The sequence below is a fragment of the Pseudomonas sp. NY15437 genome, from assembly GCF_048068435.1.
Lineage (GTDB): Bacteria > Pseudomonadota > Gammaproteobacteria > Pseudomonadales > Pseudomonadaceae > Pseudomonas > Pseudomonas nitroreducens_B.
Window position 1 is genome coordinate 1 of the sequence record NZ_JBLUQC010000001.1, and the last position, 870,568, is coordinate 870,568.

Sequence of the window (870,568 nt, forward strand, 5' to 3'; positions counted from 1 at the left end):
TCGAATCTCTGTAAGTACTTGATTTTCAAGTTCTTTCAGCGCTTCGTCGCTGGGAGTGGTGCGCATTATAGGGAGTTTAAATTGGCCGTCAACGGCTAATTTAAACTTTCTTCACTCGGCGACCAGAGTGACGCGAGCGAAGGCCTTCTTGCCAGCCTGCAGGACGTGAGTCGCGCCCAGCTTGAAGACAAAGCTGCGATCAACGACGTCACCGTCCACACGCACACCGCTGGAGGACAGCAGGTCACGGGCAACGGCGGAGTTCTTTACCAGGCCTGCCTTATTAAGGACGGCGCCGATGGGCAGATCTTCCGCAGCAGCCACTTCGACCTCCGGCAGGTCTTCCGGCAGCTCGCCATCCTTGAGGCGGTTACCGGCGGACTTGTGCGCAGAGGCTGCCGCCTCTTCGCCATGGAAGCGAGCGACGATTTCCTCGGCCAGCTTGATCTTGATGTCGCGCGGATTCGCACCCGCCTCCACATCCTTCCTGAAGCCTTCGATCTCCTCCATGGAGCGGAAGCTCAGGAGCTCGAAGTAACGCCACATCAGGGTATCGGGAATGGAGACCAGCTTGCTGTACATGACACCAGGGGCTTCCTGGATGCCAATGTAGTTGCCCAGCGACTTGGACATCTTCTTCACGCCATCCAGACCTTCGAGCAGCGGCATGGTCAGGATGCATTGCGGCTCCTGCTCATAGGCGCGCTGGAGCTCACGCCCCATCAGCAGGTTGAATTTCTGATCGGTGCCGCCGAGTTCGACATCGGCGCGCAGCGCCACCGAGTCGTACCCCTGCACCAGCGGGTAGAGGAACTCGTGAATGGCAATGGACTGATTGCTGGCATAACGTTTGCTGAAATCATCGCGTTCCAGCATACGAGCAACGGTGTACTGGGAAGCCAGACGAATGAAATCAGCGGGGGAAAGCTGGTCCATCCAGGTGGAGTTGAAGGCCACCTCGGTTTTCGCGGGGTCGAGAATCTTGAAGACCTGGGCCTTGTACGTCTCGGCGTTGTCGAGAACCTGCTCGCGGGTGAGGGGTGGGCGGGTAACACTTTTCCCGCTGGGGTCACCGATCATCCCAGTGAAGTCGCCGATCAGGAAGATCACCTGATGGCCCAACTCCTGGAATTGACGCAGCTTATTAATGAGGACAGTGTGCCCCAGGTGCAGGTCGGGAGCGGTCGGGTCGAAGCCGGCCTTGATACGCAGGGGCTGGCCGCGCTTGAGCTTTTCGATCAGCTCGGCCTCCACGAGAATTTCGTCTGCTCCGCGCTTGATCAGCGCCAGCTGCTCTTCGACCGACTTCATTGCAGGTTCCTGTACGTTGCGAATTGCGAAAGGGAACCAACGATACAAGAACAGGCACTAAAAACAAGTTTTGCCCAGCGCCAGAGGACAGGACGCCAGAAGCCCGACATCAGGGTTGCTTCAGAGGGAATTTGGTTATATTTTAGGCAGTTATTTCACATTCCAAAAACACCACTCACGCCATGACGCAATCCGATCAGAAAGCGCCGTACTACCCGAAGAGCCATCTGCTGGCCGCAAGCGGTGTAGCAGCGCTCCTCAGCCTGGCTCTGCTGGTGTTCCCCTCGGCCGAGGTCGAGGCGAAGAAGACCACGCTCAATCTCGAGCTGGAAAGCAGTACCGAGCAGATCCTCCAGGAAAAAGACGACCTCCGACCCAACCCGGTCACGGAAGACGACGGCTCTTCGCCTTTTGCTCAGATAGAAGGCCAGCCGGACAACCACAACAGCGCCGGAAAAGACGCGGAAAAGAACCACGAACTCGCCGATTCGAACAAACCAGCCTCCCCCTCCGCTTCCGCAGAACCTGCGTGGAAAAGCGTGACCGTGGGCAAGGGCGACACCCTTTCTACCGTGTTCGCGAAGGCCGGCCTGCCGGCGAACGTCGTGCACGACATGCTGGCTTCCAACAAGGACGCCAAGCAGTTCACCCGTCTTGATATCGGCCAGGACGTGGACTTCCTCATCGACACCAAGGGCGAACTGCAAGGCCTGAAGGTCAAGCGCAGCGATCTTGAGACCATCAGCCTGAACAAGTCGGCCAAGGGCTATGACTTCACGCGCGACCTGGTCAAGCCGTCGGTGCACGCGAACTACGCCCACGGTCGCGTCGACAGCTCGCTGTTCGTTGCCGGCCGCAACGCCGGGCTGTCCCACGACCTGATCATGTCGATGGCCAACATCCTCGGCTACGACATCGACTTCGCCCAGGATATTCGCGAAGGCGACGAATTCGACGTGATCTACGAGTCCCAACAGGTGAAAGGCAAGCAGGTTGGCACCGGCAGCATCCTCGCGGTGCGCTTCGTCAACCGCGGCAAGGAATACACCGCCGTGCGCTACACCACCAAGCAGGGCAACACCAGCTACCTGCGTGCCGATGGCAGCAGCATGCGCAAGGCGTTCATCCGCACTCCGGTGGACTTCGCCCGCATCAGCTCACGCTTCTCGATTGGGCGTTTCCACCCGATCCTGAACAAGATTCGTGCACACAAGGGTGTGGACTACGCGGCGCCGATCGGCACGCCGATCAAGGCCACCGGCGACGGCAAGATCCTCGAAGCCGGTCGCAAGGGTGGCTACGGCAACGCCGTGGTCATTCAGCACGGCCAGCGCTATCGCACGGTGTATGGCCACATGAGCCGCTTCGCCAAGGGCATTCGCTCCGGCGTGGCGGTGAAGCAGGGCCAGATCATCGGATACGTCGGCATGACTGGCCTGGCCACCGGCCCGCACCTGCACTACGAGTTCCAGGTCAACGGCCAGCACGTCGACCCGCTGAGCGCCAAGCTGCCCACCGCCGACCCGCTGAGCGGCCCGGAGCGCAAGCGCTTCCTGGCGCAGACCCAACCGCTGATCGCGCGCATGGACCAGGAGAAGGCAACCTTCCTGGCCCTGAACAAGCGCTGAGTCATGCCGCTCTATCTGGGGGTGATGTCCGGCACCAGCCTCGACGGACTGGACATCGCCCTGATCGAGCAAGGCGAGCAGACCACGCTGCTCGCCTCACACTACCTGCCCATGCCCGCCGGGCTGCGCGCCGATCTCCTCGCGCTGTGCTCCTCCGGCCCTGACGAAATTGCCCGCTCCGCCCTGGCGGAAAACCACTGGGTGCGCCTGGCAGCCCAGGGCATCACTGAGCTCCTGGCGCGCGAGAAGCTCGCCCCCGGCGCCATCCGCGCCATCGGCAGCCACGGCCAGACCATTCGCCACGAGCCGCACCAGGGCTTCACCGTGCAGATCGGCAACCCGGCGCTGCTCGCCGAACTGACCGGCATCGACGTCGTGGCCGACTTCCGGCGCCGCGATGTCGCGGCCGGCGGCCAGGGCGCGCCGCTGGTGCCGGCGTTCCACCGCGCACTCTTCGGCAGTGATCGCCGCGAATGCGCGATCCTCAACGTGGGCGGGTTCAGCAACGTTTCACTACTCAGCCCCGGCCAGCCGGTTCGCGGTTTCGACTGCGGCCCCGGCAACGTCCTGCTGGATGCCTGGATTCAGGAGCAGCGTGGCGACGCCTATGACCGCGATGGCGCCTGGGCTGCCAGCGGTAGTATCGATCAAGGGCTGCTGCAGGCGATGCTGGCTGACGACTTCTTCGCCGCCAAGGGGCCGAAAAGCACCGGGCGCGAGCGTTTCAACCTGAACTGGCTCAACGCCGTGCTGGCCAGCCATGCGCCCGCGAAGGCCGAGGACGTGCAGGCCACCCTGCTGGAACTCACCGCCCGCAGCATTGCCGCCGCGCTGCTGGATGCACAGCCGGGTTGCAAGGAAGTGGTGGTGTGCGGTGGCGGCGCGTTCAACAAGACATTGATGCAGCGCCTTGCCGTGCACATGCCCGGCGCCAGCGTGATCAGCAGCCTGGACCGTGGTGTGCCGCCGGAATGGATGGAAGCCATGGCTTTCGCCTGGCTGGCCCATCGCTTCCTCGAGCGTGAACCCGGCAACTGCCCGGAAGTCACCGCTGCCCAGGGGCCACGCATTCTCGGGGCGCTCTACCCCGCCTGAACCCGCGCCACCAACAAAAACGCCGCGCATCAGCGCGGCGTTCTTGTTTCTAAACGATCAGATCGAGAAAGACTGACCGCAGCCGCAGGTGGTCGCTGCGTTCGGGTTCTTGATGACGAACCGCGAACCTTCGAGGCCTTCCTGGTAGTCCACTTCCGCACCGGCGAGGTACTGGAAGCTCATCGGATCGACCACGAGGCTGACGCCGTCGCGCTCGACGATGGTGTCGTCGTCCGCGGTGTCTTCATCGAAGGTGAACCCGTACTGGAAGCCCGAGCAGCCACCGCCCGTGACGAACACCCGCAGCTTGAGGCGCGGATTGCCTTCTTCGTCGATCAGGTTCTTCACCTTGTTCGCAGCGCCGTGCGAAAACATCAGCGGAGTGGGGGTGAAGGTTTCGATGGTCATGGTGAACACTCTCCCGGCCGAAGCCGTACGTTACAACATTGCGGACCATTATCCGCTTACCCCAGAAAAACGGTCAACTAATCCGACTCATCCATTGGTCCAGATCAATCGGCCGCCTTCCGGGGCAGTCGTTCCTTACGGCAGCAGTGCGACGTTGGACAGACCCAGGTGCTCGTCCAGGCCGAACAGGATGTTCATGTTCTGGATCGCCTGGCCGGAGGCGCCCTTCACCAGGTTGTCGATCACCGACAGGATCACCACCAGGTCGCCACCCTGTGGACGGTGCACCGCGATGCGGCAGACGTTGGCGCCGCGCACGCTGCGGGTTTCCGGGTGGCTACCAGCCGGCATCACGTCGACGAACGGCTCGTTGGCGTAGCGCTCCTCATACAGTTTCTGCAGGTCGACGCCACGATCAGCGACGCGCGCGTACAGGGTCGCGTGGATGCCGCGGATCATCGGGGTCAGGTGCGGCACGAACGTCAGGCCGACCTCACCCTTGGCCGCACGGCGCAGGCCTTGGCTGATTTCCGGCAGGTGGCGGTGACCTTTTACCGAATACGCCATCATGCTCTCGCCGGCCTCGCAGAACAGCGAACCGACCTTGGCGCCACGCCCGGCACCGCTGACGCCGGACTTGCAGTCGGCGATCAGTTGGCTGGCATCCGCCAGGCCGTTCTCCAGCAGCGGGATGAAGCCAAGCTGAGTGGCGGTCGGATAGCAGCCGGGTACGGCGATCAGCCGCGCGGTCTTGATGGCCTCGCGGTTCACTTCCGGCAGGCCGTAGACGGCCTCGGGCAGCAGATCGGGCGCGCCGTGGGGCTGGCCATACCACTTGGCCCACTCCTCGGCGTCCTGCAGGCGGAAGTCCGCGGACAGGTCGATCACCCGCGTTCCGGTCGCCAGCAGCTCGCCGGCCAGGGCGTGTGCCACGCCGTGGGGTGTGGCGAAGAACACCACGTCGCAGTCGCCCAGACGCTTCACGTCCGGCACGCTGAAGGCCAGGCCGTCATAGTGGCCTCGCAGGTTCGGGTACATGTCGGCGACTTTCACGCCCTCCTCGGAGCGCGAGGTAATCACCTCGACGCGCGCCTGGGGATGTTGTGCCAGCAGGCGCAGCAGTTCCACGCCCGTATAACCCGTACCACCTACGATACCGACCTTGATCATCTGCCTGTCACTCCACCTATGGGGCCAAATTCAGGGGCGACCATGATATGAGCCGCTGCCCGGGCTGAACAGAGCGAATGTGTCGGTGTTCATGCCCCTTTTGTCGGACCCAGGCTTTCCTGCATCTGGCGGGCGAGGGCGTGGTAGATCGGCAGCGGGTTCAGGCGCGCCGACACGCCACTGGCCAGTAGCGTGGCCGCGAGGATCGGAATCAGCATGTCCGGGCTGTGCGACATCTCCACCGTGATCACCGTGGCGGTCAGCGGCGTACGCGTCACGCCGGCGAGGTAGGCGGACATCCCCAGCAGCCCGACTGCCGGCAGGCTCGCGCCGGGGATCAGCGGCGCCAGCCAGGGTGCCAGGCTCGCACCCACGGTGAGCGAGGGCGAGAACAGCCCGCCAGGAATCCCGGCGATGAAGGAAATCACGTTGGCGATGAACTTCAATAGCAGGAAGTCGTGTCCCACCACCGGCTGTCCTTCGAGGATCGAACGCGTCTCGGCGTAGCCGGTGCCGAACACATGGTGCCCGGACAGCAGACCGAGGAGCGCCAGCAGCAGCCCGCAGGCTGCGGCGAAGCGGATCGGCCAGCGCCCGCGCCAGCGGCTGATGAAGCTCAGCGGGCCGCGGTCGGTCGGCAGCACCAGCCGGCAGTAGAGGCCGCCGAGCAAACCGCCCAGCAGCCCGCACGCCACCACCGCAATCCATGCGGGCCCCAGCGGCATGCTTTCCGAAAGCCGGCCGAAGTAGCTGTAGCTGCCCATCAGGCCGAGGGTGACCATGCCGCCCAGCAGCACGGCGGTGAGCACCAGGCCGCTGAAGCGCTGCTCGAAGGTACGGCTCAACTCCTCGATGGCGAACACCACCCCACCCAGCGGCGTATTGAACGCTGCCGCGATGCCCGCCGCGCCCCCGGCAATGATCAGCCCGGAGACCGTGTGCTTCTCGTAGAGCCCCAGGCGACGGCCGAAGGAATACATCAGCGCCGCGCCGATGTGCACCGTAGGCCCTTCGCGGCCGGCCGAAGCGCCCACCAGCAGTGCGAGCAGCGTCATCACCAGCTTGCCGACGGCGATTCGCACCGACAGCAAGGCGTTGCGGGTCGGGCTGCTGCGCTGCTCCAGCGCCACGATGACTTGCGGGATGCCGCTGCCCCGGGTGTTCTTCAACGCGCCCTGGGTCAGCCAGACCAGCGCGGCGAAGCCCAGCGGGCAGATCAGCCAGGGCCACCACTGGCTGTGCGCGACGACACCGCGGAAGGTCGCACTGGCCAGGTCCGCCAGGTGCGCGAAGGCCAGTGCCACCAGCCCCACCAGCAGGGCGCCCAGCCAGAACGCCAGATTGCGCCGCCACTGGCGCAACAGCGGATGCCGTGCCAGCGGGCGCTTGGGCGTCAGGTGTTCAGCGGCCTCAGCGGGCGGCGGGGGCGTCTTGGAAGGGGCGGCTGCGGACATGGGCGGGCGGGCCAGGCATCTGCCGGATGCCATGCGGCACACGCGGCACATCGCCACGCGTGGAATCTCGATGACCCACCACAGTGTAATGAGAACCAGGGATGACGCCATTGCACCGCGCCACTACTATCGGCTCACCGTGATTCGAGGACGTCCCGATGCTCTATCTCTGGCTCAAGGCCTTTCATATCGTTGCCGTGGTCTGCTGGTTCGCCGGCCTGTTCTACCTGCCGCGCCTGTTCGTCTACCACGCCATGAGCGAGGACGCCGCCAGCCGCGAGCGCTTCTGCGTCATGGAGCGCAAGCTGTACCGCGGCATCATGGGCCCGTCGATGATCCTCACCATCGTCCTCGGCGCCTGGATGCTCTACCTCAACCCCGCCTGGCTGACCCAGGGCTGGATGCACGCCAAGCTCACCCTGGTGGTGCTGCTGATCGGCTACCACCATGCCTGCGGCGCCATGCTCAAGCGCTTCGCCCGCGGCGAGAACGGCCGCAGCCACGTGTTCTACCGCTGGTTCAACGAAGTGCCGGTCCTGTTCCTGATCGCCATCGTGATCCTGGTGGTCGTCAAACCCTTCTGACCCCGACAAGGAGACTGCCATGTCCCTGCCCGCCCTGCTCGACCGCCGCCTGCGCATCCCCCTGGTGGCGGCCCCGATGTTCCTGGTCTCCAACCCGCAACTGGTGCTGGCCTGCTGCAAGAGCGGCATCGTCGGCAGCTTCCCGGCGCTGAACCAGCGCGAGAGCAGCGGCTTCAAGGCCTGGCTGGAAGAGATCGAAGCCGGGCTGGCAGCCGACCCGCAGGCCGCGCCCTACGCGGTCAACCTGATCGTTCACAACACCAACCCGCGCCTGCAGGCGGACCTCAAGCTCTGCGTGGAGCACCAGGTGCCAATCGTCATCACCAGCCTGGGCGCGGTGCGCGAAGTGGTCGATGCCGTGCACAGCTATGGCGGCCTGGTGTTCCACGACGTGACCACCCGCCGCCATGCGGAGAAGGCAGCCGAGGCCGGCGTCGACGGCCTGATCGCCGTCGCGGCCGGCGCGGGCGGCCATGCCGGTACCTGGAGCCCCTTCGCGCTGATCGCCGAGATCCGCCAGTTCTTCGACAAGACCCTGTTGCTGGCCGGCTGCATCAACCACGGCCACGAAATCCTCGCCGCCCAGGTGCTGGGCGCCGACCTCGCCTACCTCGGCACACGCTTCATCGCCACCCGCGAGAGCGCCGCGTCCGAGGACTACAAGCACATGCTGCTCGACGCCCGCGCCGCCGACATCATCCACACGCCCGCCGTTTCCGGCGTGCCCGCCAGCTTCATGCGCCAGAGCCTGGAAGCGGCCGGCTTCGACATGCAGCGGCTGAACGACAAGGGCTCGCTCAATTACGGCGAGAAGCTCAAGCCGGTCAGCGACGAGGCCAAGGCCTGGAAGACCGTGTGGTCCGCCGGCCAGGGGGTCGGTGACATCCGCGACCTGCCGGCAGTGGGCGAGCTGATCGCCCGCCTGGATCACGAATACCGCCAGGCCCTGACCCGCAGCGCCGGCTTGTCCAACCAACTGCTGGTCTGAGCTGCGGCACCGCTCACGATATATCCGCCAGGGCCGCTTGTTGGCCCCTGGCGGCCCGATTACGCTGTAGCGATTCCACCATAGCCAGAAGACAAGGATGCCCCGATGGATCAATCCCGCTTCAAGATCGTCTTTGACGGCGCGCTGATGCCGCAGACGCCTCTGGAAACCGCCAAGGAAAATCTCGCCCGTCTGTTCAAGAGCGATGCCTCGAAGATCGACGCACTGTTCAGCGGCCAGCCGGTCGTGCTCAAGCGCGACCTGACCGGTGATGAAGCCGACAAGTACCTGCGCGCCCTCCACGGCGCCGGCGCCAACGCCCGCAAGGAGGCCGAAGGCGCTGCCGGATTCAGTCTGGTGGAAACCGACGACCATCCCAGCGAAGCGACCCTGGCAGCCCGTTCCGCCGGTGAAGCGGCCGGCAGCGAGCGGATGACCTGCCCCAAATGCGGGCACGAACAGGCGACCGCCATCGAGTGCAGCGCCTGCGGCATCGTGATCGAGAAGTACCTGGCGCGCCAGGCGGAACTGGCGGCCAACCCGGTTGCCGCCACGCCCGTTGCGGCGCCCACGGCGAGTGCCTCGCCCTACGCCCCGCCCCAGGCCCAGGTGGGCGAGCAACTGCCCGAATACGGCGATCTCAAGGTCCTCACCACCGACGGCCGGATCGGCCGGGTACGCTACCTGGGCTGGAGCATGGCGGTTTCGCTCATCGCCATCCCGGTGTTCCTGGTGGTGGCCGGTCTGTTTGCCGTCTCCAACCTCCTCGGCATCCTCGTCGGGGCGATCGCGCTGATCGGCTTCGTGGTGGTCAGCGTGATGATCGGCGCACAGCGCCTGCATGACATCGGCTGGTCCGCCTGGCTGCTGTTGCTCAACCTTGTCCCCGTCGTCGGTAGCGTGTTCCCCCTGCTGATGCTGCTGGTGCCCGGCACCGCCGAGGCCAACCGCTACGGCCCGCCGCCGCCGCCCAACAGCCGTGGCGTGGTGATCTTCGCCTGGACCGCCCTGCTGGTGCCGATTATCGGTATTCTTGCCGCCATCGCCATTCCTGCGTACCAGGGCTATCTGGAGCGCGCGCAAAGCGCCCAGTACGAGCAGTACCAGCAGGACGACTCCAGCGCACCGGCCGCCAGCGCCGAACCGTCGGACGAACAGTTCAACAGCGGCGACACCGAAGGCGCTGACTCCGACGACGGCGACAGCAGCGACCAGTAATGCAACAACCCGTGGCGGGCGTGGTCGAACGCCACCCCGCCACAGAGACTCCTGAATGCCTCGTTTTGCCCTCATCACCGGCGCTTCCAGCGGTATCGGCCTGGCCTTGGCCGAAGCCCTCGCCCGCCGCGGCCAGGCCCTGATCCTGGTGGCGCGCCAGCGCGACGCGCTGGACAGCATCGCCTGCGAACTCTCGCAACGCTTCGGGGTGGAGGTGCTGTTCCGTGTCTGCGACCTGTCCGAGCCGCTGCAGATATCCGGGCTGCTGCACGAGCTGGAGCAGAGCGGGCGGCAGATCGAGTTGCTGGTGAACAATGCAGGCGTCGGCACCTCTGGCGCCTTCGTCGACCAGGACTGGTCCCGCGAACAGGAATTGCTGGAGCTCAACGTCCTGGCCCTGGCGCGCCTGTGCCACGGTATCGGCGCGATGATGGAGCGCAGCGGCGGCGGGCGGATTCTCAACGTCGCCTCCGTGGCCGGCCTGCTGCCCGGCCCCTGGATGAGCAGCTACTACGCCAGCAAGGCCTTCGTGCTGCACTTTTCCGAAGGCCTGCGCGAGGAGTTGAAAGGCCGCGGCATCAAGGTGTCCGTGCTGTGCCCGGGGCCGACCCGCACCGCGTTCTACCGCAACGCCGACCTGCGCCTGGGCAAGCTCGACGACGGCAAGCGCGTCATGTCCGCCGAGGAGGTCGCCTTCCTGGCCGTGAAAGCCCTGCGCCGGGCGCCAGCCCTGATCATCCCCGGCTGGCGCAACCGCCTGTTCGCCTATGGCGTGCGCCTGCTGCCACGCTGGCTCATGCGCAAACTGGCCGGCCGCATCAATCGCCTGGCGCTGGCCGGTTGAGCCGGCACTGGGCGTGGCCTGAGCGCGGGCGCTAAACTCCTGCTCCTGCCCACACGCTGGAGGAGCCTTTCGTGGACTGTCTGTTCTGCAAGATCGTTGCCGGGGAAATACCCGCGCGCACGCTGTACGAGGATGACCAGGTGATCGCCTTCCATGACATCGGCCCGCAGGCGCCGGTGCATTTCCTGGTGATCCCCAAGCAGCACATTGCCACCCTCCACGACCTGAGCGAAGCGGACAAGCCGCTGGCCGGGCACATCCTCTTCACCGCCCAGCGCCTGGCCAAGGAACAGGGGTGCGACGAGGGCTTCCGCGTGGTGATGAACTGCAACGACCTGGGCGGCCAAACGGTGCACCACATTCACATGCACGTGCTGGGTCAGCGCCAGATGCACTGGCCGCCGGGCTGATCCGTTCCCGACCAGAAGACGCTGCGCGCACCTCGGCAAGACCTGTCATCCGCCATCCGGTAAACTGCCGGCGAATGTTCCTTATCGGAGGTGCGCCATGTCCGCCGACCGTCACTACTCCCCCGCCGACCGCTTCCTGCTGCAGGCCGATGCCGCTCTGCGCACCCTGCTGCCGTTCAGCGGCCATCCGGGGCGCCCGTCCCCCGCTATCGTCCAACCCGACGCCGAGCTCAGCGAGAGCGATGCCCGTCACGTCGCCGGCCTGATGCGCATCAACCACACCGGCGAGGTCTGCGCCCAGGCGCTGTACCAGGGCCAGGCACTGACCGCCAAGCTGCCCAAGGTACGCAAGGCCATGGAAGAAGCCGCCGACGAGGAAGTCGACCACCTTGCCTGGTGCGAACAGCGCATCCGCGAGCTGGGCAGCCGCCCGAGCGTGCTCAATCCGATCTTCTACGGCCTGTCGTTCGGTGTCGGCGCTGCCGCCGGGCTGATCAGCGACCGCGTCAGCCTCGGCTTCGTCGCTGCCACCGAAGACCAGGTGTGCAAGCACCTGGACGAACACCTGGCGGAAATTCCCGCCGAAGACCGGAAATCCCGCGCCATTCTCGAGCAGATGCGCGAGGACGAAGAGCACCACGCCACCAGCGCCATCGAGGCCGGCGGCCTGCGCTTCCCGGCGCCAGTGAAGTTCGGCATGACGCTGCTGTCCAAGGTGATGACCAAGTCCACCTACCGGATCTGATCCCGTCCTGGGGCGATGCAGTGGCATGGCCCCAGGAGATTTCCTGGCAAAACGGGAAAATTTCCCAAGCTTTTTTCGCCATCTTTCGTCGCAGTTTCGCAGCGAGGATGCTGCTCCGGCTGATTACCCATCCGGAGTTTCCATGCGCTTCATCCCCCGCGTTTCCTGCCTGCTCGCCCCGCTCTGCCTGGCCCTTTCCACCGCCCACGCCGCCGATGCCCATTGGTCCTACAGCGGCGATCAGGGCCCTGCGCACTGGGGCGAACTGGGTAGCGCCCTCTGCGCCAGCGGTGCCGAGCAATCGCCGATCGACATCGAGAAATCCAAGGTCGAGCCGAAGAAGGTGCCGGCCAGCGAGCTGAAACTGCATTACGGCAAGACGGCCCTCACGCTGCTCAACAACGGCCACACCCTCCAGGCCAGCGCGGCCGACGGCGATACCCTGACCTACAAGGGCACCGAATACCGCCTGCTGCAATTCCACTTCCACACGCCCAGCGAACACCAGTTCAACCACCAGCCGTATCCGATGGAGATGCACCTGGTGAACCAGGACAAGGGCGGCCACCTGCTGGTACTGGGGCTGATGATCCAGCAAGGCAACGAGAACAAACAGCTGGCGCAGCTGTGGAAGCACCTGCCGACCCAGCAGGGACAGGAGGCGCCGCTCGCCGCCGCGCTGGCGCCCGACCTTGCCCGCTTGGTCCCCGCCGCCAGCCATCACCTGTTCTACCACGGCTCGCTGACCACCCCGCCGTGCACCGAAGGCGTGCAGTGGGTGCTGTTCGAAAAGCCCATCGAGCTGTCGAAGCAGCAGATCCAGCAATTCCAGGCGCTGTTCCCGGACAACCATCGCCCGACGCAGTCCGATACCGGCCGCGAGGTGGACGAGGACTGATCGCCCCCAACGAAAAGGGCGCCCAATGGGCGCCCTTTTCGTTTCTGCTAATCGAGCGTTGCGAGATCAGCGAGGCATGTTGCGCGCGTAGAAGATCTCCAGCATCTCATGCCGCACGCGCTCTTCCACCTGCTTGCGCTGCTCGGGCGACAGGTTGCGGGTCGCATCACCGAACAGGTAGTTGTCCAGGTCGAACTCCTTGAGCAGCATCTTGGTGTGGAACAGGTTCTCCTGGTACACGTTCACGTCGGTCATCTGATAGGCCTCGTACGTGTCGTCGGAGAGATAGTTCTGGATCGAGTTGATCTCGTGGTCGATGAAGTGCTTCTTGCCTTCCACGTCGCGGGTGAAGCCGCGCACGCGGTAATCCACGGTGACGATGTCCGAGTCGAACTGGTGGATGAGGTAGTTGAGCGCCTTGAGCGGCGAGATGACGCCGCAGGTCGACACATCGATGTCCACCCGGAAGGTCGCAATGCCTTCCACCGGATGGATCTCCGGATAGGTGTGCACGGTGATATGGCTCTTGTCGAGGTGCGCCAGGATGGTGTCCGGCAACGGCCCCGGGGATTCCTCGATCTGGCTGTCGGTCGGGGTGACCGGCTGCTCGGAGATCAGGATGGTCACGCTGGCGCCTTGCGGATCGTAATCCTGACGGGCGATGTTCAGGATGTTCGCGCCAATGATGTCGACAACATCGGTGAGGATCTGCGTGAGACGCTCGGCATCGTACTCTTCGTCGATGTACTGCACGTAGGCCTGCTGGTCTTCAGGCGTCTCGGCATAGCAGATGTCGTAGATGTTGAAGCTCAAGGTCTTCGTCAGGTTGTTGAACCCGTGGAGCTTGAGTTTGCTTTTCACCGTGGGAAAACTCTCATCAAATGCGGCTCTGCCGCGTGGTTGAGCATGCCCGTCAGATGCGTACGGCAGCACCTGCGTAGGACGGTTTACACCTCTTCGCGATGGCGATTGTGGTTGCTTGGTTTTGGGCCGGGGGGCCCTGAAAAAAGGTGGCGCATTATGCAGAGGTCAGACGACCTCTGCCAGACTTTGCCCACCTTTGATGATGAAAGGATGAAGCCGGCTGTCAGCCCAGCTCTACGATCTCGTAGTCATGGGTGATCTCGACGCCCGCGCGGCCGAGCATGATCGACGCGGAGCAGTACTTCTCGGCCGACAGTTCGACCGCGCGCTTGACCTGCGCTTCCTTCAGACCACGCCCCTTGACCACGAAATGCACGTGGATCTTGGTGAAGACCTTCGGGTCCTCGTCGGCGCGCTCGGCTTCCAGGAAGGCTTCGCAGCTTTCCACCGGCTGGCGACCCTTCTTGAGGATGCTGACCACGTCGAAGTTGGTGCAGCCACCCAGGCCGAGCAGGAGCATCTCCATCGGCCGCACGCCCAGGTTGCGGCCACCGGCGTCCGGCGGGCCGTCCATCACCACGACGTGGCCACTGCCGGATTCGCCGAGGAACATCGCCTCGCCCGCCCACTGGATTCGCGCTTTCATTGCAAGGAACTCCGCCGGAAAAAAGGGGCGACAGCTTATCACAGCCCTCTAACACGCCCAGCGGGCGCGGTGGCTGTTACCCACGTCTCATTTCCACACGGCCAGTATGCATTTATCACTTAAGCTGGCGCCGGATTACTGGCACACTCTCGGAAATTGCCTACACGAACGTTCCAGCTTTCCGATTGTTGGTAACACGACGTCTGTTAAGCTCTTGCAGATTTACGTACATGCAAGACTGCTCAGCCAGGCAATTGCCGCCCTGGGGATCGAGGGGGATCGCGCCAGGGACGCACGGCACCACAGCTGAACATAAAAAATCATTAGCGCCTGTTGTGCAAAGGCCACTCTTTCTACTTTCCGGGACTCGGGCATGGTAGCTATTACCCTCACACCCAAAATCAAGAACCTCGACAAGCTGCTCGCGCACTGTCATCGCCGCCGCTTCACCGCCAAGAGCACCATCATCTACGCCGGTGACCGCTGCGAGAGCCTGTTCTTCATCATCAAGGGGTCGGTGACCGTCCTGATCGAGGACGACGACGGCCGCGAGATGATCATCGGGTACCTCAATACCGGCGATTTCTTCGGGGAGATGGGGCTCTTCGAGAAGGAAGGCAGCACCGGCCAGGAGCGCAGCGCCTGGATTCGCGCCAAGACCGAATGCGAAGTCGCCGAGATCAGCTACGCGAAATTCCGCGAACTGAGCCAGCAGGACCCGGAGATTCTCTTCACCCTCGGCAGCCAGATGGCGGACCGCCTGCGCAAGACCACGCGCAAGGTCGGCGACCTGGCCTTCCTCGACGTCACCGGCCGCGTGGCGCGCACCCTGCTGGACCTGTGCCAGCAGCCGGACGCCATGACCCACCCCGACGGCATGCAGATCAAGATCACCCGCCAGGAAATCGGCCGCATCGTCGGCTGCTCCCGCGAGATGGTCGGCCGCGTGCTCAAGAGCCTGGAAGAACAGGGCCTGGTGCACGTCAAGGGCAAGACCATGGTGGTCTTCGGCACCCGCTGAAGTCTGCAGAACGCAAAAAAGCCGGCAATCGCCGGCTTTTTTGTTGCCCTACCTGCAGGAGCGAGCTGGCTCGCGAACAACCGTCCGGAAACTCCAGCGCTGTTCGCTTCGCCGGCAAGCTCGCGCCTGCCAGACGGATTCAGTCCGGATCGGCGCCCAGCTTGGTCTTGCTGCGCTCGGGGAAGAACAGGCGCTTGAGCTCGGTGCCCGGCTCGTCCGCCCGCATGAAGGCTTCGCCCACCAAGAAGCCGAACACGTCGCTGACTTCCATCAGCTCGACATCGGCGCGGTTGAGGATGCCGCTCTCGGTGATCACCATGCGATCGCGCGGGATGTCCGGCAGCAGATCCAGGGTGGTCTCCAGGCTCACCTCGAAGGTGTGCAGGTTGCGGTTGTTGATGCCCACCAGCGGGGTATCCAGGAGCTTCAGCGCGCGCTCCAGCTCCGGGGCATCGTGCACTTCCACCAGCACGTCGAGGCCAACGTCCTTGGCGACCGCGGCCAGCTCGGCCATGCGCACGTCATCCAGCGCCGAGACGATCAGCAGGATGCAATCGGCGCCGATGGCCCGGGCTTCCACGACCTGGTACGGGTCGATGAGGAAGTCCTTGCGGATCACCGGCAGCTTGCAGGCCGCACGGGCTTCCTTGAGGTAGGCATCGCTGCCGAGGAAAAAGTCGATATCGGTCAGCACCGAGAGGCAGGTAGCGCCACCCTCTTCGTAGCTGCGGGCGATGTCGGCCGGGTCGAAATTCTCGCGAATGATGCCTTTGCTCGGCGACGCCTTCTTCACCTCGGCGATCACCGCCGGCTCGCGGCGCTTGGCGCGCTCCAGCAGGGCGTTGGCGAAACCGCGCGGGGCGTCGGCTGCACGGGCCAGTTGCTCCAGCTCGGCGATGCTGACGCGGGTGCGGCGTTCGGCGACTTCTTCGGCCTTGCGGGCCAGGATCTTCTGCAGAACCGTCGGCACACTCACTGTGCGTTCTCCTCTCGGTAAACGGCGGTGAAGGCCGCCAGCTCTTCCATCTTCTCCCGCGCAAGCCCGGTGTGCAGGGCGTCGTGGGCCAATTGCATGCCTTCGTGCAGGCTGGTGGCCAGGTCCGCGGCGTACAGCGCGGCGCCGGCGTTGAGCACGATGAGTTCGGCGGCCTTCTGCCCGGCTTCGGTCTTGCGCCGGCCCAGCGCGTCGCGGATCAGCTCCAGCGACTGCTGCGGGCTGTCCACCGTCAGGCCGATCAGGCTCTGGCTCTTGATGCCGAAGTCTTCGGGCTGCACGTCGTATTCGGTGACCACGCCATCCTTCAGCTCGGCCACGTGGGTCGGCGCGGCGAGGCTGAACTCGTCCAGGCCGTCGCGGGAATGCACCACCAGGATGTGCTCGCTGCCCAGGCGCTTGAGCACCTCGGCCAGCGGGCGGCACAGCGCCTGACTGAACACGCCGACCACCTGATGCTTCACGCCCGCCGGGTTGGTCAGCGGGCCGAGCATGTTGAACAGGGTGCGCAGGCCCAGCTCGCGGCGCGGGCCGGCAGCGTGCTTCATGGCCTTGTGATGGACCTGGGCGAACATGAAGCCGACGCCCACGGTCTCGATGCAACGCTTCACCTGCACCGGCTTGAGGTCCAGGTAGATGCCGGCGGCTTCCAGCAGGTCGGCACTGCCGCTCTTGCCGGAGACCGCACGGTTACCGTGCTTGGCGACCTTGCCACCCGCCGCGGCGACCACGAAGGCCGCCGCCGAGGACACGTTGAAGATGTTCGCGCCATCGCCACCGGTGCCGACCACGTCGACCACGTGCTTGAGGCTATCGAGCTCGACCTGGTCGGCCAGCTCGCGCATCACCGCCACGGCGCCGACGATCTCGTCGATGGTCTCGCTCTTCATGCGCATGCCCATGAGGAAGGCGCCGATCTGCGCGTCGGTGCACTGCCCGGTCATGATCTCGCGCATGACGTCCTGCATTTCCTCGGTGGTCAGGTCCAGCTGGTTGACCACGCGGCCGAGGGCTTCCTTGATGTTCATGCGCGCACCCCGCCGGTCTGCTTGAGGAAGTTGGCCAGCATCTCGTGGCCCTGTTCGGAGAGGATCGACTCGGGATGGAACTGCACGCCCTCGACGTTCAGCATCTTGTGGCGCAGGCCCATGATCTCATCGACCGAGCCGTCTTCCAGCGCCGTCCAGGCGGTGATTTCCAGGCAGTCGGGCAGCGTCTCGCGCTTGACCACCAGGGAGTGGTAACGGGTCTGGGTCAGCGGATTGTTCAGGCCGGCGAACACGCCCAGGTCCTTGTGGAACACCGGGCTGACCTTGCCGTGCATGACCTGGCGCGCCCGCACCACGTCACCGCCGAAGGCCTGGCCGATGGACTGGTGGCCCAGGCACACGCCCAGCAGCGGCAACTTGCCAGCAAAGCGCTCGATGACCTCCAGGGACACGCCCGCCTCGTTCGGCGTGCACGGGCCGGGGGACAGGACGATGCGTTCGGGATTGAGCGCGGCGATCTCCTCGACGCTCAGCTCGTCATTGCGAATGACGTGGATGTCGGCCTTCAACTCGGCGAAGTACTGCACCAGGTTGTAGGTGAAGGAGTCGTAGTTATCGATCATCAGCAGCATGTCTGCTCGAACCTCATGATTGCACTGCTTTCGGATCGCGCCATCGTCGACACCCGTTGCGGCCTCGCAGGCTGCGCGAATCTGGCGATTATGCCAGCGGATGGGAGAAATGGACGCGTAAGAAGAGACCGGCGCTATGCCGGGAAAGAAGGAATCAGGCGCGCCAGCGCCAACGGGCGAATGCCTTGAGGAGGGAGGTGATGATGCGGCTGCGGTGGATCACGGTTGCGGTCTCGCCTAGCGATGGCCGAACAGTAGCCCAAGGCCGGGCGCCAGCGCAACCGGCACGGCGCCCTGGCCGACGAAGGTAGGGCCGTTCAGCGGCACGCATCGAGCACGGCACGCAGGCGGGTTTCATAGGCCAGGTGCTGCTGCCGCTCGGCCAGCAGCGCGCGAACCTTGGTTTGCAGGTCGTCCGAAGGGCGCAGGCCGGCGGTGGCGAAGCGAGGAGTTTCGACAGTCGGCGCCTGGCACGGCACCGGGAGGGGGATGCGCACTTGCGCGGGGGTTGGCTGCGTAGTGGCACAACCGGCCAGCAGCAGCGCGAGGATCAGCGCCGGCAGTTTCATGGCAACAGCTCCCGGTCGATCAACTGACGGACCACGGCGCACTCCTCGCCCTCGCTGCGCTCCAGCAGCAGCCGGCGGGCAGCGGCCTCATGGCTCTGCGCCTGCTCGCGGGCTTGGGCGAGCGCGCGCTCAGCGGATTCCGCACGCTGGCGGGCAGCCTGTTCCAGCGCCTCGACCTGGGCGTTCTGCAGCGCCAGCCTCGACTCCAGGGCTTTGCCGGCGTCGCTGCAGCGCGCCTGCTCCAGACGCACGGTCTGGAGCTGCCCTTCATAGAAGCGCGCCGCCAACCAGGCGCCGCCAATTCCCCCGAGCAGAACCCCGCCCACGCCCAGCGCCAGCCAGAAGCGACTCATCCCAGCACCTCCTGCGCGCGGCGCCAGATCTGCACCCGTGCCTCCAGGCCATTCAAACCGCCGTTGATGCGCCGGGTGATGTCCTCGAAGCGCTGCGCATCGGCCAAGGCGTTGAGCCCGTTGCGTTGCCACCACCAGGCCGCCGACCGGCAAGCCCAGCGCGGCTCCACCAACAACTGAGGGCGGGCAACGAAAGGCTGCTCGAGCCCCTCGCCCACCGACCGATAGTTGCTGCGCCCGGTGACCTGCAGCAGCCCGCGCCCCCGAAAGCGCCAGCCATCGCCCGACGCTTCATCGCCATTGCCGTTGCGTCCGGCATAGACGAGGTTGGCAATGCGCTCCGGCTGGTACGCCACCTCCCGCGCCAGTGCCGTGGGCGAGCCGTCGGCGCTGCGAAAGCGCCGGGGCCAGACGGCAGCCAAACGCTGGGCGCTGTAGGTCAGGCTTTCCACGCAGCGGGTCAACTGCGCACTTTCGTGCCCGACCTGGGCGAGGAAGGCAGCGACGCGCGGGGAGGTGTCGATGTCGAAGTCGCACATCGCCCTCTCCAACACGGGCAGAAAAACGCCCGCGACGGGGCGGGCGTTGGGCAGGATCAGCAGTAGCTGGTGTTCGTCGATGAGCATGTCAGCCGCCCTCCCCCGCCAGCGCCTTGCCATCGTTACCGCCATTGCACAGCACGCGGGTGGTCCAGCCATTCGCGTCGTAGTGCTGGGTAACGGTGTCGACCAGGTAAATGCCATCGACCCCTGCCTTGAAGCCGCTCAGCTCAACCCGGCACTCGGCGAACAGATCGGTGCGGCCGGGCAGCCCCAAGCGTACGCCAGCGGTCTGTCGGTTGAAGTCCGCCAGGCGCGACCTGGCCAACTGTTGTGCCGCCGCTTCGTTGGCCTGGACATGGCGCTCGACGTACTCCGCCTGCACCGTCTTCGGCGCGTTCGGATTGGCTAGCTTGACGGTGCGCAAGGCTCCGTCGGGCCCCTGGTAGGGCACGCTCACCTGCGCGACTACCTTGCGATCATCCAGGGTGAAGCTGAAGGAGCTGACGTCCCCGCGCCTGAGCAGCACCGAGTCCAGCGGCTGCCCCGACGCGCTGCGGCCAGCCTGGCGCGGCATGACCAGCAGCTTCAGGTCGGCGATCTTCGCCGTGCAGTCGTATTGCCGGGCCAGGCGGGTGATGAAGTGATAGTCGGACTCGTTGATCTGGTCCGCGCGGACGATCCGCGTCTGTACCTCGCACTGGGCCTGCCAGCCATTGCGGCCCGCGATGCGCTCGACGATCTGCGCCAGTGTCACGTTCTCCCAACTGTCGCTGCGGATGGATTTCGCCACGTTGCGCGCGTCCGCAGACTTGGCCTTGATCACCAGCGTATCCGGCGCGCCGCTGAAGGTGATCGTATCGACCTTGTAGCGGCCCATCGGCGCCACGCCCGTTTCCTCGTAGCCCAGGTACAGCGCCAGCTCCGCGCCGCGCCGGGGCAACACCACGGTGCCTGCGCGGTCGTCGAGGGTGAGCGACAGCGTGTCCGACTCCAGGCCGTGCTTATCCAGCACTTCCAACTCGAGCACGCGGTCGTTGACCTGTGCCGTGATGTCGCGCCCATCGGCGACGATGCGAAAGACCGGTTTCATGGGGCCCCCGAATAAAAAGGCCCCGCTTTTGCGGGGCCTGGTTGGAACACACGGATCAATCCCACAGGCGCACCTGCGGATGGTCCGGAGCCGGCAAATCGGGCATACGGATCAGCACGCCGGCGCGCAGCGGTTGCGGCTCGTCGGCCAGGCCGGGATTGGCATCGAGCACCGCTTCCACGCACCCCTTGAGATGGCCGTAGCGCTGATAGCAGAGCTGGTCCAGCACGTCGCCATTACTGCTGCGATAGATCGTCGTCGCCATAGCGATTGAACTCCAGGTCGAGGGCTTGCTTGCGCGGGGCCCCATTGGTGAGCAGAGCACTCTGCGTCTCGGTCACCTTGGTCAGGCACCAGGTCCCCAGGGGGTCCCCATAGCCGCTGATCAGGCTCACCGGTTTGCCGCTCAAGGCGATTTCGCGCAGCTGGTTCGGAATCTTCCATCCCACGCGCTTACCCGATACCCGCGACAGGGCCGGCATGAGCGTCGCCTTCAGCGCTAACGTCTCCGAGCCGACGCCGACGTATTGCAGGGCGCCCCGACGGCCCAGCCGCGGCTGCTCCTTCCAGGTGAGCTGGCTCGTGCGAGTCGCTGATTCGAAAGGCACCGTGTCGATGTTGAAGAAGAACTGCGTCTGCGAGTCCAGCACGGTCATGATCAGCAGGTGCTGCTGTGGAATGGCGCACATGAAATCACCGGGCGTCAGCTGGGGCGCCAGGACCGAACTGGGCAGTATCGAACCCAGCGATTCACCGACCTTGCCGACCACCTTGTCCACCGCCTTTCGCGCTCGGTCGACCTGCTCGCCCAGCGCCTGCACGCGCTCATCGATGCCCTTCAGGGCCCGCGCTGCGCTGTTGTAGGTGTTGACCACCTTGTTGACCTTGACCTGCGCGCGCTCGATGCCCTGCATCGAGCGCTGCACCTTGCCCGCCATGTCCGGCGAGACTCCGGGCAAACCCTCCAGCTCAGCCGCCGCGCCACGGATGTCGCTGACGGCGCCGTTCACCGGCGCGATCACCTCGTCCAGGTCGCGACGGCCATCTTCGGCCGCCCGGGCCAGCTGCGACAGGCCGTTCTGCATCTGTTCCCAATACGCCATAACGCCTCCTTACACCACGACCATGTCGAACAGCGCATCGCGTTGCCGATCCTGGGAGAAATCCGCCAGCATCCGCCGCAGGCGCGGCAGCAACTCGCTGGCCAACTGCTCGGGGTCGCTGACGTTGCCGGCCACGTTGATGCTGATCTGGGGGGAAAACGTCCAGGTTTCGGACGTCGGCGCCAGCGGAGCGGCCGATGCAGATGCGCTGGGAGAAGGCCGCGACGCGTCCGTGACGCCTGCATCGGGCGAAACGGCATTGCCGAGGTCGAATGCCCTCGCCGAGGACGAATCACCTTCGTCCGAATCGTTGCTGAACGTTCGATACAGCCCATCACCCAGCGACTTTCCGACCTCACCACCACCCCAGGCGCCCAGAGCCCCGCCCACCAGCCCGCCAACGATGGCGCCCGCGGCCGTTCCGACGATCGGGATCAACGATCCAACGGCCGCGCCCGCCAAGACTCCCGCCTCAGCCCCGGCAAGCCCCCCGACCAGAGAGCCTGCCGCATCGCCGTAGCCCTTGGCTTTTTCCTGGGCCGAGCCATTGCCGGTGTAGGTTTCGTAGGCCGTGAGGGCAGGCCCGACGGCTACGAGTGCCCCCCGGCCAATCGCACGGCCAACGCCGCTGCGCAGCACACTGACCAACCACTCGCCGGCGCTACGCACCCCACGAGCTGCGGCATTCCACGCGGTGCCGAGATAGGCTCCGACCTTTTGACTGGCCGCCCCCGTCCAACTGGAGACTCCTTGCCAGGCATCCTTCGCCAGGCCGCCTAGGGCAGCAGCGCGCAATCCGGCCCCCTGACGAACACCAGTCACGACGTTGCCCGCCCAGGTACCGGCGCGACTGCTCCAATTGACGGTCCGCTGCCAGGCGGCGCCAGCCATGCTGCCCGCGGCCTGGTATGCCCGCCCCGCGCCCTGCCGGATCGCCGAGCCAACACCCGAAGCGATATCCGCACCGCGTCCCAGAGCGCGACCGCCCCACGACTTCGTCGCGCCGAAGACATCCTTCACGTCCTTGTACACGCCGCGAACATCACTCAGGGCCTTCAATCCCCCTGCCACCGCGATCAGCGCAGTCAGGCCGGCGGTCAGGCCGGGGTTTTCCTCGACCACCGCGGTGGCCTGGACGAGCTTCTGCGTGACAGGCCCGATCATCGGGCGGTACACATCCTGATTGGCGTCGCTGACGCTGCGCCATAACTGTTGCCAGGCACTCTCAAGCGACTCGCTCTGCCCCTGGCGGGTGGCCATGCGCGTCGTCGCGTCATCCTGCAGCCGGCGCCGGCCATCCATCTGTGCGCCTTCGACCAGCTGCTGTTGTACCCACTCGCGATTGCCTTTCGCATCCGACGGATCGCGCTCGTCCAACTGTCTCGACAGGCGACGGGCAAGCAACTCGACCGCCCCCTCACCCTGGTCGTGGCGCTGCGCCAGCGAGGCGTACTGCGCCCGCATATCGCCCACGCTGGTCACGCCGCCGATCTCGTGGAGGCGTTGGGTCAATTCGGCGGTACGCTCCAGCGGCACACCTTGCCCGTAGGAGAACGTCGCCGCATCCGGAAGAAAGGCCAGGGAGGTTTGCAGGTCCATCCCCTGGTTCATCATCAGCCGGATCAGGTCGAGCACATCGTCACTCGACAGCCCGCTGTCATTGGCAACCTGCCGCACGTTGCGCGCGAGATCACGCTCGCTCTGCTCCGCGGACAGCCCACCGCGCGCCGTCAGCTCTTGCACCTTTCCATTGAACTGCAGGCTGCGGAACATCGTGCCGACAACGCCACTGGAAGGCAGCGCGGATTCACCGCGTTGCCACCCGCCCTGGCGCGCGGGCGTATCGCCGCGCATGGCCGCCGGACTCCCCAGCAGCCCGATGATTCGTTGCAGGCCGGTACGCACCTCGCCGGCGCCCCGCTCCAACACCTGCAGCTGCCGGCCAAGGGTGTCGCGGATAAGCCGCGACTCATCGCGCAGGCCCTCCAGCGCGACGCTCCAGGTGCCGAGAAACTCCAGGCCGCGCATGCGCACCGTCGCATCGGCGAGCGCCTGCCCGAGGGACAGGTCGAGCACTCCACCCACGGTCGGCACCCTCTCAGTAGATTCATTCATCGTTCATCACTCGCCCCTCTGACGAAAAAAGGGGCGCCGGTCATCCAGCGCCCCTTTCCAGGGCAAACCAGCCCGCCTAGTCCCCCAGCCACCAACGCAGGTCGCTCAAGGTCATGCGCTCCAGTTCGCCGGCCGTGAAACCCGACTCAGTCGCCAGCCGCCGCGCCAGCTGGCGCATCAGCGCGAAGCTCATCCGCGTCCTCTCGCACCAGGCGAAAGTAGGCGTGCTGCAGGCGCTGGTAGTCGCTGAGCTTCAAGCCCTCCAGATCCTGACGGCTGACCTGCACCAACGAGGCGAACAGTTGCAGCTCGCGCTCCTCGTCATCGCTGGCGACCTTGCTGGCCAGGCGGATATCACGCACCGTCGGCGCGCGCAGGGTGAGGGCGTCGACCTCGACGCCGTTGCAGGAGGTCGGGCGGGACAGCTTCACCACGGCCGCGTCCTCGGACAGGCTCAGCCACACGGGCTGTTTGACGGAGTCTTGCATCAGGGTTCTCCTCAGGCGCCCAGGTCAGCGCGCAGCGCGGCGAGCTGATCGACGCCGTTGATCTTGCGCACGGAATTGACCGGGTCGATCTCGAACATCTCGCGGCCTTCGATTTCCAGCTTGTAGTAGGTGACCGCCACGCTGTAGGTGCAGGCGGCCAGCTCATTGGCCTTCCACTCGCCCGGATCGACTTCCTTGAGCAGGCCACGCACGGTGGCGACCACCGGCACGGTGCCGCCCTTCTGGGTCTTGAAGGAGCCGCGGAAGGTGCCGTTGAAGGAACCCTGGTCACTCAGGCCGAAGAACTTCATGGCCTCGCGGCGCGCGCCGTTGGTGGTGAACTTGGCTTCCATGGCCTCCAGGCCCATGTCGAGCAGGATCGGCGCGTCCATGCCGCCGGCGCGGTACTCCTGGGTCTTCACCTTGAGGGCAGGCAGGGTCAGGGAGGGCACGTCACCGGCAAAGCTGACGCCGTCGACGAACAGGTTGGTGTTGGTGAGGATCTGCGGAATCATCTGGGGTTCTCCTTAAGCTGCGTCCAGGACTTCGGTGAGCCACTGATCGGTCACCTCGACGCGGAAGTTGGGGTTCTCGGCCGGCGGTACGTCGGTGAAGCGGATGTTCCAGTACACCTTGCCCTGGGCCAGTTGGCTGGCGGTGTTGAGGTCCGGGTCGGCGTAGACCTCGAAGTCGATCACCGCGCCCTGGTTCTTCAGGTCGCGCATGAAGGCCTGCAGGCCCTCGGTGACGTCCTTCACGTAGGTCTTGGTGATGCCGCGGTCGACCGCCCACTTGTGCCCGGCGAGGATCGCGTCCATCACCATGTCCATGGTCCGCACGCGGGTCACGAAGGCCCACTTGGCGTCGCTGGAGAGGGTACGGTTGCCCCACAGGCGATAGCCGTCGTCGCGGATGATGGTGGTGATGTTGGCGTTGTTGAGCAGGTTGGCGCGGCAGGTCTCGTCGCCGTCGAGGAACTCGATGGGGCGGCCGGTACCGGTGATGCCGAGCAGTTCCTTGTTCGACGGCGAGGACCAGAAGCCGTACTGGCTGTCGGTCCAGGCGAACAGCGCGGCAGCGTTGGCCGAGGCCGGCGCGTTGACGGTGGCGCTGCTGGCGGTGTCCCAGTACTGCACGCCCGGATCGACCAGGTAGATGCGCTTGCTGCCGAACTCGCCGGCGTAGGCGATGGCCGCCTCGTCGGTGGTGTTCGGGCCGTCGACGATGGCGATGGCGCGCAGCTTCTCGGCCAGTGCGCCCATGGCGGTGGCGACTGCCTGAGTGGCGGAATGCTTCGGTGCGATCAGCAGGCGCGGCTGGGCGTTGAAGCGCGACTTGCCATCGAGCAGCGCCTGCAGGCCGGTCCGCTGGCCGGCTTCGGTGACGGTGCCGATGATCGCGGAGGTCAGCTGCGCCGCATCCTCGACCTTGGCCACGCCCACCGCCACGACCACCGCGGCGGACTGGGTGAAGATGGCGGTGCAGGACTTGTAGATCGCCGACGCGGTGCCGAAGGCAACAGCCGCTTCGCGCAGGCTGGTGAGCAGCACCGGCACATCGGCCTGCGCGGTCAGCTTGGCCTCGGGGGTAAAGGTATCCACCAGGCCGATGATCGAGGACGACGGCAGCGCAATGGTACGCGCACCGACGTCGACATTGGTCACGGTGACGCCGTGAAAGAAGCTCATAGGTTTTCTCCAGACATAAAAAAACCGCCGGGAGGCGGTTGGGTGTTGGCCCGCGCCGAAAGCGACGGGACTAGGTTGCGAATATCGCTTCAAAGGTTTGCTGTGCAGGAAGCGCCCGTATAAAAACTCAGTAACCGATTGCCATCCAATCGAAGCCCATCGTGCCAGGCGTGCCGGTCTTATCGACGCAATAAAACAGTCCGCTGGTATTGGTTCTAGTGTTGATCCCTACATATACGGGAAGCCCGGTACTGACCCAGCGCCCGACTGCAAGCACCGCTCCCACCCCCCCAGGGAAAGGGATTGGCCAGGCGATATTCGCAGTTCCGTCCGCACCCGAAATGCTCCCCCCCCACTGGATGATCAGCCCGCTTGGTAGTTTCTGGTAACCCGGGGCAGCCTTCAAAGCGCCGTACATGGAAGCTCCAAAACCGTCTCCCAGGACATACCAGTTGGTCCCCGGACCGTTAGAGACCACGGTCAACGATTGCCCTGGCAGGACCGGGTAAGCATTGAGTGCGTTGCCCGATCCATACATGAGCGTTTCAGCGCCGCTGGCCTTAAGGGTGAACGCCACATTAGTCCTGATGGTGTAGGTCGTCAGGCTTGCCTGTGTTGTGGAAAGGGCTGGCAACGTAACGGTGATCCCCGTAGCTTGGACCTCAATCCACCGGCCGGATTGGGCCGCCGTAAGTGTCGTGCTGGTGGCTAGACCTATTCCTGCTCCGGGGCCGAAGTGCAGGCCAGCGTTTTGGACAAAGGAAGTTGTAGCAATGCTTGAATCATTATCGAACTGCGCCGGAGTTGGCGCAGTCGGATTGCCGGTAAATGCCGGAGAGGCTGACACAGCCAGCGGAGCAATTGCCGCCTGAATGAACGCAGTGGTCGCCAATTGCTGCGAGTTGGTCCCGGCGGCGGCAGTCGGCGCAGTAGGAACACCACTGAATGCTGGCGAAGCTATCGCCGCCAGAGGTGCAACGCTGGCCTGTACGAACGCAGTCGTTGCCAACTGCTGGGTATTGCTACCGACAGCGGCTGTCGGGGCAGTCGGCGTTCCGGTGAATGCAGGCGAAGCCACAGGCGCAAGAGGAGCAATCGCTGCTTGCGTGAACGCCGTGGTCGCCAGTTGCTGGGTGTTGTTGCCCACTGCCGCCGTTGGTGCCGTCGGAACGCCACTGAAGGCCGGCGACGCCAGCTTCGCCAACCCATTGGTAATGTTCTGGAACGTTAGCGCTGTAGTACCCAGGACAATCGCCCCGTCCGTCACCAACTGCCACACGCTGTCCGCCTGCGCGGTGCCGCTTTCCACCGTCACGGTGAGGCCCGGCGTCACCTCGCTGTTCTCGTCGGCATCGGTCGCACGTTTCCAGGCGCCGGTAGCGACGACATACAGCCCGTTGTCCACGGCATTGGTCTGGTTCTTCACCAGCACCCGGTCGCCCGGGGCCAGCGCCACACCATCCACCGTCTGCAGGCCGCTCAGGCTGACGCTCGCCGTGGTCGCTGCTCGCACAGACTGCTTGTAGTCCAGACGATTCATCGCACTGACTATGGCGCTGTCGACATACTCCCGCGTCGCCAGCACCACGCTCGGGTCGATCTTCAGCTCCACCGACGCCGCATTGCTGACGATCAGCACGATGCGCACGGTCTGGGTGCGGCCGCTGCCTTCGGCCAGTTGCGGTTTGTAGGAAGGCGCGCAGTTGGCGTAGGCGATCAGGGCGCCGGCTTCGTCGTACAGGCCCATCTCGCGGATCCACCAGCCGCCCACGTCCTCGGGGATGACCTGTTCGGCGATGATCTGCGAGCTGTTCGCCGGGTCGACGCTCAGGCGGTTCAGCGGCGCGCGGCGGACTTCGTTGACTAGCTGGGTGCGGCTGGCGTCGGGGGTCGGCACGTTGCCGCCGCCATCGCCCACCGCGAGCTGGGTGATTTTCAGGGTGGTGCCCAGCGCGGTGGCGTTCGCCAGCTTGCCGGCACCGATCGTGGTGAGAAGTGCGTAGTAGGTTACTGCCATGGGTAGACACTCAAGCTATCGATGGTGTGTTCCCGGCCCGGCAAGCCGTGGCTGCCGATCGCTTCGATCACGTCCGGGAGGTAGGGGTAGACGGTGACGATGTCGCCGTCGTATTGCCCGGAGCCGACGGTGATCCGCCCCTGGGATTCCAGGCTGATATCCAGCCCGATGAGGTGCCGCGTGAGCGGTTTGGCATCGTCGATCAGACGCTCCACCTCCTGGTACATCTCCTCGGTGATACCGCTGTCGAGCACGCCGATGCGCAGGCGGAAGGTGCCCGGCTCGCCCATGGGCGCGCCCTGCCACCACTCGATGATCTCGATCAGGTAACCCAGCGGCTCGATCACCCGCCGCAGCGCGGCGATGGTGCCCTTGTGCTGGTGGATGCGGAACGCCGCGGCCACTGCCTTGCGCTTGACCGTCTCGCTCCAGGCCGGGTCCCAGCGGTCCACCGACCAGGCCCAGGCCAGGTAGGGCAGCAGCGCGACCGGGCAGCGTTGCGGGTCCATCAGCTCGCGCAGGGGGACCGGCAGATCGGCGACCTGCACGTCGGCCAGGGCGCGCTCCAGCGGCGTCGAGTTGATCGGCAGCAGGCGGCTACTCATCCGAACCTCCGACGCGGATCTGGTAGCCGCTGCAGTACGCCGCCTGGGTGGCATCGAGCACCACGTCGGCCGCAGGCTTGGCCAGTTCCACACGCTGCACACCTTCCACATGCAGCGCGGCGAACAGCGCGCTGCGGCGGATGTCGCGGCCGATGCGGCGCTGGGTGGCGATATAGGTCTGCAGCGACGCCTCGGCGGCCTGCTGGATCAGCTCGGCTTCCGGACCCGGGTAGATGTAGAGCACAGCGTCCACCTGGTAGGGCACGATGGCAGCGGACTGCACCGTGAGGCGGTCCCCCACCGGGCGCACGTCCTCGTCGTTCAGCGCGCGGCGCACCGCATCCAGCAGGTCGGCGGAGGCAGCGCCGTTGCCCTCGGACGACAGCACGCTGACCAGCGCCTCGCACGGCTGCGGGCTGATCGCCGAGACATCGGCGATGCGTCCGTCGGCGCCGAGGGCGAAGGCCACGTAGGCATTACGCGGGCCGGCCACAGAGAGCTGGTCGAAGGCCAACTGGGTGCGGTTGCGCAACGAGTCGTCGCCCTCCAGCACCGCCGGGGTCGGCGGCGACGTGGTGGCGTCGGCCTCCTGGATCACCAGGCGCTTGACGTTGTAGCCGGCGGCCAATTGGTCCAGGTCACCCTGGGTCGCGTAGCCGAGCATCACGGCGCGGGCGGCGTCGTTGATCCGGGCGCGCAGCAGCAGCTCGCGGTAGGCCGCCAGCTCCAGCAACTTGAGCACCGGGTCGGACTCCACCGCGGCGGTCCAGCCCTCGCCCATGGCGCTGCGAAAATCGGCCAGCAGCTCTTCATAGAGCGTTTCGTAGTCGAGGCTCTCGACCACTTCGGGCGCTGGCAATTGGGACAGATCGATCAAGCTCATGCCGCCACCTCCAGGCCGATCTCATCGCCCAGGTAGACGCCGCGCAGGCGCAGCGACACGCTGCCCGCGACCACCGCCACCACCTGTACCGAACTCAGCCGCAGGCGGGGCTCCCAACGGCCGATGGCGCGGGCCACTTCCGCCTGCACCGCGCCCTTCCAGCCCTCGGTCACCGGCAGATCGACCATGCGCCGCAGGCGGCTGCCGTACTCGGGGCGCATGCGCCGGCTGCCCAGCGGCGTGGTGAGGATGTCCTCGATGGATTGCTTCAGGTGCGCCAGCCCACTGAGCGGCTGGCCGGTGCGTCGATCCATGCCGATCATGGTCGCGCCCTCCGTCGCTCGGGGTGCGCACGGGAAAATGTGCCCATGGCAGGTCTCCAGAAATGCAGAGGCCCGCACGCGGCGGGCCAGGATGGGAAATCGAAGTGTTTTCAGTGGGTGTGGTGGTTGCTATTGCCGGCGGTGTCCATGATCGAGCCGGTACTGCTGATGTTGCCGTTCACCGTCAGCGCTCCCTTGATGCTCACCGGGCCGTTCAGCTGGATACTGGCGGCTGTGACAGTCACCGCACCGGGGTCGATCACCACCTGCGTGCCGCCCACTTTCACCGTGGCGGTGCCGGCGGGCAGTTGCAGGTCATAGCGATGCGCCTGCCAGTCGTAGCTGAGCACCGCGCCATCGGGGAAATGCCAGCTCTCGACCTCGCCGCGATTGTTCGGGGGCGCCGACGCGGCACCGAACAGCCCCGGCACGAAGGTGCCCATGGCGGCCATGCCGGACGGGCTCAGCAACACGCCCTGCTCGCCCAGGCTCGGTGCGCGCCAGTGGCGGGCGGCACCGGCGGCTTGTGCGTGCCAGCGCACCCAGGCACTGGTCCACTGGCCCGAGCGCACCCGCACCCGTGCCGCCGCCAGGTCCACGGCCACCACTTCGCAGGGCATGAGCAGGGCGGCGAGCATGCGGTCGTGTTCGGCGCTCACATAATCCGGGTTCATTGCAGGGCTCCGGGATCGAAGTAATCGTCCTCATGACCGGGCCCGGTCTGCGGATCGAAGCCGATCACCAGACTACCCGGCGGCTGGTCGTCCCACGGCCATTCGGCGTCGCCCAGCAGCACCGGCTGCTGCCACTCCACCTGCCACACGCGGCAGGCCGCGAGCGCCGGATTGTCGAGTTCCGGCTGCGCCTGGATGAAGCTCACCGGCGCAAGGTCCAGCCCCCAGTTCTGCGCGCGCAGCAGTACCGCCAGCGCCGCGACAGTGCGCAGCGCCAGTTCCTCGGCTTCGGCGTCATCGCGCATCACCAGCACGCGCGCCTGCAGGCGGCAGAGCAGCGCCGTCTGGCCGTTGCCAGGGTCCTGCCCCGGCAGCAGGCCGGCGTATTCCAGCGCCAGCGCGGGAAGCGTCGCCGGCACCTCGTGGAGCGGGCCGCGCAGGAAGGTACCGACCTCGGTCAGTCGAGCACTCAGCGTTTGCTCCACCGCATTGAGCAGCCGCGCCAGGGTCAAAGGTTGTTCGGACATATCGTCTCCTTGCAGCTTCACTCTTGCCCGCGCTCGCTCGGCGGCAGTTCGCAGACACCCAGGCGTTTCGCCGCCCAGCGTTCATACAGGCCGACGGCGATCTCCGCGCCGGCCGCCGCGGTCAGGCTGCCGATGGCGGCGGCCAGGGTCAGCGAGGCGCCGCAGGACATGGCCAGGAACATCACCGCCATGCCGCAGACGATGGAGGCGCCCGAGCGCAGCGCCAGGCGCCGCAGCAGCCGCCAGCCGCCCAGGCCCGCCTTGTCGGCGCGCCACATTTCACCGCTGATGCCGCCCGCGACAGCGAGCAGGATCAGCCCCCACAAAGGCACGTCGGCCAGGGTCTGAGGTTCGTTGCCCATTGGCTCACCTTGAATAAAGACGCCCGCGAACGGGCGATACCGGCGGCTATCAGCCAGCCGGGGATGACTGCCGGCGCACTCGCCGGCCACCCGCCGCGACGGCGGGTCGAAAAAACGCGGGCATGAAAAAGCCCGGCTCAGTGGCCGGGCTTTTCGGGGGTTTCGCGTTGTGCTCCCTGGGGACGCACCTTTACAAGAATGACTACTTTGTACCCCTCGATTCCCGCCGGAACAAGGCTTCTTGGGGAATGCGCTGCAATACACCGATGACGCGCCGCAATGTGCTGTCGAAATGCCGAAATCTGGCGTCCGAAATTTCAGAAGCTCTTGCGCATCAGCACAGTGGTAAAGCCGCTGTGCCACTCCTCGTCGGGATAGAAATCGATCTCGGCATAGCCGTGCTTGCCATAGAACGCTCGCGCCTGCTGGTTGAAGGTATCGGTTTCCAGGCGCACGCCTGCATGCCCGGCATCGGCGATGGCGGTTTCGGCGTGGCGCAGCAATGCGGCGCCAATGCCCAGGCGTTGATGGCGCGGGGACACGTGCAGGGCATCGATGAAATCGTCGCGCCAGTCGAGCAGGCCGACCACGTCGCCAGCGATGCAGGCAACCTGGAAGAACGGCAGCCGCTCGCGCACGTAGGCGGCGGTATGCGCGGAGGACTCGAAGCGCGCGATGGCGTCGGCGGTCAGCTCGGGCTTCCAGGTGGTTTCGTAGGTGTCACCGAGGATGCGCAGGATGGCATCGGTGTCCGCGGTTTCGGCGCGGCGGATCAGGATAGGTGTCGTCATGGGACGCGAGCATAGCGCAACACCCTCCATGAACAGCACGAAGCCCGGCGCAAGGCCGGGCTTCGGAAAAAGAAAGGAAAGGTCAGGCGGCGCGGCGCATCAACCGCGACTGGATGCTCTGGTGCGCCACATGCAGGCGCAGATAGAAGGTGTTGCGGCTGCAGCGGCAGTGCCGGTACTTCTGCGAGGCCTCGCTGTCGCGGTTGAGGTAGTGCTCGGTGACCACATCCTTCTGCTCGTCGGGCAGTTGGTTGATGATCAGGTCCAGCTCGGCGACGCGGTCGAGGATCACCTTGCTGCCCCGCGTGCCACGGATCATCTCGCCCTTGTTGGCGATCATCATGGCCAGCAGGTTGCCGCCGGCATAGCCGCCGCCGGCGCTGCCCGGGTTGTGCATCTCTTCGGCCCAGAGCTTGAGCATTTCATCGATGGGTTTGATCACGGTGCTCCCCCTGCGGCTCAGTGCCGCCGCTCCAGTTCATCCAGGGCCTGGCAGTCGATGCAGCGGGTGCAGCCCGGCGCGGCCAGGCGGCGCGCCAGTGGAATGTCGTCGCCGCAGTCCTCGCAGTATTCGGCGGAGCTGACGGCCGCCGAGGCACGGCGGCTGTGCAGCATCTCCTCGATGCGCTCCAGCATCAGGTCATTGGCGTAGTCGGCGATATCAGCCATGGCGCACCTCCGCGAGAGCGGGGAATGCGGGCTGCGGGGTGCAGTTCGAGTGGTGGTTCATGAATGTCCTCCTGGCGACGTGCCCGCCGTGGTCGCCGAACCTTCGGCCGCCGGGTGGTCAGTCGCGATCTATTCGTCGCGGATGCCGACACGTCGACGGCATCCCTTGCCGGTACACGGGCGGTGCCTCCCTGGCCCGCCCGCGTCCTCCAGCCTGCAGCGCGCAGGCAACCCACGACCTCCTTGCCGCGGTGAGGGGGAGCCATCTGCCTCCCTTCAGCCGACCCGGTTTTCGTCTCACCGGTGGGCTGCTGGCTTTTATGATTACAACCATGGCTATATTTAGTCAACACCAAAGCTATTTACACGCTACAACCCAGGAGGTAGAGTGCCGCCATGGACAAGACGCCCTCATCGACGCTGGCCGATCGCCTGAAACAGGCGATGGCCTCGCGTAATCTCAAGCAGGAAACCCTGGCCGAAGCCGCCGGGGTTTCGCAGAACACCATCCACAAGCTGACCTCGGGGAAGGCGCAGAGCACGCGCAAGCTGATCGAGATCGCCAGTGCGCTGGGGGTCTCGCCGACCTGGCTGGCCACCGGCGACGGCTCACCGGCTCAGGGCAGCGACGCACCCGCGCCGCGCCCGGCCGATGGCAGCCCGCTGCGCCTGGAACCGCTGCACCCGTGGGATAGCGACACACCGCTGGACGAGGACGAAGTGGAACTACGCCTGTACAAGGAAGTGGAGCTGGCGGCCGGCGCCGGACGCACCGCAGTGCGCGAGATAGAGGGGCGCAAGCTGCGCTTTTCCTACGCCACCCTGCGCGCCGCGGGGGTGGACCCGGCGGCGGCGATCTGCGCCCAGCTCACCGGCAACAGCATGGAGCCGCTGATCATGGATGGCTCCACCATCGGCATCGACACCGCCACCACGCACATCACCGACGGCGAGATCTATGCCCTGGAACACGAGGGCATGCTGCGGGTGAAATTCGTCTACCGCCTGCCGGGCGGCGGCATCCGCCTGCGCAGCTTCAACCGCGACGAATACCCGGACGAGGAGTACCCGCCGGAGCAGTTCGACAATGGGCAGATCCGCATGATCGGCTGGGTGTTCTGGTGGTCCACGGTGCGTCATCGCCGGGCGCCGACCCTGGTGCGCTGACCCCGTTTCGGACAGGTACGACCCCGCTTCGGCGGGGTTTTCTTTGCGCAGCGATTGAAGCAAAATACAACCTTTGCTATATTTACACCTGTCGCCACCACCATCGGAACAGGAGAGTCCCATGCAGTCGACCGTAGATGTCCGCCCCGCCCCGCGCCCGGAGACGGTGAGCCTGGTCTATCAGATTTTCGGGGATGTCCTGGTGCCGCTGGAGCAGGTGCGCGAGCGCTGGTTCCGCAACCTGAACCGGGAGAACTTCAGCAAGGCGCTGTCCTGCGGGCGCATTGCCCTGCCGGTGACCACGCTGGACGACAGCCACAAGGCGATGCAGTACGTCGCGGTGGATCACCTGGCGGCCTATGTGGAGGAACGTTCGCAGCAGGCGGACGCCGCGCTGGCCCGGCGCAAGGCGAACCTGCAGGTGGTGGAGACGCGGCAGGCCGGTTGAGTCCCGGTGCGCGACACGTCATGTGCTGTAGGAGCGAGCTTGCTCGCGAACCCGCCCAGCGATGGAGTAGCCGGCAGACTCAGTTCGCGAGCAAGCTCGCTCCTACCCAGAGCTGTATCCCCTGATATTCCTGCACTGGGCGTTCCCCTCACCCCAACCCTCTCCCAGAGGGAGAGGGGGCAGCTCGGAGCAAGCGGAACGTCCCGCGCCAGCCGGTGGATTCCAGCCGGCATCCGGCGGTTCGAGCCCCAATAAAAAGCCCCGCCGAAGCGGGGCTTTTCTATCGGGTCACAGACTCAATCGCGGCCATGCACCTTGGCCGTGTGTTCGGCCAGCGCGACGGCGCGGAACATTGCGCGGCGTTTGTTGATGGTTTCTTCCCACTCCGCCGCCGGCACCGAGTCGGCGACGATGCCGCCGCCGGCCTGCACGTGCAGCTCGCCGTTCTTGATCACGGCGGTGCGGATGGCGATGGCGGTGTCCATGTTGCCGTTCCAGGCGAGGTAGCCCACGGCGCCGCCGTAGACGCCGCGCTTGACCGGCTCCAGCTCGTCGATGATCTCCATCGCGCGGATCTTCGGCGCGCCGGACAAGGTGCCGGCCGGCAGGATCGCGCGCAGGGCGTCCATCGCGCTCATGCCGTCCTTCAGCTGGCCGTTCACGTTGGAGACGATGTGCATGACGTTGGAGTAGCGCTCGATCACCATCTGCTCGGTGACCTTCACGCTGCCGGTCTGCGAGACGCGGCCGACGTCGTTGCGGCCGAGGTCAATGAGCATCAGGTGCTCGGCGATCTCCTTGGCATCGGACAGCAGGTCCTCTTCCAGCGCGCGGTCGGCTTCCTCGGTGGCGCCGCGTGGGCGGGTGCCGGCGATCGGGCGCACGGTGACTTCGCCGTCCTCGACGCGCACCAGCACTTCCGGCGAACTGCCGACGACGTGGAAGTCGCCGAAGTTGAAGAAGTACATGTAGGGCGTCGGGTTGAAGCAGCGCAGCGCGCGGTACAGGTCGATGGGCGCGGCGGCGAAGTCGATGGACATGCGCTGCGACGGCACCACCTGCATGCAGTCGCCGGCCAGGATGTACTCCTTGATGGTGCCGACGGCGCGCTCGTAGTCCTCGCGGGTAAAGCTGGCGCGGAACTGCGGTTCCGGGGCATTGACTGCGCTGAAGTCCAGGCCGCGGCGCGGGGTGATCGGCTGGCGCAGGCGCTCCAGCAGCTCTTCCAGCTGGGCCAGGCCCTGGTCGTAGGCGTCGGCCTGCGCCGGGTCGGCGAGGACGATGGCGTGCATCTTGCCGGCGAGGTTGTCGAACACGACCACCGCGTCGGAGACCATCAGCAGGATGTCGGGATTGTTCAGCGGGTCGGGGTTCGGGCACTGCGCCAGGCGCTGCTCGACGTAGCGCACGCAGTCATAGCCGAAGTAGCCGACCAGGCCGCCGTTGAAGCGCGGCAGACCGGCGATGGTCGGCACGCGGTAGCGCTCCTTGAACGCCTCGACGAAGGCCAGCGGGTCGGCGCATTCGAAGCTCTCGGTCTCGACGCCGTCGACCTTGATGCTCGCCTGGTGGCCGTACACGCGCAGCACGGTGCGGCTGGGCAGGCCGATGATCGAGTAGCGCCCCCACTTCTCGCCGCCCTGCACGGATTCGAGCAGGTAGGTGTTGGGGCCGTCGGCGAGCTTCAGGTAGATCGACAGCGGGGTGTCGAAGTCGGCCAGGGTTTCGCAGGTCAGCGGGATGCGGTTGTAGCCCTGGGCGGCCAGGCGCTGGAATTCTTCGCGGGTCATGATCAGCCTCGTAAGAGGAGCCTGTTTCGCGCAGTGCGGGTCTGCCGGCAGTTAACAGGCTCTGAGGGGGAAACGGTCTTGGGTGCACACACGCCGGGCGTACCGGCCAGGGGATGTCAGGCGCGCCAGCGCCAGCGGGCCAGGGCCTTGATGACTTTCATCCAGAGTGTGTGGGGGGCCGTTTCCACGGTGCTGTCTCGCTGAGCGGGAGTTGAGGCGGAGTCGGGCAACACTATCGCTTTGCCCGAGTCGAAGCAAGGCAGCAGATGGCGCAGGTCGTCGAGCACCAGCGTCGGGGTTTCCTCGGCGATGGGGCGACCGTGGTTGTAGCCGTAGCTCAGCCCCACGCAGCGCACGCCGGCGGCCTTGGCCGCAAGGATGTCGTTGCGCGAATCGCCGACGAACAGGGACTGCTCCGCCGACACACCGGCCATCTTCATCACGAACAGCAGCGCCGCCGGGTCGGGCTTCTGCTGCGGCAGGGTGTCGCCGCCGATGATCCAGCGGAAGAACTTGCCCAGCTTCATCTCGTCCAGCAACGGGCCGACGAAGCGCTCGGGCTTGTTGGTGATCAGCGCCAGCTCCACGCCGCGCTTCTTCAGCCACTTCAGGGTCTCGATGACGCCGGGGTAGACCACGGTCAGTGCGTGGCTGTCGGCGTAGAAGTCCATGAACAGTTCGAGGGCGCGCTCGGTGTCTTCCTCGCTGACGTCATCGTGCTCGATGTCGCCAGCCAGGGCGCGGCGCACCAGCACCCGCGCGCCGTTGCCGACCCAGTGCCGCACGGCCTCCAGCCCGGCCGGCTGGCGCCCGAGCGCCAGCAGCATCTTGTCCACCGCCGCGGCGAGGTCGGGCACCGAGTCCACCAGGGTGCCGTCCAGGTCGAACATCACCAGACGCGGCAGCCCGGCGAACGGCAGCTGTGCAGCACTCATCACGTGCGCGCCTGCGCCAGCTCAGCGTGCATGGCGCGGATGACCTCGGAGTAGTCCGGTGCATTGAAGATGGCGGAGCCGGCGACGAAGGTGTCGGCGCCCGCTTCGGCGATTTCGCGGATGTTCTTCACGTTCACCCCGCCGTCGATCTCCAGGCGGATGTCGCGGCCGGAGGCGTCGATCAGCGCGCGGGCCTCGCGCAGCTTGTCGAGGGTGCCGGGGATGAACTTCTGCCCGCCGAAGCCGGGGTTCACGCTCATCAGCAGGACCATGTCGATCTTGTCCATCACGTACTTGAGCGCGTCCAGCGAGGTGGCCGGGTTGAACACCAGGCCGGCCTTGCAGCCGCCGTCCTTGATCAGTTGCAGCGAGCGGTCGATGTGCTGCGAGGCTTCCGGGTGGAAGGTGATGTAGGTGGCGCCGGCTTCGATGAAGTCGCCGATGATGCGGTCCACCGGGGAGACCATCAGGTGCACGTCGATGGGCGCGGTGACGCCGTACTTGCGCAGCGCCGTGCAAACCATCGGGCCGATGGTCAGGTTGGGCACGTAGTGGTTGTCCATCACATCGAAGTGGACGATGTCGGCACCGGCAGCGAGCACCTTGTCCACATCCTCGCCCAGGCGGGCGAAGTCGGCGGAAAGGATCGACGGAGCGATGGCGTAGGGTTGCATGGCGCACCTCTGTGGGCGGAAATCACGGATGGCGCGCATTGTAGCCGCTCGAGCGGCTCGAAGGGGATCGGGCCGATAGTCGAAGCGAAACGTGGAGGATTGGGGCGGGAAAACGGGCAAAAAAAATCGCGGATCGATCCCGCCCCCGTGGGTGAGCACGGGGACGGAGCCGTCCGCGAAACACTGTGAATCAGGACGTCGGTGCGGTGCGCAGTTTCTCGCTGCGGCCGCGCAGCCACTCGAGGGTCAGCAGGAGCAGGACGGAGAAGCCGATCAGCAGGGTCGCCGCGGCGGCGATGGTCGGGCTGAGGTTCTCGCGGATGCCGCTGAACATCTGGCGCGGCAGGGTGGCCTGCTCGGGGCCGGCGAGGAACAGGGTCACCACCACTTCATCGAAGGAGGTGGCGAAGGCGAACAGCGCGCCGGAAATCACCCCGGGGGCGATCAGCGGCAGGGTGACCTTGAAGAAGGTCAGCACCGGCGGCGCGCCGAGGCTGGCGGCGGCGCGCACCAGGTTGTAGTTGAAGCCCTGCAGGGTCGCCGACACGGTGATGATGACGAATGGCACACCCAGCACCGCGTGGACGATGATCAGCGAGATGTAGCTGTTGCCCAGGCCCAGCGGGGCGAAGAACAGGTAGCTGGCCACGCCGATGATCACCACCGGTACGACCATCGGCGAGATCACCAGGCTCATGATCAGCGCCTTGCCGCGGAAATCGCCGCGGGTCAGGCCGATGGACGCCAGGGTGCCGAAGACCATGGCCAGCACGGTGGCCGCCGGGGCGACGATGATGCTGTTGGTCAGTGCGCGCATCCACTCGGCGGAGTTGAAGAAGTCGGCGTACCAGCGCAGGGAGAAGCCCTGCAGCGGGTAGACCAGGAAGGTGCCGGAGTTGAACGACAGCGGCACGATGACCAGCACCGGCAGCACCAGGAACAGCAGGATCAGGCCGCAGAGGATGCGCAGGGTGTAGAACCACACGCGCTCGACCGGGGACATATAGGGGCTCAGCATCTTGTTCTCCTTATCAGCCCAGGCGCAGGCGGCTCGCGCCCACCAGCCAGCCGTAGATCACGTAGAGCACCAGGGTGGCGAACAGCAGCAGGCCGCCCAGGGCCGTGGCCATGCCCCAGTTGATGGTGGTGTTGGTGTAGAAGGCGACGAAGTAGCTGACCATCTGGTCGTTCGGGCTGCCCAGCAGCGCCGGGGTGATGTAGTAGCCAATCGACAGGATGAACACCAGCAGGCAACCGGCGCCGACGCCGGCGACGGTCTGCGGGAAGTAGACCTTCCAGAAGCTGGCGAACGGGTGGCAGCCCAGCGAGATCGCGGCGCGCATGTAGCTGGGGGAAATGCCCTTCATCACGCTGTAGATCGGCAGGATCATGAACGGCAGCATGATGTGGACCATGGAGATGTAGACGCCGGTGCGGTTGAACACCAGTTGCAGCGGCTGGTCGATCAGGCCCATCTTCAGCAGCGCACCATTGATCAGGCCGCCCGACTGCAGCAGCACGATCCACGCGGCGACGCGCACCAGGATCGAGGTCCAGAACGGCAGCAGCACCAGGATCATCAGCAGGTTGGACTTGCGCGCCGGCAGGTTGGCCAGCAGGTAGGCCAGCGGGTAGGCCAGCAGCAGGCAGATGACGGTGATCACCGCGCCCATCCAGAAGGTGCGGGCGAAGATGTCCAGGTAGATCGCCTGGTCGGGGGTGGCGCGGGCGATCTCGCCCAGGTCGTCGATGCGGTGATCCAGCGCCGCCAGCAGGTAATACGGGGTGACGGAGCTGGCGTTGCGGCGGATCGCCTGCCAGTAGGCCGGGTCGCCCCAGCGCTCGTCCAGGCCTTCCATCGCGTCCTTGTACGAGGCCGGTTGCTCCTTGAACGGCAGCGCACGTGCGGTCTTGGAGAGCAGGCTGCGGTAGCCGGCCAGCTCCATGTTCAGGCGCTTGGAGAGATCACCGATGGTCTGGTTCTTGCGCGCGGCGACCAGGTCGTCGCTCAGCGCCTTGTACACCGCGTCCGAGGGCAGCGACTTGCCGTCCCAGTCGGAAATGGCATTGACGGTCAGCGGCAGCGCGCCGACGACCTCGGGGTTGTTCACGCTCTTGTAGAGCAATGCCGCGATGGGCACGAGGAAGGTCAGCAAGAGGAAGACCAGCAGGGGCAGCACCAGCGCCTGGGACTTCAGACGGTTCATCCGCTCCGCGCGCGCCAGGCGCTGCTTGAGGGTTGGGCCGGCGACCTCGTTCATCGACACAGCGGTGGCCATAGCGAACTCCGGTAAAACAGGCCGCCCGAAAGCGGCCAAGGTGTGGTGTCAGAAGGAGCCGCCGCGAGAGGGACGGCTCCGGTCCGCCACGGTCCGGGCGACCGTGGCGGTGGGGGCTTGCTTACTTGGCGGCCCAGGCGTTGAAGCGCTGTTCCAGCTGCTCGCCGTAGTCAGCCCAGAAGGTCACGTCCATGCCCACCTGGCCCTGCATGTTTTCCGGGGTGGTCGGCATGTCCTTCAGCAGGTCCTTGCCCAGCAGCGGTACGGCGTTCTTGTTGACCGGGCCGTAGGCGATGTTCTCGGAGTAGGTCTTCTGCTGTTCGGGCTGAACCGAATAGGCGATGAACTTCAGGCTTTCGTCGACCTTCTTGGCGCCCTTGGGGATGGCCCAGGCGTCGAAGTCGTAGATGCCGCCGTTCCAGACGATCTTCAGGTTGCTCTCCTTCTGCACGGCGGCGATGCGGCCGTTGTAGGCGGAGCTCATGACCACGTCGCCGGAGGCGAGGTACTGCGGCGGCTGGGCGCCGGCTTCCCACCACTGGATGTTCGGCTTGATCTGGTCGAGTTTCTTGAAGGCGCGGTCCTGGCCTTCCTTGGTGGCCAGCACCTTGTAGACGTCCTTGGGCGCGACGCCGTCGGCCATCAGGGCGAATTCCAGGGTGTACTTGGCGCCCTTGCGCAGGCCGCGCTTGCCCGGGAATTTCTGGGTGTCCCAGAAATCGGCCCAGCTGGTCGGTGCGCTCTTGAGCTTGTCGGCGTTGTAGGCCAGGACGGTGGACCAGACGAAGAAGCCCACGCCGCAATTGGTCACCGCGCCCGGTACGTAGTCGTCGGCCTTGCCGAGGATGGCCGGGTCGATGGTTTCGAACAGGCCTTCGTCACAGCCGCGGGCCAGTTCCGGCGACTCGACCTCCACCAGGTCCCAGGAGACGCTGTTGGTGTCGACCATGGCCTTCACCTTGGCCATTTCGCCGTTGTACTCGCCGGCGACGATCTTGTTGCCGGTGGACTTCTGGTAGGGCTCGTAGAACGCCTTCACCTGGGCGTTCTTGTTGGCGCCGCCGAAGGACACCACGGTCAGGTCGGTGGCGGCCATGGACTGCGCCGCGCAGGCCAGGCCGACGCTCAGCGCCGCGAGCTTCAGGCCCGCTGCTTTCAGGGACTTCGACATTATTGTTCTCTCCACAGTGTGCAGGTTTGTTTTTCTTGGAGGCGTCCGGGAGTGGCCGGGCCGCTTTCGTTACGCCGCGGGCAGCGGGTCGAGCGCGCGGACGTGCTCGACTTCCCAGCCCAGCGGAACCACGTCGCCGACGCTGAGCGCGGGATCGAGCTCGGCAATCGGCTGTTTGACGAAGAAATCGGTACGGCCACAGACCTCAAGGCGAATGCGCACGTGGTCGCCCAGGTAGATGAACTCGGCGACACGGCCGGAGAAGCGGTTCACGCAGTTTTCGCTGTGGCCGTTCAGGCGCACGCGCTCGGGGCGGATCGACAGGCTGACGGTGTCGCCGACGTTGCCGACGTTGATCGCCAGCGCCTCGACCTTCTCGCCGCGCGCCAGGCCCACGGTGCAACGGTCGCCGTCGCGGGCCTGGAGCTGGCCGGCGATACGGTTGTTCTCGCCGATGAAGTTGGCGACGAAGGAATTGCGCGGGTGCTCGTAGAGCTCGGCGGGCGGGGCGATCTGCTGGATCTCGCCCTGGTGGAACACGGCCACGCGGTCGGACATGGTCAGGGCTTCGCCCTGGTCGTGGGTCACGTAGACCACGGTCACGCCCAGGCGCTGGTGGATGTGCTTGATCTCCATCTGCATGTGCTCGCGCAGTTGCTTGTCGAGCGCACCCAGGGGTTCGTCCATCAGCACCAGTTGCGGTTCGAACACCAGCGCACGGGCCAGGGCCACGCGCTGCTGCTGGCCGCCGGAGAGCTGGGCGGGATAGCGACCGGCGAAGGTATCGAGCTGGACCATCGACAGCGCGCGCTTCACCCGCTCGCTGACATCGGTCTTGCTCATGCCGCGCACCGTGAGCGGGAAGGCCAGGTTCTCGGCCACCGTCATATGCGGGAACAGGGCATAGTTCTGGAACACCATGCCGATGTCGCGCTTGTGCGGGGGAACGTGGTTGATGGCGCGGCCGGCGAGCTGGATTTCACCGGCGGTAGGAGTTTCGAAACCGGCCAGCATCATCAGGCTGGTGGTCTTGCCGGAACCCGAAGGCCCCAGCAGTGTCAGGAATTCGCCTTTGCGAATGTCCAGATTGAGGTCCTTCACGATGAGCGATTCGCCGTCGTAGCTCTTCTGCACGCCACGGAAACTCACCAGCACATCGTTTGCCTGATTCTCGGCCATCACCGCACCTTTGTTTTTTTGTAAATGCCGTTGATTTCAAGACTAGAGAAGCCGAAGCGGCGCGCAAATCGGGCGGTATGAGAGATTGCTATAAGGCTTAGAGAGGATGCGTTGTAGGGCGATCCCTACACGATTTGCCGAAGCAGACTGCCGACCACCGAGTGGTCGGCAGCCGGTGGATCAGCGCTTGGCCCAGGCCTGGAAGCGCTGCTCCAGCGCATCGCCATGCTCGGCCCAGAACGCCACGTTCATGCCCACGGCGTTGGCGATGTTCTGCGGCGCGGTGGGCAGGTTGGCGGCCACGTCCGGCGCCAGCAGTTCCACGGCCTTGCGGTTGGTCGGACCGTAGGCGATGTTCTCGGCGAAGGCCTTCTGCTGCTGCGGCTGGCCGGCGAAGTTGACGAACTGCTCGGCCAGTTCCTTCTTGAACACGCCCGAGGGCAGCGCCCAGAAGTCGAAGTCGTAGATGCCGCCCGCCCAGACCATGCGGAAGCCCTTCTGCTCGGCTTGCGCGGCGGCGATCCGGCCGTTGTAGGCGGAGCTCATCACCACGGTGCCGTCGGCGAGATCACGCACCGGGTCCTGCCCGGACTTCCACCAGTTGATGTTCGGCTTCAGCTCGTCGAGCTTGCGGAAGGCGCGGTCGACGCCGTCATTGGTGGCGAGCACCTTGTAGACGTCCTTGGGCGCGACCCCATCGGCCATCAGGGCGAACTCCAGGCTGTACTTGGCGCCCCAGCGCAGGCCGCGCTTGCCGGGGAATTTCTTCGTGTCCCAGAAATCCGCCCAGCTGCTGGGCGTGCCCTGCAGCTTGCTCTGGTTGTAGGCCAGCAGGGTCGTCCAGACGAAAATGCCGACGCCGCACGGCTGCACCGCACCGGGCACGAAATCGGCGGTGTTGCCCAGGGTCTTCGGATCGAGCTTCATGAACAGCCCTTCCTCGCATCCGCGCGCGAGCTCCGGGGCTTCGACTTCCACCACGTCCCATGACACATGGCTGATCTCCACCATGCGCTTGAGCTTGGCCAGGTCGCCGTTGTAGGAACCGTGGACGACGGCGTTGCCGGTCACTTCCTTGAACGGCTTGTAGAAGGCCGCTTCCTGGGCCTGCTTGTTGGCGCCACCGAAGGAAATCACCGTGACGTAATCCGCCAGCGCCGGCATCGCCGCGCTCCCCAGCAGGCCGAACAGCAGCCCTCCCCTTACCGCTCGCAACATCTTCTTCTCCTTGTTATCACGACGTACCGCATGAAGCGGGCAATCATTCCCTGCCTCACGCCCGCTAGATAGACGGTTCGTTACAGAAATCGGACACGTCGCACAGAGTGAGGGGAAAATTCAGCGAGCCTTCTGCCGCAGATCAAGGAGGCAATTCGGATAGATCAGACGAGCTTGTGCTCCATGGCATAACGCACCAGGTCCGCCACCGAGTTGGCATTGAGCTTCTGCATCAGCCGCGCCTTGTGAGTGCTGATGGTCTTGCTGCTGACCGCCAGCTGCTGGGCGATCTCGTTGACGCCTTCACCCTGCACCAGGCGTTCGAACACCGAGAACTCGCGCTCGGACAGCAGTGCATGGGGCGGCCGCGAATCGGTGAGCCCGACCTCGAAGACCATGCGGTCGGCCAGGTCCGGGTCGATGTAGCGCCCACCGCTGGCAACCTTGCGGATCGCCGTGAGCAGCAGCGCCGGGTCGCTGTCCTTGGTGGCGTAGCCGGCGGCACCGACCTTCAACGCACGGGCAACCATCTGCACCTCATCGTGCATGGACAGCATGAGGATCGCCGGCGGGTTGTTCAGCGCGCGGATCCGCGGGATGGCCTCCAGGCCGTTGACGCCGGGCATGGAGATATCCAGCAGGACCACTTCGCAGGGCGTCTGGCGCAGGGTGTCGAGCAACTGCTCGCCATTGGTGGCCTCGCCCACCACCTGCAGGTCCTTGGCCATGCCGATCAACTGCTTGATGCCCTCGCGCACGATCGTATGGTCTTCCGCCACCAGCACTCGAATCACCGCCCTTCCTCCCGCTTCGCACGTGTCATTGTCGTTGTCATTGCCATCATCGATGCCGATAGCGCTGGCGCGTGCTCACGCGCTCGCCGAGCGCAGCGGCACCCGGATCAACAGCGTGGTGCCCTCCCCGGGCTGGCTGTCGATCTGCAGCGTGCCGCCGAACATCAGCACCCGCTCGCGCATGCCCACCAGGCCGAAGGACGCTCCCTGGCGCGTGGCGTTCGGGTCGAAGCCCACGCCGTCATCGGCGATGCGCAGGCACAACTCGCGCCCCTCGACGCTCAACTGCAGCTCCACAGTATGCGCCTGGGCATGGCGCATGACATTGGTCAGCGCCTCCTGGAGGATGCGGAACAGCCCGATGGCCTTGGCGTCGGACAGCGCCGGCGGGTTCTCCGGCACCTGCACCAAGCAGGGAATCTGCGTGCGCGCCTCGAAGCGGCGCGCCTGCCATTCCAGCGCCGAGCCGATGCCGGCATCGAGGATCGGCGGGCGCAGCGCGGTGGCCACGTCGCGCACCAGCTGGAACAGTTGGGCGATCAGGCGCTTCATGTTGTCCAGGCGCTCGCGCAGGCCGCTGTCCAGTTCGGCGTAGGCCAACTCGCACATGGAGGTTTCCAGCTTGAGCACGGTGAGCACCTGGCCCAGCTCATCGTGCACTTCGCGGGCGATGCGCGCCTTCTCCTCCTCCCGCACGCTTTCCAGGTGCGCCGACAGCTCGCGCAATTGCGCGCGGGAGTCCTGCAGTTCGCGCTCGATCTGCTTGTGCTCGGTGACGTCCCAGACTACGCCGTCCCAGGCCGGGCGACCGTCGTCCAGTGTGCGCACCGTAGCCTTGATGTCGACCCAGCGCGGTTCGTTGCTGCGGGTGAGGATGCGCCCCTGCCATTGCCAGTTGCGCTGGCCCTCCACCGCTTCCAGCTGGCTGGCGAGGTAGCCCTCGCGTTCGGACGGATGCACCAGGCCCATGATGCCCAGGCCGCTCTCGCGCAGGTAGCCGGGCGAATAGCCGAGCGAGGTTTCACTGCCGCCGGTGATGAAGCTGATGTAGGCGAAGTCGGAGTCGTCGTCCGGCGCGTTGGGCTCCAGGCGGAACACCAGGCCCGGCACGTTGGCGGCGATCCCCTGCAGGCGCGCCTCGCTCTCTTCCAGCGCGGCGCGGGCCCGGCGGCGTTCGGTGACGTCGTTGAGGAACACCAGCAGGTATTCCGAATCGCCGAAGCGCAGGAAGCTCAGCGACACATCGGCCGGCAGCCATTGGCCGTCGGCGCGCAGGCACTGGGTCTCGAAGCTCAGCGGCGCCTCGTCGGCATTGCGCGCGCGGCGCCAGAGGTTGAGCCAGCGGTCCATGTTCAGGGTCGGTTCGAAGTCCGACAGCGGACGGTCCACCACGGCGCCTGGCGGATAGCCGAGCAGTTCCTCGGCGGCGCGGTTGGCATAGCGCACGTGGCTGTCCCAGTTGACCCAGAGGATGCCGACGGTGCTGCTGTCGATGGCGAACTGGGTCAGGCGCAGCGCCTGCTCCGCGGCCTGGCGCAACTCGATATCGCGGCGCGCGGCGAGCAGGCGCGACTCCAGGGCGCGGTGCTGGCGCCGCAGCCACAGCAGCGCGGCGACGGCGAGCACCAGCAGCAGACCGAGCAGAATGCAGAGGTTCTGCCAGAAACCGGGCGAGGAACCCAGGCGCGGATAGGTCGGTTGCAGCCAGCGCTCGTGCAGTTGATCGAGGTCCTTGGGCGGCACCGCGCGCAAGGCGGCGTCGATGATCCCGGCGAGCTCGGGCAGGCCGCGCCGGGTCGCCACGCGCAACAGTTGCGGATAGCCGATATCGGCGACCACGGAGAGCCCGGTGAACTCGGTCTCGCGGGTCAGGCGCGCCAGTTGCGCCTCGTCGATCACGGCGTAATCGGCTTCGCGGCCAAGTACCTTGCGCAGCACTTCGCGGTCGCTGTCGACGACCTGCAGGGTCAGCCCGGAATAGGTGCTGCGCAGGTAGTCCATCACGGGCCCGGGGCCGCGCACGGACACCGATTCGCCCTCGCCCAGATTATCCAGCTCCACCGAGGTGCCGCTGCGCCGATCGCCCACGACCAGCCGCGGCACGCGCAGGTAAGGGTCGGAGAACAGCCAGTCGCGCAGGGTCGCGGGTGTCTGGCTGATGCCGGGTGCGAGGTCGATGTCGCCGGCGCGCACCGCCTTCTCCAGCGCTGCCTGGTCGACATAGGTATGCCACACCAGGCTCACGTGCAGCGCCTTGGCCAGCCATTCCAGCAGCTCGACATTGGCCCCGGAGAGCTGCTGCAGGCGGCGGTCCTGCTGCACGTAGGGCGCTTCGAGCACGGCGCCGACGTGCAGCTGCGGATGCTCGGCGAGCCAGGCGCGCTGGGCGTCGTTCAGCGTCAGCGGCGGCGCAGCGGTTTCCGCCAGCACCACCAGGGGCAGGCAGCAGAACCAGGCCAGGCAGGCTTTCCACAACAGACGACTCATGCCGACAGCACCATGGATTTCACTCGGGTCAACGCAAATGGCCGGCATACCTTACAGCAACCTCGGTTGAACCCGGCAGGCCGCCGCCTGACAAAGCTAGTACAAGCCGCTAGGCTGGCCGCACTCGCGCCACCCGCCAAGACTGGGATATCACCGATGCCGCACCTGCCTCGCCTGACGCCTCTTGCCCTCTGCCTGTCCCTCGGCCTTGCACCGCTGGGCGTGAGCGGGGCCGAGGACGCCACGCCCACCGCCGAGAAAAAAACGGCTGCCGCGCCGGTGGCGCGCCCGGCCGTAAGCGAGCGCAGCCAGGACGAAGCCAGCGGCCTGGTGCGCCAGCTGCCCGAAAGCGAGCGCCAGGAGCTCAAGGCCGGCGACGAAACCTTCCTGGCCCTGTGGCTGCCGGCCAACACCGCCGACGCCGAGGGCGCCGTAATCCTCATCCCCGGCGATGGCGAAAGCGCCGACTGGCCGGTGGCGATCGGCCCGCTGCGACGCAAGCTGCCCGATGCCGGCTGGCAGACCCTGGCCGTGACCCTGCCCGACCCGCAGAGCACCGCGCCGATTCCGCGGCCGAAGGAATCGCCGGACAAGGCCAGCGCCGACACCGACGCCACGGCCACCGACAGCGCCAGCAAGCCGGAGGTGAAAGGCAGTGGAGGCAGCGCCACGCCGACACCGGAAAGTACCGCCGAGGCCGGCAGCGCCGAGCCGGCCCAGGCCAGCCCCGAAGCTCCGCCGCCGCCCACCGACCCGGTGGAGCTGCGCAAGGCTCACGCCGAACGGGTGCTGGCACGGATCCAGGCGGCGGTGGAACTGGCCCAGCAGCACAAGCCGAAAACCATCATCCTGCTCGGCCACGGCACCGGCGCCTACTGGGCAACCCGCTACCTGGGCGAGCGCACCCCGGCCGATATCCACAACCTGCTGCTGGTGGCGCCGGACATGCCGCGCGACTTCAAACCGTCGCTGGAGGAAACCGTGCCGCTGCTGAACCTGGCCACCGGCGACTTCTATTACAAGGACAAGGCGCCTGACGTGGCGGCGGCAAAATTGCGGCTGCAGGCCAGCAAGCGGCAGAAGGCGCCCAATTACGTGCAGATCGGCATGAACGCCCTGCCCGCCGACCTGGGCACCGAGCAGGAGCAGCTTTACCGGCGTATTCGCGGCTGGCTGTCGATGCACCTGGAGCCCAACGCGCAACCGTGAATCGGCGCCGCTAGCGGAACCCCTTGCGCTGGCGGACCAACAGGTAGGCGTCCTGGATTTCGCGGGTCTTGTGGGTGGCCGCGGCGATCCGTTCGGGGCTCGCGCCCATGCCTTCGAGCTTGTCCGGGTGGTTCTGGCTGATCAGCTTGCGGTAGGCACGCTTGATCTCGTCCGGCTCGCTGTCCACCGTCACGCCCAACAGGCGCAGGGCACCGAGGTAGGAATCGCGCGGCTTGCTCGACGGCATCGAAGACCTGGGTGGTTCGGCATCCGCCGACAGCGCCTGGACGCGCGCCCGCGACAGCCCCAGCGAAGCCCCCCACGCCACCAGCAATTTGCCCTGTTCGGCAGTCGGCGTGCCTTGCGCCCAGGCCATGCGCCAGCACGCCTGGATCAGGCCTTCGGCGACGGCTTCCTGGCCGCGGCGCTGGCGCAGGCCAAGCTCCAGCAATTGGCTGCCACCCTTGCCTTTGCCGAAGGATTCGATGGCGCGACGGCAACCGCCGTCGTCCAGCCGCAGGCGCCGCATCTCGACCCGTGCCTGCTGGATGTGCGCCTCCACCACCCGGCCGCGGCTCTTGGCCAGACGGCCGAGCAGGAGGAACAACAGGTCCTGGTCGGCGACCCGCGGACCGCCACGCAGTTGCTCCAGCAAGCCCCGCCAGGAGCGCGCCTGCATGCGCCGGTCGAGCACCTGGCCGAGCAATGCCCCGAGCATGGCGCCCGGAATACTGGCCAATTCCCAACCCGCGACGATCCCCAGCAGGGTGCCCGGCCAGAACACCTCAGCCCTCCGCCAACTGACGTTCGACTTCGGCCAGGCGCTCATGGGTGCCGACGTCGATCCAGCGGCCCGGATGATGCACGCCGCTCACGCGGCCAGCCTGCATCGCTTGGCGCAACAGCGGTGCCAGCTTGAATGCCCCTGGCGCGCAGCCCTCGAACAGTTCGGGGCGGAGGATGGCGATGCCGCTGTAGGTCAGGCTGGGCTGGCCCTCGCGGTAGTCGCTGACGCGGCCGTCAATGAGGCAGAAATCGCCGCGCGCGTGGTGGCCGGGGTTATCCACCAGCACCAGATGCGCCAGGTCACCCTCGGCCAACGCGCCGTGCAGGCTCGCGTAGTCGAAGTCGGTCCAGATATCGCCGTTGGCGATGACGAAGGCGTCATCGCCCAGCAGCGGCAGCGCCTTGAAGATGCCGCCGCCGGTTTCCAGCGGCTCACCTTCGGGGGAGTAGGCAATACTCACTTCACGGGACGAACCATCGCCCAGGTAGTCCTCGATCTGCTGGCCGAGCCAGGCGTGGTTGATCACCAGGCGATCGAACCCGGCCCGGCGCAGGGCCTGGATCTGGTAGTCGATCAGCGCCACACCGCCGGCGCGCACCAGCGGCTTGGGCGTGTGCAGGGTCAGCGGGCGCAGGCGTTCGCCCTTGCCCGCGGCAAGAATCATGGCCTTCATGCAGGGTGCGTCTCGTCATGGGGCAGCTCGGCCAGCAGCGCGGCGAGGTCAGCCAGCTCCGGTCGGCGCGCGATGACGCTTTCCAGGTAGCGGAAGAATCGCGGCACGTCGCCCAGGTAGCGCGGCTTACCATCGCGGTGGCAAATGCGCGCGAAGATGCCGATCACCTTCAGGTGGCGCTGGACGCCCATCAGGTCGCTGGCGCGGAAGAAGTCCTCGAAGCTGTCCGGCAGCGCGATGCCGGCGGCCTGCGCCTTGCGCCAGTAGCGCGACAGGCCGTCGTGCACGCGCGGCTCGGGCCAACTGAGGAAGGCGTCCTTATAAAGGCAGGTCACATCGTAGGTCACCGGGCCGTAGACCGCGTCCTGGAAGTCCAGGATGCCGGGGTTCGGCTCGCTGAGCATCAGGTTGCGCGGCATGTAGTCGCGGTGCACGAATACGCGGGGCTGCTCCAGGGCACTGCGCACCAGCAGGTCGCAGGTGCGCTGCCAGCGGGCCAGTTGCTCGCCGTCCAGGGTCACGCCGAGGTGGCGCTGCAGGTACCAGTCGGGGAACAGCTGCAGCTCCCGGCGCAGCAGGGCTTCGTCGTAGGCCGGCAGGCGCTGGGCGACATCCACCTGCTGGAAGGCCACCAGCGCATCGAGGGCATCTTCGAAAAGCGTCTCGGCGTTCTGGGGGGTGAGCACGTCCAGGTAGGTCTGGCGCCCCAGGTCATCGAGCAGCAGGAAGCCCTGCTCGACGTCCTCGGCCAGAATCTTCGGAACGTGCACCCCGGCCTCCGCCAGCAGGCCGGCGACCTTGATGAAGGGGCGGCAGTCCTCCTGGGGCGGCGGCGCATCCATCACGATCAGGCTGCGGCCCTCGCTCTGCCAGCGGAAATAACGGCGGAAACTGGCGTCGCTGCTGGCCGCCGTCAGGCTCGCCTGGGGCACCGGGCCCCAGCCTTGCGCGTTGAACACAGCGGGCAAACTCAAGTCCAACCAGCCGATCATCTGCTGGTAACGGGCATCCTGTGACATCTTTATGGGTTCTCCACGGCCCTAGCCGTTGCGCGGGTCATGCTTTATTATCCAGCATCTTTTTGAGCCCATCGAGAGGCGTGCGGTCCGCTTTGGGCCGATGGCTCGCAGGAAGCCCGGATTAACAAGATGGCAGTGAATTTCCCCGTGTTCCGTAGAAAATTCCCCTTACTGGTGACCGGTGGCCTGCTGGCTATCCAGCCGCTCGCCTCTGTGACCGCGGCACCCGGCGAGCAGTTCGCCTGCCAGCCCTCCGCGTCCGGCGCCTGGGACTGCTCCTCGCAGAGCAGCGCCAGCAGCGTACCGCGCCCGCAGCACGGCGCCAGCTCGGTCAGCGCCGGCGGCACCGTCGCCAGCGGTTCGAAATCCTCGGGCAGCTCCAGCAGCAGCGCCGGCGAAGAGCCGAAACAACTGGTCACCGAGTCCGGCGGCCGCGGCCTGAAGTCGCGCAGCAGCGACTACAGCCACCTCGACTGGATCCCCCGCGACAAGCTCACCCCTGCCCAGCAGGCGGAAATGGGCCCGTACTGCAGCGGCGCTTATGTCGAGCCGATCCGCCCGGGTATGAACGACAAGACGCCGAACGACGAGGCCCCGACCTACGTTTCGGCCAAGGTATCGCGCTACGAGCAGGAAAAACAGATCGCCACCCTCGCGGGTAACGTGGTCCTGCGCCAGGGCAGCATGCAGGTGGAGGCCGACGAGGCCAACCTGCACCAGGCCGAGAACCGCGGCGAGCTGGTCGGCAACGTCAAGCTGCGCGACAACGGCGCGCTGATCGTCGGCGACCACGCCGAGCTGCAACTGGACAACGGCGAGGCGAAGATCGAGAACGCCGAGTACGTCATGCACCAGGCGCAGATCCGCGGCAGCGCGCTGTACGCCAAGCGCCAGGAAGACGCGATCATCCAGCTCAAGGACGGCACCTACACCCGCTGCGAACCGAACAGCAACGCGTGGGTGCTCAAGGGCAACAACATCAAGCTGAACCCGGCCACCGGTTTCGGCACCGCGACCAACGCGACCCTGCGGGTGAAGGACATTCCGGTCTTCTACACCCCGTACATCTATTTCCCGATCGACAACCGTCGTCAGTCCGGCTTCCTGGCACCGTCCTTCGCCAGCTCGAGCGACACCGGCTTCACCCTGACCACGCCGTACTACTTCAACCTGGCGCCCAACTACGACGCCACGTTGTACCCGCACTACATGGTCAAGCGCGGCCTGCTGATGGAAGGCGAGTTCCGCTACCTGACCCACAGCAGCGAAGGCCAGGTCAACGCCGCCTACCTGAACGACAAGAACGACGACCGCAAGGACTTCCCGCAGTACACCGACACCCGTTGGCTGTATGGCTGGAAGAACGTCAGCGGCCTGGATTCGCGCCTGATGGCGCAAGTGGACTACACCCGCATCAGCGACCCGTACTACTTCCAGGACCTGGACACCTCCCTGGGCATCGGCTCGCCGACCTACGTCAACCAGCAGGGCACCCTGACCTACCGCGGCGACAGCTACATCGCCCGCCTGAACGCACAGTCCTACCAGTTGGCGACCGTGACAGACGTCACCCCATATGATCGTCTGCCGCAACTGACCCTGGATGGCCAATTGCCGTTCAACCCGGGCGGCTTGAACTTCACCTACAGCACCGAGGCCGTGCGCTTCGACCGCGACCTGGATGAAGGCTTCTATCGTCGTAACGAAGACGACCCGAACCTTTACGCCCGCCCGGACACCAACATTCAGGGCCTGGCTCGCGCCACCGGTGATCGCTTCCATGCCGAGCCGGGCATCAGCCTGCCGATGAACCGCAGCTGGGGCTTCCTGACTCCCACCGTCAAGGCGATGTACACCAAGTACGACCTCGACCTGGATGGCAAGGGCAAGCAATACATTGCCAACAACCAGCCCTGGCTGAGCTACGACAGCAGCCCGGATCGTTCGCTGGGTCTGGCGAAACTCGACAGCGGCCTGTACTTCGACCGCGACACCACCTTCGCTGGCACCAAGTTCCGCCAGACCTTGGAGCCGCGTGCGATGTACCTGTACGTGCCGTACAAGGACCAGGACAACCTGCCGACCTTCGACACCGGCGAGTTCACCTTCAGCTACGACTCGCTGTGGCGTGAGAACCGCTTCACCGGTCGTGACCGCATTGGCGATGCCAACCAGCTGTCTCTGGGCCTGGGTTCGCGCTTCATCGAGGACGATGGCTTCGAGCGCGCCTACATCGCCGCAGGCCAGATCTACTACTTCAGCGATCGCCGCGTACAGCTGCCCGGCCTGACCGAGGACGACCTGCGCGTCAGCGGCAAACAGAATCCGGACGCGGACACCTGGCGCTCGCCGTACGCGCTTACCGGCATCTATCGCTTCAACCACGACTGGTACGCCAGCTCGGACTTCAACTGGAACCCGAACATCAATCACACCGACAACGGCAACCTGATGTTCCACTACCAGCCCGAAGCCGATCCGCGCAAGGTGCTCAACGCCGGCTACCGCTACCGTGCGGACAGCAAGCGCTTCAACCCGAACACCGGGCAGTTCGAATACGGCAGCGACGAGTACAAGATCGAACAGCATGATTTCTCGTTCATCTGGCCGGTCCTGCCGCAGTGGGCCGCCATCGGCCGCTGGCAGTTCGACTACAACCAGAGTCGCACACTGGAAGCCTTCGGTGGCTTCGAGTACGACAGCTGCTGCTGGAAGCTGCGCCTGATCAATCGCTACTGGGTCGACTACGACGACGACGAGTTCATTACCTCGACGTCCAAGTCCGACCGCGGTGTATTCCTTCAAATCATCTTGAAAGGCCTTGGCGGCGTGGTTGGCAACCAGGTGGAAGGCTTCCTCGACCAAGGTATCCAGGGTTATCGTCAACGTGAAGACAATGCTATGTAAGGCCCTGCGCCCGCTGATGCTGGGCGCGCTGTTGGCAAGTTCCGTCGTGCACGCCGAAGTGGTTCCGCTGGATCGCGTGGTCGCCATCGTCGATAACGACGTGGTGATGCAGAGCCAGCTGGACCAGCGCCTGCGCGAAGTGCGTGCAACCATCCAGAAGCGCGGCGCGCCGTTGCCGCCCGAGCACGTGTTGACGCAGCAGGTGCTCGAGCGTCTGATCATCGAGAACATCCAGCTGCAGATCGGCGACCGCTCCGGCGTGCGCATCACCGACGAAGAGCTGAACCAGGCCATGGGCACCATTGCCCAGCGCAACAACATGAGCCTGGATCAGTTCCGCGCCGCCCTCGCCCACGACGGCCTGTCCTACGACGAGGCCCGCGAGCAGGTGCGCCGCGAGATGATCATCAGCCGGGTGCGCCAGCGCCGCGTGGCCGAGCGCATCCAGGTCAGCGAGCAGGAAGTGCAGAACTTCCTCGCCTCCGACCTGGGCAAGATCCAGCTCTCCGAAGAGTATCGCCTGGCCAACATCCTGATTCCGGTACCCGACAGCGCCTCGCCGGAAACCGTGCAGGCCGCGGCTCGCCAGGCGCAGGAGATGTACCAGCAGCTCAAGCAGGGCGCCGACTTCGGCCAACTGGCGGTGTCCCGCTCGGCCGGCGACAACGCCCTGGAAGGCGGCGAGATCGGCTGGCGCAAGGCCGCCCAGCTGCCCTCCCCGTTCGACGGCATGGTGGGCAGCCTGGCCGTGGGCGATGTGACCGAGCCGGTCCGCACCCCGGGCGGCTTCATCATCCTCAAGCTGGAAGAGAAACGCGGTGGCAGCAAGATGCTGCGTGACGAAGTCCATGTCCGCCACATCCTGCTCAAACCCAGCGAAATCCGCAGCGACGAAGAAACCCAGCGCCTGGCCGAGAAGCTCTACGAGCGCATCCAGGCTGGCGAAAGCTTCAGCGAACTGGCGAAGAAGTACTCCGAAGACCCGGGCTCCAAGCTCAACGGCGGCGACCTCAACTGGGTCGACCCGGAATCCCTGGTACCGGAGTTCCGCGACGTGATGAACAACGCACCGCAAGGCCAGGTCACCAAGCCGTTCCGCTCGCCGTTCGGCTGGCACGTGCTGGAAGTCCTCGGCCGTCGCGCCACCGACAGCAGCGACAAGTTCCGCGAGCAGCAAGCCGCCCAGACCCTCCGTGCGCGCAAGTACGACGAGGAACTGCAGGCCTGGCTGCGGCAAATCCGCGACGAAGCCTACGTCGAGATCAAGCAGTAAGCCGCTTGAGTCGCTGACGAAGAAACCCGGCCCAGGCCGGGTTTCTTTTTGCCCGCCGAACGCTTCGTAACATCCGGGGCTTCGTCGTAGAGTAGGCCATTCGCCGCACAACCTGATTCGAGAACCCACTGATGAGCACCTCCCACCTGTTCGCGCTGACTCCTGGCGAGCCCGCCGGCATCGGCCCGGACCTCTGCCTGCTGCTAGCCCGCGAGGCGCAACCCCACCCGCTGGTCGCCGTTGCCAGCCGCGAAATGCTGGCACAGCGCGCCGCCCAGCTGGGCCTGGCCATCGCGCTGCAGGATGTCGGCCCCGGCAGCTGGCCGACCGACGCCGCGCCGGCCGGCACCCTGTATGTCTGGGATACCCCGCTGGACGCGCCGGTCGAACCCGGCAAGCTGAACCCGGCTAACGCCGCCTACGTGCTGGAAACCCTGACCCGCGCCGGCCAGGGGTGCGTGGACGGGCACTTCGCCGGCATGATCACCGCCCCCGTGCACAAGGGCGTGATCAACGAGGCCGGCATCGCCTTCTCCGGCCACACCGAATTCCTCGCCGACCTGACCCACACCGCCCAGGTAGTGATGATGCTCGCCACCCGCGGCCTGCGCGTTGCGCTGGTGACGACCCACCTGCCGCTGCGGCAGATCGCCGACGCCATCACGTCGGTGCGCGTGGAGCGGGTCACCCGCATCCTGCACGCGGACCTGCGCGACAAGTTCGGCATCGCCAATCCGCGCATCCTGGTCTGCGGCCTGAACCCCCACGCCGGCGAAGGCGGCCACCTCGGCCACGAGGAAATCGACGTGATCGAGCCGACCCTGGAGCGCCTGCGGGGCGAAGGCATGCAACTGATCGGCCCGCTTCCGGCCGACACGCTGTTCACCCCCAAGCACCTGGAGCATTGCGACGCCGTGCTGGCGATGTACCACGACCAGGGCTTGCCGGTGCTCAAGTACAAGGGTTTCGGCGCGGCGGTGAATGTCACCCTGGGCCTGCCGATCATCCGGACCTCGGTGGACCACGGCACCGCGCTGGACCTGGCCGGCACCGGCCGGATCGACAGCGGCAGCCTGCAGGTTGCTCTTGAAACCGCCTACCAGATGGCCGAAGCAGGCGCCGCCGCGCGCTGATCCCTGGCATTCCGTTCGGCCAGCGTTTCGTGCTGGCCGCGCCGGACTGGTAAACTGATGGTTTTTCCGCCTCCAGCCGGCCGCCGCAAGCGACCGGCTGCTCTCCGGAGCCTTCGATGTCCGAACTCTTCCAGCACCGCGCCCGTAAACGCTTTGGGCAGAACTTCCTGCATGACGCCGGGGTGATTCACAAGATCCTCCGGGCCATCGCCGCCAAGGAAGGCCAGCACCTGCTGGAAATCGGCCCGGGCCAGGGCGCCCTGACCGAGGGACTGGTGGACAGCGGCGCCAAGCTCGACGTCATCGAACTGGACCTCGACCTGATCCCGCAACTGAAGTGGCGCTTCGGCCTGAAGCCCAACTTCAGCCTGCACCAAGGCGATGCCATGAAGTTCGACTTCGCCACGCTGGTCGCCTCCCCCGAGGACAAGCTGCGCGTGGTGGGCAACCTGCCGTACAACATCTCGACCCCACTGATCTTCCACCTCCTGGACCACGCCTCGCTCATCCAGGACATGCACTTCATGCTGCAGAAGGAAGTGGTGGAGCGCCTGGCCGCCGAGCCGGGCAACGGCGACTGGGGTCGCCTGTCGATCATGGTGCAGTACTTCTGCCGCGTGGATTACCTGTTCACCGTCGGCCCCGGCGCGTTCAACCCGCCGCCCAAAGTCGAATCGGCGATCGTGCGCCTGGTGCCCTATACCGAACTGCCGCACCCGGCCAACGACCACCACGTGCTCGAACGCATCGTCCGCGAAGCCTTCAACCAGCGCCGCAAGACCCTGCGCAACACCCTGCGCACCCTGATGAGCGTGGAAGACATCGAAGCCGCCGGCGTCGACCCGACCCTGCGCCCCGAACAGCTGGACGTGGCCGACTTCGTTCGTCTGGCCAACCGCTACAGCGAAACCCACCCGCAAGCCTCGCCAGGAGCCTCCGCATGAGCGATCCGCGCTACCAGGTGAGCGTCAGCGTCACCACTCGCCACCTGCCCGAGCAGTCCCAGCCGGAACAGCAGCGCTACGTGTTCGCCTACACCGTGACCATCCATAACCACGGCGAGCTGGCGGCCAAGTTGCTCACCCGCCACTGGATCATCACCGACGGCGACGGCCATGTGCAGGAAGTGCGCGGCGCCGGCGTGGTGGGCGAAAAACCGCTGATCGAGCCGGGCGCCAGCCACACCTACACCAGCGGCACGGTCATGACGACCAAGGTTGGCAGCATGCACGGCAGCTACCAGATGGTCGCCACCGATGGCCATCACTTCGACGCCGAGATCCCGGCGTTCCGCCTGGCCGTCCCGGGAGCGCTGCACTGATGGCCACCTACGCCGTGGGCGACCTGCAGGGCTGCCTGGAACCGCTCAAGTGCCTGCTGGAGCAGGTGCAGTTCGACCCGGCCGCGGACACGCTCTGGCTGGTAGGCGACCTGGTCAACCGCGGGCCGGCATCGCTGGATACGCTGCGCTTTCTGTATGCCATGCGCGATTCGCTGGTCTGCGTGCTCGGCAACCACGACCTGCACCTGATCGCGGTAGCCTACAACGCCGAGCGCCTGAAAAAGAACGACACCCTGCGGGAGATCATCGAAGCGCCGGACGGCCCGCAACTGATCGAATGGCTGCGGCAGATGCCGCTGATCCATCACGATGCCCAGCGCGACATTACCCTGGTACACGCCGGCATCCCGCCGCAATGGTCCGTCGAGAAGGCCCTGCTGCGCGCCGCCGAGGTCGAAAAGGCCCTGCGCGACGACACCCAGCTGCCGCTATTCCTCGACGGCATGTATGGCAACGAGCCGGCCAAGTGGGACAAGAAGCTGCATGGCATCGAGCGCCTGCGGGTGATCACCAACTATTTCACGCGCATGCGCTTCTGCACCCCCGACGGCAAACTCGACCTGAAATCCAAGGAAGGCCTGGACACCGCGCCGCCCGGCTACGCGCCCTGGTTCAGCTACGCCGAGCGCAAGGCCGCCGGGCGCAAGATCATCTTCGGCCACTGGGCAGCATTGGAAGGCCGGTGCGACGTCCCCGGCCTGTTCGCCCTGGACACCGGCTGCGTGTGGGGCGGCAGCATGACGCTGATGAACGTCGATACCCTCGAGCGCATCCACTGCAGCTGCGCCGATAAACCCCAATGATTGCAGCGCAGCCACAGGCTGCGCGCCTTGCGAGGTAACCCCATGAGCGACTTCAAACGCATCGCCCCCGACCAGGCCCAGCAACTGCGCGAAAGCGGCGCCCAGGTCGTCGACATCCGCGACCCGCAGAGCTACGCGCTGGGCCACATCAGCGGCGCCCGGCACATCGACAACTACTCGGTGGCCGACTTCATCCGCGAGGCGGACATGGACGCACCGCTGGTCGTGGTCTGCTACCACGGCAACTCCAGCCAGAGCGCGGCAGCCTATTTCGTCCAGCAGGGCTTCTCCGAGGTCTACAGCCTCGACGGCGGCTTCGAGCTGTGGCGCAGCGTCTATCCCGCGGATACCAGCGCGGGCGGCGCTGACTGAAAGCCCTTACGAAAGGGGCGGAATAGCCCCTTCAAAAAATCTGTAACTTCTCGCGCTTTCGTCCTTTACACATCAAAGAACGAACTATCCTTTCCCTCAGGCCATCCAAAAAAGGGAGAGCCGGCACACCGGCTTCCGGTTAATCGGCAGTGACCATTGGGGGCGGATCAGGGCAGAGGCCAGGTTCCGTTGGAGTTCTGGGGGATTCTCGCCGGCAGCGCTGGCAGCCCGACCGCACCCGCACAGACCGATCCGGCGCCGGCTCCATGCATCGAGCGAGGAGACGTCATGAGCATTTTCAGTCACTTCCAGGAACGCTTCGAAGCGACCCGCCAAGAGGAGTACTCCCTCCAGGAGTACCTGGACATCTGCAAGCAGGACAAGATCGCCTACGCCACCGCCGCCGAGCGGATGCTGATGGCCATCGGCGAGCCTGAACTACTCGACACATCCGTCGATTCCCGCCTGTCGCGGATCTTCTCCAACAAGGTGATCCGCCGCTACCCGGCCTTTGCCGACTTCCATGGCATGGAAGAGTGCATCGACCAGATCGTCTCGTTCTTCCGCCACGCCGCCCAAGGCCTGGAAGAGAAGAAACAGATCCTGTACCTCCTGGGCCCGGTCGGTGGCGGTAAATCCTCCCTCGCCGAAAAGCTCAAGCAACTGATGGAGCACGTGCCCTTCTATGCCATCAAGGGCTCGCCGGTGTTCGAATCGCCCCTGGGCCTGTTCAACCCCGACGAAGACGGCGCCATCCTCGAGGAAGACTACGGCATCCCCCGGCGCTACCTGCGCTCGGTCATGTCGCCCTGGGCGACCAAGCGCCTCAACGAATTCGGCGGCGACATCAGCCAGTTCCGCGTGGTCAAGCTGCACCCCTCGATCCTCAACCAGATCGCCATCGCCAAGACCGAGCCGGGCGATGAGAACAACCAGGATATCTCCGCGCTGGTCGGCAAGGTGGATATCCGCAAGCTGGAAGAATTCCCGCAGAACGACGCCGACGCCTACAGCTATTCGGGCGCGCTGTGCCGGGCCAACCAGGGCCTGATGGAATTCGTCGAGATGTTCAAGGCGCCGATCAAGGTCCTCCACCCCTTGCTCACCGCGACCCAGGAAGGCAACTACAACAGCACCGAAGGCCTCGGTTCCTTGCCCTACAGCGGCATCATCCTCGCCCACTCCAACGAATCGGAATGGCACAGCTTCCGCAACAACAAGAACAACGAGGCGTTCATCGACCGTATCTACATCGTCAAGGTGCCGTACTGCCTGCGCGTCTCCGACGAGATCAAGATCTACGACAAGCTGCTGGTCAACAGCTCGCTGGCGCACGCCCATTGCGCGCCGGACACCCTGAAGATGCTCTCGCAGTTCTCCGTGCTGTCGCGCCTGAAGGAGCCGGAAAACTCCAACATCTACTCGAAAATGCGCGTCTACGACGGCGAAAACCTCAAGGACACCGATCCCAAGGCCAAGTCGATCCAGGAATACCGCGACGCCGCCGGGGTCGACGAGGGCATGGCCGGGCTTTCCACCCGCTTCGCCTTCAAGATTCTCTCCAAGGTATTCAACTTCGACCCCCATGAAGTCGCTGCGAACCCGGTGCACCTGCTCTATGTGCTGGAACAGCAGATCGAGCAGGAGCAGTTCCCGCCGGAAACCCGCGAGCGCTACCTGCGCTTCCTGAAGGAGTATCTGGCGCCGCGCTACGTCGAATTCATCGGCAAGGAAATCCAGACCGCGTACCTGGAATCCTACAGCGAGTACGGCCAGAACATCTTCGACCGCTACGTGCTGTACGCCGACTTCTGGATCCAGGACCAGGAGTACCGCGACCCGGAAACCGGCGAGATCCTCAACCGCGCTGCCCTCAACGAGGAACTGGAGAAGATCGAGAAACCCGCCGGCATCAGCAACCCGAAGGATTTCCGCAACGAAATCGTCAACTTCGTGCTGCGCGCCCGCGCCGGCAACAACGGCAAGAACCCCAGCTGGCTGTCGTACGAGAAGCTGCGCGTGGTGATCGAGAAGAAAATGTTCTCCAACACCGAGGACCTGCTGCCGGTCATCAGCTTCAACGCCAAGGCGAGCAAGGAGGATCAGCAGAAGCACAACGACTTCGTCAAACGCATGGTCGAGCGCGGCTACACCGAGAAGCAGGTGCGCCTGCTGTCGGAATGGTATCTGCGGGTTCGCAAGTCGCAGTAGTCTGCCATCGGCGCGGCGGCATTCCCCGCCGCGCCGGTCGCCGTCGCATTCGGACCTGTCCGTGGCGGCTCCACGCCGCTGCGCAGCAGGCCCTGAGGAGCATTCATGAGCTACGTCATCGACCGGCGTCTGAACGGCAAGAACAAGAGCACGGTGAACCGCCAGCGCTTCCTGCGGCGTTACCGTGAGCACATCAAGAAGGCCGTCGAAGAAGCCGTCAGCCGCCGTTCCATCACGGATATGGAACATGGCGAGCAGATCAGCATTCCTGGCCGCGATATCGACGAGCCGGTCCTGCACCATGGCCGTGGCGGCAAGCAGACGGTCGTTCACCCCGGCAACAAGGAATTCACCACCGGCGAACATATCCCGCGGCCCCAGGGCGGTGGCGGCGGCCGTGGCGCCGGCAAGGCCAGCAACCAGGGCGACGGGATGGACGACTTCGTCTTCCAGATCACCCAGGAGGAATTTCTCGACTTCATGTTCGAGGACCTGGAGCTGCCCAATCTGGTCAAGCGCCACCTCACCGGCAGCGACACCTTCAAGACCGTGCGCGCCGGCATCAGCAACGAAGGCAACCCCTCGCGCATCAACATCGTGCGCACCCTGCGCTCGGCCCACGCGCGGCGCATCGCCCTCTCTGGCTCCACCCGCGGCAAGCTGCGCGCGGCGCTGGCGGAGCTGGACCGCCTCAAGCGCGAGGAGCCGGACAACCTGGGCGACATCCAGGAGCTGGAACAGAAGATCGCCGCCATGCGCGCGCGCATCGACAAGGTGCCGTTCCTAGACACCTTCGACCTCAAGTACAACCTGCTGGTGAAGCAGCCCAACCCGACCTCCAAGGCCGTGATGTTCTGCCTGATGGACGTGTCCGGCTCGATGACCCAGGCGACCAAGGACATCGCCAAGCGCTTCTTCATCCTGCTCTACCTGTTCCTCAAGCGGAACTACGAGAAGATCGAGGTGGTATTCATCCGCCACCACACCAGCGCCCGCGAGGTGGACGAGGAAGAGTTCTTCTATTCCCGCGAGACTGGCGGGACCATCGTCTCCAGCGCCCTGAAGCTGATGCAGGAGGTGATGGCCGAGCGTTATCCCACCAATGAATGGAACATCTACGCCGCCCAGGCCTCGGACGGCGACAACTGGAACGACGACTCGCCGGTCTGCCGCGACATCCTCATGACGCAGATCATGCCGTTCGTCCAGTACTACACCTACGTCGAGATCACCCCGCGCGAACACCAGGCGCTGTGGTTCGAGTACGAGAAGATCCGCGACACCTTCGAAGACAGCTTCGCCCAGCAGCAGATCGTCTCCGCCTCGGACATCTACCCGGTGTTCCGCGAGCTGTTCCAGAGGAGGCTCGTCGCATGAGCAAGCGCCAGCCCATCGCCACCGGCTCGGAGTGGACCTTCGAGCTGATCCAGCAGTACGACCGCGAGATCAGCCGTCTCGCCGAGCGCTATGCGCTGGACACCTACCCCAACCAGATCGAGGTGATCACCGCCGAGCAGATGATGGATGCCTACGCCTCCGTCGGCATGCCCATCGGTTACAACCATTGGTCCTACGGCAAGCACTTCCTCAGCACGGAAAAGAACTACAAGCGCGGTCAGATGGGCCTGGCCTACGAGATCGTCATCAATTCCGACCCGTGCATCGCCTACCTGATGGAAGAGAACACCCAGTGCATGCAGGCGCTGGTGATCGCCCACGCCTGCTACGGGCACAACAGCTTCTTCAAGGGCAACTACCTGTTCCGCACCTGGACCGACGCCACCTCGATCATCGATTACCTGGTGTTCGCCAAGTCCTACATCAACAAGTGCGAGGAGCGCTACGGCATCGACGCCGTGGAAGACCTGCTGGACTCCTGCCATGCGCTGATGAACTACGGCGTGGACCGCTACAAGCGGCCCTACCCGATCTCCGCCGAGGAAGAGAAACAGCGCCAGAAGGAGCGCGAGGAGCAGATCCAGCGCCAGGTCAACGACCTCTGGCGGACCATTCCCAAGGCCGCCGGCAAGGACAAGGAGCAAGGCCTGTCGCGCTACCCCAGCGAGCCGCAGGAAAACATCCTCTACTTCATCGAGAAGAACGCCCCGCTGCTCGAACCCTGGCAGCGCGAAGTGGTGCGCATCGTGCGCAAGGTCGCGCAATACTTCTACCCGCAACGCCAGACCCAGGTGATGAACGAAGGCTGGGCGACCTTCTGGCACTACACGCTGATCAACGACCTCTACGACGAAGGCCTGGTCAGCGACGGCTTCATGATGGAGTTCCTCCAGTACCACACCAGCGTGGTCTACCAGCCCGGCTTCGACAGCCCCTACTACAGCGGCATCAACCCCTACGCGCTGGGCTTCGCCATGTACCGCGACATCCGCCGCATCTGCGAGAACCCCACCGAGGAAGACCAGCGCTGGTTCCCGGACATCGCCGGCAGCGACTGGCTGGCCACCATCAAGTTCGCCATGAAGAGCTTCAAGGACGAGAGCTTCGTCCTGCAGTTCCTCTCGCCCAAGGTGATCCGCGAGTTCAAGCTGTTCAGCATCCTCGACGACGACCAGAAGGACGACATGCTGGTCGACGCCATCCATGACGACGACGGCTACCGCAAGATCCGCGAAACCCTGGCCGCGCAGTACAACCTCGGCAACCGCGAGCCGAACATCCAGATCTGGGACGTCGACCGCAGAGGCGACCGCTCGCTGACCCTGCGCCACCAGCAGCACGACCGCAAACCCCTGGGCGAATCCACCGACGATGTGCTCAAGCACCTGCACCGCCTGTGGGGCTTCGACATCCACTTGGAGACCCTGCAGGGCGAGAACATCGTCAACACCTTCCACATGCCCCCAAAGGGTGAACGCGACAGCGAGGAGGGCTACCCGCGGCTCGACCTGATCATCCCACCCATTTGATCGGTTGACCGGCGCGAACGAGGACCACGAGCATGGCGGCAAGACCGGTGGAGACCGCCATGCGCCTGTTCGCCATTCTCCTGCTCTGCCTTGCTGTCGCGACCTGCAGCAACCCCGTCCCCCACGCCCAGGTCGCGCATCCCGCCGATGCGCGCCTGGCCGGGTTGCGCGACTTCCAGCTGATGCCACCGGAAAACGCCGTCGACGCCCTGCCCTACCGCAGCCGCTATCCGCTGATCAACGCCCAGGTGCGCCAGGGCCTGATCGAACGCGGCTACCGCGAAAGCGCCGTGCCACAGCTGCGCGTCTACTACTGGCTGGCGCTGCAGGACGCGCCGCTGGAATTCAAGGTCGACACGCCGCCGCCCAACCCGCTCGGGCCTTACCTCGCCATCCACCGCCTGCGCGATGAAACCGGCACGTTGCGCCTGCGCCTGACCGATGCGCAGGAACAGACGCTCTGGGAAGGCACCGTCAGCACCGGCCTGAGCCCCGCCCACGCCAGCGCCGCCCTGCTGCAGGACGCCGTCGGCGCGCTGCTCCAGCAGATTCCCGCCGCCGCACCGTAATTCCCCGTAGGAGCGGACTCCGTCCGCGATGCCATCCGGCGCGATGCGAACCTATCGCGGACGAAGTCCGCTCCTACGAGATATATATCTGCACTCGGGTTGGCCCTCACCCTAACCCTCTCCCAGGGGGAGAGGGGACCGTTCGGCGCAGGATGAAAGCTTGGCGTCAGTCGGCTCGGACTGCCCCCTCTCCCCTCGGGAGAGGGCTGGGGTGAGGGGCATGCATCGGCACAGACTCCCCCAGAAGAAGACAGTTGCTCCTACGCGCGCGCCCAACATCCCGCCGCGCTTGCCCCACCCGCCGCAAACCCCGAAGCTATCCCGCAGAACAGGAGACAGCTTCATGCAGATCTACAAGGTGGGCGGCGCCGTGCGCGATCGCCTGCTCGGCATCCCCTTCAGCGACACCGACTGGGTGGTGGTCGGCGCCAGCGCCGACGACATGCTTGCCCAGGGCTATCGCCCGGTGGGCGCCGACTTCCCGGTGTTTCTCCACCCACAGACCGGTGAGGAGTACGCCCTCGCCCGCACCGAACGCAAAAGCGGGCGCGGCTACGGCGGCTTCACCTTCTATGCGAGCCCCGACGTCACCCTCGAAGACGACCTGATCCGCCGCGACCTGACCATCAACGCCATGGCCGAGGACGACCACGGCCACGTCGTCGACCCCTACCATGGCCAGCAAGACCTCGAAGCGCGCCTGCTGCGCCACGTCTCCCCCGCCTTCGCCGAAGACCCGCTGCGTGTGCTGCGCGTCGCCCGCTTCGCCGCCCGCTATGCCCCGCTGGGCTTCTCCGTGGCGCCGGAAACCCTGGCGCTGATGCGCGAGCTGTCGGAATCCGGCGAGCTGGAAGCGCTGACGGCGGAACGCAGCTGGAAGGAAATCTCTCGCGCGCTGATGGAATCGCGCCCGGATGTGTTCATCCAGGTCCTGCGCGACTGTGGCGCCCTGGCCGTGCTGATGCCGGAAGTCGACGCGCTGTTCGGCGTGCCGCAACCGCCGCAGCATCACCCGGAGGTGGATACCGGCGAGCACGTGCTGGCCGTGCTGCGCGAATGCGCCAGATTCGACCAGCCGCTGAGCGTGCGCTGGGCCTGCCTGGTGCACGACGTGGGCAAGGGCGAAACCCGCGAGGAAGAATGGCCCAGGCACCACGCGCACGAGCATCTGGGCCTGCCGCTGATCGACGCGATCAATGCGCGCTTCAAGGTCCCGCGGGACTGCCAGGAGCTGGCGCGGCTGGTCGGCGAGTACCACACCCACTGCCACCGCGCGCTGGAGCTGCGCCCGAACACCATCCTCGAGCTGCTGCAGTCCTTCGACGTCTATCGCCGGCCGCAGCGCTTCGAAGAGTTTCTCGCCGCCAGCGAAATGGACGCCCGAGGCCGGCACGGCCTGGAGGATCGGGCTTATCCACAGGCCGACTACCTGCGCGGCGCCGCCCAGGCCGCCCGGGCGGTAGCGGTGCAACCGCTGCTGGAGAAGGGATATAAGGGCGCCGAGCTGGGCGAAGCGCTCAAGCGTGAGCGACTGACGGCCCTGAAGGCCTATAAGGAGAATTCGGCAGGCGGAGCCACCCTGTAGGAGCGAGCTTGCTCGCGAACCCGCCCAGCGCTCGCCTGGCCGGTGACCTCTGTTCGCGAGCAAGCTCGCTCCTACAAAAGGCTGGCCAGGTGCCCAGACGGGCACCGCTGCAAGCTCAAGCCGCCGGATGCGCCTCGATCAGCGCCTTCGGCGTCAGCTCCACGCCCCGCCACTGGAAAGGCACCGGCCAGAGCTTCTGCCCGATCTGCGAATCCGCCCACAATTCGGCAAACGAACGCTGCGCCCCCGGATGCTTCACCTCGGGCGCCAGCAACGCCAGCGGCCAGAGCACGAAGGCATTCTTCAGCACCTCGGCGCGCGGCAGCGTCAGGCCGTCGAACTCACCGTGCAGCTCGCCATACAGCAACACATCGATATCCAGCGGCAGGCCCTTGCGCTCCGGCGCGTAGCGGCCGTTGTCCGCCTCGATGTGCTTGAGCCGCAGGCTCAGCTCCGCCAGCGGCAGGTCGGTGCGCGCGACGACCACGAAGTTGTAGAACGGGCCGCTGCGAATCCCCACCGGCTCGCTCTCGAACACCGGCGAGCAGCGGATGTCCTGGAGGAATTCGCCCAGCGCTTCCAGCCCGGCGAGCAGATGGCGCTCGCGCTCGACGTTGCTGCCCAGCCCGAGGTAGACCGTGGTCAGCGGCATCCGCGTTCGATCTCCACACCCACGCCGATGGCCGCCGCAACGGCGCCGGGCTTGGTGACTTTCAGGCGCAGCCACTGGATGCCGAACTCCGCCATCAGCAATGCGGCCAGGCGCTCGGCGAAGGTTTCCACCAGCTGGAAGTGCGCGTCACGGGCAAACGCCATGACCCGCTCGGAGAGCACGGCGTAGTCCAGGGCCTTGGCGATGTCGTCGTCGGCCGCCGCCGGGCGGTTGTCCCAGCCCAGCGTCAGGTCCAGGCGCAGGCACTGCCGGATACCCCGTTCCCAGTCGTAGACACCGATCACGGTATCCACTTCCAGCCCCTCGATGAAAACTCTGTCCACTGACTGCATGCTCCAAGGCGACACGACAAGCGGCCGGCACCCCGTTAGAATCGGAAACGACCTCGTCTCCGGTGGAAACCATGTTCTGGTTCTTGGCGATCCTCGCCTACCTGCTCGGATCACTGTCCTTCGCGGTACTCCTCAGTCGCCTGTTCGGCACCGCCGACCCGCGCGCCAGCGGCTCGGGCAATCCCGGCGCCACCAACATGCTGCGCCTGGCCGGCAAGAAGATCGCCATCCTCACCCTGCTGGGCGACCTCGCCAAGGGGTTGCTGCCCGTGCTGATCGCCCGCCAGATCGGCCTGACCGACATGCAGCAGGCCTGGGTCGGGCTGGCAGCGGTGATCGGTCACCTCTACCCGTTGTACTTCAATTTCCGTGGCGGCAAGGGCGTCGCCACCGCCGCCGGCATGTTGCTGGCACTCTACCCACCCGCCGCGCTGCTCGCGGCAGTGGCCTGGCTGGTCACCTTCAAGCTGTCGCGCACCAGTTCGCTGGCTTCCCTGGTGGCCACTCCGCTCACCCTGCCGCTGCTGGCCTGGCAGGAACCCTCGGCACTCTTGCCGATGACCGTGCTCACCGGCTTGATCGTCTGGCGTCACCGCAGCAACCTGCGCGACCTGATCGCCGGGCGCGAGCGTCATTTCTAGGAAAAGCAGCTTCAAGCCATAAGCGGCAGGCTGCAAGCGAAAGCCGCAAAGTGCCGCTTGCAGCTTCAAGCTTGTCGCTTTCAGCTTCCGGCTTCAGACGGCAGGCAACGACTCCATTGGCCAACGCGCCTGCACGCCGATCGACGGGCCGTCCTGCTGCCCCGCCACCAGGCGCTGGCAGCCAGCATAGGCGATCATCGCGCCGTTATCGGTGCAGAAGCGCGGACGGGCGTAGAACACCTGGCCCTTCATTTCGCCGAGCATCTTCTCCAGGTGCTGGCGCAGCGCCTGGTTGGCGCTGACGCCGCCGGCGATCACCAGGTTCTTCAGGTGCGTCTGCTTGAGCGCGCGCTTGCACTTGATGGTCAGGGTCTCGACCACCGCGGTCTGGAACGCCAGGGCGATGTCGCAGCGGGTCTGTTCGCTGTCGTCACCCTCGGCGACACAGCGCTGCCAGGTATTCAGGGCGAAGGTCTTCAGGCCGCTGAAGCTGAAGTCGAGCCCCGGGCGGTCGGTCATCGGCCGCGGGAAGACGAAGCGACCAGCGCTGCCGCGCTCGGCCAGGCGGGCGATCTCCGGGCCACCGGGGTAGCCCAGGCCGAGCAGCTTGGCGGTCTTGTCGAAAGCCTCGCCGGCGGCGTCGTCCACCGACTCGCCGAGTACCTGGTACTGGCCGATGCCATCCACCCGCACCAGTTGGGTGTGGCCGCCGGACACCAGCAAGGCGACGAACGGGAACTGCGGCGGCTGCTCTTCCAGCATGGGCGCCAGCAGATGGCCTTCCATATGGTGCACGCCGACGGCCGGTATGCCCCAGGCGAACGCCATGGCCTGGGCGCACGACGCGCCGACCAGCAGCGCGCCCACCAGGCCGGGGCCGGCGGTGTAGGCGATGGCGTCGATGTCATCGGCGGTGCGGCCGGACTCGTCCAGCACCTGGCGAATCAGCGGCAGCATGCGCTTGACGTGATCACGGGAAGCCAGTTCGGGGACCACGCCACCGTATACACGGTGCAGGTCGATCTGGCTGAACAGCGCGTCGGCCAACAGGCCCTTCTCGCTGTCGTACAGGGCGACGCCGGTCTCGTCGCAGGAGGTTTCCAACCCCAGCACTAGCATGGGTTTGAGCCTTTACTCTGGGCAAAATTGAAGCCGCGCATCATAATCGCCGGCTGGGCTTCGGACCAGTGCTTTTCGATCGGAGGCTTTGCATTCCTCCTTCCGAACGTTTAATATCCGCAACCCTTGAAAACCGCCGACTCCGAACAACCGTCAGGAGCGCGATAAATCCTCCGGTAATCATTGAAGGTACGACCTGGATGCCCGCCGTCAAAGTTAAAGAGAACGAACCCTTCGACGTAGCTCTGCGTCGTTTCAAGCGCTCCTGCGAAAAAGCAGGCGTACTGGCCGAAGTCCGTAGCCGTGAGTTCTACGAAAAGCCGACCGCCGAACGCAAGCGCAAGGCCGCTGCCGCTGTTAAGCGTCACGCCAAGAAAGTGCAGCGCGAGCAGCGCCGCCGCGAGCGCCTGTACTGAGTTACAGCGCTTCGTCGCACGCTTTCCGCATCGCCCGGCCCACTCGCCGGGCGAGTGCCTGAAACACGGCACCCCACTCCGATTCGCGCCAGCGGACTTCGGAGTTTTTGCTTTTCAAGCCCATGCTTAGTCTCAAGCCTCGCTCGCGGCCTCGCCGCCGGGCGCTATGCTTGGGTCCACCCTGCGTCCCGATGAGTCTATGGCCGGCCTGATTCCACAATCCTTCATCGATGACCTGCTCAACCGCACCGACATTCTCGATGTGGTGAGTTCGCGCATCCAGCTGAAGAAGACCGGCAAGAACTACAGCGCCTGCTGCCCGTTCCACAAGGAGAAGACTCCCTCCTTCACCGTCAGCCCCGACAAGCAGTTCTATTACTGCTTCGGCTGCGGCGCCGGCGGCAACGCGCTCGGCTTCATCATGGACCACGACCAGCTGGACTTCGTCCAGGCGGTCGAGGACCTGGCCAAGCGCGCCGGCATGGACGTCCCCCGTGAGGAAGGCCGGCGCGGCAACAAGCCGCGGCAACCGGTGGATTCGCCGCTGTACCCGCTGCTGGCCGCCGCCGCCGACTTCTACCGCCAGGCACTGAAAAGCCACCCGGCGCGCAAGGCCGCGGTGGAGTACCTCAAGGGCCGCGGCCTGACCGGCGAGATCGCCCGCGACTTCGGCCTGGGCTTCGCCCCGCCGGGCTGGGACAACCTGCTGAAGAACCTGGGCGGCGACAACCTGCAGCTCAAGGCCATGCTCGACGCCGGCCTGCTGGTGGAAAACCCCGACAGCGGCAAGCGCTACGACCGCTTCCGCGACCGGGTGATCTTCCCCATCCGCGACAGCCGCGGCCGGGTGATCGCCTTCGGCGGCCGGGTGCTGGGCGACGACAAGCCGAAATACCTGAACTCGCCGGAAACCCCGGTCTTCCATAAAGGCCAGGAGCTCTACGGCCTGTACGAAGCGCGGAAGAACAACCGGGATCTTGACGAGATCATGGTGGTCGAAGGCTACATGGACGTCATCGCACTGGCGCAGCAGGGCATCCGCAACGCAGTGGCCACGCTGGGTACGGCCACCAGCGAAGAGCACATCAAGCGGCTGTTCCGCATCGTGCCGAACATCCTCTTCTGCTTCGACGGCGACCAGGCCGGCCGCAATGCCGCCTGGCGCGCGCTGGAGTCGGCGCTGGGCAACCTGCAGGACGGGCGCAAGGTGCGCTTCCTGTTCTTGCCCGAAGGCGAAGACCCGGACAGCCTGGTCCGTGCCGAAGGCCCCGACGCCTTCCGCGCCCGCCTCGCCCACCAGGCACAGCCGCTGGCGGATTACTTCTTCCAGCAACTGACTCAGGAAGCCGACCCGAGCACACTCGAAGGCAAGGCGCACCTGGCGACGCTGGCCGGGCCGCTGTTGGAGAAGATCCCCGGCAATACCCTGCGCCTGCTGATGCGCCAGCGCCTGGGCGAAATCACCGGCCTGTCCGCCGAGGCGCTCAGCCAGATCAGCGCGCCGCGCTCCGGCCTGACCGGCCAGGGAAAACCCAGCCACGCCCCCGCCTCGGCACAGGCGCACGGTTCGGACCAGCACGCCCACGAATACGCCGACTACGACATGGGCCAGTTCGCGGGCCAATTCGCCGAGCAGGGTGACAGTCATTACCAGGACGCCTCGAATTACTTCGAAGCGCCGCAGGAATTTTCCGCCGGCAACGGCGGCGCCAAGCAGGGCAAGAAGCCCTGGAAGGGCGATCGCAAATGGGACGGCAAGGGCAAGAAAGGCGAGTTCACGCCACGCCAGCCACGCACCGAGATCAGCGTCGAATCGCCGACCCTGACCGCGCTGCGCACCCTGCTGCACCATCCGCAACTGGCGCAGAGCGTCGAGGATGCGAGCCACTTCTCCAACGAAGGACAAACCTACTCGCAACTGCTCGCCGCACTGGTCGAAGCGTTGCAGAAGAATCCGAAACAGAGCTCGATGCACCTGATCGCGCGCTGGCACGGAACCCCGCAAGGGCGCTTGCTGCAGGTGCTGGCGGGGAAAGAGTGGCTGATCGACGACGGCAATCTTGAAAAGCAGTTCATCGACACCATTACTACACTTGCACACAACCAGCTGCTCAGCAGCCGCGAAGCCCGCCTGCACAGCGTGCTGCGAAAGAATCCCAGTGAACTGACCGACGAAGAGAAAGCGTTACTGCGCGAGCATTACCGCACCCCCTCTTCAACAGGCAGCCAGAGCTGAACTGGCGCCTGAAGCCTCGAATCTGGTATAATCCTCAGCTTATTTCAGCCCGCCAAGACCTTCAGTGGATAGGGTGTTATGTCCGGAAAAGCGCAACAGCAATCTCGTCTCAAAGAGTTGATCACCCGTGGTCGTGAGCAGGGTTACCTGACTTACGCGGAGGTCAACGACCACCTGCCGGAGGATATCTCTGATCCGGAACAGGTAGAAGACATCATCCGCATGATCAACGACATGGGGATCAACGTATTCGAGACAGCCCCGGATGCGGATGCCCTGTTGCTGGCGGAAACCGATACCGACGAAGCTGCCGCCGAAGAAGCCGCTGCCGCCCTTGCCGCGGTAGAGAGCGACGTTGGCCGCACCACCGACCCGGTGCGCATGTACATGCGTGAAATGGGTACCGTGGAACTGCTGACCCGCGAAGGCGAGATCGAAATCGCCAAACGCATCGAGGAAGGCATCCGCGAAGTGATGAGCGCCATCGCCCAGTTCCCGGGCGCGGTGGACGGCATCCTCGAAGAGTACAACCGAGTGGTCGCCGAAGGCGGCCGCCTGTCGGACATCCTCAGCGGCTACATCGACCCGGACGACGGCAGCCTGCCGGCCGAGGAAGTCGAGCCGGTCGGCCTGAAGGATGACGCCGAAGCCAAGGAAAAGGACGAAGAGGACGAAGAGTCCGACGGCGAAAGCTCCGATGAAGACGAAGGCGATGGCGGTCCGGACCCGGAAGAAGCCGCCCGTCGTTTCGGCGCCGTGTCCGAGCAGCTGGAAAAGACCAAGAAGGCCCTGAAGAAGCATGGCCGCGGCAGCAAACAGGCCAACGAGGAAATGCTCGCCCTGGCCGAACTGTTCATGCCGATCAAGCTGGTGCCCAAGCAGTTCGACGTGCTGGTGGCCAAGGTCCGTGATTCGCTGGACAGTGTCCGCCGCCAGGAACGCGCCATCATGCAGCTGTGCGTGCGTGATGCGCGCATGCCGCGTGCCGATTTCCTGCGCCAGTTCCCCGGCCACGAAACCGACACCGCCTGGGTCGACACCGTCCTCAAGGGCAAGCCCAAGTACGCCGAAGCCATCGAGCGTCTGCGTGACGACATCCTGCGCAACCAGCAGAAGCTGGTCGACCTGGAAACCAGCTCGCAGCTGACCGTCGCCGAGATCAAGGACGTCAACCGCGCCATGTCCATCGGCGAGGCGAAAGCCCGTCGTGCGAAAAAGGAAATGGTCGAGGCGAACCTGCGCCTGGTGATCTCCATCGCCAAGAAGTACACCAACCGCGGCCTGCAGTTCCTCGACCTGATCCAGGAAGGCAACATCGGCCTGATGAAGGCGGTGGACAAGTTCGAATACCGTCGCGGCTACAAGTTCTCGACCTACGCCACCTGGTGGATTCGCCAGGCGATCACCCGCTCGATCGCCGACCAGGCCCGCACCATCCGTATTCCGGTGCACATGATCGAGACCATCAACAAGCTCAACCGTATCTCCCGCCAGATGCTGCAGGAGATGGGCCGTGAACCGACCCCGGAAGAGCTGGGCGAACGCATGGACATGCCGGAAGACAAGATCCGCAAGGTCCTGAAGATCGCCAAGGAACCGATCTCCATGGAAACGCCGATCGGTGACGACGAAGATTCGCACCTGGGCGACTTCATCGAGGACTCCACCATGCAGTCGCCGATCGAAGTGGCGACCAGCGAGAGCCTCAAGGAAGCCACCCGCGAAGTCCTCGCCGGCCTCACCGCTCGCGAAGCCAAGGTCCTGCGCATGCGCTTCGGCATCGACATGAATACCGACCACACCCTCGAGGAAGTCGGCAAGCAGTTCGATGTGACCCGTGAGCGTATCCGCCAGATCGAAGCCAAGGCGCTGCGCAAGCTGCGCCACCCGTCGCGAAGCGAGCATCTGCGCTCCTTCCTCGACGAGTGACGAAGAACCCCCGGCCAAAACCGGGGGTTTTTCTTTGGGCCTTCCACTGGGCAAAGTGCCACGTCTACACTTCGGCGTAGTCCCCGGTTGGAATGAGGCCCTTCATGCCGCGTCTGCAGGCAGTTCTACTGTGGTGCCTCGCATTCTGGGCGGGACAGGCATTCGCCCTGAGCCTCACGCCCGAGGAACAGCAGTGGCTGCACGCCCATCCCAGCCTGCGCCTGGGCGTCGACGCGTCCTGGCCGCCCTTCGAGTTCCGTGACGCCGAAGGCCATTACCAGGGCCTCGCCCCGGTGTACGTGAAGTACATCAGCGAGCAGTTGAAGGTGAAGCTGGCGTCGGTCGAACCCAGGGACTGGAACGACCTGCTGCAACAGGCCCGCGCCGGCAAGGTCGACCTGCTGCCCGGCGTCATGGCCACCCCCACGCGCCTCGACTACCTGAGCTTCACGCGTCCCTATCTCGACTTCCCGATCATCATCCTCGCCCGCCGCACCGGTCCGGAACCGGCGAACGTGGCGGAGCTGTACGGCCTGAAAGTCGGCGTGGTGGCTCACTATGCGCCGCACGAGCTGCTGGTCATCAACCACCCCGATCTCAACCTGCAGCCGCTGCCCAGCATCGCCGCCGGGCTGCAGGCATTGGCCACCGGTCAGGTCGACGCCTTCGTCGGCGACCTCGCCTCCAGCGTCTGGAACCTGCGCCAACTCAAGCTCGAAGGCCTGCAGATCAGCGGCGAGACGCCCTACCGCTACCAGTTGGCGATGGCCGTGCCGAAGGACCAGGCGATCCTCGTTGGCATCCTCGACAAAGTCCTCGCCGACATGAAGCCCGAGCAGATCGAAGCCCTGCAGGCGCCCTGGGTCGGCGGCCTGGTGGATCGCCGCAGCGTCTGGCCGGAAGTGTTCCGCTTCGTCCTCCCCATCGCCCTGCTGACCGGCCTTGTCCTGCTGGTGCTGTTCACCATGAATCGTCGCCTGCGCGGCGAGATGCAGCGCCGGGAAAAGCTCGAACAGGCCCTGCGCGACAGCGAGCAGCACTACCGCGGCCTGGTGGAAAGCCTGACCGCCATTGCCTGGGAAATGCGCCTGGCGGAAAACCGCTTCACCTACGTCTCGCCCCACGCCCAGCACCTGCTCGGCTACCCGATCAAGGACTGGCTCGAGCCCGGCTTCTGGCAGCGCACGCTGCACCCCGACGACGCCGAGCACGCCATCCACTACTGCCTGACCGAGAGCCAGGCCGGGCGCAACCACAGCTTCGATTACCGCATGCTCGCCGCCGATGGGCGGGTGGTGTGGATCCGCGACATCGTCACGCTGATCCATCACGGCGACGACCTGATTCTGCGCGGCCTGATGATCGACATCACCGATGCCAAGTTCACCGAACAGGCCCTGCGGCTGTCCGAGCAGAAGTTCGCCTCGGTATTCCACCACTGCCCGGACATCATCGTCCTCGCCCGCCAGGTCGACGGGCGGTTGCTGGCGGTGAACAGCACCTTCGAGCAGCAGATCGGCATCCCCGCCAGCGAGGCGCTGGGCAAGACCTCCACCGAACTGGGCATCTGGGGCGAACCGGGCATGGGCCCGGCGATGCTCGCGCGCTTGCAGGGCGAGCCGCTGAACAACGTCGAGATCCCGCTCAACCGCCGCGACGGCACACGCTTCACCGCCCTGCTCTCGGCCCAGCACATCGTCCTGGACGACGTCCCGGCGCTGGTGGTGGTGGTGCGCAACATTTCCCAGGTCAAGGAAACCCAGGAACAGCTGCGTGTCTCCGAAGAGAAATTCGCCAAGGCCTTCCACGCCTCCCCCGACGGCATGCTCATCTCGCGCATCAGCGACGGCCGGCTGGTGGAAGTGAACCAGGGCTTCACCCGCATCACCGGCTACAGCCGCGAGGAGGCCGCCGAGCGCTCCACCCTGGACCTGCGCCTGTGGGCCAACCCGGCTGACCGCAGCACCCTGCTGGGCATACTCGACAACGCCGCCAGCGCACCGGACTTCACCGCGCAGATCCGCACCCGCGACGGCAGCCTGCGCCTGTGCGAGCTGTCCGCCCACCGCATCACCATCGGCAATGACGACTGCATGCTGACCATTGCCCGGGACATCACCGAGCAGCAGCAGATGCAGGAAAAACTCCGCCTCGCCGCCACCGTGTTCGAGAGCACCGCCGAGGGCGTGATGATCACCGACGCGCGCCAGCAGATCGTTGCGGTCAATCGTGCCTTCAGCGAAATCACCGGCTACAGCGAACAGGAAGCCCTCGGTCGCTCCCCGCGCCTGCTCGCCTCCGGCCAGCACGACAGCAGCTTCTACGTCGCGCTCTGGCACCAGCTCAACGCCGACGGCCACTGGCAGGGCGAAATCTGGAACCGGCGCAAGAACCAGGAGCTGTACCCGGAATGGCTCACCGTCAGCGCCGTGCGCAACGCCGACGGCGACCTGTCGCACTATGTCGGGGTGTTCGCCGATATCTCCACGCTCAAGTACGCCCAGGCGCGGCTGGACTACCAGGCCCACCACGACCCGCTCACCGGTCTGCCCAACCGCCTGCTGTTCGAAAGCCGCCTGAACGGCGCGCTCAAGGACGCGCAGGAAAACCATCAGCAGGGCGCGGTCCTCTTCCTCGACCTCGACCGCTTCAAGCACATCAACGACAGCCTCGGCCACCCGGTGGGCGACCTGCTGCTCAAATCCATCGCCACACGCCTGCGCGAACAGCTGCGCGACGTCGACACCGTCGCCCGCCAGGGCGGCGACGAATTCATCATCCTGCTGCCCGGCCTGCACCACGCCCTGGATGCCGAGCACGTGGCGAACAAGCTGCTGCTCTGCTTCGAAAAACCGTTCATCGCCGGCGAACAGGAGTTCTTCGTCAGCGCCAGCATCGGCATCTGCCTCTACCCCAGCGACGGCGGCGACGTCGCCACCCTGGTAAAGAACGCCGATGCCGCCATGTACCGGGCCAAGGCCCAGGGCCGCAACCGCGTCGAGTTCTACACCCGCGAGCTGACCTTCCAGGCCACCGAGCGCATGGCCCTGGAGCACGAACTGCGCCGCGCGCTGGAAAGCGACCAGCTGCAGCTCTACTACCAACCCAAGCTCTCCCTCGCCAGCGGCCAACTGGTGGGCGCCGAAGCACTGATCCGCTGGAAACATCCGCAATTCGGCGCGATCTCACCGGATCGCTTCATTCCCCTCGCCGAGGAAAACGGCCTGATCCTGCCACTCGGCGACTGGGTGCTGCGCGAAGCCTGCCGGCAGATGAGCCGCTGGCAGGACAGCCACGCCGCCTTCGGCCCGCTCTCGGTCAACCTCGCGGGCGCCCAGCTGCGCCAGACCGCCCTGGTCGAACGCATCCGCGAACTGCTCGGCCAGTACAACCTGCAGCCGTCGCGGCTGCAGCTGGAGATCACCGAAAGCTTCCTCATGCACCAGACCGAGGAAGCGCTGAGCATCCTGCACAGCCTCAAGCGCCTGGGCGTGCAGTTGGCCATCGACGACTTCGGCACCGGCTACTCCTCGCTCAGCTACCTCAAGCAACTGCCGCTGGACACCCTGAAGATCGACCAGTCCTTCGTCCACGGCCTGCCGGACGACCCGCACGACGCGGCCATCGCCCGCGCCATCATCGCCCTGGGCCGCAGCATGAACCTCACGGTGATCGCCGAGGGGGTGGAGCACGAAGCCCAGGAACGCTTCCTCGAAGCCGAAGGCTGCGACCAGATCCAGGGCTACGCCCTCAGCGCACCGCTACCAGCCGACGCCTTTGCCAACCGCTTCCTGGTCCCGCTGCATCCGGTTGGCGCCAGCCAGAACGCCCCGGTATAATCCGCCCGCCTTCTGGGGGCCTATAGCTCAGTTGGTTAGAGCAGAGGACTCATAATCCTTTGGTCCACGGTTCAAGTCCGTGTGGGCCCACCATCCTTTCCGCAGAAAAGCCGCGCATCAGCGCGGCTTTTTCGTTTCCGCAGCCCGCTTGCCGGAGGCGGATGAGAGTCCTCTCACACCACCCGTCGGTGCCCAGGCGAGAGGCGACGCGGCCATGACAAAGATCAATATCAAATAGCCATTACCCAGTACATTGGCGCCTTCCTGATATTGAGTATCCCCTCATGACTCTCCATCGGTATCCGGTCCAGTTGTTGGTCACGTCCCAGGACCCGGCGCTGGCGCGCCAGGTTCGGGCGCTGCTGGCGGCCTATGAGCTGCCCTGCGCGGTGATGGAAGGGCCGCGCGACTGTGAGCAGGCGCCACTGTGCCGATGGTTCAAGGACGCGCCGTTGAGCGATTCGGCGCGCATGCTCGCGCTGCTGGCCGACGCCATCGGCGTGCTGGAGCGGACCCGCCACGCCTTTCGCTCCCGCGAGCTGGGCGAACTGCGGCAGCGCCTGAGTGGCGCGCTGCAGGAGTTGTCGGGGCCCCGGCCCCTGGTGTAAAAAGCCAACCACCCGCGTTCCGCGTTGCGGAAGCTGGCTTTGCCGGGCAGGACGAAAGGACCTGCAAGACAAAGCGCCGCGTTGCTCGCCGTCGACTTCGACCAGGCGAGCGGCCGGCGCTTTTTTCATGCCCGACAAAAACAGCAGACCCGCAAGGAGCCGAACATGGGCCTGGGACCCAAGCTCGATAGCGTGCTCGAGCGCATCGGCCTGTCGACGATGGAAGTCGATCAGCGCCTGAGTTACCTGGAGTGGCGCGAGGAAGACGGCCGCCGTCTCCACGGCCGCGCCGCCGAACTGGAAGGCTGCCACCAGCGTTTCATCGAGCAACTCTACGACCACCTGCGCAACTACCCGCCGCTGGGCGCGATCCTCGCCGAGCCGGCAACGCTGGCGCGGCTCAAGTGCAGCCAGCTCGAATACTACCGCCAGCTGTGGGATGCCCCGCAGGACGCCGAGTACGTGCGCGACCGCCTGCGCATCGGGCTGGTGCACCAGCAGGTCGGCGTGGAGCTGAAGTGGTACCTGGGCGCCTATCGTCTGTACCTGGACCAGATGCTCGCCGACCTGATGGGCGATGCGCCGCAAGCCAGGACCTACGCCAGCCTGCTCAAGCGGGTGTTCTTCGACATGTCCCTGGCCATCGACACCTACGGCGCCGCCCAGCGCCAGGCGCTGGAGGACAGCGAGGCCCGCTACGCCCGCGCCCTGCGCGGCGCCAACGACGGCATCTGGGACTGGGACCTGGGCAACGACCGCCTCTACGTCTCCGAGCGCTGGGCGCGCATGCTCGGGCTCAGCCGCGACAACCTGGGCGAAGGCAGCACCAGCTGGTTCGCCCGGGTGCACCCGGACGACCTGCCCGGCCTGCGCAAGGCCATCGACGCGCACCTGCGCGGCAGCAGCGCGCTGCTCAGCCACGAGTACCGCATCCGCCAGCGCGACGGCAATTACCTCTGGGTGCTGGCGCGCGGCGTGATCACCGATGGGCGCATGGCCGGCTCGCAGACCGACATCAGCCAGCACAAGGCCAGTGAGCACCAGCTCAGCCACGCCGCGCGGCACGATCCGCTGACCGGCCTGGGTAACCGCCTGCGCCTGGACGAACTGCTGCAACAGGCGCTGCTGCGCCAGCGCCGCCCCGGCGCGCGCGAGGCCGGCCTGCTGTTCATCGACCTGGACCGCTTCAAGCTGATCAATGACAGTCTCGGCCACGCGGTCGGCGACCGCGTGCTGGTGGAAGTCTCCCAGCGCCTGCTCCGCTGCCTGCGACCGGGCGACCACCTGGCGCGCTTCGGCGGCGACGAGTTCGTCGTGCTGCTGGACGACCTGGCCAGCCTGGTGGACGCCGAACAGGTGGCGCAGCGCATGCTCGACTGCCTGCGCCAGCCGCTGCATGTGGATGGCCGCACCCTGGTGGTCAGCGCCAGCATCGGCATCACCGGGCTGATGACCGACGGCCAGGCCATCGACACCTTGCAGGCCGCGGACCTCGCCCTGTATCGCGCCAAGGAGGCCGGCAAGGCGCAATACGCGCGCTTCAGCCTGGAGCTGCAGGCCGAGGCGCAGCGCCGGCTGGACCTGGAAAGCGCACTGGCGCAGGCGCTGCGCCGCGAGGAATTCAGCCTGCACTACCAGCCCATCGTCCGCCTGGACCGCGACTCGCCGAGCTGGGAGGCGGTGGAAGTGCTGCTGCGCTGGACGCACGACGGCCAGTCGATCTCGCCGCTGGACTTCATCCCGGCGCTGGAGGAATCCGGTGAGATCGTCCCGGTCGGCGACTGGGTGCTGCGCCAGGCCTGCCGGCAGACTGCGCTGTGGCAGCGCCAGGGACATCACCGGCTGTACTGCTCGGTGAACCTGTCGAGCCGGCAGTTGCAGCAGCCAGGCTTCGCCGCGCGGGTGCAGCGGATCCTCGCCGAGAGCGGCCTGTCGCCGCGCAGCCTGGTGCTGGAGATCACCGAAAGCCTGCTGATGCAGGACGGCGCGGAAACCCTCGCCTGCCTGCGCGAACTGGCCGCCGAGGGCGTGCGCCTGGCGCTGGATGATTTCGGCACCGGCTATTCCTCGCTGGGGTACCTCAAGCGCTACCCGCTGCATATTCTCAAGGTCGACCGCAGCTTCATCACCCGCGTGCCGGACGACCCGGAGCTCAGCGCCATCTGCCGCGCCATCATCGGCCTGGGCCACAGCCTCGGCCTGGACGTGGTGGCCGAGGGCGTGGAACGCCAGGAGCACCTCGACTTCCTGCGCCAGGAAGGCTGCCGCCACGCCCAGGGCTTCCTGTTCAGCAAGCCGCTGGCGCCGGAGCAGCTGTTCCAGAGCCAGCTGGAGCGCCAGCGATGAAGCACAACCTGCCCGTCACCGGGCGCCAGGTGGAGGTGCCGGCGAACGCCAACATTCTTTCCACCACCGACCTCAAGGGTGCGGTCACCCATGTGAACCCCGACTTTCTCCAGATCAGCGGTTTCGCCGCCGAGGAGCTGGTGGGCTTCAACCACAACCGCGTGCGCCACCCGGACATGCCGCCCGCCGCCTTCGCCCATCTCTGGCAGACGCTGCAAGCCGGGCGCAGCTGGATGGGCCTGGTGAAGAACCGCTGCAAGAACGGCGACCACTACTGGGTCAGCGCCTTCGTCACGCCGATCCGTCACGGCGGCAAGGTGGTGGAATACCAGTCGGTGCGCACCCGCCCCGGCGCCGAGCAGGTCGCCGCCGCCGAGCGGCTGTATGCGCGCCTGCGGGCGGGGGAGCGGGTGGACCGGCCGCGCCTCACACTGGTGACGCAGCTGCTGTTGGGCCTGCTGGCGGCGCAGGCCAGCGGCGCGCTTCTCGCGCTGGCGTGGCCCCCGCTGATGCCCCTGGCGTTCCTGCTGGCGCTGGGGGCCTCCGGCGCCTGGCTGGCGCTGCGCCTGCAACCGCTGGGCGCGCTGCTGGCGCGGGCGCGGAAGATCGCCAGCAACCCGCTGAGCCAGCAACTCTACGCGGGCCGCGCGGATGAGTTCGGCGAGCTGGATTTCGCCTTGCGCATGCTGGAGGCGGAAACCGCCGCGGTGGTCGGGCGCATGGCCGACGCCTCGCGGCAACTCGCCGAACACGCCGCCGCGCTGGCCGACGCCATGGCCGGCGGCAGCGCCGCGTCGCAGGTGCAGCAGCGCGAGACCGAACAGGTCGCCAGCGCCATGCAGCAGCTGGCGCAGAGCGTCCAGGAGGTCGCCCGGCATGCGCAGCACAGCGCGGTGGCCGCCCAGTGCAGCGAACGCATCACCCAGGCCGGGCATGCGGACGTGCACGGCACGCGCGGGCAACTCGCCGCGCTGGAAGCCGGCGTGCGCGCGGCGAGCAACGCGGTGGAACAACAGCAGGAACACAGTGCGGCGATCTCACGGATGCTCGAGGTGATCCGCGACGTTGCCGGGCAAACCAACCTGCTGGCGCTCAACGCCGCCATCGAAGCCGCGCGCGCCGGGGAAAGCGGACGCGGTTTCGCGGTCGTCGCCGACGAGGTGCGGGCGCTGGCCTCGCGCACGGAAAACTCGGCGCGGGACATTCAAACGCTGGTCGGCAACCTTCAGCAGGGCGCGCAGGAGTCGGTGCGGGCGCTCTGGCACTGCTGCGAGCAGGCGGTCGCCAGCCTGGCCCAGGCCGGCCAGGCGGCGGGCACGCTGGAGCGCATCAGCGAACAGGTTTCGGCGATCCAGCGGATGAGCCTGGAAATCGCCGAGGCCATCGAGGAACAGGGCGTCGCCAGCGAGGACGTGCAGCGCAGCCTGCACGCCATTCGCGGCTCGGCCGACAGCAACGCGGCGCAGGTCGGCACCTGCCAGCGCAGCGCCGCGCGCATGGCGGAACTGGCGGCGGAACTGCGCATGCTGGCGGAGCACTTCTGGGAGGGCAGTCGGGCGCTCTAGCGCTTGGCGATGATGTACACGGCGTGGACGATGCCGGGGATGTAGCCGAGCAGCGTCAGTAGGATGTTGAGCCAGAACGCGCCGCCGAAACCGACCTGGAGGAACACGCCCAGCGGCGGCAGGATGATGGCGATGAGGATGCGGATGAAGTCCATGCGGTGGCTCCTTGTGAGATTGCCGGATGCAGGGAATGGACTACCGGGAAGCGCAGCGGGTTCAGAGAATCTGGCGCGGGTGCGTGGCGGGTGGGCGAACGCGGACGGAGTCCGCGATGATTTCACGCTCGCAGCCGGCGGGTGGTCGCGGGCATGGCCCGCTCCTACAGGTGGCCCGAGCGTGGGCGGCCCTATCCCCGGCCGTTCGCCGGGAGTTGCGGCTTTTCGTAGGAGCGAGGGGGACGCCTAGTTCTTGCTCGCGAACCTGTCCCCGCTGCGGATCTGTTCGCGAGCAAGCTCGCTCCTACAGAGAGCAACACACGTCAGAGGAACCAGCGGTACTCCCGCGCGCTGACTTCGTTCATGAAGTCCAGGTGGTCGTGGCGCTTGTTCTCGCAGTAGACGAAGACGAACTCGCTGCCCAGACCGTCCTTCACCACCGGATGGTTTTCCATGGCGGCGACGGCGCCGAGCATGTCGCGGGGGAAGTCGATGCCGCTGGCGCGGTCGTCGTTCAGCGGCGGAATCGGCTCCTGGCGGGTTTCCAGGCCGTGCTCCATGCCGGTGAGGATCGCCGCGAGCACCAGGTAGGGGTTGGCGTCGGCGCCGGCCAGGCGGTGCTCGATGCGCAGATTCTTGCCGTCGGACTCCGGAATGCGGATGCACGCATCGCGGTCCTCGAAGCCCCAGCTGGCCTTGCTCGCCGCGTTCACGCGGGAGCCGTAGCGGCGGTAGGCGTTGTGGTTGGCGGCGAAGATCGGCATGCAGTGCGGCAGCAGCTCCAGGCAGCCGGCCACGGCATGGCGCAGGGCCTGCTGGTGATCGCGGTCGAGCAGGTTGTTGCCGTCGCGGTCGTACAGGCTGACGTGCACGTGCATGCCGCTGCCCGGCGCATGCAGGTACGGCTTGCTCATGAAGCTGGCGCGGTAGCCGTGCTTGAGCGCCACGCCACGGGTGGCACGGGTGAACAGCGCGGCCTGGTCGGCGGCATGCAGGCCGTCGTCGCAGTGGGCGAAGTTGATCTCGAACTGGCCCGGGCCGATTTCGGCGGTGATGACGTTGGCGTCCACGCCCTGCTCACGGGAGGCGTCGACGATCTCGTGAAGCACGTCGGAGAAGCGCGACAGGCGCTCGATGTGCATGTTCGGTTGGTCGTCCTCGTCATCGCACAGCGGGTCGCGGGGGTATTGCGGCAGGCCGGCGTCGAGCTTCCTGTCGAACAGGTAGAACTCCAGCTCGAAGGCCACCACCGGGCGGATGCCCTTGGACTCCAGGCGCTGCATGACGCGGGCGAGCACTTCGCGCGGTTCGAATTCGATGGGCGCCTCGGTGCCGTCGGAGCTGATCAGCATCTGCCCCAGCGGCTGATTCTCCCAGCGCACCGGCTTGAGCGAGCCGGGGATCAGGCGGCGCGGCGCATCCGGGTCGCCGTCGTTGAAGCAGTAGTCGCCAATGGGGTGCAGGCCCCCCTGTGCGCCCAGCAGCACGCAGTTCTGCGGCAGTTTCAGCGGGCTGCCGGCGGCGACCTTCTCCAGCATGTCCACGGGGTAGCGCTTGCCGTAGAAGTGGCCGGGAATGTCCAGGCAGATCAGGTCGACGTAGCGGATGTCCGGGTATTGCTGGCGGAAGGCGCGAACTTCGCTGAGCAGGTCGGGATAGGTCGGGCGGTTCATTGGGTTTGCCTTTTGTTTTCGGGCGCTGGGAGCAATTTCGAGGCGGGACCGTGGCGAGCGAAGGCCAGGCAAGGCGGAAGTCGGCTCGGATGCGGCGTTTAGGCCGCTAAAGGAGCAATCCGAGCCGACGTCCAACGCCGCATGGGCGAGCGCAGCAGGTACCGGTCGAAATTCAGGTGAAGATCCAGAGCACCCTTGTCGGTTTGTCGGTCAGGTTGCCGTAGCGGAACTGGCTGTGCGGCGGCAGCTGGAAACTGTCGTTGGCGTACAGGGTGACGGTGTCGTCCTCGTACCAGATGGTCAGTTCGCCTTCGAGAACGAAGCCGCCCTGCTCCGAGCTGTCGTCCAGGTGCCCGTCGCCGCTGGTGGCGCCGGGGGCGAGGATGCTGTCGAGCAGGGAGAAGCCGCCGGACATGTTCGGCGAGGCGAGGATGTCGGTGATGCCGCCGGCGTAGTAGAGGGTGCGGCGGTCGTTTGGCCGGGTCACCCAGTCGCGCTCGCGGCGGGTGTCGCCGGCATAGAAATAGGTGGTCGGCACGCCAAGGGCTTCGCTGATCGCGGTGAGGTCGGCGACGGTGGGTTGCGACAGGCCGCGCTCGACCTGGGAGAGGAAGCCCACCGAGCGGCCGATCTGCTCGGCCAGCTCGCCCAGGGTGAGGTTCTTGTGCTTGCGCAGGTCGCGGATCAGCGTGGCAAGGTGTTCGTTGGTGGCCGTCTGGGTCATGGCAGGTTCCGAATTAGACAAAGTCCCGCAATCGATACCAGGCCTTGCCCACGGCTTCCAGGGGCGCGGCGAAGCGCTGGCCGCCGGGGAACCCGGGATTGCGGATGCGTTGATAGAGGTCAAGCTCGTCGCTGCGGCCGAACAGGGCTTCGCTCACCGCGTGGGCGGCGGCCAGGCTCGGCAGCACGCCGTGGCCGGAATAGCCCTGCAGCCAGTAGAGATCGCCGCGCCGGCCGATGTCCGGTGTGCGGCGCATGCTGCAGTCGATGTGCCCGCCCCAGGCGTATTCCAGCTCCACACCCTTGAGCTGCGGGAACACGCGCTCGACGTAGGGACGCGTGGCGGCGCGGATGTCCCTGGGCATGCCGCCCAGGTAGGTGCAGCCGCCGCCGAACAGCAGGCGATGGTCGGGGGTCAGGCGGAAGTAGTCGAGGACGAACTGGTTGTCGGTGACGCAGCAGTTCTTCGGCAGCAGCGAACGGGCCAACTCTTCGCCCAGCGGCGCGGTGGCAACCTGGTAGGTGCCCACCGGCAGGATGCGCTCGGAGACGTCGCGGTCCAGCCCGTCGATGTAGGCATTGCAGGCCAGCACCAGGGCGGCGCAGCGCACGGTGCCATGCTCGGTGGTCACCTCATGGCCGGAGCCGGTCTCGCGCAGGCTCAGCGCGCGGGTCTGCTCGAAGATGCGCCCGCCGGCGCGCTCGATGGCGCCGGCCAGGCCGTAGGCGAGCTTCAGCGGGTTGAGGTGCGCGGAGTTCGGGTCGTACAGGCCCGCCTGGTAGCGGTCGCTGGCGATCCACTGCGGCAGGTCTTCACGGGGGATGAATTGCAGGCCTTCGTAGCCCCAGCGACGGTTGGCTTCGGCCTGCCAGTCGTAGAGCGCACCGACCCGGCGCGGCAGCACCGCGGTCCACAGGTGGCCGATGCGGTAGTCGCAATCGAAGCCGTGGCGTTGCGGCAGGTCGCGCAGCTCAAGGGCAGCCCAGAGCATGCCCTGCCACAGGCGCAGCGCGCCTTCGTGCCCGAGGTCGTCCTCGATGGGGCCCAGGTCGCTGGACCAACCCGGCAGGGCCTGCCCGCCGTTGCGTCCGGAGGCGGCCCAGGCGATGCGGCTGGCCTCGATCATGCAGACCTGGCGGCCGCCTTCGACCAGTTGCAGCGCCGTGTGCAGGCCGCTGAAGCCGGCGCCGATCACCAGGACGTCGCAGTCCAGCGGTTCGCGAAGGGCTTCGCGGGGCTGGATCAGCTCGGGATTGGCGCCGGCGTAGTAGGTGCCGACCGGCTCGGTCGAACGCAGGAACATCGCTACCTCGTGAAATTGTTCTGATTATTTTTCATGAAAAATAACAGAACAAATTTCACAAGGCTAGCCCGCCGCGCAGTCGCGGACGAGCTGCAGGTCAGCTCGTCAGGACGACAGCACCGCGGCGCTGCCCTGCTCTTCGCGCTTCTGCCGCACGCTGACCACCACCACCAGCGCCACCAGGATGCCGGCGAGAATGGCCGAGGAGCCGATGGTGCCGAAGTCCAGCCCGCCCTTCTCGTGGGACTTGGTCAGAACGTCGCCCAGGGTGGCGCCGAACGGACGGGTCAGCACGAAGGCCACCCAGAACAGCAGCACCGAGGACAGCCTGGTGAAGTAGTGCAGCAGCACCACCACGGCGATCAGGCTGCCGATCAGCAGCGCGCCGCCGGCGAAGCCCAGGCCCGAGTCGTCGGCGAGGAAGTCGCCCAGCGCCGTGCCCAGGGTGTTGGAGAAGAGGATGGCGACCCAGTAGAACATCTCGCCCTTGAAGCTGCGGATGTTGTCCACCGACAGCGAGGTGCCGCTGAAGCGCCAGGCCGCGAAGATGGCCGCCAGGATGCTGATGAGGATCGCCGAGCCGGTGGCATAGCCGAGCTCCAGGGTGCGGTCCATGAAGTCGGACATGGTGGTGCCGGCGGTGCTGGTGGAGAGGATCACCAGCCAGTACAGCCAGGGTACGTAGCGCTTGCTGGCGAGCTGGCCGACCAGGGTGACGAGGAACAGGCTGATGAGGATCAGCGAGCTGATCGCATAGCCGACGTTGAGGGTCATCGACAGCAGGTCGCCGGCGGTTTCCCCCAGGGTGGTGGCGCAGATCTTCATCACCCAGAAGGCCAGGGTGATCTGTGGCAATTTGTTGTTCACGGGCGTGTCTCCGGAAATGAGCGGGATCGACGCGTATCGCTCGCGCCGCTGCACCCCGGAGTTGGCGGTCTCCCCCGATAACCCCCTGGCGCATGGTCGTGGAGACTGACGGTGGCGCAGTGAAGAAAGGGTCAAGCCGGTATGAAAAATCCATTGGCGAACGATGCGTCCGGCCCGCCGACGGGTGACAGATCACATTCCATTGCTATGGTTTTACGTGGGGGCGATGCGCCCGAGGACCGCTTGACTACGCGCGTGGCGCATGGGGATAGGGATGAATCAGATGATCAAACCGCAACCGTACTGCAAGAACTGCCGCCTGGCGCCGCCGACGCTGAGCGACGACAAGGTCCAGGAGCTGGAGGCGATCATCAAGCCGGGGCACCTGCTGCACAAGGGCGATTTCGTGTTCCGCCAGGGCGACCCGTTCCATAGCGTGTTCCTGGTGCGCTCCGGTTCGATCAAGACCTTTACCACCAACGAGCAGGGGCTGGAGAAGATCACCGGCTTCTACTACGCCACTGAGATCTTCGGGTTTTCCGGCATGGGCGAAGGCGCCTACCCGGTCTCGGCGCAGGCGCTGGAGAGCACCTTGTGCAGCGAGATTCCGTTCAGCCAGCTGGAGGAGTTGTCGAGCCAGATTCCGGGGCTGTCGCACCAGATCATGCTGATGATGAGCCGCAAGATCCGCGAGGACCAGCAGATGAAGCTGCTGCTCTCGCGCCTGAACTCCGACTCGCGCATTGCCGCCTTCCTGCTGAATATTTCAGCGCACTTCCGCGAGCGCGGCTTCTCCGCCACGCGCTTCCGCCTGAGCATGTCGCGTAACGAGATCGGCGACTACCTGGGCCTGGCGGTGGAGACGGTGTCGCGCAGCTTTACCCGCCTGCAGAAGCACGGGCTGATCCGCGTGGATGGACGGGAAACCGAGATCGTCGACTTCACCGAGCTGTGCGCGCTGGCCGGGGGTGAAGTCGAGCTGTGAGTGTTTCGCGGGGGGCGGGGTTCGCGAGCAAGCTCGCTCCTACGAAGAGCGGATCGGCGCTGCCCCTGTAGGAGCGGGCCATGCCCGCGACCAGCCAGATCCCCGCCAGGTCCCCACGGACACTTCCCGTAGGAGCGGAGCTTCTCCGCGATCACCGCGATAGCGGTGCCAATGGCCGGCCTGTCGGCCGGATCGCGGGCATGGCCCCCTCCTACAGGGCCGTCAGGTCCCGATCACGCCCCCATCGTCCTTGGTGATCACCAGCGTCGTGGAACGCGGGATGCTCTTGCCGTCGCTGGCGGGGAAGCTGAGCGTCGGGTGCTGGATGTTCACCCACAGCGTCTTGCCGTCCGGGGTCTGGGTGATGCCGGTCAGCTCGCAGCCGCGCGGGCCGACCAGGAAGCGGCGCACCTCGCGGCTGTGCGGGTCGGCACAGAGCAACTGGTTGCAGCCCATGGCCTGCATCGGCGCCTCGGCGTCATCGTAGTCGGTCTCGATCCACAGACGGCCGGCGGTGTCGAAGTAGAGCCCGTCCGGCGAGGAGAAGATGTCGCCGTTGATGGTGCCGATCAGGTTCTGCGGCGCGCCGGAGCCTTTGTGCTCGCCGGCCAGCAGGAAGATGTCCCACTGGAAGCGGGTGGCGGTCGGGTCGCCGCCGGCCTCGTTCCAGCGCAGGATCTGCCCGTGCAGGTTTTCCTTGCGTGGGTTGGCGGCGTCCACCGGCTGCTTCTTGCCGCGGGCATCGTTGTTGGTGAGGCTGACGTACACCTCGCGGGTGGTCTGCTGCACGGCTACCCACTCGGGGCGGTCCATGGGTGTGGCGCCCAGCTTGTCGGCAGCGGCGCGGGCGTTGACCAGCACCTCGGCCTGGCTGGGGAAACCGTTCTCCGCCGTCAGGCCGTTCTGTCCGTGCACCAGCGGCAGCCACTGGCCACTGCCGTCGGCGTTGAAGCGCGCGACGTAGAGGGTGCCTTCGTCCAGCAGATCCACGTTCGCCGCGCGGTTGTCCGGGTGGTACGTGCCTGCGGGGACGAACTTGTAGATGTACTCGCCCTTGGTGTCATCGCCGTAGTAGAACGCCATGCGGTTGTCGGCGCCCAGCGACAGGGTCGAGCACTCGCGGCAGAAGCGGCCGACGGCGGTGCGTTTCTTCGGCGTGGAGGTCGGGTCGAACGGGTCGATCTCCACCACCCAGCCGAAACGGTTCGGTTCGTTGACGTGGCCGCCGTGGGGCTGGTCCGCCTTGGGCGTCGCATCGAAGCGCTCATCCACCGCTTCCCAGGCGTAGTAATTGCTGAACTGGCCGTTGGAAAGTCCGTAGCGCTTGTGCGAAACGCGCTTGGCGAAGTCGTCCTTGTCGCGATTGACGAAGTACTGGTGCCAGTTCTCCTCGCACGCGAGGTAGGTGCCCCAGGGCGTGACGCCCATGGAGCAGTTGTTCAGGGTGCCGAGTACTCGCTTGGCCTCGGGGTCGCTGGCGGTGCGCAGCAGATCGTGGCCAGCCAGGGGGCCGGACAGGTCCAGCGGCGAGCTGCCGGTGATGCGGCGGTTGTAGCTCGACCCCTCGACGCGCTGCCACTGGCCCCCGGCGTCCTTCTTCACCTCGATCACGCTCAGGCCGTGGGCCGCGATTTCCTTGCGCACCTCGCCTTCCGGGCGCCCGCGCGAACCATCGGGACGGTCCTCGAAGGTCTGCTCCTTCGGATGCAGCGTCGGGTTGATGTATTCGTGATTGATGACCAGCAGGCCGTGGCCGTCCGGCGCATCGGGGAAGGGGAAGTAGTGCATGCCGTCATGGTTGTCACCGGCCTGCAGCTCCTGGGCTTTCCAGTCCTCGCTGGCGTCGCCTTTCCAGGCCGGCGCGCCGGTCACTACGGTGTCGCCCCAGGAGAAGAACGGCCGGGCGGTATAGCCCTCGGCGACGATCACCCGGTCGAATTTCGGGTCCTGCTGTACCGGCACGCCCTTGAAGCCGAGCAGCGCGGTGGGCACCGGCGCGTCGGCGGCGAACAGCGAGCGGCCCGGGAACAGGCCGCCGCCGAGGAAACCGACGGCGCCCAGCACCAGGCTGTTCTTCAGCAGGCGACGGCGCGAGGCGTCGATCAGTTCGCTCATCGGCACATTGCCGGAGGGGTTGATCGACTGGTCGTCGAAAGCGGCCAGTCGGTCGTGGAAATCCTGGAAACGCTCGCTCATCAGAAGGTTCCTTCCGCGCGGCCGCCGTGTGACGGCTCGGGTTGTCAGTAGAAGCTATCGGCGGAAGGTTAGGAACGGGGTGTTACGTCGGCATGACAACGCCGCCGAACCCGGTGACGAGTTCGGCGGCGAGGGAATAAAAGCCGCCCCACAGGACCAAGACGACGTCCGGGGGCGGGCGCGAGGGCATTTGCGGAAACAGCGCGGCTCAGCCTGGCAGGCCGCCCTGCTCCGAACATTCGGGGCCCGCCAGGCGGGCCGTCCAGTCTTCCAGCACGCCACTGGTGAGGCGTTGTGCAGCGGTCTTGCGCCAGCGCAGGGACAGCGCGTCGCAGGCCATCATCAGGCGCAGCCCGGTACGTTCCAGCGGGTGGCCGAAGTACCAGTCCAGCAGGCTCGCCACGGTGAGCTGCGGGTAGTGCCGCTGCACCAGTTCCAGCGGCGCGTCGGCGGCCACCATGCCGGCACGGCGCACCCGGTAGAACCAGCCGCAGCGCCCCTGCTGCTGCACTTCCAGCGGCAGCTCGGGGAGGTTCCAGCGCCGCGCCAGCCGATAGCTGGGCGAGCGCGGCTGGCTCACTTCGATCAGCGCCTCTCCCCAGCGGAACAGGTCGCCGATGCAGACCTCCTGTTCATTGAGGCCGAAGGTGGACAGGTTCTCGCCGAAGGCCGGCTGTCGCCAGCGCGTCTGCGGGTGCTGCTTGCGCCAATGCCGGTAGTGCTCGGCCGGGTAGTGGTGCAGCGCCCGGTCCAGGCCGCCGTCGCGGCGCAGGTCGGCCCGCGCGTCCCCCGGCAACCCCTGGGCGCCGAGCCAGACTTCCTCGTGCGTTTCCAGCTGGTCGATATCGCTGAGCAGACCGCCCCAGCTCTCTTCGACTTTGCCTATGAAAACGCCCTGGATGACGATGCTTTCCACCTTTGTCTACCCATCTGAGACAGCGGACAAGCGCTAGAGTAGAGGGCCTGACCGGCAACACTCCATTTCGATTTTCCAGTTTCGTTGATAAGCAGACCTTATGGATTTTCGCCAGCTCCGCTATTTCGTCGCGCTGTACGAGGAAGGCCATGTCGGGCGCGCCGCCGAACGGCTGGCGATTTCCCAGCCGGCACTCTCGCAGCAGATCCGCCAGTTGGAGCAGAACCTCGACGTGGCGCTGTTCCAGCGCAGCGGCAAGCGCCTGCTGCCCACCGCCGCCGCGCACACGCTGTACAACCATGCGGTGCCGCTGCTCGAAGGCCTGGAGCGCGCCCGCGAGGCGCTGCGTGCGTTCCGCGGGCAGAGCGCGCGCAGCCTGGCGATCGGCGTGCTGCAGACGGTCAACGCGAGCCTGGTGCCGCACCTGGTGGAACGCCTGCACGCCGCGCAGCCGCATGTGCAGGTGCGCATCTACGAACTCTCCGGGGTGGAGATCGAACGTCGCCTGCTGATCGGCCAGCTGGACATCGGCATCGGTTTCCTGCCGCCGCGCCAACCGGCGCTGCACGGCGTGGAGCTGTACCCGGACGAGCTGCAACTGGTCATCCCGGCGGACCATCCGCTGAAGGACTTCAAGAAGGTGTCGCTGGCGCAGGCGGCGGAACTGCCGATGCTGCTGCTCGGCGAGGAATTCCGCGCCCGGCAGATCTGGCAGGAGCAGCTGGCGGCCATCGGCCGCCGGCCGCGGGTACAGGCCGAGCTGAACCACATGGGTGGCATCCTCGACAGCCTGCCGCAGAGCCGCTTCGCCACCGTGCTGCCTGGGCGCGCGCGACAGATGCACGGACACAAGGATTTGCTGTGGAAACCACTGAGCGAGCCCCGCATTCCGCTGAGCGTGGGGCTGGTGTACCGCGATGCGCAGCGGCAGCAACCGACGGTGGAGTTGTTGCGCTCGCTGCTGGATGGGGTGGTGTAACGCTCCTACAGGTTAGGTCCGCGACACGCCGCTTCATGCGGTACGCGGTAGGGCGCATAACCTGGAACAGGTTATCCGTCACCTCACCCAGCGACGGACAACGCGGGCGCGTTATTCGCCCTACGGTGACGTTCGAGCGCTTCTGCGCAACGGTAGATTCCTGAGCCGCGAGGAAATCGCAGGCAAGAAAAAACCCCGCTTCTTGCGAAGCGGGGTTTTGCAGACCGATATCCTCACGTCCGTGCTAGCCACCGTCCTTGGTGGATTCCCTTGTTTCCGTATTGTCGTTGGCGCTTCCTGCGCAATGTCCTGACTGAGGAGAAGGTTACCGCCGCAGGACGTTGTCAGAAAGACGCCGATCACCACCGCTGCTTGTAAGCTTAGGCTTACACGGATTAGTACTAGCGTCCTTCGGATGGGGAATAACCCATAAAAAGCCCCGCCGAAGCGGGGCTTTTGGGTATCGACCGCTTAGAACTGCGCGGCGTCCAGCAGGTACAGCGACTCGCTGCCGGCCTTCACCGAGGCAGTCAGGGAGTGGATACGCGGCAGCAGGCGGGCGAAGTAGAAGCGCGCGGTGCCCAGCTTGCTGGCGTAGAACTCGTCCTGGCCTTCCTTGCCCAGCGCAGCACGCGCCATCAGGGCCCACATGTAGGCGTAGGCGGTGTAGCCGAAGGCGTGCAGGTACTCGACCGAGGCGGCGCCGATTTCATTCGGGTTGCCCTTGGCACGGTCCAGGACCCAGGCGGTCAGCTCGTCCAGGTTCTGCACGGCGGCGTTCAGCGGGCCGGTGAATTCGGCCAGCTCGGCCGACGCCGAAGCGGTGAAGGCGCGGATCTCGTCGGTGAACAGCTTGGCGTAGGCGCCGCCGCTGCCGACGATCTTGCGGCCCATCAGGTCCAGCGCCTGGATGCCGTTGGTGCCTTCGTAGATCTGGGTGATGCGGCAGTCGCGTACCAGTTGCTCCTGGCCCCACTCGCGGATGAAGCCGTGGCCGCCGAAGATCTGCTGACCGTGAATAGTGGTTTCCAGGCCCATGTCGGTGAGGAAGGCCTTGGCTACCGGCGTCAGCAGGGCGACCAGTTCCTCCGCGCGCTTGCGGGTGGTCGGCTCTTCGCTGTACTTGGCGGTGTCCAGCTGCATGGCGACGTAGCTGGAGAAGGCGCGGCCGCCCTCGTTCAACGCCTTCATGGTGAGCAGCATGCGACGGACGTCCGGGTGGACGATGATCGGGTCGGCGGCCTTGTCCTTGGCGACCGGGCCGGTCGGCGCGCGGCTCTGGATACGCTCGCGGGCGTATTCCACGGCGCTCTGGTAGGAGCGCTCGCCAGTGGCCAGGCCCTGGATGCCGACGCCCAGGCGCTCGTAGTTCATCATGGTGAACATGGCGGCCAGGCCCTTGTTCGGCGCATCGACGATCCAGCCGGTGGCGCCGTCGAAGTTCATCACGCAGGTGGCGGAGGCCTTGATGCCCATCTTGTGCTCGATGGAGCCGCAGGACACGGCGTTGCGCTCGCCCAGCGAACCGTCGGCGTTGACCATCACCTTCGGCACCAGGAACAGCGAGATGCCCTTGGAACCGGCCGGCGCGTCGGGGAGCTTGGCCAGCACCAGGTGGATGATGTTCTCGGTCAGGTCGTGCTCGCCGCCGGTGATGAAGATCTTGGTGCCGGAAATCTTGAAGCTGCCGTCGGCCTGCGGTTCGGCCTTGGTGCGGATGATGCCCAGGTCCGTGCCGGCGTGCGGCTCGGTCAGGCACATGGAGCCGGCCCAGGTGCCGGCGTACATGTTCGGCAGGTACTTGGCCTTGAGCTCTTCGCTGGCGTGGTTGAGCAGCGACAGGCAGGCGCCGGCGGTCAGCATCGGGTACAGGCCGAAGGACAGGTTGGCGGAGTTGACCATTTCCTCGACCTGGGCGCCGATCACCTTGGGCATGCCCATGCCGCCGAAGGCCGGATCGCCGCCCACGCCCACCCAGCCGCCTTCGGCGTAGGTGCGGTAGGCCTCGGGGAAGCCGGCCGGGGTCTTCACACCCTCGGCGCTCCAGCTGCAGCCTTCTTCGTCGCCGCTGCGGTTCAGCGGGGCGATCACGCCGCCGGTGACCTTGCCGGCCTCTTCGAGGATCGCCGACGCGGTCTCGGCATCCACGGTCTCGGCCAGGGCGGGCAGTTCGGCCCAGAGATTGGCGACCTCGAAGACTTCATTGAGGACGAATTGCATGTCGCGCAGGGGAGCTTTGTAGTCAGCCATGATGGATCCTCGAACGAAAACGACGGCTGATGAGGCAGCCAGCGGTATCAGAATAGGAGGTACACGAAGGTACGCCGCCGGAGTTTACTCCAACAACTTTTCAGACTTTAAGCGTCATGTTGTGACTGCACAACTATAGATCGGTCACAAACTGTAGCCGTGCCGGAATGTACGCGGGGTGACTGACCAGGCAGACCGCCCGGCCAGCGGAAGCGCAGGGCGGATACAGCGGAACGCTTTATCCGCCGGCCCAGCGGCGGATAACGCCGCTGGCGTTATCCGCTCTGCGCAGCCTTCAGGGATTACAGCGCGAACTGCTCGGCCGACAGGCGCATCAGCACCTCGGAACCGGCCTGCGCCGCTGCCACGTGGGCATGGGCGCGGGGCAGCAGACGGCTGAAGTAGAACTCCGCGGTGGCCAGCTTCGCCTGGTAGTAGGCCGCCTCGCCAGCGCCCTCCTCCAGTTTGCGCTGGGCGACCAGGGCCATGCGCAGCCAGAAGTAGCCAAGGGTGACGTAGCCGGAGAACATCAGGTAGTCCACCGAAGCGGCGCCGACTTCGTCCGGGTTCTTCATGGCGGCCATGCCGACCTTCTGGGTCAGCTCGCCCCACTGGGTGTTCAGCGCGGCCAGCTGGGCGACCTGCGCTTTCAGCTGCGGGTGCTCGGCATGCTGCTGGCAGAGCTGGTGTACCAGCTTGGTAAAGCCCATCAGCAACTTGCCCTGGCTGCCGAGGACCTTGCGGCCCAGCAGGTCCAGCGCCTGGATGCCGTTGGTGCCCTCGTAGATCGGCGCGATGCGGCAATCGCGCACCAGCTGCTCCATGCCCCACTCGCGAATGAAGCCGTGGCCGCCGAACACCTGCATGCCGATGTTGGTGACTTCCAGGCCGGTCTCGGTCATGAAGGCTTTGCAGATGGGCGTCAGGAAGGCCAGCAGGTTGGCGGCGCGCTCGCGCTCCTCGGCGTCCTGGGAGAGGTGCTCGATGTCCAGCAGTTGCGCGGTGAAGTAGGCCAGCGCGCGGTTGCCTTCGTTGAACGCCTTCATGGTCAGCAGCATGCGGCGCACGTCCGGGTGGACGATGATCGGGTCGGCCGGCTTGTCCGGCGCTTTCGGGCCGGTCAGCGAACGCATCTGCAGGCGATCCTGGGCGTAGCGCACCGCGCCCTGGTAGCTGGTCTCGCCGAGGCAGAGACCCTGCATGCCGGTGCCCAGGCGCGCGTGGTTCATCATGGTGAACATGCAGGCCAGGCCCTTGTTGGCTTCGCCGATGAGGAAGCCGCGGGCGCCGTCGAAGTTCATCACGCAGGTGGCGGAGGCCTTGATGCCCATCTTGTGCTCGATGGAGCCGCAGGCCACGGCGTTGCGCTCGCCGACGTCACCGTTCGCGTCGAGGTTGAACTTGGGCACGATGAACAGCGAGATGCCCTTGGTGCCGGCCGGGGCGTCGGGCAGCTTGGCCAGTACCAGGTGGATGATGTTCTCGCTCAGGTCGTGCTCGCCGGCGGAGATGAAGATCTTGGTGCCGGTGATCGCGTAGCTGCCGTCCGCGTTGGGCACGGCGCGGGTCTTGATGATGCCCAGGTCCGTGCCGCAGTGCGGCTCGGTGAGGCACATGGTGCCGGTCCACACCGCGCTGGTCATGCGTGGCAGGTAGGTGCTCTTCTGCTCGGCGGTGCCGTGGGCGTGGATGGCGGCCATGGCGCCCTTGGTCAGGCCGGGGTACATGCCCCAGGAGCAGTTGGACGCGCCGATCATCTCGCTGACCAGCAGGCCGAGGGACGGCGGCAGGCCCTGGCCACCGTATTCCGGGTCGCTGGAGACGCCGTTCCAGCCGGCCTCGACGTACTGCGCGAAGGCTTCCTTGAAGCCCTTGGGCGTGGTCACCACACCGTTGTCGAAGTGGCAGCCTTCCTCGTCGCCGGAGCGGTTCAGCGGGGCGATGACCTGCTCGCAGAACTTCGCGCCTTCCTCGAGGATGGCGGCGAACATGTCCGGGGTGGCGTCGGTGGCGCCGAGGGCTTCGTAGCGGCCGGTGAAGTCGAAGACTTCGTCGGTGAGGAAGCGCACGTCGCGCAGGGGGGCCTTGTACTCGGGCATGGCGAATCTCCGTTCGGTTCAGGGCGCCAGCATGGCGCAAAGCCTGAACCTAACGGCCCGCGCGGCGCCGGACAATCACGCTGCACGGGCTGAATGCGCGGTCATAACGCAGGCCGCTCAGGCGGTGCGCACCGCGCCGCGTCGCGATTGCCCGTGCACCGCCACGCGGTTGCGCCCGCCGCTCTTGGCCGAGTACAGCGCCTCATCGGCGCCCTTGATCACTTCTTCCGGGTTGCGCCGCTCGCCGTCGCGCTCGGCAACGCCGACGCTGATGGTCACCGAGACCGTCTGCGCGTCCTTGCCACCACGCCTGTTGCGGCCCTGGCGGTCGTCCCGCGGTCGGTTGCCACGGTCGCGCAGGTGCATGGCGTACCCCTCGATGGCCTGGCGGACGCCATCGAGGTACGGCAGGCACTGCTCCACCGTCTTGCCGGCGAACACCAGAGTGAATTCCTCGCCGCCATAGCGGTACGCCTTGCCGCCGCCACCGGTGCGGCGCAACTGGCTGGCGACCATGCGCAGCACCTGGTCGCCAACATCATGGCCGTGGCTGTCGTTGAATTTCTTGAAGTGGTCCACGTCGATCATCGCCAGCACGTATTGCTGCCCCAGGCGCTGGAAGCGCTCGTTCAGCGCGCGCCGGCCGGGCAGCCCGGTGAGTTCGTCGCGGAAGGCCATCTGGTAGGCCTCGTGGGCCACCGCGCCGGCCAGGGTGAGCATCACCAGGCTGGTCATCACGGTCAGCGCGTGGGGCAGGATGAACACCTTGGGCAGCATCCACAGCAGTCCGAGCAAGCCCAGCAGTTGCGCGGCGTGCAACGGACGGGGCTGGCGCACGTAGGCTGCCACCAGGGCGATGAAGGCCATCAGGAAGCCGAGGTAGGACAACTGGGCCAGGTTCATCCACTGCCCGTGCAGGGACGGCCAGTAGGTGTCGCTGAGCAGCTCCGCCAGGCCCTGGGGGAAACGCCGGGCCAGCGCCGTGGCAACGCCGACCACGGCGATCAGGCCGGCGCTGCGGGCGAGCAGGTCCTGCAGCATGTGCATGCGTTCCTGCCAGATGCCGTACAGGCCGTAGAGCAGCGGCAACAGCACGCAGCACAGGTGGAACACCAGCGCCGCCTCGGGCATCACCACCCGGTGCGCCTGGAAGTAGTCGACCTGGGTGTCGAGCAGGAAATAGGCGATGTACACCACCGCCAGCATGAACAACTGGCGCTGGCGGCCGTAGACCAGGCACAGCGCGCCGCCGAGCAGGAGCAGCAGGGTCGGCAGCACGTTGAACAGGGAAATGAAGAAGTCAGACAGTTCGCCCAGGGAGCCGGCGGCGATGCCGGCCGGAATCAGCAACAGGGGCGTGAGGAAATGGCTGATCCGGTAAGGGGCCGTGGGTCGCACAGGGGGTTCCGCAAAGTGGGTGCCGGGCTCGCCATTGGTGGATCGGCAAGTGGCGTAATGATGGCATTTTCTGCGGCGATTTGTGTGACTTCGAAGACGAAAAAGCCCGCCTTGCGGCGGGCTCCTTGCTGGTCAGCAGACGGACGGCGAACCGTCCGTGCGCGATCAGTAACCGAGGGCGAAATCTTCCTCGGCCAGGTCCATCAGGTTGTTGGCGCCCGACAGCATGGCACCGACGTGCGCGCGGGTGCGCGGCAGGATGCGCTGGAAGTAGAAGCGCGCGGTCTTCAGCTTGGCCTGGTAGAAGGCCTCTTCGCTGGTACCGGCAGCCAGCTTCTCGGCAGCCAGGCGAGCCATGTCGGCCCAGAAGTAGGCCAGGCAGGCGTAGCCGGAGTACATCAGGTAGTCCACCGACGCGGCACCGACTTCCTCGCGGTCCTTCATGGCGGCCATGCCGACCTTCATGGTCAGCTCGCCCCACTCCTTGTTCAGCGCGGCCAGCGGAGCAACGAACTCCTTCACGGCGTCGTTGGCTTCGTTGGCCTGGCAGAACTTGTGCACGATCTTGGTGAAGCCCTTGAGCGCTTCGCCCTGGGTCATGAGGATCTTGCGGCCCAGCAGGTCCAGCGCCTGAACGCCGGTGGTGCCTTCGTACAGCATGGAGATGCGGCTGTCGCGGACGTTCTGTTCCATGCCGTGCTCGGCGATGAAGCCGTGGCCGCCATAGATCTGCACGCCGTGGTTGGCGGCTTCGAAGCCCACTTCGGTCATGAACGCCTTGGCGATCGGAGTGAGGAAGGCCAGCATCGAGTCAGCGGCTTTCTTCTCTTCTTCGTCCTGGCTGCGCTGGACGATGTCGACCTGCTTGGCGGCGAAGTACAGCATGGCGCGGTTGCCTTCGGCGAAAGCCTTGGCGGTCAGCAGCATGCGGCGTACGTCCGGGTGCACGATGATCGGGTCGGCGGCTTTTTCCGGCGCTTTCGGGCCAGTCAGCGAACGCATCTGCAGACGCTCGCGAGCGTAGGCGATGCCACCCTGGAAACCGATTTCGGCGTGGGCCAGGCCTTGCAGCGCGGTACCCAGGCGAGCGGTGTTCATGAAGGTGAACATGCAGTTCAGGCCCTTGTTCGGCGGGCCGATCAGGAAGCCGGTGGCGGCGTCGAAGTTCATCACGCAGGTCGCGTTGCCGTGGATGCCCATCTTGTGCTCGATGGAGCCACAGGACACGGCGTTGCGCTCGCCCACGTTGCCTTCGGCATTGGGCAGGAACTTCGGCACGATGAACAGCGAGATGCCCTTGGTGCCCTGCGGGGCATCGGGCAGGCGGGCCAGCACGATGTGGACGATGTTGTCGGCCATGTCGTGTTCGCCAGCGGAGATGAAGATCTTGGTGCCGGTGATCTTGTAGGTGCCGTCAGCCTGCGGCTCGGCCTTGGTGCGCAGCATGCCCAGGTCGGTGCCGCAATGCGGTTCGGTCAGGCACATGGTGCCGGTCCACTCGCCGGATACCAGCTTGGTCAGGTAGGTGTGCTGCTGCTCCGGGGTGCCGTGGGCGTGCAGGGTGTTCATGGCGCCGTGGGACAGGCCCGGGTACATGCCCCAGGACCAGTTGGCCTGGCCGACCATCTCGCTGATGGCCAGACCCAGGGATTCGGGAAGACCCTGGCCGCCGTGCTCGACGTCATGGGCCAGGCTCGGCCAGCCGCCTTCGACGAACTGCTGGTAGGCCTCTTTGAAGCCGGTCGGCGTCTTCACGCCTTCGGGGCTCCATTTGCAGCCTTCCAGGTCGCCGGTGCGGTTCAGCGGAGCGATCACCTGTTCGCAGAACTTCGCACCCTCTTCGAGGATGGCGTTGACCATGTCGGGAGTCGCGTCTTGAGCGCCCGGCAGGTTCTGGTAGTGCGCTTCGTAGCCCAGCAGCTCGTCGCGAACGAAACGGATATCACGCAAGGGGGCCTTGTAATCAGGCATAGCGGTAAACCTCTACGAAGGGTTCTGGTTAATGGGCGACCGGTCGCTGCGGTCGCAGTGCGGGAGCATTCCCGGCCGCCCAGTCGGAGCGCGCACGCATCCGGACAGTCAAACAGGCGTTTGAAACATACGTTTACGCCATACCCTTGTCAAGCGTGCAAACCGACCGCCCGGTCACGCTCGCCGGGCGGGTTGCGGGGTCCGCTGGCGGCGACGTCCTGAGGCTAATTAAAGCCCATGGCAGAGCGGCCGGCGTGTCATGAAGACAGCCGGCCGCTGCGCAGGAGTCAGGGGTAGAAAAGGGGTGGGATCAGGCGCGGATATCGATGAGGGTGCCCAGCGTTTCGTCGGCGGCCTGGATGACCTTGGCGTTGGCCTTGACCTCGTGCTCGCCACGGCGCAGGTCGATCAGGCGATCGTTGAGCACTTCGCTGGGCGCATTGCCAGCGGTAGCGATGTCAGTGCTGGCACGGTCGACGCGGCGCTGGCCGCTCTGCACGCCATACAGGCCCGCAGAGAAAGCATTACCGGAGATTTCCATCGCAACGCCTCCACGGCAAAAAGCAGCAAGTGGCCATTATTCAAGCAGACGCCGCCTGCCAGGCCAAGGGCCGGTTACAAATCCAGGATACCCAGGTCCAGGTGCGCAGCCACCGCCGCCGGCGTCGCCCGGGCCAGGCGCGGTACGCGCCCCACGCAGGGTGCCGGCAGGCGCTCGGCGAGGGTGGCGAGGTTTTCTTCCAGGCGGGACGTCTGCGGATCGACGATATTCGCCACCCAGCCGGCCAGCGGCAGGCCGTCGCGCTGGATCGCCTCGGCGCTGAGCACCGCGTGGTTGATGCAGCCCAGGCGCACGCCCACCACCAGGATCACCGGCAGTTGCAGGGCGATGGCGAGGTCGGAGAGGTTTTCTTCCCCGGCCAGCGGCACCCGCCAGCCGCCGGCGCCTTCGACCAGGGTGAAATCGGCGCCCAGGTCCAGCACCGAACACACCGGGGCCTGAAGTGCTTCCACCGTCAGCTTCACGCCTTGCTCGCTGGCGGCGAGGTGCGGGGCGATGGCCGGCTCGAAGGCGAAGGGGTTCACCTGCCCATAGGCCAGCGGCAGGCTGCACTCGCCCAGCAGCGCCAGCGCGTCGGAGTTGCGCAGACCATCGGGGCTGCGCTCGCAGCCGGACGCCACCGGCTTGGCCGCCGCAGTGGACAACCCGGCCAGCCGCGCCGCATGCAGCAGGCCGGCGGCGATGGTGGTCTTGCCGATTTCGGTGTCGGTGCCGGTGATGAAGTAGGCGTGGGGCATGGTTTTCCTCTGGTGCTCTTCGTAGGAGCGCGCTTGCTCGCGAACGGGACTCGCCGGCAGCACCAGAGCTGGGCGGGTTCGCGAGCAAGCTCGCTCCTACACGGGACAGTTCTTGCGCAGGACGGCGTAAACCACCCGGTAGGTCGCCGGCAGCCCCGCGGGCTGGCGGAAGCGCTCGTAGGCGGCGATCAGCGCGCGCACCCGCTCGCGCCCGGTGAGGCCATCGGGCCGGCCGGGGTTGAGGTTGTGCGCGCCGAGCGCCTTGAGTTCATGGGTCAGGCTGCGCAGGTCGGGGAAGTGCAGGACACGGTCCTCGGTGCGCAGCTCCAGCACTTCCAGGCCGCTGGCCGCGCAGTGCTGCTGGTACTGCTCGAACGCGCGGAAGCGGTTCACGTGGACGAAACCGTCCACCGCCTCCCAGCTCTGCCGCAGTTCGCCCAGGGTGCCGATGCACAGGCTGCTGAATGCCGCGACGCCCCCGGGGCGCAGCACGCGGCGCGCTTCGCCCAGCACCGCTGGCAGGTCAGCGCACCACTGGATAGCCAGGCTGGAGAACAGCAGGTCGACGGCACCGTCGCGCAGCGGCAACCGCTCGGCGTCGCCGCCGATGAAGTGCTGTGCGCCGCCCTGCTCGCGGGCGTGGCGCAGCATGCCCTCTGCGATGTCGACGGACAGGCCCAGCGCCTGTGGATAACGCGCCGCGAGGGCGCGGGTGAAATAACCGGTGCCGCTGCCCAGGTCGATCCAGCGCTGCGGCGCAGCCTGCGCCGGCAGCAGCTCGAGCAGCCGGCTGCCGACGGCGCGCTGCAACTCCGCCACCGCGTCGTAGGTCGACGCTGCGCGGGAGAATGAGGCGGCTACCTGGCGTTTGTCGGGCAGCGCGCTGCTGCAATCAGCCATCGTCGCCCTCGTGGATGAACCTCAGGATGGCGCTCGCCACCTCGTCCGGCTGCTCCAACGGCAGGCCGTGGCTGGCGCCGGGGAGCACGCTCACCTCGACGTCCGGCAGCCACTCGAGCAACGCCTCGGCGGCGCTGGCCGGCACCAGCGCATCGTTGGCGGCGAACAGGTGCAGCTGCGGGCCGGGATAGCGGCTGAGCGCGGCGCGGGTGTCGAGCTGCCCCAGCAGTTGCAGGCCGGCAGTCAGGCCTTCGACATTGAGTTGCGGCAGCGCCACCTGCAGTTGCCGCGCCAGCGTGCGGGCATCGCGCGCGCCCTGGCTGACCAGCACCGTGAAGCGCTTGCGCACCAGGTGCGGCTCCAGCAGGAAGGCCTCGAAGAAATCCTCGAAGACGTCTTCGGCCATGGCCTGCGGCCAGTCCTCGCGGCGGCGGAAACACGGGTTGCTGGCGAGCGTCACCAGCCCGCGGCAGGACTCGCCGCGGCGCGCCGCCAGTTCGGCGCCGAGCATGCCGCCCAGCGACCAGCCGGCAATCCAGGCGTCGTGGGCGACGTTGTCGTCCAGCTCGTCGAGCCAGGCGTTCGGCTCGGCATCCGCCGGCAGCGGCTCGATCTGCACGTTCAAGTGCGGCGCCTGTTCCAGCAGCGCATCGCGCAGCGGTTCCAGCGGCGCACTGCCCAGGCCCCACCCCGGCAGCAGGATCAGTTGGTCACGCATCATCGCCCTCCTCGGCATCGATCTCTGCCAGAAGGCTAGACGACACGCGCTGCCAGCTGTCGGCGAGCGCCTGGAGCAGGCGGTCCACCTGCGCCTCGGTGTGCGAGGCGGACAAGGTCACGCGCAGGCGCGCCGTACCGGCCGGGACGGTGGGCGGGCGGATCGCGCCGACGAGGATGCCGCGCTGGCGCAACTCGGCGGACAACGCCATGGCCTGGGCGCTGCCGCCGATGAGGATCGGCTGGATCGGCGTCGGGCTGTCCATCAGGCTCAGGCCGATGGCGCGGGCGCCGGCGCGGAAGCGCGCGATCAGCGCGTTCAGGTGGTCGCGGCGCCAGCCCTCGGCGCGCAGCAGCGCCAGGCTTTTGAGCGTGGCGCAGGCCACGGCGGGCGGCTGGCTGGTGGTGTAGATGTAGGGTCGGGCGAACTGGATCAGCGTTTCGATCAGCTCCTCGCTGCCGGCCACGAAGGCGCCGGCGGTGCCGAAGGCCTTGCCGAGGGTGCCGACCAATACCGGCACGTCGTCGAGCCCCAGGCCGAAGTGCTCGACGATCCCGCCTCCGTTCGCGCCCAGCGAGCCAAAGCCGTGGGCGTCGTCGACCATCACCCAGGCGTTCTTTTCCCGGGCCGCGGCGCACAGCGCAGGCAGGTCGGCGAGGTCGCCGTCCATGCTGAACACGCCATCGGTGACCACCAGCGTGTTGCCGTCGGCCTTCTCCAGGCGCGACGCGAGGCTGCCGGCGTCGTTGTGCAGGTAGCGGGAGAAACGCGCACCCGACAGCAGGCCGGCGTCCAACAGCGAGGCATGGTTGAGGCGGTCTTCCAGCACGCTGTCGCCCTTGCCGACGAGGGCCGTGACGGTGCCGAGGTTGGCCATGTAGCCGGTGGAGAACAGCAGCGCGCGCGGGCGGCCGGTGAACTCGGCGAGGGCCAGTTCCAGCTCGTGGTGCGGGCCGCAATGACCGTTGACCAGATGCGAGGCGCCACCGCCGACGCCCCAGCGCTCGGCGCCGGCACGCATTGCGGCGATCACCTCGGGGTGATTGGCCAGGCCCAGGTAATCGTTGGAACAGAAGGCCAGCATCGGCTGGCCATCGATGACCACCTCCGGCGCCTGCGGCGATTGCAGCAGCGGGCGACGGCGGTAGAGATCGTCCGCCTGGCGCTGGGCCAGGCGGGCGGCGAGATCGAAAGACATACGCAACCCCGTGTCGGCGGTAGAGCTTTGTAGGAGCGAGCTTGCTCGCGAACCGCCCCGTACTGTGCAGCCGGAAAAGCGTTCGCGAGCGAGCTCGCTCCTACAGGAAGACGAGCCGCTCTATCAGGCCGAAGCGGCGTTATAGAACAGCTGGGAATCGCGTTGCTCCACCAGCGCCTGCTCGATGGCGGCCTGGTGCACCTCGTCGGCGTGCTCCTCGCGCTCCTCGGGCTTGATGCCTAAGCGGGCGAACAGCTGCATGTCCTTCTCGGCCTGCGGGTTGGCGGTGGTCAGCAGCTTCTCGCCGTAGAAGATCGAGTTGGCGCCGGCCATGAAGGCCAGGGCCTGCATCTGCTCGTTCATCTGTTCGCGGCCGGCGGACAGGCGCACGTGGGACTTCGGCATCATGATGCGGGCGACCGCCAGGGTGCGGATGAAGTCGAACGGATCGACGTCCTTCTCCTCGGCCAGCGGGGTGCCCTTGACCTTGACCAGCATGTTGATCGGCACCGATTCGGGGTGCTCGGGCAGGTTGGCCAGCTGGATCAGCAGGCCGGCGCGGTCGTCCACCGACTCGCCCATGCCCAGGATGCCGCCGGAGCAGATCTTCATCCCCGCCTCGCGCACGTACGCCAGGGTCTGCAGGCGCTCGCCGTAGGTACGGGTGGTGATGATGTTGCCGTAGAACTCCGGCGAGGTATCGAGGTTGTGGTTGTAGTAGTCCAGGCCCGCTTCGGCCAGCGCCTGGGTCTGCTCCTGGTCCAGGCGCCCCAGGGTCATGCAGGTTTCCAGACCGAGCTTCTTCACGCCCTTGACCATTTCCAGCACGTACGGCATGTCCTTGGCGGACGGGTGCTTCCAGGCGGCGCCCATGCAGAAGCGCGTCGAGCCGATGGCCTTGGCTTGGGCTGCGGCTTCCAGCACCTTCTGCACCTCCATCAGCTTTTCCTTGTCCAGGCCGGTGTTGTAGTGGCCGGACTGCGGGCAATATTTGCAGTCTTCGGGGCAGGCGCCGGTCTTGATCGACAGCAGGGTGGACACCTGCACGCGGTTCGGGTCGAAGTGCGCGCGGTGCACGGTCTGTGCCTGGAACAGCAGGTCGTTGAAGGGCTGTTCGAACAGGGCACGGACCTCGGCAAGGGTCCAGTCGTGGCGGGTTACGTGGGCTGCGGTGGCACTCATCGGCAAAATCCTTCGACGCTTGGGGGCGCCTCTTGTCCAGGGTGCCCCGGCGGCGCGCCACCGGGGGAAATCAGGCTCAAGGCATCATATGTGGAGCTGTGACGCTGTCAACCTCTCTCGCGACACAGGTCGACAAGTGATCACTTATTAACCAGTCGATAGTTTCCCTCAGCGCGCACGGCTGAACCGATACGGCCCGTTGCCGCTCCAATCAGACAGAACACTCAGGAGTCATACCCCAGATGGGAACCGAAGGATTCTTCGACGGCCTTGGCCAGATGGTCGGCAAGGCCATCCGCTTCATCGTCGATCTGCTGTCGGGCGTGCTCGGCGGCCTGTGGCGCGCCATGGACGACTTCTTCCACGGCCTGGCGCGGGCTGTGGGAATCGACGTCTCGATCTTCAGCTTCGTCCTGCTCTTCATCGGCCTGCTGCTGCTCTACAGTGGCATCCGCGCCTTCCTGCGGCGCTCGATCTTCGGCGGTCTGATCTGGACGGTGCTGGGTCTGGTGGTCCTGAGCTGGCTGATTCACTGAGCCGCTCGCCCCGAGCGGCACCGCCCCTGGAGGGGCGGAATGCGGTGGCTGGATTGGCGCCCGGTCTGGTGGCGCCCTCGCGTGCAATGCCTGTTGTGCGGCGCGGCGGCCGAGCAGGCCGCGCTGCCGCTCTGCGCCGGTTGCGATGACGACCTGCCCTGGCTCGCCGGGCACTGCGCGAGGTGCGCGCTGCCCCTGCCTGCCCCGGGGCTGACCTGCGGCCAGTGCCTGCGCCGGCCACCGGCCTTCCATCGCGTCGAAACGCCCCTGCGCTACGCCTTCCCCGTCGACGCGCTGATCACCCGCTTCAAGCACCAGGCCAATGCGCCGCTGGGACGCTTGCTCGGCCAGTTGCTCGAACGCCACCTGCTGCATGCCTATGAAGAAGGACTGCCGCGCCCCGACCGGCTTATCCCCGTGCCCCTTTCCCGCCGACGCCAACGCCAGCGCGGCTTCAACCAGGCGCAGTTGCTGGCCGACTGGCTCGCCGCGCCACTGGACCTGCCGGTGGACGCCCGGCTCGTAGTGCGCACCCAGGACACCCCGGCCCAGCAGGGCCTGGACGCCGCCACGCGCAAGCGCAACCTGCGCAGCGCCTTCGCCCTGGCCGCCGGCGCGGAGGTAGCCGGCCTGCACCTCGCGCTGGTGGACGACGTGCTGACCACCGGCGCCACCGCCGAACGCATCGCCCGCCTGCTGCGCCGCGCCGGGGCGCGACAGGTCGACGTGTACTGCCTGGCGCGCACGCCCGCCCCGCAATAGTCGACCGCTGGGCCACAATCCCGGCATCTGCCCCTTGCGTTTTGCACGCCAGCGACGGAGCCTCGGGCGATACCAATAAGCACCCGCGAAACCAATGACCACCCTGAGCCTGTTGACCCAACACGTTACCCGCCGCCCCCAGCGCATCGCCCTCCTGGCGCAGATCGCCCAGCTCGGCTCGATCACCCACGCAGCCAAGGCCGCCGGGATGAGCTACAAGACCGCCTGGGACGCCATCGACGAACTGAACAACCTGTCCGAACGACCGCTCGTGGAACGCAGCGTCGGCGGCAAGGGCGGCGGCGGTGCGCGCCTGACCGCCGAGGGCGAGCGCCTGCTGGCGCTGTACCAGCGGCTGGAGGCCCTGCGCGAACACATCGTCGAGCACGTCGAGCACCAGGCCGACCTGGAGCTGATCGGCCGCCTGATGATGCGCACCAGCGCGCGCAACCAGCTGCACGGGCGCGTCGTCGCGGTCGAGCCGTCGGGCCTCAACGACCTGATCGGCATCGAATTGCCCGGCGGCTCGCGCATCCAGGCGCGGGTCACCCGGGAAAGCACCGAGAAGCTGGAGCTGACTGCCGGCATGCCGGTGGTGGCCCTGATGAAGGCCGGCTGGCTCTATGTCGATCTGCCGCACATTCCGTGTCCGGATGGACTTAACGCGCTGGAAGGTCATATCGACGACATCCGCGAAGCCGACGACGGCCCCAGCGAAGTGCGCATCCAGTTGCCCAGCGGGCAGATGCTCTGCGCCCTGACCGACCCGGAGCGCATCGCGATTCTCGGCCTGAAAGCCGGCTCGGCGGTGCGCGCGCAGTTCTCGCCGGCGCAGGTCATCCTCGGCACGCCGCTTTAAGCTGCCGCCACTGGAGTTTCCCTGCCTCATATCAAGCCCGGCGGCGCTGCGCCGCGCTCCAATAAGCGCCGGAGCCCCGTCCGGGTCGGACGGGGCCGTCGGTCAACCGGAGCTCCCACCATGCGCCGTCCCCTCGCGATTCTCGCCCTGCCGTTTCTGCTTTCCCTGCCGCTGGCCAGCCAGGCCGGCCCCGACGTGCTGCGGGTCGGCGCCAGCCAAGAGCTGATGCCGACGCTGGAAACGCTGGTGGACCAGTACCAGATCGACACCCACAACAAGGTCCTGCTGATCGGCGGCGCCGAGGCTGAACTGGCCGAGCAGGTCCGCCAGGGCACCCCCTACGACCTGCTGCTGACGCCGCTGCACAGCACCGAAAGGCAGGCCCAGCCGCTGACCTGCAACGGCCGCGCGATGCAGAAGCTGACCCTGGTGAAGGGCGAGCGCCGGGCGCTGGCGACGGACTTCGTCGACTACCTGGGCAAACACTGCATCGACCGCTGAGGCGGCAGCGCACCCAACGGGGGCGGACTGGGTACACTAGACAGCTTTACCACTGCCGGAACGTCGCCATGTCCCATCCCTTTTCCGACCTCACCCCCGATCTGGTGCTGGATGCGGTGGAAAGCATCGGTTTCCTCAGCGACGCCCGCGTACTCGCGCTCAACAGCTACGAGAACCGCGTCTACCAGGTCGGTATCGAGGACAGCGAACCGCTGATCGCCAAGTTCTACCGCCCCGGGCGCTGGAGCACCGAAGCGATCCTCGAGGAACACGCCTTCTCCGCCGAACTGGCCGAGTGCGAAGTCCCGGTGGTCGCGCCGCTGATGCACGAGGGCAAGACGCTTTTCGAACACGCCGGTTTCCGCTTCACCCTGTTCCCGCGCCGCGGCGGCCGCGCGCCGGAGCCGGGCAACCTCGACCAGCTCTATCGCCTCGGCCAGTTGCTCGGCCGCCTGCACGCCGTGGGCGCCAACCGCCCGTTCGCGCACCGCGAGGCGCTGACCCCGCAGAACTTCGGCCATGAGTCCCTGGCCACCCTGCTGGAAGGAAACTTCGTTCCCAAGAGCCTGCTGCCGGCCTATGAATCCGTGGCGCGCGACCTGCTGAAAAAGATCGACGAGCTCTACGCCCGCGTGAAGTACACGCCCATTCGCCTGCATGGCGATTGCCACCCCGGCAACCTGCTGTGCCGTGACGACACCTTCCACGTCGTCGACCTCGACGACTGCCGCATGGGCCCGGCGGTGCAGGACCTGTGGATGATGCTTGCCGGCGAGCGCCAGGAGCGTCTCGGGCAGCTGTCGGAACTGGTCGATGGCTACCAGGAATTCCACGACTTCGACCCGCGCGAACTGCCGCTGATCGAGGGCCTGCGCGCCCTGCGCCTGATGCACTACAGCGCCTGGCTGGCGCGGCGCTGGGACGACCCGGCGTTTCCACCGAGCTTCCCCTGGTTCGGCAGCGAGCGGTACTGGGGCGAACAGGTGCTGGTGCTGCGCGAGCAGCTGGCGGCGCTGGATGAGGAGCCGTTGCGGCTGTTCTGATTTCTCCGTGCCAACGCAGGGATGCTCGGCACTGATTCTCTTCAAGGAGGACGCGTCATGAACCTGTTACACCTTCCCTTAATCACCTGCCTGTCGATCACACTTTCGTCGGCGCTGGCCGCCAGTTTTGACTGCCAGAAAGCCAACACGCCGACGGAACAAGCCATCTGTGCAAACGATGATCTTTCGGCTCTCGATGAGCAATTGAGCCTGACTTACCGCGCTCATTTGGGCAGCCCCGAGCTGGATCCGGGACAACTGAAGAAAGCCCAACGCAGTTGGCTGCGAAACACCCGGCAACGCTGCGAAGCCGCCGACGCCATTTCCGAGTGTTTGAGCGACGCTTACCGCGAGCGCATCGAGGGATTGGGTCCGGGGACCGGCGCCGATGCCCAAGGCCACGATTGGAAAAAGGCGTTAAGGATTACTCACGCCGCGCCGGGCTATGACTTCCTACTCGACATGCAGCCCTGCGCCGAGCAGACCTGCGAGGGGCCAGCCTATCTCGGCATCCAGCACACCGGCAGCAATGAGGTCGCACAGGCGATGTACCTGCCCAATGTTTTTCTTACCCGGCAGGAGAATGGCGAACCACTGGTGAACTCGGCCAGGCGTTACGATTACCAGGGCGTGATCAATGCAGGTGACTTCAACTTCGATGGCCTGCCGGATTTTGCAGTGCAGAACGGCAACCGCGGCCCGTACGGCGGCCCGAGCTATGACGTGTTTCTCTTTGACGTGGCGCACCAGCGTTTTATCTACAGCCCGGAACTGAGTGCGCTGACGCTGGAAAACCTGGGTTTTTTCGATATCGATGGCAAGCGCAAGCGGCTGATTACGTTCTCCAAGAGCGGCTGTTGCTACCACGAGATGAGCGAATACGTGGTGGAGGCCAATCAACCGATCGAAGTGAAACGTGAGATAGAGGACGCTGCAGGCGGCAGTGGGAATCCTGAGATGGTCCTGCTGAGTACTGAAGAGCTGGTCAATGGCAAATGGAAGACTACGTCATCGCGCCAGGTGCCCTTCAAGGAAATGTACGGTGGCCAGTAATGCGGCGTAACGGCATCGTTACGCACATTCGCCCGCACCGCCGCGACATCCACCGCGGCGGCACAGACAATCCCACCCGAGCGCCCTAGAATTGTGCAGCCACTCATTAGCTGCCTAACCAAGGATGTTCCATGGCCACCGCCAATCCCCGCCGGGGCTACGCCCTGGGCTTGACTGCCTATGTCATCTGGGGGCTCTTCCCGATCTACTTCAAGCTGCTCGAACGCATCCCCGCACTGGAAATCATCACCCACCGGGCCATCTGGTCGGCGGTGTTCGGCGCCCTGCTCCTGCTGGTGTGGAAGCACCCCGGCTGGTGGCGCGAGCTGCGCGAGAACCCCAAGCGCCTCGCCGTGCTCACCGCCAGCGGCCTGCTGATCGCCAGCAACTGGCTGGTGTACGTCTGGGCGGTGAACAACGGCCACATGATCGAGGCCAGCCTGGGCTACTACGTCAACCCGCTGGTCAACGTGTTGCTCGGCCTGGTGATCCTGCGCGAGCGCCTGCGCCCGTTGCAGTGGCTCGCCGTCGCGCTGGCGGCGCTGGGCGTGGCGCAGCAGGTATGGCAACTGGGCAGCCTGCCCTGGGTATCGCTGGCGCTGGCGCTGACCTTCGGCTTCTACGGCCTGATCCGCAAGCAGGCACCGGTGGCCGCCCTGCCGGGGCTGGTGGTGGAAACCTGGATCCTGCTGCCGCTGGCGATCGGCTACCTCGTGCTGTTCGCCGACGGCCCCAGCGTGCATGCGGACTTCTGGACCACCAAGGACGCGATCTGGCTGGCCGCTGCCGGCCCGATCACCCTGGTGCCGCTGGTCTGCTTCAACGCCGCCGCGCGGCACCTGCCCTACGCCACGCTCGGCTTCCTCCAGTACCTGGCGCCGACCCTGGTGCTATTGCAGGCGATCCTGCTGTTCGGCGAGCACCTGGACAGTGCGCGGCTGATCTCCTTCGGCTGCATCTGGCTGGGCCTGGTGGTGTACAGCGTGGACATCTGGTATCGCCTGTCCCGCGGCGACTGATCATTAACTGATCCACTGCCTGCACGCCTCGCCATCCGTGGCCTGCAGGCAGTCACCCGCAGATTGTCCACAGCTCTATCCCGCGATTGCGGGGATAACGGCCGTTTCGTCCACAGGCCGCCGCCCCGCGCCGCTCTTCCTGCAGCCTGGCCCGCCCGCGGAGAGTGAACTGATCAATATTCGATCATACCCACGGAAGCCCCGCCACTTCTCGCCTGAAGAGACTTTCCCCGAGCTTTTCCACAGGCTGATCCCCGCTGAGTGTGGATGGCGCGACGTCGCCCGCTCAGAAAGTGGACAACCCGCTGAATGCCAGATTCAGTCTGGCCTACAGCGTTTCATCAACGGCTTCTCCACAGACTCTTCCCGTGGTTTTGTGCACAGCGCCTGTGACGCTCGGAACCTTGAAATCGCCTCGGTCACGCTGTACAGAAAACGACCAAATCACTGGAAGCCACGGTACCAGAAGGCTTCAGCCACTTATCAACAGAATGCCCACGGTGCGATCCCCGCTATCTGTGCACAGCGGTGCTGATACGAGTGGATAACCGGACGAGCCTGCACCCTAGATAAAACGGGCCATCTGTCGAACCATCAACAGAGAGCCCACAGGTTTTTCCACAAGACACGCCCTTACAGCGGAAGGATCATTCTCCGCTGTGGAAATTCAGCTCGACCATCAGGTCGTCCGCCAATGCCTCGAGTTTCTGCTGCAGGGTGTCCAGCGGCAGGGTCAGGGGCACTGCGAGTAACGCTTCGGCATGGAACAGCGGCTCGCTGCTCATCGGCGCCGGCAGCACCTCGGTGGTCAGGCTCTCCAGGTTCACGCCGTGCTCGGCCAGTAACTGGGTGATGTCACGGACGATGCCGGGGCGATCGTTCCCCACCAGGTCGAGGTGGATCGGCTCCCAGTTGCAGGCCGGCTCGATGCCGCTTTCGGCCAGCAGCACGCGGATGCCGTGCTCGCTCAGCTCCTGCAGGCCTTCCACCAGTTCGTCATAGCCCTCGGCGGGCACCGCCACGCGGAGAATCCCGGCGAACTGTCCGGCCATGCGCGACATGCGGCTTTCCAGCCAGTTGCCGCCGTGGGCGGCGATGCATTTGGCCACGCGCTCCACCAGACCGGGCTGGTCCTGGGCGATGACGGTCAATACGAGGTGGTCCATGAGCAGTCTCCGCGAAGAGTTAGGCCGTGAGGTCCAGCCAGTAGGTGTAGAACGTGTCGTCCCGCTTGTAGCCCAGGCGCTCGTAGAGCGACTGGCCGGCGTGGTTGGTCTTCGCCGTCTCCAGCATCAGGCCGCAGGCGCCGCTGCTCTGGGCATGGGCGCGAGCGGCGTTCATCAGCGCTTCGCCATAGCCGTCGCGGCGCGCGGCGGGGAGCACGTAGAGGTCGCTGACCAGCCAGGCAGCCTGCAGCGCCAGGGACGCGAAGAACGGATACAGCTGCACGAAGCCGACCGCCAGCCCGTCGATGCTGCGGGCGATGTACACCGTGGATTCGCCGCTGCCGATGCGCGCGCCGAGGAACTCGCGGATCTTCGCGTGGGGTGCGGGCACCTCGTAGAAATCGAGGTAGCCGGAAAACAGCAGCACCAGGTCGTCCAGATCGGTGGGGGTGGCAAGCGTCACGGACATGCGGGATTCTCCAACAGGGAAAACGCAGTATAGGCACGGCGAGGTCAGCCGGCTGCGACGGGCTGCCACAGGTACCCGGCGCGACAATCCGTGTACAGTTTTAAGATTTATCTGGAACAATCCAGATAATATTTGCGAACATATGACCTGCTACGTGACTGATATGCGTACTTTGGTCTAACCGCGACGCTAGCCCACTGATTTTTCCCACGGCATCATGTAGTATTCCGCGGCTCGGACTACAAGGCGTTTTGCCTGTGTCCAGAGCTGGTCCTGAGCAGAGTGAGGCAAGCAATGACTGAACGCGTTCAAGTCGGTGGCCTGCAGGTCGCCAAAGTCCTTTTCGACTTCGTCAACAACGAAGCCATTCCCGGCACCGGCATTGACGCTGGCAAGTTCTGGGCAGGTGTCGAAACCGTAATCAATGACCTGGCCCCCAAGAACAAGGCCCTGCTCGCCAAGCGCGACGAGATTCAGGCGAAGATCGACGGCTGGCACCAGGCCCGCGCCGGCAAGCCGCATGACGCCGCCGCCTACAAGGCCTTCCTGCAGGAAATCGGCTACCTGCTGCCCGAACCGGCCGACTTCCAGGCCAGCACCCAGAACGTCGACGAGGAAATCGCCCGCATGGCCGGCCCGCAGCTGGTGGTGCCGGTGATGAACGCGCGCTTCGCCCTGAACGCCGCCAACGCCCGCTGGGGCTCGCTGTACGATGCCCTCTACGGCACCGACGCGATCAGCGAAGAGAACGGCGCCGAGAAGGGCAAGGGCTACAACAAGGTCCGCGGTGACAAGGTGATCGCCTTCGCCCGCGCCTTCCTCGATGAAGCCGCCCCGCTGGAAACCGGCTCCCACGTCGACGCCACCGCCTATGTAGTGAAGAACGGCGCGCTGGCCGTGACCCTGAACAACGGCAGCGAGACCGGCCTGAAGAACGCCGCGCAGTTCCTCGCCTTCCAGGGCGAAGCCGCCAAGCCCAAGGCCGTGCTGCTCAAGCACAACGGCCTGCACTTCGAAATCCAGATCGACCCCACCAGCCCGATCGGCCAGACCGACGCCGCTGGCGTGAAAGACGTCCTGATGGAATCCGCGCTGACCACCATCATGGACTGCGAAGACTCCGTGGCCGCCGTCGATGCCGACGACAAGGTCGTGGTCTACCGCAACTGGCTGGGCCTGATGAAAGGCGACCTCGCCGAGCAGGTTTCCAAGGGCGGCACGACCTTCACCCGCACCATGAACCCGGACCGCGTCTACACCCGGGCCGATGGTTCCGAGCTGAGCCTGCACGGCCGCTCCCTGCTGTTCGTGCGCAACGTCGGCCACCTGATGACCAACCCGGCGATCCTCGACGCCCAGGGCAACGAAGTACCCGAAGGCATCCAGGACGGCCTGTTCACCAGCCTGATCGCCATTCACAACCTGAACGGCAGCGCGACCCGCAAGAACAGCCGCACCGGCAGCGTGTACATCGTCAAGCCGAAGATGCACGGCCCGGAAGAAGTCGCCTTCGCCGCCGAGATCTTCAGCCGCGTCGAGGACCTGCTGGGCCTGCCGCGCAACACGCTGAAAGTCGGCATCATGGACGAAGAGCGCCGCACCACCGTCAACCTGAAGGCCTGCATCAAGGCCGCCGCCGAGCGCGTGGTGTTCATCAACACCGGCTTCCTCGACCGCACCGGTGACGAGATCCACACCTCCATGGAAGCCGGCGCCATGGTGCGCAAGGGCGCCATGAAGACCGAGAAGTGGATCGGTTCCTACGAGAACAACAACGTCGACGTGGGCCTCGCCACCGGCCTGCAGGGCAAGGCGCAGATCGGCAAGGGCATGTGGGCCATGCCCGACCTGATGGCCGCCATGCTCGAGCAGAAGATCGCTCACCCGCTGGCCGGCGCCAACACCGCCTGGGTGCCGTCGCCGACCGCCGCCACCCTGCACGCGTTGCACTACCACAAGGTCGACGTGTTCGCCCGCCAGGCCGAACTGGCCAAGCGCGCGCCGGCGTCGGTGGACGACATCCTGACCATTCCGCTCGCCCCCAATACCAACTGGAGCGCGGAAGAGATCAAGAACGAGCTGGACAACAACGCCCAGGGCATCCTCGGCTACGTGGTCCGCTGGATCGACCAGGGCGTCGGCTGCTCCAAGGTGCCGGACATCAACGACGTCGGCCTGATGGAAGACCGCGCCACCCTGCGCATCTCCAGCCAGCTGCTGGCCAACTGGCTGCGCCACGGCGTGGTGACCCAGGAGCAGGTGCTGGAAAGCCTCAAGCGCATGGCTTCGGTGGTGGATCGCCAGAACGCCGGTGACGCCCAATACCGCCCGATGGCGCCGAACTTCGACGACAACGTGGCCTTCCAGGCCGCGCTGGAGCTGGTCCTCGAAGGCACCAAGCAGCCCAACGGCTACACCGAGCCGGTCCTGCACCGCCGCCGCCGCGAGTTCAAGGCCAAGAACGGCCTGTAAGCACGTCGCGCCGCGTTGAAGAAACCGCCCTCCGGGGCGGTTTTTTTATGTCCGCAGAAGGGAGCCCGCCCCATCGCCGACGGGGCTCATCCCGCGCCGGATTGAACCTGTAGGAGCGCGCCACGCGCGCGATCGCGGGCATGGCCCGCTCCTACAAGGATGTAGCAGAGCAAGGCGTAACGCATGTGCACAATTATTGTGTACAAATCCCCCACCCCCGCACATCCGAGGGGCGTCACTAACTTGACTCCTAAGTCAATGATTGCAATGGAGAATTGATTTCTCGACCACGTGGACAGCCGCGCACGCCACACCCAACAAGGGCTGCAGCAGATTTGTCGGCTTAGCGAATGAAAGCTGGCGGCGGGAGAGCTGCCGCGCTGGCACGCTTCTAGCTTTGCACACAAACCACAAAAAGCCGTGCATACAAAAGCCGAGTAGCCCATGAACTCCAGCCCTACCCACCTGTCCGGCGTTTCCCCTGTCCAACCAGCCGACAACGGCACCTGCGCGAAACCCCTCGCACCGACCCTCAGCCCGCGCCTGTACAGCGCCGACCTGGCGCCGACCAAGGCGGCCGGTCGCAGCTGGGGCCGCTACAGCCTGTTCGCACTGTGGACCAACGATGTGCACAACATCGCCAACTACTCCTTCGCCATCGGCCTCTTTGCCCTGGGCATGAGCGGCGCGCAGATACTCGCCGCCTTCGCCCTCGGCGCGCTGGTGATCTATGGCCTGATGAACCTGTCCGGCTACATGGGCCAGAAGACCGGCCTGCCCTACCCGGTGATGTGCCGCATCAGCTTCGGCATTCATGGCGCGCAGGTGCCGGCGCTGATCCGTGCGGTGATCGCCATCGCCTGGTTCGGCATCCAGACCTACCTCGCCTCGGTGGTCCTGCGCGTGCTGCTCACCGCCATCGCGCCGAGCCTGGCGGCCTATGACCAGGACGCGATCCTCGGCCTGTCGACCCTGGGCTGGATCACCTTCTTCGGCATCTGGTGCGTGCAGCTGGTCATCTTCGCCTACGGCATGGAAATGGTGCGCCGCTACGAATCCTTCGCCGGCCCGATCATCCTGGTCGCCTTCGCCAGCCTCGCCGGCTGGATGTACTGGCGCGCCGGCCTGTCGATTTCCTGGTCCAGCGGCAATGCCCCGAGCGGCTCGACCATGTGGCTGAAGGTGTTCGGCGCCGCCGCGCTGTGGGTGTCGCTGTACGGCACCATGATCCTCAACTTCTGCGACTTCACCCGCAACTGCGCGGACCGCCGCACCATCAGCGTGGGCAACTTCTGGGGGCTGCCGGTGAACATGCTGGGCTTCGCGCTGATCGCCGTGGTGCTGGCCGGCGCGCAGTTCAGCATCGACGGCAAGCTGGTGCAGAACCCCACGGAAATCGTCGCCGCCATCCCCAGCACCTTCGGCCTGGTGCTGGCCTGCCTGGCGTTCCTCATCGTCACCGTGGCGGTGAACATCATGGCCAACTTCGTCGCCCCGGCCTACGTGCTCACCAACCTCGCGCCGAACCTGCTGAACTTCCGCCGCGCCGGCCTGCTCAGCGCCACCATCGCCGTGCTGATCCTGCCCTGGCACCTGTACAACAGCCCGGCGGTGATCGTGTACTTCCTCGGCGGGCTGGGCGCACTGCTCGGCCCGCTGTACGGGATCATCGTCACCGACTACTACCTGGTGCGTCGCAGCCGGGTGAACCTCCCCGAGCTGTACAGCGAGAGCCGCGAGGCCGCCTACCACTACAGCGGCGGCGTGAACCTGCGCGCGGTGGCAGCGTTCGTCCCGGCCGCGCTGATCGCCATCGTGCTGGCCCTGGTGCCGGCGTTCGATGCGCTGTCGCAGTTCTCCTGGTTCTTCGGCGCCGGTCTCGGCGCGCTGATCCACTACACCCTGGCCGACCGCAAGCGCCCCTATGCGGACGTCTGCGGCGAGGCCATCGCGGTGGATGCCGCGCACCATTGAGCCCCACGAGGCCGCCCCAGGCGGCCTTGTTGATTCAGGGCGCCAGCAGGAAATCCAGCACCGCGCCTTCGAATTCGCGGGGAAACTCGATGTTCGACAGGTGCACCGCCGGTAGCGTGAGCAGGCGCGCGCCAGGGATGACCTGGGCGATCAGCTCGCTGTGACTGGCGGCGGTCACCGTATCGAACTGCCCGGCAATCACCAGCGTGGGCAGGCGGACGTCGCGCAGCGCGGTGCGCAGGTCGGTCTCCTGCACGGCGGCAAACGAACCGGCCAGCCCGTGCCGGTTGGTCGCCAGCAGCGTGGCGCGGAAGGGTTCCACCTCCGGCCGCTGCGCCTGCAGCCAGGCCACCGGGAACCAGTTGGCGAGGAAGGTCTGCGCCGTGCCCTGCATATCCTCCGCCGCCAGCACCTCGGCGATGCGCGCATCCCACTGTTCCTGCGGGCCGAGCCAGGCGGACGTGTTCGCCAGCACCAGGCGCTCGATGCGTTGCGGCGCGTTCAGCGCCAGCCACTGGCCGACGAAGCCGCCGAGGGAAAGCCCGAGGAAATGCGCGCGCTGCACGCCGAGCGCATCCAGCAGCTCGATCACGTCCTCCGCCAGGCGCGCCAGCGGATAGCGACCGGAGGGAACGCTGGAGGCGCCGTGCCCGCGCGCGTCGTAGCGCAGCACGCGGAAATGCTCGCCGAACGCGGCGATCTGCCCGTCCCACATGTGCAGGTCGGTGCCGATGGAGTTGGACAGCACCAGCAGCGGCCCCTCGGCGGGGCCGTTCAGCCGGTAGGCGATGCGGGCGTTGTCGCGGGTGGTCAGGTAGCGCAGTGGGCTCATGGCGGCCTCTCCTCAGGGGGAATGACGCGAGGCTAGTTGCGGCGCCGCTTCAGAGAAATTACAAAGAATGGACGATCTCTGTCAGGAAAGCTGACATGCACGATTTCACCCTGCACGACCTGCAGTGCTTCGACGCCGTGGTCGAATCCGGCGGCTTCCAGGCCGCCGCCCAGCGTCTGCACCGCTCGCACCCAGCGGTGTTCGCCGCTATCGCCCGGCTGGAGCGGCAGCTCGGCGTCGAGCTGCTGGACCGCAGCGGCTACCGCGTCGCCCTGACTGCCGCTGGCGAATCCTTCCACCGCCGCGCCCAGGGCCTGCTGCGCGAACTGGGCCATCTGCGCGACCACGCCGCGCACCTGGCCGCCGGCGAGGAGAGCGCATTGCGCGTGGTGCTCGGCGACTTCTGCCCGCGCCCCGCCCTGCTGGAAAAACTCGCGCGCTTCTTTGCCACGCAGCCGCACACCCGCCTGCAGCTGTACTTCGAAAGCGTCAGCGGGCCGCTGGAGCGGCTGCTCGATGGCGACGCCGAACTGATCCTGCACCGCGTGGACAAGGCCGACCCGCGACTGGAATGGCTGGACATGGGCAGCGTGGACTTCCTCCCGGTGATCGCCCCGACATTGCTGGCGGGCAGGCGGGACATCGGCCCTGCGCAACTGCGCGCGCTCACCCAGTGCGTCATGCGCGACAGCGCCCGGCATTCGCCGCCGGTGGACTACTTCACCCTCGACGGCGCCCCGCAATGCACGGTGCCGGACCAGGCCATGAAGAAGGAACTGGTGCTGCATGGCCTGGCCTGGGGCCACCTGCCGCGCCACCTGATCGAAGAAGAATTGGCCGCCGGCCGCCTGCAGGATCTCAGCGGCCCGCAGTTGCCCGGCCGCCGCGAGGAATGGGTCGCCGCGCGCCTGCGCGACCGTGCCCACGGCCCGGTGGCGCAGCGGCTCTGGCGCTTTTTGCAGGAGGCCTGATCAGCTGCGGCTCATCGGCCCGCGCACCGGTTGTTCGCGCATCAGGCTGACGTCGCTGACCGGCGCGCCCGCGGCAATCAGCGCCTCGCGCTGCTGAAGGATGGGTGTGCGGGCGATGGCCAGCTCGAATCGATGCAGCTTCTGGAAGGCTGGCAAGGCGAAGGCGCTTTCCAGCATCGCTGCCAGTTTCGGCCAGCGCTGGGCGTCCAGCGGGTAGCGGGCGAACTGCGCATTGCGCATGAAACAGGCGACGCTGATGTCGGCAATGGACAACTCGCCGAACAACCAGCCGCTGGCCGGCCACTGCGCCTCCAGGTATTCGAACACGGCCGGCAGGTCGTGCTGGTAGGTCTTCTCCAGCAGCGCCGCGTCCGGCTCGCGGCCCCAGACGCCGCGGCCGATCACCAGCTGGTCGAACAATTGCCAGATCACCACCTGGCCCATGCGGCTGTCGGCAAATTCCTCGATCCAGCGCGCACGGGCACGCTCGGCGATGTCCGCAGGGTACAACGCGGGCTGTGGATAACGTTCCTCCAGGTACTGGCAGATCACCGAGGAGTCGTTGAGCACCAGTTCGCCATCCACCAGCACCGGCACCTGGCGCAGCGGACTCAGGCGCTCGAACGCCTCGTTGCCGAAGAACGGCACGACGGAGTCGACGCGGTAGTCCACGCCCTTCATTTCCAGCAGCACCAGCGCCTTGCGCACGTAGGGCGAAAGGAAGGAACCGATGATCAGCACGGGGTCGGACATGGCGAGGTTTTCCGCGAAACAGGTCGCTCGAGTGTAGAACGGCCGCGAAAACCCGGCGACCGGCGGTCAAGCCGACGGGTGCCGATTGCGTGCGTGACTGCACTTTGCGATCATTTGCGAATAGTTATCGTTTTTGAACTTGATCCCATTTGGGTCATTGGGGGAGTAGCGTGTCGGCCATCCAGATGGGTAGCGGCGAACTCGTTGGCGCTTTGTATCGCGATCACCGCGACTGGCTGACTGCCTGGCTGAACCGCAGCCTGGGGTGTCCGCAGCGCGCCGAAGACCTCAGCCAGGACACCTTCGTGCGGGTGCTCGGCCGCCGCGAGCTGCCCTCCCTGCGCGAACCGCGTGCCTTCCTGGTGACGGTCGCCAAGGGCATCCTGGTGGACCACTGGCGCCGCGTGGCGCTGGAGCAGGCCTACCTCGACGCGCTGAAATGCCTGCCCGAAGCCGTGCAACCCTCCGCCGAGGAGCACTGCCTGATCCTGGCCGACCTGCGCGAGATCGACCGCCTGCTGGGCACGTTGTCCACCCGCGCGCGCAGCGCCTTCCTGCTCAACCGCCTGGACGGCCTGGGCCACGCCGAGATCGCCGAGCAACTGGGCGTATCCGTGTCGCGCGTGCGCCAGTACATCGCCCAGGGCCTGCGCCAGTGCTACATCGCGCTGTACGGCGAGCCGACGTGAAAGGACCGGTTTCCCTGCGGGTGCTGGACGAGGCGATCGGCTGGCAACTGCGCCTGGGCTCGGGCGAATCGCGCGCGGATGACGAAGCCGCGTTCGCCCGCTGGCACGCGGCGCACAGTGAACACGCCCGTGCCTGGAGCCAGCTGGGCATGCTCGACCGCCGCCTCGCCGGCGCCGCGCCCAAGGCCGCGCGCAACGCCCTGTTGCGCTCGCCGGGCGAGTCGCGGCGCAAGGTCCGCCGCCTGGCCGGCACCGGCTTGAGCCTGCTCCTGGTCGGCGCGCTGGCGCTGGGTATCGGCAACCGCTACCTGCCGGTGCGCTATGCCTTCGCCGACCTCGTCACCGCCACCGGCGAGCAACGCGAGCTGCGCCTGCCGGACAACACATTGTTGAAGCTGGACAGCCGCACCGCCGTCGACGTGCGCTTCGACGCCACGCAACGGCGCATCGTCCTGCTCAGCGGCGAAATCCTGGTGGAGACCGCCCATGGCGACAGCCGACCGTTCCTCGTCGAAACCGACGACGGGCGGCTGCGCGCCCTCGGCACGCGCTTTTTGGTGGAGCGCGACGAGGGCGACGGAACGCGGCTGAGTGTCCTGCAATCCGCCGTGGCCGCGCGGCCCGCGCAGCTGCCGGACGAACGCGTGATCCCGCAGGGCCAGCAGGTGCGCATGCGCGCCGACGGCTTCGACGCAGTGGCGCCCAACCGTGCCGGCGTCGATGCCTGGACCCGCGGCATGCTGGTGGTGGACAACGTGCGCCTGGCCGACCTGATCGACCAACTGGCGCGCTACAGCCCCGGCTACCTGACGCTGGACCCGGCACTGGCGGACCTGCGCATCACCGGCAGCTTCCCGCTGACGAACATCGACCTGGCGCTCGGCGCACTGGAACCCACGCTGCCGGTGCGCATCGAGAAGCACGGGCGGTGGTGGTCCCGCGTGGTGCCGCGCGGCTGAGATACAGCCTGTAGGAGCGAGCTTGCTCGCGAACGAACCTGCCCAGCGACGCCGACATCAAGGGTTCGCGAGCAAGCTCGCTCCTACGAAAAGCCGTTCTCCGCAACCACTGGGTACCTCTGGAAAAAATTTTCACTCCGCCCTATCACTTTTCCATTCTCGTTCGGCAAGGAGGCATCGAGAACCGTAGGAGTCGTTTTCAATGCGCCGCCCGTTCGAACTGTCCCTCCGCCCCTGCCTGCTGGCCACCGCCATCCTGCTGGCCACCTCGTCGGCCATCGCCGCCGAAACCGTGCGTGACTACCAACTGCCCGCCGGCCCGTTGGCCGGTACGCTCAACCGCATTGCCGCCGAAGCCGGCATGACGCTGAGCCTGGACCCGGCGCTGGCCCAGGGCCGCAACGCGCACGCCGTGCAAGGCCGCTTCGACGGCGCCGGCGCGCTGCGCCAGGCACTGCAGGGCAGCGGGCTGGAACTGGTGGAAAACGCATCGGGCAGCTTCAGCCTGCACCCGGCACCGAGCGACACCCTGTCGATGTCCGCCACCACCATCAGCGCCACCCAGGAAGACCCGGACGGCCCGGCGGTGGGCTACCTGGCCACCCGCACCCGCGCCGGCACCAAGACCGACACCCCGCTGCTGGAAGCGCCGCGCTCCATCTCCGTCGCCACCCGCGAGCAGATGCAGGACCGCAACGTGCAGAGCCTGGACGACGCGGTGCGCTACATGCCCGGTGTGATCGCCAGCAGCTACGGCAACGACACCCGTGCCGAGTGGCTCAAGGTACGCGGCTTCGAACCGACCCAGTTCCTCGACGGCCTGCCGCTGCCCAAGGGCGCGTACGTCATGCCCAAGCTGGAAACCTGGGACCTGGAGCGCGTCGCCCTGCTGCGCGGCCCGGCATCCTCGCTGTACGGCCAGACCCCGCCCGGCGGCCTGCTGGACATGACCAGTCGCCGCCCGGAAGCGCAGAGCAGCAATGAAGTGCAGCTGCAGGTCGGCAGCTACGAGCACAAGCAGATCGCCTTCGACAGCACCGGCAAGGTCGACGACGCCGGCAACCTGCTGTACCGCGTCAGCGGCGTGGTGCGCGACAGCAACACCCAGGTCGAACACGTCGACAACAAGCGCTACAACATCGCGCCGAGCCTGACCTGGAACGTCGACGACGACACCAAGCTGACCTTCCTCTCGCAGTTCAACCGCGACGATACCGGCATCACCAGCCAGTTCCTGCCGCTGCAGGGCACCAAGTTGTCCACCCCGGCGGGCGAGGTGCGCTACCACAAGAACCTCGGCGACCCGGACTGGGAGTTCTACGACAAGACCTACTACGCCCTGGGGTATGCCTTCGAGCACCGCATCAACGACGTCTGGCAATTCCGCCAGAACCTGCGCTACACCAAGAGCGACCTGTCGTTCCAGGGCATCACCGCCGGCGGCACCGCCACCTCGGTCAGCGACGACGGCACCCTGGCCCGTGGCGCCAACGTGGTGAACGAGGACATCAGCCAGTTCGCCATCGACAACAACCTGCAGGCCGATTTCGCCACCGGTCCGCTGCAGCACACCCTGCTGCTGGGCCTGGATCACCAGCGCGCCAATACCAACTACCAATGGCTGTACGGCACCGCGCCGGCCAGCAACATCAGCAAGCCGATCTACGGCCAGGACTTCAGCAACGTCGTCTACACCGCGTACAACGACTACAACCAGAAGATGCGCGACACCGGCCTCTACGCCCAGGACCAGATCGCCCTCGACAACTGGCGCCTGACCCTCGGCGGCCGCCAGGACTGGGCGCACACCGGCTCGAAGTTCTACAACGCCGGCGGCGCCACCGATACCCGCCGCGACAGCCAGTTCAGCGGCAACGCGGCGCTCAGCTATGTGTTCGAGAATGGCGTGGCGCCCTATGTGTCCTACGCCGAGTCATTCCAGACCGAGGCCGGCGGCACCAACGGCGCGGCCTTCGAGCCCAGCACCGGCAAGCAATACGAGCTGGGCGTGAAGTACCAGCCGGTGGGCACCGACCTGATGCTCAGCGCCGCGGTCTACGACCTGACCCGCAAGAACATCGTCCTCACCGGCAGCGACTTCATCAGCCGCCCGGTGGGCGAGGCGCAGGTGCGCGGCTTCGAGCTGGAAGCGGTGGGCAACGTCACGGAGAACCTCAAGGTGACCGCCGCCTACACCTACGCCAACAGCAAGATGACCAAGGTCGCCAACCCGCTGGACAAGAACCGTCCGTTGCCGCTCACGCCGGAGAACCAGGCCTCGCTGTGGGCCGACTACACCTGGCACGACGGCCTGCTCGACGGCTTCGGCCTGGGCTTCGGTACCCGCTACGTCGGCGAGACCCACAACATCGCCATCGGCAGCATGGGCTACGTTCGCGACAAGTCCGACGGCGATACCGGTTCCTACACCCTCTACGACGCCGCGGTGCACTACGACCTCGGCCGCCTGGACAACAGCCTCGACGGCCTGAACGTCGCGCTCAATGCCAACAACGTATTCGACAAGGAATACATCTCCACCTGCGACGGCTTCTACTGCTACTACGGCGACCGTCGCAACGTGGTGGCGAGCGTCAACTACAAGTTCTGACGGCCAGGAGATACCTGTAGGAGCGCGCCCTGCGCGCGGTCGTGGGCATGGCCCGCTCCTACAGGAGCACCCCGCTCCGGTGTTCCGGGAACGTAGGCTCGTGGGGCGCATAACGCGCCAGCGTTATCCGCCCTACGTTCCTGAGATATCGCGCGGGGGCTGCCCTCTCCCCCGCCCTGGCTGCACGCCCCGCTCCGAAGGGAGAGGGAGCTGTCCGTGCCGGCTGACGTCATGGATTCCTCCTGCACCGATCGGTCCCCTCTCCCTTCAGGGAGAGGGTTAGGGAGAGGGAAACACAGGCACGGATTTTCAGATGAAGACAGTCGCCCCTACAGTGGAGCAGCCCGCTCCGGTGTTTCAGGGGGCGTAGGAGCGGACCTTGTCCGCGATAGGCCGGCATCGCGCCGGATGCCATCGCGGACGGAGTCCGCTCCTACGCAACGCCCACCGTCACCTCTCCCCACACCACGCTCGCATCGTCATGGATCTTCAGGCGCGGATAGGCCAGCGCCTGGTCGTCGGCGCCTTCCAGCGCGCGCAATTCGTCGATCAATGCTTCCACCCCGCGCTCGGGCAGGGCCGCGAACAGCGCATCCAGGTCATAGCGGCGGAAGTCCAGCAGCCGGTCGAAACCATCGCTCACCAGCATGAAGGCCCTCAGCCCCGCCGGGTCGAGCACCCGGCGCTGCACATGGGGAATCCAGCGTTCGCTCGGGTCGAGGCACCAGTAGCCTTCCGGCGTATTGGCCAGTGCGCGATTGCGCCGCACCCATTCGCGGCTGGCTTGCCAGAGTTGCGCGTGGCTCCAGTCCGGGTTCGCCTCGCGCAGCGCCAGCAGGCGTTGCACCGATTGGCGATCGATCTCTTCCAGCGGCGTATCGCCGAAGCTCTCCACGCGGCCGTCGCCCCAGGCCAGGTGGATGGAGGTGTCGCAGAGGTTGAGCAGCTCCAGCGAACCATCGCCCAGCACGCGCAGCAGGCTCAGGCACGCGGTGGGCAGGTTGAGATCCAGGTTCACCGCCACGCCGGAGTCGCGCTGGAAATCCGCGGCAATGCCCGCCTGCAATTGCGCCAGCAGATCGTCCGTGGGCCGATGCGGCTGCTCCTCCAGCAGCCGCTGCAGGTGCGCATTGGCGCTCTGCGCCAGCCAGCGTGCATCGCTGTCGCCGCCCACCAGGCCGCGTCCGAGGCTGGTCGCGCCATCGAGCACCCAGGCCGCCTGCGCGGTGTAGCCGATGGCATCGTCGTTCACCGGCGAACCCTGGCGGCAGGCTGCCCCCCGTACGGAAATCGTCGTCACAAGCGGTTCTCCTTCATTTCGTCGGCCACACTGACCGGCGTACAGTCTCATCACCGTCCGGACTCTGCCAAGGAGAGCCCCATGCTTCGCGCCCTGCCCCTGCTGCTCGCCGGCCTGCTGCTGGCCACCGGCGCCGCTGCCGCCCAGGTGAAATACTTCGATCTGCCCAAGGGCTCCGGCCCCCACGACGTAGCGCCCACCGAGGACGGCAAGGTCTGGTACACCGCGCAGAAGCTCGGCGTGCTTGGCCGGCTCGACCCGCAGACCGGGCAGACCGAGCAGGTCAGCCTGGGCAAGGGCTCCAGCCCCCACGGCGTGATCGCCGACGGCAACGGCGACGCCTGGATCACCGACAGCGGGCAGAACGCCATCGTCCATGTGGACGCCCAGCGCCTGGGCGTGGAAGTCATCGCGCTACCCAAGGAAGCGGCCAACGCCAACCTCAATACTGCGGTATTCGATGACGACGGCGTGCTGTGGTTCACCGGGCAGAACGGTTTCTACGGCCGCTACGATCCAGACAGTCGCGACCTGAAGGTGTGGGCGGCGCCGCGCGGCAAGGGCCCGTACGGCATCGCCGTGGCACCGGACGGCGGCATCTGGTACGCCTCCCTGGCGGGCAACTACATCGGCCAGGTCGACGGCATCGCAGGCAGCGCCACCGCCGTCGATGCCCCCAACAAGGACGCCGGGCAGCGCCGCCTCTGGGCCGACTCCGTGGGGCGCTTGTGGGTCAGCCAGTGGAGCGCCGGCAGCCTCGCGCGCCTGGACCCCAGCGACAACCAGTGGAAAACCTGGAAGCTGCCGGGCGATCATCCGCAGCCCTATGCGCTGTATGTCGATGCCATGGACCAGGTATGGCTGAGCGACTTCGCCAGCAATGCGCTGCTGCGCTTCGACCCGCAGAGCGAGCAGTTCACCGCCTTCCCCAGCGACCACGACCACGCCAACGTCCGCCAGCTGGCGGGCCGGCCCGGCGAGGTGTGGGGGGCCGAATCCGGCACCGACCGCCTGGTGCTGATCCACGATTGAACCCAAGACCGAACCCCAGGAGTTGCTGTCGATGAGTACCCGTCCCGTCCTGTTCCACGCCGCCGCTTCGCCCTTCGTGCGCAAGGTCATGGTCCTGCTGCACGAAACCGGCCAGGTCGACGGCGTGGAGCTGTACGCCGCCGTCCACACGCCCATCGCGCCGGACGCCGGCGTGCTGCACGACAACCCCGCCGGCAAGATTCCCGCCCTGCGCCTGGCCGACGGCCAGACCCTGCACGACAGCCGGGTGATCCTCGACTACCTCGACCAGCAGCACGACGGCGAGCCGCTGATTCCCCGCGAGGGCGCGGCGCGCTGGCGGCGCCTCACCCTGGCCTCGCTGGCCGACGCGGTGCTCGATGCCGCCGTGCTGATCCGCTACGAAACCGCCATGCGCCCGGCGGAAAAGCACTGGGACCAATGGCTGGAAAACCAGCAGCTGAAGATCACCCGCACCCTCGCCTACTTCGACGGCCCGGCCCATGCCGAACTGGCCGGGCGCTTCGACATCGCCGCCATCGGCGTGGCCTGCGCCCTGGGCTACCTGGACTTCCGCCAGCCACACTGGGACTGGCGCGCCGACTACCCGCAGCTGGCGACATGGTTCGCCGAGGTCAGCCAGCGGCCGTCGATGCAGGCCACGGTTCCGGCCTGAATCATCGATGGGTATCGCTGCGCTCCACCCATCCTACGCCGAGCACGCCTGAGGTCGCGCCGGTTGCTGCCAGACCTGCCAGCCGGCACCGCCCAGCTCACTCTCCCCCTGAGCGGGGCGCGCCGCCAGGATTGGCGTGAGGGGGACAGCCCCGTGCCAGAAGCCACGGGGCGCCTCCGACCGCCGCACCACCCCGCGCTGGAATCGCTCATCGCGCACCGGGCGCCGCTCCGGCCCTTGCTCGAACAACCCGGCAATCCGCCGCGCCAGCCGCCGCCCCAGCTCGCGCTCCTCGCGCAATCCGCGCCAGGCACTCATGACGACTTACCCAGCCGGTAGATCGGCAGCGCCAGCAACAGGCCGAGCTGCGCCACGCCCATGCACATCTCCAGGAAGGAGCGCACATGGGGGTTGTGCGACGCGTCCTCGACGCCGGTGACCTGCGTCCACAGCTCGCCCGGCAGCAGCAACGCCAGGTGCGCCAGCGGCTTGCCGGTGGCGACCAGCAGGGCGATCCAGTCGAAGCGGCCGAGCAGCATCAGCACCGGCAGGCACAGGCCGCTGAGCAGCAGGCCGACGAACAGGCTCAGGGAAAAACGCATCAGGTTCGGCATCTCCAGTCTCCTCAGCGCTGTACGCGCACCTCGTCCAGGGAAAACTCCAAGTCATCGCCACGGGGCTTGCCGATGCCGTACCAGTCCAGGCGACGGGTCAGCACCATCACGCCGCCGAGCACGCCGAACAGCAGCAGCGAGCCCATCAGCAAGGCGTAGTCCTCGGCACTGAGCAGCGCGTAGAGCATCCCGTAGAGCCCGGCCAGGCCCAGGCTGAAACCGGCGCCGCGCCACAGGCTGCGCAGCACGTGGCAGAGGTAGAAGCCGATCAGCCCGACGCAGGCGCCCGCGGACAGCAGGTACGCCAGCTCGAAGCCGACATGCTCGCTAAGCGACAGCAGGAGCAGGTAGAACAGCGCCAGCGCCATGCCCACCAGGGCGTACTGAATGGGGTGCACCGCCAGGCGCTTGAGCACTTCGAAGAGGAAGAAGCCGGCGAAGGTGAGGACGATGAACAGCAACGCGTACTTCACCGCCCGGTCGGTCTTCAGGTACTGGTCCACCGGGTCCACCAGCGCCACGCCGAAGCGGTGCTGGCCGAACTCGTTGCACTGCGCGGAACTGGCGCCGGCGGCATCCGGATCGACCGCGTCGACCGCACGGGCAACGTCGGCCCGAACCGGCGCGGTGCAGGCGCGCAGCTGGTCCTCCAGATTGGTGGCGAAGAAGCTGGTGCGCCAGCGCGCACTGAAGCCGGCGTCGCTGATGCTGCGTTCGGTGGGCAGGAACTCGCCACCGAAGCTGGGGTGCGGCCAGTCCGACACCAGGTTGACCTGGCTGTCGCGCCCCACCGGGGTGATGTCCAGACGGCTGCTGCCCAGCAGCGAGAGCTCGAAGGCGTAGTCGAAGCGCTGCTCGCGGTCGCTGGCCTTGAACGGCAGCACCGCGTGCACGCCATTGCCGAGGAACCGGCTCTGGGTGCCCGGCTGGAAGTCGCGCAGCTCGTCACCGACCTTCAGCTTGGGCGCGTTCTCGATGCCGCGCACATCACTGATCCCCACGGCCAGCAGCGGGTCGTCGAAGCGGTAGCTGTCCAGGTCGCTGGTGATGCCGTAGTGGGCCGGCAGCACGAAGCTGCCGCTGACCTGGCCATCGACATGGTACAGGCGCGCCTCGTAGATGCCGCGATGGCGCAGCTCGGTGCGCATCTGTCCGTCGAGGCTGAAGACCTCCGGCAGGAAGTACAGCCGCCCGCGCACCTCGCGCTCCTGCAGCACGCGCTGCTGGCTCGCCTTGTCCAGGCGCCAGCTGCGGATCGTGCGGGTGTAGGGCACCACCACCAGCGGGCCGGTGAGCTGCTGGCTGTAGCTGGCGCTGCGGGCGATGTCCTGCAGGACCTCGTCGCGGTAGTTCTGTCGCTCGTCGACGAGGCCGTCGATCATCAGCAGGGGGATGAGCAAGAGGACGATCAACAGCGCGATGGCGCCGAGCTTGAGGCCGAGGTGGCGATTCATCGAAGGCTTCTCCGTGGTTGGACGACGGAGCAAGCCTGCGCCCCTCGCGTGGGGGCGCTTGGGCGGGAATGTAGAGACTATGTGGGATTTGTGTGGCGTTTGATGGATAAGAGCGGATGCGGCCGCGAGCCGGCGGTGACCTACCGCGAACAACGTCCGCCAGCAGGTCGCTCGACGTTCCAATCGGCCCTCACCCTAACCCTCTCCCGGAGGGAGAGGGAACCGTTCGGCGTAGGATGAAAATATGGCTTCAGCCGGCACGGCCTGCCCCCTCTCCCGCCGGGAAAGGGCTGGGGTGAGGGGAGGCGCGGGGCACTGCACGTGCCGGAAAAGACAGCTGCTTCTACGCAGGAAGCAGCAAACCCACCGCCCCACCGGCAACTCACCGCCATGCAGCACCGCCACCTCGGCGAGGCTTTTCGTAGGAGCGAGCTTGCTCGCGAACCAACTCCAGAGTGGGGCTGTTCGCGAGCAAGCTCGCTCCTACAACGGCAAGAGCAAGCTTGCGCGAACACCACCCGCGACGTTCTCCACCCGCAACTCACCGCCATGCGGCACCGCTACCTCGGCGACGCTTTTCGTAGGAGCGAGCTTGCTCGCGAACCAACTCCGTAGCTGGGGCTGTTCGCGAGCAAGCTCGCTCCTACAAAGGCAAGAGCAGGCTTGCGCGAACGCCACCCGCAACGTTCTCCACCCGCAGCTCACCGCCATGCAATGCCGCCACCTCGGCGACGAAATTCAGGCCGAGGCCAGTGCTCTTGCGTCCACTGACCGGCCGCGGCAGCGAGTAAAAGCGCTCGGTCAGGCGCGGCAGGGCGAACGCCGGGATGGCGTCGCCCTCGTTGAACACCTCGATCCGCCAGCCGTCGCCCTCGGGCTGTGCGTCGAAGCGGATCAGGCCGCCCGCCGGGGTGAAGTCCAGCGCGTTGTCCAGCAGGTTGCCCAGCGCCTGGCGCAACAGAAAGCGCTCGCCCACCACGCTCGCCTGGGGCGCAATGGCGTTCTCCAGACGCACGCCCTGCACCCGCGCCAGACGTTCGTCGACCAGTTGGTCCGCCAGCTCATGCAGGGCCACCGGCACCGGTTCCTCCAGCCCCTGGCGCTGTTCCACCTGGGCGAGATTGAGCAGCCGTTCGATCAGTTGCTGCAGGCGCTCGCTCTCCCCGGCGATGTTGCCGACGAAGCGCGCGCGCTGCTCGGCGGGCATCTCGCCTTCGAGCAGTTCCGCCGCGCCGCGGATCGCCGCCAGCGGGCTCTTCAGTTCGTGGGTCAGGGTATGCACGTAGCGTTCGACGTAATCCTTGCCCTCCAGCTGCACACGCATGCGCTCCACCGCGCCGGCCAGCTGCGCCATCTCGCCGCCCCGGTAGCGCGGCAACTCGGCGCGGCGGCCTTCGCTGACGGCCTGGGCGTAGCGGGTCAGGCGATCCAGCGAGCGGCTCAGCCACCACGACAGCCCCGCCCCCACCAGCAGACCGAGCACGATCAGCCCGGCGCCGAGCCAGGCCAGGCGCCGCTGCGAGCGGTCGATGTAGGGCTGCAGGGTGCGGTTGGGCTTGGACACCGAGACCACGCCGATGATTTTCTCGCCATCGCGGATCGGCGCGGCGACGTACATCACCGAGGACTCCGGGTCGTCCGCCGACTCGCGGCTGGAGCGCGCACCGTACTGGCCCCTGAGCGTCCGGTAGACGTCGTTCCAGCGCGAGTAGTCCTGCCCAACGGCCTGGCCGAGGGAATCCAGCAGGACGATGCCGCGCGCGTCGGTGACATAGATGCGGTGGTTCACCGCGGTCTTGTTCACACCCCAGATGTCCGCCTGCGGACTGCGCGCGCCATAGGCGCGGAGCATGGCGGGCAGCTGGCTCTGGTCGAGGGTGCCGCGCTTCACGTCGGCCTGGAGGATTTCGGCCAGCAGGTTGGCGGTATCCACCAGCGTCTCTTCGCTGGACTGGCGCACGCCGGGGCGGATCTCGTCCATCACCGTGCGCAGCACGAACCAGCCGGTCAGCCCGACGAAGAAGAAGTAGACCAGGAAGATCCGCAGCGACAGACGCATCAGCGCTTGTCCGGCGCGTAGCTGTAGCCCAGGCCGCGGTGGGTCTGGATCGGTTCGGCAGCCGGGGCGACCTGGCGCAGCTTGGCGCGCAGGCTCTTGATGTGGCTGTCGACGTTGCGCTCGTAGCCGGCATCGGCGGCGACGCCCAGGGCGTCGAGCAACTGCTCGCGGCTGAACACCCGCTCGGGGCGCGCCAGCAGCGTTTGCAGCAGGCGGAATTCGTGACGGGTCAGGGCCAGCGCGTGGCCGTGGTAGCGGATCTGGACGCGCTCTTCATCCACCTCGAACGGGCCGTTGCCGGCGGGAGCCTGGGCCGCGACGTCGCGCGGGGCAGTGCGCTTGAGGATGGCCTTGACCCGTGCGGCGACCTCGCGCGGGCTGAAAGGCTTGACCACGTAGTCGTCGGCGCCGATCTCCAGGCCCACCACACGGTCGATCTCGGCGTCGCGCGCGGTGAGGAAGATCACCGGCACCTCGGAGAAGCGCCGCAGTTGCTTGCAGGCCTCGAAGCCACTGATGTCGGGCAGGCCGACGTCGAGGATGACCAGGTCGAAGGGTTCGCGCTGCAAGCGCTCCAGGGCGAGGCCGGCGAGGCTCAGCCAGGTGGCCTGGAAACCTTCGGCCTGCAGCGCGTAGAGCAGCGTGTCGGCGATGGCGGCTTCATCTTCGACGATGAGGATATGGGGCATGGGATTCCGATTCCCGGGACAATCCCGGAAGGGTCCATCATGCCCCGCGCCGCGTCAATCGAGGATCAGGAGCAGTCCGGCTTGCCGGCGACGAAGCGCTCGCCCGCGTCGACCGCGACGTGGAACTTGCGCAGGCCCTTGGCGCCCATGAGGAACGGGTAGTTGAAGTGGCTGCGGTCGGTGAGGTTGACCTCGATGGTGCGCTGGTCGCCGCCCAGGCAGACCGGCAGCTCGATCACCGGGCGCTGGCTGAGGCCGGGGCTGGCTTCTTCCTCGTCGTCCTCGCCGGCGCCTTCGGAGCGGTTCTTGATCTTCGAGATGCGTGCGAGCTTGTGCTCGTACACCGAGTCGCCGCCGTCCTTGGTGGCCAGCTTGAAGCGCACCCAGTCCTCGCCGTCGCGCTGGAAGATCTGGATGTCCTTGGCCGACAGCGAGGAGGTGTAGGCGCCGGTGTCCATCTTGGCCTGCAGGGTCTGGTCGAGTTCGGGCAGGCTGACCCATTCGTAGCGGCCGTAGGTTTTGGTGTCGCCGGCCTGTGCCAGGCCGGGCAGGACCGCTGCGCCAAGGGTGAGCAGCGAAAGCAGAGCGAGGGCGCGTTTCACGCGGAATCTCCGGGGGTGGAATACGTCGCATAGGACTAGCACGGCAGCCATTGGTTCGCCATATCCCCGCCGCTTGGGCCGGAACCATTGTCTGCGTATCATGACCGCGCCACCGTCGCACAAGGAATGTAATCCATGCGGGCACGCCCCCTGCAAACGCTGGCCGGTGTCATCGCCAGCCTCCTGCTGTTGCTCAACACCCTCATCCTGATCGGGCCGATGATGCTGATCGCTCTGCTCAAGCTGGTGGTCCCCGGCCAGACCGCGAAGGACGCCTGCTCGCGCGGGGTGATGTGGATCGCCGAGACCTGGGCGGAAATCGACAAGGCCATCTTCGCCCTGATGACCCCGACCGTCTGGGACATCCGCGGCGGCGCGCAACTACGCGGCGACACCTCCTACCTGGTGATCAGCAACCACCAGTCCTGGGTCGACATTCCCGCGCTGGTGCAGGCCTTCAATCGCAAGACGCCGTATTTCAAGTTCTTCCTCAAGAAGGAGCTGATCTGGGTGCCCTTCCTCGGCCTGGCCTTCTGGGCGCTCGACTACCCCTTCATGAAGCGCTACAGCAAGGCGTTCCTGGAGAAGCACCCGGAGCTCAAGGGCAAGGACCTGGAAATCACCAAGGCCGCCTGCGAGAAGTTCAAGCGCATGCCGGTGACCGTGGTGAACTACCTCGAGGGCACGCGCTTCACCCCGGCCAAGCAGGCCCAGCAGCAGTCGCCCTACCAGAACCTGCTGCGGCCCAAGGCCGGCGGCGTGGCCTTCGTGCTGGCCGCCCTGGGCGAGCAACTCGATACCCTGCTGGACGTCACCCTGGTCTACCCCAAGGGCCCGCGCCCGGGCTTCTGGGACCTGCTGTGCGGGCGCGTGCCGCGGGTGATCGTCGACATCCAGGCACGGGAAATCGATCCCGCGCTGTGGCAGGGCGACTACGAGAACGACGCGGAATTCCGCCAGTACGTGCAGAACTGGGTGTCGCGGTTGTGGGAGCAGAAGGACGCGCGCATCGAGCAGCTGCGCCAGGAGTTCTGACGCGCCCTACGCGCCCCGCCCGGCGACCGGCGCAGCCGGCGTCAGCGGGGCCTTGGGCGTGCCCCAGAGTCCGCCGAGCGTGCCCAGCAACTGGTTGCTCAGGCCCTGCTCGGTGAAGTAGTCGAGGATCACCCCGGCGAAGCGGCCGATCATCGACTGGTCCATGCCCAGCACGCCGAAGATCTGGTCGACGTCCTGCAGGTTGTTGATCCCGCCCAGCAGCGCCGCGGCGTTGCCCAGCCCACCGAAACCGCCCAGCGCCCCGCCCAGGTCGCCCAGCGAACTGTTGCCGGCGAGCTGGTCGAGGTTCGGCAGGGATTTCTGCAACTGCGCGGTGTCGGTGTCCTTCAGGCTGTTCATCGCCATGGCCAGCAGGGCGCCCGTCCCGCCGATGGCCTGCTGCTCGCTCACCCCCAGCTGCCGCGTCAGGTTGCCCAGCAACACGTTGGCCGCTGGCGGCACCTCCTGCGTCTGCCCGACTGGCTCGCTGGTGTCGGTGAAGGTGGCGGCGAACACGGGGGAAATGGCCAGGCAGGCGGCCAGGAAGACGACGGAACGGGTGGGCATCGACGGCTCCGGAAAGCGGTTGTCCGGCCCCAGGGCGGAGCCGGATCGTCGATAGGACCGGGGCGCGGTGCGGCGGTTCCGCACCGCCCGGCGGATATCAGGCGCCACTGCCCCAGAGGCTGCCCAGGGTGCCGAGGAGGTTGCTGTTCAGGCCCTGCTTGCCGAGGTAATCGAGCAGCACGCTGGAGAATTTGCCGGTCATGCCCTGGTCCATGCCCAGCGCGCCGAAGGCCTGGTTCACGTCGCCCATGCTGCTGACGTTGCCCAGCAGGCCGCTTGCGGCGCCGCCGCCGAGGTTGCCGAGCTGCCCGCCCAGGCCGCCCAGGGCGTTGCTGCCGGTGAGCTTGTCGAGGCCGGGAACGGTCTTCGCCAGTTGTGAGTAATCGGCGGTGCTCAGCTTGTTCTTCGCCAGGCCCAGCAGTGCGCCGGTGCCGCCGAGCGCCTGTTCGTCGCTGACGCCGAGCTGGCCGGTGAGGGCATCGAGCAGGCCGCTGGTCTGCGGCGTGGAGGCGACGCGGGAGGTGTCGTTGCCGGTCGCGCCGGACACCGCCTTGGCGGCATCGCCCAGGTTGAAGGCAAATGCGGAGGAAGCCGCCAGCAGGGCGGCCAGTGCGAGAGTGACGCGGGGTTTGACGGACATCGCTGGCTCCAAGGGAATACCGGACGCCATATCGACCGGGTGCCGGGTGGGTTGTTCCGCGGTGGCCGGCGACAACCGGGAAAAGCACGGTACGTTCACAGCGCCGCCACGCGACGCCGTTCACCGGTGGTGCCGGGGAACTTCCCCGGCGCCGTGGGCGACGTGGTCATTCGGAACAATCACATCGGACGGATCCGCAGCCGCTGTCGTACTTCACGCGCACCGATTTCTCCCGCAATCGCCAAAGTTTCCCTAAGCTAGAGCCATCCCCGCCCGACGGACCGACCATGAGCGAACCCTTCATCCTCACGCCCCGCGTGGCCCGCCTGCTGCCCTGGCTGGTGGCCATCGCCTTCTTCATGCAGGCCCTGGACGGCACCATCCTCAACACCGCGCTGCCGAGCATGGCCCGCTCCCTGGCAGAGGACCCGCTGCGCATGCAGGGCGTGGTGATCGCCTACCTGCTCACCGTGGCGCTGCTGATCCCCTCCTCCGGGTGGATTTCCGACCGCTTCGGCACGCGCCGGGTGTTCCTCTTCGCGATCTTCCTGTTCAGCCTGGGCTCGCTGCTCTGCGCGCTGTCCACCAGCCTCGGCACCCTGGTCGCTGCCCGCGTGGTGCAGGGGATCGGCGGCGCGCTGATGATGCCGGTCGGGCGCCTGGTGATCCTGCGCGTGTACCCGCGCACGGACCTGGTGCGCATCCTCAGCTTCGTCACCATCCCCGGCCTGCTCGGCCCGCTGGCCGGCCCGACACTGGGCGGCTGGCTGGTGGAGTACGCCAGCTGGCACTGGATCTTCCTGATCAACCTGCCGGTGGGCCTGGTCGGCTTCATCGTGGCCCTGCGCCTGATGCCGGACCTGCGCGGCGTACGCGCAACGCGCTTCGACTCGATCGGCTTTTTGCTGTTCGGCGGCGCCATGGTGCTGATCACCATCGCCCTGGAGGGCCTGGGCGAACTGCACATGCCCCACGTGCGCGTGGTCCTGCTGCTGGTGGGCGGGCTGGTACTGCTGGCGGCGTACTGGCTGCGCGCGCTGCGCATCGAGGCGCCCCTGTTCCCGCCGGCGCTGTTCCGCACCCGCACCTTCGCCGTGGGGGTGCTGGGCAACCTGTTCGCGCGCCTGGGCAGCGGCTCCCTGCCCTTCCTCACGCCGCTGCTGCTGCAGGTCGGCCTGGGCTTCTCGCCCTCGCGAGCGGGGATGACGATGATCCCGATGGCGCTGTCGGCCATGGTCATCAAGTCGCTGGCCCGGCCGCTGCTGGACCTGTTCGGCTACCGCAAGCTGCTGGTGAGCAACACACTGCTGCTGGGGGCGATGATCGCCAGCCTCGGGCTGGTGGACCAGAACACCTCGTACATCCTGCTGCTGGTGCAACTGGCGGTGCTGGGCGGGATCAACTCGCTGCAGTTCACCGCGATGAACACCCTGACCCTGATCGACCTGCGCGACGACAATGCCAGCGCCGGCAACAGCCTGCTGTCGGTGGTCATGCAGCTGTCCATCGGCATGGGCATCGCCTGCGCGGCGGCGCTGCTGGGCGGCTTCACGGGGGATCAGGAAAGCGTGCAGGACGACGTGCTGTCAGCCTTCCACGCCACCTACTTCAGCGTCGGCATTCTCTCGATGCTGGCGGCGGCGATCTTCTTCCAGCTCAACGCCGAAGACGGCCGCACCACGCCACGCCGGGTCGAACCGGAGCATGGCGTGGAGGAGCACTGATCAGGGCTTGCAGGTGGGCGCGACGGTCTGGGTCTTCGAAGCGTCCACCGCGCCCAGGTGTTCCAGGGTGCGACGCCCCAGCAGTACCGGGTAGTCCAGGGTCTGGCGGTCACGCAGGGTGAACTGCTCGCGGTAGACCTTGCCGCCCAGGCACACGTCCATCAGCACCACCGGGCTGCGCTCGACGCCGCCCTCGGTCTTGAACTTGAGCACGCGCTCGACGCGCCGCTCGAAGGGCAGGCGCTGCTCCTTGCCGGTGGCCGGGTCGGTGAGCATCACGTCGTACTGCACCCAGCGCTCGCCGTTCTTCTTGATCCGGGTGATGTTGCGCGCATCCATCACCGAGGTCTGCGCGCCGGTATCCAGCTTGGCCTTGAGGGGCGCCTGCTCGGGCATCAGCGTGAGCGTCTCGACCCAGCCCCAGGTCGTGGGCTGCGCAGGCGCGTCGGCGGCCACGGCGCTGCCGGACACGAGCAGGCCGGCGAACAGCAGGCGAAAGGCGGAAAAAGGCATGGATGGCAGCTCCGGAAGTTCGATGGCAGTAACGTGGCATTGCCATAGGCAATAAAAAACCCCGGATGTTTCCACCCGGGGTTCTTTGGCTGACGCCAGGGGATCTTAGTTGATCACCTGTACGCGCTCGGCCTGCATGCCTTTCTGGCCCTGCACGACTTCGAAGCTGACTTTCTGGCCTTCGGCCAGGGTCTTGAAGCCGTTACCTTCGATAGCGCGGAAGTGAACGAATACGTCCGGGCCGCTTTCCGGGGTAATGAAGCCGTAGCCTTTGGTTTCGTTGAACCACTTGACGGTGCCGTTCTGACGATTCGACATGGTGTTCTCCTTGGAACATATTTTGAAAATTAGCCACGAATGGCCAGGAACTGAGTTGCAAGGAGTTACAAGGAGTCGAGCAGGACGGGGTGGAATAACCGACCGCATCAGGTCACGATCGACGGCGACCCATGCAAACACAGTCCGGGAACTCTACGACAAAAATTCGCGGAAAGCGAATCTCTTGAAAAAACCGTTTATCGGCACTTCGGGAAATTCGGACGAGTGGCCTCAAACCCTTGCCATATCGGCTTCTCAGCCCTGCTGAGGGTGCTCTTCCTGCTACACTGCGCGGCCATATGGATTCACCCGGGCTCCCTTCGTGACCACCTCTGCATTTTCCAGCCTCGCGCTGTCGGCCGACCTGCTGGCCAACCTCGACTCCCTCGGCTACCGCGAGATGACGCCGATCCAGGCCGCCGCGCTGCCGGCGATCCTCAAGGGCCGCGATCTCATCGCTCAGGCCAAGACCGGCAGCGGCAAGACCGCCGCCTTCGGCATCGGCCTGCTCAGCCCGCTGAATCCGCGCTACTTCGGCTGCCAGGCGCTGGTGCTGTGCCCGACCCGCGAGCTGGCCGACCAGGTGGCCAAGGAAATCCGCCGCCTGGCCCGGGCCGCCGACAACATCAAGGTGCTGACCCTCTGCGGCGGCGTGCCCTTCGGCCCGCAGATCGGCTCGCTGGAGCACGGCGCCCACGTCGTGGTAGGGACGCCCGGGCGCATCCAGGAACACCTGCGCCGCGGCACCCTGAAGCTCGACGGCCTCAACACCCTGGTGCTCGACGAAGCCGACCGCATGCTCGACATGGGCTTCTACGACAGCATCGCCGACATCATCGGCCAGGCGCCGGCGCGTCGGCAGACCCTGCTGTTCTCCGCCACGTACCCCGAGGGCATCGGCCAACTGGCGGCGAAGTTCCTGAAGAACCCCGAGCGCGTGGAAGTGGAAGCGCTGCACGACGACAGCCAGATCGAGCAGCACTTCTACGAGATCGATGCGAAGCAGCGCCTGGATGCCGTCGTGCGTCTATTGCAGCATTTCCGCCCGCAGTCGTGCGTCGCCTTCTGCCATACCCGCCAGCAGTGCACGGAAGTGGTCGAGCAACTCACGGCGCGCAAGATTTCCGCCCTGGCCCTGCACGGCGACCTGGAGCAGCGTGAGCGCGACCAGGTGCTGACCATGTTCGCCAACCGCAGTTGCAGCGTGCTGGTCGCCACCGACGTGGCCGCGCGCGGGCTGGACATCGCCGCGCTGGAAGCGGTGATCAACGTAGAGCTGTCGCGCGATGCGCAGGTCCACGTGCACCGCATCGGCCGCAGCGGCCGCGCCGGCGAGAAGGGCCTGGCGCTGTCGCTGGTGACGCCGGCCGAGGCCAGCCGCGCCCAGGCCATCGAAGACCTGCAGGGCGCGCCGCTGAACTGGGAGCGCATCGACTTCCTCAAGGCCAACGACGCCCCGCTGCTGCCGCCGATGACCACCCTGGCCATCGCCGGCGGGCGCAAGGACAAGCTGCGCCCCGGCGACATCCTCGGTGCGCTGACCGGCGATGCGGGCCTCAAGGGCACGCAGGTCGGCAAGATCGCCATCTTCGACTTCCAGGCCTTCGTCGCCGTCGAACGCGACGCCGCCAAGCAGGCGCTGAAGCACTTCAACGAAGGCAAGATCAAGGGTCGCTCGTTCAAGGCGCGGATTCTCTGATCCCACCCAAGGCGATCGATCAGGTAGCCCTGTAGGAGCGAGCTTGCTCGCGAACGGGCTATCCGGTAGCGCCAGTACGGGGCGGTTCGCGAGCAAGCTCGCTCCTACAGGTTGGCCCCGCGCTGCCGCTCCTGCGCAGGCGACATCCAACCTGTCGCGCTCGCGATAGCAGCGCGGCAGACGTTCCGCTAGTCTGAGCAGCAGACATACGGAAGTCCCGCACGCGCATGTTCTCCTCCCCTCTGCTCCAGTCTCTGCGGCGCCTCTGGGCGCTGGACAAGTTCGCCTACAGCCTGCGGGTGTTCGTCGCCCTCAGCGGGGTCATGCTCGCCTGCTGGCTGCAAGGGCAGCCGGCGCTGGTGATCCCGCTGTTCCTCGGCGTCATCGCCAGCGCCCTGGCGGAAACCGACGACCACTGGCTGGGCCGGCTGCAGGCGCTGCTGGTGACCCTGGCGTGCTTCACCATCGCCGCCTTCGCCGTGGAGCTGCTGTTCCCCTACCCGCCGCTGTTCGTCGCCGGCCTTGCGCTCTCGACCTTCGCCATGACGCTGCTCGGCGCCCTGGGCGAGCGCTACGCCGCCATCGCTTCGGCGACCCTGATCCTGTCGATCTACACCATGATCGGCGTCGACCAGCGCGGTGGCACGCCCACCGACTTCTGGCGCGAGCCGCTGCTGCTGGTCGCCGGCGCGCTCTGGTACGGCCTGCTTTCGGTGCTGTGGAACGCGCTGTTCGCCAACCAGCCGGTGCAGCAGAGCCTGGCCAAACTGTTCCTGGAGCTGGGCGAGTACCTGAAGATCAAGTCGACCCTGCTCGAGCCGCTGCGCCAGCTCGACGTCGAGGCCCAGCGCCTGGCCCTGGCGCGGCAGAATGGCCGGGTCGTGGTGGCGCTCAACCAGGCCAAGGAAACCATCCTCGCGCGCCTGTCCCACGGGCGCCCGAGCCCGAAGATCAGCCGCTACCTGAAGCTCTACTTCATCGCCCAGGACGTCCACGAACGCGCCAGCTCCTCGCACTATCCGTACAACCAGCTGGCCGAGGCCTTCTTCCACAGCGACGTGCTGTTCCGCTGCCAGCGTCTGCTCAACCAGCAGGGCAAGGCCTGCAAGGCGCTGGCGAAGGCGATCCAGCTGCGCCAGCCGTTCGACTACAACGACAGCGAACTGGCCCTGGCCGACCTCAACGCCTCGCTGGACTACCTGCGCCAGCAGGGCAACCCGGCCTGGCGCGGCCTGCTGCGCTCCCTCGGCGCGCTGGCGGCCAACCTCACCACGCTGGATAGAAAGCTCACGGGGGCGAGCAACCCCGACATGCTCGACGACGAGCAGGACAGCACCCTGCTGGACCGCTCGCCGCGCTCCCTGAAGGATGCGCTGGAGCGCATCCGCCTGCAGATCTCGCCGACCTCGCTGCTGTTCCGCCATGCCCTGCGCCTGTCGCTGGCGCTGGCCGCCGGCTACGGTGTGCTGCACCTGATCCACCCGACCCAGGGCTACTGGATCATGCTCACCACGGTGTTCGTCTGCCAGCCGAACTATGGCGCCACGCGCATCCGCCTGGTGCAGCGGATCCTCGGCACGCTGGTCGGCCTGGTGGCCGGCTGGGCACTCATCGACCTGTTCCCCAACCCGCTGATCCAGTCACTGCTGGCGGTGGTCGCGGGGGTCGCCTTCTTCGCCACGCGGAGCACGCGCTACACCCTGGCGACGGCGGCGATCACGCTGCTGGTGCTGTTCTGCTTCAACCAGGTGGGCGACGGTTACGGGCTGATCCTGCCGCGCCTGTTCGATACCCTGCTCGGCGCCGTGATCGCCGGCATCGCGGTGTTCCTGGTGCTGCCCGACTGGCAGGGGCGCAGCCTGCACCGGCTGGTCGGCGGCACCCTGGCCTGCAACAGCCGCTACCTGCGCGAGATCATGCAGCAGTACGCCAACGGCAAGCGCGACGACCTGGCGTACCGCACCGCCCGGCGCAATGCGCACAACGCCGACGCGACGCTCTCCACCACGCTGTCGAACATGCTGCTGGAGCCCGGCCACTTCCGGAAGGACGCGGAGATCGGCTTCCGCTTCCTGGTGCTCTCGCACACCCTGCTCAGCTACCTCTCCGCCCTCGGCGCGCACCGCCACCAGCTGCCGCCGGACGTCAACGACGAGCTCATCGCCGAGGCGGCCGAACGCCTGACCCACAGCCTCGACGACATCGCCGCGCGCCTCAACGAGCGGCGCCCGGTGGACATCTACAGCGACGCGGAAGAGGCCCTGGCCAAGCGCCTGGAAGAGCTGCCCGAGGAGCAGGACGACGCCCACCGTCTGGTGCAGACCCAACTGGCACTCATTTGCCGGCAGCTCACGCCCCTGCGCACCCTGGCGGCGCACCTGCTGAAGAAGGACATCGGCGCGGAACAGGCCGAGACGGCCTGAGCACACAGCCTCTGTAGGAGCGAGCTTGCTCGCGAACCGCACGGCACCGCTGTCACCGGGAGACTCCATTCGCGAGCAAGCTCGCTCCTACGAAAAGCCTTACAACCCATGCTCGCGCATCAGCGCCTCGTAGCTGCCGTCCTCGCGCATCTCGCGGATCGCCTTGTTGAACCCGGTGATGATCGCCGCGTGGTTCGGCACATGCCGGCCGACCAGGATGTGCAGGCCGTTCTCGGTCAGCGGCACCGGCAGGAATTCCAGCTGGTCCTTGAGTTCGGCCAGGTCGCCGTTGAAGTGCACGCGGGCGGTGATCTCGTCTTCCAGGGTCAGGTCCACGCGCCTGGCCTGCAGCATCAGCGCCGCGTTGACGAAGCTGAACACCGCCACCCGCTGCAGCTTCGGGTCATTGTTGAAGGCGTCGGAATAGGCGTAGCCGCGCACCATGGCGATGCGGTACGGGTAGAGGTCCGCCAGCTCGCTGAAGGTGATCGGCGAGCCGCGGCGCTTGATCAGGCGCACGCGGTTGACCAGATACGGCTCGGAGTACACGGCAAAGGCTTCGCGCTCGGGCGCATACCAGGCGTCCGCCACCAGGTCGTATTCGCCATTGGCCACCCCGTGCAGCACGCGCGGCCAGGGCACCTCGATGTATTCGCTGGCATAGCCGGCGCGCTGCAGCGCCGTCTGCACCAGGTGCACCGCCACGCCGTTGCCAAGCAACTGGCGGTCGGCATAGGGCGGCCAGCGGTCGGCGGCGATGCGCAGCACTTCCCCGGCCCGTGTCGCGCTGGCAACGCACAGGAACAGGAAGATCAGCAGCACGCGCAGCGGCATCGGGGGCGTCGTCCAGGGAGAAGCACTGAAGACTAGACGCTGCTCCCGGCGCCGCGCCAACTTCAGAACAGCATCGCTGCGCGCAGGCTCATGCCGCCGCCGGTTTCGGGCACCACCGCGACGTTGTAGCGCTCACTCGGCGGCCCCTCGAGGAACAGGTTGTAGGTGAAGTTGGCGAAGAAGTTGCCCACCGCCATCCCCACCAGTACATCGGTGGGGTAGTGCTTGTCGCCTTCCACGCGTGACAGCGCGGTCAGCCCGTCGAGGGTGTAGAGCCCGGCCTTGGCGGTGTAGCGCCAGGTCGGGTCCATGTCGATGTAGTCCAGGTTGCGGCGGGTGAAGCTGGTGTGTACGGCCGTCACGGCGGTGTGCTTGGACGGGAAGGAGTCGTCGGGAATGCCGTCCGGCCGTTCGCGCCCGGACCATTCCTTGGCCTCCTCGACGAAGCCGGTCACCGCGTAGCGGTCCGCCGTCAGCAGCGCCAGGTTGCGCCCGCGCCAGCTCCACGTCTCCTCGCTGCCCGCGTCCTTGGGAGCGGCCACCAGGGCGGTGACGACGCTCAGACCGGTGGCCAGGTTGAGCATGCGGTCGGCAGCCTGGTTGGCGTCGCCGCCGAAGAACCAGTCGTGGTTGCTCGCCGATTTCTGCCAGGAATGGTCCCAGCCGCCAGCGGCGATCACCGCCGCGCCGGCCACCGGAGCCCAGACGTCGGCGCTGGTCACGGCGCGCTGCGCCGAATCCCCTACCCGCTCCCAGCTCATCGATGGCGCGCCGGCGCACCCGATGAGCCCGGCGCTGGCCGCCAGGGCGGCGACTGCCAGCAATGTGCGATTCATGATGTCCCCCATGCGCCCGGCCCGCTCCGGGGCAGCGGACGCGTCAATGCATGAGCGGGGAAGGATAGTCCGGCACTTTCTGAAGGCCCCTGCCTTCAGTCAGTAATAGGTAACTCTTCGTTTCGTACGCTGAAAAAAGAAAACCCCGCCGAGGCGGGGTTTTCATGTCAGACGGAATCAGCCTTTGAAGACGTCTTCCACCGACTGCAGCGGGTAATGCTTCGGATACGGCAGGGTCGCCACGCCGGTCTCGATGGCAGCCTTGGCCACGGCATCGGAGACGATGGTGATCAGGCGCTTGTCCATCGGTTTCGGAATGATGTACTCGCGGCCGAACTCGATGGCGCTCACGCCGTAGGCGTCGCACACGTCCTTGGGTACCGGCAGCTTGGCCAGGTCACGCAGGGCCAGGGCGGCGGCGATCTTCATTTCTTCGTTGATGCGGGTGGCGCGCACGTCCAGGGCACCGCGGAAGATGAAGGGGAAGCCCAGCACGTTGTTGACCTGGTTCGGGTAGTCCGAACGGCCGGTGGCCATGATCACGTCGTCGCGGGTGGCGTGGGCCAGTTCCGGCTTGATTTCCGGGTCCGGGTTGGAGCAGGCGAAGACGATCGGGTTCGGCGCCATGCGCTTGAGGTCTTCGGCGCTCAGCAGGTTCGCGCCGGAGAGGCCGACGAACACGTCGGCTCCGTCGAGGGCGTCGGACAGGGTGCGCTTGTCGGTTTCGGTGGCGAACACCGCCTTGTACTGGTTCAGGTCGTTGCGGCCGGCGTGGATCACGCCCTGGCGGTCGATCATGTAGATGTTCTCGACCTTGGCGCCCATGCTCACCAACAGCTTCATGCAGGAGATGGCGGCGGCGCCGGCGCCCAGGCAGACGATCTTCGCGGTTTCCAGCTGCTTGCCGGCGATTTCCAGGGCGTTGAGCATGCCGGCGGCGGTGACGATGGCGGTGCCGTGCTGGTCATCGTGGAAGACCGGGATGTCGCACTGCTCGATCAGGGCGCGCTCGATCTCGAAGCACTCGGGTGCCTTGATGTCTTCCAGGTTGATGCCGCCGAAGGTGATGGAGATGCGCTTGACGGTATCGATGAAGGCCTGCGGGCTCTCGGCGTCGACTTCGATGTCGAACACGTCGACACCGGCGAAGCGCTTGAACAGCACGCCCTTGCCTTCCATGACCGGCTTGGAGGCCAGCGGGCCGAGGTTGCCCAGGCCGAGAATGGCGGTGCCGTCGGAAATGACCGCGACCAGGTTGCCCTTGCCGGTGTACTTGAAGGCCAGTTCCGGATCACGCGCGATTTCGCGCACCGGCTCGGCGACGCCCGGGCTGTACGCCAGCGACAGGTCGCGGGCGGTGACGGTCGGCTTGGTCAGCTCGACGCTCAGCTTACCGGGGCGGGGTTGGGCGTGATATTCGAGGGCAGCGGTCTTGAGATCAGACATTTGGGCACTTCCGCTTTTGTTGCTTGTTGGACAGACGGGGGTCCGAGCATACGCACAAACCCCGCACCTGCCAAGGTAGCCCAAGCCCCTGCTGTCAAGACCTCTAGCGTACGACTTTCAGCCAATCGCCAGCTTTTGGCTGGCCAGTTGGATACAAGTCATTCAATAAACGTATACGATTTATCGAGTCAGATTCCGGACCGGATTCGGCCTTCGCGAACTGCTCGACAGTCTGCCCGGATTTCACCTGAATGACGGCGATCCGGCGCGGTTGCGCAAGCTTCTGTTCGTCCGCGCGCATCGGCCGGAAGCTGCGGATGACCCGCATGAAATTGTCGTCTTCGCTCTCCAGCGAGGCGCGACCTTTGACCACACCGATGAACAGGTAGGCGTGGTCCTTCTGGTAGATCACCGCCGCGCGGCGTGCCGGCGACCCGGGCACCACGCCGGTGGCGACGTCGAGGCCGGCCTGCTGGAAGCTTTCTTCGTTCGATAACCGCCCGCCCGCGCCCTTGCGCAGGAATTCCGCCGGGGTCAGCTGGCCGTCGCGCGGCACCAGCTTCATGCCGATGTAGGCCTGCTGGTCGGCGGTGTAGCCCACCAGCGCGGTGGGCTGGTTGAGGATGCCCCAGCCGGCCGGATAGGTCAGGGTGAAGTCCAGCTCGGCATGGTAGAAGCTCTGGCCGCGGCGCACGCCGCTGGCGGCGGAGTCGCCGAAGGGCATGCCGTCGATGGCCTTCAGGTAGCGCTCGGCGCCGATCTCATGCTGGCTGTTGCCAGCCAGGGCCTGGGCGGGGCCGATCACCTGCTTCAGGCGCTGGTCGTTGTCCGGGTGGGTATCGAAGAGCCCGTGGTAGCCCACCGGCTGGGCTGCCTGGCCCTTGCGCGCGGCCTCGTCGCGGGCGAAGTCTTCCTGGTTCTTCAGCACCCGCACCACCTGGATCATGGCGGTCGGGTCGTAGCCGGCGCGGGCCAGGTACTTGGCCCCCAGGCCGTCCGCCTCCAGTTCCATGTCGCGGCCGTAGCCACGCACGAAGGCGGTGCCGAGCACGTTGGTCAGGTCCGCCGCCGCGCCGACCCCGGTGCCGATGGCCACGGCCTGGCCGAGAATGTTCCAGGCGCTGGACTGGCTCTGCTGGCGCACGCTGTGGCGCGCGGTGACGTGGCCGACCTCGTGGCCGAGCACGGCGGCCAGCTCCGCTTCGGAGCCCAGGTACGCCATCAGCCCGCGGTGGATATAGATGTAGCCGCCGGGCAGGGCGAAGGCGTTGATGTCAGGGGTGTCGATGACTGTGAAGTGGTACTGCAGGGTTGGCCGGTCACCGGCGCGGGCGACGCGCTCGCCGACCTGCTGGACGTAGGCCTGCAGCTTGGCGTCCTCGTAGCGCGGGTACTGCTTGAGGATCTCCTGGCTGTACTTCTGGCCCATCTCCAGCTCGCTCTGCTCGCTCATCATCACGAAGTCAGACTTGCCGGTGGCCGGGTTGGTGGCGCAGCCGCCGAGGACACTCAGCAGCGCCAGCAGGGCCAGGATTCCGAACGAGCGCACGCTCATGGCAATACCTCCATCATCGCCGGGTCGGTCACAGGCAGCATCCAGCGCGCCTGTCCAGGTTTCACGCCACCGCGCTCGGCGCGGTCGATGACCCAGCCGCGCGCCTCTACCTGTCGACCCTCGAGGTCGCGCAGGGTTGCATCGTCAAAGCTCCTCACCAGCCTGGCCTCGATCCGCAGCACCAGCGGGCCATCGAGATCCATCCACAGGCCGCCGCGGTTGCGTTGCACCTGCCGGACCCGCCCGCGCACCACGGCAAACCCGCTGTCGTGAAGCTGCTCGGCCGTCTGCACCGGGGACTTCTTCCACAGCCCCAGCTTGGTGCCGCGGGCCTCGCGCTCGGCGGCCTGCTGGCAGGCCGCGAGATCGGTGTTGGGAGCGATAGCTACAAGGTAGCCCAGGCCCTCGGCGAGCAGGCGGGATTCGAGGTTGTTGCCGCGGGCGTCATAGGTGTGCGCCAGGGTGCGGCCGTACTTGTCCTTGCCCTGCCGGCCGATGACCAGGCCGACCTCGCCGTCGTTGGCCGCCACCAGTTCCTGCAGGCGGCGCTGGGCGGCCACGGCGAAGGGCTCTTCGGAGCGGCCGTGGTGGGCCAGTTCCGGGGCGTTCACGCCGATCAGGCGGACGCTGCGTCCGTCGGCCAGCTTGAGCGTGTCACCGTCCACCACCCGCGCCACACGCACCGTTTCTGGCGACGAAGGCGTCGGGCAGGCAGCGGCGTTGGCGTCCTGGGTAAAAAGGACGGCCATAAAAAAGGCGCCCACGAGGGACGCCTTTTTCGAGATGCCGTAAGAAACCATGAAGGCTCTTTCCGGAAATCGATCTTACTTCTTGCCGCCGAACATGGCGAAACGCTGGTTGAAGCGATCGATACGGCCGCCGGTATCCAGGACTTTCTGCTTGCCGGTGTAGAACGGGTGGCATTCGGAGCAGACGTCCAGGTGGATAGCCTTGCACAGGGTCGAACGGGTCTTGATCACGTTGCCGCAGCTGCAGGTGGCTTCGATTTCTTCGTACGCGGGATGGATTTCCGGTTTCATGCTCTTTTCCTCTGGTGGTGTGCCGCCACCCAGTCTCTGGCAGAAGCCGAGCCACGGCCATCAAGGACCGCGGGCGGGATCTTTTACCGGGCACCGCACGCAAATTAAGGGCGTGGATCATACCAGAGATCGCCTTCAACGCAAGATCAGGCATGACCGACCGTCGCATCGCCCATGCTACCATCCGACGCTCCTTGCCGCCCCGGAATCCGTCGCGTGCCCTCACCCGCCATCCTGCGTCTTGCCCTGCCCTCGCCGCTGCGCCGCCTGTTCGATTACCTGCCTCCGCGCGGGGTCGATGTGCAGCGCCTGCAGCCGGGCGTGCGCCTGCGCGTGCCGTTCGGCCGCCGCGAGATGGTCGGCGTGCTGGTGGACAAGGTGGACACCTCCGACGTGCCGGCAGACAAGCTGCGCCCGGCGCTGGCGGTACTCGACCGCGAGCCGCCGATGCCGGCGCACCTGCTGGAGCTGTGCCGCTGGACGTCGCAGTATTACCAGCACAGCCTGGGCGACACGCTGTCCTGGGCGCTGCCCAACCTGCTGCGCCAAGGCGACCCGGCCGAGGCGCGACAGCAGCGCTTCTGGCACGCCGAACCCGGCGCCCGCGAGGAAGACCCGCGCCTGGCCCGCGCACCGCGCCAGCGCGAGACGCTGAAGATCCTCAAGCAGCATCCCCACGGCGTCGCCCACGACCTGCTCAGCCAGTTGCAGATCAACAAGGACAGCCTCGACCTGCTGCAGGAAAAGGGCCTGGTCAGCCTGGAGGTGCGCGTGCACAGCGTGCCGCCGCACCACGGACCCTGGCTGGCGCAGGCGGAGCTGCCGCTGAACCCGGAGCAGCGCGCCGCTTTCGAGGCGGTGCGTGCCGGCTTCGGCAGCTTCCACAGCTTCCTCCTGGCGGGCGTCACCGGCAGCGGCAAGACCGAGGTCTACCTGCAGCTGATCCGCGAAACCCTGGAAGCCGGCAAGCAGGCGCTGGTGCTGATCCCCGAGATCAACCTCGGCCCGCAGACCCTGTCGCGCTTCGAGCGCCGCTTCAACGCGCGCATCGCCCTGCTGCACTCCGCGCTGACCGACCGCGAGCGCCTCGACGCCTGGCTGGCGGCCCGTGACGGCGAGGCGGACATCGTCATCGGCACCCGCTCGGCACTGTTCACCCCGCTGAAGAACCCGGGGCTGATCATCATCGACGAGGAACACGACGCTTCCTATAAACAGCAGGAAGGCCTGCGCTACCACGCCCGCGACCTGGCCATGGTGCGCGCGCGGCTGGAGAACGTGCCCATCCTGCTGGGCTCCGCCACGCCGGCGCTGGAAAGCCTGCACAACGCCCAGAGCGGCCGCTACGGCCTGCTGCGCCTGACCCAGCGCGCCGGCGGCGCGCACCAGCCGACGTTCCACCGCCTGGACGTGAAGAGCCTGCCGCTGGATTCGGGCATTTCCATGCCGCTGCAGCGCTCGATCAAGGAAACCCTGGCCGCCGGCCAGCAGGTGCTGGTCTACCTGAACCGCCGCGGTTTCGCCCCGACCCTGCTGTGCCACGATTGCGGCTGGATCAGCCAGTGCCCGCGCTGCGACGCGCGGATGACCGTGCACCAGGGCAGCGGCGAGCTGCGCTGCCACCACTGCGACCACCGCGAGCGGCCGCCGCGCAATTGCCCGAAATGCGGCACCGTGGACCTGCGCCCGGTCGGCGCCGGCACCGAGCGTGCCGAGGAACGCCTGCGCATCCTCTTCCCGGATTACCCGGTGCTGCGCATCGACCGCGACAGCACCTCGCGCAAGCACGCCATGCGCGACCTGTTCGCCACCATCAACAAGGGCGAGCCATGCATCCTGGTGGGCACGCAGATGCTCGCCAAGGGGCACCATTTCCCGCGCGTCACCCTGGTGGCGATCCTCGACGCCGATGGCGGGCTGTTCTCCGCCGACTTCCGCGCCAGCGAGCGCATGGCCCAGCAGATCGTCCAGGTTGCCGGGCGCGCCGGGCGGGCCGAGGAGCCGGGCCGCGTGCTGATCCAGACCCACCTGGCCGACCACCCATTGCTGGTGCAGCTCACCGAACAGGGTTATTTCGCCTTCGCCGACCAGGCCCTGGCCGAACGCCGCGCCGCCGGCCTGCCGCCCTTCTCGCACCTCGCCCTGCTGCGCGCCGAGGCGCACAAGCCGGGGCAGGCCGAGGGCTTCCTCGACGAAGCCTGCGCCGAGGCCGAGCGCCTGCAGGCCGCACTCGGCCATGACGTGGAACTCCTCGGCCCGGTACCGGCTCCCATGGAACGCCGCGCCGGCCGCTACCGGGCCCAATTGCTGCTGATGTGCCCGGCCCGCGCGCCGTTGCATCGCCTGCTCACGCCGTGGCTGCAACTGCTCGAAGGCATGCCCAGCGGGCGCCAGGTACGCTGGTCGCTGGATGTGGACCCGATTGACCTCTTCTGACAGACGCGCCGCACGGATAAAACCCTCCGGACCTGTGCATCCGTCCTACATTGACTTCCATCAGCCGCGACGGATGGCACAGCGGCGAGACTGAACTTGGAGCGCTCCGCGGTTGGCAAGCCATGCCCGGCCACGGATAATGCGCGGTTCTGAGCCCGATAACCGGTCGCGCGCGCCGGATGCACGCGAGCACGGAGAAAACCATGAAAGACACGATTCGCCACCTGATCCAGCAAGCCCTTGTCCGCCTCACCGAGAACGGCACCCTGCCGGCCGGCCTGACGCCCGACATTCAGGTGGAGAACACCAAGGACCGAACCCACGGTGACTTCGCCAGCAACATCGCCATGATGCTGGCCAAGCCCGCCGGCATGAAGCCGCGCGACCTCGCCACCCAGCTGGCGGAGGCGCTGCCGCAGAGCCCGGAAGTGGCCAAGGTCGAGATCGCCGGCCCCGGCTTCCTGAACTTCTTCCAGGACCAGGCCTGGCTCGCCGCCAGCCTCGACAAGGCCCTGGCCGACGGCCACATCGGCGTGCGCAAGGCCGGCCCGGCCCAGCGCGTGGTGGTCGACCTGTCCTCGCCGAACCTGGCCAAGGAAATGCACGTCGGCCACCTGCGCTCGACCATCATCGGCGACGCCGTCAGCCGCGTGCTGGAATTCCTCGGCGACACGGTGATCCGCCAGAACCACGTGGGCGACTGGGGCACCCAGTTCGGCATGCTGCTGGCCTACCTGGAAGAACAACCGGTGGACGCCCAGGCCGAACTGCACGACCTGGAAGTCTTCTACCGCGCCGCCAAGAAGCGCTTCGACGAGTCCGCCGAGTTCGCCGACCGTGCCCGTGAGCTGGTGGTGAAGCTGCAGGCCGGCGATCCCAAGTGCCTGGCCCTGTGGACCCGCTTCAACGACATCTCCCTGTCGCACTGCCAGAAGGTCTACGACCTGCTGGGCGTGAAGCTGACCATGGCCGACGTGAAGGGCGAGAGCGCCTACAACGACGACCTCGCCCAGGTGGTGGCCGACCTCACCGCCAAGGGCCTGCTGGTCGAGAGCGACGGCGCCCTGTGCGTATTCCTCGACGAGTTCAAGAACGCCGAAGGCGAGCCGCTGCCAGTGATCGTGCAGAAGGCCGGCGGCGGCTACCTCTACGCCACCACCGACCTCGCCGCCATGCGCTACCGGCACAAGGTGCTGCACGCCGACCGCGTGCTGTACTTCGTCGACCAGCGCCAGGCCCTGCACTTCCAGCAGGTGTTCGAAGTCGCCCGCCGCGCCGGTTTCGTCCCGGCCAGCATGGAACTGGAGCACATGGGCTTCGGCACCATGAACGGCGCCGACGGCAAGCCGTTCAAGACCCGCGACGGCGGCACCGTGAAGCTGATCGACCTGCTGATCGAGGCCGAGGAGCGCGCCTACACCCTGGTGAAGGGCAAGAACCCCGACTTCAGCGAGCAGGACCTGCGCCAGATCGCCCACGCCGTGGGTATCGGCGCGGTGAAGTACGCCGACCTGTCCAAGCACCGCACCAGCGACTACAGCTTCAACTTCGACCTGATGCTGAGCTTCGAGGGCAACACCGCGCCGTACCTGCTGTATGCGTACACCCGCGTGGCGAGCATCTTCCGCAAGCTGGGCAAGGGCTATGACGAAGTGGGCGGCAAGATTGTCCTGCAGCAACCGCAGGAAATCGCCCTGGCCGCACAGCTGGCGCAGTTCACCGACCTGCTCAACAACGTCGCCGTGAAGGGTGTCCCGCACATCCTCTGCGCCTACCTGTACGAGCTGGCCGGCCTGTTCTCCAGCTTCTACGAGCACTGCCCGATCCTCACCGCCGAGGACCCGGCGCAACAGGAAAGCCGCCTGCGCCTTGCTGCGCTGACCGGCCGCACCCTCAAGCAGGGCCTGGAGCTGCTGGGCCTGGAAACCCTGGAGCGCATGTAAGCACCCATGGCGAAGAAGAAACCCGCTCCCAAGCGCGGCGCCAGCCGCTACCAGGCCCCGGCCAAGAAGACGTCGGTCCCCGGCTGGGTCTGGCTGGTCGCAGGCCTGGCCATCGGCGGCTTCATCATGTTCCTGATGAAGCTGGAGCCGGGTCGCAACGACGTCAAGCGCGAGAAGCCGGAGGCGCCCAAGACCGTGGTCGGCTCCAACAAGCCCTCCGGCACCGTGCAGCCGCAACAGCCGGCTACCCCCACCGGGGTGAAGCCCAAGTACGACTTCTACACCCTGCTGCCGGGCTCGGAAGTCGCCGTGCCGCCCGAAGCCGTGCCGCCGCCCACCAAGCCGCAGCCGGCGCAACCGCCTCAGACGGTGGTGGCGACCAAGGAAGAAGCCGAGAAGATCGACACCCAGCGCGCCCTGGCCGCGCTGAGCGGGCAGAATCCGCCGCCGCCCGCGGTGGTCAAGCCGGCGACGCCCGCCACGCCGCCCGCGACCCAGGTCGCCAGCGCGCAGAAGCAGGCCCTGCCGCAGGCACCGGCCAGCGACACCGCGCCGGCCAAGCCGACGCCGCCGCCGGCCGTCGCCGCGACCCAGTACTACCTGCAGGCCGGCTCGTTCCGTAAACAGACCGACGCCGACCACCTGCGCGCACAGATCATCATGATGGGCCAGAACGCCCGCGTGGAATCGGGCACCGTGCGCGACGAAACCTGGTACCGGGTGATGGTCGGCCCCTACGGCGACCGGGCCAAGGCCTCCGCCGCGCAGAAGCAGCTCGCCGGCAACGGTTTCAGCAACCTGCTGTTACAGCAGCGCCAGACCCGCTGATCCTGCGCTGCAGCAAGGCTTGCGCCGACGGGCGGCGCGCGAAATGCGCGCTACTCGTCCGGCGCAGGACTTGAACCCCGCCTTCCCAGTCCCCATCTGACTCTGCATTCGGGCACAACGCCCCGCTAGTGTGGAGTAAGACCCTTGACCACCATCGTATCTGTCCGCCGCAATGGCAAAGTCGTCATGGGCGGCGACGGCCAGGTTTCCCTGGGCAACACCGTGATGAAAGGCAACGCGAAGAAAGTCCGTCGCCTGTACCACGGTGAAGTGCTGGCCGGCTTTGCCGGCGCCACCGCCGATGCCTTCACCCTCTTCGAACGCTTCGAGCAGCAGCTGGAGAAACACCAGGGCCACCTGGTGCGCGCCGCTGTCGAGCTGGCCAAGGACTGGCGTACCGACCGCTCCCTGAGCCGCCTGGAAGCCATGCTGGCGGTCGCCAACAAGGACGCCTCGCTGATCATCACCGGCAACGGCGACGTGGTCGAACCCGAGCATGGCCTGATCGCCATGGGTTCGGGCGGCGGCTTCGCCCAGGCAGCGGCACTGGCCCTGCTGCAGAAAGGCACCGACGAGATGAGCGCCCGCGAGATCGCCGAGACCGCCTTGAACATCGCCGGCTCCATCTGCGTGTTCACCAACCAGAACCTGACCATCGAGGAGCTGGACAGCGCGGTCTGACCCGCTGTCCCTCCGGAGCACCCGTACATGTCCATGACTCCCCGCGAGATCGTCCACGAACTCAACCGCCACATCATCGGCCAGGACGACGCCAAACGCGCCGTCGCCATCGCCCTGCGCAATCGCTGGCGGCGCATGCAGCTGCCGGCCGAGCTGCGCGCCGAGGTGACGCCCAAGAACATCCTGATGATCGGCCCGACCGGTGTGGGCAAGACCGAGATCGCCCGTCGCCTGGCCAAGCTGGCCAACGCGCCCTTCATCAAGGTGGAAGCGACCAAGTTCACCGAGGTCGGCTATGTCGGCCGTGACGTCGAATCGATCATCCGCGACCTCGCCGATGCCGCGATCAAGATGCTCCGCGAGCAGGAAGTGCAGAAGGTGAAATACCGCGCCGAAGACGCCGCCGAAGAGCGCATCCTCGACGCCCTGCTGCCGCCGGCGCGCACCACCGGTTTCGGTGACGAGCCGCCGCGCGAGGATTCCAACACCCGCCAGCTGTTCCGCAAGCGCCTGCGCGAAGGCCAGCTGGACGACAAGGAAATCGACATCGAGGTCGCCGACATCCCCTCGGGCGTGGAAATCATGGCCCCGCCCGGCATGGAAGAGATGACCAACCAGTTGCAGAACCTGTTCTCCAACATGGGCAAGGGCAAGCGCAAGACCCGCAAGCTGAAGGTCGCCGAGGCCATGAAGCTGATCCGCGACGAGGAAGCCCAGCGCCTGGTCAATGAAGAAGACCTCAAGGCCCGCGCCCTGGAGGCGGTGGAGCAGAACGGCATCGTCTTCATCGACGAGATCGACAAGATCGCCAAGCGCGCCAATGCCGGCGGCGCCGACGTCTCCCGCGAAGGCGTGCAGCGCGACCTGCTGCCGCTGATCGAGGGCTGCACGGTGAACACCAAGCTGGGCATGGTGAAGACCGACCACATCCTGTTCATCGCCTCGGGCGCGTTCCACCTGTCCAAGCCCAGCGACCTGGTGCCGGAACTGCAGGGCCGCCTGCCGATCCGCGTCGAACTCAAAGCCCTGAGCCCGAGCGACTTCGAGCGCATTCTCAGCGAGCCGCACGCGTCGCTGACCGAGCAGTACACTGCGCTGCTGAAGACCGAGGGCCTGGACATCGAGTTCGCCGCCGACGGCATCAAGCGCCTGGCGGAGATCGCCTACCAGGTCAACGAGAAGACCGAGAACATCGGTGCCCGTCGCCTGCACACCCTGCTCGAGCGCCTGCTCGAAGAGGTGTCGTTCGACGCTGCCGACCTCGCCAGCGAGCACAGCGACAAGGCCATCGTGATCGACGCGGCCTACGTCAACGGCCACCTGGGCGAGCTGGCCCAGGACGAAGACCTGTCGCGCTACATTCTCTAAGCGAGCCGCCGACGCAACGGGGCGCCTCAGGGCGCCCCGTTGCGTTTGCGCCAGCGCTACAATGCCGCCATCGCCGTCCAGGAGTTGCCCATGCGCATCCCGTCCGCCATCAAGCTGCACAAGGCCTCGAAGAAGCTGTCGCTGACTTACGGGGAGCAGTCCTTTGATCTGTCCGCCGAGTTCCTGCGCGTGCATTCGCCGTCGGCGGAAGTCCAGGGCCACGGCAACCCGGTATTGCAGGTGGGCAAGCTGAACGTCGGCCTGAGCAACCTGGAGCCGGCCGGGCAGTACGCGCTCAAGCTGACCTTCGACGACGGCCACGACAGCGGCCTGTTCACCTGGGATTACCTGTACGAATTGTGCGTGCGCCACGACGAGATGTGGGCCGACTACCTGGCGCAGCTGGAGAAGGCCGGCCAATCCCGCGACCCGTCGGAATCTGTCGTCAAGCTGATGCTGTAAGCCGCTAACGCCGAAATTCCGCCTGCGTAGAACTCCGTCCGCGATCGATCTGAGGCTACGCCAGGCCCATCGCGGATAAATCCGCTCCTACAACTGCTCCGCACCTCGCTCTACCGTCTAGGGCGCATAACGCCCAAGGCGTTATCCGCCATGGATGCCATCGGCGGATAGCCCGTTCCGGGTTATGCGCCCTACGCGCGGATCTCCCCACGCCACCGCATTTCTGTAGGAGCGAGCTTGCTCGCGAATAGCCCCGCAACAGGGGTGGGTTCGCGAGCAAGCTCGCTCCTGCGAAAGAGCCCCTGCGCACCAACCTTCGTCGGGCAATCCTTCCAGGGCACGCCATTTGCAACATTCCCGTTGCAGACTGTCGCGTGCGTGGCTGCCGTCAGGGGATTGGCGAGATGCCCCCGCTCTAGGGCGCGTTTTCTAACTTTTCCCGACATACTCCTAGGAGTTGGCCCACGCTGCACCAGCTTGCGCGGCGAAGGAAACTCGGGTAACCAAGGCAGTGCAATGTACGGAGCTACAGTGCATAGAGCGTGGTTTCCTGATCTTCCAGTGATGCCGCCAAGTAGATGAATCGCGTGGAGCCCTCTCCACGTTCCGCAACCCCGAGCAGTACTTGGCCACATGTCACGAAAGGTGAGCCCCGCCAGTATGCGTCTCAGGACAATGGAGCGTCGCCGATGACCCAGAAGAACAACAGCGATCTACCCCAGCAAGCCGCGGAAAACACCCTGAATCTCAGCCCGGTGATCGGCATTCAGGGCAAGGACCTGCTCACCTCTGCCCGGATGGTGCTGCTGCAGGCAGTCAAGCAGCCCTTCCATAGCGCCAAGCACGTCGCCCACTTCGGACTCGAACTGAAGAACGTGCTGCTCGGCAAGTCCGAGCTCAAACCCTCGGATGACGACCGCCGGTTCAATGATCCGGCCTGGAGTCAGAACCCGCTCTATCGTCGCTACCTGCAGACCTACCTGGCCTGGCGCAAGGAGCTGCACAGCTGGATCGGCGACAGCGACCTGTCCGCCCAGGACATCAGCCGCGGCCAGTTCGTCATCAACCTGATGACCGAGGCAATGGCGCCGACCAACACGCTGTCCAACCCGGCGGCGGTCAAACGTTTCTTCGAGACCGGCGGCAAGAGCCTGCTCGACGGCCTCACCCATCTGGCCAAGGACCTGGTGAACAACGGCGGCATGCCCAGCCAGGTCAACATGGAAGCCTTCGAGGTCGGCAAGAACCTGGCCCTGAGCGAGGGCGCGGTGGTGTTCCGCAACGATGTGCTGGAGCTGATCCAGTACAAGCCGATCACCGAGAGCGTGCACGAGCGCCCGCTGCTGGTGGTGCCGCCGCAGATCAACAAGTTCTACGTTTTCGACCTGTCGCCGGAGAAGAGCCTGGCGCGCTTCTGCCTGCGCAACCAGGTGCAGACCTTCATCGTCAGCTGGCGCAACCCGACCAAGGCACAGCGCGAGTGGGGCCTGACCACCTACATCGAGGCGCTCAAGGAAGCCATCGATGCGGTCCTGGCCATCACCGGCGCCAAGGACCTGAACATGCTCGGCGCCTGCTCCGGCGGCATCACCACCGTCACCCTGCTGGGCCACTACGCCGCGCTGGGCGAGAACAAGGTGCATGCCTTCACCCAGATGGTGAGCGTGCTGGACTTCGAGCTGAACACCCAGATCGCCCTGTTCGCCGACGAGAAGACCCTGGAAGCCGCCAAGCGCCGCTCGTACCAGTCCGGCGTGCTCGAGGGCAAGGACATGGCCAAGGTGTTCGCCTGGATGCGGCCCAACGACCTGATCTGGAACTACTGGGTCAACAACTACCTGCTGGGCAACGAACCGCCAGCCTTCGACATCCTGTTCTGGAACAACGACACCACGCGCCTGCCGGCCGCGCTGCACGGCGAGCTGGTGGAGATGTTCAAGACCAACCCGCTGACCCGCGCAGGCGCCCTGGAGGTTTCCGGCACGGCCATCGACCTCAAGCAGGTCACCTGCGATTTCTACTGCGTGGCCGGCCTCTCCGACCACATCACGCCCTGGGAAGCCTGCTACCGCTCCGCGCGCCTGCTGGGCGGCAAGTGTGAATTCATCCTGTCCAACAGCGGGCACATCCAGAGCATCCTCAACCCGCCGGGCAACCCCAAGGCCCGCTTCATGACCGGCCCGGAACTCTCGGCCGATCCGAAGGCCTGGCAGGAAAACGCCAGCAAGCACGCCGACTCCTGGTGGCTGCACTGGCAGAACTGGCTCGCCGAGCGCTCGGGCAAGACGCGCAAGGCCCCGACCGTGCTGGGCAACAAGGCCCATCCGGCCGGCGAAGCCGCCCCTGGAACCTACGTACACGAACGATGAAAACAGAACTCCTCCCGCAAGCCGGCGCCGTGGACGACGCCACCACTCCAGAAGCGTCGCCAGCCGTGGAACCGGCCGCGCCGACGAGCCGGCGCGCGCGCAGCAAACGCAGCGACGAGGAGATCCTGCCGAGCAAGGCGCCGGCGGCGCAGCCCTTCGAGTTCCGCACCATCGAGCTCGACGGGCAGACCATCCGCACCGCCGTGCGTCCGGGCAAGAAGCACATGACGCCGCTGCTGATCTTCAACGGCATCGGCGCCAACCTGGAGCTGGTCTTCCCCTTCGTCGCCGCGCTGGACCCGGACCTGGAGGTGATCGCCTTCGACGTCCCCGGCGTCGGCGGCTCGTCCACGCCCAGCACGCCGTACCGCTTCCCGGGCCTGGCCAAGCTGGCCGCGCGGATGCTCGATTACCTGGACTACGGCCAGGTGACGGCCATCGGCGTGTCCTGGGGCGGCGCCCTGGCGCAGCAGTTCGCCCATGACTACCCCGAGCGCTGCAAGAAGCTGATCCTCGCCGCCACCGCCGCCGGTGCGGTGATGGTACCGGGCAAGCCCAGGGTGCTCTGGCGCATGGCCAGCCCGCGGCGCTACATCCAGCCGTCCTATGGTGTGCACATCGCCCCGGACATCTACGGCGGCGCCTTCCGCCGCGACCCGAAGCTGGCCATGGCGTTCGCCAGCAAGGTGCGCTCCTCCGGCAAGATGGGCTACTACTGGCAGCTGTTCGCCGGCCTCGGCTGGACCAGCATCCACTGGCTGCACAAGATCCGCCAGCCGACGCTGATCCTGGCCGGTGACGACGACCCGATCATCCCGCTGATCAACATGCGCATGATCGCCTGGCGCATCCCCAACTCCGAGCTCCACGTGATCGACGACGGGCACCTGTTCCTGGTGACCCGCGCGGAAACCGTGGCGCCGATCATCATGAAGTTCCTCCAGGAAGAACGGCAACGCGCGATCATCCACCCCCGGCCTTTCGCCCCGAAAGCCAGCTGAAGCATCACCGCTTCGTCACAGTCGGTGGGCATCCTGCCTTGACCGATCGCTCGGCAGGCACTTTTTTTAAAGAGCCGAACAACCAACAGGCGTGTTCACGGGTATCGACACGTAGCGCCTGACTCGGGAACAGCGCTGCGGGCACCTTGCAGGTGACCGCAGGGCAACCCGGCTGCTGATCCACTGCCCTGTTTTCGGGCAGTCGCCCTCTCGCGTCGATACCCGTGCACACCCCTCGAACCGGCGGCAGGCGTCTGGAACGGGGTCTTCCCGACTCCGGTACAGCCCTTGCTTCGCCCTTCAAAGCAGATCGGACCTTTACGGAGTGCTGTTCATGCGAGAGAAAGCAGAGCCGGGTAGCGTTCCCGCCCCCACCCAGTACATGAATGCGCAGAGCGCGATGGTCGGCCTGCGCGGCAAGGACCTGCTGTCCACCCTGCGCATGCTGGCGCTGCAGGGCGTGCGCCAGCCGGTGCATTCGGCCAGGCACCTGGCGGCCTTCGGCAAGCAGGTGGGCAAGGTGCTGATCGGCGACTCGCCGCTGCAGCCCAACCCGCAGGACGCGCGCTTCCAGGACCCGTCCTGGCGCCTCAATCCCTTCTACCGGCGCACCGTGCAGGCCTACCTGGCCTGGCAGAAACAGTTGCTGGCGTGGATCGACGAGAGCGACCTGAACGTCGACGACCGCGCCCGCGCACGCTTCCTGCTTTCGATCCTCTCCGACGCGGCCTCGCCGTCGAACACCCTGCTCAACCCCCTGGCGGTCAAGGAGCTGTTCAACACCGGCGGGCAGAGCCTGGTGAAGGGCGTGCAGCACCTGCTCGACGACCTGATGCACAACGGCGGCATGCCCAGCCAGGTCAACCGCAGCGCCTTCGAGATCGGCCAGAACCTGGCCACCACGCCCGGCGCGGTGGTGTTCCGCAACGAGGTGCTGGAGCTGATCCAGTACAAGCCGATGGGCGAGCACCTGCACGCCAAACCGCTGCTGATCGTGCCGCCGCAGATCAACAAGTTCTACATCTTCGACCTGACGACGGAAAAGAGCTTCGTCCAGTACGCCCTGAAGAACAATCTGCAACTGTTCATGGTGAGCTGGCGCAACCCCGACGCCCGCCACCGCGAGTGGGGCCTGTCGACCTACGTCACCGCCCTCGACGAGGCCATCGAGGTGTGCCGCTCCATCAGCGGCAGCCGCAGCGTCAACCTGATGGGCGCCTGCTCCGGCGGCCTGACCATCGCCGCGCTGCAGGGCCACCTGCAGGCACGCCGGCAACTGCGCAAGATCGCCAGCGCCACCTACCTGGTCAGCCTGCTGGACAGCCAGGTGGAAACCCCCGCCGCGCTGTTCGCCGACGAGCAGACCCTGGAGACCAGCAAGCGCCGCTCCTACCAGCACGGTGTGCTGGACGGCCGCGACATGGCCAAGGTGTTCGCCTGGATGCGCCCCAACGACCTGATCTGGAACTACTGGGTCAACAACTACCTGCTGGGCAAGCAGCCGCCGGCCTTCGACATCCTCTACTGGAACAACGACAACACCCGCCTGCCCGCCGCGCTGCACGGCGACTTCCTCGACTTCTTCAAGCACAACCCGCTGGCCCGCCCCGGCGCGATGGAAGTCAACGGTACCGCCATCGACCTTAAGAAGGTGGCGGTGGACAACTTTCACGTCGCCGGCATCACCGACCACATCACCCCGTGGGATGCGGTGTACCGCTCGGCCCAGCTGCTGGGCGGCGACACCCGCTTCGTGCTGTCCAACAGCGGGCACATCCAGAGCATCCTCAACCCGCCGGGCAACCCCAAGGCCTGCTACTTCGAGAACGGCAAGATCAGCTCCGACCCGCGCGCCTGGTACTACGACACCAAGCGCCAGGAAGGCAGCTGGTGGCCGCTGTGGCTGGAGTGGATCCAGGAGCGCTCCGGCGAACGCCGCCCGGTGAGCTTCGAGCTGGGCAATGCCGAGTACCCGCCCAAGGAAGCGGCGCCGGGCACCTACGTGCATGTGCGCTGAGTGCGCCAACCCGTTGGCACTATTCTGATTTTCGTAGGAGCGAGGGGGACGCCTAGTTCTTGCTCGCGAACTCTTCGAGGGCGCCGAGCGTCAGGCAGTTCGCGAGCAAGCTCGCTCCTACAGCTCCTCGAAAGTTTGCGCGTGGGCAATTGCGGGCCGCCGCTCACCAACGCTATCGTCAGCCCCACTGCGGCTGGAACCTGAACACGGATGAAAACGCGCGACCGGATTCTCGAATGCGCCCTGCTGCTGTTCAACGAGCAGGGCGAGCCCAACGTGTCCACCCTGGAGATCGCCACCGAACTGGGCATCAGCCCGGGCAATCTCTATTACCACTTCCACGGCAAGGAGCCGCTGGTGCTGGCGCTGTTCGAGCGCTTCCAGGATGAACTGGCGCCGCTGCTCGACCCACCCGAGAACGTGCGGCTGGGCGCCGAGGACTACTGGCTGTTCCTGCACCTGATCGTCGAGCGCCTGGCGCATTACCGCTTCCTCTTCCAGGACCTCTCCAACCTCGCCGGCCGCCTGCCCAAGCTGGCCCGCGGCGTGCGCGCCTGGCTCAACCAGCTCAAGCGCACCCTGGCCACCCTGCTGGCGCAGCTCAAGGCGCAGGATGAGCTGGCCAGCGACACCGAGGCCCTCGGCCAGCTGGTGGAGCAGATCACCCTGACGCTGCTGTTCTCCCTCGACTACCAGCGCATCCTCGGCCACGAAGGCGACGTCCGCCAGGTGGTGTTCCAGGTGATGATGCTGGTGGCGCCGCACCTGCGGCCGGACTCGCAGCTGATCGCCGAGCGGCTCGCCAAGCGCTATCTCGCGCCCTGACCGTCCCCTGCCAGCTTTTTGCGTGGGGGAATGAAAACGCCCGGCGCAAGGCCGGGCGTGGGTGTTGCGGCAGACCGATCAGGCCTGGGACGGCGGCGGCGTTGCCGGAGCAGCGGCGGACGGCGTCACGGCCGGCGCGGCGGCGGGAGCCGACGGAGCCGGAGTGGCGGCCGGAGCGGCAGCCGGTTTCGCAGCAGCCGGCTTGGCAGCGGCCTTGGGCGCAGCGGGTTTCTTCACGGCCGGCTTCTTCGCCGCGGCCGGCTTGGCTGCAGGTTTCGCAGCGGCAGGCTTGGCGGCCGCAGCCGGTTTTGCAGCGCTTTTCGCAGCGGGCTTGGCAGCCGGCTTCGCGGCAGCTTTCGCAGCAGCGGGCTTGGCGGCCGGTTTCGCGGCGGGCTTGGCCGCAGCCTTGGCAGCCGGCTTCGCAGCAGGCTTGGCAGCGGGTTTGGCGGCAGCCTTGGCAGCCGGTTTGGCGGCGGCTTTAGCAGCAGGCTTGGCGGCCGGCTTCGCTGCCGGTTTCGCAGCAGCCTTGGCCGCCGGCTTGGAGGCCGCGGTCTTCACAGCGGGTTTCGCGGCCGGTTTGGCGGCGGCTTTCGCTGCGGGTTTGGCGGCGGCCTTGGCGGCCGGTTTGGCGACGCTGACGCCGGTGAGTTTCTCGATCTGCTTGGTGAGACTGTCGACCTTGCTGTGCAGGTCCTTCACTTCACGGCTGCTGGGCACGCCCAGGCGCGAGATCGCGCTGTTCAGGCGTTTGTCGAAGGCCTCTTCCAGCTCGCCCCACTTGCCGATCGCGGCGCCCTTGACGGCATCGACGCGCGACTTCGCGGAACGGGCGGAGGTTTTCACCGCACCTTCAACCTCGGTCTTGGCTTGTTTTTCGGCCTTCTCGCCATCCTTCACGAGGGACTCGAACACCTTGCTGCCGTCCTTGCTGACCTTCGAGTAGGCCCCCAAGCCAGCCAGCCAGATCTGCCGCGAGTATTTCTCGATCTCGCCGATCCAACTGGACTCTTTTTTATCGGTAGTTTTTTTGCCAGCCATCCTGCTCTCCTTATTGGGTTCTCGCGACACGCTCGAGCACTGCGCTCAGCTCATCCAGCTTAGCAGAGAGCGCCTCCACATCACGCCTGGAGGGAATTCCGATTCGGTTGAGGGCGGAGGCGACGCGCGCATCGAACGCCGCTTCGATCTTCTCGAAGTTCAGCTTGGCCTTCACGCTGTGCAGGCGGCCCTTGACGCTGTCGTTGGCGGCGTCGATCTGGGTGCTCACCAGGTCGCGGCCCTTCTTCTCCACAGACTCGCCGGACTTGACCAGTTCCTTGAAGTATTCGCTGCCTTCGGCGCCCACGCGGGCATAGGTGCCCAGGCCGGCGAGCCAGATCTGCCGGGCGTAGTGCTTGGCATCGGCGTAGAGGGAGGATTCGAGTTCCGCGACTTTCTTCTTGCTGACAGCCTTGGCCATGGTGGCACCTCACAGGTTCAGATTCGATGATGTCGAATAGCGGCCCGCATCAGGCGGGACTGTGAGCCAAGGTATCGGGGAAAATTAGAAAACACATACCAGCTTCGCAGCGGAGCTGGCGCCGCAACAAAGCAGCACGGCCCCGCAGGACGCGGGGCCGGAAAATCACGCCAGCGCCTTATCCAGCGCGCGTTCGATCTCACCCTTGAGCAGGCCGCCCATGGCGGAGAGCATCAGGCCCAGCTTCACCTCCACTGCGACCTTGTCCGCGCCCACTTCGATGCGCCCGTCCACGCCGCTGCGCTTGAACAGCAGGGTGTCGCCCTGCCACTCGCTGCTCACGCCATGCTCGCGGGTGAGCTTGTCAGCGAGCTTCTGCGCCTTGGCGCGCGCGGCTTCCAGGCCCAGAGAGTGATTACGTTCGACGTGGATACGGGACATTCTTGAACTCCGCGAGTGACTGACCTGCCAAATGATACGCGCCGCGCCGTATCGCCGCACCCCGGAAGCCCCGACCGGGTCGCGAGCAGGGCGGCGTTTTCTCTGCTTCCTGTTAGAATGCCCGCCACTGACTTCCAGGGTAGAAATGCCATGAGCGAACCGCGCAAGCCCCAAGCCGGCCAGGACGGCGCCGACCCCACCACGCACTTCGGCTACAAGACCGTGCGCGAGAGCGAGAAGGCCGAGAAGGTCGCCGAGGTCTTCCACTCGGTCGCCGCCAAGTACGACCTGATGAACGACCTGATGTCCGGCGGCATCCACCGTCTGTGGAAGCGCTTCACCATCGAGCTGTCCGGCGTGCGCGCCGGCAACCGGGTGCTGGACATCGCCGGCGGCACCGGCGACCTGACCCGCCAGTTCTCCCGCCTGGTCGGCCCGACCGGCGAAGTGGTGCTGGCCGACATCAACGCCTCGATGCTCAAGGTTGGCCGCGACAAGCTGCTCGACAGCGGCGTCGCCGGCAACGTCAGCTTCGTCCAGGCCGACGCCGAGAAGCTGCCCTTCCCCGACAACTACTTCGACGCGGTGACCATCGCCTTCGGCCTGCGCAACGTCACCCACAAGGACGAAGCCATCCGTTCGATGCTGCGCGTGCTCAAGCCCGGCGGCCGCCTGCTCGTGCTGGAGTTCTCCAAGCCCACCAGCAGCCTGCTGTCCAAGGCCTACGACGCCTATTCCTTCACCCTCCTGCCGCTGATGGGCAAGCTGGTGACCAACGATTCCGAGAGCTACCGCTACCTCGCCGAATCGATCCGCATGCACCCTGACCAGGAAACGCTGAAGTCGATGATGGTGGAGGCCGGCTTCGACCGCGTCACCTACCACAACATGACCGGCGGCGTGGTCGCCCTGCACCGCGGCATCAAGCCCTGATGAGCCTGCTCCTGCAGGCCGGCCTGGCCAGCGCCGAAGCCACCGTCAACCGCGTGCTGCGGCTCGACGGCGTGGCGCTCCGGCGGCTTGGCCGGCTCGCCGGCAAGGTGCTGGAAGTGGACTGCCAGGCGCCCGCGCTCAAGCTGTTCATCCTGCCCGACGCCGACGGCCTGCACCTGGCCGCGCACCATGAGGCGCCGGCGGACTGCACCCTCGTCGCCCCCGCCGGCAGCCTGCTGCAACTGGCCCTGGCCAAGGACAAGACCCGCGTCCTGCACAGCCCTGACGTGACCATGGGCGGCGACAGCGCGATGCTGCTGGAGCTGGCCGACATCCTCCAGAGCCTCGAGCTGGACTGGGAGTACGAAGTCTCCCGCTGGCTTGGCCCGGTGCCCACGCAGCTGCTCGGCGCGCGCCTGCGCGGCGGGGTGGCCTGGGCTGGCGACAGCCTGGAAAGCCTGCGCCTGAGCCTCGCCGACTACCTGGCCGAGGAAAGCCGCACCCTGGTCGGCCAGCATGAAGCCGAAGCGCGCTTCGCCGAGCTGGACCAGTTGAAGATCTCCCTCGACCGCCTCGACGCGCGGATCACCCGCCTGACCCAGAAGATCAAACCCGACGCATGAAGCTGCTCGCCTTCCGCCGCCTGCTGCGCATCCAGCGCGTAGCCATCCGCTACCGCCTGGACGACATGGTCCTCGAACTGCCCTTCCTGCCCTGGTGGCTGCGCCTGGCGGGCGGTCTGCTGCCGTGGCGCTGGCTGCCGCGCAAGCCCCTGGCGCTCAGCCGTGGCGCACGCCTGCGGCTGGCGCTGGAAGACCTCGGGCCGATCTTCATCAAGTTCGGCCAGATCCTTTCCACCCGCCGCGACCTGCTGCCCGACGACATCGCCCTGGAGCTGGCCTTCCTGCAGGACAAGGTGCCGCCCTTCCCGCCCGAACAGGCCGTGGCGCTGATCGAGCAGCAGCTGGGCGCGACGATCGAGCAGGTGTTCGCCCGCTTCGAGCGCGAACCGCTGGCCTCCGCCTCGGTGGCGCAGGTGCACACCGCGCAGCTGAAGACCGGCGAAGAAGTCGTGGTGAAGGTCATCCGCCCGAACCTGGAACCGGTGATCCGCTCCGACATCGCCTGGCTGCACATCCTCGCCCGCACCGCGGAGCGCATCTCCGCCGACGCCCGCCGCCTGCACCCCGCCGAGGTGGTCAGCGACTACGAGAAGACCATCTACGACGAGCTGGACCTGCTGCGCGAAGCGGCCAACTCCTCGCAGCTGCGGCGCAACTTCGAAGGCTCGCCGCTGCTCTACGTGCCCCAGGTCTACTGGGACTGGTGCCGCCCCAAGGTACTGGTGATGGAACGCATCTACGGCATCCCGGTCACCGACCTTGCCACCCTGCGCGACCAGCGTACCGATTTCAAGGCGCTGGCCGAGCGCGGCGTGGAGATCTTCTTCACCCAGGTGTTCCGCGACAGCTTCTTCCACGCCGACATGCACCCCGGCAACATCTTCGTCAGCACCCGCACGCCCTGGAGCCCGCAGTACATCGCGGTGGACTGCGGCATCGTCGGCAGCCTCACCGACGAGGACCAGGATTACCTCGCGCGCAACCTGATCGCCTTCTTCAAGCGCGACTACCGCAAGGTCGCCCAGTTGCACATCGACTCGGGCTGGGTGCCGGCGGAAACCAAGGTCAACGACTTCGAAGCGGCCATCCGCACCGTATGCGAGCCGATCTTCGAGAAGCCGCTCAAGGACATCTCCTTCGGCCAGGTGCTGCTGCGCCTGTTCCAGACCGCGCGGCGCTTCAACATGGAAGTGCAGCCGCAGCTGGTGCTGCTGCAGAAGACCCTGCTGAACATCGAGGGCCTGGGCCGCCAGCTCTACCCGGAGCTGGACCTGTGGACCACCGCCCAGCCCTACCTGGAGCGCTGGATGCGCGAGCGCATGAGCCCCGGCACCCTGCTGCGCAACGCCCAGCAACACATCGAGCAGCTGCCGCACCTGGCGCAGATGACGCGCGAGACGCTGGAGCGGCTGTCGCGCGATCCCGATCCGGACAAGCGCCTGGTCATCGAGACCCACGACTCCGGCACCGGTGCCTGGCCGGCGCGGCTGATCGGCGCGGTGCTGGTCGCCGGCGCCGCCGAGACCGGCCTCGCCACCCACACCCTCGCCGCCTGGCCGGCCTGGGCGATGCTGGCCGGCGGTCTGTATCTGATTCTGCGCCGATAGCCAGTCGCCGCCCTGGCTGGCACACTTGACCGTTGGACGAAGTGGCTTACAAAGTGGCTCTGGGCACCGCGCGTGCCCGCTGTACGGAACCCGAGATGAAAGACTGGCTGGACGAAATCAAGTGGAATGCCGATGGACTGGTGCCGGCGATCGCCCAGGACCATCGCACCGGCCGCGTGCTGATGATGGCCTGGATGAACCGCGAGGCCCTGGCTCTGACCGCCGCCGAGAACCGCGCCATCTACTGGTCGCGCTCGCGCGGCAAGCTCTGGCGCAAGGGCGAGGACTCCGGCCACGTGCAGAAGCTGCACGAGCTGCGCCTGGACTGCGACGCCGACGTGGTGATCCTGATGGTCGAGCAGCTGGGCGGCATCGCCTGCCACACCGGCCGCGAGAGCTGCTTCTACCGGGTGTTCGAGAACGGCGCCTGGCAGACCGTCGACCCGGTCCTCAAGGACCCGGATGCGATCTACTCCCACGCAGGTACAGGAAAACCCCATGAGCACTGATACCCTCGCCCGTCTGGCGGAAGTCCTCGAAGCGCGCAAGAATGCCGCACCGGACAGCTCCTACGTGGCCAGCCTGTATCACAAGGGCCTGAACAAGATTCTGGAGAAGGTCGGCGAGGAATCGGTGGAAACCATCCTGGCCGCCAAGGACGCCGCCACCAGCGGCGATTGCACGGACCTGATCTACGAAACGGCCGATCTCTGGTTCCACTCCCTGGTGATGCTCGCCGCGCTCGGCCAGCATCCGCAGGCGGTACTGGATGAACTGGACCGCCGCTTCGGCCTTTCCGGGCATGACGAGAAAGCCGCGCGCCAACCGTCTGCCTGAACCCGACAACGTTGCGAGGAATACAAGATGGGCATCTTTGACTGGAAACACTGGGTCGTCATCCTGATCGTCGTGGTCCTGGTGTTCGGCACCAAGCGCCTGAAGAACCTGGGCTCGGACGTCGGCGAAGCCATCAAGGGCTTCAAGAAGGCGATGAACACCGAGGAAGACGACAAGAAGGACCCGAACGCCGCTGCCGGCACCCCGCCGCTGAACCAGCCGCACACCATCGACGCCCAGGCGCAGAAGGTCGAAGAGCCGGCACGCAAGGACTGATGGGATAAACCATGTTCGGTATCAGCTTCAGCGAACTGCTGCTGGTGGGCCTCGTCGCCCTGCTGGTGCTCGGCCCCGACCGCCTGCCGGGCGCTGCGCGCACCGCCGGCCTGTGGATCGGCCGGCTCAAGCGCAGCTTCAATGCCATCAAGACGGAAGTGGAGCGCGAGCTGGGCGCGGATGAAATCCGCCGCCAGCTGCACAACGAGCACATCCTGCAGATGGAGCAGGAAGCCAAGAAGCTGATGGCGCCGCTGACCGACCTGCAGGATCAGGCTCGCGACGCGCTCACCCCGCAGCAGCCGCCAGCCCAGCCCGACGGCCAAGGCGCCAGCGCCGAGCCGCCGGCAGCACCGAGCATCGCGCCCCATAGCCGCCTGAACAGCCTGCCGGGCGCGGGCATTGCGCCGGCCACCCCGCCAGCCGCTGCGGCGCCGGAAGCCGGCCAGCCGAGCCAACCGACCGAACCGACTGGCGCGAGCCAGCCGCCCGCTTCGTCCGAGACGCCGCGTACCCCATGAGCGCCGAAAAGCCCGACCAGCCCGAACACGACCAGGAAATGCCCCTGGTCTCGCACCTGACCGAACTGCGCACGCGCCTGCTGCGCTGCGTGGTGGCGATCTTCGTGATCTTCATCGGCCTGCTGTACTTCTCGCAGAAGATCTACGCGCTGGCCTCCGAGCCGCTGCGCCGCTTCCTGCCCGAAGGCGCGACCATGATCGCCATCGACCCGGCGTCGGCCTTCCTGGCGCCGCTGAAGCTGACCATGATCGTCGCCGTGCTGATCGCCATGCCGATCATCCTCGCCCAGGTCTGGGGCTTCATCGCGCCGGGCCTGTACAAGCACGAGAAGCGCGTCGCCCTGCCGCTGCTGGCCTCCAGCATCGTGCTGTTCTACGCGGGCATGGCCTTCGCCTACTTCCTGGTGTTCCCGTTGATGTTCCACTTCTTCCTCGGCCAGGCCCCGGAAGGGGTGACGCCGATGACCGACATCAACAGCTACCTGGACTTCCTCACCCTGCTGTTCGCCTTCGGCGTGGCCTTCGAGATACCCGTGGCCACCGTGCTGCTGGTGTGGATCGGGGTGGTCGACGTGGCCTACCTGAAGAAGATCCGCCCCTACGTGATCATCGGCTGCTTCGTCGTCGGCATGGTCCTCACCCCGCCGGACCCGCTGTCGCAGACCCTGCTGGCGGTACCGATGTGGATGCTGTTCGAGGCCGGCGTGCTGTTCAGCCACCTGATCCGCAAGCGCGGGCCGGAAACCGAAGACGAGACCAAGGGCGACCAGCCGCCGGCTACCCGTCCGTGAACCTGCTGCTGCTCGACGACGCCGACTTCGTCGCGGCGGACCGCGTGATCCTGCGCGACCGCCGCTTCACTCACCTGCAGGACGTGCATCGCGCCGAAAGCGGCGACCGGCTGCGCGTCGGCCGCCTGGGCGGCCTGATGGGCGAAGGCCACCTGCTGCGCCTGGAGGCCAACGAGGCCGAGCTGCAGGTCAGCTTCGACCAGGCGCCCCCGGCCAAGCTGCCGCTGACCCTGCTGCTCGCCCTGCCCCGCCCGAAGATGCTCCGCCGCGTGCTGCAGACCGTCGCCGCCATGGGTGTGCCGCGCCTGGTGCTGCTCAACAGCTACCGGGTGGAAAAGAGCTTCTGGCAGACGCCTTTCCTCGACCCCGAGGCCATTCGCGAGCAACTGATCCTGGGTCTGGAGCAGGCCCGCGACACCGTGCTGCCCGAGGTGATCATCGAAAAGCGCTTCAAGCCCTTCGTCGAGGACCGCCTGCCCGCCCTGGCCGCCGGCAGCCTTGGCCTGATCGGCCACCCCGGCCCCTGGCCGGAATGCCCCCGGGCGCTGAGCGAGCCGGTGACGCTGGCCATCGGCCCCGAAGGCGGCTGGATTCCCTACGAGGTCGACAAGCTGCGCGAAGCCGGGTTGAACCCCGTGCAACTGGGCGAGCGCATCCTGCGCGTCGAGACCGCGGTCACCGCACTTTTGGCACGCCTGTACTAACGAGAAATGGCTACAGGCCAGTAACCACGCGGCCTCCAGCGTGAACCACCAGTCAGAAAAATAACCCGAAACGCTTCAGTTCCTGCCGGCGAAGCCGATATCTGGACTACCGGTCGTCCCCACTCTGCGCATTTCCTGCTCAGCCATGCGTACCGGCCCTGTTCAACGCTGGAGCGCCTCCTCATGTTTCGCTGGTTCAACAACCTGACTGTCAGACTCAAACTTGCCTCCGGCTTCGGCCTGGTGCTGCTGCTCACCCTGCTGATCGCCCTCACCGGCTGGATCAACCTGGGCAACGTGATCAACCGGGGCGACAAGCTCGGCGAGATCTCCGAGCTGATCGCGATCGCCAAGGACCTGCGCATCGCCCGCCTGAAGTTCCAGTCCACGCGCGCTCCGGAAGACGCCAAGGCGGTGCTCGACACGCTGGACAACCTGGATCGGCGCCACCGCGCGCTGAACGAGAAGTTCACCGAGGCCGAGGACCGCCGCGTCATCGACCAGCAACATGACCTGAGCGTGGAATACCGCAAGCTGTATGCGCAGTTGCTGAAGTCCTACGAAGAGCGCGACGCCGCCAAGCAGGTACTGATCCAGGCCGCCGGCGCGGTCGGCGAGGGCATGCAGAAGGCCGAGCAGAAGCTGGTGAACAGCAACAGCGCGGAAAGCCTGCAGCACCTGCAGGACCTCGCCGGCCTCGGCCGTGCCGTGATGCAGGCGCGCCTGCAGGTCATGGCCTACACCAGCACCGACGCGCAGAACCTGGAGCAGCCGGCCTTCGCCGGCCTGCAGAAGCTGATCGACGGCGTGAAGAGCGACATGAGCACCTCCCCGGCCGAGCTGAGCGCCGAGTTCCGCGCCACCCTCGACGCGCTGGAGAGCTACCGCAACGCGCTGACCAACTACCGCAACGAGGTCAACGACAGCCAGGCGGCCCGCGACCGCATGCGCGACGCCGGGCAGCAGATCGAGAAGCTCAGCGCCGACCTGACCGCCACCCAGACCGCCAAGCGCGATGAAGGCGTCGCCCAGGCCAAGACCCTGCTGGGCCTGGCCGCGCTGGTCGCGCTGGTGCTGGGCACCATTGCCGCCTGGGTCATCACCGGGCAGATCGTCAATCCGCTGCGCGAGGTGCTGGGCCACGCAGAGCGCATCGCCGACGGCGACCTCAGCCGTGATATCCCCACCAACCGCCACGACGAGCTGGGCCAACTGCAGAAGAGCATGCAGCGCATGAACCTGTCGCTGCGCGAGCTGATCGGCCGCATCCACGACGGCGTGACGCAGATCGCCAGCGCCGCCGAGGAGCTGTCCGCGGTGACCGAGCAGACTAGCGCCGGGGTGAACAACCAGAAGGTCGAGACCGACCAGGTCGCCACCGCCATGAACGAGATGGCCGCCACCGTGCAGGAAGTCGCGCGCAACGCCGAGGAGGCCTCCGAGGCCGCCTCCGCCGCCGACCGCCAGGCCCGCGACGGCGAAGGCGCGGTGAACGAAGCGGTGACGCAGATGGACCGCCTGGCCGGCGAAGTGGGCCGTACCAACGAGTCGGTGCTCAAACTCAAGCGCGAAAGCGAGAAGATCGGCAGCGTGCTGGACGTCATCAAGGCGGTGGCCGAGCAGACCAACCTGCTGGCGCTCAACGCCGCCATCGAAGCCGCCCGCGCTGGCGACGCCGGCCGTGGCTTCGCCGTGGTGGCCGACGAGGTGCGCGGCCTGGCGCAACGCACCCAGTCCTCCACCGAGGAGATCGAAGAGCTGATCGCCGGCCTGCAGAGCGGCACCCAGCAGGCCGTGCAGATGATGGAGACCAGCCGCGACCTGACCGTCAGCACCGTCGACCTGACCCGCCGCGCCGGCGAGCGCCTGGGCGCCATCACCCGCACCGTGTCGACCATCCAGTCGATGAACCAGCAGATCGCCGCCGCCTCCGAGCAGCAGAGCGCCGTCGCCGAGGAGATCAACCGCAGCGTGATGAACGTGCGCGACATCTCCGAGCAGACCGCCGCCGCCAGCGAGGAAACCGCTGCGTCCAGCGTGGAGCTGGCGCGCCTGGGCAACGAGCTGCAGGTACTGGTGAGCCGCTTCCGCGTCTGATCCGTTGCTGCTCCGAAAAAGGCCCGCGCACTGCGGGCCTTTTTGTTTTTTAACCGCCGAACATAGGCACGTGGGCTTCCCCCTCACCCCAGCCCTCTCCCTCAGGGAGAGGAAGCTGTCCTCACCGGCTGACACCCTGGCGTCATCCTGCACCGTAAGGCTCCCTCCGGAAGAGGGTCAGGGTGAGGGCAGGCCCGAGCAGAAGAGTCGCCGCAAGAGTACGTACGAGCTGCGATCGCGCATGGCACGCTCCTGCAAAACCCCGTCCGGGGCGGCGATATCGCGACGAATTTCCCGCCTTCAGTTTCCCGTTTCGCCGCCGATAGCCTCTGACGCACGAAGATGCGTCCCGATAATTTCGCCTCGCCACCGCACATTGGTTCTTGCCAGCCACGGGCCGTCGATCCCGTGGCGACGCCTGCCTGGAGCATTCGACATGTACGATTGGCTAGTGGTACAGCTGGGACGCCTGAACGTCAGCCTGAAGCTGGTGGTGGGCTTCGGCATTCTCCTCTTCCTCACCCTGCTGGTGCTGCTCGGCGGCCTGCACAGCCTGGACAACCAGGCCGCGCGCGGCGAGCAGTTGGCGACCATCACCGAGCTCAATGACTTAAGCCAGCAGGCCAATCTTGCCCGCCTGCAATTCGAACTGGGCGGCGACCGGTCCCAGGCCGAGCGCGTCGAACAACACAGCACGAAGATGCTGGCCGTCATCGAACAGCGCCTGAAGGGCAGCGATATCGACGCCCGGCAGCTGGACGCCGCGCGCCAGGCCGTCAGCCAGTACCGCGAGGCGTTCAGCGCCCTCACCCGCGCGGTCGACCAGCGCACCCAGGCCCGCGGCACGCTGGTGGGCAGCGCGCAGAGCGCCCTGCAGGCCTTCGAGGCGCTGGACAAGCAGCTCTTCGACCTGCTCGCCGAGCAACCCGGCGACGCCCAGCTGCTGCACAGCGCCCAGGCCGTCGGCCGGTTGCACCAGCAATTGCTCGCCGTGCGCTACCAGGTGCGAGGCTACGTCTTCGAACAATCCGCCAGCGCCGAGCAGGCGGCCTTCACCGCCTTCGACACACTGCGCGACGCCGGCAATGCCCTGCACGGCCAGTTGCCGGCCCTCGCCGCTGACGGCCTGAGCAACGCACTGAAGGACCTGCAGAGCTACCGCAGCGGCATCGAGCACTTTCGCGACGGCGTGAATGCCACCCAGCAGGCGCGCACCCGCCTGGGCGGCGCCAGCGACGCGCTGCTCGCCGCCGCCACCCACCTCTACCAGGACACCCTGGCGCGCAACGAGGCCGAGACCGCCGAGGCCAAGACCCGGCAGATCCTCATCGCCGTGCTGGCCCTTGCCTTCGGCCTGCTCTCGGGGTGGGCGATCAACCGGCAGATCGTCCGCCCGTTGCTGGAGGCCCTGGAGCTGGCCGAGCGCATCGCCCAGGGCGACCTGTCCCAGGGGCTCTCCCGCGAGCTCAACCTGCAGCGCAGCGACGAACTGGGCCAGTTGCAGCGGGTGATGCTGCGCATGCGCGAAAGCCTGGCGCAGCTCCTCGGGCATATCGGCGGCAGCGTCAGCCAGCTGGCCACCGCCGCCGACGAGCTGTCCGCCGTCACCGAGCAGACCCGCGCCGGGGTGAACAGCCAGCGCGTGGAGACCGAGCAGGTCGCCAGCGCCATCCACGAAATGGCCGCCACCGTGCAGGAAGTCGCGCGCAACGCCGAGCAGGCCTCCGCCGCCGCCCGCCAGGCCGACCAGCAGGCCCGCGAGGGCGACCTGGTGGTGCAGGACGCCGTGCAGCAGATCGACCGCCTGGCCAGCGAGGTGGATCGTTCCGCGCAGGCCATGGAGCTGCTGCGCCAGGAAAGCGAGAAGATCGGCAGCGTGCTCGATGTGATCAAATCGGTGGCCGAGCAGACCAACCTGCTGGCGCTCAACGCCGCCATCGAGGCCGCCCGCGCCGGGGAGGCAGGGCGCGGCTTTGCCGTGGTAGCGGACGAGGTCCGCGGCCTGGCACAGCGCACACAGTCGTCCACCGCCGAGATCGAGGGCCTGATCGCCGCCTTGCAACGCGGTGCCCAGGACGCGGTGTCGCGCATGGACGACAGCCGCCGCCTGACCGGCAGCTCGGTGCAGCTCACCCGCCGCGCCGGCGAAGCGCTGGGCGCAATCGCCCGCACCGTGGCCGACATCCAGGGCATGAACCTGCAGATCGCCTCGGCCGCCGAGGAGCAGAGCAGCGTCGCCGAGGAAATCAACCGCAGCGTCGTGCAGGTGCGCGAGATCGCCGACCAGTCGGCCGCCGCCAGCGAGCAGACCGCCAGCTCCAGCACCGAACTGGCGCGCCTGGGCAGCGAGCTGCAACTGCAGGTGGGGCGCTTCCGCCTGTGAGCCGCGAAACGGTCGGTGTGCCCGCGCCGGCCGACATAAGCAGGACAGCTGTCATGCGCATGGCGTAGGATCGGTCACTCGCCATATAGGGAGAGTGACCATGCGCCCGCTGACCATCGACCTCGACGAACTGGCCTTCGCACTCGACACCCAGGGTATCGATCACTACCTCGACCTCTTCAGCGGCCAGGTGCTGCTGATTCCTGAAGACGATCCCGACCCGGAACTGGCCGAACTGCTGCACCGCGAGCCGGAGCGCCTGCTGCCCATCGAACCGCTGAGCAGCGGCCAGTCCCTGGACCTGATGCGCGACTTCCTGCGCGAAGTCCCCGAGCCCCACGCCTATTCCGCCCTGGCCAATGCGGTGGAGGGGCGCAAGCCGTTCAAGGCTTTCCGCCATGTGCTGATGGGCTACCCGGAGCTGCTCCAGGCCTGGTACGACTACCAGGGCGAGCGCCTGCGCGAATGCGCGCTGGACTGGCTGGCTGACAACCAGATCCAGCCGGCCGGCCGCGGCGCGATGCTGTAGGTTGGCGGTTCGCGAGCAAGCTCGCTCCTACGAAGAGCACGCCGTGCTGGCGTATAACCCGCCACATTATCTGCCACGTCGGTGGCGGATAACGCCTTCGGCGTCATGCGCCCTACACGTCAGCGCGGTTCACAGCCTGTAGGAGCGAGCGTGCTCGCGAACCCGCCATGATCCGGCAGGAGCGCCCCTTGGGCGCGGTCGCGGGCATGGCCCGCTCCTGCACTCTCGCCGTGCTCATCGGCGGTGTCCCTTCGCGAACCGCAACCGGACCGCCACGGATGCACCAACAAAAACGCCGCCCCGAAGGGCGGCGTTTTTCGTTCCAGCCGGTGAGGATCAGCCCTTGGGCGCCTCGCTGGAGATCGGCTTGGCGTCTGCCGCCGTCGCCTGCCAGCCGCCGCCGAGGGCCTTGTACAGGTTGACCTCGCTGGTGAGCTGGTTGAGGCGGTCGGTGATCAACTGCTGCTGGGCACTGAACAGCGAGCGCTGCGCGTCGAGCAGGGTGAGGTAGTTGTCCACACCGGTGCGGTAGCGCTTGTCGGCCAGGCGGTAGTACTCGCTGCTGGCGTCCACCAGCGCGCGCTGCGCCTGCAACTGCTCGTTGAAGGTGCCGCGCGCGGCGAGACCGTCGGCCACCTCGGAGAAGGCCGTCTGGATGGCTTTCTCGTACTGCGCCACGTTGATGTCCTTCTGCACCCTGGCCAGGTCCAGGCTCGCCTGCAGGCTGCCGGCGTTGAAGATCGGCAGGGTGATCGACGGCTTGAACAGCCAGCTGCCGGAACCGCCGTCGAACAGGCCGGACAGGTCCGGGCTGAGGCTGCCGGCGTTGGCGGTCAGGCTGATGCTGGGGAAGAACGCCGCCCGCGCCGCGCCGATGTTGGCGTTGGCCGCCTTGAGCTGGTGCTCCGCCTGGAGGATGTCCGGGCGGCGCTGCAGCAGGTCGGAGGGCAGGCCCGCCGGCACGGTAGCCAGCAGTTCGTCACCCAGGCCGCGGCCCTGCGGCAGGTCCGCCGGCAGGCCGGAGCCGAGCAGCAGCACCAGCGCGTTCTGGTCCTGCGCCACCAGGCGGGTGTACTGCGCCAGGGTCGCCCGCGCGCTTTCCACCGAGGTCTGCGCCTGGCGCAGGTCCAGCGCCGAGGCCACGCCGACGTCATAGCTGCGCTTGGTCAGGTCGTAGCTCTTCTGGTAGGTGCCCAGGGTGTCGCGGGTCAGCTGCAGCTGGGCCTGGTCGGCGCGCAGCGTCAGGTAGGCGTTGGCGACGTTGGCCACCAGGCTGGTCTGCGTGCTGCGACGGGCCTCTTCGCTGGCGAAGTAGGTTTCCAGCGCCTGGTCACGCAGGGCGCGCAGGCGGCCGAACAGGTCGAGCTCCCAGGAGGTGACGCCCAGGGTCGCGCCGTACTGGCTGCTGATCATCGAGCTGCCGGTGGTCGACAGGTCGGCCGGCAGGCGCTGGCGCGAGCCGGTGACGCTGGCGTCCACCGCCGGGAACAGGTCGGCCCGCTGGATGCGGTACTGCGCCCGGTAGGCTTCAATGTTCAGCGCGGCGACGCGCAGGTCGCGGTTGTTTTCCAGCGACACTTCGATCAGTCGCTGCAGTTGCGGGTCCTTGAAGAACTCGCGCCAGCCGATGTCGGCGCCGGCCGTTGCCGGTTGCGCCGCAGCGTGGGCCTCGCCCTGGGGGTAGGCCGCGGCCACGGGCGCCTCGGGGCGCTCGTAGTCGGGGATCAGCGAGCAGCCGGACAACACGACGGCTGCAACAGCCCATGACAAAGAGGGCAACAGTAAGGACTTTCTCATATCAATGCCCCTTCTCGGTGGATTCCTGTTCCCTGGACGCCGGGTCCTTGAACAGGGTACTGACCACCACGTAGAACAACGGCACCCAGAAGATCGCCAGGACGGTCGCGGTGACCATGCCGCCGATCACGCCGGTACCGATCGCATGCTGGCTGCCCGAGCCGGCGCCGGTGGAAATCGCCAGCGGCACCACGCCGAGGATGAAGGCCAGGGAGGTCATCACGATGGGGCGCAGACGCATCCGGCAGGCCTCGATGGCCGCCTCGACGATGCCCTTGCCCTGCTCGTGCAGTTCCTTGGCGAACTCGACGATCAGAATCGCGTTCTTCGCCGACAGGCCGATGGTGGTCAACAGGCCCACCTGGAAGAACACGTCGTTGGACAGGCCGCGCATGGAGGTCGCCAGCAGCGCACCGATGACGCCCAGCGGCACCACCAGCATCACCGAGAACGGGATCGACCAGCTCTCGTACAGCGCCGCCAGGCAGAGGAACACCACGATCAGCGACAGTGCGTAGAGCGCGGGCGCCTGGGAGCCGGACAGACGCTCCTCGTAGGACAGGCCGGTCCAGGAGTAACCGACGCCCTTGGGCAGTTGCTTGACGATGTCCTCGACCGCCGCCATGGCCTCACCGGTGGATCGGCCCGGGGCCGGTTCACCGAGGACTTCCATGGCCGGCACGCCGTTGTAGCGCGCAAGCTTGGGCGAGCCGTAGCTCCATTCGCCGGTGGCGAAGGCGCTGAACGGCACCATCTCGCCGGCGCTGTTGCGCACGTACCACTTGTCCAGGTCTTCCGGGCTCATCCGCGCGTTCGGGCGGCCTTGCAGGTAGACCTTCTTCACGCGACCGCGGTCGATGAAGTCGTTGACGTAGTTCGAACCCCAGGCGATGGAGATGGTGCTGTTGATGTCCGCCAGCGAGATGCCCAGCGCACTGGCCTTCTCGTCGTCGATCAGCAGCTTGTACTGCGGCTCGTCGTTCAGGCCGTTGGGACGCACGCGTTGCAGCACCGGGTTCTGCGCGGCAAGGCCGAGGAACTGGTTGCGCGCCTGCATCAGTACGTCGTGGCCGACGCCCGCCTGGTCCTGGAGGAAGATGTCGAAGCCCACGGCGTTACCCAGTTCGAGTACCGCCGGCGGGGCGAAGGCGAACACCATCGCATCCTTGAAGCTGAAGAAGTGCTGCTGCGCGCGCTGGGCCAGCGCGAACACGCTGTTCTCCGCGCCCGGACGCTCTTCCCAGGGCTTGAGCATGATGAACGCCATGCCCGAGCTCTGGCCGCGGCCGGCGAAGTTGAAGCCGGTCACGGTGAACACCGAGGCCACCGAGCTGCTTTCCTTGTCCAGCAGATACTCGCGCATCGAGTCCACCACCACCTGGGTGCGCTCGGCGGAGGAACCGGCCGGGGTCTGCACCTGGGCGAACAGCACGCCCTGGTCCTCGTCGGGGAGGAACGCGGTGGGGATGCGGGTGAACAGGTAGACCATGCCGCCCAGGATCAGCACGTACATCAGCAGGTACGGCACGCGGTGCGAGAGGATCGACTTCACGCCGCGCTCGTAGCCGTGGGTGGTGGAGAGGAAGGCACGGTTGAACCAGCCGAAGAAGCCGCGCTTGTGCTCGCCGTGGTCGCCCTTCTCGATGGGCTTGAGCATGGTGGCGCAGAGCGCCGGGGTCAGCACCAGGGCCACCAGCACCGACAGGGCCATGGCCGAGACGATGGTGATGGAGAACTGGCGGTAGATCACCCCGGTGGAGCCGCCGAAGAACGCCATCGGCAGGAACACCGCCGAGAGCACCAGCGCGATGCCCACCAGCGCGCCCTGGATCTGTCCCATGGACTTGCGCGCCGCCTCGCGGGGCGACAGGCCTTCCTCGGCCATCACCCGCTCGACGTTTTCCACCACCACGATGGCGTCGTCCACCAACAGGCCGATCGCCAGCACCATGCCGAACATGGTCAGGGTGTTGATCGAAAAGCCGAAGGCGGCGAGTACGCCGAAGGTGCCCAGCAGGACCACGGGCACGGCGATCGTCGGGATCAGCGTGGCGCGGAAGTTCTGCAGGAACAGGTACATCACCAGGAACACCAGCAGGATCGCTTCGCCCAGGGTCTTAACCACCTCATGGATGGAGGCGGAGACCACCGGCGTGGTGTCGTACGGGTAGACGATCTTCATGCCCTGCGGGAAGAACGGCTCCAGCGTGCTCAGGGTCGCGCGGATCGACTTGGCGGTGTCCAGCGCGTTGGCGCCGGTGGCCAGCTTGATCGCGATACCCGAGGCCGGCTTGCCGTTGAACTGGGCATTGATGCTGTAGTCCTGGCCGCCCAGGGCGACGTCGGCGACGTCCTTCAGGCGAACCTGAGAGCCGTCGGCGTTGACCCGGAGCAGGATGTTCTTGAACTGCTCGGCGCTCTGCAGGCGGGTCTTGCCGATGATCGTGGCGTTGAGCTGCTGGCCCTTGACCGCAGGCAGGCCGCCCAGCTGGCCGGAGGAGATCTGCACGTTCTGCGCCTGGATCGCCGTCTTCACGTCGCCCGGGGTCATCTGGTAGCTGTTGAGCTTGGCCGGATCGAGCCAGATGCGCATCGCGTACTGCGAACCGAACACCTGGAAGTCGCCCACACCGGCGGTCCGCGACAGCGGGTCCTGGATGTTGGAGACGATGTAGTTCGACAGGTCTTCCTTGGTCATGCTGCCGTCGGTGGAGACGACGCCGACCACCATCAGGAAGTTCTTCACCGCCTTGGTCACGCGGATGCCCTGCTGCTGTACTTCCTGCGGCAGGAGCGGGGTGGCCAGCTGCAGCTTGTTCTGCACCTGGACCTGGGCGATGTCAGGGCTGGTGCCCTGGTCGAAGGTCACGGTGATGGTCATGCTGCCGTCGGAGTTGGACTCCGAGGAGATGTAGCGCAGATGGTCGAGACCGTTCATCTGCTGCTCGATCACCTGCACCACGGTGTCCTGCACCGTTTCGGCGGAGGCGCCCGGGTAGCTCACCTGGATGGCGATGGCCGGCGGCGCAATGGCCGGGTACTGGTTCACCGGCAACTTGAGGATCGACAGACCGCCCGCCAGCATGATCACCAGGGCGATCACCCAGGCGAAGATGGGCCGGTCAATGAAAAACTTCGACATGACGAATCCCCTTGATTAACCCTGCTTGGCCGGTTGTGCGGCGGCGGGTTGGTCGGCAGCCCCGGCGGTGGGCGCCACGTTCTTCGCGGGTACGGCCTTGGCCTGGGCGCCCGGCTGGACGTACTGCAGGCCTTCGGTGATCAGGCGATCGCCCGGCTTCAGGCCATCGCTGACCAGCCAGTAGGCACCCACGGTGCGCTCGGTCTTGAGGGTGCGCAGCTCGACCTTGTCTTCGCCGTTGAGCACCAGCGCCGTCGCCATGCCGCGGAAGTCGCGGGTGACGCCCTGTTGCGGCGCCAGGATGGCCTGCTTCTTGATGCCCTCTTCCAGCTGCGCATGCACGAACATGCCCGGCAGCAGTTCCTTGTTCGGGTTGGGGAAGATGGCGCGCACGGTCACCGAGCCGGTGCCCTGGTCCACCGAGACCTCGGAGAACTCCAGCTTGCCCTCGATCGGGTATTCGGAGCCGTCTTCCAGGTACAGCTTGACCTTGGCGGCGTTGTCGCCGGCCTTCTCCAGCTGCCCGGCGGCCAGCTCGCGGCGCAGGCGGATCAGCGCAGTGGAGGACTGGGTGACGTCGACGTAGATCGGGTCCAGCTGCTGCACGGTGGCCAGCGCAGTGCTCTGGCCGTTCTGCACCAGGGCGCCCTCGGTCACGCTGGAGCGGCCGATGCGGCCGGAGATCGGCGAGTAGACCTTGGTGTAGCGCACATTGATCTTCGCGTTGTCGACGGTGGCCTTGGCCTGCAGGTAGGCGGCCTGGGCGTCGGCGTATTGCTGCTTGCTCACCGCCTCGTCCTTGACCAGCTCCTTGTAGCGCTCGGCCTGCTGCTGGGTGGACACCAGGTTGGCCTGGGCACTCTGCAGGGTCGCTTCGTAGGTGGCCGGGTCGATTTGGTACAGCTGCTGGCCTTCCTTGACGTCGCTACCTTCCTTGAACAGGCGCTTGAGGATGATGCCGTTCACCTGCGGGCGAACCTCGGCAATCCGATACGCAGTGGTGCGGCCCGGCAGTTCGGTGCTCAGGGTCACCTCCTGCGGCTGCAGGGTGACCACCCCGACCTCGGGAATCGGCTTCTCCTGCGGAGCCTGGGGTTTATCGCAGCCGGCAAGAGTGGCCATGGCGACGAGCAGGGCCGGAACCAGGGCGCGCATGGCTGGCTTTCGTTGCATATCGTTGTCCTCGTGAGCAAAGCATCCGGTGTGGCGGTGGGCTTGCCGGTCCGGAAAGCTGGCAAAAATACTTACATTCAGCTCTGTTTGTAAACGTCCGAAAGCCCTGAGGGAAAACTACTGAAACGTTTTAGCCAATGGCCGATATCGCAGTAGGTTTCCCGCAAGGCAGTCGCGGCGACGCACAAAGTTGATAACATCAACTAAAATACGAAAAAATGGTTGATCTGATCAACCGGATTTACACAAGGTTTACCGTGAGCGAGCCGATGACCCACACCGTGAATCCCGACCTGCCAACGACGCTGATGGAGGTCTTCGACCACTTGCGCGTGAGCCTGCAGGACGAACTGTGCGCGGAAGGCATCGCCCTCACGCCGCCGGACATCCGCCTGCTCGAACTGATTGGCGCCGATGCCGGGCAAAGCCTGCAGAGCCTGGGCCGCAAGATGTGCCGCGACAAGGCCCTGGTGACCCGCAAGATCCGCGAGATGGAGACGCTCGGCCTGGTTCGCCGCGAGCGCAACCCTGACGACCAGCGCAGCTTCCAGCTGTTTCTCACCGACGCCGGGAGCCGCATCGACGAACGCACCCAGGCGATCCTCGCACGCACTCATGACAGTCTGTTCGCACCGCTCAATGATGAGGAACAGCGTACCCTCGCCCGTCTGCTTCGCCAGTGCCTGCACGGTCGCAGTGACTAGGATCACAAACGAAAACGCCGGCATTCGCCGGCGTTTTCGCATTCCTGCGTCTTACTGACGCACCCCTTCGACCGACAGGGTCAACTCGACTTCCTGGGAAGCCGGGCCGAGGTCGCGCTGGATGTTGAAGTCCTTCAGCTTGAGGGTGGTGGTGCCGAGGAAGCCGGCGCGGTAGCCGCCCCACGGGTCATCGCCCTGGCCGATCAGTTCAGCCTTGATGGTGACCGGCTTGGTCACGCCATTGAGGGTCAGGTTGCCGGTGATTTCAGCATTCTTGCCATCGGCCTTCACGGCGGTGGACTCGAAGGTCGCGGTCGGGTTCTTCGCGACGTTCAGGAAGTCCGGGCTGCGCAGGTGCTTGTCACGCTCGGCGTGGTTGGAGTTCACGCTGTTGGTGTTGATGGTGACCTTGACCTTGTCGGCGGACGGGTTCTTCTCGTCGAAGGTGAAGGCACCGTCGAAGTCGTCGAAGCGGCCGTACAGCCAGCTGTAACCCAGGTGCTTGATGCGGAACTCGATGAAGGCGTGCTGGCCTTCCTTGTCGATCTTGTAGTCCGCGGCCATGGCCTGGCCAGCGGAGAACAGGGCGGTACCCAGCGCCAGAGCGGCGAACGTCTTCTTCAGCATTGAAGCAATCTCCCTTTGAGGTGAGGTGTTATTTCGCGGCACGACCGAGCATGCGCACCAGGGTCGCGTCGCGGTCGAAGAAATGGTGTTTGAACGCCGCCAGGGCGTGCAGCACGGCCAGCACCACCAGGGTCCAGGCCAGGTACAGGTGGATCGCGCCGGCAACGTCGGCCTGGTCGGTGAGGCCGCTGAGGGTGGCGGGCACGTCGAACCAGCCGAACACGCTGATGGGTTTGCCCTCGGCGGTGGAGATCAGGTAGCCGGCGATGATCACGGCGAACAGCAGCGCATACAACGCCAGGTGGCCGAGCTTGGTTGCCAGGCGGGTCGCCTGGCCGTGGCTGGCTGGCGCTGGCGGCGCCGGGCTGATGAAGCGCCAGAGCACGCGGACGATCAGCGCGATGGCCAGGAGGATACCGATGCCCTTGTGGATTTCCGGCGCGCGGTGGTACCAGGTGTCGTAGTAGTCCAGTTCGCGCATCCACAGGCCCAGGCCGAACAGGCCGAAGACCACCAGCGCGCTGCCCCAGTGCAGGAACAGGCTGACCAGTCCGTAGCGAGCGGGGGAATTACGCCATTGCATCGATCGACATCCTTGAAAACGGGAATTCAAGACTAGCGGTTAATCCATCGAATAAAAGCAGAAAAATCTGCTTTGAAACATCGACTGACAAGATAGATCCCCGGCCTGAAACACCCGCCCCAGAGCCAGAAACGACAATGCCGGCTTACGCCGGCATTGTCGATGGAACGGGTTCGATCAGAACGGCAGCCAGGACATGATGCCCTTCTTCTCGCCCTTCTCGGCCGGCTTGTCGCTGGCGGCCGGCTTGTTCTCGGCGATCATCGCCTTGCCTTCGAGCACCGGCGTCTTGCCGGCGTACAGGTCGCGCACCTGGGCGGCAGCGCGCTTGCCGCTGCGCAGCGCGCCTTCGATGGTGCCTGGATACAGCGCGTCGGTGTGCTCGCCGGCGAAGGCGACGCGGGACACCGGGGTTTCCCATACGCGCCAGAAGCGGCTGATCTGCCCCGGGCCGTAGGCCAGGTAGGAACCGCCGGTGCCGGCGTCGGTGCTGTAGCGACGCATTTCATAGCCGTCGTAGGCGCCGCGCATCTTCGGGTAGTACTTGTTCATGCGGATCAGCACCTGCTCGGAGAGCTGGCGGTCACCGAAGGCCTGCATCACGCGGGCGTTGTCGCCGGACAGGTTGATCAGCACGTTGGCGCCGCCCTTGGTCGCGGGCTCGACCCAGATCATGCCCAGGCCCTGGTCGCTGTAGATCTCGCCGGACAGGCGCGACTTGTCGTCCCACACCGGGCGTTTGAACTTCATCAGGATCTGGTCGCGCCAGCCGTAGTTGGTGCCCTTGAGCGCCGCCAGTTGCTTCTCGTTCAGGCCCGGAGTCAGGGTGATGTTGCCCAGCGCGCGCAGCGGCACGGCCAGCACCAGGTAGTCGGCGGTGTAGCCGGTGGGGCCGACCTTCACGGTCACGCCGTCCTTGTCCTGGTTGATCGCGGTGACCTTGGCGTTGGTCTTGATGGTCTTGATCTGCTTGACGAAGGCCTGGGCCAGCACCTGGCTGCCGCCGGGCAGGCGCGCGGCCCGCAGGTCGCGGTCGTCGACGCCACGGTACACACGGCCCTGCTGGGCGAGGTAGAGCAGCGACAGGCGCGACGGTTCGTCGTAGTGCGAGCGGATGCGCTGGTTGACCAGCAGACGCGCGGTGGGCGACAGGTTCAGCTTGTCCAGCCAGCGTGCGGCGGTGAGCTGGTCGAGGGCGAACAGGGTCTTGTTCGCCAGCGGGTTGAGCGGGTCGTCGATGGACGCGGACAGCTCGTTCAGGGACTTCTCGAAGCGCTCGAGGTCCGCGGCGACGGCCGGCATCTTGGTCTTCAGGTCGGCGCTGGTGTAGTAGACGCCGTCGATCAGGTAGCTCGGGGTACGCACGAACTCCGGCGCCGGCACCGAATTCACCTTCAGGGCATCCAGGTAGCCGTTGAGGGTCGGCTGGGCCTTCTTGTTGCCGATCCACTCGCTGGTAGCCAGGCCCGAGCGGCCGCCCACCTGCGGCTTGGCTTCGAGCAGGGTGACCTGCCAGCCCGCCTGCTGCAGCTCATAGGCCGCGGAAAGACCGGCGAGCCCGCCGCCGACCACAATGGCGGTCGGCTGTTTGTCCTTGCCCAGCGCCACTGCGCTGAACACCCCCAGAGCAAGCAACGCGGCAGCGCGCAGCCATCCCATTTTCATCGCCGGAATTCCCCGAATTGGTGCAAAAGCGCGAAGCATACGTGAGCGCCTGAAAGCCGAATAGCCATGTTGGTCGGCTGCCAGCGGGATGTGTCGTAGGACGCGTCCTTGTTCATCTCAAGTGCATTGCATAGGCTTGCCGCCCAGAGCGAGCCGACAGTGACGAAGAGGAGTACCGCCATGGGCCTGAATGCCGAGTGGATGCAGCGCGATCTCGAGGTGCTGTGGCACCCCTGCACCCAGATGAAAGACCACGAACGCCTGCCGGTGATCCCGATCCGCCGCGGCGAAGGCATCTGGCTGGAGGACTTCGAAGGCAAGCGCTACCTGGACGCGGTCAGCTCCTGGTGGGTCAACGTCTTCGGCCACGCCAACCCGCGCATCAACCAACGCATCAAGGACCAGGTGGACCAGCTGGAGCACGTGATCCTCGCCGGTTTCAGCCACCAGCCTGTGATCGAGCTGTCCGAGCGCCTGCTGCGCCTGGCGCCGGCCGGTTTCTCCCGCGTCTTCTATGCCGACAGCGGCTCGGCCGGCATCGAAGTCGCGCTGAAGATGAGCTACCACTACTGGCACAACCTCGGCCAGCCGGAGAAGAAGCGCTTCATCACCCTGACCAACAGCTACCACGGCGAAACCGTGGCGGCGATGTCGGTGGGCGACGTGGCGCTGTTCACCGAGACCTACAAATCGCTGCTGATGGACACCATCAAGGTGCCGACGCCCGACTGCTACCTGCGCCCCGAGGGCGTGAGCTGGGAAGAGCACTCGCGGACGATGTTCGCCGCCATGGAGCAGGCGCTGGAGCAGCATCACCAGGAGGTGGCGGCCGTCATCGTCGAACCGCTGGTGCAGGGTGCCGGCGGCATGCGCATGTACCACCCGGTCTACCTCAAACTGCTGCGCGAGGCGTGCGACCGCTACGGCGTGCACCTGATCCACGACGAGATCGCCGTGGGCTTCGGCCGCACCGGCACCATGTTCGCCTGCGAGCAGGCCGGCATCACCCCGGACTTCCTGGTGCTGTCCAAGGCGCTCACCGGCGGCTACCTGGCGATGAGCGCGGTGCTCACCACCGACAAGGTCTACCAGGCCTTCTACGACGACTACGCCACCCTGCGCGCCTTCCTCCACTCGCACACCTATACCGGCAACCCGCTGGCCTGCGCCGCCGCTCTGGCGACCCTGGACATCTTCGAGCAGGACAACGTCATCGAGGCCAACAAGGCCCTGGCCGCCAGGATGGCCAGCGCCACCGCGCACCTGGCCGACCACCCGCACGTCTCGGAAATCCGCCAGACCGGCATGATCCTCGCCATCGAGATGGTCCAGGACAAGGCGACGAAAACCGCCTATCCCTGGCAGGAGCGCCGCGGCCTGAAGGTCTTCCAGCACGGCCTTGCGCGCGGCGCGCTGCTGCGCCCGCTGGGCAGCGTGGTGTACTTCCTGCCGCCGTACATCATCACCCCCGAGCAGATCGACTTCCTCGCCGAGGTCGCCAGCGAAGGCATCGACATCGCCACCCGCGACAGCGTCAGCGTGGCCGTCAGCGAACGCTTCCCCGAGCACCGCGACCCGGGTTGATGCGCCTGCGGCGAGCAACGAGCCGCAATCCATACGCCGATAGCAAAAGCTTCGAGCTGGCGCTAACTGGCTTTATGCTTGCGGCTTTCCCCTTGCAGCTTGTAGCGATCAGCCATGCGCCTTTCCCGCTTCTTCATCGACGCCCCGCTCTCCCTCGGCCAGCACGAACTGCCCGAAGCCCAGGCCCACTACATCGGCCGCGTGCTGCGGCACACCGCTGGCGATGCCGTGCAACTGTTCGACGGCTCGGGCCGCGAGTACCTGGGCGAACTGATCGAGGTGGGCAAGAAGAACGTCCGCGTGGAACTGCGCGAAGCCTTCGACGGCCAGGCCGAGTCGCCGCTGCGCGTGCACCTGGGCCAGGGCCTGTCCCGCGGCGAGCGCATGGACTGGGCGATCCAGAAGGCCACCGAACTGGGCGCCAGCGAAATCACCCCGATCGTCAGCGAACGCTGCGAAGTGCGCCTGAAGGACGAACGCGCCGACAAGCGCATGGCCCACTGGCGCCAGGTGGCGATCAGCGCCTGCGAGCAATGCGGCCGCTCGGTGCTGCCGGTGCTCAACGCGCCGATCACCCTCGCCGACTGGTTGGAAAGCTGCGAAGCGCAGCTCAAGCTGGTGCTGCACCCGGTGGCCGAGCCGCTCACCAGCCATGACAAACCGTCCAGCCTGGCCTTCCTGATCGGCCCGGAGGGCGGCTTGAGCGAGGCGGAAGTGGAACAGGCCAAGGGCGCCGGCTTCCACGCCGCGCGACTGGGTCCGCGTGTGCTGCGCACCGAGACGGCGCCGGTGGTGGCGCTGAGCGTGGCGCAGCAGCTGTGGGGAGATTTCTAGGGTCGAGATCCGCGCTCGCCGAAAAGCCCCTCACCCCAGCCCTCTTCCAAGGGGAGAGGGAGCAGATTGTGCCGGCTGATGATGCGCTTCCCGCCTGCTCCGAACGGTCCCCTATCCCTTGAAGAGCACTAGGGGGAGGGCACGCCGGCAGCGCCGATGCTCGCGAGGCGTTTGTGCAAATGATGTCTGCAACCTGAGCCAAAATGAATTCTATTGAACAGCCCGGCCCCCTATTTTTTCCCCACTTTAATGTACGAGCTACTTGGGCACTCATACCCGCCATCCTTATCCCCCCCGGCGGAGAACAGGTACTTCATAGATTTTGAAATATCGAACATAAGATCATACGTAATTACATACCCATCCGCGGAGACTTGATCAGGGTAAAATCTTCTATCGGAAAAAGATATCGTCTCTCCATATAGGCAGGACTCGCGCATAAGCAAGGTGCCTTCGTTTCCCGCCCAAGAAGAGACGCCCTCAAATACTTGCACAAGCTCGCCATCTTTCCCATACACCGCAACACCAGCGGCCAACTCAGTTCCAGTCGCGTCGCGCTCAATATACCCGGGATACAAGAAAACAACAAAATATCCTTTTTTTCCAGACAACACCTTAACCGGGACTACATCATCATTTAGCACCTCTTGCATTTCTTTTGGCCCATACCACACCGAAGATTTAAGAAGGCGATCAGGAAAGCAGTCTGAAGCCAAATTTACAGATTTGACTCTAGATTTAATATTCCTAACAATCGACTCATGATCAATCTCCCCTCGGCCTACCGGAGGGAAAACATTAAATATCCTATATACACTTATCCCAACCGGACCTTTCAAGGAAACCGACAGGTCCTTTAGCCTCTTTTCACAGGAGGCCAATTTACTGGCTCCTGACTCGGAACCAAAAGCCTCCTTTACTGGGGAAAAAGCAACTATCAGAGCGAAAATTAATAACAAAAAATCAATCCTCATATTTAATCTCTCTAAAATCAGGCTGATACCTACCAACATGAAGGTGATGATGATGCCTAGGATAATGAGCTGTTCGCGGAAGTAACTTATCCACTCCACTCAACCTATACCTCCACGCCAACATCTGTTTCCAACCAAACTTATATAGAGCATGAATAAACTCTGACTGTCGAAACTCATCCAACAATTCCGGCCTTTCAGAAAGATCCAAACTCCCTCCGCTTCGGTCGAGCCTCAAGAATCGAAAATCTCCGTTCTGTCCATTTATATGCGACTTACTTTCATTTCCAGGCGATCCGTCTCTTAAGCTAAACCCGGTACACACCACATCCGGAAACCTAACTTCCATAAGCGCCCCGATCAAACTGGCCAGCGCCGGCATGCTCATATACTTTCTTGACGTACCAGAGAACTCAAACCCAAATTTCCTAGCCGAATTAGAGCCCAACTCACTTATATCAACCAAAAAAACCTTGCCGACACCCGGCGTTCCTATTTTCTCCCATCGGCCCGCCTCTATCGCCTTAAACACCCCAAAATCATGCTCAACCCCCTCTTTATCCACATAGATATACCGGGCCGAGTCAGGCTTCTGCTCCGGCGATAGATACCGCTCGATCGTTCCGTTCTGATAGATCCGGTAGGTGTTCTCCCTAGGTTTCTTGAAGGCTGTCACCAGCCCTATCGGGTGCAGGTGGTAAACCTTGCCGTCCGCTGGCAACCCCACTCTGCCCGCCACCTGGGCCCACCAGCAGAGCTGTTCAACCCGCCCCTTCTCGGCAGCCCAATTCAGATGAGGTGTCGAGGTGGTATGGCCAAGTATTTCGTCCAGGTCATCCAGCTTCTGTGGGCGGTAATGCCATTCGCTTTCGTACCGCACCACCAGCTGCGAAATAGATTGCGCCCTGGCGGGAATGCCTAGCGCAGCGCGAATTTCATTGATGCTGAGTTGCCCGTCGCGGTTGTTGTCGATAATGTCGTACAGACGGCTCTGCACCGGCCCTTGATCCCAGGCATCGATCTTCGGACGGAAGCGGTCCTGATCATCGTCTGTCAGCCGACCCTCCTTGTTGAGACGATAGGCGAAACTGTGTTCCATCGGCCCATAATCGTGGATGAAATCGTATCCCTCCCAATGCTAGGGGCTGACCCACGGCGTGACGCCGACGTTTTCGCAAACCCAGCCGTCCAGAGGTTTGCCGCCGTCATCGTTGAGTAGTCCTTCGAGCCGGTACCAGTTGTGTGTGGGCGTGTCTTCCGATGTCACGACGCGCTTGAAGTCAGCGGGCAGCCCTTCAAGCAGGCTGCGGGGTACCAACAAGTCATTTCCCGCCGGCGGTCCAATTTCGCCCAACACGGGCGGACCGTCTTCACGTGGTGCGATTACCGGGGTTCCACGGGCAATCTTCAGCCAGCCCTTTTCCTGCTCGGGCAAACGCTGCGCCCAGGCGCGACTGGCTTCGAGGAACTTCGGTAGGTTGTCGGCCGTGAAGGTTTCCAGGTGCAGCTTACGAATAGGCGAGGTGTCGCTGTTGCTCTGGTAAGGGCCGATATGGCCAATCAGGTCACCGGCCTTGATCGGAACAGGCTGGTCGAGCACTACGACGCTCCCCAGTTGCTGCGGAGCGATGATTGGCTCCAGCGCTTCAAAACGCACATAGCCTCGTGGGGTTTGGTAGGCATCGACGCTGATCTCGGCATCTTCCGGCCCTGCCGGAATGACGCTTTCCAGCTTGCGGTATTCGCCCTCCCCGCTGATGACGATCTCGGCACCACGTGGCAAAGTTGCCAGAACATCGCTTTGAGCATCGGCACTGGCATGAACGTTCAGCCGGTCGCTCTGTTGCAGGCCCAAGGCATTGCTAGTTATCCGATCTTCGCCGCCGACGCGCTCTACATCTCCAGTCCGGATGTAGGCGCGACCCTTTTTGATGGGCTCGGCCAGTTCGGGAACGTCCACGCCCAGCACGCTTTGCAACCGTAAAAAAGCCAGATCGTAATAGGTGACCTGCACAGATGTGCCGCGAGGGAGAGTTGCCAGTATTTTGCTGCCCGGTCTGGCGTCAGCTTGGACCGAAGCGCCCAATGGCCCGCGATCGGTGGTATCGGCCTTGACCCGGTAGCTACCCGCCCGCCAAAACGCAGGACGCGGCTGGGTCGGGTCGGCCTGGTAACTTGCCCAGTCCTCCAGATGCATGTAGTGGCTGTAGAAAGCCAGTTGCGGTGGTGCATCGGTGCTTCCCGCTATTATCGGTGCTTCGAGGCGATGGCGCACCAGCACGAAGGCCGAGGCGAAAGGTGCATCGACCGTGATGCCGCGCGCCGGGAAATAGGTTGTTTCCGGGTTAGTACCTGGAATCCGGTAGGCGACTACCTCGCCATCGGCAAGGCAGCGGACGCTGGACTGATCGACGATGCCAGCGGTGCCTGGATCGAAGTGCACCCCGCCATGCCACATGCCGTTGAGGCCTACAGGGTAGTAACCAGCAATAGCCTTGGACAGGTTGGTCAGTTGAGTCAGTGGGTTGGATTTGTCTCGGAAAGGGTGAGACCAGTGCTTTAGCGGTGGCAAGTTGTCGAGCGCTGGATGAACGGGCTCGGGAATGGGCTTGGCCGAGGCTGGCCCCGCGGGCCTGGGAGCTGCTGGCCATGGCGGGGGTTCCGCCGGTCGACTCGGCCGGGGGCGCGGGGGCTTGCTACGATTGCGGTACTCGTCCTTGAGGCCCTCATAAATGTCTCGCAGAAACTGAAGCATGGCAGGCGTCCTTGTCCGGAAAGGAGCCTGCATGGGAACAACTTGGGCAAGGAGCCGCTATTCGGACGCTTCCCAAAGCGGGTAGCGAAGCAGCGTCAGACGCCCCGCACCGCCAACCCCGCCAGCACCAGCAGCACGACCCCGCACAACGCGTGGCTCACCCGGTGCCAGCGTGGCGAGGCGTTGCGTCGGAGCCAGTCCACCAGCGCGGCGCAGAGGAAGCAGCAGAGCACCGAGGCGGTCATGAAGCCGGCGAAGAACACCAGCGAGTCCGCCAGCGTCGGCACGCCGTCCACCAGCCCGGCCATGGCGCCGCCCAGGGCGCCCCAGTAGACGATGTTCTTCGGGTTCGACAGCGACAGCATGGCCCCGGAAGCGAAGGCGCCGGCGTGGTGTTCGGCGCTGTCGCCCTCCTCTACCCCGCCAACCTGGCGCGCATCGCGCAGGCTCTGCACACCTAGCCAGGCCAGGTAGGCCGCGCTGGCCAGGGTCAGCGGCAGGCGCAACGTCTCGTGGCCCAGCAGCAGCGCTAGCCCGGTCAGGCCGATCAGCGCCCACACCGCGTCACCGATCAGCGAGCCGAACTGCACCAGCAGCGCCGGGCGGAAGCCGCCCTTCAGGCCGCGGCGCAGGGTTTCGGCGAGGACCGCGCCGGGCGACAGGCAGAAGACGATGCCGAACAGCAGCGCGGCGAAAAAAAGGGTCATGGAGCGGCTCCGGACAGGATGACGATGGGGCGATTCTGCCCGGGCGGCGGCCGCCGGACTTGAACTGGATTGCTCAGCGCAGGGCGCGCTGGAAGTGCCCTGGCGACACGCCGTAGGCCGCGCGGAAGTGCCGGTTCAGGTGGCTCTGGTCGGCGAAGCCCAGCTCATGGGCCACCACGGTGGCCGGCAGGCCGGCGCGCAGCAGGGCCTGGGCGCGGCGGGTGCGCAGTTGCATCGCCCACTGCCGGGGGCTCAGGCCCACCTGTTTCTGGAAGCTGCGCAGCAGGTGGAAGCGCGACAGTCCAAGGTAGGCCGCCATCTCGTCGAGGCTGGGTTGGCGCGCCAGGTCGGCGGCCAGCCAGTCCTGCAGGTCGGCGATCCGCCCGCCCTGCTCCACCGCCTCCTGCGGCAGGCGCACGCCCGTGGCGCGGGCGATCTCGGCCAGCAGCAGGGTCAGTCGCTCTTCGCCCCGCTGACGAACGAAGCTGTCCTCGCCCAGCACGCGCTCCGCGGCGTCCGCCAGGGCAGCGGCTAGGGTCGGCAGGCGGCGGCAGGGGCGTTCGAATTCCAGGCGTTGCAGGCCGAGCATCGCCGCCAGCGGGTCGGGCGCGACGTAGAGGCTGACGAATTGCCAGGGCTGCCCCTCGGCAACGCCGCCGCCCTGGATCTGGCCGGGGTTGTAGGTGGTGACGGCACCGGGGCCGGCCTCGAAGGTGCGGCCGTCCAGCCAGACGCTTTCCTCGCCGCGCAGGTTGGCGCTGATGACGAATTCGTCGTGGCTGTGGCGTTCGAAGCGATGGCCGCCGAGGGTGGCGCCGGCCACCTCGAAGCCGGGTTGCTCGCCCAACTGGGCGAGGCGCAGGCCGGCGCTCATGGCGGGCTCAGATCAGGCCGGAGTCGGCCAGCTTCTGTTCCAGCGCGACCAGGTCGGGGATGCGCGCCTGGGCGTCGCCCAGGTCCACCGCGTCCAGCTCCAGCGGTGCCAGCGCCACGTCGGCGCGCTTGAGGTCACCGCCGACTTTCACCGAGCGCGGGATGCCCTGCACCAGCAGGGCGAAGAACTTCACGTTGGGCCGCCCACCCAGGGCGTTGACCACGATCACCCGTGCACCGGGGCTGACTTCGGCCTGACCGTCGGAGGCCGCCTCGAAGGACAGCAGCGGCAGGCGCAGGTCGCGCCAGGCCACCTGGCCCAGGTACCACGACGGCAGGCCGTCCACCGGGTGCGGCGCGCGGTAGGTGATCAGCTCGGCCACCGCCACGTTGGGCAGCAGCAGGTTGCGGTCGGCCAGCGGCACCAGCAGGGCCGTCAGGCTGCCAGGGGCTGCGTTGGCCGCGGCGCCGTTGGCAACGGCGGTGCTGGCATTGGCGACGGGAAGATCACTCATCGGGCCTTATCTCACTGCGTGACTGCGCCGACGCATTGCTCGGCGAGGTGATTGACCAGCGCCGCCGCGAGTTCCCGCGGGTCGCCGGAGAAGGTGCTGTAGCCGCCCTCGCGCAGGCTGTCGGGCATGCTCGAACAGGCGCAGCTGTCGGCGCGCTGGGTCCAGATCGGCGCGCCCTGGCGGCGCACGTAGGCCGCGGCGGCGCTGCCGTCGCTGCACATGCCGCTGAACACGATCACGCCGCAGCGCTCGCCGTACTGCTGGGCGAGGTTGAGCATCATCTGGTCGATGGACGGGCTGTAGGGTTCCGGCCAGCCACGATCCTGCACATACATCCGCGCCGAATCGTCGAAGCCCAGCTCACGGGCGATCGGCACCACGACGACTTCGCCGCAGCGCACCGGGTCGCCGTCGCGCACGGTGTTGACGTGCCACTGGCTGTGGCGGCCGACCGCTTGCGGCAGGTTCGCCTCGAACGATGCATCGATGTGCTGGGCATACAGGAAGCCCACCGGCAGGCCGCCGGGCAGCGCATCGAGGAAGGTCTTCACCGCCGCCGGGCCACCCAGCGAAGCAGCCAGCAGCCAGACCTGCGCCGCCGGTTCGCCGGCCTTCAGTGGCGAAGCGGCGAGGTCCTCGGGCAACGCCACGCGGCTCGGGCGCTGCGCTTCGTCGAGCAGCGCGGCCAGGCTGCGGCCGACGCCGGCGCTGGGGTCGCCCACCAGCTTGCGCAGCTTGGACACCAGCCGGCGCTCCCAGCGTGGGTAATGTTCGGAATGCCGCTCCGGTGCATGCCCCTCGCCGAACAGCACGGGCACCCGCGACTGTTCCAGCAGGTTGTCCACCAGCGGCGAGTCTTCCTGCTGTGCCAGGTCCACCAGCCACAGGTCGGTCTCGCAGGCGTCCAGCTGCTCGCTTTCCAGGCGCGCCGGGTCGGCGTTGAGCACCACCTGGTAGCCATGGCCGGCCAGGGCCTGGGCCAGCACGTGGCGCTGCAGGGAGGTGTCGGCGATCACCGCGATCCGCGGCGTGCTCTGCTCAGACATGGGCCTTCACCAGCTTCTGGATGTTCTCCAGCAGCTCGGATTCCTGGTACGGCTTGCCCAGGTACTGGTTGACGCCGATGGCCAGGGCACGGTCGCGGTGCTTCTCGCCGGTACGGGAGGTAATCATGATGATCGGCAGGTCCTTCAGCTGTTCATCGTGGCGCACCAGGGTGGCCACCTCGAAGCCGTCCATGCGCGGCATCTCGATGTCCAGCAGCATGATGTCGGGCTTGTGTTCCTGCAGCTGGGCGATAGCGTCCACCCCGTCCTTGGCGGTGAGCACGTTCATGCCGTTGCGCTCCAGCAGGCGGCTGGTGACCTTGCGCACGGTGACAGAGTCATCCACCACCATGACCAGGGTCGGGCGCTGGTGCTCGACGTCCGCCGCGGCGGGGCCGGCCAGTTGGCGGCGCGGAGCGTGCTGGACATGCTGCGCGTGCAGCACGCGGATGGTCGCCAGCAGGTCGAGAATCACCACCACGCGACCGTCACCGAGGATGGTCGCGCCGGAGATGCCGCTGACGCCGGCGAACTGCGCGCCGAGGCTCTTCACCACGATCTCGCGCGAGCCGGCCAGGGCATCCACCTGCACCGCCACGGCGTGGTCCGCCGAGCGCACCAGGATCACCGGCAGCGGCAGCGACTGGCCGACCAGCTTGGGATGCTGGCCGTTGTTGAGCAGGTCGCCCAGGTATTTCAGCTCGTAGCTCTGGCCGGCGTACTCGAAGCGCGGCGCGGCGCCGGATTCGTCGGCGGCGGCCTGCTCGTAGAGGGCTTCCAGCTCGTAAGGCGAGACACGCACGATACCTTCGATGGTGTTGAGCGGCAGGGCGTAGAGGTCCTCGCCGGAGAGCACCATCAGCGCGCGGTTCACCGACACGGTGAACGGCAGGCGGATGTCGAAGCGGGTGCCTTCGCCGACGCGCGAATGGATGCTCATGGAGCCGCCGAGCTGCTTCACCTCGGAGTTCACCACGTCCATGCCCACGCCACGGCCGGAAATCTGCGTGACCTTCTCGGCGGTGCTGAAGCCGGCCTCGAGGATGAACTGCAGCACCTCGTGGTCGTTCAGCTCGCTGTCCTCGGCCATCAGTCCACGCTCGATGGCCTTGCGGCGCACGGCGTCCAGGCGGATGCCGGCGCCGTCGTCGGCCAGGGTCAGGAGGATGTCGCCACCCTCGCGCCCCAGGGTCAGGCGGATGGTGCCCTGCTCGGGCTTGCCGGCGATGCGGCGCGCCTCGCCGGACTCGATGCCGTGGTCGACCGCGTTGCGCAGCATGTGCTCCAGCGGGGCGACGATGCGTTCGAGCACGGTGCGGTCCATCTCGCCTTCGGCGTTGCTGACGACGAATTCCACCTGCTTGCCCAGTTCGCTCGCCACCTGGCGCACGATCCGCCGCAGGCGCGGCACCAGGCGGTCGAAGGGCACCATGCGGGTGCGCATCAGGCCTTCCTGCAGCTCGGTGTTGACCCGCGCCTGTTGCAGCAGCAGGGTCTCGGCGTCGCGGTTCTTCGCGGCCAGGGTTTCCTTGAGGTCGAACAGGTCGGATGCGGACTCGAACAGCGCGCGGGAGAGCTGCTGCAGCTGCGAGTAGCGGTCCATTTCCAGCGGGTCGAAGTCCTCGTAGCCGGCGCGCTCGGCGTCGGCCTGGTGGCGCGAGAGGATCTGCGCCTGGGTTTCGGTATCGAGGCGGCGCAGCTGGTCGCGCACCCGCTCGATGGTGGCGTCCATCTCGCCCAGGGTCGAACCGACGTCGCTCACCTGCTGCTCGACGCGGCCACGGAAGATCGAGGTCTCACCGGCGAGGTTGACCAGGCCTTCGAGCAACTGCGCGGGCACCTTCACCAGTTCCTGCGGCGCGCGGCGCGCGGCGGCTTCCTGGGCGGCTTCCTGGGCACGGCGGACGAAGGGCAGCACCACCGGCGCGTCGACGCGCTGGGGCACGGCGGCGGCCATGATGGCTTCGGGCAGGGCCGGCAGGTTCAGCGGCGCGGCGTGCTCGGCAGCGGGCTCCTCAACGAGGGGCTCGTCGGGCTGGCTGTCGGCACTCTCGACCTCGCCCAGGTGCAGGCGCAGCTGGTCGACTTCCGATTGCAGGCCGTCGAAGCCGGACTGCGCGTCCATGAGCAGGCTTTCCGGCCAGGGCGCGCCCTGCTGCTGGGCTTCGCCCAGGTGCTGTTCGAGGTCGTGGGCCAGGTCGCCCAGGCTGGTCTGGCCCGCCAGGCGGGCACCGCCCTTGAGGGTGTGAAGGATGCGCAGCAGCTCGTCCAGCGCCCCGTTCTCGCGCTCGGCGTCCCAGCGGCCGAGGGCCTGCTCCATGCCTTCGAGCAGATCGTCGGCCTCTTCCAGGAAGATATCCAGGATGTCGGCTTCCGGGCCTTCCGACGCGGCGTGGCCGGAGCCGATGGCGTGCAGGCTGACGCTGCTGGGGATGCTCAGTTGTTCGTCGGGGTTGGCGCGAAATCGGCGGATCGCGTCAATCAGCGATTCACCTCCCGGCACCCGGCGATGCTGTTGGACGGCTTCGAGCATCTCGGCGAGACGGTCGTGGCAACGCTGCAGCAGCTCGAACAGTGTCGGGCTGGCGCGCAAGCGACCGCCGCAGAGACCTTCGTAGAGGAATTCCAGTTCGTGGGCGAGGTCGCCGATGGGGCGGATCTCGGCCATCCGCGCGCCGCCCTTGAGGGTGTGCAGGTCGCGTTGCAGCGCTTCCAGCTCGACGCTGTTGTCGGGGTTTTCCATCCAGCGGTGCAGGGCGCCGCTGGAGCTTTCGAGAATGTCGAAACCTTCCTCGAGGAAGATCTCCACCAGTTCCTGGTCGCGGTCCTCGTCCAGCTCGTACTCGCTGTCCTGCACGCCCGAGGCGGGGGCAGCAGCGGCGACCGGCTCGACGATTTCAGGCTCGGCGGGCGACGACTCGGCGACCTCGGCCTCGGCTTCGTCGAGCAAGGCCTGCAGGTCGATGTCCTCCGGCGCGGGCTCGGCCACTGCCGCGTCATCGAGGGGCTGAAGTTCGCCGCCGTCCAGGCTGGTGCTGTCCAGGTCTGCGCCGTCGAGATCCACTGCGCCCAGCGCTGGGGCGACGTCCGGCTGCGGCAGCGCCTCGGCGGGCAGCGCCAGTTCCAGGTCGTCTTCGCTGACCTGCGGCAGCGCCAGGGTCTCCTCCTGCTCGGCCGCGGCGTCGTCCTGCTGCGGCTGGGCGGCAAGGGCCTGGGGCGGGTTCAGCCCGGCGGCCGGGTTCTGGCGGAAGGTGCGGATGGTCTGCACCAGGTCCGCCGGGTCGGCCAGCGCCTGGCCGGCCTGCAACTGGTCGAGCTGGGTCGCCAGGCGGTCGTGACAGGTGCGCAGCAGGTAGCCCAGCGGCTGGCTGTGCTGGAAGCGATGGTCCAGCAGGCCTTCGTAGAGCGATTCGAGTTCGTGGGACAGGTCGCCGATCTCGCGGATCTCCGCCATGCGCGCCCCACCCTTGAGGGTGTGCAAGTCGCGCTGCAGGGTGGAGAGCGCGGCGAGGCCGTCGGGTGAGGCCAGCCACTGGTCCAGCGCCTGGCCGGCGTTATCCAGGATGTCCACCGCCTCTTCGAGGAAGATCGCCACCATCTCCTCGTCCAGCGCGCGCGGCGGCTGCTGCGGGGCGGGATGGGCATGTGGCGTCTCGGCGGTGATGACGTCATCGTCGTCATCGTCGGCGGCGCCGCGCGGGGCGCCGTCGTTGTCGCCCCGTGCCGGCCAGCTGAGGCCGTCGGGCAGGTTGTCGTCGTCCACCGGACGGCCGCCCAGAAGGTACTCCTCGTCCTCGGCCGGGAAGTCGTCGGCGGTCAGGCTTTCCAGATCGACGAACTCGATGGCCGCGGCGTCGTGCTGATCGTCCTGGGGCGCCGGAACGTCAAGCAGGCGGTGCAGCGCCTCGACCTGTTCCGGGCGGGCGCTGACCTGCAGCGCGGCCGCCACCTGGTCCATCATGCCGATCAGCGCTTCGTGGGCGGTTTCGGCGACGGTGAAGAAAGCCTCGCCGGTCTCTAGGCGGCCCTCGCGCACGGCGCCGTAGACCGCCAACAGCGCGTCGGCGAGTTCGGCCATCTGCGGCAACTCGGCCATCTGCGCGCCACGGCTGAGGGTTTCCAGCTCATCGTGGAGCGCGCCCAGCTCCTGGCGTTCCTGCGGGTGTTCGCGCCAGCGGCGCAGCAGGTCCTCGGCGTCCAGCAGGATGTCCATGCCTTCGGCGAGGAACATGCCGATCAGCTGCGGATCGCTGCCGCTGCCCTCGCCGCTTTCGCCGCGGCGCTTGGCCTCGGCGGCTTCCAGGCGCTCCTGGTGGATCTGCGCGATGCGTGCCAGCAGCTCGGCGCTGCCCTCGATGGGCGCCAGCGGACGGCCGGCGACCAACTGGTCGAGACCGACGCGGAACAGGCCTTCGGCGGCGTGCAGCAGCTCGGCCTCGCGCAGATCGACCTGCAACAGGTTGGTCTTGAATTCCTTCACCAGCCGCTCCAGCGGCGTGGCGATTTCGGCGATCGGCAGGATGCCGGCCATGTGCGCACTGCCCTTGAGCGTGTGCAGGGCGCGCTGCAGGTCGTCGGTCACCGGCTGCGGCAGCTGCTGCGCGCAATCGGCGAGGAAGCCGACCAGGGTTTCCAGGTGGGTTTCCGCCTCGTTGCGGAAAATCTCCAGCAGTTGCGGGTCGAGGCTCTCGTCGAGGCTGTCGATGCCCTCGCCCGCCTGGGGCGCCTGCTCGATTTCGCTCGCAGGGCTGGCTTCTTCCGCCAGTGCGGCCTCGCTTGCCGGCTGCCCGCCGCTGGGCGGCGGCACCGGCTGCCCCTTGGCCAGGGCATGGGCGGTGGCGGCCAGGCGGTCGACGTCGTCGCGCTGGCGCTGGGCGTTGGCGGCGTACTCACCGACCAGCTCGGGCATCAGCGCCACCACGTCCTGCACCACCAGTTGCACCGCCGGCGAGTCGCCGATGCTGCGGTCGAGCACACGGTTGAGCAGGTTCTCGATGGACCAGGCCAGTTCGCCGATCACCAGCGCGCGGACCATCCGGCCACTGCCCTTGAGGGTGTGGAAGGCGCGGCGGATCTCGGTCAGCGATTCACGGTCGTCGGCGCTGCCCAGCCACACGGGCAGGTATTCGCCGATGGTTTCCAGCACCTCGCCGGCTTCTTCGATGAAGACTTCGCGCAGCTCTTCGTCGATCGGCTCTTCGTCGGCGGGCGGCGGCAGCAGGCTGGGCGGTACGTCCTGGGCCGGCGGGTTGATCGCCTGCACCGGAGCGGCCATGACCTCGGCCAGCGACAGCGGTTTGGCCGGCGCCTCGGCCACCGGCTCGGGCTCGGCCGGCGGGCTGGGCAGCTCGACCTCCGGCAGGTCGAGATCGGCGATGTTCGCGTCGCTCCAGGCCTCGGCCTGCAGGCTCGGCGCCTCGGCGTCGCTCAGCGGTTCCAGCGGCTCCAGGTGCAGCGGGGCGTCGAGGCTGAGGTCGACGCCCGCGTCCAGCGCGGTCGGCTCGCTCAGCTCGCCCAGGGTCCAGTTGTCGTCGCTGACCAGCGCGGCGTCCGGGGTGGGCAGCTCGACGCTGTCCGGCTGCGCATCGAGGCTCAGGTCGTCCAGGGTTTCCAGCGTCACCAGCGGCGCGGCTTCGAGGCTGGCGAAGTGTTCATCCAGCTCCAGCGACGGGGCCGGCGTTTCGGCCGCCGGCTGGCTGAGGTCGATGCTGAACCAGTCTTCCTCGGCGGCCTTGTCGTCCGCCGGGGTAAGGGTTTCCATGTCCCAGCTCAGCTCGTCCAGCGGGGCCGGCGTGGCCTCCAGCGGCGGCAGGCTGGTGGGGTCTTCCGTCACCGCCGCAGCGGGCGGCACTTCGGCCAGCGGCGCGGCATCGTCCAGGCTCCAGCTCAGTTCGGCGGCCTGCGAGGGGGCAGGCGTCTCGTCCAGCGTTTCGAGGCTGAAGTCGATGCTCTCGGCCTTGTGGCTGTCGTCCAGCGCCCAGCCTTCGTCGGCCAGGGTGGTGTCGGTGATCGGGGCGGCCGGCTCCAGCTCGATGTCCCAGCTGAGGCTCTCCGGCTCCAGGGTGGCAACCGGCGCGGCGGCCAGGGGCTCGCCCTCGTCCAGGGTCCAGGCGCTCAGGTCGGCGCTGGGCTCGGCAGCCGGCACGCCGGCATCCAGCGCCAGGGGCTCGAAGGTGAAGGTCGGTTCGGCTTCGCCGGCAGGCAGGGTGCCTGGCTCGGCGGCAAGGTCGAAATCGGCCGGCAACGCGGACTCGTCCGCCTTCGCCGGCTCGACGACCGGCTCCAGGGATTCGAAGGTAAAGCTGTCTGCACTTTCGTCGGCCGGGGGCGGCGTGTCGAGGTCGGCGAGTTCGAACGGCGACGCGTCGGCTAACGCCTCCTGCTCCACGACAACCGGCTCGGCCGGCACGTCGAACGACGGCTCGTCGAACGGCGCCGCGTCCAGGCTGACCGGCTCGAAGCTGTCGGCGATTTCCACCGGCGCGGCCAGTGCCGGGACGTCGTCCACCGGCACCGCTTCGGTCGGCTCGGCCAGCGGCTCTGCGGCCAGCACGTCGATTTCGTCCAGCGGGTTGTCCAGCGGCGCCGGCACATGGGCTGGCGGCGGGGCGTCGAGAATCGACGGACGCGGCGTGAGCGAGTAGCCCAGGCTGTCCAGGCTCTCCTCGGCGACGTCGAGGATCATGTCGCCCTGGGTGTTGTGGTCCTCGGACAGGCGCTCGAGGTAGTACTCGACGCTGGTGATGGCGTCGGCCAGGGTGTCCAGGCTGTGCCAGTCCGGCACGGCCTGGCGCACCAGCAGTTGTTCCTGGATGTAGCGGTTGCAGTTTTCCAGCAGTTTCGCCGCACGTTCCTGGGAGATCATTGCCAGGCCGCCGCGAACCTGCGTCAGCAGCTCCGGCACGCGGGCCAGGTGCTCGTGGTTCCATTGCGAGGCGATGAACTCGATGATCGCGTCCTTCGCCAGCTCCAGGCCGTTGCGCGCTTCCTTGATCACCACCTGGTGGATCTGCTCGACGTCGGTGGTCGGCAGCACATTCTCTTCGCTGCCCGGCTCCTCGCTCGGGCCGACCATGCCGGCCAGGGTGGCCTCGACATACAGCAGCGCACCGGCGACATCCATCAGCGTGGCGTCGTTGGGCTGGCGCTGGCCACGGGCGAGCGCGCTGACCACCTCGATCTGGTCGAGGATGACCTTGCGCGGCTGGCCGAAGCCCAGCACGGCGAGGGTGTCGGCGATCTGCTTGAGCGGCGCCAGCAGGCTGCCCAGCTCATTCACACCGCTGCGGTCGCTGCGCACGAAGAGGTCGAGGCTGTCCTTGACCCGCACCAGCTCCTCGCACAGCGCGCCGACGACCGAGCGCATGGCGTCGCGGTCGGGGCCGGCGAGGCGGGCACGCTCCTCGTCCACCAGCGCGGCGCCCGGCAGGGCGTCGTCGAGGCGGTATTCGTCCTTCACGGCGCGTACGCGCGGGGACTGGTCGGAGGCCTTGGCCACGTAGAACAGCAGGTTCTTGATCAGTTCGTCCGGCGCCGGCTGGTTCATGGCGTCGGCGCCCTGGTCGACCAGGCGCTTGAATTCGCGGTCGACCTGGCGCAGCAGGTTACGCACGGAGGTGCCGTTGGCGATGCTGCCGTTGGCCAGGCCTTCGATCATCGCCGAGGCGATCACCCACAGGCGGCCCAGCGGGGCGTCCTTGCACAGGGACTCCAGGCGGGCGAAGACGCGCGCCAGGTAGCCCAGGTTGGTCGGCAGGTCCTGGTTGCGGATGACGCCGACCAGGGCGACCTGCAGCATCTGCCGCAGCTTGCGCAGCAGCGCCGGCAGTTCGGCGGTGCGCAGGCGCGCCAGGGCGTCCACCGGCAGCACCGGGGACTGCTGGGACAGGTCGGGGGAGAACAGGCTGGTTTCCGACAGCAGCTTCTCGCCGCGGGCGGTGCGCAGGTCGTTGAGCAGCGGCAGCACGACCATCGGCAGGTCGCGGCGGGCGCTCTGGATGCGTTCCAGGTAGGCCGGCAACTGCAGGATGGCCTGCATCAGCACTTCCAGCGCTTCGCTCTGGCTGGCCACCTTGCCGTCGATCAGGGCCTGGGTCAGGTATTCCATTTCTTCGGCGAGCAGGGCCGCGCCGTAGAACTCCACCATCTGCAGGGTGCCGCGCACCTGGTGGATATAGGCCAGGCAAAAGCCCATCCGCGTCGGGTCCTGGGGATTCTCGACGTAGGATTCGAGGGCTTGCCGCGCCTGCTTGAGCGTTTCGGCAATCTCGCCTTTTACCCATTCCAGGGCGACATAATCGTGCCGATCACCCATAGCCACTCCACTCATGTGTCTGTGTCATCCCTTCCGGGTAAAGGCCAGAACGCGCTCATCGGCGACCGGTTCGAGCAGCGGGTGGTGCCAATCGGCGACCTCGCCCACTCCGATCACCAGCAGTCCTCCCGGCGCCAGGCGCTCGGCCAGGCGATTGAGGATGTCCCGCCGCCGCCAGCGGCGGAAATAGATCAGCAGGTTCTGGCAAAAAATCACGTCCATGCCGGACATTGGCGCCTTGGCCAGTTCCAGCACATTCAGCCTTGCGCAACACACGCGCGCGGCGAGATCGGGTATCACACGGTATCGACCGTCATCCTGCGCGCTGAAATAGCGCGTGGCCAGTTCCGGGTCGATATCGTCCAGCTTGCGTGCCGCATAGCTCGCCTCGCGCGCCCGGTTCAGGGCATTGAGGCTGATGTCGGTGCCGGTCACGCCGAACACCGGCGCAAGACCTGCGTCGTCGAGTACCTTGGCGGCCACCATGGCGAGGGAATAAGGCTCCTCGCCGCTGGAACAGCCGACGCTCCACAGGGCCAGCGGCCGGCTCGGGCCGACCTGTTCCAGACGCTGGCGCAGGTAACGCTCCAGCACCTCGAAGGAGGCCTTGTGGCGAAAGAAACGGGTTTCCTGGACGGTGAGGCGGTCCAGCAGGTTCGACCACTCGACGGCGCCGCGCGGGCCATCGGTGACCTGGCGGTAGTAGGTGCCATAGTCGGCGATGCCCAGTTCGCGCATCCGCGCGCCCAGGCTGGTCTGCAGGAAGGCGCGGCGCTGTTCGTTGACGACGACGCCGGTCCGGTCTTCCAACAGTGCCTGCCAGTCGCGGAAGTCCGCGGCCGACATGTCGGCCAACGGCTGCAACGACCAGACGCCACTTGCCTGCATGTCGCGCCCCTCGCTCAAGATTGTCGTGCGCTACCCGGTCAGGAGCCGCGCACCTCCTCTGCTCAGGCCTGTTCGGCGGTGTCCGGCAGTTTGAAGCCGGATACGGAGTGGCGCATCTCACCGGCCATCTTGGCCAGGTTACCAATGCTGCGCGCGGTGGCGGTGGTACCGGCGGAGGTCTGCGAGGTGATCTCCTGGATCACGTTCATGGTGTTGGAAATGTGGCCGGCGGAGGAGGCCTGCTGACGGGCGGCGTTGGAGATGTTCTGGATCAGCGCCGCCAGGGTCTTGGATACCTTCTCGATCTCTTCCAGGGACACACCTGCGTCCTGCGCCAGGCGCGCACCGCGCACCACCTCGGAGGTGGTCTGTTCCATCGAGATCACCGCTTCGTTGGTGTCGGTCTGAATGGTCTTCACCAGCGCCTCGATCTGCTTGGTCGCGGCGGAGGAACGTTCCGCCAGGCGCTGTACTTCGTCCGCTACCACGGCGAAGCCGCGGCCTGCGTCGCCCGCCATGGACGCCTGGATCGCGGCGTTCAGGGCGAGGATGTTGGTCTGGTCGGCGATGTCGTTGATCAGGCTTACGATGTCACCGATCTCCTGGGACGATTCACCCAGGCGCTTGATCCGCTTGGAGGTGTCCTGGATCTGCTCGCGGATGTTGTCCATGCCGGTGATGGTGTTGTGCACCACTTCGTTGCCCTTGTTGGCGATGGCTACGGAACGTTCCGCTACCGCCGAGGACTCGGAGGCGTTCGCCGATACCTGGTCAATGGACACGGCCATTTCGTTGATCGCGGCGGAGGCGCCGGCGATTTCCTGGGCCTGGTGCTCGGACGCCTCGGCCAGGTGCATGGCGGTGGCCTGGGTTTCCTGGGCGGCGGCGGCCACCTGCACGGCGGTCAGGTTGATGGTTTCCACCAGCTCGCGGAGCTGGTCGATGGAGTAGTTGATGGAGTCCGCGATCGCACCGGTGAAGTCCTCGGTTACCGTCGCGGCCACCGTCAGGTCACCGTCGGCGAGGTCGGCGATTTCGTCGAGCAGTCGCAGAATCGCCGCCTGGTTACGTTCGTTCTTCTCGGCGGTCTCGGCCAGTCGGCGGTTGGTTTCACGCACCATCACCAGGCCGATGAGGATGATCGCGCCCAGGGCGAGGATACCCAGCGCGGCGCTGGCGACCTGGTTGAACACACGGCCTTCGGCCAGGTTCTCGAAGCCGGCGGCGAGGTTGGAAGCCTTGTCCAGCAGGGTCTGGGAACCACCGAAGATGGTGTTGGCGGCTTCACGGACCTGGAACAGTTCCGGCGAGGTCTCGAGGATCTCGTCCACCGAGCCGGAAACGAATTCGAAGAGTTCGGCGATCTCGTTGAGGCGGTCCACCGCTTCGGCGTTGGTCACCTTGGAGATGCTCATCGCCGCGTTGCCTTCCTTCATGCCCTTGAGTACGCGGCCGAAGAGGCTGGCGTCACGGCCGAAGCTGTCGGCGGCCTGCACGGAGTTCTCGTCGCCGGCGAGCACCTTGTTCACCGAGCCGAGGATACGTTCGGCCAGCAGCGACTGGCGCTGGGCAACCGCGACCTGGTCGGCCGGGGCGCCGTTTTCCAGGAGGATGTCGACGACCTCCTCGTACTCCACCTGCAGCTGCGGGATGGTCTCGGCGAGGGTCGCGGCCACCTGGTGCAGGGACAGTACGGTCTGTTCGCTGGCGAGGATGGAGTCGGCGTTCTTGCGCAGGGTGTCCCAGTCCTTCTGTACGTCCGCCATCTGCGGCTGTACCGAATCCGGGCTCGGCGGCAGGCCGGTGCTCTCGTCACCCTTGGTGAGGATGTTCCAGCGCTTCTCGAAGTCGTTGCGCGCCTCTTTGAGCAGCTTGAACGCCTCTGCCTTGCCCGCGGCGGCTTCCGTGGCGTTCTTGGCGATACGCTGGGACAGCACGCGCAGTTCGCCGGCGTGGCCGATGTACTGCTTGTCGTGGTTCGCCTGGGTGTTGAGGTAAGCGAAGTTGGCGAACAGCAGGACGATCGCCACGATCAGGACCACGAAGAGTCCGAGGATCAGCGAGCTGCTGCGCGCACCCGAGAAAAGACTGCCTGCCTTTATATTTTTCATATTCGGCCCCCGCCTGGACCCACCACGATTTACGGTTTCCATGTCACAACAAGGGCCGGCGAGCCGGCCCAACCGGTCAAACTCTAGCTGGCGACGTCCAGGAACCCGGGGTGCTGAGCCAGCGCATGCGGGCTGAACACGAGCCAGGGTTGCTCCCGGTGGAAGACGCCATGGATAAAGGGCTGCAGGACCGCTTCCAGCGGCGGCAACTGCTCGGAGAAGGTGTCCACCGGGAAGTGCTGCATGCCGAACACCTCATCCACGATGAGGCCGGCGAAGACTTCCTGGTGTTCCACGACGAGCACGCGCCGCTGTTTGCGCAGAGGCGAAAGCTCCGCACCGAGGAAACCGCACAGGTCCATGATCGGCAACAGGCGGCCGCGCACGTTGGCGACCCCCTTCACCCAGTCACGGACGCCGGGCAGCAGTGTGTAGCGCGGCTCGTGAAGAACCTCGCCGACCTCCCCCATGGGCGCCACGAACAGGCGCCCAGCCATGCGAAAGCCGATACCGTTCCAGCTCTGCACCATCTCGCGCTGGGCGGGCAGACCCGCCGCCAGCTGCCGACAGCGCTGATCGATCTGGACGAGAACCTCGAAAGGACTCTGGACTTCCGCCATGCCGGCCCTGGCCTTCTCTAATAATTATGTTCAGGTGTGCACAGACGGCTGAATCAGCCGGCGAGCACCGAATTGATGGTCTTGAGCAGCGTTTCCTCGTCCACCGGCTTGGTCAGGTAGTCGCGAGCGCCCTGGCGCTTGCCCCAGACCTTGTCGGTCTCCTGGTCCTTGGTGGTGACGATGATCACCGGAATCGCGCTGGTTTCCGGGTCCTTGGACAGCTGACGGGTCGCCTGGAAGCCGTTCAGGCCGGGCATGACGATGTCCATCAGGACGACGTCGGGCTTTTCCTGGCGCGCCAGGGCCACGCCATCGGCGCCGTTCTCGGCCTTGAGTACCTGGTGCGAGTGCTTCTCCAGCATCGCGGTCAGCTTGTACATCTCGGTCGGCGAGTCATCAACAATCAGAATTCGAGCCATTGTGGTCCCCATACGGAATAGGCGTCACCGGCGCTGGGCCGGACTTCAGGAAGCGTGCTCCACCGGGGTGAAGTCGGGCACATGGGTCTTGATCGCGCCGAGCAGTTCTTCCTTGCTGAAGGGCTTGGTGAGGTACTGATCGGAACCGACGATGCGACCCTTGGCCTTGTCGAACAGACCGTCCTTGGAGGACAGCATGATCACCGGCGTGGATTTGAAGGCACTGTTGTTCTTGATCAGGGCGCAGGTCTGATAGCCATCCAGGCGCGGCATCATGATATCGACAAAGATGATGCTGGGATGGGTATCGGCGATTTTGGCCAACGCGTCGAAGCCGTCGATGGCTGTGATGACATCGCAGCCGACTTTCTTCAGCAGGGTTTCAGCCGTGCGACGAATCGTCTTGGAATCGTCGATCACCATTACTTTCAAACCGTCGGAATGCTGTTCCATGTTCGCCCTTACCATCTCGGTGAGTCGTTTTTTCCGCTTTTTATTTCAGTGCGCTAGCGCCCTGCCACCGTCGGGCTGCGACCCAATCGTGGGAACCTTTTACCACAATCGTCAGAATCTTTACCACGCCCAGCAAATTCAGGCCATAAGACCCGGAACACGCAGGCTTTTTCCTTGACCGAGCGCACATCCAGCGCCACCCTGAGCGTCCATTTTCAGCCTTTGCGGCGCGGTGTGATGCCGCAGCCCCAAGCCCACCGATTTCTCCCAGGAGGACATCCCATGAGCGTACGCCTCGGGATCGTGATGGACCCCATCGCGCAGATCAGTTTCAAGAAGGACAGCTCCCTGGCCATGCTGCTCGCCGCCCAGGCCCGTGGCTGGCAGCTCTTCTATATGGAACAGCAGGACCTGTACCAGAAGGAGAACGTCGCCCGCGGCCGCATGCGTCCGCTCAAGGTCTTCTACGATCCCGCCCACTGGTTCGAACTGGAAGAGGAAGTCGACCAGCCGCTGTCGGACCTGGACGTGATCCTGATGCGCAAGGACCCGCCCTTCGACAACGAATTCGTCTACTCCACCTACCTGCTGGAACAGGCCGAGACCGCCGGCACGCTGGTGGTCAACAAGCCGCAGAGCCTGCGTGACTGCAACGAGAAGTACTTTGCCACGCTGTTCCCGCAATGTGCGCCGCCGACGGTGGTGAGCCGCCGGTCCGACATTTTGCGCGAGTTTGCATCACAGCATCGTGACATCATTCTCAAACCCCTGGATGGCATGGGCGGATCGATGATCTTCCGCCACCGCGAAGGCGACCCTAACCTCTCGGTGATCCTCGAGACCCTGACCCGCCACGGCCAGGAACAGGTCATGGCGCAGCGCTACCTGCCGGCCATCAAGGACGGCGACAAGCGCATCCTGATGATCGACGGCGAGCCGGTGGAATACTGCCTGGCGCGCATCCCCGCCCAGGGCGAGACCCGCGGCAACCTGGCCGCCGGCGGCCGCGGCGTGGCCCAGCCGCTGACCGAGCGCGACCGCTGGATCGCCGCGCAGGTCGGCCCGGAACTGCGCAAGCGCGGCCTGCTGTTCGTCGGCCTGGACGTGATCGGCGAGAACCTCACCGAGATCAACGTCACCAGCCCGACCTGCATCCGCGAGATCGATGCGGCCTACGACACGCGCATCGGTGAGAGGTTGATGGCAGTCATCGATGAAAAGCTCAAGGCGCGCAGTGCGTCATAGACTTTTATAAGCCTCGTCGGCAGACTTCCGCCCCACCCTGGCCCGTGCGATCCGCAATGAACGCTGCAACCCACCAAGACTTCCCCGTGTCCTCCGGCGTACGCCCGGCGGACCGTCTGGGTTTCACCCTGTTCGTGGCGGCCATCCTGCACGTGGCCGTGCTGCTGGGGGTGGGCTTCACCATGCCCACGCCCAGCCAATTGAGCAAGACGCTGGAAATCACCCTGGCCAGCTTCAAGAGCGAGCACGCGCCGGAGAAGGCCGACTACCTCGCCCAGATGAACCAGCAGGGCAGCGGCACCCTGGAACACAAGGCGATTCCCAAGACCACCGAGCAGGCGCCCTTCCAGGACACCGAGGTCAAGAAGGTCTCCCCGCCCGCCACCCCGCGCCAGGCCAAGAGCCCGGAAGCGCCCAAGGCCGCCGTCGCCACCCGCACGCCGCGCCCGGACAAGGTGCAGACCAAGCAGCAGACGCCCAAGGCCGAGACCGTCGCCAAGCCTGCGCCGCAGTTCGACTCCAGCCAGCTCTCGGCGGAAATCTCCAGCCTGGAAGCCGACCTCGCCCGCGAGCAGCAGGCCTACGCCAAGCGCCCGCGCATCCACCGCCTGAGCGCCGCCTCGACCATGCGCGACAAGGGCGCCTGGTATAAGGAAGAGTGGCGCAAGAAGATCGAGCGCATCGGCAACCTCAACTACCCGGACGAAGCCCGGCGCCAGCGCATCTACGGCAGCCTGCGGCTGCTGGTGTCGATCAACCGCGACGGCTCCCTCTATGAAGTGCAGGTGCTGGAATCCTCCGGCCAACCCCTGCTCGACCAGGCCGCCCAGCGCATCGTGCGCCTGGCCGCCCCCTTCGCGCCCTTCTCGGGCGACCTGAACGACATCGACCGCCTGGAAATCATCCGCACCTGGCGCTTCGAGCGCGGCGACCGCCTCTCCAGCAACTGAGCCTGCGCGCCAGAGACGTCCGCTGACGTTTTCAAGTCTTGTCCCTTTGGCCCCCAGGCCTGAAACTAGCCGGCATGAAAAGCACAGCCGCCAGCTACCTCAAGCACCACTTCCTGATCGCCATGCCGCACATGGCGGATGCCAACTTTGCCCAGACGGTCACCTACCTCGTGGAACACAACGAGCAGGGCGCCATGGGCCTGATCATCAATCGCCCCAGCGGCCTGAGCCTGGCCGACGTCCTCGAGCAACTGCGCCCGGACGAACTGCCACCGGTGCGCTGCCAGGGCATGACCATCTACAACGGCGGGCCGGTGCAGACCGACCGCGGCTTCGTCCTGCACCCCGCCGGGCGCAGCTACCAGGCCACCCTGGAGCTGGGCGAGCTGTCGCTGTCCACCTCCCAGGACGTGCTGTTCGCCATCGCCGACGGCAGCGGCCCCGCGCAACACCTGATCACCCTCGGCTATGCAGGCTGGGAAGCCGGCCAGCTGGAAGCGGAGCTGGCCGACAACGCCTGGCTGACCTGCCCTGCCGACCCGGCCGTGCTCTTCGAGGTGCCGGCCGAGCAGCGCCTGTCCGCAGCGGCCGAGCGCCTGGGGGTCAACCTCAGCCTGCTCACCGCCCAGGCCGGGCACGCCTGATGAGCAGCAAACCCCTGCGCCTGCTGCTGGGCTTCGACTACGGCACCAAGCAGATTGGCGTCGCCGTCGGCCAGGCCATCACCGGGCAGGCCCGCGAACTCTGCGTGCTCAAGGCGCAGAACGGCGTGCCGGACTGGAACCGCGTGGAAGCCCTGATCAAGGAATGGCAGCCCGACGCCATCGTCGTCGGCCTGCCGCTGAACATGGACGGCACCCCCAGCGAGATGAGCGAGCGCGCCGAAAAGTTCGCCCGCCGCCTGCACGGCCGCTACAACCTGCCGGTGCACACCCACGACGAGCGCCTGACCACCTACGCCGCCAAGGGCGAGCGCCTGGCCCAGGGCCAGCGCGATGGTTACCGGGAGCGCCCGGTGGACGCCCTGGCCGCCGCCCTGCTGCTGGAGGGCTGGCTGGCCGACAACGCCCCCGCTTGACCCGAGCTGCCCGGCCGGCCGCAGCGTCCTTGACTTGAGGCAGCGCCAGCGCAGCGAAAGCCACTAAGCTTGCCGGACCACTCCTTCCCGGAACGGTCCGCCCCGATGGCCGCCCGCGCCGGGTGGCCTCGCCAACCGAACCGGAGACGTCATGACCCTGCCCAGCCCCGCCGAACTCATTTCCCGCATGGCCACCGACCTGCGCAACTACCTGGCGCAGCGCGGTATCGACTCGCCGCGCTTCGTCGGCATCCACACCGGCGGCATCTGGGTCGCCCAGGAACTGCTCAAGGCCCTGGGCAGCGACGAGATCCTCGGCATCCTCGACGTGTCCTTCTACCGCGACGATTTCACCCGCAGCGGCCTGCACCCGCAGGTCCGTCCGTCGGAACTGCCCTTCGAGATCGACGGCCAGCACCTGGTCCTGGTGGATGACGTGCTGATGAGCGGCCGGACCATCCGCGCCGCGCTCAACGAGCTGTTCGACTATGGCCGCCCGGCCAGCGTGACCCTGGTCAGCCTGGTGGACCTGAACAAGCGCGAACTGCCGATTCGCCCGGATGTCGTCGGCGAAACCCTGTCGCTCGCCCCCAACGAGCGGGTAAAATTGCGCGGTCCCGCACCACTCGTCCTCGAGCGCACGCTTCTCAGCACCGCGCTGTAACTTCGCGCGCCCGGACCTCCACCTTCTACTTTCAGGGCCTGCCACATGCCGACCGACGCCAAGCGCCCGCTGCAGCTCAACGACCTGGGCCAGCTGCGCCACTTCCTCTCGCTCGACGGGTTGTCCCGCGAACTGCTGACTGAAATCCTCGATACGGCCGACTCCTTCCTCGAAGTCGGCGCCCGCGCGGTGAAGAAAGTCCCGCTGCTGCGCGGCAAGACCGTCTGCAACGTGTTCTTCGAGAACTCCACGCGAACCCGCACCACCTTCGAACTGGCGGCCCAGCGCCTGTCCGCCGACGTCATCTCGCTGAACGTGTCGACCTCCTCGACCAGCAAGGGCGAGACGCTCACCGACACCCTGCGCAACCTCGAGGCCATGGCCGCCGACATGTTCGTCGTGCGCCACAGCGACTCGGGCGCGGCGCACTTCATCGCCGAGCACGTCAGCCCCAATGTCGCCGTGATCAACGGCGGCGACGGCCGCCACGGCCACCCGACCCAGGGCATGCTCGACATGCTCACCATCCGCCGCCACAAGGGCAGCTTCGAAAACCTCTCGGTGGCCATCGTCGGCGACATCCTGCACTCGCGGGTGGCGCGCTCGGACATGCTGGCGCTGAAAACCCTCGGCTGCCCGGACATCCGCGTCATCGCGCCGCGCACCCTGCTGCCGGTAGGCCTGGAAGAACAGTACGGGGTGAAGGTGTTCACCGACGCCAACGAAGGCCTGAAGGATGTCGACGTGGTGATCATGCTGCGCCTGCAGCGCGAGCGCATGGCCGGCGGCCTGCTGCCCAGCGAAGGCGAGTTCTTCAAGCTCTACGGCCTGACCCAGAAACGCCTGAAGCTGGCCAAGCCCGACGCCATCGTCATGCACCCCGGCCCGATCAACCGCGGCGTGGAGATCGACTCCGCCGTGGCTGACGGCGAACAGTCGGTGATCCTCAACCAGGTCACCTACGGCATTGCCATCCGCATGGCCGTGCTGTCCATGGCCATGAGCGGCCAGAACGCCCAACGCCAGCTGGAACAGGAGGACGCGCAATGACCGTCAGTATTCGTGGCGCCCACCTGATCGACCCGGCCAGCGGGCTGGACAAGGTCTGCGACCTGCACATCGAGGCCGGCCGCATCGTCGCCATCGGCGACGCTCCGGAGGGCTTCCACGCCGCCCAGGACATCGACGCCGCCGGCCTTATCGCCGCGCCCGGCCTGGTGGACCTGAGCGTCGCCCTGCGCGAGCCGGGCTACAGCCGCAAGGGCAGCATCGAGAGCGAAACCCGCGCCGCCGCGGCCGGTGGCGTGACCAGCCTGTGCTTCCCGCCGCAGACCAAGCCGGTGCTGGACACCTCGGCCGTCGCCGAGCTGATCCTCGACCGCGCCCGTGAAGCGGGCAATGCCAAGGTCTTCCCCATCGGCGCGCTGACCAAGGGCCTGGCCGGCGAGCAGCTGTCCGAGCTGGTCGCCCTGCGCGACGCCGGCTGCGTGGCCTTCACCAACGGCCTGGCGCCGATGGCGAGCAACCGGGTACTGCTGCGCTCGCTGGAATACGCGGCGACCTTCGACCTGACGGTGATCTTCACCTCCCAGGACGCCGAGCTGGCCGAGGGCGGCCTCGCCCACGAAGGCCCGACCGCCAGCTTCCGCGGCCTGGCGGGCATTCCGGAGACCGCCGAGACCGTGGCCCTGGCGCGCAACCTGCTGCTGGTGGAACAGTCCGGCGTGCGGGCGCACTTCAGCCAGCTGACCAGCGCTCGTGGCGTCGAGCTGATCGCCCAGGCCCAGGCCCGCGGCCTGCCGGTCACCGCCGACGTGGCGCTGTACCAGTTGATCCTCACCGACGAGGCCCTGGCGGACTTCTCCAGCCTGTACCACGTGCAGCCGCCGCTGCGCTCGCACAAGGACCGCGACGCCCTGCGTGACGCGGTGAAGAGCGGCGTGATCCAGGCCATCGCCAGCCACCACCAGCCCCATGAGGCGGATGCGAAGAACGCCCCGTTCGCCGCGACCGACCCGGGCATCAGCAGCGTGGAACTGCTGCTGCCGCTGGCCATGACCCTGGTGCAGGACGGCCTGCTCGACCTGCCGACCCTGCTCGCCCGCCTGTCCAGCGGCCCGGCCGCCGCCCTGCGCCTGCCGGCCGGCAAGCTGGCGGTGGGCGCCGCGGCGGACGTGGTGCTGTTCGAAGCCGACGGCCAGACCCTGGCGGGCGAAACCTGGCACTCGCGCGGCCAGAACTGCCCCTTCCTCGGCCACTGCCTGCCGGGCGTGGTGCGCTGCACCCTGGTGGACGGGCATATCGTCCACGCGGTGTAACGCGCCGTCGCCCCATGAAAAAGCCCGCCGATTGGCGGGCTTTTTCATGGCTCCCGTGTAGGAGCGGGCCATGCCCGCGATCGCGCGCATGGCGCGCTCCTGCAGGGTGCACCGGCGCCAACCGGCGGGCGTAGGAGCGGACCTTGTCCGCGAAATGCTTCGCGGCGGACGCTCCATCATTCGGGAAACACCATAGTCCTGCGCCAGCTCCTGCCACCCTCCTGAACGCTCCGAGGGGTGGGCAAGACGTCGCGGGCATGGCCCGCTCCTACAGGTAGCTCAGCAGATGGGGTTGCTGCAGGAGCGAGCTTGCTCGCGAACATCCCGAGCGACGGAGTGATGCGGGTTCGCGAGCAAGCTCGCTCCTACGAAAAGCCGTGCCTCAGATCATCGCCAGCGCCTTGGCCAGGTCGGTGCGCAGGTCTTCCACGTCCTCCACGCCCACCGACAGGCGAATCAGCGAATCGCCGATGCCCAGCGCCGCGCGGTTTTCCGGCGGGATGCTGGCGTGGGTCATGATCGCCGGGTGCTCGATGAGGCTCTCCACGCCGCCCAGGCTTTCCGCCAGGGCGAACAGTTGCACGTTCTCCAGGAAGCGCTTCGAACCGGCGAGATCGGTGTCCAGGTCCAGCGAGATCATCCCGCCGAAGCCCTTCATCTGCGTGCGTGCCAGCGCATGCTGCGGGTGGGACGGCAAGCCGGGGTAATAGACGCGCTTCACCTGCGGCTGCTGCTCCAGCCACTTCGCCAGTTCCAGGGCATTGGCACAGTGGCGCTCCATGCGCAGGGCGAGGGTCTTCACTCCGCGCAGGGTGAGGAAGGCGTCGAACGGCCCGGCGATGGCGCCCACCGAGTTCTGCAGGAAGCCCAGGCGCTCGGCGAGGTCGGGGTTGTCGCCAACGATGGCGATGCCACCGATGACGTCGGAGTGGCCGTTCAGGTACTTGGTGGTGGAGTGCACGACGATATCGAAGCCCAGGTCCAGCGGGCGCTGCACGTAGGGGCTGGCGAAGGTGTTGCGGCCACGCAGAGGATGCCGCGCTCGCGGCAGGTGCGGGCGATGGCGGCGAGATCCGTCAGGCGCAGCAGCGGATTGCTCGGGGTTTCCACCCAGACCATGCGCGTCTTGTCGGTCAGCGCCGCTTCCAGCGCACCGGGCTGGGCCAGGTCGGCGAAGTGGAAGTCGTGTCCGGCGCTGCGCCGGCGCACGCGTTCGAACAGGCGGAAGGTGCCACCGTAGAGGTCATTGCCGGACACCACGTGCGAGCCGGCGTCGAGCAGTTCCAGTACCGCCGAAATCGCCGCCAGCCCCGAGGCGAAGGCGAACGCCTTGCTGCCACCTTCCAGGTCCGCCACGCAACGCTCCAGCGCCCAGCGCGTGGGGTTGTGCGAGCGGCCGTAATCCAGCCCTTTGTGCACGCCGGGACTGTCCTGGCGGTAGGTCGAGTTGGCGTAGATCGGCGGCATGATCGCCCCGGTGGACGGGTCCGGCTCCTGCCCGGCGTGGATCACGCGGGTGGCGAAACCGAGGCGGTCGTGGTGCTGGCTCATGCGAGGGTCCTCCGCAAATGGTTGAGCAGATCGAATCGGGTGATCAGGCCATGGAAGCCCGAGGCGTCGGCGATGATAGCGACCAGGCCGCGGGCCAGCACCGCTTCAAGCTCCTTGAGGCTGGCACCGGGCGCGAGGGTTTCCGGGGCGGTGCTCATGGCGCTGGCGACGTCGTGGCGAAAATGCGCCGGATCGTCATGCACGCCCAAGAGGATGTCGGACTCGTCGATCACCCCTACCAGGCGCTTGCCGTCGAGCACGGGCAGCTGGGAGATGTCCGCCAGGCGCATGCGCTGGAAGGCGGTGAGCAGCGTGTCGCCGGGCCCGACGCTGACCACCCGGCCCTCCTCGAAACACCGCGCGATGATGTCGCGCAGGTCGCCGTAGCGCTTGCGCTGCAGCAGGCCCTGGTCGGTCATCCACTGGTCGTTGTAGACCTTCGACAGGTAGCGCGTGCCGGTGTCGCAGACGAGGCTGACCACGCGCTTGGGCTCGGTCTGCTCGCGGCAGAAGCGCAGCGCCGCGGCCAGCAGGGTGCCGGTGGACGAGCCGGCGGCGATGCCTTCGTTGCGCAGCAGCTCGCGGGCGGTGGCGAAGCTTTCCTCGTCGCTGATCGAGTAGGCGTGGCGCACGCTGGAGAGGTCGGCAATCGAGGGCACGAAGTCCTCGCCGATCCCCTCCACCGCCCAGGAGCCGGGCGTGCCGATGGCGCCGGAGCGCGAGTACTCGGCCATGATCGAGCCGACCGGGTCGGCCAGGACCATTTCCAGGTCGGGCTGGACCTTGCCGAAGAAGCGCGTGAGGCCGGTGAGCGTGCCGGCAGAGCCGACGCCGACCACCACGGCATCGACGTCATGACCGGTCTGCGCCCAGATTTCCGGGCCGGTGCCGGTCTCGTGGGCCAGCGGGTTGGCGGGGTTGTTGAACTGGTCGGCGAAGAAGGCGTTGGGCAGGTCCTTGGCCAATCGCGCGGCGACGTCCTGGTAGTACTCGGGGTGGCCCTTGCCGACGTCGGAGCGGGTGATGTGCACCTCGGCGCCCATGGCGCGCAGGTGCAGGACCTTCTCGGTGGACATCTTGTCCGGCACCACCAGCACCACCCGATAGCCCTTGGCGCGCCCCACCAGCGCCAGGCCCAGGCCGGTATTGCCGGCGGTGGCTTCGACGATCACGCCGCCGGGCTTGAGCCGGCCGTCGCGCTCGGCGGCTTCGATCATGGCCACGCCGATGCGGTCCTTGATGGAGCCGCCGGGGTTCTGCGATTCGAGCTTGAGGAACAGGGTGCAGGGTCCGGTATCGAAGCGCGTCACGCGGACCATGGGGGTATTGCCGATCAGGTCGAGTACGGCAGGTCGGGATTCGTTGCTCATGGCAGCCACTCCTTCTGCGGCGCGCCGGGGATCGCCCGATGGCGCCTGCTACTGTCCCCCTGACCTTAGGCGGCAGGCACCGCTCGCGCCAGGCGGCGCGACGAAAGACGGCAGAGCAGGAGGTACGTCAGAGCGTGCGGCATCGCCTGTAGGAGCGATCTTGCTCGCGAACCGCATGGCACGGCGCCTGTTCCCGAGCTACAGGGAAGGATCGGCGCGAGAGCCTGCCCTCTCCCCAGCCCTCTCCCTGAAGGGAGAGGGAGCCGTTCGGTGTGCTCGGCCAGCTCCATGCTCGCCGGTATCGCAGAAGGGCACGCCTGGCACGGATATTCCCTCTCCCTTCGGAGCGGGGCGCGCAGCCAGGGTTAGGGAGAGGGAAATCCAAAGCACGGGCCATCAAGGAATGACAACAGCCCGACAGAGAGTGACATCCCGTCAGATCCGCTGCGGCCCGTTGCGCTCGGAAATCTGGCTGTTCAGCGTCCAGAAGTCGTACAGCACGCCGATGAAGAACAGCCCGCCGGTGAACAGGTAGAGGATGCCGGTGAGCCACTTGCCCATGTACATGCGGTGCACGCCGAACACGCCGAGGAAGGTCAGCAGGATCCAGGCGACGTTGTAGTCCACGCCGCCGGCGCGGAAGCGCTGGTCCGCGGCGTCGTCCATGGACGGGATGAGGAACAGGTCGATGATCCAGCCGATGAAGAACAGGCCGAGGGTGAAGAACCAGATGGTGCCGGTGATCGGCTTGCCGTAATAGAAGCGGTGCGAGCCGGTGAAGCCGAAGATCCACAGCAGGTAGCCGATGACCTTGCTGTGGGTGTCAGGGTTGGCGGACATGCCTTTCTCCCGTGGTGTGACAAGGCCCCCAGCATAAACGAAAAGCCCGCACGGGGCGGGCTTCTCGGGCGTTGCGTCTCAACGGAAGCGGCGGTTGGGGTCGTCGTCACCCATCTCCAGGGTGAGGCCCTGGGTCATGGTGGTGAGGTGGTCGGCGTCGGTTTCCGAGCCCAGCTTGATCATCAGGCGCAGGTCGTTCGCCGAGTCGGCGTAGGCCAGCGCGTCTTCGTAGGTGATCTCGCCCTGGGTGTAGAGCTGGTACAGCGCCTGGTCGAAGGTCTGCATGCCCTGCTCGGTGGAGCGCTTCATCAGCGGCTTGAGTTCGTGCACTTCGCCCTTGCGGATCAGGTCGGCGGCCAGCGGGGTGTTCAGCAGCACCTCGATCACCGCGCGGCGGCCCTTGCCGTCAGGGGTCGGCACCAGTTGCTGGGCGACGATGGCCTTGAGGTTGAGCGAGAGGTCCATCCACACCTGGCCGTGCCGGTCGGCCGGGAAGAAGTGGATGATCCGCTCCAGCGCCTGGTTGGCGTTGTTGGCGTGCAGCGTCGCCAGGCACAGGTGGCCGGTTTCGGCGAAGGCCACGGCGTGGTCCATGGTCTCGCGCGAGCGCACTTCGCCGATCATGATCACGTCCGGCGCCTGACGCAGGGTGTTCTTCAGGGCGACTTCGAAGGAATCGGTGTCCAGGCCCACTTCGCGCTGGGTGACGATGCAGCCCTGGTGCTGGTGGATGTATTCGATGGGGTCTTCGATGGAGATGATGTGGCCGGTGGAGTTCTTGTTGCGGTAGCCGATCATCGCCGCCAGCGAAGTGGACTTACCGGTGCCGGTGGCGCCGACGAAGATCACCAGGCCGCGCTTGGTCATCGCCAGCTTCTTGAGGATTTCCGGCAGCTTCAGGTCGTCGATGGTCGGGATGTTGGTCTCGATGCGACGCAGCACCATGCCCACCAGGTTGCGCTGGTAGAAGGCGCTGACCCGGAAACGACCGACGCCCCGGGCGCTGATGGCGAAGTTGCACTCGTGGTTCTCGGCGAAGTCGCGGCGCTGCTGCTCGTTCATCACCGACAGCACGGTCTCGCGGGTCTGCTCCGGCGACAGCGCCGTCTTGGTCACCGGCAGCACCTTGCCGTTGACCTTCATCGAGGGCGGCACGCCCGCCGTGATGAACAGGTCGGAGGCACCCTTTTCCACCATGAGGCGCAACAGCTTCTCGAATTCCATGATCTTTCTCGCGCAGGTTCACGCTGACTACGACGGGGCTGTCGGATCACGAAGCGAGTGCGTGTGGCGCGCTCCGTGCGCCGGGCCACAGGGGCCCGGTGGGGTTAGAAGTTTTCCGGAATCTTGGCTTTTTCCTTGGCTGCATCGCGGGTCACCAGCCCCTTGGCGACCAGGCCCTTGAGGCACATGTCCAGCGTCTGCATGCCGATCGCGCCGCCGGTCTGGATGGCGGAATACATCTGCGCCACCTTGTCCTCGCGGATCAGGTTACGGATCGCCGGGGTGCCGATCATGATCTCGTGGGCCGCGACACGACCGCCGCCGATCTTCTTCAGCAGGGTCTGGGAAATCACCGCCTGCAAGGATTCGGAGAGCATGGAGCGGACCATGGACTTCTCCTCGGCGGGGAACACGTCGACGATACGGTCGATGGTCTTGGCCGCGGAGGTGGTGTGCAGGGTGCCGAACACCAGGTGGCCGGTTTCCGCGGCGGTCAGCGCCAGGCGGATGGTCTCCAGGTCGCGCATCTCGCCCACCAGGATGATGTCCGGGTCTTCACGCAGGGCCGAGCGCAGGGCCTCGTTGAAGCCCAGGGTGTCGCGGTGCACCTCGCGCTGGTTGACCAGGCACTTCTTCGATTCGTGGACGAATTCGATCGGGTCCTCGACGGTGAGGATGTGGCTGTACTTGGTGTTGTTCAGGTAGTCGAGCATCGCCGCCAGCGAGGTGGACTTGCCCGAACCGGTGGGGCCGGTGACCAGCACCAGGCCGCGCGGCACGTCGGAGACGCGCTTGAACACTTCGCCCATGCCCAGGTCTTCCATGGTCAGGACCTTGGAGGGAATGGTCCGGAACACGGCGCCGGCGCCGCGGTTCTGGTTGAAGGCGTTGACCCGGAAGCGCGCCACGCCCGGCACTTCGAAGGAGAAGTCGGTTTCCAGGAACTCTTCGTAATCCTTGCGCTGCTTGTCGTTCATGATGTCGTAGATCAGCGCATGGACCTGCTTGTGCTCGAGCGGCGGCAGGTTGATGCGGCGCACATCGCCGTCGACGCGGATCATCGGCGGCAGGCCGGCCGAGAGGTGCAGGTCCGAAGCGCCCTGCTTGGCGCTGAAGGCGAGCAGCTCGGTAATATCCATGGGACTCCCCAATCAAGAGCAAGCAGGTAGAATGCCGCAGAACTCGCAGCAGCCGGGCGGAAAAGCGACGGTAATGTCCACGATAGCAGAGAATATTGCAAAGGTTCGCGTACGAATCCGTGAGGCGGAACAAGCGAAAAATCGCACGCCAAATTCGGTGCAGTTGCTGGCCGTGAGCAAGACCAAACCCGCCGCCGACATCCGCGAGGCGTTCGCCTGCGGCCTGTCCGACTTCGGCGAAAACTACCTGCAGGAAGCGCTGGCCAAGCAGGCTGAGCTGGCGGACCTGCCGCTGACCTGGCATTTCATCGGCCCCATCCAGTCGAACAAGACCCGGCCCATCGCCGAGCACTTCCACTGGGTGCACTCGGTGGACCGCCTGAAAGTCGCCCAGCGCCTCTCCGAACAGCGCCCGGCGACCCTGCCGCCGCTGAACGTGCTGCTGCAGGTGAACGTCAGCGGCGAGGACAGCAAGTCCGGCTGTTCCCCCGCGGAACTGCCCGCGCTCGCCCAGGCGGTTGCGCAGCTGCCCCACCTGAAGTTGCGCGGCCTGATGGCGATTCCCGAACCCACCGATGACGTCGACGCGCAACACGCCGCCTTCGCCCGCCTGCGTGAGCTGATGCAGGGCCTGAATCTCGGCCTGGACACCCTGTCCATGGGCATGAGCCACGACCTCGAAGCCGCCATCGGCGAAGGCGCCACCTGGGTGCGGATCGGCACCGCCCTGTTCGGCGCCCGCGACTACGGCGCCTCCCACTGAATAAAGGAAGAGACTTCATGAGCAGCACCCGCATTGCCTTCATCGGCGCCGGCAACATGGCCGCCAGTCTCATCGGCGGCTTGCGCGCCAAGGGCGTCGCCGCGAGCAACATCCGCGCCAGCGATCCGGGCGCCGAGCAACGCGCGAAGATCGCCGCCGAGCACGGCATCGAAGTGGTCGGCGACAACGCCAGCGCCGTTGCCGGCGCCGACGTGGTGGTCCTGGCGGTCAAGCCGCAGGTCATGAAGGACGTCTGCCTGGCCCTGGCGCCGGCGCTGACCGACAACGCGCTGATCGTCTCCATTGCCGCCGGCATCCCCTGCGCCAGCCTTGAGCGCTGGCTCGGCGAGGTGAACGGCCAGCCGCGCGCCATCGTCCGCTGCATGCCCAACACCCCGGCATTGGTTGGCCTCGGCGCCAGTGGCCTGTACCCCAACGCCAGCGTCAGCGCTGCCCAGCGCGAGCAGGCGCAGCAACTGCTGAGCGCGGTGGGCATCGCCCTGTGGCTGGACGAGGAACGCCAGATCGATGCGGTCACCGCCGTCTCCGGCAGCGGCCCGGCGTACTTCTTCCTGCTGATGGAAGCCATGACCGCCGCCGGCGAGAAGCTCGGCCTGTCCCCTGAGGTCGCCGGCCAGCTGGCCCGCCAGACCGCCCTGGGCGCCGCGCAGATGGCGACCACCAGCGATGTCGACCCGGCCGAACTGCGCCGTCGCGTGACCTCGCCCAAAGGCACCACCGAAGCGGCGATCACCACCTTCCAGGCCAACGGCTTCGAGGCACTGGTGGAAAAAGCGGTCAACGCCGCCGACCACCGCTCCGCCGAGCTGGCCGAACAACTGGGCCGCTGATTGCAATGACGCACGCCGCCCGGCGACCACGGAAGGTCGCACTATCCCTCGCTGCCTGTGCGCTGCTGGCCTGCGCCGCCACCCAGGCGGCGCCCTGCCCGGTTGCCGCGACGATCGACCAGGCCACCCTGACGGCCAACCAGGCCTTGCAGCAGGCCATGGCCAGCGGTCTTGACGACGATGCGGACAACAGCGTCTCGCCAGCCCTCAGCCAGGCCATCGAGCACTATAAACAGACGCTGGCCGATGCCTTCGACGCCCATCTCGCCTGCACCCCGGCGACGCCGGACGTCGCCGCGCTGCAGGCCGACCTGCGCCAGCGCCTGCTGCCGGCGCCCACGCCCGTCAGCGAAGGTGAAGTGGCGCTGCCGGAGCAGAACGAGATCAACGTCACCCTGAGCGACAGCCCTACCCCGCTGCTGCTGGTCAGCGGCGGCTTCGCCATTCCGTGCGGCTCGGACAATGTCCTGCGCGCCTACCGCCGCGAGGGCGACGCCTGGGTCCGTGCGCTGGACTGGCAGAGCGGCCCCTATACCGATATCTCCGGCGCCTACGGCGACCTGTTCATGGTCAGCCGACTGGGCAGCGGGGACCTCGCGCTGATGCACGGCACGCCCTGGTGCACCTCGCGCTGGAGCCACCTGGCGGTGCAGGTGATCCGCCCGGCCACGGCCGACCAGGCCCAGCGCACGCTGCTGCAGACCGAGCACGATTACGTTCGCGATGAGCACGAGGTGCAACTCAAGGCCCGCCCCGACGGCTTCGAGTGGCGCGCCGAAGTGGGCAGCCTGGACGGTGACCTGCTGACCCGGCCGGGCATCTTCCGCTACCGCCAGGACGGCGAAAGCTTCCAGCGCATTCAGCCCGCCGCGTCCAATGGCCGCGGCTTCGTCGACGAATGGTTGCGGGTGGATACAGGCCTCGCCCGCGCCTGGGCCGACCCGGCCGGCGCCGACACGGCACTGGCGGCACGGGACGAGCTCAACGGCCTGAACCAGCGCACCGGCGTCACCCTCACCTACACCGCCGTGCGCGCCTGCAAGCAGGACCCGGCGCGCTTTCAGGTGGACATCGAGCTGGACAGCCCGCAGCCCCTGGCCGAGGGCAACCAGCGCCATGCCAGCATCCGCCAGGAAGCCAACGGTTTCACCCTGCTGGGCCTGAGCCGAACCGCCGACCCGGCCTGCAACGGCCCCGACCTGATGGCCAAGCGGGGTTGAATTTGCACGCGACGAAACACACTTACACGCGACCGGCGACGACGAATTCCCTACAGTATGGCGTCATAGCGCCGTCGTCGACCGACCGCCAGACTCGCCCGGCCCTGCGCGCCGGCGCCCAACGTTCACCAAGGACCGCCCCATGACCGGACTTTCCACAGCCGCCATCTATGTGATCCAGACACTTGGCAGCCTGTACCTGCTGATCGTGCTGCTGCGCTTCATCCTGCAGCTGGTCCGCGCCGACTTCTACAACCCGCTCAGCCAGTTCATCGTGCGCGCCACCAAGCCGCTGCTGAACCCGCTGCGCCGCGTCATCCCCGGCTTCGGCGGCATCGACTTCGCCTCCCTGGTGCTGGCCATCCTGATCCAGCTGGTGCTGATGGTCGTCACCCTGACCCTCATGGGCTACGGCGTCGGCGGCTACATCCTGCAACTGCTGGTGTGGTCCATCATCGCGGTGACCTCGCTGTTCCTGAAGGTGTTCTTCTTCGCCCTGATCATCAGCGTGATCCTCTCCTGGGTCGCCCCGGGCAGCTACAACCCCGGCGCCCAGCTGGTGAACCAGATCTGCGAGCCGTTCCTGGCACCGTTCCGCAAGCTGCTGCCGAACCTGGGCGGGCTGGATATCTCGCCGATCTTCGCGTTCATCGCGCTGAAGCTGATCGACATGCTGGTAATCGGCAACCTGGCGGCCATGACCGGGATGCCGCAGATCCTTTCGCCCTTCATGTAATTGCAGAGGAGCGGCTGCGCGTCGGCGATACTGCGTTGCAAACAGCCGGGGATTGCTCGTTTACAGATCGTAAACTGCACATCCCCGGCCGTTTTCGCCTTGTCTCGCTCTAGCTCGCCAGCTCCAAGAGTCCGCCAGGCAGATGAGCTTTTATTTCTGGGACGGCGAGGACCTGATCCTCGACTGCCACCTGCAGCCCAAGGCGAGCCGCGACGAGTTCGCCGGGCTGCACGGTGAGCGCCTGAAAATCCGCCTCACCGCGCCGCCGGTGGAAGGCAAGGCCAACGCCCACCTCCTGGCGTTCCTCGGCAAGGCCTTCGGCGTGCCGAAAAGCGCGGTGCAACTGGTCAGCGGCGAGCTCAATCGCCAGAAACGCGTGCGCATTCCCCGTCCGACGAAACTTCCGGCAGAACTCGACATAGCCGCTCGGTAGCTTTGGCCGACCTTACGTGTAGGAATGTGCTGTAGGCCAATTGCTATTCCTACAGTCCGCCGCATAATCCACGCCATCCACTTCCCCGCGCAGGACGCGCCAGCCCAAGGAACGCCCGGATGAGCATGGAACGTCTCAGTCAGCAGATTGACGCCTACGTCACCTGGAAGCGCGAGCTGGTTCGCGAGATCACCCGCTACCGCAGCTGGCTGGAGCGCGCCCGGCTCAATACGCCGGACATCGAGCAGCGCCTGGAGCGCACCCTGCGCCTGCTGCGCGTGGACCACATCACCCTGGCCTTCGTCGGCGAGTATTCGCGCGGCAAGACCGAGCTGATCAACAGCCTGTTCTTCGCCGGATTCGGCCGGCGCATGCTGCCGTCCCAGGCGGGGCGCACCACCATGTGCCCCACCGAGCTGTTCTTCGACCCGCGCTCGGAGCGCCCCTACATCCGCCTGCTGCCCATCGAGACCCGCGTCGCCGATGCCAGCGTGGCGCAGTTCAAGCGCATCCCGCGGCACTGGGTGAACATCCCGCTGGATACCTCGGACCCGGCCAACATGGCCGAGGCCTTCGCCCAGGTCGCCAAGACCAAGCCACTGCCGGTGGAGCAGGCGATCCAGCTGGGCTTCCACCCGGACATGCTCGAAGCCACCGACAAGCCCGGCATCGTGCTGGTGCCGGCGTGGCGCCACGCGCTGGTCAACTTCGACCATCCGCTGCTGCGCCAGGGCCTGCGCATCCTCGATACGCCCGGCCTGAACGCCCTGGGCAGCGAGCCGGAACTGACCCTGTCGATGCTGCCCAGCGCGCAATCGATCCTCTTCCTGCTGGCGGCCGACACCGGCGTCACTGCCTCCGACATGGCGATCTGGCGCGATCATGTGCGCCAGCTCGGCGAGGACGGCCACACCACGCTCTACGCGGTGCTGAACAAGATCGACGTGCTCTGGGACGACCTGGCCGGCGAGGCCTTCGTGCAGAACGCCATCCGCCATATCCAGGACACCACCGCGCGCCAGCTGGGCATCGCCCGCGAGGACGTGCTGCCGCTGTCGGCCAAGCAGGCGCTGCTGGCCAAGGTGCGCGGCGACCGCGAGCTATTGGCGCGCAGCCAGATGGAAGCCCTGGAAGAGCTGCTCTGCGAGCGCATCGTCGCGCAGAAGGAGCGGCTGCTGGAGGACGCGGTGGTCGGCCAGGTGCTGGCGCTGGTCAACAACAGCCAGCACAGCCTGCGCGTGCGCCTGGACAAGGTGAAGGAGCAGCAGGCGCAGCTCAACGACCAGCAGCAGGACAGCGGCCAACTGCTGTTCGAGCTGACCGCGCGGACCAAGGACGAGCACAACCTGCACCACAAGCGCCTGCTCAGCCTGAAGACCAACCAGCGCCTGCTGCGCCACCAGGGCGAGCAGTTGCGCGAGGCGGTGCGCGCGGAGCGCCTGGAGCAGCACCTGAAGAAGGTCCACGACAAGCTGCGCGGCAGCTGGACCACGGTGGGTATCCACCAGGCCATCCTGCAGTTCTTCCGCACCGTGGAAGGCGACCTGGTCGCCCTCGGCCACGAGGCGGAGACCGCCAACCGCATGGTCGCGGCCATCTACCGGCGGCACAACGAGGAAAACCCGCTCAACGCCCTGGACGCCCCGCAGTTCCGGGTCCAGCGCTACCTGCGCGACCTCGCCCAGTTGCAGGAAAAGGCCGACCGCTTCCGCCTGCACCTGAAGACCCTGCTCACCGAGCAGCGCCTGCTGACCCGGCGCTTCTTCGCCACCGTCGCCCAGGAAGTCATCGGCCTGCACCAGCGTTTGCGCGAAGAGGCCGAGCAGTGGGCCGCCGACGCCCTGATGCCGCTGATGCAGTACAGCCTGGAGCACAAGCAGATGCTGGAAACCCACATGCTGCGGCTCAAGGCCCTCGCCCAGGAAACCCAGCAGGCGCGGCAGCGCTCGCTGCTGCTGGGGCGCTACACCGAGGAGCTGGAACAGCAGCTTGCCGAGGCCACCGACATCCTCCGCCAGCTGCGCCGCCCGGCACCGCTGCAACGCCAGGCCAAGGTGGTCACCCTGCCAACCTCCCAGCGCGCCTGAACCCCGCGCCACGCCCGCCCCCGACGCTTGCCGCAGGGGGCGGCGCTCTTTAGACTGGCCGTCCTTTTTTATTCATGAGCTGGGTCGATGCCAACAGTCTTCCCCGAAGATTCCGTCGGTCTGGTCACCCCCCAGACGCTGCAGTTCAACGAACCGCTGCCCCTGGCCTGCGGCAGGACGCTGCCCGAATACCAGCTGGTGATCGAGACCTACGGCGAGCTGAACGCCACGGCGAGCAACGCCGTGCTGATCTGCCACGCGCTCTCCGGCCACCACCACGCCGCCGGCTACCACAGCCTCGATGAGCGCAAGCCGGGCTGGTGGGACAGCTGCATCGGCCCGGGCAAGCCCATCGACACCCGCAAGTTCTTCGTCGTCGCGCTGAACAACCTGGGCGGCTGCAACGGCTCCACCGGCCCGACCAGCCTCAATCCCGCCACCGGCAAGGCCTACGGCGCGGACTTCCCGGTCGTCACCGTGGAAGACTGGGTGCACAGCCAGGCACGCCTGGCCGACCGCCTGGGCATCACCCAATGGGCGGCGGTGATTGGCGGCAGCCTGGGCGGCATGCAGGCGCTGCAGTGGACCATCAGCTACCCCGAGCGCGTGCGCCATTGCCTGTGCATCGCCAGCGCACCAAAGCTGTCGGCGCAGAACATCGCCTTCAACGAAGTCGCCCGCCAGGCGATTCTCTCCGACCCGGACTTCTTCGGCGGCCACTTCCAGGAACACGACGTGATTCCCAAGCGCGGCCTGCGCCTGGCGCGGATGGTCGGGCACATCACCTACCTCTCCGATGACGCCATGGGCGCCAAGTTCGGCCGCGACATGAAGTCGGAGAAGCTCAACTACGACCTGCACAGCGTCGAGTTCCAGGTGGAAAGCTACCTGCGCTACCAGGGCGAGGAGTTCTCCACCCGCTTCGACGCCAACACCTACCTGCTGATGACCAAGGCGCTGGACTACTTCGACCCGGCCGCCGCCCACGGCGACGACCTGGCGCGCACCCTGGCCGGGGTGAAGGCGGACTTCTGCCTGATGTCCTTCACCACCGACTGGCGCTTCTCCCCGGCGCGCTCGCGGGAGATCGTCGACGCCCTGCTGGCGGCGAAGAAGAACGTGAGCTACCTGGAAATCGACGCACCGCAAGGCCACGACGCCTTCCTGATGCCGATTCCCCGCTACCTGCAAGCCTTTGGCGGTTACATGAACCGCATCAGCGTATAAGGATCACCATGCGCGCCGACCTGGAAATCATCCAAGACTGGATCCCCGCCGGCAGCCGCGTGCTCGACCTGGGCTGCGGCGATGGCGAACTGCTCGCCTGGCTGCGCGACCACAAGCAGGTCGGCGGCTACGGCCTGGAGATCGACCCGGACAAGATCGCCAAATGCATCGAACGTGGCGTCAACGTCATCGAACAGGACCTGGACAAGGGCCTGGGCAACTTCGCCAGCAACAGCTTCGACGTGGTGGTGATGACCCAGTCGCTGCAGGCCCTGCGCTACCCGGACAAGGTGCTGGCGGAGATGCTGCGCGTGGGCAAGACCTGCATCATCACCTTCCCCAACTTCGGCCACTGGCGCTGCCGCTGGTACCTCGCGCGCAATGGCCGCATGCCGGTCTCGGATTTCCTTCCGTACACTTGGTACAACACGCCGAACATCCACTTCTGCACCTTCCGCGACTTCGAGGCGCTCTGCCACGAGCAGCACGCCAAGGTGCTGGACCGCCTGGCGGTGGACCACGAACACCAGCATGGCTGGGCCTCGCGAATCTGGCCTAATCTGTTGGGTGAAATCGGCATCTACAGGGTCAGCGGTGCCGGCGTGCAGGATCACCGCATCGCCGTGTGATCGCGGCTATCTGAGACAGCACGGGAGAAACATCATGCGCCGCCTGCTTACGTTCATCGCCTGCCTGGTCCTCGCCCTGCCCGCCTTCGCCGAACAGGTGAAGCGCCTGGGCGACCTGCAGGTGCACTACAGCGTGTTCAACTCCAGCTTCCTCCAGCCCAACGTCGCGCAGGCGGTGGGCGTGGTGCGCAGCAAGGCCCAGGGCGTGGTCAACATCGTGCCGCTGGACGCCAGCGGCAAGCCGGCCAACGTCACCGTGGCGGGCTCTGCGAAGAACCTGATGGGGCAGAACATCCCCCTGACCTTCAAGCGCGTGGTCGAGGAAGGCGCCGTCTACAACCTGGCGCAGTTCCCCATCGAAGGCCGCGAAACCCTGACCTTCTCCATCCAGGTCCAGTCCGGAAACGAAGCCCCGCAAAGCTTCGATTTCATGCAGGAAATCTTCCCAGACGAATGATCAAGCTCGAACAACTGGTGCTGGCCAGTCACAACGCCGGCAAGCTCAAGGAACTCCAGGCCATGCTCGGCGCCCACGTGAAGGTGCGCTCCATCGGCGAGTTCAGCGACGTGGAGCCGGAAGAGACCGGCCTGTCGTTCGTCGAGAATGCCATCCTCAAGGCCCGCAACGCCGCGCGCATCTCCGGCCTGCCGGCGCTGGCCGACGATTCGGGCCTGGCGGTGGACTTCCTCGGCGGCGCGCCGGGCATCTATTCCGCGCGCTATGCCGACGGCAAGGGTGACGCGGCGAACAACGCCAAGCTGCTGGACGCGCTGAAGAACGTGCCGGACGGGCAACGCGGCGCCCAGTTCGTCAGCGTGCTGGTCCTGGTCCGCCACGCCGACGACCCGCTGCCGATCCTCTGCGAAGGCCTCTGGCACGGCAGCATCCTGCGCGAGGCCCGCGGCGAACACGGCTTCGGCTACGACCCGCTGTTCTGGGTGCCCGAAGCCGAGTGCTCCAGCGCCGAACTGCCCCCCGAGCGCAAGAACCAGATCAGCCACCGCGCCCGCGCGATGGCCCTGCTGAAGCAGCGGCTGGGGCTATGAAGGCAGCTGCAAGCCTCACGCCGCAAGCGACAAGCAAGAGCACGGACAGCTTGCAGCCTGAAGCTTGCAGCTTCTCGCTACCGCCCCTGGCAGCGTATGTGCACATCCCCTGGTGCGTGCGCAAATGCCCCTATTGCGACTTCAACTCCCACGCCGCCGGGCCGGAGTTGCCGGAGGACGCCTACGTTGAGGCGCTGCTGGCTGACCTGGCGGCGGATCGCGGCTACGTGCACGGCCGCAAGCTGACCTCGATCTTCTTCGGCGGCGGCACGCCCAGCCTGTTCTCGGCCAAGGCGCTGGGCCGCATCCTCGAGGGCCTGGAGCGGCAGGTCGGGTTCGAGCGCGACATCGAGATCACCCTGGAAGCCAACCCCGGCACCTTCGAGCAGGCCAAGTTCGCCGACTACCGGGCGCTGGGCATCAACCGCCTGTCCATCGGCATCCAGAGCTTCCAGGCCGCGAAACTCAAGGCCCTGGGACGCATCCACGATGGCGACGAAGCCGTGCGCGCCGCCGAAATGGCCCGCCGCGCCGGCTTCGACAACTTCAACCTGGACCTGATGCACGGCCTGCCGGAGCAGAGCGTCGCCGACGCGCTGGCTGATCTGCAGCAGGCCATCGACCTGGCGCCCACGCACCTGTCCTGGTACCAGCTGACCATGGAGCCGAACACGGTGTTCTGGAGCCAGCCGCCGGAGCTGCCCGAGGACGACCAGCTGTGGGAGATCCAGGAGGCCGGGCAAGCCCTGCTCGCCCAGGCAGGCTACGTCCAGTACGAGACCTCGGCCTACGCCCGCGACGGCCAGCGCGCGCGGCACAACCTGAACTACTGGACCTTCGGCGACTTCCTCGGCATCGGCGCCGGCGCCCACGCCAAGCTGAGCACGCCGCAAGGCCACATCCTGCGCACCTGGAAGACCCGCCTGCCGAAGGACTACCTGAACCCCGAGAAGCCCTTCCAGGCCGGTGAGCGCAATCTCGAGCCGGACGACCTGCCCTTCGAGTTCATGATGAACGCCCTGCGCCTCACCGACGGCGTGCCGGCCACGACCTTCACCGAACGCACCGGCCTGGCGCTGGCGTCCATCGAGGACGCCTGCCGCCAGGCGCGCCAGGACGGCCTGCTGCTGGACGACCCGCAGCGCCTGGCCCCCACCGAGCGCGGCCAGCTGTTCCTCAACGACCTGCTGCAGCGCTTCCTGCCCTGAGCTCCTGACACGAGCAGCAGCGGGCGACGCTGCCGTCGCCCGCCGTGTACACTCCCCGGCGACTCTGAACCCCAAGGAGCCCCAATGGACTTCGCGCTCGACCTGATTGCCAACGTCTCCCGCTGGTGCCGCGGCCATCTGTCCGACATCGCCCTGGCGATCATGGCCACGGTGCTGGTGCTGTTCGGCCCGGCGATCAACGCCTGGGTCCAGCAGCGCATCGGTAGCCTGAACTTCGTCTTCCGCACCCTGCTGTTCGTGCTGATCTGCGCCGTCGGCTACGGCCTGGCGATGGTCTTCGTCACCCCGTGGCTGGCCAAGGGGCTGGGTTATTTCAACAACTACACCCTGGCCCCCGTCCTGCTGCTAGTGTTCTTCGTGATTGGCATGATCGCCGACCGCAGCTGACCTGCGTTCCTCCGGCGGTTGGCCAGCAACCCGCCGGAGGGCACATGAAGCCGATCAAGCATCTCTACCTGCACTTCTCCGATGGCCAGCGCCTGGCGCTGCGCTTCCCGCAACAGAGCGACGACCCCGCCGAGGTGGCCCGCGGCATCCGCAAGCAGATGGAATCGCCGGTCATCAGCATCGAGGTGGACGGCGACCTGCTGATCATCCCGCGCACCAGCATCAAGTACCTGCAGATCAGCCCGGCGCCGATGCGCATGCCGGAGACCACGGTGCTGGGCGCCGAGCTGATCGAGTGACATGCGCTATCGAAACCGGGACGCCGCCGAGAAAGGAGCTTTTCGTAGCAGCGAGCTTGCTCGCGAACAGGCTCCCTGACCGCGCCGAGGTCGGGGCGGTTCGCGAGCAAGCTCGCTCCTACAGTCCCTCACCCCATCGTGCGGATAGACAAAGGCCGCCTCGCGGCGGCCTTTGCGGGGCTCAGTTACCCTCGCGGCGCAAGGCCTGCGGGGTGAAGTCGCGCGGGCCCAGCGGGGCCTTGAAGTCGTACATCGGCTCGTTGTTGTCCAGGCCGTCGACGAAATAGCGCGCCCCCTCGAAGTCGTACAGCGCCTCCAGGGTGCTGAGCACCATGGGCACGTCGTAGTAGTTGATCGGGTGCACTTCCTGGGCGCGGATCAGCTTGCCGTCGGCGTTGTAGATGTCCGAGGCGAGGATCTGCCAGCTGTCCTCATCCAGGTAGAACCGGCGCTTGGCGAACGGGTGGCTCATGCCCTTGCGCAGGGTCGCCTCGACCACCCAGACACGGTGCGGCTCGTAGCGCAGCAGCTCTGGATTGAGGGTCTTGGTCTTGAGGATATCCGCGTAGGGAATGCCCTTCTGATGCACCGCGTAGCTGTTGTACGGCACCAGCATCTCGCGCTTGCCCAGCAACTGCCACTCGTAGTGGTCCGGCGCGCCGTTGTAGACGTCCACGGTGTCGGCGGTGGCCAGGCCGTTGGTGTCCGGCTGCAGGGTGTCGTAGGCCAGGCTCGGCAGGCGGCGCACGCGGCGTTCGCCGCTGTTGAAGCGCCAGGCCTTGCGGATCGACAGCACCTGGTCGATGGTCTCCTGCACCACCAGCGCGGAGCCGGCGAGCTTGGCCGGGGCGACGATGTTGTACTTGTAGTAGAACAGCGTGTTGTTCAGGTCCTGCGGGGTCATGCCCTCGCGGCCGTAGTTGAAGTACACGTAGCGGTCGAGCTTGAGCAGGTTGTAGCTGCCGTTGGCGAGCACGGCGGCCTGGTTGGTCACCATGTGAATCTGCTCGCCCCGGTAGCGCATGATGTGGTTCCAGATGGCTTCCAGGCCGGTCCTGGGCATCGGGAACGGCACGCCGGCGGCGGCGCCCTGCACACCGTTGCCGTCGGCGATCAGCTCGGCGTTCTCGGCGTTGAGGCGGGTGGCGTCATAGATGCGCTGGGGCAGCGAGGCACTGCGGCGGCTGGGGAAGACGCGCAGGTAATAGTCGGGGTTTTCCTGCAGCAGCGCCTGGGTGCCTGGCGTGAGCAACGCCTGGTACTGCGCCAGGTTCCGGCTGTCGACCTTGTACTGCACAGCATCGGAGGCGTACGGATCGAGGTGGTGGGTGCCGGGCTGGTAGCCCGCCGGGGCGGTGGTGATGCCGCCGGTCCATGCGGGGATGGTGCCACTGGCGTTGCCGGCCATTTCCGCCCCCATCGGCGTCAGGTCGCGGCCCAGTCGAGCGGCCTGGGTGGCATCGACTTTCGCCTGCGCCGGCAGGGCCCACGCCCCCGCCATCAGCAGTACAGCAAGTTTCTTCAACACAGCAGACTCCTTTGCGACGGACTCCTGTCCGTCACTCTTATTTTCGTCCGCGGCGGTTGCCGCTTTTTATTCAGGAGGTGAGGGTGGCCCTGCGGGCCTGCCGGGTGGTCCCGGTCTATAGGGTGTTCATCCGTGAAAAAGGCCTGCGGTGCAGGCCTTTCTTGCAGATCAGTCGACGCGCTCGAACTTGAGGTCCCAGACACCATGGCCGAGCCGCTCCCCGCGGCGCTCGAACTTGGTGACCGGGCGCTCTGGCGGGCGCGGTACATAGGTATTGTCCGCCGACAGGTTGCGATAGCCGGGTGCGGCATTCATCACTTCCAGCATGTGTTCGGCGTACTGCTCCCAGTCGGTGGCCATGTGCAGCACGCCGCCGACCTTGAGTTTCTGCCGCACCAGCTCCGCCCAGGCCGGCTGAACGATGCGACGTTTGTGGTGGCGCGACTTGTGCCACGGGTCCGGGAAGAACAGCAGCAGACGGTCGAGGCTGGCATCGGCCACGCAATCGCGCAGCACTTCGATGGCATCGCAGCTGTAGACGCGAATGTTGGTGAGGCTCTGCGTGAGCATGCCGTTGAGCAACGCGCCCACCCCGGGACGGTGCACTTCCACGCCGATGAAATCCTGCTCCGGCGCGGCAGCGGCCATTTCCAGGGTGGCGTGGCCCATGCCGAAACCGATCTCGAAGGTACGCGGCGCCTGGCGGCCGAACACCTGGTCGAAATCCCGCAGGCCGTCGGCGAGCTCCAGGCCGAATTTCGGCCAACCCTGGTCGAGGCCGCGCTGCTGGCCTTCGGTCATGCGCCCGGCGCGCATCACGAAGCTCTTGATGGCGCGCATCGGACGATTATCGGCGTCGGGCTGGTTCTCGGGCTGATTCTCGGGCTGATTCTCGGGACTGTCACTCATGACTCAAACCTTGCGGGGTAAATGCACGCGCGGGCCGGCTGCCTTTGGCAAACCGGCCCGCGCGTCGGTGTCTATTAAATGCCTGCCAACGATCTCGCGAGCTAGCGCGGAACTAGGCGAAAAGTGGGGCGGGAGCGGAGTTTACACGCAGTAAATGAGCATCCCGAACCACTTTTCAACGACGTTCCGCCGACGCGCAGCAGATCGTTAGTTGATCAGGCCCGTCATCGGCGACGACGCGCTCGCATACAGCTTGCGCGGCATGCGGCCGGCCAGGTAGGCCAGGCGGCCCGCGACGATGGCGTGCTTCATGGCCTCGGCCATCATCACCGGGTTCTGCGCGTGGGCGATCGCGGTGTTCATCAGCACGGCCTCGCAGCCCAGCTCCATGGCGATGGTGGCGTCGGAGGCGGTGCCCACGCCGGCATCCACCAGCACCGGGACGCTGGCTTCCTCGAGGATGATGCGCAGGTTGTAGGGGTTGCAGATGCCCAGGCCCGAGCCGATCAGGCCGGCCAGCGGCATCACGGCGATGCAGCCGATCTCGGCCAGTTGGCGGGCGATGATCGGGTCGTCGCTGGTGTACACCATGACGTCGAAGCCGTCCTTGACCAGCACTTCGGCGGCCTTGAGGGTTTCCACGACGTTGGGGAACAGGGTCTTCTGGTCGGCCAGGACTTCCAGCTTGACCAGGTTGTGGCCATCGAGCAGCTCGCGGGCCAGGCGGCAGGTGCGCACGGCTTCGACCGCGTCGTAGCAGCCGGCGGTGTTCGGCAGGATGGTGTAGCGATCCGGCGGGATCACGTCCAGCAGGTTCGGCTCGCCCGGGTTCTGGCCAAGGTTGGTGCGGCGCACGGCAACGGTGACGATCTCGGCGCCCGAGGCCTCGATGGCGACGCGGGTCTCTTCGAGGTCCTTGTACTTGCCGGTGCCGACCAGCAGGCGCGAGTTGTAGGTGCGACCAGCCAGGGTGAAGGGCTTGTCGACCGGCAGGTGGGAGGAAGCTTGGCTCATCGGATCACTCCTGAAGGGAAGGCGGGCGGGGCCTGAAAGTCTGGGAGGCGGCTGCTAGCCGCCGCCGATGGCATGCACCACTTCCACCTGGTCGCCTTCGCTCAGGGCGGTGGCGGCGTGCTGGCTGCGCGGCACGATGTCCAGATTGAGCTCGACCGCGACACGCTTGCCGGTGAGGTCGAGACGCTCGAGCAGGTTGGCGACGGTGTGGCCGTCGGGCAGCTCGAAAGGTTCGCCGTTCAACTGAATACGCATGGACGGGACGGTCGTTGCTGGAGGGGGTCGGCATTCTAGCCCGATCACGGCGGATGACCAAGGTTCCGCGGCGCCGCACTCGGGCTTTTCTGACGTCCGGGTCAGCCCAGCTGGAAGGCCGCCACCAGCAGCAACGCCCAGCCGATCAGGAAGAACAGCCCGCCGATCGGCGTGATGATGCCGACGCCAAGCCCAGCCAGGGTCAACAGGTACAGGCTGCCGGAGAACAGCAGGATGCCGACGGTGAAGGCCCAGCCGGCGAGGCTGACCAGGGTGCCGCCGATGTGCGCCGAGAGCAGCGCCACGCCGAACAGCGCCAGGGCGTGCAGCATCTGGTAGTGCACGCCGGTCTGGAACACCGCCAGGTACTCGGGCGTGAGCTTGCTCTTCAGGCCGTGGGCGGCAAAGGCACCGAGGGCGACGCCGGTGAAGCCGAAGAACGCGGCGAGCATCAGGAAAGTACGCAGCATCGGAAAGCTCCAGACAGGTGAGTGCCGCTATAATGGCCCGCTCATCCGCCCCGGGCAAAGCCTCGCATGCGAAACCTGCTCCGCCGCCTGTTCAAGATCGCGCTCTGGTTCGTCGCCATCAGCGTGGCGCTGGTCATCGTCCTGCGCTGGGTGCCGCCGCCGGGCACCACGGTGATGGTGGAGCGCAAGGTCGAATCCTGGTTCAACGGCCAGCCCATCGATCTGCAGCGCAGCTGGCGCCCCTGGGAGGAATTGCCGGACAGCCTCAAGCTCGCGGTGATCGCCAGCGAGGACCAGAAGTTCGCCGAGCACCACGGCTTCGACGTGCCGGCGATCCAGAAGGCGCTGGCGCACAACGAGCAGGGCGGCAGGGTGCGCGGTGGCAGCACCATCAGCCAGCAGGTGGCGAAGAACGTCTTCCTCTGGACCGGCCGCAGCTGGGTGCGCAAGGGCTTCGAGGCCTGGTTCACCCTGCTGATCGAAACCTTCTGGTCCAAGCAGCGGATTCTCGAGGTGTACCTCAACAGCGTGGAATGGGATGCCGGCGTGTTCGGTGCCCAGGCCGCCGCCCAGCACCACTTCGGCGTCGATGCCAAGCGCCTGTCGCAGCAGCAGGCCAGCCTGCTGGCCGCCGTGCTGCCCAACCCGCGCAAGTGGAGCGCCGGCAAGCCCGGCCCCTACGTGCGCCAGCGCGCCGCGTGGATTCGCCAGCAGATGTGGCAGTTGGGTAGCGAGTATTTGCAGCGGCTGTGAGGGAGTGGCTTTGGCTCGGGAATGTCGGCGCTGGGCACTCCCTCTCCCCCGCCCGGCTGCGCGCCCCGCTCCGAAGGGAGAGGGGGCAGGTCTGCGCGGCGTCTGTTTAGCGTTCTCTCCTGTTGCTTCAGGAGTGCTCAGAACCTGAGGCTGGCACCGGACAGTCCCCTCGCCCTTCAGGGAGAGGGTTAGGGAGAGGGCATCGACTCGACGAGTCAGGGTGCCTCACCAGCCTTGAACGTATTGCGCGGCACCACCCGAACCCATTGCAACGTGCCGTCGCGGTGCAGCAGTGTCAGGCCCTTCTCCGGATAGACCCAGGCCTCGCCGCCATCCACCTGCAGGCGCAGGCGCGGGTCGCCCAGGCTCACAGCAAGACGACCGATCGCCAGATCCTGCTGGGGCGCCAGCGCCAGCTCCGACACCGGCTTGTTGCCCAGTTGCGCCATCAGTTCGGCACTCAGGGGCTGGTCCTTGCTGGACGGCTGCATGCCGGTGGCCTTGGCCAGGCTGGCGTGCTCGGCATCGCTCAAGGCCAGCTCTGCCTCCACATGCCAGAGCCCCTCCTCCGTGGCCAGCTTGCCGCGGTAATGCAGCTGCGGGCCATCCTGGCTCGCGGTCAGCCACAGCTCGCCGGGTTGCTGGCCCTGCAGGTCGTCGAGGGTGAGCGTGTCGTCGGCCAGCGGCTCGAAGACCTTTTCCTTCCAGTCGTTGAACCACTGCGGCGGCTTGGGCGGCGCGGAGGTGCGGGCGACCCAGGAGCCGAGGCCGAAGGCCAGCAGGGCGATGACCAGGAAGAACATCCCGTGGACGGGACGCAGGCGCGGCATGGGACTCTCCAGAGGCTGAATGCGGACAGAAAAAAACCGCACCAGGGTGCGGTTCGCGACTCGCAGGGCGCGTCGAAGCCAATCAGGCCTCGATGCGACCCTTGAGTTTGTTCATCGCGTTCTTTTCCAGCTGACGAATACGCTCGGCGGACACGTTGTACTTGGCCGCCAGATCGTGCAGGGTCGCCTTCTCCTCGGCCAGCCAGCGCTGGTAGAGGATGTCGCGGCTGCGCTCGTCCAGGCCTTCCAGCGCCTCGTGCAGGCTGGCGGTGGAGCTGTCGCTCCAGTCCGCTTCCTCCAGCTGGCGCGCCGGGTCGTAGCGATGGTCTTCCAGGTAATGCGCCGGGGACTGGTAGGCGCTCTCGTCGTCGGCATCCGCCGCCGGGTCGAAGGCCATGTCCTGCCCGGTGAGACGGCTTTCCATCTCGCGGACTTCGCGGGCCTCGACGCCGAGGGTTTCCGCGACACGGTGAACTTCGTCGTTGCTCAGCCAGGCCAGTTTCTTCTTCTGGCTGCGCAGGTTGAAGAACAGCTTGCGCTGCGCCTTGGTGGTCGCGACTTTCACGATCCGCCAGTTGCGCAGGATGAACTCATGGATCTCCGCCTTGATCCAGTGGACGGCGAACGACACCAGGCGCACACCCATTTCCGGGTTGAAGCGCTTCACGGCCTTCATCAGGCCGACGTTGCCTTCCTGGATCAGATCGGCCTGGGACAGGCCGTACCCGGAATAACTCCGGGCGATGTGCACGACGAAGCGCAGGTGCGCCAGAACCATTTGCCGTGCCGCTTCCAGATCTTGCTGATAGAAGAGGCGTTCGGCCAGTTCGCGCTCCTGCTCCGGCGTCAGCAGCGGAATGCTGTTCACCGAGTGCACGTAGGCTTCCAGGTTCGCACCGGGAGCCAGGGCATAGACAGGTTGCAGAGAAGTGGTCATGCGAATCCTCCGATTCACGAAACTCGCGCAGTGTAGCACTGCGAAATCTGACTGCAAGCGGGTGTAAAAGTTCCTTTACACCCGCCTAAGCCCCCGGAAAATCAGGGGGTTTCAGCGCGGCGCCAATTCGCGCAGGTGGCGTGCCACGGCCAGCCAGGCGCCGATCCAGCCTAGCAGCACGGCGCCGACAGTGAGCGACAGGCCATCGTCGATCGGTACGCCCGACAGGCCGAAATCACTGCCGTACAGCCCGGCCAGATTGACCACCGAGCTGTTCAGCCAGTCCAGGCCAAAGGCCAGCAGGGCCCAGGACAGGATGCCCGCACCGAGGCCGTACAGCGCGCCCATATAGAGGAAGGGACGACGCACGTAGCCATCGGTTCCACCCACCAGCTTGATGACCTCGATTTCGTTACGGCGATTTTCGATGTGCAGACGGATGGTATTGCCGATGACAAGCAGCAGGGTCAGGACCAGCAGGATGGTCAGGCCGAAGACGAAGCGGTCGCCCAGCTTGAGGATCGCCGACAGCCGCTCGACCCACACCAGGTCCAGCTGCGCCTGTTGTACACCGGGCAGCTCCGACAGCCGTTGACGCAGGGCATCCAGCTGGGCCTTGTCGATCTGCTTGGGCGTCACCGAGATCACGGCCGGCAGCGGGTTGTCAGGCAATTCCTTCAACGCTTCGCCGAGACCGGACTGTTCCTGCAACTCTTTCAGCGCATCGTCGCGGCTGATCAGTTGCGCCTCGATCACGTCGGGCATTTTCTCGATCTGCTCGCGCAGTTCCTGGCCCTGGGTCTCGCTGGCCTTGAGGTCGAGGAACAGGGATATCTGCGCGGCGCGCTGCCAGGAGCCGCCAAGGCGCTCGACATTGTTCAGCAGCAGCGACAGCCCCATGGGCAGGCTCAGCGTGATGCCCATCACCAGGCAGGTGAAGAAACTGCCGAAGGGGTGGCTGACCAGGCGGTGCAGGCTGTCCAGCAGGCTGGCGCGGTGGTTCTCCACGTAGGCCGCGAGGGACGCGCTGTGGTCCTGGTGTTCGTTGTCGTCGGGCCGCTCGCGCGTGCTGCGCTGCGGGGTGCCTTCTTCCTCGCCGCGAGGCAGGTCATTGGCGCTCATCAGGCGTTCTCCTCACGGTCGGCGATGATGCGGCCGCGCTGCAGGGTGATCATCCGGTGGCGCATACGCGCGATCAGCGCCAGGTCGTGGCTGGCGATCAGCACGGTGGTGCCCAGGCGATTGATGTCTTCGAACACGGACATGATTTCCGAGGCCAGGCGCGGGTCAAGGTTACCGGTGGGTTCGTCGGCGAGCAGCAGGGCCGGGCGGTGCACCACGGCGCGGGCGATGCCGACGCGCTGCTGCTGGCCGGTGGAGAGGTCGGAGGGCAGGTCTTCGGCCTTTTCCTTGAGGTTCACCCGGTCCAGCGCCGCTTCGACGCGGTAGGCGATGTCCGCCTTGGGCAGGCCGAGGATCTGCATCGGCAGGGCGACGTTGTCGAACACGCTGCGATCATTGAGCAGCTGGTGGTTCTGGAACACCACGCCGATCTGCCGGCGCAGGAAGGGAATCTGCGCGGTGGAGATGCGCGAAACGTCCTGCCCGCCGAGCAGCAACTTGCCGGTGGTGGGGCGCTCCATCGCCAGGATCAGCCGCAGCAGGGTGCTCTTGCCGGCGCCGGAGTGGCCAGTGACGAACATGATCTCGCCGCGGTGCACGCGGAACGAGATCTCGTGCAGGCCGACATGGCCGTTGGGGTAGCGCTTACCAACCTGCTCGAAACGGATCATGCGATTTCCCGGGTCTCGAAGAGGGCACGGACGAAGGCATCGGCTTCGAAGGTTCGAAGGTCGTCGATCCCTTCGCCGACACCGATGTAGCGGATCGGCAGGCCGAACTGCTTGGCCAGGGCGAAGATCACCCCGCCCTTGGCGGTGCCGTCCAGTTTGGTCAGGGCCAGGCCGGTCAGTTCCACGGCATTGTTGAACTGCTTGGCCTGGTTGATGGCGTTCTGCCCGGTGCCGGCGTCCAGCACCAGCAGGACTTCGTGGGGAGCCGTCTCGTCCAGCTTGCCGATCACCCGGCGCACCTTCTTCAGCTCTTCCATCAGGTTGTCCTTGGTGTGCAGGCGACCGGCGGTGTCGGCGATCAGCACGTCCACGCCACGGGCCTTGGCGGCCTGCACGGCGTCGAAGATCACCGAGGCGGAATCCGCGCCGGTGTGCTGGGCGATCACCGCGATGTTGTTGCGCTCGCCCCAGACCTGCAGTTGCTCGACGGCGGCGGCGCGGAAGGTGTCGCCGGCGGCCAGCATGACCTTCTTGCCATCCTGCTGCAGCTTCTTGGCCAGCTTGCCGATGGTGGTGGTCTTGCCCACGCCGTTCACGCCGACCACGAGGATCACGTAGGGCTGCTTGTCGCGGGTGATGGTCAGCGGCTGCTCGACCGGGCGCAGCAGGGTCGCCAGCTCTTCCTGCAGGGCCTTGTACAGCGCTTCGCTGTCGGCCAGTTCCTTGCGCGCCACGCGCTTGGTCAGGTTCTGCACGATGGTGGTGGTGGCCTCGACGCCGACGTCGGCGGTCAGCAGGCGGGTTTCGATCTCGTCGAGCAGGTCGTCGTCGATGGCCTTCTTGCCCAGGAACAGGCTGGCCATGCCCTCGCCCAGGCTGGCGCTGGTCTTCGACAGGCCCTGCTTGAGGCGCGCGAAGAAGCCCAGCTTGGCCGGTTCGCTGGCGGCAGGTTTGGCCTGCGGCTCGGGTTCCGCTGCGGGCGGCGCGGCAGGCTCGGGCTCAGGCTGGGCGATCACGACAGGCGCTTCGGCAACCGGCTCGGGCTGCACGGGCGCGGCAACGGGGGCCGGCGCGACCGGCGGGACGACCGGCTGCGGCGCCTCGGCAATGACCGGCTGCGCAACGGGTGGCGGCTCAGGTTGTGCGACGGGCTGCGGTGCGGGTTGAGGAACAGGCTGCGGCTCAGGTTGAGCAACAGGCTGCGCCGTTGGCTCGACCGGCACGCTGGCCGGGACCACATCGACTATCGGTTCGGGTGTGGGCTCGGGAGTCGGCTCGGCGCGCGGCGCCGCCGGCTCGGCCTGGGCGGCAGGAGCCTGCTCGGAAGCGACAGCCCGCTCGGCGGCGGCTGGCTGTTCGGCCTGCGGCGCGGCGTCGGCTACGGGCTGTTCCTCGGCCTGGGGCTTCTTGCGCCACCAGCCGAACAGACCCTTCTTCTCCCCGGCAGGCGGGGCCTTCTTGTCGTCGTTGGAACCAAACATGTAGGGATCGAATCTCTAGGGGACGCCACGGAAACAGGCAGCTAAAACGCCTCGAAACAGCTTTGAGAAGCCCTGAACGTGGCCGCCCGGAAAACGGATGGGTATCCTAGCATCTCCTCGCCCGCCGGGGTTAAGAGGCTGGCCGCCAGCCTGCATAGACCCCGCGGACAGCCCGAAAGGTTCAGTCCACGATGAAAACCCTTGCACGCCGTCACGCCGGCCTGCTGCTTGGTTCCCTGTTGCTGCCGCTGATGGCGAGCGCCGCAGAGCCACAGCCCACCCACGAATACACCCTGGATAACGGCCTGAAGGTCGTCGTCCGCGAGGACCACCGCGCCCCGGTGGTGGTCTCCCAGCTCTGGTACAAGGTCGGCTCCAGCTATGAGACGCCCGGCCTCACCGGCCTCTCCCACGCCCTGGAGCACATGATGTTCAAGGGCAGCCGCAAGCTCGGCCCCGGCGAGGCATCGCTGGTGCTGCGCGACCTTGGCGCGGAAGAGAACGCCTTCACAACTGACGACTACACCGCCTATTACCAGGTACTGGCCCGCGACCGCCTGCCGGTGGCGCTGGAGCTGGAAGCCGACCGCATGGCCCACCTCGCCCTGCCGGCCGACCAGTTCAAGAGCGAGATCGAGGTCATCAAGGAAGAACGCCGCCTGCGCACCGAGGACAAGCCCAGCGCGCTGGCCTTCGAGCGCTTCAAGGCCGCCGCGTACCCCGCCAGCGGTTACCGCACGCCGACCATCGGCTGGATGGCCGACCTGCAGCGCATGACCATCGACGACCTGCGCCACTGGTACCAGGCCTGGTACGCGCCGAACAACGCCACTCTGGTGGTGGTCGGCGACGTCACCGGCGACGAGGTGAAGGCCTTGGCGCAGAAGTACTTCGGCGAGATCCCCCGGCGCGACCTGCCCGCCGCGCGCAAACCGCTGGAGCTGGCCGAGCCGGGTGAACGTCGTCTCACACTGCACGTGCGCACCCAGCTGCCCAGCCTGATCATGGGCTTCAACGTGCCGACCCTGGGCAGCAGCGACGACGCCAAGTCGATCAACGCCCTGCGCCTGATCTCGGCGACCCTCGACGGCGGTTACAGCGCCCGGCTGTCGGCGCGCCTGGAACGTGGCGAGGAAATCGTCACCGGTGCCTCGGCGTCCTACGACGCCTTCTCCCGTGGCGACGGGCTGTTCTTCCTCTCCGCCACTCCGAACGTGCAGACCGGCAAGACCCTTGACCAGGTCGAGGCCGCGCTGTGGAAGCAACTGGAGGACCTGAAGCAGAACCCGCCCAGCCAGGAAGAACTGGAGCGCGTGCGCGCCCAGGTCATCGCCGGGCTGGTCTACGAGCGCGACTCCATCGCCGGCCAAGCCAGCACCATCGGCGAGCTGGAAAGCGTCGGCCTGGGCTGGCGCCTGGCGGACAAGGACCTGGAAGCCATCCAGGCGGTTACTGCCGACGACATCCAGCAAGCCGCCCGCACCTACTTCACCCGTTCCCGCCTGACCCTCGCCCAGGTCCTGCCGGAAGTCGCCACCGACAAGGAGCCGAGCCATGAGTGAACGCAATGGCCTGCGCTACGGCCTGGTCGGGCTGATCGTCATCGCGCTGATCGCCGGACTGGTGCTGTTCGTTTCCCGCCCTGCCGCCGACACCGCGGCAGCGGCGCCCGCCCCCACGCAACCGGCCCCCGCCGGGACGGCCGCGCCCACCGGTCTGCAATCGCTGGCCGAAGCCGCCGGCAAGGCACCCAGCCACCGCACATTGAACATCCAGCAATGGCAGACCGCCGAGGGCGCCCGCGTGCTCTTCGTCGAAGCCCATGAGCTGCCGATGTTCGACCTGCGCCTGACCTTCGCCGCCGGCAGCAGCCAGGACGGCGAGCACTTCGGCCTGGCCATGCTGACCAACGCCATGCTCAACGAAGGCGTGCCCGGCAAGGACACCAGTGCCATCGCCGCCGGCTTCGACGACCTGGGCGCCAACTTCGGCAACGGCTCCTACCGTGACATGGCGGTGGCCAGCCTGCGCAGCCTGAGCGAACCTGCCAAGCGCGATGCCGCGCTGGCGCTGTTCGACCAGGTGATCGGCCAGCCGACCTTCCCCGAGGAAGCCCTGGCGCGCATCAAGAACCAGATCATGGCCGGCTTCGAGTACCAGAAGCAGAACCCCGGCAAGCTGGCGGGGCTGGAGCTGTTCAAGCGGCTCTATGGTGACCATCCCTACGCCCATTCCAGTGACGGCAACGAGCAGTCGGTGCCGAAGATCACCGTAGCCCAGCTGCGCGCCTTCCACCAGAAGGCCTACGCCGCCGGCAACGTGGTCATCGCGCTGGTTGGCGACCTGACCCGCGCGCAGGCCGAAGCCATCGCCGCCAGCGTCTCCCGGGCCCTGCCCAAGGGCCCCGCCCTGCCGGCGCCGGGCGAGCCGCAGACACCCAAGGCCGGCATCACCCACATCGAGTTCCCGTCCAAGCAGACCCAGCTGATGCTGGCGCAACTGGGCATCACCCGTAACGACCCGGACTACGCCGCCCTCTACCTGGGCAACCAGATCCTCGGCGGCGGCGGCTTCGGCACCCGCCTGATGGACCAGGTGCGCGAGAAGCGCGGCCTGACCTACGGCGTGTACTCCGGCTTCACCGGCATGCAGTCACGCGGGCCGTTCACCATCGGCCTGCAGACCCGCGCCGAAATGAGCGAAGGCACCCTCAAGCTGGTCCAGGACATCGTCCGCGACTACCTCGACAAGGGCCCGACGCAGAAGGAACTGGACGACGCCAAGCGCGAGCTGGCCGGCAGCTTCCCACTGTCCACTGCGAGCAACGCCGACATCGTCGGCCAACTGGGCGCCATCAGCTTCTACAACCTGCCGCTGGATTACCTGGAAACCTTCCTCAGCCAGGTCCAGGGCCTGAGCGTGGAACAGGTGAAAGAGGCCATGCGCCGCCACCTCGACCCGGACGCCTTCGTCATCGTTACCGCCGGCCCCACCGTGCCGCAGCAACCGCTGCCGCCGCCCACCGACAAACCCGCCGCGCAGCCCGCCGGCGTACCGGAGCACTGATGAGCAAACGACCCGGCGGCGCCCCGCGCGCCGCACACAAGCCCCACGGCGGCCTGGGACAGCTGCGCATCATCGGCGGCGAGTGGCGCAGCCGGCGCTTCGCCTTCCCCGACGGCCCGGGCCTGCGCCCGACGCCGGACCGGGTGCGCGAAACCCTGTTCAACTGGCTGGCCGCCTACGTCCCCGGCGCCCGCGTGCTCGACCCCTTCGCCGGCAGCGGCGCGCTGTTCCTCGAGGCGCTGTCCCGCGGTGCCAGCGCGGGTCTTGCGCTGGACACCAACGGCGAAGCCGTGGCCGCCCTGCGCACCACCCTCGACACGCTCAAGTGCGGCAACGGCCAGCTGTTGATGACCGACTCGCTGCGCTACCTCGACGCCCCGGCCTCCCAGGTTTTCGACCTGGTCTTCCTCGACCCGCCGTTCCACCAGGACCTGCTGCAGAACACCTGCCGCCTGCTGGAAGAACGCGGCTGGCTGGCCAAGGACGCATGGATCTACACCGAAAGCGAAACCGTCCCCTCCAGCCTCGGCCTGCCCGGCAACTGGCGGCTGCACCGGGAGAAGACGGCAGGGTCAGTGCATTACGCGTTGTGGCAGCGGGAAGCACACTAAGGCAGGGAGCCGCTTTTGCCAGACATTGAACAAGGAAGAACGCCAATGAGCGAATCGACAGCTTTCACCTCCATCGCCATTTACCAATCCGTCGATGGAGAGAAAAAAGCCGAGGTTCGCCTGGAAAGCGACAGCGTCTGGCTGACTCAAAGGCAAATGGGCGAGGTGTTCGGCACCACCCCTGAAAACGTGCTCACCCACCTGCGCAATATCTACCGCGACGGCGAACTCGACGAGTTGGCAACTACTAAGGATTTCTTAGTAGTTCGAGAGGAAGGCGCGCGAAAAGTCCGCCGGCAGCTCAAACACTACAACCTCGACGCCATCATCTGTGTCGGCTACCGGGTCAACTCCCGCCAAGGCACTCATTTCCGCATCTGGGCGAACCAGGTGCTGAAGGACTATCTGGTCCAGGGCTACGCGCTCAATGAGCAGCGCCTTCAGACCCAGCGCGCGCGAATTCGCGAGCTGGAACGCACGCTGACGCTGTTCCAGGAGAACCTGATCGATCAGGCCAGTCTGCCGGAGGCAAAAGGCTTGGTCAGCGTGATCGCCGGCTACGCACGGACCTTCGTCCTGCTCCACCAGTTCGACAGCGAACGCCTGCCCAGCGAAGGCCTCGACGAAAACATCCGTTACGCTATCGAGCCGGAGGAGGCGAACGGCGCCATCGCCGCACTCAAGGCAGACCTGCTGGGCAGAGGCGAAGCGAGCGAACTGTTCGGCCGCCCGAAGGACGAGAGTTTTCTCGGCGTGCTGGGTAACGTCGCCCAATCCTTCGACGGCCAGTTCCTCTATCCGAGCATCGAAGAGCAAGCCGCCCACCTGCTGTACTTCGTGATCAAGAACCATCCCTTCACCGACGGCAACAAACGCATCGGGGCCTTCCTTTTCATTTGGTTCCTGCAGCGCAATCAGCAAGCACGACGGCGAACTGAAGATCAACGACAACGCCCTCGCAGCCATCGCCCTGCTCGTCGCACAAAGCGATCCAGCACAGAAGGAACTGATGATTCACCTGATTATGAACCTGATCAGGAGCTGACCCATGCGCAGCAGCGAACCTCACCCATAGCAAGGAACGGCTAAAGCATGCCCCCCACCCACCTCTCGATTCGCGAACAACTACTGGCGCTGGACGAACCCTGTTTCGAACAGCCCGCCAGTGACTGGGCCGGCGACATCGCCCTGCCCGGCGAGCTGGAGCGCTTCTACCGCGAAGTCGGCCCAAGCGACTGCACCCTGGATACCGCCGGCAACCCCTTCTTCATTCCGGCGCTGGCACGGCTGTGGCAACAGCAGGCCGGCTATCGCTGGCACGGCCTTACCGGCGAGCGCCTGGCAGGGTGGAGCGATGACTGGATCGTGGTGGCGGACCAGGGGGCCGACCCTTTCATCCTCGAATGCTCCAGCGGGCGCATCCTCTTCGACCAGCACGGCGGCCCCTGGGCGCCGGTGCCGATGTTCGACGATCTCTGGCAGATGACCGCCTGCCTCGCCACCTTCGCCCGCGTCTGGCGCGGCGCAGGGGAGGACATCTTCGCGGAGGATTACAGCGTCAATCCGGTCTACCGCCGCGAGCTGGTCGATCAACTGGCGCAGGTGCTGGGCGACGCCCGCCGCGCGGAAGGCCTGGCCGACGAATTTGGCTGGTGAGCCGGCTCAGATCGACTTGCCCACATCGACGGTGCTGGTGCGCACCAGCTCCACGCCATCGACCACCATCTTCCATTGGTTGCCGTCCTGGTAGGGCGGCTTCGATACCTTGAAGCGGGTGTCGAACGGGCCGAAGCCCACCGTGAAACCGTCCGATTCGTAACGCTTGATCGGCGCCTCGATGGACTTCGACGTGCTTCCGGACACGCGCTTGTAGGCGACTCGACCGTCGGCGGTGATCAGCAGGCTCATCTGCGGCGCCGTCCACAGGCCGACATACGACTGCTGCGCCTGGGGCACCGGTTCGCCGCAGGCGGCCAGCCAGAGCGCCAGGCTCAAGGCCGCGATTCTCTTCCACATCGTGCTCACTCCCTTTTCCGTGCATTGGCGATGCACAACACATCCATGGCGGGGCCGACTTGGCGTTACTATCACAGCTTGTCCGCCCCATTCGATCCGTGATGACTATACCCTCCCCGTTCAAACCCGCCTGGTGGCTGCCCGGCCCGCACCTGCAGACCCTCTACGGCTCGCTCCTGCGCAAGGCGCCCAGCCTGGAGCGCAGCCGCGAGCGCCTGTGGCTGGAGGACGGCGATTTCATCGACCTCGACTGGCACGGCCCGCACGAGGCGGACGCGCCGCTGGTGCTGGCGCTGCACGGGCTGACCGGCTCGTCGTCCTCGCACTACATCCTCGGCCTGCAGCAACAGCTGGCGGCGCAGGGCTGGGCCAGCGTGGCGCTGAACTGGCGTGGCTGCTCGGGCGAATCGAACCTGCTGCCGCGCGGCTATCACTCCGGCGTCAGCGAGGACCTGGCCTCGGTGGTCGCCCACGTCCGCGCCAAACGGCCAACGGCGCCGCTGTACGCGGTGGGCTATTCGCTGGGCGGCAACGTGCTGCTCAAGTACCTGGGCGAGTCCTCGGAGAACTGCCCCTTGAAAGGCGCGGTGGCGGTGTCGGTGCCCTTCCGCCTGGACCAATGCGCGGACCGCATCGGCATCGGCTTTTCCAGGGTCTACCAGGCGCACTTCATGCGGGAGCTGACGGCCTACGTGCAGACCAAGCGCCAGGCCTTCGCCAGTGCCGGCCACGCGGAAAACCTCGCCGCGCTGGAGCGCCTCGGGCCGCTGGATGGCATGCGCACCTTCTGGGACTTCGACGACCGGGTGACCGCGCCGCTGCACGGTTTCGCCGATGTCCACGATTACTACCGGCGCGCCTCCAGCCGCTATTACCTGGGCGGCATCCGCGTGCCGACGCTGATCATCCAGTCCAGCGACGACCCGTTCATCCATGAACGCAGCGTGCCGCAACGGGACGAACTGTCCGCCTCGACGCAGATGGAGCTGCTGCCCCATGGCGGCCACGTCGGCTTCATCGGTGGGTCGCCGACGCGCCCGGACTACTATCTGGAGCGCCGCATTCCGCAGTGGCTGCGCGAACGGCACGAGGCCTGACTGCCCTGGATCAGCCCCTGGGCATGGCGATGCGGCAGACTGGAACTGCACCCGGATGGAAACGCCAGGAAGGAGCGCCGCCATGCACGACACGCCGCTGACGATTCTGCACAACGAACCCTTGAGCGATGCCCGGTGCGCCGGTATCGCCGCGTTGTACCGCGCCGTGGGCTGGGGTTCGCCCGGCACCCTGGCGGAACTGCGCGACCTCTACGAATTCTCCAGCTACTTCCTGCTGGCCGTGGACGGCGAACAGGTGCTCGGCCTGCTGCGCGCGGAAAGCGAGACGGCGCAGACCACCTGGCTGGCGGAAATCGCCGTGCTGCCGGGCTTCCAGTCCCGCGGGATTGGCCTGGCGCTGATGGCGCGCTTTCTCGCCGACCACCCGAACCGCACCCTCTATACCGATGCCACCGAGGGCGTGGAGGCGTTCTTCCAGCGCCACGGCATCGCCCTGCGCCGGCCACGGGTGCCGGGGCCGCGCCAGGTGGATGCCTGACGGTTGGACGGGCGGTCGGCGGATATCGCTGGCGCGTTATGCGCCCTACGTCACTAGAGCCCCCTCACCCTAACCCTCTCCCATAGGAAGAGGGGACTGATCGGCGTCGGCTGCAACCAAAGCGTCAGCCGGCACAGACTGCCCCCTCTCCCCTTGGGAGAGGGCTGGGGTGAGGGCTCGAGAACCGCTCCGACGTCACCGCGCTTTACGCGGATCAGTCTTCCAGCGGCACGTACAGCCGGTCGAACACCGCCGCCACCGCCTCACGGAATGCCGGGGCGATGTGCCCGCTTTCCAGCGCCAGCACCTGGTAGATGCCACGGCGCATCAGCGCTTCGCTGAGGTCGCCGGCCACCTCGCGGGTGGTGCACAGGTAGCGCACCCAGGACGTGAGGATGATCCAGGCGTTCAGGGTCAGGGCTTCGAGCTGCGGCTCGTCCATCTGCAGGATGCCGGCGTCGACGAAGCCACGGTAGATCGCCTTGGCGTTGTCCATGGCGCGGCGGGCGAACGCGCGGTAGGCGGCGGCCAGCGCCGGGTCGGAGTCCAGCAGGTGCTCCAGGTCGCGGTGCAGGAAGCGGTAGTGCCACATCGCGGCGAGCAGCGCTTCCAGATAGAAGGTCTTGTCTTCCACCGTCAGCGCGCGGCCTTCGGGCAGGTGCAGGAACTGGTCGACGTGGCTTTCGTACTCGGCGAACAGCTGGGCGATGATCACCTGCTTGTTGCGGTAGTGGTAGTACAGGTTGCCCGGCGAGATGCCCAGGTGCGCGGCGATGTGGTTGGTGGTGACGCTGCGTTCACCCTGGGCGTTGAACAGCTCCAGGCTGGCCTGGGCGATGCGGTCACGGGTGTTGATGCGTGGTGCCATGCCAAAACTCGTCGAAGCGGATTGCGCGGACGCAAAGGTACACCGATTGCTACCGCCTGACACAACCCCGGGGCGCGCCCAACTTTTCGTTGGCTGGGCCTGGCGGCGCGGAAACGGCATGCTGATTGACACTCTAGAGCAATTGCTCTAAAAATCCAGCAACAGCATAAAAACGCGAAGCATCCGGCACGCCGGCGAGCTTCCCCACCCGCTTCCCGCCAGGAGCCCGTCATGGTTGCCGATATCGCCTACCTGCAGCAGACCCAGCAGCAGATCAGCCAGCTGGATACCCTTCTCGACCGCCAGCGCCAGGCCTACCGCGCTAACCCGATGCCCGAGGCCGGCCAGCGCATCCAGTGGCTGAAAAGCCTCGCCAACCTGCTGGTGACCGAGCAGAAGGCGATCATCGAGGCGATCAACCGCGACTTCAGCAACCGCTCCGCCGACGAGACCCTGCTCGCCGAGGTGCTGCCCAGCCTGCACGGCGTGCATTACGCGGCCAAGCGCGTGAAGAAGTGGATGAAGCCGTCCCGGCGCAGCGTCGGCATGCAGTTCATGCCGGCCTCGGCCAAGGTCATCTACCAGCCGCTGGGCGTGGTCGGCGTGATCGTGCCGTGGAACTACCCGCTGTTCCTCGCCATTGGCCCGCTGACCGGGGCGCTGGCCGCCGGCAACCGGGTGATGATCAAGATGAGCGAATCCACCCCCGCCAGCGCGCAGATGCTCAAGGACCTTCTGGGCAAGATCTTCCCGGAGGACCTGGTCGCCGTGGTGCAAGGTGAAGTGGACGTCGGCGTCGCCTTCTCCAAGCTGCCCTTCGACCACCTGCTGTTCACCGGCGCCACCAGCGTCGGCAAGCACGTGATGCGCGCCGCCGCCGAGAACCTCACGCCCGTCACCCTGGAGCTGGGCGGCAAGTCGCCGGCGATCGTCTCCGCCAGCGTGCCGATGAAGGACGCCGCCGAGCGCATTGCCTTCGGCAAGTCGCTCAACGCAGGGCAGACCTGCGTGGCGCCGGACTACGTGCTGGTGCCGCAGAACCGCGTCGACGAGTTCGTCGAGAGCTACCGCCAGGTGGTCCAGGGCTTCTTCCCGACCCTGGAGAACAACCCCGACTACACCGCCATCATCAACGAGCGCCAGCTGGCGCGCCTGAACGGCTATCTCGCCGATGCCCAGGCCCGCGGCGCCACCGTCGTGCCGCTGTTCCCGCAGGCGCAGGGCCGCCGTCTGCCGCAGGCGCTGGTGCTGAACGCGACCGACGAGATGAAGATCATGCAGGAGGAGATCTTCGGCCCGCTGCTGCCGGTGATCCCCTACCAGAGCCTCGACCAGGCGCTCAGCTACATCAACGAGCGCGACCGCCCGCTGGCGCTGTACTTCTTCGGCTACGACAAGCGCGAGCAGGACCACGTGCTGGCCCACACCCACTCGGGCGGCGTGTGCCTGAACGACACCCTGCTGCACGTCGCCCAGGACGACATGCCCTTCGGTGGCGTCGGCCCGTCCGGCATGGGCCATTACCACGGCCACGAAGGCTTCCTGACCTTCTCCAAGGCCAAGGGCGTGTTCAGCAAGCCGCGCTTCAACGCCGCGCGGGTGATCTACCCGCCCTACGGCAAGTCGCTGCAGAAGCTGGTCTACAAGCTGTTCATCCGCTGACCCACCCGTTCCTCACAGGTGCCATCCACATAGGTGACAGAACAAGAATGACAGACACCTCCCTGAACGCGCCGGGGCTTTCCCGGCGCGGCGTGCTCAAGATCGGCCTGCTGGGCGGGGCTTTCCTCGCCACGGCGGGCGTGACCGCCAGCCTGAGCGGCTGTTCGGCCAGCACCCCGGCCAACGGCTTCGCGGTGCTGCGCGATTCCGACATGCCCTTCCTGCGCGCGCTGATCCCGGTGATGCTGGCCGGCGCCGTGCCCGCCGAGCGCATGGCCGAGGCGGTCAAAGGCACCCTCTCAAGCCTGGACAGCAGCCTCAACCACCTCTCCCCGGAAATGCTCAAGCTCACCGTGCAGCTGTTCGACGTGCTCGCCCTGCCGATCACCCGTGGGCCGCTCACCGGCATCTGGGGCAGCTGGGACAACGCCAGCGCGGACGACGTGAAGCACTTCCTCTCGCGCTGGCAGAACAGCTCCATCTCCCTGCTGAAGATGGGCCACAGCTCGCTGCTGCAACTGGTGATGATGGCCTGGTATGGCCGCACGGAGTCCTGGGGCCATTGCGGCTACCCCGGCCCGCCGAAGATCTGATTTCGCCAGAACAACAAGAATTCGCCGAAAGAGAATCCCCATGCCTGTACCCGATCTGTTCGCCGAGGGCCTGGCCCGCGGCTGGAAAGTCCACAACGGCTCGCGCCTGGACAAGGACCTGACCCTGGAAGCCGACGTCGTCATCGTCGGCACCGGTGCCGGTGGCGGCACCACCGCCGAAGCCCTGAGCGCCGCCGGCTACAAGGTGCTGCTGGTGGAAGAAGGCCCGCTCAAGACCAGCAGCGACTTCAAGATGCAGGAATCCGACGCCTACCCCAGCCTGTACCAGGAAGGCATCGGCCGGATGAGCAAGGATGGCGCCATCACCATCCTCCAGGGCCGCGCCGTGGGTGGCACCACCCTGGTCAACTGGACCTCCAGCTTCCGCACCCCCGAGCCCACCCTGGAACACTGGGCCAAGGAACACGGCGTGAAGGGCCACAGCGTCGCCGAAATGGCGCCCTGGTTCGAGAAGATGGAGCAGCGCCTGGGCGTCGCGCCCTGGATCATGCCGCCCAACGCCAACAACGACGTGATCCGCAACGGCTGCGAGAAGCTCGGCCTGCACTGGAAGGTCATCCCGCGCAACGTCCGCGGCTGCTGGAACCTCGGCTACTGCGGGATGGGCTGCCCGACCAACGCCAAGCAGTCGATGCTGGTGACCACCATCCCGGCGACCCTCGACAAGGGCGGCGAACTGCTGTTCCTCGCCCGCGCCGACCGCCTGCTGCACGATGGCAGCAAGGTCAGCGGCCTGGAATGCTCGGCCATGGACGAGCGCTGCGTCGCCCCCACCGGCCGCAAGATCACCATCAAGGCGCGCCACTACGTGCTCTCCGGCGGCGGCATCAACACCCCGGCGATCCTCCTGCGCTCCAAGGCGCCGGACCCGAACGGCCGCGTCGGCCAGCGCACCTTCCTGCACGTGGTGAACTTCAGCGCGGCGACCTTCGACGAGGTGATCAACCCCTTCTACGGCGCGCCACAGTCGATCTACTCCGACCACTTCCAGTGGGACGACGGCGCCGCCGGGCGCATGTCCTACAAGCTGGAAGTCCCGCCGCTGCAACCGGCGCTCAGCGCCACCCTGCTCGGCCGCTTCGGCGAGGACAACGCGCTGCGCATGGAGCAGCTGCCGCACACCAACGTGATCCTGGCGCTGATGCGCGACGGCTTCCATCCCGACAGCGCGTCCGGCTCGGTCAGCCTGCGCGGCGACGACACCCCGGTGCTCGACTACCAGATGACCGACTACACCTGGGACGGCATCCGCCGCGCCTTCCACACCATGGCCGACATCCAGTTCGCCGCCGGGGCCAAGGCCGTGCTGCCGCTGCACGCCGACGCCGGTTATGTGAAGAGCGCCAAGGAGGCCCACGAACTGATCGACGGCCTGAGCCTGGAGCTGTACCGCACCCGCCTGGGCAGCGCCCACGTGATGGGCGGCTGCGCCATGGGCGAGGATCCCAAGCAGTCGGTGTGCGACAGCCTCGGCCGCCACCATCAGCTGGAGAACCTGTCGATCCACGACGGTTCGCTGTTCCCCACCAGCATCGGCGCCAACCCGCAGCTCTCGGTCTATGGCCTCACCGCGCAACTGGCCGATGCCCTGGGCAAGCGGCTCGGCAAGGCCTGACGCGCCATCCGGGCGCCATGCCGGCGCCCTACCAGACCGACGCGCCGAAGCTGAAGGTTCGGCGTAGGAGCGAGCTTGCTCGCGAACCGCTCACCGGCGATGTATCGGCGAGACGTTCTTCGCGAGCAAGCTCGCTCCTACAACGGGAAACCGGGAGAAACCGGGGAAACCGCACGCGCACGCTCTGGCACGGGCGCTGCGCGTGACTCACCGGTCTCCCGCCGGTTTTCGCAGGTAGTCCGTTCACGGAAGCACTACCAAGGTCGCTTGGCCCCACGGACATGCTGCGTTACCATCCGCCCGCTATTGCACCCCGCCTGCCAACAAGAGCCGACCAGGACGCCGCGATGAATCGAGTGTTGTACCCGGGTACCTTCGACCCCATCACCAAAGGCCATGCCGATCTGGTGGAACGCGCCTCGCGACTGTTCGACCAGGTGATCATTGCCGTCGCCGCCAGCCCCAAGAAGAACCCCCTGTTCCCGCTGGAACAGCGTGTGGAACTGGCCCGCCAGGTCACCTCGCACCTGCCCAACGTGGAAGTCGTCGGCTTCTCGACGCTGCTCGCCCATTTCGCCAAGGAACAGAACGCCAACATCCTGCTGCGCGGCCTGCGCGCGGTGTCGGACTTCGAGTACGAGTTCCAGCTGGCCAACATGAACCGCCAGCTCGCCCCCGACCTGGAAAGCATGTTCCTCACCCCGTCGGAGAAGTACTCCTTCATCTCCTCCACCCTGGTGCGCGAGATCGCGGCGCTGGGCGGCGACATCACCAAGTTCGTCCATCCCGCGGTGGCCAGCGCCCTGGCCGAGCGCTTCAAGCGCTAATCGCGCGCCACGAGCCGCCAAGGATGGCGGTTTGCGTCGGCTGACTCCCTGATTGCGTGCACTGCGCGCGCCGATACGGCACAATTTCACCCTTGTTGCTACCGATCGCCACGGCTGCCGCCTTGGTTGGAGTTGTTCGATGTCCCTGAAAATCACTGACGATTGCATCAACTGCGACGTCTGCGAACCCGAGTGCCCCAATGCCGCGATCTCCCAGGGCGAGGAGATCTACGTCATCGACCCGAACCTGTGCACCGAATGCGTCGGCCACTACGACGAGCCGCAATGCCAGCAGGTCTGCCCGGTCGACTGCATCCCCCTCGACGAAAACAACGTCGAGAGCAAGGAGCAACTGATGGAAAAGTACAAGAAGCTCACCGGCAAAGCCTGACGTCGCGCGTTTCGACACTTTTTCATTGAGTTCTCACAAACCCGCGGCGTTGTGGATTGTCTATCCTCCACCTTCGCCCCGTTTGGTTTTCCAGCCGGCCCTGCCGGCGGTTCGTGAGATGCCATGTCCCTGTTGAACTCCCGCTCCCGCGCCTCCCTGCTCGGCCTGTGCAGCCTCCTGCTGCTGAGCTTCGCCCTGCATGCCGCGGAACATCCGGCCCAGGCCAGCGTCGCCAGCGCGCACCCCTCGGCGACCGTGGCCGGTCTGGAGACCCTCGCCGACGGCGGTAACGCCTTCGACGCCGCCGTGGCCATCGCCGCCGCGCTGGCGGTGGCCGAGCCCTATGGCTCGGGCCTGGGCGGCGGCGGCTTCTTCCTGCTGCGCAAGGCCGGCAGCCCGCCGACCTACCACTTCATCGATGCCCGCGAGCGCGCGCCGCTGGCCGCCCACGCGCGGATGTACGAGCGCAACGGCAAGGTCGACCCGCAGCTGTCGCTCAACGGCCCGCTGGCCGCCGGCATCCCCGGCCTGCCCGCCGCCCTGGCGGACATCAGCAGCCGCTATGGCCGCAAGACCCTGGCGAACAACCTCGTGCCGGCGATCCGCCTGGCCACCGATGGCGTGTCCATCGACCGCGTCTATATCGACCGCGCCTCCTGGCGTCTGGACGCCATGCGCAAGGACCGCGAGACCGCGCGCATCTTCCTCGACCAGGGCAACCTCCCCGAGGAGTACAGCCTGATGCGCCAGCCGCAGCTGGCCAACACCCTGGAGAAGCTGGCGCGCTACGGCCGCATCGGCTTCTACGAAGGCGAGACCGCGCAGAAGCTGGTGGACGGCGTGCGCGCCGCCGGCGGGGTGTGGAGCCTGGAAGACCTCGCCAGCTACCGCACCGTGGAACGCCCCGCGCTGCGCTACCCGCTGGCCGACGGCCGCGAACTGATCAGCGCCCCGCCGCCCTCCGCAGGCGGCGTGGCCCTGGCGCAGAGCCTGGGCATGCTGCAGCAACTGCCCTGGCAGAAGGCCGAGCCGGTGCAGCGCGCGCATTACGTGGTGGAAGCCCTGCGCCGCGCCTACCGTGACCGCGGCCTGCTGGGCGACCCGGATCGCGTCGCCAACCCGGTCAACCAGTTGCTCGCCCCGGACTACCTCAAGCGCCTGGCCGCCGGCATCGACCCGCAGCGCGCCACGCCCAGTTCCTCCCTGCCGCCGGCGCCGGCCTGGCGCGAGGGCGACCACACGACCCATTTCGTGGTCATGGACGCCGACGGCAACGCCGTGGCCGCCACCCTCTCGGTCAACCTGCCGTTCGGCGCCGCCTTCACCGTGCCGGGCACCGGCGTGCTGCTCAACGACGAGATGGACGACTTCGCCACCGACGTCAGCGGCGCCAACGCCTATCAATTGGCCGGCAGCCAGGCCAACGCGGTGGCCGCGGGCAAGCGCCCGCTGTCGAGCATGAGCCCGAGCTTCATCGAAAGCCCCAGCGAACTGGCCGCTTTCGGCACGCCGGGCGGCAGCCGGATTCCCAGCATGGTGCTGCTGGCGATGCTGGAGTACCTGGACGGCAAGCCGGTGCAGCGCTGGGTCGCCGCGCCGCGCTACCACCACCAGTTCCTGCCCGACGTGATCGAGCACGAGCCGCGCGCCTTCAGCGCCGCCGAGATGGCCGACCTGCAACGCCGTGGCTACACGCTCAAGGACGTCGGGCGCGCCTACGGCAACCAGCAGGTGCTGCTGTGGAACAAGAAATCCGGCGAGGTGCAGTCCGCCAGCGACTCCCGCGGCATCGGACTGGCAACCGAGCTGGCGGCGCCGCTGCGCTGAGCGGCATTGACTGATCGGGCTGTGCTGATCAGGAAAGAATGAGCGCCGGCGCGTCATCCCCGGGGGCATTGAACAGACCATGTTCGGTGCCCAGCTGCAGCACGTTGCGCAGGCTCTGGATGATCCGGCTGACGTAGCCCAGGTCGTTCATCAGCGAGCTCATCTGCAGGCCATCCAGTTCCTGCCGGCGCACCGCGGCGAACAGGCGCTGGCGGAACGCCGCGTCGAATGCCGCCGCGCTCTCGTCGAGCAATTGCAGGCGCGCCACCAGCGCCTCCTCCGGCAGGTCCCCACCCAGCAACGATCCGAGCGCGCGCACCTCGCGCAGCATGGCAATCAGGTGCCGGCGCAGCTCGACGTAGGTGTCGCGCAGCCCGGAGGGCTCGCCGTGCAACGCCTGGCCGAGGTTCTTCTGCAGGTGCTTGGCGTCCTTCACCGCATCCACCAGCTGCAACGCCGCCACCTGGCAGGACAGCCAGAAGCGCTGGTGTTCCTCGTCCAGGGGCACTTCCAGGCGGCTCATGAAGCTCAGCAGGTCACCGTAGACTCCCTTGATATGGCGCTGGTAAAGCACCTCCGCGCCCAGCGCATGGCGGTCCGGCGCGGCGTGCAGCTCGCCTTCGTCGATGCGTGCCTGGGTGAGCATGTCCACCGGCAGGTACAGCGCGTGACAGATCACCTCGATGCTCAGCCGCGCCAGGTGCCGCAGTTCCTGCAACACCGCGCTGGCGGCGGCATCGGCGGAGTCCAGCGCGCGCTCGTTGAGGTAGCGCGCATGGGTGCGCTCGATGACCGGCAAGGCCGGCGCCATGTCGGTGATCAGCACGGCCGGCTCCTCCACCTCCGGCAGCCAGCGCACCAGTGCATTGGCCAGCGCGCCCTGCAGCGGCCAGAACAGCGCCACGCCCATGCCATTGAACAGGGTGTGGAACAGCGCCAGCTGGATCATCGGGTTGTCCGCCAGCCCCAGCGGCGTCACCAGCCAGTGCACCAGCCAGGTCAGCGGCGCGAGCAGGAAGAACGCCAGCACACCCGTCACCACGTTGAACAGCACGTGCGCGAGAGCCAAGCGCTGGCCGCTGCGGTTGCCGCCCAGGGAGCCGACGAACGCCGTGGTCACGCTGCTGCCGACGTTGGAGCCGATGGCGATCGCCAGGCTCTGGCCCAGCTCCAGTTGGCCGCCGGCGAGGGCCGCGAGGGTCAGCATCAGGGTCGCGTGGCTGGACTGCAGCACCACGGTGATGAGGATGCCGAAGGTGACGAAGAGCAGCGCGCCGAGCATGCCGTCATAGCGCAGCTCGCTCATGTCCATGGCGTCGCCGAAGCTGCCGAAGCCCTCCTTGATCTGGTCGATGCCCAGGAAAATGAAGGCGATCCCAAGCAGGATGCGCCCGGCGGCCTTGCTCTTGGGGCCGTTGAAGCCCATCAGCACGCCGAATACCAGCAGCGGCAGCGCCAACGGGCTGAGGCTGAGATTCTGCCCGGCCAGCGCCAGCAGCCAGATGCCGCTGGTGGCGCCCAGGTTGGCGCCGAACAGGATGGCGATGCCACCCGCCAACTGGATCAGCCCGGTGCTGATAAAGGCGATGGTGAGCAGGGAAACCAGGGTGGAGGATTGCAGCAGGAAAGTGCCGACCAGGCCGAACAGCAGGCTTTTGCCGCGGGTGGCGGTGCTTTTCTCCAGCCAGCGTTCGAGCTGGCTGCCGGCCAGGTCACGCAGGCCCTCTTCCAGGCACTGCATGCCGAACAGGAACAGCGCCAGGCCCGCCCCCAACTGCAGCAGACCGGCGCTGGACCAGAAGGTATAGCCCAGGACGAGGGCGACCAGCAGCAGAAGCAGCGGCCGCAGGTGCTTCTTCAGCGCGGTCAGGTTCATCGGCTACCCACGGCGTTTTACCCGGCAAACCGGGCGGGCGAGGCGGCCATGCCGCCGCGGCCGATCAGTCCTTCTTGTAGCCGCTGGTGGTGCAGCCCAGGCAGCGCACGAAGGCGGCCTTGCCCGGATCGACCACGAGCGCCTGACCGGCTTCCTTGACGTTGCCACCGGCCGCGCTGAACGGCAGGGTGACCACGAAGGCGGCGGTGCCGACCACGGTGGCGGCGATCAGCAGCGGGCGCGCGATCAGCAGGTCACCGAGCATCGAATAGAACGGCGGGGCCGAGACGACGTAGGTCGGGTCGCCACTGACGTTGCTCACTTCTTCCTGAGCAACAGCCGGCAGCACCGAAAATGCACAGACCAGTGCCATTGCAGTGGCGGCGGTGCGGAACAGGGTCATGGAGGGAAGTCCTTTTTTGTGTAGTTGGGGCAGGCAGACTGCCATAACTATAACAGCGCTCCATGACTTGTCGCGTGACAGCCTTCAATCGCCGAAGAATGCGTATTCCGGCTTTTTCGGCACGAACGGCCGGTAGAACGCCAGCATCCGGCGCAGGTCGGCGGCTTCGTCGCCGGTGGGCCAGAACGGCTCGCCGATGACGATGCGCCGGCCGGGGTAGTCCAGCGCTGCCAGCACGATGGGCACGCCCGCGCCACGGGCGATGTGGTAGAAGCCCATTTTCCAGCGCTCGACCTTCTTGCGCGTGCCCTCCGGGGAGAGGATCAGCATCATCTCGCGGCTGTCCGCGAAGGCCTGGATCGCCTGGTCCACGGTGTTGAGCTTGAGGTGGCGCTGGATCGGGATGCCGCCCCAGCGGCGCAGCAGGCCGCCGAAGGGCGCGCGGAAAATCGTGTGCTTGCCGAACCAGCGGGCGTTCAGGCGCAGGACGAACTTGGCCGCCAGGAACAGGACGAAATCCCAGTTGGAGGTGTGGTGCGCGCCGATCACCACGAACTTGTCCAGTGGCGGCAGCGCGCCGTCGATGCGCCAGCCGGCCACGCGCAGCATGCAGTGGCCGAGCGCCTCGGCGAACGGATTACGGGGCAGATAATTGCCGGACATGGGTCACCTGGAAGGCCCCTCGTCGGGGGCCATTGTTGTTATGGGCAGTTGGGGGCGCAGCGTACCGGCGCGCGCCGGCGGCGTCAGCGCTGGCAGCGCGGACAGTAGACGCTGGCGCGCTGGCCGAGACGCACCTCACGCAGGGTCGAGCCGCAGACCTTGCACGGCTCGCCGCCACGCCCGTAGGCGAACAGCTCCTGCTGGAAGTAGCCCGGCTGGCCGTCGCCGCCGACGAAGTCGCGCAGCGTGGTGCCGCCGCGCTCGATGGCGATGGCGAGGATGCGTTTGATCTCCTGGGCGAGCTTCACGTAGCGCGCCCGCGAGATCGTCCCCGCCTCGCGGCGCGGGTCGATGCCGGCGGCGAACAGCGCCTCGGTGGCGTAGATGTTGCCCACCCCGACCACCACCGCGTTATCCATGATGAAGGGCTTCACCGCCATGCTGCGGTTGCGTGACAGCTGGAACAGGCGCTCGCCCTCGAACGCATCGGTCAGCGGCTCGGGGCCCAGGTGGCGCAGCAGCTCGTGCTCCAGGGGCGTCAGGCTCCAGAGCAGCGCGCCGAAGCGACGCGGGTCCGTGTAGCGCAGCGCCATGCCCGATTCCAGCTCGATATCCACGTGTTCGTGGCGCGCCGCCGGCGTGCCGCACTCCACCAGGCGCAGGCTGCCGGACATGCCCAGGTGGCTGATCAGCGTCCCCACCTCGGCATTGAGCAGCAGGTACTTGGCGCGCCGTTCCACCTGCACGATGCGCTGCCCGGACAGGCGCACGTCCAGATCCTCCGGGATCGGCCAGCGCAGGCGGCGCTCGCGGACGACCACGCGGCTGACACGCTGGCCTTCGAGATGGGGCGCAATGCCCCGGCGGGTGGTTTCGACTTCAGGTAATTCAGGCATGGATCACAACTGCGTAGGAGCTTTGCTGTAGGAGCGAGCTTGCTCGCGAAAGAGTTGACCGGCAACTCCGATGCACAGAGCGTTCGCGAACAAGCTCGCTCCTGCAAAGGGGATAAGGTCAATCCAGCGTGCGGGCAAGCTGGATCAGGTCGCCGCGCCAGGCCGCATCCTTGGGCAGCGCGAGGAAGGACGTGTTGAGGAAACCCTCGCGCGCTTCGTAGGTGAAAGGCTCGCCCTGTACGTCCAGCACCTCGCCGCCGGCGCCTTCCAGCACGCCCTGGGCGGCGGCGGTGTCCCACTGGCTGGTCGGCGCCAGGCGCGGGTAGCAGTCCGCCGAGCCTTCGGCCAGCAGGCAGAACTTCAGCGAGCTGCCGATGTTGGCCAGGTTCAGGTCGCCGAAACGCTGCGCCAGGCCGGCCAGCAGGCTTTCCTGCTGCGGACTGGAGTGGCGCTTGCTGGCCACCACGGTGAAGACGTCGTCCGGCTCGCTGCGCACTTCGATGGCTTCGGGCTCGCCGCCGCGCTCCTCGCGCCAGGCGCCCAGGCCGTTGCCGCCGTAGTAGCAGCGGCCGCTGGCGGGAATCCCGACCACGCCGAAGACCACGCGGCCCTGCTCGATGAGCGCGACGTTGACGGTGAACTCGTCACTGCCGGAGATGAACTCCTTGGTGCCGTCCAGTGGGTCCACCAGCCACCAGCGGCTCCATTGGGCGCGACGCTCCAGCGGAATGTTGCAGTCCTCCTCGGACAGCACCGGCACGTCCGGCGCCAGGGCGCGCAGGCCGTCGGCCAGCAGGCGGTGGGCGGCCAGGTCGGCGGCGGTCACCGGCGACTCGTCGGACTTGCTCTGCACGTCCAGGTCACCGCGCCAGAACGGCAGGATGACATCGCCCGCCTTGTGCACCAGGTCGATCACGGCAGGCAGAAATGCATTCATCACGGCTGGAATTCCCCTCGTTGGGTCAGCAGGTCGCGCACCAGGTAGAGCGCGGCCAAAGCCCGTCCTTCACTGAACTGGGCATTCTGCGCGAGGCTGGAAAGCTCGCGCAGGTTGATCTTGTCCACGCCCATCGGCTCCGGCTCGTCGCCGGGCAGCGATTCCTCGTACAGGTCGCGGGCGAGCACCACCTGGATGCGCTGGCTCATGTAGCCGGGCGAGAGCGACAGCTCGGTGATGTGTTCGAGCTGGCGGGCGCCGTAGCCGGCCTCTTCCTTCAGCTCGCGGTTGGCGGCGTCGAGGATGTCCTCGCCCGGCTCCACCAGGCCCTTGGGCAGCGACAACTGGTACTCGTCGACCCCCGCGCAGTATTCCTCGACCAGCACGGCGTGCTCGGCATCGAGCATGGCGATCACCATCACCGCGCCATAGCCCTGCCCCTTGCCCACCAGGCGCTCGTAGGTACGCTCGACGCCATTGGAGAAGCGCAGCTGCAGCTCCTCGACGGCGAAGAGCCGGCTTCTGGCAACGATCTCTCGGGCGAGGACCGTAGGTTTCTGACGCATGGGGCGACTCCTGGGGGTGGCCGGGTCGGCTATGATAACCCGCCTTTTCCGATTCTCCGTGTCAGATATCGCGCCGATTCCTTCCGCGGACGGCGCAATTGCGACACCCTTTTGCGAAAGCCCAGCATGCCACGCCTGCCCTGGAACCAGATCGACACCGTGCTGCTCGACATGGACGGCACCCTGCTCGACCTGCATTTCGACAACCACTTCTGGCTCGAACACCTGCCCCGGCGCTACGCCGAGCACCACGGCATCAGCCGCGCCCAGGCCGACGCCGAGCTGCTGCCGCTGTTCCGCGACCACGCCGGCCAGCTCAACTGGTACTGCCTGGACTTCTGGAGCCGCGAGCTGAAGCTGTCGGTGCTGGATCTCAAGCATGAGGTCGCCGACCTCATCGCCCTGCGTCCGGACGCCGACCTGTTCCTCGCCGAGCTGCGCCGCCACGGCAAGCGCGCGGTGCTGATCACCAATGCGCACCGCGATTCGCTGTCGCTGAAGATGCAGCGCGTGGAGCTGTCGCCCTGGTTCGACCGGCTGATCAGCTCCCACGACTATGGCTTCCCCAAGGAAGACCAGCAGTTCTGGCAGGCGCTGCAGGCGGACGTCGGTTTCGACCCGGCACGCAGCCTGTTCATCGATGACAGCCTGCCGATCCTGCGGGCCGCGCGCACCTTCGGCGTTGCCCAGTTGCTCGCGGTGCGCCAGCCGGACAGCCGCCAGGGGCCGAAGGACACCGAGGAATTCGCCGCCCAGGAAGACTACCGGGCGCTGCTCGAGGGATTGTGACGCACGGGAATGCAGAAACAGCGAGCCCGGCACTGGGCCGGGCTCTCTGGCGTTATTCCGGAATCCGCAGCACCTGGCCGGGATAGATCTTGTCCGGATGGCTGAGCATCGGCTTGTTCGCCTCGAAAATCTTCATGTAGGCGTTGGCATTGCCGTACTCGGCCTTGGCGATGGCGCTCAGGGTGTCGCCCTTCTTCACCGTGACGAAACGCGCTTCGGCCGCCGGCGCTGCGGAAGCCGCCACCGTGATGTGGTCTTCGACGCCGGACACGCCGGCAACGTTGCCCAGGGTGAGGAGGATCTTCTCCTTCTCTTCCTGGCTGGCCACTTCACCGGTGGCGATGACCTTGTCGCCCTCGACGCTGAGCTGGATGTTCGGGTTGCCCAGGCCGACATTGGCGATGTGGTCCTTGAGCGACTCGGCCGCTTTGGCCTCGTTGCCCACAATGCTGTCCCACAGCTTCTCGCCGGCTTCCTTAACGAACGCAAAAATGCCCATTTCCAACCTCCCTACGGTTACAGTGACAGGCGGCCGGCATTGGGCAGACCGCGCGCCCCTGGAGTCTAGACGGGGTCTTCCGCGGCGCCTGACGGAAAACTCCTAATCCGCCGCCACCCGACAGAACGCCCCGGAGCTTCCCGCCGATGGACATCAAGCAGCTGAAATTCCTCTGCGCCCTGGACGAGACGCGTCACTTCGGCCAGGCGGCGGCGCGCTGCCATGTCACCCAGCCGACCCTGTCCATGCGCCTGCGCGGCCTGGAGGACGAACTGGGCCTGGAGCTGGTGCGCCGCGGGCAGCGCTTCGAAGGGTTCACCGAGGCCGGCGAGCGCGTGCTGGCCTGGGCGCGCAGCCTGCTGGCGGCCCATGACGGGCTGTATGCCGAGGCGGCCGCCTGCCGCGGGCAACTGGTCGGCACCCTGCGCCTGGGCCTGGTGCCACTGGCGGGGTTCGACCCGATGCGCCTGATCGAGCTGTTCGCCCAGCGCCACCCGGAGCTGCGCTTCCAGCTGTTCGCCCTGAGCTCGGAGAACATCCTCGAAGGCCTGGGGCGCAACCAGCTGGACCTCGGCCTGTCGTACCTCGACCGCCTCGACCGCGAGCACTTCGACAGCCTGGAACTGGCCGCCACGCGCATGGGCCTGCTGCACGACCGCCGGCACTTCCAGATCGACAGCCCGACCCTGAGCTGGGACGCCCTCGCCGAAATGCCGCTGGGGCTGCTGGCCTCCGGGATGCACTTCCGCCAGTCCATCGACCATGGCTTTCGCAGCCGCGGCCTCGCGCCCCAGGCCCGCCTGGAGACCGACGCGGTGCACCAACTGGTGCAGGCCGTGGAGCGCGGCCTGTGCTGCGCGATCATGCCGCTGGGCAGCGGGCTGGATGCCCAGGGCCAGCACTTTGCGCTGACCCCGATCGACGACGCGCGCACCTTGGCGCCGCTGGGGCTGATCCTGCGTCGCAGCGAGCCGCGCTCGGCGCTGGCCGAAGCCTGCTTCCGCGAAGCGGCGGCCTTGCTGGGCAGCGCCGACAGCGACCGATAGAGCGCGTCGATCACAACATCGACAGCAGTCATTAGACGCTGTCGCGGCATCGGCATAGTCTGGTCGCATTACTAGAACCATAGGGCTCAGCCCATGCCTTGCCTGATCCCCCGCCCGGCCGGCGCCGAGGTCCGGGACGCCGTCGCGCCTGCCGATGGCTACCACTACGCCGAACTCACCCCGGAGAGCGCCGCCGGTCACGCCGCGCTGGCCGGGGAAATTGCCCTGGCGATCGCCTACAACGGCCTCAGCCAGGCGGTGATGATGGTCTCGCCCCACGACCTGGAAGACTTCGTCCACGGCTTCAGCCTGGGCGCAGGCCTCATCCAGTCCATCGACGACATCTATGACGTGCGCCTGACGTCCCATGGCGACGCCATCGCCGCCGAAGTGCAGGTCAGCAACCGCGCCTTCTGGGCCCTCAAGGACCAGCGCCGGCAACTGGCCGGCAACACCGGCTGCGGCCTGTGCGGCGTCGAGGCGCTGGACCAGGCGCTGCCCGACCTGCCGGTGCTGCCGGCGGCACCGCTGCCACCGGCCGCGCACCTCGAACACCTGCGCGAACGGGTCAATGCCGTGCAGGAACTCGGTCGCCGCAGCGGCGCCCTGCACGCCGCGCTGTTCGTCGATGCCGCCGGCGAGATCCGCCTGTGCCGCGAAGACATCGGCCGCCACAACGCCCTGGACAAACTGATCGGCGCGCTCAAGCGCCAGCGCCTGGAGCTGGCTGGCGGCTTCGTCGTGGTCACCAGCCGCTGCAGCCTGGAACTTATCCACAAGGCCGTGCGCGCCGGGTTGTCCACCCTGGTCAGCTTCTCCGCACCCACCGCGCTCACCGTGCAGTGGGCCCGCGAACACCAGCTGAACCTCATCCACCTGCCCCACCGCAGCGCGCCCCGGGTCTACAGCCCGGCGCCGCCCGCCGCCTGATCGCCCGCTTGCCCGAAAGAGATCCCATGAGCCTGCAGCAAGACAATCCCCGCTACCAACCCTACAAGGGCGCCGCCGCCGGCTGGGGCGCGCTGATCAGCGTCACGCGCTTCTGGCTGGACAGCAAACAGCCGTTCAAGAACCTGCGCGCCCTGCTCAAGACCAACCAGAACGGCGGCTTCGACTGCCCCGGTTGCGCCTGGGGCGATTCCCCGGAAGACGGCCGGGTGAAGTTCTGCGAGAACGGCGCCAAGGCGGTCAACTGGGAAGCCACCAAGCGCCGCGTCGACCCGGCCTTCTTCGCCCGCCACAGCGTCAGCTCGCTGCGCGAACAGAGCGACTACTGGCTCGAATACCAGGGCCGCCTGACCGAGCCGATGCGCTACGACCCGGCCACCGACCGCTACCAGCCGATCGCCTGGGACGACGCCTTCGCCCTCATCGCGCAGCACCTGAACGCGCTGGAAAGTCCCCACCAGGCCGAGTTCTATACCTCCGGCCGGGCCAGCAACGAAGCGGCCTTTCTCTACCAGCTGTTCGTCCGCGCCTTCGGCACCAACAACTTCCCCGACTGCTCGAACATGTGCCACGAGGCCAGCGGCGTCGCCCTGGGCCAGAGCGTGGGCATCGGCAAGGGCACGGTGACCTTCGACGATTTCGAGCACGCCGACGCGATCTTCGTCTTCGGCCAGAACCCCGGCACCAACCACCCGCGCATGCTCGAGCCGCTGCGTGAAGCAGTGAAGCGCGGCGCCCAGGTGGTCGCCTTCAACCCGTTGAAGGAACGCGGCCTGGAACGCTTCCAGCACCCGCAGCACGCGCTGGAAATGCTCACCAATGGCTCCGAGCCACTCAACACCGCGTTCTTCCGCCCCGCACTGGGCGGCGACATGGCCGCCGTGCGCGGCATCGCCAAGTTCCTCCTGCAATGGGAACGCGAGGCCCAGGCCAAGGGCGAGCCGGCAGTGTTCGACCATGCCTTCATCGCCGAACACACCCAGGGCGTGGATGCCTACCTGGCGGTGGTGGATGACACAAGCTGGGAGCACATCGTCCAGCAGTCGGGCCTGAGCCTTGCGGAGATCGAGCAGGCCGCGCTCATGTACCGCCGCGCCGAGCGGGTGATCGTCTGCTGGGCCATGGGCATCACCCAGCACCATCACTCGGTGCCGACCATCCAGGAACTGGTCAGCCTGCAACTGCTGCGCGGCAACGTCGGCCGCCCCGGCGCCGGCCTGTGCCCGGTGCGCGGCCACAGCAACGTGCAGGGCGACCGCACCATGGGCATCAACGACCGCCCGCCGGCGGCGCTGCTGGACGCCATCGAGCGCCGCTTCCAGTTCAAGGTGCCGCGGGAGAACGGCCACAACACCGTCGAGGCGATCAACGCCATGCTCGCCGGCGAGGCCAAGGTGTTCATCGGCCTGGGCGGCAACTTCGCCCAGGCGACCCCGGACAGCCCGCGCACTCACCAGGCCTTGCGTAATTGCGCGCTGACCGTGCAGATCAGCACCAAGCTCAACCGCAGCCACCTCACCGTCGGCCGCGATGCGCTGATCCTGCCGTGCCTGGGCCGCACCGACATCGACCGCCAGGCCGAGGGCCCGCAGGCGGTCACCGTGGAAGACTCCTTCAGCATGATCCACGCGTCGTTCGGCCAGCTGGAGCCGTCGTCGAAGCAGATGCGCTCGGAGCCGGCGATCATTGCCGGGATCGCCAAGGCCACCCTGGGCAACCACCCGGTGGACTGGGACGCGCTGATCGCCAACTACGACCGCATCCGCGAGCTGATCGCCGACACCATCCCCGGCTTCGCCGACTTCAACCGCCGCGTGGCCAACCCGGGCGGCTTCCACCTGGGCAACTCAGCCGGCGCGCGGCGCTGGAACACCGCCAGCGGCAAGGCCAACTTCCACCACCACCCGCTGCCGGCGGACCTGGTCCACGCGAAGATCCGCGAGACTGGCCAGGAGCCGCACCTGATCCTGCAGACCTTGCGCTCCCACGACCAGTACAACACCACCATCTATGGCCTGGACGACCGCTACCGCGGCGTGCGCGGCCACCGCGAGGTGGTGTTCGCCAACGAGGCGGACATCCGCCGTCTGGGCTTCGAGCCCGGCGAGAAGGTGGACATGGTGTCGCTCTGGTCCGATGGCGTGGATCGTCGCGTCAGCGGCTTCACCCTGCTGGCCTACGACATTCCCGCCGGCCAGGCCGCCGCCTACTACCCGGAGACCAACCCGTTGGTGCCGCTGGACAGCCACGGCGTGGGCAGCCACACGCCGACCTCGAAGTTCGTCGCCATCCGCTTCGAGAAGGCGCGGCCGAGTCTGCGGATCGTCTGATGACCTGACGCTTCAATGCGCCTTACTGGGCCATGCGCGCGATCGCGGGCATGGCCCGCTCCTACAGCTCCGGCTGACGTGCTCTTCGTAGGAGCGAGCTTGCTCGCGAAGCGTTTCTGCGGACGCGCCACTGCGCATCCTGCGAAAAATCCGCCGGATTTGCATCACGTAGGAAGGGGATGAAGGCTACACTCGAAGGGGCCAGGGTGATTTCCGTGAAAAGCCATCATTTCAATGGCTATTTGTGGCGAAAACACCGCAAAAACGGAACCCTGGAACAACACTCAGACCGCCTGAAATCGAAAAAGTTCTGACCACAAATCAAATACTTGCAATATTTGATGAAAGTCGTGTTACTCGTCGGAACCCCCTTGTCAGAGCCTTCGCACGAACCGAGGATCGCTTCCAACATCCCCACAGAGAGATCCTCTCTATGAAGTACTCCTCGATGCTCCTGTTGTCCTTTGCGCTGGTCGGTGGCACCGCCTACGCGGACGGCGACACCCGTGCCGGCGTCGGTGGCGCCCTGGGCGGGGTATTGGGTTCGGTCATCGGCCAGTCGGTCGGTGGCAGCACCGGCGCCGCCATTGGTAGCGGTATCGGCGGTGCGGCCGGTGGCGCGGTCGGTGCCCGTCACGGCAACAAGACGGAAGCCGCCATCGGCGGTGGCCTGGGCGCAGCCGGCGGCCAGGTGATCGGCAACAAGATGGGCGGCACCACCGGTGGCCTGATCGGCGCGGCCCTGGGTGGCGGTGCCGGCGGCGCGCTGGGCAACCATTACGCCGACAACAACCGCGATGACGACGATGATGACTACCGCCATGGCTACCGCCGCGCGCGCTACGACGATCGCTACGACCGCCGCTGGCACGACAACGGTCGCCACCGTGGCTGGTACAAGCACAAGCATCACCATCGCGACTGGGATTGATCTGCGGCATTGCTGACCGCGATCAGTCCACGGAAACGACGACTGACAGCCGGGCCTGATTGCCCGGCTGTTTCGTGTGCGGGACAATTCCCCCGATAACTCCTACCTTCAGGTTCGCAACATGCGTAAGACTCTCTCTGTTCTGGCCCTGGCCTTGCTGGCCAGCCATGCCCTGGCCGACGACACCAAATCCGCCATCGGCGGCGGCGTCGGCGGTGCCCTGGGCAACGTCGTCGGCGGCGCCCTGGGCGGTTCCACCGGCGCGGCCATCGGCGCCGGCGTAGGCGGTGCAGCGGGCGGCGCGATGGGCGCGAAGAACGGCAACAAGACCGAGGCCGCCATCGGCGGCGGCCTGGGTGCAGCCGGCGGCTCGGTGATCGGCAACAAGGTCGGCGGCTCCACCGGCAGCGCCATTGGCGCGGGCCTGGGCGGCGCAGCCGGCGGCGCGCTGGGCAACCACATGGCCGATGACAACAACGACGACCATCACAGCGGTGGCGGCCACCACAAGGGCAAAGGCCACTACAAGAACAAGCACAAGCATCACGACGACTGACGGATGCCGGTGTGAAAAAGCCCGCCTATTGGCGGGCTTTTTCGTTCCGGGTTCAGGGTTCAGGCGCAGGCCGGCAGACAGGACAGCAACGCGCTCAATTCCGCCGGCGGGCGCCGCTCGATGCGGCGGTACTCGCCGCCGTCGTCGGTGCGCGCAAGCCAGCCGCCATCCACCAGCGCCCGGCGCAACAGCAGGTGGTCGCCGAGGCGCTCCTGGGCGCGCAGCCGTGCGTTGAGCTCCTTTTCGCTCCAGCGCTGGCGCGCTGGCAGCCGCGACCACAGGACCCACAGGCAGGCCTCGCGGTGGCTGCGCTTCTTTGGCCAGCGCTGCAGGCAGCCGGCATCGTCGAAGTAGCGCCGCCATTGCTCGACGCGGCGAAAATCCACCACCGCCTCGGGCTCGGCCTCGCGGGCCAGGCGGGATTGGGCCTGGTGGCTGGCGCGCAGCGCCTGGTAGTTGCGAAAGCCCACCGCGCGGGCGAGCAGGTTGAGCAGTTCGACGTGGCCTGGGCGTTCGGGCGCTTCGTCGAGCTGGCGCGCCAGGGATTTCGCCAGGGCGGTGATGTCGGGGGCGTGGTAGGGCAAGCGTTGCCTGGACACAGTGCAATCCTCGTTGCGTGCCAAGACCTCGCAGGGAGGTAATCGGGGGTCGCCGTTCCGATGCGGCACGGGGAAAGTGTGTCGGATCGTCAACGATGCGGGGAACCGCGCGGCAGGTTTAGCGCTCTCCATACGGAGCGGCGACGCCTGGGTGAACTGCCGACCGAGGGCCAGCATAGGCCGGACGCCGCGCCCGGGACAAGCCCCGTGCCATTTCGCGAGCCTGGTATAGGCTTGCCGGGGAAGGATCACTGCCAAAAAGGAGTTGCTCGTGAAAGCTCTCGCTGCCGCCGCCCTGCTGCTGACGCTCCGCGCCGCGCAGGCCGCGTATGCCGGGGACTGGCAGGTGTGCCAGCTGGAAGTGGAAATCACCGCGGCGCTCAAGCTGCCCGTGCGCGGGCTGGAAGGCCAGGTGAAATCGGCCAAGCCGCGCGCCGCGGGCACCGAGTGCCCGAGCCCGGGCGAGCTGATCGCCTTCGAACCGGAAAGCGCCGACTGGCAGAGCCGCATCCCGCGCCAGCACTGGCCGGCGCCTGGGCAACGGGTGTGGATGCGCTACCAGTACCTGGACGGCATCTGCAAGGGCGACGGCAACAGCCGGCCGTGCCGGATCGAGCATTATCCGATGGGCTGGTGAGAAGAGGCCCGCCGCTGCAGGAGTGGGCCATGCCCGCGATGCGGGTGTTTGTGTCGGCTGTGTGGGAACGATGAAGCCAATGTAGGAGCGAGCTTGCTCGCGAACCGCAAGGCACCGATGTTCACCTGCAGGGCGGCCACACCGGGCAGCGCGCTCCCCGAATGTCCGGCCTGGTGGCAGGGCACCTGAAACGCCGGCCCTGCCGGCGCATCGCGGGCATGGCCCGCTCCTACAGGGCGGCCGGGGACTTCCGTTTACGTAGGAGCGGACCTTGTCCGCGAATTCCTTGGCGTCGGAACTACGAGTTGCCGGCCAGCAGTTGCCGGCGAGCGCCCGCTCCCAAGGGTGGTGGCGTTCAGAACGCTGCGAATCAGCCGCGGACCAGCACTTCCATCGCCCCGCGCAGCGCCGGGGGAATCGACACGGGTCGATTGCTCGCGCGGTCCACGAACACATGCACGAACTTGCCGGCCGCGCAGGCCAGTTCCTCGTTTTCGCGGAAGATCGCCAGCTCGTACTGCACCGAGCTGTTGCCCAGCTTGCCGACCCGCAGGCCGACCTCGATGCGTTCGGGGAAGGCCACCGGCGCGAAGTAGTCGCAGCTGGAGCTGACCACGAAGCCCACCACCTCGCCCTCGTGGATATCCAGGCCACCGCGCTCGATCAGGTAGGTGTTCACCGCCGTGTCGAAGAAGCCGTAGTAGGTCACGTTGTTCACGTGGCCGTAAATGTCGTTGTCGTGCCAGCGCGTGGTGATCGGCTGGAAGTGTGCGTAGTCGGCGCGGCTGGGGTGCTGTTCGCTCATCGGGTTCTCAGAAGGCGGCTCGGTAGATGGCCAGCGCGTCGCGCTCGCTGACCTCGCGGGGATTATTCACCAGCAGGCGCTGTTGCAGCATCGCATCGGCGGCCAGGCGCGGCAGGCTGTCCTCCGGCACGCCGGCATCGCGCAGGCGCGACGGCAGGCCGCTGCGCGGGCTGAGGGCGGCCAGTTCGGCGATGAACTGCTCGGTGCGGTCGGCGTCGCTGCGCAGGCGCTCGCCCAGCAGCAGCGGCGCCAGCTCGGCGTAGAGCTTGCCGGCATTGGGCGCATTGAAGCGGATCACTTCCGGCAACACCAGCGCGTTGCTCAGGCCATGGGGAATGAGGAAATGCCCGCCCAGCGGGTAAGCCAGCGCGTGCACGGCCGCCACCGGAGCGTTGGCGAAGGCCTGGCCGGCCAGGCAGGCGCCCAGCAGCATGGCCTGGCGCGCCTCGCGGTTGCCGCCGTTGTGCACCGCCTCGTCGAGATTCAGCGCCAGCAGGCGCAGCGCCTCGCGGGCCAGCAGGTCGGAGAGCGGATTCTTCTTCAGCTTGCTGGTGTACGCCTCGATGGCGTGGACCATGGCGTCGATGCCGGTAGCCGCGGTGACCGCCGGCGGCAGGCCGAGGGTGAGGTCGGCATCGAGCACAGCGAGATCGGGCAGCAGGTGCGGGCTGACCACGCCCATCTTGGTGGTTTCCCCGGTGGTGACGATGGCGATGGGGGTCACTTCCGAGCCGGTGCCGGCGGTGGTCGGCACCTGGATCAGCGGCAGGCGCGGGCCGCGGGCATTGCTCACACCGAAGATGTCCTTCAGGCCCTGGGTCGCGCCGGGGTGGGCCAGCAGCGCCACCAGCTTGGCGACGTCCATCGAACTGCCGCCGCCGAACCCGATCACCAGTTGCGCCGCCATCCTGCGCGCCTGATCGGCGGCTTCCAGCACCACGCTTTCCGGTGGGTCCGCGAGCACCTGGTCGAAGACTTCCACCGCCACGCCGGCCGCAGCGAAGCCCGGCAGCACGCCATCGAGCATGTTTAGGCGGGTGATGCCCGGGTCGGTGACGATGAGCACGCGATGGGCGCCGCGCTCGCGGCAAAGCTCGCCCAGGCGGGCGGCGGAGCCACTTTCGCAGAGGATCTGCGCGGTGGTGGCGAAGCTGAAAGGCTGCATGACGGTCCCCGGTCTTGTCGTTGTTCGGCGGAAAATCCGTGGGCCGCTGCACGCGGCCAGCCGGGGGAGCATAGCAATGCCGGGCGGACTCATGAAACCTCGTACCGCCAGGCGAAACAGTTATTCACGAGATGAATGCTGCGGTAGGAAATTTCATAGGCGTAGGAGCGGATTCATCCGCGATCGATTTCCGGCCGCTCCGAGCCAGCCGGTTGCACATCGCGGACAGAGTCCGCTCCTACAAAATCGGCTCGCAGAAACGAGAAAGGCCGGCATTGCGCCGGCCTTTTTCATCGAGGAGAGGTCAGACGGCGACCGGCGCCTTGATGTGCGGGTGGGCCTGGTAGCCGACCAGTTCGAAGTCCTCGAAGCGGAAGTCGAACAGGTCCTTCACCTCGGGGTTGATCTTCATGGTGGGCAGCGGCAGCGGCTGGCGGGTCAGCTGCAGGTCGGCCTGTTCCAGGTGGTTGGCGTACAGGTGGCAGTCGCCGCCGGTCCAGATGAACTCGCCCGGTTGCAGCCCGGCGACCTGCGCCACCATCAGCGTCAGCAGCGCGTAGCTGGCGATGTTGAAGGGCACGCCGAGGAAGCTTACCACCCCATCTTACTGCACACTACGTAGCCGCACATGCCATCCAAACAGATTCTAACTGTGTGCAGTATGAATTTTGCACAGCAACGAAGCAAGAACTTTTGCTCATTGGGCTCGAATCCTCGCTGATAGGCCCGCATCTGACGACGTAAAGCGGCGCGCAATAAAGGCTAGGCGGGGCAGCTAACGTCGGAGCACGGCCTTCAACTGAGATTGGAGAACCTTGTCTAAGGCCCGCCATTCGGCATGAGTCTCAACGTAGGCAGCAGTTAGGATCGCAAGAGGATGTACGCCCAAGCATTCAGCAATCTCTTCAATCTTTGCAAGCGTCGGCGTCCGTTTTCCGCTTTCGACACGACTGACGTAGGCCTGATCCATCCCTAGGCTCGTTTGAGCCAAGTCTAAGACGTCTCGGAACTCGCGTACCGCTCTAGCAATATCGTTTTCTATCTTCATCGCTCTTGGCAAATGAAAAATATGGGGCCAGAATGCGCCCTCTATTGCTATGTACATTTGTACATATTTTTTAGAATATTATGTGACCTCGACACCCTTGCTTAGCTAGCTTTTGGGATAGCACCTAATGAGAGCTACACCTCACGGACGAAATTCACTCAGTTAATAGATTCCGCCTAATCAGTTACGAGGCATAGATGCAAGAACGCAGCGACACTTTTCTCACGACGCATTTTCCAAAATTGGTTTGCATTGACCAGTCCGATGGAATCCGTTTATTCGGCTTCGAATGTGGAGACGGTTGGTTTGGACTAATTTATGGAGTCATGCTGTTGATTGACCGATACGCATCTGAGAAATCGATGGATGTTCACCTCAGACAGGTCAAAGAGAAATTCGGTCTGTTGCGTATATACAAGTCTGGTGGAGACGAGAACATAGAATTAATGATTGATATAGCAGAACTAGTTTCTGGGACTTTGTGCGAAATTTGCGGTGACCCTGGACAAGCAATCAATACACAAGGGTGGGTGAGCACACGTTGCACTAAGCACTGCACACATGATTCATCAATCGGCCATATCTATAAAGGCCCTTATCACAGATATGGCCCTACATATGCAGGGACTGTTGCCGCAATAATCGGCTTATTTGGCAAAATTGCTTTGCGCTGGATACAAGAGCCGGTTCGCGGTCTGGGAAACCAAAAACCTCTTGATTTACTTGGATCTGTGGGTGGTTGCCGAGAGGTACTTAGATTAATAAATCAATTGGAACATGGAGTATATGTGTAGCGTAAAGCAAAATCTACGGAGCGCGTAGTATGTGTGTGAAAATGGCTAATCACCCAAATTTGCTCGACCATCTTAAGGACAAGCTTGCATTCGAGTTCTCAAGTGGCGCAGTAAATCTTCAATTAGTACGGAGCTATATATCATCTCCGCGCCTATTCGACTTCTACATCAAAGATTCCGGCGCACTTAAAATCGTAGAGGCTGGCGATACCTTCTTGGATCACAGAACCATGCTGGCTGATCGCCTTCAGCCCACATATGCTATTTCGTACGCGGAGTGGCAGAGACATAAACCATCGCTTGAAATATTAGAACTCTCTAGCCCATGGGATGCGAATATCGTGAATATTCAAGTTTGGCCATATGAACCGACTGAATTAGACGACTTCCAAATGCTAATTGCCGTGGCCTTGTCATACACCCGAAATGAACTAGACGCAGAGTCCCGGATATCCTCGGCGCTACATGAACTCGTATCCCAGTACGGCTTTTATGCCGACGGCTTCTAGGCTCCAACTTAACATCAGGTGCCGCCTTCGGGGCGACACCTATTACCTGGCAGCTAACTTAGCGGGCCAAGGCATTTATCACCAAGACGAATATATTTAAACTCAACACCGCTAGTCGATTCCTTAAACGCGGCATCGGAATCATCAAAAGAGGCTGCAACTATTGCTTGCAATCCTGGCTCTGAGGAAAGCATTTTGAACAGTGCCAACTGACTCTTTGTCGCCATAGAGTGTTGCCCAGGCTCATCTAATATAATTATCCCAGGATGATTTCCCTTGACGGTAGGATGAGCCGAGGTCTGATACAAAGCTATAATATAACTCCAAATAAGGCGAACAAAATCGCTCGCACTTGAGTTCTGAGCCATATCACCATCTTTGGGTGCTGCTTCTTTTTCTTTCTTCTCGGCAGGCGTGTCTACGATTTCTCTAAGTTCAATCTTGGCGAGATATGGAAGGAGAGTATGCTTGTCGAATTCAATATCTTTAATTGGGGCGCTTTGATAGTCAAAAGCACCCGCATTCGACCTGAACAACTTAAAGAACAAATCTATCCTGGATAGATCTTCTGTAGAGTAATGGAATGCAGAAAGTGCATTTCTGCGCTCCTGATTTTTCTTCAGCCCCCTTGAGAGTTCGGAAAAATCATGAATTAGGCCGTCCAGACTCAGTGAGAACTTCCCAATCTTCTCTAACTCAATATCAATGAACAGTTGCTGTTTTAAAATCGCCCGCGAGAATGTTGTCCCTTTAGTGGCGTCGTCTCGAAGTGCTGCCAGAATTGATCGCGCTCTTTCTAGTCTAGCCCCCAAATCCTTTACAGACAGCTCTGCTTCTTCAATTTTCAGGCGAATTCCCGATTCTTGCCGAGAAAGCATTTTAGCTTGGCTTTCAAGATATCGAATATTAGTATCGATATCCATCTTGCTTCCGATTTCGTTCATTCCTGACAGAGAGTCTTCAATATGCTGATGACAGGTCGGACATGAGTCTCTTGCCGTTTCAAGTCCTAGTTCAGCACCATATTTTTTAAGCTTTTGAGCCACCTGATTCTTCGCAAGCTCGTCAGCTGCCTGCCGTGCAATCAAGGTATGATTAGTTAGGGTTGCTTTATGAATTGCCAGATTGCTTAAAGCATTTTCATAGTTGAAAGCCAAGCTATTTATTTCATTTGTCTTAGACTCAATATTCTCAACTACTTTTTTATCAGTCCCATCAGTAATTGATCCATTCTGCTTTTCAAGTTGCTCGTGTTTGCGCCGGAGACTTGCCACAAATGCGGATAGATGGTGAGACTTTCCATCAACAACCTTCTCGGCAACAATATTTTCTGCCTCTAGGTCTGAGACAATCCGAGGAGGAAGACCCTCTAACTTCAGACCTAGATCTCTTGCTTCAATAGAGGCCTTTTTAAAGAGCCCATTCCACTCATTGTTGAGTCGATCAGATTCAATGTCCAACTCGGCCCTGATGGCCTGCTGTTCGAAAACGTCGGTCCCAAGAAGGAACTCCACAACCTTTATTCGAGCGTCACGAACACTATAAAAAGGAATATTGGCAATGTAATCAGTCCACCCTCTCTTTTGCTCAACTGCAAATGCAGCGAACACTGCTTGAAGATATAATTTAACCTTTTTGCCTGAAGAGTCATAAACCTCCGGCAGACTAAGCCCCAAAAAACGCTCTAGGAATGTAAAGAATCCCTCTTGGTATACTGCACTGTAGCCGTCGTGAATAAATTTGTACTCGGTTGGACCAACATGATCCTCGGTCAGAACTGGCCCTTCGACAATTCTTGCCAACTTCGAGTTGAATTTCTCACTCTTAATTGTTCTCGTGATCGTTACGACCCGGCCTTCTTGATTCTCTATCTCAATAGAAACACTTGAGTCAGTTATTATATGTGTTTCATCTTCATATTCTATTCGGTTGCGAACAGCATATTGCAGAGCCCCTTCGTTCTTGCCACCTACAAGCTCTTCCATACCTAAGCTATAGAGAAGACTGTTTACTATCGTGCTCTTACCAGAAGAGTTTGAGCCACGAATTATGTTTAGCCCCCGAGAAAATGTTTCATAAAATCCGAAATTTTCTTTACCGCACTCGATGCTTATCTTAAATGCTCTAATATACATAACTTATTCCCATCCCTTGGCAGCACCGGAAACCATTGGTTCAGTAAGGCCTTTTCCAATTAGTTTAAGGGCGTCCTTTTCCACCGCGAGCGAATCATGATATTTATTGATCTCAGCTAGGAAGTCGGCACCTTTTTTGGTAATACCTATGCTGTTCCCCTCAATTTCAAGAAGACCTTCTTCGACTGAGAGCTGAAGTGCAATCGCAAGGGCTGGGTCAAATCCCCATACTGGCAGAGATAGACTTTTTGTCCGAACAGCATTTTGCAGAAGCTCAACTCTTGATCTGGACTTTAAGGCCCAGTTCAGAAGATGTAGCTTTATTAGACTACATTTTTTGCCTCGGCCACATATGTCAATTATCAAAAGCGCCTGAGAGACTTTATAAAGCGGGCGATGCTCGGCAAGAACGGGGGATGGGCGCTTAGTAAATTTTACTTTTGCCATCTTGATTACTCATAATCCAATTGGCAGAGGCCCAACCAATTTGCAACTGCATGTTCCACAATCCGAGTGCTAAGAACATAATCGACATGAGACTTAAGCTCCTCTTCAAGGCGTCTCTTGAGGTCGCTCTTTATCTTCTCTGTCAGTTCGTCGGGTGTCGCTCGAAGGGTATCGCACCACTCGTAAACCTCGCCCTCGAACGTCCCTAAGATACGGTCTACTTTATGGAATAGCACTGGGGAAATTGTATCCAGCTCACTGCGGAACTGCCCAAAACTCAAGAAATTGTCCATTGTCTTAGCATAAATTCGCTGGACCTTGGCTTTTTGCCTCGGATCAGCCATATCTACGCTTACCGCGCCTTGGCTTGCAGCCACACGAATTTTTGACTTGCGAAGTATGTGTTCTTCGTATTCGGTCAAATCACCATTTAAATCCGGCAAAGTCAGAGACACGCCTTCTACATATATAGCTTCACCCGTGAGGCTTTTCTGCTCGTGAATCTCTCTAGCATAGAAATCCCCATCATGCAGTAGAATCCCAAATTCAGGCCCAAGAATGCTTAAACCCCAACCCCTGGCTTCTTTCGCCTTCTCTTGCGCATGAACTAGGAGTTTATTCCTATCTATCTCGGGCGTAATAAATATCCATCGATGTATTAAAGAATCTCCGATCCTTTCTTTTATTTCCGACTCGTAAGTCCTGAGCTTTTCTATATCTTTGGATATTTTTTCTTTTTGCTTTTTGAAGAGTGTAGTTGGGTCGTATGTCTTACTGGGGCAGTAACACTGAAAGGCTACGCCAGTTCGACCGACAAAACCTTCAATGCCGAAATCTCCCGGAGAGGCCGGCATTTCCTGGTAATCGTCGTCGATATGCTTTGCTTTGAAAATTAGCTGGAATAGGGCTTCCCAGCTGTTTCCATCGAATGGGCCAAACTTCGTAAGGTGCATTCGTACTTCCCGTCCTTTAGCACTCTGATCCCTCCTTGGGCAGGAGGATCGCCTCTCTGTAAGGCAGAGAATACGCACAAGCAAGGTGGCTGGCCAGCACTGAGCCACTACGCCAGAGGGAGTCGCCCCATGGAAGGATAGGACAGGGCAACGGGGCAGGAGAGACAGCCGTGCGGATTGATCATTTGCGATGCTGACAAACGCCAACCGCATCGCAGGACGACGGGCCGCTACAAGCTATACCTAGATTGCAGCGGTAAGCCGCTTCGAGACATGCTCATGCGGTCGGACTAACGCTTGCCCGCCTGCTCGAAAAAATCCCCCTAATCGCAGCAAAAAACTCATACCACTTATTGGCTGGATTAAAGTCCAATGCATTCAAGAGTTGACCTAGGTTTTCTCGTTTCAGGGTAAATCAAGGAGATCCACTGGATAGGGTTTCCGCTATCAAAATCAACCGCAAGCTCTCGGATACTCCTAAGTGAAGGATAATCGGCGGCAGTGACATGTATTTGGTCAAGGCACTCTTTCAGATTCCCCGATAACCTATAGCGCTCCGCCAGTGCAAGACCGAGACATGCTTCAACTTTATTAGAAAGCAATATCCCCGACTTATTGAATCGCTGCTTATAATATGCCTTATAATATTTTTCGTGTTCTTTTACATCCCATTCGGAGTCCACTCCTAGGATTGCATGCGTAATTAAAGACTCCAACGAGGGCACAGTGATAGCATGTATATCACCCTTAGATATTTTTGCCTTTGACTGCTGGTCGCTACGGACAAAATTATTGAATATGAAGTGCATGCCAAGCAGCGCCCGTTTCTGACCAAGCTTTAACCCCTTAAACTTCAAGCCAGCACCTATTACCTCCCTTACGTCGTAAATCTTACCTTTTGGATACTCCTCATAAAACTTCCCAATTAGATCGACAAATCCATTGAAGTATCCAAAACAATTATGTGGGTTCAGACCTCTAGTATCGCCGACCCACATTGAAGGGCACAGCTTGGCGGTCATTATATTGGGATTGTCTGCTGAGTAGTTGCAGGGCTCTCTTTCAATTTTCTCTTGTCTTGATATGAACTCAAGAATTACGGCCTTTGTCAGACGCAGAAGTCCTTGAAATGAAAATAGAAGCTTTCCATCGACCACGATGGTCTCCGCCCCCGTACCATGGTGCATATTCCGAGGAAGGGCGACAAGTTCATGGACGTACTTTGATCTCGTCTGATACAAGTTACTCAGGGCTTCATCAAGATCCTTTTTCCCTACGGGACGAGCTTCCGATTCCGCCAGTTTTCCGAAGTAGTCAATTGGCACATGTGAGCTGACGAACTGCTTAAATCTTCTACTAAGGGCTACATGCTCACTGGATAGGATAGCCTCTCTGATTGCTTCGGAGGCGTCAGCAGGAAGCCCTTCCAAGGCTTCATCGATAGGCTTTCTCTTCGAATCATTAAGGTCGGCCCAAGACGTTTTGTAGTTATCAAAATTCTGTACAAGCGACTCTAAAGAAATAATCAGCAGAGTATATGCAAGGTCGAGATCATCTTTAGATCTGTACACAGCAGTAATGTACGATCTGATTGCCTTGATAGCAGCCAAGTATTGAGGGCGACGCAACCCTATTAGATCCGCCGCAACCAACTTCAAATGAGTTAACTCAGACAAGCTTACGACAACATCAGACGAGAAATATCGATTAAGTATTGGATTATCAGAATCCCTTCTAATCCTGCTTTTCTCTATTAGCATCCTTTCCGCCATTTTCATATCTGGCGTACATGTCACACCAAGGACAAAGGCCACTACATCGGAGAAATCCTGAATGTAAACATCAATACAATTGGAGACCAACACCCCTGGACCGTTAGCGGTAAGCTCAATATTTTCGGTTATGGTGCAACTCAACACATTGGGAAAACTTCTAGACGAGAGACTTTGAATTACTCCTATTGCTGTATCAACTTGATCTTCTGCGAGAAGGCTAATATTCGTATAAACCACACCTCGAAGGACATTGGTTCGATCAATACCGTAAGTGAATAGTTTCCCTGTAGCAGCTTGCAGCATTTCAACTCCCTTCCCTGCAATCATTCAGACGCTGAGTCCAACTATATTGCTCAATATATACTGAGAACATAAAAGAGTCCCGACTGCCCAACACTCTAGGCCCGTCCGACTGAACATCCACTTCTCGCTCGTCCGAACGGGATCGCCGCTACTCACGCGATGAGCCTAGAGTCAAAGGCTCTGGACCCAGCATCTCCAAGGGCTCGCAAGCTGTTCTAGCCTCCACAGGCCCACCCCTGATGGACAACGTTCAACACCGTCGGGGTTGTCTTCTATATCTGGATATCCGTATATTCGAATTACCACATTTGAGGCCTACCCCATGATCAGCCCTCCAGAGGTCTTCAAGAGCCTTGCCGACGAGACCCGCGCCCGCGCCACTCTGCTCATTGCCAGCCTCGGCGAACTTTGTGTCTGCGAGCTTATGTGCGCCCTAGACGACAACCAGCCGAAGATCAGCCGTCACCTTGCACAACTGCGGAGCTGCGGTCTGCTGTTGGATCGCCGCCAAGGTCAATGGGTTTATTACCGCCTTAATCCTGATCTTCCCGCCTGGGTAAAAGAGATGTTGCAGGTGATCCTGCAAGCAAATGGGCCATGGCTTACCGACAACAGCCGTCGCTTGCAGAACATGAACGACCGTCCGATCCGAGCCTCTGCCTGTTGCTGATCTTCATCAAACGAGTTCTTCATGTTTATCGCCGTTACTGTCTTCGTTTTTACCCTCACTCTGGTCATCTGGCAGCCTAAAGGTCTTGGCGTTGGCTGGAGCGCCACCCTTGGCGCAATCATTGCCCTGGCTGTCGGCGCTGTTTCCCTGCACGACATCCCGACCGTGTGGGCCATCGTCTGGAACGCCACCGCTACCTTCATCGCAGTCATCATCATCAGCTTGCTTCTGGATGAAGCCGGCTTCTTCGAGTGGGCCGCGCTGCACGTGGCGCGCTGGGCGAGCGGCAGCGGCTACCGCTTGTTCGCCTTCTGCGTTCTGCTCGGAGCTTCCGTCTCGGCGCTGTTCGCCAATGATGGTGCAGCTCTCATCCTCACGCCTATAGTCATGTCGATTCTGCTCGCGCTGCGCTTCTCACCCGCCGCGACCCTTGCCTTCGTCATGGCCGCAGGCTTCATCGCCGATACCGCGAGCTTGCCGTTGGTGGTCTCTAATCTTGTGAACATCGTCTCGGCTGACTACTTCGGCTTGGGCTTCGCCGAATACGCCTCGGTGATGGTGCCGGTGAACCTAGCCAGTGTCGCCGCCACCCTGCTAATGCTGTTCCTGTTCTTCCGTCGCGACATTCCGAGGCAGTACACGCTTGATGCACTGAAGGAGCCGGAGGCGGCGATCCACGACCGCGCCACTTTCATCGTCGGCTGGTGGACACTGGTGGTGTTGCTGGTTGGCCTGTTCGCCCTGGAGCCGCTGGGAATCCCGGTCAGCGCCGTGGCCGCCGTCTGTGCCGCAATCCTGTTTGCCGTTGCCGCTCGCGGGCACCGCATCTCCACCCGCCGCGTATTGCGCGAAGCGCCATGGCAGGTAGTGATCTTCTCCCTCGGCATGTATCTGGTGGTGTACGGCCTGAAGAATGCCGGCCTCACGGACTTCCTCACCCACCTGCTCGACCGTCTTGCCGGACAGGGGCTCTGGAGTGCTGCCATCGGCACCGGGCTGCTCACGGCACTGCTGTCCTCGGTGATGAACAACATGCCCAGCGTGCTGATCGGCGCGCTATCAATCCAGGGCAGCAGCGCGGAGGGGCTGGTGCGCGAGGCGATGATCTACGCCAACGTGATCGGCTGCGACCTTGGCCCGAAGATCACACCCATCGGCAGCCTCGCCACACTTCTCTGGCTGCATGTTCTGGATCGCAAGGGCATGCACATTACTTGGGGCTACTACTTCAAGGTTGGTGTCCTCCTGACCTTACCGGTCCTACTGATCACCCTTTCGGCCCTGGTATTGCGCCTGAGCCTCTGATGTCCGTAACCAAGCGGTGGAGCCCTCCATGCGAGTTTTGTTCATGTGCACGGCCAACAGCTGTCGCAGCATTCTTTCCGAAGCGCTATTCAACCATCTGGCTCCGGAAGGCTTCGAGGCGATCAGCTCTGGCAGTTTCCCTAAAGGGCAGGTGCTACCGCGCAGCCTCACCACTTTGCAACAGGCCGGCATTTCCACCGAAGGCCTGAGCAGCAAAGGCAACGAAGCCTTCGAAAGCAATCCGCCGGATATTGTCATCACAGTGTGTGACAAGGCCGCTGGGGAGGTCTGTCCGGTGTACTTCGGCCCGGCGTTGAAGTCCCACTGGGGACTGGAAGATCCATCTGATGTATTGGGCGATGAGGCTGCAATCGAAGCCGCCTTCCGCGCCACGCTGGCCCGTATCGAGTTGCGCTGTCGGGCCTTCTTCGCCCTTCCTTTCGACTCCCTCGGCAGCGACGAACTCAGACGCGAGTTGGATCGCATTGCCACTCTCTGAGCAGGAGAAACATATGTCAGAGCAATTGCCCAACCTCGATCTTTCGCTGTTTGACGTGCCACCCGCAGCGACCCGAACCAGCGACCATAAACCGCGCATTTTGCTGTTATATGGATCAACACGCGAACGCTCGTTCAGCCGTCTACTAGTTGAGGAAGCCGCACGTCTGCTGGAACACTTCGGCGCGGAGACTCGCATCTTCAATCCGTCTGGTCTGCCGTTACCTGACGACGTACCGGTAGAACATCCCAAGGTGCAGAAGCTTCGGGACCTGGTGCAGTGGTCGGAAGGCCAGGTCTGGTGTTCACCAGAGCGCCACGGCGCAATGTCGGCGGTGTTCAAAGCGCAGATTGACTGGATTCCACTGGCGCTCGGCGCCCTACGCCCCACACAGGGCAAGACTCTGGCAGTAATGCAGGTCTGCGGCGGTTCGCAGTCATTCAATGTCGTTAACCAGTTGCGGGTACTCGGACGTTGGATGCGGATGTTCACCATCCCCAACCAGTCCTCCATACCTAAGGCCTACCTGGAGTTCGACGACGAGGGGCGAATGAAACCCTCGGCCTACTATGACCGCGTGGTAGATGTCATGGAAGAACTGGTGAAGTTCACGGTGCTGCTGCGCGACCGGCAGGAATTCTTGGTGAATCGTTACTCGGAGCGTAAGGAGAGTGCCGACGAACTGTCTACCCGAGTCAACCAACGCTCGATTTGAGGTCACCATGCCTATCGACATCAGAGAAGCGCGCCCTGAGGACGCCTCTGCGATCCAAGCTATTTATGCCCCCGTGGTAGTCAGTACAGCGATCTCCTTCGAAGAGGAGCCACCTACCGTTGAGGAAATGCGGAGAAGGATCACCACGACACTGAAAACCTACCCATATCTTGTGGCAGTACGAGACGGGCAAGTGGTCGGTTATGCATATGCAAGCCAGCACCGGGCTCGTGCTGCATATCGGTGGGCAGTGGATGTTACCGTCTACATCGAAGAAAGCGAGCGACGCACTGGGGTTGGCAGCAGCCTGTATTCAGCTCTGCTTCCGATCCTTTCACGACAAAGATTCAATGCGGCCTATGCTGGCATCGCCCTGCCCAACACCGGCAGTGTCAGATTGCATGAGAGGCTGGGCTTCCACCATGTTGGGACATTCCCAGCAGTCGGATACAAGCTCGGCAAATGGCACGATGTTGGTTACTGGCGCCTGGAGCTTGGTCCGCAAAGCTGCCCACCAAGCGAACCTCTCCTCTACCCGGACCTTACCGGATGAGCACCGCCTAACGATTAGCTAAAAATCAAAGATTAGCTCCCGAGCTAATCAATCCATATTAGATAATCGATAACGAATCGCATCTAGTTCCGAATCTCGTTTGCCGGGGCGGCTCTGACGATCCGCCTCCATAAACTACCCTAGTCAGATTGACACAGGCGCGGGAATATGTGGGTGCGGGTCATAGTCAACAATTTCAAAATCTTCGAATCTATAATCATAGATGCTCTCAGGCTTCCGCTTAATAACCAACTTGGGCAGCGACCTAGGCTCACGAGACAACTGTAGCTTAACCTGTTCCACATGATTCAAATATATGTGCGCGTCGCCCATAGTTATTATTATCTCACCAACACCAAGATCGCATTGCTGCGCTAACATGTGAGTGAGAAAGCTGGCACCTGCCAAATTATATGGATTACCTAGCAGCAAATCTGAAGACCTGATATAAAGTTGCGTGGACAACTTACCATTAGCCACATAAAACTGGTATAGCAGATGACACGGTGGAAGCGCCATTTTCCCATTACGAGCATTTTCTTGCGGACTCACGCTTTCATCTGGAAGGTACTCAACGTTCCAACCGTGAAACAAAATTCGCCTACTGTTCGGATTGTTCTTTAACGTACTTACAACATAATCAATCTGGTTAATAGCTTTACCATCTTGAGTCGGCCAAGCAGTCCACTGCTTCCCGTAAATAGGCCCAAGATCACCATCTTCGGTCGCCCATTCATCCCAAATACTTACGCCATTCTCTTTGAGCCACTTGGTATTCGTATCGCCATTCAAAAACCAAATCATCTCATTGATAATACTTTTGAAATGAAGTTTTTTCGTGGTGAGTAACGGAAAACCTTTTTCTAAATCATGGCGATACTGGCGCCCGAACACACTAATCGTGCCAGTACCCGTCCTATCGCCTTTTTGCACACCATTTTCAAGCACATCAGAGAGAAGATCTTGATAGGCTTTCATTTCGATTCCTCAAAGCCGGAGCTAATTAGTTTAAGTGCCTCATGTAGCTTAGCTATTTCAGCCTCTTGGCTTTTAACTTTCTCGCACTTTTCTTCATACATTTTAACATAAAAATCTCTTGATTCGCGAATCAAATTGAGACGTTTTTCTAGCGTAAAAAAATTACTCTCGGACTCTTGATACTTATCAAACCAATACAAAACTTCTAGACGACTTTTTTCCAGCCTATCAGACAATATACTTTTAGCGTCCTTCTTCTTTTCAACTTTTATCTTTTCGGCAAGAGCATCCAACTCTCGATTATCTTTAATTGCATCTAAACGTTCTAGCGGCCATTTACGCTGACGAATAGTATTTCGATGAATCCCTGTAATCCGGCTAAGCTCCGCAACTGTCGCCTTCAAAGATTTTTCAGACGCAATTCGCAATAGCCCCTCAGTAAGCATCTCTGTGTTTTTATCGAAGTCCTTTTTATTCCTTTCATCGAACGCTTGAGTATTCACACTTCAACCTCTTCGCCCAAGTATTCCAAAACGCTCTTGGCCTCATCCATTGCAGCGCGGGCCTCTTCTTGATCGGGTAAAATATTTGCAGCAAGAGCACGGTAGTTCTGCAAGTAAACTTCTCTCCACTTTGGAGCATTGGCTTTCGTCACCACCGCATTCTTGCAGCGATTTGGGTTACAACGAAGCGACCCAATACAAGGAAGCGACTCATCGAAGTCCTCTTTGCGCCCTCCGTAGCAAAATCCTTGACCTACGTTAATGACAGCCAGACGCTTCTTTACCATCTGAGCAAAGACTTCTTCCTTGGTGTAACCAGCAGCCATGTAGCCGTCGAAAGTCTTCTTCAACTTTGCTCGATGAGCTTCCGCATTAGGCCCCGCAAAGCTCCCGTCCGGGTCGCAAAAATTCTCTATATATTCTCGCTCCGCCAACTCACGAGGGGTCCGTCCAGTAGATCGACCGCCCTTCGATAGGATGTCAGCAATCGCACCATATCCGAGAGTGTCGCTGCTGAATGATTTGTTCTGCCCTGACGAGCCGATCAAGTTTCCGAAATGCTTGAGTTGGTAAGAGATAAATGGAAGACCAATTTCGGCTCTAGCCATCTGATATGCGAGAGTATGTCGGAGCGTATAAGGTGAAAACTCTAAGAGACCATATTCTTCATCGGAGAGAATCTCCATAAAGAACAGGCTGAACTGATGCGCAATACCGTTGGAGGACATCGCACTAGCGGCCTCACCTTGCGCAATAGTATCAACCTTTGAAAATAGATAAGGATTCTGTTTTACCCTAGCGATAAAACGTGCTGCCTGAATCGCATCCTGAACGATGGGAATAGCAATCCACTTATCATCAAAAAGCCTTGACAAGTTCCGGCGATGTTTAATTACATTTCCGACTATCAAAAAATAGTCGCCCTCTTTCTCTAAGCAGGAATCAACCAGTATCTCTGCCAATTCCGATGGCCGCATCCCAGTGTACTGCGCAACAAGATAGCATGCGCTATAGCAGACGTAGTTTAGATATAGCCTAAATTCATTATCTATACTTTCTCCAGCAATCTCGCTTAAACCACTTGCGGATCTAAGCTCACCCTGTATGCGATCAGAATATAGCTCGCTCCACACTTCACCGAGAGCGGACTCAGCACCTTGTGTATCGTATCCTCTTCGACGCAGACGGATCGCGACATACAGATCAAATTTTCGGCGACTTAATCCATTCATCTCCGCCGCGCAATACCCTTTCGCAATGCATCGCGTCAGCGATTCCGTATCTTTGACCTCTTCATTTAATGCAGCTAAAAAATCAACTACCGCGAACGATGCTTCTCGCGAGGCTCTTTCGAATATATGGTTCGGCAATATTCGATAGGAATTATCGGAGCGCAACGCATCCTTAGCACTTTTAGTCCAAGGCAAGCTCTCTAGTTCGACATATGGCAAGGGAGCACCAAAGACATACTCTTCAAGAAATGGAGATCTTAAGATGCTGAAAAACTTTTTAAGATCTGGCCCAAAACTGTAGGGATGCACCCTGGCTGCCTCTCGATATGTGCCAACATCGAGGCAGGACATACTGTGATAGCCATCATCAAAAAAATCGTCGACCAGGAGTTCTCTAGCCTGCCCAGCCATCGTATTAACAAACCTAAGACCAGCCTTGAAGTAAGAAACAGCAGTATTAGCCTTTACAATCCTTTGAGCAACAGAGGATATTTTTATAACAGATGGCATCTTGAGATAGCAGAGCATTGCCAACTTTATTTCAAGCAAGGATAACTTATTGATCGCAGGAAACTTCTCAAAATCAATACGCAGCTTCGCCCCTTGCACGTTTCTGGCAGCAGTCGGTTCATCAGCATTGAAATCCCAAATAGCATCTCCAGCCCTAGACAATTTGCTCACAGGCAGCGCTAGAAAAGCGCTGTACCATTCTAATGCAGCAAAAGACTGAAGTTCGTCTGAGGCAACAGCACTATTGGCCCGCCCCATCATAAACTGTATAGCAACGCGCCAGCGCCTGAACTCCTTAATTTTTTGAGTCAAGTGTTCAGTCATAGCAGAACCCTTTCCACTAGAACCTGGGTATGTATATTTTCCGAAAGGCGTTCAGCTTGAGTCAACTCCTCCAGAGAGAAATCAGAAGTCTCCGGGTCCAAGATACTGTTTAAGATCTCCAGATTACTTAGGACTACCTCGCCATAAGGTGTATCCAACACACGACTAACCTCTATCAAATGCTGGTACTCCCTGCGCATTGCAAATAGCTCAGGTAAATGCGAGACCGTGATAATGCTATTGCTACATGACAGACACTTATTTAAAAGCGTGCATGGCTTTTTAGGGTCATAACCTTTTAAATTTTTAATGAAGTCCGGAGGATCAAATACATCTCTGCATGAAACGAGCCCGGTATTGATTGCGGTTCGGCCGATAGGTGGTTCAGATTTCTTCTCAGACATATGAACACTAGCATCATCCAGCGTCGATTGATGCATTGCATGTAACGCCTTGTTAAGGACATTCCGTGCAAAAAAATTGAAATCCATCTTATCCAAGTACGCAAGGGTCGTTGTGATGTTGGCGTGTCCAAGCAGAACTTGAATTTCTCTAATAGAAACCCCTCGCTCAACCAGCTCACTGACGAAACTTGGTCTAAAGCGTGAAGCAGACAACCTAAGTTTGTTTCCATTTTCGTCTTGCAAATTATGATCTGCTGAGAACTCTGAAAACATCTGGTTTATCAGTCGATCTGAGTCCTGGACGGAATCAATGACTCCAAACTTTCTCGGGGAGCTAGATTGGTAAATAAACAACTTCCCTCTAATGGACTCTGGCGCTAACTTCCGAATGTCTTTTGTAAGAAGTTTAACATCGTCGAACAACTTCTTGACAGCGAGCCCTTGAGAAGTAGTTAGCCAAGAGATGTCCGCATGAAATAGGTCAAGATGGTATAGCTTCTCCCCATCAGACCTTTCTTTCCAGTACCGTAAACAAGGCCTACCTGTCAGATCGTGACTCTGTACAAAATCATCCAGTTCCAAACCCACAAGGGAGTCAGCGTTCAGTCCTGTAATCTGAGCCAGCCGTGCCATGTATGGCGCCAAGACTCTTGAATCCACTTGATAGAGAACGCCCCAGCTTTGGTAAACCTGCTCAATGGACGCGCCCAAATGATTAAGTATCGCCAAGAACGCCCTGTGATACGGATTATCTTTATCCGCCGTTCTATATCCTATTGGCTTGAATCCTAATTTATTCTCGAATATCCAACGCGCACTATCAAGCACACGGAATCCGCGACGAATCCGCCCACTTTCATCAAGCGGGTCTTGTCCGAGGCCACTTGGAACATATTCCCGCGCGAGTTCATTAGTTCTGTCTATCTCTTGATTAATTGCTAAAGATATATTCTCGCGAACAGCTTTAGGATAAGGTTTGTAATTATCAGTCTCTCGATTAGAATCAAACCCCTCTGCCGCCATGAAGTGGGTTATACCAAATCCTTCGATCTGGACAACACGTTTCATCACTGCCCTAGTCGCACTCATCATCGAACTACAATGACTGCTCGAATAGACCCCTTCAATAATTCTCTCTTCGAGATAGCTCCTGAATCTAGGCAATGAATACGGCGTAATCATTTCCCTTATGTCTTCCAATCCAGTCAACCCAGAAGAGACCAGACAATCTCGCATCGCCTTATATGCGCAAATGAAATTATCTTGCCCGGAGTCGCTACTGCTCTTCAAAGAGGACAAACTATAGAGATGTAGCAAATTGAAATAAGGCTCTATCGTAGTCGAACCCAGCTCCGAGACTAGCTTTACCTGCTGACCTCGCAAATCAGAAAATTTCTCTTTTAGCGACTTATCCCTACTAACAACCTCTTTTGACTCGTTCCTCTGCTTAACAGTCCTATAGCCACGATCAAGGACTCCACTTTCTCTTAAAGAATCAAGAATCTCGTCAAAGGTCGAACGAACTAGTGCGTATTTCCCTTTAGCACCGCGCAACCCACTCAACTCTTCTATGCCATCAAGGTAACCACGAAACTTTATCGTATTAGCAGCGACAGGAATTTTCGCTCTTTCTTCCGGGGACAAGCCTTCGAACCAAGAAAGCAAACGCCGCCGAAAGTCGCACGCCGCGGAAGAATGGCCATCTACAATAATCCCATGTGAGCGCATTTCTCTAAGAACTGGTGCGAACAGATGAATCCGCTTTGAGATTGACGACTCACTCAACCCAGTCTGCTCTGTGATAGCTGCCCACGACAAGACGGGCTCGCGCCCCTTCTTAGCTAATGGCACCTTCAGAAGTGACTCTCGACTCTTTGTAGAATGGGTGACCCAACCCTGAATAACAGAATCGATTTCTACCCCTTTCTGCCTCTCCGTCACTTCGAGTCACCCAAGTCGATGCGGAGGCGTGTTTGCTTAACTAGCTCCTCCATTTCACCCGCCTTGGTTTTGCTCTCACTGCCTGGGCGCAAGAGCTTCTGATAAAGGTCGTATGGGATTTGGGTATATGTCTCCGTAGCACCCAACTCCGAATGACCAAGCGTCTTCTGAACAGCAACTAATCTGTCCAGATAGTCCGTTCCTATATCTGGGCTTCGTAGCATTGCGTATGCATTGCCGTGTCGCAGTTTATGTGGGGATATTTTCTTGGAGATTTTCAAGTTCGAAACAGCCCGACTGGACACCCTATCCAGAAGTTTAGTCACAGAATTTGGCGTGTAAGCATTTCCTTCAGCATTCAGAAACGCTGGTGTCTCATTAGCTTTCCCAAATTGCTTTCGGTACATTTTATAAAGAGGAGAGCTATGGTATTTTTTAACTCGCAGCAATGTTGCCCTACTAACAAGGGTCGTTCGCGGTTTAATTTCATCCGCATACCCCTTACTTCCTGCTACGTAGAGCGGGCAGTAGTCTGCATTTACCGCCTCGGTCACACCGCCCGATATGAATAGTGTGTTCTGAAAAGCCAACGCATCATCAATGTCGGCTAGCGTTACGCGCGGAACCTCTGAGCGTCTCACGCCAGTGTCATAAATAAACTGGAGAAGGCATCGCTCTCGCTCGCTTTTGGTCGAAAGCATCAACTGCTTCAAGTCTGAAATCGAACAGGCACTTACAAGCCTTTTCATTGGCCGTGGAGAGAGCAAGCCATCGGAATATGGATTTATCGCACTTCTCGGAGCTGGTACATCATCCACTCCACGGCAAAGGTATTTATTGAAGAAGGCCATCAAAGACGAGTCTCTATTACGTATTGTCTTTTGAGACAACTCTTCGTCTTCGCGTAAGTGGGAGAAATACTCTTCGATTGCGTGCGTACGAACCTCTAGCATGGCCGTGTCCCGCTCACAATCAGCAAACTCTCTTCGAGTTAAGAGATACTGATGGAAGTAGCTTATGTTCTTGCCATACGTCAGACAGGATTCGTATGACATCAAGCCATTCTTGAGCCCATGCGATAAGAAGCTTGAGACCAAGGGAAGTAGCCGCTCTTCGTCATCAAATACAGCCACCCCTGTGAGCTTCTTCGTGCCTTCGAGACAAGGCTCACCAGCGTTCCTTTCTTCCCGAACCGGTGAATCCCTAAGATTTAGGGAATTTCCTCGTACCGCCAGTACCTTCATTCGCATCAATCCCTTCGACCGAGACAACCACTATACATAATGTGCATTTTCTTAATGGCACAATAAACACCGTCGAAAGGCAAATTTTTTTACGCAACCATCACGTACTGTGCATTTTTGAGAAGGGGTCGTAAAAGGAAGATGTCGGCCGAGCGCTGGTAGAGCTGGCAGCTGAGCTTGCCGTCGGCCACATAGAACTGGAACAGCGCGTGGCACGGCGGCAGGGCCATTTCGTCGATCAGCGCGGGGTTCCACGCCGAGACGATCAGGCGGCGCGAGTCCGGGTTCTTCTTCAGCATGGCCATCAGGTTGGCGATCTGGTCGATATGGCGGCCGTCCGGCGCCGGCCAGGAGCGCCACTGGTAGCCGTAGACCGGGCCCAGGTCGCCGTTCTCGTCGGCCCATTCGTCCCAGATCGAGACGCCGTTTTCCTTCAGGTAGGCGATGTTGGTCGAACCTTTGAGGAACCACAGCAGCTCATGAATGATCGATTTGAGGTGGCACTTCTTGGTGGTCACCAGCGGGAAGCCGTCGGCGAGGTCGAAGCGCATCTGGTAGCCGAACACGCTGTAGGTGCCGGTGCCGGTGCGATCGCTCTTGAAGGTGCCGTGTTCGCGCACGTGGCGCATGAGGTCGAGGTACTGTTTCATCGCTGCGGTTTCACCCAAAAGCCGGTCGGTGAGGCTCTGCGGCGCGGCTCCGGGGTGGGCCGCCGGCAGAACGATTCGCCCGGCAGAATCTGAACAAGCGGCAATACTAAGGGCCTGGGCCCGGTATCGCCACCCTGGCCGACCAACACCCGATTCGAGCGGCGACAGACCGCGCTTTCCAACCGTTCGCCTGTTGCAAGAGAGGTCGTCATGTCCGAGGCACCACTGCCCGCCTTCCCCCTTTCACGCCGCCGCCTGCTGGCGGTCGCCTGCGCCAGCGCCGCCCTGGGCGGCGTCCTGCTCAGCCCCGCCGGGCGCACCTGGGCCGCGCTGACGCCGCAGGCCGAGGCGGAGCTGGAGGGCTTCATGACCCTGTCCCAGCGTCTGACCGGTCGCAGCAACCTCGACCCGCGCATCGGCCAGCGCCTGTTCCAGACCCTGGCGCAGCGCGACACCGCGCTCAAGCAGAGCCTGGCCGAACTGCTCGAACGCCTGGGCGACGCCCCGGACAGCTGGAGCGAGCGCCAGCAATGGCTGGCCCGGCAGATTCTCGGCGGCTGGTACCTGGGGCAGATCGGCGATGACAACAACGCCACGGTGGTCACCTACGAGCAGGCGTTGATGTTTCGCGCGGTGGACGATGTGCTGGTGATCCGCAGCTATTGCCCGAACCAGCCGGGTTTCTGGGCGGCGCAGCCCGTCGAGCGGGGGGCCTGAGCATGGCACAGACGCAACGCGCGGATTTCGTGGTGGTCGGCTCCGGCGTGGCCGGCGCGCTGGTCGCCCATCAGTTGGCGCTCGCCGGCAAGGACGTGCTGATTCTCGAGGCCGGCCCGCGCATGGGCCGCTGGGAGATCGTCGAGCGCTTCCGCAACCAGCCGGACAAGTCCGACAACCAGGCGCCCTACCCCTCCAGCCCACACGCCCCGCATCCGCAGTTCAAGCCGGACAACCACTACCTGATCCAGAAGGGCGAACACCCCTACGACGTGCAGTACATCCGCGCCGTGGGCGGCACCACCTGGCACTGGGCGGCGTCCGCCTGGCGCTTTCTGCCCAACGATTTCAAGCTGCGCAGCCTGTACGGCGTGGGCCGCGACTGGCCCATCGAGTATGCCGAGCTGGAGCCCTGGTACCAGCGCGCCGAGGAGGAACTGGGCGTCTGGGGCCCGGCGGACGAGGAACTCGACTCGCCGCGCAGCCAGCCCTACCCGATGCCGCCGCTGCCGCTGTCGTGGAACGAGCAGCGCATCAAGACCCTGCTCAACGCCAACGGCTACCGCGTGGTCACCGAGCCGGTGGCGCGCAACAGCCGCCCCTACGATGGCCGCCCGACCTGCTGCGGCAACAACAACTGCATGCCGATCTGCCCCATCGGCGCCATGTACAACGGCATCGTCCACGTCGACAAGGCCGAGGCCGCCGGCGCCCGGCTGATCGAGAACGCCGTGGTGTTCAAGCTGGAAAAGGGCGAGGCCGGCAAGATCGTCGCGGCGCTGTACAAGGACCCGCAGGGCAACGAAGTACGCGTCGAGGGCGATACCTTCATCCTCGCCGCCAACGGTATCGAGACGCCCAAGCTGATGCTGATGTCGGATGTCGGCAACAGCTCGGACATGGTCGGCCGCAACCTCATGGACCACCCCGGCACCGCGGTGCAGTTCTATGCCGACGAGAAGCTCTGGCCGGGGCGCGGGCCGCAGGAGATGACCTCCATGGTGGGCTTCCGCGACGGCGCCTTCCGCAGCGAGTACGCCTCGAAGAAGATCCACCTGTCCAACCTCTCGCGCACCGACCAGGTGGCCACCGAGCTGATCCGCCACGGGCCGCTGCTGCTGGGCCACGAACTGGAGGCGAAGATCCGCGACCGCGCTGCGCGCTTCGTGCGCTTCGACAGCTTCCACGAGATCCTCCCGCACCCGGAGAACCGCATCGTGCCCAGCGCCACCGAGCGCGACGCGGCGGGCATTCCCAAGCCGGAGTTCACCTACGCGATGGACGACTACGTGCGCAAGAGCGCGGTGCACACCCGCGAGGTCTATGCCCACGCCGCGAAGCTGCTGGGCGGGGAGGACATCCAGTTCATCGACAACTTCGCCAACAACAACCACATCACCGGCACCGTGCTGATGGGCGCAGACCCGAAGGACTCGGTGGTGGACACCCAGTGCCGCACCCATGACCACCCCAACCTGTTCATCGCCGGCAGCGGCGTGATGCCCACCGTCGGCTCGGTGAACTGCACCCTGACCATCGCCGCCCTGGCCCTGCGCCTGGCTGAGCACCTGAAGCGGGAGGCCACGGCATGAAACGACTGATCCTCCTCGCCCTGCTGGCCACGCCGCTGGCCGGCCAGGCGGCCAAGGCCCTCGATCCGGCGCCGGCGGACCTGCTGCAGCGCGGCGAATACCTGGCCCGCGCCGGCGATTGCGCGGCCTGCCACACCGCGCCGGGCGGCAAGCCCTTCGCCGGCGGCCTGCCGCTGGCCACGCCGCTGGGTGCGGTGTACTCCACCAACATCACCCCCGACCCGAAGACCGGCATCGGCAGCTACAGCTACGACGACTTCGCCCGCGCCGTGCGCGAAGGCGTGGCCAAGGGCGGCACCCGGCTCTACCCGGCGATGCCCTACACCGCCTATGCGAAGATCACCGACGAGGACATGCGCGCGCTCTACGCCTGGTTCCTCGAAGGCGGCGTGCAGGCCGTGGCCCAGCCCAACCAGGACTCCGACATCGCCTGGCCGCTGAACATGCGCTGGCCGCTGGCGATCTGGAACCTGCTGTTCCACGACGACACGGTCTACCAGGACAACCCGAAGCAGAGCCCGACCTGGAACCGCGGCGCCTACCTGGTCCAGGGCCTGGCTCACTGCGGCACCTGCCACACGCCGCGCGGCATGGCGTTCCAGGAAAAGGCCATGGACGAACGCGGCACCGGCTTCCTCGCCGGCGCCGCACTGGGCGGCTGGTATGCCTTCAACATCACGCCGGACACCCACAGCGGCATCGGCGGCTGGAGCGACGCGGACATCGTCCAGTACCTCAAGACCGGCCGCATACCGGGCAAGGCCCAGGCCGCCGGGCCCATGGCGGAAGCCGTGGAACACAGCTTCCAGTACATGACCGACGCCGACCTGCAGGCCATCGCCAATTACCTGCGCAGCGTGCCGGCGGTCAGCGATGGCGAGCGCAAGGCGCGCTTCGCCTGGGGCACGCCGGCGGACGACGTGGTCACCCTGCGCGGCCAGGACTTCGCTGCCCAGAAACACGACGACGGCGCGCGCCTGTACCTGGGCAACTGCGCCAGCTGCCACTCCTGGAGCGGCGAAGGGGTGAAGGACGGCTACTACCCGATGCTGCTGAAGAACAGCGCGGTCGGCGCCCTGCAACCGGACAACCTGGTGCAGGTGGTGCTCGGCGGCGTGCACCGCAAGGTGGGCAACGAGGACGTGTTCATGCCCGGCTTTGCCGGCACGCTCAACGACGAACAGATCGCCACCCTGGTGAACTACCTCACCGCGCAATTCGGCAACCCCGAGGTGAAGGTGGACAGCGCGCGGGTCGCGGAGATTCGCCAGCCTTGAGACGAGATGCCCCTGCCCTCGCTTGACGGCGGACAGGCGCGCCCTGGCTTCCCCTCACCCTGACCTTCGCCCGGAGGGAGCGGGTCAACGCCTGCAAAGCGCTTCGCGTTGACAGGCCGGCGCCCCTCGCCGAAGCTGCGCCGGCTTGCCAGCGAACAACGGAAGTCCCATGCCACAGCCGAAGCCGCCCGCCTCCCGCCCGACGCCCCGCCTCCGCGGTGGCTGGTTGGCGGCCTGCGCCGCGGTGCTGCTGGCGCTGACCCTCGGCCTCTGGGGGTGGATGCAGCGGGACAGCGCGCCCCTGCCGCCCCCGCCCACCGTACAACAGCCCACCGCCCAGCCCGCGGCCACCTCTGTCGCCGCACCACCGGCAGCGCCCAGCCTGGTGAACGAACAGCAGTGCCAGGCTTGCCACGCCGAGCAGTCCACGGCCTGGCAGGGCTCGCATCACGCCCAGGCGATGAAGCCGGCCAGCGACGGCGCTGTGCTGGGCAACTTCGAGAACGTCACCTTCAAGGGCGACCCCGAGACCACCCGCTTCTACCGCAAGGACGGCAGCTACTGGGTCAATACCCCCGGCGCCGACGGCAAGCCGGCGGACTTCAAGGTGGCCTACACATTCGGCATCGATCCGCTGCAGCAGTACCTGATCGACTACCCCGGCGGGCGCCTGCAAGCCCTCGGCGTCGCCTGGGATAGCCGCAAGCACCAGTGGTTCCAGCTGCCTGCCAGCCAACGCATCGACTTCCGGGACGACCTGCACTGGACCCGCCCGGCGCAGAACGCCAACTTCATGTGCGTCGAGTGCCACACCACCGGCTTCACGCGCAACTACGACGCCGCCACCGACCGTTTCGCCAGCCACTGGAACAGCCTCGGCGTCGGCTGCCAGGCCTGCCATGGGCCGGCATCCAGGCACCTGGAATGGGCGCAGAAACCCGACCGCAGCGCCGACAAGGGCTTCGAAGTGCCGTTGCAGAACGCCAGCCAGACCACCCTCGTCGAAACCTGCGCGCGCTGCCACGCCCGCCGCGCACCACTGGGTGATGGCTCGCGGAACACTCACCGCTTCATGGACGACTACCTGCCCAGCACCCTGACCCGCGAGCTCTACGAGATCGACGGCAAGATCAAGGACGAAGTCTTCGAATGGGGCTCCTTTACCCAGAGCACGATGTTCGCCAAGGGCGTGCAGTGCACCGACTGCCACAACCCCCACAGCGGCGAGCTGAAGGCGCCGGGCAATGGCGTCTGCCTGCAATGCCACAACAGCACCGGCAAGGCGATCCGCCCGCAGATCGACGGCAAGGCCCTGCAGGCGAAGCACTACGACGCCCCCGAGCACCATCACCATGCGCCCGGCAGCCCTGGTGCCCAGTGCACCGCGTGCCACATGCCCGGTCGCTATTACATGGGCAACGACTACCGCCACGATCATGGCTTCACCTTGCCCGACCCGGTGCACGCGCGCCGCATCGGCGCACCGGACGCCTGCCAGGCCTGCCACCGCGACATGCCCGGCAAGCAGCTGGGCTCGGCCTTCCGCCAGTGGTTCGCCAACGAACTGCCGGCCAAGCCCAACGCCTCCAGCAACCCGCCGCCGCGCTACGACGACACCCTGTGGAAAGCGCGCAACGGCAAGCCCGGCGCCTCCCGCGCGCTGCACCTGCTGCTGGCCACCACGGACCTGCCGGCGATCCGCCGGGCCACGCTGCTCGCCGAGTTGCCCAGCTACCCCAGCCCGCGCTCGCAGGAGCTGGTCGCCCTGGGCTTGAAGGATGCCGATCCGCTGGTGCGCCACAGCGCCATCGAGGCGCTCCCCGCGCTCGCCGCGCCGGCGCAGCAATTGCCGTTGCTCGCCCCGCTGCTGCGTGACCCGATCCGCGCCGTGCGCCTCGCGGCGACCTGGCAACTGGCGCAGCTGCCGCCGGCGCAGCGCGCCGACATCGACGCTGAACTGCAGGCCGCTCTGGCGGAGTACGAGCAAGTCCAGCAGGACCTTGCCGAACGGGCGGACGCCAACCTCAACCTGGCCAACCTCTACGACCTGACCGGCCGCGCCGAGCGCGTCGAGCCCGCCCTGCGCGCGGCACTGGCGCGCGACGCCGGCTACCTGCCGGCGCGGGTCAGCCTCTACCAATGGCTGGAATCCGCCGGCCGAGCCAGCGAGGCCCGCCAGTGGCTGGACGAGAGCCTGCGCCTGTATCCCGCTGCCGGCCTGCTGCACCACGTCAACGGCCTCGCCCTGGTCCGCGCGGGGCAGAAGGCCCAGGCCCTGAAGGAGCTGCGCGAAGCCGTGCGGCTCGCCCCGGACGACGACCAGTTCCGCTATGTGCTGGCCATCGCCCTGCACGACAGCGGCGACCTGGACGGCGCCTGCCACGAGCTGGAAACCCTGCTGCAGAAGCACCCGGCCAACCGCGCCGCGCGCCTGGCGCTGCTCGACTACCTGCGCCAAGCCGGGCAGTTCCAGAAGGTGCAGCAGTTCACCGCGGAGCTGGAGCAGCAGAACCCCGATGATCCATCCCTCAAGCGTGAGTGACATTTCCGACGACAGGTGGGAACCGCGGAATCTTCCGACGTTCTGAGTGGCGCGCAATCACTCAAGGAACCATCATGCGTCGCCGTTCTGCCCCTCTTGTCGTAGCCCTCACCCTGCTCCCCATCACCTGCACCATGGCCGAAGACAGCGGCTTCTGGCGCAGCGTGTTGACCTCTGGCGCCACCACCGCCTCCAGCTACCTGACCAGCCGTGACGATCACAAACTGATCGGCCCGGCGCAGGATGACGCCGCCAGCTTCATCGCCACCGACGGCGCCATCCGTGGCCCCTACCTGGAAGCCATGCTGCAGCAGATGCGCAGCGCCGACCCGGCCCTGGCGCAGGCCAGCGACGCCGAACTGGCCTCGGCGATCCTCGCTGCCCAGCAGTGATCGCCCCTGGTGTGCGCGACGACCGCTCGCGCACACCCCCCAGAAAAGTTGGAACTCCGCCACGGCGCAGCGGCTCTCACCTGTACACGGACCTTGCGGAGGTGTACTCGATGCGTACCGCGAAACTGGCCACAGCCTTTGCCCTGATCGCCCTGCCCGTTGCCTCGGCCATGGCCGACGGCGACTTCTGGCGCGACATCATCTCGTCCGGCGCCACTACCGCGTCGACCTACCTGACCTTCAAGCACGACAAACTGATCGTCGCCGCCCAGGACGACGCCAGCGCCTTCGTCGCCAGTGACGGCGCCATCCGCGGCCCCTACCTGGAAGCCGCCCTCACCCGCCTGCGCAGCGACGACGCCGCCCTGCAGGATCGCAGCGACATGGAACTGGCCAACGCCATCCTCGTCCGCCGCGATGAGCCATCCGCCCAGTGACACCCACCGGCGCGGCCCGTGGCGCGCGCCGCGGGTCCGCGAACCGCTCCGGCTGCGCCGCGCGGTGAAGCCAATCGCGGATGAAATCCGCTCCTACGCCGCCGGCGCATTGAGCACGCCCCTGTAGGAGCGGACTCTGTCCGCGATGGGCAGCCGGTCAGCTGGGGTTGCCCTGTAGGAGCGAGCTTGCTCGCGAACCCGCCCAGCTTCAGCGCCGCCGGGAAGTCCGTTCGCGAGCAAGCTCGCTCCTACGAAAAGCCCCCGACAGCGGCTCGTTCGTTCAGCGCACTTTCATTTCAACGCGCAGCCCGCCCGCTCCTACGCCAACCGGGCAGCACCGGGCCCCCTGTAGGAGCGAGCTTGCTCGCGAACCCGCCCCGCGCCGGCGCCGCCGGGAAGTCCGTTCGCGAGCAAGCTCGCTCCTACGAAGAGCCCCAATGAAAAAGCCGCCCGAAGGCGGCTTTTTCAATTCGGCGCAGAATCTCTGCGGCGCACGGCTCACTCGCGGTAGTCGTCCACCGGCACGCAGGCGCAGAACAGGTTGCGGTCGCCGTAGACGTTGTCCACGCGATTCACCGCCGGCCAGTACTTGAAGGCGCGGGTGTGTTCGGTCGGGGTCACCGCGTCGGCGATGGGGTAGGGACGATCCCACAGCCCGGTGACGTCCGCCAGGGTGTGCGGCGCGCGCTTGAGCGGGTTGTCCTCGGCCGGCCATTCGCCGGTTTCCACCTTGGCGATCTCCGCGCGGATCGACAGCATCGCCTCGATGAAGCGGTCCAGCTCGTGCTTGGACTCGCTCTCGGTGGGCTCCACCATCAGCGTGCCGGGCACCGGGAAGGACATGGTCGGCGCGTGGAAGCCATAGTCCATCAGGCGCTTGGCGACGTCTTCCTCGCTGATCCCGGTCTGCGCCTTGAGCGGGCGCAGGTCGAGGATGCATTCGTGGGCGACGCGCTCGTTGCGGCCACGGTAGAGCACCGGGAAGGCGCCATCGAGCTGCTGGGCCAGGTAGTTGGCGTTGAGGATCGCCACTTCCGTGGCGTCGGCCAGTTGCGGGCCCATCATGGCGATGTACATCCAGCTGATCGGCAGGATGCTGGCGCTGCCCCAGGGCGCGGCACTGACCGCGCCGTTCAGCGGGTTCGGGCCTTCGATGCGGATCACCGGGTGGTTGGCGACGAAGGGCGCGAGGTGCTTCTTCACGCCGATCGGGCCCATGCCCGGGCCGCCACCGCCGTGGGGGATGCAGAAGGTCTTGTGCAGGTTCATGTGCGACACGTCGGCGCCGATGTCCGCCGGGCGCGCCAGGCCGACCTGGGCGTTGAGGTTGGCCCCGTCCATGTAGACCTGGCCGCCGTGGGCGTGGATGACCTCGCAGATCTCGCGGATGCCCTCTTCGTACACGCCGTGGGTGGACGGGTAGGTGATCATCAGGCAGGACAACTGCTCGCCGGCTTCGGCCGCCTTGCGCTTGAGGTCTTCCAGGTCGACGTTGCCGCCCTTGTCGCACTCGACGATGACCACGCGCATGCTCGCCATGATCGCCGAGGCCGGGTTGGTGCCGTGGGCCGACGACGGAATGAGGCAGATGTTGCGGTGCGCATCGCCCCGGCTCTCGTGGTACTTGCGGATCGCCAGCAGGCCGGCGTACTCGCCCTGGGCGCCGGAGTTGGGCTGCATGCAGATGGCGTCGAAGCCGGTGATCGCGCAGAGCCAGCGCTCCAGCTCCTCGATCATCAGGCGGTAGCCCTCGGCCTGCTCGCGCGGCACGAAGGGGTGCAGGCTGGCGAATTCCGGCCAGGTGATGGGGATCATCTCGCTGGTGGCGTTGAGCTTCATGGTGCAGGAGCCCAGCGGGATCATCGCCTGGTTCAGCGCCAGGTCCTTGCCTTCGAGCTGGCGCAGGTAGCGCAGCATCTCGGTTTCGCTGTGGTGGCGGTTGAACACCGGGTGGCTCAGGTAGCCGCTGCTGCGCTGCAGGGCGGCGGGAATGCCATCGGCGACCTTACCGGCGTCGAGCTGGGCGACGTCCAGGCCGTGGCCGGCACCGAGCATGATGTCGAACAGGCTGGCGAGGGTGTCGGCGCTGGTGGTTTCGTCCAGGCTCACGCCCAGGCGGTCCTCGCCGACGATGCGCAGGTTCACGCGGGCGGCGCGGGCGCGCTCGATGATGGCCTGCTGCTGCGCGCCGACGTCCAGGGTCAGGGTGTCGAAGAAGTGCTGGTTGACCCGCTTCACGCCCTTGGCGGCGAGGCCGGCGGCCAGCACGGCAGTCAGGCGGTGCACGCGCTGGGCGATGCGCTTGAGGCCCTGCGGGCCGTGGTAGACGGCGTACAGGCTGGCGATGTTGGCCAGCAGCACCTGCGAGGTGCAGACGTTGGAGTTGGCCTTCTCGCGGCGGATGTGCTGTTCGCGGGTCTGCAGCGCCATGCGCAGCGCGGTGTTGCCGCGGGCGTCCTTGGACACGCCGATGATGCGGCCGGGCATGGCGCGCTTGTAGTCGTCGCGGCAGGCGAAGAAGGCGGCGTGCGGGCCGCCGTAGCCCATGGGCACGCCAAAGCGCTGGGCGCTGCCCAGGACCACGTCGGCGCCCAGCTCGCCCGGCGGGGTGAGCAGCAGCAGCGCGAGCAGGTCGCTGGCGACGCAGGCGATGGCCTGCTGGGCGTGCAGGGCATCGATCACCGAACGCAGGTCACGGACTTCGCCGCGGGTGTCGGGATATTGCAGCAGCGCGCCGAACACCGCGTGCTGGCCGAGGTTGTCCACCTCGTCGACCACCACGTCGAAGCCGAAGGCCTCGGCGCGGGTCTGCACCACGGAGATGGTCTGCGGGTGGCAGTGCGCATCGACGAAGAACAGGTTGCTCTTGGCCTTGGCTACGCGCTTGGCCAGGGCCATGGCTTCGGCGGCAGCGGTGGCTTCGTCGAGCAGCGAGGCGCTGGCGAGGTCGAGGCCGGTGAGGTCGATGGTCATCTGCTGGAAGTTCAGCAGCGATTCGAGACGGCCCTGGGCGATTTCCGGCTGGTACGGGGTGTAGGCGGTGTACCAGCCCGGATTCTCCAGCACGTTGCGCAGGATGACGGTCGGGGTCAGGGTGCCGTAGTAGCCGGTGCCGATCAGGCTGGTCCACAGCTCGTTCTTCTGCGCGTACCCCTTCAGCTTGGCCAGCGCGCCCTGTTCGTCGAGGGCGGCCGGCAGATCCAGTGGCCGGTTCAGGCGGATCGCCGGGGGCACCGTCTGCACGATCAGGTCGTCGCGACTGCCGAGCCCGAGGGTGTCGAGCATGGCGTGCTGCTCGGCGGCGTCGGGGCCCAGGTGGCGGGCGAGGAAGGCATCAGGCTGGTGCAGCTGAGAAAGCGAAGGGGTGTTCGACATGGCCACGGTCTCGAAAAGTCGGTCCGTAATCGGTCCGTAAAAAAGAACAGGCCCCGACGAGTCGAGGCCTGTGTGTACAGCAGCGTGTTAGGCGTCGGAATCGCTGGCAGCGCGATAACCGGCGGCGTCGAGGAGCTTGTCCAGCTCGGCCGGGTTGCTCGGCTTGAGCTTGAAGAACCAGGAGCCGTACGGGTCGTTGTTCACTTCTTCGGGGGTATCGGCCAGCACGTCGTTGACCGCGATGACTTCGCCGCTCACCGGGGCGTAGATGTCCGAGGCGGCCTTCACCGACTCGACGACACCGGCTTCCTGACCGGCGGCAAGGGTCTTGCCGACTTCCGGCAGTTCGACGAAGACCACGTCGCCCAGGGCTTCCTGGGCATGGTCGGAGATGCCCACGGTCACGCTACCGTCGGCTTCCAGGCGCGCCCACTCGTGGCTGGCGGCGTAACGCAGGTCGGCGGGGATATTGCTCATCTTGTTTTTCCTCGAGGACGGGGCGACGGGCGGCGGTACCGCCCTCTTCTAAGTTAGATCATGCAATTTAGATCAGGGCTTTGCCATGACGCACGAAATTCGGCTGAACGACGCGAACCGGATACCACTTGCCGCGGATCTCCACCTCGGCGCGGTCGCCGGTGGCCGCCGGCACGCGGGCCAAGGCAATGGATTTGCCCAGCGTCGGGGAGAAGCTGCCACTGGTGATCTCGCCTTCGCCGACACCGGCGATGCGGACGACCTGGTGGGCGCGCAATACGCCGCGCTCCTCCAGCACCAGCCCGACCAGCTTGGGCGCATCGCCGGCGGCCTTCTGCGCTTCGAGGGCCTTGCGGCCAACGAAGTCGCGGCCTTGCGGCTCCCAGGCGATGGTCCAGCCCATGTTGGCGGCCAGCGGGGAGACGTCTTCGTCCATGTCCTGGCCGTAGAGGTTCATCCCGGCTTCCAGGCGCAGGGTATCGCGCGCGCCCAGGCCCGCCGGGGCGATGCCGGCGCCGACCAGGTCGTTGAGGAAGCCTTGCGCCTCGACGGCCGGCAGCATGATTTCCAGGCCGTCCTCGCCGGTGTAGCCGGTGCGGGCGATGAACCAGTCACCGTCGGCCTTGCCCTGGAAGGGCTTGAGTTCGCGGATCAGCGCGGCGCGCGAGGGGGTGACCAGCTCGGCGGTCTTTTCGCGGGCGTTGGGGCCCTGCACGGCGAGCATGGCGAGGTCCGGGCGTTCGCTCAGGGTGACGTCGAAGCCTTCGGTGTGGGCCTGCATCCAGGCCATGTCCTTGTCGCGGGTGGAGGCGTTGACCACCACGCGGTAGCCGTACACGCCGAGGTAGACGATCAGGTCGTCGACGACACCGCCGCGTTCGTTGAGCATGCCGCTGTACAGCGCCTTGCCCGGAACCTGCAGTCGTTCGACATCGTTGGCCAGGAGTCGCTGCAGGTATTCCTTGGCCTGCGGACCGGTGACGTCGACCACGGTCATGTGGGAAACGTCGAACACGCCGCAATCGCGACGTACCTGGTGGTGCTCTTCGACTTGCGAACCGTAGTGCAACGGCATGTCCCAACCGCCGAAATCGACGATCTTGGCGCCGAGGGCGACGTGCAAATCATAGAGCGGCGTGCGCTGTCCCATGGGTGTTCTCCTTCCGGGCGAGGCGGGTGCGGAGCGCGAGTACGGCCCGCACGAAACGCGCGCATTGTAGTCGCAAGGCCGGCCGCTGGACAGCTTGTCCGACGGCCGATTCTCAGGGCCGGGAAGAACCGCTCTGGCGCGCGGAGCGGCGAATCAGGCCGATCACCGGGAACAGCCCGACCAGCACCAGGGTCAGCGCCGGCAGCGCGGCGCGGGCCCATTCGCCCTCGCTGGTCATCTCGAACACGCGCACGGCCAGGGTGTCCCAGCCGAAGGGGCGCATCAGCAAGGTGGCCGGCATTTCCTTGAGCACGTCGACGAACACCAGCAGCGCGGCGCTCAGCGCCCCTGGCAGCAGCAGCGGCAGGTAGACCCGCAGGAACAGGCCCGCGCCGCCGACGCCCAGGCTGCGCGAAGCCTCCGGCAGCGACGGACGAATCCGCGCCAGCGCGCCCTCCAGCGGGTGGTAGGCCACCGCCATGAAGCGGATCAGGTAGGCCACCAGCAGCGCGCCAAGGCTGCCCAGCAGCAGCGGCTTGCCGGCGCCGCCCAGGGCGCTGGAGAGCGGAATCACCGCGTGATTGTCCAGCCAGCTGAAGGCCAGCATGATCGCCACCGCCAGCACCGAGCCGGGCAGCGCATAGCCGAGGTTGGAAATACCCACCGCCGAGCGCACCGCCGGGGTCGGCGACAGGCGCCGGGCGAAAGCCAGCAGCAGCGCCACCGCCACCGTCAGCAGCGCCGCCAGGCCGCCCAGGTAGAGGCTGTGCAGGATCAGCCCGGCGTAACGCTCATCCAGGTCGAAGCGGCCCTTCTGCCAGACCCACACCAGCAGCTGCAGCAGCGGGATGACGAAGGCGCAGGCGAACACCAGCAGGCACCAGGCGCTGGCGGCGAACGCCTTCCAGCCGCGCAGCCGGTACAGCGCCGCGCCGCGCGGGCGCTCGCTGGGCACGCCGCTGCGGCCGCGGCCGTAGCGCTCGCCCAGCAGCACCAGCATGACGAACAGCAGCAGCAGGCTGGCCAGCTGGGTGGCGCTGGACAGGCTATAGAAGCCATACCAGGTCTTATAGACGGCGGTGGTGAAGGTATCGAAGTTGAACACCGCGACGGTGCCGAAATCCGCCAGGGTCTCCATGATCGCCAGCGCCAGCCCGGCGCCGATGGCCGGGCGCGCCATGGGCAGGGCGACGCGCCAGAAGGCCGCCAGCGGTGACAGGCCGAGCACCCGCGCCGCTTCCATCAGGCCGCGCCCCTGGGCGAGGAAGGCGGTGCGCGCGAGCAGGTAAACGTAGGGGTAGAACACCAGCACCAGCACCGTGATCACCCCGCCGGTGGAGCGCACCCGCGGCAGCCGCAGGCCGCTGCCGAACCACTCGCGCAGCAGCGTCTGCACGGGGCCGGAGAAGTCCAGCAGGCCGACGAAGACGAACGCCAGCACGTAGGCCGGCACGGCAAAGGGCAGCATCAGCGCCCAGTCCAGCCAGCGCCGGCCGGGGAACTCGCAGAGGCTGACGAGCCAGGCGAGGCTGACGCCCAGCACGGTCACCCCCACGCCCACACCCGCCACCAGCACCAGGGTATTGCCCAGCAGGCGGGTCATCTGGGTGTCCCACAGGTGCGCCCAGATTTCCCGGTCGATCTGGCCCCAGCTCAGCAGCAGGACGCTGATCGGCAGCAGCACCAGGGCGGCGATGGCGAAGGTGATGGGAGTCCAGCGAGTGGCGCGCATGCGGGGCGTGTGTCCAGGGCATCAAGGGGTGTTTGCAGGAAATACCGCCGATCAACTGACGGAAATTTCCTTCATTGAAATCGAATTCGCCTGATCCTCATGGGAAAGGGATAAAGCGCAAGGTACCGCGGTCGAATCGCCCACTCTGCCACTGCCGCCCCCAAGGAAAAAGTCCCATGTCATCCCTCTTCCGTCTGTCCGGCCTGCTGCTGTTGCCGTTCTGCAGCCTGGCCCTGGCCGACGCTCCCACGCCCGTCGAGGCCTGCGTGGCCATGGCCATGAGCAAGGTCGCCGCGGACCCGGCCTTGCAGGAACGCTGGCAGAAGACCTGGATCGAGCCCAGCTCGATTCGCGAGGAAGCCTACGAGGGCTCGGTGAACGGCCAGCCGGCCAGCAAGCGGCTGGTGGCGCAACTGCGCCGGGGCGAGCAGTCGGACGGCGAATTCGTCTGCCTGCTCGACGGCGACGGCAAGGCACTTGCCGTCAGCCACCAGGACGACGCCGGCGCCCGTTGAGGCGCCGGGCTCCGCTCAATTCCAGCCGGCGCGGTCCATCAGCCTGATCGCCTCGGCCTGGCGCTTGCCGGCCACTTCCACGGGGATGCTGTCGGCCTTGAACGTGCCCCACGCGGCGACTTCCGGCGACGGCGCCACCGCCGGGTTGGCCGGGAATTCCTGGTTGATGCCGGCGAACAGCGCCTGGGCATCCGGCCCGGTCATCCACTCCACCAGCTTCTTCGCCGCCTCCGGGTGCGGCGCGTACTTGGTCAAACCAATGCCCGACAGGTTGACGTGCACGCCCCGGTCGCCCTGGTTCGGCCAGAACAGCTTCACCGGCAACTGCGGATTGTCCTTGTGCATGCGCCCGTAGTAGTAGGTGTTGACGATGCCGACGTCGCACTGGCCGGCGGCGATGGCCTGCAGCAGGGCGTTGTCGTCGGAGAACACGTCGGTGGCCAGGTTGTTCACCCAGCCCTTGAGGATATCCTCGGTCTTCTGCGCGCCGTGGGTCTCGATCAGGGTGGCGGTGAGCGACTGGTTATAGACCTTCTTCGCGGTGCGCAGGCACAGGCGGCCTTCCCACCTCGGATCGGCCAGCGCTTCGTAGGTGGACAGCTCCTCGGGTTTCACCCGCTGGGTCGAATAGACGATGGTCCGCGCGCGCAGCGACAGGCCGGTCCAGCTATCGGTGCCGGAGCGGTACTGCGGCGGGATGTTGGCATCCAGGGTCGGCGAGTCGAAGGGCTGCAGGATGCCCATCTGCTCGGCCTGCCAGAGGTTACCGGCGTCCACGGTGAGCAGCAGGTCGGCCGGCGTGTTGGCGCCCTCGGCCTTGATCCGCGCCATCAGGGGCGCTTCCTTGTCGGTGATGAATTTGATCTTCACCCCGGTCTTCTCGGTGTAGGCATCGAACACCGGCTTGATCAGCTCGTCGATGCGCGAGGAGTAGACCACCACCTCGTCGGCGGCCTGGGCGGTGCTCCCGAAGGCGACCAGCAGGAGGGTGGCGAGAAGACTTTTGCGCGCGAGCATGGGCGTTTCCTTTGCAGGGAAGAAATCCCGCAAATGATAAGGAACCGCATTTGATAACGAGCTGCGCGTTTGTGTCGGGGTGTTTCGATGGGGTGCGGTGTGGGGTCGCGGGGGTATTGGCGATGCAGGCCAGGAGCCCCTCACCCCAGCCCTCTCCCAGAGGGAGAGGGGGCAGTTCGGAGTGTGCGGTCATCGCGGAGTCAGCCGGCGAGATCTGAGCGTTCAGCCTGCGCCGATCAATCCCCTCTCCCCCTGGGAGAGGGTTAGGGTGAGGGGGCCGCAGGCCGCCCTTATCAAACCCGCGCCAGCTCCGGCAAATCCCCCGACAGCCCCAGCGCCTGGCGCACGAACACGCCCTTGGCCTCGTGGTGTTTGTCCACCAGCCGCAGGCCGGCGTTACGCAGCCAGCGCAGCGCCAGCGGGTCCGCCTGGAACAGGCGCTGGAAGCCTTCCATCGCTGCCATCATCGCCAGGTTGTGCGGCATGCGCCGACGTTCGTAGCGGCTCAGCACGCGCTCCTCGGCGATGTTCTCGCCACGGGCATGGGCGTGCTCGAGCACTTCGGCGAGCACGGCAGCATCCAGGAAGCCCAGGTTCACGCCCTGCCCGGCCAGCGGGTGGATGGTGTGCGCGGCGTCGCCGATCAGCACCAGCCCCGGCTCCACGTAGCGCTTGGCGTGGCGCTGGCGCAGCGGGATGCACAGACGGCGGTCGGCGTGTTCGATGACGCCCAGGCGATGCTCGAAGGCCAGCCCAAGGGCCTTGCAGAAGCCGTCGTCATCCAGCGCCATGAGCTTCTCGGCCTGCTCCGGCGTGGTCGACCAGACGATCGAGCACCAGTGCGCATCGCCCGCCTTCGCCAGTGGCAGGAAGGCCAGCGGGCCGTCGTCGGTGAAGCGCTGCCAGGCGGTGGCCTGGTGCGGCTTCTCGCAGCGCACGCTGGTGACGATGGCGTGATGCAGGTAATCCCACTCGCGGGTGGCGCAGCCGGCCAGGCGGCGCACGGCGGAGTTGGCGCCGTCGGCGGCGACCACCAGCGGCGTGCGGACTTCGCGGCCATCGGAGAGGGTCAGCAGCCAGTCGTCGCCGGAGTGGCGCAGTTGTTCGAGGCGCGCATTGGGCAGCAGGCCGAGCGCGGAGTCGTGCAGACGCTCCAGCAGGGCGTCCTGCACCACGCGGTTCTCGACGATATGGCCGAGCATCTCGGCATGTACGCTGGCGGCACTGAAGTGAATCTGCCCGGTGCCCGAGCCGTCCCACACCTGCATCTCGCTGTAGGGCTCGGCGCGGCGGGCGGCGATGCCGTCCCAGGCGTGCAGGCGCTGGAGGATGCGCCGACTGGCCTCGGACAGCGCACTGACGCGCGGCTCGAAGGGTGCTTCGCGGTCGAACGGCGTGACGCTCAGCGGCGAGCCGTCCAGCAGCAGGATGTCCAGCCCGCTGCCTTCCAGGGCCAGGGCCAGCGCGCTGCCGACCATTCCCGCCCCGACGATTACCAGATCCGCGTGCATCGAATTTCCTTTTGGCTGAGGCGTGTTAAACCGGGCGGGCGCCCAGGCCCATGGCCTGGCGGGCGAACCAGCGCTTGGCCGGCGGCAACAGGTCGAGCCCCAGCAGGCCGAGGTTGCGACCGGTGGCCAGCAACGGCTGGGCATTGGAGAACAGCCGGGTGACGCGGTCGGAGAAGCCGACAGTCATCTGCTGGTCCAGCCGTTGGCCGTCCAGGTAGCGCTGCAGCACGGCGAAATCGCCCGGCGCGGCGTCTTCCAGCAACAGGCGGTCACCCAGGGCCTTGGCATCGCGCAGCGACAGGTTGAAGCCCTGCCCGGCAATCGGATGCAGGCTGTGGGCGGCGTTGCCCAGCACCACCAGGTGCGGGCGAATCTGCTCGTCGGCCTCGGTCAGGCTCAGCGGGTAGCCGTAGCGCACACCGACCTGGCGCAGGGTGCCGAGGCGGTAGCCGAAGGCCTCCTGCAACTCGGCGAGGAAGGCCGCGTCGGGCAGCTCGCGCAGGCGCTCGGCGTCGCTGCCGTTGCGGGTCCAGACCAGCGCGCAGCGGTTTTCCGGCAGCGGCAGCAGGGCCAGCGGGCCGTTCTCGGTGAAGCGTTCGAAGGCTTGCCCGCGGTGGGCCTCGGACGGGCTGATGTTGGCGATCAGCGCGGTTTGCCCGTAGGACGAGGAACGCACGTTGATGCCCAGCTGCTCGCGCAGGCCGGAGCGGCCGCCATCGGCGAGCACGGCGAGGTCGCAGTCCAGCTGCGAGTCGTCGTCCAGGGTCAGGCGGTAGCCGTCGCCCAGGGCTTCCATCCGCCGCACTTCGGCCGGGCAGCGCCAGCTGACCACGGTCGGGTCGAGCGCATGCCAGAGGCACTGGCCGAGCCAGGCGTTTTCCACCACGTAGCCCAGCGCGGGAACGCCCTCCTCCACCGCCGTCAGGCGCGCGGCGCCGAAGCGGCCACGGTCGGAGACGTGGATCTGGGTGATCGGCTCGGCACGCTGGGCGATCTGCTGCCACAGCCCCAGGCGTTCGTAGATCTGCCGGCTGCCGAAGGACAGCGCCGAGGAGCGCGCGTCATAGCTGGGCTGGTAGGCATCGCCGGGGGCGAAGGGCTCGATGAGCACGATCTGCCAGCCGCGCGCACGGGCGCCGGCCTGGAGGATCAGCGCAAGGCTTGCGCCAACGAGGCCGCCACCGATGATGGCCAATTGCGTACGTTGCATGTCAGGCGGCCTGGGCGCGGGCCTGCGCCATCAGCGCTTCGATCTCGGCGACGGTCTTCGGCACGCCGTTGGTCAGCACTTCGCAGCCGGTTTTCGTCACCACCACATCGTCCTCGATGCGCACGCCGATGCCGCGCCACTTCTTCGGCACGTCGGTGTTGTCCGGGGCGATGTAGATGCCCGGCTCGACGGTCATCGCCATGCCCGGTTCGAGCACACGCCATTCACCGCCGACGCGGTACTCGCCGACATCGTGCACGTCCATGCCCAGCCAATGGCCGGCACGGTGCATGTAGAAAGCCTTGTAGGCTTCGCGCTCGATCAGCTCGTCGACCTCGCCCTTGAGCAGGCCCAGCTCCACCAGGCCGGCGGTGATGACCCGCACGGTGGCCTCGTGGGCTTCGTTCCAGTGGCGGCCCGGGGCGATGTAGTCGAAGGCCGCCATGTTGGCGTCCAGCACCAGCTGGTAGATGGCTTTCTGCTCGGGGCTGAAGGTGCCGCTGGCGGGGAAGGTGCGGGTGATGTCGCTGGCGTAGCAATCGATCTCGCAGCCGGCGTCGATCAGGATGAGGTCGCCGTCCTTGATCTGCGCGTCATTCTCCCGGTAGTGCAGGATGCAGGCGTTGCGGCCGGTGGCGACGATGGAGCCGTAGGCCGGCATCTTCGCGCCGCCCTGGCGGAAGGCGTATTCCAGCTCGGCTTCCAGGTGGTACTCGTAGAGCCCCGGGCGGCAGGCCTGCATGGCGCGGATGTGGGCGCCCGCGGAGACTTCCGCGGCGTAGCGCATCACCTTCACCTCGCCGGCGCTCTTGTACAGGCGCTGGTCGTGCAGCAGGTGGTCGAGGGCGACGAACTCGTTCGGCGGCTGCGCACCCTGGCGCGCCTTGGAGCGGATCACGTTGATCCAGTCCATCAGCCGGCGGTCGAATTCCTGGTTGGCGCCCAGCGCGTAGTACACGCGGTCGCGGCCCTCGATCAGGCCGGGGAGGATGTCGTCGATATCGCCGATGGGGAAGGCATCGTCGGCGCCGAAGGTGCTGATCGCGCCGTCCTGGCCGGCGCGCAGGCCGTCCCAGAGTTCACGCTCCGGATCGCGCTCGCGGCAGAACAGCACGTACTCGCCGTGCTCGCGGCCGGGGATCAGCGCCATCACCGCTTCCGGCTCGGGGAAGCCGGTGAGGTACTGGAAGTCGCTGTCCTGGCGGTAGACGTGCTCGACGTCGCGGTTGCGGATGTACATCGGCGCCGCCGGGAGAATGGCGATGCTGTTGGGTTCCATCTGCGCCATCAGCGCCTTGCGACGACGGGCGTATTCCGACTTGGCGATACGGATCATGCGCGACCTCAATGCAGGGAGGGTTTCTCGGCCGGTGCCGGCACCTTGCCGAATTCGGAGAACAGCAGCAGCGGGGCGACGCGCAGGTATTCCTGCACTTCCATGTAGTCGGCCTCGCCGTCTTCGGATTCTTCCAGCTGCCCGCCGACCTGGGCAATGGCGGCGATGTCCTGCAGCACTTCGTCGGCTTCGTCCGACAGGCTGGGGGAACGCAGCGCCAGGCCGAAGCCGGCGAGGAAGCCCTGGCACCACTGGCCCAGGGCCACGGCACGCTCGGCCAGCGGCGCGTCGTCGTTGGGCAGCATCAGCACCACGGCCATCTCGCCCTGGCTGAAGTCCTGCTGGACCATGCCCAGCAGGCCGCCCAGGGCCGCGCCCAGGCGCTCGCCCGGCTCGCCGCCGAGCAGCTCGGCAGCGGCTTGCAACCACTCGTCCTGGTCGAAGCCGGCCCCGGCGCAGACGCGGCCAAGCAGGTGGCCGTGCAGTTCGGCGGGGGAAATAGGCAGGGCGGCCTCGGCGAGCAGGGTGGCGAAGGCGGTGTAGGCGGAGCTGGAAGTGGACATGATCGAACCCGGGTGACGGCTAGGCGCCATCAGGCGCCGCGCAATAGAATAGGGTCCGTTATCCTAGCACCGGCGCACACCGCAAGACCATGCGACCCCGCGCCGGGCAGCCGTGCGTTGACCCACCCCCACGGCAGTCCTATATAGTTCTCGATTACTTAAGCAACTCCCAAGCGAGAGCCCATGGAAGACGCCGACCTGCACGCGCTGATCGCCAAGTTCGACCTGCTGCTCCAACGCCTGGAACAGCTCAAGGCCGAAAACCGGCTGCTGCGGGCGAACGAGAAAAGCTGGCGGGAAGAACGCGCCCATCTGATCGAGAAGAACGATTTGGCTCGGCAGAAGGTCGAAGCGATGATTTTGCGTCTTAAAGCCCTGGAGCAGGACTCATGAGCCAGTCGAACACCCTGAACGTCCAAATCCTCGACAAGGAGTACTGCATCGCATGCCCCCCGGACGAGCGCGTCAACCTGGAAAGCGCCGCGCGCTACCTGGACAGCAAGATGCGCGAGATCCGATCCAGCGGCAAGGTGATCGGTGCCGACCGCGTGGCGGTGATGGCCGCGCTGAACATCACCCACGACCTGCTGCACAAGCAGGAGCGCGTGGAGCATGACAGCAGTTCCACCCGCGAGCGCGTGCGTGAACTGCTCGAGCGAGTGGATCGCGCACTGACAACCGATACCCTTACCACCGATAAGGGCCAGGGTGAAGTCTGACCAGGGAAATTTCCTTGGGGTATAATCAGCCCCGCTCCCTGGTGTGTTGGCCAGTCGGTGATGTCCCTGAGCCGATAATTGCAACAACGGGGGTTGCCAGTTGGGCTGGTGTGCATGTCCGCACGACGGAAAGCCTTAAAGCCTACTGCAACCACCACCTTGAACTCTCGGGTTCAAGGGCTAACCCGACAGCGGCATGTCCGGGGAGCTTTACCCTTCGATGATCCACTCAGACGGTCTCTCCCGCCCTGCCCTGCGCCGCCAGCTGCGCCAGGCCAGACGCGCGCTCACTCCCCTGCAGCAACGCCTCGCCGCCCAGGCCCTGTATCGCCAGCTCGCGCAGCATCCGCTGTTCCGCCGGGCCAGGCACATCGCCCTGTACCTGCCGGCCGACGGCGAAATCGACCCGCGCCCATTGATGAAGGCTGCGCAGAAACGCGGCAAGTCGACCTACCTGCCGGTGCTCTCGGACTGGCCGCGCACGCACATGACCTTCCAGCAGGTGGGCATCGGCGAGCGCTGGGTGCGTAACCGTTTCAACATCGCCGAACCCTTGGCCGACCGACGGCGCCAGCGCCCGGCCTGGGCGCTGGACCTGCTGTTGCTGCCGCTGGTGGGCTTCGATGCGCAAGGCGGCCGCCTGGGCATGGGCAAGGGCTTCTATGATCGGACCCTGGCCTACCTGGGCATGCGCAAAAATTGGCAGAAACCGACGCTCCTGGGCCTGGCGCATGAATGCCAGAAGGTCGATAGGCTGGAGCTGGCGAGCTGGGATGTGCCGCTGATGGGCATCGTGACGGACGGCGGCTGGTATGGCCGTCTGGCAACGGAATCGCGTTCCTTGCGATAACCGTGGCGCGAGCAGACCGCTGGATCAGGGCTGCTGGGTGACCTGCACCGGGGCGTTGCCCTGGCGTTGTTCCCACAGGCTCTGGGTGTAACCGGTAGTGACGACCCCCAGACCGAAAAGTATTACCAACACCCACAAAAGATCAGGCTTGCGTTTCATCGATTGCCTCCCCCTTCCAGGCAATTGTCCACGACAGCCGGCGGTGGTTTTTGATCCGTCCGGCAGGCCACGCTTAAAAACGGCGGCATTCTCCGACAATGAAAAGCTTCTCGCAATTCTGACGCCAACCGATCGTCGGAGGAGCTGTCGCCCCGAAAACTTCCGGCACTTTCAGGCAATCTTCATGCCGTAAGTCCTACATATTCTTCCTACAGTTTGTTTCCGGCGAGCCGACAGCTTGTCGCAGGGAAACGCCTACCCTTATGGAAAAATCATCACCCGCCACGCACAAGGAGACCCTCGCGGATGGCACGCGCTTACTGGCTGATGAAATCCGAGCCCGATGAACTCTCGATCCACGACCTGCAGCGCCTGAAGACCGCGCGCTGGGACGGCGTGCGCAATTACCAGGCGCGCAACTTCCTGCGCAGCATGCAGCCGGGCGACCTGTTCTTCTTCTATCACTCCAGCTGTCCGGAGCCGGGTATCGCCGGGATTGCGCAGATCGAGGGCGAGCCTTATGCCGACCCGACCGCGCTGGACCCTGCAAGCCACTACCACGACCCCAAGGCCCGTGACGACAAGAATCCCTGGACGGCCCGCGACGTGAGCTTCGTCGAGGCCTTCCGTTCGGTGCTGCCCCTGGGCACATTGAAAGCCCAGGCAGGGCTGGAAGACATGCCGCTTGTGCAGAAGGGCAGCCGCCTGTCGGTGATGCCGGTGACCGACGAACAGTGGGCGATCGTCGTCAGCCTGGCGCACAAGTAGAGGCATTGTGCTATTAGGTTACTGAAGCCCCCGGAATTCGCCGTATGCACCGCCTCCAGTCCTCATTCGCTACCTACCTCGGGCTTGGCGGTCTGCTGTGCGTGCTCCTGCTCGCCAGCGCCTGGCTCGGCGAGGAGCTGGCCAGCAACGAACGGCAGCGCGTACAGGAGCGCCTGACCTACCAGGGCCGCAGCCTGGCGCACCAGTTGGAAGCCAATCTGCACGAACAGGTCCAGGGGCTGGATCTGCTCGCCCAGTTGTGGACCCACCACGGCCGCATGCCCCGTCCCGAGTGGGAACTGGACGCGCGCTTCTACGTGCGCAGCTTCCCCGGCTACCAGTCGATCCAGTGGGCCGATCCCGATCTGCGCATCCGCTGGCTGGAACCGCTGCAGGGCAACGAGGCGGCGCTGAACTTCCACCTCACCGAGCAGCACCCCAACTACGCCACCGCCATGGCCGCCCGCGACAGCGGCACGGCGCGGCTGAGCGACAGCGTGGAATTGCTGCAGGGTGGGCGCGGTTTCGTGCTCTACACCCCGGTCTACGTGCGCGACAGCGGCAACCAGCTGCGCTTCGACGGCTTCATGCAGGGGGTCTTCCGCGTCGGCCCGCTGATGGACAACCTGCTCAAGCAGGCCGACAACCACCTGTTCAGCGTGCGCCTGCTGGAGCACGGCCGGCCGCTCTATGTGCGCGACCAGCCCGACAGCGACGCCGACCAGCCGCTGCGCGTGCCGCTGCGCCTTCTCGACAACCGCAGCTTCGAGCTGGAGCTGCGCCCCACTGCGACGCTGGTGCAATCGCTGTCCACACCCCTGCCGATGGTGGTGTTCAGCGGCGGCGTCGCGATCAGCCTGCTGCTGGTGGCGGCGTTGTTCCTCGCCCGCGAGAATGCGCGCCGCGCCACGGCGCTGAGCGCCAGCAACCAGCTGCTCAACCAGGAAGCGCAGCAGCGGCAGTCCGTCGAGGCAAACCTGCGCGACAGCCGCGAGCGCCTGCAACTGGCGCTGGACCTCACGGACTCCAGCCGCGACGCGCTGTTCATCTTCGACCTGCAGCATCGCGAGCTGCTGCACATGAACCGCGCCACGTACCACAGCCTGGGTTACAGCGCCGAGGACTTCCGCCACCTGCTGCGCGATGATCCGGAGCGGCTGATTCCCGGCTTCCACGCCTGGATCCAGCTGGTGCAGCAGGCGCACCGGCTGAACCTGTCGATGATCTTCCAGCGCGAGATGCAGCGCCGCGACGGCAGCCTGCAACCGGCGGAGATCAACACCCAGTTGATCCACCAGGGCGACCGCGACTACCTGATCGCCGTCGCCCGCGACAACAGCGAACGCCTGCTGCTGGAGGCGCAGCTGCACAAGCTGTCGCAGCAGGATGGCCTGACCGGGCTGTTCAACCGCCGCTACTTCGACCGCCAGCTGCAGAGCGAATGGCGCCGCCTGCGCCGGGCCGACGCGCCGCTGGCGGTACTGATGCTCGATGTCGACCACTTCAAGCGCTTCAACGACTGCCTCGGCCACCTGGCCGGCGACGACGCCCTGCGCCGCCTCGCCAGCTGCCTGCAGGAGTGCCTGCAGCGCGAGGGCGACGTGGCGTGTCGTTATGGCGGGGAGGAATTCGTCATCATCCTCACCGACACCGGCCTGGAGGGCGCCAGCCACGTGGCCGCGCGCATCCACCAGCGGGTGGCGGAGATGGGCATCGCGCATCCGGGCGGCGAACTCGGCCGCCTGACGGTGAGCATCGGCCTGGCCATCGCAACGCCGGGGCAGGACACCGAGCCGGACCAGTTGATCGCCCAGGCCGACCAGGCGCTGTACGCGGCCAAGCACAAGGGACGCAACCAGACCTGCGTGTGGCCGGCGGATATGGCCGAGCGCATGCCGTCCTGAAAGCGCAGCACCTCGACTGTAGGAGCGGGCCATGCCCGCGATCCACCGGCAGGGCCGGCGTCCGATCGGCACGCATAGGCCATCGGCGCTGACCTGCTGTCCCGCACTACGCCGCGTGGGATTTCGCGGACAAGGTCCGCTCCTACCGGGAAAATCCTGCGCTGGCCCAGCCCTCTCCCTGAAGGGAGAGGGTTAGGGAGAGGGCCGTCCCCTGTCACCGACGTTCAGACAAAGACAGTTGCTCCTACGCCAGAGGCGCAGTGCCTGGGCTGTAGGAGCGAGCTTGCTCGCGAACCCGCCTGATGCGGAAGCTGCCGGCGAGCCCGTGGCCGCTAGGCCATCTGCCCAATGGTCCGGCGGAAGCGCCACAAGGCGCCGAAGAAGAACGCCGCGCCGATACCGACGATGGCGAGCAGCTGCGGCCAGACGATGGACAGGTCCGCGCCGCGATAGAGGATCGCCTGGGCTAGGCTGACGAAATGGGTGGTCGGCGCCGCCAGCATGATGTTCTGCACCAGCTCCGGCATGCTTTCACGCGGCGTGGTGCCGCCGGAGAGGATCTGCAGCGGCATCAGCGTGAGGATGACCAGCAGTCCCAGCTGCGGCATCGAGCGCGCCACGGTACCGAGGAAGATGCCCATCGACGTGGTGGCGAACAGGTGCAGCGCCGCGCCCAGCAGGAACAGCCCCACCGAGCCGCTGATCGGCACGTCCAGCCAGCCGCGCACCACCAGTTGCAGCGAGACCGCCGCCGCCACCAGCACCACCGTGCCCATGGACCAGACCTTGGCCATCATGATCTCGAAGGCCGTCAGCGGCATCACCAGCAGGTGCTCCACCGTGCCGTGCTCGCGCTCGCGGATCAGCGCCGCGCCGGTGAGGATGATCGACAGCATGGTGATCTGGTTGATCACCTCCATCACCGCGCCGAACCAGGCCTGGGTCAGGTTCGGGTTGAACTCCATGCGCACCGCCAGCTCGGCCGGCATCGCCGGCTCGGCGCGGTAGCGGCTGACGAACTCGCGCACCTCGGTGCCGACGATGTTCTGGATGTAGCCGGCACCGGAGAAGGCCTGGCCGGTCTGCGTCGCATCGACGTTGACCTGGATCGCCGGCTGCCGCCCGGCCAGTACGTCGCGCTGGAAGTCCGGCGGGATGTCCAGGGTGAAGGTATACAGGCCGACGTCCATGCCACGGTCCATCTGCGCGTGGCCGATCATTTCCGGCACCCGGAAATACGGCGGCTGGAAGGCATTGATGATGCGTGAGGAGAGCTGCGACTGGTCCTCGTCGACGATGGCGATGGGCGCGTGGTGCAGGGTCTCCGGCACGCCGGTGGCCGAGCTGTAGACGCCCAGGGTGAAGGCCCAGGCGATCAGGATCAGCATCGCGTAGTCGCGGCCCAGGCTGCGGAACTCCTTGATGCCAAGGTTGAAGATGTTCGCCAGCGTGTTCATCTCAGACCTCCTGCTTCTTCAGGCAGGCCACGCTGAGCAGCGTCAGCACCACCACCATGGCGGCCAGCGGCAGGTAGTAGACCCACAGGTCGGCAAACCCCAGCGCCTTCGAGAAGGCCCCGCGGCTGATGATCAGGAAGTGCGAGGTCGGGTAGAGCTGGCCGATCACCGCCGCCGCGCCCTCCAGCGAGGACACCGGGTGGATCAGCCCGGAGAACTGGATGGCCGGGATCATGGTGGCGATGGCGGTGCCGAACACCGCGGCGATCTGGCTCTTCATGAAGGTCGACAGCAGCAGCCCCAGCCCGGTGCTGGTCACCACATAGAGCAGCGCGCCGACCAGCAGCGCCAGGAAGCTGCCCTTGAGCGGCACCTGGAACAGCAGCACGGCCATGGCCAGCATCAGCACGAAGTTGATCATGCCCATGCCGATGTACGGCAGCTGCTTGCCGAGCAGAAACTCCAGGCGCGTGACCGGCGTGACGTAGAGGTTGGTGATCGAGCCCAGCTCCTTCTCGCGCACCACGCCCAGGGCGGTGAGCATCGCCGGGATCATGATCAGCAGCAGCGGGATCACCGCCGGCACCATGGCCTTGAGGCTCTCCACGTCCGGGTTGTAGCGGAAGCGCACCTCGGTGCTCGCCGCCGCGCTGGCGGCGCTGCTGCCACTCTGCCGCGCGAGGTCGGCCAGGTAGCTGGCGTGCAGACCCTGCACGTAGCCGAGCACGGTGTTGGCGCGGGTCGGCATGGCGCCGTCGATCCACACGCCGATGGCCGGGTCGGCGCCGCGCTTGAGGTCACGGCCGAAGTTCGGCGGGATCTCCACCGCCAGGCTGATGTCGCCGCTGCGCAGGCGCCGCTCCAGCTCTTCGGGGTTCTGGATCGGCGCCTTCTCGATGAAATAGCGCGAGCCGGCGATGTTCAGCGCATAGGCCTGGCTGGTGGTGGTCTGGTCGCGGTCGAGAACGGCGAAGGTGAGGTCCTCGACGTCCATGTTGATGCCGTAGCCCATGATGAACATCAGCAGCGCGGTGCCCACCAGCGCCAGGGTCAGGCGGATCGGGTCGCGGCGCAACTCCATGGCCTCGCGGCGGGCGTAGCTGAACAGGCGCAGCCAGCTGAAGCGGTCGCTGCCCTGGTAGCGGCCGGGCTCGGCCGGCGTCTGCGCAGCAGGCGCGGCGTCGGGCACCGGCGCGCTGCCGGCGGCCTCTTCCAGGTAGGCGATGAAGGTGGCTTCCAGGGTCGGCAGGCCGCGCTTGTCCATGAGGCCCTGCGGGGTATCGCTGTCGAGCACCTTGCCGGCATGCATCAGCGAGATGCGGTCGCAGCGTTCGGCTTCGTTCATGAAGTGGGTGGAGATGAAGATGGTCACGCCGTCGTTGCGCGAGAGTTCCACCATCAGCTCCCAGAAGCCGTCGCGGGCCACCGGGTCGACGCCCGAGGTGGGCTCGTCGAGGATGAGGATTTCCGGCTTGTGGATCACCGCCACGGCCAGCGACAGGCGCTGGCGAATGCCCAGCGGCAGGCTGTCGGGCAGCTCGTCCCGGACCTTGCCCAGGTCGAAGCGCTGGAGCATTTCCTCCACACGCGGGGCGATCTGCTCCTGCGGCAGGTGGAACAGCCTGGCGTGCAGTTCGAGGTTCTGCAGGACCGTCAGCTCGGCATACAGCGAGAAGGCTTGGGACATGTAGCCGACGCGCCGGCGGGTCGCCATGTCGTTGGCGTTCACCGGCTGGCCGAACAGTGCGCAGGTGCCTTCGCTGGCCGGCAGCAGGCCGGTGAGCATCTTCATGGTGGTGGACTTGCCGCAGCCGTTGGAGCCGAGGAAGCCGAAGATTTCCCCACGCTCGATGCGGAAGCTGACGTGGTCCACCGCGACGAAATCGCCGAAGCGGCAGGTCAGCCCTTCCGCCTCGATGGCGATCTGTGGCGCGCCATCGTTCTGCGGACGCGGCGGAATCACCAAGCGGTGGTGACCGGCGCGCTTGCGCTCGGGCAGCAGCGCGATGAAGGCCTCTTCGAGGTTCTGCGTACCGGTGTGCGCGCGCAGCTCGGCCGGCGTGCCGGTGGCGAGCACCTTGCCGTCGTCCATCGCCACCAGGTGGTCGAAGCGCTCGGCCTCCTCCATGTAGGCGGTGGCCACCAGCACGCTCATGCCTTCGCGGCCGGCCCGGATGCGCGCGATCAACTCCCAGAACTGATTGCGCGACAACGGGTCGACGCCGGTGGTGGGTTCGTCGAGGATCAGTAGGTCGGGGTCGTGGATCAGCGCGCAGCACAGCCCGAGCTTCTGCTTCATACCGCCGGAAAGCTTGCCCGCCGGGCGGTCGGCGAAGGGCGCAAGACCGGTGCTGTGCAGCAGGTCGGCGATGCGCCGCTCGCGCTCGGCCTTGTCGTGGCCGAACAGGCGGCCGAAGAAGTCGACGTTCTCGAACACCGAGAGCGTCGGGTAGAGGTTCTTGCCCAGGCCCTGGGGCATGTAGGCGATGCGAGGGCATACCGCGCGGCGGTGGCGCGCATCGCGCATGTCGCCGCCGAGCACCTGGATGTCGCCCTCCTGCATCTTCCGCGCGCCCGCCAGCAGCGCCAGCAGGCTGGACTTGCCGACGCCGTCCGGGCCGATCAGGCCGACCATGCGGTTGGCCGGGATCTCCAGGCTGACGTCATCCACTGCGCGGGTCTGCCCATAGCGCAGCGAGACGCCAGCCAGACGGGCCACGCAGTCGGCGGCGTTCATTGCGGGACCTTGATCTGCAGAGCGGCCGGCCATTCAACCTGCGGGTCGAGGCGCAGGTAGGCCATGCCCGGCACGCCGGTCTTCACGTAGGTGATGTATTTCTCAAGCAGGCCGGGATCGAGGCGCGCCTTGACGCGGAACATCAGCTTTTCGCGTTCGTTGGCGGTCTCCACGGTCTTGGGGGTGAACTGCGCGACGCTGGCGACATAGGACACCTTGGCCGGGATCACGTATTCGGGCACCGCGTCGATGACCAGGCGCACCTCCTGGCCCAGCTCGACCTTGCCCGCCTGACCCGAGGGCAGGAAGAAGGTCATGTAGACATCGGCCAGGTCGACCATGTTGAGCAGCTTGCCGCCGGCCGCCAGGACTTCGCCCGGCTGCGCCACGCGGTACTGCACGCGGCCGTTGCGCGGCGCCTTGAGCAGGCTGTCGTCGATATCCGCCTGCAGGCGCACGGTGCTGGCGGTGGCGGCCTCGATGGCCGACTGCGCCTCGACGACCTGGGAGCGCGCGGCGGCAATCCCGGCCTGCGCCGACACCACCTGGGAACGCGCGGCGGCCAGCGCCGCCTGGGCGCTTTGCATCACCGCGCGGTCGTCATCCAGTTGCTGCTGCGGCAGGGCGTTGCGCTTGACCAGTTGCTCGGTCCGGGTGAAGCGCTTCTGCGCGGCGGTCAGTTCCGCCTGACGTTGCGCGACCACGGCCTCGGCGGTGGACTTCTCGCTGCTGCGCTGGGCCACCAGGGATTCGGCGGTGAGCTGGGCGTTCTGCGCCCGCCGCACTTCCGCCTGGGCCTGGGCCAGCTGGGCCTGGAGCACCTGGGTGTCCATCTTCGCCACCACTTCGCCGGCTTTCACGAAGTCGCCTTCGTCCACCAGGATTTCCGCGACGCGGCCGGGCAGCTTGGTGGCCACGTCGACCTCGGTGGCTTCGATGCGCCCATTGCCGCTGGCGAAACCGTCAGGGAGCCCGTTGGGCTTGAACGTCTGCCAGGCCAGCGCGGCGAGCACGGCCAGCGCCAGTACCGCCAGACCGCGGTTGCGCCAGCTTTTTGCGTTTCCGGTCATCCGATTTCCCTCGTCCAGGCGCTCGAATTCGAGCGGATCATGCAGGGATGTTCGGCGAGCCGTGGCGATTGGGGTTTGATACAAGTCAGGCGCGACGAGGAAAATTCCGATGCGCCTTGCCGGGCGGGGGCTTTCAGACCAGCATCGCGGCAAGCAGCCGCAGCCGGTCAGCACGGTCGCCTGATGAGCGTAGATGAATCACGCTCATGCAGGCGAGCCAGGAAGGGTCAGGGCTGGACGATCAGGTTGTTGAACAGCAGGTCATCCACCAATGGCTTGCCCTCTTCCTGCTGGAGCACCGTCTGCACCTGCTTGAGGGCTTCCTGGCGCAGCTTCTCCTTGCCCTCGACGCTGCCGAGGGAATCGTCGGTCTGCTGGGCAAAGAGCATCACCAGCTGGTTGCGGATCAGCGGCTCGTGGTGCTCGACCTTCTCGGACGCTTCCTTGCCGGTGACCTTCAGCGCGATGTCGGCCTTGAAGTACTTCAGCCGCGGGCCACTGCCGTAGTTGCCCACCAGCGCCGGGGTGAGGTCGATGAACACGGGCTTGTTGGCGTCTTCGGCCTTGCCCTCTTCGGACTCGGAAGCCATGACGAAGGGGCTGAAGGAAAGGACCAGCAACAGGGCGAGGAAAGCTCTCAAGGCGATGTCTCCGGATTCGATGGGCAAAGGATAGCCACACTCGCGCCGCCGCCCAAGCTATATCGGGGCATAAGCCCAGGCCATGGTGATTTGCCCCCTGTGCCCGCGCTCCTACACTGGGCCACTCCTCCCAAAGAAGAACCGCCAACGGAGTCCGTCCTGATGAAAGCCGTGCTGTGCAAAGCCTTCGGCCCCGCCGAATCCCTGGTGCTGGAAGACATCGCCAGCCCCGAGCCGAAGAAGAACGAAGTCCTGCTGCAGGTACACGCCGCCGGGGTGAACTTCCCCGACACCCTGATCATCGAGGGCAAGTACCAGTTCAAGCCGCCCTTCCCGTTCTCCCCGGGTGGCGAGGCCGCTGGCGTGGTCGGCGCCGTGGGCGAGAAAGTCAGCCATGTGAAGCCCGGCGACCGGGTGATGGCGCTGACCGGCTGGGGCAGCTTCGCCGAGGAAGTGGCGGTGCCCGGCTACAACGTGATGCCGATTCCCGACGGCATGGACTTCCCCAGCGCCGCCGCCTTCGGCATGACCTACGGCACCTCCATGCACGCCCTCAAGCAGCGCGCCAACCTGCAGCCGGGCGAGACCCTGCTGGTGCTCGGCGCCTCCGGCGGCGTGGGCCTGGCAGCCGTGGAAATCGGCAAGGCGATGGGCGCGAAGGTCATCGCCGCCGCCAGCAGCGAGGCCAAGCTGGAGGTCGCCAGGGCCGCCGGCGCCGACGTGCTGATCAACTACAGCGAAGGCAGCCTGAAGGACAAGCTCAAGGAAATCACCGGCGGCCAGGGCGTGGACGTGATCTACGACCCGGTGGGCGGCGACCTGTTCGAGGAAGCCTTCCGCTCCATCGCCTGGAACGGCCGTATGCTGGTGGTGGGTTTTGCCAGCGGCACCATTCCGGCCCTGCCGGCCAACCTCACCCTGCTCAAGGGCGCCTCGCTGGTCGGCGTGTTCTGGGGCTCTTTCGCCCAGCGCCAGCCGCAGGACAACGCGGCGAACTTCCAGCAGCTGTTCGCCTGGTTCGCCGAGGGAAAGATCAAGCCGCTGGTGTCGCAGACCTACCCGCTGGAAAAAGCCGCTGACGCGATCAATCACCTGGGCCAGCGCAAGGCGGTGGGCAAGGTGGTGGTGACGGTGCGTTAACGAGTTCGTGGGCGCGGATTTCATCCGCGTTTCGCGGAGAAGCTCCGCTCCTACGAAAGCCAAAAGCCCCGCGTGAGCGGGGCTTTTTCGTTACGGCGCAGACCTGTGGGAACGCGCCAGGCGCGCGATCGCGGGCATGGCCCGCTCCTACAATGTGATATCGGCGTTGGGCGGTTCGCGAGCAAGCTCGCTCCTACGAAGAGCGCTAAGGCGCCAGGCCTGACCTGTAGGAGCAAGCCATGCTCGCGAACCACCAACCAGCGCGGACTATCAGGAATACAGCCCCTTGAACTGCTCGCGCAGCACGTTCTTCTGCACCTTGCCCATCACGTTGCGCGGCAGCGCGTCGACCACCAGCACCCGCTTGGGCTGCTTGAAGCGCGCGAGCCTGCCGTCCAGCGCGGCGAGCACCTGCGCTTCGCTCGGCGCCTGACCCTTGCCGGCCACCAGCACCGCGGTCACGCCCTCGCCGAAGTCCGGGTGCGGCACGCCGATCACCGCCGATTCGGCCACGCCGGGCAGGGTGTCGAGGATTTCCTCCAGCTCCTTGGGGTACACGTTGAAGCCGCCGCTGATGATCATGTCTTTGTTGCGCCCGACGATCTGCACGTAGCCACGCTCATCGACGAAGCCGATGTCGCCGGTCATGAAGTAGCCGTCGGCGCGCAGTTCCTCGGCGGTCTTCTCCGGCATCCGCCAGTAGCCCTGGAACACGTTCGGCCCGCGCACTTCGATCATCCCCGGCTCGCCCTGGGGCAGCAGGGTCGGCTCGGCCTTAGCCGGGTCGGTGATGCGCAATTCGACGCCCGGCAGCGGGAAGCCGACGGTGCCGGCGATGCGCTCGCCATCCAGCGGGTTGGAAGTGTTCATGCCGGTCTCGGTCATGCCGTAGCGCTCGAGGATGGCCATGCCGGTGCGCTCGGAGAACGCCTTGTGGGTCTCGGCGGTGAGCGGCGCGGAGCCGGAAATGAACAGGCGCATGTGCGCCACCGCCTCGCGGGTCAGGCCGGGTTGATCGAGCAGGCGGGTGTAGAAGGTCGGCACGCCCATCAGCAGGTTCACCTGGGGCAGCAGCTGGAGCATCTGCGCGGCGTCGAACTTGCTCAGGAAGAGCATCGAGCCGCCGGCCATCAGCAGGCTGTTGCAGGCCACGAACAGACCGTGGATGTGGAAGATCGGCAGCGCATGGAGCAGCCAGTCCTCGCTGGTGATCTGCCAGGCATCCACCAGCGCGCGGGCGTTGGAGACCAGGTTGCCGTGGCTGATCATCGCGCCCTTGGAGCGGCCGGTGGTGCCGGAGGTGTAGAGGATCGCGGCGAGGTCGCTGGAGGCACGCGGCACGTCGGCGAAGCGCCCCGGCTTGCCGTGCACGCGCTGCATCAGCGAGCCGTCGCCGGCATCGCCCAGGGTCTCCAGGTGGGCGACGCCGCTGGCTTTCGCCAGGTCGCGGGCCTGGGCTTCGAACGCCGGTGCGCAGACGAACAGCGAGGGCTCGGCGTCGTCGAGGAAGTAGCGCAGTTCATCGCCGGTGTAGCCGCTGTTGAGCGGCAGGTAGACCGCGCCGACGCGCAGCACGGCGAGGTAGAGCATCACCGTCTCGGGGCTCTTGTCGACCTGCACGGCGACGCGGTCGCCCGGCTGCACGCCAAGCTCCACCAGCGCATGGGCGAACTGCGAGGTGCTGCGCAGCATGTCGGCGTAGCGGTAGCCGCCGCCGTCCGGGGTGCGGATGAAGGGCTTGGACAGGTCGCTGGGCAGGTGTTTGCCGACTTCGGCGAAAAGGCTCTGGTTCATGGTGAGGTCCTAGCGTTTTGTTTTCGCCGACAGGGTGGCCAGCTTGCGCACCTCGGGTGAGGCGGTGACCGCGCCCTGGTTGGCGTAGGCTTCGTGGTTCTTTTCGATCTGGCGCAGTTCGTAACGGTAATTGACCATCAGCCCGGCAGCCTGGCGCAGGCCGCTGGCGGAGAGGTCGCCGCGCCAGTTCAGGCGTTCCAGGCGGGCGCCGTTGCCCAGGTGGAAGCGCGCCACCGGGTCCAGCGGGAAACCCGCGCCGTTGCGCGCACGCAGGAAGTACTCGGCGGCTAGCGCGAGCATCGGCTGTTCCGTGCGCGGCGGCGGCGGGGCGTCAGGCTTGAGCGCCTTGAGCAGCTCGGCGGCGGCCGCACCCAGCTGCGGGTCGTCGCCCAGGCTGTCGAGCCAGCGACGGAAGCCGGGCACCGGCGACAGGGTGACGAACTGGCGCAGGCCGGGAATTTCCCGCGCCAGTTCCTCCACCACCTGCTTGATCAGGAAGTTGCCGAAGGAGATGCCGCGCAGGCCGTCCTGGCAGTTGCTGATGGAGTAGAACACCGCGGTGTCGGGCTCCTCCGCCGGCTGGGCTTCCGGCTTGGCCTCAAGGATGTCAGCGATGGCGCCCGGCATGGCGCGGGTCAGCGCCACCTCGACGAAGATCAGCGGCTCGTCGGCCAGGGCCGGATGGAAGAAGGCGAAGCAGCGGCGGTCGGCCGGCTGCAGGCGGCTGCGCAGGTCGTCCCAGTCCTTGATGGCGTGGACGGCCTCGTACTGGATGATCTTTTCCAGGATCGACGCAGGCGTCGACCAGTCGATGCGCCGCAGCACCAGGAAGCCGCGGTTGAACCAGGAGGCCAGCAGGTGCTGCAGGTCGTGGTCGACCGCCGCCAGCTCCGGCCTGGTCTTGAGTTCCTGCAGCAGCCGGCGGCGCATGGCGATCAGCTCGGCGGTACCGCCGGGCGCCTGGTTGAGGCGGCGGAACAGTTCCTGGCGCGGCGGTTCGCTGGCCTGGAACAGCGCCGTGGTGTTGGCCGACGACGGGTCGTCGAGGTAGCGCTGGCAGGCCTGCGCCAGTGCGTCATGGGGCGGTGCGAAGTCCGTCAGCAGGGTGTCGAAGAAGGCCTTCTGCTGCTCCAGCGGGCAGTCCCGGTAGGCGCACAGGACCTGCCGCGCCAGGGCCACCCCCGAGGCTTCGCCGTGGCTGGAAACCAGCTTGTGGCACGCCTGCGCCAGCGCCTGGGCATTGCCCGGCGCCGGCTCGCGCGACTCCAGCAGTTGCCGGCCGCGCTCGCCGATGCTTTGCAGCAGTTCCTGGAAGAAGCTGATGTTCATGCGTCCCCCTCACGGTATGGATAACGGTATTACACCCGCGCCAGCATCGGCGGCGGGCAGCGCTGGTACCAGCGCGATGCCTGCTCGTAGGCGTGGGCCAGTTGCAGCACGGCCATGTCGGCCTGGTGCCTGCCGATGATCTGCAGGCCCATGGGCAGGCCCTGCTCATTGAAGCCCACCGGCACGTTGGCCGCCGGGCATCCGGACAGGGTGGCCGGGATCACCACTTCCATCCAGCGGTGGTAGGTGTCCATGGTCTTGCCGGCAATTTCCTTCGGCCAGTCCCAGCTCTTGTCGAACGGGAACACCTGGGTGCTGGGCAGCAGCAGGTAGTCGTAGCGCTCGAACAGCCGGCTGATGGCGCGATACCAGTCGCTGCGCGCGACGGAGGCGTGGAACACGTCCATGGCGGAGAGCTTCAGGCCGTTCTCCACTTCCCAGACGGCCTCGGGCTTGAGCAACTCGCGGCGGGCCGGGTCGTTGCAGGCGGCGCCGAGAGAGCCGGCGACCATCCAGTGGCGCAGGGTGCGCCAGGTGTCCCAGAGGCGCTCGGGCGAGAAGCCCAGGGCTGCGTCTTCGATATGGCAGCCGATGGCTTCGAAGTCGGCGAAGGAACGCCGGCACAGCTCCAGCACGCCCTTCTCCATGGGCAGATAGCCGCCCAGGTCGCCGAGCCAGCCCAGGCGCGCGCCCTGGAAGTCTCGCTCCAGCGAACCAGCGAACTGCTCGCCGCTCTCGGCGATGGACAGCGGTGCCCGGGCATCGCCGCCGGCCTGCACCGACAGCAGCAGCGCCACGTCGCGCACGCTGCGGCCCATCGGGCCTTCGTAGCCGAGCTGGTCGATGAACAGGTCGGCGCTGTCGTCGAAGGGCACACGGCCCTGGGACGGACGCATGCCGATGATGTTGTTGAAGGCCGCCGGGTTGCGCAGTGAGCCCATCATGTCGCTGCCGTCGGCCACCGGGACCATCTGCAGCGCCAGCGCCGCCGCCGCGCCACCACTGCTGCCGCCGGCGGTGCGCTCGGGCGCGTAGGCGCAACCGGTGGCGCCGAAGATCGGGTTGTAGCTGTGCGAGCCGAGGCCGAATTCGGGGGTGTTGGTCTTGCCGATGATGATCGCGCCGGCCGCCTTGATGCGCTCGACCATGATGCCGTCGCGCTCGGGTACATAGTCGCGGAACAGCGGCGAGCCGAGGGTGGTGCGGATGCCCTGGGTCAGCGACAGGTCCTTCACCGCGTGGGGCAGGCCGTGCATCCAGCCACGGTACTGCCCACGGGCCAGTTCGGCGTCGCGCTGGTCGGCTTCGGCCAGCAGCAGGTCGTCCGGTTGCTGGCTGACGATGGCGTTGACCGCCGGGTTGTAGCGCTCGATCTGCTCGAGGTGGGCCTGCATCACTTCACGGCAGGAAACGTCGCGCTGGCGGATGCGCTGGGCCAGCTCAAAGGCCTGGAGCTGGACGAGTTCGTTGTGCTGGTTCTTCTGGCTCATGGAACGAGGCCTTTTCATCAGGATTTCCCGCAAGGGGAAGGTTCAGTCGGGTTCAACGACCCCATCCGCGAACGGGGCTTTTGGCGAATATCGCGTTTGCCGGGCCGAACGCTGCCCGCACGCCCACGCAGGTGGACGCGAGCAGCGTCGGTCGGCGGCGTTCCCGGTCCGGGATCAGCGCATCAGGTTGGTCCAGATGCGGTCGGCCAGGCGGATCGCGCCTTCGCCACAGGTCTTGCTGAACACCACCTTGGTGCCCTCGGGGATGTGCAGTTCCGGCGCGTCCTTCAGGCTGGCATCGAGGAAGGGTTCAACACCCTTGATCGGGCTCTGGTGCTTGAGGAAGTTCTGGGTCATCGCCGAGTTTTCCGGCTGGCTGAGGAAGGCGATGAACTTCTTCGCATTCTCCGGGTGCTTGGCGCCGGCCGGGATCACCAGGTTGTCCACCCAGGCCATCACGCCCTCTTTCGGGTAGAGGTACTTCAGGCTGGACTTCATCTCGCGCGCACGCATCGACGAGCCGCCCCAGAACATCGACATGTCGACTTCACCCGAGGCCAGGTTCTCGCGGATCGAGCCGGCCTTGGAGCTGTAGGTCTTCACGAAGGGCTTCTGGTTCTTCAGCAGGGTCAGCACCTGTTGCATCTGCTTGGGGTCCTCGCTGCACAGCGGGATGCCCAGATAGAGGCTGGCGGTGTCGATCACCTCGCTCGCCGAGTCGAACATGTTGATCCTGCCCTGCAGCTCCTTGGGCGGGGTGAACAGCACCGAGTAGCTGTCGGCCGGGCCGCTGTACCTGGCGCTGTCCAGCACCACGCTGGTGGTGCCCCAGATGAAGGGCACGGCGTAGGCGCCTTCCGGGTCCCAGGTGGGCTTCTTCAGGTTGTCCTCGACGTTGGCGTAGTACGGCTGGCTGGCCGGGTCGAAGCGCTCCAGCAGCTTCTCCTGGATCAGGATCGGCACGAACTGGTGCGAGGGAATCGCCACGTCGTAGCCGGTGCCGCCCTGCTTGAGCTTGGCCAGCAGCGTTTCGTTGGAGTCGTAGGAATCCACGGTCACCTTGATGCCGGTTTCCTTCTCGAACTTCTCCAGGATCTGCGGGGTGAAATAGCCACTCCAGCTCACCACGTTCAGTTGTTCGGCGGCGTGCACGTTGGCCACCAGCCCCATGGCCAGCGAGGCCCCTACAGCAGCGATCAGTTTGCTCATCTTCTACTCCGGTATGTGGGCTCAGGCTTTCTTCTTGCCAAGCAGGAAGGACAGGGTTACGAACAGCACGGAAACGCCGAGGATCAGGGTCGACACCGCGTTCACATCGGGCGTCACGCCCATGCGCAGCAGGCCGAAGATGAAGATCGGCAAGGTGGTGGTGCCGGCCTGGGAGACCATCATCGAGATCACGAAGTTATCCAGCGAGACGATGAAGGCCAGCATCAGCCCGGAGAAGATCCCCGGCATCAGCAGCGGCAGGGTCACCTTGCGGAAGGTCCGCCAGGGGCCGGCGTAGAGGTCGGCGGCGGCCTGCTCCAGGGACAGGTCCATGTCGTTCAGGCGGGCACGGATCGGCAAATAGGCGAACGGGATGCAGAACACCGTGTGGGCGATGATCAGGTTGCCGTAGCCCAGCGACAGGCCGAGGGTGGAGAACAGCGCCAGGGTGGCGACGCCGACGACGATCTCGGGCAGCACCAGCGGCAGCATGATCGCCCCCATGGACAGCCGCAGGCCCTTGAACTTGGCGCCGCGCGAGGTGCCCAGCGCGGCCAGGGTGGCGATCACCGTGGCGATCACGCTGGCGCACACCGCGATCAGCAGGCTGTTGCCGGCAGCCTGGCGCAGCGCCTGGTTGGCGAAGGCGCTGCGGTACCAGTCGAGGCTGAAGCCGGTCCACACGGTGGCGGACTGGTTGGCGTTGAACGACAGCACCACCAGCACCACGATGGGCGCGTAGAGGTACAGGTAGAACAGGAAGCTCAGGACGCCGAAGCCACGGAAATCCTGCACACCCAAGCGGCGTTTGCTCAGCAGCGACAGCATCATTCACCTCCCCGGGCGATGCGCAGGCGTTCGGCGCGCATCGCGTAGAACATCAGCACCAGCATCACCGCGCCCATCAGCACCAGCGACAGCGCCGCGCCGAAGGGCCAGTTCCGCGAGTCGCTGAACTGCCGGAAGATCAGGTTGCCGAGCATCATCTTGGTGCCGCCGCCGAGCAGCTCGGGGGCGATCATCGCGCCCAGGCACGGCACGAAGGTGAGGATGGCGCCGGCCAGGATGCCCGGACGGGCGATCGGCAGGACCACCTTGCGCAGGGTGCGGACGCGCCCGGCGTAGAGGTCCTGGGCCGCTTCGAGCAGGCGCATGTCCATCTTCTCGAGGGTGGCGTAGATCGGCAGCACGACGAAGGGCGCGTAGGTGTAGACCAGCCCCAGCAGCACCGCGCCGTCGGTGTAGAGCAGGTTCAGCGGCTGGTGGATCAACCCCAGGCTCATCAGCGTGCCGTTGACCACGCCGGTGCCGCGCAGCAGCAGGATCCAGGCGTAGGTACGGATCAGCAGGTTGGCCCAGAACGGCACGGTGATCAGGAAGATCAGCAGGCCGCGCCGGTGCGCCGGCTGCATCGCCAGCCACACCGCCACAGGGAAGCCCACCAGCAGGGTGATGACGGTGGTCGCCGCGGCGATGCCGATGGAGCGCAGCGCGATCATCACGTAGGAGTCGGCGAAGGCCAGGCTGTCGTCGAGCTGGCGCTCGAACAGCAGCGAGACGTAGGCGTCGATGCTGAAGTGCGGGTTCACCCCGCCATAGGGGTTGGCCTGCATCAGCGAGTAACCGACCACGATGAAGATCGGCACGATCAGGAACAGCCCGATGGAGACCAGCGCGGGCGATACGCCGAGGAAGCGGCGCAGCGCCTGGCGCCGCTCCAGCGAATGGCCGGCGGTTGTGGATAACCGATTCATGCTCACCTCCGCTCAGTCCACCAGGACGCTGGCGCTGCCTTTCTCGAACAGCAGCCCGGCGCGTTGCCCGGCCGCCAGGCGCCCACGCTGGCCGGCGCTGTTGGGCGCACGGACCGTCAGGCGGGTGCCGTCGGCGAGGCTGACCTGGTACTGCAGGTCGGTGCCCAGGTAGATCTGCGTGACGACGGTGCAGGGCGTGGCGGCCAGGGTGTCTTCGGCCACCAGTTGCAGGCGCTCGGGGCGGATCGACAGGGTGACCTCGGCGCCGACCTTCAGGCCTTCGCGGGCCGGGGCCTCGATCAGTTGGTCGCCGGGGATGCGGTACTGCGCGCCGTCGCCGATGAAGTTCTCCACCCTCGCGGGGAGGAAGTTGGTCTCGCCGATGAAGTCGGCGACGAAGCGGTTGCGCGGGTGCTCGTAGATGTCGTCCGGGCGGCCGACCTGCTGCACTTCGCCCTCGGAGAGCACGGCGATGCGGTCGGACATGGTCAGGGCTTCTTCCTGGTCATGGGTGACGAAGATGAAGGTGATGCCGGTCTTGGACTGGATCGCCTTGAGTTCTTCGCGCATGGCCTGGCGCAGCTTGAGGTCGAGCGCCGAGAGCGGCTCGTCGAGCAGCAGCACCTTGGGATGCGGCGCCAAGGCGCGGGCCAGGGCGACGCGCTGCTGCTGGCCGCCGGAGAGCTGGGTCGGCTTGCGCTGGGCGAAGCGTTCCATCTGCACCAGGGCGAGCATCTCGCGGACGCGCTCAGCGACCTGCGCCCGGCTCATGCGCTGGCCCATCGGGTGGGATTCCAGGCCGAAGGCGAGGTTCTCGGCAATGGTCATGTGCGGGAACAGGGCGTAGTGCTGGAACACGGTGTTCACCGGGCGCTCGAAGGGCGGCCGGTCGGCGATGTTCTCGCCGTAGAGCTGGATTTCCCCAGCGGTGGGGAACTCGAAGCCGGCGATCATCCGCAGCAGGGTGGTCTTGCCGCAGCCGGAGGGGCCGAGCAGGGTGAAGAACTCGTTGTCGCGGATGTCCAGGTCGACGCATTTGAGCGCGACGGGACCGCTGGCCGGGTCGCCGTAGACCTTGCGCACGGAGCGGATCGAGACCGCCGCCGTCTGCAGGCTGTGCAGGGCATTCATGGTGAAACCTCCGCATCCTTCCCGTCCGCCGCACGCTGGCGGTCGGGGGATCTTGTAGTTGTTCTGGCAGGGCTGGAGTAAACGCTGGATGCAGCGCTGGCCGTGGGTTCGGCTCGATATTGTGGTGATGCTGCTGGAGCGGATATTCGAAGAAAGGTGGTTGAGCGAAAAGCTCAATTTTCTTACAGTCGATATTAAATAATTTAACAGCTGAAATCTCCGAGGCTGAGCCCATGTCCATCCAGCGTCTTCCGCCGCTCAATGCCGTGCGCGCCTTCGAGGCCGCCGCCCGGCTGGGCAGCTATGTCGCCGCCTCGAAAGACCTGCATGTGACACAGCCGGCCATCGGCCGGCACGTCAAGCTGCTGGAAGACTGGCTGGGCGTGCAGCTGTTCGAGCGCACCCCGCGCGGGGTCAGCCTGACCCCGGCCGGGCAGCGTTACTACGCAAAGATATCCACAGCCCTGCAGCAGATCGCCGACGCCGGCTTCGAACTGGCCCCCGGCGGCACCGCGCGCTGGCTGAAGATCCTGGTGGTGCCGGCCTTCGCCAAGCGCTGGCTGATGCCGCGCCTGGAGTCCCTGCGCCAGCAGCGCCCCGGCCTGAAGGTCGCGGTGGAGCCCAACCCGACGTTCACCGAAGTGGACGGCAAAAGCGCCGATCTGGGGATTGTCTACGGGCTTCCCGGCGTCTATCCGCAATGCCACAGCACCCTGGTGCGGCCAGCGGTGTTCCCGGTGTGCTCGCCCGCCTATCTCGACGAGCACGGTCCGTTGGCCAGCGTGCACGAGCTGGCGCAGCACAAGCTGATTCACGTCGACGACGGCGAATGGTGGAACCTGTGGCTGTCCACCATCGGGCTGGACCTGCGGGTGAACTCCGACGTGTTGTACGTCAGCAACGATCACGCACTGTCGATGGCCGAGGCCGGCCACGGCATCGCGCTGGCCAACCTGGTGCTGGTGAAGCACCAGCTGGCCGCCGGCACGCTGGTCCGCCCGCTCCCCGAGGAAGTGCCGCTGGAGAGCTACCAGCTGCTGCTACCGCCCGGCGCGGTCAGCGCCGACGTGGCCTGGTTCGAGGAGTGGATCCGGGCGGCGTTGCAGGAGGAATTTGCCACCGGATCACCGCGCGACTGAACCTGTAGGAGCGAGCTTGCTCGCGAACCCGGCCCCGCTGCGGAGTTTGTTCGCGAGCAAGCTCGCTCCTACAACAGCCCCATTAGGTTCAGCCGCGTGGGGCGTAGGCAAACACATCCGCGCGCATCTGGTGAGCATCCATACCCGCCGCCACCAGCGCGTCGAGGGTGCCGTAGACCATCGCCGGCGAGCCGCTGGCGTAGACACGCAGGCCGGAGAGGTCGGCGAAATCCTCGCACACCGCCTCGTGCAGCAGGCCGCAGCGCCCCTGCCAGCCGCACAGGTCGCTGACGATCCTGTGCAGATGCAGGTTGGGCACGCTTTCCCACTGCTGCCAGTGCGGCAGCTCGTAGAAGTCTTCCGGACGGCGCACGCCCCAGTACAGGTGCACCGGGTGAGCGAAGCCGGCGGCGCGGCAGAATTCGATCAGGCTGTGCATCTGCGCCATGCCGGTGCCGGCGGCGATCAGCACCAGCGGGCCGTCCGGCAGGTCGGCCAGGTGCGCGTCACCGAAGGGCATTTGCACACGGGCGAAGCGGTCGCGCTGCAGCTGCGCCAGCAACTCGATGGCGCTGTTCTCGCGGGCCAGGATATGCAGCTCCAGGTCACGCCCTTCCTGCGGCGCGGAGGCCAGGGAGAAGGCCGCCGGGTCGCTGCCGTCGCGCTCGATCAGCACATACTGGCCGGCGTGGTAGCGCGGCGGCTTGCCGGCCGGGGCGCGCAGGCGCACGCGCCAGACATCGCCGCCCACCGCCTCGCAGAGCGTCAGTTGGCAGGACAGCGTGCGCACCGGCAGCTCGCCGGGGGCCAGCACGCCGTCCCAGTGCAGCACGCAGTCTTCCAGGGGCTCGGCCAGGCAGGTGAAGAGTTCGCCGTGGTCGCGGACCTCGCCGTCCTGGCGCACGCGGCCCTCCACCAGCAGCGCCGCGCAGATGTGGCAGTTGCCGTTGCGGCAGCTCTGCGGGCACTCGTAGCCCAGGCGCCGCGCACCGTCGAGGATACGTTCCCCGGGCCGCAGCTCGAGCTGGGCGCCGGAGGGTTGCAAGGTCACTTTCACGCGCTGTTCTCGTTCTTCTGATTTTCTGTGGGAGCGACTGGCCTTCGCGGATATTCCGTGCCGGCACTTTCCCCTCACCCCAACCCTCTCCCGCAGGGAGAGGGGGCAATCCGTGCCGGCTGACACCATGGCCTCATCCTGCACCGAACGGTCCCCTCTCCCGCTTGCGGGAGAGGGTTAGGGTGAGGGGCTCTTGATCTGTCAGGAGCATGCATGTTCGCGAGCAAGCTCGCTCCGACAAGGTTACCCGGCCATCAATCGATGCCCAGGCTCGCCCAGATCTCGTCGACGCGGCGGGTCACCGCCGGGTCCTTCTCGATCACCCGGCCCCATTCGCGGCTGGTCTCGCCCGGCCACTTGTGGGTGGCGTCCAGGCCCATCTTCGACCCCAGGCCCGAGACCGGCGAAGCGAAGTCCAGGTAGTCGATCGGGGTGTTGTCGATCATCACCGTGTCGCGCTTGGGGTCCATGCGCGTGGTGATGGCCCAGATCACGTCGTTCCAGTCGCGGGCGTTGATGTCGTCGTCGGTGACGATAACGAACTTGGTGTACATGAACTGTCGCAGGAACGACCACACACCCAGCATCACGCGCTTGGCGTGGCCGGGATACTGCTTCTTCATGGTCACCACCGCCATGCGGTACGAGCAGCCTTCGGGCGGCAGGTAGAAGTCGGTGATCTCGGGGAACTGCTTCTGCAGGATCGGCACGAAGACTTCGTTCAGCGCCACGCCGAGAATCGCCGGCTCGTCCGGCGGGCGGCCGGTGTAGGTGCTGTGGTAGATGGGTTTCTGCCGGCGGGCGATGCGCTCGACGGTGAACACCGGGAAGCGGTCCACCTCGTTGTAGTAGCCGGTGTGGTCGCCGTAGGGGCCCTCATCGGCCATCTCGCCGGGGTGGATCACCCCTTCGAGGACGATCTCGGCGCTGGCCGGCACCTGCAGGTCGTTGCCGATGCACTTCACCAGCTCGGTCTTGTGCCCGCGCAGCAGGCCGGCGAAGGCGTATTCGGAGAGGTTGTCCGGCACCGGCGTCACGGCGCCGAGGATGGTCGCCGGGTCCGCGCCGAGGGCCACGGCCACCGGGTAGGGCTGGCCGGGGTGCTTCTGGCACCACTCGCGGAAGTCCAGCGCGCCGCCGCGGTGGCTGAGCCAGCGCATGATGACCTTGTTGCGGCCGATCACCTGCTGGCGGTAGATGCCCAGGTTCTGCCGTTCCTTGTTCGGCCCGCGGGTGACGGTCAGGCCCCAGGTGATCAGCGGCGCGACGTCGCCGGGCCAGCAGGTCTGCACCGGCAGCCTGGACAGGTCGACGTCATCGCCCTCCTCGATCACTTCCTGGCACGGCGCGTCCTTGAGGACCTTGGGCGCCATGTTGATGACCTTCTTGAAGATCGGCAGCTTCGACCAGGCGTCCTTCAGCCCCTTGGGCGGCTCGGGCTCCTTGAGGAAGGCCAGCAGCTTGCCGATCTCGCGCAGTTCGGAAACGTCCTCGGCGCCCATGCCCAGGGCCACCCGCTCGGGCGTGCCGAACAGGTTGCCGAGCACGGGGATGTCGTAGCCGGTGGGCTTTTCGAACAGCAGGGCCGGGCCCTTGGCGCGCAGGGTGCGGTCGCACACCTCGGTCATTTCCAGCACCGGGGATACCGGCGCCTGGATGCGCTTGAGCTGTCCGCGCTGCTCCAGGGCAGCGATGAACTCGCGCAGGTCGCGATACTGCATGAGGGTCTCGATGGCGGCAGGATGATGCGACAGTCTACCGCCTATCAGCGCCATGCAGAAACACGAAGGCCGGGTTTCCCCGGCCTCGTTGGTCTCGCAGAGCGCTTACTTGCTGCGCTTCATCGAGTCGAAGAACTCGTCGTTGGTCTTGGTCTGCTTGAGCTTGTCGAGCAGGAATTCGACCGCGGCGATCTCGTCCATCGGGTGCAGGATCTTGCGCAGGATCCACATGCGCTGCAGCTCTTCCTCGCCGGTGAGCAGCTCTTCGCGACGGGTGCCGGAGCGATTGATGTTGATCGCCGGGAACACGCGTTTTTCCGAGATGCGGCGGTCGAGGATGAGTTCCGAGTTACCGGTACCCTTGAATTCCTCGTAGATCACTTCGTCCATCTTCGAGCCGGTTTCGATCAGCGCGGTGGCGAGGATGGTCAGCGAACCGCCTTCCTCGATGTTGCGCGCGGCGCCGAAGAAGCGCTTGGGCTTTTCCAGGGCATGGGCATCGACACCACCGGTGAGCACCTTGCCGGAGCTGGGGATCACGGTGTTGTAGGCACGGGCCAGACGGGTGATGGAGTCGAGCAGGATGATCACGTCCTTCTTGTGCTCGACCAGGCGCTTGGCCTTCTCGATCACCATCTCGGCGACCTGCACGTGGCGGGTCGGCGGCTCGTCGAAGGTGGAGGCGACCACTTCGCCGCGCACGGTGCGCTGCATTTCGGTCACTTCTTCCGGGCGCTCGTCGATCAGCAGGACGATCAGGTGGCACTCGGGGTTGTTGCGGGTGATGTTCGAGGCGATGTTCTGCAGCATGATGGTCTTGCCCGCTTTCGGCGGGGCGACGATCAGGCCGCGCTGGCCCTTGCCGATCGGCGAGCAGAGGTCGATCACACGGCCGGTGAGGTCCTCGGTGGAGCCGTTGCCGGCTTCCATGGTCAGGCGCTTGGTCGGGAACAGCGGCGTCAGGTTCTCGAAGAGAATCTTGTTCTTCGCGTTCTCCGGACGATCGAAGTTGATCGAGTCGACTTTCAGCAGGGCGAAGTAACGCTCGCCTTCCTTGGGCGGCCGAATCTTGCCGATGATGGTATCGCCGGTGCGCAGGTTGAAGCGCCGGATCTGGCTGGGCGAGACGTAGATGTCGTCAGGGCCGGCCAGGTACGAGGAATCGGCGGAGCGCAGGAAGCCGAAGCCATCCTGGAGAATCTCCAGCACGCCGTCACCGGAGATTTCCTCGCCGCTTTTCGCATGCTTTTTCAGCAGTGCGAAGATGATGTCCTGTTTGCGCGAACGAGCCATGTTTTCCAGGCCCATGGCATCGGACATTTCCAGCAATTCGGCAATCGGCTTTTGCTTGAGTTCGGTCAGATTCATAGAAGGGACGTAAATACGCTGAAAGGGGAAAAGGGAACAAGCGTGATGCTTGAAGAGCCGCGCCGTAGATGACGGACAGGATCGCTTGGAATTCGAATGGGAAGTGCGTCGGCGACGGCTTGCAGGGGACAACGAAATAATCGTTGTGCGCCCGAATTTAACACCCGAGTTTCGGAGCGTCTAGGGGCAATAACGAAAAAACCCCGCATATTGGCGGGGTTTTTCGGGGCTTCTCGACTTAGATATTGCTGTCGAGGAAGGCAGCCAGCTGCGACTTGGACAGCGCGCCGACCTTGGTCGCTTCGACGTTGCCGCCCTTGAACAGCATCAGGGTCGGAATGCCGCGCACGCCGTACTTGGGCGGGGTGTCCTGGTTCTCGTCGATGTTCAGCTTGCAGACTTTCAGCTTGCCCTGATAGTCCTTGGCGATCTCGTCCAGTACCGGGGCGATCATCTTGCACGGGCCACACCATTCGGCCCAGTAGTCGACCAGCACGGGACCGTCGGACTTCAGGACGTCCTGCTCGAAGCTGGCATCGGTAACATTGACGATATGTTCGCTCATGTATTCTCTCCGTCAATCGGATGCGAAAAAGTGTCCGCCATCATATCCCGCCTCGGCCCACACCGAAAGGCGCAGCTGATTGAGTGTATCTATCGCTGCCGCGGTGACTTCTGATCGGTGACAACCCCTTCATTGGCACTCCCCGCCTAAAATGGCAGGATGTCTCCCGTATTTGTCCGGACCTGCCCCTATGCCCCATACCCCAGCCAAGACCTTCCCCATGATCGCGGCCATCGACCTTGGCTCGAACAGTTTCCACATGGTTTTGGCGAAGGCCGATCACGGCGAAATCCGCATTCTTGAGCGGCTGGGCGAGAAGGTCCAGCTGGCGGCGGGTATCGGCGAGGACCGCCTGCTGACCGAAGAATCCATGCAGCGCGGCTACGACTGCCTGAAGCAGTTCGCCCAGTTCATCAACGGCATGCCGCCGGGTTCGGTCCGCGTGGTGGGCACCAACGCCCTGCGCGAAGCGCGCAACCGCGCCGAATTCATCCGAGTCGCCGACCAGATCCTCGGCCACCCGGTGGAAGTCATTTCCGGCCGTGAAGAAGCGCGCCTGATTTACCTGGGCGTCTCCCACACCCTGCAGGACAACCCCGGCAAGCGCCTGGTGGTGGATATCGGCGGCGGCAGCACGGAGTTCATCATCGGCCAGCAGTTCGAATCGCAGCTGCGCGAAAGCCTGCAGATGGGCTGCGTGAGCTTCACCCAGCGCTACTTCAAGGACGGCAAGATCACCCCGGCGCGCTACGCCCAGGCCTACACCTCGGCCCGCCTGGAGCTGATGAGCATCGAGAACAGCCTGCGCCGCCTGGGCTGGGACGAGGCCGTCGGCGCCTCGGGCACCATCCGTGCGATCTGCCTGGCTATCCAGGCCGGCGGCCACGGAAACGGCGAGATCAACCCCGAGGGCCTGGCCTGGCTCAAGCGCAAGATGTTCAAGCTGGGCGAGGTCGAAAAGCTCGACATCGACGGCATCAAGCCTGACCGCCGGCCGATCTTCCCGGCCGGCATGGCGATCCTCGAGGCGCTGTTCGACGCCCTCGAGCTGACCCGCATGACCCACTCCGAGGGCGCCCTGCGCGAGGGCGTGCTCTACGACCTGCTGGGCCGCCACCACCACGAGGACGTGCGCGAGCGCACCATCAGCGCCCTCATGGAGCGCTACCACGTCGATCCGGAGCAGGCCGCGCGCGTCGAGGCCAAGGCGCTGGAATCTCTGGACCAGGTCGCCAAGGCCTGGGACCTGAACGACGAGGGCCACCGCGAGCTGCTGATGTGGGCCGCCCGCGTCCACGAGCTGGGCCTGGACATCGCCCACTACCACTACCACAAGCACGGCGCCTACCTGCTGGAGCACTCGGACCTGGCCGGCTTCTCGCGCCTGGACCAGCTGACCCTGGCGTTGCTGGTGCGCGGCCACCGCCGCAACATCCCGGTGGACAAGTTCAACGAGCTGGGCGACGAGGGCGACAAGCTGATCCGCCTGTGCATCGTGCTGCGCTTCGCCATCCTCTTCCACCACATCCGTGGCACCCAGGAAATGCCGGCCGTGACCCTCAAGGCCTCCGGCAAGTCGCTGGACGTGCGCTTCCCCGATGGCTGGCTGGCCGCCAACCCGCTGACCCAGGCGGACTTCGAGCAGGAAGCCGAATGGCTCAAGCGCGTGGGCTATTCGCTCAGCGTGAGCTGATCGCCCCACACGAACGACAAAAGCCCCGGCACGCAAGCGCCGGGGCTTTTTCATTTCGCGCACCATCCCTGGCCTGACCTGTAGGAGCGAGCTTGCTCGCGAACATTCCCCAGCAGCGAGGCAGGGTTCGCGAGCAAGGACTGGGCGTCCCCCTCGGTCCTACGAAGAGCATTCTGGCAGGCATGAGACGCATAACCTGGAACGGGTTATGCGCGGATGAGGATGGGCGTAGGAGCGGACTTGGTCCGCGATGGTATCCGGCTCGGTGCGGCGCTATCGCGGGCATGGCCCGCTCAAACACAAATGGCGGCCATGAAAAAGCCCTGCCGAGGCAGGGCTTCCACGCAGCGCAGACGAATCAGCGCACGCTGATCACCGGCGTGCACAGGCGCTCCAGCAGCGTCGCCTGGGCGTTGCGGGCGTTCTGGTTGCCGCTGGGGCTCTGGCGCACGTAACTGCCGTCGGACTGCAGCACCCAGGCCTGGGTGTTGTCGGTCAGGTAGGACTCCAGCTCTTTCTTCACCCGCAGCACGAGCTTCTTGCCTTCCACCGGGAAGCAGGTCTCCACGCGCATGTCGAGGTTGCGCTCCATCCAGTCGGCGCTGGAGAGATAGAGCTTCTCCTCGCCGCCATTGAGGAAGTAGTAGATCCGGCTGTGCTCCAGGAAGCGGCCGATGATCGAGCGCACCTGAATGTTGTGCGACACGCCCGGCACGCCCGGACGCAGGCAGCACATGCCGCGCACCACCAGGTCGATCTTCACGCCGGCCTGGCTGGCCTTGTACAGCGCGCGGATGACCTTGGCGTCGGTCAGCGAGTTGACCTTGGCCATGATGTGCGCCGGCTTGCCCTCGGCTGCCTGGGCGGCCTCGCGGTTGATCATCTCCAGCAGGTTCTTCTTCAGGGTGAAGGGCGCGTGCAGGAGCTTCTTCATGCGCAGGGTCTTGCCCATGCCGATCAGCTGGTTGAACAGCTTGTGCAGGTCCTCGCAGAGGGCCACGTCAGCGGTCAGCAGGCTGTAGTCGGTGTACAGGCGGGCGTTGCCGGCGTGGTAGTTGCCGGTGCCCAGGTGCGCGTATCGGCGCAGCTCGCCATCCTCGCGCCGCAGGATCAGCATCATCTTGGCGTGGGTCTTGAAGCCGACCACGCCGTAGATCACCACCGCGCCGGCCTGCTGCAGGCGGCTGGCCAGCTGCAGGTTGGATTCCTCGTCGAAGCGCGCCCGCAATTCGATCACCACGGTGACTTCCTTGCCGTTGCGCGCGGCTTCCACCAGCGCGTCGACGATCTCCGAGTTGGCGCCGGAGCGGTACAGCGTCTGCTTGATCGCCAGCACGCTGGGGTCCTTGGCGGCCTGGCGCAACAGGTCGATCACCGGGGTGAAGGACTCGAACGGGTGCATCAGCAGCACGTCGAGCTTGCCCAGGACGTTGAACAGGTTTTCCTTCTTCTGCAGCAGCTTGGGAATCGTCGGGGTGAACGGCGGCGACTGCAGCTCCGGATGGCTGGCCAGGCCGGTGACGCTGAACAGACGGGTCAGGTTGACCGGGCCGCTGACCTTGTACAGCTCGCTCTCGGACAGGCCGAACTGCTTGAGCAGGTAGTTGGACAGGTGCGTCGGGCAGGTGTCCACCACTTCCAGGCGCACCGCATCGCCGTAACGGCGCGAGAACAGCTCGCCACGCAGCGCGCGGGCCAGGTCTTCGACGTCCTCGGCGTCCACCGAGAGGTCGGCGTTACGGGTCAGGCGGAACTGGTAGCAACCCTTCACCTTCATGCCGTGGAACAGGTCGTCGGCGTGGGCGTGGATCATCGACGAGAGGAAGACGTAGTTGTCGCCGGGGCCGGCGACGTCTTCCGGCAGGCGGATGATCCGCGGCAGCGAACGCGGCGCCGGGATGATCGCAAGGCCGGAATCGCGGCCGAAGGCGTCTAGGCCCTCGAGCTCGACCATGAAGTTCAGGCTCTTGTTCACCAGCAGCGGGAACGGGTGGGTCGGGTCGAGGCCGATGGGGGTGACGATGGGCGCGATTTCATCGCGGAAGAAGCGACGGACCCAGGCCTTGATCTTCGGCGTCCAGTAGCGCCGACGGATGAAGCGGATGTCGTGCTTGGCCAGCTCCGGCAACAGGATGTCGTTGAGGATGCTGTACTGGCGGGCGACCTGCTCGTGCACCTGCTCGCTGATGCGCGCCAGCGCCTGGTGCGGCAGCAGGCCGTCGGCGCCGGCCTGTTCGCGGGCGAAGGTGATCTGCTTCTTCAGGCCGGCGACGCGGATCTCGAAGAACTCGTCGAGGTTGCTGGAGAAGATCAGCAGGAACTTCAGGCGTTCCAGCAGCGGGTAGGACTCATCCAGCGCCTGCTCCAGCACGCGGATGTTGAACTGCAGCTGCGAGAGCTCGCGATGAATGTAGAGGGCACTGTCATCCACGTTGATCGCCGGAACCGCCGGCTCGGCGGGCGGCGGCGTCGCCTCGGCGACCTCCGTCACGACGACGTCGGAGATTTCAGCGGTGGTGTCAGCTTCGATAACTTCGTTTTCGCTAATGCCTTCGGTATTCATCGCGGTCTCATCAGTGGGGGTCAGCCCCCGCTTTTCAATTGTTGTGCAGCGCGCTTGGCGAAGTAGGTCAGGATGCCATCTGCGCCCGCGCGTTTGAAGGCCAGCAGCGATTCGAGGATCACCGCTTCGCTGAGCCAGCCGTTGTTGATCGCGGCCATGTGCATCGCGTACTCGCCGCTGACCTGGTAGACAAAGGTCGGCGCGCGGAATTCGTCCTTGGCGCGGCGAACGATGTCGAGATACGGCATGCCCGGCTTGACCATGATCATGTCGGCGCCTTCGGCGAGGTCAGCGTAGATCTCGTGCAGCGCTTCGTCGCTGTTGGCCGGGTCCATCTGGTAGGTGGCCTTGTTGCCCTTGCCCAGGTTGGCGGCGGAGCCGACGGCGTCGCGGAACGGGCCGTAGTAGGCGCTGGCGTACTTGGCGGAGTAGGCCATGATGCGGGTGTTGACGTGCCCGGTGGACTCCAGGGCCTCGCGGATAGCGCCGATGCGGCCGTCCATCATGTCCGACGGCGCCACGACCTGGGCGCCGGCCTCGGCGTGGGAAAGTGCCTGTTTGACCAGCACATCAACGGAAACGTCGTTCAGAACGTAGCCATCCTCGTCGAGGATGCCGTCCTGGCCGTGGCTGGTGAAGGGGTCCAGCGCCACGTCGGTGATGATCCCCAGCTCCGGGAAGCGTTCGCGCAGGGCGCGGGTGGCGCGCTGGGCGATGCCCTCGGGGTTGAAGGCTTCGGCGCCATCGAGGGATTTCTTCTCCGGCGGGGTCACCGGGAACAGCGCCAGCGCCGGAATGCCCAGCTCCACCAGTTCCTCGGCTTCCTTGAGCAGCAGGTCGATGGACAGGCGCTCCACCCCCGGCATCGAGGGCACCGCTTCACGCTGGTTCTTGCCGTCGAGGACGAACACCGGAAGGATCAGGTCGTTGGTGGTCAGGACGTTTTCGCGCACCAGGCGGCGGGAAAACTCGTCACGACGGTTGCGACGCAGTCGAGTGAAGGGGAAGGCACGATCGGCGGGAATGAAGCTCACGGCGTACTCCAGGGCCTGATGCAGCAGGCACAGTCTGACAGTTATAGCCCTGAATTATGACCGATTGGTAACAACCGGTAACAGTGACCCTTGGTCGCGGCATCCTGCCGCAGCGTCACGCCGCCGCTCTGGGCCGGCACGGACTTGTTCCAAGTCAGTTGTGCTGACTGGGGTGCCTTCCCTGCGGGCCGCAACCGGGTTAGGCTTCGCGTTCATTTCGCTGCGTTGCCTCGATAATGCTCCAACAATTCCTGCAGGATTTCGGCTACCTCGCGCTGTTTCTCGGCACGTTCTTCGAGGGTGAGACCATTCTGGTACTGGCCGGCTTCCTGGCTTTCCGCGGCTACATGCAGCTGGAGTACGTCATCGCGGTGGCCTTCTTCGGCAGCTACGCCGGCGACCAGCTCTGGTATTTCCTCGGCCGTCGCCACGGCCGCAAGCTGCTCGCGCGCAAGCCGCGCTGGCAGAAGATGGGCGACAAGGCGCTGGAGCACGTGCGCAAGCACCCCGACCTGTGGGTGCTGAGCTTCCGCTTCGTCTACGGCCTGCGCACCGTGATGCCGGTGGCCATCGGCCTGTCCGGCTACCCGCCGGCGCGCTACCTGCTGCTCAACGGCATTGGCGCCATCGTCTGGGCCGCCGTGCTGGGCGGCGCGGCGTTCTACTTCGGCAGCGTGCTCGAAGGCGTGCTGGGCAACATCAAGAAGTACGAACTCATGGTCCTCGGCGGCCTGGTGGTGATCGGCCTGCTGTTCTGGCTGCGCCGTCGCTTCAAGGCCGCCAAGGCCGACTGATCAGGCCGCCTGCGGCACGCGCTCGGCGCGACGCAGGCCCAGCAGACCGATCAGGCTGAGCAGCGAGTACACCGCCAGCGCCCAGGGCGCCCACTGCGGCAGCTCAATCCCTCCCCCCAGCGTGAGCGCCGCCATTGCCGGCACGTTCAGCGCCAATCGCAGCCATTCAAGGCGTAGCGCCCAGGTGCGGTTCTCCAGCCAGCAACCGATGGCGTAGAGCCCGAAAGCCATCCAGCTCCAGCCGACCAGCAGCGGCAGCACCTGCCAGTGCTCGCCCACGCCCAGCAGCCAGGTCCCCACCACCACGTAGGTGGCGAACTGTACGCCGGCATACACCTGCCGGCCACGGCTCAGCGGTACGTCGAACTTGCGGAAGGCCGCCAGGTCCGGCTTGGCCATGGGGTAGCGCTGGGCGACATCCGCCGGGCGCCAGCCGGTACGCATGAACCAGATGCGCAACTTGTCCCACAGGCTGCCGGCGCGGCGCGCATCGCTCCATAGGTGCGCGTAGACCTGCAGGTTGGCCCACAGCGGGTTCCAGCTGGCCAGCGGCACGGTGACGCCGAAGACCACCGGCTCCGCGTCCAACTCTTCCTGGAAGGTGCCGAACAGGCGGTCCCAGACGATGAACACGCCGCCGTAGTTGCGATCCATGTAGACCGCGTTCTGCGCGTGGTGCACACGGTGGTTGGACGGGGTGATGAAGATCCACTCGAACCAGCCCAGCTTGGGGATGTGCCGGGTGTGCACCCAGAACTGGTAGAGCAGGTTCAGCGCGCCGACCGTGAGGAACACCAGCGGAGGCACGCCGGCGACGGCCATGGGCAGGTAGAAGATCCAGCCGAAGAGGAAGCCGGTGCTGGTCTGCCGCAGTGCGGTGGAAAGGTTGTAGTCCTCGCTCTGGTGGTGCACCGAATGCGCGGCCCAGAGCACATTGCGCTCATGGCCCAGGCGGTGATTCCAGTAGTAGCAGAAGTCGTAGAAGACGAAGGCGAACCCCCAGACCCACAGGCTCTGCGCGGAGAGCTCGCAGAGCGCCAGGTGCTGCCAGGCGAGGGTGTAGGTCACGACCGCCAGGCCCTTGGTCAGCAGGCCACTGGTCGTGGAGAGCACGCCCGCGCTGAGACTGTTCAGCGCATCGCTCAGGCGATAGGTGGACAGGCCACGCCAGCGGTCGGCGAGCAGCTCGATCGCGATCAGCAGGAAAAAGAAGGGTACGGCGAAGAGGATGTAGTTCATGGCGCGGCCGAGTCGTTATGCTTATGGGAAGGCCTCAGGGCGCAGCGCCCTGACGATTGATCCTAGCCCCTACTCCCGCGCCGGCCCCGACCGCCGGCGACAACCCGGGCGGCATATCGCGACACGCCCGGCATCTTCGAACAGGAGCAGTACATGCAGAAGAAAGTTGCCGTCATCCTCTCCGGCTGCGGCGTCTATGACGGCGCCGAGATCCACGAAAGCGTGATCACCCTGCTGCGCCTCTCCCAGCGCGGTGCCCAGGTGCAGTGCTTCGCCCCCGACATCGCCCAGCACCATGTGGTGAATCACCTCACCGGCGAGGAGATGGCCGAGAGCCGCAACGTGCTGGTGGAATCGGCGCGCATCGCCCGCGGCGACGTGAAGGACGTGCGCGATGCCAAGGTCGAGGACTTCGACGCGCTGGTCGTGCCCGGCGGCTTCGGCGCGGCGAAGAACCTGAGCGACTTCGCCTTCAAAGGCGACCAGTGCGAGGTGCAGCCGGACGTGCTCGCCCTGGCCAAGGCCTTCGCCGCGGCGAAGAAGCCGGTCGGCCTGTTCTGCATCGCCCCCGCGATCGCCGCGCGCATCTACGGCGCCGGCGTGGAATGCACCATCGGCACCGACGAGGGCACCGCCCAGGCGCTGACCCGCATGGGCGCCAAGCACGTCGACTGCGCCGTGGAAGATATCGTCGAGGACAAGGACCACAAGCTGGTCACCACCCCGGCCTACATGCTCGCGCAGTCCATCGCCGAAGCTGCCAGCGGCATCAACAAGGCGGTGGATCGGGTGCTGGAGCTGGCCTGAGGGAGAACCCGCAGGAGCAACTGTCCTCCCCGGAAGGTCTGTGCCTGCGCGTCCCCCTCACCCCAACCCTCTCCCTCAGGGAGAGGGGGCAGATTGTGCCGGCTGACGCCCCGGCTTCATCCTGCGCCGAACGGTCCCCTCTCCCCCTGGGAGAGGGTTAGGGTGAGGGCTGACCCGAGTACTGATGTATCTGTCCGTCAATGGCTTGCCTTACAGACAAGCATCGCGGAGAAGCTCCGCTCCTACGAAAGCGCCATCCTGAAACGAAAACACCCGGCAATGCCGGGCGTTTTCGTTTCAGGCCGAATCAGGCCTTGCGCGCCTCTGCCTCGCGCATCAGCCGCGTCAGCAGCCGGTCCAGGCCATTGGCGAAGGCCTGCCGGTCCTTGTCGCCATAGGGTGCCTGTCCGCCGCCCACCTGCCCCTGCTCGCGCAGGTCGGTGAACAGGTTGCGCACCGCCAGGCGCTCGCCCATGTTCTTTTCGTCGAACTCGCGGCCGCGCGGGTCCAGCGCATCGACGCCCTTCTTCACCAGCCGATCGGCCAGCGGCACGTCGCTGCAGATCACCAGGTCGCCGGGCTCGGCCTGCTCCACCAGGTAATCGTCGGCGGCGTCCATCCCGCTGGGGACCACTATCAGGCTGACGCAGGCGAACGGCGGCTTGGCCACGGGCTGGCCGGCGACCATCACCACCTCCAGCTTGCGCTTGAGGGCGAACTTCGCCACCAGCTCCTTGGCCGCGCGCGGGCAGGCGTCGGCGTCGATCCAGATACGCATCGGGGGAAAACCTTCCTTCGAAAAGCACGACGGCCAGTATCGCACTGGCCGTCGTGTGTCGCTTGGCTATTGCCTCAAGACGCGGCGATCTCCGCCGCCTTGCGGCGCTCGGAGACGAAGCTGCGTCCGTAGAGCACGGCCACCGCCAGCAGCGCCAGGGCCTGGGCCGACAGCGAGTAGGCGTCGGCCTTGATGCCGAGCCAGTCGAAGTCGAAGAACGGCACAGGGCGGGTGCCAATCACGCCGGCTTCCTGCAGGGCGACCACGCCATGGCCGGCGAAGACCACCGACAGGGCGCAGAGCAGCGCGGCGTTGACGGTGAAGAACAGCTTCAGCGGCAGCTTCGCCGAGCCACGCAGGATGACGAAGGCGATGGCGATCAGGATCACCACGGCGGTGCCCGCCCCGGCGATCACCGCGTTGTGCCCGGCCGGGCCGGCCTGCAGCCAGAGGGTCTCGTAGAACAGGATGACCTCGAACAGCTCGCGGTAGACCGAGAAGAACGCCAGCACGGCGAAGCCGAAGCGGCCGCCGCCGCCCACCAGGCTGCTGCGGATGTAGTCCTGCCAGGCGGCGGCGTGGCGACGATCGTGCATCCACACGCCGAGCCAGAGCACCATCACGCAGGCGAACAGGGAGGTGAAACCTTCCATCAGCTCGCGCTGGGCGCCGCCGATGTCGATCACGTAGGCGGCGACCGCCCAGGTGGCGAAGCCGGCGACGAAGGCCAGGCCCCAGCCGATGTGCACGCCGCGCGCGGCCTTCTCCTGCCCGGTGTTGCGCAGGAAGGCGAGGATCGCGGCCAGCACCAGGATCGCCTCCACGCCTTCGCGCAGGAGGATCAGCAGGGCCGAGACGAAGCTGATGGAGAAGCTCAGCGAATCGCCGCTCAGGGCCTTGGCGGCATCGGCCAGCTTGGCCTTGGCCAGCTCCAGCTGTTGCGCCACGTCGGCTTCCGGGAGGCCATCGCGCAGCGCCTGGCGGTAGGCCATCAGCTGCTTCTCGGTGGCCTTGCGCAGGTCGGCGTCGACGTTGTCCAGCGAGCTTTCCACCAGCTCGAAGCCTTCCAGATAGGCCGCCACGGACAGGTCATAGGCCTGGTCGTGGTCGCCGGAGCGGTACACGGCGAAGCTCTTGTCCAGGGTCGCAGTGGTGTAGTCGATCTGCTGTGCCGGGCCGCGGTGCTCCAGCGGCGGATGCGCGCGCAGGGCACGGAAGCTCTCGGCCGCGGCCTCGCCATCGCGCTCGGCGACTTCCGCCGGGGTCTGGGTCGCCAGGTTCGCCAGCGGGTAGGCGTGGGCCGGATCGACCTTGGCCTGGGCCGCGCTGAGGCCGGCGATGTAGGCAGCCAGGTCCCAGCGTTGACGCTCGTCGAGCTGGTCGGCGAAGGCCGGCATGTCGGTGCCCGCCACGCCCAGGCCGATGACGTTGCGCAGGTCGTACAGGCTCAGGTGGTCCAGGCGCGCCCGGTCGGTCAGGTTGGCCGGCGGCGGCTCCAGGCCGATCCCTGCGGGGCCGTCGCCCTTGCCGGCATCACCGTGGCAGATCGAGCACTGCTGGGTGTAGATCTCGGCGGCGCGGGTCGGGTCCGGGGTGATCGAAGGGGTCTGCACCACCTGGTAGAGGTCGACCACGCGCGCTTCAAGGTGACGGGCCTGCTGGGCAACCTGCTTGCCCGGCAGACGCTGCTCGATGGCCTGCTTGAGGCCAGCGGCGTCCTTCTCCAGGTCCGCGCGGCCGGGGACGGCCGGCAGGGTGGCGATCAGCGCCTGCAGATTGCCGACGAACTCCAGTTGCTCCTTGTATTCGCTCTCGTCCACGACCTTGCCGTCGGTGACGGTGGGCGGGTAGTCAGCAGCGAGATAGCTGAGCAGGTGAAGGGCTTGGGAGGGGTCGACAGCCGTGTCGGCTTGAGCTCCAAGGCTGAAAAGGCCGACCAGCGGCAACAGCCAGATGAACAGTTTGGAGGGGCGCATACGGAAAGTTAAATGAGAATGAAAGAGATTAAATTGTCACCTCAGGTTTCCGTCTATGCAAGGACAATGTCCTGCCCGGACCCATCCCGGACGTGCAAAGCGACGTCCGGAGCCCCGGGAAACACCGCTCAGGCCGGCGCGCGGCGAACGGTGGCGAGCAGCGCGGCAGCCCCCACGAAGAGGGTGGCGAAGGTGCGATTCATCACCCGCTGCTGGCGCTGCGAGCGCAGGGCGCGCAGCACGCGGGCGGCAAGACCGGTGTAGCCGGCCATGACGATCAGGTCCACGGTGATCATGGTCGCGCCCATGATCACGTACTGGATCGCCATCGGCCGGTGCGGGTCGACGAACTGCGGCAGCACCGCGAGCATGAAGATCACCGCCTTGGGGTTGCTGGCGTTGACCAGGAAGCCGCGCAACACCAGGGTCAGCGGCCGGCCGATGGGGCGCTCGCCGCTGGCGGTCATGACCTGCGGCGCGGCGGTCCACTGGCGATAGGCGAGGTACACCAGGTAGACCACGCCGAACCATTTGATCGCGCTGAAAGCCACCGCGGACGCCGACAGCAGCGCGCCGACGCCGGCGGCGACGATGGCGATCTGCAGCGCCAGGCCGATCTGCAGGCCCAGGGCATTCCAGTAGCCGCGCCAGAAACCGTATTGCAGGCCGCAGGACATCGAGGCGATGGCCCCGGCGCCGGGCGACAGGCTGATCACCCAGCAGGCGATGAAGAAGGCGAACCAGGTACTGGCGAGCATGGCGGACCTCATGGCGCCCAGGCAGGCGCAATCATTTGTTACGGGTGGCCAGTGTGCCTCAGTCGCGCGATGCCGCCCAGCCTGCCCGACGAAGGTCGGATGAACCTGTAGGAGCGAGCTTGCTCGCGAACTGCCCAGCGCAGGTACCGCCGGGAGCCTCTGTTCGCGAGCAAGCTCGCTCCTACAAAAGCCAAAGCAAAAGCCCGGCACTGGGCCGGGCTTTTGCGTTCACGACAGCTCGATCAGCTCGGGATGTCCTTGCGCAGCTTCACCGGCTCCTCGCCGCGCTTGCGCGCGAGAGCGCCGCGCAGGCGGATGTTGATCGCCTCCACCGCCAGCGAGAAGGCCATGGCGAAGTACACGTAGCCCTTGGGCACGTGGATCTCGAAGGCCTCGGCGATCAGCACCGTGCCGACCACGATGAGGAAGGACAGCGCGAGCATCTTCAGCGACGGGTGCTTCTCGATGAAGGCGCTGATGGTGCCGGCCGACAGCATCATCACGCCCACCGAGATGACGATGGCCGCGACCATCACCGGCACGTGCTGCACCAGACCCACGGCGGTGATCACCGAGTCCAGGGAGAAGACGATGTCGATGATCGCGATCTGGATGATGATGCCCATGAAGCCGCGCGACTTGCCGCCCTGCTGCTCGCCCTCTTCCGCGCCTTCGAGGCTGTGGAAGATTTCCATGGTGCTCTTGAACAGCAGGAACAGGCCGCCGAAGAACAGGATCAGGTCGCGCCCGGAGATGCCGTGGTCGAACACGGTGAACAGGTCCGCGGTCAGGCGCATCACCCAGGTGATCGAGAGCAGCAGCAGGATACGCGTGCCCATCGCCAGCGCGAGGCCGAAGAAGCGCGCCTTGGGTTGCTGGGCAGCGGGCAGGCGGCCGACCAGGATCGAGATGAAGATGATGTTGTCGATGCCCAGGACGATTTCCAGGGCAGTCAGGGTCAGAAAGGCAACCCAGATCTCAGGGCTTGTGAGCCATTCCATAGTGGGGGACGTCCGTTCAGGTGGTGGGGAAATTCGGTCCGCGCCAGCGGCGGATGGCCTTCTGGAAGAACAGGTTGTTCGGCACCTGCAGCAGGGCGCCCGGCGTGCCGTCTTCGTTGACCTCTTCCAGGGTGGTGTAGAGCAGGTTGATGGCGATCACCCGCCCCTTCACGCCCGGCTTGTCGGCGGATTCGATGACCTCCACGCGATCCCCCAGGCGGAACGGCCCCATGGTGAAGATCATCAGCGCGCAGAACAGGTTCGAGAGCACGCTCCAGATGGCGAAGAAGGCCACCGCCGCCACGGCGGCGAAGCCGGTGAGCGCGGCCCAGAGCACATCGGCGGAGACACCCAGGCGCTCCAGCACCAGCATCACTGCCGAGCCCATGATCAGCCAGCGCAGGCCGCCGCGCAGCGGCAGCAACAGCTCCGGCGGCATCGGGTAACGCTCGCCGAGACGGCTGATGGCGCGCGTCACCACACGCTGCACCAACCACGCCAGCAGCAGGATGAGGATGATCTGCCCGCCGCGCAGCAGCGGTTCGCTCCACGCCACCAGCAGGTTCACGTCATCCATCACTCGCTGGCCTCAAGTTGGCGCTGCAGCTCCTCGAGGGTTTCCAGCGCCATCAGCCAGGACTCCTCCAGCTCGCTCTCGCGACCCTTGAGGGTCGCCTGGCGGGCCAGCAGGTCGCGCAGCTCGTCCTTGCGCGAGGCCTCGTAGAGCGCGCTGTCGCCCAGGCGCTGCTCCAGTTCGGCGAGCTGCTCGTGGACCTTGCCCAGTTCCTTTTCCAGCTTGTCCGCCTCGCGCTTGTGCGGGGCGAGTTGCTGGCGCAACGCGGCAGCAGCCTGGCGCTGGGCGCGCTTGTCGGTCTTGTCGCCTGCCGGCGTGGCGGGCGACGACGGCGCCTGCCGCGCGCGGAAATCCACCAGCCAGCGGGCGTAATCGTCGAGGTCGCCATCGAACTCCTGGATACGCCCATCGGCCACCAGGAAGAATTCGTCGGTGGTGCTCTTGAGCAGGTGGCGATCGTGGGACACCACGACCACGGCGCCGGAGAACTCCTGCAGCGCCAGGGTCAGCGCCAGGCGCATTTCCAGGTCGAGGTGGTTGGTCGGTTCGTCGAGCAGCAACAGGTTGGGCTTCTGCCAGGCGATCAGCGCCAGCGCCAGGCGCGCCTTCTCGCCACCGGAGAAATTCAGCACCGGCTCGTCGCAGCGATCGCCGCGGAAATCGAAGCCGCCGAGGAAGTCGCGCAGGGTCTGCTCGCGCTCCGCCGGGGCGATGCGCGCCAGGTGCAGCAGCGGGCTGGCCTTGGGGTCCAGCGAGTCGAGCTGGTGCTGGGCGAAGTAGCCGATGGCGAGGTTCTCGCCACGGGCGAGCTCGCCGGACAGCAGCGACAGGTCACCGGACAGGGTCTTGATCAGGGTCGACTTGCCGGCACCGTTGGGGCCGAGCAGGCCGATACGCGCGCCGGGCACGAGTTGCAGCTTGACCTTCTCCAGCACGGTCTTTTCACCGTAGCCGAGGCAGGCCTCGGAGAGACTCAGCAGCGGGCTGGAAATCTTGTCGGACTCGCGGAAGGCGAAGTCGAACGGCGAATCGACGTGGGCCGGCACCAGTTCTTCCAGGCGTTCCAGCGCCTTGATCCGACTCTGCGCCTGGCGGGCCTTGGTGGCCTGGGCGCGGAAGCGAGCGATGTACTTTTCCATGTGCGCGCGCTGCGCCTGCTGCTTCTCGTACGCCTGTTGCTGCTGGGCGAGGCGTTCGGCGCGGGTGCGCTCGAAGGCCGAGTAGCCGCCGCGGTACAGGGTCAGCTTGCGCTGTTCGAGGTGGGCGATGTTGTCCACCACGGCATCGAGGAAGTCGCGGTCGTGGGAGATCAGCAGCAGCGTGCCCGGGTAGCCCTTGAGCCACTCTTCCAGCCAGAGGATGGCGTCGAGGTCGAGGTGGTTGGTGGGTTCGTCGAGCAACAGCAGTTCGGAGGGGCACATCAGCGCCTGCGCCAGGTTCAGGCGCATCCGCCAGCCACCGGAGAAGTCGCCGACGCGGCGATCCATCTGCTCGGGCGTGAAGCCCAGGCCGGCCAGCAGCTTGCGCGCGCGGGCATCGGCGGTGTATCCGTCGGCGCTGTCCAGTTCGCTGTGCAGGCGCGCCAGGGCGGTGCCGTCGTGGGCTTGTTCAGCCGCGGCGAGGTCCGCCTGGATGGTGCGCAGGTGCACGTCGCCGTCGAGCACGTAGTCGACGGCGAGGCGGTCGAGGGTATCGACCTCCTGGCGCATGTGTGCGATGCGCCAGTCCGCCGGCAGGTAGCAGTCGCCGGCATCCTGGCCGAGCTGGCCGCGCAGCAGGGCGAACAGGCTCGACTTGCCGGCGCCGTTGGCGCCGATCAGGCCGACTTTCTGTCCGGCGTGCAGGGTGAGTTCGGCACCTTCCAGCAAGCGCTGGGGGCCACGCTGTAGCGTAAGATTTTGTAGTCGAATCATGGCGGCGGAGTTTATCAGCTTCGCCTGGCAATCGCTGTGGGTGCTCTATGTCTGATGATGTCTGGTCGTATGCGCTGCAACTCTACGCCCGCCCTGGGGTTGAGGCGGCTTGCCTGTCGCTTCAGGAAGGCGGCGCGGATGTCTGCCTGCTGCTCGCTTCGGCGTGGCTGGGCAGCACCGGCGTGGCCTTTTCCCCACCGCGCCTGGACGCGCTGGACAGCACGGCGCGGGTATGGCGGGAAACGGTGATCGTGCCACTGCGCTCGCTGCGTCAGCGCTGGCGCGAAGCGGCGAACGAGAAGGCTGAGCTGGGGCCGCTGCGCGAGCAGATCAAGCAGCTCGAGCTGGAGGCGGAGAAGGTGCTGCTGGGAAGACTGGAAGCCGTGGCGCGGGATTGGCCACGGGGTGAAGCAGAGGACCTGGCGCGCTGGCTGGACGCCGCGGCAGGTGAAGCGGGCGGCTTGCGCCGCGATGCGCGGGAAACCCTGCGCACCGCGGCGAGCCACTCCTGAGCCTTAGGAAGCGCTGGAGGAGGTGCTGCTGGCCGGGGCGACCGGTGCCGGAGTAGCGCTGGCCACCGGAGTAGCGGCCGGCGTGCTCGGCTGGGCAGCCGGTGCGCTGGGAGTCGCCGGAGCAGCGGGCTTGGCAGCAGCTGCAGGCTTGGCAGCAGCGGGCTTGGCCGCAGCCGGTTTGGCTGCAGGCTTGGCCGCCGGCTTCGCGGCAGGCTTGGCAGCTGCTTTCACTGCCGGTTTGGCAGCGGGTTTAGCGGCCGGTTTCGCTGCGGCAGCGGGCTTGGCGGTAGCAGCGGGCTTGGCGGCAGCCGGCTTGGCAGCAGCTTTCGCGGCAGGCTTGGCAGCCGGTTTGGCAGCGGGCTTGGCAGGCGCTTTGGCGGCGGCGGGCTTCGCAGCGGGTTTGGCTGCAGGCTTCGCGGCGGCTTTCGCGGCGGGCTTGGCTGCCGGTTTGGCGGCAGGTTTAGCGGCCGGCTTGGCTGCTGCGGGTTTGGCGGCAGCAGTCTTGGCCGCCGGTTTCGCCGCTGGCTTGGCAGCAGCAGGCTTGGCGGCAGCAGTGCGCGCGGCGGGTTTGGCAGCAGCCTTCGCGGCAGGCTTGGCAGCCGGTTTGGCAGCGGGTTTAGCGGCCGGCTTCGCAGCAGCTTTCGCGGCAACGGGTTTGGCAGCGGCCACTTTGGCAGCCGGCTTCGCAGCAGGCTTGGCGGCGGCTTTCACGGCAGGCTTGGCCGCCGGTTTGGCAGCGGGCTTCGCGGCCGGTTTGGCAGCAGCCTTGGCCACCGGCTTGGCAGCGGCAGCAGCCGGTTTGCGGGTAGCGAGGGATTTGCCAGCGGCTTCCTTCACCTTGGTCACGCCCTGGGCGAGCTTCAGGCTCTCCTGCACATCGCGCTTGAGGTTGGCGATGTAGGCACGGGTCTCGGTCTGACGGGCCTTCAGAACATCCAGCGCACCATCCAGATCAGCGATGCTGGATTTGGCCTTGGCCTGGGCCTTCGCCTTGCCGGCCTTGGTCGCGTCCTGCAGCTTGGTGCGAGCCTTGTGCAGCTTCTCCTGTGCCTTGCCGCGTTGTTTCTCGAGCTTGGCGAGCAGCTTTTCGGAATCGACGAGCGCCTGCTTGCAGGCACCTTCGAGGTGTTCGATCAGACTGTTGGACAACTGGTGCAGCAGATGCAGAGGGGTAGTGACAGGTTTCTTGTTGGCCGACATGACGTGCCTCCTGGCGGACGTGGTTGCGCCCATACTAGCCCCGCTGATGGCCTCTCGCCAATGTCCCGATTGTGCTGCAGGCCGCAGCAGGCATTGGCTTCAGGGATTTTCAACAGTGCGCGACGGCGCGTTTTTTCACTCCCTCAGTGACGCTGCCGCACGCACTTGGTTCCCTCGACGCAATCGGCCCGAAAGCGCAAAGGCCCGTGGCGCGCGCGTTTGACGATGAAAAAAATATTTTCATGACAGGCTGGAAAGCCCCGTCGCAGAGCCTTCCGCACAGATGGCGAGGCAACTGATGAAGGCAATGACGCGCCAGTTCCCCACGCGCCAGCAGGATGCGAAAACCGCGATCACGACACAGTGGAAATGCTCGCGCCACTGCGCCTTCGCCCTCACCGGAACGGCCGGATTTCAGCGGCGATTCATCGCGCGAAAAAGACCGCGATAGCGTCAGTACAAGCTGCCGAACGGCGTGGGTTTTTCAACGTTTTGCGTTACGAGTACGAGGCTCGAAACATCGCGGACGGAGTCCGCTTCGACGCGGAATTGAAGCTTAGGTAGAAGCGGACTGCGTCCGCGATAGGCATGAATGGCTCGGACTCCACACAAACGAAAACGGCGCGATCGCTCGAAGCGCTCGCGCCGTTAGCGGACAACTCGACGATCAGGCCGTCACGGCTTTCTGCTCGTGGGAGTTGTGCAGCACTTCGATCAGGCAATCTTCCAGCTCGAAGCGTTCGTGCAGTTGCTGACGCAGGCTCTTCAATTCGCTGGTCAGGCAAGTGCCTTCGCGGCAGTCGCCGTTGTCGCAGCGGTCGTTGAAGTTCAGCGCATTCGCGGTGATGGTTTCCAGCCGCGGGTAGATCTGCTTGGCCAGTTCCAGGCCGCGCGTATCGCCGAAGGCTTGCGCCTCGTTCATCAGCTGTTCGTAAACTTCGAAGTGTCCCGCCGACACGTAGTCGAGCAGGAGCTGGCAGAAGTTCTGCAGGTTTTCGGCGTTGGTCTTCGGCGCCTGGACACCGTCCAGGGAATCGAATGCCCGGACCAATTCATGTCGATCCCGCAACCAGCGGTCGATCAGCTGGTGTACGCCTCCCCAACGTTCCTGGGCATTACGGCAGCTCTCGAGCATGTTGTCCTCACTTCCCTTTTCGCCGTCCCGGCAAAGTCCGCCCCGGGACAATATTCTGTCGAACCTCGACATCCGCGATGTGTGAAGCTTGTTCGGCGGCGGCTTTCCGACGGAGTGGAAAACCAGAGTATGCCCGCCCGTTATCGCCTTCAAGACACCGGCAACGGAAAATTCATACGAGCGTTTAATCGACAGACCGCGACGCCTCTGGCCTGCGCCGCTGGGCGCAGGCCATGGCGATTTGAGATGCGACGCTCAGCCGCGGCGGCGGAAGAACTGCACGATGGCGAACAGGGCAAAGCCGATGAAGGCCAGCAGGCTCCACTCCGGAATGCTCAGGCCGAGCAGGGTCCAGGAGACCTCGGCGCAGTCGGCGGAACCGTGGAACATGGTCCAGAGGATGTCGGCATAGGGCATGCTTTCCATCATGTATTCCAGCGGCGGAAGGCAGGACGGCAGCTGGTCCGGCGGCAGGGTCTGCAGCCAGACCTGGCGGCCGGCGGTACCGGCGCCCCCCAGGGCGCAGAGCAGGATCAGCAGCGAGTACACGCGCGGCGCACGTCCGTGCAGCGCGGCAATCAGCGAGAACAGGCCGCAGCCGGCGAAGAAGATGCGCTGCAGGATGCACAGCGGGCAGGGCTCCAGGCCGACCATGTACTGCAGGTAGAAGCCAGTGCCGAGCATGGCGACGCAGGCGAGGAAGGCAAGGAAGAACAGGGAACGAGGGCTGGCCAGGTTCATGGCGGCTCCACTGAAAAGCGCTGTTGCACGAAAGGCCGCTACGGTAGAGGAAACACGGCGAACAGTTCAAGGCGAGTGTCTAGACTGGCCATGGCACTCATCCGGGAATTCCTGCCATGCGTCGTCATTTCCTACTTTGCTCGCTGCTTTCCCTGACGGCAGCGCCGGCAATGGCCGACACCGATCTCAGTCATATCCGCCTTCCCGAAGGCTTCCACATCAGCCTTCTCACCGATCAGGTCCCCGGCGCCCGCGCCATGGCCTGGGGCGACAAGGGCACGCTGTTCGTGGGCAGCCGCTCTTCCGACAAGGTCTACGCGGTAACGCCCGACGGCACGGTCCGACCCGTCGCCAGCGGTCTGCAGATGCCGGTGGGCGTGACTTTCCACAAGGGCGATCTGTACGTTTCCTCAATCAGCCGCATCGTCGTGCTGCGCAACATCGAAGCGCACCTCGACGCGCCGCCCAAGGCCGAGGAACTGCCGGCAGCGTTTCCGAAGGAGACCGCCCACGGCTGGAAATTCATCGCCTTCGGCCCCGACGACAAGCTCTACGTGCCGGTGGGCGCGCCGTGCAACATCTGCCGCCCCGACCGCGAGCACTACGCCAACCTCCAGCGCATGAATGCCGATGGCAGCGAGCGGGAAGTGGTCGCCTACGGCATCCGCAACACCGTCGGTTTCACCTGGCATCCGCAGACCGGACAGCTGTGGTTCACCGACAACGGCCGCGACATGCTGGGCGACGACAAGCCCAACGACGAGCTGAACAAGCTCAGCAAGGTGGGCGAAGACTTCGGCTATCCCGATTGCCACCAGGGCGACATCGCCGACCCCGAGGAGGGCAAGACGCCCTGCTCCGCCTTCACCCCGCCGGTGGCCAAGCTCGGCCCGCACGTGGCTGCGCTGGGGCTGCGCTTCTACACCGGCGAGCAGTTCCCCGCCGAGTACCGCAACAACCTGTTCATCGCCGAGCACGGCTCGTGGAATCGCACGCAGAAGATCGGCTACCGGGTGAAGCGGGTCGAACTCAACGACGACGGTACGCTCAAGCGCCAGAGCGTCTTCGCCGAAGGCTGGCTGGACCAGGACGGCGGCGTTAATGGGCGGCCAGCGGACGTGCTGGTGGCGCCCGATGGCTCGTTGCTGGTCAGCGATGACCAGAACGGCGCGATCTACCGCATTCGCTACGGCAAGCCCTGACAACGAAAACGGCGCCCGAAGGCGCCGTTTTCACATCCCGCTACGCGATCAGGCGCGCACGGCCACCGGCAGCGATGCCGGCGGCGCCAGCAGGCCCAGGCCTTCCTGGAACAGCTGGTTGCTGCGCTCCACCTCCCCCAGCTGCGCCAGCAGGCGCGCCAGTTCGGCGCAGGTTTCCGCGCTGCGCTGACGGGCCAGGCTGGCTTCCAGGTACTCGCGCGCTTTGCCCCACAGCTTGTTCTGCAGGCACAGGCGACCGAGGGTCAGCAGCAGTTCGGGATCGTCGCCCTGCTGCTTCAGCCAGCCTTCGGCGGTCTTCAATTGCTGCGCGGCGTCGCGGCCACGGGCGCGGCCATACAGGTGCACCAGGCGGCTGTCGTAGCCTTCCTTGAGGGCCTTGCGCAGCACCTCCTCCGCCTCTTCCGGCGCGCCCAGGCGCAACAGCTGCTCGGCGTAGGCGGCCACCAGCGGCGGCTGAGCGCGAAGGTTGGACGGCACGTTCTGCCAGCGCTGGGTCAGCGGCTGCAGGCTGCTTTCGCCCTGGCCGATGCCCTGCTCGCCGGCGTCACCGAGCGCCGCCATCCAGGTGCGGCGCTCCAGGTCCGCCAGCTCGGCGTTCTGCAGCACGCGCTCCTTGCGCAGCTCGGGCAGCAGCACGCACAGCGCCTGCCATTCGTGAAGGCTGACGTAGAGCTGCTGGAGCAGGCGCAGCACCGTCGGGTGACGCGGATGGTCCTGGTGCAGCTTGTCCAGCACCACGCGGGCGCGGGTAAAGTCGCCACGGTTGATCAGCAACTGCGCGCGGGTCAGGCCCACGGCCAGTTCGGCGCCAGGTTCGCGTGCCTGGGCGCGGTCCAGCAGTTCATCGCACTCTTCGGTCTTGCCCAGCTCGTTGGCCGCGCGGGCGGCGCCCAGGTAATGCGGCAGCGGCCGATCGCTCAGCTCGGCAGCACGGCGCAGGTGACGCAATGCCTGCGCCCAGTGACCTTCGGCGAGGTCGCGCTGGCCATGTTCCTCGGCCAGTTGCGAGCGGCGGCGACGGTTGAAGCGCGACCAGGGATTCACCACGCGCCCGGAGACGCCCAGCAGGCGTAGCACCAGGCGCACCACGAGGTAGATCACCCAGAGCAGCACCAACAGGGCGAGGAAGGTCCACAGGCTGGATTCGTAGCGGAAGCTCTTGTAGGCGATCAGCACGTAGCCGGACTGTTCGGCGATGGCCAGCCCGACCAGGGTGGCCGCCAGGACCACGGCGAGGATCAGGACGTAGACGCGGCTCATGGTTGGGTCCCCGCGTCCGGCGCCACCGCCTCCTGCTGCTGCACCGCGTTCTCGCGGCGCGACAGGTAGGCCTGCAGCGAACTCAGGGCCGGGCTGAGGTCCGGGGTCTGTGCGCTGACGGGTTGCCCGCTGAGCTCATCCAGGCGCGCGACCAGTGCGCGGCTGTCGGCGAGGTCGGCATTGAAGAAGTCGGCGACGATCTGCTTGGCCTGCTTGAGCGCCTGCACGTAGACGTCCTGCTTGCCGTTGAGCGCCGCCCATTGCGCCTGCTCAAGGGCAAGGCTCAGGGCGAGGCGGACGCGGTCCAGCTGCTGGCCGGAGAGCAGCGGGCGGATGTCCTGCCCGGCATTGAAATCGATGCGCACGTACTGCGAGAGGCGATCCCACCATTCGCTCCAGCGGTCGTTGCCGTCGCTCCAGGCGGTGTTCGGCCCGGTGCCGGTTTCGGAAGGCTTGAAGGCAGGGTTCAGCGGTTGCAGCTGCGCGGCCTGGTCGCGTAGCGCGCCCAGTTGCAGGAACAGCCCGGTGCGGTCCGGACGCGGCAGCGCGCGCAGCGCTTCGAGGCTCTTGGCCAACTGTGCGCGCGCGGCGAAGGCACCCGGGTCGTTGTTCACCCGCAGGATGTCGTCGGCGCCCTGCACCAGCTCGGTGGCGCTGTCGATATCCTGCAGCGCGGAGAGCCGCAGCGCGGCCAGACGCAGCAGATGCTCGGACTCGGCAAGGCGCCACTGCTGGCGGCCCTGGCCCAGCACCTGCTTGAGCTGCTTGGCCAACTGCTGCTGGTCGCCCTGCAGCTCCACCACCAGACGGCGGCGGGCTTCGAGTTCCTCGGCGTTGGGCAGGGTGTCCAGTCGCTTGTTCAACTCCGCGTTGGCGCTCTGCACGCCTTGCGCCTGGGCGCGGGCGTCTTCGAGCTGTGCAGCACGCTGCTGCTCGGCGCTCTTGAGCTGCTGGACCTGCCAGAGCCCCCAGCCACCGGCGGCGAGGCCGGCAGCGCCAACCAGCAGGGCCAGCAGGGCGATGCCCGTGCCGCCCTTGCGCGGGGCCGGCGCGGCGGCCGGGCTGGACGATGTTGATGAAGTCTCTTGGGGAGTGACGGCTTCGCTCACAGATCCATCCTTCGCTCGAAAATTGTTCTAGTCGGCGCTTCTCAACGCTTCCATTAATGCCGCCGGGCTTGCGCCCCGGCAATCGATGACGTGCAGCGCGCCCATCTCCCGCGCCTGCTCAGCCACCCGCGGGCTGGGCACGAACAGCGGCATGGCGCTGACGTGCGGCCAATCCTCCGCCGCCAGTTGCCGCAGATGCTCGAGCCCCTGCCCACTACTGACCGCGATGGCGTTCAAACGCTCCCCCTGGATTCGCCGCAGCAGCTCCCCCGGGGGATAAGCCGGCATCTCGCGCCGGTAGAGTTCCAGATAGTCCACCGCCACGCCTTGGCCGCGCAGGCGCTCGGCGAGGAATTCTCGGCCACTCTCGCCGCGCATGATCAGTACCTTGGGATCATGCACCTGCAGGGCCTGTTCGAATGCCGGCAGGGCCAGCAGGGCTTCGCTGTCGTCGCCGTCCTGCGGGCACACCACATCCAGGCCGTAGCTGTCGAGGATAGCCGCCGTGGCGGCACCGACGGTGAACCAGCGCTGGGTCAGCGGCGGTTGCGGCCAGTAGCGGTCAAGCCGCTCCAGCCCCAGGCGCGCCGCGGGCTTGCTGACCACGATAACCGCGCAGTAGCGGTCCAGGTCAAGAATCAGGCTGCGTTCGGCCGGCGTCTCTTCGCAGGGCGTGATCGCCAGCAAGGGTAGGCAATCGCCATGGATGCCGTGCTCGGCGAGGGTGGCGGCGAGCGCCGCGCAGTCCTCTTCGGGCCGGGTCAGCAGCAGCCGCCAGCGGCTCACGGGTGGCCGGCCTCGCCATAGACCGCGGCGAGAATTTCCTGGGCGCCCTGCTCCAGCAGGTCTTCGGCGACCTTCACGCCCAGGCCTTCGGCGTCGGCGAAGGGCGCGCGGGCTTCGGCGCGCAGCAGCTGGGTGCCGTCGGGCTGGCCGACCAGGCCGCGCAGCCACAGCTGATCGCCTTCGAGGAGGGCGTAGCAGGCGATGGGCACCTGGCAACCACCATTGAGGCGTTTGTTCAGCGCGCGCTCGGCGGTGACGCGCAGGGCGGTCTCGCGGTGATGCAGCGGTTGCAACAGTGCATGGATTTCCGTGTCGGCAGTACGGCACTCGATACCCACCGCGCCCTGGCCGCCAGCCGGCAGGCTGGCTTCGACGCTGATGGAGGAGCGGATGCGGTCTTCGAAGCCGAGGCGAATCAGCCCGGCGGCGGCAAGGATGATGGCGTCGTACTCGCCGGCATCGAGCTTGGCCAGGCGGGTATTGACGTTGCCGCGCAGGAAGCGGATCTGCAGGTCCGGGCGGCTGGCCAGCAACTGGGCCTGGCGGCGCAGGCTGGACGTGCCCACCACGCTGCCGGCGGGCAGGTCGTCGAGGCTCGCGTAGGCATTGGAGACGAAGGCGTCCCGCGGGTCCTCACGCTCGCAGATGCAGTACAGGCCCAGGCCTTCGGGGAAATCCATCGGCACGTCCTTCATGGAGTGCACGGCGATGTCCGCTTCGTTGTCCAGCAGGGCGGTTTCCAGTTCCTTGACGAACAGGCCCTTGCCGCCGATTTTCGCCAGCGGCGCATCCAGCAGCTTGTCGCCGCGGCTGGTCATCGGCAGGAGGGTCACGACCAGGCCGGGATGGGCCTGTTCCAGGCGGGCCTTGACGTATTCGGCCTGCCAGAGTGCCAGGGCGCTCTGGCGCGTGGCGATACGGATTTCGCGAGACATGGGCATTTCCAGGCAAAGAAAGCGTGCAAGAAAGTGCCCGCATGATAACAGCTCACGCAAACGAAAAGCCCGAGGGCCGTCCCCCGGGCTTCAGCTGCTGCGGCACTGTGTCGCTACAGGTTATGCATGAGTCGCCGTACGCCGGCGACATGACGACGGCTGACGGTCAGCGCATCGCCGTTGAGTCCTTTCAGGTACAGCTGGAAGTGCCCCAGCGGCGTTCGCTGCAGGCGCTCGATGCGTTCGCGGGAGACCAGCGCGTTGCGGTGGATGCGCACGAAGCGCTCGCCGAACTCGTCTTCCAGTGCCTTCAGCGGCTCGTCCAGCAGCACTTCGCCGCCGGCGTGGCGCAGCGTCACGTACTTGTGGTCGGCGATGAAGAAGATCACGTCCTCCAGCGGAATCAGCTCGATACCTTTGCGGGTCCGCGCGCTGATGTGGCTGCGCGGGCCGGGGCCGCCCGCGGCCGGGGGCTTGGTCAGCGCGGCCAGCTGCACGCGGTTGGGCCGCGAGGCTTTCTTCAGCGCATCGGCCAGGTCTTCGCTGCGCACCGGCTTGACCAGATAGCCGACCGCGCTGACCTGGAACGCCTCCAGGGCGAATTCATCATGGGCGGTGCAGAAGATCACCGCCGGCGGGGCTTCGCGCTCGCACAGCTTGGCGGCCACCTGAAGCCCGTCCAGGCCGGGCATGCGGATATCCAGCAGGACGATATCCGGCTTCAGGCTGTCGATCAGCGTCAGCGCTTCTTCGCCGTTGCTGGCAGAAGGCTCGAGGACGCGATAGCCGTCCAGTTGCCCCACCAGCCGGGCCAGGCGCTCTCGCGCCAGGGGTTCGTCATCGACGATCAGGACATTCATAAGCTCAGGCTTCCTGCATGAGACGCGCACATGGATAGCGTAGACAGGTGAAGTGCCGTCCGTCACGGCGCTCGACGCTGAGACTAGCTTTTGGCCCGAAAAGTGCCGCAAGTCGCGCTGCAATATTTTGCAGGGCCTGCTTGGTCCCCTTCGTGGGCAGGGTCTCGGTCGATTCGTCGTACGGGTTGCTCACGCAGAGCTGGAACACACCGTCACGGTAGTCCGCCTCAACTTTCACCAGACCGCCTTCGATGCGCGGCTGGATGCCATAAATCAATGAGTTCTCCAGCAACGGCTGAAGGGTCAGCTGGGGAATCGGCACGCCATCGGGCACGCCGCTCACCTGCCAATCCATCTGCAAACGGTCGCCAAGACGGAACTGTTCAATGGAAAGATAGCGTCTGGCCAGCTCAAGTTCCTCTCCCCAGGAAATTAATGTTCCAGGTTTGGCCAGGCTGGCGCGAAAAAGATCCGAAAGATTCAGCACCGCCAGCTCGGCCTTGCCCGGATCGATCTCGATCAGGCTGGCGATGCTGTTGAGGCTGTTGAACAGGAAATGCGGGCGGATGCGCGCCTGCAGCGACTCGATCCGCGCCCGCAATTCAGCCTGTTGCTGCCGTCGCCATTGGCTCTGGAGATAAAAGTAGCGTAGCAACAGCGTGGACATGATGAGCGCAATCAACGCATGCCGCAGGTACAGGTTGACCTCGCCGGTGCGCGACATCGGCCCGCCTAGGGAGAAATAATCCGCCACCCAGGTGCAGGCCAGGGTCAGCAGGATGACCAGCGCGCAGCTGACCACCCCGGAAACCCAGGCGCGCCAGCGCGCCATGAACGGGCGCAACTGACACAGCAGGCCGGCCGAGAGCAGCACGATCCACTGCACGAACAGCGAGGACAGCGCCAGGCGCACCCAGTTGAAGCTGGGCGTCATCGGCTCGGCGAGCACCAGCACGAGCACCAGCAGCTCGGCGAGCAGCACCAGGCTGAACAGCGCTTCGGGCTGGCAGAGTTCGGGGATGAAGAAGTCTTCGTTGGGCGCCGGCTGGTCGCCGGTCTTCGTCAGTCTGGGCATCGACGCAGTTTCCGCAAGCGCCTGCACGGCGGCAAGCGCCGCGTGATGGCAAAACGCTGGAATTGTCGGCCAGCGCAAGGATCGGCTCGGTCTGCCGCGGCAATCGCCCCGCCGCCCACCCGCCGCGACCCGCCAAAGCGCCGCCGGTTTTGTGCTTCAGCCTGCTATTATCGTCGCACTTTGCCCTTCATGCAGGCCGCGCGCCGCGCCTGCCCGTTTCCGGAAGAGAGATCCATGAGCGTAGAGAAGACCAACCAGTCCTGGGGCGGCCGTTTCAGCGAGCCCGTCGATGCCTTTGTCGCCCGCTTCACCGCCTCCGTCGACTTCGACAAGCGACTCTACCGCCACGACATCATGGGCTCCATCGCCCACGCCACCATGCTGGCCAAGGTCGGCGTGCTCAGCGACGCCGAGCGCGACACCATCATCGCCGGCCTTGCGCAGATCCAGAGCGAGATCGAGGCGGGCACCTTCGACTGGCGCGTCGACCTGGAAGACGTGCACATGAACATCGAGGCACGCCTGACCGACCGCATCGGCGTCACCGGCAAGAAACTGCACACCGGCCGTTCGCGCAACGACCAGGTGGCCACCGACATCCGCCTGTGGCTGCGCGACGAGATCGACCTGATCCTCGCCGAGATCACCCGCCTGCAGCAGGGCCTGCTGGGCCTGGCGGAAGCCGAAGCGGACACCATCATGCCCGGCTTCACCCACCTGCAGACCGCGCAGCCGGTGACCTTCGGCCACCACCTGCTGGCCTGGTTCGAAATGCTCAGCCGCGACTACGAGCGCCTGGTCGACTGCCGCAAGCGCGCCAACCGCATGCCCCTGGGCAGCGCCGCGCTGGCCGGCACCACCTACCCGATCGACCGGACCATCACCTGCGAACTGCTGGGATTCGAAGCGATCTCCGGCAACTCGCTGGACGGCGTCTCCGACCGTGACTTCGCCATCGAATTCTGCGCCGCCGCCTCCGTGGCGATGATGCACCTGTCGCGCTTCTCCGAAGAGCTGGTGCTGTGGACCAGCGCGCAGTTCCAGTTCATCGACCTGCCCGACCGCTTCTGCACCGGCTCCTCGATCATGCCGCAGAAGAAGAACCCGGACGTCCCCGAACTGGTGCGCGGCAAGTCCGGCCGCGTATTCGGCCACCTCGCCGGCCTGCTGACCCTGATGAAGGGCCAGCCCCTGGCGTACAACAAGGACAACCAGGAAGACAAGGAACCGCTGTTCGACGCCGCCGATACCCTGCGCGACAGCCTGCGCGCCTTCGCCGACATGGTGCCGGCGATCAAGCCCAAGCGCGAGATCATGCGCGAGGCGGCCCGCCGCGGCTTCTCCACCGCCACGGACCTGGCCGACTACCTGGTGCGCCGTGGCCTGCCGTTCCGCGACTGCCACGAAATCGTCGGCCACGCCGTGAAGTACGGCGTGGACAGCGGCAAGGATCTGGCCGAGATGAGCCTCGACGAACTGCGCCAGTTCAGCGACCAGATCGATGACGACGTGTTCGCCGTGCTGACCCTGGAAGGCTCGGTGAACGCCCGTGACCACATCGGCGGCACCGCGCCGAACCAGGTCCGCGCCGCCGTGGTGCGCGGCAAGGAACTGCTGGCCGCGCGCTAAGCGCATCGCGCCATGCACTACTGGAACCAGGACAACTTCGAGGGACTGGAACGGCTCGCTGACGCATTGGCGAGCCAACCCGGCCTGCAGGCGCTGGCGGAATATGCTCGCGCCCGCAGTCGAGGGCTGCGCCGGGAAGCCTTCACCGCCCTGGATCACTTCCTGCGCGACGCTCCGGCGCCCGATACCCTGTCGGCACGCGAACAGGCGCTGCAGATCGTCGAGCTGCAGAGCCGGACCCGCGAAGCCCACCAGTTCCTCGCCCAGCCGCTGCTGGCACGCTTCCTGTTCCCGACGCTGCAGGCCTGGATCGACGACGAACCGACGGCGCATGCCCCCTTGCGCTGGCTGGGCCTGTTGCAGAGCGATGGCGATCTCCTGCGACGGGCGTTGGCGGTCAGCCCGGGGGATGTCGCCGTTCGCCACCGACTGATCGATTTCGCCCTGGGCGCCGTGGAGTATGCGACGCACCATCTGGATGAAGGCTTCTTAATCGGCGAGCCGGCCGAGGCGCGCGACGCGCTGGAACGGGTGGCGAGACTGATCGCCGAAGCGCCGGACGCCCATCCGTTCGAGCGCCCGGCCGACGAAGCTGCGCAACTCCAAGCCCTGCTGGATGACTGGCAGGCCTACTCGGCGCGTCCCGAAGGCAGCTTCGCGGACTGGTGCGCCGACAGGCAGCGCCCCTACGCCTGGGCGAAGAAGTACTACTACACCCCCTGAAGACTCAACTGCGCCCGAGGTAGCCCAACTGCGCCGGCGTCAGCTGCAGCATGCGCGCCGCCTTGTGGTCCTTGAGCCCGGGCAGCTCCTCTTCCGGCAGCCGCGCCGCGCTGGCGGCCAGGTTGACGATCAGCGCCTCGCGGCTGAACACGCCACGGTCGATGGCGTAGGCGGCGGCGATCAGGTTGCGCAGCTCCAGCGGCAGGCGCCAGCGGGTGCGCAGGGCGGAACCGAAGCTCGCGCCGTGCTCTATCAGGGCTTTTTCCGCCTCGGCTTCGCTCAGCTCGCCGCCGGCGCTGTGCCAGTCCTGTAGGCTGCGCAGCAGCGCGAGGTCACCCAGGCAATGCAGCAGGCCGGCGGTAAAGCAGCGGTCGGCATCGGCGCCCAGCGACTCGGCCAGGGCAAAGGCTGCATCGGCGGTATGCCGGGACAGCTCCCAGAAGCGCTCGGCACGCGCCGTGAGCAGCGGATCGTCGAGGGTCGCGGCGCGCTGCAGCGCCACCGCCAGCATCAGGTTCAGCGCCTGCGCCACGCCCAGGCGCGACAAGGCCTGCATCAGCGTCTGGCAGGGCATGCCGACGTGCCGCGCGGCGCTGTTGGCGGCGGAGATCAGGCACGCGGTGATCTGCGGATCATGGCCGAACTGCTGCTCGAGCATTTCCAGGTTGATATCACAGGCTTCCATGCAGCGATTCACCGCCGCGCCCACCTCGCCCATCAGCGGCGCGCCCTCGGTGGCGTCGCGCTCGGTCTGCAGGAAGCGTTGCAGCGACAGGCTGTCCTCCAGCGGCGGCAGCTCGCAGACGACGCTTTCCCCCGGCGCCAGCAGCAGCGCGCGCAGGCGTTCGCGCAGGCTTTCCGCGTTGAAGGGTTTGACCAGGTAAGCCGTGGGCGCCAGCGGCAAGGCGGCGCGCACGCTGGCGGTGTCGGCCTTGGCGCTGATCAGGATGAAGGGTTGGGCGAGCGGCCCGCGGCGGCCCAGACGCACCTGGCGCAGCAGCTCCAGGCCATCGCTGCCCGGCAGTTCGCGTTCGGCCAGGATCAGGGCGAAGGGGCGTCGTCGGCAGGCGTCGATAGCGGCGTCGCCGTCTTCGCAGAATTCGACGGTGGCGTCGCAGCGTACGCTCAGCACCAACTGGCCAAGCAGCTCGCGACTCCAGGGGTCGCCCGCAGCCACCAGCACGCCAGGAGATTCGCTCATGGCTCACACCTCGCTCGGGACAACTGCCGTCGCGGGCGGAAACAGCCGATCCAGAGCCGTCCCTGTCGAGTGCCCGGTCCTTCGGATGCCTCCGGCCAACGGCCTTCGGATACAGCGCAGCGTAGTCCAAAGCCTGCAGGCTTTCCCTAGGCGCCATCAAATCCTTCGGGCATTGCTCACAAAAACCATAAAAAAGGCCCGCTTGCGCGGGCCTTTCTCTTGAACCGTTAGAGCGGTGAGGCTCAGGCCAGTTCGTCGAAGCACTCGGCCAGGATGGCCAGGCCTTTTTCCAGCTGTGCGTCCGGAATGGTGACCGGCATCAGGAAGCGGATCACGTTGTAGTAGGTACCGCAGGAGAGCAGGATCAGACCTTTCTCACGGGCACGAACCACGATCTTGCTGACCAGTTCAGCGGCCGGCTTGTGGTGATCGCCGCCTTCGAACAGCTCGATGGCGATCATCGAACCCAGGCCACGAACGTCACCGATCACCTTGTGCTTGGCCTGGATGTCGCGCAGGCCAGCCTTCAGGCGCTCGCCAACGGCTTGCGAACGCTCCAGCAGCTTCTCTTCGTCGAACACCTTCAGCACGGCCAGGGCCGCGGCGCAGGCGATCGGGCTACCGGCGTAGGTGCCGCCCAGGCCGCCCGGAGCGATGGCGTCCATGATCTCGGCCTTGCCAGCCACGCCGGAGATCGGGAAGCCGCCGCCAACGGACTTGGCGAAGGTGGTCAGGTCCGGAACGATGCCCAGTTGCTCGGTAGCGAAGAAGGTGCCGGTACGGCCAGCGCCGGTCTGCACTTCGTCGGCGATCAGCAGGATGCCGTGCTCGTCGCACAGGGCGCGCAGGCGCTGCATGAAGGACTTGGAGTTGACGTAGAAGCCACCCTCGCCCTGCACCGGCTCGATGATGATCGCGGCGATGTCGCGCGGCTGAGCGTCGTTCTTGAAGATGCGCTCGATGCTGGCGATGGAATCGTCTTCGCTCACGCCGTGCAGCTCGCACGGAGCCAGGGCGCGGAAGATGCCGCCCGGCATCAGGCCCATGCCGGCGGAGTACGGAACGACCTTGCCGGTCAGGCCCAGGGTCATCATGGTACGGCCGTGGTAGGCGCCGGTGAAGGCGATCACGCCAGCGCGGCCAGTGGCGGCACGGGCGATCTTGACGGCGTTTTCAACGGCTTCGGAGCCGGAGGTGACCAGCAGGGTCTTCTTCGGGAAGTTGCCCGGAACGCGCTTGGCGATCTCTTCGGCCAGCTCGATGTAGGGCTCGTACGCCAGCACCTGGAAGCAGGTGTGGGACAGCTTGGTCAGTTGCTCCTGAACGGCGGCGATCACCTTCGGGTGCAGGTGGCCGGTGTTCAGTACGGCAATGCCGCCGGCGAAGTCGATGTACTCACGACCTTCGACGTCCCACACGGTGGAGTTCTCGGCGCGCTCGGCGACCACCGGGTGGATCTGGCCTACACCGCGCGGTACGGCGGCCTGACGACGTTGCAGCAGGGATTCGTTGGTTTTGCTCATAGCTTCCTCAGTGGCCGCTCATCGGGCGACCGGATCAAAGGATGAAAGCGGGGAGAAGCCACACACGACAGCATACGATGATCGACTGTCGCGGCACTTGCGGCCCGCCGGACGGGTTGTCCGGTGCTACCACCGGAAAACGCCGGCGCGAAGGTGGCTGTCAGCTCTTGCCTGCCACCTTGGCGCCCACGGAAAAAATCGGATCAGATACCGCCGAGGCAGAGGTATTTGACTTCGAGGTAGTCCTCGATGCCGTACTTCGAACCTTCACGGCCCAGGCCCGAGGCCTTGATGCCGCCGAACGGCGCGACTTCGTTGGAGATCAGGCCGGTGTTGATGCCCACCATGCCGTATTCCAGCTGCTCGGCGACGCGGAATACGCGGGCCAGGTCGCGGGCGTAGAAGTAGGAGGCCAGGCCGAACTCGGTGTCGTTGGACATGGCGATGACTTCGGCCTCGTCCTTGAAGCGGAACACCGGCGCCAGCGGGCCGAAGGTTTCGTCCTTGGACACCAGGGCGGACTTCGGCACGTCGACCAGGATGGTCGGCTCGAAGAAGGTGCCACCCAGGGCGTGCGGCTTGCCGCCGGTGAGGACCTTGGCGCCCTTGGAAACGGCGTCGGCGATGTGCTCTTCGACCTTGGCCACGGCCTTGGAATCGATCAGCGGGCCGGTGGTGACGCCCTGCTCCAGGCCGTTGCCGATGTTCAGCTTGGCCACGGCGACCTTGAGCTTCTCGACGAAGGCGTCGTACACGCCGTCCTGCACGTACAGGCGGTTGGCGCAGACGCAGGTCTGGCCGTTGTTGCGGTACTTGGAGATCAGCGCGCCTTCGACGGCGGCGTCCAGGTCGGCATCGTCGAACACGATGAACGGAGCGTTGCCGCCCAGTTCCAGGGACACTTTCTTGATGTCCTTGGCGCATTCGGCCATCAGCTGGCGACCGATCTCGGTGGAGCCGGTGAAGGTCAGCTTGCGCACGATCGGGTTGCTGGTCAGCTCACCGCCGACTTCGCCGGCGCTGCCGGTGACGACGCTGAACACGCCCTTGGGAATACCGGCGCGCTCGGCCAGCTCGGCCAGGGCCAGGGCGGAGTACGGGGTCTGCGAAGCGGGCTTGAGCACCATGGTGCAGCCAGCGGCCAGGGCCGGGCCTGCTTTACGGGTGATCATCGCGGACGGGAAGTTCCACGGGGTGATGGCCGCGGTGACGCCGATCGGCTGCTTGATCACGATGATGCGCTTGTCGGGCTGGTGGCCCGGAATGGTGTCGCCGTAGATGCGCTTGGCTTCTTCGCCGAACCACTCGAGGAAGGACGCGGCGTAGGCGATCTCGCCCTTGGCTTCGGCCAGCGGCTTGCCCTGCTCGATGGTCATCAGGCGCGCCAGGTCGTCCTGGTTGGCGATCATCAGGTCGAACCACTTGCGCAGCTTGTTGGCGCGCTCCTTGGCGGTCAGCGCACGCCAGGCCGGCAGAGCCTTGTCGGCGGCTTCGATGGCGCGACGGGTCTCGTCGGCACCCATCTTCGGCACGGTGCCGATGATCTCGTTGGTGGCCGGGTTGTTCACGTTGATGGTCTTGCCGCTGTCGGCATCGACCCAGGAACCGTCAATGTAAGCCTGTTGGCGGAACAGCTTGGCATCATTGAGTTGCATGACCTGTCTCCTCTCGAGGAAAGCCTGTGGACGGCGGGTCTACCTCGAGTCCCCGCCTGCCTTGTTGTCTGGATGGGAGAGACCGCGGTCTCTGCCGTTCATTCGACCCGGCCGGTCAGTATCGGCGTGCGGGACGAATGGCGCCTCGGCTGGGAGGCGACGCCAGGCGAACGGCTCTTAGTTCGCTCGGCATGCGGACACGAAAAAACGCAGACCGGGGTCATTGCCCGGTCTGGTTGAACTCGTTCACGCACAGGTTCCCGGGCTCGGCCCAGGAGTACGACTGCCCTACAACCTTCCGGTACGCTGATCGACGGAAGCCGCACGGAGACCTGTCACAAGGGACATGCGGTGGGTGCAACGGAAGACTGTCATCCCGCAGGCTGATGGCCGGCTGGTGTGATGCCAATTCTCCGGTCTCCTGTTGTTGTGATGGGGAGGCGTTTGAAATCTCAAACGAATCCTAGGGCCCTCGACTGCAAAGGGCAATAGCTCGTTCGACAAAACCAACGAAGGTATCAGGTTGCAGCGGGTTTTCGGAGGACTTCTACCGACGGGCGGCTGTTTTCGTTCGATATCATGAACGAGCGTACCTGCATTGGACGCCCGCGCGCGAGATGCGTATGATTGCCGCCTGCCGCGCCAGCCGCGGCATTACGCACCAGTAGCTCAGCTGGATAGAGTACTGCCCTCCGAAGGCAGGGGTCGTGGGTTCGAATCCCGCCTGGTGCGCCATCTGCTGCGTTTCGAGCTGCCGTGTGGCAGTCTGCGAAACCGCCTGAAAAGCCCGCCTTGAGCGGGCTTTTGCATTTCTGCGAGCAGCCGCTACCGCCTGCAGACCGCAGGATGAGGCGCGCCCTCGACAGCCGACGATTTCGCTTCGCCATCAGAGCCTGTATAAGCCTCTCGCCCATCGCGCGAGAAAAGGACCACCCGCCCATGCTTCGGCTCCTGCTGCCAGCCCTGCTCCTGGCCCTTGCCGGGTGCGCTACCAAACCGCCGGCGAACCCCGAGAACCTCTGCGAGATCTTTCGCGAGAAGCCGAAATGGCACGAGGCGGCGTTGAAGATGCAGAAGCGCTGGGGCGGGACCATCCAGGTGCCGATGGCGATGATGTACCAGGAATCCTCGTTCAAGCACGACGCGCTGCCGCCGCGTTATTACTTCCTCGGCTTCATCCCCTGGGGCCGGGTCAGCTCCGCCTATGGCTATGCCCAGGCCAAGGACGAGACCTGGGCGGACTACAAGAAGGAGGCCGGAGGCTGGGGCGCCGACCGCGACGACTTCGCCGACGCGCTGGACTTCATGGGCTGGTACATGAACAAGACCTACAACCTCAACCGCGTGTCCAAGTGGGACGCCTACGGCCAGTACCTGAACTACCACGAGGGCAGGGGCGGCTACCGCCAGCGCAGCTACGAGGCCAAGCCGTGGCTGAAGACGGTGTCGCAGAAGGTCCAGGCCCGCGCCTCGCTGTATGGCGCGCAGTACAAGAGCTGCCAGCAGGAGCTGTCGGGCGGCGGCTGGTTCTAGCCGTCGCCGGCGGGACGGCGCGCTCAGCGCCCCATGATCCGCCGGTACTCGTCGCGGTACTCCTCGTACGGCAGGTTGCGCCGCTGCAGCTCCATGAGCTGCTGCTCCTGGGTCAGCGGGCGGGACACGCGGGCGACGGTTTCCGCCGCCGTCGGCGACACGGGCTGCGGAACGGCTTCGGGCGGCTGCACCGGTGTGCCGGTGGGCCTGGGCGCCGGCAGGCTGCGGGACGGGCGGGCCACCAGCAGGGCACCGGTGATTTCCTCGACGATCTGCTCCGAGACGGCACTGACCTCGGACGAGCCCATGGAGGTGAACAGGTCGCCGTCGGCCTCGCTTTCATAGCGGCGCGAGGCGAGCAACTGGCCGGTGAGGCCGTCGTGGTAGCGCACGGTGGAGCTGATCCACTGGTCGCCGTCGTTGCCGGAGCGGTTGTTGGCGCTGTGGCCGGCGCCGACCTCGATCACCACCAGGGTGGACAGGGTATCGGTGGCACGCGGCTCGCCGTCCTGTTCGCTGAGCTGGTAGTCCGCCGACCCTGCCTCGCTGCGCAGCGCCTCGCGCCAGCTGGCCTTCAGTGCGCCCCAGCGCGGGTTGGCTGCCACCGTGGGATCGGGCTGGAAATTCACCACCAGCACATGGCGGGTGTCGCGGTACAGGGAGATGGGCGCGGTGCGGTCATCCCGGCGGACGTCCGAGGAGCATCCACAGAGCAGGGAAACCGCCAGGGCGAGCGTGACGTTGCGCATGGTGCTTTCTCTTTATTGTCTGGCCGGCATTCTGCCAGCCCATCATGACACGCGGATATCGTTCGAAGCTCAGCCCTCTACCAATCCTCGTCGTCGTCGAGGCCGGGCTGGTACTCCTCCGCGTCCCCGTCCTCTTCGTCATGATCGCCCGGCGCGTCCTCGAAGAACGCCGCGTCCTCCTCCAGCAGGCCGTCGAGGTCGTCGTCGAGGTCCAGCAGGTGGTCGTGTTCGGGCTCGTGGAGGTCGAGGTCTTCGTCAGTCATGGCCGGTCTTTCGTGGGGGGATTCGGGGATGGGATTCACAGTATAAGTCGCGCCAGAAGAAGATGACGCTGGCGTGACGCGCGGACGCCGCTTTGCGGCCTTGCCGGATCGCGATTCGTCCACGATTCTCTATGGACCACGGACATCGGGCCGTGAACGACGAACAGGGGGTAGCAATGAAGACTGTGGCTCAGCTGTTGAACGCCAAGGCGGACCAGCAGGTTTACACCATCGCCCCGGATGCGCTGGTGATCGATGCGTTGCGCCTGATGGCCGAGAAGAACCTCGGCGGCCTGCCGGTGGTGGAAGCCAACCGTCTGGTCGGCTTCTTCAGTGAGCGCGATTACGCCCGGCGCCTGGCGCTCAAGGGGCGCAACTCGGAGAGCACGCCGATCAGCGCGGTGATGACCGCCCCGGTGATCACCGTGGACACCCACCTGAGCGTCGACAAGTGCATGGGCATTATGACCGAGCGCCACCTGCGCCACCTGCCGGTGGTGGAGAACGGCGAACTGCTCGGCCTGCTGTCCATCGGCGACCTGGTGAAGGCGGCTATCGCCGAGCAGGCCGAACTGATTCAGCAACTGGAACAGTACATCCGCGGCGAGTGATCGCCCCGGCGGCCGATCAGCGTACGGCCGCCGTTTCCACCGCGCCGCTGTGCATGTCGACGAGGCTCAGGCAGCCATCGGCGTAGCCGCTGCCGGTGTCGATGTAGTGGGTATTGCCCAGCGGGCGCACGGCGCTCTGGGCGGTATGGCCGACGTACAGGCGCTCCAGTCCGGCAATGACCGAGGCGTCTTCCTTCTCGATCCGCGTGCGCGCCCACATGGCCAGGCCAACGGCAGTGCGCCGGGCGGTTTCGCCCAGTTCGCCGGCCAGCGCAGCGACACCGCTGTCCCAATCGGGAAACGCCGGCGAGACCGGCGCCTCGGCGTGCACGATGCCGACGCGACGGCCCTCGCCCAGCTCGACCTCGATCACCAGCGGCAGCTGCTGCAGGCGCCGGGCGATGCGCTCGCGGGTGACCGGGGTGAGCTTGTACAGCCAGGTGCCGCCATTGCGGAAGTGCAGGTCGCGGTCATCGCCGGCCAGCACCACGTCGATCACCAGTTGCTCGTGATTGCCGCGCACCGAGGCGAACCAGGGCTTGGCCAGCCAGTCCAGCACCTGCGGTGAATAGGGGCCGCGATCCACCAGGTCGCCGGCGGCGAACAGGCGGTCGGCGCCGGCGTCGAACCCGACCCGATCGAGCAGGCGCTGCAGCAGTTCGAAATGGCCGTGCACATCCCCCACCACGAAATCGCGGCCGCGCCGATTGCGCGGGAAGCGTTGCAGGGGTTGCTCCGGCAGAAGCGTGTTCATTGCCAACTCCGAGTCGTTCGAGGACACAGCTTAACAGCTGCCTGTTTAACAGCAGCACATTGCGTTCCAGCGGCATGGCGACGAAAGCACCAAGGCCTGCTGACTCGCTGCTGCCCAGGCAGCGACGGGCCAGCATGGACTGCTTCCCCAGCAGCACAGCGTCCGCAGCCGCTCATAAAAATCCTTTGATATCAGCTGCTTAACTTCTGCCTGGAAAGCGGTACGGAGTTTGCGATGTTCCCCACAAGCCTTCCGGCCTTCATCACGCGTGAGCCAGTACAAGAGCAACGCAATAACAGCTTCATGCCTTGCGGCGACGACCGAGCACCACAGAGCCAGCCGTCCTTTCGCCGCCCCCTGGGGACACCATGTTCAAACGCACCACCCTTTCCCTCGCCATCCTGGCGAGCCTCGCCAGCCTCAATGTCCATGCCGCCGATGGCGACACCCCGAACACTGAAGAGACCAGCGCCGCGCCGACCCTCGGCAAGGTGGTGGTCACCGCGCAGAAGCGCGAAGAGTCGGTACAGGAAGTACCGGCGCCGATTACCGTGCTGAGCGGCGAAAAGATCCGCGACGCCTCCCTGCAATCGGCCAGCGAAGTCACCCGCTACACCCCCAACGCCTCCGCCGGCACCACCGACGGCCATGGCCGCCCGCGCTGGTGGATTCGCGGCCTGGGCACCGGCGACCAGGGCGCCAACACGGTCAGCCCGATCGGCATCTATGTCGACGACGTGTACATCGCCAACATCAGCGCCACCGGCTTCCCGCTGTTCGACCAGGAGCGCGTGGAGGTACTGCGCGGCCCGCAGGGCACCCTGTGGGGCAAGAACACCACCGGTGGCGCGATCAACTTCATCTCGCGCAAGCCGACCTTCAGCCCCGAGGGCTACTTCAAGGTGGACCTGGGCAACTACGCCAACCGCATCGTCGAAGGCGCGGTGAGCGACGCGCTGGTGGACGACAAGCTGGCCGGGCGCCTGTCCTTCCACCACCAGGGCCGCGACGGCTACACCGAGAACATCCACGACGGCGACGACCAGGGCGCGCTGGAAGACGACGCCGTGCGCCTGCAGCTGGCCGCGCGGGTGAACGACAACCTGGACGCCAACCTCAACGTCCACGCCCGCCATTACCACGACACCGCCAGCTACAACACCGTCAGCTACGGCACCCGCCCGGACGGCACCAACCAGTTCGGCTATTCCATCGACCCGGAACTGGGCAAGGCCAACTTCAACGCCAAGTACCAGGCCGAGATCGACCAGGCCGGCAGCAACCTCAACCTCGTCTGGCAACTGGGCGAGCTGGAGCTGACCTCCATCACCGCCTTCGAGCACTTCACCCGCGACGGCTGGACCGACAGCGACAACACCCCGCTGGAACTGCAACGCAGCTACAGCTACGCCGACAGCCAGCAATGGTCGCAGGAACTGCGCCTGGCCTCGCCGCGCACCGACCGGCTGAACTGGGTGCTGGGCTTCCACTACTTCAACGAAGACCTGGAATCGAAGAACGCCAACGCGGCGCTGACCAACCCCTACATCCCCAGCTACTACAACAACGTCAGCTACGACCAGCAGACCGAGAGCTACGCCATCTTCGGCAGCACCACCTACAACTTCACCGAGGACTTCAGCCTCACCGCCGGCCTGCGCTGGACCCGCGAAACCAAGGACATCGACCTGCAGCGCCTGGTCAACCGCGGCGCCGCGCGGTTCGGCGACGGCAACTGGTGGCAGCCGGGCAACGTCGAATCCCCGCTGATCGTCAACGCCACCCAGGACGAGAGCAACACCTGGAGCGACTACAGCTGGGACCTGACGCCCGAGTACCGGATTTCCGATAACGCCCGCGCCTACTTCCGCTACGCCCGCGGCTTCCGCTCCGGCGGCTACAACGCCGGCGTCACCAGCCAGGCCACCGTCGCCAAGGTCGACCCGGAATACCTCACCTCCTACGAGCTGGGCCTGAAGTCGGAATGGTTCGACGGCCGCCTGAACGCCGACGCCAGCCTCTTCTACTACGACTACGAGGACATCCAGCTCAACATCGTCACCGCGGTGAACAACCAGACCGTCTCGCGCCTGGCCAACGGTGCCCAGGGTGAGGCCTACGGCGCCGAGTTCGAACTCGAAGCCATCCCGGTGCAGAACCTGCACGTGAACTTCGGCCTGGGCCTGCTGCACACCGAGTTCACCGACTACACCTCCGGCCCGAACGACTACTCCGGCAACCACTTCGTCCGCGCGCCGAACGTCTCGGCGGTGATCGGCGCCGACTACCGCATCCCGCTCAACGTCGGCGGCGCCGTGGTGCTGGGCACCGACTGGAACACCCGCAGCCGCCAGTACTTCTTCACCAACGACCAGAGCCAGAACATGCGCACCGGCGGCTACACCCTGGGCAACGCGCGGGTGACCTACGAACTGCCGGGCGAGACCACGCGCGTCACCGCCTACGTGAACAACCTCACCGACAAGGAATACCGCAACCACACCCTGCCCACCGGCTACCAGACCGCTGCCGTCATGTTCGGCGACCCGCGCACCTTCGGCGTCTCGGTCACCACCGACTTCTGAGCGAGGTAATGTCCATGAACCGTCTGCATCGCGCGCTGCGCCGGCTGTTGCCGGCCGCTGCCGCGCTGCTCGCCAGCCATGCACTGGCCGCCGAGCAGCCCACCACCCTGCGCATCGCCACCGTGGCCTACGCCAACGCCGGGCAAATCACCTTCAACGGCCCGGCCTACGTGATCGACCGTGACAAGTGGCTGGAACAGCAGCTGGCCCAGCGCAATATCAAGCTGGAATGGGTGCCCGCCGCCACCGCCTCGGTGGGCACCTTCGTCAACGAGGAGTTCGCCAACAAGCGCATCGACTTCGCCTTCTACGGCGACCTGCCGTCGATCATCGCCAACGCCTCGGGCGTACAGACCCAGCTGATCGTCCCCGGCGGCATCGGCAACAACGTCTACCTCGTGGTGCCGCCGGGCTCCACGGCGAAATCCATCGCCGACCTCAAGGGCAAGCGCATCGCACTGCACCGCGGCCGGCCGTGGGAGCTGTCGTTCGCCAAGCTGCTGGAAGCCAACCACCTGGGCTTCGAGGACTTCCGCATCTTCAACCTCAACCCCCAGGCCGGCGCCGCCGCGCTGAGCGCCGGGCGGGTGGATGCGTTCTTCACCCTCAGCGATGCCTTCCTGCTGGAAGACAAGCAGGTCGGGCGCATCATCTGGTCGAGCAAAGAGGCCCCGGCGGACTGGAAGATGCGCGCTGAGGTCTGGGGCGCGAAGGACTTCGTGAAAGACCATCCCGATCTCACCCAACTGGTGGTGGATGCCTACCTGAAGGCCGCGTGGTGGGTCTCCCAGGACGCCAACCAGGCGGCCTACCAGGACGCCCAGAGCCGCTCCGGCGTACCGCTGAGCGTGTTGCAGCGCGAGGTGGCCGGCGAGCCGTGGTCGGCGCATTTCTCCCCGCTCTACGACGACGCCCTGCGCCAGCACTACACCGACGGCATCGCCTACAGCCTGAAGGCGAAACTGATCCGCAACGAGGTGAAGGTGGACGACCTGCTGGAGCCGAAGTTCGTCGAGCAGGGCTTGAAGAACCTGCAGCTGGAAAGCTTCTGGCAGCGCAGCACCGGGCCCTCGGTCGCCGCAAAACCCTGACCGAAGCGTAGGAGCGGACTTCGTCCGCGATGGATTGCCGGCTACTCGGAGCTGGCCTGTTACACATCGCGGACGAAGTCCGCTCCTACGCCACCAGGTACGACAGCGCCGGCCTGTCGGCACGCGATCGCGGGCATGGCCCGCTCCTACAGCAAGCCTCCGCATGTAACTGTAGGAGCGAGCCACGCTCGCGAACCGCCGGCAGGGCCGGCGACGGTGAGCACCGCATCGGCGTACACCTGCCCGCCGAGATACGACCTTCGGGGATTTCGCGGACAAGGTCCGCTCCTACATCAACAGGTACGACAGCGGCGACCCGACGGCACGCGATCGCGGGCATGGCCCGCTCCTACAGGGAGCCTTCGCATGAACCTGTAGGAGCGAGCCATGCTCGCGAACCAACACCAGGCGCTCCCCCGATGTCACGAAAAACACACCTCCGCCCACAAAAAAGCCCTCGCAAGAGGGCTTTTTCATGCCGGGACGAAACTCAGGCCGCCGCTTCCAGCAGCTTCTGCCCCTGCTCCCACAGGCCGGTCATCTTCCATTGCTGTTCCAGCACGCCGGGGCCGAATTCCTGGGAGCCGCCGAGGCTTTCGGCGAGGCCCTGGAAGTAGGCGCCTTCCTCGATCAGCAGGATCAGCTTGGACGCCTTGATCAGGTCCTCGCCCCAGAAGGTCGCGCCACCGTTGGCTTCGAGGATGGCGGGGGTGTTCGCGTTTTCGGCGAGGCGGTCGAGGATGAACAGCGGCTCGGGCTGGCGGCGGTCGATGTAGATCGGCAGCTCACGGGCCAGGGTCACGCGCTGGGAGGCGGCGTAGCGGATCGGCAGCACGCGGTGGGCGCTGGCCCAGCCGCCCAGGTAGGGCGTGTGCACGTGGATCACCACGTTCACCTCCGGGCGCGCCTGGAAGATCGGCGCGTAGCGCTTGCCGTTGCCGCCCGCGCCACGGCCGCTGAGCGGCGTCGCGCCGGGGATACTTTCGTCGAGGATCACCTCGCCGTCCCAGGTGGCGATCACGGCGCGGATTTCCTGGTCGTCCGCCCAGGGGCTGGGCGCGTGGACGGCAATCACCTTGTCGCTGTCCGGCACGCGCACGTAGGCCTGGTAGGTGTTGGTGGCGGTGAGGGTGCGGCTTTCCTTGAGTACGCGGAAGGCCTTGGCGAAGTCGCGGCGGACCTGTTCGAGCTGACGGGCGAGTTGCGGGTCGAGGGTGGACATGGAATGCCTCCTGGCAGTCGGGGATGGATGAACCGCATGGCGGTGTTCCACTGACTGAGCAGGACTTGTGCCACTAAAAAATATTCCATCGAATCAATAAGTTGCCAGGAAGAACAGGCACCAGAAGCCCTTCAACCCCGGCTGAAGCGGCGAAATTGCTGCGCGCCCAGCATCCCCTGCTGACCCACTGCTGCTGTACAGACAAACGCCCTGCTGCCACAGCAGCACACCGCCCTGCAAGCCACGCCCCGCCTGGCTTGCAGCCTTTGGGCACAGCCCTTGCTCAAGACCTTGCACGAGCAGCACGACGCTGCCCCCGCAAAGCAAAGGAGCACAGCCATGAGCACCGAATTCTTCTGGCGACTGCCGCTGGGCAGCGACGGTCCCTATCTCGCCTCGGACAAGAACAACCGCGGCAGCCACCTCTGGCGCCCCGGCAACATCGCCCCGGGCCGCCTGCCCAACGGCGAGCCGGACGGCTTCACCTACATCGACTACATCGCCCAGGTGGCCAAGGCCGCCGAGATCGCCGGTTTCGAGGGCGCGCTGCTGCCCACCGGGCCGGAGCCGTGGATCGCCGCCGCGGCGCTGGCCCGCGAGACCCGCCGGATCAAGTTCCTGATCGCCTTCCAGGCCGCCTGGACCCTGCCGGCCTATGCCGCGCAGCAGGCCGCTATCCTCCAGCACCTGTCCCGCGACCGCCTGGAGTGGAACATCATCACCGGCGGCAACCCGGCCGGCCAGCGCGCCAATGGCGACTTCCTCGAACACGACAAGCGCTACCAGCGCACTGGCGAGTTCCTCGACATCATCGACGGCCTGTGGAAGAACGAGCAGTTCTCCTACCAGGGCGAGATCTACCAGCTGGAGAACGGCTCGCTGCCCATCGCGCTGCGCAACGTGCGCAAGCCGGGCGTGTACTTCTCCGGGTTCTCGGACCCGGCGCTGGACGTCGCGGCGAAACACGCCGACGTCTACCTGAACTGGGCCGAGCCCATCGACAAGCTCAAGCCGCACCTGGAGCGGGTGCGCGAGCTGGCCGACAAGCAGGGCCGCGAGATCCGCTTCGGCATCCGCATCGACCTGTTCGCCCGCGAGACCGAAGAAGCCGCCTGGAGCGAGCTGCGCCGCCAGTACGAGCGCATCGACGCGCGCACCAGCGCGTTCATCAAGAACTTCGCCACCGGCTCGGATTCGGTCGGTGCCGCGCGGCAGACCGCCTACCACCAGAACGTCGAGCGCTTCGACGACCTGATCATCGGCCCCAACCTCTGGGCCGGCTTCGGCAAGGCCAAGCCGGGGCCGACCATCGGCCTGGTGGGCAGCCACGAGAACGTCGCCGAGCGACTGGCCGAATACCGCGACGCCGGCTTCTCCACCTTCATCCTGGCCGGCAACCCGCACCTGGAAGAAGCCCTGCGCATCGGCCAGGAAGTCCTGCCGCTGGTGCAGGGCGAACGCGCCGACATCCACGAACTCAAGGCCCGCGCCTGAGCCACAAGGAGCTGAACATGTCCCGTCCCCTCGATACCCTCTGGTACACCCGCTGCCCGGTGCCCACCGGCCTCGGCATCGCCGTGCAGAAAGGCTGGCTGGAAGAAGCCCTGGCCGAGCAGGGCACCCAGATCAAGTCGCTGCGCGAATCCGCCGACCAGGCGGTGCGCGAGTCGCACTTCGACCACACGCTGCAGAATTCGGTACGCCACGGCGGCAACATCCCGGCCATCTGGGCCCGCGCCAGCGGCCGCGAAACCCGAGTGATCGGCCTGTCCTGGGCCGACGAGGCGCAACTGATCCTGACCACCGAACAGAGCGGCATCCGCACCGTTCGCGACCTCAAGGGCCGGCGCTTCGGCCTGCCGGACTGGAGCGCCGCGCAGATCGACTTCACCCGCGCCCAGGCCATCCGCGGTCTGGAGAACGCCCTGCGCCTGGAAGGCCTGGAAGTGCGTGACGTCGAGCTGGTGGACTTCGGCCTGAAGGGCACCTTCAGCGACGAGGCGCCGGGCAACATCGTCGGCATCACCGGTCACGGCGGCCGCCGTCGCGGCGGGCAGAACCCCGAGCTGGTCGGCCTGCTGCGTGGCGACGTGGACGCGATCTTCCTCAAGGGTGCCCACGCCGTGCAGCTGGCGCACCAGTTCGGCCTGCACACGGTGATCGACACCGGCGCGCATCCCGAGCCGCTGATCCGCGCCAACAACGGAACGCCGCGCACCCTCAGCGTCGACCTCAACCTGCTGCAGCAGCACCCCGACGCCGCCACCGCGATCCTCGCCTCGGTGCTGCGTGCCGAGGACTGGGCACACCAGCACCCGGACGACACCCGCCGCTACCTGGCGCGGGAAACCAACAGCAGCGAGTTCTGGGTCGCCACCGCCTATGGCGAGGACGCCCACCTGCGCCTGCGCACCAACCTGGACGAAGGTTCGATCCTCGCCCTGCAGGACTTCACCGACTTCCTGCATCGCTGGAACTTCATCCCGGCACGCTTCGACGTGCGCCAGTGGATCGACCCGAACCCGCAGGAAGCGCTGCGCAGCCGCCTGGCGCAAAAGACCGGCTGATCAACGTCACGAGGGCGATTCCCTCTGTTTTCAGACCTGGGCTCCCGCGCGACGGCGCGGGGGCTTTCATCTCCTGACGGACACCCATGAGCACACCGCTGGAAACCCTCTGGTACACCCACAGCCCCGTCCCCACGGGCCTCGGCATCGCCGTCGAATCCGGGCGCCTGGCCCAGGCCTTCCGCCCGTTCGGCACGCGCATCCAGTCGCTGCGCGAGTCGTCCGAACGCGAGGTGCGCGAGGCGCACTTCGACCATCACCTGCCCTATTCCGTCCGCCACGGCGGCAACATCCCGGCCATCTGGGCCCGTGCCAGCGGCGCGCGCACGCGGGTGGTCGGGCTGTCGTGGAGCGACGAGGTGCAGCTCATCGTCAGCGCGCCGGACAGCGGCGTGCGCAGCATCCGCGACCTGCGCCACCGGCGCTTCGGCCTGCCGAAATGGGCCAACGTGCAGATCGACTTCACCCGCGCCCAGTCGCTGCGCGGCCTGGAGAACGCCCTGCGCCTGGAAGGCCTGGAGGTGCGCGACGTCGAGCTGGTGGACTACCCCTACGGCGGCACCTACAGCGACGACCCGGTGCGCCACGTGTTCGGCGCCCAGGTGGCACTCAAGGGCAACCGCGTGGTGCAGCGCAACAACGAGCTGATCGGCCTGCTGCGCGGCGACATCGACGCCATCTTCCTCAAGGGCGCCCATGGCCTGCAGCTGGCCCATGAGTTCGGCCTGCACGTGGTGCTGGACGTCGGCTCCCACCCCGAGCCGCTGGTGCGCTCGAACATCGGCACGCCGCGCACCCTGACCGTCGACCAGCAACTGCTGGACGAACACTTCGATGCCGCCGTGCTGGTGCTCGACACCGTGCTGCGCGCCGAACAATGGGCCTGGGCGCACCCGGACGAAACCCGCCGCTTCCTCGCCCGCGAGCTGAACACCAGCGAGTTCTGGGTCGCCAGCGCCTACGGCGAGGACGCCCACCTGCGCCTGCAGACCAACCTGGCGGAGCGCTCGGTCAACGCCCTGCGCGACCTCACCGCGTTCCTGCAGCGCTGGGACTTCATCGGCGCCGACTTCAGCGTCGACGACTGGATCGACCCGCGCCCGCTGGAAGCCCTGCTGGGGAAGATCGATGTCGCCATCTAGCCCGGCGCGGCCCGCCGCCTTCCTGCTCAACTTCATGCTGCTGGCGGCGTTCAGCGGCGCCACCATCGGCATGGCGAAGATCGTCACCACGCTCTACGCCATCAGCATCGGCGCCAACGCCATGCAGATCGGCATCATCTCGGCCATGGAGGCTCTGGGCATGGTGATCCTCACCCTGCCCGCCGGTTTCGTCATCGCCCGCTTCGGCGCGCGCCGGGTGTACTTCCTCGCCAGCCTGGGGCCGATGCTGCTGAACCTGGCCATCCCGCTGTTCGGCGGCTGGCTGTGGCTGGCCTTCGCGCGGCTGCTGATCGGCCTGTGCATCCCCTTCCGCATCGTCGCCATGAACAGCGCCTTCCTGCGCCAGCTCAAGCGCATCGGCAACGACAAGGCCGGCTGGTACCGCGGCTCGCTGACCCTGGGCATGGGCCTGCTCGGCCCGCTGCTGGGCAACTGGCTGAGCGGCGCGGCGAGCTTCACCTGGGGCTTTGCCGCCATCGGCCTGTGCTTCGGCCTGATGGCCTTCTACAGCCTCGGCTTCTGGGAAGGCGAGGCGCCCAGCGACGATGTGCCCGTCGCTGCCGCCACCGGCGGTCTACTGCAGCAGGTCGGCGCCATGCTGGCCAACGTCGAGATCGCCGAGAGCTGCCTGATCGAATTGCTCAGCGCCGCAACCAGCGCGCTGTTCGGCACCTTCATCCTGCTGCTGGCGATGGAGGTCGTCGGCCTCTCCCAGGGCCAGGCCGTCAGCCTGGTGATGATCCAGGGCCTGGCCTCGGTGCTCGGCCTGTTCGGCTTCGGCTACCTGATCGAACGCAGCGGCCGGCGCCTGGCCTACATCGGCAGCCTCACGGCGGCGCTGGCCGCCCTGCTGCTGCTTGGAATCGCCCGCGACTACTGGCTGCTGGCGCTGGGCGGCGTGCTGCTCAGCGCGGCGGCGGCGCTCATCCACCTGGTGAACATGGCCCAGCTGGGCGAGCACGCCATGGACAAGAGCAAGATTTCCGGGCTGTTCAACCTCGCCTCCATGTCCGGCAGCTTTTCCGGCGCCTTGCTGGGCGGGGCGATCAGCCACCTCGTCGGGCTGGGCAACCTGTTCCTCTGCTGGATTCCCCTGGTGCTGCTGGCCGCGCTGTTCTGCTGGCAACGCAAGCTGCGCCGTCAGAACGCCGGGCCACTGCTCGGCCAGGAGGGCTGAGCCATGAACAGAACACTCGATCGCCTGAGCTGGTTCGCCTCGCCGCTGCTCCTGCTGCTGGCCTGGTTCGTCGCCGCCCGCGCCGGCTGGTTCCCGCCGCAACTGCTGGTGCCGCCGACGGAGGTCTGGGCCAGCTTCCGCGACCTGCTGGCCAGCGGCGAGCTGCGCGAACACGTGGTCAACAGCCTGTCGCGCCTGGCCGTCGGCTTCTCCATCGGCGCTGTCGGCGGGTTGCTGCTGGGCACCGCCATGGCCCTGTCGAAAACCGTGGACGCCTACTGCGCGCCGCTGTTCCACACCCTGCGCCAGGTGCCGTCGATCGCGCTGATCCCGATGTTCATCCTGTTCTTCGGCGTCGAAGAAACCTTCAAGGTCCTGATCGTCACCAAGGCGGCCTTCTTCCCCGTGGCGCTCGCCGCCAGCGAAGGCGTCAAGGGCATCCCGCGCAGCTACTTCGAAGTCGCCAGCGTGTACCGCCTGCCGCTCTGGAGCCTGCTGCGCGACGTCGCCTTCCCCGCCGCCGCGCCGCCCATCGTCACCGGCCTGCGCATCAGCCTGAGCCGCGCGTGGATGGTACTGGTGGCCGCCGAACTGCTCGCCGCCGACAGCGGCCTGGGGCAGATGATCGAGCTGAGCCGGCAGATGCTGCGCATCGACATCGTCATGGTCGGCGTGGTCGTCACCGGGGCCATCGGCTTCATCCTCGACTTCGCCTTCCGCCTGCTGGAGAAGCGCCTGCTGCGCTGGAGACCGACGCCATGATCCATCACCTTCGAAAGCTGCGCGGGCTGGTGTTGCCGGCGCTGCTGATCGCCGCCTGGCACTGGCAGTCGCAACAGGGCGCCAGCGCGGCCTACGCCTTCGTGCCGCTGGAGCGCATCGGCGCCGGCTTCCTCGAACTGATCGACACCGGCGAGCTGTGGCTGAGCGTCGCCGCCAGCCTGCAACGCACCTGCCTGGGCCTGCTGCTGGGCGTGCTCGCCGGCTTCGCCCTCGGCGCCGGCATGGCGCTGTCGCGGCCCCTGGAGCGGCTGTTCGCGCCGCTCTACCACACCCTTCGCCAGGTGCCGATCCTCGGCCTGATCCCGCTGATCGCCCTGTGGTTCGGCAGCGGCGAGCCGTCCAAGGTGCTGATCGTCAGCCTCGCCGCCTTCTACCCGATGACGCTGAACGCCTTCGAGGGCTTCCGCGACGTGGAGAAGCGCTACCGCGAGGTCGGCCGCCTGTATGCCTTCGGCCCCTGGCAGCAGTTCCGCGACGTACTGCTGCCCGGCGCGCTGCCCAGCCTGAGCAATGGCGTGCTGCACGCGCTGGCCTTCGCCTGGGTCAGCTCGGTGGGCTGCGAGCTGTTCCTCTCCACCGGCATGGGCCTGGGCAACCTGATGATGAACGCCGAGACCGGCTCGCGCATGGAGATCGTGGTGATCGGCGTGCTCAGCATCGGCCTGCTCGGCTACGCCATGAACCAGCTGTTCGCCCGCGCCGCGCGCCACCTGCTGCGCTGGCGCAACCTGCGCTGAAACCATTCGCTATGAGTGCCCAGACCATGAACGCGATCCTCGACCCCGCCATCCTGCCGGCCCAGCAGGCGCAACCCGGCGCGCTGGCCATCCAGGGCCTGAGCAAGGCCTACTCCATCGACGGGCGCAGCCTGCCGGTGCTGGAGAACATCGACCTGGCGGTGCGCCCCGGCGAGTTCGTCAGCATCGTCGGCGCCAGCGGCTGCGGCAAATCTTCGCTGCTGCGGCTGATCGTCGGCCTGGAGAACGACTACAGCGGGCGCATCCTGCTCGACGGCAAGGCGGTCACCGGCACCAGCCTGGAGCGCGGCATCGTGTTCCAGGACCACCGCCTGTTCCCCTGGAAGACCGTGGAAGAAAACGTCGCCCTGGCGTTGAAGCAGCAGAAGCTCAGCCGCGCCGAGAAGCGCGAGCTGGTCGCCGACCACCTGGAGCTGGTGGGCCTGACCGGCTTCGAGCAGGCCTACCCGCACCAGCTCTCCGGCGGCATGGCCCAGCGCGCCGCCATCGCCCGCGCGCTGATCACGCGGCCCAAGGTACTGCTGCTGGACGAACCCTTCGGCGCCCTCGACGCCCTCACCCGCGTCCGCCTGCAGCATGAGTTGCAGCGCATCTGGGTGCAGCAGCGCAGCACCATGATCATGGTCACCCACGACGTGGAAGAGGCGCTGTACCTGGGCGACCGGGTGGTCGTCATGGACGCGCGCCCGGGGCGGATTCGCCATGAGGTGCGCGTGGACCTGCCGCACCCGCGCGAGCGTGGCCACGCGCTGCTGGCGAAATTGAAGGATGAACTGCTGGCGGAGCTGATGCAGGGGTGAACCTTGGGTAGGAGCGGGCCGTTGTTCCGCAGCCATGATGTCCCTCTCTCGCTTGCGGGAGAGGGTTGAGGCGAGGGGCTTTTGATTGTGTAGGAGCGGACTCCGTCCGCGATTGGGTTGTGGCGCGTTGCGGAGCTATCGCGGACGGAGTCCGCTCCTACGTCGTCTGTTAGTCCGACGCGGGGGTTGCCCTCTCCCCCGCCCTGGCTACGCGCCCCGCTCCGAAGGGAGAGGGAGCAGTTCAGCGTTGCCGAAACGTCCGGAGTTTCGCTTGCTGCCACTCAGTCCCCTCTCCCTTCAGGGAGAGGGTTAGGGAGAGGGTGCCCCAACCAACGCACCCAACTCTCCCGTTACTGCGCCAAACCCGCCCCCAACGCCGCCGAAAAGTCGGCGTGGTACCCCGCCCCGATATCCCCCAGCACCCCCGCCTTGCGCAGCTTGCCGAGCACCCGCGCGTTGGCCTCGCACAGGCGCACCTCGATGCCGCGGCGCTGCAATTGCTCCATCACTTCCTGCAGGGTCTGCAGGCCGGTGATGTCCATGAACGGCACGTGGCGCAGGCGGATGATCAGCACCTGCGGGTCGGTGTGGGTCGTGGCCAGGGCGCGTTCGAAGGTTTCCGCGGCGCCGAAGAACAGCGGCCCCTCGATGCTGTAGACCAATACACCGGGCGGCAGCTCGCCCAGGCCGCGGCCGCGCAGTTCCACGTCCAGCTCCGGGCCCTCGTCGGCGTGCACTTCCACCGAGGACGCCATGCGCCGCAGGAAGTGCAGCATGGCGAGGATCACGCCGATGTTCACCGCGATCACCAGGTCGCTGAACACGGTGAGCAGGAAGGTCACCAGCAGGATGGCGACATCGGCACGCGGCGCGCGCTTGAGCATGAACAGGAAGTGCCGCGCCTCGCTCATGTTCCAGGCCACCACGAAGAGGATCGCCGCCAGCGCGCAGAGTGGGATGTTCGACGCCAGCGGCGCGAGGAACAGCAGGATCAGCACCAGGGTCGCGGCGTGGGTCACGCCGGCCAGCGGGCTGTTGCCGCCGTTGCGGATGTTGGTGGCGGTGCGGGCGATGGCACCAGTGGCGGCGAAGCCGCCGAACAGCGGAGTGACTAGGTTGGCGATGCCCTGGCCGATCAGCTCCTGGTTGGAGTCGTGGCGGGTGCCGGCCATGCCGTCGGCGACGACCGCCGACAGCAGCGACTCGATGGCGCCAAGCATGGCGATGGCGAAGGCCGGGCCGATCAGTTCCAGCACGCGCGGCAGCGTCACCTCCGGCAGGCTGAAGCTGGGCAGGCCCTGGGGAATGCCGCCGAAGGCGCTGCCGATGGTGGCCACGCCGTCGAAATGGAACAGCGACTGGATGGCGGTCACCACCACCATCGCCACCAACGGGCCGGGCACCCGGCGCAGCGCGGCGATGCGCGGGGTCGACAGCACCAGCGCGAGGCTCAGCAGCGCCAGCAGGGTGGTCGCCAGGTGCAGCTGCGGCAGCGCCTGCAGCAGGTGCCAGAGCTTCTGGTGGAAGTGCTCGCCGGTCACCGTCGGCAGGCCGAAGAAGTCCTTCCACTGGCCGACCCAGATGATCACGCCGATCCCGGCGGTGAAGCCAACGATCACCGGCGCGGGGATGAAGCGGATGATGCTGCCCAGGCGGCTCACGCCCAGCAGCACGAGAATCGCGCCGGCCATCAGCGTGGCGATCTGCAGCCCGTCCACGCCGTACCGGGCGGTCACGCCCGCGAGGATGACGATGAAGGCGCCGGTGGGTCCGGCGATCTGCACGCGGCTGCCGCCCAGCAGCGAGACCAGCACGCCGGCGAAGATCGCCGTGTAGATGCCCTGCTCCGGCTTGACCCCGCTGGCGATGGCGAAGGCCATGGCCAGCGGCAGCGCGACCACGCCGACGATGACACCGGCCACCAGGTTGCGCGTCCAGTGCTCGCGACCGAACAGTCCGGCCTTCCAGGCTTCTCGCAGGGCGATCATCGCGGTCTCCGACAGGATGTGGAGCCAGGATGCTAGCAGGAAGGGGCTTGCTGCAACCCGGCGCACGTCATGGCTGTGGCGCGCTGTCGCAGGCGAAACAGGGTGAACAGAATATTGCACAACCCTGATGGCGCGCAGCTTCCCGCGCTGTTTCAAGATGCCTTTCCCTGGGCGTTCATGCCTGAAATCGACCCCTTCGATTTGCCAGCGGAGCGAAAAATGGGCACAATGTGTTCATTATGTTGAACATCAAGGCGTTACCTCTCCCCACTTCCCGCCTGGTTTCGCGCGAGCGTCACTGGACCGGCGATCTGTAGCTCCTCCCTTCGGCCACCACCTTCTGGTGGCGCCAAGCGCGGCAACCCTTCAAGGGTGATTGCCGCCCGAGTCAGCGCCGCCGAACCCGAACCGAAAACCGCCGCAAGGATGCTCTTAGCGAGACTGCGCGCGGCTGCCCGTGGGAGGGCTTCACCATGCGTTCCTGGATCTACCTGTTAGCCGCCATCGGCTTCGAAGTCGTTGGCACCACCTCGATGAAATTCACCCATGCGCTGTTCCCGGTCGCCGGGCTGCTGCTGATGTACGTGATGATCGGCCTGTCGTACTACTTCCTCTCGCTGGCCATCAAGCGCGTGCCGGTCGGTGTGGCCTACGCCCTGTGGGAAGGCATCGGCATCGTGCTGATCACCCTGGTCAGCGCCTTGTTCCTCGGCGAGCAGCTGAGCCTGGACAAGGCCCTGGGCCTGGCCGTGATGATCGCCGGCATCCTGCTGGTGAAGTCCGGCACCCGTACCGGCCGGCGTGACGCGCGCCGCTCCCTGAAAGGGGAGGCCGTGACATGCTGAACCATGACCTGATTCCGATGGCCTGGCTGGGCCTGGCCATCGTCCTGGAAGTGATTGCCAACCTGCTGCTCAAGTATTCCGACGGCTTCCGCAAGCGCCTGATCGGCGTAGCCTCGATCCTCTGCGTGCTGGGCGCGTTCACCGCGCTGGCGCAGGCGGTACGTGGCATCGAACTGTCGGTGGCCTACGCCATCTGGGGCGGCTTCGGCATCCTCGCCACCGTCGCCATGGGCTGGGCCCTGTTCGGCCAGCGCCTGGTGTGGCGCGGCTGGGTCGGCCTGGCGATGCTGGTGCTGGGCATGGGGCTGCTGAAGCTGGCGTGATCACTGCGATCCGAAACGAAAAAGGCGGAGCTGGGCTCCGCCTTTTTTTGCGCCTGGGGATTGGGTGCCGTGCGGTTCGCGCCTTGGCGGATCTGATGCTGCGGCTGCGTTATGAGCCCTACGTTCCTTCCATTTGCCTGGAAAATGGGTGCCGTGCGGCATGCGAGCAAGAACAATGGCGCCCGCTCGCTCGTGCTGCGCTCTTCGTAGGAGCGAGCTTGCTCGCGAACGGTCTTTGCGCCGATGCAGCTCAGGCCAGCAGGCTCACCACCGCGAAGCGGCTCAGGTTGGCCTGGGCCACTACCGTCTGCGCCGCCGCGCTGTAGTGCGTGGCGCTGCGGCCCATGCGGTCGAGCATGGAGGCGGCGAAGTGGTGCGCCCACTCGCGCTCGTCCTCGCTGGCGTGGCGGTCGAGGAAGTCGCGGATGTCGTCCTGGCGGTGGCGCAACTGGTCGCGCAGGCCGCCGATGCGGTCCAGCGCGGAGACTACCGAATCGAGCAACTGGCGCTGCTCGCGGAAGGCGTCGCTCTTGATCTCGGTGGGGAACGCCAGCAGGCCGTCCTCCTGGCTTTTCAGCCGGGTGTTCTTGCCCTTGGCGAACAGCTTGCCCTCGCCCTGCACCGCCAGTTGCCCCTTGAGCTGCTGCCAGTCGGCCTCGGGCGCGGAGAACTTCAGCGCGCCATCGCTATCGAGTTCGGCGCGAATGCCCGCCTGGCCCAGCGTGGCGTTGAAGCGGCGCAGCACCTGCTCGGTGCTCATGCCATCGTCCAGCACGACCGCGGCCGGCTCGGCGAGCTGGCGGCCGGCGCTGAACAGCAGGGTTTCCTTGCCCGACCGCTGGATGGCTTCCACCGACTCCAGGCCCTCCAGGCTGAAACGGCTGCGCACCGGCTCGTTCAGGCGCAGGCGGAAGTTGGCGTCGAGGCTGCCGTCCGAGCGCTGGGCGCGCTGCTCCAGCAGTTCGTTGACCTGGCGGATCGCCTGGCGCACGCCCTCGCGGTCCTGGGACTGCGGCGCGCTCAGCTCGCGGCTGAGGTTGAGCTTGAGGCCGCCGAGGCGGTCCTGCAGGTCCCCCAGATAGCTGTCGGCCGACTGCATGGAGGACAACTGCTGGTTGAGCTGCAGGTTGAAGCTGCCGCTCTTCTGCGCGCCGCGTGCCATCTGCGCCGCGTTCTCACCCTTCTCCTCGCCCTTGCGCAGGGCGTTCTGGCGCTCGCCGGTGGAGGGCAGGATGACGTCGCGGCGGGCGCTGGGATCGAAGACGGCGGCGGCCGGCAGTTGCTTGATGACCTTCATGGTGACCTCTGCACCGGATGTGCTTCCGCCCGGCGCAGGGGGCCGGGCGGAGGCGGGATAAAACGTAGGGGATGCGGGCGGAGCGCCGCCGATTGGCGTCCAGACCTCCTTGCGGCGCGGCCCGGCTCCCCTACGGAGAAACTTACAGGCGGCTGAACAGCGACAGGTCGTTGAGCTTCAGGTAGGTCTTCTGCGTGGCCTGCAGCGCCAGCTGGTAGGTGTTCAGGTCGATGCTCGCGCCGGCGTAGTCCAGCTGCGACAGTTCGCCGTTGATCTTCTGGTTCACCAGCGACACCTCCTCGTTGCTCGAATTGAGCATGGTCAGGGTGTTCTGCCGGCCGCCCAGTTCGGTGATGGCGCCGAGCACGCCGTCGTGGGCGCTGTCGAGGCTGTCGATGGTCGCGGCGATCTGCGCGTGGACCGCCGGGTCGGTGACGTCCAGCGCCGGGTCCTTGAGCATCTTCACGGTGGCGTGGAGCTGGTTGAGGAAGTCCATGTTGCTGCCGAACACGCCCAGCGCGGTGACGTTTTCCTCCACCTGCACGCCGTTGGCCACGGCAGCCTGACGCGACTTGTCGTTGCCGGTGGCGACATAGGTGTCGGTCAGCGGTTCGTAGGTCACCGCGGCGGTGTCGCTCAGGGTGCCGGAGAACAGGTAGCGGCCTTCCTCGTCACGCACGTTGACGAAGCTCACCACGGTCTTCTCGATGTTCTCCAGTTCCCCGGCCATGGCGTTGAGGTCGCCGCCGGTGTTGGAGCCGTTGGCCGCCCAGAGCAGCAGGTCGCGCACGTTGAGCATGGCGTCGGAGGTGGCCTGCAGGTTGGTTTCCTGGGTCGACAGGTTGCCCGACACGTTGCCGATGTTGGTGCGGTACTGCGCAAGGCTCGCTTCCTCGCGCTGGATGCGCAGCATGCGCACGCTGGCGATGGGGTCGTCGGAGGGCTGGAGGATGCGCTGGCCGCTGGACATCTGCTGCATGAGCTTGCCCAGCGCCGTCGAGTTGCTGTTCATCGAGCCGCTCATCAGCGCGGTGATCTGTGCGTTGGTAATGCGCATGGTGCTGTCCTCTGTCCTTAGAAGGCCGCGAGCATCGAGTCGAACAGCTCCTTGGCGGTGCTGATGACTTTCATGTTGGCCTGGTAGGCCTGCTGGTAGGTGATCAGGTTGACCGCCTCCTCGTCCAGGCTCACCGCGCTCACGCTGTCGCGCTGGGCCTGCGCCTGGGAGGCCACGGTGGTGGCGGTCTTCTGGTCGGCCTGGTTCTGCCGGCTGGCGCTGGCGACCTTGCCGAGCAGGCCGGCGAAGGCGTCGTTGAGCGTCACCTGGCTGCCGGAGAGGGTGATCGACTGGCCCTTGAGATCGAGCAGCGCCAGCAGGTTCACGTTGTTGCCGGACTCGCCCGCAGTGTCCGACAGCGCCAGTTCCTCGGGCTTGAGGTCGTTCACGCTGAGCATCGCCGTGGTGCTGCCGGCGTTGTAGGCCAGCAGCGCCTGGCCGGCATTGCCGTTCAGGTCGAAACCGCCCGCCAGGGTGTCGTTGACCATCTGCGCGAACTGCCCGGCCATCTCGTGCAGGGCGGTCTGGTTCGGCCGCAGGGTGTCGTACTCGGTGTCGTACAGCGCGCCGAGGGAGCCGCCCATGCCGTCCTGGGCGAGCGGGAAGCTGGTGCCGGCGAAGGTCAGGGCGATTTCCTGCTCGCCGCTGGCGGTGCGGCTGATCGCCAGTTGCCCGGCGGAGTTGCCGGCCACCAGCGGCTGGCCGTTGGCCAGGGACACCGTGAGCGAGCCGTCGGCCACTTCGTTGACGCGGATCGAGGCGTACTTGGAGAGGTCCTGCACCAGGCTTTCGCGGTGGTCGCGCAGCGCGGTGGTGTCGCCGCCGGAGGAGCCGACCTCGACGATCTGCTTGTTCAGCGCGGCGAGGTTGGCGGTGAGCCCGTTGATCTCGCCGACCATGGAGCCACGCTGCTCCTGCAGGGCGCGCAGCTGGCTGTCGATGTTGCCGGACAGGCCGTTGAAGCGCTGGGCGAGGTTCTTCGTCTCGTTGATGATCTGCTGGCGCAGGGCGACCGAACCGGGGGTCGCGGTGGCCTCGCTGAGGGCGGCGAAGAAGTTGTCCAGGCCGACGCTGATGCTCGAACCGTCACCGCTCATCAGGCCTTCCAGTGCGGAGAGATACTGCTGGCCGCTGTCGTAGTAGCTCTGCTCGGTGGTGGCACGCCACAGCTGCTGGTTCTGGAAGTCGTTGGCCATGCGGCGGATGCTGGTCACCACCACGCCGCCGCCCACGTTCAGGCCGCCGTCGCCAGCCAGCGAGGCGAGCACCGGGCTCAGCCGGCTGAAGCCGGGGGTGTTGGCGTTGGCGACGTTCTGGCCGGAGGTGGCCAGGGCGATCTGCGCCGCGCGCAGGCCGCTGTAACCGATCTGGCTCAACATACTCAAGAGGCACTCTCCTTCGACTCGAGGCGAATCGGCTGGGCAAACGCCGCCGAGGCCGGTCGGGAAACAAATTCGGGCTGTTGTCCCTGATAGGCGACGGAATCGGCGTGACGCTTAAATCCGTCCTGGGGGGCGTGCTTCAGACCACTCTCGGGCGACAGGCCGCTGCCGGGGATGCGCGCCGGCGCCTGGGCCTCGCGCACGCGGCGCAGCACGCCGAGGGTGTAGTCGCGGGTTTCGTCATAGGGAATGCTGCGCACCCAGTCGGCCATGCCGATCTGCCCGTTGCGCGGGTCGCCGTTGCTCTTCAGCCACTCGTCCACCTTGCCGGGGCCGGCGTTGTACGCGGCCAGGGCGAGCACGTGCTGGCCGTCGTAGCGGTCGAGCAGCTTGCCCAGGTAGGCGCTGCCCAGGGCCTTGTTGTAGGCCGGGTCGCTGGTCAGGCGCTGCTCGTCGTAGGGCAGGCCGAGCTCGCCGGCCACTTCGCGGGCGGTGTCGGGCATCAGCTGCATCAGGCCGCGCGCGCCCTTGGGCGAAACGGCGGCGGCGTTGCCGCCGGATTCCTGGCCGATCACGCTGTCCACCAAGGTGCGGAAGCCCGCCGTGCCCTGCTGCCAGGCGTGGGAGAGGCGCTCGACGCCGCGCTGCCAGGTGTCCACCAGCGGGTTGCGGCTGGAGACGGAAGGCCGGCGCAGGGCCTCGCCGCCGTCGGCCAGCGCCACCGGCGCGGTGGTGTCGGTCGGCTCAGCCGAGAGCTGGCGCACCAGCAGGTCGGCGATGCCGGTCTGCTTGCGCGAGGCCAGGTGCTCGGCCAGCGCCTCGTCGTAGAAGTCGCGCATCGTGTCGAGGTCGCGGCTGCGCAGCGGGCTGCCGGCGGAGAGCACGTCGCCGGCCTTGCGCATCTGCTTGAGGATCTGCTGCAGGAACATCGCCTCGAACTGCTCGGAGGCGGCCTGCAACTGCTCGCGGCGGACCTGCTCGGGCGCTTCGCCGGGCTGGCCGGTGGGGACGATGGGGCGATTGAGCGAAGTGATGCTCATGGGGCTGATGCTCTTTCGACGCGGTCGCGACGGCGCCGCATTTTGCGCAGGGCTAGGCGCGAATCGTGTGGTTTGGTCATTCCAAATGAACGATGAGTAACGACGCGCTGCGCAAAATGCGGCCCGTCCCTCCGGGTTGCGCGGCAAATCACGCCATGCGTCGTTGCGGGGCTAGGCAAGGGAGCGACCATTGCCGTCGCCCCGCGTCTAGCCTGGCGTGATTTGACGCGGCAACGCGACTCTCGGCGAAAGAGCATCAGCCCCATTAGATCACCACCAGCTCGGCGTTCAATGCGCCCGCCTGCTCCAGCGCCTGGAGGATGCTCATCACGTCGTCCGGGGTCGCGCCCAGGCTGTTCACTGTGTTGATGATGCTTTCCAGGCTGGTGCCCTCCGGCCACTTGAACATCGGCTTCTTGTCCTGGCTGACCGAGACGTCCGACTGCGGCGTGACGGCCGTGGTGCCATTGGAGAACGGGCCGGGCTGGCTGACCTGGGGGTTCTCGCTGATGGTCACGGTGAGCGTGCCGTGGGCCACGGCGGCCGCCTTCACGCGCACGCCCTGGCCGACCACCACGGTGCCGGTGCGGCTGTTGAATACCACCTTGGGCCGCGTGCGGCCTTCCTGCACCTCCATGCCTTCGAGCATGGCCATGAAGCTGGTGCGCTGGGCCAGGCTGACCGGCGCGCGCACGGACACCTTGGTGCCGTCCAGCGCGGTGGCGGTGCCGGAGCCGAAGCGTTCGTTCACCGCGTTCATCACCTGGGTGGCGGTCTGGAAGCTCGGTTTGCGCACGTTGAGCATCACGTCCGGGCGCTGGGCGAAGTCGCTGGGGATCATCCGCTCGATGGTCGCGCCATTGGGAATCAGGCCGCTGTTGGCGCTGTTGATCGACACGCTGGAACCACTCTGCCCCTGGGCATGCAGGCCGCCGACCACCAGGTTGCCCTGGGCCAGCGCATAGACCTCGCCGTCCACGCCCTGCAGCGGGGTCATCAACAGCAGGCCGCCGCGCAGGCTCTTGGCATCGCCCAGCGAGGACACGGTCACGTCGATGGTCTGCCCGGCGCTGTAAGAGGGCGGCACGCTGGCGGTGACGCTCACGGCGGCGACGTTCTTCAGCTTCGGGTCGACGTTCGGCGGCAGGTTCACGCCGAACTGCTTGAGCATGTTGGCCACCGACTGGTTGGTGAACTTCACCTGGTTCTTGTCGCCGGTGCCGTCGAGGCCGACGACCAGGCCGTAGCCGATCAGCTGGTTCTCGCGCACGCCTTCGATGTCGACCAGGTCCAGCAGCGGGATGGCCAGCGCCTCGGCCTGCCAGAACAGGCAGAGGGTCGCCAGCAGGCGGGCAAGGGTTCTACACATAAGCGTTCTACGCATGGAATGCTCGCCTGCTTACATCGGGAACAGCGGATGGGTGAAGAAGCGCGTCAGCCAGCCGGCCGAGTTGCTGTCGTTGAGCACGCCGCGGCCGGCGTAGGAAATCTTGGCGTTGGCGACGTTCTGCGAGGACACCTGGTTGGCGCGGTTGATGTCGTCGATGCGCACCAGCCCCGTGAGGCGGATGAACTCGTCGCCCTGGTTCAGGCGCAGGGACTTCTCGCCCTTCACCAGCAGCACGCCGCCGGGCAGCACCTTGTGCACGGTCACCGCGATGGAGCCGGAGAGGGTGTTCTGCTGCGAGCTTTTCGCCGAGCCGGTGAAATCGCGGTTGGCCGTGGCGGAGCTTTCCAGGCCGCCGTATTCCTTGGTCAGGATGGTCGGCACCGGCACATCCAGGCTGGACTGCTTGCCGAAGCTGGTGCCCGCGCTCTTGCTCGACTGGGTGGACTCGCTGAGCACCACGGTGACGATGTCCCCGACGCCGATGGCGCGCTTGTCGCGGATCAGCGAGCCGCCGTAGCCGGAACGGAACAGGCCGCCGCTGGTGGTGGGCGGCAGGCTGTAATCCAGCTCCGGCGGCTGGTAGACCGAGGAGTCCTCGTCCGGCAGCATCTCGTCGAAGCTCTGGCATCCGGCGAGCAGCGCCAGGGCGAGCAGCAGGGCAAGGCGCGTCATGGTCAGACCGTCTGGTTGAGGAACTGCTGCATGCCCGACGCGGCGTCGAGCACCTTGGCGTTGGCCTCGTAGGCGCGCTGGATGGCGATCATGTTCACCATCGCCTCCACCACCTGCACGTTGGAACCTTCCAGCACGCCCTGCTTGAGGGTGCCCAGGCCTTCCTCGCCCGGCGTGCCTTCCTGCGGCTCGCCACTGGCGGCGGTTTCCTTGTAGAGGTTGCCGCCAATGGCTTCCAGGCCCGCCGGGTTGGTGAAGTTGACCAGGGTGATCTGGCCCAGCTCGGTGGGCAGCGTCTCGCCCGGCAGCACGGCGGTGACGATGCCGTCGCTGCCCACGGTGAAGCGGCTGGCGCCGGCCGGGACTTCGATGTTCGGCGTCAGCGGCAGGCCCTGGGCGTTGACCACGATGCCTTCGTTGTTCAGCTGCAGTTGGCCGTTCTCGGTGTAGTAGGTGTCGCCGTTGGGCGCCTCGACCTGGAAGAAGCCGCTGCCGACGATCGCCAGGTCCATGGGCTGGCCGGTGGTCTGCATGCTGCCTTCGGTGAACACCTTCTGCGTGCCGACGACGCGCACGCCGCTGCCCAGCTGGATGCCCGAGGGCACGGTGTTGACCTGGTCAGCCTGGGCGCCGGGTTGCAGCTGCACCTGGTAGAACAGGTCCTCGAACACCGCGCGGTCGCTCTTGAAGCCGACGGTGTTGACGTTGGCCAGGTTGTTGGCGACGGTGGACATCGCGGTGTCCTGTGCCGCGAGGCCCGTCTTGCTGACCCAAAGTGCCGAACTCATGTTGTGCTCCTGTCTGCGCGACGCGCGTTAGCCGCCACGGATCATGCGGTCGCCGGCCTCGGCGAGATCCGAGGCGGCCTTCATCATCTTCACCTGGGTCTCGAACCGCCGATTCAGGCTCATGGTGCCCACCAGTTGGTCGATGGCCGAGACGTTGCTCTGCTCCAGGTGGCCGGACACCAGGCGCACGTCCTCGCTGGCCGCGACGTTCTGGCCGTCCTTGCTCACCAGCAGGCCCTGGGCGTTCTTCACCAGGGAGGACGCCGGGGCGTCCACCAGCTTCAGGCGGTCGACGTCGGTCATCATGAAGTCGCCGCGCGGCATCACCGAGATGGTGCCGTCGTTGCCGATGGCGATGGCGTCGTACTCGGGCAGGGTGATCGGGCCGCCCTCGCCGAGCACGGCGCGGCCGTTGATCATCAGCTGGCGGTCGGCGTCGATCTCCAGGTTGCCCTGGCGCGTGTACGCCTCGCCGTTGCCGCTCTGCACGGCGAACAGGCCCGGGCCCTGGATGGCGACGTCGAGGTCGCGACCGGTGGCCATCAGGGTGCCGGCGCTCATGTCCACGCCGCTGCTCTCGATGCGCGCGAGGTGGCGGCTGTCGTAGCCGGCGCCGCTCACGTCCACCGCGGTGGCGTGTTCCAGGTCGGCGCGAAAGCCGGGCGTGTTGACGTTGGCGAGGTTGTTCGCGCGCACGTCCAGCGCCGCCATGCTGCGGCTGGCGGCGGTCATTGCGGTGTAGCCGAGGCGATCCATGACGAGTCCTTAGATGGCCGAGAACAGGACCTGGGTGAGTTCCTTGTCGGTGGTCATCACCTTGGTGTTCGCCTGGTAGTTGCGCTGGCCTTCCATGAGGCCCACCAGTTGCTGGGTGATGTCGACGTTGGAGCCTTCCAGGTTGCCGGCCGAGAGCGAGCCGAACTGGCCGATGCCGGGCACGCCGATCAGCGGCGCGCCGGAGGCGGAGGTCTCGGTCCAGGCGGTGCCGCTCTGGTTCTGCAGCCCGCCGGCGTTGATGAAGTTCGCCAGGGCGACCTGGCCCTGCAGCATGCGCTGGCCATTGCTGTAGTTGACGTAGACCTTGCCGTCGTTCTCCACCGCGATGCCGGTCTGCTCGCCGGCGGCGTAGCCGGTGGTGCGGTTGGTGGTGACGACGAAGTCCGAGCCGTACTGGCTGGTTCCGGTGTAGTCCAGCGCGATGTTCATCGGGTCCACGCCCGGCAGGGTGAAGCCCACCGGCACCGACGCGATCGGCGAGGACAGCGAGCCGTCCGGGGCGAAGGTCAGCGACTGGGTGGCGCCCACGGCGTTGCCGTCCACTGCGTAGTGCGCGTCCCAGGTGTTGGTGCCGGTCAGCACGAAGTACTGGGTCAGGGTGTGTTCCTTGCCCTGGGAGTCATAGATCTTGCTGGTGTAGGTGGAGTTGTAGGTCGCCACGTTCTGCGGGTCGAACGGCGAAACGGTCGGCGCGGTCTCGTTGGAGTCGAGGTTGGCGACGAACTCCAGCTTGTCGGTGGCCTTGGCCGGCAGGTTGGCGGTCTTCACCTGCAGGTCGGAGACGGTGCCCACCAGCAGGTTGCCCGCGGCGTCGGTGGGGTAGCCCTGCAGGCGCTGGCCGGTGGCGCTGATCAGGTAGTTGGCGTTGTCCTGGCTGAACACGCCGGCGCGGGTGTACTGGGTGTCGCCGTTGCCGCTCTTCACCACGAAGAAGCCGCCGCCGGAGATGGCCAGGTCCAGCGCGTGGTTGGTGGACACCAGCGAGCCGCCCTGGCTGATGCTCTGGGTGGTGCCGGTGACTTCCACGCCCATGCCCTTGCTGTCGGCGTAGACGCTGCCGAACTCGGTACGCGAGGACTTGAAGCCCACGGTGCCGGAGTTGGCGATGTTGTTGCTGATGGTGTCCAGCTGCTGGGTGACGGCGTTCAGGCCGGTCAGGGCGATGTTGAAGCTCATGGCGTTAGCTCATCCTAGGAAGGGGGCAACAGGCGCTCAGGCGGCCTGGCCCTGGCTGAATTCGACGATCTTGTAGAAGGGCACGGAACCGGCGCCCTCGACCTCCAGCACCGGGCCATCGGCGCTGACGCGGACGTTGTGCACCAGGCCGGAGACTTCGATGCCCGGTGTCTCGCCGCTCTCGGTCTTCACTGCCAGGCTGTACTGGCCGGGTTTCAGGCCCAGCGCCTGCGGGTCGACGGTGAAGGGCACGGAACCGGCTTCCTGCGGGCCGAGGGTGATGTCGGTGCGCACGCCGTTGGCATCGGTGAGCTGCAGCACGGTGGTGGCCGAGGCGTGTTCCAGGATGACCTGCCCGCTGACCTTGTCGCCGTCCAGCTGCAGGCTGTCGGCGCTGACCTTCACTTCCTGGCCGACCAGGCCTGCGGCAGTGAGGGTCTGCAGGTTGTCCATCAGCACCAGGTTGTTCTGCTGCAGGGTGGTCATGTTCTGCATGCTTTTGACCTGCGCCATGGCCGAGTACTGGTTGATGAACTCGGTGCTGTCCACCGGCTTGGTCGGGTCCTGGTATTGCACCTGGGCGACCAGCAGGGTGATGAAGCTGTTCTCCATGTCGGTCAGCTCGCCGAGGTTCACCGCCTGGCTGGGCGTGTCCGACGCGGTGCCGCTGGCGGAGCTGCGGGTGTCGTTATTGACCGTGCTCATCAGGCGTCTCCCAGTTTCAGCAGGCTGGACTGCATGCTCTTCACGCGGTTGAGCACCTCCACGCCGGTCTCGAAGCTGCGGGTGGCGGACATCATGTCGGTCATCTCTTCGATCTCGTTGACGTCCGGGTAGTAGACGTAGCCGGTGGCGTCGGCCAGCGGGCTGCCCGGCTCGTAGCGGCGCTGCGGGGCGCGGCCGGAGGTCACCACGTCGAGCACCTGCACGTGGGCGCCGCCCATGCCGGTGCCACGGGTGAGCTGGTCGTTCTCGTAGACCGCGGCGAACATCGGCTTGCGCGCCTGGTACACGGCGTCCGGGCTGTTGGCGGCGGAATCGGCGTTGGCCAGGTTGCTCGCCACGGTGTTCAGGCGCACGGTCTGCGCGTTCATCGACGAGCCGGCGATGCGGTAGATGGAGTCGAATGCCATGGCGTCAGCGTCCCTCGATGGCCTGCTTGAGGCCGCGGAATTTCATGGTCAGGAAGGTCAGGCTGGTCTGGAAATCCATCGCATTGCGCGAGAACTCCGCCTGCTCGGTGGACAGCTCAACGCTGTTGCCGTCCTGGGAGGGCTGGTTGGGGATGCGGTATTTCAGATCCGGGCGCGCCGCGCCGGTGCTGGCCAGCAACACGCTGGCGCTGTCCTGGCGCTGCATTTCGGCGGCGAAGTCGATATCCCGCGCCTTGAAGCCGGGCGTATCTTCGTTGGCCAGATTGGAGGCCAGGATTTCGCTGCGCTGCATGTGCAGCGAAAGGGCTCTCTCGTGGATACCCAGGGTTTCGTCAAACCGTATACTCATTCGTCCCCACCCACTCTCGTCGTTCGGCGTGCGAGGCGATAGAGCACGAACCATGCCGACCCTTGAAGGCCGCTTCATGTCGTTGATTTACAAGGCTTTACTCGCTCTATCCAGAGGCGCGGGCAACGCGGCTTTTCCGCTTTCGACGCGCCGTGCGAAGGAATGCGGAAAGGCCCTTTCCGCCTGCTTCCTCCTGCTGCCGGCAGCGCTCGTCCAGGCCGATGATGCGCGCACGCAACTGGATGCCGCGGCGCAGCGACAGGTGGCCGCCGAGCTGAAGATCAGCGCCCGGAAGGCCGGCTGGAACGGCATGACCTTCACACTGAACAACAACCTGCCCAACAGCCTCGCCAAGCTCGCCCCCTGCCCGGGCGAGCCGCAATTGCGCCTGCTCGAAGCGCCTTCGGCGCCCACCGCGCGGCGCCGCTTCGAAGCCAGCTGCGCGGGGCAACCCGGCTGGCCGGTGACCTTCACCAGCCAACCCACGCTGTACCTGCCGACGGTGGTGGCCAGCGGCGAGATCGAGCGCGGCCAGACGCTGGAGGCGGCGCAACTCAAGCTTGCGCCGGTGGAACTAGGCAAGAGCGCGCGGGGTTATTTCACCGACATCGCCGAGGTAGCCGGCAAGACCGCCCGCCGCCGTATCCGCGCCGAGCAGCCACTGACGCCGGCGCTGCTGGATGGCACGCTGCTGGTGCGCCGCGGCCAGCAGGTGAAGATCGTCGCCAGCCAGGACGGCATCCAGGCCAGCGCGGTCGGCGAGGCACTCGCCAACGGCAAGCAGGACGAGGTGATCCGCGTGAAGAACCTGCGCAGCCAGAAGGTCATCGAGGCGAAGGTGTCGGCATCAGGCGAGGTCAGCAGCCTCTTCTGATGCCCCCACGCGCCCTGTAGGAGCGGGCCATGCCCGCGATCGCGCGCATGGCCCGCTCCTACAGGCCGACGCCGGCCTGTCCATCCACGCAGGAGCGGACTCCGTCCGCGATCGCCTACGCGGCGGGCTTCGAGCCAACAGAGGGCGATTGCCCACTCCCGCAAGGAGCTCCTCGCTCAACGCGGCAGCGGCGTCAGGACATCGCGGACAGAGTCCGCTCCTACGCTCACCGGCAGTCCGCTGTGAGTCGTCACTTCCACCAGCCGCCGCGCATGGATGCTCGGCGCCGGCAGCAGCGGTGCGTCCAGCGGCGCCTCGCGGAAGCAGCGCAGGTGGTTGGCCACCATGTCGTAGCCGGACAGGTGACTGAAGGCGATGCCACCGGAGAAGCGAGGGTTCACGTCCATCAGCAGCGCCTCGCCGTCCTGCACCAGAAACTCCATGTTGATGCAGCCGTTCACCCCGAGCACGCGAGCGACCTGCCCGGCCATCTCCACCAGTTGCGGGTCGGCCAGCATCTGCACGGTGAGGCCCGCGCCCGTGGGGGTGCGCACCAGCTCCTGGCGGGCCATGGCCGCCCAGGCGCCGGTACTCTGCTGGCGCACCACGTCCACCACGCAGACGTCCCCGGGCAGCAGCGGCTGCACGATGTAGTCGCGGCCGCTGAACCGCTGGCGAACATAGCGCAGGAAGTCCTCGTCGCGAACCTGCATCAGCCCTTCGCAATTGCGCCCGTCGCGCGGCTTGGCGATCAGCGGCAGCGAAAGCTCCGGACTGTCTTCCAGGCGCCAGGTGGGGATGGTGCGAATCTGCGGATCGCCCTGAAAGGCCTGGTGCACCAGCCATTTGTCACGGGCGACGCGGATGGTCTCCAGCGGCTGCATGCACAGGGTGATGCCACGCTCGGCGAACGCCTGGTGGTGCAGCGCGAAGGCGTCCACCTCGGGGTCGATCAGCGGCAGCACGTGGGTGACCTGCTCGGCATCGCAGATATCCAGGACCCGCTCGACGTACTCAGTGACATTGCGCGCCGGCGGAACCTGATGAAAGGCATCCAGCAGCGCGGAGGTCGCGCACCACTCACGCGGCTGGGTATTGCTGCCCACCACTCGCGCGCCCCAGTGTTCCCGCAGCGAGGCGATCACTGCCTCGGCGGAGTAGGAGCCGATGGCCGTGACCAGGCAGGTGAAGGGGAAATCGGCGGCGGGACTGTTCAAGACGCCGCCCCGCCGGTGAGTTGCACGGTGTTCATCGCTTCATGGCTCCGCACGGGTTCGACTGCCCCGAGCACCCGCCGCCCTGCAGGAGTGGCGCAGCGGGTCGGCGCTCGGGAACCTTCATCACAAACCAGACAAGCGTAGCCGTGAAGCGGCGCTCCGGAGGGCCAACTGCGGAGCGCCAGGCGGATTTCCGACGGAAGTCAGGTCCACCAGTAGCGGACGAAATGGAAGAACACCGGCGCGGCGAAACACACCGAGTCCAGGCGGTCGAGCATGCCGCCGTGGCCTTCGATCATGTGGCCCCAGTCCTTCACCCCGCGGTCGCGCTTGATGGCCGACATCACCAGGCCGCCGAAGAAGCCGAGGATGTTGATCATCAGGGCGATCAGCAGCGCCTGCCAGAAGCTGAAGGGCGTGATCCACCACAGCGCGCCGCCGATCAGCGTGGCCAGCGTCACCCCGCCGACGAAGCCTTCCAGGGTCTTGGACGGCGACAGGTTCGGCGCGATCTTGCGCTTGCCCATCAGCTTGCCGCAGACGTACTGCAGCACGTCGGACAACTGCACGACGATCACCAGGAAGGCGATCAGCAGCAGGTTGCGCCCTTCGTAACCCGCGATATCCAGGGTCAACAGCGCCGGCACGTAGGAGATGCAGAACACCGCCAGCATCAGCGCCCACTGCACCTTCGAGGCACGCTCGAGGAAGTGCTTGGAGTCGCCGCCCAGCGAGGCGAGGATCGGCAACAGCAGGAAGGTGTAGACCGGGATGAAGATGGAGAACAGCCCGTACCAGCCAATGCCGATCAGCAGGTACTGCATGGGCAGCACGAAGTAGAACGCCGCCACCAGCGCCGGATAGTCGCTGCGGCGCGTCGGCATCAGGGTGAGGAATTCGCGCAGGGCGTAGAAGGACACCCCGTAGAACAGCACGATCACCGCCCAGTAGCCGAGGGCGAAGGCGCAGCCGATCACCGCGACCATCACCCACCAGGCGTTGATCCGCGCGTTGAGGTTGTCGATGACCGCGTGCGGTCCGGGCGGCGCCTTCCAGCGCAGCACCGCGCCGACCAGCGAGGCGAGGACGAGGATGGCACCGATGCCACCGAAGAGCAGCCAGGTCTGGTTCATCTCAACGACCCTCCGCCGTGGCCAGGGACAGCAACGCCTGGCGCGCGCGTTCAAGGAAGGCGTCCTTGTCCTCCCCCTCCTCGGCGGCCAGCGGCGTGCCGAAGCTCAGGGTGCACAGCAGCGGCAACGGCAGCGCACGGCCCTTGGGCATCACGCGGTTGAGGTTGTCCAGCCACACCGGCACCAGCTCGACCTGCGGGTGCGCCCGGGACAGGTGGTAGATGCCGCTCTTGAACGGCAGCAGGCGCACTTCCTCGTCGAGGTTGCGCGTGCCCTCGGGGAACAGGATCAGCGAGTCGCCGTCGGCCAGGGCGCGTTCCACCGGCTCCAGCGGGTTGCCACCCTCGGTGCCGCGGGTGCGGTCGATCAGCACGCCGTTGAACACGCGGTTGATGATGAAGCCGCGCAGGCCGCCCTTGCCCCAGTAGTCCATGCCGGCGACCGGCCGGGTGCGCGCGCGCACCTCCGGTGGCAGCGAGGCCCAGAGCAGGACGAAGTCGCCGTGGCTGCTGTGGTTGGCGTAGTAGATGCGCTGCTGCTGGCTCGGCGTGGTGCCGATCCACAGGCTGCGCAGGCCGGTCACCGCACGGGCGCCGGCGATGATCGCGTAGGCGAAGAGTCGTTCCAGCATTCCGGGTACGTTCCTCAGGATTGGAAGGTCAGGGAGATCAGGCACAGCAGCGCCAGGAGCCACTGTGCCGCACAGAGCAGCGCCTGGCGGCGCAGCAGGGCGAGCGCGCCGCGGCTGCGCTCGCTCCAGGGGCGACCGGCATGGGCCGCTGGCACACCGGCGTAGGTGGCCAGGGCGTCGTCCAGTTGCCGGGTTTTCTCGGCCAGCGCGTCGCCGGCATTGGCCATGGCCGCGAACAGGTCGGCGTCCAGCGCCACGCGCATGGCGTAGAACTTCTGCGCCAGGCCCAGCAGCACCAGCACCGCCATGCTCAGGCTGAACGCCAGGGTGGCGCTGGCCATCAGCACGCCGTAGAACCCCAGCGCCAGGGCCAGCACGGTCAGTGCCGAGGACAAGCCGTTGAGGCTGCTGCCGCGGCGCAACAGGCTGGCCACCAGAATCAGGCCCGGATCAACCGACATGGCTCACCTCCTCGGGGATGTGCGGCTGGCCGGCGATCTGCGCCAGCACCGCCAGGTGTTCGGCCTTGAGCACCACCTGCGGGCGCGCCCGGCGGATCTGCGCCAGCGCGTCCTCGACGGTCGCTGCGTGGCCGGCGCTCAGCAGCCAGGCCGCCACCAGCGTGGCGCTGCGCGAGTAGCCTAGCGCGCAGCACACCAGCAGCGGCCCCTCGGCATACAACTGGCGGATCCGCTCGGCGCCCTGGCGGCACTGCTCGGCGCTGGGCGCTATCAGGTCGAGCAGCGGCAGGCAGTCGTAGCGACGGGTCAGCGCGGTGCAGGGCAGTTCGGCGCACAGGTCGAGGATCGCCAGGCTCGGCGCATGCTGCGGCCGGCGCCAGTCTGGCAGGCGCCCCAGCCAGAGCCCGGGCAGCACTTCGTCCGGCTGCGGATGGCGGCGGGTCCACCAGCGCGCGTTGAGCCAGGCCACGAGCCAGTACGGCGCAAGCAGCCAGGCGACGGCCGTGGAATGCCGCCCATCCAGGCGTTTCTGGAAGCCCACCGGGCCGATGCCCAGGTAGCACAGCGCAACCAGCGCCAGCGACACCGCCGGCCAGCACAGCCAGAGCCACGGGCCGGCGCCGCCCAGGGCCAGCAGCAGGCACAGCAGCGCCCCCGCGCCATACAGCCCGGCCAGCCGCCGCCGCTGCGGATCGTCGCTCAGGCGCCAGGCCTGCAGCGGCGAGCGGACTTCCCGCGGCCATAGCCAGACGCAGAAGAAGCCCAGCAGCGCGCCGGTGGGCACGTCGATGAAGTGATGCTGCCAGGTGGTCAGCACCGACACGCCGATCAGCGCGAACCAGCCATGCAGTAGCCAGCGCCAGGCGCCGCTGGCGTAGCGCCCGTAGGCGACCCAGAGGATCACCAGCAGGGCGATGTGCAGCGACGGCGCCTGGTTGAACGGCTTGTCGAAGCCCATCAGCAGGTCGAACAGCAGGCCGAAGAAGCCGTCGAGCATCGGCCGCTCGAAGCTGAAGCGCAGCGGGAACAGCAGGAAGCAGGCCACCGCCAGCACCTGCGCGGTGAGCAGGCGCAGGGCGTGGCAGTCCAGTCCGCGGCGGGTGCGCGGCAGCAGGAAGGACAGGCCATAGAGCAGGTCGATGGACCAGTACGGGATGATCGTCCAGGGCCACAGCGGCATGCCGTGCTCCCAGTCGAACACCAGCACACCGACCGACGCGCGCTGCCCGGCCACCCAGTTGGCGAAACCGTAGCTGAGGAAGAAGAACGGCCCCAGGCACAGCAGCCAGATCACCGCCCGGCGCAGGACACCGGGATCGCGCGCCGGCATCCGCGCAGCCATCAGCGGTGCTCCCGGCGCGCCAGGGAAACGGTGAAGATGCCGTCCTCGTCGATGCGCTGGGCGAGCTTGCGGAAGCCGGCAGCGGCCACCAGCTGGTCCATCTCCAGTTGCGTGCGGCGGCGCATGACCCAGGCCTGGCCGGCGCGGTGGCTGGTCAGGGCACGGGCGATCAGCTCCAGCTGCGGGTGCCAGGGCTGGCCGGTGTAGATCAGGTAGCCGCCCTCCTCCACTGCCTCGCCCAGCCCGGCCAGCGAGGCGCTGACCATGGCGTTGTCGGCGAACAGCTCGTAGAGGCCGGACACCACGGCCAGCGTCGGCTTCGGCGCCACGGCGGCCAGGTCGGCGCCATCGAAGGCGTCGCCCTGGACGAAGCGTGCACGCTCCTTCAGGCCCAGGCGCTCGATCAGCGCCGAGCCTTCGCGCACGTTGAGCTCGCTGTAGTCGCGCAGCAGCACGCTTTCGGGCAGCGGTTCAACGCCCTGCAGCGCTTCGAGGATGTAGCGCCCATGGCCGGCGGCGATATCCAGGATGCGCACCTCGCGGCCCTGCTCGCGCAGGCTGGCCATGGCCAGGCGCAGCAGCTCCTCGATGTGCACCTTGCGCTGGCGGATACCGCGCCAGCCGGCGGACTCCAGGTAGGTGCGGTCGATCATCCGGCCCACCGGCCCGGCCCCGGTGGGTTGGTTGCGGTAGACGTAGTCCAGGGTGCTGCCGGAGTCGAAGCCGGTCTGGAAGCCCAGGTTGATGCCGTCGGAGAGCAGCCGGCCCAGGCGCATGTTGGCGCGGGTGGCACGCCAGTAGAGGTCACGGATCGATCCGGTCGGCAGGGGCGTGGCCAAGGCTTCGGCCTCGGCGCAGGTGTAGCCGAAGCGATCGGCGTCGCGCAGATCCGGGCGTTCCGGTTCGCGGGCGAAACACTCGCGGATGAAGCGCCGCGCGCGACTCACCGCCTGCTCGCGGTTGCGCTCGCCGAGGGTGTCGTGGAAGAAGCCGGGGAGGATGTGCAGTTCCTTGCGCGCCGTGCCGAGGTTGTCGAAGAAGCGCTGCTGCGGCTTGCGGTGCACCACGAAGTCGGCGCCGGAAATCAGCAGCTGGGTCGGCACCTGGATCGCCTGGGCATCGGCCACCACTCGGTCGGCGGCTTCGTACAGGCCCAGCAGCACGTTCACCGAAATGGCCTTGGCGATCAGCGGGTCGCTGTCGTAGGAGGCGATGCGCTCGGGATCGTGGGAAAGGAACTTGGCCTTCACGTAGCTGTTGACGAAGAAATTGCCGCGCCACCAGCGGGCCAGTTTCAGCCCTGTGCGGGCGAAGGGCACGTAGAGCTTGACCTTGAACGCCGGCGAGGCGAGCACCAGGCTGCGGATGGGCGGTGCATAGTCGTGCACCCAGGTGGAGACGAGCACCGCGCCCACACTTTGCGCCACCACCGCCATGTCGCTGATGGCGATGCCATGGACGGCGGCGATGTGCTCGACGAAGGTCTGCACGTCGCGCACGCTGGTGCCGAAGCTCGGGCTGTCGCCGCGGGCGCCGGGCGACTGACCATGGCCGCGGGCGTCCCAGGCGAACACGTCGAAGCCGGGCAGGTCCAGCTCGTCGGCCAGGTGGCCGATGCGCCCGGAGTGCTCGTGGCCGCGATGGAACAGCAGCACCGCGCGGCGCGGCTCGTCGCTGGCGTCGGTAGCCGGCCAGTGGCGGTAGAACAGCTCGACGCCGTCATGGGTAACGAAATGGTGATTCGAAGACTCGCGCATAACTTCCTCTGTTCGATGGCTTGCGGGACTGTCCGGTCCCTGTCCTGAGATGACGGCGCGGGCTCAGCCGGCCGTTGGCTGCTTCAGTTCGGCCAGACCCTGGCGCACCCGGTTGACGATAGTCAGCACCAGCAGCAGCGCCACCAGCGCCAGCAGTGGATTCAGCCAGGCCAACGGCAACTGCCCGACCGCCACGCAGACACCGAACACGCCGAAGCACAGCGCGCGGTCGCTCTTGCCCATGGGCCCGTCGTAGCGCCGCGAGGCGCCGACCATCACGCCGAGCACACCGGCGTATTCGCTGATGATCGCCAGCACCACCACCAGCACCACCAGCCCCGGCGACACGCCGGCCAGCAGCGCGAACGGCAGGTACAGCGCGCTGTCGGCGATCACGTCGGTGAGTTCGTTGAGGTAGGCGCCCAGCTTCGACTGCTGGCCGAACTCGCGGGCGAGCATGCCGTCCATGGCGTTGAGCGCCATGCGCAGGAACATCCACAGGGGGATCAGCAGGAAAACCCAGGCGTGGCTGGCCAGCAGCGCCACGGCGAGGGCGACCAGCAGCGAGAGGCCGCAGGCGCCCAGCGTCACCTGGTTGGCGGTGACGCCACGCTCGTACAGGCGGGTGACCAGGGGGCGGAGCAGGTTCTGGAAGCGCGACTTGAGCTGGTAGACGGAGATCATGGAGATCCTTCTCGAAATGCGTGACGGGCCGTTCAGCTGAACGATCCACAGCCTTGTGGACCCAGGGAGCTTAGCCGCACCCGGGCACGAAGGCTGTCAGATACGTCTCAACAACATAGATGACCGATCCTGGGCAAAAGGACACATGCCGTAGGCCACAACTGTCAGTCAGGCGCTGGCCGGTATCGCCGGAGTCCCCGCGCCAAATTTTTTTCGTCCGCCCTTAATCCTTCCCCGCGAGCTGTCGCCTTACCCCTTCAGCAGGCACAACGCCGGCTTCATTCAGCTCATACAGGAAGTCCACCATGGCCTTGTCGATTCAAACCAACTACTCCTCCCTGATCACCCAGACCAACCTGGGCAAGACCAACGGCCTGCTGGCCACCAACCAGCAGCGCCTGGGCACCGGCCTGCGCATCAACTCCGCCGCCGACGACGCCGCCGGCCTGCAGATCGCCACCCGCCTGAACGCCCAGTCCCGCGGCATGGACGTGGCCATGCGCAACACCAGCGACGCCATCTCCCTGATGCAGACCGCCGACGGCGCATTCAGCGAGCTGACCGACATCACCCAGCGCATGAAGGACCTGGCCACCCAGGCCGCCAACGGCACCAACTCCACCGACGACGGCAAGGCCCTGTCCGCCGAGTTCAACGAGCTGGGCAAAGAGCTGACCAACATCATCGCCAACACCAAGTTCGCCGGCGACAACCTGTTCAGCGTTACCGGCACCGCCGGCAAGTTCGGCACCACTGGCGGCGTGACCTTCCAGATCGGCGCTGACAAGGCCGAGACCCTGAACGTCGACGTCACCACCCAACTGGGCGCCGTGACCACCGCCCTGGGCGCGCTGACCACCCAGTTCGCCGCCACCCCGGCCGCCGGCACCGAGCTGGAAACCATCACCGGCGCCAACGGCTCCATCGACAAGGCCAACGATGCCCTGGACGCCATCGGCGCCCTGCGCGCGCAGTTCGGTGCGAACATCAACCGCCTGCAGCACACCTCCAACAACCTGGCCAACATGAAGGACAACACCGACCTGTCCAAGGGCCGCATCATGGACGCCGACTTCGCCGTCGAAAGCGCCAACATGAGCAAGAACTCCATGCTGATGCAGTCGGGCATCTCCATGCTCAAGCAAGCGGGCCAGATGCCCAGCATGATCATGGGCCTGCTGGGCTAAGCCTCGGCTCGCGCGAAGCGCCCCCCGCTTCGCGCACCCTGATCCCGCGACGCCCCGCCTCGGCGGGGCGTCGTGCTGTCTGCGGGTACGCTGACAGACGGCGCGGCGCCCCCGGCCGGCGCTACGGCCCCTCTGCCCCGGCGCTTTCGTCGCGATTGTGAAAAGTGCAAGCACGGGTGTGCAAAATTCAGAACTTGCACGCACATTTTTCTGACGCCAAAATAATGCCTCTGCCTCCATGAACCCATGGAATTTCCCCGCGACCGTCTAGGGAGCGGCTCGCAAGGGCACGATGAACACACTCACTTCCACGCTACCGGACAGTCGGCCGATCACCTGCCTGACCCTGCGCACCGGGCGTTCCGATTGCGTCGCACAGTTCTATCCCGCGCTCTACCAGCTCGACCTCGACCGAGACGGCCAGGTGGAACGCATCGACCTGGGCTTTTCCGGCAGCCGCGTGCTCGAACGCCTGCTGCAGAGCCCGGGTGACGTGGTCGCGCGCGACGAACTGCTGACCCATGCGTGGTCCGACCGGGTGGTCGGCCAGGGCAGCCTCAACCAGCAGATCTACACCCTGCGCCAGGTGCTGGCGGACGAGAAGCAGCGGCAGATCATCCAGACGCTGCCGCGCCGCGGCTACATGTTCAACCCGCAGTACCTGGTCAGCCCGCCCGACGAGGCGCAAGAGAGCGTCACCGATGCCAGCCCGGACGCTGCCGCACCGCAGCCAACCTACGCTGCACCGGCGATCAGAACGCCGAATCCCCGGCGCCTGAAAATCGCCGCGGCGAGCCTCTGCATCCTTGGCCTGCTGGGTCTTTCCGGGGCGTTCTACTACACCCAGGTCCGCAGCCCGGTGCTCACCGCCGAACAGAACGTCGGTACGGTGCAGATCACCTATGTCGAAGACAACGAACAGGATCTGCAGCGCCTGATGAGCAACACCCGGCCGCTGGCCCGCCAGCTGGCCGACCTGGCGACCCGCCCGATCGGCCTCATGCTGCACATGACCTCGGGTTTCTACGAGCTGGTCTGCGTGCAACCCGAAGGGCATTCCAACTGGCTGCTGATCCACGAGAGCCAGGTCGCCCGGATTCCCCAGGAGCAGCTGCGCAAGTGCCTGAACTGACCCTACGCCGCCAGGCCGGCGTGGCCCGCCGCTGCCTGCTGATCTCGCTGTTCGGGATCACCTGCCTGACCCTGGCGCTGGGCATGCTGTGGAAGCATGCGCGCAACACCTCGGCCATCGACGGACGCTACGTCTCCTCCGGCCAGGTCCTGCTGGGCAACGGCAAGGTGCTGGAGATCGCGCAGACCACCATGTTCCATGAGGGGCGCTTCTACTCGATGATCCAGCAGGACGCCAACATCCTGGAAGTCTCCGGCCTGGTCGGCAACGACCTGGGCGGGCGCTACCAGCTGCAGGTGGAAGAGAACAGCATCAGCAACCTGCAGGCCGACAGCGGCCTGGACAGCGAGCTGATCTTCAACCTGCTCTACGGCCGCCAGCGCGGCGCGCGCATCACCCTCGAACCCCTGGGCAGTTGCCTCTACGGTGTGGAAACGCGCCAGGTGTTCTGCCCGCGCCAACTGCGCCAGCGCTGACCGTTTCACAGCTTCAAGGTCGACGGCGGCGCGGCGGCAGGCGCGGCCGGCTCGACCGTTGCTGATACCGGCGGCTGCGGCTGCGGCTGCGGCTGCGGCTGCGGCTGGATGAGCTTGGCGCCCGACGCCGAGTAATGCACCTGGGCGTAGCTTTCGCCGAAGATTTCCCGGTACAGGCTCTCCGCACGCTGGGTCAGCAGGAGGATTTCGATGCGCCGGTTGGCGCCGTTCTGCGGGTCTTCCGGGCGCAGCGGCATGACGTCGGCCTGGGCCGCCACCTGCAGCACGTGGGCAGCCGGCAGGCCGCTGTCGACCATCACGTTGCGCGCGCGCAGGGCGCGGTCGCCGGAGAGGTTCCAGTTGTTGTAGCCATCGGCCCGGCGGTACTGCACGGCATCGGTGTGGCCGCTGAGGATCAGCTTGTTCTGCACCTTCGCCAGCACGCCGGAGAGCGCGCCGAGCAGGGTCTGGAAGTGCGGGTCGAGGGTGGCCTGGCCGCGGGCGAACATGAAGCGCTGCTGGTCGTCCTTGATCAGGATGCGCAGCCCCTGCGGCACCACCGTCACCTCGATGTTGGCCAGCGCGTCGACCGTGCCCGACACCTGGCGGATCAGCTCGGCCAACTCGCGCAGGTCCTCGGTGCTGTCGTACTGGCGGCCGTCGGCGTCCGCCTGCGCGGACGAATCCTTCGCCTGCTCGCCCGCCTTGCCCTGCTTTGCCGCGTCCAGCGCGAGCTGCGGCGCGGGCTTTTCCGGGGTCTTGATCGGCTGCGGCATGCCGTCCAGCTCGATGGGTGTGCGGCTGGCGCCATCGAACACGCCGGCGCCGCCATCCACCACCGGGTTGGCGTCCTGGTCGCCCACCGCCACCGGTTGCGGCTCGGTCTGCGGGTGAACGATCCACAGCACCATGAACAGCGCCATCATCGCCAGGGTGAAGTCGGCGAAGGCGACCTTCCAGGCGCCGCCGTGTTCATCATCGTGGCCCTTCTTGCTGCGGCGCTTGATGATGACTTCGCTGTGCTTGTCGGCGCGCTTCTTCATGCTGCGTCCCGCTCTTCCTCATAGCGGGTGACCCAGGTTTCCAGCTGCTTGAAGGCCGGCTTGACGTCCTGCTCGATCAGCTTGCGGCCGGCGTCCACCGCCAGCAGCGTGGGCTTGCCGGCGACGTGGGCGACCAGCGTGGTGCGCACGCATTCCAGCGCCGACAGCTCGGTCTTCACGCGCTGCGACATGGCGTTGGACAGCGGGTCCATCAGGCAGTAGCAGACGAAGATGCCGAAGAACGTGCCCACCAGCGCGGCGGCCACGTGGGCGCCGATCTCCGCCACCGAGCCGCCGATGTTGCCCATGGTGATGATGATGCCGAGGATCGCCGCGAGAATGCCGAAGCCGGGCATCGCCTCGCCGACCTTGTGCAGCGACTTGGACGGCTGCAGCAGGGCGTGCTCCATGGCGTCCAGCTCCTGCTCGAGGAAGCCTTCGAGCTCGTGGGCGCTGATCTTGCCCATGGCCATCAGGCGGAAGTTGTCGGCGATGAACGCCATCAGGTTCTTTTCCTGGAGGATCAGCGGGTAGCGGGCGAACAGGTCGCTCTGCTCCGGCTCCTCGATGTGCGCGTCGAGCACCTTCAGGCCGCCGACGTCGACCATCTCCAGCAGCTCGTAGAGGAGCATCAGCAGCTGGCGCTGGAATTCCTCGCCACGGCGCTTGAAGACGAACACGCCCTTGATCTGCGAGCACATCTCCAGCAGCACTTCGCGCGGGTTGGCGACGACCAGGGTGCCCAGGCCCGCGCCGAGGATGATGACCATTTCCGCCGGCTGCCAGAGCGCGCGCATGTCGCCGTGGGCCATGGCGTAGCCGCCGAGCACGCAGGCGATGATGATCAGGGCGCCGATGATTTTCTGCATGGTGATGGGTTCTTCAGAGGGTGTCGGGGTCGTTGAGGAAACGGCTGCACTTGCCGATCGCCTGCTTCATCAGCTGGCAGATGCGCGCATCGGTCAGCTCCAGCACCAGGGCGATTTCCTTGAGGTTCAGCTCGTGCTGGTAATACAGGTTGAGGATCAGCCGCTCGCGTTCGTTGAGGCGCTCCAGCGCCTGGGCCAGCAGACGCTCCTTGAGCACCCGCTCCTCCAGCGCATCGCCGCTGCCCTGCACGCCGTCATGGCCGTTCTGCAGCAGCGCATCGAAGCTCTCGATGGCTTCGGAGGACTCGGCGCGCAGGTAGTCCTGGTAGCCCGCCTCGTCGAGGCCGGTGGCGGCCAGCACTTCCTCGTCGCTGGGGACGCGACCCAGCTGGCGGGCCAGCGCGCGGATCGCATCGCGCACCTTGTGTGCCTGCTGCCGCACCTGGCGCGGGCGCCAGTCCTGGCGGCGCAGCTCGTCGAGGATGGCGCCGCGGATGCGCAGCGCGGCGAAGCGGCCGAACTGTTCATCCGGCTCGCCGTAGCGGCGCAGGCCTTCGAGCAGGCCCATCAGGCCGATCTGCTCCATGTCTTCGCGGTCCAGCACCTGGTTGGCCTGCAACGACAACTGGCTGACGATGCGCCGCACCAGCGGCAGGTACTGCATCATCCAGCGCTGTTCGGCCGCCGGCGCCAGGCGCGCGTGGCCGCCGTGCTCGCCGGCGTAGTCGTAGGCAGGGTCGACGGCGGGGCCGCGAAGCGCGTGCATGGCGGCCTACTGGACGATCATCTTGCTGAGCATCACGTGCTCGAACGGCACCACCACCTTGCGCGCGGCAAAGTCGTCGATCACCGCCTTCTCCAGGCGCGCCTGCACCTCGGAGATGGGCATCGCGCGCAGCACCTCGAACTTCTCCGGGGTCAGGTTGGCGACCACCGAGCTGCGCACCATCGGCGCCACGCTTTCCAGCTTCTTGCGCTCCTGCTCGGCCTTGGCCTGCAGGACCAGGTCGATCACGAAGTAGTGCTCGCGGTCTTCGCCACGGGAGCTGACGATAATCTTCTCCACCGGCACGAAGAGGTATTCGGCGCTCTCCTGCTCTTCCTCTTCCTGGGCGTCTTCCTTGCCGCCGTCCTTGTCGGAGGCTGCGGCGACGGGGGCGAGGCTGGCGGACTTGATCATCTTGTAGTTGACGAACACGCCGCCCAGCACGACGGCGATATTCACGATGAGCATCAGTAGAACGAGACGCGGCGTGGACATGGGCTTTCTCGAAAAATCCTGTGTGGGTAAGGGCCGCGGGCGGCCTACACGGTAATCAGTACGTCACGCTCGCCACGCGGCGCGGAGCGCTCGCCGGGCTGTGCGTCACGGGGGTTGGCGGCGACCGCCTGCTGTTCCTCGGGCACGCGCTGGCGCTGCGGCTGGCCCTGCTGGCCCGGCTGCGAATCGGACGACACCTGCACGTTGACCTGCAGGAAGTTCTGCCCGACCAGCTCCTGGCGCAGACGCTCGCTGGTGTTCTGCAGCAGGCGCGCGACATCGCCGTTGGAGGCGGAGATCTGTACGTTGAGCTGCCCGGCCTCGTGGCGGACGAGGATTTCCATGGCGCCCAGCTCCGGCGGATCGAGACGGATGGTGGCGTTCTGCACGCGCTGGCTGAGCTGCAGTTCGACGTTGTCGCGCAGCGCCGTGACCATCTGCTCGCCCCAATGGGCGTCGTTGTTGCCCTTGAGGTGCAGCGGCCGCTCGAACAGCGGTGCGGCCGGCGGCGTGGCGGCGGCCTGGGGGTTGCCGTCGGTGGCCGGCAGGCGCGGCTCGAGGGCCGCGGCCGGCAGCGTCGGCACGCTGGCATCGGGTGCCTGAGCGGCGGTCGCCAGGTGCTGCTGGAGCAGCGTCTGCGCCTGGCTCTGGGTCGCTTCGCGGGGCGCCGGGGCGGCGGGCCTGGCGGGCTCCTCGGGCAGTTCGGCCGGGGGCAGCAGCACATCCTCCGGTTTGACCGCGGCAGGCGCCGGCTGCGCGGGCGTAGCGAGCGCCTGGGTGGCGAAACCGGCGACACGGGCGCTGGTCTGCGCCGGCGGGTTGTCCCGCGCCTGCACCACCAGCCCGGCCTGGCTGAGCATGCCGGCGAGCCAGCTCTCGGCGCCGGAAGGCGATGCGTCGCCAGGGGCGGCCGCCTGGGCCTCGCTGTCGCGTCCTTCTTCGACGGGCAGCGCCTGCGCCGGCAACGGTAGCGCGGCGTCCGTCGGCAGCGGCTCCTCGGCCCGGGCGGTATCGAACTGGGCGAGGAAGGACGGCACGCTGAGGGTTCGCTCGACGACGTTCGACGGCGCCGGTTGCGGCGCGCGCAGGCTCGTCACGGCGGCAGCGCCGGCATCGTCGCGGCGCGCCTCCTGCGGGCGCGCCTCGGCCAGCGGCAGCGCGTCGCGCCCGGCGGCAGGCAGGGGTTGGGTCGGCAGCTGGATCACGGTCTATCGACCCTCCTGGTACGTATCCACCTGCATGTACGCCGAGCGGCCCTCGGCATATTCCAGGTGCGAGAGCAGGAGGCGGCGCAAGCGCTCGCACTCCTCGGCGCAGGCTTGCGAGGCCTGCTCGTGCAGGCGCTTGAGGTGCTTCTTGGCCAGCAGGACATCGGCCGCCAGGCTCGCCTGCGACGACATCGCCACCAGTTGCGCGCGAATCGCCAGGTCAACCTGCCCCATGGCTTTCCAGTCCTTGCGCTGCAGCGCCGCGCCGAGCTGTTCGTACAGCTCGAGCAGGCGCTGGCGATCATCCACGTGCGGCACTCACGCCCTCCCAGCCTTCACGCAGAATGCCCAGCAGGCGCACGACTTCATCGATGCCGGCGACCTCCAGCGACACGCTGACGTCGGAGAGCCGGTAGATGCAGTAGTCGTACAGCCGCGCCAGGCCCTGCACGGTCTCGCCGCCGTTCTCGTAGTCGAGCGCGCCGTTGAGGCCGTTGAGGATGTTCAGGCACTTCTCCAGGGAGCGGCCCTTCTGCTGGTAGCGCTTGTGCTCGATGTGCCCGCGGGCGCGGGCCAGTTCGTCGAGCAGGCCGTCGAACAGCACCAGCACCAGTTCGTAGGGCGAGGACGAGGCGGCCTTGGATTCCAGGTCGATCATCCGGTAGCTGTCGTAGCTTTCGTTCATGCCGTAGGCGCTCATCCGAACATCCCGCTGGTCTGGTCCATCGACTGCATGGTCTGCATCATCGAGGTGTATTGCTTGAGGTAGCGCGCGTAGTAGGTGTCGTACTGCTTCTGCAGGTTGTCGTAGTCGTCGTTGACGCGGCTGAGGCTGTTGTTCAGGGCGTCCTTGCGGTTCTTCATGACGCCATTGACGCTGTTGGTGTACACGGCGACGCCCTTGTCCAGGCTGTCGAGCAGGTTGCCCTTGCCCATGAACAGCTTGTCCAGGGCCTCGGGATCGCTGGCGATGGCCTTCTCGAAACGGGTCGCATCGAGGGTCAGCTTGCCGCTGCGGTCGGCGCTGATGCCCAGGGTGATCAGGTTGGCGCCGCCGAAGCTGGTGCGGACCATCTGGTTCAGCGCGTTCTCGATGGCGCGCACGCTGGAATCGCCCGCCAGGGCGCCGCGGGCGTTGCCGTTCTGGTCGCCGGCGGCGGTCAGGCTGTCGATGGTGCCGGCCAGGGCGTTGAAGGCGTCGATGAAGGTCTGCACCTTCTTCTTGGTCTCGCTCTGGTCCTGCGCGACGGTCAGGCGGATCGCCTGTTCGCCGGACTTCTGCGCCTGGGTGAAGGTGGCGCTGACGCCGTCGATGATGTTGTCGAAGGTGTTGCTGGCGTTGGTCAGCAGCATGCCGTTCTCGCCCCCCAGGCGAACGCGGGCGTCCTGCGCCTTGGACAGCTCCTGGGGGTTGCCGATGGCGTTCTCGAAGGCGCCATTGGCGCTGTCGGTGCCGCTCAGCGACAGGCTGATGGCGTTCTGCGCGCCGGACTTCTCGGCGCCCAGCACCAGCGAGACCTGGCCGTTGCTGCGCACCAGGGTGGCCTTCACGCCGGTGTTGTCGGTGGCCTTGTTGATCGCCGCGGCCAGCTCGTCCAGCGAGTTGGCGCCGTCGCCGTCGGTGTCGATCTTGCTCAGGTCGATGTCGAAGGACTTGCCGTTCTGGGTCAGGGTCAGGGTGCCCTGGGTGTCGATATCGCTGGTCTGCAGGCCGGAGAACGACAGCTGGTGGCTGGTGGCGAGCTGCTCGACGAAGAAGTCGTAGCTGCCGGGCACGGCGTTCTTGTCCACCTTGGCGGTCAGGTAGCCGTCCTTGCTGGTGGTGGCGCTGTTGACCAGCATGCTGCTGTTGCTGCCGGTCACGCCCTGCAGGCTCTTTACCGCCGAGGAGAAGGTCTTGAGCGCCGACTCGAGCGAGGTCACCGCGGTCAGCTGGGACTGGTACGACGTCTTGTTGCGGTCGGCCTTGTTCAGGCCGTTCTGCACTTCGTACGTGGCCAGCTGCTGGGCCATGCTTTTGACGTAATCGGAATCTATGGTCGCCATCTGAATCCACCTCTTTCATCCGGGCAGAGCAATTACGGTGCCAATGCCGGAGGGCCCGTCACTCGGGGCTTTGCGGGTTGACCAGGGAGAAGTCCAACTTCCGCCCGGCGTGGTTTGGCGCGCAGCGGGAAGCGGTATTTCCGCCTGCCGCCCACGCGCCCTGATGCAGGGAAAGGGCGACCGTGGGACGGGATTCGTTAAGGGGATCTGGCGGGGTGTTTTTGCGGTGACGGGAGAGTGGGTTGCCGTGCGGTTCGCGAGCAAGCTCGCTCCTACAGGTCATGCCGGCGCGCTCTTCGTAGGAGCGAGCTTGCTCGCGAACGATGTCCAGCCCAACGGCGCCCGTCAGTACAGCTGGCGCGAATACACCGGCTGCTGGCGCGGATCGCCCATGAGCTGGCTGAGGATGTCGTGGTGCATCGCCAGCAGCTTGCCGTTGCGCTCGTTGAGGCGCTTGCACTGGGCGGTGAGCTGGCCCAGTTGCTGCCACTCCTGCTGCAGTTCCTCGCGGCGCGGCGGCGTGTAGTTGGACAGCAGCGTGCGCATGCCGTCGGCGTCCATCGGCAGGTGGAAGGCGCGCAGCACACGGCTGCGGCGCTGGGCGCGGCCGGCGACGGCATCGAGCAGCGCCTGGATGTGCGGGTTCAGCGCCTCGATCTGCGCACTGTCCCGCGCCAGCAGGTGGCGATACAGCTCCTGCAGGCGCTCACGCAGCGCCAGGCAATCGCGGCCATCCTGCTGGATGTCCTGCTCGATCACCTGCAGCAGCCGCGCGCGCTGGGTCATGCGTCGCTGCCGCGGTGGTAGGAGAGGATGCTGGTGGCGAGCACGCTGGTGTCGTTCTGCAACTCGCCATTCATCAGCGCGCGGCGAATTTCCGCGACGCGGCTCTGGTCCACGTCGGGCATGGCGCGCAGGGTTTCCTGCATCTCGTCCAGGCGCAGCGAATCGTTGACCGGCGCGCTGGCGCCGGCCTCTGCCGCCGGGGCGGCGCGCTCGCTGCGCGCGGCGGGCTTGGCGGACTCGCTGGTGGCCAGCGCGACGCTGGTCAGTTGCCGGGTGATTTCCATGGTGGGTATCCGAAATTCTTGGGCTTTGACTCAGAGGGCGACCGCCTCGCCGGAAAACTTAAATGCCGATGTTCGCGCAAGAGCCGGCGGATAACCGCACGCGGTTATTCGCCCTGCGGAACACCTGCGTAGCACGCATGACGCGGAACGCGTTATCCGCCACTTCCGCCCCCCACACTCAAGCCCGCGCCCGCCACCACGACTGCGCGGCGAGGCCATCCTGGATTTTCTGTTCCTGCTGGGCCAGCTGCAACTGCCATTGGCCGACCTTGGCCTCGATCACCTGGGCCAGCACCTTCTCGCTGCGCATGGCCGCCATCAGCTCGCCCTGGATGCGCACCAGGGTCTGCTCGGCGACCTCCAGCTCGCGGCGCTGCAATTGCAGCATCTTGTGCAGGGTGGCCTTGTACTGTTGCTGGTTGTGCCGCTGCAGCGGCGTGCTGGTGGCCACGCTGAAACCGCACAGGCGGTCCAGCCCGGTGATGTTGTTGCGGTAGCGCTGGCAGAGGTTCTGCTGGTAATTGACCCGGCCCAGCAGTTCGCGAACCTTGCCGCCGCGCACGTCGGCCAGGCGCCCGAGCATGTCGATCTGCGCCTTCATCAGCGGCCCCCGACGATGCTTTGCAAGGTGGCGACGCTGGCGCCCAGCTCGGCGCCATCCGCGGTTTCCTGGCGCAGGTAGCGCTCCAGCATGGGCGCCAGCTGTACCGCACGGTCGGTCTTCACGTCCATGCCCGGCGTGTAGCCGCCCAGCGGGATCAGCTCCTTGATGCGCTCGTAGGTGCTGCTGAATTCCTTGAACTGCCGCGCCGCGGCGAGGTGCGCGGGCTCCGCCACCTGGCTCATGCAGCGGCTGACCGAGGCGCCGATGTCGATGGCCGGGTAGTGCCCGACGTCCGCCAGCCGGCGCGACAGCACGATGTGCCCGTCGAGGATGGCGCGGGCGCAATCGACGATCGGGTCCTGGTGATCGTCGCCCTCCGCCAGCACCGTGTAGATGGCGCTCAGGCTGCCTGTCTCGCCCTCGCCATTGCCGGCGCTCTCCACCAGCTCCGGGAGCATGCCGAACACCGACGGCGGGTAGCCCTTGGTGGCCGGCGGCTCGCCCAGAGCCAGGGCGATCTCGCGCTGGGCCATGGCGTAGCGGGTCAGCGAATCCACCAGCAGCAGCACGTCCTTGCCCTGGTCGCGGAAGTAGGCGGCGATGCTGTGGCACAGCTCGGTGGCCTTCAGGCGCATCAGCGGCGATTCATTGGCCGGCGCCACCACCACCACGGCCTTCTGCAGGCCTTCCGGGCCGAGGGAATGCAGGATGAATTCCTGCACCTCGCGGCCGCGTTCGCCGATCAGCCCGACCACCACCACGTCCGCCTTGGTCTGCCGGGTGATCATCCCCAGCAGCACGCTCTTGCCCACGCCGCTGCCGGCGAACAGGCCGACGCGCTGGCCCTTGCCCAGGGTCAGCAGGCCGTTGATGGCGCGCACGCCGACGTCCAGCGGCTCGGACACCGGGCGCCGGCGCAGCGGGTTCACCTGCGGCAGTTCGGTGGGCAGCGGGTGGCGGCCGGCGAGCTTGCCGAGGCCGTCCAGGGGTTCGCCGAGGCCGTTGACGACGCGCCCCAGCCAGGAATGATCGATGTTCAGCACGGCTTCGTCCGGCGCCGGGAAGACCCGCGAGCCGGAGGTCAGGCCGACGGGCTTCTTGAAGGGCATGAGGTAGGTGATGTCGCGGTTGAAGCCGACCACCTGGGCCTCCAGGCGCTCACCGTCGGCGACTTCCACGTAGCAGCGCTGCCCGGTCATCCGCCGGCAGCCGAGGCTTTCCAGCAGCAGGCCGGAGACGCGCACCAGGCGACCGCTGACCCGCGCCAGCTGCACCGAATCCAGCGCGCGCAGGGCCTCTTCCAGCTTGAAGCCGTCGCCCAGGGCCATCTCAGTCGGCGTCCTGCAGGTGCGCGCTCAGGGCTTCCATGCAGCTGTCCAGCCGCTGCTGGCAGCCGATGTCGGCCTCCGCCTGGGCGGTGACCACACGGCACTCGCCCAGCGCCAGGCGCTCGTCCGGCACCAGGCGCCACTTGGCGGCGCGCTCCGGGTTCAGCTCGCGGATGCGCGCGCATTCTTCGGGGTTGAGCAGGATCTGCACCTCCACCGGCTCGTCCGGCATGGCGGCGAGGGCTTCCTCGGCCAGGGTCAGCAACTGCGTGGGGTTGAGCGTCAGCTCGACGCGGATGACCTGCTTCGCCACCTTCTGCACCAGCTCCAGCAACTGCTGCTGGCGGCTGCGCTGGAAGGCCTGGTGGTAGTCGGCGAAGGCCTCGACGGCGGCCGACAGCGGCGCGCTGGCCTCGTCGAACGCCTGGCGGCCGGCGGCGCGGCCTTCTTCGCGGCCCTTGCGCAGGCCATCCTGGCGGCCGGCGTCGAAGCCTTCGCGCAGGCCGGCTTCGCGGCCTTCGGCCACACCGTCCTGGTAGCCCTTCTCCAGGCCTTCCTGGAAGCCTTCGGAGATGGCGCGCTGGCGCGCCGCCGGGTCGCTGTTCCAGCCGTGGCTGTCGGCGCTGGCGGTGGCGCAGCGCGGCGGGAAGCGGTACGGGCGCCAGGCGCGGCTGTCGGCCTTGATGACTTTGATCGCCATGGGCGGTTACTCCACCGTCTGCTCGCGGAACAGCTGCACCTGCAGGTCGCCCTCGGCGGCCAGCTCGCGCACCACGCCCATGATGTCCTTGCGCACCTGCTCCACGCGGCTGAGCGGCACCGGGCCCTGGCGGCGGTTGATGGACTCCATCTGCTGCGCCTGGCGCTTGGGCATGGCGCCCTGGATGGCGCGCACCAGCTCGGGCTCGGCGCCCTTGAGGGCGACCACCCATTCGTCCAGCGGGATGACTTCCAGCAGGGTCTGCAGTACTTCCTGGTTCTGCCGGGAGAGGATGAAGAAGTCGTACATCTCGTCTTCTATCTTGCCCACCAGGTCGTCGTTGTGGGCGCGCAGCAGCTCGAACATCTGGTTACGGTCGCCCTTGAAGCGGTTCATGATGTCCGCCGCCTGCTTCACCCCGCGCACCTGCGAGCCCTGGGTGGAGAGCACGCGCAGGCTGCGGTCGATCAGTTGCTCCAGCTCGGCGATCACGTCGCTGTTCACCTCGCTCAGGTTGGCGATGCGGAACAGCAGCTCGTCCTGGCGCTCGGCGGGCATCGCCTCGAGCACGTCGGTGGCCATGCCCGGCGGCAGGAAGGCGAGGAACACCGCCTGCATCTGCGCGTGTTCCTTGGCGATCAGCGCGGCGAACTGCTTGGGATCGATCCACTCCATGCGCGCCATCTTGGCGCGGATCTCCTCGCCGTAGATGCTGTCCAGCAGGTTGCGCGTGATGTCGCTGCCCAGCGCCTTGCCGAGCATGCCGGCGAGGTAGGAGCGCGAGGCGCCCTTGATGCTGGACTGCAGCTTGTAGTCGTCGAAGAAGCGCCCGATGACGTCGGAGACGGTGTTCTGCTTGACGTTGGACAACCGCGCCATCGCCTGGCTGATGCTGACGATCTCCTCGCGGCTGAAGTTGCGCAGGATGCCGGCGGAGGCTTCGTCACCCATGCTCAGCATGAGGATCGCCGCCTGTTCCAGGGAGCTCACGGCGCGCATCTGCGGGCCGCGCTTTTTCGTTTCTTCAGGCAGGCTCGTGTCGGTCATTGCGGCCAATCCAGTGCTTGATCACTTCCGAGACCCGTTCCGGGTCATTCTTCGCCAGCATCTGCAGATGCTCGATCTGGTGCTCCAGCCCCGAGCCCGGGGCCGGCAGGCGGATTTCCGAGAGCGGGTTCAGCTCGCCGAGCACGTTGAGCCCGCCGACGCTTTCACTGCCCAGCGCCAGGCGCCGCTCGGCGTCCACGGCCAGGGGGTATTCGGCCTTGCCCTCGGCCGGCTCGGCGGCCAGCGCCGGTTGCGCGCGCTGGGTCAGGCTGCGCACGGCCGGGCGCACGCCAAACAACAGGAACAGCAGGGCGATCAGGCCGAGCACGGTGTAGCGCACCAGGGATTGCAGGGCGCTGCTCTCCCACCAGCTGGCGCTGGACTTCTCCACCGGCGTGGCGGCGAAGGGGAACACGCTGACGGTAATCAGGTCGCCGCGCGCCGCGTTGAAGCCCACGGCGCTCTTGACCATGGTTTCCAGGTCGGCGCGGGCCTTGTCGGTCCAGCCGCCTTCGGGCGCGGTGGAGGCGTTGATCACCACGGCGACGCTCTGCTGGCGCAGGGCGAAGGCCGGGTACTTGATGTGGGTGACGCGCTGGTCGAAGTCGTTCTGCCGGGTGGCTTCCTCGCGGGTCGAGGTCGCGGCCTTGTTGTCGGTGCTGGCGACCTTGCCATTGCCCGGCGGGTTGCCAGCGGGGTTGGTGCCCTGGGCATTCTGTCCCTGCTGTTGCGGCGCAGGCTCAGGCGGACGGTTGCTCAGCGAGCCGGGCACGCCGAGGGCGAGCTGGTCCAGCGTGCTCTCGTTGCGCAGGACTTCGCTGCGCAGGCGCGGCGCTTCGCCGTAGGCCTGCTGGGTTTCTTCCTTCTGGCTGAAGTCGATGTCGGCGGACACGCTGATGCGGTAGTTGCCCAGGCCGAGCACCGGCGCCAGGACTTCCTCGACATTGCCCACGGCCTTGCGCTGGTACTCATCCACCGCCTGCCAGTTCTGCGAGGGGCCGCCGACGCCGCTGATGCCACGCGACAGCAGCACGCCGTTCTGATCCACCACGCTGACGTCGTCGGGCTTGAGCTGCGGCACGCTGCCGGCCACCAGGTTGACGATGGCGCCGACCTGCTCGGGGCTCAGCCGCTGGCCGGGCGCCAGTTGCAGCAGCACCGAGGCCTTGGCCGGATCGCGCCGGCCGACGACGAAGGAATTGCTGTCCTCGCGGGCGATGTGCACGCGCGCCTGCTCGATGCCCTTCAGGCCCATGATGGTGCGGGCCAGCTCGCCTTCCAGGCTGCGCTTCAGGCGCACGTCCTGGAGGAAGTGGCTGGTGCCCAGCGGCTCGTCCTTGTCGAACAGCTCATAGCCGGCCGGCACGGACACCTTCACGCCCTTGGCCGCCAGCAGCATGCGGGCGCGCGCCAGGTCTTCCTCGCGCACCAGCACCTGGCCGCTCTGCGGGTGCAGGCGATAATCGAGGGCCTCGGCGTCCAGCACCTGCATGACGTCGGCAGCCGGGTACGCCTCGCCGGCGCCGTACAGCGGGCGGTAGGCACCCTGGTCGCGCCACAGGTAGAAGACCACGGCCGCCGCCAGCAGGGCGGCGCCCAGGGCGATGCCGAGCAGCCCCAGGCGCGGGTCGAGCTTGAGTTTGTCGAGCGGCAGGCGCCCTTTGAGATTCTGCAGCACTGTCAGTCCTTACAGCGGCATGCGGATGATTTCGTCGAAGGCGCCGGTGAGCTTGTTGCGCACCTGCAGCAGCGCGGAGAACGACACGCTGGCCTTCTGGCTCTGGATCATGGCGCCGACCAGGTCTTCGCTCTGGCCGCTGTCCACGGCGGCCATGGCGTCGCTGGCCTTGTGCTGCTCGGCGTCCACCGAGCGCAGTGCCTGCTCGAAGCTGGCGCCGATGCCTGGAGCCTGCGCATTGGCCGAGAGCGGTGCGGCGGGGCGCACGGCCGGGCCGCTGGCCAGGTCGGCGTAGCGGTTCATCCGGTCCAGCATGTCCTGCTGCACCTGCATGATCGAACTCATGGAAGTCTCCCCCGGAAACGAAATCAGAACTGCACCTGCACGCCCTGCTCGCGCATCGCGTTGAGCCGGTAGCGCAGCGCGCGGGTGGTCATGCCCAGGCTCTGAGCGGCCTTGGTCTTGTGCCCGCCGAAGCGGCGGATGGTGTCGATGACATGCTGGTACTCGGCGAGCTTGCCGCTGGCGCGCAACGCGGCGCGGCCGCCTTCGGCCGCCAGCGGGATCACCGCGGCGACGGTGGCCAGCGGCACGTCCGGCGCGGCCAGGCCGAGGTCGCGGGGCTGGATGAACAGGCCGTTGCGCAGCACCAGCGCGCGTTGCAGGGTGTTCTCCAGCTCGCGCACGTTGCCGGGCCAGTCATGCTGCAACAGCGCGCGGCTGGCGGCTTCGGTGAGCAGGTCGTGCTCGGCGTCCTGCGGGGCGTACTGGCGGATGAAGCGGCGCGCCAGCGGCAGGACGTCTTCCTTGCGCTCGCGCAGCGGCGAGATGTGCAGCGGCAGCACGTCGAGGCGGAACATCAGGTCGGCGCGGAAGCGCCCTTCGCCGACTTCGGCCTGCAGGTCGCGGTTGGTGGCGGCGATGATGCGCACGTCCAGTTCGATCTCGCGGCGCCCGCCCAGGCGCTCCACGCGCTGCTCCTGCAGCACGCGCAGCAGCTTGGCCTGAAGCGCCAGCGGCAGCTCGCCGATCTCGTCGAGCAGCAGGGTGCCGCCGTTGGCCAGCTCGAACTTGCCCGGCTGGGCCGTCACCGCGCCGGTGAAGGCGCCGCGTTCGTGGCCGAAGAGGATGGATTCGAGCATCGCCTCGGGAATCGCCGCGCAGTTCACCGCGATGAAGGGCGCGTCGGGGCTGGCGATGCCGTGGATGTAGCGGGCCAGCAGTTCCTTGCCGGTGCCGGTTTCGCCGGTGATCAGGATCGGCGCGCGGGTCTGCGCCACGCGTTGCGCCATGGCCAGCAGGCGGCGGCCGGCCTGGGAGCGCGAAACGAACAGCTCCTGGGCGGCGCTGGCGGCTTCCTGGCGGCGCAGCAGCGCGGACAGCTGGCCGGCCCCGAAGGGCGAGAGGAGGTAATCGACGCAGCCGAGGTCGAGCAAGGTGGCGGCCTTGTCCTGCTCGTCATACCCGACGATGGGCACCACGTCGCGCTCGCGGCCGTCGCTGAGCAGCGCGCCGACCTGGGCATACAGGTCGGGGGCGGGAAAGGCGCCGGCCAGGATGAACAGCAAGGCCGCGTCGCTGCGCGCGCGGGCCAGTTCGGCGAAGCCGGAGAAACGTTCGACGCGGCAGCCTTCGGCCAGCAGCGTTTGCAACAGGAGGGCGTGAGCGGCGTCCGAGGACGGCCCGATGATCGCAACTTTTTTCTGCGCAGGCCGCTCTTCGAGCAGCGTTTCACATAATTGGTCGATCGACTGGCTTAAACTGTTCACCGCAACTTTCCATTCGCTAGTGCGTCAGAAAAACCTTCCAGGGTTCCACGCCAGCATCCGCCGAAACATTCTTCCGGCGCGGCGGAACTTCTTGTTGAAAGGGTTCTCTTACGGGGGGCATTGCCACCACTTCGTCATATTCGAAGTGGTCGCAACCTGTAACTAACTCGCCCACCCTAACAAGTGCCAGCACTTCGCCATAGCTTCCCGCCGATTAATTTAAATCAATAGACAAAAAGTTCCGTCAAAAACAGCATTTGATATCTATTGATTTAATCGGGCGACCTCAAATCGCTATCATTGCGCCATGTCAGTCGCCCTGACGCCCCGCCCTTGAGGCCCGGCCACGGGCTCTGCGACATACAGAGCATGCCGCGAGCAACGATCAGCCGATCCCGGCGGTCATGACACCTCCCGTGTCCTTGGGCAGATGGCAGATCGAACCTGGAAGTACGACGCTGAGCATGACTGGTAAATCAAAAGTCCATCATGGCGTGCCCGCCGACAGTCTGATTCGACTGAAACCGCAGAAACTCGGCCGGCATTATCACAAGATTCCGCAGTACATCAAAGAGATCTCCGGAAAGTATCCGCGGATTATCAGTGACTATTTTCTGCGGCATTATCGAATCAATCTCGAACTGGATAACCTGATCATTCACGAGGAACTTCCCCGTGAACTGGAATGCCTGTTCGATTCGCCCCTGGGCAAGTTCGGTTTCGCCATGGACCGCGCCCTGCTCACCGAAGTCATCGAGTGCTATTACGGCGGCACCGTGGTCGCCAACCGCGACACCCCGCCGATCAGCAGCTCCGAGCAGCGCATGCTCGACCGCCTCGGCCTGGACGTGGTGGACCTGTTCGGCCGCGCGCTGCTGATGGGCGAATCGGTGGGCCGGCTGCAGCAGATCGACCCCACCTACGAAGAAGTGCAGTGGGAGTACATCGCCGAATTCAGCTACGTCAGCCACCTGACCGGCGAGCGCTCCTCGCTCTACCTCTACCTCGACAACCCGCTGGCGGACGAGCTGACCCGCCGCCTCGCCGGGCCGCCGCCACCGCGCCTGACCGGCAACCCGGTGGAGCACATCAAGCACCTGCCGCTGCGCCTGGACTGCGTGGTGGCAGCCGCGCGCCTGCCGCTGTCGCAGGTGCTGGCCCTGGAGCCGGGCGACGTGCTGACCATCCGCCCGCTGGAGCGCGTCGAGGTGCGGGTGAACCAGCAGAAGCTGTTCCGCGGCGCCATCTTCGAAGACGACGGCACCCTCTTCCTCTCCTCCCTGGAAAGCGTGAAAAACCCATGACCGGTTCTCTCTCCGACTCCGAGTTCGAGTCGCTGATCAACGACGGCGACCTGGGCCTCACCCAGGACGTCACCGACATCCCCGCCGAGCCCGTGCGCGCGTCGCTGCCGCAGCAGGACCTGAGCTTCTTCGGCAAGATTCCGGTGAACGTCACCCTGGAAGTCGCCTCGGTGGAAATCTCGCTCAAGGAGCTGATGGACGTGGACGCAAACAGCGTCATCGTCCTCGACAAGCTCGCCGGCGAGCCGCTGGACGTGAAGGTCAACGGCGCGCTGTTCGCCAAGGCCGAGGTGGTGGTGATGAACGGCAACTACGGCCTGCGCGTGCTCGAACTGTGCGGCGCCAGCCTCGACGCCCTGACCGCGTGATGCTGCGCCGCGCCCTGGCCGCGATCGGCCTGCTCCTGCTGCTCTGCCCGCTCCCTGTGCAGGCGGCCGGCGGCGAGGTCACGCTGTTCAACCTGCACGACACGGCGGACGGCCAGGCCTTCAGCGTCAAGCTGCAGATCCTCATCGTCATGACCTTGCTGGGCTTCCTCCCGGCGATGCTCATGCTGATGACCTGCTTCACCCGCTTCGTCATCGTGCTGGCCATCCTGCGCCAGGCCATCGGCCTGCAGCAGAGCCCGCCGAACAACGTGCTGGTGGGCATCGCCCTGGTGATGACACTGCTGGTGATGCGGCCGGTCTGGCAGGACATCTACAGCCACGCCTACCAACCCTTCGAGGCCGACCAGATCAGCCTGGAGGACGGCATGGGCCGCGCCAAGCAGACCCTGAGCCGCTTCATGCTGGCGCAGACCAACCGCACCTCGCTGGAGACCATGGTCTCCCTGGCCGGCGAGACCGTGCCGGAGAACCTGAACGACCTGGACTTCTCCCTGCTGCTGCCCTCGTTCGTGCTCAGCGAGCTGAAGACGGCGTTCCAACTGGGCTTCATGATCTTCATCCCGTTCCTGGTGATCGACCTGGTGGTCGCCAGCGTGCTGATGGCGATGGGCATGATGATGCTCTCGCCGATGATGATCTCGCTGCCGTTCAAGCTGATGATCTTCGTGCTGGTGGATGGCTGGGCCCTGATGATGGGCACGCTGACCAGCAGCGTGCAGCCGTTCTAGCGGCCCTGACGGAAACCACGCCATGCTCACGCCCGAAAGCGCCGTCGATATCGTCTCCAACGCCGTGCACATCACCGCGCTGATTGTCTGCGTGCTGATCGTGCCGAGCCTGATCGGCGGCCTGCTGGTGAGCATTTTCCAGGCGGCCACGCAGATCAACGAGCAGATGCTCAGCTTCCTGCCGCGCCTGCTGATCACCTTAGGGATGCTGGTATTCGCCGGGCACTGGATCCTGCGTACGCTCTCGGAGCTGTTCATCGAATCGTTCCACCAGGCGGGCCGACTGGTCGGCTGATGCCATGCAGCACGGCGCATCCTTCCTGCAGGTCTTCGATACCCTGCACACGCTGCAGGCCTGGTGGTGGCCGTTCTGCCGGATCATGGCGGTGTTCGCCCTGGCGCCGATCTTCAGCCACAAGGCGATCCCCCTGCGCCTGCGCATCCTCCTGGGCCTCGCCCTGACCGTCGCCCTGGGCGCCGCGCTGCCGCGCCCGCCGGCCATCGATCCGTTCTCCGCCCAGGGCCTGCTGGTGGCGCTGGAGCAGATCGCCTTCGGCCTGATGCTGGGTCTTGCGCTGATGCTGGTGTTCACCGTGTTCACCCTGGTGGGCGACGTGATCTCCACCCAACTGGGCCTGAGCATGGCGGTGTACAACGACCCCATGAACGGCGTGTCGTCGTCCTCGATCCTCTACCAGCTGTATTTCATCCTGCTGGTGTTCCTGTTCCTCTCCATCGACGGCCACCTGCTGGTGGTGAGCATCCTCTACCAGAGCTTCGTCTACTGGCCGGTGGGCAACGGCCTGCATTACCTGGGCCTGGAGTCGGTAGCGGGCAGCCTGGCATGGGTGTTCGCCGCCGCCGTACTGATCACCCTGCCGGTGGTGTTCTGCATGACCCTGGTGCAGTTCTGCTTCGGCCTGCTCAACCGCATCTCCCCGGCGCTCAACCTGTTCTCCCTGGGCTTCCCCATGGCGGTGCTGGCCGGGCTCGGGTGCATCTGGCTGACCCTGCCGGACATCCCCGAGAATTACCTCAAGCTCACCCGCCAGTTGCTCGACGCCATCGGCGTGATCTTCCGCGAGGGGCGCCATGGCTGAGCAGCACAGCGCCCAGGAAAAAACCGAAGAGGCTTCCCAGCAGAAGCTGAAAAAGAGCCGCGAGGATGGCCAGGTCAGCCGCTCCAAGGACCTGTCCACCACGCTGTCGCTGCTGGCCACGCTGATCGCCCTGAAGTTCTGCGTCGAGCACTTCTACGATGGCCTCAGACAGGGCTTCGCGCTGTCCTTCATCGATCTGCGGCACAGCGAGATCGGCCTGGACGACCTGCCGCTGGTGCTCGGCCATCACCTGGCGCTGCTGATCACCACGCTGCTGCCGTTGCTGGTCACGCCGCTGCTGGTGGTGCTGTTCTCGATGATCCCCGGCGGCTGGATCTTCTCCCGCAAGAACTTCATGCCCCGGCTGTCCAAGCTCAACCCCATCACCGGCCTTGGGCGCATCTTCTCGCTGCAGAACTGGACGGAGCTGGCCAAGTCGCTGCTGAAGATCGCCGTGCTGATCCTGGTGGCGCTCTACCAGCTGCACGCCGCCCTGCCCGGCCTGCTGGCGCTGCAGCGCAGCAACGTGCACGGCGCCATCGTCGCCGCCTTCGGCACCTTCTACGACATCACCCTGTCGCTGCTGGTGGTGTTCATCCTGTTCTCGGTGATCGACATCCCGATCCAGTACTTCTTCTTCAAGAAGAAGCTGCGCATGACCAAGCAGGAGCGCAAGGAAGAACACAAGAACCAGGAAGGCCGCCCGGAAGTGAAGGCGCGCATCCGCCAGTTGCAGCGCCAGCTGGTGCACCGGCAGATCAGCAAGTCGATCAAGAGCGCCGACGTGGTGATCGTCAACCCGGTGCATTTCGCCGTCGCGCTGCGCTACGACCCGAAGAAGGCCCAGGCGCCCTACGTGGTCGCCAAGGGCCTGGACGAGACCGCGCTGTACATCCGCAAGCTGGCCAAGACCCACGCGCTGGAAGTGCTGGAGCTGCCGCCGCTGGCCCGCGCCATCTACGCCACCACCCAGGTGAACCAGCAGATCCCGGCGCAGCTGTACAAGGCCGTGGCCCACGTCCTCACCTACATCCTCCAGCTCAAGGCCTGGCGCTCCGGGCGCCGCGAGCGGCCCGAGCTGATCAGGAACGTCCCCATTCCCGATGAACTGCTGAACAGAGTCTGACCATGCGCCTACTGCAGTCACTATTGCCGACCCTCCAGAGCGGCCGCATCGGCATCCCGCTGATCATCCTGTCGATCCTCTCGATGATCATCCTGCCGCTGCCGCCGCTGGTGCTGGACGCCCTGTTCACCTTCAACATCGTGGTGGCGATCCTGGTGCTGCTGGTCAGCGTGTCGTCGAAGAGCCCGCTGGACTTTTCCCTGCTGCCCACGGTGATCCTGGTCACCACGCTGCTGCGCCTGACCCTCAACGTCGCCTCGACCCGCGTGGTGCTGCTCGACGGCCACACCGGCACGGGCGCGGCGGGCAAGGTGATCGAAGCCTTCGGTCACGTGGTGATCGGCGGCAACTTCATCGTCGGCCTGATCGTCTTCGTGATCCTGATGATCATCAACTTCATGGTCATCACCAAGGGCGGCGAGCGCATCTCCGAAGTGACCGCGCGCTTCATCCTGGACGCGCTGCCCGGCAAGCAGATGGCCATCGACGCCGACCTCAACGCCGGCCTGATCGACCAGAACGAAGCCAAGCGCCGCCGCTCGGAAGTGGCCAAAGAGGCCGACTTCTACGGCGCGATGGACGGCGCCTCGAAGTTCGTCCGCGGCGACGCCATCGCCGGCATCCTGATCCTGCTGATCAACCTGTTCGGCGGCCTGGCCATCGGCGTGTTCGTCTACGACCTGCCCGCCGGCGCGGCCTTCCAGCGCTACGCCCTGCTGACCATCGGCGACGGCCTGGTGGCGCAGATCCCGGCGCTGCTGCTGTCCACCGCGGCGGCGATCATCGTCACGCGGGTCAACGAGTCGGCGGAAATCACCAGCCTGGTGCGCAAGCAGATGCTCGCCTCGCCGTCGCTGCTCTACACCGTCGCCGGCATCCTGGTGGTGCTCGGCCTGGTGCCGGGCATGCCGCACGTGGCGTTCTTCGCCTTCGCCGCACTGGTCGCCTTCATCGCCTGGCGCCTGTCCCTGGCCGGCCCGCCGATGGAGGCGCAGACGCTGGAGCAGACCCAGGCGCTGACGCACGCGATGGATCAGGAGCGCGCACAGCAACTGGGCTGGGAAGACATCCCGCTGGTGGAGCGGCTGTCGATCTCGCTGGGCTACAAGCTGGTCAGCCTGGTCAACGAGGCCAGCGGCGCGCCGCTGCCACAGCGGATTCGCGGGGTGCGCCAGACGCTCTCGGAGAACCTCGGCTTCCTCCTGCCGGAAGTGCAGATCCGCGACAGCCTGCGCCTGAAGGCCTCGCAGTACGCCATCCACATCAATGGCGAGCGCATCGACGGCGCGGAGATCCACGCCGACCGGCTGATGGCGATTCCCTCGCCGGAGCTGTACGGCGAGATCGACGGCATCCTCGGCGTCGACCCGGCGTATCGCATGCAGGTGGTGTGGATCCTGCCGGCGGACAAGTCCCGCGCGCTGAACCTGGGCTACCAGGTGATCGACTGCGCCAGCGTGGTCGCCACGCACCTGAACAAGGTGGTGCGCGAGCACCTGCCGGACATCTTCAAGCACGACGACGTCGAGCACCTGATGCAGCGCCTGACCCTGCAGGCGCCCAAGCTGGCCGAGTCGCTGAAGGCGCAGCTGACCTATTCGCAGCAGCACCGGGTGTTCCGCCAGTTGCTGCAGGAAGAGGTGCCACTGAAGGACATCGTCACCATCGCCAGCGCCCTGCTCGAAGGCAGCGAGACCACCAAGGACCCGGTGCTGCTGGCCTCCGACGTGCGCTACGCGCTGCGCCGCAGCATCGTTTCCTCGATTGCCGGCGACCGCCCGGAGCTGGCCGTGTTCGTGCTGGAGAATGCCCTGGAGAACACCCTGCTCGGCGCCCTGAGCATCGCCCAGCAGGCCGGCCCGGTGAGCCTGGACAACATCCCGGTGGAGCCCAGCCTGCTCAACCAGCTGCAGCACAGCATGCCGGTGGTGAAGGAAAAGCTGCGCAAGGAAGGTCACCCGCCGATCCTCACCGTGATGCCGCAACTGCGACCGCTGCTCGCCCGTTATGCACGGGTGTTCAGCCCGGGGCTGCACGTGCTGTCGCAGAACGAGATTCCGGAGCGGGTGGGGGTGCAGATCATGGGGACGCTGGGGTAAGCGGTTTTTGGGGGACTCGGGCGCTGGGCGCTGCCCTCTCCCCCGCCCTCTCCCTGAAGGGAGAGGGAGCCGTTCGGCGTTCTGTTGTTGTCGCGGAGTCAGCCGGCGAGCTCTGACCTAAAGCCCCCGCTCGGGACAGTCCCCTCTCCCTTCAGGGAGAGGGCTAGGGAGAGGGTGCATCAGCCCACACCCACCCCCCCCCCTCACGACAACCGCGCCCGCCCCAGCAGGCTGCGGTTGAAACTCACCGACATCGACGTCACCAGCTCGGTGAACGCGGCGCTCGGCCGGTCCAGCTTGAAACCCTGCTCGAAGCGCGCGTTCTTCGCGTCCTTCTTCGACCACTGGCAAATCGCGGTGATGTCCACCGAGCGGGTGTGGTCCTCGCGCACCGGGATCTCCAGGCGCATGTCGTAGCAGCTGCCCGGCGCCAGCGGCCCGTCCGTCACCAGCCGCAGCCCACCCATCGAAACGTCCAGGACCACCCCCATGGGGTCGCCGCTCAGGCGGTTGGTCACGTTGATCTGGCCAATGTGGCGGAAGGTCAAACGACGGTGCTTGCGCATGGCGGCCTCTTGTAGGGAGCGGGCTCTGGGTCCAGGGAACGAAACGCGCGCGCATCCTAGCAGCGCCAGCGCCTCAAACGAACTCAAAAGCTATCAACTGGCCAGTATCGAGCGTAAATCGCCCCCGCCTTCCATCGCCCGGCACGCCGTTGCAGCGCTGCAGCGGATACTCTGCACGCTGCGCTGCAGGTTTGCCCCACGTGCTGCGTTTTTGCCCACCCCCCTTCGCCCCACCCCGCGGCGTGCGGGCATTCCAGACTGGCATGCAACCTGCCTTGTTCCTCCGGCGGGCCATTCGATGGCCGCATCGCCCTGTTGGGAAATTGCATTGGAGATCTACGTTGGAGGGACAAATGGACCCGCTGAAACTGCTGCTGGACAGGGGCTTGCTGCTGTCCGACAGCCTGACGTCCCAGGGACGCTTCATCGAAGTCTCGGCCGAGCAGACCGATCAGCTCGGCTATCCGCCCGGTTCGCTGGACGGCCAGGGCGCCGAACTGATCTACACCGCCGACTCGCTGAACGCGCTGATGCAGCTGTTCGCCAGCCCGCCGGCGGACGAGCGCGTGCAGGACCTGGAACTGACTCTGATCCGCCATAACGGCGGCCTGCTGCCAGTGCTCGCCAGCGGCGTGCTGCAATGGCGCGACGGCGAGCCGGCGCGCCTGCACCTGGTGAAGATGCCGCTGGGGCCGATCAGCCGGCGCCTGGGCGAGCTGCAGAGCGCCAACGAGGTGATGAGCCAGATGCTCTTCAGCGCGCGGGTAGCCTACTGGTGCATCGAGTTCGCCGAGTCGGTGGACGTGCGCGAGACGCCCGACGAGATCGTCCGCCAGGTGTTCGAGAACCGCTCCTACTGGCGCCTGTGCAACCGCGCCATGGCCAACATCTACGAGATGCCGGCCGACGTCGACTTCAGCGAACAGCCGGTGCGCCTGTACTGGCCACGCAGCCCGGCCAACGAGGAGTTCGTGCGGCGCCTGATCGAGGCGGACTTCCACGTCGACGGCGCGCTGTCGGTGGACCGCCGCCACGACGGCTCGCCGGCCTACGTGGAGAACGACGTGCGCGCCAGCATCCACAACGGCCGCCTGCTGCGCATGTGGGGCAGCCTGCGCGACGTCAGCCAGGAACTGCGCATGCAACACGACGCCGAGCAGCGCATCGAGGCGCTGCGCCGGGTGTTCGACGCGGTGCCCGACGCCGTGCTGGTGATCGACGAGCAGGCCCAGCCGCAATGGCGCAACGCCGCCTTCGAACACACCTTCGGCATCACCCGCGCCGCGGGCCTGGCCTCGACGCTGAACCGCATGCCGCTGCCCGAGCGCACCTGGCAGGTGCTCGACCTGCCGGACCAGTTCGGCAACTACCAGTCCTTCAACAGCCACTGCTCGCGCATCCTCATCCGCGAGGGCGAGGCCTGGCGCGTCTTCGTGCTGCGCTTGGCGAACAAGGCGACGGAGCTCCATCCATGAGCAAAGAAGCATGAGCGAAGAAGGCTTCTTCGCGCCGCTGCGCATGGGCATGCGCTCGTCGGTCAGCGCCTCGGCCGAGATGCTATCCGCACTGCTGGAAACCCCGGCGCTGCACGCCCTGCTGGACAGTTTCAGCGAGGCGCTGGTCGTCTGCGACGGCGACTCGCGGGTGCGCTTCATCAACCTCGCGGCGGAACGCGTCAACCGCGTCACCCGCATCGATGTGCTGGGCCTGCCGGACGTGGACTTCTTCCAGCGCTCGGCGTTGCAGTTCGACGACTTCCAGCAGGCCCTGCGGCGCGGCGGCAAGAGCGCGCTGACCCGCTCGCGCGACGGCCGGGTGTTCCTCACCCGCGCCCAGGCGGTGCCCACCACCGCCTACGAGAAGCCGTACACGCTGCTGGTCCAGCGCGAATACGAACCGGGCACCGCCGGCAGCCTGCGCAGCCCTTCGGGGCGCGCCTCGACCACCGACCTGTCGGGCCTGGGCGACCCGCAGGACAACGCCCTGCACATGTCGCCGCTGCTCTCCTCCATCGCTGACATGGGCGTACGCGCCTTCCGCCGCCGCGCGCGCCTGCTGCTGCTCGGCGAGCCCGGCGTGGGCAAGACCGCCATCGCCCGGCACATCCACCGCGCCGCCGGCTGGGGCGACCGACCCTTCATCGACGTGAACTGCGCTAGCATCCCGGAAACCCTGTTCGAGTCGGAGATGTTCGGCTACGAGCGCGGCGCCTTCACCGGCGCGCTGCAATCGGGCAAGCGCGGCTACATCGAGAGTGCCTCGGGCGGCACGCTGTTCCTCGACGAGATCGGCGAGATCCCGCTGCAGGTGCAGGCCAAGCTGCTCAAGTTCCTCGAGGACGGCACCATCCAGCCGGTGGGTTCGCCGTTGTCGAAACAGGTGCAGGTGCAGGTGATCGCCGCCACCAACAAGGACTTGCGCGCCCAGGTGGCGGCCGGCGAATTCCGCGCCGACCTCTACTACCGCCTGGCCGTGCTGCCGGTGGAAATCCCGCCGCTGCGCGCCCACCGCGATGACCTGCCGGTACTGATGGACATCCTCCTGGCGCGCATCAACCGCGACCGCCAGCCACCGCTGCGGCTCGCCTCGGATTGCCGCGAACGCCTGCTGGGCTACGACTACCCCGGCAATATCCGCGAGCTTGTGAACATCTTCGAACGCCTCGCGGTGCTGGCCGACGACGTGGCCGAAGAACTGCACCTGCCGCCGGAACTGCTCGGCGCGCCGCCGGCCGGCAGTCCTGTCGCCGCCGTCACCGCCGAGCCGGCCGCGGCCATCGACGACCAGCCGCTCAAGGCCCAGGTGCAGCGCTACGAGCGCCAGGTGATCCTGCGCGCGGTGCGCCTGTGCGGCAGCAAGCGCAAGGCGGCGATCCACCTGGGCATCGACGTCGGCACCTTGATCCGCAAGTTGCAGCGGGACGAGTGAGCGCTCTGCTCACGCCGGACTTTCCCGTATTTGTAGGAGCGAGCTTGCTCGCGAACAAACCCCGCGCGGAAGCTGTTCGCGAGCAAGCTCGCTCCTACGAAAAGCCGGGCGGGCTGCATCCGCGAAACCGACCGGAAACGCCCCTGCGACAATCCACCGCTGCAAGGCTGCCTACAGGCGTTGTCATTTCTGCTTACACCTTCACCCCCGCGCTTTATTTTTATCCTTTTATTTCAATTACTTAACGATTTGGCACAGCCTGTGCTCCGTGACTCCCCGACCCGTGACCGTGCACGGGTCCTCGAATCGCGCCGCCGCTTCTGACGTCAGAGCCGCGGCAGTTCTGGAGGCACAAGAACAATGCTCATCACAGGTATCAAGAGCCGGCCGGTCTACGACCAGTTGCGCCCGCTCGCCGGTGGCACCCACCACATCATCGCCGGCCAGGGCAGCGGCGGCGCCGCCATGCTCCGCCTGCTCGCCGAGATGCCGCGCACCGCGCCCATCCGCGTGCTGTATTCCACCGAATCCTTCTCCGGCCAGGATCACCTCGCCGCGCTGCGCGACATCACCGACGTCGAGCTGGCCATCTACCCGAGCAACCGTGCGCTGGTCGATGACCTGCACGCCCTGCTGGGCCAGTCGCGCATGGGCACCCGCCTGTACCTGGCCGGCTCGGAAAGCTTCATCGGCACCGCCATGCAGGCCGCCGATGCGATCAACCTGAACAAGGACGAGGTGCTGCGCGAGCACGCCGGCTCCTTCGTGCGCCGCGTCTGGTGCGTGCACTGCGACGGCTACACCGAGAACGTCACCCAGCGCGTCTTCGACTGCCCGCACTGCGCCCGCACCCTGGTGGTCCGCGACCACTATTCCCGCCGCCTCGCCGCCTTCCAGGCGGTGAAGGCCGACGCCGAAGTGCCCGGCGAACTGCCCGAAGCCGAGGAGCTCGACACATGAGCCAGTCCAACGGAACCCTGAAGGTCCGCGTCACCCGCATCGAGCAGGTGACCCCCGAGATCAAGCGCTTCACCCTGGCCTCCACCGACGGCGCGCACCTGACGCCGTTCTCCGGCGGCAGCAACGTCGTGGTGCTGATGCCCCACGCCACCGGCACCTACCGCAACGCCTATTCGCTGATGAGCTCGCCCTACGACGCCAGCGCCTACCAGATCGCCGTGCGTCGCGTGGAAGAGGGCCGTGGCGGTTCGAAGCACATGCACGACGTGGTGAAGGAAGGCGACGAGCTGGAAATTCTCCGCCCGGTGAACCTGTTCCCGCTGAGCAAGCATGCGCGCCTGCACCTGTTCATCGCCGGCGGCGTGGGCATCACCCCGGTGTGCTCGCAACTGGCCGAGCTGCGCCTGCGCGGCACGCCCTTCGAAGTGCACCTGGCGGTACGCGGCGACGCCCATGCGCGCCTGGGTGAAGAATTGCTGCAGGAGTACGGCGACGCCGTGCGCCTGTACCGCGACGACCGCGGCGAGCGCCTGGATATTTCCGCCGTGCTGGCGGACCGCCCGCTGGGCAGCGACGTCTACGTCTGCGGCCCCGAGGGCATGATCCAGGCGACGATCGACGCCGCCCATGCCCACGGCTGGACCGACAGCCACATCCACTACGAGCGCTTCCTCGAACAGGGCAGCGTCGGCGAGGCGTTCCAGGTCACCCTGGCCCGCAGCGGCGCGACCCTCACGGTGTCGCCCGACCAGAGCCTGCTGGAAGCCGCCGAGGCCGCCGGCCACGAGATCCCGTACCTGTGCCGCGGCGGTGCCTGCGGCATGTGCGAGACCCACGTGCTGGAGCTGGACGGAGAAATCCTCCACACCGACGACTGGCTGTCCGACGAGGACAAGGCCGCCAACACCAAGATCATGCCCTGCGTGTCGCGTGCCAAGTGCTCGCGGCTGGTCATCGACTGCTGAGCCGGAGAACGACCATGACCATCCAATTCCGCCCCGACGAAACCTACCGCGACGACTACACCTACGCCAACAGCCCGGAATGCATCGCCCGCGCGCCCTGGCCCTTCCCGGACGACGAGTACATGTACTCGATGAACCTGGAGCCGCACGTCAGCGTGGGCGACGGCGCCTTCCGCGCGGTGTTCGACATCGACGAGCACTACATCAGCGAGTGCCGCGACCGTGCGATCACCCTGGAGAAGGACCCGGGCATGCACTACGTCTCCGCGCCGCACATGATGGAGGCGCAGTGGGACCTGCTCGAACTGATCATGGAGTCCTACGCCAAGGATTACCCCGAGTATTTCTCCCTGGAGAAGGACGGCACCCGCTGGCACTGGACCAACAAGCTGCTGGACATCGACGACACCTTCACCTTCGGTGATCCGTCGACCCTGCCCTTTGAACCGATGGAGTACGTCACCCGCCAGGCCCAGGGCGACTGGGTCCTGCAGGAGGAGCGCGACGGCACCCTGTACTGGGGCGCGGGCATCGCCACCCAGCGCGCCGACTACTCGCTGCGCTTCAACCTGGGCATGGCCTGGCACGAGTTCCACGGCCCGGTGCCGCTGGTGAAGGAAACCGGCATGCTCGACCGCGCGCTGAAGTTCCTCCTGCGCCTGCGCAACGGCCACCCGGTGCGCCGCCTGAACTGGTCGCTGACGGTCAACCCGCGCCTGGACGTGTCCGCCGAGTCCCTGCCCGAGTGGGCGCCGGACCGTACCACGGTGACCGCCGAGAACGCCGGTCAAAAGGTCTACTTGCGCATCGAGCTGCAACCGCTGCACCGTCTGCCGCGCAGCAACGCCATCGTGTTCCCGATCCGCACCTACCTGCTGAGCCTGGAAGACATCGCCACCAACCCGGCGTGGGCCAAGCGCATGCACCGCGTGCTCAAGTCCCTCAACCAGGAGCTGGTCGACTACAAGGGCTTCACCCGCTACCACCAGCAAGCGGTGCAGTGGCTCTCGCAGTTCGACGACGGCCAGTAACGCTCCCCAACGAGCGAAGCCGCGCACTACCTACAACTACAAACCCGAAAAGGGAACCGGCGGGCGTCGTGAGGCCCGCCGGCCGATTGCCTTCTGCCCATCAACCCCCCGAGAGGAAACAACGATGAGTGGGTCCCCTGCCAAGCGTGCCGCTGGCGTAACCGATTCCGATGCCGAGCAGCTCGCCGCGCTCGGCTACAGCTCCAACTTCGAACGCAGCATGAGCCTGTGGGAGAACTTCTCCCTGGGCTTCACCTACCTGTCGCCGGTGGTCGGCGTCTACACCCTGTTCGGCCTGTGCCTCGCCGCGGGCGGTCCGCCGATGTTCTGGACCTACCTGCTGATCGGCCTGGGCCAGATGCTGGTGTGCCTGGTGTTCTGCGAAGTGGTCTCGCAATTCCCCATCTCCGGCGGCGTCTATCCCTGGGCGCGCCGCCTGGTGGGCAAGCGCTGGGCATGGATGGTCGGCTGGGTGTACGCCTGGGCGCTGTGCACCTCCATCGCCGGCATCGCCGTGGGCGCCAGCCCCTACATGGCCGCCATGCTGGGCTTCGAGATGCACGGTAACGCCGCCATCGGCATCGCCCTGGCGCTGATCGCCCTGTCCACCGTGCTCAACCTGTCCGGCACCAAGCTGCTGGCCCGCGTCGCCATGTTCGGCTTCATCTGTGAGCTGGGCGGTGCACTGCTGGTGGGCGGCTACCTGCTGATCTTCGAGCGTCATCAGCCCTTCAGCGTGCTGTTCAACACCTTCGACATCCGCATCGACGGCAGCTACTGGCCGGCCTTCCTCGCCGCGTCCCTGGCGGGGCTGTTCCAGTACTACGGCTTCGAGGCCTGCGGCGACGTCGCCGAGGAAACCCCGAACCCCGGCAAGATGATCCCCAAGACCATGCGCATGACCATCTACATCGGCGGCGCCGCCGCGATGTTCGCGTGCCTGGCGCTGATCCTCTCGGTGCCGGACATCCAGCGCGTGATCAATGGCGAAGACACCGACCCGGTGACCACCATCCTCGCCAACGCCTTCGGCCCGGTGGGCTCCAAGCTGGTGATGGCGGTGGTGATGGTGTCGTTCGTGTCCTGCGTGCTGAGCCTGCAGGCCGCCGCCAGCCGCCTGCTGTTCGCCTACGCCCGCGACGAGATGATCGTCGGCAGCAAGGCCCTGTCGAAACTGAACGCCAACCACGTGCCGGCCATCGCGCTGGTGGTGGCGGGCGTGATGCCGGCGGCCATCGTCTGCCTGGGCCTGTTCATGGGCGACGCCGTGGCCACCATTGTCGGCTTCGCCGCGATCGGCATCTACGTGTCGTTCCAGCTGATCGTCATCGCCTCGCTGATCGCCCGCGCCAGGGGCTGGGTGCCCGGCGGGCAGTTCACCCTGGGCAAGTGGGGCGTGCCGGTGAACGTCGCGGCGCTGGTCTACGGCGTGGCGGCGATCACCAACATGGTCTGGCCGCGCACCCCGGATGCGCCCTGGTACATGAACTACTCGATGATCCTCACCACCGTCGTGGTGCTCGGCGCGGGCCTGGTCTACATGCTGCTGGCCAAGCCCTACGACAAGGGCACCGCACCGGCGGGCGACGCCCACCGGATCTCCGGCCGCCAACTACCCGCGCGCGCTCCGGGCGCGCTGACCGAACCGGCTTGATCGCAACGTTGACGCAATTCGGGCCATACGCCTGAGGGGCTGCGTCTGGTCCGTCATTATCTTCCCCCGTGACGGACCCCTGCGTTTGCGCAACGGACCACCATCCCCGCGATGGCTGGTCCGTTTTTTTATGCCTGCACGGAGGCTTTTCTGTAGGAGCGAGCTTGCTCGCGAAAGGACTCCCCGGCGACTCCGGAGCTGGGCGGTTCGCGAGCAAGCTCGCTCCTACAGAGAGATTCTTGCGCTTGGGGCGAGCCCAGGCACGGATTTTCCCGAGAAAAGACGACCCTACCGAGCAATCCACAGCAGGCACAGGGACAGGGTCACCAGCGACCCCAGCGTCGACACCAGGATGCTCCGCGATACCACCGCCGCCTCGCGCTGGTAGTACTCGGCGAGCATGAACGGCCCGGTGCCGGTGGGCAGCGCACTGAGCAGCAGCGCCGAGTCCGCCCACAGCGGCGGCAGGTCGAACACCTGGTAGGCGAGCAAACCGGTGAGCAGCGGCTGGCCGACCAGCTTGATCGCCACCAGCGGCCAGGCGCCCACCTGCGCGTGCTGCGGCTCCTGCTTCTGCGCCAGGAACAGGCCCAGCGACACCAGCGCGGACGGCGTGGTGGCGGCGGCGAGCATGTCGAGGAAGTGCAGCAGCGGCGTCGGCAGGCCGGCGCCGGTCGTTGCCCACAGGCCACCGATGATCGGCGACACCACCAGCGGGTTCTTGCCCAGCGCCTTGAGCACCACGGCCACGGCGCGGCCCACGTGCTTCTCCTGCTGCAGGCCGACCTCGATGCACACCACGGCGATGGCGAACAGCACGCAGACCACCAGCAGCGAGGCGATCAGCGCCGGCTCCAGGCCGTCCTGGCCGAACACCAGCAGGCACAGCGGGATGCCCATGTAGCCGGTGTTGGCATAGGACGCGCTGAGGCCGTCGATGCTCGCCGCCGGCAAGGCGCGGCCCTGCGCCAGCCGCCAGACGAGGGTGGCGAAGAACACCAGCAGGCACCCGCCGGTGAAGGCGGCGAGGAAGCCCGGCTGCCAGATTTCCGCCCAGGTCGCGGTGGCGGTGACCTTGAACAGCAGCGCCGGCAGGCACAGCCAGACCACCAGCTTGTTGATCTCCGAGGCCGCCTGCGGGCCGAGGCGATTAGTGCGCCGACACAGCCAGCCGACCAGGATCAGCGCGAAGATCGGCAGGACGACAGTCAGGACGTGGGACATGGCGGGGCAACCGGACAGCAAGACAGCTGGCGAGGATAGGGGCCGAGGCCGCCGTCGTCCAATAGACCTGGGTGTGAGTTCAGACCCGCCCGGTGACCGGGATGCAGGCCCCGGTGATCGCCGCCGCGCTGTCCGAGGCGAGGAACAGCAGCGTGGCCGCCAGTTGCTCCGGTTTCACCCAGCGGTCGAATTCCGCGCCGGGCATGTCCGCGCGGTTCTGCGGGGTGTCGATGATGCTGGGCAGCAGCGCGTTGACGGTGATGCGCGCGTCCTTGAGTTCTTCCGCCAGCGCCTCGGTCAGGCGCATGACGCCGGCCTTGGACGCCGCGTAGGCGCCCATGCCGAACGCCGCGCGGGTAGCTGCGGCGGCGGCGATGTTGAGGATGCGTCCGCGCCCACGGGCCTTCAGGTGCGCCAGCGCGGCCTGGCTGGAAACCACGGCGGTGCGCAGGTTGATGCGGTACATCAGGTCCCAGGTGTCGATGTCGCCGTCGCCAAGGGTCTCCCAGTGGAAGCCGCCGGCGACGTTGATCAGCGCATCCAGCCCGCCGTAATGCGCGTTGACCTGCTCCAGCGCCGCTCGGGCGGCGGCCGGGTCGGTGAGGTCGACGCCGCCCAGGCACAGCGCGCCAGCCTGTGGATAACGCGGGCCGGCGGCGCGGTCGAGCAGGGCGACCCGCCAGCCGGCCTCGGCGAATGCCTGGCCGACCACGCTGCCCAGATGGCCGAAGCCGCCGGTGATGGCGACGATTTTGTTCATGCTGCTACCTCGTGACGGTGGGAGAGGCGTCCTTATAGGGGTAGCAGGGGTTGCGCGAAAGGTCGCGCACGCCAGATGAGGGGACGGATCGGGACGGGGTTTCCAGTTCAGAATCTGGCGCTGGGCGATGCCCTCTCCCCCGACCCTCTCCCTGAAGGGAGCGGGGGCCGTATGGCATGAAGGGGAGCAGCGATACTCACCGCAGAGCTCGGAACTGTCAGAGCACTCTGAACAGTCCCCTCTCCCTTCGGAGCGGGGCGCGCAGCCAGGGCTGGGGAGAGGGGTGTTACAGGCCGACGCCGGACCTCATCACTTCACCAACCGCGCCTCCAGGCTGTTCTGCGCCAGCCGCTGCGCCTGCTCCTTCGTCATCGCCAGGTGTTCGTGCAGGGCGTGGAAGTTCTCGGTGACGTAGCCGCCGAAGTACGCCGGGTCGTCCGAGTTCACCGTCACCTTCACGCCGCGTTCGAGCATGTCGAGGATGGTGTGTTCACGCATGTGGTCGAACACGCAGAGCTTGGTATTGGACAGCGGGCAGACGGTCAGCGGGATCTGCTCGTCGATGATGCGCTGCATCAGCCGCTCGTCCTCGATGGCGCGCACGCCGTGGTCGATGCGCTCGATCTTGAGCAGGTCCAGGGCTTCCCAGATGTATTCCGGCGGGCCTTCCTCGCCGGCATGGGCGACGGTGAGGAAGCCTTCGCTGCGGGCGCGGTCGAACACGCGCTGGAACTTGCTCGGCGGGTGGCCGACCTCGGAGCTGTCCAGGCCGACGGCGATGAAGGCGTCGCGGAACGGCATGGCCTGGTCGAGGGTCTTGAACGCCTCGTCCTCGGACAGGTGGCGCAGGAAGCTGAGGATCAGCCCGTGGCTGATGCCCAGTTGCTGCTCGCCGTCCTTGAGCGCGCCCTGGATGCCGCGCAGCACGACTTCGAAGGGCACGCCACGGTCGGTGTGGGTCTGCGGATCGAAGAACGGCTCGACGTGGATGACGTTCTGCGCCTTGCACTTTTGCAGGTAGGCCCAGGTCAGGTCGTAGAAGTCCTGCTCGGTGCGCAGCACGTCGGCGCCGGCGTAGTAGAGGTCGAGGAATTCCTGCAGGTTGTTGAACGCATAGGCCTTGCGCAGGCTCTCGACGTCGCCCCAGGGCAGGGCGACCTTGTTGCGCTCGGCCAGGGCGAAGAGCAACTCGGGCTCCAGCGAACCTTCCAGGTGCAGGTGCAGTTCGGCCTTGGGCAGGGCATTGAGCCAGTCGTACATGGTGAGGTCTCGTTATTCAGGCGATCGGCCCATTATCGCACGGCCCGGCGGGGATGCTGTCGAACTTGCCGATGACGGGCAGCGCGTCGAATGGTGCGCGCCGCGTCCCGTTGTCGCCCGGCCGCGGCTGGTGCCGCCTTCGGGCATTGCCTAAGATGGCGCACTCGCTCACTTACGGAATGGACATCCCCTCGATGCTGCGCGCGCTCAAAGACGAAAAATTCCTCCTCCTCGCCCTGCTGGTGGCCGTCGCGGTCTATCCGCTGGAGCACAGCCTGCTCGGTGGCGGCAAACTGCTCGCGGGGATCACCGCCACCGCCCTGCTGGCGGTGATCATCGGCGTCTCGCTGCGCGTGGCGCACCACGCCGAGGTCCTCGCGGAAAAGGTCGGCGAGCCCTACGGCACGATGATCCTGACCCTGGCGGCGGTGCTGGTGGAGGTGGTGATCCTGGCGATCATGATGGGCCACAACCACTCCCCGACCCTGGCCCGCGACACCATCTACGCCGCGGTGATGCTCGACATGAACGGCATCCTCGGCCTGGCGGCGCTGCTGGGCGGCCTCAAGCACGGCGAGCAGTCGTACAACGACGACTCCGGCAAGACCTACGTGACCATGATCCTCACCGCCGTGGGCATTTCCATGGTGGTGCCGGAGCTGATCCCGGCCGAGCAGTGGAAGCTCTACTCCTTCTTCACCATCGGCTGCATGGTCATGCTCTACGCGCTGTTCCTGCGCATGCAGACCGGCCAGCACAGCTACTTCTTCAGCTACAACTACGCAGCCCACGGCGAGCACGCCGAAGGCCACGAGGCGGCGGGCAACAGCAAGCAGTCCATGGGCCTGCTGGTGGTCGGCGTGGTGCTGATCGGCGCCCTGGCCGAGGTGATGTCCAAGGCGCTGGACGTCGGCCTGGAAGGCAGCGGCGTGCCGCCTATCGTGCCGGCGCTGCTGGTGGCGGCGATCTCCGCCAGCCCGGAGATCCTCACCGCCCTGCGCGCGGCCATGGCCAACCGTATGCAGCCGGTGGTCAACATCGCCCTGGGCGCGTCGCTGTCCACGGTGATCCTCACCGTACCGGTGATCGAGGCGCTGGCGCTGTTCAAGGGCCAGCCGATCCAGATGGCGATGACCCCGCTGCAGACCGGCATGATGTTCATCACCCTGATGGTCGCCGGCTACAACCTGCACGACGGCAAGACCAACGCCATCGAGGGCATGACCCACTTCGTGCTGTTCGCCACCTTCCTGATGCTGTCGTTCATGGGACTCTGACCATGCTCAAGCTGTACCTCGCCGGCCCCGACGTGTTCCGCCCCGATGCCTTCGAGCAGGGCGAGCGGCTCAAGGCCCTGTGCGCCGAGTTCGGCGTGCAGGGGCTGTACCCGCTGGACCATTCGGTGCCCGAGGGCATCCGCGAGCCGGCGGCGCAGGCGCGCTGGATCTACCAGGCCAACCTCGAGCTGATTCGCCAGGCCGACGCCGTGCTGGCCAACCTCAACCCCTTCCGCGGCGCCGAGCCGGACAGCGGCACGGCCTTCGAACTGGGCTACGCCGCCGCGCTGGGCAAGCCGCTGTTCGGCTACATCGACGAGGGCGGCAGCTGTGCCGAGCGCCTGCCGTGCGAGTGGCTGGGCGAGGAACCGGGCCGCGATCGCGACGGCAACCAGATAGAAAGCTTCGGCCTGCCGCTGAACCTGATGCTCGCGGTGCCGGCGAAAATCGCCGTGGGCGGGGCGCGGGAAGCGCTCGAGCTGCTGCGCCGGGAGCTGACGAGTCACCTGTAGGAGCGAGCTTGCTCGCGAACGGATTCTTCGGCGACTCCGCTGCACGGCCGGTTCGCGAGCAAGCTCGCTCCTACGAAAGCATTCCGCCGGAAACAAAAACGCGCCCTGGGGCGCGTTTTTCGTGGAGCTCGCATGGCCGTCAGCGACGCCCTTCGAGCTTGAAGAAGAACACCTTGGTCGCCTGGCGGGCGACGATCCGGCCGCCGCTGACGCGCGGCTCGAAGCGCCACTTGTCCATGGCGTCGCGCACGGCGTTGTCGAACATCCGCGGCGGCGTGGATTCCAGCACCTGGATGTCGGCGATACGGCCGTCGCTGGTGATGGTGAACAGCACCTTCACCCGGCCCTCGATGCCACGGTTGAGCGCCATGCGCGGGTAGACCGGCGGGTCCATGCGCAGCGGCTTGATGTCGCTGTCGTTCAGGCTGCCGGTGGGCAGGCCGGCGGGGCCTTGCGAACCGGTGGGCGCGGCCTGGGCGCCCTGGGTGAACTGACCGACGGTCGGCGCGGCGGGCGGCGGCGGTGCGGCCGGAGTCGGCGGCGCGGCGGCCTCCTCGGCGGGCGCCGGGTCCGGCTCGGGCTTGGGTTTCGGCTTGGGCTTGGGCGAAACCTTGGGCACGGCCTTCTCGACCGGCTTGGGTTTGGGCTTGGGCTTTTCCACCGGCTTGGGCGGCTCGACGGGTTTGGGCGGCTCCGGCTCTGGCGGCGGTGGCGTAGGCGCAGCGGCCGGCGGTTGCTGCACCTCGGGCTTGGGCGGCAGGGTGACCACGCTGACCTGCATGGCCTTGGGCATCTCGCCCGCCCCCAGATTCAGCTCGGCGGGCGTGGGCATCACCCAGACCAGCGCGGCGACGATGGCCACGTGCAGGGCAATCGCCAGGCCCGAGGACTTCCACCAGCCACCGGAAGGCGGCGGCTGCTCGCCGTCGTCCACGCCTTCGACCGGCGCGGCGTAGGGGATCAGGACCTCTTCGGGAACCACTTCCTCGTCGCGGCGGGGCCCCGCGCAGCTGACCAGTCGCAGGGTGGCCTCATTGGCGCGCTGGGCGTTCACGCTGGGCAAATGGGCGCCGTCATCCGCCGAGGCGGACGTGAACAGCGGATCCTCAGCGTCCACGGCAGGACCTGCGTCCGCCGCTTTGCGCGGTTGGGGTAACGACATGAGAAAGCCTGCGGGAAGAGTTCACGAAGCAATATCTTCTGATAATTATTATCATTCACTCAGTCCGGGAGGGCAACCTTCTCTGTCAGATTGGGGCGATGGCGCACCGCAACAGGCCGTCCTGCAGGGCCTGCGGATCGGCTTGGCCCGCGAGGATCAGCTCGATCCGGCTGTCCCTGCGCCAGGCGCTGGGCGTCCAGGGCGCCGGACCGGCGGTGCGGTTGCAGGCCAACCAACCCTCCTCCCCGTGCACCACGGCCTTGGCCCGCAGCACGCCAGCAAGCCCCGCCAGCCAGGCGTCCAGCGCCGCGGTGCGGAAGCGCCAGTCGCGGTGGAAGCGCCAGCCGACCGCCTGTCGACCGTCCTCGACGCGCACCTGGCGCAACGGCGCCTCGCGGCGCAACAGCATCGCCGCTTCGCCGGTCGCAGCGCCCTGCGGCAAATCAGCGCCGGCCGCCTCGACGGGGGTCTGCGGCAGCTCGTCCAGCGACAGATGGCCGTGGCTGGTCCAGCGCAGCGGCAGCGCCGGCAACTGCGCCGCCAGGGCCGCACGCGCTTGGTCGTCCAGCCCCTCGGACTTGTTCATCAGCAACACGGCCGCCTCCCCCAGCGCCTGACGCTGCGCCTCGGGCAGCGGTTGCCCGGCGGCCAGCGCGGCGGCGTCGAGGACCATCAGCAACGGCTGAACGGCCAGCACGCCCTGCCAGGGCGCCGCGCGCAGTTGCGCCAGCAACTGTGCGGGGTGGCCCAAGCCGGAGGGCTCGATGAACACCCGCTGCGGCCGGGCCTTGCGCAGCAGGCGGCCGAGACCCACCTGGAACGGCGCGCCATTCACGCAGCACAGGCAGCCGCCGGCGACTTCGCCCAGGGCGATGCCGTCGTCGTCGCGGGACAGCAGCGCGGCGTCCAGGCCGACCTGGCCGAATTCGTTGACCAGCACGGCCCAGCGCTCGCCCGCCGGACGTTGCGCCAGCAGGGCCTGCAGCAGGCTGGTCTTGCCCGCCCCGAGGGGGCCGGCGATGAGATGAGTCGGGATCTGCTTCAACATTCGCCCATGGTGCCGCCTGACGCTCGCCGGGAAAAGCGCTAGAGTCGCCGCTTCGTCACGCCACCCCGGATCGACCATGCGCCTGCTCATGCCTCTTGCCCTCGCCTGCCTGCCCCTGCTCGCCCACGGCGAGGCCTGCGTGGTGCACACCCAGGGCAAGGACGTCGACGTGAAAGTCTGCCAGCAGAACCGCAGCATCCCGGAAAAACTCTTCCGCGAGGGCTTCTGCCAGCCGCAGCTCAAGGACCAGAAGGTCGAGGTGACCTACGCCGAGAACTGCCCCAGCGGCGCCTTCGGCGTCTGCGAGAACGCCCAGACCCAGGGCGTGCCCTACCGCCAGGACATCCACTACTACGGCGTGGCAAGTGACGCGCGCATCCTCCAGCCGTTCTGCGAGAGCCAGAGCAACGGCCACTGGCGCAAGGGCGAGTGACGGTCATCGCCCTGTCACACGGCTCGGGCTTACTGTCGACGGGTACCTCACACCCTCCCGGCACCCCACGCCGGACGTGATCTTGGTGAATCGGGCCGCTCTCTCGGGGTGGCCCATTTTTTTGCCTGCACTTCGGAGTTATACGGTGCGTAGGAGCGGACTCCGTCCGCGATCGCTCACAGCCACTTCGCGCTCCAGAAGGGATAATCCCCAACCCGCCTGACCAACCCCGCGCGTATCGGGTTAGCAACGATGTAACGCGCGGTGGGTAAAACTTCCACCTCATTGCGCAATGCGTGATCGTGATAACCCGCAGCCCATAACGCTCCTCGTCTTCCGTGATGCTCATTGAGGCAACGGGCGCTGACGGCCTTGAGCCGCCCCACGCTGGTGTGCAGGGACTCGCCACTGGCGAGCTGCAGCAACCAATGCGCGTGATCGGGCATCAGCACCCACGCCAGCAATTCGTTTGCTCCCAGAGCAAGCCCCGTCTCGAAGCAGCGCGCAACGCAACAACCCATGTAAAAATCCGAGAACAGCGGCTTCCTCTCACGCGTCGTCGCGGTCAACAGATAGATTCCGCCGGGAATGGAGGCTCGGCCTTTGCGCAAGGCTTGATGCCCTTCTTGCCAGGAAACCTCTTTGGGTCTGCTCATGGGTCAGCCTCCGTGCGGAGGCATGACTATCGCGGACGGAGTCCGCTCCTACGCGGAGGTCTGGTCCGGAGTAGGTGTCGGCGAATTCAGATGAGCATCACGCCTGGCTCTCCCACGGCTCGAAGGGGTCGGGCAGGCGCTTCCATGCGGTCGTGCCGGCGGCCAGTTCCTCGTCATCCAGCAGGCAATCGTCGAGTTCCGCGAACAGCCGCCGGAAGTCGAGGTTCTGGCCGATGAAGACCAACTCCTGGCGGCAGTCGCCGCTGTCCTCGTGCCAGTGGCGCAGCACGCCTTGCAGCTCGGTGGTGTCCTGCGGCCAGTGCTCGCGCGGGACGAAGCGCCACCAGCGCCCGGCCAGGCCATGGCGCATCAGGCCGCCGGCCTGGGACCAACTGCCCGCCTCGCGGTAACGGCTGGCGAGCCAGAAGAAGCCCTTGGAACGCAGCAGCCGGCCATTGCTCCAGGGCTGGGCGAGGAAGTCATGGAAGCGCTGCGGGTGAAACGGCCGGCGCGCGCGATAGACGCTGGAGGCAATGCCATAGGCCTCGGTCTCCGGCAGGTGCTCGCCGCGCAGTTCCTTGAGCCAGCCGGGCGCCCGTTCGGCGCGCTGGAAGTCGAAGCGGCCGGTGTCGAGGAGGGTCGCCAGCGGCACCTGGCCCATGACCATGGGCTGGATATCGGCGTCGGGGTTGAGGCGGCGCAGGATCGCCAGCAGTTCGTCACGCTCGGCGCTGCCGATGAGGTCGATCTTGCTCACCAGGATGACGTCGGCGAACTCCACCTGCTCCACCAGCAGGTCGCTGAGCGAGCGCTCGTCGTCCTCGCCGAGGGATTCGCCGCGTTCGGCAAGGCTGTCGGCGCCCTGGTAGTCGGCAAGGAAGTTCAGCCCGTCCACCACCGTGACCAGCGTGTCCAGCCGCGCCAGGTCCGACAGGCTGCGCCCCTGCTCGTCGCGGAAGGTGAAGGTCTCGGCCACCGGCAGCGGTTCGGAGATGCCGGTGGACTCGATCAGCAGGTAGTCGAAGCGGCCTTCGCTGGCGAGGCGGCTGACCTCTTCCAGCAAATCCTCGCGCAGGGTGCAGCAGATGCAGCCGTTGCTCATTTCCACCAGGCGTTCCTGGCCGCGATTGAGACTGACGCCCTGCTGCACCTCGCGGCCGTCGATGTTGATTTCGCTCATGTCGTTGACGATGACCGCGACCTTGAGGTCCTCGCGGTTCTTCAGCACATGGTTGAGCAGCGTGCTCTTGCCGGCGCCGAGGAAGCCGGACAGGACAGTGACGGGGAGGGGCTTGTTCACGGGGGCTCCAGGTAGTCAGGCTTCGCGGACGTGCAGTTCGCGCCGTTCCTGGCGCTCCTTGGCCTCGATGCACAACGAGGCGGTGGGGCGCAGCAGGAGGCGGCGCAGGCCGATCGGTTCGCCGGTCTCCGCGCACCAGCCGTAATCGCCCCGGGCCAGGCGCTCCAGCGCCTGGTCGATCTTGTCGAGCAACTTCTTCTCGCGTTCCAGCAGGCGCAATTGCCATTGCCGCGACTCCTCGCGGCTGGCGACATCGGCGTCATCGCTGGCCCGCTCGCTGTCCTGCAACGACCGGAATTCCTCGTCGATGCGGCCTTGCAGCTGGTCGCGCTGGTCCAGCAGCAGCGCACGGAAATACGCCTGTTGCGCCTCGCTCATGTAAGCCTCGCCGGGCTGGGCGAGCAATTCCTGTTCGGTCATGACCGTCTCCGGGAAGGGAGTGATCTTTTATGTTATATTATAACAATTCACGATTCGCAATGGCGTCGACAGCGCCCTTGCGACGTGCGATACCGATGTTCTGCACCGCCCGCCTGCCGAGACCTTCGATGCTGCGCCGTTCCCTGCTGCTCTGCCTGTTCGCGCCCTTCGCCCATGCCAGCGGTTCTGCGCCGCTGCCCTTCCCCGGCGAGGAACCGGCGCACTGCGCCTGGTCGGCAACGGTGCTGGCCTGCATGGACGATTCGGGCAATCTCTACAGCGTCGCCACCCAGGGTCACGACACCTACCTGCGCGGTGTCGAGGCGAGCAGCGGACGGCGCTGGGCGCAGACCGGCACGCGCTACGGCAGCCTGACCTTCTTCAGCGGCGTGGCCAGCGACGGCCAGGTGTGGGTAGGCACCAGCCGTGGCATCGGCTGGACCAACATCAGCCGCTTCAGCAGCTCCACCGGTGACAGCGGGCGACTGACCTGCGGACGGGTGAGCGGGTGCAAGCAGCAGGAGCGCTGAACGCACTGCCAGGCCATTGCGGGATCGTTCGGAAGCAAATACGTTATATTATAACAATTGCCAACCGTGACCCGCCCATGACTGCCCTGCTCCCCGACATCGCCTGCCAATCCACCCGCCTGCCGATTCCGCTCGACTGGGTGGGCATGCAAGGCATCGCCCTACCGCTGCTGATCGCCGGCGAGCGTGTCGCCGCCTTCGCCGACGCCGGGGTCAGCCTCGACGAAGCCGACGCGCGCGGCATCCACATGTCGCGGCTGTACCTGGCGCTGGAGGCGCTGGCCGAGGCGGAACTGTCACCGCACCTGCTGCGCGAGGTGCTCAGGCACTTCCTCAGGAGCCACGCGCAACTTTCCCGGAGCGCCAGCCTGACACTGCGTTTCGAACTATTGCTGCGGCGCCCCGCGCTGGTCAGCCCGCTCAGCGGCTGGAAGCGCTACCCCTGCGAGATCCACGCGCACCTGCAGGACGACGAGCTGCAACTGGCGTTGCGCCTGAGCCTGCCCTATTCGTCCACCTGTCCCTGTTCGGCGGCGCTGGCGCGGCAGCTGATCCAGGAGCGCTTCGACGCCGACTTCGCCGGCCGCCCACTCAACGCGAGCGAGGTCCGCGCCTGGCTCGGCAGCCCGCAGGGCATCGTCGCCACACCGCACAGCCAGCGCAGCGAGGCGCGGCTGCATCTGGACCTGGAGGCGACGGCGCAGGCATTCGCCTTCCGCGAGCTGATCGACCTGGCCGAAGATGCCCTCGGCACCGCCGTACAGACCGCCGTGAAGCGCGCCGACGAGCAGGCCTTCGCCCTGGCCAACGGGCAGAACCTGATGTTCTGCGAGGACGCCGCCCGCCGGCTGCATCGCGCCCTGGTGCAGCACGAGGCGGTGGCGGGCTTCGAGGTGCGTGTGGTGCATGCCGAAAGCCTGCATGCCCACGACGCGGTGGCGGTCAGCCGCTGGCGCCGCGCTTAAAGCACCATGTCCAGGCGCACGCGGTCGCGGCAGCGGATGCCGTTTTCGATGATGGGTTCGGGGTAGTTCAGCGCGAAGTAATCGTGCTCGATGCTGGCCAGGCGAAAGCCCATGCGCTGGTAGAGCCCGAGCTGCGCCAGGCTGGAGTTGCCGGTGGCGATGTCCAGCCGCAGCGCGCCGAGGGCGCGCGCGGTGTCGATGGCCGCCGTCAGCAGGCGGCGTCCCAGGCCGCGGCCCTGCCATGCCTCGTCCACCGCGAGGTTGGTGATTTCGACGACGCCCCAGCTGCGCGCGGTCAGCACCAGCACGCCGCGCACCGCCTCGCCGTCGCAAAGCGCCAGCAGCCGGGACTGCGGCAGGTAGCGCTCGATCTGTGCGCGGCTCGGATCAGCCAGCAGCAGAAGCGGCCACGGCGCCTGGGCCGGCGTGAGTTCGACGAGGGACAGTTCAGACACCAAAGACACCATGATTTGCAGGGACAAGCCAAAAGAAGGCGACGGTTTATCCTCTGCCCGCCTTCAATGCAAGCATTGCGACATCATCTTTGGTCGCACATCGAACGCACCGGGCCCGGCGAACCGGGCCCGATGGCATGACATGCAGCGGCTCAGGCGTAGATATCCCGGCGGCTCCACGGCACTTCATGACCGCCGTCGGCGTGCGGCTTGCTGGCGAGGATCTGGTGCAGGTTGATCCAGCCCTTCTTGAAGCCGTAGGCACAGCCGGCCAGGTACAGGCGCCAGATGCGCAGAGCCTGCTCGGGCACCAGTTTCGCCGCCTCGGCCAGCTTCGCTTCGAGGTTGGCGCTCCAGAAGTCCAGGGTGCGCGCGTAGTGCAGGCGCAGGCCTTCGACGTCGACCACTTCCAGCCCCGCCTCGCTCATGCGCGCCACCGCCAGGGACAGGTGCGGCAGCTCGCCGTGGGGGAACACGTAGCGGTCGATGAAGTCCCCGGCCCCACGGCCGACCGGCCGCCCTTCCGTATCGCTGGAGGTGATGCCGTGGTTCATCACCAGGCCGCCCGGGCGCACCGCGTCATACAAGTGCTGGAAGTACAGGCCCAGATTGGCGTGGCCGACGTGCTCGAACATGCCGACGCTGACCACCTTGTCGTAGCGGCCGTCGCGCGGCAGGTCGCGGTAGTCCAGCAATTCCAGGGTCACCTTGCCTTCCAGGCCGTCGGCCTTGACGCGCTCACGGCCGAGCTTGAGCTGCTCCTCGCTGAGGGTGATGCCGTGCACCTGCACGCCGAACTCCCGCGCCGCCAGGCGCGCCAGGCCGCCCCAGCCGCAGCCGACGTCGAGCAGCTTCTCGCCCGGCTGCAGCCGCAGCTTGCGGCACAGGTGGCGCAGCTTGGCCACCTGGGCGGTGGCCAGGTCCTCGGTGCCGGTTTCGTAGTAGGCGCAGGAGTACACCATCTCCGGGTCGAGCCAGAGCTGGTAGAACGCATTGGACAGGTCGTAGTGGTAATGGATGGCTTCGGCGTCGGTGGCCTTGTCGTGGCTTTCACGCACGTAGTCGGTAGTGCCGTCGTCATCGCCCAGGGCGGCACTCAAGGCGTCGGCGGTGGCGATCACCTCACCGATCGGCCCCTCGATGTCCATGCGCTTCTCGACGTAGGCACGACCGAGCATATCGAGGCTGGGGTGGGTGATTTCGGTCAGCAGCGTAGGGTCGCGAACGACGAGAGTTACCTGCGGGTCCGGGCCGAGGTCGAACGCCTGGGCCTCGCCGATGCGAATGCGCAGCGGCAACTGCAGGGACAGCAACTCAGAGGGCAGATTGGCTTTCATGCAAACCTCCTGGTCACAGGGCTGAAGAACTATAGACCAGCGACTCCATAGTCTTCGCCTATGGCCTGGCCCGCGAAAATCTATCGGGCTCCGACCGCAGCGGTTGACCTGCCGATACCTTTGCAGTGGAGCGCAACCGGCGCGAAGCGTTCCAAAAGAATGCGCGGCGGCCCGTCCGCCATGTCGACGGAAGACCACCCGCGCAGAAACATAGTTCGCTACGCAAGCGTAGCAGTCGACCCGCTGTCCATCGTTGCCAACCCTGAGATAGAGCCTTCACAGACCGGTAACGATGTCGCCGGCGTGACCGCTCGCGCCTTCATTGCACTACACTGTGGGGCCCTCCGCGCGCATTCCGACCGGAGGACCTCTGCCGTCCAAGGGGGCTGTCTTGACTACCTTCTCCGCGCCGCGTCCGGCGGTCCGCACCGTGCTGGTGGGGCTGATGCTGGCGATCTTCCTCGGCGCGCTCGACCAGACCATCGTCGCCGTGTCCCTGCCGGCGATCTCCGCAGGCTTCGGCGATTTCGACCTGCTCGCCTGGGTCATCTCCGGCTACATGGTGGCGATGACCATCTCCATGCCGATCTACGGCAAGCTCGGCGACCTCTACGGCCGCCGCGCGCTGATGCTGTTCGCCATCGGCCTGTTCACCGTCGCCTCGCTGCTCTGCGGCGCTGCCCAGAGCATGGAGCAGCTGGTGATCGCCCGTGTCCTGCAAGGCATCGGCGCTGGCGGCATGATGTCGGTGAGCCAGGCGATCATCGGCGACATCGTCCCGCCGCGTGAGCGCGGCCGCTACCAGGGCTACTTCAGCAGCATGTATGCGGTGGCGAGCATCGCCGGCCCGGTGCTGGGCGGGCTGCTCACCGAGTACCTGTCGTGGCGCTGGGTCTTCCTGATCAACCTGCCGGTGGGCCTGGTCGCCCTGGCCGTGTCGCGCCGGACCCTGAGCGGCCTGCCGGTGCCGGGACGCAAGCCGGTGATCGACTACCTCGGCACGATGCTGATGATCGCCGGCCTGGGCAGCCTGCTGCTGGCGATCACCGAGGTCGGCCAGGGCGTGCGCTGGAACGACCCGCAGATGCTTGCGCTGTTCGCCGCCGCGCTGGTGCTGATCGCGCTGTTCGTGCTGCAGGAACGCCGCGCGCCGGAGCCGCTGGTGCCGATGCACCTGTTCGGTATTCGCGCCGCCACGCTGAGCTGGCTGATCAGCTTCTTCGCCAGCTTCCAGGTCATCTCGCTGTCGGTGCTGGTGCCGCTGCGCTTCCAGTCGGTGACCGGCGCGGGCGCGGACAGCGCGGCGCTGCACCTTCTGCCGCTGGCCATGGGCGTGCCGATCGGCGCCTATTGCTGCGGCCGGCTCACGGCGATCATCGGCCGCTACAAGCCGCAGATCGTCGGCGGCGCGCTGCTGATGCCGCTGGCGATTGCCGGCCTGGCGCTGACGCCGCCGAGCGCGTTCGTTCTCTCCGGCGTTTGCATGCTGCTGACGGGCATCGCCGCCGGCACGCAGTTCCCCACCAGCCTGGTGGCGGCGCAGAGTGCGGTGGAGACGCGGCACCTGGGGGTGGCGACCAGCAACATCACGCTGTTCCGCTCGCTGGGCGGCGCCGTGGGAATCGCGCTGATGTCTGCGCTGCTGCTGGCGATGCTGCAGCCGTTGGCGGGCGAGGCGGGGCATGGTCTATCCGCCAGCGCGTTGCTGGCCAGCCTCAGCGGAGCCGGCCACGAGGCGCAGCGGCTCACGCTGGACGGGGTATTCGGGCACCTGTTCCTGATCAACGCAGGCTTCGGCGCCCTGGCCTTGCTGATCGCCCTGTCGCTGCCCGACCACGCGCTGCGTGGCCGCGGCACCGACTGAGGAATCGCGCGGGTCAGTCCTCGTCGTTGAGGTAGCTGACCTTGCGCAGGTCCGGCAGCAGCAGGCAGACCAGCAGCGCCACGCCGCACATGACCGAGACGTAGATGTAGAACACCTCTTCCATGCCCATGCTCTTGAGGCCCAGCGCGGCGTATTCGGCCGAGCCGCCGAAGATCGCGTTACCCACCGCGTAGGACAGGCCCACGCCCAGGGCGCGGATTTCCGGCGGGAACATCTCCGCCTTGATCAGGCCGCTGATGGAGGTGTACAGGCTGACGATGGCCATCGCCGCGATGATCAGCACGAACGCCAGGTAGGGGCTGCTCACCGCCTTGAGCGCGGAGAGGATCGGCCAGGTGAAGATCATGCCCAGGGCGCCGAACCAGAGCATCGAGGTCTTGCGCCCGATGCGGTCAGACAGCGCGCCGAACAGCGGCTGCATGCACATGTAGCAGAACAGCGCGAAGGTCATCACGCCGCTGGCTACCTTGGGGTCCATCCCGGCGGTGTTCACCAGGTATTTCTGCATGTAGGTGGTGAAGGTGTAGAAGATCAGCGAGCCGCCGGCGGTGAAGCCGAGCACGGTGAAGAACTCGCGCTTGTGGTGCCTGAACAGCTCGGTGAGGGTGCCCGACTCCTTGCGCTTGAGGTTGGATTCCTTGGCCGTTTCGTTGAGCGAGCGGCGCAGGTAGAAGGCGATCACCGCAGTGATGGCGCCTACCACAAAGGGAATCCGCCAGCCCCACTCCTTCAACTCGTCGGTGGTCAGCAACTGCTGCAGGATCACCACCACCAGCACCGCCAGCAACTGGCCGCCGATCAGGGTCACGTACTGGAACGAGGCGAAGAAGCCGCGCTGGCCCTTGAGCGCCACTTCGCTCATGTAGGTCGCGCTGGTACCGTATTCGCCGCCCACCGAGAGGCCCTGGAACAGCCGCGCGATCAGCAGCAGCGCGGGCGCCGCGACGCCGATGCTGGCGTAGGTCGGCATCACTGCAATCGCCAGCGAGCCGCCGCACATCATCAGCACCGAGATCATCATCGCGGTCTTGCGGCCCTTCTTGTCGGCGATGCGGCCGAACAGCCAGCCGCCGATGGGGCGCATCAAGAAGCCCGCGGCGAACACCCCGGCGGTGTTGAGCAGTTGTACCGTCGGGTCGTCCGAGGGGAAGAAGGCGTGGGCGAAATACAGGGCAGTGAAGGCGTAGACGTAGAAGTCGAACCACTCCACCAGGTTGCCCGACGAGGCGCCCACGATGGCAAGGATGCGTGAGCGGCGTTCGTGGTCGGAATACTGCGGTGCGGCAGGTGTGTTCATGGGGATTCTCTTGTCGTGGATTGTCTCGTCGGTACGGCAGCTTCCCGTCTCGTTGGACGGAAATCCCTCTACCGTCCCCTGTTCACGTCTGACTCCAAAGGCGGAGTTTTTCGCGGACATATCCAGAAACAGTATAGACATCTCCGATAGCCGGCTAACGAAAATGCCGGGCGGTAGGACCTTTCAGTTCGAATATCGGACATTTGCGAACGCGCGTTTGTCGTTTCCGATTGACCGGCCAGTAGCCAGCTTCTATCGTTGGCGCGCTCCCCGCCCTGCGGGAGACTTGTCAGGTACCCCTCGCAGGGTAGGAGTCCGACCTTGTCCACAAGACAAGGTCGATTTCCATTCCCCTCGTGTAGCGGCCCAAGCCGCCTGGCCTCGGTGCCCCGTCCATACCCGCGGACGTGCAGGCACCGGGGGAATGTTGATCCCGCCTTCCCCTTCCACGGCTCGGCAACGTCGGCCTTCCGGCGCTATCCCCTCGCGCGGCCCACGTGCCAATGCACGACGGGCGCCAAGGCGCCCGTCAGATGCACTGCCAGCCCCGATTACTGGTACAGCATGGTCACGGTGATTCCGCTGCGCGCCTTGCCCACGGTGACGTTGGCGGCTGTCTGGTAATAACGTGCCTTGAGCGGGATCGAGTAGCTGCCGCCGGTGGCCGTCTTGTAGTCGGCAAAGGTCTTGTAGGTCGCCAGGGCGAGCGCGCTGCCGGTGCCATCGAGCAACTGGACGCCCAGGCCGGTGGCCTGCGAGGTGCTGTCCAGCGCCACCACCGATTGCGAACTGTTGAGTACCGTGGTCAAGGCATCGAAGCGATAGCGGATGGTATTCAGACCCGCCGGGCAATCCTGGATGTTGAAGTTGTAGTCGACGGTCGCGGTCGTATAGCCCACGCCCTTGAACTCCGAGCGCTGATGCTTGCCCAGGCTCACCGAGACGTTCGGCGTGCTGCACAGCAAGGGAACGATGTTGATGCTGTTCATCTGGTAGCTATAGGCCGTGCCGGTCTGGGTGGTTCCGCCATACATCATGGCCGACTGTGCGATCGTGCCACCGGCCACCGTGCCGCCAGTACTGACAACCGCCGCCGTCTTGACCAGCGCTGCCGTCACCTGAGTGCCATAAGTACCGCTGAACGCCTTGTTCGAACCATTGGTGCATACAAGACCGGCCCACGCCGTGCTGGGCGTCCTCCAGGTCCCCCACCCCGTCGTACCCGCACAGTCACCCAGGGCACCGATGTAGTACCGGTAGCCAATGGCGATTCCTATACCGGGTACGCCGGTGTTCCAGACGGTAAATGTCCCGTTGCTGCTGGTGGCAGTCGCCCCGCTGCTGACGTTGTAGGCATTGACCATGGAGCGCACGCCAAACCCCGTCAGGGTGGGTATTCATCAGGTTGTTCAGGCCGTACTGGTAGGTGCCCTGGGCGAAGGTGGGCTCGCGCCGCAAGTTGTCGTCGCGGTACTTGCCGGCGGTCACGCTGAAACGCGAGACGCCAGGACGCACCAGCTGGCTGACCGAGGCATAGGGCACCAGGAAGGATTTCACGCGGCCGTCGGCCTCGGTGATTTCCACCGTCAGGTCGCCGGCATAACCGGTGTTGTAGAGGTCATTGATCTCGAACGCGCCAGGGGCGACGGTGGTTTCGTAGATGACGTTCTGCCCCTGCTTGACCCTCACTCGGGCGTTGGTTTCCGCCACGCCGCGAATGTCCGGAGCGAAGCCGCGCTGGGAGTCGGGCAGCATGCGGTCATCACTGGCGAGCTGGGCGCCGGTGTAGGGCACCGAATCGAACAGGTCGCTGGGCGTGTAGTACTGCCCCAGGGTGAGTTGCGACTTGAGGCTGGTGACATCGCGCTGCGCATAGCTGCTGAGCGACTGATAGGCGCTGGTGGTCTTGCCACGATCAGGCTCGTTGCGGTTGTACGAGCCGTTGTGGCGCAGGCGCCAATCCGCCAGGTTGACGCCCGCGTTGATGCCGGCGTAGGTCTGGGTGTTGTTGCTGCCATAGGCATCGGTGCGATACAGGTTGGTGTCGTAGTTGACGAAACCGGCGGTCACGCCACCGTCCCATTGCGACGGATCGACATACCCACGCACCTTGCGCCCCATGTAGAGCTGCGGAACGGAAACGCGCGCCGTCAGTTCGGAAAGGTCGATGTCGATCTTGCCGTCGGGCACCACCGAGGCGAAGTCGACGCAGTCACCCACGATACGTTTCTGCTGCTCGGGCGGCAGCTTGCTGACGTCCACGCCAAAGTCGAGGAACTGCGAGGGCTTCACGCAATAGCGCGAGGTGGCGGTCTTGCCGCTGCCCTGGGCAACGGCGGTGATCGGCATGCGCCCAACCCACAGGTCATTGACGTAGACATCCAGGCGGTAGGTTCCCGGATCGACCGGCGCGCCATGCTCGAAACGCGTCACGTCGACGCCGGATGTCCCCGCGCCCTGGCTGAAGAAGCTCGGGTTGAAGGTCGCGAAGGCAGGGGACGACGAGTTGTCCGGGTCGGCCGCCAGAGCCAGATTGCTGCCCACCAGCAACGCACCGACCAGCAGGCACCCGCCCAGGGACGCCGGCGTCACCGCGGCAGTGGCCCCGGCATGGGCCGGCGCGGCACCTGCGGGCGACGTCGGAAAGGTGCTGTGCGTGGTTGCCATGTTCATCGTCCCGAGTATTCCGAGGTGTTGCGGCCGAGCTGATCCACCCCGGGGCGACGACCACGAGGACGGAAATGGAGGTAGTGGCGGGGCTCCGGACGGCCGGTCCGGAGGCGGGGCTTAGAGCTTGGTTTCGTGCTTGTTCAGGGCGCCGTAGTCACTCACCCACTGGTAGTCGACCTGCGCGCCAGCCTTGGGCGCAGACTTGAGGCCCGCCAGGGGAAAATCGACGCTCTGGCCGGGCCCGACCATCTGCACGTCATCAGCCTTCACATCGAAGGTCCTGCCCTCGGCAAGCAGTTGCACGGTGGTCAGCGACACATGGAACGCCCCGCTGTTCTTCGCCCGCAGGCTGTAACCGGCGGCGTTCTGCACCAGGGACCAGGAAAGGTTCTCGGCGCTCTGCGTCGGGTTGCCCGGCAGGCCTTCGGGGCGATAGAAAATCTTCAGGCGCGAACGGACAGCGACCTGCAGGAAGTTGGCGTCCTGGTCCTTGGGCATGGGCGGAACGTCGAGCACGTTCAGCCAGAACACGGTTTCCTGCTGCTTCGCAGCGGCGTCATCACCGGTGTACACCAGGCGCAGGGCCTGGCCCTTCTTGCCTTCGACACGGGTGATGGGCGGAGTGACCAGGAACGGGCCGTCGGCCTTGTCGGCGGTGAGCTTGTCGTTGCCCTTGTCGACCCAGGCCTGAACCAGCGATGGCTGATCGGAGATGTTGGTCATCTTGATGGTGACTTCGCGCTCTTTCGCGGGGTACACGACACGCGAGCCCTGGATGACGATGCCGGCGTCGGCGACACCCGACCCAAAAAGGGCGGCGCTCAGGCACCCAACGAACCACAGGGATTTAGCAGTCAGACTTGCCATTTCTCGCTCACCTCCAGGAAACCGAAAGGGAGGGGAAACCCTCCCCCTCGGGTGTTGCATGCCGCCAGCAGGCGGCGGACCTCATCAGTAGGTCAGGGTCCAGTAGCCCACGGTCTGCAGCTTGCCAGCGGTGGCGCTGCCGGCCTTGGAGTAGTACTGGGCCATGTAGGTCAGGGTCTTGTCGACGGCGGTCACGCTGATGCTGTGCTCGCCATCAGCCAGATCACTGGTGGGGGTGAAGGACCAGTTGCCGTTGTTATCGACCACGGTGCTGCCCAGCACGGTGTCGCCATCCTTGATGGTGACAATGCTGTCGACTTTACCGGTGCCCTGGAATTCCGGACGGGCATCGTCAGTCACGCCGCCATTGGTGATGTCGCCGGTAATGCTGCCCACGTCATCGATCACATGGGTGATCGCGACGCTCACACCGCTGGTGTCGATGATGATGTGGGTCGGGTCACTTTGGCCGGAGCTGTTGCCAGCCTCGTCCACCACTTCGGTGGTGAAGTCGTGCGGGCCGTCGACCAGCGGGTCGGCGGGAGTGAAGGACCAGTTGCCGGACGCATCGGCGGTGGCGCTGCCAATCGCAGTGCCATTGTCGTAGACAATGACGGTGCTGCCCGGCTCGGCTTCGCCGCTGAAGGTCGGTTGGTTGTCATCGGTGGTGTCGCCGTCGCTCAGCGCGCCGGTGACGGCACCTACGTCGTCAGTGATCACCAGACCGGTGTTGGCCGGCGCGGTGTAGTCGGTGAGGGTCGGGGTCGAGTCGTCGGTCACGCCGCCATTGGGAATCGGCCCCTGGATGCTGCCGACGTCGTCGTACACCTGGTCGATGGTCGGCTTGGCCGGCGCGGTGGTGTCCACGGTGAAGTCGAACACGCTGGACGAGCCGGTGCTACCGGTCAGGTCCACGGCCGTGGCAATGATGCTGTGCTTGCCTTCGGCCAGGTCGCTGGACGGCGTGAAGCTCCAGTTGCCGCTGGCGTCGACGGTGGTGCTGCCCAGCACGGTGTCGCCATCCTTGATGGTGACGATGGCGCCGACCTTGCCGGTACCGACAATGTCCGGGCGGGTGTCATCGGTCACACCGTGCAGGGCGATGTCGCCGGTGATGCTGCCGACGTCGTCGATCACATGGGTAATGCTGACGATCACACCGGAGGTATCGATGGTGATGTGCGTCGGGTTGCCCTGGCCGGAGCTGTTGCCGGCCGGGTCCAGCACTTCGGTGCTGAAGTCGTGCGGGCCGTCGACCAGCGGGGTGGTGGGGGTGAATTCCCAGTTGCCCGAGGGATCGACATCGGCTTCGCCAATCGGCTTGCCATTGTCATACACGATGACCTTGCCACCCGGCTCGGCCTGGCCGCTGAAGGTCGGCTGGTTGTCGTCGGTGGTGTCGCCGTTGTGCAGCGGACCGGTGACCGGGCCGACGTCATCGGTGATGACCAGCGTGGTATTGGCCGGCGCGCCGGTGTCGACGGTCAACGGCCAGATGCCGGTATGGGCGCTCTCGGTACCGACGCTGTTGGTGGCCGTGGCCGTGATGTTGTGCAGGCCGTCGGCCAGCTTGTCGGTGGTGATGGTCCAGTTGCCGGAGGCATCGGTGGCGCCGCTGCCGATCACCAGGCCGTTGCTGTCATACAGCTTGACGGTGCTGCCCGGCTGCGCGGTGCCGCTGAAGGTCGGCTGGTTGTCGTCGGTGACGGCGCCCTTCTGCAGGAAGCCGACATACGGACCGACGTCGTCATACACGCTGACGATGGCCGGCGCCGCGGGCGCACCCACGTCCACGGTGACGTTGTACGGCGCGCTCGGCACGGTGGCGTTGCCGGCCGGGTCGGTTTCCACCGCGGTCAGCGCGTTGAGGCCGGAGACCAGCGGCAGTTCGGGCTTGAGCGACCAGGTGCCGTCGGCACCGACGGTGGCGCTGCCGATCACGTGGTTGCCGGTGCTGTCCTTGGTGTAGACGGTGACGATATCCCCGGCCGTGCCGGTGCCGCTGATGACCGGGTGGGTGTCATCGGTCTCGCCGCCATTCTTGACGTTGCCGGTGATGTCGCCCACGTTGTCCAGCACGCCGGTGATGGCGAGCTTGGAGTAATCCGGCGCGGTGGTGTCGATGGTCAGGTCCAGCGTGCCCGGCTGGCTGGTGTTGCCGGCCGCGTCGGTCGCCGTGGCGTCGACATGGATCGGGCCTTCGGGCAGCGGCTTGGTCGGGGTCACCGACCAGTTGCCGCTGGCATCGGCGGTGGTGGTGAGGACTTCGCCGGTTTCCTTGATGGTGACGGTCACCGTGGATTTCGGCTCGGCGGTGCCATCGATGGTCGGCTTGGTGACGTTGGTGACGTTGTCACCCTTCACGCCCGAGTCGGAGGCATCGTCCAGCCACACCTTCGGCGCATCCGGCGCGGTGCTGTCGATGGTCAGCGGCAGGTCGGTGGGCGCGCTGGTGTTGCCGGCCTTGTCGGTGGCGGTGACCTGGATGTCCACCGGGCCATCGGGGATCGGCTGCTTCGGCGTTACCGACCAGTCGCCGTTGTCGTCGGCGACGGTCTTGATGACTTCACCGGTCGGCTGGATGGTGACGGTCACCGTGGCGCCCGGCTCGGTCTTGCCATCAATGGTCGGGGTCTTGTCGTTGGTCAGGCCATCGCCCTTCACGCCCGAATCGGACGCCGGGTCCAGCCAGGCGCTGGGCGCATCCGGGGCAATGGTATCGATCACCACCGGCAGCACCGTGGTGCCGGTGTTGCCCGCCGGGTCTTCCTCGGTGACAACGATGTCAGCCGGGCCTTCGGGAATCGGGTCTTTCGGGGTCACCGACCAGTTACCGCTCGGGTCGACGGTGGTGGTGGCCTTCTCGCCGGTCGGGAACACCACGGTGATGGTGTCGCCCGGATCACCGGTACCGGTGATGGTCGGGGTGTTGCTCGGCGAATAGGTGTCGCCGCCATCGTGAACGCCACCTTCCACGGTCGCGACCGGGTCGGCGGGCGGCACGGTGTCCACGGTGAAGTCCAGCACGTCCACCGGCGGGCTCGGCTTCTTGCCCGGCTCCACCTGGATCGCGGTGACATCGTGGGCGCCATCGGGCAGGCCGGTGGTCGGGGTGAAGGACCAGGTGCCGTTCTTGTCGACAGTGGTGCTGCCGATCTCGGTGCCATTGTCGATGATGTGGATCACCGCGCCCGGCACGCCGCCACCGGTGATGGTCGGGTGCGAATCGTCGGTCACGTCGCCATTGGCCAGCTGGCCCTGGATCGGACCGACGTCGTCGATCACCTTGACGTTGCTCGGCTCGGCGCTGGTCGGCGTGGTGTGGTGGTGGTTGCCGGTGTCGCGGTTGTGCTCGATGACCGCAGCCGCCGCGCCGATGCCGGCCAGGCCCAGCAGCCACGGCCACAGCACGAAGCCGGCGGCGTCATCGAAGGTCGACGCCAGGTACGGCGCGCCGTTGCCCAGGGCATCGCCGCCCAGGGCGATCGGAGCGGACTCGCCGTCGTTCATCAGCAAGTGACCGTAGAAGCCTTCGCCGTCAGTACGGACGTAGGCGTACAGCTGGCCGTCTTCGGCCACGCCGTAGAGCTGGCTGTCCATGCCCTCGGCGAAGAAATTCTGGAGAGTCAGATCAGGCTCTTTGCTGCCCTCGAAGAAGACTTCCAGGTCCTTGCCGTCACGCTTGACGGTGACGTTCTCCGGCGCGACATCGCTGCCGTCCACCTGCAGCAGGTACTTGGTACCCGCTACCGCCTTGATCTTGCCGCCGTGTTTGACCGCAAGCTTCTTGGCTGCGTGCTCAGTGACGGCGACTAAACCGATGTTCTCAATTGCCATGTAAATACCCACCTCGGGGGACGTTATGAGATGGGAAGGTTAATTTTTCACCCCGCGCGCGAAGATCAGCGCATCGCTGAAAAGTGCTGGCGGATTAACGACATAAGAGGAGGGAAAATTCCGCAAAGAAGGAATATAGGCAGGACTGATTCTTATACGGTCAGCGCTTCATGCGCGAAACAAAAAGCCGCCACCGGTGATCCGGTGGCGGCGTTTTGAGTGCCAGGGTCGATCTGCGCGTTTTCAGGAGCTGCTGCAGCGCCTCCGGCTTGACTTACTCGACGGTGACCGACTTGGCCAGGTTGCGCGGCTGGTCGACGTCGGTGCCCTTGAGCACGGCGACGTAGTAGGACAGCAACTGCAGCGGCACGGTATAGAGGATCGGCGCCAGGCAGTCGTGGATCGCCGGCATGCCCACCACGTGGGTACCCTCGCCGTTGGCGATGCCGCTGCCGCCTTCGGCGAAGACCACCAGCTCGCCGCCCCGGGCGCGCACTTCCTGCAGGTTGGACTTGAGCTTCTCCAGCAGCTCGTTGTTCGGGGCCACGGTGACCACCGGCATGTCGGCGTCCACCAGGGCCAGCGGGCCGTGCTTGAGCTCGCCGGCCGGGTAGGCTTCGGCGTGGATGTAGGAGATCTCCTTGAGCTTCAGCGCACCCTCCATCGCCACCGGGTACTGCGCGCCGCGGCCAAGGAACAGGGTGTGGTGCTTCTCGGCGAACAGCTCGCTGACCTTCTCCACCACCTTGTCCATCGCCAGGGCTTCTTCCAGGTGAGTCGGCAGGCGGCGCAGCTCGTTCACCAGCTCCGCCTCGACACCCTCGCCCAGGCGCTTCTGCACCTGGCCGATGCCCAGGGTCAGCAGCAGGAGGGCGACCAGCTGGGTGGTAAAGGCCTTGGTGGAGGCCACGCCGATTTCAGGGCCGGCGTTGGTCAGCAGGGTCATGTCCGACTCGCGCACCAGCGAGCTGGTGGCCACGTTGCAGATCGCCAGGCTCGACAGGAAGCCCAGCTCCTTGGCGTAGCGCAGCGCGGCCAGGGTATCGGCGGTCTCGCCGGACTGGGAAATGGTGACGAACAGCGAATCCGGGTGGACCGCGACCTTGCGGTAGCGGAACTCGCTGGCGACTTCGACCTGGCACGGAATACCGGTCAGGCTTTCCAGCCAGTAACGGGCGACCATGCCGGCGTGGTAGCTGGTGCCGCAGGCGACAATCTGCACGGTGCGCACCTTGGCCAGCAGCTCGCGGGCCTGCGGGCCGAAGTTGTCCACCAGCACCTGCCCGCTGCCCAGGCGGCCTTCCAGGGTGCGCTGCACCACGGCCGGCTGCTCGTGGATCTCCTTGAGCATGAAGTGGCGGTAGCCGCCCTTGTCCGCTGCCTCGGCGCCCTCGTGGTAGCGCACTTCCTCGCGCTGCACCGGGTTGCCGTTGACGTCCCACAATTGCAGGCCATCGCGGCGGACTTCGGCGATGTCGCCCTCCTCCAGGTAGATGAAGCGGTCGGTGACCTGGCGCAGCGCCAGCTGGTCGGAGGCGAGGAAGTTCTCGCCATGACCCAGGCCCACCACCAGCGGGCTGCCGCTGCGGGCGGCGAGGATGCGGTCGGGCTGCTTGCTGCTGATCACCGCCAGGCCGTAGGCGCCGTGCAGCTCCTTGACCGCCGCCTTGAGCGCGACGGTGAGGTCGCCCAGCTCGGTCAGGCGCAGGTGCAGCAGGTGGGCGATGACCTCGGTGTCAGTCTGCGAAGTGAACACGTAGCCGCGCGCCTTGAGCATCTCGCGCAGGGGTTCGAAGTTCTCGATGATGCCGTTGTGTACCACCGCCACTTCGCCGTGGGAGAAGTGCGGGTGGGCGTTGGCCTCGGTGGGCGCGCCATGGGTGGCCCAGCGGGTGTGGGCGATGCCCAGGCGGCCCACCAGCGGCTGTTCGGCGATGGCCTGCTCGAGGCTGGACACCTTGCCCGCGCGGCGGCGGCGGTCCAGCGCACCGTTGGTGTCGATCACCGCCACACCGGCGCTGTCGTAGCCACGGTATTCCAGGCGCTTGAGGCCCTCGACGAGGATCGGGGTGATAGTACGCTCGGCGATGGCGCCTACGATTCCACACATGGCTTGGCTCTCCTGTCAGTCTTCACAGCGCGCGCGGATCACTTTCACACCGCGCGCCTGGATCAGTTCGAACGCTTCATCGCTCAGGCGTTCGTCGGTAATCAGGGTCTGGACGCTGCTCCACGGCAGCTCCAGGTTGGGAATGCGCCGGCCCAGCTTGTCGGCCTCGGCCATGACGATCACCTCTCGGGCGACCTCGGCCATGACCCGGCTCAGGCCCAGCAGTTCGTTGAAGGTCGTCGTGCCGCGCTCGATGTCCAGCCCGGTGGCGCCGATGAACAACTGGTCGAAATCGTAGGAGCGCAGCACCTGTTCGGCCACCTGCCCCTGGAACGATTCCGAGTGCGGGTCCCAGGTGCCGCCGGTCATCAGCAGCACCGGTTCGCGCTCCAGTTCGCGCAGGGCATTGGCCACGCTCAGGGAGTTGGTCATCACCACCAGGCCAGGCTTGCGGCCCAGCTCCGGGATCAGCGCGGCGGTGGTGCTGCCGCTGTCGATGATGATCCGCGCGTGTTCACGGATGCAGGCGGCGGCCGCGCGGCCGATGGCCTGCTTGTAGCGCGACAGCGGTTGGCTCGGCTCGGCGATCAACTCGTGGGGCATGGGCACGGCGCCACCGTAGCGGCGCAGCAGCAGGCCGTTGCCTTCCAGGGCGGCCAGGTCCTTGCGGATGGTCACCTCGGAAGTGGCGAAGCGGCGCGCGAGATCGTCCACGCTGACTTCGCCCTGTTCGGCGAGCAGCGCCAGGATGTCGTGGCGGCGTTGGGGAGTGTTGCGTTTCGACATGAACGATTAAGTTTCGATTCGAAAGATAAGTGTGCGAATCAAAACCCATGTTCTTTCGTTCGTCAAGATTTTCCCGCGGGTATGAAAGCGCTTTTCTGTAGGAGCGAGCTTGCTCGCGAACCGGATTATCGCGGACGAAGTCCGCTCCTACACGGGCTGCGTACCTCGTAGGAGCGGACTCCGTCCGCGATGATCGTCGGCAGCGATGGAGTTCGCGAGCAAGCTCGCTCCTACAGATCGCAGGGCGCAAAAGGCGCCAGCGTCATCCGCCGCGAAGCGACCGGCATGCGGGCGATCGCGGGCATGGCCCGCTCCTACCGGGAGAGATGCACTCAGTCGACTTCCAGGCGATTGCGCCCGCCACGCTTGGCACGGTACAGCGCCTGGTCGGCGCGCTCGAACGCGCTTTCCGCACGTTCGCCTTCGCGGAACGCCGTCAGCCCCGCCGAACAGGTGATGTTCAGGCGTTCGCCCTTGAAGTGGAACGGGCACGCCTCCACGGCGCCGCGCAGCACCTCGAGCAGTTGCTGCCCTCCCTCCAGCGGCGTGGCGGGCAACAGGACGACGAACTCCTCGCCGCCGTAGCGGGCTATGAAGTCGGCCTTGCGCACGCGTTTGGCCAGCTCGTTGGCGATAATCTTCAGGACCTTGTCGCCGGCGAGATGGCCGAAGTCATCGTTGATCCGCTTGAAGTGGTCGACATCGATCACCGCCAGCAGCAGGTCGCCGCCGTAGCGCTGCCAGCGCGCGACTTCCAGGTCCAGCCGCTCGCTCAGCGCGGCGCGGTTGGGGAGGCCGGTCAGGGCATCGGTCATGGCCTTCTGGCGCTGGTCCTCGATGTTCGCCTGGAAGCTGCGGGCCTCCTCTTCCATGCTGGCGACACGGGTCACCAGCGACTGGATGCGTTCGCCCACTTCACGCTCACGCGCCTCTCGCTCTTCGCGGAAGCGGTCCATGGTGCCGACCAGCCCCTGCAGGCGCGACTCGACATTGCGCTTGAGGCCTTCCAGGTCGGTCGCCTCGCGCATGCTTTCCTTCAGGCCGCTGACCTGTTCGCGCAGCGTATCGTCGAGGGCGCGGGCGCTGGAGCTGTTGCCGCTATGGCTTTCCTGAACGACCTGCAGACCGTCGAGGAAGGCGCCGAGGCGTTCGTTGAGCTGGTGCAGATACCCTTCGAACTCGCGCTGGCCGCTGTCGTTGAGCGACAGCACGAGCACCCCCAGGTCATCCAGCACGGGCACCAGTTCGTACCAGTTGAGGCTGCCGTGGATGCGCGAGCGCAGCGCCTCGGCCTGGGGCTGCTGGGCCGCCGGCAGGTGCATTTCGTCCAGCAGGCGCAGCAGGCTGGCCTCGATGTGCGGCGCCACGGCGCTGTAGCCGGGCTCGGGGCGCGGCGGCAGGGCGTAGGGATCACTGGCCTGGCGCGCCTCTTCCGCCGTGCCGAACAGGCCGGGCGGCACGGGCAGGCTGTCCAGCAACCGGCCGGATTCAGCGGGAGCAGGTTCCGGGACGGCCTCTGGCGCAGGACTGTGCGCCAGGGCGACAGGCTCGGGCGGCGCAACCGGCACGGGGGCGGCAACGGGTTCGGGGAGGGGTGCCGCGAGGCCTGGCTCGGCCAAAACGGGCGGCGGTTCCGCGACGGCAGCCTGGGGCTCGGCCGCTGGCGGCTCGGCCCGCGCCGTTTCGGCCAGCGGCGCGGCCTCCGCCGGAAGCGCTGGCGCGCTGGACGCCGCTTCCGGCTCGTCCGTCGCATCGCTGTCGCGGCTGCCGAACAGGCGTTGCAGGAAGCCGGGGCGCTGTTCGCCGCCGCCCTGGCCGAAATGCTCCAGCACCTGGCGCTGCAGGCGGCTCAGTTCGGCCAGCAGGGCCGGCAGTTCGCGGGAAGAGCTGCCGCGGCTGGGGATGTCCTTGGACAGCCGCTTGAGCGGCTTGCGCAGATCGCCGGGCATGTCCAGGGACAACAGTTGCTGGGACAGCTGGCTCAGCGCCGCGACGTTCTGCTCGACGCGCTGCTGGCGGCGCTGCTCGGAATCGAGCACGGCCTTTTCCAGCTGCGGGATCAGCCGCGCCAGGCCGGCATCCATGTCGTCGCGGCGCAGCACTTCGCGCAGCTCCTTCATGCAGGCGTCCACCGCCTTGTCGCTGCCCTCGGCCGCCAGGCTGCTGCGCACCAGGCCGCGCCGCAACAGGTCGAGGCGGGCGTCCCAGCGGCGTTCGAGCTTTTCCTGCTGCTCGAGGTTATCCAGGTATTTCTGCTTCCAGCGTTGGTCGTCGTCGCGACTCATTCAGGGGCCTCGCCGCGCAAGGCGAGCGACGAGGACGAACGCAGGGCATCCGGCAGGCGGATCTCCACGGCCACCGGCAGGTGGTCGGAAATCGGGTGCGGGAGGACACTGACGCGTTCCAGCGCCAGCTCGGAGCTGAGCAGGATGTGGTCCAGGCAGCGCTGCGGGCGCCAGCTGGGGAAGGTGGCCTCGACCTGCGGGGCGATGAGCTGGAGGTCGCGCAGCGGCGAGCTTTCCAGCAGGTCGGTGGCATGGGTGTTCATGTCGCCCATCAGAACGTGGTGACGGTAGTCCTGCAACAACTCGCGGATATAGGCGAGCTGGCGGGTGCGAGTCCGCGCGCCCAGGGCGAGGTGCATCATCACCACGGCCAGCGCGTCGTCGCCTTCGCCGAAGCGCATGAGGATCGCGCCGCGTCCCGGCGGGCCGGGCAGCGGATGGTCTTCCAGGGCGGTGGGCTGCAGACGGCTGAGCAGGCCGTTGCTGTGCTGGGCGATGCGCCCGAGGTTGCGGTTGAGCTGCTGGTACCAGTAGGGGAAGGCACCGAGCTGGGCCAGGTGTTCGACCTGGTTGATGTTGCCGGAGCGGATGCTGCCGCCGTCGGCTTCCTGCAGGGCGACCAGGTCGTAGTCCTGCAGCAGCTCGCCGATGCGCTGCAGGTTGGTGGCGCGCCCCGCGGTCGGCAGCAGGTGCTGCCAGCCGCGAGTCAGGTAGTGACGATAACGTTCGGTGCTGATGCCGACCTGGATGTTGAAGCTGAGCAGGCGCAGCCGGCCGTCATCGGGCAGGCCGGCGGAAGTCCCGTGTGCGGCGTTCACCCGCGGGACGCAGGCCCCCGCGACACGATCACGAGTCCGCCGGCGCAGCATCGTCGTCGGACCTTACTGCGCGGCCTTGGCGCCGGCACGCTCCTTGGCGATCAGCTGGTCAGCCAGCTGCAGCGCCTCGTCCGGGCCACCGGCCGAGCCGATGTCGAAGCGGTACTTGCCATTGACCACCAGGGTCGGCACGCCGCTGATCTGGTAGGCCATCGCCAGCTTCTTGGCCTTCTCGATCTGGCCCTTGATGGCGAAGGAGTTGTAGGTGCTGAGGAACTTGTCCTTGTCCACGCCCTGTTCGGCGACGAAGTCAGCCATTTCTTCCGGAGTGGTCAGGGCTTTGGGGTTGTTGTGCAGTTTTTCGAAGATCGAATGGTGGACCTTCTTCTCCACGCCCATGGATTCCAGGGTCAGGAACAGCTGGCCGTGGATGTTCCACAGACCACCGAACATGGCGGGGATACGCACGAAGTGAACGTCGGCCGGCAGCTTCTCGACCCACGGGTTGATGGTCGGCTCGAACGCATAGCAGTGCGGGCAACCGTACCAGAACAGCTCCACCACCTCGATCTTGCCGGGCTGGGAGACCGGAACGGCCTGGTTCAGCTCGGTGTAGTTCTTGCCTGCTTCGAAGTCGGCGGCATTCGCGTTGAAGGCGAACAGGCCGGCGAAGGCAAGCGCGGCGGTGAAAATCAGGTTACGCATGGTTCACTCCTTGGCTGAGCGGAACCGCCGCGCTCGCTGTGGCGCGGCGGGATGAAGCGGTTTGACCCGGGGGGCCAGACACGGTTCCAGCATTGTAGTGGGGGTGGACGCAAAAAAGGGTGGCCGAAGCCACCCTTTTTTTCGAAGCAGTATTTCGCGCTGGCGTTTGCGCCAGGCGCTGCTTAGTGCAGGCCTTCGATGTAGCTGGAGATCGCGGCGATGTCCTTGTTGGACAGCTTGGCGGCGATGCTGCGCATGATCATGGCGTCGCCGTCGTTGGTGCGCTCGCCCTCGCGGAAGGCGGTCAGCTGCTTGGCGGTGTAGGCCGCATGCTGGCCACCCAGGTGCGGGAAGCCGGCTTCGGCGTTGCCCTGGCCTGCCGGGTTGTGGCAACCGGTGCAGGCCGGCATGCCTTCGGCGAGCTTGCCGCCGCGGAACAGGGCTTCGCCCTGGGCGACCAGCTTGGGATCGGCGGCGCCGACGCTGCCGTTCTGGCTGGAGAAATAGGCGGCGATGTCGGCCAGGTCCTGATCGCTCAGGTTGGTCAGCAGGCCGGTCATTTCCAGCACGGTGCGCTTGCCGTCCTTGATGTCGTGCATCTGCTTGAGCAGGTAACGCTCACCCTGCCCGGCCAGTTTCGGGAAGTTGGGCGCCATGCTGTTGCCATCGGCACCGTGGCAGGCACCACAGACAGCAGCTTTCGCCTGACCGGCCTTGGCATCGCCAGCGGCGTGCGCCACACCGACAAGACCCAGGGTCAACAGCAGACTCACGATCAATTTGTTCATCAGCTAATCCAATAACGGCTAAGGGTGAAAGAGTAAGGCCTGAGGTTACTTCGACATCCACTGGATAATTGTCTGGTAATCCTCGGCGCTGCAGTCGGTGCACAGGCCGCGAGGCGGCATCGCGTTGAAACCGTTGGTCACGTGTTGCACCAGCGTGTCCATGCCCTTGTCCAGGCGTGGCTTCCAGGCGGCTGCGTCGCCCTTCTTCGGCGCCATCGGCAACTGACCATTGTGGCAGGCGCCACAGGCTCTGTTGAAAACGGCTTCCGGATCCTGGGCCGCCATGGCGCTGGAGGCCAACGTGGCAACGATGGCTGCGAACAGCAGTTTCTTCATGATTGTCCTCATCGCAGGGAACATCCACGTTCTTGATTGCGCGGACTCCAACGTTCCCGTGTGGCTCGACCCTGGGGGATAAAGCGCACACAAAATCCGCGGCATTATATACTTCCGATGCCCAAACGGAAACGAAACCGCCCCCCGCGACACCGCGTCGCACCCGCCGCGAAGTTACCCATGTCCTCGAAGAACGCTACGAAAAACCCGATTCTCGGCCTCTGCCAGCAGGCCACTTTCCTCATTTCCGCCGCCAAGGTGAACCAGTGCCCGGAAGACTCCGGCCTGGAAGTCGCCTTCGCCGGCCGCTCCAACGCGGGCAAGTCCAGCGCGCTGAACGCGCTGACCCACGCGAACCTGGCGCGCACCTCCAAGACCCCAGGCCGCACCCAGTTGCTGAACTTCTTCCGCCTGGATGACGAACGCCGCCTGGTCGACCTGCCCGGCTACGGCTACGCCAAGGTACCGATTCCGCTGAAGCTGCACTGGCAGCAGCACCTGGAAGCTTATCTCTCCAGCCGCAATGCGCTAGCCGGCGTGGTGCTGCTGATGGATATCCGCCACCCGCTGACCGATTTCGACCGCCTGATGCTCGACTGGGCCCAGGCCAGCCAGCTGCCGATCCACGTGCTGCTGACCAAGGCCGACAAACTGGCCTATGGCGCGGCGAAGAACGCGCTGCTCAAGACCCGCAAGGAAATTCTCGACGGCTGGGGCGATGTCGCCACCCTGCAACTGTTCTCGGCGCCCAAGCGCCAGGGGGTGGAGGAGGCGCAGCTGGTCCTGGCCGGTTGGCTGGGGCTGCTGGACGAAGAAGACCAAGAGGCCGGCGAGGAGGCCTGAGGCCAAATCGCAGGCAAAAAAAACCCCGAGCTTCGTATGGGGAGGGGGAAGTTCGGGGTTTAAGTCCGGACCGCTAGGGCGGGGTCCAGTAATCTGCCAACACTAAACACTGCAAAGGAGCATCGAAGGGCTTCACCAGCCATTCACGAGTTCTGACTCGGCTCTTCGCGGGAAAGTTCAGCAGGTCACCAAAGATTTTTTCCGACCGGCGCCACGACCTCGGAACAATCGTGCCAGAAGGCCCGACTGGCGGGCCTTGTGACCGTTCGTCCGGTTATCAGTGGGCCTCATCCCAGTTGGCGCCGACGCCGGCCTCGACGACCAGCGGCACGTCCAGCTGCGCCGCGCCGCTCATCAGCGGGCGGATGCCGTCACGCACCTGGTCGACCAGGTCTTCGCGCACTTCCAGCACCAGTTCGTCGTGCACCTGGAGGATGACGCGGGCGTCGAGGCCACTCGCCTGCAGCCAGTTATCCACCGCGACCATGGCGCGCTTCATGATGTCCGCCGCCGTGCCCTGCATCGGTGCGTTGATCGCGGTGCGCTCGGCGGCCTTGCGCATGGCGCCGTTCTTCGAAGCGATTTCCGGCAGGTACAGGCGTCGGCCGAACAGCGTCTCGACGAAGCCCTGCTCGGCGGCCTGGGCACGGGTGCGCTCCATATAGGCCAGCACGCCCGGGTAGCGGGCGAAGTAGCGGTCGATGTAGGCCTGGGCTTCCTTGCGCTCGACGCCGATCTGCTTGGCCAGGCCGAAGGCGCTCATGCCGTAGATCAGGCCGAAGTTGATCGCCTTGGCGCTGCGGCGCTGGTCGCCCGTCACCTCGTCCAGCGGCACGCCGAAGACTTCGGCGGCGGTGGCGCGGTGCACGTCGCGGTCGTGACGGAAGGCGTCCAGCAGGCCTTCGTCCTTGGCCAGGTGAGCCATGATGCGCAGCTCGATCTGCGAGTAGTCCGCCGCCAGCAGCTGGTACCCCTTGGGCGCGACGAAGGCCTGGCGGATGCGCCGGCCTTCGGCGGTGCGGATCGGGATGTTCTGCAGATTCGGGTCGCTGGAGGACAGCCGGCCGGTGGCCGCCACGGCCTGGTGGTAGCTGGTGTGGATGCGCCCGGTACGCGGGTTGATCTGCTCCGGCAGCTTGTCGGTGTAGGTGCTCTTGAGTTTGCTCATGGAGCGGTACTGCATGATCACCTTGGGCAGCTCGTAATCCTGCTCCGCCAGCTCGGCGAGGACGTTTTCGGCGGTGGACGGCTGGCCGGTGGCGGTCTTGGACAGCACCGGCAGGCCGAGCTTCTCATACAGGATCGCGCCCAGTTGCTTGGGCGAGCCGAGGTTGAACTCCTGGCCGGCCAGGTCATAGGCCTGGCGTTCGAGTTCGACCATTTTCTCGCCCAGCTCGACGCTCTGCTTACCCAGCAGGTTGGCATCGACCAGTGCGCCGTTGCGTTCGATGCGCGCCAGCACCGGCACCAGCGGCATCTCGATCTCGGTGAGGACCTTGGCCAGCGACGGGATTGCCTCCAGCTTCTGCCACAGAGTCTGGTGCAGGCGCAGGGTCACGTCGGCGTCTTCGGCGGCGTAGGGGCCGGCCTGCTCCAGGGCGATCTGGTCGAAGGTCAGCTGCTTGGCGCCCTTGCCGGCGATGTCCTCATAGCGGATGGTGCTGTGGCCGAGGTACTTCAGCGCCAGGCTGTCCATGTCGTGACGGGTCGCGGTGGAGTCCAGCACGTAGGATTCGAGCATGGTGTCGTAGGCGATGCCCTGCACGGCGATGGGCGTCGAGGCGTTGGCCAGGACGTTCATGTCGTACTTGGCGTGCTGGCCGATCTTGCGCTTGTTCGGGTCCTCCAGCAGCGGCTTGAGCGACCGCAGCACGGCGTCGCGGTCCAGTTGCGCCGGCACACCCATGTAGCTGTGGGCCAGGGGTACGTAGGCGGCCTCGCCTTCCTTGACGGCGAAGGACACGCCCACCACTTGCGCCTGCTGCGGGTCGAGGCTGGTGGTCTCGGTGTCGAAGGCGATCAGGTCAGCGGCTTCCAGCTTCTTCAGCCAGGCGTCGAACTCGGCCTGCTCCAGCACGGTGTCGTACTTCGCGATGGCCTGGATCGACACGGCCTCGACGTCGCCGCCGCCCTCTTCCTTGGCCTCGCGCAGCAGGTCGTCGAGCCAGTTCTTGAACTCCAGCTCGCGGTACAGGCCGATCAGCGCCTCGCGCTGCGGCTCGCCGGGAATGAGCGCCTCCACTTCGACGTCCAGCTCGACGTCGGTCTTGATGGTGGCCAGCTCATAGGAGAGGAAGGCCATCTCGCGATGCTCCTCCAGCTTGGCCGGCAGGCCCTTGGCGCCGCGGATCGGCAGCTCGGGCACCTTGTCCAGGCTCGCATAGAGCACGTCCAGGCCGCCGCCCACGCCCACCAGCAGACCAAGCGCGGTCTTTTCGCCGACACCGGGCACGCCGGGGATGTTGTCCACCTTGTCACCCATGAGCGCGAGGTAGTCGATGATCAGCTCAGGACCGACACCGAATTTCTCTTTTACGCCATCGGGGTCGAGCACGCTTCCGGTCATGGTGTTGACCAACGTAATGTGCCCGTCGACCAGCTGCGCCATGTCCTTGTCGCCGGTGGAGATCACCACCGGGCGCCCCAGCGCCGCGCTGCGGCGGGCCAGGGTGCCGATCACGTCGTCCGCCTCCACGCCATCCACGCACAGCAGCGGCAGGCCAAGCGCCCGCACGCTGGCGTGCAGCGGCTCGACCTGCACGCGCAGATCGTCCGGCATCGACGGGCGGTTGGCCTTGTATTCGGCGAACAGCGCGTCGCGGAAGGTCGGCCCCTTGGCATCGAAGACCACCGCGAACGGGCTGTCCGGGTATTGCTTGCGCAGGCTCTTGAGCATGTTCAGCACGCCCTTCACCGCGCCGGTCGGCATGCCGGTGGAGGTCGTCAGCGGCGGCAGGGCATGGAAGGCGCGATACAGGTAGGACGAGCCGTCCACGAGGACGAGGGGTGCTTGGCTCATGAGGGGAATCAACCTTTTCAGAAGGGCTCGGGCTAAAATGTCCGTAGCCAATTCGACAAAGGGACAAGGTTATCATGCGTACGTTGAACCGCCTGTTGCTCGCCGCTCTGCTGGGTCTTGGCGCGACTGCCGTCATGGCGGCGGACGATGCCCCGACGCCGGAACCGGATGTGACCATCCGCCAGGAGGGCGACAAGACCATCCAGGAATACCGCGTGAACGGCTTCCTCTACGCCATCAAGGTCGTGCCCAAGCACGGCAAGCCGTACTTCCTGGTGCGCCAGGACGGCAGCGACGGCAACTTCATCCGCTCGGACCAGCCCGACAAGCTGATCCCGCAGTGGCAGATCTTCAGCTGGTAAACCCTTCCCTCCACGACGCTCCAGAGGATTGAGCATGTCGGTATTCACGCCTCTGGAACGTCCGGTCCTGGAAGCTTTCCTCGCCCCCTACGGCCTCGGCCGCCTGCGCGACTTCCGCGGCATCGCCGAAGGCTCGGAGAACAGCAACTTCTTCGTCAGCCTGGAGCAGGGCGAATTCGTCCTGACCCTGGTGGAGCGCGGCCCGGTCCAGGAGATGCCGTTCTTCATCGAACTGCTCGACGTGCTGCATGAGGCCAACCTGCCGGTGCCCTACGCCCTGCGCACGAAGGACGGCGAGGCGCTGCGCCAGCTCGAAGGCAAGCCGGCGCTGCTGCAGCCGCGCCTGGCCGGCCGCCACGAGCGTTCGCCGAACAATCATCACTGCCAGGAGGTCGGCGACCTGCTGGCGCGCCTGCACCTGGCGACCCGCGAGCGCATCATCGAGCGCCCCAGCGACCGCGGCCTGAGCTGGATGCTGCATGAAGGCGAGGCGATGCAATCGCATCTTTCCGGCAGCGCCGCCATCCTTCTGGGCGATGCCCTGGAGGAAATCGCCCGCCTGCTCGCCGAGCAACCGGCGCTGCCGCGCGCCAACCTGCACGCCGACCTGTTCCGCGACAACGTGCTGTTCGATGGCCCGCACCTGGCCGGGGTGATCGACTTCTACAACGCCAGCTCCGGCTGGATGCTCTACGACCTGGCGATCACCGTGAACGATTGGTGCTCCACCGACGACGGCGCCCTCGACGGCCCGCGCGTCCGCGCCCTGCTGGCGGCCTACGCGGCCAAGCGGCCGTTCACCGCGCTGGAAGCGGAGCTGTGGCCGGAGATGCTGCGGGTGGCGTGCGTGCGCTTCTGGCTGTCGCGGCTGATCGCCGCCGAGGCGTTCGCCGGCCAGGACGTGCTGATCCACGACCCGAGTGAATTCGAACGACGCCTGGCGCAGCGGCAGACGGTGGGGATTCATTTGCCGTTTGCGCTGTGAGCGGCAGCTCTTCGTAAGGACAACTGTCTTCTTCTGGATAATCCGTGCCGACACGTCCCCTCACCCCAACCCTCTCCCTGAGGGAGAGGGGGCAGACCGTGCCGGCTGACACTACGACTTCATCCTGCGCCGAACGGTCCCCTCTCCCCCTGGGAGAGGGTTAGGGTGAGGGCCGTCCCGTGTGCAGATGTATCTCGTAGGAGCAGACTCCGTCCGCGATAGCCGTGGCACCGGCCTGCCGGCCGGATCACGGATAAATCCGCTCCTACGAGAGCCCTGCACTCCGGCTGATACACCTCGCCGCATCGCCACTCCGTAGCCGAGCCTGGACGAATGGCTCCCGTAGGAGCGGACCTTGTCCGCGAAATCCCTCGCGGCGGAATTCGTTCCGACCGGGACTGCCGCAGCACAGTGCCCACCTCCAGTGCATTCAACCTGAAACGTCAGGGCGCCGACAGAAATTCGCGGACAAGGTCCGCTCCTACGCGAGCAACCCCGTGCTTGCCGGAAGTTGGTGATTCCCCTGTAGGAGCTCGCCATGCGCGCGATCGCGGGCATGGCCCGCTCCTACAGGGGGAGCCGGGCCAGGCCGATCCTATGTGGGGTTCTGTAGGAGCGAGCTTGCTCGCGAACGGCCCCGCAGCGGAGTTTGTTCGCGAGCAAGCTCGCTCCTACATAAGAGCAGTACGGTGTGAAGCGGGTGGTGTGAAGATCGAACAAGGAGTCGGCATCCCTGCCGTGACTCCTCTGCCCAAGTTCAACCCCGGCCCGGCCATCCTTGGCCGGTCGTTCGCCGGCGCGACGCAGGCGGGCGTAAAGATCCAAATCGGAGTCGGCATCCCTGCCGGTGCTCCTCTGCTCAAGTTCAACCCCGGCCTGGCCATCCATGGCCAGTTGTTCGCCGGCGCGACGTATACGTCGCGTCGCTCCGGCTCACCCACACTTGGAATGCCCGCAGTTCAGGCACGTCGCGCAGCCGTCCATCTGCACCACGGCCATGGTGTTGCACTTGCCGCACAGCTGGGCGCCGGCGGGGAAGCCTTCGCCGGGTTCGGCCTTGTTGGTGCCCTGGGCGGCCTCGTAGGCAGCGCGTTTCTCGGCAAGGTACAGGCGCTGCTCCTCGTCCAACTGCGGGCCTTCCATCAGGCCGATGGCGACCAGGTGGCGCTCCACCACGGCGCCGATCTCGGCGACGATCGACGGCATGTAGATGCCGCCGCGCTTGAGGTAGCCGCCACGCGGGTCGAACACCGCCTTCATCTCTTCCACCAGGAAGGTGCAGTCGCCGCCCTTGCGGAACACCGCGGACATGATCCGGGTGAGCGCGACGATCCACTGGAAGTGGTCCATGTTCTTCGAGTTGATGAAGATCTCGAAGGGCCGGCGCTGCTCGTACGGGGTGTCCGGGTTGAGCACCACGTCGTTGATGGTCACGTACAGCGCATGCTCGAACAGCGGCGACTTGATCTTGTAGGTCGCGCCGACCAGCAGCTCCGGGCGCTGCAGGGTTTCATCCATCTTCACCACGGCAGCGGCCGCGGCGGCTTCCACGCGGGCCTTCTCCTCGGCCACGTCCACCACCTGGAAGCCTTTGATCTTCTGGTTGATCTTGACGCTCATGAGTCTCTCCAGGGGTATCAGTACTTGCCGTAATAGCCTTCTTTCAGGGCGTCGAAGAGGTTGGCGGCGGTATGGATCTCGCCGTCGTACTCCACTTCCTCGTTGCCCTTGAGTTCCACCACGCTGCCATCTTCCAGCTCGAAGCGGTACAGCGTCTTCTCCAGGTCGGACTCCTTCACCAGCACGCCCTGGAAGGCCGCCGGGTTGAAGCGGAAGGTGGTGCAGCCCTTCAGCCCCTGGCGCCAGGCGTAGAGGTAGATGTCCTTGAAGTCCTCGAACGGGTATTCAGTGGGGACGTTGGCGGTCTTGGAGATCGACGAGTCGATCCACTTCTGCGCGGCGGCCTGGATGTCCACGTGCTGCTGCGGGGTGATGTCGTCGGCGGTGATGAAGTAGTCCGGCAGGCGGTGCTTCTCTTCCTCGGCGCCGGGGACGGCGTGGTTGTCCACCTGGTCGCGGTAGGCCAGCAGCTCGTAGCTGAAGACGGAGATCTTCTCCTTGGTCTTGCGTCCGGCGCGGATCAGGTTGCGCGAATAGTGGTGCGCGAAACTCGGCTCGATGCCGTTGGAGGCGTTGTTCGCCAGGCTCAGGCTGATGGTGCCGGTGGGCGCAATGGAGCTGTGGTGGGTGAAGCGCGCGCCGTGCTCGGCCAGTTCCTCGATCAGCTGCGGCGCATGCTCGGCGACGCGCTGCATGTAGCGCGAGTACCTGGCGTGCAGCACGCGGCCGGCCACCTTGTCGCCCACCTTGAAGCCGTCGGCTTTCATTTCCGGACGCTTGCGCAGCATCTCGGCGGTGACGTCGTACTCCTTCACCAGGGCCGGCGCCGGGCCCTTCTCGCGGGATAGCTCCAGCGCCACTTCCCAGCCCACCAGGGCCATCTCGCGCGCCACCTCTTCAGTGAACACGCAGGCCTCCGGGCTGCCGTAGCGCAGCTTGAGCAGGGTCAGCGCCGAGCCCAGGCCGAGGAAGCCCATGCCATGGCGGCGCTTGCCGAGGATTTCCGCGCGCTGCTGTTCCAGCGGCAGGCCGTTGATCTCCACCACGTTGTCGAGCATGCGAGTGAACACGCGGACCACTTCGCGGTAACGCTCCCAGTCGAAGCGCGCATTCTCACCGAAGGCGTCGATCACGAAGCTGGTCAGGTTCACCGAGCCCAGCAGGCACGAACCGTACGGCGGCAGCGGCTGCTCGCCGCAGGGGTTGGTGGCGCGGATCGCCTCGCACCACCAGTTGTTGTTCATCTCGTTGACCCGGTCGATGAGGATGAAGCCGGGCTCGGCGTAGTCGTAGGTGGACACCATGATCATGTCCCACAGGTGCCGCGCCTTGACCCAGCCGTAGACCTTGCAGGCCACGCGGCCGTCATCGCCCACCAGGTACTCGTCGTGCAGCGGCCAGTCGCGCCAGACCACTTCCTCGGCGTTGTTCAGGTCGACCTCGTCGCGCTCCTTCTGGTGAATCGGGAACACCAGCGGCCAGTCCTCGTCGTCCTCCACGGCGTTCATGAAGCCGTCGGTGATCAGCAGGCTGAGGTTGAACTGGCGCAGGCGGCCGTCTTCGCGCTTGGCGCGGATGAACTCGCGCACGTCCGGGTGGCTGACGTCGAAGGTGCCCATCTGCGCGCCGCGCCGCCCGCCGGCGGAGCTGACGGTGAAGCACATCTTGTCGTAGATATCCATGAACGACAGCGGCCCGCTGGTGTGCGCGCCGGCGCCGGAGACGTAGGCGCCGCGCGGGCGCAGGGTGCTGAATTCGTAGCCGATGCCGCAACCGGCCTTGAGGGTCAGCCCGGCCTCGTGGACCTTCTCCAGGATGTCATCCATGGAGTCGCGGATGATCCCGGAGACGGTGCAGTTGATGGTCGAGGTGGCCGGCTTGTGCCCCTGGGCGCCGGCGTTGGAGATGATCCGCCCGGCCGGGATGGCGCCATTGCGCAAGGCCCAGAGGAAGCGCTCGTACCAGTGCTCGCGCAGCGCCTTGTTCGCCTCGACGTTGGCCAGGGCGCGGGCGACGCGCTGCCAGGTCTCGTCGACGCTGCCGTCGATGGGTTTGCCGCTCTTGTGTTTCAAGCGGTACTTGCTGTCCCAGATGTCCTGCGAGGCAGGCTGCAGGGCGAGCATTCCTTGGTCGGCGCCGCGTTGGCGCGCATCGGTCTTGGCCATCCGGGAAAGAACCTCCTGTCGGTTGGGTGGCAGTCGCAAATGGAGCGCGAGTAGACCCCATATGTAGGCATAGATTCCTGACCGCCATCAATATCTTGTGTTAGAAGCACCCCGACGGAAACGATAGACGGTTGAGCGGCAGGCGCCGCAAAAGATGCGTTCAGCCGACGATTGGCGGGGAGCCAGGGGAGGAAAGGGCGGGAAATTTCAGGCAGAGAAGGTGCGGCGATCAGGCACGGGGATGGAGTGTGCCGCGCCATCAGGGAACTCAGGTACGAGCGGAGGCACCCTCTCCCTAACCTTTCCCTGAAGGGAGAGGGGGACTGTCCTGCGCAAGCAGTCAGTCCCATGTTTTTCCGGCTAATCTGGATGTCTCAAAGCATGCCGAACGGCTTCCCCCGCCCCCTTGAAGGGAGAGGGGACTGTCCTGTGCGAGCTGGCAGCTCAACGTTTGCCGGCTAACCCTGCAGTTTCAAAGCATGCCGAACGGCTCCCTCTCCCTTCGGAGCGGGGCGCGTAGCCAGGGCTGGGGAGAGGGGAAACCCAGGCAGAGGAGTTTCCCGAGAACCCCAACTCAGAGCTTCTCCAGGCACCCCGCGAACTCGTCCGCCAGGTTGCCCAGCAGCTTTTCGTACCCCTGGGCATCCACCTTCACGGCGACCCCCAGGTCATCCAGCTCGGCCAGGCGCACCGGCAGGCCCTGGCTCAGGGTGTCGGCCAGGCGCGGGCGGATCGGCGGTTCGCTGAAGATGCACGACGGGCCGGCCTTCTGCAGTTGCGCGCGCATGGCCGCCACGTGACGGGCGCCCGGCTGCACGTCGGCGGAGACGGCAAAGACCCCGGCATGGCGCAGGCCATAGGCCTCCTCGAAGTAATCGAAGGCCTCGTGGAAGACGAAGAACGGCTTGCCCTTGAGCGGATCGATGCGCTGCTTGAGACGCGCGTCCAGCGTCTCCATGCGCTCGTCGAAGGCCTTCAGGTTGGCCTGGTAGCGGCTGGCGTTGGCCGGGTCGGCGATGGCCAGGTCCTCGGCCATGCGTGCGGCGATCACCTGGGCATTGGCGGGCAACAGCCACAAATGCGCATCGATCATGCCGGGACGATGATCGTGGTCGTGGCCGGTGTCGTCGTCATGGTCCGGATGGTTCGACTCGCTGAAGTCGGCGAACTTGCGCAGGTGCATGCCGGCCTGGTCCTGCACCGCCACGCTCGGGCCCTTGCGGCTTTCCAGCACCTTGGGCAGGAAGTTCTCCAGGTCCGGGCCGACCCAGTAGAACAGCTGCGCATCGCGCACGCGGCGGATGTCGGAGGGGCGCAGCGAGTAGCTGTGCGGCGAGGCGCCCGGCGGCAACAACACGTCCGGCGTGCCTTCGCCATCCTGGATGGCGGCGGCGATCAGTTGCAGCGGCTTGATGCTGGTCAGCACGCTGACCTCGGCGCGCACGGGGAGGCTGAGCAGCAGCGCGCAGGCGGCGGTCAGCAGGGCGACGGGACGGAAGGACACGGCGGCACTCACACAGGGGAGACATGAAAGAGTAATATAATAACGTCTCTGAACCCGAGCGTCGCCGCGCATGTACAAGATCGCCCCCAAGACACCCCTCGCCTGCCGTCCGCACGACCACGCCAACTGCGTGGCCAGCGCCCTGGCCGACGCCGACGCGCTGTGCGCGCGCCAGGGCGTGCGCCTGACCGAGCTGCGCCGGCGCGTGCTGGAGCTGGTCTGGGCGAGCCACAAGCCGCTGGGCGCCTACGACATCCTCGCCGTGCTGAGCGAGGAAGACGGCCGCAAGGCGGCGCCGCCGACGGTCTACCGCGCCCTCGACTTCCTCCTGGAAAACGGCCTGGTGCACCGCATCGCCTCGCTCAACGCCTTCATCGGCTGTGCCCACCCGGAGCACACCCATGAAGGGCAGTTCCTGATCTGCCGCGCCTGCCACACCGCCATCGAACTGGAACAGCCGGCCATCAGCGCGGCCATCGTCGCCGGTGCCAAGGGCGTCGGCTTCGCCGTGGAGACCCAGACCGTCGAAGTGGTCGGCCTCTGCGGCGCCTGCTCCCCCGCCAAGCAGGCGTCGTGATGAGCGACGCCCTCATCCGCCTGCACGGCGTCGGCGTGAGCTACGCCGGCCAGGCGGTACTGCAGAACGTCGACCTGACCATCGCCCCCGGGGAGATCGTCACGCTGATCGGCCCCAACGGCGCCGGCAAGACGACCCTGGTGCGCAGCGTGCTCGGCCTGCTCAAGCCCGACACCGGCAGCGTCTGGCGCCAGCCGAAGCTGTCCATCGGCTACATGCCGCAGAAGCTGCATGTCGACCCGACCCTGCCGCTGACGGTGTTCCGCTTCCTGCGCCTGGTCCCCGGCGTGCAGCGCGCCCACGCACTGGAGGCGCTGAAGGAAGTCGGCGCCGCCCACGTGATCGACAAGCCGCTGCAGAGCGTCTCCGGTGGCGAACTGCAGCGCGTGCTGCTGGCCCGCGCCCTGCTGCGCAAGCCGGAACTGCTGGTGCTCGACGAACCCGTGCAGGGCGTCGATGTCGCCGGGCAAGCCGAGCTGTACCGCCTGATCGGCCGCCTGCGCGACCGCTTGGGCTGCGGCGTGCTGATGGTCTCCCACGACCTGCACCTGGTGATGAGTGCCACCGACAAGGTGGTCTGCCTGAACCGCCACGTCTGCTGTTCCGGGCACCCGGAACAGGTCAGCGGCGACCCGGCCTTCGTCGAGCTGTTCGGCCAGGACGCGCGCAGCCTGGCGGTCTATCACCACCACCACGACCATTCCCACGACCTGCACGGCGAGGTGGTGAAACCCGCCTTCCCCGCCGGCACCCGCTTCACTCCGGTCCACCAGCACGGCCCCGACTGCAACCATGGCTGATTTCCTGCTCAACGCCCTTCTCGCCGGGCTGGCCCTGGCGGTCGTCGCCGGGCCCCTGGGTTCGTTCGTCGTCTGGCGACGCATGGCCTATTTCGGCGACACCCTCTCCCACGCCGCCCTGCTCGGCGTCGCCCTGGGCTTCCTGCTGGACGTCAGCCCGACCCTGGCAGTGACCGTCGGCTGCGTGCTGCTCGCCGTGCTGCTGGTCACCCTACAGCAGCGCCAGCCGCTCGCCGCCGACACCCTGCTGGGCATCCTCGCCCACAGCACGCTGTCGCTGGGCCTGGTGACCCTGAGCTTCATGAAGGAAGTGCGCGTCGACCTGATGGCCTACCTGTTCGGCGACCTGCTCGCCGTCAGCCAGACCGACCTGTTGTGGATAATCGCCGGCAGCGCTCTGGTGCTGGGGCTGATCTGCTGGCTGTGGCGACCGCTGCTGGCGATCACCGTGCACGAAGAACTGGCGCGGGTCGAAGGCCTGCCGGTCACCGCCATCCGCCTGGCGCTGATGCTGCTGATCGCCATCGTCATCGCCGTGGCCATGAAGATCGTCGGCGTGCTGCTGATCACCTCGCTGCTGATCATCCCCGCCGCCGCGGCCCAGCGGCATGCGCGCAGCCCTGAACAAATGGCCTTCGGCGCCAGTCTGATCGGCCTGGTGGCGGTGTGCGCCGGGCTCTCGCTGTCCTGGTTCAAGGACACCCCCGCCGGCCCCTCCATCGTGGTCAGCGCGGCCGCCCTGTTCCTGCTGAGCTTTGTCCTGCCGCGCCGGACGGTGTAGAATTTGGCGATTTTTTGATCAAAAGAGACCCTGACGCATGAAGTCGTTCGTCATCCGCCTGTTCGCGCTGATGGCCATGGCGCTGGCCCTCGCGGCCTGCCAGAGCACCGCGAGCAATCCGCCCAGCAGCAGTGGCTTCGAGACCGAACTGGCCGCCGGCCGCCTGGAGTCCGCGCAGCTCGCGCTGGGTTCCGAACAGGAAGACGCCGCCCAGCTCGCCGAGCGCCGCCAGCGCCTGGCCGACGCCTACCTGGAGCGCAGCCGCGCCGCCCTGGCCAAGGGCGACGTCAACGGCGCCACCACCGCCCTGACCCGCGCCCGTTCGCTGATGCCCCGCGCCCCCGGCGTCGCTGCCGACGTGAGCGGCCTGCAGAAGCCCGCCACACCCGCGCCGGCTGCCCAGCCGAACTGCACGCCGTGAGCCCACGGGCGCCCGCCCGGGGCGCCCGTTATTCCCATTTGTTCCGTGCTTAGCTGAACAAAGATTAATCAGCCATAAAAAAGCAGGTTAAAATGCGCGGTTTTGGCTGACCGCCTACGCTCGTTGCCTACGCCTGTTCATCCGACGGCCCTGGCGGCGAGCGGCGCCTCCCCGTACCCACAAGGTTCGCTACGTGATCGAATTCCACGACGTCCACAAGACCTATCGCGTCGCCGGACGCGATATCCCGGCCCTGCAGCCGACCCGCCTGTCCATCGCGGGCGGCCAGGTGTTCGGCCTGATCGGCCATTCCGGCGCCGGTAAAAGTACCCTGCTGCGCCTGATCAACCGCCTGGAAGAGCCCAGCGGCGGACGCATCGTCATCGACGGCGAAGACATCACCGCCCTGGACGCCGACGGCCTGCGCCGTTTCCGCCAGCGCGTCGGGATGATCTTCCAGCACTTCAACCTGCTGGCCTCCAAGACCGTCGCCGACAACATCGCCATGCCGATGAGACTCGCCGGCACCTACAGCGCCGCCGAGATCAGCGCGCGGGTGGACGAACTGCTCGCCCGCGTGGGCCTCCAGGACCACGCCCGCAAGTACCCGGCGCAGCTCTCCGGCGGCCAGAAGCAGCGTGTCGGCATCGCCCGTGCGCTGGCCTGCCGGCCGACCATCCTGCTCTGCGACGAGGCCACCAGCGCCCTCGACCCGCAGACCACCGGCCAGGTCCTGCAGTTGCTGGCGGAAATCAACCGCGAGCTGAAGCTGACCATCGTCCTGATCACCCACGAGATGGACGTGATCCGCCGTGTCTGCGACCAGGTGGCGGTGATGGACGCCGGGCGCATCGTCGAACAGGGCGACGTCGCCGATGTGTTCCTCCATCCGCAGCACGAGACCACCCGCCGCTTCGTCTTCGAGGCCGAGCGCGTGGACGAAGAAGAACAGCACGACGACTTTGCCCACGTGCCGGGCCGTATCCTGCGCCTGACCTTCCGCGGCGAGGCGACCTACGCACCGCTGCTGGGCACCGTCGCGCGCCAGACCGGCGTGGACTACAGCATCCTCGCCGGGCGCATCGACCGCATCAAGGACCAGCCCTACGGCCAGCTCACCCTGTCCCTGGTGGGCGGTGACATCGAAGCCGCCCTGGCGCAGCTCAACGCTGCCGACGTCCATGTGGAGGTGCTGCGCGCATGAGCGACTTCTTTGTGAATATCGACTGGTCGGAAATCCTCCAGGCCAGCCTCGACACCTTCTGGATGCTCGGCGGCTCGCTGCTGTTCACCGTCATCCTCGGCCTGCCGCTGGGCGTGCTGCTGTTCCTCACCGGGCCGAAGCAGCTGTTCGCCAACCGCGGCGTCTACGGCGTGCTGGCGTTCATCGTCAACGTGCTGCGCTCGCTGCCGTTCATCATCCTGCTGATCGTGCTGATCCCGCTCACGGTGATCCTGGTCGGCACCTCGCTGGGCGTCGCCGGGGCCATCCCGCCGCTGGTGGTGGGCGCCACGCCGTTCTTCGCGCGCCTGGTGGAAACCGCCCTGCGCGAGGTGGACAAGGGCATCATCGAGGCCACCCAGGCCATGGGCGCCAGTACCCGCCAGATCATCTGGAACGCCCTGCTCCCCGAAGCCCGCCCGGGCATCATCGCCGCCATCACCGTCACCGCCATCACCCTGGTGTCCTACACCGCGATGGCCGGCGTCGTGGGCGCCGGCGGCCTCGGCGATCTGGCGATCCGCTACGGCTACCAACGCTTCCAGGACGACGTGATGCTGCTCACCGTGGTGATGCTGGTGGTCCTCGTCCAGATCCTGCAGACCGTCGGCGACAAGCTGGTGGTCCACTATTCCCGCAAGTAACCGCAGGGCCCGCCGGATGCGGGCCGACCAAGGAGCCAAGCATGAAGAAACTGTTCGCCGCGTTCGCTGCCGCCGCCGTCATCGGCGCCCCGCTGGCCCAGGCCGCCGACAGCCTGACCGTCGCCGCCACCCCGGTGCCGCACGCCGAGATCCTCAACTTCGTCAAACCCATCCTGGCCAAGGAAGGGGTTGAACTGAAGGTGAAGGAATTCACCGACTACGTGCAGCCCAACACCCAGGTCGCCGAGAAGCGCCTGGACGCCAACTTCTTCCAGCACCAGCCGTACCTGGATGAGTTCAACAAGACCAAGGGCACTAGCCTGACCGCCGTCACCGGCGTGCACATCGAGCCGCTGGGCGCCTACTCCACCAAGTTCAAGAAGCTCGAAGAGCTGCCGTCGGGCGCCACCGTGGTGATCCCCAACGACGCCACCAACGGCGGCCGCGCCCTGCTGCTGCTGGACAAGGTCGGCGTGATCAAGCTCAAGGACAACAAGTCCATCACCGCCACCCCGAAAGACATCGTCGCCAACCCGAAGAACATCAAGGTGCGTGAACTGGAAGCGGCCACCCTGCCGCGCGTGCTGACCCAGGTCGACCTCGCCCTGATCAATACCAACTACGCCCTGGAAGCCAAGCTCAACCCCACCAAGGACGCGCTGGCCATCGAAGGCGCCGACTCGCCCTACGTGAACATCCTGGTTGCCCGCCCGGACAACAAGGACAGCGCCGCCATGCAGAAACTGGCCGCCGCCCTGCACAGCCCCGAGGTGAAGCAGTTCATCCTCGAGAAGTACAAGGGCGCCGTGGTGCCGGCGTTCTGATCGCCGCATCGCTGACGCTGATGAAAAGCCCGGTCGAATGACCGGGCTTTTTCGTTTCTGGCGTTCCGCTTTCCGGCTCGTGGGCTCCGGAGTTGGGGCCAGGGGCTTTTCGTAGGAGCGAGCTTGCTCGCGAACCCGCCCAACTCCGGCGCTGCCGGCAAACACTGTTCGCGAGCAAGCTCGCTCCTACATTAAAGAGCTCTAACCCAGCGCTTTGAGCAAATTTTCGCCAACCTTCCTTGCATATTTTCCATGCGGCAAAGGCATCGCTTTTTTACTGATTCTCGCAAAGCCACGGCTGCCGCGGCCTGCAGCGATCCGGGAAAAACCTATAGCACCGAAAGTTATTTAAATAAGAGAAACAATCACTTCAAGAGCTAAGGCGCTCCGCCAATCATGCAGGTCCGTTTCAAGCGCGACTTAGAGCCGCGCAGACCTGCAAGGAGATCGTTCATGGCTCAACCCCAGCATGCCCTCGCGCCGGATGCCTTCCTGCGCCACGTGCCCGGCGGCGACCTGGTCGATCTCGGCCGCCCGCTGCGCCACGCGCTGGAGCTGGGCCGCCACGTGCCGGCGAAAAGCCGCGCGCTGAGCCGCCGCGAAGCCGTCCTGCTCGGCCTGTTCGCCCTGACGCTGCATGGCGCGGTGGTCTACTGGCTGAGCCAGCAGCCCACGCCGAAGCTGCCCGAAGTGCCGCCGCAGGTGCCGCCGATGACCATCGAATTCACCGCGCCGACGCCGCCGGTCGTCGAGCCGCCGCCGCCCGAACCGATTCCCCAGCCGGTGGTACAGGAACCGCCGCCCCCCGTGGTGGACGAGAATGCGGTGAAACCGCCGCCGCCCAAACCGATTCCCAAACCCAAGCCCAAACCGGTGGCCAAGCCCAAACCCGTGCCCAAGCCGGTCGAGCAACCCACGCCGCCCAAGCCCGAAACCCCGCCGCCGCCACCGGCTCCGCCCGCCCCGGCGGCTCCGGCCCCGGCACCGCTGACGCCGCCCTCGGCCAGCGCCGGTTACCTGAAGAACCCGGCGCCGGAATACCCGCCGCTGGCCCAGCGCCGCGGTTGGGAAGGCACCGTGCTGCTGCGGGTGCATGTGCTCGCCAGCGGTAGCCCGAGCGAGATCCAGGTGCAGAAGAGCAGCGGTCGCGACGCCCTGGACGATGCCGCGGTGCGCGCGGTGAAACGCTGGAGCTTCGTCCCCGCCAAGCGCGGCGACGTGGCCCAGGACGGCTGGGTCAGCGTACCCATCGATTTCAAATTGCATTGATTCAACTTGCCCAGATCAGCCGCACGAGAATCGCGGAAGGAGAACACCCATGAGTCTGCCCCTTAACCCCCTGGAATCCGTCGAAGGCGCAGTCATCTGGCTGCTGGTCGGCTTCTCCGTCGTCACCTGGGCCCTGGCCCTGGTGAAAGGCGTTCAATTCACCCGCCAGAAATCCCAGGACAAGCGTTTCCAGAAGCAGTTCTGGAGCGCCACCAGCCTCGAATCGGCCGGTGACCAGGCCGCCGGCAAGCCCGGCGCCGGTGCCCGCGTGGCCCAGGCTGGCTTCGCCGCCATCCAGGTGCAGGACAACGGCCAGCCGGACCTCGCCCAATCGATCAATCACCAGGACCGCCTCGAACGCGCCCTGCGCCAGCAGATCCAGCGTGAGCGTCGCTCCCTGGAATCGGGCCTGGCAGTGCTCGCCTCGATCGGCTCCACCTCGCCCTTCATCGGCCTGTTCGGCACCGTGTGGGGCATCATGGAAGCGCTCAAGGGCATCAGCGCCGCCGGCTCGGCGAGCCTGGAAACCGTCGCTGGTCCCATCGGCAGCGCGTTGATCGCCACCGGCGTGGGTATCGCCGTCGCCGTCCCGGCGGTGCTGGTCTACAACTACTTCCTCCGCCGCCTGAAGCTCACCGCGGCCGACCTCGACGACTTCGCCCACGACTTCTACAGCCTTGCGCAGAAGAGCGCCTTCCGCGTCGTCACCCTGCCCACCGCCGCCCGCAAACCGGCTGCCGGCGCCAGCGTGAAGGAGGCGAGCTGACATGGCCTTCTCGACCCAGGACAGCGACGAGGTTCTCTCCGAGATCAACGTCACCCCGCTGGTGGACGTGATGCTGGTGCTGCTGGTGGTGTTCATCGTCACCGCGCCGCTGCTGACCAACGCCATCCCGATCAACCTGCCCAAGACCGAGGCGGTCGCGCCGCCGGAGCAGAAGGACCCGCTGGTGGTGAGCATCGACGGCGCCGGCAAGTGGTTCATCAACAAGGACGAGATCCAGCCCGAGCTGCTGCAGGGCAACCTGGAAGCGGCCAAGGCCAAGGACGCCCAGCTGCGCGTGCAGCTGCAGGCCGACGACGGGGTGAACTACGGCCAGGTGGCCAAGGCCATGGCCTACATCGAGAAGGCGGGCATTACCAAGCTGGCGGTGATCACCGCGCGCTGAGGCCCCTGTAAGACACCTGAAACAGAGCGGGTGTAGAACAGGACCTCCACCACATACCGAGCTTCAAGGCCGCTCTCCCAATACTCAGGCAGGGGTGAGCGGCCTTTTTTTATTCGCCGATTCCGCGCCACGGCTGTGGATCGCGTAGGAGCGGACTCCGTCCGCGATGTGCAACCGGCCGGCTACGAGCCGCCGGCAATCGATCGCGGACGGAGTCCGCTCCTACATGAAGCCATGTACGACGGCCCCCCTCCCTTCAGGGAGAGGGCGAATCGCAGCGCAGAACCGTAGGGCGCATAACCCGGAACGGGTTATCCGCCGCATGCCCCGCGGCGGGTAACGCTGGCGCGTTATGCGCCCTACGAGAGCGCCAGCGGCCGCTGCGCCTGGCAAATCACCCGCCGTTCGTCGTCATCCCCGCTCTGGCAATAAACCTATGCCTTTCAGGCCCTTCCGTGGCCGCCGCAGTTCCACTAAGTTGATGACAGTCTGGAGACCTGAGGGGTATCGCGTGACATCGTCTCCCACTTCGCAAGGCCCGTTCTATCCGCCGACACTGGGGGTGCCGGAACGTTTCACACCCGCACAGCTGCGCGCCTCGCTCGACATCACCATGAGCGAACACGGCGCCGGCCCGGTGTGGCTGTTCGCCTACGGCTCGCTGATCTGGCGCCCGGAATTCCCGGTGGCCGAGGCGCGCCGCGCGCGGGTGCACGGCTACCACCGCGGGCTCTACCTCTGGTCGCTGACCCACCGTGGCACCCCGGAAGCGCCGGGCCTGGTGCTCGGGCTCGACCGCGGCGGCTCCTGCGCAGGCTTCGCCTTCCGCCTGCCCGAGGACAACCTCGACGCCAACCTTTATGCGCTCTGGGAACGGGAGATGCCCTACGCCTCCTACCGCCCGGAATGGCTGAATTGCCGCCTCGACGACGGCACCCGCGTGCGCGCCCTGGGCTTTGTCCTCGAACGCCACCTGCCCAGCTACGCCGGCTCCCTGCCCGACAGCATCGTCCAGCACGTGCTCGACAGCGCCCAGGGGCACTTCGGCACCACCCGCGACTACGTCGAGCAGACCGCCAAGGCCCTGCGCGACTACGCCATGCCCGACCTCAACCTGGAGGGCATCCTGGCGCGCTGCTGCCCGCTGCGCCGGGCGCAGGAATAGCCCTTATAGCCGTTTGCTTAGTCTAAATACCGCATAAGCAAAGAATTTCTTATTCCTTAACGTATATTAAAACCCTCCCTAGAATGTCTTCCATGACGATTCGAGAGGGCCGCTCCATGCGCAACGAACGCATCCGCTATCTGATCGTGCCGGGCTGGCACGGCTCCGACGACGCCCACTGGCAGAGCCACTGGCAACGCGCCCTGCCGAACGCCGGGCGGGTGCAGCAGCAGGACTGGATCACCCCGCAACACAACGACTGGGTCGCCGAACTCGACCGCGAGATCCGCCGCGAGCCCGGCCGAGTGGTGCTGATCGCCCACAGCCTGGGCTGTGTGACCGTCGCCTCCTGGGCCGCCCGCGCCGACCGCCGCGCCCTCGCCCAGGTCGCCGGCGCCCTGCTGGTGGCCCCGGCCGACGTGGAGCGGGAAACCTGTCACGGGGCGCTACGCAACTTCGCCCCCATCGCCGCCCAGACGCTGCCCTTCCCCGCCGTGCTGGTGGGCTCGGACAACGACGCCGCCTGCAGCCCGCAGCGCGCGCTGGTGCTCGGCCGCGCCTGGGGTGCCGAAACGGTGATCCTGCCCTCCGCCGGGCACATCAACGTGAAATCCGGCCACGGCGCCTGGGAATCGGGCTACCGTCATCTGTATCGCCTGCAGTACCTGATCGACCAGCAATCGCGCCAGCGCGCCTGAGGCCAGCCTCGATCGCGCGGTGTGACCACCGCGCCTATCCCCTCCTGGCGCGGATTCGGCTAGGGTGTGGCATAGCCCCACGCCGGAGACCGCCATGCCACCGTTGCACGACCTGTCCGCCGTCGAACTGCTGGCCCTGTACCGCTCGCACCAGCTATCCCCCGTCGAGTACCTGGAGCATCTGGTCGCTCACATCGACCGCTGGGAGCCGCAGCTTTGCGCGCTCTTCGCCTTCGATCCGCAGCGGGCCTTGGAGCAGGCGCGGCGCTCCGAGGCGCGCTGGATCCGCTGTGCGCCGTGCGGCGAACTGGATGGCGTGCCGGTCACCATCAAGGAGCTGATCGCCACCCGCGGCGACCCGATCCCCCAGGGCAGCGCCGCCACCCTGCTGCAACCTTCTACGGGCGACGCCCCGCCCGCGGCGCGAATGTTCGAAGCCGGGGCGATCCTGCTGGGCAAGACCACCGTGCCGGACTTCGGCATGCTCTCCTCCGGGCTTTCCAGCTTCCACGAACTGGCGCGCAACCCCTGGGACCTGCGCATGAACCCGGGCGGCTCCAGCGCCGGCGCCGCCTCGGCCGCCGCGGCTGGCTACGGGCCGCTGCACATCGGCACCGACATCGGTGGCTCGGTGCGCCTGCCGGCGGGCTGGTGCGGCCTGGTCGGCTTCAAGCCGAGCTTCGGGCGCATCCCCATCGACCCTTACTACACCGGCCGCTGCGCCGGCCCCATGACCCGCACCCTGGACGACGCGGCGCTGATGATGAAGCACCTCGCCCGCCCGGACTGGCGCGACGCCACCGCCCTGCCGCCGGCGAACCTGGACTGGCATATCGAGCCGCTGGACGTGCAGGGCCTGCGCATCGGCCTGCAACTCGACCCCGGCTGCGGCCTGCAGCCGGAAGCGGAGGTCCGCGCCGCCGTCGAGGCCGCTGCCCGGCGCTTCGCCCAGGCCGGCGCGGAGATCGTCGACGTCCAGCCGATACTCGACCGCGAGCTGCTCGACGGCCTCGACAAATTCTGGCGCGCACGCCTGTGGGCCGAGCTGGAACACCTGCCGCGCGAGCGCCAGGCCAAGGTGCTGCCCTACATCTACCAGTGGGCCGAGGGCGGCGCCTCGGTCAGCGGCGCCGATGCGGTGCGCGGCTACAACCGCACCTTCGACATGCGCCGGCGGGCGGCCGAGCAGTTCCACGAGATCGACTTCCTGCTCTCGCCGACCAACCAGGTCGCCGCCTTCCCCGCCGAGTGGGCCTCGCCGACCAACGACCCGGCGCTGCCCTTCGAGCACATCGGCTTCACCGTGCCGTGGAACATGTCCGAGCAACCGGCACTCTCGATCAACTGCGGCTTCACCAGCGCCGGCATGCCCATCGGCCTGCAGATCGTCGGCCCGCGCTTCGCCGACATCGAGGTACTGCGCCTGGGCAAGACCTACGAGCACTGGCGCGGCCCCATCAGCCGCTGGCCGCAACCGCCGGGAGCCAACTAGGCTCAGAGCATCCGCCGACCACAAGGACCCGATCGCGCGCCCATGCAGTACAGCACCTACATCGCCCACTTCCTGGTGGTCATCCAGCTCCTGGGCATCGTCGCCGCGGTGCACGCCGTCCTCAGCGTGCGCACCGCGCAAGGCGCCATCGCCTGGGCCACCTCCCTGGTGTTCATGCCGCTGCTGACCCTGCTGCCCTACCTCGTCTTCGGCCGCAGCCGCTTCGACGCCTACATCGGCGCGCGGCGCCAGGCCAACGAGGAAATGCACCTGGCCGCCGCCGAACTGGACTGGCGCCCATGGGTGGAAGAGGCGCTCGCCGCGCGCCAGTACCACGCCTACAAGTCGCTCAAGGCCATGGTCGGGCTGGCGCGCATGCCGACCCTGGCCAATAACAACGTGCGCCTGCTGGTGAACGGCAAGGCTTCCTTCGAGGCGATGTTCGAGGCGATCTCCCGCGCGCGCAAAGTGATCCTGGTGCAGTTCTTCATCGTCCGTGACGACGCCCTCGGCCAGCGTCTTGCGCAGCTGCTGCTGGAGCGCGCGGCCAACGGCGTGGACGTGTTCCTGCTGTACGACGGCATCGGCAGCCACGCCTTGCCCCGCCGCTATGTCGAGCGCCTGCGCCAGGGCGGCGTGCAGGTGCATGCGTTCAGCACCGGCAGCGGGATGATCAACCGCTTCCAGGTGAACTTCCGCAACCACCGCAAGATCGTGGTGGTCGACGGCGTGCGGGGCTTCGTCGGCGGGCACAACGTCGGTGTCGAGTACCTGGGCGAGAAGCCACCGCTGGCGCCCTGGCGCGACACCCACATCGAATTGCACGGCCCGGCGGTGGCATGCCTGCAGGAGTGCTTCGCCGAGGACTGGTTCTGGGCCACCCACACGCTGCCGACGCTGATCCTGCCCGATGGCTACGACGACGCCGGCATGCTCTGCCAGGTGGTCGCCAGCGGCCCGGCGGACACCCAGGAAACCTGCTCGCTGTTCTTCGTCGAGTCGATCAACGCGGCGGTGGAGCGGGTGTGGATCACCACGCCGTATTTCGTCCCGGACGAAGCCGTCGCCGCCGCCCTGCGCCTGGCGGTGCTGCGGGGCGTGGACGTGCGCATCCTGCTGCCCTCGCGGCCGGATCACAAGACGGTCTACGCCGCCTCCAGCCTCTATGCGCTGGAGGCCGTACGCGCCGGCGTGCGGGTGTTCCGCTACCAGCCGGGGTTCCTGCACCAGAAGGTGGTGCTGATCGACCACGACAGCGCCGCCGTGGGCAGCGCCAACCTGGACAACCGCTCGTTCCGCCTGAACTTCGAGATCATGGTGATCACCGTCGACGAAGGCTTCGCCCGCGACGTGGAAGCCATGCTCGAAGAGGACTTCGCCCAGTCGGTGGAGATGACCCTGGACGACCGCAAGCGCGTGCACCGGCTGCAGCAGCTGGGGATGCGGGTGGCGCGGCTGGTGTCGCCGATTCTCTGAAGGTTCGGAGCGGGGCTGGCCCTCTCCCTAACCCTCTCCCTGAAGGGAGAGGGGACTGTCCGGCCCGCTTGGACGTTGCTGTGTTCGCCGACTAACTCCGCTATGGATCAATGCAGAGGACAGCTCTCCCTTCAGGGAGAGGGCGGGGGAGAGGGTGCTAAACCACGCTCCAAGGCCGGCAGGTAGACATCATCCAAAAGAAAACGCCCGGCTCACTCGCGTGAACCGGGCGTTTCTGTTTCTAGCGCGAAGCCATCAGGCCGGCGCGGAGGAGCGGATCAGGTGGTCGAAGGCGGAGAGCGACGCCTTGGCGCCTTCGCCGACCGCGATCACGATCTGCTTGTACGGCACGGTGGTCACGTCACCGGCGGCGAAGATGCCCGGCAGCGAGGTCTCGCCGCGAGCGTCGACGATGATCTCGCCGCGCGAGGTCAGCTCGATGGTGCCCTTGAGCCATTCGCTGTTGGGCAGCAGGCCGATCTGCACGAAGATGCCTTCCAGGTCGATGGACTTGAACTCTTCCGAGTTGCGGTCCTTGTAGACCAGGCCGGTGACCTTCTGGCCATCGCCTTTCACTTCGCTGGTCAGCGCGCTGGTGATGACTTCCACGTTCGGCAGGCTGAACAGCTTGCGTTGCAGCACCGCGTCGGCGCGCAGCTTGCTGTCGAACTCCAGCAGGGTCACGTGGCTGACAATACCGGCCAGGTCGATGGCTGCCTCGACGCCGGAGTTGCCGCCGCCGATCACCGCGACGCGCTTGCCCTTGAACAGCGGGCCGTCGCAGTGCGGGCAGAAGCACACGCCCTTGGCCTTGTATTCCTTCTCGCCCGGCACGCCCATTTCGCGCCAGCGGGCGCCGGTCGCCAGGATCACGGACTTGGCCTTCAGGCTGCCGCCGCCCTCGAACTGCACTTCGTGCAGGCCGCCGGCGGTCTTCGCCGGAATCAGGGCGCTGGCGCGCTGCAGGTTCATGATGTCGACGTCATAGTGCTTGACGTGCTCTTCCAGCTGGCGAGCCAGTTTCGGGCCTTCGGTCTCGGTGACCGAGATGAAGTTCTCGATAGCCATGGTGTCCAGCACCTGGCCGCCGAAGCGCTCGGCCGCCACACCGGTGCGGATGCCCTTGCGAGCGGCGTAGATGGCCGCGGCAGCGCCCGCCGGGCCACCGCCGACGACCAGTACGTCGAACTCTTCCTTGGCCGACAGCTTCTCGGCTTCGCGGGCAGCGGCGCCGGTGTCGATCTTGGCGAGGATTTCCTCCACGCCCATGCGGCCCTGGCCGAACACTTCACCGTTGAGGTAGATGCTCGGCACCGCCATCACCTGGCGACGCTCGACTTCTTCCTGGAACAGCGCGCCGTCGATGGCGACGTGGCGGATGTTCGGGTTGAGCACGGCCATCAGGTTCAGCGCCTGGACCACGTCCGGGCAGTTCTGGCAGGACAGCGAGAAATAGGTTTCGAACTCGAACGAGCCCTGGATGCCCTTGATCTGCTCGATGACGTCAGCGTCGAGCTTGGACGGGTGGCCGCCGACCTGCAGCAGCGCCAGCACCAGGGAGGTGAATTCGTGGCCCATGGGGATGCCGGCAAACGCCAGACCGATGTTCGCCCCCGGGCGGTTCAGCGAGAAGGACGGCTTGCGCGCATCGCTGCCATCTTCACGCAGGGTGATCTTGTCGGTCAGGCCGACGATTTCGTGCAGCAGCTCGCTCATCTCGCGGGATTTGTCGCTGTCATCGAGGGACGCGACGATCTCGAACGGCTGCTGGACCTTTTCCAGGTAGGCCTTCAACTGGGTTTTAAGAGTGGCGTCCAACATGATTCAAATCCTCGGAATTTGAGCAAAGGGGTTCCCCGGCGGGCTTTTCAGCCCACCCTACGCACGCTTTTGGCTTAGGTAGAGAGGATGCCGATAGGCATCCTCGGGGTACTGCGAAACGGTAGGGGAAGCTGCCGGGTCTGAAGGAAGGGCAGCAAGCGCTGCGCAACAGCTTCCCAGCCGTTTTTAGATCTTGCCGACCAGGTCCAGGGACGGAGCCAGGGTCTTCTCGCCTTCTTTCCACTTGGCCGGGCAGACTTCGCCCGGGTGAGCGGCGGTGTACTGGGCAGCTTTCAGCTTGCGCAGGGTTTCGCCGACGTCACGAGCGATCTCGTTGGAGTGGATTTCGACGGTCTTGATGATGCCTTCCGGGTTGATCACGAAGGTGCCGCGCAGGGCCAGGCCTTCTTCCGGGATGTGCACGCCGAAGGCGTTGGTCAGCTGGTGGGTCGGGTCACCGATCAGCGGGAACTGGGCTTTGCCAACGGCCGGGGAGGTTTCGTGCCACACCTTGTGGGAGAAGTGGGTATCGGTGGTCACGATGTAGACCTCGGTACCGGCCTTCTGGAACTCGGCGTAGTTGTTGGCGGCGTCTTCGATCTCGGTCGGGCAGTTGAAGGTGAAGGCTGCCGGCATGAAGATCAGAACGGACCACTTGCCCTTGAGGGATTCTTCAGTGACTTCGATGAACTTGCCGTTATGGAAAGCGTTGACCTTGAACGGCTGAACGGCGGTGTTGATCAGGGACATTAGGCAATTCCTCAATGAGAGTTTGTCGTTTAATCGAGTGGTCGATCGGTTGAAATTCGACAGGGGGAAGATTATCGCCTGATGACAAGGAATGCCCATTGATTTAGGGCATCACGGATATTGAGTATCTCTATTGAGATATCTATAAAAGGAAGAAGTTTCCTATCAAGCGAGACGCCGAATCCGACGACTGGATCTCGGCCCCAAGGCCTCTGGCGCGGGGCTCTCGCCCCGTCCCCCGGTGTAGGCGGTGCATGCCAACCTGACCACCTTCGCCCGAAAAGATGAGGAGGACAACACCGGTCGCGACGTACGGCGCCCCAGCCAGCGCCGGGACGCGTGTCCCCCCGCGGTTTTCCTGCCCTGCTGGTCAAGCCGGTCCACGAGCCTATGCTTGTGCCTGAGAGCCTTCGCCACGCAGCGCTCGGCCTCCACGGACAGCCTTTGCGAGGCGGCGCGGCCGCCCGCATGACGACGAGGACTCCCGATGATTGAGTTTCTGCTCGGCGACGAAGCGGTCCAGGCCGATGGATTCGCCCCCGAGACCAGCCTGCTCGACTACCTGCGCATCCACCGCGCGCGCACCGGCACCAAGGAGGGCTGCGCCTCCGGCGACTGCGGTGCCTGCACCGTGGTGCTCGTCGAGCCCGAGGGCGAGGCGCTGCGCTATCGCGCGGTGAACGCCTGCATCACGCTGCTGGGCGCGGTGCACGGCCGCCAGGTGCTGACCGTGGAGCACCTGGGCAAACCAGGCGCGCTGCACCCGGTGCAACAAGCGATGGTGGACTGCCATGGGTCGCAGTGCGGTTTCTGCACGCCGGGCATCGTCATGTCGCTGTTCGCCTGGCACCACGCGCCGCCACCCCACGACCGGGAGACGGCGTTGAGCGCCCTCTCCGGCAACCTGTGCCGCTGCACCGGCTACCGGCCGATCCTCGACGCTGCCACGCAGATCGCCGGGCAGCCCTGCCGTGACCGCTTCACCCAGGACACCGCCCTGACCGTCGCCCGTCTTCGGCAGATCGCCACCGCCGGCGCACTGCAGGGCGACGGCGCCCAGGCCTGGCTGCCCGCCTCGCTGGAGGAGCTGGACGCCCTGCTGCACGAGCATCCGGCCGCCCGGCTGATCGCCGGTGGCACCGACCTGGCGCTGGAAGCCACGCAGAACCTCAAGGCCTTCCCGGCGCTCATCCACCTTGACCGGGTGAGTGACCTGCAACGCCTGGAGGTCCACGACGACCATCTGCTGATCGGCGCCGCGCGGACCTATGCCGACTGCCTGGCGGCGCTGGAGGAATTCCCCGGTGTCGGCGCCCTGCTCGAGCGGCTCGGCTCGCTGCAGATCCGCCAGCGCGGCACCCTGGGCGGCAATATCGCCAATGCCTCACCCATCGGCGACATGCCGCCGGTGCTGCTGGCACTGGATGCGCACCTGCGGCTGCGCAAGGCGGGAAAGGTGCGGGAAGTGCCCGTGGACGGCTTCTTCACCGGCTACCGGCAGACCATCCTGCAACCGGGCGAGTACATCGAAGCGCTGCGGATTCCGCGCTTGCGCGGCCACCAGCGCTTGCGCGTCAACAAGGTTTCCAAGCGCCGTGACGACGATATTTCCGCCGTCTGCCTGGCCTTGCGCCTGGACCTCGACGAGGCAGGCATCGTCACGGACGCACGCCTGGCCTGTGGCGGCATGGCGGCCACCCCGCTACGGGGTGCGAACACCGAAGCGGCCCTGCGCGGCCGGCCCTTCGACGCCGCTGCCGTGGCGGCGGCGCAAGCCGCGATAGCGCTGGACTTCCAGCCCATCGACGACCTGCGCGCCAGCGCCGCCTATCGCCTGAAGGTGGCGCAGAACCTGTTGCAGCGCGCACTACTGGAAGGGTCCGAATGCCCTGCGGAGGTGCGCCATGCGTAGCCTACCACCGTTGGCCGGCAACGGCGTCGCGGTCGCCGTGCACAGCGCCGGCAAGCCTCGCGAGCACGACAGCGCCGCGCTGCATGTGAGCGGCGCCGCGCACTATGTGGACGACCTGAGGGCCCCGCGCGAACTGCTGCATGCCGCCGTCGGCCTCACCGAAATCGCCTGCGGCGAGGTGCTCTGCCTCGACCTCGACGCCGTGCGCAGCGCGCCCGGCGTGGTGGCGGTGCTGACCCTGGACGACGTGCCCGGCCACACGGACATCGGCCCGGTGTTTCCGGGTGATCCACTGCTGGCCGGCGACCGGGTGAAATACCACGGCCAGGCGCTGTTCGCGGTCGCCGCCGAAACCCTCGTCCAGGCGCGCCGCGCGGTGCGCCTGGCGAAGGTCGAGTACGCGAAGCAAGACCCGCTGATCGACCCGCTGCAGGCCAAGGCCGAGGAGCGCTTCGTGCGCCCGCCGCACCACATGCGCCGGGGCGACGTAGACGCGGCACTGGCGCAGGCTCCGCGGGTGCTGGAGGCCCGCCAGTTCATCGGCGGCCAGGAGCACTTCTACCTCGAAGGCCAGGCCTCGCTGGCGCTGCCGACCGACGATGGCGGCATGCTGGTGCACACTTCCAGCCAGCACCCCAGCGAAGTGCAGAAACTGGTGGCCGAGGTACTGGCGATTCCACTGGCCAAGGTCACGGTGGAAGTACGCCGCATGGGTGGCGGCTTCGGCGGCAAGGAAACCCAGGCCGCGCCCTTCGCCTGCCTTGCCGCCCTGCTCGCGCGCCAGACCGGCCGCGCGGTGAAACTTCGCCTGCCGCGTGCCGACGACATGCGCCTGACCGGCAAGCGCCACCCCTTCCACAACCGCTACCGCACCGGCTTCGACGCCGAGGGCCGGCTGCTCGCTGCGCAGCTCGAAGTCGTGGGCGATTGCGGCCATTCCCCGGACCTCTCCGACGCCATCGTCGACCGCGCGATGTTCCACGCCGACAACGCCTATTTCATTCCCGACGTGGCCATCTCCGGCTACCGCAGCTTCACCAACATCGTCTCCCATACCGCCTTCCGCGGCTTCGGCGGCCCGCAAGGGATGATGATCATCGAACGCGCCATGGACGACATCGCCCGCGCGGTGGGCAAGGACCCGCTCGAGGTCCGCAAGCTGAACCTCTACGGAGGCTCAGGCCGCGACCTGACGCCCTATCACCAGAGGGTCGAGCACAACCTGCTGGGCGAGCTGATCGCGCGGCTGGAGCAGAGCAGCGACTATGCCGCGCGCCGCTGCGCGATCCGTGCGTTCAACGCGCGCAGCCCGGTGCTGAAGAAAGGCTTGGCGCTGACGCCGGTGAAGTTCGGCATTTCCTTCACCGCGCAGCACCTCAACCAGGCCGGCGCGCTGGTGCACCTCTACACCGACGGCAGCATCCAGCTCAACCATGGCGGCACCGAGATGGGCCAGGGCCTGAATACCAAGGTCGCGCAGATCGTCGCCGAGGAATTCCAGGTACCGCTGGAACAGGTGCACCTCACCGCCACGCGCACCGACAAGGTGCCCAACACCTCGCCCACCGCCGCCTCCAGCGGCACCGACCTGAACGGCATGGCCGCCCGCGATGCGGCGCGCACGCTGAAGAAACGCCTGATCGAGTTCCTCGCCGAACGCGACGGCGTGAAGCTCCAGGAGGTGCGTTTCGAGCGCGGCGGGGTGACGGTGGGGACGCAGCACCTGGGCTTCGCCGAGGCCGTCCAGGCCGCCTATTTCGCGCGCATCCAGCTCTCCGCCACCGGCTTCTACCGCACGCCGAAGATCTTCTACGACCGCGAGAAGGGCCAGGGGCATCCGTTCTTCTACTTCGCCTACGGCGCCGCGGTGTCCGAGGTGGAGGTCGACACGCTGACCGGCGAGTACCGCGTGCCGCGGGTGGACATCCTCCACGACGTCGGCCGCAGCGTGAACCCGGCCATCGACATCGGCCAGATCGAGGGTGGCTTCGTCCAGGGCATGGGCTGGCTGACCACCGAGGAGCTGCGCTGGGACGACACCGGCAAGCTGCTCACCGTGGGGCCGGCGACCTACAAGATCCCGGCGGTGAGCGACGCACCGGCCGACTTCCGCGTGGCGCTGTTCGACCGCCCCAACGAGGAAGACAGCGTGTACCTGTCCAAGGCGGTGGGCGAGCCGCCGTTCATGCTGGCGATCTCGGTGTGGTCGGCGCTGCGCGACGCCATCGCCAGCCTCGCCGACTACCGGCTGAGCCCGGACCTGGATACGCCGGCGACGCCGGAACGGGTACTCTGGGCTTGTGAGGCGATGCGCCGTTCGGAGCAAGAGCGCCCTCACCCTAGCCCTCTCCCGCAAGCGGGAGAGGGGACTGATCGGCGTAAGGTGAACCAGCAGACTCAGCCGGCAGTTGTGGGGTCACACGACGCACTGATCGCTACCACCGCAGCGGACAGCCCCCTCTCCCTCCGGGAGACGACTGCATGGATGCAGGAGGTAGAGCGACGCAGGATGCCAAAGCCGAGGGTTGGGGTGAGGGAAAACCCACCCACTCCCGACTCGACCCAGGAACCCCAACCATGACCCGTACCTGGATGCACGCCATCGCCCGCCTGCGCGACAGCGCCGAGCCCTACGTGCTGATCACCGTGATCGGTGTGCAGGGCTCCACGCCCCGGGAGTCCGGCAGCAAGATGCTGGTGACCGCCGGGGAAACCTTCGACACCATCGGCGGTGGCCATCTGGAATTCGCCGCCATCGAGCACGCGCGCCAGCTGCTGCTGGCCGGCAAGGATCAACAGGCGCTCGAGCACTTCCCCCTCGGCGCGCGGCTCGGCCAGTGCTGCGGCGGGCGCGCCAGCCTGCTGTTCGAGTGCTTCGCCGCGCGGGGTCCGCAGGTACTGCTGTTCGGCGCCGGCCACGTCGGCCGCGCCCTTGCGCCACTGCTGGCGGGCTTGCCGCTGCGCCTGGAATGGGTGGACAGCCGCGCCGCGGAATTTCCCCGGGCGGTCCCCGAGGGCGTGCGCACGCGCCTGCTGGAGGAACCGGAAGACGCCGTGCACGAGGCGCCGCCGGGCAGCTACTTCCTGATCATGACCCACAACCACCCGCTGGACTACGCCATCGCCGAGGCGGTGCTCAAGCGCGGCGACGCCGGTTTCCTCGGCATGATCGGTTCGCGCACCAAGGCCCGGCGCTTCCAGATGCGCCTGGAGCAACAGGGTTATCCACAGGACGTGATTGCGCAGATGCACTGCCCCATCGGCCTGTCCGAGGTCCCGGGTAAACGCCCGCTGGAAGTGGCCGTCTCGGTCGCCGCCCAGGTCATCGCCCGCTACCACCTGGACGCCCCCGCCCGGCAGACCCGCGACGGCGTGGAATGGGAGGCCCTCTCCACTCATGGAACGTGCAGCGAAGGCTCATGTGAGGAGTCCTCGCCGCGCGCAAAAACCTGACCAACGCGACAACAGTTTTCCGCGCCGCCGCCGATACCCTCAACGACCCCGTCTCTTCGCCCGCCGCCTGGCGGGCGTTTCGTTGTGCGTTCGGAGGAAAACAAGAAATGCGCCTGCGAAGTATCCAGACCCAACTCATCCTCAGCATGGGCGCTGCCCTGCTCATCAGCCTGCTCATCGTCCTGGGCCTGTACGCCGTGCTGGTCAATCGCCTGAGCGAGCGCTACCTGCTCGAACAAGCGCTGCCGGCAAGCATCCAGGCGATCGCCAACGACTTCGAGAAGCGTCTCACCGGCCCCATCACGGCGGCGGCCGGCATTGCCGAGAACACCCTGGTCAAGGACTGGCTGGCCGCTGGCGAAAGCCCGGAAAAACTCGCCGACTTCACCCGGTACCTGGGCGGCATCCGCGCCTCCCAGCACGCCTTCTCCGCGCTGATCACCGCCAACGCCAGTGGCGCCTACTACAGCGACAAGGGCAAGGAACGCACCCTGAGCCGCAGCGACCCGAAGGATGGCTGGTACTTCCAGTTCATCGACAGCGGCCAGGCACGCACCTTGAACATCGACACCGACGCCAGCACCGGCGAGCTCGCGCTGTTCATCGACCAGCGCGTGGAGCAGGACGGCACCCTGCTGGGCATCGCCGGGCTGGGCTTGCAGATGCGCGAGCTGTCGACCCTGATCCGCGATTTCCGCTTCGGCCAGTCCGGCCGCGTGTACCTGGTGAACAACGACGGCCAGGTGCAGATCCACCCCGACGCCTCGCTGCCCAAGGGCCGCAGCCTGGGTGACCTGATCGGCGCCGATGCCGCCGGCGTCCTGCTGGGCCAGCAGGGCTTCCACAGCGCCCGCTTCGAGCGCGACGGCGAAGCCTACCTGGCGGCCAGCCTGCCGCTGCATGATCTGGGCTGGACCCTGGTCAGCGAAGTGCCGGAAGCGGAAATCTACGCCGATGCCCGCTCCGCGCTGGCCTTCTCCGGCCTCGCCGGCGCCGTGGTCGCCCTGCTCTGCCTGGCGCTGGTGGTGCTGATGGCGCGCAGCCTGGTCAGGCCGATCCGCCAGGTCACCGGCGCGCTGCTGGAAATCGGCGGCGGCGGCGGCGACCTCACCCGGCGCCTGGACGACAGCCGCGCCGACGAACTGGGCGACCTGGCCCGCGGCTTCAACCGCTTTCTCGAAGGCCAGCGCGCGCTCATCGGCGCGGTGCTCGGTACCAGCCAGCAACTGCTGCGCACCGTCGGCGCAGTGGCACAGGTGGTGGACAACACCGCCGACCGTGCCGGTCGCCAGCAGGAGATGACCGACATGGTCGCCACGGCGGTGAACGAGATGGGCAGCACGGTGCAGGAGATCGCCCGCAACGCCGAACAGGCCGCCAGCGCATCGCAGCAAGCCCGCGAGGAAGCCGGGCAAGCGCGGCGCGTGGTCGGCGGCTCGTTGCAGGTGGGCCAGCGCATGTCCGGCGAGATTGGCGAAGCGGCCGGCGCCGTGGGCGAGCTGGCCGGGCAAGTGGCGAGCATCGACCAGGTGCTGGCGGTGATCCGCGGCGTGTCCGAGCAGACCAACCTGCTCGCTCTCAACGCCGCCATCGAGGCGGCGCGCGCCGGCGAGCTGGGTCGCGGTTTCGCCGTGGTGGCCGACGAGGTGCGCACGCTCGCCAGCCGCACCCAGGGCTCCACAGACGAGATCCTGACGATCATCCAGCGCCTGAAGGACGGTGCGGAAGCGGCGGTGCGCTCGATGCAGTCCGGCCAGCAGGCCACCGGGCAGAGCCTGGCCGCCAGCGAACAGGCCAGCGCTTCGCTGGGCGCCATCGCCGACCAGGTGGAGCGCATCAGCGACATCAACCACCAGGTCGCCACGGCCACCGAGGAGCAATCGGCGGTGACCGAGGAGATCAACCGCAACGTGCAGGGCATCGCCGACCTCGCCCATGCCACCACCCGGGAAGTGCAGCACGGCCGCGAGCAGTGCCGCGAGCTGCGCAGCCTGGCCGACGACCTGGCGCGGCAGATGGCGCAGTTCCGTCTCTGATCCGCTCTGGCGCCGGCCACGCCGGCGCCTTTTCCCCAGTGTTATCCACAGGTTTTCGAAGCGAAGCGGCGGGCTTTTCGCCAGAGCTGGCAGCCTGTGACGACCGTTCAGCGCACAACCTGTCTCGCCCGTGAGACAGGTTCCCCACAGATTGCCCACAGTTTATCCAGTGCTTTGCCCCCAACCTCAGGCGACGCAGTCCGCGTCGCCGGCGAAACGCCCGAGCCCAGGCATGGCAAGCCCTGCATCAATCCGATGAATAATCCACCGAAGGGTCAGCTTCGCTCCGCCGTCGCCTTCGCCGATCATTTCACCCACACCTTTTCCACAGCTTGTTCATATTTTGCTCAGCAGCGGACGGGCACATTGGTCAGAAAATGATCAACCTGCGAAAAGCAGCGGATGGCGCGGACAGGCGGAGACCGACCACAGGTTATCCACAGGCGGTTCCACGGTGTTTGGGGAGAAGCGTCAGTCGTCCAGCAAACGAGCCTGGAGTCGTCCGCGACTGAGATCGTTGAGCAGCTTCTGCAGCGCAGGGACCTGAGTGGTCGGCAGGTTCAGCGTCAGTCGAACCCCGTCCGCGCCAAAGGCTTCGTCCTCGACGCTGGCCCCCAGCGCCAGCACCCGCGCCTTGAACAGCGCGTGCTCGGCAAAGTTGCAGTCGAACGCCAGGCGGCTGCTGGGCACCAGCTCAATGCGCGGGGCATGCTGCAGGCATTTCGCCGCGCAACCGCCATAGGCACGGGCCAGCCCGCCGGTGCCGAGCTTGATGCCGCCGAACCAGCGGCTGACCATGACCACCACGCGGTCCATGTCCTGCCCTTCGATCGCCACCAGCATGGGCCGGCCGGCGGTGCCGCCCGGTTCGCCGTCGTCGCTGAAGCGGTACTGGTTGCCCAGCTTCCAGGCCCAGCAGTTGTGCCCGGCGCTGGCGTCGCGGTGCGCGGCGAGGAAGGCCTGGGCCTCGGCCTCGCTGGCGATGGGCGCGGCGACGCAATGGAAGCGGCTCTTGCGGATGTCTTCGTCGTACACCGCAGGGCCGGCGAGGGTGAAGCTCATGCCATGGCCGGCGGCGTCAGCCCGCAACCCTTGAGGATGATGCGGATGAGGTTGTCGCTGGCATCGCTGAAGTCCTGCTTGGACATGCGCTTGCGCCCGGTGACGAAGCCGATCTGGGTGGCGAAGTCGGCATAGTGCTGGGTGCTGCTCCAGATCAGGAAGATCAGGTTCACCGGATCGACCGCGTCCATCTTGCCGGCGTCGATCCAGGCCTGGAACACGGCGGCGCGGCCGGCGAACCAGGTGCGGTAGTCCTGGCTGAAGTGTTCGGACAGGCATTCGCCGCCGCTGATGATCTCCATGGCGAATACCCGCGAGGCCTGCGGGAAGCGGCGGGAGAACTCCATCTTCGCGCGGATGTAGCTCGCCAGGGCGATGGCCGGATCATCGTCCACGGTGAGGTGGTTGAAGGTGCTGTCCCACAGCTCGAGGATGTTGCTCAGCACCGCCACGTACAGCCCCAGCTTGTTGCTGAAGTAGTAGTGCAGGTTGGCCTTGGGCAGGCCGACGCGCTGGGCGATGGTGTTCATGCTGGTGCCCTTGAAGCCGTGGCGGGCGAACTCTTCCTCGGCGGCGGTGAGGATGGCTTCCTCGTTCTTCTGCCGAATGCGGCCGGCGGGCTTTTCACCGTTGGGCGCGGTATGGGCGGGTACCTGGAGGGTCATGCGGTAGGTCCATGCGTGAGCGAGGGGCGGTGCATGGATAACCCAGGCAGGTGGCGGGATTCAAGCGCAAGACGTGAAAAAGGGCAGGAACCGGCGTCGCCAGCCCTGCCCTGGTGCTCACAGCCCCCGGGATCGAGCCGGGGGCGTGGGATCACTTGGTGGTGCCGGTGGTGCCGGACGAGCCGTGGTGGCCACCGCCGCCACCGCCGTGGCTGCCAATGGCGGCGCCGATGGCGACGACCGCGGCACCGATGCCCACGCCTTCGCCGACGGTCAGGCTGCCGTACAGCGGGCGGGCCAGGCCAAGGCCAGCGCACGGGTCGGCGGTCGGAATCACCGCGACGCCGCGGCGGTTTTCATCCTGATCGTCGCCGCGTGCCTGGGCCTGGGCCTGCTCGTTCTGCTCGGACTTGCCAGCGCCGCCCCAGAGCGGGGCGCACTCGTTGGCCGCGACCACGGCCGCCTTGTGCTCCTCTTGCGGCTCCTCTTTCACCGGTGCCGGCTGGGAGCGGGTGATCACGTCCTGGTAGAAGCCACCAGCGTGGGTGTCGTCATGCACCTGGGTCGGCGGAATGCTGGGGTGCCCCAGCGGCGCCGCCAGCACGGATGCGCTCAGGCTCGCGGCGATGGTCGCGCTCAACAGTTTCTTCATCATGGCTCACATCTCCTGCGTAAAGCTCAAGAGACGTAAAGCTAGAGGTTGGCGAGCGCCGCACCAATCGGCCGGGAACCGGAAACGGTGTCGGCAACTTCCGAAAGCGCTGCGGGCCGCGACGCCAGTCTGCCAACCCGCTGTGCGACCCGCACAAGGACCGACCCCGCCAGGCGGCGGGGTCGGTGGGAGCATCAGAAGTGGTACTTGACCAGGGCGCTGACGGTGTTCTGGTCGGTGGTGAAGTACTGCGAATCCTTGATGCCGTACTTGTCGGACCAGTAGTCGTACTCGATGCCCACGTACAGGTGCTTGGCCTCGTAGCCCAGGGACTTGCCCAGGTCGTACTTGAGCTGCGGGTTGAAGTGCAGGTTGGCGTGGTAGTCCGACTGGTTGCGCTCGCTGGAGCTGGCGCTCTTGTTGTTGACGACCCAGTCCATGAAGCCGTCGAACAGGACGTCAGAGTTGCCCACCGGGAAGGTGATGGCCCACGCCGGGGTGATCTGCCAGGCGCCGGACGGCACGCGGTTGCCATCGGGCTTGCGGTAGTAGAAGTTCAGCTGGAAGTAGTCGAAGCCCGGCAGCGCCAGGTCGAAGCCCGGGCCGACCAGGTAGGACTCAACGTCGCCTTCGCCGAATTCGTAGGTGGTGGCCAGCAGCACGTCCTTGACCGGGCCCAGGGACAGGTCGGCACCGGTGATCTTGCCGAACGACAGGCGCGGGCTGAACTCGCCGTAGTAGGTGTTCTTGCCGTTGGTGGCGCTTTCCTTGCCGTTGTAGTTGATCTGGTCGACGAAGAACCAGATGTCGCCCCAGGTCCAGGCGCTCGCGCTCTCGAAGGTGAAGGTCTGCTGGATCGGCGGATCTACCTTGAAGTTCTTGCCCCACAGGTAGGTCAGGCTTTCGTTGTGCCAGATCAGCGGGCCATCGTTGACGGCCGGGGCCGGAGTCAGGTCTTCACCGCCAGCGATGGCCTGCCCGGCCGCGAGCAGCCCGCCGGCGAGCAGCAGGGATGCGAGAGTGCGAGTCATGCGTTGCTCCTAATCAGTGCAGTCGTGTTGCGTTTTTAATTGTCGGTGGAACCTGTCCGGTCGGTCAGGCCTGGCGAGGAAAGCAAGATTGGCGCCAATCCTGACCAGTTGTTCCACTTTTATGACGAACCCTTCAGGGTCCGCTCCTTTGGCAGAGAAGACGCAGGTGCAAAGGCCGGGCGATTTCCTGACCCGCAGGACAACTTCGCCTGATTGCAGGGCACCGCCCCATGGGAAGGCACCGAACTGGCAATCACCCACCGGAAGATTGGATACATGACAAAGCTGTGTTGAAACGAATCAACACAATTTGTGTATACAACAGCCTTGTAGGAAATCTACCCAATCGCCTTCGGCGCGCACCGCGTGTTTTTCCGGGCGCGGATAATGCCAGAGGCGGGCCTTCCCCACACCTGCCAGAATGCCTCGGGCCGCCAGGCGGTCACCGTTCGAACGCGGCCGTCGACGCCTCTGCCGGCGCGCCACGCTTGAGGCGCCCGGGCAGGACTGCCAGACTTCGGCCACTCGCGACCTGCCGCCCCGATGGACCGATGAAAGGACAAGCTCCCGAACTGCAACGCCTGATCCCGGTGCTGGACCGCCTGCTGCGGCCGGTCTATGCGCGCGCCGAACGGCTCCGCGCGGGGTCCTGGACCAGCAGGCACCACCACGCCTGGGTGCAACTGTCGTATGCCATCACCGGGGTGCTGGGTGTACACACGGCGCAGGGCAGCTTCTTTGCGCCGCCGCAGCGGGCGATCTGGATTCCGGCCTACCTCGATCACGAAGTGGTCACCTCGACCCAGGCGGAAATGCGCAGCCTGTACATCCGCGACGACGCCTGCCAGTGGGCGCCGGACCGCTGCCGGGTGCTGGAGGTGACGCCGCTGGCGCGCGAGCTGATCAAGAGCTTCTGCGAGCTGCCGGTGGATTACCCACAGGGCGACAGCGCCGAATCGCGGCTGGTCCAGGTGCTGCTGGACCAGTTGCGCGAGCTGCCGGAAGTGGCGTTCTCCCTGCCGATGCCACAGGAGGGCCGGTTGTTGCAGCTGTGCCAGACGCTGATCGATCATCCCACCGACAACCACACCCTGGGTGACTGGGCGCAGCGCATCGGCACGTCGGAGAAGACCCTGTCGCGGCTGTTCCAGCGCGAGACCGGGATGACCTTCCGCCTCTGGCGCCAGCGCCAGCGCCTGCTCGCCTCCCTCGGCTCGCTGGAGGCCGGCGACAGCGTGACGGCGGCGGCGCTGGATTGCGGGTACGACTCCACCTCGGCCTATATCGCCTCGTTCAAGGGGTTCTTCGGGTTTACCCCGGGGGATCTGTTCCGCCAGCGGTAGGCCGTGCCGGTGGATGCCGATCGCGGACGGAGTCCGCTCCTACGCGAGGGCAGGCTTGGGGTAGGAAGAACTGCCTTTCTCTGAAAGTCCGTGCCGAGACTTCCTCTCCCTAAACCCTGGCTATGCGCCCCGCTCCGAAGGGAGAGGGGACCGATCGGTGCAGGATGGATCCATGGCGTCATCCGGCACGGGCAGCTCCCTCTCCCTTCAGGGAGAGGGCGGGGGAGAGGGCATGTCCCGGCGCGATTTTTCAGGTAGGGGGACTCCGTCCGCGATGGGCCCAATCCTGTACCGACTCCATGCCGGAGCACCTTTTGTAGGAGCGCGCCATGCGCGCGATCGCGGGCATGGCCCGCTCCTACAGTCGCTGAAGGTTGTTAGCGTGTATCCGCGCTGTTTGTTTCGCCAACGGTAGGCCGTGCCGGCGGATGCCGATCGCGGACGGAGTCCGCTCCTACCCAATGTCCGTCGTCCGCGACGGGCTGAACCCCGCACCGAAGCCCCAATGTAGGAGCGAGCTTGCTCGCGAACCGCCCAACCTCGGTGCCGTCGGGAATTTCGTTCGCGCGCAGGAACCAAGCTCCCCCTCGCCCCTACACACGCGTCGGCGGATTTCCGCTCAAGGCCCACCACGATAGGCGCCCCTTCGCCTGCCCGCACACGCCTCAAACGCTGCGCAACCCTTCTGCCACGCGGCTTTCGCGCCTTGGCACGGTGCCTGCTATCGCCCTCGACACTGCGCCGCCCTCGCGGCGCGCCGGCGTGACGTTTCGAGTAGTCCGCACGCCTGACGACAACAACGACAAGAGGAACACCCCATGGATAGCGCAAGCGCCGTCTCCGCTTCTGCCGCACCTCGCACGACTTCCCAGCGCATCAAGTCGATCTTCAGTGGCTCGGTCGGCAACCTGGTCGAGTGGTACGACTGGTACGTCTACGCCGCCTTCTCGCTGTACTTCGCCAAGGCCTTCTTCCCCCAGGGAGACATGACCGCCCAGTTGCTGAACACCGCCGCGATCTTCGCCGTGGGCTTCCTGATGCGCCCGATCGGTGGCTGGCTGATGGGCATCTACGCCGACCGCAAGGGCCGCAAGGCGGCGCTGCTGGCCTCGGTGCTGCTGATGTGCTTCGGCTCGCTGATCATCGCCCTGACCCCCAGCTATGAAACCATCGGCGTCGGCGCACCGATCCTGCTGGTGCTGGCGCGCCTGCTGCAGGGCCTGTCGGTGGGCGGCGAATACGGCACCTCCGCCACCTACCTGAGTGAGATGGCCAACAAGGAGCAGCGCGGCTTCTTCTCCAGCTTCCAGTACGTGACCCTGATCTCCGGCCAGCTCATCGCCCTGGCGGTACTCATCGTGCTGCAGCAGACCCTGACCACCGAGCAGCTGGAAAGCTGGGGCTGGCGCGTACCGTTCTTCATCGGCGCGCTGTGCGCGGTCGTGGCCATGTTCCTGCGTCGCGGCATGGAAGAGACCGAGTCCTTCGCCACCAAGAAGGAAGAGCCCAAGGAGAGCCTGCTGCGCACCCTGCTGCGCCATCCCAAGGAAGTGCTGACCGTGGTCGGACTGACCATGGGCGGTACCCTGGCCTTCTACACCTACACCACCTACATGCAGAAGTACCTGGTGAACACGGTGGGGATGAGCAAGAACGACTCCACCATGATCTCGGCGGCCACGCTGTTCCTGTTCATGCTGCTGCAACCCATCGTCGGTGCGCTGTCGGACAAGATCGGCCGTCGCCCGATCCTGATCGCCTTCGGCGTGCTGGGCACCGTCTTCACCTACCCGATCCTCAGCACCCTGCACACCATCGACACCTGGTGGGGCGCGTTCTTCCTGATCATGGCCGCGCTGGTCATCGTCAGCGGCTACACCTCGATCAACGCCGTGGTGAAGGCCGAGCTGTTCCCCACCGAGATCCGCGCCCTGGGCGTGGGCCTGCCGTACGCGCTGACGGTGTCCATCTTCGGCGGCACCGCCGAGTACGTGGCGCTGTGGTTCAAGAGCATCGGCATGGAGAGCGGCTTCTACTGGTACGTCACCGCGTGCATCGCCTGCTCGCTGCTGGTGTACGTGACCATGAAGGACACCCAGAAGCACTCGAAGATCACCACCGACTGATTGGGCTGCTTGCCCAGGCCTCGCCGCACACTCTGCGGGGCTTTTTATCCACAAGGCCCGGCATATGCCGGGCCTTGTCGTTTCGGGCTCCAGCTCGGCAGAGGGCTCGGCTGTTTTTTTGTAGGAGCGAGCTTGCTCGCGAACAGCATTCGCCGGCCACACTGGCGCTGAGCGGTTCGCGAGCAAGCTCGCTCCTACAGAATCAGCTTCCGGAGAAACCGTCAGGCGCCCTTGTTATGCTCGCCTTCATCTTCCCCGGCGAAGGCCCTCCATGAACCTTCCGCAAATTCCCCTCGGCCCGTTGCAGGCGCGCGAGCTGCGCGGCGCGCTCAGCGGGCCGTTCGATCTCGCGCTGGCGCCCGGCCGCTGCACGGTGCTCAGCGGGCCGTCGGGGATCGGCAAGAGCCTGTTGCTGCGCATGCTCGCCGACCTCGACCCAAACCAGGGCCGCGTCAGCCTGGGCGGCGTCAGCCGCGAGAGCCTGCCGGCCAGCACCTGGCGGCGCCTGGTCACCTACGTGGCGGCCGAATCCGGCTGGTGGGAAGACAGCGTCGCCGCGCACTTCACCGACCTCGACGCGGTGCGCCCCCTGCTGCCCCAGGTGAACCTCGACCCGGCGCTGTTGCAGGCCCAGGTCCTGCAACTGTCCACCGGCGAACGGCAGCGCCTGGCGTTGCTCCGCGCCCTGGTGCAGCAGCCGCGCTTCCTGCTGCTGGACGAACCCACGGCGGCGCTCGACCCGGCCAGCCGCGACGCCGTCGAGCAGTTGCTGCGACGCCAGCGGGAACAGGGCATGGGCCTCCTGTTGGTCAGCCACGATGCGGACCAGGCGCAGCGCCTCGCCGATGTGCACTTGCGGCTCGATGAGCAGGGCCTGCACGAGGACGCCCCATGACACCGCTCCAGCTCAACCTGCCGGAACTGGCCCTCGCCGCGCTGCTGATCGTGGCCGCCGCCGCGCTGTCCTGGGCGCTGCGCCTGGGCCTGCAGCGCACGCTGCTGATCTCCGCCGTGCGCCTGGTGGTGCAGCTGGTGCTGGTGGGATTGTTCCTGCGCCAGGTGTTCGCCCTGTCCTCGCCCTGGCTGACCGCCCTGGTGGTGGCGGGCATGCTCGGCGCCGCCACCTTCGAGGTCGGCTCACGGCAGCGCCGGCGCCTCGCCGGCTTCTGGCACCTGGGCATCGGCGGCGGCACCGTCGGCGTCGCCACCCTGGGTATCGCCCTGTTCGCCCTCGCCAGCAGCCTGCGGCCGCAGCCCTGGTATGACCCACGGCACGCCATCCCGCTGGTGGGCATCATCCTCGGCACGTCCATGAACGCCGCGAGCCTCGCGCTGAACCAGGTATTCGCCAGCGTCACCCGCGAACGCGCCGCCATCGAAGCGCGCCTGGCCCTCGGCGCCGACCGCTACACGGCGCTGGGCGGCGTGCTGCGCCGCGCGTTGTACACCGGGCTGATCCCGACGCTGAACCAGATGGCCGCCGCCGGCATCATCACCCTGCCGGGGATCATGACCGGGCAGATTCTCGCCGGCATGGACCCGCTGGACGCTGCGCGCTACCAGATCCTGCTGATGTTCCTGCTCGCCGCCGCCGGCTTCGCCACCGCCCTGGGCGCCGTCTGGCTGTCGGCCTGGCGGCTCACCGACGAGCGCGACCGATTGCGTCTGGATCGCCTGCGCGCGGAGGATTGAGCGGTTATGCTGGAGCCTTTCCAACGCTGCCGGAGAGCCCCATGAGTACTGCCAAATCCGCCCTGATCATCGGCGCCTCGCGCGGCCTCGGCCTGGGCCTGGTGCGCGAGCTGCTGGGCCGCGGCTGGGACGTCACCGCCACCGTGCGCGACGCCGCCCACGCCGGCGAACTGGCCGCGCTGCCGGTGCGCGTGGAATCCCTGCTGCTCGACGATGCGCCGTCCCAGGACCGCCTCGCCGAAACCCTGGCCGGCGCCCGCTTCGACCTCGTCTTCATCAACGCCGGCATCTACGGCCCGCCGCACCAGTCGGCCATCGACGCCAGCCTGGCCGAGGTGGGCCAGCTGTTCATGGTCAACGCCGTCGCCCCGCTGCGCCTGGCCGAGCGCCTGCTGCCGCGGCTGGACGCCGAGCGCGGCGTCCTGGCCTTCATGACCTCGGAGCTGGGCAGCGTCGCCGGCAATCAATCCGGCGGCATGGCGCTGTACCGCGCCAGCAAGGCGGCGCTCAACTCGCTGACGCGCAGCTTCGTCGCCGGGCTGGAGGAAACCGGCATCACCGTGCTCAACCTGCACCCGGGCTGGGTGCGCACCGACATGGGCGGCGAATCCGCGCCGCTGGACGTGCCGACCAGCGTGAAGGGCCTCGCCGACCAGGTCGAAGGCCACGCCGGCCGGGGCGGCCAGTTCTACCTGGATTACCAGGGAACGCCGATCGACTGGTGACGGCTCGCGCCGATACGGCTACCATGAGCCTTCACTTGACTCCGACGTCAGGTTCTGCGAGCTAAAGCCAGGCAAGGCGGCGGTTGGCGGGAAAGCACAGTTGACGCCAGTCAATGAGCATTTCCCGACGATCGCCGACGCCGCATGGCCGACGCGCAGCGAACCGTTCGGTAGCACCAAGCGCACCTGGATCAGCAGACAGGGTTAACACTGAGCTGGCTTCCCATGACCCCATGGAGCCGGCTCGACACGAACGGCTCCGTCCGTTTGGAGAACTCACCCATGTCTTCCCCGCGTCTCTGGCTGCGCAACCCGCTGGCCATCTTCACCGCCAACGACCTCGACGCCCGTGGCGGCATCGTCGTCCAGGACGGCCGCATCGTCGAACTCGTCGCGCTCGGCCAGCAGCCCTCCACCCCCTGCCAACAAACCTTCGACGCCAGCCGGCACGTACTGACGCCCGGCCTGATCAACACCCACCACCACTTCTACCAGACCCTCACCCGCGCCTGGGCGCCGGTGGTGAACCAGCCGCTGTTCCCCTGGCTGAAGACCCTCTACCCGGTGTGGGCGCGCCTGACCCCCGACCAGCTGGCGGTCGCCACCAAGGTCGCTCTGGCCGAACTGCTGCTGTCGGGCTGCACCACCGCCGCCGACCACCACTACCTGTTCCCGGACGGCCTGGAGCAGGCCATCGACGTGCAGGCCGGCGTGGTCCAGGAACTGGGCATGCGCGCCATGCTCACCCGCGGCTCCATGAGCCTGGGCGAAGCCGACGGCGGCCTGCCGCCGCAGCAGACCGTGCAGAGCGCCGAGGCCATCCTCGACGACAGCCAGCGGCTGATCCGCGCGTACCACCAGCGCGGCGAAGGCGCCCAGGTGCAGATCGCCCTGGCGCCCTGCTCGCCGTTCTCGGTCACCCCGGAAATCATGCGCGCCAGTGCCGAGCTGGCCGAGCGCGAGGACGTGCGCCTGCACACCCACCTGGCCGAAACCCTCGACGAGGAGGACTTCTGCCTGCAGCGCTTCGGCCAGCGCACCGTGGATTACCTGGACAGCGTCGGCTGGCTCGGCCCGCGCACCTGGCTGGCCCACGGCATCCACTTCAACGACGAGGAAATCCGCCGCCTCGGCGAAGCCGGCACCGGCGTCTGCCATTGCCCCAGCTCGAACATGCGCCTGGCCTCGGGCATCTGCCCCACCGTGGCGCTGGAAGCCGCCGGCGCGCCGGTAGGCATCGGCGTGGACGGCTCGGCCTCCAACGACGCGTCGAACATGATCCTCGAAGCCCGCCAGGCCCTGTACATCCAGCGCCTGCGCTACGGCGCCGAGCAGATCACCCCCGAGCGCGCGCTGGGCTGGGCAACCCGGGGCTCGGCCAAGCTGATCGGCCGCAGCGACATCGGCGAACTGGCCGTGGGCAAGCAGGCGGACCTCGCGCTGTTCACGCTCGACGAGCTGCGCTTCTCCGGCAGCCACGACCCGCTGTCGGCCCTGTTGCTGTGCGGCGCCGACAAGGCCGACCGGATCATGATCGGCGGCACCTGGCGGGTCATCGACGGCGAAGTCGAAGGCCTCGACCTGCAGCGCCTGATCGCCGACCACACCCAGGCGGCGCGCAAGCTGCTCGGCACCCTCTGACCCACCTGCGTAGGAGCGGGCTCCGGCGCGATGCAGGCCTATCGCGGACGAAGTCCGCTCCTACACCCAGGTCGATTCCGTCGCCCATTGTAGGAGCGGGCCATGCCCGCGATCGCGCATGGCGCGCTCCTACAGTCGCCCCCGACTGACTGGCTCCGGATGCCACTCCCGCCGGCGCGTTTTGTCATCGAAAAATCGCTACAACCCGCGTCCCACAAGGCCTGCGCGCTACCGCCCGTCGCCCGCGAAACAGCCTCGATGAACGGCGATTCAGCAAAAGCCCCTCTAGATCAAGGGTCTATCCCTGACGACGGAAATATGCCGTCAGTTTGACATCACGCAGCAGCACTCTAGTTTTAAATCGCGAGGCCGAATTCCTGCTCAAGACGTATCAAGAGCCGTTCGGCCCGTTCACCGGCGCCCGGCAATGGAGTGCATTCATGCGCGATTCACAGTTGACCCCCCAGGCGGAACATGACGCCGGCCAGGGCTGGCCGCGGCGCCTCGTCATCCAGAGCCTGCCCTGGGCGGTGGTGGCCGCCCTCTGCGTCCTCGGCGTGCCGTTCTGGTGGATGCTGCCGGTGGGCTGGCTGTCCAGCCTGGTGCTGAGCAGCCTGCTGTGCAGCGCCAGCCAGGCCGACAGCGACCCGCAGGCCGCCAGCCTGAATACGGACGAGCTGCCCCATTGGCGCCCCGTGCAGGACGCCGTGGAAAGCCACCTGGCCTCGGTCAACGGGCATACCCACCAGATCGACAACCTCCTGCACCAGGCCATCCGCCAGCTCACCGACAGCTTCCACGCCCTCGCCGAACGCATCGACACCCAGCGCGGCCTGTCCCACTCGCTGATCGAGCGCTACGACGGCCGTGGCCACCTGGACGGCGATATCGACTTCCAGCGCTTCATCCACGCCACCCAGGAAACCCTCGGGCTGTTCGTCGAAGCCACCCTGGAAACCAGCCGCACCTCGCAGCAACTGGTGGAGCGCATGGACCGCGTGACGCACAAGATCGCCGAGATCCTGCAGTCCACCCAGGACATGGACGCCATCGCCAAGCAGACCAACCTGCTGGCGCTCAACGCCGCCATCGAGGCCGCCCGCGCCGGCGAAAGCGGCCGCGGCTTCGCCGTGGTGGCCGACGAGGTCCGCGCGCTGTCGACCCGTTCCACGCACTTCTCCCAGGCCATCCGCGAGCACGTCGACGTGGTCTACCGCGAGATCAAGGACGCCGAAGGCGCCATCAGCCAGCTGGCCGACAAGGACATGACCTTCGCCCTGGATTCGCGGCAGAAGATCCAGCACATGCTCGACGACCTCGACGCCATGAACCAGCACACCGTGAAGGTGGTGCAGGAGCTGGACCGCATCTCCCTGGAAGTGGGCGACGGCGTCAACGCCGCGGTCACCGCCCTGCAGTTCCAGGACATGAGCAGCCAGCTGCTCGGCCAGATCGGCAAGCACAGCGCACGCCTGGGCGCCCTCGCCGTCGGCCTCGGCGCGCTGGATGGCCGCCCACCCGGCGAATGGGGCGAGCGCCTGCGCGGCGAAGTCGCCGAACTCGGCCGCCCCCTGAGCAACCCGGTCGCCCAGACCAGCCTCAGCGCTGGCGAGGTGGAACTGTTCTGACCTGAAGGCAACGCAGGAGCCCCGACATGCTGCAGTCCGTCTTCGAATACCTGGCCAACCTCGCCCTCATCGGCTGAGACCCACCCACCCCTTCCGCGCGCCGGGATGGCGCGAGCACCTGTGCGCCCGCGCGCCAGGCCAACGCATTGCAACCCGAGGAGAACACACGCAATGGGAAAGCAGATTCTGATCGTCGATGACTCGGCCTCCATCCGGCAGATGCTGAGCTTCACGCTCAAGTCCGCCGGCTACGAGGTGGACGAGGCCGTGGACGGCAAGGACGGTCTGGGCAAGGCCCAGCGCAAGACCTACAACCTGGTCTTCACCGACCAGAACATGCCGAACATGGACGGCCTGACCCTGATCCGCAGCCTGCGCGACATGGCCGGCTACCGCGGTACGCCGATCCTCATGCTGACCACCGAATCCAGCGATGCCATGAAGCAGCAGGGCAAGAGCGCCGGCGCCACCGGTTGGCTGGTCAAGCCGTTCGACCCGCCGAAACTGCTGGAAGTCACCCGCAAGGTCCTGCCGTAGGGGTATCGCCGATGGCCACTGGAATGGAGCAGTTCCTCCAGGTGTTCTTCGAGGAAACCGACGAGCACCTGGCGACCCTCGAACTCCTGCTGATCGGGCTCGACCTCGATCAGCCGGACGCCGAGACGCTCAACGGGATTTTCCGCGCGGCCCACTCGATCAAGGGCTCCAGCGGCATGTTCGGCTTCGACGACCTGACCGCCGTGACCCACGAGCTGGAAACCCTGCTCGACCGCATCCGCTGTGGGCAGACGGCCTTGCACGCGGACATGATCGGCGTGTTCCTCGAAGCGCGCGACGTCCTGCAGCGCCTGCTCGATGCGCACCGCAGCCAGGTGCCCGACCCGGACGCACCGGTGGCCGCCACCGTCGAACGCCTGCGCGCCTGGCTGGCAGCGCCTGTCGCAGCGGCCAGCGATGCCGGCTTCGGCCTGTTCGATGACGCCCCGGCGGCCCGTGACGGCAACGCCGCTGACGACAGCGCCAGCGACGGCGACGCCTTCGGCTTCTTCGACGATGCCCCCGGCACGCCGGACGCCAGTGCCAGCATCAGCGCCAACCACGGCGACGATTTCGGCTTCTTCGACGACGCCCCCGGCGCGCCCGCCGCCGCGGCCCTGGTAGCCGTCGCGCCAGCGCCCGTGGCGGCGCCAGGCCCGGCGAAACCGGCCGCCACGCCGCGCACCGACAGCGAGTCCAGCTCCATCCGCGTCAGCGTTGAGAAGATCGACAGCCTGATCAACCTGGTGGGCGAGCTGGTGATCACCCAGGCCATGCTCAGCCAGCTCAGCGAGGACCTAGACCCCACCCACTTCGAACGCCTGCAGCAGGCCCTGGCGCAACTGGAACACAACACCCGCGACCTGCAGGAATCGGTGATGTCGATCCGCATGTTGCCGATCAGCTTCATCTTCAGCCGCTTCCCGCGCCTGGTGCACGACACCTCCGCGCGGCTGGGCAAGCAGGTCGAGCTGATCCTCCAGGGCGAGCACACCGAACTGGACAAGAGCGTCATCGAGAAGCTCAGCGACCCGCTCACCCACATCGTCCGCAACAGCATCGACCACGGCATCGAAACACCCGCCGAACGCCTGGCCGCCGGCAAGCCGGCCCAGGGCTCGGTGAAGCTCGCCGCCAGCCACCAGGGCGGCAGCGTGGTGGTGGAAATCTCCGATGACGGCCGCGGCCTGTCCCGCGAGCGCATCCTCGCCAAGGCCCGCGAGAAGGGCCTGGCCGTGCACGACGGGATGAGCGATGCCGAGGTCTGGCAACTGATCTTCATGCCCGGCTTCTCCACCGCCGAGGCGGTCACCGAACTGTCCGGCCGGGGCGTGGGCATGGACGTGGTGCGGCGCAACATCCAGGCCATGGGTGGGCGCATCGACATCGATTCGGCGCCGGGCATGGGCACCCGCATGAGCATCCGCCTGCCGCTGACCCTGGCCATCCTCGACGGCCTGATCGTCGCCGTGGAACAAGTCAACTACGTGGTGCCGCTGACCTACATCGTCGAGTCGCTGCAGGCCCGCGCCGACGACGTGCGCGGCCTTGCCGGCGAGGAGTCGACGGTGATCCGCGTGCGCGGCGAGTACCTGCCGCTGTTCTCCCTCAACCAGCTGCTGCACATCGGCGCCGCGCCGCAGCCGCCGGAGCAGGGGATCGTGGTGATCCTCGAATCCGAGGGCAGGAGTTTCGCCCTGCAGGTGGACGAACTGGTCGGCCAGCAGCAGGTGGTGATCAAGAGCCTGGAACAGAACTTCCGCCGGATCGACGGGATCGCCGGCGCCACCATCATGGGCGATGGCAGCGTCGCCCTGATCCTCGATGTCGATGCCCTGCCACGCCTGGCAGCACAAGGAGAACCCACCCATGAGCGCAGCTGAAGCCACCGCGGTGACGAGCCCGGTGCAGGAATACCTGACCTTCACCCTGGGCCGCGAGGAATACGCCATCGACATCCTGCGCGTGCAGGAGATCCGTGGCTACGACCAGGTCACGGCGATCGCCAACGCGCCCGCCTTCATCAAGGGCGTGATCAACCTGCGTGGCGCGATCGTGCCCATCGTCGACCTGCGCATCAAGTTCAACCTGGCCGACATCAGCTACGACCAGTTCACCGTGGTGATCATCCTCAACGTCGGCCGGCGCATCGTCGGCGCCGTGGTGGATTCGGTCTCCGACGTGATCGCCCTGGCCGGCGAGGAGATCAAGCCACGCCCCGAATTCGCCGCCAGCTTCGACACCGAGTACCTGTTGGGCCTGGCCACCCTGGGCGAGCGCATGCTCATCCTGGTGGACATCGAAAAACTCATGACCAGCCGTGAAATGGCGCTGGTCGACGAAACCGCCGCCTGATCGCGACCGAGGAAAAACAACATGGGTCTGTTCAATGCACACGCCGTGGCGCAGCAACGCGCCGACCGCATCACCGCCATCCTCCACAGCCTGGTGGACGGCAATCTCGACGTCGCCATCGGCGAAGCCCCGGCCGCCGGCTACGAGCGCCTCTACGACGGCCTGCGCGGCGTGCAGCGCAGCCTGCGCGAGCAGCGCGCCGAGCAGGCCCAGGTGGAAGCCCTGGAAGCCGGCCTCGCGGAGATGACCCGCCAGCACGAACTGGGCTGGATCGACGAGGTGATCGCGGTGGACAAGTTCGCCGGCCGCCCGGCGCGCATCGCCAAGGGCATCAACGACCTGGTCGCTGCGCACATCGCGGTGAAGATGAAAGTCGTCGCCACCGTCACCGCCTACGGCAAGGGCGACTATTCGGTGGAGATGGACCGCCTGCCGGGCAAGAAAGCCATCATCACCGAGGCCATCGACGGCGTGCGCAACAGCCTCAAGGCCAACGCCGACGCCGCCGAGTACAACGCGCGGATCAAGAGCGCGCTGGACAACGTCTCGGCCAACGTGATGATCGCCAACAACGACCTGGAGATCATCTACATGAACCGCACGGTCAGCGAGATGCTGGCCAACGCCGAGTCGGACATCCGCAAGCAGCTGCCGAACTTCAACGCCGGCCGCCTGATGGGCGCCAACATCGACATGTTCCACAAGAACCCGGCGCACCAGCGCGGCATGCTCGCGCACCTCACCGCGCGGCATAAGGCCGAGCTGAGCCTGGGCGGCCGCCGCTTCGCCCTGGACGTGGTGCCGGTGTTCAACGATGCCGGCGAGCGCCTGGGCTCGGCCGTGCAGTGGACCGACCGCACCGAGGAATTCCGCGCCGAACAGGAAGTCTCGCAACTGGTGGACGCCGCCGTCGCCGGCGACTTCAGCAAGCGCATCGAGGCGTCGAACAAGGAAGGCTTCTTCCTGAAGATCGCCACCGGCCTGAACAACCTGGTGGACACCGCCGACAAGGGCCTGCGCGACGTCACCCGCGTGCTCGGCGCCCTGGCCCAGGGCGACCTGACCCAGCGCATCGACGCCGACTACCAGGGCACCTTCGGCGAACTCAAGGACTACGCCAACGAGACCGCACAGAGCCTGTCGCGCATGCTCGGGCAGATCCGCGAGGCAGCCGACACCATCCACACCGCCGCCAGCGAGATCGCCAGCGGCAACGCCGAGCTGTCCACCCGCACCGAGCAGCAGGCCTCCAGCCTGGAGGAAACCGCGTCGAGCATGGAGGAGCTGACCAGCACCGTGAAGCTCAACGCCGAGAACGCGCGCCAGGCCAACTCGCTGGCGGTGAACGCCTCGGAAGTCGCCACCGAGGGCGGCAGCGTGGTGCAGAAGGTGGTGGGCACCATGTCGGCGATCAACGACTCGGCGCGCAAGATCGCCGACATCATCGGGGTGATCGACGGCATTGCCTTCCAGACCAACATCCTCGCGCTCAACGCCGCGGTGGAAGCGGCGCGCGCCGGCGAGCAGGGCCGCGGCTTCGCCGTGGTGGCCGGGGAGGTGCGCACCCTGGCGCAGCGCTCCGCCGCCGCCGCCAAGGAGATCAAGACGCTGATCAACGACTCGGTGGACAAGGTCGAGAGCGGCAACACCCTGGTGGCCCAGGCCGGCCAGACCATGAGCGACATCGTGGTGGCGATCAAGCGCGTCACCGACATCATGGCCGAGATCGCCGCCGCCAGCGCCGAGCAGAGCAGCGGCATCGAGGAAGTGAACGGCGCCGTGTCGCAGATGGACGAGATGACCCAGCAGAACGCCGCGCTGGTGGAAGAAGCCGCCGCCTCGGCCGAGGCCCTGCAGGAGCAGGCCGGCATGCTCAACCAGCAGGTGGCGGTGTTCAAGCTCGAATCCGTCGCGGCGACCGTGGTGCCGCTGGCCTCCGCCCGCCCGGCCCGCGCCGAACCGGCCGCGCACACCTCGCGCGCCGCCCGCGGCGTAGCCAAGGCGGTGCGCGCCAAGGGCAAGGAGGAAGACTGGGAAGAGTTCTGATCGGGCGGGGCTGAGGGATGGCGGCAGCCGGAGCAATGGGAGGGCCGGTTGCCGCGCGCGGACCAGGGAGGGTCAGGCGATATCCACCCTGTAGGAGCGGGCCATGCCCGCGATCCGCATCGTGCCGGGCTGTCGCGGGCATGGCCCGCTCCTACAACAGCTCGACCTGCGCAATTGCCCCACGCGTCTGATCCGCCACCCATCTGCCCACCACCGAGACCACCCGATGTCGATCAACCTGCCCGCCCCCGAGCACGAGTTCCACTACACCCGCCGGGACTTCCAGCAGGTGCGTGAGCGCCTTTACCGGCACGCCGGCATCAGCCTCTCGGAGAACAAGCAGCAGCTGGTCTACAGCCGCCTCTCGCGGCGCCTGCGCAGCCTGCGGCTGGGCAGCTTCGCCGAGTACTTCGCCTACCTGGAGAACCACGAGGAAGAATGGCAGCAGTTCGTCAACGCGCTGACCACCAACCTCACCGCGTTCTTCCGCGAGAAGCACCATTTCGACCACCTCGGCCGCTTCGCCGCCGAGCAGCTGCGCGACCACCAGCCGCTGCGCTTCTGGTCCACCGCCTCGAGTACCGGCGAGGAACCCTACTCCATGGCCATGACCCTGGTGGACGCCCTGGGCAGTTTCACTCCGCCGGTGGAGCTGATCGCCTCGGACATCGACACCGGCGTGCTCGGCCAGGCGCGCCAGGGCATCTATCCGCTGGAACGCATCGAGGCGCTGACGCCTGCGCAGAAGAAGCGCTTCTTCCTCCGCGGCACCGGCGGCAACGCCGGCAAGGCCCGGGTGGTGCACGAGCTGCGGCAGATGGTCGACTACCGGCAGATCAACCTGCTCGACCGCGACTGGGGCATCCCCGGGGGACTGGACGCGATCTTCTGCCGCAACGTGATGATCTATTTCGACAAGCCGACCCAGACCCGCCTGCTCGAACGCATGGTGCGCCTGCTGCGGCCCGGCGGGCTGTTCTTCGCCGGGCACTCGGAGAACTTCGTCCACGCCACCCACCTGGTGCGTTCGGTGGGCCGCACCACCTACCAGGCGGTGGGGAGCCAGTGATGGGCGCCGCCCTGGACCAACTCAATCGCTACTATGACCCGCGCTTCGGCATCGAGGCGGTGAAGCTGCTGCCCGGCGAGTGCTACGTCACCGCCGAGCCGCTGATGCTGGTCACCGTGCTCGGCTCGTGCGTCTCGGTGTGCCTGCGCGACCGCAGCAGTGGCCTGGGCGGCATGAACCACTTCATGCTGCCCGGCGACACCGGCGTACAGGGCCTGCTGTCGAATTCCGGGCGCTACGGCGTGCACGCCATGGACCTGCTGATCAACGGCCTGATGCGCCGCGGCGGCCAGCGCCGGCACTTCGAGGCCAAGGTGTTCGGCGGTGGCTCGGTGCTGAAGAACCTCAGCGCCGACGTCGGCCAGCGCAACGTCGAGTTCGTCCTGGACTACCTGGCGAGCGAAGGCATCCCGCTGGCCGCCCAGGACCTGCTCGACGTGTACCCGCGCAAGGTCTACTTCTTCCCCGGCAGCGGCCGGGTGCTGGTGCGCAAGCTGCGCACCCTGGCCAACGACACGGTGCTGCAGCGCGAGCGGCAGTACTGCCAGCAACTGTCGCGCCGGGAGCGCGGCGGGAGCATCGACCTGTTCTGAACGGAGGGAAGCCCGATGGCCGTCAAGGTCCTGATCGTCGACGACTCGGCGCTGATACGCAGCCTGCTCAAGGACATCATCCACAACGACCCGGAGCTGCAGCTGGTGGGCGCAGCGCCCGACGCCTTCGTCGCCCGCGACCTGATCAAGCAGCACGCGCCGGACGTCATCACCCTCGACGTGGAAATGCCGCGCATGGACGGCCTGACCTTCCTCGACAAGCTGATGAAGGGCCGGCCCACCCCGGTGCTGATGATCTCCTCGCTCACCGAAAAGGGCTCCGAAGCCACCCTGCGCGCGCTGGAGCTGGGCGCCATCGACTTCATCGCCAAACCGCGCCTGGGGATCGCCGAAGGCATGCAGGCCTATGCCGAGGAAATCTGCGCCAAGCTCAAGACCGCCGCCCGCGCCCGCCTGCCCCGCGCCCGCGCCACCGCGGCGGCCAGCGCAGAGGCAGCCAGCAGCGCGCCGCTGCTGAGCACGGAGAAGATCTTCGCCATCGGCGCCTCCACCGGCGGCACCGAGGCCATCAAGGAAGTCCTGCTGGGCCTGCCGCCGGATTGCCCCGGCACCGTGGTCACCCTGCACATGCCGCCGGGCTTCACCAAGTCCTACGCCGACCGGCTCGACCGCCAGACGCGCCTGTCCGTGCGCGAGGCCCGCGATGGTGACCGCATCCTCCCCGGCCATGTGCTCATCGCCCCCGGCGACTACCACCTGGAAGTGCAGCGCAGCGGCGCCAACTACGTGGTGCGCCTGCACCGCGAGGCAGCGGTGAACGGCCACCGGCCGGCGGTGGACGTGATGTTCCACTCCCTCGCCCGCTGCGCCGGGCGAAACCTCATTGCCGCGCTGCTCACCGGCATGGGCAAGGACGGCGCCCGCGGCCTCCAGGCAATCCGCCAGGCCGGCGGCCACACCGTCGCCCAGGACGAGGCCACCTGCGTGGTCTATGGCATGCCGCGCGAGGCGGTGGAATTGGGCGCGGCCAAGGAGGTGCTGCCACTGGAACGCATCGCCGCTGCGCTCCTGCAACAGGCGCGGCAGAGCGGCAGCGGCAACCGCGTCTAGCCCGGCGGGAATCCCCGCCAACCGCTGCGCGCCTTCTCCCACGGCGCCTGGCGGCCCGACCAATTGAATGGCGCCAATATTATGGCGTTTCAATGTCAATTTGGTTTGATTGTGCCCGTACACAAACTGCACAATTGAGCTTTCGCCAAAAGACCGGCACACGGCGGGCGGCACGGGGAATCAAGATAGCCATGGCGGCAAGATGGGGGTTGCGCGGCAAATCGGTGGTGGCATTGCTCATCGCCTGTCTCCTGGCGCTGGTACCGGCAGTCATGCTGGGCTGGAAGGCCATGGAAGACATCCGCACGCATTTCGGCCTCGCCTTTGCGAGAAACTTCACCCTGCTCAACCAGCAGAAGATCATCGCGCCGGTGATCCGCGAGCTGGCGCTGTCGCGGCGCCTGGCCGAGTCCGTGGTGACCCAGGACTGGCTGCTGGCGGAGAACGACCCGGCCCGCCGCGCGCTGTTCTTCCGTGAGGCCGAAGGCTTCCGCGCCGACCAGCACAACTACTCCTACTTCGTGGTGGTGGACTCCTCCCGCCACTACTACTTCAACGACTCCAGCTCGCCGCTGTCCAACTCCCCGCGCTACACCTTGAGCGACACCGACCCGCAGGACCGCTGGTACTTCGACACCCTGGCGCGCGACGAGCCCTACAACATCAACGTCAACTACGACGCCAAGCTGAAGGTCACCAAGGTCTGGTTCAACATGGTGGTGCGCGCCGGCAACGAGAAAGTCGGCCTGGCCGGCGGCGGCCTGGACCTCACCGAGTTCCTCGACCAGTTCATCTCGCGCCGCGAGGCCGGGGTGACGCCGATGATCGTCGACCCCGAGGGCGCCATCCAGGCCCACCCGGACACCCGCCTGATCGCCTTCTCCTCCGGCTCCAGCGGCCAGGCCCAGCACCACGTCTACGATCTTCTGGCCAACGAGCAGGAGCGCACCGCGCTGCGCCAGACCCTGCGCCAGGCCGAGGCCAACCCCGGCGAAGTGGAGACCCTGTGGGGCACCCTCGACGGCAAGGAACAGCTGATCGCCACCGCCTACATCCCGCAGCTGCGCTGGCACGTGCTCAGCGCCATCGACCTGCACGCCGCGCAGGTGCTCGACAACCGCTGGATCTGGCCGCTGGTGGGCACCCTCGCCGGGCTGCTGGCGATCCTTTTGCTCGGCTTCGCCTACACCGTCGACCTGCTGGTGCTGCGCCCGCTGCGCGGCCTCAAGCAATCGGCCAAGGCAATCGCCGCCGGGCAGTACGACAGCCCGCTGCCGCGCACCCGCCCGGACGAGATCGGCGAGCTGTCCAGCGCCTTCGCCAGCATGGCCGACCAGGTCCGCCGGCACACCGAGGAGCTGGAGGACAAGGTCCAGCAGCGCACCCAGGCGCTGGAGGCGGCCAACCGCGAGATGGCCGCCGCGCAGAAGAAGATCGGCGACTCCATCGACTACGCCAGCCTGATCCAGCGCGCCATCCTGCCCGACCGCCAGCTGCAGGCGTCGCTGGGTGAGCGCCATTTCGTCCTGTGGAAACCGCGCGACGTGGTCGGCGGCGACTTCTACATCTACCGCGAGGGCCCGGCGGACAGCCTGATCGGCGTAGTCGACTGCGCCGGCCACGGCGTGCCGGGCGCACTGATGACCATGCTCGCCCTCGCCGCCATCGACCACGCCATCGACAGCGTGAAGAGCCACGACCCCGCCGCCATCCTGCGCGAGACCGACCAGGTGATGCGCGGCATGCTCGGCCAGCAGGAGTTCACCCGGTCGCTGGCCACCAACATGGACGCGGGCCTGGTGCGCGTCGACCACCAGCGAAAACAGCTGCATTTTTCCGGGGCGAAGATCTCCCTGTTCGCCAGCGACGGCACCGACGTGCGCGAATACAAGGGCGCGCGCCGCGCCATCGGCGACAAGCGCCAGGGCGACTATCAGGACGTGGAAATCCCGATGCAGGCCGGCTGGACCTATTACCTGTGCACCGACGGCTTCCTCGACCAGGCCGGCGGGGAGCACGGCTTCGGCTTCGGCAACAGCCGCTTCGCCGACCTGCTGCGCAACCACGCACGCCGGCCGCTGGCCGAGCAGGCCCAGGTGTTCGCCGCGACCCTTGCGCAGTACCAGGGCGGGCAGCCGCAGCGCGACGACATCACCATTCTCTCTTTCCGCTTCGACTAGGGGTTAATCCATGGAATCGCTAGATCTGCTGGCCATGCGCGAGAGCTTCACCCGGCAACGCATATTGCTCTGCTTCAACGGCCCCATCTCGCGCAGCCTGATCGAGGAGATCGGCCACGCGCTGCGCAACTACATGCAGGCCGAGCAGGCGCACCCGAGCGAGGCGATGGACGTGTTCGCGGTGTACATCGAGATGACCCAGAACATCCGCCACTACGCCACCCTGCGCGGCTACAACGAGCAGGAGGCCTCGGCCACCGTGGCGATCGCGCGCAACGACGAAGGCCACTACGTGGTGTCCGCCGGCAACCTGGTGGAGCTGGCCGATGGCCAGGGCCTGGTGCGCAGCATCGACGCCATCGCCGGGCTCGACAAGGCCCAGCTCAAGGCCGCCTACAAGGAGCAGCTGCGCCGCCCGCGCGACGCCGAAGCCTCCAGTGGCGCGGGCCTGGGCCTGCTGGACATCGCGCGCAAATCCAGCGCGCCGCTCAAGACCTCCCTCACCGAGCAACCCGACGGCCGCGCCTTCTTCAGCGTGCGCGCCGTGATCTGAACTGCGAAATTCAGGAAGACCCGACATGAGCGATCTCACCGTCACCGGAACCCAATCCACCCCACAGATCCATGGCGACTGGCAGGCCGGCATCCTCGCGATGCAGGGCGACTCCTACCCGGAGAACTCCTATGAACTGTTCGGCCAGGTCATCGAGTGGGTCGAGCGCTTCCTCAGCGAGGAACAGCGCCCGCTGGAACTCGACCTGCGCCTGCTGTACCTCAACACCAGCTCGATCAAGGCCATGATGGACATCTTCGACCTGCTCGAGGAAGCCCACGTCCAGGGCCGCACCACCCGCGTCGCCTGGCACTACGACCGGCGCAACGAGCGCGTCGCCGAACTGGCCGAAGAGTTCCGCGAGGACTGTACCTTCCCGTTCGTCATCCAAGCCTACGACGAGTAACCGCCATGACGAGCGAGCGCGAGCTGGACCTGCTGATCGACGAACTGCTGGCCGACCCACGGTACGAGGGGCACCCGCTGCGCGAGGCGCTGTACCTGAAACACCAGCAATCCCTCGACCAGCTCGCGCGCCTGGAACGCATCGCGCGGATTTCCGACGGCTTCCAGTCCATGGCCCGGCAGCAGACCAGCACCCTCTCCGAGCGCTACCACAAGCAGTTGCGCCAGCTGGAAAAGGTCGCGCGCATCTCCGACCGCTACCAGGACATGATGCGCGACCTCAACATCGCGCTGAAGGAAGCCTCGACCCACGACACCCTCACCGGCATCGCCAACCGCCGCCTGCTGATGGAGCGCCTGCGCGAGGAAAGCGAACGCGCCCAGCGCCACGGCGAGCCCTACGTGCTGGCGATGCTCGACGTCGACCGCTTCAAGCAGGTCAACGACACCTGGGGCCACGAAGTCGGCGACCGCGTGCTGGTGGAGATCGGCCGCGCCATGGAAGCCGCCCTGCGCCAGTACGACCTCTGCGGCCGCTGGGGTGGCGAGGAATTCCTGCTGATCCTTCCCGACACCCGCCTGGCCGATGCCGCCGCCATCATCGAACGCGTGCGCAACGACATCCGCTGCCTGGCCGTGCGCGTGGGCACCGAGGCCCTGTCGGTCACCGCCAGCTTCGGCGTCGCCGAGCATCACCCGGGCGAAAGCTACTCCCAGACCCTCAGCCGCGCCGACGCCGCCCTGCTCAACGCCAAGCGCAGCGGGCGGGACAAGTGCGAGTTCGCCCAGGCTTGAGCGATTGGCATCCCGGGGCGAACCGGTTTAAGGTCCATGGACCACAGGCAAAGGATGCAGCATGGCCACCAAGACCTCAGTCCCCCGCCAGCAGACACACCTCGCCGTCCTGATCGACGCCGACAACGCGCCCGCCGCCATCGTCGAGGGGTTGTTCGAGGAAATCGCCAAGTACGGCGTCGCCAGCGTCAAACGCATCTACGGCGACTGGACCAAGCCCAACCTGGGCAAGTGGAAACAGGTCCTGCTCGACCACTCCATCCAGCCCATGCAGCAGTTCGCCTACACCAGCGGCAAGAACGCCACCGACAGCGCGCTGATCATCGACGCCATGGACCTGCTCTACACCCGGCGTTTCGACGGTTTCTGCCTGGTCTCCAGCGACAGTGACTTCACCCGGCTGGCCGCGCGGCTGCGCGAAGAAGGCCTGACGGTCTACGGTTTCGGCGAGGAGAAGACGCCCAAGCCCTTCGTCTCCGCCTGCGACAAGTTCATCTACACCGAGATTCTGCGCGCCACTGCCGAACCCGCCGCCGAGTCCGCGCCGAGCACCGACAAGGCCGCTGCCCCGAGTACCGCCGAAGCCCCCAGGCCGGCCAGCAAACCCAAGTCGCAGAAAGTCCCGCTGGACTTCATCGCCAAGGTGCTCGACGACATCGATGGCGACGATGATGACTGGGTGCAACTGGGCGCCCTGGGGCAGAACATCAGCAAGCTGCAGCCCGCCTTCGACCCGCGCCTGTACGGCTTCAAGAAGCTCAGTGACCTGATCAAGGGCCACCCCAAACGCTTCGAACTGCAGGCGCGCGGCGCCGGCGGCACGGGTGGCAAGGACCTCTACGTGCGCAACGTCGGCCCGGTGCGCTGAGACTGCACCAGCGCAATGAAGCGGCCGATGGCGGGGCGTTAGACTGGGGCAAGAACCCGCAACGGAACCGACTCATGCGCCCCTGGCTGATTGCCCTGCTCATCACCCTGACCGCCGCCACCGCCCACGCCGGCACCCTGCGCTGCGGCACCAGCCTGATCAACGAAGGCGACCCGATGGACGAGGTGCTCGCCAAGTGCGGGCAGCCGGACAAGCGCGTGGTCACGCCGCCCACCCAGCCCCGCCGTGGGCCGGACGGGAAGTTCGTCCCCGGTCGGCCGCAGCTGGAAACCTGGATGTACGGTCCGAACAATGGCGCCTACCGCTACCTGTTCTTCCGCGATACACAGCTGCAACTGATCAACACCACGCGCAAGGAACTGCTCTGAGCTTGCCGCACTCATCGCCCCGGAACGCCTGCCGCTACCAAAGGCGCCTACCCATCGTCGCGGCATCTCCCTAGACTGGTCGCCTTCGCCAATCCGGAGGGCACCATGCACAGCCAATTCGATTTCACCCTCGGCATCGACCCGCAAGCGCGCGACGTCGTGGTCAAGGGCCTGCTTGCCTACAACCTGGGTCAGATGGGCCGCAGCAACACCTACGACGACTTCGAGCTCTACGCCCGCAGCGAAGACGGCGAGGTGGTCGGCGGCATGTTCGGCCAGTCCGGCATGGGCTGGCTGTACATCGACTACCTCTGGCTGCAGGACGACCAGCGCGGCAGCGGCCTGGGCAGCCAGCTCATCGCCCTGGCCGAAGACGAAGCCCGCCGCCGCGGCTGCGTCGGGCTGTTCCTCTACACCTACAGCTTCCAGGCCCCCGGCTTCTACGAGAAACAGGGCTTCGAACGCATGGGCGTGCTGGAAGACTGCCCGCCGGGGCATCAGCGCATCTACCTGAAGAAACACCTGGGCTGATCGCCGCCCCGCTCCCTTGTAGGAGCGAGCTTGTGACCCACAGGGAAGTGGGAAATGCCGACATCCGTAGGGAACGGATTCGGCCTCGCGAACCTGCACAACGCCGGCCCTGCCGGCGTGCCAGCAATAGCCCGCACCCGGCATTAACTCCTGCGCTCGGCCCCCCTCACCCTAACCCTCTCCCGGGGGGGAGAGGGGACCGTTCGGCGCGTAGCAAAACCACCGTATCAGCCGGCACGAACAGCCCCCGTAGGGCGCATAACGCCCCCAGCGTTATCCGCCGTTTTGGCGGATAACCCGTTCCGGGTTATCCGCCCTACGTCTGCGGCAATGGAGTTCTCCGTTGTGGATTTCGCGAGCAAGCTCGCTCCTACAAAGAGCCCAACCGACCCGGCTTTGGCTTTGGCTTTGGCTTTGGCTCTTGAAGACTTCCAGAGAAATGACCGCACACTCCGACTGCCCCGTTCAGGAGGCCGAGTGGAAGAGGAGTTTCAGGGGTTGAGCGACATGGATGTCGCGAGAGCCGCGACGGGCCAGGGATGGCCCTTCGCGGCGTGCCCTTGAAACTCCGGTTCGACGAGGGAATTTTTCGCCTAAGCGAAAAACCGGATGTCCGGGGCAAGACCTTTGCCCACTTTGGGTCGTTTGCCAAAGTGGGTCGCCCGAGGGGGCGAAACAAGAAGTCCGCGCGCACGCCGAAGCGGCGCAGAACACCAGACCGGGAAGCTTCGCGGACAGAGTCTGCTCCTACGTAAACCGAATCGCTGGAGCCGATCCAGTCTACGTACCGCCTTTTCAGTTCCACTGATCCGCAAATCACGGCCTTAAACAAAAAAGGCCGGTCATCAGACCGGCCTTTTTCTCACCGCTTATTCACCCTCAACCATTGCTGGGGAAGGCAAACTGCGCCGCTTCGTGCGACTTGCGCTGCGGCCAGCGCTGGGTGATGGCCTTGCGCTTGGTGTAGAAGCGCACGCCATCCGGGCCGTAGGCGTGCAGGTCGCCGAACAGCGAACGCTTCCAGCCGCCGAAGCTGTGGTAGGCCACCGGTACCGGCAGCGGGACGTTGACGCCGACCATGCCGACTTCGATCTCGTCGCAGAACAGGCGGGCCGCTTCACCGTCGCGGGTGAAGATGCAGGTGCCGTTGCCGTATTCGTGGTCGTTGATCAGCTGCATGGCTTCTTCCAGGCTGTTCACGCGCACGATGCACAGCACCGGGCCGAAGATCTCTTCCTGGTAGATGGTCATGTCCGGAGTCACCTTGTCGAACAGGGTGCCGCCGACGAAGAAGCCGTTCTCGTGACCGGCGACCTTGTAGTTGCGGCCGTCGACCAGCAGTTGCGCGCCCTGCTCGACGCCGGCGTCGATGTAGCCGGTGACTTTCTGCTGGGCCGCGCCGGTGACCAGCGGGCCCATGTCCAGGCCGCAGGAGGTGCCGGCGCCGATCTTCAGGGCCTTGATCTGCGGCACGATCTTCTCGACCAGCGCATCGCCGATCTGGTCGCCCACGCACACGGCCACGGAGATGGCCATGCAGCGCTCGCCGCAGGAGCCGTAGGCCGCACCCATGAGGGCGCTGACGGCGTTGTCCAGGTCGCAGTCGGGCATCAGCACGGCGTGGTTCTTGGCGCCGCCCAGGGCCTGGACGCGCTTGCCGCGCTTGGTGCCTTCGGAATAGATGTACTCGGCGATCGGGGTCGAACCGACGAAGCTCAGGGCCTTGACTTCCGGGGCCTCGATCAGCGCGTCCACGGCGGTCTTGTCGCCGTGCACCACGTTCAGCACGCCCTTGGGCAGGCCGGCTTCTTCGAAGAGTTCGGCGATCAGCAGGGTGGAGCTGGGGTCACGCTCGGACGGCTTGAGGATGAAGGTGTTGCCGCAGGCAATCGCCAGCGGATACATCCACAGCGGCACCATGGCCGGGAAGTTGAACGGGGTGATGCCGGCAACCACGCCGATCGGCTGGAAGTCGCTCCAGGCGTCGATGTTCGGGCCGACGTTGCGGCTGTATTCGCCCTTGAGGATTTCCGGGGCGGCGGTGGCGTACTCGACGTTCTCGATGCCGCGCTTGAGCTCGCCGGCGGCGTCTTCGAGGGTCTTGCCGTGTTCTTCGCTGATCAGCTGGACGATGCGCTGCTCGTTGGCTTCGAGCAGTTGCTTGAAGCGGAACAGCACCTGGGCGCGCTTGGCCGGCGGGGTATTGCGCCAGGCGGGGAAGGCGGCCTTGGCGGCGTCGATGGCCTGCTGGACGGTTTCGCGGCTGGCCAGCGGGACCTTGCGCACGGCTTCGCCGGTGGACGGGTTGAAGACGTCGGCGGTGCGGCCGGTGTCGGCGATCATCTCGCCGCCGATCAGGTGCTTGACGATGGTCATGGGTTGTCTCTTCTCGCTTGAGTGGTTCGGGTGAGGGGCTTCGAGAGCCCCTCTCCCTAGCCCTCTCCCTGACGGGAAAGGGGATTGTTCGGTGTGAGGCGTGGGCGGCGGGGCCCGCCGGCAGCCACTCTAAGGTGACTCGTCCCGGCATGCCTTCTCGCGTGCCCGCGCGCTCAGTGGCTGTGCGGTTTACCGTCCTTGAGCTCGATCTCGATGAACGCCACTTCGTGATCGCACGGGTTGATCACGTTGTGCTCGGTACCGATCTGACGGGTGTAGCTCTGGCCCAGGACCAGCGGCGCGCGCCGCTCGCCCTCGGGGGTTTCCAGCAGCAGTTCGCCGCCGGTCACCGGCACCACGACGTATTCCATGCCGTGGCGGTGCCAGCCGGTCTCGGCGCCGGGGGCGAAGCGCCACTCGGTGACCAGGACCTTGTCGTTGTCGATCTGTACCGTCGGGACGGCCTTCGGACGCTCGCTCACTTACGCGACCCCGTTGAGGGCTTCGCCCACGGCGCTGAACAGGCGGTCCAGGTCTTCGGGCTTGGCGTTGAAGGTCGGGCCGAATTGCAGGGTGTCGCCGCCGAAGCGCACGTAGAAGCCTTCTTTCCACAGCTTCATGCTGGCTTCGAACGGACGCACGATGACGTCGCCGTCGCGGGCGGCGATCTGGATCGCGCCGGCCAGGCCGCAGTTGCGGATGTCGACGACGTTCTTCGCGCCCTTCAGGCCGTGCAGGGCCTTCTCGAAGTGCGGCGCCAGCTCCAGGGACTGCTGGATGAGGTTTTCCTTCTCCAGCAGGTCCAGCGCGGCAAGACCGGCGGCGCAGGCGACCGGGTGCGCGGAGTAGGTGTAGCCATGGCCGAACTCGACGGCGTATTCCGGCAGGTTCTGGCCCATGAAGGTGTTGTAGATCTCGCTGCTGGCGATCACCGCGCCCATGGGGATGGCGCCGTTGGTGACCTGCTTGGCGACGTTCATGATGTCCGGCTTCACACCGAAGAACTCGGCGCCGGTGGGCTTGCCCATGCGGCCGAAGGCGGTGATCACTTCGTCGAAGATCAGCAGGATGTTGTGCTGGTCGCAGATTTCGCGCAGGCGCTGCAGGTAGCCCTTGGGCGGCACCAGCACGCCGGCGGAACCGGACATCGGCTCGACGATGACCGCGGCGATGTTGGACGCATCATGCAGCTCGATCAGCTTCAGCAGTTCGTTGGCAAGCTCCACGCCGCCGGTCTCGGCCATGCCCTTGGTGAACGCCAGGCCCGGCTGCAGGGTGTGCGGCAGGTGGTCGACGTCCATCAGCTGGCCGAACATCTTGCGGTTGCCGCCAATGCCGCCCAGGGCGGTGCCGGCGACGTTCACGCCGTGGTAGCCACGGGCGCGGCCGATCAGCTTGGTCTTCTGCGCCTGGCCTTTGAGGCGCCAGTAGGCGCGGGCCATCTTGATGGAGGTGTCGGCGCACTCGGAGCCCGAGCCAGCGAAGAACACATGGTCCAGGCCGGCCGGGGTCAGCTGGGTGATCTTCTCGGCGAGCTTGAAGGACAGCGGGTGGCCGTACTGGAAGGCCGGGGAGTAGTCGAGGGTGGTCAGCTGCTTGGCGACCGCGTCGGCGATTTCCTTGCGCGAGTGACCGGCGCCGCAGGTCCACAGGCCCGACAGGCTGTCGTAGATCTTGCGGCCCTTGTCGTCCACCAGCCAGCTGCCTTCGGCGGCGACGATGATGCGCGGATCCTTGTGGAAGTTGCGGTTGGCGCTGAAGGGCATCCAGTGGGCCTTCAGGTTCAGTTCGCTGGCCACCGACGGGGTGACGTTCACGTGCTGGTTCATGGAGCATGTCCTCGACAACAGTCTTGTTGGGCGCGCAGGCCGCAGGATGCCTGGTGCGATGCTCGTAGATTGGGCCTGACTAAACGTGAGTTAAAGCTTATTCTTCTTACGTTCAGTTTCGGATTGGTAAAACTAAGATGGCGAAACAACGCGCGCCTTCCCTGGGCCAGGTCAGCGACTTCGAGATCCGCCTGCTGCGCATCTTCAAGACCATCGTCGAATGCGGCAGTTTCTCGGCTGCGGAAAGCACGCTGGGCATCAGCCGCTCGGCCATCAGCCTGCACATGGGCGACCTGGAGAAGCGCCTGGGGATGCGCCTGTGCCAGCGCGGCCGGGCGGGCTTCGCGCTGACCGACGAGGGCCGCGAGGTGTACCGCGCGACCCAGTCCCTGCTGGCGGCGCTGGAGGGTTTCCGCGCCGAGGTCAACGAACTGCACCAGCACCTGCGCGGCGAGCTGAACATCGGCATCATCAACAACCTGGTGACTCTGCCGCAGATGCGCATCACCCATGCCTTGCGGGCGCTGAAGGCCAGCGGGCCGGGCGTGCGGATCAACATCGGCATGACCACGCCCAACGAGATCGAGCTGGGTGTGCTCGACGGCCGCCTGCACGTGGGGGTGGTACCGCTCATCAGCCCGCTGTCGGGGCTGGAGTATTCCGCCCTTTACGAGGAGCGCTCGCTGCTGTTCTGCAGCCGGGAGCACCCGCTGTTCGAGCGCGACGACGCGAGCATCACGGTGGAGGAAATCCACGCCTGCGACGCGGTGGCGCCGAGCTACCGCATCCCCGCCGAGGCGCAGGAGCGGCACCAGGAGCTGCGCGGCAGCGCCACGGCCTCCGACCGCGAGGGCATGGCCTTCCTGATCCTTACCGGCAGCTACATCGGCTATCTGCCCGACCACTACGCCGCCGACTGGGTCGCCCAGGGGCGCCTGCGCGCGCTGCGGCCGGAGCGCTTCTACTACGACATCCCGCTGACCGTGGTGACCCGCAAGGGGCGCCGGCCGAACCTGGTGCTGGAGCGGTTCATCGAGGCGGTGGCGGAAAGCCGCTGAGGCGAAGCTCTTGTGGGAGCGGACTCTGTCCGCGATCGGTTCGCATCGCGCCGGATGCCATCGCGGACAGAGTCCGCTCCTACGCTCAGGCCTGGCCTCCGACTGTAGGAGCGAGCTTGCTCGCGAACCAGCCTCGCAGCGGGCCCTGTTCGCGAGCAAGGACCCGGCGTCCCCTTCGGTCCTACGAAAACCCGCACAAGCCACATCCAGCCTATCCAATTTGTCGCCCCAGCCACCAAAAATCCTATACCCCCACCTCTGCAGCCCGCGGGCCGCGGGGTCTGCGTGGGTGCAGCTTTTCCCTAGCCTGCGACTACAAAAAACATAATTTCGCTATTCCCAGCCTCTGAACAGAATGCGGCCAACACCTCATCGCTAGCCGCAACAAGAACAAACGTGATCAGAGTCTGAGGAAGCAAGCCATGACCGACCTGAATCCAGGCGCCTTCGGCAAGAAGTCGCTTGATAACCTGGAAATCGACACGCTGGTCGTTGGCGCCGGACAAGCCGGCGTGGCCATGAGCGAGCACCTGACCCTGCAGGGCGTGCCGCACCTCGTGCTGGAAAAAAGCCGCATCGCCGAAGCCTGGCGCACCGGCCGCTGGGACTCGCTGGTCGCCAACGGCCCGGCCTGGCATGACCGATTCCCGAACATGGAATTCCCCGTCGGCCCGGACGACTTCCCGCACAAGGAGCAGGTCGCCGATTATTTCGTCGCCTACGCCAAGCAGTTCAACGCGCCGATCCGCACCGGCGTGGAAGTGAAGAAGGTCACCCGCAACGAAGGCCGCCCCGGCTTCAGTGTGGAAACCTCCGAGGGCACGCTGCAGGCCCTGCGCATCGTCTCCGCCACCGGCCCGTTCCAGCGCCCGGTGATCCCGGCCATCGCGCCGAAGGACGAAGGCCTGTACCAGATCCACTCGGCCAAGTACTTCAACCCGCAGCAACTGCCCGAGGGTGCGGTGCTGGTGATCGGTGCCGGCTCCTCCGGCGTGCAGATCGCCGACGAGCTGAACCGCGCCGGCAAGAAGACCTACCTCTCCGTGGGCGCCCATGACCGTCCGCCGCGCTCCTACCGCAACCGCGACTTCGTCTGGTGGCTGGGCGTGCTCGGCCTGTGGGACGCCGAGGAAGTGCAGCCGGGCCGCGAGCACGTGACCATCGCCGTGAGCGGTGCCCGTGGCGGCGAGACCATCGACTTCCGCCGCCTGGCCAACGAGGGCATCACCCTGACCGGCCTGACCCAGTCCTTCGAAGGCGGCAAGGTGACCTTCCAGGACGACCTGGTGGCCAACCTGAAGGCCGGCGACGACAACTACCTCGGCCTGCTGGACGCCGCCGACGCCTACATCGAGCGCAACGGCCTGGACCTGCCGCTGGAGCCGGAGGCCCGCAAGGTCTACCCGGACGCCGAGTGCATCCGTCACCCGATCCGCCAGCTGGACCTCGCCGAGGCCGGCATCACCTCGATCATCTGGGCCACCGGCTACGCCGTGGACTTCAACTGGCTGCAGGTGGACGCCTTCGACGACAAGGGCAAGCCCAAGCACCAGCGCGGCGTCTCCCGCGAGCCGGGCGTGTACTTCGTCGGCCTGCCGTGGCTGTCGCGCCGTGGCTCCTCGTTCATCTGGGGCGTGTGGCACGACGCCAAGCACGTGGCCGGGCACATCGCCACCCAACGCCGTTATGTCGAATACCAGGACGCTTCGCAGCGCGAAGCCTCCGTTCAGAAAGCCGCTTCCTGGGAGTAAGAGATGCCTACCCACACTCGCATCCGCATGTTCAACACCAAGGACACCTACCCGAACCAGTCCCTGGACAACGACCTCTGCCAGGCCGTGCGCGCCGGCAACACCGTGTACGTGCGCGGCCAGGTCGGCACCGACTTCGAAGGCAACCTGGTGGGCCTCGGTGACCCGCGTGCCCAGGCCGAACAGGCGATGAAAAACGTCAAGCAACTGCTGGAAGAAGCCGGCAGCGACCTGTCGCACATCGTCAAGACCACCACCTACCTGATCGACCCGCGCTACCGCGAGCCGGTGTACCAGGAAGTGGGCAAGTGGCTGAAGGGCGTGTTCCCGATCTCCACCGGCCTGGTGGTCTCGGCCCTCGGCCAGCCGCAGTGGTTGATGGAAATCGACGTCATCGCGGTCATTCCGGACTGAAAGCTACTGCGCTAGGCCATGCTGCGTTGGGGCCGGTCGAGAAAATGCTCATTTGCTACAGCAAACTCCGCTTTTCTCGCCCGACCCCGCCTTGCCTGGCCGTCGCTCGTAACGCTTTCAAGCGTGCAGGCGATGCGGATTTTCCGCATCGCCCTTTGTCGTTTTAGCTACCAGAACAAGCAAGGAGCCACCATGACCTTCTCCATCGTCGGCCGCTGCGCCGAAACCGGCCAGCTGGGTATCGCCATCAGTTCCTCGAGCATCGCCGTGGGCGCCCGCTGCCCGTGGGTACGCGCCGGCGTCGGCGCGGTGGCCACGCAGAACATCACCCTGCCGGCCCTTGGCCCGCAGATCCTCGACCGGCTCGAAGCCGGCCTGGAGCCGGGCGCGGCGCTGGACCAGGCGCTCTCCAGCAACGGCTACAGCCAGTACCGCCAGGTGACGGTGATCGACCAGCACGGCAAGGTCGCGCTGTTCACCGGCAGCGAAGCGCTAGGCGTGCACAACGCCGTGGCGGGTGAGAACTGCGTGGCGGCCGGCAACCTGCTCTCCTCCACCGCGGTAATCGAAGCCATGACCCAGGCCTTCGAGAGCGCCAACGGATGCCTAGCCGAACGCCTGCTGGCGGCGATGCAGGCGGCGATGGCCGCCGGTGGCGAAGCCGGTCCGGTGCATTCGGCGGCGCTGAAGGTGGTCGGTGACCTGGTCTGGCCGATCGTCGACCTGCGCGTGGACTGGGCGGACGAAGCGCCCATCGATGAGCTGGAAAAACTCTGGGTGGCCTACAAGCCGCAACTGGAGGACTACCTGGTTCGCGCCCTCGACCCGACCAAGGCGCCGAGCTACGGTGTGCCGGGGGACGAGTAAGACCACGTACCTGTAGGAGCGAGCTTGCTCGCGAACCCCGGCCCTGCAGCGGGGTTTGTTCGCGAGCAAGCTCGCTCCTACAAAGAGCAAAAACGCAGGACCCAACCATGCCCACCAGCCGTGACATCCTCGCCGACCTGATCGCCTTCGACACCGTCAGCCGCCACTCCAACCTGGCGCTGATCCACTACATCCGCGACTACCTCGCAGGCTTCGGCGTCGCCTGCGAGCTGTTCCACGATGCCGAGGGCGGCAAGGCCAATCTCTACGCCACGCTCGGCCCGCAGGATCGCGGCGGCGTGTGCCTGTCCGGCCACACCGACGTGGTGCCCACCGACGGCCAGCCGTGGACGGTGCCGCCGTTCGAACTGACCGAACGCGACGGCCGCCTCTACGGCCGTGGCACGGCGGACATGAAGGGCTACATCGCCTGCGTGCTGGCGGCGGTGCCGGCGTTCCTCGCCCGGCCGCTGCGCCTGCCGGTGCACCTAGCCTTCTCCTACGACGAGGAAGTCGGCTGCCTGGGCGTGCGTTCGCTACTCGCCGCGCTGGAGCACCGCGAGCACAAGCCGATCCTGTGCATCATCGGCGAGCCCACCGAGCTCAAGCCGGTGCTTGGCCACAAGGGCAAGCTCGCCATGCGCTGCCAGGTGCACGGCGCGCCGTGCCACTCGGCCTATGCGCCGCAGGGGGTGAACGCCATCGAATACGCGGCGAAGCTGATCGGCCGCCTCGGCGAGATCGGCACCCGCCTGGCCGCTCCCGAGCGCCATGACCCGCGCTTCGACCCGCCCTACTCCACCGTGCAGACCGGCGTGATCAGCGGCGGCCGCGCACTGAACATCGTGCCCGCCGAATGCCAGTTCGATTTCGAGGTGCGCGCGCTGCCCAGCGACGACCCGCAACAGGTCGCCGAGGACCTGCGCGCCTTCGCCGAAGCCGAGCTGCTGCCAAAAATGCGTGCGGTGAAGGCCGAGACGGATATCCGCTTCAGCGAGATTTCCGCCTACCCGGCACTGGTCACCGACCAGCACACCCAGGCGGCCGAGCTGATCGCGCAGCTCACCGGTTCGCGGGATTTCACCACCGTCGCCTATGGCACCGAGGGCGGGCTGTTCCACCAGGCTGGCATTCCCACCGTGGTCTGCGGTCCGGGCAGCATGGATCAGGGCCACAAGCCGGACGAGTTCGTCAGCCTGGAGCAGTTGGCCCGGTGCGATGACATGCTGGGGCGGCTGGCGGAGTGGTTGCGCGGCTGATTCACCGCGCGGTTTGCCCCGCTGCGTAGGAGCGGACCTTGTCCGCGATTGCCATCCAACGGGCACCGGCCTGTCGGCCGGTTCGCGGATGAATCCGCTCCTACAAGATCAAGAGCCCCTCATCCTAACCCTGGCTGCGCGCCCCGCTCCTGGGGGAGAGGGGACTCATGCAGGATGAAACCGCCGAAGCCGGCACAATCGGCTCCCTCTCCCTCTGGGAGAGGGCTGGGGTGAGGGCACGCGGCGCGCAGAAGCCGACCTGATCCTCGCTGAGCTATACCCCGCTTCGCGGGGAGTTCGCGGGCATGGCCCGCTCCTACAGGGAAGCAATGAGCGTCAGGCAAACGCCGCGCGCAGCTCGTCCAGGCTCGCGAAGTAGTGCGCCGGGCGTTCCGCCATCAGCTCGTCGCGGCTGCCGAAGCCATAGCCGACACCCGCCGCGGACAAGCCATTGCGGTGCGCGCCGATCAGGTCGTGCTTGCGGTCGCCGATCATCAGCGTCTGCGCAGGATCGAGCTGTTCGATGCCCAGCAGGTGTTCGATTAGCTCGACCTTGTTGGTGCGCGTGCCATCCAGCTCGCTGCCGTAGATCACCTTGAAGTGCCGGGCGAAGTCGAAGTGGCGGGCAATTTCCGCCGCGAATACCGTCGGCTTGCTGGTGCAGATGTACAGCGTGCGACCCTGGTCGCCGAGTAAATGCAGCAGCTCGGCAACCCCGTCGAACACCTTGTTCTCGTACAAGCCGGTGTCCTTGAAGCGCACGCGGTAGTGGTTCACCGCTTCCCAGGCGCGCGCCTCGTCGAAGTCGTAGGTGCTCATGAAGCACTGCAGCAGCGGCGGGCCGATGAAGTGTTCGAGCTGGCGCAGGTCGGGTTCGTCGATACCCAGCTGGGCAAGGGCGTACTGGATCGAACGGGTGATGCCCTCGCGTGGGTCGGTGAGGGTGCCGTCGAGGTCGAAGAGGATGTTCTGGTAGTGCATGGGATCAGCGTCCGGCCGCGAAAGTCGGGCGGGAAGGATACGCCCCCCGGCAGCGGGCGCGAAACACGAGTCGCCGAATGACCGGCTCAGGGCGCCGAGCCCTGCCCCTGCCGGAGCACGCGGAACCCGCCGCTGGCGCTGACCGGCTCGGCCTCGCCGGCGCCAAAGGTGCGCACCTCAGTGTCCTCCTCGGGTTCGTCCTGCGGTTGCGCCAGGCGGCCGGTGAGGCTCTGCTGCACGCGGGCGCCGAGGTGGTCGACGCCGGCCATGACCCCACCTTCGGGATCACGCATCAGCGCCAGCCACTGTTCATCGAAGGCGGCGTTGATCTCCTTGCGCAGCTGGGTTTCCACCTCGGGCCGCTCGTGGTCGTTGCCGGCCATGCTGAACAGGGTGAAGGCCACCGAGATCACCGAGCCGGCGACCTTGCCCGCCGCGCTCGCCACCACGCCGGCGATGCTGCGGTTGCGCAACTCATGGACGAGCTTGGCGCTGGTGCGCTGCGCCACCGGTGACACGCCGCTGACCTTGGTGCCGGCGCCCGCCTTGCCCGCCGCCGTGCGGATGTCCTGCATCAGCGCGGCGAAGGCCGGCAGCTTGCCGATGTCCCTGGCGTACACCACGTCGTAGAGCGACGCATCGCGGCTGGCGGGCGGGCCCAGGGCAATCGCCGGGATGCCCATCAGGTGTTCGTCGAAGGCCTTCTGCGGGATGCCGCGGCGCTGGGGGATTTCCTTCACCGCCACGCTCAGCAACTCGATGTAGTGTCGCGTGGCCTTTTCCATCACCGCGTCTGGGTCGACCTGTTTGGCCACCGGAACCAGCACCTGCTTGCGGTATTGCTCCTGCAGGTAGGCAGCCAGCTTGTCGACCGTGGGATCGAGATCGCCATGGGCGCCCATCTTGTACCAGGCGACCTTCATGCTCAGCCATTCCTGGGTCCAGTAGCTGGAGAACCAGGGGATGAATTTCTCGTCGGTGCGCTGGTAGACGAGGTCCATCCACTGCTGCATGGCCTCTTCGGCGTAGGCGCGGGCCTGGGAGGTGGCGGCCAGCGACGCGGCGCCGATATCGGCGTCGACCTGGTGCCAGGTGGCTTCGGTGAGGGGGGCGGCGGGCTGGGCCGGGTGATGGGCGCAGCCGCCCAGCGCCAACAGGAGCAGGGCAATGACACCACCACGCCGCCAGGGCGAAGCGGTGGCGCTGGGAGAGCACAGACTGTTCATGGCCGCTCGCCGGCTCGGCGGCGCCGCTGTGGCGGGCCGCCCGCTGCTGAACCCGGCCGGGCACGCGCTGGCGTCCGGTCACCTCGGCTCAGTATAGGGCGCGGGGTTCGGCACGGCAGGCCGTCTGGCGGGCCGGCCTCGATGTAGGGCGCATAACGCCTCTAGCGTTATCCGCCATCGGGCATCGGTGGAGGTGATGGTTCGCGAGCAAGCTCGCTCCTACAGGGATATGCCCGCTTTCGTAGGAGCGAGCTTGCTCGCGAACCGCCCGAAAAGGCGGACTTACTCAGCCCGCGTAACCCTCGGCGAGGTGCTGGTCCTTCAGCTTCACGTAGTTCCCCGCGGTATAGCTGAAGAACGCGCGCTCCTTGTCGGTCAGCGGCCGGGCCTTCTTCACCGGGCTGCCGACATAGAGGAAGCCGCTCTCCAGCGTCTTGCCCGGCGGCACCAGGCTGCCGGCGCCGAGGATCACCTCGTCCTCGATCACCGCGCCATCCATGACGATGGAGCCCATGCCCACCAGGATGCGGCTGCCGATAGTGCAGCCGTGCAGCAGCACCTTGTGGCCGATGGTCACCTCGTCGCCGATGGTCAGCGGGAAGCCGTCCGGGTTGAAGGGGCCGGCGTGGGTGATGTGCAGCACGCTGCCGTCCTGCACGCTGGTGCGCGCACCGATGCGGATGCGGTGCATGTCGCCGCGGATCACCACCAGCGGCCACACCGAGCTGTCCGCGCCGATCTCCACGTCGCCGATGACCACGGCGCTGGCGTCGACGAAAACGCGCTCGCCGAGGGATGGCGTTTTGCCCTGATAGGTTCGAATCGTCACGATAGTCGTCCTCAAGCTGCGGTTGACGCCGATTGTATTTAAGATGGCCGGGTGTTTCTTCAGCCAAGGTGCCACCGTGAGCGCGAATCCCCTTCTGCAGAGCTACGACCTGCCGCCCTTCTCCTCCATTCGCCCCGAGCACGTGAAGCCGGCCATCGAGCAGATCCTCGCCGACAACCGCGCCGCCATCGCGCGCATCCTCGCCCAGCAGAACGGCACCCCGACCTGGGCCGGCCTGGTGCTGAGCATGGACGAACTGCATGACCGCCTGGGCAAGGCCTGGAGCCCGGTCAGCCACCTCAACGCGGTGTGCAACAGCGCCGAGCTGCGCGAGGCCTACGAAGGCTGCCTGCCGCTGCTGTCCGCCTACTGGACCGAACTGGGCCAGAACCGCGAGCTGTTCAAGGCCTACGAGGCGCTGGCCGGAAGCCCCGAGTCGAAGGACTTCGACGTGGCGCAGAAGACCATCCTCGAACACGCCCTGCGCGACTTCCGCCTGTCGGGTATCGACCTGCCGGCCGAGCAGCAGCAGCGCTACGCCGAGATCCAGACGCGCCTGTCCGAGCTGGGCAGCCGCTTCTCCAACCAGTTGCTGGACGCCACCCAGGCCTGGACCAAGCACATCACCGACGAAGCGGCGCTGGCCGGCCTCACCGAATCGGCCAAGGCGCAGATGCAGCAGGCCGCCCAGGCCAAGGAGCTGGACGGCTGGCTGATCACCCTGGAATTCCCCAGCTACTACGCGGTGATGACCTATGCCGAAGACCGCGACTTGCGCGAAGAGGTCTACGCCGCGTACTGCACCCGCGCTTCCGACCAGGGCCCGAACGCCGGGCAGAACGACAACGGCCCGGTGATGCAGGAAATCCTCGACCTGCGCCAGGAACTGTCGCGCCTGCTGGGCTTTGCCAACTTCGCCGAGCTGTCCCTGGCCACCAAGATGGCCGAGACCCCCGAGCAGGTCCTGCACTTCCTGCGCGACCTGGCCGTGCGCAGCAAGCCCTTCGCCGCCCAGGACCTTGCGCAGCTCAAGGCCTACGCGGCCGAGCAGGGTTGCCCGAACCTGTCCAGCTGGGACGCCAGCTACTTCGGCGAGAAGCTGCGCGAAGCGCGCTACAGCGTCTCCCAGGAAGCCCTGCGCGAATACTTCCCGATCGACAAGGTGCTCTCCGGCCTGTTCGCCATCGTGCAGAAGCTCTACGGCATCCACATCCGCGAGCTGAGCGACTTCGAGCGCTGGCACCCGGACGTGCGCCTGTTCGAGATCGAGGAAAACGGCCAGCACGTCGGCCGCTTCTACTTCGACCTCTACGCCCGCGCCAACAAGCGCGGCGGCGCGTGGATGGACGGCGCCCGCGACCGTCGCCGCACCGCCGGTGGCGAGCTGCAATCGCCGGTGGCGTACCTGGTGTGCAACTTCACCCCGGCGGTGAACGGCAAGCCGGCGCTGCTGACCCACGATGAAGTCACCACGCTGTTCCACGAATTCGGCCACGGCCTGCACCACCTGCTGACCCGCGTCGAGCACGCCGGCGCCTCGGGCATCAACGGCGTGGCCTGGGACGCGGTGGAACTGCCGAGCCAGTTCATGGAGAACTGGTGCTGGGAGCCCGAGGGCCTGGCGCTGATCTCCGGCCACTATGAGACCGGCGCGCCGCTGCCCCAGGACCTGCTGGAGAAGATGCTCGCCGCGAAGAACTTCCAGTCCGGGCTGATGATGGTCCGCCAGCTGGAATTCTCGCTGTTCGACTTCGAGCTGCACGCCACCCACGGCGACGGCCGCAGCGTGCTCGACGTGATCGAGGCGATCCGCGATGAAGTCGCGGTGATGCGCCCGCCGGCGTACAACCGCTTCGCCAACAGCTTCGCGCACATCTTCGCCGGCGGCTACGCGGCCGGTTACTACAGCTACAAGTGGGCCGAGGTGCTGTCCGCCGACGCGTTCTCCCGCTTCGAGGAAGAAGGCGTGCTCAACCCGGCGACCGGCGCGGCCTTCCGCGAGGCGATCCTGGCCAAGGGCGGCTCCCAGGAACCGATGGCGCTGTTCGTGGCCTTCCGTGGCCGCGAGCCGTCCATCGACGCCCTGCTGCGCCACTCGGGCCTGACCGAGGAGGCCGCCTGATGAGCGAGGTGAAGAAGCGCTTCATCGCCGGGGCCGTCTGCCCGGCGTGCAGCGAGCAGGACAAGATCGTGATGTGGGACGTCGACGGCGTACCGCACCGCGAATGCGTCGCCTGCGGCTACGCCGACACGCTCAACGCCCAGGGCCAGTCGGTGCCCAAGGAGCTGTCCACCCGCGTCAACACCAGCGCCCTGGACAAGCCCAAGGACCCGAAGGTGCAGGGGGTGCAGTTCTTCCCCAATCCGAAGCTGAAGAAGCCGCAGGAATAACGCCCGCGTGACGCACGGAAAATGCCCCGGCTTGCCGGGGCATTTCTGTTTCCGCCGATTCGCTCTTGCCGGCCGCCCCTGTAATGACCAGAATTCCGGACATTATTTGGAGCTTTTTTCATGCAGAATTTACTTGCCAGTACGGCCGTCAGCGTCTCGGAACTGAAGAAGAATCCCTCCGCCGTGCTGGCCGAATCCGGTGGCGAGCCGGTGGCGGTGCTCAACCACAACAAGGTGATGGGCTACATGGTGCCGGCGGAGCTGTTCGAGTCGATCCTGGAGCGCCTGGAAGACCTGGAGCTGGCGGAAATCGCCCGCTCGCGACTGGGAGAAAAAGGCATCCCGGTATCGCTCGATGACCTATGAGCTGGAATTTCTCCCCGCCGCACTGAAGGAGTGGCGCAAGCTGGGCCATACGGTGCGGGAGCAATTCAAACGCAAACTCGCCGACCGCCTGGAAGAACCTCGCGTACCGGCCGACGCCCTGCATGGGCTGGCGGACCACTACAAGATCAAGCTGCGCTCGGCAGGCTATCGGCTGGTCTACCGCGTCGAGGAAAAGCGCGTGGTGATTGCCGTCGTTGCGGTTGGCAAACGCGAGCGTGGCGAGGTGTATAGCGCAGCGCAGGATCGGCGCTGAGCCATCGAAGCTGGTACGGCGCCGAGCCGCGAGTTCCGAAACTGCGCGCAAGGGAGGCCACTGCCCATCGGCAGGACTCGTCCCTGCCCCCACTCGCCCGATGAACCCATGATCTCCATGGCCGGCTAGTCTGTAGGGCATCGCCGCAAGGAATCCGCCCGATGCCGCCATTGACCCCAAGGAAGCCCTCCTGTGCTTGACCGCTTTGGCATGCTCGAGGTGATGCGCGCCTCGCGCCTGACGCAGTTCCCCATCAGCCCCGTGCTGCGCGAGACCCACGGCTTCAAGGGGCGACTGACCTTCTTCGTGCTGCTGGCCGCTGCGCTGGTGTTCACCTTCACGGCGCTGGGACACGACATCCGCGCCAGCGGCACGCATCTGGAGCCGGGCTGGCCGATGCTGGTACTGGGGGTCACGCTGCTGATCGCCCTGGGCTTCGAGTTCATCAACGGCTTCCACGACACCGCCAATGCGGTGGCCACGGTGATCTACACCAACGCCCTGCCGCCGCGTTTTGCCGTGGCCTGGTCGGGGGTGTGGAATTTCCTCGGCGTGCTCTTTTCCAGCGGCGCGGTGGCCTTCGCCATTGTCTCGCTGCTGCCGCTGGACCTGCTGCTCAAGGTGGACAGCAGCGCGGGCCTGGCGATGATCTTCGCCCTGCTGATCGCCTCGATCCTGTGGAACCTCGGCACCTGGTGGCTGGGCTTGCCGGTGTCCTCCTCGCACACGCTGATCGGCTCCATCGTCGGCATCGGCTTGGCCCACGGCGCCATGGCCGGGCACATCGGGCTGTCCGGCAACGCCTGGTCGCAACTGTTGACGGTGGGCTATGCGCTGTTCCTCTCACCGGTGGTGGGCTTCTTCGCCGCCTTCGTGCTGTTGCGGGTCGCCAGCGCGAGCATCCGCAACCGCGCGCTGTTCCACGCGCCGAAGGGCCGCACGCCGCCGCCCCGGTGGATTCGCGCGATCCTCATCCTGACCTGTACCGGCGTGTCCTTTGCCCACGGCTCCAACGATGGGCAGAAGGGCATCGGCCTGATCATGCTGATCCTGATCGCCACCGTTCCCCTGGCGTTCGCGGTGGATCGCGCGCACTCGCCGGAACAGACCCGCCAGTTGCTGGCCCTCACCCATGCCGCCCAGGCGCAACTGCAGCGCAGCGGCGGCAGCCCCGCCGCGGACCCGCGCGCGGCGCTGCTGAGCTACCAGGACGACGAGGTAGTGCGGCCGGACCTGCTGCCATCGCTGGGCCGGGTGATCGGCGATGTCGGTGTACGCCTGGCACGCTACGGGCAGCTGGACAAGGTGCCCGGCGAGGACGTGAAGGACCTGCGCAACGACCTCTACCTGAGCCTGGAAACCATCCGCCTGCTGGACCGCAGCGGCCAGCGCTTCGAGCTGGAAACCTGGAGCAGCCTGCAGGCGCTGCGGGCGGAAGCCGACCGCACCATCCGTTTCATCCCGGTGTGGGTGAAGGTCGCCGTGGCGCTGGCGCTGGGCCTGGGCACGCTGGTGGGCTGGCGGCGCATCGTCACCACGGTGGGCGAGGGCATCGGCAAGACGCCGCTGACCTATGCACAGGGCGCCTCGGCGCAACTGGTGGCCATGCTCACCATCGGCGCGGCGGATGGCTTCGGCCTGCCGGTCTCGACGACCCAGGTGCTCTCCTCCGGCGTGGCCGGCACCATGGCCGCCAACGGCAGCGGCCTGCAATGGCCGACCATCCGCAACATGCTGCTGGCCTGGGTGCTGACCCTGCCGGCAGCCATCGGTCTGGCGGCAGGGCTGTACTGGCTGTTCACCCGGCTGCTGTAGGTCCACCCTGTAGGAGCGAGCTTGCTCGCGAACCGACCCGCGCGGGAGCTGCCGGCTGGCACTGTTCGCGAGCAAGCTCGCTCCTACAGACGGTGGCGAATCACACCGCCGAGCAGTTAGTGCTGGCTGTGGAAAACTCCGTGGATTACTGTATTCATATACAGTATTTCTTCAGAGTCTTCCCACATGAGCACGTCCCTTCCACCCCGCGGCCGGGGCACCGCCAGCAATCCGCACAACCGCTTCGCGCCGACCACCTCGGTGCCTGTGGATAACGACTGGTACGACGAGGTACCCAAGCCCCAGGTGACCGAAATCCGCACGGAGCGGGCGAAGACGGTGATCTCGCGCAACCAGTCGCCGGACCTGCCTTTCGACCGCTCCATCAACCCCTATCGGGGCTGCGAGCATGGCTGCATCTACTGCTATGCGCGGCCCAGCCATGCCTACTGGGACCTGTCGCCAGGGCTGGATTTCGAGACGAAGCTGATCGCCAAGACCAACGCCGCCGAGGTGCTCGAAGAGGAGTTGAGCCGCAAGGGCTACGTCTGTGCGCCGATCAACCTGGGGGCCAATACCGACCCCTACCAGCCCATCGAGCGCCAGCAACGGCTGACCCGGCAGATACTCGAAGTACTGCTGCGCTTCCGCCACCCGGTGACCATCGTCACCAAGGGTTCGCTGATCCTGCGTGACCTGGACCTGCTGGCCGAACTGGCGCAGCACCGGCTGGTGGCGGTGATGATCAGCCTGACCACCCTGGACGACGAGTTGAAACGCATCCTGGAACCCCGCGCCGCCGCACCGTCCGCACGCTTGCGGGCGATTCGCGTGATGCGCGAACACGGCATCCCGGTGGGCGTGCTGTGCTCGCCGATGATCCCGATGGTCAACGACCGAGAGCTGGAAGCGCTGCTCGAGGCCGCCCACGATGCCGGGGCGCAGAGCGCCAACTACATGATGCTGCGCCTGCCGCGGGAGGTCGGGCCGTTGTTCGAGGAATGGCTGGCGGCGCACTACCCGCAACGGGCGAGCCATGTGATGAGCCTGATCCGCCAGGTGCGCGGCGGGGAAATCTACGACAGCCGCTTCGGCCACCGCTTCCGCGGCGAGGGCCCGTTCGCCGAGCTGCTGGCCAAGCGCTTCGAGGTCGCGTTGCGCCGCCTGGGCCTGAACCGGCGCGGCGATTTCGGCCTGGACTGCACGGCCTTCGCGCCACCGCGCAGTCAGATGAGCCTGTTCTGACAGCCTTCACGCGGCTGTCTTGTATGATATTTCGACCCGTGGGATAGCATCATCGCAACATCGCTTTGCCATGATAGCTTGCCGATATCATCGTGGAATATCGGTGAAACATCGTGCAAAAGCTCATTCCAGAGCGGTTTTTTAATTTTGGTTTAATCTTCGTTGGCTAGGGTTTGAACACAAAGTGACTAACCGGTCACGACAGATTTTTTCCCACGCCTGTGCCTTTTCTCCCTGGGGAGAGCGTCGGCTGACGTGGGAAAATTCTTCGTCATTCTTCGAGGCTGATACATGAACGACAAAACGCACGGTGAGGATCACGCCCACGAGTCCGCTGACGAGGCGCTGCGCCATATCGTCGAGGGCTTCCGCCAGTTCCGCCATGAGGTCTTCCCGCAACAGGAAGAGCTGTTCAAGAAGCTGGCCCACGCGCAGAACCCGCGCGCCATGTTCATTACCTGCGCCGACTCGCGCATCGTTCCCGAGCTGATTACCCAGAGCTCGCCGGGCGACCTGTTCGTGACCCGCAACGTCGGCAACGTGGTGCCGCCCTATGGCCAGATGAACGGCGGCGTATCCACCGCCATCGAGTTCGCCGTCATGGCGCTGGGCGTGCAGCACATCATCGTCTGCGGCCACTCCGACTGCGGCGCCATGAAGGCGGTGCTGGCACCGCAGACCCTGGAAGGCATGCCGACGGTAAAAGCCTGGCTGCGCCACGCCGAAGTGGCCCGCACCGTGGTGGCCCAGACCTGCGGTTGCGCCACCCAGGAACACCTGGGCGTGCTCACCGAGGAAAACGTCGTGGCCCAGCTGGACCACCTGAAGACCCACCCGTCGGTGGCTGCGCGCCTGGCTTCCGGCCAGCTGTTCATCCACGGCTGGGTGTATGACATCGAGACCAGCGCCATCAAGGCCTACGACGCCCAGGAAGGCCGCTTCCGCGCCCTCGACGGCGAAGGCCCGACGCCCAGCGCGACGCCCCGCGCTCGTTACTCCCCGCAGTAAGCCGCCCGTAGCAGTAATCCGGGGCGCGGCGGCCCGCCAGAACAAACGCCGCGCTCCGTTCCTCACTTGATCCCTGCCTGAGGCGTACGCCCCACCGCGTTCGCCATCCCTTGAATTGCGCGTGTCGATGCGGTCGAGACCAGCGTCGTGGGCATTCGCGCGCCCGAAAAATGCTCGAAGGAGAACAGCGCCATGTCGGCCTCCCACTCTGTTCCATCCGCTTTTTCCCAGCTGCGCCACGTGCTGCCGCGCGACCTGCTCGCGTCGGTGGTGGTGTTTCTCGTCGCCCTGCCGCTGTGCATGGGCATCGCCATCGCCTCGGGCATGCCGCCGGCCAAGGGCCTGGTCACCGGCATCATCGGCGGCCTGGTGGTCGGCTTCCTCGCCGGCTCCCCGCTACAGGTCAGCGGCCCGGCGGCGGGCCTTGCGGTGCTCGTCTTCGAACTGGTGCGCGCCCATGGCATGGCCATGCTCGGGCCGATCCTGCTGCTGGCCGGCGCATTGCAGTTGCTGGCCGGACGCCTGCGCCTGGGCTGCTGGTTTCGCGTCACCTCGCCAGCGGTGGTGTACGGCATGCTCGCGGGCATCGGCATTCTCATCGTGCTGTCGCAGGTGCACGTGATGCTCGACCTCAAGCCGCAGGCGTCCGGGCTGGATAACCTGCTGGCGTTCCCCTCCGCGCTGCTGTCCGAGGCCAGCGGCTTCGATGCGGCGCTGCTCGGGCTGGGCACCATGGCCTGCATGGCACTGTGGGACCGCTTCAAGCCGAGCCGGCTGCGCATGCTGCCCGGCGCGCTGATCGGGGTGAGCCTGGCGACCCTGGCGAGCGTCGCGCTGCAGCTGGAGGTGCTGCGGGTGAGCGTGCCGCAGAACCTCGGCGACGCCATCGACTGGGTCCGCCCGGGCGACCTGGCCGCCCTGCTCGACCCGACGCTGCTGTTGGCCGCCGTGGTGGTCGCCTTCATCGCCAGTGCCGAAACGCTGCTCTCGGCCGCCGCGGTGGACCGCATGCACAACGGCCCGCGCTCGGACATGGACCGCGAGCTGAGCGCCCAGGGCGTGGGCAACATGCTCTGCGGGCTGGTCGGTGCGCTGCCGATGACCGGGGTGATCGTGCGCAGCTCGGCCAACGTGCAGGCCGGCGCGCGCAGTCGCGCGTCGGCGATCTTCCATGGCCTGTGGCTGCTGGCGTTCGTCGTGCTGCTGGGCGGGCTGCTGCGGCAGATCCCGATTGCCAGCCTGGCCGGCGTGCTGGTCTACACCGGCATCAAGCTGGTGGACCTGAAGGCGCTGCGCTCGCTGGGCCGCTACGGCCGGATGCCGATGCTGGTGCACGCGGCCACGGCGCTGGCCATCGTCGCCACCGACCTGCTGACCGGCGTGCTCCTGGGCTTTGCGCTGACGGTGCTGAAACTGGTGTTCAAGGCCGCCCGGCTGAAGATCAACCTGCGCTACGACGACACCGGCGACGGCGCCGAACTGCGCCTGGTGGGCGCGGCGACCTTCCTCAAGGTGCCGGCGCTGTCCCAGGCGCTGCAGTCGGTGAAGCCGGGCACGCACCTGCGCGTGCCGCTGCAGCACCTGAGCTACATCGACCACGCCTGCATGGAGCTGCTGGAAGACTGGGGCCGCAGCGCCGCGGCCAGCGGCTGCCGGCTATCCATCGAGGGCAACGGCCTGCGCCGCCGCGTGGAGGGGCGGATGCGCGCGTTGCAGGGCGCGGGCTGAGCCTCAGTCGCGGCCCAGCTCCAGCTCGACGCCGAACTGCCGCGACAGGCACGGCCACTGCTGCCAGGCCATGACCACCTGCGGGTCGTTGAGGCGTGCGCGGTAGCTGACGGCGGATTCAGCACTGAAGGTGCTGTCGTCGAGCATGCCGTTGACCGCGTGGTGCACCGCCTCGTCCAGCTGGTTGGCGAAGGGTTCGCCGATCAGCTGGTGCGCCACCAGGTTGGCCACCGTGGTGTCCAGCGGGATCAGCGGCTGGTTGAAGTGGGCGATGTAGCGGTCGTTCACTTCTTCCACCAGGCGATGGGCGAGGTACGCCTCGTCCAGCAGCGCATCCAGGCCGTCGTGGCCGTCGAGCAGCGCGGGCGGAGTGAGGAAGAACTGCTCGGCGAGCTTGAGCACCGGCTTGATGCGGTCTTCGATGCCGGCGGCGCGGGCCACCGCATTGGCGGCGTCGAGGAAGTCCGGCACCTGCTCGATATAGGCATGGACGAAGCGTGTCAGCGTACCGCTGGAATCCTCGCCGGCCAGGGCGATGCTTTTGTGCAGGCTTTGCAGTTGGCTCTGGATCAGGCGGGCAAGGTGGCCGTGGCGGGATTCGAGCAGATGGGCGTTCCGGATCAGCTCACGCAGTGCAGCGGTGTTCATGACAGCTCCAAGACAGCGGGTTTGGAAAGTGAAGAAACACCTTAGCCGCACCCCGGGCGTAGCTAAGACGCGATTGTCATATTCATGAACTGGTTATGCCGACGGGGCATATCAGACCGCCAGCATGGTACCTCAAACCCGCGTCATCCGTGGCTTTGAGATCGCACTTCGGTCTTTCAAACAGGGTTTTTACTCTGCGTTGTTATGTCGCAACCCCTGGCTATACTCCGCTTCGACACACCGAAAACCTGATGGACCCGGCCTGCCCTGCGTGCTGCCGAGGTACGACGTCAAAGTAAGTTGTCTTGGCGGTCACTCCCTTGGCCGTTGGCTTGTTCAGGCTCGAACCCTCTGCAATGGGGTTTGCAGCCAGGGCGCTATGCCGGCGGGATAAAAACAACGATAAGGGGAACCCGAATGCTGCGACATCCACGAGTCTGGATGGGCTTCCTTTTGCTCTTGGCTTTCAGTCAGGCAAACGCCGCCTGGACGGTCAACATGGCCCCCGGTGCGACGGAAGTCAGCCGTAACGTTTTCGATCTGCACATGACGATCTTCTGGATCTGCGTGGTCATCGGCATCGTCGTCTTCGGCGCGATGTTCTGGTCGATGATCGTCCACCGCCGGTCCACCGGGCAGCAGCCCGCGCATTTCCACGAGAGCACCACGGTGGAAATCCTCTGGACCGTCATTCCCTTCCTGATCCTGGTGGTGATGGCCGTCCCGGCCACCAAGACGCTGATCCACATGTACGACACCTCGGAGCCCGAGCTGGACGTGCAGGTCACCGGCTACCAGTGGAAGTGGCAGTACAAGTACCTGGGCCAGGACGTGGAGTTCTTCTCCAACCTCGCCACGCCCCAGGACCAGATCCACAACAAGGCCGACAAGGACGAGCACTACCTGCTGGAGGTGGACAACCCGCTGGTGCTGCCGGCCGGGGTCAAGGTGCGCTTCCTGGTCACCTCCAGCGACGTGATCCATTCCTGGTGGGTGCCGGCCTTCGCGGTCAAGCGCGACGCCATCCCCGGCTTCGTCAACGAGGCCTGGACCAAGGTCGACCAGCCCGGCGTCTACCGCGGCCAGTGCGCCGAGCTGTGCGGCAAGGACCACGGCTTCATGCCCATCGTGGTGGACGTGAAGTCCAAGCCGGACTTCGACAAGTGGCTGGCCGAGCGCAAGGAAGAAGCCGCCAAGCTCAAGGAGCTGACCAGCAAGGAATGGACGAAGGAAGAACTGGTCGCCCGTGGCGACAAGGTCTACCACACCATCTGCGCCGCCTGTCACCAGCCTGAAGGCCAGGGCATGCCGCCGATGTTCCCGGCGCTCAAGGGTTCGAAGATCGTCACCGGGCCCAAGGAGCACCACCTGGAGACCGTGTTCAACGGCGTCCAGGGCACGGCCATGGCGGCCTTCGGCAAACAGCTCTCGGAAGTCGACATCGCCGCGGTGATCACGTACGAGCGCAACGCCTGGGGCAACAACGACGGCGACATGGTGACCCCGCAAGAAGTGGTCGCCTACAAGCAGAAACAACAATAAGGAGGCCGCGATGAGTACCGTGATCGATCACCCCGACCATTCTCACGCCGGCGACCACCACCACGGCCCCGCCAAGGGCCTGATGCGCTGGGTACTGACCACCAACCACAAGGACATCGGCACGCTGTACCTGTGGTTCAGCTTCTGCGCCTTCCTGCTGGGCGGCTCGTTCGCCATGGTGATCCGCGCCGAACTGTTCCAGCCGGGCCTGCAGATCGTGGAGCCGGCGTTCTTCAACCAGATGACCACCATGCACGGCCTGGTGATGGTCTTCGGCGCGGTGATGCCGGCCTTCGTCGGTCTGGCCAACTGGATGGTGCCGCTGATGATCGGCGCGCCGGACATGGCCTTGCCGCGCATGAACAACTTCAGCTTCTGGCTGCTGCCGGCGGCCTTCGGCCTGCTGGTGAGCACCCTGTTCATGCCCGGCGGCGGCCCGAACTTCGGCTGGACCTTCTACGCGCCGCTCTCCACCACCTTCGCGCCGCACAGCGTGACCTTCTTCATCTTCGCTATCCACCTGATGGGCATGAGTTCGATCATGGGCGCGATCAACGTGATCGCCACCATCCTCAACCTGCGCGCCCCGGGCATGACGCTGATGAAGATGCCGCTGTTCGTCTGGACCTGGCTGATCACCGCCTTCCTGCTGATCGCGGTGATGCCGGTGCTGGCGGGGTGCGTGACGATGATGCTGATGGACATCCACTTCGGCACCAGCTTCTTCAGCGCGGCCGGCGGCGGCGACCCGGTGCTGTTCCAGCACGTGTTCTGGTTCTTCGGCCACCCCGAGGTGTACATCATGATCCTGCCGGCGTTCGGCGCCGTCAGCTCGATCATCCCGGCCTTCAGCCGCAAACCGCTGTTCGGCTACACCTCGATGGTCTACGCCACCGCCTCGATCGCCTTCCTGTCCTTCGTGGTGTGGGCGCACCACATGTTCGTGGTGGGCATCCCGCTGGTGGGCGAGCTGTTCTTCATGTACGCGACCATGCTGATCGCCGTGCCCACCGGGGTGAAGGTGTTCAACTGGGCGTCGACCATGTGGCAGGGCTCGCTGACCTTCGAGACGCCCATGCTGTTCGCCGTGGCCTTCGTCATCCTGTTCACCATCGGCGGCTTCTCCGGCCTGATGCTGGCCATCGCCCCGGCGGACTTCCAGTACCAGGACACCTACTTTGTGGTGGCGCACTTCCACTACGTGCTGGTGCCCGGCGCGATCTTCGGCATCTTCGCTTCGGCCTACTACTGGCTGCCGAAGTGGACCGGCCACATGTACGACGAAACCCTGGGCAAGCTGCACTTCTGGATGAGCTTCATCGGCATGAACCTGGCGTTCTTCCCGATGCACTTCGTCGGGCTGGCCGGCATGCCGCGGCGGATTCCGGACTACAACCTGCAGTTCGCCGACTTCAACATGGTCTCGTCCATCGGCGCCTTCATGTTCGGCACCACGCAGCTCTTGTTCCTGTTCATCGTCATCAAGTGCATCAAGGGCGGCAAGCCGGCACCGGCCAAACCGTGGGACGGCGCGGAAGGCCTGGAATGGACCATTCCCTCGCCGGCGCCCTACCACACCTTCACCACGCCGCCCGAGGTGAAGTAAGCACGAACGTGTAGGAGCGAGCTTGCTCGCGAACGGGTCTCCCAGGAGGCCAAGGCATCAAGCGGTTCGCGAGCAAGCTCGCTCCTACAGGTTGAGGAATCGACCCATGAGCGACGGCAACATCGAAACGCGCAAGCTGGTGACCCGGCTGGTCATTGCCGTGGTCGCCATGTTCGCCTTCGGCTTCGCCCTGGTGCCGCTGTACGACGTGATGTGCAAGGCACTGGGCATCAACGGCAAGACCTCCGGCAGCGCCTACCAGGGCGACGGCCAGGTGGTCGATCAGTCGCGCGAGGTGAAGATCCAGTTCGTCGCCAACAACAACATCGACATGGTCTGGGAGTTCCACCCCGAGGCCGAGCAACTGGTGGTGCATCCGGGCGCGGTGAACCAGATGCTGTTCGTCGCCCGCAACCCCACCGACAAGCCGATGACCGCCCAGGCGATCCCGAGCATCGCGCCATCGGTGGCGGCCACCTACTTCCACAAGACCGAATGCTTCTGCTTTACCCAGCAGGTGTTGCAGCCGGGCGAGCGCATCGAAATGCCGGTGCGCTTCATCGTCGACCGCGACCTGCCCAAGGATGTGCGTCACCTGACGCTGGCTTACACGCTGTTCGACATCACTGCCCGCAAGCCACCCGTGGCCAGTAACGAGCGCTGAAGGGCAAAGGAGAACAAGAGAGATGGCAACCCACGATCCCTATTACGTCCCCGCGCAGAGCAAGTGGCCGATCATCGCCACCATCGGCATGCTGGTGACGATGTTCGGCGTCGGCACCTGGATGAACGACATGAGCGCCGGCAAGGACCATTCCCACGGCCCCTGGATCTTCTTCGCCGGCGGGCTGATCCTGGCGTACATGCTGTTCGGCTGGTTCGGCAACGTCATCAAGGAAAGCCGCGGCGGGCTCTACAGCCCGCAGATGGACCGCTCCTTCCGCTGGGGCATGAGCTGGTTCATCTTCTCCGAAGTGATGTTCTTCGCCGCCTTCTTCGGCGCGCTGTTCTACGTGCGCCACTTCGTCAACCCGTGGCTGGGTGGCGAGGGCCACCACGGCATCTCGCACATGCTCTGGCCGCAGTTCGAAACCGGCTGGCCGCAGCTGAACAACCCGGACAACAAGCTGTTCCCGCCGCCCAAGGAAGTGATCGATCCGTGGAAGCTGCCGCTGATCAACACCCTGCTGCTGGTCACCTCCAGCTTCACCGTGACCTTCGCCCACCACGCGCTGAAGAAGAACCACCGCGGCCCGCTGAAGCTGTGGCTGGCTGCGACCGTGGCGCTGGGCGCGTGCTTCCTGGTGCTGCAGGCCTACGAGTACCACGAGGCCTATAGCGAGCTGGGCCTGACCCTGGGCTCGGGCATCTACGGCGCGACCTTCTTCATGCTCACCGGCTTCCACGGCGCCCACGTGACCATCGGCGCGATCATGCTGAGCATCATGCTGATCCGCATCATCCGCGGGCATTTCGACGCCGACAAACACTTCGGTTTCGAGGCGGCCAGCTGGTACTGGCACTTCGTCGACGTGGTGTGGATCGGGCTGTTCATCTTCGTTTACGTGCTTTAACGCGGGAGAACCTGTAGGAGCGAGCTTGCTCGCGAACCGCCTGATGCCATTGCGTCAGGAATAAAGATTCGCGAGCAAGCTCGCTCCTACAAAGAGCAGGACGGAACTAGAAATGCCAGGGGGCGGAGCTGCCGAGTTGGCCGCTGAAGAAGCCCCAGGCGATGAGAGCAAGTGTCAGGGCGGTAAGGGTGACCCGCACGGTCAGCGCGTTGACCACCCGCGAACCATGGCCCTCGTCCTTGACCAGGAAGAACAGGCCACTGAACAGGCTGACGACGGTCGCCAGCAACAGCAGAACGATCGCAGCTTTGAGCACTACCGGCCTCCTGTCCGCAGGGGACTGGGGTTGAGGGGGATGTCTTGCAGTATAGCCAGCACGCTTCCGAGCACCGGCCCGATCCCGCACAGGGAAGCCGCGCCACCCGCGCCTTCCGGCCCGGCATCGCGCCGACCCTGGTGGTCCTCGCCCTGCTGCCGGTGCTGATCGGCCTGGGCTTCTGGCAACTGTCCCGCGCCGCCGAAAAGCGCACCCTGCTCGCCGTCGCCGAAGCGCAGCGCCAGCAGGACCCGATCAGCATCGCCGAGCTCGAACGCCAGCCGCCGCGCAGCTACGTGCGCGTGCGCCTGCAAGGCCAGCTCGACGCCGAACACACCGCCCTGCTCGACAACCGCACCCGCAACGGCCAGGCCGGCGTCGAGGTGCTGCAACCCTTATTCGACCGCGTCGGCCACCAGTGGCTGCTGGTCAATCGCGGCTGGGTGCCCTGGCCCGACCGCCGCGTGCCGCCGAAGATCGAGACACCCACTCACGACCTGCTGCTGGACGCCTGGACCTACGTTCCGCCCGCCCCCGGTCAGAGCCCCCCGCTGGCCAGCTGGCCGCGGCTGATCACCCAGGTGGATGCGCCCTTCCTGTGGGACCAGCTCGGCCGCGAAGGCAGCCCGCTGGAAATCCGCCTGGAGCCGGGCGACGCCGCCTTCGACACCGACTGGCCGATCGTCGCCATGCCGCCGGAGCGCCACGTCGGCTACGCCGTGCAGTGGTTCGCCCTGGCCATCGCGCTGTCCGCCCTCTACCTCTACCTCGGCATCCGTCGCGCACGGGAGACCCTCGACCATGACCGCCATGACCCTGCCTGACTCCACCGCCCGCCGCCGCGGCCGCGTGCAACTGCTGCTGATCCTCGGCATGGTGCTGGGGCCGATGCTGCTCGCCACCGCCATGTACAAACTGCAGTTCTGGGTGCCGGAAGGCCGCAGCTACCACGGCGACCTGATTGCCACCGGGCAGACGCCGGCGGACCTCGGCGTGCAGGACGACAAGGCCAGCGACCGGTGGCAACTGCTGGTGACCGCGCCGGACGCCTGCGCCAGCGACTGCCAGCAACTGGTCTACCTGGCGCGCCAGATCAACATCGGCCTGGGCCGCGAGGCCAGCCGCGCCGAACACGTGCTCGCCTTCGCCAAGCCGCTGCCGGCCGACTTCACCGGTCTGCTCGACAAGGACTACCCGCGCCTGCAGCGCCTGGGCCTGGCGCCCAACCAGCACACCGGCGCGCAGCCGCAGCTGTGGATCGTCGACCCCCACGGCAACCTGGTACTGCGTTACGACGCCAAGGCAGACGGCAAGTCGATCCTCAAGGACCTGCAGTTGCTGCTCAAGCTGTCGAACATCGGTTGACGCCTTTCTCGCCAGCCCACGACAACAACAAGATCGGGAGCGACGGATGATCCAGGCAAGACGCAAACCCGCCTTCTACCCCGCCGTGCTGGCCACGGCGCTGGCCTTCGTGGTGATCCTGCTGGGCGCCTACACGCGCCTGACCCACGCCGGCCTCGGCTGCCCGGACTGGCCCGGCTGCTACGGCTTCGCCCACGTGCCGCTGAACGAGGCGCAGCTGGCCCACGCCGAGATGCATTTCCCCGACTCGCCGGTGGAGGCGCAGAAGGGCTGGAACGAGATGATCCATCGCTACTTCGCCGGCAGCCTCGGCCTGCTGATCCTGGGGCTGGCGGTGCACGCGCTGCGGCGGCGCGGCCGCGACGGCCAACCGCTGCGTCTGCCGCTGCTGCTGCTCGCGGTGGTGATCGCCCAGGCGGCGTTCGGCATGTGGACGGTCACCCTCAAGCTCTGGCCGCAGGTCGTCACTGCGCACCTGCTCGGCGGCTTCACCACGCTGTCGCTGCTGTTCCTGCTCAGCCTGCGCCTGTCCGGCGCCTTCGCCCCGCTGCAACTGCCGTCGAAACTGCGCGCGCTGGCTGCGCTGGCGCTGCTGATGGTGATCGGGCAGATCGCCCTCGGCGGCTGGGTCAGCAGCAACTACGCGGCGGTGGCCTGCATCGACCTGCCGATGTGCCATGGGCAGTGGTGGCCGGACATGGACTTCGCCAACGGCTTCCACCTCACCCAGCACATCGGCCCCAACTACCTGGGCGGCCAGCTCGACAGCGACGCCCGCACGGCCATCCACATGACCCACCGCATGGGCGCGCTGGGCGTGACCGCGGTGCTCCTGCTGCTGGCCTGGAACCTCCAGCGCCACGGCCTGATCGGCATTACCGCACTGATGCTGCTGGGGCTGTCCTTCCAGGTCGGCCTGGGCATCAGCAACGTGCTGCTGCACCTGCCGCTCCCGGTGGCAGTGGCGCACAACGGCGGCGGCGCCTTCCTGCTGCTGATGCTGGTGCTGGTGAACTACCGGGTGCGCGCACCCGCGGCAAAACGCGTCGAACTGCCCGCCAGCAGCCCGATGGCCCTGGACGCCCTGGAGCGCCCGGTGGCTTACCCCTCGCAGGGATGAATCTGCACGCTTGAGCTCGATGGCCGGCGCCGCGGCGCGCCGGTCCCACTAGAAGACGTCAGGAGAAATGCCCATGGCCAGCGTCATCAGCACTTCCAGCCACGCCAGCTGGCGCGACCTGCTCGAACTGACCAAACCCAAGGTCGTGCTGCTCATGCTGATCACCTCGCTGATCGGCATGCTGCTCGCCACCAAGGCCGGCGTGCCCTGGCAGGTGCTGGTCTTCGGCAACCTCGGCATCGGCCTGTGCGCCGGGGGCGCGGCGGCGGTGAACCATGTGGTGGACCGGCGCATCGATTCGATCATGGCGCGCACCCACAAGCGCCCGCTGGCCGAGGGACGCGTCTCGCCTCCCGTCGCGCTGGGCTTCGCCATGCTGCTGTCGGTGGCCGGGATGGCAGTGCTGCTGGTGTTCACCAATGAGCTCACGGCCTGGCTGACCCTGGCTTCGCTGCTGGGTTACGCGGCGCTCTACACCGGCTTCCTCAAGCGCGCCACGCCGCAGAACATCGTCATCGGCGGACTCGCTGGCGCTGCCCCGCCGCTGCTGGGCTGGGTCGCCGTGACCGGGCAGGTCTCCGCCGAACCGCTGCTGCTGGTGCTGATCATCTTCGCCTGGACCCCGCCGCACTTCTGGGCGCTGTGCCTGCACCGCAAGGACGAGTACGCCAAAGCCGACATCCCGATGCTGCCGGTGACCCACGGCGAGCACTACACCAAGCTGCACATCCTGCTCTACACCCTGGTGCTGTTCGCGGTAACTCTGATGCCCTTCGCCATCCACATGGCCGGGCTGGTCTACCTGCTGGCCGCGCTGGCCCTGGGCGCGCGCTTCCTCGACTGGGCCTGGGCGCTCTACTGCGGCAGCCGACCCCATGCGGCGATCAAGACCTTCAAGTACTCTATCGCCTACCTGTTCCTGCTGTTCATCGCGCTGTTGGTGGACCACTACCTGCCGCTGCACCTGAACTACTGAGGGTCCGCGAGCACGCTCGCTCCTACCAGGCGCCCTGTAGGAGCGAGCGTGCTCGCGAACATCTCTGCTTCATTCCAGACGTCCCGACCCACGAGAACCCCATGTCCCGAGTCAACAAGACCGTCTTCATCCTCGTCGCCATCGTCGCCCTGATCCTCGGCCTCACCGTGCAGAAGGTGCTCAACCAGCGTCACCAGCTCGACCCGACCGTGCTGCTCGACGCCGGCATCGTCATCCTGCCGCAGACCCGCAGCGTCCCCGACCTCACCTTCACCGACCAGGACGGCCAGCCGTTCCAGACCGCCAGCCTGAAGGGCAAATGGTCCCTGCTGTTCTTCGGCTACACCTTCTGCCCGGATGTCTGCCCCACCACCCTGGCCCAGCTGCGCGAACTGCAGACCAAGCTGCCGCCGGACGTGGCGAAGAACCTGCAGGTGGTGTTCGTCAGCGTCGACCCGCACCGCGATACCGCGCCGCGCATCAAGGAATACCTCGGCTTCTTCAATGCCGGCTTCAAGGGCATCACCGGTTCGGAAGAGAACGTGCAGAAGCTCGCCAACGCCATGAGCATCCCCTACATCCCGGCGGATACCAGCAAGCCCAACTACACGGTCGACCACAGCGGCAATCTCGTGATCATCGGCCCGGACAACACCCAGCACGGCTTCATCCGCGCCCCGCTGCACAACGACAAGCTGGCCGCTCAACTCCCCGGCGTGATCGGCGCCACCCCCTGATCCGCGACACCGTGTCTCACCCCTGACGGCCACCCGACAACGGTGGCCGTTGTTTTTTCTGCGCCATTGCGACGCTTCCTTGCAAAGCCGAGTCCTCTGCCCCACCGCCACCCTCGCCCCTGGCACCGCGTCACATGCGGCCTTGAAGCGTTTCGCGGATTTTCCTGACCCTGTAGTCAATGTAAAAAATCTGCTACGCAATGGCAGGCATCAGGAATGACTCATACTCCATATTAGAAACATTAATTAACACCTATGCCTGAGCCTGTTGCAGGATTACTGGGCCTTTCGGCGGGCATGGGGAGCCTCTGATGGGTGGTCATTCACGGCGAGGATGACATTTCCTTCCGGTCACAATAGGCAATTAGGCTAAACGCCAGGGCTCACGCGGCCTGGGTGGCGACCGGAAAACTGCGGGTCTGAACGTGACTTGTAGTTATCGCTTCGTACCACTCCAGAACTTCTTGCTGCCCTCCAGGTTCGATTGCACAATGCCGCGGCTGCCGGGTCACACCCGGTCACACAATAACAATTAGACCGTTGCCAGTTCGATAACCCGGGTCGCCAACGCAGTAGCCCGGACAATCCAGGATCACGCAGGAGATTTGCGAGTGCAGATCGGTGTACCCCTCGAGACCCAAGCCGGTGAGACGCGGGTCGCAGCAACGCCGGAGACGGTCAAGAAACTGATCGGGCAAGGCCACCAGGTCGTCATCCAGAGCGGAGCGGGCGTCAGCGCCAGCCAGCCGGACGCCGCCTATGAGGCCGTTGGCGCCAGGATCGGCACTGCCGCCGATGCGTTCGGTGCAGAGCTCGTGCTGAAGGTTGTCGCGCCCAGCGAAAGCGAGCTGGCGCAGATGAAGCCGGGTACCGTGCTGATCGGCATGCTCAATCCGTTCAACAACGAGAACATCGCCCGCATGGCCGAACGCGGCGTCACCGCCTTCGCCCTCGAGGCCGCGCCGCGTACTTCCCGCGCGCAGAGCCTGGACGTGCTCTCCTCCCAGGCCAACATCGCCGGCTACAAGGCCGTGATGCTCGCTGCCAATCACTACCCGCGCTTCATGCCCATGCTGATGACCGCCGCCGGCACCGTTAAGGCCGCCCGCGTGCTGATCCTCGGCGCCGGCGTCGCCGGCCTGCAGGCCATCGCCACGGCCAAGCGCCTGGGCGCGGTGATCGAGGCGTCGGACGTGCGCCCGGCAGTGAAGGAGCAGATCGAATCCCTGGGCGCCAAGTTCGTCGACGTGCCCTACGAGACCGACGAAGAGCGCGAGTGCGCCGAGGGCGTGGGCGGTTACGCCCGCCCGATGCCTGCCTCGTGGATGGAGCGCCAGGCCAAGGCCGTGCACGAGCGCGCCAAGCAGTCGGACATCGTCATCACCACCGCGCTGATTCCGGGCCGCAAGGCGCCGACCCTGCTGCATGAAGCGACGGTCGCCGAAATGAAGCCGGGTTCGGTGGTCATCGACCTCGCGGCATCGCAAGGCGGCAACTGCCCGCTGACCGAGGCCGACCAGGTCGTGGTCAAGCACGGCGTGACCATCGTCGGCCTGAGCAACCTGGCCGCGCTGGTGCCGGCGGACGCCTCCGCACTCTACGCACGCAACCTGCTCGACTTCCTCAAGCTCACCCTGACCGCCGAAGGCTTCACGGTGAACCTGGAAGACGACATCGTCGCCGCGTGCCTGATGTGCCGCGACGGCCAGATCGTGCGCAAGAACGGCTGAGCCCTTCTTATATAAGAACGCGCCGGACCCCGCGTCCGGCCCTGAAGACCGGTGAGAAACTATGGAAGACATGCTGATCTCCCACGGCATCTACAACCTGATCATCTTCGTGCTGGCGATCTACGTCGGCTACCACGTGGTCTGGAACGTCACCCCTGCCCTGCACACCCCGCTGATGGCGGTGACCAACGCCATCTCGGCGATCGTGATCGTCGGCGCCATGCTGGCCGCCGCCCTGACCGTGACCCCGCTGGGCAAGGCCATGGGCACCCTGGCCGTGGCCCTGGCCGCCGTGAATGTGTTCGGTGGCTTCCTGGTCACCCGTCGCATGCTGGAAATGTTCAAGAAGAAAGCGCCGAAGGCGGAGAAGCACTGACATGAGCATGAACCTCGTCACCCTCCTCTACCTCATCGCCTCGGTCTGCTTCATCCAGGCACTCAAGGGCCTGTCGCACCCGACCACGTCGCGCCGCGGCAACCTGTTCGGCATGATCGGCATGGCGATCGCCGTGCTGACCACCGTCGGCCTGGTGTTCAAGATCAGCAGCGAAATCGCCACCACCGGCATCGTCTACGTGATCGTCGGCCTGCTGATCGGCGGCACCGCCGGTTCGATCATGGCCAAACGCGTCGAGATGACCAAGATGCCGGAACTGGTCGCCTTCATGCACAGCATGATCGGCCTGGCCGCCGTGTTCATCGCCATCGCCGCCGTGGTCGAGCCGCAGTCGCTGGGCATCGTGCAGAACCTGGGCGACACCATCCCCACCGGTAACCGCCTGGAACTGTTCCTCGGCGCAGCCATCGGCGCCATCACCTTCTCCGGTTCGGTGATCGCCTTCGGCAAGTTGTCGGGCAAGTACAAGTTCCGCCTGTTCCAGGGCGCCCCGGTGCAGTTCACCGGCCAGCACATGCTCAACCTGGTGCTGGGCCTGACCACCCTGGGCCTGGGCCTGCTGTTCATGTTCAGCGGCAACCTGACTGCCTTCGTGGTGATGCTGGCCCTGGCGTTCATCCTCGGCGTGCTGATCATCATCCCGATCGGCGGCGCGGACATGCCGGTGGTGGTGTCGATGCTGAACTCCTACTCCGGCTGGGCCGCGGCTGGTATCGGCTTCTCGCTGAACAACTCGATGCTGATCATCGCCGGCTCCCTGGTCGGCTCCTCGGGCGCGATCCTCTCCTACATCATGTGCAAGGCGATGAACCGCTCGTTCTTCAACGTCATCCTCGGTGGCTTCGGCGCCGAAGCCGACGCTGGCGGCCCGGCGGGCGCCAAGGAAGCCCGCCCGGTGAAATCCGGCTCGGCCGACGACGCCTCCTTCCTGCTGACCAACGCCGACAGCGTGATCATCGTCCCCGGCTACGGCCTGGCGGTGGCCCGTGCCCAGCACGCGCTGATGGAGCTGGCGGAGAAGCTGACCCATCGCGGCGTCAACGTGAAGTTCGCCATCCACCCGGTTGCCGGCCGTATGCCGGGCCACATGAACGTCCTGCTGGCCGAGGCGGAAGTGCCTTACGAGCAAGTGTTCGAGATGGAAGACATCAACTCCGAGTTCGGCCAGACCGACGTGGTGCTGGTACTGGGCGCCAACGACGTGGTGAACCCGGCCGCGAAGAACGATCCGAAGTCGCCGATCGCCGGCATGCCGATCCTCGAGGCCTACAAGGCCAAGACCGTGATCGTCAACAAGCGCTCGATGGCCAGCGGCTACGCCGGCCTGGACAACGAACTGTTCTACCTGGACAAGACCATGATGGTCTTCGGCGACGCCAAGAAAGTCATCGAAGACATGGTCAAGGCAGTCGAGTAAAAACGACCACTGGTCCACAAGACACCGGCCTCGTGCCGGTGTCTTGCTTTTGCGCAATGGAAAACCCGCTGGACATTGGTAGTAAAGAGGCCCCCGCCGGACGATTTTTCGACCTTGGTATAAGAGCCAAAAATCGCCGAGTCCCTAGACTGGCGGCCTCGCACTTCCTACTGCCCCGAGGTTTTCCCATGTTCCGTGATCGCGTGCGTATGTCCTCCCTGCTGGACAAGGTGATGACTGCCGACCAGGCCGCGGCCCTTATCAAGGACGGCATGACCGTCGGCATGAGCGGCTTCACCCGCGCCGGCGAAGCCAAGGCCGTACCCAAGGCCCTCGCCGAGCGCGCCAAGCAGGAGCCGCTGCGCATCAGCCTGATGACCGGCGCGAGCCTGGGCAACGACCTCGACAAGCAGCTCACCGAAGCCGGCGTGCTGGCCCGCCGCATGCCCTTCCAGGTCGACAGCACCCTGCGCAAGGCGATCAACGCCGGCGAAGTGATGTTCATCGACCAGCACCTCTCCGAAACCGTCGAGCAGCTGCGCAACCACCAGCTCAAGCTGCCGGACATCGCCGTCATCGAAGCCGTCGCCATCACCGAGCAAGGCCACATCGTGCCGACCACCTCAGTGGGCAACTCCGCCAGCTTCGCGATCTTCGCCAAGCAGGTCATCGTCGAGATCAACGTCGCGCACAACCCCAACCTGGAAGGCCTGCACGACATCTACATCCCGACCTACCGCCCGACCCGCACGCCGATCCCGCTGACCAAGGTCGACGACCGCATCGGCAGCACTGCCATCCCGATCCCGCCGGAGAAGATCGTCGCCATCGTCGTCAACGACCAGGCGGACTCTCCGTCCACCGTGCTACCGCCGGACGACGAGACCCAGGGCATCGCCAACCACCTGATCGACTTCTTCAAGCGTGAAGTGGAAGCCGGCCGCATGAGCAACAGCCTCGGCCCGCTGCAGGCCGGCATCGGCAGCATCGCCAACGCCGTGATGTGCGGCCTGATCGAGTCCCCCTTCGAGAACCTGACCATGTACTCCGAAGTACTCCAGGACTCGACCTTCGATCTGATCGACGCCGGCAAGCTGCGCTTCGCCTCGGGCAGCTCCATCACCCTGTCGACCCGCCGCAACGCCGACGTGTTCGGCAACCTGGAGCGCTACAAGGACAAACTCGTCCTGCGTCCGCAGGAGATCTCCAACCACCCCGAAGTCGTCCGTCGACTGGGCATCATCGGCATCAACACCGCGCTGGAGTTCGACATCTACGGCAACGTGAACTCCACCCACGTGGGCGGCACGAAGATGATGAACGGCATCGGCGGCTCGGGCGACTTCGCCCGCAACGCGCACCTGGCCATCTTCGTCACCAAGTCGATCGCCAAGGGCGGCAACATTTCCAGCGTGGTGCCGATGGTCAGCCACGTCGACCACACCGAGCACGACGTGGACATCCTCGTCACCGAAGTCGGCCTGGCCGACCTGCGTGGCCTGGCACCACGCGAGCGCGCCCGGGTGATCATCGACAACTGCGTGCACCCGTCCTACCGCGATGCCCTGAACCGCTACTTCGATGCCGCCTGCGAGCGCGGCGGCCATACTCCGCACATCCTGCGCGAAGCCCTGGAATGGCATATCAATCTGGAAGAACGCGGCCACATGCTGGCAGCGAGCTGATTCCAGCTGCCTTGCGGGCCATTCAGCAATGAATGGCCCGCAAGGGTTTACAGCCGGAAAAAAACCACGTAAAAACACTCCTGAACAGATTTTTATCCCGCCTCAACTGTTCAGCTCCCCAGCGGCCAGCCTGGCCGGCACCCTCCGAAAAACCTCAGATGCTCATGTATTGCGCACCAGAATGGAGCGCAACGATACAGTTCGCCCCGAAAAAGACCATTACAGTTCAAAATTACAATCGGGTGAGTAGCCACAATACAGCTCAACTGTACCTGTCATCCCTGACCAAAAAGTCAGATCATATGCTCAATCCATTCAGCAACTGACTACTCGCCACAAGCGAGAAGGATGACCACCATGGAACGTACCCTCGGTTCCGCAGCTCTGAGCACCACCCGTAGCACCTCCAGCGCCCACCGTGGCCTCGTCGGCACCGTTCGCCTGTGGCAGCGCCGCATGGAAAGCCGCCGTCAGCTGGCCCGCCTGGACTCCCGCCTGCTGGCCGACGCCGGCATCAGCGAAGCCCAGCGTTACGCCGAACTGAACAAGCCGTTCTGGCGCTGATTCAACAGTACAACCGAGCCAATCTCTCCAGGCTCGCCTAAACTGTACTGGTAGCTTGCCTGAGGCCGCTCATCTGGAGCGGCCTGTGGCATTCTGAACGACCATATTCCTGCACCTCCCCGCCTCGCTGGTTACAGAACAGCCGCCCGCCACCGCGCCGGTACAGTTCTGCATTTTCCCTCGCTGTACCCCTTCAATATCCCTCTGCTGCCTCTGATACAGCATGTTGCGCAGTGCGAGTCTGTACTGACCGTCCACTATGGTCGCCAGGAGGCCCGCCATGGAACGCGCACTGTCACCCGACCTGCCTACACCCCGCTCTGCCACCCTGCTGCGCCGATTACACGCAGTAGTAGGCGAATGGCTGCGAAACGCCCGCACCCGCCGCCAACTCGCCGAGCTCACCAGCCTGCAGCTGGCAGACCTGGGCATCAGCCCCAGCGAGCGCATGCGAGAAATCTCGAAACCATTCTGGCGTTGAAAGCTGGTGACGCCGGTCAGTCTTGGCTAGTCTTGAGCACAGTTAGAGTGGCCGCCCCGGCCACCTTGTCTGGCCTTATCCGGAGCCGCTCCATGAAGAACAGTCTTCGCCTGATCGCTGCCGCCGCACTGATCGGCTGCGCCACTGGCGCCTACGCCACCAGCTTCGTCTACACCACCGACCTGTCGGTGCGCGCCACCGGCGCCACCTCCGATGGCACCTCGGACCTGAGCAACTCCTTCAAGGACGACAAGATCGTGCTCGAAGCCCGTGACGACGCTGCCACCTTCGTCGCCAGCCAGGGTCAGATCCGCGGTGCGCACCTGGAAGCCGCGCTGGCGCACATCCGCAGCAAGCTGCCGACCCTGGCCGCCAACGATCAGCAACTGGCCCAGGCCATCCTGACCATCTGATTCCGCGTTGCATCCCTGCCGCGCCGGGCGCTCCGCCCGGCGCTCTGCGCTGGCTCTCCTCCGCGCATTCCGTTAGCCTTGTCGGCTGTGCTTTTCCGATCGTCCGAGCCCATGCGTACCCTGTTGTTGCTGCTGCCGCTACTGACCTGTTCCCTGCCCGTCCGGGCGTTCGACCAGACCACCCAGTTCCCGGTTGCGACCAGCTACGCCACCAGCCAGGTCACCAGCGCACCCTTCGACAACAAGCTGCTGCGCGGCGCCCGCGATGACGCGGCGCAGTTCGTGGCCACCGATGGCGCTCTGCGCGGTGCCCGCCTCGAAGCCGCGCTACGCTGGCTGCGCCAGGAATATCCGGCGATGGCGGCGAACGATCGGGAACTGGCCGAAGCCATTCTTGCCAAATAAAGTCGTGAGCAGCCCCCGCTGCCCTTTCGGAGACATCCATGCGCCTCAGCTCGCTTTCCAAGAGCCCCCTGATCCTCGGCCTGCTGCTCGCCGCCTGCGCGTCCACCGCCCAGGCCCAATCGGTGGTCCGCGTGTTCAACATCACCACCAACGCCTTCGCCCGCAGCATCGACTTCACCTCGGACACCACCACCTCCGTGCGTGACATGAAGGTCGTCCGCGAAGCCCGTGACGATGCCGCCAGCTACGTCGGCAGCGACGGCGCCATCCGCGGCGCCCAGCTGGAAGCTGCGTTCAAGGTGCTGCGCGAGCAGGTGCCGCAAGCGCGCGAAGCCTCCGACCAGGACCTGGCCGAAGCCATTCTCGCTCTGTGAGACACCGCGCTGGCCGCTGGCTGGCGGCCCTGGCACTGCTCGTCGCCGCCAGCAGCCACGCCTCGCTCCGCCTGGAGCTAGATGCCGACGGCCTGGACGCCGCCCAGCGCCAGGCCAGCCAGCAACTGCTGGACGAAGCCTTGCACACCCTGCCGGACAGCTTCGTGCAGCGCCTGGACCGCAGCGTCCAGGTGCAATGGCGCGACGACCTGCCCAGCAACGGCATGGGCCGCACCCTGCGACCCGGCGCCATCGCCCTGAATACCCGCTATCTTGGCCCGCTCACCGACGGCAGCGCCGCCACCGAGCAGACCGGCCGCACCCACGGCACCTTGCGCCGCGAACTGCTGGCCACCCTGCTGCATGAGCTGACCCACCTCTACGACCGCGCGCGCCTCTGGGAAGCCGACGAGGGCCGGGTGATCCGCCGCTGCACGATGCGCGACAAGAGCCTGGGCCGAGTCGGCGCGCCGGATGAATGCCGCGGGCAGACCGGCCGGCGCTTCACGCTCTCCGACGACCCGCGCCTGCTCGACCTGGCCGGCTGGCCGCAATACGCCGGCAAGCACGGCGAGCGCGAGCAGCACAACCGCTTCCTGCTGCGCAGCCCGGACCGCTACGAGCTGACCAATCCACGCGAGTATGTCGCGGTGAACATGGAGTACTTCCTCCTCGACCGCAGCTTTGCCTGTCGCCGCCCGGCGCTGTACCGCTACTACGCGGCGCGCTTCGGCGAGCGCCCGCATGACGAATGCTCGACCCGCTACGCCTACCTCAATGCCGGCCGCGACTTCGGCCGGCAGCCGCTGGGTTATCTCGACCCGGAGCGCGTCTACGAGGTCGACTACCTGATCGCCGAAGCCAACACCGAGATCGCCAGCCGCTGGGGCCACACCATGCTGCGCCTGGTGGTCTGCGCGCCCGGACGCCCGCGCGGCCCGGCCTGCCGCCTGGACCTGGATCAGCACCTGGTGCTCTCCTACCGCGCCTTCGTTGGCGACCTGCAACTGTCCAGCTGGGACGGCCTGACCGGCGCCTACCCGTCGCGGCTGTTCGTGCTGCCGTTGTCCCAGGTGATAGAGGAGTACACCAAGGTCGAGCTGCGCAGCCTGGCGTCGATCCCGCTCAAGCTCAGTCGCGAGGAAGTCGCCAGCCTGGTGGAGCGCTCGGCGCAGAGCCACTGGAGCTACGACGGCAACTACTACTTCCTATCCAACAACTGCGCGGTGGAGACGCTCAAACTGCTGCGCAGCGGCATCGGTCGGCAGAGCCTGCAGACCATGGACAGCATCACGCCCTACGGCGTGCTGGGCCTGCTGGAGAACAAGGGCATCGCCGACGCCAGCGTGCTGGACAACCCCAGGGAAGCCCTGCGCCTGGGCTATCGCTTCGACTCCTTCCGCGACCGCTACCAGGCCATGTTCGACGTGCTCAAGCAGCGCATGCACGTCCCGCAGGACAAGGTCGAGGACTGGCTGGCGCTCCCCGCCGTCGAGCGCCGGCCGTGGTTCGACAAGGCCGACCTGCGCTCCAGCGCCGCCCTGCTGCTGCTCGAGCAGGCCTCGCTGCGCCGCCAGCTGCTGCTGGCCCAGGACGAACTCAAGCGCCTGTACCTGAGCAATCCGGACGCCATGCAGAGCAAGCCGGACCTCGCGGCGGCCGGCAAGACGCTGCAACAGATCCTCGACGACAGCGGCTTCCTCAGCCGCCCGGCAGAGCTGCTCGACGGCGGCTACGGCCTGCCGCAGGCGCCGGAAACGGCCACCCTGGAGAAGCAGACCCAGCAGCGCCAGCAGCGGCTGCGCCAGCTCAGCGACAACCTCGACCGCGAGGTGCGCGCCCTGCTCACCCCCGAGCGCCGCGACGAGCTGGCCGCGCTGGAGGCCAACACCAAACAGATCGGCGCGCATTTGCGCGAGTTGCACAAGGCGTCAGGCGGGCTGGAGCTGCCCTGACAGCCTCCGGAAAGGCCGTTCGCGAGCAAGCTCGCTCCTACAGGGGGCTACGGTGCCGCTCTTCGTAGGACCGAGGGGGACGCCTAGTCCTTGCTCGCGAACCAGGGAGCGACCGCGACGGCTAGAGCTTTTCCTCCCACTCCTCGTCCAGTTGCTCGTCCAGATGAATCCACGGCAACCGGCTTTTCACCCAGATGTGTCGGTCCGGCACCACCGTGGCAACCTCGTCCAGGGTCGCCGTGGTCAGGTCCAGCGTATCCGGCGCGTGGTCGGTGAACAGCGCCAGTTGCGCCCCGCAATTGCCGCAGAAATAGCGCAGGCAGGAAGGCGAAGACCGGTACTGCGCCGGCGTTCCGTGGGTCCAGTGAAAACTCGCCAGGGGCACCGTGACCCAGGTGGTGACGATGCCGCCGGTGGTGCGCCGGCAGATCGAACAGTGGCAATGGGCGACGTCCGTCAGTGGCGCATCGCACGCGTAGCGCAGTTGGCCGCAATGGCAGCCTCCGGTATGCACATCACTCATCGACATTCCTCCGTGGCGAGATCGCTCAATCGTATTCCGCTGCTTCATGGTCGCCCAGCAGGCGTCTCTGGCGCGGGGTACAGGCCGCCAGCACCTGCGGGTTGAATGCCCAGCGCAGATAGGGCGAAAACTTCTGCGCGACCATGCGCCGGCCGTAATGCGTCTGCAGCAGGTAGCGCGTGCGCTGGCTGGTGTTGCGGCTGCCCGCATGCCACAGCTCGCTGCGCAGCAGCAGTACGTCGCCAGCCTGGCACAGCACCGGCTCCGCCCCCTGGCCCCGCCATTGATCCTCGTCCGCGCGCGGCGCTCTGCCCGCTCGGTGGCTGCCGGGAATCACCAGCGTCGGGCACAGCGACTCGTCGATGTCGCTCAGGTACAGCTGTGCCGTGCAGACGAACGCCGGCAGCTCGAAGGGCGGATCGTCCAGGCACGCCGGCGGCAGCGCCATGGGCAGGTAATCCAGGTGCATCTCCGCCCCGATGAAGCCGGGATGGCAGCGCCACGCGGTCTGGCCGATGACATGGCAATCCGCGCCCAGCAGCGCTTCCACCGGCTCGATCACACCGGTCGGATCGAGGTAGGGCAACCACAGCGGGTCGCGGTTGAACACGCACTTGTAATGATCCACCAGCCCTTCGTAGTCCCAGTGCTGCGGCTGCAGTGCATCGATGGCCCCACGCAGTTCCGCCACCTGTTGTGCCGCGACGATGCCCCGCAGCAAGGCATAGCCATCACGCTGCAAGCCCCGGACTGTCTGCTCCGTAGCCGTTTCACAGGTTCCGCCCATCGGTGCCTCCGCATTCGTTCATTGACGCTAAGTCACTGATACGTATACTTTTATCTTCGATGTAAACACTGTATACAGCGTAAACGTGACTGCTCAAAAAGTGACCACCGTTGTTTCATTTCGCGCCGATGACGCCCTCGTGGCAGCGCTGGACCAGTTGGCCCGCGCCACCCACCGGGACCGGCCGTATCACTTGCGCCAGGCCCTGGCGCAGTACCTGGAGCGCCAGAGCTGGCACGTGGCGGCCATCGATGAAGGGGTGGCGGACGCCGATGCCGGCCATCTGCTGGAGCACGCCGTCATCGAAGCCAAGTGGGGCCTGGCATGAGCCTGCAGTGGACGCACAAGGCAGCCGCCGACCTGGATGCCATCTACGACCACTACGTCGTGTTGATCGGCCCGGAGAAGGCGCTGCGCGCCATCCAGGACATCGTCGAGCAGGTTCGCCCGCTGGCGAACCTGGAGCAGAGCAGCAGCGGCATGCCCAGCGAGGTGCCCGGCGTGCGGGAATTGCCGGTGGAGCGCTGGCCGTACCAGGCGGCTTTTCGGGTGAAAGGGCGTTCTGTACAGATTTTGCGCATCGATCGTGTGGATAACTCGGGGTAAAAGTGGCCACACGGTTACAAGATGTTTCAAAGTATTGACTTTCGCCATTGATCAAAATTCGATCAAAACAACGAAACTCATTGGCCTGGTCGATTCACTACTTACTTCCATATCTCTGAATACGCCGTGACCGGAAAACTTAAGCTGGTCATCCGCGTTCCGATGAGGTCTGCCTTTTTCCAGGCAACAAAAAACCCGGCCGTGGCCGGGTTTTCGTTTTTTCGTCCGAGGAATCAGGCGGCTTGCCAGTTCACCGGCAGTTGGCCTTCTTTCCAGGCAAAACGGTCGAGGTGGCTGACCACCACGTTCTGCAGGCGCTCAAGGCCTGGGCCATCAGTGGACTCGGCGTCCATCAGCAGCGCTTCTGCGGTGGCATGCAGGCGGCAGGTGCCGAATTCGAAGGTCAGTACGCCGCGGTCTTCGGTCAGTTCGACCGGAAGCTTGTGGGCGAAGTGATTGCACAGGCGCTTGAGGTAGCGCGCGGCATCGGGGGTGGGGACGTTGGCACGGCTCGAAGGCATCGTTTCTCTTCTCCATTTTGGGAGATGACATCCTAGGCGCCGCCCATCAAGGGAAAAACCCGCTTTTTCGCCTTTCACTCTTTAGCGCAGCTTCACAATGCAGGCACCGCATCGGAACGTCGTACCGTGCCTGATTCAAGCCAGCCCAGGCCGATGCGCTACTAAACCGGGTGGTCATGCGCACGCTCGGGCTGGTATATCGTCGCACCAGGGCGCCCGGCTGGGCTTCATTTCGGCGACGGCTGCAGCGCAAGGGTTTCGGCCGCGAACAGCAGACCATGGCCTTCTTCGGGGAACCGTCACCGTTGGAACTCAGACAACTGCGTTACTTCGTCAAGATCGTCGAGCACGGCAGCCTCGGTCGGGCCGCCCTCGAACTGGAGGTGGGCGTCTCGGCGCTCAGCCAGCAGATCGGCAAGCTGGAAAGCGAACTGTGCACGCGCCTGCTCAACCGCTCCGCCACCGGCGTCACTCCGACCCCGGCCGGCATGGCGTTCCTGCACCACGCGCAGCTGTGCCTGCGCCAGGCCGACAATGCCGTCCTGGCCGCCCACCGCGGGCGCATGAGCGGTTACGTCACGGTCGGACTGCCGCCCACCACCGCGACGGTACTGGCGCTGCCGCTCATCCAGGCCATGCGCGAACGCTACCCGGATATCCAGTTGCACCTCGTGGAAATGCTCTCCGGTCACCTGGGCACCCAGCTCAATGCCCGGCAGATCGATCTCGCCATCCTGTTCCAGCTCGAAGGCGGCAAACGCTGGAGCGTGACGCCGCTGCTCGACGAACAACTGTTCGTGATCAGCGCGCCAACCCTGGCCAATGCCCCGCGGACGAACAGCGTGCAACTGGCCGACCTCGGCCAGCTGCCACTGGTCATGCCTACCGCCCAGCACGGCTTGCGCTCGACACTGATGACCGCCTTCGAACGCTCCGGGCTGGTGCCCAACATCATCATGGAAGTCGACGGCCTGGCCGTGCTCATGAACGCCGTGCGAGCCGGCCATGCCGCCACCATCCAGCCAGGGGCCGCTGCGGCGCTAAAGGGGGAGGAGGGGCTTCATGTGGCGCAGATCAGCGATGCCCATGTCGGCCGACGCAACCTGCTGGCCAGCCTTGCGGACGACGAGCTGTCACCGGCAGCCCTGGCAGCGCGGCGGGTGATCATCGACGTGGCCCGCCAACTGGTTGCCGGGCAACAGTGGCCCGGGGCTGCCTGGATCGCCGATAGCAGCTGCTAACGCCCCACCAACCCTTTAGAAAAACTGAAGACCCCCTGCGCCAGATCGCCTTTCTGGCCCCGGCGGCCGGCATTACGTTCTCCTCATCCGCAAGGGCTCCTCGTTCACGCCCGTTGCGACCGAGGAGCGAAGATGATCGATGTACTGGTAATCGGCGGTGGCAACGCCGCCCTGTGTGCCGCCCTGATGGCACGCGAGGCGGGCGCCAGCGTGCTGCTGCTGGAGGCCGCCCCCAAGGCCTGGCGCGGCGGCAACTCGCAGCACACCCGCAACCTGCGCTGCATGCATGACGCCCCGCAGGACGTGCTGGTCGAGGCTTATCCCGAAGAGGAGTTCTGGCAGGACCTGCTCAAGGTCACCGGTGGGGTGACCAACGAGAAACTCGCGCGCCTGGTCATCCGCGCCTCGTCCCGTTGCCGGAGCTGGATGCGCCGGCACGGCGTGCACTTCCAGCCCTCGCTGTCCGGCGCCCTGCATACCGCCCGCACCAACGCGTTCTTCATGGGCGGCGGCAAGGCGCTGGTCAACGCCTATTTCCGCAGTGCCGAGCGTCTGGGCGTGCAGGTTCGCTACGACGCCGAAGTGGTGGACATCGAACTGGACGGCGATCGCTTCGTCGCGGCGCACGTCGCCGCGCGCGAGGTGGACGGCAAGCGGCGGGGCGCCGAACGGATCGAGGCGCGCACCTGCGTGCTGGCGGCCGGCGGCTTCGAGTCCAACCGCCAGTGGCTGCGCGAGGCGTGGGGGCAGAACGAGCGGGGAGAGTGGCCGTCGGACAATTTCCTGATCCGCGGCACCCGTTTCAACGAGGGCGTCCTGCTGCGCCGGATGATCGACCTGGGCGCCGACAGCATCGGCGACCCCACCCAGGCCCACATGGTCGCCATCGATGCCCGTGCGCCGCTGTACGACGGCGGCATCTGCACGCGCATCGACTGCGTGTCGCTGGGGGTGGTGGTCAATCGCGACGGCCTGCGCTTCTACGACGAAGGCGAAGACTTCTGGCCCAAGCGCTACGCGATCTGGGGCCGATTGGTGGCCCAGCAACCCGGCCAGGTGGGCTTCTCGATCATCGACCAGAAGACCCTCGGCCGCTTCATGCCGCCGGTGTTTCCCGGCACCGCGGCCAACACCCTGGAAGAGCTGGCCGCTCTGCTCGGGCTCCCCGAGCAGGCATTCGTCGAGACGGTGCGCGCCTACAACGCCGCCTGCCAGGCCGGCACGTTCGACCACACCCGCCTCGACGATTGCCACACGCTGGGCGTGCAGCCGGCCAAGAGCCACTGGGCACGCCCGATCGACACCCCGCCGTTCTACGGCTACCCGCTGCGACCGGGCATCACCTTCACCTACCTGGGGCTGCGTACCGACGAAACCGCCGCCGTGCACTTCGCCGGGCGGCCCAGCCCCAACCTGTTCGTGGCCGGCGAAATGATGGCCGGCAACGTGCTGGGCAAGGGCTACACCGCGGGCGTCGGCATGTCCATCGGCACGGCATTCGGCCGCATCGCCGGCGTCAGCGCCGCGGCAGCCGCCGGCTACCAATACTCCCTCGACGAGATCAACCATGACTGCGCAACTGCCTGAACCACGCCAGGTCGAGCCTGCCGAGCCGGGCGTCGACCTCATTCCGCTGCTGAACCTGGAGGAGCAGGAAGTCGACCGGCAAATGCGCATCTGCAATTCCTGCCGCTACTGCGAAGGGTTCTGCGCCGTGTTCCCGGCCATGACCCGTCGGCTGGAATTCGGCAAGGCCGACATCCATTACCTGGCCAACCTGTGCCACAACTGCGGCGCCTGCCTGCATGCCTGCCAATATGCCGCGCCGCACGAATTCGCCGTCAACGTGCCCCAGGCCATGGCCAAGGTGCGACTCGATACCTATACCGAATACGCCTGGCCGCGCGCCCTGGGGCGCCTGTACCAGCGCAACGGGCTGACCCTGGCGCTCGCCAGCGGCTTCGGGCTGGTGCTGTTCCTGTGCCTGAGCCTGCTGGCCATGGGCAACCTGTTCACCGCCATGCCCGGCGGCAACTTCTACGGCATCTTCGCGCACAACACCCTGGCGCTGATGTTCGGCGCGGTATTCGGCTTCGCCGTCATCGCCCTGGCCCTGGGCATCCGCAGGTTCTGGCGGGACGTCTCGCCCGCCGAAGCCCCCACCGCGCTGAAGACCGCCGCGGCAGCGGAAGCGGTCTCCAGCGTGGCGCGGCTCAAGTACCTGGACGGCGGCCACGGCCAGGGCTGCAACAACGCCGATGACCGTTTCACCTTGTGGCGCCGCCGCTTCCATCACCTGACCTTCTACGGTTTCCTGCTGTGCTTCGCCGCCACCGGCGTGGCGACGCTCTACCACTACCTGCTGGGCGTCGCGGCGCCGTATCCGGTGCTGAGCCTGCCGGTGATGCTGGGCGTGGCCGGCGGTATCGGCCTGCTGCTGGGCCCAGCCGGGCTGTTGTACCTCAATCTGCAGCGCCACCCGGCCCAGGGCGACGCCGAGCAGAAACCGATGGACCGCGGCTTCATCGCGCTGCTGTTGCTGGTCAGCGCCAGCGGCCTCGGCCTGTTGGCGTTCCGCGAAACCAGCGCGCTGGGCGTGCTGCTGGCGCTGCACCTGGGCCTGGTCATGGCGTTCTTCCTGACCATGCCCTACAGCAAGTTCGCCCACGGCCTGTTCCGCAGCGCCGCACTGCTCAAGTACGCCATCGAGAAACGCCAGCCAAACCCGATCAATGCCGGCAACGACTGAGCCGCGCATCGCCCGTTGAACAACAACAAAAACAAGCCCCGCAGGTGGCCATGATGAATACATCCACACAGACCCGGAGCGCCAAGCTGGGCGCGATTTTGCGCGTGACCAGTGGCAACTTCCTGGAGCAGTTCGACTTCTTCCTGTTCGGCTTCTATGCCACCTACATCTCCCAGACCTTCTTCCCCGCCGACAGCGAGTTCGCCTCGCTGATGATGACCTTCGCCGTCTTCGGCTCGGGCTTCCTCATGCGGCCGCTGGGTGCGATCGTGCTCGGGGCCTACATCGACAAGGTCGGGCGCCGCAAAGGCCTGATCGTGACGCTGTCGATCATGGCCGCCGGCACCGTGCTCATCGCCCTGGTGCCCGGCTACGCCAGCATCGGCCTGTTCGCGCCCCTGCTGGTGCTGCTGGGCCGTCTGCTGCAAGGCTTCTCGGCCGGCGCGGAGATGGGCGGGGTGTCGGTGTACCTGTCGGAAATCGCCACGCCCGGGCACACCGGCTTCTACACCAGCTGGCAGTCCGCGAGCCAGCAGGTGGCGATCGTCGTGGCGGCCGCGCTGGGCTATACCCTCAATGCCTGGCTGCAAGCCAGCGAGGTGGCGGCCTGGGGCTGGCGCATTCCGTTCTTCATCGGCTGCGTGATCATCCCGTTCATCTTCATCATCCGCCGCTCCCTGCAGGAGACCGAGGCGTTCCGCGCACGCCGGCATCACCCGAGCGCCGGCGAGGTGTTCCGCTCGATGTGCGACAACTGGACCACGGTGCTGGCGGGCGGCCTGCTGGCCTCGATGACCACCACCACCTTCTACCTGATCACGGTCTACACCCCCACGTTCGGCCGGACCGTGCTGCACCTGAGCAGCACCGACAGCCTGGTCGTGACCCTGCTGGTCGGGGTGAGCAACTTCATCTGGTTGCCCATCGGCGGCAGCCTGTCCGACCGCATCGGCCGCCGGCCGCTGCTGCTGGGGATCTCCCTGCTGTGCATGCTCACCGCCTACCCGGCCATGCACTGGCTGGCCGAGGCTGCCAGCTTCGAGCGCCTGCTGGCGGTGTTGCTGTATTTCTCGTTCTTCTTCGGCATGTACAACGGCGCCATGGTCGCGGCACTGACCGAGGTGATGCCGCAGAACGTACGGGTCGTCGGCTTCTCGCTGGCCTTCAGCCTGGCCACCGCCCTGTTCGGCGGCTTCACCCCCGCCGTGTCGACGCTGCTGGTCCAGGCCACCGGCGACAAGGCGTCACCGGCCTACTGGCTGATGTTCGCGGCGGCCTGCGGGTTCACCGCGACCACCATCCTCTACCGGCGAAGCCGGCAACTCGCTGCGCGCAGCTGCTGAGGACAATTCGCTTATCCGCGCCAGCATTCCCGGGAAGAATCCGCTATGTTGCCTGTCACTCGTTAGCGGAGCTGCACAATGGACAATCTTCGCGGGATGGCGGTGTTCGCCACCGTGGTCGCCCGCGGCTCCATGGCCGCGGCGGCCGACGCGCTGGGCATGACACCCTCGGCGGTGAGCCAGCAGATCCGCAAGCTGGAAACGCACGCCCAGGTCACACTATTGCACCGCACCACGCGCAAGCTGACGCTGACCGAGGCCGGCGAGGCCTTCTACCGCAGCTGCGCGCAGATGCTGGCGATTGCCGAGGAGGCCGAGCAGCGCCTGGGTGAATGGCGCGAGGCGCCGGTGGGCGAACTGCGCCTGGCCGCGCCGGTGGGCTTCTCCGGCAAGCTGATCACCGAGGCGCTGCGCCCGCTGCTGGAGAACCATCGCCAGTTGCGCCTGCAGCTGTTCTTCCACGATGAGCAGATCGACCTGATCGAGCAGCGCATCGACCTTGCCATCCGCGTCGGCAGCCTCTCGGATTCGAGCCTGGTGGCGCGTCATTTGGCCGAATGGAACAACGTCATCTGCGCCGCGCCCGCCTACCTGCGGCGCATGCCGGCCATCGACCATCCGCAGCAGCTGCAGGGCGTGGACTGGCTGGCGCTGAACACCGTGGCCCACCAGGCCTACCTGAGCTTCAGCGGGCCGGACGGGGAGAGCTGCAAGCTGCGACTCGAAGCGCGGGTGGCCGCCAACAGCATGATCGCCCTGCGCCAGTTCACCCTCGACGGCCTCGGCGTTTCCGCCCAGCCCGAACCGGAGGTGCGCGAGGCGCTGGAGGAGGGCAGGCTGGTGCGGCTGCTGCCGGAATGGTCACTGCCGCCGTTCGGCATCTACGCCGTCACGCCGCGCCGCGATGCCCAGCCGGCCAAGGTGAAGGTCGCCATCGACGCCCTGCGCCGGCACCTGGGCGGCTCGGCCACGCTGCGCTTCCACGCGCCGGTGTGAGGCGCGCTACCATGCCGCTCTGAAGACGCCGCCTCGATGATCGGAGAGAACACCCCATGGCCCTGACCTGGACCTGCAAGCACCACCGCGACCTCACCAAGGAAGAGCTCTACGCCATCCTGCAATTGCGCACCGAGGTCTTCGTGGTGGAACAGAAGTGCCCTTACCAGGAAGTCGATGGCCTGGACCTGATCGGCGACACCTGCCACCTGATGGTGGAAGAGGGCGGCCAGCTGCTCGGCTACCTGCGCCTGCTCGACCCGCAGCGCCACGAGGGCGACGTGGTGATCGGCCGCGTGGTGATCGCCCCGCAGGGCCGCGGCACCGGCCTGGGCCACCAGTTGATGGAACAGGCGCTGCAGGCCATCGCCCAGCGTTGGCCGGGCCTGCCGATCTACCTGTCGGCCCAGGCGCATCTGCAGGGCTACTACGGGCGCTACGGGTTCACCCCGGTGACCGAGGTGTACCTGGAAGACGACATCCCCCACATCGGCATGCGCCGCACCGCCTGAGTCAGCGCGGCAGGCTCTCGCGCCACGCCCCCGGACTGGTGCCGTACCAGCGGCTGAAGGCACGGGAGAAGCTCTGCAGATCGCCGTAGCCGAGCTGGTCGGTGATCTGCGCCAGCGACAGCGCCGATTGCTCCAGCAGGTCCAAGGCCCGGTGGCGGCGCTGCTCATCGAGCAGCTCGCTGTAGCGCCAGCCATGGCTGAGCAGGCGGCGCGCGGCCGTGCGCTCGGTGAGATAACGCGCTTCGCAGAACGACTGGAAGCTCGCCCCCTGTGGCAATTCGCGGGCGATGTAATCGGCCGCCTCGTCCAGCAGGGTGCGCTGGGTCTGGCTGCGCGCCTGCTCCAGCAGCGCCACCAGCATGCCCTCCAGCTCCGCATTGGCCGGCGACAGCGGGTGGCGGAACAGGTCCGGCGCCAGGTGCAGCACGACCTCGTCGGCCCCCCAGCGCAGGGGCACCCGCAACGCCTGCTCGTAGGCCTGCAGGTGGGTCGGTTCGGCGCCAGGCAGGTCGATGCGCAGCAGCGGGTCCTGGCCAATGCCGCTGGCCAGCAGCTTGCGGCGCAACAGGCTGCAGATGCCCACCACCGTGTACTCGCGACTCTGCCGGCCGGAGAGCAGGGCGCCCTGTTCGGCGAGCACCAGCGCTACCTCGCCGTCCGCCTCGCGCAGCCGCGCGCGCAGCGAGCCGTTGAAGTAGGGGAAGTACTCGCAGAAGTACGCGCAGGCCGACTCCAGCGTCGGCGCCACGTCGAACAGGTAGGTGAGGCCATTGGTCAGGGTCGAGGCGAAACGCTTGCCCGCCAGCAGGCCGATGGCCGCCTCGCCGCTGGCCTGCTCGGCCAGGTCCCAGAAGCGCCGGGAGAGAAACAGCGGCACCCGCACCAGCGGCGTACGCAGCTCCAGCAGCGTGCGGTGGAAGCAGGCTTCCAGGTCGGCGCCGGCGACGCCGCGCGACAACAGCTCCTCGATGGCCGGCAGCAGGGTCGGCGCATAGAAGGCGTTGGACGGATCGGTGGCGGGGTGGCTCATGGCGCGCGGCTCGACGGAACGGGCCAGCCGACCTTACGCATTGCGCCGCGCGCCCACAAGCCGGCTCAGGCCGCGTAATGGCGGCCGAGGAAGTCCAGCAGCAACGCGTTGACCCGTTGCGGCTGCTGGTTCTGGATCCAGTGGCCGCAGTTCTCCAGCACATGCTGTTCGAGATTCGGCACATGCTCGGGCATGCGTTGCACGGTGTAGGCCTCGAAACGTCCGACCGGATCGCGGTCGCCGATCAGGAACAGCGTGGGCTGTTCGACCTTGCGCCCGGCCAGCGGCTCGGTGCGCTGCCAGCTGCGTTCGAAGTTGCGATACCAGTTCAGCGCGCCACAAAAGCCGCGCCCTTCGAAGGTGCGCACGTAGTACCGGAAGTCCTCGGCGCTGCACCAGGCCGGGTGCGCCGGAGGCGGGGGCAGGCCGTCGAACAGGCGGCCGTCGGGGGATTGCGCCGGCGCCAGCAGCACGTTGTCGCCGAGGAAGTGGCGCAGGCTCAGGGCGATGTCCGCATCCATCTCCGCCTCGGCACGACCGGGCTGCTGGAAGTAGAGGATGTAGAAGAATGTGCCGGCGAACACCTCGCGCATGATCTCCACCGGCGGCCGCTTGGCGCGGCCGGCGAAGGGCACCGACAGCGTCGCCAGCGCCACCACCCGTTGCGGCTCCAGCAGCGCCAGGTGCCAGGCCACGGGCGCACCCCAGTCGTGGCCGACCATGGCCACGCGCTCGTGCCCCAGCGCATCCATCGCGCCCTGGATGTCCGCGCAGAGCGTCAGCACGTCGTAGGCGTCCACCGCTTGCGGCGCGCTGCTCTGGCCATAACCGCGCATCTCCGGGGCGAACACCCGGTAGCCGGCGGCGGCGAGGGCGCGCATCTGGTGCTGCCAGGAATGCCAGCACTCGGGGAAGCCATGCAGCAGCCACACCGGCTTGCCGTCTGCCGGGCCGCAGGCATAGAGGCTCAGCTGGATGCCATTGACCGCCAGCAACTGGTGTTCGAACTCGTCCATGACGCGTCCCCCGCGAGTGTTGGCCTCCACTATGCCAAGCCCGGCGCTCTGCACCGAAGCGCATTCACCGGGCGAATGCCCGGACCCTGTCGTCGCCCAGCCCCGCAGGTGATCGGAAATTGTCCTGTGCGGCTGGCGGCGCGGGGCAGGGCGCTCTCTAGCATCGGCCGTTCGATTCAGCGCCAGCCGCGGTACCCGTCATGCTCGATCTTCGCCAATTGGACCTGAACCTGCTGCTGGCCTTCGATGCCATCTACCACCAGCGCAGCATCACCCGCGCCGCCGAGACCATGGGCCTGACCCAGCCGGCGATGAGCAACGCCCTGCGCCGCCTGCGCCAGTTGTGCGACGACCCGCTGTTCATCAAGACCCACCTGGGCGTGGCGCCAACGCTGGTGGCACACCGCCTGTCCGGGTCGATCCGCGACGCCCTCGATGGCCTGCGCGAAGCGCTCAGCCACACGCCGGCTGCCCATCCCGCCTCGACCACGCGCAGCCTGCGCATCAGCTGCCCGGAAACCTTCCAGCCGACGCTGCTCGAAGCGCTGCTGGAAAGCCCCGATTTCGACTGGCACCCGCGCTTCTACCAGAGCCGCCGCCGCGAGGCGCTGCAGGAACTGGCGGTGGGCAAGCTGGACCTGCTGATCGACATCGACCAGCCGCTCTCGCAGCAGAGCGGCCTGCGCAAGCTGCCACTGCTCGTCGACCACTACGTGTTCGCCCACGGCGAAGCCCTGGCGCAGCCGCCGCTCACGCTGGCGGAGTACCTGGCGGTGCCGCAGATCCAGGTGTCCCAGCGCCGCGACGGCCTCGCGCCGATCGATCTGGAACTCGGTCTGCGCGGCCAGCGGCGGCACATCGCGCTGACCTTGCAGAGCGCCCTGGCGGCACGCGTGATCGCCGACCAGCGCCCGTATGGGCTGACCCTGCCCAGCCGCGTCGCCCACCTGCTCGGCCTGCGCCAGAGCCCGCTGCCGCTGGAGCAGCCGGTGCGCATCGAACTGTGCCTGTATGTGGAGAATCGCTACCGCTTCGAGCAGGCCATGGAGCGGGCCATCCGCCAGGTGCAGCGCACCTTCGCCGGCCTGCAGAAGCTGCCGCGGGTGATGACTGCACAGCGCTGACCGTCCGCATGGATAATGGTGGGCACTGCACTTGCCCCCGCCATACGGAAACGCCATGCGATCACAGCCCAGCGCCAGCCTTTGCCCGGAACTCGACGCCATCCTGCAAGCGGAGCTGCGTGCCGGCAACCAACTGGGCGAAGGCCCGGTGCGCACCGACTGGCCGCAGCCCGGCTCGATCTACGCCGCCCTGCGCCATAGCCTGAAGACCCGCAAGCCGGGCACCAGCGGCCCGGTGCGCCATTCGATCTGCCGCGATCCGCACTACGGCTGGAACGACGAGTGCTACTGCGAGCTGCACGGCGACCTGCTGGTCGCGGGCGCCACCCAGAAGCCCTGATTCTTAGCGAGGGTGGGTGCAACTGTCTTTCTCGGAAAGTCTGTGCCTGTGTTTCCCTCTCCCTAACCCTCTCCCTGAAGGGAGAGGGGACTGATCGGCGCAGGAGGAACCCATGGCCTCAGCCGGCACGGACAGCTCCCTCCCTTCGGAGCGGGGCGCGCAGCTAGAGTGGGGGAGAGGGCGGCCCCGGCACGACATATCCGGTAGGAGCGGACTGCGTCCGCGATCGGCGTCCGGCGCGCTGAAAACCCATCGCGGACGAAGTCCGCTCCTACAAAAGACCTCTCACCGCACCGCGGCCCCGCGCGGCAAGCGCTGGTCCGCCGCGTGGATGGCCTCGATCATCGCCTGCGCCGCGGGCGAAAGAGCGAAACCGGCACGGCTGACGATGCCGTAGTGCAGCCGCAGCTCCGGACGATCCTGCGGAATGTCGCCGATCCTCAGCAATGCCACCTCCCCGCGCTGCACCGGCGCATGCAGCGCCTCCACCGCCGCCAGCCCCACCGCGTCGGAGCGCGCGACGATGTGCAGGATGGCCGCGAACTGCGCGCATTCGACGTTCATGTGGAAATCGCGCTCGCCGATGACCTCGGCCAATACCTTGCGCAGCGGCGGCGGAATGCGCGTGCCCACCCGCGGATAATCGAGCAGGTCCGCCAGCCTCAGCGCCGAGCGCGCCGCCAGGGGATGGCCGGCGCGGCAGAAGAAGCGCCCCGGCCGGAACTCCATCCAGTCGACCTGATAGTCCGGATTGCCGGCGAATTCCCGGGCGTCGCCGACGAAGAACTCCACCTGCTCTTCCTTGAGCAACTGGGCCATCTGCTCCCAGTCGCCCATGAGGAATCCGACGTTGATGGCCGGGTGCGCGCGAATGAAATCGGCCATCGCCTCCGGCACCAGCAGTTGCGCCGGGTAGGGCCCGCAGCCGAAACGCAGCTCGCCGGCATTCAGGCCGTTGAACTGCTCCAGCTCGTTGCGCAGCGAACGGCTGCCGGCCACCAGGCGGCGGGCGTGCTGCAGCACCAGCTCGCCCTGTCCGGTGAAACGGAATTCCCGGCTCTGGCGATCCACCAGCCCGCAGTTCAGCTCGCGCTCCAGCGCCTGGATACTGCGGCTCAGGGCAGACTGGCTCAGCCCCACGGTATCGGCGGCGCGCTGGAAGTTGCGGAAATCCGCCAGGGCGATGAGATGACGCAGTTGTCTCAGCTCCACTATGCGCTCCATGCATCAAAGTGTTGAGATAAATGAATTTGATGGATAGCAGAGCAAACTGATGTAGTAAACCGGTCCATTCACCGGTCCGCTGCCATGTCGTCCCTGCTGTTCGCTTCCAGCGCCTTCGCCAGCACCATCCTGTTGCACGCCGCCCACCTGGGCCTGTGTCCGGCGGAGCTGCGCCGCCGCGCGGGCATCGCCGAAGCGCTGCTGCTGGACCACCGCGCACGGATTCCGGCAGGGCAGGTGGAGCGCCTGTGGAGCGAGTGCGAACGGGCCAGCGGCAACCCGCAGTTCGGCTGCGAGCTGGTCAACGGCCTGTCCACGCACTGCCTGCAGGGGCTCAATATCCTGCTCGACTCGGCGCCCACGCTCGGCGCCAGCCTGGCGGCGTTCTGCGAGCACCTGCCCTCGGTGACCAACTGCGTGGAAGCGCAGCTGCACGACGACGGCGCCCGCGCTCGCCTGACACTGCAGCTGGTGCAATACGACCTGCACCACTTCGGCCTCGATGCCGCGCTGCTGACGCTGATCCGCAACATCGCCCGGCGCGTCGGCCAGGCGCCGGCAGCGGTGTTCATCGACGCCGGGATCGTCGCCCAGCAACGCTGCGGCGCCGTGCTCGACCAGTGGCAGGTGCCCTGGCGGGTCGCGCCTGCGCCCAGCCTGGCGCTGCCCTCGTCATTGCTGCAGGTGCCCCTGGTGGGCGCCAACGAATTTCTCTACCAGAGCCTGCGCGGCCAGTGGCTCGGCGCGCGGGAAAGCACCGACGGCGACGGCCTGAGCCTGGCGCGCATCTGGCTGCGCTCCTCGGACCAACCCATCGAGCGCATCGCCGAGCGGATCGGCTACCGCCAGAGCGGCAATTTCATCCGCGCGTTCCGCAAGCGCTTCGGCATCACCCCCAAGCAGTTCCGTCTCGGACATTTCTGATTACCCGCCCCGCCAGGGGGATGATCGGATTTTGTCGGCCTGTGCTTGAGGCCTCCCTGCCAGCGCCGGTCATGGTAGCTCCGCGGTATATCCCATCCGGAGCCAATAATGACAAGAATCCATCCGGCCTCCGCCCCCATTACGTCCGCGGGGCGGCGCCAACACTGCATTTCTACACCTCTCCTGCTTGCCCTCGCGGCGGGCTGCGCCAGCCAGGCGGGCGCGACCAGTTTCGAACTCAACGATGACTGGAGCCTGTCCACCAAGACCACGCTGAGCCTGGGCGCCAGCTGGTCCGCGGCGGACCCGAACCGGCACATGATGACCCATGCCAACGCCATCCAGGCGCAGCACATCACCAATGCCGACGGCACCAGCGTCAGCGCCGACGACAACCGCCTGAACTTCAAGAAGGGCGACCCCATCTCGCAGATGTTCAAGGGTCTCACCGACTTCAGCCTGGACGGCCAGGGGCAGGGCGCGTTCGTTCGCTTCAAGTACTGGTACGACCACGCCTACGAGACCGGCGACGGCCGCTTCAAGGACTTCGATGACAGCGGCTGGCCGAAGCTGGCGCGCTTCCATGGCTTCGATACCCTCGACGCCTACGTGTGGAAGGACTTCGACGTCGCCGAGCGCCCGCTGAACGTCAAGCTCGGCAAGCAGGTGCTGTCCTGGGGCGAGTCGATCCTGATCCAGAACGGCATCAACGTGATCAACCCGCTGGACTACAGCGCCTTCAACAAGCCCGGGGTGGACATCAAGGAAGGCCAACTGCCGGTGGAGATGCTCTCCTTCAACCTCGGCCTGACCGACAAGGTGAACCTGGAAGGCTTCTACCAATACAACTGGCGGCCCAGCGTGCTCGATGGCTGCGGCACCTTCTTCGCCACCAGCGATGCCATCCAGCCCGGTTGCGGGCCCTTGTACCTGAGCCAGGTACAGACCGATGCGCAGATGCAGGCCGGCGGCCTCTACGTCCGCCACGGCGACGACCAGGACCCGTCCGACCAGGGCCAGTGGGGCCTCGCCCTGCGCACCCTGATCAGTTCGCTGAACGATGCCGAAGCGGCCTTCTACTACGTGAACTACCACGCCCGCCTGCCCTACCTGCAACTCACCGCACGGGACGTCAGCAAACCCGGCAACTTCCCCATCGGTCACGTGCAGGGGCCGGTGTACGCCGCCGCCTTCCCCGAGGACATCCACCTCTACGGCCTGAGCATCAACGGCGCGCTGCCCGGCTGGGGCACGTCCCTGGCGGCCGAGCTGAGCTACCGCCCGAACATGCCGGTGGCCCTCAACGGCCCGGACATGAACGTGGCGATGATCACCGGCCCCGGCGGCAGTTCAGCCATCACCGACGTACCGGCCAACGCCTCCACCACCGGCAAGACCCTGGATGGCTGGGAGCGCAAGCCGGTCTGGCAGATGACCACCTCCGCCACCCAGATCATCGACAACGTGCTCGGCGCCACCCGCCTGACCCTGCTCGGCGAAGCCGGCGTGGTGCACGTGGGCGATGTCGGTGACGAGCGCCTGGGACGCAACGCCGCCTTCGGCCGCAGCGCCCCGCTCAGCGGTGCGAAATGCAGTACCGTCGCCAGCGGCGTGACCAACCGCTACTGCACCGACGATGGCTTCACCACGCCCTGGTCCTGGGGCTATCGCCTGCGCGCGGGCCTGGAATACAGCGATGTGCTGCCGGGCGTGAACATGCTGCCGTCGGTGAACTTCCGCCACGACGTGGAGGGCTACTCCTACGATCCGGGCGGCCCGTTCCAGGAAGGGCAGAAGGCCGTCGGCCTGTCGCTGGCCTTCAGCTACCTGAACGATTACAGCCTGGAGTTCGGTTACAACAACTTCTTCGGCAGCAACAAGTACAGCACGCTCGACGACCGCGACTTCTACAGCGTCAGCGCCAAGGTCGACTTCTGAGGAACCGCACCATGCAACTTGGAAAAATCTCCACCCTGGCCCTGGCCATGGGTCTGGCACTCTGCACCCACCTCCACGCCGCCGATCTGGGCGCAGGCCTGACGCCGGTAGGCGGCGAAAAGGCCGGCAACGCCGACGGCAGCATTCCCGCCTGGGACGGCGGCCTGCCGCCCACGGCGGGGCAGGTCGACGCCAAGGGCGGCTATGCCAACCCCTACGCCGCCGAAAAGCCAATGTTCACCATCACGCCGGCCAACGTCGGGCAGTACAGCCAGTGGCTGAGCCCTGGCGAGCAGGCGATGCTCAAGCGCTACCCCAACACCTACAAGATCAACGTCTACCCCAGCCACCGCAGCGCACGGCTGCCCGACGCGATCTACGCCGCCACCCGCGACAACGCCAGCAACGCCAAGCTCGCCGACGGCGGCAACGGCGTCCTGAACTACCAGCGCGGCGTGCCGTTCCCGATGCCCAAGCAAGGCGTCGAAGCGATCTGGAACCACATCACCCGCTACCGCGGCGGCAGCATCGAGCGCACCTTCAGCTCGGCCAACGTCAAGGAAAACGGCGTCTACAGCCTGGTCCGCTCGCAGACCGACATGAACTACGCCGAAACCATCGACGACCTGCCGCAGGGTGCCAACCTGCTCTACATGTTCAAGACCCGCGTGCTGGAGCCGGCGCGCCTGTCCGGCGAGGCGGTACTCACCCACGAGCCGATGGACCAGGTGGCCGAGCCGCGCGCGGCATGGCAGTACATCCCCGGCCAACGCCGTGTGCGCCGCGCCCCGCTGATCGCCTACGACAACAGCGCCCGCTACAGCGACGGCATGGTCACCGCCGACAGCCTCGACGGCTTCAACGGCGCGCCGGATCGCTACGACTGGAAGCTGGTGGGCAAGCAGGAACTGTTCGTGCCGTACAACAGCTTCCGTCTGTACGACCGTTCGGTGAAATACGCCGACATCCTCAAGACCGGCCACATCAACCCGGATCTCGCGCGCTTCGAGAAGCACCGCGTCTGGGTGGTGGAAGCGACCCTCAAGCCAGGTGCGCGCCACGTCTACAGCAAGCGCCGCTACTACCTCGACGAGGACAGCTGGAACATCCTCCTCGGCGAGCTGTACGACAGCCGTGGCGAGCTGTGGCGCAACTACCAGTCCCACGCCATGCCGTACTACGACAAGCAGTTCACCTTCGAGGCGCTGGCCGCCGCGTACGACCTGATCAGCGGGCGCTACTTCGTCAACGGCCTGATGACCGAGGAGAACGCCGGCATGAAGACCGGGCAGCACGCGAAGATGAATGACTACACCCCGTCCGACCTGCGCCGCTGGGCCAAGTAAGACGACCGCTCCCTGGCCCCGGCTGGGCGTAGCCGGGGCACTTGCGCCCCCTTCGGAATCCGGAGGGGGCGTTTTTGTTTTTGCCGGGCGACGGCTGGGCGATCCACGCCAGAGCTTCCCCTCACCCTGCCCCCGCGAGAGGGCCGGCCCTGGGAATACGTTGTCGGAGCGAGCTTGCTCGCGAACCGCTTGAGATTGAAGCCTCGGGAAATCCGTTCGCGAGCAAGCTCGCTCTACAGCATCCGGCACACTCGACAATAAAAAAACAACACCGTATTCTGCACAGCGGAACAATATTCCGTTAAACACTTCCGTGAATAACAAAAGCCAAACGGAGCCCAGCATGTCAGACGCGGTAAAGCTCGAGCGCCGGGGTGAGATTGCCCTGGTGACGGTCGACAACCCACCGGTGAACGCCCTCGGACATGCCGTCCGCGCCGGGCTGCTTGCCGCCTTCCAGCAAGCCGAGGCCGACCCGCAGGTGCGCGCCGTGGTGCTGGTCTGCACCGGGCGCACCTTCATGGCCGGAGCGGATATCCGCGAGTTCGGCAAGCCGCCGCAGTCGCCGTCGCTGCCCGAGGTGGTCGACTGCCTCGAAGGCGCCAGCAAGCCCAGCGTCGCCGTGATCCACGGCACCGCCCTGGGCGGCGGGCTGGAAGTCGCCCTGGCCTGTCACTACCGCATCGCCCGCCGCGACGCCCAGGTCGGCCTGCCGGAAGTGAAGCTCGGCCTGCTCCCCGGCGCTGGCGGCACCCAGCGCCTGCCGCGCCTGGCCGGCGTGGCGAAGGCCCTGGCGATGATCGTCTCCGGCGCGCCGATCCCCGCGGCCGACGCCCTGGACAACGGCATCGTCGACGAGCTGTTCGATGGCGACCTGATCGACGCCGGCCTGGCCTTCACCCAGCGCCTGCTGGCGGACGGCAAGGGCCCGCGCCGCACCGGCGAACGCAACGAGCGCGTGCAGGAAGAGGGCGTCGCCGAGCTCATCGCCCACCAGCGTGGCGAGGTGCAGAAGCGCCTCCCAGGGCAGTTCGCCCCGCTGCGCTGCATCGACGCCGTGGAAGCCGCAACGCAATGGCCGCTGCGCGAAGGCCTGGCGCGCGAGCGTGAACTGTTCCAGCAGTGCATGCAGTCACCCCAGCGCGCCGCGCTGATTCACGCCTTCTTCGCCGAACGTGACGCGGCCAAGGTCGAAGGCCTGGCCAGCAACGTGCAACCCCGGGAGATCCGCCGCGCCGCCGTGATCGGTGGCGGCACCATGGGCGTCGGCATCGTGCTGTGCTTCGCCAACGCCGGCATCCCGGTGCAACTGCTGGAAGTGAACGAAGAAGCCCTGCAACGCGGCCTCGACCGCGCCCGCAGCCTCTACGCCGCCAGCGTGGCGCGCGGCAGCCTGAGTGCCGAGGAGATGGAGCGGCGCATGGGCCTGATCAGCGGCGTGCTCGACTACGCCGCGCTGGGCGACGCCGACGTGGTGGTGGAAGCGGTGTTCGAAAGCCTGGAGGTGAAGCGCCAGGTCTTCGAGCGACTGGACGCCGCCTGCAAGCCCGGCGCGATCCTCGCCAGCAACACCTCCTCGCTGGACCTCGACGAAATTGCCGCCTTCACCCAGCGTCCGCAGGACGTGGTCGGCCTGCACTTCTTCAGCCCGGCCAACGTCATGCGCCTGCTCGAAGTGGTACGCGGCAAGGCCACCTCCGACGCCGTGCTGGCCAGCGCCATGCAACTGGGCAAGCGCCTGAAGAAGGTCTCGGTGGTGGTTGGCGTCTGCGACGGCTTCGTCGGCAACCGCATGATCTTCCCGTACGGCCGCCAGGCCGAATTCCTCCTGGAGGAGGGCGCCACACCGGCGCAGGTGGACCGCGCGCTGCGCACCTTCGGCATGGCCATGGGGCCGCTGGCGGTGCGCGACCTGTCGGGCCTGGACATCAGCCACGCGATCCGCTCGCGCCAGCGACCGAACCTCAAGCCGGGCCAGACCCTGCCGCGGGTGCTCGACCACCTGATCGCCGCGGGCATGCTCGGGCAGAAGACCGGCACCGGCTTCTATCACTACGGCGAAGGCGGCCGCGCCGCGCAGGACAACCCGGCGCTGCCGGCCATGCTGGAGCAGGCCGCCGCCGAACGCGGCATCACCCGCGCACCGATCAGCGATGAAGAGATCGTCGAGCGCTGCCTCTACGCACTGGTCAACGAGGCCGCCCAGATTCTCGACGAGGGTATCGCCCAGCGCGCCAGCGACATCGACGTGATCTTCCTCAACGGCTACGGCTTCCCCGCCTGGCGCGGCGGCCCGCTGTTCCATGCCGACAGCGTCGGCCTCGCCCACGTACTCGAACGCATCCGCGAGTTCCACCAGCGCCTGGGCGCGTGGTGGCAACCCGCCCCGCTGCTCGAACGCCTGGTGGCCGAAGGCCGCCGCTTCGCCGATCTGTAGAGGACCTGCCATGGACATCCATTTCACCCCCGACGAACTGGCGTTCCGCGATGAAGTCCGCCACTTCCTGGAAACCAAGCTGCCCAAGGACATCGCCACCAAGGTGCGCCTGGGCAAACACCTGAACAAGGCGGACCACCAGCGCTGGCAGCGCGTGCTCGCCGAGCAGGGCTGGTACGCCACGCACTGGCCGGAAGCCTTCGGCGGCACCGGCTGGAACGCCGTGCAGAAGCACATCTTCGAGGAAGAATGCGCCGCCTTCGGCGCGCCGCGCACCATCCCCTTCGGCGTCAACATGGTCGCCCCGGTGATCATCAAGTTCGGCACGCCCGAACAGCAGGCGCACTACCTGCCGCGCATCCTCGACGGCACCGACTGGTGGTGCCAGGGCTACTCCGAGCCCGGCGCCGGTTCCGACCTCGCGTCGCTCAAGACCCGCGCCGTGCGCGACGGCGACCACTACGTGGTGAACGGCCAGAAGACCTGGACCACCCTCGGCCAGCATGCCGACTGGATCTTCTGCCTGGTGCGCACCGATCCCGAGGCGCAGCAGCAGCGCGGCATCAGCTTCCTGCTGATCGACATGAAATCCCCCGGCATCACCGTGCGCCCGATCATCACCCTGGACGGCGAGCACGAGGTCAACGAGGTGTTCTTCGACAATGTGCGCGTGCCGGTGGAAAACCTGGTCGGCCGCGAGAACGAAGGCTGGACCTGCGCCAAGTACCTGCTGACCTACGAGCGCACCGGGCTGGCCGGCATCGGTGCGTCCAAGGCGGTGCTCGCGCACCTCAAGCAGGTCGCCCGCCGCGAGCTGTGCGACGGCAAGCCGATGCTCGACGATCCGCTGTTCCGTGCCCAGGTGGCGGAGGTGGAGATGCAGCTGATGGCCATCGAGATGAGCACCCTGCGCATCCTCGCCGCCGCGCGCGAGGGCGGCGTGCCGGGTGCGGAAAGCTCGATCCTCAAGGTCAAGGGCACGGAGATCCGCCAGGCGATCAGCCACCTGCTGCGCAAGGTGCTAGGCCCCTACGCCTTGCCCTTCATCGAGGACGAGTTCGAGCTGGGCGCCGAGCCGCTGCATGCCGACTATTCGGCGGCGCCGGCGAGCCAGTACTTCAACCTGCGCAAGCTGTCGATCTTCGGCGGCTCCAACGAAATCCAGAAGAACATCGTCTCCAAGATGATTCTCGAGCTGTGAGGCCAGGACCATGGACTTCAAACTGAGCGAAGAGCAGCAGATGCTGCAGGACACCGCGGCCCGCCTGGTCCGTGACGCATACCCGTTCGACAAGCGCGAGGCCTTCAGCCGTTCCGAGCTGGGCTATAGCGCCGAATTCTGGGGCCAGCTGGGCGAGCTGGGACTGACCTCGGTGTCGCTGCCGGAAAGCCACGGCGGCTTTGGCGGCGGCGTGGAAAGCATGCTGGTGCTCACCGAACTGGGCCGTGGCCTGTGCCTGGAGCCCTACCTGCAGTCGGTGGTGCACGGCGGCGGGCTGATCGCCCAGCTGGGCAGCGACGCGCAGAAGGACCACTGGCTGCCACGCATCGCCAGCGGCGAAGCGCAGCTCGCGGTGGCGCTGGAAGAACCGCAGAGCCACTACCAGCTGCATGACGTGCAGACCCGCGCGGAGCAGGCTGGCGACGGCTGGAAGCTCAGCGGGCGCAAGGCGGTGGTGATCGGCGGGCAGAGCGCCACGGCGATCCTGGTGTCGGCGCGGGTATCGGGCAATGCGCGGGACGAGGCGGGTATCGGGCTGTTCCTCATCGACCCGCAACAGGCCGGCGTGAGCCGCCGCGATTACCCGACGGTGGACGGCCAGCGCGCCTGCGAGCTGTTCCTCGACGGCGCGCTCGGCGAGGCCATCGGCACGCCCGGCGAAGCGCTGCCGGCGCTGCGTTATCAGCAGGGCAGGGCAATTGCCGCGCAATGCGCCGAAGCCCTGGGCAGCCTGCAGGAAGCCTGCGCGCTGACCCTGGACTACCTGAAGACGCGCAAGCAGTTCGGCATGCCGATCGGCAAGTTCCAGGTGCTGCAACACCGCATGGTGGACATGCGCAGCGAGCTGGAACAGGCCACCAGCATGGCGATCCTCGCCGCCTGCGTCGCAGACCAGCCCGACAGCGCCGAGCGCACCCGCACCCTCGCCGCCGCCAAGTTCATCGTCACCCGCGCGGCACGCTACGTGGCCGAGCAGGCGATCCAGCTGCACGGCGGCATCGGCATGACCTGGGAATATGTGCTGGCGCATCACGCCAAGCGCCTGGTGATGCTCAGCCACCAGTTGGGGGACGACGATCATCACCTGAAGGTGTATGCGGGGTTGATGGACGTGGCCTGAGGCGCTTGCCGGACCTCGTAGGAGCGAGCTTGCTCGCGAACGGGGATTCGCCGCTGGCTCCGGTGCTGGGCGGTTCGCGAGCAAGCTCGCTCCTACAGGAAAAGCGTGCCCGGCGATCCGGTTCGGGCTCTGGCTCCTATTTCCAGAGAAACATCCGCGCACTCCAGACTGCCCCGTTCAGGAGGCCTCGTTGAAGCGGAGTTTCAGGGGTTGAGCGACATGGATGTCGCGAGAGCTGCGATGGGCCAGGGATGGCCCTTCGCAGCGGGCCCCTGAAACTTCGATTCAACGAGGGAATTTTTCGCCTAAGCGAAAAACCGGATGTCCGGGGCAAGTCCTTTGCCCACTTTGGGTCGTTTGCCAAAGTGGGTCGCCCGAGGGGGGCGAAAAAAAATCTATCAGCGCACGCCGAAGCGACGCGGGAAACAAGGCGTGAGGCAGACACATCGCGGACGAAGTCCGCTCCTACGCGGGCGCATGAGGCAGGCGTTCACATAGGACACCGAGTCAGCCGCGATGGATTTCGCGGAGAAGCTCCGCTCCTACGAAAGCGGTTCTCCCTGCCAGGGCTCAGGCCCCAAGACTCTCGATATCCCGCGCGAGGATTTCCAGCTCATGGGCCAGCGAGCCGCGCAGCGTCTCCTCGCTGAGCTGGAACGACGGCGCGCCGCAGGTCAGCGCCATCAGCCCGCCGTCGGCCAGGCGCAACGGCACACCGGCGGCGCGCACGTTGCGGTCCCAGTCGCCGAGGGACAGGCAGAAGCCGTGCTGGCGGTATTCCTCGAAGGAAGCCTCCAGCGAGGCCCGCATGGCCGACCAGTCGCCGTCGTGGCGTTCTTCCAGCGCGGACAGCAGGTGCTCGCGCTCCTGCTCCGGCGTCGCCGCCAGGTAGGCGCGGCCAGCCGCAGTGGTGGCCAGCGGCAGGCGCACGCCGGCGTCCATGCGCAGGGAGGTCGCCTCCGGCGGACGGCAGTTTTCCACGTAGATCATCGACAGCCAGTCGCGGCAGGTCAGCCCCACCGTGGTGTTGGTGCGACGGGCGAAGGCGTCCATGTACGGCTTGGCCAGCTGGCGTACGCGCAGGTTGGACACGTAGGCGTAGCCCAGCGCCAGCACGCCGGAATCCAGCTGGTACTTCTCGTGCTGCTGCGAGTAGCAGAGGTAGCCGAGCTGGGTCAGGGTGTAGGTCATGCGCGACACCGTCGCCTTGGGCAGGCCGGTGATCCGCGAGATTTCCTGGTTGCCGAGCACCACCGAGCCATGGGTGAAGGCGCGCAGCACATCCAGGCCGCGGGCCAGGGCCTCTACGTACTTGCGGTCCTTGGGGTTGCTGCTGTCTTCGACGTCGTCGCTCATGGGGCCTCGGCGGGGGATCGTTGGGGCGGCGCCACGCGCGGCGCGGGCGAACGATAGCAGATAGCCCCCTCGCCACACAGCGGTCCGCGTGTGCTCGTTGCACCGGGCTAGCCTATCGCATACCATCGATTTCGACACACTGTTTCGCTGTGCAGAACAACAATTCGAAGCCAGGGCCGATCCCGGCTCGGAAAAAGCAACGGAGAAGTCGATGTCCGCTCAACCGTCCGGCCACGTGGCCCGCGAGATCGCCCGTCACGGTTACCAGAACCTCCACGACCTGCTGCGCGATGCCTGTCGCGAATCCCCCGAGCGCCTGGCGTTCTCCTGTGGCGACAGCCACCTCAGCTTCGCCGAGCTGGAGCGGCAGGCCGACGCCTTCGCCCGCTACCTGCGCCACCACGCCGGCCTGCAACCCGGCGACCGCCTGGCGCTGATGCTGCCCAACTCGCTGCAGTACCCCATCGCCACTTTCGGCGCGCTGAAGGCCGGGCTGGTGCTGGTGAACACCAACCCGCAGTACACCGCCAGCGAGCTGCGCCACCAGCTGGCCGACTCCGGCGCCAGCGCCGTGCTGCTGCTCGACCGCCTGCTGCCGCTGTTGCGCAGCGTGCAGGCGCAAACCGACGTTCGCCAGCTGCTGCTGACCTCGATCGACGACATCGAACGGCCCCGGTTCGACAGCGATGAAGCCGATTGCACGCGCTTCCAGCAGGCCCTGCGCCTGGGCGCCGAGGCGCCGCCGGTGGACACCGAACCGGGCCTGGATCGCCTCGCGCTGCTGCAGTACACCGGCGGCACCACGGGTGTCTCCAAGGGCGCGATGCTCAGCCACCGCAGCCTGGTCGCCAACGTCATCCAGACCCTGGAACTGTTCCTGCGCCCCGGCCTGCTGGAACCGGCCACCGACGTGCGCATCGCGCCGCTGCCGCTGTACCACATCATGGCGTTCGCCACGAACCTGCTGTCCTCGGTCGGCATGGGCCTGCACACGGTATTCATCCGCGACGGCCGCAACCTCGACGAGATCATCGGGGCCATGCGCCGCTATCCCTTCACCCTGATGAGCGGGATCAACACCCTCTTCGTCGGGCTGATGAACCACCCGGACTTCCCCGGCATCGACTTCAGTCACCTGAAGTGGGTGACCTCCGGCGGCGCGCCGCTGAACCGTGAGGTTGGCCGGCGCTGGGAAGCCCTGACCGGCGCACCGGTGCGTGAAGGGTTCGGCCTCACCGAGGCCTCGCCGGTGGTCTCCACCGGCACCCTGCATAGCCCCTACCGCGAGGGCTATGTCGGCCAGGCGCTGGTGGACACCGAGCTGCGCACCGTGGACGAGGCGGGCAACGACACCGGCCCCGACCAGCCCGGCGAGCTGTGGCTGCGCGGCCCTCAGGTGATGCAGGGCTACTGGCAGCGCCCGGAGGAGAGTGCCCAGGTACTGACCGTCGATGGCTGGCTGAAGACCGGCGACATCGCCGAGCTGGACGCCGACGGCATGCTGAAGATCGTCGACCGCAAGAAGGACATGATCCTGGTCTCGGGTTTCAACGTGTTCCCCAACGAAGTGGAAGACGCCGTGATGCGCCACCCCGGCGTGCGCGAGTGCGTGGCCATCGGCGTGCCGGACGAGCGCAAGGGCGAGTCGGTGAAGCTCTTCGTCAGCCTCAAGGACGAGACGCTGGCGCCGGCGCAGATCATCGCCCACTGCCGCGAGCACCTCACCGGCTACAAGGTGCCGAGCGTCGTCGAGGTGCTCGACGAGTTGCCCAAGACCAGCGTCGGCAAGCTCCTGCGCCGACAGCTGCGCGACCTGGAACTGGCCAAAAGGTCCACCGCGTGAGCACACCGTCTATGGTTGATGCAGGTGTGCACGATGAGACCCGCAGCATGACCGAGTCCTTCCAGCGTATCGGCGTGATCGGCGCCGGGGCCATGGGCCGCGGCATCGCCCAGCTGTTCGCCGGCGCCGGCCTGCCGGTGCGCCTGTACGACAGCAACCCGCAGATCGTGGAGCAGGCCCTGGCCTTCAACCGCGATCTGCTGGAGCGCGCGGTGGCCAAGGGCAAGCTCGGCCCCGACGCGCTCGGCGCGACGATGCAGCGGCTACTGCCGACCCACAGCCTCGACGAGCTGGCTGACTGCGACCTGCTGATCGAAGCCATCGTCGAGGACCTGGGCGCCAAGCAGGCACTGCTCGCCGAGCTGGAGAAGCGCGTGGCGCCCGACGCCGTGCTGGCGAGCAATACCTCGTCGCTGTCAGTCACCCGCATCGCCGCGCGCTGCCAGCGCCCGCAGCGGGTCGCCGGCTTCCACTTCTTCAACCCGGTGACGCTGATGCGCATCGTCGAGGTGGTGCGCGGCCAGCGCACCAGCGAGGCGGTGGTGCAGCGCCTGAGCCGCCTGGCGGAGCAGGCCGGACACTTCCCCGCGGTGTCGCCGGACAGCCCCGGCTTCATCGTCAACCACGCCGGCCGCGCCTTCAGCACCGAAGCGCTGCGCATCCTCGGCGAAGGCATCGCCAGCCCGGCGCAGATCGACCGCATCCTGCGCGACGGCGTGGGCTTTCGCATGGGGCCCTTCGAGCTGCTCGACCTCACCGGCCTGGATATCTCCCACGCGGTGATGGAGTCGCTCTACCAGCAGTTCTACCAGGACCCGCGCTACACCCCCTCGCCGCTGGCTGCCCAGCGCCTCGCCGGCGGCCTGCTGGGGCGCAAGAGTGGCGAAGGGTTCTACCGCTACCGCGACGGCCAGCCGGTGCGTGAGCCCGAGGAACAGCACGAGGCGGTGCTGCTCAATCGGCCCTACTGGCTCGACAGCCAGGACCCGGAGCTGCGCCACCGCGTCGCGTCGATCCTCACCCTCGGCGGCGTGGTGCTGGAGACCAGCGAAGCGCCGTCCTCCCGCGCCATCTGCCTGGTCACGCCGCTGGGCACGGATGCCAGCACGCGCATCGATGCCCTCGGCCTGCCGCCCGAACGCAGCCTGGCGCTGGAAACCTTCACCGAACTGGACCGGCGCCGCGTGCTCATGCGCCAGCCGGCGCTCGACCCGCAGCTGGAGACGCAGGCGCGCCAGGCGCTGGGCAGTGACGGCGTGCCGGTGGAAGTGATCAACGACTCGCCCGGTTTCATCAGCCAGCGGGTGGTCGCCGGCATCGTCAACCTGGGCTGCGAAATCGCCCAGCGCGGCATCGCCACGCCGGTGACGCTGGACCGCGCGGTGCAACTGGCGCTGGGCTACCCCTTCGGCCCGCTGGCGTTCGGCGAGCACTACGGCGCGGCGCGCATCCTCACCATCCTCCAGGGCCTGCAGGCGTGCTACGGCGAAGCGCGCTACCGGCCCAGCCCCTGGCTGCGGCGCCGCGTGCAGCTGGACCTGCCGCTGCACAGCCCCGACCGCGCGGAGTGACGCGCCGGCGATGATCGTTTTCTGTCCGCTGGCGCTAACCGCCCCTTCCCTGTCGTGACGCACTCTGCCCGGACGTCCGCTGCCGGCGGTCGCGTGACCGTCTGCGCGACGGCGCCAGCGGTGACCTTCCAACAAGAACAATGAGGAATCCGTCATGCGCCACTGGCTGCCCGCACTCGCGCTGATCCCCCTGCTCGCCGGCCACGCCTGGGCCGCCGCGCCCACGCCCCAGCAAGCGCGCGACCTGGCCGAACAGGCCTACCTGTTCACCTACGCCACCGCCGAACACGGCAAGACCCTGCAAGCCATCGCCGCCAAGATGCCGGCCAACGTCCTGCTCAACCGCACCACGCTGCTCGGTCCGGACGATCGCACGGTGGTCTCGCCCAACAACGACACGCTCTATTCCTACGCACTGCTCGACCTGCGCGACGGCCCCATGCTGCTCGACGTGCCGGCCGTGCCGCAGCGCTACTACAGCTTCCAGCTGATCGACATGCGCACCGACAACCTGGACTACATCGGCACCCGCGCCACCGGCCGCGCCGCCGGCAGCTTCCTGATCGCCGGCCCCGACTGGGACGGCAAGCAGCCTGACGGCTTCAGCGGCAAGGTGATCCGTTCGCCCAGCCGCGTGCTGTTCCTGCTCGGCCGCACCGCGGTCAACGGCCAGGCCGACGTGGCCGCCGCCAAGGCGGTGATGGACGGCTACACGCTGCGCAGCACCAAGCCCGAGGCCAAGCCGCACAAGCTCGACGTGCCGCCCTACCAGCCGACCAAGCAGGGCCCGGCGCTGAACGCCTTCAGCGACTTCAACGCGCTGGCCGGCTGGCATGCCTGGAACCCGCAGGAGCAGGAGCGCTTGGCGCAGTTCGCGCAGATCGGCGTCGGCACCGGCAAACCGTTCGATGCCTCGGCGCTGCCGGCCGACATTGCCAAGGCCGTCGCCCAGGGCGCCGAAGACGGCCGCCAGAAGGTGCTCGCCGCCACCGAGACCTTCTCCAAGCCCAGCAACGGCTGGCAGCAATTCCCCGCCAACGTCGGCCACTACGGCAATGACGACCTGACCCGTTCGGCCGTGGCCTGGAAGTACCTCTACGCCAACGATGCCGCCGAAGCGATGTACCCGGTGACCCAGGTCGACGCCAGCAACCAGCGCCTGGATGGCAACCGCAGCTACCGCCTGCACTTCGCCCCCGGCCAGCTGCCGCCGGTGGACGCCTTCTGGTCGGTCACCCTGTATGACGGCAAGACGCAACTGTTCTCCGCCAACCCGCTCAATCGCTACACCGTCAGCAGCGAGAGCGGCCTGAAGCAGGATGCCGACGGCGGCGTCACCCTGACCATCCAGAACGCCCAGCCGACGGGCACCGACAACTGGCTGCCGGCGCCGCAGGGCCCGTTCAACCTGATCCTGCGCATGTACCTGCCGCAGGAGAAGGCGCTCAAGGGCGACTACCAGCCGCCGGCCGTGCAGCCCCTGGCGAGCAAGGAGTGATGGCGATGAACCCGCTCCTGACCCGCCGGCGCTTCCTCGGCGCCAGCACCGCCGTGGGCATCGCCAGTTGCTGCCCGGCGTGGCTGCTGGCTGCCAGCGCCGAGCTGGAAACCGATCCCGCCGTGTTCCAGGACATCGTCCGCCAGGCATGGATCTATGCCTACCCGATGCTCATGCACTACCAGACGATGCACAAACAAGCGCTGAATCCGGCGTCGCCGGAGTACGTCGGCGGCTTCGGCGTCTTCCGTCACTACAGCGAACTCTTCACCCCGAAGAACCGCGACGTGGTGACGCCCAACAACGACACGCCGTACTCCTGGGCCTGGCTCGACCTGCGCGCCGAGCCCTGGGTGCTGAGCGTTCCGGCGGTGGGCGAAGACCGCTACTACGTGCACCAGTTGGTCGACCAGTACACCTTCAACTTCGCCTACGTGGGCGTGCTCTCCACCGGCCGCGAGGCCGGCGACTACCTGATCGCCGGGCCCGACTGGAAGGGCGAGGCGCCGGCCGGCATCCGCCAGGTGCTGCGCAGCGAGACGCAGATCGCCATGATCCTGGGCCGCACCGGCCTGCGCGATGCCCATGACCTGCCCGCCGTGCGCCAGTTGCAGGCGCAATACCAGCTGCGCCCGCTGCACGCCTTCACCCGCACCCCGGCGCCGGCCGCCGCGCCAGCGGTGAACTGGCTGCCCTGGGAGCTGCCGCGCGACCTCGGCCCTGGCTTCATCCCGCACCTGAACCAGATCCTCGCCTTTTGCCCGGTGGACCCGAGCGAAGTCGAGCTGCGCCAGCGCTTCGCGCGGGTCGGCATCGGCGCGGGGTTGCCGTTCAACCCGGCGAATCTCAGCCCGGCCCAGCGCCAGGCGCTGGCCGCCGGCATCCAGCAAGGCGCGGAGGCGCTCAAGGCCAAGGGCGCCACCCTGCGCTCGTCCGCCGGCCTGTTCGGCACCCGCGCGGCGATGCACAACGACTACCTGAGCCGCGCCGCAGCGGCGGCCAGCGGCATCTACGGCAACAGCGTGGAAGAGGCGATCTACTTCGGCAGCCGCAAGGACAGCGCGCAACAGCCACTGCAAGGCGGCCAGCGCTACCGGTTGCGCTTTGCGCCGGGGCAGCTGCCACCGGCCAGGGAGTTCTGGTCGATCACCCTCTACGACCTGCCCGACCGCCAACTGGTGGACAACCCCATCCAGCGCTACTGCCTGAGCAGCCGCGACGCGCTGGTGCGCGACGCCGACGGCGGTGTGACGCTGTACATCCAGGCCGACTCGCCCGGCCAGGAACACCAGGCGAACTGGCTGCCGTCGACGCAGCAGGGGCCGTTCAACCTCATCCTGCGCATCTACGGGCCGGAACGCCAGGTGGTGGGCGGGGAGTGGCAGATGCCGGGGGTCGAGCGGGTCTGACGGCGTTGCAGGGCAGGGTGGGAGCGCACCAAGTCCAATGGGCGGGCCTGCCCTCACCCTAACCCTCTGCGCGGCACCGGCGTGGCGCTTCGGGAGAACACGGATGGTCCAGGCGCTGGGCGGTTCGCGAGCAAGCTCGCTCCTACAGGATGTTCGCGCTCCTCGTAGGAGCGAGGAGGACACCGGGGCGTTGCTCGAGAACCGGCCGGCTAAGCCTCAGCGGAAGCTGACGACCCCGCCGGCCTTCAGTTTCTCCAGCGCCGCCGTGCGCTCCGACGGCGGCAGCGCTCCGAGCTTTTCCACCCGCGCGTAGAACGCCGGCCAGTTGCCGCCGACCTGGGCGAACAGCGCGGCAAAGGCCGGCACCCACTGGTCATAGAGGCCGAAGGGCAGCAGCTTGGCGTTGTTCAGCGGGCTGTTGACCCAGGCGTCGAAGGGCGCCTTGCCGCCCCACTCCTGGTCGCGCAGCCGCGCATAGTCCCGGCGCAGGCGCTCGAATTCCGCCTGCTTGCCAGCGCGCTTCTGCGCGTCGCTGGCCGGGCTGGCGTAGAGCGTCTGCAGGCGCTCGCGCGTATCGAGCACCAGCTGGGTGAAGCGCTTGCGCTGCTGCGCCAGCAACGGCGACTCATCCGGCAGGTGTCGCGCGGCGCGCCAGCGGCGCCCGCCCTCGGCCTCGACGAAGGAGGCATAGGACTCGTTGAACGCCGTGTCGCCGGGCAGGTAGAACTTCTGGTGCGCCAGCTCGTGGAAGATCGTCTCGGCCAGGCGCTGGTCGCCCCAGCGCAGCATGCTGCTGAGGATCGGGTCGTCGAACCAGCCCAGGGTGGAGTAGGCCTCCACGCCGCCGACGTAGACATCCAGCCCCTGCGCCTTCAGGCGCTTCGCCTCGGCCTGGGCGCCGGCGTCGCCGTAGTAGCCCCGGTAGGCCACGCAGCCGGCGATGGGGAAGCAATGGGTCAGCGGCTGCAGCGACAGCTCCGGCGTGGCGAACACGTTCCACACCACGTTGGGCCGGTGGATGTCGGCGTACAGGCGATAGCTCTGGTTGTCCGGCAGGCCCAGCTCGGCACTGGCGAAGGCGCGCGCCTCCTGCGACAGCTCCAGGCGCTGGCGCAGCCCGGGGTCGCGGGCGGGGTCGGCCACCACGTCGGCCACCGGCTCGCGGGCGGCGAGCAGGCGCACCTGGGCGTTCGCCAGCTGGCTGTAGTAACTCACCGTGGAACAACCGCTCAGCGCCCAGATGGCCAGCCAGGGAACCCAGCGGCACAGGCGGCGGTCGAGTGTCGGGATAAGAAGGCGGAAGGGCATGCGCGGAACATAGCACAGGGCCTGGTCCGCCCGCTGCCGCCCCCTCGACCCAGGAGCCACCCCCGATGCGCGCCCTTCTCATTCCTGCCAGCCTGCTCGCCCTGAGCGGCTGTTCCATGCTGATGCCCCAGCCGGACCCGAACCGCGCCTGGGTCGACCTGAACACCAACAGCCAGAGCGACCTGGCCGCCACGGAAGTGGACAACAAGGAGTGGTCCAGCAGCCGCTACTTCGAGGTCGACCCTGGCTCCCACGAGTTGCGCGTGCGCTTCCAGTTCCAGGTCGAGCCGGTGGATATCGGCCCGGTGGACGAGGCGCTGTGGCGCGATTGCGAGATGACCGTGCAATACAAGGACTTCAGCGCCGGCCAGCGCTACCGCCTGGAGACCGGCAGCATCGGCTTCCGCCCCTGGGCCAAGCTCTACGACGCCCAGGGCGGCGAGATCGCCCGTGGCCGCGAGCGGGGCTGCGCCAGGGCCTGAGCGGGTTATGCTGTGGGATGAGCCCATGCCACGGTAAACCTTCATGCGCGCACCTCACCTGCCCCGTTTCCTGCCGCTGGGCCTGGCCCTGCTCGGCGGCTGCGCCAGCCCGCTGCCCGCCCATGATCCGCAGATGGCCTGGGTCGATCTCTACACCACGCCGGGCAAGACCCTGATGGCCGAGCGCCTGGACGGCCAGTCGGTGAACGATGGGCGCTTCTACCAGGTGACGCCGGGGCGCCATGAGCTGGTGGTGCGCTTCCAGTACGAAGTCTCCAGCGGCGGCGGCATGGGCCAGATGACCGATCCTTCGGAGCTGACCTGCCGGGTCAAGGTGACCTACGACGACTTCACCGCCGGCCAGCGCTACCGCCTGGAACTGCGCCCGCAACTGCGCAGCGCGCTGGCGCTGTTGACGGACGCCAACGGCACGCTGGTGGCGAAGACGGATTTCCAGGGCGCGGTGCGTTGCGGGCCGTTCTGACAGCGCCACAGGCAGCGCTTGCTTCTTGCCCACGAAGACGTCACTCGGAAGCTGACGATGGCTCTACACTCCGGGGCTTTAACGCCAGAGCAAACTCCTCATGAGCGACACATACGCTGCTTACGAACATGCCAATAGGAACAAGGATGAAGTCGAGAGCAGCGACACCTGTGCGTGCTTCTCTTGCTATTCGGCGTTTCCGGCTGTCGAGGTGACCAAGTGGACTGAGCACACTGCCTGGTGTCCCCGCTGCGAGGCCTATGCGACTGTGCTCGGAGACGCTTCAGGGCTGCCGCTGAGGCGGGACTTCCTAGAGGCTGTGCATGATCATTGGATCGGCCCGCAGCACTGGCTGGACGAGCAGGCCGCGCGAACCCAGTCGATTGCCGCCGCCGTATCACTGCAACCCGATATCGAAACGGGCGCTCCCCGGAACAAACGCTCCTGGTGGAAACTCTGGTAGTCAGCCCAATCGGCGATTGGTCGCCCACATTCAGAAGCGGCCGTCAGCTGTCGTTCTTCTGGTAGATGATCCGCCGCTGCCCGTTGTCGCAGGTGCCGACCACCATGTTCGGGTCCTTCACCTCGGATTTGTCCACGATCTCCAGGGTGTAGGAGGTCACCCCGGCGGCCTGGATCTTGGTCTCGATCTCGGCCTTGAGTTCCTCGCAGGGCTTCACCGCCGCCCCGCTCGCGCCGCTGGCCAGCAGCAGCGCCATACCCGTCGCCACGGCCCACTTCATCGTCTTCATCACAGTCCCTCGTCGGCCCTCTCATCGGGGCACCCTATCCTAACGGTGGACCGCCACCGGCGGACAGAGTGCCCTGCGGGCTCATTCGAGCGTGGCGTCGAGAGTGATGCGCGCGGTGAGCAGCTTGGATACCGGGCAGCCAGCCTTGGCCTTGTCGGCGATGGCCTGGAAGGTCTGCGCGTCGGTGCCCGGCACCTTCGCCTTCAATGTCAGGTGCACGGCGGTGATGGCGAAGCCGTCGGTGAGCTTTTCCAGGCTGACCTCGGCCTGGGTATCGATGCGCTCGGCGGTCAGGCCGGCCTCGCCGAGCATCATCGACAGCGCCATGGAGAAGCAGCCCGCATGGGCCGCGCCGATCAGTTCCTCCGGGTTGGTGCCCGGGGCGCCCTCGAAGCGGGTGTTGAAGCCGTAGGGCTGCTCCTTGAGCGCGCCGCTTTCGGTGGAGATCGTGCCCTTGCCGTCCTTCAGGCCGCCCTGCCAGTGGGCCGATGCCGATTTCTTCATGTCGAGTCCTCCGCGTGGGTTGCAGTCAGGACTTTCGAGGGCGGCGCGAGGGCAGGGGTTCCGCTTTTCTGAGGGCTCTTCGCAGGAGCGAGGGGCGCCGTCGTTTTCGCTCGCCAACAGGTTGGCACGGTGCCTGGCAGGTTCGCGGGCAAGCTCGCTCCTACAGCGAAATCCCGCCCATGAAAAAGGCCGGGCCCCTCGCGGAGCCCGGCCTGCCGGGGTTCGCCGGGCATCACTTCGAATAGACGATTTCCTTGCTGCCGCCTTCGCAGGTGCCGACGACTTGCTTGCCGCCCGCGCTGCCCTTGTCGACGACATCCAGGCTGAACGAGGCGACGCCCTTGGCCTTGATCTTCGCCTCGATCTCCGATTTCAGCTCTTCGCACGGCTTGCCGGCGGCAAGGACGTTGCCAGCCAGGGCGAAGACCCCCATAGCGATCAGGAACTTCTTCATCGGTAACGCTCCCTCGTTGTTCACGGAAAATGGCCACAACGGGCCGAAAAACCGGGCTACCCCGGTACGCACGGACACGCGCTCGCCAGCATGGCAGGAGCGCGTGACAAAACGAACGCGACCTACAGGTTCGAGCCGCCGGACGACCTAGCTGTTGGCGATACGGAAGCCGACCTTGATGGTCACCTGGTAGTGCCCCACCGCGCCGTTCTCGATATGCCCGCGGGTGTCCACCACCTCGAACCATTCCAGGAAGTCGATGCTCTTGGCCGCTTCGGCCAGGGCGTTGTTGATCGCATCCTCGATGCTGGTGCGCGAGGAGCCGACCAGCTCGATCTTCTTGTAGGTGTGGTGATTGGACATAGCCGCTCTCCTGGGGTCTGGCGGCGCACAGGCAGAATGCCAGCGCGCTCAATGGACAGTAGTAGAGGGGTGGACCGACGGCAAACGGCCAGGTTCAGACTTTACGCGGGCCTTTCAGCTCGGCCTGCAGCCAGTGCGCCAGGCGCTCGGCGCGCGGGTCGGCGCGGCGCTCGGGCACCCACAGCGTCAGCCGGGCGGGAGTTTCGACGAAGCCCCAGGGCGCGGCAAGGCGGCCGGCGGCGAGGTCGTCGGCCACCAGCTGCTGCGGCGCGATGGCCACGCCCAGGCCGGCCACGGCGGCCTCCAGCAGGTAGTAGAGGTGCTCGAAACCCTGGCCGAGCGTCAGCCGCGCCGGGTCCAGGGCGTGGCGCGCGGCCCACTCGGGCCAGGCCTGCGGCCGCGACACGGTGTGCAGTAGGGGCTCGCCCAGCAGCGCCGACGCCGGTGCCGCGCGCAACTGCTCGAAGCGTGCCGAACGCGGGCTGAGCACGGGGCCGATGCGTTCCACCGCCAGCTCCAGCACGCGCATGTCCGCCGGCCAGGGCGGCGCGGCGAAACACAGGGTTGCGTCGAGGCCGCCACGCCGCGGGTCGAGGTCGCCGTCGCTGGCGGACAGTTGCAGGCGCAGGTCCGGCAGGTCGCGGTTCAGGCGGTCCAGCCGAGGGATGAACCAGCGCGCCAGCAGGCTGCCAGGGCAGCCGAGCACGAACGGTGCATCGCCGCCGGCCTGGCGCCGCAGTTCGGCGCAGACGCCACGCAGGCGCTCGAAGGATTCGCTGGCCACCTCGCTCAGGCGGACGCCGGCATCGGTGAGTTTTACGCCGCGCCCCTCCTTGACGAACAGGGCGACGCCCAACTCCTCTTCCAGCACGCGGATCTGCCGGCTGATCGCTCCGTGGGTGACGCTCAGCTCATCAGCCGCCGCGCTTACACCGCGCAGACGGGCGGCGGCCTCGAAGGCGCGCAGGGCGTTGAGCGGCGGAAGGTCTCGGCTCATGGCGATCAATCCGTGAGTTTTCCTGACAGGTTGCGGCGATCTTATCGCTTTTCTGCGTCGTCCCACAGCCGTATCCTGAACGCCACTTACGTAGGTTCGCGTGGCCACCGCCCGCTCCTACACCGATCAGAGCCCCTCTCCCTAACCCTCTCCCGCAAGCGGGAGATGGGACCGTTTGGCGCAGGATGAACCCTTGGTATCAGCCGGCACAGACGGCTCCCTCTCTCTTCAGGGAGAGGGCTGGGGAGAGGGGAGCCCAGGCACAATGTCTCGGCAAGAGACAGGTTCCAACCAGGAGTGATCCCATGTCCACACTGCGCACCGGTCCAGACGCCAAGGGCCTGTTCGGCAGCTTCGGCGGCCAGTACGTCGCCGAAACCCTGATGCCGCTGATCCACGACCTGGCCCGCGAGTACGAGAAGGCCAAGGACGATCCGGCATTCCAGCAGGAACTGGCCTACTTCCAGCGCGACTACGTCGGCCGCCCGAGCCCGCTGTACTTCGCCGAGCGCCTGACCGAGCACTGCGGCGGCGCGAAGATCTACTTGAAGCGCGAAGAGCTGAACCACACCGGCGCGCACAAGATCAACAACTGCATCGGCCAGATCCTGCTCGCCAAGCGCATGGGCAAGCAGCGCATCATCGCCGAGACCGGCGCCGGCATGCACGGCGTGGCCACCGCCACCGTCGCCGCGCGCTTCGGCCTGCAATGCGTGATCTACATGGGCACCACCGACATCGATCGCCAGCAGGCCAACGTGTTCCGCATGAAGCTCCTCGGCGCCGAGGTGATCCCGGTCACTGCCGGCACCGGCACCCTGAAGGACGCGATGAACGAAGCGCTGCGCGACTGGGTGACCAACGTCGACAGCACCTTCTACCTGATCGGCACCGTGGCCGGCCCGCACCCGTATCCGGCGATGGTCCGCGACTTCCAGGCGGTGATCGGCAAGGAAACCCGCGAGCAGCTGGCCGAGAAGGAAGGGCGCCTGCCAGATTCCCTGGTCGCCTGCATCGGCGGCGGCTCCAATGCCATGGGCCTGTTCCACCCGTTCCTAGATGACAAGAGCGTCAAGATCATCGGCGTCGAAGCCGCCGGCCACGGGATCGAGACCGGCAAGCACGCGGCCAGCCTGAACGGCGGCGTGCCGGGCGTGCTGCACGGCAACCGCACCTTCCTACTGCAGGACGAGGACGGCCAGATCATCGACGCGCACTCCATCTCCGCCGGCCTGGACTACCCCGGCATCGGCCCGGAACACGCGTGGCTGCACGACATCGGCCGCGTCGAGTACACCTCGATCACCGACCACGAGGCGCTGCAGGCCTTCCACCAGTGCTGCCGGCTGGAAGGCATCATCCCCGCGCTGGAGTCCTCCCACGCGCTGGCCGAAGTCTTCAAGCGCGCGCCGAACCTGCCCAAGGACCACATCATGGTGGTGAACCTGTCCGGTCGTGGCGACAAGGACATGCAGACCGTCATGCACCACATGCAACAGGAGCCGCAAGCATGAGCCGCCTGCAGACCCGCTTCGCCGAACTCAAGGAGCAGAACCGCGCCGCCCTGGTGACCTTCATCACCGCCGGCGACCCGGGCTACTCGACCTCGCTGGACATCCTCAAGGGCCTGCCCGAGGCCGGCGCCGACGTGATCGAGCTGGGCATGCCGTTCACCGACCCGATGGCCGACGGCCCGGCGATCCAGCTGGCCAACATCCGCGCCCTGGGCAACGGCCAGAACCTGGCCAAGACCCTGAAGATGGTCCGCGAATTCCGCGCCGGCAACACCACCACCCCGCTGGTGCTGATGGGTTACTTCAACCCGATCCACTATTACGGCGTGGACAAGTTCATCGCCGACGCGAAAGAGGCCGGGGTCGATGGCCTGATCGTGGTGGACCTGCCGCCCGAGCACAACGAAGACCTGTGCCACCCGGCCCAGGCCGCGGGCATCGACTTCATCCGCCTGACCACTCCGACCACCGACGACCAGCGCCTGCCGACCGTGCTCGAAGGCAGCTCGGGCTTCGTCTACTACGTCTCGGTAGCCGGCGTGACCGGCGCCGGCGCGGCGACCCTGGAGCACGTCGAGCAGGCCGTGGCGCGCCTGCGTCGCCACACCGACCTGCCGGTTTCCATCGGCTTCGGCATCCGTACTCCGGAACACGCGGCGAGCGTCGCCCGCCTGGCGGACGGCGTGGTGGTGGGCTCGGCGCTGATCGACAAGATCGCCGAGGCGACCAGCTCCGCCGACGCGGTGCAGAGCGTGCTCGGGCTGTGCCGTCAGCTGGCCGAGGGTGTGCGGAACGCTCGCTGAGGATTGCCATCGGCTCCACGCCATCCCGCGCACGGACTCACTGTAGGAGCGCGCCATGCGCACGATCGTGGGCATGGCCCGCTCCTACAGGGAGCCCCGAAGCACGGCGGTTCGCGAGCAAGCTCGCTCCTACGAAAAACCGAAAACCCGGCCAATGCCGGGTTTTTCGTTTTTACGCACCGAAACGCATGGTTCGCTGCGTGCAGCCGGGCTTTCCTGTAGGAGCGAGCTTGCTCGCGAACAGATCTCGCCGGCGGCTTCGATACGGGGCGGGTTGGCGAGCAAGCTCGCTCCTACAAGGTCAGCCCCAGAAAAAAGCCCGGCGAATGCCGGGCCTTTTCGTTTCAGGTGCGGGTTATTCCACGCTCTCTTCCTGCGGCGCTTCTTCGCCTTCGGCGCCGCCGCCCAGGCCCAGGCCCTGTGCGGAGCCCATGGCAAATGCCATGAATTCCGGCACGCTCATGTCCTTGCCGTTGAACTTCACCTGGTCATTGGCGTAGGCCAGCGAGCTGGACAGCGAGTTGCCGTCAAGCACGGCCCATTCGGACTGCAGGGCCATGCCGCTGAACAGGTCGGTCATGGCATCGGACTGCTGCTTGAGCGCCACCGGGTCTGCGCTGCCGGCCGCCTCGTCGCCCAGCGTGCCCTGCAGGGCGACGATGTCGCCGATCACCGCCTTGTCCACTTTCAGGTCGGCCTTCAGCGCGGCCAGCACGCTGCGCGCCATCTCGTCGGGGGTGGCTGCCGCGGCGTTGGGCTTGCGCAGGTCCACCGACAGGGAAGCCTTGGCCACGCCATGGCTGGTCTGCAGCGACAGCTCGTCCAGCGACAGCACCGGCGAGCCCTCCAGCAGCGCCAGGCCGAGCTTCTTCAGCTCCTCTTCCTGGGCCGGGGTCAGCTCGGCGCTTTCCAGGCTGTCCAGGGCCATCTTGTTGTAGGACTCCTTGAAGGTCTTGAGCACGCCTTCGTCGAGGTTGCGCAGGCTCAGGTCGAGCTTCATGCCGCCGACTTCCTGGCCCTGCACCACGACCTTGCCGACGCGGTAGGAGACGCTCTGGTCCAGGCCCTTGCCGCCCTGCTTGAGCACTTCCTCGACCACGGCCTCGCGCAGCTCCACCGCCGGCGCGCCCGGCGACTGGATGTTCAGGCTCTTGATGGTGGCGGAGCTGGGGCCGAGGGCGAAGCCGTTGGCGTTTTCCTTCTTGTCGCCCTGCATGCCCAGGTCACGCAGCTGCACCTTGGCCGCCTGGCCAGTGCTGGGGTCGGTGAAGTCCAGGTCGACTTCGGCGAGCTTGCCCACCGCGCTCACGTTCTTCTTGTCGCCGGAGACGCTGAAGGCCAGGGTGATCGGCGACAGGCGCAGCTTGTCGCTGTCCTGGGCGAATGCGAAGGCGGCAGTTTCGACGCTGCCTTCCTGCTTCTGGTCGTAGTGGATGGTCAGCTCGCCCGACAGCGGCGCCTTGCCCCCGGCCGCGGCGAACAGCGGGGCGGTGAGTTCGTTCTGCTCCAGGGCGAAATGGCTCTGCGCCATGACCGGCGCCAGTTTGCCGGCCGCCAGGCGCGAGGCGGGGAAGGGGCCGTGCTCCAGGCGGTCGGTGAATACCAGGGTCTGCGGCTCGTCGCCTTCCTTGCCGGTGAAGGTCAGGTTGTAGCGCGCGGTGCTGGAGAACAGGCCGCGCTGGATGTCCACCAGCGTCAGGTAGGCGCCCAGGCCGGGGGCCTCTTCCTGGAACAGCTGGTTGGCTTCGGCGATGCCGCGGTTCACTTCCTGCTCGACGCGGGTGCCGGTGTACCAGGCGCCGGCAGCGGCGGCGCCGACGACGGCAACGGGAATGGCGATGGCCAGGGCGGTCTTCTTCATGTTGAGTCCTTTCAAGTGCGGCCGTACGGGGGACGTCCTGTCGACCGTGATGTGGGGTGGCCGGCGGGATGCTAGCAGGCGCCCTGCCATCACTCCAGCGCCGCTGACGACGGACTTCACGGCGCCAGCATTGACCGATCGGGCGCGGCTGTCAGGATAGAGCGTTCCATCCGCCCGGGAAGCCTTCGCCATGGCCCTGCTGCACAGCCTTCATCACGTCGCCCTGATCTGCTCGGACTATCCGCGCTCCAAGCATTTCTACACCCAGGTGCTGGGCCTGAAGGTGGTTGCCGAGACCTACCGCACCGCCCGCGACTCCTGGAAACTCGACCTGGAGCTGGGCGATGCGCGGCTGGAGCTGTTCTCCTTCCCCGGCGCGCCGGCGCGGCCGTCCTATCCGGAGGCGCAGGGGCTGCGCCACCTGGCCTTTGCCGTGGACGACCTGGAAAGCGCCGTGGCGCACCTGCAGAGCCACGGCGTGGCTTGCGAGCCGATCCGCGAGGATGAGCTGACCGGCAAGCGCTTCACCTTCTTCGCCGACCCGGATGACCTGCCGCTGGAGCTTTACGAGCGCTGAGTACGCGGCTCATGCCTTCGCAGGATAGCGTGGAGCGCAGCGATACCCATCAATCCCGGTTCAGGCACAGCATGGGTATCGCAAGCTCCACCCATCCTACGGGCTGAGCCCTGGCGTAAATGGGTTCGCGAGCAAGCTCGCTCCTACAGGCTGGGCGTTTGCTCGGCTCTTCGTAGGAGCGAGCTTGCTCGCGAACCGCACGGCAGAGGAACCGGACGGCTGGTGCAGGCGTTACGCCGGCACCGCCTCGCTGCCCAGCGCCCCGCGCAGGCTCGCCAGGTCGCGCAGCGGCGGCGCGCCGAACAGGCGGCTGTACTCGCGGCTGAACTGCGACGGGCTTTCGTAACCGACGCGGTGCCCGGCCACCGCTACTTCCAGCCCTTCCGACAGCATCAGCCGCCGCGCTTCCTGCAGGCGCAGCTGCTTCTGGTATTGCAGCGGGCTCAGGGCGGTCACTTCCTTGAAGCGGTGGTGCAGGGTGGACACGCTGAGGTTCACCTCGCGGGCCAGGTCCTCGATGCGCAGGGACTTGTCGTAGTTGCGGTTGAGCCACTCGATGGCACGGGTGACGCGGTGGGTCTGGCTGTCGGTCATCGCCAGGTCATGCAGCAGGTGGCCCTGCGGACCGCGCAGCAGGCGGTATAGGATTTCGCGGACGAACAGCGGCGCCAGCATCTCGATGTCGCGCGGCGTATCCAGCAGGCGCATCAGCCGCAGCAGCGCGTCGAGCACGGTGCAATCCACGCGCTGCAGGTAGATGCCGCGGCTGGCCGGACGCGGCGCACTGCCGGCAAGGCCCGCCTCGGCGATCAGCCGGGTCAGCTCGCCGGGGTCGATGTCCAGGCGGATGGACAGGTAGGGTTTGTCCGGCGAGGCCTCGATCACCTGGCCGGACACCGGCAGCGTCACCGACACCACCAGCAGGTTGAGTTCGTCGTAGCGATAGACCTCGCTGCCCAGGCGCACCTCCTTGCAGCCCTGGGCGATCACGCACAGGGCCGGGCGGTAGAGCGTCGGCATGCGGCCTTCGCTGGGGCTGTCGTTGCGCGCGACCAGCAGCGAATCGATGGCGGTTTCGAAGACCCCCTCACCCTGGCAGTGACGCTGGATGATGTCGGCCAGCTCCTGGCGGCCGGCGGCAATGGGATCAAAGGCGGGAACGGACTGGGACATGCACAGGACCTCCAGTGGCGGCGCACGAAGCTTACGCCCACGGCGCGGCGGCAAGTGTGACAGTAAGGCAGCCGCTGGAGGATCAGGCAAGCAATCGGCAGGAATGGACAAGCCATCCTGCCATCGGCTCGCGCACCGTGGCAGTGCAGGGCCCGGGAACGCCCGCTTTTGGGGCTTGGCGAATGCCCGGCAGGATCAGGCAAGAAGGCGACAGCATCCGGATAACGCAGCGCCCTGGCCGGGCCGTAATCTTCCTGTCAGTCGTCCGAGGAGCCACCTCGGACAACTTCGGCGTAATGCGGAGGACAGGACATGCACTGGCAACCCATCGAACACGAATTGCAGATCCACCCCCGGCAAGGGCACGAGGCGGAACTGGGCGCCCTGATCGACCACCTGGTCGATGGCGCCCGCCGCGCGCCGGGCTGCCTGCGCTGCCAGCTGGTGGCCCGGGATACCGGCCAGCCGTGGCTGCTGCAGGGCAGTTGGAAGAACGAGGAGGCGCTGCTGGATTACTTCGCCACGCCCTCCTCGCAACTGCTCGGCGAGGTGCTGTTATGCCACTGTCGAAGCCTGAGCGGCGGCATCGTGGAAACCCTGGATCAGGCCACCGGAAAGGTGGCCTGAGTTTTTTCGGATAGCGGACCTGCGCCTTCGCGCGCTCAGTATTCCAGGCTCCAGCCCAGGGTGAAGGTGCGACCGCGGCCCTGGTAGTCGTACAGATAGGCCGGTCCGTAGGTGGGCGAATAGAACAGCGCGGCGCGCTGGCCCCAGACGGTGCTGTACTGCTTGTCCAGCAGGTTCTGGATACCGGCGCTGAAGGTGCCGAAACCGGTCTTCTGCTCACTCATCAGGTCGAAGGTGGTGTAGCCGTCGATCTCGTGGTCCGCATCGTCCTTCAGGTTGAAGGCGTGCTGGGCCTGCAGGCGGGCACTGCGTTGGCCATCGCCCCAGCCGACGAATGCGGTGGACTTGGACAGCGATGCATAGCGGGCATCGCGCTTGATCCAGTCGCCATCGGCGTCCTCCTCTTCCGAGCGCACCAGGTGCAGCGTGGTGCCGCCCTGCCAGCCGTTCTCGAAGTAGCGGGTGACCGCGCCCTCGAAGCCGAAATCGCGGCTCTTCTGGTCCTGCACGTCGATGGTCAGGGTCGCCTGGTCGGTGGTGATGATCTTGTCCGACCAGATGTAATAGACCGCCGCCTGGGCCTGCCACTGCAGGTCGCTGTAGCGCCAGCCGGTCTCGACCTGGCGGCTCTTGATGCCGGCCAGCGGGTTGTCGTCCACCGACAGGCCGGCCTTGCCGTAGTACTTGGCCGGGTCGGGCAGGTCGAAGCCTTCGCTGTAGTTGGTCCAGACCTGGTGGCCGTTCTTGAAGTCGTAGATCGCGCCGAGGTTGAACAGGTTGACCTGGTAGTCGTTGTTGCCGCCGGGCACGCCTTTGAAGTCGTCCACCTCGACGTCCATCTTCTGGTGGCGCGCGCCGCCGGAGAGGGTCAGGTGGTCGGTGACCTTCCAGTCCAGCTGGCCATACACCGACAGGCCGTCGACGGTGTAGCTGGGGTAGCGCGGCGCGCTGCTGGCGGTCTCCAGGTCCAGGCCGCCGCTCTCGGAAGACAGGCGCTGGTCGAAGACCTTCTGCTCGGCGTTGAAGCGCTCATGGTCGAAGTCCACGCCGTAGGTGAACTTGAGCGAATCCCACTGCTTGCTGAACAGGCCCTTCAGGCCGCTGACTTCGAAGTTCTGCTGCGAGGCGGCGAAGTACACGCCCTTCGAGCCGGTGGGCTTGCCGGTGTTGTAGTAGGGGAAGGGGTAGAAGTTGTCGTCTTCCTTGCGGTAGTACGCCTGCAGGTAGAAGTCCTGCTCCAGCAGGTTGCTGTGGTGGTAGTTGGCGTTGAGCAGCACGCGGCGGGTGCGCGGCTCGAGGTCGGTGTCCATGCCGCTGCGGATCTGTGCGTCTTCCAGGTCCGACGGCGCCTGGTACTTCAGGTTGGGAAAGTAGATGCCGGTGCTGCCGTCGTTGCCCGAGTCGTAGTACTGCGCCAGCAGGTCGAGGCTCTGCTCGTCGGTGAACTGGGCGGTGAGGTTGCCCATCACGTCGACGGTGCGGTTGTACTGCAGGTCGGTCTGGGTGTTGTCGATGAAGATCTGGTTGCCGGCGCCGTCGTAGAAGGCCTCGTTCTTCTCCGCCGAGACGCCCAGGCGGCCGACCACGCGGTCGTTGCCGCCGCTGATGGACTGCGCGGCGCGGGTCGACAGGTCGTCGCTGTTGTTGAAGCCGCTGCTGGCGCCCAGCTGCGTCTCGAAACGGGTGTCGCCGGCCGCGCCCTTCTTGGTGATGATGTTGATGATCCCGCCCGTGGCGCCGCCGCCGTAGATGGCGCTGGCGCCGGAGAGCACTTCGATGCGCTCGACGTTGAACGGCGAGATGCTGTCGAACTGGCGCGACAGGCCCCGCGAGCTGTTCTGGCTGACGCCGTCGATCATCACCAGCACATTGCGCCCGCGCATGTTCTGGCCATAGTTGGTGCGGCCTTCGGGTGCCAAGTCGAGGCCGGGGACCAGCTTGCCCACGGCCTCCTTGAGGCTGACGCCGGTGTCCAGCTGTTCGCGCAGCTGGGTCTGCTCGACGACCCACACGGTGCCGGGGATCGAGCTGATCTCGGTGGGCGTGCGCGCCGCGACGCTGATCTGCATCGGCGCCAGGCTGAGGGCGGCGGAATCGTCCTGCTCGCGCTGGAGCAGCACGGTGCGCTCGTCGGTGAAGCGCCAGCTCACGCCGCTGCCGGAGAGCAACTGGTTGAGCGCTTCCTCGGTGGTGTAGGTGCCGTCCAGCCCTTCGCTCTGCAGGCCCTGGATGTCCTCGGAGTTGAACAGCAGGTGCAGCCCGGCCTGGTCGGCGAACTGGGTCAGCGCGCTGTCCAGGCTGCGCGGAGCGATGTGCAGCTCGACAGCGGCGGAGCCGGCCGCGTGGGCCAGGGGAGCGGCGGCGCCGAGCAGGGAGGCCAGCAACAGCGCACGGTGCAGCGGGGAAGGACGGTAAGGCATGCGGGTGAAATCCGTTCTCGTGGGGGGCAGGGTCGCGTATTGAGAATTCTTCGCGTTCCTGCCTACGACGAAACGGCCAGGCAAACCTTGCAGCGCCGACTGCAAAAAATTTTCATTTTCTTGCGAGACGGCCCGCTCTGCGGTTTCCCTACCTGTAGGAGCGAGCGTGCTCGCGAACAGCCATGGCAGAGCAATCAACCTGTAGGAGCGCGCCATGCGCGCGATCGCGGGCATGGCCCGCTCCTACACGGGGCGCCGAGCTTTCCAGGACCGTAGGATGGGTGGAGCGGAGCGATACCCATGCTGATCGGGCACGGCTATTGATGGGTATCGCTTCGCTCCACGCCATCCGACGAAAAGAAAAGAGTCAGGCTTTGGGCACTGGGCGGATCAGCACCAGCCAGGGCAGGTGAGTCACCCGCACCGGCTGCAACCGCTCCAGGGTCTTGAGCAGCGCGCCGGGGTCCTGCAGGTCGAACACGCCGCTGACCTTGTGCTGGCGCAACGCGCCGTCGGTGAGCACGATGCGCCCCGGCACGTAGCGCTCCAGCTCGTCGAGCACCTCAGCCAGCGGGCGCTGGTTGAAGATCAGCTTGCCGCGCTGCCAGGCGCTGGCACTGGACAGGTCCAGCGGCTGCACCGGATCGGGGGCTGCGCTGTCGCGGTAGCTCAGGCGCTCGCCCGCGGACAGCCGCACCGGCGCGCTGCCGGCATTGTTCACCTGCACCACGCCTTCGCTCACGTCCACGCGCACCTGCGGCCCACGGCTGTCCACATCGAAGCGCGTGCCCACAGCGCGCACTTCGCCGCCTTTCGCCTCGACGATGAATGGCCGCGCGGCATCCTTGGCCACCTCGAACAACGCCTCGCCACCCTGCAGGCGCAAGCGCCGCTGCTGCGGGCTGAAGTCCACCGACAGCGCGCTGCCGCTGTTCAGCCAGACGCGGCTGCCATCGGGCAGCTCCAGCATCCGTCGCTCGCCGGTCGCGGTGGCGTAATCGGCAAACAGCCCGGCCAGCGGCTGGGGCAGGGATAGGGTCAGCGCGATAGCCGCCACACACGCAGCGGCCGCCATGGCCAGGACACGGCGAGGACGCCGCGCGCGTTGACGATAGCGCTGGGCGTGGCGGGTTTCCGGCAAGGCGCCCCACAGGGCCTCGGCCTCGCGGGCGGCCTGTTCGTGGTCCGCGCTCTGCCCGCGCCAGCGCAGGAAATCCAGGCGCTCGGCAGCCCCGGCACGCCCCGAATGCAACTGTGCCAGGCGCTCGATGGCCTCGTCGGCCAGGCGCGATTGCACCCGGCTCATGGCGCGCCCTCCTGGCGCTGCGCCCAGTCGCGGCAATGGCGCATGGCCTGGACGATGTACTTGCCCACCATGCTCTCGGACACCCCCAGGCGCCGGGCGATCTGCGCGTGGGTGAGGCCGTCGAGACGGTTCATCAGCAGCGCCTCGCGGGCGTTCGTCGGCAACTGGTCGAGGGCAGCGTCCAGATGTTCCAGCGCCTCATGGGCGAGCAGGCGGTGCTCCAGCCCGGCCGCGGGGTCGCTCAGGTCGTTGGCGGCAGTTTCGTCCACGTGCAGCTCGGCCAGCCGCCCCTCGCGGCGCAGGTTATCGATGGCGATGTTGCCGGCGACGCGGAACAGGTAGGCGCGCGGGTCCTGCACCTCGGCCTCGGCGGGGTGGTCGGCCAGGCGCAGCCAGGTGTCCTGGGCCACGTCGGCGGCGCGCTGCTGGTCGCCCAGCCTGCGGGCGAGAAAGCGCATCAGGTCCGCGTAATGCGCCTGGAAGCTCTGCAGCAGGGAGGAGGAGGCGAAGCGCCGCATGATGGCCGAAATACCCTGGATAACCGGCCAACGTCTGTCAGGCCGATGCGAAGGGTGGGCAGCATACAACGAATCGAGAATTATTATCGAATGCAAAAAAGTGTCAGCTCGTGAACTGCGAGAGGTCCAGCGGCCGCACGTCTCCCATCCACAGGGCGTAGTCGCGATGGTCGCGCAGGTCGTTGCCGGTGTTGGGGTGGACGAAGATCACCAGGCCGTCGCGGTTGAGCGCCAGCCAGGGCACCAGGGTGGCGAAGGTGGCGTTGTCGAAGGCCAGCTGGCAGCTCCAGTCCGGGTGCGGGCCGACCGGCCGTTCGTGGACGCGGCCCATCTTCGCGCCAAAGCGACGCGCCGCCTCCTCGCACAGGGCTCGGGCTCGCTCGATCGTGCTCGCATCGAAATAGACGTGCGCGTGGAAGTCCTGAATCTCGCTCATGGGTCCTGCTCCAGTTCCGCCTGCAACCAGTCGACGAACCGCTGGACCAGGCGCATGCGCCGTTTGCGCTCGGGCAGCACGGCGTAATAGCCGAAACGCGACTCCAGCGATCCGGCGATGGGTCGGCACAGTAACCCCTGTTCCAGCAATTCGTCGACCAGGTGCCGCCAGCCAATGGCCACGCCCTGCCCGGCGATGGCCGCCTGCACCAGCAGGGTGTAGTTGTCGAAGCGCAGCCCCGCGGGCGCCGGCGCGCCATTGATACCCAGCGCGCGGTACACGCCGCTCCAGTCGAACCAGCGGCTGGACGCCTCGGGTTTCAGGTGCAGCAACGGCAGCTCGGTGAGCGCCTGGGGCGACAGCGGCAGCTCGCGGCCTTCCAGCAGGCGCGGGCTGCACACCGGGAAGACCCCCTCGCTGAACAGGCGCAGCGCCTCGCCATGCTTGAAGCGCCCGTCGCCGAAGGCGATGGCGACGTCGATATCGCTGCGCAGGGCAATCGGGCTGCGGTCGCTGCTGATCAGGCCGACGTCCAGCTCCGGGTGCGCCTGGCGAAAGCGCGGCAGGCGCGGCATCAACCAGTACGCGGCGAAGGCGAAATCGGTGGCGACCTGCAGGACCTCATGGGGATGCTTCGCGGTGACCGCGGCGATGCCCGCGTCGATGCTCTCCAGCCCCGCCTGGACGTGCTGCTGCAGCACCTGCCCGCTCTCGGTGAGGGCGATGCCGCGGTGGATGCGGTCGAACAGGCGCACGGCGAGAAGCTTCTCCAGGCGCTTGATCTGCTGGCTGACCGCCGGCTGGGTGGTGCCCAGCTCGCCGGCGGCGGCGGTGAAGCTGAGCAGCCGGGCGGCGGACTCGAACACGCGCAACAGTTCCAGCGGCACGCTCACGGCACTTTCTCACATAAGCCAGTGTTATCCGAAGCATGCTGCGCCATGCACTTCACCCCATATCCACCAGCCCACAGACTCATGCCGTACAGCATCCCATAACAGCGCCAACAGGATAAGCCCACCGCCATGAAGCGCCAGCGCCCGAACATCCTCTTCATCATGGCCGACCAGATGGCCGCGCCGCTCCTGCCCTTCTACGACGAGCAGTCGCCGATCAAGCTGCCCCACCTCGCACGCCTTGCCGGCGAAGGCGTGGTGTTCGACTCGGCCTACTGCAACAGCCCGCTCTGCGCGCCCTCGCGCTTCACCCTGGTCAGCGGCCAGCTGCCGACGAAGATCGGCGCCTGGGACAACGCCGCAGACTTTGCCGCCGACATCCCCACCTACGCGCACTACCTGCGCCGCCTGGGCTACCGCACCGCGCTGTCGGGCAAGATGCACTTCTGCGGCCCGGACCAGCTGCACGGCTACGAGGAACGCCTGACCAGCGACATCTACCCCGCCGACTACGGCTGGGCAGTGAACTGGGACGCGCCGGACGTGCGCCCGAGCTGGTACCACAACATGTCCTCGGTGCTGCAGGCCGGCCCGTGCGTGCGCACCAACCAGCTCGACTTCGACGAGGAGGTGGTGTTCAAGGCGCGCCAATACCTCTACGACCACGTGCGCGAACACCCCGAGCAGCCGTTCTGCCTCACCGTGTCCATGACCCACCCGCACGACCCCTACACCATCCCCCGCGAGTACTGGGACCTGTACCGCGACGAGGACATCCCGCTGCCCACGGTGCAGATCGCCCAGCACGAGCAGGATCCGCACTCGCAGCGCCTGCTCAAGGTGATCGATCTGTGGGGCCAGGAGATGCCCGAGGACAAGGTCCGCGCCGCCCGCCGCGCCTACTTCGGCGCGTGTAGCTATGTGGATGCGCAGATCGGCGCGCTGCTGCGCACCCTGGAGGATTGCGGCCTGAGTGAAGACACGCTGATCGTGTTCTCCGGCGACCACGGCGACATGCTGGGCGAGCGTGGCCTCTGGTACAAGATGCACTGGTTCGAGATGGCCGCCCGCGTGCCGCTGCTGGTGCACGCGCCCCAGCGCTTCGCCGCGCACCGCGTCAGCCAGTCGGTGTCCACCGTGGACCTGCTGCCCACCCTCGTCGAGCTGGCCGGCGGCACCATCGAACCCGGCCTGCCCCTGGACGGCCGCTCGCTGCTGCCGCACCTGCAAGGCACCGGCGGCCATGACGAGGTGATCGGCGAATACACCGCCGAGGGCACCGTCAGCCCGCTGATGATGATCCGCCGCGGCGACTTCAAGTTCATCTACTCCGAGCAGGACCCGTGCCTGCTCTTCGATCTGGCCAACGACCCGCGCGAGCTGCAGGACCTCATGGATTCGCCGGCCCACGCCAACCTGGTCCGCGACCTGCTGGGCGAAGCCCGCGCGCGCTGGGACATTCCGGCCATCACCCGGCAAGTGCTGGCCAGCCAGCGCCGCCGCCGACTGGTGGCCGACGCGTTGAACCGCGGCACGCGCCGCAGCTGGGACCACCAACCCCTGGTCGACGCCAGCCAGCAGTACATGCGCAACCACATCGACCTCGACGATCTGGAGCGCCGCGCCCGCTATCCGCAACCGAAATAACAACCACAAGCCGAAGGGGATGGGAGCATGAAGACCACCGTACGAACCGCATCAACGCTGTTGCTGGCCGGCGCACTCGCGCTGGGCGGCCCGCTGGCCCGCGCCGAGGACGAAGCCTGCCGTACGGTGAAGCTGGCCGACCCGGGCTGGACCGACATCGCCGTCACCAACGGCATCGCCGCCGTCCTCCTCGAGGGCCTGGGCTACCAGGTGAAGATCGACACCCTGTCGGTGCCCATCACCTACGGCGGCCTGCGCGACGGCCAGGTGGACGCCTTCCTGGGCAACTGGATGCCGGCGCAGCAAGGCTTTTACGATCAGTTCATCGCCAGCCAGCAGGTCACCCAGCTGGCGAAGAACCTCCAGGGCACCGAGTTCACCCTGGCCGTGCCAACCTACGTATGGGACGCCGGGGTGAAGACCTTCGCCGACCTGGACCGGCACGCCGAGCAGTTCAACCGCAAGGTCTACGGCATCGGCTCCGGCGCGCCGGCCAACCAGTCGATCCAGAAGATGATCAGCGGCGACGAGTTCGGCCTGGGTGACTGGAAGCTGGTGGAATCCAGCGAACAGGCGATGCTCGCCGAGGTCGGCCGCGCAGTGAAGCGCCAGCGCTGGGTGGTGTTCCTCGGCTGGACGCCGCACCCGATGAACGTGAAGCTCGACATGAAGTACCTCACCGGCGGTGAGAAGTACTTCGGCAGCACCGGCAGCGTGTTCACCGTGACCCGCAACGGCTATGCCCAGCAGTGCCCCAACAGCGGCAAGCTGCTGGCCAACCTGTCGTTCGACCTGGCGATGGAGAACGCCATCATGGCCCAGGTGCTGGAACAGAACGTGAAGGCCGCCGACGCGGTGAAGGCCTGGATCAAGGCCAACCCGCAGCGCCTCGACACCTGGCTGCAGGGCGTGAAGGCCCGCGACGGCGGCGATGCCCTGGCCGCCGTGAAGGCGACGCTGTGATCCGTCGATGGAGCGCCTGATCCGCCTGCTGCCGTTCCTTGCCTGGCTGCCGCAGGTTACGCGGGGCGACCTGCGTCGCGACCTCGGCGTGGGCCTCTCCGGCGCGGTGCTGGCCCTGCCGCAGTCGATGGCCTACGCGCTGATCGCGGGGCTCCCCGCGCAATACGGGCTCTACGCGGCGATGCTGCCGGTCATGATCGCCTGCCTGTGGGGTTCGTCCAGGCATATGGTCGGCGGCCCGACGGCGGCGATCTCGGTGGTGCTGTTCACCACCATCGCCCCACTGGCGCCGCCCGGCAGCGCGCCGTTCATCCAGTACGCGCTGCTGCTGACCTTTCTCGCCGGGCTGTTCCAGTGGCTGCTGGGCATGCTGCGCTTCGGCGTGCTGGTGAATTTCGTTTCGCACTCGGTGCTGCTGGGCTTCACCTGCGGCGCCGCGCTGGTGATCGCGATCGGTCAATTGCCCTACCTGCTCGGCATCGCCGCGAGCGGGCAGGGCACGGCGCTGACCAGCGCCGCCGCGCTCTGGGGGACCTTGCCGCAGTTCCATGGACCATCCCTGCTGGTGGGGCTGTTCAGCCTGGCACTGAGCCTGATCGTGAAGCGCCTGTGGCGCGGCGGCCCGGCGTTGCTCGTCGGGCTGCTCGGCGCCAGCGCACTGGTCTGGGCGCTGCCGGCCACCTTCGCCGGTGTCGCCAGGGTCGCGGCGTTCCGCAGTGCGCTGCCGCCGTTCAGCCCGCTGTCGTTCGATCTGTCGGCCATCGCCCATTTGCTGCCCTCGGCCGTCGCCTGCGGCATGCTCGGGCTGGTCACCAGCCTGTCCATCGCCCGCGCCCTCGCCGCGCGCTCGCACCAGCCGCTGGATGCCAACCAGGAGGTGCGCGCCCAGGGCTTGTCGAACCTGCTCGGGCCATGGCTGTCCGGCACGCTGTCCGCCGGCTCGTTCACCCGCTCCGGGCTGAACCAGGAGGCCGGTGCGCGCACGCCGCTGGCCGGGGTGTTCTCGGCGCTGTGGGTCGCGTTGCTGGCGGTGGCCGCTGCCGGTCTGATCGCTCATATCCCGCTGCCGGCCATGGCCGCCGGCATCCTGCTGATCTGCTGGAACCTGATCGACCGCCCGGCCCTGCGCGCGCTGTGGACAGGCAGCCGCGCGGAGTCCCTGGTCATGCTGCTGACCCTCGCCGCCACCCTGCTGTTGCCGCTGCAGAACGCCATCTACGCGGGCGTGCTGGCCTCGCTGTTCTTCTACCTCAAGCGCACCTCGCAGCCGCGCGTGCAGCACTGGCAGAGGGAAGACGAGGAGGTGCTGCGCATCGAGGGCTCGATCTTCTTCGGCGCCTGCGATTACCTGCAGAAGCTGATGCAGCGCAGCCAGGGCGAACGCCTGGTGCTGGACGCCCACCACGTGAATTTCATCGATTTTGCCGGCGCCCAGATGCTCCAGCAGGAAGCCCGCCGCCTCGCCAGCGAAGGTCGCCGCCTGGTGCTGCGCAACGCCCGGCCACGGGTGCGCGCGGAGCTGGAGAGGCAGATGGGGGAGGGTGGGGTGTTGGTGGTGGAGGAATAAAGCCCAGGTCCTCGCCCCGCTCCACGGTGACCGGTAATTGCCATTGTAGGAGCGAGCTTGCTCGCGAACGGATTTCCCGGAGACGGCAGTGCCAAGCGGTTCGCGAGCAAGCTCGCTCCTACAGGGTTTGGATCAGCCCTTGAGCTGCCGCCGCAATGCGTCCAGCACCGGCGCCGAATCCGGGCGCACGCCGCGCCACAGCAGGAAGGCTTCCGCCGCCTGCTCCACCAGCATGCCCAGCCCGTCGATACAGCGTGCCGCGCCATGCTCGGCGGCCCAGTGGTTGAAGGCGGTCTCGTCGCGGCCGTACATCATGTCGTAGCAGACGGTATGCCCCGGCCGGATCAGCGCCGGGTCGATGGGCGGCAGCTCGCCGGCCAGGGAGGCCGAGGTGCCGTTGACGATCAGGTCGAACGGCTCCGCATGCAGGTCGAAACCACCACCGCTGACCGGGCCCAGGTCCTGAAATTCCTGCGCCAGCTGCTCGGCCTTCGATGCCGTGCGATTGGCGATGACGACGCAGGCCGGCTGCTGGCCGAGGAAGGGTTCGAGGATACCGCGCACCGCGCCACCGGCGCCCAGCACCAGGATGCGCGCGCCACGCAGGGCGACGCCGTGGTTCACCGTCAGGTCGCGGGTCAGCCCGGCGCCATCGGTGTTGTCGCCCAGCAGTCCGCCACCGTCGAGCTTCTTCAGCGTGTTCACCGCACCGGCCCGGCGCGCGCGCTCGGTCAGCTCGGTGGCCAGGCGGTAGGCGTCTTCCTTGAACGGCACGGTGACGTTGCCGCCCAGGCCCTGCTCGAAGAACGCGCGGGCATTTCCGGCAAAGTCGTCCAGCGGCGCCAGCCGCGCGTCATAGCTCAGCGCCTGGCCGGTCTGCTCGGCGAACAGACGATGGATCTGCGGCGACTTGCTGTGGCCGATGGGGTTGCCGAAGACGCAGTAGCGGTCCATTCAGAATCCTGGAGCGTGAAAAACGGGAAGGCGCAGAGATTGCCGTTTTCCCCCCTCGGTGCCAAGCCTGTAGGAGCGCCCCATGGGCGCGATCGCGGGCATGGCCCGCTCCTACAAATGTAGGGGAATAGGCTCTCGTAGGAGCGGAGCTTCTCCGCGATCACCGCGATAGCGGTGCAATCTTCCACCACGGGCCTGGCGGCGGCATCGCGAATAAGATCCGCTCCTACAGTCGGACGATGGTCAGCCCTGCGCCAGCCAGTCCCGGTCGGTGAGGAAGTACTCGGTCAGGCGCGCTTCCTCGCTGCCCGGCTCGGGTTTCCAGTCGTAGCCCCAGCGCACCTGCGGCGGCAGCGACATGAGGATCGACTCGGTGCGCCCGCCCGACTGCAGGCCGAACAGGGTGCCGCGGTCGTAGACCAGGTTGAACTCGACGTAGCGGCCCCGGCGGAAGGCCTGGAACTCGCGCTGCTGCTCCGTGTAGGGGGTGTCCTTGCGCTTGCGCACGATGGGCAGGTAGGCGTCGATGTAGGCATCGCCGATGGCGCGCAGGAAGGCGAAGCTGGTGTCGAAATCCCACTGGTTCAGGTCGTCGAAGAACAGGCCGCCGACACCGCGCGGTTCGTTGCGGTGCTTGATGTGGAAATAGCGGTCGCACCACTCCTTGTAGCGCGGGTAGATGTCCTCGCCGAAGGGGGCGCAGGCGTCGCGGGCGACCTGGTGCCAGAGCACGCAGTCTTCCTCATGGGCGTAGTAGGGCGTCAGGTCGAAGCCGCCGCCGAACCACCAGACCGCTTCCTCGCCTTCCTTCTCGGCGATGAAGAAGCGCACGTTGGCGTGGGAGGTGGGCACGTGGGGGTTGGTCGGGTGGATCACCAGCGACACGCCCAGCGCCTGGAAGCCGCGCCCGGCCAGTTCCGGGCGGTGCGCGCTGGCGCTGGGCGGCAGGCCGGCGCCGAACACGTGGGAGAAGTTCACCCCGCCCTTCTCGATCAGCGCGCCGTCACCGATGACCCGCGTCCGACCGCCGCCACCCGCCGGCCGCTGCCAGGCGTCCTCGACGAAGCGGGCGCTGCCGTCCTCGGCTTCGAGTGCGGCGCAGATGCGGTCTTGCAGGTCGAGCAGGTAGGCCTTCACGGCCTCGATGCGATCGGTCACGAGAATCACCTTGGAGCGGGAAAGCCACGCGTGGCGCGGGCCGGAGCGGGGTTCGGGTACGAAAACGGGCGCCAGCATACCATCGCCGACGGCAAAGCTGGTCTTGACGCCCGTCATGCGGGCGGCTTGGATGAAAGTCTTTTCCCCGGCGAGGCAGCGCCTCGCGCCATCAGGAGAGCGACATGGCCAAGCGTGTTCAATTCGCCAAGACCGGCGGCCCGGAAGTGCTCGAGATCGTCGACTACACCCCGGCCGAGCCCGGCCCGAACGAGGTGCGGGTGCGCAACCGCGCCATCGGCCTGAACTTCATCGACACCTACTACCGCAGCGGCCTGTATCCCGCGCCGAGCCTGCCCTCCGGCGTCGGTACCGAAGGCGCCGGTGAGGTGGAGGCGGTGGGCAGCGCGGTGACCAACGTGAAGGTCGGCGACCGCGTCGGCTACGCAACCGGCCCGCTGGGTGCGTACAGCGAGCAGCACGTGCTGCCGGCGGCGAGCGTGGTGAAACTGCCGGATGCGATCACCTTCGAGCAGGCCGCCGCCGTCATGCTCAAGGGCCTCACCGTGCAGTACCTGCTGCGCCAGACCTACAACGTGCAGCCGGGCCAGACCATCCTCTGGCACGCCGCTGCCGGCGGCGTCGGGCTGATCGCCTGCCAGTGGGCCAAGGCCATCGGCGCGCACCTGATCGGCACCGTGAGTTCGGCCGCCAAGGCGGAACTGGCGAAGGCCCACGGCGCCTGGGCAACCATCGACTACAGCCACGAGAACGTGGTCGAGCGCGTGCTGGCGCTCACCGACGGCAAGAAGTGCCCGGTGGTCTACGACTCGGTGGGCAAGGACACCTGGCTGACATCGCTGGACTGCACCGCCCAGCGCGGCCTGGTGGTGAGCTTCGGCAACGCTTCCGGGCCGGTGGATGGGGTAAACCTGGGCATCCTGTCGCAGAAGGGCTCGCTCTACGTCACCCGGCCCACGCTATTCGGCTACGCCAGCACGCCGGAGCGGCTGCAGGCCATGGCCGACGACCTGTTCGGCATGATCACCAGCGGCAAGGTGAAGGTGGAGATCAACCAGCGCTTCGCCCTGGCGGATGCCGCCAAGGCGCAGACCGAGCTGGCGGCGCGACGCACGACCGGGTCGACCATTCTGCTGCCGTAACCCTGTGGGAGCGCCCCATGGGCGCGATCGCGGGCGTGGCCCGCTCCTACAAATGCGCACGGCACAACGGTTCGCCGTGCCGGAGACAGACGCCGGGAACTGCTTTCGCAGGAGCGGAGCTTCTCCGCGATCACCGCAATACCGGTGCAACCAGCCACCGCCGGCCTGTCGGCCGGTTTCGCGGATAAGATCCGCGCCTGCAGGGTCAGGACGGACGTACGATTTCGCCGGTACGCAGATCGCGGATCAGGCTGGGATTGCGGCGCCCGCCGAGGGCGCCGCCCAGTACGCCATCCAGCTCGCCACGGAAGTACTGTTCCACCCGCAGGCGGCTGCGCGCCGGCGGACGGCCAGCGGGGTTGGCGGAGGTGGAGATCAGCGGGCCGGTGAATTGGCACAGCTCGCGCACCAGCGGGTGGTCGGTGACGCGCAGGGCCACGGTATCGTGCTCGCCGGTCACCCACTCGGGCAGGCGGCCCTGGTGCGGCACCAGCCAGGTGTTCGGGCCGGGCCAGCTGGCGGCGAGCGTGTCCTGCCAGGCGTCGGGCAGGTCGTCGAGGAGGAAGTCGAACTGGCTGATGTCGCCGGCCACCACGATCATGCCCTTTTCCACCGGGCGCGCCTTGATCGCCAGCAGGCGGTACACGGCGTCGGCGCTCCACGGGTCGCAGCCCAGGCCCCAGACGGCTTCGGTCGGGTAGGCGATCACACCGCCATCGCGCACGACCTGGGCCATGCGCTGGGTACGCCAGTTGCTGTACATCGAACACTCCTCGGATCTGCGATGCGCGGCAGTTTACGTGCTCAAGGGGCGCGATGCACCCAGACGCCGGCCTCGCAGGCCACCCGTCCGTCCAGCTCCAGTTCGGTGAGCTCCACCAGTACCTGCGGCAGCTCCAGGCCACTGCGCAGCGCCAGTTGTTCGCTGCTTTGCGGGGCGGCGCGCAGCAGATCGACCAGCGGGTGCGCCGGCAGCGCAGGCGCGGGGTGCACCGCCGGCGCGCCGTGGGTCCAGCCCCGCAGGCCTTCGAGGATGTGCTCGACGGTTTCCACCAGCGTCGCGCCCTGGCGGATCAGCTCATGGCAGCCGCGCGCGCCGGGATGATGGATCGACCCCGGGATGGCGTAGACCTCGCGACCCTGCTCGGCGGCCAGGCGCGCGGTGATCAGCGAACCACTGGAAGGGCTGGCCTCCACCACCAGCGTGCCCAGCGACAGCCCGCTGATGATGCGATTGCGCCGGGGGAAATTCGAGGCCTGCGGCGCGCAGTTCAGCGGCAGCTCGGAGATCACCGCGCCGCCCTGCTCGACGATGCGTTCGGCCAGCCCGAGATGGCGGCGCGGATAGAGGTGCTCCAGCCCCGTTCCCAGCACGGCGACTGTCTTGCCGCCAGCTTCCAGCGCCCCTTCATGGGCGGCGCCATCGATGCCCAGGGCCAACCCGCTGGTGATCACGAAGCCGCCGCCCGCCAGGCTGCGGGCGAAGGCGCGCGCGGTGTCCAGCCCCGGCCTGCTGGCCCGGCGGCTGCCGACGATGGCCAGCTGCGGCCGCTCCAGCAACTCCGGCGCGCCGGCCACGAACAGCAGCGGCGGGGCATCACCCAGCTCCGCCAGTAGGGCGGGATAGATCGCCGCGTCCCACATGAGCAGGTGGTGCTGCGGCGCCTCCAGCCAGCGCAACGCCGCGGCGGCCTGTTCGCGGATGCCGGCATAGCGGCGCGGCTCGGCACAGGCGGCGGGCAGGCCCAGGGAGCGCCAGGCCGATGCCGGCGCACTCAAGGCGGCGGACGCCGAGCCGAAGGCCTCCAGCAGGCGGCGAAAACGTCGCGGGCCCAGCTCGGGCAGGGCGTGCAGGCGCAGCCGCGCTTCCAGTTCGGCAGGGGAGACGGGGCAGGGCGACTCGGCGGACATGGCGCAATCCTTGGCGGCGGAAGACCTCCGGACTATGCCGCGCAGGCCGGCGCCCGGGCTGTCAGACCGTTCCGGATCGCGCCCATAAAAAACCCCGCCGAGGCGGGGTTTCTTCGAGTCAGACACGCATCAGGGATTGAGGACGCGGTCGTTGACTTCCAGCGAACGGGTGGCGTTGAGCACCAGGCCGTAGCTCAGGCGGTTGTAGGTGCGGAAGATCATCAGCAGGCCGGAACGCTCGTCCGGGATCTTCACCATTTCATCGGTGACGCGATCGCGTACGGTTTCACCCAGCTTGTAGATCGCCAGCACGTTGCCTTCGGCCAAGCCGTCGCGGGCGCCCTTGTCGATGGTCACCACGTCGTACTTGCCGATCTGGGTCACGCCGCGCGGCACGTCGATGATGGTGCCCTTGATCGGCGCGCTCGGCTCGCTGGGCATGAAGGTCGAGTTGATCGCGCGTTCCTCGGTGGGGAACAGGCGGTCGCCCGGGCGCACTTCCTGGGTGGTGCGGGTCAGGTTGAGGGTGGCGATGTCGCCTTCCTTCGCCGTGACGTTGGCGCCGCCGACGTCCATGGCATCGATGCCCAGGACTTCGTTGGTTTCCGGGTCGGTGTAGACCTTGGCCTGGCGGAAGATGCCGTAGCTGTTCTGCTCCGACAGCGAGTTGCCGCGGGCGTAGGCGCGGTCGCCGGCGCCGCTGATCACGCTCTCCTGGTCGCCGGCAACCACATAGGGGGCGTTGGAGAAGTCGGCGTCGGTGTCGACGATGCGGTTGGACAGCAGGAAGGCGTTGATCTTGTCCAGCGGGATGGTCGGGATCGCCTCGGCGATCGGCGTGCTGCGCACGCGCGGCGACAGCTTGATGGTCCCGCGGGACTCGCCGCGGTTGAGCACCAGGCGCGGTTGGCCATCGATATAGGTCAGGCTCAGCACGTCACCCGGATAGATCAGGTGCGGGTTCTGGATCTGCGGATTCACCTGCCAGATTTCCGGCCACTTCCACGGCTTGCTGAGGAACTTGCCGGAGATGTCCCAGAGGGTGTCGCCCTTCACTACGGTATAGCGATCCGGATGGCCTTCCTTGAGCTGCACGGCAGCCTGCGCCACCCCGCCTGCGGCGAGCAGCAGCAGGGCGAGTAGTGTTTTCCTCATGCGGTGAATCCCTTTATTATGTGTACACATGAAACGCCTGGAAGCCGCCCCTACCGCGCTTTCCAGCGTTTTTCGATGCTGCTCAGCATATTAGCAGTCGATTTTGACTTTATTCCACAAGTGCATCACAAACGTATATGGCCATTCTGAACATTCTCGAATTCCCCGATCCGCGCCTGCGGACCATCGCCAAGCCGGTCACGGTCTTCGATGATGCCCTGCGCACGCTGATCGACGACATGTTCGAGACCATGTACGAGGCGCCGGGCATTGGCCTGGCGGCGACGCAGGTCAACGTGCACAAGCGCGTCGTGGTGATGGACCTGTCCGAGGACAAGTCCGAACCCCGGGTGTACATCAACCCCGAGTTCGAATTCCTCACCGAGGAAATGGACCAGTACCAGGAAGGCTGCCTGTCGGTGCCGGGCTTCTACGAAAATGTAGACCGTCCCCAGAAAGTGCGGATCAAGGCCCAGGATCGCGACGGCAACCCGTTCGAGGAAGAGGCCGAGGGCCTGCTCGCGGTGTGCATCCAGCACGAGTGCGATCACCTGAACGGCAAGCTGTTCGTCGACTACCTGTCCAACCTCAAGCGCGACCGCATCCGCAAGAAGCTGGAAAAGCAGCACCGGCAACAGGCGTGACCCCATCCCCCAAAGGCTTGCCCCGGCAAGCCTTTTGTTTTTTGTGAGCCAGAAATGAGCCAAGCACTGCGCATCGTCTTCGCCGGTACCCCGGAATTCGCCGCCGAACACCTCAAGGCCCTGCTCGATACTCCCCACGAGATCGTCGCTGTCTACACCCAGCCGGACCGCCCGGCCGGCCGCGGCCAGAAGCTGATGCCCAGCCCGGTCAAGCAGCTCGCCATGGACAACGGCCTGGCCGTACTGCAGCCGCCGACCCTGCGCGATCCCGCCGCCCAGGCGGAGCTGGCTGCGCTGGCGCCGGACCTGATGGTGGTGGTGGCCTATGGGCTGATCCTGCCGCAGGCGGTGCTGGACATCCCGCGCCTGGGTTGCATCAACAGCCACGCCTCCCTGCTGCCGCGCTGGCGCGGCGCCGCGCCGATCCAGCGCGCGGTGGAGGCAGGCGATGCGCAGAGCGGCGTGACGGTGATGCAGATGGAAGCGGGCCTGGACACCGGGCCGATGCTGCTCAAGGTCAGCACCCCGATTTCCGCCGACGATACCGGCGGCAGCCTGCACGAACGCCTCGCCGAGCTGGGCCCGAAGGCCGTGGTCGAGGCCATTGCTGGCCTCGCCGCCGGCACGCTCAAGGGCGAGGTGCAGGACGATGCCCTGGCCACCTACGCCCACAAGCTGAACAAGGAAGAGGCGCGCATCGACTGGACGCGCCCGGCCGACGAACTGGAGCGCCGCATTCGCGCCTTCACCCCCTGGCCGGTGTGCCACACCACCCTGGGCGATGCGGCGCTGAAGGTGCTCGGCGCCAGGCCGGGGCAGGGCAAGGGCGAGCCCGGCAGGATTCTCGAGGCCAGCCGCGACGGCCTGCTGGTCGCCTGCGGTGAAGGCGCGTTGCTGCTGACCCGCCTGCAGCTGCCCGGTGGCAAGCCGCTGGCCTTCGCCGACCTGTTCAACAGCCGCCGCGAGCAGTTCGCGCCAGGGCAGGTGCTGGGCGCATGAGTACCAATCCCCGTCTGGCGGCGGCCCGCGCGCTGGCCGCCGTGCTCGCCGGCCGCGCCTCCCTGGGCAGCTCGCTGCCGACCCAGCTGGAGAACGTCGAGCCGCGCGACCGTGGCCTGGTGCAGGAGCTGGCCTTCGGCGCCGCCCGCTGGCAGCCGCGCCTGTCCACCCTGGCCGCGCGCCTGCTGCAGAAGCCGTTCAAGGCCGGCGACCGTGACGTCGAGGCGCTGCTGCTGGTCGGCCTGTACCAGCTGCTCTACACCCGTATTCCGCCGCACGCCGCCATTGGCGAGACGGTCGGCTGCGCGGACAAGCTGAAGAAGCCCTGGGCCAAGGGCCTGCTCAACGCCGTGCTGCGCCGCGCGCAGCGCGAGAGCGAAACCCTGCTGGCCGAGGTCGACAAGGACCCGGCCGCGCGCCTGGCGCACCCGCGCTGGCTGCAGAAGGCGCTGAAGAAGTCCTGGCCGGAGCAGTTCGAAGCGATCTGCGCCGCCAACAACGCGCACCCACCGATGACCCTGCGGGTGAACCGCCGCCACGGCAGCCGCGATGCCTATCTGGAGGAGTTGAACCGGGTCGGCTTCGACGCCACGGCTTGCGCGTTCAGCCGCGATGGCATCAACCTGGTGCAGCCGTGCGACGTGCGCGAGCTGCCGGGCTTCGCCGAAGGCCGCGTCAGCGTGCAGGACGAGGCCGCGCAATTGGCCGCCGACCTCCTGGAGCTGGCGCCGAACCAGCGCGTGCTGGACGCCTGCTGCGCCCCCGGCGGCAAGACCTGCCACCTGATGGAAGCCGAGCCGGCGCTGGCCGGCGTGGTCGCCGTGGACCTGGAAGAGAGCCGCCTGGTGCGCGTGCGCGAGAACCTCGCCCGCCTGCAGCTTTCGGCCGAGCTGTTCGCCGCCGACGCTCGCGACACCGCGAAGTGGTGGGACGGCAAGGCCTTCCAGCGCATCCTGCTGGACGCGCCGTGTTCCGCCACCGGGGTGATCCGCCGCCATCCGGACATCAAGCTGACCCGCACCGCCGAAGACATCGAGGCGCTGGCACAGCTGCAGAGCGAGCTGCTCGACGCGCTGTGGGCGACCCTCGAGGTCGGCGGCGTAATGGTCTACGCGACCTGCTCGGTGTTGCCGCGGGAGAACAGCGAGCAGATGGCCGCCTTCCTCGCCCGCACCCCCGGCGCCCGCGAACTGGACCTGCCCGGCCCGTGGGGCATCAAGCAGCCCCATGGGCGCCAGCTGCTGCCACAGCCCGGCGGGCATGACGGTTTCTATTATGCCAAGCTGATCAAGATCTCAGCGCGATAGGCCACACGGGCTGCGGCGCGTTGACGAGACGTCGCCCGGGCACGGTTTCGAATGCGCGGTGACATTCGTACACTCGGCATCGAAACCACGCGCTTCTCGTCTTGCTCCAGCTCGCCATCCCTCTCCCGAGGAGTCAACCAAGAGCTCTCATGAAGATCATCATCCTCGGTGCCGGCCAGGTCGGCGGCACTCTGGCCGAACACCTGGCCAGCGAAGCCAATGACATCACCGTCGTCGACACCGACGGCGAGCGCCTGCGCGACCTCAACGACCGCCTGGACATCCGCACCGTCCACGGCAAGGCCTCGTTCCCCACCGTGCTGCGCCAGGCCGGCGCCGACGACGCCGACATGCTGGTGGCGGTGACCAACAGCGACGAGGTGAACATGGTCGCCTGCCAGGTCGCCTACACCCTGTTCAACACGCCCACCCGTATCGCACGCGTGCGCGAGGCGGCGTACCTGACCCGCGCCGGGTTGTTCGACAACGAGGCGATCCCGGTCGACGTGCTGATCAGCCCCGAGCAGGTGGTGACCAACTACATCAAGCGCCTGGTGGAATACCCCGGCGCCCTGCAGGTGATCGACTTCGCCGAGGGCAAGGCGCAGCTGGTGGGCATCCGCGCCTACTACGGCGGCCCGCTGGTGGGCCAGGAGCTGCGCCAGCTGCGCGAGCACATGCCCAATGCCGATACCCGCGTGGCGGCGATCTACCGGCGCAACCGGCCGATCATCCCCCAGGGCGACACGGTGATCGAGGCCGACGACGAGGTGTTCTTCATCGCCGCCAAGGCCCACATCCGCGCGGTGATGGGCGAGATGCGCCGGCTGGAGGACAGCTACAAGCGGATCATCATCGCCGGCGGCGGCAACATCGGCGAACGCCTGGCCGAAGCCATCGAGAGCCGCTACCAGGTGAAGATCATCGAGATGAACCCGGCGCGCTGCCGGCACCTGTCCGACAGCCTGGACAGCTCCATCGTGCTGCAGGGCAGCGCGTCGGACCGTGACCTGCTGCTGGAGGAGAACATCGGCGACACCGATCTGTTCCTCGCGCTGACCAACGACGACGAGGCCAACATCATGTCCTCGCTGCTGGCCAAGCGGCTGGGCGCGCGCAAGGTGATGACCCTGATCAACAACCCCGCCTACGTCGACCTGGTGCAGGGCGGCGAGATCGACATCGCCATCAGCCCCCAGCTGGCCACCATCGGCACTCTGCTGACCCACGTGCGCCGCGGCGATATCGAGAGCGTGCACTCCCTGCGCCGTGGCGCCGCCGAGGCCATCGAGGTGGTCGCCCATGGCGACGCCAAGTCGAGCAAGGTGATCGGCCGCAAGATCAACGAGGTGCAGCTGCCACCGGGCACCACTATCGGCGCGGTGATCCGCGACGACGACGTGTTGATCGCCCACGGCGAGACGAAGATCGAGTCCGGCGACCACGTGATCCTCTTCGTGGTGGACAAGAAGCGCATCCGCGACGTCGAGCGGCTGTTCCAGGCCGGCCTGACCTTCTTCTGATCCGCCAGGGGCCGTCGTATGGCGGCCCTGTCAGCTGATTCCGAGGCAGTTTCAGACGGTTCCTACTGCGCCGGTCAGCCTGCCTTGTCACCCTGCGCGACCTGTTCCAGCCCGTCTGCCTCCGGTCATGCGCTACTCCTCCATCGGTCGAATCCTCGGCGTGCTGCTGATGCTGTTCAGCGCCACGCACCTGCCGCCCCTGCTCGTCGATCTTCACTATGCCGAGCGCGCCTGGCAGCCGTTCGCGCTGTCCTTCCTGGTCACGCTGCTGACCGGCTTCTGCATCTGGTGGCCGTGCCGCCGGCACAAGCAGGACCTGCGCATCCGCGATGGCTACCTGGTGACCGCGCTGTTCTGGATCGTCCTCGGCTCCTTCGGCGCCTTGCCCTTCGCCCTGTCGACGGCGCCGCACATGGGCGTGATCGACGCGCTGTTCGAATCCTTCTCCGGCCTGTCCACCACCGGCGCCACCGTGCTCACCGGCCTCGACGCGCTGCCCCACGCGATCCTCTACTACCGCCAGCAGCTGCAATGGCTCGGCGGCATGGGCATCGTGGTGCTGGCCGTGGCGGTGATGCCGATGCTCGGCATCGGCGGCATGCAGCTGTACCGCGCGGAAATGCCCGGCCCGCTGAAGGATCACAAGCTCTCCCCGCGCATCGCCGACACCGCCAAGACCCTGTGGATGATCTACTGCGGCCTGACCGTGGCCTGCGCGCTGGCCTACTGGGCGGCGGGCATGAACCTGTTCGACGCCATCGGCCACAGCTTCTCGACCATCGCCATCGGCGGCTTCTCCACCCATGACGCCAGCATCGGCTATTTCGACAGCCCACTGATCGAGCTGATCTGCATGACCTTCCTGGTGATCTCGGGGATCAACTTCAGCCTGCACTTCATCGCCTGGCGGCAACGCAGCCTGCGCCACTACCTGATGGACACCGAATGCCGCGCCTACCTGGGGCTCCTGCTGGTGCTGTTCCTGATCACGGCCACCACGCTGATCCTCAAGCACCACTACGACTCGCCGCTGCAGTCGATCCGCTATGCCGCGTTCATGGTGATCTCGGTGGCCACCACCACCGGCTTCGGCCTGGCGGACTTCAGCAGCTGGCCAACTCTGCTGCCCTACCTGCTGCTCTACAGCACCTTCGTCGGCGCCTGCGCCGGCTCCACCGGCGGCGGGATGAAGGTGATGCGCATGCTGCTGGTGTATCGCCAGGGCATGCGCGAATTCCTGCGCCTGCTGCATCCCAACGGGGTGTTCCTGGTCAAGCTGGGCCGGCGTACGGTCTCCGACCGCGTGGTGGAATCGGTGTGGGCGTTCTTCTCGATCTACCTGCTGACCTTCGTCACCCTGATGCTGGTCCTGCTGGCCCTGGGCGTGGACCAGCTCACCGCGTTCTCCACCCTTGCGTCCTGCCTGAACAACCTGGGGCCGGCGCTGGGCGAGGCGGCCGTGCACTACGGCAACCTGCCGGGCAGCGCCAAGCTGGTGCTGAGCCTGGCGATGGTCCTGGGGCGCCTGGAGGTGTTTTCCCTGCTGATCCTGCTGACGCCCGCGTTCTGGCGCACCTGAGGCGCCCTTCGTGAGGCAGAATGGCGACCTCTGACGGAGGCTCGCCATGATCGATTCGCTGGAAAAGATGCTTGCCAAGGGCGTGGACAACCCGCTGCTACGCTTCGGCCTGGGCAAGGGTTACCTGGATGCCGGGGATGCGCCGAAGGCCGCCGAACACCTGCGCCGCTGCGTGGAGCAGGACCCGAAGTACTCCGCCGCCTGGAAGCTGCTGGGCAAGGCATTGCAGGCCCAGGACGACCTCGACGGCGCGCGAAGCGCCTGGACCGATGGCCTGGCCGCCGCCCAGGCCCACGGCGACAAGCAGGCGGAAAAGGAAATGACCGTGTTCCTGCGCAAGCTGGACAAGACGAAGGGCGCCTGAGCGCCCTTCGTTCCGGTCGGCAGGTCAGTGCCGACTCTGTTCTGCCGGTCTCAGGCCGTCGCGGGCTGGCGGAGCAGGTTGCGGGTGATCGCGCTGAGCAGCATGCCGTAGAGCGGCACGAACAACATCAGCATGACCGCCAGCTTCACGCCGTAGTCGACCCAGGCGATCTCCACCCAGTGTTCGGCCATAAAGGCGTTGTCGCTGTGCCAGAAGGCGATGGAGAAGAAGGTGAAGGTGTCCAGCAGGTTGCCGAACAGGGTCGACACCACCGGGGCGATCCACCACTGGCGCATGCGCCGCAGGCGGTCGAAGACCTGAATGTCGAGGATCTGCCCGAACACGTAGGCGAGGAAGCTGGCCAGGGAAATCCGCGCCACGAAGGTGTTGAATTCGCCCAGCGAGGCAAAGCCCCTGAAGGCGCCTTCCTGGAAGATCACCGAGATGACGTAGGACGCCAACAGTGCCGGGACCATCACCCGCGCGATGACCAGCCGTGCCGGGCGCTTGCCGAGGAGACGAACGGTGAGGTCGGTGGCCAGGAAGATGAACGGGAAGCTGAAGGCGCCCCAGGTGGTGTGCCAGCCGAACAGGGTCATCGGCAGCTGCACCAGGTAGTTGCTGGCGATGATGATCAGGATGTGGAACGCGACCAGGCCGGCGAGTGCGCCGCGCCGAGCCGCCGGAAGGGATGCCGACATGCTTGGGCCTTTTTCGTCGATGGGGTGAGGGAACCCATGCCCGGCACCATGCCGAGCGGCGCGCATTGTATAAGATCCGGACCTGCAAGTCAGGTTTTATTGCGCAAATTTTGTGCAACGCAGCGGGCGGGCACGGGAGCGAGCGGGCTTTCGCCCGCGGCAGGTTCGGCGCCCCACGGCAGGGCCGCCGATCAGGCGTTGCCGACGAAGCGGAAACCCGCGCCCTCGCCGTCGGTGCGCATCACTTCCATTTCGAGGATCGGCGCATCGAAGGGCATGTCCTGCACCTGGCCGGTCACCCGGGTGCCGGCCGGCAGCGCGGCGAGCACCTCGTGACGCACGTACACGCCGCCGTCGGACAGATCGCGGGTATGGCCGAACACGTCGCCGAAGCTGGCATGGCTGATCTTGATCCGGCACTTCATCGGGGTACGCGGGTATTGCCGTTGGTTCGACATGAAATGGCATCCGTCCTGAATGTCAGCCCACTAATGGGCCTGAAACCTATGGGTCAGGTCAAGCCAGCAACTGCAGGAGCAGCCAGAGATTGGCGGCGCTGATGACGCCGAACAAGGTCCAGGCCAGCAGGCGGGTGGGCAGGGAGTTGGCGAACTCGCCCATCAGCGCGCGATCGCTGGTGAAGCGGATCAGCGGCCATAGCGCGAACGGCAGCTGCAGGCTCAGCACCACCTGGCTGAACACCAGCAGCTTGCCCACCGCCTTGTCGCCCAGCAGCACCACGCCGATCAGCGCCGGGATCAGCGCCAGGGCACGGGTGATCAGGCGGCGTTGCCAGCAGGGGATTTTCATCTGCAGGAAGCCATCCATGATCACCTGCCCGGCGATGGTGCCGGTGAAGGTGGAACTCTGCCCGGAGGCGAGCAGCGCAACGCCGAAGAGGATCGCCGCCAGGCCGGTGCCCACCAGCGGTTCGAGCAGGCGGTAAGCGTCCTGGATCTCGGTGACACCGGTGTGCCCGGTCTCGTGGAAGGCGGCGGCCGCAAGGATCAGGATCGCCGCGTTGACCAGCAGCGCGAGGCTCAGCGACACCACGGTGTCGATGCGCGTCAGGCGGATCGCCGCGGTCTTGCCGCCGCTGCCGCTGACCTGCCGCGTCTGCACGATGGAGGAGTGCAGGTAGAGGTTGTGCGGCATCACCGTGGCGCCGAGGATGCCAATCGCCAGGTACAGCGGCTCGCGCTGGGTCACCGCGTCCCAGCTGGGCAGGAAGCCGGCAGCGACGTCTGGCCAGTAGGGCTTGATGAGGATCAGCTCGACCAGGTAGCAGCCGCCGATGGTGACGATCAGGCCGAGCATGATCGCTTCCAGATGGCGGAAGCGCTGCCCCTTGAGGCCCAGCACGATGAGCGTGTCGAAGGCGGTGAGGATCACCCCGGTGACTAGGTCGACGCCCAGCAGCAGGTGGAAGGCCAGGGCGCAGCCGAGCACTTCGGCCAGGTCCGTGGCGACGATCGACAGCTCCGCCAGCAGCCATTGCAGGCGCGCGGTGCCGAGGCTGTAGCGGCTGCGCGAGAGCTGCGCCAGGTCCTGGCCGGTGACGATCCCCAGGCGCATCGCCAGGCATTGCAGGACCATCCCGGCGAGGCTGGAGAGCAGCACCACGAACAGCAGCTGGTAGCCGAAGCCGGAGCCGGCTTCGATGGCGGTGGCCCAGTTGCCCGGGTCCATGTAGCCGATGGAGACCAGCAGGCCGGGGCCGGCGAACTGCAGGATGCGCTTCCACAACGGCGCGCCGGCGGCGACCTGGATGCTGCCTTTGACTTCCGAGGGACAGAATGGCGCGGTGGCGGTGGTCGGCAGGCCGAGCATGGGGTCATTCCTGATTGATGAGCGGGCAACACCCTGTGTGGCCTGTTTCGGGAGCCGCCGGCAACAACGTTGCATGGGGCGGTTTGCGAGCAAGCTCGCTCCTACAGGTGGGAACCACGTGCTTTTCGTAGGAGCGAGCTTGCTCGCGAATCCTTGAGGCCGGCTATACCGCCCCAGACTGAATCAGTACCAACGGGCCTCTCCCTCGGGCCGCTTCTTGAAGCGCTTCATGGTCCACATGTACTGGCTGGGATAGGCGCGCACGTACTTGGCCAGCTCGCGGCTGAGCGCAGCGACCGACACGTTCATGTCCTTGTCGTACATGTCCGACGGCGCGGCCTCGAGGATCACCTTGTAGCCGCTGCCATCGGGCAGGCGCACGGCGTGGAAGAACACGCCACGGGCCTTGCCGCGTGCAAGCAGCGAGGGCACGAACTTGCTGGTCAGCGCCGTGGTGCCCAGGTACGGCACGAACAGGCCCGAACCCAGGTCCGGCTCCGGGTCGCAGGGGATGCCGACGCAGCCGCCGTTCTTCACTTCCTTGATCACGCTCTTGATGCCTTCGGGCGTCGAGGGCGCGACACGGTTGCCCAGCTGCACACGCTGCTTCTTCAGCAGCTCGTCCACGGCCTTGAGCTTGGGCGGGCGGTAGAAAATGATCGGCTTGGCGTAGGAGCAGTAGAAGTGGTTGAGCACTTCCCAGTTGCCCAGGTGGCTGGTGATGCCGACCAGGCCGTCGCCGGAAGCCAGCGCTTCTTCCAGCACTTCCATGCCTTCGACTTCACGGATGTACTGCAGCGACTTCTGCGGCGACCACATCCAGGCGCAGGCGCTCTCGGTGAGCGTGCGGCCGATGTCCATCAGGCTCTGGCCAACCAGCTTTTCCAGCTCGGCCTCGGACAGTTCGGGGAAGCAGTGCGACAGGTTGATCCGCACGATCTCGCGGGACCGATTGGGCAGCTTCCACATCAGCCAGCCGATGCCGGCGCCCAATGCGCCCACCGCGCGCCACGGCAGCATGGCGAACAAGCGCAGGAAGCCCACCACCAGCGCGCCCTTGAATTTCTCCACGGATAACTCCTTCTTGCAGGAGCGCACATTCTAACCAGTGGCGCGGAACGAAGGCGAAAGGCGTGTCTCGATCACCCCGATGAACCACGTGCATCAGCGCAGCATGCCTATCCCTGTAGGAGCGAGCTTGCTCGCGAACCGAGTTTCCCGGCGGGCAACGGCGTTGGGCTCGCGCCTACCGCTGATCAGCAGAGCTCGGCGTAGCGGTCGCAGTCGACGGTATGGTCCATCACCATGCCGGTGGCCTGCATGAAGGCGTAGCAGATGGTCGGGCCGACGAAGTTGAAGCCGGCCTTGCGCAAGGCCTTGCTCATGGCCTCGGCCTCGGGCGTGACCGCCGGCACGTCGCCGCGGCCGCTGAAGTGGTTGACCTTGGGCTGGCCGCCGACGAAGGACCAGAGGAAGGCCACCGGGTCCTCCAGCTTCAGCCAGGCCTGGGCGTTCTGCCGCGCTGCCTTGAGCTTGGCGAAGTTGCGGATGATGCCCGGGTCCTGCATGCGTTCTTCGATTTCCTCGTCGGTCATGCGCGCCAGGCGCTCGGGATCGAAGCCGAACAGCACCTCGCGGTAGCGCTCGCGCTTCTTCAGCACGGTGATCCACGACAGGCCGGCCTGGGCGCCTTCGAGGATGAGCATCTCGAACAGCGCGCGGGCGTCGCGCTGCGGCACGCCCCATTCGGCATCGTGATAGGCGATGTACAGCGGGTCGTGGTTACACCAGGAGCAGCGGGGCATGGCGGTCGTCCTTGAAAACGGGAAGGCTCTGACTATAGACAGAAGACTGTACAAAAATACAGTCTTCCAGCCGAATTTTCACGCCTGCGACAGGGCGCAAACGGTCACGCAAAAATCGCTGTGAAGCCCAAGCTGCAAGCGTCTTGGGGTATACTGCCGGGTTTTAGTCGCATATCCAGCACAGGTGAAATTCGTGAGCCAGACTACGCCCGCCGTGCCCACCTTCCAGGACCTGATCCTCGCCCTGCAAAAATACTGGGCCGATCAGGGCTGTGTGGTGCTGCAGCCCTACGACATGGAAGTAGGCGCCGGCACCTTCCACACCGCTACCTTCCTCCGTGCCGTGGGCCCGGAAACCTGGAACGCGGCGTACGTGCAACCGAGCCGCCGTCCCACCGACGGCCGCTATGGCGAGAACCCCAACCGCCTGCAGCACTACTACCAGTTCCAGGTGGTCCTGAAGCCCAACCCGGAGAACTTCCAGGAGCTGTACCTGGGCTCGCTGCAGGCCATCGGCATCGACCCGCTGGTCCATGACATCCGCTTCGTCGAGGACAACTGGGAATCGCCGACCCTCGGCGCCTGGGGCCTGGGCTGGGAAATCTGGCTGAACGGCATGGAAGTGACCCAGTTCACCTACTTCCAGCAGGTCGGCGGCATCGAGTGCTACCCGGTCACCGGCGAGATCACCTACGGCCTGGAACGCCTGGCCATGTACATCCAGGGCGTCGACTCGGTGTATGACCTGGTGTGGGCCGACGGTCCGTTCGGCAAGGTCACCTACGGCGACGTGTTCCACCAGAACGAAGTGGAACAGTCGACCTACAACTTCGAACACGCCAACGTCGAGAAGCTGTTCGAGCTGTTCGATTTCTACGAAAGCGAAGCCAACCGCCTGATCGAGCTGCAACTGCCGCTGCCGACCTACGAGATGGTCCTCAAGGCCTCGCACACCTTCAACCTGCTGGACGCCCGCCGCGCTATCTCGGTGACCGAGCGTCAGCGCTACATCCTGCGCGTGCGCACCCTGGCCCGCGCCGTGGCGCAGAGCTACCTGCAGGCCCGCGCTCGCCTCGGCTTCCCGATGGCCACCCCTGAACTGCGTGACGAAGTACTGGCCAAGCTGAAGGAGGCCGAATAATGAGCGCCAAGGATTTCCTCGTCGAACTGGGCACCGAAGAGCTGCCACCCAAGGCGCTGAAAAGCCTCGGTGAAGCCTTCCTGGCCGGCATCGAGAAGGGCCTCAAGGCCGCTGGCCTGACCTACGCCGCCGCGCGCTGCTACGCCGCGCCGCGCCGCCTGGCCGTGCAGATCGACCAGCTCGCCGTGCAGCAGCCCGACCGCACCGTGAACCTCGATGGCCCGCCGCTGCAGGCGGCCTTCGACGCCAGCGGCAACCCGACCCAGGCCGCCCTCGGCTTCGCCAAGAAATGCGGCGTGGACCTGGAACAGATCGACAAGAGCGGCCCGAAGCTCAAGTTCAGCCAGACCATCGCCGGGCAGCCGGCTGTCGGCCTGCTGCCGGGCATCGTCGAAGGCTCGCTGAACGATCTGCCGATTCCCAAGCGTATGCGCTGGGCGGCCCGCCGCGAAGAGTTCGTGCGCCCGACCCAGTGGCTGGTGATGCTGTTCGGCGATGACGTCGTCGACTGCGAGATCCTCACCCGCAAGGCCGGTCGCGAGTCCCGCGGCCATCGCTTCCACAACCCGGCCAACGTGCGCATCTCCGCACCGGCCAACTACCTGGAAGACCTGCGCAGCGCCCATGTGCTGGCCGACTTCGCCGAACGCCGCGAAATCATCTCCAGGCGCGTGGCCGAACTGGCCGCCGAGCAGAAGGGCAGTGCCATCGTTCCCGCCGACCTGCTGGACGAAGTGACTGCGCTGGTCGAGTGGCCGGTGCCGCTGGTGTGCTCCTTCGAAGAGCGTTTCCTCGCCGTGCCGCAGGAAGCCCTGATCACCACCATGCAGGACAACCAGAAGTACTTCTGCCTGCTGGACGCCAACGGCAAGCTGCTGCCGCGCTTCATCACCGTGGCCAACATCGAGAGCAAGGCGCCGGAGCACATCGTCTCCGGCAACGAGAAGGTCGTGCGCCCGCGCCTGACCGACGCCGAGTTCTTCTTCAAGCAGGACCAGAAGCAGCCGCTGGAAGCCTTCAACGCCCGCCTGAAGAACGTGGTGTTCCAGGCCCAGCTCGGCACGGTGTACGAGAAGGCCGAGCGCGTCTCCACGCTGGCCGCCTACATCGCCGAGCGCATCGGCGGTGACGCGACCAACGCCGCCCGCGCCGGCATCCTCTCCAAGTGCGACCTGGCCACCGAGATGGTCGGCGAGTTCCCGGAGATGCAGGGCATCGCCGGTTACTACTACGCCACCGCCGGTGGCGAGGCGAAGGACGTCGCCCTGGCGCTGAACGAGCAGTACATGCCCCGCGGCGCCGGTGCCGAGCTGCCGAGCACCCTGACCGGTGCTGCGGTGGCCGTGGCCGACAAGCTCGACACCCTGGTGGGCATCTTCGGCATCGGCATGCTGCCCACCGGCAGCAAGGACCCGTACGCCCTGCGCCGTGCCGCCCTCGGCGTGCTGCGCATCCTCATCGAGAAGCAGCTGGACCTGGACCTGGTCGATGCCATCGGCGTCGCCGTGGCCCAATACGGCGACAAGGTGAAGGCCGAAGGCCTGTCCGAGCAGGTGCAGGACTTCGTCTTCGACCGCCTGCGTGCCCGCTACGAGGACGAAGGCGTGGATGTGGCGGCGTACCAGGCGGTGCGGGCGCTCAAGCCGACCGCTCCGCTGGACTTCGACCAGCGCGTACAGGCCGTGCAGGCCTTCCGTCAGTTGGCCGAAGCCGGCGCCCTGGCGGCCGCCAACAAGCGTGTGTCGAACATCCTGGCCAAGGCCGAAGGCGAGGTGCCTGCCGCCGTCAATGCCAGCCTGTTCACCGAGGCCGCCGAGAAGGCCCTTGGCAGCGCCGTGGCGGCTGCCGAGAGCGAAGTGGCTCCGCTGGCCGCGGCACGCGACTATCGCGCGGCCCTGGCCCGCCTGGCGGCCCTGCGTGCGCCGGTCGATGCCTTCTTCGAGGAAGTGCTGGTCAACGCGGACGACAACGCCGTGAAGGCCAACCGCTACGCGCTGCTGGCCAAGCTGCGCGGGTTGTTCCTCGGCGTCGCCGACATCTCGCTGCTGGGTTGATGCCCAGCTGAAAGCCGGAAGTTCGCAACGGTTCGCCGTGACGGACTTCCGGCTTTTTCATTTCCGACTCTTCAAGCGCGTGACCTTCCCAGCATGAAGCTACTGATCCTCGACCGCGACGGTGTCATCAACCAGGACTCCGACGCCTACATCAAAACCCTCAACGAGTGGATCCCGATTCCCGGCGCAATCGCCGCCATCGCCCGCCTGAGCAAAGCCGGCTGGACGGTCGCCGTGGCCACCAACCAGTCGGGCATCGCCCGCGGCTACTACGACCTCGCCACCCTGGAAAGCATGCATACGCGCCTGCGTGAGCTGGTGGCGGAGCAGGGCGGTGAACTCGGGGTCGTCGTCTACTGCCCCCACGGCCCGGATGAGGGTTGCGACTGCCGCAAGCCGAAACCCGGTATGCTGCGGCAGATTGCCCAGCATTACGGTGTGGATCTGCGCGGCGTCTGGTTCGTGGGTGACAGCCGGGGTGACCTGGACGCGGCGTTGGCCGTCGATTGTCAGCCCGTGTTGGTAAAGACCGGCAAGGGCGAGCGCACCCTGACCAAGCCGCTGCCCGACGGCACGCGGGTATTCGACGATCTGGCGGCGGTTGCCGACCATCTACTTTCCTGAGGATTCAACGCCCATGTCGACCGTGCAGGCCATCAGAACCGTTCTCTTCTACCTGCTGCTGTCGTCCAGCGCTTTCGTCTGGGGCACCCTCAGCCTGCTCATCGCGCCCTTCCTGCCGTTCCGGGCGCGCTACCGTTTCGTCGCCCAGGCCTGGTGCAAGTTCGCCGTCTGGCTGGCGTCGTGGATGGTCGGCGTGCGCTACGAACTCAAGGGCGTGGAAAACATCCCGGACCAGCCCTGCGTGATCCTCTCCAAGCACCAGAGCACCTGGGAGACGTTCTTCCTCACCGGCTACTTCGAACCGCTCGCCCAGGTGCTCAAGCGCGAGCTGCTGTTCGTGCCGTTCTTCGGCTGGGCGATGGCGTTGCTCAAGCCCATCGCCATCAACCGCGACCAGCCCAAGGTCGCCCTCAAGCAGATGGCCAAGCAGGGCGACGAGCGCCTGAAGCAGGGCGCCTGGGTGCTGATCTTCCCGGAAGGCACCCGCGTGCCCACCGGCCAGATCGGCAAGTTCTCCCGCGGCGGCGCCGCCCTGGCGGTCAACGCCAACCTGCCGGTACTGCCGATCGCTCACAATGCCGGGCACTGCTGGCCGAAAAACGGCTGGGCGAAATACCCCGGCACCATCCAGGTAGTGATCGGCCCGGCCATGCATGCCGAAGGCGAGGGCGCCCGCGCCATCACCGAGCTCAACCAGCGCGCCGAGAACTGGGTCATCCAGACCCTGCGCGATATGGGCGAGCTGCCGGCCGACGCTACGCCACAGACGGTGGCCGAAGCCTCCTGAGGCTTTCCACGAAGCAAAAGAAAAGGGCCCCGAAGGGCCCTTTCTTTTTGCCTGGCGGCTGTAGGTGGGAAAAGATAATCAACTTTGACGCTTCTGAAAATCAGCGTTAGACAACAGTTCGGTCAAAGTTAATTTCAGCTTCGGCCAAAGTTATTTAACGAAAATCTACTTTCGCCAAAAGTTACTTTCCACCTCACAAATTGACAAGTTGTCAAGAACTGTAAATATCCTACTCTGACCGGCCAAATAAGCAAGTTCTAACTCCGCCGTCTTCGCGAAGATATTGCTACCGTTGACTCGTCATCCGATATCCGTGGGCGAGTCGTTCAGCTTGGCATACAGCTCCTTTGCCAGAAGTCGTGCTCGAGCATCAGAGGAAGCGCCCAAGGCAGCGATATCCACGCCCTCATCACCATCTACGTATAGCGGCCCGCCTATGTCGTCGTCGTACATCTCTCCGGCATAGGCACCACCATCGTGGTAAGCGTGCATGCTGCTCTGGCGAATGTCGTCACCCAGCTCTGCAGATAGATAGATCCAGACCCATCCCTGAAAGTGATTGTCCGGCTCCAGCTCCTCCACGAGCATCCTCATGGCTTCGGTATTTCCTTGCGCCGCCGCAACGTAATACCAGCGTCGAGCATCATCTTCGCGGCCGTGGTCATAGGCCAGTTCTGCCAGGCGCAGAGGGTCTTCTACTGAGTCAAGGTTCCAGGCTTGCTCAAGCCATCGAGGATCCTCGTCCATCTCAGCCAGTTCCAACACTGCGCCGTCATGGCCAAGCGCTGCCGCGCGCATCAGGTGAGAACAGCTAAGTGCCCTTCTCTGCTGGATCTCCTGTGCGGCGATCGCCCACTCAAGCTGAACGCCTGCCAATGCCTCACCGGACTGCAATCGCTCGAGCCAATACTCACCTCCCATCCCTGGCTGATGGTCATCGCCCGTGAGCTCACTTCTATATATGAGCCCAAGCGCGAAGTGAGCAGCCGAACTTCCTTTCTCCGCAAGCTTGCTCAGCCCGTCGATCAGCACCTGAAGCTCAGCAGCTGTCTCGACATCCAGCAGCTCGAACGGATCATCCTGCAATATGGAAACGACGCGCCCCAGGTTGTAGCACGTCAATCTCCCCTCCTTTATATATGTAGCTAGGCTTGTGCCCATCTGAATCGCGAACTCCCCGTACCCGAGCTCCGCCAGGCGGCGCTGGAGCAGTACCGGATCAACCGTTCGCCCGGAGCCATTCGCCGCAACCGCCAGCACATGGTCGGAGTTCAAGGCAGCGCTTGAGCAGAAGCCGTAGGCGGCAGCCAGCAGCTCATAGACATGACTATGCGCAATCGGTACGCCGATCACTGGTTGGAGGTGATGCTTAACGCTGAATGCGAGTGCTTTGAGTGACATGAAACCATCCTCTGTGCACAGCCGATAGGAGCGAGCAGCACACGTTTAAGCCCCGCACGGCCGTGCGGTAGGTGGTTTCAAGCTATAGAGAGGAATGCCTTTTTTAACTCGTGTGCAAGTTTGGCGGGCGCCTGCCCGCAATACTAGCGGGCAGTCCAACGCCAAGTCGAGTGTTTACGAGACCGGGGGTCGACAAAGGGCCCGGCAAGCCCAACCCCTACCTGAATCTGGCCAAGCCATCCCTCGTTATTTCAGGCCTTTTCGGCCGACCCATTTAATTATTCTTTCGACAAGCTTCGCTTCTTTGTCCGAGAAGTGAAGCTCGCCATCCCCCTGCTCTGTGGCCAATTTACGTTTCAGGTTGCGCATCCGCAGTACGGAAAAACCAATGACGCCGGCGCTGGCGACGCCAAGGCCGATTCCTACCGGCACGGCGATTGGGGTCGATGAAATGACGCCAGCGGACATAAGCGAACCGGTGATTCCGCTCGCGCCGATACTGGTTCCGAATAGGCCCGAGCTGCCAATGACCGCGCTGCCAGCGCCTGTGAGTGCGGTTCTAACGCCAGCGACTGATACGGCGGTTACTCCCGCTGCGGCAAGGAGAGAGGCGCCAGCGGTGTAGACAAGTGACGAAATCGCGGCGGTGCTCAGATAAGTACCGGCCACATAGCCGGAGGCGACCGAGGTGACGATCATGCCGCCTCCATAGTGGGGGACAAGCGAGCCACCAGCAGCCAGGGCAGTCAAAATCGGTATCAGGGGGATAGCCATTTTCAGCTCCTTTCAGCGGAGGTGCACATTCTGCCTTAGGCAGGATAGCCATCAAAGTGCCACCTCGCAGGCGTGTTCCAGTGACCTCAGATTCGCGCTCATTAAATATTCCAAATGCCATGGAATGTTCCATTGACACAGGAATATTTACGCCTTAGCCTACTCACATTCCAAGACGAGTGGAACATATGGGCCTCGAAGACAAGATCTGCCAATTCGCCAAACCTGACACCAAGGTTACCTATGAAGACCTGTGCGATGAGGTATGTGCCGCCTATGTGGGCCACTTGAAAGCAGAATCCGAAAAATACCGCTGTGACGCTGAGGCCTTGGACAAAGTGCTGGGCGGGGCCGGCCATTTCCTCGCCATTACCAAGAGCTGTTACGCGTACGCTGTTGACGGCCTTCTAAGGACTACCGGCATCGGTATCCAGGATGACCACTGGCTGGATTTCTCATCCTTTATCAACCAGGCGCGTTGGGACGCTGAATTTCATAGTGCGAACTCCCGGGCGCCAGGCCTTGAGAAGTTGTTCAAGTTGGGCGCGATCCGGGCGCGACTGGATATCGACACGTTGGGCCATGCAGCCGAACAAGCCCTGCCCACCGTTCTCCAGAACACAGACTGTGGCTACCTCAGCCTGCTTGAGGTCGCATTTCTGGCGCAGATGAACGAGAAGTCCGTCCGTAACGCCACTCAACCCACTGCGCCAGATCGCCTTCCTACCCGTAAAGAGGGCATCAGGACAGTCGTGGACTCCCATGACGCATTGCGCTGGTTAAAAGGACGTCGGAACTTCACGCCCACAGTCCTGGTTTGATGCTACGTGAACCTGATCTAGCCCCAGAAGTGTTCTCGTCAGAACCCGATCCTGATGCGCTGGGTGCTGCGCCGCACAACGCGTCCCTATCGACCGTCTCGAGATGAACCTCATGACAAAGATTGCCCAACAAGCCGAAGTCCTCTGCGCTGAAATGCTTCACCGGATCGCAGCTCCGACTAAATACATTGCCGGCTTTTCCACCCGTCTCGGCCGCCAATTAGCGTTACAGCGAACTCAACAATCGATTTACTGCTGGACTGAGGAGGTCGCACTAGCGGGCGCTCCGATCTCTCCGATCCGCCTCTATGCGGCCAACGAGCGTCGCAACTCCAACCTCAATGCGAAGAACTGCCCGAATCTCAAGGTCGGCAATTCGCTTCACTACTGGAAATTTGCGGACACCACGTCCTTTCAGGACTTCCTGAATTGGTACGACCAGCGTCCTCAATCAAGCGGCCACCGCTAGCCCATGCGGCCTCCGACAGATCGAAGGGCTAGCACTGCACGTTGTCATGTACTCGGACAGTCATACCGATGGACAGCAGTCGAACGATAGGCTCATGCGGATAAGACGGATGGCGGATCATCGACTTTGTGGATACCGGACATCCAGCTTTGCTCATGATGTGGAACAAGCGCCAGACTGGATACAAAGCTATGGGCTATAGGATTCTGGACTTGTTCAGTTCAATGCAGCTTCTTGAACAAAGCCGATGATAGGCTGCTGCGTCACTGAGCTAGCAGCCGGTCTCGCGGGAATGGCTGGTAGCTCGATAAAAGAGCCCCATTGCACGCTGTGCAGTGAAGTAGTCCTTGATGGTATCAGTCATGTCATTGCTCCCGATTTTGGCGCAACAGAAAACACCATCAGTACAGCTCATTGGTAAGTCACCACGAATATCGACTCGGTATCTCGATTACCTTGTCTAGCCATTCATCGGTAGCGTCAGTAAAGGGGTCGAGCCAATCGGCTTTTGCCCGTCCCCAGGCCAGATGCTCCAATTGCTCTGGGGCCAGTCGCCCTTGCTGACGTAAAGTCTGCTCGAACTCATCAAGGTACCGACGAAGCAAACATGCACGCTCCCATTGACGAGCCTTCCTTAACAGGCCGAGGAGCTGTTTGCGCTCAGCATCTTGCATCGCTTTCTGAGCTAGCGCTGTATCACGCTTGTGCTGACGTTCCGCCGCTGCGACAGCCTGTTGCTCACGGCTTATTAGATGCTCTACTGCTCGACGAGCGATAACGCAGATAATCTGATTAAGCTGCTCTTCGACGGTTCTCTTGGTGGAATCAACAATCTTTCCACCGTATCCATCAGCAACCAGAACTTGAAGAACCCCTGTCGGGTAGTACTGCCAATCAGGAATCCTCACCCATTGATTGCGTGCAAGCTTCTTCAATTCCTGTTCGGTCGGTTGATATTTGGAGCGCCGGGCAGCCTCAAAAAAAGTCAGCCCAGTCCGTATTCCTAAGATGTTTACGTAGGTGGTTTTCTTATCCAGCGTAACGGAATACCCCCGCAGCTCAATCGCTTTGATCAACGCGTCCGCCACGCGAAGGGCCCGGGGCAGCATCGTTTTAGAAACACGAAGATCCAAGGCTTCTCCACGTGGCCTAGGGAAGTCTCGTTGATCCAAATACGGATCAGAGAATGCCTTTTGAGTTTTTATCACCAAGGCATGGGGACTTCTCAGGCTTTCAGATACTACGATCTGATGATCGGGGAGCTTCTCGTATTCGAGGATCGGCTGCAGGCGAGGATCCTCTGGCTCAGGCGTACTGTTCTGAGGGGAATTGCCTCGTGTAGTTGCTTGCGACCCATTGGGCTTAAGCAAGTTAATCGGCAGCCCCGTGTAGTCCCTCAAAGTTGGAGTAACGGCAACTCGTTTTCCGGCCCTAAGTTTTGCCCAGTGGCCACGCGAAGGAGTTGGAATTTGCAACCTGGAGCATAATTTCTTGAGGCCTACGTCAGAGAGGCCGTATCGCGGGGCAACCACGCTCATAGGCTCCGACCAAACTTCGTTGAGTAATAGAGCTCGGTCATATTCGTTTTGCATACGCCCCTCCAACAAACGCCCCACGCCACAAAAATGGCTATTAGCCATTAACCCCCTTGGCAAACCACTAGCCCAGCACCGAGGATATACCCTCGAATCCCGCAATGGAGTGCCCACAGTGTCCCGCCGTCCCGTCCAGAAGCCCATCCACTACGTCCGAGCGACCTATAACCAAAACACCGCCCCAAACAAGCCGTTGGAGCAACTGATTCGCTCGGCCATGAGCAAACTGGGCAACATGGCGCAAACCGAGATCGCTATGGGGACACTCGGTATCGTAGGTATCCGTCACCGCGACACAACATTGACCAATCCTCTGTGTCTCGCTATCGGCGCTGGCGTACCTGGGGAGAAGATGACCACTATGGGGCTCAAGGTGACTGCGGCTGCTGATCTTGACCAGGCCACCCAAGCCCCAGCCAACCGGGCGTTCAAGTTGTCCGAAGCGTTCGTGCTCATTGATCAAAACGATGTTCTCCTCGTCACCGAGGGCAGCTTTCGAGTGCCCACCATCGCCAGCTATCTACGTGAACTAATCAGCAAGGCCACCTTGCGCTCAGGTGACGTGGCATTCGAGTTGCGTAAGGTGACCAACCAAAACAAGAAAAAGGTGCTGGAAGACGAGGGCATCAAAGAGCTGCGCCTGAACACCACCATGTACCGCGCGACACAGGAGCTGGACGGCCAAACCAACGGTACAGCAACTGTATCCTCTCGCCTGAAATCGTTCGTTGGCACACTAAAAGATCTGTTCGCCGAAGACGTCAGCGATACGCAACGAGCTCTATTGGCACAGCATTGGGGCGAAGTCCAAGTCAGCACCGTGATCAAGGCCGATGGCGGCTCCAGGGCGGAAGCGATTGTGCTCGACGCCATGCGCTCTGTCGGCGAGGACGTTCTGGACGAAGAGGATGACAGCATCGATGTCACTGTCATCACCAAGAAAGGCACCGCCATTCGTTTGGGTGAGGTCAACCCAACCAAGAGGGTTCGTTTACTGCGCCGCGACGGAGCCAACGATCTGATCAATACTGAGGTCTACAAGGAGCTGAACGACTACAGGGACGAGCTCGTCATGCAAAAGCTATGGCAGAAATAACCACATTTGAGCCCAAGGTAAGCTGGCGGAAAATCTTACTCTTCGGGCTCTATACACTGATCGCGGCGTTCTTTGCGTGGCAATTCCAGGCCAAGTACCACAACAACAGTAATGCCCTAACGGTGCTCGTCACAGTCTTCTCGATCCTGGCGGGCTTTCTGATCGCCGTCATGGCCATCGTCGGCAATGAGCGCGCCCTTCGGGGCAGGAACTGGCGGCAAGATACCTTCTACCTGATACAGATACGACGTGATTTGAAGCGGCATGCAGCGCTGTTCTATCTGTACCTGGCGATTCTGGCTCTGGCTTTCTTGGCCTCATTAAACCTAGCCTGGCCTGACCCCGTGCAGATCGGAGTTGAGGGCTTCCTACTATTCCTCGCCTGCCTGGCCATGCTCCTGTCGTTTGCCTTGCCGGGACAATTGACCCGCAGACACATCACCGACTTGGAAGCCATCATCAAGACACGCCAAGAAGAGGAACTAAAGCAACGTCCCCCTAACGATCACTAGTGCCGTTGGATCACTACTGACTGAGCTATAACCACGCCGTCACCCCGCCATTTCGACATGCTTGCGGAACCAGTCCCGATCATGGAGACGGTGAGCTTGGATGCCCGGCCTCTGGAATGAGAGTGACCATCGAAGCGATACCCTGCAGCTCTAGCGCGCCTAGCTCTGCCAAAACCATCTCACTTGCCCACAGGGGAAACACCCAATTGCGGTATTTCGGGGCATAGCGCCCGCCAAAACGCCGAGCCAGCAGCTTCAAGTACTGCGCTACCGCTGGGCTGTAAGCCACGCTGCGGAGCGCCAAGGCGCCAAAAGGCAGCAGCCAGGCGTCGATCCACATGCCCCCCACGACGAAGCGTCGCGGCAACCCTTGCCCCGCCAAGGAGTCTGGAGCCTCGGTATTGCTACTGACAGCCTCCGCCAGGATCTCTGCAGGCTCACCTGCGAGAGGAATTAGCCAATGTTTGTTCTGCACGGCATGCAGAATAAACGCGCGCAAGCTGGCCGACGGGACGCGTGCCGCCTGATGGGCGTATTCGCGCAGGTCAACTTCCACCACGCGCGTGGCCTTGGCTCGCAGCCGTGCCAGCTTTTCCTCATTCACGAAAGAGGTCACGGCGATCTCGATTAATAGATCCCCATCCGGGAGCTGTGCCACCAGATCCGGACGTACTCCGTCAAACCACACCTCTTCCTCGATCGCCTCGAAATCCCACCAGCTACTGGTGTCTTCGGAACCTGGTGCTTGCCCTGGCATCGGCGGCAACTGGAGACCCATCGCCTCGCGGATGACCTGCTTGGCATAGCGATGCAACACACTCTCAGGGACAATGGTGCAGCTGGCTTTGCGCGACTGATGGGAAAAGTGGTGCTCCCGAAACATGCCCTTACGGGCCACTACAGACTCACCACACGACACGCAAACGCAGGCACAAGCGAGTCCACGCTCAACCTCATCGATATGGACAATTTGCTTCAGCGGATTCACGGCAACAGACATGGACATGGCGACCTCCGTCCTTTACGAGCCCGCCGCCAACATCGCTGATCCATGCTGGCTAAACTGCCGCATTCAGAAGGATTCCGCTTTTCCCACTTTGCATCGGAGTGCTACAACCGGCATTTCGCTGACAACCAGGGATGGCAGGCATGCAAAACGCGCTCAGTCGCCTCAAACAGGAACTCACCGATCGTCCCTTCACCGGCCGCACCTATGAGCTGTTGCAGTTCATGGTTGACCAGAGCCTGACGCGACTCGATGAGACAAACGCACAGCCGTTGACCTTTGAGGCACTGGCCCTGCAAAGCGCCTGCGCCAACCCAACAGAGCGGGAGATGTTGCCTAAGGATTGGATGCCGAAGAAACCAGTGCTAGAGGCGACGCTGACGCGAGTTCAGCACGCGCTACCGTTACCGCATCTGCAGTTTGGCTATGCCAAAGGCGGAGGGCGCGGTAACCCCAGCCTGTATTGGCTTGAGCTGGCCGCAGCGCCTGATAACTCTGCGCTAGACACGACATCTGAGCCGGCGCCCTCCGTCGAGTACCGGCGCTCTGCCCGGGGCACAGTCAAACCCTCCCTACTGATCCGCTGGCTGATGAGAGACGGACAGATCCGTAATCGCAGCCCACGTGGACTTACGCTGCTGGTCGGTGTGCTCATCGGCACACTGCTGTGGGGCTTGAGCCTGGCAGCGGTTTTGCTGGCCTTAGGACTCACTCACCAGCCACTGACCTCGAGCAGCCTGGTGATCTTGCTCGTGTGCTTGGCAGGCTTCTGGATCGGCTGGAAACAGCTCTATGAACCTTGGTTTCGCCTGCTGGATGAGCGAGTCGTCAAAGCACCGTACTGGGTGCCCGCCGTTCTTGAAGATCCCTGCGAGCTGGAGATCTTCCGTCACGACAAGCAACGCTGGATCCGCCTGGTGCGCTATGACGCTGACTGTCCCTTGTGCGGCGGCACCATCGAATTAATGCCAGGCAAACCGGATCAGTGCTTGCCCCTGGTTGGCCGCTGCCTCGAAAGCCCCCATATCCATGTCTTCACGTTCGATCGCACGTCACTACAGGGCACCTATTTAGGCCCCGCCCTACCACCGTCGAGGCTCGCCAGCACACCGAATGACGAATCCCCCGACTGACTGGTAGCCAGGCGGCGACTCAATCGATTGACCAACGCGCCTCATCTGACTGCACCATGATCTGTTGATCCAGCAACACATCAGGCTCCTTGACAAGGCTAGCTGCCGGCGAACCGCCATTGCACCGATCACGGGTTATGCGAAGGGCGGTTCGACTCCTAAAATTTTCTTGATTTATTTTAAAATAAAGATAAATTAAGGAAAACTAAGGAGCTCATCCATGACCGTACAGTACATTCACGACGCCGATGGCACCCCGATGTTTGCCGTACTGCCGATTGACCAGTACCGCCAACTGCTCAACGGGCAAGGCGCTATACCGGCCAGCGCGACGCTGCTCTCGGCAGATGGGCGCTATGTCAGCCTGCCCCACGGCGGCTCCGACGCCAAGCTGGACGTCGTCCAACTGATTGAGTTCTGGCTCACCGGCATTAGGGACGGTGACTTGGACGAACACATGGCGATCAACTCCCGCGCCCAAGTGTTCGATCGCTTCCCTGCGGCGCAACAGACCTGCACTTTGGATCCGCTGGTGCGTGACCGGTTTCTGCAGTCCCCCAGCTATCGCAACACCATGCAGGTAACCACCGAAGTGGTCGACGCGCTCGTGGCCACCGGGGTGTTTAGCCGCTGCAGCAAGCTCTACCCGGACTTGTCGTTTACCCGCAGCGTCAAGGCCCTGGAAATCGATCAGACCAAAGCCAAGGCTTTCCTTGAACAGCATGCGCCGGCCAAACGAGCGCGCTCGTAACTCGACACGGTTGCTCGCTCACCATTTATTCACGCTCCCCCCATCCGCCACCCAGGAGGCGCTTGATGTTCGATGAACGCGTGTTGAAGCGGATCGCTGACGACCTGCAGGCCCAGGCTAATGCTGTGCGTAAGGCCAACGTTATCGCGCACCATCAGATCCGTGTGCCGCTGGCAGCGATCCACCAAGGCTATCCCGAGCAAGCCCTGCAGTCCCTGAGCCAGTGGGCCGGCCAAGGGAAATCGGCAACACCCTACCTGTATCAACTCGCGGTTGCCGATCCTGGATTGGTACCGACACTGCATGCCGCCTTTGCTGATGCCAAAAACAATGGCCAGGCCAATCGCGCCTACGCACGTCAACAGGCGCCTTCGGCGACCCTCTATGTGGGGAGCTCGCAAAAATTGCTTGAGCGGATCAAGCAGCATTTTGGATACGGCTATGCACGTACCTACGCCATGCAGCTCTGTCACTGGCTGCCGGCAGCATTGGACGGCTACCTGGAACTTCAGGCCTGGCGGTTTGCAGCGGATACGCCGACCTCGCTTATTCAGGCGATCGAGGACGGCCTGTGGCGCCAGCAGCAGCCGATGTTTGGTCGTCAAGGGGCACGCTGATCCAGTTGGCGTTATGCCTCTGCTCCAGCACGCTGGACATCGTCTTTATCTCCTACAGGGGGCAGTTAATCGTACCGTTGCTGGACATCAGCTCTGCGCCTGTCTCTGCTTACCTTCATCATCAGCGCTCTGTCGCAGAAGGATCGAGATCCACTCGACCAAAGTCCTCCACATCCGGCCAGCCCTCGTCATCGAACATTGTCGCTACACATCGGGCCCGGCGAAGCGTCGACAGGGCATAAAAGAAGCAGTTCTCACAGAGACACAGTCGATACTGTTCACCGGGGTTCATTGCACCCGCCCCCCAGTTCGCCACTAACTCACCGCACCGACAGCCATCTGCTTCGAGCGGAAGCTCCTGCCGGCATACATCGCAGTGCGCATGTGGATCCGTCGGATTTTTCGACATGTCATCCTCCTCGTGCCGTTGTAGTGCACCTCAAAAAAGACCCCACTCACGCAAACGTGCATCCAGGTTATTTAGCGGAATCGACGGAGACCTTCGCACTTCATCCGGCATCTCCTTCAGCAGCTCGGGCAACGCCCTGAACTCTTGAGCAGCCGCTCTAAGTCGGCCAAACAGTCGGTCGGGGTCGAGAATCCCTCCAAGTGATGCGCAGGCCGCCGACCAATCCGGCGCCCCCATTCGCTCCCGCGCCCATTTCGTGGTGCGCGTGATTCCTTCTGAGTCCATCACCATGGGCGCCAAATCGTAGATCGGCGCCAGTTGAAGGCGGCCGTCGTGCCGGAGGATCGAGGTGTTCCGCCCGTGGTTGTCCGAGTTGCCGAGGATTCGATTGAGCAAATCGCGGCGCAGGTACTCACACGCCAATTCCTCCATCTCGTCAGCCTGTTGGTTCGCTCGCCAGAGCAAGAGTAGGCGACGAAGCACATCCTCATGCCGCATATAGGAACCGGGAATGCTATTGCCGCAAACCGAGTAAAGCGACTCAACCGCGAGCCGTTCAATGCGACCATCGGCACGCACTTTACGATCAAACCGAGGCATCCACAGGCTGGGGCTCTCGGCGTCCTCTAGCGCTAGCCCGTCGGTAGAAACCGTGTTCATGCCCAGCGTCGCGATCGCTCGGTAATACTGGTACTCGGCTCGCAGGATGTTCTTGTCGCGCTCGCTGACGTCGTTGCGCGAGAACTTCACCAACCAATGGCGTCGCACCTGGTCATCTGGCAGCAGCGCATCCAGATGTAGCGCGCCCGTCCAATCTTCGCTCACCAGCAGCTTGGGGGCCTCGCCCTGTGCGCCAGTCCCAGCACTGATGGCAGCACCGGCTTCGGCGGCGTATTCGAGAAAGCGGTCGGAGCGCTGGATAATCTCGCTGCGAGGAAAAGCAGCGGGCGTGCACTTATCCAACCCCGCGCATGACTGCTTCACGCGCATATGGCCAATGGGGGCCGGCGTGTGGCGCTGGAGGAGGAAGAAGTCCAGCTCCATGCCCAGAGGTTCCGCTCTCTCGAAGCGCTTCTTCAATCCTCTCCGCGCCGCCCCGGCAGGAATGATGTCGAGAATGAACGCGGGATAGCCAGTTGAACGTCGGAGCGCCCAATTCAACTCCAGGTTCACGCTGACGGACGTCTCTAAGAGGGAGTCCCTCTGGTTGATAAATTGGGAGAGGTAGTCGTCGACGTAGGTCACCCAGCAGGGGCTGTTCTCAACATCAGAAGGGTTCTCAACCGTCAGTACCAGTGCGTCGTACCAGCAGCCCTTCACATAGGTCTGAATCGTCAGTTGCTCGAACATTGGCAACCCTCGGAATCTTCGCGGCGCATGCGCACCACCCCATGCCGCATTAAACGATTTCGCCGGTGGGCTTAACGAGGGGCAACGACCACTGCGATCAGCGAGACGGCAGTTCACCGCGTGGGTGAGCCAGCCTGTACAGACGAGCCTGCTGAATTTTCTCTGCCGATAACTGCGGGTAGTCATCGAGGATCTCTTCGAGGGAATAACCAGCGTCCAGGCTCCCGAGGATCATATCGATCGGAATCCTCGTCCCCCTGAATACCGGCACGCCGCCCATGATGTCCGGATTTGTCCACACCACGTCGTCATCATCGCCACTCGCCATAGCCGTCCTCCGTCATGCATCGACCCCTGGTACAAGGTCAAACGCTCATCTACTGGTGAAAGAGACCTACTCGTCCTCCGCAGACAATAAGGAGTCGAGGTCGATCGCTACTCCCTGGATCAGCGCATCGATGCGCAGCAGCAGGCTCTCGTCCACACACCGCAGATACTCCGGTTGCTCGGCGATTTGCCGGTCGATCCGTGCCAGCAATAGGCCGATTGCCGTGTCCGACCTCGCGGTCATCGACTGACCTGCGCGCAACACTCGAAATTGCGGCAATAGCTCAAAGACACGCAGGTCAACGGCCACCATTTGGGCGACGGGGCGACCGTGCTTGGTGATGATGACGCATGCGCCACTCGCGACCTGACTCACCAAGCGCGATAAGCGCCTCCTAGCTACCTGTAGGCGGTAGATCTCAACAGCAGCATCGTCCAGCATCGCGTTGTCCTCCTGCCGAGTACCAGCTCACCGCCAATTCAGCTGGACAGCCTGACCGCCTATTCCTCGTCGACATCGTCAGTTCGGCCGCCTATTCAACGATGGCGGCGCTAAAATTCCACCAACCGCCAGAAAAAACCCGGGCCACTGCGATGAACCACGACACGAGCGACCCCGTTTTTCGCCAAAAAACATGTCGGCACGTTGAGGCAACCCTGGCACTCTCTGGCTGCACTACGAGCCCTAAGGTGCAGGGCCTGCTGCAGCTGTACGAAATCGGGCTGATCAGCTCGGCTGAACTGGTCAGCACAGTCAAGGCGCTGTACTCCACGTTTCATGACGAGCAATTGGCATCACCACCGACGGCCGATGACAAATGATCAACCGGCTCGTCTGCAGTCGTTAATGAATGGCCAGCACTGCCCGGAGCGAAGCGGTTTTCTGTACGCCCGGCCCCAGCAACACATACACCGTGTGCTTGCTCTCAAAAAACCCGGCCACGTCCCAGGCCACCTCGTAAGTGCTGCGAATCCAACTGCCCGGTGGGCAGCGACTGGCGCTATCGAATACCACCTGATGGGCGAAAATCACGGCCGCTCGCAACCCCACGCTCGCCAGGTAATTCAGTGTTTCCGGCTCGCATTCCAAGTTGATGCGCGACCACTGCCGCACCAGGCAAAAAGGTTTGTTCGGATAGCGCCGCTGAGCTTCAGCTAGCGCCTCTGATTCCTCGAGCAGGCAACCCTCCAGGGGCGTCCCCTCCCCATGCAAGACATCCCAGCACTGGCCAACGAACTGTTCCACATCCATCGCGCGACCTCCCGTTGGAGTTACTCGATTGCCGCTTCTTTGCTCAGCTGAAACTCGCGCTCAACGTCACGCACTGGCGTCAGCTACTGCAGCGTGGGTGGCGACTCAAAAATCCCGCGACACAGCATTCCCAAAAACACATCCAGCGATCTCCGGCCTCCGGGCCGCTGGAATGTCACAACCAAGTACTGGCTATGCCCTCTCGTGCACAGCAACCAGTAGAGACCGTCATGCACCACTCGATGGATGTCCGACGTCCGGATCAGATGCCCGTTCCGGAATCGCCGCTTGGAATCCCAATGGACGATGCCCAATGCACAACCAGCGCAAATGCGAACGTCCGTGAGGTAGGCCGTGATCGGCTCATTGAAATCACGGCGCAAGGCCTGCAGCAGACGTTGCTCAGTCGCGCGACTAATAGGCCTGGTCATCGCGCCCTCCGACGACATGCTCAGCGTTTACGAAATCGGCGTCCTCATGCGAGGTTTCGCTCAGCACCCTCTCCGGACTACGGCGCCAATCGGCTGGCCGCTGCGATGCGACATTCACTACCGCCGACGTGCTGATGAGCAAACCCCGTTGGATGCCGACACTGGCAGAATGGCCTGGTTGCGCTGTCACCCCCTGGCTCATGAGCGGTGGGTATAGCCAGGCCGATTTGGTGTTCAGTTGCTCCGCGACATCGGCCAACACGATGTTGCGAGACAGGAATTCGATCAGTTGCGCCACGGAAATCCAGCACCGCTCCCTGCCAGCCACCATTTCCCGTCGACACGGCAACCGGCCAGTTTCTATCCAGCCTCTGATGGTCTGGTGCTTCCAACGGGTGAGTCTGGTCAGATCGGTAATACTCAGCTCAACGCCTGATACACCATTGGGCTCGACAACGGCCAGTAGCTCGCGTTGATCGAAGCGCAGCGCCGCCAACCCCTCAATGTTGGGAAGCCGAAGAGCCGGTCGAAGCCGACCCGCACCGATTTGGCGATACAACTCGGTAACCTGATCACGGGGGAAACGTCGCGCGTTTATCTCCTCCAGACTTATTGTCGTTCCAGCTTTCCGGTCAACGTAGGCAGCCATCAATCGATCTTTGAGTTGCTCGACCTCTGCACGCCAGAAATCCCCCCTACCGAACAGGGGTCGCTGCGACTCTGGAATTCGCTGCAGTACTCCGCTTTCGACCAAACGCTCGCGCAGGTGGCGAGAGATATTGAGTAACCGCTGTACGTCCCGCGCCGTGAGCACCTCATTGGCGAGACGCTGCTGCGCCTCGACCTCCGCACGAGCCACCAGGCAATACTCATTGGCGCCGCCCTGCAGCACCTGTCCGCGTAGGCGGCCGGCTTTGACATAGGCAATGATCCGATCGGGAGAGGAGCCCAGCAGGCGAGCTGCTTCGGCGGTGGTATAGCTCGACTTCTGCCCGAGCAGGTCACTGCCGATCTGCTTCATCTTCCGATTGATCGGTGCCACGGCGTGTTGCACCAGGCACTGAGCAGCACTTTGCACTACGACGGCATACTCTGGCCGATCAAACTCCCGATTGAGCTGCCGATACCAACTGCCCAAATGCGCAATGAATTTCGAGTTTTGTCGCTGATTGGCCTGCTGGATACGCTGCAGCACGAATGCTCGAAATCGCTCGGGCAGATCTTCAAGGAAATGATGGGCGGCTCGATTCAGTCCCTCTGCCTCGCGAAGAGGAATAGGACTGCCCCGGCGCCACCGCTGGGCTCGGGTCAGGTTGGCGAGGAATACGACAAACGTATCGATATCATCGGGCAACGCGGTCAACCCGCCCAGCTGCTGCTGCATTGAGTGAACAGCGTGTTCCTCGCCACCGATAAGGGCAGATACCGCCAGGTTCGCCGCATCGGCGATCGGCATGCGCTGCTGTGAGAAATCCGTTCCGCACCGGCAACGGGTCAATGGCCCCTGGCTATGGCTAATGGGCCGCTTACAGGCCGAACAGCTGTCCATCAGCGCTGTACCGTGGTGCACGCACGCCGTCAGCAACTCGTGATGCCAGGCTTGGCGTAGATAAGGTGCCTCAGCCAGGCATTGCGGGCACACCGCAGCGGCCTGCCGAAGGAATACGCCACGAGCCAAGCCGCCCAGCGACGAGGAGAATCTGGCCATCGCAATGAGCGGCTCCCGGTTGAGGGCATAGTATTCGGCGAGTTGCTGCAGTTCCTCGACGTTGAATAGCCGTTTGGTGCGCAACCCGGCAGGGCGCAACAACTGCTGAGTGCTGGGGACAAAATGGGCGACGGCCAGACGCTGCAGATAGCTGGTCAGGCTTTCATCAGCGAACGACTCAGGCGCGAAGGGCAGCATGGTTATGCCCTCCGTGCAGCACTCCAGCGTCGTGCATAACCGAAACGTAAGCCTGCGCCAGCCGCTCCGCTTCTATGGCCACACCGTCCTCGAACGGATTGAGGCGCTGACCCGACACCATGATGGCTTGATCGAACGCCCGAGCAAACTGGCGATAATCCGCCTCGTGGGGTTGATGCTCAGCATCTGAGATCGACACCACTTCCTGGAACAGGCGATGCACCACGCCATAACGGCCCGCCGAGGCCAGATACATGCGTTGGGCAAACTCATAATCGCCGGCAGAGAATGTGTTCCAGCCCATCTCCACGAGCGCCGCCAAGGCACCCGCCAACGCGGCACGAAACGCCTGAAACTCGGCACCCTGCCACTGATAGGGGTAATACTCGATCTCCCGGCGCGACCGGCCAGCCAATTGCTCATTGGCCTGGAACAGGCCCAACATGGACGGCAGACCAACCAGCAACAAACCGCAGCCCGCCTCGTCAAAGAGCCACTTGAGGAAGTCCCCAGCGGCACGCACCGTAACGGTACCTCCCCGTTCGAGCATATGCTGCGTTTCGTCGAAGACGATGAGCTTGGTGCCCGCCTGCCTCAGCCCCTGCAGCAGAGCGTGGTCTGCCACGACCTGGTTGCGATACATATCTGGCGGCATGCCCAGCGACGTCAGGCAGGCGTCTGGGAGTGCTCGACGACTCAGATGCTTGGGACTGGTGACAATGAGAATTTCGCGTGTCGCCGTACCGGGCATCGGGCTTGGCAGACTGCGTAGCAGCGTGGACTTGCCCACTCGACTGGGCCCCACGATGGGCAGAATCTGCGGGCTCCCCGCGCGTGCACGTAACAGCACATCATTCATGGCGTCCTCGGCAGCCAAGAAACGCGCATGGCAGATCAGCGGATGGAAACTAGCCATTCGAACGCTCCCGCCGGGGCGCCGGCACCACAATCTCATCGGCACTCATGTGGTGGGGCGTTTCCGGCAGCATCGGCGGTGCTACTTGTGCCTCCAGCTGCTGCTGTACCTCTGCTGTATGCTGGCGCTGTTCACGTGCCCGCGCCTCGCGATTATTCTCAGCAACCTTCCTACGATGCCCAGGCTGACTATCGCGCGTGTACCGTGCTAATGCCTCTGCACGCAGTTGCTGATAGTCAAAGCCCGTCATCACGCCGTGTCCGGTATACCGCTTCCTCAGGGCCTTCGCGACGTCGAAAGACACTGCCGGAACGGCCGGCATTTTGTTATGCAGGCGAATCAGACTGCGATCATCCGGGTGTACGGCGAACACCGCCGAGCAATCGTCCGGGTTATAAAGAATCTCCAGACTCTGGATGGTGCGCCGCCGAGCCAGCTCAGCGAGTTCTTGGCTGTGGTACTGGAACCCTTCAAAGTCCACACCGTAATGCTGCAGTCGGCGCGTGATTCGGTTGATGCTGAGGATCAGCCGCTGGATCTTCTCGAGAGGCGGCGGAGGCAACGGCATGAACTGCTGCATGGCCTTGGCCATCGCCTGGTGGATGGAAGTCTGCTCGCGATAACGAAAACCCAGCTTTTCCCTCGGCACATGGATGTAATAGTCCGCCACAAACCTCATGATCTCGCCGTAAATCTGCTCGATCGTATAGCACGCCTCGGCCTTTGCCTTTGCGTGCCGATTGCTGTTCCGCTTGTCCTGACTGCGCGTCGACCCCGGAAATTTATGAAGCAGGAGCTTGTCGAGCGCGCCGAACAGGGACTCAACGTGTCCCTTGTCATCACCGCGAGCCACTCGGGCGTATTCAAAGCTGATGCCAACCTCGCGCAGGAGATCGATGGCAAGGTTGGAGGTGTTTTCTACCGCGTTGTCATACACCACGGTGGAAAGCGCGCAGGGCGCGACCAAATCGGTCTTGATGCCAAAACGCCGCTTGAATGCCGCGTCCTTGGGAGTGAAAAAGGTCTCAAAAAGCTTCAGCAGGGTGTATTCGCTGGGTTTCCCAGCACAAACATAGATCGCGAGGGGATAGGACGCGTAAGGGCAGGTCATCGCGTAAAGCGTTAGCTGGGTATAGTGATTTCCCACCTCATCCAGGCAGTACATGTCGATCGTTTTGGCATCCAGCTCGACGCGTTCGAACGGCTGCTTTACATCGAAGCAACGAACAGCCTGACGGTTCCACAATGCAAATGTCCGTGGATCGAGCCGCCCTTCCTTAACGAGTTGTTTGGGCATCTGCTGGATCAAGCGGCTGACGGTTTTTCGATCCAGTAGCCCTGGGACGCTACCTGAAGGGCACTCGTCTTTCAGTTGGGTATTGACCAACAGCGCAACGTTGCTCAGGTTGAGCTTGTCGTCCCGCATGAAGGTTTTCGTGATGACCTTTTCAGCGAGCTTTTTGGCTGCCCGTTTACTCGACCAGCCGGAACCTCCGCGACGACTGAATCGTGGGATGAGCCCATCAAACCCTGACGCCGCGAAAGCCTGACGATATTTCGCCATCGTCTTGAGGCACGGCAGCTTACGCCCCCGCTGGCCACAGAAGATTTCCAGTCTCAGTCTGTGATCCTGCTCATCGAGCGCCAGCCTCGCTAATTGGGAGTTGAACTCCAGTAACGCCAAGCGAAACTTAGCTTCCTCCCTCTCCTTAGGCGTCGTAACTCGTGGTACCGGTTCGATCAAACTGGACAAGAGTCGGATCTCCCCTCCAGCGATAGCATTGTGGAAATCCCGCAGCGCCAGGGTCACTACCATCCCACCTTTGCCCTCCAGGTCGATATCGCCTAGCAGGGGCTTGATCGCCTTGATCTGGTAGCAGGTGCCATCCTTCTCCAGCGCCTGCCCCACTGCCAATGTGTTACTCATACCGCAGCACCTCGAACACCCCGAGCGAACCAAACGCGGGCTCTACCATGAAGTCCATGTGCTCCAGCCAGTGCTTGCACAGGTCAAAACGTAAAACCCCCAGCAGCAGACCCGCTCCTAGGTAGTAATTGGCCGGCGTGAGGCCGGCGAGTACCTGATTGAGTGGGCCACGAAGTTGCTCCGGCGCAAGTACAGAGAGCGGCTCGGCCCATCCCGCCAAATGGCTGTGAGCCTGGGTCACAAAAGGCAGCAAAAGTTTCAGGTTGCGCTGGTATGGAGCAGGAAGATCCGCTTCGCTGATCACGACAAAGCGCCGTCCAAGGGCCAGGAATTGCGTTTTCAAGTGGGCAAACCACTCGCGATGCCCCTCAACGAAGGCCTCGGGCTTCACCTCGACGACCACCTCCAAGCCATTCACATCCACGACGAAGTCCGGGGTGTAGAACATCTGCCCGTCCTGGCGATGCCTGGGGCGCTCAGGGAGCAACCGCCCCGAGGAAAGCTCAAGGGTGAACGGCTGAGCTCGGTAACTGCGTACCCGTGGATCCAGTTCCAGGGCCTGAGCCACGGACTGCTCCAAGCGTGACTCCAGGCGAATTTCCACCCGACCATTTTTCGGTGAGCACATGACAAAGGCCTTCCGCCCACGGCGGGTGCGGCGAGCCACATCACGACTGTGGGACGGAGAGAGGGCATCTGTCTTCATGGCGACCGCCTGTCCGTCGTAGCACGAGGCACGTTGTTCATTTCGAGAGTCCATTGCAAGCCATAAATATCACAACTCAACATCTATTTTTGACCCATTCAGACAACGTCTTTTTCTAGGAGTAGGTGATGTTGAAGCGCCTGTCAAGATAGATTATGGTTCAGCAACAATTAAGCATAAATTGACAGCGCTCTCCATCCCCGAGAGCGCGGGGGAGTCTTACGTGGGGCGAAAGATCAACACCGCCTGGTTCGGCCACTACCGCGTGGCGGAGCAAGCGCTGCCCGTCTGTCTGGCGGCTGGTGAACATCGTGCCGACGTCATCGCGCGTCACGCGCACGCTGCCGGGTTGAAGGACGCGTCGTTCGTCCGAGTGATGAAGGCCGGACGCTACCTAGACAGTGAGTGCCACGAACTGTCGCCCGACGCTGTACGGTGCAGCTACATGCAGGCGGATCTACTCGAGAAAATTTCGCGCATCAACAAAACGCTGGCGGCGGAACAGCTCCCGGGGGTACTGAGTAACACGGTATCCTTGGATGAGCTGAAAGCGCTGTATGCCAGTCTGCGCGAGCAGGATCTCACGGCCAAATCGATCATCAGTCGGGATGATGCTCGGCGCCTGACCACCAGCCATGAGCGTAATTGCACGCAGGCAATCGCACGCGCGGGGGCTGCGTTTTTTGGCGCGCCGAAGGGACAGATTCTTCGCCAAACCAAGGGCACCGAATTTGTTGCCCCGCACTATCTGGTGATGGACAAGGAGCGCCCCCACGCGGCCGTTATTGCGCGCGTCGGTGGCCGCTCGAAGTCAGCGACTGCGATGGCCTTTGAACTGCTGTACTTGGCCCTCGCCCTTCGCCACTGGGTACCAAATATTTGGTTCGTTTTCCCCGAAATAAACCCCGTAGCGGCCAAGCTGGCCGCCTTGTCGGTGGCGCTCAAAGCATCGCCCAAAGACCAAAACTGGCTGCATATCGCAGAGCTCGAGCCAACCTCCCTCGAGCTCAAAGTGTTGAAGCGAGGCCGCTACCTAGCCCTGGGTATGCACGAGACATTTCATCATCTTGCGCAGGATTTCGGGTGGGATGGCAAGGATCTGAAAACAGGCCAGGAGTGCAGCATTACCCTGATTAAGCCACCAGAAAAGCCGCTGGGAGGATAGGGGTAACCGGTTCCTAACCCAACACTCAGTACAGCTGCCACTGAGCTAGTGCTATGCCATTGGTAATGGGACTGAGACCGGATAACAGTTAGCACGGCGAGCATCGGGCAGCACACATCAGAAAGCAAAAAGGGGAGCCGTAGCTCCCCTTTTAAGATCATTGCGTGTGTTGTTGCTTTTCTTGATCAATTTGTTGTTGTTTTTAGCGACTGACGCGCAGCGCGCCAGGCTTAGCCGACCCACACGGGGTCGAAGGCAAACAGATTTTTTTGGCAGCCGGTCTTACCCTTGCCATGAACTGAGCTAACCAGTGCGGGGCTACCTGCAGGTAGTTTTATTCTCTTGCGCTGGTCGTCGGAGGCCCGAAACGGCACACCCTCTCCAAAAAAATCGGTTTGCTTCCACTCTGTCGTCTTGTTGTTGTTGTGCCAGAGTCGAATCGTTGTAGTTGTCGCTATTGTTTTTCTTGTACAAGAAATTAAGCACAAGCCATGCCATAAAATAAAAATACTTATATTTCAATAAGTTGACGAAATTTATCGACGAAACTGCAGACGACATCCGCCGTTTTTGTTCCCATACGCCCCAACAGCCGGAATGCTCCGTAACACCGACAGGCGGCGCCACGACGATGCTGATGAGCACGCCACTACCGTCGCACGACGGTGGGGGAGCTAACGTAGCGCATCGCGAGGATTCAGCCCGCCTGGCCGCCACTCTAGGGGGGACGACGCCGGCCCACGCAGTGGCGCGGTGACCGAATCAGCCGTGCTCCACCATGACCCGCCAGCGAGTGAGCAAGGACGCCACATGGAAATCACCTGTCCCAAGTGCAGCAAACCGACCACCTTCAACGTCACGGAGGCGATCAGTTGCAGCCACTGTCAGACCAGCTTCCACACCCTCAAACTCGCCAAGAAGACCATCGTCGCGGCCTGGGCGGCGCTCGCCATCGGTGGCTATGCCGGGCACAAGATCGACGACCTGTTAGAACCCCATCGCTATCCCGTGGCGATCGAGTACGCCTTGATTGAAAGTTGCACCACGGGGGGACGGGACATCGACTACCAGCGCGTGGCAACCACCAAGTTCCGGGTGTGTGCCTGCGCCCTAGAAAAAACCCAGAAAACCATCGACTTCAAGCGCTACCAGGGCGAGCCGATGGCCTTCTGGAACGCGATGCGGGCTGCCGCCCCCAGCTGCGTGGCCCCGTGAGCATGCGCGCGTGGCAAGCACTGGCACTTGGCACGCGCGCTCACGCTACAACCCTAAGTCAACGTCCGCGAGGCCCGTTGCCGCGTCCGCCCCCCGATGGATTTCCGGTGGTGCTGGGATAATTGCCGCCCGGGACACCCGTGGCGGGACGGCCACCTGATGGCGCACCTTTGTTCCCAGCGCCCTGTCCGGCGCCGCCCTTGCTGCCACTGCTGCCACCTTTCGCCATGTGTTTACGCTCGCATGAGTCCGCCGCCTTTTGCGGCTGCACAGCGGCTTTTTGAGCGCGCGACGAAAAGCCATCCGTCGCCACCTGGCCACCCTGCTTGAGCGCCTCGGCGCGCTGGATTCGGGCAGCGGCCGCTTGGGTCATAGGTTTTTTTTGGGTCATACCGGTCTCCTTGAGTTAGCACCACGCTTGGTGCATGGTCGACTCTAAACAGCGGCCAGGGACAAACGGGGACAGCTATGGACGAGGTCAAACAACTGCAAGCCCTCATCAAGCAAAGGTTGTTAGAGACAGGTTTGAGCCAGGCCGCGCTGGCCGAGAAAATCTTTGTCGAAGACCATGACGACGACAATGCCGCCGCCTTGGTGCGCTTCACGGCGACGCTGAAGAAACAGCTGAATCGCCCCTCGACCTCAGCGAAAAAGCTCCGCCGCTACCTGGAGATCCTGCTGTCTGATCGACGTGGCTTAGAAGGTCGCTATCCTGCGATCGCCTCAGCGCATCTGCCTAAGCCGGTGCTCGAGCAGATGCATCGACTCTCCGCAGAAATCGACATTCTGCTGCAAGGGCAATGAACTGACCCAATGCATGCAGACGACGGCGCCAAGCCCTGAACAAGGCCATTGAGCAGTAGACGTTGCTGGCATCAGTGCATTCGGCGCTGCAGAAACATTTCGCGTCCTGCACGAAGGGAGCGCCTGGCGCCTGGAGCTAGACCACAGGGTGAAGTAGCCACCGGTGCACTCGCAACGCGAGCCAATCTGCCTTTGGCCGCCGCTGACAGCAGTGGGGCAGTTTTGCACAGGGGCGTGGATCAACGCTGGCAGTGGGGCATTGCCCGTTCAGGGCATCGGGTTAATAGGCCGCCGTCATGTTGCGCCGTGCAGACTCAGCAACCCAGCTCATTCGACTGACGATAACGTCATCATTGCCATCTCTTGCTAGCGTGCCTGATCGCTCGAACGGCAGTCATTTCTTGAAAATGGACGCAATGTAGGAGCTGACCCCCCCTAGAGCGATCCCGGAAAGCGCGCCTAGACCGACGAGCGAGAGCTTGGAAATCTGGCTACTGCCTACCACCCAGTGCTCCTGATTGGCCTTGAGCTCTTCTTCCGTCGGCAACTCATACACCACCTGAATCCCCTGATTCTCCAGGCCGGCGACCCTGTCGTCGACCACCTTCATCAGCTCCCACAGCTTGATGTTCAAGGCTACCGACGCCTTTCCTAAATTTTCCAAGGTACAGGCTCGGCCGAGCTCCATTCTTCCCCACGTCGACTGCGTCAGGCCGGCAATGGCGGCAACCGACGCCTGGGTCATTACCCGCCGCTCGCGTTCTTCACTCAGTACCGCCCCAATGACCGACGCGTAGGTCGCGCTCCTAGTTGGAAGGCTCATAGCCGTCTCCTCGTCGTTCTAATCGCCGCAGCATACCACGCAGTGGTTGTAACTCAAATTCGGTGTGCTTACCTCAAAAAGATATCTAAACCCACTTGACGGGTTAATAATCCATGAACAACTATTATCTCACCACGCGCAGATACGGCCGTGGCGCCAACGACCTCATAGGAGAAAGAACATGACCACCTTCGAATCCAACGCAGACGATTTCAGTGAAGGCAACTTTTGGGCAAAGGTAGCCACGTACGCTAAGAAGGCCGGGAGCAAAGTCATCCTGAAGGCACTTGAGGTGTACTACATCTCAAGCGATGAGAAGACCCCGACCCCGGTCAGGGCCTTAGGCTTCGGCGCATTGACCTATTTTGTGTGCCCGATTGATCTGATTCCTGATCTCGGCCCACTCGGGTACGTCGATGACATGGCGATGCTGATGAGCGCAGCGACGGCCTTGGCCCCCTATTTCACCGATGAAATTCGCCAGAAGGCCCGGCAGACATTTGCGGCGATCTTCGATTGATCCACGCCGGGGCTACGCGCCAGCCCCTTGGCTGGCCCCGTGGCGATGCGCTGTAGCCCGCGCGTTGTCCAGCCGCTATTCACGACAACGGTATTCAAGGCCTGAAAAGGAGCTCGATGATGAGGCTCTACGTTAGAGCTGTTCCGCTCATGCTGCTGTTATCCACCGCAATGCTCGCCGTGGCCGGTAGCTATGAGGATGACCAACAACGCGCCGAAGCCTTGATGGCGCAGTGTGTCCCGGGCAAGGCATTGCAGTCGGATGAATGCCTGGAGGGCGGCCGGCTCTGGGACGCAACGTCAGCGCGCCTCCACCGGGACATCGCCGCCAGCCTGCAACAGCAAGAGCAGGCCCGCGAACGCGCCCAGCAAGATGAGCAATGGCGAGAACAGGTCAGAAGGTCGCAATAAGCGCTGCGCAGAATAGGACGTTATGGTGAATCGCCCCCCACACCTGAACCAGAGCTGGTAACCGCTCGCCCGATGGCGGTATCCGGCTTGCAGCCCTGCGCTATACCAGAACCCTGGGGACTGGTTTGACGCGAGGGTAGGGGGCCATGAAAAGAGCCATCGAGCAGGAAACGTTGCAGGCGCTGGTCGAGGCCGGGGCGGCGCGGGAGTTTCGCGTGCTGCGCGAAGGCGAGGCCTGGCGCCTGGAGCTGCGCCTCGGGGTGAAATGGCTACCGGTGTGGCTGTGGCGCTCACTGACGGCAGTGGGGCGTTTCTGCGCATGAGTGGGGATCAAGGCGCTGATGGTGGAACTCTAACCCGCCTACGCCTCCGGTTCGACCCCCTGCGCCGCATAGCGCTCTAGGAGCGGCACCTGGCAACGCGCTTTCAAGGCCTTGAGCCGCAACTTGTAGCGCTCCCCATCGGGGTGGCCACAGGCAATCAATCGTCCGACATGCCCCATCACTCGGCGAATCGTTGGCTCTAACTCGGCCCAGCTAGCCCCTTGGCTTGCTTGATCTTCAGCCTGTTTGACCGCTGCCCGGATGGCTTTGCGTTCTGCCTTCGGCAGGCCGGGTGATTCATTGAAGATCGAAAGGCCAGTAACCGTCAGGGGCTCAAACTCTGCTTTCGCCAGGATGGTTTGGCCGCGTTTACGCACATGCAACTTGGAGCGTTTTTGCTGACAGCCTTTCTTCGCCAGCATGTCAGTCACTGCTGCCACCAACTCCGTCAGCACTGGACGCTCCAGATGAGTCATGGCGGAAATCGTAATGTCATCGGCAAAGCGGGAATACTGGAAGCCACGTGCACGCAGGCGTGCTACCAGGGCCGGTTCGTCATCCCAGAACACCAGGTTGGCCAGATAGCCGCTGGTACTCGCCCCCTGCGGGACGACACCCTCGCGGGTGGTGAGCAATGCCAGCAGCTGTGCCACCTCGTCGGAAAAACCGAAGAGCCCGGAAAAAATCTGCTGCACATGCTCCACGCCGATGGAAGGGAAGAAGTCCTTGATATCCTGAAGCAGGATAGTTTTCGCCTTCCCGTGTATCCGGGCATTGGAGTAGATGCTACGGGGCGCATTGGGATCTTTGATCCCACCATGGAGGTAATCGGGGTAACGAACCCGAACCAAAAAACGGTCAACGATTTTGCGCTGGATCGCTTTCAGCGGCTCGTAGGCATCGTAAGTGTCACGCGCGCTGCCATCTTTCTTAGTTTGCGGGACATGGCGGTACAGATTGGAGCTGCGTTTGGCCAGGCTCTGAAGCAGCTCGACAGACTCTCCTAGCGCTAGCGAGAGGGCCTTCAGGCTGTGAATGGGTTTAAAGGGGTAACGCGGGGGCATCCATGTCCTATCCCAGAATGACGTGAGGCCGATCATCTGGATCGGCCTCACTGGAATTCGAATGATGTGGTTTGTTGCGTCATGAGGTGATTACCTCAAGGATTTCCTCCACCTTCAGGAGGAAGTCATCCCAAGCGGATTCCGGGTCTTCCAGGATCCATACCGCAAGGCGCTGAAGGCCAATTTTGGCAGCAAATTTTGCCACCTTCTTCAGCCATTTGACTCCTTTACGTTCCGGCTCTTGGCGAGGCTCGGTTCCACCTTTGACGCGGGCATCTTCAATGTTGTGCATGCGCTGATCGGTGCGACCGACAGCATTCTTCAAACGTTTCATGGTTACTGCTCCAGACGGGCGAAATTGCCCCGCCGCCAAGCACTTCGGGCCGAATGGAACTTTGAAGATGCCGCTACAAACCACAGTTCTGCTTATCAAGAATTGATAAGCCGTCCGCCGCCTTACTGTCGCTTAGCCGATGAGACCTCGCTGATAACCACGTGACGTTTGCCACGTGACCCTCAGCGCTACGTACATCGGGGCGACGACAGGTGTGGGGCGAAGGTAGCCCTGGAGAACACCAGAGCTGGCCAGTTTCCTGACCACCAACTGCAAGCCCGATTCATAACCATGTTTAAAGAGCACCTGGGCGGTAACACCCAGCCAACCTAGTTTCACAGAGCCAAGGGGCAGGTTCAACCTCACATTGACCCGATGATTCAAGCGGCATTGGCCATTACTGCATCGCAACAGATACCTGTACCAATCGTTTACGCACGAAAAGTCGACAGGTCGATCACTCCAACACATACCGGTAGGGTCATCATCAACACGACCTGGAGGTGTTCAATGTGGATGCTCAGCTCAATTGATGCAGGATTGCTCGCAACAACTTTAGGCGGCGTCTTTTGGCTGCTCGCCCGGATTGCCTACGGCCCAGCGGAATAACTCCCTCCCTAGGAATACAACCAAACGCCCAGTTCATCGAGGTTGCTGACCACAATCTGTTGGGCGCTGGCCTTGGACTGCACCTTGTGCGGGTCAATCTGATAGCGCTGGAGCACGTACTGCACCAGTGCCCCACGAGTCGCGACTCTAAGCTGCCCAGTCTGCATCCCAAAGTCCGCCTCAATGATGCTGCGTTGGTCAGGTTTCAACCGAGGGTCGGGCTCTATCACCACTTCGACCGCACTGTTCCAACCGTCATCCGCATCGCGGCCTTGGCCTGACTCGCCCAGCACGTCCAGCTCCCCCCTGAAGCGACTCAAGACAAAGTCCCGATAGTCGCGGTTCTTTTCGCAGTAAGCCCGAACGTGCCAGCGCATTCCCGTGTAGACCAGGGTGTGCGGAGCAATCAAGCGTGTTTCGGCTACGGGATTAGCCAAAGAAACGTAGTCACACTCAAGTCGCAACCCCTCACGACAGGCACGCAACAGTGGGCGAAGAACTTCGGGCTTAACCGAGCGATCCGGCACATTCAGAACTTCGGTATGCGCATAAGCCAGCGCTAAGCCCTCGATGTGGGGTGCTCTCTCGCTGTTCTGGTTCAGCAAATGCAAATAGGCACTGGCGCTGTCATCAATGAATAGCGGACTGAATCGGCGACTGGGTACGTACCCTTTGATGTGCTTGTCGTAATCCAGGTTATCGGGCGCGTAGTCCGCCAGGTAGCTATTGATGTCTTTCGAGGCCTGTTGCCGACTGATGCCGAAGCTCTGCATCAAATGGCCCGTAGTTAGACGCCCTTCCCACAAGGCGATGGTCTCAATCAATCGGTAACGTAGCGCCAGATCCCAACGAACACTGGCTATGGATTGCTTGCGCTTCATAGGGGGCATCCTGCTCAGAAAGTTTACCTGTTCATGTAACCAATATTTCTATGTCGCCAAACCTTACATAAGGTGTCCCTGGCAGTTCAATCCGGTCGGCAACCTTCACGGGAGACCACATGGATCAGTGGGTTTATGGAGAGCTAGCGGTGCTTTCCCTCATGGTTTTTGGCTTATTTGGCATTGCGATGGTGCAAAAGAACCGGGCAAATCAGGTGCTACTTGCCGGGCAAACCCAGATCAGCGAGCTACGTCGCCACACGATCATTCGATTGGAACACGAGAATGCCGAGCTGAAATCCATGCTCAGAGCACATAAGGGCCAGGTAGCCCATCTCTCAAGGCTCCTTGAGTCCAGCTGGTAGGTGTTGGCTGATCGGACAATTAATTGGTGCTCAGCTGGCTTTTTGCCTTTACCCACAAAGCCGGTCTGGATAATGTGATGAACGACACAGGATTAAGCAGCGGGGGAGCGGTCAAGGCGCTACCGCTCCAAGACCATAAAAAGCTGAACTGTGTCGTCACGGAGTCGGAGTGGAAATGGATTGGGAATCGCTGTTAGACGAGCTTTGGCGCCATGCGGCATCAGATCCTAACGAGCTGGAAGCTAAAATTCGTGCGTGCCTGAAAGGTCATTCCTCGGATGGCCTTCTTCAAGCCATTGCGCTTCTGATCACCCAAGGCCAGCACGCCACAGCTCGAACGCTTCTCAGCGAATTCCTTAAAAATCATCAGGCAGCGGACGACATAAGACGCCGCCTTGAGCTCATTCTGCATTTCAAAAAAAGTCGAGCGCCCCAACCGCCTTCGCTCAAAAGCAAGCAACGTAGCAAAGAAACCCTACTCCACGAGGTCAATGACCTCGTTACCTCGGGCAAGCTTCAAGCAGCAGAGTCGCTCCTGCTAGAAGCCAATGAGTCTGCTGAGGAACCTGACTATCTAAATCTGCTTGGCCGCATATATATGCTGCAACATCGCCCGCTTGATGCGGCCAAGGCAAAGCAGCGGGAACTGCTGCTTAAGCGCCAACAGCAGGCCTTTGTTGAAACAGCTCCAGTAGAGTCAGAAGACGACGACCTACCAACAGCTAGCGACCTAGCATTTCTAAACGACTCAGCCACTTCATTGGCCACACTGGAACTCCCATCGGTGCCCAGTGCCCAGACCTCGACGGTGGCAGTCGACAACGAGCTCAGTTTCATTCAACAGGCTGCTGCCCAGCTCCCGCCCTTAAACCAGGACGGTTGGTGGGAAAACCATGTTGAACCCACCTCTATTGAAACGACTGACACGAGTGAGCTCACAGTTGCTGGCGAGGAGACCGGCGCTCTTGATGCATCCTCGGCGATTACAGAGGATGTGGAGGAGCAGGTAGGTGAAGACGAGGCCTTTTCGCCCCCCCCTAAAAAGCCCCTTCTCAAACTTGGCTTGCCAAGAAAACCCACTGAGCCCGGCGAATCGAAGGCCAGCGTCAAAGTATTCAATAAATCGGGACGACCTCTAAGAATCATCCCTACATCACCGTTGAGCCCACCGGGGCCAGACACTGATGAGCTACCCGAGCCGCCGGATACTGCTCCAGTTCCCGAAGAACCTGTCATCCCCTCCGAGGTTCATGACGAGATCCTCGACGAGTACGATGATGATCTTCCTCAAGATGTACTTGAGCTGGACGTACCTAGTCCGGTGCAAATGGGCCTGGGGCTTGAAGACCCTGAAGATGACATCGACTTCGATCATGACCTGCATGATCTGACCATCATCGAGCTGGGCAAAGAACACGACGGGGACACCAACGCAGCTCTGGATGACTTCCGTGATCTAGACGATGACTACGCTGCCTATGCCTTTGACCCGGATGAAGTCTTCGACAATGAGGAGCCGGCAGCAGCCGAATCCACTGATTGGCTGGCAGACAAGCTTTCCCGTGAAGATCGCGCACTTCAGAAAGCTGCGGAACTGATTGGAAAAGCCAACTGGCCACTCAGCACACTGCCCTTGGTTCAGCAGATTTTTGTCATGAGCGGCTGGGGGGCAACTCGTCTTGCATTGGAGAGAGAGATCGAAAAGGGGCTCACTCCTGAGGAGCTGATCCTTGCTGCGCACATCAAAGTGATCTGGGCCGAAAACGATATCTACTGGATCGCCTTCGATAAAACCGGCAGTAGTCGCCTGTCCTACTACGTTCTGTCCTGGCCGACAGCGCTGCTGATCGTGCGCTCCTTTGAGTCGCTTCCCCAAGTAGAAGAGATCGAGGTCTTCCTCGAAAACCTATTTGCGTCCTGGTACGAAAACAGCACATTGCGCCGCGCGTTTAAAGCCTTTGCACGCTACCTATGGTTCAGGTTTGCCAACCTGGAAGGTTGCTTGCCCGCCAGCCAGCACTTTGATTTCCATGATCCTCGCGAGCTACCAGCTGAGGAATACAGTGATCTGGGACTTTGCGACACGCTAGAAATCGAGAAGACCGAGCGCCTGCGGGAATTTGGTGTTTTCCAGACAAAGCATCCCCAGGAGCCCAGTTGCTACTTCAGTGACAAGCCCTATGTCAGAGAAGAAGAGCCAAGCCTTAATGCCTCAGGGAAAAGAAAGCAGGTGAAGGCTGATCCCGCAGACACAGAGCCTCTTTCAGATATCGCGGATGACACCGCAGGTATCGACGGTGTTGAAGAGGATTCGGCTGTGCCTCAATGGTCAGCTGCACCGCTCGCATCTGCCTTGCACACACAGAATATCGACCAACCTTCGCCAAGCATTGAGCCGTAAGGATAAAGGACTAGCCCATGAAGCCCCTCAAACTCTGCCACGTTCCTGGTTGCTGGGTCAGCCAGACTCTACCCAGCGGCCAGGGCGAACGCCGGGGCATCGTCAAAATGGCCATTGCTAAAGAAGCCGAAGATCAGCTTCAGGTTCACTGGTTCAGTCCGGAGAAGAAACTGGCCTATGTCGATGCATCTGCCGTGCGCTCAGGCTTTCAAAATGGCATGGACGTAGTCGACGAAACACCTGGTAGCGGTGTTCGCTCACTAGGGCAGGGCGTGATCATGCAGCAACGCACCTTGGCGGGGAGCGAGCAAGTCCTTGTCGACTTTCCTGAGCGAGGCGAACGCCATTGGCTGCCCTATCAGTACCTGCGTCAGGTGAAGGGCGTTAAGCATCGGTTTGTCACTGCCAGTAAAGGCGAAGCGGTCGATGCGGAACGCATGCGACTGCGCATGCTCGCCCATGCCATCAAGGTATGGAATGAAAACACGGGGGCCCTTTCTCACCTAGAGATTGAACCGCTACCTCATCAGATTCACTTGGTGCACCACATTATCGCCTCCGGCAACTACAACTGGTTGATCGCTGACGATGTGGGCCTTGGGAAAACCATTGAGACCGGAATGCTCCTGCATGCGCTACGGCAACGAGACCTGATCAAACGCATCTTGCTGGTTACCCCCGCCGGCCTGACCAAGCAGTGGCAGGAAGAGCTGTACCACAAGTTCAAGATCGAAGACTTTGAAATCTATGGTGAGGACTTTTTCATCAACGAGCCTCGCCAATGGAAGATGCACGACTGTGTCATTGGCTCCATGGATCGACTCAAGCAGGAGGGTCACTTGGAGAGCCTGCTCCAGGCTGAGCCCTGGGATCTGGTGATATTTGACGAAGGCCATCGACTCAGCCGTCGCCAGTACGGCCAGAAGCTGGACAGCTCTGAGCGCTATGACCTGGCGAAAAGCCTACGTAGTCAAACCGAGCACATGCTTTTGCTAAGTGCGACCCCTCACCAGGGCATGCAAGACAAGTTTGTCGCGCTGCTGGAACTGCTTCGCCCCGAGCGACGCACCGACCTCATGGCTCTCAACATCAAGCCAGAAATCCTGCATGACATGGTGTTCCGCAATCACAAGGCGGATGTAACGGATGCAGAAGGGAACTTCATCTTCCAAGGCAAAATTACCAGTGCCTTGCAGGTGCCCAGCAGTAAGGAATCCATCGAATTCGATAAAACCCTTCAGGACTATCTGCGCAAAGGCTATGACGCGGGTGAAGCACTGGGGCGAACCGGTAACGCCATTGGTTTCGTGATGACCGTCTACCGCAAGCTGGCAGCCTCCAGCGCGGCGGCTATTCACCGGGCGTTGTGCAACCGCCTTCAGCGCCTGCTCGACGATGAGGCCAACGGACTCTCGGATGAAGAGCCCAGAGACCAACGTTATCTGGGTGAATGGGAAGAACAGTTCACCAGTGATGCCCGCGAGTTCTTCGCTGGTGAAGTGCAGCTGCTTAAAGACTTGATTGCCGAAGCAGCAGCACTGAAAGCAAACGACCTCAAACTAAAGCTGTTTATCGAGGACATCATCGGCAAGATCCACGCTGCCAATGCCGATGAGAAGGTGCTGATCTTTACCGAATACCGCACCACTCAAAACTATCTGCGCGAAGCACTGGCTGACCACTATGGCAGCGACCAGGTCGAGCTCATCAATGGCTCCATGCAACATGCTGAGCGACGCGAGGCCATCAAGCGCTTCGAGGAGCAAGGCCGCTTTCTGATTTCGACCGAAGCAGGTGGGGAAGGCATCAACCTCCAGAGCAAATGCCACGTCATGGTCAACTATGACCTGCCCTGGAACCCAATGCGCCTTGTACAGCGCATCGGCCGCCTGTATCGCTATGGGCAGCAGAAGAAGGTTGTCGTGTTCAACATCCAGCAAACCGACAGCCTGGATCAGAACATTGTCGATCTGATGTATGCGCGAATCGACAGCGTGGTGACTGACTTGGCCGAGGTTCAGCGGCATGAGTTCAACGAAGGCCTGAAGGATGAAATCCTTGGCGAGCTGGCCGAGCTAATCGACGTAGAAGACATCCTGCAACAGGCGACAAAACTCGGCATAGACCGTACCCGTGAACGCATCGACGAAGCGCTAAAGCAGGCACGCACGGCTGCCGCTATACAGCGAGAGTTGTTTGCCCATGCCGCCACCAGCGACCCCAATGAGCTGCGCGATGAGCTCGAAATCACCGTCGAGCACCTCTACAGCTTTGTTCTGGGAATGTTCTATCAGCTAGGTATCGAGGTCGCAGAGCGCAGCCACAAAGAGCGGTTGCTGCGTATCCGATTGTCCGAGCAGGTGATGCGCGATATGGGGCTGTCCCCGAAGGCCTCACAACGCATGGACGTGACTTTGGATCGCATGCTGGCGGCCAATCGCCCAGACACCCACATGCTCGACCTCAACTCCAAGCTGATGCAGTACCTGCTGAGTAAGGCCTGCGAGTACGACTTTGGTGGTTTAGCGGCGATGCTCCAAGCACCAGAGCTTGAAGAGGGTGCTCTGCTTGGGGCCATGCTGCGCTGGCAAGGCCCACAGGGCAAACGCATGCGACAGGAGTTTGTGGCCATTCAGGTTAACGATGGCCAAGCCAAATTGAACCCCGCGAAAGTGAGCCAATGGTTACTGACACCAGCCAAGCACAGCAGCCTAAGCCCTGATGCGGAGGCCTCGAAGCTGCTTTTCAAAACCGCAGAAGAAATGGCTAGCCAGCGATTGGCTGATGCCAGTAACCGCTATCTGATACCCGAGAATTTGGACTGGGCTGCCGCAGGCTGGACGCAGCAGCACTGAGTTCGCACACTTCTGGCCGAAGCGCCGCCCCGTTTTAGTTAAGGAAGAACACCATGAGTCAACACGACGCCAACCTACACGAGCTGATCCTTCAATTGATCCCTAAGGACGGCAGTAGCATTGGCAATATCAAGCTTCAGCAGCAGCTGAGCGAAGTAGCAGCGTTCAGCTTCACCGAAGAGGACTACTGGCGGGTTCGCGATGCCTTGATTGCCGATGGTGTGCTGGGTAAAGGCCAAGGTCGTGGTGGCTCGGTTTTTCTGGCTCAGCCCCCTGCTAGCAAGCCTTCATCACTATCAGACCAGGCAGTCACCAAGCATCTTCCGCAGCCTGAAGCCCCTCAGACGCCTGCGAATGCTGCTCTAGGTGCAGACCATTACGGCACCTATCAGTACGACACCAAAGCCACCAGTCGCCCAGATGTCGGCGTGCAAGAGCAATTCAATGCCAGAAAGCCGCCTAAGCAGTATCGCTATGACTCAAGCCTGGCGCCCGAACTGTGCTGGGATGAAAACGCTGAGCGTGACTTTGCTGAATGGCTGCTCAACCTGGTGGCTGAAGCCGCAGAAAAAGGCGAGGCCAGCGTCTTTACCGAAGAGCAAGTCTGGAAAGGCAATGGCGAACGCTTTAACAGCCTGAGTCAGTGCGTGGCACGCCTCAAGAGCCTGACCCAGCCCTTCCTCAACTGGGCAGGAAAAGCTGAGCGCCAGCAGATTAGCGTCCCGGCTGTGCCTCTGTTTGTCCATGAACGGCATTCGACGCAAAACATCCTGAAGACGCTTGAATCCCACCGGGCTACTTTCACCACATTGGATTTATTTGGCGACAACGCTGCCAAAGATATTGCCGACCAACTCGATGCTTACACCCATAAGGAACAGTGGGCCAACCGCCTGATCCTCGGCGACTCCCTGCAAGTGATGAACTCCTTGCTGGAGTATGAAGGGATGGGAGGGCAAGTACAGATGCTATTTTTCGACCCGCCTTACGGAGTTAAATTTGGATCAAATTTTCAGCCATTTGTTCGCAAGAGAGAAGTTAAGCACGGCAAAGACGAAGAAATGATTCGCGAACCAGAAATGGTTAAGGCGTATAGAGATACTTGGGAACTGGGGCTTCACTCATATCTGAGCTATATGAGAGATAGGCTTTATTTGGCGCATAGCTTGATGGCTCCTAGCGGGAGTGTTTTTGTTCAGATTTCTGACGACAACCTCCACCATGTAAGAGAAGTTTTAAGCGAAATTTTCGGCGAACATAATTTCTGCGGATTAATAGCGTTCAGAACGACTGGTGGCCAGAGTACATCTTTGCTTTCAACATCTACTGACTTTTTAGTCTGGTACGCAAAAGATAAGAACCAAGCAAAATCTAAATTTAATAACCCAGCGATATCTAAGTACCCAGAATCTGGAGCTATTGGCCAGTATGTCTTTCTAGAACCGGGGGATAAATCTCAAGAGCCCCGAAGGATGACAAAAGAGGAGCAGGAAGGTCTTGAACCATTTCCAGAGGGTTGGAAGGTATTAGCACACGATACGCTTTACTCTCAGGGAGCGCCGTCTGACCCGGCAGATCAGTATTTTGAGTGGAATGGGAATACATACAAATGCCCTGCAAATACCCACTGGAAACCTGGTGTTAAGTCCGGTGGTATGCAGCGCCTAGCCGAAGCAAATAGGCTAATGCTGGTTGGAAACACTTTGCGCTATAAAAGATATATTGATGACTTTCCCGTGTACTATCTAGATAACGTCTGGGATGATACTGCCCGCAGCGGTTTTTCACGGAAGAAAGAATATGTTGTTGAAACTAGCGAGAAAGTCATTGAACGCTGTATTCTGATGGTTACAGAGCCAGGCGACCTAGTTCTAGATATAACATGCGGGTCTGGAACATCTGCTGTTTGCGCAGAGAAATGGGGCCGCCGTTGGATTACCTGTGATACATCAAGAGTTCCACTTTCCTTAGCCCGCCAACGGCTACTGACAGCAACCTTCCCATGGTTTGACTTAAAAGCACCTGATAGAGGCCCTGCCGGTGGATTTATTTATAAAAGGAAGCAAAACCGAAAAGGCGAAGAAGTTGGTGGTCTAATTCCAAGGGTTACACTTAGCTCTATCGCAAATAACAAAGATCCTGAAACAGTTACTCTGCCTGATCGACCCGAGAAGATCGACAACATTACCCGCGTCTGCGGCCCCTTCACCGTCGAAGCCACCATCCAAGCCGCTCACTCCCTGGAAGTAGAGGGAGCCACCCAGGCAGCAGAGCAAGCCGCTGGCTACAACGCACGCAGTTATCTGGATCGCATGATCGATATTCTGCGGCGCAGTCATAATCTGCGCTTGCCGGGTAACCGCAGCCTCAAACTTGAACAGGTTCGCGTACTGGACAATGACTTCCTGCACGCCGAAGCAGTGGACGAGCAGGAACAACGTATCGCTATCGTCTTTGGCCCTGAGGACGGTGCGATTAGCTCCGACCAGGTGTTCGAAGCTGCTAGCGAGGCGTACTTCCTCAAATACAGTCAGCTGTTCTTCTTTGGTTTTGCCATCCAGGCCAAGGCGCGTGAGCTGGTGGATGACCGCAAGCGCCTGCGTTTGCCCTGCACCTACATCAGTGTGACACCGGACGTGGCCATGGACGATCTGCTGAAGACCAGCCACACCGACCAGCTGTTCTCCATAACCGGCCTGCCGGATGCGCGCATTGTGTCTGCCGGGCTGCGTGATGATGGCCGTGCGATGTACCAGGCAGAACTCCTGGGGCTCGATACCTTCCGCCCTGACACGATGGACACAGAATCCGTGGAACCCGAGAACCTGCCGTGCTGGATGCTCGATACCAGCTACAACGGCATGGCCTTCTGTGCCAGCCAGGTGTTTTTCCCGCGTACCGGTGCCTGGGACAACCTGCAAAAGTCACTCAAGGGCCAGTTTAATGTCAGCGTATGGGAGCATTTGGCTGGTACCACCAGTGAACCCTTCGTTGCAGACAGCAAAGGCCAGATTGCCATCAAGGTTATCGACGAGCGCGGTAATGAGTTGATGCGCGTATTGAACGTGGCGGAGGCGGAGCAATGACCGGACGTACCGCCGTACCGGTCAGCGAAGTACCGGAACCCATTATCAACTCACCTTACGTCGAGCCGACTCACCACTGGCAAGTGGCTGTCGGTAAATCACCCGTCAAGGCAGAGGGCCGCCGCCCAGCTTACTACTTCTACCGGGTGCCAGAAGGCGCCGGTACTGGCCGCAAGAACAAGCGGCAGGCCGAACTGCTCGGTGAAACTGATGTTGGCTCGCAGGAAGAGTTAGGACAGGTCAACCTGATCCGACAGCGCCTTAATGAGTGGCGAGCGGGTAAGTTGACGGGCACACCTTATGACGGCGCCTCTCGGGTCACCAAGGAGCTAATTGAGCTGTGGCGCTCCAAAGATCGCGGGCAACGTCTGTTCTTTGCCCAGATTGAAGCAGCAGAAACCATCATTTTTCTGGTGGAGGCCGCAGACGTTTATAAGAAGGGCCTCGTCGGCATTCCGAAGGACGAACCAGGCCCTGAAGGTAAAGCCAAGGGACTGCGCGCTTTCACGCGTTACGCCAACAAGATGGCAACCGGTTCCGGTAAGACCACTGTGATGGGGATGCTGGCTGCCTGGTCGATTCTCAATAGAGTTGCAGCGCCGACCGATGACCGATTCTCCGATACGGTGCTGATCGCCTGCCCAAACGTCACCATCCGCGAACGCCTCAAAGAACTCGATCCACTGCTGGGCGACTTATCGCTCTACCGCACCCGCCAGTTGGTGCCCGTACAGCGCATGGAAGAGCTACGCCGAGGCGAGGTGATGATCGCCAACTGGCACAAACTCGCCAAACTGGAGAGCAACACCGTCAATGGTGACTCGGCCAAGGTCGTGAAGACGGGCGAACCGGTTGAGATCACCAAACAGTCGGGGAAGGACAAAGGCAAAGTCGAAGTTAAATACTTTGAGTCCGATGCTGCCTGGTTCAGGCGCATACGCCAGGAGTTGGGCACAGGTCGCGGTCGTAGCCCACATTGGCTGGTATTCAATGACGAAGCACATCATGCCTATCGTCGTGGCGATAACATCGATGACGAGAGTGAAGCCTCACTCGAAGACGACAAAGACACTGCCAAGAAAAACGCCAAAGAAGCGACCATATGGATCGAAGGCCTCGACCGTATCAACAAGCTGGCCAATGGTCGTAGGAACGGCATCAACCTCTGCATCGACCTCTCCGCCACGCCGTTCTATATCCAGGGATCAGGTAATGAGGTCGGTAAGCCTTTCCCCTGGATCGTTTCCGACTTCGGCTTGCTCGACGCTATTGAGTCCGGCCTGGTGAAGATTCCGGAACTGCCGACGGCGGACGTGGGTGGCACTGAAGAGGCTGCCTATTTCAACGTCTGGCGCTGGGTGGAGGCCAAAGCCGAAGAGGACGGTCACGGCAAGAAGCTCACTCCTCAGCTGGTCATGAACTACGCCAGCACACCGATTACCTTGCTTGCCACTGACTGGCACAAGAAATTCCAAGAATGGGAGCTACTCCATAAAGAGAAGCAACGTTACCCCATTCCTCCCGTTTTCATCGTGGTCTGCCGTGATACCAAGGTGGCGAAGGAAGTCCATAGTTGGCTAGCCGTTAACGAAGGCGGCTATGGCGAAGCACCTGAATGGTTCCGCAATGAGCCGGGCCGAGAGGTCACAGTACGAGTCGATTCCAAGATCGCCGAGGAGATGGAGGCTGGTAGTGGTAGCGATGAGGTAAGGCGTATGCGTTTTATCCTCGACACTATCGGTAAAGCCAAATGGCCGGGCGATAAAGTGCCTGAAGAGTGGTCAGAGCTGGTGCGCAAGCACAATGACAAGCTCAACAGCGATGACGAAGAGGAAGAGGAAGAGGGCGATACCCACGGCTTGCAATGGATCGACGAGCGTATTCCGCCTGGTCGGGACATTCGCTGCATCGTATCCGTAGCTATGCTGGCGGAGGGCTGGGATGCCAACACGGTGACCCACATCGTTGGGTTACGTCCGTTTGGCTCACAGCTGCTCTGCGAGCAGGTTGTAGGGCGGGCATTGCGGCGTGCGAGCTACGTTGTTGATGAAGAGACAGGGCTCTTCACAGAGGAAACGGCCAAGGTCTTTGGTGTTCCATTTGAGCTCGTTCCCTTCAAAACACGGTCTGTTGGCCCTGCGCCTGTACAACGAGAGCAGCACCATATTTTCTCAATGCCAGAGCGCGAGCAGTACCGCATCGACTTCCCCATCGTCATGGGTTACCAAGAGGTCAACCAATTCGACGTCGTGGTCGATTGGACTCAGGTAGCTCAGGTCACCATCGACCCGATGACGCTGCCGACAACCGTTCAGGTTGGACAGATGGTCGCACCGGATGGACACCTGACGGCTTTTGGTGCCGGTAAGAAGTCATCCGTAACGCTGGCTGAATGGCGCGCGCTGTTCCGCGATCAGCAGGTGGCCTTCATTCTGGCTAAAGAAATCTGTAAGCAGTGGCGCATGGAGCGCGGCGACAGTGTGCCAATAGGAACCTTGTTTCCAAAGGTGCTGAATGCCTGTGCGCGGTTCTTACGAGAGAAACTCGTTCTTAAGGGCGACTCTTGCGCCTGTGATGTACTGGCCAGCGGTAACTATACCCAGTCAGTAATCGGCAGCCTCTACAATGCGTTGCAGAGTGGTACCGAGGAGAAGCACGGGTTCTTACCGGTCATTCCACAAGGATCTGCCGGTCTCGGAAGCACGCTATACGTGGACTTTCATACGACCAAGCCTGTACGCACGGTCACTAAGTGCCACCTGAACCTGATGGTGGCAGACACGAGTAAGTGGGAGCAAAGCGCAGGCTTCCTGCTCGATATCCATCCTGGCGTATTGAAGTGGGTGAAGAATGACCGTTTAGGCTTTGCCATCAGCTACCGCAAACAGAATATCAAGCACAGCTACGTGCCTGACTTTATTGCCGAGCTGGATATCGGGCTGCAGGTCATTATCGAGATCAAGGGTCAATATAACGACGACGCGGATCTCAAGGCCAAGGCAGCTCAGCGCTGGGTTGATGCAGTAAACCGCAGCGGCGAGCACGGACTATGGCATTACCTAGTGGTTCAGGATCCCGCCAAGCTAGGGATCGAGCTCAATCAGTTGAGTCTGGAAAAGCTTCAAGGAAACGCGGCTTAACCTCTCACAGCCAGTGAGAAGGAATCTCCAGGGAGTAGTTCTTGGCCACTGTACTCAGAGTGGCCAGGATCTCTTGGTGGCGCTTGGCATCTTCAGGCTTCCAAGATGTTTTCCGATCCAGCAGCCCCTTCAACTCGACCAGGTTGTACATCCCCAGCCGGTGAAAATTCCCCCAGCTGGCAATTCCAAACAGGTTGTAAATCACCACGGTGGAATCTCGCTCGCTGGCCAGGCGCTTTTCGCCAACCAGCTTTTCAACGGCTTCCTTGGCATCGTCATGGTCGTCGTAGGTATTCAGCAGCTTCACAGTCTTTATCTCATAGAACTCATCCTCCATTTTACCGGATGGGTTTGATGGCAGGACAAGGAGAAAGTCATGGCTAAGCACGTCCCCTTCGCCAAAGCAGTCAACGCCGCAGAGGAGTGGGCATTTTCTCTGCTGGAAAACTCTCTCCCGGATCACTATTGGCTGCTGACCAACATCGAGCTGCTTACAGAAACCGGTCAGGCAATGGAAATTGATGCGGTCGTCGTCGGTGACTGGGGCGTGTATTTGATCGACGTAAAGGGCTACAGCGGGACGCTAGAGGCAGGGAAGGACGTTTGGCTACTGGATGGTCGCCCTGTTGATAACGCCTTGCGCAAGGCCAACCAGAACTCTCGTGTGCTTGCGGGCCGTATCCGTAACCGTGCAGGAATTGGTTTGTATGCGCCATGGTGTCAGGGCGTGGTGCTTGTGACCGGAGACAAAGGGCATAGCATCTCGCTCATCAAAGATGAGCCCTCCCTACAAGTGTGGACGCCAGACAGGATCATCAAGGCGTTGACCAGTGCAGAGGGGCTTACAGCCACCAAAGCGTATGAGTTGATCGATGCTCAGCGTGAACTTGTCCTCGCCACTCTTGGGCAATTGCGTCAGCAGATAGCTGAAAGCAATAGATTCCAGCAGTACCAAAAAACACAGTGCCTGTTGGATCAGAATGGCCTTGAGCTATGGATGGCTGAGTATCGCCTGGAGAACTGGAACTCCAAGTGGATGCTGAAAATCGTAAACCGCCCCAATTGCGCAAGCCAGGAGCGGCGCGAACAGCTACAAACGCAATTGCGTGACGAGTTTCGGTTACTCCAAGAGCTGGCTGGGTTAACCGGTGTGACCTATAGCGCACCGCTGATTGATGACGGTGAGCTGATGGTTCTGCCAATCAGCATGCCCAAGGGAAAACCACTTTCGCTGGTTGATCTCCCGGAGTATTCCAAGGAGTCAGCCAGGTCGACGCTGATTTCTGCCTTAACAGCGATCCAGGGCATCCATCGCCGTGGCGCCACACTGGGTAGGGTTTCCGCAAACTCGATCTATCTCACAGATGCGAGTGAGGTTTGCTTCATCGATGTCCTGAACAACCATAGCGCTGGCGACGACATCAACCTCATCACCTCGCTGTTTAAACCCTTGGTCGACACTCTTCAGTGGGAAATCTCCGAAAGCAACGATGCAGATAGGCAGGTAACCTCAGAGCGCTTATCACACTTGATAGCAAGCCTTATGAGCGAGGGCGCTTCAACTGCACTTGCCTCATCAGACGCTCCTTTTGAGGCTGAACCAGGAGCAGTTCTCGACAATCGTTATGAATTGGTCGAGCAGGTCGATGAAGATGCTTTCTCAAGCATCTGGCGGTCTCGTCACGTCGCTGGACGCTTCGATTGTGCGGTTCAGATCTATGATGATGCAGATGAAGCTTGGGAGCTTGTGGCTGATCAATATCATCGGCTCGCTCAGATCTACCATCCCGCACTGGAGCGGGTTTTCGATCTTGCTCGAATTCCCAACACCAATGCGTACTTCATCAGTCGCGCATGGACGAGTGGCGAGGCGCTCTTCGATCAAGCATCTATCGGTACAGAAGAGTTCCGGCAGTGGCTGGAGCAATTACTCGCGGGCCTCGGCTACCTACACAGGCTTGGATTCACCCACAGGAACATAACCCCGCTGAATATCCTTGTGGATGGCTTTAGAGCTACCTTGGTTGGCATGAGCTCCCTGCCAGCCGAAGATCGTCGAGTGGGTGATCTTCGTTACAAATTTCCAGGCGTTATCGAGCGGGGTTGGTCTGCTTTTGCAGATTTGTATGCGCTTTGGGCTTCATTGCTAGATGGCTTACAGCCCGGCGTATTGAAGCAATCAGGGGGCGACCTTGAGCGAGCAATACAGCAAATCACTCACCCTGCGCTTAATGATGAGCTGAAAGCCAAAGTAGCGAAGCTACTGCACGAAGGCACAGCGTTCCATGCTGATGACTACGTTGCATGGTTCGGTTTGGACATCGCTACCCAGCAGGCTAAAGATCTACCTGAGGCATTCGCAAAAAGATGGAGCATCAGCAAGGGCTACATGACGTTCTTGGTTGTGGACATGTTGAACGATCAACGCCCCCGTATCCGTAGCCAATGGGTTATCGATGCGTTGAGAACCAGGTGTATACCGGGAAACAGAACCAACAAAGCCTCAATGAATGCGACCTTCAGCAGAATGAAATCAGCCGGGATCGTTGAGGAGTACAAGACTAAGCATCGCCTGACTGAAGCCTTCTTGGCCGACTGGAACGCAGTCCTATAGCTCCTTCAGCTAAGCAAAAAGCCCCTGCTGACGTAACCCAGCAGGGGCTTTTTCGTAGGTGGCCACAGGTAAATTACTTTGGCCGAACCATTTAACTTTGACCGAAACGGCAAATAACTTTGCCCACCTACAGCGGCGGTCAGACGTCCAGGTTGGACACCGCCAGGGCGTTGCTTTCGATGAAGTCGCGGCGCGGCTCCACGGCATCGCCCATCAGGGTATTGAACAGCTGGTCGGCCGCGATGGCGTCCTCGATGGTGACCTTCAGCATGCGGCGCACGTTCGGGTCCATGGTGGTTTCCCACAGCTGATCCGGGTTCATCTCACCCAGACCTTTGTATCGCTGGATGCTGTGGCGCTTGGTGCCTTCGGTCATCAGCCAGTCCAGGGCTTCCTTGAAGCTGCTGACGTTCTTCTTGCGCTCGCCCTTCTGCACGTAGGCGCCTTCTTCCAGCAGGCTGTTCAGCTTGCTGCCCAGCTCGGTTACCGCGCGGTAATCGTTGCTGGCGAAGAAGTCGCGGTTGAAGGTGACGTAGTTCGACAGGCCGTGGGCGACCATCTCGACTTCCGGCAGCCACAGGTGACGCTCGCGGTCTTCGCGCAGGCTGACCTTGTAGGTCAGGCCGGACTTCTCGACGGCCTTCAGGCGCGCCTGGAACTGTTCGATCCACGCCTGCATGGTGGCTTCGTCACCCAGCTTGTCGGCTTCGATGCGCGGCAGGTAGATGAAGTGCTCGGTGAGGTCCTGCGGGTACAGACGGGACAGGCGGGCGAGGGTACGCATGACGCCACGGTACTCGTTGACCAGCTTCTCCAGCGCTTCGCCGGACAGGCCCGGGGCGCTTTCGTTGACGTGTACGCTGGCCTCTTCGAGGGCCGACTGGGTCATGTACTCTTCCATGGCCACGTCGTCCTTGATGTACTGCTCCTGCTTGCCACGCTTGACCTTGTACAGCGGCGGCTGGGCAATGTAGATGTAGCCGCGCTCGACCAGCTCCGGCAGCTGGCGGAAGAAGAAGGTCAGCAGCAGAGTACGGATGTGCGAACCGTCGACGTCAGCATCGGTCATGATGATGATGTTGTGGTAGCGCAGCTTGTCGATGTTGTACTCCTCGCGACCGATACCGCAGCCCAGCGCGGTGATCAGCGTGCCGACCTCCTGGGAGGACAGCATCTTGTCGAAGCGAGCCTTCTCGACGTTGAGGATCTTGCCCTTGAGCGGCAGGATCGCCTGGGTCTTGCGGTTACGGCCCTGCTTGGCAGAACCGCCCGCGGAGTCACCCTCCACGATGTACAGTTCGGAGAGGGCGGGGTCCTTCTCCTGGCAGTCGGCAAGCTTGCCCGGCAGGCCGGCGATATCCAGCGCGCCCTTGCGACGGGTCATCTCACGAGCCTTGCGCGCGGCCTCACGGGCGCGGGCGGCGTCGATCATCTTTCCGACCACGGCCTTGGCTTCGTTCGGGTTTTCCAGCAGGAAGTCGGCGAAGTACTTGCCCATCTCCTGTTCCACGGCGGTCTTCACCTCCGAGGAAACCAGCTTGTCCTTGGTCTGCGAGCTGAACTTCGGATCCGGCACCTTCACCGAAATGATCGCGGTCAGACCTTCGCGGGCATCGTCGCCGGTGGTGGCGATCTTGAACTTCTTCGCCAGGCCTTCCTGCTCGATATAGTTGTTCAGGTGGCGGGTGAGGGCAGAGCGGAAGCCTGCCAGGTGGGTGCCACCGTCACGCTGGGGAATGTTGTTGGTGAAGCAGAGGATGTTTTCGTTGAAGCTGTCGTTCCACTGCAGGGCAACTTCGACGCCGACGCCGTCCTCTTCGCGCTGGCAGTTGAAGTGGAAGACCTGGTTCACCGCAGTCTTGTTGGTGTTCAGGTACTCGACGAACGCACGCAGGCCACCCTCGTACTTGAACAGCTCTTCCTTGCCGGCACGCTCGTCGCGCAGGACGATGCCCACGCCGGAGTTCAGGAAAGACAGCTCGCGGATCCGCTTGGCCAGGATGTCCCAGCTGAAGTGGATGTTGTGGAAGGTTTCCGGGGACGGCTTGAAGTGCACCTCGGTGCCGGAGCCATCGGTGTCGCCCACCGGGCGCAGCGGGAACTGCGGCACGCCATGGTGGTAGACCTGCTCCCAGACCTTGCCTTCACGGCGGATGGTCAGGCGCAGCTCGTGGGAGAGGGCGTTCACCACCGACACGCCGACGCCGTGCAGACCACCGGAGACCTTGTAGCTGTTGTCGTCGAACTTACCGCCGGCGTGAAGGACGGTCATGATGACCTCGGCCGCGGAGACCCCTTCTTCCTTGTGGATATCCACCGGAATGCCGCGACCGTTGTCGCGCACGGTGATGGATTCATCGGTGTGAATGGTGATGCTGATTTCGCTGCAGTAGCCCGCCAGCGCTTCGTCGATCGAGTTGTCCACGACCTCGAAAACCATGTGGTGCAGGCCAGTGCCGTCGTCGGTATCACCGATGTACATGCCCGGACGCTTACGTACGGCATCCAGCCCCTTCAGTACCTTGATACTGGAAGAGTCGTAGGTGTTCTCGCTCATTCTTCACTCCCGATGGTAGTGTCCTGAGAGACGCGCCCATGTTCCACGTGGAACATCGACACCGGCGTTTCCGTTTGCCAGCCGTCTTTCAATAAGTGCGGGTCGACGCAGGTGATGAATACCTGGCAACCCAGATCTTCGAGAAGCCGGCACAACGACAACCGGTGCTTCTCATCCAATTCGGAGGGGAGGTCGTCCACCAGGTAGACGCATTGCCCGCGCTTGGCCTGGTTGATCAAATGCCCCTGGGCGATCCGCAACGCGCAGACCACCAGTTTCTGTTGGCCACGGGATAAAATCTCCGCGGCATTGTGTCCCCCCAGACGAATTCTCAAATCCGCCCGTTGCGGCCCGGCCTGGGTGTGCCCCATCTGCTGATCGCGCAGCAGGCTGGAGGAGAGGACATCGCTCAGGTCGCGTTCCTTATCCCACCCTCGGTAATAGCTGAGCGTCAGATCGTCGAGCTGGATAAGCTCGGCCAAGGTGCGCTCGAACTGGGGTTTGAGAGCCTGGATATAGGACCGCCGATACGCGTCGATTTCGTCGCTCGCCGCGCATAATTCGCGGTCCCACGCAGCCTGCGAAGCATCGTCCAGTTTACCATGTCGGAGCCACGAGTTCCGCTGCCGTAGGGCCTTCTGCAGGCGTTGCCAGGCCACCATGAAGCGTTGTTCCACGTGGAACACTCCCCAGTCGAGGAACTGCCGGCGGATCTTCGGCGCGCCCTCGAGCAGGCGGAAACTGTCCGGGTTGATCAACTGCAGTGGCAAAGTCTCAGCCAGCTGCGCAGCGCTGCGGGCGTTCTGCCCGTCGATGCGAATCTGGAACTCGCCGTGGCGATCCCGTGAAACACCCAGGCTACTGTCGAACCCATTGGCCAGACGCACCTGCCCGAACACCGTGCACGCCGGTTCTTCGTACTGGATGACGGGTTGCAGGCGCATGCTGCGGAACGAGCGGGCGAGGCCCAGCAGGTAGATGGCTTCCAGCACGCTGGTTTTGCCGCTGCCGTTTTCGCCGTAGAGGATGTTGATGCGGGGGGAGGGGGAGAAGGTCACCGGGTGCAGGTTGCGCACCGCGGTGACCGAAAGGCGGGTAAGGGACATCGATACGCGTCAGAGGCGCATCGGCATGACGACGTAGGCGGAATCGTCGTTGTCCGCTTCCTGCAGCAACGCACTGCTGTTGGAGTCGGAGAGAATCATGCGGACCTGCTCGGTACCCATGACGCCCAGGACGTCCAGCAGATAGCTGACATTGAAGCCGATTTCCAGGCTGCCGCCGTTGTAGTCGACCTGCACTTCTTCTTCCGCTTCTTCCTGCTCCGGGTTGTTTGCCTGGATCTTCAGGAGGCCGCTGGTCAGTTGCAGGCGAATGCCGCGGTACTTTTCGTTCGACAGAATCGCGGTACGGCTGAAGGCTTCGCGCAGCACCTGGCGATCGCCCAGCACCAGTTTGTCACCGCCCTTGGGCAGCACGCGCTCGTAATCCGGGAACTTGCCGTCCACCAGCTTGGAGGTGAAGGTGAACTCGCCCGTGGTGGCGCGAATGTGATGCTGGCCAAGTACGATGGACACCTCGCCGTCCTGCTCGGTCAGCAGGCGCGCCAGTTCGAGGATGCCTTTGCGCGGCACGATCACTTGGTGGCGATCCTGTGCTTCCGGCACGCCGTTGCTCAGCGAGCACATGGCCAGGCGGTGGCCGTCGGTAGCCACGGCGCGCAGCGTGCCGCCGCCCACTTCGAGCAACATGCCGTTCAGGTAGTAGCGGACATCCTGCTGCGCCATGGCGAAGCTGGTGCGGTCGATCAGGCGACGCAGCTTGCTCTGCACCAGGCTGAAGGTCAGCGAGCCCGGGCCTTCTTCCACAGTGGGGAAGTCGTTGGCCGGCAGGGTGGACAGGGTGAAGCGGCTACGGCCGGCTTTCACCAGGAGCTTCTGCTCGTCGACGCGGATATCGATCACGGCATCGCTGGGCAGGCTCTTGCAGATGTCCATCAGCTTGCGCGCGGGTACGGTGATTTCGCCCGGCTCGGCAGCATCTTCCAGCGTGACGCGTCCCACCAGCTCGACTTCGAGGTCGGTGCCGGTCAGCGACAGCTGCTGACCTTCGACGACCAGCAGGACGTTGGAAAGAACCGGCAGCGTCTGGCGGCGCTCGACGACGCCAGCGACCAGCTGCAGGGGTTTCAACAGAGCTTCGCGTTGAATAGTGAAATGCATGGTCTAGTCCCTTGCCTCGTGAGGCTGCGTCAGGTGGTCAGAGTACGCAGCAGGTTCTTGTAGTCCTCGCGGATATCCGCGTCGGATTCCTTGAGTTGAGCGATCTTACGACAGGCGTGCAGCACCGTGGTGTGATCCCGACCGCCGAAGGCCACGCCGATTTCCGGCAGGCTGTGGTTGGTCAGTTCCTTGGACAGTGCCATGGCGACCTGACGCGGACGAGCCACCGAGCGCGAACGGCGCTTGGACAGCAGGTCGGCGATCTTGATCTTGTAGTACTCGGCGACGGTGCGCTGGATGTTGTCGATGCTGACCAGCTTGTCCTGCAGGGCCAGCAGATCCTTCAGCGACTCGCGGATCAGCTCGATGGTGATCGGCCGTCCCATGAAGTGCGAGTGGGCGATCACGCGCTTGAGCGCACCTTCCAGTTCACGCACGTTGGAGCGGATGCGCTGGGCAATGAAGAACGCAGCATCGTGCGGCAGTTCGACCTTGGCCTGCTCGGCCTTCTTCATCAGGATCGCCACGCGGGTTTCCAGTTCCGGCGGCTCCACGGCCACCGTCAGGCCCCAGCCGAAGCGCGACTTCAGGCGCTCTTCCAGTCCTTCGATTTCCTTCGGGTAGCGGTCACTGGTCAGGATGACCTGCTGGCCGCCTTCGAGAAGGGCGTTGAAGGTATGGAAGAATTCTTCCTGCGAGCGCTCCTTGCGGGCGAAGAACTGGATGTCGTCGATCAGCAGCGCGTCCACCGAGCGGTAGAAACGCTTGAATTCGTTGATGGCATTCAGCTGCAGGGCCTTCACCATGTCCGCGACGAAACGCTCCGAATGCAGGTACACGACCTTGGCGTTCGGGTTCTTCTTCAGCAGATGGTTACCCACAGCATGCATCAGGTGGGTCTTACCCAGGCCGACACCACCATAAAGGAAGAGCGGGTTGTAGCCGTGCTTGAGGTTGTCAGCCACCTGCCAGGCGGCCGCGCGGGCCAACTGGTTGGACTTACCCTCGACGAAGTTCTCGAAGGTGAAGGTGCGGTTGAGGTAGCTGGTGTGCTTGAGCGCACCTTCCACCTGCACGTTACGCTCGGTGCGCACTGCTGCCGCGGGCATCGCCGCGGCCAGCGGGTCGATGCCCGGGCTGGACTCATCGAGATCGGCAAGGGTCTGCACGGGCGCCGCCTGGATCGGCTGCGGCTCGGGCAGGGCCTGCGCGACAGGCGCCGGCGCGGCGATCGGTGCCGGCGCGGCGGCAACCGGAGCCGCCTGGACGGTGACCTGCGGCGTCGGTACCAGGGCCGGGCGCGGCGTACGGCTGCGGCGGCTGCCGATCAGCAGCGAGATCGCCGGAATCTGACCACTGCCACGCTCGCCCAACAGCTCGAGCAGGCGCCCCATGTACTTCTCGTTGACCCAGTCGAGTACGAAGCGGTTGGGTGCGTAGACGCGCAGCTCTTCACCCTCGGACTCCACCTGCAACGGTCGGATCCAGGTATTGAATTGCTGGGACGGCAGCTCGTCGCGCAGAAGCTCCACGCACTGCTGCCAAAGTTCCACGGACACGGATATCCCCCAAAAGAAGTCGCAAAGCGAAACAGGCGGCTATTGTAGCTTCGCCGGACCAACTTATCCACAGTTAAGCGTGCCGGGATGCAAGGAAAATCAAGGTGTTAATGATTTTACCGGCGGTCGGGTAGGAGCGCCGTGAACCTTGTGGATAACCACTTTATGGGGCAGGGGATGGGCCGGTTGATCGTTCTGTGGAAAAAATCCCTGTGGAAAAAACCGCTTTCCATACCCAGCTTTCCAACCGCCTCCGCACAAGACACTCACGCCTTCCGGACAGGGTTATCATTTCCCCCGCGCCTGTTGCCCCTAGCCCTGGGGCAACTTATGCACAGGCAACCGCCTGGATAAACATAATCATCGCTTCAATCTTTAGAAAAAGAGATTTCCTTCCTTTCTATAGATTTTGTATCCGCGGTTGGTTGGAAATTGACCTGACCGGCTGATTTCACTAGAATCGCCGGTCTCTTTAAACGGGGTCACTGCGACCTCATGTCGTCAACCCAGGTACCGAATCATGAAACGTACTTTCCAACCCAGCACCCTCAAGCGCGCTCGCGTTCACGGCTTCCGCGCTCGCATGGCCACCAAGAACGGTCGTCAGGTTCTGTCGCGTCGCCGCGCCAAGGGCCGCAAGCGTCTGACCGTCTGATTTGTCTGACACAGGTGGTGAGTCGAGATTTCAGCCGGGATAAACGTCTTCTGACAGCCCGGCAATTCACCGCAGTCTTCGACTCCCCCACCTCCAAGGTTCCCGGCAAGCACATCCTGCTGCTGGCGCGCGAAAACGGTCTCGATCACCCCCGCCTGGGCCTGGTGATCGGCAAGAAGAACGTCAAGCTCGCCGTCGAGCGCAACCGCCTCAAACGCCTTCTCCGCGAATCCTTCCGCCATCACCAGCAGAAGCTGGCCGGCCTGGATATCGTGGTGATTGCGCGAAAAGGTCTTGGCGATCTGGAGAATGAAGAACTGCACCAGCAGTTCGGCAAGCTCTGGAAGCGTCTGTTGCGCAATCGGCCCAGCCCGGAACCTTCGACAGAATCTCCGGGAGTGGCCGACAGTTCCCATGCGTAGACTGGCCCTGCTACTGATCCAGTTTTACCGCTACGCCATCAGTCCCATGATGGGCAGGCACTGTCGTTTCTACCCCAGCTGTTCCTGCTACGCGCAGGAAGCCATCGAAACCCATGGCTTCCTGCGTGGTGGCTGGCTGGCCGCTCGTCGCCTCGGCCGCTGCCACCCCTGGCATCCCGGTGGCTACGACCCGGTACCGCCAGATCCTTCCAAGCCCGCCCCTTCCCCGACGGCCGAGTAACCATGGACATCAAACGTTCAATCCTATTCGTCGCCCTGGCAATCGTGTCCTATGCGCTGGTCCTCCAGTGGAACAAGGACTACGGCCAGCCCGAACTGCCGGCGCAGACCGCGACCTTCAACCAGACTGAAGGCCTGCCGGACACTTCCGTGCCTGCCGGCAACGCGGCCAATGCCGACGTACCCACCACGCAGAACGCCCAGGCCAGCCTGCCCACCGAGCAGAAGCCGGCGGCAGCCAGCGAACAGCTGATCCGCGTGAAGACCGATGTCCTTGACCTGACCATCGACCCGCGCGGCGGCGACGTGATCAAGCTCGGCCTGACCCAGTACCCGCTGCGCCAGGACCGCCCGGACGTACCGTTCCCGCTGTTCGAGCGCGACAACCAGCGCACCTATCTGGCCCAGAGCGGCCTGACCGGCGCCAATGGCCCGGACGCCGCTGCCAGCGGTCGCCCGCTGTACGCATCGGCCAAGCCGGTGTACGAACTGGCCGACGGCCAGGACCAGATGACCGTCGACCTGACTTATGCACAGGACGGCGTCAGCTACATCAAGCGTTTCACCTTCCACCGCGGTCTGAAAAACGATTGCACCGAGAAGGAAAAGGCGCAGAAGAAGCTCGAGTGCATCAACCCCAATGCCTATCAGGTTGGCGTGACCTACCTGATCGACAACCAGAGCGACAAACCGTGGAACGCCTCGCTGTTCGCCCAGCTCAAGCGTGACGCGAGCGTCGACCCGTCCTCCACCACCGCCACCGGCGTATCAACCTACCTCGGCGCCGCGGTCTGGACCCCTGAAAAGCCCTACGTGAAAGTGTCCATGAAGGACATGGACAAGGAGCAGTTCAAGGAAACCGTCCAGGGTGGCTGGGTAGCCTGGCTGCAGCACTACTTCGTCACCGCCTGGGTTCCCGCCAAGGGCGATACCCACAGCGTGATGACCCGCAAGGACGCCCAGGGCAACTACATCGTCGGCTACACCGGCCCGAACCTGAGCGTTGCGCCGGGCGCCAAGGGCGAAACCAGCATGACCCTCTACGCCGGCCCGAAACTGCAGGCGTACCTGAAGGAACTGTCCCCGGGTCTGGAACTGACCGTGGACTACGGCCCGCTGTGGTTCATCGCCCAGCCGATCTTCTGGCTGCTGCAACATATCCACAACCTGGTTGGTAACTGGGGCTGGTCGATCATCTTCCTGACCATCGTCATCAAACTGGCCTTCTTCCCGCTGTCCGCCGCCAGCTACCGCTCCATGGCCCGCATGCGCGCCGTGTCGCCGAAACTGGCAGCCCTGAAGGAACAGCATGGCGACGATCGCCAGAAGATGTCCCAGGCGATGATGGAGCTGTACAAGAAGGAGAAGATCAATCCGCTGGGCGGCTGCCTGCCAATCCTGGTGCAGATGCCGGTCTTCCTCTCCCTCTACTGGGTGCTGCTGGAAAGCGTCGAGATGCGCCAGGCCCCGTGGCTGGGCTGGATCGTCGACCTGTCAGTGAAGGATCCGTTCTTCATCCTGCCGATCATCATGGGCGCCACCATGCTGGTCCAGCAGATGCTCAACCCGACGCCGCCGGACCCCATGCAGGCCAAGGTGATGAAGCTGATGCCGATCATCTTCACCTTCTTCTTCCTGTGGTTCCCGGCCGGTCTGGTCCTGTACTGGGTGGTGAACAACTGCCTGTCCATTGCCCAGCAGTGGTACATTACCCGTCGGATCGAAGGTGCAGCGAAGAAGGCTTCCGCCTGACATCGCAGCCCGACACCGATCGACAAGACGCCCCCTCGTGGGGCGTTTTGCTATGTGGATAACCTTGCCCTGCGCACGCCACGACACCCAACCGCGAGACCGCCGACATGAATGCAGCCCGTGAAACCATCGCCGCCGTCGCTACCGCCCAGGGCCGTGGCGGTGTGGGCATTGTCCGCGTCTCCGGTCCACGTGCCCGTGCCATGGCCATCACCCTGAGCGGCCGCGAGCCACAACCACGCTACGCCCACTACGGGCCGTTCCACGCCGATGACGGCGATGTCATCGATGAAGGCCTGCTGCTGTACTTCCCCGGCCCGAACTCCTTTACCGGCGAAGACGTGCTCGAGCTGCAGGGCCACGGCGGCCCGGTGGTGATGGACATGCTGCTGCAACGCTGCCTGGAGCTGGGCGCCCGCCAGGCCCGCCCCGGCGAGTTCAGCGAGCGCGCGTTCCTCAATGACAAGCTCGACCTGGCCCAGGCCGAAGCCATCGCCGACCTGATCGAGGCCAGCTCGGCACAGGCGGCACGTAACGCCGTGCGCTCGCTGCAAGGCGAATTCTCCCGCCGCGTCCACCGTCTCACCGACCAGTTGATCGGGCTACGCATGTACGTCGAAGCGGCGATCGACTTTCCTGAGGAGGAAATCGACTTCCTCGCCGATGGCCATGTCCTGTCGCAACTGGACGCGGTGCGCGCCGAGCTCGCGTCGGTACTGCGCGAAGCGGGCCAGGGCGCGCTGCTGCGCGACGGCATGACGGTAGTCATCGCCGGGCGCCCCAACGCCGGCAAATCCAGCCTGCTGAACGCCCTGGCGGGCCGGGAAGCCGCCATCGTCACCGATATCGCCGGCACCACGCGCGACGTGCTGCGCGAACATATCCACATCGACGGCATGCCGCTGCACATCACCGACACCGCCGGCCTGCGCAGCACCGATGACCATGTGGAAAAGATCGGCGTGGAACGCGCCCTGAAAGCGATCAGCGAAGCCGACCGGGTGCTCCTGGTGGTGGATTCCACCGCGCCGGAGGCCAGCGATCCCTTTGCGCTGTGGCCGGAATTTCTCGACAGCCGCCCTGACCCGGCGCACGTCACGCTGATCCGCAACAAGGCGGATTTATCCACAGAGAGTATCGCGCTCGAAGAGAGCAGCGACGGCCACGTCACCATTACCCTGTCCGCGCGTTCCGGCAAGGGGCTGGACCTGCTGCGCGAGCACCTCAAGGCCTGCATGGGCTTCGAACAGACCGCCGAGAGCAGCTTCAGCGCGCGACGGCGTCATCTGGAAGCGCTCCGTCAGGCGGGCGACAGCCTCGAGCACGGCCGCGCGCAGCTCACCCTGAGCGGCGCAGGCGAGCTGCTGGCCGAAGACCTGCGTCAGGCCCAGCAAGCGTTGGGCGAGATCACCGGCGCCTTCACGCCGGATGATCTGCTGGGCCGTATCTTCTCCAGCTTCTGCATCGGCAAGTAATCCACAGCGCTGTTTTTTCCCACCGGTGACGGCGTCGCTCCGTCACCGCGCTCGCGGCTGCCCGGCTTTCCCATGATTCCCATCTGTCCACAGCCGTAGATTACCCAGAAGCCCCGATATCCGGCGGATACAGCGCATCGGAGCGGCATTCCACAGGCCTCCCTGAACCCTGTGGAAAACTCACGTACAGATGGGTTAGCAAACCTTGTCCCAGCCGGTAGATAAATACGCCTGTTGATAACATAGGCTTTCATCCACAAGCTGAACACGGGCGATCCCCCGTCACCGTACAGCATCGACACAGGGTTGTTAGGCGCTGAAACGCAGCCTGCATCAGGCCTGTAGATGGTTATCCACAGAAAACGGCTTCACCATACATAAACACAAGCTCTAAAAAGATTTAAAAAATTCCTCTCTTTTTATTTTCTATAGAGGCCCACCACGCCCACTGGCTATTTTTTGTTCAGGTGCCTTCAATCGAAAGCCCTTAACCCCTATACTGTCCGGCTCTCTTCTTTCTTCTTGATCAACAGGCACGAGGTGCGTGGTGGATTTCCCTTCCCGTTTTGACGTGATCGTGATCGGCGGCGGCCATGCCGGCACAGAGGCCGCGCTAGCGGCTGCACGCATGGGCGTGAAGACGCTGCTGCTCACCCACAATGTGGAAACCCTTGGCCAGATGAGCTGCAACCCCGCCATCGGTGGGATCGGCAAAAGCCATCTGGTAAAGGAAATCGATGCGCTGGGCGGTGCCATGGCACTGGCCACCGATAAAGGCGGCATCCAGTTCCGCGTGTTGAACAGCCGCAAGGGCCCGGCAGTGCGCGCAACGCGCGCTCAGGCAGACCGCGTTCTCTACAAGGCCGCCGTGCGCGAGATCCTGGAGAACCAGGCGAATCTGTGGATATTCCAGCAAGCCTGCGATGACCTGATCGTCGAACAGGATCAGGTGCGCGGCGTAGTGACCCAGATGGGCCTGAAATTCCACGCCGATAACGTCGTACTGACCGCCGGCACCTTCCTCGGCGGACTTATCCACATCGGCCTGGAGAACTACTCCGGCGGCCGTGCCGGTGATCCGCCCTCGATCGCCCTGGCTCGCCGCCTGCGTGAACTGCCGCTGCGTGTCGGCCGCCTGAAGACCGGCACACCGCCACGGATCGACGGCCGCAGTGTCGATTTCAGCGTGATGACCGAGCAGCCCGGCGACACGCCGATCCCGGTAATGTCCTTCCTGGGCAACAAGGACATGCATCCGCGCCAGGTCAGTTGCTGGATCACCCACACCAATGCGCGGACGCACGAGATCATCGCGTCCAACCTCGATCGCTCGCCCATGTATTCGGGTGTGATCGAAGGGGTCGGCCCGCGCTACTGCCCGTCCATCGAAGACAAGATCCATCGCTTCGCCGACAAGGACAGCCATCAGGTCTTCCTGGAACCCGAAGGCCTGACCACCCATGAGCTGTACCCGAACGGCATCTCCACCTCGCTGCCCTTCGATGTGCAGTTGGACATCGTCCGCTCGATCCGCGGCATGGAGAACGCCCACATCGTTCGCCCCGGCTACGCCATCGAGTACGACTACTTCGACCCGCGTGACCTGAAGTACAGCCTGGAGACCAAGGTCATCGGCGGCCTGTTCTTCGCCGGCCAGATCAACGGCACCACCGGCTACGAAGAAGCCGGCGCCCAGGGCCTGCTCGCCGGCACCAACGCCGCGCTGCGTTCGCAGGGTCGCGACAGCTGGTGCCCGCGCCGCGACGAGGCGTACATCGGTGTGCTGGTCGACGACCTGATCACCCTCGGCACCCAGGAGCCGTACCGCATGTTCACTTCGCGCGCCGAATACCGGCTGATCCTGCGCGAGGACAACGCCGACCTGCGCCTGACCGAGAAGGGCCGCGAGCTCGGCCTGATCGACGACGAGCGCTGGGCCGTGTTCGAAGCCAAGCGCGAAGGCATCGAACGGGAAGAACAGCGCCTGAAAAGCACCTGGGTTCGTCCCAACACCCCGCAGGGCGATGCCATCGCCGCGCGCTTCGGCACGCCGCTGGCCCACGAGTACAACCTGCTCAACCTGCTGGCCCGCCCGGAAATCGACTACGTCAGCCTGGCCGAAGTGACCGGCGCTGGCGCTGAAGATCCGCAGGTCGCCGAGCAGGTGGAGATCCGTACCAAGTACGCCGGCTACATCGACCGCCAGCAGGAGGAGATCGCTCGCCTGCGGGCCAGCGAAGACACCCGCCTGCCTGTGGATATCGACTACCAGTCCATCTCCGGGCTGTCCAAGGAGATCCAGCTCAAGCTGGGCAACGCCCGGCCGGAAACCCTCGGTCAGGCCGGCCGCATCCCGGGCGTGACGCCGGCGGCCATCTCCCTGTTGCTGATCCATCTGAAAAAACGCTCCTCCGGTCGACAGTTGGAGCAGAGCGCCTGATGTCCCTGGTCACCGCCCGCCACGCCGAAGAACTCGCGCGTGGCATCCAGACGCTCGGCCTGGATATCGACGCCGCCACCCAGCAGCGGCTGCTGGATTACCTGGCCCTGCTGGCCAAGTGGAACAAGGCCTACAACCTCACCGCGGTGCGCGATGTGGATGAAATGGTCTCGCGCCACCTGCTCGACAGCCTGAGCATCGTCCCGCAGTTCGTCGACGCCGGCGGCGATCGCTGGCTGGACGTCGGCAGCGGCGGCGGCATGCCCGGTATCCCGCTGGCCATCCTGTTTCCCGGCAAGTCCCTGACCCTGCTGGACAGCAACGGCAAGAAGACCCGCTTCCTCACCCAGGTGAAGCTGGAACTCAAGCTCGACAACCTGCAGGTTATCCACAGCCGGGTGGAGGCCTTCCAGCCGGAGCAAGCGTTCAACGGCATCGTCTCCCGGGCCTTCAGCAGCCTCGAAGACTTCACGAATTGGACACGTCACCTGGGCGACACCCAGACCAACTGGCTGGCCATGAAAGGCGTCCACCCCAGCGACGAGCTCGCGGCACTTCCGGAAGATTTCCGCGTCGAAGCCGAACGTGCTCTGGCGGTGCCGGGTTGCCAAGGCCAGCGCCATCTGCTGATACTGCGCCGCACTGCATGACGGGGAGTGGGGAAAACCATGGCTAAGGTATTCGCGATCGCCAACCAGAAGGGCGGCGTCGGCAAGACCACGACCTGTATTAACCTCGCGGCATCGCTGGTCGCCACCAAGCGACGCGTGCTGCTGATCGATCTCGATCCACAGGGCAACGCCACCACCGGCAGCGGTGTGGATAAGTTGTCCCTGGACCATTCCATCTACGACGTGCTCACCGGCGAATGCGACCTGGCCCAGGCCATGCAGTTCTCCGAGCACGGCGGCTACCAGCTGCTGCCCGCCAACCGCGACCTCACCGCGGCGGAAGTGGTGCTGCTGGAAATGGACATGAAGGAACACCGCCTGCGTCATGCGCTGGCGCCGATCCGCGAAAACTACGACTTCATCCTCATCGACTGCCCGCCGTCGCTGTCGATGCTGACGGTCAACGCCTTGTCCGCCTCGGACGGGGTGATCATCCCGATGCAGTGCGAGTACTACGCGCTCGAGGGCCTGACCGACCTGATGAACAGCATCCAGCGCATCGCCGAGCGGCTGAACCCGGCGCTGAAGATCGAAGGCCTGCTGCGCACCATGTACGACCCGCGCATCAGCCTGACCAACGACGTCAGCGCACAGCTGCAGGAACACTTCGGCGACAAGCTCTACACCACCGTGATCCCGCGCAACGTGCGATTGGCCGAGGCACCCAGCTTCGGCATGCCGGCGCTGGTCTATGACAAGCAATCCCGCGGTGCCCTCGCCTACCTGGCGCTGGCCGGCGAGCTGGTGCGCCGACAGCGCACCGCCCGCACCACCGCCCCCGCCTAAGAGATTAAGGAACCCGCATGGCCGCCAAGAAACGAGGTCTCGGACGCGGGCTGGACGCCCTGCTCAGTGGCTCCAGCGCCGCTACGCTGCAGGAAGAAGCCGTTCAGGTGGACAGCAAGGAGCTGCAACACCTGCCGCTGGACCTGATCCAGCGCGGCAAGTACCAGCCCCGCCGTGACATGGATCCGCAGGCCCTGGAAGAGCTCGCCCAGTCGATCAAGGCCCAGGGCGTGATGCAGCCGATCGTCGTGCGCCCGATCGGCAAGGGCCGCTACGAGATCATCGCCGGTGAGCGCCGCTGGCGCGCCAGCCAGCAGGCCGGCCTGGACAAGATCCCGGCCATGGTCCGCGAAGTGCCCGACGAAGCCGCCATCGCCATGGCGCTGATCGAGAACATCCAGCGCGAAGACCTCAACCCCATCGAGGAAGCTGCCGCGCTGCAGCGTCTGCAGCAGGAATTCCAGCTGACCCAGCAACAGGTCGCCGACGCCGTGGGCAAATCCCGCGTCACCGTGGCCAACCTGCTGCGCCTGATCGCCCTGCCGGACGAGATCAAGACCCTGCTGTCCCACGGCGACCTGGAAATGGGCCATGCCCGCGCTCTGCTCGGTTTGCCCGAGAATCGGCAGGTGGAAGGTGCGCGACATGTTGTCGCACGCGGTTTCACCGTGCGTCAGACCGAAGCACTAGTGCGCCAGTGGCTCAACGCGCCCGAGGAACCTGTCAAAGCAGTCAGGACCGACCCGGACATCAGCCGTCTCGAACAGCGCCTGGCCGAGCGCCTGGGCGCTCCGGTGCAGATTCGCCACGGTCAGAAAGGCAAGGGCCAGTTGGTGATCCGCTACAACTCCCTCGATGAGCTGCAGGGCGTCCTCGCTCACATACGCTGATACGAAAGGCTATGTAGGGGGTCGTCGGAAATCACTACCTGACGGTTGAACGGGTATGCGGCGCCCCCTATACTCTGCGCGCAATTTTGTCGGCACAAAGTATGCCAAGTTGTTGATTTACTGAGCCGACACCAGAGGACTGTGAGCTAGAGATGGAACCCAGCAAGCCCAATCGTTTGCCCTTCCATCGTCAACCGGCGTTTCGCCTGTTGCTCGTCCAGCTGGTGGTGCTGCTTATCGGTGCAGCAGTCCTGTGGTTTGCACGGGGATCGGTCGCAGGCTATTCCGGATTGCTCGGGGGCCTGATTGCGTGGTTGCCGAATCTGTACTTTGCTCGCAAGGCGTTCCGCTACAGCGGCGCGCGTTCTGCCCAGCTGATAGTCCGGTCCTTTTATGCCGGTGAGGCGGGAAAACTGATTTTGACGGCAGTGCTCTTCGCACTGGCGTTTGCAGGTGTGAAGCCCCTGGCGCCGCTGGCGCTGTTCGGCCTCTACCTGCTGACCCTCGCGGTCAGCTGGTTTGCACCCCTGCTGATGCGAAACACATTTACAAGACCTTAGAGCGATTGAGGCAAACATGGCAGCAGAAAGCGCTTCGGGTTACATCCAGCACCACTTGCAGAACCTGACTCTGGGTCGTCTGCCTGATGGTACCTGGGGGTTCGCCCACACCGCCGAACAAGCCAAGGAAATGGGCTTCTGGGCATTCCACGTCGATACCCTGGGCTGGTCCGTATTCCTCGGCCTGGTGTTCATCCTGATCTTCCGCATGGCAGCCAAGAAGGCCACCAGCGGTCAACCTGGCGGCCTGCAGAACTTCGTCGAAGTTCTCGTGGAGTTCGTCGACGGCAGCGTGAAGGACACCTTCCACGGCCGTAATCCGCTCATCGCACCGCTGGCGCTGACCGTGTTCGTCTGGATCTTCCTGATGAACCTGATCGACCTGGTGCCCGTGGACTTCCTGCCGCTGGCGGCCCAGGCGGTCACCGGCAACGAGCACCTGTTCTTCCGCGCCGTGGCCACCACCGATCCGAACGCCACCTTCGGCATGTCGATCGCGGTCTTCGCGCTGATCATCTTCTACAGCATCAAGGTCAAGGGCATCGGCGGCTTCCTCGGCGAACTGACCCTGCACCCGTTCCACAGCAGCAACATGGTGGTTCAGATCATCCTGATCCCCGTGAACTTCCTGCTGGAGTTCGTGACCCTGATCGCCAAGCCGGTATCCCTGGCACTGCGTCTGTTCGGCAACATGTACGCCGGCGAGCTGATCTTCATCCTGATCGCCGTGATGTTCGGTTCCGGCATCCTCTGGCTGGGCGGCATGGGCGTCGTGCTGAACTGGGCGTGGGCCGTGTTCCACATCCTGATCATCACCCTGCAGGCCTTCATCTTCATGATGCTGACCATCGTCTACCTGTCGATGGCCCACGAAGACAGCCACTGATCCACAGATTCTGTACGCCCCTTCCCTCACGGGAGGGGGTGAAAGAAGAGCTTCACCACCTTAACTTGCTTCACCTTTAACCAACACGACAAAAAAGTCGGGAGGAAAAATGGAAACTGTAGTTGGACTCACTGCTATCGCCGTTGCTCTGCTGATCGGTCTGGGCGCTCTGGGTACCGCCATCGGCTTCGGCCTGCTGGGCGGCAAGTTCCTGGAAGGCGCTGCTCGCCAGCCGGAAATGGTTCCGATGCTGCAGGTCAAGATGTTCATCGTCGCTGGTCTGCTCGACGCCGTGACCATGATCGGTGTTGGTATCGCTCTGTTCTTCACCTTCGCTAACCCGTTCATTGCTCAGGTTGCCCACTAATTTCCCGACAGCGGAAATCTGTGACTGAACAACGAACGAGCGAGGTATTGGCGTGAACATTAATGCAACTCTGATTGGCCAGGCCATCGCGTTCGCCATCTTCGTCCTCTTCTGCATGAAGTTCGTGTGGCCGCCGGTCATCGCGGCACTGCACGAGCGTCAGAAGAAGATCGCCGACGGCCTGGACGCTGCCAACCGCGCAGCTCGTGACCTGGAACTGGCCCACGAGAAAGCCGGCGCGCAACTGCGCGAAGCCAAGGCTCAGGCAGCCGAAATCATCGAGCAGGCGAAGAAGAGCGCTAACCAGATCGTTGACGAAGCCCGTGATCAGGCCCGTGCCGAAGGTGATCGCATGATCGCTCAGGCCAAAGCCCAGATCGAACAGGAACTCAACAGCGTCAAAGACGCCCTGCGTGCCCAAGTGGGTGCCCTGGCTGTCTCCGGCGCCGAGAAGATCCTGGGTGCTTCGATCGATGCCAACGCGCAAAAGCAGCTGGTTGATCAACTGGCCGCCGAGATCTAAGCAGAGGGCGATATGGCAGAACTGACCACATTGGCTCGTCCATACGCGAAGGCGGCTTTCGAGTACGCCCAGGCTCATCAGCAACTGGCCGATTGGTCCGCTGCTCTGGGTGTGCTGGCTGCAGTGTCGCAGGACGACACCGTGCGCCAGCTGCTCAAAGAGCCCCAGCTGACCGCGGCAGCCAAGGCTGACGCGCTGATCGACGTGTGTGGCGACAAGCTCAATGCTCCGGCCCAGAACTTCGTCCGGACTGTGGCTGAAAACAAGCGGCTCGACCTGCTGCCGACCATCTTCGTGATGTTCGAGCAACTCAAGGCCGAGCAGGAAAAGCTGGTCGAGGTCGAGGTCACCAGTGCCTTCGCCCTGGACCAGGAACAGCAGGACAAACTCGCCAAGGCTCTCAGCGCCCGGCTCAGTCGCGAAGTGCGACTTCATGCGTCGGAAGACGCGAGCCTGATCGGCGGCGTGGTGATCCGCGCCGGTGACTTGGTAATCGATGGCTCGGTGCGCGGCAAAATCGCGAAACTGGCCGAAGCGTTGAAATCTTGAGTTTGAAGGGGCAGCGGCATGCAGCAACTCAATCCTTCCGAAATTAGTGAAATCATCAAGGGGCGCATCGAGAAACTCGACGTCGCCTCGCAAGCGCGCAACGAAGGCACCATCGTCAGTGTTTCCGATGGCATCGTGCGCATCTTCGGTCTGGCCGACGTCATGTACGGCGAGATGATCGAATTCCCGGGCGGCGTCTACGGTATGGCGCTGAACCTGGAGCAAGACTCCGTCGGTGCTGTGGTACTGGGTGAATACCAGGACCTCAAAGAAGGCATGAACGCCAAGTGCACCGGCCGCATCCTGGAAGTCCCGGTTGGTCCGGAACTGCTGGGTCGCGTTGTCGACGCTCTGGGTAACCCGATCGATGGCAAAGGCCCGATCGATGCCAAACTGACCGACGCTGTCGAGAAAGTGGCACCGGGCGTGATCTGGCGTAAGTCGGTAGACCAGCCGGTTCAGACCGGTTACAAGTCGGTCGACGCCATGATCCCGGTTGGCCGTGGCCAGCGCGAGCTGATCATCGGTGACCGTCAGATCGGTAAAACCGCTCTGGCCATCGACGCCATCATCAACCAGAAGAACAGCGGCATCCGCTGCGTCTACGTTGCCATCGGTCAGAAGCAATCGACCATCGCCAACGTCGTTCGCAAGCTGGAAGAAAACGGCGCCCTGGCCAACACCATCGTGGTGGTTGCCAGCGCTTCGGAATCCGCCGCTCTGCAATACCTGGCTCCGTACTCCGGTTGCACCATGGGCGAATACTTCCGCGACCGCGGTGAAGACGCCCTGATCGTGTACGACGACCTGTCCAAGCAGGCCGTAGCCTACCGCCAGATCTCCCTGCTGCTGCGCCGTCCGCCGGGCCGCGAAGCTTACCCGGGCGACGTGTTCTATCTCCACAGCCGTCTGCTGGAGCGCGCTTCCCGCGTTTCCGAAGAGTATGTCGAGAAGTTCACCAACGGCGAAGTGAAAGGCAAGACCGGTTCCCTGACCGCCCTGCCGATCATCGAAACCCAGGCTGGCGACGTTTCCGCGTTCGTTCCGACCAACGTGATCTCCATCACCGACGGTCAGATCTTCCTGGAATCGGCCATGTTCAACTCGGGTATCCGTCCGGCCGTCAACGCCGGTATCTCGGTATCCCGTGTGGGTGGCGCGGCTCAGACCAAGATCATCAAGAAGCTGTCCGGCGGCATCCGTACCGCGCTGGCCCAGTACCGTGAACTGGCGGCCTTCGCCCAGTTCGCCTCGGACCTGGACGACGCGACCCGCAAGCAGCTGGAACATGGTCAGCGCGTTACCGAGCTGATGAAGCAGAAGCAATACGCGCCGATGTCCATCGCCGAGATGTCGCTGTCCCTGTATGCCGCCGAGCGTGGCTTCCTGCAGGACGTCGAGATCGCCAAGGTGGGCGCCTTCGAACAAGCGCTGATCGCCTACTTCCAACGTGAGAACGCCGCTCTGCTGGCGAAGATCAACGAGAAGGGTGACTTCAACGACGAAATCGACGCAGGCATCAAGGCCGGCATCGAGAAGTTCAAGGCCACCCAAACCTGGTAAGCCGCAGCGGGGGTCGTTAATGGCCCCCGCCTGCTAAACCGATAGGTGTGAAATGGCAGGCGCAAAAGAGATTCGCAGCAAGATTGCGAGCATCAAAAGCACGCAAAAAATCACCAATGCCATGGAAAAGGTGGCGGTGAGCAAGATGCGCAAGGCACAAATGCGCATGGCGGCCGGCCGTCCCTACGCGGAGCGCATTCGCCAGGTGATCGGCCATCTGGCCAACGCCAACCCGGAATACCGTCACCCGTTCATGGTCGAGCGTGAAGTAAAGCGCGTCGGCTACATCGTGGTGAGCTCCGACCGTGGCCTGGCCGGCGGCCTGAACATCAACCTGTTCAAGGCGCTCGTCAAGGACATGAGCGGGCAGCGCGATCGTGGCGCGGAGATCGACCTCTGCGTGATCGGCTCCAAGGGTGCATCCTTCTTCAAGAGCTATGGCGGCAACGTGGTTGCAGCTATCAGCCACCTGGGCGAAGAGCCGTCGATCAATGATCTGATCGGCAGCGTCAAGGTCATGCTGGATGCCTACCTGGAAGGTCGTATCGATCGCCTGTACGTGGTTTCCAACAAGTTCGTCAACACCATGACCCAGAAGCCGACCGTGGAACAGCTGATTCCGCTGGTGGCCGAGGACAATGCCGAGCTGAAGCACCACTGGGACTACCTCTACGAACCCGACGCCAAGGCCCTCCTCGACGGTCTGCTGGTGCGCTACGTGGAATCCCAGGTGTACCAGGCCGTGGTTGAGAACAACGCCTGTGAGCAGGCGGCCCGGATGATTGCAATGAAGAACGCTACCGACAACGCCGGTGATCTGATCAGTGGTCTGCAACTGATCTACAACAAGGCACGTCAGGCGGCGATCACCCAGGAAATCTCGGAAATCGTCGGCGGCGCTGCCGCGGTGTAAGAACAGGTTCAAAATTCAGAGGAACCAGACATGAGTAGCGGACGTATCGTTCAAATCATCGGCGCCGTGATCGACGTGGAATTCCCGCGCGATGCCGTGCCGAGCATCTACGAGGCCCTGAAAGTTCAGGGCGTCGAAACCACCCTGGAAGTTCAGCAGCAGTTGGGCGACGGCGTGGTTCGTTCCATTGCGATGGGTTCCACCGAAGGCCTCAAGCGTGGCCTGAACGTGGAAAGCACCGGCGCAGCCATCTCCGTCCCGGTCGGCACCAAGACCCTGGGCCGTATCATGGACGTGCTGGGCAACCCGATCGACGAAGCCGGCCCCATCGGCGAAGAAGAGCGCTGGGGTATTCACCGCGACGCTCCGTCCTACGCTGACCAGGCGGGCGGCAACGACCTGCTGGAAACCGGCATCAAGGTAATCGACCTGGTCTGCCCGTTCGCCAAGGGCGGTAAAGTCGGTCTGTTCGGTGGTGCCGGTGTCGGCAAGACCGTGAACATGATGGAACTGATCCGTAACATCGCCATGGAGCACAGCGGTTACTCTGTGTTCGCAGGCGTGGGTGAGCGTACTCGTGAGGGTAACGACTTCTACCACGAGATGAAGGATTCCGGCGTACTGGACAAGGTAGCCCTGGTTTACGGCCAGATGAACGAGCCGCCGGGCAACCGTCTGCGCGTTGCACTGACCGGCCTGACCATGGCCGAGAAGTTCCGTGACGAAGGCCGTGACGTACTGCTGTTCATCGACAACATCTACCGTTACACCCTCGCCGGTACCGAAGTATCCGCACTGCTGGGCCGTATGCCTTCGGCAGTAGGTTACCAGCCGACCCTGGCCGAAGAGATGGGCGTTCTGCAAGAGCGCATCACCTCCACCAAGAAAGGCTCGATCACCTCGATCCAGGCCGTCTACGTTCCCGCGGACGACCTGACCGACCCGAGCCCGGCGACCACCTTCGCCCACCTGGACGCCACCGTCGTACTGTCCCGTGACATCGCCTCGCTGGGTATCTACCCGGCCGTCGACCCGCTGGACTCGACTTCCCGTCAGCTGGACCCGCTGGTCATCGGCCAGGATCACTACGACACCGCTCGTGGCGTGCAGTACGTTCTGCAGCGCTACAAGGAGCTGAAGGACATCATCGCGATCCTCGGCATGGACGAACTGTCCGAAGCCGACAAGCTGCTGGTGGCCCGTGCTCGTAAGATCCAGCGCTTCCTGTCCCAGCCGTTCTTCGTGGCTGAAGTATTCACCGGCTCGCCGGGCAAATACGTCTCCCTGAAGGACACCATCGCTGGCTTCAAAGGCATCCTCAACGGCGACTACGATCACCTGCCCGAGCAGGCGTTCTACATGGTCGGCGGCATCGAAGAAGCCATCGAGAAAGCGAAGAAGCTGTAATCCGTGCGCCCGGCAACGGGCGCTTACGTGAGGCAAGGGTATGGCTATTACAGTCCACTGCGACATCGTCAGCGCCGAAGCGGAGATCTTCTCCGGTCTGGTCGAGCTGGTCGTAGCGCACGGCTCCCTGGGCGATCTGGGTATCGCTCCGGGCCACGCGCCGCTGATCACCGAGCTCAAGCCGGGTCCGATCCGCCTGGTGAAGCAGGGTGGCGAGCAGGAGGTGTACTACATCTCCGGTGGCTTCCTCGAAGTACAGCCGAACATGGTCAAGGTTCTCGCCGACACCGTGATTCGCGCAGGTGACCTCGACGAAGCGGCTGCCCAGACCGCACTGAAGGAAGCTGAGAAGGCTCTGCAAGGTAAAGGTGCAGAGTTCGACTACAGCTCCGCCGCAGCCCGCCTGGCCGAAGCCGCAGCGCAACTGCGCACGGTCCAGCAGGTTCGCAAGAAGTACGGCGGCTAAGCTGGCGCGAAGCCCCTCGGGCTTTAGCGACAAATGGGAAAAGGGTAGCCTTGGCTACCCTTTTTCTTTTTATACACTTGGTCTTTTTCCGCTCACCAGGACGGTCCCTCACTCATGTCCCTCGAAATCGTCATCCTCGCCGCAGGCCAGGGCACCCGTATGCGCTCGGCCCTGCCGAAAGTCCTGCATCCGGTCGCTGGCAAACCGATGCTCGCCCATGTGATCGATACCGCCCGCGGCCTCGGCCCGTCGCGCATCCATGTGGTGATTGGCCATGGCGCCGACCGGGTGCGTGAGCGCCTGCAGGCGGATGACCTGAATTTCGTGATCCAGGAACAGCAACTGGGCACCGGCCACGCCGTGGCGCAGGCCGCGCCGTTCCTGAGTGCAGACAACGTGCTGATCCTCTACGGCGACGTGCCGCTGATCGAGCAACCGACCCTCGAGCGCCTGATGGCGCAGGCCACTCCGGAACAGTTGGCGCTGCTGACCGTCGAACTGGACGATCCCACTGGCTACGGCCGCATCATCCGGGACGGCGCGGGCGAGGTTCAGGCCATCGTCGAGCAGAAGGATGCCACTGCCGAGCAGCGTGCCATCCGCGAGGGCAACACCGGCATCCTCGCCGCACCGCGTGAGCGCCTGCTGGGCTGGCTGTCGCGCCTGTCCAATTCCAATGCCCAGGGCGAGTACTACCTCACCGATGTGATCGCCATGGCCGTGGGCGATGGCCTGCGCGTGGCCACCGCACAACCGCAGGTGGCGATGGAGACCCAGGGCGCCAACGACCGCCTGCAGCTTTCCGAGCTGGAGCGCTTCTTCCAGCTGCGCGTGGCGCGTCGGCTGATGGCCCAGGGCGTCACCCTGATCGATCCGGCGCGCTTCGACGTGCGCGGCGAGGTCAGCGTCGGCCGCGACGTGACCATCGACGTCAACGTCATCCTCGAAGGCCAGGTGGAAATCGAGGACGACGTGCAGATCGGTCCGAACTGCTACATCAAGGACAGCACCCTGCGCCGCGGCGCCATCATCAAGGCCAACTCGCACCTGGAAGGCGCCCATGTCGGCCCGGACAGCGACGTCGGCCCCTTCGCCCGCCTGCGTCCGGGCAGCGTGCTGGAGCGCAAGGTGCATGTGGGTAACTTCGTCGAGCTGAAGAACGCCCACCTGCAGGACGGCGTGAAGGTCGGCCACCTGACCTACCTGGGCGACAGCGAAGTCGGTGCGCGCACCAACATCGGCGCCGGTACCATCACCTGCAACTACGATGGCGCGAACAAGTGGCGCACCACCATCGGCGAAGACGTCTTCATCGGCTCCAACAACTCCCTGGTGGCCCCTGTGGATATCGGAGCCGGCGCCACGACTGGCGCGGGTTCGACCATCACCGCCGAGGTGCCGGCCGGCACCCTGGGCGTCGGGCGCGCTAAGCAGCGGGTGATCGAAGGCTGGAAGCGTCCGGAGAAAATCAAGAAATCCTGATGGCTGCGCCCGAGTCCTGTGGGTAAGTTGTTATCCACAGGGCAGTGTACGTTCCCCGTTATTCACAGGCCGCCGCGCGACACGTGTGGCGCCTCGTTCTCGCTGGAGTTTTCCCGGTCATGCTTGGCGTCGCCATCCTGATCTTTCTGATCACCGACCCGTTCGGCAACATCGCGGTATTCCTGGCCGCCCTCAAGTCCGTCCCCGCCGAACGCCGTCTGAAAGTGGCACTGCGTGAGCTGCTGTTCGCCCTGGGCCTGTTGCTGCTGTTCCTCACCCTGGGTGAGCACATCCTCACCGGCCTGGGCCTGTCCAAGGAAGCCACCGGGATCGCCGGCGGCATCATCCTGTTCGTCGTCGCCATGCGCCTGATCTTCCCCACGCCCCAAGGCGTGCTCGGCGACATGCCGGACAACGAGCCGCTGTTCGTGCCGTTGGCCACCCCGGCGGTGGCGGGGCCGTCGGCGCTGGCGATGCTGATCACCCTGCGCAGCACCTACACTGGTCCCTTGTGGGAGCTGTACCTGGCGGTGATCCTGGCCTGGGCGGCCACTGCCTTCATCCTCATGCAGGCGGCGTTCCTCCAGCGCTTCCTCGGCCCGCGCGGGCTGATGGCGGTGGAGCGGCTGGCCGGCATGCTGCTGATCATGCTCAGCGTGAACATGCTCCTGCAGAACGTGCGCAGCTTCCTGCACATCGCCGCCTGATCCGAGAATTGCCATGATGTTGCGCGTCCTGACCTTCGCCTCCCTCGCCACCTTGCTCGCCGGCTGCGCCGACCAGGGCCTGCAGATCGATCGCGAGTACGTGTCGAGGAACCAGGACAGCCGTATCCAGTACGTCATCGTCCACTACACCTCGGCCAACCTGCCGCGCTCGCTGGCGCTCCTGACCCACGGCGAAGTGAGTGCGCACTACCTGATCGGCGACAACCCGGCGACCATCTACCAGCTGGTGGACGAAAACCGCCGCGCCTGGCACGCCGGCTCCAGCGAATGGCAGGGGCGCACCTGGCTGAATTCCACGTCGATCGGCATCGAGCTGGTGAACCCTGGCTACCGGGATACCCCGAGCGGGAAGATCTGGTACCCCTACCCGGATGCGCAGATCGACGCATTGATCGCCTTGCTCAAGGACATCACCCGCCGCCAGGGCATCACCCCGGAGCATATCCTCGGCCACAGCGACATCGCCCCGCAGCGCAAGGTCGACCCGGGGCCCTTGTTTCCATGGAAGAAGTTGGCGGATGCCGGCCTGATTCCCTGGCCCAAGCCGGGCGAATTGGCGCGTCGCCTGGCTGAACTGAACGGCCAGTTGCCGCCGCCGAGCTGGTTCCAGCAGCAGCTCGCGCGCCATGGCTACGCGGTGCCGCTCAATGGCGCGATGGATGAGGAAACCCGCAACGTGATCGCGGCCTTCCAGATGCGCTTCCGCCCGGAACGCTTCGATGGCGAGCCGGACCTGGAAACCGCCGCGCTGCTGCTGGCCGTACCGACCTCTTAAACCGGCAGCAGCAGATAGAAGCGCGAGCCCTTGCCCTGCTGCGAACGCAGGGCGATACGGCCGCCATGCAGCTGGACGATTTCGCGGCACAGTGCCAGGCCAAGCCCGACCCCGCCCTTCTTGCGGCCGACCTGCACGAAGGGCTCGAAGATGCGCCCCTGCTGGCTGAGCGGGATACCGTCGCCGCTGTCTTCCACGGCAATCGCCACGCGCTCCTCCTGGCAGCGCGCCTGCAGCCGAATGGTGCCGCCCTCGGGGGTATGGCGCAGCGCGTTGCCGATCAGGTTATCCAGCACCCGCTCGATCTGCGTGCGGTCGATGTTGATCGGCGGCAGGTCGTCGGCGATCTCCAGATCCAGCTCGATGCGCTTTTCCGCGGCAGCGCTGGCGTAGCGCGCGTGTGCCTGGCGCAACAGGTCGCCGACGTCGCGCAACTGCAGATCCAGCTTTTGGGTGCCGCTCTGGTAGCGGGAGAAATTCAACAGGTCGTTGATCAGCCTTACCAGCCGGTGCATCTCCTCGTCGACGGTGCGCACCAGGTCGCGCTCACGGGATTCCTCGGGGAATTTCAGGCGCTCGGCGAGCAGCCCGAAGGCCATGTGCATGCCGGTCATCGGGGTGCGCAGCTCATGGGAGGCGCGCAGCACGAAGTCGTTGCGCACCCGCTCGAAGGCGCGCTGCTCGGTGACGTCGCGCACCACCATCACCGCGCCGATATTGCGCCCGTCGTCATGGCTCACCGGCGACATGCCCCAGGTCAGCAAGCGGCTTTCGCCGCCCACTTCCACCACCAGGTCCTGCGGGGTTTCATCCAGCAGGTTGCCGCTGAGCACGCGCTGGACCGCCTGGGTCAGCGCCGGATTGCTCAGCATGGCGCCCAACTCCTGGCCCTGCGGATCACCGTGGGCGAACAGCTGGCGGGTAGCGACCGGGTTGGCGTGTTCGATGCGGCCGTGGCGGTCGAGGATCACCAGGCCGTCATCGATGCTGTCGAGCACCGCCAGCAGGCGCTTGCGCCCGGAACCCAGCGCCTCGGTATTACTGGCGCGGTAAAGGCGCAAGGCTTCCGCCATCAGGCCGAAGCGACGGCTCAGGGAGGACATCTCGGCCACGGAGGAGACCGGCAGGGTCACGTCGAATTCGCCCTGGCCGATCTTGTCCGCAGCCTTGGCCAGCGTCTCGATGGGCGCCCCGAAGCGCCGCGCGATGCTGTGTGCGGTGAAGAAGCCGACCAGCAGGATGGCGATGCCGATCAGCCCGAGCAGCCCACTGATCCACAGCGAGCGATCCCGCGTGGAGCGTTCGGCCACGCTGATGTTGTTGATGGCGGCCTGGTGCATCGCCATCAGGCGGTTGCGCAGGACGTCGAGGGTGCGGCTGAGGTCGCTGTCGGCGAGCAATTCCGGACGGCCCGGGCCGGGCGTGTCGGTGGCCTCGATGAACAGGCGATGCGCATCGGCGATTTCCGTCAGCGCCTGGCGGTCGCTGGTGTTGCGGGCCAGCGTGCGCCCGCGCTCCAGCGCCTGGGCGAAGTGCGTCCGCGCCAGCTCGAGGTGTTCCGGGCTCGGCCGTGCGCTGAGTACTTGTACCAGCTCGTCGCCCAGCGCCTGGCGCAGGCGCTGGCTGACTTCGATGGCGTCGAAGTTGCGCTGGATCAGCTGGGCCTGCTCGCGGCCGTTCAGTATCACGCTGAACAAGCCGAGCAGCAGCCCCAGCAACGCTACCGTGATGAGCGCCGAGATGCTCAGGAACAACCTCGTGCGCAGCGTCATGGGAACGGGCAGCTTCACAGACTGTACTGCTTGCGCTTGCGATAGAGCGTGGACGCGTCGATGCCCAGCGTCTTCGCCGCCTGGTCCAGGGTGGCGCTGGAGGCCATGACTGCGGCGATGTGGGCCTTCTCCAGTTCCTCCAGGCTCATGGCCTCGCCGATACGGGGCGCGGAATTGGTGGTCTGTTCACCGATGGCGAGCTGTTCGACGCCGATCAGCTCGAAATTGCAGATGATGCTTGCGCGTTCGATTACGTTACGCAGCTCGCGAACGTTCCCCGGCCAGTTGTAGCGGCGCAGCAGCGCGCGGGCCTCGTCGGTGAAGCCGCGGGCGGGGCGGCCGTAATCCTTTACGAACCGGGCCAGGAAGCGTTCGGCCAGGCCGATGATGTCCTCGGCGCGTTCGCGCAGCGGCGGCAGGTTCAGCACGATGACGTTCAGGCGGTAGAGCAGGTCTTCGCGGAAGGTGCCCTGGGCGACCATGCTGGCGAGGTCGCGGTTGGTTGCCGCCAGGATGCGCACATCGGCATTGCGGGTCACCGGGTCGCCGATGCGCTCGTATTCCTTGTCCTGGATGAAGCGCAGCAATTTAGGTTGCAACGTGAGGGGAAAGTCGCCGATTTCGTCGAGGAACAGCGTGCCGCCATCCGCTTGGCTGATACGCCCCAGGGTGTTTTCGGTGGCGCCGGTGAAGGCGCCGCGGCTGTGGCCGAACAGCTCGCTTTCCATCAGTTCGGCGGACAGCGACGGGCAGTTGATGGTCACGCAGGATTTCTTCGCCCGTTTGCTCCAGCCGTGGATGGCTCGCGCCAGCTCGCCCTTGCCGGAGCCGGACTCGCCGAGGATGAGAATATTGGCGTCGGTGGCGGCGACCTGGCGGGCCGTCTCCAGTACGGCGGCCATGGCCGGGCTGTGGGATTCCAGCACGTCGCCCTGTTTGCGCATCTCGCCTTCCAGCGCCTCGATGCGCGCGGTCAGCTGGCGCACTTCCAGTTGCTTGGCGGCGGCCAGGCGCAGCTGGTCGGGGCTGCAGGGCTTCACCAGGTAATCGGCGGCGCCGGCCTGCATGGCATCCACCGCGGTATCCACCGCCGAGTGCGCGGTGACGATCACCACGCGCATCCACGGTGCCTGCACGCGCATCTGCGTCAGCACATCCAGGCCGTTGTCATCGCCCAGGCGCAGGTCCAGGAAGCACAGGTCGAACACCTGGCGCTGCAGCAGGTTCTCCGCCTGCTGGGCGCTGCTGGCGGTGGCCACGCTGTAGCCCTCGTCCTCCAGGCAGTAGCGGAACGAGCGCAGGATGGCGGACTCGTCATCGACCAGCAGGATCCGGCCTTGCTGTTCAGGCGTTGCGTCCATTCAGCGTTTTCCTCGTTGTTGAGATTCGTTGTTGTAAAGGGTGCGATTTTTCTTAGTCCAGGGTTTTTCGTGCAAGTTGCAAGAATCTTTTTTCCCTGTCGGGCAGGGTGCACAGTCCGGGCCTTTGGTAGGACCCTCCAACACACTGAATTACAAGAATTTTATCCACAAAAATGCACTGGCACGGCGCTTGCGGATCCAATGTCGCACCATCGTTTGACGGAGAACGCCATGCCCAATCCGAAGATCCTTGTCCTGGCCCTGAGTTCCACCCTTCTTGCGTGGCAGCCCCTGGTGGGCCATGCGGCCGAGTCCGGGCTCAGTGCGCAGTTGGCCGAAGCGCGCCAGGAGGGTTCGATCTGGACGGCCCTGAACCTCAACCGCGAACTCAAGCCCTACGCGATCAAGGTGGATGTGGAAAACGGCCGTGCGCAGCTGAGCGGCGCGGTGGCCAGCGAAGAACAGAAGGCGCTGGCCGGGCAGATCGCCGCCAGCGTCGAAGGCATCACCGCTGTGGATAACCAGCTGGGAGTGGACGCCTCCCTGGCTGATGGGCGCAAAGCGGACGCTGCCCAGGAACCGGGCGTGGTGCAGCAATGGGACGACGCCACGCTGGCGGCAAAGGTGAAATCCAAGCTCCTGCTGGAAAAGCGCGGCGAAGGGCTGGATATCAAGGTCACCAGCAAGGCTGGCGCCGTCACGCTCGACGGCACCGTGGGCAGTCAGCAGGCCAGCGAACAGGCCGAGCACCTGGCGGCGCAAACAGAGGGCGTCACGGCGGTGAACAACCGCCTGAAGGTCGACCCCGACGCCGCCACCACCCAGCAATTCCAGAAGTCGGTCGGCGATGCCCAGGCTGCCGTCAGCGATGCCTGGATCACCAGCCAGATCAAGGCCGGAATTCTGTCCGCCCATGCGCTGCAGGGCCTGTCCATCGGGGTTTCCACCCGCGATGGGGTGGTCACGCTCAGCGGGCAGGTACCCAGCGCCGACGAGCGCCAGCAATTGATCGACTCCGCTCGCAACACCCGTGGTGTGCGTGAGGTAGACGCCACCGCGCTGAAGGTGGCCGGCCAGGCTGCCTGATTCCTCCGCCCTTCCTCAGGAGTACTCCCCATGACCCGCACGACCAGTCAGCTCAACGAACTCATCGAGATCACCCGCGACGGCCAGCGTTTCTATCAGCACGCCATCCAGGAAGTGAAGGATGCCCGGCTGCAGCGGCTGTTCCAGTCCATGGCACAGGCCAAGACCGATGTGATCAACGCCCTCGCCGGCAAGGTCGCCGCCAACCACGAGGAGCCCGCCAGCGGCGGCACCTTGCTGGGCAAGCTGCGCCAGGTCTACGCCGACACCCGTGCGACGCTGGCCAGCGACGAAGGCGCCACCTATGTCGCCCAACTGGAAGAAACCGAGGACCGCCTCCTCCACGCCTTCGAGGAGGCGCTGCAGAACGGCACGCCGGAAACCCAGGCCCTGCTGCGCGCCGAGTTGCCCAAGGTACGTGCGTGCCACGACCAGATGAGTGAGCTGAAGCATTCCCTCAAGTGACGCAGTTCACACCGGCGCAGGGAGGCGCCGACAGTGGGTATTGCAAAACGCACGACGCATCCTGAGCCATCGTGCAGGATGCTGGGTAGAGGGGCCTTGTTAATAGATTTAACGTGTTGATTTATAAGGGAAAAATTGATCTGGAAAGACTGGCATGCGGCGTGCAATTCCTACTGCAGACAGTCACTCAAACCACCCGCGACGACGCGAACCGAAAGACCCGAGGAAACGGCCTCACGGTTCTGCAAACCCATCGATGACGGGCAGGAGAAGCAGGATGAACAGCGGAACCAACAGCCAAGTGCAAGTCGCGCGTCACGATGTGTGGAGCCGGATCTTTTTCGCTGGTGCCCTGCTGCTGTTGCTGATCAACCAGGTGCAACTGCAGATGCAGGTGTCCGAGGCCAAGGCGGCTTCCAGCGCCCCGGTCGCCTATGTGCCGACCGCTTCCAGCGCACCTGGCCTGTACCGCGAAGCCTCGCGTTATCCACAGGCTGCTCCCGCTCGTAACTCCGCACCGGTGCTGCAGGCACCGCAGGCGCAAACCCAGGCCCAGGTCGAGGCACAGCCCCTGGCACGGACCCAGCGCGGCTGGGTGTTCTGAACGTTTTCATGAATCGCTGGCAGGCCATTGGCATGCCCGATACGTCCGCAGTGCCCGGAAGCGCCCGGGCGGACATTTCTTCCGGAAACGCCACGTGATGGCGCCGGAGCAGGTACCCGAAGCGGTGCCGAACCGACAACGAAAAGAGGAGAGACCCCATGCTTAGCTGGGCACTGACATTCCTGATCATCGCCATCATCGCCGCGGTCCTGGGCTTCGGTGGCATCGCCGGCGCCGCCACCAGCATCGCCAAGATCCTGTTCGTGATCTTCCTGGTGCTGTTCATCGTGTCCTTCGTCATGGGCCGCCGCCGGGGGTGACGCCCATCGAACCGGTCGAGGTTGAACAAGGAGCGTAGCGATGAGTTTTACCCGCACTCTGCTGCTGTCGGCCGTTCTGCTCGGCGCCGGGGCCCAGGCCCTGGCCGCCGAGGCGGACAAGGACGCGCAGTACCGCCTGAACGAACTGGTCGCCAGTGATCCGCAGTACCGCGATACCTGGCAATCAGTGATCAAGGACGAGAGCCGCCTGCCGGACTGGGTGATGAACCTCAGCGGCACCGCAACGCCGATGCAGGCGGTGGACGAGCAGGGCGACAAGTATCTGGTCGGCCAGTTGTGCGAAGCGCACAACTGTGCGGCCCAACGGTTGTACGTGGCCTTTACCTGGGACAAGGACAAGGCCTACGCGCTGTACGTGAAGGTTCCGCAGAACCTTCCGGCGGACAAGTCGCCGAGCAAGCACGCCAGTTTCCGCTGGCTGGGCGAGCCGGACGATTCGGTGAAACGGATCCTCGACGATCAGCTCAAGAGTGATCCGAACTGGTATTGAGCGGCACAAGGTTCAGAGATTCGCGTAGCCAGAAGGCTCACGCACGGCCAGGGGGCCGGGATGTTCGGGATGCGTCAGGTCCTGAATGACCCAGGGGTACAGGGGGTACCTCCGCATACAGCGGGCCGGGCCAGGCAAAGCCTCCGGAACCGGCGCGGGATGTCCGCGCCGGCTCCGGAGCGCTTCATCTCCTGCGGCGTTTCACTGCGCCGCGCCGTGGATCACGGCTTGAAGTTGGCCGCGTCGCGCGCCCAGCCATCGAGCACCGGTTTCAGATCGGCCAGGCTCAGGTGGGTGCTGGTGTTCTCCAGCGTCTGGCCCGCGCCCTTGCGCACCACCTTGGCGACCGGCTTGCTGGTCGCGCCATCCAGCGCTTCCATCTCCACGTAGACCTCGGTGTCCTGGTCCCGGGTGCCCATGGCCGTGGTGGTGGCCGCGACCACCAGCGCAATCGGGATCACCTCGTAGGCTTTCAGACCCTCGGTGGAAATGTTCACCCCGGTGATGGCGGTGCGCAGCACCAGCGTGTCGCGATCCGCCTGCTGGACGATGCGGTAGCGGCTGCCCAGTTGCTGTTCGACCTGCTTCTTCAGGTAGTCGGGGATTTCGCTGAGGGTCTTCTGATCGATGTTCTCGTTCGGCTTGGGCGGCGGATAGTAGACCGGCCGTTCGACCAGCACCGAACTGTAGTTCTGCAGTTTCAGGTTCGGGTCGACCCAGCGCAGCACCGGCTGGCCACTGGGGGACGTGGCAGGCTGGAGTTGCGAGTAGTCGCCGAGGAAGCCCGAGTATTGCGAGGCGTCCGGTTTCTGGCTGGAGCAGCCGGCCAGCGCCAGGGCGCCGGCGAAGAGCAGGGTGGGTACTACGTAGCGTCGCGTCATGGAGCGTCCTTATTCAGAGTGTCACCGCGTTGTGCTTTCACCACATTGAACAACCCATTGCTTACCCGGCTGTCGCGGCGGCCGCAGGGTATCCGCACGCTCGCTCGAAGCCGGTCGAACTTCATTGCTGTCAGTCAATTCGGAGTGTTGTGGAAACGTCTTACAATCATCTGCCGATTCTCGTCGGCCCAAAGACGGGGCCCACGGGAAGCAGCTACTGCCACAATGAAGAGCGCAATCCGGCGACTTATCCACAAGCGCGCCCGCATTGCCGCCAGCCTTTGACGTCGAAGGGCCCTTCGCTCGCCCCCGGCCATCCCCCACGGTCCCCCGTGCGACCGTACATCCGGTAATACAAAGCCGAGACCCTCGCGTACCCGGCTTGCCGACCGATTCATTCGCGCCAGTGATGGCCGTTTTGCATCAAGCCTAGCCGGCTTTGCAGAGCCCTGCGTGACAGGCGTCGAGGAACCTGTGGCATGCAGAAAATCAAGGGTCTTCGGACCTGGAACCAAGGTTTCAGATGCCTTTTCCTATGCCGATTGTGCATGGGGTAGGCGTTTCCGGCATTAGACGGAGGAGGGGTGGGTCGGAATCATGCGCCCCTTTTTTCGCCGGCCGTCGGCATCCCGATGGCTCGGCGACCCCGACTTCCACAAGAATCAAGGGTGACTCACTATGGGCAAAGCCAAGCTCAGCCTCGCCTGGCAGATCCTCATCGGCCTGGTACTCGGAATTGCACTGGGCGCCGCGCTCAACCATTTCAGCGCGGAAAAGGCCTGGTGGATCAGCAACATCCTCCAGCCGGCGGGCGATATCTTCATCCGCCTGATCAAGATGATCGTCGTACCGATCGTGATTTCCTCGCTCATCGTCGGCATCGCCGGCATGGGTGACGCGAAGAAGCTCGGCCGCATCGGCCTGAAGACCATCATCTACTTCGAAATCATCACCACCGTCGCCATCGTCGTCGGCCTGCTGCTGGCGAACGTCTTCCAGCCCGGCGCCGGCATCGACATGAGCACCCTGGGCACTGTGGATATCTCCCAGTACGCGCAGACCGCCAAGGAAGTCGAGCACCACCACGCGTTCATCGAGACTATCCTCAACCTGATCCCGTCGAACATATTCGCGGCCATGGCCCGCGGCGAGATGCTGCCGATCATCTTCTTCTCGGTGATGTTCGGCCTGGGCCTGTCCTCGCTGCCGGCGCCGACCCGCGAGCCGCTGGTGAAAATGTTCCAGGGCGTGGCCGAAGCCATGTTCCGCGTCACCCACATGATCATGCGCTACGCCCCCATCGGCGTCTTCGCGCTGATCGCGGTGACCGTCGCCAACTTCGGCTTCGCCTCGCTGCTGCCCCTGGCCAAGCTGGTGGTGCTGGTGTACTTCGCCATCGCCTTCTTCGCCTTCATGGTGCTGGGCCTGGCCGCGCGCCTGTTCGGCTTCTCCATCATCAAGCTGATGCGCATCTTCAAGGACGAGCTGGTCCTGGCTTACTCCACCGCCAGTTCCGAGACCGTGCTGCCGCGCATCATCGAGAAGATGGAAGCCTATGGCGCGCCCAAGGCGGTGAGCAGCTTCGTGGTGCCCACCGGCTACTCGTTCAACCTCGATGGCTCGACCCTGTACCAGAGCATCGCGGCGATCTTCATCGCCCAGCTCTATGGCATTGACCTGTCCATCGGCCAGCAGCTGATGCTGGTGCTGACCCTGATGGTCACTTCCAAGGGCATCGCCGGCGTACCGGGCGTTTCCTTCGTGGTGCTGCTGGCGACCCTGGGCAGCGTCGGCATTCCGCTGGAAGGCCTGGCCTTCATCGCCGGCGTCGACCGCATCATGGACATGGCGCGCACCGCGCTGAACGTGATCGGCAATGCCCTCGCGGTGCTGGTCATCGCCAAGTGGGAAGGCGTGTACGACGCGCAGAAGGGCGCCCGTTACTGGGACGCCATGCGCAACGGCAGCGTCGAGGAACTGCTGGAAGGGGAAAGCGTGGACGGCAAGCACAGCCCTGCCGCCCACTGACCCGACAGGGTTATCAACAAGGCCCCGGCAGTGTCCGGGGCCTTGTCGTTTCTGGCGCCCAAGGTGCCCGTGCCGCTATCATCGCGGCCATTCCAAGGGGGACATCGCATGCTCAACGGCCTGTGGCTGGGCTTTTTCATCGTCGCGGCGGTCACCGCGCTTTCCCGCTGGCTGCTGGGTGGCGAGGCCAGCGTCTTCGCCGCCATGGTGGAGAGCCTGTTCGCCATGGCCAAGCTGTCGGTGGAGGTCATGGTGCTGCTGTTCGGCACCCTGACCCTGTGGCTGGGCTTTCTGCGCATCGCCGAAAAAGCCGGCCTGGTGGAAAAACTCGCGGTGCTGCTCGGCCCGCTGTTCCGCCGCCTGATGCCGGAAGTGCCACCCGGCCATCCGGCCATCGGCCTGATCACCCTGAACTTCGCCGCCAACGGCCTGGGCCTGGACAACGCCGCTACTCCAATCGGGCTGAAGGCGATGAAGGCGCTGCAGGAGCTCAACCCCAACAGCACCACCGCGAGCAACGCACAGATCCTCTTCCTGGTGCTCAACGCCTCTTCGCTGACCCTGCTGCCGGTCACCATCTTCATGTACCGCGCGCAGCAGGGCGCGGTGGACCCGACCCTGGTGTTCCTGCCGATCCTGCTGGCCACCAGCGCCTCCACGCTGGTCGGCCTGCTCAGCGTCGCGGTGATGCAGCGCCTGCGCCTGTGGGACCCGGTGGTACTGGCCTATCTGGTTCCCGGCGCGCTGGCGCTGGGCGCCTTCATGGCGCTGCTGGCCGGTCTCTCCGCCACGGCGCTGGCGCAACTGTCGTCGTTGCTGGGCAACCTGACGCTGTTCGGCATCATCCTGCTGTTCCTCGTCGTCGGCTGGCTGAAGAAGGTGCCGGTTTACGAAACCTTCGTCGAGGGCGCCAAGGAAGGTTTCGATGTTGCCAAGAGCCTGCTGCCGTACCTGGTGGCGATGCTCTGCGCGGTCGGCGTGCTGCGTGCCTCCGGGGCGCTGGAAATGGCTCTGGACGGCATTCGCTGGGTGGTCGAAGGTGCCGGCTGGGATACCCGTTTCGTCGATGCGCTGCCCACCGCGCTGGTCAAACCGTTCTCCGGCAGCGCCGCCCGCGCGATGCTGCTGGAGACCATGCAATCCCACGGGGTGGACAGCTTCCCCGCGCTGGTCGCGGCGACGGTGCAGGGCAGCACCGAGACCACCTTCTACGTGCTGGCCGTCTACTTCGGCGCCGTCGGCATCCAGCGCGCGCGCCACGCCGTGGGCTGCGCGCTGTTGGCGGACCTGGCCGGTGTCCTGGCGTCCATCGGCGTGTGCTACTGGTTCTTCGCCTGAAGATTCGCGCCATCGCTGGCCTGGGCGGCCTTGCGCGCCGCCTGTGCCTGGAACAGCAGCCACTCGCGCTGGATCACGCTATAGGGCACGAACACGCTCAGGCGTGACATGCCCGCCAACTCCGGGCGGTTGCTCGGTGGGCGAAACCCCGCCTGGAAGCCGATGTTGATGCCCAGCACGCTGCCGTCGCTGCCGATCAGCGGGCCGCCGGACATGCCCTTGGCCATCGCCGCATCGTGCACGCCATAGCGCTCGCCACTGGCCGAGCCGCCATCGACGAAGGGTACCGGCCAGATCCTGCCCGTCGCGCTCATGGGAATCAGCAAGGTACTGCTGCCCAGCGCGGTCACCGTTTCGCCGGGGCGGAAGTGCCGCCACTGCGGCAGCGCCCCGTCGGCCTTGTGCGCGATGAACAGCAGGTCGCAACCGGTACTGCAGCGGTACGCCTGGTTGCGCAGGAAGGGAGTATGGGCGGCTGTCACGGCGTAATCGGCGTTCCATTGCACGGCCGAGGCCACGATAAAGCCCGGGATCGGCGGACCGGACAACACCGTGAAGTACCGGTCTGTCAGACGCCCATCGGTTTCGGGGGATACCCAGCCGTTGCATCCGGTAAGGAAAATCAGAAGTAAAAACAGGAACGAAATTCCCTGCAGATTTTTCATAAGAAAGCTCTCCCTTTTGCGTCGGAAAAGCTAACGATTAATCTGGGAAAATTCTTATATAAAATTAAGATTATTAATTAAGTAATTTCTGAGGAAGTTATCTTTAAATAAGAAAGTTTCCTACAAATAAATCTGCAGGAAGTTATTTAAAGAGAGAGTCAATACATTGATATAAACAAGCGGATTAATTTGGAGAAATGCGAGGTACTTCGCCAAACCACCATTTCCGATGAACGGTCGCGAAGCTTTCACCAAGCTTTCAATGCCCATGAAATTGGGCCTTTCAGCCATTTTCCGATTGTCGCGGCGCAGCTTTTACACATAGTGTTACAAATCATCCCCTCTCCAGGGCCTGCCTGCTCGTGGAGAGGGGATCAGCGATTTCCCGCCGGGAAATCCCCGTGTATCAGCCCTGAGTGATGTTCTTATGGCCTCGAACAACTCCAAAGCCAAAGCCGTCTTCCGTGTGGTAAGTGGCAACTTCCTCGAGATGTATGACTTCATGGTGTATGGCTTCTATGCCACCGCCATCGCCAAGACCTTCTTCCCCGGCGATGACCCCTTCGCCTCGCTCATGCTGTCGCTGGCGACCTTCGGCGCCGGCTTCCTGATGCGTCCGCTGGGCGCCATCTTCCTCGGCGCCTACATCGACCGCCACGGCCGCCGCCAGGGCCTGATCATCACCCTCGGCCTGATGGCCATGGGCACGCTGCTGATCGCCTTCGTGCCCGGCTACGGGACGCTGGGCGTCGCCGCGCCGCTGCTGGTGCTGCTGGGTCGCCTGTTGCAGGGCTTTTCCGCCGGCGTGGAGCTGGGCGGCGTGTCGGTGTACCTGGCGGAAATCGCCACCCCCGGCAAGCGCGGCTTCTTCGTCAGCTGGCAGTCGGCCAGCCAACAGGTCGCGGTGGTCTTCGCCGGTCTGCTGGGGGTTATCCTCAACCACTGGCTGAGCCCGCAGGACATGGGCGAGTGGGGCTGGCGCGTGCCCTTCTTCGTCGGCTGCCTGATCGTCCCGGCGCTGTTCATCATCCGCCGCTCGCTGGAGGAAACCCCCGAGTTCCAGAAGCGCAAGCATCGCCCCAGCCTGGGCCAGGTGCTGCGCTCCATCGGCGAAAACTTCGGCCTGGTGCTGGCCGGCACCGCCATGGTGGTGATGACCACCGTGTCCTTCTACCTGATCACCGCCTACACCCCGACCTTCGGCAAGAACGAGCTGCACCTGTCGGACTTCGACAGCCTGCTGGTGACCATGTGCGTGGGCCTTTCCAATTTCGTCTGGCTGCCGGTGATGGGCGCCGTGTCCGACCGCATCGGCCGCAAGCCGCTGCTGCTGGCTGCCACCGTGCTGGCGCTGGTCACCGCCTATCCGATGCTGTCCTGGCTGGTGGCCGAGCCCAGCTTCGCCCGCCTGCTGGAAGTGGAACTGTGGCTGTCCTTCCTTTACGGCAGCTACAACGGCGCCATGGTCGTCGCGCTCACCGAGGTCATGCCGGCGGATGTGCGCACCACCGGCTTCTCCCTGGCATACAGCCTGGCGACTGCCACCTTCGGCGGCTTTACCCCGGCGGTGTGCACCTGGCTCATCCACGTCCTCGACAACAAGGCCGCGCCGGGCATCTGGCTCAGCGGCGCGGCGCTGCTCGGCCTGCTGGCCACGCTGGTGCTGTTCCGCAAGGGCGCGCGCATCCGCGCCGGCGCGCTGGTCGGCAGCGCCTGAGGACGGCTGCGACGTTCTGCCCCAGCACGGTTCCGGGTGGCATTGACTTATGTCAGGCCTGCCCGGGGCCGGCAGGAGAAGGATAGGGTCAACCCAATCCCTCTTCGCCAGCGGAGAACGCGTCATGATCACCCACACCACAGCCGAGCTCGCAGCCCTCGGGGCTGTCGGCGCCGATCACTGGATAGAAACCCTCGAAGACGGCAGCCACGTGCTGATCCGCCCGTTGCGCGCGGAAGACCGCGAGCGCGAGCGCCTGTTCCTCGAACGCCTGTCCCCCATGACCCGCAAGTTCCGCTTCCACGGCGAAGTGAAGATCGACGACAAGCTGCTCGATCGCCTGATGGACGTCGACTACCAGACCACCATGGCCTTCATCGCCCTGACCCACGTGGACGGCGAACTGCGCGAAGTCGGCATCAGCCGTTACGCGGCGGTGGACAAACAGCAGTGCGAATGCGCGGTGACCATTGCCGACGAGTTCAAGCAACTGGGCCTGGACGTCGCGCTGATGCGCCACCTGATCGACGTGGCCAAGCGCAATGGCTTCCACCAGATGTATTCGATCGACTCGTCGATGGACCGCGACATGCGCGACATGGCCCGTGAACTGGGCTTCCGCGCCCAGATCGACCCGGACGATTCCTGCCAGGTCATTCGCCGTCTCGCACTCTGACGCCTGAACGGCGGCGGCGGGGTTCAGCCCCGCCGGCGCCGCAGCGCCAGCCCCAGCAGCACCGCCAGCATCAACGCCCCCAGCGCCGCCAGTGGATAGACCATGTCGTCATCCAGCAGCGGCTTCTCGATGCGCAGATACCCCTCATCCTTGAACAGCAGCTTCGCCACCTCGTTGGCGTGGGCCAGGCTGACCTTCGCCAGGCGCTTGTCTTCGTCCGGGAACTTGCCATCGTCGAAATCGGCCAGCGAACCCCAGTAATAATCCGCCAGTGACGAGCTACCCGGCGTGCTCCAAGCCAACTGCGCGCGCGCCACGCGCTGGATGCGGGCGAAACGCTGGGCATCGAGGCCCTCGTGGCGGATCTTCTCCATCAGCTCGCGCAGGGCTTTTTGCGTGACGTCCTGTGCGTCTCGTTCGACATCCGCGTTGAGGCTGATGAAGCCCTGGTTGGCCCAGGCGGTTCGTTCGCTCCAGGGCCCGTACGACAGTTCGCGCCGTACGCGCAGCTCGGTATAGAGCGCATCGTTGAGGTAGGCCTGCAGCAGGTCGAGCGTGGCGCCGTCGGCGTCCGCCGGCTCCGGGAAGATCCAGTGCAGCACCGCGCTCTCGCCGAACAATCCGGTGGTCAGGTTGCGCTGGCGCGCGGCACCGCTCTTCATTTCCGGAAGCTCGCGACGTTCTGGCGTGTCGTGGTCCACCAGGGCGCCATAGGTGCGGTTCAGGTAGATCGGCAGGCGCGGGTCGAGATCGCCGACGATGATCAACGTCATGTTGCTGGGGACGTACCAGTCCTTGCGCAGCTGCTCCAGCTGGGCCTGGGTGAGGTTATCCACAGGCGCGCGCTCGGCGCAGGCCAGGCCCAGTTCCACGGCCAACTGCTCCTGCCCGGCGCGGCTGACGTTCTGGTGGTCCAGCCAGCGCTGCAGGTGCGAATAGTGGCCGCCGTCCTCGCGTACCAGCACCTGCTTGGCGGAGTCGATCTTGCGGGCATCGAGCTGGGTGCGCGTGATGATTTCCAGCAGCAGGTCCAGCACCTGGCGTTGGGTGGCGGCGGGGGCTTCGACGACGAAGGCGGTGTCGCCCTCGCTGGTGTAGGCGTTCCACTGGCCGCCGAGGGACTGCATGCGTGCTTCGAGGTCCGCCTCGTCGCCACCGTCCAGGCCGCTGAAGAATAGATGCTCCATCAGGTGCGGCAGCTGGCGCTCGCGGCAGCTGAAATCGGCGAAGCCGACCCCGACGATCAGCCGGATCGCCACGTGACCCTTTTCGCGGGTGGGCTTGAACAGTACGCCCATGCCGTTCTCCAGCTGGTAGGCCTCGACCGTCTGTCGCTGGTCGGCATGGGACCAGGCGCTGAGCAGAAGGGACAACAGGGGGACGAACAACCAACGCATGAGCGGTGTGCCTGGACGCAAAGCCGTGAGGATAGCGGATTGACCGGCGCGAACCCACCGCGTTCAACCTTTGTCGGGTGGCATCATCGGTCACGGCGGCTGGCTTGCGCGGTCACTGTCGCTGCCCGAGCGCGCCACTACGCTCAGATCATCTACCCTCAGTGGTGGACCCCGTCGTTCGTTCCACGCGGAACGCTCTGGAGGCTGCATGCGTGTCCTGATTACCGGCGCCGCGGGATTTCTCGGGCAGAGCCTGCTCAATGAACTGGCCGTCCAGCACCTGGACTGGACGCTCATTGCCGCCGACATGCAGCGCATCAAGTCGCAGGGCCTGCGGCCGAACATCGAGCCGGTCACCCTCGACCTGAGCGTGGCCGCGCATACGCGGGCCTGCGTGGAGCACTGGAAGCCCGATGCCATCGTCCACCTCGCGGCGGTGGTCAACCCGCCGCGGGAGATGACCCCGCACAAACGCCACCTCATCGAAGTGGGTGGCACCCGGGCGCTGATCGAGGCGGCGCGCGACACCGGCGTCCAGCAACTGATCGTCACCAGTTCGGCGGCGGCCTACGGCTTCCACCGCGACAACGCCGAGTGGATCGACGAATCGCACCCGCTGCGCGGTCATCCACACCTGGTACACGCCCGGTGCAAGCAGGAGATCGAGCAACTGCTGGCCAACGCGCGGGAACGTTATCCACAGCTCAAGCAATTGATACTGCGCCCCGGCACCATCTTGGGCCGGCGTGTGCATAACCCGTTGGCCGAGCTCTTCGCCCGACCCACGCTGGTGGGGGTGCTGGGGCATCGCAGCCGCTTCGTGTTCATCTGGGACCAGGACGTGGTCAACGTGATTCGCCAGGGGCTCGAGCGCGGCAGCGAGGGCATCTACAACCTCGCCGGCGATGGTGCGTTGTCGCTGCGGGAGATCGCCGCGCTGCTCAACAAACCCTATCGTCCCCTGCCGGCAAGCCTGATGCGCGTAGGGCTGGGCCTGCTCAAGCCGCTGGGGCTGTCGCGCTTCGGTCCCGAACAGGTGGATTACCTGCGCTACCGACCCGTGCTGGATAACCGCCGGTTGAAGGAAGAGTTCGGCTACGAGCCGCGCTATTCCAGCCGTGAAGCCTTCCTGGCTTATCTGGCGGCGCGGGGGCCGAACGGCTGACCCCGCCGGTCTGTTGATAACCTGTAGACAAGTCTGTTGAAAAGCCTGTGACCAGCGCTCTGCATTCGCCTTCGGGCGAGCGGCGCTACCGCGCGGTCTGCCGCCGCCGCTGGCGGTACTCGCCGGGTGTCAGCCCCGTCCAGTGGCGGAAGGCGCGGAAGAACACGCTGGGCTCGGAGTACCCGAGCAGGGCGGCGATGTCCGTGGCCGGCAGGTTGCCTTCGCCCAGGTAACGCTCGGCCAATTGCCGGCGCGTATCGGCCAGCAGCTGTTGATAACTGCTGCCTTCCTCCGCCAGCCGGCGTTGCAAGGTGCGTTCGCTCAGGCCCAGCTCGCTGGCCACGGCGGCGCGTCCCGGCTCGCCGCGGGTGAGTTGTTCACCGAGCAGGGCCACGACGCGTCCGCTAATGCTGGCGCTGGGCAGGCGCGCGAGCAGGCCTTCGGCATGCTGGCGCAACAGGTCGCGCAACGGCGGGTTGGCCTGCGGCAGCGGCGCATCGATCAGGGCCCTGGGCAATCCCAGGGCGTAGTCCGGTGCATCGAAGTGCAGCGGGCAACCGAACGCTTTCTCATAGTCCGCGAGGCTGTCCGGCTGGCTGTGGATAAACCGGCATCCCGCCAGTTCAAGACCGTTGAGCAAGGCGCGCAGCTGGCGCGCCCAGAACCCCAGCAGCGCGAGAGCGCGGGCGCGAGTGGCGGGTGGGTCGGGGTTCAGCGGGCGGTAGGTCACCCAGATGATCTCGGCCTGCGCCTCGATGGCCACCTGGCCGCCTTCGCCCACCAGGCGCTGGTAGCGCATGGCCGATTCGAGGGCATCGCCCAGCGTCATGCTCGACTGCAGCAAGAAGCCCAGCGCGCTGAACGAGGCGGGCGATAACGCGCGGCCCATCGCGAGGCCCGGTTCGTCATGCGGCAGGTCGGTCTGGATCGACTGCCACATGCGCTCCTGCAGCGCGAAATCGATGCGCGCGTCCGGGTCGCCGAGCTGGGATTCCTGGATGCCGCTGGCAGCCAGCAGCGCATCACGGTTCAGGCCGAGACGCACAGCCGCCAGCAGGATGGCCTGGGTCAGGCTGGCGCTGACCGAAGGCGGGCGTTGGGGATGAGTGCTTGCTTCCATGGCGGCGGATTCTGCCCGAACCCTGGGCGTCGTGATATCAGGACTTCGCAGGGGCTGACGAGCGCGCCGAGAGAACGCTCTACCAGGCCCTGCGGCCATCAACCCGTCGCGCTGGAGCCGGGCGAAGCCGGCCGCTGGTGATCCTGTACCGCCTCGACCTCGCGCGGGGCGACGTCGTCGTCTTCCACAGGCTCGCCGATTGCCGACGTGCTGGCATCGGGGTTGTCCAGAACAGCATAGGCGATGGCGCAGAACAACGAGTTCAAGCGTTTCATGTCGCTGATCAGGTCCAGGTGCAGCGAGCTGGTCTCGATGCTCTGTACCACCTGCTGGCGCAGGCGGTCGACGTGGGAGTGGGCGAAGCGCCGTTCCTGCAGGCGGAAGCGCTGCTTGGCGCGGCGCAGGCGCCTGGCGCCCTCCTGGTCGCCATTGAGGAACACCGACAGCGACAGGCGCAGGTTCGCCACCAGTTGGCCGTGCAGTACGGTGATTTCCTCCAGGCCGTTGTCGGAGAACGAGCGGCTGCGCGAGGTCTTCTTGTCCTGCACGGCGCCGAGCATGTGCTCGATGATGTCGCCGGCCTGCTCGAGGTTGATCGCCAGCTCGATGATTTCCGCCCAGCGCCGGCTATCCGCCTCGCTCAGGTCCTCGCGCGGCATGCGCGCCAGGTACAGCTTGATCGCGGTGTAGAGGGCGTCGACATCGTCGTCCTGCTTGCGGATCTGCTTGCCCAGCAACGGGTCGCCGCTGTGGATAACCTCCATGAGGTTGTTCAGCATGTGCTCGACGATATCGCCCATGCGCAGGGTTTCGCGCACCGCGTTGACCAGCGCCAGGCTCGGCGTATCCAGCGCGGCCGGGTCCAGGTGGCGCGGGCGCACGGTGTCTTCCGGCGAATGCCGGTCGGGCATGATGCGTGTGCAGAACGCTGCCATCTGTCCGGTCAGCGGCAGGCAGGCGAGGCAGCGGGTGGTGTTGTAGAGCACGTGGAAGGCGATCACCAGCTCGGCGGTGCTGAACTGCCAATGGTCTATCCATGCGGCCAGCGGGCCCACCAGCGGCAGCACCAGGGCGCAGCCGGCCACCTTGAACAGCAGGCTGCCCAGCGCCACGCGGCGGCCGGCGGCGTTCTGCGAGGACGCGCTGATCATCGCCAGGATGCCGCTGCCCAGGTTGGCGCCGACGACCAGGCACAGCGCCACCTTCAGCGAGATCACCTTGGACGCCGCCAGCGTCGCGGTGAGCAGCACGGCGGCCAGGCTGGAATAGGAAATCATCGCGAAGAGGGCGCCGGTCAGGGCGTCCAGCATCACGTCGCCGGTGAGGCTGGAGAACAGCACCTTCACGCCCTTGGCCTGGGTCATCGGCTCGGCCGCGGCGACGATCAGCTGCAGGGCGAGGATGATCAGCCCCAGGCCGATGAACACCCGGCCCAACTGGCCCAGGCGCGATTTCTGCCGACCGAGGAAGAAAATCACCCCGAAGAAGATCAGCAACGGCGACAGCCACGACAGGTCCAGGGTCAGCACCCGCGCCATCAATGCCGTGCCGACATCCGCGCCGAGCATGATCGCCAGCGCGGGCGCCAGGGCCATCAGGCCGGTGGCGACGAAGGAGGTGGCCAGCAGCGCCGTGGCGTTGCTGCTTTGCACCAGGGCGGTGACGCCGATGCCGGCAGCGAAGGCCAGCGGGCGCTTTTCCACGCTGCGGCTGAGGATTTTTCGCAGGTTGCTGCCATACACCCTGAGGATGCCGGTGCGGACGATGTGTGTGCCCCACACCAACAGGGCGACGGCAGAGAGCAGATCGAGCAGTTTGAGCATGTCGGGCCCCCTCGCACTCAAGCGGGCCCGTGGGCGGTGCGTCCGTCGACGGACCCTGTAACGACCTCGCCCGCGGCTCCGTACAGACAGCGCGGAGGGCCGAGAAGGACACGGCAACGCTCAGGCGATTGTCACAAGACTGTCATGGTAGACCCTCGTTCTTCCTTGAGGGTTCGCCAAATCGCTGATTTGCCGGGAATCCTGTCTGTCAGTAAAGCCGATCAGACGTGGACGCGAGAGCCTTTGCGTCGGTTATTTCGCACGGACTCAAGGGAAGGGATGTCTAGACTGCCGTCCGTTTCCTGAAAGAAACTCACTACAGGCCGAGGAGTAGTCCCATGCGATGGTCATCCCCCCTGCTGATCGCACTGGCCCTGGTCGGTTGCGGCGACAAGTCCGCCCTGCCGTTCACCGCCGGCACCGGACCGCAACCGCAGCTGCCGGAACCGCAAAGCAGCCTGCTGCCCACCGTGAATGTCGCGACCGCCACCGGCTGGCCCGTCGACCGGAAGCCGCGCGCCGCGCAAGGGCTGGAGGTGCAGCGCTTCGCCGACAAGCTCGATCACCCGCGCTGGCTGTACGTGCTGCCCAACGGCGACGTGCTGGTGGCGGAGAGCTCGGCACCGCCCAAGGAAAAGTCGGAAGGCCTGAAGGATTGGGTTGCGGGCAAGTTCATGGCCAAGGCTGGCTCCCAGGTGCCCAGCGCCAATCGCATCACCCTGCTGCGCGACGCCGATGGCGACGGGGTACCGGAACAGCGCAGCGTGCTGCTGCAGGGTTTGTTCTCGCCGTTCGGCATGGCCCTTGTGGATAACTGGCTGTACGTGGCCAATGCCGACGCGGTGGTGCGTTTCCCCTACAGGACCGGCGACACTACGATCAGCGCCCCGGCCGAAAAGGTGGTCGACCTGCCGGGCGGGCCGATCAACCATCACTGGACCAAGAACATCCTCGCCAGCCCCGACGGCCGCTACCTCTACGCCACCGTCGGCTCCAACAGCAACGTCGGCGAGAACGGCCTGGACGCCGAGAAGAACCGCGCGGCGATCCTGCAGATCGACCTGTCCAACCGCCACGTGCGCCTGTTCGCCTCCGGCCTGCGCAACCCCAATGGGCTGGGCTGGGAACCCAACAGCGGCGCCCTGTGGACAGCCGTGAACGAGCGCGACGAATTGGGCAACGACCTGGTGCCCGACTACATGACGTCAGTGAAGGACGGCGGTTTCTATGGCTGGCCCTGGAGCTATTACGGCCAGCATGTGGATAAGCGCGTCGACCCGCCCCGCCCGGACCAGGTGGAAAAGGCGCTGGTCCCCGATTACGCCCTGGGCGCGCACACCGCCTCCCTCGGCCTTGCCTTCTATCAGGGCAGCCTGCTGCCGGAGCGTTATCGTGGCGGGGTGTTCATCGGCCAGCACGGCTCGTGGAACCGCAAGCCGCGCAGCGGCTACCAGGTGATCTTCGTGCCCTTCGGCGATGGCAAGCCCAATGGCCAGCCGATCACGGTGCTGGATGGCTTCGTCAACGAGAATGACGAGGCGATGGGGCGACCGGTCGGGGTGGCTGTGGATAAGTTCGGCGGTCTGCTGGTGGCCGACGATGTGGGTAATACGGTGTGGCGGCTGCGGCCCGCCACCGTCAAATGAATGGATAAGGAGAGAGCATGGCGATTGCCCGCCGTATTGCCCTGATGACCCTGCTGCTGGCGCTGGGCGCCTGCAGCAGCCTGTTCGGTACACGCGACCCGCTGCGCATCGATCTGGTCGGCCTGGAGCCGGCCACGGGCCAGGGCATGGAGGCGCGCTTCACGGTGAAGCTGCGGGTGCAGAACCCCAACGACCAGGCCATCGACTACAACGGCATCGCCCTGGACCTGTCGGTCAATGGCCAGCCGCTGGCCAGCGGGGTGAGCGACGCCAGCGGGCAGGTGCCGCGCTTTGGCGAGAAAGTGATCAGCGTGCCGGTGAGCATTTCGGCGTTCTCCGCCTTCCGCCAGGCCTGGGGGCTGTCCGGCGGCGCGCCGCGGCAGGGCATGCCCTACGAGATCAATGGCAAGCTGGCCGGCGGGCTGTTCGGCACCGTGCGCTTCAACGACAAGGGCGTGCTGAACTGGCCGGAGCCGGTCGCCCGCCCTGACGGCGCTGCGGGAAAAAGCCGCCTGTGAATAAACTGGGCTGTGGATAGCCCGGTTTTTCCACGGCCCTGTGGATCACTCCTGTGGACAGCGTGCGCGGCCTATTGGCCCGGGATGTCCTTGCGCAGCTTCACCGGGTCTTCCTTTTTGCCGCGCGCGGTGCGCATGCGGATGTTCAGCGCTTCCACCGCCAGCGAGAAGGCCATGGCGAAGTAGACGTAGCCCTTGGGCACGTGGACTTCGAAGGCCTCGGCGATCAGCACCGTGCCGACCACGATGAGGAACGACAGCGCCAGCATCTTCAGCGACGGGTGCTTGTCGATGAAGTCGCTGATGGCGCCGGCCGCCAGCATCATCACCAGCACCGCGACGACGATGGCCGCGACCATCACCGGCACGTTGGACACCATGCCCACGGCAGTGATCACCGAGTCCAGGGAGAACACGATGTCGATGATGGCGATCTGGATGATGGTGCCGATGAAACCGCCCATCACGCTCTTCGGCTCGCCCTCGGCTTCGTCCTCGCCTTCCAGGCCGTGGTAGATCTCGGTGCTGCTTTTCCACAGGAGGAACAGGCCGCCGAAGAACAGGATCAGGTCGCGGCCGGAAATGCCCTGCTCGAACACGTGGAACAGGTCCGCGGTCAGGCGCATCACCCAGGTGATCGAGAGCAGCAGCAGGATGCGCGTGACCATCGCCAGCGCCAGCCCGAAGAAGCGCGTGCGCGGCTGCATGTGCTTGGGCATGCGGCCGACCAGGATGGAAATCATGATGATGTTGTCGATGCCCAGGACGATCTCCAGGGCAGTCAGGGTGAAGAACGCAATCCAGATTTCAGGGCTGGTCAGCCAATCCATGTGAGCGGTACTCGAAGTCAGTCGTTAAAGAGAGGGAACAGGCCCAGCAGCAGGGCCGCGGCGAGGATCGCCAGGCACACCAGCACGGCCCACTTGAGGGTGAAGCGCTGGTGGTCGCCGAAGTCCACCTTGGCCAGCCCCACCAGCAGGTAGGTGGACGGCACCAGTGGGCTGAGCAGGTGCACCGGCTGGCCGACGATGGAGGCGCGGGCCATTTCCACCGGGGTGATGCCGTACTGCGCGGCGGCCTGGGAGAGTACCGGGAGCACGCCGTAGTAGAAAGCGTCGTTCGACATGAAGAAGGTGAACGGCATGCTCACCAGCGCCGTGATGGACGCCAGGTAGGGCCCCAGTGCTGGCGGAATCACCGCCAACAGGCTTTTCGACATGGCTTCGACCATCCCCGTTCCGGAAAGAATGCCGGTGAAGACGCCGGCGGCGAAGATCAGCGAGACCACCGCCAGGACGTTCTCGGCATGGGCACCGACACGCTTCTTCTGCTCGATGATGCAGGGATAGTTCACGATCATCGCGATACCGAAGGCGATCATGAAGAGAACCGGCATCGGCAGCAGGCCGCCGATCAGGGTGCCCATGAGGATCACCGTGAGCACGGCGTTGAACCACAGCAGCTTCGGCCGGCGGGCGTCGGGATATTGCGACACGCTGACCTCCGCCATGGCTTCGTGGTCGGTGGGCAGGTGCAGCTCGCCCAGGCGCGCGCGCTCGCGTTTGCCGTAGACCCAGGCGAGGGCGAAGATCGCCGCGATGCCGGCGAGCATGGCCGGGATCATCGGCACGAAGATGTCCGCCGGGTCCACGTGCAATGCGCTGGCCGCGCGGGCGGTGGGGCCGCCCCAGGGGGTCATGTTCAGTACGCCGCTGGAGAGCATGATCAGGCACGCCATCAGCAGCGGGCTCATGCCCAGGCGGCTGTACAGCGGCAGCACGGCGGCGACGCAGATCATGTAGGTGGTCGAGCCGTCGCCATCCAGCGAGACGATCATCGCCAGCGCGGCGGTGCCCATCGACACCTTCAGCGGGTCGCCCTTCACCAGGCGCAGGATGCGCCGAACCGCCGGGTCGAACAGCCCGGAGTCGATCATGATGGCGAAGTAGAGAATGGCGAACATCAGCATCACGCCGGTGGGCGCCAGGGTGCGGATGCCGTCCAGCATCATCGGCCCCAGGCCCTTGGCGAAGCCGCCGAGCAGGGCGAAGGCGATCGGGACCAGGATCAGCGCGATCAGCGCCGAGAGCCGCTTGGTCATGATCAGGAACATGAAGGTCGCCACCATGGCGAAGGCGAGGAAAGTCAGCATGGGGATAACTCCGGGTCGGCGCGGGTTCAGCAGCGGCTGTGGATAAGTACGCGCGGTGCGGACGGAGTCGGGGCGGACAGGGACAGGAAGCGGGGCATAGGCGATCACCGATTGTTGTTTTTGTACGCTGCGCGAAGGCAGGTCCGGCCGGGAGGACCGAGGCGGCGATGCTAGGGGGTCAAGCTTTCAACAGGCTTTCGCAGGAATTCCCGCTGATCCGACGGTTTTTGTAGGAGCGGGCCATGCCCGCGATCCGGATGCAGGCCAGCGGCATGACCGGCGTTCGCGGGCGCGGCCCGCTCCTACAGGTCCGTGCGATTCCGGCAGCTTGTGTAGGAGCGGACTCCGTCCGCGATGGCTTCCGGCGCGTTGCGGACCTGTGGCGGACAAAGTCCGCTCCTGCGAGATATCTCTGCGCTCGGGCTGGCCCTCACCCTAACCCTCTCCCGGGGGGAGAGGGGACCGTTCGCGCAGGATGAAACCTCGGCGTCAGGCGGCTCGGGCCGCTACCTCTCCCTGAGGGTGAGGGGGATGCATCGGCACGGACTCCCGGAAGAAGGCCGTTGCTCCTACGCGCCGTCTTTCTTCAGGCGGAGGCCTGAATCAGCCCCATCACCAGCAGCAGGCTGGCGCCGGCCAGCAGCGTCTGCAGGGTGATGATCCCCGCCATCAGGCCGCTTTCGCCGCCCAGCTGGCGGGTCAGCACGTAGGCGGTCGGGGCGGTGGGCAGGGCGAAGAACATCACCAGCAACGCGCTCTCCAGCGTCGGCAGGGCCAGCAGACGGGCGATGGCGAAGGCCAGTAATGGCATGGCCAGCAGGCGGATCGCGCAGTTCCAGCCCAGCGCCGAGGCTTCCGCGCGCAGCTCCTGCGGCTGCAGCGCTGCGCCCACGCACAGCAGGCCCAGCGGCAGGCTGGCCACGGCGAGCAGGTTGAACAGCCGGTCGCTGCCGCCGGGCAGGCCGATGCCCGTGACGTTGAGCAGCGCGCCCGCCACGCAGGCGAGGATCAGCGGGTTCTTCACGATGGGAAGCAGCAGCGAGTGCAGGCTGATGCCCCGTTCGGCGGTCAGCGCCCACACCGACATCACGTTCACCGTCGGCACCATCAGCGCCAGCATCAGCGCCGCCAGGGTCAGCCCCGGCTTGCCGTACAGGCTGCCAACGGCGGCGAGCCCCAGGTACGTATTGAAACGCAGCACGCCCTGGGCGATCGCACCGAAGCGCGCGGCATTCCAGCCGCGCAGGCGCTTGACCAGCAGCAGGGCGACCCAGGCGATGCCCAGGCCCAGCACCACCGCCAGCGCCTGCCGGGCCAGGCCGGGATCGTTCAGCGGGGCGCTGGCCAGGCTGCTGGCGAGCAGCGCGGGGAACAGGATGAAGTAGTTGAGCCGCTCCGCCGCCGGCCAGAAGGCCTCGCCGGGGAAACCTTTGCGGCGCAGCACGAAGCCGCCGACGATCAGCGCGAACAACGGCCAGAGGGCCTGGAACAGAGCGGTCACGGCGACCCCGCGATAGTGGTTGATCGGGGCATCTTGCCGAGGGCGCGCGGGGAAGGGCAAGGCGTGTGGATAAGTTTCTCAACCGACCAGCGGAGGTTTTCCACAGCCGCAGGAGTTGTGGAAAACCTTGCCCACAGGGTCAGCGCCGCAAGCCGCCGCCAAAATGACCACCGCCGAAATGCCCGCCACCGAAGCCGCCGCCGCCCCATTGCCGCTGGGTCTGGTGGAAGCGCTGCTGGCCGAGCTGGCGGGACTGGTACTGCTGCTCCAGCTGGTTACGGACGTTGCTCTGGTTGGGCTGCACCGGTTGCCAGCCGTTGTCGGTGTGCTGTTGCCAGCCGCTGTCGGTGTGCTGGTAGACGTTGCCGTCATGCCCGGCGTAGACGTCGCCGTTCTTCCAGGCCACGGCGTTGCCGGTGCGGCGGTTGTAGGAGACACCGCGGCTGTCGTGGTCGTAGCTGCCGCGGCCGTCGTCCACGTCGCCGGACACGCCGCGTTCGGCCACGGTGGTGCGGCCGGTCTGGGCGTTGTGGGTGGCGACCTGGCGGCCGGCGACGAAGTCACCGCTGTCGGTGTGGGCCGCCACGCCGCTGCGGCCGGCCCCGGAAATGCCGGTGGAGGCATTGGCGAACGAGCCGCGCCGGCCGGCGGCGGCGTTCTCGCTGTAGGGGTTGAACGCCGCGCCCTGCGCGCCCTGGAAGTGCGTGCCGGTGCGGGGGTTGTAGCCTACCGCCGAGCTGCCCTGCCATTGGGTGCCGGTCCAGCCGTTGTAGCCATAGGCGTGGCTGACCGTGCCCTGGCCCCAGCGGCCGTAGAAGTTCGCCTGGTTGATGTTGGCGTAGCTCCAGCCGCCGTGCGGATAGGGGCCCCAGTACGGCCCCCAGTAGGGTTCCGGCGAGCCCCACCAGGCCCCCGCCGCGTAGCCGAAGGCGAAGCCGGTCAGCGCGCCCACGGCGAAGCCCGCGCCGTAGCCGTAGGTGGGCGGATAACCGTAGTAGACGGTCTGGCTGACGTAGGCGGGGTAGGTATAGCCGGTGCCGTAGACCACCGTGCCGCTGCTGTTGACCACCACGCCGAGATAGCCGGGCGTGTAGCCCACCACCACGGTCTGCGGGGTGACCGAGTAGATGTGCACGTAGGTCACGTAGTACACCGGCGAGCTGGGCGGAATGCCGTAGATCGCCGCCGGCACTTCGGTCGCCACCTGCCACGGCCCGGTGGGGCTGGGCGCAACGAACCAGACGCCGTTGGTGACGGCGTAGAACTGGTTGGCCGCCACCTCGATCACCGGCGTCGGGGTGTTCACCGCGTACTGCAGGCTGGTGCCGCTGATGGGCTGGAAGCTCGGCGCGCCGTCGTAGCTGACGCTCATGGTCGCCTTGCTGCGCGAGACCGCCGCCGTCTGCGGGATGCTCGCGGCGATGGCCGCTTCCTTGGCCTGCGGCGTGCCGGGCACCGACACCAGTACGTTGGCTTTCGGGTCCTTGGGCGAGATCTTCGCAAAATCGGCGGGCAGGTCCTTGCCGTCGACGTACTGCCACGGGCCCTGCTCGCCGGGGCCGCTGAACCAGCGGCCGGACACCAGCACGTACCAGGTGTTGTGGGTCGGGTCGACGAACACCGCATGGTCGGCGTTCTGCATCGTCAGCAGGGCGACGCCGTCCACCGGCTGCATCTGCGCGGTGCCGTCGCTGACGATCAGCTCGGTGGGCCGGGTCGCCACCAGGATGGCCGGAGCCTTGCCCGGCGCCTTGCCGCTCTTGGGCAGCAGGGCGTCCACCGGGCCGGCCTTTTCCGCCACCTGCTCGGCGTGCAGCAGCGCCTTGGGCGGCTTGCTCAGCACCAGCCAGCTGCCATCCAGGGCTTGCGCCGTGTACCAGTTGCCGGCGGCGTTGAGGTAGTGGTTGCCCTGGGCGTCACGCAGGATCAGTACGCGGCTGTTGAGCACGCGCTGGAAGTCGCTGCTGGGCAGCGCCTGCCAGTTCGGCTGGCCGTCGATCATCACCAGCACGGTCGGCGTCGCGGCGAAGACGATCTGCGGTGGGTCGTTCTTCACCTCCACGTGGCGCAGCTGGTCCAGTTGCTGGTTCACCGCGTAGCTGGCCTGCAGTTCATCGAGGGAGACGGTCAGGCCGTCCTTGGGCAGCCGTGCCACCAGGGCATCGCGTACCGTACTGGCACTGTCCGGAGCGGTCGGCACGTCCACCTTGTCGATGCGCAGGTCGGTGAGCTGCACCAGCCCGGTGGCCTTGTCGATGGCGGCGGCGGCGGAGAACTGCGCCACGCCGTAGGTGGGCGCGCCGTTCGCCGGGCCCACGGCGATGGCCGCGCGGCCGCTCATGCGCGTGCCGTCCCAGCCCTCGATCTGCGGCTGGAAGATCTGCACGTGTTGCTCGCCCAGGGCGAAGTCCCGCGGCCACTTCAGTTCGGTGGGGGCGGGGCCCTGCGGATCAGCGGCAAAAGCGGGAGCGGGGTGCAGCGACAGCCCGACGGCAAGCGCCAGGGCGGTAAGAATCGGGCGTAGGACCATGCTGGAAAACTTCCTTGAGAAGAGCTGCGATCAACGATAGTGCAGCGCGGACCAACCCGCGCGGGCGCGCGCTATTCCCTGCGCCAGACTGGTGCAATTTCGCCCGCAAGGCAGCTTTTTCTTATGGCGCAACGACATATTTAATAATTTTCCGAGCCTCCCGCTTCGGCCACCATCGGTCCGTCAGACATGGTGCGAGACAAAGCCTTCAGACGCTGGGCCATAGAGCCCGATGCCGCCCCTGTCCCGGTTTTACCGGCCTCCTGGCCACTGCCGCAGTACATCAACAAAAAAGCCAAACGGCTGTGGGAGTGCTTCATGATCAAGTCCTTGCTCGTGCGTTCCATCGCGTGTCCCGCCCTGGCTCTCGCCGCCGTCTCTGGCGCCCAGGCCGGCACCCTGTCCATCGGCCACACCACCTGGGTCGGCTACGGCACCCTGTACCTCGCCCGTGACCTGGGCTACTTCAAGGAGCAGGGCCTGGACCTGCAGCTGACCACCATCGAGGAAGCCTCGATGTACATGGCGGCCCAGGCGTCCGGCCAGCTCTCCGGCTCCGCCTCCACCATCGACGAAATCCTCAAGTACCGGCCCAAGTTCTGCTTCAAGGCCGTGGCCGCGCTGGACGACAGCCATGGCGGAGACGGCGTGCTGGTGGGCAAGGACGTCACCTCCCTGGCCCAGCTCAAGGGCCAGGAAGTGGCGGTGAACGAGGGCTCCGTCTCGCAGTTCTGGCTGTCCTACCTGCTCAAGCACGCCGGCATGAGCATGGCCGACATCAAGGTGCAGAACATGACCGCCGATGACGCCGCCAGCGCCTTCATCGCCGGCCGCGTGCCCGCCGCCGTGACCTGGGAGCCGCACCTCTCGCTGGTGCGCGAGAAGCAGCAGGGCAAGGTGCTGGTGGACAGCTCCACCACCCCCGGCGTGATCGTCGACGTGGTCGCCCTCAACTGCGACGTGATCGAGAAGCAGCCCGAGGACGTGAAGGCCCTGGTCAACGGCCTGTACAAGGCCGTGCAGTACACCCAGGAACACCCGGACGAGGCCTACGCGATCATGGCCAAGGGCGTCGGTGGCTACCTCGCCGATCCCAAGGCCCTGGCCGACGCCGCCAAGGGCGTGCGCTTCTACGACAAGGCGATGAGCGAGCAACTGGTGGGCACGCCAGGCAAGCCCGGCGACATCAAGGGCCTGATCCGCCTCGCCAACGAGACCTGGAGCGGCCTGCAGGGCAAGCGCCTGGAGGTCAGCTACGACGACCTGGTCGACCCGCGCTTCGTCTCCCAGTAACCATCTCTCTTGTCCCCGCGGGCGGCCCGGCGCCGCTCGCCTGGAGGAATTCGCGATGCCTCGTCGTTCGCAATCCTGGCTCAGCCGTTGCCTGACGCCCAAGGTCGACCTGCCATTGAAGCTGGTCTGGTCCGCCGGCACCTTGTGCTGGCTCCTCGTGTTCGGCCTGTGGGCCGGGCTTTCCTATGGCGGCGTGGTGCCGGCGATGTTCCTGCCCACCCCCGACGCGGTGCTGGCCGCCGGCCTGCGCCTGGCCAGCGACGGCACCCTCGCCACCCACGTGATGGCCAGCGTCAAGGTGGTGATGATCGGCTTCCTCGTCTCCTCGCTGGTGGCGGTGCCGCTGGGCCTGCTGATGGGCAGCTTCCGCATCGTCCAGGCCTTCCTCGAGCCGCTGGTGAACTTCATCCGCTACCTGCCGGTGACCTCCTTCGTGCCGCTGTTCATCCTGTGGATCGGCATCGGCCTGGAACAGCGCGTCACCGTGATCATCTTCGGCGTGTTCTTCCAGCAGCTGGTGATGATCGCCGACGTCTCCCGCGGCGTCGCCAAGGACCTGGTGAACGCCTCCTACACCCTGGGCTGCAACCGCCGCGACGTGGTTCTCCACGTGCTCGGCCCGGCCTCGCTGCCCGGCGTGCTCGACACCCTGCGCGTGACCATGGGCTGGGCCTGGACGTACCTGGTGGTCGCCGAACTGGTCGCCGCCTCCAGCGGCCTGGGCTACATCAGCCTCAAGGCCATGCGCGGCTTCCAGGTCGACGTGATCTTCCTGGCGATCGCCATCATCGGTCTGCTGGGCTTGATCACCGACCAACTCTTCCGATTCATCCGACTGAAGGTGGCGTCATGGGCGCAGTAGCGATCAAGCAGGAAGAACCCGCCGTGACCGGCCAGCAACCTGCCAACCCGGCCCGCCTGCGGGTGGAGAATGTCAGCCTGCGCTACCGCACGCCGGACGGCGGCACCTTCAGCGCGCTGGAGAATGTCTCCTTCGAGGTGCCGGACCAGCAGTTCGCGGTGATCGTCGGGCCCTCGGGCTGCGGCAAGTCGAGCCTGCTGTACCTCACTGCCGGGCTGTCCGAACCCACCGAGGGCGACATCTACGTCGGCGGCCAGCTGGTGGACGGCCCCGGCGCCGACCGCGGCATGGTGTTCCAGAGCTACACCCTGTTCCCCTGGCTCACCGTGCGCCAGAACGTCGAGTTCGGCTTGAAACGCCGCGGCATGCCGGCGGCCGAGCGCCGCGAGATCGTCGATCACTACCTCGACGAAGTCGGCCTGCGTCGCTTCGAGAACAACTATCCCAAGCAGCTCTCCGGCGGAATGATGCAGCGCGTGGCGATTGCCCGCGCACTGGCCAACGACCCGCAGATCCTGCTGATGGACGAGCCCTTCGGCGCGCTCGACAGCCAGACCCGCATGCAGATGCAGCAACTGCTGCTGCGCGTGTGGGACCACAGCAAGAAGACCGTGGTTTTCGTCACCCACGACATCGACGAGGCCATCCTGCTGGGCGACCGCGTCTACGTCATGGGCGCACGCCCGGGGCGCATCAAGCGCATCCTCGACGTGCCCATCGAGCGCCCGCGCTCGCTGGACATGGTCATGGACCGCCCGTTCATCGAGATGAAGCGCGAGATCCTCGGGCTGCTGCACGACGATCTGGAAGAGGCTCATTGAGCCCCCCTACGGAGCCCGGTTATTGCTGTAGTTAGCCGGCGAGCGCGGTGCTTTTCGTAGGAGCGAGCTTGCTCGCGAACCGCCCAACGCCCGACCTGCGGGTGAGTTTGTTCGCGAGCAAGCTCGCTCCTACAGGTTGGGTGTTGTGGCGGTGTGTGAGCTTGCCCCTCAACCCATTCACGCCACACTCCAAAGGGAGCCCCCATGTCCCCCTCCAACGACTCCACCTACGACTACCTCATCGTCGGTGCCGGTTCCGCCGGCTGCGTGCTGGCCAACCGGCTGAGCGCTGACCCCTCCGTGCGCGTCTGCCTGCTGGAGGCCGGCGGCAGCGACGCCAGCCCCCGCGTGCAGACCCCGGCCGGCACCATCACGCTGTACAAGAGCAAGGTGTTCAGCTGGAACTTCTACTCCGCACCGCAGAAGCGCCTGAACAACCGCTCGCTGCATTGCCCGCGGGGCAAGGCCCTGGGCGGCTCCAGCTCGATGAACAGCATGATCTACATCCGCGGCCATGCGTCCGACTACGACCGCTGGGAAGCCGAGGGCTGCACCGGCTGGGGCTGGAAGGACGTGCTGCCGTACTTCAAGAAATCCGAACGCAACCTGCTCGGCCAGGACCCGGCGCTGCACGGCACCCTGGGCGAACTGGTGGTGGACAAGCCGCGCGACCCCAACCCGCTGTCGCAGCTGTTCATCCAGGCCGCCGCGCACCTGGGCCTGCGCCGCAACGATGACTTCAATGGCCGCGAGTTCGAGGGCGTCGGCATCTACAACGTGACCCAGAAGGACGCCAGGCGCCTGAGCAGCTACCGCGCCTTCGTCGCCCCGCTGCAGCGTCCCAACCTCAGTGTGCTGACCGATCGCCAGGTGGGCCGCCTGTTGCTCGACGGCGATCGCGTGACGGGCATCGAGCTGCGCAATGGCGAACGCCTGCTGGCGCGCCGCGAGGTGATCCTCAGCGCAGGCGCCCTCGGCTCGCCGCAGATCCTGCTGGCCTCCGGCATCGGCCCGGCGGCCGAGCTGGAGGCCGCCGGCATCCCGGTGCGACACGACCTGCCCGGCGTGGGCAAGAACCTCCAGGACCACCTCGACGGCCTGGTCACCGTGCGCTCGCCGAGCCCGCTGAGCCTGGGCTTCTCCCTCGGCTCGCTACCGCAGATCCTGCTCTCGCCGTTCAAGTACCTGCTGGCGAAGAAGGGCTGGCTGACCACCAACTACGTCGAGGCCGGCGGCTTTGCCCGCACGCCCCTGGCGGACGGGCTGGCCGACGTGCAGTTCCACTTCGTGCCCGGCTACCGCAGCCACCGGGGCCGCCTGTTCGAATGGGGCCATGGCTACGCCGTGCACACCTGCGTGCTGCGGCCCAAAAGCATCGGCGAGCTGCGGGTGAAGCCCGGTGGCGACATCGAGATCGACTACAACTTCCTCGCCAACGAGGAAGACGGCCGCGTGCTGGTGGAGGGCGTGAAGCTGGCCCGCAAGATCCTCGCCCAGCCGGAGTTCGACCGCATCAGGGGGGCCGAAATGCTCCCCGGCCCGCAGGTGCAGACCGACGAGCAACTGCTGGAGCACCTGCGCGACTATGCCGCCACGGTGTTCCACCCCGTGGGCACCTGCAAGATGGGCGAAGACCCGCAGGCAGTGGTCGATTTGCGCCTGCGCGTGCACGGCCTGAAGGGCCTTCGGGTGGTGGATGCGTCGATCATGCCGACGCTGATCAGCGGCAACACCAACGCGCCCTGCATCATGCTCGGCGAGCGCGCGGCGGCGATGATCCTCGAAGAGCGCCACACGGCGACTGCCGCGCCCGCCCAGGCGGTGCCGGCCTGACCCCGAGGGCGCCCTGCGGGCGCCTTTCGCGGACAAGGTCCGCTCCTACGGGAGCGCCGTGCGAGCCGGCTCAATGCGGCGGATAACGCTGGCGCCCTACGGGGTGGGCGCCGCGGTTGCCCGTCGCGTAGGAGCGGACTTTGTCCGCGATGTGCAACAGGCCAGTTCCGAGCTGCCGGTAATCTATCGCGGACGAAGTCCGCTCCTACGACAGCTCATCTGTGGATAAACCTCTACAGCCCCAGCTCGCTCAGCGACGGGTGATCGTCCGGTCGGCGGCCTTGCGGCCAGTGGAACAGGCGCTCGTCCTCGCTGATTGGGAGGTCGTTGATGCAGGCGTGGCGCTCGAACATAAGGCCGTTCTCATCGAAGGCCCAGTTCTCGTTGCCGTAGGAGCGGAACCAGTTGCCCGAGTCGTCGTGCCACTCGTAGGCGAAGCGCACGGCGATGCGATTGTCGGTAAAGGCCCAGAGTTCCTTGATCAGCCGGTACTGCTGTTCGCGCACCCACTTGCCGGTGAGGAACTGGACGATCCGCTCGCGACCCTGGACGAAGGTCGCGCGGTTGCGCCAGCGGCTGTCCGGCGTGTAGGCCAGCGACACGCGGTGCGGATCGCGGCTGTTCCAGCCATCCTCGGCGAGGCGGACTTTCTGGATCGCGGTTTCGCGGGTGAACGGCGGCAGGGGGGGACGGGCTTCGCTCATGGTGGTCTCCAAAGGCGGTGAGGGGTGGGGTGCCTGGCGTCCATACTCCATCCGGCAGCCGGTAGGGTAAATGACGGCAATCCCACAGATATCGCCAATCGCTTTTGCTTTTCGTAGGAGCAACTGTCTTTATTTGAAACTTGGTACCGCCGATCTCCCTCTCCCTAACCCTCTCCCTGAAGGGAGAGGGGCTGACCGGCATCAAGCGGAACTCCGAGCTCGCCGGCGGCACTGGAAGGCTCCCTGTCCCTTCGGAGCGGGGCGCGCAGCCAGGGCGGGGGAGAGGGCTGACGTCCACGCAGGATTTTCCGGGTAGCAGCGGCCATTCAGACACGTAGGGCGCATCACCCGGAACGGGTTACCCGCCAGGGCGGCGGATAACGCCGTAGGCGTTATGCGCCCTACAGGGCTGATCGGCATCCAGCGAAACCCCGAGCTGGCCGGCGGCACCGGACGGCCCCCTCTCCCTTCAGGGGGGGACGCCTAGTTAGAGGGCTGGGGAGAGGGGCTTCTGGCCGCAGCGCCATGGCTGCCCGCCACCTTGCGCAACCCCACCCGGTCCTGGCTCGGGCACACCCCGAATTTCGCCCGGTAGCTGCGCGACAGGTAGGAGGGCGTCTCGAAGCCGCAGGCCACGCCGATCTCCAGCACGCTCATGTCGGTCTGGCGCAGCAGCTGGCGCGCCTTGTCCAGGCGCAGGCCGAGGTAGAAGTTCGACGGCGTATCGTTCAGGTGCAGGCGGAACAGGCGCTCCAGCTGGCGCCGGGTCACCTGGATGCGCTCGGCCAGCTCCAGCGTGGTCAGCGGCGGCTCGGTGTGGCGCTCCATCTCGCCGATCACCTGCACCAACTTGCGGTTGCTCACCCCGTAGCGGCTGGCGATCTGCAGACGCTGGTGGTCCTGGCGGGTGCGGATGCGCCCAACCACGAACTGCTCCGACACCTGCACCGCCAGCTCCGGCCCGTGGGCCTGGGCGATCAGGTCGAGCATCAGGTCGATGGAGGCCGTGCCGCCGGCGGAGGTGATGCGCGGGCCGTCGATCTCGAACAGCTCCTGGGTTGCCTGCACCTGTGGATAAGTCTCCCGGAAGGCGTCCAGCGCCTCCCAGTGCACCGTGCAGCGCTGGCGCTGCAGCAGCCCGGCCTCGGCCAGCACGAAGCTGCCGGTGTCGATGCCGCCCAGGGTCACGCCCTCGCGGTCCAGGCGCCTGAGCCAGTGCAGCAGCGCCGGCGTGCAGACGCGCAGCGGCTCGAAGCCGGCCACCACCAGCAGCGTGTCGCCCTCGCGCAGCGCTTCCAGGCCGCCGTCGGCGTTCATCGACATGCCATTGCTGGCCAGCACCGGGCCGCCGTCCAGGCTCATCAGGTGCCAGCGGTACAGCTCGCCGCGAAAGCGGTTGGCCACCCGCAGCGGTTCCACGGCGGAAACGAACCCCATCACGGAAAATCCGGGCAACAGCAGGAACCAGAAGTCTTGGGACATGGCGGGTACCGTGCGTTCGAGGGCGGCTTGATGGCAGCCTGCCCACACTTATGAACCAGGGACGTCGCCCTGGCAATCGGGGAGGTCGCTGCTGTGCAAGAGCTGGTCGCCGCAGTGCGATTCACCACCCCCGCAGCTGCGTAATTTGATCACCACGGCTCCCCGCGAAGGGCCGCATGACACAACAACGATAACCAACGCCGCAAAGGCCTTGAGGGAGAAGTCATGAAGCTAACGATCCAAGCGCTCGGCTGCGCCGCGCTCATGCTCGCCGCTACCACCAGTTGGGCCGCCGAGCCCGCCCAGTGCCAGAACGTGCGCATGGGCACCGTGAACTGGACCGACGTGGTGGCCAGCAGCGCCGTGGCCGAAGCCGTGCTCGGCGGCCTGGGCTACCAGGTCAAGCAGACCAGCGCCTCGCAACAGATCATCCTCGCCGGCATGGCCGACAAGCAGCTCGACGTCTTCCTCGGCTACTGGCAACCGACCATGCAGCCGGTGGCCAAGCCCTACCTCGACAAGCAGCAGATCGACGTCATCACCCCGCCGACCCTGCCCGATGCGCAATCCACCTACGCGGTGCCCACCTACGTCTACGACGGCGGCCTGAAGACCTTCGCCGACATCGCCAAGTTCAAGGACAAGCTGGACAACAAGATCTACCTGATCGAGCCCGGCAGCGGTTCCAACCGCATCACCGCGGACATGATCGCCAAGGACAAGTTCGGCCTGAAGGGCTTCCAGATCGTCGAGTCCAGCGAGGCCGGCATGCTCACCGCGGTCAAGCGCGCCATCAAGCGCAAGCAGTGGGTGGTGTTCTTCGGCTGGAAGCCGCACCCGATGAACCTGCAGATCGACATGAAATACCTCACCGGCAGCGACGACGTGTTCGGCCCCAACGAAGGCTCCGCCACCGTCTCGATCATGACCGCCGGGGGCTACCAGGCGCAGTGCGGCAACGTCGCCAAGCTGCTGCACAACCTCAAGTTCACCAGCGAGCAGGTGAGCCAGGTGATGGTGCCGATCCTCGACCGCAGCCAGCCGGTGGATGCCGCCAAGGCCTGGCTGAAACAGAACCCCGAGCCGCTCAAGGCCTGGCTCGAGGGCGTGACCACCTTCGATGGCAAGGACGGCCTCGCCGCCGTCCAGGCGTCGCTGAAGTAACCCACTACCCGCCACTCCCTGCGCGTTGCCCGCGCGCAGTGGAGGCGTTCGACCCGAAGAAGGACTGCCACCGTGAACTATGAAGTGATCGTCACCTGCGCGGTGACCGGCGCCGGCGACACCGTCGGCAAGCACCCGGCGATTCCCGTCACCCCGAAGGAAATCGCCGCCGCCGCCATCGAGGCCGCCAAGGCCGGCGCCACTGTCGCCCACTGCCACGTCCGCGACCCGCTGACCGGCAAGCCCAGCCGCGACGTGAACCTCTACCGCGAAGTGGTCGAGCGCATCCGCGAGAGCGACACCGACGTCATCATCAACCTCACCGCCGGCATGGGTGGCGACCTGCAGATCGGCCAGGGCGAGCAGCCGCTGGAGTTCGGCGCCGGCACCGACCTGGTCGGCCCGCTGGAGCGCCTCAAGCACGTCGAGGAACTGCTGCCGGAAATCTGCACCCTGGATTGCGGCACCCTGAACTTCGGCGACGGCGACTTCATCTACGTCTCCACCCCGGCCCAACTGCGCGCCGGCGCCAAGCGCATCACCGAGCTGGGGGTGAAGGCCGAGCTGGAAATCTTCGACACCGGCCACCTCTGGTTCGCCAAGCAGATGCTCAAGGAAGGCCTGCTGGAAGACCCGCTGATCCAGATCTGCCTGGGCATCCCGTGGGGCGCCCCGGCCGACACCACCACCATGAAGGCCATGGCCGACAACATCCCCGACGGCCTGACCTGGGCCGGCTTCGGCATCGGCCGCGCGCAGATGCCCATGGTTGCCCAGGCCATGCTGCTGGGCGGCAACGTGCGGGTCGGCCTGGAAGACAACATCTGGCTGGACCGCGGCGTGCACGCCAGCAACGGCCAGCTGGTCGAGCGCGCCATCGAGATCATCCAGCGCCTGGGCGGCCGCGCCCTGACCCCGGCCGAAGGGCGCAAGAAGATGAACCTCAAGCCGCGCTGATCCGCCGCGCCGAACTGCTCCCGTAGGAGCGGACCTTGTCCGCGAATGCCCCCGCAGGGGGCCCGTTCGCCCACCGGCCCGCTCCCGCCCAACGCCCCTATCCGCTGGAGTCGCCATGTCCTTCATCACCCACATCAAAACCTTCGCCGCCCTCGGCAGCGGCGTCATCGGCAGCGGCTGGGTCGCCCGCGCCCTGGCCCACGGCCTCGACGTCATCGCCTGGGACCCGGCGCCCGGCGCCGAAGCCGCGTTGCGTGCGCGCGTCGCCAATGCCTGGCCGGCGCTGGAAAAGGCCGGCCTCGCCCCCGGCGCCGCGCAGGATCGCCTGCGCTTCGTCGCCACCATCGAAGAGTGCGTGCGCGATGCCGACTTCATCCAGGAAAGCGCCCCCGAACGCCTCGACCTGAAATGCGAGCTGCACGCCAAGATCAGCGCCGCCGCCAAGCCCAATGCGCTGATCGGCTCCAGCACCTCGGGCCTGCTGCCCAGCGAGTTCTATGCCGATGCCACGCACCCCGAACGCTGCGTGGTCGGCCACCCGTTCAACCCGGTGTACCTGCTGCCGCTGGTGGAAGTGGTGGGCGGCGCGAAGACCTCGCCCGACGCCGTGCAGGCCGCCATCCAGGTCTACGAATCCCTCGGCATGCGGCCGCTGCATGTGCGCAAGGAAGTCCCCGGCTTCATTGCCGACCGCCTGCTCGAAGCCCTCTGGCGCGAAGCGCTGCACCTGGTCAACGACGGCGTCGCCAGCACCGGCGAGATCGATGACGCCATCCGCTTCGGCGCCGGCCTGCGCTGGTCCTTCATGGGCACCTTCCTCACCTACACCCTGGCCGGCGGCAACGCCGGGATGCGCCACTTCATGGCCCAGTTCGGTCCGGCACTGCAACTGCCCTGGACCTACCTGCCGGCCCCGGAGCTGACCGAGACGCTGATCGACCGCGTCGTCGAAGGCACCGCCGAACAGCAGGGCAGCCGCAGCATCGCCGAGCTGGAACGCTACCGCGACGACTGCCTGCTGGCGGTGCTCGGCGCGATCAAGGACACCAAGACCAAACACGGCTTCGCCTTCGCCGACTAAGAACCTGCCAGGATTGGCTGCGCGTCGGCATGACGGCGTTGAGGAACAGGCGGTGACTGCTCCTCGTCGTGTCCTGCTCTAGCTCGCGAAATCCTGATCAGGTTCTACCCTCGTTACTTCAACATGCTCCGAACCGCCCCCTCTCCCTCTGGGAGAGGGCTGGGGTGAGGGCCTGACGGACGCGAAACCATGCACGCCCTGAAAACCTACGAAACCCCCATCCTCGCCGAGTGGACCGACTACAACGGCCACCTGCGCGATGCCTTCTACCTGCTGCTGTTCAGCTACGCCACCGACGCCCTGATGGACCACCTGGGCCTCGACGCCGACCACCGCGCAGCGACGAACGACTCGCTGTTCACCCTGGAAGTGCACCTGAACTACCTGCACGAGGTGAAGGAGGGCGAGCAGGTCGAGGTGCGCACCCAGCTGATCGCCCACGACCGCAAGCGCCTGCAGGTTTTCCACAGCCTGCACCGCGCCAACGAAGACCTCGCCCTGGCCGCCAGCGAGCAGATGCTGCTGCACGTCAACCTCGACGGCGGCGCGCGCTCGGCGCCCTTCGAAGGCGTGGTGCTGGAGCGTGTGCTGGCGCTGGCCGAAGCCCATCGCCCATTGCCGCGCCCGGACTACGTCGGCCGCGTCATCGGCCTGCCGGGCTGAGCGGCCATGAGCCGGCGCTATCCGCTGTCCGATGCCATGCAGGCCTTCGTCGCGGAGACGCAGGCGCACCCGCTGGAAGGCCCCACGCTGGCCGCCCAGCGCGACAACTACGAGTGCATGGCGGCCGCCTTCGCCCCGCCGGTCCCGCCCGGGCTGCTGGTCCGCGACGCGCACCCCGAAGGCCTGGTCGAACTGCGCCTCTACCGGCCCGAAGGCACGCCGCCGGCCGATGGCTGGCCCACCGTGTTCTACATCCACGGCGGCGGCTGGGTCCTGGGCAACGCCCGCACCCACGACATGATCTGCATTCCCCTGGCCGCCGAACTCGGCGCGCTGGTGATTGCCCTCAGCTACCGGCTGGCGCCGGAGCACCCTTATCCCGCGGCACTGAACGACTGCCTGGACGTGTGGCACCGCCTGCTCGCGGACGGCCTCGGCGAGGCTGTGGATAAAACCCGTGTCGCGGTGGCGGGCGACAGCGGCGGCGCCAACCTCGCTGCCGCGCTGTGCCTCGCGTTGCGCGGCCGCGGCGAACCGCTGCCGCTGGCCCAGGCGCTGATCTACCCGGCGCTGGGCAACCTCGACACACCCTCGCGCACCACCTGCGCCGACGCGCCGCTGATGACCAGCGCCGCGGTGGACGGCTACCTCGCCGCCTACCTCTCGCGCCCCGCCGACTGGCGCGACCCGCTGGCGCTGCCGCTGCTGGCCGAAGACCTCGGCGGCCTGCCGCCGGCCTTCATCGCCGTCGCCCAGTTCGACCCGTTGCGCGACGACGGCGCGCTGTACCGCGACCGCCTGCGCGAAGCCGGCGTAGCGGTGGATTACTTCCCCGGTGCCGGGCTGGTCCACGGCTGCCTGCGCGCTCGCCGCGTGGCCGAAGTGGATGCCCTGCGCGGCGCCCTGATCGCGGCCTTGCGCCGCAGCCTGAGTCGATGAGGAGCAACGCATGCAGACCACGCAGGACAACCCCGCCGTCGCCGACTGGCGCACCTACCGGCTGACCGCCGAGCTGGCCAGCCTGCGCCCGCTCGACAATCGTCTGGAAGTGCTCTGGGCCGACGGCCGCGTCAGCCCCTTCCACCATCAGTGGCTGCGCGACAACTGCCCGTGCGGCGAGTGCGTCTACAGCGTCACCCGCGAGCAGGTGCTGGAGATCATCGACGTGCCGGCGAGCCTCGCCCCGGCCCGCGCCAGCCTCGACCAGGGCCAGCTGTGTGTCGACTGGCAGGACGGCCACCGCAGCCGTTTCGACCCCGGCTGGCTGCGCGCCCACGCCTATGACGACGAGTCCCGCGCGGAGCGCCTGGCCGCGCACCAGACCACCCGCGTCTGGCGCCGCGATGTCGACATCCCGGTGTTCCAGCACGACCAGCTGATGGAGGACGACACGGCGCTGCTGGAGTGGATGCTCGCCCTGCGCGACCTCGGCCTCAGCCGCGTGGACGGCGTGCCCACCGCGCCCGGCTCCCTGCACCGCATCGCCCAGCGCATCGCCTTCATCCGCGAGACCAATTTCGGCGTGCTGTTCGATGTTAAGTCCAAGGCCCAGGCCGCCGACAGCAACGCCTACACCGCCTTTAACCTGCCGCTGCACACCGACCTGCCGACCCGCGAGCTGCAACCGGGGCTGCAGTTTTTGCACTGCCTGGTCAACGACGCCGATGGCGGCGACAGCCTCTTCGTCGACGGCTTCGCCATCGCCCAGGCACTGCGCGACGAAGCGCCGGACGACTTCCGCACGCTGTGCGAGATGCCCATCGAATTCCGCAACAAGGACCGCCGCAGCGACTACCGCTGCCTGGCGCCGGTGATCGCGCTGGACGCGCGCGGCGAGATCAGCGAAATCCGCATCGCCAACTTCCTGCGCGGCCCCTTCGATGCGCCGGCCGAGCGCATGGACGCGCTGTACCACGCCTGGCGCGCGTTCCTCACGCTCACCCGCGACCCGCGCTTTGGCGTGCAACAGAAGCTGCGCGCCGGGCAGATGTGGTGCTTCGACAACCGCCGCACCCTGCACGCCCGCACCGCCTTCGACCCGGCCAGCGGCGAGCGGCACCTGCAGGGCTGCTACATCGACCGCGACGAACTGCTCTCGCGCATCCTGGTGCTGCAGCGCGAGCGCTGAGTTTGGCGAAGCAACTGTGTGCTTCTTCTGAAAGTTCGTGCCTGGATTATCCCTCTCCCTAACCCTCTCCCTGAAGGAAGAGGGGACGGTTCCGTGCCCGATGACGCCGTGGCATCACCCGGCACTGGCAGCTCCCTCTCCCTTCAGGGAGAGGGCGGGGGAGAGGGCTGACGCGTGCGCTGTACCTCCCCGTGTAGGAGCGAGCTTGCTCGCGAACCGCCCCGCTCTGAAGCCACCGGACAGCCCATAGGCGAGCAAGTCCCCCTCGCTCCTACGAAAATCCAGACAAAAAAAATCCCCTGCGGCGCCCGACGCGCGGCAGGGGACAAATCGAGCCGGATCAGGCTCTCAGTGTGCGAGGCCCCGCCACTGGCGCCGGTGCCGGCTGCGGGGTATGGAATCCAGTCTGCGCGCCGCGCCGCTTCCCCGGTTAGCCGAAAACGACCTGCGCGTGCCCGCCGCGGACATTCCGTCGGCGGGGTGCTTGCCGTGCCCCGTCTGGCTTACCAGAATCGAGGCAGACCCCACCGCCGCCAAGGAGACCCGCGATGATGCACGCCGACCTGATCGACCAGGACGATTTCCGCGAACGCCTGCAGGCGTTGGGCTTCGCCGTGCCGCCGGCCGTCACCGCCGAGCAGGCCTGCGAATACGCCGTGCGCGGCCTGACCCCCGAGCGCTCCCTGGCGCTGCGCCGCCTGGTGGAAGAAATGCTTGCCGGCAATGCCACCCTGCTGCCGGCCGTGCGCGAGGCGATTTCCCGGCAATTGCTGCCGGCGCTGGTGCCCAAAGTGTGACAATCACCTGCGCAGCCACCTGATTTTTGTGCGCCACTTCTCCCAAAAATTGGGAAATGGATTACAGTTCGTCGGGATGGTGGCCTAAGGGCATCATGTATCAAATATGATCCAATCCGTTTTTTCGGATGAACTGGCCGCCAGGCCAGATGACAGGGATCGTAAGGATGCATGCTCTACACCGTGGCTGGATGCCCGTCCTGGCATTCTGCTGTGCCTCGGCAAGCTTTGCCGCGCCACTCCCCTCGCCGGGTGACAACGACCTTCAGCGCCAGCGCCAGGAACAATTGCTGCGCGAACAGCGCCAGCGCCTCGAAGAGCTCCAGCAGCTCCCCGGCAAGGCGCCGGCCGAGGCGCCGTCCACCACCGCGCCGGATACCCGTTGCTTCACCATCCGCGCCATCACCCTCGAAGGCGCCGAGCACCTCGACGCGCGCGCGCGGGAGGCGTTGCTGGCGCCCTATCGCGATCAGTGCCTGGGCGTGAACCAGCTCAACGAGCTGCTCAAGCGCATCACCGACAACTACCTGAGCCGCGGCTTCGTCACCACGCGCGCCTACCTGCCGCAGCAGGACCTCTCCAGCGGCGAGCTGAAGATCATCGTGGTCGAGGGCCGCTTCGAGGGCTTCGACCAGTCGGAGCTGGCCAGCGAGCGCGAACTGGCGATGACCTTCCCCGGCGCCACCGGCGAGGTCCTGAACCTGCGCGACCTGGAGCAACTGGTGGACCAGATCAACCGCCTGCCCTCGCGCCAGGCGCAGATGGAACTGGTGCCGGGCAAGGACGTGGGCGGCAGCCGCGTGCAGCTCAAGGGCGAGCGCAGCAAGCCCTGGCGCGTCTCCGCCAGCCGCGACAACAACGGCGACTCCACCTCCGGCGAACAGCAGGCCGGCGTCGGCCTCGACTGGGACAGCCCGCTGGGCCTGGCCGACCAGTTCGGCCTGCGCTACGGCCAGGACGTGGTCAGCGACCACTGGAGGCACTCCGACAACCAGAGCCTGTGGTACAGCGTCCCCTACGGCTGGTGGACCTTCAACTACAGCTACAGCCGCAACTACTACCGCACGCGCAATGAGGACGCCGGCTTCGCCTTCAAGTACGACGGCGACAACGAGACCCACCAGCTGGGCGCCCAGCGCGTGCTGTTTCGCGACGACGTGAGCAAGACCGGGGTCAGCTTCGGCCTCAGCCACCAGCGCACGCGCAACTACATCGACGACACCCTGCTCGACGTCTCCAGCACCCACCTCAGCGAATTCAACCTGGGCTTCAACCATGGCCGGCGCGTCGGCAGCGCCTTCGTCAACGCCGACATCGGCTGGCAGCGCGGCGTCGGCGCTTTCGGCGCGCAGAACGACGACCCCGATGCCGTCCACGGCAGCCCCACCGCCCGCTACAACAAATACAGCCTGACCCTGAGCTACCTGCAGCCCTTCACGCTGTGGGACCAAGCCTTCAGCTTCGAGAGCCTCGCCACCGGCCAGCACAGCGAGGACGTGCTCTACAGCCCGCAACGCATCAGCCTGGGCGGCCTGAGTTCGATCCGCGGTTTCAAGGACCAGACGCTCTCCGGCGACTCCGGCTACTACTGGCGCAACCAGCTGCGCTGGCGCCGCGCCGTGACCTGGGAGCCGCTGCTGCCCTGGGTGCAGGAGTACGGCGTGGCCTACGCCTACGACGTCGGCGCCATCGAGCACGGCCGCTACAACCCCGGCCTTTCCGGACGCATGAGCGGCCACGGCGTGGAATTCAGCGCCCGCGGGCAATACGCCGCCGCCTCCGTGACCCTGGCGCGCTCGCTGGAGCGCCCGGACATCATCGAGCGCCGCGAGCACCCGGTGTATTTCCGCGTCGACCTGTTCTTCTGAGCCAAGGAAGAGGCGCCCAGGCGCCCCTTGGCCAGCCTGATTTTTCAAGGAGAGTGACATGAAACACAGCGTAAGAGATGCAGTCCTGCCGATCCTGGCGGCTGTCGCGGTGGCCGGGTTGTCGGGCTGTGCCACCGAGACGTCCACTGCATTGCCGGTACAGCAGGTCGAAAGCGTCAGCCGCCCCTATAGCGGTGTGCGTTCGCCCATCGCCGTCGGCAAGTTCGACAACCGCTCCAGCTACATGCGCGGCATCTTCTCGGACGGCGTCGACCGGCTCGGCGGCCAGGCCAAGACCATCCTCATCACCCACCTGCAGCAGACCAACCGGTTCACCGTGCTGGACCGCGACAACATGGGTGAGATCCAGCAGGAAGCGGCCATCAAGGGCCAGGCGCAGCGCCTGAAAGGTGCGGACTACGTGGTGACCGGCGACGTCACCGAGTTCGGCCGCAAGGAAGTCGGCGACCGCCAGCTCTTCGGGATTCTCGGGCGCGGCAAGACCCAGGTGGCCTACGCCAAGGTGGCGCTGAACATCGTCAACATCTCCACCTCCGAGGTCGTCTATTCGTCCCAGGGCGCCGGCGAGTACGCCTTGTCCAACCGCGAGATCATCGGCTTCGGCGGTACCGCCAGCTACGACTCCACGCTCAATGGCAAGGTCCTCGACCTGGCGATGCGCGAGGCGGTGAACAAGCTGGTCAACGCTGTCGACAGCGGTGCGTGGAAGCCGCAGAACTGAATCAGGGAAGGTAGGAAATGACCATGGACATGGTACGCAAGACAGTCGCCTGCGCAGCTGCGTTGGCGGGGACCCTGGCGCTGGGCGGCTGCGCGGGGAAGAAGACGATGTATCAGTGGGAAGGCTATCAGGAGCAGGTCCACGAGTACTTCACCGGCGACTCGAAGGAGTCCCAGCTGGAGGCGCTGGAAGCGGACCTGCAGAAGATCAAGGCCAAGAACGGCGCCGTGCCGCCGGGCTATCACGCGCAGCTCGGGTTGCTCTACTCCAGCCTCGGCAAGCAGGACCAGACGGTTCGCGAATTCGAGACCGAGAAGGCGTTGTTCCCGGAGTCCGCCACCTACATGGACTTCCTCCTGAAGAACGCCCGCGGAGGTGCCCAATGATGCGCGCCAGCCTTGCCCGGCTCGTCATGGGCCTCTCGCTGCTGACCCTGCTCGCGGGGTGTGCGCCGACCAAGACCGTCGATTACTCGGCATACAAGCAGGCCAAGCCGCGCTCGATCCTGGTGCTGCCGCCGCTGAACGAATCGCCCGATGTGAAGGCGACCTACAGCATGCTCTCGCAGGTGACCTACCCCTTGGCCGAGGCTGGCTACTACGTGGTGCCCGTGGCGCTGGCGGACGAGACCTTCCGCCAGAACGGCCTGAGCAATGCCGGGGATATCCACCAGGTGTCCCCGGCCAAGCTGCGGGAAATCTACGGCGCCGACGCCGGGCTCTACGTCACGGTCAGCGAGTACGGCACGCAATACCGGGTGATCAGCAGCGCCACCATCGTGACGGCCACCGCCAAGCTGGTCGATCTCAAGAGCGGCACCACGCTGTGGACCGGCTCCGCCACGGCCTCCAGCGAGGAAGGCAACAACGGCAACAACGGTGGCCTGGTCGGCATGCTGATCACCGCCGCGGCGAAGCAGATCATCAGCAGCTCGGTGGACGACGCGGGTTATCCCATCGCCGGGATGACCAGCGCGCGCTTGCTTTCGGCCGGGCGGCCGGCGGGCCTGCTGTACGGTCCGCGCTCACCGAAATATGGCAGCGACTGACCCGCGTGCCGGCGCTCGCTCCTGAGCGCCGGCACCCTGCCTGTGCAATGCGGCCGGCGGTAGCCGGCCGGTCAAGTTTCGATCTGAACAACCTTGCCGCTGCAGGGTCGTGAAGGAGTCATACATGGACGTACGCCACCCGCTGTATCAAGCCATCGCCAGTGTCCTGGCCGGCATCCTGATCCTCAATCCCATCGTCGCGGCAGCGGCCGAGCTGGCGGTGGACGCGGCAGCCGGTGGCAATTCGCACCTGGGCGCGGCGGGCAATGGCGTACCCGTGGTGAACATCGCCACGCCCAACGGCGCGGGCCTCTCGCACAACAAGTTCACCGACTACAACGTCGGGCAGAACGGCCTGATCCTCAACAACGCCACCGGCAAGACGCAGTCCACGCAGCTGGGCGGGATCATCGTCGGCAACCCCAACCTCAAGGGCGGCGCGGCGCAGAAGATCCTCAACGAAGTCACCGGGGCCAACCCCTCGCAGCTGCGCGGTTACACCGAAGTGGCCGGCCAGTCCGCCCATGTCATCGTCGCCAACCCCCACGGCATCACCTGCAACGGCTGCGGCTTCATCAACACCCCGCGCGCCACGCTGACCACCGGCAAGCCGATGATGGACGGCGAGCGCCTGCGCGGCTACGACGTCGACGGCGGCGAGATCGCCATCGAAGGCGCCGGCCTCAACGCCAGCAACCTCGACCAGTTCGAACTGATCACCCGCAGCGCCAAGCTCAACGCCGACCTTTACGCCAAGCAGCTCACGGTGGTGGCCGGGCGCAACCAGGTGGACGCCGAAACCCTCGCCGCCAGCGCCAAGGCCGATGACGGCAGCGCCAAGCCGCAACTGGCCATCGACAGCTCGGCGCTGGGCGGCATGTACGCCGGCGCCATCCGCCTGGTGGGCACCGAGCAGGGCGTGGGCGTGAAGCTGGCCGGCAACATGGCCGCCAGCGGCGGCGACATCCAGATCGATGCCAATGGCCAACTGAGCCTGGCGCAGACCAGCACCGCCGGCAGCCTGCGCGCCAAGGCCAGCGACATCGCGCTCACCGGCCCGACTTACGCGACGGGCAGCGCCGAACTGAGCGCCAACGGCCAGCTCAGCAACAGCCAGAGCCTCGCTGCCGGCCAGCGTGTTGCGCTGACCGCCGCGCAGGTCAGCAACAGCGGTGTGGTCGAAGCCGGCGTCAACCCGGACAACAGCCGCAACGCCCAGGGCGACGTGGCCATCACCGCGCAGAACCTGCGCAACAGCGGCAGCGTGGTCGCCAGCCGCAACCTCGATGCCACCGCCAGCGGCACCCTGGACAACCAGGGCGGCGCGCTCAAGGGCGCCGACACCCGCGTCAGCGCCGCCAGCCTGGACAACCGCCAGGGGCGCCTGCTGGCGAGCAACCAGCTGAACCTGAACGCCGCGCGCCTGGACAACCGCAACGGTCAGGCCGTCGCCAACCGCCTTCAGGTCACCGGTGGCGCGCTGGACAACCGTCTCGGACTGTTCTCTGCCGAGCAGTCGCTGGACTTCACCCTCGACAGCCTCGACAACAGCGGCAAGGGCAACCTGCTCAGCAATGGCACCCTGCAGGCCCGCGTCCAGCAGACGCTCGACAACCAGGGCGATGGCCTGGTCTCGGCCAAGGCCGCGCTCGGCGTGCAGGCTGGCAGCCTCGACAACCGGGGCGGGCTGGTGGTCGGTGATGCGGGCGTCACCCTCTCCGGCGCCAGCCTGAACAACAGCGCGCTGGGCGTGATCAGCAGCCTGGGCGAGCTGAAGATCGACGTCGGCCAGCTGGACAACAGCCAGCGCGGCGCTCTCGACAGCGGCGCGGCACTGCGCCTGAATGCCGGTCAGGTGAACAATACCCAGGGCAGCGTGAGCGCCAAGGGCGACCTGCAGGCCAAGGCGGACAGCTTCAGCCAGCAGGGCGGCGAACTGCTTGCCCAGGGCGCGCTGAACCTCGAAGCCGGGCAGCTGGACAACCGCAACGGCGGCCTCGTCGCCGCCAACAACGGCGTCACGGTAAAAGGCACCGGCCTGCTCAACCAGGGCGGTGAAATGTCCAGCCGCAACAAGGTCGCGGTGCAGGCTGCCAGCCTGGACAACGGCGCCGGCAAGGTCATCGGCGACGCCGGCCTGGATGTGCAGGTGCAGCGCATCGCCAACCGTGCCGGCACCCTGGCCGGCCGCGACGGCCTGAGCGTGACCGGGCAGAGCCTGGACAACAGCCAGGGCGGCCGGGTGAGCAGCCAGACGAGCGTCTGGCTGCAACTAGCCGGCGCCCTCGACAACAGCGGCAATGGCTCCGTGCTGAGCCAGGGCGGCCTGACCCTCCATGCCGGCAGCCTCGATAACCGCGGCGGCGCGGTCTCCAGCGCCGGCCTGCTGTTCTCCCGCCTGGCCGGCGCCCTCGACAACCGTGGCGGCAAGCTGCTCAGCGACGGCAGCATCGACCTCGCCGGTGCCGACCTGAACAACGCCGGCGGCGTACTCAGCGCCGCTGGCGACATCAGCGTGCAGGGCGCCAGGCTCGACAACAGCCAGCAGGGGCGCATCGTCACCGACGCCGCCATCCACCTCGCCACCGCCCAGCTGGATAACAGCCAGGGCGGCAGCCTGTCCGCCCGCGGCGTCATCGATGGGCGGGTCACTGGCCTCGACCAGCACGGCGGCGGCCAGTTGATCGGCCAGGGCGGTGTCGACCTCGACCTGCAGGGCGGCGCCCTGAACAACGCCGGCGGTCTGCTCGGCAGCCCCGGCCAACTGTTGCTGCGCAACGTCGCCAGCCTCGACAACCGCGGCGGAGAAATCTCCAGCGAGCGTGCCTTCGCCATCTCCACCGGGGCGCTGCTCAACCAGGGCGGCAAGATTCTCTCCGGCGACCGTCTGACTCTTACCAGCGGCGCGCTGAACAACAGCAACGCCGGGGTGCTCTCCGGCAACAACGGCCTCAGCGTCACTGCCGCCAGCCTGGACAACAGCCAGGGCGGCACCCTCGCCAGCCGAGCCGACCTGCTGCTGCGCAGCCAGGGCGCGCTGGACAACCACGGCGACGGCGCGCTGGTCGCCGGCGGCAAGCTCGATGTCGGCAGCGCCAGCCTGAACAACCAGGGCGGGCTGCTTTCCGCCAGCGGCGACCTGCTGCTGGCCACCGGCGCCACCGACAACCGCGACGGCCGCCTGCTCGCCCAGGGCCGTCTCGACGCCAGTACCGCCGACCTCGACAACCGCGACGGCGTGATCAGCGGCGCGCAAGGGCTCGACCTTGGCTCCGGCAACCTCCTCAACGGCGCCAGCGCCGCCGGCAAACCTGGCGGGCTGATCACCAGCCAGGGCGCGCTGACCCTGCGCGGGGGCAAGCTCGAATCCACCCTCGGCGGGGAAATCTCCGCCAAAGGCGACCTGCACCTGATCGTCGCCCAACTGATCCAGCGCCAGGCCGCACTGATCGGCGAAGGCAAGGTCACCCTCGACCTGAGCGACGGTGCCCAGCGCGGCGACTTCGACAACCGCGGCGGCCTGCTCAGCGCAGCCGGCGCCCTGCAGATCAACGGCCTGGGCAACCTGGACAACCGGGGCGGGGAAATCTCCGCCAGCCAGGGCTTCGTCCTCACTGCCAGTGGCACCCTCGACAACGGCGACAGCGGGCGGATCATCAGCGCCGGCCAGCTCGTGCTGAACGCAAACGCACTGCGCAACGCCAACCAGGGCCTGCTCTCCGGCTGGCAAGGCCTGGCGGTCAACGCCGCCAGCCTGGACAACAGCGCCAGCGGCACACTCTCCAGCCGCGATGGCGCGCTGGCCCTGACGGTCAGCGGCGCGCTCGACAACCACGGCGCTGGCGCGCTGGTCAGCAAAGGCAACCTCACTCTCGACGCCGGTAGTTTGAACAACGCCGGCGGCATCGTTTCCACCCAGGGCGGGCTCGGCCTGACCGTGGGCGGCGACGTGGACAACAGCAACGGCGGCCTGCTCAGCGCCCAGGGCGGCCTGACCGGCAGCGCCAAGGCTGTGGATAACCGTGGCGGGCAGATCAGCGCCGCCAGCATCGACTACGACGCCGCCAGCCTGAACAACGGCGGCGGCAGCCTGGTCAGCCAGGGCGCTCTGCGCCTGGGTCTGCTCGGCGCGCTGCTGAACAACGGCGCCGGCTCGAAGATCGCCAGCGGCGGCCCGCTCAACCTGAGCGTCGGCAGCCTGGAAAACCGTGGCGGCCAGCTCGCCAGCCAGGGGCTGCTCAAGGTTCTTGCCGGGCGCTTCGACAACAGCGCCGGCGGTACCGTGGCGGCGCAGAACGACCTGACCCTGCAGCTCACCGCCGAGTTGCTCAACGGCCAGGACGGCCTGGTGTTCAGCAAGTCCGGCCAGCTCGACGTCACTGCCGCCAGCCTCGACAACGCCGGCGGCACCCTGCAGGGCCAGGGCGATACCACCCTCCGCGCCGCGGGCGCCGTCGGCAACCAGAAAGGTCGCATCATCAGCCAGACCGGCCAGCTCGACCTGGGCAGCGCCAGCCTCGACAACAGCGGCGGTGGCGTCATCAACGCCGCCAACGGCAACCTCAAGCTGGTCACCGGCCAGTTCAGCAACAACGCCGGCACCACCCAGGCCAACGCCATCGATATCACCGCCACGGCCGGCATCGACAACCGCGCCGGCCACCTCTCGGCGGTCAGCGGTGACAACCGCATCAGCACCACCGATTTCAACAACCAGGGCGGCGGCCTCTATGCCGGCAACCTGCTCTACCTGCGCGGCAACCAGCTGCTCAACGGCGGCGCCGCCCTCGACCAGGGCGGCAAGATCGGCGCCGGCACTCTCGATGCCAGTCTGAATGGCGCGTTGAACAACCAGTTCGGCCTGATCGAAAGCAGCGGTAACCTGACCCTCGGCGCGGCCAGCATCCACAACGTGCTGGGCGCCATTCGCGCGCTCGGCCAGGCGCCCGGCAGCCTCTTGCGCGCGGCCAGCCCGAGCCAGATGACGATCGTCAGTGGCGGTCTGCTCAACAACAACCTCGGCCGTATCGAAAGCGCCACCCAGGACCTGACCCTGCAGACCGGCGCCCTGCAGAATGGCGGCGGCAACGTGCTCCACGTCGGCACCGGCACCTTTGGCATCGACCTCGCCCAGGCCGGCCAGGCCGGCGGCAACTTCACCTCCAACGGCAGCCTCACCTACCAGGCCGCCAGCTGGACCAACAACGCCATCATCCAGGCGCGCAACCTGGAGCTGGATATCGGCCAGCTCAACCAGGGCGTAACCGGCCAGCTGCTGGCTGCGCAGAGCTTCGTCGGCCGCGGCGGCAACTGGGTCAACGATGGGCTGATTGCCAGTGATGGCACGCTCGACCTCAACCTGAGCGGCAACTACACCGCCGATGGCCGCCTGAGCAGCCTGGGCACACTGACCCTCGGCGCGGGCTACATCGGTATCGGCCAGAGCGGCAGCATTGGAGGCGGTGGCGCGACGACCCTGATCAGCAGCGGCACCCTCGACAACGGCGGTCGCCTGACCGCCACCCAGGACCTGCGCGTCAGCGCCGCCAGCCTCAACAACCGCGGCACCCTCGGCAGCGCCAACAGCCTGTACCTGGGAGCCGGTAACCTGCTTAACGAAAACGGCCTGATCTTCAGCGGTGGCAACCTGCAGCTGCGCACGCAGAATTTCACCAACCGCAATGCCGATCTCTACAGCCTTGGCACCTTGCATATAGCGGGCAACGACCAGGACGGCTGGGCCAGCAGCGTGCAGAACATCTCCGGCAGCTTCGAAAGCGCTGGTGCCATGACCCTGCTGGTGCAGGACTTCGACAACCGCCGTGCCGACGATTTCCAGATTGGTGAGCGCATCGTTTCCGGCAGTATCCAGTTCAAGTACGACGACGTCTGCGACGGCAAGGGTTGCGAGGTTCACTTCCTCTCCCAGGAGCGTTCCGAGGATGTGATCCTCAAGGATGCGCCCCAGGCGTCGATCACCGCCGGCGGGGATTTCCGCTTCCGCGGCGGTTCCTTTGACAACCTCTACAGCAGCATCGGCTCGGGTGGAAACATCGACATCCAGACGGCCACCTTCCGCAACCAGGGTGCCGCCGGTGGGGTCGAGCGCCACTACAACGCCGAGTTCTACACCCGCAACGACAATGAGTACTGGGCCTTCCGCGCCAACAAGGACCTCTACAACCGTTACAACGACCCGAACTCCCCGGACTACGACCCCGGCCGCCTGACCCGCCAGCAGGTCTTCGAATCCGCCGGCTACCCGGGCGGCTTCTTCAACATCACTACCTCCGAAGTGGCCGTCTCCGGTACGCCCGCCGCCTCCGCGGTGATCCAGGCCGCCGGCGACGTGACGATCAACGCCAGCCAGAGCTTCGACAACAGCGTGGTGAAGCGCGACGCCGGTGCGCAGACCATCAGCCCGCGGGACGTTGGCGTCGCCAATGGTGCCGCCACCGTCCAACTGGCGATCACCTCGCAGTTGCCGCCGGACCTCGCACAGAAGCAGGTCAATCCAGTCACTCTGCCGGGCTTCAGCCTGCCGCAGGGCGAAAACGGCCTGTTCCGTCTCAGCGGCCAGGGCGGCGCCGGCGGCAGTACCGGCGCAGTGCAGGGCGCTGGCGATCTCAGCTTCAGCGGACAGACCATCAGCGCCGCGCAGCGCGAGCGGAGCCTCGACGGTGCTGCGCCTGGTACGAACAGTATTGCCGTGGGCGGCAATGTCGCCGCCGCTGACGCCCAGCCGGGCGCGGCCCTCAACGTTCCTCGTGTACAGGGCCTGCCCAGCAACGCTACGCCGGACAACAGCCACAAGTACCTGATCGAGACCAACCCGGAACTGACCAACCTGAAGAGCTTCCTCGGCTCCGACTACCTGCTCGGCCAGTTGGGTTACGACCCGGACAAGGCCCAGAAGCGCCTCGGCGATGGCCTCTACGAACAGCGTCTGATCCAGCAGGCGGTGGTCGCCCGCACCGGCCAGCGCTACATCGACGGTATGGCCAGCGACGAAGCCCTGTTCAAGTACCTGATGGACAATGCCATCGCCTACAAGGACAGCCTCCAGCTGCAACTGGGAGTCGGCCTTTCTGCCGCCCAGGTCGCTGCACTGACCCATGACATCGTCTGGCTTGAAGAGGCGACCATCAACGGTGAAAAGGTCTTGGTGCCGGTGCTCTACCTGGCCCAGGCCGAGGGCCGCCTGGCTGCCAATGGTGCCCTGATCATGGGCAACGACCTATCCCTGATCAGTGGCGGCAACCTGACCAACCAGGGCACCCTGCGCGCCAGCGGCGACCTCGCCGCCAGCGCCGCCAACATCAACAACAGCGGCCTGATTGAAGCCGGCAACCGCCTCGACCTGCTTGCCGTCGGCAACATCCGCAATGCCGCCGGCGGCATCATCAGCGGTCGCGACGTCAGCCTCACCGCGCTGACTGGCGACGTCATCAACGAGCGCAGCATCACCTCGGTCGATGCCAGCAACGACGCCCATCGCATCCACAAGGAAATCGCCAACAACGCCGCCCGTATCGAAGCCCGCGGCGACCTGGAGATCACCGCCGGCCGCGACCTGATCAGCGCCGGCAGTGTCATCCAGGCTGGCGGCAATGCCGACCTTACCGCCGGGCGCGACCTGCGCCTGGAGGCTGCACAGGAAACCGACAGCTTCGACTTCCGCAGTCGCCGCGTCACCGGCAACGTCACCAGTGTTACCCAGCACGCCAGCGAGGTGCAGGTTGGCGGCAACCTCGAACTCAACGCCGGCCGTGACCTCAGCGCTGTTGCCAGCCGCATCGATGCTGCTCGCGATATCGCCATGAGCGCCGGCCGCGACGTGGTCCTCGCCTCCGCCGCCAACGAAGAGCACAGCGACGCCAAGTACAAGGGCGGCGGCAAGAAGGTCACCACCCAGGAAGACCATGTCGGCCAGCACGCCACCGAGGTCAAGGCCGGTGGCGACGTCCTGATCAGCGCAGGCGAAAACCTCACCCTCGTCAGCAGCAAGATCGGCGCCGGCAACGAAGCCTACCTGGTCGCCGGCGACAAGATCGAACTGCTCGCCGCCAACGACAGCGACTACTCGCTCTACGACATGGAGGAAAAGGGCAGCTGGGGCAAGAAGAAGACCCAGCGCGACGAAGTCACCGACGTTCGCGCCGTGGGCAGCGAAATCAGCGCCGGCTCCGACATCACCCTGCTCAGCGGCGGCGACCAGAAGTACCAGGCCGCCAAGCTGGAGAGCGGCAACGACATCGCCATGGTCAGCGGCGGAGCGGTGACCTTCGAAGCGGTCAAGGACCTGCACCAGGAAAGCCACGCCAAGAGTGACAGCGACCTGGCCTGGAGCAGCTCCAAGGGCGAGGGCAAGACCGACGAGACGCTGCGCCAGACCCAGATGATCGCCCAGGGCAACATCGCCATCAAAGCGGTCGACGGCCTGAAGATCGACTACAAGCACATCGACCAGAAGACCGTCAGCCAGGCCATCGATGCGATGGTGCAGGCCGATCCTAGCCTGGCCTGGATCAAGGATGCCGAGGCGCGCGGAGATGTGGATTGGCGGGCGGTGAAGGAGATCCACGACTCGTACAAGTACAGCAATTCGGGGATGGGGCAGGGCACCATGCTGGTGGTGGCCATCGTCGTTGCAGTTGCGACTTATGGAGCGGCTAGTGCGGCGATCGGTACTGCAGCGGCGGGGTCCAGTGCGGGAGCGGCGGGGGGCGCGTTGTCAGCCGGTACGGCTGCGACGGCCACGAGCGCAGCTACTTCTGCCGGTTGGGCCAACGTCGCCCTCGCCGCTGGTGCGGCCTCGCTGGCGTCCACTGGCGCGGTCAGCACCATCAACAACAAGGGCAATATTGGCCAGGGTCTGAAGGACACCCTGAGCAGCGACAGCCTCAAGCAAGCCATGATCGCCGCCGGTGTCGCGGGCTTCATGAGCGCGTACGGCAACAGTTGGTTCGGCACCAAAACCGATCCGATCAACAATACGACGACCTCCCCCGGCGTATCGACTGGTACAGGATCCAGCGCAGGTGGGGCAGCCGGTGCGGCCAACGGTGCCAAGATCGTCAAAGACCTGGGCACCTGGGCCCGTTTCGTTGGCTCACAAGCCACTCAGGGCGCGCTCACCGGTGCCGCCAACGAGGCGCTGGGGCAAGGTAACTTCGGTGATGCCATGCAGGGCGCGTTGTACAACGTCCTGCAAGCCAGTGCCTTCGATTTCGTGGGCGCCAGGGGCTATAAGGGTGGTGAAGCCCAGAACATCGCCGCGCACGCCCTGGCTGGTGGCCTGCTGGCCGAAGCCATGGGCGGCGACTTCAAGACCGGAGCATTTGCCGCCGGTGCCAGCGAAGCCATGGTCAATGAGCTGCAGAGCGGCTTCCTGAGCGGTGACACCGAACAGGCCAAGCGCCTGCAACAAGCCGCCGCGCAGATCGTCGGCATCGTTGCCGCGGCGGGCGTGAATGGCGATGTGCAGATGGGTGGGGACATCGCCAAGAGCGGCATGGCGTACAACCGGCAGTTGCATCCGGAGGAGGTACGGAAAGCCAAGGAACTGGCCAAGGAGTTTGCAGAAGAGCTCGGCATTTCAGAGCAAGATGCGGAAGCGCGCCTGTTAGTCCAGGGCCAGCGCAATACCGATCAGCAGTTCGCCCAGAACCACGCTGGCTTTGACGAAGCCGCCAACAACTTCTTGAGACAGAACTCCAGTGTATTCGTTGATGAAGGGGGTCGGCAGACGCTGATGTTTGCGCCGGGTAGCCCGGAGGCATACCGGGATCCGACGATGTATGCCGAAACCTGGACCAAATACACCAATGAATACGCTGCCATGCAGGGAGCCGCGCCTCAGCAAACTCAGAATGAGCGTCTATGGGCTGCCTGGAAAGAGTCCCTCGCGACTGGCGCGGCAGGTATGGGTAAAGGAACAGCCAACCTGCCCGGTGACATGGCCAACGGCGCCACGGGCTGGGTTGAAGACTTCCTGCATCTGAATCCCAGCAGCATTCCGAAATTCCAGCAATGGATGAGCTACGATAACGAAACCGAGCAGGAAGTCGGGGCAGCAACTCAGCAGTTCATCAGTAATGCCATGGCTGTAGGTGGTTCTGTTGCGGGATCGCTTGCGAAGGGGAGCGGGGCCGCTGCCGCTGCAAACGGGGCGGCTGAGGTGCCTGCCACTTCTGCAATAGCACGGGAGGGCTTGTATAACGATTTGCGAGCCGCCCAAGCGCAAGACAAGCTTATTGGCACGACTTTGCCTGGTGCGATAGCTCCGGTTACGGTTACAGCGGAAGGTAGTGTAGGTGGAAAAGTGCTGGTTGATACTAACCAGACGGCGCGCCCAGCCATTGCTGCCGACCCAAATAAGCCAACTCTTATTGCGGACCTGATTCCACCGGGAAAACCAAACTCTACGATGGCTAACGCTCACGCGGAGCTTGCAGTGATTCAAAGGGCGTACGACTCTGGGTTAACGCAAGGGAAGAATATGTCCATTGTTGTTCGTGGTGAGGAAGTATGCTCATTCTGCCAGTCCTCTACTAATATACTGGCTGCCGCCGAGCGCTCAGGCCTGAATAGCCTGAAGTTGATCGAGGCCAAAACAGGAAATATCTTCACATGGACACGTGGTGTTGAAGGATGGCAATGATGAGCGATTGCGAAAAAGTCTCAGGGGCCAATCTTGAGCTGTGTTGGGGCGATAATTTATCGACCTCGCTGGCAATTACAGTTGAGCAGCCAGTCTGGGAAAGTATCGAGAGGGGAATTTTTGAATCTTTCAACTCTGGCGGATTTGTCAGGTTACGAGTCTTAAGTCCTAAGACTTCTTTTGTTAGCCAGCTGTCTATGAAGTCATGGCGCGGAATGTTTAGGGTGGAAGTTCTAACTCGCTCATCCAACCCCAAGGATGAATATCTTGAGTGGTGGGAGGCGGGAAATACTTCTTTTAGAGGGACGGTTCGATTCGGTGACGAGGAGTTCGACTCTCGAATGATTTGTACTGATATTTCGGTAGCTAACGATATTTTCAAAGAGCTTTATGAGAAAGGCGACTTGGAGATGGGGTTGGCTCAAATGCGGTCCCCATGGAATCCAAAACCATAAACTGCAAAATGGAATTCTAATAACCGAAAAGAGGGCAGATTTATTTTTCTAATCTAAAAATGGCTGGCGAGTCAGGGTTAGAGTAGAAAAAATCTGTCCCCTTTTTCCATATGACGCTACTGCGGGAGGAGTTAGCTTTAGGGAATACCTTGATAAGGCTACAGGGATGGTTACTAACTTTCATCCACAATGAGATTTGGTATGAAAGAGCTAATTGGGCAACCATATTCTGATTCGGATCCTTATTGGGCGGTAAAAGGGTACTTTGATCGAATTTTTCATGATGGAAATTTTATTACATCTCTTGAGCTGCTAGTGAGAAAATGGGGCTTCAGTACGGACGGTGCATGCTGTAATTTTCCCGAACTTGATAGTTTATTTGAGGAAGAGCATTTTGATGGCGTAGAGTTCGCCTATGGCTATCCCACTAGGGCCGAAGATACAGTCGTTGTAAGTGAGGCAGACTGTTCTAAATATATACGGCTGGCATGTAAGAAGTACGTAAATCTTCATCCTCAAGATGCTATTAGAGCGAATGGGCTCTTAAATCAACTCTCTTTCTAGCTTCGTTATAAAATCCCCAGCCACCGAGCTGGGGCAGTTATTGCCTACGATTTACCGTCTCCGTCCTCGCTGATTCTGGTAAGTCTGGTTTAACGACTGGGCATCGGAAATCAGCAGCAACAGCGCGCGGCTGATCCGGAAAGTTTCTGATGGGGATTTCTTCCACATCGACCTTTTTCAGTATAAGAAAAGGGGGTAGATTTATTTTTCTGCTATAAAACTGTCTGATGAGCCTGAGCGAAAGTGCAATCGATAAAGTCGCTCCATTTTTCGGCTATAAAATAATTTGGATTTAAATTATGTATAGTGATTTTGAATATTGCATATCCGACTTTACGCTGGAGCGAGATCCCGGTGATTATTGGTATGATTGTGCTATTTTAGAAGCTTCTGATATTTTAAGAAAATTCGATAAGGGCGACTGGTCGCGGCTCTTAATTGATTTAGGGGGTAAGAATGATTTATGGAAAAAAAGGCTGGTAGAATGCTTGGGAGATTTACATGTTGCATATGAGGTTGAGGTTATCTTGTGCATTATAAATACAAGTGATGAGGATTTGCTTATTTCTTGTTTTGATGCGCTGAGGCTGGTGGATCTATCAAAGTTGGCGAGGTGGGAACAAGAGTATTTATTGCTCAGGGTTTATTCCTTGCTGGATGAAGCATCTTCTCCGGTGAGAGCGATATTGGATAATTTCTGTGAAAAGCTAAATAGTTAATTAGATAAAATACCTAAAACTGAAAAGGGAGCAGATTTATTTTCTGCTATAAAGCTGTCTGGTGAGTCCGAGTGCAGAAAATAAATCTGTCCCCTTTTTTTCCATTTTTTCTGGCGACCGGGCAACTCGAAAAGTTTATGATCGAGTACGACCAGTATGGCCGACAGGTTAAGAGAGTGGATTACACGAATCATGGATATGGGGACGAAGAAAAGCCTGCGGAATATCATTCCGATCCGCACACGCATACCTACGGATATGGTCGGGATAAGGTTCCAATGGGAAGGAGACGAGGATAAACAATGATGAAAGTTCCGGAGCTGAATGAGCTGCTTGTAGCTCACAACTGTTTGAACGCCATTGCCATTAGCTGATGATGGGGTGGCTTATGATTTATATCTATCGATATCGACCTCTGAAAAGGCAGGGGGTAATGTCGTGCGTATCAGATTCACTGATGTCAGCCAATTTACGGCTCGTGATTTTGGTGGGGGATTGACTCAGTTGATGCATATGAGCGTGAGTAAGCTGGATTCCGGCCTTGATAGGATGCGTTATCAATTGAGCGATCTTGAGGATAAAAAGCTATCATTTTACTTCTCATCATTCTCGGTTGGTTAGATGCTGAAAAGACGAAAAGACGAAAAGACGAAAAGACGAAAAGACGAAAAGACGAAAAGACGAAAAGACGAAAAGGAGACAGATTTATTTTTCTACTCTAAAACTGTCTGGCGAGTCAGGGTTAGAGTACGGAAAATAAATCTGTCCCCTTTTTTATAGGACTGCGCAGATTAAGATTGGAAATAAGTTATTGTGTCAGGATGGGGTTTTGTATAGAAAACCATCCAATTTGACACATATCCCGGTGGATTTTTGAGAAATGAAACCTTCTAGTTACTATCAAGATCTGCCAGAGTCCATGCCCGCGGAAGATATGAAGGTTGAGTTTTTAGACGTGCTGAAACGTTTAAATTCTGGAAGTTTATCCAAAGAGAATGCACTTAAGGCTTTTTTGGAATTGAGTGATAGGCAATGGAATACTTATTGTGCTCTGAATGATGATATAAATTCTTCAGTGGCAGATACCTTAATTGCACTGTGGGATGGCCGATGTATCGAGTCAGCAGAGACGACGGTTGCTATAGTTTCGAGACTGGGGCTTGGGCGGGTTCTTAGATTCTTAAGTGAAATTGACCCCAGCCAGACATCTCCTGAAGTATATGCAGAAATTCATGAGGCAGTAGAAGAGTTGAGGGATACTGTAGAAGATCCTTATAGTGGGATGCAAACCTAAAAAAGTTTAAGGCGAAAAAGGGAGAAGATATTTTCTACTCTAAAACTGCCTGGTGAGTCAGGGTTAGAGTACAGAAAATAATTCTGTCCCCTTTTTCCGGTCCCCTTTTTCCGTCCCAATGCGTTGTGATCGCCCCTGGTACCGCTCTGCCTTCAAGGCAGGTCGGCGGCCACTTCCAGTGGTGTGAGCGGGAAGGTGTCGCCGGTTGGTTCTCCCAGCAAGGCCATGTAGGGGCGGCCTTGATCTTCCACGGTCACCTTTCGGCCCGCGTCCAGCGGGAGGGTCGGGCAGAACAGGCGGAGTGGGTTCGCGTCGGGGAGCAGCAGGGCGTGGTGGGGAGCGCTTTCCTGGAATTTGCTGCGCAGGCGGAGTCGGCACGGGCGCGGCTGTGCGGACAGCCAGGTGCCACGCAGTTCATAGCGGTCGCCGCCGAGCAGGCGGAGGCTTTCCACCTGTGCCAGTTGCCAGGCGCCGCCGCGAGACAGTAGGACGCCCAGCAGTTCGCCAACGCCCGGTGGCGGAGCCTCTTCCCAATGGCCACTGAAATGCTGCCCGCTCGTGTGGGGCCGGACCAGCGATAGGGTGGGCGGAAGGTCGGGATGGGGCACGGGCAGGCTGAATTCGATGTTGTCCTGGTGCGCGACCAGTTCGTCCAGCCCGCCGCGGCCGCTGGTGTGCTGGGACCAGACGTCGCTGTCGTGTCGCTGGCGCTCGAAGTGGCGGGCATCGAGGCGGGTGTCCTCGGTGGCGCCGAGGTGGGCCAGCAGCGCCGGGATGCCTCGGCAGACCTGCCAGGGGCCCGCCTCTGTCGTGCCCCAGCAGGCGAGCAGATGGAGGTTGAGATCGAAACCCGCGTCGCCGTGGCTGGCGGCAACGAAGCGCTTGAGCATGTCCAGCAGCTCGTCGAGCTTCAGGGAGAGGCCGCTGCTGCTCGCGGCGCCCGGATCGTGGAAGGGACGGTCGCTGTCGCGGTCGAGCCGCCAGGCGTCGCCCGGCTGTTCCGGCCGGATGTGCACGATCGAGGCGAATACCTGGGTGGATTCGATCAGCGCCGGCAGACTCTGTGCGGGCATCTCCAAAGGCCGTGAGCCGGCGACGAGCAGGCAATGCAGGTAGCCACCCGCGATGGTCTGGCTGCGCGGCTCGAAGGCTTCGCCGTCGCTGATGGGCAGGTGCTGGACTTCCAGCCGCAGGGCGCGCCCGTACAGCTGGTGCAGCAGGTGCCACAGGCCGGGCGGTGCCGGATGCTGGTTCTGCAGGCAGTTGAAGTGGATTTCCTGGAGGCTGCGCACCATGCGTTGCATCAGCAGGGCGGCGGTCTTGCGTTCGGCGCGGCGGGTGCGCAGCAAGTGCCAGTAGCCGCTGAGCAGTCGGCGGTGCAGGGCGAGGATGAGCCTTTGCGCCTTGTCGGCCCGGGCCTGGGCGAGCGCGTCGGTCTGTTCGCCAAGGAGGTCGGCGAGCTGCCGGCTGACGTCGAAGATTTCCGGTCGCAGGCGTTCGAGTTGGCGCAGCAACTGGATGCCGGTCAGTGCCGAGCGGTTCAGTTCGATGGCCGTGCGGTACAGATCCCGCGTGCGCCGCGCCAGGTATTCGAGGGCGGTATCCATGTGTCTCGTGGCTCCGAAGCTTGCCGGCTTGGGCCGACCGTTCGGAGACTGCGAGATTCAGGGCGCTTTGCGATTCAGACGAATCTGAATGATGGGGAGTCATGCGTCACAGGAATGAAAAAGGGGAGGCCTGTGGCCTCCCCTTCGTATTGCTCCGGGGCGTCGTCAGAGCACCCGCACGCTGGCGAAGGTGGACTCGCCCTGGGCCTGGCTGAGGGCGGAGATGGCCGAGGAGTTGGGCATGAGGGCCAAGTCCTGCGGGATCGGCATGACCATGACCGGCTGGCCGATGGGCTGGCCCTGGCGTTCGTCGCGCGGCGGGATGCCGAAGTATTCGCGGTAGCACTTGGAGAAGTGCGGGGTGGAGACGAAGCCGCACACCGACGCGACTTCGATGATGGACATCGAGGTCTGCTTGAGCAGCTGGCGCGCGCGGATCAGGCGCAGCTTGAGGTAGTAGCGCGACGGCGAGCAGTGCAGGTACTTCTGGAACAGGCGCTCGAGCTGACGGCGCGAGACGTTGACGTAGACGGCCAGTTCGTCGAGGTCGATGGGCTCTTCGAGGTTGGCTTCCATCAGCGCGACGATTTCCTGCAGCTTGGGCTGGTTGGTGCCGAGCATGTGCTTGAGCGGCACGCGCTGGTGGTCCTGCTCGTTGCGGATGCGCTCGTAGATGAACATCTCGGAGATCGCCGCGGAGAGTTCGCGGCCGTGCTCGCGGCCGATCAGGTGCAGCATCATGTCCATCGGCGCGGTGCCGCCGGAGGAGGTGAAGCGGTTACGGTCAATGGAGAACAGGCGGGTGCTCATGGCCACGCGGGGGAAGGCTTCCTGCATGGCTGCCAGGCACTCCCAGTGCACCGAGCAGTCGTAGCCGTCGAGCAGGCCGGCGCGGGCCAGGGCCCAGCTGCCGGTGCACACGGCACCGAGCTTGCGACCCAGGCGCGCCTGGGCCTGGAGGAAGGTGGTGTGCTCGCGGGTGACGCTGCGCTGGATGCCGACGCCGCCGACCACGATCAGGGTGTCCATCTGCGGGGCGCTGTCGCAGGCTGCGTCCGGGGTGATCTGCAGGCCGTCGCTGGCCCAGACCTGGCGGCCGTCGAGGCTGAGGGTGTGCCAGCGGTAGAGCTCGCGACCGGATAGCTGGTTGGCCATGCGCAGCGGTTCCACCGCGGAGGCCAGGGAGATCAGGGTGAAGTTGTCCAGCAGCAGGAAGCCGATGGACTGCGGAGCTCGGTTTTGCGGGGGAACTCCGGGATTGAACGCATTCATTGGATCACCTCACGCTAGTCACAGTCGCCTCGCTGGAGGCGTTTCTTATGCTTGTTGTTCTGTTCGGGAGTCGGCCTCGGGGGTGGCCCGGGCGGCTCCTCTGTTCTCTCTGCCTATTAACAAGGCAAATGCCGTGCCTAGGTTGAATGGCTGTTCAATTAAAAAAGAAAACGGCATGGGAATGCCGTTTTTGCAGGTCCGGATTGCGACCCCTCGAAGGTCGCAAATACGCATGGATCGTGGCCTGGGGTTTTTGGTAGCACTCACCGGTCACGCGACGGGCGGTACTGTGCCCGGAACGGTAACGCCTCACAGGGTGTCGGGACGGGCGTACCGCTTGCGCCATCGGGGGGCGCGCCGGGTCGGGCGTGGTCGATTGCGGGTCAGCATTCGATGATGCTGACGGCCAATCCGCCGCGCGAGGTTTCCTTGTATTTGTCGTGCATGTCGGCGCCGGTGTTGCGCATGGTGCGGATCACCTGGTCGAGGCTGATGAAGTGCTGGCCGTCGCCGCGCAGTGCCATCTGCGCGGCGTTGATGGCCTTCACCGCGGCGATGGCGTTGCGCTCGATGCAGGGCACCTGGACGAGGCCGCCGACCGGGTCGCAGGTGAGGCCCAGGTTGTGCTCCAGGCCGATCTCGGCGGCGTTCTCCACCTGTTCGGGCGTGGCGCCTAGCACTTCGGCCAGGCCCGCCGCGGCCATGGCGCAGGCGGAGCCGACCTCGCCCTGGCAGCCGACCTCGGCGCCGGAGATGGAGGCGTTCTTCTTGCACAGGATGCCGACGGCGGCGGCGGCGAGGAAGTAGTTGGTGACGTCGTCGTCGCTGGCGTCGGGGTTGAAGCGCATGTAGTAGTGCAGCACCGCCGGGATGATGCCGGCCGCGCCGTTGGTGGGCGCGGTGACCATGCGCCCGCCGGCGGCGTTTTCCTCGTTCACCGCCAGGGCGAAGAGGTTGACCCATTCCATGGCGGAGAGGGTCGAGCCGATGACGTTGGGCTTGCCGATTTGCTGCAGGTTGCGGTGCAGGCGCGCGGCGCGGCGCTGCACGTTGAGGCCGCCGGGGAGGATGCCTTCCTGGCTGAGGCCGTTGTTCACGCAGTCGCGCATGGCTTGCCAGATGACCTTGAGGCCTTCGCGGATGTCGGTTTCGCTGCGCCACATGCGCTCGTTGGCCATCATCAGCTCGGAAATCCGCAGGTTGTGGCGGCGGCAGAGCATGAGCAGTTCGGCGGCGCTGGCGAAATCGTAGGGCAGCACGGTGTTGTCGGTGTCGAGGCTGCCGGAGGCGGCCTGTTCCTCGTCGACCACGAAGCCGCCGCCGATGGAGTAGTAGGTGTCGCTGTGCAGCACGTGGTCGCCTTCGATGGCGGTCAGGCGCATGGCATTGGGGTGGTAGGGCAGGTTCTCTTCGAGCAGGCGCATGTCGCGCACCCAGTCGAAGGGGATCGCCCGGCTGCCGGCCAGCAGCAGTTGGCCGGAGCTGCGCAGTTGCGCCATGCGCGGTTCGATCTCGCGCGGGTCGATGCGGTCCGGCCATTCGCCCATCAGGCCCATGATCACCGCACGGTCGGTGCCGTGGCCGACGCCGGTGGCGGACAGCGAGCCATACAGGCGCACTTCCACGCGGCTGGTGCGTTCGAGCATCTGCCGCTCGCGCAGGGCGCCGACGAACAGCGCGGCGGCGCGCATGGGGCCGACCGTGTGCGAACTGGAGGGGCCGATACCGATCTTGAACAGGTCGAACACACTGATTGCCATGCCGAACTCCGGGCGAGCTGCGCATCCATGAAGGGGAGGAGTAGGCACGTCCCTGTGCCCGCGATGCCCGGCCATGATCGACCCAAGTCCGGCGCCGGCTGCGTCCATCGGCGACGCGGCCGTATCCAATAACGCCGCTCGCGCGCCCCGACGGGGCAGGGCGCGGGGCTGCCTGTTCCGGGGCCGACGAAAGCTTGCCTCTTTACGACGCCAGGGCCGCGAACCACGACCGGTCGATAGGCGCGGGCGGCTGCGCTGTTCCATGATCCGCCACCGACGAACGGCAGCGTTCGCCCGTATCCACCCCCGTTCTCCGCAGTCAGAGGCTGGTCTCATGAAGAGTCTTGTGTCGTCGCTGTTGGTGTTATCCGTGGTACTACCGGGCGCCGCGCGCGCCGCCGAACCCGAATCCTGCGCCGTGGTGCGCTTCGCCGACGTCGGCTGGACCGACATCACCGTGACCACCGCGGTGACCCGCCTGGTGCTCAGCCACCAGGGCTACCGCACGCAGGTGGTGCGGTTGTCCGTGCCGGACACCTACCGGGCGATGTCGGAGAAGAAGATCGACGTGTTCCTGGGCAACTGGATGCCGAGCATGGCGAACGACATCAAGCCGTTCTCCGACAAGGGCCAGGTGGAAACCGTGGGCGCCAACCTCGAAGGCGCCAAGTACACCCTGGCGGTGCCGCGCTACGCCTACGAGGCGGGCCTGAAGACCTTTGTCGATATCGCCAGATTCAAGGAGCAGCTGGGCGGGCGCCTCTACGGCATCGAGCCGGGCAACGACGGCAACCAGCTGATCCAGAAGATGATCAACGACAAGGCCTTCGGCCTGGGCGATTTCAAGCTGGTCGAGTCCAGCGAGGCCGACATGCTGGCCTACGTCAAGCGCGCCGGGGCGCTGAAGCAGCCCATCGTGTTCCTGGGCTGGGAGCCGCACCCGATGAATACCCGCATCCAGATGAACTATCTGGAAGGAGGGGATTCCTACTTTGGCCCCAACTTTGGCGGCGCGACAGTCTTCACCAACGTCAGAGCAGGCTATCTTCAGGAGTGCCCGAATGTGGCGCGGCTGCTGAAGAACCTGAAATTCGACCTGGCGATGGAGAACCAGCTGATGGATGCGGTGCTCAACGAGCGACGCAATCCGCGCCAGGCCGCCAAGAGTTGGCTCAAAGCCAACCCGCAGGTCCTCGACGGCTGGCTGCAGGGTGTCGCTCCCAGCTCATCGGCGGCGTCGCCAGGGGGCCAGAAAACCGCCGCCATGGATTGATCCGGGCCGCTGCAAGTCGCTGGAACCGGGCCTTTCCACTGGATGCGACATGCCTGGTGCTGAATACGACTTCGCCTGCACTGGATGCGACCCACCCGGTATGCGACGAAATTTTCCTGCTCCATGATCGTTTACGAAATGACAACAAAAGGGCCCGTGATTAAGGTCCCACCCATAATTCAGACCGCCGCGCCCCTAACCCCAGTGGGCAGCGCCGGCGCCCCAACCCCGCAGAGGAGTACGCTCATGAAAGGTTGCAAGTCTTTGCTGCTGGCTGTGTCCCTAGGTGCGCCGCTGGTGGTTCAGGCCGCTGAACCTGAGTCGTGCGGCACGGTTCGCTTCTCCGACGTCGGCTGGACCGACATCACCGTGACCACCGCTACTACCCGTCAGGTGCTTGAGTCGCTTGGCTACACCACCAAGGTAACCATGTTGTCCGTGCCGGTGACCTACAAGTCGCTGGCGAACAAGGACCTCGATGTCTTCCTCGGCAACTGGATGCCGAGCATGGCCAACGACATCAAGCCCTACGCCGACAATGGCTCGGTCGAGACGGTGAAAGCCAACCTCGAGGGCGCCAAGTACACCCTGGCCGTTACCCAGGCCGCGTACGACGGCGGGCTGAAGTCCTTCGCCGACATCGCCAAGTACGCCGACAAGCTGGGCGGCAAGATCTATGGCATCGAGCCTGGCAACGACGGCAACCGCCTGGTCCAGGGCATGCTCGACAAGAACCAGTTCGACCTGGGCAAGTTCAAGCTGGTGGAGTCCAGCGAGGCCGGCATGCTCTCGCAGGTCGGGCGCGCCGACCGCCGCAACCAGTGGATCGTGTTCCTGGGCTGGGAACCGCACCCGATGAACACCCGCTTCAAGATGAAGTACCTCGAAGGCGGGGACGACGTATTCGGGCCCAACTACGGCGGCGCGACCATCTACACCAACGTCCGCAAGGGTTACGTCCAGGAATGCTCCAACGTCGGCAAGCTGCTGACCAACCTGACCTTCACCCTGGACATGGAAAACAAACTCATGGACGCCGTGCTCAACGGGGGCAAGAAGCCCGAAGAGGCGGCCAAAGCCTGGTTGAAGGACCATCCGGAACTGCTCGACGCCTGGCTCGCCGGCGTGACCACCCGTGACGGCAAACCGGCCTTGGCGGCAGCCAAGGTGGCATTCGCTAAATAAGTGCCGAAGTCATTGCCGTTGGCCGATTCCTAAAGCTTCTGATGGGCCCGCATTATGTTTCTGACTGACCACAAGCTACCGCTGGGCGAGCATATCGCCGCCTTCGTCGACTGGCTTACGCAACATGGCGCGTCGGTGTTCGACAAGATTTCCGACACCCTCGAGTTCCTCATCCACGGCGTCACCAACAGCCTGCTCTGGTTCAACCCGTTGGCGCTGATCGCGCTGATGGTCTTCCTGGTGTTCTACATCCAGCGCAGCTGGGGCCTGGCGGCCTTCGCCCTGGCCTCGCTGCTGCTGATCCTGAACCTGGGGTACTGGCAGGAAACCATGGAGACCCTGGCGCAGGTGATCTTCGCCACGGTGGTGTGTATCGCCATCGGGGTGCCGCTGGGCATCCTGGCGGCGCACAAGCCCTGGTTCTACACCGCGCTCAGGCCGCTGCTGGACCTGATGCAGACAGTGCCCACCTTCGTCTACCTGATCCCCACCCTGACCCTGTTCGGCCTGGGTGTGGTTCCGGGTCTGATCTCCACGGTGATCTTCGCCATCGCCGCGCCCATCCGCCTGACCTGCCTGGGTATCCAGGACGTGCCGGCGGAACTGATGGACGCCGGCAAGGCCTTCGGCTGCTCGCGCTGGCAACTGCTGACGCGCATCGAGCTGCCGCATGCCATGCCCAGCATCGGCGCCGGGATCACCCAATGCATCATGTTGTCGCTGTCGATGGTCGTCATCGCCGCGCTGGTGGGTGCGGACGGCCTCGGCAAACCCGTGGTCAACGCGCTCAACACGGCGGACATTTCCCTCGGCTTCGAGGCCGGTCTGGCCATCGTCCTGCTCGCCATCCTGCTCGACCGGGTGTGCAAGCAACGTTCGCTGCGGGGGAGGTAAGCACTATGTCGGCGATTCGATTCGAACATGTGGATGTGATTTTCGGCACCCACACCAAGGAAGCGCTCAAGCTGCTCGACAAGGGCCTGGGCCGCGAGGAAATCCTCAAGCGTACCGGTCAGGTACTGGGTGTGGAGGATGCCTGCCTGGACGTCAACCGCGGCGAGATCTGCGTGATGATGGGCCTGTCGGGCTCGGGCAAGTCCAGCCTGCTGCGCTGCATCAACGGCCTCAACCGGGTCAGCCGCGGCAAGCTGCTGATCGAGCACGAAGGCCAGCAGGTGGACATCGCCAGCTGCTCGCCGGCGACGCTCAAGACCATGCGCACCAAGCGCATCGCCATGGTGTTCCAGAAGTTCGCGCTGATGCCCTGGCTGACCGTGGCCGAGAACATCGGCTTCGGCCTGGAGATGCAGGGCCGCCCGGCCAACGAGCGCAAGAAGGTGATCGACGAGAAGCTGGAGCTGGTCGGCCTGTCGCAATGGCGCGACAAGCGCCCGGATTCCCTCTCCGGCGGCATGCAGCAGCGCGTCGGCCTGGCCCGCGCCCTGGCGATGGATGGCGACATCCTGCTGATGGACGAACCCTTCTCCGCGCTGGACCCGCTGATCCGCCAGCAACTGCAGGATGAACTGCTGGTGCTGCAACGCCAGCTGCACAAGACCATCGTCTTCGTCAGCCACGACCTGGACGAGGCGCTGAAGATCGGCACGCGCATCGCGATCATGAAGGACGGCCGCATCATCCAGCACGGCAAGCCCGAGGAAATCGTGCTCAGCCCGGCGGACGACTACGTGCGCACCTTCGTTGCCCACACCAACCCGCTCAACGTGCTGTGCGGCTCCAGCCTGATGCGTGGCCTGGACCAGTGCCGCCGCCAGGCCGACGAAGTGTGCTTCGACCAGGGCCGCGATTGCTGGCTGGGCCTGACCGAGACGAACCAGATCAAGACCGCGCGCCAGGGCAGCAACATCATCGACCTGCAGCAATGGCGCCCGGGCGACCCGGTGGAAAAGCTCAAGCACGAGCCGACCCTGGTGGACGTCAACATCCGCATGCGCGATGCACTGCAGATCCGCTACCAGACCGGCCACAAGCTGGTGCTGCAGGAGCAGAGCCGCGTCGTCGGCGTGCTCGGCGACAGCGAGCTGTACCACGCGCTGCTGGGCAAGAACCTGGGCTGATCGCCCACCCGAATGAAAAGCGCCGGCTCCCTGCGAGGGGAGCCGGCGTTTTTGTTGTGGCTGCCGCCTTGGCTTTTGTAGGAGCGAGCTTGCTCGCGAATGGACTTCCCGGTAGTTCGGGTTGCTGGGCGGTTCGCGAGCAAGCTCGCTCCTACAGGTTTTGCTCGGTGCTGCGGCTGCCCTCACCCTAGCCCTCTCCCAGAGGGAGAGGGGATCGTTCGGGGGAGGATGAAACCGCAGCTTCAGCCGGCACAATCGGCTCCCTCTCCCTCCGCGATAGCCCGGCGCAGGAGCGGGTCGCGGGCATGGCCCGCTCCTACAGGTTCAGCCGGGGGCGCGGCTGGCCCTCTCCCAGAGGGAGAGGGGATCGTTCGGTGGAGGATGAAACGGCAGCGTCAGCCGGCACAATCGGCTCCCTCTCCCTCCGGGAGAGGGCTGGGGAGGGGAGCCCCCTGCGCCGATAGTCGAGGACGCGTAGGAGCGGACTCCGTCCGCGATAGCCCGGCGCGGGATCGGGTCGCGGGCATGGCCCGCTCCTGCAAGGGCCTCTACCCCCCCGTCGACATCAGTGCTTGAAGTCCGCCAGGCCCTTGAGCAGTGCTTCGTGGAAGCGCTTCGGGTCCTGGATCTGCGGCGCATGGCCCAGGTCGTCGAATTCCACCAGGGTCGCGTTGGGGATGGCCTTGGCGGTCGCCTTGCCCAGCTCGGAGTAGTTGCCCAGCTTGGCCTTCAGCGCGTCCGGGGCGAGGTCCTTGCCGATCGCGGTGTTGTCCTTGGTGCCGATCAGCAGCAGGGTCGGCATCTTCAGCTGACCGAATTCGTAGACCACCGGCTGGGTAAAGATCATGTCGTAGAGCAGCGCCGAGTTCCACGCCACGCGCTCGTGGCCGGCGCCGTTGAACAGGCCGGCGAGCATGTTCACCCACTTGTCGTACTCGGGCTTCCACTGGCCGGCGTAATAGGTCGCCTGCTCGTACTGGCGGATGCTCTCGGCGCTGGTCTTCAGCTCGCGCTCGTACCACTGGTCCGGGGTGCGGTAGGGCACGCCCAGGGCCTTCCAGTCCTCCAGGCCGATGGGGTTGACCATGGCCAGCTGCTCCACCTGCTGCGGGTACATCAGCGCGTAGCGGGTGGCGAGCATGCCGCCGGTGGAGTGGCCCAGCAGGGTGATCTTGCCGACCTTGAGGTGCTCCAGCAGCGCGTGGGTGTTGGTCGCCAGTTGCTGGAAGCTGTACTGGTAGCGCTCGGGCTTGGTCGACTTGCAGAAGCCGATCTGGTCCGGCGCCACCACGCGGTAGCCGGCCTCGCTCAGGGCGGCGATGGTGGATTCCCAGGTGCCGGCGCAGAAGTTCTTGCCGTGCAGCAGCACCACGGTGCGGCCGTTGGGCTGCTTCTTGGGCTTCACGTCCAGGTAGGCCATGTGCATGTGATGGCCCTGGGACGCGAAGCTGTAATGGCCGACCGGATAGGCGTAGTTGAAACGCTCCAGTTCCGGGCCGTAGGTGGGTTTGGTTTCGGCGGCGTGCAGCGGCAGGGCGGCGGCCAACAGCAAGGCGGGTAGCCAGCGTCGGGACATCGGGAAGCTCTCCTGGTGATGGGGCACGGATCAGACAGCGGGGAATGCCATAGGTTGGCAGATTTTCCGAGCCCGCGCCGCATCGGTGCTTTTGCTTTTCGTAGGAGCGAGCTTGCTCGCGAATGCTTCACACCGTGCCTGCCCGGTTCGCGAGCAAGCTCGCTCCTACAGGCTTGGGATCAGGCGGCGGCGTCGCCGGTCAACCAGTCGATGAACAGCGAGAACAGCTCCGCCTGGGAGTTGATTGCCAGCTTGGTGTAGAGGTGCTTGCGGTGCATGCGCACGGTTTCCGGCGAGATATCCAGCACCCGCGCGCTGGACTTCACCGAGTGGCCGCGCAGCAGCAGGTGGGCGATTTCCCGCTCGCGCTCGGTGAGGCGGTCGGCGCCGAAGTTCATGAAGGCCGCGCGGATGTGGCGGTTCAGCGGCGCCTGGGCGTCCGCCGCGCCGCTGCTCACGCCGCGCCCGGCCAGCAGCAGGTCCAGCCCGCCGTTGCGCTCGAACTGGCGAACCAGCTCGCGCACCAGCGGCAGGGCGGTGGCCAGCAGGTCCAGCTGGGTTTCGCTGAAGCGCGCGCCGCTGCTGCCCTGGAACAGGCACAGCGAGACCTTGCGCGCCTCGCCCAGGTCGATGATGAAGTGGCAGTCCTCGGTGCAGCCGAACTTGAGGTAGTAGGTCTTGTAGTACTCGCTGGCGAAGAAATCGTCCGGGGCGATGTTGGCCAGCGGGTAGAAGCCTTCGGTGAGGCCGTCTTCCATGGCCAGGCAGAAGGGGTCGAGCAGGTAGCCGCGGGCGTAGTAGCGGTCGATCAGCGCTTCGTGATGCTCCGGGTCGATGCCGCGCTGGTACAGCGGCTGCGGCGGCTGGCCGCGCTGTTCCAGGCCGAGCATCACCGACTCCGCTGGCACCAGGCAGCCCAGGGCGTCGGCCAGGCGTTCGACGAAGACGACGTCGCCGACGCTGGCCATGGCGCGCGCCAGCCCCGCATGCCAGGCATGCAGGGCCGGTGCGTCGGACGTTTCGCTCAGCGCCTGGGATTCGCTCATGTCCGGCAGACTACAGGGCTGCCGGGGTGTAGGCAAAATCCTCGGATCGATCATCAATGCCCCGCGTAATCACCGCTGCGCTGAAGGTCTTCGGCGGCCTCGAGGATCGACTCGCGCAGGGTGTCGACGATCTCGTCGACCTGCTCGCGGGTGATGGTCAGCGGCGGCGACATCACGTTCAGGTGCACGATCGGCCGCACCAGCAGGCCCTTGGCCTGGGCGCGCAGGTGGATCTTCTCGCCGATGTTCAGCGCCTCGGGGAAGAGCACCTTGCTGCGCTTGTCGGCGACGAACTCGACGCAGGCCATGAGCTTCTGGCAGCGCACGCTGCCCACCAGCGGCAGGTCGGCCAGTTCCTGCAGACGCTGCTCCAGGTAGCCGCCGACGTCCTTCACGTGCTCCAGCAGGTTCTCACGCTCGATGATCTCGATGTTCTTCAGCGCCGAAACGCAGCTCACCGGGTGCCCGCTGTAGGTGAAGCCGTGGGCGAAGCAGCGGCCCTGATCGGCCTCGCCGATCACCTTCCAGATGCGGTCGGAGAAGATGCACGCGCCCAGCGGCAGGTAGCCGGAGGTCAGGCCCTTGGCGGTGGTGATGATGTCCGGCTGCATGCCGAACACCTCTTCGGAGGCGAAGAAGGCGCCGAGGCGGCCGAAGGAGGTCACCACCTCGTCGGCGACGTAGAGCACATCGTACCGCTGGCACACCTGCCACATGCGCTGATGGTAGCCCTGGGGCGGGATGATCACGCCGCCCGAGCCCATGATCGGCTCGGCGAAAAAGGCGGCGACCTTGTCCGGGCCCAGTTCGAGGATCTTGTCTTCGAATTCCTTGACCAGGAATTCGAGGAAGTCGCCCTCGGTCATCCCTTCCGGTGCACGGTAGGGGTTGGGGCAGGAGATGTGGTGGATGACGTCCTTGAGGAAATCGAACTCGGCCGGGTGGTCGGCGACCTTGCCGCCCAGCGACATGGTGAGGAAGGTCGAGCCGTGGTAGGCGTTGACGCGGCTGATGATGTGCTTCTTTTCATGCTTGCCGCGGCAGTTCTGGTAGTACTGGATCAGGCGGTAGGCGGTGTCCACGGCGGTGGAGCCGCCAGTGGTGAGGAACACGTGGTCGAGGTCGCCCGGCGCCAGTTCGGCGAGCTTCTCGCAGAGCTGGATGGCGCTCACGTTGGCCATGTCGCAGAAGGGGTTGGAGTAGGCCAGCTGGCGCACCTGCTCGGCGATGGCGTCGGCCATTTCCGCACGGCCCAGGCCGATGTTGGTGCACCACATGCCGCCCACGGCATCCAGGTAGCGGTTGCCCTTGGTGTCGTAGATGTAGGCGCCCTCGCCGGCAGCGATGTTCAGCGCACCGTTGACCCGGTGATCGTCGAACACGTGGTAGCCGTGCATGTAGTGAGCCTTGTCGGCGGCGACCAGCTGCTCGTCGTTGAACTGGGCGAAGAAGGCTGGAGTTGGGGTGGTCATCGGCTTTACCTCGAAATTACGGTTCGTCGTGCGAGTCCTTGCCCTCTCCCTAACCCTCTCCCGCAAGCGGGAGAGGGGACCGTTCGGAGCGCTCGGCGACTACGACGGTCATTGCGGGCCCGCTGCCTGCGAATCATCAGGAGGATGACTTCCCAGGATTCTGCTGCGGGCTGCCCCCTCTCCCTTCAGGGAGAGGGCTGGGGAGAGGGGGCTCTTGAACGAGTGGAACTCAGGTCCCGGTCTTCACCGCATTCCAGGTGCGGGTGATCAGGCGGGTCGCCTTGGGGTTCTGCACCTTCTGGGTGAACAGCCGGGCGCGGGTCTCGGCGTCGGGGTAGATCGCCGGGTCGTTGCGCACCTCGGCGGCCAGCAGCGGGGTGGCGGCGGCATTGCTGGAGGCGTAGCGGATGTAGTCGGCGACGCCGGCGGCCACCTTGGGCTGCAGCATGTACTCGATGAACCGGTGGGCGTTTTCCACGTGCGGCGCGTCGGCCGGGATGTAGAAGTCGTCGAACCAGATCAGCGAGCCTTCCTTGGGCACGAAGTAGCCCAGCTTGACCTTGGCGCCGGCTTCGTCGGCGCGGGCCTGGGCGGTGGCGTAGTCGCCGGACCAAGTCATCGCCATGCACTGGTCGCCGTTGGCCAGGCCGTTGAGGTAGCTGGTGGAGTCGAACTTGCGGATGTACGGGCGGATCGATTGCAGCAGGTCCTGGGCGGCCTTGAGGTCCTCGGGCAGCGCGCTGTTGGGGTCGCGCTTGAGGTAGGCCAGTGCCAGCGGGATCACGTCGGTGGGGGAATCGATGATGGTCACCCCGCAATCGGCGAATTTCGACACGATCTTCGGATCGAACAGCATCGCCAGCGAGCCGATGGGCGCGTCGGGCATGCGCTGCTTGATCTTGTCGATGTTGTAGGTGATGCCGTTGCTGCCCCAGGTGTAGGGCGCCGAGTACTTCACGCCCGGATCGTAGTGGTCCAGGTGCTTGAGCACCTCCGCGTCGAGGTTGTTCCAGCTGGGCAACTTCGACTTGTCCAGCGGCTGGAATACCCCCGCTTTGAGCAGCGGCGGCACCAGGGCGGCGTTGAGCACCACCAGGTCGTAGCCGGAGCGGCCGGGCAGCAACTTGCCCTGCACTGTCTCGTAGGAATCGAAGGTGTCGTAGACCACCTTGATGCCGGTCTGCTTCTCGAAATCGGCAAGGGTGTGTTCGCCGATGTAGTCGGACCAGTTGTACAGCCGCAGCGTCTTCGCGCTGTCGGCGTCCTCCCCGTGCCCCAGTGCCGGCAAGGTCGCCAGCGCCGCGCTGAGTACTGCTGCGAGCGTTTTCTGCATGTCAGTCCCACCTGTGATCTTGTTATGGAGTGGCAAATTCGCGGATAGCGCCACTCTCGACCAGGGGCGCCGCCCGGACCATTCCCCGAACGGGTAGGTAAGGAGCTGCTGGCGTTTCGATGCGAGCCGCGTCGCCGCGAAACATCCCGCAACCCGAAGGGGCGACTGACGGCCCATGCCGCCCCGGTGAGTGCGCATTGTCGCGGCCGTGGTGATGCGTCAACGGCCCCTGGCGCTGGCATCCTGTCGAACAATCGTTCAGATTGGCCACCTGAAACCTTAGGAGCCAGGCATGAACGAGGAAGTCCGCTTTACCCGACTGGAGCCGGAGCAGCGCAAGGCATTGCTGATCGAGGCCACCCTCGCGTGCCTGAAGCGCCACGGCTTCCAGGGCGCCTCCATTCGCAAGATCTGCGCCGAGGCCGGGGTCTCGGTGGGGCTGATCAACCACCACTATTCGGGCAAGGACGAGCTGGTGGCCGAGGCCTACCTGACCGTCACCGGACGCGTCATGCAGCTGCTGCGCGAAGCCATCGCCGAGGCGGCGCCGGATGCCCGCGCACGGCTGTCGGCGTTCTTCCGCGCCTCGTTCAGCGCCGAACTGCTCGACCCGCAACTGCTGGATGCCTGGCTGGCGTTCTGGGGCGCGGTGAAGACGGCTGAGGAAATCAACAAGGCCCACGACCATTCCTACGGCGAGTACCGCGCCTTGCTGGCGCAGGCGCTGAACGAGCTGGCGCAGGAGCAGGAATGGGCCGATTTCGATGCGGAGCTGGCGGCGATTGCCCTCAGCGCGCTACTCGACGGGCTGTGGTTGGAGTCAGGCCTGAATCCCAATACCTTTACCCCGGAGCAGGGCGTGCAGATCTGCGAAGCCTGGGTGGATGGCCTCCAGCACGGCGGCCGGCAGCGCTTTTGTCGGGCGTCGGGAGTCTGTTGATCGAATGTTCAGCGGACGGTAACCTGCCGCCATCTGCAGGACAGTTCCTACAGCTCTACCTCCACGCATAACAAGAATGGCCCCGCCACGAGCGGCGGCTTCAGCAGGGTATTGCGATGACTTCCCGTGTACTGATCGTCGACGACGATCCGGTGATTCGCGAGCTCCTCCAGGCCTACCTCGGCGAGGAAGGCTATGACGTGCTGTGCGCCGGCACCGCCGAGCAGGCCGAGGCGACGCTGGCCGAAGCCGCGCAGGCCGAACAGCCCATCGACCTGGTGATGCTCGATATCCGCCTGCCCGGCAAGGACGGCCTCACCCTGACCCGCGAGCTGCGCGTGCGTTCGGAGGTCGGCATCATCCTGATCACCGGGCGCAACGACGACATTGACCGCATCGTCGGCCTGGAATGCGGCGCCGACGACTACGTCATCAAGCCGCTCAACCCCCGCGAACTGGTGTCCCGCGCGAAGAACCTGATCCGCCGCGTGCGCCACGCCCGCCAACCCGCCGCCGTGTCCACCCCGCCCAGCCGGCAGAACCACAAGCGCTTCGCCCACTGGACGCTGGACCCGGACCGCCGCCGCCTGATCGACGCCGGCGGCAGCGAAACCCCGCTGACCCACGGCGAGTTCCAGCTGCTCTGCGTGTTCCTGCGCAACACCGGCCATACCCTGAGCCGCGACCAGCTGATGGACCAGATCCGCAACCGCGAGTGGCTGCCCAACGACCGCTCCATCGACGTCCTGGTCGGCCGCCTGCGCCGCAAGCTGCGCGACGACCCTGCCGAGCCCGAGCTGATCATCACCATCCACGGCGCCGGCTACCTGTTCACCGCCACGCCTGCCGACGCCTGAGGTTCTGCCGATGCCCCGTTTCTTCGGGCGTAACGTGAAGCTATCGGTGACTCCAGTGCATACCGTAAGCACAGGACAGCTCCCTCTCCCTTCGGAGCGGGGCGCGCAGCCAGGGTTGGGGAGAGGGCGGCCGCCGCTCCGATCTTTCCAGCATCTCGTGGCCCTCCTGCTCCTGCTCTTCTGCACGTTTGCCCACGCCGCCCAACCCCTGCGCTACTGCGACTACCCCGTCTACCCGCCCATCTCCTGGAGTGACGGCCACGACGTGCGCGGCCTGGCGCCGCAGACCGTGCGCAGCGTGCTCGGCCAGCTGGGCTACGACGTGCAGACCGTGGTGCTGGGCAACTGGAAGCGTTGCCTGCTGGACGCCGCCGAGGGCCGCGTCGACGTGGCGCTCGCCTACCAGACCCCGCAGCGCGACGACGGCCTGCTCTTCTCCCGCGTCCCGGTGCTGCGCGAGGAAGTGGCGATCTTCTACAACCGCCGCAAGCCGGTGCGCTTCGATCAGCTCGGCGACCTCGCCCGGTACCGCGGCGGGCTGCTGTTCGGCGAAAGCTACGGGCCGGCGTTCGACCGCCTCGTTGCCGAGCACGGCAACGTCGAATGGGTCTCCGACAGCCGACAGAACTTCGGCAAGCTGATCCGCCAGCGCATCGACTTCATCGCCTACGAGCGCCGCACCGGTACGCTGTTTGTCGAGCAACTCGCCGGCGGCCAGGACATCGCCGCGCTGCCGCGGCCGCTGACGGTGGACTACCTGCGCATCGCCGTCTCCCGCCATTCGCCGCTGGCCGCGCGGATGGACGAGATCGACGCGGTGCTCCAGCAGCGCGTGGACGACGGCAGCATCGCCCGCTGGCTGCAGCAGAGCGAGCAGGACTACCGCGCCCTGCTCGCCGGCGACGGGGTGCCGCGTTGAGGCTGCCCGGCGGCCTGGCGCGGCGCCTGCTGCTGCGCGTGCTGCTGTTCAGCTTGTGCTTCACCGTGCTGGCCAGCGCGGTGCAGTTGTACTTCGAATACCGCCGGGAGATGCGCGACATCGACACGCGCCTGGAGCTGATCCGCGTCGGCTACCTCGCCAGCTTCGAGCGCAGCCTGTGGGACCTCAACCAGGAGCAGCTCAACGTGCAGCTGCACGGCCTGGCCGACTTCCCCGACATCGCCCAGGTGCGCCTGCGCAGCGCCGACTTCAACCTGGTGCAGGACGCCGACGAGCAGCGCGGGCCGTTCCGTGTCGAGCACTACGCCCTGGCCTTCCAGCCGCCGGACGGCGAGCGCCGCGAGCTGGGCGAGCTGGAAGTCAGCATCGACCTGGGCGCCGTCTACCGGCGCCTGCTCCACGGCGGGCTGGCCAGCCTGCTGTGGATGGGCGTGTTCCTCTGTGGCCTGGCGGTGGCGCTGAGCTGGTTGTTCCACAGCCTGGTGACGCGCCACCTGCGCGCCATGGCCGACTTCGTGCGTGGCCTGACCGGCGGCGACCTGGGCACCGAGCTGGCGCTGGACAAGCAACGCTCAGGCGAAGAGGACGAAATCGACACCGTCGCCGATGCCCTCGATGGCCTGCGCCGCGCCCTGCGTGCCGAGCTGCGCCGCCGCGAGGCCGACCGCGCGGCCCTGCAGAGCAAGCGCGACGAGCTGCAGCGGCGGGTCGAACGGCGCACCGCCAGCCTGCGCCGCGCCAAGGAGGAAGCCGAGGCTGCCAACCGCGCCAAGAGCCGCTTCCTCGCCACCATGAGCCATGAGATCCGCACCCCGCTAAACGGCATCCTCGGCATGGCCGAGCTGCTGCGCGCCGCGCCCCTGGGCGAGCAGGACCGGCGCCGCCTGCAGGCACTGTCCACCGCCGGCGAAGGGCTGCTGGCGATCCTCAACGAGGTGCTGCACTTCGCCAAGCTGGAGGACGGCGCCAGCCAGCCGGAGCCGGTGGACTTCTCCCTGCGCCGCCTGCTCGACGACGTGGTGACGCTGCTGGAGCCGCGCGCCGAGGACAACGGTACCTGCCTGCGCCTGCGCATCGACCCGCAGGTGCAGGACGCCTGCCGTGGCGCCGAGCAGTTCCTGCGCCAGGTGCTGAGCAACCTGCTGGCCAACGCGGTGAAGTTCACCGAGGAAGGCGAGGTGCTGCTGGAGGTCGCCGTGCTGCACGGCAGCGAGGCCGGGCAGCGCCTGCGTTTCAGCGTCACCGACGACGGCATTGGCATCTCCGCCGAGCAGCAGGAGAAGATTTTCCAGCGCTTCACCCAGGCCAGCGACGAGGTCGCGCGGCGCTACGGCGGCACCGGGCTGGGGCTGGCGATCAGCAAGCGGCTGGTGGAAGCCATGGGTGGCGAGATCGGCGTCGAGAGCCTGGAAGGCGAGGGCAGCACCTTCTGGTTCGAGATCACGCTGGCGCCGGGCGTGGTGCCGCGCGCCAGCGTGGCCGTGGAACAGGCGCCGGCGCTGGACGTGCTGGTGGTGGAAGACGTTGCCCTCAACCGCGAGGTCGCCCAGGCCCTGCTGGAGCGTGACGGCCACCGCGTGCAGCTGGCCGACGACGCCGAGCCTGCGCTGGCGCTCACCGCCGCGCGGCGCTTCGATTTGATCCTGCTGGACATGCACCTGCCGGGCATGAACGGCCTGGACCTGTGCCGGGCGATTCGCACCCAGGCTGGCGGGCGCAACGCCACCACGCCGATCCATGCCTTCACCGCCAGCGTGCAGCCGGGGATGGTCCGCCGCTATTTCGAGGCCGGCATGCAGGGCGTGCTGGGCAAGCCCCTGCGCCTGGACGACCTGCGCCGCGCGCTGTCTGGCGTGGCCTGGGAGCTGCTGCCCGAGGCGGCGGATGACGGCCCGCTGGATCGCCAGGTGCTGGAGACCCACCGTCGCCTGCTGGGCGAGCACAAGCTCAACGAACTGCTCGCCAGCCTGTGGGCGCTGCTCGACGCGCAATGGCCGCTGCTGCTGGAGGCGTTGCGCCAGGAGGACGCGGTGGAGGTGGCCAGCCTGGCGCATCGACTGGCGGGCAGTTGCCGGTCGATGGGCTTGCGTGGGCTGGGAGATCGCCTGGGCGAGCTGGAGCAGGCGGCGCTGGCGGGCTCGCTGACCGGCGATTGGGCGGCGCGACTGGAACAGGAACGAACCCTGGCCGGCGAGTTGCTGAACACCCTGTAGGAGCGGTCCATGCCCGCGATCGCGCGCATGGCGCGCTCCTACAGTTGATCGCTCGGCCAGGCGGTGTTCGCGAGACTGCGGCGAATAACCCTGGCGCGTCAGGCGCCCTACGAATTGAAGAGCGCGCAGGCGCAGCGACGGCACGGATAGGCTTGCCCTCTCCCGGAGGGAGAGGGGGCCGATCGGCGCTTAGGGTCGTAATGGATCTAGCCGGCCAACTCTGAAAGAGCCCTCCGCTCAGGACAGTCCCCTCTCCCTCCGGGAGAAGGTTAGGGTGAGGGGAGAGCCCGAGCGCTGAAATAGCCCGGAGCGCCACCCCTTGTAGGAGCGGGCCATGCCCGCGATCGCGCGCATGGCGCGCTCCTACAGTTGATGCCGCTGCCATAAGCTGTTCGCGAGGCTGCTGCGGATAACCCTGGCGCGTCAGGCGCCCTACGAGTTGAAGCGCGCGCAGGCGCAGCGACGGCACGGGTCGGCTTGCCCTCACCCCAGCCCTCTCCCGGAGGGAGAGGGGGCCGATCGGCGCAGGGGGTTGTCACGAATTCCGCCGGTGAGCACCGTTATTCAAGCGCGCACGGACCAGTCCCCTCTCCCTTGGGAGAGGGTTAGGGTGAGGGGAGAGCCCGAGCGCTGAAATAGCCCGGAGCGCCACACCCTGTAGGAGCGGGCCATGCCCGCGATCGCGCGCATGGCGCGCTCCTACAGTTGATTCCCCTGCCATAAGCTGTTCGTGAGGCTGCGGCGGATAACCCTGGCACGTCATGCGCCCTACGAACTCCAGTAGCAGGGAGCGCCAAATGTTGTAGGAGCGAGCTTGCTCGCGAACAGATTTCCCGGCGACTCCAACGCTGGGCGGGTTCGCGAGCAAGCTCGCTCCTACGAAGATCAGTTGCCCTGAAACCCCCGCCCCGCGCGCCTTGCACAAAATCCTTACATCTTTCTACAACTTCGATCCTGGCGAACAACCGCGCCTTACATCGCCTTCCAATAATCCGGTGGCATCCGTGCCCGAGCCACGGCCTCTGATTGATTGGAGATAACAATAATGATCCAACGTAGAGTTCCGCTCCGCCGCGCCCGCCGTTCCCTGGAGGTGCGCCATGTCTGAGTCCCATCACGCCGGCAGCGGCGAAAAGATCCAGCTGACCCGCGCGCTCAAGAGCCGCCACATCTTCATGCTGTCCCTGGGCGGGGTGATCGGCACCGGCCTGTTCATGGGCTCGGGCGTCACCATCGGCTCCGGCGGCCCGATGGGCGCCATCCTCGCCTACCTCGTCGCGGGCCTGCTGATGTACCTGGTGATGGTCTGCCTGGGCGAGCTGTCCGTGCAGATGCCCGTTTCCGGCTCGTTCCAGGCCCACGCCACGCGCTTCATCGGCCCGGCCACCGGGTTCATGATCGGCTGGGTCTACTGGATGAGCTGGGCCTCCACCGTGGGCCTCGAGTTCACCGCCGCCGGCATGCTGATGACCCGCTGGTTCCCCGAGGTGCCGATCTGGCTCTGGTCGGGCTTCTTCGTGGTCGTCCTGTTCTCCCTCAACGCCCTGGCCACCCGCGCCTTCGGCGAGGCCGAGTATTGGTTCTCCGGGATCAAGGTCGCGGCCATCCTGGCCTTCATCGTGGTCGGCCTGCTGGTGATCTTCGGCGCCATTCCCCTCAACAGCGGGGCGGCCGCGCCGGGCCTGTCCAACCTGGTCAGCGACGGCCTGTTCCCCAACGGCCTGTCCGCCGTGTTCGCGGTGATGATGACGGTGGTCTACGCCTTCCAGGGCTGCGAGATCATGGGCGTCGCCGCCGGCGAGACCGACCAGCCGGAGAAGAGCATCCCGCGCGCCGTGCGCAACGTGGTGTTCCGCGTGCTGATCTTCTACGTGTTGGCGATCGTGGTGCTGTCCGCCATCGTGCCGTGGAAGCAGGCCGGGCTGATGGAAAGCCCCTTCGTGCAGGTGTTCGACATGGTCGGCATCCCCTATGCCGCCGACCTCATGAACTTCGTGATCCTCACCGCGATCCTTTCGGTGGGCAACTCCGGCCTGTACGCCTCCACGCGCATCCTCTGGGCCATGTCCAAGACCGGCATGGCGCCGCGCAAGCTGTCGAAACTCAGCGCCCGCGGCGTGCCGCTCTACGCGTTGCTGATCAGCCTGGCCTTCGCCCTGCTGTCGCTGCTGACCAGCATCGTCGCCGCCGACACCCTGTTCATGGTGCTGATGGCGGTGAGCGGCATGGCCGGCACCGTCACCTGGATCGTCATCGCCTACGCCCAGTACCGCTTCCGCCGCGAGCACATGGCCAAGGGCGGCAGCGTGGCCGACCTGAAGTACGCCGCGCCGCTGTTCCCGCTGGTGCCGCTGGCGTGCATCGCGATCTGCTGCTCGCTGTTCGTGTTCCTCGCCCTGGACCCGACCCAGCGACCGTCGCTGTACTGGGGCTTCGGCTTCATGGCGGCCTGCTACGTCGCCTACTACGTGCTCAAGCGCAAGCGTGGGCAGGTGCTGACCGACGAGGCGGTACCGAGCCTGGGCTGAGCCTTTGCGCTCTACAGAAGCCCCGCATCGCGGGGCTTTTTCTTTTGCTTTGCGGCTCTTCGTAGGAGCGAGCTTGCTCGCGAACCCGCCCAGCTCCAGAGCGGCCGGATAATCCGTTCGCGAGCAAGCTCGCTCCTACAGGTGCACCACCGGCCCCCTCTCTTGCTGAACGTTTGTTCGAAGTTGTAACAAGCTCACGGCGAAAGCCCTGGGAAAACCCCTCAGCCCCCGCGCCGCGCGGCCTTCCCATCGATGGGAAGGGCGTTACAAGCCACCCATTCGGGTGGATTGCCGGCTTGCTGAACAAGTGTTTAGTATTGGCTCCAACGCTTCATCGCCTCAGCAAACGACTACAAGAACGAGGGCAGCATGACTCAGCCATCCCCGCTCAGCCGGGTCCAGGACGGTATCGCCTGGATCACCCTGAACCGCCCCCAGCAGCGCAACGCGCTGGATGTCCCCACGCTCAAGAACCTGCTGGCCCTGCTCGATGCCCATGAGGCCGACGAAGCCGTGCGCGTCATCGTGCTCGGCGGCGAAGGCCGCAGCTTCTGCGCCGGCGCCGACCTCGCCGAATGGGCCGAGGCTGAAGCCCGTGGCGAACTGGAAACCTACGGCTGGACCGAAACCGCCCACGCGCTGATGCGCCGCCTGCACGGCCTGGACAAGCCGACCATCGCCGCCGTCAACGGCACCGCCGTCGGCGCCGGGATGGACCTCACCCTGTGCTGCGACTTCCGCATCGCCGCCGCCTCCGCCCGCTTCAAGGCCGGCTACACCGGCATGGCCTACTGCCCGGACGCCGGCGCCAGCTGGCACCTGCCGCGCCTGATCGGCAGCGAAGCGGCCAAGCGCCTGCTGTTCCTCGACGAGTTGTGGAACGCCGAGCGCGCCCTGGCCGCCGGCCTGGTGGGCGAGGTGGTCGCGGACGATCAGTTGCAGGCCCAGGTCGGTGAATTCGCCGCGCGCCTGGCCGCCGGCCCGACCTTCGCCTTCGCCCAGACCAAGCGCCTGATGCGCGACGGCGCCGCCCGCACCCTGGCCCAGCAACTGGAGGCCGAACAGGCCGCCGGGCTGCTCTGCGGCCGCAGTGACGATGCCGCCGAGGCGCTGCGCGCCGTGGCCGAAAAACGCTCCCCCCAATTCAAAGGCCGCTGACGGCTGCAGGTGATGTGATGGATTTCCAACTGACCCAGGAACAGGAAATGCTCGTCGAGGCGGTCAAGGCTTTCGTCGAGAAAGAGCTGCTGCCCTACGAGGAAGAAGTGGACCGCGCCGACGCGGTGTCCCCGGAGCTGGCCGCGCAGATTCGCGGCAAGGCCCTGGCGGCCGGCTTCTATGCCTTCAACATGCCCGAGGAAGTGGGCGGCGGCGGCCTGGACTACCTGTCCCAGGCGCTGGTCGAGCGCGAGCTGTCCAAGGTTTCCTGGGCGCTGCACGTGTTCGTCGCGCGCCCCTCGAAGATCCTCATGGCCTGCAAGGGCCAGCAGGTCCAGGACTACCTGCTGCCGGTGGTGCAGGGCGAGAAGATCGACTGCTTCGCCCTCACCGAGCCGGGCGCCGGCTCCGACGCCAACTCGATCAAGACCCGCGCCGTGCGTGACGGCGACGACTTCGTGATCAACGGCTCCAAGCACTTCATCAGCCACGCCGGCCACGCCGACTTCGCCATCGTCTTCGCGGTGACCGATACCTTCGAGCGCAACGGCAAGAAGCGCAACGCCGTGACCGCCTTCCTGGTGGACAAGGGCACCGCCGGCATGACCGTGCGCCGCGGCCCCAAATGCGTGAGCAACAAGGGCTACCACACCTACGAGATCTTCTTCGACGACTGCCGCGTGCCGGCCTCCAAGGTCCTGGGCGAAGTCGACAAGGGCTGGGAAGTGGCCAACGCCTGGCTCACCGCCGGCCGCGTGATGGTCGCCGCCAACTGCGTCGGCCAGGCCCAGCGCGCGCTGGACCTGGCGCTGCAATGGTCGGCCGACCGCAAGCAGTTCGGTGCGGCCATCGGCAGCTACCAGGGCATCTCTTTCAAGCTCGCCGACATGGCCACGCAGATCCGCGCCGCCGAGCTGATGACCCTGCACACCGCCTGGAAGATGGACCGCGGCAGCATGACCGACGGCGAGGCCGGCATGGCCAAGCTGTTCGCCAGCGAAGTGCTGGGCAAGGTGGCCGACGAGACGGTGCAGATCTTCGGCGGCATGGGCCTGATGGACGAAGGCCCTGTCGAGCGCATCTGGCGTAACGCCCGTATCGAGCGCATCTGGGAAGGCACCTCGGAAATCCAGCGCCACATCATTTCCCGCGAACTCCTGCGGCCGTTGTTGCGCTGATTGCGCGGGGCTTCGGGGAGCGGACGGCGTTGCCGGATAGACCCTCTCCCCAGCCCTGGCTGTGCGCCCCGCTCCGAACGCAGAGGGGGCAAGAGCGATTCGGCGCCTGGGCTGGCACCTCGCGTTGAAGGATGAACCCGAAAGCTCCCCTCGCCCTTCAGGCAGAGGGGCTGGGGGAGAGGGCAAAGGCCCCGTACCGAGACACGACATGAAAAGAGAAAACCTACAGCGCCTATTGGCGCCCCGGCACCTGGCCTTCATCGGCGGCCGCAGCATGGCGCGCGCACTCAAGCGCTGCGCCGAGGGCGGCTTCGCGGGTGCGATGTGGCTGGTCAACCCGCAGTACGACGAACTCGAAGGCGTGCCCTGCGTGCGCAGCATCGCCGAGCTGCCCGAAGGGCCGGACGCGGTGTTCGTCGCCACCAACCGCGACCTGACCGTTCAGGCCGTCGCCGAACTGGCCGCCAGGGATGCCGGCGGCGCCATCTGCTACGCCTCCGGCTTCGCCGAAACCGGCGAAGAGGGCGAGGCCCTGCAGCGTCGCCTGCTGGCCAGCGCTGGCGACATGGCCCTGCTCGGCCCCAACTGCTACGGCCTGCTCGACTACCTGCACGGCGCCGCGCTGTGGCCGGTGGCCCACGGCGGGCACCTGGTGGAGAAGGGCGTGGCGGTGCTGACCCAGAGCGGCAACTTCGCCTACAACCTGTCCATGAGCGACCGCTCGCTGCCGATTGCCTACATGGCCTCGGTGGGCAACCAGGCGCAGCTGGGCGTGGCCGAGCTGATGGACGTGCTGCTCGACGAGCCGCGCGTCACCGCCATCGGCCCGCACCTGGAAGGCCTGAAGAACGTCCCCGGCTTTGCCCGCGCCGCCTTCAAGGCGCTGCAGAAAGGCATCCCGGTGATTGCTCTGAAGACCGGCGTGTCGCAGATCGGCGCTGAGCTTGCGCTCAGCCACACCAGCTCGCTGGCCGGTTCGGATGCGCTGTACGACGCGCTGTTCGACCGCCTCGGGGTGATCCGTGTCAGCGGCCCGGTCAGCTTCATCGAGACCCTCAAGGCTGCCGCCTGCGGCAACCTGCCGGCCGGTCCCAGCCTGGCCGCGCTGGCCTGCTCCGGTGGCGACGCCGGGCTGATCGCCGACTACGCCGAGCGCAATGGCCTGGGCCTGCCCAAGCTCCTCGACGCCCAGCGCGCCCAGCTGGCCCAGGTGCTGCCGGACTACGCCAACATCGCCAATCCGCTGGACTTCACCACCGCCATCTGGGGCGACGGTCCGGCGCTCGAGCGCATGCTCGACAGCGCCCTGCAGACCGACGCGGATGCCGCCCTGCTGGTGCTGGACTACCCCGGCGAGGAAACCGGCGAACGCCCGCAGTGCGACCTGCTGCTGGAACTGTACTGCGCCGCGCTGGAGCGCCACGGCAAGGTCGGTTTCATCGCCTCCGCGCTGCCCGAGCTGCTGCCTAAACATGCCCGCGAACTGCTGCATGCCCGTGGCGTCGCCGCGCTGCAGGGGGTGGAAGACGGCCTCGCCGCCTGGGGCCGCATCGCCCACTACCGCCAGCGCCGCGATGCGCTGCTGGCCCGTGGCGAAGCCGCGCTGGTGCCGCTCTGCCCGCAGGCGCTGGACAGCGACGGCCGGCTGCTGGACGAGTGGCAGTCCAAGCAGGCGTTGAAACCCTTCGGCCTGCCGCTACCGCGCGCCGCCCTGAGCACCCCGACGCAAGCCCGCGAGGCGGCAGCCGACGTCGGCTTCCCGCTGGCGCTGAAAGTGGTCAGCGCGCAATTGCCGCACAAGACCGAGGCCGGCGGCGTGGCGCTCCACCTGCGCAACGAGGCGGCGCTGGAAGCGGCGCTGTTCGACATGCGCGAGAACATCGCCCGCCACGCCCCCGGCGTGTCCTTCGACCAGGTGCTGCTCGAGCGCATGGCCAACCCGCCGCTGGCCGAGCTGATCGTCGGCATCAAGCGCGAGAACGGCTTCGGCCTGGCGCTGGTGCTGGGCGCCGGCGGCATCCTCGTCGAGCTGCTCAAGGACAGCCGCAGCCTGCTGCTGCCGACCACCGACGCGGCGATCCGCGATGCCCTGCTGAGCCTGCGCAGCGCGCCGCTGCTCACCGGCTTCCGCGGTCGCCCGGCGGTGAACCTGGACGCGCTGGTGGAAGCCATCCGCGCCGTCGCCGACTATGCCTGCGAGCACGTGGACACCTTGCTGGAACTGGACGTGAACCCGCTGCTGGCGGACGCCGACGGCGCCGTGGCGGTGGATGCGCTGATCCGTACCGCCGAATGAACGCACCTGTGGGAGCGAGCTTGCTCGCGAACACCCCCCGCTTTGGGGCTCGGTTCGCGAGCAAGCTCGCTCCTACGAAAAGCAAAAGCGGCGCACGCCGGGTAGTCGGCGTGGGCCCCAACGAGTAGGGCGAATAACCGCTCGCGGTTATCCGCCGAAGAACACTTCGGGAGATCGTTCATGCACAACGAGAAAACCCTCACCGGCGGCCAGGCCCTGGTGCGCCTGCTGGCCAACTACGGCGTCGACACCGTGTTCGGCATTCCCGGCGTGCACACCCTGGAGCTGTACCGCGGCCTGCCCGGCAGCGGCATCCGCCACGTGCTGACCCGCCACGAGCAGGGCGCCGGCTTCATGGCCGACGGCTATGCGCGGGTCAGCGGCAAGCCCGGCGTGGCCTTCATCATCACCGGCCCGGGGGTGACCAACGCCGCCACCGCCATCGGCCAGGCCTACGCCGACTCCATCCCGATGCTGGTGATCTCCAGCGTCAACCACACCGCCAGCCTGGGCAAGGGCTGGGGCTGCCTGCACGAGACCCAGGACCAGCGCGCCATGACCGCGCCGATCACCGCGTTCTCGGCCGTCGCTCTGAGCGCCGAGGACCTGCCCGAGCTGATCGCCCGCGCCTACGCCGTGTTCGACAGCGAGCGCCCGCGCCCGGTGCACATCTCCGTGCCGCTGGACGTGCTGGCCAACCCCGTCGCCCGCGACTGGACCCACGACGTGGTGCGTCGCGCCGGCCGTGGCCAGCCCAGCGCCGATGCGCTCAAGCAGGCTGTGGATAAACTCCAGGCCGCCCAGCGCCCGATGATCATCGCCGGCGGCGGCGCGCTGCATGCCGCCGACGCCCTGGCCGCGCTCAGCGAACGCCTGGCCGCGCCGCTGTTCACCAGCGTCGCCGGCAAGGGCCTGCTGGCGCCGGAAGCGCCGCTGTCCGCGGGCGCCACGCTGTGCACCCAGGCTGGGTGGGACATGATCGCCGAGGCCGACGTGGTGCTCGCCATCGGCACCGAAATGGCCGATACCGACTACTGGCGCGACCGCCTGCCGTTGACCGGCGAGGTGATCCGCGTCGACGTCGATTCGCGCAAGTTCAACGACTTCTACCCCAGCGCCGTGGCGCTGCTGGGCGATTCCAGGGCCACCGCCGAAGCGCTGCTCGCCGCATTGCCAAGCGCGACCCGCGACGCCGCGAAAGCCCAGTCGCGCATCGCCGAACTGCGCGCGCAGATCGACGCCGGCCACGCGCCGCTGCAACGGATCCACCAGTCGATCCTCGAGCGCATCGCCAAGGTGCTGCCGGACAACGCCTTCATCGCCAGCGACATGACCCAGCTGGCCTACACCGGCAACTACCTGTACCCGAGCCAGGCGCCGCGCGGCTGGCTGCACCCCACCGGCTACGGCACCCTGGGCTACGGCGTGCCCGCCGGCATCGGCGCCAAGTTCGGCGCGCCGGAGCGTCCGGGCCTCGTGCTGGTCGGCGACGGCGGCTTCCTCTACACCGCCCAGGAACTGGCCACCGCCACCGAAGAGCTGGACAGCCCGCTGGTGGTGCTGCTGTGGAACAACGATGCGCTGGGGCAGATCCGCGACGACATGATCGGCCTGGACATCGAGCCCATTGGCGTCCTGCCGCGCAACCCGGACTTCGCCCTGCTCGGCCGCGCCTACGGCTGCGAGATGCGCCAGCCGCAGAGCCTGGACGAACTGGAGCGCGACCTGCGCGCCGGCTTCGCCCATCCGGGCGTGACCTTGATCGAGTTGAAACACGCCTGCGCCCGCTGAGCCAGTCCAATACCTGCCTGCGCTTACTCATGCTGCGTTGAAAGCAGGCTCAAAATGCTCATTTGGCGCGCCAAACTGCGCTTTTTCGCCTGCTTTCGCCTTGCCTGAGCGGCGCTCAGACAGGCCTTGAACAGGCTCAGGAGAATGGAATGCGATATTCACACTTCACCCAACGCATCGCCGGCGACGGCGCGGCCGCCTGGGACATCCACTACCGCGCCCTGGCGCGCATGGAGCAGGGCGACGACATCCTCCTGCTGTCGGTGGGCGACCCGGACTTCGACACCCCGGTGCCCATCGTGCAGTCGGCCATCGACAGCCTGCTGGCGGGCAACACCCACTACGCCGACGTGCGCGGCAAGCGTTCGCTGCGCGAGGCCATCGCCCGCCGCCACACACAGCGCAGCGGCCAGGCCGTCACCGCCGACGACGTCGTCGTGCTGGCCGGCGCCCAGTGCGCGCTGTACGCCGTGGCGCAGTGCGTGCTCAACCCGGGCGACGAGGTGATCGTCGCCGAGCCGATGTATGTCACCTACGAAGCGGTGTTCGGTGCCTGCGGCGCCAAGGTCATCCCGGTGTCGGTGCGTTCCGAGCACGGCTTCCGCGTGCAGGCCGAGGACGTTGCCGCGCTGATCACCCCGCGCACCCGCGCCCTGGCCATCAACAGCCCGCACAACCCTTCCGGCGCCAGCCTGCCGCGCGCCACCTGGGAAAAGCTGGCCGACCTGTGCGTGAACAATGACCTGTGGATGATTTCCGATGAGGTCTACAGCGAGCTGCTGTTCGACGGCGAGCACATCAGCCCCGCCAGCCTGCCGGGCATGGCCGAGCGCACCGCGACCCTCAACAGCCTGTCGAAATCCCACGCCATGACCGGCTGGCGGGTGGGCTGGGTGGTCGGCCCGCGTGAGCTCTGCGCGCACCTGGAAAACCTCGCCCTGTGCATGCTCTACGGCTCGCCGGATTTCATCCAGGACGCCGCCTGCACCGCGCTGGAGGCCCAGCTGCCGGAACTGGAAGCCATGCGCGAGGCCTACCGCCAGCGCCGCGACCTGGTGCTCGACTGCCTCGCCGATTGCGTCGGCGTGCGCGCGCTGCGCCCGGACGGCGGCATGTTCGTGATGGTGGACATCCGCGCCACCGGGCTCTCCGCCCAGGACTTCTCCGACCTGCTGTTGGATCGCCACGGCGTCTCCGTGCTCGCCGGCGAAGCCTTCGGCCCCAGCGCCGCCGGGCACATCCGCCTCGGCCTGGTGCTCGGCGCCGAACCGCTGCGCGAAGCCTGCCGCCGCATCGCCCTGTGCGCCGCCGAACTGCTGAGAGTCCGCTCGGAAGCTGGCGAGCTAGCGCCACGCGAGGCGAAAGCGACGGAGGCGGCGGAGTTTACGAGCTGTAAATGAGCATGCCGCAGTCGCTTTCAACGCTGCGTGGCCGACGCGCAGCCGATTCCGAACAGACTCTCAAGGAAAAACGCTATGCGTGACCGCACACAGCTCTACATCGATGGCGCCTGGGTGGCGCCGCAGGGGCAGGGCCTGGCCGAGGTGCAGAACCCGGCCACCGAGGAATGCGTCGGCCGCGTGCCGCTGGGCGGCGAGGCGGACGTGAACCGCGCGGTGGACGCCGCGCGCCGGGCCTTCCCGGCGTGGTCGCAGACGCCGTCCCACGTGCGTGCCGGCTACATCCGCGCGCTGGCCGAACAACTGCAGAAGCGCGCCGACGAGATGGCCGCGCTGATCACCGCCGAGCTGGGCATGCCGGTGCAGTGGTGCCGCATGGTGCAGGTCGACGGGCCGATCGAGGGCCTGCAGAGCTACGCCGAGCTGGCTGCGCACATGGACGAGGTGCGCGAGGTCGGCAACTCGCTGATCGTGAAGGAGGCGGTGGGCGTCTGCGCCTTCATCAACCCCTGGAACTACCCGCTGCACCAGCTGATCGGCAAGCTCGCCCCGGCACTGGCCGCCGGCTGCACGGTCGTCTGCAAGCCGAGCCAGGACACCCCGCTGCACGCCTTCCTGCTGGCCGACCTGGTCCACGCCATCGGCCTGCCGGCCGGCGTGTTCAACCTGGTCAGCGGTCCTGGCTCCAAGGTCGGCGAAGCGCTGGCGCGGCACCCGGACGTGGACATGGTGTCCTTCACCGGTTCCACCGGCGCGGGCGTCAAGGTTTCCGAAGCCGCAGCGCCCACGGTCAAGCGCGTGTGCCTGGAGCTGGGCGGCAAGTCGCCGTTCCTGATCACCGCCGATGCCGATCTCGCCGCCGCCGTGCGCCATGGCGTGCAGGACGTGATGATCAACTCCGGGCAGACCTGCACCGCGCTGACCCGCATGCTGCTCCCCGCCAGCCGCTACGACGAAGCCGTGGAAATCGCCCGCGCCGAAGCCCTCTCGCTGAAGATGGGCGACCCGCTGGACGCCGACAGCTTCCTCGGCCCGATGTGCTCGGGCGGCCAGCGCCGTACCGTGCTCGATTACCTCCGCGTCGGCCTGGAAGAGGGCGCACAGCTGGTTTGCGGCGGCGCCGAGCGCCCGGCCCATCTGGAGCGCGGGCACTACGTGCAGCCGACCATCTTCGCCGGGGTGAACAACCAGATGCGCATCGCCCGCGAGGAAATCTTCGGCCCGGTGCTGTGCCTGATTCCCTACGCCGACGAGGCCGAGGCGATCGCCATCGCCAACGACTCGCCGTTCGGCCTGTCCAGCGCCGTGTGGGCAGGCGACCGCGAGGATGGCCTGCGCCTCGCCCGGCAGATGCGCGCCGGCCAATGCTTCGTCAACGGCGGCGCGTTCAACTACCGGGCGCCGTTCGGTGGCTACAAGCAATCCGGCAACGGCCGCGAATGGGGCGAGCAGGGCCTGCACGAGTTCGTCGAGCTCAAGGCTATTCAACTCTGAGTGGCTGAACAGCGCCCTCTCCCCAACCCTCTCCCGCAAGCGGGAGAGGGGGCCGTCCGGAGTTTTCGGATGGAAGGGAGTCAGCCGGGGCGGGGGGAAAAAACTTGCCCCGTTGTACAGCTCCTGCTCCCTTCTAGGACACGAGCGCTTCGGTGCTGCCGCTGGAGACGGTGCTGAAGGATGAACACGAATACCCCCTCTCCCTTCAGGGAGAGGGCTGGGGAGAGGGTGCCGAGCCAGCGCACCGATCCCCCAAGTACCGACTTTCTGGCCAGGAATCCCCATGAACGTACTGATTGTCCACGCCCACAACGAACCGCAATCCTTCAGCACCGCGCTGTACCGGCTCGCCGAGGAAACCCTGCGCGGCCAGGGCCATGACGTGCAGGTCTCCGACCTCTACGCGATGAACTGGAACCCGGTGGCCAGCGCCGCCGACTTCGGCGCCCGCGCCAACCCCGAGTACCTGGTCTACGCCCTGGAGCAGCGCGAAGGCGCCAAGGTCGGGACCCTCGCCGCCGACATCCAGGCCGAGCTGGACAAGCTGCTCTGGGCGGACCTGGTGATCTTCAACTTCCCGATCTACTGGTTCTCCGCGCCGGCCATTCTCAAGGGCTGGTTCGACCGCGTGCTGGTGTCGGGCATCTGCTACGGCGGCAAGCGCTTCTACGACCAGGGCGGCCTGGCCGGCAAGAAGGCTCTGGTGAGCGTGACCCTCGGCGGGCGCGACCACATGTTCGGCGAGGGCGCCATCCACGGCCCGCTGGAAGACATGCTGCGGCCAATCCTGCGCGGCACCCTGGCCTACACCGGCATGAGCGTGCTGCCGCCCTTCGTCGCCTGGCACGTGCCCTACATCAGCAACGAGGCGCGCCAGGACTTCCTGCGCCAGTACCAGGACCGCCTGCAAAACCTGGAGAGCGACCAGCCGCTGGCGTTCGTGCGCCTGGACCAGTTCGACGAGCGCCTGTACCCGCTGCCGCGCTGAGCGGCTCTGTCCTTGTAGGAGCGAGCTTGCTCGCGAACAGATTCCCGGCGACTCCGGAGTGAAGCGGGTTCGCGAGCAAGCTCGCTCCTACAGGAGGCTGCAAGCGCCCGGGAAACGAAAAAGGGCGGGCACCCGCAGATGACCGCCCCTGGAGAAAAAGTCAGTCGCTGCAGCGGATATGCGCGGGGGAGAAGGTCGTCGATGGGTGTATCGGCGACCGTACGATGAGCCTGGTATGCCCAACGTTGCTGCAGCGACCTGGCCGGCACTATACGTGGTAACAATCGGCAAAAAACGACCCTATACTGCGATTCAGTTTTGCGGCGCGGACAACAATGGTTGTCGTCTCCTACAGGCGCCTACAACAAGATCAACAGGCAGGGGGAAACATGGACGTACTTCACGCAATGCGGGCATTCGTCCGGGTGGTGGATGCCGGCAGTTTCACCGCCGCCGCCAATGCCCTGGGATTATCCACCGCCCAGGTGTCGCGGGTGGTGTCCGACCTTGAATCCCAGCTCGAGGCCCGCCTGTTGCATCGCACCACGCGGCGGCTGGCGCTGACCGAAACCGGCGAGCGCTACCTGCAGCGTTGCCGGGAAATCCTCGCCGACGTCGAGGAAGCGGAAGCCGAGGCCAGCGGCGCGCACCTCAACCCCCGTGGTCGCCTGCGCGTGCACTCGCTCACCGGCCTCGGCCAGCAGCACCTGATCCCGCTGATCTCGCGCTATTGCGAGTCCTTCCCCGAGGTCTACATCGAGCTGACCCTGGCCCAGCGCCAGCCGGACATCCTCGAGGAAGGCCAGGACGTGGTGATCACCCGCGATCGCGAGCTGCCCGACTCCGAATTCGTCGCCCAGACCCTGGGCACCATCTACAGCGTGCTCTGCGCCAGCCCCGAGTACCTCAAGCGGCGTGGCACCCCGACCAGCGTCGCCGACCTGCACCAGCACCAGTGCCTGCGCCTGCAGGACCCGACCTTCCCCGAAGGCTGGGCCTTCGAGGAAGGCAACGAGGCCAGCGTGATCCGCCCGCGCGACACCTTCATGGTCAATGTCGCCGAGGCGCTGACCGGCGCCGCCGCCGCCGGCATGGGTATCTGCCTGCTGCCCAGCTACGTCGCCGCGCCCGCCCTGCGCCGCCGTTCGCTGGTGCGCGTACTGCCCCGGCACAGCCTGCATGTGCGGCAGATCTATGCGCTGTATCCGTCGCGGCGCTTCCTCGACGCGAAGATCCGCACCTGGGTCGAATTCCTCAAGGCGGAACTGCCGCGGGTATTCGAGGACGACGAAGCAGCGCTCAACGATCCCGTCAACTGGGCATAAGGCAAAGGGCTAGCGTGGCGGATCGTCGCAGCCGCTCTATTTCGGCGTTCTCGGACGATCGCAGCGGATTGTTGCTTTTTAGGCAATGCTTTGTTGGTTAGCTAGCTATTTTTCTACCCACTGTTGCGCCGTAACCTTTCTTCAACCCCGCCCAACCGGGTGTTCAGAAAGGATCACCGTCATGTCCCGTTCGCTTTATGTTGCTGCCCTGTTGTCCGTGTGCTCGCTGTCCTTCACCCAGCTGAGCTTCGCCGAAGAATCGCGCCTGATGACCAACAAGCTGGTCAAGGCCAACGAAGCAGTGATTGCCCAGCAGCAGGCCGCGTCCGCCGAGCAGACCGCCAAGGCCGCCACTGGCAACGGCGCCGATTCCTGATCGGCCGCTTCCCCCGGGAGGCTCGGAGCGTGAGCCGGGCTTCTCAACACCTTGCGCCGCATACGATATGCGGCGTTTTTTTACCTGCTGGGGGGGCCCTCCGTGTTGCGACTTTTACAAAATTTGCAACAGTCTTTCCTTGGCGGCGCGCTGTATCCTTGACCGTTCGGTCAATATACTTGACCCAACAGCGCGGCTTTCCAGCCTCGCCGTTCCCGGCCTCACCGCCGGCAAGCTTCCCGACGTCGATTCTTGATTGCTCCAGATCGACGTCCGTCTCAAGGCCGCTGCTTTCAGCGGCCTTTTTTTATGCCCGGTGGAAAAGCGTCGGCAGGCTGGTAGGCTGGTCGAACTCCGCGCCGCGGGCCGGATTCGACAAGGATGCCGAGATGACCACCGATAATCCCTTCGCCACACCCCACGCGCCGCTCACCGCCCCCTCAGCAGCGGCAATACCCGCCGGCAACCAGCCCCTGCAGTTCGTCGCCGCGATGATCGTGGCAGCGGCGGTGGTCCTTCTTGGCAGCACTGCCGTGCAGTGGGTCGCTGACCTGGGCACGTTCCGTGAACGCCTGCCGCAGTACCTGCCGGCGATGCTGGCGTCCTGGCTGGGCGGGCTGGTTTTCTACGCGGCGGCAGTGCTGCTGGTCGTGCACGATCAACGCGAGCGTCATGGCATCGTGCGCTTCCAGCCACAGGCCGGGCTGCTGGTGGGCTTCGGCGTGGCCTACCTGATCACCACGATGGTCGTCAGTACGGTGGTGTCTTACCTGAGCGTGTCGTTCTACCAGTGGGCGTTCGAGCAGGACACCCGGAACCTCTGGATGGTGTTGTACGGCCAGGTCAATTCGCTGATCAGCCTGGCCCTGGGCTGCCTGCTGCCGCTCTGGGTGGTGTTGTCCCTGGCACGCTCACGGTCCGAGCGGCTGGCGGCTGGCCAGGCCTGCGCGCTGCCGTCCTGGCAAGTGGCGCTGGGCGTGGCACTGTGTTTCAGCGCGCTGATCTACAAGGTGCTGGTCGCGCTCAGCTACGCGGCGTTCTATCTGTACAGCAGCGCGGACGGCTGGCAGTCGGTGTTCCTGCTGGCCGGGTGTGTGCTGCCTTTCGCCATCGTCATGGCGGCGGTGCAGACACGTCTGCCGCGGCAGGTCTCGCGCTTCGGTGCTGGCCGGGTGCTAGGCTGCGCGCTGGTGTTGCTGCTGCTGTGGGGCGTGGCGATCGTGCTGGTCTCGATCCTGGTAGTCTTCGCCGCCTACACCTCGCTCAACTCCAATAGCCTGCCGCTGTACCTGGTGCCGCCGGCGATCCTGCTGCTGGCGCTGCTCTGGCCGCTGGCGCGCTGGTGCACCGGCTGGTTCTTCGCCGACGAGCTGGCTCAATCCTCGCCCAGGTAATCCCCGCGGCTCAGGCCATGGCGCTGCATCTTCTCGTTGAGGGTGCGGCGCGGCAGGCCGAGCAGTTCCATCACCGCCTTGATGTCGCCCTTGCACTGCGCCAGCGCCTGGCGGATGCACTGCGCCTCGTAGGCTTCCATGCGCTCGAACAGGCCGTTGCCGGCGGGCTCGATGGGGTGTTCCGCGCGGTCCAGGCCGAGCACGTGGCGCTCGGCGGCGTTGGCCAGTTCGCGCACGTTGCCCGGCCAGTCGTGGGCGAGCAGGCGGGCCAGTTCCGTCGCCGACAGCGGCGCGGCCTCGCGGGCGAATTTCTCGCTGGCCAGCAGCGCGTAGTGCTCGAACAGCAGCGGGATGTCCTCGCGGCGCTCGCGCAGCGGCGGCAGGCGCAGTTCGGCGACGTTCAGGCGGTACACCAGGTCTTCGCGGAAGCGCCCGGCGCGGGCCTCTTCCAGCAGGTCCGGCTTGGTCGCGGCGATCACCCGCAGGTCCACCTTGATGCTCTGGTTGGAGCCCAGGCGCTCCAGTTGCTGCTCCTGTAGCACGCGCAGCAGCTTCACCTGCTGGGCCAGCGGCATGCTCTCGATCTCGTCGAGGAACAGGCTGCCGCCGTTGGAATGCTCCAGCTTGCCGATGCGCTTGCCCTGGGCGCCAGTGAAGGCGCCGCTTTCGTGGCCTAACAGTTCGGTCTCGAACAGCTGCTCGGGAATCGCCGCGCAGTTCAGCGCGACGAAGGGCTTGCCGGCGCGCGGGCCGAAGTCGTGCAGGCAGCGGGCGACCAGCTCCTTGCCGCTGCCGGTCTCGCCGCGGATCAGCACGTTCACCGGCGTGCCGGCCAGCGCCATGATCTGCCGGCGCAGGGTTTCCATGGGGCGCGAGACGCCGAGCAGGCGCGATTCGATCTGGTCCTTGAGCGCCGCCTGTTCGCGCAGCTGGCGGTTCTCCTGCACCAGCCGGCGCTTTTCCAGGGCGCGGCGCAGGCTGTCGAGCAGGCGCTCGGGGGTGAAGGGTTTCTCGATGAAGTCGTAGGCGCCCTGGCGCATCGCCTGCACCGCCATGGGCACGTCGCCGTGGCCGGTGACCATGATCACCGGCAGGTCGCGGTCGAGTTGCTGCAAACGTTCGAGCAGGGCCAGGCCATCGGTGCCGGGCATGCGCACATCGCTGATGACCACGCTGGGCAGTTCGCGGGCGACGCTTTTCAGGCAGTCGTCCGCGCTGCTGCACAGGCGCACGTCGAAGCCGGAAAGCTGCAGCCACTGCTGCACGGCGTCGCGGATGGCGGCTTCGTCGTCGACGAAGAGGATGGTCTGGCTCATGGTCTGCTGTCTTCGCTGGCGGCCGGCAGGCTCAGGCGGAACACCGCGCCGCCGGTGGGCTGGTTGGCGGCGTCGAGGCGCCCGCCGAGTTCGTGGACGATGCCATAGGATACCGCCAGCCCCAGGCCCAGTCCTTCGCCCACCGGCTTGGTGGTGAAGAAGGGGTCGAAGACGCTGGCGAGGTGTGCCTCCTCGATGCCCGGGCCGTTGTCGGCGACGTCCAGGCACCAGCGCTCGCCGTCGCGCTTAAGCGTCAGGCGGATCTCTGGCTGTGCGGTGGCGGCCACGGCATCCAGGGCGTTGCGGATCAGGTTGACCAGCACCTGCTCCAGGCGGATCGCGTCGCCCAGCACCCAGGCGGGCAGGTCGAGCTCCTGGCGGATCTCCACGCCTTCGGCGCGGGTGCGCACGGCCAGCAGTTGCAACGCCTGTTCGATCACGTGGCCCAGTTCGATGCGTTCGCGCAGGCCGCCGGGGGTCTTGCGGGCAAAGGTCTTCAGGTGGCCGGTGAGCGCGGCCATGCGTTCGAGCAGTTCGTCGACCCGCACCAGCGCGGCGCGGGCGTCGTCCTGGCGGCCGGCATCGAGCAGCAGGCGCACGCTGGCCAGTTGCATGCGCTGGGCGGTGAGCGGCTGGTTGATCTCGTGGGCCAGGGCGGCGGACATCTGCCCCAGCGCGGCCAGCTTGGCGGCCTGCACCAGGCCGTCCTGGGCGGTGCGCAGGGCGGCGGTGCGCTGTTCCACCAGGCGCTCCAGCTCTTCCTGGTTGCGCTGGCGCAGGCGCGCCAGACGCCGCCGCTGCTGCAGCCAGAGCACGAGGAATACCAGCGCCAGCCAGACGCCGGCGGCGGCCAGGCGCGCGCTGGTGACATCGGACTGCACGCCGTGGGGGTTGCGCAGCAGGTGCAGGGTCCAGTCGTCTTCGGGCAGGCCGGCCGATTGCCAGAGGTAGTCGCCGCTGATGTCCTGGCCGTCGACGCGGACCATGCGCGCGTGCTCGCCCAGGGTTTCCAGCGTCCGGTGCGGCAGGGCGCTGAGCGGCTGCTTGTGGTACTGGCGCGTGTCGGCCAGTTCCGCGCGGGCCACGGCGTCCAGCGGGCGCAGTTCGCGGTAGCGCCAGCGCGGATGGTTGGCGAGGAACACCACGCCCTTGCTGTCGCTCACCAGCACCACGTCCGGGGTCTGGCTCCACTGGCGTTCGAGGTCGGGGAATTCGAGCTTGACCACGATGGCGCCGAGGAAACGGCCGTCGTCGTCGCGCAGCGCGTTGGACAGGAAGTAGCCGGGAATCCCGCTGGTCACGCCGACGGCATAGAAGCGTCCGGCGCCCTGGGCGATGGTCTGGCGGAAGTAGGGGCGGAAGCCGTAGTTGTGGCCGACGTAGCTGACCGGCAGGTCCCAGTTGCTGGCGGCCACGGCGAGGCCGGTGTGGTCCAGCAGCTCCAGGGTCGAGGAGCGCGCGGCGCCGTTGATTTCCTGCAGCTTGAGGTTGAGCCGGTGCTGCAGCTCGCCGGTCACCGGGCCGCGCATGGCGGCGCGCAGTTCCGGGTCCAGCGCGAGCACGGCGGGGATGCTGCGGAAGCGCTCGATGAGGGTGTGCAGCGAATTGGCGTAGAGGCCCAGCTGTTCATGGGCGGCTTCGGCTTCGGCGAGCAGGGCGCGGTGCCGGGCCGCCTCGCCGGCCCAGAACACCGACAGCATCAACCCGGCCAGCAGGAGCAGGCAGATCAGCAGCAGGCGAAGGGGGCGGGTAGGCGACATGTTCGACGGGGTTCGACCAACGGTCGGCGACAATAGCACGTCCGCGCGCTGGTCCGGCGCCCCGCCGCCTCGCTACACTCTGCGGCGTCCCGATGGACTCATCCCTACGGAGATGTTCGATGCAGTTGTCGTCCTGGACCCACGAAGGGTCCGCCGGTTTCACCCTGCGCGGCTGGCGCAGCGAGCCCAGCGGCAAGCCGCTGTTGCACTTCCTGCACGGCAACGGCTTCTGCGGCCGTGCCTACGAGCCGATGCTCAAGGTCCTGGCGCAGGATTTCGACCTCTGGCTGTGCGATGTCCAGGGCCACGGCGACAGTGACCACGGCGGGCGTTTCCATGGCTGGAACCGCAACGCCGAGATGGCAGTGGAAGCCTTCCAGGCCGGCAGCCAGGTGTTCGGGGACGTGCCGCATTACGCCGCTGGGCACAGTTTTGGCGGCGTGCTCACCAGCCTGATCCTCGGCCGGCATCCCGAGCTGTTCCGCCGCGCCGTGCTGCTCGACCCGGTGCTGTTCACCCCGGCGATGATCGGCGTGATGGCGCTCTCCGAAGTGCTCGGCCTGCACAAGCGCCGCACCATGGTGCAGAAGGCGCGCTCGCGGCGCAGCCAGTGGCCGGACCGCGAGGCAGCCTACGCCGGCCTGCACGGCCGCGGCATCTTCAAGGGCTGGACCGACGAAGCGCTGTGGGCCTACGTGGAGCACGCGATGAAGCGCACCGAGGCGGGCGTCGAGCTGAAATGCCGGCCCAGCCGCGAGGCGGAAATCTTCAGCTCCTTCCCCAAGCGCCTTTGGCCGTCGCTGACCAAGGTAGTGACGCCGACCCAGGTGCTGTTCGGCGAGCGCACCTACCCGTTCGTGCCCAAGTCGGTGGCGCGCTGGTGCGCAGTGAACAAGGTGGTGAGCGGCCAGTGCGTCGATGGCGGCCACTGCTTCATGCAGGAATTCCCCGAAGACAGCGCCGCGCGCGTGTCGCGCTTCCTGCTGGGCCACGAATGAACGACCCGGCCCGCGAGTCCGTCTGGCTGGCGCTGTCCGAGCTGTGGCTGGATGTCGAGCCGACGGAAGCGGATCTCGCTTACATCGCGCGGACCCTCGCGGTCAGCGGTTTTTCCCTGGACGAACTGGACGCCATCTATCGCCTGGAGGTGGTACCGGTGGTTTACCCGAACGCCCTGGCGACAGCCGGAGAGTGGACCGGCTTCGATGCCGACTGGCTGTTCGAGAAATGCCGGCGCAATCAGCAGCGTCGCGCGTTCTTCCTTCATCGCTGGCGGTGCTGGCTCCTCGGCCGGACGGTCGGCGCACTGATGAATGCGCACCTGCGCCAGGTGCTGGCGCGAGTCGTCGAACTCCGAGAACGGACCGAAGACGATCCGAGCTGATCCGGCTCAGTCGCCGACCTTCTTGCCCTGATGCGCACGGCGCCATTCGTCCAGGCGCACCACGTCGGCCTTGGGACGTGGCGGCGCGGGCGTGTCGTCGAACACCGCGTCGATGATCTCTTCGTCCACCGGCGCGGCCGCCGGGTGGAAGGTGGCGACCGGCGATACCGGTGCGCGCGGCTCGGGCTCCATGCGGAAGGGCGCCAGCTCGATGCGGCCCAGGTGCTGGCCGAACATGGCGATGGTGCCGGCGTAGCGCTCCTGTCCGGTGGCGGTGAACTCGAAGGCGTATTCGCGGGCCAGGCGCAGGTTGCCCCGGCCGTCGCGCTGGAAGCGGAAACGCTGCAGGGCCATGGCGTCATCCAGCAGCTCCACGCCCTGGCGCGCGCAGTGCTGCTTGGCCAGCGCCAGCGCACGCTCGCGGATGCCATGGGCGCGCCACCACCAGGCGGCGCCCGCGACAACCAGCATGAAGATGAAAAGATTGCCCAGGTCCACGTCAGCTTCCTCGGAAACGGCGCACCAGCTTACTCACTCCGCCGCCGGGCGGCGAGGGCCGGATGTTCACAGCCTGTGAATTGCGCCCCATACTGCCCCATTCTGTAGCAGGACACCGTTATGCCGCGCACTCCCCACGTTCTCGCCATCCAGTCCCACGTCGTCTTCGGCCACGCCGGCAACAGCGCCGCCGAGTTCCCCATGCGCCGCGTCGGGGTGAACGTCTGGCCGCTGAACACCGTGCAGTTCTCCAACCATACCCAGTATGGCCACTGGACGGGCCAGGTGCTGCCGCCGGAACAGATTCCCGCCCTGGTGGATGGCATCGCCGCGATCGGCGAGCTGGGCAACTGCGATGCGGTGCTCTCGGGCTACCTGGGCAGCGCGGCGCAGGGCCGCTCGATCCTCGAGGTGGTGCGCCGCATCCGCGAGGTGAACCCGCGCGCCGTGTACCTGTGCGACCCGGTGATGGGGCACCCGGAGAAGGGCTGCATCGTCGCTCCGGAAGTCGGTGAGTTCCTGCTCCACGAGGCCGCCGCCGTGGCCGACTACCTGTGCCCGAACCAGTTGGAACTGGACAGCTTCTGCGACCGCCAGCCGACCTCTCTGGACGACTGCGCGCAAATGGCCCGTGGCCTGCTGGCGCGCGGCCCGAAGGCGATCCTGGTCAAGCACCTGAACTACCCGGGCAAGCCGGCGGACGCCTTCGAGATGCTGCTGGTGACCCGGGACGAAACCTGGCACCTGCGCCGGCCGCTACTGGCCTTCCCGCGCCAGCCGGTGGGCGTGGGCGACCTGACCTCCGGGCTGTTCCTCGCCCGCCTGCTGCTGGGCGACGACCTGCGCAGCGCCTTCGAGTTCTGCGCCGCCGCCGTGCACGAAGTGCTGCTGGAAACCCAGGCGTGCGGCAGCTACGAGCTGGAACTGGTGCGCGCCCAGGACCGCATCGCCCACCCGCGGGTGAAGTTCGAGGCGGTGAAGCTGGGGTGAGCTGAGCCGCGCGTTGCTGCTCCCTTGCAGGAGCGCGCCATGCGCGCGATCGCGGGCATGGCCCGCTCCTACAGGGGACAGTCCTGAGCTGCAGAACAGCCAGAAGCTCGCCGGCTGACTCTGTGGGGCTGCCTGACGCCGGACGGCTCCCTCTCCCTTCAGGGAGAGGGCGGGGGAGAGGGCAAGCCCTTGCGCCGGAACCTGACCTGTAGGAGCGAGCTTGCTCGCGAACAGATCAGCCGGCAGCGCGGGCGCTGGGCCGTTCGCGAGCAAGCTCGCTCCTACGAAGGGCCCCCCTGGCTCAGAGCATGTACTTGCCCAGCAGTAACCCGCCCACCACCATCGCGGTGAGCAGGCCGAAGGCCAGGCCCAGGCGCTTCTCGATGGCCTCGCGCAGCGCCGGGCCCGCCCAGAACAGCAGGGCGCAGGTGGCGGCGAAGCGCAGGGTGCGCGCCACCACGCTCAGCGCGATGAACAGCACCAGGTCGAGCTGCGTCACGCCGCTGGTGAGGGTGATCAGCTTGTACGGCAACGGGGTGAACCCGCCCCCCAGCAGCACCATCAGCCAGCCCAGTTCGTTGTAGCGCTCGGCGACCTCCGCGAAGTTCTCCTGCAGGCCGTAGAAGGCCAGGATCGCCTGCCCCACCGTCTCGAACAGCAGCAGGCCGATGAAGTAGCCGGCGATGCCGCCCAGCACCGAGCTGACGATGCAGATCGCCGCATAGCGCCAGGCCTTGGCGCGGTTGGCCAGCACCATGGGCACCAGCAGCGCGTCCGGCGGGATGGGAAAGAACGAACTCTCGGCGAAGGTCACCCCGCCCAGCGCCAGCTCCGCCCGCGGATGCCCCGCCAGGCGCATGGTCCAGTCGTACAGCCGGCGCAGCATGGCGTCAGGCCGACTGCGGCAGGTGGTCGTCGCTGGCCGCCGGCGCGGCGTCCTGGCGCTCCACGCGCAGGGCCATGCCGCGGGCGATTTCCCGTTCGCCCATGATCACCAGGTTGGCGCCGTTCTGCTCCAGGTAGTCCACCTCGGCATCGAAGTGGGCGCGGGCGATGATGTCCAGGTTCGGGTTGATCGCCCGTGCGTGGCTGGCGATGGTCCCCGCCTCGAAGCCGTTGGGGATGGCGATCAGCAGCCAGCGCGCCGAGGTGATGTTGGCCTGGGCCAGCACCTCGGGATTGGCGGCGTTGCCCACCACGACGCAGAGGCCGTGCTCGCGCAGTTCGGTGGCTTTTTCGCGCTTGTCCTCGATCACCACCAGCGGGACCTTGTCCTGGCGCAGGCGCTCGCTGACCAGCGCGCCGACGCGGCCGTGGCCGATGAGGATCGCGTGGTTCTCTTCCAGTACCGGCGGCGGCAGGTCCTGGGCTTCCACCTGGACCACGCCGGGCTCGCCCTCGGCCTTCTGCTCCTGGCGTGCCTGCAGGCGGTCGATGGCGATGAACAGCAGCGGGTTGACCAGGATCGACAGGATCGCCCCTGCCAGCACCAGGTCGCGGCCGGCTTCGGGCAGCAGGTTCAGGGTCACGCCCAGGCCGACCAGGATGAAGGAGAACTCGCCGATCTGCGCCAGGCTGGCGGCAATGGTCAGCGCGGTGCTGTTGGGATGGCCGAACATGCGCACGATGATGTACGCCGCCACCGACTTGCCGAAGACGATCACCAGGAAGGTCGCCAGCACCGGCAGCGGCTCGTGGATCAGGATGGCCGGGTTGAACAACATGCCGACCGAGACGAAGAACAGCACGGCGAAGGCGTCGCGCAGCGGCAGCGAGTTCTCGGCGGCTTCGTGGCTGAGTTCGGACTCGTTGAGGATCATCCCGGCGAAGAATGCGCCCAGGGCGAAGGACACGCCGAAGACCACCGCCGAGCCGTAGGCGATGCCCAGGGCGATGGCCAGCACGGCCAGGGTGAACAGCTCACGCGAGCCGGTCTTGGCCACGCGCTCCAGGGCCCAGGGCACGATGCGCCGGCCGCCGAGGATCATCACCGCGACGAAGGCGGCGACCTTGCCCAGGGTCAGCAGGATCGGCATCAGCAGGCCGCCCTCGTTGCCGTCGGAGGTGCCGCCCAGGGAGCCGGCCAGCGCCGGCAGCAGCACCAGGGTCAGGACCATGGCCAGGTCCTCGACGATCAGCCAGCCGATGGCGATGCGCCCGCGCTTGGTGTCGATCAGCTGGCGCTGCTCCAGCGCGCGCAGCAGTACCACGGTGCTGGCCACCGACAGCGCGAGGCCGAACACCAGGCCGCCGCCGAAGTTCCAGCCCATCATCCAGGCCAGGCCCAGGCCGAGCAGGGTGGCGACGCCGATCTGCACCACCGCGCCGGGGATGGCGATGGCTTTCACCGAGAGCAGGTCTTTGAGCGAGAAATGCAGGCCGACGCCGAACATCAGCAGGATCACGCCCAGTTCGGCGATCTCCGTGGACAGCGCCTGGTCGGCGACGTAACCGGGGGTGAAGGGGCCGGCCAGCACGCCGGCGAGCAGGTAGCCCACCAGTGGCGAGATACGCAGGCGGTTGGCCAGGGCGCCGAGGACGAAGGCCAGCACGAAGCCGACGGCGAGGGTGGTCAGTAGCGGGGTGTGATGCATGGTCTGGGCTCCGGGCACTCAGGGAGCGACCGGACTGCGCATCAGCACCGGGTCGCTCGACGGTGGGTCACGGGGGCAAACCCGCGTATGAAAAGTCTAGGCGTAGTAATGAATTCCTACCTTGCTTTCACGCAAGGGTAACCTGTTGACGCATTAGGAAATTTCCGCGACACGCGGGATTTCTTTTCAGGAAATGTCGTGAACGTCCGTCATTCGTGGCGAAGCTCGGCGTAGCGCTGTTCCAGCTCCTGGCGAATTTGCCGACGCTGCTGGGCCTGGGCGAAACGACGCTTCTCGTCCTTGGTCTGCGGCACCAGCTGCGGCACTTCGATCGGCTTGCGCTCGTCATCCAGCGCCACCATGGTGAAGAAGCAGCTGTTGGTGTGGCGCACGGATTTTTCCCGGATGTTCTCGGTGACCACCTTCACGCCGATCTCCATGGAGGTGCGGCCGGTGTAGTTCACCGAGGCGAGGAAGGTGACCAGCTCGCCGACATGGATCGGTTGGCGGAAGATCACCTGGTCCACCGACAGGGTCACCACGTAGTAGCCGGCGTAACGGCTGGCGCAGGCGTAGGCGACTTCGTCGAGGTACTTGAGCAGGGTGCCACCGTGGACATTGCCGGAGAAGTTGGCCATGTCGGGGGTCATCAGGACGGTCATGCTGAGCTGGTGGTTGCCAGGTTCCATGGAATTCTCTTCGGAATCATCTTGGGAAAAGGAAAGGGCCTTACTCTGGACAACCGGAGCGGGGCTGGCGACACAGTTTTTTCTATACCGCCGATTGGCGGCCGGCACCAGTGGGCCCTCCGCCAGCGGTCTATCCGCCGTGCGATCAACGCCCCGCAACGCAAACGGGCGACCCTGGGTCGCCCGTTTGCGTGGTTGGCCGGCTCAGCGCCCGGCGGAGAGGCCGAAGTCGATGGCCAGGTCCGCGCCGGTGATGGCTTCGGATTCCGGCTTGCACAGGTACCAGACCAGCTCGGCGACTTCCTCGGGGCGAATGAAGCGCGCCACCTTGCCCTGTGGATAATCTCTCAGCAGCGCCAGCTTGTAGGCCGCGGGGTTGCCCTGGCCGTAGCGCTCGGCCTGGTAGTCGAGCATCGGTGTGGCGATGTCCGCCGGGGAGATGGCGTTGACCCGCACGCCGGATTCGGCCAGCTCCAGCGCCAGGGTGCGGGTGAGCATGGTCAGCGCCGCCTTGCTCGCGCAGTAGGCCGCGGAGCCGCGATAGGCCTGGCGGCCGGAATCGCTGGAGATGTTGACGATGCAGCCGTGGTTTTCCTTCAGGTAGGGCGTCGCCGCCTGGCACATGTAGAAGGCGGCCTTGAGGTTCACGCCCATGACCAGGTCGAAGTCGTCTTCGTTGAAGTCTTCCACCGGGCCTTCGCGCCAGACGCCGGCGGCGTTCACCAGGGCGTCGAGGCGGCCGGTGCGGGCGAGGATGTCGGAGATCAGGCTGTGGCAGTTGTCGGCGCGTCGCAGGTCGCCAACGGCGGTGGCATCCAGCGGCACCTGGGCGTTGAGCGCATGCAGGCCGGCTTTGTCCACGTCGGTTGCGGCGATGCGCCAGTGGCTTTGGGCGAAACGTTTGGCGATGGCTTTTCCGAGGCCACCGGCGGCGCCGGTGATCAGTACGACGGGAGTGCTCATTGTCTACGGGTTCTCCCTGCCTGAGAGAGCACGGCGGCCGGCAGGCAGTACCGGCGGCGCCGCGTTGATCACGAAGCGCGTCTGCGCCCCGTGCAATTACAGACCAAGAAAAGACCAGATTCTTCAGTCTGACAGGGTAAATTTTTCGTAAGGCTGTCGTGTGTCAGTGGGTGAGCCAATCGGAGGCCCCGCAGGTTGTTGTTCCGGTAGGAGCGAGCTTGCTCGCGAACAAATCCCAGCGCGGAAGCGTTCGCGAGCAAGCTCGCTCCTACAAAAGCCGTTCGTTTTCGCCGATTCGGCCTGCGATTACGCGTGATGCAGGTACCAGCGCCAGTCCTGCTCGCCCACTTCGCCCATGAACTGGCGGTACTCCTCCCGCTTGATCGCCAGGAACACCTTGAGGAAGTCCTCGCCCAGCGCCTCGCGCGCCCAGCTGGAAGCCTCCAGCACGCGCAGCGCGGTGAGCCAGTCGGTGGGGAGGAACTCGGTGGCCTGCTCGTAGCCGTTGCCGACGATGGGCGCGCCGGGGTCGATCTGATCGCGGATGCCCTCGTGGATCGCCGCGAGGATTGCCGCTGCCGCCAGGTACGGGTTGGCGTCGGCGCCGCAGATGCGGTGCTCGATGTGCCGGCTTTTCGCCGGGCCGCCGGGTACGCGGAACGACACGGTGCGGTTGTTTACGCCCCAGCTCTTGGCCAGCGGGGCATAGCTGTTGGCCTGGAAGCGGCGGAAGGAGTTGGCGTTGGGGCAGAAGATCGCCAGGGAATCGAGCAACCGCGCCATCATGCCGCCGATGGAGTGGCGCAGCAGCGGGGTGCCGTGGATGTCTTCGCTGGCGTAGAGGTTGTTGCCCTGCGCGTTGGCCAGGCTGACGTGCAGGTGCATGCCGGAGCCGGCGCGGTCGCCGAACGGCTTGGCCATGAAGCAGGCCTGCAGCCCGTGCTTGTTCGCCACGCCCTTCACCAGGCGCTTGTAGCGCACGCCTTCGTCGATGGCCTGCATCACGTCGAAGCGGTGCTCCAGGGTCAGCTCGACCTGGCCCGGCGCGTACTCGGAAATCGCCGTGCGCACCGGCAGGCCCTGGACTTCGCAAGCGGCGTAGAGGTCGTCGAGGAACGGCTGCAATTGCTCCAGCTCGTAGACGCCATAGACCTGCGGCGCCTCCGGGCGGACGCCGTTCATCTGCACTGCCGGCTGCGGACGGCCGTTGGCGTCGCGTTGCTTGTCCAGCAGGTAGAACTCCAGCTCCACCGCCATCACCGGGTGGAAGCCGTCGGCCTTGAGCCGGTCGACCACGCGCGACAGCGCCTGGCGCGGGTCGGCCGGCGTGGCGGGCAGGCCCTGGGTCGGGTGCATGCTCACCTGCAACTGGCCGGTGGGGCTGGCGCGCCAGGGTTGCAGGGTCAGGCTGCCGGGCAGCGGGTAGGTCCAGCAGTCGGCGTCGGCCACTTCCCAGACCAGCCCGGTGCCTTCGACGTCTTCGCCCTGCACGGTCAGCGCGAGGATCGAGCTGGGCAGCGGGCGGCCATTGTCGTAGATCGCCAGCAGCTCGTCGCGGTGCAGCAGCTTGCCGCGCGGGATGCCGTTGGAGTCGATGATGAACAGTTCGATGCTGCGCACCTCCGGGTGCGCGGCGAGGAAGGCTTCGGCTTCCTTTCGATCGGCGAATTGCATGGTGGTCCTCGGTGGCGCGGTGCGCCGGAGTATGTGCACTTCGTAGGAGCGAGCTTGCTCGCGAACCAGCTCCGCTGCGGACCCGCAGGAGAACGTTCGCGAGCAAGAACTGGGCGTCCCCCTCGCTCCTACAGGGTCAGGTGTCGATCAGGCCTCACGCGCGCCAGGAATCGCCAGCAACTCGGTGATGCCGGCATCGAGGGTTTCGATCAGGCGGTCGACGTCGGCGGCGGTGGTGTCCGGGCAGCACAGGGTCATGTTGTGGAACGGCGTGATGAGGATGCCGCGGTTGATCAGGTACAGGTGCAGGGCCATCTGCAGCTCGTCGTGGAAGGCCGCTTCGGCCTCGGCGCCGGTGCGCGGCGAGACGGGGCAGAACTGGAACTCGCTGCGCGCGCCCAGCTCGGTCACCGACCACTTCAACTCGTGCTTGGCGATCAGCCGGCGGAAGCCGTCGGCCAGGCGCTTGGCCAGCGGCAGCATGTGGTCGTAGGCCGCCTGCGTCATCACCTGCTCCAGGTTCGCGCGCATGCAGTGCATGGCCAGGGCGTTGGCCGAGAGCGTGGTGCCCATGCCGCTGTGGCCGTGGCCATGGCTGTCTTCCTGGGCGCTCTTGCGCGAGGCGGCCATGCGTTCGGCCATCTCCGCGCTGCAGCCGAAGATGCCGCAGGGTACGCCGCCGGCGATCGGCTTGCCGACCACGAAGAAGTCCGGGTCAAGGTTCCACAGCTTCGTGCAGCCGCCGATGTTGGTGGAGATGGTGTGGGTTTCGTCGATGATCAGCAGCGAACCGTACTTGCGGGTCAGCTCGCGGCACTTCTGCATGAAGCCCGGATCGGGCAGGACCATGCCGATGTTGGTCATCGCCGGCTCGCACAGCAGGGCGCAGACGTCGCCCTGGGCCAGCGCGGCTTCCAGCGCGGCCACGTCGTTGAAGGGGATGGAGCGGCTGTGCTGGGTCAGGTCGTAGGCCTGGCCGACCAGGCCGGAACGGTGCACGGTTTCGCCGTCGCGGTAGCGGACCATCACATCGTCCACGGTGCCGTGGTAGCAGCCGTCGAATACCAGCAGCGTCTTGCGCCGGGTCACCGCGCGGGCCCAGCGCAGTACGTAGCGGTTGGAATCGGTGGCGGTGGCGGTCACCTGCCAGTACGGCAGGCCGAAGCGCGCGGCGAGCAGTTCGCCGCAGACCACGGCGTCTTCGCCCGGCAGCATGGTGGTCAGACCGCGCGCGCCCTGCTCGGCGAGGGCGCGGGCGATCGGCGCGGGGGAGTGGCCGAACATGCTGCCGGTGTCGCCCAGGCAGAAGTCCACGTAGTCATGGCCGTCGACGTCGTAGAAGCGGGCGCCCTGGGCGCGTTCGACGAACAGCGGGCAGGGCGTGGACCAGTCGGCCATCCAGTGCATCGGCACGCCGGCGTACAGCGACTGGTGCGCACGCTTGGCGAGGGCGACGGATTTGGGGTTCTGTTCCAGGAAGCGCTGGCGCTCGCGGGCGGTGAAGAGATCCACGGCCTGTTGGGCGATTCCGCTGGCGGTCATGTTGCACACCTCGTGTGTTTTTTCGCACATCTTCCATTTGTGATCACAAAAAAGTCAATACAGGCTGTTAGCTGCCTGATAATCTGACTCACAGTGAATTCTGTGATCACAGAGCGTGAGCGAATCCATGAATGACATCACGAGCACTACTGCCTGGGCCGGCCAGGTCGCCCTGGTCAGCGGCGCCGGCAGCGAGTCCGGCATCGGTTTCGCCAGTGCTCGCCGCCTCGCCCGGCACGGCGCCAAGCTGCTGTTGACGGCCAGCAGCGAGCGCGTCCTGCAGCGGGCGCAGGCGCTGTGCGCCGAAGGCTACGAGGCGCGCGCGCTGCCGGCCGACCTCACCTGCGAAGCCGATGTGGCCACGCTGGCCGACTGGGCGCAGGCGCAATGGGGAAGGGTAGACGTGCTGGTGAACAACGCCGGCATGGCCATGCAGGGCAGCCCGGAACCCTTCGCCGAGCTGGCGGCGATGGACCTGGCGACCTGGAACCTGTCGCTGGCGCGCAACCTGACCAGCGCCTTCCTGCTGACCCGCGCGCTGTTGCCGGGCATGTTGGAGCGCGGCTACGGGCGCATCGTCAACGTCAGTTCCACCACCGGCGTGCGCGCCAGCAATCCGGGCGAGTCTGCCTACAGCGCGGCCAAGGCCGGGATGCTCGGCATGAGCATGGGCCTGGCGCTGGAAGTGGCGCGCCGCGGGGTGACGGTCAACAGCGTGGCGCCGGGCTGGATCGCCACCGGTTCCAGCAGCGAGGAAGAAATCCAGGCCGGCCGGCGTACGCCGCTCGGCCGATCCGGGCGTCCGGAGGAGGTGGCCGCGGCCATCGCCTTCCTGGCCTCCCCCGACGCCAGCTACATCACCGGCGAAGTGCTGGTGGTGGACGGCGGCAACTGTCTGATCGAAAACAAGGGATAAGCACGATGCAACACGACTGCAGCCTCACCTTCGCCCAACTGCCGGCGCCGCCGGCCGGCCGGGAGTAATGCGCGATGGCCGACAACCTTCAGGAACAGCTGTACCAGAACCTGCGCCAGGCCCTCTTGAGCGGGCGCTTCCAGCCCGGCGAGCGGCTGAAGATCCGCGACCTGGCCGATGAATGGGGCACCAGCCCGATGCCCGTCCGCGCCGCCCTGCAACGGCTGGTGGCCGAGGGGGCGCTGGAAGGCGAGCCGCAGCGCTCGCTGCGGGTGCCGGTGATGACCCGCGAGCGCTACCTGCAGATTCTGCAGGTGCGGCAATCCCTGGAGGGGCTGGCGGTGGAGGATGCGGCCCGCCACCTCAAGCCCGCCGACCTGGCGCTGCTGCGCGATTGCACCGAACGCATGGAAGCCGCCCTGAAGGCGCGGGACGTCCAGGGCTACCTGGAGGCCAACAGCCAGTTCCACCTGACCCTCTACCGCGCCTGCGGCAACCCCACGCTGCTGCGCATGATCGAGGCGCTCTGGTTGCAGGTCGGGCCGTTCTTCAACCGCCTGTTCACCGAGGCCGACCTCTCGCTGCGCCTGAACGACTTCCACGAAGACACCCTGCAGGCGCTGGAACGTGGCGATGGCGCGGGTGCGCGCAAGGCCATCGAGCAGGACCTGGGCTACTGCGGCCAGTACCTGCTCAATCTGCTGGAGCTGGAAAGCGGCGGGCGGTTGGGCGTGCGCTGACCGCGGAACATCGACCGGCGGATTCGGAAACGTCGCATCCTTGCTTCGGATGCGTCTGATTGGAATGCCGGTAGGGGCGCGCGAGATTCGTCGGCCCGTTTCTGTACCGAGATGCTCCCGTGAAAACCCCTTTCTGGCGGACCATGGCCGTTGCGGCCTGCCTGCTGGTCGGCCTGTACATCCTCAACCCGTTCGGCGTGCCGAGCCAGGACCCGCGCCTGCGGCTGCTGGGCGGTTCGACCTTCTCCATCAAGTCGTCGTCGATGACGCCCGGCCTGCAGCCGGGCGACTACATCCTGGTCAACTCGGCGACCTACGCCTTCGGCGAGCCCGCCGACGGCGAGGTGGTGGTATTCCGCCCGCCGGACGACCCGGCGCAGATCTACATCAAGCGCATAGCCGGCCGCCCCGGTGATCGCGTGCGGATCACCGGCGGAAAGCTGTTCGTGAATGACCGGGAAGTGACCCAGCCCTACCTGGATGCGCGGCAGAACCAGCGCGAGGACTCACGCCAGATTCCGGAGCGCGTCATCCCCGAGGGCCAGTACTTCATGCTCGGCGACAACCGCGACAACTCCCAGGACAGCCGCTACTTCGGCTACGTGCCCAGGGCGAACCTGATCGGCCGCGCCGCGTACGTCTGGTATGCCAGGGACTCGGGGCGCATCGGCCCGTTGCACTAAGGGCCAGGCGCGCCACGGCGGGCGCTCTTCACGGCGTCTTGATGAAGCGGACGTTGTCCTTCTTGATCAGGATCGTTTCGCCGTTGAGCTGCTCGAATTCGTAATAGTCATTGTATTTATCGTAGTCGGAGTGATCCTTCACCAGGATTTCGCTGCCGTCCTGCAGCGTCACCACGGCCTTGTCGGCGCATCCGGCGAGGCCGAGCAGCAACAGGCAGGTGAACAAGGCTTTCAACTTCATAGTTTCTCCACGGGGCATCGTACCCGCCCGGGCAGCAAGGGCTGGAGGTACGCTGGGTTGCCTGTGTGACCATGGAAGTTTCAGGAAATTCCGACACCCCCCCTCAAGTATCGAGCCATACGTCGCGTGCCCAGGTCCACACCGAGTCCCAGGTTTCCTCGGTGAGTTCGCCGTCGGCCCAGAGCACCACCTCGCCGTCCTCGGCGACCGCATAGTAGTCGTCACCATCGGCGCAGAGCGGGATCAGCTCGCGCGGCAGCCCGCTGGCCCAGGCCACGGCAGCCACTTCCGGCAGGTAGGTGTGGGACTGCGGATCGGTCACGGTGACCGGCTCCAGGCGGCCGTAGATCACATCGCTGACCTGCAGGAGAAACTCGCGGAATTCCGACGGAATGCCGATCAGCAGCTCTTCCTCGATCTCCACCAGCAGTTCTTCATCCGGCAGCTCCAGCGGCACGGGTACCGGCTCGTTCACTTCACGCAGCTTTTCGATCACATCTTCCACAGGCGGGGCCTCTCTACGTTCAACGACTGGCGCGCTTTATACAGTAGTAGCCGCCTCACCGCGCAAGACCACCACGCAGGTGCTGTCCGGACGAGCGGCGGGCCCGCGGGGATGCCTCGCTAGAGCGGCGGCGGGCCGCTGAAACGAAAAAGCCCGGCAATCGCCGGGCTTTTTCACGGTCACGCGCAGGCTCAGTTCTGACGGATGCCCGCCACCAGCCAGGGCTGGTTCTCGCCCTGGGCGCGCTCCATGCGCCAGCTTTCGCTGAAGGGCTCGCCCTGATCGAAGCGCGAGGACTTCGACACGCCGCTGAAGGTCAGGGTGGCGATAGTCTTCTCGGCCTGGTCGTCCACGCCTTCGAGCTGCACGTCGAGGTTGTCGATGTAGGTGGACTGGTAGCCGTCGCCCAGGTCGGCGCGCTCCTGCTTGAGGAACTGCAGCATCTGCGGGGTGACGAACTCGGCGATCTTGTCCATCTCGTTGGCATCCCAGTGCTGCTGCAGGGACATGAAGTGCTCGCGGGCGGCGCCGACGAAACGGGTCTCGTCGAACCAGCTCGGCGCGTTGATCACCGGGCGGTTGTCCATCACGGGGCGCGAGGCGCCACCGAAGATCGACGGCGGGGCGGCGGGCATTTCACGCTGCATCGGCGCGTGTCCGCCGGCCATGGCGGGCTGATGGCCCTGCTGCTGGCGACGACGGGAGGCGATGAAGCGGAAGGCGATGAACGCGATCAGCGCGATGATCAGAATGTCGAGGAACTGCATGCCCTGGAAGCCGTCGCCCATGAACATCGAGGCGAGCAGGCCGCCGGCGGCGAGGCCGGCCAGCGGGCCGAGCCAGCGCGAGGCGCCGCTCTTGGCAGCGGCACCGGCGGCGCCTGCGGCAGCACCGGTCGCGGCCGGGCCGGCAGCGCTGGGGGAGTTTGGCGCGGCGCTGGGTTGCGCCTGGCGGGTCTGGTGGCTCGGCGCTGAGCCCATGCTCTTGCCACCACCGAAACGCTTGGCGGCGTTGACATCGAGGCTGAGCGTCACTGCGACACAGAAGGCCATGGCAAGGCTGAGAAAGCGCTTCATGGTTGTCATTCTCTTGGTTGGTATACGACGCACGTCATGTTGCCGACCGGTGCCCGGGAGGGCCAGCCGGATTTTGTTTCGTGCTGTTGCCCTGTCAGGGCGCAACCGGGATATGGGGGCGGATGAATCCCTTTCCAAATCAGTCTGTTACTGATTCTTTCAGAACCGCCTGTCGGAAGTCTCGGATGGTAGGCTTCGCTGAGCGAGGCCGTCAGCCGCGCGATCCCCCTGACCATCCCGCCGCGAGGACCGCCGACCATGCATGCCATCGACTTCATCCAGGACCTCGCGGTGATCATGCTGATCGCCGGCTTCGTCACCATCCTCTGCCACCGCTTCAAGCAGCCGGTGGTGCTGGGCTACATCATCGCCGGGGTGATCATCGGCCCGCACACCCCGCCGTTCGCCCTGGTGCACGACGAGGAAACGATCAAGACCCTCGCCGAGCTGGGGGTGATCTTCCTGATGTTCTGCCTGGGGCTGGAATTCTCCCTGCGCAAGCTGTTCCAGGTCGGCGCCACGGCGTTCATCGCCGCGTTCCTGGAAATCACCCTGATGATCTGGGCCGGCTTCGAGATCGGCCGCCTGTTCGACTGGAGCACCATGGACTCGCTGTTCCTCGGCGCGATCCTGGCGATGTCCTCCACCACCATCATCATCAAGGTCCTGGGCGACCTGAAGATGAAGAACGAGCGCTTCGCCCAGCTGATCTTCGGCGTGCTGATCATCGAGGACATCCTCGGCATCGGCATCATCGCGCTGTTCTCCGGCATCGCCGTGAGCGGCACGGTGGAGGCTGACCAGGTGTTCTCCACGGTCGGCAAGCTCAGCCTGTTCATGGTCGTCGCACTGGTCGTCGGCATCCTGCTGGTGCCGCGCCTGCTGGCCTACGTGGCGAAGTTCGAGAGCAACGAGATGCTGCTGGTGACGGTGCTCGGCCTGTGCTTCGGCTTCTGCCTGCTGGTGGTGAAGCTGGAGTACAGCATGATCCTGGGCGCCTTCCTGATCGGCGCGATCATGGCCGAGTCGCGCCAGCTGATCCAGATCGAGCGCCTGATGGAGCCGGTGCGCGACATGTTCAGCGCGATCTTCTTCGTCGCCATCGGCCTGACCATCGACCCCAAGGTGCTGGTGGACTACGCCGCGCCGATCCTGGTGATCACCCTGGTGGTGGTGGCCGGCAAACTGGTGTCGTGCGGCGCCGGCGCCTTCATCGCCGGCAATGACGGGCGCACCTCGATGCGCGTGGGCATGGGGCTTTCGCAGATCGGCGAGTTCTCCTTCATCATCGCCGCGCTGGGCATGAGCCTGGGCGTGACCAGCGACTTCCTCTACCCGGTGGTGGTCGGCGTCTCGGCCATCACCACCTTGCTGACGCCCTACCTGATCCGCTCGGCCGACCCGCTGGCGCTGTACCTGGGCCGCAGCCTGCCGTCGCCCATGGTGCGGGTGTTCAGCCTGTACGGCGAGTGGCTCCGCAGCATCAAGCCGCGCGGCGACAAGGCGGTCCTCGCCGGGATGATCCGCCGCATCCTGTTGCAGGTCGGGGTCAACCTGACGCTGGTGATCGCGATCTTCTTCGGCCTGGCGTTCTTCGCCGGGCAGGTCGGCCAGTGGCTGGCGCAGTTCGTCGAACAGGAAGCCCTGCACAAGGCCCTGATCTGGGGCGCCGCGCTGCTGCTGTCGCTGCCGTTCCTGATCGCCGCCTACCGCAAGCTCAAGGCGCTGGCGATGCTGCTGGCGGAAATGGGCGTCAAGGCAGAAAGCGCCGGGCGCCACACGGCCCGCGTGCGCCGGGTAATTTCCGAGCTGATCCCGCTGCTGTCGCTGGGCGGCATGATGCTGCTGCTGGCGGCGCTGAGTTCGAGCATCCTGCCGCCGGGCGAGCTGCTGGTGGTGGTGGCCCTGATCGCCGCCCTGGTGATCGCGGTGTTCTGGCGCTGGTTCATCCGCGTGCACTCGCGGATGCAGGTGGCGCTCATCGAGACCTTCGAGCAGAACGGCGGGCATCACTGAGCCCGCCGGTTTCACCCCTGCATTTCGAGCGTGCGCTGGGCGGCCTTGCGCTCCCGCTCGGCCTTGTGCATTTCACGCACCGCGAGGCGAACGGTTTCGTGGTAGCCGTTGATCACGGTTTCAGTGTCGCTGCAGATGATTGACTTGCCGCGCTCGATCCACAGTACCCGATGGCACAGTTCGCGGATGGCCTCCATGCTGTGCGACACCAGGATCACGGTCTTGCCCTGCTTGATCTTGGTGCGCATGGCGGCATGGGATTTCTCGCGGAAGGTCTGGTCGCCGACGCCCAGGACTTCGTCGATCAGCAGGATGTCCGGGTCTGCATGGATGGCCACGGCGAAGCCAAGCCGAGCGCGCATGCCGGTGGAGTAGGTGCCCACGGGCCGGTCGAAGAAGCCACCCAGTTCGCTGAACTCGCGGATGTCATCCATCTGCCGGCGGATGCTGGCGAGCTTCATGCCCAGCAGCAAGCCGCTGATGAAAACGTTATCGCGCCCGGACAGTTCCGGTTTGAAGCCAACGTTCAGCGCCAGCAGGCTCGCATTGAGCAGTTTCCTGCGCCGCAGCGTGCCACGATCAGGATCGACGATGCCGGCGATCATGCGCAGCAACGTGCTCTTCCCCGCCCCGTTGTTGCCGATCACGCCGAGGGTCTCGCCTTCGTAGAGATCGAAGCTGACGTCCTGCAATGCCCAGAACGACTCGTATCGCAGCATGCCGACTCGCTGCCGATAGGACAGGCCGAGGTGTTCGGCCTGGAGAATCAGGTCACCCGACATGCATCACCTCAGAACAGCAGCTTGGGGTATTTGCGCTCGTTGCGGTGCATGATCCACAGCGCCGCGAGCAGGAACGGGACCGCGACCGAGAGCACGTAGAGCTGCTCGCCCCAGGCCGGCCACTGGTTGTGCAGCAGCACGTCGCGGAACGCCGTGATCATCACCGTCATCGGATTGAGGTTGAGCAGCGGCGCCATGGACGCGGGAATCTCGTGGATGCTGAAGAAGACGCCGGACATGAACATCATCAGCATCAAAAAGTTATCCACCACCTGGCGCAGGTCAGGTACGAACGGCAGCACTGCAGCGAGCAGGAAGCCAAAGCCGATGATGAACAACAACTGATTGAGGATAAGCACGGGAAGCGCCAGCCACTCCAGGGATGGGCGGTAGCCGGCGATCAGCAGCGACAGGATCAGCAGCGTCAGGATGATCAGGAACTTGAAGGTGTTGCTCAGCACCGGGATCAGCGCGAACACGTACTTGGGGACGTGGATCTGCTGGATTAGCCCGGCGTTCGCCTGGATGGCGTTGCTGGCCTGGCGTACCGAGCCATCGAACCACTTCCAGGCGACCATGCCGCTGAGCAGCAGCGGCACATAGCCGGGTCGGCTGTGGCCCAGTGCCAGGCCGAAGACGATATAGAACGCGCCCATGTACATCACGGGCTCGAGAATCCACCAGAGGAATCCGAGGAAACGCCGCGCCACTTCGGTGCGCAGGTCGCTGTAGACGCCGTAAAGAATGATGTCCCTGTGCTTCATGTCGTTCTTGTTGGATTGAAAAGGGTGGGGTATTTAAACACAATGCGTGGCAGCAAGCCTGCGTGCCGATTGCGGCGCAATCTGTGCGGATCATCGCCCAAACATAAGAAAAAGAGCTGGTATGCGCCTATTTGATGTCTTGTTCGGATCCTCCCGCAAAGCCCCCCAGCCTGCTGATGACCTCGTCCTCATGGTGGTCGGCATGCACCGCAGCGGCACGAGTTTCCTCACCGGCTCCCTTCAGGAAGCCGGACTGGAGCTGGGCAAACACAGCACCTGGAACCCACACAACCTCAAGGGCAATCGGGAGAACGGCGATATCGTCGCGTTCCACGACGAGCTGCTCGCGGCCCGCGGCCATGCGTGGGATAACCCGCCCGGCGAGGCACCGGTGTGGACGCAAGCCGAGTACGCCGCCGCCCGTGAGCTCATCAGGGGGTACGAGGGCGTGAAGCGCTGGGGCTTCAAGGACCCGCGCGCACTCCTGGCCGTGGAGGGTTGGCAGGAGCTCATTCCGCAGCTGCGTTTCGTCGGCATCTTCCGCCACCCGTCGGCGGTCGCTGACTCCCTCCAGGCGCGTGGCGGCATGCCGCGCGAACAGGCCCTGGGCTTGTGGAAGGCCTACAACAGTCGATTGCTGGAACTGCACGGCCGGGTGAAGTTTCCGGTGCTCTGTTTCGATCAGGACGAGGACCGCCTGCACCGGCAGCTTGACGACGTGCTGCGCCGGTTTGGCCTGCAGCCCCCGACAACCGAGCGCTTCTTCAGCTCCGAACTCAAACATCACCGGCACGGCGACGAGCAACTCGCGCCAGAGCTGGATGCCATGTACCAGGCTCTCAAAGCCATCGCTGACTGATCCGGGGGTCGAGTCATGCCCATCTTTCGTCGCGCGCCGCGCCTGAGCATCGTCGTCATCGTCTACAAGATGCCGGAGCAGGCGGACAAGACGCTGCAGTCGCTCAGCCCGGCCTACCAGCACGGCGTGAACGAGCGCGACTATGAAGTCATAGTCGTTGAGAACCATTCCGACCGTCTGCTGGGCCGCGAGCGCGCCACCCGGCACGCCGGCAACGTGCGTTATTTCCACCGTGACGAGAAGGAACGTACGCCGGTTCATGCGATCAATTTCGGTGCCGCCCAGGCCCGAGGCAGCCACGTCGCGATCATGATCGACGGCGCGCGCATGCTCTCGCCAGGTGTTCTGCGCCACGCCCTGGATGCCTTCCGCCTCGATCCGGAGGCAGCGGTCTCGGTGCCGGGCTATCACATCGGCCATAAGCTGCAGCAGGTGGCCGTGAACGAGGGCTACAACGAAGACGCCGAGCAGGTGCTGTTGCAAAGCATCGAGTGGCCAAGTAACGGTTACCGCCTGTTCGATATCGCGGTGCTCAGTGGCTCCTGCCAGGGCGGATTCTTCCAGGCCAATTACGAAAGCAATTTCATCGGCATGTCGATGCGCAAGTGGAAGGCGCTGGGCGGGGTCAACCCACGCTACAACGATTTTGGTGGAGGCAACGCCAATCTGGACCTCTACAAGCGCTTGCTGGAATACCCCAACACGCCGTTCTACCTGCTCTATAGCGAGGGGTCGTTCCATCAGTTCCACGGTGGCGTGACCACCGGCACGCTGCGAGAAGAGCGCGAGCGGGTGTACAAGCTGCTCGATGAACAGGACAAGCAGATCCGCGGGGAGAACCGCAACCCGCCCAGCGTGCGACCTATCCTGCTGGGTACCGCGCATCCGCACATCTTCCGCTTCCTCAACCATTCGCTGAGCCGGGTGCAAGCTGTATGAGCGCAATTCACGAAAAGCGCCCGCTGCTGTCCATCATCGTTATCGCCTACGACATGCCGCGCCAGGCTCTCAATACGCTGGTCAGCCTGGCGCCGGACTACCAGCAGGGCGTCGATGCTGACGACTACGAAGTCATCGTGGTGGAGAATCGCTCGCAGCGGAACATGGATGCAGAGGCCATTGCCCGCTTGCCCGGCAACTTCCGCTACTACCTGCGAGACGAGGAGGGCGTATCCCCGGCCCCCGCGATCAATTTCGGCTTCGCCCGCGCCCGCGGTCGCTTTATCGGCCTGATGATCGATGGCGCGCGGCTGGTCACGCCGGGCGTGGTGAAGTACGCGCTGATGGCCTTCCGCATGACACCGGACGCCATGGTGGTGGTGCCCGGCTATCACCTGGGTGAAAACGAGCAGCAGTTTCACCTGACCCACTGCTATTCCGAAGAGGCCGAGCAGCAGTTGCTTGCCGACGTGGGTTGGCCGCACCCGTCCAGTGGTTACCGGCTGTTCGACATTTCCTGCTGGAGCGGCGCCAACCCGAACGGCTATTTCCATCCGTTCATGGAAAGCAACTGCCTGTTCATCAATGCGCAGGTGTTCCGCGATATCGGCCGCGCCGACGAGCGATTCGACATGCCCGGCGGCGGCGCACTGAACCTGTATCTGTATCGCAAGGCGGCGATGCATCCGAGCACCCAATCCGTGATGCTGATAGGTGAGGGGTCCTTCCATCAATTGCACGGAGGTGTCACGACGTCCGAGGTGGAAGGTCGCGAAGAGTTGCTCAAGCGTCAGAGCGACCAGCTCTGCGAACTGCTCGGCGAGCCCTTCCGCTCCCCGACGGTGGAACCCATCCTGCTCGGCCAGGCCAAAGCGCCCAGCCTGCGTTACCTCGAGCGCTCCGTGCAACGAGGCATGGACCGCGTAAAACGCTGCGCCGGGCGCCAGGAAGACCCCTTTGCCGACCAGGCACTCAAACCTGAATTCCGCCTCGCGCCAGTGCAGACGCCGGTGCGAATCATCGCTCCCCGACCTTTCGTTTCCGGAGAAGCCCAGATCATGAAGACCCTCTACATGCCTCCGTCGATCAAGCATTTCGAGCCGCTGCACATGGTCTTCAGCACCTGGGTCGACCACCTGCCGTTCGGCTACGACCTGGTCACCGCGTTACGTCCTAAGTTGCTGGTCGAGTTGGGCACGCATAAGGGACTGTCCTACTTCACTTTCTGCCAGGCAATGAAGGAGAACGATATCGATGGCGTCTGCTACGCGGTGGACACCTTCGAGGGCGACGCGCACACCGACAAATATGACGAGTCGGTATTCAACGCGGTGAACAACCACAATCGCCAGCACTACCACGGCTTCTCCTACCTGATGCGGATGTTCTTCGAGGATGCGCTCAAGCACTTCGACGATGACAGCATCGAGTTGCTGCACATCGACGGCTTCCATACCTACGAGGCGGTGAGCGCCGACTTTGCCAACTGGTATCCGAAGGTGAAGCCGGGCGGCATCATCCTGTTCCATGACGTCATGGCTCGCCTGCAAGATTTCGGGGCGTGGAAATTCTGGGACGAAACCCGCGGCCAGCATGAGACCTTCACGTTCAACCACGGCTTCGGCCTGGGCGTGCTGCGCAAGCCCGGCGGTGATCGCAGCAATGACCATCCGTTGCTCAAGCTGCTGTTCGAGGATGCCAAGGCGGACGAGGGCGCAGGCCTGCGCTCCTTCTACGTGCATGCCAGCAAGCACCTGGAGAACACCCGCAAGCTCAAGCGCTTGACCCAGGGCCAGCCGCAACAGCAGCCGGCCAGCTGAGTCTTGAGCGACGCCACCGACGTCCGCGCGGGGCTGCGCCAACCGGCCAGCTACCTGCCCGAACTGGAGTCGCTGCGCGGCTGGGCGATTTTGCTGGTGGTGGGCTTTCATTATTTCGGCATCCTCGCCCTCGCCGAGCGTGTGGATAACCCGGTGTGGGTAACCCTACTCGGCGGCGGCAATACCGGCGTCACGCTGTTCTTCGTGCTCAGCGGTTTCCTGTTATCGCGCCCCTTCCTGCAAGGGCTGCGCGACGGCCAACAGGTGAGCATCCGACGCTTCTACACCGCACGTTTCTTCCGCATCGTGCCGCTCTATTACGCGGCAGTGCTGCTGGCCTGGTTCATGACGCAGAAGGTCGCGGCGCTCAAGGCGCTGCTATTCATGCCGATCGGCTTCCAGGCGTTCCCGTTCAGCGTGCCTTGGTGGTCGCTGTGCACCGAAGTCCAGTTCTACCTGCTGCTGCCCTGGGCGATGTGGCTGCTGCGCTACCGTGCCGGTCGCTGGTTGGTGGCGGGCGCACTGCTGGCATGGGTCGTGGCCCATGTCTGGCTGTTCCACTTGCCGGGCTGGCTGTCGCCGACCAACGTCTGGGAGAACTCGCTGTTCGGTCGCGCCGGGGCGTTTCTCGTGGGCGCAGCATGCGCTGGTATCAGTCTGGGACGAGGTTACGAGTGGTTGCGTGCGCGGGCACTGGTCTGCGCCATGCTGCTGGCTGGCTGCCTGCTGGGGTTGGGGCGCTTGTGGGTGTGGTTCTCCCTGAGTGGCGAGCGCAATGCCCTGCAGGCGCTGCCGATGTACCACAACCTCGAGTCGCTGCTCTGGGGCGGGGCAATGCTGGGGTTGCTCGCGCTGAGCTGGCGGATCAAGGTGCTGCTGGCCAATCCGCTGCTGGATCACTTCGGCCGGATCTCCTACTCGCTCTACCTGATTCATGTCCCGGTACAGTTCTACTGTATCTATCCGTTGAAGGCGTCCGGTATGACGCTGGATAGCAACCTCGATGCCTACCTGCTGCGCATCGCGTTCAGTCTGGTGCTTTCCTGGACGCTGGCGTGGTTAAGTTATCGACTGCTGGAAATACCCTTCCTGCGCCTGAAATCGCACCTGGCGACCTACTCCGGGCGGGCCCCCTGGGCGCGCCGTGCCGCCGACGCCTGAGTAAGGTCAGGTCGGGACGTCGCGCCAGTGGGTGGCAAAGCCGGGTTGCGCCTCGCCTTCGGGACGGCCGTTGGTGTAGTAGTACAGCGCCAGGGAGCGGCGGTAGACGCCATCCGGGCAGGTGAGGGGATGCGGGTGTCCGTGGAACGAGCTGGCGGTGGTGCTGAACACCACGCAACGGTTGGCGATCGGCAGCACGCGGCGGGGCGGCCCGGCCATTTCCGGATCCCACAGTTCGAGGTGGCCGCCATAGCTCTCGGGCCACGCCTCGTTGAGGTAGATCAGCACGTTGATCCGACGGTCCAGCCCGAAGTCGCGATGAGTAGCGAAGTCGGTATGCACCTTGAGGAAGCCGCCGCGGGAAATCTGGTGGATTCCCGCGCCACGCAGGTTGGGGTCGGGGATCAGGTTGGGGATGCCGGTCAGTTGTGCCAGGTAGTCGAGGAATGCGTGGGAGTTGAGCTCCCAGAACAATTGGCGATAGGTCGGCGGCATGCGCAGAGGGTCGCGGATGTTGCGCTTGTCCTTCTGCACATACTCGCCGCTGGCCTTGTCGGTATGGGTCGCATTGTTCCACAGGGGATCGCTCTGATCGTGTGGATATTCCTGCAGGAGCCGGGCAAAGGTCGCAGAAGGCAGAAAATTGTCGATGACGATATGCGGGAATGGGGCATTGCCGGCATAGTGCGGTGCCTGTTCGGCCGCCTTTGCCATCAGGGCAGGATAGTCCAGCAGTAGTCCATGGGACGGAGCGCTGGCATCGCCGCTGCTCTTTGGGGTGAAAAGATTCTTAAGCATTTTTCGGGAATTCACTGAATGTTGTTCTTTTCCACGCGAGCGGCAGCTGCGCTCACGACCCGACTAGCCATTGCCTGGCTGATTCTGCTTGCCGTGGTTCCTGTGAGCAATGCTCAGGATCAAACCACGAGACCCAACATCCTGTTCATCCTTGCCGATGACCTGGGCAACAACGATATCGCCTCCTGGGGCGATGGGCAGGCGCCGACGCCAACCCTCGACCAACTGAGCCGCCAGTCGCTGCGTTTTCGACAGCACTATACCGACAGCACCTGTTCGGTCAGCCGCGCAGCGCTGATGACCGGCCGCGATCCGGTCAGTATTGGTTTCGAGCCCGACGGCCTGGGGCTTTCGCCCGATCTGGAAACCTTGCCCAAGTCGTTGAGGGAGTTGGGCTACAGCACTCATCACCTGGGAAAATGGCACGTTGGCGAGGGACTGGAGTATCTGCAGATCCGTCCTAACCACCAGGGTTTCGACGACTGGTTCGGCATGCTCAACCACTTCGTACTCCAGGGACCGGATGTCCAGGGGCAACTGATCCGTCGCAAGCCCACCTTCAACGACCCCTGGCTGGAGCGCGACGATGGCCCGCCGATCCAGTACAAGGGGCATCTGGACGATCTGCTGACCGACCGGGCCATTTCGCTGATCGATCAGGGGCGAGTGGCGGGAAAGCCCTGGTTCATCAATCTCTGGCTGCTATCGCCGCACCATCCTTTCGAGCCGTCGCAAACCTATCGCCAGCAATTCCCTGATACCGAGGCAGGGCGTTACCTCGCAGTCCTCAAGCAGCTCGACCACAATGTTGCCCGACTACTCGACGCGCTCGAGGCCAGCGGCCAGCTGGACAACACACTGATCGTCTTCACCAGTGATAACGGCAGCCCGAACATTGCGCGCGACAGCAACTACCCGCTGACCGGCACCAAGGCGACCTACTTCGAAGGCGGTGTACGCGCCCCGCTGATGATGGTTTGGCCAGGGCATGCCAATAATCGCGATGTGGTCGGCATTTCGCGCATCACCGATCTTTATCCGACGCTGATCGGAATGGTCGGCGGCAAGCCGCCGGCAGGCCTGACTGGTCGCGATCTATCCCCGCAGTTGGCATCCGGCAAGCCGTTGCCCAAGGTTGACGAGCTTTACTGGGCGGCCGATTTGATGAAATGGGGCATGACTTACGGTGGGCATATTCCTGGTCGCGGGTTGTTCTATCGCAACCTTTTCTCGCAGTTGGAGAGTCGTCCGGTATCCGGTCCTGTGGTCGGAGCGAAAACCGTCCTGTCGGCGCTCACACCCTTCAGCAAGGAGGAGGCGTCCAGCCTGATTCGCCGCTGGGAGCTGCATGCACGGCCAATTCCCCTGCAATGGCATCCTGCCAAGGGCACGACATCTGCCTACCTGAGCGGTCGCGACTACCAGCGCTCCCCTGTGTTTGGCGGCTACAGCCTTGGGCTGGGGGCAATCCGCAGTGTCGGCATGGGGCGCCAGGTACTGGTCCAGCAGCCTGGCCTGTGGACCCTGGCTCTGGAGCGGGGCCGCCTGGTGGTGACTCGCGGCGGTAGTCGTTTCGAGGGTGAGCCGGTGCACTGGCGGGAAGGCTGCAACGCCGTGGTCACCGCCTTCAACATCAAACCGGTCTCGACCTACCCGTTTCCGGGCAAGGAGGAAGGACAGCTGGTGGTCTACGTCAATGGCAAGGCTGCGCTGACCGCAGATCAACCCATGCCCCGTGTTGCGACGGTCGAAGCGATGGCGCAACCGACGTATATCGGCGCATCGCCCTCCGGGAAGGATCGCTATGCCGGAAGGATTGGCCGCCCGTTGCTGGTCGGCAAATTCCTGATGCCGCAACAGGATGGCTACGCCCTTGGCGATATGGACCAAGCTGTCTGCCCTGGCCGATGATCGCACCTCTCTCGGGCCGATTAAGCCCTGTGAGCATCGCGGAATCGGCCGGCCGAGCGGCTGAAAATGGCATGCAGGAGCGAGCTTGCTCGCGAACAACCTCCGCAGCGGGGCTGGTTCGCGAGCAAGCTCGCTCCTACGAAGAGCAGAACCTGCCCTGGCGGGTCAGATCGCTTCCAGCTTGGCATACCCCATCATCAGCCACTTGCTGCCCTCGCTGTCGAAGTTCACCTGCACCCGTGCCTGGGCGCCGGAGCCTTCGAAGTTGAGGATGACACCGTCGCCGAACAGCGGGTGGCGGACGGACTGGCCGAGGCTGAAGGGGGTTTCCGGGACGCTGGCGCCGCTGAACAGGTTGCCGCTGCGCTGGTTGCCCGACAGCGGGCGGCTCACCGAGTTGGACAGGCGCACTTCCTGGATCAGGCTCGGGGGGATTTCGCGGACGAAGCGCGACACCTTGTTGTAGGTCTCGCTGCCGTACAGGCGGCGGGTCTCCGCGTAGGTCATGACCAGGCGCTGCATGGCGCGGGTGATGCCGACATACGCCAGGCGGCGTTCCTCTTCCAGGCGGCCGGGTTCTTCCAGGCTCATCTTGTGCGGGAACAGGCCTTCCTCCATGCCGGCGAGGAACACCAGCGGGAATTCCAGGCCCTTGGCGCTGTGCAGCGTCATCAGCTGCACGCTGTCCTCGAAGGCGTCGGCCTGGGTGTCGCCGGACTCCAGCGCGGTGTGGTCGAGGAAGGCCACCAGCGGCGGGGTGTCCTCGTCGTCTGGATTCTCGAAGGCGCGGGCGGCGCTGACCAGTTCTTCCAGGTTTTCCACCCGGGCCTGACCTTTCTCGCCCTTTTCTTCCTTGTGGTAGGTGATCAGGCCGGACTGCTCGATGACGATCTGGGTCATCTGGTGCAGCGGCAGGCCCTCGACCTTCACCGCCAGCAGGTCGACGGTCTCCAGGAAGCCGTTCAGCGCGCTGGCGGCGCGGCCGGCCACGGCCTTGGCGGCGATCACGTCGTTGATCGCGCGCCACATCGAGGTGCCGTTGTGGCGCGCGGCGTTGCGGATCGCCTCGACGGTCTTCTCGCCGATGCCGCGCGGCGGCACGTTGATCACCCGCTCCAGCGCGGCGTCGTCGTCGCGCAGGCGGATCAGGCGCAGGTAGGCGAGGGCGTTCTTGATCTCGGCGCGCTCGAAGAAGCGCTGGCCGCCGTAGATGCGGTAGGGGATCTTCTCGCGCAGCAACGCTTCTTCCAGCACGCGGGACTGGGCGTTGGAGCGATAGAGAATGGCGATTTCGCTGCGCTTCAAGCCGTCCTTGCGCAGGGCGTCCTCGATGGTCTCGACGATGTAGCGCGCCTCGTCGTGCTCGTTGAAGCCCGCATACAGGGTGATCGGGTCGCCGTCGACGCCGTCGGTCCACAGCTCCTTGCCCAGGCGCCCGCTGTTGTTGGCGATCAGCGCGTTGGCGGCCTTGAGGATGGTGGCGGTGGAGCGGTAGTTCTGCTCCAGGCGGATGTCCTCGGTGCCGGCGAAGTCGTCGCCGAACTGCTGGATGTTCTCGATCTTCGCGCCGCGCCAGCCGTAGATCGACTGGTCGTCGTCGCCCACCACCATCAGGCTCTCGCCGCCCTTGCCGAGGAAGCGCAGCCAGGCGTACTGCACGGCGTTGGTGTCCTGGAACTCGTCCACCAGGATGTGGCGGAAGCGCCGCTGGTAGTGCTCCAGCAGGCTGGGGCGGTCGCGCCAGAGGTCCAGCGAGCGCAGCAGCAGCTCGGCGAAGTCCACCACGCCGGCGCGGGCGCAGGCTTCTTCGTAGGCCTGGTAGACGCTGACCATGGTCGAGAGGTAGAGGTCGCCGCCGGCCTGGATGTTCTGCGGGCGGTTGCCCTCGTCCTTCTGGCCGTTGATGAACCACTGCGCCTGGCGCGGCGGCCAGCGCTGCTCGTCGAGGCCCAGCTCGCGCACGACACGCTTGACCAGGCGCAGCTGGTCGTCGCTGTCGAGGATCTGGAAGTTCTCCGGCAACCCGGCTTCCTGCCAGTGCGCGCGCAGCAGGCGGTGCGCCAGGCCGTGGAAGGTGCCGACCCACATGCCGGCCGGGTTGATGCCCAGCAGCTGCTCGATCCGCGCGCGCATCTCGGCGGCGGCCTTGTTGGTGAAGGTCACGGCCAGGATGCTGTGGGGCGAGGCGTTCTCGACCTGGATCAGCCAGGCGATACGGTGCACCAGCACGCGGGTCTTGCCGGACCCGGCGCCGGCGAGCACGCGCTGGCGCCCCAGCGGCGCGGCCACGGCCTGGCGCTGCGGGTCATTGAGGGAGTTGAGCAGGTAGGAGATGTCATCGTTCATGGGGTGGCATTCTACCGACGGGCGGTTTTCCCCGGCAAACCGGCCCGCCGTCCGGCGTCTTCCCGACGAAAGTTGGGCAGGCGGGCGGCCAATTGCCATCTGTGATGCTTGGGTGGGGCAATCTCCTCGGGTATGCTCCGCCGACGCCTAGGCCTGACACCTACAAGAAAAACGCCTATGACCGCTTATGTAGAGCCGTCGGCGATCCCGGTGAGCCATGCCGAGATCCGCCAGCAGTACGCTCACGAAATTGCCGTCGAACGCACACGCCTGCTGTACCAGGGCTCGCGGGTGCCGACCCTGCTCATGCTGCTCGATGGCCTGGCCTGCGCCGGCCTGCTGTGGGACTACGTGAAGCCGGGGCTGCTCGCCGGCTGGCTGATCTCGCTGGTGCTGCTGGCCGTGCTGCGGCTGATCCAGGTGTCCGCCTTCAATGCCGCCTCCGCCGAGCGCCAGGCCAGCCCGCACTGGCAGCGCACCTTCCTGTTTGGCGCCGGGGCCTCGGGCTTGACCCTGGCCTTCGCCGCCATCGCCCTGGTGCCGCCGGACGCCTTCCTCCAGCAGTCCCTGGTGTTCGGCCTGATCGCCGCGGCGATCCTCTCCGCCAGCGTCGCCTACGCGGTCAGCCTGCCGGCCTTCCTGACCTTCGCCTTGCCCTGCCTGTTCCCCTCCATTGCCTATTTATTGATCAGCGACAACCCGCTGCAGCAGGGTTGGGGTGTGCTCGGGGTGATCCTGCTGGCGGCGCTGCTGGTGGTGGCCTGGCAGATTCACCGGGTGGTCCATGTCGGCCTGCTGCGGCGTTTCCAGGCCCAGGCGCTGGTGGCGCACCTGGAGCGCGCGAAGGCGCAGACCGAGGCGCTGAACCAGGACCTGGAGCGCGAGGTGGAGCAGCGTCGCCGTGCCGAGCGCGAGCTGTGCCGTGCCCGCGACGCCCTGCAGGAACGGGTCGAGGCCGGCAGCGCCCAGCTCAGCCACACCGAAGCGCGCCTGGCCCTGGCACTGGAGGCCAGCGAACTGGGGCTGTGGGACTGGAACCTGCTGACCGACGAAGTGCACCACTCGCACCTGGAGGAAATCTTCGGGATCACCCAGGACGCGGTGAAGAGCGTGCGCAACGACCTGCGCCCGCGCCTGCACCCCGACGACCTGCCGCTGCTGCGCCGGGCGCTGGTCGAGCACCTCAAGGGCCGCACCGACGGCTACCGCATCGAGTACCGCGTGCGCCACGCCGACGGCCACTGGGTGTGGGTGGAAGACCGTGGCCGGGTGATGGAGCGCGACAGCCGCGGGCAGGTGACGCGGATGGTCGGCACCCGCGCGGACATCTCGCCGCGCAAGCTGCGCGAGGAAGAGCAGCGCCTGGCCGCCACGGTGTTCGAGGCGGCCAGCGAAGGCATCATCATCCTCGACCCGGACTACCGGCTGATCGCCCTCAACGAGGCATTCACCCGCCTGACCGGCTACCGCCGCGAGGACGTGCTCGGGCACAACGTCGCGCGCCTGATGGGCTCCTCCGAAGCGCTGCGCCGCTACCAGTCGATCCGTGCCGAGCTGGAGCGCCAGGGCACCTGGCAGGGCGAGTTGATCGAGACGCGCAAGAACGGCGAGCTGTACCCGCAATGGCTGCAACTGAACGTGGTGCGCGACGGCCGCGGGCAGGTCGCCCATGTGGTCGGCTTCTTCGCCGACCTCACCGCCCGCCGCGACGCCGAGGAGCGGCTGCGCTATCTGTCGCACTACGACGAGCTCACGGGCCTGGCCAACCGCACGCTGTTCAAGGAGCGCCTGCACGAGGCCAGCCAGCGCGCCCGCCAGGAAGGCCGCACGGCGGCGCTGCTGCTGATCGACCTGGACCGCTTCAAGCTGCTCAATGACAGCCTCGGCCACGAGGTCGCCGACCAGCTGCTGCGGCAGATGTCCCGGCGCATGACCCAGACGGTGCCCGAGGCCGACACCATCGCCCGGCTGTCCGGCGACGAGTTCGCCGTGCTGATCGACTCCTACGCCAGCCTCGCCGCGCTGGCGCGGCTGTCCAGCCGGCTGCTGGCCAAGCTGCGCACGCCGATGACCGTGGGGGGCCATGAACTGATGGTCAGCGCCTCGGTGGGCATCAGCCTGCTGCCGGACAACGCCTGGGAAATCTCCGCGCTGATGAGCCAGGCGAACATGGCCATGCAGCACGCCAAGCACCTGGGCGGCAACACCTTCCAGTTCTTCACAGACAACCTGCAGGCCTGCACGCTGGAGCGCCTGCAACTGGAAACCCGCCTGCGCAAGGCCATCGACGAAGGCCAGCTGGACGTGCATTACCAGCCCAAGCTGAACCTCGCCAACGAGCGCCTGGACAGCGCCGAGGCGCTGGTGCGCTGGCGCCACCCGGAGATGGGCATGGTGCCGCCCAGCGACTTCATCGGCCTCGCCGAGGAGACCGGGCTGATCGGCGCCATCGGCGAGTTCGTCCTGCGTCGTGCCTGCCAGCAGGCCCGCGCATGGCAGCTCAAGGGACGCGAGCTGCGGGTATCGGTGAACCTCTCGGTGCACCAGTTGCGCACCGGCAACCTGGTCGACCTGGTGCGCACCGTGCTGGAAGACACCGGCCTGCCGCCGCACCTGCTGGAGCTGGAGCTGACCGAAAGCCAGTTGCTGGACAACGTCGAGAGTGTCACCGCGACCTTCCGCCAGCTACGCGAGATGGGCGTGAAGCTGGCCATCGACGATTTCGGCACCGGTTATTCCTCGCTCAGCTATTTGAAGCGCTTCCCGGTGGACTACGTGAAGATCGACCAGACCTTCATCCGCGACCTCTCCGAGCGCGGCGAGGACGCGGCCATCACCCGGGCGATCATCGCCATGGCGCACAGCCTGGAGCTGAAGGTGGTGGCCGAAGGCGTCGAACACGCCGAGCAACTGCGCTTCCTGCGCGCCCACGGTTGCGACGAGATCCAGGGCTACCTGATCAGCCAGCCGGTGCCGGCCGATGCCTGCCTGGCCCTGCTGGAGCGCAGCGAGCGGCTTTGAAGGTGCCGGTCGCGCGGGGCGTGAATCGCCCGCAATGGATTACTTGAGAGTGACGATCCACTCGGCGAGGGTCTTGGCCTCGTCCGGGCTGACGGCGTTCGCCGGCATCGGGATAGGCCCCCAGACGCCCTTGCTGCCGGTCTTGATGCTGTTGCTGATGTGCGCCACGCCATCGGCACCGTACTTCGCCGCGACTTCCTTGAAGGCCGGGCCGACCACCGACTTGTTGACGGCGTGACAGGCTACGCAGGCCTTGGCCTTGAACAGCTCCTCGCCGGTACTGGCCATCGCGGTGGTCTGCACCAGCAAGCCGCCGAACAGCAGGGCAACCAGGGCTTTGTTCATGAACGTCTCTCCTCAGGCTTGGCGCCTCGAGGCGCCGATCGTTTTCGCCGGCTTCCCGCCCGGCTTCTGCGGCGATTCTAGGAGCGGCCCGAGCGGCCCTGGCTTGATGGCAATCAAGAACTCCTCTCGCCGCGCTTGAGGGAGGGGGGCTGGCTGATTAGTTTGCCTGGCAAGACTTCCCGCAGAGATATCTCGCCATGAACGCCCCCGCCCAGAACATCGAGCCGCTCTTCTACCAGGCGACCGGCAACGAGGTGGCGCTGTTCACCCACGCCTCCGCCCAGGGCATGCCAGTGCTGATCAAGGGCCCGACCGGCTGCGGCAAGACGCGCTTTGTCCAGCACATGGCGCAGCGGCTGAATCTGCCGCTGTACACCGTGGCCTGCCACGACGACCTGTCGGCGGCGGACCTGGTCGGCCGCCACCTGATCGGCAGCGATGGCACCTGGTGGCAGGACGGCCCGCTGACCCGCGCGGTGCGCGAGGGCGGCATCTGCTACCTGGACGAGGTGGTGGAGGCGCGGCAGGACACCGTCGTGGTGCTGCACCCGCTGGCGGACGATCGCCGCGAGCTGTTCATCGAGCGCACCGGTGAATCCCTGGTGGCGCCGCCGGGCTTCATGCTGGTGGTGTCCTACAACCCCGGCTATCAGAATCTGCTGAAGGGCATGAAACCCAGTACGCGCCAGCGCTTCGTCGCCCTGCGCTTCGATTACCCGACGCCGGACGTGGAAGCCGGCATCATCGCCCGCGAGGCCGGCGTTTCCCCCGAGCTGGCGCAGCGCCTGGCGCAACTGGGCGTGGCCCTGCGTCGCCTGGGCCGGCAAGAGCTGGAAGAGGTCTGCTCGACGCGCCTGCTGGTACTCACCGCGCGCCTACTGCAGGCCGGCGTGGCGCCGCGTGATGCCTGCCGCGCCGGGCTCGCCGAGCCGCTGTCGGACGACGAGGCCACGGTCGCCGCGCTGATGGACCTGGTCGATGTCCACTTCGCCTGAGGCGACGCTCAGCGCCCGGCACCTGTCGGGCGACCTGGCGATGTGGTTCTTCATTCTCGCCGAGCTGACCGTCTTCGCCATCCTCATCATCGTCTTCGCCGTGACCCAGCATCTGGACGTCGAAGGCTTTCGCGCCGGGCGCGCGCAGCTGGACCTGTCCACCGCCCTGGCGCTGACCCTGACCCTGCTTACCGCCGGCTTCTGCGCGGCGATGGCGGTGGAGCAGGTGCGCCACGGCCGGCAGCGCCGTGCGGCTGCCCTGTTGAGTTTCGCCGTGTTGCTGGGGCTGGCCCATGTGGTGCTGAAGTCCAGTGAATACCATCACCTTGCTGCGCGTGGGCTGGACCTGGAGTACAGCACCTTCTTCACCCTGTTCTGGCTGATCACCGGCTTCCACTTCCTGCACGTGCTGCTGGGGTTGGTGATCCTCGGCTGGATGACCCTGCGTTGCCTGCGCGGCGCCTACCGCAGCGACGCCCTGGGCGGGCTGGAGTCCGGCGCGTTGTATTGGCACATGGTCGACCTGGTCTGGGTCGTGCTGTTCCCGCTGGTCTACGTGCTGGCGCCTGGTTCATGAAGACGTTGCTGCTTGCGTGGCTGCTGACGCTGCCGATGTCCGTCGCCTCGGTCTGGCTCGGTCACCATGCATCCGACTTGCTGCTGCCGGTGGCGGCGATCCTGCTGCTGGGCCAGGGCAAGGCCTGGATCATCGCGCTGCGTTTCATGGAGCTGAACCGCGCCCCGCGCCTGTGGCAAGCGCTGCTGCTCGGCTGGCCGCTGGTGGTCACCGGAGTGGTTCTGGCACTACACGCAACTCCCTGATTTTTCTTCGAAAAAATACCTGACTGGAAGCATTGGTCTTTCTTGATTGCCATCAAGCGAGAGGTCCTGGGTCGCTTCCTACAATGGCGCCGACCGTGACCTAGGAGGGCCCCATGTCAGAGACATTTACCAAAGGGATGGCGAGGAACATCTACCTGGGAGGAGGCGTTTTCTTCTTCCTGGTGTTCCTCGCGCTGACCTATCACACCGAAACCACCTTCCCCAAGCGCACCAACCAGAGTGAGCTCACCGAATCGGTGGTTCGCGGCAAGCTGGTGTGGGAGCAGAACAACTGTGTGGGTTGCCATTCGATCCTCGGCGAAGGTGCCTACTTCGCGCCGGAGTTGGGCAACGTAGCGGTCCGCCGTGGCGGTGACGCGGCCTTCGGCAGCTTCCTCGCGGCCTGGATGAAGATGCAGCCGCTGGGCGTCCCCGGTCGCCGGCAGATGCCTCAGTTCCACCTGAGTGATCAGGAGGTCACTGATCTTGCGGCGTTCCTGCTCTGGACGTCGAAGATCGATACCAACAAATGGCCGCCGAACAAGGAGGGTTGATCATGAACCCGGGCAATCCCTATCTGAAATTCGCCTCGCAGTCGGTGGCCAAGCCGTACTTCGTGTTCGCCCTGATGCTCTTCGTCGGGCAGATCGTCTTCGGGCTGATCATGGGCATGCAGTACGTGGTCGGTGACTTCCTGTTCCCGGCGATCCCGTTCAACGTCGCGCGGATGGTGCACACCAACCTGCTGATCGTCTGGCTGCTGTTCGCCTTCATGGGCGCGGCCTACTACCTGATCCCCGAAGAGGCCGACCGCGAGCTGTACAGCCCGAAACTGGCCATCGTGCTGTTCTGGGTGTTCGCCATCGCCGGCGTGCTGACCATCCTGGGCTACCTGTTGGTGCCCTACGCGGGCCTGGCGAAGCTGACCCACAACGAGCTGCTGCCGACCATGGGCCGGGAGTTCCTTGAGCAGCCGACGATCACCAAGATGGGCATCGTGGTGGTGGCGCTGGGCTTCCTCTTCAACATCGGCATGACCATGTTGAAAGGCCGCAAGACCGCCGTCAGCGTGGTGATGATGACCGGCCTTGTAGGCCTGGCGGTGTTCTTCCTGTTCTCCTTCTACAACCCGGAAAACCTATCCCGCGACAAGTACTACTGGTGGTGGGTCGTGCACCTGTGGGTGGAAGGCGTGTGGGAACTGATCATGGGCGCGATGCTGGCCTTCGTGCTGATCAAGATCACCGGCGTCGACCGCGAGGTCGTGGAGAAATGGCTCTACGTGATCATCGCCATGGCCCTGATCACCGGCATCATCGGCACCGGCCACCACTTCTTCTGGATCGGCGCGCCGCAAGTCTGGCTGTGGCTGGGTTCGATCTTCTCCGCGCTGGAGCCGCTGCCGTTCTTCGCCATGGTCCTGTTCGCCTTCAACATGGTGAACCGTCGTCGCCGCGAGCACCCGAACAAGGCCGCCGCGTTGTGGGCCCTGGGCACCACCGTGACCGCCTTCCTCGGTGCCGGCGTGTGGGGCTTCCTGCACACCCTGGCTCCGGTGAACTACTACACCCACGGCTCGCAGCTCACCGCCGCCCACGGCCACCTGGCCTTCTACGGCGCCTACGCGATGATCGTCATGACCATGATCAGCTACGCCATGCCGCGCCTGCGGGGCATCGGCGAAGCGCCTGACGCCCGTGCGCAGAGCCTGGAGATCTGGGGCTTCTGGCTGATGACCATCTCCATGCTACTGATCACCCTGATGCTCACCGCCGCCGGCATCGTCCAGGTCTGGCTGCAACGCATGCCCGCCGATGGCGCCGCGATGCCGTTCATGGCCACGGTCGACCAGCTGAAGATCTTCTTCTGGCTGCGCCTGTACTCCGGTGTTGGTTTCTTCATCGGGCTGATCTGCTACCTGCTGAGCTTCCGCCAGCGCGGCCGCGTGGCCGTTGCTTCCGGCGCGGCTCAGGTGAGCTGATCGATACCGTCCACCCGGGCCCGTCCGCTTTGCGGCGGGCCTTTTTTGCGCAAGTTTCAGGATGACTCTTGATCGTCCATTGGCACGATCTACTCCCTCTCCCTCTGGGAGAGGGCGGGGGTGAGGGTAGCGCCCAGCGCTGGAGTGGCCGGTAGCACCCTAACCCTAACCCTCTCCCAGAGGGAGAGGGGACCGTGCGTGCTACGGCATATCTCAATCGCGGAGCCCAGCCATGACCATCCACCTCGAAATCGAAGAAAGCTTTGGCCGCGTCTGGCACCGCTTCATCACGCGCCGCGCCAGCCCGGAGTTCGAAGAGGCGGCAGTCAGCCTGGAAGACGTGCGGCGCAGCCTGCTGCTGCTGTTCCGCGGCACCGGCGGAGAGGCCGGGGTCGGCGTGGAAGCGGCCAGCGCCCGCGAACTGCTGGTGCGCCGCAGCCTGCTGCAGCAGGTGGCCGGCACTTGCCAGCAATTGCCGGTGGCCTGGTTCGACGCCGACTCCCTGCGATTGCCCGCGCAGCTGGCGGTTTTCCCCGAGGCCGAGCTGAACCGCGAACTCTACCGCTGGCTGGCGCTGCTAGCGGCTCATAGTCAGCCGATGCGCCACTGGGCGCGCGACAACCAGGCCTGGACCTGTGCCGTGCTGGAGCACTACCCGCTGCTGCGCCCGCGCTATCGTCGACTGGTGGAAGCGCTGCTCGGCCCGCGTCCCGCCCTCGCTGATCTGCCACCGGCGGAAGCGGAACTGGAGCTTGCGCTGCAACGAGCGCTGCGCGATCCGGGCAGCGTCGAGCGCCTGCCACGCAGTGAAAAAGCACCCTGGCCAGTGCCGCTGTGGCTCTACCCGCCGCAACGCCTGGCGGCGCCGCAGCACACCGACCTGATCGACGGCGACGAGCACGGCCGCTCCGCCCACAGCGAAGCCAAGGGCCTGGCACGCAAGCGTGCCGAGCGGGTCGAGCAGGACCCCGGCCGCGGCGGTCTGCTGCTGTTCCGCCTGGAAAACCTGTTCAGCTGGTCCGAGCACATCGAACTGGACCGTGCCGGCGACGACAGCGAGGACCTGGACGCGGCGAAGGTTGCCGACGACCTCGATCACCTGAGCATGTCCCGACAACGGCAGAAGAAGGGCGGCGGGCTGAAGCTCGACCTCGACTTGCCGGCCGCCGACTTCGACGACGTGCCGCTGGGCGAGGGCATTCGCCTGCCGGAATGGGACTACCGCCGCCAGCAACTGATCGACGAGCACGTCTGCCTGCAGTTGATGCTGCCGCGCGACGCGGAACCTGCGCCGCTGCCCGACTCCCTGGCGCCGACAGCGCGGCGCTTGCGCCGTCAGTTCGAGAGCCTGCGCCAGCAACCGCAGTGGCTGCGCCGGCAACCCCAGGGCGCGGAGCTGGACCTGGAAGCCTGGCTGGACTTCAGCGTCGAGCGGCGCCTCGGCGCCTGCAGCGAGCCCGGGCTGTTCCTCGAGCGCCGGCAGACCCGCCGCGACCTTGCCTGCCTGCTGCTGGCGGACCTGTCGATGTCCACCGACGCGCACATCGACAACGACCACCGGGTGATCGATCTGATCAGCGACAGCCTGCTGCTGTTCGGCGAGGCGCTGCAGGCGGTGGGGGATCGTTTCGCGTTGTACGGGTTCTCCTCGCTGCGTCGCCAGCAGGTGCGCCTGACCCAGCTGAAGACCTTCGATGAGCGCCACAACGACGTGGTGCGCGGGCGCATCCGCGCACTGCGGCCGGGCTACTACACGCGCATGGGCGCGGCGATCCGCCAAGCCACGCAGCTTTTGCTGGAGCGCAAGGAGCGCCAGCGGGTGCTGATGATCCTCACTGACGGCAAGCCCAATGACCTGGATCTGTATGAGGGGCGCTACGGCGTCGAAGACACGCGCCAGGCCGTGCTCGAAGCTCGTTGCGCGGGGCTGGTGCCATTCTGCATCACCATCGACCGCGAGGCCGCGGACTACCTGCCGCACCTGTTCGGTAGTCAGGGCTATCTGCTGATCAACAATCCGGCGCAGCTTCCGGTGCTGTTGCCGCAGCTCTACCGGCAGCTCACCCGCCGGCAGGGGTGATGACGTTTTTGTGTAGGAGCGAGCTTGCTCGCGAACCGAACCCCGCAGCGGGCCTGCTTCGCGAGCGAGGACTGGGCGTCCCCGTCGGTCCTACGAAAAGCAAAAGCGGATTGGAGGGAGTTCAGCGCGGCAACCACACCATCATCACCCCGCAGAACACCGCGAGGATGACGCAGTACCAGGCAAAGCGCCGCAGCCGGCGCTGCTTCGCCAGTTCCTGGTCCACTGGCAGGGGCATCCCGCATTGCGGGCAGTCCGCAGCATCCTCGGGGCTCTCTTGCTGGCAGTACAGGCACTGGCGCATGGCTTACTCGAACTGTTCCAGCCGCGCGACGTCGAGCACCTGCACGGTGCGGCCATTGAGGTCGATGATCTTCTCGTCGATTAGACGCCGCAGCACGCGGGAGAAAGTCTCTGGCTGGATCGACAGATGCCCGGCCACCAGTTGCTTGGCCATCGGCAGTTCGAAGCGACTGTCCTGATTGCCATGGCGGTTGAGCTGGGTGATCAGGTAGCGCACCACGCGGTGGGTGGAATTCTTCAGCGACAGCGTCTCGATCTCGTTGATCCGCCGGTGCAGGCGCACGCAGAGGGTGGCGAGCAGGGAGAAGGGCAGCTGCGGGTTGCTGTGCAGCAACTCCATGTAGGTGCGGTTGGCGAAGCGGTAGACCTGCGTGGGCACCAGCGCCTGGGCCGAGGCCACGTAGTCGGAGGTGTCCATCAGCATCATGGCTTCGGCGAAGGTCTGCCGGCTGCCGACGACCTCCAGCACCTTTTCCTGTCCCTCCGGCGTCAGGCGGTAGATCTTCACCGCACCGGAAATCACGAAATAGAAGGAGTGGGCCGGCTCACCCTGGAGGAACAGCTTGTCGCCTTTCTCCAGGTTGAGCAGCGTGCTGGTGGCGAGCAGCTGCTCCAGCTGTTCTTCGTTGAGCACGTTGAACAGATGGTGGCCGCACAGAATCTGGTGGTGGACGCGATGCGCGAGCATGGCGGAGCGCTCCTGGGCGGGGACAATCCCGCCAGTATGCGCGATGCCGCTGGGCAGCGTGGTGAGACAAGCTGTCACTGGTCGCCCTCCTGGCTCCCGGTCCGGCACTCAGGCCGGGTGGTTGGCGCCCAGGAACAGCAGGTTGTTCTCCAGGTGGATGTGCTGCATCAGGTCGCGGCGCAGCTCTTCCAGGCCGCTGTAGAGCAGGCGCCAGCTGTTGCAGCCGTCCGCCGGCACGGTGAGGTCGTCGGTCAGGTCAGCCAGCGCGGCGAGGGATTGCGAGTGTTCGTCGTGCTCATGGCGCATCACGCCGATCGGGCCCTGCACGTGGGTCAGCGGAATGCCCTGGCGCAGCCAGGGGAACAGCACGCTTTCCTCCTTGCACATGTGCCATTCCAGTTCTTCCTGCATCTTCTTCAGGTGCGCGGTCAGCCCGGCCGGGCATTGCGGATGTGCGGCGTGGGTCTTCTCGACGCGCTCGGCCAGCGGAATCAGCGCCGGCAGCTGTTCGCGATGGACCTTGTGGTAGCGCTCGAGGATGTGGTCGATCAACTGGTCGTTGCTGGTCAGGCGCCAGTCGGTCTGGTCGTTGGCAGGCGGCAGCGACTGCAGTTCGGCGGCGATGCGCTGGGCGTCGAGGCCCTGTTCGCTGGCGGCTTCGCCCAGGCTGCGCTGGCCGGCGCAGCAGAAGTCGAGCTTGTAGTCGTGGAACAGCGCGGAGCTGCCCGGCAGGCTGAAGGCCAGGTCGCTCAGGGTGCGCTCGGTGAGGTTGTCGGTCATGGCAGGCCTCGGGTGGAGTGGGGCACGGCGGCCGCAGTCGTCGTGGCGGTGGTAGTGAGTCTAGGGAAAGCGGCGCGCCGGTCTCCTTGATTGCAGTCAAGCGCCGTCGTGCGCAACTTCCCGCTCGTCGCCGCCGGCGACCCGCATCAATTGCTGCGGGTCGCACACCAGCAGCTTCTGCCGGCCACCGACCACCAGGCCGCGGTCTTCCCAGGCGCTGAGGATGCGCGAGACGGTGTGCAGGGTGGTGCCGGTCATCTCGGCGATGTCCTGGCGAGTGACCGGGAAATCGATACGGATGCCGTCGGCCTCCGGTCGGCCGGACTGCTGCACCAGGCGCAGCACGGTGTGGGCGACGCGCCGTTCGACCTCTTCGGTGGCCAATTCGCAGAAGCGCACGTGGGCTTCCTGCAGGCGCTCGCCGATGGCCTGCACGGTGTTCAGAGCGAAGCCGGGGTGGCGGGCGAGCAGGGGTTCCCACTGGCCGGTGGGCCAGGCCAGGACCAGGCTGTCCTGGCTGGCCGTGGCGGTCGCGGGGTAGTCGCGCCGGCCGAGGGCGCGGACGAAGCCGAACAGATCGCCCGGATTGACCACGCGCACCAGCACGCGCTGGCCGTCGCCGGTGAGCTGGGTGGCTTTCAGCCGGCCGTGCACCAGCAGGTAGAAGCTGGTCGCTGGCGAGCCCTGCTCGAACACGGCCACACCACTGTTCAGGCGCAGGATGCTGGCCTGGCGGAGGATGTCGTCCTGTTCCTCGCGGCTGCTGTTGGCAAATGGCGGCAAGCTCCCCAGCCAGGCGCGGTTCAGCGAGATATCAGCGGTCACGGCAGTGATTCCCGTCGGTTCGCCGCAGCATAACGGTTAAGCGCTGCGGCGAAACTTGAGGGGAATCAAGGGATGTCTCTGACCAGGCGGAAGCCGAGGTTATCCGGTGGCTGGCCGGCGCTGCAGCCGCCGCCGCGGGCATCGCGGACGAAATCGTTGATCGCCGCGCGGTGACGCCCTTCGGCAATGCGGATCGAGCAGTACTCGGCGCGGTGGGTCTGGGCGCCCTGGGCGTCGAGGTTGACCCGCTGGTGGCAGCTCTGGGTCCATTCCCAGACGTTGCCGCCGAGGTCGGCCACGCCGTACTCGTTCAGCCCGTGGTTGCCGCGCGCCTGGGGCAGCGCCGAGGCGCTGGTGCGGGTTTCCGCTTCCAGACGGTAGCGCGCCAGCCAGCGCCGGGCAGGGTTGCTGCCATCATCGTCTTCGATGCGCAGGGCGTCGTCGGCCCAGCGCGTGCCGGCGAAAAAGGCCCACTCGCGGTCGGTCGGCAGCCGCCATTGCTGGCCGGTGCGTTTGGACAGCCAGTCGGCGTAGAGCTGCGCGTCCAGCAGGCTGGCGCCGGTCAGCGGCAGGTCGTCGCGGGGAGCGCTGTTGTCCAGTGCCAGGTTGTCCAGTGCCAGGCAATCGCCCTCGGCCACGCAACGGGCGTATTCGCCCTGGCTGACCTGGAATTTCATGACTTCGAAGCGCGGGGCGAGGTGCTCACGCTGCGACGGCGCATCCACTGGCTGCTTCTCCAGCCAGTAGTCGCCCGCCGGGCGGAAGTCGAAGTCGCGGGGTTCGAGTCTCACGGTTTGCGGCGCGAGTTCCGGTGCGTACTGCGGCCGCAGCAGGAGGAAGGCCCCGCCCAGCAGCAGTGCGACGGGTACGCCGATCAGGAGGGTCTTGCGCATGGTTGGCCCGGTCGCCCGTATCGTTTACTGGGAAAGGGCCGGCCCGGTTGGGCCGGCCTCGGGGCTTACTTGATCGCAGTCGGCGGCTGGATCTGGCTCATCAGGTCGTTGTTCCATTGGCCTTCGACCTGGATGTGCGCCGCGGCGCCCAGCAGCACAGCCTCGATGAGGTTGTGGTTGAGATAGGTGTACAGGCCCGGCTGCAGGAAGGTGTACAGCACAGCGCCGGCCGCGCCGCCCGGGATGAACCAGGTTTCCAGGTCTTCCTCCGGCGGGTTGTGGAACTTGCCGGTGGCCCAGACGTGGTCGCCATGGCCGCCGATGAGGTGCGGGCGGGTATCGCGGTTGGCCTGGGAGTGGACGATCAGCACGGTCTCGCCGACGTTGGCCTTGAGCGCGTTCTTGCCGGTGAGGGCGCCGACCTTGCCGTTGAACACGATGTGGCTGGGGATCAGCCCCTTCATGACCTGCTGCATGTCGTTGTAGCTTTCCATCGGCGTGCCGTAGCGCTTGAAATTACCGTCCTTGTCGCGCGGGACGTAGTAGTCCTGCTCGCCGATGTAGACCACTTTGTCGTACTTCAGGGACTTGCCTTCGCGGTCCTTCAGGCCGTCGCGCGGCAGCACCATGATCGCGCCGTTCATGCCTGAGACCACGTGCCAGGGGATCATCGCGCCGCCCGGCGCGCAGTGGTAGACGAACACGCCGGGACGGGTGGCCTTGAAGCGCAGCTTCACTTCCTCGCCGGGCTGGATGAGGGTCAGCGCGCCGCCGCCCAGGGCGCCGGTGGAGGCATGGAAGTCGATGTTGTGGGTCAGGGTGTTGGTCGCCGGGTTGACCAGGGTGAGCTCCAGGTAGTCGTCCTGGTGTACCACCATCATCGGGCCTGGCACCGAGCCGTTGAAGGTCATGGCGTGGATCTCGGTGCCATCGTCGTCGATGACCAGCTTCTTCTCCTCGATCACCATGCGGAACTGCACGACCTTGGGCTTGCCCTTGGCACGCTGTTCGTGGGCGTGGACGAAGGGCGGAGCGACCAGTTCGATCTGGACGTGCTCCAGCTTCGAGAGGTCCGCGGCCGCACCCATGTTCTTCGGCGCGGCCTCCCCGTCAGCCAAGGCCTTGCCGCTGCCGAGCATGCTGCCAGTAACGCCCAGCACCACGGCGCCGGCCAGCAGGGTGCGGCGGGAAAGCGAAATCTCTTCCTGATCAAACATGGGTAACTCTCCGTAATCGACGAACTGTCGTTGGCTACAGAAATACCCGGTCGGCAGATTCCTTCTTTGAGCCGGAACAAATAAGGAATCAGCTGGACAACGTGTCGCAGGCTCTGCTGTGCGGTAGATCGCGTTTACAGTCTTGTGCCCACGCAAGCGGGCAAGAGCGGGCGCGGCGAGGTAAGATTCTTCCTGCTTTGATTTCCGGCCCGGCGTGCGGGCTCCAAAGGACAAGGATCATTCATGCGTCTGTACGGTCTGACCCTGCTGGCTCTGATCACCGGTTGCCTCGGCGTGCAGGAAGCGCGCGCGAGCAGCGACGACTCCTGCTACCCGAGCTGGAACCTCAAGCGCGACACGCTGGATGTGTGCAACAGCCTGCCGTTCCTCAGCCCCGGCAACGACAGCCGGGTCAACCTGCAGCTGCTGCTGGCCGACGCCGGCCAGGCCAGCATCCCCAACCGCGCGCTGAGCGACGACGAACAGCAACTGGGCTACGGCCAGGTGCCGTTCCCCCTGGCGCGCTGGCTCGATGGCGCAGCGCCGGATGATGCGGGCGACAGCGCCGGCCCTTCGAGCGCCGCCCCGCTGGCCGATCTCGCCACGCGCATCGGCCTGCCGGCGGATGCCGTGCCGTCGTCCGCCGACAGCTTCGCCAGCGGCGAAGGCAGCCGCTGCCGCAGCAACAACCCGGCCACCGCCCAGGACTTCCTCAGCCAGCTGCTGCTGGCCGACAGCCTGCCCGCCGGCGAACGCCAGGGCCTGGCCCGCGCACGGCTGACCCTGCTGGGCGCCTGCCAGTGGGACGAAACCCAGCTCAGCGTGCTGCTGCCGGCGGACCTGCAGAGCGCGCAGGCCTTGGCCTATCGCACCTACCTCAAGGGCGCCGCGGACTTCTACAGCGGTCGCTTCGCCGACGCGCTGAAGTCCTTCCGCGCCCTGCAGGACAGCGACCAGGCCTGGCTCAAGGAAACGTCGCGCTACATGGTCGCCCGCGCCCTGCTCAACCAGGCGCAGCAGAATGCCTTCGACGAGATGGGCTACCCGGACCTGCGCAAGGTCGACAAGAAGATCCTCGCCCAGGCGGAAACCGCTCTGGGCGACTACCTCAAGGCGTATTCCCAGGGCCGCTACAGCGCGTCGGCCAAGGGCCTGACGCGCCGCGTCTACTGGCTGATGAGCGACGAAGGCCGGCTGGCGGGCGAGTACGCCGAACTGTTCGCCCGCGAGGACGCCGACGATCTCGCCCAACTGGTGCAGGAAGTCGACAACAAGCTGCTGGTCACCGCGCACCCGGCCGACGTGCGCGACGCGCGCCTGCTGGCGGTGCTCGACCTGATGCAGATGCGTCACCACGAGCCCAACGAGCCCCGCGCCCTCGACGCCGCCGGCCTGGCGGCGCAGAAGGACCTCTTCGCCAAGATACCCGGCCTGCACGATTACCTGACGGCGGCGTACCAGCTGTACGTCGAGGAGCAACCCGCCCAGGCGCTGAAGTCCCTGCCGGAGGAGCTGCCGGCGAAACTCGACTACCTCGCCTTCAGCCAGCAGACCCTGCGCGGTTTCGCCCTGGAAGCGAGCAACGACTGGATTGCCGCCGAGAAGCTCTGGCTGCGGCTGCTGCCGCTGGCCGAGCAGCCCTTGCAGCGCGAGCAGCTGGAGCTGGCGCTGGCCTTCAACTACGAGCGCAGCGACCGGCTGGTGAAGGTCTTCGCCGAAGGGTCGCCCGTGCACACGCCGATCATCCGCGAGATACTCCTGCGCCATGTCGCCGGCCCCGACCTGCTGCGCCAGCAGGCGAAGTCCACCGGCGTCTCGGTGGAGGAGCGCGATACCGCGCTGTTCGCCCTGCTCTACAAGGACCTGCTGCACGGCCAGTACCAGGCGTACATCGACGACCTCGCGCTGCTGCCCACCGATGGCAGCGGCAAGCCGCTGGGCGCCAGCATCGGCTACCTCTACGGCAGCATGCCGCTGTCGCTGTTCCAGTGGCCCGGCGGCAAGAACGACACCGGCTACGAATGCCCGGCCATCGTCGACGTCGCCCGCGACCTGTTGCAGAACCCGCCGCCGCCCAAGGCGCTGAACTGCCTGGGCGAGTTCATCCTGCGCAACGGCCTGGACGGCTTCCCGCTCGACACCCAGCCCAGCGAGCGCGAACTGGGTGGCGGCGAATCGCTGTTCCCCGGCACGCCGTACTCGCGCATGGACGGCTACCTCAAGGTCATCGCCGACAAGCAGGCGGTGGAAGAGGATCGCGCCTATGCGTTGTTCCGCGCCATCAACTGCTTCGCGCCCAGCGGTTACAACGGCTGCGGCAGCCAGGACATCGCGCCGTCGCAGCGCAAGCAGTGGTTCCGCACCCTCAAGGGCCAGTACGCCGCCACGCCCTGGGCGAAATCGCTGAAGTACTACTGGTAAGCCCCGTGCGTCGCGTCGTGGCCCTGGTGCTGGCGTTGCTCGCAGGCGACGCCACGGCGAGCGGCGTGGACGCCGCCGAGCACGACGCCTTCTGGCTGTGGAGCGGGGTTTCGCCCCAGCCGGTGCTGGCCCGGGCCCGCACCCTGTACGTGCTGCAGGGGCAGGTCAGCGCGCCGCGCTACCGCGATGGCCGTGCCCGGCTGATCGCCCAGGGCATCGCCATCCCGCGCCTGAAGCAGGGCGAGGTGTGGGTGGTCTACCGCGCCCATACCCTGCGCTGGAACGAGGACATCTACCGCACGCTGCTGTCCCAGCTGCGCCGCTGGCGCGCCGCCGGCAACCCGGTGGTGGGCGTGCAGATCGACTTCGACGCACGCACGCGCTACCTGGACGAGTACGTCGACTTCCTCCAGGACCTGAGGAAGCGCCTGCCCGAGGGCTGCAAGCTGAGCATCACCGGGCTGATGGACTGGGGCAGCAACGCCGCGCCCGAGACCCTCAATCGCCTGGCCGGCGTGGTGGACGAGGTAGTGGTGCAGACCTACCAGGGACGCCAGACCATCCCCAACTACCCGGCCTACCTGCCGCGCGTGGCGCGGCTGCAGCTGCCGTTCCGCATCGGGCTGGCGCAGTACGGCCAGTGGCAGGCGCCGGACTACCTGGCGAAGAGCCGGTGGTTCCGGGGGTATGTGGTGTTCTTGCAGAACCCGTGAGGTCGCAGCGGATGGCGGGCCGATCGCGGACGGAGTCCGCTCCTGCGCGGGGTTGAGCGTCGGGTAGGCGCACGGTCTTCATCTGAAAATCCGTGCGTGTATTTCCCTCTCCCTAACCCTGGCTACGCGCCCCGCTCCGAAGGGAGAGGGGACTGCTCGGCATCAAGCGAAGCACCGGGTTGGCCGACGGCGTTGGACGACTCCCTCTCCCTTCAGGGAGAGGGCGGGGGAGAGGGCATGTCCTAGCGCGATGCTTCGGGTAGGAGCGGACTCCGTCCGCGATAGCTTTCCGCCTGCAGAGGACTCAGCCGCCACACCCGCCCTTGCCGCAACCGCCTCCGCAACCGCCGGCTGCCGCTGCCTCCCGAGCATCCCGCGTCGTGCCGCCCTTCAGGTTGCGCATCAGCAGGGCGTATTGCAGGTCCAGTTCCTCGGGCAGCGGCAGGTAGACCACATGCCCATCGCCGGGCGCAACGCCGATGGCTTCGCCGCGGTGGTTCTCCAGCGCCTGCAGGCGGAAGGTGCGGTTGCCCGCCGGGGTCATCAGCTCGACGCTGTCGCCCACTTCGAAGCGGTTCTTCACCCGCACCTCGGCCAGTCCGTGGCGGCGCTCGCCGGTGAATTCGCCGACGAACTGCTGGCGCTCGGAGAGGGAGTGTCCGTACTGGTAGTTCTGGTACTCGTCGTGCACGTGGCGGCGCAGGAAGCCTTCGGTGTAGCCGCGGTGGGCGAGGGACTCCAGGGTGTCCATCAGGCTGCGGTCGAAGGCGCGCCCGGCGACCGCGTCGTCGATGGCCTGGCGATAGGCCTGGGCGGTCCGCGCAACGTAGTAGTGGGACTTGGTCCGACCCTCGATCTTCAGCGAATGCACGCCCATCTGCGTCAAACGCTGCACGTGCTGGATGGCGCGCAGGTCCTTGGAATTCATGATGTAGGTGCCGTGCTCGTCCTCGAACGCCTCCATCAGCTCGCCGGGGCGGTTGCCTTCTTCGAGCAGGACGATTTCCTTCGTCGGCGCGCCGATGCCCAGGGTGGGTTCGACGTTGCGCACCGCGTGGCCCAGTTCGTCCTCATGGGCGGCATGGGTCTGGTATTCCCAGCGACAGGCGTTGGTGCAGGCGCCCTGGTTGGGGTCGCGGCGATTGATGTAGCCCGACAGCAGGCAGCGCCCGGAATAGGCCATGCACAGCGCGCCGTGGACGAAGACTTCCAGCTCCACGCCCGGTACGCGCTCGCGAATCTCGCCAATCTCATCGAGCGACAGCTCGCGGGACAGGATCACCCGCTTGAGCCCCTGTTGGCGCCAGAACTCCACGCTGGCCCAGTTCACCGCGTTGGCCTGCACCGAGAGGTGGATATCGACGTCGGGGAAATGCTGGCGAACCAGCATGATCAGGCCGGGATCGGACATGATCAGCGCATCCGGGCCGAGGGCGATCACCGACTCGACATCCTGCAGGAAGGTTTTCAGCTTGGCGTTGTGCGGCGCGATGTTGACCACCACGTACAGGCGCTTGCCCAGGGCGTGCGCCTCCTGGATGCCGGTGGCGAGGTTGGCGTGGTCGAATGCATTGTTGCGCACCCGCAGGCTGTAGCGCGGCTGGCCGGCGTAGACGGCATCGGCGCCGTAGGCGAAGGCGTGGCGCAGGCTTTTCAGCGAGCCGGCGGGACAGAGCAGTTCGGGGGAAAACGGGATGTGGGACATGACGGCGCAGCGGAGTGTGGGAAAAAGGCCGCCACTCTAGGAAATCCGCGGGCTGCGCGTGCTGAGCGAGGTCAACGCCAGGGCGCTTTTCGTAGGAGCGAGGGGGACGCCTAGTTCTTGCTCGCGAACAGAGCCTACCGGCAGCTCCGGCGTCGGGCGGTTCGCGAGCAAGCTCGCTCCTACAGGTAGAGCAGCGCCGGGTCCGGGATCATTCCAGCCATTTGCGTCCCTGCAGCTCCAGCAGCGTCTGCGCCTGCTCCGGCCCGTTGCTGCCGGCGGGGTAGGGGCGCGGGCTCAGGTAGTGCTCATGCCAGCCGGTGATGATCGGGTCGATCCAGCGCCAGGCGGCTTCCACTTCGTCGCGGCGCATGAACAGCGTCGAATCGCCCTCGATCACGTCCAGCAGCAGGCGCTCGTAGGCATCCCAGCGGCGTTTGTTGGCGTTGAAGGCCTGGGCCAGGTTGAGGTCCAGCTCCACCGGCTCCAGCTGCATGCCCTTGCCGGGCGCCTTGGCCATCAGTTGCACGCTGATGCGCTCCTCGGGCTGCAGTCGTATCCACAGGCGATTGGCCGCGCCGGCGCCGCTGCCGATCAGGCTGTTGGGCACCGGCTTGAACTGGATGACGATCTCCGAGCACTTCTTCGCCATGCGCTTGCCGGTGCGCAGGTAGAACGGCACACCGGCCCAGCGCCAGTTGTCGATCTCCGCCTGAACGGCGACGAAGGTCTCGGTATCGCTGTCGTTGTCGACATTTTTCTCGAACCAGTAGGCCGGCACTTCCTGCCCGCCAATGTGCCCGGCGGTGTACTGGCCACGCACGGTCTTGTCCTGCACGTCCTGCCCGGAAATCGGCTTGAGCGCCTGGAGGATCTTCACCTTCTCGTTGCGCACCGCCTCGGCATCGAAGCGCACCGGCGCCTCCATGGTCACCAGGCAGAGCAGTTGCAGCAGGTGGTTCTGCACCATGTCGCGCATGGCGCCGGCGTGGTCGTAGTAGCCGCCGCGGTTCTCCACGCCCAGGGTTTCGCTGACGGTGATCTGCACGTGATCGATGTGCCCGGTGCGCCACACCGGCTCGAAGAGCGTGTTGGCGAAGCGCAGCGCCATCAGGTTCTGCACCGTTTCCTTGCCCAGGTAGTGGTCGATGCGGAACACCCGCGACTCGTCGAACACCTCGCCGATGGCCTGGTTGATCGCCACCGCCGAGTCCAGCGAATGGCCCAGCGGCTTCTCCAGCACGATGCGCGCCAGCGGGCCGGCGAGGCCGGCGATCTTCAGGTTCTGCGCAATGGGCGCGAACAGGCTCGGCGCGGTGGCCAGGTAGTGCACCAGCACGCGGCCTTCGCTGCGCTTGAGGGCCTTGGCGACGCGGCCGAAGTCGGCGCTCTGGGAGGCATCCATCGCCACGTATTCCAGGCGCTGGGCGAAGCTGCGCCAGGCCTCGGCGGAAAAATCGCTGCGCGCCACCTGGGCGCGGCAGTTGCGTTCGGCCAGGGCCAGGTAGGCGGCGTTGTCGCGCTGGCTGCGGGCGAGGGCGAAGATGCGGGTGTCCGCCGGCAGGCGATTCTCCCGGTGCAGGTGGTAGAGCGCCGGCAGCAGCTTGTGCAGCGCCAGGTCACCGCTACCGCCGAACACCAGGATGTCGCAGGAGCCGGGAAGACTAAGGCTGGCGGGCGTATTCAAGACTTATTCCCTGGGCGTGGCGAGTCGATTTGTAGTATAACTACAACAAGACTACAGAATTCTCAGACAACTATCACCGAGCCTAACCCTGTGAACCTTTTGCAGCACATTGCCCAGTCGCGTCATCTGCTCCGCAAGTCGGAGCTCAAGGTTGCCGATCACGTGATGCAGGACCCTGCATCGGTCATGCACAGCTCCATGGCGGATCTCGCCCATGGCGTCGGCGTCAGCGAGCCGACCATCGTGCGCTTCTGCCGCGCCATTGGTTGCACCGGCTTCCAGGACCTCAAGCTCAAGCTGGCGCAGAGCCTCGCCGCGGGTGCCAGTTTCGGCCAGTTCTCGATCAACGAGAGCGACTCGGTGGCGGACTTCAGCCTGAAGATCTTCGACACCACCCTGCATTCGCTGATGGAGGTGCGCGAGCATCTCGACACCCACGCGCTGGAGCGCGCCATCGCGGCCATCGCCCATGCCCAGCGCGTCGAGTTCTACGGTTTCGGCGCGTCCGGCGCGGTGGCGGCGGACGCCCAGCACAAGTTCTTCCGCCTGCTGCTGTCGGCGGCGGCTTACTCCGACCCGCACATGCAGGCGATGTCGGCGGTGACCCTCAAGCCCTCGGACGTGGCGATCTGCATCTCCCAGTCCGGCCGCTCCAAGGACCTGCTGGTGACTGCCAACCTGGTGCGCGAGGCCGGCGCCACGCTGATCACCCTGTGCCCCAGCCAGACCCCGCTGGCGGACCTGGCCACGGTGAACCTGGCGGTGGACGTGCACGAAGACACCGATATCTACACCCCGCTGACTTCGCGGATCGCTCACCTGGTAGTGATCGACGTGCTGGCGATGGGCGTGGCCATGGCCCGCGGGCCGGACCTGGTGAATCACCTCAAGAGCGTGAAGCGCAGCCTGCGCAGCCTGCGCCTGTCGCCGAAAGTGGTGAAGAACCACGAGGAACGCCCGGAAGAGGCGTCCTAAGCACTTTGGTGTAGGAGCGAGCTTGCTCGCGAACCGCCCAGCCACCGAGTCGCCGGTTGAATCCGTTCGCGAGCAAGGACTAGGCGTCCCCCTCGGTCCTACGAAGAGCAAAGGCGCCTCGGGTTATCCAAGGCGCGCCGCCAACCGCTCGTCGCGGTCATCGGCGCTTCACCCCGGCGTCGTCAAACGGTCATCCGTCGTCAGCATGCTGGCGTCTCCAGCCCTTCGGCCTTGGGAGATGCGAGATGCCCCGCCATATCGACGACACCCAGTTCCAAGTGGACAGTAAGACCCGCCGCAAGCTTGAAGACCAGCGGCGCATGCAGTTCCGCCGCGCCATCGAGGACCGCCTGGAAGCCCAGCGCCTCGCCCTGGAAACCTCCGACTACCCCGACCTGATCGCCGCCGCCTACCTCACTTCGGCGAAGGCGGGCCGGCGAAGCGTTCGGCCAGCTGGCTGATCAGCGCCCGCTCTTCACGGATGAAGGCGACGAACGCCTGGGCCACCGGGCTCAGGCGCTTGCCGCGGGCGTGCACCAGACACCAGCTGCGGTAGAGCGGCAGCTCTTCCACCGGCAGTTCGTGCAGCAGCCCGGATTGCAGTTCGCGGCTCACCGCGTGGCGCGGCAGCAGGGCCAGCCCGAGCCCTGCCAGCACCCCCTCCCGTGAACCCTCCAGCGAGGCGAATTCCAGCGTCTGCGGGAAGTGCGCGCGCTTCTGCTGGAAGTGTTCCTCGCAGGCCTTGCGCGTGCCCGAGCCGGGCTCGCGGATCAGCAGCGGGTAAGGCTCCAGGTCCTTCAGCGAAAGCTTCGCGGCGTTGCACAGCGGGTGGCCCGGCGGTGCCACGGCGACGATCGGGTTGTTCAGGAAGGGCAGGAATTCCAGCGCCATGTCCTGCGGCACCAGGGACATGATCACCAGGTCGTCGCGGTTGTCCGACAGGCGCTTGATCACCTGGGCGCGGTTGACCACCGTGAGGTTCAGGCTGACGTCGGGATGCTGCGCGTGGAAGGCGGCGAACAGGTGCGGGGTGATGTACTTCGCGCTGGATTCCACCGCCAGGCGCAGCTGGCCCTGCAGCGAGCCCTTGAGGTCGGAGAGGTTCATGTCCAGCACTTCCAGGCGCTGGAAGATGTCATTGGTGGCGCGCAGCAGGGCGTCGGCGGCATCGGTCTGGTAGAGCTTCTTGCCGATGTACTCGAACAGCGGCTGGCCGACCAGTTCCTCGAGCTGACGGATCTGCAGGCTGACCGCCGGCTGGGTCAGGGCCATTTCCTCCGCGGCGCGGCTGTAGGAACGGCTTTCGCACACTGCGCGGAAAACCTGCAGCTGGCGAAGGGTCATACGCATCAATGACTTACGCATAGAACTCGGCCTGATCGGGGCATTTCCCCGCAACTATAAATCATTCTTTATGGCTACCCCAATAATTATTGATTTTGGTTAATCCTCCCTCCCGCGCTAGGGTAAAAACACGCCGGAACCCGCTCCGGTCGAGAACAGCCAGCCGCCGTGATCGGCGCTGCCGATGGGTTTTTACGCCGGGGTCCACCAGGGCCGGGCCGAGGGAAAGCCGCAGTGATCAAGAAAATCCTGATCGCCAACCGTGGGGAGATCGCTGTCCGGATCGTGCGCGCCTGCGCCGAGATGGGCATCCGTTCGGTGGCCGTCTATTCCGATGCCGACCGGCACGCCCTGCACGTCAAGCGCGCCGACGAAGCCCACAGCCTGGGCGCCGATCCGCTGGCGGGTTACCTCAACCCCCGCGCCCTGGTGAACCTGGCGGTGGAAACCGGTTGCGACGCCCTGCACCCGGGCTACGGCTTCCTCTCCGAGAACGCGGAGCTCGCCGATATCTGCGCCGAGCGCGGGATCAAGTTCATCGGCCCGTCGGCGGAAGTCATCCGCCGCATGGGCGACAAGACCGAAGCGCGCCGCAGCATGATCGCCGCCGGCGTGCCCTGCACCCCCGGCACCGAAGGCAACGTCGCCGACCTCGCCGAGGCCATCTCCGAAGCCGAACGCATCGGCTACCCGGTGATGCTCAAGGCCACTTCCGGCGGTGGCGGCCGCGGTATCCGCCGTTGCAACAGCCGCGAAGAGCTGGAGCAGAATTTCCCGCGGGTCATCTCCGAAGCCACCAAGGCCTTCGGCAGCGCGGAAGTCTTCCTCGAGAAGTGCATCGTCAACCCCAAGCACATCGAGGCCCAGGTGCTGGCCGACTCCTTCGGCAACACCGTGCACCTGTTCGAGCGCGACTGCTCCATCCAGCGCCGCAACCAGAAGCTCATCGAGATCGCCCCCAGCCCGCAGCTCACCCCCGAGCAGCGCGCCTACATCGGTGACCTCTCGGTGCGCGCGGCCAAGGCCGTGGGCTACGAGAACGCCGGCACCGTGGAGTTCCTGCTCGCCGATGGCGAGGTGTACTTCATGGAGATGAACACCCGCGTGCAGGTGGAACACACCATCACCGAGGAAATCACCGGCATCGACATCGTCCGCGAGCAGATCCGCATCGCCTCCGGCCTGCCGCTCTCGGTTAAGCAGGAAGACATCATCCACCGTGGCTTCGCCCTGCAGTTCCGGATCAACGCCGAGGACCCGAAGAACAACTTCCTGCCGTCCTTCGGCAAGATCACCCGCTACTACGCGCCCGGCGGCCCGGGCGTGCGCACCGACACGGCGATCTACACCGGCTACACCATCCCGCCGTACTACGACTCGATGTGCCTGAAGCTGGTGGTCTGGGCGCTGACCTGGGAAGAGGCGCTGGACCGCGGCCTGCGCGCACTGGACGACATGCGCGTGCAGGGCGTGAAGACCACGGCCGCCTACTACCAGGAAATCCTCAAGAACCCGGAATTCCGTAACGGCCAGTTCAACACCAGCTTCGTCGAAAGCCACCCGGAACTGACCCAGTACTCCATCAAGCGCACCCCGTCGCACCTGGCCATCGCCATCGCTACCGCCATTGCCGCCCACGCTGGCCTGTGAGGAATTCGTCCATGACCGTTTCCAAGAAAGTCACCGTCACCGATACCATCCTGCGCGACGCCCACCAGTCGCTGCTGGCGACCCGGATGCGCACCGAAGACATGCTGCCGATCTGCGACAAGCTCGACCAGGTCGGCTACTGGTCGCTGGAAGTCTGGGGCGGCGCCACCTTCGACGCCTGCGTGCGCTTCCTCAAGGAAGACCCGTGGGAGCGCCTGCGCAAGCTCAAGGCCGCGCTGCCCAACACCCGTCTGCAGATGCTCCTGCGCGGGCAGAACCTGCTGGGCTACCGCCACTACAGCGACGACGTGGTCCGCGCCTTCGTCGCCAAGGCGGCGGTCAACGGCATCGACGTGTTCCGCATCTTCGACGCGATGAACGACGTGCGTAACCTGCGCGTGTCCATCGAGGCGGTGAAGGCCGCCGGCAAGCACGCCCAGGGCACCATCGCCTACACCACCAGCCCGGTGCACACCATCGATGCCTTCGTGGCCCAGGGCAAGGCCATGGCCGACATGGGCGTGGATTCCATCGCCATCAAGGACATGGCCGGCCTGCTGACCCCCTACGCCACCGGCGAACTGGTCAAGGCGTTGAAGGATGCGCTGCCGCTGGACGTGGTCGTGCACTCCCACGACACCGCCGGCGTCGCCAGCATGTGCCAGCTCAAGGCCGTGGAAAACGGCGCCGACCGCATCGACACCGCCATCTCCAGCATGGCCTGGGGCACCAGCCACCCGGGCACCGAATCCATGGTCGCCGCCCTGCGCGGCACCCCGTTCGACACCGGCCTGGACCTGGAGCTGCTGCAGGAAATCGGCATGTACTTCCACGCCGTGCGCAAGAAGTACCATCAGTTCGAGAGCGAGTTCACCGGCGTGGACACCCGCGTGCAGGTCAACCAGGTGCCGGGCGGGATGATTTCCAACCTGGCCAACCAGCTCAAGGAACAGGGCGCGCTGAACCGCATGCCGGAAGTGCTGGCCGAGATTCCGCGGGTACGCGAAGACCTCGGCTTCCCGCCTCTGGTCACCCCGACCTCGCAGATCGTCGGCACCCAGGCATTCTTCAACGTGCTCGCCGGCGAGCGCTACAAGACCATCACCAACGAGGTGAAGCTCTACCTGCAGGGTCGTTACGGCAAGGCGCCGGGCACCATCAACGAAGCGCTGCGCCGCCAGGCCATCGGCAATGAGGAAGTGATCGACGTGCGCCCGGCCGACCTGCTCAAGCCGGAGCTGAACAAGCTGCGCGAGGAGATCGGCAGCCTGGCCAAATCCGAGGAAGACGTGCTGACCTTCGCCATGTTCCCGGACATCGGCCGCAAGTTCCTCGAGGAGCGTGCCGCCGGCACCCTGAAACCCGAAGAGCTGCTGCCGATCCCCAACGGCAAGGGCGTCGCCGCCGCCGGTGGCGAGGGCGTGCCGACCGAGTTCGTGGTGGACGTGCACGGCGAGAGCTACCGCGTGGACATCACCGGCGTCGGCGTGAAGACCGACGGCAAGCGTCACTTCTACCTGTCGGTGGATGGCATGCCCGAAGAGGTGGTCTTCGAGCCGCTCAACGAGTTCGTCGCCGGTGGCGGCAGCAAGCGCAAGCAGGCCAGCGAGCCAGGCCATGTCAGCACCACCATGCCGGGCAACATCGTCGATGTGCTGGTGAAGGAAGGCGACACTGTGAAGGCCGGCCAGGCCGTGCTGATCACCGAAGCCATGAAGATGGAGACCGAAGTGCAGGCGGGCATCGCCGGCACCGTGAAGGCCATTCACGTGGCCAAGGGCGACCGGGTCAACCCCGGTGAGATCCTGGTAGAAATTGAAGGCTGACCAAGGACAGACGGGTCTTTAAGGTTCAGTCCCCGGGGGAGCACGATGCTCCCCCTTTTTTTGCCCGCTGGATTCGCCCCGTTGCTTGATCTGCGTCGGAAATTTCCTTCAGAAAGCCATTAGCGTCGAGGCTGGGAAAACGGACCAGGGCGCGGCAATGGGAAGAGTCGTTCTGTTGTGGATGCTGCTGTGCGCCAGTGCGCAGGCATCGGAGCTGATGGAGCGGCTTGCCGCCCTGGAGCAGGACCCGGCCAGGCGCGAGCAGGCCTATGCCGCCGCCCAGGAGCGCGTCCTGCTGTGCAGCAAGTGCCACGGCAAGGACGGCAACAGCACGCGCGAGCATATTCCCAATCTGGCCGGGCAGAACCCGCAGTACCTCTTCGATGCCTTCGAGCAGTACGTCGACGGCCAGCGTACCGACTTCGTGATGAACCAGGCGGCCCGGCTGCTGACCCTCAACGAGCGGGTGAACATCGCCTATTACTTCAGCCAGCAGAAGGTGCTGCCACGAACCGAAGCGGCGCCGGACAAGGCGCTGGTGGAGCGAGGCGCCCAGCGTTTCGCCAGTGTGTGCGCCACCTGCCACGGCGCCAATGCCCTGGGCCACGACGGCTTCCCGCGCATCGCCGGGCAGTCGCGGGTCTACCTGACCCACGCCTTGCAGCGCTACAGGAACAAGGACCCCAGCCGCGCCGGCTCACCGATGCTGGCGGTGGCGGCGCTGCTCGATGAGGACGATGTCTCCGCCCTGAGCGCCTACCTCAGCCAACTGCAGCCCTGACAGCAACCAGCCGCCCGGAGGCGGCTGGCTGGAGCGCTTCGCCGGCGCGCTGGGGTGCGCCGGGCAGCGGGAGGACGCTTACTGCTGCTTGTCGTCCGCCGGCTTGGCGTCGTCGGCGGCCGGAGTGGCCGACGCTGCCGGGGCGGCAGCCTGCTCGGCGGGAGCGGCCGGTTCTGCTGCAGCTGCCGGCGCTGCCGGGGCAGCGGCCTGCTCTACCGGAGCGGCCTGTTCAGCCGGCTTGGCGGCCGGTTGGGCTTCCTGCTGGGTGGCTGCAGCGGGGGCAGCGGTCGTGGTGGTCGACTCGTCTTTCTTGTCACAGGCGGCGAGAACGGCGCAGGCGGCGAACAGGATGCAAAGCTTTTTCATGGGGTGCTCACTCATCGAGGATGGTCTGGTGCCGGTCAGCTGACCGGGGCGGCAAGCTTTGCCGCCGCCGCGCGGAGAGACCATGACCCGGGCTCCGAGATGCGGCGCGAAATTTCCGAATCTCCCGCACCCAACCTGCCTCTGAAAGTCCCGGCGGGTATCCGTCGTTTTCGCGTTTCGCCCAGGTTCGGCGGCGCGGGCGGCCGGTTGCCGTCCGCGGGTCGGGCGGGAAAGCGAGAAACCTTATATACTCTGCGGTCTTTTTACCGTTTCGATTGTGAGAACCGCCGTGAGCCAGCTGCCGCCCTGCCCTAAATGCAACTCCGAATACACCTACGAAGACGGCGCCCAGCTGGTCTGCCCCGAGTGCGCCCACGAGTGGTCCGCTGACGGCTCGGGCGAGGCCGACGGCGACGCCCGCGTGATCAAGGACTCGGTCGGCAACCTGCTGCAGGACGGCGACACCGTCACCGTGATCAAGGACCTCAAGGTCAAGGGCTCGTCCCTGGTGGTGAAGGTCGGCACCAAGGTGAAGAACATCCGCCTGGTGGACGGCGACCACGACATCGACTGCAAGATCGACGGCATCGGCGCAATGAAGCTGAAGTCGGAATTCGTGAAGAAGGTCTGAGCCTTCTCGCTGCCCATGAAAAAGCCCGGCCATGTGCCGGGCTTTTTCATGCTCCGCATTCGCGAACCGGCAGGCGGCGTTGCTCTTCGTAGGAGCGAGCTTGCTCGCGAACCGGACTCCACGTGTGCGTCGACGGTGAGTGGTTCGCGAGCAAGCTCGCTCCTACAGGTGGTCCTGCGTCCGTCGGAAGGTCGGAGCAGTCACTCCTTGTAGTACACCACCTGGTTGCTGGTCGCCAGCAGCGCGCCGGTCTCGTTCCACAGCTGGGCGCTCTGGTCGAAGAAACCGTTGCGGAACTCCTGGGCGCGGGCGTCGCCCAGCAGGTAGCCCGCGCCGACGTCGGCCATCTGCGCGGCGTCGGTGTGGAAGTAGGTGGTGATCGACACCGTGGGCCGGCACCGGGGTGGCGCGGCGCAGCCAGATGCGCGGGTAGAAGATGTCGCTCATTGCGGCCAGGGAGAGGAAGTCCAGCGGCCGCTCCTGGGCGTCGCGCAGCCACAGCTGGCTGCGGCTGGTCTCGCCGCTGCCGTCCCACTGGGTCGGGAAGGCGCCGGAGACCGGGCGCATCTCGTACTGTTTCGGCCAGGCCACGCCCTTGGCGGTGGGGCTCATCGCCTCGAAGTCGGCGGGCGGGGCCACGTCCGGCAGGGGCAGGTCAGTCAGGCTCCAGGTCTCGCGGCGCAGCGCGGTGACCAGGGTGGCCGTGGTGGTGACCTGCTGCTCGCCGGCCTCATCGGCCTGGGTCAGTTGCAGCAGCCAGTGCTGAGTGGAGCGATTGGTGCGCACCGGCACGGCCTCGACGCGGAAAGCGCCGGCCACCACGGCTGCGGCGTAGTTCACCGTCAGCGACAGCGGGCTGCCCAGCAGTTGCGGGTGGCGCAGCGCGCCCTGCAGCAGGACCGCCGCGGTAACGCCACCGAAGGGGCCGACCATGTTCCAGTAGTCCTGGCTGGTGTGGCCCTCGTAGAGGTTGGGCTCGCCGGCCACGGGTTGCAGGGCCACGGCGCGGTCGAACGGGTGCAAGGCGGTATCGGTCATGACTCTCTCAGCGCTTTTTGTTCTCGGAAGAGGCTCTTGTAGGGGAAAGCGCCGAGGCCGGTCAAGGATACCGAGTGGTCAGGGCGTGACCTCGAACCTCAATGTGCCGATCACCTGGCCCGCTTCCGTGAGCACCTGTACCTGCCAGTCGCCGCTGGGGTCGGTGGGGAAGTTCTGCTTGTGTGTCCAGGCGCGGTAGCCGGCTTCGCGGCCGCCCTTGATGTCGAGGGCGATGCGGTCGACTTCCTGGCCGTTCAGGCGCCAGGCGTGGTAGATGCGCTCGTTCAGCCCGCGCGGTGCGTTGATCGCGGTATAGGCGTAAAGCCCCTGGCTCTTGATCTGCGCGACGCTGACCGTTGCCAGGCTGTCGCCGGGGGTGCGCTGGGCGTTGTCGAAGCTCTCGGTCACCGCCATCTCGGTCATCCACAGGGTCGACGGCGGCACCCAGGCGCGGGCGAACCAGCCCACCGCGCCGATGGACAGGGTCAGGCCGACGAGGGCGAACCAGCGCCACCATTTGTGGATCTTCACCGTCACCGCCAGGCTGGGGAAGGACAGCAGCACGGCAATGGCCAGCGCCGCCTGGTAGCTCTGCGGGGTGCTCAGGTGGAGGATGATCGGCAGCGCGGTGAGCAGCACCGCGAACAGCGTCAGGGTGTGGTAGCCGAGGAAGGTCCAGCGCCGCACCGACAGCCATTTGTAGTAGATCGGGTCGGTGATCGCCGCCAGCCCCGCCAGCGTCAGCACGCCGGTAAACAGCGCCTGGCCGCTGTTCCAGGTGGTGGTGACGAAGAAGAACGGCAGGCAGAAGAACAGGCTTTCCTGGTGGATCAGCTGGGTTCCGTAGCGCAGCAGGCCCGGCGGCACTTCCCAGCCGAAGCGGCTCTTGAAGCGCTGGGTGAGCAGGTTCTCCAGCATCAGCCAGATCCAGCTGATCAGCATGACGATGGCCATGGCGCGGGCGAAGCCGGCGCGGTGGCGGTCCACCATGATGAAGCTGAATACCCCGGAGCAGAAACCGAACAGGGCGATGACGCGCGGGTACTTCTGCAGCAGGCCGACGACGAGAGTGATGAGGCGCTGCACGCGCTCTTTCCAGATGAGCATGGGGCGGGGAGGCATTGCGGTTGGGGGTGGGATTGTAACCCCGGATGTCGGGTTGGGGGTGGGGGAGTGACGGGAGGGGGGTACGGAGTTGGGCGATTCCCTCTCCCTAACCCTCTCCCTGAAGGGAGAGGGGACTCTTCGGCATGCGCGGGAACTGCAGTATTTGCCGGCTGACTCTAAGGCATATCGACGCAGAGGGCGGCTCCCTCTCCCTTCAGGGAGAGGGCGGGGGAGAGGGGCAGGCCGCCACTCCGGCGTTGGTTCGCGAGCAAGGACTGGGCGTCCCCCTCGGTCCTACGAAAAGCCAAAAAGCCAAAAGCGCCCTCAATGCTTCCCGCTCAACTCCTCCCGCGCAAAGTCGACGAACAGCTGCGCCGGTTTGGTCAGCTGGGCGCGCTTGAGCCAGGCGGCGACCAGGCCGGAGGTGCTGACCTCCTCGGCGACATCCACCGTCACCACCTTCTTGCCGTCGTAGGTGCACTCCGAGTGCGGGCGGGTGACCAGCAGGGAGAAGCCGAAGCCCTGGCCGACCATGCCGCGTACCATCTCGATCGACGGCGAGCTGAAGGCGATGTGCGGGTTCAGCCCCAGTTCCTCGAAGATGCGCACGAAGTAGGTACGGCTGGGCTGCACATCCAGCAGGATCATCGGTTCCAGCACCAGGTCGCGCAGGGACACCTTGTCCTGCTTGGCGAAGCGGTGGTTCTCCGGCAGCAGCGTATAGGGGCGCTGGGCCGGCATCAGCGGGTCGGTGGCGATGGTGGCGTCGAGGTCGTGTTCGTAGAGCAGCGCCAGGTCGAAGCGGCCGGCGGTGAGGCCCTGCACCAGCTCCTGCTGCTCGCCGTCGCTGATGCGGATTTCCACGCCGGGGTAGCGCTCGCGAAAGCCCGAGATCAGTCGCGGCAGGTAGAGCGGGGCGACCGTCTCGAAGCAGCCGATGTCGATCTGCCCGGCCACCACGTCGTTGTCGGCCAGGGCGTTCTGCTCGAACTCGTGGGCCATGCGCAGCAGCTCCTGCGCCTTGCGGTAGAAGCGCGCACCGCTGGGGGTGAGCGACACGCCCTGGGCGTGGTGGCGGATGAACAACTGCACGCCGAAGCTCTCTTCCAGCCCCTTGATCGCCGTGGAAATGGACGGCTGCGCGATGTACAGCTTGCGCGACGCCTCGGCCACGCTGCCGCATTCCACGGTGGTCACGAAATACTTCAATTGCCGCAAGGTATAGGAAGCCACTGCACGCCTCGTTGCTGCTTTTTTATACAAGATACCGCGTTGGGCCGGCCGGCGGGGGCGGCCCGTGGCGAAGATTTTCCTCGCCGGGGACCACATTTTTCATGGCCTTGGCTGCCTGCCGCGTCCCTCCGGGCGCGGGCGCAGAGCCACGCGGGTGCCTGCCGGCCGGCGCGCCCCGCGGTGGCGCACAAGGCGCCGCTGTGGTGCGTGGCTGCCCAGCTTTTTCATATACCCCGAAGACAAATTTAATAATTTTCCTGGGCAGGGCCTTGGGCGACCATCCCCTCCACATTCGAACAACAACGTCCCTTGAGGGCGAGCGAAGCAGAAGCAGGAGTGCCCTGGTGTACGAGCTCAACGATTGGCGGCAGCGTGCTGCCCGGCAGACCTTCATCGACAGCGCACTGATCGGCGGCCGCCGCGTGGCCGCGCAGGATGGCGCCACGTTCGCGTCCATCGACCCGGCGACCAATCGCCTGCTGGCCCAAGTCGCCGCCTGTGGCGCCGCCGAGATCGACGCCGCCGTGCAAGTCGCCCGCCAGGCCTTCGAGAGCGGCCCCTGGGCGCGCATGGCCCCGCGTGAGCGCAAGGCCGTGCTGCAGAAGCTCGCCGAGCTGATGATGGCCCATCGCGACGAACTGGCCCTGCTCGACACCCTGAACATGGGCAAGCCGGTGATGGACGCCTGGAACATCGACGTGCCCGGCGCCGCCGGCGTGTTTTCCTGGTACGCCGAAAGCCTCGACAAGCTCTACGACCAGGTCGCGCCGACCGCGCAGAACGCCCTGGCCACCATCACCCGCGCGCCGCTGGGGGTGATCGGTGCCGTGGTGCCGTGGAACTTCCCCCTCGACATGGCCGCCTGGAAGCTGGCGCCCGCGCTGGCCGCCGGCAACTCCGTGGTGCTCAAGCCCGCCGAGCAGTCGCCGTTCTCCGCCCTGCGCCTGGCCGAGCTGGCGCTGGAAGCCGGCCTCCCCGAAGGCGTGCTGAACGTCGTACCGGGCCTGGGCGAAGCCGCCGGCAAGGCGCTGGGCCTGCACCCGGACGTGGACGCCCTGGTGTTCACCGGGTCGACCCAGGTCGGCAAGTACTTCATGCAGTATTCCGCCCAGTCCAACCTCAAGCAGGTCTGGCTGGAGTGCGGCGGCAAGAGCCCGAACCTGGTGTTCGCCGACTGCCGCGACCTCGACCTCGCCGCCGAGAAGGCCGCCTTCGGCATCTTCTTCAACCAGGGCGAAGTCTGCTCGGCCAACTCGCGCCTGCTGGTGGAGCGTTCCATCCACGACGAGTTCGTCGAACGCCTGATCGCCAAGGCCCGCGACTGGACCCCCGGCGACCCGCTGGACCCGGCCAGCCGCGCCGGCGCCATCGTCGACAGCAAACAGACCGCCGGCATCCTGGCCTGCATCGAGCGCGCCCGGGGCGACGGCGCGACCCTCGCCTGCGGCGGCCGCCAGCTGAGCTTCAATGGCTCGGACAACTTCATCGCGCCGACCATCTTCACCGGCGTGCGCCCGCAGCAGTCCCTGGCCCGCGACGAAGTGTTCGGCCCGGTGCTTGCAGTCATCCCCTTTGACAGCGAAGAGGAAGCCGTGCGCCTGGCCAACGACAGCATCTACGGCCTCGCCGCGTCCCTGTGGAGCGACGACCTGCACCGCGCCCACCGCGTCGCGCGCAAGCTGAACGCCGGCACCGTGTCGGTGAACACCGTGGACGCGCTGGACCCGGCGATTCCGTTCGGCGGCGGCAAGCAGTCGGGCTTCGGCCGCGACCTCTCGCTGCATTCCTTCGATAAATACACGCAGCTGAAAACCACCTGGTTCCAGCTGCGCGACTGATACAAGACAGGCCGCCGGCCTCGCGGCCGGCGACTGAGCAATACCCGAATTCCTAACCGAACCGTTCGAGACGGCCGGTGAGACTGCCCAGGTAAGTCCGTCGCCCTCGATCCCCTGAAGACCCCTCAGGCCGGCTGCCGGAGCACCGCCGAGGGATAGAGGAGAAAAGTCGATGACCGACAACACCCGCGCGCCCCGCGACACCCGTGACTACCAGAAAGCGGACGCGGCGCACCACATCCATGCCTTCCTCGACCAGAAGGCGCTGAACGCCGAAGGCCCGCGCGTGATGGTGCGCGGCGAAGGCCTGCACCTGTGGGACAACGACGGCAACCGCTACCTGGACGGCATGTCCGGCCTGTGGTGCACCAACCTGGGCTATGGCCGCAAGGACCTGACCGCCGCCGCCACCGCCCAGCTGGACGAACTGCCGTACTACAACATGTTCTTCCACACCACCCACCCGGCGGTGATCGAGCTCTCCGAGACGCTCTTCAGCCTGCTGCCGGACCACTACAGCCACGCGATCTACACCAACTCCGGCTCCGAGGCCAACGAGGTGCTGATCCGTACCGTGCGCCGCTTCTGGCAGATCGAAGGCAAGCCGCAGAAGAAGATCATGATCGGCCGCTGGAACGGCTACCACGGCTCGACCCTGGCAGCCACCGCGCTGGGCGGCATGAAGTTCATGCACGAGATGGGCGGCCTGATCCCGGACATCGCGCACATCGACGAACCCTACTTCTTCGCCGCCGGCGGTGACCTGACCCCGGCCGAGTTCGGCCGTCGCTGCGCGCTGCAGCTGGAAGAGAAGATCCTCGAGCTAGGCGCCGACAACGTCGCCGGCTTCATCGCCGAGCCGTTCCAGGGCGCCGGCGGCATGATCTTCCCGCCGGAAAGCTACTGGCCGGAAATCCAGCGCATCTGCCGCCAGTACGACGTGCTGCTGTGCGCCGACGAAGTGATCGGCGGCTTCGGCCGCACTGGCGAATGGTTCGCCCACCAGCACTTCGGCTTCCAGCCCGACACGCTGTCCATCGCCAAGGGCCTGACCAGCGGCTACATCCCCATGGGCGGCCTGGTATTGAGCAAGCGCATCGCCCAGGCGCTGGTGGAAGAGGGCGGCGTGTTCGCCCACGGCCTGACCTACTCCGGCCACCCGGTGGCGGCCGCGGTGGCGGTGGCCAACCTGCGCGCGCTGCGTGACGAGGGCTGGGTAAGTGCGGTGAAGAACGACACCGGCCTGTACCTGCAGCAGTGCCTGCGCGAAGTCTTCAGCAACCACCCGCTGGTGGGCGACATCCAGGGCGCCGGCTTCGTGGCCGCGCTGCAGTTCGTCCAGGACAAGGCCACCCGCAAGCGCTTCGACAATGAGAACGACATCGCCTGGCGCTGCCGCACCATCGGCTTCGAGGAGGGCGTGATCATCCGCTCCACCCTGGGCCGCATGATCATGGCCCCGGCGCTGGTCGCCGGCCGCGCCGAGATCGACGAACTGGTCGACAAGACCCGCCGCGCGGTGGACCGCACGGCCCAGGAAATCGGCGTGCTGTAAGCCGTCTTTCCCTGTAGGAGCGGGGGGGGGCGCGCCCCCCGCCCGCGGGGGGGGGGGGGGGGGCGCCCCCCCCCCCCCACCCCCCC

The 870,568-nt window shown here is 65.7% G+C and carries 787 protein-coding genes, 2 tRNA genes, 1 other RNA gene and 9 pseudogenes; 425 read left to right on the top strand and 374 right to left on the bottom strand.

Features of this window, described 5'->3' with window-relative positions:
- Nucleotides 1-111: 111 nt before the first annotated feature.
- Nucleotides 112-1,311 (bottom strand): tyrosine--tRNA ligase, encoded by a 1,200-nt coding sequence (tyrS, locus tag ACNFIA_RS00005; RefSeq protein ID WP_416782453.1) that lies wholly within the window; start codon nt 1,309-1,311, stop codon nt 112-114.
- Nucleotides 1,312-1,493: 182 nt separating this feature from the next.
- Here tyrS and ACNFIA_RS00010 point away from each other — a divergent pair, with 182 nt between their 5' ends.
- Nucleotides 1,494-2,939, top strand: coding sequence for a peptidoglycan DD-metalloendopeptidase family protein (locus tag ACNFIA_RS00010; RefSeq protein ID WP_416782454.1), 1,446 nt, complete (start codon nt 1,494-1,496; stop codon nt 2,937-2,939).
- A gap of 3 nt (nt 2,940-2,942) precedes the next feature.
- A complete protein-coding gene (locus ACNFIA_RS00015; RefSeq protein WP_416782455.1) occupies nt 2,943-4,034 on the top strand; it encodes an anhydro-N-acetylmuramic acid kinase in 1,092 nt (363 codons plus the stop codon).
- A gap of 57 nt (nt 4,035-4,091) precedes the next feature.
- Here ACNFIA_RS00015 and erpA read toward each other — a convergent pair whose 3' ends face one another.
- The 3 genes from erpA to ACNFIA_RS00030 form a co-directional block, all read right to left on the bottom strand.
- Nucleotides 4,092-4,442, bottom strand: a complete 351-nt coding sequence (gene erpA, locus ACNFIA_RS00020; RefSeq protein ID WP_236172588.1) for an iron-sulfur cluster insertion protein ErpA — start codon at nt 4,440-4,442, stop codon at nt 4,092-4,094.
- Nucleotides 4,443-4,577: 135 nt separating this feature from the next.
- Entirely contained in the window at nt 4,578-5,612 is a 1,035-nt protein-coding gene (gene argC / locus ACNFIA_RS00025) for an N-acetyl-gamma-glutamyl-phosphate reductase (protein WP_259759016.1), read from the bottom strand.
- An 89-nt stretch (nt 5,613-5,701) separates the two neighbouring features.
- Nucleotides 5,702-7,066, bottom strand: coding sequence for a chloride channel protein (locus ACNFIA_RS00030; protein ID WP_416782458.1), 1,365 nt, complete (start codon nt 7,064-7,066; stop codon nt 5,702-5,704).
- Between the two features lie 158 nt (nt 7,067-7,224).
- Between ACNFIA_RS00030 and hemJ the strand changes: the two genes are divergently transcribed.
- From hemJ to ACNFIA_RS00065, 7 genes are all read left to right on the top strand, one after another.
- Nucleotides 7,225-7,650, top strand: a complete 426-nt coding sequence (gene hemJ, locus ACNFIA_RS00035; RefSeq protein WP_416782459.1) for a protoporphyrinogen oxidase HemJ — start codon at nt 7,225-7,227, stop codon at nt 7,648-7,650.
- A 19-nt stretch (nt 7,651-7,669) separates the two neighbouring features.
- On the top strand, nt 7,670-8,638 hold the full coding sequence (locus ACNFIA_RS00040; RefSeq protein ID WP_259759014.1) for an NAD(P)H-dependent flavin oxidoreductase: 969 nt from the start codon (nt 7,670-7,672) through the stop codon (nt 8,636-8,638).
- A gap of 105 nt (nt 8,639-8,743) precedes the next feature.
- Complete coding sequence (locus tag ACNFIA_RS00045) at nt 8,744-9,856, top strand: DUF805 domain-containing protein (RefSeq protein WP_259759013.1); 1,113 nt, start codon at nt 8,744-8,746, stop codon at nt 9,854-9,856.
- A gap of 55 nt (nt 9,857-9,911) precedes the next feature.
- Entirely contained in the window at nt 9,912-10,700 is a 789-nt protein-coding gene (locus ACNFIA_RS00050) for an SDR family NAD(P)-dependent oxidoreductase (protein ID WP_259759012.1), read from the top strand.
- Nucleotides 10,701-10,771: 71 nt separating this feature from the next.
- Nucleotides 10,772-11,110 (top strand): histidine triad nucleotide-binding protein, encoded by a 339-nt coding sequence (locus ACNFIA_RS00055; protein ID WP_259759011.1) that lies wholly within the window; start codon nt 10,772-10,774, stop codon nt 11,108-11,110.
- Nucleotides 11,111-11,207: 97 nt separating this feature from the next.
- Complete coding sequence (gene coq7, locus ACNFIA_RS00060) at nt 11,208-11,855, top strand: 2-polyprenyl-3-methyl-6-methoxy-1,4-benzoquinone monooxygenase (RefSeq protein WP_416782461.1); 648 nt, start codon at nt 11,208-11,210, stop codon at nt 11,853-11,855.
- A 142-nt stretch (nt 11,856-11,997) separates the two neighbouring features.
- Nucleotides 11,998-12,753: a carbonic anhydrase gene (locus tag ACNFIA_RS00065; RefSeq protein WP_416782463.1), complete on the top strand. Its 756-nt coding sequence runs from the start codon at nt 11,998-12,000 to the stop codon at nt 12,751-12,753.
- A gap of 66 nt (nt 12,754-12,819) precedes the next feature.
- Here ACNFIA_RS00065 and speD read toward each other — a convergent pair whose 3' ends face one another.
- Nucleotides 12,820-13,614: an adenosylmethionine decarboxylase gene (speD, locus tag ACNFIA_RS00070; protein ID WP_259759008.1), complete on the bottom strand. Its 795-nt coding sequence runs from the start codon at nt 13,612-13,614 to the stop codon at nt 12,820-12,822.
- 226 nt (nt 13,615-13,840) lie between these two features.
- Nucleotides 13,841-14,263: an OsmC family protein gene (locus ACNFIA_RS00075; RefSeq protein ID WP_015475289.1), complete on the bottom strand. Its 423-nt coding sequence runs from the start codon at nt 14,261-14,263 to the stop codon at nt 13,841-13,843.
- Between the two features lie 373 nt (nt 14,264-14,636).
- Here ACNFIA_RS00075 and crp point away from each other — a divergent pair, with 373 nt between their 5' ends.
- A complete protein-coding gene (crp, locus tag ACNFIA_RS00080; RefSeq protein ID WP_024763566.1) occupies nt 14,637-15,284 on the top strand; it encodes a cAMP-activated global transcriptional regulator CRP in 648 nt (215 codons plus the stop codon).
- Between the two features lie 139 nt (nt 15,285-15,423).
- Here the strand turns inward: crp and trpC are convergent, their stop codons facing one another.
- From trpC to ACNFIA_RS00195, 23 genes are all read right to left on the bottom strand, one after another.
- Nucleotides 15,424-16,260, bottom strand: coding sequence for an indole-3-glycerol phosphate synthase TrpC (gene trpC / locus ACNFIA_RS00085; protein ID WP_416782464.1), 837 nt, complete (start codon nt 16,258-16,260; stop codon nt 15,424-15,426).
- Nucleotides 16,257-17,306: an anthranilate phosphoribosyltransferase gene (trpD, locus tag ACNFIA_RS00090; RefSeq protein ID WP_259759006.1), complete on the bottom strand. Its 1,050-nt coding sequence runs from the start codon at nt 17,304-17,306 to the stop codon at nt 16,257-16,259. Before trpD ends, trpC begins: the two co-directional genes overlap by 4 nt.
- Nucleotides 17,303-17,899: an aminodeoxychorismate/anthranilate synthase component II gene (locus tag ACNFIA_RS00095; RefSeq protein WP_416782465.1), complete on the bottom strand. Its 597-nt coding sequence runs from the start codon at nt 17,897-17,899 to the stop codon at nt 17,303-17,305. Before ACNFIA_RS00095 ends, trpD begins: the two co-directional genes overlap by 4 nt.
- A 317-nt stretch (nt 17,900-18,216) precedes the next feature.
- Nucleotides 18,217-18,468, bottom strand: a complete 252-nt coding sequence (locus tag ACNFIA_RS00100; RefSeq protein WP_416782466.1) for a hypothetical protein — start codon at nt 18,466-18,468, stop codon at nt 18,217-18,219.
- The gene (locus ACNFIA_RS00105) at nt 18,465-18,821 is read right to left on the bottom strand and encodes a hypothetical protein (RefSeq protein WP_416782467.1); all 357 of its coding nucleotides are present in this window, start codon (nt 18,819-18,821) and stop codon (nt 18,465-18,467) included. Before ACNFIA_RS00105 ends, ACNFIA_RS00100 begins: the two co-directional genes overlap by 4 nt.
- Nucleotides 18,818-19,447, bottom strand: a complete 630-nt coding sequence (locus ACNFIA_RS00110; protein ID WP_416782468.1) for a glycoside hydrolase family 19 protein — start codon at nt 19,445-19,447, stop codon at nt 18,818-18,820. Before ACNFIA_RS00110 ends, ACNFIA_RS00105 begins: the two co-directional genes overlap by 4 nt.
- 1 nt (nt 19,448) lies before the next feature.
- Nucleotides 19,449-20,453 carry a phage late control D family protein gene (locus ACNFIA_RS00115; protein ID WP_416782469.1) on the bottom strand — a complete coding sequence of 335 codons (1,005 nt, stop codon included), beginning with the start codon at nt 20,451-20,453 and terminating at the stop codon, nt 19,449-19,451.
- Between the two features lie 55 nt (nt 20,454-20,508).
- Nucleotides 20,509-20,718: a tail protein X gene (locus ACNFIA_RS00120; RefSeq protein ID WP_259759000.1), complete on the bottom strand. Its 210-nt coding sequence runs from the start codon at nt 20,716-20,718 to the stop codon at nt 20,509-20,511.
- Nucleotides 20,690-21,556 carry a phage tail protein gene (locus ACNFIA_RS00125; protein WP_416782470.1) on the bottom strand — a complete coding sequence of 289 codons (867 nt, stop codon included), beginning with the start codon at nt 21,554-21,556 and terminating at the stop codon, nt 20,690-20,692. Before ACNFIA_RS00125 ends, ACNFIA_RS00120 begins: the two co-directional genes overlap by 29 nt.
- Before the next feature lie 9 nt (nt 21,557-21,565).
- Complete coding sequence (locus ACNFIA_RS00130) at nt 21,566-23,632, bottom strand: hypothetical protein (protein ID WP_416782471.1); 2,067 nt, start codon at nt 23,630-23,632, stop codon at nt 21,566-21,568.
- 185 nt (nt 23,633-23,817) lie between these two features.
- A complete protein-coding gene (locus ACNFIA_RS00135) occupies nt 23,818-24,159 on the bottom strand; it encodes a phage tail assembly protein (protein ID WP_416782472.1) in 342 nt (113 codons plus the stop codon).
- Nucleotides 24,160-24,170: 11 nt separating this feature from the next.
- Nucleotides 24,171-24,674, bottom strand: a complete 504-nt coding sequence (locus tag ACNFIA_RS00140) for a phage major tail tube protein (RefSeq protein WP_017517328.1) — start codon at nt 24,672-24,674, stop codon at nt 24,171-24,173.
- A 12-nt stretch (nt 24,675-24,686) separates the two neighbouring features.
- Nucleotides 24,687-25,847 carry a phage tail sheath subtilisin-like domain-containing protein gene (locus ACNFIA_RS00145; protein WP_416782473.1) on the bottom strand — a complete coding sequence of 387 codons (1,161 nt, stop codon included), beginning with the start codon at nt 25,845-25,847 and terminating at the stop codon, nt 24,687-24,689.
- Nucleotides 25,848-25,974: 127 nt separating this feature from the next.
- Complete coding sequence (locus ACNFIA_RS00150) at nt 25,975-27,864, bottom strand: phage tail protein (protein ID WP_416782474.1); 1,890 nt, start codon at nt 27,862-27,864, stop codon at nt 25,975-25,977.
- Entirely contained in the window at nt 27,855-28,469 is a 615-nt protein-coding gene (locus ACNFIA_RS00155; RefSeq protein ID WP_416782475.1) for a phage tail protein I, read from the bottom strand. The genes ACNFIA_RS00150 and ACNFIA_RS00155 overlap by 10 nt, the downstream gene beginning before the upstream one ends.
- Complete coding sequence (locus ACNFIA_RS00160) at nt 28,462-29,352, bottom strand: baseplate assembly protein (protein WP_416782476.1); 891 nt, start codon at nt 29,350-29,352, stop codon at nt 28,462-28,464. Before ACNFIA_RS00160 ends, ACNFIA_RS00155 begins: the two co-directional genes overlap by 8 nt.
- On the bottom strand, nt 29,349-29,675 hold the full coding sequence (locus tag ACNFIA_RS00165) for a GPW/gp25 family protein (protein WP_259758992.1): 327 nt from the start codon (nt 29,673-29,675) through the stop codon (nt 29,349-29,351). The genes ACNFIA_RS00160 and ACNFIA_RS00165 overlap by 4 nt, the downstream gene beginning before the upstream one ends.
- A gap of 110 nt (nt 29,676-29,785) precedes the next feature.
- Nucleotides 29,786-30,349 carry a phage baseplate assembly protein V gene (locus tag ACNFIA_RS00170; protein ID WP_416782477.1) on the bottom strand — a complete coding sequence of 188 codons (564 nt, stop codon included), beginning with the start codon at nt 30,347-30,349 and terminating at the stop codon, nt 29,786-29,788.
- Complete coding sequence (locus tag ACNFIA_RS00175) at nt 30,346-30,876, bottom strand: hypothetical protein (protein ID WP_416782478.1); 531 nt, start codon at nt 30,874-30,876, stop codon at nt 30,346-30,348. The genes ACNFIA_RS00170 and ACNFIA_RS00175 overlap by 4 nt, the downstream gene beginning before the upstream one ends.
- 17 nt (nt 30,877-30,893) lie before the next feature.
- Entirely contained in the window at nt 30,894-31,238 is a 345-nt protein-coding gene (locus ACNFIA_RS00180) for a phage holin family protein (RefSeq protein WP_169942383.1), read from the bottom strand.
- Between the two features lie 317 nt (nt 31,239-31,555).
- Nucleotides 31,556-32,029 (bottom strand): GNAT family N-acetyltransferase, encoded by a 474-nt coding sequence (locus ACNFIA_RS00185; protein WP_416782479.1) that lies wholly within the window; start codon nt 32,027-32,029, stop codon nt 31,556-31,558.
- Nucleotides 32,030-32,111: 82 nt separating this feature from the next.
- Nucleotides 32,112-32,471, bottom strand: coding sequence for a hypothetical protein (locus tag ACNFIA_RS00190; RefSeq protein WP_416782480.1), 360 nt, complete (start codon nt 32,469-32,471; stop codon nt 32,112-32,114).
- 17 nt (nt 32,472-32,488) lie between these two features.
- Nucleotides 32,489-32,698, bottom strand: a complete 210-nt coding sequence (locus ACNFIA_RS00195) for a TraR/DksA C4-type zinc finger protein (RefSeq protein WP_259758987.1) — start codon at nt 32,696-32,698, stop codon at nt 32,489-32,491.
- Between the two features lie 396 nt (nt 32,699-33,094).
- On the opposite strand from ACNFIA_RS00195, the gene ACNFIA_RS00200 reads away from it, so the two are divergent.
- Both ACNFIA_RS00200 and ACNFIA_RS00205 read left to right on the top strand, forming a co-directional pair.
- Entirely contained in the window at nt 33,095-33,865 is a 771-nt protein-coding gene (locus tag ACNFIA_RS00200; RefSeq protein ID WP_259758986.1) for an XRE family transcriptional regulator, read from the top strand.
- Nucleotides 33,866-33,986: 121 nt separating this feature from the next.
- The gene (locus tag ACNFIA_RS00205; RefSeq protein ID WP_416782482.1) at nt 33,987-34,313 is read left to right on the top strand and encodes a pyocin activator PrtN family protein; all 327 of its coding nucleotides are present in this window, start codon (nt 33,987-33,989) and stop codon (nt 34,311-34,313) included.
- A gap of 296 nt (nt 34,314-34,609) precedes the next feature.
- Here ACNFIA_RS00205 and trpE read toward each other — a convergent pair whose 3' ends face one another.
- From trpE to ACNFIA_RS00255, 10 genes are all read right to left on the bottom strand, one after another.
- Nucleotides 34,610-36,103, bottom strand: a complete 1,494-nt coding sequence (trpE, locus tag ACNFIA_RS00210; protein ID WP_416782483.1) for an anthranilate synthase component I — start codon at nt 36,101-36,103, stop codon at nt 34,610-34,612.
- A gap of 116 nt (nt 36,104-36,219) precedes the next feature.
- Nucleotides 36,220-37,038 carry a phosphoglycolate phosphatase gene (locus ACNFIA_RS00215; protein WP_416782484.1) on the bottom strand — a complete coding sequence of 273 codons (819 nt, stop codon included), beginning with the start codon at nt 37,036-37,038 and terminating at the stop codon, nt 36,220-36,222.
- A complete protein-coding gene (rpe, locus tag ACNFIA_RS00220; protein ID WP_416782485.1) occupies nt 37,038-37,712 on the bottom strand; it encodes a ribulose-phosphate 3-epimerase in 675 nt (224 codons plus the stop codon). The genes ACNFIA_RS00215 and rpe overlap by 1 nt, the downstream gene beginning before the upstream one ends.
- 190 nt (nt 37,713-37,902) lie before the next feature.
- Entirely contained in the window at nt 37,903-38,730 is an 828-nt protein-coding gene (locus ACNFIA_RS00225; RefSeq protein ID WP_054908041.1) for an ABC transporter permease, read from the bottom strand.
- Nucleotides 38,731-38,743: 13 nt separating this feature from the next.
- Entirely contained in the window at nt 38,744-39,991 is a 1,248-nt protein-coding gene (locus tag ACNFIA_RS00230; protein ID WP_259758981.1) for an ABC transporter permease, read from the bottom strand.
- A gap of 121 nt (nt 39,992-40,112) precedes the next feature.
- Nucleotides 40,113-41,162, bottom strand: coding sequence for an ABC transporter substrate-binding protein (locus tag ACNFIA_RS00235; protein ID WP_259758980.1), 1,050 nt, complete (start codon nt 41,160-41,162; stop codon nt 40,113-40,115).
- 69 nt (nt 41,163-41,231) lie between these two features.
- Nucleotides 41,232-42,341: an ABC transporter ATP-binding protein gene (locus ACNFIA_RS00240; RefSeq protein WP_259758979.1), complete on the bottom strand. Its 1,110-nt coding sequence runs from the start codon at nt 42,339-42,341 to the stop codon at nt 41,232-41,234.
- A 180-nt stretch (nt 42,342-42,521) separates the two neighbouring features.
- Nucleotides 42,522-43,559 carry an ABC transporter substrate-binding protein gene (locus tag ACNFIA_RS00245; protein WP_416782486.1) on the bottom strand — a complete coding sequence of 346 codons (1,038 nt, stop codon included), beginning with the start codon at nt 43,557-43,559 and terminating at the stop codon, nt 42,522-42,524.
- Nucleotides 43,560-43,723: 164 nt separating this feature from the next.
- Complete coding sequence (locus tag ACNFIA_RS00250) at nt 43,724-44,353, bottom strand: response regulator transcription factor (protein ID WP_081520786.1); 630 nt, start codon at nt 44,351-44,353, stop codon at nt 43,724-43,726.
- 75 nt (nt 44,354-44,428) lie between these two features.
- On the bottom strand, nt 44,429-46,840 hold the full coding sequence (locus tag ACNFIA_RS00255) for a PAS domain S-box protein (protein WP_416782487.1): 2,412 nt from the start codon (nt 46,838-46,840) through the stop codon (nt 44,429-44,431).
- Nucleotides 46,841-46,996: 156 nt separating this feature from the next.
- Here ACNFIA_RS00255 and ACNFIA_RS00260 point away from each other — a divergent pair, with 156 nt between their 5' ends.
- Complete coding sequence (locus ACNFIA_RS00260; protein ID WP_416782488.1) at nt 46,997-48,049, top strand: alpha/beta hydrolase family protein; 1,053 nt, start codon at nt 46,997-46,999, stop codon at nt 48,047-48,049.
- Between the two features lie 10 nt (nt 48,050-48,059).
- Here ACNFIA_RS00260 and ACNFIA_RS00265 read toward each other — a convergent pair whose 3' ends face one another.
- The 3 genes from ACNFIA_RS00265 to ACNFIA_RS00275 are packed head-to-tail and all read right to left on the bottom strand — an operon-like array spanning nt 48,060 to nt 50,528.
- Nucleotides 48,060-48,833 (bottom strand): DnaJ domain-containing protein, encoded by a 774-nt coding sequence (locus ACNFIA_RS00265; protein WP_416782984.1) that lies wholly within the window; start codon nt 48,831-48,833, stop codon nt 48,060-48,062.
- Between the two features lies 1 nt (nt 48,834).
- Entirely contained in the window at nt 48,835-49,509 is a 675-nt protein-coding gene (gene murU, locus ACNFIA_RS00270) for an N-acetylmuramate alpha-1-phosphate uridylyltransferase MurU (RefSeq protein WP_416782489.1), read from the bottom strand.
- The gene (locus ACNFIA_RS00275; protein ID WP_259758973.1) at nt 49,506-50,528 is read right to left on the bottom strand and encodes an aminoglycoside phosphotransferase family protein; all 1,023 of its coding nucleotides are present in this window, start codon (nt 50,526-50,528) and stop codon (nt 49,506-49,508) included. Before ACNFIA_RS00275 ends, murU begins: the two co-directional genes overlap by 4 nt.
- Before the next feature lie 129 nt (nt 50,529-50,657).
- On the opposite strand from ACNFIA_RS00275, the gene ACNFIA_RS00280 reads away from it, so the two are divergent.
- The 12 genes from ACNFIA_RS00280 (at nt 50,658) to ACNFIA_RS00335 (ending at nt 65,650) form a co-directional block, all read left to right on the top strand.
- Nucleotides 50,658-53,435 (top strand): LPS-assembly protein LptD, encoded by a 2,778-nt coding sequence (locus tag ACNFIA_RS00280; RefSeq protein WP_416782490.1) that lies wholly within the window; start codon nt 50,658-50,660, stop codon nt 53,433-53,435.
- Complete coding sequence (locus tag ACNFIA_RS00285; RefSeq protein WP_416782491.1) at nt 53,416-54,708, top strand: peptidylprolyl isomerase; 1,293 nt, start codon at nt 53,416-53,418, stop codon at nt 54,706-54,708. Before ACNFIA_RS00280 ends, ACNFIA_RS00285 begins: the two co-directional genes overlap by 20 nt.
- 131 nt (nt 54,709-54,839) lie before the next feature.
- Nucleotides 54,840-55,841 carry a 4-hydroxythreonine-4-phosphate dehydrogenase PdxA gene (gene pdxA / locus ACNFIA_RS00290; protein WP_416782492.1) on the top strand — a complete coding sequence of 334 codons (1,002 nt, stop codon included), beginning with the start codon at nt 54,840-54,842 and terminating at the stop codon, nt 55,839-55,841.
- Between the two features lie 116 nt (nt 55,842-55,957).
- Complete coding sequence (gene rsmA / locus ACNFIA_RS00295) at nt 55,958-56,785, top strand: 16S rRNA (adenine(1518)-N(6)/adenine(1519)-N(6))-dimethyltransferase RsmA (RefSeq protein ID WP_416782493.1); 828 nt, start codon at nt 55,958-55,960, stop codon at nt 56,783-56,785.
- Nucleotides 56,782-57,162 (top strand): Co2+/Mg2+ efflux protein ApaG, encoded by a 381-nt coding sequence (apaG, locus tag ACNFIA_RS00300; RefSeq protein ID WP_259758968.1) that lies wholly within the window; start codon nt 56,782-56,784, stop codon nt 57,160-57,162. The genes rsmA and apaG overlap by 4 nt, the downstream gene beginning before the upstream one ends.
- Nucleotides 57,162-57,986: a symmetrical bis(5'-nucleosyl)-tetraphosphatase gene (locus ACNFIA_RS00305; RefSeq protein WP_416782495.1), complete on the top strand. Its 825-nt coding sequence runs from the start codon at nt 57,162-57,164 to the stop codon at nt 57,984-57,986. Before apaG ends, ACNFIA_RS00305 begins: the two co-directional genes overlap by 1 nt.
- A gap of 42 nt (nt 57,987-58,028) precedes the next feature.
- Complete coding sequence (gene glpE, locus ACNFIA_RS00310) at nt 58,029-58,358, top strand: thiosulfate sulfurtransferase GlpE (RefSeq protein ID WP_259758966.1); 330 nt, start codon at nt 58,029-58,031, stop codon at nt 58,356-58,358.
- A gap of 288 nt (nt 58,359-58,646) precedes the next feature.
- Nucleotides 58,647-60,569, top strand: a complete 1,923-nt coding sequence (locus tag ACNFIA_RS00315; RefSeq protein WP_259758965.1) for a PrkA family serine protein kinase — start codon at nt 58,647-58,649, stop codon at nt 60,567-60,569.
- 105 nt (nt 60,570-60,674) lie between these two features.
- On the top strand, nt 60,675-61,946 hold the full coding sequence (locus ACNFIA_RS00320; protein ID WP_416782496.1) for a YeaH/YhbH family protein: 1,272 nt from the start codon (nt 60,675-60,677) through the stop codon (nt 61,944-61,946).
- Entirely contained in the window at nt 61,943-63,496 is a 1,554-nt protein-coding gene (locus ACNFIA_RS00325; protein WP_416782498.1) for a SpoVR family protein, read from the top strand. The genes ACNFIA_RS00320 and ACNFIA_RS00325 overlap by 4 nt, the downstream gene beginning before the upstream one ends.
- 59 nt (nt 63,497-63,555) lie before the next feature.
- The gene (locus tag ACNFIA_RS00330) at nt 63,556-64,065 is read left to right on the top strand and encodes a DUF4136 domain-containing protein (protein ID WP_416782986.1); all 510 of its coding nucleotides are present in this window, start codon (nt 63,556-63,558) and stop codon (nt 64,063-64,065) included.
- A 343-nt stretch (nt 64,066-64,408) separates the two neighbouring features.
- A complete protein-coding gene (locus ACNFIA_RS00335; RefSeq protein WP_416782499.1) occupies nt 64,409-65,650 on the top strand; it encodes a multifunctional CCA addition/repair protein in 1,242 nt (413 codons plus the stop codon).
- A 115-nt stretch (nt 65,651-65,765) separates the two neighbouring features.
- On the opposite strand, the gene folK is transcribed toward ACNFIA_RS00335, so the two are convergent.
- Nucleotides 65,766-66,302, bottom strand: a complete 537-nt coding sequence (gene folK, locus ACNFIA_RS00340) for a 2-amino-4-hydroxy-6-hydroxymethyldihydropteridine diphosphokinase (RefSeq protein ID WP_416782500.1) — start codon at nt 66,300-66,302, stop codon at nt 65,766-65,768.
- Nucleotides 66,293-66,646 (bottom strand): dihydroneopterin aldolase, encoded by a 354-nt coding sequence (folB, locus tag ACNFIA_RS00345; protein WP_138525588.1) that lies wholly within the window; start codon nt 66,644-66,646, stop codon nt 66,293-66,295. The genes folK and folB overlap by 10 nt, the downstream gene beginning before the upstream one ends.
- Before the next feature lie 80 nt (nt 66,647-66,726).
- On the opposite strand from folB, the gene plsY reads away from it, so the two are divergent.
- Nucleotides 66,727-67,296, top strand: a complete 570-nt coding sequence (plsY, locus tag ACNFIA_RS00350) for a glycerol-3-phosphate 1-O-acyltransferase PlsY (protein ID WP_259758960.1) — start codon at nt 66,727-66,729, stop codon at nt 67,294-67,296.
- A 93-nt stretch (nt 67,297-67,389) separates the two neighbouring features.
- Here the strand turns inward: plsY and tsaD are convergent, their stop codons facing one another.
- Nucleotides 67,390-68,415, bottom strand: coding sequence for a tRNA (adenosine(37)-N6)-threonylcarbamoyltransferase complex transferase subunit TsaD (tsaD, locus tag ACNFIA_RS00355; protein ID WP_416782501.1), 1,026 nt, complete (start codon nt 68,413-68,415; stop codon nt 67,390-67,392).
- 200 nt (nt 68,416-68,615) lie between these two features.
- Here tsaD and rpsU point away from each other — a divergent pair, with 200 nt between their 5' ends.
- The 8 genes from rpsU (at nt 68,616) to ACNFIA_RS00395 (ending at nt 81,354) form a co-directional block, all read left to right on the top strand.
- Entirely contained in the window at nt 68,616-68,831 is a 216-nt protein-coding gene (gene rpsU / locus ACNFIA_RS00360) for a 30S ribosomal protein S21 (RefSeq protein ID WP_003085057.1), read from the top strand.
- Between the two features lie 199 nt (nt 68,832-69,030).
- Nucleotides 69,031-71,067 (top strand): DNA primase, encoded by a 2,037-nt coding sequence (dnaG, locus tag ACNFIA_RS00365; RefSeq protein WP_416782502.1) that lies wholly within the window; start codon nt 69,031-69,033, stop codon nt 71,065-71,067.
- A 78-nt stretch (nt 71,068-71,145) separates the two neighbouring features.
- Complete coding sequence (rpoD, locus tag ACNFIA_RS00370; RefSeq protein ID WP_259758957.1) at nt 71,146-72,996, top strand: RNA polymerase sigma factor RpoD; 1,851 nt, start codon at nt 71,146-71,148, stop codon at nt 72,994-72,996.
- A gap of 104 nt (nt 72,997-73,100) precedes the next feature.
- Nucleotides 73,101-76,835 carry a bifunctional diguanylate cyclase/phosphodiesterase gene (locus ACNFIA_RS00375; RefSeq protein WP_416782503.1) on the top strand — a complete coding sequence of 1,245 codons (3,735 nt, stop codon included), beginning with the start codon at nt 73,101-73,103 and terminating at the stop codon, nt 76,833-76,835.
- A 16-nt stretch (nt 76,836-76,851) separates the two neighbouring features.
- Nucleotides 76,852-76,928 (top strand) — tRNA-Ile (locus ACNFIA_RS00380).
- A gap of 191 nt (nt 76,929-77,119) precedes the next feature.
- Nucleotides 77,120-77,443 carry a hypothetical protein gene (locus ACNFIA_RS00385; protein ID WP_416782504.1) on the top strand — a complete coding sequence of 108 codons (324 nt, stop codon included), beginning with the start codon at nt 77,120-77,122 and terminating at the stop codon, nt 77,441-77,443.
- A gap of 165 nt (nt 77,444-77,608) precedes the next feature.
- Nucleotides 77,609-79,789, top strand: a complete 2,181-nt coding sequence (locus ACNFIA_RS00390; RefSeq protein ID WP_416782505.1) for a putative bifunctional diguanylate cyclase/phosphodiesterase — start codon at nt 77,609-77,611, stop codon at nt 79,787-79,789.
- Entirely contained in the window at nt 79,786-81,354 is a 1,569-nt protein-coding gene (locus ACNFIA_RS00395; protein WP_416782506.1) for a PAS domain-containing methyl-accepting chemotaxis protein, read from the top strand. Before ACNFIA_RS00390 ends, ACNFIA_RS00395 begins: the two co-directional genes overlap by 4 nt.
- Here ACNFIA_RS00395 and ACNFIA_RS00400 read toward each other — a convergent pair.
- The 5 genes from ACNFIA_RS00400 to ACNFIA_RS00420 all read right to left on the bottom strand — a co-directional run bounded on the left by ACNFIA_RS00400 (nt 81,351) and on the right by ACNFIA_RS00420 (nt 86,034).
- Complete coding sequence (locus ACNFIA_RS00400; protein WP_259758945.1) at nt 81,351-81,509, bottom strand: YqaE/Pmp3 family membrane protein; 159 nt, start codon at nt 81,507-81,509, stop codon at nt 81,351-81,353. The genes ACNFIA_RS00395 and ACNFIA_RS00400 overlap by 4 nt on opposite strands.
- A 323-nt stretch (nt 81,510-81,832) precedes the next feature.
- Complete coding sequence (locus ACNFIA_RS00405; protein ID WP_259758944.1) at nt 81,833-83,182, bottom strand: glutamine synthetase family protein; 1,350 nt, start codon at nt 83,180-83,182, stop codon at nt 81,833-81,835.
- Between the two features lie 172 nt (nt 83,183-83,354).
- On the bottom strand, nt 83,355-83,906 hold the full coding sequence (locus tag ACNFIA_RS00410) for a helix-turn-helix domain-containing protein (protein WP_416782507.1): 552 nt from the start codon (nt 83,904-83,906) through the stop codon (nt 83,355-83,357).
- Nucleotides 83,907-83,919: 13 nt separating this feature from the next.
- The gene (locus tag ACNFIA_RS00415) at nt 83,920-85,209 is read right to left on the bottom strand and encodes an NAD(P)/FAD-dependent oxidoreductase (protein WP_416782508.1); all 1,290 of its coding nucleotides are present in this window, start codon (nt 85,207-85,209) and stop codon (nt 83,920-83,922) included.
- A gap of 105 nt (nt 85,210-85,314) precedes the next feature.
- On the bottom strand, nt 85,315-86,034 hold the full coding sequence (locus tag ACNFIA_RS00420; protein ID WP_416782987.1) for a hypothetical protein: 720 nt from the start codon (nt 86,032-86,034) through the stop codon (nt 85,315-85,317).
- Nucleotides 86,035-86,359: 325 nt separating this feature from the next.
- Between ACNFIA_RS00420 and fnr the strand changes: the two genes are divergently transcribed.
- The gene (fnr, locus tag ACNFIA_RS00425; protein WP_416782509.1) at nt 86,360-87,061 is read left to right on the top strand and encodes a fumarate/nitrate reduction transcriptional regulator Fnr; all 702 of its coding nucleotides are present in this window, start codon (nt 86,360-86,362) and stop codon (nt 87,059-87,061) included.
- A 222-nt stretch (nt 87,062-87,283) separates the two neighbouring features.
- On the opposite strand, the gene ACNFIA_RS00430 is transcribed toward fnr, so the two are convergent.
- Both ACNFIA_RS00430 and ACNFIA_RS00435 read right to left on the bottom strand, forming a co-directional pair.
- Nucleotides 87,284-89,257: a PhoX family protein gene (locus tag ACNFIA_RS00430; protein ID WP_416782510.1), complete on the bottom strand. Its 1,974-nt coding sequence runs from the start codon at nt 89,255-89,257 to the stop codon at nt 87,284-87,286.
- A 208-nt stretch (nt 89,258-89,465) separates the two neighbouring features.
- The gene (locus tag ACNFIA_RS00435) at nt 89,466-90,173 is read right to left on the bottom strand and encodes an MOSC domain-containing protein (RefSeq protein WP_416782511.1); all 708 of its coding nucleotides are present in this window, start codon (nt 90,171-90,173) and stop codon (nt 89,466-89,468) included.
- 100 nt (nt 90,174-90,273) lie between these two features.
- On the opposite strand from ACNFIA_RS00435, the gene ACNFIA_RS00440 reads away from it, so the two are divergent.
- A complete protein-coding gene (locus tag ACNFIA_RS00440; protein ID WP_416782512.1) occupies nt 90,274-91,152 on the top strand; it encodes a LysR family transcriptional regulator in 879 nt (292 codons plus the stop codon).
- A gap of 471 nt (nt 91,153-91,623) precedes the next feature.
- Here the strand turns inward: ACNFIA_RS00440 and ACNFIA_RS00445 are convergent, their stop codons facing one another.
- From ACNFIA_RS00445 to bioB, 10 genes are all read right to left on the bottom strand, one after another.
- The gene (locus tag ACNFIA_RS00445) at nt 91,624-93,402 is read right to left on the bottom strand and encodes an acyl-CoA dehydrogenase C-terminal domain-containing protein (RefSeq protein ID WP_259758937.1); all 1,779 of its coding nucleotides are present in this window, start codon (nt 93,400-93,402) and stop codon (nt 91,624-91,626) included.
- Nucleotides 93,403-93,704: 302 nt separating this feature from the next.
- Nucleotides 93,705-95,501: an acyl-CoA dehydrogenase C-terminal domain-containing protein gene (locus tag ACNFIA_RS00450; protein ID WP_259758936.1), complete on the bottom strand. Its 1,797-nt coding sequence runs from the start codon at nt 95,499-95,501 to the stop codon at nt 93,705-93,707.
- Between the two features lie 117 nt (nt 95,502-95,618).
- A complete protein-coding gene (locus ACNFIA_RS00455; RefSeq protein WP_259758935.1) occupies nt 95,619-96,899 on the bottom strand; it encodes a sensor domain-containing diguanylate cyclase in 1,281 nt (426 codons plus the stop codon).
- A 165-nt stretch (nt 96,900-97,064) separates the two neighbouring features.
- Nucleotides 97,065-98,870, bottom strand: coding sequence for a phenylacyl-CoA dehydrogenase (locus ACNFIA_RS00460; protein WP_259758934.1), 1,806 nt, complete (start codon nt 98,868-98,870; stop codon nt 97,065-97,067).
- Nucleotides 98,871-99,180: 310 nt separating this feature from the next.
- Nucleotides 99,181-99,411 (bottom strand): hypothetical protein, encoded by a 231-nt coding sequence (locus ACNFIA_RS00465; RefSeq protein WP_416782513.1) that lies wholly within the window; start codon nt 99,409-99,411, stop codon nt 99,181-99,183.
- Between the two features lie 74 nt (nt 99,412-99,485).
- Nucleotides 99,486-100,169: a dethiobiotin synthase gene (gene bioD / locus ACNFIA_RS00470; protein WP_416782514.1), complete on the bottom strand. Its 684-nt coding sequence runs from the start codon at nt 100,167-100,169 to the stop codon at nt 99,486-99,488.
- A gap of 96 nt (nt 100,170-100,265) precedes the next feature.
- Nucleotides 100,266-101,069 (bottom strand): malonyl-ACP O-methyltransferase BioC, encoded by an 804-nt coding sequence (gene bioC, locus ACNFIA_RS00475; RefSeq protein ID WP_416782515.1) that lies wholly within the window; start codon nt 101,067-101,069, stop codon nt 100,266-100,268.
- Nucleotides 101,062-101,787: an alpha/beta fold hydrolase gene (locus tag ACNFIA_RS00480; protein ID WP_416782517.1), complete on the bottom strand. Its 726-nt coding sequence runs from the start codon at nt 101,785-101,787 to the stop codon at nt 101,062-101,064. The genes bioC and ACNFIA_RS00480 overlap by 8 nt, the downstream gene beginning before the upstream one ends.
- Complete coding sequence (bioF, locus tag ACNFIA_RS00485) at nt 101,780-102,985, bottom strand: 8-amino-7-oxononanoate synthase (RefSeq protein WP_416782518.1); 1,206 nt, start codon at nt 102,983-102,985, stop codon at nt 101,780-101,782. Before bioF ends, ACNFIA_RS00480 begins: the two co-directional genes overlap by 8 nt.
- Nucleotides 102,986-103,108: 123 nt before the next feature.
- Nucleotides 103,109-104,167 carry a biotin synthase BioB gene (gene bioB, locus ACNFIA_RS00490; RefSeq protein ID WP_416782519.1) on the bottom strand — a complete coding sequence of 353 codons (1,059 nt, stop codon included), beginning with the start codon at nt 104,165-104,167 and terminating at the stop codon, nt 103,109-103,111.
- Between the two features lie 242 nt (nt 104,168-104,409).
- On the opposite strand from bioB, the gene ACNFIA_RS00495 reads away from it, so the two are divergent.
- The 7 genes from ACNFIA_RS00495 to rarD all read left to right on the top strand — a co-directional run bounded on the left by ACNFIA_RS00495 (nt 104,410) and on the right by rarD (nt 109,940).
- A complete protein-coding gene (locus tag ACNFIA_RS00495) occupies nt 104,410-104,703 on the top strand; it encodes a hypothetical protein (RefSeq protein ID WP_081519671.1) in 294 nt (97 codons plus the stop codon).
- A 39-nt stretch (nt 104,704-104,742) separates the two neighbouring features.
- Entirely contained in the window at nt 104,743-105,465 is a 723-nt protein-coding gene (locus ACNFIA_RS00500; protein WP_416782520.1) for a ComF family protein, read from the top strand.
- A gap of 94 nt (nt 105,466-105,559) precedes the next feature.
- Nucleotides 105,560-106,324 (top strand): TOBE domain-containing protein, encoded by a 765-nt coding sequence (locus ACNFIA_RS00505; RefSeq protein ID WP_259758926.1) that lies wholly within the window; start codon nt 105,560-105,562, stop codon nt 106,322-106,324.
- 120 nt (nt 106,325-106,444) lie between these two features.
- The gene (locus ACNFIA_RS00510; protein WP_416782521.1) at nt 106,445-106,825 is read left to right on the top strand and encodes a hypothetical protein; all 381 of its coding nucleotides are present in this window, start codon (nt 106,445-106,447) and stop codon (nt 106,823-106,825) included.
- Between the two features lie 68 nt (nt 106,826-106,893).
- Nucleotides 106,894-107,868: a serine/threonine protein kinase gene (locus ACNFIA_RS00515; protein WP_416782522.1), complete on the top strand. Its 975-nt coding sequence runs from the start codon at nt 106,894-106,896 to the stop codon at nt 107,866-107,868.
- A 57-nt stretch (nt 107,869-107,925) separates the two neighbouring features.
- Nucleotides 107,926-108,921 (top strand): lysozyme inhibitor LprI family protein, encoded by a 996-nt coding sequence (locus ACNFIA_RS00520; RefSeq protein WP_416782523.1) that lies wholly within the window; start codon nt 107,926-107,928, stop codon nt 108,919-108,921.
- A 131-nt stretch (nt 108,922-109,052) separates the two neighbouring features.
- Nucleotides 109,053-109,940, top strand: coding sequence for an EamA family transporter RarD (gene rarD, locus ACNFIA_RS00525; RefSeq protein ID WP_416782524.1), 888 nt, complete (start codon nt 109,053-109,055; stop codon nt 109,938-109,940).
- A gap of 647 nt (nt 109,941-110,587) precedes the next feature.
- Here the strand turns inward: rarD and ACNFIA_RS00530 are convergent.
- Both ACNFIA_RS00530 and ACNFIA_RS00535 read right to left on the bottom strand, forming a co-directional pair.
- Nucleotides 110,588-111,106 carry a glycine cleavage system protein R gene (locus ACNFIA_RS00530; RefSeq protein ID WP_416782525.1) on the bottom strand — a complete coding sequence of 173 codons (519 nt, stop codon included), beginning with the start codon at nt 111,104-111,106 and terminating at the stop codon, nt 110,588-110,590.
- A gap of 19 nt (nt 111,107-111,125) precedes the next feature.
- Nucleotides 111,126-111,575, bottom strand: coding sequence for a GNAT family N-acetyltransferase (locus ACNFIA_RS00535; RefSeq protein ID WP_416782526.1), 450 nt, complete (start codon nt 111,573-111,575; stop codon nt 111,126-111,128).
- Nucleotides 111,576-111,869: 294 nt separating this feature from the next.
- Here ACNFIA_RS00535 and ACNFIA_RS00540 point away from each other — a divergent pair, with 294 nt between their 5' ends.
- Together ACNFIA_RS00540 and ACNFIA_RS00545 are read left to right on the top strand one after the other, a co-directional pair.
- Nucleotides 111,870-114,047, top strand: a complete 2,178-nt coding sequence (locus ACNFIA_RS00540; protein ID WP_259758920.1) for a malate synthase G — start codon at nt 111,870-111,872, stop codon at nt 114,045-114,047.
- Nucleotides 114,048-114,491: 444 nt separating this feature from the next.
- The gene (locus ACNFIA_RS00545; protein ID WP_416782527.1) at nt 114,492-116,021 is read left to right on the top strand and encodes an NCS1 family nucleobase:cation symporter-1; all 1,530 of its coding nucleotides are present in this window, start codon (nt 114,492-114,494) and stop codon (nt 116,019-116,021) included.
- Between the two features lie 34 nt (nt 116,022-116,055).
- Here ACNFIA_RS00545 and pcaD read toward each other — a convergent pair whose 3' ends face one another.
- A complete protein-coding gene (gene pcaD, locus ACNFIA_RS00550) occupies nt 116,056-116,853 on the bottom strand; it encodes a 3-oxoadipate enol-lactonase (protein WP_416782528.1) in 798 nt (265 codons plus the stop codon).
- A gap of 95 nt (nt 116,854-116,948) precedes the next feature.
- On the opposite strand from pcaD, the gene ACNFIA_RS00555 reads away from it, so the two are divergent.
- Nucleotides 116,949-117,824, top strand: coding sequence for a LysR family transcriptional regulator (locus tag ACNFIA_RS00555; RefSeq protein ID WP_416782530.1), 876 nt, complete (start codon nt 116,949-116,951; stop codon nt 117,822-117,824).
- Here the strand turns inward: ACNFIA_RS00555 and ACNFIA_RS00560 are convergent, their stop codons facing one another.
- A complete protein-coding gene (locus ACNFIA_RS00560; protein WP_416782531.1) occupies nt 117,825-118,577 on the bottom strand; it encodes a glutathione S-transferase family protein in 753 nt (250 codons plus the stop codon). It abuts the gene before it with no gap.
- A 185-nt stretch (nt 118,578-118,762) separates the two neighbouring features.
- Here ACNFIA_RS00560 and ACNFIA_RS00565 point away from each other — a divergent pair, with 185 nt between their 5' ends.
- The 3 genes from ACNFIA_RS00565 (at nt 118,763) to ACNFIA_RS00575 (ending at nt 122,836) form a co-directional block, all read left to right on the top strand.
- Nucleotides 118,763-119,266, top strand: coding sequence for an RNA polymerase sigma factor (locus tag ACNFIA_RS00565; RefSeq protein WP_416782989.1), 504 nt, complete (start codon nt 118,763-118,765; stop codon nt 119,264-119,266).
- Nucleotides 119,263-120,225 carry a FecR domain-containing protein gene (locus tag ACNFIA_RS00570; RefSeq protein ID WP_416782532.1) on the top strand — a complete coding sequence of 321 codons (963 nt, stop codon included), beginning with the start codon at nt 119,263-119,265 and terminating at the stop codon, nt 120,223-120,225. Before ACNFIA_RS00565 ends, ACNFIA_RS00570 begins: the two co-directional genes overlap by 4 nt.
- 202 nt (nt 120,226-120,427) lie before the next feature.
- On the top strand, nt 120,428-122,836 hold the full coding sequence (locus ACNFIA_RS00575) for a TonB-dependent siderophore receptor (protein WP_416782533.1): 2,409 nt from the start codon (nt 120,428-120,430) through the stop codon (nt 122,834-122,836).
- 433 nt (nt 122,837-123,269) lie between these two features.
- Here the strand turns inward: ACNFIA_RS00575 and ACNFIA_RS00580 are convergent, their stop codons facing one another.
- On the bottom strand, nt 123,270-124,136 hold the full coding sequence (locus ACNFIA_RS00580) for a protein phosphatase 2C domain-containing protein (protein ID WP_416782534.1): 867 nt from the start codon (nt 124,134-124,136) through the stop codon (nt 123,270-123,272).
- An 81-nt stretch (nt 124,137-124,217) separates the two neighbouring features.
- Here ACNFIA_RS00580 and ACNFIA_RS00585 point away from each other — a divergent pair, with 81 nt between their 5' ends.
- Both ACNFIA_RS00585 and ACNFIA_RS00590 read left to right on the top strand, forming a co-directional pair.
- The gene (locus tag ACNFIA_RS00585) at nt 124,218-125,168 is read left to right on the top strand and encodes a lyase (protein WP_416782535.1); all 951 of its coding nucleotides are present in this window, start codon (nt 124,218-124,220) and stop codon (nt 125,166-125,168) included.
- A gap of 31 nt (nt 125,169-125,199) precedes the next feature.
- On the top strand, nt 125,200-125,823 hold the full coding sequence (locus ACNFIA_RS00590) for a glutathione S-transferase family protein (RefSeq protein ID WP_416782536.1): 624 nt from the start codon (nt 125,200-125,202) through the stop codon (nt 125,821-125,823).
- A 314-nt stretch (nt 125,824-126,137) separates the two neighbouring features.
- On the opposite strand, the gene ACNFIA_RS00595 is transcribed toward ACNFIA_RS00590, so the two are convergent.
- The 5 genes from ACNFIA_RS00595 to ACNFIA_RS00615 form a co-directional block, all read right to left on the bottom strand.
- A complete protein-coding gene (locus tag ACNFIA_RS00595) occupies nt 126,138-126,437 on the bottom strand; it encodes a hypothetical protein (RefSeq protein WP_416782537.1) in 300 nt (99 codons plus the stop codon).
- An 11-nt stretch (nt 126,438-126,448) separates the two neighbouring features.
- Nucleotides 126,449-127,891 carry a cell envelope integrity protein CreD gene (creD, locus tag ACNFIA_RS00600; RefSeq protein ID WP_416782538.1) on the bottom strand — a complete coding sequence of 481 codons (1,443 nt, stop codon included), beginning with the start codon at nt 127,889-127,891 and terminating at the stop codon, nt 126,449-126,451.
- Nucleotides 127,892-128,534: 643 nt separating this feature from the next.
- Nucleotides 128,535-129,950: a two-component system sensor histidine kinase CreC gene (gene creC / locus ACNFIA_RS00605; protein ID WP_416782539.1), complete on the bottom strand. Its 1,416-nt coding sequence runs from the start codon at nt 129,948-129,950 to the stop codon at nt 128,535-128,537.
- The gene (gene creB / locus ACNFIA_RS00610; RefSeq protein WP_416782540.1) at nt 129,950-130,639 is read right to left on the bottom strand and encodes a two-component system response regulator CreB; all 690 of its coding nucleotides are present in this window, start codon (nt 130,637-130,639) and stop codon (nt 129,950-129,952) included. Before creB ends, creC begins: the two co-directional genes overlap by 1 nt.
- A gap of 65 nt (nt 130,640-130,704) precedes the next feature.
- Nucleotides 130,705-131,241 carry an ATP-dependent zinc protease gene (locus tag ACNFIA_RS00615; RefSeq protein ID WP_416782541.1) on the bottom strand — a complete coding sequence of 179 codons (537 nt, stop codon included), beginning with the start codon at nt 131,239-131,241 and terminating at the stop codon, nt 130,705-130,707.
- 135 nt (nt 131,242-131,376) lie between these two features.
- On the opposite strand from ACNFIA_RS00615, the gene ACNFIA_RS00620 reads away from it, so the two are divergent.
- The gene (locus ACNFIA_RS00620) at nt 131,377-132,276 is read left to right on the top strand and encodes an acyltransferase (RefSeq protein WP_259758897.1); all 900 of its coding nucleotides are present in this window, start codon (nt 131,377-131,379) and stop codon (nt 132,274-132,276) included.
- A 6-nt stretch (nt 132,277-132,282) separates the two neighbouring features.
- Here ACNFIA_RS00620 and ACNFIA_RS00625 read toward each other — a convergent pair whose 3' ends face one another.
- Entirely contained in the window at nt 132,283-132,843 is a 561-nt protein-coding gene (locus tag ACNFIA_RS00625) for a DUF2780 domain-containing protein (RefSeq protein WP_259758895.1), read from the bottom strand.
- Nucleotides 132,844-132,940: 97 nt separating this feature from the next.
- Nucleotides 132,941-133,483: a DUF2780 domain-containing protein gene (locus tag ACNFIA_RS00630; RefSeq protein WP_259758893.1), complete on the bottom strand. Its 543-nt coding sequence runs from the start codon at nt 133,481-133,483 to the stop codon at nt 132,941-132,943.
- 287 nt (nt 133,484-133,770) lie between these two features.
- Here ACNFIA_RS00630 and mdtD point away from each other — a divergent pair, with 287 nt between their 5' ends.
- Nucleotides 133,771-135,207 (top strand): multidrug transporter subunit MdtD, encoded by a 1,437-nt coding sequence (mdtD, locus tag ACNFIA_RS00635; protein WP_259758891.1) that lies wholly within the window; start codon nt 133,771-133,773, stop codon nt 135,205-135,207.
- Here mdtD and ACNFIA_RS00640 read toward each other — a convergent pair whose 3' ends face one another.
- On the bottom strand, nt 135,208-135,720 hold the full coding sequence (locus tag ACNFIA_RS00640) for an ATP-dependent zinc protease (protein WP_259758889.1): 513 nt from the start codon (nt 135,718-135,720) through the stop codon (nt 135,208-135,210).
- Nucleotides 135,721-135,825: 105 nt separating this feature from the next.
- A complete protein-coding gene (locus ACNFIA_RS00645) occupies nt 135,826-136,038 on the bottom strand; it encodes a cold-shock protein (protein ID WP_015475193.1) in 213 nt (70 codons plus the stop codon).
- A 322-nt stretch (nt 136,039-136,360) separates the two neighbouring features.
- Here ACNFIA_RS00645 and dbpA point away from each other — a divergent pair, with 322 nt between their 5' ends.
- Together dbpA and yccS are read left to right on the top strand one after the other, a co-directional pair.
- A complete protein-coding gene (gene dbpA / locus ACNFIA_RS00650) occupies nt 136,361-137,737 on the top strand; it encodes an ATP-dependent RNA helicase DbpA (protein WP_259758888.1) in 1,377 nt (458 codons plus the stop codon).
- A gap of 227 nt (nt 137,738-137,964) precedes the next feature.
- Nucleotides 137,965-140,160, top strand: coding sequence for a YccS family putative transporter (gene yccS, locus ACNFIA_RS00655; RefSeq protein ID WP_416782542.1), 2,196 nt, complete (start codon nt 137,965-137,967; stop codon nt 140,158-140,160).
- A gap of 99 nt (nt 140,161-140,259) precedes the next feature.
- Here the strand turns inward: yccS and ACNFIA_RS00660 are convergent, their stop codons facing one another.
- From ACNFIA_RS00660 to rpmE, 6 genes are all read right to left on the bottom strand, one after another.
- A complete protein-coding gene (locus ACNFIA_RS00660; protein ID WP_416782543.1) occupies nt 140,260-140,994 on the bottom strand; it encodes a substrate-binding periplasmic protein in 735 nt (244 codons plus the stop codon).
- A 62-nt stretch (nt 140,995-141,056) separates the two neighbouring features.
- Nucleotides 141,057-141,830 (bottom strand): phosphatase PAP2 family protein, encoded by a 774-nt coding sequence (locus tag ACNFIA_RS00665; RefSeq protein WP_416782544.1) that lies wholly within the window; start codon nt 141,828-141,830, stop codon nt 141,057-141,059.
- A gap of 177 nt (nt 141,831-142,007) precedes the next feature.
- Nucleotides 142,008-143,276 carry a malic enzyme-like NAD(P)-binding protein gene (locus ACNFIA_RS00670; protein WP_259758882.1) on the bottom strand — a complete coding sequence of 423 codons (1,269 nt, stop codon included), beginning with the start codon at nt 143,274-143,276 and terminating at the stop codon, nt 142,008-142,010.
- A gap of 103 nt (nt 143,277-143,379) precedes the next feature.
- Nucleotides 143,380-144,831 carry a M48 family metalloprotease gene (locus tag ACNFIA_RS00675; protein WP_416782545.1) on the bottom strand — a complete coding sequence of 484 codons (1,452 nt, stop codon included), beginning with the start codon at nt 144,829-144,831 and terminating at the stop codon, nt 143,380-143,382.
- Nucleotides 144,828-145,580 carry a thermonuclease family protein gene (locus ACNFIA_RS00680; protein ID WP_416782546.1) on the bottom strand — a complete coding sequence of 251 codons (753 nt, stop codon included), beginning with the start codon at nt 145,578-145,580 and terminating at the stop codon, nt 144,828-144,830. Before ACNFIA_RS00680 ends, ACNFIA_RS00675 begins: the two co-directional genes overlap by 4 nt.
- Nucleotides 145,581-145,655: 75 nt before the next feature.
- Complete coding sequence (rpmE, locus tag ACNFIA_RS00685) at nt 145,656-145,871, bottom strand: 50S ribosomal protein L31 (protein ID WP_017520174.1); 216 nt, start codon at nt 145,869-145,871, stop codon at nt 145,656-145,658.
- Nucleotides 145,872-146,045: 174 nt separating this feature from the next.
- Between rpmE and ACNFIA_RS00690 the strand changes: the two genes are divergently transcribed.
- The 10 genes from ACNFIA_RS00690 (at nt 146,046) to ACNFIA_RS00735 (ending at nt 159,801) form a co-directional block, all read left to right on the top strand.
- The gene (locus ACNFIA_RS00690) at nt 146,046-148,307 is read left to right on the top strand and encodes a primosomal protein N' (protein WP_259758878.1); all 2,262 of its coding nucleotides are present in this window, start codon (nt 146,046-146,048) and stop codon (nt 148,305-148,307) included.
- A gap of 203 nt (nt 148,308-148,510) precedes the next feature.
- Nucleotides 148,511-150,250 (top strand): arginine--tRNA ligase, encoded by a 1,740-nt coding sequence (gene argS / locus ACNFIA_RS00695; protein ID WP_416782547.1) that lies wholly within the window; start codon nt 148,511-148,513, stop codon nt 150,248-150,250.
- 6 nt (nt 150,251-150,256) lie between these two features.
- Nucleotides 150,257-151,078 (top strand): SPOR domain-containing protein, encoded by an 822-nt coding sequence (locus ACNFIA_RS00700; protein WP_259758876.1) that lies wholly within the window; start codon nt 150,257-150,259, stop codon nt 151,076-151,078.
- Nucleotides 151,079-151,222: 144 nt separating this feature from the next.
- Nucleotides 151,223-151,759 (top strand): ATP-dependent protease subunit HslV, encoded by a 537-nt coding sequence (hslV, locus tag ACNFIA_RS00705; protein WP_259758874.1) that lies wholly within the window; start codon nt 151,223-151,225, stop codon nt 151,757-151,759.
- Nucleotides 151,760-151,786: 27 nt separating this feature from the next.
- A complete protein-coding gene (hslU, locus tag ACNFIA_RS00710; RefSeq protein WP_259758873.1) occupies nt 151,787-153,127 on the top strand; it encodes an ATP-dependent protease ATPase subunit HslU in 1,341 nt (446 codons plus the stop codon).
- A 90-nt stretch (nt 153,128-153,217) separates the two neighbouring features.
- Complete coding sequence (locus ACNFIA_RS00715; protein ID WP_259758871.1) at nt 153,218-153,589, top strand: DUF971 domain-containing protein; 372 nt, start codon at nt 153,218-153,220, stop codon at nt 153,587-153,589.
- 689 nt (nt 153,590-154,278) lie between these two features.
- Nucleotides 154,279-155,958: a class II poly(R)-hydroxyalkanoic acid synthase gene (phaC, locus tag ACNFIA_RS00720; protein WP_259758869.1), complete on the top strand. Its 1,680-nt coding sequence runs from the start codon at nt 154,279-154,281 to the stop codon at nt 155,956-155,958.
- Nucleotides 155,955-156,959 carry a poly(3-hydroxyalkanoate) depolymerase gene (phaZ, locus tag ACNFIA_RS00725; RefSeq protein ID WP_259758867.1) on the top strand — a complete coding sequence of 335 codons (1,005 nt, stop codon included), beginning with the start codon at nt 155,955-155,957 and terminating at the stop codon, nt 156,957-156,959. Before phaC (ACNFIA_RS00720) ends, phaZ begins: the two co-directional genes overlap by 4 nt.
- A 334-nt stretch (nt 156,960-157,293) precedes the next feature.
- Nucleotides 157,294-158,976, top strand: a complete 1,683-nt coding sequence (phaC, locus tag ACNFIA_RS00730; RefSeq protein ID WP_259758865.1) for a class II poly(R)-hydroxyalkanoic acid synthase — start codon at nt 157,294-157,296, stop codon at nt 158,974-158,976.
- 210 nt (nt 158,977-159,186) lie between these two features.
- Nucleotides 159,187-159,801: a TetR/AcrR family transcriptional regulator gene (locus ACNFIA_RS00735; RefSeq protein ID WP_416782548.1), complete on the top strand. Its 615-nt coding sequence runs from the start codon at nt 159,187-159,189 to the stop codon at nt 159,799-159,801.
- Between the two features lie 78 nt (nt 159,802-159,879).
- Here the strand turns inward: ACNFIA_RS00735 and ACNFIA_RS00740 are convergent, their stop codons facing one another.
- The 3 genes from ACNFIA_RS00740 to ACNFIA_RS00750 form a co-directional block, all read right to left on the bottom strand.
- Nucleotides 159,880-160,839: a phasin family protein gene (locus ACNFIA_RS00740; RefSeq protein WP_416782549.1), complete on the bottom strand. Its 960-nt coding sequence runs from the start codon at nt 160,837-160,839 to the stop codon at nt 159,880-159,882.
- Nucleotides 160,840-160,849: 10 nt separating this feature from the next.
- Nucleotides 160,850-161,260, bottom strand: coding sequence for a phasin family protein (locus ACNFIA_RS00745; protein ID WP_259758861.1), 411 nt, complete (start codon nt 161,258-161,260; stop codon nt 160,850-160,852).
- 165 nt (nt 161,261-161,425) lie between these two features.
- A complete protein-coding gene (locus ACNFIA_RS00750) occupies nt 161,426-161,701 on the bottom strand; it encodes a polyhydroxyalkanoic acid system family protein (protein ID WP_259758860.1) in 276 nt (91 codons plus the stop codon).
- A gap of 150 nt (nt 161,702-161,851) precedes the next feature.
- Between ACNFIA_RS00750 and ubiE the strand changes: the two genes are divergently transcribed.
- The 14 genes and pseudogenes from ubiE to ACNFIA_RS00820 all read left to right on the top strand — a co-directional run bounded on the left by ubiE (nt 161,852) and on the right by ACNFIA_RS00820 (nt 173,002).
- A complete protein-coding gene (gene ubiE, locus ACNFIA_RS00755; RefSeq protein WP_259758858.1) occupies nt 161,852-162,634 on the top strand; it encodes a bifunctional demethylmenaquinone methyltransferase/2-methoxy-6-polyprenyl-1,4-benzoquinol methylase UbiE in 783 nt (260 codons plus the stop codon).
- A complete protein-coding gene (locus ACNFIA_RS00760; RefSeq protein WP_416782990.1) occupies nt 162,631-163,257 on the top strand; it encodes a ubiquinone biosynthesis accessory factor UbiJ in 627 nt (208 codons plus the stop codon). Before ubiE ends, ACNFIA_RS00760 begins: the two co-directional genes overlap by 4 nt.
- Nucleotides 163,254-164,864: a ubiquinone biosynthesis regulatory protein kinase UbiB gene (gene ubiB / locus ACNFIA_RS00765; protein WP_259758857.1), complete on the top strand. Its 1,611-nt coding sequence runs from the start codon at nt 163,254-163,256 to the stop codon at nt 164,862-164,864. The genes ACNFIA_RS00760 and ubiB overlap by 4 nt, the downstream gene beginning before the upstream one ends.
- 95 nt (nt 164,865-164,959) lie before the next feature.
- On the top strand, nt 164,960-165,373 hold the full coding sequence (gene hisI, locus ACNFIA_RS00770; RefSeq protein ID WP_259758855.1) for a phosphoribosyl-AMP cyclohydrolase: 414 nt from the start codon (nt 164,960-164,962) through the stop codon (nt 165,371-165,373).
- Entirely contained in the window at nt 165,363-165,701 is a 339-nt protein-coding gene (locus ACNFIA_RS00775) for a phosphoribosyl-ATP diphosphatase (RefSeq protein WP_065086256.1), read from the top strand. Before hisI ends, ACNFIA_RS00775 begins: the two co-directional genes overlap by 11 nt.
- Nucleotides 165,702-165,728: 27 nt before the next feature.
- Nucleotides 165,729-165,977 carry a twin-arginine translocase TatA/TatE family subunit gene (locus tag ACNFIA_RS00780; protein WP_259758851.1) on the top strand — a complete coding sequence of 83 codons (249 nt, stop codon included), beginning with the start codon at nt 165,729-165,731 and terminating at the stop codon, nt 165,975-165,977.
- Between the two features lie 11 nt (nt 165,978-165,988).
- Complete coding sequence (tatB, locus tag ACNFIA_RS00785) at nt 165,989-166,498, top strand: Sec-independent protein translocase protein TatB (protein WP_416782550.1); 510 nt, start codon at nt 165,989-165,991, stop codon at nt 166,496-166,498.
- Nucleotides 166,495-167,289, top strand: a complete 795-nt coding sequence (gene tatC, locus ACNFIA_RS00790) for a twin-arginine translocase subunit TatC (protein WP_416782551.1) — start codon at nt 166,495-166,497, stop codon at nt 167,287-167,289. Before tatB ends, tatC begins: the two co-directional genes overlap by 4 nt.
- Entirely contained in the window at nt 167,286-167,993 is a 708-nt protein-coding gene (locus tag ACNFIA_RS00795) for a 16S rRNA (uracil(1498)-N(3))-methyltransferase (protein ID WP_416782552.1), read from the top strand. Before tatC ends, ACNFIA_RS00795 begins: the two co-directional genes overlap by 4 nt.
- Before the next feature lie 183 nt (nt 167,994-168,176).
- Nucleotides 168,177-169,217: pseudogene (locus ACNFIA_RS00800) on the top strand (methyl-accepting chemotaxis protein); the annotation flags it as partial.
- A gap of 159 nt (nt 169,218-169,376) precedes the next feature.
- On the top strand, nt 169,377-170,090 hold the full coding sequence (locus tag ACNFIA_RS00805) for a methyl-accepting chemotaxis protein (protein WP_410478039.1): 714 nt from the start codon (nt 169,377-169,379) through the stop codon (nt 170,088-170,090).
- 436 nt (nt 170,091-170,526) lie between these two features.
- Nucleotides 170,527-171,615 (top strand): annotated as a pseudogene (locus tag ACNFIA_RS00810) (methyl-accepting chemotaxis protein); the annotation flags it as partial.
- Between the two features lie 153 nt (nt 171,616-171,768).
- The gene (locus ACNFIA_RS00815; protein WP_416782992.1) at nt 171,769-172,473 is read left to right on the top strand and encodes a methyl-accepting chemotaxis protein; all 705 of its coding nucleotides are present in this window, start codon (nt 171,769-171,771) and stop codon (nt 172,471-172,473) included.
- A 100-nt stretch (nt 172,474-172,573) separates the two neighbouring features.
- Nucleotides 172,574-173,002 carry a UPF0158 family protein gene (locus ACNFIA_RS00820; RefSeq protein WP_259758839.1) on the top strand — a complete coding sequence of 143 codons (429 nt, stop codon included), beginning with the start codon at nt 172,574-172,576 and terminating at the stop codon, nt 173,000-173,002.
- Nucleotides 173,003-173,338: 336 nt separating this feature from the next.
- Here ACNFIA_RS00820 and ACNFIA_RS00825 read toward each other — a convergent pair whose 3' ends face one another.
- The 3 genes from ACNFIA_RS00825 to mexA are packed head-to-tail and all read right to left on the bottom strand — an operon-like array spanning nt 173,339 to nt 179,114.
- Nucleotides 173,339-174,799 (bottom strand): AdeC/AdeK/OprM family multidrug efflux complex outer membrane factor, encoded by a 1,461-nt coding sequence (locus tag ACNFIA_RS00825; protein ID WP_416782553.1) that lies wholly within the window; start codon nt 174,797-174,799, stop codon nt 173,339-173,341.
- A gap of 1 nt (nt 174,800) precedes the next feature.
- Nucleotides 174,801-177,941, bottom strand: a complete 3,141-nt coding sequence (locus ACNFIA_RS00830; RefSeq protein WP_259758835.1) for an efflux RND transporter permease subunit — start codon at nt 177,939-177,941, stop codon at nt 174,801-174,803.
- Nucleotides 177,942-177,956: 15 nt separating this feature from the next.
- On the bottom strand, nt 177,957-179,114 hold the full coding sequence (gene mexA, locus ACNFIA_RS00835) for a multidrug efflux RND transporter periplasmic adaptor subunit MexA (RefSeq protein WP_416782554.1): 1,158 nt from the start codon (nt 179,112-179,114) through the stop codon (nt 177,957-177,959).
- Between the two features lie 269 nt (nt 179,115-179,383).
- On the opposite strand from mexA, the gene ACNFIA_RS00840 reads away from it, so the two are divergent.
- Nucleotides 179,384-179,818 carry a MarR family winged helix-turn-helix transcriptional regulator gene (locus ACNFIA_RS00840; RefSeq protein WP_259758830.1) on the top strand — a complete coding sequence of 145 codons (435 nt, stop codon included), beginning with the start codon at nt 179,384-179,386 and terminating at the stop codon, nt 179,816-179,818.
- Between the two features lie 51 nt (nt 179,819-179,869).
- Here ACNFIA_RS00840 and ACNFIA_RS00845 read toward each other — a convergent pair whose 3' ends face one another.
- The 3 genes from ACNFIA_RS00845 to ACNFIA_RS00855 all read right to left on the bottom strand — a co-directional run bounded on the left by ACNFIA_RS00845 (nt 179,870) and on the right by ACNFIA_RS00855 (nt 182,693).
- Entirely contained in the window at nt 179,870-180,445 is a 576-nt protein-coding gene (locus ACNFIA_RS00845) for a YceI family protein (protein WP_259758828.1), read from the bottom strand.
- A gap of 28 nt (nt 180,446-180,473) precedes the next feature.
- Entirely contained in the window at nt 180,474-181,028 is a 555-nt protein-coding gene (locus ACNFIA_RS00850; protein WP_416782555.1) for a cytochrome b, read from the bottom strand.
- Between the two features lie 177 nt (nt 181,029-181,205).
- Nucleotides 181,206-182,693, bottom strand: a complete 1,488-nt coding sequence (locus ACNFIA_RS00855; protein WP_259758824.1) for a flavin monoamine oxidase family protein — start codon at nt 182,691-182,693, stop codon at nt 181,206-181,208.
- Between the two features lie 180 nt (nt 182,694-182,873).
- Between ACNFIA_RS00855 and ACNFIA_RS00860 the strand changes: the two genes are divergently transcribed.
- Nucleotides 182,874-184,277, top strand: a complete 1,404-nt coding sequence (locus tag ACNFIA_RS00860; protein WP_416782556.1) for an adenosylmethionine--8-amino-7-oxononanoate transaminase — start codon at nt 182,874-182,876, stop codon at nt 184,275-184,277.
- A gap of 114 nt (nt 184,278-184,391) precedes the next feature.
- On the top strand, nt 184,392-185,111 hold the full coding sequence (locus ACNFIA_RS00865; RefSeq protein WP_259758821.1) for a 16S rRNA (uracil(1498)-N(3))-methyltransferase: 720 nt from the start codon (nt 184,392-184,394) through the stop codon (nt 185,109-185,111).
- A gap of 230 nt (nt 185,112-185,341) precedes the next feature.
- Here ACNFIA_RS00865 and ACNFIA_RS00870 read toward each other — a convergent pair whose 3' ends face one another.
- The 13 genes from ACNFIA_RS00870 to pilG form a co-directional block, all read right to left on the bottom strand.
- Nucleotides 185,342-186,085: a hypothetical protein gene (locus ACNFIA_RS00870; protein WP_416782557.1), complete on the bottom strand. Its 744-nt coding sequence runs from the start codon at nt 186,083-186,085 to the stop codon at nt 185,342-185,344.
- Nucleotides 186,075-187,184, bottom strand: coding sequence for a hypothetical protein (locus ACNFIA_RS00875; protein ID WP_416782558.1), 1,110 nt, complete (start codon nt 187,182-187,184; stop codon nt 186,075-186,077). The genes ACNFIA_RS00870 and ACNFIA_RS00875 overlap by 11 nt, the downstream gene beginning before the upstream one ends.
- A gap of 39 nt (nt 187,185-187,223) precedes the next feature.
- Nucleotides 187,224-188,840 (bottom strand): hypothetical protein, encoded by a 1,617-nt coding sequence (locus tag ACNFIA_RS00880; protein ID WP_416782559.1) that lies wholly within the window; start codon nt 188,838-188,840, stop codon nt 187,224-187,226.
- A gap of 95 nt (nt 188,841-188,935) precedes the next feature.
- Complete coding sequence (locus tag ACNFIA_RS00885; RefSeq protein WP_416782560.1) at nt 188,936-189,547, bottom strand: LysE family transporter; 612 nt, start codon at nt 189,545-189,547, stop codon at nt 188,936-188,938.
- Between the two features lie 73 nt (nt 189,548-189,620).
- Entirely contained in the window at nt 189,621-190,421 is an 801-nt protein-coding gene (locus ACNFIA_RS00890) for a helix-turn-helix domain-containing protein (RefSeq protein WP_416782561.1), read from the bottom strand.
- Nucleotides 190,422-190,428: 7 nt separating this feature from the next.
- Entirely contained in the window at nt 190,429-190,935 is a 507-nt protein-coding gene (locus tag ACNFIA_RS00895; protein WP_416782562.1) for a chemotaxis protein CheW, read from the bottom strand.
- An 11-nt stretch (nt 190,936-190,946) separates the two neighbouring features.
- Nucleotides 190,947-191,981 (bottom strand): chemotaxis protein CheB, encoded by a 1,035-nt coding sequence (locus ACNFIA_RS00900; protein WP_416782563.1) that lies wholly within the window; start codon nt 191,979-191,981, stop codon nt 190,947-190,949.
- Nucleotides 191,974-200,295 (bottom strand): Hpt domain-containing protein, encoded by an 8,322-nt coding sequence (locus ACNFIA_RS00905; RefSeq protein WP_416782564.1) that lies wholly within the window; start codon nt 200,293-200,295, stop codon nt 191,974-191,976. Before ACNFIA_RS00905 ends, ACNFIA_RS00900 begins: the two co-directional genes overlap by 8 nt.
- Nucleotides 200,296-200,319: 24 nt before the next feature.
- A complete protein-coding gene (locus ACNFIA_RS00910) occupies nt 200,320-201,183 on the bottom strand; it encodes a protein-glutamate O-methyltransferase (protein WP_416782993.1) in 864 nt (287 codons plus the stop codon).
- Nucleotides 201,184-201,245: 62 nt separating this feature from the next.
- On the bottom strand, nt 201,246-203,294 hold the full coding sequence (locus ACNFIA_RS00915) for a methyl-accepting chemotaxis protein (RefSeq protein ID WP_259758809.1): 2,049 nt from the start codon (nt 203,292-203,294) through the stop codon (nt 201,246-201,248).
- 83 nt (nt 203,295-203,377) lie between these two features.
- Nucleotides 203,378-203,914 carry a chemotaxis protein CheW gene (locus tag ACNFIA_RS00920; RefSeq protein WP_416782565.1) on the bottom strand — a complete coding sequence of 179 codons (537 nt, stop codon included), beginning with the start codon at nt 203,912-203,914 and terminating at the stop codon, nt 203,378-203,380.
- 53 nt (nt 203,915-203,967) lie between these two features.
- Nucleotides 203,968-204,333 (bottom strand): twitching motility response regulator PilH, encoded by a 366-nt coding sequence (pilH, locus tag ACNFIA_RS00925; protein WP_024766237.1) that lies wholly within the window; start codon nt 204,331-204,333, stop codon nt 203,968-203,970.
- Between the two features lie 45 nt (nt 204,334-204,378).
- On the bottom strand, nt 204,379-204,786 hold the full coding sequence (gene pilG, locus ACNFIA_RS00930) for a twitching motility response regulator PilG (protein WP_015475142.1): 408 nt from the start codon (nt 204,784-204,786) through the stop codon (nt 204,379-204,381).
- A 282-nt stretch (nt 204,787-205,068) separates the two neighbouring features.
- Here pilG and gshB point away from each other — a divergent pair, with 282 nt between their 5' ends.
- The 7 genes from gshB (at nt 205,069) to ACNFIA_RS00965 (ending at nt 211,041) form a co-directional block, all read left to right on the top strand.
- Complete coding sequence (gene gshB, locus ACNFIA_RS00935) at nt 205,069-206,031, top strand: glutathione synthase (RefSeq protein WP_236172733.1); 963 nt, start codon at nt 205,069-205,071, stop codon at nt 206,029-206,031.
- A gap of 56 nt (nt 206,032-206,087) precedes the next feature.
- The gene (locus tag ACNFIA_RS00940) at nt 206,088-206,981 is read left to right on the top strand and encodes an energy transducer TonB (protein ID WP_259758806.1); all 894 of its coding nucleotides are present in this window, start codon (nt 206,088-206,090) and stop codon (nt 206,979-206,981) included.
- Nucleotides 206,982-207,055: 74 nt separating this feature from the next.
- Nucleotides 207,056-207,625, top strand: a complete 570-nt coding sequence (locus ACNFIA_RS00945) for a YqgE/AlgH family protein (protein WP_259758805.1) — start codon at nt 207,056-207,058, stop codon at nt 207,623-207,625.
- Nucleotides 207,622-208,059 carry a Holliday junction resolvase RuvX gene (gene ruvX, locus ACNFIA_RS00950; RefSeq protein ID WP_259759523.1) on the top strand — a complete coding sequence of 146 codons (438 nt, stop codon included), beginning with the start codon at nt 207,622-207,624 and terminating at the stop codon, nt 208,057-208,059. The genes ACNFIA_RS00945 and ruvX overlap by 4 nt, the downstream gene beginning before the upstream one ends.
- 151 nt (nt 208,060-208,210) lie before the next feature.
- Nucleotides 208,211-208,723, top strand: a complete 513-nt coding sequence (gene pyrR / locus ACNFIA_RS00955; RefSeq protein WP_259758804.1) for a bifunctional pyr operon transcriptional regulator/uracil phosphoribosyltransferase PyrR — start codon at nt 208,211-208,213, stop codon at nt 208,721-208,723.
- A gap of 45 nt (nt 208,724-208,768) precedes the next feature.
- Nucleotides 208,769-209,773, top strand: coding sequence for an aspartate carbamoyltransferase catalytic subunit (locus tag ACNFIA_RS00960; protein WP_152219508.1), 1,005 nt, complete (start codon nt 208,769-208,771; stop codon nt 209,771-209,773).
- Nucleotides 209,770-211,041, top strand: a complete 1,272-nt coding sequence (locus ACNFIA_RS00965) for a dihydroorotase (RefSeq protein WP_259758802.1) — start codon at nt 209,770-209,772, stop codon at nt 211,039-211,041. The genes ACNFIA_RS00960 and ACNFIA_RS00965 overlap by 4 nt, the downstream gene beginning before the upstream one ends.
- A 382-nt stretch (nt 211,042-211,423) precedes the next feature.
- Here ACNFIA_RS00965 and ACNFIA_RS00970 read toward each other — a convergent pair.
- From ACNFIA_RS00970 to pilT, 5 genes and pseudogenes are all read right to left on the bottom strand, one after another.
- Nucleotides 211,424-212,592, bottom strand: a pseudogene (locus ACNFIA_RS00970) (trans-sulfuration enzyme family protein).
- A complete protein-coding gene (locus tag ACNFIA_RS00975; protein WP_416782566.1) occupies nt 212,589-213,962 on the bottom strand; it encodes a pyridoxal-phosphate dependent enzyme in 1,374 nt (457 codons plus the stop codon). Before ACNFIA_RS00975 ends, ACNFIA_RS00970 begins: the two are co-directional and overlap by 4 nt.
- Before the next feature lie 435 nt (nt 213,963-214,397).
- Entirely contained in the window at nt 214,398-214,802 is a 405-nt protein-coding gene (locus ACNFIA_RS00980; protein ID WP_259758799.1) for an NINE protein, read from the bottom strand.
- Between the two features lie 78 nt (nt 214,803-214,880).
- On the bottom strand, nt 214,881-216,026 hold the full coding sequence (gene pilU, locus ACNFIA_RS00985) for a type IV pilus ATPase PilU (RefSeq protein ID WP_416782567.1): 1,146 nt from the start codon (nt 216,024-216,026) through the stop codon (nt 214,881-214,883).
- A gap of 104 nt (nt 216,027-216,130) precedes the next feature.
- Nucleotides 216,131-217,165, bottom strand: coding sequence for a type IV pilus twitching motility protein PilT (gene pilT / locus ACNFIA_RS00990; protein ID WP_017520118.1), 1,035 nt, complete (start codon nt 217,163-217,165; stop codon nt 216,131-216,133).
- Nucleotides 217,166-217,238: 73 nt separating this feature from the next.
- On the opposite strand from pilT, the gene ACNFIA_RS00995 reads away from it, so the two are divergent.
- The 13 genes from ACNFIA_RS00995 (at nt 217,239) to ACNFIA_RS01055 (ending at nt 228,073) form a co-directional block, all read left to right on the top strand.
- Nucleotides 217,239-217,928, top strand: coding sequence for a YggS family pyridoxal phosphate-dependent enzyme (locus ACNFIA_RS00995; RefSeq protein ID WP_416782568.1), 690 nt, complete (start codon nt 217,239-217,241; stop codon nt 217,926-217,928).
- 17 nt (nt 217,929-217,945) lie between these two features.
- Nucleotides 217,946-218,779 carry a pyrroline-5-carboxylate reductase gene (proC, locus tag ACNFIA_RS01000; RefSeq protein WP_416782569.1) on the top strand — a complete coding sequence of 278 codons (834 nt, stop codon included), beginning with the start codon at nt 217,946-217,948 and terminating at the stop codon, nt 218,777-218,779.
- A 5-nt stretch (nt 218,780-218,784) separates the two neighbouring features.
- Nucleotides 218,785-219,999: a hypothetical protein gene (locus ACNFIA_RS01005; protein ID WP_416782570.1), complete on the top strand. Its 1,215-nt coding sequence runs from the start codon at nt 218,785-218,787 to the stop codon at nt 219,997-219,999.
- Between the two features lie 142 nt (nt 220,000-220,141).
- On the top strand, nt 220,142-220,735 hold the full coding sequence (locus tag ACNFIA_RS01010) for a YggT family protein (protein WP_259758788.1): 594 nt from the start codon (nt 220,142-220,144) through the stop codon (nt 220,733-220,735).
- Between the two features lie 142 nt (nt 220,736-220,877).
- Complete coding sequence (locus tag ACNFIA_RS01015; protein ID WP_259758786.1) at nt 220,878-221,168, top strand: DUF167 domain-containing protein; 291 nt, start codon at nt 220,878-220,880, stop codon at nt 221,166-221,168.
- 119 nt (nt 221,169-221,287) lie between these two features.
- Entirely contained in the window at nt 221,288-223,255 is a 1,968-nt protein-coding gene (locus ACNFIA_RS01020) for a dynamin family protein (RefSeq protein WP_416782571.1), read from the top strand.
- A gap of 87 nt (nt 223,256-223,342) precedes the next feature.
- Nucleotides 223,343-224,482, top strand: coding sequence for a homoserine O-succinyltransferase MetX (metX, locus tag ACNFIA_RS01025; protein ID WP_259758781.1), 1,140 nt, complete (start codon nt 223,343-223,345; stop codon nt 224,480-224,482).
- Nucleotides 224,483-224,490: 8 nt separating this feature from the next.
- Nucleotides 224,491-225,111, top strand: a complete 621-nt coding sequence (gene metW, locus ACNFIA_RS01030) for a methionine biosynthesis protein MetW (protein ID WP_259758780.1) — start codon at nt 224,491-224,493, stop codon at nt 225,109-225,111.
- Between the two features lie 34 nt (nt 225,112-225,145).
- Nucleotides 225,146-225,568: a DUF4426 domain-containing protein gene (locus ACNFIA_RS01035; protein WP_416782572.1), complete on the top strand. Its 423-nt coding sequence runs from the start codon at nt 225,146-225,148 to the stop codon at nt 225,566-225,568.
- The gene (gene rdgB, locus ACNFIA_RS01040; RefSeq protein WP_416782573.1) at nt 225,565-226,158 is read left to right on the top strand and encodes an RdgB/HAM1 family non-canonical purine NTP pyrophosphatase; all 594 of its coding nucleotides are present in this window, start codon (nt 225,565-225,567) and stop codon (nt 226,156-226,158) included. Before ACNFIA_RS01035 ends, rdgB begins: the two co-directional genes overlap by 4 nt.
- The gene (gene hemW / locus ACNFIA_RS01045) at nt 226,155-227,366 is read left to right on the top strand and encodes a radical SAM family heme chaperone HemW (protein ID WP_416782574.1); all 1,212 of its coding nucleotides are present in this window, start codon (nt 226,155-226,157) and stop codon (nt 227,364-227,366) included. The genes rdgB and hemW overlap by 4 nt, the downstream gene beginning before the upstream one ends.
- An 84-nt stretch (nt 227,367-227,450) precedes the next feature.
- Nucleotides 227,451-227,774: a DUF3392 domain-containing protein gene (locus tag ACNFIA_RS01050; RefSeq protein WP_017520106.1), complete on the top strand. Its 324-nt coding sequence runs from the start codon at nt 227,451-227,453 to the stop codon at nt 227,772-227,774.
- A gap of 44 nt (nt 227,775-227,818) precedes the next feature.
- Nucleotides 227,819-228,073 (top strand): hypothetical protein, encoded by a 255-nt coding sequence (locus ACNFIA_RS01055; RefSeq protein ID WP_017520105.1) that lies wholly within the window; start codon nt 227,819-227,821, stop codon nt 228,071-228,073.
- Between the two features lie 181 nt (nt 228,074-228,254).
- Here ACNFIA_RS01055 and ACNFIA_RS01060 read toward each other — a convergent pair whose 3' ends face one another.
- From ACNFIA_RS01060 to ACNFIA_RS01080, 5 genes are all read right to left on the bottom strand, one after another.
- Nucleotides 228,255-229,601 (bottom strand): DUF1329 domain-containing protein, encoded by a 1,347-nt coding sequence (locus ACNFIA_RS01060; RefSeq protein ID WP_416782575.1) that lies wholly within the window; start codon nt 229,599-229,601, stop codon nt 228,255-228,257.
- Between the two features lie 168 nt (nt 229,602-229,769).
- Nucleotides 229,770-230,441, bottom strand: a complete 672-nt coding sequence (trmB, locus tag ACNFIA_RS01065; protein ID WP_416782994.1) for a tRNA (guanosine(46)-N7)-methyltransferase TrmB — start codon at nt 230,439-230,441, stop codon at nt 229,770-229,772.
- Nucleotides 230,442-230,717: 276 nt separating this feature from the next.
- The gene (locus ACNFIA_RS01070; protein WP_259758772.1) at nt 230,718-231,524 is read right to left on the bottom strand and encodes a thiazole synthase; all 807 of its coding nucleotides are present in this window, start codon (nt 231,522-231,524) and stop codon (nt 230,718-230,720) included.
- 54 nt (nt 231,525-231,578) lie between these two features.
- On the bottom strand, nt 231,579-231,779 hold the full coding sequence (gene thiS, locus ACNFIA_RS01075) for a sulfur carrier protein ThiS (protein ID WP_205338666.1): 201 nt from the start codon (nt 231,777-231,779) through the stop codon (nt 231,579-231,581).
- 101 nt (nt 231,780-231,880) lie between these two features.
- Nucleotides 231,881-232,249 (bottom strand): DUF423 domain-containing protein, encoded by a 369-nt coding sequence (locus ACNFIA_RS01080; protein ID WP_259758769.1) that lies wholly within the window; start codon nt 232,247-232,249, stop codon nt 231,881-231,883.
- Nucleotides 232,250-232,315: 66 nt separating this feature from the next.
- Here ACNFIA_RS01080 and mtgA point away from each other — a divergent pair, with 66 nt between their 5' ends.
- A complete protein-coding gene (gene mtgA, locus ACNFIA_RS01085) occupies nt 232,316-233,002 on the top strand; it encodes a monofunctional biosynthetic peptidoglycan transglycosylase (protein WP_416782576.1) in 687 nt (228 codons plus the stop codon).
- A 215-nt stretch (nt 233,003-233,217) separates the two neighbouring features.
- Here the strand turns inward: mtgA and ACNFIA_RS01090 are convergent, their stop codons facing one another.
- From ACNFIA_RS01090 to ftsY, 5 genes are all read right to left on the bottom strand, one after another.
- A complete protein-coding gene (locus ACNFIA_RS01090) occupies nt 233,218-233,832 on the bottom strand; it encodes a hypothetical protein (protein ID WP_259758765.1) in 615 nt (204 codons plus the stop codon).
- 82 nt (nt 233,833-233,914) lie between these two features.
- Nucleotides 233,915-234,769 (bottom strand): RNA polymerase sigma factor RpoH, encoded by an 855-nt coding sequence (gene rpoH, locus ACNFIA_RS01095; protein WP_259758763.1) that lies wholly within the window; start codon nt 234,767-234,769, stop codon nt 233,915-233,917.
- A gap of 111 nt (nt 234,770-234,880) precedes the next feature.
- On the bottom strand, nt 234,881-235,891 hold the full coding sequence (ftsX, locus tag ACNFIA_RS01100; RefSeq protein WP_416782577.1) for a permease-like cell division protein FtsX: 1,011 nt from the start codon (nt 235,889-235,891) through the stop codon (nt 234,881-234,883).
- Nucleotides 235,891-236,562: a cell division ATP-binding protein FtsE gene (gene ftsE, locus ACNFIA_RS01105; protein ID WP_416782578.1), complete on the bottom strand. Its 672-nt coding sequence runs from the start codon at nt 236,560-236,562 to the stop codon at nt 235,891-235,893. Before ftsE ends, ftsX begins: the two co-directional genes overlap by 1 nt.
- Entirely contained in the window at nt 236,559-238,043 is a 1,485-nt protein-coding gene (gene ftsY, locus ACNFIA_RS01110) for a signal recognition particle-docking protein FtsY (RefSeq protein WP_416782579.1), read from the bottom strand. Before ftsY ends, ftsE begins: the two co-directional genes overlap by 4 nt.
- 191 nt (nt 238,044-238,234) lie before the next feature.
- Between ftsY and ACNFIA_RS01115 the strand changes: the two genes are divergently transcribed.
- The 5 genes from ACNFIA_RS01115 to ACNFIA_RS01135 are packed head-to-tail and all read left to right on the top strand — an operon-like array spanning nt 238,235 to nt 243,376.
- Complete coding sequence (locus tag ACNFIA_RS01115; protein ID WP_416782580.1) at nt 238,235-239,605, top strand: M16 family metallopeptidase; 1,371 nt, start codon at nt 238,235-238,237, stop codon at nt 239,603-239,605.
- On the top strand, nt 239,598-241,109 hold the full coding sequence (locus ACNFIA_RS01120; RefSeq protein WP_416782581.1) for a M16 family metallopeptidase: 1,512 nt from the start codon (nt 239,598-239,600) through the stop codon (nt 241,107-241,109). Before ACNFIA_RS01115 ends, ACNFIA_RS01120 begins: the two co-directional genes overlap by 8 nt.
- Nucleotides 241,109-241,720: a 16S rRNA (guanine(966)-N(2))-methyltransferase RsmD gene (rsmD, locus tag ACNFIA_RS01125; RefSeq protein ID WP_416782582.1), complete on the top strand. Its 612-nt coding sequence runs from the start codon at nt 241,109-241,111 to the stop codon at nt 241,718-241,720. Before ACNFIA_RS01120 ends, rsmD begins: the two co-directional genes overlap by 1 nt.
- Before the next feature lie 45 nt (nt 241,721-241,765).
- The gene (gene rhuM, locus ACNFIA_RS01130; protein ID WP_416782583.1) at nt 241,766-242,809 is read left to right on the top strand and encodes a RhuM family protein; all 1,044 of its coding nucleotides are present in this window, start codon (nt 241,766-241,768) and stop codon (nt 242,807-242,809) included.
- Nucleotides 242,810-242,812: 3 nt separating this feature from the next.
- The gene (locus tag ACNFIA_RS01135; RefSeq protein ID WP_416782584.1) at nt 242,813-243,376 is read left to right on the top strand and encodes a hypothetical protein; all 564 of its coding nucleotides are present in this window, start codon (nt 242,813-242,815) and stop codon (nt 243,374-243,376) included.
- Between the two features lie 6 nt (nt 243,377-243,382).
- Here ACNFIA_RS01135 and ACNFIA_RS01140 read toward each other — a convergent pair whose 3' ends face one another.
- A complete protein-coding gene (locus ACNFIA_RS01140; protein ID WP_259758747.1) occupies nt 243,383-243,736 on the bottom strand; it encodes a hypothetical protein in 354 nt (117 codons plus the stop codon).
- 101 nt (nt 243,737-243,837) lie between these two features.
- Between ACNFIA_RS01140 and ACNFIA_RS01145 the strand changes: the two genes are divergently transcribed.
- Entirely contained in the window at nt 243,838-244,833 is a 996-nt protein-coding gene (locus tag ACNFIA_RS01145; RefSeq protein ID WP_416782585.1) for a hydrolase, read from the top strand.
- Nucleotides 244,834-244,915: 82 nt separating this feature from the next.
- Nucleotides 244,916-245,332, top strand: a complete 417-nt coding sequence (locus tag ACNFIA_RS01150) for a GNAT family N-acetyltransferase (protein WP_416782586.1) — start codon at nt 244,916-244,918, stop codon at nt 245,330-245,332.
- Nucleotides 245,333-245,546: 214 nt separating this feature from the next.
- Here the strand turns inward: ACNFIA_RS01150 and ACNFIA_RS01155 are convergent, their stop codons facing one another.
- The gene (locus tag ACNFIA_RS01155) at nt 245,547-246,200 is read right to left on the bottom strand and encodes a TetR/AcrR family transcriptional regulator (RefSeq protein WP_416782587.1); all 654 of its coding nucleotides are present in this window, start codon (nt 246,198-246,200) and stop codon (nt 245,547-245,549) included.
- Between the two features lie 231 nt (nt 246,201-246,431).
- Between ACNFIA_RS01155 and ACNFIA_RS01160 the strand changes: the two genes are divergently transcribed.
- The 6 genes from ACNFIA_RS01160 (at nt 246,432) to ACNFIA_RS01185 (ending at nt 253,136) form a co-directional block, all read left to right on the top strand.
- On the top strand, nt 246,432-247,862 hold the full coding sequence (locus ACNFIA_RS01160; protein WP_416782588.1) for a coniferyl aldehyde dehydrogenase: 1,431 nt from the start codon (nt 246,432-246,434) through the stop codon (nt 247,860-247,862).
- A gap of 47 nt (nt 247,863-247,909) precedes the next feature.
- Nucleotides 247,910-248,455: a twin-arginine translocation pathway signal protein gene (locus tag ACNFIA_RS01165; RefSeq protein WP_259758738.1), complete on the top strand. Its 546-nt coding sequence runs from the start codon at nt 247,910-247,912 to the stop codon at nt 248,453-248,455.
- Between the two features lie 40 nt (nt 248,456-248,495).
- Nucleotides 248,496-250,091: a GMC family oxidoreductase gene (locus tag ACNFIA_RS01170; RefSeq protein ID WP_259758736.1), complete on the top strand. Its 1,596-nt coding sequence runs from the start codon at nt 248,496-248,498 to the stop codon at nt 250,089-250,091.
- A gap of 347 nt (nt 250,092-250,438) precedes the next feature.
- Nucleotides 250,439-250,918: a pantetheine-phosphate adenylyltransferase gene (gene coaD, locus ACNFIA_RS01175; RefSeq protein WP_024767001.1), complete on the top strand. Its 480-nt coding sequence runs from the start codon at nt 250,439-250,441 to the stop codon at nt 250,916-250,918.
- A gap of 139 nt (nt 250,919-251,057) precedes the next feature.
- Nucleotides 251,058-251,309 (top strand): YfhL family 4Fe-4S dicluster ferredoxin, encoded by a 252-nt coding sequence (locus ACNFIA_RS01180; RefSeq protein WP_207885708.1) that lies wholly within the window; start codon nt 251,058-251,060, stop codon nt 251,307-251,309.
- A 123-nt stretch (nt 251,310-251,432) separates the two neighbouring features.
- Nucleotides 251,433-253,136: a gamma-glutamyltransferase family protein gene (locus ACNFIA_RS01185; RefSeq protein WP_416782589.1), complete on the top strand. Its 1,704-nt coding sequence runs from the start codon at nt 251,433-251,435 to the stop codon at nt 253,134-253,136.
- Nucleotides 253,137-253,164: 28 nt separating this feature from the next.
- On the opposite strand, the gene ACNFIA_RS01190 is transcribed toward ACNFIA_RS01185, so the two are convergent.
- The 6 genes from ACNFIA_RS01190 to nudE all read right to left on the bottom strand — a co-directional run bounded on the left by ACNFIA_RS01190 (nt 253,165) and on the right by nudE (nt 258,477).
- On the bottom strand, nt 253,165-255,012 hold the full coding sequence (locus ACNFIA_RS01190) for a Na/Pi cotransporter family protein (RefSeq protein ID WP_416782590.1): 1,848 nt from the start codon (nt 255,010-255,012) through the stop codon (nt 253,165-253,167).
- A 64-nt stretch (nt 255,013-255,076) separates the two neighbouring features.
- Nucleotides 255,077-255,415, bottom strand: a complete 339-nt coding sequence (locus ACNFIA_RS01195; RefSeq protein WP_192432261.1) for a multidrug transporter — start codon at nt 255,413-255,415, stop codon at nt 255,077-255,079.
- Nucleotides 255,416-255,499: 84 nt separating this feature from the next.
- Nucleotides 255,500-256,078 (bottom strand): lysophospholipid acyltransferase family protein, encoded by a 579-nt coding sequence (locus tag ACNFIA_RS01200; protein WP_416782591.1) that lies wholly within the window; start codon nt 256,076-256,078, stop codon nt 255,500-255,502.
- 83 nt (nt 256,079-256,161) lie between these two features.
- Complete coding sequence (mutM, locus tag ACNFIA_RS01205) at nt 256,162-256,974, bottom strand: bifunctional DNA-formamidopyrimidine glycosylase/DNA-(apurinic or apyrimidinic site) lyase (protein WP_054907793.1); 813 nt, start codon at nt 256,972-256,974, stop codon at nt 256,162-256,164.
- 118 nt (nt 256,975-257,092) lie between these two features.
- The gene (gene cysQ, locus ACNFIA_RS01210) at nt 257,093-257,911 is read right to left on the bottom strand and encodes a 3'(2'),5'-bisphosphate nucleotidase CysQ (RefSeq protein WP_259758724.1); all 819 of its coding nucleotides are present in this window, start codon (nt 257,909-257,911) and stop codon (nt 257,093-257,095) included.
- Complete coding sequence (gene nudE / locus ACNFIA_RS01215) at nt 257,911-258,477, bottom strand: ADP compounds hydrolase NudE (protein ID WP_253442314.1); 567 nt, start codon at nt 258,475-258,477, stop codon at nt 257,911-257,913. The genes cysQ and nudE overlap by 1 nt, the downstream gene beginning before the upstream one ends.
- A gap of 126 nt (nt 258,478-258,603) precedes the next feature.
- Here nudE and yrfG point away from each other — a divergent pair, with 126 nt between their 5' ends.
- Nucleotides 258,604-259,266 carry a GMP/IMP nucleotidase gene (yrfG, locus tag ACNFIA_RS01220; RefSeq protein ID WP_259758721.1) on the top strand — a complete coding sequence of 221 codons (663 nt, stop codon included), beginning with the start codon at nt 258,604-258,606 and terminating at the stop codon, nt 259,264-259,266.
- Between the two features lie 52 nt (nt 259,267-259,318).
- On the opposite strand, the gene lysM is transcribed toward yrfG, so the two are convergent.
- Entirely contained in the window at nt 259,319-259,765 is a 447-nt protein-coding gene (lysM, locus tag ACNFIA_RS01225) for a peptidoglycan-binding protein LysM (RefSeq protein ID WP_259758719.1), read from the bottom strand.
- A 146-nt stretch (nt 259,766-259,911) separates the two neighbouring features.
- On the opposite strand from lysM, the gene ACNFIA_RS01230 reads away from it, so the two are divergent.
- The 5 genes from ACNFIA_RS01230 (at nt 259,912) to ACNFIA_RS01250 (ending at nt 265,576) form a co-directional block, all read left to right on the top strand.
- Nucleotides 259,912-260,811: a LysR family transcriptional regulator gene (locus ACNFIA_RS01230; RefSeq protein ID WP_416782592.1), complete on the top strand. Its 900-nt coding sequence runs from the start codon at nt 259,912-259,914 to the stop codon at nt 260,809-260,811.
- 93 nt (nt 260,812-260,904) lie between these two features.
- Nucleotides 260,905-261,741 (top strand): formate dehydrogenase accessory sulfurtransferase FdhD, encoded by an 837-nt coding sequence (fdhD, locus tag ACNFIA_RS01235; RefSeq protein WP_416782593.1) that lies wholly within the window; start codon nt 260,905-260,907, stop codon nt 261,739-261,741.
- A gap of 26 nt (nt 261,742-261,767) precedes the next feature.
- Nucleotides 261,768-264,089, top strand: coding sequence for an FdhF/YdeP family oxidoreductase (locus ACNFIA_RS01240; RefSeq protein ID WP_416782594.1), 2,322 nt, complete (start codon nt 261,768-261,770; stop codon nt 264,087-264,089).
- Nucleotides 264,090-264,522: 433 nt separating this feature from the next.
- Nucleotides 264,523-265,020 (top strand): glycine zipper domain-containing protein, encoded by a 498-nt coding sequence (locus tag ACNFIA_RS01245; protein WP_259758711.1) that lies wholly within the window; start codon nt 264,523-264,525, stop codon nt 265,018-265,020.
- A 121-nt stretch (nt 265,021-265,141) separates the two neighbouring features.
- Nucleotides 265,142-265,576, top strand: coding sequence for a glycine zipper domain-containing protein (locus ACNFIA_RS01250; protein ID WP_259758710.1), 435 nt, complete (start codon nt 265,142-265,144; stop codon nt 265,574-265,576).
- A 59-nt stretch (nt 265,577-265,635) separates the two neighbouring features.
- Here ACNFIA_RS01250 and ACNFIA_RS01255 read toward each other — a convergent pair whose 3' ends face one another.
- Entirely contained in the window at nt 265,636-266,175 is a 540-nt protein-coding gene (locus ACNFIA_RS01255) for a DUF2087 domain-containing protein (RefSeq protein WP_416782595.1), read from the bottom strand.
- A gap of 271 nt (nt 266,176-266,446) precedes the next feature.
- Between ACNFIA_RS01255 and ACNFIA_RS01260 the strand changes: the two genes are divergently transcribed.
- Nucleotides 266,447-266,812: a hypothetical protein gene (locus tag ACNFIA_RS01260; RefSeq protein WP_416782596.1), complete on the top strand. Its 366-nt coding sequence runs from the start codon at nt 266,447-266,449 to the stop codon at nt 266,810-266,812.
- A gap of 370 nt (nt 266,813-267,182) precedes the next feature.
- On the opposite strand, the gene ACNFIA_RS01265 is transcribed toward ACNFIA_RS01260, so the two are convergent.
- The 4 genes and pseudogenes from ACNFIA_RS01265 to ACNFIA_RS01280 all read right to left on the bottom strand — a co-directional run bounded on the left by ACNFIA_RS01265 (nt 267,183) and on the right by ACNFIA_RS01280 (nt 269,887).
- Nucleotides 267,183-267,617 carry an acyl-CoA thioesterase gene (locus tag ACNFIA_RS01265; protein ID WP_416782597.1) on the bottom strand — a complete coding sequence of 145 codons (435 nt, stop codon included), beginning with the start codon at nt 267,615-267,617 and terminating at the stop codon, nt 267,183-267,185.
- A 7-nt stretch (nt 267,618-267,624) separates the two neighbouring features.
- Nucleotides 267,625-268,782: an iron-containing alcohol dehydrogenase gene (locus tag ACNFIA_RS01270; RefSeq protein ID WP_416782598.1), complete on the bottom strand. Its 1,158-nt coding sequence runs from the start codon at nt 268,780-268,782 to the stop codon at nt 267,625-267,627.
- A 304-nt stretch (nt 268,783-269,086) separates the two neighbouring features.
- Nucleotides 269,087-269,371: pseudogene (gene thyA, locus ACNFIA_RS01275) on the bottom strand (thymidylate synthase); the annotation flags it as partial.
- 186 nt (nt 269,372-269,557) lie between these two features.
- On the bottom strand, nt 269,558-269,887 hold the full coding sequence (locus tag ACNFIA_RS01280) for a helix-turn-helix domain-containing protein (protein WP_416782599.1): 330 nt from the start codon (nt 269,885-269,887) through the stop codon (nt 269,558-269,560).
- A gap of 140 nt (nt 269,888-270,027) precedes the next feature.
- Between ACNFIA_RS01280 and ACNFIA_RS01285 the strand changes: the two genes are divergently transcribed.
- Nucleotides 270,028-270,624 carry an antitoxin Xre/MbcA/ParS toxin-binding domain-containing protein gene (locus ACNFIA_RS01285; RefSeq protein ID WP_416782600.1) on the top strand — a complete coding sequence of 199 codons (597 nt, stop codon included), beginning with the start codon at nt 270,028-270,030 and terminating at the stop codon, nt 270,622-270,624.
- Between the two features lie 562 nt (nt 270,625-271,186).
- Here the strand turns inward: ACNFIA_RS01285 and ACNFIA_RS01290 are convergent.
- From ACNFIA_RS01290 to ACNFIA_RS01305, 4 genes are all read right to left on the bottom strand, one after another.
- Nucleotides 271,187-273,268, bottom strand: a complete 2,082-nt coding sequence (locus ACNFIA_RS01290) for an AAA family ATPase (protein WP_416782602.1) — start codon at nt 273,266-273,268, stop codon at nt 271,187-271,189.
- A gap of 3 nt (nt 273,269-273,271) precedes the next feature.
- The gene (locus tag ACNFIA_RS01295; RefSeq protein ID WP_416782603.1) at nt 273,272-273,715 is read right to left on the bottom strand and encodes a hypothetical protein; all 444 of its coding nucleotides are present in this window, start codon (nt 273,713-273,715) and stop codon (nt 273,272-273,274) included.
- A 5-nt stretch (nt 273,716-273,720) separates the two neighbouring features.
- Nucleotides 273,721-274,668, bottom strand: coding sequence for a hypothetical protein (locus ACNFIA_RS01300; RefSeq protein ID WP_416782604.1), 948 nt, complete (start codon nt 274,666-274,668; stop codon nt 273,721-273,723).
- A gap of 362 nt (nt 274,669-275,030) precedes the next feature.
- Nucleotides 275,031-276,746, bottom strand: a complete 1,716-nt coding sequence (locus ACNFIA_RS01305; protein ID WP_416782605.1) for a hypothetical protein — start codon at nt 276,744-276,746, stop codon at nt 275,031-275,033.
- Between the two features lie 322 nt (nt 276,747-277,068).
- Here ACNFIA_RS01305 and ACNFIA_RS01310 point away from each other — a divergent pair, with 322 nt between their 5' ends.
- From ACNFIA_RS01310 to ACNFIA_RS01330, 5 genes are read left to right on the top strand one after another with little or no spacing between them, the layout of a single operon-like run.
- The gene (locus tag ACNFIA_RS01310) at nt 277,069-277,416 is read left to right on the top strand and encodes a metalloregulator ArsR/SmtB family transcription factor (RefSeq protein WP_416782606.1); all 348 of its coding nucleotides are present in this window, start codon (nt 277,069-277,071) and stop codon (nt 277,414-277,416) included.
- A gap of 21 nt (nt 277,417-277,437) precedes the next feature.
- A complete protein-coding gene (locus tag ACNFIA_RS01315; RefSeq protein ID WP_416782607.1) occupies nt 277,438-278,721 on the top strand; it encodes an arsenic transporter in 1,284 nt (427 codons plus the stop codon).
- A gap of 28 nt (nt 278,722-278,749) precedes the next feature.
- A complete protein-coding gene (locus ACNFIA_RS01320) occupies nt 278,750-279,220 on the top strand; it encodes an arsenate reductase ArsC (RefSeq protein ID WP_416782608.1) in 471 nt (156 codons plus the stop codon).
- A 13-nt stretch (nt 279,221-279,233) separates the two neighbouring features.
- Nucleotides 279,234-279,935 carry an arsenical resistance protein ArsH gene (gene arsH, locus ACNFIA_RS01325; protein ID WP_416782609.1) on the top strand — a complete coding sequence of 234 codons (702 nt, stop codon included), beginning with the start codon at nt 279,234-279,236 and terminating at the stop codon, nt 279,933-279,935.
- Nucleotides 279,936-279,942: 7 nt separating this feature from the next.
- Nucleotides 279,943-280,488, top strand: a complete 546-nt coding sequence (locus ACNFIA_RS01330; protein ID WP_416782610.1) for an arsinothricin resistance N-acetyltransferase ArsN1 family B — start codon at nt 279,943-279,945, stop codon at nt 280,486-280,488.
- A 144-nt stretch (nt 280,489-280,632) separates the two neighbouring features.
- Here ACNFIA_RS01330 and ACNFIA_RS01335 read toward each other — a convergent pair whose 3' ends face one another.
- From ACNFIA_RS01335 to ACNFIA_RS01360, 6 genes and pseudogenes are all read right to left on the bottom strand, one after another.
- Nucleotides 280,633-281,466 (bottom strand): thymidylate synthase, encoded by an 834-nt coding sequence (locus ACNFIA_RS01335; RefSeq protein ID WP_416782611.1) that lies wholly within the window; start codon nt 281,464-281,466, stop codon nt 280,633-280,635.
- On the bottom strand, nt 281,463-281,969 hold the full coding sequence (locus ACNFIA_RS01340; protein ID WP_416782612.1) for a hypothetical protein: 507 nt from the start codon (nt 281,967-281,969) through the stop codon (nt 281,463-281,465). The genes ACNFIA_RS01335 and ACNFIA_RS01340 overlap by 4 nt, the downstream gene beginning before the upstream one ends.
- Nucleotides 281,966-284,035: a tyrosine-type recombinase/integrase gene (locus ACNFIA_RS01345; RefSeq protein ID WP_416782613.1), complete on the bottom strand. Its 2,070-nt coding sequence runs from the start codon at nt 284,033-284,035 to the stop codon at nt 281,966-281,968. The genes ACNFIA_RS01340 and ACNFIA_RS01345 overlap by 4 nt, the downstream gene beginning before the upstream one ends.
- On the bottom strand, nt 284,032-286,380 hold the full coding sequence (locus ACNFIA_RS01350; RefSeq protein ID WP_416782614.1) for a tyrosine-type recombinase/integrase: 2,349 nt from the start codon (nt 286,378-286,380) through the stop codon (nt 284,032-284,034). The genes ACNFIA_RS01345 and ACNFIA_RS01350 overlap by 4 nt, the downstream gene beginning before the upstream one ends.
- Nucleotides 286,377-287,624: a tyrosine-type recombinase/integrase gene (locus tag ACNFIA_RS01355; protein ID WP_416782615.1), complete on the bottom strand. Its 1,248-nt coding sequence runs from the start codon at nt 287,622-287,624 to the stop codon at nt 286,377-286,379. The genes ACNFIA_RS01350 and ACNFIA_RS01355 overlap by 4 nt, the downstream gene beginning before the upstream one ends.
- A gap of 134 nt (nt 287,625-287,758) precedes the next feature.
- A pseudogene (locus ACNFIA_RS01360) lies at nt 287,759-288,274 on the bottom strand (thymidylate synthase); the annotation flags it as partial.
- Between the two features lie 210 nt (nt 288,275-288,484).
- Between ACNFIA_RS01360 and ACNFIA_RS01365 the strand changes: the two are divergent.
- From ACNFIA_RS01365 to ACNFIA_RS01390, 6 genes are all read left to right on the top strand, one after another.
- Nucleotides 288,485-288,991, top strand: a complete 507-nt coding sequence (locus ACNFIA_RS01365) for a sugar dehydrogenase complex small subunit (protein ID WP_416782616.1) — start codon at nt 288,485-288,487, stop codon at nt 288,989-288,991.
- A gap of 2 nt (nt 288,992-288,993) precedes the next feature.
- On the top strand, nt 288,994-290,583 hold the full coding sequence (locus ACNFIA_RS01370; protein ID WP_416782617.1) for a GMC family oxidoreductase: 1,590 nt from the start codon (nt 288,994-288,996) through the stop codon (nt 290,581-290,583).
- Nucleotides 290,580-291,860 carry a cytochrome c gene (locus tag ACNFIA_RS01375; protein WP_416782618.1) on the top strand — a complete coding sequence of 427 codons (1,281 nt, stop codon included), beginning with the start codon at nt 290,580-290,582 and terminating at the stop codon, nt 291,858-291,860. Before ACNFIA_RS01370 ends, ACNFIA_RS01375 begins: the two co-directional genes overlap by 4 nt.
- A 169-nt stretch (nt 291,861-292,029) precedes the next feature.
- A complete protein-coding gene (locus ACNFIA_RS01380) occupies nt 292,030-294,402 on the top strand; it encodes a tetratricopeptide repeat protein (RefSeq protein ID WP_416782619.1) in 2,373 nt (790 codons plus the stop codon).
- 74 nt (nt 294,403-294,476) lie between these two features.
- Nucleotides 294,477-294,794, top strand: a complete 318-nt coding sequence (locus ACNFIA_RS01385) for a DUF2388 domain-containing protein (protein WP_416782620.1) — start codon at nt 294,477-294,479, stop codon at nt 294,792-294,794.
- Between the two features lie 110 nt (nt 294,795-294,904).
- Complete coding sequence (locus ACNFIA_RS01390) at nt 294,905-295,231, top strand: DUF2388 domain-containing protein (RefSeq protein ID WP_416782621.1); 327 nt, start codon at nt 294,905-294,907, stop codon at nt 295,229-295,231.
- Nucleotides 295,232-295,729: 498 nt separating this feature from the next.
- Here the strand turns inward: ACNFIA_RS01390 and gcvP are convergent, their stop codons facing one another.
- From gcvP to ACNFIA_RS01410, 4 genes are all read right to left on the bottom strand, one after another.
- Nucleotides 295,730-298,606 carry an aminomethyl-transferring glycine dehydrogenase gene (gene gcvP / locus ACNFIA_RS01395; RefSeq protein ID WP_416782622.1) on the bottom strand — a complete coding sequence of 959 codons (2,877 nt, stop codon included), beginning with the start codon at nt 298,604-298,606 and terminating at the stop codon, nt 295,730-295,732.
- Nucleotides 298,607-298,693: 87 nt separating this feature from the next.
- Entirely contained in the window at nt 298,694-299,083 is a 390-nt protein-coding gene (gene gcvH / locus ACNFIA_RS01400; RefSeq protein ID WP_259758684.1) for a glycine cleavage system protein GcvH, read from the bottom strand.
- Nucleotides 299,084-299,150: 67 nt separating this feature from the next.
- Nucleotides 299,151-300,233 (bottom strand): glycine cleavage system aminomethyltransferase GcvT, encoded by a 1,083-nt coding sequence (gene gcvT / locus ACNFIA_RS01405; protein WP_416782623.1) that lies wholly within the window; start codon nt 300,231-300,233, stop codon nt 299,151-299,153.
- A gap of 112 nt (nt 300,234-300,345) precedes the next feature.
- A complete protein-coding gene (locus ACNFIA_RS01410; protein WP_416782624.1) occupies nt 300,346-301,965 on the bottom strand; it encodes an ABC transporter permease in 1,620 nt (539 codons plus the stop codon).
- Between the two features lie 176 nt (nt 301,966-302,141).
- Here ACNFIA_RS01410 and ACNFIA_RS01415 point away from each other — a divergent pair, with 176 nt between their 5' ends.
- Nucleotides 302,142-302,480 carry a hypothetical protein gene (locus ACNFIA_RS01415; protein ID WP_416782625.1) on the top strand — a complete coding sequence of 113 codons (339 nt, stop codon included), beginning with the start codon at nt 302,142-302,144 and terminating at the stop codon, nt 302,478-302,480.
- A gap of 15 nt (nt 302,481-302,495) precedes the next feature.
- On the opposite strand, the gene ACNFIA_RS01420 is transcribed toward ACNFIA_RS01415, so the two are convergent.
- From ACNFIA_RS01420 to ACNFIA_RS01440, 5 genes are all read right to left on the bottom strand, one after another.
- The gene (locus ACNFIA_RS01420; protein WP_416782626.1) at nt 302,496-303,497 is read right to left on the bottom strand and encodes a Fe(3+) ABC transporter substrate-binding protein; all 1,002 of its coding nucleotides are present in this window, start codon (nt 303,495-303,497) and stop codon (nt 302,496-302,498) included.
- 293 nt (nt 303,498-303,790) lie between these two features.
- Nucleotides 303,791-305,008 carry a 2-octaprenyl-3-methyl-6-methoxy-1,4-benzoquinol hydroxylase gene (locus ACNFIA_RS01425; protein WP_416782627.1) on the bottom strand — a complete coding sequence of 406 codons (1,218 nt, stop codon included), beginning with the start codon at nt 305,006-305,008 and terminating at the stop codon, nt 303,791-303,793.
- A 25-nt stretch (nt 305,009-305,033) separates the two neighbouring features.
- A complete protein-coding gene (gene ubiH, locus ACNFIA_RS01430; protein WP_416782628.1) occupies nt 305,034-306,218 on the bottom strand; it encodes a 2-octaprenyl-6-methoxyphenyl hydroxylase in 1,185 nt (394 codons plus the stop codon).
- A gap of 1 nt (nt 306,219) precedes the next feature.
- On the bottom strand, nt 306,220-307,554 hold the full coding sequence (gene pepP / locus ACNFIA_RS01435) for a Xaa-Pro aminopeptidase (RefSeq protein ID WP_259758670.1): 1,335 nt from the start codon (nt 307,552-307,554) through the stop codon (nt 306,220-306,222).
- 8 nt (nt 307,555-307,562) lie between these two features.
- Complete coding sequence (locus ACNFIA_RS01440) at nt 307,563-308,117, bottom strand: UPF0149 family protein (RefSeq protein ID WP_259758668.1); 555 nt, start codon at nt 308,115-308,117, stop codon at nt 307,563-307,565.
- Nucleotides 308,118-308,300: 183 nt separating this feature from the next.
- On the opposite strand from ACNFIA_RS01440, the gene ACNFIA_RS01445 reads away from it, so the two are divergent.
- The 4 genes from ACNFIA_RS01445 to ACNFIA_RS01460 all read left to right on the top strand — a co-directional run bounded on the left by ACNFIA_RS01445 (nt 308,301) and on the right by ACNFIA_RS01460 (nt 309,686).
- Entirely contained in the window at nt 308,301-308,510 is a 210-nt protein-coding gene (locus ACNFIA_RS01445) for a TIGR02449 family protein (protein WP_017521390.1), read from the top strand.
- Complete coding sequence (locus tag ACNFIA_RS01450) at nt 308,507-308,836, top strand: cell division protein ZapA (protein ID WP_259758665.1); 330 nt, start codon at nt 308,507-308,509, stop codon at nt 308,834-308,836. The genes ACNFIA_RS01445 and ACNFIA_RS01450 overlap by 4 nt, the downstream gene beginning before the upstream one ends.
- Before the next feature lie 32 nt (nt 308,837-308,868).
- Nucleotides 308,869-309,047: non-coding RNA, 6S RNA (gene ssrS, locus ACNFIA_RS01455), on the top strand.
- A gap of 9 nt (nt 309,048-309,056) precedes the next feature.
- On the top strand, nt 309,057-309,686 hold the full coding sequence (locus ACNFIA_RS01460; protein ID WP_416782629.1) for a 5-formyltetrahydrofolate cyclo-ligase: 630 nt from the start codon (nt 309,057-309,059) through the stop codon (nt 309,684-309,686).
- Nucleotides 309,687-309,710: 24 nt separating this feature from the next.
- On the opposite strand, the gene ACNFIA_RS01465 is transcribed toward ACNFIA_RS01460, so the two are convergent.
- Nucleotides 309,711-309,845: a hypothetical protein gene (locus ACNFIA_RS01465; RefSeq protein ID WP_128082560.1), complete on the bottom strand. Its 135-nt coding sequence runs from the start codon at nt 309,843-309,845 to the stop codon at nt 309,711-309,713.
- A gap of 306 nt (nt 309,846-310,151) precedes the next feature.
- On the opposite strand from ACNFIA_RS01465, the gene ACNFIA_RS01470 reads away from it, so the two are divergent.
- Both ACNFIA_RS01470 and ACNFIA_RS01475 read left to right on the top strand, forming a co-directional pair.
- Nucleotides 310,152-310,613, top strand: coding sequence for an EVE domain-containing protein (locus ACNFIA_RS01470; RefSeq protein ID WP_416782630.1), 462 nt, complete (start codon nt 310,152-310,154; stop codon nt 310,611-310,613).
- A 44-nt stretch (nt 310,614-310,657) separates the two neighbouring features.
- Nucleotides 310,658-312,517 (top strand): diguanylate cyclase, encoded by a 1,860-nt coding sequence (locus ACNFIA_RS01475; RefSeq protein WP_416782631.1) that lies wholly within the window; start codon nt 310,658-310,660, stop codon nt 312,515-312,517.
- A gap of 332 nt (nt 312,518-312,849) precedes the next feature.
- Here the strand turns inward: ACNFIA_RS01475 and ACNFIA_RS01480 are convergent, their stop codons facing one another.
- From ACNFIA_RS01480 to ACNFIA_RS01495, 4 genes are all read right to left on the bottom strand, one after another.
- Complete coding sequence (locus tag ACNFIA_RS01480) at nt 312,850-313,974, bottom strand: ABC transporter permease (RefSeq protein WP_416782632.1); 1,125 nt, start codon at nt 313,972-313,974, stop codon at nt 312,850-312,852.
- A 1-nt stretch (nt 313,975) separates the two neighbouring features.
- Nucleotides 313,976-316,711: a ribosome-associated ATPase/putative transporter RbbA gene (gene rbbA / locus ACNFIA_RS01485; protein WP_416782633.1), complete on the bottom strand. Its 2,736-nt coding sequence runs from the start codon at nt 316,709-316,711 to the stop codon at nt 313,976-313,978.
- On the bottom strand, nt 316,708-317,781 hold the full coding sequence (locus ACNFIA_RS01490; RefSeq protein WP_259758654.1) for an HlyD family secretion protein: 1,074 nt from the start codon (nt 317,779-317,781) through the stop codon (nt 316,708-316,710). The genes rbbA and ACNFIA_RS01490 overlap by 4 nt, the downstream gene beginning before the upstream one ends.
- 227 nt (nt 317,782-318,008) lie before the next feature.
- The gene (locus ACNFIA_RS01495) at nt 318,009-318,371 is read right to left on the bottom strand and encodes a flagellar basal body-associated protein FliL (protein WP_259759521.1); all 363 of its coding nucleotides are present in this window, start codon (nt 318,369-318,371) and stop codon (nt 318,009-318,011) included.
- A 213-nt stretch (nt 318,372-318,584) separates the two neighbouring features.
- On the opposite strand from ACNFIA_RS01495, the gene ACNFIA_RS01500 reads away from it, so the two are divergent.
- Nucleotides 318,585-319,562 carry an NADPH:quinone oxidoreductase family protein gene (locus ACNFIA_RS01500; protein WP_259758652.1) on the top strand — a complete coding sequence of 326 codons (978 nt, stop codon included), beginning with the start codon at nt 318,585-318,587 and terminating at the stop codon, nt 319,560-319,562.
- 270 nt (nt 319,563-319,832) lie between these two features.
- Here the strand turns inward: ACNFIA_RS01500 and ACNFIA_RS01505 are convergent, their stop codons facing one another.
- The 7 genes from ACNFIA_RS01505 to ACNFIA_RS01535 form a co-directional block, all read right to left on the bottom strand.
- On the bottom strand, nt 319,833-321,356 hold the full coding sequence (locus tag ACNFIA_RS01505; protein ID WP_416782634.1) for a malonate--CoA ligase: 1,524 nt from the start codon (nt 321,354-321,356) through the stop codon (nt 319,833-319,835).
- A 9-nt stretch (nt 321,357-321,365) separates the two neighbouring features.
- Nucleotides 321,366-322,685 carry a malonyl-CoA decarboxylase gene (locus ACNFIA_RS01510; protein ID WP_416782635.1) on the bottom strand — a complete coding sequence of 440 codons (1,320 nt, stop codon included), beginning with the start codon at nt 322,683-322,685 and terminating at the stop codon, nt 321,366-321,368.
- A gap of 29 nt (nt 322,686-322,714) precedes the next feature.
- On the bottom strand, nt 322,715-324,175 hold the full coding sequence (locus ACNFIA_RS01515; RefSeq protein ID WP_416782996.1) for an amidase: 1,461 nt from the start codon (nt 324,173-324,175) through the stop codon (nt 322,715-322,717).
- Nucleotides 324,176-324,349: 174 nt separating this feature from the next.
- Nucleotides 324,350-325,345 carry an extracellular solute-binding protein gene (locus ACNFIA_RS01520; RefSeq protein WP_416782998.1) on the bottom strand — a complete coding sequence of 332 codons (996 nt, stop codon included), beginning with the start codon at nt 325,343-325,345 and terminating at the stop codon, nt 324,350-324,352.
- Between the two features lie 60 nt (nt 325,346-325,405).
- Nucleotides 325,406-326,212, bottom strand: coding sequence for an ABC transporter permease (locus tag ACNFIA_RS01525; RefSeq protein ID WP_416782636.1), 807 nt, complete (start codon nt 326,210-326,212; stop codon nt 325,406-325,408).
- A complete protein-coding gene (locus ACNFIA_RS01530) occupies nt 326,212-327,138 on the bottom strand; it encodes an ABC transporter permease (protein ID WP_416782637.1) in 927 nt (308 codons plus the stop codon). Before ACNFIA_RS01530 ends, ACNFIA_RS01525 begins: the two co-directional genes overlap by 1 nt.
- A 12-nt stretch (nt 327,139-327,150) precedes the next feature.
- The gene (locus ACNFIA_RS01535; RefSeq protein ID WP_259758643.1) at nt 327,151-328,269 is read right to left on the bottom strand and encodes an ABC transporter ATP-binding protein; all 1,119 of its coding nucleotides are present in this window, start codon (nt 328,267-328,269) and stop codon (nt 327,151-327,153) included.
- Nucleotides 328,270-328,502: 233 nt separating this feature from the next.
- Here ACNFIA_RS01535 and ACNFIA_RS01540 point away from each other — a divergent pair, with 233 nt between their 5' ends.
- The gene (locus tag ACNFIA_RS01540; RefSeq protein WP_259758642.1) at nt 328,503-329,408 is read left to right on the top strand and encodes a LysR substrate-binding domain-containing protein; all 906 of its coding nucleotides are present in this window, start codon (nt 328,503-328,505) and stop codon (nt 329,406-329,408) included.
- Between the two features lie 88 nt (nt 329,409-329,496).
- Here ACNFIA_RS01540 and ACNFIA_RS01545 read toward each other — a convergent pair whose 3' ends face one another.
- The 4 genes from ACNFIA_RS01545 to trxA form a co-directional block, all read right to left on the bottom strand.
- Nucleotides 329,497-330,465, bottom strand: a complete 969-nt coding sequence (locus ACNFIA_RS01545; protein WP_416782638.1) for a CDP-6-deoxy-delta-3,4-glucoseen reductase — start codon at nt 330,463-330,465, stop codon at nt 329,497-329,499.
- Between the two features lie 254 nt (nt 330,466-330,719).
- Nucleotides 330,720-332,186, bottom strand: coding sequence for a 4-hydroxy-3-polyprenylbenzoate decarboxylase (gene ubiD, locus ACNFIA_RS01550; protein WP_416782639.1), 1,467 nt, complete (start codon nt 332,184-332,186; stop codon nt 330,720-330,722).
- A gap of 105 nt (nt 332,187-332,291) precedes the next feature.
- Nucleotides 332,292-333,554 (bottom strand): transcription termination factor Rho, encoded by a 1,263-nt coding sequence (gene rho / locus ACNFIA_RS01555; protein ID WP_138519777.1) that lies wholly within the window; start codon nt 333,552-333,554, stop codon nt 332,292-332,294.
- 238 nt (nt 333,555-333,792) lie between these two features.
- On the bottom strand, nt 333,793-334,119 hold the full coding sequence (gene trxA / locus ACNFIA_RS01560; protein ID WP_015475045.1) for a thioredoxin TrxA: 327 nt from the start codon (nt 334,117-334,119) through the stop codon (nt 333,793-333,795).
- 190 nt (nt 334,120-334,309) lie between these two features.
- On the opposite strand from trxA, the gene ppx reads away from it, so the two are divergent.
- Entirely contained in the window at nt 334,310-335,812 is a 1,503-nt protein-coding gene (gene ppx, locus ACNFIA_RS01565) for an exopolyphosphatase (protein WP_416782640.1), read from the top strand.
- A 358-nt stretch (nt 335,813-336,170) separates the two neighbouring features.
- Here the strand turns inward: ppx and ppk1 are convergent, their stop codons facing one another.
- Both ppk1 and hemB read right to left on the bottom strand, forming a co-directional pair.
- Nucleotides 336,171-338,375, bottom strand: coding sequence for a polyphosphate kinase 1 (gene ppk1, locus ACNFIA_RS01570; protein ID WP_259758637.1), 2,205 nt, complete (start codon nt 338,373-338,375; stop codon nt 336,171-336,173).
- Nucleotides 338,376-338,395: 20 nt separating this feature from the next.
- Nucleotides 338,396-339,409 carry a porphobilinogen synthase gene (hemB, locus tag ACNFIA_RS01575; protein ID WP_259758636.1) on the bottom strand — a complete coding sequence of 338 codons (1,014 nt, stop codon included), beginning with the start codon at nt 339,407-339,409 and terminating at the stop codon, nt 338,396-338,398.
- Nucleotides 339,410-339,642: 233 nt separating this feature from the next.
- Here hemB and ACNFIA_RS01580 point away from each other — a divergent pair, with 233 nt between their 5' ends.
- Nucleotides 339,643-340,203 carry a DedA family protein gene (locus ACNFIA_RS01580; RefSeq protein WP_259759519.1) on the top strand — a complete coding sequence of 187 codons (561 nt, stop codon included), beginning with the start codon at nt 339,643-339,645 and terminating at the stop codon, nt 340,201-340,203.
- On the opposite strand, the gene ACNFIA_RS01585 is transcribed toward ACNFIA_RS01580, so the two are convergent.
- Nucleotides 340,204-341,442 carry a sterol desaturase family protein gene (locus tag ACNFIA_RS01585; protein WP_416782641.1) on the bottom strand — a complete coding sequence of 413 codons (1,239 nt, stop codon included), beginning with the start codon at nt 341,440-341,442 and terminating at the stop codon, nt 340,204-340,206.
- Nucleotides 341,443-341,595: 153 nt separating this feature from the next.
- Between ACNFIA_RS01585 and elbB the strand changes: the two genes are divergently transcribed.
- Nucleotides 341,596-342,249 carry an isoprenoid biosynthesis glyoxalase ElbB gene (gene elbB, locus ACNFIA_RS01590; RefSeq protein ID WP_416782642.1) on the top strand — a complete coding sequence of 218 codons (654 nt, stop codon included), beginning with the start codon at nt 341,596-341,598 and terminating at the stop codon, nt 342,247-342,249.
- A gap of 307 nt (nt 342,250-342,556) precedes the next feature.
- On the opposite strand, the gene ACNFIA_RS01595 is transcribed toward elbB, so the two are convergent.
- From ACNFIA_RS01595 to ACNFIA_RS01620, 6 genes are all read right to left on the bottom strand, one after another.
- Nucleotides 342,557-343,027, bottom strand: coding sequence for a YaiI/YqxD family protein (locus tag ACNFIA_RS01595; RefSeq protein ID WP_259758633.1), 471 nt, complete (start codon nt 343,025-343,027; stop codon nt 342,557-342,559).
- A gap of 74 nt (nt 343,028-343,101) precedes the next feature.
- The gene (locus ACNFIA_RS01600) at nt 343,102-345,003 is read right to left on the bottom strand and encodes an FTR1 family protein (protein WP_416782643.1); all 1,902 of its coding nucleotides are present in this window, start codon (nt 345,001-345,003) and stop codon (nt 343,102-343,104) included.
- 128 nt (nt 345,004-345,131) lie between these two features.
- Nucleotides 345,132-345,761, bottom strand: coding sequence for a LysE family transporter (locus tag ACNFIA_RS01605; protein WP_259758631.1), 630 nt, complete (start codon nt 345,759-345,761; stop codon nt 345,132-345,134).
- 242 nt (nt 345,762-346,003) lie between these two features.
- Nucleotides 346,004-346,762 (bottom strand): TerC family protein, encoded by a 759-nt coding sequence (locus tag ACNFIA_RS01610; protein WP_259758630.1) that lies wholly within the window; start codon nt 346,760-346,762, stop codon nt 346,004-346,006.
- Between the two features lie 16 nt (nt 346,763-346,778).
- Nucleotides 346,779-347,339: a mechanosensitive ion channel family protein gene (locus ACNFIA_RS01615; RefSeq protein WP_259758629.1), complete on the bottom strand. Its 561-nt coding sequence runs from the start codon at nt 347,337-347,339 to the stop codon at nt 346,779-346,781.
- Nucleotides 347,339-349,249 (bottom strand): ATP-binding cassette domain-containing protein, encoded by a 1,911-nt coding sequence (locus ACNFIA_RS01620; protein ID WP_416782644.1) that lies wholly within the window; start codon nt 349,247-349,249, stop codon nt 347,339-347,341. The genes ACNFIA_RS01615 and ACNFIA_RS01620 overlap by 1 nt, the downstream gene beginning before the upstream one ends.
- 47 nt (nt 349,250-349,296) lie before the next feature.
- On the opposite strand from ACNFIA_RS01620, the gene ACNFIA_RS01625 reads away from it, so the two are divergent.
- The gene (locus ACNFIA_RS01625) at nt 349,297-349,761 is read left to right on the top strand and encodes a TIGR02444 family protein (protein ID WP_416782645.1); all 465 of its coding nucleotides are present in this window, start codon (nt 349,297-349,299) and stop codon (nt 349,759-349,761) included.
- 3 nt (nt 349,762-349,764) lie between these two features.
- On the opposite strand, the gene ACNFIA_RS01630 is transcribed toward ACNFIA_RS01625, so the two are convergent.
- The 3 genes from ACNFIA_RS01630 to ACNFIA_RS01640 all read right to left on the bottom strand — a co-directional run bounded on the left by ACNFIA_RS01630 (nt 349,765) and on the right by ACNFIA_RS01640 (nt 352,837).
- A complete protein-coding gene (locus tag ACNFIA_RS01630) occupies nt 349,765-350,961 on the bottom strand; it encodes an AlgP family protein (protein ID WP_416782646.1) in 1,197 nt (398 codons plus the stop codon).
- A 667-nt stretch (nt 350,962-351,628) separates the two neighbouring features.
- Nucleotides 351,629-352,096, bottom strand: a complete 468-nt coding sequence (gene rsd / locus ACNFIA_RS01635) for a sigma D regulator (protein ID WP_259758624.1) — start codon at nt 352,094-352,096, stop codon at nt 351,629-351,631.
- A 255-nt stretch (nt 352,097-352,351) separates the two neighbouring features.
- Nucleotides 352,352-352,837: a disulfide bond formation protein B gene (locus ACNFIA_RS01640; protein WP_416782647.1), complete on the bottom strand. Its 486-nt coding sequence runs from the start codon at nt 352,835-352,837 to the stop codon at nt 352,352-352,354.
- A gap of 116 nt (nt 352,838-352,953) precedes the next feature.
- Here ACNFIA_RS01640 and ACNFIA_RS01645 point away from each other — a divergent pair, with 116 nt between their 5' ends.
- Nucleotides 352,954-354,039: a PQQ-dependent sugar dehydrogenase gene (locus ACNFIA_RS01645; RefSeq protein WP_416782648.1), complete on the top strand. Its 1,086-nt coding sequence runs from the start codon at nt 352,954-352,956 to the stop codon at nt 354,037-354,039.
- Between the two features lie 48 nt (nt 354,040-354,087).
- Here the strand turns inward: ACNFIA_RS01645 and ACNFIA_RS01650 are convergent, their stop codons facing one another.
- The 6 genes from ACNFIA_RS01650 to ACNFIA_RS01675 all read right to left on the bottom strand — a co-directional run bounded on the left by ACNFIA_RS01650 (nt 354,088) and on the right by ACNFIA_RS01675 (nt 360,085).
- Nucleotides 354,088-355,320, bottom strand: coding sequence for a heme biosynthesis HemY N-terminal domain-containing protein (locus ACNFIA_RS01650; RefSeq protein WP_416782649.1), 1,233 nt, complete (start codon nt 355,318-355,320; stop codon nt 354,088-354,090).
- Nucleotides 355,317-356,429 (bottom strand): uroporphyrinogen-III C-methyltransferase, encoded by a 1,113-nt coding sequence (locus ACNFIA_RS01655; RefSeq protein WP_416782650.1) that lies wholly within the window; start codon nt 356,427-356,429, stop codon nt 355,317-355,319. The genes ACNFIA_RS01650 and ACNFIA_RS01655 overlap by 4 nt, the downstream gene beginning before the upstream one ends.
- A 27-nt stretch (nt 356,430-356,456) precedes the next feature.
- Nucleotides 356,457-357,215 carry a uroporphyrinogen-III synthase gene (locus ACNFIA_RS01660; protein WP_259758620.1) on the bottom strand — a complete coding sequence of 253 codons (759 nt, stop codon included), beginning with the start codon at nt 357,213-357,215 and terminating at the stop codon, nt 356,457-356,459.
- Complete coding sequence (gene hemC, locus ACNFIA_RS01665; protein ID WP_416782651.1) at nt 357,212-358,150, bottom strand: hydroxymethylbilane synthase; 939 nt, start codon at nt 358,148-358,150, stop codon at nt 357,212-357,214. The genes ACNFIA_RS01660 and hemC overlap by 4 nt, the downstream gene beginning before the upstream one ends.
- A gap of 113 nt (nt 358,151-358,263) precedes the next feature.
- On the bottom strand, nt 358,264-359,010 hold the full coding sequence (gene algR / locus ACNFIA_RS01670) for an alginate biosynthesis regulator AlgR (RefSeq protein WP_259758616.1): 747 nt from the start codon (nt 359,008-359,010) through the stop codon (nt 358,264-358,266).
- A gap of 4 nt (nt 359,011-359,014) precedes the next feature.
- Nucleotides 359,015-360,085, bottom strand: coding sequence for a sensor histidine kinase (locus ACNFIA_RS01675; protein WP_259758615.1), 1,071 nt, complete (start codon nt 360,083-360,085; stop codon nt 359,015-359,017).
- A gap of 234 nt (nt 360,086-360,319) precedes the next feature.
- Here ACNFIA_RS01675 and argH point away from each other — a divergent pair, with 234 nt between their 5' ends.
- Together argH and ACNFIA_RS01685 are read left to right on the top strand one after the other, a co-directional pair.
- Nucleotides 360,320-361,714 (top strand): argininosuccinate lyase, encoded by a 1,395-nt coding sequence (gene argH / locus ACNFIA_RS01680; RefSeq protein WP_259758613.1) that lies wholly within the window; start codon nt 360,320-360,322, stop codon nt 361,712-361,714.
- A gap of 12 nt (nt 361,715-361,726) precedes the next feature.
- Nucleotides 361,727-362,437, top strand: a complete 711-nt coding sequence (locus ACNFIA_RS01685) for a hypothetical protein (RefSeq protein WP_416782652.1) — start codon at nt 361,727-361,729, stop codon at nt 362,435-362,437.
- A 4-nt stretch (nt 362,438-362,441) separates the two neighbouring features.
- On the opposite strand, the gene ACNFIA_RS01690 is transcribed toward ACNFIA_RS01685, so the two are convergent.
- The 3 genes from ACNFIA_RS01690 to gabD all read right to left on the bottom strand — a co-directional run bounded on the left by ACNFIA_RS01690 (nt 362,442) and on the right by gabD (nt 366,816).
- Nucleotides 362,442-363,638: a response regulator gene (locus tag ACNFIA_RS01690; protein WP_259758610.1), complete on the bottom strand. Its 1,197-nt coding sequence runs from the start codon at nt 363,636-363,638 to the stop codon at nt 362,442-362,444.
- A 242-nt stretch (nt 363,639-363,880) separates the two neighbouring features.
- Nucleotides 363,881-365,161 carry a 4-aminobutyrate--2-oxoglutarate transaminase gene (gene gabT / locus ACNFIA_RS01695; RefSeq protein ID WP_259758609.1) on the bottom strand — a complete coding sequence of 427 codons (1,281 nt, stop codon included), beginning with the start codon at nt 365,159-365,161 and terminating at the stop codon, nt 363,881-363,883.
- Between the two features lie 203 nt (nt 365,162-365,364).
- Nucleotides 365,365-366,816 (bottom strand): NADP-dependent succinate-semialdehyde dehydrogenase, encoded by a 1,452-nt coding sequence (gene gabD, locus ACNFIA_RS01700; protein WP_416782653.1) that lies wholly within the window; start codon nt 366,814-366,816, stop codon nt 365,365-365,367.
- A gap of 658 nt (nt 366,817-367,474) precedes the next feature.
- On the opposite strand from gabD, the gene ACNFIA_RS01705 reads away from it, so the two are divergent.
- Together ACNFIA_RS01705 and ACNFIA_RS01710 are read left to right on the top strand one after the other, a co-directional pair.
- Nucleotides 367,475-367,551: transfer RNA gene (locus ACNFIA_RS01705), tRNA-Arg, on the top strand.
- Between the two features lie 204 nt (nt 367,552-367,755).
- Nucleotides 367,756-368,349: a hypothetical protein gene (locus ACNFIA_RS01710; RefSeq protein ID WP_416782654.1), complete on the top strand. Its 594-nt coding sequence runs from the start codon at nt 367,756-367,758 to the stop codon at nt 368,347-368,349.
- Nucleotides 368,350-368,372: 23 nt separating this feature from the next.
- Here the strand turns inward: ACNFIA_RS01710 and ACNFIA_RS01715 are convergent, their stop codons facing one another.
- Nucleotides 368,373-369,098 (bottom strand): hypothetical protein, encoded by a 726-nt coding sequence (locus tag ACNFIA_RS01715; RefSeq protein WP_259758606.1) that lies wholly within the window; start codon nt 369,096-369,098, stop codon nt 368,373-368,375.
- Between the two features lie 77 nt (nt 369,099-369,175).
- Nucleotides 369,176-369,361, bottom strand: a complete 186-nt coding sequence (locus ACNFIA_RS01720; RefSeq protein ID WP_259758605.1) for a hypothetical protein — start codon at nt 369,359-369,361, stop codon at nt 369,176-369,178.
- 176 nt (nt 369,362-369,537) lie between these two features.
- Between ACNFIA_RS01720 and ACNFIA_RS01725 the strand changes: the two genes are divergently transcribed.
- Nucleotides 369,538-369,972, top strand: a complete 435-nt coding sequence (locus tag ACNFIA_RS01725) for a CBS domain-containing protein (RefSeq protein WP_416782655.1) — start codon at nt 369,538-369,540, stop codon at nt 369,970-369,972.
- A 16-nt stretch (nt 369,973-369,988) separates the two neighbouring features.
- Here the strand turns inward: ACNFIA_RS01725 and ACNFIA_RS01730 are convergent, their stop codons facing one another.
- Nucleotides 369,989-370,726, bottom strand: a complete 738-nt coding sequence (locus ACNFIA_RS01730; protein ID WP_416782656.1) for a metallophosphoesterase — start codon at nt 370,724-370,726, stop codon at nt 369,989-369,991.
- A 368-nt stretch (nt 370,727-371,094) separates the two neighbouring features.
- On the opposite strand from ACNFIA_RS01730, the gene ACNFIA_RS01735 reads away from it, so the two are divergent.
- Complete coding sequence (locus ACNFIA_RS01735) at nt 371,095-373,311, top strand: TonB-dependent receptor (protein ID WP_416782657.1); 2,217 nt, start codon at nt 371,095-371,097, stop codon at nt 373,309-373,311.
- A 14-nt stretch (nt 373,312-373,325) separates the two neighbouring features.
- Nucleotides 373,326-374,402: an ABC transporter substrate-binding protein gene (locus ACNFIA_RS01740; RefSeq protein ID WP_416782658.1), complete on the top strand. Its 1,077-nt coding sequence runs from the start codon at nt 373,326-373,328 to the stop codon at nt 374,400-374,402.
- A 490-nt stretch (nt 374,403-374,892) separates the two neighbouring features.
- On the opposite strand, the gene ACNFIA_RS01745 is transcribed toward ACNFIA_RS01740, so the two are convergent.
- A complete protein-coding gene (locus tag ACNFIA_RS01745; RefSeq protein WP_259758584.1) occupies nt 374,893-375,624 on the bottom strand; it encodes a class II aldolase/adducin family protein in 732 nt (243 codons plus the stop codon).
- 339 nt (nt 375,625-375,963) lie between these two features.
- Between ACNFIA_RS01745 and ACNFIA_RS01750 the strand changes: the two genes are divergently transcribed.
- The 7 genes from ACNFIA_RS01750 to ACNFIA_RS01780 all read left to right on the top strand — a co-directional run bounded on the left by ACNFIA_RS01750 (nt 375,964) and on the right by ACNFIA_RS01780 (nt 382,872).
- A complete protein-coding gene (locus ACNFIA_RS01750; protein ID WP_416782659.1) occupies nt 375,964-377,118 on the top strand; it encodes an LLM class flavin-dependent oxidoreductase in 1,155 nt (384 codons plus the stop codon).
- Nucleotides 377,119-377,135: 17 nt separating this feature from the next.
- Nucleotides 377,136-378,191 carry an ABC transporter substrate-binding protein gene (locus ACNFIA_RS01755; RefSeq protein WP_259758582.1) on the top strand — a complete coding sequence of 352 codons (1,056 nt, stop codon included), beginning with the start codon at nt 377,136-377,138 and terminating at the stop codon, nt 378,189-378,191.
- An 86-nt stretch (nt 378,192-378,277) separates the two neighbouring features.
- Complete coding sequence (locus ACNFIA_RS01760) at nt 378,278-379,333, top strand: ABC transporter substrate-binding protein (RefSeq protein WP_259758581.1); 1,056 nt, start codon at nt 378,278-378,280, stop codon at nt 379,331-379,333.
- Entirely contained in the window at nt 379,320-380,531 is a 1,212-nt protein-coding gene (locus tag ACNFIA_RS01765) for an MFS transporter (RefSeq protein ID WP_416782660.1), read from the top strand. Before ACNFIA_RS01760 ends, ACNFIA_RS01765 begins: the two co-directional genes overlap by 14 nt.
- A gap of 3 nt (nt 380,532-380,534) precedes the next feature.
- Entirely contained in the window at nt 380,535-381,293 is a 759-nt protein-coding gene (locus tag ACNFIA_RS01770) for an ABC transporter permease (RefSeq protein WP_416782661.1), read from the top strand.
- Nucleotides 381,290-382,051, top strand: coding sequence for an ABC transporter permease (locus ACNFIA_RS01775; RefSeq protein ID WP_259758578.1), 762 nt, complete (start codon nt 381,290-381,292; stop codon nt 382,049-382,051). The genes ACNFIA_RS01770 and ACNFIA_RS01775 overlap by 4 nt, the downstream gene beginning before the upstream one ends.
- A 26-nt stretch (nt 382,052-382,077) precedes the next feature.
- Nucleotides 382,078-382,872 (top strand): ABC transporter ATP-binding protein, encoded by a 795-nt coding sequence (locus tag ACNFIA_RS01780; RefSeq protein ID WP_259759518.1) that lies wholly within the window; start codon nt 382,078-382,080, stop codon nt 382,870-382,872.
- A gap of 350 nt (nt 382,873-383,222) precedes the next feature.
- On the opposite strand, the gene ACNFIA_RS01785 is transcribed toward ACNFIA_RS01780, so the two are convergent.
- Complete coding sequence (locus ACNFIA_RS01785) at nt 383,223-384,860, bottom strand: SulP family inorganic anion transporter (protein ID WP_416782662.1); 1,638 nt, start codon at nt 384,858-384,860, stop codon at nt 383,223-383,225.
- A gap of 473 nt (nt 384,861-385,333) precedes the next feature.
- Here ACNFIA_RS01785 and ACNFIA_RS01790 point away from each other — a divergent pair, with 473 nt between their 5' ends.
- Both ACNFIA_RS01790 and mdtI read left to right on the top strand, forming a co-directional pair.
- Nucleotides 385,334-385,705: an SMR family transporter gene (locus ACNFIA_RS01790; RefSeq protein WP_259758575.1), complete on the top strand. Its 372-nt coding sequence runs from the start codon at nt 385,334-385,336 to the stop codon at nt 385,703-385,705.
- Nucleotides 385,699-386,028, top strand: coding sequence for a multidrug/spermidine efflux SMR transporter subunit MdtI (mdtI, locus tag ACNFIA_RS01795; RefSeq protein ID WP_017521322.1), 330 nt, complete (start codon nt 385,699-385,701; stop codon nt 386,026-386,028). The genes ACNFIA_RS01790 and mdtI overlap by 7 nt, the downstream gene beginning before the upstream one ends.
- A 250-nt stretch (nt 386,029-386,278) precedes the next feature.
- Here mdtI and ACNFIA_RS01800 read toward each other — a convergent pair whose 3' ends face one another.
- The 12 genes from ACNFIA_RS01800 to flgB all read right to left on the bottom strand — a co-directional run bounded on the left by ACNFIA_RS01800 (nt 386,279) and on the right by flgB (nt 397,110).
- On the bottom strand, nt 386,279-387,325 hold the full coding sequence (locus ACNFIA_RS01800) for a hypothetical protein (RefSeq protein WP_416782663.1): 1,047 nt from the start codon (nt 387,323-387,325) through the stop codon (nt 386,279-386,281).
- Nucleotides 387,326-387,467: 142 nt separating this feature from the next.
- A complete protein-coding gene (flgL, locus tag ACNFIA_RS01805) occupies nt 387,468-388,382 on the bottom strand; it encodes a flagellar hook-associated protein FlgL (protein WP_259758573.1) in 915 nt (304 codons plus the stop codon).
- Nucleotides 388,383-388,399: 17 nt separating this feature from the next.
- Complete coding sequence (gene flgK / locus ACNFIA_RS01810; RefSeq protein WP_416782664.1) at nt 388,400-389,767, bottom strand: flagellar hook-associated protein FlgK; 1,368 nt, start codon at nt 389,765-389,767, stop codon at nt 388,400-388,402.
- A complete protein-coding gene (locus ACNFIA_RS01815) occupies nt 389,764-390,804 on the bottom strand; it encodes a lytic transglycosylase domain-containing protein (protein ID WP_416782665.1) in 1,041 nt (346 codons plus the stop codon). Before ACNFIA_RS01815 ends, flgK begins: the two co-directional genes overlap by 4 nt.
- A gap of 265 nt (nt 390,805-391,069) precedes the next feature.
- Nucleotides 391,070-392,173: a flagellar basal body P-ring protein FlgI gene (locus tag ACNFIA_RS01820; protein ID WP_416782666.1), complete on the bottom strand. Its 1,104-nt coding sequence runs from the start codon at nt 392,171-392,173 to the stop codon at nt 391,070-391,072.
- A 30-nt stretch (nt 392,174-392,203) separates the two neighbouring features.
- The gene (gene flgH, locus ACNFIA_RS01825) at nt 392,204-392,866 is read right to left on the bottom strand and encodes a flagellar basal body L-ring protein FlgH (protein WP_259758566.1); all 663 of its coding nucleotides are present in this window, start codon (nt 392,864-392,866) and stop codon (nt 392,204-392,206) included.
- Nucleotides 392,867-392,868: 2 nt separating this feature from the next.
- A complete protein-coding gene (gene flgG / locus ACNFIA_RS01830; RefSeq protein WP_259758564.1) occupies nt 392,869-393,654 on the bottom strand; it encodes a flagellar basal-body rod protein FlgG in 786 nt (261 codons plus the stop codon).
- A gap of 27 nt (nt 393,655-393,681) precedes the next feature.
- Nucleotides 393,682-394,410: a flagellar basal body rod protein FlgF gene (locus ACNFIA_RS01835; protein WP_416782667.1), complete on the bottom strand. Its 729-nt coding sequence runs from the start codon at nt 394,408-394,410 to the stop codon at nt 393,682-393,684.
- Between the two features lie 9 nt (nt 394,411-394,419).
- Nucleotides 394,420-395,607, bottom strand: coding sequence for a flagellar hook protein FlgE (gene flgE, locus ACNFIA_RS01840; protein ID WP_416782668.1), 1,188 nt, complete (start codon nt 395,605-395,607; stop codon nt 394,420-394,422).
- Nucleotides 395,608-395,643: 36 nt separating this feature from the next.
- A complete protein-coding gene (locus tag ACNFIA_RS01845; RefSeq protein ID WP_416782669.1) occupies nt 395,644-396,312 on the bottom strand; it encodes a flagellar hook capping FlgD N-terminal domain-containing protein in 669 nt (222 codons plus the stop codon).
- Nucleotides 396,312-396,740 (bottom strand): flagellar basal body rod protein FlgC, encoded by a 429-nt coding sequence (gene flgC / locus ACNFIA_RS01850; RefSeq protein WP_259758560.1) that lies wholly within the window; start codon nt 396,738-396,740, stop codon nt 396,312-396,314. Before flgC ends, ACNFIA_RS01845 begins: the two co-directional genes overlap by 1 nt.
- 4 nt (nt 396,741-396,744) lie before the next feature.
- On the bottom strand, nt 396,745-397,110 hold the full coding sequence (flgB, locus tag ACNFIA_RS01855; protein WP_416782670.1) for a flagellar basal body rod protein FlgB: 366 nt from the start codon (nt 397,108-397,110) through the stop codon (nt 396,745-396,747).
- 52 nt (nt 397,111-397,162) lie between these two features.
- On the opposite strand from flgB, the gene flgA reads away from it, so the two are divergent.
- Nucleotides 397,163-397,984: a flagellar basal body P-ring formation chaperone FlgA gene (flgA, locus tag ACNFIA_RS01860; RefSeq protein WP_416782671.1), complete on the top strand. Its 822-nt coding sequence runs from the start codon at nt 397,163-397,165 to the stop codon at nt 397,982-397,984.
- A 176-nt stretch (nt 397,985-398,160) separates the two neighbouring features.
- Here the strand turns inward: flgA and ACNFIA_RS01865 are convergent, their stop codons facing one another.
- The 7 genes from ACNFIA_RS01865 to ACNFIA_RS01895 form a co-directional block, all read right to left on the bottom strand.
- The gene (locus ACNFIA_RS01865) at nt 398,161-399,201 is read right to left on the bottom strand and encodes an ATP-grasp domain-containing protein (RefSeq protein WP_416782672.1); all 1,041 of its coding nucleotides are present in this window, start codon (nt 399,199-399,201) and stop codon (nt 398,161-398,163) included.
- Nucleotides 399,202-399,404: 203 nt separating this feature from the next.
- Nucleotides 399,405-400,334, bottom strand: a complete 930-nt coding sequence (locus tag ACNFIA_RS01870; RefSeq protein ID WP_259758554.1) for a phosphatidate cytidylyltransferase — start codon at nt 400,332-400,334, stop codon at nt 399,405-399,407.
- 1 nt (nt 400,335) lies between these two features.
- Nucleotides 400,336-400,965 carry a lysophospholipid acyltransferase family protein gene (locus ACNFIA_RS01875; RefSeq protein ID WP_416782673.1) on the bottom strand — a complete coding sequence of 210 codons (630 nt, stop codon included), beginning with the start codon at nt 400,963-400,965 and terminating at the stop codon, nt 400,336-400,338.
- 14 nt (nt 400,966-400,979) lie between these two features.
- Nucleotides 400,980-401,426, bottom strand: a complete 447-nt coding sequence (locus ACNFIA_RS01880; RefSeq protein ID WP_259758550.1) for a hypothetical protein — start codon at nt 401,424-401,426, stop codon at nt 400,980-400,982.
- A complete protein-coding gene (locus ACNFIA_RS01885) occupies nt 401,416-402,756 on the bottom strand; it encodes a phosphatase PAP2/dual specificity phosphatase family protein (RefSeq protein WP_416783000.1) in 1,341 nt (446 codons plus the stop codon). Before ACNFIA_RS01885 ends, ACNFIA_RS01880 begins: the two co-directional genes overlap by 11 nt.
- Nucleotides 402,757-402,767: 11 nt before the next feature.
- Nucleotides 402,768-404,525 (bottom strand): bifunctional alpha/beta hydrolase/class I SAM-dependent methyltransferase, encoded by a 1,758-nt coding sequence (locus tag ACNFIA_RS01890; RefSeq protein WP_416782674.1) that lies wholly within the window; start codon nt 404,523-404,525, stop codon nt 402,768-402,770.
- Nucleotides 404,526-404,588: 63 nt separating this feature from the next.
- The gene (locus ACNFIA_RS01895) at nt 404,589-405,209 is read right to left on the bottom strand and encodes a CDP-alcohol phosphatidyltransferase family protein (protein WP_416782675.1); all 621 of its coding nucleotides are present in this window, start codon (nt 405,207-405,209) and stop codon (nt 404,589-404,591) included.
- Nucleotides 405,210-405,514: 305 nt separating this feature from the next.
- Here ACNFIA_RS01895 and lafA point away from each other — a divergent pair, with 305 nt between their 5' ends.
- From lafA to ACNFIA_RS01910, 3 genes are all read left to right on the top strand, one after another.
- Nucleotides 405,515-406,396 carry a lateral flagellin LafA gene (gene lafA / locus ACNFIA_RS01900; RefSeq protein ID WP_416782676.1) on the top strand — a complete coding sequence of 294 codons (882 nt, stop codon included), beginning with the start codon at nt 405,515-405,517 and terminating at the stop codon, nt 406,394-406,396.
- A 292-nt stretch (nt 406,397-406,688) separates the two neighbouring features.
- Nucleotides 406,689-407,528: a winged helix-turn-helix domain-containing protein gene (locus ACNFIA_RS01905; protein ID WP_416782677.1), complete on the top strand. Its 840-nt coding sequence runs from the start codon at nt 406,689-406,691 to the stop codon at nt 407,526-407,528.
- Nucleotides 407,516-408,004, top strand: a complete 489-nt coding sequence (locus tag ACNFIA_RS01910; RefSeq protein ID WP_259758541.1) for a hypothetical protein — start codon at nt 407,516-407,518, stop codon at nt 408,002-408,004. Before ACNFIA_RS01905 ends, ACNFIA_RS01910 begins: the two co-directional genes overlap by 13 nt.
- 5 nt (nt 408,005-408,009) lie before the next feature.
- On the opposite strand, the gene ACNFIA_RS01915 is transcribed toward ACNFIA_RS01910, so the two are convergent.
- The 17 genes from ACNFIA_RS01915 to ACNFIA_RS01995 form a co-directional block, all read right to left on the bottom strand.
- Complete coding sequence (locus tag ACNFIA_RS01915) at nt 408,010-409,047, bottom strand: OmpA family protein (RefSeq protein WP_416782678.1); 1,038 nt, start codon at nt 409,045-409,047, stop codon at nt 408,010-408,012.
- A complete protein-coding gene (gene motA / locus ACNFIA_RS01920; protein WP_017521297.1) occupies nt 409,044-409,916 on the bottom strand; it encodes a flagellar motor stator protein MotA in 873 nt (290 codons plus the stop codon). The genes ACNFIA_RS01915 and motA overlap by 4 nt, the downstream gene beginning before the upstream one ends.
- A 13-nt stretch (nt 409,917-409,929) precedes the next feature.
- Nucleotides 409,930-410,682, bottom strand: a complete 753-nt coding sequence (locus ACNFIA_RS01925; RefSeq protein ID WP_416782679.1) for a FliA/WhiG family RNA polymerase sigma factor — start codon at nt 410,680-410,682, stop codon at nt 409,930-409,932.
- 6 nt (nt 410,683-410,688) lie between these two features.
- Nucleotides 410,689-411,177: a flagellar basal body-associated FliL family protein gene (locus tag ACNFIA_RS01930; protein WP_416782680.1), complete on the bottom strand. Its 489-nt coding sequence runs from the start codon at nt 411,175-411,177 to the stop codon at nt 410,689-410,691.
- 44 nt (nt 411,178-411,221) lie between these two features.
- Entirely contained in the window at nt 411,222-412,382 is a 1,161-nt protein-coding gene (locus ACNFIA_RS01935) for a flagellar hook-length control protein FliK (RefSeq protein WP_416782681.1), read from the bottom strand.
- A gap of 3 nt (nt 412,383-412,385) precedes the next feature.
- Nucleotides 412,386-412,703, bottom strand: a complete 318-nt coding sequence (locus ACNFIA_RS01940) for a hypothetical protein (RefSeq protein WP_259758534.1) — start codon at nt 412,701-412,703, stop codon at nt 412,386-412,388.
- The gene (gene fliS, locus ACNFIA_RS01945) at nt 412,687-413,085 is read right to left on the bottom strand and encodes a flagellar export chaperone FliS (RefSeq protein WP_184586270.1); all 399 of its coding nucleotides are present in this window, start codon (nt 413,083-413,085) and stop codon (nt 412,687-412,689) included. Before fliS ends, ACNFIA_RS01940 begins: the two co-directional genes overlap by 17 nt.
- On the bottom strand, nt 413,082-414,431 hold the full coding sequence (gene fliD, locus ACNFIA_RS01950; protein WP_259758533.1) for a flagellar filament capping protein FliD: 1,350 nt from the start codon (nt 414,429-414,431) through the stop codon (nt 413,082-413,084). Before fliD ends, fliS begins: the two co-directional genes overlap by 4 nt.
- Nucleotides 414,432-414,776: 345 nt before the next feature.
- Entirely contained in the window at nt 414,777-415,217 is a 441-nt protein-coding gene (gene flgN, locus ACNFIA_RS01955; protein WP_416782682.1) for a flagellar export chaperone FlgN, read from the bottom strand.
- The gene (flgM, locus tag ACNFIA_RS01960) at nt 415,214-415,501 is read right to left on the bottom strand and encodes a flagellar biosynthesis anti-sigma factor FlgM (RefSeq protein WP_416782683.1); all 288 of its coding nucleotides are present in this window, start codon (nt 415,499-415,501) and stop codon (nt 415,214-415,216) included. Before flgM ends, flgN begins: the two co-directional genes overlap by 4 nt.
- Before the next feature lie 178 nt (nt 415,502-415,679).
- Nucleotides 415,680-416,102: a flagellar export protein FliJ gene (locus tag ACNFIA_RS01965; protein WP_416782684.1), complete on the bottom strand. Its 423-nt coding sequence runs from the start codon at nt 416,100-416,102 to the stop codon at nt 415,680-415,682.
- Complete coding sequence (fliI, locus tag ACNFIA_RS01970) at nt 416,102-417,433, bottom strand: flagellar protein export ATPase FliI (RefSeq protein WP_416782685.1); 1,332 nt, start codon at nt 417,431-417,433, stop codon at nt 416,102-416,104. Before fliI ends, ACNFIA_RS01965 begins: the two co-directional genes overlap by 1 nt.
- Before the next feature lies 1 nt (nt 417,434).
- Nucleotides 417,435-418,133, bottom strand: coding sequence for a flagellar assembly protein FliH (gene fliH / locus ACNFIA_RS01975; protein ID WP_416782686.1), 699 nt, complete (start codon nt 418,131-418,133; stop codon nt 417,435-417,437).
- A gap of 6 nt (nt 418,134-418,139) precedes the next feature.
- Nucleotides 418,140-419,180 (bottom strand): FliG C-terminal domain-containing protein, encoded by a 1,041-nt coding sequence (locus tag ACNFIA_RS01980; RefSeq protein WP_416782687.1) that lies wholly within the window; start codon nt 419,178-419,180, stop codon nt 418,140-418,142.
- Complete coding sequence (gene fliF / locus ACNFIA_RS01985) at nt 419,158-420,858, bottom strand: flagellar basal-body MS-ring/collar protein FliF (RefSeq protein WP_416782688.1); 1,701 nt, start codon at nt 420,856-420,858, stop codon at nt 419,158-419,160. The genes ACNFIA_RS01980 and fliF overlap by 23 nt, the downstream gene beginning before the upstream one ends.
- Nucleotides 420,859-420,867: 9 nt before the next feature.
- A complete protein-coding gene (locus ACNFIA_RS01990) occupies nt 420,868-421,203 on the bottom strand; it encodes a flagellar hook-basal body complex protein FliE (RefSeq protein ID WP_259758522.1) in 336 nt (111 codons plus the stop codon).
- Between the two features lie 23 nt (nt 421,204-421,226).
- On the bottom strand, nt 421,227-422,627 hold the full coding sequence (locus ACNFIA_RS01995; protein WP_416782689.1) for a sigma 54-interacting transcriptional regulator: 1,401 nt from the start codon (nt 422,625-422,627) through the stop codon (nt 421,227-421,229).
- 464 nt (nt 422,628-423,091) lie between these two features.
- On the opposite strand from ACNFIA_RS01995, the gene ACNFIA_RS02000 reads away from it, so the two are divergent.
- The 7 genes from ACNFIA_RS02000 to ACNFIA_RS02030 are packed head-to-tail and all read left to right on the top strand — an operon-like array spanning nt 423,092 to nt 429,373.
- Nucleotides 423,092-423,931 carry a FliM/FliN family flagellar motor switch protein gene (locus ACNFIA_RS02000; RefSeq protein WP_416782690.1) on the top strand — a complete coding sequence of 280 codons (840 nt, stop codon included), beginning with the start codon at nt 423,092-423,094 and terminating at the stop codon, nt 423,929-423,931.
- Complete coding sequence (gene fliN, locus ACNFIA_RS02005) at nt 423,928-424,299, top strand: flagellar motor switch protein FliN (protein ID WP_416782691.1); 372 nt, start codon at nt 423,928-423,930, stop codon at nt 424,297-424,299. The genes ACNFIA_RS02000 and fliN overlap by 4 nt, the downstream gene beginning before the upstream one ends.
- On the top strand, nt 424,299-425,048 hold the full coding sequence (gene fliP, locus ACNFIA_RS02010) for a flagellar type III secretion system pore protein FliP (protein WP_259758519.1): 750 nt from the start codon (nt 424,299-424,301) through the stop codon (nt 425,046-425,048). Before fliN ends, fliP begins: the two co-directional genes overlap by 1 nt.
- A 22-nt stretch (nt 425,049-425,070) precedes the next feature.
- Nucleotides 425,071-425,343, top strand: coding sequence for a flagellar biosynthetic protein FliQ (locus ACNFIA_RS02015; protein WP_045213351.1), 273 nt, complete (start codon nt 425,071-425,073; stop codon nt 425,341-425,343).
- Between the two features lie 4 nt (nt 425,344-425,347).
- The gene (fliR, locus tag ACNFIA_RS02020) at nt 425,348-426,148 is read left to right on the top strand and encodes a flagellar biosynthetic protein FliR (RefSeq protein ID WP_416782692.1); all 801 of its coding nucleotides are present in this window, start codon (nt 425,348-425,350) and stop codon (nt 426,146-426,148) included.
- Entirely contained in the window at nt 426,141-427,274 is a 1,134-nt protein-coding gene (flhB, locus tag ACNFIA_RS02025; protein ID WP_416782693.1) for a flagellar biosynthesis protein FlhB, read from the top strand. The genes fliR and flhB overlap by 8 nt, the downstream gene beginning before the upstream one ends.
- Nucleotides 427,275-427,276: 2 nt before the next feature.
- Nucleotides 427,277-429,373: a flagellar biosynthesis protein FlhA gene (locus ACNFIA_RS02030; RefSeq protein ID WP_416782694.1), complete on the top strand. Its 2,097-nt coding sequence runs from the start codon at nt 427,277-427,279 to the stop codon at nt 429,371-429,373.
- 203 nt (nt 429,374-429,576) lie between these two features.
- On the opposite strand, the gene ACNFIA_RS02035 is transcribed toward ACNFIA_RS02030, so the two are convergent.
- Nucleotides 429,577-429,939, bottom strand: a complete 363-nt coding sequence (locus tag ACNFIA_RS02035; RefSeq protein WP_259758511.1) for a PilZ domain-containing protein — start codon at nt 429,937-429,939, stop codon at nt 429,577-429,579.
- 353 nt (nt 429,940-430,292) lie between these two features.
- On the opposite strand from ACNFIA_RS02035, the gene ACNFIA_RS02040 reads away from it, so the two are divergent.
- The 6 genes from ACNFIA_RS02040 to ACNFIA_RS02065 all read left to right on the top strand — a co-directional run bounded on the left by ACNFIA_RS02040 (nt 430,293) and on the right by ACNFIA_RS02065 (nt 437,477).
- Nucleotides 430,293-431,414 (top strand): PAS domain-containing protein, encoded by a 1,122-nt coding sequence (locus tag ACNFIA_RS02040; protein WP_259758509.1) that lies wholly within the window; start codon nt 430,293-430,295, stop codon nt 431,412-431,414.
- Between the two features lie 10 nt (nt 431,415-431,424).
- Nucleotides 431,425-432,867 carry a sigma-54 interaction domain-containing protein gene (locus tag ACNFIA_RS02045; protein ID WP_416782695.1) on the top strand — a complete coding sequence of 481 codons (1,443 nt, stop codon included), beginning with the start codon at nt 431,425-431,427 and terminating at the stop codon, nt 432,865-432,867.
- A gap of 360 nt (nt 432,868-433,227) precedes the next feature.
- Nucleotides 433,228-433,827: a dimethylamine monooxygenase subunit DmmA family protein gene (locus ACNFIA_RS02050; protein ID WP_259758506.1), complete on the top strand. Its 600-nt coding sequence runs from the start codon at nt 433,228-433,230 to the stop codon at nt 433,825-433,827.
- Nucleotides 433,824-434,792, top strand: coding sequence for a PDR/VanB family oxidoreductase (locus tag ACNFIA_RS02055; RefSeq protein ID WP_416782696.1), 969 nt, complete (start codon nt 433,824-433,826; stop codon nt 434,790-434,792). Before ACNFIA_RS02050 ends, ACNFIA_RS02055 begins: the two co-directional genes overlap by 4 nt.
- Nucleotides 434,793-434,806: 14 nt before the next feature.
- Entirely contained in the window at nt 434,807-435,823 is a 1,017-nt protein-coding gene (locus ACNFIA_RS02060; RefSeq protein ID WP_416782697.1) for a heme-dependent oxidative N-demethylase family protein, read from the top strand.
- Between the two features lie 124 nt (nt 435,824-435,947).
- On the top strand, nt 435,948-437,477 hold the full coding sequence (locus ACNFIA_RS02065; protein ID WP_259758501.1) for an APC family permease: 1,530 nt from the start codon (nt 435,948-435,950) through the stop codon (nt 437,475-437,477).
- 288 nt (nt 437,478-437,765) lie between these two features.
- On the opposite strand, the gene ACNFIA_RS02070 is transcribed toward ACNFIA_RS02065, so the two are convergent.
- The 3 genes from ACNFIA_RS02070 to ACNFIA_RS02080 all read right to left on the bottom strand — a co-directional run bounded on the left by ACNFIA_RS02070 (nt 437,766) and on the right by ACNFIA_RS02080 (nt 440,721).
- On the bottom strand, nt 437,766-438,701 hold the full coding sequence (locus tag ACNFIA_RS02070) for an AEC family transporter (RefSeq protein WP_416782698.1): 936 nt from the start codon (nt 438,699-438,701) through the stop codon (nt 437,766-437,768).
- A gap of 79 nt (nt 438,702-438,780) precedes the next feature.
- The gene (locus tag ACNFIA_RS02075) at nt 438,781-439,461 is read right to left on the bottom strand and encodes an SDR family NAD(P)-dependent oxidoreductase (RefSeq protein ID WP_416782699.1); all 681 of its coding nucleotides are present in this window, start codon (nt 439,459-439,461) and stop codon (nt 438,781-438,783) included.
- A 309-nt stretch (nt 439,462-439,770) separates the two neighbouring features.
- A complete protein-coding gene (locus ACNFIA_RS02080) occupies nt 439,771-440,721 on the bottom strand; it encodes an adenosine deaminase (RefSeq protein ID WP_416782700.1) in 951 nt (316 codons plus the stop codon).
- A 194-nt stretch (nt 440,722-440,915) separates the two neighbouring features.
- On the opposite strand from ACNFIA_RS02080, the gene ACNFIA_RS02085 reads away from it, so the two are divergent.
- Both ACNFIA_RS02085 and ACNFIA_RS02090 read left to right on the top strand, forming a co-directional pair.
- Nucleotides 440,916-441,998, top strand: a complete 1,083-nt coding sequence (locus tag ACNFIA_RS02085; RefSeq protein WP_416782701.1) for a calcium:proton antiporter — start codon at nt 440,916-440,918, stop codon at nt 441,996-441,998.
- A 2-nt stretch (nt 441,999-442,000) separates the two neighbouring features.
- Nucleotides 442,001-442,510, top strand: a complete 510-nt coding sequence (locus tag ACNFIA_RS02090; protein ID WP_416782702.1) for a nucleoside 2-deoxyribosyltransferase — start codon at nt 442,001-442,003, stop codon at nt 442,508-442,510.
- A 139-nt stretch (nt 442,511-442,649) separates the two neighbouring features.
- Here ACNFIA_RS02090 and ACNFIA_RS02095 read toward each other — a convergent pair whose 3' ends face one another.
- Nucleotides 442,650-443,672 carry an energy transducer TonB gene (locus tag ACNFIA_RS02095; protein ID WP_259758493.1) on the bottom strand — a complete coding sequence of 341 codons (1,023 nt, stop codon included), beginning with the start codon at nt 443,670-443,672 and terminating at the stop codon, nt 442,650-442,652.
- 85 nt (nt 443,673-443,757) lie between these two features.
- On the bottom strand, nt 443,758-444,720 hold the full coding sequence (locus ACNFIA_RS02100; protein WP_416782703.1) for a CobW family GTP-binding protein: 963 nt from the start codon (nt 444,718-444,720) through the stop codon (nt 443,758-443,760).
- Between the two features lie 76 nt (nt 444,721-444,796).
- Here ACNFIA_RS02100 and ACNFIA_RS02105 point away from each other — a divergent pair, with 76 nt between their 5' ends.
- The gene (locus ACNFIA_RS02105) at nt 444,797-445,153 is read left to right on the top strand and encodes an NADH:ubiquinone oxidoreductase (RefSeq protein ID WP_259758490.1); all 357 of its coding nucleotides are present in this window, start codon (nt 444,797-444,799) and stop codon (nt 445,151-445,153) included.
- A gap of 176 nt (nt 445,154-445,329) precedes the next feature.
- Here ACNFIA_RS02105 and ACNFIA_RS02110 read toward each other — a convergent pair whose 3' ends face one another.
- The 3 genes from ACNFIA_RS02110 to dksA all read right to left on the bottom strand — a co-directional run bounded on the left by ACNFIA_RS02110 (nt 445,330) and on the right by dksA (nt 447,529).
- Nucleotides 445,330-445,809, bottom strand: a complete 480-nt coding sequence (locus ACNFIA_RS02110; RefSeq protein WP_259758488.1) for an REP-associated tyrosine transposase — start codon at nt 445,807-445,809, stop codon at nt 445,330-445,332.
- A gap of 97 nt (nt 445,810-445,906) precedes the next feature.
- Nucleotides 445,907-447,109 carry a zinc metallochaperone GTPase ZigA gene (gene zigA, locus ACNFIA_RS02115; protein ID WP_259758487.1) on the bottom strand — a complete coding sequence of 401 codons (1,203 nt, stop codon included), beginning with the start codon at nt 447,107-447,109 and terminating at the stop codon, nt 445,907-445,909.
- Nucleotides 447,110-447,124: 15 nt separating this feature from the next.
- Entirely contained in the window at nt 447,125-447,529 is a 405-nt protein-coding gene (gene dksA, locus ACNFIA_RS02120) for an RNA polymerase-binding protein DksA (RefSeq protein WP_416782704.1), read from the bottom strand.
- A 77-nt stretch (nt 447,530-447,606) separates the two neighbouring features.
- Here dksA and ACNFIA_RS02125 point away from each other — a divergent pair, with 77 nt between their 5' ends.
- Both ACNFIA_RS02125 and folE2 read left to right on the top strand, forming a co-directional pair.
- Entirely contained in the window at nt 447,607-448,059 is a 453-nt protein-coding gene (locus ACNFIA_RS02125; RefSeq protein WP_416782705.1) for a hypothetical protein, read from the top strand.
- 77 nt (nt 448,060-448,136) lie between these two features.
- Complete coding sequence (folE2, locus tag ACNFIA_RS02130) at nt 448,137-449,024, top strand: GTP cyclohydrolase FolE2 (protein ID WP_416782706.1); 888 nt, start codon at nt 448,137-448,139, stop codon at nt 449,022-449,024.
- Here folE2 and ACNFIA_RS02135 read toward each other — a convergent pair.
- Complete coding sequence (locus tag ACNFIA_RS02135; protein WP_416782707.1) at nt 449,021-449,479, bottom strand: GNAT family N-acetyltransferase; 459 nt, start codon at nt 449,477-449,479, stop codon at nt 449,021-449,023. The two genes, folE2 and ACNFIA_RS02135, sit on opposite strands and share 4 nt — an antisense overlap.
- A 152-nt stretch (nt 449,480-449,631) precedes the next feature.
- Nucleotides 449,632-450,816, bottom strand: coding sequence for a C17 cyclopropane fatty acid synthase CfaB (cfaB, locus tag ACNFIA_RS02140; protein WP_416782708.1), 1,185 nt, complete (start codon nt 450,814-450,816; stop codon nt 449,632-449,634).
- A gap of 391 nt (nt 450,817-451,207) precedes the next feature.
- Here cfaB and ACNFIA_RS02145 point away from each other — a divergent pair, with 391 nt between their 5' ends.
- Nucleotides 451,208-452,680, top strand: a complete 1,473-nt coding sequence (locus ACNFIA_RS02145) for an MDR family MFS transporter (protein ID WP_416782709.1) — start codon at nt 451,208-451,210, stop codon at nt 452,678-452,680.
- Between the two features lie 13 nt (nt 452,681-452,693).
- Here ACNFIA_RS02145 and ACNFIA_RS02150 read toward each other — a convergent pair whose 3' ends face one another.
- From ACNFIA_RS02150 to ACNFIA_RS02205, 12 genes are all read right to left on the bottom strand, one after another.
- Nucleotides 452,694-453,998 (bottom strand): MFS family transporter, encoded by a 1,305-nt coding sequence (locus ACNFIA_RS02150; RefSeq protein ID WP_416782710.1) that lies wholly within the window; start codon nt 453,996-453,998, stop codon nt 452,694-452,696.
- Between the two features lie 551 nt (nt 453,999-454,549).
- Entirely contained in the window at nt 454,550-455,035 is a 486-nt protein-coding gene (locus ACNFIA_RS02155; RefSeq protein ID WP_416782711.1) for a fimbrial protein, read from the bottom strand.
- Between the two features lie 193 nt (nt 455,036-455,228).
- Nucleotides 455,229-456,665: a fimbria/pilus outer membrane usher protein gene (locus ACNFIA_RS02160; RefSeq protein ID WP_416782712.1), complete on the bottom strand. Its 1,437-nt coding sequence runs from the start codon at nt 456,663-456,665 to the stop codon at nt 455,229-455,231.
- A gap of 120 nt (nt 456,666-456,785) precedes the next feature.
- The gene (locus ACNFIA_RS02165) at nt 456,786-457,535 is read right to left on the bottom strand and encodes a molecular chaperone (RefSeq protein ID WP_416782713.1); all 750 of its coding nucleotides are present in this window, start codon (nt 457,533-457,535) and stop codon (nt 456,786-456,788) included.
- An 84-nt stretch (nt 457,536-457,619) separates the two neighbouring features.
- The gene (locus ACNFIA_RS02170; RefSeq protein ID WP_416782714.1) at nt 457,620-461,372 is read right to left on the bottom strand and encodes an Ig-like domain-containing protein; all 3,753 of its coding nucleotides are present in this window, start codon (nt 461,370-461,372) and stop codon (nt 457,620-457,622) included.
- 274 nt (nt 461,373-461,646) lie between these two features.
- Nucleotides 461,647-463,482: a glutamine--fructose-6-phosphate transaminase (isomerizing) gene (gene glmS / locus ACNFIA_RS02175; protein ID WP_416782715.1), complete on the bottom strand. Its 1,836-nt coding sequence runs from the start codon at nt 463,480-463,482 to the stop codon at nt 461,647-461,649.
- Between the two features lie 15 nt (nt 463,483-463,497).
- Nucleotides 463,498-464,268: a DeoR/GlpR family DNA-binding transcription regulator gene (locus tag ACNFIA_RS02180; protein ID WP_045213398.1), complete on the bottom strand. Its 771-nt coding sequence runs from the start codon at nt 464,266-464,268 to the stop codon at nt 463,498-463,500.
- 332 nt (nt 464,269-464,600) lie between these two features.
- Nucleotides 464,601-466,553 carry a diguanylate cyclase gene (locus ACNFIA_RS02185; protein WP_416782716.1) on the bottom strand — a complete coding sequence of 651 codons (1,953 nt, stop codon included), beginning with the start codon at nt 466,551-466,553 and terminating at the stop codon, nt 464,601-464,603.
- The gene (locus tag ACNFIA_RS02190) at nt 466,550-467,422 is read right to left on the bottom strand and encodes an endonuclease/exonuclease/phosphatase family protein (protein ID WP_416782717.1); all 873 of its coding nucleotides are present in this window, start codon (nt 467,420-467,422) and stop codon (nt 466,550-466,552) included. The genes ACNFIA_RS02185 and ACNFIA_RS02190 overlap by 4 nt, the downstream gene beginning before the upstream one ends.
- A 12-nt stretch (nt 467,423-467,434) precedes the next feature.
- Nucleotides 467,435-468,076: a thiol:disulfide interchange protein DsbA/DsbL gene (locus tag ACNFIA_RS02195; RefSeq protein WP_259758472.1), complete on the bottom strand. Its 642-nt coding sequence runs from the start codon at nt 468,074-468,076 to the stop codon at nt 467,435-467,437.
- A gap of 182 nt (nt 468,077-468,258) precedes the next feature.
- Nucleotides 468,259-468,864 (bottom strand): c-type cytochrome, encoded by a 606-nt coding sequence (locus ACNFIA_RS02200; protein WP_017521245.1) that lies wholly within the window; start codon nt 468,862-468,864, stop codon nt 468,259-468,261.
- A 45-nt stretch (nt 468,865-468,909) separates the two neighbouring features.
- Nucleotides 468,910-469,200 (bottom strand): c-type cytochrome, encoded by a 291-nt coding sequence (locus tag ACNFIA_RS02205; RefSeq protein WP_259758471.1) that lies wholly within the window; start codon nt 469,198-469,200, stop codon nt 468,910-468,912.
- 180 nt (nt 469,201-469,380) lie between these two features.
- Between ACNFIA_RS02205 and yihA the strand changes: the two genes are divergently transcribed.
- Nucleotides 469,381-470,043, top strand: coding sequence for a ribosome biogenesis GTP-binding protein YihA/YsxC (gene yihA / locus ACNFIA_RS02210; RefSeq protein WP_259758470.1), 663 nt, complete (start codon nt 469,381-469,383; stop codon nt 470,041-470,043).
- Nucleotides 470,044-470,320: 277 nt separating this feature from the next.
- Here the strand turns inward: yihA and polA are convergent, their stop codons facing one another.
- Nucleotides 470,321-473,062, bottom strand: coding sequence for a DNA polymerase I (gene polA / locus ACNFIA_RS02215; RefSeq protein WP_416782719.1), 2,742 nt, complete (start codon nt 473,060-473,062; stop codon nt 470,321-470,323).
- Between the two features lie 74 nt (nt 473,063-473,136).
- Here polA and ACNFIA_RS02220 point away from each other — a divergent pair, with 74 nt between their 5' ends.
- Together ACNFIA_RS02220 and ACNFIA_RS02225 are read left to right on the top strand one after the other, a co-directional pair.
- Nucleotides 473,137-473,424, top strand: a complete 288-nt coding sequence (locus ACNFIA_RS02220; RefSeq protein ID WP_259758468.1) for a DUF2782 domain-containing protein — start codon at nt 473,137-473,139, stop codon at nt 473,422-473,424.
- Between the two features lie 34 nt (nt 473,425-473,458).
- Nucleotides 473,459-474,409: a homoserine kinase gene (locus ACNFIA_RS02225; RefSeq protein WP_416782720.1), complete on the top strand. Its 951-nt coding sequence runs from the start codon at nt 473,459-473,461 to the stop codon at nt 474,407-474,409.
- Between the two features lie 933 nt (nt 474,410-475,342).
- On the opposite strand, the gene ACNFIA_RS02230 is transcribed toward ACNFIA_RS02225, so the two are convergent.
- From ACNFIA_RS02230 to znuA, 3 genes are all read right to left on the bottom strand, one after another.
- Nucleotides 475,343-476,029, bottom strand: a complete 687-nt coding sequence (locus ACNFIA_RS02230; protein ID WP_017521239.1) for an NrdJb — start codon at nt 476,027-476,029, stop codon at nt 475,343-475,345.
- Nucleotides 476,030-476,046: 17 nt separating this feature from the next.
- Nucleotides 476,047-478,194 carry an adenosylcobalamin-dependent ribonucleoside-diphosphate reductase gene (locus tag ACNFIA_RS02235; protein ID WP_416782721.1) on the bottom strand — a complete coding sequence of 716 codons (2,148 nt, stop codon included), beginning with the start codon at nt 478,192-478,194 and terminating at the stop codon, nt 476,047-476,049.
- A 574-nt stretch (nt 478,195-478,768) separates the two neighbouring features.
- A complete protein-coding gene (gene znuA, locus ACNFIA_RS02240; RefSeq protein WP_416782722.1) occupies nt 478,769-479,698 on the bottom strand; it encodes a zinc ABC transporter substrate-binding protein ZnuA in 930 nt (309 codons plus the stop codon).
- A gap of 70 nt (nt 479,699-479,768) precedes the next feature.
- Between znuA and zur the strand changes: the two genes are divergently transcribed.
- The 14 genes from zur (at nt 479,769) to cls (ending at nt 492,236) form a co-directional block, all read left to right on the top strand.
- On the top strand, nt 479,769-480,275 hold the full coding sequence (gene zur, locus ACNFIA_RS02245; RefSeq protein WP_416782723.1) for a zinc uptake transcriptional repressor Zur: 507 nt from the start codon (nt 479,769-479,771) through the stop codon (nt 480,273-480,275).
- Nucleotides 480,275-481,075: a zinc ABC transporter ATP-binding protein ZnuC gene (gene znuC / locus ACNFIA_RS02250; RefSeq protein WP_416782724.1), complete on the top strand. Its 801-nt coding sequence runs from the start codon at nt 480,275-480,277 to the stop codon at nt 481,073-481,075. The genes zur and znuC overlap by 1 nt, the downstream gene beginning before the upstream one ends.
- Nucleotides 481,068-481,856: a zinc ABC transporter permease subunit ZnuB gene (znuB, locus tag ACNFIA_RS02255; protein ID WP_169935180.1), complete on the top strand. Its 789-nt coding sequence runs from the start codon at nt 481,068-481,070 to the stop codon at nt 481,854-481,856. The genes znuC and znuB overlap by 8 nt, the downstream gene beginning before the upstream one ends.
- A 37-nt stretch (nt 481,857-481,893) precedes the next feature.
- A complete protein-coding gene (locus ACNFIA_RS02260) occupies nt 481,894-482,277 on the top strand; it encodes a hypothetical protein (RefSeq protein WP_259758462.1) in 384 nt (127 codons plus the stop codon).
- Nucleotides 482,278-482,470: 193 nt separating this feature from the next.
- Complete coding sequence (locus ACNFIA_RS02265; protein ID WP_416782725.1) at nt 482,471-483,481, top strand: methionine ABC transporter ATP-binding protein; 1,011 nt, start codon at nt 482,471-482,473, stop codon at nt 483,479-483,481.
- Nucleotides 483,478-484,143 (top strand): methionine ABC transporter permease, encoded by a 666-nt coding sequence (locus ACNFIA_RS02270; RefSeq protein ID WP_416782726.1) that lies wholly within the window; start codon nt 483,478-483,480, stop codon nt 484,141-484,143. Before ACNFIA_RS02265 ends, ACNFIA_RS02270 begins: the two co-directional genes overlap by 4 nt.
- Nucleotides 484,144-484,184: 41 nt before the next feature.
- Nucleotides 484,185-484,967: a MetQ/NlpA family ABC transporter substrate-binding protein gene (locus ACNFIA_RS02275; RefSeq protein WP_259758459.1), complete on the top strand. Its 783-nt coding sequence runs from the start codon at nt 484,185-484,187 to the stop codon at nt 484,965-484,967.
- Between the two features lie 453 nt (nt 484,968-485,420).
- Complete coding sequence (locus tag ACNFIA_RS02280; protein WP_416782727.1) at nt 485,421-486,236, top strand: energy transducer TonB; 816 nt, start codon at nt 485,421-485,423, stop codon at nt 486,234-486,236.
- 49 nt (nt 486,237-486,285) lie between these two features.
- A complete protein-coding gene (locus ACNFIA_RS02285; protein ID WP_081518836.1) occupies nt 486,286-487,002 on the top strand; it encodes a MotA/TolQ/ExbB proton channel family protein in 717 nt (238 codons plus the stop codon).
- 1 nt (nt 487,003) lies between these two features.
- The gene (locus tag ACNFIA_RS02290; RefSeq protein WP_259758456.1) at nt 487,004-487,405 is read left to right on the top strand and encodes an ExbD/TolR family protein; all 402 of its coding nucleotides are present in this window, start codon (nt 487,004-487,006) and stop codon (nt 487,403-487,405) included.
- A 481-nt stretch (nt 487,406-487,886) separates the two neighbouring features.
- Nucleotides 487,887-488,570 carry a gamma-glutamylcyclotransferase gene (locus tag ACNFIA_RS02295; RefSeq protein ID WP_416782728.1) on the top strand — a complete coding sequence of 228 codons (684 nt, stop codon included), beginning with the start codon at nt 487,887-487,889 and terminating at the stop codon, nt 488,568-488,570.
- Nucleotides 488,571-488,686: 116 nt separating this feature from the next.
- Nucleotides 488,687-489,268 (top strand): alpha/beta hydrolase, encoded by a 582-nt coding sequence (locus tag ACNFIA_RS02300; protein ID WP_416783002.1) that lies wholly within the window; start codon nt 488,687-488,689, stop codon nt 489,266-489,268.
- 94 nt (nt 489,269-489,362) lie between these two features.
- Nucleotides 489,363-490,760 (top strand): amidase, encoded by a 1,398-nt coding sequence (locus tag ACNFIA_RS02305; protein ID WP_416782730.1) that lies wholly within the window; start codon nt 489,363-489,365, stop codon nt 490,758-490,760.
- A gap of 42 nt (nt 490,761-490,802) precedes the next feature.
- The gene (gene cls / locus ACNFIA_RS02310) at nt 490,803-492,236 is read left to right on the top strand and encodes a cardiolipin synthase (protein WP_259758452.1); all 1,434 of its coding nucleotides are present in this window, start codon (nt 490,803-490,805) and stop codon (nt 492,234-492,236) included.
- Nucleotides 492,237-492,491: 255 nt separating this feature from the next.
- Here the strand turns inward: cls and ahpF are convergent, their stop codons facing one another.
- Entirely contained in the window at nt 492,492-494,057 is a 1,566-nt protein-coding gene (ahpF, locus tag ACNFIA_RS02315; RefSeq protein WP_416782731.1) for an alkyl hydroperoxide reductase subunit F, read from the bottom strand.
- A 186-nt stretch (nt 494,058-494,243) separates the two neighbouring features.
- Nucleotides 494,244-494,807: an alkyl hydroperoxide reductase subunit C gene (ahpC, locus tag ACNFIA_RS02320; protein WP_111260455.1), complete on the bottom strand. Its 564-nt coding sequence runs from the start codon at nt 494,805-494,807 to the stop codon at nt 494,244-494,246.
- A gap of 487 nt (nt 494,808-495,294) precedes the next feature.
- On the opposite strand from ahpC, the gene xdhA reads away from it, so the two are divergent.
- From xdhA to ACNFIA_RS02345, 5 genes and pseudogenes are all read left to right on the top strand, one after another.
- Complete coding sequence (gene xdhA, locus ACNFIA_RS02325) at nt 495,295-496,719, top strand: xanthine dehydrogenase small subunit (protein WP_416782732.1); 1,425 nt, start codon at nt 495,295-495,297, stop codon at nt 496,717-496,719.
- Nucleotides 496,712-499,300 carry a xanthine dehydrogenase molybdopterin binding subunit gene (gene xdhB / locus ACNFIA_RS02330; protein WP_416782733.1) on the top strand — a complete coding sequence of 863 codons (2,589 nt, stop codon included), beginning with the start codon at nt 496,712-496,714 and terminating at the stop codon, nt 499,298-499,300. Before xdhA ends, xdhB begins: the two co-directional genes overlap by 8 nt.
- Nucleotides 499,297-500,172, top strand: a complete 876-nt coding sequence (gene xdhC, locus ACNFIA_RS02335) for a xanthine dehydrogenase accessory protein XdhC (RefSeq protein ID WP_416782734.1) — start codon at nt 499,297-499,299, stop codon at nt 500,170-500,172. The genes xdhB and xdhC overlap by 4 nt, the downstream gene beginning before the upstream one ends.
- A 146-nt stretch (nt 500,173-500,318) precedes the next feature.
- Nucleotides 500,319-501,341, top strand: a pseudogene (locus ACNFIA_RS02340) (cache domain-containing protein); the annotation flags it as partial.
- A gap of 138 nt (nt 501,342-501,479) precedes the next feature.
- Entirely contained in the window at nt 501,480-502,208 is a 729-nt protein-coding gene (locus tag ACNFIA_RS02345; protein WP_416783004.1) for a methyl-accepting chemotaxis protein, read from the top strand.
- Between the two features lie 186 nt (nt 502,209-502,394).
- On the opposite strand, the gene ACNFIA_RS02350 is transcribed toward ACNFIA_RS02345, so the two are convergent.
- The 5 genes from ACNFIA_RS02350 to ACNFIA_RS02370 all read right to left on the bottom strand — a co-directional run bounded on the left by ACNFIA_RS02350 (nt 502,395) and on the right by ACNFIA_RS02370 (nt 505,618).
- The gene (locus ACNFIA_RS02350) at nt 502,395-502,517 is read right to left on the bottom strand and encodes a hypothetical protein (protein WP_416782735.1); all 123 of its coding nucleotides are present in this window, start codon (nt 502,515-502,517) and stop codon (nt 502,395-502,397) included.
- Between the two features lie 162 nt (nt 502,518-502,679).
- Nucleotides 502,680-503,270 carry an IMPACT family protein gene (locus ACNFIA_RS02355; RefSeq protein ID WP_416782736.1) on the bottom strand — a complete coding sequence of 197 codons (591 nt, stop codon included), beginning with the start codon at nt 503,268-503,270 and terminating at the stop codon, nt 502,680-502,682.
- The gene (locus ACNFIA_RS02360) at nt 503,267-503,935 is read right to left on the bottom strand and encodes a TetR/AcrR family transcriptional regulator (RefSeq protein ID WP_416782737.1); all 669 of its coding nucleotides are present in this window, start codon (nt 503,933-503,935) and stop codon (nt 503,267-503,269) included. The genes ACNFIA_RS02355 and ACNFIA_RS02360 overlap by 4 nt, the downstream gene beginning before the upstream one ends.
- Nucleotides 503,936-504,086: 151 nt before the next feature.
- The gene (locus ACNFIA_RS02365) at nt 504,087-504,590 is read right to left on the bottom strand and encodes a hypothetical protein (protein ID WP_416782738.1); all 504 of its coding nucleotides are present in this window, start codon (nt 504,588-504,590) and stop codon (nt 504,087-504,089) included.
- A gap of 191 nt (nt 504,591-504,781) precedes the next feature.
- The gene (locus ACNFIA_RS02370) at nt 504,782-505,618 is read right to left on the bottom strand and encodes an outer membrane protein OmpK (RefSeq protein WP_416782739.1); all 837 of its coding nucleotides are present in this window, start codon (nt 505,616-505,618) and stop codon (nt 504,782-504,784) included.
- Nucleotides 505,619-506,169: 551 nt separating this feature from the next.
- Here ACNFIA_RS02370 and ACNFIA_RS02375 point away from each other — a divergent pair.
- The 21 genes from ACNFIA_RS02375 (at nt 506,170) to ACNFIA_RS02475 (ending at nt 528,165) form a co-directional block, all read left to right on the top strand.
- Nucleotides 506,170-506,961: an AraC family transcriptional regulator gene (locus tag ACNFIA_RS02375; protein WP_416782740.1), complete on the top strand. Its 792-nt coding sequence runs from the start codon at nt 506,170-506,172 to the stop codon at nt 506,959-506,961.
- Nucleotides 506,962-507,779: 818 nt separating this feature from the next.
- Nucleotides 507,780-509,087, top strand: coding sequence for an MFS transporter (locus ACNFIA_RS02380; protein ID WP_259758438.1), 1,308 nt, complete (start codon nt 507,780-507,782; stop codon nt 509,085-509,087).
- Between the two features lie 271 nt (nt 509,088-509,358).
- A complete protein-coding gene (locus ACNFIA_RS02385; protein WP_416782741.1) occupies nt 509,359-509,982 on the top strand; it encodes an ABC transporter ATP-binding protein in 624 nt (207 codons plus the stop codon).
- Complete coding sequence (locus tag ACNFIA_RS02390) at nt 509,979-510,779, top strand: ABC transporter permease (protein ID WP_416782742.1); 801 nt, start codon at nt 509,979-509,981, stop codon at nt 510,777-510,779. Before ACNFIA_RS02385 ends, ACNFIA_RS02390 begins: the two co-directional genes overlap by 4 nt.
- A 41-nt stretch (nt 510,780-510,820) precedes the next feature.
- A complete protein-coding gene (locus ACNFIA_RS02395; protein ID WP_416782743.1) occupies nt 510,821-511,504 on the top strand; it encodes an SDR family oxidoreductase in 684 nt (227 codons plus the stop codon).
- Between the two features lie 282 nt (nt 511,505-511,786).
- A complete protein-coding gene (locus ACNFIA_RS02400) occupies nt 511,787-513,145 on the top strand; it encodes an 8-oxoguanine deaminase (RefSeq protein ID WP_416782744.1) in 1,359 nt (452 codons plus the stop codon).
- Nucleotides 513,146-513,717: 572 nt separating this feature from the next.
- Complete coding sequence (locus ACNFIA_RS02405) at nt 513,718-514,773, top strand: methyl-accepting chemotaxis protein (protein WP_416783006.1); 1,056 nt, start codon at nt 513,718-513,720, stop codon at nt 514,771-514,773.
- Between the two features lie 171 nt (nt 514,774-514,944).
- On the top strand, nt 514,945-515,310 hold the full coding sequence (locus ACNFIA_RS02410) for a response regulator (protein ID WP_045213473.1): 366 nt from the start codon (nt 514,945-514,947) through the stop codon (nt 515,308-515,310).
- A gap of 11 nt (nt 515,311-515,321) precedes the next feature.
- On the top strand, nt 515,322-517,193 hold the full coding sequence (locus ACNFIA_RS02415; RefSeq protein WP_416782745.1) for a chemotaxis protein CheA: 1,872 nt from the start codon (nt 515,322-515,324) through the stop codon (nt 517,191-517,193).
- Nucleotides 517,180-517,665 (top strand): chemotaxis protein CheW, encoded by a 486-nt coding sequence (locus tag ACNFIA_RS02420; RefSeq protein ID WP_259758432.1) that lies wholly within the window; start codon nt 517,180-517,182, stop codon nt 517,663-517,665. The genes ACNFIA_RS02415 and ACNFIA_RS02420 overlap by 14 nt, the downstream gene beginning before the upstream one ends.
- A 21-nt stretch (nt 517,666-517,686) precedes the next feature.
- Nucleotides 517,687-519,711 carry a methyl-accepting chemotaxis protein gene (locus ACNFIA_RS02425; protein WP_416782746.1) on the top strand — a complete coding sequence of 675 codons (2,025 nt, stop codon included), beginning with the start codon at nt 517,687-517,689 and terminating at the stop codon, nt 519,709-519,711.
- Between the two features lie 226 nt (nt 519,712-519,937).
- On the top strand, nt 519,938-520,780 hold the full coding sequence (locus ACNFIA_RS02430; protein ID WP_416783008.1) for a CheR family methyltransferase: 843 nt from the start codon (nt 519,938-519,940) through the stop codon (nt 520,778-520,780).
- Nucleotides 520,780-521,373, top strand: coding sequence for a chemoreceptor glutamine deamidase CheD (gene cheD / locus ACNFIA_RS02435; RefSeq protein ID WP_259758429.1), 594 nt, complete (start codon nt 520,780-520,782; stop codon nt 521,371-521,373). The genes ACNFIA_RS02430 and cheD overlap by 1 nt, the downstream gene beginning before the upstream one ends.
- A gap of 15 nt (nt 521,374-521,388) precedes the next feature.
- Entirely contained in the window at nt 521,389-522,444 is a 1,056-nt protein-coding gene (locus ACNFIA_RS02440) for a protein-glutamate methylesterase/protein-glutamine glutaminase (RefSeq protein ID WP_259758428.1), read from the top strand.
- A 191-nt stretch (nt 522,445-522,635) separates the two neighbouring features.
- Entirely contained in the window at nt 522,636-524,624 is a 1,989-nt protein-coding gene (siaA, locus tag ACNFIA_RS02445) for a biofilm regulation protein phosphatase SiaA (RefSeq protein WP_416782747.1), read from the top strand.
- 10 nt (nt 524,625-524,634) lie between these two features.
- Entirely contained in the window at nt 524,635-525,177 is a 543-nt protein-coding gene (gene siaB / locus ACNFIA_RS02450; RefSeq protein WP_259758425.1) for a biofilm regulation protein kinase SiaB, read from the top strand.
- Between the two features lie 25 nt (nt 525,178-525,202).
- Nucleotides 525,203-525,583 carry a biofilm regulation phosphoprotein SiaC gene (gene siaC, locus ACNFIA_RS02455; RefSeq protein WP_259758424.1) on the top strand — a complete coding sequence of 127 codons (381 nt, stop codon included), beginning with the start codon at nt 525,203-525,205 and terminating at the stop codon, nt 525,581-525,583.
- 5 nt (nt 525,584-525,588) lie between these two features.
- Nucleotides 525,589-526,377, top strand: a complete 789-nt coding sequence (gene siaD, locus ACNFIA_RS02460) for a biofilm regulation diguanylate cyclase SiaD (protein ID WP_259758423.1) — start codon at nt 525,589-525,591, stop codon at nt 526,375-526,377.
- A gap of 61 nt (nt 526,378-526,438) precedes the next feature.
- Complete coding sequence (locus ACNFIA_RS02465; protein ID WP_416782748.1) at nt 526,439-527,245, top strand: NYN domain-containing protein; 807 nt, start codon at nt 526,439-526,441, stop codon at nt 527,243-527,245.
- 74 nt (nt 527,246-527,319) lie between these two features.
- Nucleotides 527,320-527,634 (top strand): DUF2845 domain-containing protein, encoded by a 315-nt coding sequence (locus ACNFIA_RS02470; RefSeq protein WP_416782749.1) that lies wholly within the window; start codon nt 527,320-527,322, stop codon nt 527,632-527,634.
- A gap of 105 nt (nt 527,635-527,739) precedes the next feature.
- On the top strand, nt 527,740-528,165 hold the full coding sequence (locus tag ACNFIA_RS02475) for a GNAT family N-acetyltransferase (protein WP_253441933.1): 426 nt from the start codon (nt 527,740-527,742) through the stop codon (nt 528,163-528,165).
- Between the two features lie 879 nt (nt 528,166-529,044).
- Here the strand turns inward: ACNFIA_RS02475 and ACNFIA_RS02480 are convergent.
- The 3 genes from ACNFIA_RS02480 to ACNFIA_RS02490 form a co-directional block, all read right to left on the bottom strand.
- Nucleotides 529,045-530,541: a CoA-acylating methylmalonate-semialdehyde dehydrogenase gene (locus ACNFIA_RS02480; RefSeq protein WP_259758418.1), complete on the bottom strand. Its 1,497-nt coding sequence runs from the start codon at nt 530,539-530,541 to the stop codon at nt 529,045-529,047.
- A gap of 173 nt (nt 530,542-530,714) precedes the next feature.
- Entirely contained in the window at nt 530,715-531,023 is a 309-nt protein-coding gene (locus ACNFIA_RS02485) for a cupin domain-containing protein (RefSeq protein WP_416782750.1), read from the bottom strand.
- Complete coding sequence (locus tag ACNFIA_RS02490) at nt 531,024-532,370, bottom strand: aspartate aminotransferase family protein (protein ID WP_416782751.1); 1,347 nt, start codon at nt 532,368-532,370, stop codon at nt 531,024-531,026.
- Nucleotides 532,371-532,507: 137 nt separating this feature from the next.
- On the opposite strand from ACNFIA_RS02490, the gene ACNFIA_RS02495 reads away from it, so the two are divergent.
- The 5 genes from ACNFIA_RS02495 to argE all read left to right on the top strand — a co-directional run bounded on the left by ACNFIA_RS02495 (nt 532,508) and on the right by argE (nt 537,719).
- Nucleotides 532,508-533,428: a LysR family transcriptional regulator gene (locus ACNFIA_RS02495; protein ID WP_416782752.1), complete on the top strand. Its 921-nt coding sequence runs from the start codon at nt 532,508-532,510 to the stop codon at nt 533,426-533,428.
- A gap of 422 nt (nt 533,429-533,850) precedes the next feature.
- Complete coding sequence (locus ACNFIA_RS02500) at nt 533,851-535,179, top strand: flavin-containing monooxygenase (protein ID WP_259758412.1); 1,329 nt, start codon at nt 533,851-533,853, stop codon at nt 535,177-535,179.
- 3 nt (nt 535,180-535,182) lie between these two features.
- Nucleotides 535,183-535,593 (top strand): RidA family protein, encoded by a 411-nt coding sequence (locus tag ACNFIA_RS02505; RefSeq protein WP_259758411.1) that lies wholly within the window; start codon nt 535,183-535,185, stop codon nt 535,591-535,593.
- A gap of 192 nt (nt 535,594-535,785) precedes the next feature.
- Nucleotides 535,786-536,460, top strand: a complete 675-nt coding sequence (locus tag ACNFIA_RS02510) for a DUF1028 domain-containing protein (protein ID WP_017517807.1) — start codon at nt 535,786-535,788, stop codon at nt 536,458-536,460.
- A 107-nt stretch (nt 536,461-536,567) separates the two neighbouring features.
- On the top strand, nt 536,568-537,719 hold the full coding sequence (gene argE / locus ACNFIA_RS02515; protein WP_416782753.1) for an acetylornithine deacetylase: 1,152 nt from the start codon (nt 536,568-536,570) through the stop codon (nt 537,717-537,719).
- Between the two features lie 336 nt (nt 537,720-538,055).
- On the opposite strand, the gene ACNFIA_RS02520 is transcribed toward argE, so the two are convergent.
- From ACNFIA_RS02520 to ACNFIA_RS02530, 3 genes are all read right to left on the bottom strand, one after another.
- Nucleotides 538,056-538,700, bottom strand: a complete 645-nt coding sequence (locus ACNFIA_RS02520) for an HAD family hydrolase (RefSeq protein ID WP_259758408.1) — start codon at nt 538,698-538,700, stop codon at nt 538,056-538,058.
- 86 nt (nt 538,701-538,786) lie between these two features.
- Complete coding sequence (locus ACNFIA_RS02525; RefSeq protein WP_416782754.1) at nt 538,787-539,926, bottom strand: hypothetical protein; 1,140 nt, start codon at nt 539,924-539,926, stop codon at nt 538,787-538,789.
- A gap of 286 nt (nt 539,927-540,212) precedes the next feature.
- Nucleotides 540,213-540,755, bottom strand: a complete 543-nt coding sequence (locus ACNFIA_RS02530) for a gamma carbonic anhydrase family protein (RefSeq protein WP_259758406.1) — start codon at nt 540,753-540,755, stop codon at nt 540,213-540,215.
- 76 nt (nt 540,756-540,831) lie between these two features.
- Between ACNFIA_RS02530 and prlC the strand changes: the two genes are divergently transcribed.
- From prlC to ACNFIA_RS02565, 7 genes are all read left to right on the top strand, one after another.
- Nucleotides 540,832-542,877, top strand: coding sequence for an oligopeptidase A (gene prlC, locus ACNFIA_RS02535; protein ID WP_416782755.1), 2,046 nt, complete (start codon nt 540,832-540,834; stop codon nt 542,875-542,877).
- Nucleotides 542,877-543,146, top strand: a complete 270-nt coding sequence (locus ACNFIA_RS02540) for a YheV family putative zinc ribbon protein (protein WP_259758404.1) — start codon at nt 542,877-542,879, stop codon at nt 543,144-543,146. Before prlC ends, ACNFIA_RS02540 begins: the two co-directional genes overlap by 1 nt.
- A gap of 120 nt (nt 543,147-543,266) precedes the next feature.
- Complete coding sequence (locus ACNFIA_RS02545; RefSeq protein WP_259758403.1) at nt 543,267-543,512, top strand: type II toxin-antitoxin system Phd/YefM family antitoxin; 246 nt, start codon at nt 543,267-543,269, stop codon at nt 543,510-543,512.
- A complete protein-coding gene (locus ACNFIA_RS02550; RefSeq protein WP_416782756.1) occupies nt 543,502-543,786 on the top strand; it encodes a type II toxin-antitoxin system RelE family toxin in 285 nt (94 codons plus the stop codon). The genes ACNFIA_RS02545 and ACNFIA_RS02550 overlap by 11 nt, the downstream gene beginning before the upstream one ends.
- A 210-nt stretch (nt 543,787-543,996) precedes the next feature.
- The gene (locus ACNFIA_RS02555; protein ID WP_416783009.1) at nt 543,997-545,601 is read left to right on the top strand and encodes an inorganic phosphate transporter; all 1,605 of its coding nucleotides are present in this window, start codon (nt 543,997-543,999) and stop codon (nt 545,599-545,601) included.
- Between the two features lie 186 nt (nt 545,602-545,787).
- The gene (locus ACNFIA_RS02560; RefSeq protein WP_416782757.1) at nt 545,788-546,846 is read left to right on the top strand and encodes a PA0069 family radical SAM protein; all 1,059 of its coding nucleotides are present in this window, start codon (nt 545,788-545,790) and stop codon (nt 546,844-546,846) included.
- A gap of 291 nt (nt 546,847-547,137) precedes the next feature.
- Nucleotides 547,138-547,854: a carbonic anhydrase gene (locus ACNFIA_RS02565; RefSeq protein ID WP_259758397.1), complete on the top strand. Its 717-nt coding sequence runs from the start codon at nt 547,138-547,140 to the stop codon at nt 547,852-547,854.
- Between the two features lie 62 nt (nt 547,855-547,916).
- Here ACNFIA_RS02565 and ACNFIA_RS02570 read toward each other — a convergent pair whose 3' ends face one another.
- Complete coding sequence (locus ACNFIA_RS02570) at nt 547,917-548,048, bottom strand: hypothetical protein (RefSeq protein WP_259758396.1); 132 nt, start codon at nt 548,046-548,048, stop codon at nt 547,917-547,919.
- On the opposite strand from ACNFIA_RS02570, the gene ACNFIA_RS02575 reads away from it, so the two are divergent.
- Nucleotides 548,047-549,582, top strand: coding sequence for a SulP family inorganic anion transporter (locus tag ACNFIA_RS02575; protein ID WP_416782758.1), 1,536 nt, complete (start codon nt 548,047-548,049; stop codon nt 549,580-549,582). The genes ACNFIA_RS02570 and ACNFIA_RS02575 overlap by 2 nt on opposite strands.
- 3 nt (nt 549,583-549,585) lie before the next feature.
- Here the strand turns inward: ACNFIA_RS02575 and ACNFIA_RS02580 are convergent, their stop codons facing one another.
- Nucleotides 549,586-550,230 (bottom strand): hypothetical protein, encoded by a 645-nt coding sequence (locus ACNFIA_RS02580; RefSeq protein WP_416782759.1) that lies wholly within the window; start codon nt 550,228-550,230, stop codon nt 549,586-549,588.
- A 417-nt stretch (nt 550,231-550,647) separates the two neighbouring features.
- Between ACNFIA_RS02580 and coxB the strand changes: the two genes are divergently transcribed.
- From coxB to ACNFIA_RS02600, 4 genes are all read left to right on the top strand, one after another.
- On the top strand, nt 550,648-551,772 hold the full coding sequence (gene coxB / locus ACNFIA_RS02585) for a cytochrome c oxidase subunit II (RefSeq protein ID WP_416782760.1): 1,125 nt from the start codon (nt 550,648-550,650) through the stop codon (nt 551,770-551,772).
- A gap of 10 nt (nt 551,773-551,782) precedes the next feature.
- Complete coding sequence (ctaD, locus tag ACNFIA_RS02590; RefSeq protein WP_017517728.1) at nt 551,783-553,378, top strand: cytochrome c oxidase subunit I; 1,596 nt, start codon at nt 551,783-551,785, stop codon at nt 553,376-553,378.
- A gap of 106 nt (nt 553,379-553,484) precedes the next feature.
- Nucleotides 553,485-554,042 (top strand): cytochrome c oxidase assembly protein, encoded by a 558-nt coding sequence (locus tag ACNFIA_RS02595; protein WP_017517727.1) that lies wholly within the window; start codon nt 553,485-553,487, stop codon nt 554,040-554,042.
- A gap of 22 nt (nt 554,043-554,064) precedes the next feature.
- On the top strand, nt 554,065-554,952 hold the full coding sequence (locus ACNFIA_RS02600; protein WP_259758391.1) for a cytochrome c oxidase subunit 3: 888 nt from the start codon (nt 554,065-554,067) through the stop codon (nt 554,950-554,952).
- Nucleotides 554,953-555,058: 106 nt separating this feature from the next.
- On the opposite strand, the gene ACNFIA_RS02605 is transcribed toward ACNFIA_RS02600, so the two are convergent.
- Nucleotides 555,059-555,268: a twin transmembrane helix small protein gene (locus ACNFIA_RS02605; protein WP_037011706.1), complete on the bottom strand. Its 210-nt coding sequence runs from the start codon at nt 555,266-555,268 to the stop codon at nt 555,059-555,061.
- Between the two features lie 44 nt (nt 555,269-555,312).
- On the opposite strand from ACNFIA_RS02605, the gene ACNFIA_RS02610 reads away from it, so the two are divergent.
- The 15 genes from ACNFIA_RS02610 (at nt 555,313) to ACNFIA_RS02680 (ending at nt 568,887) form a co-directional block, all read left to right on the top strand.
- Nucleotides 555,313-556,092: an SURF1 family protein gene (locus ACNFIA_RS02610; protein ID WP_416782761.1), complete on the top strand. Its 780-nt coding sequence runs from the start codon at nt 555,313-555,315 to the stop codon at nt 556,090-556,092.
- A complete protein-coding gene (locus tag ACNFIA_RS02615) occupies nt 556,070-556,633 on the top strand; it encodes a hypothetical protein (protein WP_259758388.1) in 564 nt (187 codons plus the stop codon). Before ACNFIA_RS02610 ends, ACNFIA_RS02615 begins: the two co-directional genes overlap by 23 nt.
- A gap of 46 nt (nt 556,634-556,679) precedes the next feature.
- Nucleotides 556,680-557,753, top strand: coding sequence for a COX15/CtaA family protein (locus ACNFIA_RS02620; protein ID WP_416782762.1), 1,074 nt, complete (start codon nt 556,680-556,682; stop codon nt 557,751-557,753).
- A 73-nt stretch (nt 557,754-557,826) separates the two neighbouring features.
- The gene (gene cyoE / locus ACNFIA_RS02625; protein ID WP_416782763.1) at nt 557,827-558,729 is read left to right on the top strand and encodes a heme o synthase; all 903 of its coding nucleotides are present in this window, start codon (nt 557,827-557,829) and stop codon (nt 558,727-558,729) included.
- Between the two features lie 101 nt (nt 558,730-558,830).
- Nucleotides 558,831-559,466 (top strand): SCO family protein, encoded by a 636-nt coding sequence (locus ACNFIA_RS02630; RefSeq protein ID WP_416782764.1) that lies wholly within the window; start codon nt 558,831-558,833, stop codon nt 559,464-559,466.
- Between the two features lie 611 nt (nt 559,467-560,077).
- Nucleotides 560,078-561,196, top strand: coding sequence for a Re/Si-specific NAD(P)(+) transhydrogenase subunit alpha (locus ACNFIA_RS02635; RefSeq protein WP_259758384.1), 1,119 nt, complete (start codon nt 560,078-560,080; stop codon nt 561,194-561,196).
- 61 nt (nt 561,197-561,257) lie between these two features.
- Nucleotides 561,258-561,572: an NAD(P) transhydrogenase subunit alpha gene (locus tag ACNFIA_RS02640; protein WP_015474896.1), complete on the top strand. Its 315-nt coding sequence runs from the start codon at nt 561,258-561,260 to the stop codon at nt 561,570-561,572.
- Nucleotide 561,573: 1 nt separating this feature from the next.
- Complete coding sequence (locus ACNFIA_RS02645) at nt 561,574-563,010, top strand: NAD(P)(+) transhydrogenase (Re/Si-specific) subunit beta (protein ID WP_416782765.1); 1,437 nt, start codon at nt 561,574-561,576, stop codon at nt 563,008-563,010.
- A 188-nt stretch (nt 563,011-563,198) separates the two neighbouring features.
- Nucleotides 563,199-564,695: an acetyl-CoA hydrolase/transferase family protein gene (locus ACNFIA_RS02650; RefSeq protein ID WP_416782766.1), complete on the top strand. Its 1,497-nt coding sequence runs from the start codon at nt 563,199-563,201 to the stop codon at nt 564,693-564,695.
- Nucleotides 564,696-565,052: 357 nt separating this feature from the next.
- On the top strand, nt 565,053-565,259 hold the full coding sequence (locus ACNFIA_RS02655) for a DUF1127 domain-containing protein (RefSeq protein WP_015474893.1): 207 nt from the start codon (nt 565,053-565,055) through the stop codon (nt 565,257-565,259).
- Nucleotides 565,260-565,539: 280 nt separating this feature from the next.
- On the top strand, nt 565,540-565,740 hold the full coding sequence (locus ACNFIA_RS02660) for a DUF1127 domain-containing protein (RefSeq protein ID WP_416782767.1): 201 nt from the start codon (nt 565,540-565,542) through the stop codon (nt 565,738-565,740).
- 92 nt (nt 565,741-565,832) lie between these two features.
- A complete protein-coding gene (locus ACNFIA_RS02665; protein WP_081518914.1) occupies nt 565,833-566,153 on the top strand; it encodes a DUF2388 domain-containing protein in 321 nt (106 codons plus the stop codon).
- Between the two features lie 111 nt (nt 566,154-566,264).
- Nucleotides 566,265-566,558, top strand: a complete 294-nt coding sequence (locus ACNFIA_RS02670; RefSeq protein ID WP_259758380.1) for a DUF2388 domain-containing protein — start codon at nt 566,265-566,267, stop codon at nt 566,556-566,558.
- A gap of 38 nt (nt 566,559-566,596) precedes the next feature.
- Nucleotides 566,597-566,932 (top strand): DUF2388 domain-containing protein, encoded by a 336-nt coding sequence (locus tag ACNFIA_RS02675; RefSeq protein ID WP_017517696.1) that lies wholly within the window; start codon nt 566,597-566,599, stop codon nt 566,930-566,932.
- Entirely contained in the window at nt 566,929-568,887 is a 1,959-nt protein-coding gene (locus tag ACNFIA_RS02680; RefSeq protein ID WP_416782768.1) for a DUF4105 domain-containing protein, read from the top strand. Before ACNFIA_RS02675 ends, ACNFIA_RS02680 begins: the two co-directional genes overlap by 4 nt.
- A 121-nt stretch (nt 568,888-569,008) precedes the next feature.
- Here the strand turns inward: ACNFIA_RS02680 and ACNFIA_RS02685 are convergent, their stop codons facing one another.
- Together ACNFIA_RS02685 and ACNFIA_RS02690 are read right to left on the bottom strand one after the other, a co-directional pair.
- Nucleotides 569,009-569,410 (bottom strand): GFA family protein, encoded by a 402-nt coding sequence (locus ACNFIA_RS02685; protein WP_259758376.1) that lies wholly within the window; start codon nt 569,408-569,410, stop codon nt 569,009-569,011.
- A gap of 25 nt (nt 569,411-569,435) precedes the next feature.
- Entirely contained in the window at nt 569,436-570,197 is a 762-nt protein-coding gene (locus ACNFIA_RS02690; RefSeq protein ID WP_416782769.1) for a phytanoyl-CoA dioxygenase family protein, read from the bottom strand.
- 100 nt (nt 570,198-570,297) lie between these two features.
- Here ACNFIA_RS02690 and ACNFIA_RS02695 point away from each other — a divergent pair, with 100 nt between their 5' ends.
- Together ACNFIA_RS02695 and ACNFIA_RS02700 are read left to right on the top strand one after the other, a co-directional pair.
- Complete coding sequence (locus ACNFIA_RS02695; protein WP_259758375.1) at nt 570,298-570,525, top strand: CopG family ribbon-helix-helix protein; 228 nt, start codon at nt 570,298-570,300, stop codon at nt 570,523-570,525.
- Nucleotides 570,522-570,803 carry a type II toxin-antitoxin system RelE/ParE family toxin gene (locus ACNFIA_RS02700; RefSeq protein WP_259758374.1) on the top strand — a complete coding sequence of 94 codons (282 nt, stop codon included), beginning with the start codon at nt 570,522-570,524 and terminating at the stop codon, nt 570,801-570,803. Before ACNFIA_RS02695 ends, ACNFIA_RS02700 begins: the two co-directional genes overlap by 4 nt.
- A gap of 233 nt (nt 570,804-571,036) precedes the next feature.
- On the opposite strand, the gene ACNFIA_RS02705 is transcribed toward ACNFIA_RS02700, so the two are convergent.
- Entirely contained in the window at nt 571,037-571,324 is a 288-nt protein-coding gene (locus ACNFIA_RS02705) for a DUF2218 domain-containing protein (protein WP_416782770.1), read from the bottom strand.
- Nucleotides 571,325-571,629: 305 nt separating this feature from the next.
- Here ACNFIA_RS02705 and ACNFIA_RS02710 point away from each other — a divergent pair, with 305 nt between their 5' ends.
- The 6 genes from ACNFIA_RS02710 (at nt 571,630) to ACNFIA_RS02735 (ending at nt 578,165) form a co-directional block, all read left to right on the top strand.
- Nucleotides 571,630-572,565: a LysR substrate-binding domain-containing protein gene (locus ACNFIA_RS02710; RefSeq protein WP_416782771.1), complete on the top strand. Its 936-nt coding sequence runs from the start codon at nt 571,630-571,632 to the stop codon at nt 572,563-572,565.
- Between the two features lie 132 nt (nt 572,566-572,697).
- The gene (gene tcuA / locus ACNFIA_RS02715) at nt 572,698-574,152 is read left to right on the top strand and encodes an FAD-dependent tricarballylate dehydrogenase TcuA (RefSeq protein ID WP_416782772.1); all 1,455 of its coding nucleotides are present in this window, start codon (nt 572,698-572,700) and stop codon (nt 574,150-574,152) included.
- Complete coding sequence (gene tcuB / locus ACNFIA_RS02720) at nt 574,133-575,314, top strand: tricarballylate utilization 4Fe-4S protein TcuB (protein ID WP_416782773.1); 1,182 nt, start codon at nt 574,133-574,135, stop codon at nt 575,312-575,314. Before tcuA ends, tcuB begins: the two co-directional genes overlap by 20 nt.
- A 50-nt stretch (nt 575,315-575,364) precedes the next feature.
- Nucleotides 575,365-576,657 (top strand): MFS transporter, encoded by a 1,293-nt coding sequence (locus ACNFIA_RS02725; RefSeq protein WP_416782774.1) that lies wholly within the window; start codon nt 575,365-575,367, stop codon nt 576,655-576,657.
- A 78-nt stretch (nt 576,658-576,735) separates the two neighbouring features.
- Nucleotides 576,736-577,653 (top strand): LysR family transcriptional regulator, encoded by a 918-nt coding sequence (locus tag ACNFIA_RS02730; RefSeq protein WP_416782775.1) that lies wholly within the window; start codon nt 576,736-576,738, stop codon nt 577,651-577,653.
- 56 nt (nt 577,654-577,709) lie between these two features.
- A complete protein-coding gene (locus ACNFIA_RS02735) occupies nt 577,710-578,165 on the top strand; it encodes a GNAT family N-acetyltransferase (RefSeq protein ID WP_416782776.1) in 456 nt (151 codons plus the stop codon).
- A 1-nt stretch (nt 578,166) separates the two neighbouring features.
- Here ACNFIA_RS02735 and ACNFIA_RS02740 read toward each other — a convergent pair whose 3' ends face one another.
- Complete coding sequence (locus ACNFIA_RS02740) at nt 578,167-579,195, bottom strand: AraC family transcriptional regulator ligand-binding domain-containing protein (protein WP_416782777.1); 1,029 nt, start codon at nt 579,193-579,195, stop codon at nt 578,167-578,169.
- A 65-nt stretch (nt 579,196-579,260) separates the two neighbouring features.
- Nucleotides 579,261-580,211, bottom strand: coding sequence for an alpha/beta fold hydrolase (locus ACNFIA_RS02745; RefSeq protein ID WP_416782778.1), 951 nt, complete (start codon nt 580,209-580,211; stop codon nt 579,261-579,263).
- A gap of 200 nt (nt 580,212-580,411) precedes the next feature.
- Between ACNFIA_RS02745 and ACNFIA_RS02750 the strand changes: the two genes are divergently transcribed.
- Both ACNFIA_RS02750 and ACNFIA_RS02755 read left to right on the top strand, forming a co-directional pair.
- Complete coding sequence (locus tag ACNFIA_RS02750; RefSeq protein WP_259758364.1) at nt 580,412-581,335, top strand: LysR family transcriptional regulator; 924 nt, start codon at nt 580,412-580,414, stop codon at nt 581,333-581,335.
- Nucleotides 581,336-581,390: 55 nt separating this feature from the next.
- A complete protein-coding gene (locus ACNFIA_RS02755; protein WP_259758363.1) occupies nt 581,391-581,675 on the top strand; it encodes a hypothetical protein in 285 nt (94 codons plus the stop codon).
- Between the two features lie 285 nt (nt 581,676-581,960).
- On the opposite strand, the gene ACNFIA_RS02760 is transcribed toward ACNFIA_RS02755, so the two are convergent.
- Nucleotides 581,961-582,887, bottom strand: a complete 927-nt coding sequence (locus ACNFIA_RS02760) for a LysR family transcriptional regulator (protein WP_416782779.1) — start codon at nt 582,885-582,887, stop codon at nt 581,961-581,963.
- A gap of 96 nt (nt 582,888-582,983) precedes the next feature.
- Here ACNFIA_RS02760 and ACNFIA_RS02765 point away from each other — a divergent pair, with 96 nt between their 5' ends.
- From ACNFIA_RS02765 to ACNFIA_RS02790, 6 genes are all read left to right on the top strand, one after another.
- Complete coding sequence (locus ACNFIA_RS02765) at nt 582,984-583,823, top strand: AraC family transcriptional regulator ligand-binding domain-containing protein (RefSeq protein ID WP_416782780.1); 840 nt, start codon at nt 582,984-582,986, stop codon at nt 583,821-583,823.
- Between the two features lie 108 nt (nt 583,824-583,931).
- The gene (locus tag ACNFIA_RS02770) at nt 583,932-585,761 is read left to right on the top strand and encodes a DUF1302 domain-containing protein (protein WP_416782781.1); all 1,830 of its coding nucleotides are present in this window, start codon (nt 583,932-583,934) and stop codon (nt 585,759-585,761) included.
- Between the two features lie 11 nt (nt 585,762-585,772).
- Complete coding sequence (locus ACNFIA_RS02775; protein ID WP_416782782.1) at nt 585,773-587,107, top strand: DUF1329 domain-containing protein; 1,335 nt, start codon at nt 585,773-585,775, stop codon at nt 587,105-587,107.
- A 343-nt stretch (nt 587,108-587,450) separates the two neighbouring features.
- Nucleotides 587,451-589,544: a 3-hydroxyacyl-CoA dehydrogenase NAD-binding domain-containing protein gene (locus tag ACNFIA_RS02780; RefSeq protein ID WP_416782783.1), complete on the top strand. Its 2,094-nt coding sequence runs from the start codon at nt 587,451-587,453 to the stop codon at nt 589,542-589,544.
- A gap of 10 nt (nt 589,545-589,554) precedes the next feature.
- Nucleotides 589,555-590,745 (top strand): acyl-CoA dehydrogenase family protein, encoded by a 1,191-nt coding sequence (locus ACNFIA_RS02785; RefSeq protein ID WP_416782784.1) that lies wholly within the window; start codon nt 589,555-589,557, stop codon nt 590,743-590,745.
- 10 nt (nt 590,746-590,755) lie between these two features.
- Entirely contained in the window at nt 590,756-591,886 is a 1,131-nt protein-coding gene (locus ACNFIA_RS02790) for an acyl-CoA dehydrogenase family protein (protein ID WP_416782785.1), read from the top strand.
- Nucleotides 591,887-592,456: 570 nt separating this feature from the next.
- On the opposite strand, the gene ACNFIA_RS02795 is transcribed toward ACNFIA_RS02790, so the two are convergent.
- Nucleotides 592,457-593,242, bottom strand: coding sequence for an IclR family transcriptional regulator (locus ACNFIA_RS02795; RefSeq protein WP_416782786.1), 786 nt, complete (start codon nt 593,240-593,242; stop codon nt 592,457-592,459).
- Nucleotides 593,243-593,453: 211 nt separating this feature from the next.
- Between ACNFIA_RS02795 and ACNFIA_RS02800 the strand changes: the two genes are divergently transcribed.
- From ACNFIA_RS02800 to ACNFIA_RS02815, 4 genes are all read left to right on the top strand, one after another.
- A complete protein-coding gene (locus tag ACNFIA_RS02800) occupies nt 593,454-595,085 on the top strand; it encodes an AMP-binding protein (RefSeq protein ID WP_416782787.1) in 1,632 nt (543 codons plus the stop codon).
- Nucleotides 595,086-595,132: 47 nt separating this feature from the next.
- A complete protein-coding gene (locus ACNFIA_RS02805; RefSeq protein ID WP_416782788.1) occupies nt 595,133-596,656 on the top strand; it encodes a 3-hydroxyacyl-CoA dehydrogenase in 1,524 nt (507 codons plus the stop codon).
- A gap of 154 nt (nt 596,657-596,810) precedes the next feature.
- Nucleotides 596,811-598,154 (top strand): DUF1254 domain-containing protein, encoded by a 1,344-nt coding sequence (locus ACNFIA_RS02810; protein WP_416782789.1) that lies wholly within the window; start codon nt 596,811-596,813, stop codon nt 598,152-598,154.
- 5 nt (nt 598,155-598,159) lie between these two features.
- The gene (locus ACNFIA_RS02815; RefSeq protein ID WP_416782790.1) at nt 598,160-599,563 is read left to right on the top strand and encodes a DUF1254 domain-containing protein; all 1,404 of its coding nucleotides are present in this window, start codon (nt 598,160-598,162) and stop codon (nt 599,561-599,563) included.
- 216 nt (nt 599,564-599,779) lie between these two features.
- On the opposite strand, the gene ACNFIA_RS02820 is transcribed toward ACNFIA_RS02815, so the two are convergent.
- Nucleotides 599,780-600,871, bottom strand: a complete 1,092-nt coding sequence (locus ACNFIA_RS02820) for an aminopeptidase (protein WP_416782791.1) — start codon at nt 600,869-600,871, stop codon at nt 599,780-599,782.
- Nucleotides 600,872-600,936: 65 nt separating this feature from the next.
- Here ACNFIA_RS02820 and ACNFIA_RS02825 point away from each other — a divergent pair, with 65 nt between their 5' ends.
- Both ACNFIA_RS02825 and ACNFIA_RS02830 read left to right on the top strand, forming a co-directional pair.
- The gene (locus ACNFIA_RS02825) at nt 600,937-601,353 is read left to right on the top strand and encodes a hypothetical protein (protein WP_259758346.1); all 417 of its coding nucleotides are present in this window, start codon (nt 600,937-600,939) and stop codon (nt 601,351-601,353) included.
- 43 nt (nt 601,354-601,396) lie between these two features.
- Nucleotides 601,397-601,837, top strand: coding sequence for a hypothetical protein (locus ACNFIA_RS02830; protein WP_416782792.1), 441 nt, complete (start codon nt 601,397-601,399; stop codon nt 601,835-601,837).
- Between the two features lie 506 nt (nt 601,838-602,343).
- Here ACNFIA_RS02830 and ACNFIA_RS02835 read toward each other — a convergent pair.
- The 5 genes from ACNFIA_RS02835 to ACNFIA_RS02855 form a co-directional block, all read right to left on the bottom strand.
- Entirely contained in the window at nt 602,344-602,580 is a 237-nt protein-coding gene (locus tag ACNFIA_RS02835; RefSeq protein ID WP_416783011.1) for a DUF1161 domain-containing protein, read from the bottom strand.
- Between the two features lie 90 nt (nt 602,581-602,670).
- A complete protein-coding gene (locus ACNFIA_RS02840) occupies nt 602,671-603,093 on the bottom strand; it encodes an OsmC family protein (RefSeq protein WP_416782793.1) in 423 nt (140 codons plus the stop codon).
- A gap of 232 nt (nt 603,094-603,325) precedes the next feature.
- Nucleotides 603,326-603,547 carry a DUF1161 domain-containing protein gene (locus ACNFIA_RS02845; protein WP_259758341.1) on the bottom strand — a complete coding sequence of 74 codons (222 nt, stop codon included), beginning with the start codon at nt 603,545-603,547 and terminating at the stop codon, nt 603,326-603,328.
- Between the two features lie 147 nt (nt 603,548-603,694).
- The gene (locus ACNFIA_RS02850) at nt 603,695-603,910 is read right to left on the bottom strand and encodes a dodecin (protein WP_017518905.1); all 216 of its coding nucleotides are present in this window, start codon (nt 603,908-603,910) and stop codon (nt 603,695-603,697) included.
- Nucleotides 603,911-604,004: 94 nt separating this feature from the next.
- Nucleotides 604,005-604,907, bottom strand: coding sequence for a LysR family transcriptional regulator (locus ACNFIA_RS02855; RefSeq protein WP_416782794.1), 903 nt, complete (start codon nt 604,905-604,907; stop codon nt 604,005-604,007).
- Nucleotides 604,908-605,212: 305 nt separating this feature from the next.
- Here ACNFIA_RS02855 and trpB point away from each other — a divergent pair, with 305 nt between their 5' ends.
- Complete coding sequence (gene trpB / locus ACNFIA_RS02860; protein ID WP_259758339.1) at nt 605,213-606,421, top strand: tryptophan synthase subunit beta; 1,209 nt, start codon at nt 605,213-605,215, stop codon at nt 606,419-606,421.
- Complete coding sequence (trpA, locus tag ACNFIA_RS02865) at nt 606,418-607,224, top strand: tryptophan synthase subunit alpha (RefSeq protein WP_416782795.1); 807 nt, start codon at nt 606,418-606,420, stop codon at nt 607,222-607,224. The genes trpB and trpA overlap by 4 nt, the downstream gene beginning before the upstream one ends.
- Before the next feature lie 355 nt (nt 607,225-607,579).
- Here trpA and ACNFIA_RS02870 read toward each other — a convergent pair whose 3' ends face one another.
- On the bottom strand, nt 607,580-609,085 hold the full coding sequence (locus tag ACNFIA_RS02870) for a YdgA family protein (protein WP_416782796.1): 1,506 nt from the start codon (nt 609,083-609,085) through the stop codon (nt 607,580-607,582).
- Between the two features lie 190 nt (nt 609,086-609,275).
- Between ACNFIA_RS02870 and ACNFIA_RS02875 the strand changes: the two genes are divergently transcribed.
- A complete protein-coding gene (locus ACNFIA_RS02875; RefSeq protein WP_259758335.1) occupies nt 609,276-609,662 on the top strand; it encodes a VOC family protein in 387 nt (128 codons plus the stop codon).
- A gap of 231 nt (nt 609,663-609,893) precedes the next feature.
- On the opposite strand, the gene ACNFIA_RS02880 is transcribed toward ACNFIA_RS02875, so the two are convergent.
- Complete coding sequence (locus ACNFIA_RS02880; RefSeq protein ID WP_017518899.1) at nt 609,894-610,835, bottom strand: AraC family transcriptional regulator; 942 nt, start codon at nt 610,833-610,835, stop codon at nt 609,894-609,896.
- A gap of 312 nt (nt 610,836-611,147) precedes the next feature.
- Between ACNFIA_RS02880 and ACNFIA_RS02885 the strand changes: the two genes are divergently transcribed.
- Nucleotides 611,148-611,462 (top strand): putative quinol monooxygenase, encoded by a 315-nt coding sequence (locus ACNFIA_RS02885; protein ID WP_416782797.1) that lies wholly within the window; start codon nt 611,148-611,150, stop codon nt 611,460-611,462.
- A 35-nt stretch (nt 611,463-611,497) separates the two neighbouring features.
- Here ACNFIA_RS02885 and ACNFIA_RS02890 read toward each other — a convergent pair whose 3' ends face one another.
- From ACNFIA_RS02890 to ACNFIA_RS02910, 5 genes are all read right to left on the bottom strand, one after another.
- Nucleotides 611,498-613,882: a TonB-dependent receptor gene (locus tag ACNFIA_RS02890; RefSeq protein WP_416782798.1), complete on the bottom strand. Its 2,385-nt coding sequence runs from the start codon at nt 613,880-613,882 to the stop codon at nt 611,498-611,500.
- A 367-nt stretch (nt 613,883-614,249) separates the two neighbouring features.
- Nucleotides 614,250-615,188, bottom strand: a complete 939-nt coding sequence (locus ACNFIA_RS02895) for a FecR family protein (protein ID WP_416782799.1) — start codon at nt 615,186-615,188, stop codon at nt 614,250-614,252.
- Entirely contained in the window at nt 615,185-615,706 is a 522-nt protein-coding gene (locus ACNFIA_RS02900; protein WP_416782800.1) for a sigma-70 family RNA polymerase sigma factor, read from the bottom strand. The genes ACNFIA_RS02895 and ACNFIA_RS02900 overlap by 4 nt, the downstream gene beginning before the upstream one ends.
- A gap of 103 nt (nt 615,707-615,809) precedes the next feature.
- Nucleotides 615,810-616,142: a DOPA 4,5-dioxygenase family protein gene (locus tag ACNFIA_RS02905; protein WP_416782801.1), complete on the bottom strand. Its 333-nt coding sequence runs from the start codon at nt 616,140-616,142 to the stop codon at nt 615,810-615,812.
- Nucleotides 616,139-617,035, bottom strand: coding sequence for a choline sulfate utilization transcriptional regulator (locus ACNFIA_RS02910; RefSeq protein WP_416782802.1), 897 nt, complete (start codon nt 617,033-617,035; stop codon nt 616,139-616,141). The genes ACNFIA_RS02905 and ACNFIA_RS02910 overlap by 4 nt, the downstream gene beginning before the upstream one ends.
- Before the next feature lie 129 nt (nt 617,036-617,164).
- Between ACNFIA_RS02910 and betC the strand changes: the two genes are divergently transcribed.
- The 3 genes from betC to ACNFIA_RS02925 are packed head-to-tail and all read left to right on the top strand — an operon-like array spanning nt 617,165 to nt 621,212.
- Nucleotides 617,165-618,682 carry a choline-sulfatase gene (gene betC, locus ACNFIA_RS02915; RefSeq protein ID WP_416782803.1) on the top strand — a complete coding sequence of 506 codons (1,518 nt, stop codon included), beginning with the start codon at nt 617,165-617,167 and terminating at the stop codon, nt 618,680-618,682.
- 27 nt (nt 618,683-618,709) lie between these two features.
- Nucleotides 618,710-619,645 (top strand): choline ABC transporter substrate-binding protein, encoded by a 936-nt coding sequence (locus tag ACNFIA_RS02920; protein ID WP_416782804.1) that lies wholly within the window; start codon nt 618,710-618,712, stop codon nt 619,643-619,645.
- 7 nt (nt 619,646-619,652) lie between these two features.
- Nucleotides 619,653-621,212 carry a SulP family inorganic anion transporter gene (locus ACNFIA_RS02925; RefSeq protein WP_416782805.1) on the top strand — a complete coding sequence of 520 codons (1,560 nt, stop codon included), beginning with the start codon at nt 619,653-619,655 and terminating at the stop codon, nt 621,210-621,212.
- A gap of 132 nt (nt 621,213-621,344) precedes the next feature.
- Here ACNFIA_RS02925 and aroE read toward each other — a convergent pair whose 3' ends face one another.
- Entirely contained in the window at nt 621,345-622,166 is an 822-nt protein-coding gene (aroE, locus tag ACNFIA_RS02930) for a shikimate dehydrogenase (RefSeq protein WP_416782806.1), read from the bottom strand.
- 243 nt (nt 622,167-622,409) lie between these two features.
- The gene (gene hemF / locus ACNFIA_RS02935; RefSeq protein WP_416782807.1) at nt 622,410-623,324 is read right to left on the bottom strand and encodes an oxygen-dependent coproporphyrinogen oxidase; all 915 of its coding nucleotides are present in this window, start codon (nt 623,322-623,324) and stop codon (nt 622,410-622,412) included.
- 182 nt (nt 623,325-623,506) lie between these two features.
- Between hemF and ACNFIA_RS02940 the strand changes: the two genes are divergently transcribed.
- Entirely contained in the window at nt 623,507-624,484 is a 978-nt protein-coding gene (locus tag ACNFIA_RS02940) for an NADPH:quinone reductase (RefSeq protein ID WP_259758321.1), read from the top strand.
- Between the two features lie 205 nt (nt 624,485-624,689).
- Here the strand turns inward: ACNFIA_RS02940 and ACNFIA_RS02945 are convergent, their stop codons facing one another.
- The 3 genes from ACNFIA_RS02945 to ACNFIA_RS02955 all read right to left on the bottom strand — a co-directional run bounded on the left by ACNFIA_RS02945 (nt 624,690) and on the right by ACNFIA_RS02955 (nt 627,550).
- Nucleotides 624,690-625,247 (bottom strand): L-threonylcarbamoyladenylate synthase, encoded by a 558-nt coding sequence (locus ACNFIA_RS02945; protein WP_416782808.1) that lies wholly within the window; start codon nt 625,245-625,247, stop codon nt 624,690-624,692.
- 41 nt (nt 625,248-625,288) lie between these two features.
- Nucleotides 625,289-626,395: a DNA-processing protein DprA gene (dprA, locus tag ACNFIA_RS02950; RefSeq protein ID WP_416782809.1), complete on the bottom strand. Its 1,107-nt coding sequence runs from the start codon at nt 626,393-626,395 to the stop codon at nt 625,289-625,291.
- Nucleotides 626,396-626,524: 129 nt separating this feature from the next.
- Nucleotides 626,525-627,550 carry a LysM peptidoglycan-binding domain-containing protein gene (locus tag ACNFIA_RS02955; protein WP_259758318.1) on the bottom strand — a complete coding sequence of 342 codons (1,026 nt, stop codon included), beginning with the start codon at nt 627,548-627,550 and terminating at the stop codon, nt 626,525-626,527.
- A gap of 137 nt (nt 627,551-627,687) precedes the next feature.
- Here ACNFIA_RS02955 and def point away from each other — a divergent pair, with 137 nt between their 5' ends.
- The 6 genes from def (at nt 627,688) to ACNFIA_RS02985 (ending at nt 633,966) form a co-directional block, all read left to right on the top strand.
- Nucleotides 627,688-628,194 carry a peptide deformylase gene (gene def / locus ACNFIA_RS02960; protein WP_259758317.1) on the top strand — a complete coding sequence of 169 codons (507 nt, stop codon included), beginning with the start codon at nt 627,688-627,690 and terminating at the stop codon, nt 628,192-628,194.
- A gap of 54 nt (nt 628,195-628,248) precedes the next feature.
- Nucleotides 628,249-629,193, top strand: a complete 945-nt coding sequence (gene fmt, locus ACNFIA_RS02965; protein WP_416782810.1) for a methionyl-tRNA formyltransferase — start codon at nt 628,249-628,251, stop codon at nt 629,191-629,193.
- A complete protein-coding gene (gene rsmB / locus ACNFIA_RS02970; protein WP_416782811.1) occupies nt 629,190-630,500 on the top strand; it encodes a 16S rRNA (cytosine(967)-C(5))-methyltransferase RsmB in 1,311 nt (436 codons plus the stop codon). The genes fmt and rsmB overlap by 4 nt, the downstream gene beginning before the upstream one ends.
- A gap of 149 nt (nt 630,501-630,649) precedes the next feature.
- Complete coding sequence (trkA, locus tag ACNFIA_RS02975) at nt 630,650-632,023, top strand: Trk system potassium transporter TrkA (RefSeq protein ID WP_017518880.1); 1,374 nt, start codon at nt 630,650-630,652, stop codon at nt 632,021-632,023.
- 127 nt (nt 632,024-632,150) lie between these two features.
- On the top strand, nt 632,151-633,602 hold the full coding sequence (locus ACNFIA_RS02980) for a TrkH family potassium uptake protein (protein ID WP_259758314.1): 1,452 nt from the start codon (nt 632,151-632,153) through the stop codon (nt 633,600-633,602).
- A 46-nt stretch (nt 633,603-633,648) separates the two neighbouring features.
- The gene (locus ACNFIA_RS02985) at nt 633,649-633,966 is read left to right on the top strand and encodes a tetratricopeptide repeat protein (protein ID WP_259758313.1); all 318 of its coding nucleotides are present in this window, start codon (nt 633,649-633,651) and stop codon (nt 633,964-633,966) included.
- A 50-nt stretch (nt 633,967-634,016) separates the two neighbouring features.
- Here the strand turns inward: ACNFIA_RS02985 and ACNFIA_RS02990 are convergent, their stop codons facing one another.
- From ACNFIA_RS02990 to ACNFIA_RS03010, 5 genes are all read right to left on the bottom strand, one after another.
- Nucleotides 634,017-634,667: a 7-cyano-7-deazaguanine/7-aminomethyl-7-deazaguanine transporter gene (locus tag ACNFIA_RS02990; protein ID WP_416782812.1), complete on the bottom strand. Its 651-nt coding sequence runs from the start codon at nt 634,665-634,667 to the stop codon at nt 634,017-634,019.
- A gap of 191 nt (nt 634,668-634,858) precedes the next feature.
- Nucleotides 634,859-635,125: a PilZ domain-containing protein gene (locus tag ACNFIA_RS02995; RefSeq protein ID WP_259758311.1), complete on the bottom strand. Its 267-nt coding sequence runs from the start codon at nt 635,123-635,125 to the stop codon at nt 634,859-634,861.
- Between the two features lie 58 nt (nt 635,126-635,183).
- A complete protein-coding gene (locus ACNFIA_RS03000) occupies nt 635,184-636,497 on the bottom strand; it encodes an Nramp family divalent metal transporter (protein WP_416782813.1) in 1,314 nt (437 codons plus the stop codon).
- A gap of 183 nt (nt 636,498-636,680) precedes the next feature.
- Entirely contained in the window at nt 636,681-637,568 is an 888-nt protein-coding gene (locus ACNFIA_RS03005) for a lysophospholipid acyltransferase (protein WP_416782815.1), read from the bottom strand.
- 185 nt (nt 637,569-637,753) lie between these two features.
- Nucleotides 637,754-638,302 carry a DNA-3-methyladenine glycosylase I gene (locus tag ACNFIA_RS03010; protein WP_259758307.1) on the bottom strand — a complete coding sequence of 183 codons (549 nt, stop codon included), beginning with the start codon at nt 638,300-638,302 and terminating at the stop codon, nt 637,754-637,756.
- A gap of 193 nt (nt 638,303-638,495) precedes the next feature.
- On the opposite strand from ACNFIA_RS03010, the gene glyQ reads away from it, so the two are divergent.
- From glyQ to ACNFIA_RS03030, 4 genes are all read left to right on the top strand, one after another.
- Nucleotides 638,496-639,443 carry a glycine--tRNA ligase subunit alpha gene (glyQ, locus tag ACNFIA_RS03015; protein ID WP_015474809.1) on the top strand — a complete coding sequence of 316 codons (948 nt, stop codon included), beginning with the start codon at nt 638,496-638,498 and terminating at the stop codon, nt 639,441-639,443.
- Complete coding sequence (gene glyS / locus ACNFIA_RS03020) at nt 639,443-641,497, top strand: glycine--tRNA ligase subunit beta (RefSeq protein ID WP_416782816.1); 2,055 nt, start codon at nt 639,443-639,445, stop codon at nt 641,495-641,497. The genes glyQ and glyS overlap by 1 nt, the downstream gene beginning before the upstream one ends.
- Before the next feature lie 93 nt (nt 641,498-641,590).
- Nucleotides 641,591-642,121 (top strand): D-glycero-beta-D-manno-heptose 1,7-bisphosphate 7-phosphatase, encoded by a 531-nt coding sequence (gene gmhB, locus ACNFIA_RS03025; RefSeq protein WP_416782817.1) that lies wholly within the window; start codon nt 641,591-641,593, stop codon nt 642,119-642,121.
- A gap of 13 nt (nt 642,122-642,134) precedes the next feature.
- Nucleotides 642,135-642,908 carry a lysophospholipid acyltransferase family protein gene (locus ACNFIA_RS03030; RefSeq protein ID WP_259758303.1) on the top strand — a complete coding sequence of 258 codons (774 nt, stop codon included), beginning with the start codon at nt 642,135-642,137 and terminating at the stop codon, nt 642,906-642,908.
- A gap of 300 nt (nt 642,909-643,208) precedes the next feature.
- On the opposite strand, the gene ACNFIA_RS03035 is transcribed toward ACNFIA_RS03030, so the two are convergent.
- Together ACNFIA_RS03035 and ACNFIA_RS03040 are read right to left on the bottom strand one after the other, a co-directional pair.
- A complete protein-coding gene (locus ACNFIA_RS03035) occupies nt 643,209-644,309 on the bottom strand; it encodes a hypothetical protein (protein WP_416782818.1) in 1,101 nt (366 codons plus the stop codon).
- A 246-nt stretch (nt 644,310-644,555) separates the two neighbouring features.
- The gene (locus ACNFIA_RS03040) at nt 644,556-645,083 is read right to left on the bottom strand and encodes a hypothetical protein (protein ID WP_416782819.1); all 528 of its coding nucleotides are present in this window, start codon (nt 645,081-645,083) and stop codon (nt 644,556-644,558) included.
- Between the two features lie 188 nt (nt 645,084-645,271).
- Between ACNFIA_RS03040 and ACNFIA_RS03045 the strand changes: the two genes are divergently transcribed.
- On the top strand, nt 645,272-645,904 hold the full coding sequence (locus ACNFIA_RS03045) for a hypothetical protein (RefSeq protein WP_416782820.1): 633 nt from the start codon (nt 645,272-645,274) through the stop codon (nt 645,902-645,904).
- A gap of 112 nt (nt 645,905-646,016) precedes the next feature.
- Nucleotides 646,017-646,373, top strand: a complete 357-nt coding sequence (locus ACNFIA_RS03050) for a hypothetical protein (protein ID WP_416782821.1) — start codon at nt 646,017-646,019, stop codon at nt 646,371-646,373.
- 422 nt (nt 646,374-646,795) lie between these two features.
- Here the strand turns inward: ACNFIA_RS03050 and ACNFIA_RS03055 are convergent, their stop codons facing one another.
- Nucleotides 646,796-647,965, bottom strand: a complete 1,170-nt coding sequence (locus ACNFIA_RS03055; protein ID WP_416782822.1) for a hypothetical protein — start codon at nt 647,963-647,965, stop codon at nt 646,796-646,798.
- Nucleotides 647,966-648,083: 118 nt separating this feature from the next.
- Between ACNFIA_RS03055 and ACNFIA_RS03060 the strand changes: the two genes are divergently transcribed.
- Nucleotides 648,084-649,064 carry a hypothetical protein gene (locus ACNFIA_RS03060; RefSeq protein ID WP_416782823.1) on the top strand — a complete coding sequence of 327 codons (981 nt, stop codon included), beginning with the start codon at nt 648,084-648,086 and terminating at the stop codon, nt 649,062-649,064.
- The gene (locus tag ACNFIA_RS03065; protein ID WP_416782824.1) at nt 649,052-649,576 is read left to right on the top strand and encodes a hypothetical protein; all 525 of its coding nucleotides are present in this window, start codon (nt 649,052-649,054) and stop codon (nt 649,574-649,576) included. The genes ACNFIA_RS03060 and ACNFIA_RS03065 overlap by 13 nt, the downstream gene beginning before the upstream one ends.
- 79 nt (nt 649,577-649,655) lie before the next feature.
- Here ACNFIA_RS03065 and ACNFIA_RS03070 read toward each other — a convergent pair whose 3' ends face one another.
- The gene (locus ACNFIA_RS03070) at nt 649,656-650,582 is read right to left on the bottom strand and encodes a competence protein CoiA family protein (protein WP_416782825.1); all 927 of its coding nucleotides are present in this window, start codon (nt 650,580-650,582) and stop codon (nt 649,656-649,658) included.
- Nucleotides 650,583-650,725: 143 nt separating this feature from the next.
- Here ACNFIA_RS03070 and ACNFIA_RS03075 point away from each other — a divergent pair, with 143 nt between their 5' ends.
- From ACNFIA_RS03075 to ACNFIA_RS03085, 3 genes are all read left to right on the top strand, one after another.
- Entirely contained in the window at nt 650,726-651,715 is a 990-nt protein-coding gene (locus ACNFIA_RS03075; RefSeq protein ID WP_416782826.1) for a hypothetical protein, read from the top strand.
- Nucleotides 651,716-651,935: 220 nt separating this feature from the next.
- Nucleotides 651,936-652,466 carry a hypothetical protein gene (locus ACNFIA_RS03080; protein ID WP_416782828.1) on the top strand — a complete coding sequence of 177 codons (531 nt, stop codon included), beginning with the start codon at nt 651,936-651,938 and terminating at the stop codon, nt 652,464-652,466.
- A gap of 65 nt (nt 652,467-652,531) precedes the next feature.
- On the top strand, nt 652,532-653,083 hold the full coding sequence (locus ACNFIA_RS03085; protein ID WP_416782829.1) for a GIY-YIG nuclease family protein: 552 nt from the start codon (nt 652,532-652,534) through the stop codon (nt 653,081-653,083).
- Nucleotides 653,084-653,522: 439 nt separating this feature from the next.
- On the opposite strand, the gene ACNFIA_RS03090 is transcribed toward ACNFIA_RS03085, so the two are convergent.
- The 3 genes from ACNFIA_RS03090 to ACNFIA_RS03100 all read right to left on the bottom strand — a co-directional run bounded on the left by ACNFIA_RS03090 (nt 653,523) and on the right by ACNFIA_RS03100 (nt 655,611).
- Entirely contained in the window at nt 653,523-654,842 is a 1,320-nt protein-coding gene (locus tag ACNFIA_RS03090; protein WP_416782830.1) for a type II toxin-antitoxin system HipA family toxin, read from the bottom strand.
- Between the two features lie 97 nt (nt 654,843-654,939).
- The gene (locus ACNFIA_RS03095; protein WP_416782831.1) at nt 654,940-655,170 is read right to left on the bottom strand and encodes a DUF433 domain-containing protein; all 231 of its coding nucleotides are present in this window, start codon (nt 655,168-655,170) and stop codon (nt 654,940-654,942) included.
- Between the two features lie 66 nt (nt 655,171-655,236).
- Nucleotides 655,237-655,611, bottom strand: a complete 375-nt coding sequence (locus tag ACNFIA_RS03100) for a type II toxin-antitoxin system PrlF family antitoxin (RefSeq protein ID WP_416782832.1) — start codon at nt 655,609-655,611, stop codon at nt 655,237-655,239.
- A 248-nt stretch (nt 655,612-655,859) separates the two neighbouring features.
- Here ACNFIA_RS03100 and ACNFIA_RS03105 point away from each other — a divergent pair, with 248 nt between their 5' ends.
- The gene (locus ACNFIA_RS03105; RefSeq protein WP_416782833.1) at nt 655,860-655,991 is read left to right on the top strand and encodes a hypothetical protein; all 132 of its coding nucleotides are present in this window, start codon (nt 655,860-655,862) and stop codon (nt 655,989-655,991) included.
- Nucleotides 655,992-656,013: 22 nt separating this feature from the next.
- Here ACNFIA_RS03105 and ACNFIA_RS03110 read toward each other — a convergent pair whose 3' ends face one another.
- From ACNFIA_RS03110 to ACNFIA_RS03130, 5 genes are all read right to left on the bottom strand, one after another.
- Nucleotides 656,014-656,421 carry a DUF6957 family protein gene (locus ACNFIA_RS03110; protein ID WP_416782834.1) on the bottom strand — a complete coding sequence of 136 codons (408 nt, stop codon included), beginning with the start codon at nt 656,419-656,421 and terminating at the stop codon, nt 656,014-656,016.
- A 414-nt stretch (nt 656,422-656,835) separates the two neighbouring features.
- A complete protein-coding gene (locus ACNFIA_RS03115; protein ID WP_416782835.1) occupies nt 656,836-658,758 on the bottom strand; it encodes a TniQ family protein in 1,923 nt (640 codons plus the stop codon).
- Nucleotides 658,739-659,674 carry a TniB family NTP-binding protein gene (locus tag ACNFIA_RS03120; RefSeq protein WP_416782836.1) on the bottom strand — a complete coding sequence of 312 codons (936 nt, stop codon included), beginning with the start codon at nt 659,672-659,674 and terminating at the stop codon, nt 658,739-658,741. The genes ACNFIA_RS03115 and ACNFIA_RS03120 overlap by 20 nt, the downstream gene beginning before the upstream one ends.
- Nucleotides 659,667-661,601, bottom strand: a complete 1,935-nt coding sequence (locus ACNFIA_RS03125) for a Mu transposase C-terminal domain-containing protein (protein WP_416782837.1) — start codon at nt 661,599-661,601, stop codon at nt 659,667-659,669. The genes ACNFIA_RS03120 and ACNFIA_RS03125 overlap by 8 nt, the downstream gene beginning before the upstream one ends.
- Nucleotides 661,594-662,361, bottom strand: a complete 768-nt coding sequence (locus ACNFIA_RS03130; protein ID WP_416782838.1) for a Tn7 transposase TnsA N-terminal domain-containing protein — start codon at nt 662,359-662,361, stop codon at nt 661,594-661,596. Before ACNFIA_RS03130 ends, ACNFIA_RS03125 begins: the two co-directional genes overlap by 8 nt.
- Nucleotides 662,362-662,530: 169 nt before the next feature.
- Here ACNFIA_RS03130 and ACNFIA_RS03135 point away from each other — a divergent pair, with 169 nt between their 5' ends.
- From ACNFIA_RS03135 to ACNFIA_RS03145, 3 genes are all read left to right on the top strand, one after another.
- Entirely contained in the window at nt 662,531-663,472 is a 942-nt protein-coding gene (locus tag ACNFIA_RS03135; protein ID WP_316136208.1) for a hypothetical protein, read from the top strand.
- Between the two features lie 810 nt (nt 663,473-664,282).
- Nucleotides 664,283-664,687 carry a hypothetical protein gene (locus ACNFIA_RS03140; RefSeq protein ID WP_416782839.1) on the top strand — a complete coding sequence of 135 codons (405 nt, stop codon included), beginning with the start codon at nt 664,283-664,285 and terminating at the stop codon, nt 664,685-664,687.
- Nucleotides 664,688-665,155: 468 nt separating this feature from the next.
- Complete coding sequence (locus ACNFIA_RS03145) at nt 665,156-665,491, top strand: hypothetical protein (protein ID WP_416782840.1); 336 nt, start codon at nt 665,156-665,158, stop codon at nt 665,489-665,491.
- A 394-nt stretch (nt 665,492-665,885) separates the two neighbouring features.
- Here the strand turns inward: ACNFIA_RS03145 and ACNFIA_RS03150 are convergent, their stop codons facing one another.
- Nucleotides 665,886-666,314 carry a helix-turn-helix domain-containing protein gene (locus tag ACNFIA_RS03150; RefSeq protein ID WP_416782841.1) on the bottom strand — a complete coding sequence of 143 codons (429 nt, stop codon included), beginning with the start codon at nt 666,312-666,314 and terminating at the stop codon, nt 665,886-665,888.
- Between the two features lie 181 nt (nt 666,315-666,495).
- Here ACNFIA_RS03150 and ACNFIA_RS03155 point away from each other — a divergent pair, with 181 nt between their 5' ends.
- The 3 genes from ACNFIA_RS03155 to ACNFIA_RS03165 all read left to right on the top strand — a co-directional run bounded on the left by ACNFIA_RS03155 (nt 666,496) and on the right by ACNFIA_RS03165 (nt 667,567).
- Nucleotides 666,496-666,834, top strand: a complete 339-nt coding sequence (locus tag ACNFIA_RS03155; RefSeq protein WP_416782842.1) for a YkvA family protein — start codon at nt 666,496-666,498, stop codon at nt 666,832-666,834.
- Between the two features lie 119 nt (nt 666,835-666,953).
- Nucleotides 666,954-667,244 (top strand): hypothetical protein, encoded by a 291-nt coding sequence (locus ACNFIA_RS03160; RefSeq protein WP_416782843.1) that lies wholly within the window; start codon nt 666,954-666,956, stop codon nt 667,242-667,244.
- Nucleotides 667,245-667,390: 146 nt separating this feature from the next.
- Complete coding sequence (locus ACNFIA_RS03165) at nt 667,391-667,567, top strand: hypothetical protein (protein WP_416782844.1); 177 nt, start codon at nt 667,391-667,393, stop codon at nt 667,565-667,567.
- A 38-nt stretch (nt 667,568-667,605) separates the two neighbouring features.
- Here the strand turns inward: ACNFIA_RS03165 and ACNFIA_RS03170 are convergent, their stop codons facing one another.
- From ACNFIA_RS03170 to ACNFIA_RS03180, 3 genes are all read right to left on the bottom strand, one after another.
- Nucleotides 667,606-668,667, bottom strand: coding sequence for a reverse transcriptase family protein (locus ACNFIA_RS03170; protein ID WP_416782845.1), 1,062 nt, complete (start codon nt 668,665-668,667; stop codon nt 667,606-667,608).
- Between the two features lie 43 nt (nt 668,668-668,710).
- Nucleotides 668,711-668,965: a hypothetical protein gene (locus ACNFIA_RS03175; protein ID WP_416782846.1), complete on the bottom strand. Its 255-nt coding sequence runs from the start codon at nt 668,963-668,965 to the stop codon at nt 668,711-668,713.
- 617 nt (nt 668,966-669,582) lie between these two features.
- Nucleotides 669,583-670,455 carry a helix-turn-helix transcriptional regulator gene (locus tag ACNFIA_RS03180; protein WP_416782847.1) on the bottom strand — a complete coding sequence of 291 codons (873 nt, stop codon included), beginning with the start codon at nt 670,453-670,455 and terminating at the stop codon, nt 669,583-669,585.
- A gap of 119 nt (nt 670,456-670,574) precedes the next feature.
- On the opposite strand from ACNFIA_RS03180, the gene ACNFIA_RS03185 reads away from it, so the two are divergent.
- The 5 genes from ACNFIA_RS03185 (at nt 670,575) to ACNFIA_RS03205 (ending at nt 682,302) form a co-directional block, all read left to right on the top strand.
- On the top strand, nt 670,575-670,820 hold the full coding sequence (locus ACNFIA_RS03185) for a hypothetical protein (RefSeq protein WP_273234944.1): 246 nt from the start codon (nt 670,575-670,577) through the stop codon (nt 670,818-670,820).
- A gap of 175 nt (nt 670,821-670,995) precedes the next feature.
- On the top strand, nt 670,996-673,221 hold the full coding sequence (locus ACNFIA_RS03190) for a hypothetical protein (RefSeq protein ID WP_416782848.1): 2,226 nt from the start codon (nt 670,996-670,998) through the stop codon (nt 673,219-673,221).
- Nucleotides 673,222-673,658: 437 nt separating this feature from the next.
- Nucleotides 673,659-676,076, top strand: a complete 2,418-nt coding sequence (locus ACNFIA_RS03195) for a DEAD/DEAH box helicase (protein WP_416783013.1) — start codon at nt 673,659-673,661, stop codon at nt 676,074-676,076.
- Between the two features lie 53 nt (nt 676,077-676,129).
- Nucleotides 676,130-679,162 carry a site-specific DNA-methyltransferase gene (locus ACNFIA_RS03200; RefSeq protein ID WP_416782849.1) on the top strand — a complete coding sequence of 1,011 codons (3,033 nt, stop codon included), beginning with the start codon at nt 676,130-676,132 and terminating at the stop codon, nt 679,160-679,162.
- On the top strand, nt 679,159-682,302 hold the full coding sequence (locus ACNFIA_RS03205; RefSeq protein ID WP_416782850.1) for a BPTD_3080 family restriction endonuclease: 3,144 nt from the start codon (nt 679,159-679,161) through the stop codon (nt 682,300-682,302). Before ACNFIA_RS03200 ends, ACNFIA_RS03205 begins: the two co-directional genes overlap by 4 nt.
- 4 nt (nt 682,303-682,306) lie before the next feature.
- On the opposite strand, the gene ACNFIA_RS03210 is transcribed toward ACNFIA_RS03205, so the two are convergent.
- Complete coding sequence (locus ACNFIA_RS03210) at nt 682,307-682,609, bottom strand: hypothetical protein (RefSeq protein ID WP_416782851.1); 303 nt, start codon at nt 682,607-682,609, stop codon at nt 682,307-682,309.
- 69 nt (nt 682,610-682,678) lie between these two features.
- Between ACNFIA_RS03210 and ACNFIA_RS03215 the strand changes: the two genes are divergently transcribed.
- Nucleotides 682,679-684,916 (top strand): NERD domain-containing protein, encoded by a 2,238-nt coding sequence (locus ACNFIA_RS03215; RefSeq protein ID WP_416782852.1) that lies wholly within the window; start codon nt 682,679-682,681, stop codon nt 684,914-684,916.
- Nucleotides 684,917-685,055: 139 nt separating this feature from the next.
- On the opposite strand, the gene gyrB is transcribed toward ACNFIA_RS03215, so the two are convergent.
- The 4 genes and pseudogenes from gyrB to dnaA form a co-directional block, all read right to left on the bottom strand.
- Nucleotides 685,056-687,473: a DNA topoisomerase (ATP-hydrolyzing) subunit B gene (gyrB, locus tag ACNFIA_RS03220; RefSeq protein ID WP_416782853.1), complete on the bottom strand. Its 2,418-nt coding sequence runs from the start codon at nt 687,471-687,473 to the stop codon at nt 685,056-685,058.
- Nucleotides 687,474-687,476: 3 nt separating this feature from the next.
- Nucleotides 687,477-688,579, bottom strand: a pseudogene (gene recF, locus ACNFIA_RS03225) (DNA replication/repair protein RecF).
- A gap of 9 nt (nt 688,580-688,588) precedes the next feature.
- Nucleotides 688,589-689,695 (bottom strand): DNA polymerase III subunit beta, encoded by a 1,107-nt coding sequence (gene dnaN / locus ACNFIA_RS03230; protein ID WP_259758298.1) that lies wholly within the window; start codon nt 689,693-689,695, stop codon nt 688,589-688,591.
- 29 nt (nt 689,696-689,724) lie between these two features.
- Nucleotides 689,725-691,254: a chromosomal replication initiator protein DnaA gene (gene dnaA, locus ACNFIA_RS03235; RefSeq protein ID WP_259758297.1), complete on the bottom strand. Its 1,530-nt coding sequence runs from the start codon at nt 691,252-691,254 to the stop codon at nt 689,725-689,727.
- A gap of 520 nt (nt 691,255-691,774) precedes the next feature.
- On the opposite strand from dnaA, the gene rpmH reads away from it, so the two are divergent.
- The 21 genes from rpmH (at nt 691,775) to ACNFIA_RS03340 (ending at nt 710,804) form a co-directional block, all read left to right on the top strand.
- On the top strand, nt 691,775-691,909 hold the full coding sequence (gene rpmH / locus ACNFIA_RS03240) for a 50S ribosomal protein L34 (RefSeq protein WP_003100258.1): 135 nt from the start codon (nt 691,775-691,777) through the stop codon (nt 691,907-691,909).
- Nucleotides 691,910-691,923: 14 nt separating this feature from the next.
- The gene (rnpA, locus tag ACNFIA_RS03245; protein WP_081518987.1) at nt 691,924-692,331 is read left to right on the top strand and encodes a ribonuclease P protein component; all 408 of its coding nucleotides are present in this window, start codon (nt 691,924-691,926) and stop codon (nt 692,329-692,331) included.
- Nucleotides 692,324-692,572, top strand: a complete 249-nt coding sequence (gene yidD, locus ACNFIA_RS03250; protein WP_416782854.1) for a membrane protein insertion efficiency factor YidD — start codon at nt 692,324-692,326, stop codon at nt 692,570-692,572. The genes rnpA and yidD overlap by 8 nt, the downstream gene beginning before the upstream one ends.
- A gap of 2 nt (nt 692,573-692,574) precedes the next feature.
- On the top strand, nt 692,575-694,323 hold the full coding sequence (gene yidC / locus ACNFIA_RS03255) for a membrane protein insertase YidC (RefSeq protein ID WP_416782855.1): 1,749 nt from the start codon (nt 692,575-692,577) through the stop codon (nt 694,321-694,323).
- A 107-nt stretch (nt 694,324-694,430) separates the two neighbouring features.
- Nucleotides 694,431-695,798 (top strand): tRNA uridine-5-carboxymethylaminomethyl(34) synthesis GTPase MnmE, encoded by a 1,368-nt coding sequence (gene mnmE, locus ACNFIA_RS03260; RefSeq protein WP_416782856.1) that lies wholly within the window; start codon nt 694,431-694,433, stop codon nt 695,796-695,798.
- Nucleotides 695,799-696,345: 547 nt separating this feature from the next.
- Nucleotides 696,346-698,238: a tRNA uridine-5-carboxymethylaminomethyl(34) synthesis enzyme MnmG gene (gene mnmG / locus ACNFIA_RS03265; protein WP_259758293.1), complete on the top strand. Its 1,893-nt coding sequence runs from the start codon at nt 696,346-696,348 to the stop codon at nt 698,236-698,238.
- On the top strand, nt 698,238-698,888 hold the full coding sequence (gene rsmG / locus ACNFIA_RS03270) for a 16S rRNA (guanine(527)-N(7))-methyltransferase RsmG (protein WP_416782857.1): 651 nt from the start codon (nt 698,238-698,240) through the stop codon (nt 698,886-698,888). Before mnmG ends, rsmG begins: the two co-directional genes overlap by 1 nt.
- A gap of 18 nt (nt 698,889-698,906) precedes the next feature.
- Nucleotides 698,907-699,695 (top strand): ParA family protein, encoded by a 789-nt coding sequence (locus ACNFIA_RS03275; protein ID WP_259758291.1) that lies wholly within the window; start codon nt 698,907-698,909, stop codon nt 699,693-699,695.
- A 17-nt stretch (nt 699,696-699,712) separates the two neighbouring features.
- The gene (locus ACNFIA_RS03280) at nt 699,713-700,585 is read left to right on the top strand and encodes a ParB/RepB/Spo0J family partition protein (RefSeq protein ID WP_259758290.1); all 873 of its coding nucleotides are present in this window, start codon (nt 699,713-699,715) and stop codon (nt 700,583-700,585) included.
- Nucleotides 700,586-700,737: 152 nt separating this feature from the next.
- Nucleotides 700,738-701,145: a F0F1 ATP synthase subunit I gene (locus ACNFIA_RS03285; RefSeq protein WP_259758289.1), complete on the top strand. Its 408-nt coding sequence runs from the start codon at nt 700,738-700,740 to the stop codon at nt 701,143-701,145.
- Nucleotides 701,146-701,161: 16 nt separating this feature from the next.
- Entirely contained in the window at nt 701,162-702,031 is an 870-nt protein-coding gene (gene atpB / locus ACNFIA_RS03290; protein ID WP_259758288.1) for a F0F1 ATP synthase subunit A, read from the top strand.
- 109 nt (nt 702,032-702,140) lie between these two features.
- The gene (atpE, locus tag ACNFIA_RS03295; RefSeq protein WP_043256731.1) at nt 702,141-702,398 is read left to right on the top strand and encodes a F0F1 ATP synthase subunit C; all 258 of its coding nucleotides are present in this window, start codon (nt 702,141-702,143) and stop codon (nt 702,396-702,398) included.
- Between the two features lie 52 nt (nt 702,399-702,450).
- On the top strand, nt 702,451-702,921 hold the full coding sequence (locus ACNFIA_RS03300; RefSeq protein ID WP_259758287.1) for a F0F1 ATP synthase subunit B: 471 nt from the start codon (nt 702,451-702,453) through the stop codon (nt 702,919-702,921).
- 12 nt (nt 702,922-702,933) lie between these two features.
- The gene (locus ACNFIA_RS03305; protein ID WP_152227812.1) at nt 702,934-703,470 is read left to right on the top strand and encodes a F0F1 ATP synthase subunit delta; all 537 of its coding nucleotides are present in this window, start codon (nt 702,934-702,936) and stop codon (nt 703,468-703,470) included.
- Between the two features lie 18 nt (nt 703,471-703,488).
- Nucleotides 703,489-705,033: a F0F1 ATP synthase subunit alpha gene (gene atpA / locus ACNFIA_RS03310; RefSeq protein WP_017518840.1), complete on the top strand. Its 1,545-nt coding sequence runs from the start codon at nt 703,489-703,491 to the stop codon at nt 705,031-705,033.
- Nucleotides 705,034-705,085: 52 nt separating this feature from the next.
- A complete protein-coding gene (gene atpG, locus ACNFIA_RS03315; RefSeq protein WP_017518839.1) occupies nt 705,086-705,946 on the top strand; it encodes a F0F1 ATP synthase subunit gamma in 861 nt (286 codons plus the stop codon).
- 30 nt (nt 705,947-705,976) lie between these two features.
- A complete protein-coding gene (gene atpD, locus ACNFIA_RS03320; protein WP_017518838.1) occupies nt 705,977-707,353 on the top strand; it encodes a F0F1 ATP synthase subunit beta in 1,377 nt (458 codons plus the stop codon).
- Nucleotides 707,354-707,393: 40 nt separating this feature from the next.
- A complete protein-coding gene (locus ACNFIA_RS03325) occupies nt 707,394-707,819 on the top strand; it encodes a F0F1 ATP synthase subunit epsilon (protein ID WP_017518837.1) in 426 nt (141 codons plus the stop codon).
- Between the two features lie 114 nt (nt 707,820-707,933).
- Nucleotides 707,934-709,301, top strand: a complete 1,368-nt coding sequence (gene glmU, locus ACNFIA_RS03330) for a bifunctional UDP-N-acetylglucosamine diphosphorylase/glucosamine-1-phosphate N-acetyltransferase GlmU (RefSeq protein ID WP_416782858.1) — start codon at nt 707,934-707,936, stop codon at nt 709,299-709,301.
- Between the two features lie 119 nt (nt 709,302-709,420).
- Nucleotides 709,421-710,008 (top strand): MarC family protein, encoded by a 588-nt coding sequence (locus ACNFIA_RS03335; protein WP_017518835.1) that lies wholly within the window; start codon nt 709,421-709,423, stop codon nt 710,006-710,008.
- Between the two features lie 13 nt (nt 710,009-710,021).
- Entirely contained in the window at nt 710,022-710,804 is a 783-nt protein-coding gene (locus ACNFIA_RS03340; RefSeq protein ID WP_416782859.1) for an N-acetylmuramoyl-L-alanine amidase, read from the top strand.
- Here ACNFIA_RS03340 and ACNFIA_RS03345 read toward each other — a convergent pair.
- Together ACNFIA_RS03345 and algB are read right to left on the bottom strand one after the other, a co-directional pair.
- Nucleotides 710,801-712,594: a KinB sensor domain-containing domain gene (locus ACNFIA_RS03345; RefSeq protein WP_416782860.1), complete on the bottom strand. Its 1,794-nt coding sequence runs from the start codon at nt 712,592-712,594 to the stop codon at nt 710,801-710,803. The two genes, ACNFIA_RS03340 and ACNFIA_RS03345, sit on opposite strands and share 4 nt — an antisense overlap.
- Nucleotides 712,591-713,937 (bottom strand): sigma-54-dependent response regulator transcription factor AlgB, encoded by a 1,347-nt coding sequence (algB, locus tag ACNFIA_RS03350; protein ID WP_416782861.1) that lies wholly within the window; start codon nt 713,935-713,937, stop codon nt 712,591-712,593. The genes ACNFIA_RS03345 and algB overlap by 4 nt, the downstream gene beginning before the upstream one ends.
- Before the next feature lie 231 nt (nt 713,938-714,168).
- On the opposite strand from algB, the gene ACNFIA_RS03355 reads away from it, so the two are divergent.
- The 5 genes from ACNFIA_RS03355 (at nt 714,169) to ACNFIA_RS03375 (ending at nt 716,923) form a co-directional block, all read left to right on the top strand.
- Nucleotides 714,169-715,023, top strand: a complete 855-nt coding sequence (locus ACNFIA_RS03355) for a BON domain-containing protein (RefSeq protein ID WP_416782862.1) — start codon at nt 714,169-714,171, stop codon at nt 715,021-715,023.
- Nucleotides 715,024-715,053: 30 nt separating this feature from the next.
- A complete protein-coding gene (locus tag ACNFIA_RS03360; RefSeq protein WP_416782863.1) occupies nt 715,054-715,488 on the top strand; it encodes a ferritin-like domain-containing protein in 435 nt (144 codons plus the stop codon).
- A 277-nt stretch (nt 715,489-715,765) separates the two neighbouring features.
- Nucleotides 715,766-716,092: a hypothetical protein gene (locus tag ACNFIA_RS03365; RefSeq protein WP_416782864.1), complete on the top strand. Its 327-nt coding sequence runs from the start codon at nt 715,766-715,768 to the stop codon at nt 716,090-716,092.
- 158 nt (nt 716,093-716,250) lie between these two features.
- Nucleotides 716,251-716,412, top strand: coding sequence for a DUF1328 domain-containing protein (locus ACNFIA_RS03370; RefSeq protein ID WP_081519001.1), 162 nt, complete (start codon nt 716,251-716,253; stop codon nt 716,410-716,412).
- Between the two features lie 40 nt (nt 716,413-716,452).
- Nucleotides 716,453-716,923: an inhibitor of vertebrate lysozyme family protein gene (locus ACNFIA_RS03375; protein ID WP_416782865.1), complete on the top strand. Its 471-nt coding sequence runs from the start codon at nt 716,453-716,455 to the stop codon at nt 716,921-716,923.
- Nucleotides 716,924-717,144: 221 nt separating this feature from the next.
- Here the strand turns inward: ACNFIA_RS03375 and ACNFIA_RS03380 are convergent, their stop codons facing one another.
- A complete protein-coding gene (locus ACNFIA_RS03380; protein ID WP_416782866.1) occupies nt 717,145-717,804 on the bottom strand; it encodes a DUF3313 domain-containing protein in 660 nt (219 codons plus the stop codon).
- 678 nt (nt 717,805-718,482) lie between these two features.
- On the opposite strand from ACNFIA_RS03380, the gene gltP reads away from it, so the two are divergent.
- Nucleotides 718,483-719,832 carry a glutamate/aspartate:proton symporter GltP gene (gene gltP / locus ACNFIA_RS03385; protein ID WP_259758276.1) on the top strand — a complete coding sequence of 450 codons (1,350 nt, stop codon included), beginning with the start codon at nt 718,483-718,485 and terminating at the stop codon, nt 719,830-719,832.
- 108 nt (nt 719,833-719,940) lie between these two features.
- Complete coding sequence (locus ACNFIA_RS03390; protein WP_416782867.1) at nt 719,941-721,170, top strand: nucleoside recognition domain-containing protein; 1,230 nt, start codon at nt 719,941-719,943, stop codon at nt 721,168-721,170.
- Here ACNFIA_RS03390 and ACNFIA_RS03395 read toward each other — a convergent pair.
- Nucleotides 721,152-721,835: a S1C family serine protease gene (locus ACNFIA_RS03395; protein WP_259758273.1), complete on the bottom strand. Its 684-nt coding sequence runs from the start codon at nt 721,833-721,835 to the stop codon at nt 721,152-721,154. The two genes, ACNFIA_RS03390 and ACNFIA_RS03395, sit on opposite strands and share 19 nt — an antisense overlap.
- Nucleotides 721,836-722,262: 427 nt before the next feature.
- On the opposite strand from ACNFIA_RS03395, the gene ACNFIA_RS03400 reads away from it, so the two are divergent.
- Both ACNFIA_RS03400 and ACNFIA_RS03405 read left to right on the top strand, forming a co-directional pair.
- Entirely contained in the window at nt 722,263-723,552 is a 1,290-nt protein-coding gene (locus ACNFIA_RS03400; RefSeq protein WP_416782868.1) for an MFS transporter, read from the top strand.
- 124 nt (nt 723,553-723,676) lie between these two features.
- Nucleotides 723,677-724,228, top strand: coding sequence for a GNAT family N-acetyltransferase (locus ACNFIA_RS03405; RefSeq protein ID WP_259758270.1), 552 nt, complete (start codon nt 723,677-723,679; stop codon nt 724,226-724,228).
- A 23-nt stretch (nt 724,229-724,251) separates the two neighbouring features.
- Here the strand turns inward: ACNFIA_RS03405 and ACNFIA_RS03410 are convergent, their stop codons facing one another.
- Nucleotides 724,252-725,625, bottom strand: coding sequence for a M16 family metallopeptidase (locus tag ACNFIA_RS03410; RefSeq protein WP_416782869.1), 1,374 nt, complete (start codon nt 725,623-725,625; stop codon nt 724,252-724,254).
- A gap of 208 nt (nt 725,626-725,833) precedes the next feature.
- Here ACNFIA_RS03410 and ACNFIA_RS03415 point away from each other — a divergent pair, with 208 nt between their 5' ends.
- Nucleotides 725,834-726,790, top strand: coding sequence for an NAD-dependent epimerase/dehydratase family protein (locus tag ACNFIA_RS03415; RefSeq protein WP_416782870.1), 957 nt, complete (start codon nt 725,834-725,836; stop codon nt 726,788-726,790).
- Nucleotides 726,791-726,875: 85 nt separating this feature from the next.
- On the opposite strand, the gene ACNFIA_RS03420 is transcribed toward ACNFIA_RS03415, so the two are convergent.
- Together ACNFIA_RS03420 and ACNFIA_RS03425 are read right to left on the bottom strand one after the other, a co-directional pair.
- A complete protein-coding gene (locus tag ACNFIA_RS03420; RefSeq protein ID WP_416782871.1) occupies nt 726,876-727,910 on the bottom strand; it encodes an AraC family transcriptional regulator in 1,035 nt (344 codons plus the stop codon).
- Nucleotides 727,911-728,008: 98 nt separating this feature from the next.
- Nucleotides 728,009-729,733 carry a Na/Pi cotransporter family protein gene (locus ACNFIA_RS03425; RefSeq protein ID WP_259758266.1) on the bottom strand — a complete coding sequence of 575 codons (1,725 nt, stop codon included), beginning with the start codon at nt 729,731-729,733 and terminating at the stop codon, nt 728,009-728,011.
- A gap of 338 nt (nt 729,734-730,071) precedes the next feature.
- Here ACNFIA_RS03425 and ACNFIA_RS03430 point away from each other — a divergent pair, with 338 nt between their 5' ends.
- Complete coding sequence (locus tag ACNFIA_RS03430) at nt 730,072-731,379, top strand: PQQ-dependent sugar dehydrogenase (RefSeq protein ID WP_416782872.1); 1,308 nt, start codon at nt 730,072-730,074, stop codon at nt 731,377-731,379.
- A gap of 17 nt (nt 731,380-731,396) precedes the next feature.
- Nucleotides 731,397-731,897 carry an LEA type 2 family protein gene (locus tag ACNFIA_RS03435; RefSeq protein WP_416782873.1) on the top strand — a complete coding sequence of 167 codons (501 nt, stop codon included), beginning with the start codon at nt 731,397-731,399 and terminating at the stop codon, nt 731,895-731,897.
- A 71-nt stretch (nt 731,898-731,968) separates the two neighbouring features.
- Here the strand turns inward: ACNFIA_RS03435 and ACNFIA_RS03440 are convergent, their stop codons facing one another.
- The 5 genes from ACNFIA_RS03440 to ACNFIA_RS03460 all read right to left on the bottom strand — a co-directional run bounded on the left by ACNFIA_RS03440 (nt 731,969) and on the right by ACNFIA_RS03460 (nt 738,400).
- Nucleotides 731,969-732,727 carry a TerC family protein gene (locus ACNFIA_RS03440; RefSeq protein WP_259758263.1) on the bottom strand — a complete coding sequence of 253 codons (759 nt, stop codon included), beginning with the start codon at nt 732,725-732,727 and terminating at the stop codon, nt 731,969-731,971.
- Between the two features lie 17 nt (nt 732,728-732,744).
- On the bottom strand, nt 732,745-734,049 hold the full coding sequence (locus ACNFIA_RS03445) for a CitMHS family transporter (RefSeq protein WP_416782874.1): 1,305 nt from the start codon (nt 734,047-734,049) through the stop codon (nt 732,745-732,747).
- 586 nt (nt 734,050-734,635) lie between these two features.
- Entirely contained in the window at nt 734,636-735,574 is a 939-nt protein-coding gene (locus ACNFIA_RS03450) for an AEC family transporter (RefSeq protein ID WP_416783015.1), read from the bottom strand.
- 115 nt (nt 735,575-735,689) lie between these two features.
- On the bottom strand, nt 735,690-738,080 hold the full coding sequence (locus ACNFIA_RS03455; RefSeq protein ID WP_416782875.1) for a carbohydrate-binding family V/XII: 2,391 nt from the start codon (nt 738,078-738,080) through the stop codon (nt 735,690-735,692).
- Nucleotides 738,081-738,220: 140 nt separating this feature from the next.
- Nucleotides 738,221-738,400 (bottom strand): hypothetical protein, encoded by a 180-nt coding sequence (locus tag ACNFIA_RS03460; protein ID WP_259758260.1) that lies wholly within the window; start codon nt 738,398-738,400, stop codon nt 738,221-738,223.
- On the opposite strand from ACNFIA_RS03460, the gene ACNFIA_RS03465 reads away from it, so the two are divergent.
- The 4 genes from ACNFIA_RS03465 to ACNFIA_RS03480 all read left to right on the top strand — a co-directional run bounded on the left by ACNFIA_RS03465 (nt 738,399) and on the right by ACNFIA_RS03480 (nt 742,889).
- The gene (locus ACNFIA_RS03465; protein WP_416782876.1) at nt 738,399-739,373 is read left to right on the top strand and encodes an ABC transporter substrate-binding protein; all 975 of its coding nucleotides are present in this window, start codon (nt 738,399-738,401) and stop codon (nt 739,371-739,373) included. The two genes, ACNFIA_RS03460 and ACNFIA_RS03465, sit on opposite strands and share 2 nt — an antisense overlap.
- A 55-nt stretch (nt 739,374-739,428) precedes the next feature.
- The gene (locus tag ACNFIA_RS03470) at nt 739,429-740,235 is read left to right on the top strand and encodes an ABC transporter permease (RefSeq protein ID WP_259758258.1); all 807 of its coding nucleotides are present in this window, start codon (nt 739,429-739,431) and stop codon (nt 740,233-740,235) included.
- The gene (locus tag ACNFIA_RS03475; RefSeq protein WP_259758257.1) at nt 740,223-741,056 is read left to right on the top strand and encodes an ABC transporter ATP-binding protein; all 834 of its coding nucleotides are present in this window, start codon (nt 740,223-740,225) and stop codon (nt 741,054-741,056) included. Before ACNFIA_RS03470 ends, ACNFIA_RS03475 begins: the two co-directional genes overlap by 13 nt.
- 204 nt (nt 741,057-741,260) lie before the next feature.
- A complete protein-coding gene (locus ACNFIA_RS03480; RefSeq protein WP_416782877.1) occupies nt 741,261-742,889 on the top strand; it encodes a GMC family oxidoreductase in 1,629 nt (542 codons plus the stop codon).
- A 233-nt stretch (nt 742,890-743,122) separates the two neighbouring features.
- Here the strand turns inward: ACNFIA_RS03480 and ACNFIA_RS03485 are convergent, their stop codons facing one another.
- Together ACNFIA_RS03485 and ACNFIA_RS03490 are read right to left on the bottom strand one after the other, a co-directional pair.
- Nucleotides 743,123-743,593 carry a DUF1348 family protein gene (locus ACNFIA_RS03485; RefSeq protein ID WP_416782878.1) on the bottom strand — a complete coding sequence of 157 codons (471 nt, stop codon included), beginning with the start codon at nt 743,591-743,593 and terminating at the stop codon, nt 743,123-743,125.
- A gap of 483 nt (nt 743,594-744,076) precedes the next feature.
- Nucleotides 744,077-745,075, bottom strand: a complete 999-nt coding sequence (locus ACNFIA_RS03490; protein WP_416782880.1) for a GlxA family transcriptional regulator — start codon at nt 745,073-745,075, stop codon at nt 744,077-744,079.
- Between the two features lie 225 nt (nt 745,076-745,300).
- Between ACNFIA_RS03490 and ACNFIA_RS03495 the strand changes: the two genes are divergently transcribed.
- The 17 genes from ACNFIA_RS03495 (at nt 745,301) to ACNFIA_RS03575 (ending at nt 769,218) form a co-directional block, all read left to right on the top strand.
- Nucleotides 745,301-746,239, top strand: a complete 939-nt coding sequence (locus ACNFIA_RS03495; protein ID WP_259758249.1) for a choline ABC transporter substrate-binding protein — start codon at nt 745,301-745,303, stop codon at nt 746,237-746,239.
- Nucleotides 746,240-746,311: 72 nt separating this feature from the next.
- Nucleotides 746,312-747,196 carry a 3-keto-5-aminohexanoate cleavage protein gene (locus ACNFIA_RS03500; protein WP_259758248.1) on the top strand — a complete coding sequence of 295 codons (885 nt, stop codon included), beginning with the start codon at nt 746,312-746,314 and terminating at the stop codon, nt 747,194-747,196.
- A 115-nt stretch (nt 747,197-747,311) separates the two neighbouring features.
- The gene (locus ACNFIA_RS03505) at nt 747,312-748,277 is read left to right on the top strand and encodes an L-carnitine dehydrogenase (protein ID WP_416782882.1); all 966 of its coding nucleotides are present in this window, start codon (nt 747,312-747,314) and stop codon (nt 748,275-748,277) included.
- Between the two features lie 189 nt (nt 748,278-748,466).
- A complete protein-coding gene (locus ACNFIA_RS03510; protein WP_416782883.1) occupies nt 748,467-748,940 on the top strand; it encodes a thioesterase family protein in 474 nt (157 codons plus the stop codon).
- A gap of 6 nt (nt 748,941-748,946) precedes the next feature.
- Entirely contained in the window at nt 748,947-749,879 is a 933-nt protein-coding gene (locus ACNFIA_RS03515; RefSeq protein WP_416782884.1) for an alpha/beta hydrolase, read from the top strand.
- A gap of 10 nt (nt 749,880-749,889) precedes the next feature.
- Complete coding sequence (locus ACNFIA_RS03520; RefSeq protein WP_416782885.1) at nt 749,890-751,068, top strand: gamma-butyrobetaine dioxygenase; 1,179 nt, start codon at nt 749,890-749,892, stop codon at nt 751,066-751,068.
- A gap of 548 nt (nt 751,069-751,616) precedes the next feature.
- Nucleotides 751,617-751,865 (top strand): hypothetical protein, encoded by a 249-nt coding sequence (locus ACNFIA_RS03525; protein ID WP_416782887.1) that lies wholly within the window; start codon nt 751,617-751,619, stop codon nt 751,863-751,865.
- 191 nt (nt 751,866-752,056) lie between these two features.
- On the top strand, nt 752,057-753,733 hold the full coding sequence (locus ACNFIA_RS03530; protein ID WP_416783017.1) for a ShlB/FhaC/HecB family hemolysin secretion/activation protein: 1,677 nt from the start codon (nt 752,057-752,059) through the stop codon (nt 753,731-753,733).
- A gap of 58 nt (nt 753,734-753,791) precedes the next feature.
- Nucleotides 753,792-754,475, top strand: coding sequence for a CsgG/HfaB family protein (locus ACNFIA_RS03535; protein WP_259758241.1), 684 nt, complete (start codon nt 753,792-753,794; stop codon nt 754,473-754,475).
- Between the two features lie 29 nt (nt 754,476-754,504).
- A complete protein-coding gene (locus ACNFIA_RS03540; RefSeq protein WP_416783019.1) occupies nt 754,505-754,861 on the top strand; it encodes a DUF4810 domain-containing protein in 357 nt (118 codons plus the stop codon).
- Complete coding sequence (locus tag ACNFIA_RS03545; protein WP_416783021.1) at nt 754,861-755,523, top strand: DUF799 domain-containing protein; 663 nt, start codon at nt 754,861-754,863, stop codon at nt 755,521-755,523. The genes ACNFIA_RS03540 and ACNFIA_RS03545 overlap by 1 nt, the downstream gene beginning before the upstream one ends.
- A 124-nt stretch (nt 755,524-755,647) precedes the next feature.
- Nucleotides 755,648-766,186 carry a filamentous hemagglutinin N-terminal domain-containing protein gene (locus tag ACNFIA_RS03550; protein WP_416782888.1) on the top strand — a complete coding sequence of 3,513 codons (10,539 nt, stop codon included), beginning with the start codon at nt 755,648-755,650 and terminating at the stop codon, nt 766,184-766,186.
- Nucleotides 766,186-766,641, top strand: coding sequence for a DUF6911 family protein (locus ACNFIA_RS03555; RefSeq protein WP_416782889.1), 456 nt, complete (start codon nt 766,186-766,188; stop codon nt 766,639-766,641). The genes ACNFIA_RS03550 and ACNFIA_RS03555 overlap by 1 nt, the downstream gene beginning before the upstream one ends.
- Before the next feature lie 201 nt (nt 766,642-766,842).
- The gene (gene cdiI, locus ACNFIA_RS03560; RefSeq protein ID WP_416782891.1) at nt 766,843-767,205 is read left to right on the top strand and encodes a ribonuclease toxin immunity protein CdiI; all 363 of its coding nucleotides are present in this window, start codon (nt 766,843-766,845) and stop codon (nt 767,203-767,205) included.
- 299 nt (nt 767,206-767,504) lie between these two features.
- Entirely contained in the window at nt 767,505-767,924 is a 420-nt protein-coding gene (locus ACNFIA_RS03565) for a hypothetical protein (RefSeq protein WP_416782893.1), read from the top strand.
- Nucleotides 767,925-768,362: 438 nt separating this feature from the next.
- A complete protein-coding gene (locus ACNFIA_RS03570) occupies nt 768,363-768,545 on the top strand; it encodes a hypothetical protein (RefSeq protein ID WP_416782895.1) in 183 nt (60 codons plus the stop codon).
- A 259-nt stretch (nt 768,546-768,804) separates the two neighbouring features.
- Entirely contained in the window at nt 768,805-769,218 is a 414-nt protein-coding gene (locus tag ACNFIA_RS03575) for a hypothetical protein (protein ID WP_416782897.1), read from the top strand.
- 152 nt (nt 769,219-769,370) lie between these two features.
- Here the strand turns inward: ACNFIA_RS03575 and ACNFIA_RS03580 are convergent, their stop codons facing one another.
- The 3 genes from ACNFIA_RS03580 to ACNFIA_RS03590 form a co-directional block, all read right to left on the bottom strand.
- Nucleotides 769,371-770,825: a hypothetical protein gene (locus ACNFIA_RS03580; RefSeq protein ID WP_416782899.1), complete on the bottom strand. Its 1,455-nt coding sequence runs from the start codon at nt 770,823-770,825 to the stop codon at nt 769,371-769,373.
- Between the two features lie 165 nt (nt 770,826-770,990).
- Nucleotides 770,991-772,097 carry a GlxA family transcriptional regulator gene (locus ACNFIA_RS03585; protein WP_024766695.1) on the bottom strand — a complete coding sequence of 369 codons (1,107 nt, stop codon included), beginning with the start codon at nt 772,095-772,097 and terminating at the stop codon, nt 770,991-770,993.
- Nucleotides 772,098-772,480: 383 nt separating this feature from the next.
- On the bottom strand, nt 772,481-773,857 hold the full coding sequence (locus ACNFIA_RS03590) for an L-serine ammonia-lyase (protein ID WP_416782900.1): 1,377 nt from the start codon (nt 773,855-773,857) through the stop codon (nt 772,481-772,483).
- 334 nt (nt 773,858-774,191) lie between these two features.
- Here ACNFIA_RS03590 and ACNFIA_RS03595 point away from each other — a divergent pair, with 334 nt between their 5' ends.
- The 4 genes from ACNFIA_RS03595 (at nt 774,192) to choV (ending at nt 778,393) form a co-directional block, all read left to right on the top strand.
- On the top strand, nt 774,192-775,130 hold the full coding sequence (locus ACNFIA_RS03595) for a choline ABC transporter substrate-binding protein (protein WP_416782902.1): 939 nt from the start codon (nt 774,192-774,194) through the stop codon (nt 775,128-775,130).
- Between the two features lie 246 nt (nt 775,131-775,376).
- Entirely contained in the window at nt 775,377-776,315 is a 939-nt protein-coding gene (locus ACNFIA_RS03600) for a choline ABC transporter substrate-binding protein (protein ID WP_259758230.1), read from the top strand.
- Nucleotides 776,316-776,369: 54 nt separating this feature from the next.
- Nucleotides 776,370-777,209 (top strand): choline ABC transporter permease subunit, encoded by an 840-nt coding sequence (choW, locus tag ACNFIA_RS03605; protein ID WP_017521464.1) that lies wholly within the window; start codon nt 776,370-776,372, stop codon nt 777,207-777,209.
- Between the two features lie 5 nt (nt 777,210-777,214).
- Nucleotides 777,215-778,393, top strand: a complete 1,179-nt coding sequence (choV, locus tag ACNFIA_RS03610) for a choline ABC transporter ATP-binding protein (RefSeq protein ID WP_259758229.1) — start codon at nt 777,215-777,217, stop codon at nt 778,391-778,393.
- 565 nt (nt 778,394-778,958) lie between these two features.
- Here choV and ACNFIA_RS03615 read toward each other — a convergent pair.
- The 4 genes from ACNFIA_RS03615 to ACNFIA_RS03630 form a co-directional block, all read right to left on the bottom strand.
- Nucleotides 778,959-779,969, bottom strand: a complete 1,011-nt coding sequence (locus ACNFIA_RS03615; RefSeq protein ID WP_416782904.1) for an alpha/beta fold hydrolase — start codon at nt 779,967-779,969, stop codon at nt 778,959-778,961.
- Between the two features lie 179 nt (nt 779,970-780,148).
- Complete coding sequence (locus ACNFIA_RS03620) at nt 780,149-781,015, bottom strand: helix-turn-helix transcriptional regulator (RefSeq protein ID WP_416782906.1); 867 nt, start codon at nt 781,013-781,015, stop codon at nt 780,149-780,151.
- Between the two features lie 53 nt (nt 781,016-781,068).
- Nucleotides 781,069-782,487: an aminotransferase gene (locus tag ACNFIA_RS03625; protein WP_416782908.1), complete on the bottom strand. Its 1,419-nt coding sequence runs from the start codon at nt 782,485-782,487 to the stop codon at nt 781,069-781,071.
- Between the two features lie 229 nt (nt 782,488-782,716).
- The gene (locus ACNFIA_RS03630; protein WP_416782909.1) at nt 782,717-783,820 is read right to left on the bottom strand and encodes a polyamine ABC transporter substrate-binding protein; all 1,104 of its coding nucleotides are present in this window, start codon (nt 783,818-783,820) and stop codon (nt 782,717-782,719) included.
- 292 nt (nt 783,821-784,112) lie between these two features.
- Here ACNFIA_RS03630 and ACNFIA_RS03635 point away from each other — a divergent pair, with 292 nt between their 5' ends.
- The 15 genes and pseudogenes from ACNFIA_RS03635 (at nt 784,113) to ACNFIA_RS03705 (ending at nt 804,698) form a co-directional block, all read left to right on the top strand.
- Nucleotides 784,113-784,760, top strand: coding sequence for a TetR family transcriptional regulator C-terminal domain-containing protein (locus tag ACNFIA_RS03635; RefSeq protein WP_259758223.1), 648 nt, complete (start codon nt 784,113-784,115; stop codon nt 784,758-784,760).
- Nucleotides 784,761-784,870: 110 nt separating this feature from the next.
- Nucleotides 784,871-785,617 carry a response regulator gene (locus tag ACNFIA_RS03640; protein WP_259759506.1) on the top strand — a complete coding sequence of 249 codons (747 nt, stop codon included), beginning with the start codon at nt 784,871-784,873 and terminating at the stop codon, nt 785,615-785,617.
- A 157-nt stretch (nt 785,618-785,774) separates the two neighbouring features.
- The gene (locus ACNFIA_RS03645; protein ID WP_416782911.1) at nt 785,775-786,536 is read left to right on the top strand and encodes a substrate-binding periplasmic protein; all 762 of its coding nucleotides are present in this window, start codon (nt 785,775-785,777) and stop codon (nt 786,534-786,536) included.
- Entirely contained in the window at nt 786,533-788,770 is a 2,238-nt protein-coding gene (locus ACNFIA_RS03650; protein WP_416782913.1) for an ATP-binding protein, read from the top strand. Before ACNFIA_RS03645 ends, ACNFIA_RS03650 begins: the two co-directional genes overlap by 4 nt.
- A 1,100-nt stretch (nt 788,771-789,870) precedes the next feature.
- A complete protein-coding gene (locus tag ACNFIA_RS03655; protein WP_416782915.1) occupies nt 789,871-791,298 on the top strand; it encodes an amino acid permease in 1,428 nt (475 codons plus the stop codon).
- Between the two features lie 369 nt (nt 791,299-791,667).
- Complete coding sequence (locus tag ACNFIA_RS03660) at nt 791,668-792,456, top strand: enoyl-CoA hydratase/isomerase family protein (RefSeq protein WP_416782917.1); 789 nt, start codon at nt 791,668-791,670, stop codon at nt 792,454-792,456.
- 17 nt (nt 792,457-792,473) lie between these two features.
- Nucleotides 792,474-793,634 carry an acyl-CoA dehydrogenase family protein gene (locus ACNFIA_RS03665; RefSeq protein ID WP_416782918.1) on the top strand — a complete coding sequence of 387 codons (1,161 nt, stop codon included), beginning with the start codon at nt 792,474-792,476 and terminating at the stop codon, nt 793,632-793,634.
- 208 nt (nt 793,635-793,842) lie between these two features.
- Nucleotides 793,843-795,930, top strand: coding sequence for an acetate--CoA ligase family protein (locus ACNFIA_RS03670; RefSeq protein ID WP_416782920.1), 2,088 nt, complete (start codon nt 793,843-793,845; stop codon nt 795,928-795,930).
- Between the two features lie 180 nt (nt 795,931-796,110).
- Entirely contained in the window at nt 796,111-797,721 is a 1,611-nt protein-coding gene (locus tag ACNFIA_RS03675) for a 5-guanidino-2-oxopentanoate decarboxylase (protein ID WP_416782922.1), read from the top strand.
- Between the two features lie 149 nt (nt 797,722-797,870).
- Nucleotides 797,871-799,040, top strand: a pseudogene (locus tag ACNFIA_RS03680) (pyridoxal phosphate-dependent aminotransferase); the annotation flags it as partial.
- Nucleotides 799,041-799,196: 156 nt separating this feature from the next.
- Nucleotides 799,197-800,615 carry an aldehyde dehydrogenase family protein gene (locus ACNFIA_RS03685; protein WP_416782923.1) on the top strand — a complete coding sequence of 473 codons (1,419 nt, stop codon included), beginning with the start codon at nt 799,197-799,199 and terminating at the stop codon, nt 800,613-800,615.
- A 283-nt stretch (nt 800,616-800,898) separates the two neighbouring features.
- Complete coding sequence (locus ACNFIA_RS03690) at nt 800,899-801,603, top strand: NAD(P)H-dependent oxidoreductase (RefSeq protein WP_416782924.1); 705 nt, start codon at nt 800,899-800,901, stop codon at nt 801,601-801,603.
- Between the two features lie 389 nt (nt 801,604-801,992).
- Nucleotides 801,993-802,928 (top strand): LysR family transcriptional regulator, encoded by a 936-nt coding sequence (locus ACNFIA_RS03695; protein ID WP_259758212.1) that lies wholly within the window; start codon nt 801,993-801,995, stop codon nt 802,926-802,928.
- Between the two features lie 181 nt (nt 802,929-803,109).
- Nucleotides 803,110-803,304, top strand: a complete 195-nt coding sequence (locus tag ACNFIA_RS03700) for a hypothetical protein (RefSeq protein ID WP_259758211.1) — start codon at nt 803,110-803,112, stop codon at nt 803,302-803,304.
- A gap of 389 nt (nt 803,305-803,693) precedes the next feature.
- Nucleotides 803,694-804,698 carry a hypothetical protein gene (locus ACNFIA_RS03705; RefSeq protein ID WP_416782925.1) on the top strand — a complete coding sequence of 335 codons (1,005 nt, stop codon included), beginning with the start codon at nt 803,694-803,696 and terminating at the stop codon, nt 804,696-804,698.
- Here the strand turns inward: ACNFIA_RS03705 and ACNFIA_RS03710 are convergent.
- A complete protein-coding gene (locus ACNFIA_RS03710) occupies nt 804,680-806,014 on the bottom strand; it encodes a sigma-54-dependent transcriptional regulator (RefSeq protein WP_416782927.1) in 1,335 nt (444 codons plus the stop codon). The genes ACNFIA_RS03705 and ACNFIA_RS03710 overlap by 19 nt on opposite strands.
- The gene (locus tag ACNFIA_RS03715) at nt 806,011-807,774 is read right to left on the bottom strand and encodes a sensor histidine kinase (RefSeq protein ID WP_416782929.1); all 1,764 of its coding nucleotides are present in this window, start codon (nt 807,772-807,774) and stop codon (nt 806,011-806,013) included. Before ACNFIA_RS03715 ends, ACNFIA_RS03710 begins: the two co-directional genes overlap by 4 nt.
- A 119-nt stretch (nt 807,775-807,893) precedes the next feature.
- Between ACNFIA_RS03715 and ACNFIA_RS03720 the strand changes: the two genes are divergently transcribed.
- Both ACNFIA_RS03720 and ACNFIA_RS03725 read left to right on the top strand, forming a co-directional pair.
- Complete coding sequence (locus ACNFIA_RS03720; RefSeq protein ID WP_416782930.1) at nt 807,894-808,772, top strand: alpha/beta hydrolase; 879 nt, start codon at nt 807,894-807,896, stop codon at nt 808,770-808,772.
- On the top strand, nt 808,769-809,158 hold the full coding sequence (locus tag ACNFIA_RS03725; protein ID WP_416782931.1) for a hypothetical protein: 390 nt from the start codon (nt 808,769-808,771) through the stop codon (nt 809,156-809,158). Before ACNFIA_RS03720 ends, ACNFIA_RS03725 begins: the two co-directional genes overlap by 4 nt.
- A 6-nt stretch (nt 809,159-809,164) precedes the next feature.
- On the opposite strand, the gene ACNFIA_RS03730 is transcribed toward ACNFIA_RS03725, so the two are convergent.
- Complete coding sequence (locus tag ACNFIA_RS03730; RefSeq protein WP_416783023.1) at nt 809,165-809,629, bottom strand: DUF3301 domain-containing protein; 465 nt, start codon at nt 809,627-809,629, stop codon at nt 809,165-809,167.
- Between the two features lie 147 nt (nt 809,630-809,776).
- Here ACNFIA_RS03730 and pdxY point away from each other — a divergent pair, with 147 nt between their 5' ends.
- Nucleotides 809,777-810,646, top strand: a complete 870-nt coding sequence (gene pdxY, locus ACNFIA_RS03735; protein WP_416782932.1) for a pyridoxal kinase PdxY — start codon at nt 809,777-809,779, stop codon at nt 810,644-810,646.
- A gap of 301 nt (nt 810,647-810,947) precedes the next feature.
- Here the strand turns inward: pdxY and ACNFIA_RS03740 are convergent, their stop codons facing one another.
- From ACNFIA_RS03740 to ACNFIA_RS03765, 6 genes are all read right to left on the bottom strand, one after another.
- On the bottom strand, nt 810,948-811,532 hold the full coding sequence (locus ACNFIA_RS03740) for a YqaA family protein (RefSeq protein ID WP_024766834.1): 585 nt from the start codon (nt 811,530-811,532) through the stop codon (nt 810,948-810,950).
- A gap of 4 nt (nt 811,533-811,536) precedes the next feature.
- The gene (ybaL, locus tag ACNFIA_RS03745; protein ID WP_259758203.1) at nt 811,537-813,240 is read right to left on the bottom strand and encodes a YbaL family putative K(+) efflux transporter; all 1,704 of its coding nucleotides are present in this window, start codon (nt 813,238-813,240) and stop codon (nt 811,537-811,539) included.
- Between the two features lie 209 nt (nt 813,241-813,449).
- Nucleotides 813,450-813,929 (bottom strand): acyl-CoA thioesterase, encoded by a 480-nt coding sequence (locus ACNFIA_RS03750; protein ID WP_017521492.1) that lies wholly within the window; start codon nt 813,927-813,929, stop codon nt 813,450-813,452.
- A 204-nt stretch (nt 813,930-814,133) separates the two neighbouring features.
- Complete coding sequence (locus ACNFIA_RS03755; protein ID WP_259758201.1) at nt 814,134-814,892, bottom strand: SDR family NAD(P)-dependent oxidoreductase; 759 nt, start codon at nt 814,890-814,892, stop codon at nt 814,134-814,136.
- A gap of 306 nt (nt 814,893-815,198) precedes the next feature.
- Nucleotides 815,199-816,566, bottom strand: coding sequence for a glutamine synthetase family protein (locus tag ACNFIA_RS03760; RefSeq protein ID WP_416782933.1), 1,368 nt, complete (start codon nt 816,564-816,566; stop codon nt 815,199-815,201).
- A gap of 147 nt (nt 816,567-816,713) precedes the next feature.
- Nucleotides 816,714-818,108, bottom strand: a complete 1,395-nt coding sequence (locus ACNFIA_RS03765) for an aspartate aminotransferase family protein (protein WP_416782935.1) — start codon at nt 818,106-818,108, stop codon at nt 816,714-816,716.
- A gap of 127 nt (nt 818,109-818,235) precedes the next feature.
- Between ACNFIA_RS03765 and ACNFIA_RS03770 the strand changes: the two genes are divergently transcribed.
- The 3 genes from ACNFIA_RS03770 to lepB all read left to right on the top strand — a co-directional run bounded on the left by ACNFIA_RS03770 (nt 818,236) and on the right by lepB (nt 820,447).
- A complete protein-coding gene (locus ACNFIA_RS03770; protein WP_259758198.1) occupies nt 818,236-819,024 on the top strand; it encodes an SDR family NAD(P)-dependent oxidoreductase in 789 nt (262 codons plus the stop codon).
- Nucleotides 819,025-819,098: 74 nt separating this feature from the next.
- Nucleotides 819,099-819,764, top strand: coding sequence for a GntR family transcriptional regulator (locus ACNFIA_RS03775; RefSeq protein ID WP_416782937.1), 666 nt, complete (start codon nt 819,099-819,101; stop codon nt 819,762-819,764).
- 119 nt (nt 819,765-819,883) lie between these two features.
- Nucleotides 819,884-820,447 carry a signal peptidase I gene (gene lepB, locus ACNFIA_RS03780; protein ID WP_416782938.1) on the top strand — a complete coding sequence of 188 codons (564 nt, stop codon included), beginning with the start codon at nt 819,884-819,886 and terminating at the stop codon, nt 820,445-820,447.
- Nucleotides 820,448-820,475: 28 nt separating this feature from the next.
- Here the strand turns inward: lepB and ACNFIA_RS03785 are convergent, their stop codons facing one another.
- The 3 genes from ACNFIA_RS03785 to ACNFIA_RS03795 all read right to left on the bottom strand — a co-directional run bounded on the left by ACNFIA_RS03785 (nt 820,476) and on the right by ACNFIA_RS03795 (nt 822,269).
- On the bottom strand, nt 820,476-820,688 hold the full coding sequence (locus ACNFIA_RS03785; protein ID WP_017521498.1) for a YgdI/YgdR family lipoprotein: 213 nt from the start codon (nt 820,686-820,688) through the stop codon (nt 820,476-820,478).
- A 103-nt stretch (nt 820,689-820,791) separates the two neighbouring features.
- The gene (locus tag ACNFIA_RS03790; RefSeq protein ID WP_184595010.1) at nt 820,792-821,193 is read right to left on the bottom strand and encodes an SMI1/KNR4 family protein; all 402 of its coding nucleotides are present in this window, start codon (nt 821,191-821,193) and stop codon (nt 820,792-820,794) included.
- A 191-nt stretch (nt 821,194-821,384) separates the two neighbouring features.
- Nucleotides 821,385-822,269, bottom strand: a complete 885-nt coding sequence (locus ACNFIA_RS03795) for a Tim44 domain-containing protein (protein WP_416782940.1) — start codon at nt 822,267-822,269, stop codon at nt 821,385-821,387.
- A 258-nt stretch (nt 822,270-822,527) separates the two neighbouring features.
- Between ACNFIA_RS03795 and ACNFIA_RS03800 the strand changes: the two genes are divergently transcribed.
- On the top strand, nt 822,528-824,285 hold the full coding sequence (locus tag ACNFIA_RS03800; RefSeq protein ID WP_416782941.1) for a cation:proton antiporter: 1,758 nt from the start codon (nt 822,528-822,530) through the stop codon (nt 824,283-824,285).
- A gap of 11 nt (nt 824,286-824,296) precedes the next feature.
- On the opposite strand, the gene ACNFIA_RS03805 is transcribed toward ACNFIA_RS03800, so the two are convergent.
- Nucleotides 824,297-825,067 (bottom strand): ABC transporter ATP-binding protein, encoded by a 771-nt coding sequence (locus ACNFIA_RS03805; protein WP_416782943.1) that lies wholly within the window; start codon nt 825,065-825,067, stop codon nt 824,297-824,299.
- An 8-nt stretch (nt 825,068-825,075) separates the two neighbouring features.
- Complete coding sequence (locus tag ACNFIA_RS03810; RefSeq protein ID WP_259758193.1) at nt 825,076-825,831, bottom strand: ABC transporter permease; 756 nt, start codon at nt 825,829-825,831, stop codon at nt 825,076-825,078.
- 121 nt (nt 825,832-825,952) lie between these two features.
- Here ACNFIA_RS03810 and ACNFIA_RS03815 point away from each other — a divergent pair, with 121 nt between their 5' ends.
- From ACNFIA_RS03815 to ACNFIA_RS03830, 4 genes are read left to right on the top strand one after another with little or no spacing between them, the layout of a single operon-like run.
- Nucleotides 825,953-826,690, top strand: coding sequence for a sulfotransferase (locus ACNFIA_RS03815; protein ID WP_416782944.1), 738 nt, complete (start codon nt 825,953-825,955; stop codon nt 826,688-826,690).
- A gap of 15 nt (nt 826,691-826,705) precedes the next feature.
- Complete coding sequence (locus tag ACNFIA_RS03820) at nt 826,706-827,629, top strand: glycosyltransferase (RefSeq protein WP_259758191.1); 924 nt, start codon at nt 826,706-826,708, stop codon at nt 827,627-827,629.
- Complete coding sequence (locus ACNFIA_RS03825) at nt 827,626-829,449, top strand: class I SAM-dependent methyltransferase (RefSeq protein WP_416782946.1); 1,824 nt, start codon at nt 827,626-827,628, stop codon at nt 829,447-829,449. The genes ACNFIA_RS03820 and ACNFIA_RS03825 overlap by 4 nt, the downstream gene beginning before the upstream one ends.
- A 3-nt stretch (nt 829,450-829,452) precedes the next feature.
- Complete coding sequence (locus ACNFIA_RS03830; protein WP_416782948.1) at nt 829,453-830,610, top strand: acyltransferase family protein; 1,158 nt, start codon at nt 829,453-829,455, stop codon at nt 830,608-830,610.
- 6 nt (nt 830,611-830,616) lie between these two features.
- Here ACNFIA_RS03830 and ACNFIA_RS03835 read toward each other — a convergent pair whose 3' ends face one another.
- Complete coding sequence (locus ACNFIA_RS03835) at nt 830,617-831,408, bottom strand: 2OG-Fe(II) oxygenase (protein WP_259758188.1); 792 nt, start codon at nt 831,406-831,408, stop codon at nt 830,617-830,619.
- 18 nt (nt 831,409-831,426) lie between these two features.
- Here ACNFIA_RS03835 and ACNFIA_RS03840 point away from each other — a divergent pair, with 18 nt between their 5' ends.
- A complete protein-coding gene (locus ACNFIA_RS03840) occupies nt 831,427-833,319 on the top strand; it encodes a sulfatase (RefSeq protein ID WP_416782949.1) in 1,893 nt (630 codons plus the stop codon).
- Between the two features lie 165 nt (nt 833,320-833,484).
- On the opposite strand, the gene uvrD is transcribed toward ACNFIA_RS03840, so the two are convergent.
- Nucleotides 833,485-835,665 (bottom strand): DNA helicase II, encoded by a 2,181-nt coding sequence (uvrD, locus tag ACNFIA_RS03845; RefSeq protein ID WP_416782951.1) that lies wholly within the window; start codon nt 835,663-835,665, stop codon nt 833,485-833,487.
- A gap of 177 nt (nt 835,666-835,842) precedes the next feature.
- Between uvrD and ACNFIA_RS03850 the strand changes: the two genes are divergently transcribed.
- Entirely contained in the window at nt 835,843-838,686 is a 2,844-nt protein-coding gene (locus tag ACNFIA_RS03850; RefSeq protein WP_416782953.1) for an EAL domain-containing protein, read from the top strand.
- Nucleotides 838,687-838,725: 39 nt separating this feature from the next.
- Here ACNFIA_RS03850 and ACNFIA_RS03855 read toward each other — a convergent pair whose 3' ends face one another.
- Nucleotides 838,726-839,031, bottom strand: coding sequence for a c-type cytochrome (locus tag ACNFIA_RS03855; RefSeq protein ID WP_192435468.1), 306 nt, complete (start codon nt 839,029-839,031; stop codon nt 838,726-838,728).
- Between the two features lie 197 nt (nt 839,032-839,228).
- Between ACNFIA_RS03855 and ACNFIA_RS03860 the strand changes: the two genes are divergently transcribed.
- The 6 genes from ACNFIA_RS03860 to ACNFIA_RS03885 all read left to right on the top strand — a co-directional run bounded on the left by ACNFIA_RS03860 (nt 839,229) and on the right by ACNFIA_RS03885 (nt 844,909).
- Nucleotides 839,229-840,026 carry a CbbQ/NirQ/NorQ/GpvN family protein gene (locus ACNFIA_RS03860; protein ID WP_416782954.1) on the top strand — a complete coding sequence of 266 codons (798 nt, stop codon included), beginning with the start codon at nt 839,229-839,231 and terminating at the stop codon, nt 840,024-840,026.
- Nucleotides 840,010-840,603, top strand: coding sequence for a cytochrome c oxidase subunit 3 (locus tag ACNFIA_RS03865; RefSeq protein ID WP_416782955.1), 594 nt, complete (start codon nt 840,010-840,012; stop codon nt 840,601-840,603). The genes ACNFIA_RS03860 and ACNFIA_RS03865 overlap by 17 nt, the downstream gene beginning before the upstream one ends.
- On the top strand, nt 840,600-840,848 hold the full coding sequence (locus ACNFIA_RS03870; RefSeq protein ID WP_416782956.1) for a cytochrome C oxidase subunit IV family protein: 249 nt from the start codon (nt 840,600-840,602) through the stop codon (nt 840,846-840,848). Before ACNFIA_RS03865 ends, ACNFIA_RS03870 begins: the two co-directional genes overlap by 4 nt.
- 113 nt (nt 840,849-840,961) lie before the next feature.
- Nucleotides 840,962-841,402 (top strand): c-type cytochrome, encoded by a 441-nt coding sequence (locus ACNFIA_RS03875; RefSeq protein ID WP_045213987.1) that lies wholly within the window; start codon nt 840,962-840,964, stop codon nt 841,400-841,402.
- Nucleotides 841,402-842,829, top strand: a complete 1,428-nt coding sequence (locus ACNFIA_RS03880; protein ID WP_416783024.1) for a cbb3-type cytochrome c oxidase subunit I — start codon at nt 841,402-841,404, stop codon at nt 842,827-842,829. Before ACNFIA_RS03875 ends, ACNFIA_RS03880 begins: the two co-directional genes overlap by 1 nt.
- A 232-nt stretch (nt 842,830-843,061) precedes the next feature.
- Nucleotides 843,062-844,909, top strand: coding sequence for a nitric oxide reductase activation protein NorD (locus ACNFIA_RS03885; protein ID WP_416782958.1), 1,848 nt, complete (start codon nt 843,062-843,064; stop codon nt 844,907-844,909).
- Between the two features lie 307 nt (nt 844,910-845,216).
- Here the strand turns inward: ACNFIA_RS03885 and ACNFIA_RS03890 are convergent, their stop codons facing one another.
- From ACNFIA_RS03890 to nirK, 5 genes are all read right to left on the bottom strand, one after another.
- Nucleotides 845,217-845,900 carry a Crp/Fnr family transcriptional regulator gene (locus ACNFIA_RS03890; RefSeq protein ID WP_416782959.1) on the bottom strand — a complete coding sequence of 228 codons (684 nt, stop codon included), beginning with the start codon at nt 845,898-845,900 and terminating at the stop codon, nt 845,217-845,219.
- 108 nt (nt 845,901-846,008) lie between these two features.
- Entirely contained in the window at nt 846,009-846,680 is a 672-nt protein-coding gene (gene ytfE / locus ACNFIA_RS03895) for an iron-sulfur cluster repair protein YtfE (protein WP_416782960.1), read from the bottom strand.
- Between the two features lie 96 nt (nt 846,681-846,776).
- Nucleotides 846,777-847,505 carry a Crp/Fnr family transcriptional regulator gene (locus tag ACNFIA_RS03900; RefSeq protein WP_416782961.1) on the bottom strand — a complete coding sequence of 243 codons (729 nt, stop codon included), beginning with the start codon at nt 847,503-847,505 and terminating at the stop codon, nt 846,777-846,779.
- 65 nt (nt 847,506-847,570) lie between these two features.
- Entirely contained in the window at nt 847,571-848,398 is an 828-nt protein-coding gene (locus ACNFIA_RS03905; RefSeq protein ID WP_416782963.1) for an SUMF1/EgtB/PvdO family nonheme iron enzyme, read from the bottom strand.
- Between the two features lie 65 nt (nt 848,399-848,463).
- A complete protein-coding gene (gene nirK / locus ACNFIA_RS03910; RefSeq protein WP_416783026.1) occupies nt 848,464-849,555 on the bottom strand; it encodes a copper-containing nitrite reductase in 1,092 nt (363 codons plus the stop codon).
- Between the two features lie 303 nt (nt 849,556-849,858).
- Between nirK and ACNFIA_RS03915 the strand changes: the two genes are divergently transcribed.
- Both ACNFIA_RS03915 and ACNFIA_RS03920 read left to right on the top strand, forming a co-directional pair.
- Entirely contained in the window at nt 849,859-852,036 is a 2,178-nt protein-coding gene (locus ACNFIA_RS03915) for an outer membrane assembly lipoprotein YfiO (protein ID WP_416782965.1), read from the top strand.
- Nucleotides 852,037-852,053: 17 nt separating this feature from the next.
- Nucleotides 852,054-852,749, top strand: coding sequence for a DUF3142 domain-containing protein (locus ACNFIA_RS03920; RefSeq protein WP_416783028.1), 696 nt, complete (start codon nt 852,054-852,056; stop codon nt 852,747-852,749).
- A gap of 304 nt (nt 852,750-853,053) precedes the next feature.
- Here the strand turns inward: ACNFIA_RS03920 and yegQ are convergent, their stop codons facing one another.
- Together yegQ and zwf are read right to left on the bottom strand one after the other, a co-directional pair.
- Nucleotides 853,054-854,454 (bottom strand): tRNA 5-hydroxyuridine modification protein YegQ, encoded by a 1,401-nt coding sequence (gene yegQ, locus ACNFIA_RS03925; protein WP_416782966.1) that lies wholly within the window; start codon nt 854,452-854,454, stop codon nt 853,054-853,056.
- Nucleotides 854,455-854,662: 208 nt separating this feature from the next.
- Nucleotides 854,663-856,138 carry a glucose-6-phosphate dehydrogenase gene (gene zwf, locus ACNFIA_RS03930; RefSeq protein ID WP_416782968.1) on the bottom strand — a complete coding sequence of 492 codons (1,476 nt, stop codon included), beginning with the start codon at nt 856,136-856,138 and terminating at the stop codon, nt 854,663-854,665.
- Nucleotides 856,139-856,228: 90 nt separating this feature from the next.
- On the opposite strand from zwf, the gene hexR reads away from it, so the two are divergent.
- Together hexR and ACNFIA_RS03940 are read left to right on the top strand one after the other, a co-directional pair.
- The gene (hexR, locus tag ACNFIA_RS03935) at nt 856,229-857,113 is read left to right on the top strand and encodes a transcriptional regulator HexR (protein ID WP_259758179.1); all 885 of its coding nucleotides are present in this window, start codon (nt 856,229-856,231) and stop codon (nt 857,111-857,113) included.
- 245 nt (nt 857,114-857,358) lie between these two features.
- Complete coding sequence (locus tag ACNFIA_RS03940; protein ID WP_416782970.1) at nt 857,359-857,574, top strand: PA3496 family putative envelope integrity protein; 216 nt, start codon at nt 857,359-857,361, stop codon at nt 857,572-857,574.
- Here ACNFIA_RS03940 and ACNFIA_RS03945 read toward each other — a convergent pair.
- Entirely contained in the window at nt 857,528-858,463 is a 936-nt protein-coding gene (locus tag ACNFIA_RS03945; protein ID WP_259758177.1) for a LysR family transcriptional regulator, read from the bottom strand. The genes ACNFIA_RS03940 and ACNFIA_RS03945 overlap by 47 nt on opposite strands.
- A 228-nt stretch (nt 858,464-858,691) precedes the next feature.
- Here ACNFIA_RS03945 and ACNFIA_RS03950 point away from each other — a divergent pair, with 228 nt between their 5' ends.
- From ACNFIA_RS03950 to ACNFIA_RS03960, 3 genes are all read left to right on the top strand, one after another.
- The gene (locus tag ACNFIA_RS03950; RefSeq protein ID WP_017521524.1) at nt 858,692-860,107 is read left to right on the top strand and encodes an acetyl-CoA carboxylase biotin carboxylase subunit; all 1,416 of its coding nucleotides are present in this window, start codon (nt 858,692-858,694) and stop codon (nt 860,105-860,107) included.
- Between the two features lie 11 nt (nt 860,108-860,118).
- Nucleotides 860,119-861,933 carry a sodium-extruding oxaloacetate decarboxylase subunit alpha gene (oadA, locus tag ACNFIA_RS03955; RefSeq protein WP_416782972.1) on the top strand — a complete coding sequence of 605 codons (1,815 nt, stop codon included), beginning with the start codon at nt 860,119-860,121 and terminating at the stop codon, nt 861,931-861,933.
- A gap of 157 nt (nt 861,934-862,090) precedes the next feature.
- Nucleotides 862,091-862,714, top strand: a complete 624-nt coding sequence (locus ACNFIA_RS03960; protein WP_416782974.1) for a c-type cytochrome — start codon at nt 862,091-862,093, stop codon at nt 862,712-862,714.
- Nucleotides 862,715-862,792: 78 nt separating this feature from the next.
- On the opposite strand, the gene ACNFIA_RS03965 is transcribed toward ACNFIA_RS03960, so the two are convergent.
- Entirely contained in the window at nt 862,793-863,080 is a 288-nt protein-coding gene (locus tag ACNFIA_RS03965; RefSeq protein WP_416782975.1) for a hypothetical protein, read from the bottom strand.
- Between the two features lie 289 nt (nt 863,081-863,369).
- On the opposite strand from ACNFIA_RS03965, the gene ACNFIA_RS03970 reads away from it, so the two are divergent.
- Nucleotides 863,370-863,711: a zinc ribbon domain-containing protein YjdM gene (locus ACNFIA_RS03970; protein ID WP_138213617.1), complete on the top strand. Its 342-nt coding sequence runs from the start codon at nt 863,370-863,372 to the stop codon at nt 863,709-863,711.
- A 200-nt stretch (nt 863,712-863,911) separates the two neighbouring features.
- Here the strand turns inward: ACNFIA_RS03970 and ACNFIA_RS03975 are convergent.
- From ACNFIA_RS03975 to ACNFIA_RS03985, 3 genes and pseudogenes are all read right to left on the bottom strand, one after another.
- A pseudogene (locus tag ACNFIA_RS03975) lies at nt 863,912-864,749 on the bottom strand (acyl-CoA thioesterase).
- A 78-nt stretch (nt 864,750-864,827) separates the two neighbouring features.
- Nucleotides 864,828-865,856, bottom strand: coding sequence for a DUF5924 family protein (locus tag ACNFIA_RS03980; protein ID WP_416782977.1), 1,029 nt, complete (start codon nt 865,854-865,856; stop codon nt 864,828-864,830).
- A 324-nt stretch (nt 865,857-866,180) separates the two neighbouring features.
- Nucleotides 866,181-867,089, bottom strand: a complete 909-nt coding sequence (locus ACNFIA_RS03985; protein WP_416782979.1) for a LysR substrate-binding domain-containing protein — start codon at nt 867,087-867,089, stop codon at nt 866,181-866,183.
- 344 nt (nt 867,090-867,433) lie between these two features.
- Between ACNFIA_RS03985 and ACNFIA_RS03990 the strand changes: the two genes are divergently transcribed.
- Nucleotides 867,434-868,927: an aldehyde dehydrogenase gene (locus ACNFIA_RS03990; protein ID WP_416782981.1), complete on the top strand. Its 1,494-nt coding sequence runs from the start codon at nt 867,434-867,436 to the stop codon at nt 868,925-868,927.
- Nucleotides 868,928-869,099: 172 nt separating this feature from the next.
- Nucleotides 869,100-870,482, top strand: a complete 1,383-nt coding sequence (locus tag ACNFIA_RS03995; protein ID WP_416782982.1) for an aspartate aminotransferase family protein — start codon at nt 869,100-869,102, stop codon at nt 870,480-870,482.
- Nucleotides 870,483-870,568 lie beyond the last annotated feature (86 nt).

Bases quoted from the DNA above. Each gene is read 5' to 3' on its own strand.
- ACNFIA_RS03485 (WP_416782878.1), bottom strand. From the start codon at position 743,593: ATGAGCGAAGCCCGTCCCCCCCTGCCGCCGTTCACCCGCGAAACCGCG.
- creD (WP_416782538.1), bottom strand. From the start codon at position 127,891: ATGAATCGCCACCTCGGCCTCAAGCTCGGCGCCATCGCGCTGTTGATC.
- ACNFIA_RS00235 (WP_259758980.1), bottom strand. From the start codon at position 41,162: ATGTCGAAGTCCCTGAAAGCAGCGGGCCTGAAGCTCGCGGCGCTGAGC.
- ACNFIA_RS02260 (WP_259758462.1), top strand. From the start codon at position 481,894: ATGAAGTCGTTCGTCATCCGCCTGTTCGCGCTGATGGCCATGGCGCTG.
- ACNFIA_RS03375 (WP_416782865.1), top strand. From the start codon at position 716,453: ATGAGTTTTACCCGCACTCTGCTGCTGTCGGCCGTTCTGCTCGGCGCC.
- ACNFIA_RS01675 (WP_259758615.1), bottom strand. From the start codon at position 360,085: ATGCCCAGACTGACGAAGACCGGCGACCAGCCGGCGCCCAACGAAGAC.
- ACNFIA_RS01890 (WP_416782674.1), bottom strand. From the start codon at position 404,525: ATGCGCGAGTCTTCGAATCACCATTTCGTTACCCATGACGGCGTCGAG.
- ACNFIA_RS03460 (WP_259758260.1), bottom strand. From the start codon at position 738,400: ATGAAGCACTCCCACAGCCGTTTGGCTTTTTTGTTGATGTACTGCGGC.
- ACNFIA_RS02830 (WP_416782792.1), top strand. From the start codon at position 601,397: ATGCGCGCACCTCACCTGCCCCGTTTCCTGCCGCTGGGCCTGGCCCTG.
- ACNFIA_RS01595 (WP_259758633.1), bottom strand. From the start codon at position 343,027: ATGCGTATCTGGATCGACGCCGACGCCTGCCCGCGCGCGGCCAAGGAG.
- ACNFIA_RS02465 (WP_416782748.1), top strand. From the start codon at position 526,439: ATGGCCACCAAGACCTCAGTCCCCCGCCAGCAGACACACCTCGCCGTC.
- glyS (WP_416782816.1), top strand. From the start codon at position 639,443: ATGAGCGCCAAGGATTTCCTCGTCGAACTGGGCACCGAAGAGCTGCCA.
- ACNFIA_RS00215 (WP_416782484.1), bottom strand. From the start codon at position 37,038: ATGAGTGCTGCACAGCTGCCGTTCGCCGGGCTGCCGCGTCTGGTGATG.
- ACNFIA_RS02805 (WP_416782788.1), top strand. From the start codon at position 595,133: ATGACCGAGTCCTTCCAGCGTATCGGCGTGATCGGCGCCGGGGCCATG.
- xdhC (WP_416782734.1), top strand. From the start codon at position 499,297: ATGACCCGTACCTGGATGCACGCCATCGCCCGCCTGCGCGACAGCGCC.
- ACNFIA_RS02095 (WP_259758493.1), bottom strand. From the start codon at position 443,672: ATGTCGTTACCCCAACCGCGCAAAGCGGCGGACGCAGGTCCTGCCGTG.
- ACNFIA_RS02810 (WP_416782789.1), top strand. From the start codon at position 596,811: ATGCGCCACTGGCTGCCCGCACTCGCGCTGATCCCCCTGCTCGCCGGC.
- flgL (WP_259758573.1), bottom strand. From the start codon at position 388,382: ATGCGCATTACCAACGCACAGATCACCGCGCTGATGAGCGGCTCGATG.
- ACNFIA_RS00115 (WP_416782469.1), bottom strand. From the start codon at position 20,453: ATGAAACCGGTCTTTCGCATCGTCGCCGATGGGCGCGACATCACGGCA.
- ACNFIA_RS03115 (WP_416782835.1), bottom strand. From the start codon at position 658,758: ATGCTGCCCTTCGCGCCTGAGTCGTTCGCTGATGAAAGCCTGACCAGC.
- proC (WP_416782569.1), top strand. From the start codon at position 217,946: ATGAGCAGCACCCGCATTGCCTTCATCGGCGCCGGCAACATGGCCGCC.
- ACNFIA_RS03760 (WP_416782933.1), bottom strand. From the start codon at position 816,566: ATGCAATTCGCCGATCGAAAGGAAGCCGAAGCCTTCCTCGCCGCGCAC.
- ACNFIA_RS03090 (WP_416782830.1), bottom strand. From the start codon at position 654,842: ATGTTCGAGCAACTGACGATTCAGACCTATGTGAAGGGCTGCTGGTAC.
- ACNFIA_RS01605 (WP_259758631.1), bottom strand. From the start codon at position 345,761: ATGCTCGCCAGTACCTGGTTCGCCTTCTTCATCGCCTGCTGGGTGATC.
- ACNFIA_RS01585 (WP_416782641.1), bottom strand. From the start codon at position 341,442: ATGAACTACATCCTCTTCGCCGTACCCTTCTTTTTCCTGCTGATCGCG.
- znuB (WP_169935180.1), top strand. From the start codon at position 481,068: ATGGCTGATTTCCTGCTCAACGCCCTTCTCGCCGGGCTGGCCCTGGCG.
- ahpF (WP_416782731.1), bottom strand. From the start codon at position 494,057: ATGTTGGACGCCACTCTTAAAACCCAGTTGAAGGCCTACCTGGAAAAG.
- ACNFIA_RS01690 (WP_259758610.1), bottom strand. From the start codon at position 363,638: ATGAGCGAATCTCCTGGCGTGCTGGTGGCTGCGGGCGACCCCTGGAGT.
- ACNFIA_RS00450 (WP_259758936.1), bottom strand. From the start codon at position 95,501: ATGCCCGAGTACAAGGCCCCCCTGCGCGACGTGCGCTTCCTCACCGAC.
- ACNFIA_RS02750 (WP_259758364.1), top strand. From the start codon at position 580,412: ATGCTCGATCTTCGCCAATTGGACCTGAACCTGCTGCTGGCCTTCGAT.
- ACNFIA_RS01710 (WP_416782654.1), top strand. From the start codon at position 367,756: ATGCTTCGGCTCCTGCTGCCAGCCCTGCTCCTGGCCCTTGCCGGGTGC.
- ACNFIA_RS02690 (WP_416782769.1), bottom strand. From the start codon at position 570,197: ATGGGCGGAACCTGTGAAACGGCTACGGAGCAGACAGTCCGGGGCTTG.
- ftsX (WP_416782577.1), bottom strand. From the start codon at position 235,891: ATGAGCGCCAATGACCTGCCTCGCGGCGAGGAAGAAGGCACCCCGCAG.
- ACNFIA_RS00015 (WP_416782455.1), top strand. From the start codon at position 2,943: ATGCCGCTCTATCTGGGGGTGATGTCCGGCACCAGCCTCGACGGACTG.
- erpA (WP_236172588.1), bottom strand. From the start codon at position 4,442: ATGACCATCGAAACCTTCACCCCCACTCCGCTGATGTTTTCGCACGGC.
- ACNFIA_RS02985 (WP_259758313.1), top strand. From the start codon at position 633,649: ATGATCGATTCGCTGGAAAAGATGCTTGCCAAGGGCGTGGACAACCCG.
- ACNFIA_RS03400 (WP_416782868.1), top strand. From the start codon at position 722,263: ATGGCCTCGAACAACTCCAAAGCCAAAGCCGTCTTCCGTGTGGTAAGT.
- ACNFIA_RS02615 (WP_259758388.1), top strand. From the start codon at position 556,070: ATGACCGCCATGACCCTGCCTGACTCCACCGCCCGCCGCCGCGGCCGC.
- ACNFIA_RS00105 (WP_416782467.1), bottom strand. From the start codon at position 18,821: ATGAGTCGCTTCTGGCTGGCGCTGGGCGTGGGCGGGGTTCTGCTCGGG.
- dnaN (WP_259758298.1), bottom strand. From the start codon at position 689,695: ATGCATTTCACTATTCAACGCGAAGCTCTGTTGAAACCCCTGCAGCTG.
- ACNFIA_RS03860 (WP_416782954.1), top strand. From the start codon at position 839,229: ATGAACGCCCCCGCCCAGAACATCGAGCCGCTCTTCTACCAGGCGACC.
- ACNFIA_RS03470 (WP_259758258.1), top strand. From the start codon at position 739,429: ATGCCTCGTCGTTCGCAATCCTGGCTCAGCCGTTGCCTGACGCCCAAG.
- ACNFIA_RS02390 (WP_416782742.1), top strand. From the start codon at position 509,979: ATGACACCGCTCCAGCTCAACCTGCCGGAACTGGCCCTCGCCGCGCTG.
- ACNFIA_RS01120 (WP_416782581.1), top strand. From the start codon at position 239,598: ATGAGTGAACGCAATGGCCTGCGCTACGGCCTGGTCGGGCTGATCGTC.
- ahpC (WP_111260455.1), bottom strand. From the start codon at position 494,807: ATGTCCCTGATCAACACCGCCGTTCAGCCGTTCAAGGTCAACGCTTTC.
- ACNFIA_RS03905 (WP_416782963.1), bottom strand. From the start codon at position 848,398: ATGCGCAAGACCCTCCTGATCGGCGTACCCGTCGCACTGCTGCTGGGC.
- ACNFIA_RS03755 (WP_259758201.1), bottom strand. From the start codon at position 814,892: ATGAGCACTCCCGTCGTACTGATCACCGGCGCCGCCGGTGGCCTCGGA.
- ACNFIA_RS02510 (WP_017517807.1), top strand. From the start codon at position 535,786: ATGACCTTCTCCATCGTCGGCCGCTGCGCCGAAACCGGCCAGCTGGGT.
- murU (WP_416782489.1), bottom strand. From the start codon at position 49,509: ATGAAGGCCATGATTCTTGCCGCGGGCAAGGGCGAACGCCTGCGCCCG.
- ACNFIA_RS03085 (WP_416782829.1), top strand. From the start codon at position 652,532: ATGTTCGATGAACGCGTGTTGAAGCGGATCGCTGACGACCTGCAGGCC.
- ACNFIA_RS00560 (WP_416782531.1), bottom strand. From the start codon at position 118,577: ATGTCCGACCCCGTGCTGATCATCGGTTCCTTCCTTTCGCCCTACGTG.
- ACNFIA_RS02700 (WP_259758374.1), top strand. From the start codon at position 570,522: ATGAGCCTGCAGTGGACGCACAAGGCAGCCGCCGACCTGGATGCCATC.
- ACNFIA_RS01115 (WP_416782580.1), top strand. From the start codon at position 238,235: ATGAAAACCCTTGCACGCCGTCACGCCGGCCTGCTGCTTGGTTCCCTG.
- yidD (WP_416782854.1), top strand. From the start codon at position 692,324: ATGCGTAGACTGGCCCTGCTACTGATCCAGTTTTACCGCTACGCCATC.
- tcuB (WP_416782773.1), top strand. From the start codon at position 574,133: ATGACTGCGCAACTGCCTGAACCACGCCAGGTCGAGCCTGCCGAGCCG.
- ACNFIA_RS01930 (WP_416782680.1), bottom strand. From the start codon at position 411,177: ATGTCCACGCCGCGTCTCGTTCTACTGATGCTCATCGTGAATATCGCC.
- ubiH (WP_416782628.1), bottom strand. From the start codon at position 306,218: ATGCAACGTACGCAATTGGCCATCATCGGTGGCGGCCTCGTTGGCGCA.
- ACNFIA_RS03940 (WP_416782970.1), top strand. From the start codon at position 857,359: ATGCCCCGCCATATCGACGACACCCAGTTCCAAGTGGACAGTAAGACC.
- ACNFIA_RS02015 (WP_045213351.1), top strand. From the start codon at position 425,071: ATGCTCACGCCCGAAAGCGCCGTCGATATCGTCTCCAACGCCGTGCAC.
- ACNFIA_RS02995 (WP_259758311.1), bottom strand. From the start codon at position 635,125: ATGTCGAACCAACGGCAATACCCGCGTACCCCGATGAAGTGCCGGATC.
- rho (WP_138519777.1), bottom strand. From the start codon at position 333,554: ATGAATCTGACCGAACTCAAGCAAAAGCCGATTGCCGAATTGCTGGAA.
- siaD (WP_259758423.1), top strand. From the start codon at position 525,589: ATGACGAGCGAGCGCGAGCTGGACCTGCTGATCGACGAACTGCTGGCC.
- ACNFIA_RS02275 (WP_259758459.1), top strand. From the start codon at position 484,185: ATGAAGAAACTGTTCGCCGCGTTCGCTGCCGCCGCCGTCATCGGCGCC.
- ACNFIA_RS00735 (WP_416782548.1), top strand. From the start codon at position 159,187: ATGAAAACGCGCGACCGGATTCTCGAATGCGCCCTGCTGCTGTTCAAC.
- ACNFIA_RS03720 (WP_416782930.1), top strand. From the start codon at position 807,894: ATGCAGTTGTCGTCCTGGACCCACGAAGGGTCCGCCGGTTTCACCCTG.
- ACNFIA_RS02580 (WP_416782759.1), bottom strand. From the start codon at position 550,230: ATGAACACCGCTGCACTGCGTGAGCTGATCCGGAACGCCCATCTGCTC.
- ACNFIA_RS02420 (WP_259758432.1), top strand. From the start codon at position 517,180: ATGAGCGCAGCTGAAGCCACCGCGGTGACGAGCCCGGTGCAGGAATAC.
- ACNFIA_RS03820 (WP_259758191.1), top strand. From the start codon at position 826,706: ATGCCCATCTTTCGTCGCGCGCCGCGCCTGAGCATCGTCGTCATCGTC.
- ACNFIA_RS01195 (WP_192432261.1), bottom strand. From the start codon at position 255,415: ATGACCCTGTTCCGCACCGCCGCCACTGCAATGGCACTGGTCTGTGCA.
- ACNFIA_RS03130 (WP_416782838.1), bottom strand. From the start codon at position 662,361: ATGGACTCTCGAAATGAACAACGTGCCTCGTGCTACGACGGACAGGCG.
- ACNFIA_RS01365 (WP_416782616.1), top strand. From the start codon at position 288,485: ATGTCCGAGGCACCACTGCCCGCCTTCCCCCTTTCACGCCGCCGCCTG.
- ACNFIA_RS00195 (WP_259758987.1), bottom strand. From the start codon at position 32,698: ATGGCTGATATCGCCGACTACGCCAATGACCTGATGCTGGAGCGCATC.
- ACNFIA_RS02205 (WP_259758471.1), bottom strand. From the start codon at position 469,200: ATGAAGAAACTGCTGTTCGCAGCCATCGTTGCCACGTTGGCCTCCAGC.
- ACNFIA_RS01090 (WP_259758765.1), bottom strand. From the start codon at position 233,832: ATGCCGCGCCTGCGTCCCGTCCACGGGATGTTCTTCCTGGTCATCGCC.
- ACNFIA_RS00565 (WP_416782989.1), top strand. From the start codon at position 118,763: ATGGGTAGCGGCGAACTCGTTGGCGCTTTGTATCGCGATCACCGCGAC.
- ACNFIA_RS00420 (WP_416782987.1), bottom strand. From the start codon at position 86,034: ATGAAGATCTGCGCCACCACCCTGGGGGAAACCGCCGGCGACCTGCTG.
- ACNFIA_RS02940 (WP_259758321.1), top strand. From the start codon at position 623,507: ATGGCCAAGCGTGTTCAATTCGCCAAGACCGGCGGCCCGGAAGTGCTC.
- ACNFIA_RS02235 (WP_416782721.1), bottom strand. From the start codon at position 478,194: ATGGCCAAGACCGATGCGCGCCAACGCGGCGCCGACCAAGGAATGCTC.
- ACNFIA_RS01280 (WP_416782599.1), bottom strand. From the start codon at position 269,887: ATGTACATAGCAATAGAGGGCGCATTCTGGCCCCATATTTTTCATTTG.
- mdtD (WP_259758891.1), top strand. From the start codon at position 133,771: ATGAGCGAACCCTTCATCCTCACGCCCCGCGTGGCCCGCCTGCTGCCC.
- ACNFIA_RS01640 (WP_416782647.1), bottom strand. From the start codon at position 352,837: ATGAACCTGGCCAGCCCTCGTTCCCTGTTCTTCCTTGCCTTCCTCGCC.
- bioD (WP_416782514.1), bottom strand. From the start codon at position 100,169: ATGCCCCACGCCTACTTCATCACCGGCACCGACACCGAAATCGGCAAG.
- metW (WP_259758780.1), top strand. From the start codon at position 224,491: ATGCGCGCCGACCTGGAAATCATCCAAGACTGGATCCCCGCCGGCAGC.
- ACNFIA_RS03430 (WP_416782872.1), top strand. From the start codon at position 730,072: ATGCGATGGTCATCCCCCCTGCTGATCGCACTGGCCCTGGTCGGTTGC.
- ACNFIA_RS03580 (WP_416782899.1), bottom strand. From the start codon at position 770,825: ATGGATACCGCCCTCGAATACCTGGCGCGGCGCACGCGGGATCTGTAC.
- gcvT (WP_416782623.1), bottom strand. From the start codon at position 300,233: ATGGGACAGCGCACGCCGCTCTATGATTTGCACGTCGCCCTCGGCGCC.
- ACNFIA_RS01495 (WP_259759521.1), bottom strand. From the start codon at position 318,371: ATGGCTTCCGAGTCCGAAGAGGGCAAGGCCGAAGACGCCAACAAGCCC.
- yccS (WP_416782542.1), top strand. From the start codon at position 137,965: ATGTTCTCCTCCCCTCTGCTCCAGTCTCTGCGGCGCCTCTGGGCGCTG.
- ACNFIA_RS02270 (WP_416782726.1), top strand. From the start codon at position 483,478: ATGAGCGACTTCTTTGTGAATATCGACTGGTCGGAAATCCTCCAGGCC.
- ACNFIA_RS03535 (WP_259758241.1), top strand. From the start codon at position 753,792: ATGAAACACAGCGTAAGAGATGCAGTCCTGCCGATCCTGGCGGCTGTC.
- ACNFIA_RS03980 (WP_416782977.1), bottom strand. From the start codon at position 865,856: ATGCTCATCTGGAAAGAGCGCGTGCAGCGCCTCATCACTCTCGTCGTC.
- ACNFIA_RS01715 (WP_259758606.1), bottom strand. From the start codon at position 369,098: ATGCGCAACGTCACGCTCGCCCTGGCGGTTTCCCTGCTCTGTGGATGC.
- gcvH (WP_259758684.1), bottom strand. From the start codon at position 299,083: ATGAGCAATATCCCCGCCGACCTGCGTTACGCCGCCAGCCACGAGTGG.
- ACNFIA_RS03660 (WP_416782917.1), top strand. From the start codon at position 791,668: ATGACTCAGCCATCCCCGCTCAGCCGGGTCCAGGACGGTATCGCCTGG.
- phaC (WP_259758865.1), top strand. From the start codon at position 157,294: ATGCGAGAGAAAGCAGAGCCGGGTAGCGTTCCCGCCCCCACCCAGTAC.
- ACNFIA_RS03095 (WP_416782831.1), bottom strand. From the start codon at position 655,170: ATGGCGAGTGGCGATGATGACGACGTGGTGTGGACAAATCCGGACATC.
- ACNFIA_RS03865 (WP_416782955.1), top strand. From the start codon at position 840,010: ATGTCCACTTCGCCTGAGGCGACGCTCAGCGCCCGGCACCTGTCGGGC.
- ACNFIA_RS01780 (WP_259759518.1), top strand. From the start codon at position 382,078: ATGAACGCGATCCTCGACCCCGCCATCCTGCCGGCCCAGCAGGCGCAA.
- gabT (WP_259758609.1), bottom strand. From the start codon at position 365,161: ATGAGCAAAACCAACGAATCCCTGCTGCAACGTCGTCAGGCCGCCGTA.
- fdhD (WP_416782593.1), top strand. From the start codon at position 260,905: ATGCCTTGCCTGATCCCCCGCCCGGCCGGCGCCGAGGTCCGGGACGCC.
- ACNFIA_RS02155 (WP_416782711.1), bottom strand. From the start codon at position 455,035: ATGATGTATGGCGGAACCACCCAGACCGGCACGGCCTATAGCTACCAG.
- rarD (WP_416782524.1), top strand. From the start codon at position 109,053: ATGGCCACCGCCAATCCCCGCCGGGGCTACGCCCTGGGCTTGACTGCC.
- ACNFIA_RS02285 (WP_081518836.1), top strand. From the start codon at position 486,286: ATGAGTCTGCCCCTTAACCCCCTGGAATCCGTCGAAGGCGCAGTCATC.
- rpe (WP_416782485.1), bottom strand. From the start codon at position 37,712: ATGCAACCCTACGCCATCGCTCCGTCGATCCTTTCCGCCGACTTCGCC.
- ACNFIA_RS03805 (WP_416782943.1), bottom strand. From the start codon at position 825,067: ATGTCGGGTGACCTGATTCTCCAGGCCGAACACCTCGGCCTGTCCTAT.
- ACNFIA_RS02040 (WP_259758509.1), top strand. From the start codon at position 430,293: ATGGACCCGCTGAAACTGCTGCTGGACAGGGGCTTGCTGCTGTCCGAC.
- yegQ (WP_416782966.1), bottom strand. From the start codon at position 854,454: ATGTCCCACATCCCGTTTTCCCCCGAACTGCTCTGTCCCGCCGGCTCG.
- metX (WP_259758781.1), top strand. From the start codon at position 223,343: ATGCCAACAGTCTTCCCCGAAGATTCCGTCGGTCTGGTCACCCCCCAG.
- mnmE (WP_416782856.1), top strand. From the start codon at position 694,431: ATGAATGCAGCCCGTGAAACCATCGCCGCCGTCGCTACCGCCCAGGGC.
- argE (WP_416782753.1), top strand. From the start codon at position 536,568: ATGCCCACCAGCCGTGACATCCTCGCCGACCTGATCGCCTTCGACACC.
- fliI (WP_416782685.1), bottom strand. From the start codon at position 417,433: ATGGCCCTGGGCGACGGCTTCAAGCTGGAAGAGGCCCTGCGCGCGCTG.
- fliR (WP_416782692.1), top strand. From the start codon at position 425,348: ATGCAGCACGGCGCATCCTTCCTGCAGGTCTTCGATACCCTGCACACG.
- ACNFIA_RS01540 (WP_259758642.1), top strand. From the start codon at position 328,503: ATGTCCATCCAGCGTCTTCCGCCGCTCAATGCCGTGCGCGCCTTCGAG.
- coxB (WP_416782760.1), top strand. From the start codon at position 550,648: ATGCTGCGACATCCACGAGTCTGGATGGGCTTCCTTTTGCTCTTGGCT.
- ACNFIA_RS01465 (WP_128082560.1), bottom strand. From the start codon at position 309,845: ATGAAACGCAAGCCTGATCTTTTGTGGGTGTTGGTAATACTTTTCGGT.
- ACNFIA_RS03835 (WP_259758188.1), bottom strand. From the start codon at position 831,408: ATGCTTAAGAATCTTTTCACCCCAAAGAGCAGCGGCGATGCCAGCGCT.
- mutM (WP_054907793.1), bottom strand. From the start codon at position 256,974: ATGCCTGAATTACCTGAAGTCGAAACCACCCGCCGGGGCATTGCGCCC.
- ACNFIA_RS03100 (WP_416782832.1), bottom strand. From the start codon at position 655,611: ATGCTGGACGATGCTGCTGTTGAGATCTACCGCCTACAGGTAGCTAGG.
- ACNFIA_RS02545 (WP_259758403.1), top strand. From the start codon at position 543,267: ATGCAGAATTTACTTGCCAGTACGGCCGTCAGCGTCTCGGAACTGAAG.
- ACNFIA_RS01720 (WP_259758605.1), bottom strand. From the start codon at position 369,361: ATGACTGACGAAGACCTCGACCTCCACGAGCCCGAACACGACCACCTG.
- ACNFIA_RS00715 (WP_259758871.1), top strand. From the start codon at position 153,218: ATGCGCATCCCGTCCGCCATCAAGCTGCACAAGGCCTCGAAGAAGCTG.
- ACNFIA_RS03410 (WP_416782869.1), bottom strand. From the start codon at position 725,625: ATGCGTTGGTTGTTCGTCCCCCTGTTGTCCCTTCTGCTCAGCGCCTGG.
- rdgB (WP_416782573.1), top strand. From the start codon at position 225,565: ATGATCAAGCTCGAACAACTGGTGCTGGCCAGTCACAACGCCGGCAAG.
- ACNFIA_RS02645 (WP_416782765.1), top strand. From the start codon at position 561,574: ATGAGCATGAACCTCGTCACCCTCCTCTACCTCATCGCCTCGGTCTGC.
- ACNFIA_RS00830 (WP_259758835.1), bottom strand. From the start codon at position 177,941: ATGTCGAAGTTTTTCATTGACCGGCCCATCTTCGCCTGGGTGATCGCC.
- cheD (WP_259758429.1), top strand. From the start codon at position 520,780: ATGGGCGCCGCCCTGGACCAACTCAATCGCTACTATGACCCGCGCTTC.
- ACNFIA_RS03280 (WP_259758290.1), top strand. From the start codon at position 699,713: ATGGCCGCCAAGAAACGAGGTCTCGGACGCGGGCTGGACGCCCTGCTC.
- ACNFIA_RS00870 (WP_416782557.1), bottom strand. From the start codon at position 186,085: ATGAGGATTGATTTTTTGTTATTAATTTTCGCTCTGATAGTTGCTTTT.
- ACNFIA_RS01620 (WP_416782644.1), bottom strand. From the start codon at position 349,249: ATGATTCGACTACAAAATCTTACGCTACAGCGTGGCCCCCAGCGCTTG.
- mtgA (WP_416782576.1), top strand. From the start codon at position 232,316: ATGCGAAACCTGCTCCGCCGCCTGTTCAAGATCGCGCTCTGGTTCGTC.
- ACNFIA_RS02955 (WP_259758318.1), bottom strand. From the start codon at position 627,550: ATGAGGAAAACACTACTCGCCCTGCTGCTGCTCGCCGCAGGCGGGGTG.
- ACNFIA_RS01630 (WP_416782646.1), bottom strand. From the start codon at position 350,961: ATGTCGGCCAACAAGAAACCTGTCACTACCCCTCTGCATCTGCTGCAC.
- ACNFIA_RS03185 (WP_273234944.1), top strand. From the start codon at position 670,575: ATGGATCAGTGGGTTTATGGAGAGCTAGCGGTGCTTTCCCTCATGGTT.
- ACNFIA_RS03775 (WP_416782937.1), top strand. From the start codon at position 819,099: ATGGCCGACAACCTTCAGGAACAGCTGTACCAGAACCTGCGCCAGGCC.
- ACNFIA_RS03730 (WP_416783023.1), bottom strand. From the start codon at position 809,629: ATGCTGGTTGTCGCGGGCGCCGCCTGGTGGTGGCGCGCCCATGGCATC.
- phaC (WP_259758869.1), top strand. From the start codon at position 154,279: ATGACCCAGAAGAACAACAGCGATCTACCCCAGCAAGCCGCGGAAAAC.
- flhB (WP_416782693.1), top strand. From the start codon at position 426,141: ATGGCTGAGCAGCACAGCGCCCAGGAAAAAACCGAAGAGGCTTCCCAG.
- ACNFIA_RS00440 (WP_416782512.1), top strand. From the start codon at position 90,274: ATGGATTTTCGCCAGCTCCGCTATTTCGTCGCGCTGTACGAGGAAGGC.
- ACNFIA_RS03795 (WP_416782940.1), bottom strand. From the start codon at position 822,269: ATGAAGCGCTTTCTCAGCCTTGCCATGGCCTTCTGTGTCGCAGTGACG.
- ACNFIA_RS01165 (WP_259758738.1), top strand. From the start codon at position 247,910: ATGACAGACACCTCCCTGAACGCGCCGGGGCTTTCCCGGCGCGGCGTG.
- zur (WP_416782723.1), top strand. From the start codon at position 479,769: ATGTACAAGATCGCCCCCAAGACACCCCTCGCCTGCCGTCCGCACGAC.
- ACNFIA_RS03050 (WP_416782821.1), top strand. From the start codon at position 646,017: ATGACAAAGATTGCCCAACAAGCCGAAGTCCTCTGCGCTGAAATGCTT.
- ACNFIA_RS02290 (WP_259758456.1), top strand. From the start codon at position 487,004: ATGGCCTTCTCGACCCAGGACAGCGACGAGGTTCTCTCCGAGATCAAC.
- trxA (WP_015475045.1), bottom strand. From the start codon at position 334,119: ATGAGCGAACATATCGTCAATGTTACCGATGCCAGCTTCGAGCAGGAC.
- ACNFIA_RS03575 (WP_416782897.1), top strand. From the start codon at position 768,805: ATGAAACCTTCTAGTTACTATCAAGATCTGCCAGAGTCCATGCCCGCG.
- ACNFIA_RS00385 (WP_416782504.1), top strand. From the start codon at position 77,120: ATGACTCTCCATCGGTATCCGGTCCAGTTGTTGGTCACGTCCCAGGAC.
- ACNFIA_RS00515 (WP_416782522.1), top strand. From the start codon at position 106,894: ATGTCCCATCCCTTTTCCGACCTCACCCCCGATCTGGTGCTGGATGCG.
- ACNFIA_RS01145 (WP_416782585.1), top strand. From the start codon at position 243,838: ATGACTATACCCTCCCCGTTCAAACCCGCCTGGTGGCTGCCCGGCCCG.
- ACNFIA_RS00750 (WP_259758860.1), bottom strand. From the start codon at position 161,701: ATGTCCCGTATCCACGTCGAACGTAATCACTCTCTGGGCCTGGAAGCC.
- ACNFIA_RS02895 (WP_416782799.1), bottom strand. From the start codon at position 615,188: ATGAGCCGGGTGCAATCGCGCCTGGCCGACGAGGCCATCGAGCGCCTG.
- ACNFIA_RS02405 (WP_416783006.1), top strand. From the start codon at position 513,718: ATGCTGCCGGTGGGCTGGCTGTCCAGCCTGGTGCTGAGCAGCCTGCTG.
- rpoH (WP_259758763.1), bottom strand. From the start codon at position 234,769: ATGACCACTTCTCTGCAACCTGTCTATGCCCTGGCTCCCGGTGCGAAC.
- ACNFIA_RS01055 (WP_017520105.1), top strand. From the start codon at position 227,819: ATGAAGCCGATCAAGCATCTCTACCTGCACTTCTCCGATGGCCAGCGC.
- ACNFIA_RS02230 (WP_017521239.1), bottom strand. From the start codon at position 476,029: ATGAGCGTCAAGATCAACCAGAAGATCAAAGGCTTCCAGGTGGTGGAC.
- ACNFIA_RS00920 (WP_416782565.1), bottom strand. From the start codon at position 203,914: ATGGCGGAAGTCCAGAGTCCTTTCGAGGTTCTCGTCCAGATCGATCAG.
- hemW (WP_416782574.1), top strand. From the start codon at position 226,155: ATGAAGGCAGCTGCAAGCCTCACGCCGCAAGCGACAAGCAAGAGCACG.
- ACNFIA_RS02430 (WP_416783008.1), top strand. From the start codon at position 519,938: ATGTCGATCAACCTGCCCGCCCCCGAGCACGAGTTCCACTACACCCGC.
- fnr (WP_416782509.1), top strand. From the start codon at position 86,360: ATGATCAAACCGCAACCGTACTGCAAGAACTGCCGCCTGGCGCCGCCG.
- ACNFIA_RS03670 (WP_416782920.1), top strand. From the start codon at position 793,843: ATGAAAAGAGAAAACCTACAGCGCCTATTGGCGCCCCGGCACCTGGCC.
- gcvP (WP_416782622.1), bottom strand. From the start codon at position 298,606: ATGTCGAACACCCCTTCGCTTTCTCAGCTGCACCAGCCTGATGCCTTC.
- ACNFIA_RS00680 (WP_416782546.1), bottom strand. From the start codon at position 145,580: ATGGCCGTCCTTTTTACCCAGGACGCCAACGCCGCTGCCTGCCCGACG.
- ACNFIA_RS03875 (WP_045213987.1), top strand. From the start codon at position 840,962: ATGTCAGAGACATTTACCAAAGGGATGGCGAGGAACATCTACCTGGGA.
- ACNFIA_RS02820 (WP_416782791.1), bottom strand. From the start codon at position 600,871: ATGCCCTTCCGCCTTCTTATCCCGACACTCGACCGCCGCCTGTGCCGC.
- pdxA (WP_416782492.1), top strand. From the start codon at position 54,840: ATGAGCACCTCCCACCTGTTCGCGCTGACTCCTGGCGAGCCCGCCGGC.
- ACNFIA_RS00840 (WP_259758830.1), top strand. From the start codon at position 179,384: ATGACCCACACCGTGAATCCCGACCTGCCAACGACGCTGATGGAGGTC.
- ACNFIA_RS03870 (WP_416782956.1), top strand. From the start codon at position 840,600: ATGAAGACGTTGCTGCTTGCGTGGCTGCTGACGCTGCCGATGTCCGTC.
- ACNFIA_RS01170 (WP_259758736.1), top strand. From the start codon at position 248,496: ATGCCTGTACCCGATCTGTTCGCCGAGGGCCTGGCCCGCGGCTGGAAA.
- trpB (WP_259758339.1), top strand. From the start codon at position 605,213: ATGTCCACACTGCGCACCGGTCCAGACGCCAAGGGCCTGTTCGGCAGC.
- ACNFIA_RS00180 (WP_169942383.1), bottom strand. From the start codon at position 31,238: ATGGGCAACGAACCTCAGACCCTGGCCGACGTGCCTTTGTGGGGGCTG.
- ACNFIA_RS01155 (WP_416782587.1), bottom strand. From the start codon at position 246,200: ATGGCACCACGCATCAACACCCGTGACCGCATCGCCCAGGCCAGCCTG.
- ACNFIA_RS02355 (WP_416782736.1), bottom strand. From the start codon at position 503,270: ATGAGCTTCACCCTCGCCGGCCCTGCGGTGTACGACGAAGACATCCGC.
- trpE (WP_416782483.1), bottom strand. From the start codon at position 36,103: ATGACCCGCGAAGAATTCCAGCGCCTGGCCGCCCAGGGCTACAACCGC.
- ACNFIA_RS00915 (WP_259758809.1), bottom strand. From the start codon at position 203,294: ATGAAAAATATAAAGGCAGGCAGTCTTTTCTCGGGTGCGCGCAGCAGC.
- ACNFIA_RS00530 (WP_416782525.1), bottom strand. From the start codon at position 111,106: ATGGACCACCTCGTATTGACCGTCATCGCCCAGGACCAGCCCGGTCTG.
- ACNFIA_RS03600 (WP_259758230.1), top strand. From the start codon at position 775,377: ATGAAAGGTTGCAAGTCTTTGCTGCTGGCTGTGTCCCTAGGTGCGCCG.
- ACNFIA_RS02575 (WP_416782758.1), top strand. From the start codon at position 548,047: ATGTCGGCCTCCCACTCTGTTCCATCCGCTTTTTCCCAGCTGCGCCAC.
- ACNFIA_RS00430 (WP_416782510.1), bottom strand. From the start codon at position 89,257: ATGAGCGAGCGTTTCCAGGATTTCCACGACCGACTGGCCGCTTTCGAC.
- ACNFIA_RS02190 (WP_416782717.1), bottom strand. From the start codon at position 467,422: ATGCTGCGCCGGCGGACTCGTGATCGTGTCGCGGGGGCCTGCGTCCCG.
- ACNFIA_RS00095 (WP_416782465.1), bottom strand. From the start codon at position 17,899: ATGCTGCTGATGATCGATAACTACGACTCCTTCACCTACAACCTGGTG.
- ACNFIA_RS01730 (WP_416782656.1), bottom strand. From the start codon at position 370,726: ATGAACACGCTTCTGCCGGAGCAACCCCTGCAACGCTTCCCGCGCAAT.
- ACNFIA_RS03815 (WP_416782944.1), top strand. From the start codon at position 825,953: ATGCGCCTATTTGATGTCTTGTTCGGATCCTCCCGCAAAGCCCCCCAG.
- flgM (WP_416782683.1), bottom strand. From the start codon at position 415,501: ATGGAAATCACCCGGCAACTGACCAGCGTCGCGCTGGCCACCAGCGAG.
- ACNFIA_RS01335 (WP_416782611.1), bottom strand. From the start codon at position 281,466: ATGAAAGCCTATCAAGATCTTCTCTCTGATGTGCTTGAAAATGGTGTG.
- ACNFIA_RS00740 (WP_416782549.1), bottom strand. From the start codon at position 160,839: ATGGCTGGCAAAAAAACTACCGATAAAAAAGAGTCCAGTTGGATCGGC.
- dksA (WP_416782704.1), bottom strand. From the start codon at position 447,529: ATGACCGAACAGGAATTGCTCGCCCAGCCCGGCGAGGCTTACATGAGC.
- ACNFIA_RS03495 (WP_259758249.1), top strand. From the start codon at position 745,301: ATGAAGCTAACGATCCAAGCGCTCGGCTGCGCCGCGCTCATGCTCGCC.
- ACNFIA_RS00860 (WP_416782556.1), top strand. From the start codon at position 182,874: ATGGGCCTGAATGCCGAGTGGATGCAGCGCGATCTCGAGGTGCTGTGG.
- ACNFIA_RS01515 (WP_416782996.1), bottom strand. From the start codon at position 324,175: ATGAGCCAGAAGAACCAGCACAACGAACTCGTCCAGCTCCAGGCCTTT.
- ACNFIA_RS03555 (WP_416782889.1), top strand. From the start codon at position 766,186: ATGAGCGATTGCGAAAAAGTCTCAGGGGCCAATCTTGAGCTGTGTTGG.
- ACNFIA_RS03275 (WP_259758291.1), top strand. From the start codon at position 698,907: ATGGCTAAGGTATTCGCGATCGCCAACCAGAAGGGCGGCGTCGGCAAG.
- ACNFIA_RS01180 (WP_207885708.1), top strand. From the start codon at position 251,058: ATGTCCCTGAAAATCACTGACGATTGCATCAACTGCGACGTCTGCGAA.
- ACNFIA_RS03145 (WP_416782840.1), top strand. From the start codon at position 665,156: ATGGACGAGGTCAAACAACTGCAAGCCCTCATCAAGCAAAGGTTGTTA.
- ACNFIA_RS02740 (WP_416782777.1), bottom strand. From the start codon at position 579,195: ATGAGCCACCCCGCCACCGATCCGTCCAACGCCTTCTATGCGCCGACC.
- lafA (WP_416782676.1), top strand. From the start codon at position 405,515: ATGGCCTTGTCGATTCAAACCAACTACTCCTCCCTGATCACCCAGACC.
- ACNFIA_RS00395 (WP_416782506.1), top strand. From the start codon at position 79,786: ATGAAGCACAACCTGCCCGTCACCGGGCGCCAGGTGGAGGTGCCGGCG.
- flgB (WP_416782670.1), bottom strand. From the start codon at position 397,110: ATGAGTATACGGTTTGACGAAACCCTGGGTATCCACGAGAGAGCCCTT.
- ACNFIA_RS03810 (WP_259758193.1), bottom strand. From the start codon at position 825,831: ATGAAGCACAGGGACATCATTCTTTACGGCGTCTACAGCGACCTGCGC.
- ACNFIA_RS01035 (WP_416782572.1), top strand. From the start codon at position 225,146: ATGCGCCGCCTGCTTACGTTCATCGCCTGCCTGGTCCTCGCCCTGCCC.
- ACNFIA_RS01765 (WP_416782660.1), top strand. From the start codon at position 379,320: ATGTCGCCATCTAGCCCGGCGCGGCCCGCCGCCTTCCTGCTCAACTTC.
- ACNFIA_RS01320 (WP_416782608.1), top strand. From the start codon at position 278,750: ATGCGAGTTTTGTTCATGTGCACGGCCAACAGCTGTCGCAGCATTCTT.
- def (WP_259758317.1), top strand. From the start codon at position 627,688: ATGGCCATTCTGAACATTCTCGAATTCCCCGATCCGCGCCTGCGGACC.
- rpmH (WP_003100258.1), top strand. From the start codon at position 691,775: ATGAAACGTACTTTCCAACCCAGCACCCTCAAGCGCGCTCGCGTTCAC.
- ACNFIA_RS00065 (WP_416782463.1), top strand. From the start codon at position 11,998: ATGCGCTTCATCCCCCGCGTTTCCTGCCTGCTCGCCCCGCTCTGCCTG.
- ACNFIA_RS00745 (WP_259758861.1), bottom strand. From the start codon at position 161,260: ATGGCCAAGGCTGTCAGCAAGAAGAAAGTCGCGGAACTCGAATCCTCC.
- ACNFIA_RS03620 (WP_416782906.1), bottom strand. From the start codon at position 781,015: ATGAGCGAATCCCAGGCGCTGAGCGAAACGTCCGACGCACCGGCCCTG.
- fmt (WP_416782810.1), top strand. From the start codon at position 628,249: ATGAGCCAAGCACTGCGCATCGTCTTCGCCGGTACCCCGGAATTCGCC.
- ACNFIA_RS01735 (WP_416782657.1), top strand. From the start codon at position 371,095: ATGTTCAAACGCACCACCCTTTCCCTCGCCATCCTGGCGAGCCTCGCC.
- algB (WP_416782861.1), bottom strand. From the start codon at position 713,937: ATGGACGCAACGCCTGAACAGCAAGGCCGGATCCTGCTGGTCGATGAC.
- ACNFIA_RS02160 (WP_416782712.1), bottom strand. From the start codon at position 456,665: ATGGCAACCACGCACAGCACCTTTCCGACGTCGCCCGCAGGTGCCGCG.
- ACNFIA_RS00825 (WP_416782553.1), bottom strand. From the start codon at position 174,799: ATGAGAAAGTCCTTACTGTTGCCCTCTTTGTCATGGGCTGTTGCAGCC.
- ACNFIA_RS02555 (WP_416783009.1), top strand. From the start codon at position 543,997: ATGCTCGAGGTGATGCGCGCCTCGCGCCTGACGCAGTTCCCCATCAGC.
- xdhB (WP_416782733.1), top strand. From the start codon at position 496,712: ATGCGTAGCCTACCACCGTTGGCCGGCAACGGCGTCGCGGTCGCCGTG.
- ACNFIA_RS01135 (WP_416782584.1), top strand. From the start codon at position 242,813: ATGCCCCCCACCCACCTCTCGATTCGCGAACAACTACTGGCGCTGGAC.
- gshB (WP_236172733.1), top strand. From the start codon at position 205,069: ATGAGCGTACGCCTCGGGATCGTGATGGACCCCATCGCGCAGATCAGT.
- ACNFIA_RS03510 (WP_416782883.1), top strand. From the start codon at position 748,467: ATGCACGCCCTGAAAACCTACGAAACCCCCATCCTCGCCGAGTGGACC.
- ACNFIA_RS00590 (WP_416782536.1), top strand. From the start codon at position 125,200: ATGAGTACCCGTCCCGTCCTGTTCCACGCCGCCGCTTCGCCCTTCGTG.
- ACNFIA_RS02790 (WP_416782785.1), top strand. From the start codon at position 590,756: ATGGACTTCAAACTGAGCGAAGAGCAGCAGATGCTGCAGGACACCGCG.
- ACNFIA_RS00445 (WP_259758937.1), bottom strand. From the start codon at position 93,402: ATGGCTGACTACAAAGCTCCCCTGCGCGACATGCAATTCGTCCTCAAT.
- ACNFIA_RS02875 (WP_259758335.1), top strand. From the start codon at position 609,276: ATGGCCCTGCTGCACAGCCTTCATCACGTCGCCCTGATCTGCTCGGAC.
- rpmE (WP_017520174.1), bottom strand. From the start codon at position 145,871: ATGAAACCGGAAATCCATCCCGCGTACGAAGAAATCGAAGCCACCTGC.
- ACNFIA_RS01420 (WP_416782626.1), bottom strand. From the start codon at position 303,497: ATGCTCGCGCGCAAAAGTCTTCTCGCCACCCTCCTGCTGGTCGCCTTC.
- rpoD (WP_259758957.1), top strand. From the start codon at position 71,146: ATGTCCGGAAAAGCGCAACAGCAATCTCGTCTCAAAGAGTTGATCACC.
- ubiB (WP_259758857.1), top strand. From the start codon at position 163,254: ATGAAGCTGCTCGCCTTCCGCCGCCTGCTGCGCATCCAGCGCGTAGCC.
- ACNFIA_RS03165 (WP_416782844.1), top strand. From the start codon at position 667,391: ATGAAAAGAGCCATCGAGCAGGAAACGTTGCAGGCGCTGGTCGAGGCC.
- ACNFIA_RS01800 (WP_416782663.1), bottom strand. From the start codon at position 387,325: ATGAAGGTCATCAAGCAACTGCCGGCCGCCGCCGTCTTCGATCCCAGC.
- ACNFIA_RS03525 (WP_416782887.1), top strand. From the start codon at position 751,617: ATGATGCACGCCGACCTGATCGACCAGGACGATTTCCGCGAACGCCTG.
- ACNFIA_RS01470 (WP_416782630.1), top strand. From the start codon at position 310,152: ATGGCACGCGCTTACTGGCTGATGAAATCCGAGCCCGATGAACTCTCG.
- ACNFIA_RS01190 (WP_416782590.1), bottom strand. From the start codon at position 255,012: ATGAACCTGACCGCGCTGAAGAAGCACCTGCGGCCGCTGCTTCTGCTG.
- tyrS (WP_416782453.1), bottom strand. From the start codon at position 1,311: ATGAAGTCGGTCGAAGAGCAGCTGGCGCTGATCAAGCGCGGAGCAGAC.
- ACNFIA_RS02350 (WP_416782735.1), bottom strand. From the start codon at position 502,517: ATGATCGGCGAAGGCGACGGCGGAGCGAAGCTGACCCTTCGGTGGATT.
- ACNFIA_RS02170 (WP_416782714.1), bottom strand. From the start codon at position 461,372: ATGGCAATTGAGAACATCGGTTTAGTCGCCGTCACTGAGCACGCAGCC.
- hemC (WP_416782651.1), bottom strand. From the start codon at position 358,150: ATGTCTCGCGAAATCCGTATCGCCACGCGCCAGAGCGCCCTGGCACTC.
- ACNFIA_RS03915 (WP_416782965.1), top strand. From the start codon at position 849,859: ATGCGTCTGTACGGTCTGACCCTGCTGGCTCTGATCACCGGTTGCCTC.
- ACNFIA_RS00670 (WP_259758882.1), bottom strand. From the start codon at position 143,276: ATGTCTGATCTCAAGACCGCTGCCCTCGAATATCACGCCCAACCCCGC.
- ACNFIA_RS02400 (WP_416782744.1), top strand. From the start codon at position 511,787: ATGTCTTCCCCGCGTCTCTGGCTGCGCAACCCGCTGGCCATCTTCACC.
- siaC (WP_259758424.1), top strand. From the start codon at position 525,203: ATGAGCGATCTCACCGTCACCGGAACCCAATCCACCCCACAGATCCAT.
- pepP (WP_259758670.1), bottom strand. From the start codon at position 307,554: ATGATCCGTATCGCCAAGTCGGAATACGCCCGTCGTCGCAAGGCGCTG.
- ACNFIA_RS03655 (WP_416782915.1), top strand. From the start codon at position 789,871: ATGTCTGAGTCCCATCACGCCGGCAGCGGCGAAAAGATCCAGCTGACC.
- glmU (WP_416782858.1), top strand. From the start codon at position 707,934: ATGTCCCTCGAAATCGTCATCCTCGCCGCAGGCCAGGGCACCCGTATG.
- ACNFIA_RS02870 (WP_416782796.1), bottom strand. From the start codon at position 609,085: ATGAAGAAGACCGCCCTGGCCATCGCCATTCCCGTTGCCGTCGTCGGC.
- ACNFIA_RS00855 (WP_259758824.1), bottom strand. From the start codon at position 182,693: ATGAAAATGGGATGGCTGCGCGCTGCCGCGTTGCTTGCTCTGGGGGTG.
- ACNFIA_RS00010 (WP_416782454.1), top strand. From the start codon at position 1,494: ATGACGCAATCCGATCAGAAAGCGCCGTACTACCCGAAGAGCCATCTG.
- ACNFIA_RS01905 (WP_416782677.1), top strand. From the start codon at position 406,689: ATGAACACACTCACTTCCACGCTACCGGACAGTCGGCCGATCACCTGC.
- ACNFIA_RS01610 (WP_259758630.1), bottom strand. From the start codon at position 346,762: ATGGAATGGCTCACAAGCCCTGAGATCTGGGTTGCCTTTCTGACCCTG.
- ACNFIA_RS03885 (WP_416782958.1), top strand. From the start codon at position 843,062: ATGACCATCCACCTCGAAATCGAAGAAAGCTTTGGCCGCGTCTGGCAC.
- ACNFIA_RS00890 (WP_416782561.1), bottom strand. From the start codon at position 190,421: ATGAGCGCCGGCCTGCGCCTCGCCCAGTTGGGCGAGCAACCCGGCTTC.
- ACNFIA_RS03765 (WP_416782935.1), bottom strand. From the start codon at position 818,108: ATGACCGCCAGCGGAATCGCCCAACAGGCCGTGGATCTCTTCACCGCC.
- flgC (WP_259758560.1), bottom strand. From the start codon at position 396,740: ATGGCATTCGACTCCATCTACCGCATCGCCGGCTCGTCGATGAACGCG.
- ACNFIA_RS03540 (WP_416783019.1), top strand. From the start codon at position 754,505: ATGGTACGCAAGACAGTCGCCTGCGCAGCTGCGTTGGCGGGGACCCTG.
- ACNFIA_RS00620 (WP_259758897.1), top strand. From the start codon at position 131,377: ATGCGGGCACGCCCCCTGCAAACGCTGGCCGGTGTCATCGCCAGCCTC.
- ACNFIA_RS03160 (WP_416782843.1), top strand. From the start codon at position 666,954: ATGAGGCTCTACGTTAGAGCTGTTCCGCTCATGCTGCTGTTATCCACC.
- ACNFIA_RS02110 (WP_259758488.1), bottom strand. From the start codon at position 445,809: ATGAGCAGACCCAAAGAGGTTTCCTGGCAAGAAGGGCATCAAGCCTTG.
- ACNFIA_RS02655 (WP_015474893.1), top strand. From the start codon at position 565,053: ATGGAACGTACCCTCGGTTCCGCAGCTCTGAGCACCACCCGTAGCACC.
- ACNFIA_RS02525 (WP_416782754.1), bottom strand. From the start codon at position 539,926: ATGAACAGTCTGTGCTCTCCCAGCGCCACCGCTTCGCCCTGGCGGCGT.
- ACNFIA_RS02670 (WP_259758380.1), top strand. From the start codon at position 566,265: ATGCGTACCCTGTTGTTGCTGCTGCCGCTACTGACCTGTTCCCTGCCC.
- ACNFIA_RS01445 (WP_017521390.1), top strand. From the start codon at position 308,301: ATGGAAGACGCCGACCTGCACGCGCTGATCGCCAAGTTCGACCTGCTG.
- ACNFIA_RS02300 (WP_416783002.1), top strand. From the start codon at position 488,687: ATGCGCAACGAACGCATCCGCTATCTGATCGTGCCGGGCTGGCACGGC.
- mdtI (WP_017521322.1), top strand. From the start codon at position 385,699: ATGCTGAACCATGACCTGATTCCGATGGCCTGGCTGGGCCTGGCCATC.
- rsmA (WP_416782493.1), top strand. From the start codon at position 55,958: ATGTCCGAACTCTTCCAGCACCGCGCCCGTAAACGCTTTGGGCAGAAC.
- rbbA (WP_416782633.1), bottom strand. From the start codon at position 316,711: ATGAACGCCGCCGACTGCGTGGCCCGTCTGGCTGGCGTCTCGCTGCGC.
- yrfG (WP_259758721.1), top strand. From the start codon at position 258,604: ATGCCACGCCTGCCCTGGAACCAGATCGACACCGTGCTGCTCGACATG.
- ACNFIA_RS03490 (WP_416782880.1), bottom strand. From the start codon at position 745,075: ATGTCCCAAGACTTCTGGTTCCTGCTGTTGCCCGGATTTTCCGTGATG.
- ACNFIA_RS03800 (WP_416782941.1), top strand. From the start codon at position 822,528: ATGCATGCCATCGACTTCATCCAGGACCTCGCGGTGATCATGCTGATC.
- ACNFIA_RS02090 (WP_416782702.1), top strand. From the start codon at position 442,001: ATGCTCAAGCTGTACCTCGCCGGCCCCGACGTGTTCCGCCCCGATGCC.
- ACNFIA_RS03140 (WP_416782839.1), top strand. From the start codon at position 664,283: ATGGAAATCACCTGTCCCAAGTGCAGCAAACCGACCACCTTCAACGTC.
- ACNFIA_RS01755 (WP_259758582.1), top strand. From the start codon at position 377,136: ATGTCCCGTCCCCTCGATACCCTCTGGTACACCCGCTGCCCGGTGCCC.
- fliS (WP_184586270.1), bottom strand. From the start codon at position 413,085: ATGAGCGCCTACGGCATGAACGAAAGCTACGACAGCTACCGGATGATC.
- ACNFIA_RS01790 (WP_259758575.1), top strand. From the start codon at position 385,334: ATGCGTTCCTGGATCTACCTGTTAGCCGCCATCGGCTTCGAAGTCGTT.
- ACNFIA_RS02785 (WP_416782784.1), top strand. From the start codon at position 589,555: ATGGACATCCATTTCACCCCCGACGAACTGGCGTTCCGCGATGAAGTC.
- ACNFIA_RS00255 (WP_416782487.1), bottom strand. From the start codon at position 46,840: ATGAGTCGTCTGTTGTGGAAAGCCTGCCTGGCCTGGTTCTGCTGCCTG.
- ACNFIA_RS00305 (WP_416782495.1), top strand. From the start codon at position 57,162: ATGGCCACCTACGCCGTGGGCGACCTGCAGGGCTGCCTGGAACCGCTC.
- ACNFIA_RS02080 (WP_416782700.1), bottom strand. From the start codon at position 440,721: ATGTACGACTGGCTCAATGCCCTGCCCAAGGCCGAACTGCACCTGCAC.
- ACNFIA_RS03355 (WP_416782862.1), top strand. From the start codon at position 714,169: ATGCCCAATCCGAAGATCCTTGTCCTGGCCCTGAGTTCCACCCTTCTT.
- ACNFIA_RS00505 (WP_259758926.1), top strand. From the start codon at position 105,560: ATGACCACCCTGAGCCTGTTGACCCAACACGTTACCCGCCGCCCCCAG.
- gmhB (WP_416782817.1), top strand. From the start codon at position 641,591: ATGAAGCTACTGATCCTCGACCGCGACGGTGTCATCAACCAGGACTCC.
- pilT (WP_017520118.1), bottom strand. From the start codon at position 217,165: ATGGATATTACCGAGCTGCTCGCCTTCAGCGCCAAGCAGGGCGCTTCG.
- ACNFIA_RS00155 (WP_416782475.1), bottom strand. From the start codon at position 28,469: ATGAGTAGCCGCCTGCTGCCGATCAACTCGACGCCGCTGGAGCGCGCC.
- ACNFIA_RS03550 (WP_416782888.1), top strand. From the start codon at position 755,648: ATGGACGTACGCCACCCGCTGTATCAAGCCATCGCCAGTGTCCTGGCC.
- ACNFIA_RS02070 (WP_416782698.1), bottom strand. From the start codon at position 438,701: ATGTCCCACGTCCTGACTGTCGTCCTGCCGATCTTCGCGCTGATCCTG.
- ACNFIA_RS00230 (WP_259758981.1), bottom strand. From the start codon at position 39,991: ATGGCCACCGCTGTGTCGATGAACGAGGTCGCCGGCCCAACCCTCAAG.
- rsd (WP_259758624.1), bottom strand. From the start codon at position 352,096: ATGCTCGAGAGCTGCCGTAATGCCCAGGAACGTTGGGGAGGCGTACAC.
- ACNFIA_RS01020 (WP_416782571.1), top strand. From the start codon at position 221,288: ATGAGCATGGAACGTCTCAGTCAGCAGATTGACGCCTACGTCACCTGG.
- ACNFIA_RS02550 (WP_416782756.1), top strand. From the start codon at position 543,502: ATGACCTATGAGCTGGAATTTCTCCCCGCCGCACTGAAGGAGTGGCGC.
- flgH (WP_259758566.1), bottom strand. From the start codon at position 392,866: ATGACGCGCCTTGCCCTGCTGCTCGCCCTGGCGCTGCTCGCCGGATGC.
- ACNFIA_RS03565 (WP_416782893.1), top strand. From the start codon at position 767,505: ATGTATAGTGATTTTGAATATTGCATATCCGACTTTACGCTGGAGCGA.
- ACNFIA_RS03055 (WP_416782822.1), bottom strand. From the start codon at position 647,965: ATGCAAAACGAATATGACCGAGCTCTATTACTCAACGAAGTTTGGTCG.
- ACNFIA_RS03480 (WP_416782877.1), top strand. From the start codon at position 741,261: ATGTCCCCCTCCAACGACTCCACCTACGACTACCTCATCGTCGGTGCC.
- ACNFIA_RS03635 (WP_259758223.1), top strand. From the start codon at position 784,113: ATGAACGAGGAAGTCCGCTTTACCCGACTGGAGCCGGAGCAGCGCAAG.
- ACNFIA_RS02685 (WP_259758376.1), bottom strand. From the start codon at position 569,410: ATGAGTGATGTGCATACCGGAGGCTGCCATTGCGGCCAACTGCGCTAC.
- ACNFIA_RS01785 (WP_416782662.1), bottom strand. From the start codon at position 384,860: ATGATCGCCCTGCGAGAAGCCTGGAAGGCCGGACTGTTCGGTCGCGAG.
- ACNFIA_RS01230 (WP_416782592.1), top strand. From the start codon at position 259,912: ATGGACATCAAGCAGCTGAAATTCCTCTGCGCCCTGGACGAGACGCGT.
- ACNFIA_RS01305 (WP_416782605.1), bottom strand. From the start codon at position 276,746: ATGCTGCAAGCTGCTACAGGGAAACTATTCACTTACGGTATTGATCGA.
- fliP (WP_259758519.1), top strand. From the start codon at position 424,299: ATGCTGCGCCGCGCCCTGGCCGCGATCGGCCTGCTCCTGCTGCTCTGC.
- ACNFIA_RS03785 (WP_017521498.1), bottom strand. From the start codon at position 820,688: ATGAAGTTGAAAGCCTTGTTCACCTGCCTGTTGCTGCTCGGCCTCGCC.
- ACNFIA_RS00465 (WP_416782513.1), bottom strand. From the start codon at position 99,411: ATGGAAATCTCCGGTAATGCTTTCTCTGCGGGCCTGTATGGCGTGCAG.
- ACNFIA_RS02050 (WP_259758506.1), top strand. From the start codon at position 433,228: ATGCTCATCACAGGTATCAAGAGCCGGCCGGTCTACGACCAGTTGCGC.
- ACNFIA_RS01080 (WP_259758769.1), bottom strand. From the start codon at position 232,249: ATGCTGCGTACTTTCCTGATGCTCGCCGCGTTCTTCGGCTTCACCGGC.
- ACNFIA_RS00885 (WP_416782560.1), bottom strand. From the start codon at position 189,547: ATGACCCTTTTTTTCGCCGCGCTGCTGTTCGGCATCGTCTTCTGCCTG.
- ACNFIA_RS01600 (WP_416782643.1), bottom strand. From the start codon at position 345,003: ATGCGCCCCTCCAAACTGTTCATCTGGCTGTTGCCGCTGGTCGGCCTT.
- ACNFIA_RS01770 (WP_416782661.1), top strand. From the start codon at position 380,535: ATGAACAGAACACTCGATCGCCTGAGCTGGTTCGCCTCGCCGCTGCTC.
- ACNFIA_RS02440 (WP_259758428.1), top strand. From the start codon at position 521,389: ATGGCCGTCAAGGTCCTGATCGTCGACGACTCGGCGCTGATACGCAGC.
- ACNFIA_RS01150 (WP_416782586.1), top strand. From the start codon at position 244,916: ATGCACGACACGCCGCTGACGATTCTGCACAACGAACCCTTGAGCGAT.
- ACNFIA_RS01265 (WP_416782597.1), bottom strand. From the start codon at position 267,617: ATGAGCGAACAGCACCCCAGCCGCGCCGACTACGCACACTTCCAGCCG.
- ACNFIA_RS02180 (WP_045213398.1), bottom strand. From the start codon at position 464,268: ATGTCGAAACGCAACACTCCCCAACGCCGCCACGACATCCTGGCGCTG.
- folK (WP_416782500.1), bottom strand. From the start codon at position 66,302: ATGCCGCTGACCACGGTCTACCTCGGGCTGGGCAGCAACGTCGAGCGC.
- ACNFIA_RS02925 (WP_416782805.1), top strand. From the start codon at position 619,653: ATGGAGCGCCTGATCCGCCTGCTGCCGTTCCTTGCCTGGCTGCCGCAG.
- ACNFIA_RS00665 (WP_416782544.1), bottom strand. From the start codon at position 141,830: ATGAATCGCACATTGCTGGCAGTCGCCGCCCTGGCGGCCAGCGCCGGG.
- ACNFIA_RS00200 (WP_259758986.1), top strand. From the start codon at position 33,095: ATGGACAAGACGCCCTCATCGACGCTGGCCGATCGCCTGAAACAGGCG.
- ACNFIA_RS02630 (WP_416782764.1), top strand. From the start codon at position 558,831: ATGTCCCGAGTCAACAAGACCGTCTTCATCCTCGTCGCCATCGTCGCC.
- ACNFIA_RS00945 (WP_259758805.1), top strand. From the start codon at position 207,056: ATGAAAAGCACAGCCGCCAGCTACCTCAAGCACCACTTCCTGATCGCC.
- ACNFIA_RS02480 (WP_259758418.1), bottom strand. From the start codon at position 530,541: ATGACCATCGTCAAGCACCTGATCGGCGGCGAGATGATCGCCGACACC.
- ACNFIA_RS00335 (WP_416782499.1), top strand. From the start codon at position 64,409: ATGCAGATCTACAAGGTGGGCGGCGCCGTGCGCGATCGCCTGCTCGGC.
- oadA (WP_416782972.1), top strand. From the start codon at position 860,119: ATGACCGTTTCCAAGAAAGTCACCGTCACCGATACCATCCTGCGCGAC.
- trpA (WP_416782795.1), top strand. From the start codon at position 606,418: ATGAGCCGCCTGCAGACCCGCTTCGCCGAACTCAAGGAGCAGAACCGC.
- ACNFIA_RS01185 (WP_416782589.1), top strand. From the start codon at position 251,433: ATGTCCCTGTTGAACTCCCGCTCCCGCGCCTCCCTGCTCGGCCTGTGC.
- ACNFIA_RS00875 (WP_416782558.1), bottom strand. From the start codon at position 187,184: ATGGAACACAGTTTCGCCTATCGTCTCAACAAGGAGGGTCGGCTGACA.
- ACNFIA_RS01685 (WP_416782652.1), top strand. From the start codon at position 361,727: ATGCACTACTGGAACCAGGACAACTTCGAGGGACTGGAACGGCTCGCT.
- arsH (WP_416782609.1), top strand. From the start codon at position 279,234: ATGTCAGAGCAATTGCCCAACCTCGATCTTTCGCTGTTTGACGTGCCA.
- ACNFIA_RS00375 (WP_416782503.1), top strand. From the start codon at position 73,101: ATGCCGCGTCTGCAGGCAGTTCTACTGTGGTGCCTCGCATTCTGGGCG.
- ACNFIA_RS03740 (WP_024766834.1), bottom strand. From the start codon at position 811,532: ATGCTGCGCCGGCTGTACGACTGGACCATGCGCCTGGCGGGGCATCCG.
- ACNFIA_RS01990 (WP_259758522.1), bottom strand. From the start codon at position 421,203: ATGAGTTCGATCATGCAGGTGCAGCAGGACATGCTGGACCGGATGAAC.
- ACNFIA_RS02370 (WP_416782739.1), bottom strand. From the start codon at position 505,618: ATGACTCGCACTCTCGCATCCCTGCTGCTCGCCGGCGGGCTGCTCGCG.
- ACNFIA_RS02905 (WP_416782801.1), bottom strand. From the start codon at position 616,142: ATGAGCGAGATTCAGGACTTCCACGCGCACGTCTATTTCGATGCGAGC.
- ACNFIA_RS00980 (WP_259758799.1), bottom strand. From the start codon at position 214,802: ATGTCCGCCAACCCTGACACCCACAGCAAGGTCATCGGCTACCTGCTG.
- ACNFIA_RS03590 (WP_416782900.1), bottom strand. From the start codon at position 773,857: ATGGCAATCAGTGTGTTCGACCTGTTCAAGATCGGTATCGGCCCCTCC.
- ACNFIA_RS00330 (WP_416782986.1), top strand. From the start codon at position 63,556: ATGCGCCTGTTCGCCATTCTCCTGCTCTGCCTTGCTGTCGCGACCTGC.
- ACNFIA_RS01200 (WP_416782591.1), bottom strand. From the start codon at position 256,078: ATGTCCGGCAATTATCTGCCCCGTAATCCGTTCGCCGAGGCGCTCGGC.
- ACNFIA_RS03125 (WP_416782837.1), bottom strand. From the start codon at position 661,601: ATGAGTAACACATTGGCAGTGGGGCAGGCGCTGGAGAAGGATGGCACC.
- ACNFIA_RS01525 (WP_416782636.1), bottom strand. From the start codon at position 326,212: ATGCTGTCGCTGCTGAGCAAACGCCGCTTGGGTGTGCAGGATTTCCGT.
- ACNFIA_RS02880 (WP_017518899.1), bottom strand. From the start codon at position 610,835: ATGTCCCAGTCCGTTCCCGCCTTTGATCCCATTGCCGCCGGCCGCCAG.
- ACNFIA_RS02845 (WP_259758341.1), bottom strand. From the start codon at position 603,547: ATGAAGAAGTTCCTGATCGCTATGGGGGTCTTCGCCCTGGCTGGCAAC.
- ACNFIA_RS00780 (WP_259758851.1), top strand. From the start codon at position 165,729: ATGGGCATCTTTGACTGGAAACACTGGGTCGTCATCCTGATCGTCGTG.
- ACNFIA_RS02495 (WP_416782752.1), top strand. From the start codon at position 532,508: ATGGCGAAACAACGCGCGCCTTCCCTGGGCCAGGTCAGCGACTTCGAG.
- ACNFIA_RS02780 (WP_416782783.1), top strand. From the start codon at position 587,451: ATGTCAGACGCGGTAAAGCTCGAGCGCCGGGGTGAGATTGCCCTGGTG.
- ubiD (WP_416782639.1), bottom strand. From the start codon at position 332,186: ATGCAGTATCGCGACCTGCGCGAGTTCATCGCTGCCCTGGAGCAGCGC.
- ACNFIA_RS00555 (WP_416782530.1), top strand. From the start codon at position 116,949: ATGCACGATTTCACCCTGCACGACCTGCAGTGCTTCGACGCCGTGGTC.
- ACNFIA_RS00405 (WP_259758944.1), bottom strand. From the start codon at position 83,182: ATGAACCGCCCGACCTATCCCGACCTGCTCAGCGAAGTTCGCGCCTTC.
- algR (WP_259758616.1), bottom strand. From the start codon at position 359,010: ATGAATGTCCTGATCGTCGATGACGAACCCCTGGCGCGAGAGCGCCTG.
- ACNFIA_RS03520 (WP_416782885.1), top strand. From the start codon at position 749,890: ATGCAGACCACGCAGGACAACCCCGCCGTCGCCGACTGGCGCACCTAC.
- ACNFIA_RS02415 (WP_416782745.1), top strand. From the start codon at position 515,322: ATGGCCACTGGAATGGAGCAGTTCCTCCAGGTGTTCTTCGAGGAAACC.
- ACNFIA_RS03175 (WP_416782846.1), bottom strand. From the start codon at position 668,965: ATGAAACGTTTGAAGAATGCTGTCGGTCGCACCGATCAGCGCATGCAC.
- ACNFIA_RS02920 (WP_416782804.1), top strand. From the start codon at position 618,710: ATGAAGACCACCGTACGAACCGCATCAACGCTGTTGCTGGCCGGCGCA.
- rsmB (WP_416782811.1), top strand. From the start codon at position 629,190: ATGAGTACCAATCCCCGTCTGGCGGCGGCCCGCGCGCTGGCCGCCGTG.
- ACNFIA_RS00135 (WP_416782472.1), bottom strand. From the start codon at position 24,159: ATGCAAGACTCCGTCAAACAGCCCGTGTGGCTGAGCCTGTCCGAGGAC.
- ACNFIA_RS01010 (WP_259758788.1), top strand. From the start codon at position 220,142: ATGACCGGACTTTCCACAGCCGCCATCTATGTGATCCAGACACTTGGC.
- ACNFIA_RS00185 (WP_416782479.1), bottom strand. From the start codon at position 32,029: ATGACGACACCTATCCTGATCCGCCGCGCCGAAACCGCGGACACCGAT.
- uvrD (WP_416782951.1), bottom strand. From the start codon at position 835,665: ATGAACGATGACATCTCCTACCTGCTCAACTCCCTCAATGACCCGCAG.
- ACNFIA_RS03000 (WP_416782813.1), bottom strand. From the start codon at position 636,497: ATGCTCGGCCTGCCGACCACCGCCACCGCGCCATTCTGTCCCTCGGAA.
- ACNFIA_RS00165 (WP_259758992.1), bottom strand. From the start codon at position 29,675: ATGATCGGCATGGATCGACGCACCGGCCAGCCGCTCAGTGGGCTGGCG.
- ACNFIA_RS00110 (WP_416782468.1), bottom strand. From the start codon at position 19,447: ATGCTCATCGACGAACACCAGCTACTGCTGATCCTGCCCAACGCCCGC.
- ACNFIA_RS01240 (WP_416782594.1), top strand. From the start codon at position 261,768: ATGAGCCTGCAGCAAGACAATCCCCGCTACCAACCCTACAAGGGCGCC.
- ACNFIA_RS03710 (WP_416782927.1), bottom strand. From the start codon at position 806,014: ATGAGCCAGACCATCCTCTTCGTCGACGACGAAGCCGCCATCCGCGAC.
- ACNFIA_RS02475 (WP_253441933.1), top strand. From the start codon at position 527,740: ATGCACAGCCAATTCGATTTCACCCTCGGCATCGACCCGCAAGCGCGC.
- ACNFIA_RS00815 (WP_416782992.1), top strand. From the start codon at position 171,769: ATGGCCGCCACCGTGCAGGAAGTCGCGCGCAACGCCGAGCAGGCCTCC.
- ACNFIA_RS01835 (WP_416782667.1), bottom strand. From the start codon at position 394,410: ATGGATCGCCTCGGCTACACCGCAATGACCGCCGCCAGCCGCAGCATG.
- ACNFIA_RS00865 (WP_259758821.1), top strand. From the start codon at position 184,392: ATGCGCCTTTCCCGCTTCTTCATCGACGCCCCGCTCTCCCTCGGCCAG.
- ACNFIA_RS01015 (WP_259758786.1), top strand. From the start codon at position 220,878: ATGAGCTTTTATTTCTGGGACGGCGAGGACCTGATCCTCGACTGCCAC.
- ACNFIA_RS00545 (WP_416782527.1), top strand. From the start codon at position 114,492: ATGAACTCCAGCCCTACCCACCTGTCCGGCGTTTCCCCTGTCCAACCA.
- ACNFIA_RS03855 (WP_192435468.1), bottom strand. From the start codon at position 839,031: ATGAACAAAGCCCTGGTTGCCCTGCTGTTCGGCGGCTTGCTGGTGCAG.
- cfaB (WP_416782708.1), bottom strand. From the start codon at position 450,816: ATGAAAGCCAATCTGCCCTCTGAGTTGCTGTCCCTGCAGTTGCCGCTG.
- ACNFIA_RS03370 (WP_081519001.1), top strand. From the start codon at position 716,251: ATGCTTAGCTGGGCACTGACATTCCTGATCATCGCCATCATCGCCGCG.
- cdiI (WP_416782891.1), top strand. From the start codon at position 766,843: ATGAAAGAGCTAATTGGGCAACCATATTCTGATTCGGATCCTTATTGG.
- ACNFIA_RS02360 (WP_416782737.1), bottom strand. From the start codon at position 503,935: ATGACCCTCCAGGTACCCGCCCATACCGCGCCCAACGGTGAAAAGCCC.
- rsmG (WP_416782857.1), top strand. From the start codon at position 698,238: ATGTCCCTGGTCACCGCCCGCCACGCCGAAGAACTCGCGCGTGGCATC.
- ACNFIA_RS02295 (WP_416782728.1), top strand. From the start codon at position 487,887: ATGACAGTCTGGAGACCTGAGGGGTATCGCGTGACATCGTCTCCCACT.
- ACNFIA_RS03070 (WP_416782825.1), bottom strand. From the start codon at position 650,582: ATGTCCATGTCTGTTGCCGTGAATCCGCTGAAGCAAATTGTCCATATC.
- ACNFIA_RS01530 (WP_416782637.1), bottom strand. From the start codon at position 327,138: ATGAATCGGTTATCCACAACCGCCGGCCATTCGCTGGAGCGGCGCCAG.
- ACNFIA_RS02835 (WP_416783011.1), bottom strand. From the start codon at position 602,580: ATGAAGTGGGCCGTGGCGACGGGTATGGCGCTGCTGCTGGCCAGCGGC.
- ACNFIA_RS02795 (WP_416782786.1), bottom strand. From the start codon at position 593,242: ATGAGCGACGACGTCGAAGACAGCAGCAACCCCAAGGACCGCAAGTAC.
- ACNFIA_RS02885 (WP_416782797.1), top strand. From the start codon at position 611,148: ATGCACTGGCAACCCATCGAACACGAATTGCAGATCCACCCCCGGCAA.
- ACNFIA_RS02765 (WP_416782780.1), top strand. From the start codon at position 582,984: ATGTCGTCCCTGCTGTTCGCTTCCAGCGCCTTCGCCAGCACCATCCTG.
- ACNFIA_RS02220 (WP_259758468.1), top strand. From the start codon at position 473,137: ATGCGTACGTTGAACCGCCTGTTGCTCGCCGCTCTGCTGGGTCTTGGC.
- ACNFIA_RS03305 (WP_152227812.1), top strand. From the start codon at position 702,934: ATGGCAGAACTGACCACATTGGCTCGTCCATACGCGAAGGCGGCTTTC.
- ftsE (WP_416782578.1), bottom strand. From the start codon at position 236,562: ATGATCCGTTTCGAGCAGGTTGGTAAGCGCTACCCCAACGGCCATGTC.
- ACNFIA_RS03545 (WP_416783021.1), top strand. From the start codon at position 754,861: ATGCGCGCCAGCCTTGCCCGGCTCGTCATGGGCCTCTCGCTGCTGACC.
- ACNFIA_RS01885 (WP_416783000.1), bottom strand. From the start codon at position 402,756: ATGCCGGCGCGCGATCCCGGTGTCCTGCGCCGGGCGGTGATCTGGCTG.
- ACNFIA_RS03995 (WP_416782982.1), top strand. From the start codon at position 869,100: ATGACCGACAACACCCGCGCGCCCCGCGACACCCGTGACTACCAGAAA.
- ACNFIA_RS01650 (WP_416782649.1), bottom strand. From the start codon at position 355,320: ATGAGCCGCGTCTACGTCCTGATCCTCGCCGTGGTCCTGGCGGCCACC.
- ACNFIA_RS00075 (WP_015475289.1), bottom strand. From the start codon at position 14,263: ATGAAAGCGCGAATCCAGTGGGCGGGCGAGGCGATGTTCCTCGGCGAA.
- xdhA (WP_416782732.1), top strand. From the start codon at position 495,295: ATGATTGAGTTTCTGCTCGGCGACGAAGCGGTCCAGGCCGATGGATTC.
- argS (WP_416782547.1), top strand. From the start codon at position 148,511: ATGAAAGACACGATTCGCCACCTGATCCAGCAAGCCCTTGTCCGCCTC.
- ACNFIA_RS03960 (WP_416782974.1), top strand. From the start codon at position 862,091: ATGGGAAGAGTCGTTCTGTTGTGGATGCTGCTGTGCGCCAGTGCGCAG.
- dnaG (WP_416782502.1), top strand. From the start codon at position 69,031: ATGGCCGGCCTGATTCCACAATCCTTCATCGATGACCTGCTCAACCGC.
- ACNFIA_RS00900 (WP_416782563.1), bottom strand. From the start codon at position 191,981: ATGTCTGAGCAGAGCACGCCGCGGATCGCGGTGATCGCCGACACCTCC.
- ACNFIA_RS00050 (WP_259759012.1), top strand. From the start codon at position 9,912: ATGCCTCGTTTTGCCCTCATCACCGGCGCTTCCAGCGGTATCGGCCTG.
- ACNFIA_RS01005 (WP_416782570.1), top strand. From the start codon at position 218,785: ATGACGCACGCCGCCCGGCGACCACGGAAGGTCGCACTATCCCTCGCT.
- ACNFIA_RS03340 (WP_416782859.1), top strand. From the start codon at position 710,022: ATGATGTTGCGCGTCCTGACCTTCGCCTCCCTCGCCACCTTGCTCGCC.
- mexA (WP_416782554.1), bottom strand. From the start codon at position 179,114: ATGCAACGAAAGCCAGCCATGCGCGCCCTGGTTCCGGCCCTGCTCGTC.
- ACNFIA_RS03190 (WP_416782848.1), top strand. From the start codon at position 670,996: ATGGATTGGGAATCGCTGTTAGACGAGCTTTGGCGCCATGCGGCATCA.
- ACNFIA_RS01925 (WP_416782679.1), bottom strand. From the start codon at position 410,682: ATGCACGCGCTTCGCGGCCCCGCCGTCGACCCTGCCTACGACTACGCC.
- ACNFIA_RS02280 (WP_416782727.1), top strand. From the start codon at position 485,421: ATGGCTCAACCCCAGCATGCCCTCGCGCCGGATGCCTTCCTGCGCCAC.
- trpD (WP_259759006.1), bottom strand. From the start codon at position 17,306: ATGAACATCAAGGAAGCCCTCGGCCGCGTGGTCAACCAGCTGGACCTG.
- hemJ (WP_416782459.1), top strand. From the start codon at position 7,225: ATGCTCTATCTCTGGCTCAAGGCCTTTCATATCGTTGCCGTGGTCTGC.
- ftsY (WP_416782579.1), bottom strand. From the start codon at position 238,043: ATGTTTGGTTCCAACGACGACAAGAAGGCCCCGCCTGCCGGGGAGAAG.
- ACNFIA_RS02945 (WP_416782808.1), bottom strand. From the start codon at position 625,247: ATGTACAGCAACTGGCGTACCCAGCGCATGGCCCAGGTCGTGCGCGAT.
- ACNFIA_RS01615 (WP_259758629.1), bottom strand. From the start codon at position 347,339: ATGGATGACGTGAACCTGCTGGTGGCGTGGAGCGAACCGCTGCTGCGC.
- ACNFIA_RS01295 (WP_416782603.1), bottom strand. From the start codon at position 273,715: ATGGCAAAAGTAAAATTTACTAAGCGCCCATCCCCCGTTCTTGCCGAG.
- ACNFIA_RS01505 (WP_416782634.1), bottom strand. From the start codon at position 321,356: ATGAACCAGAGCCTTTTCGCCGAAGTCGGCAAACACCTGCCCAGCGAC.
- tsaD (WP_416782501.1), bottom strand. From the start codon at position 68,415: ATGCTAGTGCTGGGGTTGGAAACCTCCTGCGACGAGACCGGCGTCGCC.
- ACNFIA_RS01290 (WP_416782602.1), bottom strand. From the start codon at position 273,268: ATGTATATTAGAGCATTTAAGATAAGCATCGAGTGCGGTAAAGAAAAT.
- ACNFIA_RS02570 (WP_259758396.1), bottom strand. From the start codon at position 548,048: ATGGCGCTGTTCTCCTTCGAGCATTTTTCGGGCGCGCGAATGCCCACG.
- ACNFIA_RS02825 (WP_259758346.1), top strand. From the start codon at position 600,937: ATGCGCGCCCTTCTCATTCCTGCCAGCCTGCTCGCCCTGAGCGGCTGT.
- ACNFIA_RS01520 (WP_416782998.1), bottom strand. From the start codon at position 325,345: ATGGGGCTGGTGGCCAACGTGCACGCCGCCGAACAACTGAACGTGGTG.
- ACNFIA_RS00700 (WP_259758876.1), top strand. From the start codon at position 150,257: ATGGCGAAGAAGAAACCCGCTCCCAAGCGCGGCGCCAGCCGCTACCAG.
- ACNFIA_RS02890 (WP_416782798.1), bottom strand. From the start codon at position 613,882: ATGCCTTACCGTCCTTCCCCGCTGCACCGTGCGCTGTTGCTGGCCTCC.
- ACNFIA_RS03380 (WP_416782866.1), bottom strand. From the start codon at position 717,804: ATGACGCGACGCTACGTAGTACCCACCCTGCTCTTCGCCGGCGCCCTG.
- ACNFIA_RS03365 (WP_416782864.1), top strand. From the start codon at position 715,766: ATGAACAGCGGAACCAACAGCCAAGTGCAAGTCGCGCGTCACGATGTG.
- choV (WP_259758229.1), top strand. From the start codon at position 777,215: ATGTCGGCGATTCGATTCGAACATGTGGATGTGATTTTCGGCACCCAC.
- ACNFIA_RS03695 (WP_259758212.1), top strand. From the start codon at position 801,993: ATGGACGTACTTCACGCAATGCGGGCATTCGTCCGGGTGGTGGATGCC.
- ACNFIA_RS02225 (WP_416782720.1), top strand. From the start codon at position 473,459: ATGTCGGTATTCACGCCTCTGGAACGTCCGGTCCTGGAAGCTTTCCTC.
- tatB (WP_416782550.1), top strand. From the start codon at position 165,989: ATGTTCGGTATCAGCTTCAGCGAACTGCTGCTGGTGGGCCTCGTCGCC.
- ACNFIA_RS01775 (WP_259758578.1), top strand. From the start codon at position 381,290: ATGATCCATCACCTTCGAAAGCTGCGCGGGCTGGTGTTGCCGGCGCTG.
- ACNFIA_RS03040 (WP_416782819.1), bottom strand. From the start codon at position 645,083: ATGGCTATCCCCCTGATACCGATTTTGACTGCCCTGGCTGCTGGTGGC.
- choW (WP_017521464.1), top strand. From the start codon at position 776,370: ATGTTTCTGACTGACCACAAGCTACCGCTGGGCGAGCATATCGCCGCC.
- ACNFIA_RS01245 (WP_259758711.1), top strand. From the start codon at position 264,523: ATGAAGTACTCCTCGATGCTCCTGTTGTCCTTTGCGCTGGTCGGTGGC.
- trmB (WP_416782994.1), bottom strand. From the start codon at position 230,441: ATGCGCGCCATCAAGAGCTTCGTGATGCGCGCCGGGCGCATGACCGAA.
- ACNFIA_RS02085 (WP_416782701.1), top strand. From the start codon at position 440,916: ATGCTGCGCGCGCTCAAAGACGAAAAATTCCTCCTCCTCGCCCTGCTG.
- ACNFIA_RS00905 (WP_416782564.1), bottom strand. From the start codon at position 200,295: ATGGGTGATCGGCACGATTATGTCGCCCTGGAATGGGTAAAAGGCGAG.
- nudE (WP_253442314.1), bottom strand. From the start codon at position 258,477: ATGCGTCAGAAACCTACGGTCCTCGCCCGAGAGATCGTTGCCAGAAGC.
- ACNFIA_RS03170 (WP_416782845.1), bottom strand. From the start codon at position 668,667: ATGATCGGCCTCACGTCATTCTGGGATAGGACATGGATGCCCCCGCGT.
- ACNFIA_RS02065 (WP_259758501.1), top strand. From the start codon at position 435,948: ATGAGTGGGTCCCCTGCCAAGCGTGCCGCTGGCGTAACCGATTCCGAT.
- ACNFIA_RS03415 (WP_416782870.1), top strand. From the start codon at position 725,834: ATGCGTGTCCTGATTACCGGCGCCGCGGGATTTCTCGGGCAGAGCCTG.
- ACNFIA_RS03890 (WP_416782959.1), bottom strand. From the start codon at position 845,900: ATGCTCGCGCATCGCGTCCACCACCAGATTCTGTGCGGCCACCATCTG.
- ACNFIA_RS01370 (WP_416782617.1), top strand. From the start codon at position 288,994: ATGGCACAGACGCAACGCGCGGATTTCGTGGTGGTCGGCTCCGGCGTG.
- ACNFIA_RS02600 (WP_259758391.1), top strand. From the start codon at position 554,065: ATGGCAACCCACGATCCCTATTACGTCCCCGCGCAGAGCAAGTGGCCG.
- aroE (WP_416782806.1), bottom strand. From the start codon at position 622,166: ATGGACCGCTACTGCGTCTTCGGCAACCCCATCGGCCACAGCAAGTCG.
- ACNFIA_RS02840 (WP_416782793.1), bottom strand. From the start codon at position 603,093: ATGAAGAAATCGGCATCGGCCCACTGGCAGGGCGGCCTGAAGGACGGC.
- ACNFIA_RS02595 (WP_017517727.1), top strand. From the start codon at position 553,485: ATGAGCGACGGCAACATCGAAACGCGCAAGCTGGTGACCCGGCTGGTC.
- flgG (WP_259758564.1), bottom strand. From the start codon at position 393,654: ATGAGTTCGGCACTTTGGGTCAGCAAGACGGGCCTCGCGGCACAGGAC.
- ACNFIA_RS03825 (WP_416782946.1), top strand. From the start codon at position 827,626: ATGAGCGCAATTCACGAAAAGCGCCCGCTGCTGTCCATCATCGTTATC.
- ACNFIA_RS01480 (WP_416782632.1), bottom strand. From the start codon at position 313,974: ATGAACACGCTGGCGAACATCTTCAACCTTGGCATCAAGGAGTTCCGC.
- bioB (WP_416782519.1), bottom strand. From the start codon at position 104,167: ATGAGTGCCACCGCAGCCCACGTAACCCGCCACGACTGGACCCTTGCC.
- ACNFIA_RS03325 (WP_017518837.1), top strand. From the start codon at position 707,394: ATGGCTATTACAGTCCACTGCGACATCGTCAGCGCCGAAGCGGAGATC.
- fliD (WP_259758533.1), bottom strand. From the start codon at position 414,431: ATGGCGACCATAGATTCCGATTACGTCAAAAGCATGGCCCAGCAGCTG.
- betC (WP_416782803.1), top strand. From the start codon at position 617,165: ATGAAGCGCCAGCGCCCGAACATCCTCTTCATCATGGCCGACCAGATG.
- ACNFIA_RS03215 (WP_416782852.1), top strand. From the start codon at position 682,679: ATGGCTAAGCACGTCCCCTTCGCCAAAGCAGTCAACGCCGCAGAGGAG.
- ACNFIA_RS03770 (WP_259758198.1), top strand. From the start codon at position 818,236: ATGAATGACATCACGAGCACTACTGCCTGGGCCGGCCAGGTCGCCCTG.
- ACNFIA_RS03200 (WP_416782849.1), top strand. From the start codon at position 676,130: ATGAGTCAACACGACGCCAACCTACACGAGCTGATCCTTCAATTGATC.
- ACNFIA_RS03420 (WP_416782871.1), bottom strand. From the start codon at position 727,910: ATGGAAGCAAGCACTCATCCCCAACGCCCGCCTTCGGTCAGCGCCAGC.
- ACNFIA_RS01440 (WP_259758668.1), bottom strand. From the start codon at position 308,117: ATGTCCACTTCCAGCTCCGCCTACACCGCCTTCGCCACCCTGCTCGCC.
- ACNFIA_RS03625 (WP_416782908.1), bottom strand. From the start codon at position 782,487: ATGACCACCCCAACTCCAGCCTTCTTCGCCCAGTTCAACGACGAGCAG.
- ACNFIA_RS00045 (WP_259759013.1), top strand. From the start codon at position 8,744: ATGGATCAATCCCGCTTCAAGATCGTCTTTGACGGCGCGCTGATGCCG.
- atpA (WP_017518840.1), top strand. From the start codon at position 703,489: ATGCAGCAACTCAATCCTTCCGAAATTAGTGAAATCATCAAGGGGCGC.
- ACNFIA_RS00205 (WP_416782482.1), top strand. From the start codon at position 33,987: ATGCAGTCGACCGTAGATGTCCGCCCCGCCCCGCGCCCGGAGACGGTG.
- ACNFIA_RS02730 (WP_416782775.1), top strand. From the start codon at position 576,736: ATGGACAATCTTCGCGGGATGGCGGTGTTCGCCACCGTGGTCGCCCGC.
- ACNFIA_RS03725 (WP_416782931.1), top strand. From the start codon at position 808,769: ATGAACGACCCGGCCCGCGAGTCCGTCTGGCTGGCGCTGTCCGAGCTG.
- glpE (WP_259758966.1), top strand. From the start codon at position 58,029: ATGAGCGACTTCAAACGCATCGCCCCCGACCAGGCCCAGCAACTGCGC.
- ACNFIA_RS02500 (WP_259758412.1), top strand. From the start codon at position 533,851: ATGACCGACCTGAATCCAGGCGCCTTCGGCAAGAAGTCGCTTGATAAC.
- hisI (WP_259758855.1), top strand. From the start codon at position 164,960: ATGAAAGACTGGCTGGACGAAATCAAGTGGAATGCCGATGGACTGGTG.
- argH (WP_259758613.1), top strand. From the start codon at position 360,320: ATGAGCGTAGAGAAGACCAACCAGTCCTGGGGCGGCCGTTTCAGCGAG.
- ACNFIA_RS01745 (WP_259758584.1), bottom strand. From the start codon at position 375,624: ATGTCCACCCTCGACCCGCAACTCGCCCGTCAGCTCGAACAGGTCCGC.
- ACNFIA_RS02185 (WP_416782716.1), bottom strand. From the start codon at position 466,553: ATGAGTCGCGACGACGACCAACGCTGGAAGCAGAAATACCTGGATAAC.
- ACNFIA_RS00575 (WP_416782533.1), top strand. From the start codon at position 120,428: ATGCGCCGCCCGTTCGAACTGTCCCTCCGCCCCTGCCTGCTGGCCACC.
- ACNFIA_RS02470 (WP_416782749.1), top strand. From the start codon at position 527,320: ATGCGCCCCTGGCTGATTGCCCTGCTCATCACCCTGACCGCCGCCACC.
- ACNFIA_RS02385 (WP_416782741.1), top strand. From the start codon at position 509,359: ATGAACCTTCCGCAAATTCCCCTCGGCCCGTTGCAGGCGCGCGAGCTG.
- ACNFIA_RS01965 (WP_416782684.1), bottom strand. From the start codon at position 416,102: ATGAAGGCGCAGATCGACATGCTCGGGCGCCTGGCCGACGTGCGCGGC.
- ACNFIA_RS03455 (WP_416782875.1), bottom strand. From the start codon at position 738,080: ATGGTCCTACGCCCGATTCTTACCGCCCTGGCGCTTGCCGTCGGGCTG.
- glmS (WP_416782715.1), bottom strand. From the start codon at position 463,482: ATGTGTGGAATCGTAGGCGCCATCGCCGAGCGTACTATCACCCCGATC.
- ACNFIA_RS00645 (WP_015475193.1), bottom strand. From the start codon at position 136,038: ATGTCGAATCGTCAGAACGGCACCGTCAAGTGGTTCAACGAAACCAAA.
- ACNFIA_RS01330 (WP_416782610.1), top strand. From the start codon at position 279,943: ATGCCTATCGACATCAGAGAAGCGCGCCCTGAGGACGCCTCTGCGATC.
- ACNFIA_RS01895 (WP_416782675.1), bottom strand. From the start codon at position 405,209: ATGATCTCCGTCTACCAGCTCAAGTCGCGCTTCCAGAACCTGCTCCGC.
- creB (WP_416782540.1), bottom strand. From the start codon at position 130,639: ATGCCCCATATCCTCATCGTCGAAGATGAAGCCGCCATCGCCGACACG.
- ACNFIA_RS01425 (WP_416782627.1), bottom strand. From the start codon at position 305,008: ATGCACGCGGATCTGGTAATCGTCGGGGCGGGAATGGTCGGCAGCGCG.
- ACNFIA_RS03585 (WP_024766695.1), bottom strand. From the start codon at position 772,097: ATGAATGCGTTCAATCCCGGAGTTCCCCCGCAAAACCGAGCTCCGCAG.
- ACNFIA_RS03530 (WP_416783017.1), top strand. From the start codon at position 752,057: ATGCCCGTCCTGGCATTCTGCTGTGCCTCGGCAAGCTTTGCCGCGCCA.
- ACNFIA_RS03120 (WP_416782836.1), bottom strand. From the start codon at position 659,674: ATGGCTAGTTTCCATCCGCTGATCTGCCATGCGCGTTTCTTGGCTGCC.
- ACNFIA_RS02410 (WP_045213473.1), top strand. From the start codon at position 514,945: ATGGGAAAGCAGATTCTGATCGTCGATGACTCGGCCTCCATCCGGCAG.
- ACNFIA_RS03750 (WP_017521492.1), bottom strand. From the start codon at position 813,929: ATGGAACCTGGCAACCACCAGCTCAGCATGACCGTCCTGATGACCCCC.
- ACNFIA_RS00175 (WP_416782478.1), bottom strand. From the start codon at position 30,876: ATGTCCGAACAACCTTTGACCCTGGCGCGGCTGCTCAATGCGGTGGAG.
- creC (WP_416782539.1), bottom strand. From the start codon at position 129,950: ATGCGTCTGTCGCTGCGGATCTTCCTGGTCTACTTCTTCTTCGTCGGG.
- ACNFIA_RS03205 (WP_416782850.1), top strand. From the start codon at position 679,159: ATGACCGGACGTACCGCCGTACCGGTCAGCGAAGTACCGGAACCCATT.
- ACNFIA_RS02735 (WP_416782776.1), top strand. From the start codon at position 577,710: ATGGCCCTGACCTGGACCTGCAAGCACCACCGCGACCTCACCAAGGAA.
- ACNFIA_RS00500 (WP_416782520.1), top strand. From the start codon at position 104,743: ATGCGGTGGCTGGATTGGCGCCCGGTCTGGTGGCGCCCTCGCGTGCAA.
- ACNFIA_RS01345 (WP_416782613.1), bottom strand. From the start codon at position 284,035: ATGACTGAACACTTGACTCAAAAAATTAAGGAGTTCAGGCGCTGGCGC.
- ACNFIA_RS03425 (WP_259758266.1), bottom strand. From the start codon at position 729,733: ATGCTCAAACTGCTCGATCTGCTCTCTGCCGTCGCCCTGTTGGTGTGG.
- ACNFIA_RS01450 (WP_259758665.1), top strand. From the start codon at position 308,507: ATGAGCCAGTCGAACACCCTGAACGTCCAAATCCTCGACAAGGAGTAC.
- ACNFIA_RS02560 (WP_416782757.1), top strand. From the start codon at position 545,788: ATGAGCACGTCCCTTCCACCCCGCGGCCGGGGCACCGCCAGCAATCCG.
- flgA (WP_416782671.1), top strand. From the start codon at position 397,163: ATGCCGACCCTTGAAGGCCGCTTCATGTCGTTGATTTACAAGGCTTTA.
- ACNFIA_RS02540 (WP_259758404.1), top strand. From the start codon at position 542,877: ATGAGCGAGGTGAAGAAGCGCTTCATCGCCGGGGCCGTCTGCCCGGCG.
- ACNFIA_RS01535 (WP_259758643.1), bottom strand. From the start codon at position 328,269: ATGAATGCCCTGCACAGCCTGCAGACGGCGGCGGTCTCGATCCGCTCC.
- ACNFIA_RS03615 (WP_416782904.1), bottom strand. From the start codon at position 779,969: ATGTCCCGACGCTGGCTACCCGCCTTGCTGTTGGCCGCCGCCCTGCCG.
- ACNFIA_RS01880 (WP_259758550.1), bottom strand. From the start codon at position 401,426: ATGTCGGTTGATCCGGGCCTGATTCTGGTGGCCAGCCTGTTGCGCCGC.
- ACNFIA_RS00640 (WP_259758889.1), bottom strand. From the start codon at position 135,720: ATGCCTTTTTCCGCCTTTCGCCTGCTGTTCGCCGGCCTGCTCGTGTCC.
- ACNFIA_RS00630 (WP_259758893.1), bottom strand. From the start codon at position 133,483: ATGTCCGTCAAACCCCGCGTCACTCTCGCACTGGCCGCCCTGCTGGCG.
- apaG (WP_259758968.1), top strand. From the start codon at position 56,782: ATGAGCGATCCGCGCTACCAGGTGAGCGTCAGCGTCACCACTCGCCAC.
- ACNFIA_RS02365 (WP_416782738.1), bottom strand. From the start codon at position 504,590: ATGATGAAGAAACTGTTGAGCGCGACCATCGCCGCGAGCCTGAGCGCA.
- elbB (WP_416782642.1), top strand. From the start codon at position 341,596: ATGCAGAAGAAAGTTGCCGTCATCCTCTCCGGCTGCGGCGTCTATGAC.
- ACNFIA_RS00390 (WP_416782505.1), top strand. From the start codon at position 77,609: ATGGGCCTGGGACCCAAGCTCGATAGCGTGCTCGAGCGCATCGGCCTG.
- yidC (WP_416782855.1), top strand. From the start codon at position 692,575: ATGGACATCAAACGTTCAATCCTATTCGTCGCCCTGGCAATCGTGTCC.
- phaZ (WP_259758867.1), top strand. From the start codon at position 155,955: ATGAAAACAGAACTCCTCCCGCAAGCCGGCGCCGTGGACGACGCCACC.
- ACNFIA_RS00030 (WP_416782458.1), bottom strand. From the start codon at position 7,066: ATGTCCGCAGCCGCCCCTTCCAAGACGCCCCCGCCGCCCGCTGAGGCC.
- ACNFIA_RS01300 (WP_416782604.1), bottom strand. From the start codon at position 274,668: ATGCACCTTACGAAGTTTGGCCCATTCGATGGAAACAGCTGGGAAGCC.
- ACNFIA_RS01310 (WP_416782606.1), top strand. From the start codon at position 277,069: ATGATCAGCCCTCCAGAGGTCTTCAAGAGCCTTGCCGACGAGACCCGC.
- ACNFIA_RS02745 (WP_416782778.1), bottom strand. From the start codon at position 580,211: ATGGACGAGTTCGAACACCAGTTGCTGGCGGTCAATGGCATCCAGCTG.
- gabD (WP_416782653.1), bottom strand. From the start codon at position 366,816: ATGCAACTCAATGATGCCAAGCTGTTCCGCCAACAGGCTTACATTGAC.
- ACNFIA_RS03595 (WP_416782902.1), top strand. From the start codon at position 774,192: ATGAAGAGTCTTGTGTCGTCGCTGTTGGTGTTATCCGTGGTACTACCG.
- ACNFIA_RS02900 (WP_416782800.1), bottom strand. From the start codon at position 615,706: ATGCGGCGCTTCGCCTCCTCCTCCCTGCTGCAGAGCTTCCAGGCGCAT.
- ACNFIA_RS00895 (WP_416782562.1), bottom strand. From the start codon at position 190,935: ATGAGTGATCTTCCCGTCGCCAATGCCAGCACCGCCGTTGCCAACGGC.
- ACNFIA_RS03840 (WP_416782949.1), top strand. From the start codon at position 831,427: ATGTTGTTCTTTTCCACGCGAGCGGCAGCTGCGCTCACGACCCGACTA.
- ACNFIA_RS03665 (WP_416782918.1), top strand. From the start codon at position 792,474: ATGGATTTCCAACTGACCCAGGAACAGGAAATGCTCGTCGAGGCGGTC.
- bioF (WP_416782518.1), bottom strand. From the start codon at position 102,985: ATGTCTTTCGATCTCGCCGCCCGCCTGGCCCAGCGCCAGGCGGACGAT.
- ACNFIA_RS00495 (WP_081519671.1), top strand. From the start codon at position 104,410: ATGGGAACCGAAGGATTCTTCGACGGCCTTGGCCAGATGGTCGGCAAG.
- ACNFIA_RS02520 (WP_259758408.1), bottom strand. From the start codon at position 538,700: ATGCACTACCAGAACATCCTCTTCGACCTCGACGGCACCCTCACCGAC.
- gyrB (WP_416782853.1), bottom strand. From the start codon at position 687,473: ATGAGCGAGAACACCTACGACTCTTCCAGTATCAAGGTACTGAAGGGG.
- ACNFIA_RS01460 (WP_416782629.1), top strand. From the start codon at position 309,057: ATGATCCACTCAGACGGTCTCTCCCGCCCTGCCCTGCGCCGCCAGCTG.
- lysM (WP_259758719.1), bottom strand. From the start codon at position 259,765: ATGGGCATTTTTGCGTTCGTTAAGGAAGCCGGCGAGAAGCTGTGGGAC.
- folE2 (WP_416782706.1), top strand. From the start codon at position 448,137: ATGACTGCCCTGCTCCCCGACATCGCCTGCCAATCCACCCGCCTGCCG.
- ACNFIA_RS01285 (WP_416782600.1), top strand. From the start codon at position 270,028: ATGCAAGAACGCAGCGACACTTTTCTCACGACGCATTTTCCAAAATTG.
- pcaD (WP_416782528.1), bottom strand. From the start codon at position 116,853: ATGAGCCCACTGCGCTACCTGACCACCCGCGACAACGCCCGCATCGCC.
- ACNFIA_RS03195 (WP_416783013.1), top strand. From the start codon at position 673,659: ATGCGACTGCGCATGCTCGCCCATGCCATCAAGGTATGGAATGAAAAC.
- ACNFIA_RS01875 (WP_416782673.1), bottom strand. From the start codon at position 400,965: ATGCTGGAACGACTCTTCGCCTACGCGATCATCGCCGGCGCCCGTGCG.
- ACNFIA_RS03705 (WP_416782925.1), top strand. From the start codon at position 803,694: ATGACCACCGATAATCCCTTCGCCACACCCCACGCGCCGCTCACCGCC.
- ACNFIA_RS03715 (WP_416782929.1), bottom strand. From the start codon at position 807,774: ATGTCGCCTACCCGCCCCCTTCGCCTGCTGCTGATCTGCCTGCTCCTG.
- ACNFIA_RS02990 (WP_416782812.1), bottom strand. From the start codon at position 634,667: ATGTCGGCATCCCTTCCGGCGGCTCGGCGCGGCGCACTCGCCGGCCTG.
- ctaD (WP_017517728.1), top strand. From the start codon at position 551,783: ATGAGTACCGTGATCGATCACCCCGACCATTCTCACGCCGGCGACCAC.
- ACNFIA_RS02675 (WP_017517696.1), top strand. From the start codon at position 566,597: ATGCGCCTCAGCTCGCTTTCCAAGAGCCCCCTGATCCTCGGCCTGCTG.
- tatC (WP_416782551.1), top strand. From the start codon at position 166,495: ATGAGCGCCGAAAAGCCCGACCAGCCCGAACACGACCAGGAAATGCCC.
- motA (WP_017521297.1), bottom strand. From the start codon at position 409,916: ATGCAGAAAATCATCGGCGCCCTGATCATCATCGCCTGCGTGCTCGGC.
- ACNFIA_RS02000 (WP_416782690.1), top strand. From the start codon at position 423,092: ATGACTGGTAAATCAAAAGTCCATCATGGCGTGCCCGCCGACAGTCTG.
- ACNFIA_RS02620 (WP_416782762.1), top strand. From the start codon at position 556,680: ATGATCCAGGCAAGACGCAAACCCGCCTTCTACCCCGCCGTGCTGGCC.
- ACNFIA_RS02380 (WP_259758438.1), top strand. From the start codon at position 507,780: ATGGATAGCGCAAGCGCCGTCTCCGCTTCTGCCGCACCTCGCACGACT.
- ACNFIA_RS03360 (WP_416782863.1), top strand. From the start codon at position 715,054: ATGACCCGCACGACCAGTCAGCTCAACGAACTCATCGAGATCACCCGC.
- ACNFIA_RS03405 (WP_259758270.1), top strand. From the start codon at position 723,677: ATGATCACCCACACCACAGCCGAGCTCGCAGCCCTCGGGGCTGTCGGC.
- ACNFIA_RS03285 (WP_259758289.1), top strand. From the start codon at position 700,738: ATGGAACCCAGCAAGCCCAATCGTTTGCCCTTCCATCGTCAACCGGCG.
- ACNFIA_RS02395 (WP_416782743.1), top strand. From the start codon at position 510,821: ATGAGTACTGCCAAATCCGCCCTGATCATCGGCGCCTCGCGCGGCCTC.
- atpE (WP_043256731.1), top strand. From the start codon at position 702,141: ATGGAAACTGTAGTTGGACTCACTGCTATCGCCGTTGCTCTGCTGATC.
- ACNFIA_RS03035 (WP_416782818.1), bottom strand. From the start codon at position 644,309: ATGTCACTCAAAGCACTCGCATTCAGCGTTAAGCATCACCTCCAACCA.
- ACNFIA_RS02800 (WP_416782787.1), top strand. From the start codon at position 593,454: ATGTCCGCTCAACCGTCCGGCCACGTGGCCCGCGAGATCGCCCGTCAC.
- ACNFIA_RS01845 (WP_416782669.1), bottom strand. From the start codon at position 396,312: ATGAGCACGGTCAATAACGACACCCGCAGCTCCGCCAGCGGCACCGCG.
- ACNFIA_RS00675 (WP_416782545.1), bottom strand. From the start codon at position 144,831: ATGAGCGTGCGCTCGTTCGGAATCCTGGCCCTGCTGGCGCTGCTGAGT.
- ACNFIA_RS00775 (WP_065086256.1), top strand. From the start codon at position 165,363: ATGAGCACTGATACCCTCGCCCGTCTGGCGGAAGTCCTCGAAGCGCGC.
- ACNFIA_RS01415 (WP_416782625.1), top strand. From the start codon at position 302,142: ATGTCATCCCTCTTCCGTCTGTCCGGCCTGCTGCTGTTGCCGTTCTGC.
- ACNFIA_RS02565 (WP_259758397.1), top strand. From the start codon at position 547,138: ATGAACGACAAAACGCACGGTGAGGATCACGCCCACGAGTCCGCTGAC.
- ACNFIA_RS01980 (WP_416782687.1), bottom strand. From the start codon at position 419,180: ATGACCGACACGAGCCTGCCTGAAGAAACGAAAAAGCGCGGCCCGCAG.
- ACNFIA_RS00480 (WP_416782517.1), bottom strand. From the start codon at position 101,787: ATGCGTGACCAACTGATCCTGCTGCCGGGGTGGGGCCTGGGCAGTGCG.
- ACNFIA_RS03850 (WP_416782953.1), top strand. From the start codon at position 835,843: ATGACCGCTTATGTAGAGCCGTCGGCGATCCCGGTGAGCCATGCCGAG.
- ACNFIA_RS00160 (WP_416782476.1), bottom strand. From the start codon at position 29,352: ATGAGCTTGATCGATCTGTCCCAATTGCCAGCGCCCGAAGTGGTCGAG.
- ACNFIA_RS01820 (WP_416782666.1), bottom strand. From the start codon at position 392,173: ATGTGTAGAACCCTTGCCCGCCTGCTGGCGACCCTCTGCCTGTTCTGG.
- ACNFIA_RS02705 (WP_416782770.1), bottom strand. From the start codon at position 571,324: ATGCCTTCGAGCCGTGCCAACGTCCCCACCCCCGATGCCGCGCGCTAC.
- ACNFIA_RS01760 (WP_259758581.1), top strand. From the start codon at position 378,278: ATGAGCACACCGCTGGAAACCCTCTGGTACACCCACAGCCCCGTCCCC.
- ACNFIA_RS02305 (WP_416782730.1), top strand. From the start codon at position 489,363: ATGCCACCGTTGCACGACCTGTCCGCCGTCGAACTGCTGGCCCTGTAC.
- ACNFIA_RS01410 (WP_416782624.1), bottom strand. From the start codon at position 301,965: ATGCGCGCCACTCGCTGGACTCCCATCACCTTCGCCATCGCCGCCCTG.
- ACNFIA_RS01390 (WP_416782621.1), top strand. From the start codon at position 294,905: ATGCGTACCGCGAAACTGGCCACAGCCTTTGCCCTGATCGCCCTGCCC.
- ACNFIA_RS02375 (WP_416782740.1), top strand. From the start codon at position 506,170: ATGAAAGGACAAGCTCCCGAACTGCAACGCCTGATCCCGGTGCTGGAC.
- ACNFIA_RS00145 (WP_416782473.1), bottom strand. From the start codon at position 25,847: ATGAGCTTCTTTCACGGCGTCACCGTGACCAATGTCGACGTCGGTGCG.
- ACNFIA_RS00960 (WP_152219508.1), top strand. From the start codon at position 208,769: ATGCCGACCGACGCCAAGCGCCCGCTGCAGCTCAACGACCTGGGCCAG.
- rsmD (WP_416782582.1), top strand. From the start codon at position 241,109: ATGAGCAAACGACCCGGCGGCGCCCCGCGCGCCGCACACAAGCCCCAC.
- ACNFIA_RS02850 (WP_017518905.1), bottom strand. From the start codon at position 603,910: ATGTCCAATCACCACACCTACAAGAAGATCGAGCTGGTCGGCTCCTCG.
- ACNFIA_RS02815 (WP_416782790.1), top strand. From the start codon at position 598,160: ATGAACCCGCTCCTGACCCGCCGGCGCTTCCTCGGCGCCAGCACCGCC.
- ACNFIA_RS01815 (WP_416782665.1), bottom strand. From the start codon at position 390,804: ATGAGCATCACTTCGCTCAATCGCCCCATCGTCCCCACCGGCCAGCCC.
- ACNFIA_RS00245 (WP_416782486.1), bottom strand. From the start codon at position 43,559: ATGTTGCGAGCGGTAAGGGGAGGGCTGCTGTTCGGCCTGCTGGGGAGC.
- ACNFIA_RS03630 (WP_416782909.1), bottom strand. From the start codon at position 783,820: ATGCAGAAAACGCTCGCAGCAGTACTCAGCGCGGCGCTGGCGACCTTG.
- ACNFIA_RS03945 (WP_259758177.1), bottom strand. From the start codon at position 858,463: ATGCGTATGACCCTTCGCCAGCTGCAGGTTTTCCGCGCAGTGTGCGAA.
- ybaL (WP_259758203.1), bottom strand. From the start codon at position 813,240: ATGCATCACACCCCGCTACTGACCACCCTCGCCGTCGGCTTCGTGCTG.
- trkA (WP_017518880.1), top strand. From the start codon at position 630,650: ATGAAGATCATCATCCTCGGTGCCGGCCAGGTCGGCGGCACTCTGGCC.
- cls (WP_259758452.1), top strand. From the start codon at position 490,803: ATGCAGTACAGCACCTACATCGCCCACTTCCTGGTGGTCATCCAGCTC.
- ACNFIA_RS02100 (WP_416782703.1), bottom strand. From the start codon at position 444,720: ATGTTGAAGCAGATCCCGACTCATCTCATCGCCGGCCCCCTCGGGGCG.
- ACNFIA_RS03675 (WP_416782922.1), top strand. From the start codon at position 796,111: ATGCACAACGAGAAAACCCTCACCGGCGGCCAGGCCCTGGTGCGCCTG.
- flgE (WP_416782668.1), bottom strand. From the start codon at position 395,607: ATGAGCTTCAACATCGCCCTGACCGGCCTGAACGCCGTCACCCAGCAG.
- ACNFIA_RS03440 (WP_259758263.1), bottom strand. From the start codon at position 732,727: ATGGATTGGCTGACCAGCCCTGAAATCTGGATTGCGTTCTTCACCCTG.
- ACNFIA_RS02775 (WP_416782782.1), top strand. From the start codon at position 585,773: ATGCAACTTGGAAAAATCTCCACCCTGGCCCTGGCCATGGGTCTGGCA.
- ACNFIA_RS03045 (WP_416782820.1), top strand. From the start codon at position 645,272: ATGGGCCTCGAAGACAAGATCTGCCAATTCGCCAAACCTGACACCAAG.
- ACNFIA_RS01870 (WP_259758554.1), bottom strand. From the start codon at position 400,334: ATGAACCAGACCTGGCTGCTCTTCGGTGGCATCGGTGCCATCCTCGTC.
- ACNFIA_RS00170 (WP_416782477.1), bottom strand. From the start codon at position 30,349: ATGAACCCGGATTATGTGAGCGCCGAACACGACCGCATGCTCGCCGCC.
- siaB (WP_259758425.1), top strand. From the start codon at position 524,635: ATGGAATCGCTAGATCTGCTGGCCATGCGCGAGAGCTTCACCCGGCAA.
- ACNFIA_RS03110 (WP_416782834.1), bottom strand. From the start codon at position 656,421: ATGGATGTGGAACAGTTCGTTGGCCAGTGCTGGGATGTCTTGCATGGG.
- ACNFIA_RS00320 (WP_416782496.1), top strand. From the start codon at position 60,675: ATGAGCTACGTCATCGACCGGCGTCTGAACGGCAAGAACAAGAGCACG.
- ACNFIA_RS01355 (WP_416782615.1), bottom strand. From the start codon at position 287,624: ATGAAGGTACTGGCGGTACGAGGAAATTCCCTAAATCTTAGGGATTCA.
- thiS (WP_205338666.1), bottom strand. From the start codon at position 231,779: ATGCGTATTCAGTTGAACGGCGAACCTTTCGAGCTGCCCGACGGCCAC.
- ACNFIA_RS00595 (WP_416782537.1), bottom strand. From the start codon at position 126,437: ATGCCGAACCTGATGCGTTTTTCCCTGAGCCTGTTCGTCGGCCTGCTG.
- ACNFIA_RS03030 (WP_259758303.1), top strand. From the start codon at position 642,135: ATGTCGACCGTGCAGGCCATCAGAACCGTTCTCTTCTACCTGCTGCTG.
- ACNFIA_RS00460 (WP_259758934.1), bottom strand. From the start codon at position 98,870: ATGCCTGATTACAAGGCCCCCTTGCGTGATATCCGTTTCGTTCGCGAC.
- ACNFIA_RS02640 (WP_015474896.1), top strand. From the start codon at position 561,258: ATGGAAGACATGCTGATCTCCCACGGCATCTACAACCTGATCATCTTC.
- ACNFIA_RS00100 (WP_416782466.1), bottom strand. From the start codon at position 18,468: ATGAAACTGCCGGCGCTGATCCTCGCGCTGCTGCTGGCCGGTTGTGCC.
- ACNFIA_RS00510 (WP_416782521.1), top strand. From the start codon at position 106,445: ATGCGCCGTCCCCTCGCGATTCTCGCCCTGCCGTTTCTGCTTTCCCTG.
- ubiE (WP_259758858.1), top strand. From the start codon at position 161,852: ATGAGCGAACCGCGCAAGCCCCAAGCCGGCCAGGACGGCGCCGACCCC.
- ACNFIA_RS03700 (WP_259758211.1), top strand. From the start codon at position 803,110: ATGTCCCGTTCGCTTTATGTTGCTGCCCTGTTGTCCGTGTGCTCGCTG.
- ACNFIA_RS02505 (WP_259758411.1), top strand. From the start codon at position 535,183: ATGCCTACCCACACTCGCATCCGCATGTTCAACACCAAGGACACCTAC.
- yihA (WP_259758470.1), top strand. From the start codon at position 469,381: ATGTCCTCGAAGAACGCTACGAAAAACCCGATTCTCGGCCTCTGCCAG.
- ACNFIA_RS00415 (WP_416782508.1), bottom strand. From the start codon at position 85,209: ATGTTCCTGCGTTCGACCGAGCCGGTCGGCACCTACTACGCCGGCGCC.
- ACNFIA_RS02195 (WP_259758472.1), bottom strand. From the start codon at position 468,076: ATGCGTAACCTGATTTTCACCGCCGCGCTTGCCTTCGCCGGCCTGTTC.
- ACNFIA_RS01750 (WP_416782659.1), top strand. From the start codon at position 375,964: ATGAGCACCGAATTCTTCTGGCGACTGCCGCTGGGCAGCGACGGTCCC.
- gltP (WP_259758276.1), top strand. From the start codon at position 718,483: ATGGGCAAAGCCAAGCTCAGCCTCGCCTGGCAGATCCTCATCGGCCTG.
- ACNFIA_RS00660 (WP_416782543.1), bottom strand. From the start codon at position 140,994: ATGCCGCTGCGCGTGCTGCTGATCTTCCTGTTCCTGTGCGTTGCCAGC.
- ACNFIA_RS03965 (WP_416782975.1), bottom strand. From the start codon at position 863,080: ATGAAAAAGCTTTGCATCCTGTTCGCCGCCTGCGCCGTTCTCGCCGCC.
- ACNFIA_RS00260 (WP_416782488.1), top strand. From the start codon at position 46,997: ATGCCGCACCTGCCTCGCCTGACGCCTCTTGCCCTCTGCCTGTCCCTC.
- flgN (WP_416782682.1), bottom strand. From the start codon at position 415,217: ATGACCCAGCGCGCGCGGCTGCTGCAGGTGATCGAGCAGGACATCCAG.
- ACNFIA_RS02060 (WP_416782697.1), top strand. From the start codon at position 434,807: ATGACCATCCAATTCCGCCCCGACGAAACCTACCGCGACGACTACACC.
- ACNFIA_RS03505 (WP_416782882.1), top strand. From the start codon at position 747,312: ATGTCCTTCATCACCCACATCAAAACCTTCGCCGCCCTCGGCAGCGGC.
- ACNFIA_RS00850 (WP_416782555.1), bottom strand. From the start codon at position 181,028: ATGCAATGGCGTAATTCCCCCGCTCGCTACGGACTGGTCAGCCTGTTC.
- fliH (WP_416782686.1), bottom strand. From the start codon at position 418,133: ATGGCGATCAAAGTCATCAAGGCCGACAGCCGCGCCTGGCGCCCGTAC.
- cysQ (WP_259758724.1), bottom strand. From the start codon at position 257,911: ATGAATGCATTTCTGCCTGCCGTGATCGACCTGGTGCACAAGGCGGGC.
- fliN (WP_416782691.1), top strand. From the start codon at position 423,928: ATGACCGGTTCTCTCTCCGACTCCGAGTTCGAGTCGCTGATCAACGAC.
- siaA (WP_416782747.1), top strand. From the start codon at position 522,636: ATGGCGGCAAGATGGGGGTTGCGCGGCAAATCGGTGGTGGCATTGCTC.
- ACNFIA_RS03390 (WP_416782867.1), top strand. From the start codon at position 719,941: ATGCTCAACGGCCTGTGGCTGGGCTTTTTCATCGTCGCGGCGGTCACC.
- ACNFIA_RS02755 (WP_259758363.1), top strand. From the start codon at position 581,391: ATGCGATCACAGCCCAGCGCCAGCCTTTGCCCGGAACTCGACGCCATC.
- ppx (WP_416782640.1), top strand. From the start codon at position 334,310: ATGCCCCATACCCCAGCCAAGACCTTCCCCATGATCGCGGCCATCGAC.
- ACNFIA_RS01625 (WP_416782645.1), top strand. From the start codon at position 349,297: ATGTCTGATGATGTCTGGTCGTATGCGCTGCAACTCTACGCCCGCCCT.
- ACNFIA_RS03515 (WP_416782884.1), top strand. From the start codon at position 748,947: ATGAGCCGGCGCTATCCGCTGTCCGATGCCATGCAGGCCTTCGTCGCG.
- ACNFIA_RS01915 (WP_416782678.1), bottom strand. From the start codon at position 409,047: ATGAAGAAGCGCGCCGACAAGCACAGCGAAGTCATCATCAAGCGCCGC.
- ACNFIA_RS03180 (WP_416782847.1), bottom strand. From the start codon at position 670,455: ATGAAGCGCAAGCAATCCATAGCCAGTGTTCGTTGGGATCTGGCGCTA.
- ACNFIA_RS00120 (WP_259759000.1), bottom strand. From the start codon at position 20,718: ATGGCGACGACGATCTATCGCAGCAGTAATGGCGACGTGCTGGACCAG.
- ACNFIA_RS03435 (WP_416782873.1), top strand. From the start codon at position 731,397: ATGGCGATTGCCCGCCGTATTGCCCTGATGACCCTGCTGCTGGCGCTG.
- ACNFIA_RS01140 (WP_259758747.1), bottom strand. From the start codon at position 243,736: ATGTGGAAGAGAATCGCGGCCTTGAGCCTGGCGCTCTGGCTGGCCGCC.
- ACNFIA_RS00820 (WP_259758839.1), top strand. From the start codon at position 172,574: ATGCGCCCGCTGACCATCGACCTCGACGAACTGGCCTTCGCACTCGAC.
- atpG (WP_017518839.1), top strand. From the start codon at position 705,086: ATGGCAGGCGCAAAAGAGATTCGCAGCAAGATTGCGAGCATCAAAAGC.
- ACNFIA_RS03080 (WP_416782828.1), top strand. From the start codon at position 651,936: ATGACCGTACAGTACATTCACGACGCCGATGGCACCCCGATGTTTGCC.
- ACNFIA_RS00690 (WP_259758878.1), top strand. From the start codon at position 146,046: ATGCTACCATCCGACGCTCCTTGCCGCCCCGGAATCCGTCGCGTGCCC.
- ACNFIA_RS00240 (WP_259758979.1), bottom strand. From the start codon at position 42,341: ATGGCCGAGAATCAGGCAAACGATGTGCTGGTGAGTTTCCGTGGCGTG.
- rhuM (WP_416782583.1), top strand. From the start codon at position 241,766: ATGAGCGAATCGACAGCTTTCACCTCCATCGCCATTTACCAATCCGTC.
- ACNFIA_RS00400 (WP_259758945.1), bottom strand. From the start codon at position 81,509: ATGGACTTCATCCGCATCCTCATCGCCATCATCCTGCCGCCGCTGGGC.
- ACNFIA_RS01160 (WP_416782588.1), top strand. From the start codon at position 246,432: ATGGTTGCCGATATCGCCTACCTGCAGCAGACCCAGCAGCAGATCAGC.
- ACNFIA_RS00540 (WP_259758920.1), top strand. From the start codon at position 111,870: ATGACTGAACGCGTTCAAGTCGGTGGCCTGCAGGTCGCCAAAGTCCTT.
- ACNFIA_RS00625 (WP_259758895.1), bottom strand. From the start codon at position 132,843: ATGCCCACCCGTTCCGTCGTCTTCCTGGCCGCCTGCCTGGCCATTTCC.
- ACNFIA_RS01490 (WP_259758654.1), bottom strand. From the start codon at position 317,781: ATGACCGGAAACGCAAAAAGCTGGCGCAACCGCGGTCTGGCGGTACTG.
- ACNFIA_RS00280 (WP_416782490.1), top strand. From the start codon at position 50,658: ATGGCAGTGAATTTCCCCGTGTTCCGTAGAAAATTCCCCTTACTGGTG.
- pyrR (WP_259758804.1), top strand. From the start codon at position 208,211: ATGACCCTGCCCAGCCCCGCCGAACTCATTTCCCGCATGGCCACCGAC.
- cyoE (WP_416782763.1), top strand. From the start codon at position 557,827: ATGGCCAGCGTCATCAGCACTTCCAGCCACGCCAGCTGGCGCGACCTG.
- ACNFIA_RS00535 (WP_416782526.1), bottom strand. From the start codon at position 111,575: ATGTCCGTGACGCTTGCCACCCCCACCGATCTGGACGACCTGGTGCTG.
- ACNFIA_RS02200 (WP_017521245.1), bottom strand. From the start codon at position 468,864: ATGAACAAATTGATCGTGAGTCTGCTGTTGACCCTGGGTCTTGTCGGT.
- ACNFIA_RS03155 (WP_416782842.1), top strand. From the start codon at position 666,496: ATGACCACCTTCGAATCCAACGCAGACGATTTCAGTGAAGGCAACTTT.
- ACNFIA_RS03445 (WP_416782874.1), bottom strand. From the start codon at position 734,049: ATGCTGACTTTCCTCGCCTTCGCCATGGTGGCGACCTTCATGTTCCTG.
- dprA (WP_416782809.1), bottom strand. From the start codon at position 626,395: ATGTCCGCCGAGTCGCCCTGCCCCGTCTCCCCTGCCGAACTGGAAGCG.
- coq7 (WP_416782461.1), top strand. From the start codon at position 11,208: ATGTCCGCCGACCGTCACTACTCCCCCGCCGACCGCTTCCTGCTGCAG.
- ACNFIA_RS02855 (WP_416782794.1), bottom strand. From the start codon at position 604,907: ATGAGCCGAGACCTTCCGCCGCTCAACGCCCTGCGCGCCTTCGAGGCC.
- ACNFIA_RS02055 (WP_416782696.1), top strand. From the start codon at position 433,824: ATGAGCCAGTCCAACGGAACCCTGAAGGTCCGCGTCACCCGCATCGAG.
- ACNFIA_RS01250 (WP_259758710.1), top strand. From the start codon at position 265,142: ATGCGTAAGACTCTCTCTGTTCTGGCCCTGGCCTTGCTGGCCAGCCAT.
- ACNFIA_RS02150 (WP_416782710.1), bottom strand. From the start codon at position 453,998: ATGAACACACCTGCCGCACCGCAGTATTCCGACCACGAACGCCGCTCA.
- ACNFIA_RS01380 (WP_416782619.1), top strand. From the start codon at position 292,030: ATGCCACAGCCGAAGCCGCCCGCCTCCCGCCCGACGCCCCGCCTCCGC.
- ACNFIA_RS01070 (WP_259758772.1), bottom strand. From the start codon at position 231,524: ATGAGCCAAGCTTCCTCCCACCTGCCGGTCGACAAGCCCTTCACCCTG.
- ACNFIA_RS02725 (WP_416782774.1), top strand. From the start codon at position 575,365: ATGATGAATACATCCACACAGACCCGGAGCGCCAAGCTGGGCGCGATT.
- ACNFIA_RS00325 (WP_416782498.1), top strand. From the start codon at position 61,943: ATGAGCAAGCGCCAGCCCATCGCCACCGGCTCGGAGTGGACCTTCGAG.
- ACNFIA_RS02035 (WP_259758511.1), bottom strand. From the start codon at position 429,939: ATGCGCAAGCACCGTCGTTTGACCTTCCGCCACATTGGCCAGATCAAC.
- pilH (WP_024766237.1), bottom strand. From the start codon at position 204,333: ATGGCTCGAATTCTGATTGTTGATGACTCGCCGACCGAGATGTACAAG.
- argC (WP_259759016.1), bottom strand. From the start codon at position 5,612: ATGATCAAGGTCGGTATCGTAGGTGGTACGGGTTATACGGGCGTGGAA.
- ACNFIA_RS02665 (WP_081518914.1), top strand. From the start codon at position 565,833: ATGAAGAACAGTCTTCGCCTGATCGCTGCCGCCGCACTGATCGGCTGC.
- ACNFIA_RS02660 (WP_416782767.1), top strand. From the start codon at position 565,540: ATGGAACGCGCACTGTCACCCGACCTGCCTACACCCCGCTCTGCCACC.
- pilG (WP_015475142.1), bottom strand. From the start codon at position 204,786: ATGGAACAGCATTCCGACGGTTTGAAAGTAATGGTGATCGACGATTCC.
- ACNFIA_RS01510 (WP_416782635.1), bottom strand. From the start codon at position 322,685: ATGAACATCAGCTTCTTCCAGGAACTGCTGCAAAGCATCGGCGAGCGC.
- ACNFIA_RS03075 (WP_416782826.1), top strand. From the start codon at position 650,726: ATGCAAAACGCGCTCAGTCGCCTCAAACAGGAACTCACCGATCGTCCC.
- ACNFIA_RS00315 (WP_259758965.1), top strand. From the start codon at position 58,647: ATGAGCATTTTCAGTCACTTCCAGGAACGCTTCGAAGCGACCCGCCAA.
- ACNFIA_RS02490 (WP_416782751.1), bottom strand. From the start codon at position 532,370: ATGAACCAGCACGTGAACGTCACCCCGTCGGTGGCCAGCGAACTGAAC.
- ACNFIA_RS03395 (WP_259758273.1), bottom strand. From the start codon at position 721,835: ATGAAAAATCTGCAGGGAATTTCGTTCCTGTTTTTACTTCTGATTTTC.
- ytfE (WP_416782960.1), bottom strand. From the start codon at position 846,680: ATGACCGACAACCTCACCGAGCGCACCCTGAGCGACCTGGCCTTCAGC.
- ACNFIA_RS03010 (WP_259758307.1), bottom strand. From the start codon at position 638,302: ATGCCCCGCTGCTCCTGGTGTAACCACGACCCGCTGTACATCGCCTAT.
- ACNFIA_RS03335 (WP_017518835.1), top strand. From the start codon at position 709,421: ATGCTTGGCGTCGCCATCCTGATCTTTCTGATCACCGACCCGTTCGGC.
- ACNFIA_RS02030 (WP_416782694.1), top strand. From the start codon at position 427,277: ATGCGCCTACTGCAGTCACTATTGCCGACCCTCCAGAGCGGCCGCATC.
- coaD (WP_024767001.1), top strand. From the start codon at position 250,439: ATGAATCGAGTGTTGTACCCGGGTACCTTCGACCCCATCACCAAAGGC.
- atpB (WP_259758288.1), top strand. From the start codon at position 701,162: ATGGCAGCAGAAAGCGCTTCGGGTTACATCCAGCACCACTTGCAGAAC.
- ACNFIA_RS01385 (WP_416782620.1), top strand. From the start codon at position 294,477: ATGCGTCGCCGTTCTGCCCCTCTTGTCGTAGCCCTCACCCTGCTCCCC.
- bioC (WP_416782515.1), bottom strand. From the start codon at position 101,069: ATGGCTGATTGCAGCAGCGCGCTGCCCGACAAACGCCAGGTAGCCGCC.
- ACNFIA_RS01740 (WP_416782658.1), top strand. From the start codon at position 373,326: ATGAACCGTCTGCATCGCGCGCTGCGCCGGCTGTTGCCGGCCGCTGCC.
- ACNFIA_RS02045 (WP_416782695.1), top strand. From the start codon at position 431,425: ATGAGCGAAGAAGGCTTCTTCGCGCCGCTGCGCATGGGCATGCGCTCG.
- ACNFIA_RS01645 (WP_416782648.1), top strand. From the start codon at position 352,954: ATGCGTCGTCATTTCCTACTTTGCTCGCTGCTTTCCCTGACGGCAGCG.
- ACNFIA_RS00125 (WP_416782470.1), bottom strand. From the start codon at position 21,556: ATGGCGTATTGGGAACAGATGCAGAACGGCCTGTCGCAGCTGGCCCGG.
- pdxY (WP_416782932.1), top strand. From the start codon at position 809,777: ATGCCGCGCACTCCCCACGTTCTCGCCATCCAGTCCCACGTCGTCTTC.
- ACNFIA_RS00965 (WP_259758802.1), top strand. From the start codon at position 209,770: ATGACCGTCAGTATTCGTGGCGCCCACCTGATCGACCCGGCCAGCGGG.
- ACNFIA_RS02770 (WP_416782781.1), top strand. From the start codon at position 583,932: ATGACAAGAATCCATCCGGCCTCCGCCCCCATTACGTCCGCGGGGCGG.
- ACNFIA_RS00845 (WP_259758828.1), bottom strand. From the start codon at position 180,445: ATGCTGAAGAAGACGTTCGCCGCTCTGGCGCTGGGTACCGCCCTGTTC.
- pilU (WP_416782567.1), bottom strand. From the start codon at position 216,026: ATGGAATTCGAGAAGCTGTTGCGCCTCATGGTGGAAAAGGGTGCCTCC.
- ACNFIA_RS00225 (WP_054908041.1), bottom strand. From the start codon at position 38,730: ATGCTGAGCCCCTATATGTCCCCGGTCGAGCGCGTGTGGTTCTACACC.
- ACNFIA_RS00040 (WP_259759014.1), top strand. From the start codon at position 7,670: ATGTCCCTGCCCGCCCTGCTCGACCGCCGCCTGCGCATCCCCCTGGTG.
- atpD (WP_017518838.1), top strand. From the start codon at position 705,977: ATGAGTAGCGGACGTATCGTTCAAATCATCGGCGCCGTGATCGACGTG.
- ACNFIA_RS03065 (WP_416782824.1), top strand. From the start codon at position 649,052: ATGGCAGAAATAACCACATTTGAGCCCAAGGTAAGCTGGCGGAAAATC.
- ACNFIA_RS00275 (WP_259758973.1), bottom strand. From the start codon at position 50,528: ATGTCACAGGATGCCCGTTACCAGCAGATGATCGGCTGGTTGGACTTG.
- ACNFIA_RS02980 (WP_259758314.1), top strand. From the start codon at position 632,151: ATGCGCTACTCCTCCATCGGTCGAATCCTCGGCGTGCTGCTGATGCTG.
- ACNFIA_RS01475 (WP_416782631.1), top strand. From the start codon at position 310,658: ATGCACCGCCTCCAGTCCTCATTCGCTACCTACCTCGGGCTTGGCGGT.
- ACNFIA_RS00880 (WP_416782559.1), bottom strand. From the start codon at position 188,840: ATGCTTCAGTTTCTGCGAGACATTTATGAGGGCCTCAAGGACGAGTAC.
- ACNFIA_RS03690 (WP_416782924.1), top strand. From the start codon at position 800,899: ATGAACGTACTGATTGTCCACGCCCACAACGAACCGCAATCCTTCAGC.
- ACNFIA_RS00940 (WP_259758806.1), top strand. From the start codon at position 206,088: ATGAACGCTGCAACCCACCAAGACTTCCCCGTGTCCTCCGGCGTACGC.
- ACNFIA_RS00585 (WP_416782535.1), top strand. From the start codon at position 124,218: ATGCTTCGCGCCCTGCCCCTGCTGCTCGCCGGCCTGCTGCTGGCCACC.
- tcuA (WP_416782772.1), top strand. From the start codon at position 572,698: ATGATCGATGTACTGGTAATCGGCGGTGGCAACGCCGCCCTGTGTGCC.
- polA (WP_416782719.1), bottom strand. From the start codon at position 473,062: ATGAGCCAAGCACCCCTCGTCCTCGTGGACGGCTCGTCCTACCTGTAT.
- ACNFIA_RS02345 (WP_416783004.1), top strand. From the start codon at position 501,480: ATGGTCGCCACGGCGGTGAACGAGATGGGCAGCACGGTGCAGGAGATC.
- ACNFIA_RS02650 (WP_416782766.1), top strand. From the start codon at position 563,199: ATGTTCCGTGATCGCGTGCGTATGTCCTCCCTGCTGGACAAGGTGATG.
- ACNFIA_RS01725 (WP_416782655.1), top strand. From the start codon at position 369,538: ATGAAGACTGTGGCTCAGCTGTTGAACGCCAAGGCGGACCAGCAGGTT.
- ACNFIA_RS01270 (WP_416782598.1), bottom strand. From the start codon at position 268,782: ATGCAGCCTTTCAGCTTCGCCACCACCGCGCAGATCCTCTGCGAAAGT.
- ACNFIA_RS03685 (WP_416782923.1), top strand. From the start codon at position 799,197: ATGCGTGACCGCACACAGCTCTACATCGATGGCGCCTGGGTGGCGCCG.
- rpsU (WP_003085057.1), top strand. From the start codon at position 68,616: ATGCCCGCCGTCAAAGTTAAAGAGAACGAACCCTTCGACGTAGCTCTG.
- crp (WP_024763566.1), top strand. From the start codon at position 14,637: ATGGTAGCTATTACCCTCACACCCAAAATCAAGAACCTCGACAAGCTG.
- ACNFIA_RS02425 (WP_416782746.1), top strand. From the start codon at position 517,687: ATGGGTCTGTTCAATGCACACGCCGTGGCGCAGCAACGCGCCGACCGC.
- ACNFIA_RS00410 (WP_416782507.1), bottom strand. From the start codon at position 83,906: ATGACCCAGACGGCCACCAACGAACACCTTGCCACGCTGATCCGCGAC.
- ACNFIA_RS00995 (WP_416782568.1), top strand. From the start codon at position 217,239: ATGTCCACGATAGCAGAGAATATTGCAAAGGTTCGCGTACGAATCCGT.
- ACNFIA_RS02105 (WP_259758490.1), top strand. From the start codon at position 444,797: ATGCGCCTGCTCATGCCTCTTGCCCTCGCCTGCCTGCCCCTGCTCGCC.
- plsY (WP_259758960.1), top strand. From the start codon at position 66,727: ATGTTCTGGTTCTTGGCGATCCTCGCCTACCTGCTCGGATCACTGTCC.
- ACNFIA_RS02165 (WP_416782713.1), bottom strand. From the start codon at position 457,535: ATGGCAAGTCTGACTGCTAAATCCCTGTGGTTCGTTGGGTGCCTGAGC.
- ACNFIA_RS01315 (WP_416782607.1), top strand. From the start codon at position 277,438: ATGTTTATCGCCGTTACTGTCTTCGTTTTTACCCTCACTCTGGTCATC.
- hslU (WP_259758873.1), top strand. From the start codon at position 151,787: ATGTCCATGACTCCCCGCGAGATCGTCCACGAACTCAACCGCCACATC.
- ppk1 (WP_259758637.1), bottom strand. From the start codon at position 338,375: ATGAATACCGAAGGCATTAGCGAAAACGAAGTTATCGAAGCTGACACC.
- ACNFIA_RS01500 (WP_259758652.1), top strand. From the start codon at position 318,585: ATGAAAGCCGTGCTGTGCAAAGCCTTCGGCCCCGCCGAATCCCTGGTG.
- ACNFIA_RS00910 (WP_416782993.1), bottom strand. From the start codon at position 201,183: ATGCAGGCAAGTGGCGTCTGGTCGTTGCAGCCGTTGGCCGACATGTCG.
- znuC (WP_416782724.1), top strand. From the start codon at position 480,275: ATGAGCGACGCCCTCATCCGCCTGCACGGCGTCGGCGTGAGCTACGCC.
- ACNFIA_RS00140 (WP_017517328.1), bottom strand. From the start codon at position 24,674: ATGATTCCGCAGATCCTCACCAACACCAACCTGTTCGTCGACGGCGTC.
- ACNFIA_RS00805 (WP_410478039.1), top strand. From the start codon at position 169,377: ATGAACGAGATGGCCGCCACCGTGCAGGAAGTCGCGCGCAACGCCGAG.
- ACNFIA_RS03475 (WP_259758257.1), top strand. From the start codon at position 740,223: ATGGGCGCAGTAGCGATCAAGCAGGAAGAACCCGCCGTGACCGGCCAG.
- ACNFIA_RS01050 (WP_017520106.1), top strand. From the start codon at position 227,451: ATGGACTTCGCGCTCGACCTGATTGCCAACGTCTCCCGCTGGTGCCGC.
- ACNFIA_RS00150 (WP_416782474.1), bottom strand. From the start codon at position 27,864: ATGGCAGTAACCTACTACGCACTTCTCACCACGATCGGTGCCGGCAAG.
- ACNFIA_RS03465 (WP_416782876.1), top strand. From the start codon at position 738,399: ATGATCAAGTCCTTGCTCGTGCGTTCCATCGCGTGTCCCGCCCTGGCT.
- ACNFIA_RS00520 (WP_416782523.1), top strand. From the start codon at position 107,926: ATGAACCTGTTACACCTTCCCTTAATCACCTGCCTGTCGATCACACTT.
- ACNFIA_RS01375 (WP_416782618.1), top strand. From the start codon at position 290,580: ATGAAACGACTGATCCTCCTCGCCCTGCTGGCCACGCCGCTGGCCGGC.
- ACNFIA_RS03150 (WP_416782841.1), bottom strand. From the start codon at position 666,314: ATGAGCCTTCCAACTAGGAGCGCGACCTACGCGTCGGTCATTGGGGCG.
- ACNFIA_RS00975 (WP_416782566.1), bottom strand. From the start codon at position 213,962: ATGAGCAACGAATCCCGACCTGCCGTACTCGACCTGATCGGCAATACC.
- ACNFIA_RS02075 (WP_416782699.1), bottom strand. From the start codon at position 439,461: ATGAACAAAATCGTCGCCATCACCGGCGGCTTCGGCCATCTGGGCAGC.